The 914,110-nt window shown below is 62.2% G+C and carries 787 protein-coding genes, 1 tRNA gene, 2 rRNA genes, 19 pseudogenes and 2 riboswitches (2 of these 811 running past the window's edge); of the genes and pseudogenes, 364 read left to right on the forward strand and 445 right to left on the reverse strand.

All coding sequences use genetic code 11. The features are described from left to right. Positions 1–1,680, forward strand: a 23S ribosomal RNA gene (locus K3F44_RS03875) (it extends 1,213 nt beyond the left edge of the window). 126 nt (positions 1,681–1,806) lie between these two features. After that, positions 1,807–1,922: ribosomal RNA gene (rrf, locus tag K3F44_RS03880) — 5S ribosomal RNA — on the forward strand. Positions 1,923–2,021: 99 nt separating this feature from the next. Here the strand turns inward: rrf and K3F44_RS03885 are convergent. Beyond that, positions 2,022–2,885, reverse strand: coding sequence for a universal stress protein (locus tag K3F44_RS03885; protein ID WP_101318336.1), 864 nt, complete (start codon positions 2,883–2,885; stop codon positions 2,022–2,024). 151 nt (positions 2,886–3,036) lie between these two features. On the opposite strand from K3F44_RS03885, the gene K3F44_RS03890 reads away from it, so the two are divergent. Beyond that, complete coding sequence (locus tag K3F44_RS03890; RefSeq protein ID WP_101318338.1) at positions 3,037–3,654, forward strand: tRNA-(ms[2]io[6]A)-hydroxylase; 618 nt, start codon at positions 3,037–3,039, stop codon at positions 3,652–3,654. Positions 3,655–3,684: 30 nt separating this feature from the next. Here the strand turns inward: K3F44_RS03890 and K3F44_RS03895 are convergent, their stop codons facing one another. Further along, positions 3,685–4,002: a YqjD family protein gene (locus K3F44_RS03895; protein WP_181089403.1), complete on the reverse strand. Its 318-nt coding sequence runs from the start codon at positions 4,000–4,002 to the stop codon at positions 3,685–3,687. Positions 4,003–4,133: 131 nt separating this feature from the next. Here K3F44_RS03895 and K3F44_RS03900 point away from each other — a divergent pair, with 131 nt between their 5' ends. From K3F44_RS03900 to zapE, 4 genes are all read left to right on the forward strand, one after another. Next, on the forward strand, positions 4,134–4,397 hold the full coding sequence (locus K3F44_RS03900; RefSeq protein WP_101318342.1) for a hypothetical protein: 264 nt from the start codon (positions 4,134–4,136) through the stop codon (positions 4,395–4,397). A 144-nt stretch (positions 4,398–4,541) separates the two neighbouring features. Then, positions 4,542–4,856 carry a hypothetical protein gene (locus tag K3F44_RS03905; RefSeq protein WP_181089402.1) on the forward strand — a complete coding sequence of 105 codons (315 nt, stop codon included), beginning with the start codon at positions 4,542–4,544 and terminating at the stop codon, positions 4,854–4,856. Positions 4,857–4,878: 22 nt separating this feature from the next. Next, on the forward strand, positions 4,879–6,030 hold the full coding sequence (locus K3F44_RS03910) for a PQQ-dependent sugar dehydrogenase (protein WP_150572836.1): 1,152 nt from the start codon (positions 4,879–4,881) through the stop codon (positions 6,028–6,030). Positions 6,031–6,076: 46 nt separating this feature from the next. Further along, on the forward strand, positions 6,077–7,183 hold the full coding sequence (zapE, locus tag K3F44_RS03915) for a cell division protein ZapE (RefSeq protein WP_220633369.1): 1,107 nt from the start codon (positions 6,077–6,079) through the stop codon (positions 7,181–7,183). A 19-nt stretch (positions 7,184–7,202) separates the two neighbouring features. Here zapE and K3F44_RS03920 read toward each other — a convergent pair whose 3' ends face one another. From K3F44_RS03920 to yegQ, 4 genes are all read right to left on the reverse strand, one after another. Then, entirely contained in the window at positions 7,203–8,201 is a 999-nt protein-coding gene (locus tag K3F44_RS03920) for an alpha/beta fold hydrolase (protein WP_220633370.1), read from the reverse strand. 76 nt (positions 8,202–8,277) lie between these two features. Then, positions 8,278–8,715: a YqaA family protein gene (locus K3F44_RS03925; protein ID WP_188035695.1), complete on the reverse strand. Its 438-nt coding sequence runs from the start codon at positions 8,713–8,715 to the stop codon at positions 8,278–8,280. Between the two features lie 10 nt (positions 8,716–8,725). Continuing rightward, positions 8,726–9,154, reverse strand: coding sequence for a DUF411 domain-containing protein (locus tag K3F44_RS03930; RefSeq protein ID WP_181089398.1), 429 nt, complete (start codon positions 9,152–9,154; stop codon positions 8,726–8,728). Between the two features lie 152 nt (positions 9,155–9,306). Continuing rightward, a complete protein-coding gene (gene yegQ / locus K3F44_RS03935; protein ID WP_220633371.1) occupies positions 9,307–10,641 on the reverse strand; it encodes a tRNA 5-hydroxyuridine modification protein YegQ in 1,335 nt (444 codons plus the stop codon). Between the two features lie 130 nt (positions 10,642–10,771). On the opposite strand from yegQ, the gene K3F44_RS03940 reads away from it, so the two are divergent. Then, complete coding sequence (locus tag K3F44_RS03940) at positions 10,772–11,833, forward strand: AI-2E family transporter (protein ID WP_150572840.1); 1,062 nt, start codon at positions 10,772–10,774, stop codon at positions 11,831–11,833. 7 nt (positions 11,834–11,840) lie between these two features. Here K3F44_RS03940 and K3F44_RS03945 read toward each other — a convergent pair whose 3' ends face one another. Then, a complete protein-coding gene (locus tag K3F44_RS03945; RefSeq protein ID WP_220633372.1) occupies positions 11,841–13,901 on the reverse strand; it encodes a TonB-dependent receptor domain-containing protein in 2,061 nt (686 codons plus the stop codon). A gap of 226 nt (positions 13,902–14,127) precedes the next feature. Here K3F44_RS03945 and K3F44_RS03950 point away from each other — a divergent pair, with 226 nt between their 5' ends. Genes K3F44_RS03950 through K3F44_RS03960 form a run of 3 tightly spaced genes read left to right on the forward strand, consistent with a single transcriptional unit; the run spans position 14,128 to position 15,109 of the window. After that, a complete protein-coding gene (locus tag K3F44_RS03950) occupies positions 14,128–14,373 on the forward strand; it encodes a helix-turn-helix domain-containing protein (protein WP_101318363.1) in 246 nt (81 codons plus the stop codon). Positions 14,374–14,388: 15 nt separating this feature from the next. Next, a complete protein-coding gene (locus K3F44_RS03955; RefSeq protein WP_101318365.1) occupies positions 14,389–14,742 on the forward strand; it encodes a head completion/stabilization protein in 354 nt (117 codons plus the stop codon). Continuing rightward, positions 14,735–15,109 (forward strand): hypothetical protein, encoded by a 375-nt coding sequence (locus K3F44_RS03960; RefSeq protein WP_224785543.1) that lies wholly within the window; start codon positions 14,735–14,737, stop codon positions 15,107–15,109. The genes K3F44_RS03955 and K3F44_RS03960 overlap by 8 nt, the downstream gene beginning before the upstream one ends. Positions 15,110–15,112: 3 nt before the next feature. Here K3F44_RS03960 and K3F44_RS03965 read toward each other — a convergent pair whose 3' ends face one another. Continuing rightward, on the reverse strand, positions 15,113–15,499 hold the full coding sequence (locus K3F44_RS03965; RefSeq protein ID WP_150571304.1) for a helix-turn-helix domain-containing protein: 387 nt from the start codon (positions 15,497–15,499) through the stop codon (positions 15,113–15,115). A 245-nt stretch (positions 15,500–15,744) separates the two neighbouring features. Here K3F44_RS03965 and K3F44_RS03970 point away from each other — a divergent pair, with 245 nt between their 5' ends. Beyond that, complete coding sequence (locus K3F44_RS03970; protein ID WP_224785544.1) at positions 15,745–16,038, forward strand: ogr/Delta-like zinc finger family protein; 294 nt, start codon at positions 15,745–15,747, stop codon at positions 16,036–16,038. Positions 16,039–16,105: 67 nt separating this feature from the next. Here the strand turns inward: K3F44_RS03970 and nuoN are convergent, their stop codons facing one another. The 15 genes from nuoN to K3F44_RS04045 all read right to left on the reverse strand — a co-directional run bounded on the left by nuoN (position 16,106) and on the right by K3F44_RS04045 (position 34,237). Beyond that, positions 16,106–17,575 (reverse strand): NADH-quinone oxidoreductase subunit NuoN, encoded by a 1,470-nt coding sequence (nuoN, locus tag K3F44_RS03975; RefSeq protein WP_101318369.1) that lies wholly within the window; start codon positions 17,573–17,575, stop codon positions 16,106–16,108. Between the two features lie 7 nt (positions 17,576–17,582). Then, entirely contained in the window at positions 17,583–19,115 is a 1,533-nt protein-coding gene (nuoM, locus tag K3F44_RS03980; RefSeq protein ID WP_101318371.1) for an NADH-quinone oxidoreductase subunit M, read from the reverse strand. A 49-nt stretch (positions 19,116–19,164) separates the two neighbouring features. Continuing rightward, a complete protein-coding gene (nuoL, locus tag K3F44_RS03985) occupies positions 19,165–21,018 on the reverse strand; it encodes an NADH-quinone oxidoreductase subunit L (protein WP_101318373.1) in 1,854 nt (617 codons plus the stop codon). Beyond that, complete coding sequence (gene nuoK / locus K3F44_RS03990) at positions 21,015–21,323, reverse strand: NADH-quinone oxidoreductase subunit NuoK (protein WP_103436825.1); 309 nt, start codon at positions 21,321–21,323, stop codon at positions 21,015–21,017. The genes nuoL and nuoK overlap by 4 nt, the downstream gene beginning before the upstream one ends. A gap of 3 nt (positions 21,324–21,326) precedes the next feature. Further along, positions 21,327–21,827, reverse strand: a complete 501-nt coding sequence (nuoJ, locus tag K3F44_RS03995; RefSeq protein ID WP_101318377.1) for an NADH-quinone oxidoreductase subunit J — start codon at positions 21,825–21,827, stop codon at positions 21,327–21,329. A 10-nt stretch (positions 21,828–21,837) separates the two neighbouring features. After that, positions 21,838–22,386, reverse strand: a complete 549-nt coding sequence (gene nuoI, locus K3F44_RS04000) for an NADH-quinone oxidoreductase subunit NuoI (protein ID WP_101318379.1) — start codon at positions 22,384–22,386, stop codon at positions 21,838–21,840. A gap of 11 nt (positions 22,387–22,397) precedes the next feature. Continuing rightward, complete coding sequence (nuoH, locus tag K3F44_RS04005) at positions 22,398–23,405, reverse strand: NADH-quinone oxidoreductase subunit NuoH (protein ID WP_101318381.1); 1,008 nt, start codon at positions 23,403–23,405, stop codon at positions 22,398–22,400. Continuing rightward, positions 23,402–26,116, reverse strand: a complete 2,715-nt coding sequence (gene nuoG, locus K3F44_RS04010; RefSeq protein WP_181089390.1) for an NADH-quinone oxidoreductase subunit NuoG — start codon at positions 26,114–26,116, stop codon at positions 23,402–23,404. The genes nuoH and nuoG overlap by 4 nt, the downstream gene beginning before the upstream one ends. A 134-nt stretch (positions 26,117–26,250) precedes the next feature. Next, the gene (nuoF, locus tag K3F44_RS04015; RefSeq protein ID WP_101318384.1) at positions 26,251–27,627 is read right to left on the reverse strand and encodes an NADH-quinone oxidoreductase subunit NuoF; all 1,377 of its coding nucleotides are present in this window, start codon (positions 27,625–27,627) and stop codon (positions 26,251–26,253) included. Next, positions 27,624–28,121 (reverse strand): NADH-quinone oxidoreductase subunit NuoE, encoded by a 498-nt coding sequence (gene nuoE, locus K3F44_RS04020; protein ID WP_101318386.1) that lies wholly within the window; start codon positions 28,119–28,121, stop codon positions 27,624–27,626. Before nuoE ends, nuoF begins: the two co-directional genes overlap by 4 nt. A 2-nt stretch (positions 28,122–28,123) precedes the next feature. Next, a complete protein-coding gene (gene nuoC, locus K3F44_RS04025) occupies positions 28,124–29,905 on the reverse strand; it encodes an NADH-quinone oxidoreductase subunit C/D (RefSeq protein ID WP_101318388.1) in 1,782 nt (593 codons plus the stop codon). A gap of 79 nt (positions 29,906–29,984) precedes the next feature. Beyond that, positions 29,985–30,662, reverse strand: a complete 678-nt coding sequence (locus K3F44_RS04030; protein WP_101318390.1) for an NADH-quinone oxidoreductase subunit B — start codon at positions 30,660–30,662, stop codon at positions 29,985–29,987. A gap of 9 nt (positions 30,663–30,671) precedes the next feature. Beyond that, the gene (locus K3F44_RS04035; protein WP_101318392.1) at positions 30,672–31,085 is read right to left on the reverse strand and encodes an NADH-quinone oxidoreductase subunit A; all 414 of its coding nucleotides are present in this window, start codon (positions 31,083–31,085) and stop codon (positions 30,672–30,674) included. Positions 31,086–31,676: 591 nt separating this feature from the next. Beyond that, positions 31,677–33,002, reverse strand: coding sequence for an isocitrate lyase (aceA, locus tag K3F44_RS04040; protein ID WP_101318394.1), 1,326 nt, complete (start codon positions 33,000–33,002; stop codon positions 31,677–31,679). A gap of 500 nt (positions 33,003–33,502) precedes the next feature. Next, positions 33,503–34,237 carry a secretin N-terminal domain-containing protein gene (locus tag K3F44_RS04045; RefSeq protein WP_220633373.1) on the reverse strand — a complete coding sequence of 245 codons (735 nt, stop codon included), beginning with the start codon at positions 34,235–34,237 and terminating at the stop codon, positions 33,503–33,505. Between the two features lie 200 nt (positions 34,238–34,437). Here K3F44_RS04045 and K3F44_RS04050 point away from each other — a divergent pair, with 200 nt between their 5' ends. Then, positions 34,438–35,880, forward strand: coding sequence for a SulP family inorganic anion transporter (locus K3F44_RS04050; RefSeq protein WP_220633374.1), 1,443 nt, complete (start codon positions 34,438–34,440; stop codon positions 35,878–35,880). 55 nt (positions 35,881–35,935) lie between these two features. On the opposite strand, the gene fusA is transcribed toward K3F44_RS04050, so the two are convergent. Beyond that, positions 35,936–38,047, reverse strand: coding sequence for an elongation factor G (fusA, locus tag K3F44_RS04055; protein ID WP_101318398.1), 2,112 nt, complete (start codon positions 38,045–38,047; stop codon positions 35,936–35,938). A 98-nt stretch (positions 38,048–38,145) separates the two neighbouring features. Further along, positions 38,146–38,574: a hypothetical protein gene (locus tag K3F44_RS04060; RefSeq protein WP_101318400.1), complete on the reverse strand. Its 429-nt coding sequence runs from the start codon at positions 38,572–38,574 to the stop codon at positions 38,146–38,148. Positions 38,575–38,756: 182 nt separating this feature from the next. On the opposite strand from K3F44_RS04060, the gene K3F44_RS04065 reads away from it, so the two are divergent. Continuing rightward, complete coding sequence (locus K3F44_RS04065) at positions 38,757–39,056, forward strand: hypothetical protein (RefSeq protein ID WP_101318402.1); 300 nt, start codon at positions 38,757–38,759, stop codon at positions 39,054–39,056. Between the two features lie 3 nt (positions 39,057–39,059). On the opposite strand, the gene K3F44_RS04070 is transcribed toward K3F44_RS04065, so the two are convergent. Beyond that, entirely contained in the window at positions 39,060–40,310 is a 1,251-nt protein-coding gene (locus K3F44_RS04070) for an aspartate aminotransferase family protein (protein WP_101318404.1), read from the reverse strand. Positions 40,311–40,731: 421 nt separating this feature from the next. Between K3F44_RS04070 and K3F44_RS04075 the strand changes: the two genes are divergently transcribed. The 3 genes from K3F44_RS04075 to K3F44_RS04085 all read left to right on the forward strand — a co-directional run bounded on the left by K3F44_RS04075 (position 40,732) and on the right by K3F44_RS04085 (position 43,956). Further along, complete coding sequence (locus K3F44_RS04075; protein ID WP_220634134.1) at positions 40,732–42,129, forward strand: amino acid permease; 1,398 nt, start codon at positions 40,732–40,734, stop codon at positions 42,127–42,129. 602 nt (positions 42,130–42,731) lie between these two features. Then, the gene (locus tag K3F44_RS04080) at positions 42,732–43,427 is read left to right on the forward strand and encodes a glutathione S-transferase N-terminal domain-containing protein (RefSeq protein ID WP_220633375.1); all 696 of its coding nucleotides are present in this window, start codon (positions 42,732–42,734) and stop codon (positions 43,425–43,427) included. 97 nt (positions 43,428–43,524) lie between these two features. Beyond that, positions 43,525–43,956, forward strand: coding sequence for a GNAT family N-acetyltransferase (locus K3F44_RS04085; RefSeq protein WP_220633376.1), 432 nt, complete (start codon positions 43,525–43,527; stop codon positions 43,954–43,956). Between the two features lie 3 nt (positions 43,957–43,959). Here K3F44_RS04085 and K3F44_RS04090 read toward each other — a convergent pair whose 3' ends face one another. From K3F44_RS04090 to K3F44_RS04140, 11 genes are all read right to left on the reverse strand, one after another. Beyond that, the gene (locus tag K3F44_RS04090) at positions 43,960–45,414 is read right to left on the reverse strand and encodes a right-handed parallel beta-helix repeat-containing protein (protein ID WP_220633377.1); all 1,455 of its coding nucleotides are present in this window, start codon (positions 45,412–45,414) and stop codon (positions 43,960–43,962) included. Between the two features lie 14 nt (positions 45,415–45,428). Further along, positions 45,429–46,580, reverse strand: coding sequence for a polysaccharide lyase (locus K3F44_RS04095; RefSeq protein ID WP_220633378.1), 1,152 nt, complete (start codon positions 46,578–46,580; stop codon positions 45,429–45,431). Further along, on the reverse strand, positions 46,571–47,980 hold the full coding sequence (locus K3F44_RS04100) for an alginate O-acetyltransferase AlgX-related protein (protein ID WP_101318416.1): 1,410 nt from the start codon (positions 47,978–47,980) through the stop codon (positions 46,571–46,573). The genes K3F44_RS04095 and K3F44_RS04100 overlap by 10 nt, the downstream gene beginning before the upstream one ends. Positions 47,981–48,004: 24 nt before the next feature. Further along, positions 48,005–48,634 carry an alginate O-acetyltransferase AlgF gene (locus K3F44_RS04105; RefSeq protein WP_101318418.1) on the reverse strand — a complete coding sequence of 210 codons (630 nt, stop codon included), beginning with the start codon at positions 48,632–48,634 and terminating at the stop codon, positions 48,005–48,007. Between the two features lie 19 nt (positions 48,635–48,653). Continuing rightward, positions 48,654–49,748, reverse strand: a complete 1,095-nt coding sequence (locus K3F44_RS04110) for an alginate O-acetyltransferase (protein WP_103436842.1) — start codon at positions 49,746–49,748, stop codon at positions 48,654–48,656. A 9-nt stretch (positions 49,749–49,757) separates the two neighbouring features. Then, the gene (locus tag K3F44_RS04115) at positions 49,758–51,185 is read right to left on the reverse strand and encodes an MBOAT family protein (RefSeq protein WP_101318422.1); all 1,428 of its coding nucleotides are present in this window, start codon (positions 51,183–51,185) and stop codon (positions 49,758–49,760) included. A gap of 14 nt (positions 51,186–51,199) precedes the next feature. Beyond that, positions 51,200–52,654, reverse strand: coding sequence for an alginate export family protein (locus K3F44_RS04120; RefSeq protein WP_150571295.1), 1,455 nt, complete (start codon positions 52,652–52,654; stop codon positions 51,200–51,202). After that, positions 52,651–54,102 carry a sel1 repeat family protein gene (locus K3F44_RS04125; RefSeq protein ID WP_150572849.1) on the reverse strand — a complete coding sequence of 484 codons (1,452 nt, stop codon included), beginning with the start codon at positions 54,100–54,102 and terminating at the stop codon, positions 52,651–52,653. Before K3F44_RS04125 ends, K3F44_RS04120 begins: the two co-directional genes overlap by 4 nt. 22 nt (positions 54,103–54,124) lie before the next feature. Next, entirely contained in the window at positions 54,125–55,288 is a 1,164-nt protein-coding gene (locus K3F44_RS04130; RefSeq protein ID WP_101318430.1) for a PilZ domain-containing protein, read from the reverse strand. Between the two features lie 17 nt (positions 55,289–55,305). After that, complete coding sequence (locus K3F44_RS04135; protein ID WP_178080758.1) at positions 55,306–56,838, reverse strand: glycosyltransferase; 1,533 nt, start codon at positions 56,836–56,838, stop codon at positions 55,306–55,308. 64 nt (positions 56,839–56,902) lie between these two features. After that, the gene (locus K3F44_RS04140) at positions 56,903–58,210 is read right to left on the reverse strand and encodes a nucleotide sugar dehydrogenase (protein WP_150571292.1); all 1,308 of its coding nucleotides are present in this window, start codon (positions 58,208–58,210) and stop codon (positions 56,903–56,905) included. A gap of 447 nt (positions 58,211–58,657) precedes the next feature. Here K3F44_RS04140 and K3F44_RS04145 point away from each other — a divergent pair, with 447 nt between their 5' ends. The 5 genes from K3F44_RS04145 to K3F44_RS04165 all read left to right on the forward strand — a co-directional run bounded on the left by K3F44_RS04145 (position 58,658) and on the right by K3F44_RS04165 (position 62,311). Next, on the forward strand, positions 58,658–58,984 hold the full coding sequence (locus tag K3F44_RS04145; protein WP_101318434.1) for a helix-turn-helix domain-containing protein: 327 nt from the start codon (positions 58,658–58,660) through the stop codon (positions 58,982–58,984). 126 nt (positions 58,985–59,110) lie between these two features. Further along, positions 59,111–59,749: a UvrY/SirA/GacA family response regulator transcription factor gene (uvrY, locus tag K3F44_RS04150; RefSeq protein WP_101318436.1), complete on the forward strand. Its 639-nt coding sequence runs from the start codon at positions 59,111–59,113 to the stop codon at positions 59,747–59,749. Between the two features lie 6 nt (positions 59,750–59,755). Continuing rightward, on the forward strand, positions 59,756–61,579 hold the full coding sequence (uvrC, locus tag K3F44_RS04155) for an excinuclease ABC subunit UvrC (protein WP_101318439.1): 1,824 nt from the start codon (positions 59,756–59,758) through the stop codon (positions 61,577–61,579). Positions 61,580–61,612: 33 nt separating this feature from the next. Next, on the forward strand, positions 61,613–62,173 hold the full coding sequence (pgsA, locus tag K3F44_RS04160; protein WP_101318441.1) for a CDP-diacylglycerol--glycerol-3-phosphate 3-phosphatidyltransferase: 561 nt from the start codon (positions 61,613–61,615) through the stop codon (positions 62,171–62,173). A 62-nt stretch (positions 62,174–62,235) separates the two neighbouring features. After that, positions 62,236–62,311, forward strand: a tRNA-Gly gene (locus K3F44_RS04165). Positions 62,312–62,578: 267 nt separating this feature from the next. Here the strand turns inward: K3F44_RS04165 and K3F44_RS04170 are convergent. After that, positions 62,579–66,913: an NEL-type E3 ubiquitin ligase domain-containing protein gene (locus K3F44_RS04170; RefSeq protein ID WP_220633379.1), complete on the reverse strand. Its 4,335-nt coding sequence runs from the start codon at positions 66,911–66,913 to the stop codon at positions 62,579–62,581. A 280-nt stretch (positions 66,914–67,193) separates the two neighbouring features. Then, a complete protein-coding gene (locus tag K3F44_RS04175; RefSeq protein ID WP_259407060.1) occupies positions 67,194–68,018 on the reverse strand; it encodes an MBL fold metallo-hydrolase in 825 nt (274 codons plus the stop codon). A 324-nt stretch (positions 68,019–68,342) separates the two neighbouring features. Here K3F44_RS04175 and mdcA point away from each other — a divergent pair, with 324 nt between their 5' ends. Genes mdcA through madM form a run of 9 tightly spaced genes read left to right on the forward strand, consistent with a single transcriptional unit; the run spans position 68,343 to position 75,559 of the window. Further along, positions 68,343–70,004 carry a malonate decarboxylase subunit alpha gene (gene mdcA, locus K3F44_RS04180; RefSeq protein ID WP_150571289.1) on the forward strand — a complete coding sequence of 554 codons (1,662 nt, stop codon included), beginning with the start codon at positions 68,343–68,345 and terminating at the stop codon, positions 70,002–70,004. Then, the gene (locus tag K3F44_RS04185) at positions 70,004–70,858 is read left to right on the forward strand and encodes a triphosphoribosyl-dephospho-CoA synthase (protein ID WP_220633380.1); all 855 of its coding nucleotides are present in this window, start codon (positions 70,004–70,006) and stop codon (positions 70,856–70,858) included. Before mdcA ends, K3F44_RS04185 begins: the two co-directional genes overlap by 1 nt. A gap of 2 nt (positions 70,859–70,860) precedes the next feature. Beyond that, positions 70,861–71,160 carry a malonate decarboxylase subunit delta gene (locus K3F44_RS04190; RefSeq protein WP_101318453.1) on the forward strand — a complete coding sequence of 100 codons (300 nt, stop codon included), beginning with the start codon at positions 70,861–70,863 and terminating at the stop codon, positions 71,158–71,160. Further along, entirely contained in the window at positions 71,153–72,007 is an 855-nt protein-coding gene (locus tag K3F44_RS04195; protein ID WP_220633381.1) for a biotin-independent malonate decarboxylase subunit beta, read from the forward strand. The genes K3F44_RS04190 and K3F44_RS04195 overlap by 8 nt, the downstream gene beginning before the upstream one ends. Then, entirely contained in the window at positions 72,004–72,786 is a 783-nt protein-coding gene (gene mdcE / locus K3F44_RS04200; protein WP_150571286.1) for a biotin-independent malonate decarboxylase subunit gamma, read from the forward strand. The genes K3F44_RS04195 and mdcE overlap by 4 nt, the downstream gene beginning before the upstream one ends. 4 nt (positions 72,787–72,790) lie before the next feature. Then, positions 72,791–73,396, forward strand: a complete 606-nt coding sequence (locus tag K3F44_RS04205; protein WP_220633382.1) for a malonate decarboxylase holo-ACP synthase — start codon at positions 72,791–72,793, stop codon at positions 73,394–73,396. Further along, positions 73,393–74,319: a malonate decarboxylase subunit epsilon gene (gene mdcH / locus K3F44_RS04210; protein ID WP_150569603.1), complete on the forward strand. Its 927-nt coding sequence runs from the start codon at positions 73,393–73,395 to the stop codon at positions 74,317–74,319. The genes K3F44_RS04205 and mdcH overlap by 4 nt, the downstream gene beginning before the upstream one ends. A gap of 60 nt (positions 74,320–74,379) precedes the next feature. Continuing rightward, positions 74,380–74,796, forward strand: coding sequence for a malonate transporter subunit MadL (gene madL, locus K3F44_RS04215; protein WP_101318463.1), 417 nt, complete (start codon positions 74,380–74,382; stop codon positions 74,794–74,796). A 1-nt stretch (position 74,797) separates the two neighbouring features. After that, a complete protein-coding gene (madM, locus tag K3F44_RS04220) occupies positions 74,798–75,559 on the forward strand; it encodes a malonate transporter subunit MadM (protein ID WP_101318465.1) in 762 nt (253 codons plus the stop codon). 49 nt (positions 75,560–75,608) lie between these two features. On the opposite strand, the gene K3F44_RS04225 is transcribed toward madM, so the two are convergent. The 5 genes from K3F44_RS04225 to K3F44_RS04245 form a co-directional block, all read right to left on the reverse strand. After that, positions 75,609–76,526 carry a LysR substrate-binding domain-containing protein gene (locus tag K3F44_RS04225; protein WP_101318467.1) on the reverse strand — a complete coding sequence of 306 codons (918 nt, stop codon included), beginning with the start codon at positions 76,524–76,526 and terminating at the stop codon, positions 75,609–75,611. A gap of 403 nt (positions 76,527–76,929) precedes the next feature. Then, positions 76,930–78,120 (reverse strand): Na+/H+ antiporter NhaA, encoded by a 1,191-nt coding sequence (gene nhaA / locus K3F44_RS04230; protein ID WP_220633383.1) that lies wholly within the window; start codon positions 78,118–78,120, stop codon positions 76,930–76,932. A 389-nt stretch (positions 78,121–78,509) separates the two neighbouring features. Then, positions 78,510–80,099: a hypothetical protein gene (locus K3F44_RS04235; protein WP_101318471.1), complete on the reverse strand. Its 1,590-nt coding sequence runs from the start codon at positions 80,097–80,099 to the stop codon at positions 78,510–78,512. A gap of 149 nt (positions 80,100–80,248) precedes the next feature. Further along, positions 80,249–80,743 (reverse strand): DUF934 domain-containing protein, encoded by a 495-nt coding sequence (locus K3F44_RS04240; RefSeq protein ID WP_101318473.1) that lies wholly within the window; start codon positions 80,741–80,743, stop codon positions 80,249–80,251. Beyond that, a complete protein-coding gene (locus K3F44_RS04245) occupies positions 80,727–82,379 on the reverse strand; it encodes a nitrite/sulfite reductase (RefSeq protein WP_220633384.1) in 1,653 nt (550 codons plus the stop codon). The genes K3F44_RS04240 and K3F44_RS04245 overlap by 17 nt, the downstream gene beginning before the upstream one ends. A gap of 211 nt (positions 82,380–82,590) precedes the next feature. Here K3F44_RS04245 and K3F44_RS04250 point away from each other — a divergent pair, with 211 nt between their 5' ends. Then, positions 82,591–83,667 (forward strand): ABC transporter substrate-binding protein, encoded by a 1,077-nt coding sequence (locus tag K3F44_RS04250; RefSeq protein ID WP_220633385.1) that lies wholly within the window; start codon positions 82,591–82,593, stop codon positions 83,665–83,667. A gap of 272 nt (positions 83,668–83,939) precedes the next feature. On the opposite strand, the gene K3F44_RS04255 is transcribed toward K3F44_RS04250, so the two are convergent. Next, positions 83,940–84,158 carry a DUF2970 domain-containing protein gene (locus tag K3F44_RS04255; protein WP_101318479.1) on the reverse strand — a complete coding sequence of 73 codons (219 nt, stop codon included), beginning with the start codon at positions 84,156–84,158 and terminating at the stop codon, positions 83,940–83,942. An 86-nt stretch (positions 84,159–84,244) separates the two neighbouring features. Continuing rightward, the gene (metH, locus tag K3F44_RS04260) at positions 84,245–87,952 is read right to left on the reverse strand and encodes a methionine synthase (protein ID WP_150569582.1); all 3,708 of its coding nucleotides are present in this window, start codon (positions 87,950–87,952) and stop codon (positions 84,245–84,247) included. A 164-nt stretch (positions 87,953–88,116) separates the two neighbouring features. On the opposite strand from metH, the gene K3F44_RS04265 reads away from it, so the two are divergent. The 5 genes from K3F44_RS04265 (at position 88,117) to K3F44_RS04285 (ending at position 93,575) form a co-directional block, all read left to right on the forward strand. Further along, positions 88,117–90,426: a fatty acid cis/trans isomerase gene (locus K3F44_RS04265; protein ID WP_220633386.1), complete on the forward strand. Its 2,310-nt coding sequence runs from the start codon at positions 88,117–88,119 to the stop codon at positions 90,424–90,426. Between the two features lie 142 nt (positions 90,427–90,568). Beyond that, complete coding sequence (locus K3F44_RS04270; RefSeq protein WP_220633387.1) at positions 90,569–91,603, forward strand: acyltransferase; 1,035 nt, start codon at positions 90,569–90,571, stop codon at positions 91,601–91,603. 58 nt (positions 91,604–91,661) lie between these two features. Further along, positions 91,662–92,246 (forward strand): Fe-S biogenesis protein NfuA, encoded by a 585-nt coding sequence (gene nfuA, locus K3F44_RS04275; protein ID WP_101318487.1) that lies wholly within the window; start codon positions 91,662–91,664, stop codon positions 92,244–92,246. A 234-nt stretch (positions 92,247–92,480) separates the two neighbouring features. Beyond that, positions 92,481–93,086 (forward strand): SCO family protein, encoded by a 606-nt coding sequence (locus K3F44_RS04280; RefSeq protein WP_101318489.1) that lies wholly within the window; start codon positions 92,481–92,483, stop codon positions 93,084–93,086. A 6-nt stretch (positions 93,087–93,092) separates the two neighbouring features. Then, on the forward strand, positions 93,093–93,575 hold the full coding sequence (locus K3F44_RS04285) for a copper chaperone PCu(A)C (RefSeq protein ID WP_101322982.1): 483 nt from the start codon (positions 93,093–93,095) through the stop codon (positions 93,573–93,575). A 68-nt stretch (positions 93,576–93,643) separates the two neighbouring features. On the opposite strand, the gene K3F44_RS04290 is transcribed toward K3F44_RS04285, so the two are convergent. From K3F44_RS04290 to K3F44_RS04325, 8 genes are all read right to left on the reverse strand, one after another. After that, on the reverse strand, positions 93,644–93,871 hold the full coding sequence (locus K3F44_RS04290) for a hypothetical protein (RefSeq protein WP_101318491.1): 228 nt from the start codon (positions 93,869–93,871) through the stop codon (positions 93,644–93,646). Positions 93,872–93,931: 60 nt separating this feature from the next. Then, a complete protein-coding gene (locus K3F44_RS04295; protein ID WP_101318493.1) occupies positions 93,932–94,765 on the reverse strand; it encodes an AraC family transcriptional regulator in 834 nt (277 codons plus the stop codon). Further along, positions 94,762–95,076, reverse strand: a complete 315-nt coding sequence (locus tag K3F44_RS04300) for an AzlD domain-containing protein (protein ID WP_101318495.1) — start codon at positions 95,074–95,076, stop codon at positions 94,762–94,764. Before K3F44_RS04300 ends, K3F44_RS04295 begins: the two co-directional genes overlap by 4 nt. Further along, positions 95,073–95,774, reverse strand: a complete 702-nt coding sequence (locus K3F44_RS04305; protein WP_220633388.1) for an AzlC family ABC transporter permease — start codon at positions 95,772–95,774, stop codon at positions 95,073–95,075. The genes K3F44_RS04300 and K3F44_RS04305 overlap by 4 nt, the downstream gene beginning before the upstream one ends. 92 nt (positions 95,775–95,866) lie before the next feature. Beyond that, entirely contained in the window at positions 95,867–96,511 is a 645-nt protein-coding gene (locus K3F44_RS04310; protein WP_103438744.1) for a hypothetical protein, read from the reverse strand. A gap of 192 nt (positions 96,512–96,703) precedes the next feature. After that, positions 96,704–97,777 (reverse strand): hypothetical protein, encoded by a 1,074-nt coding sequence (locus tag K3F44_RS04315; protein WP_220633389.1) that lies wholly within the window; start codon positions 97,775–97,777, stop codon positions 96,704–96,706. 35 nt (positions 97,778–97,812) lie between these two features. Next, a complete protein-coding gene (locus K3F44_RS04320; protein ID WP_103436955.1) occupies positions 97,813–98,445 on the reverse strand; it encodes a LysE family translocator in 633 nt (210 codons plus the stop codon). Between the two features lie 3 nt (positions 98,446–98,448). Next, positions 98,449–99,225, reverse strand: a complete 777-nt coding sequence (locus tag K3F44_RS04325; protein ID WP_101318501.1) for a YqcI/YcgG family protein — start codon at positions 99,223–99,225, stop codon at positions 98,449–98,451. A 159-nt stretch (positions 99,226–99,384) separates the two neighbouring features. Between K3F44_RS04325 and K3F44_RS04330 the strand changes: the two genes are divergently transcribed. The 6 genes from K3F44_RS04330 (at position 99,385) to K3F44_RS04355 (ending at position 126,746) form a co-directional block, all read left to right on the forward strand. Then, on the forward strand, positions 99,385–100,305 hold the full coding sequence (locus tag K3F44_RS04330) for a LysR substrate-binding domain-containing protein (RefSeq protein ID WP_101318503.1): 921 nt from the start codon (positions 99,385–99,387) through the stop codon (positions 100,303–100,305). 52 nt (positions 100,306–100,357) lie between these two features. Next, positions 100,358–102,718: a DNA polymerase II gene (locus K3F44_RS04335; protein WP_220633390.1), complete on the forward strand. Its 2,361-nt coding sequence runs from the start codon at positions 100,358–100,360 to the stop codon at positions 102,716–102,718. 91 nt (positions 102,719–102,809) lie between these two features. After that, positions 102,810–112,061 (forward strand): non-ribosomal peptide synthetase, encoded by a 9,252-nt coding sequence (locus K3F44_RS04340; RefSeq protein WP_220633391.1) that lies wholly within the window; start codon positions 102,810–102,812, stop codon positions 112,059–112,061. A 69-nt stretch (positions 112,062–112,130) separates the two neighbouring features. Further along, positions 112,131–113,189, forward strand: a complete 1,059-nt coding sequence (locus K3F44_RS04345; protein WP_101318508.1) for a TauD/TfdA family dioxygenase — start codon at positions 112,131–112,133, stop codon at positions 113,187–113,189. Between the two features lie 10 nt (positions 113,190–113,199). Beyond that, complete coding sequence (locus tag K3F44_RS04350) at positions 113,200–116,280, forward strand: amino acid adenylation domain-containing protein (RefSeq protein ID WP_220633392.1); 3,081 nt, start codon at positions 113,200–113,202, stop codon at positions 116,278–116,280. Beyond that, complete coding sequence (locus K3F44_RS04355; protein WP_220633393.1) at positions 116,277–126,746, forward strand: non-ribosomal peptide synthetase; 10,470 nt, start codon at positions 116,277–116,279, stop codon at positions 126,744–126,746. Before K3F44_RS04350 ends, K3F44_RS04355 begins: the two co-directional genes overlap by 4 nt. A 200-nt stretch (positions 126,747–126,946) precedes the next feature. Here the strand turns inward: K3F44_RS04355 and K3F44_RS04360 are convergent, their stop codons facing one another. From K3F44_RS04360 to pvdM, 7 genes are all read right to left on the reverse strand, one after another. Continuing rightward, a complete protein-coding gene (locus tag K3F44_RS04360) occupies positions 126,947–129,262 on the reverse strand; it encodes a TonB-dependent siderophore receptor (protein ID WP_220633394.1) in 2,316 nt (771 codons plus the stop codon). 294 nt (positions 129,263–129,556) lie between these two features. Next, on the reverse strand, positions 129,557–131,212 hold the full coding sequence (locus tag K3F44_RS04365) for a cyclic peptide export ABC transporter (protein ID WP_101318516.1): 1,656 nt from the start codon (positions 131,210–131,212) through the stop codon (positions 129,557–129,559). Between the two features lie 197 nt (positions 131,213–131,409). Continuing rightward, on the reverse strand, positions 131,410–133,158 hold the full coding sequence (locus K3F44_RS04370; RefSeq protein WP_220633395.1) for a BCCT family transporter: 1,749 nt from the start codon (positions 133,156–133,158) through the stop codon (positions 131,410–131,412). 330 nt (positions 133,159–133,488) lie between these two features. After that, positions 133,489–134,505, reverse strand: coding sequence for a GNAT family N-acetyltransferase (locus K3F44_RS04375; RefSeq protein WP_220633396.1), 1,017 nt, complete (start codon positions 134,503–134,505; stop codon positions 133,489–133,491). 35 nt (positions 134,506–134,540) lie between these two features. Continuing rightward, positions 134,541–135,350, reverse strand: coding sequence for a formylglycine-generating enzyme family protein (locus K3F44_RS04380; RefSeq protein ID WP_224786383.1), 810 nt, complete (start codon positions 135,348–135,350; stop codon positions 134,541–134,543). 96 nt (positions 135,351–135,446) lie between these two features. After that, positions 135,447–136,727 (reverse strand): aminotransferase class V-fold PLP-dependent enzyme, encoded by a 1,281-nt coding sequence (locus K3F44_RS04385; RefSeq protein WP_220633397.1) that lies wholly within the window; start codon positions 136,725–136,727, stop codon positions 135,447–135,449. After that, positions 136,724–138,097 (reverse strand): pyoverdine-tailoring dipeptidase-like protein PvdM, encoded by a 1,374-nt coding sequence (gene pvdM, locus K3F44_RS04390; protein WP_220633398.1) that lies wholly within the window; start codon positions 138,095–138,097, stop codon positions 136,724–136,726. Before pvdM ends, K3F44_RS04385 begins: the two co-directional genes overlap by 4 nt. A 286-nt stretch (positions 138,098–138,383) precedes the next feature. Here pvdM and K3F44_RS04395 point away from each other — a divergent pair, with 286 nt between their 5' ends. From K3F44_RS04395 to K3F44_RS04410, 4 genes and pseudogenes are all read left to right on the forward strand, one after another. Continuing rightward, the gene (locus tag K3F44_RS04395; RefSeq protein WP_101318527.1) at positions 138,384–138,947 is read left to right on the forward strand and encodes a DUF4174 domain-containing protein; all 564 of its coding nucleotides are present in this window, start codon (positions 138,384–138,386) and stop codon (positions 138,945–138,947) included. Positions 138,948–139,162: 215 nt separating this feature from the next. Next, positions 139,163–139,417, forward strand: a pseudogene (locus tag K3F44_RS04400) (hypothetical protein); the annotation flags it as partial. A gap of 105 nt (positions 139,418–139,522) precedes the next feature. Then, positions 139,523–140,353: a DUF692 domain-containing protein gene (locus K3F44_RS04405; RefSeq protein ID WP_220633399.1), complete on the forward strand. Its 831-nt coding sequence runs from the start codon at positions 139,523–139,525 to the stop codon at positions 140,351–140,353. Next, complete coding sequence (locus tag K3F44_RS04410; RefSeq protein ID WP_220633400.1) at positions 140,350–141,069, forward strand: DUF2063 domain-containing protein; 720 nt, start codon at positions 140,350–140,352, stop codon at positions 141,067–141,069. Before K3F44_RS04405 ends, K3F44_RS04410 begins: the two co-directional genes overlap by 4 nt. On the opposite strand, the gene K3F44_RS04415 is transcribed toward K3F44_RS04410, so the two are convergent. After that, positions 141,045–142,001 (reverse strand): DMT family transporter, encoded by a 957-nt coding sequence (locus tag K3F44_RS04415; RefSeq protein ID WP_220633401.1) that lies wholly within the window; start codon positions 141,999–142,001, stop codon positions 141,045–141,047. The two genes, K3F44_RS04410 and K3F44_RS04415, sit on opposite strands and share 25 nt — an antisense overlap. A gap of 102 nt (positions 142,002–142,103) precedes the next feature. Between K3F44_RS04415 and K3F44_RS04420 the strand changes: the two genes are divergently transcribed. Together K3F44_RS04420 and K3F44_RS04425 are read left to right on the forward strand one after the other, a co-directional pair. Further along, a complete protein-coding gene (locus K3F44_RS04420; protein ID WP_101318535.1) occupies positions 142,104–142,988 on the forward strand; it encodes a LysR substrate-binding domain-containing protein in 885 nt (294 codons plus the stop codon). 282 nt (positions 142,989–143,270) lie between these two features. Then, positions 143,271–144,440, forward strand: a complete 1,170-nt coding sequence (locus K3F44_RS04425; RefSeq protein WP_220633402.1) for a GGDEF domain-containing protein — start codon at positions 143,271–143,273, stop codon at positions 144,438–144,440. A 62-nt stretch (positions 144,441–144,502) separates the two neighbouring features. Here K3F44_RS04425 and K3F44_RS04430 read toward each other — a convergent pair whose 3' ends face one another. From K3F44_RS04430 to K3F44_RS04450, 5 genes are all read right to left on the reverse strand, one after another. Next, a complete protein-coding gene (locus K3F44_RS04430; protein WP_220633403.1) occupies positions 144,503–145,855 on the reverse strand; it encodes a hypothetical protein in 1,353 nt (450 codons plus the stop codon). A gap of 139 nt (positions 145,856–145,994) precedes the next feature. Next, positions 145,995–146,810, reverse strand: coding sequence for a protein phosphatase 2C domain-containing protein (locus K3F44_RS04435; RefSeq protein ID WP_150569559.1), 816 nt, complete (start codon positions 146,808–146,810; stop codon positions 145,995–145,997). 153 nt (positions 146,811–146,963) lie between these two features. Further along, positions 146,964–149,279, reverse strand: coding sequence for a TonB-dependent siderophore receptor (locus K3F44_RS04440; protein ID WP_220634137.1), 2,316 nt, complete (start codon positions 149,277–149,279; stop codon positions 146,964–146,966). 161 nt (positions 149,280–149,440) lie between these two features. After that, positions 149,441–150,412 (reverse strand): FecR domain-containing protein, encoded by a 972-nt coding sequence (locus K3F44_RS04445; protein ID WP_259407026.1) that lies wholly within the window; start codon positions 150,410–150,412, stop codon positions 149,441–149,443. Further along, positions 150,409–150,930, reverse strand: coding sequence for a sigma-70 family RNA polymerase sigma factor (locus tag K3F44_RS04450; protein WP_220633404.1), 522 nt, complete (start codon positions 150,928–150,930; stop codon positions 150,409–150,411). The genes K3F44_RS04445 and K3F44_RS04450 overlap by 4 nt, the downstream gene beginning before the upstream one ends. Before the next feature lie 159 nt (positions 150,931–151,089). On the opposite strand from K3F44_RS04450, the gene K3F44_RS04455 reads away from it, so the two are divergent. The 4 genes from K3F44_RS04455 to K3F44_RS04470 all read left to right on the forward strand — a co-directional run bounded on the left by K3F44_RS04455 (position 151,090) and on the right by K3F44_RS04470 (position 155,436). Then, the gene (locus tag K3F44_RS04455) at positions 151,090–151,611 is read left to right on the forward strand and encodes a sigma-70 family RNA polymerase sigma factor (protein WP_150572992.1); all 522 of its coding nucleotides are present in this window, start codon (positions 151,090–151,092) and stop codon (positions 151,609–151,611) included. Next, complete coding sequence (locus K3F44_RS04460; RefSeq protein ID WP_220633405.1) at positions 151,608–152,567, forward strand: FecR domain-containing protein; 960 nt, start codon at positions 151,608–151,610, stop codon at positions 152,565–152,567. Before K3F44_RS04455 ends, K3F44_RS04460 begins: the two co-directional genes overlap by 4 nt. 92 nt (positions 152,568–152,659) lie before the next feature. Continuing rightward, a complete protein-coding gene (locus K3F44_RS04465) occupies positions 152,660–155,134 on the forward strand; it encodes a TonB-dependent siderophore receptor (protein ID WP_220633406.1) in 2,475 nt (824 codons plus the stop codon). Positions 155,135–155,151: 17 nt separating this feature from the next. Next, a complete protein-coding gene (locus K3F44_RS04470; protein ID WP_220633407.1) occupies positions 155,152–155,436 on the forward strand; it encodes a hypothetical protein in 285 nt (94 codons plus the stop codon). A gap of 88 nt (positions 155,437–155,524) precedes the next feature. On the opposite strand, the gene K3F44_RS04475 is transcribed toward K3F44_RS04470, so the two are convergent. Beyond that, positions 155,525–156,733 (reverse strand): MFS transporter, encoded by a 1,209-nt coding sequence (locus K3F44_RS04475; RefSeq protein ID WP_220633408.1) that lies wholly within the window; start codon positions 156,731–156,733, stop codon positions 155,525–155,527. Between the two features lie 135 nt (positions 156,734–156,868). On the opposite strand from K3F44_RS04475, the gene K3F44_RS04480 reads away from it, so the two are divergent. Continuing rightward, entirely contained in the window at positions 156,869–157,468 is a 600-nt protein-coding gene (locus K3F44_RS04480; protein ID WP_188035733.1) for a TetR/AcrR family transcriptional regulator, read from the forward strand. Positions 157,469–157,648: 180 nt separating this feature from the next. Here K3F44_RS04480 and K3F44_RS04485 read toward each other — a convergent pair whose 3' ends face one another. Continuing rightward, positions 157,649–158,968 (reverse strand): 2-hydroxycarboxylate transporter family protein, encoded by a 1,320-nt coding sequence (locus K3F44_RS04485; RefSeq protein WP_188035734.1) that lies wholly within the window; start codon positions 158,966–158,968, stop codon positions 157,649–157,651. 121 nt (positions 158,969–159,089) lie between these two features. On the opposite strand from K3F44_RS04485, the gene K3F44_RS04490 reads away from it, so the two are divergent. Next, positions 159,090–160,007, forward strand: a complete 918-nt coding sequence (locus K3F44_RS04490; protein WP_188035735.1) for a LysR substrate-binding domain-containing protein — start codon at positions 159,090–159,092, stop codon at positions 160,005–160,007. Between the two features lie 35 nt (positions 160,008–160,042). On the opposite strand, the gene leuD is transcribed toward K3F44_RS04490, so the two are convergent. Both leuD and leuC read right to left on the reverse strand, forming a co-directional pair. Next, positions 160,043–160,657 carry a 3-isopropylmalate dehydratase small subunit gene (gene leuD, locus K3F44_RS04495; protein ID WP_188035736.1) on the reverse strand — a complete coding sequence of 205 codons (615 nt, stop codon included), beginning with the start codon at positions 160,655–160,657 and terminating at the stop codon, positions 160,043–160,045. Next, complete coding sequence (gene leuC, locus K3F44_RS04500; protein ID WP_220633409.1) at positions 160,654–162,075, reverse strand: 3-isopropylmalate dehydratase large subunit; 1,422 nt, start codon at positions 162,073–162,075, stop codon at positions 160,654–160,656. The genes leuD and leuC overlap by 4 nt, the downstream gene beginning before the upstream one ends. A 390-nt stretch (positions 162,076–162,465) precedes the next feature. On the opposite strand from leuC, the gene K3F44_RS04505 reads away from it, so the two are divergent. Together K3F44_RS04505 and K3F44_RS04510 are read left to right on the forward strand one after the other, a co-directional pair. Continuing rightward, on the forward strand, positions 162,466–163,449 hold the full coding sequence (locus tag K3F44_RS04505) for a DUF1852 domain-containing protein (RefSeq protein WP_188035738.1): 984 nt from the start codon (positions 162,466–162,468) through the stop codon (positions 163,447–163,449). A gap of 27 nt (positions 163,450–163,476) precedes the next feature. Then, positions 163,477–164,499: a methionine synthase gene (locus K3F44_RS04510; protein WP_220633410.1), complete on the forward strand. Its 1,023-nt coding sequence runs from the start codon at positions 163,477–163,479 to the stop codon at positions 164,497–164,499. Positions 164,500–164,529: 30 nt separating this feature from the next. Here the strand turns inward: K3F44_RS04510 and K3F44_RS04515 are convergent, their stop codons facing one another. From K3F44_RS04515 to lysA, 4 genes are all read right to left on the reverse strand, one after another. Continuing rightward, positions 164,530–165,204, reverse strand: a complete 675-nt coding sequence (locus K3F44_RS04515; RefSeq protein ID WP_150569549.1) for an anti-sigma factor domain-containing protein — start codon at positions 165,202–165,204, stop codon at positions 164,530–164,532. Continuing rightward, positions 165,201–165,767 carry a sigma-70 family RNA polymerase sigma factor gene (locus K3F44_RS04520; RefSeq protein ID WP_224786382.1) on the reverse strand — a complete coding sequence of 189 codons (567 nt, stop codon included), beginning with the start codon at positions 165,765–165,767 and terminating at the stop codon, positions 165,201–165,203. The genes K3F44_RS04515 and K3F44_RS04520 overlap by 4 nt, the downstream gene beginning before the upstream one ends. A gap of 125 nt (positions 165,768–165,892) precedes the next feature. Next, entirely contained in the window at positions 165,893–166,486 is a 594-nt protein-coding gene (locus K3F44_RS04525; RefSeq protein WP_150569547.1) for a fasciclin domain-containing protein, read from the reverse strand. Between the two features lie 176 nt (positions 166,487–166,662). Beyond that, positions 166,663–167,895, reverse strand: coding sequence for a diaminopimelate decarboxylase (lysA, locus tag K3F44_RS04530; protein WP_220633411.1), 1,233 nt, complete (start codon positions 167,893–167,895; stop codon positions 166,663–166,665). 119 nt (positions 167,896–168,014) lie between these two features. On the opposite strand from lysA, the gene K3F44_RS04535 reads away from it, so the two are divergent. Continuing rightward, positions 168,015–168,908 carry a LysR family transcriptional regulator gene (locus K3F44_RS04535; protein WP_220633412.1) on the forward strand — a complete coding sequence of 298 codons (894 nt, stop codon included), beginning with the start codon at positions 168,015–168,017 and terminating at the stop codon, positions 168,906–168,908. Between the two features lie 2 nt (positions 168,909–168,910). Here the strand turns inward: K3F44_RS04535 and K3F44_RS04540 are convergent, their stop codons facing one another. The 6 genes from K3F44_RS04540 to K3F44_RS04565 all read right to left on the reverse strand — a co-directional run bounded on the left by K3F44_RS04540 (position 168,911) and on the right by K3F44_RS04565 (position 176,135). Beyond that, positions 168,911–170,425, reverse strand: a complete 1,515-nt coding sequence (locus tag K3F44_RS04540) for an MDR family MFS transporter (protein ID WP_220633413.1) — start codon at positions 170,423–170,425, stop codon at positions 168,911–168,913. Beyond that, positions 170,415–171,560, reverse strand: a complete 1,146-nt coding sequence (locus tag K3F44_RS04545) for an HlyD family secretion protein (protein ID WP_220633414.1) — start codon at positions 171,558–171,560, stop codon at positions 170,415–170,417. The genes K3F44_RS04540 and K3F44_RS04545 overlap by 11 nt, the downstream gene beginning before the upstream one ends. Further along, the gene (locus K3F44_RS04550; RefSeq protein WP_220633415.1) at positions 171,557–172,996 is read right to left on the reverse strand and encodes an efflux transporter outer membrane subunit; all 1,440 of its coding nucleotides are present in this window, start codon (positions 172,994–172,996) and stop codon (positions 171,557–171,559) included. The genes K3F44_RS04545 and K3F44_RS04550 overlap by 4 nt, the downstream gene beginning before the upstream one ends. Positions 172,997–173,100: 104 nt before the next feature. Continuing rightward, entirely contained in the window at positions 173,101–173,814 is a 714-nt protein-coding gene (locus K3F44_RS04555; RefSeq protein WP_220633416.1) for a helix-turn-helix transcriptional regulator, read from the reverse strand. A 176-nt stretch (positions 173,815–173,990) separates the two neighbouring features. Beyond that, the gene (locus K3F44_RS04560; protein WP_220633417.1) at positions 173,991–174,788 is read right to left on the reverse strand and encodes a class I SAM-dependent methyltransferase; all 798 of its coding nucleotides are present in this window, start codon (positions 174,786–174,788) and stop codon (positions 173,991–173,993) included. Positions 174,789–174,908: 120 nt separating this feature from the next. Beyond that, positions 174,909–176,135 (reverse strand): MFS transporter, encoded by a 1,227-nt coding sequence (locus K3F44_RS04565; protein ID WP_181108430.1) that lies wholly within the window; start codon positions 176,133–176,135, stop codon positions 174,909–174,911. A 274-nt stretch (positions 176,136–176,409) separates the two neighbouring features. Here K3F44_RS04565 and K3F44_RS04570 point away from each other — a divergent pair, with 274 nt between their 5' ends. Continuing rightward, positions 176,410–176,922 carry an AAA family ATPase gene (locus K3F44_RS04570; protein ID WP_220633418.1) on the forward strand — a complete coding sequence of 171 codons (513 nt, stop codon included), beginning with the start codon at positions 176,410–176,412 and terminating at the stop codon, positions 176,920–176,922. 40 nt (positions 176,923–176,962) lie between these two features. Here K3F44_RS04570 and K3F44_RS04575 read toward each other — a convergent pair whose 3' ends face one another. The 3 genes from K3F44_RS04575 to K3F44_RS04585 all read right to left on the reverse strand — a co-directional run bounded on the left by K3F44_RS04575 (position 176,963) and on the right by K3F44_RS04585 (position 179,237). Then, positions 176,963–177,415 (reverse strand): GNAT family N-acetyltransferase, encoded by a 453-nt coding sequence (locus K3F44_RS04575; RefSeq protein ID WP_220633419.1) that lies wholly within the window; start codon positions 177,413–177,415, stop codon positions 176,963–176,965. Beyond that, positions 177,412–177,810: a GFA family protein gene (locus tag K3F44_RS04580; RefSeq protein WP_188035747.1), complete on the reverse strand. Its 399-nt coding sequence runs from the start codon at positions 177,808–177,810 to the stop codon at positions 177,412–177,414. Before K3F44_RS04580 ends, K3F44_RS04575 begins: the two co-directional genes overlap by 4 nt. A 386-nt stretch (positions 177,811–178,196) precedes the next feature. Continuing rightward, complete coding sequence (locus K3F44_RS04585; RefSeq protein WP_220633420.1) at positions 178,197–179,237, reverse strand: zinc-dependent alcohol dehydrogenase family protein; 1,041 nt, start codon at positions 179,235–179,237, stop codon at positions 178,197–178,199. Positions 179,238–179,398: 161 nt separating this feature from the next. Between K3F44_RS04585 and K3F44_RS04590 the strand changes: the two genes are divergently transcribed. Further along, complete coding sequence (locus K3F44_RS04590; protein ID WP_220633421.1) at positions 179,399–179,881, forward strand: Lrp/AsnC family transcriptional regulator; 483 nt, start codon at positions 179,399–179,401, stop codon at positions 179,879–179,881. Positions 179,882–179,936: 55 nt separating this feature from the next. Here K3F44_RS04590 and K3F44_RS04595 read toward each other — a convergent pair whose 3' ends face one another. The 3 genes from K3F44_RS04595 to K3F44_RS04605 are packed head-to-tail and all read right to left on the reverse strand — an operon-like array spanning position 179,937 to position 184,079. Continuing rightward, positions 179,937–181,526 carry an aldehyde dehydrogenase (NADP(+)) gene (locus K3F44_RS04595; protein ID WP_220633422.1) on the reverse strand — a complete coding sequence of 530 codons (1,590 nt, stop codon included), beginning with the start codon at positions 181,524–181,526 and terminating at the stop codon, positions 179,937–179,939. A 20-nt stretch (positions 181,527–181,546) separates the two neighbouring features. Beyond that, entirely contained in the window at positions 181,547–182,890 is a 1,344-nt protein-coding gene (locus K3F44_RS04600) for an MFS transporter (protein WP_101318603.1), read from the reverse strand. A 46-nt stretch (positions 182,891–182,936) separates the two neighbouring features. Further along, positions 182,937–184,079, reverse strand: a complete 1,143-nt coding sequence (locus K3F44_RS04605; protein WP_150572975.1) for an iron-containing alcohol dehydrogenase — start codon at positions 184,077–184,079, stop codon at positions 182,937–182,939. Between the two features lie 156 nt (positions 184,080–184,235). On the opposite strand from K3F44_RS04605, the gene K3F44_RS04610 reads away from it, so the two are divergent. Continuing rightward, positions 184,236–185,177 (forward strand): LysR family transcriptional regulator, encoded by a 942-nt coding sequence (locus K3F44_RS04610; protein WP_101318606.1) that lies wholly within the window; start codon positions 184,236–184,238, stop codon positions 185,175–185,177. Here the strand turns inward: K3F44_RS04610 and K3F44_RS04615 are convergent. After that, complete coding sequence (locus K3F44_RS04615) at positions 185,174–185,986, reverse strand: helix-turn-helix domain-containing protein (protein ID WP_220633423.1); 813 nt, start codon at positions 185,984–185,986, stop codon at positions 185,174–185,176. The genes K3F44_RS04610 and K3F44_RS04615 overlap by 4 nt on opposite strands. Positions 185,987–186,095: 109 nt before the next feature. Between K3F44_RS04615 and K3F44_RS04620 the strand changes: the two genes are divergently transcribed. Together K3F44_RS04620 and K3F44_RS24735 are read left to right on the forward strand one after the other, a co-directional pair. Next, positions 186,096–186,410, forward strand: coding sequence for a DUF2834 domain-containing protein (locus K3F44_RS04620; protein WP_220633424.1), 315 nt, complete (start codon positions 186,096–186,098; stop codon positions 186,408–186,410). Continuing rightward, positions 186,407–186,632, forward strand: a pseudogene (locus K3F44_RS24735) (hypothetical protein). Before K3F44_RS04620 ends, K3F44_RS24735 begins: the two are co-directional and overlap by 4 nt. A 22-nt stretch (positions 186,633–186,654) precedes the next feature. Here the strand turns inward: K3F44_RS24735 and K3F44_RS04625 are convergent. Beyond that, positions 186,655–187,962 carry an MFS transporter gene (locus tag K3F44_RS04625; protein ID WP_220633425.1) on the reverse strand — a complete coding sequence of 436 codons (1,308 nt, stop codon included), beginning with the start codon at positions 187,960–187,962 and terminating at the stop codon, positions 186,655–186,657. A gap of 150 nt (positions 187,963–188,112) precedes the next feature. Between K3F44_RS04625 and K3F44_RS04630 the strand changes: the two genes are divergently transcribed. Beyond that, on the forward strand, positions 188,113–188,592 hold the full coding sequence (locus tag K3F44_RS04630) for an isochorismatase family protein (RefSeq protein ID WP_371918899.1): 480 nt from the start codon (positions 188,113–188,115) through the stop codon (positions 188,590–188,592). 21 nt (positions 188,593–188,613) lie between these two features. Here K3F44_RS04630 and K3F44_RS04635 read toward each other — a convergent pair whose 3' ends face one another. Further along, positions 188,614–189,438: an NAD(P)-dependent oxidoreductase gene (locus K3F44_RS04635; RefSeq protein WP_220633426.1), complete on the reverse strand. Its 825-nt coding sequence runs from the start codon at positions 189,436–189,438 to the stop codon at positions 188,614–188,616. An 83-nt stretch (positions 189,439–189,521) separates the two neighbouring features. Next, positions 189,522–190,247, reverse strand: coding sequence for an oligogalacturonate-specific porin KdgM family protein (locus K3F44_RS04640; protein WP_101318618.1), 726 nt, complete (start codon positions 190,245–190,247; stop codon positions 189,522–189,524). A 352-nt stretch (positions 190,248–190,599) separates the two neighbouring features. Here K3F44_RS04640 and K3F44_RS04645 point away from each other — a divergent pair, with 352 nt between their 5' ends. The 8 genes from K3F44_RS04645 to K3F44_RS04680 all read left to right on the forward strand — a co-directional run bounded on the left by K3F44_RS04645 (position 190,600) and on the right by K3F44_RS04680 (position 200,778). Then, complete coding sequence (locus tag K3F44_RS04645; RefSeq protein ID WP_101318620.1) at positions 190,600–191,754, forward strand: mandelate racemase family protein; 1,155 nt, start codon at positions 190,600–190,602, stop codon at positions 191,752–191,754. A gap of 69 nt (positions 191,755–191,823) precedes the next feature. Continuing rightward, positions 191,824–193,434 carry an ABC transporter substrate-binding protein gene (locus K3F44_RS04650; protein ID WP_150569528.1) on the forward strand — a complete coding sequence of 537 codons (1,611 nt, stop codon included), beginning with the start codon at positions 191,824–191,826 and terminating at the stop codon, positions 193,432–193,434. 65 nt (positions 193,435–193,499) lie between these two features. Further along, complete coding sequence (locus K3F44_RS04655; RefSeq protein WP_101318624.1) at positions 193,500–194,537, forward strand: ABC transporter permease; 1,038 nt, start codon at positions 193,500–193,502, stop codon at positions 194,535–194,537. Between the two features lie 45 nt (positions 194,538–194,582). Next, positions 194,583–196,193, forward strand: coding sequence for an ABC transporter substrate-binding protein (locus K3F44_RS04660; RefSeq protein ID WP_181108387.1), 1,611 nt, complete (start codon positions 194,583–194,585; stop codon positions 196,191–196,193). 61 nt (positions 196,194–196,254) lie between these two features. Continuing rightward, positions 196,255–197,172 carry an ABC transporter permease gene (locus tag K3F44_RS04665; RefSeq protein WP_178080826.1) on the forward strand — a complete coding sequence of 306 codons (918 nt, stop codon included), beginning with the start codon at positions 196,255–196,257 and terminating at the stop codon, positions 197,170–197,172. Positions 197,173–197,183: 11 nt separating this feature from the next. Beyond that, positions 197,184–198,023: an ABC transporter ATP-binding protein gene (locus K3F44_RS04670; protein WP_101318628.1), complete on the forward strand. Its 840-nt coding sequence runs from the start codon at positions 197,184–197,186 to the stop codon at positions 198,021–198,023. A gap of 11 nt (positions 198,024–198,034) precedes the next feature. Next, entirely contained in the window at positions 198,035–198,811 is a 777-nt protein-coding gene (locus K3F44_RS04675; protein ID WP_101318630.1) for an ABC transporter ATP-binding protein, read from the forward strand. Between the two features lie 146 nt (positions 198,812–198,957). Next, a complete protein-coding gene (locus K3F44_RS04680) occupies positions 198,958–200,778 on the forward strand; it encodes a glycosyl hydrolase family 28 protein (RefSeq protein ID WP_220633427.1) in 1,821 nt (606 codons plus the stop codon). 12 nt (positions 200,779–200,790) lie between these two features. Here the strand turns inward: K3F44_RS04680 and K3F44_RS04685 are convergent, their stop codons facing one another. After that, complete coding sequence (locus K3F44_RS04685) at positions 200,791–201,534, reverse strand: FadR/GntR family transcriptional regulator (RefSeq protein ID WP_101318634.1); 744 nt, start codon at positions 201,532–201,534, stop codon at positions 200,791–200,793. A gap of 98 nt (positions 201,535–201,632) precedes the next feature. Here K3F44_RS04685 and K3F44_RS04690 point away from each other — a divergent pair, with 98 nt between their 5' ends. Next, positions 201,633–202,340 (forward strand): FadR/GntR family transcriptional regulator, encoded by a 708-nt coding sequence (locus K3F44_RS04690; protein WP_220633428.1) that lies wholly within the window; start codon positions 201,633–201,635, stop codon positions 202,338–202,340. A 13-nt stretch (positions 202,341–202,353) separates the two neighbouring features. Here the strand turns inward: K3F44_RS04690 and K3F44_RS24740 are convergent. Next, positions 202,354–202,440: pseudogene (locus K3F44_RS24740) on the reverse strand (glutathione S-transferase); the annotation flags it as partial. Between the two features lie 13 nt (positions 202,441–202,453). Then, a complete protein-coding gene (locus K3F44_RS04695) occupies positions 202,454–203,281 on the reverse strand; it encodes a sugar phosphate isomerase/epimerase (RefSeq protein WP_220633429.1) in 828 nt (275 codons plus the stop codon). 251 nt (positions 203,282–203,532) lie between these two features. Between K3F44_RS04695 and K3F44_RS04700 the strand changes: the two genes are divergently transcribed. From K3F44_RS04700 to K3F44_RS04710, 3 genes are all read left to right on the forward strand, one after another. After that, positions 203,533–204,387: an IclR family transcriptional regulator gene (locus K3F44_RS04700; protein WP_101318639.1), complete on the forward strand. Its 855-nt coding sequence runs from the start codon at positions 203,533–203,535 to the stop codon at positions 204,385–204,387. After that, on the forward strand, positions 204,384–206,084 hold the full coding sequence (locus K3F44_RS04705; RefSeq protein ID WP_220633430.1) for an FAD-dependent oxidoreductase: 1,701 nt from the start codon (positions 204,384–204,386) through the stop codon (positions 206,082–206,084). Before K3F44_RS04700 ends, K3F44_RS04705 begins: the two co-directional genes overlap by 4 nt. An 80-nt stretch (positions 206,085–206,164) precedes the next feature. Next, positions 206,165–206,599 carry an NUDIX hydrolase gene (locus K3F44_RS04710; protein WP_259407027.1) on the forward strand — a complete coding sequence of 145 codons (435 nt, stop codon included), beginning with the start codon at positions 206,165–206,167 and terminating at the stop codon, positions 206,597–206,599. A gap of 5 nt (positions 206,600–206,604) precedes the next feature. Here K3F44_RS04710 and K3F44_RS04715 read toward each other — a convergent pair whose 3' ends face one another. Beyond that, positions 206,605–206,808 (reverse strand): hypothetical protein, encoded by a 204-nt coding sequence (locus tag K3F44_RS04715; RefSeq protein WP_101318645.1) that lies wholly within the window; start codon positions 206,806–206,808, stop codon positions 206,605–206,607. Positions 206,809–206,926: 118 nt separating this feature from the next. On the opposite strand from K3F44_RS04715, the gene K3F44_RS04720 reads away from it, so the two are divergent. Then, entirely contained in the window at positions 206,927–207,103 is a 177-nt protein-coding gene (locus K3F44_RS04720; protein ID WP_220633431.1) for a hypothetical protein, read from the forward strand. On the opposite strand, the gene K3F44_RS04725 is transcribed toward K3F44_RS04720, so the two are convergent. The 3 genes from K3F44_RS04725 to K3F44_RS04735 all read right to left on the reverse strand — a co-directional run bounded on the left by K3F44_RS04725 (position 207,091) and on the right by K3F44_RS04735 (position 211,654). Next, complete coding sequence (locus K3F44_RS04725) at positions 207,091–209,412, reverse strand: TonB-dependent receptor (RefSeq protein ID WP_220633432.1); 2,322 nt, start codon at positions 209,410–209,412, stop codon at positions 207,091–207,093. The genes K3F44_RS04720 and K3F44_RS04725 overlap by 13 nt on opposite strands. Positions 209,413–209,490: 78 nt before the next feature. Continuing rightward, positions 209,491–210,609: an aryl-sulfate sulfotransferase gene (locus K3F44_RS04730; protein ID WP_188035762.1), complete on the reverse strand. Its 1,119-nt coding sequence runs from the start codon at positions 210,607–210,609 to the stop codon at positions 209,491–209,493. A gap of 61 nt (positions 210,610–210,670) precedes the next feature. Then, positions 210,671–211,654, reverse strand: a complete 984-nt coding sequence (locus tag K3F44_RS04735; RefSeq protein ID WP_220633433.1) for an aliphatic sulfonate ABC transporter substrate-binding protein — start codon at positions 211,652–211,654, stop codon at positions 210,671–210,673. A gap of 85 nt (positions 211,655–211,739) precedes the next feature. Here K3F44_RS04735 and K3F44_RS04740 point away from each other — a divergent pair, with 85 nt between their 5' ends. After that, entirely contained in the window at positions 211,740–212,825 is a 1,086-nt protein-coding gene (locus tag K3F44_RS04740) for a GlxA family transcriptional regulator (RefSeq protein ID WP_259407028.1), read from the forward strand. A 7-nt stretch (positions 212,826–212,832) separates the two neighbouring features. Here K3F44_RS04740 and K3F44_RS04745 read toward each other — a convergent pair whose 3' ends face one another. The 5 genes from K3F44_RS04745 to K3F44_RS04765 form a co-directional block, all read right to left on the reverse strand. Beyond that, positions 212,833–213,795 carry an endonuclease gene (locus K3F44_RS04745; RefSeq protein WP_150573855.1) on the reverse strand — a complete coding sequence of 321 codons (963 nt, stop codon included), beginning with the start codon at positions 213,793–213,795 and terminating at the stop codon, positions 212,833–212,835. A gap of 142 nt (positions 213,796–213,937) precedes the next feature. Continuing rightward, positions 213,938–215,671, reverse strand: coding sequence for an FAD-dependent oxidoreductase (locus K3F44_RS04750; protein ID WP_259407029.1), 1,734 nt, complete (start codon positions 215,669–215,671; stop codon positions 213,938–213,940). Between the two features lie 72 nt (positions 215,672–215,743). Then, positions 215,744–216,064 (reverse strand): NIPSNAP family protein, encoded by a 321-nt coding sequence (locus tag K3F44_RS04755; RefSeq protein ID WP_101318657.1) that lies wholly within the window; start codon positions 216,062–216,064, stop codon positions 215,744–215,746. Beyond that, positions 216,054–217,796, reverse strand: coding sequence for an FAD-dependent oxidoreductase (locus K3F44_RS04760; RefSeq protein ID WP_220633435.1), 1,743 nt, complete (start codon positions 217,794–217,796; stop codon positions 216,054–216,056). Before K3F44_RS04760 ends, K3F44_RS04755 begins: the two co-directional genes overlap by 11 nt. Before the next feature lie 26 nt (positions 217,797–217,822). Next, positions 217,823–218,638 carry a shikimate dehydrogenase gene (locus K3F44_RS04765; protein ID WP_220633436.1) on the reverse strand — a complete coding sequence of 272 codons (816 nt, stop codon included), beginning with the start codon at positions 218,636–218,638 and terminating at the stop codon, positions 217,823–217,825. 144 nt (positions 218,639–218,782) lie between these two features. Between K3F44_RS04765 and K3F44_RS04770 the strand changes: the two genes are divergently transcribed. Next, positions 218,783–219,556 carry an IclR family transcriptional regulator C-terminal domain-containing protein gene (locus K3F44_RS04770; RefSeq protein ID WP_220633437.1) on the forward strand — a complete coding sequence of 258 codons (774 nt, stop codon included), beginning with the start codon at positions 218,783–218,785 and terminating at the stop codon, positions 219,554–219,556. 50 nt (positions 219,557–219,606) lie between these two features. On the opposite strand, the gene K3F44_RS04775 is transcribed toward K3F44_RS04770, so the two are convergent. From K3F44_RS04775 to K3F44_RS04795, 5 genes are all read right to left on the reverse strand, one after another. Continuing rightward, on the reverse strand, positions 219,607–220,299 hold the full coding sequence (locus tag K3F44_RS04775) for a type 1 glutamine amidotransferase domain-containing protein (protein WP_103437031.1): 693 nt from the start codon (positions 220,297–220,299) through the stop codon (positions 219,607–219,609). Positions 220,300–220,420: 121 nt separating this feature from the next. Next, positions 220,421–222,985, reverse strand: a complete 2,565-nt coding sequence (locus K3F44_RS04780; RefSeq protein WP_220633438.1) for an EAL domain-containing protein — start codon at positions 222,983–222,985, stop codon at positions 220,421–220,423. A 111-nt stretch (positions 222,986–223,096) separates the two neighbouring features. After that, a complete protein-coding gene (locus tag K3F44_RS04785) occupies positions 223,097–223,867 on the reverse strand; it encodes an SDR family NAD(P)-dependent oxidoreductase (RefSeq protein WP_220633439.1) in 771 nt (256 codons plus the stop codon). Positions 223,868–223,936: 69 nt separating this feature from the next. Then, positions 223,937–224,116, reverse strand: coding sequence for a CsbD family protein (locus tag K3F44_RS04790; protein ID WP_101318671.1), 180 nt, complete (start codon positions 224,114–224,116; stop codon positions 223,937–223,939). A gap of 133 nt (positions 224,117–224,249) precedes the next feature. Beyond that, positions 224,250–225,239: a hypothetical protein gene (locus K3F44_RS04795; protein WP_150572937.1), complete on the reverse strand. Its 990-nt coding sequence runs from the start codon at positions 225,237–225,239 to the stop codon at positions 224,250–224,252. Between the two features lie 231 nt (positions 225,240–225,470). On the opposite strand from K3F44_RS04795, the gene K3F44_RS04800 reads away from it, so the two are divergent. The 3 genes from K3F44_RS04800 to K3F44_RS04810 are packed head-to-tail and all read left to right on the forward strand — an operon-like array spanning position 225,471 to position 227,478. After that, positions 225,471–226,952 (forward strand): helix-turn-helix transcriptional regulator, encoded by a 1,482-nt coding sequence (locus tag K3F44_RS04800; RefSeq protein ID WP_220633440.1) that lies wholly within the window; start codon positions 225,471–225,473, stop codon positions 226,950–226,952. 59 nt (positions 226,953–227,011) lie between these two features. Beyond that, on the forward strand, positions 227,012–227,161 hold the full coding sequence (locus tag K3F44_RS04805) for a hypothetical protein (RefSeq protein ID WP_178080759.1): 150 nt from the start codon (positions 227,012–227,014) through the stop codon (positions 227,159–227,161). After that, complete coding sequence (locus K3F44_RS04810; RefSeq protein WP_220633441.1) at positions 227,161–227,478, forward strand: hypothetical protein; 318 nt, start codon at positions 227,161–227,163, stop codon at positions 227,476–227,478. Before K3F44_RS04805 ends, K3F44_RS04810 begins: the two co-directional genes overlap by 1 nt. A 52-nt stretch (positions 227,479–227,530) precedes the next feature. Here the strand turns inward: K3F44_RS04810 and K3F44_RS04815 are convergent, their stop codons facing one another. The 6 genes from K3F44_RS04815 to K3F44_RS04840 form a co-directional block, all read right to left on the reverse strand. Next, the gene (locus K3F44_RS04815) at positions 227,531–228,847 is read right to left on the reverse strand and encodes a cytochrome c (RefSeq protein ID WP_220633442.1); all 1,317 of its coding nucleotides are present in this window, start codon (positions 228,845–228,847) and stop codon (positions 227,531–227,533) included. Positions 228,848–228,858: 11 nt separating this feature from the next. Further along, complete coding sequence (locus tag K3F44_RS04820) at positions 228,859–230,628, reverse strand: GMC family oxidoreductase (RefSeq protein ID WP_101318680.1); 1,770 nt, start codon at positions 230,626–230,628, stop codon at positions 228,859–228,861. A gap of 36 nt (positions 230,629–230,664) precedes the next feature. Continuing rightward, positions 230,665–231,384 carry a gluconate 2-dehydrogenase subunit 3 family protein gene (locus K3F44_RS04825; protein ID WP_101318682.1) on the reverse strand — a complete coding sequence of 240 codons (720 nt, stop codon included), beginning with the start codon at positions 231,382–231,384 and terminating at the stop codon, positions 230,665–230,667. Between the two features lie 385 nt (positions 231,385–231,769). Then, positions 231,770–231,925, reverse strand: a complete 156-nt coding sequence (locus K3F44_RS04830; RefSeq protein WP_101318684.1) for a DUF2986 domain-containing protein — start codon at positions 231,923–231,925, stop codon at positions 231,770–231,772. A 100-nt stretch (positions 231,926–232,025) separates the two neighbouring features. Continuing rightward, the gene (locus K3F44_RS04835) at positions 232,026–233,087 is read right to left on the reverse strand and encodes an SDR family oxidoreductase (RefSeq protein WP_220633443.1); all 1,062 of its coding nucleotides are present in this window, start codon (positions 233,085–233,087) and stop codon (positions 232,026–232,028) included. 71 nt (positions 233,088–233,158) lie between these two features. Next, positions 233,159–234,334, reverse strand: coding sequence for an MFS transporter (locus K3F44_RS04840; protein WP_259407061.1), 1,176 nt, complete (start codon positions 234,332–234,334; stop codon positions 233,159–233,161). 151 nt (positions 234,335–234,485) lie between these two features. Here K3F44_RS04840 and K3F44_RS04845 point away from each other — a divergent pair, with 151 nt between their 5' ends. Next, positions 234,486–235,379, forward strand: a complete 894-nt coding sequence (locus tag K3F44_RS04845) for a LysR family transcriptional regulator (RefSeq protein ID WP_220633444.1) — start codon at positions 234,486–234,488, stop codon at positions 235,377–235,379. Position 235,380: 1 nt separating this feature from the next. Here K3F44_RS04845 and K3F44_RS04850 read toward each other — a convergent pair whose 3' ends face one another. Beyond that, on the reverse strand, positions 235,381–236,334 hold the full coding sequence (locus K3F44_RS04850) for a LysR family transcriptional regulator (RefSeq protein WP_101318689.1): 954 nt from the start codon (positions 236,332–236,334) through the stop codon (positions 235,381–235,383). A 143-nt stretch (positions 236,335–236,477) separates the two neighbouring features. Here K3F44_RS04850 and K3F44_RS04855 point away from each other — a divergent pair, with 143 nt between their 5' ends. From K3F44_RS04855 to K3F44_RS04865, 3 genes are all read left to right on the forward strand, one after another. Then, entirely contained in the window at positions 236,478–237,305 is an 828-nt protein-coding gene (locus tag K3F44_RS04855; RefSeq protein WP_220633445.1) for an amidohydrolase, read from the forward strand. A gap of 44 nt (positions 237,306–237,349) precedes the next feature. After that, on the forward strand, positions 237,350–238,090 hold the full coding sequence (locus K3F44_RS04860) for an SDR family NAD(P)-dependent oxidoreductase (protein ID WP_150569505.1): 741 nt from the start codon (positions 237,350–237,352) through the stop codon (positions 238,088–238,090). Positions 238,091–238,239: 149 nt separating this feature from the next. Further along, positions 238,240–239,064 carry an ABC transporter substrate-binding protein gene (locus tag K3F44_RS04865; RefSeq protein ID WP_220633446.1) on the forward strand — a complete coding sequence of 275 codons (825 nt, stop codon included), beginning with the start codon at positions 238,240–238,242 and terminating at the stop codon, positions 239,062–239,064. 5 nt (positions 239,065–239,069) lie between these two features. Here the strand turns inward: K3F44_RS04865 and K3F44_RS04870 are convergent, their stop codons facing one another. Further along, positions 239,070–239,273 (reverse strand): hypothetical protein, encoded by a 204-nt coding sequence (locus K3F44_RS04870; RefSeq protein WP_101318697.1) that lies wholly within the window; start codon positions 239,271–239,273, stop codon positions 239,070–239,072. A gap of 136 nt (positions 239,274–239,409) precedes the next feature. Continuing rightward, positions 239,410–241,839 (reverse strand): TonB-dependent siderophore receptor, encoded by a 2,430-nt coding sequence (locus K3F44_RS04875; protein ID WP_220633447.1) that lies wholly within the window; start codon positions 241,837–241,839, stop codon positions 239,410–239,412. Between the two features lie 204 nt (positions 241,840–242,043). Here K3F44_RS04875 and K3F44_RS04880 point away from each other — a divergent pair, with 204 nt between their 5' ends. After that, on the forward strand, positions 242,044–242,508 hold the full coding sequence (locus tag K3F44_RS04880) for a hemerythrin domain-containing protein (protein WP_101318702.1): 465 nt from the start codon (positions 242,044–242,046) through the stop codon (positions 242,506–242,508). Positions 242,509–242,566: 58 nt separating this feature from the next. On the opposite strand, the gene K3F44_RS04885 is transcribed toward K3F44_RS04880, so the two are convergent. From K3F44_RS04885 to K3F44_RS04900, 4 genes are all read right to left on the reverse strand, one after another. Continuing rightward, a complete protein-coding gene (locus K3F44_RS04885) occupies positions 242,567–244,750 on the reverse strand; it encodes a TonB-dependent siderophore receptor (RefSeq protein WP_220633448.1) in 2,184 nt (727 codons plus the stop codon). Between the two features lie 166 nt (positions 244,751–244,916). Beyond that, complete coding sequence (locus K3F44_RS04890; protein WP_220633449.1) at positions 244,917–245,753, reverse strand: TIGR03915 family putative DNA repair protein; 837 nt, start codon at positions 245,751–245,753, stop codon at positions 244,917–244,919. Continuing rightward, positions 245,750–246,970, reverse strand: coding sequence for a putative DNA modification/repair radical SAM protein (locus K3F44_RS04895; protein ID WP_101318708.1), 1,221 nt, complete (start codon positions 246,968–246,970; stop codon positions 245,750–245,752). Before K3F44_RS04895 ends, K3F44_RS04890 begins: the two co-directional genes overlap by 4 nt. 136 nt (positions 246,971–247,106) lie before the next feature. Further along, complete coding sequence (locus K3F44_RS04900; protein ID WP_150569498.1) at positions 247,107–248,891, reverse strand: thiamine pyrophosphate-requiring protein; 1,785 nt, start codon at positions 248,889–248,891, stop codon at positions 247,107–247,109. Between the two features lie 235 nt (positions 248,892–249,126). Here K3F44_RS04900 and mqo point away from each other — a divergent pair, with 235 nt between their 5' ends. Further along, a complete protein-coding gene (gene mqo / locus K3F44_RS04905; protein WP_150569497.1) occupies positions 249,127–250,779 on the forward strand; it encodes a malate dehydrogenase (quinone) in 1,653 nt (550 codons plus the stop codon). A gap of 57 nt (positions 250,780–250,836) precedes the next feature. Here the strand turns inward: mqo and K3F44_RS04910 are convergent, their stop codons facing one another. Continuing rightward, a complete protein-coding gene (locus K3F44_RS04910; RefSeq protein WP_101318714.1) occupies positions 250,837–252,081 on the reverse strand; it encodes a saccharopine dehydrogenase family protein in 1,245 nt (414 codons plus the stop codon). Positions 252,082–252,112: 31 nt separating this feature from the next. Beyond that, positions 252,113–253,210, reverse strand: a complete 1,098-nt coding sequence (locus tag K3F44_RS04915; protein ID WP_150569496.1) for a carboxynorspermidine decarboxylase — start codon at positions 253,208–253,210, stop codon at positions 252,113–252,115. A 207-nt stretch (positions 253,211–253,417) separates the two neighbouring features. On the opposite strand from K3F44_RS04915, the gene K3F44_RS04920 reads away from it, so the two are divergent. After that, complete coding sequence (locus K3F44_RS04920) at positions 253,418–253,627, forward strand: DUF2945 domain-containing protein (RefSeq protein ID WP_150569495.1); 210 nt, start codon at positions 253,418–253,420, stop codon at positions 253,625–253,627. Positions 253,628–253,685: 58 nt separating this feature from the next. Continuing rightward, the gene (locus K3F44_RS04925) at positions 253,686–253,958 is read left to right on the forward strand and encodes a PepSY domain-containing protein (protein ID WP_150569494.1); all 273 of its coding nucleotides are present in this window, start codon (positions 253,686–253,688) and stop codon (positions 253,956–253,958) included. A gap of 78 nt (positions 253,959–254,036) precedes the next feature. On the opposite strand, the gene K3F44_RS04930 is transcribed toward K3F44_RS04925, so the two are convergent. The 3 genes from K3F44_RS04930 to K3F44_RS04940 all read right to left on the reverse strand — a co-directional run bounded on the left by K3F44_RS04930 (position 254,037) and on the right by K3F44_RS04940 (position 257,450). Beyond that, entirely contained in the window at positions 254,037–254,951 is a 915-nt protein-coding gene (locus tag K3F44_RS04930) for a pyridoxal-phosphate dependent enzyme (protein WP_150569493.1), read from the reverse strand. Between the two features lie 16 nt (positions 254,952–254,967). Continuing rightward, on the reverse strand, positions 254,968–255,672 hold the full coding sequence (locus K3F44_RS04935) for a transcriptional regulator (protein ID WP_150569492.1): 705 nt from the start codon (positions 255,670–255,672) through the stop codon (positions 254,968–254,970). Between the two features lie 74 nt (positions 255,673–255,746). Then, the gene (locus K3F44_RS04940) at positions 255,747–257,450 is read right to left on the reverse strand and encodes an amidase (RefSeq protein ID WP_220633450.1); all 1,704 of its coding nucleotides are present in this window, start codon (positions 257,448–257,450) and stop codon (positions 255,747–255,749) included. A 231-nt stretch (positions 257,451–257,681) separates the two neighbouring features. Between K3F44_RS04940 and K3F44_RS04945 the strand changes: the two genes are divergently transcribed. Continuing rightward, a complete protein-coding gene (locus K3F44_RS04945) occupies positions 257,682–259,658 on the forward strand; it encodes a choline BCCT transporter BetT (RefSeq protein ID WP_101318727.1) in 1,977 nt (658 codons plus the stop codon). Between the two features lie 243 nt (positions 259,659–259,901). Here K3F44_RS04945 and K3F44_RS04950 read toward each other — a convergent pair whose 3' ends face one another. Genes K3F44_RS04950 through mexE form a run of 3 tightly spaced genes read right to left on the reverse strand, consistent with a single transcriptional unit; the run spans position 259,902 to position 265,747 of the window. Beyond that, positions 259,902–261,317, reverse strand: coding sequence for an efflux transporter outer membrane subunit (locus K3F44_RS04950; RefSeq protein ID WP_220633451.1), 1,416 nt, complete (start codon positions 261,315–261,317; stop codon positions 259,902–259,904). After that, positions 261,314–264,493 carry an efflux RND transporter permease subunit gene (locus tag K3F44_RS04955; protein WP_101318731.1) on the reverse strand — a complete coding sequence of 1,060 codons (3,180 nt, stop codon included), beginning with the start codon at positions 264,491–264,493 and terminating at the stop codon, positions 261,314–261,316. Before K3F44_RS04955 ends, K3F44_RS04950 begins: the two co-directional genes overlap by 4 nt. Positions 264,494–264,505: 12 nt before the next feature. After that, on the reverse strand, positions 264,506–265,747 hold the full coding sequence (mexE, locus tag K3F44_RS04960) for a multidrug efflux RND transporter periplasmic adaptor subunit MexE (RefSeq protein ID WP_101318733.1): 1,242 nt from the start codon (positions 265,745–265,747) through the stop codon (positions 264,506–264,508). 282 nt (positions 265,748–266,029) lie between these two features. Between mexE and K3F44_RS04965 the strand changes: the two genes are divergently transcribed. Next, on the forward strand, positions 266,030–266,935 hold the full coding sequence (locus tag K3F44_RS04965; RefSeq protein WP_101318735.1) for a LysR family transcriptional regulator: 906 nt from the start codon (positions 266,030–266,032) through the stop codon (positions 266,933–266,935). A 44-nt stretch (positions 266,936–266,979) separates the two neighbouring features. On the opposite strand, the gene K3F44_RS04970 is transcribed toward K3F44_RS04965, so the two are convergent. Next, entirely contained in the window at positions 266,980–267,390 is a 411-nt protein-coding gene (locus K3F44_RS04970) for a RidA family protein (protein WP_101318737.1), read from the reverse strand. After that, complete coding sequence (locus tag K3F44_RS04975) at positions 267,390–268,703, reverse strand: NAD(P)/FAD-dependent oxidoreductase (protein WP_150572911.1); 1,314 nt, start codon at positions 268,701–268,703, stop codon at positions 267,390–267,392. The genes K3F44_RS04970 and K3F44_RS04975 overlap by 1 nt, the downstream gene beginning before the upstream one ends. A gap of 322 nt (positions 268,704–269,025) precedes the next feature. Here K3F44_RS04975 and K3F44_RS04980 point away from each other — a divergent pair, with 322 nt between their 5' ends. From K3F44_RS04980 to K3F44_RS04995, 4 genes are all read left to right on the forward strand, one after another. Next, complete coding sequence (locus K3F44_RS04980) at positions 269,026–269,700, forward strand: DUF1028 domain-containing protein (RefSeq protein ID WP_188035779.1); 675 nt, start codon at positions 269,026–269,028, stop codon at positions 269,698–269,700. Next, the gene (argE, locus tag K3F44_RS04985; RefSeq protein WP_181089545.1) at positions 269,693–270,844 is read left to right on the forward strand and encodes an acetylornithine deacetylase; all 1,152 of its coding nucleotides are present in this window, start codon (positions 269,693–269,695) and stop codon (positions 270,842–270,844) included. Before K3F44_RS04980 ends, argE begins: the two co-directional genes overlap by 8 nt. Before the next feature lie 263 nt (positions 270,845–271,107). Beyond that, positions 271,108–272,490, forward strand: coding sequence for a PAAR domain-containing protein (locus K3F44_RS04990; protein ID WP_220633452.1), 1,383 nt, complete (start codon positions 271,108–271,110; stop codon positions 272,488–272,490). Further along, the gene (locus K3F44_RS04995) at positions 272,483–272,881 is read left to right on the forward strand and encodes a hypothetical protein (RefSeq protein WP_220633453.1); all 399 of its coding nucleotides are present in this window, start codon (positions 272,483–272,485) and stop codon (positions 272,879–272,881) included. The genes K3F44_RS04990 and K3F44_RS04995 overlap by 8 nt, the downstream gene beginning before the upstream one ends. Before the next feature lie 418 nt (positions 272,882–273,299). Here K3F44_RS04995 and K3F44_RS05000 read toward each other — a convergent pair whose 3' ends face one another. Further along, complete coding sequence (locus K3F44_RS05000; protein ID WP_220633454.1) at positions 273,300–274,580, reverse strand: carbohydrate porin; 1,281 nt, start codon at positions 274,578–274,580, stop codon at positions 273,300–273,302. A gap of 115 nt (positions 274,581–274,695) precedes the next feature. Next, complete coding sequence (locus K3F44_RS05005) at positions 274,696–277,113, reverse strand: glucose/quinate/shikimate family membrane-bound PQQ-dependent dehydrogenase (protein WP_220633455.1); 2,418 nt, start codon at positions 277,111–277,113, stop codon at positions 274,696–274,698. A gap of 331 nt (positions 277,114–277,444) precedes the next feature. Between K3F44_RS05005 and K3F44_RS05010 the strand changes: the two genes are divergently transcribed. Both K3F44_RS05010 and K3F44_RS05015 read left to right on the forward strand, forming a co-directional pair. Beyond that, positions 277,445–278,344, forward strand: a complete 900-nt coding sequence (locus K3F44_RS05010; RefSeq protein WP_220633456.1) for a LysR family transcriptional regulator — start codon at positions 277,445–277,447, stop codon at positions 278,342–278,344. 117 nt (positions 278,345–278,461) lie between these two features. Continuing rightward, positions 278,462–279,661, forward strand: a complete 1,200-nt coding sequence (locus tag K3F44_RS05015) for an MFS transporter (RefSeq protein WP_220633457.1) — start codon at positions 278,462–278,464, stop codon at positions 279,659–279,661. Between the two features lie 47 nt (positions 279,662–279,708). Here the strand turns inward: K3F44_RS05015 and K3F44_RS05020 are convergent, their stop codons facing one another. Then, positions 279,709–280,569 carry a CAP domain-containing protein gene (locus K3F44_RS05020; protein ID WP_101318755.1) on the reverse strand — a complete coding sequence of 287 codons (861 nt, stop codon included), beginning with the start codon at positions 280,567–280,569 and terminating at the stop codon, positions 279,709–279,711. A gap of 393 nt (positions 280,570–280,962) precedes the next feature. On the opposite strand from K3F44_RS05020, the gene K3F44_RS05025 reads away from it, so the two are divergent. Genes K3F44_RS05025 through K3F44_RS05050 form a run of 6 tightly spaced genes read left to right on the forward strand, consistent with a single transcriptional unit; the run spans position 280,963 to position 288,708 of the window. Continuing rightward, positions 280,963–282,552: an ABC transporter substrate-binding protein gene (locus K3F44_RS05025; protein WP_220634142.1), complete on the forward strand. Its 1,590-nt coding sequence runs from the start codon at positions 280,963–280,965 to the stop codon at positions 282,550–282,552. Then, a complete protein-coding gene (locus tag K3F44_RS05030; RefSeq protein WP_150569481.1) occupies positions 282,549–283,538 on the forward strand; it encodes an ABC transporter permease in 990 nt (329 codons plus the stop codon). Before K3F44_RS05025 ends, K3F44_RS05030 begins: the two co-directional genes overlap by 4 nt. Further along, on the forward strand, positions 283,535–284,398 hold the full coding sequence (locus tag K3F44_RS05035) for an ABC transporter permease (RefSeq protein ID WP_220633458.1): 864 nt from the start codon (positions 283,535–283,537) through the stop codon (positions 284,396–284,398). Before K3F44_RS05030 ends, K3F44_RS05035 begins: the two co-directional genes overlap by 4 nt. Continuing rightward, the gene (locus K3F44_RS05040; protein WP_188035783.1) at positions 284,395–286,107 is read left to right on the forward strand and encodes an ABC transporter ATP-binding protein; all 1,713 of its coding nucleotides are present in this window, start codon (positions 284,395–284,397) and stop codon (positions 286,105–286,107) included. Before K3F44_RS05035 ends, K3F44_RS05040 begins: the two co-directional genes overlap by 4 nt. A 10-nt stretch (positions 286,108–286,117) precedes the next feature. Beyond that, positions 286,118–287,329, forward strand: coding sequence for an acyl-CoA dehydrogenase family protein (locus K3F44_RS05045; RefSeq protein WP_101318763.1), 1,212 nt, complete (start codon positions 286,118–286,120; stop codon positions 287,327–287,329). After that, the gene (locus tag K3F44_RS05050; protein WP_150569477.1) at positions 287,326–288,708 is read left to right on the forward strand and encodes an MFS transporter; all 1,383 of its coding nucleotides are present in this window, start codon (positions 287,326–287,328) and stop codon (positions 288,706–288,708) included. Before K3F44_RS05045 ends, K3F44_RS05050 begins: the two co-directional genes overlap by 4 nt. A 38-nt stretch (positions 288,709–288,746) precedes the next feature. On the opposite strand, the gene K3F44_RS05055 is transcribed toward K3F44_RS05050, so the two are convergent. The 5 genes from K3F44_RS05055 to ribBA form a co-directional block, all read right to left on the reverse strand. After that, positions 288,747–289,895 (reverse strand): ABC transporter ATP-binding protein, encoded by a 1,149-nt coding sequence (locus K3F44_RS05055; RefSeq protein ID WP_101318767.1) that lies wholly within the window; start codon positions 289,893–289,895, stop codon positions 288,747–288,749. Between the two features lie 19 nt (positions 289,896–289,914). Beyond that, a complete protein-coding gene (locus K3F44_RS05060) occupies positions 289,915–290,724 on the reverse strand; it encodes an ABC transporter permease (protein ID WP_103437076.1) in 810 nt (269 codons plus the stop codon). Between the two features lie 6 nt (positions 290,725–290,730). Next, positions 290,731–291,648 (reverse strand): ABC transporter permease, encoded by a 918-nt coding sequence (locus K3F44_RS05065; RefSeq protein ID WP_101318771.1) that lies wholly within the window; start codon positions 291,646–291,648, stop codon positions 290,731–290,733. Further along, a complete protein-coding gene (locus K3F44_RS05070) occupies positions 291,645–292,670 on the reverse strand; it encodes an ABC transporter substrate-binding protein (protein WP_101318773.1) in 1,026 nt (341 codons plus the stop codon). The genes K3F44_RS05065 and K3F44_RS05070 overlap by 4 nt, the downstream gene beginning before the upstream one ends. A 199-nt stretch (positions 292,671–292,869) precedes the next feature. Further along, positions 292,870–293,988 carry a bifunctional 3,4-dihydroxy-2-butanone-4-phosphate synthase/GTP cyclohydrolase II gene (ribBA, locus tag K3F44_RS05075; protein ID WP_150569476.1) on the reverse strand — a complete coding sequence of 373 codons (1,119 nt, stop codon included), beginning with the start codon at positions 293,986–293,988 and terminating at the stop codon, positions 292,870–292,872. Between the two features lie 78 nt (positions 293,989–294,066). On the opposite strand from ribBA, the gene K3F44_RS05080 reads away from it, so the two are divergent. After that, entirely contained in the window at positions 294,067–294,360 is a 294-nt protein-coding gene (locus K3F44_RS05080) for a DUF1330 domain-containing protein (RefSeq protein WP_150571871.1), read from the forward strand. Positions 294,361–294,406: 46 nt separating this feature from the next. Here the strand turns inward: K3F44_RS05080 and K3F44_RS05085 are convergent, their stop codons facing one another. Further along, on the reverse strand, positions 294,407–295,129 hold the full coding sequence (locus tag K3F44_RS05085; RefSeq protein WP_220633459.1) for a pirin family protein: 723 nt from the start codon (positions 295,127–295,129) through the stop codon (positions 294,407–294,409). A gap of 282 nt (positions 295,130–295,411) precedes the next feature. On the opposite strand from K3F44_RS05085, the gene K3F44_RS05090 reads away from it, so the two are divergent. After that, positions 295,412–296,290: a LysR family transcriptional regulator gene (locus tag K3F44_RS05090; protein WP_181087727.1), complete on the forward strand. Its 879-nt coding sequence runs from the start codon at positions 295,412–295,414 to the stop codon at positions 296,288–296,290. A 42-nt stretch (positions 296,291–296,332) separates the two neighbouring features. Here K3F44_RS05090 and K3F44_RS05095 read toward each other — a convergent pair whose 3' ends face one another. Beyond that, positions 296,333–297,745 (reverse strand): cytosine permease, encoded by a 1,413-nt coding sequence (locus K3F44_RS05095; RefSeq protein WP_220633460.1) that lies wholly within the window; start codon positions 297,743–297,745, stop codon positions 296,333–296,335. A 411-nt stretch (positions 297,746–298,156) separates the two neighbouring features. On the opposite strand from K3F44_RS05095, the gene K3F44_RS05100 reads away from it, so the two are divergent. Next, positions 298,157–300,367 (forward strand): ATP-binding protein, encoded by a 2,211-nt coding sequence (locus tag K3F44_RS05100; RefSeq protein WP_220633461.1) that lies wholly within the window; start codon positions 298,157–298,159, stop codon positions 300,365–300,367. Here K3F44_RS05100 and K3F44_RS05105 read toward each other — a convergent pair. Both K3F44_RS05105 and K3F44_RS05110 read right to left on the reverse strand, forming a co-directional pair. Then, entirely contained in the window at positions 300,324–302,108 is a 1,785-nt protein-coding gene (locus K3F44_RS05105) for a sensor histidine kinase (protein WP_220633462.1), read from the reverse strand. The two genes, K3F44_RS05100 and K3F44_RS05105, sit on opposite strands and share 44 nt — an antisense overlap. Before the next feature lie 76 nt (positions 302,109–302,184). Further along, positions 302,185–303,231 (reverse strand): LacI family DNA-binding transcriptional regulator, encoded by a 1,047-nt coding sequence (locus K3F44_RS05110; protein WP_220633463.1) that lies wholly within the window; start codon positions 303,229–303,231, stop codon positions 302,185–302,187. 241 nt (positions 303,232–303,472) lie between these two features. Here K3F44_RS05110 and K3F44_RS05115 point away from each other — a divergent pair, with 241 nt between their 5' ends. The 9 genes from K3F44_RS05115 (at position 303,473) to K3F44_RS05155 (ending at position 314,817) form a co-directional block, all read left to right on the forward strand. Then, positions 303,473–305,704, forward strand: coding sequence for a TonB-dependent receptor (locus K3F44_RS05115; RefSeq protein ID WP_220633464.1), 2,232 nt, complete (start codon positions 303,473–303,475; stop codon positions 305,702–305,704). A 53-nt stretch (positions 305,705–305,757) separates the two neighbouring features. Continuing rightward, positions 305,758–307,101: an LLM class flavin-dependent oxidoreductase gene (locus tag K3F44_RS05120; protein WP_220633465.1), complete on the forward strand. Its 1,344-nt coding sequence runs from the start codon at positions 305,758–305,760 to the stop codon at positions 307,099–307,101. After that, positions 307,098–308,141 (forward strand): L-glyceraldehyde 3-phosphate reductase, encoded by a 1,044-nt coding sequence (mgrA, locus tag K3F44_RS05125; RefSeq protein WP_220633466.1) that lies wholly within the window; start codon positions 307,098–307,100, stop codon positions 308,139–308,141. The genes K3F44_RS05120 and mgrA overlap by 4 nt, the downstream gene beginning before the upstream one ends. A gap of 3 nt (positions 308,142–308,144) precedes the next feature. Further along, positions 308,145–309,074 carry an aliphatic sulfonate ABC transporter substrate-binding protein gene (locus K3F44_RS05130; protein WP_220633467.1) on the forward strand — a complete coding sequence of 310 codons (930 nt, stop codon included), beginning with the start codon at positions 308,145–308,147 and terminating at the stop codon, positions 309,072–309,074. A gap of 120 nt (positions 309,075–309,194) precedes the next feature. Beyond that, positions 309,195–309,815 (forward strand): LysE family translocator, encoded by a 621-nt coding sequence (locus K3F44_RS05135; RefSeq protein WP_101318800.1) that lies wholly within the window; start codon positions 309,195–309,197, stop codon positions 309,813–309,815. A 21-nt stretch (positions 309,816–309,836) separates the two neighbouring features. Then, positions 309,837–310,739 (forward strand): alpha/beta fold hydrolase, encoded by a 903-nt coding sequence (locus tag K3F44_RS05140; protein WP_220633468.1) that lies wholly within the window; start codon positions 309,837–309,839, stop codon positions 310,737–310,739. A 98-nt stretch (positions 310,740–310,837) separates the two neighbouring features. Continuing rightward, entirely contained in the window at positions 310,838–311,374 is a 537-nt protein-coding gene (locus K3F44_RS05145) for a sigma-70 family RNA polymerase sigma factor (protein ID WP_150571882.1), read from the forward strand. Continuing rightward, positions 311,371–312,318, forward strand: coding sequence for a FecR domain-containing protein (locus tag K3F44_RS05150; RefSeq protein WP_101318806.1), 948 nt, complete (start codon positions 311,371–311,373; stop codon positions 312,316–312,318). Before K3F44_RS05145 ends, K3F44_RS05150 begins: the two co-directional genes overlap by 4 nt. Before the next feature lie 81 nt (positions 312,319–312,399). After that, positions 312,400–314,817: a TonB-dependent siderophore receptor gene (locus K3F44_RS05155; RefSeq protein ID WP_220633469.1), complete on the forward strand. Its 2,418-nt coding sequence runs from the start codon at positions 312,400–312,402 to the stop codon at positions 314,815–314,817. A 45-nt stretch (positions 314,818–314,862) separates the two neighbouring features. Here K3F44_RS05155 and K3F44_RS05160 read toward each other — a convergent pair whose 3' ends face one another. Both K3F44_RS05160 and K3F44_RS05165 read right to left on the reverse strand, forming a co-directional pair. After that, positions 314,863–315,465: a DUF4157 domain-containing protein gene (locus K3F44_RS05160; RefSeq protein ID WP_409077659.1), complete on the reverse strand. Its 603-nt coding sequence runs from the start codon at positions 315,463–315,465 to the stop codon at positions 314,863–314,865. After that, positions 315,462–316,016: a TetR/AcrR family transcriptional regulator gene (locus tag K3F44_RS05165; protein WP_220633471.1), complete on the reverse strand. Its 555-nt coding sequence runs from the start codon at positions 316,014–316,016 to the stop codon at positions 315,462–315,464. The genes K3F44_RS05160 and K3F44_RS05165 overlap by 4 nt, the downstream gene beginning before the upstream one ends. A gap of 89 nt (positions 316,017–316,105) precedes the next feature. Between K3F44_RS05165 and K3F44_RS05170 the strand changes: the two genes are divergently transcribed. Together K3F44_RS05170 and K3F44_RS05175 are read left to right on the forward strand one after the other, a co-directional pair. Further along, entirely contained in the window at positions 316,106–316,837 is a 732-nt protein-coding gene (locus tag K3F44_RS05170; protein WP_220633472.1) for an SDR family oxidoreductase, read from the forward strand. A 24-nt stretch (positions 316,838–316,861) separates the two neighbouring features. Continuing rightward, on the forward strand, positions 316,862–317,452 hold the full coding sequence (locus tag K3F44_RS05175) for a 2-hydroxychromene-2-carboxylate isomerase (protein WP_220633473.1): 591 nt from the start codon (positions 316,862–316,864) through the stop codon (positions 317,450–317,452). Here the strand turns inward: K3F44_RS05175 and K3F44_RS05180 are convergent. The 4 genes from K3F44_RS05180 to K3F44_RS05195 form a co-directional block, all read right to left on the reverse strand. Next, positions 317,449–317,745, reverse strand: a complete 297-nt coding sequence (locus tag K3F44_RS05180) for a hypothetical protein (RefSeq protein ID WP_188035797.1) — start codon at positions 317,743–317,745, stop codon at positions 317,449–317,451. The two genes, K3F44_RS05175 and K3F44_RS05180, sit on opposite strands and share 4 nt — an antisense overlap. An 8-nt stretch (positions 317,746–317,753) precedes the next feature. Continuing rightward, positions 317,754–318,299: a cupin domain-containing protein gene (locus tag K3F44_RS05185; protein ID WP_101318818.1), complete on the reverse strand. Its 546-nt coding sequence runs from the start codon at positions 318,297–318,299 to the stop codon at positions 317,754–317,756. Between the two features lie 138 nt (positions 318,300–318,437). Further along, the gene (locus K3F44_RS05190; protein WP_101318820.1) at positions 318,438–318,971 is read right to left on the reverse strand and encodes a cytochrome b; all 534 of its coding nucleotides are present in this window, start codon (positions 318,969–318,971) and stop codon (positions 318,438–318,440) included. Then, positions 318,968–320,020, reverse strand: coding sequence for a catalase family peroxidase (locus tag K3F44_RS05195; protein ID WP_150571968.1), 1,053 nt, complete (start codon positions 320,018–320,020; stop codon positions 318,968–318,970). The genes K3F44_RS05190 and K3F44_RS05195 overlap by 4 nt, the downstream gene beginning before the upstream one ends. A gap of 125 nt (positions 320,021–320,145) precedes the next feature. Here K3F44_RS05195 and K3F44_RS05200 point away from each other — a divergent pair, with 125 nt between their 5' ends. Together K3F44_RS05200 and K3F44_RS05205 are read left to right on the forward strand one after the other, a co-directional pair. Beyond that, positions 320,146–320,667: a sigma-70 family RNA polymerase sigma factor gene (locus tag K3F44_RS05200; protein WP_101318822.1), complete on the forward strand. Its 522-nt coding sequence runs from the start codon at positions 320,146–320,148 to the stop codon at positions 320,665–320,667. Continuing rightward, the gene (locus K3F44_RS05205) at positions 320,664–321,416 is read left to right on the forward strand and encodes an anti-sigma factor (protein WP_150569455.1); all 753 of its coding nucleotides are present in this window, start codon (positions 320,664–320,666) and stop codon (positions 321,414–321,416) included. The genes K3F44_RS05200 and K3F44_RS05205 overlap by 4 nt, the downstream gene beginning before the upstream one ends. 9 nt (positions 321,417–321,425) lie before the next feature. Here the strand turns inward: K3F44_RS05205 and K3F44_RS05210 are convergent, their stop codons facing one another. Further along, entirely contained in the window at positions 321,426–322,085 is a 660-nt protein-coding gene (locus K3F44_RS05210; protein ID WP_188035798.1) for an HAD family phosphatase, read from the reverse strand. Positions 322,086–322,176: 91 nt separating this feature from the next. On the opposite strand from K3F44_RS05210, the gene lexA reads away from it, so the two are divergent. Genes lexA through K3F44_RS05230 form a run of 4 tightly spaced genes read left to right on the forward strand, consistent with a single transcriptional unit; the run spans position 322,177 to position 327,916 of the window. Further along, a complete protein-coding gene (lexA, locus tag K3F44_RS05215) occupies positions 322,177–322,794 on the forward strand; it encodes a transcriptional repressor LexA (protein ID WP_178080761.1) in 618 nt (205 codons plus the stop codon). Further along, the gene (gene imuA, locus K3F44_RS05220) at positions 322,794–323,414 is read left to right on the forward strand and encodes a translesion DNA synthesis-associated protein ImuA (RefSeq protein ID WP_220633474.1); all 621 of its coding nucleotides are present in this window, start codon (positions 322,794–322,796) and stop codon (positions 323,412–323,414) included. Before lexA ends, imuA begins: the two co-directional genes overlap by 1 nt. Before the next feature lie 6 nt (positions 323,415–323,420). Then, entirely contained in the window at positions 323,421–324,839 is a 1,419-nt protein-coding gene (locus K3F44_RS05225) for a DNA polymerase Y family protein (RefSeq protein WP_220633475.1), read from the forward strand. Beyond that, positions 324,836–327,916 carry an error-prone DNA polymerase gene (locus tag K3F44_RS05230; protein ID WP_220633476.1) on the forward strand — a complete coding sequence of 1,027 codons (3,081 nt, stop codon included), beginning with the start codon at positions 324,836–324,838 and terminating at the stop codon, positions 327,914–327,916. Before K3F44_RS05225 ends, K3F44_RS05230 begins: the two co-directional genes overlap by 4 nt. Positions 327,917–327,923: 7 nt before the next feature. On the opposite strand, the gene K3F44_RS05235 is transcribed toward K3F44_RS05230, so the two are convergent. Continuing rightward, positions 327,924–328,745, reverse strand: coding sequence for an aldo/keto reductase (locus K3F44_RS05235; protein WP_220633477.1), 822 nt, complete (start codon positions 328,743–328,745; stop codon positions 327,924–327,926). Next, positions 328,733–329,638, reverse strand: a complete 906-nt coding sequence (locus tag K3F44_RS05240; protein ID WP_220633478.1) for a LysR family transcriptional regulator — start codon at positions 329,636–329,638, stop codon at positions 328,733–328,735. Before K3F44_RS05240 ends, K3F44_RS05235 begins: the two co-directional genes overlap by 13 nt. Before the next feature lie 119 nt (positions 329,639–329,757). Between K3F44_RS05240 and K3F44_RS05245 the strand changes: the two genes are divergently transcribed. The 4 genes from K3F44_RS05245 to K3F44_RS05260 all read left to right on the forward strand — a co-directional run bounded on the left by K3F44_RS05245 (position 329,758) and on the right by K3F44_RS05260 (position 333,124). Next, positions 329,758–330,456: a CoA transferase subunit A gene (locus tag K3F44_RS05245; protein WP_101318837.1), complete on the forward strand. Its 699-nt coding sequence runs from the start codon at positions 329,758–329,760 to the stop codon at positions 330,454–330,456. Between the two features lie 34 nt (positions 330,457–330,490). Then, entirely contained in the window at positions 330,491–331,147 is a 657-nt protein-coding gene (locus K3F44_RS05250) for a CoA transferase subunit B (RefSeq protein ID WP_150569450.1), read from the forward strand. A gap of 141 nt (positions 331,148–331,288) precedes the next feature. Then, positions 331,289–332,707 (forward strand): short-chain fatty acid transporter, encoded by a 1,419-nt coding sequence (locus K3F44_RS05255; protein ID WP_220633479.1) that lies wholly within the window; start codon positions 331,289–331,291, stop codon positions 332,705–332,707. 66 nt (positions 332,708–332,773) lie between these two features. Beyond that, complete coding sequence (locus K3F44_RS05260) at positions 332,774–333,124, forward strand: hypothetical protein (protein WP_150569449.1); 351 nt, start codon at positions 332,774–332,776, stop codon at positions 333,122–333,124. A 102-nt stretch (positions 333,125–333,226) separates the two neighbouring features. Here K3F44_RS05260 and K3F44_RS05265 read toward each other — a convergent pair whose 3' ends face one another. After that, positions 333,227–334,111 carry a dihydrodipicolinate synthase family protein gene (locus K3F44_RS05265; protein ID WP_220633480.1) on the reverse strand — a complete coding sequence of 295 codons (885 nt, stop codon included), beginning with the start codon at positions 334,109–334,111 and terminating at the stop codon, positions 333,227–333,229. A 32-nt stretch (positions 334,112–334,143) separates the two neighbouring features. Beyond that, complete coding sequence (locus K3F44_RS05270; RefSeq protein WP_220633481.1) at positions 334,144–334,926, reverse strand: aldolase; 783 nt, start codon at positions 334,924–334,926, stop codon at positions 334,144–334,146. A gap of 154 nt (positions 334,927–335,080) precedes the next feature. On the opposite strand from K3F44_RS05270, the gene K3F44_RS05275 reads away from it, so the two are divergent. Together K3F44_RS05275 and K3F44_RS05280 are read left to right on the forward strand one after the other, a co-directional pair. Beyond that, the gene (locus K3F44_RS05275) at positions 335,081–335,620 is read left to right on the forward strand and encodes a helix-turn-helix domain-containing protein (protein WP_220633482.1); all 540 of its coding nucleotides are present in this window, start codon (positions 335,081–335,083) and stop codon (positions 335,618–335,620) included. A gap of 12 nt (positions 335,621–335,632) precedes the next feature. Further along, positions 335,633–336,445: an AraC family transcriptional regulator gene (locus tag K3F44_RS05280; RefSeq protein ID WP_220633483.1), complete on the forward strand. Its 813-nt coding sequence runs from the start codon at positions 335,633–335,635 to the stop codon at positions 336,443–336,445. On the opposite strand, the gene K3F44_RS05285 is transcribed toward K3F44_RS05280, so the two are convergent. After that, positions 336,407–336,991 carry a LysE family translocator gene (locus K3F44_RS05285; protein WP_220633484.1) on the reverse strand — a complete coding sequence of 195 codons (585 nt, stop codon included), beginning with the start codon at positions 336,989–336,991 and terminating at the stop codon, positions 336,407–336,409. The genes K3F44_RS05280 and K3F44_RS05285 overlap by 39 nt on opposite strands. A gap of 270 nt (positions 336,992–337,261) precedes the next feature. Here K3F44_RS05285 and K3F44_RS05290 point away from each other — a divergent pair, with 270 nt between their 5' ends. Beyond that, positions 337,262–338,833, forward strand: coding sequence for a TerC family protein (locus K3F44_RS05290; protein WP_101318849.1), 1,572 nt, complete (start codon positions 337,262–337,264; stop codon positions 338,831–338,833). Here the strand turns inward: K3F44_RS05290 and rarD are convergent. Together rarD and K3F44_RS05300 are read right to left on the reverse strand one after the other, a co-directional pair. Next, positions 338,796–339,683, reverse strand: a complete 888-nt coding sequence (gene rarD, locus K3F44_RS05295) for an EamA family transporter RarD (protein ID WP_101318851.1) — start codon at positions 339,681–339,683, stop codon at positions 338,796–338,798. The two genes, K3F44_RS05290 and rarD, sit on opposite strands and share 38 nt — an antisense overlap. Positions 339,684–339,716: 33 nt before the next feature. Then, on the reverse strand, positions 339,717–341,294 hold the full coding sequence (locus K3F44_RS05300; protein ID WP_220633485.1) for a cyclic diguanylate phosphodiesterase: 1,578 nt from the start codon (positions 341,292–341,294) through the stop codon (positions 339,717–339,719). A 301-nt stretch (positions 341,295–341,595) separates the two neighbouring features. On the opposite strand from K3F44_RS05300, the gene hppD reads away from it, so the two are divergent. Then, positions 341,596–342,672, forward strand: a complete 1,077-nt coding sequence (gene hppD / locus K3F44_RS05305; protein ID WP_101318855.1) for a 4-hydroxyphenylpyruvate dioxygenase — start codon at positions 341,596–341,598, stop codon at positions 342,670–342,672. 24 nt (positions 342,673–342,696) lie between these two features. Here the strand turns inward: hppD and K3F44_RS05310 are convergent, their stop codons facing one another. Next, the gene (locus K3F44_RS05310; protein WP_188035807.1) at positions 342,697–343,491 is read right to left on the reverse strand and encodes a CSS-motif domain-containing protein; all 795 of its coding nucleotides are present in this window, start codon (positions 343,489–343,491) and stop codon (positions 342,697–342,699) included. Between the two features lie 389 nt (positions 343,492–343,880). Here K3F44_RS05310 and K3F44_RS05315 point away from each other — a divergent pair, with 389 nt between their 5' ends. Continuing rightward, entirely contained in the window at positions 343,881–344,249 is a 369-nt protein-coding gene (locus K3F44_RS05315; RefSeq protein WP_220633486.1) for a response regulator, read from the forward strand. Between the two features lie 88 nt (positions 344,250–344,337). Here the strand turns inward: K3F44_RS05315 and K3F44_RS05320 are convergent, their stop codons facing one another. The 10 genes from K3F44_RS05320 to K3F44_RS05365 form a co-directional block, all read right to left on the reverse strand. Then, positions 344,338–345,393: a HEAT repeat domain-containing protein gene (locus K3F44_RS05320; protein ID WP_220633487.1), complete on the reverse strand. Its 1,056-nt coding sequence runs from the start codon at positions 345,391–345,393 to the stop codon at positions 344,338–344,340. A 96-nt stretch (positions 345,394–345,489) separates the two neighbouring features. Continuing rightward, entirely contained in the window at positions 345,490–346,053 is a 564-nt protein-coding gene (locus K3F44_RS05325; protein WP_101318861.1) for an NUDIX hydrolase, read from the reverse strand. Between the two features lie 2 nt (positions 346,054–346,055). Then, entirely contained in the window at positions 346,056–346,808 is a 753-nt protein-coding gene (locus tag K3F44_RS05330; protein ID WP_101318863.1) for a GntR family transcriptional regulator, read from the reverse strand. An 88-nt stretch (positions 346,809–346,896) separates the two neighbouring features. Then, positions 346,897–347,286, reverse strand: coding sequence for a carboxymuconolactone decarboxylase family protein (locus tag K3F44_RS05335; protein ID WP_101318865.1), 390 nt, complete (start codon positions 347,284–347,286; stop codon positions 346,897–346,899). A 100-nt stretch (positions 347,287–347,386) separates the two neighbouring features. Continuing rightward, complete coding sequence (locus K3F44_RS05340) at positions 347,387–347,872, reverse strand: flavin reductase family protein (RefSeq protein ID WP_103437117.1); 486 nt, start codon at positions 347,870–347,872, stop codon at positions 347,387–347,389. A gap of 14 nt (positions 347,873–347,886) precedes the next feature. Beyond that, positions 347,887–349,368: an aldehyde dehydrogenase gene (locus tag K3F44_RS05345; protein WP_101318869.1), complete on the reverse strand. Its 1,482-nt coding sequence runs from the start codon at positions 349,366–349,368 to the stop codon at positions 347,887–347,889. Further along, positions 349,365–350,198: an alpha/beta fold hydrolase gene (locus K3F44_RS05350; protein WP_101318871.1), complete on the reverse strand. Its 834-nt coding sequence runs from the start codon at positions 350,196–350,198 to the stop codon at positions 349,365–349,367. The genes K3F44_RS05345 and K3F44_RS05350 overlap by 4 nt, the downstream gene beginning before the upstream one ends. 64 nt (positions 350,199–350,262) lie before the next feature. Next, the gene (locus tag K3F44_RS05355; protein ID WP_101318873.1) at positions 350,263–350,853 is read right to left on the reverse strand and encodes an amino acid synthesis family protein; all 591 of its coding nucleotides are present in this window, start codon (positions 350,851–350,853) and stop codon (positions 350,263–350,265) included. Positions 350,854–351,080: 227 nt separating this feature from the next. After that, positions 351,081–352,124, reverse strand: coding sequence for an LLM class flavin-dependent oxidoreductase (locus K3F44_RS05360; RefSeq protein ID WP_101318875.1), 1,044 nt, complete (start codon positions 352,122–352,124; stop codon positions 351,081–351,083). A 96-nt stretch (positions 352,125–352,220) separates the two neighbouring features. Continuing rightward, complete coding sequence (locus K3F44_RS05365; protein WP_220633488.1) at positions 352,221–352,706, reverse strand: flavin reductase family protein; 486 nt, start codon at positions 352,704–352,706, stop codon at positions 352,221–352,223. 317 nt (positions 352,707–353,023) lie between these two features. Here K3F44_RS05365 and K3F44_RS05370 point away from each other — a divergent pair, with 317 nt between their 5' ends. Continuing rightward, positions 353,024–354,427, forward strand: a complete 1,404-nt coding sequence (locus tag K3F44_RS05370; RefSeq protein ID WP_220633489.1) for a cytosine permease — start codon at positions 353,024–353,026, stop codon at positions 354,425–354,427. Between the two features lie 37 nt (positions 354,428–354,464). Here the strand turns inward: K3F44_RS05370 and K3F44_RS05375 are convergent, their stop codons facing one another. Beyond that, complete coding sequence (locus tag K3F44_RS05375; RefSeq protein WP_150571901.1) at positions 354,465–356,090, reverse strand: methyl-accepting chemotaxis protein; 1,626 nt, start codon at positions 356,088–356,090, stop codon at positions 354,465–354,467. Between the two features lie 233 nt (positions 356,091–356,323). Continuing rightward, a complete protein-coding gene (locus tag K3F44_RS05380; protein ID WP_220633490.1) occupies positions 356,324–357,526 on the reverse strand; it encodes an NAD(P)/FAD-dependent oxidoreductase in 1,203 nt (400 codons plus the stop codon). A 197-nt stretch (positions 357,527–357,723) separates the two neighbouring features. Here K3F44_RS05380 and K3F44_RS05385 point away from each other — a divergent pair, with 197 nt between their 5' ends. Further along, positions 357,724–358,266, forward strand: coding sequence for an Rrf2 family transcriptional regulator (locus tag K3F44_RS05385; RefSeq protein ID WP_220633491.1), 543 nt, complete (start codon positions 357,724–357,726; stop codon positions 358,264–358,266). Between the two features lie 9 nt (positions 358,267–358,275). On the opposite strand, the gene K3F44_RS05390 is transcribed toward K3F44_RS05385, so the two are convergent. Together K3F44_RS05390 and argC are read right to left on the reverse strand one after the other, a co-directional pair. Next, positions 358,276–358,962, reverse strand: a complete 687-nt coding sequence (locus K3F44_RS05390) for a GNAT family N-acetyltransferase (RefSeq protein ID WP_220633492.1) — start codon at positions 358,960–358,962, stop codon at positions 358,276–358,278. Between the two features lie 78 nt (positions 358,963–359,040). Next, positions 359,041–359,982, reverse strand: coding sequence for an N-acetyl-gamma-glutamyl-phosphate reductase (gene argC / locus K3F44_RS05395; RefSeq protein WP_220633493.1), 942 nt, complete (start codon positions 359,980–359,982; stop codon positions 359,041–359,043). 139 nt (positions 359,983–360,121) lie between these two features. On the opposite strand from argC, the gene K3F44_RS05400 reads away from it, so the two are divergent. After that, positions 360,122–361,003 carry a LysR family transcriptional regulator gene (locus K3F44_RS05400; protein ID WP_220633494.1) on the forward strand — a complete coding sequence of 294 codons (882 nt, stop codon included), beginning with the start codon at positions 360,122–360,124 and terminating at the stop codon, positions 361,001–361,003. 78 nt (positions 361,004–361,081) lie between these two features. Here K3F44_RS05400 and K3F44_RS05405 read toward each other — a convergent pair whose 3' ends face one another. Beyond that, positions 361,082–361,756, reverse strand: coding sequence for a response regulator transcription factor (locus K3F44_RS05405; protein WP_220633495.1), 675 nt, complete (start codon positions 361,754–361,756; stop codon positions 361,082–361,084). Further along, positions 361,753–362,064 (reverse strand): annotated as a pseudogene (locus K3F44_RS24745) (hypothetical protein); the annotation flags it as partial. The gene K3F44_RS05405 and the pseudogene K3F44_RS24745, both read right to left, overlap by 4 nt. A gap of 84 nt (positions 362,065–362,148) precedes the next feature. Here K3F44_RS24745 and K3F44_RS05415 point away from each other — a divergent pair. Continuing rightward, positions 362,149–362,484, forward strand: coding sequence for a hypothetical protein (locus tag K3F44_RS05415; protein ID WP_220633496.1), 336 nt, complete (start codon positions 362,149–362,151; stop codon positions 362,482–362,484). Further along, the gene (locus tag K3F44_RS05420; RefSeq protein ID WP_220633497.1) at positions 362,474–363,409 is read left to right on the forward strand and encodes a 5'-nucleotidase; all 936 of its coding nucleotides are present in this window, start codon (positions 362,474–362,476) and stop codon (positions 363,407–363,409) included. Before K3F44_RS05415 ends, K3F44_RS05420 begins: the two co-directional genes overlap by 11 nt. A gap of 3 nt (positions 363,410–363,412) precedes the next feature. Here the strand turns inward: K3F44_RS05420 and K3F44_RS05425 are convergent, their stop codons facing one another. From K3F44_RS05425 to K3F44_RS05435, 3 genes are all read right to left on the reverse strand, one after another. Next, positions 363,413–364,063 (reverse strand): TIGR04211 family SH3 domain-containing protein, encoded by a 651-nt coding sequence (locus K3F44_RS05425; RefSeq protein ID WP_103437129.1) that lies wholly within the window; start codon positions 364,061–364,063, stop codon positions 363,413–363,415. Positions 364,064–364,286: 223 nt separating this feature from the next. Beyond that, positions 364,287–365,660, reverse strand: a complete 1,374-nt coding sequence (gene ppnN / locus K3F44_RS05430; RefSeq protein ID WP_101318899.1) for a nucleotide 5'-monophosphate nucleosidase PpnN — start codon at positions 365,658–365,660, stop codon at positions 364,287–364,289. 100 nt (positions 365,661–365,760) lie between these two features. Continuing rightward, positions 365,761–366,822, reverse strand: a complete 1,062-nt coding sequence (locus K3F44_RS05435; RefSeq protein ID WP_220633498.1) for a YeiH family protein — start codon at positions 366,820–366,822, stop codon at positions 365,761–365,763. Positions 366,823–366,937: 115 nt separating this feature from the next. Between K3F44_RS05435 and K3F44_RS05440 the strand changes: the two genes are divergently transcribed. After that, positions 366,938–367,855, forward strand: a complete 918-nt coding sequence (locus K3F44_RS05440; RefSeq protein WP_150569431.1) for a LysR substrate-binding domain-containing protein — start codon at positions 366,938–366,940, stop codon at positions 367,853–367,855. On the opposite strand, the gene K3F44_RS05445 is transcribed toward K3F44_RS05440, so the two are convergent. Together K3F44_RS05445 and K3F44_RS05450 are read right to left on the reverse strand one after the other, a co-directional pair. Then, entirely contained in the window at positions 367,849–371,685 is a 3,837-nt protein-coding gene (locus tag K3F44_RS05445; protein WP_220633499.1) for a bifunctional nitrate reductase/sulfite reductase flavoprotein subunit alpha, read from the reverse strand. The two genes, K3F44_RS05440 and K3F44_RS05445, sit on opposite strands and share 7 nt — an antisense overlap. 282 nt (positions 371,686–371,967) lie before the next feature. Beyond that, a complete protein-coding gene (locus K3F44_RS05450; RefSeq protein ID WP_220633500.1) occupies positions 371,968–373,899 on the reverse strand; it encodes a PAS domain-containing sensor histidine kinase in 1,932 nt (643 codons plus the stop codon). Positions 373,900–374,644: 745 nt separating this feature from the next. Here K3F44_RS05450 and K3F44_RS05455 point away from each other — a divergent pair. From K3F44_RS05455 to K3F44_RS05465, 4 genes are all read left to right on the forward strand, one after another. Continuing rightward, positions 374,645–374,932, forward strand: coding sequence for a hypothetical protein (locus tag K3F44_RS05455; RefSeq protein ID WP_101318908.1), 288 nt, complete (start codon positions 374,645–374,647; stop codon positions 374,930–374,932). A gap of 321 nt (positions 374,933–375,253) precedes the next feature. After that, positions 375,254–375,640 carry a nuclear transport factor 2 family protein gene (locus K3F44_RS05460; protein WP_220633501.1) on the forward strand — a complete coding sequence of 129 codons (387 nt, stop codon included), beginning with the start codon at positions 375,254–375,256 and terminating at the stop codon, positions 375,638–375,640. Positions 375,641–375,668: 28 nt separating this feature from the next. Further along, entirely contained in the window at positions 375,669–375,803 is a 135-nt protein-coding gene (locus tag K3F44_RS24750) for a hypothetical protein (RefSeq protein ID WP_256585731.1), read from the forward strand. A 53-nt stretch (positions 375,804–375,856) separates the two neighbouring features. Further along, a complete protein-coding gene (locus K3F44_RS05465) occupies positions 375,857–376,441 on the forward strand; it encodes a flavin reductase family protein (RefSeq protein ID WP_101318910.1) in 585 nt (194 codons plus the stop codon). Positions 376,442–376,461: 20 nt separating this feature from the next. Here K3F44_RS05465 and K3F44_RS05470 read toward each other — a convergent pair whose 3' ends face one another. Both K3F44_RS05470 and K3F44_RS05475 read right to left on the reverse strand, forming a co-directional pair. Beyond that, positions 376,462–376,602 (reverse strand): hypothetical protein, encoded by a 141-nt coding sequence (locus K3F44_RS05470; protein WP_220634221.1) that lies wholly within the window; start codon positions 376,600–376,602, stop codon positions 376,462–376,464. Between the two features lie 58 nt (positions 376,603–376,660). Beyond that, positions 376,661–378,967 carry a TonB-dependent siderophore receptor gene (locus K3F44_RS05475; protein WP_220633502.1) on the reverse strand — a complete coding sequence of 769 codons (2,307 nt, stop codon included), beginning with the start codon at positions 378,965–378,967 and terminating at the stop codon, positions 376,661–376,663. A 106-nt stretch (positions 378,968–379,073) separates the two neighbouring features. Here K3F44_RS05475 and K3F44_RS05480 point away from each other — a divergent pair, with 106 nt between their 5' ends. Further along, positions 379,074–379,844 (forward strand): response regulator, encoded by a 771-nt coding sequence (locus K3F44_RS05480; RefSeq protein WP_101318913.1) that lies wholly within the window; start codon positions 379,074–379,076, stop codon positions 379,842–379,844. Beyond that, on the forward strand, positions 379,831–381,267 hold the full coding sequence (locus K3F44_RS05485) for an ATP-binding protein (protein ID WP_220633503.1): 1,437 nt from the start codon (positions 379,831–379,833) through the stop codon (positions 381,265–381,267). Before K3F44_RS05480 ends, K3F44_RS05485 begins: the two co-directional genes overlap by 14 nt. Here K3F44_RS05485 and K3F44_RS05490 read toward each other — a convergent pair. Then, on the reverse strand, positions 381,248–381,940 hold the full coding sequence (locus K3F44_RS05490) for a DUF421 domain-containing protein (protein ID WP_220633504.1): 693 nt from the start codon (positions 381,938–381,940) through the stop codon (positions 381,248–381,250). The two genes, K3F44_RS05485 and K3F44_RS05490, sit on opposite strands and share 20 nt — an antisense overlap. Positions 381,941–382,169: 229 nt before the next feature. Between K3F44_RS05490 and K3F44_RS05495 the strand changes: the two genes are divergently transcribed. Continuing rightward, on the forward strand, positions 382,170–382,457 hold the full coding sequence (locus tag K3F44_RS05495) for a DUF6555 family protein (RefSeq protein ID WP_220633505.1): 288 nt from the start codon (positions 382,170–382,172) through the stop codon (positions 382,455–382,457). After that, positions 382,454–382,846, forward strand: a complete 393-nt coding sequence (locus K3F44_RS05500; protein ID WP_220633506.1) for a response regulator — start codon at positions 382,454–382,456, stop codon at positions 382,844–382,846. Before K3F44_RS05495 ends, K3F44_RS05500 begins: the two co-directional genes overlap by 4 nt. 83 nt (positions 382,847–382,929) lie before the next feature. Here K3F44_RS05500 and K3F44_RS05505 read toward each other — a convergent pair whose 3' ends face one another. The 5 genes from K3F44_RS05505 to K3F44_RS05525 form a co-directional block, all read right to left on the reverse strand. Then, positions 382,930–383,109 carry a hypothetical protein gene (locus K3F44_RS05505; RefSeq protein WP_181107198.1) on the reverse strand — a complete coding sequence of 60 codons (180 nt, stop codon included), beginning with the start codon at positions 383,107–383,109 and terminating at the stop codon, positions 382,930–382,932. Positions 383,110–383,177: 68 nt separating this feature from the next. Next, positions 383,178–384,572, reverse strand: coding sequence for an LLM class flavin-dependent oxidoreductase (locus tag K3F44_RS05510; RefSeq protein ID WP_220633507.1), 1,395 nt, complete (start codon positions 384,570–384,572; stop codon positions 383,178–383,180). A gap of 92 nt (positions 384,573–384,664) precedes the next feature. Then, positions 384,665–385,261 (reverse strand): TetR/AcrR family transcriptional regulator, encoded by a 597-nt coding sequence (locus tag K3F44_RS05515; RefSeq protein ID WP_220633508.1) that lies wholly within the window; start codon positions 385,259–385,261, stop codon positions 384,665–384,667. 12 nt (positions 385,262–385,273) lie between these two features. Continuing rightward, positions 385,274–386,122: a 3-hydroxybutyryl-CoA dehydrogenase gene (locus K3F44_RS05520; RefSeq protein ID WP_101318930.1), complete on the reverse strand. Its 849-nt coding sequence runs from the start codon at positions 386,120–386,122 to the stop codon at positions 385,274–385,276. An 11-nt stretch (positions 386,123–386,133) separates the two neighbouring features. Then, complete coding sequence (locus K3F44_RS05525) at positions 386,134–387,318, reverse strand: acetyl-CoA C-acyltransferase family protein (protein ID WP_181107195.1); 1,185 nt, start codon at positions 387,316–387,318, stop codon at positions 386,134–386,136. A gap of 169 nt (positions 387,319–387,487) precedes the next feature. On the opposite strand from K3F44_RS05525, the gene K3F44_RS05530 reads away from it, so the two are divergent. Then, positions 387,488–388,501: an AraC family transcriptional regulator gene (locus K3F44_RS05530; protein WP_150571921.1), complete on the forward strand. Its 1,014-nt coding sequence runs from the start codon at positions 387,488–387,490 to the stop codon at positions 388,499–388,501. Between the two features lie 7 nt (positions 388,502–388,508). Here the strand turns inward: K3F44_RS05530 and K3F44_RS05535 are convergent, their stop codons facing one another. Continuing rightward, a complete protein-coding gene (locus tag K3F44_RS05535) occupies positions 388,509–388,946 on the reverse strand; it encodes a carboxymuconolactone decarboxylase family protein (RefSeq protein ID WP_103437148.1) in 438 nt (145 codons plus the stop codon). Between the two features lie 213 nt (positions 388,947–389,159). On the opposite strand from K3F44_RS05535, the gene K3F44_RS05540 reads away from it, so the two are divergent. Together K3F44_RS05540 and K3F44_RS05545 are read left to right on the forward strand one after the other, a co-directional pair. After that, on the forward strand, positions 389,160–389,618 hold the full coding sequence (locus K3F44_RS05540; protein WP_101318939.1) for a nucleoside deaminase: 459 nt from the start codon (positions 389,160–389,162) through the stop codon (positions 389,616–389,618). Continuing rightward, the gene (locus tag K3F44_RS05545; RefSeq protein ID WP_150569415.1) at positions 389,615–390,811 is read left to right on the forward strand and encodes a CynX/NimT family MFS transporter; all 1,197 of its coding nucleotides are present in this window, start codon (positions 389,615–389,617) and stop codon (positions 390,809–390,811) included. Before K3F44_RS05540 ends, K3F44_RS05545 begins: the two co-directional genes overlap by 4 nt. On the opposite strand, the gene K3F44_RS05550 is transcribed toward K3F44_RS05545, so the two are convergent. The 6 genes from K3F44_RS05550 to K3F44_RS05575 all read right to left on the reverse strand — a co-directional run bounded on the left by K3F44_RS05550 (position 390,804) and on the right by K3F44_RS05575 (position 398,350). Then, positions 390,804–392,237, reverse strand: a complete 1,434-nt coding sequence (locus K3F44_RS05550; RefSeq protein ID WP_220633509.1) for a PLP-dependent aminotransferase family protein — start codon at positions 392,235–392,237, stop codon at positions 390,804–390,806. The two genes, K3F44_RS05545 and K3F44_RS05550, sit on opposite strands and share 8 nt — an antisense overlap. 41 nt (positions 392,238–392,278) lie before the next feature. Continuing rightward, positions 392,279–393,061 (reverse strand): EAL domain-containing protein, encoded by a 783-nt coding sequence (locus K3F44_RS05555; RefSeq protein WP_220633510.1) that lies wholly within the window; start codon positions 393,059–393,061, stop codon positions 392,279–392,281. 244 nt (positions 393,062–393,305) lie between these two features. Next, positions 393,306–394,532, reverse strand: coding sequence for a glycolate oxidase subunit GlcF (glcF, locus tag K3F44_RS05560; RefSeq protein ID WP_220633511.1), 1,227 nt, complete (start codon positions 394,530–394,532; stop codon positions 393,306–393,308). A gap of 9 nt (positions 394,533–394,541) precedes the next feature. Further along, positions 394,542–395,594: a glycolate oxidase subunit GlcE gene (gene glcE, locus K3F44_RS05565; RefSeq protein WP_220633512.1), complete on the reverse strand. Its 1,053-nt coding sequence runs from the start codon at positions 395,592–395,594 to the stop codon at positions 394,542–394,544. Further along, positions 395,594–397,093, reverse strand: coding sequence for a glycolate oxidase subunit GlcD (gene glcD / locus K3F44_RS05570; RefSeq protein ID WP_220633513.1), 1,500 nt, complete (start codon positions 397,091–397,093; stop codon positions 395,594–395,596). Before glcD ends, glcE begins: the two co-directional genes overlap by 1 nt. A 24-nt stretch (positions 397,094–397,117) precedes the next feature. Next, positions 397,118–398,350 (reverse strand): M20/M25/M40 family metallo-hydrolase, encoded by a 1,233-nt coding sequence (locus K3F44_RS05575; RefSeq protein ID WP_101318951.1) that lies wholly within the window; start codon positions 398,348–398,350, stop codon positions 397,118–397,120. A 102-nt stretch (positions 398,351–398,452) separates the two neighbouring features. Here K3F44_RS05575 and K3F44_RS05580 point away from each other — a divergent pair, with 102 nt between their 5' ends. After that, positions 398,453–399,352: a LysR family transcriptional regulator gene (locus tag K3F44_RS05580; protein WP_409077666.1), complete on the forward strand. Its 900-nt coding sequence runs from the start codon at positions 398,453–398,455 to the stop codon at positions 399,350–399,352. Positions 399,353–399,380: 28 nt separating this feature from the next. On the opposite strand, the gene K3F44_RS05585 is transcribed toward K3F44_RS05580, so the two are convergent. After that, the gene (locus tag K3F44_RS05585; RefSeq protein WP_101318953.1) at positions 399,381–400,397 is read right to left on the reverse strand and encodes a zinc-binding alcohol dehydrogenase family protein; all 1,017 of its coding nucleotides are present in this window, start codon (positions 400,395–400,397) and stop codon (positions 399,381–399,383) included. Positions 400,398–400,589: 192 nt separating this feature from the next. Next, positions 400,590–400,892 carry a DUF2388 domain-containing protein gene (locus K3F44_RS05590; protein ID WP_101318955.1) on the reverse strand — a complete coding sequence of 101 codons (303 nt, stop codon included), beginning with the start codon at positions 400,890–400,892 and terminating at the stop codon, positions 400,590–400,592. Positions 400,893–401,059: 167 nt separating this feature from the next. Here K3F44_RS05590 and K3F44_RS05595 point away from each other — a divergent pair, with 167 nt between their 5' ends. After that, on the forward strand, positions 401,060–401,689 hold the full coding sequence (locus K3F44_RS05595; RefSeq protein ID WP_101318957.1) for a glutathione S-transferase family protein: 630 nt from the start codon (positions 401,060–401,062) through the stop codon (positions 401,687–401,689). Between the two features lie 45 nt (positions 401,690–401,734). Here K3F44_RS05595 and K3F44_RS05600 read toward each other — a convergent pair whose 3' ends face one another. Further along, positions 401,735–403,849 (reverse strand): TonB-dependent receptor domain-containing protein, encoded by a 2,115-nt coding sequence (locus K3F44_RS05600; protein WP_220633514.1) that lies wholly within the window; start codon positions 403,847–403,849, stop codon positions 401,735–401,737. Between the two features lie 479 nt (positions 403,850–404,328). On the opposite strand from K3F44_RS05600, the gene K3F44_RS05605 reads away from it, so the two are divergent. The 8 genes from K3F44_RS05605 to K3F44_RS05640 are packed head-to-tail and all read left to right on the forward strand — an operon-like array spanning position 404,329 to position 415,354. Then, positions 404,329–406,428, forward strand: coding sequence for a TonB-dependent receptor domain-containing protein (locus tag K3F44_RS05605; RefSeq protein ID WP_259407030.1), 2,100 nt, complete (start codon positions 404,329–404,331; stop codon positions 406,426–406,428). Beyond that, positions 406,428–408,149 (forward strand): ABC transporter substrate-binding protein, encoded by a 1,722-nt coding sequence (locus K3F44_RS05610; RefSeq protein ID WP_220633515.1) that lies wholly within the window; start codon positions 406,428–406,430, stop codon positions 408,147–408,149. The genes K3F44_RS05605 and K3F44_RS05610 overlap by 1 nt, the downstream gene beginning before the upstream one ends. Further along, on the forward strand, positions 408,146–409,078 hold the full coding sequence (locus tag K3F44_RS05615) for an ABC transporter permease (protein WP_150571929.1): 933 nt from the start codon (positions 408,146–408,148) through the stop codon (positions 409,076–409,078). Before K3F44_RS05610 ends, K3F44_RS05615 begins: the two co-directional genes overlap by 4 nt. A gap of 19 nt (positions 409,079–409,097) precedes the next feature. Beyond that, positions 409,098–410,354: an acyl-CoA dehydrogenase gene (locus K3F44_RS05620; RefSeq protein WP_220633516.1), complete on the forward strand. Its 1,257-nt coding sequence runs from the start codon at positions 409,098–409,100 to the stop codon at positions 410,352–410,354. Between the two features lie 14 nt (positions 410,355–410,368). Next, positions 410,369–411,724: an LLM class flavin-dependent oxidoreductase gene (locus K3F44_RS05625; protein ID WP_220633517.1), complete on the forward strand. Its 1,356-nt coding sequence runs from the start codon at positions 410,369–410,371 to the stop codon at positions 411,722–411,724. A gap of 39 nt (positions 411,725–411,763) precedes the next feature. Beyond that, positions 411,764–412,819 (forward strand): NADP(H)-dependent aldo-keto reductase, encoded by a 1,056-nt coding sequence (locus K3F44_RS05630; RefSeq protein WP_220633518.1) that lies wholly within the window; start codon positions 411,764–411,766, stop codon positions 412,817–412,819. A gap of 13 nt (positions 412,820–412,832) precedes the next feature. After that, positions 412,833–413,705 (forward strand): ABC transporter permease, encoded by an 873-nt coding sequence (locus tag K3F44_RS05635; RefSeq protein WP_150569403.1) that lies wholly within the window; start codon positions 412,833–412,835, stop codon positions 413,703–413,705. Continuing rightward, positions 413,702–415,354, forward strand: coding sequence for an ABC transporter ATP-binding protein (locus K3F44_RS05640; RefSeq protein WP_220633519.1), 1,653 nt, complete (start codon positions 413,702–413,704; stop codon positions 415,352–415,354). Before K3F44_RS05635 ends, K3F44_RS05640 begins: the two co-directional genes overlap by 4 nt. Before the next feature lie 3 nt (positions 415,355–415,357). On the opposite strand, the gene K3F44_RS05645 is transcribed toward K3F44_RS05640, so the two are convergent. Next, positions 415,358–415,969 (reverse strand): cell wall hydrolase, encoded by a 612-nt coding sequence (locus tag K3F44_RS05645; RefSeq protein WP_220633520.1) that lies wholly within the window; start codon positions 415,967–415,969, stop codon positions 415,358–415,360. A gap of 179 nt (positions 415,970–416,148) precedes the next feature. Between K3F44_RS05645 and K3F44_RS05650 the strand changes: the two genes are divergently transcribed. Then, positions 416,149–418,092 carry a S8 family serine peptidase gene (locus K3F44_RS05650; RefSeq protein ID WP_220633521.1) on the forward strand — a complete coding sequence of 648 codons (1,944 nt, stop codon included), beginning with the start codon at positions 416,149–416,151 and terminating at the stop codon, positions 418,090–418,092. Positions 418,093–418,137: 45 nt separating this feature from the next. Here the strand turns inward: K3F44_RS05650 and K3F44_RS25050 are convergent, their stop codons facing one another. Continuing rightward, positions 418,138–418,893, reverse strand: coding sequence for a methyl-accepting chemotaxis protein (locus tag K3F44_RS25050; RefSeq protein WP_371918926.1), 756 nt, complete (start codon positions 418,891–418,893; stop codon positions 418,138–418,140). Positions 418,894–418,995: 102 nt separating this feature from the next. After that, positions 418,996–420,384 (reverse strand): annotated as a pseudogene (locus tag K3F44_RS25055) (HAMP domain-containing protein); the annotation flags it as partial. Between the two features lie 124 nt (positions 420,385–420,508). Here K3F44_RS25055 and K3F44_RS05660 point away from each other — a divergent pair. After that, the gene (locus tag K3F44_RS05660) at positions 420,509–421,828 is read left to right on the forward strand and encodes a Na+/H+ antiporter family protein (protein WP_101318979.1); all 1,320 of its coding nucleotides are present in this window, start codon (positions 420,509–420,511) and stop codon (positions 421,826–421,828) included. A gap of 9 nt (positions 421,829–421,837) precedes the next feature. Here the strand turns inward: K3F44_RS05660 and K3F44_RS05665 are convergent, their stop codons facing one another. After that, positions 421,838–422,845 carry a FecR family protein gene (locus tag K3F44_RS05665; RefSeq protein WP_220633523.1) on the reverse strand — a complete coding sequence of 336 codons (1,008 nt, stop codon included), beginning with the start codon at positions 422,843–422,845 and terminating at the stop codon, positions 421,838–421,840. Between the two features lie 141 nt (positions 422,846–422,986). After that, positions 422,987–423,799 (reverse strand): exodeoxyribonuclease III, encoded by an 813-nt coding sequence (xthA, locus tag K3F44_RS05670; protein WP_101318983.1) that lies wholly within the window; start codon positions 423,797–423,799, stop codon positions 422,987–422,989. Positions 423,800–423,945: 146 nt separating this feature from the next. Between xthA and K3F44_RS05675 the strand changes: the two genes are divergently transcribed. Genes K3F44_RS05675 through K3F44_RS05685 form a run of 3 tightly spaced genes read left to right on the forward strand, consistent with a single transcriptional unit; the run spans position 423,946 to position 430,062 of the window. Further along, positions 423,946–424,596: an N-acetyltransferase gene (locus tag K3F44_RS05675; protein ID WP_150569396.1), complete on the forward strand. Its 651-nt coding sequence runs from the start codon at positions 423,946–423,948 to the stop codon at positions 424,594–424,596. A gap of 52 nt (positions 424,597–424,648) precedes the next feature. Then, entirely contained in the window at positions 424,649–426,391 is a 1,743-nt protein-coding gene (locus tag K3F44_RS05680) for an autotransporter assembly complex family protein (protein ID WP_150569395.1), read from the forward strand. Further along, positions 426,388–430,062: a translocation/assembly module TamB domain-containing protein gene (locus K3F44_RS05685; RefSeq protein ID WP_220633524.1), complete on the forward strand. Its 3,675-nt coding sequence runs from the start codon at positions 426,388–426,390 to the stop codon at positions 430,060–430,062. Before K3F44_RS05680 ends, K3F44_RS05685 begins: the two co-directional genes overlap by 4 nt. Before the next feature lie 9 nt (positions 430,063–430,071). On the opposite strand, the gene K3F44_RS05690 is transcribed toward K3F44_RS05685, so the two are convergent. The 4 genes from K3F44_RS05690 to K3F44_RS05705 all read right to left on the reverse strand — a co-directional run bounded on the left by K3F44_RS05690 (position 430,072) and on the right by K3F44_RS05705 (position 432,486). Next, on the reverse strand, positions 430,072–430,611 hold the full coding sequence (locus K3F44_RS05690) for a DUF2589 domain-containing protein (RefSeq protein ID WP_188036359.1): 540 nt from the start codon (positions 430,609–430,611) through the stop codon (positions 430,072–430,074). 100 nt (positions 430,612–430,711) lie between these two features. Further along, positions 430,712–431,341, reverse strand: a complete 630-nt coding sequence (locus K3F44_RS05695; protein ID WP_181087807.1) for a DUF2589 domain-containing protein — start codon at positions 431,339–431,341, stop codon at positions 430,712–430,714. A gap of 21 nt (positions 431,342–431,362) precedes the next feature. Beyond that, positions 431,363–431,752 carry a Mor transcription activator family protein gene (locus tag K3F44_RS05700; protein WP_101318993.1) on the reverse strand — a complete coding sequence of 130 codons (390 nt, stop codon included), beginning with the start codon at positions 431,750–431,752 and terminating at the stop codon, positions 431,363–431,365. A gap of 272 nt (positions 431,753–432,024) precedes the next feature. Continuing rightward, positions 432,025–432,486 (reverse strand): hypothetical protein, encoded by a 462-nt coding sequence (locus tag K3F44_RS05705; protein WP_259407031.1) that lies wholly within the window; start codon positions 432,484–432,486, stop codon positions 432,025–432,027. Positions 432,487–432,635: 149 nt separating this feature from the next. Here K3F44_RS05705 and K3F44_RS05710 point away from each other — a divergent pair, with 149 nt between their 5' ends. Continuing rightward, on the forward strand, positions 432,636–432,824 hold the full coding sequence (locus K3F44_RS05710) for a hypothetical protein (RefSeq protein WP_101318997.1): 189 nt from the start codon (positions 432,636–432,638) through the stop codon (positions 432,822–432,824). A 35-nt stretch (positions 432,825–432,859) separates the two neighbouring features. On the opposite strand, the gene K3F44_RS05715 is transcribed toward K3F44_RS05710, so the two are convergent. After that, positions 432,860–433,234 (reverse strand): fe2+ zn2+ uptake regulation protein, encoded by a 375-nt coding sequence (locus tag K3F44_RS05715; protein ID WP_220633525.1) that lies wholly within the window; start codon positions 433,232–433,234, stop codon positions 432,860–432,862. Positions 433,235–433,462: 228 nt separating this feature from the next. On the opposite strand from K3F44_RS05715, the gene K3F44_RS05720 reads away from it, so the two are divergent. Continuing rightward, positions 433,463–435,748, forward strand: coding sequence for an acylase (locus K3F44_RS05720; protein ID WP_409077667.1), 2,286 nt, complete (start codon positions 433,463–433,465; stop codon positions 435,746–435,748). A gap of 78 nt (positions 435,749–435,826) precedes the next feature. Here the strand turns inward: K3F44_RS05720 and K3F44_RS05725 are convergent, their stop codons facing one another. Further along, the gene (locus K3F44_RS05725) at positions 435,827–436,549 is read right to left on the reverse strand and encodes a UDP-2,3-diacylglucosamine diphosphatase (protein ID WP_101319003.1); all 723 of its coding nucleotides are present in this window, start codon (positions 436,547–436,549) and stop codon (positions 435,827–435,829) included. Continuing rightward, a complete protein-coding gene (locus K3F44_RS05730; RefSeq protein WP_101319005.1) occupies positions 436,546–437,049 on the reverse strand; it encodes a peptidylprolyl isomerase in 504 nt (167 codons plus the stop codon). The genes K3F44_RS05725 and K3F44_RS05730 overlap by 4 nt, the downstream gene beginning before the upstream one ends. Positions 437,050–437,283: 234 nt before the next feature. Between K3F44_RS05730 and K3F44_RS05735 the strand changes: the two genes are divergently transcribed. Both K3F44_RS05735 and cysS read left to right on the forward strand, forming a co-directional pair. Further along, the gene (locus K3F44_RS05735) at positions 437,284–438,987 is read left to right on the forward strand and encodes a glutamine--tRNA ligase/YqeY domain fusion protein (RefSeq protein WP_220633527.1); all 1,704 of its coding nucleotides are present in this window, start codon (positions 437,284–437,286) and stop codon (positions 438,985–438,987) included. Between the two features lie 9 nt (positions 438,988–438,996). Beyond that, complete coding sequence (cysS, locus tag K3F44_RS05740; RefSeq protein WP_220633528.1) at positions 438,997–440,379, forward strand: cysteine--tRNA ligase; 1,383 nt, start codon at positions 438,997–438,999, stop codon at positions 440,377–440,379. 36 nt (positions 440,380–440,415) lie between these two features. Here cysS and K3F44_RS05745 read toward each other — a convergent pair whose 3' ends face one another. The 5 genes from K3F44_RS05745 to K3F44_RS05765 all read right to left on the reverse strand — a co-directional run bounded on the left by K3F44_RS05745 (position 440,416) and on the right by K3F44_RS05765 (position 445,886). Then, positions 440,416–441,798 (reverse strand): HAMP domain-containing sensor histidine kinase, encoded by a 1,383-nt coding sequence (locus tag K3F44_RS05745; protein WP_181087814.1) that lies wholly within the window; start codon positions 441,796–441,798, stop codon positions 440,416–440,418. Beyond that, positions 441,776–442,456, reverse strand: coding sequence for a response regulator transcription factor (locus K3F44_RS05750; protein ID WP_101319013.1), 681 nt, complete (start codon positions 442,454–442,456; stop codon positions 441,776–441,778). The genes K3F44_RS05745 and K3F44_RS05750 overlap by 23 nt, the downstream gene beginning before the upstream one ends. 168 nt (positions 442,457–442,624) lie before the next feature. After that, positions 442,625–443,644, reverse strand: a complete 1,020-nt coding sequence (locus K3F44_RS05755; RefSeq protein ID WP_220633529.1) for a branched-chain amino acid aminotransferase — start codon at positions 443,642–443,644, stop codon at positions 442,625–442,627. A gap of 107 nt (positions 443,645–443,751) precedes the next feature. Next, positions 443,752–445,332, reverse strand: a complete 1,581-nt coding sequence (locus tag K3F44_RS05760) for an ABC-F family ATP-binding cassette domain-containing protein (RefSeq protein ID WP_220633530.1) — start codon at positions 445,330–445,332, stop codon at positions 443,752–443,754. Positions 445,333–445,520: 188 nt separating this feature from the next. Continuing rightward, the gene (locus K3F44_RS05765; RefSeq protein WP_101319019.1) at positions 445,521–445,886 is read right to left on the reverse strand and encodes a glyoxalase superfamily protein; all 366 of its coding nucleotides are present in this window, start codon (positions 445,884–445,886) and stop codon (positions 445,521–445,523) included. Positions 445,887–446,168: 282 nt separating this feature from the next. Between K3F44_RS05765 and K3F44_RS05770 the strand changes: the two genes are divergently transcribed. The 8 genes from K3F44_RS05770 to ureG are packed head-to-tail and all read left to right on the forward strand — an operon-like array spanning position 446,169 to position 451,718. Next, positions 446,169–447,002, forward strand: a complete 834-nt coding sequence (locus tag K3F44_RS05770) for an urease accessory protein UreD (RefSeq protein ID WP_220633531.1) — start codon at positions 446,169–446,171, stop codon at positions 447,000–447,002. A 10-nt stretch (positions 447,003–447,012) separates the two neighbouring features. Beyond that, positions 447,013–447,315 carry an urease subunit gamma gene (locus tag K3F44_RS05775; protein ID WP_101319021.1) on the forward strand — a complete coding sequence of 101 codons (303 nt, stop codon included), beginning with the start codon at positions 447,013–447,015 and terminating at the stop codon, positions 447,313–447,315. 10 nt (positions 447,316–447,325) lie between these two features. Continuing rightward, positions 447,326–447,643, forward strand: a complete 318-nt coding sequence (locus tag K3F44_RS05780) for an urease subunit beta (RefSeq protein ID WP_220634146.1) — start codon at positions 447,326–447,328, stop codon at positions 447,641–447,643. Then, positions 447,640–449,343 (forward strand): urease subunit alpha, encoded by a 1,704-nt coding sequence (gene ureC / locus K3F44_RS05785; protein ID WP_150569384.1) that lies wholly within the window; start codon positions 447,640–447,642, stop codon positions 449,341–449,343. The genes K3F44_RS05780 and ureC overlap by 4 nt, the downstream gene beginning before the upstream one ends. A gap of 10 nt (positions 449,344–449,353) precedes the next feature. Continuing rightward, positions 449,354–449,851, forward strand: coding sequence for an urease accessory protein UreE (gene ureE / locus K3F44_RS05790; protein ID WP_150571947.1), 498 nt, complete (start codon positions 449,354–449,356; stop codon positions 449,849–449,851). A gap of 12 nt (positions 449,852–449,863) precedes the next feature. Continuing rightward, on the forward strand, positions 449,864–450,409 hold the full coding sequence (locus K3F44_RS05795; RefSeq protein ID WP_101319029.1) for a HupE/UreJ family protein: 546 nt from the start codon (positions 449,864–449,866) through the stop codon (positions 450,407–450,409). Beyond that, entirely contained in the window at positions 450,409–451,083 is a 675-nt protein-coding gene (locus tag K3F44_RS05800) for an urease accessory protein UreF (RefSeq protein ID WP_220633532.1), read from the forward strand. Before K3F44_RS05795 ends, K3F44_RS05800 begins: the two co-directional genes overlap by 1 nt. Before the next feature lie 11 nt (positions 451,084–451,094). Next, a complete protein-coding gene (ureG, locus tag K3F44_RS05805; protein WP_101319033.1) occupies positions 451,095–451,718 on the forward strand; it encodes an urease accessory protein UreG in 624 nt (207 codons plus the stop codon). A 96-nt stretch (positions 451,719–451,814) separates the two neighbouring features. Here the strand turns inward: ureG and K3F44_RS05810 are convergent, their stop codons facing one another. From K3F44_RS05810 to K3F44_RS05830, 5 genes are all read right to left on the reverse strand, one after another. Then, the gene (locus tag K3F44_RS05810; protein WP_220633533.1) at positions 451,815–453,596 is read right to left on the reverse strand and encodes a hypothetical protein; all 1,782 of its coding nucleotides are present in this window, start codon (positions 453,594–453,596) and stop codon (positions 451,815–451,817) included. Beyond that, positions 453,593–454,159 (reverse strand): hypothetical protein, encoded by a 567-nt coding sequence (locus tag K3F44_RS05815; RefSeq protein WP_220633534.1) that lies wholly within the window; start codon positions 454,157–454,159, stop codon positions 453,593–453,595. The genes K3F44_RS05810 and K3F44_RS05815 overlap by 4 nt, the downstream gene beginning before the upstream one ends. Positions 454,160–454,584: 425 nt before the next feature. After that, positions 454,585–454,881, reverse strand: a complete 297-nt coding sequence (locus K3F44_RS05820; protein ID WP_188035840.1) for a hypothetical protein — start codon at positions 454,879–454,881, stop codon at positions 454,585–454,587. Between the two features lie 125 nt (positions 454,882–455,006). Further along, positions 455,007–456,359, reverse strand: a complete 1,353-nt coding sequence (locus tag K3F44_RS05825; protein WP_103437193.1) for a GntP family permease — start codon at positions 456,357–456,359, stop codon at positions 455,007–455,009. A 109-nt stretch (positions 456,360–456,468) separates the two neighbouring features. Then, positions 456,469–457,008 (reverse strand): gluconokinase, encoded by a 540-nt coding sequence (locus tag K3F44_RS05830; protein ID WP_150569379.1) that lies wholly within the window; start codon positions 457,006–457,008, stop codon positions 456,469–456,471. Positions 457,009–457,214: 206 nt separating this feature from the next. Here K3F44_RS05830 and K3F44_RS05835 point away from each other — a divergent pair, with 206 nt between their 5' ends. From K3F44_RS05835 to K3F44_RS25065, 3 genes and pseudogenes are all read left to right on the forward strand, one after another. Then, the gene (locus K3F44_RS05835) at positions 457,215–458,234 is read left to right on the forward strand and encodes a LacI family DNA-binding transcriptional regulator (protein ID WP_181107158.1); all 1,020 of its coding nucleotides are present in this window, start codon (positions 457,215–457,217) and stop codon (positions 458,232–458,234) included. A 159-nt stretch (positions 458,235–458,393) separates the two neighbouring features. Then, positions 458,394–459,110, forward strand: a pseudogene (locus K3F44_RS25060) (PAS domain-containing protein); the annotation flags it as partial. A 108-nt stretch (positions 459,111–459,218) separates the two neighbouring features. Beyond that, a pseudogene (locus tag K3F44_RS25065) lies at positions 459,219–459,647 on the forward strand (methyl-accepting chemotaxis protein); the annotation flags it as partial. Here the strand turns inward: K3F44_RS25065 and K3F44_RS05845 are convergent. From K3F44_RS05845 to K3F44_RS05875, 7 genes are all read right to left on the reverse strand, one after another. After that, complete coding sequence (locus tag K3F44_RS05845; RefSeq protein ID WP_220633535.1) at positions 459,622–462,885, reverse strand: transporter substrate-binding domain-containing protein; 3,264 nt, start codon at positions 462,883–462,885, stop codon at positions 459,622–459,624. The pseudogene K3F44_RS25065 and the gene K3F44_RS05845 sit on opposite strands and share 26 nt — an antisense overlap. 11 nt (positions 462,886–462,896) lie before the next feature. Beyond that, positions 462,897–463,511: a response regulator transcription factor gene (locus K3F44_RS05850; protein WP_150569375.1), complete on the reverse strand. Its 615-nt coding sequence runs from the start codon at positions 463,509–463,511 to the stop codon at positions 462,897–462,899. Positions 463,512–463,737: 226 nt separating this feature from the next. Further along, the gene (locus tag K3F44_RS05855) at positions 463,738–463,980 is read right to left on the reverse strand and encodes a DUF1272 domain-containing protein (protein ID WP_150571954.1); all 243 of its coding nucleotides are present in this window, start codon (positions 463,978–463,980) and stop codon (positions 463,738–463,740) included. A 61-nt stretch (positions 463,981–464,041) separates the two neighbouring features. Further along, entirely contained in the window at positions 464,042–464,797 is a 756-nt protein-coding gene (cobM, locus tag K3F44_RS05860; protein WP_101319057.1) for a precorrin-4 C(11)-methyltransferase, read from the reverse strand. 30 nt (positions 464,798–464,827) lie between these two features. Continuing rightward, positions 464,828–465,232: a cobalamin biosynthesis protein gene (locus tag K3F44_RS05865; protein ID WP_150569372.1), complete on the reverse strand. Its 405-nt coding sequence runs from the start codon at positions 465,230–465,232 to the stop codon at positions 464,828–464,830. Next, on the reverse strand, positions 465,232–465,921 hold the full coding sequence (locus K3F44_RS05870) for a CbtA family protein (protein ID WP_220633536.1): 690 nt from the start codon (positions 465,919–465,921) through the stop codon (positions 465,232–465,234). The genes K3F44_RS05865 and K3F44_RS05870 overlap by 1 nt, the downstream gene beginning before the upstream one ends. A gap of 10 nt (positions 465,922–465,931) precedes the next feature. Further along, on the reverse strand, positions 465,932–466,117 hold the full coding sequence (locus tag K3F44_RS05875; protein ID WP_101319064.1) for a CbtB-domain containing protein: 186 nt from the start codon (positions 466,115–466,117) through the stop codon (positions 465,932–465,934). A 98-nt stretch (positions 466,118–466,215) separates the two neighbouring features. Further along, positions 466,216–466,440: riboswitch (cobalamin riboswitch) on the reverse strand. A 117-nt stretch (positions 466,441–466,557) separates the two neighbouring features. Continuing rightward, positions 466,558–466,755: riboswitch (cobalamin riboswitch) on the forward strand. Between the two features lie 101 nt (positions 466,756–466,856). Between K3F44_RS05875 and cobW the strand changes: the two genes are divergently transcribed. From cobW to K3F44_RS05895, 4 genes are read left to right on the forward strand one after another with little or no spacing between them, the layout of a single operon-like run. Beyond that, positions 466,857–467,924, forward strand: coding sequence for a cobalamin biosynthesis protein CobW (gene cobW, locus K3F44_RS05880; protein WP_188035845.1), 1,068 nt, complete (start codon positions 466,857–466,859; stop codon positions 467,922–467,924). 3 nt (positions 467,925–467,927) lie between these two features. Then, a complete protein-coding gene (cobN, locus tag K3F44_RS05885) occupies positions 467,928–471,689 on the forward strand; it encodes a cobaltochelatase subunit CobN (RefSeq protein ID WP_220633537.1) in 3,762 nt (1,253 codons plus the stop codon). Position 471,690: 1 nt separating this feature from the next. Continuing rightward, positions 471,691–472,707, forward strand: a complete 1,017-nt coding sequence (locus tag K3F44_RS05890) for an ATP-binding protein (protein WP_220633538.1) — start codon at positions 471,691–471,693, stop codon at positions 472,705–472,707. Between the two features lie 53 nt (positions 472,708–472,760). After that, positions 472,761–473,375, forward strand: coding sequence for a VWA domain-containing protein (locus K3F44_RS05895; protein ID WP_101323007.1), 615 nt, complete (start codon positions 472,761–472,763; stop codon positions 473,373–473,375). A 127-nt stretch (positions 473,376–473,502) separates the two neighbouring features. Here the strand turns inward: K3F44_RS05895 and K3F44_RS05900 are convergent, their stop codons facing one another. Further along, positions 473,503–473,769, reverse strand: coding sequence for a hypothetical protein (locus K3F44_RS05900; protein WP_101319072.1), 267 nt, complete (start codon positions 473,767–473,769; stop codon positions 473,503–473,505). A 334-nt stretch (positions 473,770–474,103) separates the two neighbouring features. Between K3F44_RS05900 and K3F44_RS05905 the strand changes: the two genes are divergently transcribed. After that, on the forward strand, positions 474,104–475,429 hold the full coding sequence (locus tag K3F44_RS05905) for a sigma-54 dependent transcriptional regulator (RefSeq protein ID WP_101319074.1): 1,326 nt from the start codon (positions 474,104–474,106) through the stop codon (positions 475,427–475,429). 51 nt (positions 475,430–475,480) lie between these two features. On the opposite strand, the gene alkB is transcribed toward K3F44_RS05905, so the two are convergent. Beyond that, complete coding sequence (gene alkB / locus K3F44_RS05910; protein WP_150569364.1) at positions 475,481–476,125, reverse strand: DNA oxidative demethylase AlkB; 645 nt, start codon at positions 476,123–476,125, stop codon at positions 475,481–475,483. 419 nt (positions 476,126–476,544) lie between these two features. Here alkB and K3F44_RS05915 point away from each other — a divergent pair, with 419 nt between their 5' ends. Then, positions 476,545–476,841 carry a hypothetical protein gene (locus tag K3F44_RS05915; protein ID WP_220633539.1) on the forward strand — a complete coding sequence of 99 codons (297 nt, stop codon included), beginning with the start codon at positions 476,545–476,547 and terminating at the stop codon, positions 476,839–476,841. A 100-nt stretch (positions 476,842–476,941) separates the two neighbouring features. Here the strand turns inward: K3F44_RS05915 and K3F44_RS24755 are convergent, their stop codons facing one another. Next, positions 476,942–477,076 carry a hypothetical protein gene (locus tag K3F44_RS24755; protein WP_256585737.1) on the reverse strand — a complete coding sequence of 45 codons (135 nt, stop codon included), beginning with the start codon at positions 477,074–477,076 and terminating at the stop codon, positions 476,942–476,944. A gap of 124 nt (positions 477,077–477,200) precedes the next feature. Here K3F44_RS24755 and K3F44_RS05920 point away from each other — a divergent pair, with 124 nt between their 5' ends. Further along, entirely contained in the window at positions 477,201–477,701 is a 501-nt protein-coding gene (locus tag K3F44_RS05920) for a methylated-DNA--[protein]-cysteine S-methyltransferase (RefSeq protein WP_101323008.1), read from the forward strand. Here K3F44_RS05920 and K3F44_RS05925 read toward each other — a convergent pair. After that, positions 477,698–478,447, reverse strand: coding sequence for a carbon-nitrogen hydrolase family protein (locus K3F44_RS05925; RefSeq protein WP_220633540.1), 750 nt, complete (start codon positions 478,445–478,447; stop codon positions 477,698–477,700). The genes K3F44_RS05920 and K3F44_RS05925 overlap by 4 nt on opposite strands. Before the next feature lie 87 nt (positions 478,448–478,534). Here K3F44_RS05925 and K3F44_RS05930 point away from each other — a divergent pair, with 87 nt between their 5' ends. Continuing rightward, complete coding sequence (locus K3F44_RS05930; RefSeq protein ID WP_150571961.1) at positions 478,535–479,050, forward strand: DUF2867 domain-containing protein; 516 nt, start codon at positions 478,535–478,537, stop codon at positions 479,048–479,050. A gap of 5 nt (positions 479,051–479,055) precedes the next feature. After that, complete coding sequence (locus K3F44_RS05935) at positions 479,056–479,751, forward strand: metallophosphoesterase (RefSeq protein WP_150571962.1); 696 nt, start codon at positions 479,056–479,058, stop codon at positions 479,749–479,751. Here the strand turns inward: K3F44_RS05935 and K3F44_RS05940 are convergent. Both K3F44_RS05940 and K3F44_RS05945 read right to left on the reverse strand, forming a co-directional pair. After that, a complete protein-coding gene (locus K3F44_RS05940) occupies positions 479,729–480,346 on the reverse strand; it encodes a LysE family translocator (protein ID WP_220633541.1) in 618 nt (205 codons plus the stop codon). The two genes, K3F44_RS05935 and K3F44_RS05940, sit on opposite strands and share 23 nt — an antisense overlap. Positions 480,347–480,420: 74 nt before the next feature. Beyond that, positions 480,421–481,239, reverse strand: a complete 819-nt coding sequence (locus K3F44_RS05945; RefSeq protein WP_220633542.1) for an AraC family transcriptional regulator — start codon at positions 481,237–481,239, stop codon at positions 480,421–480,423. Between the two features lie 135 nt (positions 481,240–481,374). Here K3F44_RS05945 and K3F44_RS05950 point away from each other — a divergent pair, with 135 nt between their 5' ends. Beyond that, positions 481,375–481,998, forward strand: coding sequence for a LysE family translocator (locus K3F44_RS05950; RefSeq protein ID WP_150571965.1), 624 nt, complete (start codon positions 481,375–481,377; stop codon positions 481,996–481,998). Between the two features lie 21 nt (positions 481,999–482,019). Here the strand turns inward: K3F44_RS05950 and K3F44_RS05955 are convergent, their stop codons facing one another. The 12 genes from K3F44_RS05955 to K3F44_RS06010 all read right to left on the reverse strand — a co-directional run bounded on the left by K3F44_RS05955 (position 482,020) and on the right by K3F44_RS06010 (position 493,109). After that, complete coding sequence (locus K3F44_RS05955; protein WP_101319093.1) at positions 482,020–482,295, reverse strand: peptidylprolyl isomerase; 276 nt, start codon at positions 482,293–482,295, stop codon at positions 482,020–482,022. A gap of 74 nt (positions 482,296–482,369) precedes the next feature. After that, positions 482,370–483,137 carry a 3-hydroxybutyrate dehydrogenase gene (gene hbdH / locus K3F44_RS05960; RefSeq protein WP_220633543.1) on the reverse strand — a complete coding sequence of 256 codons (768 nt, stop codon included), beginning with the start codon at positions 483,135–483,137 and terminating at the stop codon, positions 482,370–482,372. Positions 483,138–483,228: 91 nt separating this feature from the next. Beyond that, positions 483,229–483,891, reverse strand: coding sequence for a glycosyltransferase family 2 protein (locus K3F44_RS05965; RefSeq protein ID WP_181087841.1), 663 nt, complete (start codon positions 483,889–483,891; stop codon positions 483,229–483,231). Next, complete coding sequence (locus K3F44_RS05970; RefSeq protein WP_220633544.1) at positions 483,888–484,487, reverse strand: bifunctional 2-polyprenyl-6-hydroxyphenol methylase/3-demethylubiquinol 3-O-methyltransferase UbiG; 600 nt, start codon at positions 484,485–484,487, stop codon at positions 483,888–483,890. Before K3F44_RS05970 ends, K3F44_RS05965 begins: the two co-directional genes overlap by 4 nt. Beyond that, a complete protein-coding gene (locus K3F44_RS05975) occupies positions 484,484–485,239 on the reverse strand; it encodes a PIG-L deacetylase family protein (protein WP_181107136.1) in 756 nt (251 codons plus the stop codon). The genes K3F44_RS05970 and K3F44_RS05975 overlap by 4 nt, the downstream gene beginning before the upstream one ends. Next, positions 485,236–486,306 (reverse strand): acyl-CoA dehydrogenase family protein, encoded by a 1,071-nt coding sequence (locus tag K3F44_RS05980; protein ID WP_259407033.1) that lies wholly within the window; start codon positions 486,304–486,306, stop codon positions 485,236–485,238. Before K3F44_RS05980 ends, K3F44_RS05975 begins: the two co-directional genes overlap by 4 nt. 94 nt (positions 486,307–486,400) lie before the next feature. Beyond that, positions 486,401–487,417, reverse strand: a complete 1,017-nt coding sequence (locus K3F44_RS05985) for an ABC transporter permease (RefSeq protein ID WP_101319104.1) — start codon at positions 487,415–487,417, stop codon at positions 486,401–486,403. Further along, positions 487,417–488,478, reverse strand: a complete 1,062-nt coding sequence (locus tag K3F44_RS05990; protein WP_220633545.1) for a microcin C ABC transporter permease YejB — start codon at positions 488,476–488,478, stop codon at positions 487,417–487,419. The genes K3F44_RS05985 and K3F44_RS05990 overlap by 1 nt, the downstream gene beginning before the upstream one ends. Further along, positions 488,475–490,292, reverse strand: coding sequence for an extracellular solute-binding protein (locus K3F44_RS05995; protein ID WP_220633546.1), 1,818 nt, complete (start codon positions 490,290–490,292; stop codon positions 488,475–488,477). The genes K3F44_RS05990 and K3F44_RS05995 overlap by 4 nt, the downstream gene beginning before the upstream one ends. 127 nt (positions 490,293–490,419) lie before the next feature. After that, the gene (locus K3F44_RS06000; protein WP_101319110.1) at positions 490,420–490,701 is read right to left on the reverse strand and encodes a peptidylprolyl isomerase; all 282 of its coding nucleotides are present in this window, start codon (positions 490,699–490,701) and stop codon (positions 490,420–490,422) included. A 141-nt stretch (positions 490,702–490,842) separates the two neighbouring features. Continuing rightward, on the reverse strand, positions 490,843–491,910 hold the full coding sequence (locus K3F44_RS06005; RefSeq protein WP_220633547.1) for a 3-deoxy-7-phosphoheptulonate synthase: 1,068 nt from the start codon (positions 491,908–491,910) through the stop codon (positions 490,843–490,845). 533 nt (positions 491,911–492,443) lie between these two features. Further along, positions 492,444–493,109, reverse strand: a complete 666-nt coding sequence (locus K3F44_RS06010) for a response regulator transcription factor (RefSeq protein ID WP_220633548.1) — start codon at positions 493,107–493,109, stop codon at positions 492,444–492,446. A gap of 202 nt (positions 493,110–493,311) precedes the next feature. Here K3F44_RS06010 and K3F44_RS06015 point away from each other — a divergent pair, with 202 nt between their 5' ends. Then, positions 493,312–493,947 (forward strand): response regulator transcription factor, encoded by a 636-nt coding sequence (locus K3F44_RS06015; RefSeq protein ID WP_150569348.1) that lies wholly within the window; start codon positions 493,312–493,314, stop codon positions 493,945–493,947. A gap of 10 nt (positions 493,948–493,957) precedes the next feature. On the opposite strand, the gene K3F44_RS06020 is transcribed toward K3F44_RS06015, so the two are convergent. Then, the gene (locus tag K3F44_RS06020) at positions 493,958–494,602 is read right to left on the reverse strand and encodes a pentapeptide repeat-containing protein (RefSeq protein WP_220633549.1); all 645 of its coding nucleotides are present in this window, start codon (positions 494,600–494,602) and stop codon (positions 493,958–493,960) included. A 97-nt stretch (positions 494,603–494,699) separates the two neighbouring features. Then, positions 494,700–496,559, reverse strand: coding sequence for a quinoprotein ethanol dehydrogenase (gene exaA, locus K3F44_RS06025; RefSeq protein ID WP_150572646.1), 1,860 nt, complete (start codon positions 496,557–496,559; stop codon positions 494,700–494,702). A 257-nt stretch (positions 496,560–496,816) separates the two neighbouring features. Here exaA and pedF point away from each other — a divergent pair, with 257 nt between their 5' ends. Then, positions 496,817–497,254 (forward strand): cytochrome c-550 PedF, encoded by a 438-nt coding sequence (pedF, locus tag K3F44_RS06030; protein ID WP_188035861.1) that lies wholly within the window; start codon positions 496,817–496,819, stop codon positions 497,252–497,254. A gap of 77 nt (positions 497,255–497,331) precedes the next feature. Here pedF and K3F44_RS06035 read toward each other — a convergent pair whose 3' ends face one another. From K3F44_RS06035 to K3F44_RS06050, 4 genes are all read right to left on the reverse strand, one after another. Next, complete coding sequence (locus tag K3F44_RS06035) at positions 497,332–498,087, reverse strand: hypothetical protein (RefSeq protein ID WP_220633550.1); 756 nt, start codon at positions 498,085–498,087, stop codon at positions 497,332–497,334. 62 nt (positions 498,088–498,149) lie between these two features. Further along, positions 498,150–498,611: a hypothetical protein gene (locus tag K3F44_RS06040; protein WP_188035863.1), complete on the reverse strand. Its 462-nt coding sequence runs from the start codon at positions 498,609–498,611 to the stop codon at positions 498,150–498,152. Positions 498,612–498,803: 192 nt separating this feature from the next. Next, positions 498,804–499,955, reverse strand: a complete 1,152-nt coding sequence (locus K3F44_RS06045) for an acyl-CoA dehydrogenase family protein (RefSeq protein WP_103437224.1) — start codon at positions 499,953–499,955, stop codon at positions 498,804–498,806. A 16-nt stretch (positions 499,956–499,971) separates the two neighbouring features. Beyond that, positions 499,972–501,042: an enoyl-CoA hydratase/isomerase family protein gene (locus K3F44_RS06050; RefSeq protein ID WP_220633551.1), complete on the reverse strand. Its 1,071-nt coding sequence runs from the start codon at positions 501,040–501,042 to the stop codon at positions 499,972–499,974. 340 nt (positions 501,043–501,382) lie between these two features. On the opposite strand from K3F44_RS06050, the gene K3F44_RS06055 reads away from it, so the two are divergent. Together K3F44_RS06055 and K3F44_RS06060 are read left to right on the forward strand one after the other, a co-directional pair. Next, positions 501,383–502,567, forward strand: a complete 1,185-nt coding sequence (locus K3F44_RS06055; protein ID WP_220633552.1) for a porin — start codon at positions 501,383–501,385, stop codon at positions 502,565–502,567. A gap of 86 nt (positions 502,568–502,653) precedes the next feature. Then, positions 502,654–503,190 (forward strand): sterol desaturase family protein, encoded by a 537-nt coding sequence (locus K3F44_RS06060; RefSeq protein WP_101319132.1) that lies wholly within the window; start codon positions 502,654–502,656, stop codon positions 503,188–503,190. Here K3F44_RS06060 and K3F44_RS06065 read toward each other — a convergent pair. From K3F44_RS06065 to fni, 5 genes and pseudogenes are all read right to left on the reverse strand, one after another. Next, positions 503,135–504,061, reverse strand: a pseudogene (locus tag K3F44_RS06065) (phytoene/squalene synthase family protein); the annotation flags it as partial. The gene K3F44_RS06060 and the pseudogene K3F44_RS06065 overlap by 56 nt on opposite strands. After that, positions 504,058–505,548 (reverse strand): phytoene desaturase, encoded by a 1,491-nt coding sequence (locus tag K3F44_RS06070; protein ID WP_220633553.1) that lies wholly within the window; start codon positions 505,546–505,548, stop codon positions 504,058–504,060. The pseudogene K3F44_RS06065 and the gene K3F44_RS06070, both read right to left, overlap by 4 nt. After that, the gene (crtY, locus tag K3F44_RS06075) at positions 505,545–506,711 is read right to left on the reverse strand and encodes a lycopene beta-cyclase CrtY (RefSeq protein ID WP_220633554.1); all 1,167 of its coding nucleotides are present in this window, start codon (positions 506,709–506,711) and stop codon (positions 505,545–505,547) included. The genes K3F44_RS06070 and crtY overlap by 4 nt, the downstream gene beginning before the upstream one ends. Beyond that, a complete protein-coding gene (locus K3F44_RS06080) occupies positions 506,696–507,982 on the reverse strand; it encodes a glycosyltransferase (RefSeq protein ID WP_220633555.1) in 1,287 nt (428 codons plus the stop codon). The genes crtY and K3F44_RS06080 overlap by 16 nt, the downstream gene beginning before the upstream one ends. Then, a complete protein-coding gene (gene fni / locus K3F44_RS06085; RefSeq protein ID WP_220633556.1) occupies positions 507,979–509,025 on the reverse strand; it encodes a type 2 isopentenyl-diphosphate Delta-isomerase in 1,047 nt (348 codons plus the stop codon). The genes K3F44_RS06080 and fni overlap by 4 nt, the downstream gene beginning before the upstream one ends. Before the next feature lie 165 nt (positions 509,026–509,190). Here fni and K3F44_RS06090 point away from each other — a divergent pair, with 165 nt between their 5' ends. Then, positions 509,191–510,171, forward strand: a complete 981-nt coding sequence (locus tag K3F44_RS06090) for a polyprenyl synthetase family protein (RefSeq protein ID WP_220633557.1) — start codon at positions 509,191–509,193, stop codon at positions 510,169–510,171. Continuing rightward, positions 510,168–510,392, forward strand: coding sequence for a hypothetical protein (locus K3F44_RS06095; RefSeq protein ID WP_101319144.1), 225 nt, complete (start codon positions 510,168–510,170; stop codon positions 510,390–510,392). The genes K3F44_RS06090 and K3F44_RS06095 overlap by 4 nt, the downstream gene beginning before the upstream one ends. A 280-nt stretch (positions 510,393–510,672) precedes the next feature. Here K3F44_RS06095 and K3F44_RS06100 read toward each other — a convergent pair whose 3' ends face one another. Both K3F44_RS06100 and K3F44_RS06105 read right to left on the reverse strand, forming a co-directional pair. Continuing rightward, positions 510,673–512,799, reverse strand: coding sequence for a TonB-dependent siderophore receptor (locus K3F44_RS06100; protein ID WP_101319146.1), 2,127 nt, complete (start codon positions 512,797–512,799; stop codon positions 510,673–510,675). 162 nt (positions 512,800–512,961) lie between these two features. Continuing rightward, complete coding sequence (locus K3F44_RS06105) at positions 512,962–514,965, reverse strand: U32 family peptidase (protein WP_220633558.1); 2,004 nt, start codon at positions 514,963–514,965, stop codon at positions 512,962–512,964. Positions 514,966–515,143: 178 nt separating this feature from the next. On the opposite strand from K3F44_RS06105, the gene K3F44_RS06110 reads away from it, so the two are divergent. Genes K3F44_RS06110 through K3F44_RS06120 form a run of 3 tightly spaced genes read left to right on the forward strand, consistent with a single transcriptional unit; the run spans position 515,144 to position 518,822 of the window. Beyond that, positions 515,144–515,650, forward strand: a complete 507-nt coding sequence (locus K3F44_RS06110) for a (2Fe-2S)-binding protein (protein ID WP_220633559.1) — start codon at positions 515,144–515,146, stop codon at positions 515,648–515,650. Further along, positions 515,647–516,633: a xanthine dehydrogenase family protein subunit M gene (locus K3F44_RS06115; RefSeq protein WP_101319152.1), complete on the forward strand. Its 987-nt coding sequence runs from the start codon at positions 515,647–515,649 to the stop codon at positions 516,631–516,633. The genes K3F44_RS06110 and K3F44_RS06115 overlap by 4 nt, the downstream gene beginning before the upstream one ends. Next, entirely contained in the window at positions 516,633–518,822 is a 2,190-nt protein-coding gene (locus tag K3F44_RS06120; RefSeq protein WP_220633560.1) for a xanthine dehydrogenase family protein molybdopterin-binding subunit, read from the forward strand. Before K3F44_RS06115 ends, K3F44_RS06120 begins: the two co-directional genes overlap by 1 nt. Before the next feature lie 54 nt (positions 518,823–518,876). On the opposite strand, the gene K3F44_RS06125 is transcribed toward K3F44_RS06120, so the two are convergent. Together K3F44_RS06125 and K3F44_RS06130 are read right to left on the reverse strand one after the other, a co-directional pair. Further along, positions 518,877–520,961 carry a TonB-dependent receptor gene (locus tag K3F44_RS06125; protein WP_220633561.1) on the reverse strand — a complete coding sequence of 695 codons (2,085 nt, stop codon included), beginning with the start codon at positions 520,959–520,961 and terminating at the stop codon, positions 518,877–518,879. Between the two features lie 178 nt (positions 520,962–521,139). Then, a complete protein-coding gene (locus tag K3F44_RS06130; RefSeq protein WP_101319158.1) occupies positions 521,140–521,520 on the reverse strand; it encodes a RidA family protein in 381 nt (126 codons plus the stop codon). Positions 521,521–521,684: 164 nt separating this feature from the next. Here K3F44_RS06130 and K3F44_RS06135 point away from each other — a divergent pair, with 164 nt between their 5' ends. Beyond that, complete coding sequence (locus tag K3F44_RS06135) at positions 521,685–522,383, forward strand: class I SAM-dependent methyltransferase (protein ID WP_220633562.1); 699 nt, start codon at positions 521,685–521,687, stop codon at positions 522,381–522,383. Between the two features lie 4 nt (positions 522,384–522,387). On the opposite strand, the gene K3F44_RS06140 is transcribed toward K3F44_RS06135, so the two are convergent. Continuing rightward, positions 522,388–522,657: a DUF2790 domain-containing protein gene (locus tag K3F44_RS06140; protein ID WP_220633563.1), complete on the reverse strand. Its 270-nt coding sequence runs from the start codon at positions 522,655–522,657 to the stop codon at positions 522,388–522,390. Between the two features lie 118 nt (positions 522,658–522,775). Between K3F44_RS06140 and K3F44_RS06145 the strand changes: the two genes are divergently transcribed. Continuing rightward, positions 522,776–523,708, forward strand: a complete 933-nt coding sequence (locus K3F44_RS06145; RefSeq protein ID WP_101319162.1) for a LysR family transcriptional regulator — start codon at positions 522,776–522,778, stop codon at positions 523,706–523,708. A gap of 47 nt (positions 523,709–523,755) precedes the next feature. Here K3F44_RS06145 and K3F44_RS06150 read toward each other — a convergent pair whose 3' ends face one another. From K3F44_RS06150 to K3F44_RS06160, 3 genes are all read right to left on the reverse strand, one after another. Beyond that, positions 523,756–524,037: a hypothetical protein gene (locus tag K3F44_RS06150; protein ID WP_150569329.1), complete on the reverse strand. Its 282-nt coding sequence runs from the start codon at positions 524,035–524,037 to the stop codon at positions 523,756–523,758. Positions 524,038–524,133: 96 nt separating this feature from the next. Continuing rightward, a complete protein-coding gene (locus K3F44_RS06155) occupies positions 524,134–525,426 on the reverse strand; it encodes an MFS transporter (RefSeq protein WP_220633564.1) in 1,293 nt (430 codons plus the stop codon). 214 nt (positions 525,427–525,640) lie between these two features. Then, positions 525,641–526,567, reverse strand: coding sequence for a LysR family transcriptional regulator (locus tag K3F44_RS06160; RefSeq protein ID WP_220633565.1), 927 nt, complete (start codon positions 526,565–526,567; stop codon positions 525,641–525,643). Positions 526,568–526,660: 93 nt separating this feature from the next. On the opposite strand from K3F44_RS06160, the gene K3F44_RS06165 reads away from it, so the two are divergent. The 7 genes from K3F44_RS06165 to K3F44_RS06195 all read left to right on the forward strand — a co-directional run bounded on the left by K3F44_RS06165 (position 526,661) and on the right by K3F44_RS06195 (position 531,928). Further along, a complete protein-coding gene (locus K3F44_RS06165) occupies positions 526,661–527,608 on the forward strand; it encodes a ketopantoate reductase family protein (RefSeq protein ID WP_150569328.1) in 948 nt (315 codons plus the stop codon). Continuing rightward, positions 527,605–528,000: a VOC family protein gene (locus K3F44_RS06170; protein WP_101319171.1), complete on the forward strand. Its 396-nt coding sequence runs from the start codon at positions 527,605–527,607 to the stop codon at positions 527,998–528,000. The genes K3F44_RS06165 and K3F44_RS06170 overlap by 4 nt, the downstream gene beginning before the upstream one ends. After that, the gene (locus tag K3F44_RS06175; protein ID WP_150572629.1) at positions 527,997–528,452 is read left to right on the forward strand and encodes a MaoC family dehydratase; all 456 of its coding nucleotides are present in this window, start codon (positions 527,997–527,999) and stop codon (positions 528,450–528,452) included. Before K3F44_RS06170 ends, K3F44_RS06175 begins: the two co-directional genes overlap by 4 nt. Then, the gene (locus K3F44_RS06180) at positions 528,449–529,681 is read left to right on the forward strand and encodes a CaiB/BaiF CoA-transferase family protein (RefSeq protein ID WP_181106434.1); all 1,233 of its coding nucleotides are present in this window, start codon (positions 528,449–528,451) and stop codon (positions 529,679–529,681) included. Before K3F44_RS06175 ends, K3F44_RS06180 begins: the two co-directional genes overlap by 4 nt. After that, on the forward strand, positions 529,678–530,496 hold the full coding sequence (aroE, locus tag K3F44_RS06185; protein ID WP_101319177.1) for a shikimate dehydrogenase: 819 nt from the start codon (positions 529,678–529,680) through the stop codon (positions 530,494–530,496). Before K3F44_RS06180 ends, aroE begins: the two co-directional genes overlap by 4 nt. Positions 530,497–530,500: 4 nt before the next feature. Then, positions 530,501–530,938: a type II 3-dehydroquinate dehydratase gene (gene aroQ, locus K3F44_RS06190; protein ID WP_101319179.1), complete on the forward strand. Its 438-nt coding sequence runs from the start codon at positions 530,501–530,503 to the stop codon at positions 530,936–530,938. A 114-nt stretch (positions 530,939–531,052) separates the two neighbouring features. Beyond that, on the forward strand, positions 531,053–531,928 hold the full coding sequence (locus K3F44_RS06195; protein ID WP_101319181.1) for an AEC family transporter: 876 nt from the start codon (positions 531,053–531,055) through the stop codon (positions 531,926–531,928). Positions 531,929–531,936: 8 nt separating this feature from the next. On the opposite strand, the gene K3F44_RS06200 is transcribed toward K3F44_RS06195, so the two are convergent. The 11 genes and pseudogenes from K3F44_RS06200 to K3F44_RS06245 form a co-directional block, all read right to left on the reverse strand. Next, positions 531,937–533,079 (reverse strand): HlyD family secretion protein, encoded by a 1,143-nt coding sequence (locus tag K3F44_RS06200; RefSeq protein ID WP_220633566.1) that lies wholly within the window; start codon positions 533,077–533,079, stop codon positions 531,937–531,939. Then, positions 533,076–534,725, reverse strand: a complete 1,650-nt coding sequence (locus tag K3F44_RS06205; RefSeq protein ID WP_150569323.1) for an MFS transporter — start codon at positions 534,723–534,725, stop codon at positions 533,076–533,078. The genes K3F44_RS06200 and K3F44_RS06205 overlap by 4 nt, the downstream gene beginning before the upstream one ends. Positions 534,726–534,811: 86 nt before the next feature. Continuing rightward, entirely contained in the window at positions 534,812–535,834 is a 1,023-nt protein-coding gene (locus K3F44_RS06210; RefSeq protein WP_150569322.1) for an XdhC family protein, read from the reverse strand. Positions 535,835–535,941: 107 nt separating this feature from the next. Further along, complete coding sequence (locus K3F44_RS06215) at positions 535,942–537,288, reverse strand: cytochrome c (protein WP_150569321.1); 1,347 nt, start codon at positions 537,286–537,288, stop codon at positions 535,942–535,944. Between the two features lie 22 nt (positions 537,289–537,310). Then, positions 537,311–539,554 (reverse strand): xanthine dehydrogenase family protein molybdopterin-binding subunit, encoded by a 2,244-nt coding sequence (locus K3F44_RS06220; RefSeq protein ID WP_188035875.1) that lies wholly within the window; start codon positions 539,552–539,554, stop codon positions 537,311–537,313. Then, positions 539,551–540,009 (reverse strand): (2Fe-2S)-binding protein, encoded by a 459-nt coding sequence (locus K3F44_RS06225; protein WP_150569319.1) that lies wholly within the window; start codon positions 540,007–540,009, stop codon positions 539,551–539,553. Before K3F44_RS06225 ends, K3F44_RS06220 begins: the two co-directional genes overlap by 4 nt. A gap of 154 nt (positions 540,010–540,163) precedes the next feature. Beyond that, positions 540,164–541,054 carry a LysR family transcriptional regulator gene (locus K3F44_RS06230; protein WP_150569318.1) on the reverse strand — a complete coding sequence of 297 codons (891 nt, stop codon included), beginning with the start codon at positions 541,052–541,054 and terminating at the stop codon, positions 540,164–540,166. Between the two features lie 178 nt (positions 541,055–541,232). Continuing rightward, a complete protein-coding gene (locus K3F44_RS06235; protein WP_150569317.1) occupies positions 541,233–542,132 on the reverse strand; it encodes a LysR family transcriptional regulator in 900 nt (299 codons plus the stop codon). Positions 542,133–542,311: 179 nt separating this feature from the next. After that, positions 542,312–542,833 carry a methyl-accepting chemotaxis protein gene (locus tag K3F44_RS25070; protein WP_224786378.1) on the reverse strand — a complete coding sequence of 174 codons (522 nt, stop codon included), beginning with the start codon at positions 542,831–542,833 and terminating at the stop codon, positions 542,312–542,314. 30 nt (positions 542,834–542,863) lie between these two features. Next, positions 542,864–543,364, reverse strand: a pseudogene (locus K3F44_RS25075) (PAS domain-containing protein); the annotation flags it as partial. A gap of 142 nt (positions 543,365–543,506) precedes the next feature. Further along, the gene (locus K3F44_RS06245; protein ID WP_101319202.1) at positions 543,507–543,722 is read right to left on the reverse strand and encodes a TIGR02450 family Trp-rich protein; all 216 of its coding nucleotides are present in this window, start codon (positions 543,720–543,722) and stop codon (positions 543,507–543,509) included. Between the two features lie 135 nt (positions 543,723–543,857). Here K3F44_RS06245 and K3F44_RS06250 point away from each other — a divergent pair, with 135 nt between their 5' ends. The 20 genes from K3F44_RS06250 (at position 543,858) to K3F44_RS06345 (ending at position 565,333) form a co-directional block, all read left to right on the forward strand. After that, a complete protein-coding gene (locus K3F44_RS06250; RefSeq protein ID WP_101323011.1) occupies positions 543,858–544,163 on the forward strand; it encodes a DUF6482 family protein in 306 nt (101 codons plus the stop codon). Beyond that, positions 544,157–545,701, forward strand: a complete 1,545-nt coding sequence (locus K3F44_RS06255; protein ID WP_220633569.1) for a cryptochrome/photolyase family protein — start codon at positions 544,157–544,159, stop codon at positions 545,699–545,701. Before K3F44_RS06250 ends, K3F44_RS06255 begins: the two co-directional genes overlap by 7 nt. Beyond that, complete coding sequence (locus tag K3F44_RS06260) at positions 545,698–545,862, forward strand: DUF2256 domain-containing protein (protein ID WP_220633570.1); 165 nt, start codon at positions 545,698–545,700, stop codon at positions 545,860–545,862. Before K3F44_RS06255 ends, K3F44_RS06260 begins: the two co-directional genes overlap by 4 nt. Positions 545,863–545,982: 120 nt before the next feature. Continuing rightward, positions 545,983–547,605: a methyl-accepting chemotaxis protein gene (locus tag K3F44_RS06265; protein WP_220633571.1), complete on the forward strand. Its 1,623-nt coding sequence runs from the start codon at positions 545,983–545,985 to the stop codon at positions 547,603–547,605. Between the two features lie 130 nt (positions 547,606–547,735). Continuing rightward, a complete protein-coding gene (locus K3F44_RS06270; RefSeq protein ID WP_101319210.1) occupies positions 547,736–548,977 on the forward strand; it encodes a cystathionine gamma-synthase family protein in 1,242 nt (413 codons plus the stop codon). A gap of 141 nt (positions 548,978–549,118) precedes the next feature. Beyond that, the gene (locus K3F44_RS06275; RefSeq protein WP_103437260.1) at positions 549,119–550,558 is read left to right on the forward strand and encodes an amino acid permease; all 1,440 of its coding nucleotides are present in this window, start codon (positions 549,119–549,121) and stop codon (positions 550,556–550,558) included. Positions 550,559–550,607: 49 nt separating this feature from the next. After that, the gene (locus K3F44_RS06280; RefSeq protein WP_220633572.1) at positions 550,608–551,498 is read left to right on the forward strand and encodes a LysR substrate-binding domain-containing protein; all 891 of its coding nucleotides are present in this window, start codon (positions 550,608–550,610) and stop codon (positions 551,496–551,498) included. Positions 551,499–551,530: 32 nt separating this feature from the next. Next, entirely contained in the window at positions 551,531–552,919 is a 1,389-nt protein-coding gene (thrC, locus tag K3F44_RS06285; RefSeq protein ID WP_220633573.1) for a threonine synthase, read from the forward strand. After that, entirely contained in the window at positions 552,916–553,353 is a 438-nt protein-coding gene (locus tag K3F44_RS06290) for an Lrp/AsnC family transcriptional regulator (protein ID WP_103437263.1), read from the forward strand. Before thrC ends, K3F44_RS06290 begins: the two co-directional genes overlap by 4 nt. A 103-nt stretch (positions 553,354–553,456) precedes the next feature. Continuing rightward, the gene (locus tag K3F44_RS06295) at positions 553,457–554,497 is read left to right on the forward strand and encodes a homoserine dehydrogenase (protein ID WP_220633574.1); all 1,041 of its coding nucleotides are present in this window, start codon (positions 553,457–553,459) and stop codon (positions 554,495–554,497) included. 13 nt (positions 554,498–554,510) lie between these two features. Beyond that, entirely contained in the window at positions 554,511–555,929 is a 1,419-nt protein-coding gene (locus tag K3F44_RS06300; RefSeq protein WP_220633575.1) for an aldehyde dehydrogenase family protein, read from the forward strand. Positions 555,930–556,080: 151 nt separating this feature from the next. Then, complete coding sequence (locus tag K3F44_RS06305) at positions 556,081–557,103, forward strand: LacI family DNA-binding transcriptional regulator (protein WP_181106398.1); 1,023 nt, start codon at positions 556,081–556,083, stop codon at positions 557,101–557,103. 63 nt (positions 557,104–557,166) lie between these two features. Beyond that, entirely contained in the window at positions 557,167–557,946 is a 780-nt protein-coding gene (locus tag K3F44_RS06310; RefSeq protein WP_220633576.1) for a sugar phosphate isomerase/epimerase, read from the forward strand. Further along, a complete protein-coding gene (locus K3F44_RS06315) occupies positions 557,939–558,889 on the forward strand; it encodes a sugar kinase (RefSeq protein WP_220633577.1) in 951 nt (316 codons plus the stop codon). The genes K3F44_RS06310 and K3F44_RS06315 overlap by 8 nt, the downstream gene beginning before the upstream one ends. Positions 558,890–558,954: 65 nt before the next feature. Further along, on the forward strand, positions 558,955–560,241 hold the full coding sequence (locus K3F44_RS06320) for an MFS transporter (RefSeq protein WP_220633578.1): 1,287 nt from the start codon (positions 558,955–558,957) through the stop codon (positions 560,239–560,241). A 9-nt stretch (positions 560,242–560,250) separates the two neighbouring features. Continuing rightward, positions 560,251–561,231 (forward strand): D-glycerate dehydrogenase, encoded by a 981-nt coding sequence (locus K3F44_RS06325; RefSeq protein ID WP_220633579.1) that lies wholly within the window; start codon positions 560,251–560,253, stop codon positions 561,229–561,231. A gap of 131 nt (positions 561,232–561,362) precedes the next feature. Continuing rightward, complete coding sequence (locus K3F44_RS06330; protein WP_150569301.1) at positions 561,363–562,085, forward strand: GntR family transcriptional regulator; 723 nt, start codon at positions 561,363–561,365, stop codon at positions 562,083–562,085. Beyond that, positions 562,082–562,870, forward strand: a complete 789-nt coding sequence (locus K3F44_RS06335) for an SDR family oxidoreductase (protein WP_220633580.1) — start codon at positions 562,082–562,084, stop codon at positions 562,868–562,870. Before K3F44_RS06330 ends, K3F44_RS06335 begins: the two co-directional genes overlap by 4 nt. 91 nt (positions 562,871–562,961) lie before the next feature. After that, on the forward strand, positions 562,962–563,894 hold the full coding sequence (locus tag K3F44_RS06340) for a 3-keto-5-aminohexanoate cleavage protein (protein ID WP_188035887.1): 933 nt from the start codon (positions 562,962–562,964) through the stop codon (positions 563,892–563,894). 98 nt (positions 563,895–563,992) lie between these two features. Continuing rightward, entirely contained in the window at positions 563,993–565,333 is a 1,341-nt protein-coding gene (locus tag K3F44_RS06345) for an MFS transporter (RefSeq protein WP_220633581.1), read from the forward strand. A gap of 67 nt (positions 565,334–565,400) precedes the next feature. On the opposite strand, the gene K3F44_RS06350 is transcribed toward K3F44_RS06345, so the two are convergent. Further along, complete coding sequence (locus K3F44_RS06350; RefSeq protein WP_220633582.1) at positions 565,401–566,072, reverse strand: DUF3313 domain-containing protein; 672 nt, start codon at positions 566,070–566,072, stop codon at positions 565,401–565,403. Positions 566,073–566,400: 328 nt separating this feature from the next. On the opposite strand from K3F44_RS06350, the gene K3F44_RS06355 reads away from it, so the two are divergent. Next, complete coding sequence (locus K3F44_RS06355) at positions 566,401–569,268, forward strand: HD domain-containing phosphohydrolase (RefSeq protein ID WP_409077660.1); 2,868 nt, start codon at positions 566,401–566,403, stop codon at positions 569,266–569,268. A 118-nt stretch (positions 569,269–569,386) separates the two neighbouring features. Continuing rightward, positions 569,387–570,571 carry an MFS transporter gene (locus K3F44_RS06360; protein WP_220633583.1) on the forward strand — a complete coding sequence of 395 codons (1,185 nt, stop codon included), beginning with the start codon at positions 569,387–569,389 and terminating at the stop codon, positions 570,569–570,571. A gap of 46 nt (positions 570,572–570,617) precedes the next feature. Here K3F44_RS06360 and K3F44_RS06365 read toward each other — a convergent pair whose 3' ends face one another. After that, complete coding sequence (locus tag K3F44_RS06365) at positions 570,618–571,805, reverse strand: MFS transporter (RefSeq protein ID WP_220633584.1); 1,188 nt, start codon at positions 571,803–571,805, stop codon at positions 570,618–570,620. 141 nt (positions 571,806–571,946) lie between these two features. Beyond that, complete coding sequence (locus tag K3F44_RS06370; RefSeq protein WP_101319251.1) at positions 571,947–572,834, reverse strand: LysR family transcriptional regulator; 888 nt, start codon at positions 572,832–572,834, stop codon at positions 571,947–571,949. A 137-nt stretch (positions 572,835–572,971) separates the two neighbouring features. Here K3F44_RS06370 and K3F44_RS06375 point away from each other — a divergent pair, with 137 nt between their 5' ends. From K3F44_RS06375 to K3F44_RS06390, 4 genes are all read left to right on the forward strand, one after another. Next, positions 572,972–574,327 (forward strand): MFS transporter, encoded by a 1,356-nt coding sequence (locus K3F44_RS06375; RefSeq protein ID WP_220633585.1) that lies wholly within the window; start codon positions 572,972–572,974, stop codon positions 574,325–574,327. Between the two features lie 15 nt (positions 574,328–574,342). Then, on the forward strand, positions 574,343–574,780 hold the full coding sequence (locus tag K3F44_RS06380) for a type II 3-dehydroquinate dehydratase (protein WP_220633586.1): 438 nt from the start codon (positions 574,343–574,345) through the stop codon (positions 574,778–574,780). 261 nt (positions 574,781–575,041) lie between these two features. After that, positions 575,042–575,665 (forward strand): dTMP kinase, encoded by a 624-nt coding sequence (locus tag K3F44_RS06385; protein ID WP_220634149.1) that lies wholly within the window; start codon positions 575,042–575,044, stop codon positions 575,663–575,665. Positions 575,666–575,701: 36 nt separating this feature from the next. Continuing rightward, the gene (locus K3F44_RS06390; protein ID WP_259407034.1) at positions 575,702–577,297 is read left to right on the forward strand and encodes a PQQ-dependent sugar dehydrogenase; all 1,596 of its coding nucleotides are present in this window, start codon (positions 575,702–575,704) and stop codon (positions 577,295–577,297) included. A 6-nt stretch (positions 577,298–577,303) separates the two neighbouring features. Here K3F44_RS06390 and K3F44_RS06395 read toward each other — a convergent pair whose 3' ends face one another. From K3F44_RS06395 to K3F44_RS06415, 5 genes are all read right to left on the reverse strand, one after another. Continuing rightward, a complete protein-coding gene (locus K3F44_RS06395; protein ID WP_220633587.1) occupies positions 577,304–578,038 on the reverse strand; it encodes a peptidase in 735 nt (244 codons plus the stop codon). 63 nt (positions 578,039–578,101) lie between these two features. After that, complete coding sequence (locus K3F44_RS06400; protein ID WP_101319261.1) at positions 578,102–578,881, reverse strand: transglutaminase family protein; 780 nt, start codon at positions 578,879–578,881, stop codon at positions 578,102–578,104. Continuing rightward, positions 578,878–579,828 carry an alpha-E domain-containing protein gene (locus tag K3F44_RS06405; RefSeq protein WP_101319263.1) on the reverse strand — a complete coding sequence of 317 codons (951 nt, stop codon included), beginning with the start codon at positions 579,826–579,828 and terminating at the stop codon, positions 578,878–578,880. Before K3F44_RS06405 ends, K3F44_RS06400 begins: the two co-directional genes overlap by 4 nt. A gap of 3 nt (positions 579,829–579,831) precedes the next feature. After that, positions 579,832–581,241 (reverse strand): circularly permuted type 2 ATP-grasp protein, encoded by a 1,410-nt coding sequence (locus K3F44_RS06410; protein ID WP_101319265.1) that lies wholly within the window; start codon positions 581,239–581,241, stop codon positions 579,832–579,834. 255 nt (positions 581,242–581,496) lie between these two features. Further along, the gene (locus K3F44_RS06415) at positions 581,497–582,543 is read right to left on the reverse strand and encodes a diguanylate cyclase (protein WP_259407065.1); all 1,047 of its coding nucleotides are present in this window, start codon (positions 582,541–582,543) and stop codon (positions 581,497–581,499) included. Between the two features lie 231 nt (positions 582,544–582,774). Between K3F44_RS06415 and treS the strand changes: the two genes are divergently transcribed. The 3 genes from treS (at position 582,775) to K3F44_RS06430 (ending at position 585,730) form a co-directional block, all read left to right on the forward strand. Continuing rightward, complete coding sequence (gene treS / locus K3F44_RS06420) at positions 582,775–584,838, forward strand: maltose alpha-D-glucosyltransferase (RefSeq protein ID WP_220633588.1); 2,064 nt, start codon at positions 582,775–582,777, stop codon at positions 584,836–584,838. A 137-nt stretch (positions 584,839–584,975) separates the two neighbouring features. Continuing rightward, positions 584,976–585,203 (forward strand): hypothetical protein, encoded by a 228-nt coding sequence (locus K3F44_RS06425; protein ID WP_181106369.1) that lies wholly within the window; start codon positions 584,976–584,978, stop codon positions 585,201–585,203. Between the two features lie 77 nt (positions 585,204–585,280). After that, positions 585,281–585,730: a GNAT family N-acetyltransferase gene (locus tag K3F44_RS06430; RefSeq protein WP_220633589.1), complete on the forward strand. Its 450-nt coding sequence runs from the start codon at positions 585,281–585,283 to the stop codon at positions 585,728–585,730. A 25-nt stretch (positions 585,731–585,755) separates the two neighbouring features. Here K3F44_RS06430 and K3F44_RS06435 read toward each other — a convergent pair whose 3' ends face one another. Next, complete coding sequence (locus tag K3F44_RS06435) at positions 585,756–586,166, reverse strand: nuclear transport factor 2 family protein (RefSeq protein WP_150571600.1); 411 nt, start codon at positions 586,164–586,166, stop codon at positions 585,756–585,758. After that, a complete protein-coding gene (locus K3F44_RS06440) occupies positions 586,129–587,112 on the reverse strand; it encodes a DMT family transporter (protein WP_220633590.1) in 984 nt (327 codons plus the stop codon). Before K3F44_RS06440 ends, K3F44_RS06435 begins: the two co-directional genes overlap by 38 nt. A 92-nt stretch (positions 587,113–587,204) precedes the next feature. Here K3F44_RS06440 and K3F44_RS06445 point away from each other — a divergent pair, with 92 nt between their 5' ends. The 3 genes from K3F44_RS06445 to K3F44_RS06455 all read left to right on the forward strand — a co-directional run bounded on the left by K3F44_RS06445 (position 587,205) and on the right by K3F44_RS06455 (position 588,818). Next, positions 587,205–588,110, forward strand: coding sequence for a LysR substrate-binding domain-containing protein (locus K3F44_RS06445; RefSeq protein WP_220633591.1), 906 nt, complete (start codon positions 587,205–587,207; stop codon positions 588,108–588,110). A 186-nt stretch (positions 588,111–588,296) separates the two neighbouring features. After that, positions 588,297–588,554, forward strand: a complete 258-nt coding sequence (locus K3F44_RS06450; protein ID WP_150569289.1) for a hypothetical protein — start codon at positions 588,297–588,299, stop codon at positions 588,552–588,554. Between the two features lie 27 nt (positions 588,555–588,581). Then, positions 588,582–588,818: a hypothetical protein gene (locus tag K3F44_RS06455; protein ID WP_150569288.1), complete on the forward strand. Its 237-nt coding sequence runs from the start codon at positions 588,582–588,584 to the stop codon at positions 588,816–588,818. Between the two features lie 24 nt (positions 588,819–588,842). On the opposite strand, the gene K3F44_RS06460 is transcribed toward K3F44_RS06455, so the two are convergent. After that, positions 588,843–592,571 carry an autotransporter domain-containing protein gene (locus tag K3F44_RS06460; protein ID WP_220633592.1) on the reverse strand — a complete coding sequence of 1,243 codons (3,729 nt, stop codon included), beginning with the start codon at positions 592,569–592,571 and terminating at the stop codon, positions 588,843–588,845. A 356-nt stretch (positions 592,572–592,927) separates the two neighbouring features. Here K3F44_RS06460 and K3F44_RS06465 point away from each other — a divergent pair, with 356 nt between their 5' ends. From K3F44_RS06465 to K3F44_RS06480, 4 genes are all read left to right on the forward strand, one after another. Beyond that, on the forward strand, positions 592,928–593,236 hold the full coding sequence (locus K3F44_RS06465) for a putative quinol monooxygenase (protein WP_150571728.1): 309 nt from the start codon (positions 592,928–592,930) through the stop codon (positions 593,234–593,236). A 136-nt stretch (positions 593,237–593,372) separates the two neighbouring features. Next, complete coding sequence (locus tag K3F44_RS06470) at positions 593,373–593,621, forward strand: CsbD family protein (protein WP_101319281.1); 249 nt, start codon at positions 593,373–593,375, stop codon at positions 593,619–593,621. A gap of 328 nt (positions 593,622–593,949) precedes the next feature. Further along, entirely contained in the window at positions 593,950–594,678 is a 729-nt protein-coding gene (locus K3F44_RS06475) for an AraC family transcriptional regulator (protein ID WP_220633593.1), read from the forward strand. A 79-nt stretch (positions 594,679–594,757) separates the two neighbouring features. Further along, positions 594,758–595,714, forward strand: coding sequence for a DMT family transporter (locus tag K3F44_RS06480; protein ID WP_220633594.1), 957 nt, complete (start codon positions 594,758–594,760; stop codon positions 595,712–595,714). Positions 595,715–595,856: 142 nt separating this feature from the next. On the opposite strand, the gene K3F44_RS06485 is transcribed toward K3F44_RS06480, so the two are convergent. Beyond that, positions 595,857–596,675 (reverse strand): alpha/beta fold hydrolase, encoded by an 819-nt coding sequence (locus K3F44_RS06485; protein ID WP_220633595.1) that lies wholly within the window; start codon positions 596,673–596,675, stop codon positions 595,857–595,859. A gap of 65 nt (positions 596,676–596,740) precedes the next feature. Here K3F44_RS06485 and K3F44_RS06490 point away from each other — a divergent pair, with 65 nt between their 5' ends. From K3F44_RS06490 to K3F44_RS06500, 3 genes are all read left to right on the forward strand, one after another. Then, positions 596,741–597,055: a helix-turn-helix transcriptional regulator gene (locus K3F44_RS06490; RefSeq protein WP_220633596.1), complete on the forward strand. Its 315-nt coding sequence runs from the start codon at positions 596,741–596,743 to the stop codon at positions 597,053–597,055. Positions 597,056–597,344: 289 nt separating this feature from the next. After that, positions 597,345–598,052, forward strand: a complete 708-nt coding sequence (locus K3F44_RS06495) for a hypothetical protein (RefSeq protein WP_220633597.1) — start codon at positions 597,345–597,347, stop codon at positions 598,050–598,052. A 665-nt stretch (positions 598,053–598,717) separates the two neighbouring features. After that, the gene (locus tag K3F44_RS06500; protein ID WP_220633598.1) at positions 598,718–599,119 is read left to right on the forward strand and encodes a hypothetical protein; all 402 of its coding nucleotides are present in this window, start codon (positions 598,718–598,720) and stop codon (positions 599,117–599,119) included. 70 nt (positions 599,120–599,189) lie between these two features. Here the strand turns inward: K3F44_RS06500 and K3F44_RS25080 are convergent, their stop codons facing one another. Beyond that, a complete protein-coding gene (locus K3F44_RS25080; RefSeq protein WP_409077661.1) occupies positions 599,190–599,426 on the reverse strand; it encodes a hypothetical protein in 237 nt (78 codons plus the stop codon). A gap of 366 nt (positions 599,427–599,792) precedes the next feature. Then, on the reverse strand, positions 599,793–600,353 hold the full coding sequence (locus tag K3F44_RS06510) for a hypothetical protein (protein WP_101319358.1): 561 nt from the start codon (positions 600,351–600,353) through the stop codon (positions 599,793–599,795). Between the two features lie 213 nt (positions 600,354–600,566). Here K3F44_RS06510 and chrA point away from each other — a divergent pair, with 213 nt between their 5' ends. Next, a complete protein-coding gene (gene chrA / locus K3F44_RS06515) occupies positions 600,567–601,781 on the forward strand; it encodes a chromate efflux transporter (RefSeq protein WP_220633600.1) in 1,215 nt (404 codons plus the stop codon). Between the two features lie 26 nt (positions 601,782–601,807). Here chrA and K3F44_RS06520 read toward each other — a convergent pair whose 3' ends face one another. From K3F44_RS06520 to K3F44_RS06550, 7 genes are read right to left on the reverse strand one after another with little or no spacing between them, the layout of a single operon-like run. Next, entirely contained in the window at positions 601,808–603,172 is a 1,365-nt protein-coding gene (locus K3F44_RS06520; protein ID WP_150569278.1) for a sensor histidine kinase, read from the reverse strand. Then, on the reverse strand, positions 603,169–603,831 hold the full coding sequence (locus K3F44_RS06525) for a response regulator (protein ID WP_101319364.1): 663 nt from the start codon (positions 603,829–603,831) through the stop codon (positions 603,169–603,171). The genes K3F44_RS06520 and K3F44_RS06525 overlap by 4 nt, the downstream gene beginning before the upstream one ends. 2 nt (positions 603,832–603,833) lie before the next feature. Then, entirely contained in the window at positions 603,834–604,475 is a 642-nt protein-coding gene (locus K3F44_RS06530) for a hypothetical protein (RefSeq protein WP_101319366.1), read from the reverse strand. Then, the gene (locus tag K3F44_RS06535; protein ID WP_101319368.1) at positions 604,472–605,278 is read right to left on the reverse strand and encodes an SDR family oxidoreductase; all 807 of its coding nucleotides are present in this window, start codon (positions 605,276–605,278) and stop codon (positions 604,472–604,474) included. The genes K3F44_RS06530 and K3F44_RS06535 overlap by 4 nt, the downstream gene beginning before the upstream one ends. Continuing rightward, complete coding sequence (locus K3F44_RS06540; protein WP_220633601.1) at positions 605,265–605,945, reverse strand: TenA family transcriptional regulator; 681 nt, start codon at positions 605,943–605,945, stop codon at positions 605,265–605,267. The genes K3F44_RS06535 and K3F44_RS06540 overlap by 14 nt, the downstream gene beginning before the upstream one ends. A gap of 8 nt (positions 605,946–605,953) precedes the next feature. After that, the gene (locus tag K3F44_RS06545; RefSeq protein WP_220633602.1) at positions 605,954–607,417 is read right to left on the reverse strand and encodes an AMP-binding protein; all 1,464 of its coding nucleotides are present in this window, start codon (positions 607,415–607,417) and stop codon (positions 605,954–605,956) included. Beyond that, on the reverse strand, positions 607,407–608,084 hold the full coding sequence (locus tag K3F44_RS06550) for a thermostable hemolysin (protein WP_101319374.1): 678 nt from the start codon (positions 608,082–608,084) through the stop codon (positions 607,407–607,409). Before K3F44_RS06550 ends, K3F44_RS06545 begins: the two co-directional genes overlap by 11 nt. A gap of 237 nt (positions 608,085–608,321) precedes the next feature. Between K3F44_RS06550 and K3F44_RS06555 the strand changes: the two genes are divergently transcribed. Together K3F44_RS06555 and K3F44_RS06560 are read left to right on the forward strand one after the other, a co-directional pair. After that, positions 608,322–608,747, forward strand: a complete 426-nt coding sequence (locus K3F44_RS06555; RefSeq protein WP_101319375.1) for a potassium channel family protein — start codon at positions 608,322–608,324, stop codon at positions 608,745–608,747. Between the two features lie 108 nt (positions 608,748–608,855). Continuing rightward, complete coding sequence (locus K3F44_RS06560) at positions 608,856–609,425, forward strand: GNAT family N-acetyltransferase (RefSeq protein ID WP_188035915.1); 570 nt, start codon at positions 608,856–608,858, stop codon at positions 609,423–609,425. A gap of 150 nt (positions 609,426–609,575) precedes the next feature. On the opposite strand, the gene K3F44_RS06565 is transcribed toward K3F44_RS06560, so the two are convergent. The 3 genes and pseudogenes from K3F44_RS06565 to K3F44_RS06575 all read right to left on the reverse strand — a co-directional run bounded on the left by K3F44_RS06565 (position 609,576) and on the right by K3F44_RS06575 (position 612,333). Continuing rightward, positions 609,576–610,943, reverse strand: a complete 1,368-nt coding sequence (locus tag K3F44_RS06565) for an MBL fold metallo-hydrolase RNA specificity domain-containing protein (RefSeq protein WP_101319379.1) — start codon at positions 610,941–610,943, stop codon at positions 609,576–609,578. Further along, positions 610,934–611,122, reverse strand: a pseudogene (locus K3F44_RS06570) (universal stress protein); the annotation flags it as partial. The gene K3F44_RS06565 and the pseudogene K3F44_RS06570, both read right to left, overlap by 10 nt. A gap of 284 nt (positions 611,123–611,406) precedes the next feature. Beyond that, positions 611,407–612,333, reverse strand: a complete 927-nt coding sequence (locus K3F44_RS06575; RefSeq protein WP_220633603.1) for a universal stress protein — start codon at positions 612,331–612,333, stop codon at positions 611,407–611,409. A 200-nt stretch (positions 612,334–612,533) separates the two neighbouring features. Between K3F44_RS06575 and K3F44_RS06580 the strand changes: the two genes are divergently transcribed. From K3F44_RS06580 to K3F44_RS06595, 4 genes are all read left to right on the forward strand, one after another. After that, entirely contained in the window at positions 612,534–613,607 is a 1,074-nt protein-coding gene (locus tag K3F44_RS06580) for an NAD(P)-dependent alcohol dehydrogenase (RefSeq protein WP_220633604.1), read from the forward strand. An 81-nt stretch (positions 613,608–613,688) separates the two neighbouring features. After that, positions 613,689–613,877 carry a hypothetical protein gene (locus tag K3F44_RS06585; RefSeq protein WP_101319385.1) on the forward strand — a complete coding sequence of 63 codons (189 nt, stop codon included), beginning with the start codon at positions 613,689–613,691 and terminating at the stop codon, positions 613,875–613,877. 1 nt (position 613,878) lies between these two features. After that, a complete protein-coding gene (locus K3F44_RS06590) occupies positions 613,879–614,685 on the forward strand; it encodes a helix-turn-helix domain-containing protein (RefSeq protein ID WP_101319387.1) in 807 nt (268 codons plus the stop codon). Beyond that, entirely contained in the window at positions 614,685–615,923 is a 1,239-nt protein-coding gene (locus K3F44_RS06595; RefSeq protein WP_220633605.1) for an MgtC/SapB family protein, read from the forward strand. The genes K3F44_RS06590 and K3F44_RS06595 overlap by 1 nt, the downstream gene beginning before the upstream one ends. Before the next feature lie 186 nt (positions 615,924–616,109). Here K3F44_RS06595 and K3F44_RS06600 read toward each other — a convergent pair whose 3' ends face one another. From K3F44_RS06600 to K3F44_RS06630, 7 genes are all read right to left on the reverse strand, one after another. After that, positions 616,110–617,420, reverse strand: coding sequence for an MFS transporter (locus K3F44_RS06600; RefSeq protein ID WP_101319391.1), 1,311 nt, complete (start codon positions 617,418–617,420; stop codon positions 616,110–616,112). A gap of 92 nt (positions 617,421–617,512) precedes the next feature. Further along, positions 617,513–618,730, reverse strand: a complete 1,218-nt coding sequence (locus K3F44_RS06605) for a fumarylacetoacetate hydrolase family protein (protein ID WP_101319393.1) — start codon at positions 618,728–618,730, stop codon at positions 617,513–617,515. A gap of 26 nt (positions 618,731–618,756) precedes the next feature. Further along, on the reverse strand, positions 618,757–619,815 hold the full coding sequence (locus tag K3F44_RS06610; RefSeq protein ID WP_220633606.1) for an Ldh family oxidoreductase: 1,059 nt from the start codon (positions 619,813–619,815) through the stop codon (positions 618,757–618,759). Positions 619,816–619,819: 4 nt separating this feature from the next. Next, positions 619,820–621,412 carry an aldehyde dehydrogenase (NADP(+)) gene (locus tag K3F44_RS06615; RefSeq protein ID WP_220633607.1) on the reverse strand — a complete coding sequence of 531 codons (1,593 nt, stop codon included), beginning with the start codon at positions 621,410–621,412 and terminating at the stop codon, positions 619,820–619,822. Between the two features lie 35 nt (positions 621,413–621,447). Next, positions 621,448–622,989: a UxaA family hydrolase gene (locus tag K3F44_RS06620; RefSeq protein ID WP_181087911.1), complete on the reverse strand. Its 1,542-nt coding sequence runs from the start codon at positions 622,987–622,989 to the stop codon at positions 621,448–621,450. A 158-nt stretch (positions 622,990–623,147) separates the two neighbouring features. Further along, positions 623,148–624,116 carry a LysR family transcriptional regulator gene (locus K3F44_RS06625; protein ID WP_220633608.1) on the reverse strand — a complete coding sequence of 323 codons (969 nt, stop codon included), beginning with the start codon at positions 624,114–624,116 and terminating at the stop codon, positions 623,148–623,150. 34 nt (positions 624,117–624,150) lie between these two features. Continuing rightward, on the reverse strand, positions 624,151–625,101 hold the full coding sequence (locus K3F44_RS06630; protein ID WP_220633609.1) for a LysR family transcriptional regulator: 951 nt from the start codon (positions 625,099–625,101) through the stop codon (positions 624,151–624,153). A 100-nt stretch (positions 625,102–625,201) separates the two neighbouring features. Between K3F44_RS06630 and K3F44_RS06635 the strand changes: the two genes are divergently transcribed. Continuing rightward, positions 625,202–626,515, forward strand: a complete 1,314-nt coding sequence (locus K3F44_RS06635) for an L-fuconate dehydratase (protein ID WP_220633610.1) — start codon at positions 625,202–625,204, stop codon at positions 626,513–626,515. A 66-nt stretch (positions 626,516–626,581) separates the two neighbouring features. After that, a complete protein-coding gene (locus K3F44_RS06640; RefSeq protein ID WP_101319408.1) occupies positions 626,582–627,883 on the forward strand; it encodes an MFS transporter in 1,302 nt (433 codons plus the stop codon). A 415-nt stretch (positions 627,884–628,298) separates the two neighbouring features. On the opposite strand, the gene K3F44_RS06645 is transcribed toward K3F44_RS06640, so the two are convergent. The 4 genes from K3F44_RS06645 to K3F44_RS06660 form a co-directional block, all read right to left on the reverse strand. Continuing rightward, positions 628,299–628,577 carry a DUF6555 family protein gene (locus K3F44_RS06645; RefSeq protein ID WP_101319410.1) on the reverse strand — a complete coding sequence of 93 codons (279 nt, stop codon included), beginning with the start codon at positions 628,575–628,577 and terminating at the stop codon, positions 628,299–628,301. A gap of 115 nt (positions 628,578–628,692) precedes the next feature. Then, positions 628,693–629,232 carry a hypothetical protein gene (locus K3F44_RS06650; RefSeq protein WP_150569263.1) on the reverse strand — a complete coding sequence of 180 codons (540 nt, stop codon included), beginning with the start codon at positions 629,230–629,232 and terminating at the stop codon, positions 628,693–628,695. A gap of 11 nt (positions 629,233–629,243) precedes the next feature. Then, a complete protein-coding gene (locus K3F44_RS06655) occupies positions 629,244–630,464 on the reverse strand; it encodes a zinc-dependent alcohol dehydrogenase (protein ID WP_150569262.1) in 1,221 nt (406 codons plus the stop codon). A 114-nt stretch (positions 630,465–630,578) separates the two neighbouring features. Continuing rightward, positions 630,579–631,130: an ATP-dependent Clp protease proteolytic subunit gene (locus tag K3F44_RS06660; RefSeq protein WP_150569261.1), complete on the reverse strand. Its 552-nt coding sequence runs from the start codon at positions 631,128–631,130 to the stop codon at positions 630,579–630,581. Positions 631,131–631,316: 186 nt separating this feature from the next. Here K3F44_RS06660 and K3F44_RS06665 point away from each other — a divergent pair, with 186 nt between their 5' ends. Genes K3F44_RS06665 through K3F44_RS06685 form a run of 5 tightly spaced genes read left to right on the forward strand, consistent with a single transcriptional unit; the run spans position 631,317 to position 635,653 of the window. Further along, complete coding sequence (locus K3F44_RS06665) at positions 631,317–632,234, forward strand: DUF72 domain-containing protein (RefSeq protein ID WP_220633611.1); 918 nt, start codon at positions 631,317–631,319, stop codon at positions 632,232–632,234. Then, positions 632,231–633,016 (forward strand): endonuclease/exonuclease/phosphatase family protein, encoded by a 786-nt coding sequence (locus K3F44_RS06670; protein ID WP_150569259.1) that lies wholly within the window; start codon positions 632,231–632,233, stop codon positions 633,014–633,016. Before K3F44_RS06665 ends, K3F44_RS06670 begins: the two co-directional genes overlap by 4 nt. Further along, entirely contained in the window at positions 633,013–634,215 is a 1,203-nt protein-coding gene (clsB, locus tag K3F44_RS06675; protein WP_150569258.1) for a cardiolipin synthase ClsB, read from the forward strand. Before K3F44_RS06670 ends, clsB begins: the two co-directional genes overlap by 4 nt. Then, positions 634,215–635,174, forward strand: coding sequence for a lysylphosphatidylglycerol synthase domain-containing protein (locus tag K3F44_RS06680; RefSeq protein WP_101319425.1), 960 nt, complete (start codon positions 634,215–634,217; stop codon positions 635,172–635,174). The genes clsB and K3F44_RS06680 overlap by 1 nt, the downstream gene beginning before the upstream one ends. 50 nt (positions 635,175–635,224) lie before the next feature. Beyond that, positions 635,225–635,653, forward strand: coding sequence for a hypothetical protein (locus K3F44_RS06685; protein ID WP_150569257.1), 429 nt, complete (start codon positions 635,225–635,227; stop codon positions 635,651–635,653). Between the two features lie 91 nt (positions 635,654–635,744). Here K3F44_RS06685 and K3F44_RS06690 read toward each other — a convergent pair whose 3' ends face one another. Continuing rightward, entirely contained in the window at positions 635,745–635,975 is a 231-nt protein-coding gene (locus tag K3F44_RS06690) for a metallothionein (protein WP_103437316.1), read from the reverse strand. Further along, positions 635,972–636,454, reverse strand: a complete 483-nt coding sequence (locus K3F44_RS06695) for a phosphotransferase system, HPr-related protein (protein WP_101319431.1) — start codon at positions 636,452–636,454, stop codon at positions 635,972–635,974. Before K3F44_RS06695 ends, K3F44_RS06690 begins: the two co-directional genes overlap by 4 nt. 187 nt (positions 636,455–636,641) lie before the next feature. Between K3F44_RS06695 and ligD the strand changes: the two genes are divergently transcribed. Together ligD and K3F44_RS06705 are read left to right on the forward strand one after the other, a co-directional pair. Continuing rightward, positions 636,642–639,155 carry a DNA ligase D gene (gene ligD, locus K3F44_RS06700; RefSeq protein ID WP_220633612.1) on the forward strand — a complete coding sequence of 838 codons (2,514 nt, stop codon included), beginning with the start codon at positions 636,642–636,644 and terminating at the stop codon, positions 639,153–639,155. Further along, the gene (locus tag K3F44_RS06705; protein WP_101319435.1) at positions 639,155–639,403 is read left to right on the forward strand and encodes a hypothetical protein; all 249 of its coding nucleotides are present in this window, start codon (positions 639,155–639,157) and stop codon (positions 639,401–639,403) included. Before ligD ends, K3F44_RS06705 begins: the two co-directional genes overlap by 1 nt. 22 nt (positions 639,404–639,425) lie before the next feature. On the opposite strand, the gene K3F44_RS06710 is transcribed toward K3F44_RS06705, so the two are convergent. Then, on the reverse strand, positions 639,426–640,298 hold the full coding sequence (locus K3F44_RS06710) for a Ku protein (RefSeq protein WP_150571636.1): 873 nt from the start codon (positions 640,296–640,298) through the stop codon (positions 639,426–639,428). Between the two features lie 18 nt (positions 640,299–640,316). Next, entirely contained in the window at positions 640,317–640,445 is a 129-nt protein-coding gene (locus tag K3F44_RS24955; protein WP_308812229.1) for a PSPA7_2676 family Cys-rich small protein, read from the reverse strand. Between the two features lie 159 nt (positions 640,446–640,604). Between K3F44_RS24955 and K3F44_RS06715 the strand changes: the two genes are divergently transcribed. Next, entirely contained in the window at positions 640,605–641,108 is a 504-nt protein-coding gene (locus K3F44_RS06715; RefSeq protein ID WP_101319439.1) for a CinA family protein, read from the forward strand. A gap of 11 nt (positions 641,109–641,119) precedes the next feature. Here K3F44_RS06715 and K3F44_RS06720 read toward each other — a convergent pair whose 3' ends face one another. From K3F44_RS06720 to K3F44_RS06755, 8 genes and pseudogenes are all read right to left on the reverse strand, one after another. Further along, positions 641,120–642,271, reverse strand: a complete 1,152-nt coding sequence (locus tag K3F44_RS06720; protein WP_220633613.1) for a carboxylate-amine ligase — start codon at positions 642,269–642,271, stop codon at positions 641,120–641,122. A 4-nt stretch (positions 642,272–642,275) separates the two neighbouring features. Continuing rightward, positions 642,276–643,229, reverse strand: coding sequence for a class I SAM-dependent methyltransferase (locus K3F44_RS06725; protein ID WP_220634152.1), 954 nt, complete (start codon positions 643,227–643,229; stop codon positions 642,276–642,278). Further along, positions 643,229–644,569, reverse strand: a complete 1,341-nt coding sequence (locus tag K3F44_RS06730; protein ID WP_220633614.1) for an iron-containing redox enzyme family protein — start codon at positions 644,567–644,569, stop codon at positions 643,229–643,231. Before K3F44_RS06730 ends, K3F44_RS06725 begins: the two co-directional genes overlap by 1 nt. 18 nt (positions 644,570–644,587) lie before the next feature. Further along, positions 644,588–644,791 (reverse strand): hypothetical protein, encoded by a 204-nt coding sequence (locus K3F44_RS06735; protein WP_101319445.1) that lies wholly within the window; start codon positions 644,789–644,791, stop codon positions 644,588–644,590. A gap of 56 nt (positions 644,792–644,847) precedes the next feature. Next, positions 644,848–644,967, reverse strand: a pseudogene (locus K3F44_RS06740) (KGG domain-containing protein); the annotation flags it as partial. A gap of 194 nt (positions 644,968–645,161) precedes the next feature. Further along, positions 645,162–646,439, reverse strand: a complete 1,278-nt coding sequence (locus tag K3F44_RS06745; RefSeq protein ID WP_220633615.1) for an NTP/NDP exchange transporter — start codon at positions 646,437–646,439, stop codon at positions 645,162–645,164. A gap of 4 nt (positions 646,440–646,443) precedes the next feature. Then, positions 646,444–647,352: an aldo/keto reductase gene (locus K3F44_RS06750; RefSeq protein ID WP_150571640.1), complete on the reverse strand. Its 909-nt coding sequence runs from the start codon at positions 647,350–647,352 to the stop codon at positions 646,444–646,446. 100 nt (positions 647,353–647,452) lie between these two features. Next, a complete protein-coding gene (locus K3F44_RS06755) occupies positions 647,453–648,331 on the reverse strand; it encodes a Dyp-type peroxidase (RefSeq protein WP_150569250.1) in 879 nt (292 codons plus the stop codon). Positions 648,332–648,524: 193 nt separating this feature from the next. On the opposite strand from K3F44_RS06755, the gene K3F44_RS06760 reads away from it, so the two are divergent. After that, positions 648,525–649,430 carry a bile acid:sodium symporter family protein gene (locus tag K3F44_RS06760; RefSeq protein ID WP_101319455.1) on the forward strand — a complete coding sequence of 302 codons (906 nt, stop codon included), beginning with the start codon at positions 648,525–648,527 and terminating at the stop codon, positions 649,428–649,430. Between the two features lie 5 nt (positions 649,431–649,435). On the opposite strand, the gene K3F44_RS06765 is transcribed toward K3F44_RS06760, so the two are convergent. After that, complete coding sequence (locus tag K3F44_RS06765; protein WP_150569249.1) at positions 649,436–649,909, reverse strand: sterol desaturase family protein; 474 nt, start codon at positions 649,907–649,909, stop codon at positions 649,436–649,438. 427 nt (positions 649,910–650,336) lie between these two features. On the opposite strand from K3F44_RS06765, the gene K3F44_RS06770 reads away from it, so the two are divergent. Beyond that, positions 650,337–651,044, forward strand: coding sequence for an MgtC/SapB family protein (locus K3F44_RS06770; protein WP_101319459.1), 708 nt, complete (start codon positions 650,337–650,339; stop codon positions 651,042–651,044). Between the two features lie 7 nt (positions 651,045–651,051). Here the strand turns inward: K3F44_RS06770 and K3F44_RS06775 are convergent, their stop codons facing one another. Genes K3F44_RS06775 through K3F44_RS06785 form a run of 3 tightly spaced genes read right to left on the reverse strand, consistent with a single transcriptional unit; the run spans position 651,052 to position 653,676 of the window. Further along, positions 651,052–652,605 carry a sensor domain-containing diguanylate cyclase gene (locus K3F44_RS06775; protein WP_220633616.1) on the reverse strand — a complete coding sequence of 518 codons (1,554 nt, stop codon included), beginning with the start codon at positions 652,603–652,605 and terminating at the stop codon, positions 651,052–651,054. Between the two features lie 37 nt (positions 652,606–652,642). Continuing rightward, entirely contained in the window at positions 652,643–653,437 is a 795-nt protein-coding gene (xth, locus tag K3F44_RS06780) for an exodeoxyribonuclease III (protein WP_150571643.1), read from the reverse strand. Next, the gene (locus K3F44_RS06785; protein ID WP_101319466.1) at positions 653,434–653,676 is read right to left on the reverse strand and encodes a hypothetical protein; all 243 of its coding nucleotides are present in this window, start codon (positions 653,674–653,676) and stop codon (positions 653,434–653,436) included. The genes xth and K3F44_RS06785 overlap by 4 nt, the downstream gene beginning before the upstream one ends. Before the next feature lie 166 nt (positions 653,677–653,842). Here K3F44_RS06785 and K3F44_RS06790 point away from each other — a divergent pair, with 166 nt between their 5' ends. Together K3F44_RS06790 and K3F44_RS06795 are read left to right on the forward strand one after the other, a co-directional pair. Then, positions 653,843–654,343, forward strand: coding sequence for a DUF4142 domain-containing protein (locus K3F44_RS06790; RefSeq protein WP_101319468.1), 501 nt, complete (start codon positions 653,843–653,845; stop codon positions 654,341–654,343). A gap of 25 nt (positions 654,344–654,368) precedes the next feature. Further along, positions 654,369–654,620, forward strand: a complete 252-nt coding sequence (locus K3F44_RS06795; RefSeq protein ID WP_101319470.1) for a hypothetical protein — start codon at positions 654,369–654,371, stop codon at positions 654,618–654,620. 79 nt (positions 654,621–654,699) lie between these two features. On the opposite strand, the gene K3F44_RS06800 is transcribed toward K3F44_RS06795, so the two are convergent. Further along, positions 654,700–654,876, reverse strand: coding sequence for a DUF6021 family protein (locus K3F44_RS06800; RefSeq protein ID WP_178080766.1), 177 nt, complete (start codon positions 654,874–654,876; stop codon positions 654,700–654,702). A 64-nt stretch (positions 654,877–654,940) separates the two neighbouring features. Further along, a complete protein-coding gene (locus K3F44_RS06805; RefSeq protein ID WP_220633617.1) occupies positions 654,941–655,927 on the reverse strand; it encodes a DNA-binding protein in 987 nt (328 codons plus the stop codon). 293 nt (positions 655,928–656,220) lie between these two features. Between K3F44_RS06805 and K3F44_RS06810 the strand changes: the two genes are divergently transcribed. Further along, positions 656,221–658,545: a bifunctional diguanylate cyclase/phosphodiesterase gene (locus K3F44_RS06810; RefSeq protein ID WP_220633618.1), complete on the forward strand. Its 2,325-nt coding sequence runs from the start codon at positions 656,221–656,223 to the stop codon at positions 658,543–658,545. Positions 658,546–658,636: 91 nt separating this feature from the next. Then, positions 658,637–659,587, forward strand: coding sequence for a site-specific integrase (locus K3F44_RS06815; protein ID WP_157831744.1), 951 nt, complete (start codon positions 658,637–658,639; stop codon positions 659,585–659,587). Here K3F44_RS06815 and K3F44_RS24775 read toward each other — a convergent pair. Both K3F44_RS24775 and K3F44_RS24780 read right to left on the reverse strand, forming a co-directional pair. Next, on the reverse strand, positions 659,577–660,629 hold the full coding sequence (locus K3F44_RS24775) for an SMP-30/gluconolactonase/LRE family protein (protein WP_256585772.1): 1,053 nt from the start codon (positions 660,627–660,629) through the stop codon (positions 659,577–659,579). The two genes, K3F44_RS06815 and K3F44_RS24775, sit on opposite strands and share 11 nt — an antisense overlap. Positions 660,630–660,686: 57 nt before the next feature. After that, positions 660,687–661,289, reverse strand: a pseudogene (locus K3F44_RS24780) (SDR family NAD(P)-dependent oxidoreductase); the annotation flags it as partial. A gap of 267 nt (positions 661,290–661,556) precedes the next feature. Between K3F44_RS24780 and K3F44_RS06825 the strand changes: the two are divergent. Beyond that, a complete protein-coding gene (locus tag K3F44_RS06825) occupies positions 661,557–662,528 on the forward strand; it encodes a LysR substrate-binding domain-containing protein (RefSeq protein ID WP_101319480.1) in 972 nt (323 codons plus the stop codon). Here the strand turns inward: K3F44_RS06825 and asnB are convergent. The 7 genes from asnB to K3F44_RS06860 are packed head-to-tail and all read right to left on the reverse strand — an operon-like array spanning position 662,517 to position 670,397. Beyond that, positions 662,517–664,352: an asparagine synthase (glutamine-hydrolyzing) gene (gene asnB, locus K3F44_RS06830; protein WP_220633619.1), complete on the reverse strand. Its 1,836-nt coding sequence runs from the start codon at positions 664,350–664,352 to the stop codon at positions 662,517–662,519. The two genes, K3F44_RS06825 and asnB, sit on opposite strands and share 12 nt — an antisense overlap. A gap of 12 nt (positions 664,353–664,364) precedes the next feature. After that, positions 664,365–665,747, reverse strand: a complete 1,383-nt coding sequence (locus K3F44_RS06835) for an amidase (RefSeq protein ID WP_220633620.1) — start codon at positions 665,745–665,747, stop codon at positions 664,365–664,367. Continuing rightward, on the reverse strand, positions 665,734–666,729 hold the full coding sequence (locus tag K3F44_RS06840; RefSeq protein ID WP_220633621.1) for an AMP-binding protein: 996 nt from the start codon (positions 666,727–666,729) through the stop codon (positions 665,734–665,736). Before K3F44_RS06840 ends, K3F44_RS06835 begins: the two co-directional genes overlap by 14 nt. Next, positions 666,726–667,010 (reverse strand): acyl carrier protein, encoded by a 285-nt coding sequence (locus tag K3F44_RS06845; protein WP_220633622.1) that lies wholly within the window; start codon positions 667,008–667,010, stop codon positions 666,726–666,728. Before K3F44_RS06845 ends, K3F44_RS06840 begins: the two co-directional genes overlap by 4 nt. Beyond that, on the reverse strand, positions 667,007–667,414 hold the full coding sequence (locus tag K3F44_RS06850; RefSeq protein ID WP_220633623.1) for a hypothetical protein: 408 nt from the start codon (positions 667,412–667,414) through the stop codon (positions 667,007–667,009). The genes K3F44_RS06845 and K3F44_RS06850 overlap by 4 nt, the downstream gene beginning before the upstream one ends. A gap of 11 nt (positions 667,415–667,425) precedes the next feature. Further along, positions 667,426–669,159: a prenyltransferase/squalene oxidase repeat-containing protein gene (locus tag K3F44_RS06855; protein WP_220633624.1), complete on the reverse strand. Its 1,734-nt coding sequence runs from the start codon at positions 669,157–669,159 to the stop codon at positions 667,426–667,428. Then, complete coding sequence (locus K3F44_RS06860; RefSeq protein WP_259407037.1) at positions 669,156–670,397, reverse strand: phenylacetate--CoA ligase family protein; 1,242 nt, start codon at positions 670,395–670,397, stop codon at positions 669,156–669,158. The genes K3F44_RS06855 and K3F44_RS06860 overlap by 4 nt, the downstream gene beginning before the upstream one ends. Before the next feature lie 371 nt (positions 670,398–670,768). On the opposite strand from K3F44_RS06860, the gene K3F44_RS06865 reads away from it, so the two are divergent. Together K3F44_RS06865 and K3F44_RS06870 are read left to right on the forward strand one after the other, a co-directional pair. Next, positions 670,769–672,004 (forward strand): 3-deoxy-7-phosphoheptulonate synthase, encoded by a 1,236-nt coding sequence (locus K3F44_RS06865; RefSeq protein WP_220633626.1) that lies wholly within the window; start codon positions 670,769–670,771, stop codon positions 672,002–672,004. Then, entirely contained in the window at positions 671,995–673,179 is a 1,185-nt protein-coding gene (locus tag K3F44_RS06870; RefSeq protein ID WP_220633627.1) for an MFS transporter, read from the forward strand. The genes K3F44_RS06865 and K3F44_RS06870 overlap by 10 nt, the downstream gene beginning before the upstream one ends. Here the strand turns inward: K3F44_RS06870 and K3F44_RS06875 are convergent. Continuing rightward, the gene (locus K3F44_RS06875) at positions 673,170–674,312 is read right to left on the reverse strand and encodes a glycerate kinase (RefSeq protein WP_220633628.1); all 1,143 of its coding nucleotides are present in this window, start codon (positions 674,310–674,312) and stop codon (positions 673,170–673,172) included. The two genes, K3F44_RS06870 and K3F44_RS06875, sit on opposite strands and share 10 nt — an antisense overlap. Before the next feature lie 114 nt (positions 674,313–674,426). Then, positions 674,427–675,524: a sugar diacid recognition domain-containing protein gene (locus tag K3F44_RS06880; protein WP_220633629.1), complete on the reverse strand. Its 1,098-nt coding sequence runs from the start codon at positions 675,522–675,524 to the stop codon at positions 674,427–674,429. A 161-nt stretch (positions 675,525–675,685) separates the two neighbouring features. Here K3F44_RS06880 and K3F44_RS06885 point away from each other — a divergent pair, with 161 nt between their 5' ends. Further along, positions 675,686–677,014: an MFS transporter gene (locus K3F44_RS06885; RefSeq protein WP_101319503.1), complete on the forward strand. Its 1,329-nt coding sequence runs from the start codon at positions 675,686–675,688 to the stop codon at positions 677,012–677,014. Between the two features lie 39 nt (positions 677,015–677,053). Here the strand turns inward: K3F44_RS06885 and K3F44_RS06890 are convergent, their stop codons facing one another. Further along, positions 677,054–677,587 carry a cupin domain-containing protein gene (locus K3F44_RS06890; RefSeq protein ID WP_101323024.1) on the reverse strand — a complete coding sequence of 178 codons (534 nt, stop codon included), beginning with the start codon at positions 677,585–677,587 and terminating at the stop codon, positions 677,054–677,056. 158 nt (positions 677,588–677,745) lie between these two features. Here K3F44_RS06890 and K3F44_RS06895 point away from each other — a divergent pair, with 158 nt between their 5' ends. Next, a complete protein-coding gene (locus tag K3F44_RS06895; RefSeq protein ID WP_220633630.1) occupies positions 677,746–679,674 on the forward strand; it encodes a sigma-54-dependent Fis family transcriptional regulator in 1,929 nt (642 codons plus the stop codon). 54 nt (positions 679,675–679,728) lie between these two features. On the opposite strand, the gene aldA is transcribed toward K3F44_RS06895, so the two are convergent. The 3 genes from aldA to K3F44_RS06910 form a co-directional block, all read right to left on the reverse strand. Then, on the reverse strand, positions 679,729–681,162 hold the full coding sequence (gene aldA / locus K3F44_RS06900) for an aldehyde dehydrogenase (protein WP_220633631.1): 1,434 nt from the start codon (positions 681,160–681,162) through the stop codon (positions 679,729–679,731). 7 nt (positions 681,163–681,169) lie between these two features. Continuing rightward, positions 681,170–683,317, reverse strand: coding sequence for a PQQ-dependent dehydrogenase, methanol/ethanol family (locus tag K3F44_RS06905; protein ID WP_259407067.1), 2,148 nt, complete (start codon positions 683,315–683,317; stop codon positions 681,170–681,172). A 240-nt stretch (positions 683,318–683,557) separates the two neighbouring features. Next, entirely contained in the window at positions 683,558–684,685 is a 1,128-nt protein-coding gene (locus K3F44_RS06910) for an MFS transporter (RefSeq protein ID WP_220634153.1), read from the reverse strand. Positions 684,686–685,065: 380 nt separating this feature from the next. Between K3F44_RS06910 and K3F44_RS06915 the strand changes: the two genes are divergently transcribed. Beyond that, positions 685,066–686,073 (forward strand): aldo/keto reductase, encoded by a 1,008-nt coding sequence (locus tag K3F44_RS06915; RefSeq protein WP_181087953.1) that lies wholly within the window; start codon positions 685,066–685,068, stop codon positions 686,071–686,073. Between the two features lie 136 nt (positions 686,074–686,209). On the opposite strand, the gene K3F44_RS06920 is transcribed toward K3F44_RS06915, so the two are convergent. From K3F44_RS06920 to K3F44_RS06990, 15 genes are all read right to left on the reverse strand, one after another. Next, positions 686,210–688,453, reverse strand: a complete 2,244-nt coding sequence (locus K3F44_RS06920; RefSeq protein ID WP_220633633.1) for a NahK/ErcS family hybrid sensor histidine kinase/response regulator — start codon at positions 688,451–688,453, stop codon at positions 686,210–686,212. Further along, positions 688,383–689,537, reverse strand: a complete 1,155-nt coding sequence (gene nosP, locus K3F44_RS06925) for a nitric oxide-sensing protein NosP (protein WP_220633634.1) — start codon at positions 689,535–689,537, stop codon at positions 688,383–688,385. Before nosP ends, K3F44_RS06920 begins: the two co-directional genes overlap by 71 nt. A gap of 115 nt (positions 689,538–689,652) precedes the next feature. Then, complete coding sequence (locus K3F44_RS06930; RefSeq protein WP_259073583.1) at positions 689,653–690,423, reverse strand: conjugal transfer protein TraX; 771 nt, start codon at positions 690,421–690,423, stop codon at positions 689,653–689,655. Beyond that, on the reverse strand, positions 690,372–691,463 hold the full coding sequence (locus tag K3F44_RS06935) for a metal-dependent hydrolase (protein ID WP_220633635.1): 1,092 nt from the start codon (positions 691,461–691,463) through the stop codon (positions 690,372–690,374). The genes K3F44_RS06930 and K3F44_RS06935 overlap by 52 nt, the downstream gene beginning before the upstream one ends. Before the next feature lie 127 nt (positions 691,464–691,590). Further along, positions 691,591–692,841, reverse strand: a complete 1,251-nt coding sequence (locus tag K3F44_RS06940) for an OprD family porin (RefSeq protein ID WP_220633636.1) — start codon at positions 692,839–692,841, stop codon at positions 691,591–691,593. 64 nt (positions 692,842–692,905) lie between these two features. After that, positions 692,906–694,105: a benzoate/H(+) symporter BenE family transporter gene (locus K3F44_RS06945; protein WP_220633637.1), complete on the reverse strand. Its 1,200-nt coding sequence runs from the start codon at positions 694,103–694,105 to the stop codon at positions 692,906–692,908. A gap of 73 nt (positions 694,106–694,178) precedes the next feature. Continuing rightward, complete coding sequence (gene catA / locus K3F44_RS06950; RefSeq protein WP_101319525.1) at positions 694,179–695,105, reverse strand: catechol 1,2-dioxygenase; 927 nt, start codon at positions 695,103–695,105, stop codon at positions 694,179–694,181. Between the two features lie 44 nt (positions 695,106–695,149). Beyond that, the gene (gene catC / locus K3F44_RS06955; RefSeq protein WP_101319527.1) at positions 695,150–695,440 is read right to left on the reverse strand and encodes a muconolactone Delta-isomerase; all 291 of its coding nucleotides are present in this window, start codon (positions 695,438–695,440) and stop codon (positions 695,150–695,152) included. A 26-nt stretch (positions 695,441–695,466) separates the two neighbouring features. Further along, positions 695,467–696,588: a muconate cycloisomerase family protein gene (locus K3F44_RS06960; protein ID WP_220633638.1), complete on the reverse strand. Its 1,122-nt coding sequence runs from the start codon at positions 696,586–696,588 to the stop codon at positions 695,467–695,469. A gap of 30 nt (positions 696,589–696,618) precedes the next feature. Continuing rightward, positions 696,619–697,947, reverse strand: a complete 1,329-nt coding sequence (locus tag K3F44_RS06965; RefSeq protein WP_220633639.1) for an aromatic acid/H+ symport family MFS transporter — start codon at positions 697,945–697,947, stop codon at positions 696,619–696,621. A 54-nt stretch (positions 697,948–698,001) separates the two neighbouring features. Next, positions 698,002–698,763 (reverse strand): 1,6-dihydroxycyclohexa-2,4-diene-1-carboxylate dehydrogenase, encoded by a 762-nt coding sequence (locus tag K3F44_RS06970; RefSeq protein ID WP_220633640.1) that lies wholly within the window; start codon positions 698,761–698,763, stop codon positions 698,002–698,004. Between the two features lie 109 nt (positions 698,764–698,872). After that, complete coding sequence (gene benC / locus K3F44_RS06975; RefSeq protein ID WP_220633641.1) at positions 698,873–699,883, reverse strand: benzoate 1,2-dioxygenase electron transfer component BenC; 1,011 nt, start codon at positions 699,881–699,883, stop codon at positions 698,873–698,875. Between the two features lie 73 nt (positions 699,884–699,956). Further along, positions 699,957–700,445: a benzoate 1,2-dioxygenase small subunit gene (benB, locus tag K3F44_RS06980; RefSeq protein ID WP_103437364.1), complete on the reverse strand. Its 489-nt coding sequence runs from the start codon at positions 700,443–700,445 to the stop codon at positions 699,957–699,959. Beyond that, positions 700,442–701,800 carry a benzoate 1,2-dioxygenase large subunit gene (benA, locus tag K3F44_RS06985; RefSeq protein ID WP_101323026.1) on the reverse strand — a complete coding sequence of 453 codons (1,359 nt, stop codon included), beginning with the start codon at positions 701,798–701,800 and terminating at the stop codon, positions 700,442–700,444. Before benA ends, benB begins: the two co-directional genes overlap by 4 nt. Before the next feature lie 150 nt (positions 701,801–701,950). Next, positions 701,951–702,907 carry an AraC family transcriptional regulator gene (locus K3F44_RS06990; protein WP_220633642.1) on the reverse strand — a complete coding sequence of 319 codons (957 nt, stop codon included), beginning with the start codon at positions 702,905–702,907 and terminating at the stop codon, positions 701,951–701,953. A gap of 376 nt (positions 702,908–703,283) precedes the next feature. Between K3F44_RS06990 and K3F44_RS06995 the strand changes: the two genes are divergently transcribed. Beyond that, entirely contained in the window at positions 703,284–704,168 is an 885-nt protein-coding gene (locus K3F44_RS06995) for an alpha/beta hydrolase (RefSeq protein WP_101319542.1), read from the forward strand. A 6-nt stretch (positions 704,169–704,174) separates the two neighbouring features. Here the strand turns inward: K3F44_RS06995 and K3F44_RS07000 are convergent, their stop codons facing one another. Beyond that, entirely contained in the window at positions 704,175–704,906 is a 732-nt protein-coding gene (locus tag K3F44_RS07000) for a hypothetical protein (protein WP_101323027.1), read from the reverse strand. Between the two features lie 135 nt (positions 704,907–705,041). After that, complete coding sequence (gene hisN, locus K3F44_RS07005) at positions 705,042–705,833, reverse strand: histidinol-phosphatase (RefSeq protein ID WP_101319544.1); 792 nt, start codon at positions 705,831–705,833, stop codon at positions 705,042–705,044. Positions 705,834–705,981: 148 nt separating this feature from the next. Between hisN and K3F44_RS07010 the strand changes: the two genes are divergently transcribed. Continuing rightward, positions 705,982–706,566 carry an NTP transferase domain-containing protein gene (locus K3F44_RS07010; protein ID WP_220633643.1) on the forward strand — a complete coding sequence of 195 codons (585 nt, stop codon included), beginning with the start codon at positions 705,982–705,984 and terminating at the stop codon, positions 706,564–706,566. On the opposite strand, the gene ptrR is transcribed toward K3F44_RS07010, so the two are convergent. Next, a complete protein-coding gene (gene ptrR, locus K3F44_RS07015) occupies positions 706,563–707,441 on the reverse strand; it encodes a putrescine utilization regulator PtrR (RefSeq protein WP_207074213.1) in 879 nt (292 codons plus the stop codon). The genes K3F44_RS07010 and ptrR overlap by 4 nt on opposite strands. A 107-nt stretch (positions 707,442–707,548) precedes the next feature. Here ptrR and K3F44_RS07020 point away from each other — a divergent pair, with 107 nt between their 5' ends. Then, on the forward strand, positions 707,549–708,934 hold the full coding sequence (locus K3F44_RS07020; RefSeq protein WP_220633644.1) for an aldehyde dehydrogenase family protein: 1,386 nt from the start codon (positions 707,549–707,551) through the stop codon (positions 708,932–708,934). Between the two features lie 57 nt (positions 708,935–708,991). Here K3F44_RS07020 and K3F44_RS07025 read toward each other — a convergent pair whose 3' ends face one another. Next, positions 708,992–710,905 (reverse strand): AAA family ATPase, encoded by a 1,914-nt coding sequence (locus K3F44_RS07025; RefSeq protein ID WP_150569217.1) that lies wholly within the window; start codon positions 710,903–710,905, stop codon positions 708,992–708,994. A gap of 68 nt (positions 710,906–710,973) precedes the next feature. Beyond that, complete coding sequence (locus K3F44_RS07030) at positions 710,974–711,870, reverse strand: helix-turn-helix domain-containing protein (RefSeq protein ID WP_220633645.1); 897 nt, start codon at positions 711,868–711,870, stop codon at positions 710,974–710,976. A 149-nt stretch (positions 711,871–712,019) separates the two neighbouring features. Between K3F44_RS07030 and K3F44_RS07035 the strand changes: the two genes are divergently transcribed. The 3 genes from K3F44_RS07035 (at position 712,020) to K3F44_RS07045 (ending at position 715,849) form a co-directional block, all read left to right on the forward strand. Then, positions 712,020–713,378: a glutamine synthetase family protein gene (locus tag K3F44_RS07035; RefSeq protein WP_101319556.1), complete on the forward strand. Its 1,359-nt coding sequence runs from the start codon at positions 712,020–712,022 to the stop codon at positions 713,376–713,378. 72 nt (positions 713,379–713,450) lie between these two features. Next, positions 713,451–714,539: a polyamine ABC transporter substrate-binding protein gene (locus K3F44_RS07040; RefSeq protein WP_150569215.1), complete on the forward strand. Its 1,089-nt coding sequence runs from the start codon at positions 713,451–713,453 to the stop codon at positions 714,537–714,539. 14 nt (positions 714,540–714,553) lie between these two features. Continuing rightward, a complete protein-coding gene (locus tag K3F44_RS07045) occupies positions 714,554–715,849 on the forward strand; it encodes an FAD-binding oxidoreductase (RefSeq protein WP_181106200.1) in 1,296 nt (431 codons plus the stop codon). A gap of 47 nt (positions 715,850–715,896) precedes the next feature. Here K3F44_RS07045 and K3F44_RS07050 read toward each other — a convergent pair whose 3' ends face one another. Together K3F44_RS07050 and K3F44_RS07055 are read right to left on the reverse strand one after the other, a co-directional pair. After that, on the reverse strand, positions 715,897–717,204 hold the full coding sequence (locus K3F44_RS07050; protein ID WP_103437375.1) for a serine/threonine transporter: 1,308 nt from the start codon (positions 717,202–717,204) through the stop codon (positions 715,897–715,899). 106 nt (positions 717,205–717,310) lie between these two features. Next, positions 717,311–718,687, reverse strand: coding sequence for an L-serine ammonia-lyase (locus tag K3F44_RS07055; RefSeq protein WP_150571677.1), 1,377 nt, complete (start codon positions 718,685–718,687; stop codon positions 717,311–717,313). 146 nt (positions 718,688–718,833) lie between these two features. Between K3F44_RS07055 and K3F44_RS07060 the strand changes: the two genes are divergently transcribed. Next, positions 718,834–719,778 carry a LysR substrate-binding domain-containing protein gene (locus K3F44_RS07060; protein WP_101319567.1) on the forward strand — a complete coding sequence of 315 codons (945 nt, stop codon included), beginning with the start codon at positions 718,834–718,836 and terminating at the stop codon, positions 719,776–719,778. 6 nt (positions 719,779–719,784) lie between these two features. On the opposite strand, the gene K3F44_RS07065 is transcribed toward K3F44_RS07060, so the two are convergent. From K3F44_RS07065 to K3F44_RS07115, 12 genes and pseudogenes are all read right to left on the reverse strand, one after another. Continuing rightward, positions 719,785–721,203: an undecaprenyl-phosphate glucose phosphotransferase gene (locus K3F44_RS07065; RefSeq protein ID WP_103438780.1), complete on the reverse strand. Its 1,419-nt coding sequence runs from the start codon at positions 721,201–721,203 to the stop codon at positions 719,785–719,787. A gap of 252 nt (positions 721,204–721,455) precedes the next feature. Beyond that, the gene (locus K3F44_RS07070) at positions 721,456–722,226 is read right to left on the reverse strand and encodes a WecB/TagA/CpsF family glycosyltransferase (protein WP_220633646.1); all 771 of its coding nucleotides are present in this window, start codon (positions 722,224–722,226) and stop codon (positions 721,456–721,458) included. Beyond that, positions 722,223–723,413, reverse strand: a complete 1,191-nt coding sequence (locus K3F44_RS07075; protein WP_220633647.1) for a glycosyltransferase family 2 protein — start codon at positions 723,411–723,413, stop codon at positions 722,223–722,225. The genes K3F44_RS07070 and K3F44_RS07075 overlap by 4 nt, the downstream gene beginning before the upstream one ends. Then, positions 723,410–724,612 (reverse strand): glycosyltransferase family 4 protein, encoded by a 1,203-nt coding sequence (locus K3F44_RS07080; RefSeq protein WP_220633648.1) that lies wholly within the window; start codon positions 724,610–724,612, stop codon positions 723,410–723,412. Before K3F44_RS07080 ends, K3F44_RS07075 begins: the two co-directional genes overlap by 4 nt. Before the next feature lie 43 nt (positions 724,613–724,655). Next, positions 724,656–726,338 (reverse strand): glycosyltransferase family 4 protein, encoded by a 1,683-nt coding sequence (locus K3F44_RS24960; protein ID WP_310794637.1) that lies wholly within the window; start codon positions 726,336–726,338, stop codon positions 724,656–724,658. Between the two features lie 393 nt (positions 726,339–726,731). Beyond that, positions 726,732–727,634: pseudogene (locus K3F44_RS24965) on the reverse strand (DUF535 family protein); the annotation flags it as partial. Between the two features lie 7 nt (positions 727,635–727,641). Next, positions 727,642–728,619 carry a glycosyltransferase gene (locus K3F44_RS07090; RefSeq protein ID WP_150571682.1) on the reverse strand — a complete coding sequence of 326 codons (978 nt, stop codon included), beginning with the start codon at positions 728,617–728,619 and terminating at the stop codon, positions 727,642–727,644. 56 nt (positions 728,620–728,675) lie between these two features. Then, positions 728,676–729,197, reverse strand: a complete 522-nt coding sequence (locus K3F44_RS07095) for a serine O-acetyltransferase (protein WP_150571683.1) — start codon at positions 729,195–729,197, stop codon at positions 728,676–728,678. Between the two features lie 8 nt (positions 729,198–729,205). Continuing rightward, on the reverse strand, positions 729,206–730,162 hold the full coding sequence (locus K3F44_RS07100) for a glycosyltransferase family 2 protein (RefSeq protein ID WP_101319578.1): 957 nt from the start codon (positions 730,160–730,162) through the stop codon (positions 729,206–729,208). Continuing rightward, complete coding sequence (locus tag K3F44_RS07105; RefSeq protein WP_101319580.1) at positions 730,155–730,772, reverse strand: acyltransferase; 618 nt, start codon at positions 730,770–730,772, stop codon at positions 730,155–730,157. The genes K3F44_RS07100 and K3F44_RS07105 overlap by 8 nt, the downstream gene beginning before the upstream one ends. 118 nt (positions 730,773–730,890) lie before the next feature. Continuing rightward, positions 730,891–732,357: an FAD-dependent oxidoreductase gene (locus tag K3F44_RS07110; protein WP_150569205.1), complete on the reverse strand. Its 1,467-nt coding sequence runs from the start codon at positions 732,355–732,357 to the stop codon at positions 730,891–730,893. A 251-nt stretch (positions 732,358–732,608) separates the two neighbouring features. Beyond that, positions 732,609–733,985: an oligosaccharide flippase family protein gene (locus K3F44_RS07115; RefSeq protein ID WP_101319586.1), complete on the reverse strand. Its 1,377-nt coding sequence runs from the start codon at positions 733,983–733,985 to the stop codon at positions 732,609–732,611. A 93-nt stretch (positions 733,986–734,078) separates the two neighbouring features. Here K3F44_RS07115 and K3F44_RS07120 point away from each other — a divergent pair, with 93 nt between their 5' ends. The 3 genes from K3F44_RS07120 to galE all read left to right on the forward strand — a co-directional run bounded on the left by K3F44_RS07120 (position 734,079) and on the right by galE (position 739,282). After that, the gene (locus K3F44_RS07120; RefSeq protein WP_220633650.1) at positions 734,079–735,602 is read left to right on the forward strand and encodes an O-antigen ligase; all 1,524 of its coding nucleotides are present in this window, start codon (positions 734,079–734,081) and stop codon (positions 735,600–735,602) included. Between the two features lie 5 nt (positions 735,603–735,607). After that, positions 735,608–738,196 carry a cellulase family glycosylhydrolase gene (locus tag K3F44_RS07125; RefSeq protein WP_220633651.1) on the forward strand — a complete coding sequence of 863 codons (2,589 nt, stop codon included), beginning with the start codon at positions 735,608–735,610 and terminating at the stop codon, positions 738,194–738,196. 123 nt (positions 738,197–738,319) lie between these two features. Further along, a complete protein-coding gene (gene galE, locus K3F44_RS07130; protein WP_220633652.1) occupies positions 738,320–739,282 on the forward strand; it encodes a UDP-glucose 4-epimerase GalE in 963 nt (320 codons plus the stop codon). Between the two features lie 31 nt (positions 739,283–739,313). On the opposite strand, the gene K3F44_RS07135 is transcribed toward galE, so the two are convergent. The 8 genes from K3F44_RS07135 to K3F44_RS07170 all read right to left on the reverse strand — a co-directional run bounded on the left by K3F44_RS07135 (position 739,314) and on the right by K3F44_RS07170 (position 749,229). Continuing rightward, on the reverse strand, positions 739,314–740,111 hold the full coding sequence (locus tag K3F44_RS07135; RefSeq protein ID WP_101319595.1) for a CpsD/CapB family tyrosine-protein kinase: 798 nt from the start codon (positions 740,109–740,111) through the stop codon (positions 739,314–739,316). A gap of 11 nt (positions 740,112–740,122) precedes the next feature. Next, entirely contained in the window at positions 740,123–741,688 is a 1,566-nt protein-coding gene (locus tag K3F44_RS07140) for a Wzz/FepE/Etk N-terminal domain-containing protein (protein WP_220633653.1), read from the reverse strand. 20 nt (positions 741,689–741,708) lie between these two features. Continuing rightward, the gene (locus K3F44_RS07145) at positions 741,709–742,824 is read right to left on the reverse strand and encodes a hypothetical protein (protein ID WP_101319599.1); all 1,116 of its coding nucleotides are present in this window, start codon (positions 742,822–742,824) and stop codon (positions 741,709–741,711) included. A gap of 26 nt (positions 742,825–742,850) precedes the next feature. Then, positions 742,851–743,408, reverse strand: a complete 558-nt coding sequence (locus tag K3F44_RS07150) for a polysaccharide biosynthesis/export family protein (protein WP_101319602.1) — start codon at positions 743,406–743,408, stop codon at positions 742,851–742,853. Between the two features lie 291 nt (positions 743,409–743,699). Next, positions 743,700–743,876 carry an EPS-associated small membrane protein EppA gene (eppA, locus tag K3F44_RS07155; RefSeq protein ID WP_178080767.1) on the reverse strand — a complete coding sequence of 59 codons (177 nt, stop codon included), beginning with the start codon at positions 743,874–743,876 and terminating at the stop codon, positions 743,700–743,702. Between the two features lie 445 nt (positions 743,877–744,321). Beyond that, entirely contained in the window at positions 744,322–745,440 is a 1,119-nt protein-coding gene (locus K3F44_RS07160; protein ID WP_220633654.1) for a glycosyltransferase family 61 protein, read from the reverse strand. A 67-nt stretch (positions 745,441–745,507) separates the two neighbouring features. Next, on the reverse strand, positions 745,508–746,662 hold the full coding sequence (locus K3F44_RS07165) for a hypothetical protein (RefSeq protein ID WP_220634154.1): 1,155 nt from the start codon (positions 746,660–746,662) through the stop codon (positions 745,508–745,510). Positions 746,663–746,874: 212 nt separating this feature from the next. Then, positions 746,875–749,229, reverse strand: coding sequence for a bifunctional diguanylate cyclase/phosphodiesterase (locus K3F44_RS07170; RefSeq protein WP_259407039.1), 2,355 nt, complete (start codon positions 749,227–749,229; stop codon positions 746,875–746,877). Between the two features lie 25 nt (positions 749,230–749,254). Between K3F44_RS07170 and K3F44_RS07175 the strand changes: the two genes are divergently transcribed. Beyond that, complete coding sequence (locus K3F44_RS07175; protein ID WP_220633655.1) at positions 749,255–750,874, forward strand: NADP-dependent glyceraldehyde-3-phosphate dehydrogenase; 1,620 nt, start codon at positions 749,255–749,257, stop codon at positions 750,872–750,874. A gap of 88 nt (positions 750,875–750,962) precedes the next feature. After that, entirely contained in the window at positions 750,963–752,156 is a 1,194-nt protein-coding gene (locus tag K3F44_RS07180) for a hypothetical protein (protein WP_220633656.1), read from the forward strand. 42 nt (positions 752,157–752,198) lie between these two features. Here K3F44_RS07180 and yiaY read toward each other — a convergent pair whose 3' ends face one another. The 5 genes from yiaY to K3F44_RS07205 all read right to left on the reverse strand — a co-directional run bounded on the left by yiaY (position 752,199) and on the right by K3F44_RS07205 (position 757,686). Beyond that, on the reverse strand, positions 752,199–753,347 hold the full coding sequence (gene yiaY / locus K3F44_RS07185; RefSeq protein ID WP_220633657.1) for an L-threonine dehydrogenase: 1,149 nt from the start codon (positions 753,345–753,347) through the stop codon (positions 752,199–752,201). Between the two features lie 105 nt (positions 753,348–753,452). Then, complete coding sequence (ilvA, locus tag K3F44_RS07190; RefSeq protein WP_259407040.1) at positions 753,453–755,009, reverse strand: threonine ammonia-lyase, biosynthetic; 1,557 nt, start codon at positions 755,007–755,009, stop codon at positions 753,453–753,455. A gap of 186 nt (positions 755,010–755,195) precedes the next feature. Then, entirely contained in the window at positions 755,196–755,627 is a 432-nt protein-coding gene (locus tag K3F44_RS07195) for a PACE efflux transporter (RefSeq protein WP_101319615.1), read from the reverse strand. A gap of 54 nt (positions 755,628–755,681) precedes the next feature. Next, positions 755,682–756,977 carry an ATP-binding protein gene (locus tag K3F44_RS07200; protein ID WP_220633658.1) on the reverse strand — a complete coding sequence of 432 codons (1,296 nt, stop codon included), beginning with the start codon at positions 756,975–756,977 and terminating at the stop codon, positions 755,682–755,684. A 7-nt stretch (positions 756,978–756,984) separates the two neighbouring features. Then, positions 756,985–757,686, reverse strand: a complete 702-nt coding sequence (locus K3F44_RS07205; protein WP_101319619.1) for a response regulator transcription factor — start codon at positions 757,684–757,686, stop codon at positions 756,985–756,987. 157 nt (positions 757,687–757,843) lie between these two features. Between K3F44_RS07205 and K3F44_RS07210 the strand changes: the two genes are divergently transcribed. The 5 genes from K3F44_RS07210 to K3F44_RS07230 all read left to right on the forward strand — a co-directional run bounded on the left by K3F44_RS07210 (position 757,844) and on the right by K3F44_RS07230 (position 772,657). Beyond that, positions 757,844–759,019: an efflux RND transporter periplasmic adaptor subunit gene (locus K3F44_RS07210; RefSeq protein WP_220633659.1), complete on the forward strand. Its 1,176-nt coding sequence runs from the start codon at positions 757,844–757,846 to the stop codon at positions 759,017–759,019. An 11-nt stretch (positions 759,020–759,030) separates the two neighbouring features. Further along, positions 759,031–762,147 (forward strand): efflux RND transporter permease subunit, encoded by a 3,117-nt coding sequence (locus tag K3F44_RS07215; RefSeq protein WP_101319623.1) that lies wholly within the window; start codon positions 759,031–759,033, stop codon positions 762,145–762,147. Positions 762,148–762,207: 60 nt separating this feature from the next. After that, on the forward strand, positions 762,208–762,786 hold the full coding sequence (gene mobA, locus K3F44_RS07220) for a molybdenum cofactor guanylyltransferase MobA (RefSeq protein ID WP_220633660.1): 579 nt from the start codon (positions 762,208–762,210) through the stop codon (positions 762,784–762,786). Positions 762,787–763,148: 362 nt separating this feature from the next. Further along, on the forward strand, positions 763,149–771,806 hold the full coding sequence (locus K3F44_RS07225) for a GH36-type glycosyl hydrolase domain-containing protein (RefSeq protein ID WP_220633661.1): 8,658 nt from the start codon (positions 763,149–763,151) through the stop codon (positions 771,804–771,806). A 122-nt stretch (positions 771,807–771,928) separates the two neighbouring features. Next, the gene (locus K3F44_RS07230) at positions 771,929–772,657 is read left to right on the forward strand and encodes a Crp/Fnr family transcriptional regulator (RefSeq protein ID WP_150569616.1); all 729 of its coding nucleotides are present in this window, start codon (positions 771,929–771,931) and stop codon (positions 772,655–772,657) included. A gap of 109 nt (positions 772,658–772,766) precedes the next feature. Here K3F44_RS07230 and K3F44_RS07235 read toward each other — a convergent pair whose 3' ends face one another. Further along, positions 772,767–773,723 (reverse strand): LysR family transcriptional regulator, encoded by a 957-nt coding sequence (locus K3F44_RS07235; protein ID WP_220633662.1) that lies wholly within the window; start codon positions 773,721–773,723, stop codon positions 772,767–772,769. A 41-nt stretch (positions 773,724–773,764) separates the two neighbouring features. Between K3F44_RS07235 and K3F44_RS07240 the strand changes: the two genes are divergently transcribed. Continuing rightward, on the forward strand, positions 773,765–774,196 hold the full coding sequence (locus tag K3F44_RS07240; protein WP_150569191.1) for a GFA family protein: 432 nt from the start codon (positions 773,765–773,767) through the stop codon (positions 774,194–774,196). A 272-nt stretch (positions 774,197–774,468) separates the two neighbouring features. Here the strand turns inward: K3F44_RS07240 and dmeF are convergent, their stop codons facing one another. Then, complete coding sequence (gene dmeF, locus K3F44_RS07245; RefSeq protein WP_220633663.1) at positions 774,469–775,398, reverse strand: CDF family Co(II)/Ni(II) efflux transporter DmeF; 930 nt, start codon at positions 775,396–775,398, stop codon at positions 774,469–774,471. A gap of 8 nt (positions 775,399–775,406) precedes the next feature. Next, on the reverse strand, positions 775,407–775,682 hold the full coding sequence (locus K3F44_RS07250) for a metal/formaldehyde-sensitive transcriptional repressor (RefSeq protein WP_220633664.1): 276 nt from the start codon (positions 775,680–775,682) through the stop codon (positions 775,407–775,409). Positions 775,683–776,298: 616 nt separating this feature from the next. Between K3F44_RS07250 and K3F44_RS07255 the strand changes: the two genes are divergently transcribed. Then, complete coding sequence (locus K3F44_RS07255; protein WP_220633665.1) at positions 776,299–777,282, forward strand: LLM class oxidoreductase; 984 nt, start codon at positions 776,299–776,301, stop codon at positions 777,280–777,282. Between the two features lie 415 nt (positions 777,283–777,697). Here the strand turns inward: K3F44_RS07255 and K3F44_RS07260 are convergent, their stop codons facing one another. The 4 genes from K3F44_RS07260 to K3F44_RS07275 all read right to left on the reverse strand — a co-directional run bounded on the left by K3F44_RS07260 (position 777,698) and on the right by K3F44_RS07275 (position 780,521). Next, entirely contained in the window at positions 777,698–778,000 is a 303-nt protein-coding gene (locus K3F44_RS07260) for a putative quinol monooxygenase (RefSeq protein ID WP_023047152.1), read from the reverse strand. Positions 778,001–778,228: 228 nt separating this feature from the next. Next, positions 778,229–779,329: a low temperature requirement protein A gene (locus tag K3F44_RS07265; RefSeq protein WP_064493025.1), complete on the reverse strand. Its 1,101-nt coding sequence runs from the start codon at positions 779,327–779,329 to the stop codon at positions 778,229–778,231. Between the two features lie 98 nt (positions 779,330–779,427). Further along, a complete protein-coding gene (locus tag K3F44_RS07270; protein ID WP_019751019.1) occupies positions 779,428–779,967 on the reverse strand; it encodes a DsbA family protein in 540 nt (179 codons plus the stop codon). Positions 779,968–779,978: 11 nt separating this feature from the next. After that, positions 779,979–780,521 (reverse strand): redoxin domain-containing protein, encoded by a 543-nt coding sequence (locus K3F44_RS07275; RefSeq protein ID WP_019751018.1) that lies wholly within the window; start codon positions 780,519–780,521, stop codon positions 779,979–779,981. A 510-nt stretch (positions 780,522–781,031) separates the two neighbouring features. Between K3F44_RS07275 and K3F44_RS24790 the strand changes: the two are divergent. Continuing rightward, positions 781,032–781,202 (forward strand): annotated as a pseudogene (locus K3F44_RS24790) (FAD-binding oxidoreductase); the annotation flags it as partial. A gap of 431 nt (positions 781,203–781,633) precedes the next feature. On the opposite strand, the gene K3F44_RS07280 reads toward K3F44_RS24790, so the two are convergent. The 3 genes from K3F44_RS07280 to K3F44_RS07290 all read right to left on the reverse strand — a co-directional run bounded on the left by K3F44_RS07280 (position 781,634) and on the right by K3F44_RS07290 (position 785,690). After that, on the reverse strand, positions 781,634–783,004 hold the full coding sequence (locus K3F44_RS07280) for an MFS family transporter (protein ID WP_150569188.1): 1,371 nt from the start codon (positions 783,002–783,004) through the stop codon (positions 781,634–781,636). 274 nt (positions 783,005–783,278) lie between these two features. Further along, positions 783,279–784,202 carry a LysR family transcriptional regulator gene (locus K3F44_RS07285; protein ID WP_220633666.1) on the reverse strand — a complete coding sequence of 308 codons (924 nt, stop codon included), beginning with the start codon at positions 784,200–784,202 and terminating at the stop codon, positions 783,279–783,281. A 195-nt stretch (positions 784,203–784,397) separates the two neighbouring features. Further along, positions 784,398–785,690: a dicarboxylate/amino acid:cation symporter gene (locus K3F44_RS07290; protein WP_220633667.1), complete on the reverse strand. Its 1,293-nt coding sequence runs from the start codon at positions 785,688–785,690 to the stop codon at positions 784,398–784,400. Positions 785,691–786,182: 492 nt separating this feature from the next. Between K3F44_RS07290 and K3F44_RS07295 the strand changes: the two genes are divergently transcribed. The 9 genes from K3F44_RS07295 (at position 786,183) to K3F44_RS07335 (ending at position 793,947) form a co-directional block, all read left to right on the forward strand. Next, the gene (locus K3F44_RS07295; RefSeq protein ID WP_150569185.1) at positions 786,183–786,713 is read left to right on the forward strand and encodes a thiamine pyrophosphate-binding protein; all 531 of its coding nucleotides are present in this window, start codon (positions 786,183–786,185) and stop codon (positions 786,711–786,713) included. Then, entirely contained in the window at positions 786,701–787,297 is a 597-nt protein-coding gene (locus K3F44_RS07300) for a thiamine pyrophosphate-dependent enzyme (RefSeq protein WP_220633668.1), read from the forward strand. Before K3F44_RS07295 ends, K3F44_RS07300 begins: the two co-directional genes overlap by 13 nt. A gap of 71 nt (positions 787,298–787,368) precedes the next feature. Next, positions 787,369–788,532, forward strand: a complete 1,164-nt coding sequence (locus K3F44_RS07305) for an acyl-CoA dehydrogenase family protein (protein WP_047602688.1) — start codon at positions 787,369–787,371, stop codon at positions 788,530–788,532. Between the two features lie 55 nt (positions 788,533–788,587). Next, entirely contained in the window at positions 788,588–789,784 is a 1,197-nt protein-coding gene (locus K3F44_RS07310) for a CaiB/BaiF CoA-transferase family protein (protein ID WP_220633669.1), read from the forward strand. A gap of 53 nt (positions 789,785–789,837) precedes the next feature. Next, complete coding sequence (locus tag K3F44_RS07315; RefSeq protein ID WP_220633670.1) at positions 789,838–790,587, forward strand: electron transfer flavoprotein subunit beta/FixA family protein; 750 nt, start codon at positions 789,838–789,840, stop codon at positions 790,585–790,587. Then, positions 790,587–791,516 carry an electron transfer flavoprotein subunit alpha/FixB family protein gene (locus K3F44_RS07320; RefSeq protein ID WP_220633671.1) on the forward strand — a complete coding sequence of 310 codons (930 nt, stop codon included), beginning with the start codon at positions 790,587–790,589 and terminating at the stop codon, positions 791,514–791,516. The genes K3F44_RS07315 and K3F44_RS07320 overlap by 1 nt, the downstream gene beginning before the upstream one ends. 13 nt (positions 791,517–791,529) lie before the next feature. Further along, positions 791,530–792,372 carry a MaoC family dehydratase N-terminal domain-containing protein gene (locus K3F44_RS07325; RefSeq protein WP_150569180.1) on the forward strand — a complete coding sequence of 281 codons (843 nt, stop codon included), beginning with the start codon at positions 791,530–791,532 and terminating at the stop codon, positions 792,370–792,372. Beyond that, the gene (locus K3F44_RS07330; protein WP_150569179.1) at positions 792,369–793,184 is read left to right on the forward strand and encodes a CoA ester lyase; all 816 of its coding nucleotides are present in this window, start codon (positions 792,369–792,371) and stop codon (positions 793,182–793,184) included. Before K3F44_RS07325 ends, K3F44_RS07330 begins: the two co-directional genes overlap by 4 nt. 184 nt (positions 793,185–793,368) lie before the next feature. Beyond that, positions 793,369–793,947: a TetR/AcrR family transcriptional regulator gene (locus K3F44_RS07335; RefSeq protein ID WP_220633672.1), complete on the forward strand. Its 579-nt coding sequence runs from the start codon at positions 793,369–793,371 to the stop codon at positions 793,945–793,947. A gap of 117 nt (positions 793,948–794,064) precedes the next feature. Here the strand turns inward: K3F44_RS07335 and K3F44_RS07340 are convergent, their stop codons facing one another. From K3F44_RS07340 to K3F44_RS07385, 9 genes are all read right to left on the reverse strand, one after another. Further along, positions 794,065–795,108, reverse strand: a complete 1,044-nt coding sequence (locus K3F44_RS07340) for a hydroxyacid dehydrogenase (RefSeq protein ID WP_220633673.1) — start codon at positions 795,106–795,108, stop codon at positions 794,065–794,067. A gap of 12 nt (positions 795,109–795,120) precedes the next feature. After that, on the reverse strand, positions 795,121–796,476 hold the full coding sequence (locus K3F44_RS07345) for an MFS family transporter (protein WP_150569176.1): 1,356 nt from the start codon (positions 796,474–796,476) through the stop codon (positions 795,121–795,123). A gap of 128 nt (positions 796,477–796,604) precedes the next feature. Next, positions 796,605–797,261: an alpha/beta hydrolase gene (locus K3F44_RS07350; RefSeq protein ID WP_220633674.1), complete on the reverse strand. Its 657-nt coding sequence runs from the start codon at positions 797,259–797,261 to the stop codon at positions 796,605–796,607. A 27-nt stretch (positions 797,262–797,288) separates the two neighbouring features. Continuing rightward, positions 797,289–798,413, reverse strand: a complete 1,125-nt coding sequence (locus tag K3F44_RS07355) for an MFS transporter (RefSeq protein ID WP_220634157.1) — start codon at positions 798,411–798,413, stop codon at positions 797,289–797,291. A 794-nt stretch (positions 798,414–799,207) separates the two neighbouring features. After that, positions 799,208–799,495, reverse strand: a complete 288-nt coding sequence (locus K3F44_RS07365) for a biotin-dependent carboxyltransferase family protein (protein WP_224786373.1) — start codon at positions 799,493–799,495, stop codon at positions 799,208–799,210. A 105-nt stretch (positions 799,496–799,600) separates the two neighbouring features. Beyond that, a complete protein-coding gene (locus tag K3F44_RS07370; RefSeq protein ID WP_220633675.1) occupies positions 799,601–800,809 on the reverse strand; it encodes a pyridoxal phosphate-dependent aminotransferase in 1,209 nt (402 codons plus the stop codon). Further along, on the reverse strand, positions 800,806–801,435 hold the full coding sequence (locus K3F44_RS07375; RefSeq protein ID WP_150569172.1) for an RraA family protein: 630 nt from the start codon (positions 801,433–801,435) through the stop codon (positions 800,806–800,808). Before K3F44_RS07375 ends, K3F44_RS07370 begins: the two co-directional genes overlap by 4 nt. Further along, positions 801,432–802,097: an RraA family protein gene (locus tag K3F44_RS07380; protein WP_150569171.1), complete on the reverse strand. Its 666-nt coding sequence runs from the start codon at positions 802,095–802,097 to the stop codon at positions 801,432–801,434. Before K3F44_RS07380 ends, K3F44_RS07375 begins: the two co-directional genes overlap by 4 nt. 1 nt (position 802,098) lies before the next feature. After that, positions 802,099–802,761 (reverse strand): RraA family protein, encoded by a 663-nt coding sequence (locus tag K3F44_RS07385; RefSeq protein WP_220633676.1) that lies wholly within the window; start codon positions 802,759–802,761, stop codon positions 802,099–802,101. Positions 802,762–802,868: 107 nt separating this feature from the next. Here K3F44_RS07385 and K3F44_RS07390 point away from each other — a divergent pair, with 107 nt between their 5' ends. From K3F44_RS07390 to K3F44_RS07405, 4 genes and pseudogenes are all read left to right on the forward strand, one after another. Further along, a complete protein-coding gene (locus K3F44_RS07390; protein WP_150569169.1) occupies positions 802,869–803,768 on the forward strand; it encodes a LysR family transcriptional regulator in 900 nt (299 codons plus the stop codon). Between the two features lie 90 nt (positions 803,769–803,858). Next, entirely contained in the window at positions 803,859–804,668 is an 810-nt protein-coding gene (locus tag K3F44_RS07395) for an alpha/beta fold hydrolase (RefSeq protein WP_220633677.1), read from the forward strand. Between the two features lie 83 nt (positions 804,669–804,751). Continuing rightward, positions 804,752–804,904: pseudogene (locus tag K3F44_RS07400) on the forward strand (sodium:alanine symporter); the annotation flags it as partial. A 22-nt stretch (positions 804,905–804,926) separates the two neighbouring features. Beyond that, positions 804,927–805,105 (forward strand): annotated as a pseudogene (locus K3F44_RS07405) (transposase domain-containing protein); the annotation flags it as partial. A 330-nt stretch (positions 805,106–805,435) separates the two neighbouring features. Here the strand turns inward: K3F44_RS07405 and K3F44_RS07410 are convergent. The 3 genes from K3F44_RS07410 to K3F44_RS07420 are packed head-to-tail and all read right to left on the reverse strand — an operon-like array spanning position 805,436 to position 807,323. Then, complete coding sequence (locus tag K3F44_RS07410; RefSeq protein WP_259407041.1) at positions 805,436–805,834, reverse strand: MaoC family dehydratase; 399 nt, start codon at positions 805,832–805,834, stop codon at positions 805,436–805,438. A 17-nt stretch (positions 805,835–805,851) separates the two neighbouring features. Further along, entirely contained in the window at positions 805,852–806,685 is an 834-nt protein-coding gene (gene panB / locus K3F44_RS07415) for a 3-methyl-2-oxobutanoate hydroxymethyltransferase (RefSeq protein WP_181108444.1), read from the reverse strand. Positions 806,686–806,699: 14 nt separating this feature from the next. Then, complete coding sequence (locus tag K3F44_RS07420; RefSeq protein WP_409077662.1) at positions 806,700–807,323, reverse strand: LysE family translocator; 624 nt, start codon at positions 807,321–807,323, stop codon at positions 806,700–806,702. 131 nt (positions 807,324–807,454) lie between these two features. Here K3F44_RS07420 and K3F44_RS07425 point away from each other — a divergent pair, with 131 nt between their 5' ends. The 3 genes and pseudogenes from K3F44_RS07425 to K3F44_RS07435 all read left to right on the forward strand — a co-directional run bounded on the left by K3F44_RS07425 (position 807,455) and on the right by K3F44_RS07435 (position 809,048). Continuing rightward, a complete protein-coding gene (locus K3F44_RS07425) occupies positions 807,455–807,910 on the forward strand; it encodes an Lrp/AsnC family transcriptional regulator (protein ID WP_101319651.1) in 456 nt (151 codons plus the stop codon). Between the two features lie 48 nt (positions 807,911–807,958). Further along, positions 807,959–808,692 (forward strand): annotated as a pseudogene (locus tag K3F44_RS07430) (alanine:cation symporter family protein); the annotation flags it as partial. 137 nt (positions 808,693–808,829) lie between these two features. Next, positions 808,830–809,048: a hypothetical protein gene (locus K3F44_RS07435; RefSeq protein WP_224786350.1), complete on the forward strand. Its 219-nt coding sequence runs from the start codon at positions 808,830–808,832 to the stop codon at positions 809,046–809,048. Between the two features lie 12 nt (positions 809,049–809,060). On the opposite strand, the gene K3F44_RS24800 is transcribed toward K3F44_RS07435, so the two are convergent. Beyond that, positions 809,061–809,360, reverse strand: a complete 300-nt coding sequence (locus K3F44_RS24800; protein ID WP_101319653.1) for a hypothetical protein — start codon at positions 809,358–809,360, stop codon at positions 809,061–809,063. A gap of 575 nt (positions 809,361–809,935) precedes the next feature. Next, positions 809,936–810,157 (reverse strand): hypothetical protein, encoded by a 222-nt coding sequence (locus K3F44_RS07440; protein ID WP_157831745.1) that lies wholly within the window; start codon positions 810,155–810,157, stop codon positions 809,936–809,938. Positions 810,158–810,829: 672 nt separating this feature from the next. Here K3F44_RS07440 and K3F44_RS07445 point away from each other — a divergent pair. The 3 genes and pseudogenes from K3F44_RS07445 to K3F44_RS07455 all read left to right on the forward strand — a co-directional run. Next, positions 810,830–811,303 (forward strand): annotated as a pseudogene (locus tag K3F44_RS07445) (hypothetical protein); the annotation flags it as partial. Between the two features lie 20 nt (positions 811,304–811,323). Continuing rightward, positions 811,324–812,910, forward strand: coding sequence for an ABC-F family ATPase (locus K3F44_RS07450; protein ID WP_101319657.1), 1,587 nt, complete (start codon positions 811,324–811,326; stop codon positions 812,908–812,910). Positions 812,911–813,121: 211 nt separating this feature from the next. Next, positions 813,122–814,312, forward strand: coding sequence for an MFS transporter (locus K3F44_RS07455; RefSeq protein ID WP_188036047.1), 1,191 nt, complete (start codon positions 813,122–813,124; stop codon positions 814,310–814,312). On the opposite strand, the gene K3F44_RS07460 is transcribed toward K3F44_RS07455, so the two are convergent. Together K3F44_RS07460 and K3F44_RS07465 are read right to left on the reverse strand one after the other, a co-directional pair. Further along, a complete protein-coding gene (locus K3F44_RS07460) occupies positions 814,280–815,323 on the reverse strand; it encodes a dienelactone hydrolase (RefSeq protein WP_188036048.1) in 1,044 nt (347 codons plus the stop codon). The two genes, K3F44_RS07455 and K3F44_RS07460, sit on opposite strands and share 33 nt — an antisense overlap. Before the next feature lie 149 nt (positions 815,324–815,472). Then, positions 815,473–816,084, reverse strand: a complete 612-nt coding sequence (locus K3F44_RS07465) for an FMN-dependent NADH-azoreductase (protein ID WP_220633679.1) — start codon at positions 816,082–816,084, stop codon at positions 815,473–815,475. A 132-nt stretch (positions 816,085–816,216) separates the two neighbouring features. Here K3F44_RS07465 and K3F44_RS07470 point away from each other — a divergent pair, with 132 nt between their 5' ends. Together K3F44_RS07470 and K3F44_RS07475 are read left to right on the forward strand one after the other, a co-directional pair. Further along, a complete protein-coding gene (locus K3F44_RS07470) occupies positions 816,217–817,119 on the forward strand; it encodes a LysR substrate-binding domain-containing protein (RefSeq protein WP_220633680.1) in 903 nt (300 codons plus the stop codon). Then, complete coding sequence (locus K3F44_RS07475) at positions 817,112–817,471, forward strand: MmcQ/YjbR family DNA-binding protein (protein ID WP_220633681.1); 360 nt, start codon at positions 817,112–817,114, stop codon at positions 817,469–817,471. The genes K3F44_RS07470 and K3F44_RS07475 overlap by 8 nt, the downstream gene beginning before the upstream one ends. 16 nt (positions 817,472–817,487) lie before the next feature. On the opposite strand, the gene K3F44_RS07480 is transcribed toward K3F44_RS07475, so the two are convergent. Further along, positions 817,488–817,928, reverse strand: coding sequence for a DUF1294 domain-containing protein (locus tag K3F44_RS07480; protein ID WP_220633682.1), 441 nt, complete (start codon positions 817,926–817,928; stop codon positions 817,488–817,490). A gap of 1 nt (position 817,929) precedes the next feature. Continuing rightward, positions 817,930–818,760, reverse strand: a complete 831-nt coding sequence (locus K3F44_RS07485; protein ID WP_220633683.1) for an undecaprenyl-diphosphate phosphatase — start codon at positions 818,758–818,760, stop codon at positions 817,930–817,932. A gap of 390 nt (positions 818,761–819,150) precedes the next feature. Between K3F44_RS07485 and K3F44_RS25085 the strand changes: the two are divergent. The 13 genes and pseudogenes from K3F44_RS25085 to K3F44_RS07545 all read left to right on the forward strand — a co-directional run. After that, positions 819,151–819,822 (forward strand): annotated as a pseudogene (locus tag K3F44_RS25085) (cache domain-containing protein); the annotation flags it as partial. Positions 819,823–819,960: 138 nt separating this feature from the next. Continuing rightward, positions 819,961–820,695: a methyl-accepting chemotaxis protein gene (locus K3F44_RS25090; protein ID WP_371411612.1), complete on the forward strand. Its 735-nt coding sequence runs from the start codon at positions 819,961–819,963 to the stop codon at positions 820,693–820,695. 117 nt (positions 820,696–820,812) lie between these two features. Beyond that, positions 820,813–821,379: a nicotinamide riboside transporter PnuC gene (gene pnuC, locus K3F44_RS07495; protein ID WP_150569160.1), complete on the forward strand. Its 567-nt coding sequence runs from the start codon at positions 820,813–820,815 to the stop codon at positions 821,377–821,379. Beyond that, complete coding sequence (locus K3F44_RS07500; protein WP_101319678.1) at positions 821,376–821,927, forward strand: AAA family ATPase; 552 nt, start codon at positions 821,376–821,378, stop codon at positions 821,925–821,927. The genes pnuC and K3F44_RS07500 overlap by 4 nt, the downstream gene beginning before the upstream one ends. Before the next feature lie 299 nt (positions 821,928–822,226). Further along, positions 822,227–822,664, forward strand: a complete 438-nt coding sequence (locus K3F44_RS07505; protein ID WP_101319680.1) for a hypothetical protein — start codon at positions 822,227–822,229, stop codon at positions 822,662–822,664. Between the two features lies 1 nt (position 822,665). Continuing rightward, the gene (locus K3F44_RS07510; RefSeq protein WP_101319682.1) at positions 822,666–823,238 is read left to right on the forward strand and encodes an adhesin; all 573 of its coding nucleotides are present in this window, start codon (positions 822,666–822,668) and stop codon (positions 823,236–823,238) included. A gap of 51 nt (positions 823,239–823,289) precedes the next feature. Beyond that, a complete protein-coding gene (locus tag K3F44_RS07515) occupies positions 823,290–824,726 on the forward strand; it encodes a heme utilization protein (protein ID WP_220633685.1) in 1,437 nt (478 codons plus the stop codon). Positions 824,727–824,787: 61 nt separating this feature from the next. Then, positions 824,788–825,468, forward strand: coding sequence for a C39 family peptidase (locus K3F44_RS07520; protein WP_150569157.1), 681 nt, complete (start codon positions 824,788–824,790; stop codon positions 825,466–825,468). A 37-nt stretch (positions 825,469–825,505) separates the two neighbouring features. Beyond that, a complete protein-coding gene (locus tag K3F44_RS07525) occupies positions 825,506–826,252 on the forward strand; it encodes a hypothetical protein (RefSeq protein WP_220633686.1) in 747 nt (248 codons plus the stop codon). A 46-nt stretch (positions 826,253–826,298) separates the two neighbouring features. After that, the gene (locus tag K3F44_RS07530) at positions 826,299–827,582 is read left to right on the forward strand and encodes a hypothetical protein (protein WP_220633687.1); all 1,284 of its coding nucleotides are present in this window, start codon (positions 826,299–826,301) and stop codon (positions 827,580–827,582) included. Between the two features lie 134 nt (positions 827,583–827,716). Beyond that, the gene (locus tag K3F44_RS07535) at positions 827,717–829,915 is read left to right on the forward strand and encodes an LTA synthase family protein (RefSeq protein ID WP_220633688.1); all 2,199 of its coding nucleotides are present in this window, start codon (positions 827,717–827,719) and stop codon (positions 829,913–829,915) included. 138 nt (positions 829,916–830,053) lie between these two features. Beyond that, positions 830,054–830,440 carry a VOC family protein gene (locus K3F44_RS07540; RefSeq protein ID WP_101319692.1) on the forward strand — a complete coding sequence of 129 codons (387 nt, stop codon included), beginning with the start codon at positions 830,054–830,056 and terminating at the stop codon, positions 830,438–830,440. A gap of 31 nt (positions 830,441–830,471) precedes the next feature. Continuing rightward, a complete protein-coding gene (locus K3F44_RS07545) occupies positions 830,472–831,041 on the forward strand; it encodes a hypothetical protein (RefSeq protein WP_101319694.1) in 570 nt (189 codons plus the stop codon). Positions 831,042–831,095: 54 nt separating this feature from the next. Here the strand turns inward: K3F44_RS07545 and K3F44_RS07550 are convergent, their stop codons facing one another. Then, positions 831,096–832,766 (reverse strand): MFS transporter, encoded by a 1,671-nt coding sequence (locus K3F44_RS07550; RefSeq protein WP_220633689.1) that lies wholly within the window; start codon positions 832,764–832,766, stop codon positions 831,096–831,098. A 263-nt stretch (positions 832,767–833,029) separates the two neighbouring features. Here K3F44_RS07550 and K3F44_RS07555 point away from each other — a divergent pair, with 263 nt between their 5' ends. Beyond that, entirely contained in the window at positions 833,030–837,907 is a 4,878-nt protein-coding gene (locus K3F44_RS07555) for an NEL-type E3 ubiquitin ligase domain-containing protein (protein WP_220633690.1), read from the forward strand. A 5-nt stretch (positions 837,908–837,912) separates the two neighbouring features. Here K3F44_RS07555 and K3F44_RS07560 read toward each other — a convergent pair whose 3' ends face one another. Further along, positions 837,913–840,378: a UvrD-helicase domain-containing protein gene (locus K3F44_RS07560; protein WP_150569153.1), complete on the reverse strand. Its 2,466-nt coding sequence runs from the start codon at positions 840,376–840,378 to the stop codon at positions 837,913–837,915. A 223-nt stretch (positions 840,379–840,601) separates the two neighbouring features. Here K3F44_RS07560 and K3F44_RS07565 point away from each other — a divergent pair, with 223 nt between their 5' ends. Then, positions 840,602–841,300 (forward strand): pirin family protein, encoded by a 699-nt coding sequence (locus tag K3F44_RS07565; RefSeq protein WP_150569152.1) that lies wholly within the window; start codon positions 840,602–840,604, stop codon positions 841,298–841,300. Positions 841,301–841,318: 18 nt separating this feature from the next. Here K3F44_RS07565 and xerC read toward each other — a convergent pair whose 3' ends face one another. Then, on the reverse strand, positions 841,319–842,233 hold the full coding sequence (gene xerC / locus K3F44_RS07570) for a tyrosine recombinase XerC (protein WP_220633691.1): 915 nt from the start codon (positions 842,231–842,233) through the stop codon (positions 841,319–841,321). 213 nt (positions 842,234–842,446) lie between these two features. On the opposite strand from xerC, the gene K3F44_RS07575 reads away from it, so the two are divergent. Both K3F44_RS07575 and K3F44_RS07580 read left to right on the forward strand, forming a co-directional pair. After that, the gene (locus K3F44_RS07575; RefSeq protein WP_220633692.1) at positions 842,447–843,094 is read left to right on the forward strand and encodes a DUF1345 domain-containing protein; all 648 of its coding nucleotides are present in this window, start codon (positions 842,447–842,449) and stop codon (positions 843,092–843,094) included. A gap of 175 nt (positions 843,095–843,269) precedes the next feature. Next, a complete protein-coding gene (locus K3F44_RS07580) occupies positions 843,270–843,530 on the forward strand; it encodes a DUF1652 domain-containing protein (protein ID WP_220633693.1) in 261 nt (86 codons plus the stop codon). Here the strand turns inward: K3F44_RS07580 and K3F44_RS07585 are convergent. From K3F44_RS07585 to K3F44_RS07625, 9 genes are all read right to left on the reverse strand, one after another. Then, on the reverse strand, positions 843,527–845,608 hold the full coding sequence (locus tag K3F44_RS07585) for a bifunctional diguanylate cyclase/phosphodiesterase (protein ID WP_220633694.1): 2,082 nt from the start codon (positions 845,606–845,608) through the stop codon (positions 843,527–843,529). The genes K3F44_RS07580 and K3F44_RS07585 overlap by 4 nt on opposite strands. Positions 845,609–845,771: 163 nt before the next feature. Beyond that, entirely contained in the window at positions 845,772–847,277 is a 1,506-nt protein-coding gene (locus K3F44_RS07590; RefSeq protein WP_220633695.1) for an efflux transporter outer membrane subunit, read from the reverse strand. Further along, positions 847,274–850,381, reverse strand: coding sequence for an efflux RND transporter permease subunit (locus tag K3F44_RS07595; protein WP_150571721.1), 3,108 nt, complete (start codon positions 850,379–850,381; stop codon positions 847,274–847,276). Before K3F44_RS07595 ends, K3F44_RS07590 begins: the two co-directional genes overlap by 4 nt. Further along, on the reverse strand, positions 850,378–853,476 hold the full coding sequence (locus tag K3F44_RS07600; RefSeq protein WP_150569145.1) for an MdtB/MuxB family multidrug efflux RND transporter permease subunit: 3,099 nt from the start codon (positions 853,474–853,476) through the stop codon (positions 850,378–850,380). Before K3F44_RS07600 ends, K3F44_RS07595 begins: the two co-directional genes overlap by 4 nt. Continuing rightward, entirely contained in the window at positions 853,473–854,741 is a 1,269-nt protein-coding gene (locus K3F44_RS07605; RefSeq protein WP_150569144.1) for an MdtA/MuxA family multidrug efflux RND transporter periplasmic adaptor subunit, read from the reverse strand. Before K3F44_RS07605 ends, K3F44_RS07600 begins: the two co-directional genes overlap by 4 nt. 211 nt (positions 854,742–854,952) lie before the next feature. After that, positions 854,953–855,453, reverse strand: a complete 501-nt coding sequence (tpx, locus tag K3F44_RS07610) for a thiol peroxidase (protein ID WP_101319724.1) — start codon at positions 855,451–855,453, stop codon at positions 854,953–854,955. 167 nt (positions 855,454–855,620) lie between these two features. Continuing rightward, the gene (locus K3F44_RS07615) at positions 855,621–856,913 is read right to left on the reverse strand and encodes a serine/threonine transporter (RefSeq protein ID WP_101319726.1); all 1,293 of its coding nucleotides are present in this window, start codon (positions 856,911–856,913) and stop codon (positions 855,621–855,623) included. A gap of 216 nt (positions 856,914–857,129) precedes the next feature. Next, a complete protein-coding gene (locus tag K3F44_RS07620) occupies positions 857,130–858,326 on the reverse strand; it encodes an amino acid aminotransferase (protein WP_101319728.1) in 1,197 nt (398 codons plus the stop codon). Between the two features lie 142 nt (positions 858,327–858,468). Beyond that, positions 858,469–859,494 carry an Ldh family oxidoreductase gene (locus K3F44_RS07625; protein WP_150571724.1) on the reverse strand — a complete coding sequence of 342 codons (1,026 nt, stop codon included), beginning with the start codon at positions 859,492–859,494 and terminating at the stop codon, positions 858,469–858,471. 144 nt (positions 859,495–859,638) lie between these two features. Between K3F44_RS07625 and K3F44_RS07630 the strand changes: the two genes are divergently transcribed. The 11 genes from K3F44_RS07630 to K3F44_RS07680 all read left to right on the forward strand — a co-directional run bounded on the left by K3F44_RS07630 (position 859,639) and on the right by K3F44_RS07680 (position 872,018). Further along, complete coding sequence (locus K3F44_RS07630) at positions 859,639–860,511, forward strand: MurR/RpiR family transcriptional regulator (protein ID WP_101319732.1); 873 nt, start codon at positions 859,639–859,641, stop codon at positions 860,509–860,511. A gap of 25 nt (positions 860,512–860,536) precedes the next feature. After that, positions 860,537–861,289: a transporter substrate-binding domain-containing protein gene (locus K3F44_RS07635; RefSeq protein WP_150569142.1), complete on the forward strand. Its 753-nt coding sequence runs from the start codon at positions 860,537–860,539 to the stop codon at positions 861,287–861,289. An 80-nt stretch (positions 861,290–861,369) separates the two neighbouring features. Further along, positions 861,370–862,089, forward strand: a complete 720-nt coding sequence (locus tag K3F44_RS07640; protein WP_101319736.1) for an ABC transporter permease — start codon at positions 861,370–861,372, stop codon at positions 862,087–862,089. Beyond that, entirely contained in the window at positions 862,086–862,796 is a 711-nt protein-coding gene (locus K3F44_RS07645; protein ID WP_101319738.1) for an ABC transporter permease, read from the forward strand. The genes K3F44_RS07640 and K3F44_RS07645 overlap by 4 nt, the downstream gene beginning before the upstream one ends. A 16-nt stretch (positions 862,797–862,812) precedes the next feature. Further along, positions 862,813–864,057, forward strand: a complete 1,245-nt coding sequence (locus K3F44_RS07650) for an FAD-binding oxidoreductase (protein ID WP_220633696.1) — start codon at positions 862,813–862,815, stop codon at positions 864,055–864,057. Between the two features lie 20 nt (positions 864,058–864,077). Beyond that, the gene (locus tag K3F44_RS07655; RefSeq protein ID WP_310794631.1) at positions 864,078–864,860 is read left to right on the forward strand and encodes an amino acid ABC transporter ATP-binding protein; all 783 of its coding nucleotides are present in this window, start codon (positions 864,078–864,080) and stop codon (positions 864,858–864,860) included. A gap of 310 nt (positions 864,861–865,170) precedes the next feature. Then, the gene (locus tag K3F44_RS07660; RefSeq protein ID WP_188036069.1) at positions 865,171–865,983 is read left to right on the forward strand and encodes a gamma-glutamyl-gamma-aminobutyrate hydrolase family protein; all 813 of its coding nucleotides are present in this window, start codon (positions 865,171–865,173) and stop codon (positions 865,981–865,983) included. 358 nt (positions 865,984–866,341) lie between these two features. Beyond that, on the forward strand, positions 866,342–867,253 hold the full coding sequence (gene kdgD / locus K3F44_RS07665; protein ID WP_150569136.1) for a 5-dehydro-4-deoxyglucarate dehydratase: 912 nt from the start codon (positions 866,342–866,344) through the stop codon (positions 867,251–867,253). 99 nt (positions 867,254–867,352) lie between these two features. Then, entirely contained in the window at positions 867,353–868,720 is a 1,368-nt protein-coding gene (locus tag K3F44_RS07670; RefSeq protein WP_103437500.1) for an MFS transporter, read from the forward strand. 78 nt (positions 868,721–868,798) lie between these two features. Further along, positions 868,799–870,352 (forward strand): galactarate dehydratase, encoded by a 1,554-nt coding sequence (garD, locus tag K3F44_RS07675; RefSeq protein WP_220633697.1) that lies wholly within the window; start codon positions 868,799–868,801, stop codon positions 870,350–870,352. A gap of 85 nt (positions 870,353–870,437) precedes the next feature. Further along, positions 870,438–872,018 (forward strand): aldehyde dehydrogenase (NADP(+)), encoded by a 1,581-nt coding sequence (locus K3F44_RS07680; RefSeq protein WP_220633698.1) that lies wholly within the window; start codon positions 870,438–870,440, stop codon positions 872,016–872,018. Between the two features lie 32 nt (positions 872,019–872,050). Here the strand turns inward: K3F44_RS07680 and K3F44_RS07685 are convergent, their stop codons facing one another. After that, complete coding sequence (locus K3F44_RS07685; RefSeq protein ID WP_101319755.1) at positions 872,051–872,800, reverse strand: FadR/GntR family transcriptional regulator; 750 nt, start codon at positions 872,798–872,800, stop codon at positions 872,051–872,053. Between the two features lie 205 nt (positions 872,801–873,005). Here K3F44_RS07685 and K3F44_RS07690 point away from each other — a divergent pair, with 205 nt between their 5' ends. Next, positions 873,006–873,335 carry a hypothetical protein gene (locus K3F44_RS07690; protein WP_101319757.1) on the forward strand — a complete coding sequence of 110 codons (330 nt, stop codon included), beginning with the start codon at positions 873,006–873,008 and terminating at the stop codon, positions 873,333–873,335. 42 nt (positions 873,336–873,377) lie between these two features. On the opposite strand, the gene K3F44_RS07695 is transcribed toward K3F44_RS07690, so the two are convergent. After that, complete coding sequence (locus tag K3F44_RS07695) at positions 873,378–874,304, reverse strand: LysR family transcriptional regulator (protein ID WP_188036072.1); 927 nt, start codon at positions 874,302–874,304, stop codon at positions 873,378–873,380. Between the two features lie 20 nt (positions 874,305–874,324). After that, entirely contained in the window at positions 874,325–875,299 is a 975-nt protein-coding gene (locus tag K3F44_RS07700; RefSeq protein ID WP_220633699.1) for a quinone oxidoreductase, read from the reverse strand. A gap of 207 nt (positions 875,300–875,506) precedes the next feature. On the opposite strand from K3F44_RS07700, the gene K3F44_RS07705 reads away from it, so the two are divergent. The 10 genes from K3F44_RS07705 to K3F44_RS07750 all read left to right on the forward strand — a co-directional run bounded on the left by K3F44_RS07705 (position 875,507) and on the right by K3F44_RS07750 (position 887,938). Then, positions 875,507–876,388 carry a DMT family transporter gene (locus K3F44_RS07705; RefSeq protein ID WP_220633700.1) on the forward strand — a complete coding sequence of 294 codons (882 nt, stop codon included), beginning with the start codon at positions 875,507–875,509 and terminating at the stop codon, positions 876,386–876,388. A 199-nt stretch (positions 876,389–876,587) separates the two neighbouring features. Beyond that, entirely contained in the window at positions 876,588–878,771 is a 2,184-nt protein-coding gene (locus K3F44_RS07710) for a type VI secretion system Vgr family protein (protein WP_220633701.1), read from the forward strand. Beyond that, entirely contained in the window at positions 878,768–879,655 is an 888-nt protein-coding gene (locus K3F44_RS07715; protein WP_220633702.1) for a DUF4123 domain-containing protein, read from the forward strand. The genes K3F44_RS07710 and K3F44_RS07715 overlap by 4 nt, the downstream gene beginning before the upstream one ends. A 10-nt stretch (positions 879,656–879,665) precedes the next feature. Next, entirely contained in the window at positions 879,666–882,308 is a 2,643-nt protein-coding gene (locus K3F44_RS07720; protein ID WP_220633703.1) for a T6SS effector BTH_I2691 family protein, read from the forward strand. Then, positions 882,308–883,492, forward strand: a complete 1,185-nt coding sequence (locus tag K3F44_RS07725; protein ID WP_220633704.1) for a DUF6708 domain-containing protein — start codon at positions 882,308–882,310, stop codon at positions 883,490–883,492. The genes K3F44_RS07720 and K3F44_RS07725 overlap by 1 nt, the downstream gene beginning before the upstream one ends. Next, positions 883,458–883,715: a PAAR domain-containing protein gene (locus K3F44_RS07730; protein WP_220633705.1), complete on the forward strand. Its 258-nt coding sequence runs from the start codon at positions 883,458–883,460 to the stop codon at positions 883,713–883,715. Before K3F44_RS07725 ends, K3F44_RS07730 begins: the two co-directional genes overlap by 35 nt. A 68-nt stretch (positions 883,716–883,783) precedes the next feature. Then, entirely contained in the window at positions 883,784–884,467 is a 684-nt protein-coding gene (locus K3F44_RS07735; RefSeq protein ID WP_220633706.1) for a bifunctional 2-polyprenyl-6-hydroxyphenol methylase/3-demethylubiquinol 3-O-methyltransferase UbiG, read from the forward strand. A 137-nt stretch (positions 884,468–884,604) separates the two neighbouring features. Then, positions 884,605–885,585: an aliphatic sulfonate ABC transporter substrate-binding protein gene (locus tag K3F44_RS07740; protein ID WP_220633707.1), complete on the forward strand. Its 981-nt coding sequence runs from the start codon at positions 884,605–884,607 to the stop codon at positions 885,583–885,585. Between the two features lie 18 nt (positions 885,586–885,603). Next, complete coding sequence (locus K3F44_RS07745) at positions 885,604–886,968, forward strand: LLM class flavin-dependent oxidoreductase (RefSeq protein WP_220633708.1); 1,365 nt, start codon at positions 885,604–885,606, stop codon at positions 886,966–886,968. Positions 886,969–887,101: 133 nt separating this feature from the next. Continuing rightward, the gene (locus K3F44_RS07750) at positions 887,102–887,938 is read left to right on the forward strand and encodes a bifunctional allantoicase/(S)-ureidoglycine aminohydrolase (RefSeq protein ID WP_220633709.1); all 837 of its coding nucleotides are present in this window, start codon (positions 887,102–887,104) and stop codon (positions 887,936–887,938) included. A 74-nt stretch (positions 887,939–888,012) separates the two neighbouring features. Here the strand turns inward: K3F44_RS07750 and K3F44_RS07755 are convergent, their stop codons facing one another. The 3 genes from K3F44_RS07755 to K3F44_RS07765 all read right to left on the reverse strand — a co-directional run bounded on the left by K3F44_RS07755 (position 888,013) and on the right by K3F44_RS07765 (position 890,370). Continuing rightward, positions 888,013–888,279, reverse strand: a complete 267-nt coding sequence (locus K3F44_RS07755; protein ID WP_101319784.1) for a DUF1652 domain-containing protein — start codon at positions 888,277–888,279, stop codon at positions 888,013–888,015. 216 nt (positions 888,280–888,495) lie between these two features. Continuing rightward, positions 888,496–889,380 (reverse strand): pirin family protein, encoded by an 885-nt coding sequence (locus tag K3F44_RS07760; RefSeq protein WP_220633710.1) that lies wholly within the window; start codon positions 889,378–889,380, stop codon positions 888,496–888,498. Positions 889,381–889,488: 108 nt separating this feature from the next. Next, the gene (locus tag K3F44_RS07765; protein WP_150569121.1) at positions 889,489–890,370 is read right to left on the reverse strand and encodes a LysR substrate-binding domain-containing protein; all 882 of its coding nucleotides are present in this window, start codon (positions 890,368–890,370) and stop codon (positions 889,489–889,491) included. A 157-nt stretch (positions 890,371–890,527) separates the two neighbouring features. On the opposite strand from K3F44_RS07765, the gene K3F44_RS07770 reads away from it, so the two are divergent. Then, positions 890,528–890,929, forward strand: a complete 402-nt coding sequence (locus tag K3F44_RS07770; protein ID WP_101319790.1) for a MerR family DNA-binding transcriptional regulator — start codon at positions 890,528–890,530, stop codon at positions 890,927–890,929. Positions 890,930–890,949: 20 nt separating this feature from the next. Then, positions 890,950–891,849: a hydroxymethylglutaryl-CoA lyase gene (locus K3F44_RS07775; RefSeq protein ID WP_220633711.1), complete on the forward strand. Its 900-nt coding sequence runs from the start codon at positions 890,950–890,952 to the stop codon at positions 891,847–891,849. 542 nt (positions 891,850–892,391) lie between these two features. On the opposite strand, the gene K3F44_RS07780 is transcribed toward K3F44_RS07775, so the two are convergent. Further along, positions 892,392–892,913, reverse strand: a complete 522-nt coding sequence (locus K3F44_RS07780) for an MgtC/SapB family protein (protein WP_101319794.1) — start codon at positions 892,911–892,913, stop codon at positions 892,392–892,394. A gap of 127 nt (positions 892,914–893,040) precedes the next feature. Between K3F44_RS07780 and K3F44_RS07785 the strand changes: the two genes are divergently transcribed. The 3 genes from K3F44_RS07785 (at position 893,041) to mapR (ending at position 896,259) form a co-directional block, all read left to right on the forward strand. Next, the gene (locus tag K3F44_RS07785) at positions 893,041–893,280 is read left to right on the forward strand and encodes a DUF3203 family protein (protein ID WP_101319796.1); all 240 of its coding nucleotides are present in this window, start codon (positions 893,041–893,043) and stop codon (positions 893,278–893,280) included. A 120-nt stretch (positions 893,281–893,400) separates the two neighbouring features. Beyond that, positions 893,401–894,810, forward strand: a complete 1,410-nt coding sequence (gene ccoG, locus K3F44_RS07790; RefSeq protein WP_220633712.1) for a cytochrome c oxidase accessory protein CcoG — start codon at positions 893,401–893,403, stop codon at positions 894,808–894,810. Positions 894,811–894,849: 39 nt separating this feature from the next. Further along, a complete protein-coding gene (mapR, locus tag K3F44_RS07795) occupies positions 894,850–896,259 on the forward strand; it encodes a GntR family transcriptional regulator MpaR (protein WP_188036084.1) in 1,410 nt (469 codons plus the stop codon). A gap of 556 nt (positions 896,260–896,815) precedes the next feature. Here mapR and K3F44_RS07800 read toward each other — a convergent pair. The 9 genes from K3F44_RS07800 to K3F44_RS07840 all read right to left on the reverse strand — a co-directional run bounded on the left by K3F44_RS07800 (position 896,816) and on the right by K3F44_RS07840 (position 909,651). Further along, positions 896,816–897,562, reverse strand: coding sequence for an SDR family oxidoreductase (locus K3F44_RS07800; RefSeq protein WP_101319807.1), 747 nt, complete (start codon positions 897,560–897,562; stop codon positions 896,816–896,818). Positions 897,563–897,620: 58 nt separating this feature from the next. Further along, positions 897,621–899,156, reverse strand: a complete 1,536-nt coding sequence (locus tag K3F44_RS07805) for a DHA2 family efflux MFS transporter permease subunit (protein WP_150572569.1) — start codon at positions 899,154–899,156, stop codon at positions 897,621–897,623. Beyond that, a complete protein-coding gene (locus K3F44_RS07810) occupies positions 899,153–900,346 on the reverse strand; it encodes an HlyD family efflux transporter periplasmic adaptor subunit (RefSeq protein WP_220633713.1) in 1,194 nt (397 codons plus the stop codon). The genes K3F44_RS07805 and K3F44_RS07810 overlap by 4 nt, the downstream gene beginning before the upstream one ends. 30 nt (positions 900,347–900,376) lie before the next feature. Then, entirely contained in the window at positions 900,377–900,850 is a 474-nt protein-coding gene (locus K3F44_RS07815; RefSeq protein ID WP_101323035.1) for a MarR family winged helix-turn-helix transcriptional regulator, read from the reverse strand. Positions 900,851–901,048: 198 nt separating this feature from the next. Continuing rightward, entirely contained in the window at positions 901,049–902,686 is a 1,638-nt protein-coding gene (pgm, locus tag K3F44_RS07820; RefSeq protein WP_220633714.1) for a phosphoglucomutase (alpha-D-glucose-1,6-bisphosphate-dependent), read from the reverse strand. Positions 902,687–902,772: 86 nt separating this feature from the next. After that, a complete protein-coding gene (locus tag K3F44_RS07825; RefSeq protein WP_220633715.1) occupies positions 902,773–905,034 on the reverse strand; it encodes an ATP-dependent DNA helicase in 2,262 nt (753 codons plus the stop codon). Further along, a complete protein-coding gene (locus K3F44_RS07830) occupies positions 905,031–906,683 on the reverse strand; it encodes a VRR-NUC domain-containing protein (RefSeq protein ID WP_220633716.1) in 1,653 nt (550 codons plus the stop codon). The genes K3F44_RS07825 and K3F44_RS07830 overlap by 4 nt, the downstream gene beginning before the upstream one ends. Before the next feature lie 25 nt (positions 906,684–906,708). Beyond that, positions 906,709–908,118: a hypothetical protein gene (locus K3F44_RS07835; RefSeq protein WP_220633717.1), complete on the reverse strand. Its 1,410-nt coding sequence runs from the start codon at positions 908,116–908,118 to the stop codon at positions 906,709–906,711. A gap of 510 nt (positions 908,119–908,628) precedes the next feature. Then, complete coding sequence (locus K3F44_RS07840) at positions 908,629–909,651, reverse strand: zinc-dependent alcohol dehydrogenase family protein (RefSeq protein ID WP_101319824.1); 1,023 nt, start codon at positions 909,649–909,651, stop codon at positions 908,629–908,631. A 212-nt stretch (positions 909,652–909,863) separates the two neighbouring features. Here K3F44_RS07840 and K3F44_RS07845 point away from each other — a divergent pair, with 212 nt between their 5' ends. From K3F44_RS07845 to K3F44_RS07855, 3 genes are all read left to right on the forward strand, one after another. Then, positions 909,864–910,778, forward strand: a complete 915-nt coding sequence (locus tag K3F44_RS07845; RefSeq protein WP_150572576.1) for a LysR family transcriptional regulator — start codon at positions 909,864–909,866, stop codon at positions 910,776–910,778. A gap of 1,821 nt (positions 910,779–912,599) precedes the next feature. Beyond that, positions 912,600–913,253 (forward strand): methyl-accepting chemotaxis protein, encoded by a 654-nt coding sequence (locus K3F44_RS25095; RefSeq protein ID WP_409077668.1) that lies wholly within the window; start codon positions 912,600–912,602, stop codon positions 913,251–913,253. 396 nt (positions 913,254–913,649) lie between these two features. Further along, a protein-coding gene (locus K3F44_RS07855) for a TonB-dependent siderophore receptor (RefSeq protein WP_220634159.1) crosses the window boundary here: on the forward strand, positions 913,650–914,110 show its start. 1,663 nt of this gene lie beyond the right edge of the window; 461 of the gene's 2,124 nt are visible here — the first part of the coding sequence; its start codon is at positions 913,650–913,652; its stop codon lies off the right edge, out of view.

Here is a 914,110-nt window from a genome sequence, read left to right on the forward strand (position 1 = left end):
AGAAGCTTGCTGGAGGTATCAGAAGTGCGAATGCTGACATGAGTAACGACAATGCGAGTGAAAAACTTGCACGCCGAAAGACCAAGGTTTCCTGCGCAACGTTAATCGACGCAGGGTTAGTCGGTCCCTAAGGCGAGGCTGAAAAGCGTAGTCGATGGAAAACAGGTTAATATTCCTGTACTTCCGATTGTTGCGATGGAGGGACGGAGAAGGCTAGGCCAGCTTGGCGTTGGTAGTCCAAGTTTAAGGTGGTAGGCTGAGATCTTAGGCAAATCCGGGATCTCAAGGCCGAGAGCTGATGACGAGTTGCCTTTAGGCGACGAAGTGGTTGATGCCATGCTTCCAAGAAAAGCTCCTAAGCTTCAGACAATCGGGAACCGTACCCCAAACCGACACAGGTGGTTAGGTAGAGAATACCAAGGCGCTTGAGAGAACTCGGGTGAAGGAACTAGGCAAAATGGCACCGTAACTTCGGGAGAAGGTGCGCCGGCGAAGGTGAAGGGTTTACCCCGTAAGCTTTTGCCGGTCGAAGATACCAGGCCGCTGCGACTGTTTATTAAAAACACAGCACTCTGCAAACACGAAAGTGGACGTATAGGGTGTGACGCCTGCCCGGTGCCGGAAGGTTAATTGATGGGGTTAGCGCAAGCGAAGCTCTTGATCGAAGCCCCGGTAAACGGCGGCCGTAACTATAACGGTCCTAAGGTAGCGAAATTCCTTGTCGGGTAAGTTCCGACCTGCACGAATGGCGTAACGATGGCGGCGCTGTCTCCACCCGAGACTCAGTGAAATTGAAATCGCTGTGAAGATGCAGTGTATCCGCGGCTAGACGGAAAGACCCCGTGAACCTTTACTATAGCTTTGCACTGGACTTTGAATTTGCTTGTGTAGGATAGGTGGGAGGCTTTGAAGTGGGGACGCCAGTTCTCATGGAGCCATCCTTGAAATACCACCCTGGCAACTTTGAGGTTCTAACTCAGGTCCGTTATCCGGATCGAGGACAGTGTATGGTGGGTAGTTTGACTGGGGCGGTCTCCTCCCAAAGAGTAACGGAGGAGTACGAAGGTGCGCTCAGACCGGTCGGAAATCGGTCGTAGAGTATAAAGGCAAAAGCGCGCTTGACTGCGAGACCCACACGTCGAGCAGGTACGAAAGTAGGTCTTAGTGATCCGGTGGTTCTGTATGGAAGGGCCATCGCTCAACGGATAAAAGGTACTCCGGGGATAACAGGCTGATACCGCCCAAGAGTTCATATCGACGGCGGTGTTTGGCACCTCGATGTCGGCTCATCACATCCTGGGGCTGAAGCCGGTCCCAAGGGTATGGCTGTTCGCCATTTAAAGTGGTACGCGAGCTGGGTTTAGAACGTCGTGAGACAGTTCGGTCCCTATCTGCCGTGGACGTTTGAGATTTGAGAGGGGCTGCTCCTAGTACGAGAGGACCGGAGTGGACGAACCTCTGGTGTTCCGGTTGTCACGCCAGTGGCATTGCCGGGTAGCTATGTTCGGAAGAGATAACCGCTGAAAGCATCTAAGCGGGAAACTTGCCTCAAGATGAGATCTCACTGGGATCTAGAATCCCCTGAAGGGCCGTCGAAGACTACGACGTTGATAGGTTGGGTGTGTAAGCGCTGTGAGGCGTTGAGCTAACCAATACTAATTGCCCGTGAGGCTTGACCATATAACACCCAAGCAATTTGCTCATGCAGATTGCGGTGGTGAAGACGAAACGCTGAAGATTCGTACACAAACATCACATATCCGAATTTGCTGGGCCGTTCATCTGGACGTTCTGGCTACAGAATTTCTTGACGACAATAGAGCATTGGAACCACCTGATCCCATCCCGAACTCAGTAGTGAAACGATGCATCGCCGATGGTAGTGTGGGGTCTCCCCATGTGAGAGTAGGTCATCGTCAAGATTCATTTCGCAAAACCCCTATCTGCGCGAGCAGGTAGGGGTTTTGTCTTTTCTGGATCTTGGAATTTGGGGCTGCATAGCGGCCCCAATCAAGGCAGCTTCAGCCCCGAGCCAGCTCAGCAAGATGCGCAATCACCTGCTCAGTCTTCAGTACCAATACATCACCTTCAAGCTTATCCAGCACCACTTCAGCAGTGTTGCCGATCAACGCGCCGGAGATACCCGTACGGGCAACGGTGCCGATCACCGTTACCACGGCTTTGTATTTATCCTCGGTGTAAGGAATCAGCACATCTGCCGGCCCTTCAGCAATGTGTAGGCGATCATCAGTGATATCGAACTCAGCTTGAAACGCGCTGCACGCCTCGCGATAGCGTTGTTCGATACTGTCCCGGTTCTGGTACACCGGATCAGCTGCGGAGAGCATGGGGGAGGGGTGGGCACTGATCACGTGCAGTTCGCCCTTGGCCAGGCTGGCGATGCCAAAACCGTGATCGATAATGCTCGCATGCAATAGGCGGTGTTCCTCATCATGATTGCCCACGTCGACCGCTGCCAGAATCACCCCACCGGTCCAGGGTTGCTCGCTCTTGACCATCAGTACCGCGCAAGGGCACTGACGCAGTAGCTTCCAGTCGCTAGGGGTGAGTAATGCTTTCTTCAGGGGGTTATCCGGACGATGCTCCTTGATTACCAGGTCGCAACCCTCGGCTTGCTGGGCCTGGATGATGGCCTCATGTACAACATCGTGCCTGCTTTGCTCGAAGCTAATATTGTCGTAACCGTCTTCCTGCAGTTGGCCCGCCAATACGCTCAGCAGTGCCTGATGGTCGTGCTTTTTGTCGCACATCAGCAGGTGCATACGGGCGCCCGTCACCCCGGCAATCAGCTTGGCCCGGGTCAGCGCCCGGCTGTGGGCGTGGTCTGGATCGAGTACAACCAGAATGCTTCTGACCTGTTGCATGAGCATGGACTCCTAGAATGGGTGGCCGATGCCTGACTATAGACGGCGCGCTCACGGTTGCCGTTTGACGTATATCAAGCATAGTCGCTGGCGATCGCCGCTGCCCTCGGTATAATCGCCGACCCTGCCGCTGTTCAGTTGCCGTGAAATTATGTCCCTGATTCCCGAAGTCGAAGCCTTTCTCGGTTGTCGCACCCCTGATGCCTGGATCGAAGCAGCACTGGCCGATCAGGAGACGCTGCTGATCGATCACAAAAACTGTGAATTCAAGGCTGCCAGCACAGCTTTGAGCTTGATTGCCAAGTACAACGCGCACCTCGACCTGATCAACATGATGTCGCGCCTTGCACGTGAGGAGCTGGTTCACCACGAGCAGGTACTGCGCCTGATGAAACGCCGGGGCGTACCGCTGCGGCCGGTCCCGGCAGGGCGCTATGCGTCCAGCTTGCGCAAGCTGGTTCGCTCCCACGAGCCGGTCAAGTTGGTCGATACCCTGGTGGTGGGTGCTTTTATCGAAGCGCGCAGCTGCGAGCGCTTTGCCGCACTTGTACCGCACCTGGATGAAGAGTTGGGGACGTTTTACCACGGCTTGCTGAACAGCGAAGCGCGGCATTTTCTCGGCTATCTGAAGCTTGCCAATCAGTATGGCGATCAGGCCGACATCGCGCGCGTAGTGGAGAAGGTGCGCGAGGCTGAAGCAGAGTTGATCTGTTCAACAGATCAGGAATTGCGCTTTCACAGTGGTATACCGCTGGCTCTGGCCGCTTGATCAGCGGCTGAGCCAGCGATCTCGCCCGTATTACGAACGACGGCCCAGCAGCAAGCCGACTACCAGACCGAAGCCTGCAGACACAGCAACGGTCTGCCACGGGTGGCCACCGATATAATCTTGAGTGGCTTCGACCACCGGCTGCGCACGGTCGCGTACCGAGGAGGCAGCCTGACGAGCCTGGCTCAGCTTCTGGCTAATCTGGGCGCGCAGGGTATCGGCCTCTTCGCCAATCAGCGATGCACTTTGCTCGAGCAGACGCTCGGACTCTTCAATCAACGACTGCAGCTCGCTGAAGACCTGGTCCTTGATCTGATCGGTATCGATTTGGGTGGTTTTCCGGGCCATGAACAGCTCCTCGTTTGGTGATGGTTAGAACAATGGATACCTGCGCGGCGGGAAAGTTGCGCAGACGTTCCGGCCAATTGCCGCATCAGTGTAAGATAGCCGGCAAATTTCATGCAGCAGGGTAGATTTTCATGAGTTTCAATCTGGCCAACAGAAGCTTTGAAGAACGGGCGCAGATCGAAGCGGAGAAAGCGCGACTGTTCGAGTATTGGCAGAGCAACCTTGGCAAGGTCAAGGCTGAAGCCGGTCGCTTGATTTCCGAGAAGTCTCGTCGCAAGGGCAAATGGGCCGAGTGGGTCCGCGCCGAGCTAGATGCGATGACGCCTCAGGATTTTGCGATCATGGTCCGTAGCGAGGTCAATAAAATGATGGCCGCCGCCAACGCCAATCGCTGATCAGGTGCTGCTGTCGTTGGCGGCCCTCAGCCGCTAGACACGTCACGAAGCATCTGCACACGAATTCGCACTTTTAATACGAACCTGCCACGCCCTAGGCTATCCAACGCCTGAGCGTGGCTTTTTCGTTTTTGGAGGTGGCACATGAAATCTGTCTGGCCAGTCCTTGGCCTTGGTTTGTTGCTGGCGTTACCTGGCAGCGCCGCATTCGCTGATACCAGTGCGCTGGCGGCCAACAACAACCCCTACAACAGCCCGATTCAGCGCGCCAACCCCAATAGTCGGCAGGGCAGTGCGCCTGATACCCCACCCGTGCGCGGGCCCTCTACCCAGCCCATGCCACGTCCACCGACGCTGGACAATCGCGGTATCGGCAACGGTGACAACTTGCGCCGCCAACAACAGACCCCACGCCTCGAACCCAGTCGCCCGCCGCGTGACAGCCAACGCGCGCCGTGAGCTTTTCTGCAAGGAACCCCGCATGACTCCACGATCCTGGTTGACCAGCTTGACCGTTGCAGCGTTGCTGCCCGTATTTGCCCACGCCGCCTCCGAGCAGCAATTTCCCAGTGAAGAGGGTGAGATCACCGTCAGCACAGTAGCCAATGGCCTGCGTAATCCTTGGGGCCTGGCGTTTCTTCCAGGCGGTAAGGACATGCTGGTCACCGAACGCCCTGGCAACCTGCGTCTGGTGACCGCTGAAGGCAAGGTCGGGCCACCCCTGAGCGGCGTCCCCAAGGTCTGGGCGCAAGGGCAGGGCGGCCTGCTCGATGTAGTGCTGTCGCCAGACTTCGACAAGGACCGCACGGTCTACCTGTCGTTCGCCGAAGAAGGCGACGATGACAAGGCCGGTACTGCGGTTGGCCGCGGCCAGCTCTCGGCCGACCGCGCGCGTCTCGACAATTTCACCGTGATATTCCGGCAGATGCCGAAACTGTCTGAAGGCAACCATTTCGGCTCGCGGCTGGTGTTCGACCGGAACGGCTATTTGTTCATCGCACTGGGCGAGAACAACCAACGCGCCACCGCGCAGGACCTGGACAAGCTCCAAGGCAAGGTCGTGCGCATCCTCCCCGATGGTGAAGTACCCAAAGACAATCCCTTCGTTGGCAAATCAGACGTTCGCCCCGAGATCTGGTCGTTTGGCCATCGCAATCAACAGGGCGCAGCGCTCAATCCGTGGAGCGGCGAGCTCTGGACCAATGAGCACGGGCCGCGCGGTGGTGACGAGATCAACATTCCCCAGGCTGGCAAGAACTACGGTTGGCCGATTGCTACCCATGGCATCAACTACTCGCTGTTGCCGATTCCAGAGGCCAAGGGCAAGCACGTTGACGGCATGGTCGATCCCCATCATGTGTGGGAGAAGTCACCAGGCATCAGCGGCATGGCGTTCTACGACCGTCCTACGTTCAAGGCCTGGGACCACAACCTGTTCATCGGTGCACTGGCCACTCAAGAGCTGATCCGCCTGCAGCTCAAGGGCGATAAGGTGGTGCACGAAGAGCGGCTGCTGGGCGAACTGAAGGCGCGAATTCGTGATGTGCGCGTAGGGCCTGACGGCTACCTGTATGTATTGACCGACGCCAAAGACGGCGCGCTGCTGAAAGTTGGCTTGAGCAACGACCAGTAATCGCGATAACAGGTACCATGGCGTTTTCCCAAACGCTCACTGGCACATGGCTATCGATCCGCAAACGCTCTATCAGCAGGCTTTGCAGCAGGACGGCTTCGTTGCCGATCCTGCGCAGGCCAATGCCGTAGCCGCCCTTCAGCGGTGTTTCGAATCCTTGCAGACTGACCAGGCCGGCCCGGGCGTCTACCTATGGGGGCCGGTCGGTCGCGGCAAGACCTGGCTGATGGACCAGTTCCATCGCTGCCTGCAAGTACCTGCAAGGCGCCAGCACTTTCATCGCTTCATGGCCTGGGTGCATCAACGGCTGTTCCAGCTCAACGGCACCGCTGATCCGCTGCGAGCATTGGCCAGTGAGCTGGCCGGGCAAATTCGTGTGCTGTGCTTCGATGAGCTGTTCGTCAACGACATCGGCGACGCGATCATCCTTGGCCGGTTGTTCAGCGAGCTGTTCGAGCACGGTGTGGTGATCGTCGCCACCTCCAATCAACCGCCGACTGAGCTGTACCTGGACGGCTTCAATCGTGACCGCTTCCTGCCCGCCATTGAGGCGATGCAGCGGCATATGCAGATTCTGCCGGTCGTCGGCGAACAGGATCACCGGCTGCACCCAGGCCTCGCGCGTCAGCGTTACTGGTGTGTAGCAGACAATGCGACCAGTACCTTCGGCACGCTGTTCGAGCAATTGAGTGCCGGCGACGCTGGTTGTGCCGAGCCGCTGCAATTAGGTTCGCGACAAATCCGCGTGGTGCGCCGCAGTGACCAGGCCATCTGGTGTCACTTCAGCGATCTGTGCGAGCAACCGTTGTCGGCCATCGAATTCATGGCCTTGTGTGACCGGTTTCCGGCGATCCTCATCGATGCTATCCCTGCGCTAGGCGGCGAGCAGCGCGCCGGGCGCATTGCACGGGGCACCGAAGATGCTGCCGAGCGAGTAGCAGCCGGCGATCGCCAGCTGCCGACGTTGTCAGCCAAAGACGATAGCGTGCGCCGCTTCATCGCTTTGGTCGACGAGTGCTATGACCGCCGCGTTGCCCTCTACCTTGAGGCCCAAGTGCCGTTGGATGCGCTCTACACAAAGGGCTACCTGGCATTCCCGTATCAGCGCACCTTGAGCCGGTTACGGGAAATGCAGTTGCAACGCTTTGGCTAACGGTCCGCTCAGAGCTGGTTCATTTCTGCAGCCAGTCGATCAAGGTCTTGTGGAAGCGCCGCGGTTCTTCGATTTGCGGCGCGTGGCCCATCCCCTCAAAGACGATCAACTCGCCCTGGGGGATCAGCTTGGCCGCCTGCGGTCCCAGCGCCTTGTAGTTGCCCAGCTTCGCCTTGACCTCAGCCGGGGCAATGTCGCTGCCAATCGCGGTAGTGTCCTGATCGCCAATCAGCAGCAAGGTCGGCATCTTCAGGTTCTGGAACTCGTGATAAACCGGCTGGGTAAAGATCATGTCGTAGATCAACGCCGAGTTCCATGCCACGCGCTCATGCCCAGGACCCTGATTCAAGCCAACCAGCATCTGCACCCAGCGCTCGTATTCGGGCTTCCAGCGGCCGGCGTAGTAGGTCTTGCGCTCGTAGTTGCGCACGCCCTCGGCGTTCAGCTTGAGCTCACGTTGATACCACTGATCGACCGTTCGGTAAGGCACGCCTAGGGCTTTCCAGTCTTCCAGGCCGATTGGATTGACCATCGCCAGGCGCTCGACCTGCTGCGGGTACATCAGCGCATAGCGGGTGGCAAGCATGCCGCCAGTGGAGTGGCCGAGAATGATCGCCTGCTCGACCCCCAACTGCTCGAGCAGGGCGTGAGTGTTGCTCGCCAGCTGCTGGAAGCTGTATTGGTAATAGGCAGGCTTGCTCGACGTGCAGAAGCCGATTTGGTCCGGCACGATAACCCGATAGCCGGCTTTGCTGAGGGCGTCGATGCTGCTTTCCCAGGTTGCGCCACAGAAGTTCTTGCCGTGCATCAGCACTACGCTGTGACCGTTGGCCTTGCCTTGGGCAGGGACATCCATATAGCCCATTTGCAAGGCCTGGTCTTGCGAGGTGAAGTCGTAATGCTGGAGCGGGTAGGGGTAGTCGAAGCCTTCGAGTTGCTGCCCATAGGTGGGCGACTCGGCAGCGAACGCCGGGCTGCCGATTAGGCAGGCGAGGGCCAGGGCGGTTGCGCGCAGCATGGGGTCACTCCGTGTAGGACCATGTAGGAAAAAAGCGACTGTAGCAGCCCGACACGCGCAACCAGCGGCAAAGGTGTTACTGGCCGTTAACCCAGCCCAGGGTAATCAGCACTACCACCAGGTAACGCCCACACTTGGCGACTGTCACCAGCAGCAGAAAACGCCAGAATGGCTCGCGCATGATGCCGGCAATCAGCGTCAGAGGATCGCCGACCACCGGCATCCAGCTAAGCAACAGCGACCACTGGCCCCAGCGTTGGTAGCGTTGCTGGGCACGCTCCAGTTGGGCGCCACTGAACGGGAACCAGCGGTGCTCACGGAGCCGTTCCACCGCCCGGCCGAGCAGCCAGTTGACCACCGAGCCCAGCACATTGCCCAGGGTCGCGACCAGCAGCAGGGTCAACCAGGCATGCTGCTCGCGCAGCAGCAACCCGACCAGCACCGCTTCGGACTGCAACGGCAGCAGAGTGGCGGCGCCGAAGGCGCTGAGGAACAACGCCACAAGGCTCATCATCGGCCGCGGCTCAGTAGCTGGCCACCACCTCGTCGTTACCCTCATGGGTCACGCCGATCACCTGATATGAATCTTTGTGATCGCCCATCTCCATCCCTGGCGAACCCATCGGCATACCGGGTACTGCCACGCCCTTGAGGTCGTTGCGTGTGGCGAGCAGGCGCACTTGTTCGGCCGGCACATGGCCCTCGACGAACTTGCCATCGATAACGCCGGTATGACAGGAGGCCAGCCGCGGCGCTACGCCGAGGCGTTGTTTCACGGCGCTCATGTTCGGCTCGACGTGGTCATTGACGGTAAAACCGTTATCGCGCAGGTGGCTGATCCACTGCTTGCAGCAGCCACAGTTGGGGTCACGGTAAACGTCGATGGTCTCGGCAGCCTGAGCAAGGCCAGTGAAGGCCAGCAGGCCCAGAGCAATCAGGCGAGTACGCAGCATGGTCAAATTCCTCGGCAAGGGGCGGCCGCCTGCAGGCGGCAGGCTCGGCGCCAGCTTAACGCAACCGGCGTCAGCCTGCTGCAGACAGGCCAAAAGCGGCCAGCATGGCGCAACTCACCTGACAGCAAGCTGACGCAGTCATTACAGCGCTGTCAGCCGGAAGGCGCAGCACCCTCCAGATCACGCATCAGCAACGCGTAATCGAGTGGCACCTGCTCAGGGATAGGCAGATACACCACGTGGCCGTCGCCAGGCGCTACCTCGATCTCGCGCTGCTGCCGATCGTGCAGGCGGCTCAGTTCGAAATGGTAGTTGCCGCGGGGTGTCATCAGCTCCAGCTGATCGCCAAGGGCAAAACGGTTCTTGACCTTGACCTCGGCCAGGCCCTCGACCCGCACACCGGTCAGCTCACCGACGAACTGCTGTCGCTCGGACACCGAATTGCCGCGCTGGTAGTTCTGGTATTCATCGTGCACATGGCGGCGCAGGAAGCCTTCGGTGTAGCCACGCTGGGCCAGCGATTCAAGGTTGTCCATCAGGCTGCGATCAAACGGCCGCCCCTGCAGGGCATCGTCGATGGCCTGGCGGTAGGACTGCACCGCGCGAGCGCAGTAGAAATGGGATTTGGTCCGGCCTTCGATTTTCAGCGAATGCACACCCATGCGCGTCAGCCGCTCGACGTGTTGTACGGCGCGCAGGTCCTTGGCGTTCATGATGTAGGTGCCGTGTTCGTCCTCGAATGCCGGCAGCGCTTCACCGGGCCGATTGGCCTCTTCAAGCAGGAACACCTGCTCGGTCGGTGCGCCCAGGCCAAGAGTCGGTTGCACTTCATGGACGATGTCGCCGCTGACGTTCTCCACCGCTGCAGTGGCCTGATACTTCCAGCGGCAGGCATTGGTGCAGGTGCCCTGATTGGCGTCGCGCTTGTTCAGGTAGCCCGACAGCAGGCAGCGCCCTGAGTAGGCCATGCACAGGGCGCCGTGGACAAACACCTCCAGCTGCATAGCGGGTACCTGCTGGCGGATCTCCTCGATCTCTTCCAGCGACAACTCGCGCGAGAGGATGATTCGGCTCAGGCCAAGCTGCTGCCAGAAGCGCACGCTCGCCCAGTTGACCGTGTTGGCCTGCACCGACAGGTGCACCGGCATCTGTGGGAAGTGCTCGCGCACCAGCATGATCAGGCCCGGGTCAGACATGATCAGCGCATCGGGCGCCATCGCGATCACCGGAGCAAGGTCCTTGAGGAAGGTCTTCAGCTTGGCGTTGTGCGGGGCGATGTTGACCACCACGTAGAACTGCTTGCCCAAGACGTGCGCTTCGTTGATGCCCAAGGCCAGGTTGGCATGGTCGAATTCGTTGTTGCGCACCCGCAGGCTGTAGCGCGGCTGGCCGGCATACACCGCGTCGGCGCCGTAGGCAAAGGCGTAGCGCATGCTTTTCAGCGTGCCGGCAGGGGCGAGCAATTCAGGCTTGGCGAGAGAGGTCATGGGCGCACCGGAGCAAAGGGCGCGGATGGTAGTGGCTGGCCAATTCAGGCGCATTGATCTGGATCAACCCTCGCAGGGCACTTTTTCCGATCTCTGCTGCACTAAAGGTCTGAATCCCCGAGGAATACTCATGAACCAAACCGCACTACAGAACAGGGCACTGGCCGTGCTGCTGGCCGCCGTCACCATTGCCTTCGTCTGGATCATGTTGCCGTATTACGGCGCGATATTCTGGGCGGTGATCCTGGGCATCCTGTTTGCCCCTTTGCAGCGCAACCTGTTGATCCGTTTCAACCGCCGGCGCAACCTCGCCGCCGGTGTCTCTTTGCTGATCTGTCTGCTGATCGCCATCTTGCCGGTGATCTTCACCAGTGCGCTGTTGGTACAGGAGGGCGCCTCGCTGTACCAACGCATCGAGAGCGGCCAATTGGACATCGCCGGTTACGTTGAGCAAGGCAAGAACATGCTGCCAGCGTTCGCGCAGCACGGCCTTGACCAGATGGGCATGGGTAACCTCGATGGCTTGCGCGACAAGATCAGCAAGTGGGCCGGGCAAGCCAGCCAGATCCTGGCCAGTCAGGCGTTCAGCTTTGGCCAAGGCACGTTCGATTTCCTCGTCAGCTTCGGCATCATGCTCTACATCCTGTTCTTCTTCTTGCGTGAAGGGCCGGAGTTGGCGCGCAAAGTGCGCCTGGCGGTACCGCTGCCCGAGGATCAAAAGCGCCGCCTGCAACTGAAGTTCAACCGCGTGGTGCGCGCCACGGTCAAGGGCAACCTGCTGGTGGCGATCACTCAGGGTGCGCTGGGCGGGGTGATCTTCTGGATTCTGGATATCCCCAGTGCGTTGATCTGGGCAGTGCTGATGGCGTTTCTGTCGTTGCTGCCAGCAGTTGGCGCGGGGATCGTCTGGGCACCGGTTGCGGCCTACTTCATTCTGACCGGGGCAACCTGGCAGGGTGTGGTGCTGACGGCCTTTGGTGTGTTGGTGATCGGTATGGTCGACAACGTGTTGCGGCCGATCCTGGTCGGGCGCGACACGCGCATGCCCGACTATCTGATCCTGGTATCGACCCTGGGCGGCCTGGCGGTATTCGGCCTCAACGGCTTCGTGATCGGGCCGTTGATCGCTGCGTTGTTCATTTCCAGCTGGACCATCTTTACCGAAACCAAGCCGCAAGTGCAGTTGCCCTGAATCTGCCTTATTTCAAGCTGTAGGACACACCTGCATACACGCCGAATCCTTCCCCGGGCGTCGCCCGGGGTTGGTCGCTGCCTTGATCGTCATAGCCCGGGGTGACGCTGGCGCTGTAACGCTTGTTGGTCAGGTTGCGCAGGTCGAGCCAGGTTTGCCAGTCTTGTTGCGGTGAGTCCCAACCCAGTCGCGCACCGAACTGGGCATAGGCATCGGCGTGGTTGCTGTTGGCATAGTCGACCTGCACCTTGGACGCCATCTGTGTATTGACGCCGACATGGAAGCCGCTCGGCCAGTCATAGCGCAGCTCGGCCTGGTAGTAGTGCACGGGCAGGCCAGGCAGGCGGTTGTCGCCAAAGCGCTGGTCATCGCGGTAGTGAAAATCGCTGAAGGTATAGGCTTGGCGCAGGCTCAGCTTGCCGCTGCCTGATTGTTCCCAGAGGGTGCTGTCCAGGCTGGCTTCGAGCCCTTCATGCACCGTTGCGCTGGCATTGAACTCCTTGGCAGGCAAGCCTTGTACGAGTTCAACCGCCAGCAGCTCATGGCGAACCTGAGCGTAATACCAGGCCAGATCCCAGCGGCCGACGGCCGAGTTGCCTCGCGCGCCAAGCTCGAGCGTGGTCGCCGTCTGGTTTTGCATCTTGATTGGCTGGGTCGCAACCGTAGAACTCCAGATCAGCGACCACGGGTGCGGCGGCTCGACCGAACGGCTGAGGTTGCCGTACAGCTGCAAGTTTGGCTGCCAGTCGTAGCGCAGGCCGATCCGCGGGGCGTAGTCCCAATCGTGCTGGCTGACCTTGCCGCCACTGGCGGGATAGCTGACGTCGCTCTCACGGCGGGTGTAGATCATGGCCAGGCCGGTGGTCAGCCACAGGTCTGGGATCAGCTCCAGTTCATTACCGACGTGCAACACGGTATCCGAACCCTGATAACTGAAGTCGCGGCTGCGGGCGCCGAAATTATCGCCATTGGTGCGGGCAAACTGCGACGCACCGCTGTTAGGCAGGTGCTTGGTGGTACGCCAACCCACGGTGGTCTTGCTCTCGTGGCCCAGCAACGTGTCGCGGCGCAGGTAGTTCAGGGTGCCGCTGACATCGGTGTAGGCCACCTTCAGGCGCATTGGCCCTTCGCGCAGGTCCATCGGGAAATCGTGGTAGACCAACCCAGCTTCAACGCGGGCATCGTCCTCAAGGTAGAAGGTAGTCTTGTTGGCCACCCAGGTGCTGCCCGGCTGCGGGCGGCTGTCGTCACGGGCCAGGTAGGCGGCGTTGGCGGCCCGTGGGTCGTGCTTGATCTGCTCCTTGGTCAGGCGCCCGGCCAGTTCGTTCTCGGTTTCCCGGTAGCGCAGGTAGAAGCGCGTTTCCAGATTCGGGTTGAAGCGATAGCCAACGTTGGCAGCAAAGCCCTTGGCGCTGCCACTGCTGTGCTCCTGGTAACCGTCGTATTCCGAGTCGGTCAGGGCCACGTAGTAATCGAGCTTGCCCAGTACCTGGCCGGAACTGATCTGGCGATGGGCGTAGCCGCGGCTGCCGGCCTCATAGCGCACCTGCAGGCGATCGGCATCGTAACCGGTGTGGGTCACGTAGTTGATCGCGCCACCGAGCGTGAGCGCGCCCTGATCAAAACCGTTAGCGCCCCGCAGCACCTCTGCGCGGCTCAGCCACAGCGGCTCGAGCAGCTCGTAAGGCGTGCCGCCGGGGCCAGTCAGCGGCAAACCGTCGAACATCGTGTAGACCCCTGAGCCGTGCGCACCCGGCGCACGGTTGATACCCGAGCCGCGGATCGACAGTTTGATGCCCTCATTACCCGCGGACTGGGCAAACACACCCGGTTGATAGGCAAGTACGTCCTGGTTGCTGGCCAACCGCCCTTGTGCCACTTGCTGCATGTCTACCAGATTGGTAGCGCCCGGGACTTGTCGCAGGCGCTCGTCGGCCGCCTCCAACTGGCTTTGCGGCTGATCATTGATCAGCAGTTGATCCAGTTCTACGGGAGCGCTGGCCAGCACCGGGCAGCTGGCCGTACTGATCAGCAGGCCTAAGGCGCGAGAGGGTGGAACACAACGCATCGAACGACTCCAATGGCAGAGGCTTACAGGGCAAAGGAGGTCAGACGTACGAGATGTCGCTCGAAGCACGTCCGATTCTTAAGCGGTCAAGTGTATGAAGTTAGAACGTTGTTGTAGGCGATCGCTTTACAACTGCCGGTACTGGAGCGATCAATCCGCGAGTTCGTAAGGTGGTGTCTTACCCCTCTGCTCTGAGGGCCGTATTCGAATCTGCGGAGAACCAGCCATGAACGCCGTCACCCCCCCGATTGATGCTCCGGGCAATAACCCGCCCATTTACCTGACGCCGCGCGAGCGGGAAGTACTGTTGTGGTGTGCCTATGGCAAGACCTCATGGGAAATCGGCCAGATCATTGGCTGCAAGGAGGTCACCGTAAATTTTCATGTCGGCAACATTCTCAGCAAGTTCGCCGTGACCACTCGGGTAATGGCGGTGATCAAGGCCATCCGCTACGGCATGCTGCAAGAATAATGAGGAGGCACGACCATGGACGCCGAGCTTCAATCGCCTGACCCAGCCCCGCCTTTGTACTATCTGGCGCGCCACGACCGGTTCTGGCCGCGCATCGAGCTGTCGAGTTTGCGCCAACGCTTGGCGATACCCGCGTACATCAGCGATACCCATCTGCAACTTGCCGGTCAACAGGCCTTGGCGATCGCCGCAGGGGAGTTCGCCAGCTGGCGCCGGCGTTTACGTGCACTGGGCTACACGCAACTCACCGACCTTTGCCGACATGTGCACGGTCGCCGCCTGTGCAGCTGCTATCAGCGTCTGGTCGAGCACTGTACGTTGCGCGCCTTGGGTGGCCGGTCAGCCTTGCAGGGAGCTGCCCATGAATGAGCTTGCCCAGGAAATGCTGCGTAATTGGGCGCAGATTGAGGGTGACCTGGCCAATTTCGACGGCCAGGCCCTGGCTGGCGCGATACTCGGCGCCTGGCTAGTTAGTTCGTCGAAGGGCAAGGCCTGGGTGACGATAAGGACGAGGCGCAAGTTGAGCCTGCAACAACGCCTGCTTACCCTGTTGCTGTCAGCGGGCGTGGGCTACCTATTCATGCCCCTGCTGTTGTCACTGGTGCCTTTCGTCTCCACAGGCGTTGCGGCTTTTGTCGCTGCGGTGGTCGTGATTCCGATCAGTGTCAAGGTGATGCTCTGGCTGGAGAACGCTGATCTCAAGGAGATCGTCCAGCGCTGGCGCCGTGGATCGTGATTGTCAGGCCGAATGCACAGCGGCGCTCAGTTGCTCAAGGCGCCGCTCCAGTTCCTGCAGGCGCAGTCGGTCCACGATTTGAATACGCAAGGCTTGCAGGTCGGCAGGCGCCAGCCCCTGCACCAGATCAAGCAGCTCTTGCGCCGCGTTTGCTGGCCCTGCCTGGGCTGTCCGTGCCGGGCTGCCAATGCCAAGCAGCAACCAGTCCAGTGACACGCTGTGGCGGTTGGCAGCTTCTATGCAAAACGCGTAGGGAATGCTCTCGCGCACCTTCCAACTGCTCAGGGTCTGCGGACTGACGCCCAGCTCTTTTGCAAGTGCGGAATCACTGCTGGTGCCGGTTAACTCCTTTAACCGGTGCAACACCGAAACTAGAGAGGTATTACTCATTATGAATATCCCTGATAAGTTCTGATAAGATCGATGGCACGGATGTACTCAATATGAATAATCTGGATGGATCCTTACCCGCACCGCATGGTACGTAATTATGATAGTGATGAATATTCTGATAGCGCGCGGGAACAACTTGCCCAGCTGTTGTCGGAGCGACTTACAGACTGCCGGTTTTCAGGTGTTCTTGCTGCCGACACGTTGTTCCCTACGACAGACCCACCTGATTGCAGGAGGGCGCTGTGAGTAGTTACAAACTGGTGTGCCCGCATTGCAGCAGCCGGATGCGCATCCGCACCAGCGAAGGGCGGCATGTGTTTCTCAGGGTCGCTTACCTGCAGTGCATCAATGAAGCCTGTGGCTGGTCTGTGCGTGCCGAGTTCGAAATGACCCACGAACTGTCGCCCAGTGGCATGCCCAATCCGGATGTCCAGTTGCCCAGCGCCAACCGCGAGCTGCGCCACGCTGCTCGTAACCCTGACCCGCCAAGGAAACCCGAGCCTGAACCCAGGCAGGGCGCGCGTACGTCGATCTGATCGAAGTGAGCCTGTTGCCCATAAAAAAACACCCCGCAGATGCGGGGTGTTTTATCTTGCCGGATGATCAGCCGATCAGTTGCAGGCCGGCCTGCTGGACCATCTCCAGCAGCGGCTGCGGGTATACACCGAGGACAAAGGCGAGCAGGGCAATTGCCAGCAGCATCACACCACCGGTCTGCTGCTCCCACTTCAGCGGCGCGTCGTGGCGACGCAGGTTCGGCTCGACCAGGTACAGGGTGACCATGACGCGCAGGTAGTAGTAAACGCCGATGGCGCTACCAATCACCAGTGCACCGACCAACCACCACAGTTGCGACTCGACACCAGTGGCGATGATGTAGAACTTGCCGATGAAGCCTGCGGTCAGCGGTATACCCGCCAGCGACAGCATCATCACGGTCATCACCGCAGTCAGGTACGGACGACGCCAGAACAGGCCGCGGTACTCGTACAGGGCGTCGGCGTCACGGCCGGCGTATGGCGACGACATCAGCGTGATCACGCCAAACGCGCCAAGGCTGGTGATCACATAGGTGACCAGGTAAACACCCATGGCTTCCATGGCCAGGCCTTTGCTGGCGATCAAGGCGATCAACAGGTAGCCGAAGTGGGCGATGGACGAGTAACCGAGCAGACGCTTGAGGTTGCTCTGGGTCAGCGCCAACAGGTTACCGATCAGGATCGAAGCTACGGCGATTACCGCCAGCACGGTGCTCAGTACACCGCTGCTGGCAGCAGGCGAGATCATGTACAGACGCATCAGCACCGCGAACACGGCAACCTTGCTGGCGGTGGCCAGGAACGCTGCGACCGGCGCCGGGGCGCCTTCGTAGACGTCCGGGGTCCACAGGTGGAACGGTACCAGCGACAGCTTGAAGGCCAGACCGACCAGCATCATGCCCAGGCCCATCTGAGCCAGCAGGCTTGGCATGTTGGTGCTGGCCAGCGCCTTGGCGATACCGTCGAAGCTTAGGGTGCCTGCATCGGCATACAGCAGCGCCATACCGAACAGCAGGAACGCCGAACCTGCAGCCGACAGCACCATGTACTTGATACCGGCTTCCAGCGATCGCTTGTTGAAGAACGCGTACGCCACCAGCCCGTAGACCGGCACCGAAAGCAGCTCCAGACCGATGAACAGCCCCGCCAGGTGGTTGGCGCTGACCAGTACCAGGCCGCCCAGTGCCGACATGAGCAGCAGCAGGTAGAGCTCTTCGCGGTTACCCGGGTAGCCTTTGGAACCTTCGCCCAGATAAGCATGGGCCAGGGTTACGCAGGCCAGGGTAGCGACCAGCATGATCGCCATGTACAGGCAGGCGAACTTGTCGATGGTGATCAACGGGGTGATCGCCAGCGGCGCGACTTTCAGTGCTGGCAGGATCGACAGCAGTGCAGCGTTGAGACCGATGGTCGACAGCAGGAAGGTCTGCGAGTGGTTGCGCTTCCAGGCGATCGCCAGCATCACCACAACCGTGGTGAGGGTGGTGATCAGCATCGGCGCCAATGCAATGAAGTGTTGAGTGGTGAATTCCATAGCGCTCTTACCGTGCCGAAGCGAGTTGAGTGAATGCGGAACCGAGCCACTGCTGCACGCCACTCATGGTGGCGGCAGAGGTGTCGAGGAACGGCTGCGGGTAGACGCCGAGCACGATCAGCAACACGGCCAGGCCCAGCACCATGATCAGCTCGCGGCCGTCCATGCCAGCAAGCACAGTCTCGGACTTGCTTGGGCCGAAGTAGGCGCGGTGGATCATGATTAGCGAGTAGACCGAACCGAACACCAGGCCAGTGGTGGCAATCACGGTGAACCACGGCACGTGGGCGAAGCTGCCGATCAGGATCAGGAACTCGCCGACGAAGTTGCCGGTGCCCGGCAAGCCCAGCGAAGCAGCTGCAAAGAACAGGCTGATGGCCGGCAAGTAGGCGATACGGTGCCACAAACCGCCCATTTCACGCATGTCACGGGTATGCAGGCGCTCGTACAACTGGCCGCTGAGGATGAACAGCGCGGCAGCCGAAACACCGTGTGCCAGCATCTGGATCACCGCGCCTTGCAGGGCTTGCTGGCTGCCGGAGTAGATGCCGATCAGCACGAAGCCCATGTGCGAGACGCTGGAGAAGGCGATCAAGCGCTTGATGTCGGTCTGCGCGAAGGCCAGGAAGGCCCCGTAGAAGATACCGATCAAGCCCAGGGTCATGGCGATCGGGGCAAACTCGGCCGACGCGTTCGGGAACAGCGGCAGAGCAAAGCGCAGCAGGCCATAGGCAGCGGTTTTCAGCAGGATACCGGCGAGGTCGACGGAACCGGCAGTCGGCGCCTGGGCGTGAGCATCAGGCAACCACGAGTGGAACGGCACTACCGGCAGCTTCACCGCGAAGGCAATGAAGAAGCCCAGCATCAGCAGGTACTCGGTACCGGCCGGCAGGTCGGCCTTGAGCAGGTCGCTGTAGTTGAAGGTGATGACGCCAGTGTTGCCGTAGTTGACCAGTACCAGGGCGAGAATCGCCACCAGCATGATCAGACCACTGGCCTGGGTGAAGATGAAGAACTTGGTCGCCGCGTAGATCCGGGTCTTCTTGCCATCCGCCGAGCTGTGACCCCAGAGCGCGATGAGGAAGTACATCGGCACCAGCATCATTTCCCAGAAGAAGAAGAACAGGAACAGGTCCAGTGCCAGGAACACACCGACCACGCCGCCCAGAATCCACATCAGGTTGAGGTGGAAGAAGCCGACGTGGCGCTGGATCTCTTTCCACGAGCACAGCACCGAAAGCACACCGAGCAGGCCGGTGAGCAGGATCATCAGCAGCGACAGGCCATCCAGCGCCAGGTGGATGCTGATGCCGAAGCGCTTGATCCATTCGACTTTGTATTCGAAGGCCCAGGCAGGTTCGGCGCCCGGAGCAGGGGCCAGGGTGTAGTCACCGTTGGCCCACAGCCAGAGGCCGATACCGAGCAACAGGGACATGGTCAGCAGTGCAATCCAGCGCGGCAGGGTAGAGCCGAAGCGCTCACCCAGCCAGCACAGGAAGCCGCCGATGAAGGGAATCAGGATCAGCCAAGGCAAAATCATGACGGGTTCGTTTCCTTTGGCAAAGTCGCAAGGTTCGCAAGTGTGAAAGTCATACCGCAGCCACCAGCACGGCGCCGAGTACGAGTACTGCACCTACGGCGATCGAAGCGGTGTACCAGCGCAGCTGGCCGGTCTCGGTCTTGCTCATGGCGACATGACCGCCACGTGCCAGCCGAGGGATCAGGCCGATGCCGCGATCTACCGGGTCCTTGCGCAGCAAGTGGCAGATCAGCAGGTAAGGTTTGACGAACAGCTTGTCGTAGATCCAGTCAAAGCCCCAGGCGGCGAACCACCAGGCCGTGAGCAGGCGACCGATGCCGCTGTTGGCGATGGCCGTGACCAGGCGACGCTTGCCTAGGAACAGCATGGCCGCCAGCAGGATACCGGCGATGGCGATGGCGCCCGAGGCGATTTCCAGGCTGTGCTTGGCTTCGCCACCGGCATGGCCGACGCTCTGCGGCAGCACCCCCGCCAGTGGTGGATGGATCCAGGCACCGACAAAGGTCGACAGAACGATCAGCGTGCCCAGTGGCAGCCAGTGGGAAATCCCATGGCCAGCATGAGCTTCGGTCTTGGCTTCGCCATGGAAGGCAATGAAGATCAGGCGGAAGGTGTACAGCGAGGTCATGAACGCGCCGAGCAGGCCAGCGTAGAGCAGGCCGCTGTTGCCGCTGGCGAACGCTTCCCAGAGGATCTCGTCCTTGGAGTAGAAGCCTGCGGTCAGGATCGGCAGGGCAGCCAGCGCCGCACCACCGACCACGAAGCTGGCGTAGGCCAGTGGCAGTTTCTTCCACAGACCGCCCATCTTGAAGATGTTCTGCTCGTGGTGGCAGGCAACGATCACCGCACCGGAGGCAAGGAACAGCAGCGCCTTGAAGAAGGCGTGGGTCATCAGGTGGAAGATCGCGCCTTCCCAGGCACCAACGCCCAGGGCCAGGAACATGTAGCCGATCTGGCTCATGGTCGAGTAGGCGAGGATGCGCTTGATGTCGGTCTGCACCAGCGCGGCAAAGCCGGCCAGTACCAGGGTCACACCGCCAACGATACCGACCAGGTGGAGGATATCCGGCGCCAGGGCGAACAAGCCGTGGGTACGCGCGATCAGGTAGACGCCAGCCGTGACCATGGTCGCGGCGTGGATCAGTGCCGAAACCGGCGTCGGGCCAGCCATGGCGTCAGCCAACCAGGTCTGCAACGGCAGCTGCGCCGATTTACCAACCGCACCGCCGAGCAACATCAGCGTTGCCAGTACCATCCAGGTATCACCAGCCTGGAACTTCTGCGGTGCCAGCACCAGCAGTTCCTGCACATTCAAGGTACCCAGCTGGGCGAACAGAATGAACATGCCGATGGCCATGAACACGTCGCCGATACGGGTCACGACAAAGGCCTTGAGGGCGGCGTTACCGTTGTTGCGGTTGCTGTAGTAGAAACCGATCAACAGGTACGAGCACAGGCCCACGCCTTCCCAGCCGAAGTAGATGAACAGCAGGTTATCGCCCAGGATCAGGAACAGCATGCTGGCGATGAACAGGTTGGTGTACGAGAAGAAGCGCGAGTAGCCGGCTTCGCCACGCATGTACCAGGAGGCGAACAGGTGGATCAGGAAGCCGACACCGGTGACCACGCCAAGCATGGTCACCGACAGGCCGTCCAGGTAGAGGGTGAAGCTCGGCGCAAAGCCATCCACCGACATCCACTGCCAGAGCAGTTGGCTGTAGGCGCCGCCCTCAGGCGGGGCAACGTTGAATTGCCAGATGACATAGGCCGAGACAGCAGCCGAAAGGCCGATCGAGCCAACGCCGATCAGCGCCGAGAGGTTCTCCGAGAACCGCCCGCGCGAGAACGACAGCAGCAGGAAGCCCAGCAACGGGAAGACGAAAGTCAGGAAGAGAAGGTTCATCCGCGCATCTCACTGGCAGCATCGATGTCGAGAGTGTGGAAGCGGCGATACAGCTGCAGCAGGATCGCCAGGCCAATGCTGGCCTCGGCGGCTGCCAGGCTGATCACCAGAATGAACATGACCTGGCCGTCGGGTTGTACCCAACGCGCGCCGGCGACGATAAACGCCAGCGCACAAGCGTTCATCATGACTTCCAGGCTCATGAGCACGAAGAGAATGTTGCGGCGGACCATCAGGCCAACCAGACCAAGGCAGAACAGAATGCCGGCGACTGCCAGGCCGTGTTCCATCGGGATAGCACCCATGATTTACTCCTTCGCCTCGTTGCGGCCCAAATGGAAGGCGGTGACGGCCGCAGCAAGCAGCAGCATCGAAGCCAGTTCGACCACCAGCAGATACGGACCGAACAGGCTGATGCCGACGGTCTTGGCGTCCACGGTGGTGCCGCTGATGCCCGCGCCGCTTGGCGCAACGAACAGCACATAGAGCAATTCAGCCAGCAGCAAGGCGCCCAGCAGCACCGGCCCGGCCCAGATCCCTGGGGTCAGCCAGCCGCGCTCCTGGGCGACTGAAGCCGGCCCCAGGTTGAGCATCATCACCACGAACACGAACAGCACCATGATGGCGCCGGCGTAGGCGATCACTTCCAGGGCACCGGCAAACGGTGCACCCAGCGAGAAGAAGATCATCGCCACGGAAATCAGCGAAATGATCAGGTAGAGCAGGGCGTGTACGGGGTTGGTGCCGGTAACCACCCGCAGGGTGGAAACCACGGCAATCCCGGATGCAAAGTAGAAAGCGAATTCCATCTTTCTGTCCTTATGGGAGCAAGCTCTTCACGTTGATCGGCTCGGCTTCGTTCTGTGCAGCGCCTTTCGGCTTGCCAGCGATTGCCATGCCCGCAACACGGTAGAAGTTGTAGTCAGGGTATTTGCCGGGGCCGGAGATCAGCAGATCTTCTTTCTCGTACACCAGGTCCTGACGCTTGAACTCGGCCATTTCGAAATCCGGAGTCAGCTGGATTGCGGTGGTCGGGCAGGCTTCTTCGCACAGGCCGCAGAAGATGCAGCGCGAGAAGTTGATGCGGAAGAACTCCGGGTACCAGCGACCGTCCTCGGTCTCGGCCTTCTGCAACGAAATGCAGCCGACCGGGCAGGCCACCGCGCAGAGGTTGCAGGCTACGCAACGCTCCTCACCATCGGGGTCGCGGGTGAGGACGATGCGGCCGCGATAGCGCGGCGGCAGGTACACAGCTTCTTCTGGGTATTGCAGGGTGTCGCGCTTGCGGAACCCGTGGGAGAACACCATGGCCAGGCTGCGCAGCTGCGTGCCGGTGCCCTTAACGATGTCGCCGATATACTTGAACATGGGTCAAATCCTCACTGGGCCGCGACGGCTGGCGTGTTGTAAAGCACGATCGCAGCGGTCACCAGCAAATTGATCAGGGTCAGCGGCAGGCAGAACTTCCAGCTGAAATCCATCACCTGGTCGTAGCGCGGACGCGGGATCGACGCACGGAGCAGGATGAACAGCATGATGAAGAACGCGGTCTTCAGGGCGAACCAGAGGAACGGCACCTGCGGCAGGATGCCGAACGGGCCATGCCAGCCACCGAAGAACAGCGTTACCAGCAGCGCCGAGATGAGGATGATGCCGATGTACTCACCGACGAAGAACATGCCCCACTTCATGCCGGCATATTCAATGTGGTAACCGTCGGCCAGTTCCTGCTCGGCTTCTGGCTGGTCGAAGGGGTGACGGTGAGTCACGGCCACGCCAGCGATGAAGAAGGTGCAGAAGCCAAAGAACTGCGGAATGATGAACCACAGGTTCTGCGCTTGATATTCGACGATGTCGCGCATGTTGAACGAGCCAACCTGCACGACCACGCCCATCAGCGCCAGGCCCAGGAACACTTCGTACGACACGGTCTGCGCCGAGGCCCGCAGGGCACCGAGCAGGGCGTACTTGTTGTTCGACGACCAGCCTGCGAACAACACCGCATAGACCGACAAACCGGCCATGGCGAAGAAGAACAGCAGGCCGATGTTCAGGTCGGCAACACCCCAGCTTGGGGTGATCGGGATGATCGAGAAGGCAATCAGCAGTGCGCTCATGGCCACTACGGGTGCCAGGGTGAAGATCACCCGATCAACGAACGGCGGGTTCCAGTCTTCCTTGAAGAACATCTTCAGCATGTCGGCCGCGATCTGGAACATGCCGAACGGGCCAACCCGGTTCGGACCGTAACGGTCCTGCCACCAGCCCAGCAGGCGCCGCTCGACAAAGCTGAGCAGCGCGCCGCAGACCACTACCGCGAGCAAGACCACGACGGCCTTGACCACGGCGATGATCGCGTCGATCACTTCGGGGGTGAACCAGGTCATTGTGCTGCCTCCTGCAGGCCTTCGACGGATGCACCGAAGATGGCCGGTGGTATCCCGGCCAGGCCTTTCGGCAACGCGACCAGGCCTGCGCCCAGCTGTTCATTGATACGCAGTGGCAGGCGCAGCGAGACGCCAGCGACGGTCAGGCTGAGCAGCGTGCCTTCGTTGACGCCGAGGCGGTCTGCTTCGGACTTGGCCAAGGCCACATAGGCCGGCTGGATGCGCTCTTGCACCGGTGCAGCGCGCGAGGAGGTTTCTTCGCTGCCGAACAGGTGGAACAACGGCACCGCTGTCCAGGTACCACGGGCCGGGCTGAAGGCTGCCGGGATCGCGCTGAACCAGTTCAGACGGTCACCCTGCGACTCGATCAGGCGCACGCCTGGGTCACCTGCACGCAGATGGCCACCGACCTCATCCTGAAACTTGTTCCAGGCTTGCGGCGAGTTCCAGCCCGGCGACCAGGCGAACGGCACTTGTTGGCGCGGTTCGACCGAACCCGAGTAGCCTTCCATGGAGAAGGCGAACGCGGTGTCCTTGTCTTGCGGAGTACGCGGCTCGTGCACGCTGATGTTGGCGCGCATGGCCGTACGGCCGGAGTAGCGCAGCGGCTCACGGGCAAGCTTCAGGCCCTTGATGCGGAACGCAGCACTAGGCGCGGCGTTGACGATCGCGGCCAGTTGCGGCGTGGCGGCAGCGCAGGCGCTGGTGACGTGGTCCAACTGAGTCCAGTCGACCGGCTTGTTGAGCAGGGTCGCGCGCAGGGCGTGCATCCAGCGCCAGCCTTCGTGGATCTGGATGCTGCTGTCCATGTAGGTCGGATCGAACACCTGGAAGAAGCGCTGGGCGCGGCCTTCCTGGCTGACCAGAGTACCGTCGCCTTCGGCAAACGATGCCGCCGGCAGGACCAGGTGAGCGCGCTCGCTGGTGGCAGTCTTGGAGTGGTCGGCAACGATGACCACCTTGGCCGCAGCCAGAGCAGCGTCGACCTTGGCCGCCGGAACACGGGCGTACAGATCGTTTTCGACCACGACAATAGCGTCAGCCTTGCCGCTGATGACCGCATCCAGCGCAGCGTCCACCGAATCACCACCGAGCATGGCCAGGCCGAGGCTGTTGGCCTCAGGCACCACCAGGCTCAGCGAACCATTCTTCTCGCGCAGCTTGAGCGCTTTGGCGATGTTGGCGGCGGCTTCGATCAATGCAGGTTCGGCCAGGGAAACACCCGACACCACCAGCGGACGCTGGGCAGCGACCAATGCATCGGCGATACGCTGGGCCAGGGCCTTGGCCTCGTCGTCCAGACCGATTACCGCTGGAGCACTTGGATCGATTGCATGGGCAACGGCGAAGCCCAGGCGCGCCAGGTCGGCGGGGGCGGCGTGCACGCACTCTTCAGCGACGTCATCGAGCTTGGTTTCAGCAAGGCTTGCGATAAACAGCGGGTACAGCGCGTGCTGACCGATGTTTTTCACTGCGGCGTCGAGCCACGGCTGTACGCGCATCGCGTCGGCCATGGCCTCGGCCTTGCCTTTGGTGGCCTGGCGAACCGACAGGGCGACGCGCGCTGCGGTTTGGGTCAGGTCTTCACCGAGTACGAACACCGCATCGTGGTCTTCGATGTCGCGCAGGGTCGGCACCGGCAGCGGGCTGTTGTTGAGCACGTCCAGCACCAGGCGCACGCGCTTGAGCTCGGCAGCTTCCATACCGGAGTAGAAGTACTCGGCACCGACCAGCTCGCGCAGGCCGTAGTTGCTTTCAAGGCTGGCCCGTGGCGAACCGATACCAACGATGGTGCGGCCGCGCAGCAGGTCGGCAGCCTTGTCCAGCGCAGCATCGACGCTCAGTTTGTTGCCATCGGCCAGCAGCGGCTGGCGCGGACGGTCCTTGCGGTTGACGTAGCCGTAACCGAACCGGCCACGGTCGCACAGGAAGTACTGGTTGACCGAACCGTTGAAGCGGTTTTCGATACGACGCAGTTCGCCGTAGCGCTCACCCGGGCTGATGTTGCAACCGCTTGAGCAGCCATGGCAGATGCTTGGGGCAAACTGCATGTCCCACTTACGGTTGTAACGCTCGGAGTGGGTCTTGTCGGTGAACACACCGGTCGGGCAGACCTCGGTGAGGTTGCCGGAGAACTCGCTCTCGAGCACGCCATCTTCAACGCGACCGAAGTAGACGTTGTCATGGGCGCCGTAAACACCCAGGTCGGTGCCGCCGGCGTAGTCCTTGTAGAAGCGCACGCAGCGGTAGCAGGCGATGCAGCGGTTCATCTCGTGTGCGACGAACGGGCCGAGGTCCTGGTTCTGGTGGGTACGCTTGGTGAAGCGGTAACGGCGCTCGTTGTGGCCGGTCATTACCGTCATGTCTTGCAGGTGGCAGTGACCGCCTTCTTCGCAGACCGGGCAGTCGTGCGGGTGGTTGGTCATCAGCCATTCGACGACGCTGGCGCGAAACGCCTTCGACTCGTCGTCTTCGATGGAAATCCAGGTGCCATCGCTGGCAGGAGTCATGCAGGACATGACGATACGACCGCGGGTGTCGTTTTCGTCGGTGTACTGCTTGACCGCACACTGGCGGCAGGCACCGACGCTACCAAGCGCCGGGTGCCAGCAGAAATAAGGGATGTCGAGGCCGAGCGACAGACAGGCCTGTAAGAGGTTGTCTGCACCGTTGACTTCGAGCGCTTTGCCGTCTACGTGGATAGTGGCCATGGTTCAAAGTTCTTCGTTGGCCCGCGTGAGCGGGCGTGGCTAATGGAAATCTGTGTGCCTGCGGCTCGCATCGGTCAATACCGTGCGCGCCTGCGAGGCTGGCGGGTGGCACGGACCACCCGCATGCAAATGTGTTACGCGCCGGCCACAGTCGGTTCGACCTGGATCGGCTTGGCCAAATCCGGGCGCAGGGTGTGCTCGCTGGTAGCAGCGACACCGGCCTCGAACTCGGAGCGGAAGTATTTGATGGCGCTGCCCAGCGGCTCGACGGCACCCGGTGCGTGGGCACAGAAGGTACGACCAGGGCCGAGGAAGTTGACCAGGCCGAGCAGCGTCTCGATGTCTTCTGCCTTGCCCTGGCCGTTCTCCAGCGCACGCAGCATCTTCACGCTCCACGGCAAACCATCACGGCACGGTGTGCACCAGCCGCACGACTCACGGGCAAAGAACTCTTCCATGTTGCGCAGCAGCGACACCATGCTGACGCTGTCGTCGACTGCCATGGCCAGGCCGGTACCCATCCGGGTGCCAACCTTGGCGATGCCGCCGGCGTACATCTGCGCGTCGAGGTGCTCAGGCAACAGGAAGCCGGTACCGGCGCCGCCTGGTTGCCAGCACTTGAGCTTGAAGCCATCGCGCATGCCGCCGGCGTAGTCTTCGAACAGCTCACGGGCGGTCACGCCGAAGGGCAGTTCCCACAGGCCTGGGTTTTTCACCTTGCCGGAGAAGCCCATCAGCTTGGTGCCGTGGTCTTCGCTGCCTTCGCGGGCCAGCGACTTGTACCAGTCGACGCCATTGCCAACGATGGCCGGCACGTTGCACAGGGTCTCGACGTTGTTCACGCAGGTCGGCTTGCCCCATACGCCAACGGCGGCAGGGAAGGGCGGCTTGGAGCGCGGGTTGGCGCGGCGGCCTTCGAGCGAGTTGATCAGCGCGGTTTCTTCACCGCAGATGTAACGCCCGGCACCGGTGTGAACGAACAGCTCGAAGTCAAAACCGCTGCCGAGAATGTTCTTGCCCAGCAGGCCAGCGGCCTTGGCTTCGTCGATAGCACGGTTGAGGTTTTTCGCGGCGGTGGTGTATTCGCCACGCAGGAAGATGTAACCGCGGTAGGCCTTGAGGGCGCGGGCGCTGATCAGCATGCCCTCCACCAGCAGATGGGGCTGTTGCTCCATCAGCATGCGGTCTTTCCAGGTGTTGGGTTCCATTTCATCCGCGTTGCACAGCAGGTAGCGGATGTTCATGGATTCGTCTTTGGGCATCAGGCCCCACTTCACCCCAGTGGGGAAGCCGGCGCCACCACGACCCTTGAGGCCGGCGTCCTTGACGGTCTGAACGATGTCGTCCTGGGACATCTGCGCCAGTGCCTTGCGGGCAGCGGCGTAGCCGTCCTTGGCCTGGTACTCGTCGAGCCAGATCGGCTCGCCGTCGTCACGCAGGCGCCAGGTCAGCGGGTGAGTCTCGGCGGCGCGCGCAATGCGGTTGGCCGGGCCGAAGGAAGTGATGGTCATACGTAACCCTCCAGCAGTTTGGTCACGCCAGCAGGCTGCACGTCGCCAAAGGTGTCATCGTCGATCATCAGCGCCGGGGCCTTGTCGCAGTTGCCCAGGCAGCACACCGGCAGCAGGGTGAAACGCCCGTCTGCAGTGGTCTGGCCAAGGCCGATGCCCAGCTCGCTCTGGATCTGGCTGACCACCGACTCGTGGCCGCCGATGTAGCAGACCATGCTGTCGCAGACACGGATGATGTGCCGGCCGACCGGCTGACGGAAGATCTGGCTGTAGAAGGTGGCCACACCCTCGACGTCGCTGGCAGGAATCCCGAGCAGCTCGCCAATCGCATAAATGGCGCCGTCCGGGACCCAGCCGCGTTGCTTCTGGACAATCTTCAGGGCTTCGATAGACGCCGCACGCGGGTCCTCGTAGTGGTGCTTTTCGTGCTCGATGGCCGAGCGCTCGGTTTCGCTCAGGGCGAAACGGTCGGTTTGGATAAGCGTGTTATTCATGCTTAGCGGTCCACGTCAGCCATAACGAAGTCGATACTGCCCAGGTACGCGATCATGTCCGCGACCATGCTGCCTTTGATCACCGAAGGGATCTGCTGCAGGTGCGGGTAGCTCGGCGTACGAATCCGGGTGCGATAGCTCATGGTGCCGCCGTCGCTCGTCAGGTAGTAACTGTTGATGCCCTTGGTCGCTTCGATCATCTGGAACGACTCGTTGGCCGGCATGACCGGGCCCCACGAGACTTGCAGGAAGTGCGTGATCAAGGTCTCGATGTGCTGCAGGGTGCGCTCTTTCGGCGGCGGCGTGGTCAGCGGGTGATCCGCCTTGTACGGGCCTTCCGGCATGTTGCGCATGCACTGGTCGATGATGCGGATACTTTGGCGCATCTCTTCGACGCGGACCATGCAGCGGTCGTAGGCATCGCCGTTGTTGGCCAGCGGCACTTCGAACTCAAAGTTCTCGTAGCCGGAGTATGGCCGCGCTTTACGCAGGTCGAAGTCCAGGCCAGTGGAACGCAGGCCGGCACCGGTGACGCCCCATTCCAGGGCTTCTTTGGTGTTGTAGGCGGCAACGCCGATGGTCCGGCCCTTGAGGATGCTGTTCTGCAAGGCGGCCTTGTTGTACTCATCGAGGCGCTTGGGCAGCCAGTCGACGAAGTCCTTGACCAGTTTCTCCCAGCCGCGTGGCAGGTCGTGGGCGACGCCACCGATGCGGTACCAGGCCGGGTGCAGGCGGAAACCGGTAATCGCTTCGATCACGGTGTAGGCGCGCTGGCGGTCGGTAAAGGTGAAGAACACCGGGGTCATGGCGCCGACGTCCTGGATGTAGGTTCCCAGGAACAGCAGGTGGCTGGTGATGCGGAAGAACTCGGCGAGCATGATGCGGATCACGTCGACCTTCTGCGGCACCTGGATCCCCGCCAGCTTCTCGACCGCGAGCACGTACGGCAGGTTGTTCATCACCCCACCGAGGTAGTCGATACGGTCGGTGTAGGGGATGAAGCTGTGCCAGGACTGACGCTCGGCCATCTTCTCGGCGCCACGGTGGTGGTAACCGATGTCCGGCACGCAGTCGACGATCTCTTCACCGTCCAGCTGCATGACGATACGGAAGGCACCGTGCGCAGACGGGTGGTTCGGGCCCAGGTTGAGGAACATGTAGTCCTCGTTGGCGCCCTGACGCTTCATGCCCCAGGCTTCCGGGTTGAAACGCGCCGACTCTTCTTCAAGCTGCTGCTTGGCCAGGGTCAGGCTGAACGGATCGAATTCTGTGGCGCGCGCCGGGAAGTCCTTACGCAACGGGTGACCTTCCCAGGTCGGCGGCATCAGGATACGGGTCAGGTGCGGGTGGCCGGCAAAGTCGATGCCGAACATGTCCCAGACTTCACGCTCGTACCAGTTGGCATTTGGCCAGATACCGGTCACCGAAGGCAGGTTGAGGTCGCCTTCGCTGAGTGAGACCTTGATCATCACGTCGCTGTTACGTTCTACCGAAAGCAGGTGGTAGAACACGCTGAAGTCAGCTGCCGGCAGGCCGCGGCGATGAGTGCGCAGGCGCTCGTCGACACCGTGCAGGTCGAACAGCATGCTGTACGGCTTGGCCACGTTGCGCAGAAACGCCAGCACTTCCTTGAGTTGGGCGCGCTTGACCCACAGCACCGGCATGCCGGTACGGGTCTCCTGGGCGACGAAGGCGTCGGCGCCAAAGCGGTTGTTCAGTTCGACGACCACATCTTGGTCGTCAGCCTTGTAAGGCGGAATATAAATAGCGGTGTCCGCTGTCATGGTCTCGGTCGCTTTCGGTCAACGTAGAGAATGAAGCCAGGCCGCCGGCTCCAGGGGGAGCGGGCGGCAGGTCGCTGGATCAGACTTCGTCGGGGCTGCGCAGGTTGGTGACCTGAATACGCTGTTCACGACGCAGGTCTTTCTGGGCAGGCATCTCGGCACGGTAAATGCCTTGATCGCCTACTACCCAGGAGAGCGGACGTCGTTCTTGCCCGATCGATTCCTGCAGCAGCATCAAGCCTTGCAGGAACGCCTCGGGGCGTGGCGGGCAGCCGGGTACGTAGACATCCACGGGGAGGAACTTGTCGACCCCCTGAACGACCGAGTAGATGTCGTACATGCCACCGGAGTTGGCGCACGAACCCATGGAAATGACCCATTTTGGTTCGAGCATCTGCTCGTACAGGCGCTGAATGATCGGCGCCATCTTGATGAAGCAGGTACCGGCGATGACCATGAAGTCGGCCTGACGCGGCGAGGCCCGGATGACTTCGGCGCCGAAGCGGGCGATGTCGTGGGGTGCCGTGAACGCCGTGGTCATTTCCACGTAGCAGCAGGACAGGCCGAAGTTATACGGCCACAGGGAGTTCTTGCGACCCCAGTTGACCGCACCACGAAGCACATCTTCGAGTTTCCCCATGTAGATGTTCTTGTGGACCTGGTCTTCGAGCAATTGATCGGTAACGGTTTCCCGCTCACCGACCGGATATTGCTCGTTGGGTGCATCCGGATCGATTCTGGTGAGATTGTATTGCATGCCAAAGCCTCATTGTTTCAGCTTCGCTTGCCGCTTGCGACGACCTTCGGGAGCCCAATCGAGGGCCCCGACGCGCCATAGGTAGACAAGACCTGCCAACAGAATTGCTATGAAAACGAGTGCTTCGACGAATCCGGTCCAGCCGCTTTCGCGGACGGACACAGACCATGCAAAGAGAAAGAGGGCTTCGATATCGAAGATCACGAAGAGCATCGCGACCAGATAGAATTTTGCCGACAGGCGCATGCGCGCCCCGCCGGTAGGCAGCATGCCGGATTCAAAGGGTTCGTTCTTGGCGCGGCCCCAGGCTTTGCTGCCGAGCAGGGCGGACAGGCCGAGCATGAAGGCGCACAGGCCGACGACACCCAGAAGGAAGATGGCAAAGCCCCAGTTGTGGGCGATGAGTCCTGCTGAATCCGACATGCTAGAAATCCTTATACAGAGACCCAGCTCTGCAGTCTGAAATAAGTAACGCGGCGACGCGGTGTCGCGGGTGCAGTGACCAAATGTCGCAGCTGAATCAATCGCGCTGATTTTATGGGTAAACCAAGAGCAAGTAAAATTTCTATGGCAAATTAATTCTTCGGTTTAACTACAAAAACCGATTGTAACTGGCTGAAAGCCTTGATTTTCGGGCATTGCGGCTGGTTTTGTTAATTATGTTTCCTGCATCATGTAACGGAATGCAAGTTGCGTAATGATAATTAATATCGTTTGGGGTGGTGCGGTTCATTTTACTTGGTCTGATGCTTGCAAAGTTGCTGGCGGTGCTTTTTGGTTGCAAATGCGAAGGGCTCTCGTTCTAGCAGCTTTTTAAACGGTTTGCCCCGCTCTGGATCAATGGTCTGGTGAGTACTGGGGCGGGGTTGTTCGCTTCTGGGAGCATAGACCTGATCCGGTTTTTTGCTCATACGCTGCCTGGAAGCTGGTCGGCCCTTTCTCGCTAGCCATAAAAAAACCCAGACTCCCTCACCGGGAGCCTGGGCCTGCTCATTCCATCAACCAACCGCTACCTCAATGGAACTGCTCTTCCTCGGTCGAGCCGGTCAGCGCTGTCACCGACGAAGCGCCACCCTGGATTACGGTGGTCATGTCGTCAAAGTAGCCAGTGCCGACTTCCTGCTGGTGCGCAACAAAGGTATAGCCCTTGCTGGCATCGGCGAATTCCTGCTCTTGCAGCTTCACGTAGGCCGTCATATCATTGCGCGCATAGTCATGCGCCAGGTTGAACATGCCGTGCCACATGTTGTGGATGCCGGCCAGGGTGATGAACTGGTGCTTGTAACCCATGGCCGACAGCTCGCGCTGGAATTTGGCGATGGTTGCGTCGTCGAGGTTCTTCTTCCAGTTGAACGACGGCGAGCAGTTGTACGACAGCAGCTGGTCCGGGTATTCCTTCTTGATCGCCTCGGCAAATCGACGGGCTTCGTCCAGGTCTGGCTTGGCGGTTTCGCACCAGATCAGGTCGGCATACGGCGCGTAGGCCAGGCCACGCGAAATTGCCTGATCGAGGCCAGCGCGTACTTTATAGAAACCTTCACGGGTGCGCTCGCCGAGCACGAACGGCTGGTCGTACGGGTCGCAATCGCTGGTCAGCAGGTCGGCGGCGTTGGCGTCGGTACGGGCCAGGATAATGGTCGGTACGCCCGCAACGTCAGCAGCCAGGCGCGCAGCCACCAGCTTCTGTACAGCTTCCTGGGTCGGTACCAGGACCTTGCCGCCCATGTGGCCGCATTTTTTCACCGAGGCCAGCTGGTCTTCGAAGTGCACGCCGGCGGCGCCCGCTTCGATCATGTTCTTCATCAGCTCGTAGGCGTTGAGCACGCCGCCAAAACCGGCTTCGGCGTCGGCCACGATCGGCGCGAAGTAGTCGACGTAGCCTTCGTCGCCCGGGTTCTTGCCCGCTTTCCACTGGATCTGGTCGGCACGGCGGAACGAGTTGTTGATGCGCTTGACCACGGTCGGCACCGAGTCAACCGGGTACAGCGACTGATCGGGGTACATCGATTCTGCCGAGTTGTTGTCGGCGGCAACCTGCCAGCCGGACAGGTAAATAGCCTGGATGCCGGCTTTGACCTGTTGCACTGCCTGGCCGCCGGTAAGCGCACCCATGCAATTGACGAAGTCCTTGTCCGGACGGAAGGACGGGTGGGCACCTTGGGTGACCAGCTTCCAGAGTTTCTCTGCGCCAACCTGGGCCAGGGTGTGCTCCGGTTGCAGCGAGCCACGCAGACGAACGACATCGGCGGCGGAGTAGGTACGGGTCACGCCTTTCCAGCGCGGGTTCTCGGCCCAGTCTTTCTCGAGGGCTGCAATTTGCTGTTCGCGTGTCAGTGCCATGTGATTAAAACCTCGTCGCATCATTCTTGGGGTAGTTGTGGTGCTGATGCTCAAAAGTCGCGGATCAGAGCGCCTGACGGCTGTCCTGTTCGAAGGAGGTACGACGGCGAACGCCAAGGCTCGAAGGGGAAGGAGGGCGCAGCTCGGGCAAGGTGCGGCGACAGGTCGGCTCGTGGATGCCTTGCTGTGGCGCGACAGGATTTGCCTGGTGACTGCGGTGATGCGCTTCCGTCCCTCGGGACAACTTCTCGTTGCAGTCGCAATCCGGTCGAACCGCCTTGTGGGCCGTATAGACACGAGACGCCTCCAGGGGTAGCCGGAGCGCGCCTCGAAGACCCTTGCCAGGGCCTCTGATTAGCGGGAGCGAGGCCATCATGCCCTTGTCAAAAAGTGCCTGTCAAATGTTTTGTAGTGCTTTTTTGGGTCTACTACATCTTTGGTCTAATGCGACTCCACAGTCAGTTTCAAGGCCTTTGGTCGAAGCCTCGAATTGCCTGGGTTCAGTCGAGAAGGTCGACTCTGACACGCAAAGTCATGTTTTCTCCGCGTTGCGTGCTGTAACTGTGGCTTGACGCACTCCGTTCAGCCTGGCTCTGCTGGTTGTACCCGGCCAAAGTAATCCACTCGCCAAGCCTGCCGGTCACGGTTGTGTCGGTGCTCTGCACTTTCACTACATCGGGACGTTCGCTGCTCATTCGATCATTATTGCTGCTGATTGCCAGCCGCACCGTTTCGCCGCTGACGCTCGGTGTGACATAGAAACCCTGGGTCACATTGCGATATTCAGTGTTGCTCTGAACGCGGCCGTAGCCGTCGGTGCTGCTGCTGGTGATCGGCACGCTCTGGCCAACCTGAATCAGCGCCGGTTGGCCGTCACTGGCCTGGATCTGCTGCAGGCCGCCCTCCCGGTTGCTGGTGCCGTAGCGAATCACCCGAGCATTGCCACGGTTGTCCTGAAAGTTGCTGTCATTGTTGTCGACGCTGATCAGCAAGCGCTTGGCTTTGCTGTCGAGTTGCTGCAGCAGCGCGCGCAAGTCGCCAATGCGTTCGGGGCTGGCGTTGACGATCAGCTTGTTCTCGAAGGCGCTGACGCTGCCTTCCTTGCCAATAAAGGCCTGCGCGGTGGGCAGCAGCTCGGCACTGCTGCGGTGCTGCAAGGGCAGCACTTCGGTGGCGGCCTGGGCGCCAAGGCTGGTAGCCAGCAGCAGTGAAGCGAGCAGGGGGCGTAGCAGCATGTTGGAGTTCTCCGCAGGTAGTACAGACATGATGGCAAATTTGTCACGGTTGTGCCGGATGAGGATCACAACCTGAGTCAAATGCGCTCAGTCGCCACGCACAGGTGGTTGCCCCCGGACAAATTACGTAACATCGCGCCCCCGCTCGCTGCACGCCCAGATGCCAGCGCTTGCACAGATTGACTGATCTCAGGAAGCCCATGAAACCCGCCCGACTACGCGCCGATCTTCTCGCCGGCCTGACTACTTCCTTCGCCCTGGTACCCGAGTGCATCGCCTTTGCCTTGGTCGCCCATCTCAACCCGCTGATGGGTTTGTACGGCGCCTTCATCATTTGCACCCTGACAGCGCTGTTCGGCGGCCGGCCGGGGATGATCTCCGGCGCGGCCGGCTCGATGGCGGTGGTGATCGTCGCGCTGGTGGTACAGCACGGCGCGCAGTACCTGCTGGCAACGGTGCTGCTGGGCGGGTTGCTGATGATCCTGTTTGGCGTGCTGCGCTTGGGCAAGCTCGTAAGGCTGGTGCCGTACCCGGTGATGCTTGGCTTCGTCAATGGCCTGGCCATCGTCATCGCCATGGCCCAGCTCGAGCATTTCAAAAGTGGCGAGCAGTGGCTCAGTGGCACCCCGCTGTACCTGATGATTGGCCTGGTAGCGTTGACCATGCTGGTGGTCTATGTGTTGCCGCGCCTGACCCGCAGCGTGCCGCCGGCGCTGGTGGCCATTGTTGGCGTCGGCCTGCTGGTGTATCTGCTTGATCTGCCGACGCGAACCCTGGGTGACATGGCACATATCGCCGGCGGCCTGCCGCAGTTGGCTTGGCCGCAGGTGCCATGGACGCTTGAAACGCTGAAAATCATTGCCCCCTATGCGCTGCTGATGGCCATGGTCGGCCTGCTGGAAACCCTGCTGACCCTTAACCTCACCGACGAAATCACCGAGAGCCGTGGCTTTCCAGACCGTGAATGTGTGGCCCTGGGCGCGGCCAACATGGTCTCGGGCATGTGCGGTGGCATGGGTGGCTGTGCGATGATCGGGCAGACCATGATCAACCTCAGCTCCAATGGTCGTGGGCGGCTGTCGGGGGTAGTGGCTGGCGGCATGATCCTGCTGTTCGTGTTGTTCCTGTCACCACTGATCGAGCGGATACCACTGGCGGCACTGGTCGGGGTGATGTTCGTGGTGGCCCAGCAGACCTTCGCCTGGGCCTCACTGCGGGTGTTGCACAAGGTACCCGTCAGTGATGTGCTGGCGATCATTGCCGTGACCGTGGTCACGGTATTCACCGACCTGGCCATGGCGGTGCTGTTCGGGATCATCCTCGCGGCGATCAACTTCGCCTGGCAGCATGCCCGCGAGCTGTACGCCGACAGCCATGTCGATAGCGATGGCAACAAGCACTATCAGGTACACGGCACGCTGTTTTTTGCTTCCACGGCGGCGTTCCTCAACCAGTTCGAGCCCACGCAGGACCCTGATGGGGTGACGCTGGATTGCAAGCACCTGAGCTTTGTCGACTACTCGGCGGTGGCGGCGTTGCAAACCTTGCGCGAGCGTTACAGCAAGGCCGGCAAGCATCTGCGTGTTGTGCACCTGTCCGAGCGCTGCAAGAAGCTGCTCAAGCGGGCAGGGGCCCAGCACTGATCGATCATGCCTGGGCCGGCGTGGATGCGCGGCTCAGGCATAACAACGCGCTGGCCTAGTTGCCGGTGTTCTTCTTGATGATCGCCTCGGCGATAGTGGCCGGCGCCTCACCGTACTTGGTGAACTCCATGGTGTAGCTGGCCCGGCCCTGAGTCATCGAGCGCATCTGCGTCGAGTAGCCAAACATCTCACCCAACGGCACCTCGGCGCGGATCACCTTGCCGGCCGGCGTCTCTTCCCCTTCCTGGATCATGCCGCGGCGCCTGCTCAGGTCGCCGATGATGTCGCCCTGATATTCATCGGGGGTGACCACTTCAACCTTCATCACCGGCTCCAGCAATACCGCGCCGCCTTTCTGTGATAGTTGCTTGGTGGCCATCGACGCCGCGATCTTGAAGGCCATCTCGTTGGAGTCGACATCATGGTAGGAGCCGTCGAATACTGCCGCCTTGAGGCCGATCAGCGGATAGCCGGCCAACACGCCATTGTGCATCTGCTCTTCGATGCCCTTCTGGATGGCCGGGATGTACTCGCGCGGTATGACCCCGCCGACCACCTCGTTGATGAACTCCAGGCCCTCTTTACCTTCCTCGCCTGGCGCAAAGCGGATCCAGCAGTGGCCGTATTGGCCGCGGCCACCGGATTGACGGACGAACTTGCCTTCGATTTCGCAGGTGTTGCGGATCTTCTCGCGGTAGGCGACCTGCGGCTTGCCGATGTTGGCCTCGACGCCAAACTCGCGACGCATGCGGTCGACAATGATGTCCAGGTGCAGCTCGCCCATGCCGGAAATGATCGTCTGTGCGGTTTCTTCGTCGGTCTTGACCCGAAACGACGGGTCTTCCTGGGCCAGCTTGCTCAAGGCAATGCCCATTTTCTCTTGATCGGCCTTGGTTTTCGGCTCGACCGCCACCGAAATCACTGGGTCGGGGAAGTCCATGCGCTCAAGGATGATCGGCTTGTTCAGGTCGCACAAGGTATCGCCGGTGGTGACGTCCTTCATGCCGATCAGCGCGGCGATGTCGCCGGCGCAGACGTTCTTGATCTCGGCGCGCTGGTTGGCGTGCATCTGCACCATACGGCCGACCCGTTCCTTTTTGCCTTTGACCGAGTTGAGCACGGCATCGCCCGAACTGAGGATGCCGGAGTAGACCCGCGCGAAGGTCAGCGTGCCGACGAACGGATCTGTGGCGATCTTGAACGCCAGCGCCGAAAACGGCTCATTATCGTCGGCGTGGCGCTCGAGCGGCCGGTCGTCGTGGTCCGGGTCGGTGCCTTTGATGGCCGGTATTTCGCTGGGGGCGGGCAGGTAGTCGATGACCGCGTCGAGCATCAACGGCACGCCCTTGTTCTTGAATGACGAGCCGAGTACGGTCGGCACGATTTCATTGGCGATGGTGCGCTGACGCAGGCCGGCCTTGATCTGCTCGTTGCTCAGCTCCTGGCCGTCCAGATACAGCTCCATGAACTGGTCGTTGGCCTCGGCGGCCGCCTCGACCAAGTGCGCACGCCACTCGTCGGCGAGTGCCTGCAACTCGGCGGGGATGTCCTCTTCGCGGTAGCTGGCGCCATTGTCGGCGTCATTCCAGTAGATGGCTTTCATCTTCAGCAGATCGATCTGGCCGATGAAGTTTTCTTCGCTGCCGATCGCCAGCTGAATCGGCACGGGGTGGTGGCCCAGGCGTTTGTCGATCTGCTTGACCACGCGCAAGAAGTCCGCACCCTGGCGGTCCATCTTGTTGATGTAGGCCAGGCGCGGCACATGGTACTTGTTGGCCTGGCGCCAGACCGTCTCGGACTGTGGCTCGACCCCGTCGGCCGCACTGAACACCACGACCGCACCATCGAGCACACGCAACGAGCGCTCGACTTCGATGGTGAAGTCAACGTGGCCGGGGGTGTCGATGATGTTGAAACGAAACTTGTCGGCGAACTGCTTGGTCGAGCCTTGCCAGAAGGCCGTCGTCGCCGCTGAAGTGATGGTGATGCCACGCTCTTGTTCCTGCGCCATCCAGTCCATGGTCGCTGCGCCGTCATGCACTTCGCCCATCTTGTGGTTGACGCCGGTATAGAACAGGATGCGTTCGGTAGTGGTGGTCTTGCCGGCGTCGACATGGGCGACAATGCCGATGTTGCGGTACAGCTCGATGGGGGTCGTGCGGGCCATGGTCAGTCACCTGAGGTGAATGCGCGGGAGGGGTATTCCCACGGTAGCAGACAGCACGCCGCCTGCTAGCCCAATGGCCGGCTATGCGAGGAACGGTGTCAGTCGGCCTGAGCCTGCAACTGCCACTTGCCGTCGACTTCACGCGCCAGGCCGCTGGCCGGCAGCAGTGCCAGCAGGCGTTGATGCAAGGCCGGGTCGGTGAAACCTTTGACGGTATCCAGGTCGAGCTCGCCGAGTAATTGCATGTCGGTCTTGGTGTACGACAGCCAGGCCTTCTTCAGGTACTGCAGCACATCACTGCCCGCCGTGTTGGCGAAGCGCCGGTTGAGCGTGCGGCCTTCCAGCTCGAAGGTGTGGCGGTGGCTGTAGTTGCTCTCGTCGCCTGCGCCTTCGACGCAGCGGTAGCAGCTGCAGGCGCCATCGCCGAAGGCGTTGCGCAGGTAGCTGTTGAAGTCCACGACGGGCTTGAGGGAAAGGCGTTTGTCGACCTCGAACAGGTCGGCGGTCATCGGTTGTTCAGCGCTCACGCAGTGTCCTCGTATGGTGTGGCGTGCATCGGCGGGCACCCTAACAGATCGGCGCTTTTTCGGCCATGCGCGCTGGCGCCCGCGCACATCCGGTCGTCTGCCACTCGCGCGGCGCCGCGTGCTGCCGTAACCTATGCGCCCCCGGTGCCCGCGCGCCGATCCCAACCCATGAGGCAAGTCGCTTGAACAAGTTTCCGTACATCGCCACCATCACCGTCAGCAGCGAAGACCGCGGGGGCGACACTGAAGCATCGGAGAACGTCAACATGCGGGTTGGCATCGAGGCTGTGACCGAGACCTTGAAGAAGGTGCATTTCGTCGCTGCACTGGCGGCCCCGGAAAAACCTGCCACGCACATCTGTGTGACGCTGGAGAACGGCCTGGTTTATTACGGCCCGATCGTCAATGGTCACGCCGAACTCGAAGGCGGCTGGATCGCCTTCGAGTCCGACATGCTCACCCCGCAAGAGCTCGGCCTGTAAGCCTCAGCCCAGCTCGGCCAGGCACTGCTCGAAGATATCCAGGCCTGCTTCGAGCACCTCTGCCTCGATGGTCAGTGGTGCCAGCAGGCGAATGATATGGCGCGCCTTGCCGCTGGGCATCAGCAGCAACCCCTTGCTGCGCGCCGCTTGCAGCAGTTTGGCCAGCTGCGCCGGGGCTGGCGTGCCGTCGGCATTGACCAGTTCGATGCCACGCATGGCGCCGACCCCGGTCAAACGACCCAGTGACGGGTACAGCCCTGATGCCTTCCAGCGTTGATAGCGGCCGACGATGGCTTGCTCATGGCGTTCGCCCCAGGTCGCCAGATTGGCATCGGTCATCTGCGCCAGGCTGGCCAACGCCGCTGCGCAGGCAATCGGGTTGCCTGAATAGGTGCCACCCAGGCCCCCCTTGGGCAACGCTGCGAGCAACTCCCGGCGGCCCACTACTGCGCCCAGCGGCATACCGCCGGCCATACTTTTTGCCAGCAGCAGCAGGTCGGGTTCGATCCCCAGTCGCGGGAAGGCAAAACGCTGCCCGGTACGGCCGAAGCCGGATTGAATCTCGTCGATGATCAACAGAATCCCGTGCTCATCGCAGAAGCGCCGCAGGGCTTGGGCGAACGTCGGATCAAGCGCGAGGAAGCCACCTTCGCCCTGCACCGGTTCAAGAATGAAAGCAGCCACATCCTCCACTGCCAGTTCGACGCTGAACAGCCGGTCCAGGGCCTTGAGCGCCTGTTCACAGCTGACATCGGTGTCATTGCTGGGGTAGGGCAGGTGATAGACCGGGCCCGGCAAATCGCCGACCCGCTGCTTGTACGGTGCGACCTTGCCATTGAGGTTGAGCGTGGCCAGCGTGCGGCCGTGGAAGGCGCCGTCGAAGGCAATGATCGCGCGCTTGCCGGTGGCGCCGCGGGCGACTTTCAGGGCGTTCTCGGCAGCCTCCGCGCCGCTGTTGGTAAGCATTCCGGCCATGGGGTAGCTGAGCGGCACAAAGCTGCTCAGTTGCTCCATCAGTTGCAGGTACGGGCCGTGGGCGGCAGCGTTGAACGCATAGTGGGTCAAGCGACCGGCCTGCTGTTGAATCGCTGCAACTACTGCCGGGTTGCAGTGGCCCAGGTTGAGCACGCCGATGCCGCCGACGAAGTCGATATAGCCGTTACCGTCGGTATCCCAGACATGCGCATTGAGGCCATGGGAAAGTGTGATGGGGTGAACGATGGAAATGGACTGGCTGATACTTTCCTGATTCATGGGGGCACGCGTACCTTGTTCGATTTTGCTGACTATCCAAGCGCTTTGATCACCCACGCACAAACGAATAATTCGATTGCGGTCATTCCCCTGATTCCTGAATTTTCAGCGGTGACTTGCACCGTGGCGTAAACCGCTGGCTCAAGGTGGTTGATGGTTTTTATTTTTTGGCCGATCGGTCAGGTCATCTCGGCATGAGTTCATTCCCTTGTGGAATCATGTGCTGCAAAAAGGTCGTTTGTTGGGGCTCCACCAAAGATCAATACTGACGTGGATCAATGATCGCGGCCGGGTAGGTCGGGATAACCAAAAGGCCTGCCTCGGTACGTACAGAACAACAACTAGATGCACGTTTGCATTGTACGAATTCTGCTCCAAGTTCAGCCGCCCGAGCGGCGGCCGACCCACTCGAGGGTTTTCCATGGCTTCGCTAAAAAACAAGAAACAGCGGTCCTTGCAACATGGTCTGACCTCGCGTCAGGTGTCGATGATTTCGATCGCCGGGATCATCGGCGCGGGGTTGTTCATCGGCTCATCCAACGCAATCGCCACGGCCGGGCCGGCGATTCTGATCTCCTACGCCATGACCGGCTTGCTGGTGCTGCTGGTGATGCGCATGCTCGGTGAGATGGCCATCGCCAACCCCAACAGCGGCTCGTTCTCGACCTATGCCAGTGAGGCGATCGGGCCTTGGGCTGGCTTTACCATCGGCTGGCTGTACTGGTGGTTCTGGGTGCTGATCATTCCGGTCGAGGCGATTGCCGGGGCAGACATCCTGCATGCGTATTTCCCTGACGTGCCGTCATGGTTGTTTGCATTTCTGATCATGTTGGTGTTGTCGTGCACCAACCTGATCAGCGTGAAGAACTTTGGTGAGTTCGAGTATTGGTTCGCCTTGATCAAGGTGATCGCCATTGTGGCATTCATCGTTGTTTGCACGATGGCGGTGCTGGGTTTCTGGCCATTGGCCGAGACACGCGGTGTGAGCCAGCTGTGGGCGAACGGCGGGTTTATGCCGAACGGCTTCGGCACGGTGCTGGGTGGGGTGCTGATCACCATCTTCTCGTTCTTTGGCGCCGAGATCGTGACCATTGCAGCGGATGAGACGGCCAATCCGAAAGACAAGATTCGCCGGGCAACCAACCTAGTGGTGTACCGCATCGGCATCTTCTATCTCGCGTCGATCTTCCTGGTGGTGTCGCTGGTAGCGTGGAACGATCCTGCGTTGAAGGCGGTGGGGTCGTTCCAGCGGGCGCTCGAGGTGCTGAATGTGCCGGGGGCGAAACTGGTGGTCGACCTGGTGGTGCTGGTGGCGGTTACCAGTTGCATGAACTCCGGGTTGTATACGGCTTCACGGATGCTCTACTCGCTGGCTTCGCGGGGGGAGGCGCCTGCTATGGTGCGGCGTGTGTCGGGTAATGGTGTGCCGACGGTAGCGGTGCTGTTGTCGACCTTGGCGGGCTTTGTCGGGTGTCTGGTCAACTACGTGTTCCCGGGAAAGGTGTTTGGCTTCCTGCTGTCCACTACCGGGGCGATTGCTTTGCTCGTGTATCTGGTGATTGCGATTTCACAATTGCGCATGCGTGGGCGGGCGGATCGGATGGGGACTGTGCTGGAACTGAAAATGTGGCTGTTCCCGTGGCTGACCTGGTTGGTGATCGGGACGATTGTGATGGTGCTGGGGTATATGCTGCTCAGTGATGCTTATCGGTATGAGACGTTGATGACTGCTGGGGTTACGGCGTTTATCTTGCTGGTTGCGGTTACGCGGCGTCGAGGTGGGCCGGGGCGTTCCTCGATTCTGGTTTCGGGTGATTGAGCGTTTTGGATTAGCCCCTTGATCGCCGACACAACGCGGCCCCTGTAGGAGCGGCCTTGTGTCGCGAAAGGCCAGCGCAGCTGGCCCGACATTCTTGCAGCGCTGTATGAATCGAGGGGCCGCTGCGCGGCCCTATCGCGACACAAGGCCGCTCCTACAACAGTCTGAATCAGACAATTCTTATGAGACCCATCCGATCAGCGGAATAGCCTAGCGGCGTTTTCACCATAGGCTTTCCGCGATGTTCACATACACCTCATCCTGTGCACCACCACGGCCTTCGCCCCGAACGGTTGGCTGCCGCCTGAACATCCCGGTTCAACACCCCTGATTGCTAACACTGCCAGCCAGTGGCATACGCCGCCGGCCTAGCTGTTCGCGACCGCGTTAAAGGAGATGTTCCATGCATGTCAGATCCAACCGCAAAACCCTGTCTGTTGCCGCCGTGCTGCTGGCCTCGGCGGTTGCACCGCGTTACTGATGCCAGCAACAGGCGCGGTCGCCGGCCGCGTCCTGATGCTGCCGATCTCCTGCAACGGGAGATAGTCAGTGCTGGCCTTTGTGCCCTACAGTGTCATTCCTACGCACAAAGGCTAGCGACCATGACCGATCTGAGCGCATTCCCTATCACCCGCAAATGGCCAGCCGCGCATCCCGAGCGCCTGCAGCTGTATTCGCTGCCAACGCCAAATGGGGTCAAGGTGTCGATCATGCTCGAAGAGATTGGTTTGGCCTATGAAGCGCACAAGGTCAGCTTCGAACATGAAGAGCAACTGAGCCCCGAATTCATCTCGCTCAGTGCCAACAACAAGATCCCGGCCATCCTCGACCCCAACGGGCTGGACGGCCAGCCGCTGGCGCTGTTCGAGTCAGGCGCGATTCTGCAGTACCTGGCCGAGAAGAGCGGGCAATTGCTCAGCGTCAGCCCGGCCCAGCGCTACCAGACCCTGCAGTGGCTGATGTTCCAGATGGGCGGCATCGGGCCGATGTTCGGCCAGGTAGGCTTTTTCCATTTCTTCGCCGGCAAGGATTTCGAAGACAAGCGCCCACGTGATCGCTACGTCAATGAATCGCGGCGGCTGCTCGGGGTGCTTGATCGGCATCTGCACGGCCGGGACTGGATGGTCGACGACTACAGTATCGCCGACATCGCCATCTTGCCCTGGGTGCGCAACCTGGTCGACCGCTACAACGCACGCGAACTGGTGCAGTTCGAGCAGTTCAAGGACGTGCAGCGGGTGCTGGACAACTTCCTCGCTCGGCCAGCGGTACAGCGCGGTTTGACGATTCCGAGCTGAGCGCACTGGGTGCTACAGGAGCGAGCGATGATGGCCGGCAAATGGATCCTTGAACAGCTTGCAGGCGATGGACAGGCCCGTGCCGCGGCGGTGTTCGATGGCCTTTGAATTGATCCGCGCCAGCGACAGCTACCTCAGCTTTGCGCGGGATCTCACCCGCCAGGCCATGCTGCCGTACTATCAGGCATTCGGCCTGCGCTGGATTGAAGAAGCCTTCGACCAGGCCTGGGGCTGGCGCGAACAGTGGCTTGTCATGGAAGGCGAGACTGTGCTGGGCTTTTGCAGCTTGAGTCAGGATCGCCAGGCGCTGTTCATTCGCGAACTGCATTTGGTGCCCGAGCAGCGCAACCGCGGCGTTGGCACCTGGGCCCTGCAAGCGCTGGCTGCGATGGCCGCGCAGCGCAAGCTGGGCTTGCTGCGGCTGATGGTGTTCAAGATCAACCCGGCGCGGCAGTTGTACCTGCGCCAGGGTTTCCTCGAGATGGGCGAAGACGACTGCTTCGTGCGCATGCAGCGCGCAGTCGCCTGATCCTCAACGCTGGCTGACGCGCACGGTATTGCCCTGGCGCACGGTCGACTCGAGCAGGGTGCCCTGCAGCGGCAACAGGTCGCCGATCAACAGGTTCTGCAGCAGTGGCTTACCGTCGAAGCTGTTACCACCCAACTCGACCTGGCGCATGCCTTCTACCCGCAGGATGGCCTTGCCGACCTGGCCCAGACGGTTGCCGCTGAGCAGCAGCGGGCCGGCCATGGGCGTGGCGTTGCGCAGGCTCACCGCGTACTCGGGGGTATTGGTGATGTGGTTGCCAAGCAGCGCCAGTGCGCCGACTTCGCTGGCGTCGATGGCGCTGCCGACACTGCTGCCGAGCAAGTTGTTGTCGATCACCAGTGGCGCTGCCGGGGTTGGCGCTAGGCTGCGCAGCTGGATGCCATTGCCACGGCTGTCGCCGATGCGGTTGCCGGCCAGCAACACCGCGCCTTGCTGCTCGCTGACTTCGATGGCAGCCTTGCCCGCGCCGAGGATCAGGTTGTTTTCCACCAGCGCGCGGGTTTGTCCACGCAGACGTACGCCGCTGTTGTTGTCGATGCCGCGCAGCTGGTTGTCACGCACGCTGACCTGGCTGTCACGGACATCGATTGCATATTGCTGGGACTGCTCGAAGCGGCTGCCCTCGATGGTTGCCTGGCTGCGCTGCAGCTCGACCGCACTGGACATCTCACTGAACTGGCTGTCGCGGATCACCACCGTCGCCGGGCGGCTGCTGGCCGGCTGCTGGGTGCTGATCGCCGTGGTCAGGCCACGCGACAGGTTGGCGTTATAGCCCAGACGCTTCAAGGTCGAGCCAACCACCTGGGTGTGGCTGCCGGCCCAGGCGATCACGAACGGACGCCAGGCGCGGTCGGTATTGCCCGCCTTGTCACCGGCCATGCTCTCCAGGTTGGACTTGTTCAGCCCCAGCCAGCCCTGGTTGATCAGCGCGGTACCGGAGTAGCTCGACAGATACAGGCTGGTGCCTTCGAGGACCAGACCGGCATCGGCGCCGATCATCAGCGGATAGCTGAGCAGGTAACCGTCCTTGTAGCGCTTGAGAATGCGTGAGTCGTTCAAGGCATCGTGCAACTGAGCAAGGGTGATGCTGCCGCCGCGCAGGGTCACCACTTGCGGGTGATGCGCCTGATAGCCAGCAATGGCCCGGAACAGCCCATTATTGACGAACGGCTCGAACGGCCAGCTGCCGGCCTGGGCCGAGAACATCGGTTGCAGGCTGACACTGGCGCGGCCCGCCGGGCGTGCGCGTTCGGCCTGGGCAAAGGTTACCGCCAGGCGGACCTGCTGGCGCAGCTGCTGCAAATGTTGCTGATATTGCTCGGCAGGCAGCACGTCGACCGTCTGCTTGATGGGCAAGGTCTGCGTGCCAGCCTGGGCAGTACCGGCCAGCAGCAGGGCGGCGAGGCAGGTCAGGGAAAAACGGGCGAAGGGGGCCATGGGCACGTCCTTGTTCAACGCAAATGGGAATAAGCAGGCTGGATCGGGCCGCCGAGCTGACTGTAGTTGTCGACCTCGCCGTCTTCGCTGTCGTACAGCTTGCGCGCCAGGCTATTGCCCGGGTTGCGTTGCAGGTACGGGATCAGCCAGGCCAGCTTGTACGGCGCTACGTCCGCCTGCGACTTGCCCTTGAGTTCTGGCAGGTCATCCGGATCGAGCACGCTGCGAGCGGCGAAGTTGGCCAGCAGATCAAGCGTATGCTGGTCTTCGGCCGTCCACGGCAGGCCGTTGACGCGGGCCGATTCAGCCAGCAGCACCAGTGGCACCAGCGCGTACTGGCTGTAGCTGGCCGCCAATTTGGCCCGTGCGACTTCCAGCGGCAGATAGGCGTAGCTACCATCGCTGTTGCGTACCGCCTGGGCCAGTCCGCGGCGCAGGTTGCCGTCGGCCCACTGGATGAAATCGTCACGACCGACCAGCATGCCGGTGGCCGCGACTGCCCAGGCTGCCCAGTAGTCGTGGTTGTTGAAGTACACCCCGCGGGCGCTGCGGCGTGGGTCGTACTCAGCGATGACGCGCTCGCCCAGGCGAGTGAACCAGTCTTTCTGCACCGGCGTCAGCTGCAACTTGCCATCGCTGGCCGACTGGGTCAGCAATACCGCGCCGGCCATCGATGCCAGCGCCCATTTACGTGCCGCCATGCCGGTGCTGCTGGCGTCCTCGGTGAGCAGCGCGCCGGCGCTGGCCCACTGTTCCAGCCACTGGTCCTGGCAGGCCAGGGCCATGTTGGCTTCCTGCGGTTTCTTCGCCCGCTGGAAGCGCTTGCTGGCATAGATCAGGCCGCCGATGAACTCCTTGACCTGCTTGCCGATCCGTTCGCTGTCGGCATCCGGGCTGCTGCGCAAGGTCGACTTGCTCGCGTCGCTCTGGTCGTATTTGCTTTGCAGGCGCAGGCTGCCGGTGTAGGGCGGCGGCGGCGCCTTGCTGCACTCAACGGTACGGTAGTCGGCGATCATCGCTGCCTGCGGAGTATTGCGCGCAGGCCAGATCGACTGAGCCGCCTGCACCTGAGGCGCGACCAGGGCCAGAGCCAGAGCCAGCAGGCTCAGTTGACGCGCGTGCGCGCGGCCAGTGCTGGCCGTCGCGCGTTGCAGGTTTACAGGCATAGACGGGTTTCCACATCGGTAGGCGCAGCGCTGGCCTTGGTCGGCTCAAGGAACACCGACAGCAGGTTGGCGCCGGCGTAGGCCGGATCTTTGCTCAGCTCAAGGTAGTACTGGCCACCGGTGACTGCAGCTTCACGGCGGAACCAGACCTTGTCGCGAGCACCGTTGTCGTAATAGACGATGACGTAGAAGTCCTTGACGTTCTTGTCGCTCAGGCGGATATCCAGAAAGCCGTTCGACCCGCTCAGCGCCTGGCGGTCACTGCCGGCGTTGGACAACAGCTCGATTCGTTCGCCGACCTTCAGCGGCGAGCGCTGCAGCTTGTTGCCAAGCACTTCGCGGGACGCTTCGCAGCCGCCTTTGACCGCCGGGATCAGCTGGCGATACATCAATGGCGAGTCAAGCCGGTAGTTGGCCGGCAGTTCCCAGACGATCAGCTTCGGCGGCGCGTCGGCCTTGTAGTCATCGGAGAGCAGGTACTCCAGCAGCGAGCCGTCCTCGCCAACGCCGGGCAGGGCGTAGTTGAGCACGTCGACGCTGAGGTACTGCTTGAGGTAGCCGTCGAAGTTGAACTGCTTGCTCTCGTCTTCCCGCGCTGCCGCGTTACTGTCACCGACCAGAATCACTTCCGGGTCCGGCGCCTCGTCGAACAGCGCTTCGGCGCTGGCCTCGACCGGGATGGTCTGGTAGCCGCGTACATACTGGAAACCGTAGTTGTTGCCGCAGATCGCACTCATGGCCAGGTTGAGGGTGCCGTCTTTGGGCACCATCACGCCAGGCTCGGTGCGGTACTGCTTCTTGGTCAGGCCGGCGTAGAACGGCTGACGGCGGATCTCGTCTGCCATCAAGCGCGCGGTCGCCTCGGCGCCGACCGGTGTCCAGTGGTGGTCGCGGCGGAAGAAGTACTCGCCCTTGGGCGGCTGCTGGACCAGCTGCATCATCGGCGCAACCACCGCGCCACCTTGTTTGAGCTGGCCAAGGTAAGCCGCCAGGTTGGCGCTGGCGCGGGCGTAGTCAAAGCCGTAAGGATGCTCGCCAATCAACCGGTCGCGGTGCATCAGGCCACGGGTCGGCTGGATCGCCATGGCAACCTGAATGCCCTGCTGATTGAAGGTTTTCATCAGGCGGGCAAACTCCGGGCGCATCGGCGCCGGAATGCCGAACTCGTTGGTCAGATCGACCGCCGAGCGGAACAGCCAGCGCTCCTGACCAGGGACGATCTCGCGCATCAGCTTCATGCGCCCCTCGGCATACTGCTGAGGATCGCTCAAGGCCGGGCAGACCATGCACTGCAGGTTTTCGCAGCCGGGCTTGGCGCCTTGCGCAGGCGTGGCGGCGTGGCCGGTCTGGCTGAGCAGGGCGAGGGCGGCGCCGAGGCCCAGGGGTTTGAGGATCTTCATTGCCATTTCATCCTTGCAGCGAAATTACTCGGTCGGGTCGATGCTGTTGGCCATGCTCATGCTGCGATTGTCGGGCAGCAGCACGTAGCTGTACGAGCGGCCCTTCTTCAGGAACAGCTCATCGAAGCTGGCGACCTTCTGCTCGGCCTCGTAGGCGGCGAAACCAATCTTGATTTCGTTGACCATGCGGCTGCCGGTCTGGCCGTTGCTCAGCGGGTCGACGATCACGTGCTTGCCGTCGACGGTCTTCAGCGCAGCTTGCTTGTCGCTGAGGTTGTAGAAGGCGATCTGGGCTTTTTTCGGCTCGTTGACGTATTTGTCAGCGATCAACTTGAGCTGCTTGCCGTCGTAGACCACGGTGCTGGCGGCATTGGCCTTGAGCTGGGGTTCGATGGCCTTGCCGCCGACGGCGATCTTGTGCGTGCCGGCGGGGATGAAGCGGTACCCGCTGAGCTGGCCGGCGGCGACTTTCTGCGGATTGACCTTGCCGCTGAGGCTGACGTCGATGTTGCTCTGCGACAGGTTGAGCACGCGGACAAACGCCGAATCGGCGGGGGCGACGGCATCGTACAGGTCGGCGTTGCCTTCGGCGGCGACCGCCAGGTGGCTGCCGAAGGCGAGGGCGATTGCGGTAAACAGGTGGGTGAGTTTCATCAGTTACTCCTTTGATTCTTCAAAAATGCTGCGGCTGGGCGCTACGGCTGAGCGAGCCGGGGCGATGGGCCAGCAAAGTGCGCAGGGGGAATTCCCAGACCACGGTGTCGATCTGTGGGTTGCTCAACTGATCGCTGGCGAGAAACTGGCTCATCGACTCGAACGGACCACGGGCTTCGACGGCAATCGAGATCAGGTCACGGTTGAGCGCTTCCTTGAGGAAGCCGACAAAGTTCCAGTCATCGATCTTGCTGTAGCTGGTGCCAACCAGCAGCAGGCTCTGCTCCTGCTCGGCAAACAAATCGTCGCTGCTCTGCTCGGCCTTGAGCGTCTCGTACAGGTCGATCTGGTTCGGGCCGAACTGCGGCGCGAGGCGGTTGTGGTCGAACTGGATGTAGTTCATCAGGTCGCCCTTGACGCTTTTCTCGCCGGCCTTGTGCGACACGTAAGCCTGATCGCCGACCAGTTGCGGGCGTTGCCGGGCCAGCTCAAAGGCGGCCAGACGGGCACCGTCCGGGCTCCAGTGGGTATCGGACTTGAGGAACAACTCCGGGCCGTTCAGTTTGCTGAGGAACGCCCCGCGCAGCGGCACCACGTCGAGCTGACGCGCTTGCAGTTCGCCGACAAAATCGTCGTACAGGCTGACTACGCGTGGATCGAAGCGGTGCTGTGCATGCTCGGCATACACATCCAGCTTCATCGGCAGCGGCAGGATCACCAGCTGCTTGCCGTGCTCGGCCAACTGCGTCTTGATCTTGGCGATCTGCTCCAGCTGGGTGTTGAGGTTGGCCTGCAGGTCATTCGGGACGCGATATTCCTGGTTGGTGTAGAGCCAGCCCTGCTTGCCCAGGACCACGCCTTTGGTGCCTTCACCAAACAGCTTGAACTGGGCATCGGCCCACAGCTCCACCGAAGGCTCACGCAGGAAGAAGCGCTTGTCGTAGACCTGCTCGAACTTGCGCAGCAGCTTGCCATCGACAAACAGGTTCCAGGTGTCGGTCTGGGTGCGGGCAAAGCTGAACACCGGCGGCAGCGAATAGACGAACATCGCCGCCAGCACCAGCACGAAGAGAATGCCATTGGCCTTGCTGGCCGAATTCATCACGGGGTACATGGCAGTCTCCTAGAACTGGAAATACAGGAAAGGCGAGAACGAATTCGCCGCCAGGCTGCTCAGTGCCAGCACGAAGCCGCCCCACAGCAGCACGCTGTGCAGCGCGCCGACGTGGCGCATGAAGTAGCCGTCCTTGTTGCCGGCGTAGAAACGCACGTTGTTGATCCCGGCCAGCAGCAGCCACACCACCGCCACCAAGACAAACGCCATGGCCATCTTCGAGGCACCCAGCACGTACAGCTCCAGCGAGCCGAAGCCGTTGAAACCAAACAGCGCCTGGTAGATGTCCAGGCTGTGGCGCAGGTCCATGGTGAAGAACAGCGGCATGCTCAGCACGATCAGCAGCGCGGTGCGCAGGTTGCGGCCGAGCTTGTACGGCGTGTTGATCTTGGTCGCCAGGTGGAACTTGCGCTCGATGACCATGGCGAAGCCGAAGAACAGCCCCCAGAAGATGAAGGCGAAACTCGCGCCGTGCCACAGGCCCGACAGCAGCATGGTCCAGACCAACGCGGGCAGGGCGCCGGTGACGCGTTTGCGCACCAAAGGCATGTACACGTAGTCGCGCAAAAAATGCGCCAGGGTCATGTGCCAGCGCGCCCAGAACTCGGTCACGCTCTGCGCTACGTACGGCTGGTTGAAGTTCTCCGGGAAGCGGAAGCCCATCATCAACGCCAGGCCCAGCGCCATGTGGCTGTAACCGGCGAAGTCGAAGTACAGCTGCAGGGTCGACACCACCAAGCCAAACCAGGCATCGCTGAACTGCAGCGTGCCTTCACCGACGAAGAGCATGTTGATCGGCGCAAGGCGGTCGGCAATCAACACTTTCATGATGAAGCCGAGCATGAACCGACATACACCGAGCGAGAACAGTTCCCAAGAATGGGTACGCTCGCGCAACTGCGGCGCCAATTGGCTGTAACGCAGGATCGGCCCGGCCACCAGGTGCGGGAACAGCGCCACAAAGGCGGCAAAGTCGATGAAGCGGTTGGTTGGCGTGGCGTCCTTGCGGTAGATGTCGACGATGTAGCTCAGTGCGTGGAACACATAGAACGAGATGCCCAGCGGCAGGAAGATGTTCTCCAGCGTCCAGGTGTTGATACCCAGTGGCGCCAGCAGCACCGCCAGCACTTCAGCGCCGAAGTTGGCATATTTGAAGTAACCCAGGGTCGACAGGTTGCCGATCACGCCGATCCACAGCAGGCGCAGCGCCCAGCGTTTGTCGCCGGCATCCAGGCGATCCTTGATGCGCAGGCCGAACCAGTAGTTCCAGTAGGTGATCGCGACGAACAGCAGCAGGAAGTCCGGCCGCCACCAGGCATAGAAGATGTAGCTGGCGGCAACGATCACGGTCGAGCGCCACTGCGGCCTGGCCAGGAAGTACACGGCCAGGAACAGCGGCAGATACAGGAACAGGAACACATTGGAGGCGAAGATCATGGCAAGGTCCGTCCTTAGTAGCTGACAACTACGCCGAGGCTCAGCTGATAGTCATCGCCGGTTTCCAGCGCGCTACCGGCATTGAGGTAGCTGGCGCTGACCAGGGCGTTGATATCGAGGTGCTTGCCATCGAGGGCGACCGGGAACATCTTCCAGTAGTAGTTGACGTCGAGCATTTGCCCGACGTTACGGCCACTGCCCTGGGTGCCCTGAGTGATCTCGCGGTTACGCTGGGAGCGCTGGTCACCGTTCATGCGGATCGGCAAGGTACCATCGGCATCCCGCAGGTTCAGCTGAGTGACCCGCATATCGAGCGCGGTGCGCGGCGTCGGCCGGGTTTCCAGGGCGATGCCGTAGTAGCTCAGGTTGCGCAGGTCGAGGGCGACGAACGAGCTGGTCAGGCGCGTGCTGTAGGATCCTGTGCGGGTGATCCGGTCCGACTGAATCGAGTTCAAGCGGAAGCCGTCGTTTTCATCGCTCGGCTTGTCGGTCAGGCCGCCGCGCAGTGCCACCCGTGGCGTCCACGGCAGGTCGTCGAAGCGCTTGCCCACTTCACCCAGCGCGGCCCAGCCTTTGCTGGTGTTGCCGGTGCTGGTGACGCCGTTGCCGTCGGTGTTGTCCATCTTGCCGTTGAGCGCGGCGAGTTCCAGATGGTAGTCGCTGACCAGCGGCGAGGGCAGGTTGTCGCCATTGAAGAACAGGCCGTAGCGCACGCCAGTGAAGTCGTAGCGATCGTCTGCGTCATGTCCGCTGTGGTCGTTTTCGTACATAAGGCGCACGCCGGCGCGGTTGTTCTGGGTCCAGCGGTAGGCGTACTCGCTCATCACATAGGTGGTGCGCGATTCGCTGTCCGGCAGCGAGTTGACGTCGGTGTTGTAGTTGTGGAACTTCTGCCCGACCGCGACGAAGGCGTCAGAGAAGGTGTCTTTGTAGTTGAAGCGCAGCGACTCGAGGCTGTCGTCCCACCAGATGCCGTAGGTATCAAAGAATCGCTGGCGACCGAACGATGCTGAAAAACGTGGATCATCACCGATCAAGTTACGTTTGACGTACAACTCGCGCATCTCGGCGTACCAGCCTTCAGGCTGTTCGCGGGCGTTGGTGGTAGTGCCTTCGTTGGTCAGGTTGCTCGACTGGCTGGAGTCATAGTTCAACCACAGGCGCCCATAGACCATCCATTTGGCCCAGCGCTTCTCCGGCGAATACCAGGCGAACGACGGCTCGTAGCGCAAGCTGTAGAACATCTCGCGGTCGCTGCCGACCTGGGAGTCTTCCGGGCCGTAGCCTGTTTGCACGGTGAGCTTGTTGAAGAACTCGGAGGTGATCACCGGCTCGCTGCCATCAGCAGCGGCAACCCGCACGGGTTCGTTGCTGTCAGCCTCGGGGCCGGTGACTTCTTCAGCAGCGAACGCTGCCGACATTGGGGCCAGGGCAAGCAGGGCGCCGAACAGGGGGGAATGCGCTTTCACAGGGTGGCCTCCTTCAACAGGTCGTTGCGTGCGGCCAGGGCACGCTCGATATCATCCTTGGGCAAGGTTCTTTCCAGACGTCGGACCAGGCTGCGCGCGCTGCGCTCACCCATGTCCAGGGCAATCCGCGCGTAGGTGTAGGCCTTGACCCGGTCATGGCACAGGGCACGGCCAAAGGTGTGCAGGCTGGCCATGCGGTACCAGGCAGCCGATGAACCCTTGTTGGCCTCGGCCTGGAATAACGCCATGGCCTTTTCCTGATCGGGCTGATCAGCCACGCCCTTGCTGTAGTACTCGGCCAGCAACAGGCCGGCGCTTGGGTAACCGCTGGCGCGCAGCTCTTCGATCAGGGCCAGGGCCTTGTCCGGGTCCAGCGTCAGCCAGTTGTTGACCATATAGAACGACGCCTGCAGGGCTTTGCCGCGGACCGGGTCGCGCTTTTGCACCAGATCGATCATCGCCTGGGTTTCATCGGCGTTATGCTCGGTCGGGTTGGAGATCATGTAGTTGGCCTTGGACACCATCGCCGGCACAAACCCGCGCTCGACGGCGTCATCGCGCCAGCGCTGAACCTGCGCAATCGACGCCGCCAGCGCCTCGGCCTGAGCCTTGTCGCGGGCCAGTTGCTCAGGCGTTGGCGGTAGCTTGGCAGCGGCCGGGTTGGCCTCTTCGCGCTCGTAACGGTCGGCGTCCTGCTCGGCGCGTTGCACGCTGGTGATGTTGTCCAGCAACGAGGCAATCGCGTGCACGACTTCTACCGGCAGCTGGCTGCGCTGCGGCTCAAGCTCGGTAGCGAAGGCGCGGAAGGCCGGATCCTGTTGTTCGCCGAGAAACGCGTAGTAACGGTTGACCGCACGCACATCGAAACGCGCAGCCTCGCGGTACCAGCGCTCGGCGCCGGCGCGATCGCCCTTGCGTTCAGCCAGCACCGCCTTGTACAGCTGCGGCCGGCAGTTGAGCAGGCACGACTGTTCGTACAGGCCGAGCAGCTCGGTGGCCTGCGGCACGTCGACCAGCTCCGGGTAGACCAGAAACACCTCAAGCGTAGTGCTGGCGTTGCGCGGGTCGAGCCGGCTCGGGTAGCGCTCCAGTGCCTGTTTCATCCACGGCTGTTGTGGCTGGCGCAGGCTTGGCTGGCGCTCGATCAAGCGTGCCAGCGAAGCCAGCGCCGGGATCAACCCGCGGCCATCGGCAAAGGCCTGGTGATACAGCGCCACCGATTCTTGCGGTTTGCCATCCGGCCGCCCGGCCAGTACGTCGCCCAGCAGCAGGGCACTGGCCAGGTCACCGCGGCCGGCCAGCTCGCGCAGGTCGGCAGTGACGTCGGCGCTCGGGTCCTTGTACAAGGCGTAGCGGATCTGCTCCAGGCTCTGTCCAGCGCTGGCGGCGCTGGCACAGGCGAGGGCGATGCTGGCCAGCAGCAGGCGCGAAGGCGTCTTCAGGGTCATGACGTCAGCTCTCTCGATGAACTCAGTTCTGGCCGGTAAATGGCAGGCCCAGGAACAGGTCTACCGACACTGCTTTCTGGTAGGCCGTGGCCGGCAACGGGCTGTCTGGGGCAATGGTCAGGGACAGGTTGCGGTTAACCTCGTCAACCCGTGCATCGACCACCTTGCCGCTGAAGTGTTCATCCAGGCCAAACACCTGCATGTCCACCGAGCGAATGCGGCTGACGTCGGCCAGCTTGTCGAACGGCACGTTGGCGCGTACGAACAGGCCTTGGTCTTTCGGCAGCAGATGCATCAGCGGCGCTTCTTTATAGCCATAGCCATCCAGTGGCTGGCTTGGGAAGTACACCTGGCAGTCGCATGGGCTGTTGATCACGGTCTCGATGGTGGCGCGGCCGAGCAGGGTTTGCAGGTCGCCTGGCGAGAGGTCGGCAACCGCCTTCATGTCAGCCGGGCTGGTGAAGCTGGTGGCCAACTGAGTAGAGATGCTGGCCAGTGGCTGACCCGCTTTGACTTCGGTGGTGCCGGCCGGCAGCAGGAACTTCACATAGCCGTTGTCGGGCATGCTGATGATCTGCGCGTTGGTCGCAACCTGGGCCTGCAGGGCCGGGATGCGGAAGAACAGCATGTAGCCCTTGTAGCCAACGAATGCCAGGGCAGCCAGGCCAGCAGCGCTGTACAGCAAGGTGCCGGTCATGGCCTTGAGGCGAGCACCGGCAGAACGCGGCGAAGCGTACTTGTGTTTGCGTTCCTTGATGTAGTTTTCCCGCTGCATCACGTTGAACAGGCCATTGATGTCGGCGATCTCGCCGGACATGTAGGCGGTGATGATGTAGCGCAGGATGTCGCGCTTCTGCGCGTCGAGGTCGACGAACTGCGCGCCGACTTCGTTGCCACGCTGGGAGACGATCTTGACCTTGCCATCGATCGACAGGTCGACCTGGTTCAGGCGCAGCTGGATCGATGCGTCATACAGCGCGCCGATGGTCAGCGGGCCTTCATGCAGCAGGCCGATACCGCCCAGCGATATGTCCTGCAGGGTGGTTTCGATGACGGTCTGACCACCGCTGGCAAGGCGCACGCGGGCGTTGATGCGGGTGCGTACGTACTGGCGCTCGTCAACCGCTTCATGAACGATGTTGGCCGATGTCTTGCCCGGGGCCGCGGGACTGTTGGTCATGCTCATGTGCAGGCGCCTTTCCTTTAACGTTGCGTGAGTTCAAGAAGTACGGTGATGACCCCGAAGAAGATGGCGATGGAGGAGAACAACATCGCCTTCGAGGACCAGCGGTTTAGCGAGGTGTCAAAATCGACACTGCCGGTAGCCAGGGTGGTTTTCTGCCGGGTCCAGCTTTGCTGGTCCATATGGAACATCGCGTAGACCTTCATTACCGAGCCAACGATCTGGTTGTAATAAAGGACAAACGGATACATCGGGCTGACCGGGTGCTTGGCGAACACGAACAGCACGGTCACCAGAGTGCGCGAGATCAATACCCAGAACAGGTACACCAGCAGGTACTGGATGCCGAACACCAGGCCAGCCACCACCGAGGCGGTCAGGCCCATCAGGCAGGTCCACATCGACACCCGTTGGTCCCACAGCACGTACAGGGTGAACAACCCCAGACGCGCGCGGCCGAGCAGGGCGGTGGCGCGAAAGTTCTGCCGCAGCGAGTTGCCGTACCAGCGGAACATCAATTGCCGGGTGGCGATCCAGAAGCTGTCGCTGGGCGGGTGCTCGACGGTCAGGGTGTGGCTGTCGGGTACATAGAAGGTGTCCCAGCCGGCGCGCATCAGGCTCAGCCAGCTGGACTTGTCGTCGCCGGTCAGGAACTGGAAACGGCCCAGGCGCCAGTGCTGAAGAAAGTCTGCTTCGACGTCGCGAATGAACTCCGGGTCGATCATCACGCTGGCGCGGAAGAACGACAGCCGCCCGGTCAGGGTCAGTACCCGGTGCGACAGGGCCATCGAGCACATGTTGATGTGCCGCTGGACAAAGCGCATCGAGTGCCACTGGCGCATCAGGCGGCTACCCTCGACTTCGCAGAACTCGTTGGTAGTCAGGCCGCCGACGTCGGGCAGCACGGCAAACATCTTCACGGCGCGCTCGACACAGCCGGGCAGCATCATGGTGTCGCCATCGACCACACCGACCACCGCATCTTCCATCGGCATCTGCCGCGACAGTGCGCGGAAGGCGTGGGCCAGGCCATCACGTTTGCCGGTGCCGCGGGCGCGGACGATCACTAGCTTGATGTCGTCGCGGTCGCGCACTTCATTGCGCATGATGTCCTTGATGAAATTTTCGTCGCCCTTTTCCACGATCGAAGCAATCACCGTGCACGGCACATTCAGCCGCTGCACTTCCTGAAACACCGACTGGTAGACCTTGAAGGTGGTCGAGGTCGGGATACGGAAGCTGGTCACCACCATGAACATGTGCGAAGGCAGTGCCGCATCACCCAGGCGCTCGACTTCGCGGCGCATGCGTGGGAACCGCCAATGCAGAAAATACATGCCGCGCAGGTAGTGCACGATGGCATTGCCATAGCGCCACATCCCGAGCGTGCCGATAACAAAGATGAACAGATGATGGCTCGGGTCCAGATAAGCCGGGGCGATCATCTCCGACGCCAGCGCGATCAGCCCGGCCAGGCACGCCCAGGCGCAGAAGCTGGCGGCCGCGCGCAGGTAACCTGGGGCCTCGAAAGGTCGCTGTTGCGTTCGTTCCATGTAGCGTGTGCTCCTGTCTGCGGCCGCACCCACGGCGAACTGCCGGGGGTGCGACCTGCATCGATTACCAGCAGATGCCTTGGCGTTGCTCGTCGCTGACGCCATCCATGAACCCGACCAGGTCGATGACCTGTTTGCCCTCGTTGTTCTGCAGGGCACTGGCAAAGCGCTCGTCGTTGTTGCCCAGGACGATCACATCGGCTTCGCCGATCACTTGCTCAAGGTCGTTCTGCAGCAACGAAGACACATGCGGGATTACCGACTCGATGTAGTCGCGGTTGGCACCGAACACCCGTGCGTACTCGACGTTGGCGTCGAAGATGCGCAGGTCGTAGCCCTTGCCGATCAATTTCTCGGCCAGGGTTACCAGCGGGCTTTCGCGCAGGTCATCGCTGCCGGCCTTGAACGCCAGGCCGAGCAGGGCGACTTTGCGTTTGCCGGTGCGCTCGACCAGGTCAAAGGCGATATCGACCTGATTGCGGTTGCTGGCCATCAGCGAGGCGAGCAGGGGGTGCTCGACATCCAGCTGGCCGGCGCGGTAGGTGAGGGCGCGCACGTCCTTGGGCAGGCACGAGCCGCCGAACGCAAAGCCTGGGCGCAGGTAATAGCGCGACAGGTTGAGCTTGTAGTCCTGGCAGACCACGTCCATCACTTCGCGGCCATCGACGCCGGAGGCTTTGGCGATGTTGCCGATTTCGTTGGCGAAGCTGACTTTGGTCGCGTGCCAGACGTTGCAGGTGTACTTGATCAGCTCGGCGACTTCCACCGACTTGCGGATCACCGGCGCATCCAGGCCCTGGTACAACGAAGCCAGCAAGTCGCCCGACTGGGTGTCGAGCTCGCCGATCACGGTCATGGCCGGGAAGTCGTAGTCCTTGATCGCGGTACTTTCGCGCAGGAACTCAGGGTTGACGGCAACGCCGAAATCGGTGCCGGCCTTCTTGCCCGAGTACTGCTCAAGGATCGGAATGACCACATTCTTGACGGTGCCCGGCAGCACGGTGCTGCGCACCACGACTGTGTGGCGGCTTTGCTTGTCGCGCAGGACCGTGCCGATTTCACGGCACACGGCTTCCATATAGACCAGGTCGAGGTCGCCGTTCTTCTTGCTCGGCGTACCGACGCACAGAAGCGACAGGTCGGTGGCGAGTACCGCGGCCTGCACGTCGGTGGTGCCGCGCAGGCGGCCCTGGTTGACGCCATCTTGCAGCAGTTGCTCGAGGCCTGGCTCAACGATTGGCGACTTGCCCTGGTTGATCAGATCGATTTTCGCCTGGGAGACGTCCACTCCCAACACATGATGACCGCGCGCCGACAAGCAGCCCGCGCACACTGCGCCCACATAGCCAAGGCCAAAGATGCTGATGTTCATAGATCCCTCTCCCAGGACACGGCAAGGCCGGCCGAGATGCTCAGTTCAAGAAGTTTTCAATTAGGCAGACGCGCAGAAACAAGCCGCGAGGAAGTGGCAATACAGGCTGTTTTTTTTGGTCTTTTTTCATCCTAAAGGGGTTGCTGTTAGAACCGCAAGCGTTGATCTGCGGCTTTGTGAAAATACTTTAATCGCTGCTTGTTAAAGTTTAAAAACCGTTTTAAAACAACGACTTAAAGTTTGATGTAAGTTCGGCGTCAAAAATCCGATGCTGCTTGATTGGCAACAAAATGGCGTCGGTAAACTGTCGTTGATGTATTATTTTCATCTTGCTGGCTGCGTGGGGTGCCAACTTGCGTCGAGCGGCTGTGCTAGGCATAGTTGCACTTGGTTACACCTCGGGTGCTGGAAGTGCTCGATCGCCCTTTACTGCACAGGAGGCATCTCATGAAAGGAATCGGACCTAGGCTGCGCGAAGAGCGTGAACGTCTGGCACTTACCCAGCGCAGATTTGGTGAGATCGGGGGCGTCGAGCCCAATGCTCAGGGCAAATACGAGAGTGGCGAGCGCACACCGCGTGTTGACTACCTTGCCGCGGTGGTCGCTTGCGGCGTTGACGCCAGATACGTGCTCGGTGGTGTCCGCACGCCACCGCCCATAACCAATCTAAGTGAAGACGAGACCCGCTTGCTGGGTACGTTTCGCAGCCTGTCCGCCAGTGATCAGGCTGCGCTGTGGTACCTCGCCGAGCGCTTGCTGGGTGACGCCAGCTAAAGCCTGACCAGATAGTCAGTTCAGATCGAGCAAAAGGCCTGGAATCGTGATGCGAAGGGCTAGGTCGACCTTGTAATTTTTTGTTATGGTGGCGGGATCCAATCGCCCCACTGACGAGGTGTCTGCTTGATTAGGGTCCTAGTGGTCGATGATCACGATCTGGTGCGTACCGGCATCACCCGCATGCTTGCCGATATCGACGGCTTGCAGGTGGTGGGTGAGGCGGATTCCGGTGAGACAGCCCTCAAGCTGGCCCGTGAGCTGAAACCCGATGTTGTCCTCATGGACGTCAAGATGCCTGGCATCGGCGGCCTCGAAGCGACCCGCAAGCTGCTGCGTAGCCATCCGGACACCAAAGTGGTGGCAGTCACCGTGTGTGAGGAAGACCCGTTCCCGACGCGTCTGCTGCAGGCCGGCGCCGCTGGCTATTTGACCAAGGGCGCGGCGCTGGATGAAATGGTCCAGGCCATTCGCCTGGCATTTGCCGGCCAGCGCTATATCAGCCCGCAGATCGCCCAGCAGCTGGCGCTGAAGTCATTCCAGCCGCAGGGCTCGCCGTTCGACTCGCTGTCCGAGCGAGAAATCCAGATCGCTTTGATGATCGTCGGCTGCCAGAAAGTGCAGATCATCTCCGATAAGTTGTGTCTGTCCCCCAAGACCGTCAATACTTACCGCTATCGAATCTTCGAAAAACTTTCGGTCACCAGCGATGTCGAATTGACGTTACTGGCCGTACGCCACGGTATGGTCGACGCAAGCCTCTGAGTTTCCATGTCCCCAATTTTTGATGCCAGCGCATTCCTGGCGACCTGCAGTGGTCGGCCGGGTGTGTACCGTATGTTCGACGCCGAGGCGCGGCTGCTCTATGTGGGCAAGGCCAAGAACCTCAAGAAGCGTCTGGCCAGCTATTTCCGCAAGACCGGGCTGGCGCCCAAGACTGCCGCCCTGGTGGGGCGCATCGCCCAGGTCGAAACCACCATCACCGCCAATGAGACCGAGGCGCTGCTGCTCGAGCAGAACCTGATCAAGGAGTGGCGGCCGCCTTACAACATCCTGTTGCGCGACGATAAGTCTTACCCATATGTATTCCTGTCTGACGGCCAGTTCCCACGCCTGGGTATTCATCGCGGGGCGAAGAAGGCCAAGGGTCGTTATTTCGGCCCGTACCCAAGTGCTGGTGCCATCCGCGAAAGCCTGAGCCTGTTGCAGAAGGGCTTCATGGTCCGCCAGTGCGAAGACAGCTATTACGCGAACCGGACCCGGCCGTGCCTGCAATATCAGATCAAGCGCTGCAAAGGCCCCTGCGTGGACTTGGTCAGCCCAGAGGAATATGCCGAGGACGTGCGTCACTCGGTGATGTTCCTCGAAGGCCGCAGCCAGCAGTTGGGCAATGAGCTCAATGCCGAGATGGAACAGGCGGCGATGACCTTGAATTTCGAGAAGGCAGCCCAGCTGCGCGATCAGATCGCCTTGTTGCGCCGGGTGCAGGACCAGCAGTACATGGAGGGTGGCTCCGGTGAGGTCGACGTGGTGGCGGCCTTCATCAACCCGGGCGGCGCCTGTGTGCACCTGATCAGCGTGCGCGGCGGGCGGGTGCTCGGCAGCAAGAACTTTTTCCCGCAGGTGGGCATAGAAGAGGAGGTCAGCGAGGTCATGGCGGCCTTCCTCGCCCAGTATTACTTGGGCAATGCCGAACGCGAGATGCCCGGCGAGTTGATCGTCAACGTCGTCCACGAAGACTTCGCCGCTATCAGCGAAGCCGTGCAGACCTTGCGCGGGCGCGAGTTAGCTATTACCCATCGCGTGCGTGGCACCCGTGCCCGTTGGCAACAACTGGCCGTGACCAATGCCGAGCAGGCGTTGAACGCCCGGCTGGCCAACCGGCAACACATGGCCGCACGCTTTGAAGCCCTGGCCAGCGTGCTGGGCCTTGATGAAGTACCGCAGCGCCTTGAGTGCTACGACATCAGCCATTCCAGCGGTGAGGCCACTGTAGCCAGTTGCGTGGTGTTCGGCCCGGAAGGCCCGATCAAGTCCGACTATCGCCGTTTTAACATCGAAGGCATTACCGGCGGTGACGACTATGCCGCCATGCACCAGGCACTGATGCGCCGCTATGGCCGGATCCAGGCCGGCGAGGGCAAATTGCCCGATGTGTTGCTGGTCGACGGCGGTAAAGGTCAGTTGAACATGGCCCGCGACGTCATGCAGGAACTGGGCATCAGCGACCTGACCTTGCTCGGCGTAGCCAAGGGCGTGACCCGCAAGGCCGGCTTCGAGACCCTCTACCTCAACGACGTAGCCCACGAGTTCACCCTCAAGGGCGACTCTGCCGCGCTGCACTTGATCCAGCAGATCCGCGACGAAGCGCACCGTTTTGCTATCACCGGCCACCGTGCCCGGCGCGGCAAGGCCCGACGCACCTCCAGCCTGGAAGACGTCGCCGGGGTTGGCCCGAAGCGCCGCCGCGAGCTGCTGAAACATTTCGGCGGACTGCAGGAGCTCAATCGCGCCAGTATCGACGAGATAGCCAAAGCACCCGGAATCAGTAAAAAGCTTGCCGAGTCGATTTATGCCAGCCTGCATAGCGAGTAGAATGCCCAGTTCAACTCGCAGCCAGTCGTACCGATGAATATTCCAAATCTGCTCACCGTTCTACGCGTCCTGCTCATCCCGATCTTCATTCTGCTGTTCTATGTGCCCTATCACTGGAGCTACATGGCTGCCAGTACGGTGTTTGCCATCGCCGCTGCCACCGACTGGCTGGACGGCTATCTGGCCCGTCGTCTGCAGCAGAGCACTGCGCTCGGTGCCTTCCTCGACCCGGTCGCAGACAAGCTGATGGTCGCGGTTGCTCTGGTGCTGCTGGTACAGGTACACGCGAACTTCTGGCTGACCTTGCCTGCGGCGGTGATCATTGGCCGCGAGATCGTTGTTTCGGCGCTGCGTGAGTGGATGGCCGAGTTGGGGGCGAGGGCACATGTTGCCGTGTCCAATCTGGGCAAGTGGAAGACTGCGGCGCAGATGCTGTCCCTGGTGATCTTGCTGGCCAACCCGCCGGTCTTTGGCTTCTGGGTTGTGCTGGGCTATGGTCTGCTGCTGGTAGCTGCAGCGCTGACGTTGATCTCCATGATCAATTACCTGGTCGCCGCCTGGCCGCATCTGCGTGAAGGTTCAGAGCCGAAATAAAACTTTTTTGAATCAAGGGCTTGACGGCGTTTGGCAGATCGCTAGAATAGCGCCATCACCAAGCGGGAATAGCTCAGTTGGTAGAGCACGACCTTGCCAAGGTCGGGGTCGCGAGTTCGAGTCTCGTTTCCCGCTCCAAATATCGGTCTGCAGAAGGAAGGTAATTTCTGCAAGGCCTTGAAAAAAGACGCTTCGGCGTCTTTTTTCGTTCCAGGCCAAACCACGCCGATCCATGGGCCGCCAGACTTTTTGCTCCAGGAATCAGCCCATGAAGCCCGCACTCCCGTTCGCTGGAGCGGGAGACCTGGATCCCCGTGGTGTGCCCGAGCCAAAAGGCGACGTCGCTACTCCGGTCGCCTGCTTGGAGTATTCTCACTGCAGCTCACTCCTGGCTACCCAGACACTCTACAAGACGCCCCCCCAGGGGTGCTCGGTAAGCAATCCCAGCGTCAAAGTCAGCGTCAGCTCGCGCTCGGCTGCGCTGCGTTCATCAGCCAGCATGCCCACCGCTTCAATGACTTGCTGCTCGTTGGCGCCTTCCTCGGGCACCAGCAGCGTTTCGAGGCGGTCATGGTAGGGTCGGTTCAGCGCCTCGTATTGTTCCGCAAAGGTCTCACGCAGAAAATCGATCCAAAAGCCATGCTGCGCCATCGAATCTGCGATACGGGCGTTGGTCTCTGCCTGCAGGATGGTCCGGGCGGCGTCACGCAGGCGAGCGTCGTTCACGTCGGAGAATATCCGGTGATACATGTAGCGCGCCTGGGCCGGCAGCCCCAGCGGGCGCACCAGACCGGCGCGATACGCCAGGTGTATTTCCACTTCATCGATCAGACCGTAGGGGTTGCTGGTTCTTAGCTCCCTTATGTGCTGCGCCGCGACGCGATCTACCTCGTCAAGCCGGTACAGCTCGCGGCCCAGCTGCACCAGTGCCGGGCTCATCTCTGCGCTGCCCAGCCCGGCCGTGCGGGTGGCGACCAAGGCGCGCACCTCGAACAAACTGAGCATCAACAGCATCTGGTCTGCGCAGGTCCGCGGGCCTGCTGCTTGCTGAAAAATCGCCTCCCGCACTTGTGTATTCTCCACGCACACCTCAACCAGCGCCCAGATGCGCCTGCGCAAATCGATGCCCTGAAGGTCATAATCACTGGATCGGCCGAGGTCGTTGAGAAACCGCATGAGATCATCGCAACCCGGTTGTTGCGTCAGGGCCAGCCACTGTTCGGAGCGGATGGCACGTTCCTCAACGCTGAAGTCGGCCAGCCATCGCTCGAGCGACTCCTGTCCGCCAGGCCCATGACGTCGCGTAGGCAATGCTCCCGCACCGGCCTCGCCCAAGGTGCTGCGCAAGGCGGTCTGGGTCGGCTCGGGTAACGGGTTGTCATGCAGGCTCAACCCGGCCAGTCGGCGGTGCGACCGAGCAAGGGTCGGGCTCATGTCCTGTATGTGATTGTCGCGCAGATCGATGTCTTCAAGCGCAGGGTGCATGTACACCTCTACAGGCAATTCGCTCAGGCCGCAGTGGCGCAAATGCAGGCGCTGGAGGTTGAGCAGACTGCCCAATGGCGGCAGCTGCCCGATCGGATTATGCGACAGGTCCAGCACCCGCAGTCTGGACAATGCACTGAGCCTGGCCAGGCCTGCATTGTCGATCACGATCTGATTGCGCGTCAGGCGCAGCTCGCTGAGCTGGGTCAGTGCCTGCAGGCCATCTGGAATGCCGCCTAGCAGATTGTCACTGAGGTCCAGGGTGCGCAGGTTGGCGAACCGTTGCAAAAACCCCTCGGTGATGTGCGTCAAATGCGCGCGGCGCAGAATCAAGTGCGTGACATGGTCAAAAGTCACCTGCGCCGGCAGCACCGGCAGACTATCGATACGCTCGCTATCTATCACCAGACGGTACTCGCCGTCCGCGTCAGGCCGCTTGCGCCGCCAGCACTGGCGAATGCGTCGAGCGATCAGGCGGCGGCGCTCGGGCAGAGGCGCAACAGTGGCCTCCCGGCGCCACGCGCCCAGGCTCTCGCCCAGTCCGATCAGGTGCTGCTGCAGGCTGTGCAAGTGGTCCCACGGTTGCTCACCCTGCATGCGAACACGCTCGAGGTAGACCTCTATCTCCATGTCGGTCAACGTCGGGAAGATTTGCTGATAACCGCGAAGCAGCGCGCGTCGTGAGCCTTCCGGGCGACCGCTGAGTACATAGCCGATGCGTCCATCACCCAGACGCATTGGAGGTCGGGGCGTGCCGATCGGCGCCATGCTCAGCAGCCGTGCCGCCTCGTTGCGGTCTGCGAAGGCTAGATCTGCAAGGGTGCTGGCCAGCTTCGCCGGCGATGCTGAGGCTTCGCCCAGCGCCACCCGTTGCTGCGTGTCCAGCACATGCAGCAGGGCCTTGAACAGATCGTCGCCAGCCAGGGAACCGGGCTTGGCGAAACCTGCCTTGTCGGTAGCAAGGTAGCCTCGTACGGTGCGGATCAGAGAGTGGGTCTGCGTGGGCTGTTCAGCGCCAATGCTGGCCGCGACATCACCGTTGAGCTGTGTGTCGCGCACCTCCACTCGCACCGTCGATTGCCAGGGCCATGCGGCGTGAAGCAAGCCCAGGGCCAGCTGCTCTGTGTCAGGCGTCACAGCAACTGGCTGCTCGAAGCCTGCGCAAGCGCGATCCAGGCGTGCGTCGCGCAGTTCCCAGCGAGCCTTTTCGGCCAGCGCCAGTGGCACCCTCTGTTGCTCCAGCAACTGGGTGAGATCGCTGTCGCTGGCGGCTGCGACCAACGCTCTGCCCGAGCGGATCGTCAGGCCAGGAAAGGCGCGGTGCAAGGGCTGTGCTGGGCCGCTCGGAACCGGCTGCGTCTCCTGCCAGTATGCCTCGAATGCTTGCCCGCGCAGGCGTGGGAACGACTCGTGGGCTACGTACCGTTGCAGTGCGTCACAGAGCCGGGCAGGGGCAGGGGCGTTTTCCAGATGCAGGCGCCGCAGGCACGCTTCATCCATGCCTACACTGCGCAGCAGCGAGCTGGCCAAGTCATGCCTGGCCAAACCGAGGTTCGAACCGAGCCTCCTCATCAGCATTCCCGCATCTTGCCAGTCATGGGGTCGCTCCAAGGCGTGGTGCACGCCACCAGCCTCGTTTTCCTCCAGGGCTATTGCTGCCGCTTGAGCACGATCGGGGTGCACCACGGTTGGGCGCTCCTCACTTTGTCCCAAACGGTAAGCCTGCTGCGCGATCGACACGTGTGGCTTGCCCCGCAGAACACCTCGCTGGCCCGACATCAGGCTGGTGCCTGCCATCGAGTAGCCCGGCAGGTCAGCTCGTGCCAGGCGCTGCTCACCTGTGGGCGTGAGCACGGGTGCCAGCTCATCAACGGCAGCTTTTCGAGCCAGTATCCCGCATGTTGCGGCTCCGGCGGCCGCCCCTAATCCGATCATCGCAACGTTTTGGGCCACAGACATCAGGTGGCTAAGCGCTGCCTCACGATCGCCCAGCTCCCACTCCTGGTAACCCTCGAATACGTTGTTTGTTACCTGGTGCGCAGCCAGCGCAAGCAATGGCAAGCCAAGCTCTGGTACGAAGAAAGCGGCCAGCCCAAGCATGTCCACGCCGAGTCCTTTGAAGAAATGCATGCGCCGGTCGCGTTCCTGGCTATCGACAGCGCTGTTGGGGACTGCCAAGGCTTGAGCGTCCTGCAGTACCTTATCGATCTGTACCTGACGCAGGTGCTCGGCCAACGAACCGGTAATAAGCTGCTGGCGCCCGTCCAGTTGCATCGGCTGCTGGGCACCGCCTTGGCCCAGCAAACCTTTCAATTGCTGGCTGACGTGCATCCGGTCATGCTCTTTGATGAACCGTTGGAAGAACGTTCGATAGGCTGGATCGCGCAGACGGCTACCCAAGGTGTTGAACACTTGCGACCATGACCCATAGACGTTCAGGGCCCCATGCGGATCGTCAGGGATCCACACCATCAGGCTCTGCGGCGCAGTGGTTGTTGCATCCGAGCGCGGCTGGAACACCGTCACACCGGTGATCACCCGCCCCAGCAGTCGAAGCTCGCTGAACGTACCTGCGGCGCTTTCGGCCGGAGCCGATACGGCGTTCAGCATCTCATCAAGCAGCACCCCCTCAACCTCGCCTTTAAGGCGCGCCAGTTGCGCAGCCGCCAGCAGGTTCGTGCGCCATGCTTCTTCGACTATGGCGTTGACGCTGCGCCGGCGGCTGTCGTCTGCAAACAGCACCTGCTTGAGATGTTGCTGATAAAGCGCGCCCACATCCAGAGAACGGCACAGTCCGGCAAATGCACGAGGTCGCAGCGCGATCAGCGTACCGTCTGCATCTTGCAGCCTGGACTCTGGCAACCAGGCCGACTCGGAGGTTTCCCGGCGCTCGAAGTTGTGCAGGGCGCAGGCCAGCAGGCTTTGCTCCGAGGTTGTGGGGACCACACGATCGGGAACTGTGCTGACACCTGATGGGTAACGCACGTGTACCACCCGGCGGAGCTTGGCCGTGTGGACATCCACTGGGCGCTGCACGAGCTTTTGCAGCGCTGCGTCCAGCGATGTGCTGGCGAAGCTGTCCAGGGGTTCTATCTGGGCGAAAAGACGCGTCAGCTGTTCGCGCGCACGCTGTTGCGCGCGCAGTGCCTGATGCAGAACAGAACGTTGATCGGCGGTAGCCGCGGTCAGCCAGTCTGGTAAGCGATCTGCTATGAGGGTATCAACGGAAGTGTCCGGGAATAGAGTATCTTTCATAACGCACCAATGAGCGCAAAACGCTCATTCAGCCCGCATTGTCACCGGCGCGTGCGGTAGTTATGTCGATGACAGCGGGTACTGGGACGCCAAGATCGAGAGCGATCCGCGCCGAACACATGAGAATGCAGCGCAATGAACGCTGGCAGGAGGGCGGTGGTTTTTGATTGATGTTGGGCAAGACAGGTTCACAACTGGCAAAAATGATAGGGCTGCTTCCTGAAATGATCAGCACTGAAGCCGCTGACGGCAAAGTCGACGGCTTGGTTGCCGAGTCGGATCACTCCCACTGGATCTCGCCCTTGGCCACCTTGGCACTCAGCTCCAACGAGCTGTCCCCGGCCAAATCCGGATAGCGCTTTTTCATCGCCGCAATCAGCTCAGCGGAGTTGTCAGCCTTGGCAGTCTCTTTGTCAAACGCGCGAATGTAGTCAGCGGTGAACTGAACAGCTTGCAGGCCCTTAGGGAATGTCCCGTTGAAATGCCCTGGTATCACCGTGGCCGGTGCCAGTGCCTTGATCTGCTCCAGCGTCGCCAGCCAGTGCTCATGGGAGGCGGCGCTCTGCGTATCAGCCATCCACACATGCTCACCCCATTGCACCGGAATGCCGCCAACCACCGTCTTGATCGAAGGAATCCAGACAAAGGTGCGCTCTGGCGTTGGGCCATCGAGGCCGATGATCTTCAATGGCTGACCTTCCAGCATCAGGGTATCGCGGCTGAGGGGCTGCGGCACCACGATCTGCCGCGGCGCATTGGCGCCAAGCTCGGGAGCCCAGATTTTCAGTTTCGCGTCTTTGCTGGCGTTGATATGGGCAACGGTCTGCGCGGTGGCGACAACTTTTGCCTGAGGGAATGCGCGCACCAGAGTGTCCAGCCCGAAGTAATAGTCAGGGTCGCCATGGCTGATGTAGATGGTCGTCAAATGCTTGCCGGAGGCCTTGATCCGGGCTGCAAGTTTGGCGGCCTCCTGCGCGGAGAACTGGGCGTCGATCAGGATTGCGTCCTGCTTGCCTTCGACCAGTACCGATGACACGGCAAAGATTGCCGCTTCGCCTGGATTGAACACATCCACAGTCAATGCCTGATGCGCAGGCTTGGTCATGGCGGGCGGCTCGCTGACTGGGCTGGCAGCGGGTGCGGTGCCAGCCACTAGCATGGCGAAGGCGCCGGTCAAGGCTGAGAGGACAAATCGCGGTGTTTGCATCGGAGTTCACTCGGCAAAAGATTGAAAGGAATGGGGCAACGCCCCTGGATTGAAGCGCACTGTCCGCATCAACGTGTAACGAAAATCAGCCCTCAGCTATTAGCGCTTTCTAAATTAAGTAATCATTAACCTGAGAGTAATGATCAGCCCCGGGCGTTGATTGATCGGCCTGAACTGCCAGCCTTAAATGACTCCACGAAAGCGCACCCGTGGAGTTGCAGAATGACAACAAGAACCTCCCCCCCACCGCAATGGTCGCGGCGGCGCAGCGAAAAGCAGCGCCGCCTTGAGCAGGTGCGAGACCTTGCCGATGGCGTGGTGTTGCCCAGCGAGCGGATCGTCGAAGCCCTTGAGCGCCTGATCGCCCCTGGTGACCGGGTGGTACTCGAAGGCAATAACCAGAAGCAGGCAGATTTTCTCTCGCGCTCGCTGGCCAAGGCCGACTCCGCTCGCCTGCATGACCTGCACATGATCATGCCCAGTGTCAGCCGTGCCGAGCACCTTGATCTGTTCGAGCGCGGCATCGCCCGCAAGCTCGACTTCTCCTTCGCTGGGCCGCAGAGTCTGCGCATCGGCCAGTTGCTTGAAGACGGCCTGCTCGAAGTCGGCGCCATTCACACATACATCGAGCTGTACTCGCGCCTGCTGGTCGACCTGATCCCCAACGTTGCCCTGGTTGCCGGCTTCATGGCCGACCGCGAGGGCAATATCTACACCGGCGCCAGCACCGAAGACACTCCGGCGCTGGTCGAGCCTACGGCGTTCAGCGATGGCATCGTCATCGTTCAGGTCAATCAGTTGGTTGACGACGTGCGCGACCTGCCGCGGGTGGATATCCCGGCGTCCTGGGTCGACTTCGTGGTGGTCGCGGACAAGCCGTTCTATATCGAACCGCTGTTCACCCGCGACCCACGCCACATCAAGCCGGTGCACGTGCTGATGGCGATGATGGCGATCCGCGGCATCTACGAAAAACACAACGTGCAGTCGCTCAATCATGGCATCGGTTTCAACACCGCGGCCATCGAGCTGATCCTGCCGACCTACGGCGAGTCACTTGGCCTGAAGGGCAAGATCTGCCGCAACTGGACACTGAACCCGCACCCGACATTGATCCCCGCGATCGAAACCGGCTGGGTACAGAGCGTGCATTGTTTCGGTACCGAACTGGGCATGGAGGACTACATCTCCCAGCGCCCGGACGTGTTCTTCACCGGCCGCGATGGCTCGATGCGCTCCAACCGCATGATGTGCCAGTTGGCCGGGCAGTACGCAGTCGACCTGTTTATCGGCGCCACGCTGCAGGTTGACGGCGACGGTCATTCCTCGACCGTCACCCGTGGCCGCCTAGCCGGCTTTGGCGGCGCGCCGAACATGGGCCACGACCCCCGCGGTCGGCGCCATGCAACGCCGGCCTGGCTCGACATGACCACCCCGGTGACTATGCTCGAACGCGGTCGCAAGCTGGTGGTGCAGATGGTCGAGACCTTCCAGGAGGGCGGCAAACCCACCTTTGTCGATACCCTCGATGCGGTCGAGGTAGCCAGGAAGGCCGGTATGCCGCTGGCGCCGGTGATGATTTACGGCGACGACGTGACCCACCTGCTCACCGAAGAAGGCATTGCCTATCTGTACAAGGCGCGCACGCTCGAAGAGCGCCAGGCGATGATCGCGGCGGTTGCCGGCGTGACCAGCATCGGCTTGCGCCACGACCCTAAAGACACCGCACGCATGCGCCGCGAAGGGCTGATCGCCTTGCCCGAAGACCTTGGTATCCATCGCAACCAGGCCTCCCGTGCGTTGCTCGCCGCCAAGAGCATCGCCGAGCTGGTCGACTGGTCCGGCGGCCTGTATAACCCGCCCGCACGCTTCAGGAGCTGGTGATGACTGCATCCATTCAGATCCACGCACCACTGCCGTTGTCGCACCAGTTGGCCGACCTGGCAGTTGAAGCGCTGATCGACGAAGCCGATCTGTCGCCCAAACCGGCCCTGGTCGACCGCCGTGGCAGCGGCGCCCACAGTGACTTGCACCTTGGCCTGATGCACGCTTCGGCGCTGTCGCTGTGGCCATGCTTCAAGGAGATGGCCGAGGCCGCCATGCTCCACGCAGAGGTCGGCCAGCCCTTGCGCGAAGCCCTCGGCCGCATTGGCCGGGAAGGCGAGACAGCCATGCGCGTCACTACTGCCGGCATCAATACTCACCGTGGTGCCATCTGGGCACTGGGCTTGCTGGTCGCTGCCCGTGCCCTTGATCCAATCAACAACGATGCCGCATCGATTGCCGCACGGGCAGGGCGCATCGCCCTGATCGACGACCGCTATGCGCCGCGTCAGCACGACAGTCATGGCCTGCAGGTACAGCGCCGCTTCGGCGTGCGTGGTGCCCGCGAGGAAGCGCAACTGGGCTTCCCGACGGTACTCGCCTACGGCTTGCCGCAGTTGGCCAAAAGCCGCGCTGCTGGCAGTGGCGAGCAGAACGCGCGGCTGGATGCGCTGCTGGCGATCATGAGTCAGCTCCACGACACCTGCGTGCTCTGGCGCGCCGGCCTCGACGGCCTGCAGGCCATGCACCAAGGTGCCCGTGGCGTACTGGATGCTGGCGGCAGCGCAACGCTTGCCGGGCGCCGTGCGCTGCGCCAACTGGATACGCGCCTGCTGGCGCTGAACGCCTCACCGGGCGGCGCCGCTGACCTGCTGGCGGCCTGCCTGCTGCTTGATAACTTCGGGAGCCTTTGAGCATGGAAACCTTGTCTTTCAGATTTCCGGCCGGCGCGCCGGCAACCAACCGAGCCTTGGTCGGCTGTGTCGGCTCAGGCGACCTCGAAGTGCTGCTCGAACCTGGCACCAGCGGTGTACTGAACATCAACGTAGTGACCTCGGTAAACGGCAGTGCGCCGCGCTGGGAGCAGCTTTTTCAGCGCCTGTTCGCCGAGCACAGCCTGCCCGCCATGAACATCGACATCCACGACTTCGGCGCCACGCCTGGCGTAGTACGGCTGAGGCTGGAACAAGGCTTCGAGGAGATCAACCATGACTGACATCGACCGTTTACTGCAGGCCTGCAGCTTTGTTGAACTCAGCGCCCGCGAGCGCGCCCGCGCCTTGCTCGATGCCGGCAGCTTTCGCGAATTGCTTGGGCCGTTTGATCGGATGATGTCGCCGTGGCTACCCCAGCAAGGCATCGTGCCCCAGGCTGACGATGGCGTGATCATCGCCAAGGGCAGCCTCAATGGCCAGCCGTTGCTGGTGGCCGCCATCGAAGGCGTATTCCAGGGCGGCAGCATGGGCGAAGTCGGCGGCGCCAAGATCGCCGGGGCGCTGGAGCTGGCGGTCGAAGACAACCGTAACGGCATACCCACCGCCGCTGTGCTGCTGCTGGAAACCGGTGGCGTGCGCCTGCAGGAAGCCAACCTCGGCCTGGCCGCGATTGCCGAGATCCAGGCCGCGATTGTTGAACTGCGCCAGTACCAGCCGGTGATCGGCCTGATCGCAGGTTCAGTCGGTTGCTTTGGCGGCATGTCGATTGCCGCTGGACTATGCAGCGGGTTGATCGTCACCCGCGAAGCACGCCTGGGCCTGAATGGGCCGCAGGTCATCGAGCAGGAAGCCGGCATCGAGGAATACGACTCGCGCGACCGGCCGTTCATCTGGAGCCTGACCGGCGGCGAGCAACGCCACGCCTGCGGCCTGGCCGACGCCTATGTGGCGGATGATCTGGCCCAGGTACGTGAGGCGCTGGTCGCGCAACTCGCTGCGGGCGAACCGGCGTTGCCGCGCAGCCGTCGCTACGCTGACTTCCTCGCGCTGTTGGCCACGCTGGGCACTGACTGTGTGCAAGTCGACGCTGCGCTGACGCGGGCGCTGTATCAAGGAGAACTGCAATGAGCCGTGGTCTTGAGTGGATTCGGGCGCTGGCCCAGGGCAGCGAGCTGCCAGGCTATCCCGCATCGGTAAAAGTCATCGACGGCGAACTGGGCAACCGTCCTGCACGCTTCATCGCGGTTGTGCCCGACGCGCAAAACCCCTTCCCAAGGGCTCGCGATGGCGAGGTCGGCCTGCTCGAAGGCTGGGGCCTGGCCAAGGCTGTCGATGAGGCGATTCAGGCTGACCAGGGCGGCACGCCGCGGGTGTTGGTCGCCGTGGTCGATGTGCCCAGCCAGGCCTACGGTCGCCGTGAAGAGGCGCTGGGGATCCATCAAGCGCTGGCTGGCGCGGTAGATGCTTATGCCCGGGCGCGCCTGGCAGGGCATGCACTGATTGGACTGCTGGTGGGCAAGGCCATGTCCGGGGCGTTTCTCGCCCACGGCTATCAGGCGCAGCGCTTGATCGCGCTGGATGATCAAGGAGTGATGGTGCATGCCATGGGCAAGGCGGCAGCTGCGCGGATTACCTTGCGCAGTGTCGAGGAGCTGGAGGCTCTGGCTGCAAAAGTGCCGCCCATGGCCTACGACATCGCCAGCTATGCCTCGCTCGGCCTGCTCTGGGAGCGGGTCAAGGTGGACGCGGTCGAGCAGCCGACTGCCGCCGATATCGGCAAGGTGCGCGCGGTGCTGGAAAGCGCTGTGGACGACATCGGCAGCAGTACTGATCTGCGCGGGCGACTGGGCGCGCCCAACCGGGCGATGTCTGCCCAGGTTCGGCAACTGCTGCGCGAGCAATGGTGAAAGCATGAACGCACACGACCTGCTGTGGGGCATGGCCCCGGACCATTTGCCTGCAGACGCCCCCGCGTGGGCGCGGCAGATGCTGCTGGCCGGTCAGCCGGTGGTGGTGCGCCGCGCCGTAGCCGGTGCGTGGCGCGTGGCGGTCGGCGTGCGTGGCAGTCAGCGCGGCGAGCGTCTGGCGGCTGAAATGCCCGTCGCCTCGATCAAGCGCCGTTGCAGCCCTGAACAGCTGCGCGGCGAGGGCAGGGCAGAGCTGGCTGCGCTGCAGGCACTGCACGCTGTTACGCCGTTTATGGACAGCCTCGGCCTGTCTTGGGGGCCGACCGGAGGGGTGGGCTATCAGTTGGCGACGGGGATCGCTGTGCTGCACCACGGCAGCGATCTGGACCTGGTTTTGCGCACGCCCGCAGCCTTGACTCGCGTCGATGCGAAAGCGCTGTATCAGGTGTTGTGCGCTGCACCGTGCCGTATCGACCTGCAGCTGGAAACACCCTTCGGCGCCGTCGCGTTGGCTGAATGGGCCGGCGCTTCAAAGCGGGTGCTGCTCAAAAGCCGCCACGGTGCATGCCTGGTCAGCGACCCGTGGTCAGTATTGGAACTGTCGGCATGAGCAGCTTGTTTGCCTTCCCCGGCCAAGGCGCGCAACGGCCCGGCATGCTCCAGCAATTGCCGGATGCGGCCGTGGTGCGTGCCTGCGTGGAGGAGGCCAGCGACGTGCTGCAGCAGCCGGTGTTGCAGCTCGACACGGCGCAGTCGCTGGCGTCTACCCGTGCGGTGCAACTGTGTCTGCTGGTGGCCGGTGTCGCCCATGCGCGCTGGTTGCTGGAGCGCAGCCCGGCGCCGGACTACGTTGCCGGTCTGTCGATCGGCGCTTACCCAGCGGCAGTCATAGCCGGGGCTTTGACCTTCGCCGATGCCCTGCGGCTAGTGGCGTTGCGCGGCGAACTGATGCAACAGGCTTATCCCGAGGGCTACGGCATGACCGCGATCATCGGGCTTGATCAAGGCACTGTCGAACGACTGCTTCAAGACTCGGCGCAGCCGCTGTACCTGGCCAACATCAATGCCGACAACCAGTTCGTGATCGCCGGCAGCGATACGGCCATGGCCGCGCTTGCCCGCCAGGCCCTGGCGCTGGGTGCCGGCGCGTGCAAGCGGCTGGCGATGAGCGTGCCGTCCCACTGTGCGCTGCTCGATGCGCCTGCCGCCGAACTGGCGGCTGCATTCGCCGAGGTGCCGCTCAAACGCCCGCAACTGGGTTACCTGAGCAGTACCAGCGCTCGCCAACTGCATGACCCAGAAGCCCTGCGCCGCGACCTGGCGCTGAACATGTGCCGCACCGTCGACTGGTACGGCACGCTGTGCAATGCCTACGAGCGCGGTGTACGGCTGCTGATCGAACTGCCCCCCGGCACCGTCCTCAGCGGCCTGGCGCGGCGTGTATTCAACTCCGGTACGGTGATCGCCTGCCAAGGCGCCCGCGCCGACACCCTGGATGCCCTGTTGCGGCGGGAGGTGAACGCCAGCGACTGACTGCCCGCATTTCGAAGAACAACAACAAAACAACTTCGATTCAACGTGAGGAAAACAACAATGATCATTTACGGTGTGGCCTTGCTGGCCATCTGCACGCTTGCCGGTGTCATCCTCGGCGACTTCCTTGGCGTTCTGCTCGGGGTCAAATCCAACGTCGGCGGGGTCGGCATTGCCATGATCCTGCTGATCTTCGCCCGCCTGTACATGCAGCGTAACGGCGGCATGAGCAAAGAGTGCGAGCTGGGCGTGGGCTTCTGGGGCGCGATGTACATCCCCATCGTGGTGGCCATGGCTGCGCAGCAAAACGTCGTCACCGCCTTGCATGGCGGCCCGGTCGCGCTGCTGGCAGCGATCGGCTCGGTCCTGCTGTGTGGCGCCACCATCGCCCTGATCAGCCGCACCCACCGCGGAGAACCGCTGGAAAAGGAGGTCGTTGAAACCTCCAGCGCAGTCGCACCGGTCGGAGGTCGCTGATATGGAAGTCATCCTCAAAGCACTTGAACACAACAGCCTGATCACTGCCTTCGCCGTAGTCGGCGCAGTGATGTGGATCTCGGTAATCCTCTCCAAGCGCCTGACCTTTGGCCGCGTGCACGGCTCGGCGATTGCCATCGTCATCGGCCTGGTGCTGGCTTGGGTTGGCGGCACCCTTACCGGCGGGCAAAAAGGCCTGGCCGACCTGACCCTGTTCTCCGGCATCGGCTTGATGGGCGGCGCCATGCTGCGCGACTTCGCTATCGTCGCCACCGCCTTTGAAGTGCAGGCCACCGAAGCACGTAAGGCCGGCATGATCGGCGCAATCGCACTGCTGTTGGGTACAGTGCTGCCGTTCGTGGTCGGTGCGGCAGTCGCCTGGAGTTTCGGCTACCGCGACGCGGTGAGTATCACCACCATCGGTGCCGGCGCCGTCACCTACATCGTCGGTCCGGTCACCGGTGCCGCGCTGGGCGCCAGTTCCGAAGTGATGGCGCTGTCGATCGCCACCGGCCTGATCAAAGCTATTCTGGTGATGGTCTTCACCCCCGTCTCGGCGCGCTGGCTGGCGCTGGACAACCCACGCTCGGCGATGGTCTTCGGCGGCCTTGCCGGTACCGTCAGCGGCGTTACCGCAGGCCTCGCGGCAACCGACCGCAGGCTGGTGCCATACGGCGCATTGACCGCAACCTTCCACACCGGTCTTGGCTGTTTGATGGGGCCATCGATCCTGTACTTCTGCGTACGCGGCCTGGTCGGCTGATAGTACCTTTGACAAGCGCCCCGGCCCCGAACGCCGGGGCGTTTGCGTTTCAGCCTTCGCGTTGGCGGCTGTACATCCGGCATTCGGCAACCAAGGCGAGCAGGTTCGGGTCGCGCTCGCGAGTCTTCAAGAACACCGCGCCGATATGCTGCTGATGACGGTAACGCGCCTGCAGCGGGATCAGCCTAATCCGGTTCTCGTACACCGCCGAAATCCGCCCCGGCAACAGCGCATAACCCACCCCGGAACTGACCATGCTCAGCAGGGTGAAAATGTCATTCACCTGCATCGCCACATTCGGCTTGAACCCCGCCTGCTCGAATACCCGCTCGCCATCGCGGTGAGTGGCAAAGCCCTGGGTCAGGGTGATGAAGGTCGAATTGGCCAGATCCGCCAGGTCGACCTCCTGCTCCTGAGCAAATGGCGAATCGGTCGGCACCGCCAGGAAGATATCGTCCGAGAACAGCGGTAACTGCTCGCACGCCGCATCGCAGGTGCTCTCATCCAGCGAGACCAGAATCGCGTCCAGCTCGAAGTTTTTCAGGCGGTACATCAAGTCCACGTTCGAGCCCAAGGTCAGGTCGATGTTCAGCTCGCTGCGGCGCAGCTTCAAGCCCATTACCAGCAGCGGCACGGTTTTCACCGTCAGCGAATACAGCGCGCCTAGCTTGAACCGCTCCGACGAAAAGCCCGCCGCCTCGCGTGTGGCGCGGACCATCTCGGTGGTGTCCTGGATCAGCTTGCGGGCCTTCTCTTCAAGCACGTAGGCGCTCTCCAGCGGCGTCAATGTACGGCCCTCGTGCTTGAACAGTGGGCAGCGCAGGGCGTTTTCCAGGGAATGGATGGCCCGGTGCACGCTGACACTGCTGGTGTCCAGCGCGCTGGCTGCACGGGCCAGGTTACCGCTGTGCATGAAGGCGAGGAATATTTCGAGCTTCTTCAGGGTGAGCTCTTCGTCGATCTGCATGTGGGCCTCGGGAGCGGTGGGGCGGTTTTCAGTTGCTGCTGACGAGCGAGGGGTAGGGCGGGATCAGGATAGGGCGTTGGAGCTTGGGCGGCAATTTGTATTCAGGGTGGGTGAACAGTGGTGGGTTGTGGATGGCCTCGGCAGCTATTGCGGTGTGGTTTTGCGTGCAGAGGCCGTGGGCAAACTACTCTTTGGGGAGTCGTGTGCGGCGACGACCGTATAGTTTTTTCTTGCGCGACGGTTCGCGTGCGGGTGCCTCTTCAAAGGCTTCAGCAGGCGGCGCTGCAGCTTTGACGTTGAACAGGCGGCAGACGATGTACCAACAGATGGCGAGTGAAAAGTTGTGGTTCCTAGCCATGACAGCCGCGGCTGAACGGCGCCGCTGACGCGGCGCCGTTCCCCTTCACTCCACCGTCTTAGGCGCAAAGCGCAATATCAAACAAGCAATCACCGCCGACAGTAGCGACCCCAGCAAAATCCCGATCTTGGCTTTATCAATCAGCTCAGCCTGCCCCGGAAACGCCAACTCACCGATAAACAGGCTCATGGTGAAACCAATCCCACAGAGCATGGCCACCCCGTAAATCTGCAACCAGCTAGCCCCCTGCGGCTTCGAAGCCAGGCCAGTCTTGACCGCCAGCAACACCCCGGCAAACACCCCAAGCTGCTTGCCCAGCAACAGCCCAAGGGCAATCGCCAGCGGCAGGGGCGCAAACACGTCGCTCCAGCTCAAGTGGGTAAACGCCACGCCGGCATTGGCAAAGCCGAACGCGGGTACGATCAGGAAACCTACCCACGGCGCAATGGCATGCTCCAGCGTCAGCAGCGGGCTCTTGGCATCGCCGGCGGTGTAGGGGATCAGCAGTGCGCCGACCACGCCAGCGATGGTCGCGTGCACGCCGGACAGCAGGGTGAAGTACCACAGGGCGGCGACGCCGATCATGTATGGCCACAGGCTGACCACGCGCAGGCGGTTCAGGCCCAGCAGCAGGGCGACGATAGCGCCGGCGCCGGCGAGGGCGATGAGGTTGATCGAGGAGGTATAGAACAGCGCGATGATCGCTACTGCGCCCATGTCGTCGATGATCGCCACCGATACCAGCATCACTTTCAGCGACAGCGGTGCGTGCTTGCCGAGCAGCGCCAGGGCGCCGACGGCAAAGGCGATGTCGGTGGCCGCGGGGATTGCCCAGCCACCGGCAAGGCCCGGTTCGACGGCAGACACCTTGAGGTAGATCAGCGCTGGCACTGCCATGCCCATCAGCGCTGGCAGCGCTGGCAGGCGGCGTTGCTCCCAGGTGGCCAGGCGGCCGTCGACCATCTCGCGTTTGATCTCCAGGCCAACCATCAGGAAGAAGATCGCCATCAGGCCGTCGTTGATCCACAGGTGCACGGTCATCGGCCCGAGCTTTTCTGTGAAGGTGGGGCCGACGGGCAGGTGCAGCAGGTGATGGTAGGCCGCAGCCCATGGGCTGTTGGCGATGATGATGGCCACTACTGCGGCAAGCATCAGCACCACGCCGCCTGCGGCTTCGCTGGCGAGCAGGCGCTGCAGCAATGGGCGCCGCTGGGCGTTGTTCAGAGAAACGGTCATGCGAGGTCCTCGTTCATGGATTCGCCCTGGATGCTGCAGGCATTGGCCGAACGACGGCCACGGCAAAGCGCTGGCACCGAATGGGCCACTGCAACAATAGGCGAGAAGAAGGGAAGGGGATGCAGCGAGCACGTACCCGGCAAAAAACGCGGAAACGGCATACGCCAAAGGAATAGCAAGGCTGCGTGCAACATGGATGGACTCTCGGAAAACAAATGAATGTTCTCCGTATTCGGGATAGCTCCCGGGCGCACGCAGCACACGCCAGGCGGCGAATTATACAGAGTTGGCAGTCAAGGTGGGCGAGGGGTCTGCATCGAAATGTTGCAATGGAGAGCCGCGCTCGAGCATCAGCCCATTGCGGGCGTCTGCTCGAGCGCGGTCAGGCGTTAGCCGCCGATGGCCGCAGTCGACCCTTGCAGCTGCCAGCGGCTGCGCAGCGACTGCAGTGCATCATCAAGGATCGAGATGCCGCTCTGCTCGCGTGCGATGCGCTCCTGGCGGAAGCTGTCGTCCAGTACCGTCAGCAGGCTCTGGCTGCGGCTGCTCGAGCTTGGCGTGGTCACGTCATCGGTCAGGTCGCCATTCACATAAGTACGCACCCGCTCGCTCTGGCTGGCGGATTGCGAGGCGCTGGCTTCGACCAGGCGGCCTTTGTCGAAGGCCAGGCGCGTGCTGCTGCTGGCCTGGTCGTTGATCTCGTGATAGCGGTAGTTCTGCGATTCGCGGTCCAGCCCTAGCTGCATGTTGGTCAGCGGGTTGAGGCCCAGGTGGTAACCCGCTTTCAGTGCGCTCTGCTGATCCTGCTGCACCGAGCGGGTCAGCTGGCCGCCACCTGTAATGCTGGTCGATTGCGACGCGCGGTAATCGAAGCGGTCGGATTCTTCCAGGCGCATCGGGTTGCTCTGCTGCGAGGTCTGGCTGATCGAGGCATTGAAGTCGGCCAGGCCGCTGAGCAGGGCGCGGTCGCTGGCGCTCTGCAACGAGCCACGCTCGGTCACCGCCTGCTTGCCGTCATCGACGGCGTTGAGCTGGGTGAATGCGTCCTTGAACAGGTTCATCAGGTTCTCATCGCCTTTACCGCGCTTTTGCGCGGCGTCGAACTGGCTCAGGTAATTGCTGATGGCGGCCTGGCGCTGGCTGCTACTGCCCAGCTTGGCAGCGTCCGGCGTGTCGAGGTTCATCTGTACGCGCCCGGAGGGGCCGTCCAGTGTCAGGTTGCGCGACTGCTCGTTGACGCTGAGGTCAAAGGTCTGTGGTTCGCCGTTGACGTCCAGCTTGGCGTTCAGTTGCAGGCCGCTGAACAGCGTCGTGTCAAACTTGACCAGGTTACCGAGCTGCAAGCGCGGCGGCACCTGGGTCAGGCCGTCGAGCGCCGATTGGAAGTCGTCGGCCATTGCCGCCAGGCCTTGGAGTTCTTCGTCGTTCAGTTCACCGCCAAGCACCTCGGCGCTCACGGCCAGGCCTTGTGCGCTGCTCGCCAGGGAGAGGTTGACGGTCGCTCCGGAGGCCGTGGTCAGGCTGAATGTCACCCCATTGGTGGGGTGCGAGCGCAGGTTGGCCAGCTGCAATTGCAGGGCAGCCTCATTGGGCTGCTCGCCGCTGGCGATGGTCATGATGGACTGCGAAACGGCCTTGCCGCCATTGCCTGCCAATTGCTCCAGCAGCGCGGCGCCGATGTTCTGGAAGCGGCCACCATTGGACGACGACTGGATGCTGTTCATCAGGGCAATGCTGAGCTTGTCCGATCCTTCCCGCTCCCAGACGTGGCGCACCTGCGGGCCAGCCAGAGTACCGTTGGCCAGCGTACCGTTGGCGGTGTAGGTCGGGTCGGGGGTAGCGTCCACCGCCTGGCCGAGGCTGACCGAAGTGCTTGGCGAGGTCAGGGGTTGGCTGGCTTGGGCAACCGCCTGCACTTGAACAGGCGGCGGAGCGTTGTAAATTGGGGTTAGGCGCTGCGCAGCAGTTATCGCATTCATGGTCGGCTTCCGTGCAGATCTAGGGTCTAACCCAAGGTATCGGCACGGTCAGGCAAAACCTTAGCGTTCATGTAGGTATTGGCGGGGCTGCGCCAGCCAGAAACAAATCAGCCCGCCAAAGGGCGGGCTGATTGCTCAAGCACAGACGATCAGCGGCGGCGGAACAGCGGCAGCGGTTCGTCGGTCGCGGCCTGGTAGGTCACCGAAAAATCTTTCAAGCCTTCGAGGGCATCGACGGGGTCTTTGTCAGCGCGAATGGCAAATGCATCGAAGCCGCAGCGCGCCAGGTAGAACAGCTGGTCACGCAGGACATCGCCGATTGCGCGCAGCTCACCCTTGAACTGATAGCGATCACGCAGCAGGCGCGCATTGGAGTAGTTGCGCCCGTCGGTGAAGGCCGGGAAGTTCAGGGCAATTACCTGGAAATGCGCAACGTCGTCACCGATTTCTTCAGCTTCTTCGTCGCTGTCCAGCCATACGCCAAGGCCGCCATCGCGGGCCTTGAGCGCATGGGCGTGATCACGCCAGAGTTGCAGCGGCACGATGTAGTCGTCGCAGTTGGTCAGTTCGTCGAACGAGGCATCCTTGGGCAGCAAGTGCCAGGTTTCGTCGACCAGCTGGTTGTTCTTAATGATTCGCTGCATAGACGCGCTCCTTGAAGGGGTCGATGCCAATACGTTGGTAGGTGTCGATGAAGCGCTCTTCTTCGGTACGTTGTTCAACGTAGACGTCGATCAGCTTCTCGATCACATCGGCCATCTGGTCCTGAGCGAACGATGGGCCGAGGATCTTGCCCAGGCTCGCGTCACGGGCGGCGTTGCCACCCAGCGAGACCTGGTAGAACTCCTCGCCCTTCTTGTCGACACCAAGGATGCCGATGTGGCCGACGTGGTGGTGACCGCAGGCGTTCATGCAACCAGAGATGTTCAGGTCCAGCTCACCGATGTCGAACAGGTAGTCGAGGTCGTCGAAGCGACGCTGGATCGACTCGGCAATCGGGATCGACTTGGCGTTCGCCAGCGAGCAGTAGTCACCACCCGGGCAGCAGATGATGTCGGTCAGCAGGCCGATGTTCGGCGTGGCGAAGCCGCTTTCGCGCAGCTCTTGCCAGAGTGTGTGCAGCTGACGCTGCTCGACATCGGCAAGGATGATGTTCTGCTCGTGCGAGGTCCGCAGGAAGCCGAAGCTGTAGCGCTCGGCCAGATCGGCAACGGCATCCAGCTGCTTGTCGGTGAGGTCGCCCGGGGCAACTCCAGTCGGCTTCAGCGACAGGGTCACGGCCACATAGCCTGGGCGCTTGTGCGCACGGGTGTTGCGCGAACGCCAGCGGGCGAAGCCTGGGAACTCCTGGTCGAGCTCGGCGTAGTCGACGTTTTCCAGCGCCTGGTAGGCCGGGTCGACGAAGTGGCGCGAAACGCGCTCGATCTCGGCTTCGGTCAGGGTCGTGTTGCCACCGCGCAGGTGGGCCATTTCGGCTTCGACCTTTTCCGCGAACACTTGCGGGGTCAGGGCCTTGACCAGGATCTTGATCCGCGCCTTGTACTTGTTGTCACGACGACCGTAACGGTTGTACACGCGCAGGATCGCGTCGAGGTAGCTGATCAGGTCCTGCCACGGCAGGAACTCGTTGATGAACGAGCCAACCACCGGGGTACGCCCCAGGCCGCCGCCGACCAACACGCGGAAGCCCAGTTCGCCGGCTTCGTTGTGCACCGGCTCCAGGCCGATATCGTGCACTTCGATGGCCGCGCGGTCGTCCTTCGAGCCGTTCACGGCAATCTTGAACTTGCGCGGCAGGTAGGCGAATTCGGGGTGGAAGGTGGTCCACTGACGGATGATCTCGCACCATGGGCGCGGATCGATCAGCTCGTCGGCGGCGACGCCGGCAAACTGGTCGGTGGTGGTGTTGCGCAGGCAGTTGCCGCTGGTCTGGATCGCGTGCATCTGCACGGTGGCCAGCTCGGCAAGGATGTCCGGGATGTCTTCCAGCGCCGGCCAGTTGTACTGGACGTTCTGCCGGGTGCTGATGTGCGCATAGCCCTTGTCGTAGTCGCGGGCGATCTTCGCCAGCACACGCACTTGCGTCGAGTTGAGTTGGCCGTAAGGCACGGCCACCCGCAACATCGGGGCGAAACGTTGGACATACAGGCCGTTCTGCAGGCGCAGAGGGCGGAATTCTTCTTCGCTCAGTTCACCGGCCAGATAGCGGCGGGTCTGATCACGGAACTGCTTGACGCGGTCCTCGATGATCCGCTGATCGTACTCGTCGTATACGTACATAAAAGTCCTGTCTCAGGCTGCATGCAGCTAATCGCGCGCACGGCCGCGCACTCCGGTTCGGAGCCGGGGAACGATATCAGGTTGCATTTATGCGCTAAAGTGATGTTTTTGCATATGAAAAGAACTAAACGGACTAAGTGAGACTGACTGGCATTTATTCCAGGCGTCTGCGCTGGGTATAATCCGCGCTTTGCTCCACAGAGATGCACCCATGTTCAAAGCGCTGTGCCAGAGTCTGTGCCTGTTTCTGCCGTTATCGGCCGGTGCGCAGGCGGCGTCCGTGGTGTTTCTCAACCCGGGTCATGCCAACGAGAACTTCTGGGTGGGATACACGCGCTTCATGCAGGCCGCGGCTGACGATCTCGGCATGCAGCTGCGGGTGGAATACAGTGAGCGCCGCGCCGATCTGGTGTTGAGCCAGGCGCGGGCTATCTTGAGCGGGCCGCAGCGCCCCGACTATCTGGTGCTGGTCAACGAGCTGTATGTGGCTCCGGAGATCATTCGCCTGTCCCGCGACAGCGGCGTGCAGCTGTTTCTGGTCAACAACGGCCTGACCGATAACCAGCTCGAGAGCGTCCGGGCACAACCGGACAAATACCCGCCAGTGCTGGGCACGCTGACCAGTAACGATGAGCAGGCCGGTTACCAGATGCTGCGCGAGATGGTCGCGAAGTTGCCGCCATCGGACGAGCCGATCGACCTGCTGGCATTTGCCGGCGTCAAGACCACCCCGGCCTCGCAACTCCGCGAGCAGGGCATGCGCCGGGCCTTGGCCGATCACCCGCAGGTGCGCTTGCGCCAGGTGGTATACGGCGGCTGGAACCGCGAGCGCGCGTTCGAGCAAGCGCAGCTGCTGCTCGAGCGCTATCCGCAAGCGCAGTTGGTGTGGTCGGCCAATGACGAAATGGCTTTTGGAGCGATGCAGGCGTTCGAGGCAGCGGGGCGCAAACCTGGCGTCGATGTGCTGTTCGGCGCGGTCAACAGCTCGCCTGAAGCGCTGCGCGCGCGTATCGACGGGCGCCTCAGCGTATTGATGGGCGGCCATTTCACTGTCGGCGGCTGGGCCATGGTCATGCTGCATGACCACGCCCAGGGCATCGCCATCAATCGCGACGGTGGCGGCGAATACAGCTTGCCGGTGCTGCAGTCAATCGATCAGGCCAAGGCGCGGCGCTGGCTGGCCCTGCAGGAGGGCGACGATTATGGTCTGGACTTCCACCGTTTCAGCGCCGAAGGGCGACCAGCCGATTATCGTTACCCGTTTCTGACGTCACCGGTCGACTATTGAAAGACCCTGCTTGAATCAAGGGCATTGCTCGACTTAACTGCTGGTGGTGTATGTGCATTCCCATAACCACTACAAGAGGCAATGCAATGGGTAACTCCACCAAGCTGCGCAAAAGCGACAGCAGTGTCGATGCCTGGGCGATCCTGTGTCTGATCGTGCTGGTCGTCGTCACTGCGGTGTACTGGGTCAGCCATCAGTAGCGCATCACTGCTGTCGACCGTGATTGCAACCTGAACCGCCCGTGGCAGGCACCGCCACGGGCGGCTTGCCTTTCAACGGGCGGTCAGGTGCATGGCCAGTTGCACCAGGCCAATCAGCACCAGTACGAATACCAGCGTGAACAGCACGCCCAGGGCGATGAAATGGCTGGCCTTGCCATGAGTGAAGTCGCGAGCGCGGTTCTTGCCGCTCTGCACGCCCAGGGCAGCGGCAAGCACGCTGTGCAGCATCTGCCAGAAGGTCGGCGGTTTGCCTTGGCTGGGGTCGTCCATGCTGGCCTCCTGTAGGTAGCGCAGGCGATCAGTGCACAGTGTAGACCTTCAGCAGGCAGGGGCCGCGCAGCAGCCCCTGGCACGCTTTAGTTGTCGTAACCCAGATTAGGTGCCAACCAGCGCTCGGTGACATTCAGCGCCTGGCCTTTGCGCTCGCTGTAGCGCTCGACCTGGTCCTTGTCGATCTTGCCCACGGCAAAGTACTGCGCCTTGGGGTGGGCAAAGTACCAACCGCTGACCGCTGCCGCCGGGAACATCGCGAAGTGCTCGGTAAGGAACACACCACTCTGGCCGGTCTCGCCAATGGCCGTGCCGTCGAGCAGGCGGAACAGGGTTTCCTTCTCGGTGTGGTCTGGGCACGCTGGGTAGCCCGGGGCAGGGCGGATACCGCTGTACTGCTCCTTGATCAGCGCATCGTTGTCCAAGTGCTCATCACGGGCATAACCCCAGTAGTCCTTGCGCACCTGCTCGTGCAGCCACTCGGCGCAGGCCTCGGCGAGGCGGTCGGCGAGCGCCTTGACCATGATCGAGCTGTAGTCGTCGCCCTTGTCCTGATAAGCCTTGGCCACTTCCTCGGCGCCGATGCCGGCGGTAGTGATGAAGCCGCCGATATAGTCGCTGACGCCGCTGTCCTTCGGTGCGACAAAGTCGGCCAGCGACAGGTTGGGCTTGCCGTCGGGCTTGATCGTCTGCTGGCGCAGGTGGTGCAGTTTGGCCAGCGGTTGGCCATCGGCGCCGTACACTTCGATGTCGTCGTCGGCGACCTGGTTGGCCGGCCAGAAGCCGAACACCGCACGCGCGCTGATCAGCTTCTCGTCGATCAGTTTGTCGAGCATCTCGCGGGCATCCTGATACAGCGCGGTAGCCGCTTCGCCGACCACTTCGTCGGTGAGGATGCGCGGGAACTTGCCGGCCAGGTCCCAGGAGATGAAGAACGGGGTCCAGTCGATGTACTCGGCCAGGGTCCGCAGGTCGATGTCTTCCAGCACCTTGACGCCGGTGAAGGAGGGCACTGCCGGGGTGTACTCGGCCCAGTCGTATTTGGGCTTGGCAGCAATCGCCTGGGCGTAGCTGAGGCGTTCGGTGCGGGCACTGCGGTTGGCGGTGCGTTCACGGACTTCGATGTAGTCCAGGCGAGTGCGCTCGACGAACTCCGGCTTGAGCTCCTTGGACAGCAACTGGGTGGCCACGCCGACCGCACGCGAGGCGTCGGTCACGTAGATCACCGCGTCGTTGGAGTACTTGGGCTCGATCTTCACAGCGGTGTGCGCCTTGGAGGTGGTCGCGCCACCGATCATCAACGGCAGGTGGAAGTCCTGGCGCTGCATTTCGCGGGCGACGTGGACCATTTCGTCCAGCGACGGCGTGATCAGCCCGGACAGGCCAATGATGTCGCACTTCTGCTCGCGGGCGGTCTGCAGGATTTTCTCGGCCGGGACCATCACGCCCATGTCGACGATGTCATAGCCGTTGCAACCGAGCACCACGCCGACGATGTTCTTGCCGATGTCGTGCACGTCGCCCTTGACCGTGGCCATGAGGATCTTGCCCTTGGCTTCGGGCTTGTCGCCTTTTTCCGCTTCGATGAACGGGATCAGGTGGGCCACCGCCTGCTTCATGACGCGGGCCGACTTGACCACCTGTGGCAGGAACATCTTGCCCGCGCCGAACAGGTCGCCGACCACGTTCATGCCGCTCATCAGCGGCCCTTCGATAACCTCGATCGGGCGTGTCGCCAGCTGCCGGCATTCTTCGGTGTCTTCGACGATGAACGCAGTGATGCCTTTGACCAGTGCGTGTTCGAGGCGCTTGCCGACCGGCAGCGAGCGCCACTCTTCGTTCTCGACCTCTTTGGTGGCGCCGCCGCCCTTGTAGTCGTCGGCAATCGCCAGCAACGCGTCGGTGCCTTCGGGGGTGCGGTTGAGCACCACGTCCTCGACCTTCTCACGCAGCGCAGGCGGGATCTCGTCGTAGATCTCCAGCTGGCCGGCGTTGACGATACCCATGGTCAGGCCATTCTGGATCGCGTGGTAGAGGAACACCGAGTGAATAGCCTCACGCACCGGGTTGTTGCCACGGAACGAGAACGATACGTTGGAGACGCCGCCACTGGTCAGTGCGTGGGGCAGATGATCGCGAATGAAGGCACAGGCCTCGATGAAGTCGACGGCATAGTTGTTGTGCTCTTCGATGCCGGTGGCAACGGCGAAGATGTTCGGGTCGAAGATGATGTCTTCAGCTGGGAAGCCCACTTCGTTGACCAGAATGTCGTAGCTGCGCTGGCAGATTTCGCGCTTGCGCGCCGCTGTGTCGGCCTGGCCCAGTTCGTCGAAGGCCATTACCACTACCGCTGCGCCATAGCGCTTGCAGAGGCGGGCGTGATGTTTGAAGGCATCTACACCTTCTTTCATCGAGATCGAGTTGACGATGCCCTTGCCCTGGATGCACTTGAGGCCGGCTTCGATCACTTCCCACTTGGACGAGTCGATCATGATCGGCACGCGCGAGATGTCCGGTTCACCGGCAATCAGGTTGAGGAAGCGGACCATGGCAGCCTGGGAGTCGAGCATCCCTTCGTCCATGTTGATGTCGATCACCTGCGCGCCGGCTTCAACCTGCTGCAGGGCGACTTCCAGCGCCTCGGTGTAGTTCTCTTCGCGGATCAGCCGGGCGAACTTGGCCGAACCGGTAATGTTGGTGCGCTCGCCGACGTTGACGAACAACGACTGGCGGTCGATGGTGAATGGTTCCAGGCCCGACAGCCGGCAGGCCTTGGCGATCTCCGGGATGACCCGCGGCGGGTACTTGGCCACGGCCTCGGCAATCGCCTGAATGTGCCCTGGGGTGGTGCCGCAGCAACCGCCGATGATATTGAGAAAGCCGCTGGCGGCAAATTCTTCGACCACTTCGGCCATTTCTGCCGGGGTTTCGTCGTATTCGCCAAAGGCATTCGGCAAGCCGGCGTTGGGGTGCGCAGAAACGTGGGTGTCGGCTTTGGTCGACAGCTCTTCCAGGTACGGGCGCAGGTCTTTGGCGCCGAGGGCGCAGTTGAGGCCGACCGAAATGGGCTTGGCGTGACGCACCGAGTTCCAGAAGGCTTCGGTGGTCTGCCCGGACAAGGTCCGCCCGGAGGCGTCGGTGATGGTCCCGGAGATCATGATCGGCAGCTCGATGCCGTCGTCTTCGAACACCTGCTGCACGGCGAAGATGGCCGCCTTGGCGTTGAGGGTGTCGAAAATGGTTTCGATCAGGATCAGGTCGGCGCCCCCGGCAATCAGCCCGCGGGTCGACTCGATGTAGTTTTCTACCAGCTCGTCGAAGGTGACGTTGCGATAGCCCGGGTCGTTGACGTCGGGCGAAATCGAGCAGGTGCGGCTGGTCGGGCCGAGCACGCCGGCGACGAAGCGCGGCTTGTCTGGCGTCTCCAGGGTTTTTGCGTCGGCCACCTGGCGGGCAATACGCGCGCCTTCCAGGTTCATCTCATAGGCCAGCGCTTCCATGCCGTAGTCGGCCTGGGAAATCTGCGTGGCGTTGAACGTGTTGGTTTCGAGGATATCGGCGCCAGCGTCGAGGTAGGCTTTCTCGATCGCGGCAATGATATCGGGCTGGGTCAGCAGCAAAAGATCGTTATTGCCCTTGATGTCACTTGGCCAATCGGCAAAGCGCGTGCCACGATAGTCGTGTTCCTCGAGACGATAGCTTTGGATCATAGTGCCCATGCCTCCGTCGAGGATCAGTATGCGCTCCTTGAGTGCGTGCTGGAGTGCTTGGAGACGAGCGCTACGGTCGGACATAGGACTACCTGGTCGGGCGAAAAACAGAAGGTGCGGAATGATAGCAAAGCTGCGCGGTTTTTAGGTGCGTAGGGCTTTTGCATGAATTTCTCTCATGTTTACGCATCCCGCCGGCCCGTTAGATACACCGTGATGGCTTTATTCGAAACCAGGACATTCGGCACATGATTCACCGCTGTTTACTTGCCCTAGCTGGCACGCTGGCCCTGTCGGTCAGCAGCATGGCGCTGGGGCAGGCCCCGCAATCGAGCCCGGCAATCTCCTACACCCGGGACATTCAGCCGATCTTTACCAACAAGTGTGTGGCCTGCCACGCCTGCAACGACGCTGCCTGCCAGCTCAACCTGGGCAGTGCCGACGGCGCCCAGCGCGGCGCCTCCAAGGTGCCGGTGTATCAAGGCGACCGCAGCCAGGCGGTGCCGACCACGCGTTTGTTCTATGACGCCCATAGCGAGCAGGCCTGGCGCAAGCAGGGCTTCTATTCGGTGCTCGACGGCCAGGGCAGTCAGGCGGCGCTGATGGCGCGCATGCTCGAGTTGGGCCACAAGACGCCGCTGACGCCCAACGCCAAACTGCCCGAGAGCATTGTGCTGGGCCTCAATCGCAACAATATGTGCCCGTTGCCCCATGAATTCGATGCCTACGCCGGTGTTCATCCTGCCGAAGGTATGCCCCTGGCCGTCACCGGCCTGACCGATCAGGAACACCAGACCCTGCAGCGCTGGCTGGCAGCCGGTGCGCCGGTCGATGCCCAGGCGCTACAGCCGAGCGCTGCGGAAGCCAGCCAGATCGCCGAGTGGGAAGCGTTGCTAAACCGCCCAGGCTCATCCGAGGCGTTGATCGGTCGCTGGCTGTACGAACATCTGTTTCTTGCCCATATCGACTTCGTGGGTGGCCAGCCTGGGCACTTCTTCCAGTGGGTGCGTTCGCGCACGCCCAGCGGTCAGCCGGCCGACATCATCGCCACTCGCCGACCCAACGACCCGCCCGGTACTGACTTCTATTACCGGTTGGTCCCGGTGCAAGGCGTGATCGTTCACAAAACGCACATCAGCTACCCGCTCGGGCCGCAGAAGCTCAAACGGGTCAAGCAGCTGTTCTATAGTGGCGACTGGCATGCCACCTCATTGCCAGGCTATGGCCCAAGGCACCGGGCCAACCCGTTCGAGACCTTCGAAGCGATCCCGGCGGTGGCGCGCTACCAGTTCATGCTGGATAACGCCGAGTACTTCGTGCGCACGTTCATCCGCGGGCCGGTCTGCCGTGGGCAGATTGCCACCGATGTGATTCGCGACAACTTCTGGGCATTGTTCCAGGAGCCTGCACATGACCTGTACATCACCGACGCACGTTATCGCGGTGAGGCGACGCCGTTGTTGGCCATGCCCGGCCAGATCGACGACGTTGGCAGCGTGATCAGCCTCTGGCATTCCTACCGCGACAAGCGTAACGAATACGAAAAGCTGCGCCGCGAAGCCTATGCTGAGGCCCCCGCGCCGAGCTGGTCGACCTTGTGGGCCGGTAATGACAACGCGCTGCTGAGCATCTTCCGCCACTTCGACAGCGCCTCGGTGAGCAAAGGCTTGATCGGCGACGTGCCACTGACTAGCTGGCTGTTCGACTACCCGCTGCTTGAGCGCACCTATTACCAACTGGCGGTCAACTTCGATGTGTTCGGCAACGTCTCGCACCAGTTGCAGACCCGGCTCTACTTCGACCTGATCCGTAACGGCGCCGAGGTCAATTTCCTGCGGTTGATGCCCGCTGACCAGCGCGGCGCGATCCTCAGCGATTGGTACCAGACCACCGGCAAGGTCAAGATGTGGCTGGATTACGAAGACATCGACACCGATACGGCAAGCGCTTTCAAGCTCGACGAACGTGACCCCAAGCGCGACTTCGGTCTGCAATTGCTGCAGCGCACCAAGAGCCTCAATGTCACGCCCGACCCGATCAACCGCTGCCAGGGCGCGTACTGCTCGCGGCCGCAGATGAGCGCCGAGTTTCGCGATGTCGAGCAGAGCCTCAGCCGCTTGGTATCACGTCCTGCCGCAGGCCTGAGGGTAATCAATCAGCTGCCCGAAGCGAGCATGCTGCGTATTGAGGGGCAGGGTGGGCAACGCCAGGTCTACAGCCTGCTGCGCAACCGTGCGCACAGCAACGTGGCGTTCCTGCTGGGTGAGGAATCGCGCTATCAGCCGGGTCTGGACACCCTGACCCTGGTGCCGGGCGTGCTCAGCAGCTACCCCAATTTCATCTTCAACATCCCGGCCAGCGATGTCCCGGAGTGGGTCGAAGACATGGAAGCTGCGCGCGACGATCCGGCCAAGTTCGAGCGCATCGTCATGCGTTGGGGCGTGCGCCGCAGTCACCCGCAGTTCTGGCAGTACTTCCACGATCTGAATACCTTTATCCAGGAGACCGATCCGCTGGAAGCGGGGGTGCTGGACATGAACCGCTATGAAAACCTGTGAGTTGACCGCCCGGCAGGAGGGCTGATCTTTTCATCGATGTCGTGGTCCCAATAGCAAGTGGTCTGTGGTTCGGCTCGCCGCTCTCGGTGGCGCGTCTGCGCCGAACCCCAGGCTTGAATGCACCAGGACCACAGGGCATTGCATGTTGTACTCGCTTCAGGCAATTCGGGCGTTCGCCGCCTGGGTGGTGGTTTGCCACCATTTCATGCAGATATTTTTCGACTTCCACGCCAGCGGCCCCGTTGGCGCCCTGCTCGCCGAGCGCGGCGCAGTTGGGGTGGATATCTTTTTTGTGATCAGCGGGTTGGTGATCTACCTGTCGACCCGTGACAAGGACATCGTCCCCAGTCAGTTTCTGCTCAACCGCGCGTTGCGCATCATACCCGCCTACTGGTTTTACACCGCTCTGATGGCCCTGCTGCTGTTCGGCGCCAGCCGCTGGATGCCGCATCAGGTGTTCGACTGGCAGCATTTGCTGCTGTCGTTGCTGTTCATCCCGGCAGAAAACCCCGGCGGCTACGGCATGTATCCAACGCTCAATGTGGGCTGGACACTGAATTTCGAGATGTTCTTCTATCTGCTGTTCGGCCTCGCCTTCATGGTACGTCGGCGTCTGCACCTGCTGCTGGTCACGGCCGCGCTGTTGCTGGTCAGCGAAGTTCTGGGGCGGCTGGGGGTGGTCAGCCACTTCTACAACAACGGCATCATCTACGAATTTCTGTTAGGGATCGGCCTGGGCGTGCTCTACCGCCGAGGTCTGATCCGCGAGGGCTTTTGGCTGCCGTTGGCATTGCTGGCGCTGGCCGGGTTTGCCCTATACCGGCTGGATGCGTCGCTGCGCCTGCTGCACTGGGGCCTGCCGAGCGCGCTGGTGGTGCTGGCGTTCATCTCGCTTGAGCCGTATTTCCGTGGCAACCAGCTGCTCAAGATGCTCGGTGACTGCTCCTACTCGGTATATCTGATCCATGTGCTGGTGCTGCATGCTGGCTGGTTCGTCAGCGAGCGCTTTGCACTCAACCCTTATCTGGTCTTCGCCTTCTGCGTGCCGTCCATTGGACTAATGTCGTGGCTGAGCTACCAATGGCTGGAACGCGGCCTGTATCAACGGATGAAGGCCTGGATCGATGCACGTTCGGCGCAGCAGCCAGCCTGGGAGCTATCCCGAGTCAAATGCTAGGACTTTGTTCGGGGCCTGGGTTGGCGTACACTTGCCAGCAAGTCTGTGAGGAACTTCCATGAGCGCTATAACCATTACCGACGCCGCCCATGATTACCTGGCCGATCTGCTCTCCAAGCAGAACACCCCGGGTATCGGCATCCGCGTATTCATTACCCAGCCAGGCACCCAGTACGCAGAGACGTGCATTGCCTACTGCAAGCCGGGCGAAGAGAAGCCAGAGGACACTGCCCTCGGCTTGAAAAGCTTCACGGCCTACATCGACGCCGTCAGCGAACCGTTTCTGGATGACGCGCTGGTCGACTACGCCACCGACCGTATGGGCGGCCAGCTGACCATCAAGGCGCCAAACGCCAAAGTGCCGATGGTCAACGAAGACAGCCCGATCAACGAGCGCATCAACTACTACCTGCAAACCGAGATCAATCCAGGGCTGGCCAGCCACGGTGGCGCAGTGAGCCTGATCGACGTAGTTGACGACGGCATTGCCGTCCTGCAGTTCGGTGGTGGTTGCCAAGGCTGCGGCCAGGCCGACGTGACCCTCAAGGACGGCATTGAGCGCACCTTGCTCGAACGCATTCCTGAGCTCAAGGGCGTGCGCGATGTGACCGACCACACCCAGAAAGAAAACGCCTACTACTGATAGCGGTAGTGGTGCGCAAGCAGACCCGGGCAGCAACGCCCGGGTCGCGCTTCTAGCAACAATCTGTTACTGATTCAACCCCCGCGACAACAGGTCGCAGCCGCGTATTACAAGGGCTGCAGGCCGATCACCGGCTTTGTTGGGTAGATAGCCAACAGAGGTCATGCCAGAATGCCGCGGCTTTTTGACCGGCCCTGCCCAGGGGCTGGCACCTTCCCTGTAAAGGATGGTTCCATGACTGATCTGTTGAGCCGGCGTGCCGTTGTCGCCGGCATGGGCGTACTCGGGCTTGGCCTGTTGGCCGGTTGCAACCCGGCGCGCGGCCTTGATTTCAAGTACGGCAAGAACATGAGCAACGAAATCCTCGGCCGTTCGTTCCGCCTGACCGATAGCCAAGGCAACGTGCGGACCTTGTCGAGCTTCTACGGCACCATGCCGATGATCTTCTTCGGCTTCACCCAGTGCCCGGCCGTGTGCCCGACTGCGCTGGCGCGTGCCGCCCAGATCAAGAAGCTGATGGGCCGCGATGCTGGCTTCTTGCAGGTGGTATTCATCACCCTCGACCCTGAACGCGATACGCCCGAAGTGCTTGACGCTTATGTCAAGGCATTCGACCCATCGTTCACGGCCCTGACCGGTACGCCGGAAGAGATCGCCGCGGTTGCGCGGGAGTTCAAGGTGTTCTACGAAAAGGTCCCCACCGGCGACACGTACACCATCTCCCACTCGTCCACCAGCTACGTCTACGATTCGCGCAGCACACTGCGCCTGAGCCTGGGGCATTCCCTGAATGCCAAGGAATGCACAGAAGACCTGCTTACCCTGATGGAGATCTGCTAAATGGCAATTTCGCTGCAACCGATCAAGCGCGGCCTGGCCGCTCTGGCACTGATGGGCATGGCGCTGCCGGCCCTGGCCGAGACCAGCGTCAGCGATGCCTGGGTGCGGGCAACCGTGCCGCAGCAGCATGCTACCGGCGCCTTCATGGTGCTGACTGCCACCACCGACAGCAAATTGGTCGGGGTCGCTTCGCCAGTAGCCAAGGACGTGCAAGTGCATGAGATGACCATGAACGGTGACGTCATGGGCATGCGCCAGGTCAAGTCGATCGAGCTGCCTGCCGGCAAAGCCGTGAGCCTGGATCCGAACGGCTACCATGTGATGCTGATGGGCCTGCATGAGCAGGTCAAGGAAGGCACCCAAGTGCCGCTGACGCTGACCATCGAAGACGCCAAGGGCGCCAAGCAGACCTTGCAGGTCCAGGCGCCCGTGCGTGGCCTGACAGCCGATGGCAACACTGGTGGCCACGAGCACGCGCATCAGCACTGACAGCTGCCGGAGCTATTCGCTCAGTAAAGAAAGCCGCTCCCTGGAGAGCGGCTTTTTTTTGCCGAGAATCAACCGCGAAAACGTGGCAGCGGGCGGTCGGTCTTCAGCGAGGTCAGCGTTTTGCGCACCTGTGCTTCTTCAGCCTCCAGTGCCCGCAAGCTGTCGCGGATCTTGCCGGCTGCGGGCACATCACCCTGCCGGTCGATCCAAGCGGCAATTTCCTTGCACGCGCTGGTCAAGTGGGTTTGGCGCTGATTCATCAACGTCAGCAGGGTGTTGAGCTCTTTTGCAGACATGGCAGGTTCCTCCGTTCAGCGCTTGAAGTGTAGCAGCGCTGGCAGAATTTGCCGGGCGCCTCAGCGGCTCAGGCAGGCGCTGCGGTAGGCGCCAGGGGTGACGCCGTAGGCCTGCTTGAACTGGCGGTTGAGATGGCTTTGATCGGCAAAGCCCAGGGCGAACGCGGCATCGGCAGCGGCCATGCCACCCTTGAGCAGCTCCCGCGCGCGGGCCAGGCGCCGTTGCTTGAGCCAGCTGTGCGGGGGCAGGCCGGTGGCTCGGCAGAATACCCGGGCAAAGTGAAAGGCAGACAAGTTAACCGCCGCCGCCAACGCTTCCAACGAAGGCGGGTTGGCGAGCTGGCTTTCCAGCAGCTCACGAGCGCGGGCGACAGCCAGCGGCTCACGGCCTGGATCGCGTGGCGCGCTGCACTGGCCGTGGCGCTGGGCCAGGGCCAGCACCGCTTGGCGCCAGGCAGTCTGCTGTTGCAAGGCGCTAGCCCCGGCTTCCGAGAGCTGGTGCAACTGACTGAACGCCGCCGCCAGGGCGGGATCATTGATCACGCTCTGCTGAAAGTACGGCATGCCCTGGCCGCTCAGTTCCAGCTCGTCGAGCACGCCCGTAACTCGTGCCTGCTCGGGATAAAAGCCCCGATAACGCCAGCCGGTCTCGTGCGCAGTAGCGCCGGTGTGCAGTTCGTCGGGGTTGATCAGGACCATGCTGCCCACCGGCGCCAGGTGCTCGCTGCCACGGTGCCAGAAGCGCTGCGCGCCCGATTCGATCACGGTGAACACATAGCCTTCATGCACATGCGGGGCAAACCGTTGCTGCACATAACGCGCGTGCAGCATCTCGACGTCGCCAAGTGCCGGCGCCTGCCAGAGGTGGGTTTGTTCACGCAGGGGTGTGCTCATGCCAGCCAGCTGCGCAGCAGGAAGAAGATCAACATGCTTACCAGCATGCTCAGCAGCACACTGCGGGTCAACAGCACCAGCGCCACAGCCACCACCGAACCGAGCAGGTACGGATTGGTCAGGCTCAGGTCAAGCTGGTGCTCAGGCAGAAAGATGATTGGCCCGCAGATGGCTGTGAGCATGCCGGGTACGGCAAAACCGAGAAACTGCCGTGCGTTGGAGCTCAGGCGCAGCGGTAAACGCGGTTCGAGAAACGCGTAGCGGTTGAGAAATACCAGCAGGCCCATGCCCAGGATCAACAACCAGATCATGCCCGTGCTCCAGCCAGTTTTTGACAGACAAAGCCTGCACCCATGCTCAGCAACCCTGCTGCAATCAATGCGGTCTCCCAGTGCCAGTAGGTGAACAGCACCGAGCTGAACAGCGATACCAGCACGCACACCAATGCCGGCACGTTGCGCACGGTGGGCGCTATCAGGGCAACGAAGGTGGCGACGATGGAGAAATCCAGGCCCAGTTGGTCCAGGTGCGGGATGTTCTGGCCGAGCACAATGCCGGCCAAGGTAAACAGGTTCCACGCCACGTAGAAGGTCAGGCCAACGCCCAAGGCATACCAGCGGTTGAACTGCTGTTGGTCGTAGTGGCTGGTCAGCGCAAAAAATTCATCGGTGAGCAGGAAACCCAGGCCCAGCCGCCAGCGCAATGGCTGGCCCGACAGCAGCGGGCGCATCGACAGCCCGTAGAGCAAATGTTGGGAGGTCAGCAGCAAGGTCGTGAGCAGGATCGACAGCAGGCTGGCGCCACCCTTGAGCATCCCGATCGCCACCAACTGCGCTGCACCGGCAAACACGATCGCCGACAGGCCTTGGCCTTGCCATGGGCTGAGGTTCGCCTCGATGGCCATCGAGCCTGCCAGCAGGCCCCAGGGAGCAACCGCCAGCGACAGCGGCAGGCTGGCAATGGCACCGTGGAGAAAGGCGTGGCGAGTGATTGGCTGACTGCTGGGCATGATGACGGCTGCAAACAACAAGGCAGCGCAGCATGGCAGAACAGCTCAAGGCTGGCTTGAACGATCTTGCTCGTCTACGGCCAGCCTGTGCTTCAGCGATTGCTGGTCAGGCGTTGCTGCGCAGCGGCGCAGCCGTTGATCTCTACTGCCTTCTGCAGCAGTGTCTGCCGATGCTGCGGGTCCAGATCACCCAGCAACCGATAGACCTCGGCCTGATAATCGCGCTGCCGCCCCCATTGCATCTGCAACCCTTGTGGCTGGCTGCGGTTACAGGCCAGGCGCACAGCGGGTTGCGGGTAGTACTGCGCGTACAACGTGGCCATGTTGGGGATGGCTTCCATCGCGTCGCGATACGCCGGGCTGGCGTTGTACGGTGGGCACCAGGTCGAAATGGCCGGCGCGGGCGGGGCAAAGCCCTGCTGCAGGCTGGCCTCGAGCAAGGGGCAGGCGGCGTCGGGAATCTGCGCGGCAGGCAGGTAGGTCATGTAATACAGCGCCAGCCGGTATTGCGCCACCGGATGCCCCAGCGCCACCGACTTTTTCAGCAACGCCACCGCGGTCGGCAGGGTCTGCGCCAGCGCCTGGCCTTGGCGGCTCAGCTCGGGGTCGCTGTCGGCAACCGAGCGTAGCGGCGAGGGACTGTCGCTCACGCTGTCGGCTTGCTCGAGCAGCGGCAAGGCCTGCCGGTAGAGCAGATCAGCGTGCGGGTCGATCTGGCTCTCAAGCGCGTATGCCATGGGCGCAGCCAGGGCCATGAGCAGGGGCGAGAACAGGACAGCACGCGTGACGATTGAACGTGGCGTGCCGCTGTTGGCAGCGTTGGAGCTTCGATGTTCTTTGCAGATGCGCATATGCCTCGGTAAATCACAGCGATGACCGGCTATTCTAGCCATCCCGAGGCCCATGCCGATAGACCATGGCCGCGTTTATCAGACGAGCTTGATCGGCGTCACCTTGCGCAGACGTTGTTTATCCTGCGCCAAGCCCAGCTTGGCAGTGATCACCTTGGCCAAGGTATTGTTCCCCAAGTCATTGAAATGCAAACGATCTATGAACAGTGACTGGGCGAATACCGGTGAGCTGTCGAGCATGCAATTCATGTCATAACAGGCGACAGAATCGGCTTCGTTCTTGATCCGGCGAAAGAATGCCGAGTGCCGTTCGGCATCGAAAACGCCCGCCAGCAACTGATCGAAGGGTACCGGCTGCTGTTGCAAAGCATCGAGCCTGGCCTGCTCAGCTGCGGGCACCGTATCGCGGCACCAGGGCAGCAGCGGCTGCAAGATGAAGGTGAGGGTGGCATGGCTGTCGGCCAGCAAGCGGTCCCACTGGCGCAAGGTGCGTCCAATACAGTCGGCAGCGCGCATCAGGCGCTTGTCCGCAGGCGGCAGCGACCAGCTCAAGGCAGGCTGCTCGCGGCGTGGCACCAACGCCTGGCGCAAGCGTTGCCAGAGCGAATCGACGCCTTTGCAGGGCGGTGCCTGCAAGGTCTCATTGAAGCTGTTCAGGTATGCCTGACGCGGGTCGGAACCCGTGGCCAGTAACTCGCTGAGGGCCTCCTGGGCCAACGTGTTGAGCCCGCTGAGGATCACCACATGGCCGATCTTGCCCAGCCGATGCTGGTGTGTAAGGAACAGCAGCAGCTCTTGCGTAGCACTCAGCCCGCAGCCAGCCAGGCTCAGCCAGACCTCACCGGTGAGCGCCGACAGGTGCGAGGCAACCGTAGCGTCATCGCCGCTCGCGCCTATGCCAAAAGCGGTCGAGCCGCCCACCAGCAGGTTGACTCGCGCCGTACTGCCACGTTCGGCGGGTGAGTAGCGCTTGCCCGCCCAGTGGCTATAGCGCAAGCCCAATGAATCGGTATTGATGGTGTCCGAGCGATAACCCCGTTCGTGCATGTACAGGGTTTGCGGCAAACGCCGGCTGCCCAGCTGCATAAAGCGCTGGTAGTCCAGTTGCAAAGGAAGCAGTTGGCCGTCCGTGGCGCTATCGATCAGGCTCATCAAACCTCCTCACTCGGTCAGCAGGCGTGTGCGGCTCAGGCCGTCAGTTCCTTCAGGTTGTAAAGCAGGCCGACCGCTGCAATCAGCAGCAGCGCTACGCCGGAGGCAAGGCTGATCATGCGGCTGCTGCGCTGCGAAGCGATCCTGCCGATGGCGAAGATATACAGACTGAGTACGGCGAAATCGATGGCGATCCACAGCAGCGACAGCACCACCATGCTCTTGCCGAACGACTCGGTGATCTGGATGAACTGCGGGAAGAACGAGATGAAGAAGATGATGTCCTTGGGGTTGGAAATGCCCACCATGAACCCCTGCAGCAAGCCGCCGCGGGCCGGTTGCGGCGTTTCTGCCACGGCTGCCGCTGTAGCCGTAGGCGGTTGCAGTGCCTCGCGCAGAGTCGCCACGGCGATGTAGCCGATGAATAGGCAACCGAGCAGGCTCATGCCGTTGAGCCAGGCCTTGTCGATGGCGGCGCTGGTCATGATGATCCAGGCCGCAGCGCCGATCAGGACCAGTGATGCCCAGTTGGTACCGATGGCCGTGAACAGCGCCTTGCGTGAGCCGGACGCTGCAGCAGTGTTGACGATCAGGGCGACGACTGGGCCGGGGGTGGCGATCAGCAGCAGCACGGTCAGGGCATAGGTGGCAGTCAGGGCGGTATTCACGATTCAGTTCTCGATCAGTGTGTCGGGTGCCTTGTGGGCATGGAAAGGGCAGCGCGACGGGTTCAGCGACCCCTGCTCCTGCAACTGGTACTGCTTCCATTCAAAATTGTCGTCTTGGCCGAAGTACCCCAGCGAGTCAGGCACGACACCGTCGTTGTAGTGGCTGACCCGTTCACGAATCCGCGCGCGAATGCGCTGACCGCTCTCGGTCTGGGCACTCGCGACTTCTTCGAAGCTCTCGCGGGGGTTGATCACGAAGACCATGCTGTCGCCCAGGTTGCGGCTCTTCATCAGCCGGTGCGCCGGGAAGTTCATGTTGATGAACAGCGGCATGCCGGCGAAGCAGAACGACCATTGATTATCGTGCGGGTCGCCCGGCACGTCCTGAGGCCAGGGCTGCGGGTCGCGGGCATGCACGCCTTGCAGCACTTTCCAGGCCAGCGCCTGCTGCTCGTCGAGGCTGCCGCCAGGGGCGGTTTCGATGAACACCAGCAGCGGGGTGCCGATGCGTTGCTTGCGAGGTATCGGTTCGATGGTGCGCACGTAGTCGGTCAAGCCCTTGGCCATGTCATCAGCCATGTGCTCAGCACGGGCGAAGACAATGTGACACGTCTTGGCACCGACCGCCTTGCGGCCAAACAAACAAGGAAATTCAGGATTGGCGAGAATTGCGCGAAAGTGTTCTATGGTTTTGAAGGTCCAGTGACTCGTATTCTGGACATGTTCGGCGGCCAGCTCTAGCGCATCCAGGCGATAGCAGTTTCCATATCCCGTAAACATGGTTTCCCCAGACGTTCTAATGATCATTTCTGCCTAGCTAAGGCTGATTAGCTCTATGTATTTATGGTTTACAGGCATTTTCTGAAATGCGCCCAGCGTTGTAAAACGCCTGGATTTATGACCTACTATTAGTCTCACTCATGCTGCGGACGGCCATAGATGTCAGAACGGATTCAAGCACTGCATGCCCTGCGCGCTTTTGAAGTGGCTTCGCGCTACGGCTCATTCACTCGTGCAGCCGAAGAGCTGGCCCTGACCCAGGGCGCCGTCAGTCATCACATCAAGACCCTTGAGTCGATGTTTGGCTGCAGCCTGTTCGAACGACGCGGGCCCAAGCTGCGCCTGACCGAACATGGCCGCTTGCTGGCGCAGGAGCTCAAGGTCGGCTTCAAGATCATCGAAAACGCCTGCGCCTTGCTGCGTCAGGATCGCTATGGCTTGCGCCTGAAAGCACCGTCGACGCTCACCGTACGTTGGCTATTGCGCGCGCTGGATGGCTTCAAGAAGGTGGAAAACAGCTGCAGCGTGCAGCTGTCGAGCGTGTGGATGGACATCGATAGCGTCGATTTTTATTCAGAACCGTACGACTGCGCGATTCTTCTGGCCAACGGTCGTTTCCCTGCCGACGTCGAGGGCTTCAAGCTGTTCGACGAGTGGCTGATTCCGGTCTGCCACCCCGATTACCTGCAAGACCCCAACCCGGATCTGGCCATACTCAGTCAGTGCGACTTCCTGCACCCCTCGACCGACCGGCGTGACTGGCGGCGCTGGTTGGCGCGGATGGACGCATTGCACATCAGCATCGACCAGGGGCAGGTGTTCGACACCCTTGATCAAGGTATTTCCGCCGCCCAGCAAGGCCTGGGCATCTCGGTAGTGGACCTGGTGCTGGCCAGCGCCGACGTCGCTGCCGGGCGCCTGGTAATGCCGTTCAAGCACGCCGTGGCAACCGGCGACGGCTATTACATGACCTGGCTCAAGGCCAGCCCCAAGGCTCGGCAGATGCTGCGGCTGCGCGATTTTCTGCTGGCCCAGGTGCCGCCGCTGGTGTCCAAGGAGATCAACTACCTCTACGGCTGACGCAACAGGGTAGAATCCCTGCTCAGCACGCCGTATCACAGAGGTCATCGCAGTGGAGTTGCAGCAGGGCTTTGTCCTCACCCGACATTGGCACGATACGCCCGAAGGCACCTGCGTGGAGTTCTGGCTGGCGACCGATCAGGGCCCGCGCCAGCTGCGTCTGGCGCCGCAGGAATCGGTGGCGTTTATCCCCGAGCGGTTCGCCGCCCACGCCCGCGCAGTGCTCAAGGGCGAGCAGGGTGCTGAGCTCAAACCACTGCGCTTGCGCGACTTCGAGCAACGCCCGGTGCTGGGCCTGTACTGCCGCCAACATCGCCAACTGATCCAGCTTGAGCACCGTCTGCGCAGCGCTGGTATCGATGTATACGAGGCGGATATCCGTCCACCGGAACGCTACCTGATGGAGCGCTTCATTACCGCGCCGGTGCTCTTCAGCGGCCAGCCGGATGCCCACGGCGTGCTCTGCAACGGTCAGCTCAAGCCGCACCCCGATTACCGCCCGCCGTTGCGCCTGGCCTCGCTGGACATCGAAACCACCGAGCGTGGCGAGTTGTACAGCATTGCCATCGAGGGCTGCGGCCAGCGTCAGGTGTACATGCTCGGGCCGGCCAATGGCGACCACAGCATCGTCGACTTCGATCTGCACTACTGCGCCGACCGCGCGCAGCTGCTGCACTGCCTCAATCAATGGATGGCCAGCCACGACCCAGATGCGATCATCGGCTGGAACGTGCTGCAGTTCGATCTGCGCTTGCTGCACGAGCACGCCGCGCGCTTGCAGGTGCCGCTGCTGCTTGGCCGTAACGGCGCACCACTGACCCTGCGCGCACACCCCGAGCGCAACCATGTGTTCGTCGAGGCGCCGGGCCGCTTGTTGATCGACGGCATCGAGGCGCTGCGTTCGGCGACCTGGAGCTTCCCTTCATTCAGCCTGGAGAACGTCGCCCAGACCCTGCTCGGCGAAGGCAAGGCGATCGATACGCCTTACCAGCGCATGGACGAAATCAACCGCATGTTCGCCGAGGACAAGCCGGCCCTGGCCCGGTACAACCTCAAGGACTGCGAGCTGGTCACGCGGATTTTCGCCCATACCCGCCTGCTCGAATTCCTCCTGGAGCGCGCCAGCGTCACCGGTCTGCCGGTGGACCGCAGCGGTGGCTCGGTCGCGGCGTTCTGCCATTTGTACATTCCGCACATGCACCGGATGGGGTTTGTCGCGCCAAACATGGGCAGCCAGCCGGACACTGCCAGCCCTGGGGGCTTTGTCATGGACTCGCGCCCCGGCCTGTACGACTCGGTGCTGGTGCTCGACTACAAGAGCCTGTACCCGTCGATTATCCGCACCTTTCTGATCGACCCGGTCGGGTTGGTCGAAGGGCTCAGCCAGCCCGATGACGAGCACTCGGTCGAGGGTTTTCGCGGCGCACGTTTTTCCCGCACCCGGCATTGCCTGCCAGCCATCGTCGAGCGCGTCTGGCAAGGCCGGGAAGCGGCCAAGCGCGACGGTAACGCGGCACTCTCGCAAGCCTTGAAGATCATCATGAACGCCTTTTACGGCGTGCTCGGCTCCAACGGTTGCCGCTTCTTCGACACGCGCCTGGCCTCTTCGATCACCCTGCGTGGCCACGAAATCATGCGCCAGACCCGCGCCCTGATCGAGGCCGAGGGTTACGACGTCATTTATGGTGACACCGACTCGACCTTCGTCTGGCTCAAGCACGCCCACGACGAGCAGGCGGCGGCGAGCATCGGCAAGGCGCTGGTGGCCAAGGTCAACCAGTGGTGGCGCGAGCACCTGCGTCAGAGCCTGAACCTCGATTGTGCACTGGAGCTGCAATACGAAACCCATTACCAGCGTTTTCTGATGCCGACCATCCGCGGCGCCGAGGAGGGCAGCAAGAAGCGCTACGCAGGCCTGGTGCAGGGCGCCGATGGCGAGCTGCAGATGATCTACAAGGGCCTGGAGTCGGTGCGCACCGACTGGTCGCCACTGGCCCGGCAGTTTCAGCAAGGGCTGTATGAGCGGATCTTTCGCAACCAACCTTATCGTGACTATCTACGCGATTACGTACAGCGCACCCTCGCTGGCGCGCAGGACGAACTGCTGATCTACCGCAAGCGTCTGCGCCGGCCGCTGGCCGATTACCAGCGCAACGTGCCGCCGCACGTGCGCGCGGCGCGTCTGGCCGATGACTTCAATGCGCGGCTGGGCCGTCCCAAGCAGTACCAGCGCGGCGGCTGGATCAGCTATGTGATCACCACAGCAGGCCCCGAACCGCTGGAAAACCTGCAGTCGCCGATCGACTACGAGCACTACCTGAGCCGCCAGCTGCAACCGGTGGCGGACGCGATCCTGCCGTTTGTCGGTGACGATTTCAACGCCCTGACTGGTCGCCAGCTGATGCTGTTCTGAGCCCGCACGGGCGCTAATTTTTCCTCGTTGCATTCGTTCTATAGGGATGGTTCGCCACCGCCCCACGCCTATAGATTCGGATGCCCACACAATGAATGCTGAAGACGCCCTGAAACTCGCTCGTCGCTTTATTGGCCTGCCGGTGGAGAAACGTCAGCTGTTTCTCGCTGCATTGGCCCGCGAAGGGGTGGATTTTGCCCAGTTTCCGATCCCGGCCGACGTGCCCGCCGAGGATCGCCAGGCGTTGTCCTATGCCCAGCGGCGCATGTGGGTGTTGTGGCAACTGGACCCGCACAGCGGCGCCTATAACCTGCCCGGTGCAGTGCGGCTCAAAGGGGCGCTGGACATCAACGCGCTGGAGCTCGCCTTCGCCAGCCTGATCGAGCGGCATCAGACCCTGCGCACTGTATTCCGGCGCCGTGATGACGACAGCGTGCAGCAGGTGCCCGCCGAGCAGCCGCTGCACATCGTTCATCAGGACTTTTCGGCGCTGGCTATTGATGCGCGCGAGCAGGCGGTACGAGAGGCAGCCGAAGCCCAGGCGGTGCAGCCCTTCGACCTTGAGCAAGGGCCACTGCTGCGGGTCAGCCTGCTGCGTCTGGCCAGCGACGAGCACGTGTTGCTGCTGACCCTGCACCACATCGTCTCCGATGGCTGGTCGATGAACGTGTTGATCGAAGAATTCACTCGTTGCTACGACGCTTTCGCGCTGGGCAAGAATCCTGCGCTGGCGCCGTTGCCGGTACAGTACGCCGACTATGCCCTGTGGCAACGACGCTGGCTCGAGGCGGGTGAGCAGGCGCGTCAGCTAAGCTACTGGCAGGATGCGCTCGGCAACGAGCACGATCCGCTTGAACTGCCCACCGATCATCCACGCCCGGCGCTGCCAAGCCAGCGCGGCCGGCGCCTGGAATTCGCCATCGACACAGCGTTGGCTGACGGCCTGCTCGAACTGGCCCGCCAGCACAACGTGACCTTGTTCATGCTGCTGCTCGGCGCCTTCAACGTGCTGCTGCTGCGCTACACCGGGCAAACCGACCTGCGTGTCGGCGTACCGATCGCCAACCGCAACCGCAGCGAGATCGAAGGCCTGATCGGCTTCTTCGTCAATACCCTGGTGCTGCGCACTCAAGTCGACGCCCTGCAGCCATTCGCCAGCTTGCTGCAAGCGGTCAAGGAGCGCGTGCTCGGGGCCCAGGCGCATCAGGATCTGCCTTTCGAACAGTTGGTCGAAGCGCTGCAGCTGGAGCGCAGCCTGAGCCACACGCCGCTGTTTCAGGTGATGTACAACCACCAGCCGCACGTAGCCGACATGGCCAGCCTGCAAACGGCCTCGGGCCTGAGCCTGAGTGCGGTGCAGTGGCAGAGCCGCACCACTCAGTTCGACCTGACTCTGGATACCTATGAGCAGGGCGGGCAACTGCGCGGCGCCCTTACGTATGCGGATGAACTGTTCGACGCCGCCACTATTGCACGCATGGCCAAACACTTCACCGGCCTGTTGGCAGCGCTGGTGGCCGACCCAAATCAGCGCGTTGGCGAGCTGGCGCTGCTGGCAGATGAAGAACACGACACCCTGATCAGCGGCTGGAACCAGACCGCCCAGGCCTATCCGCTGGATCAGTGCCTGCACAGCCTGATCGGCGAGCAGGTGCAGCGCACGCCCGATGCGCCGGCCGTGCGTTTCGCTGAACAGACCCTGAGCTACGCGGCCCTCGAACGCCGCGCCAACCAGCTGGCCAACCTGCTGCGTGAGCGCGGAGTTGGCCCGGATGTGCTGGTCGGCGTATGCCTGGAGCGTTCGCTGGAAATGGTCGTGGCCCTGCTGGCCATCCACAAGGCCGGCGGTGCCTACGTGCCGCTTGACCCGGAATACCCGCAGGAACGCCTGCACTACATGATCGACGACAGTGCCGTGCGCCTGTTGCTGACTCAGCGTGCGTTGCGGCCTTTGCTTGAAGGGCAGGCCGGCCTGCAGACGATCGATCTGGATCAGCCGCAAGGCTGGCTCGATGGCTACTCCGAGCAAGCACCGCTGTCGCAGACCTTGCCCCAGCACCTGGCCTACGTGATCTACACCTCAGGCTCCACCGGCAAACCCAAAGGCGCGGGCAACAGCCATGCGGCGCTGGTCAACCGGCTGTGCTGGATGCAGCAGGCCTATGCACTGACCAGCAGCGATGTGGTCCTGCAGAAAACCCCGTTCAGTTTCGACGTGTCGGTGTGGGAGTTCTTCTGGCCGCTGCTGACCGGCGCTTGCCTGGTGGTCGCTGCACCCGGTGCGCATCGCGACCCCGAGCGGCTGATCGAAACCATCGTCGACAACGGCGTGACCACCCTGCATTTCGTGCCTTCGATGCTGCAGGCATTTATCCATGAACATGGCGTTGAGGCCTGCCAGAGCCTGCAGCGCATTGTCTGCAGCGGCGAGGCACTGCCGCTGGAAGCGCAGCAGCAGGTTTTTGCCCGCTTGCCGCAGGCTGCGCTGTACAACCTCTACGGGCCGACTGAAGCGGCCATCGATGTCACGCACTGGACCTGCATCGACGAAGGCGCGTTGGCCGTGCCGATTGGTCAGCCGATTGCCAACCTGCGCACTCTGGTGCTGGATGCCCAACTGCAACCGGTGCCGGCAGGTGTTGCCGGCGAGCTGTACCTGGGCGGGATCGGCCTGGCGCGCAGCTATCATCGCCGCCCCGGGCTGACCGCCGAGCGCTTCGTCGCCTGTCCGTTCGTTGCCGGGGAGCGGCTGTATCGCACCGGTGACCGGGTCCGCCAGCGCCGCGACGGGGTGATCGAATATCTGGGCCGCTTCGACCATCAGGTCAAACTGCGTGGCCTGCGCATCGAGCTGGGCGAGATCGAGACGCGCCTGATGCAGCAGCCGCAGGTCGATGAGGCGGTCGTGCTGGTGCAGGAAGGCAAACACCTGGTGGCGTATCTGGTACTTGCTCAGGAGCCACAGGAGGGCTGGCAGGCCCAGCTCAAGAATGCGCTGCTCGAATGCCTGCCCGAGTACATGGTGCCGACCTACTGGCTGGCATTGGACCAGCTGCCCGTGACTGGCAACGGCAAGCTCGACCGCAAAGCCTTGCCACTGCCGGAGGCGGCGCCGCAGCAAACCTACGTGGCCCCGCAGGACGAACTGCAACGGCTGCTGGCCGGGATCTGGCAGGACGTGCTCGGCGTAGCCCAGGTAGGTCTGGAAGACAATTTCTTCGAGCTTGGCGGCGACTCCATCGTCTCCATTCAGGTGGTCAGTCGCGCGCGTCAGGCCGGCGTGCGGCTCAAGCCGCGTGACCTGTTCCAGCATCAGACGGTGCGTAGCCTGGCCCAGGTCGCGGTGCGCGACAGCGAGGCCCAGCAAGAGCAGGGGCCGGCAACCGGCGACGTACAGCTGACGCCGATCCAGCACGCGTTCTTCGCGCTGGACATGCCGCAGCGCAGTCACTGGAACCAGTCGCTGCTATTGAGCCCGCGTGAACCGGTGCAAGCCGAAGTGCTTGAGCAAGCCTTGCAACTGTTGCTGGCCCAGCACGATGCCCTGCGCCTGCGTTACACCGCGCAGACGCAAGGCTGGCAGCAGGCGTATGCGCCGGTCAGCAGCGCTCGAGTGCTGGAATCCGCGCAGGTAACCGACACCGCCCAACTGGCAGCACTCTGCGATGGGGTGCAGTGCAGCCTCGATCTGCAGACAGGGCCACTGCTGCGTGCGCTGTTGGTAGAGCTGCCTGATGGCGAGCAACGCTTGCTGCTGGTCATTCACCACCTGGTGGTCGATGGAGTGTCCTGGCGGGTGCTCCTCGAAGACCTGCAACTGGCTTATCAGCAATTGGCCGCCGGCCAACCAGCCAGTCTGCCGGCTAAGACCAGCAGCTATCAAGCCTGGGCCGCGCGCCTGCAGCAGCACGTACCGGCTGTGCTCGATCAGCTGCCGTACTGGCTTGCCCAGCATCAAGACATCGCCGAACTACCGTGCGACCGCCCCCACGGCGCCCTGACCAATCAACTGCAGCGCAAGGTCGAAGCGCGCCTGTCGCGAGAAGCCACCCGGCAACTCTTGCAAGTCGCTCCGGCGGCTTACCGCACCCAGGTCAACGACCTGCTGCTGACCGCTCTGGCGCGTCTGCTGCAACGCTGGACGGCGCAACCAGGCTGCCTGATCCAGCTCGAAGGCCATGGCCGCGAAGACCTTGGCGATGACCTCGACCTGACCCGCAGCGTCGGCTGGTTCACCAGCCTGTTCCCGGTACGCCTGCAAGCCACGGCCGACTGGCCGGGTTCGATCAAGGCGGTCAAGGAGCAGTTGCGCCGGGTGCCCGGCAAGGGTCTCGGTTATGGCCTGCTGCGTTACCTCGCCGAGCCTGCCGTCGGCGCCCAACTGGCCGCGCTGCCAGCGCCGCGGGTGACCTTCAACTACCTGGGCCAATTCGATGGCCAATTCGACCAGGCGGCGCTGTTCGCCCCGGCCAGCGAACGCAGCGGCCAGGCGCAGGACCCTCAAGCGCCGCTGGCCAACTGGCTGACCGTTGAGGGCCAGGTGTATGCCGGGGAGCTGGCCTTGCAGTGGGGCTACAGCAGCGCCATGTATGACGATGCCAGCATCCAGCAACTGGCCGACGGTTATCTGCAGGAGCTGCACGCGCTGATTGCCCACTGCCTGCAAGTGCCGGCCGGGCAGGTGACGCCCTCGGACTTCCCGCTCGCCAGCATCAGCCAGGCGCAGCTCGATCAGTTGCCGGCCAGCGCCGATCAGGTCGAAGACCTGTACCCGCTGGCGCCGATGCAGCAAGGCATGCTCTTTCACAGCCTGTACCAGCCGGCAGACGGCGCTTACGTCAACCAGATGCGCCTGGACATCGCCGGCCTCGACGTCGAGCGCTTCCGTCAGGCCTGGCAAGCTGCGCTGGATCATCACCCGATCCTGCGCAGCAGCATCCATTGGCAGGGCCTTGAGCACGCGCATCAGTTGGTCCATCGCCAGCTGCAACTGCCGCTGACGTTGCTCGAAGCGGGTGAACATGACCTTGACCAGTTGGCCGCCGCCGAGCGCGCGCTGGGCTTCGATCTGGCTCGCGCGCCATTGCTGCGCCTGAGCCTGGTGCCGACCGGTAGCGGCGACTGGCACCTGATCTACACCAGCCACCACATTCTGCTCGACGGCTGGAGCAACGCCAGCCTGCTGGCTGAGGTGCTCGGCCGTTATGCAGGCGTACAGCCGAGCGCTGCACCAGGGCGTTACCGCGACTATCTGGCCTGGTTGCAGGGGCGCTCTGCTGAAGCTGCCAAGGCCTACTGGCAAGTCGACCTGGCAGCGCTGGAGCAGCCGACCCTGCTCGCCGAAAGCCTGCGCCGACCGGCGCACGGCAGCGGCTACGGGCAGCTGCTGGCCGAGCTCGAGCCCGTGCAGACCGAGGCGCTGAAGGCGTTCGCCCGCGCCCATAAAGTCACCCTCAACACCTTGCTGCAAGGCGCCTGGGCGGTGTTGTTGCAGCGTTACAGTGGGCAAGCGTGCGTAGCCTTCGGCGCCACCGTGGCTGGCCGCCCGGCCGAGTTGCCGGGCATCGACGCGCAGCTTGGGCTGTTCATCAATACCTTGCCGATCGTCTGCCAGCCGCACCCGCAGCACAGTGTGGCGCAGTGGCTGCAGGCCTTGCAGTCGCACAACCTGGCGCTGCGCGAGTTTGAGCATGTGCCGCTGTACGAGATCCAGGCCTGGGCTGGGCAGCAGGGCAACGCGCTGTTCGACAGCCTGCTGGTATTCGAAAACTTCCCGGTGGCCGAGGCCTTGAGCCAGGCTGACAGCAGCGGGTTGCGCATGCGCAACCTGAGCAACCACGAGCAGACCAGCTATCCGCTGACCCTCGGCATCGAACTGGGCGCGACCCTGCGCCTGGACTTCAGCTACGATCTGGCGCGGTTCAGCAGCGAGCAAGTAGCCGGGTTGTGCAGCCAATTGCGCCACCTGCTTGAGCAGTTTGTCGCCGCCCCGCAAGGCGTGCTCGGCAACCTGACCCTGCTTGATCACACCGGCCAGTACAACCTGCTGCAACGCCAGGGCGACAGCTGCATGGCGCTGCGTGATCAAGCGCTGGTGCATCAGCGTATCGCTGCTCAGGCCGCCAGCACGCCTGGAGCATTGGCGGTGTGGACCTCGGCAGCAAGCCTTGACTATGCCAGCCTCAACCAACAGGCCAACCGCCTTGCCCATTGCCTGATCGAATCCGGCGTCGGCCCCGGCCAACGCGTCGGCTTGGCACTGCGGCGTACCCCGCAGTTGATCGTCAGCCTGCTGGCAGTGCTCAAAAGTGGCGCCGCCTATGTGCCGCTCGACCCCGGCTACCCGGACGAGCGCTTGCTGTTCATGGTCGAGGACAGCCGTCTCGACCTGTTGCTCAGTGAGGGTGGGCTGCTTGCTCATCTGGCACTGCCGGCTGGCTTGACGCGGCTGCAACTCGACGCGCTGGGCGATCAGCTGGCCAACGCATCAACGCTGGACCCGGCGAACCGCGCTTGTCCTGAAGACCTCGCTTACGTCATCTACACCTCAGGCTCCACCGGCAAACCCAAGGGCGTGGCGATTGCCCATGCGGCCCTGCGCGAGTTCTGCGAAAGCGCCGCTGACTATTCCCGACTTGCCGCCAGCGACCGCGTCCTGCAGTTCGCCACGTTCAGCTTCGACGGCTTTGTCGAGCAGTGCTATCCACCCTTGAGCGTCGGCGCGGCGCTGATCATGCGCGATGACCAGCCGTGGTCGGTCGAGCAGTTGGCCGAGGTGCTGGTCGAGCAGGGCGTAACCCTGGCCGACTTGCCCGCTGCCTACTGGCATCTGTTGGCCAAGCTGTGTGCCAGCGAAGACCGCAGCCTGGGGCGGTTGCGCCAGGTGCACGTCGGCGGCGAGGCGATGTCGGTCGAGGGCTTGCGCCTGTGGCATGCGGCCGGGCTGGGCGCGGTGCGCCTGGTCAATACCTACGGCCCGACCGAGGCGACGGTGGTGTCCAGCGTGCATGACTGCCAGTTGGCCGACGCCAGTGCCGTATATGGCGTGCCCATTGGCCAGGCGATTGCCGGGCGCAGTTTGCGCATTCTTGATGCTGGCGCCGAGCTGCTGCCGGCCGGCGCAACCGGAGAGCTGTGGATTGGCGCTGCGGCGAGCCTTGCACAGTGCTATTTCGACCGCCCGGCGCTCACCGCCGAGCGCTTCTTGCCCGACCCGTTTGCCAGCGAGCCCGGCGCGCGGCTGTACCGCAGCGGCGACCTAGTGCGCTACAACCCGGCAGGTGCTATCGAATACGTCGGCCGCATCGACCACCAGGTGAAGATCCGTGGTTTTCGCATCGAGCTTGGCGAAATCGAAGCGCGCCTCGCGGCTCAGCCCCCCGTGCGCGAGGCAGTGGTCGTAGCGCTGCCAGCCCGCCATGGCCTGCAACTGGTGGCCTATGTGGTGCCAGTCGATGACCTGGAGGCGCTGGCCGTGCCAGCGCAGGATGACCTGCGCGGCGTTATCCAAGACGCGTTGAAAGCCGATTTGCCGGACTACATGCAGCCCAACCAGCTGATCCTGCTGGCGCGCCTGCCGCTCAACCCCAACGGCAAGCTCGACCGCAAGGCGCTGCCCGCGCCGCAGGCCGTCAGCCACAGCCAGGCGCTGCCGCAGACCGATCTACAGCGCCGTGTTGCCGCCATCTGGCAGTCGGTGCTGGACGTGGCGCAGGTCGGCCTCGGCGATAACTTCTTTGCCCTCGGCGGCCACTCGCTGCTGGCCACGCAGGTGATCAGCCGGGTGCGTCAGGAGCTGGGCTTACAGCTGGCCCTGCGCAGCCTGTTCGAGGCGGCCACCCTGCAAGACTTTGTCGCCAGCATCGAACACAGCGAGCGCGCCGCGAGCATGCCGGTGCTGCGCCGGGTCGATGAGCGCCAGCCGCAGCTGCAGTCGTTTGCCCAGCAGCGGCTGTGGTTCCTCTGGCAACTCGAGCCGCACAGCTCGATGTACAACATTGCCCGCGCGCTCGAGCTGACCGGCACGCTGGACCCGCGCGCGGTGCGCCAGGCCTTCGACATGCTCGTACAGCGCCATGCAGTGCTGCGCACCACCTATTTCGAAGCCGATGGCGAGCATTGGCAGCAAGTGCATCAGCAGCTGGCGCCGGAATTTGCCTTCACTGATCTGCGTGGCTCAGCCGAAGGGCAGGCTGCGCTCGAGCAGCACCTGCAGAGCGAAGCCCGCCAGCCGTTCGACCTGGTCGACGGCTCGCCGATGCGCGTGCGCCTGCTGCGTCTGAGCGAGCAGCGCCATGTGCTGCTGATCACCCTGCACCATATCGTCGCCGACCACTGGTCGTTTGGTCTGCTGCCGGCGGAGTTCGTCAGCCTGTACCAAGCGGCCCGCAGCGGCAGCCCATCGGCGTTGCCGGAGCCACGCCTGCAATACGTCGACTTCGCCGTCTGGCAGCGCGAGTGGCTGGCGGCCGGTGAACTCGAGCGGCAGCTGGCCTACTGGCGCGCCCAGTTGGGCGATGACCATCGCCTGACCAGCCTGCCGGCATCGCCTGCACGGCAGGCAGCCTCGGCCAATGCCGCCTATTGCGAGGTGCACGAGTTCCACTTCAGCCCGGCCCTGAGCGAGGCCCTGCGCGAATTCGCCACGGCGCGGGGGGTGACCTTGTACATGCTCCTGCTGGCCGGCTTCAGCGTGGTAGTGGCCCAGCGCAGCGCCAGCAGCCGAGTGCGCCTGGGTACCGATGTGGCCAACCGCAACCACGCCGGGGTTGAAGATCTGGTGGGGTTCTTCGTTAACCAGTTGGTACTGCAATTGACGGTCGAACCACAGGCCAGCGTCAGCCAGTTGCTGGAGGCGGCGCGCAGCACCGTGATCGGCGCTGCCGACCACCAGGACCTGCCGTTCGAGCGCTTGGTGGAAGCCCTGCGAGTTCCGCGCAGGGCAGGGCGTTCACCGCTGTTTGCGATCAAGTTCATCTATCAGGACAGCAGCGATGTGCCGCTGTCGATCGACGGCCTCGAGATCCAGCCATTGCCGGCCGGTAAAGCCGCCGCCGAGCTGGACCTGATCGCCGAGTTCGTCAACGCGCCCGCCGGCATATACCTGGGGCTCAAGTGCGATGCCGGACTCTACGCCAGTGCCGACATGGCCTGCCTGTTTGGCCAGTTGCAAGGGGTGTTCGAGCACATGCTTGGCGACCCGCAGGCGGCCTTGGCGCAGTTGCTCGAAGGTGCAGCGCAGGTGCAACAGGCGGCCGAGCAACAGGCCCTGGCCGAGCGCCAGGCGCAATTGCAGCAACAGCCGATCCAGCGTCGTCGCCCAGGCCGGGTGGCGGTCGAGTAACGGCGGCAAGGACAGTCAGGCAGGTGCGCGCCAGGGGGCGCCACCTGATACACGAATGGGAGAGGTGCAATGTCGAATTTCGAGTCGCAAGTGATACCGGCGCTGGGCAAGGGGCGGCGCAAGAGCCTCAGCCTGGACCAGTCCAGCCTGGTCACCTTCAGCCCGATGTTCGCCGACCGCCCGCTGCCGCTGGTGTGCACGCCAAGCATGCCCGGGGTCAACCTGATCGAGTGGGCCGGGCAGAACCGCGCCCTGATCGAAAGCAAGCTCGACCAGCATGCGACCCTGCTGTTTCGTGGCTTCAACGTGCCGGATATCCACGCCTTCAACCAGTGCGTCGATGCGATTTCCGGCGGCGCGCTGGAGTACCTGTTCCGCGCCTCGCCGCGCACCCAGATCACCAAGAAGCTCAACGTCTACAGCTCCACCGACTACCCGTCGGCAGAGAAGATTTTCCCGCACAACGAGCACTCCTATTCGCCGGTGTTTCCGCTGCACCTGTACTTCTATTGCGACCAGCCCTCGGCCACCGGCGGCGAGACGCCGTTCGGTGATACCCGGCTGCTGCTCGAACGCATCGACCCGCAGGTGCGCGATGAATTCATCCGCAAGCGTGTGCTCTACGTGCGCAATTACGGCGACGGCATGGGCCTGCCCTGGCAAACGGTGTTCCAGACCGAAGACCGCGCCGAAGTCGAGGCTTACTGCGCCAGGATTGGGATCACACCTGAGTGGAAGCCCGGCAATCGCTTGCGCACCCGCCAACAAGGCCCCGCGGTGGTGCGCCACCCGCGTACGGGCGAAACGGTGTGGTTCAACCACGCCACCTTCTTCAACGCGCTGACCCTGCCCGAGAGCATTCGCGACAGCCTGCTGGCCGAATTCGAACCGCAGGATCTGCCGCAAAACACCTACTTCGGTGACGGCTCGCCGATCCCCGAAGACTACATCCGCCACCTGCAGCAGCTGTACCGCGAGGTGATGGTCGAGTTCCCGTGGCAGCAGGGCGACGTGGTGGTGCTGGACAACATCTTCACCATCCATGCCCGCAACGGTTACAGCGGCCCGCGCAAAATTCTCACCGCAATGGCAATCCCGCTGAAAAGCACCGACGTGGCCATTGGTTAAGGACATCAGCATGACGTACAGCACTCCAGCAGAAATCTTCCAGACCTCCGCCCAGCAAGCCGCACTGCTGCGCGCCGAACGCAATGCCGGGCGCCCGCTGCTGGCCACCCTGCAGCTGCCTGCCAGCGTTGTCGGTGACGACGCGCAGTGGCACGCCGCGCTGCTGCAACTGGCCGAGCGCCACGAAATCCTGCGCACTCGCTACACCCAGGTGCCTGGCCTGCAGTTGCCCGCCCAGGCGATCAGCGCGCAGGCCGAGGTACGCCTGATGCACGCGGCTGACCTTGAGCACGCCCGCGAGCTGGCTCGCGCAGCGTTGGCAGAGACGCCGCTGGTGGCAGTGCGTTGGGCTGAGCAAGTGCTGCTCGCCGCGCCGCTGGCCAGCCTTGACCGGACCAGCCTGCGCCTGTTGGCTGATGAACTGGCGGCGCTTGGCCAGGGCCAGACATTGCCTGAATTCGATGCCTTGCAATATGCCGACTACGCCGCTTGGCAGGAGGAGCTTGCCGAGCAGCAACTGGGCCAAGAGGGCCTGGCCCATTGGCGCGGTCTGCTGGCGCAATTTACTCATGCCCCGCAGCTGCCATTCGAGCGTCGGGTTGGCCTGGGCGGCGAGCGGGAGTCGAGCCGTCTGGAGTTGCCATTGGCGACCGTGGCTGGCTTGGCGGCGCAGCTTGGGCTGCCGGCGCAGGTAGCGCTTGGCGGGCTATGGACAGGTTTTCTGGGCGGCCTGCTGGGCGAGCAACGAGTTTTGCTGAGCCTGCTGGTGGACGGTCGCAACGAACAATTGCTCGCCACCTTGGGCCACTTCGCTCGGCGTCTGCCGGTTGCCGCAGAGGTGCCGGCGCAGCAGTCTGTGCGTGAGCACCTGCAGGGCTTTGCCCAGCAGTTGGCGCAGAGCCGCTCCTGGCTTGAATGCTTCAATGAAGTGGAGCTGTTCGAGAGCAATCTGGACCAGCCCGGCCCGTTGCTGCTTGGCGCTGACATCGAGCTGGAGACTGAGCACGATCTGGTGCTGGCGCAAGATCCCGCTCAAGCCGAAAAACTCCACCTGCAGGCGCGCCGCTGCGGTCAGCAACTGATTCTGCAACTACTGGCCCCGATCGGCCTGCTCGCACCGGGCTTGCTGGATGCCTGGCTGGCCCAGTTTGCTGTGTTCATCGCCGGGGCTGCGGCCGCGCCTGAGCACCCCGTCAGCGACATCGCCACGCTCGATGCCGGCCAGTCGCAGCAGGTGCTGGCGGCGCTGGACCATAGTGCCAGCCTGCAGACGGCGCAGGCGCAACTGCTGCACCAACTGTTTGAACGCCGCGCCGCGCTGCATCCGCAGCACATCGCCTTGCAGGTTGAAGGCCGCCAGCTGAGCTACGCCGAACTCGACCGCCAGGCCAACCGCCTGGCGCGGCGCCTGCAAGCCGAAGGTGTCGGCCGTGATGCCCTGGTGGGCGTCTACGGCGGCCGCTCAGTGGAAATCGTGGTGACCCTGCTGGCCATTCTCAAAGCTGGCGGCGCCTATCTGCCGCTGGATCCGTCCTATCCGCACGAACGGCTGAGCTTCATGCTTGAAGACGCTGGCGTCCGCTGCCTGGTGCGCTTGCAGGCGCTGCCTGAAGCACTGACGCTGCCCGCTGCAACCGTGCAGCTGGAAGTGACCGCGCAGACGTTGGAGGAGGGCGACGCCAGCCCGCTGCCGGCCAGCACTCACAGCGACGATCTGGCCTATGTGATCTACACCTCCGGCTCCACCGGCCTGCCCAAAGGCGTGATGATCAGCCATGCCAACGCCTGTGCCTCGACCCAGGCGCGGTTGCAGTTCTACCGCGAACCGATCCAACGCTTCCTGATGCTGTCGTCGTTCTCGTTCGACAGCTCGGTGGCCGGCATTTTCTGGACCCTCGCTCAAGGCGGCAGCTTGTGCCTGCCGGCCGAGCAGGCACACAAAGACCCGTTGCAGATCGCCCAGCAGGTTGCCGACCAGCAAATTTCGCACTTCCTCGCGCTGCCATCGTTCTATGCGCAGATCCTCGAAGCACTGCCAACTGACGCCGGCCTGGCCTGCGTGATCGTGGCCGGCGAGGCCTGCCCGGTCGAGCTCAGCGAACGCCACCAGCAACGCTTGCCGCAGACACTCTTGGTCAACGAGTACGGGCCGTCCGAGAGCGCCGTCTGGTGCACTGCCCAGGCAGTTGCCGAGCCCGTGCTGGCCGAGCGCGTGGCGATCGGCACGGCGATTGCCGGCACCCGCTTGCAGGTGCTCGACGAGCAGGGCGAACTGGTCGGCTTCGGTCGCCCGGGTGAGCTGTATATCGCCGGCGCCGGCCTGGCCCGCGGCTACCTGGCAAGGCCGAGCCTGACCGCCAGCCGCTTCTTGCCGGACCCGCACGGGGCAGTACCCGGGGCGCGCCTGTACCGCACCGGCGACCGCGTGGCCTGCCGCCCGGACGGCGTGCTCGACTACCTTGGACGCCTCGATTTCCAGCTGAAGATTCGCGGCTTTCGTATTGAGCTGGGCGAGATCGAAGCGCGTCTCGGCGCTGACAGCCGTGTCCGCGAAGCGGCGGTGGTTGCCCGCGATACCGCAGCCGGCAAGCAGTTGGCCGCCTATGTGGTATTGCACGCCGACGCGCCTGCCGATGCCAGTGAAGCGGCGCTGCTGGAGCTGCTGCGCGAGCAATTGCCCGAGCATATGGTGCCAGCCTTCATCAACGCGCTCGAGCGCATGCCGTTGACCCCCAACGGCAAGCTAGACCGCAACGCGCTGAGTGCCCGCGAGCAACGCGGTCAGGCCTACGTCGCACCGCGCAATGAGCTGGAGCAGACGCTGGCGCGCATCTGGCAGGAGGCGCTGGAGCTGCCGCAAGTCGGTATCCACGACAACTTCTTCGCCCTCGGCGGGCATTCGTTGCTGGCCACGCGGATTCGCTCGCGGGTACACAGCGAGCTCAATATCAACCTGCCGCTGCGCGCATTTTTCGAAGGTGAAACCGTCGAGTTGCTGGCCCAGCAGGTTGAGCTGCACCGCGATAACGAAGTCAACGAAGACAAGCTCGATGCCCTCGAAGCCCTGTTCGCCGAGGCTGAGCAGCAATGAGTCAGCTACCCGATCGGATGTTGGCCCTGGCCAAACGCTTTGCCGGCTTCAGCCCAGCGGAACGCAGCGCCCTGCAGGCGAAGATGATCGCCCAGGGGCTGTCGCTGGATATTCTGCCGATTCCGCCGCGCGAGGCGGGCATCAGCGAGTTGCCGGCCTCGTATGCGCAACAGCGGCTGTGGTTGGTATGGCAACTGGACCCGCAGTCCAGCGCCTATAACCAACCCGCGCAGCTGCGCTTGCGTGGACAGCTGAACAGCACCGCGCTGGAGCAGGCGATCGGGCAGTTGATCGAGCGGCACGAAGTGCTGCGCACCAGCTTCCGCTGGCACGAGCAGCAGGTGTTGCAGGTGATCCACCCGCAGCGTCAGTTTGCCCTGACCCGGCTCGACCTCAGTGCCGCGGGTGAGGGCGCCGAAGCGCTATTGGCCGAACAGATGACGGCGCTGGCCGAGCAGCCCTTCGATCTGGAGCGTGACTTGCTGCTGCGGGCAACGCTGATCAAGCTCGATGCCGAGCAGCATGTGCTGTTGTTCTGCAGCCACCATATTGTCTGCGATGCCTGGTCGTTGCCGATCCTGGTTGGCGAAGTCAGCGAAGGTTATCGCCAGGCCTTGCACGGCCAGCGCGCTGCGCTGCCGCCTCTGGCCGTGCACTACGCCGACTACGCCCACTGGCAGCGGCTGTGGCTGGAGGCCGGTGAGGGCGAGCGGCAGCTGGCCTACTGGCGCGAGCGACTCGGTAGCGAGCACGTGCAGCTGGCTTTGCCACTGGACCGGCCACGCACGGCCAGCCGCAGCAACCGCGGTGCGCGCCATGAAATCGAATTCGATGCAGCCCTTGGCGCGCGCCTGCGCGCTATGTCGGCGGCGACCGGCAGCACGCTGTTCATGCTGCTGCTGGCCAGCTTCCAGGCCGTACTGCACCGTTACAGTGGCGCCGCTCAAGTCCGCGTCGGCACGCCCGTGGCCAACCGTACTCGCGCTGAAGTCGAGGGGTTGATCGGCTTTTTCGTCAACACGCAGGTGTTACAGGCTGATATCACGCCCCAGCAGACTTTTGCCGCGCTGCTGGCCCAGGTCAAAAGCCGGGTCCTCGAGGCCCAGGCGCATCAGGACACGCCGTTCGAACAACTGGTCGATGCCCTGCAACCCGAGCGCAATCTGGACAGTAGCCCGCTGTTTCAAGTGCTCTACAACCATCTGGTCGACGCAGCCGACGCCGGCCGCCTGGAATTGCCGGGCTTGACCGTCGAGGTGCAGGGCAGCGGGCATGAAGCGGTGCGCTTCGACCTGACCCTGAGCACCCGCGAAGCCGATGGCCGCTTGTATGCAGCCTTGGTGTACGCCACTGATCTGTTCGACGCCAGCACCATTGCCCGCCTAGCCGAACACTGGCGCAATCTGCTCGCTGATGCACTGCGCGATCCGCAGCAGGCGATTGGCGACCTAGCGCTGTACAGCCCTGCAGAACAACAGCAGTTAGCGCAATGGGCCGAAGGCGGCACGTTGCAGCAGCGCGCCCTCGATGTACCAGCGCGGATCAGTGCCCATGCGCAAACCACACCTGAGGCCATCGCTGTGGTGCAAGGCGCACGGCGCCTCAGCTATGCCCAGCTCGACGGCCAGGCCGAAGCCTTGGCCGGGCGCTTGCGCGAGCAGGGCGTGGGCGCCGATGTACTGGTCGGTATCGCTGCCGAGCGTTCGCTGGAGATGGTCGTCGGCCTGCTGGCAGTGCTCAAGGCCGGCGGCGCCTATGTGCCGCTGGCGCCCGAGTACCCGCAGCAACGTCTCAACCAGATGATAGCCGACAGCGCCCTCGAGCACCTGCTGGTGCAGGCGCCGCTGGCTGAGCGCTTTGCCGAGCTGACCGGCGTCCACCAGCAACTGCTGCCCGACCCGACCCAGGCGTTGTCCGGCGCAGGCTGGGCGCTGGCGCCGATCAGCGACCCGCAGCAATTGGCCTATGTCATCTTTACTTCCGGCTCCACCGGTCGCGCCAAGGGCGTCACCGTCAGCCACGGCGCGCTGGCCAACTACGTTGCAGCCATCGGCGAACGCCTGCCGATCACTCAGGCGCGGAGCATGGCGCTGGTCTCGACCATGGCCGCTGACCTTGGTCATACCGTGCTGTTTGGCGCGCTGTGCCACGGCCAGGCCTTGCACCTGATCGACAACGACATGGCGGTCGATGGCAGCGCCCTGGGTGCTTATCTGCACAACGAACAGATCGATGTGCTGAAGATCGTGCCGTCGCACTTGGCGGCGCTGCTTGGCGAAGATAACGCCGCAGTCATCCCCCGGCAGTGCCTGGTGCTGGGCGGCGAAGCCTGCCCGCCAAGCCTGTTGCAACGCATCCAGCAGCTGGCCCCGGCCTGCTGCGTGGTCAACCATTACGGCCCGACCGAGACCACGGTCGGCGCCATCACCCAAAGCCTCGATGGCGACTGGGCGCACGCTACACGCCTGCCGCTGGGGCGGCCGCTGGCCAATCTGCGCGCCTATGTGCTCGACAGTGATGCTGGCGCGCTGCCGGTGAACTGTGCCGGTGAGCTGTACCTGGGCGGTGCCGGCGTCGCCCGTGGCTATCACCTGCGTCCGGGCATGACCGCCGAGCGCTTCGTGCCCAACCCGTTCAGCGCCGATGGCGCGCGGCTGTACCGCACCGGTGACCAGGCGCGCTACCGCGCCGATGGCCTTCTGGAGTTCATTGGCCGGGTCGATCACCAGGTCAAGATTCGCGGCTACCGGGTCGAACCTGGCGAGGTGCAGGCCTGCCTGCAGAGCCACCCACAGGTGCGTGAATGCGCCGTGGTTGCTCAGGACGGCCCGACCGGCAAACAGCTGGTGGCTTATCTGGTCGCCGCCGAGGCCGATCTGCCCGGGATCCGTCAGTGGCTGGGCGAGCAGTTGGCAGCGCATCAGGTGCCGAGCCATCTGCTGCTGTTGCCGACGCTGCCGCTGACCGCCAACGGCAAGCTGGATCACAAGGCACTGCCGCAACCCGACGTCAGCAGCCAGGCCGACTATCGCGCTGCCGCCAACGACGTCCAAGGTCAACTGGTAGAAATCTGGCAAGCGCTGCTCGGTGTCGAGCGGGTGGGCATCAGCGACAACTTCTTCGAACTTGGCGGTGACTCGATCATCGCCATCCAGATGGTCGGCAGGGCGCGTCAGGCGGGCATTCATATCGCCTCCAAAGACGTCTTCCGCTGCCAGACCATCCTTGAGCTGGCAGCCGTTGCCAGCTGTATCCAAGTGCTGCAGATCGACCAGGGCCCAGTGCGCGGCGAGATGCCGCTGACGCCGATCCAGCAGGTGTTTTTCGCCAGCGACATCCCGCAGTTGCAGCACTGGAACCAGTCCGTGCTGTTGACGCCACGCAGCCCGCTGCAAGTGGCACTGCTGGCCCAGGCACTGAGCACCCTGCAACAGCACCATGACGCTTTGCGCCTGCGCTATCAGCAGGTTGCCGGGCAATGGCAGGCCAGCCACGTCGACAGCATCGAGGCTTGCCTGTGGCACGAAGCCGTGGCCGACGAAGCCGCTGTGCGCGATCTGGGCCAGCGTGCACAAGCCAGTCTGGATCTGAGCAACGGCCCGGTGCTGCGCGCGGTGCTGATGGACCTTGCCGATGGCAGCCAGCGGCTATTGCTGGTGATCCACCACCTGGTGGTCGATGGCGTGTCCTGGCGGGTGTTGCTGGAAGACTTGCAGCAGCTGTACCGGGATCTGCAACAGGGCACGCTGGCGCGTCTGCCGGCCAAGACCAGCGCGTTCCAGAGCTGGGCCCTGCGCCTGCGCGAGCATGCCCGCGGCCCGCTGACCGAGGCTGAACTGGCCTACTGGCAACGCTTGCGTGACGCTGATGCCAGCCTGCCACTGGACCGCCCACACGGCGCCAACCTGGCCTGCCATGGCCGCGCTATCAACACCCGCCTGCCACGCGAGGCCACCACCCGCCTGCTGCAGGACGCTGCACGAGCCTACCGCACGCAGATCAACGACCTGCTGTTGCTGGCCCTGGCCGAAATGGTCTGCCGCTGGACCGGTCGCCCTGAGGTGCTGGTGCAGTTGGAAGGGCACGGCCGCGAAGAGCTGTTCCCTGAAATCGACCTGTCACGCACGGTTGGCTGGTTCACCAGCCTGTACCCCGTGCGTCTGGCCCCAGCCGACGATATCGCCAGTTCGATCAAGGCAATCAAGGAGCAACTGCGCCAGGTGCCGGGCAATGGTCTGGGCTTCGGTGTGCTGCGTCATCTCGGTGACGATGTCTGCCGCGCCGCGTTGGCGGCAGTGCCGAAACCGGCGATCACCTTCAACTACCTGGGCCAGTTCGACCAGAGCTTCGACGAGCATTCGCTGTTTGCGCCGGCAGCGGAAAACGCCGGGGACGAGCGCGACAGCCGTGCCCCGCTGGGCAATTGGCTGACCCTCAACAGCCAGGTCTACGGCGGCGAGTTGGCGCTGAGCTGGAGCTTCAGCAGCGAGGTGTTCGACGATGCCACGGTGCAGCGGCTGGCCGACGACTATCAGGCGACCCTGCTGGCGCTGATCGAACACTGCTGCCAGCTGGCAAACGGCGGAGTAACGCCGTCCGACTTCCCGCTGGCGGCGCTCGAGCAAACCCAACTGGACGCCTTGCCGGTAGCACCGCGGGCCATCGCCGACCTCTATCCACTGGCGCCGATGCAGCAGGGCATGCTCTTTCACACCCTCTACCAGCAAGCCTCGGACGACTACGTCAATCAGCTGCAGGTGCCGGTGCAAGGCCTCGACGCCGAGCGTTTCGGCAAGGCGTGGGCGGATGCAATTACAGCCCATGACATCCTGCGCACGTCCTTCCACTGGCAGGGCGAGCTGAGTGAGCCGGTGCAGATTGTCCATCGTCAGGTCGAGCTGCCGTTGCAGGTGCTCGATGGCCAAGGCGTGGATCTGGAGGCATTGGCCGCTGCCGAGCGGCTGGCCTGTTCGCGCTTTGATCAGGCGCCATTGCTGCGTCTGCTCCTGCTGGAACTGGGCGGCGACAAGCAGCACCTGATCTACACCAACCATCACATCCTGATGGACGGCTGGAGCAGTTCGCAGCTGATGAGCGAAGTGATGCAGCGCTATCACGGCCTGCAGCCGGCTCGTCAGCCTGGTCGTTATCGCGACTACATCGGCTGGCTGCAGCGCCAGGACAGCGCCGCCTGCGAAAGCTTCTGGCGCCAGCGCCTGACGGCCCTGGACGAGCCTACCCGGTTGGCCGGTAGCCTGGACCGGGGCACGGGTGCGAGGGGCCATGGCGAGTTTCACCATGACTGGGACGAAGCCAACAGCCAGCACCTGCAGGCGTTTGCCCGGCAACAGAAAGTCACCGTCAACACCCTGGTGCAAGCGGCCTGGCTGCTGCTGTTGCAGCGCTATACCGGCCAAGCCAGCGTGGCCTTTGGCGCCACGGTGGCCGGGCGGCCGGCAGAGCTGCCGGGGATCGAGCAACAGGTCGGGCTGTTCATCAACACCTTGCCGGTCATTGCCACCCCGCAGGCAGGCCAGCGCGTCGGCGACTGGCTGCACAGCGTCCAGGCCGAAAACCTCGCCCTGCGTGAGTTCGAGCACACGCCGCTTAACGATATCCAGCGCTGGGCCGGCACCGGCGGCGAGGCACTGTTCGACAGCCTGCTGGTGTTCGACAACTATCCCGTGGCCGAGGCACTGGGCCAACAAGCCGAGAGCAGCGTGCGCTTTGGCGACGTCGCCAGCCGCGAACGGACCAACTATCCGCTGGCCGTGGCAGTTGCAGCCGAACGCCGCCTGAGTATCAGCTACGGCTACGACCGCGCAGCGTTTACCCGCGTCACCATCGAGCGTCTCAATGGCCATCTGTTGCAGTTGTTGGCCGCCTTCATGGTCGACGCCGAGCGCCCCTTGGCCAGCATCGAACTGCTGACCGAAGCGGAGCGCGCTGCGCTGTGCCACGACTGGCCACGCTTCGCCGAACCGCCGGTACACCTGGGTATCGGCGCCATGGCCGGCGCCTGGCCAGAGCGTCAGGCACTGATCTTCAATGGCCAGCGTTTCAGCTATGGCGAGCTCGACCAGCGTGCCAACCGTTTGGCCCATGAGCTGATCGCCCGCGGCGTCGGCCAGGAGCTGCGGGTGGGCGTGGCGTTGCCGCGCAGTGACGGCTTGCTGGTGGCCCTGCTCGCCGTGCTCAAGGCCGGTGGCGCCTACGTGCCGCTGGACCTCAGCTATCCGCGAGAGCGTCTGGCGTACTTGATGGAAGATTCCGCCATCAGCCTGCTGCTGACCGAGGCGCCACAGCGCGCGCAACTGCCGATCCCGCCGGGGCTGGCGGTGCTCGAGCTGAACAGCCTTGACCTCAGCCAGCACGCGAGCAGCGCACCTGCCGTCGAGGTTGCGCCCGAAAGCCTGGCCTACATCATCTACACCTCAGGCTCCACCGGCCGCCCCAAAGGCGTCGCTGTCGCCCACGGGCCGCTGGCGATGCACTGCCGCAGCACCGGCGAGGCCTATCGCATGACGCCGGCCGATTGCGAGCTGCACTTCCTCTCGTTCGCCTTCGACGGCGCTCATGAACGCTGGCTGACCGGCTTGCTGCATGGCAGCAGCATCCTCTTGCGCGACGACAGCCTGTGGACCCCGGAGCAGACCTGCGAGGCGCTGCGCGAGTACGGCGCGACCATGGCCGGGTTCCCGCCGGCCTATCTGCACCAGCTTGCCGAGCACGTGCAGCGGGTCGGCAATCCACCGCCGATGCGCCTGTACAGCTTTGGTGGCGATGCCATGCCGCAGGCCAGCTTCGAGCTGGTGCAGCAGGTGCTCAAACCGAAGATGATGATCAACGGCTATGGCCCGACCGAAACCGTGGTCACGCCGATGGTCTGGCGCACTGATTTGAATGACGTCTGCAGCGCGGCCTATGCACCGATTGGCAGTTGCGTGGGCGAGCGCAGCGCGTACGTGCTCGACGCCGACCTCAACCTGTTGCCGGTCGGTGTGGCGGGTGAGTTGTATATCGGCGGCACCGGGCTTGCTCGCGGCTACCTCAACCGCCCTGGACAAAGTGCCGAGCGCTTCGTGCCCGATCCTTACGGCGAAGCCGGTGCACGGTTGTACCGCACCGGCGATGTGGTACGCCAGGACGAGGCGGGGGTATTCGAGTACCTCGGCCGCATCGACAACCAGGTCAAGATTCGTGGCTTCCGTATCGAGCTAGGCGAGATCGAAGCGCGCCTGATGGGCTTTGCCGCCATCAGCGAAGCCGTGGTGCTGGCGCAGGAAACTGCACAAGGGCGCAGGCTGGTGGCTTATCTGGTGGCCGCCGCTGGCCAACGCCAGGCGCATACCGATGCAGCCTTGCTCGAGCCGATCAAGGCCGAACTCAAGGCCGCGTTGCCCGATTACATGCTGCCCGCGCATTGGCTGCTGCTCGAGCAACTGCCGCTGACACCCAATGGCAAGCTCGACCGCAAGGCCTTGCCGCTGCCGACGGTTGACCACGCTGCGCGCAGCTACGTGGCACCGCGCAATGACGTCGAAAGCACGCTGGCTGCGTTGTGGCAGGAGGTGCTCAAGGTCGAGCAGGTTGGCGTCACCGACAACTTCTTCGAACTCGGTGGCGACTCGATCATCTCGCTGCAGCTGGTTGGCCGTGCGCGGCAGGCGTCGATTCGCTTTACGCCTAAGGACCTGTTCGAGCAGCAAACCATTCAGGCGCTGGCTGCCGTCGCTGAAGTGGGTGAGGGCGAGCAGATCGACCAAGGCCCGGTAACCGGTGCGCAGGTACTGCTGCCGGTGCAGCAGTGGTTCTTCGAGGAGCCGATCCCGAGCCGGCATCACTGGAACCAGTCGGTACTGCTCAAAGGCCGTGAGCCATTGCAGGCCGCCACGCTGGAGCAGGCGCTGCAGGCCTTGGTCGCACAACACGATGCGTTGCGCCTGGCGTTTGTCGAGCAAGCCGATGGCTGGCAGGCGCACTACCGTGACGTAGACGTCGCTCAGAGCCTGCTGTGGCAGGTTGAGGTGGCCGATACCGCTGAACTGCAAGCACGCTGCGAAGCTGCCCAGCGCAGTTTTGATCTGGCTGCCGGGCCGTTGTTGCGGGCAGTGCTGGCGACCTTGGCTGATGGCAGCCAGCGCTTGTTGCTGGTGGTGCATCACCTGGTGGTCGACGGCGTGTCCTGGCGGGTGCTGTTCGAAGACCTGCAACGGGCCTATCAGCAAGCGCTGCAAAACCAGCCAGTGCACCTGCCGGCAAAATCCAGCGCCTATCAACGCTGGGCCGAGCGCTTGCAGACTCATGCGCAGCGCGCCGCCGCGCCAGCCGAACTGGATTACTGGTGCAGCCAGCTCAGCGGCGCGGTTACCGGTCTGCCCGGTGTTGCAGCCAACGCGATCGCCAGCGGCCTCGATGCCACCAGCGTGCACGCCCAGCTCGACACCGAACAGACCCGTCGCCTGTTGCAGGCAGCGCCGGCAGCCTATCGGACGCAGGTCAATGACCTGCTGCTCACCGCGCTCGCCCAGGTGGTGGGCCAGTGGACCGGCGCCGGCTCGACCTTGATCCAGCTCGAAGGCCATGGCCGCGAGGCGCTGTTTGACGACATCGACCTCAGCCGCACAGTCGGCTGGTTCACCTCGGTGTTTCCGCTGAAGCTGACACCGGCTAACGATCCTGCAAGCTCTATCAAAGCCATCAAAGAACAACTGCGCGCCATCCCCGACAAAGGTTTGGGCTACGGCGTGCTGCGTTACCTCGGTTCGGCGGACACTCGTCGGCAACTGGCTGCGCTGCCGGTACCGCGCATCACCTTCAACTACCTCGGCCAGTTCGACGGCAGCTTCAGCCAGGATGATGCCTTGTTCAGCCCGGCCAGCGAAGCCCATGGCAGCGATTCCAGCGCTGAGGCGCCGCTGGGCAATTGGCTGTCGATCAGTGGCAAGGTGTATGACGGCCATCTACGCCTGGACTGGAGTTTCAGCCAGGCGATGTTCGACCCTGCGCCGATGCAGGCGTTGGCGGATGCCTATGTGCAGGCGCTGGCCGAGCTGATCGAACATTGCTGCGACGAGCGCCACGCCGGCGTCACCCCATCCGACTTCCCTTTGGCCGGTCTTGCGCAGCCCCAGCTGGACGCACTTGGCGTCGCGCCTGCGGCCATCGAAGACATCTATCCGCTGGCACCGATGCAACAGTACCTGTTGCAACATGAGCTGCATGACGCGGTGGCGGGCGACTTCGTCAACCAGATGTGCATGGACCTCGATGGCGTCGACCCGGAGCGGCTGCGCCAGGCCTGGCAGGCGGCGATGGATCATCATCCGATCCTGCGTACCCGATTTGCCTGGGCGGCGCCGTTGGCTGCTCCGGTGCAGGTGGTGCATCGCCAGGTGCGGTTGCCGTTGCGGCAGGTGGATGGTTGCGAACTGAGCACTGCTCAGCTTGAACAGCTGGCCAATGATGAGCGCCTGCGTGGGTTTGAACTGGATGCTGAGCCGTTGTTGCGGTTGGTGTTGATTCACCGCGGTGGCGCGCGCTATCGGTTGCTGTGTACCAATCACCATATTCTGCTGGATGGCTGGAGTGGTTTTCAGCTGTTCAACGATGTCCTGGCTGCCTACACCGGGCAGGCGCTGGTGCGCAGTGGTGGTGGCTATCGCGATTACATTGCCTGGCTGCAAAGCCGTGACCGTTCTGCCGATCAGCACTTCTGGCAAGGCCAACTGGCCTCGTTGCACACGCCGACCTTGCTGCAGCGCTGCGCGATCGGTCGCACTGCGGCAGCGGGAGGAGGGCATGGCGAGTTGGCCTACCGCTTTGACGCACTGCAGACCGAGCAGGTTGCCAGTTTTGCCCGCCGGCAGAAAATCACCGTCAACACGCTGATGCAGGCCGCCTGGTTGTTGCTGCTGCACCATCACACGGGTGAATCGACAGTCGCCTGCGGCGTGACCTTGTCTGGACGACCGCCGCACTTGCGCGATATCGAGCGGCAGCTGGGCCTGTATATCAACGATGTGCCACTGGTGGCCGAAATAGATCGTCTACAAGGGCTGGGCGACTGGCTGCAGGATTTGCAGACGCGCAACCTGCGAGTGCGCGAGCATGGCTACAACGCGCCAGGTGAGATCGAAGGCTGGGCAGGCCTTGGTGGTGCGCTGACCGACAGCGTGATTGTCTTCGAGAACTATCCGGTCAGCGCCGCACAAGCGAGCGGTGACAGCCGCGGCTTGCGCTTGCAGGCCATGAACAGTGTCGAACAGGCCAATACCCCGCTAACGCTGTATGTGGAGCTGAAAGGCCAATTGCAGCTGCGCTTTGACTACCGACTCGATGCATTCGCTGAGGATGCGGTGGGTCTGCTGAACGAGCAATTGGTGCAGGTGCTGTGGCAGTTGGTGGATGGGCGAGTTGATCGCAATCTGGGGGAGGTGTTGGGCAAACGACCGTTGGCGGCGTGATGGCTTGTCGTGAAGGGTGGAAAAAGGGGCACCGAAAGGTGCCTCTTTTTTTTTGCGATGACTTATGGGCGGCACCCGTTAGCAGTAGGCTCGCTGGCTTAGCCGTGCATGCATCTCGCTGCCCTGCAAAATGCAGGGCAACAAAAAGCCCCCGCCGGAATCCCGGTGGGGGCTTTGAACTCGCGAGACTGCGAGTCAGATCAGAAGCTGTATTTCACATTGAACATCACGTTGCGTGGTGCCCCCCAGTACACGGAGTCATAGTTGCCCAGGCCACTGTAGTAGTGCTTGTCGAAAAGGTTGTTCACGTTAACCGTGCCTTTGAGGTCGCGTGTGAAGTCATAACCCGCATTGAGACCGACCAGCGTAAAGGCCTTCTGCTTGAATTTGGCGTTCGGGTCATCGGTGGTGTACCACTCACCCGGTTGATAGAACGTCTCGCTCTGCCATTTGAGATTGCCGCCTACCGTGACCTTGCTCCAGTCGCCCGGCAGCCTGTAGTTGGTCGCGAGTTTCAGCAGATGCTGCGGTTGGTTGGTCGCCACGCGCTCGTCGTCGCTATCATGCGACTCCGCGAAGGTGTAACCACCCATCACATTCAAGTCCTTGAGGACCTCGCCCGAGACCTCCAGCTCGACGCCGCGTGTTTTTACACCTTCTCTGGCTTCGTAGATGGACCGAAAGTTTTGCGCGTCGTAACCGACTTCTACTGCGAAGTTGTCCTGAGACAGCTGGAACACTGCCAGGCTGGCGTTGACCCGATCCTCAAGGTAAGCGCCCTTGATACCAATCTCGTAGCTCTTGCCCGTCATCGGATCAAGCGGTTTGCCCGTCGCATCGCGGTTGTATGCCTGAGGCTTGAAAACGTCGGTGTAGCTGAAGTAGACAGTGTGGTACTGATCCAGATCGTAGGTGACGCCGGCATAAGGTACGACCTCGCCAGACACCTTAGAGTCTGCTGGCAGCTTGCGATTCACGGCGTTGATCGTATCGATTTCCCAGGTGTAGTTGACCACGCGGGCGCCAACGATCAATGACAGTTCGTCAGTCGGCTTGAAGATCGATGCAGCGAAGGCAACGCTCTGGCGTGCCTTGATATCGAAGGTTGACCACCACTGGAAATTGGTCGGGTAGTCTCCGTATCCATCCCATTGGAAGACGTCCTCGACAATCGGGTTGGTTTGGCCGTCCTGGCGAACTGATTGAGATTTGGTTTCAGAATAGTTGTAGCCAACAACTGCCTCGTGGATGCGTCCACCCAGGGTGAACGGGCCTCGTGCATAAAGGTCGAGGCCTTTTTCCTTGCTGGTGGTATTGAACTTCGACGCGGTACCGAATTCCTGGTTAATCGTGCCGTCCGGATTGATGTTGCCGCCGATGAAGCCGTGGGAGATTCTGCCGTCATCGCGGATGCCCTCAGCGCTGACGCCGGACATCAACTCACGCGAGCGATACTGGCGTCCGCTGGCCACACCTTTGAGAATCCAGTCGTTATCGAAGGTATGTGACAGTTCGACAAACGCCCGCTGAGTTTCCTGATTACGCCAGGACCAACGGTCGGCGGCGTTGAAATCGCGATCAAACTTGGCGATGCGACCGTCTTGGTAAAACCCAGGCATCGCGTTGACTGTACTGCCGTTATCGTTGTTTTTCTGAATGTCATAGCCGACCGACAGCATCGTGCTTTCGTTAAGGTCGGCCTCCAACACACCATAGAAAGTGTTTTGCTCGCCGGTCAGGTAGTTCACATAGCTGTGCTGCTTCTGGGTACCCACCACGGTGCGACCGCGAATGTTACCGCTGTCGGTAAGAGGGCCGGACAAGTCGATGTCGGCGGTGTACTTGTCCCAAGAACCGGCACCCAGGCCGACCTTGCCCTGAAACTTGTCGGTCGGGCGTTTGCGCACTAGATTGACAACGCCCGACGGATAGCCGGTGCCGTTGACCAAGCCGGTTGCGCCCTTGAGCACTTCTACCCTGTCGTAGATCAAGCTGTCGCCGATGCTGTAGTTGTCACGCAGAGAGCCGCCTTCGGAGGAGAGGCTGGGAACGCCGTCGAACTGAAAATTCTCCAGTTTGAAACCGCGCGAATAGAAGCTATAAGCCTCTGAGCTTTCTTGGTCAACAGTAATCCCCGGCGTCTGCTTGAGCACATCGGAAACACTTTGCAGGTTCTGATCATCCATCTGCTGGCGAGTGACCACACTGACCGACTGCGGCGTCTTGCGCAGGCTCAGAGGCAAGCGCGTAGCCGCTGCGGTTTCACCGGTGGTGTACGAACCTGTTCCTTCGGTGGTGATCCCTAACGCCGCCCCGGAAATGTTCGTTGCACCCAACTGCATGGCCGAATCATCCGCCGCCCGCGGAGCGCCAAGGGTGACGACGTTGCCCTGCACGCTGTAGCTGACGCCAGTGCCCTGCAGCAGTCGCGCCAGTGCTTGCTCAGGCGACAGGCGACCGGCTACTGCTGCGCTGCGGCGGCCTTGCACGGTGTCCTGGCTGAACAGGATCTGCATGTCGGTCTGCTTGCCGAAGCTGAGCAGCGCGCTACTCAGCGGCTGCGCCGGAATGTCGAAAGCCAGGTCCTGCGCCTGAGCAACCGTTGCATAGGGCAGGGCCAGGGCCAGGCCAAGAGCGCTCATGCTCAACGATGGGCGCAAGGCATGGCGCAGAAGCAGTGCTTTTCCTAGTGGGGTGAGGCGGTGTGGTGCTGGCATTGTGTCGGCTCTTATATATGGCGTAAGTGTTAATGCGATTGCGTCTCAACTTACAATGGAACGCATGACCCGCTGAAAACCGGAAAAGTTTTTTCAGGCCGGCTCCAGATCGCTGCGCACCTTGCCCGAATCCATCCGTACCAGCTGGTCGGCTACATCGAAATAACGGTCGTCGTGGGAGATGACAATGATGGTCTTGCCCAGCCGTTTCAGATCGGGCAGCAGCTCGGTGTAGAAGATGCGGCGGAAGGTCGGGTCCTGGTCAGCGGCCCATTCGTCGAATACCAGCACCGGCCGCTCTTCGATCCAGGCATTGACCAGCGCCAGGCGCTTGCGCTGGCCGGTGGAGAGGTCGGTGGTGGTGAACGCGCCGTCGCGGATGCTGACCTTGTGGGCAATTTCCAGACGTTCCAGGTAACGGGCAGCGTCTGCCGGCAGGTCGCCGTCGCCCTGGACCAGGTCGTCGAACAGGTAGTAGTCGGCGAAGATGGTGGTGAACAACTGGCGATAGTCATCGCGGTTTTGTGCCGTTACCGCCTGGCCGTTCAGGCGTATTTCCCCTTGCTGCGGCTCATACAGGCCCAGCAGCAGTTTGATCAGGGTGGTCTTGCCGCAGCCGTTTTCGCCAACGATGAAGACAATGTCGCCCTGGCGGATCTTCAGGTTGACCGGCCCGAGGGCAAACGGCGTAGCGCCGTCAACTACCGGGAAGGCATAGCGCACGTCGCGCAGTTCCAGCTCGTGCACCGCTTGCGCGGGCTTGGCCGGGGCGTCGAGCAGCAGATGTGGCTCCGGCGAGGAGAACGTCTCGGACAGCTCGGCAATGCGCCGGAAGGCAATTTGCGCGCGGCTGACGATCGGCAGGTTGGCAATCAACTGCTCGAGCGGGCCTTTCATGTACAGCAGCACCAACACAAAGCCACTCATCACCGCCTTGTTGCTGTCGGGCCAGTAGGCTTGCATGGCCAGCGCCAGGCCGATCACCACGAAGAACAGCATCGAGCCAAAGGTCTTGGCGACGATGAAGATGTTCACCGACTCGATCTGCTTGCGGCAGATCAGCGAAGCGCTTTCACGGATGCGCTGGGTGAACATGCGCTGGCGGCGCGGGCGGTGAATGCGCAGTTCCTTGGCGCCATCGGCAATCGCGCGGTAGTGCTTTTGCAGGTTGTCTTCTTCATCACGTGCTTCGAGAAAGCCTTTCAGGCCTTTGTTCTGGGCGACGAACTGCGCGGTGCAGCCGATGGCAATGGCCACCAGCATCATCAGGAACATCGGCCACGACAGCATGGCCAGATAGCCCAGGCAGCCGAGGGTGACGGTCAGCGAGATGGCCAGCGGGGCAAACACGAAAGCGAAGTCGCTGATGGTGTCGATGTCGTGAGTGAGCACCGGGATCAGCCGGTGACTGCGAAACCGCTCGATCTGCGCAATCGGTGCGCTGAGGACCTTTTCGCCAAGCTCCAGGCGCAGGCGGCGGATGATGTACTGGCCGACGCGGTTGCTGCTCATGTCCGACAGGATTGAGCAGCACAACGCCAGCAGGCACAGGCCGGCGAAGGCGGCGACGACGTTGCCGGTCAAGCCAGCCTCGCTGTTGAGGGCATTGTTGATGGTGGCCAGCAACACCGTAATCGACAAGCCACCGACCATGCCCAGCACGATGGACACAGTCACGAGGGGCCAGAACGGCTTGAGCAGGCGCAGCAGGTCGGCGAAGGCGCTGCGGCTGCGTGGAGGGCTGATCATGGAAACTCCTGAGTCGAACGGCGAGAAAAAGACAGATAGCCGTGCGCGCAAGGCTGGCGTATCCCTGCAGAGAGGACGAAGCGGGAGGAGGGGGATTTAGCGAGGAGAGAGGGGAGGGTGAGCTGCTCGCGCAAATGGTGGACAGAAATGTCCACCACTCGCAGAGCAGCTCAGGTTGAAGCCAATTCAGATAGCCGTTACGACTCGGTTACGTGCTGTTTTTCACTCGCGTGCTTAGGTGCAGACTTGGTTTCCTGGACGACGATGTAAAACTCCTCGCCATGCTTCACCGCGCCGTACAGTACTGCCTTTTCGATCAGTTCGCTGGCACGCACGTGACGCAGCATCATCGGATCCCTGCGCAGATCGCGATACAGCGCCACGCACAGCAATACCATCACGATCACAAAGGGCAGGGCCACGACGATAGTCAGGTTCTGCAGACCGGTAAGGGCCGCGCCGGGATTCGCCGGGTCGCCAATTGCGAGCATGATCGCCGCAACGGTGCCGGTCAGGCCGCCCCAGAAAATCACCGTGGACCGCGACGGTGTCGTCGTCCCGCGCTCCGACAGCGTGCCCATCACCAGCGAAGCAGCGTCCGCCCCGGACACGAAGAAAATCGCCACCAGCACCATGACCAACACCGACGTCAGGCTTGCCAGCGGGTATCCGTCCAGAAGCTGGTAAAGCGCGGTATTGCTGTTGACCACGCCGTCCACCAGCAGCAGGCTGCCCTCACGCACTGCATCGATGCTTGCACCGCCGAACAAGGTGAACCAGATCAGGCTGACCAGGCTTGGCACCAGCAGCACGCCGCTGACGAACTGGCGGATGGTCCGGCCGCGACTGATGCGGGCGATGAACATGCCGACAAAAGGCGTCCAGGAAATCCACCATGCCCAGTAGAACACGGTCCAGCTGGACAGCCAGCTGTCCATCTGCGGGCCGCCACTGGCGCTGGTACGCGCCATCATTTCCGGTAGCAACTTGATGTAGACACCGATAGAGGTCGGCAGCAGGTTCAACATCAATAACGTCGGGCCGACCAGGAATACGAACACGGCCAAGGCAAGGGCCAGGATCATGTTGACGTTTGACAGCCACTTGATCCCTTTGCCAATCCCGGACACCGCAGAGGCAACGAAGGCGATGGTCAGCACGGTCACGATGGCGAGGTAAAAGATTTTGCCAGGGTGTTCGATCCAGCCGTTGTATTCCAGGCCGCCGGCGATCTGCAGCGCCCCAAGCCCCAGTGAAGCGGCAGAGCCAAACAAGGTGGCAAAAATGGCCATCATGTCGATTACCCGCCCCAGCGGCCCGTTGGCATGCTTGCCGATCAGGGGACGAAATGCATTCGAAACCAGCTGCGAGCGGCCACGCCGAAACGTACCGTAAGCAATCGCCAGGCCTACAATCGCGTACATCGCCCACGGGTGCAGCGTCCAGTGGAACAGGGTGGTAGCCATCGCCACCTGCATCGCTTCGTTGGACTGGGGGGCCGCTGCGCCGGGAGGTGGCGTCATGTAGTGAGACAGCGGCTCAGCGACGCCGAAAAACATCAGGCCGATGCCCATGCCGGCACTGAACATCATCGCGACCCACGACACTGTGCGAAACTCGGGCACCTCGCCGTCACGCCCGAGTGGGATCCTGCCGTACCGGCTCGCCGCCAGCCAGAGCACGAAAATCACGAACAGCGTAGAGGTCAGCACGAAGAACCAGCCGAAATTGATGATGACCCAGGATTGCGCCGCTGACGCGCTGGCGGCAAGAGTCAACTGGCTGAGGAAGCCCCAGAGGATGAAGGCGATTGCGGTGATGCTGGTAATGCCGAACACGATCCAGTCGATCTTGCCTTCTAGATGCCGATCTTGCCGCGCTTCTTCTGTTTTGGAGGGGTCGGTTACGCCGAGTGCGAGGGTTTCAGCGTTGTTTTCCATTGCCATAAATTAACTACCCACCTTGAAATTTTGCAGGTCTTTGTTCTTGTTTTCTCGGTAACGCTGCAAACAGTCCGACGTCAGTGCGCACTGGAGGCCTGCCGATTATCCATTTCCTGTTCACGCCGCCTGTTCTGAGAGCGTCCATGCGCAATCCTTTTGACGACTTGCGACAACTGCGCAGGGAGAATCTGGTGCAGGGCAACGGCGGGAGAAGGACGGTCAGGCGGGCGCTTGCCCTGAGCAGATGCGGGGGATTCAACGGGGAAGGTGGCGGGCAGCCGGTTGCTTAGCGGGTTCGGCCTGATGGCAGGCCAAACCCTTTAACGACGCAGATCAGAGGCTGCGTTCGAAGAAGTATTCGCGCTCAAGACGCAGCAAGGCGGCCTTCTTGTGCACGAACTGGATGTCTTTCAAGTGGCCGAAGCCCTGCGACTTGAGAAATTCGATCTGGCGCGTGTGATCGATGCGCGGCTCGCCAAGAATGCGCTGAGTACGCGGGTCATCCAGGTACATGTAATGCATCAGCGAGTTGAACCAGGCCTTGAGCTTGCCCACCCCCTGGTGCTTGCTCTCACCGACCACCACATGCCAGCCGCGGTCGTAGTCGGCCACGTCATAGAACGGCGCGATGCGGTCTTCCTTGCACCAGTACACCTCGAAGTAGGCGAACGGCTCATCGTCGAAGCAGCCGATCAGCGGATGCACGCGCGGGTCGTCGAGCATCTCGCGCAGGTAGGCGGCGTGCTCTTCGAGGCTGCCGGTCTGCTCCCAGAAGTACGCCACCTGTTCCAGGTTCATCCAGCGGTTGAAGGCTTCGAGGTCGCGGTCGGGGTCGATGGTGCGCAGGCTGAAAGTGCTGTTCAGGCCCGGCAGGTGGCGCCGATAGACTTCGCCGGCAGGGATGGGGGGGCGCTGAGGGTGGCGTTTTTCGCCGCTGAAACAGTAATGCGGGGCCGTGTGCACACTGGCCGGTGCTGTCAGCCATGCCAGCGGGTTCTGCCAGAAGGTGGCGCGTCGGCATTGCAGTTCGAGGCTGCCATCTGCACTGGGCAGCTGCGTGTCGAACACGCCCTGGCGGATTGCCGCAACGGCGAATGCCTGCGGGGCTTTGAGGTTGATGCTGAGCACGGCGGATTTTTTGCGGTAGGCAAAGTGGCTGCCGATCACTGCCAGCAAGGCGGTGGCGGGGTAGTGCGCGGGCAGCGGGCTGTCGATCAGCACGCGCTCGCCGTCGAAACGGTAGCTGAGCGCGGGCAGGTCGCCGACCTGCAGCACGCCCTCGGCGGTGTCGCCGTGAGTGCTGGCGCGGCGGCCATCAGGCAAGGTCAGGCTGAACAGTAGTGCGGGCATGGCAGGGCTCCCTCGGGGCACGGGTGGGGTGGCGGTCACAGTTCGCGGGCAACGCGAAAGCTCAGCCAGTCGCCGCGGTCGGACGGGATGGTGGCGTTGCGGTTGCCGGAGCGGGAGAAGATCGGCGGCTCGATCCAGTCGTTGCCGCGCATCGACAGCACCTTGCAGCCAGGCTCGGTCCAGGCGCTGCCGTCGTTGGGTGCGCCTTCATAGCTGTCGCGGTAGCAGTCAGGGGTGAATTCGGAAACGTTGCCGTGCATGTCATAGACGCCAAAGGCGTTGGGCTTGAAACTGCCGGCCGGGGCGATATTGGCAAAGCCGTCTGCTGGGCCGTAGGTGTTGGCATTGAGGGCGATGCTGTATTCCTTGTCCGGGTCCAGCGGGAACGGGAAGGGTCCTTTGCTGCCGCCGCGGGCGGCGTATTCACGCAGCGCTTCGCTGGGCATGAAGTACTGCTTGCCGGTCTTTTTCGACAGCCATTGGATGTACGCCTGGGCTTCGTTGAAGTCCAGGCACACCGCCGGGTTGCGCGCTTCGTACTTGTAGCGCGGGATGCCGGCGATGCACTGGCGGCCTTCGCGGTCATCACCGCTGGGCATGCGGTAGCCGCTGTCGCGCAGGTACACATCCCACTCACCTTTGAGTACCTGGAAACGGCTGATGGCGATAGGGCGTTTGAAGGTCACCTCATGCTGCGGGCCTTCATCGGGCTGGCGGCCGACTTCACCCTCGGGGGTGCCCATGCTGAAGCTGCCTGCGGGCAGTACCACCAGCTCTGGACAGTCCTTGCAGTCACGGATCACCGTGCCGGGCGCTGCGGCCTGGGCGCCGCTGCTGAGCAGCATGCCGGCGGCGAGCGCCAGGGTCAGTCCGTGCAGGCGGGCGAGGGTTGGGCGCGAGGTGGGTTGGGACATGGCAATTCTCGTTGGCGAATACATGGGTTACACCGTTTTGCGCAGCAGGGCGACAAAGCGCTCGAGCTGGGCTTCGTCGTTGAGCAGGCCCGGCGCGGTGCGGATCACCGGGCCGACATCGCGGTACACCGCATCGACCATGGCTTTGTTTTTCTGCAGGTAGGCGGCGACCTCGTCGCAGTCGCGATCCTTGACCCGGAAGAAGCAGAAACCGGCGGAAAGCGTCGGGCTACGGGGGGTTACCAGCTCGACCCCTCGCACCGTCGACAGTTGCTGTTTGAGGTAGCTGTTGAGTTGATGGATGCGCGCCTGGATGTCGGCCTTGCCCAATTGCAGGTGCAACTTGAAGGCTTCATCCAGCGCCCAGCGGTGCTCGAATGCGTGGTAGCCACCGGGGGTAAAGGTGGTGGCAAAGTCGGTGTCTTCGGAGAAGGTTGGCACCATTGGCGTCAGGTGTTCGACCTTGGCGCTGCGGGCGCAGACGATGCCGGTGCCACGTGGGCCGAACAACCATTTATGCGTGCCGGCGATGAAGAAGTCGCAGTCCATGCTCGGCACGTCGAGGTCTTCCACTCCAAGGCCATGCACGCCGTCGATCACATACAGGATGCGGTCCTGTTCGGCGCGGTCGCGGTTGGCCTCGCGCACCAGCGCGCCGATACGCGCAACCGGCAGTTTGACGCCGCTGCCCGACTGCACCCAGGTCATGCCCAGCACGCGTGTCTGCGGGCGGATGGCCTGGCGGATATTGCCGAGAATTTCATCTTCGCTGACCAGCACCGGGTCTTTGAACAGGGTGATGCGGCGCACCTGGGTGCCTTGCTTGCGGGTGCGCAGGTCGAGGCTGGTCTCGGCTGAATAGTGCTCGTGCACGGTGGTCAGGATCTCTTGATCCGGACGTACCAGGATGCCGCCGTAGACCATCGCCAGGCCTTCGGTGGTGCTGCCGGTGAGGGCGATCTGGGCCGGGCTCACCCTCAGGTATTCAGCGGCGGCGCGGCGGACCTGGCCCTCGCGCTTCCAGGTTTCCTGCAGGTCCCAGTCCATTGCCAGGGCCGGATTGCGGTCGATCTGTGCGCGGTAGCGGGCGATTGCCTCGCGGACTGGGCGCGGCTGCGAGGTGACCAGGAAGTTGGACAGGTGCAGGTAGCTAGGGTCCTGCTCGAACAGCTGCTGCAGGTCACGCCATTTGTCGCCGCTGGCGCTGGTCGCAGGATTTCCAGCAGCCGTGGCGAGCGCGTATTGGCCCAGCGGCAACGTGGCGGCGAGCACCCCGGCCTGCTTGAGAAAGGTCCGCCGCGGGTTCATGGCTGTGCCTCCACGACAGGGCTGGCCGATTGCAGGCTGGCGACCGGTTGCGCCGCTTTTTGAACCTGCGCCCAGACGCGCATGAAGTTGCCGCCCCAGAGCTTGGCGATATCGGCCTCTGAGTAACCGCGGGCGATCAGCTCGGCTGTGACGTTGCGGACCTCGCCGACGTTGTCCCAGCCTTGCACACCGCCGCCTTCATTGAAGTCCGAGCTGATGCCGACGTGATCGATGCCGACCTTGGCCACCGTATAGTCGATGGCCGCGACAAAATCCTGCAACGTGGCCTTGGGCTCGTCTTCGAGAATGCCGTACAGCGCGCCTGCGTACTCGCCGAAGCGCTGCTCGGGCCAGCCGGCAATGATCGGGTCGCCAGGCATCAGGGCCATGGCCAGGTCTTGCAGGGGCGGCAGGTCGAAGCGCTGGCGCAGCGCGTTGAGTTTGTCGCGGGTGCCCTGGGTCAGCGGTTTGAGGTATTGCGAGAACGCTACCACCTGGACCACACCGCCACTGTCCTTGATCAGCTGCAGCTCGCGGTCGCTGAGGTTGCGCGGGATGTCCACCAACGCCCGCGGCGCTGAATGCGACGCTACCAGCGGTGCGCGGCTGAGCTGGGCGACCTGCTCCAGCGCTGGCGTCGACATCTGCGACACATCGATGATCACGCCCAGGTCATTGAGCCGTTGCACGGCCTGCTTGCCAATTGCCGACAGGCCGCCGAGGGCATTTGGGGTGTCGTTGAAAAACGGCATCGGCCGCGATGAGTCGGCCCAGGCATTGTTGCCGATATAGCTGAAGCCGAACATGCGCATGCCGCGCGCAGCCCAGGTGTCGAGCAGATCGATGTCATTACCCAGTGGGTACGCATTGAGCATGCTCAGAAAGATCACGAACTTGCCTTCGCCGTGCAGACGGCGGAAATCGTCGGGGCTGTAGGCGATGGCGACCTGATTGGGAAAGTCGCGGACCAGGCCGGTGATGATCCGGTAGCGCACTTCCTGCTGGTGGCGCGCTTCATCGACAAAAGCGGCGGTTGGCTTGTGCGGCGCGTTGTCGCCGTTCCACATCTCTGGCCAGCCGAACAGGTTCAGCGCGGCACCGGACAGCCGACCGCGGTTGAGCTTGACCAGATCGAACTGGCCCGCGCCGTCTTTATCGAACTCGTTGCCGGCGCTGGCGTAGTCCAGCGGCAGGCTGATATGGCTGTCAAAGGTGAGCATGTATTCATGCAGCGCGTCCGCCTGCTGGGTCACCTCGGCGGGGTAGCCGCGGTTGCTCCAGTGGTCCCAGGCCAGGTAGCCGCCGCCACCCAGCGCCAGCAGCAGGGGCAGGCCCAGGTACAGCGCCTTGTTGCGCAATCGTATGTTCATTGCCATCTCGGATCAGGGTGGTAACCGGGCGTGGCTCAAGCCACACGCTATGAGGGGAAGGACGTGTGGCCACGGGGAAAAATTAATCGCCTGGCGGCAATCGGCTATGCTCAAACAGGGCGTAGGCATTTTCCGTAGGTGCTGTCGTCCTGATCTGCGAAGGTATTGGAAATCGGCAGTTACGCTTGAGCCAAGCGGGTGTTGGATGACTTGGTTTAGGCTCGCCGACAGGATCTTTCTCCCCGATCTGTAGTCTTTGTTTCATCGAGAGAATAAGGAGATGTGCATGCTTGTCCGGTCATTGACCCTCGCCACGTTGCTAGCCGTAGCTGGCCCTTTGCTTGCCGCCGACAGCGATGCGCCGTTGGCAAAGGAGCTGGGCAAGGCCAGGCCGTTGGTGGTGATTGCCCCCAGCCCAGCTGACCCGACCTTGCGTGGCCTTAACGAGGCACTGAATGAATCGGCGACCAAAAAGGCCTTTGAAGAGCGCCAGCTGGTGCTCTACAGCGTTGCTGGCCTAGCGGGTACGCGCGAAGGGAAAAACCTTGAGCAGCAGACCACCATGGCCCTGATTCGTGAACTGAAACTGGGTGCGAGCAAAGGCACCAAGGTCATTCTGGTGGGCAAGGATGGCGAGTTTCATGTGTTGAAGGATGACGACAGCGGCGACAAGCTTGATCCGCAGGTGATCTTCAAGGCGGTGGACGAGTTGCCTGCCAGCGAGAAGGCTGCTGCGGTTGCGGCACCGGTTGCGGCAGCTGCTCCGGAGCCCAAGGGTAAGGAGGCCAAGAACGTCAAGCCGGCCAAGCCGGCCAAGCCAGCGGCGCCACCCAAGCCGCTGGAGGATTGAGCGCAAATAAAGGTATACACGCGGTACCAAGCTGTCTCACCGGACGCCAGCCGGCCGGAAAGGATTGCGTAGCGGTCCACCCGCCCGCGTGTATCACTCTGTATCCACACCTATTCCTGACCTACTCCCATACAAAAGCACCGCAGTGCCGATACATCACCGACACACCACTGCGGCTCAATGGCTCCACTACCAACCGCAAGTGGAGCACCACCATGAAACAGTCGAAAAACACCCTTGGCCTGCTTGGCGCTGCTGTCGTCGGCAGCCTGTTGCTGGGCAATAGCGCCTTTGCCGTCGAACCGATGAGCCAGGGTTATCAACTGGCCGCCGCCAAGACCGACGCGGAAGGAAAATGCGGCGAAGGCAAGTGCGGCGGCAGTGAGAAGGCTGGCAAAGCCGAAGGCAAATGCGGCGGTGAGGCCAAAGCCGGCAAGGCCGAAGGCAAGTGCGGTGAGGGCAAATGCGGTGCCAGCGAGAAACAGGCAGGCAAAGCCAAGTCCTGACCGCCAACGTCCGCAGGCCTCGATCCTCGGTATGGATCAGGCCTGCGGCACTTGCCCGGAGTACCAAGCATGAACAACCCGCATCTGCGCACCGGCCTAGGCCTCCGTCGCGGCCTGTTACCCGAATTGCTGACGATGCCCCTGGGGGCGGTAGACTTTCTCGAGTGCGCCCCGGAAAACTGGATCGGTGTCGGTGGCAGCCATGGCCGCAGCCTGGCCCAGCTGGCTGAACGCTTTGCCATCAGTTGCCATGGGCTATCGCTGTCACTCGGCGGCATCGCACCGCTGGACCGGACCCTGCTGACCAGCACCCGGCAGTTTCTGGATCGCTTTGAGGTCCGGCACTATAGCGAACACCTCAGCTATTGCAGCGATGACGGTCACCTCTACGACCTGTTACCGATACCCTTCACTGATGAAGCCGTGCGCCACGTCGCCGCGCGCATTCGTCAGGCTCAGGACCAGTTGGGCAGGCGAATCGCGGTCGAAAACATCAGCTACTACGCCGCGCCTTACCAGGCCATGAGCGAACTGGCGTTTATCCGCGCGGTACTGGACGAGGCTGACTGCGATCTGCTGCTGGATATCAACAATGTCTACGTCAATGCCTGCAATCATCGCTATGACCCCGTCGACTTTCTTCACGGTTTGCCCCGCGAGCGGGTCACTGCCATGCACGTGGCGGGTCACTATGACGAAGCCCCCGACCTCAAGGTCGACACTCACGGCGCGCCGGTGAAAGAGCACGTCTGGGACCTGTACGCAGTGGCCTGCGAGCGCTTTGGCGTGCAGCCGACGGTTCTTGAACGCGATTTCAACTACCCGCCATTGGCCGAGCTTCTGGCCGAAACGGCGCGCATTGCAATGGCGCAACAAGCCCGCGGGAGGCGTGCAGCATGAACCTGCATCAGCAGCAATTGCAGATGGCCAACTACGTGCGCGACCCCGTGCGCAACCCGCCGCCGGCCGATATCGAGGCTCGGCGCCTGCGGGTCTATCGCGAGCTGTTCTACAACAGCATCGAAGGGCTGCTGGCAGCCAGTTTCCCAGTGATGCGAGCAACCCTGGGCGAGCTGGTCTGGCACGCGAGAGTGCGTGATTTCTATGCCGCTTACCGTAGCCAGACGCCGCTGTTTACCGAGGTCGGCGGGGCATTCATCGAGTACCTGCACGAGGCTGATCTGGACGCCCCGTGGCAACTGGAACTGGCCCATTACGAATGGATCGAAGCGCAGCTTTTCCTGAGCGCTGATGAGGCCTTCACCCAGCTGGATACAGCCGATCTGCTGGAGGGCGAGCCAACACTGTCGTGCCTGGCGCGGATCCTGGCGTACCGCTGGCCGGTCGATCGGATCGGCCCCGGCTATCAGTCTTCAGCGCCACCTGCATCGCCAACCTTGTTGCTGGTTTATCGCGATCAGCACCTGCAGGTGCGTTTCGCCCGACTCACCCCAATGGCCTACCAGTTACTGGCCGGGCTCAGCGGCAGCGGACGGCAGCGCTTGCAGGCGCTGGGCGACGAGCAGGTTCAGGCGCAGGGCTTGGCGCTGCTCGAAGACCTACACGCGCAGCAGCTTGTCATCGCCGCAAATTACCTGGCGGGTGCCTCGGCCTGAGCCTCGGCGGATTTCTTCGCCGGCGGCTTCAACCGGGTGACTCCCAACAGCACCAGTGCCATGCCTGCCACTTGATACAGTGAAATCTGCTCACTGAGAATCGCCCACGACGCCAGCACCGTCAGTACCGGGCCGAGGTTGCCGACAGCCGCCGTCTGAGTAGGCCCCAGGCGCTGAATCGCCAGGGCCAGCCAGTAGATTGGCAGCACCGTGGAGAATACTGCCATCAGTCCGGCATTGGCCCACACCGCAGCCGGCAACTGCGCCAGCTGGCTTGCATCCGCCACCAGCAGGTAGTGGGCCAACACCATCAAACTTGAAGCCGTACCGCACAACCCGGCCAGGCGCATAGAGCCCATGCGCTTGAGCAGCATGCCTGTGCCGCAGTAATACATCGCGTAAGTGACCGCGCTGGCAAACACCCACAACGAGCCGACAATGATCTGCTGGCCTGCGCTGGCACTGCTGACATCGTGCACGAATGCGATGCCCAGGCCGACATAGCAAAGCCCCATCGCCGCCATCGTGCGCAAGGTGGGCCGTTCACGCAGGGCGACGGCCTGGATAAGCAGTACCAAGGTGGGGTAGGTGAACAGGATCAGCCGCTCAAGCCCCGCGCTGATGTACTGCAAGCCATAAAAGTCGAACCAGCTGGCCAGGTAGTACCCAAGCAGCCCCAACACTGCCACCCGCAGCCCATCGGCCACCGTCAACCGTTCGCCACCCTGGCGTTGGCTGAGCCACAGCAACCAGACAAACAGCGGCAGGGCCAACGCCATGCGCATCGCCAGCAGGGTGATTGCATCTACCGCAGCTGCGGTGTAGGCGAGTTTGACGAAGATCGCCTTGAAGCTGAAGCCCAGTGCCGCGAGCACTGCAAACAGGCTGCCGTTGTCGATCTGGCGTTTGAGCATGGCGTGTAAGCGAGACATGGCGAATCCGGAAACAATTGGTAAGGTTTATTCTGCGCATAACGCGGCGTACTGTAGAATCGCTATTTAGCGAACAAGGCTTTCGTTTTTGGAGAAGACCTGATGCACTTCGACCTTGCTGATCTGCGCCTGATCGCGGCGATCGCCAGCAGCGGAAGCCTGAGTAAAGCCGCGGCCACCTTTCCGGTAGCCGTCTCGGCTGCCAGCAACCGCCTGCGTCTGTTCGAGCAACGCAGCGGTTTGACCTTGTTCAACCGCCGCGCCGACGGTATGCAACTGACGCCCTCCGGGCGGCTGGTGCTGGAAGCTGCCCGTGGTGTGCTCGGCGAGGCAAGCAAGCTGCAGGCGACCCTGCACGAACTGGCCGGGCAACGCCGAATTACCCTGCATCTGGCAGCGTCGACGGTGACCAACAGCACCTTGCTGCCGGCGGTGCTGGGGCCGTTCCTGGCGGACTACCCGCAGGTCGATCTGCAGTTGGTCGAGCACAAAAGCATCGATGTACTGCGCGTGGTGCTGGCCGGCGAGTGCGAAATCGGCGTGTATGACGGCAACCTGGTCAATGACGGTGTCGTGTCGCTGCCGTTTCGTACCGAACGGCTTGTGCTGCTGGTGCCCGCCGAGCATGCGCTGGCCGAGCGCGGCCCGTTGCGGCTGGTCGACGCGCTGGATTTTGCTTTTGTCTGCCTGCCGGCCGAACGCGCCATGCAACGCTTTGTCGAGGAGCTGGCGATGAACCTGGCCATGCCATTGAAGGTGCGGGTCAGGGCGCCCAGCTTCGAGGCGATAGCGCAGTTGGTCGCGCAACACGCCGGCATTGCCATCGTGCCGCAGACCGCTGCCGTGCGCGCCGAGCAGGAGTTGGCCGTGCGCTGGCTGCCACTGCAGGAGCGCTGGGCCACGCTGGAGCTCAGGGTGTGCTTTCGCAGCTGGGAAGGACTCAGCTCGCATGGACGGCTGTTGGTGAGCTTTCTGACCGGGCAGTGAGGCGCCGCACAGAGCCCCGGTCGTCAGTTGCGATCACCGAGAACGTGCTCAACGACATCGAGGGCGCGTTGCAGACCATGACCGCTCAAGGAGCTGGATGACCAGTGCCATGAAGTACAAGGGTTTTTATTGAGCAGACCACTGGACAATTGCGTTTTGGTGCGGATGATGCATGAACAAATCGCCACGACGGAAATCGTGCGCTAGGCATACCGCGCAGGGTCGCGCAGAGCGGTTTACACCGTGCCATTTCATCACTTCTGCATACAGGCCCGTCAATCCATGGCGCTCGACCCCCCAACGATGTTGACCATCTCGATAGCCCTTGCCGCCGCTGCGGCGCTGTACCTGGCGGTCGAGTGGCGCACCGTGCGTGAATCTTCATTGCTGTATTGGAGCGCAGGCTTCGCCACCATTACCGTCGGCTGCGTACTGTCGTTGATGCGTTTGCAGGGAATGCTGTTGATCGGCATCTGGTTCGCCAATGGCCTGCTGGTTACGGCGCACTTTTTGTTCCTGCTGGGGGTGGCGCGCTTCACCGAAACTCGCCTGTCACGGGGCTGGTATTCGATTTTTGTCATCTGGACGGCACTGTTGCTGCTGCCAGACGGGCCTGAATGGTCAAAGCTGATGCTGCTGGCCAACTCGCTGCTGGTGGCGGTCACGACGCTCAAAGCCAGCTCGCTGCTGCGCCCGCATGGGCTGTCGCTGAGCGTGGGTGCGGTGCAGTTGCGCTTTGTGCTGCTGCTGCACGGGCTGTTCTACCTGGCCAAGATGATCCCGCCATTGATGCCCGGCACGTTGATTGACCTGGCGGCGTTCCGTGGCGAGATCATCCAGATTTCGCTGGTTGAAGGGGCGATGGCGATCATGCTGATCGCATTGTCGATGACCGGCACCGAGCGCTATCGCCGCGAACAGCAGATCGCCCGCCTGGCCGCGCGCGACCCGCTGACCGCAATGTACAACCGGCGTGCTCTGGAGGTGCGGGCGCCGCGCCTGCTGGGTCAGGTCAGCGCCGCGCGCCCGGGGGCGCTGTTGATCATCGATATCGACAACTTCAAGATGGTCAACGACCTGCTCGGCCACGCTGCCGGCGATCGCCTGCTGGTGGCGCTGAGCGAGATGATTCGTGGGTTGGTGCCTGCCCATGCGCTGGCTGCCCGGTTGGGCGGCGACGAGTTCATCATCTTGCTTGGCAACACCAGTCGTGAACGGGTCAACCAGCTGGGCGACAGCCTGCGCGAGCAGTTCCAGCTACTGACCTCAGGCTCTTATGCGACACCTGCGGCGGTAACCTTGAGCATTGGTGCCAGCTTGTTCGATCAGCCGCCCAGTAGTCTCACAGCGTTGATCGAGCAGGGTGACAAAGCGCTTTATGAAACCAAGCGGGCAGGGCGCAACAGCATTAGTCTGGTTGATTTGACCCTGGGCACTCCGGTGGTCGATTGAGCACAGCTGCCAACTAATTGACTGCGATGGAGCGGGTTATGGGCGGTCTCGACGAAAAGCTGTCACTGCGCGTTGATGATTACCGTGCGAGCCATGCAGTCTTTGCAGTTGACTACAGTTTCAATCTGGTTGGCTTGCGCATGCACAGCCGCTGAACCGCAGCTTACGCAGTGCAGCCTGGTGCCGGACGCGGCCGCTGCGCCGCCAGGCGTGGGCAATTGGCTGATGTAGGCAAACAAGGTCTGTTCCAGGCCATGGTCATCCAGTTTCAGTACCACGCCATGCAGGACTTGGCTGAAGCCTGACCGCGGTGCCTTCACCTCGTAGCCGGGCCAACGAAACGGCCAGCGCTCGTCGACCGCACGCTGGCCAAGCGCGAGCATCCGCCCGGGGATGGTATTGGAGGCGATGTGTTTGTTTACCTGACACTGCGCGGCAAACGCCAGCGCGCCGCGAATGGCCGTATTGGTCAGCGACCAGATACTGCGTATGGGCAGTTGTAACAGGAGCTGCGCGGCCACCTCACGGGATTTTTTCCACGCATCGAACGGCAGGCCGTGATCGGCCGCTCGGCTGAGGATGTAGGCATACACCTCTTCCACAGCCAAGCGGTGGAGTACTTCGACGATCTCGCCATGCCAGGCCGCCAGCGGCCCCTGTGACAAGTCATCGAGCAGCGCCTGCTGCAGTTGCGTCAGGCTCGCCCGCTCCGGGCCGGTCAGGTAGACATTGACGATCCAGCACACTTTGTCCAGCCGCGGTACCAGTGCCGAGCCGGTGCTGAAGGCATCCACGGCTGAACCTGGATCGATCACCAGCACTTTGCGCTCGCGCAGCGTCTGCAACAACGCGCTGTCCATGTCCTGCGTGGGTGTGAGGCGGGCATCGCCGCGCAACTCGGCCAAGGGCGCCAGGCGCTGGTTGGCCTGGTCTGCATGGGTCATGAGCAAGGCCAGCAATTGCACTTTGCTGGTGAAGTCCAGCGAGGCGAGCGGCACGCCGGGGATATCATCCAGCGACCACTGTGTTCGAATCCGCTGACGACGCTCCAGGGTTTGTTGCTTTTGCTGGGCCATTCGTGATGCCTTGCAGGGCGCGCAGGTGCAATAACGCAGCAGGCGGGTCCGGCCAGGCGGGTAGTGACGATGATCGCAGCCCTTGCAGAAGGCTGGATCAAGATTCCAGCTGGTCGCCGTCTTGCCCCTGCGTCGCTCATACATCGGCACGGCGCAGTAAGGGCAGGTCACGTCCGGCGACGCGATCGGCGGAAAGCTCTTGATCAGGCAGTTGGGTGCAAGGTCGAGGTTATAGCGCTGAATCAGAGCGGCGTTTTTGGCGCCACCGAGGTATTCCTGGTAGAGCTTTTCGACCTGTTCAGCGCTCAAGTGGCGCAGCTTGTTTTGATAGTCCGACAAACCTGATTTCTCCCTCGGAAACATCGCCTTGGTGTGAGGGAGGATCATGCGGCGCATCGATTTAGCCTGGGAAGAGCCAACAGGGCCGATCCTTCCTAAGCGTTTGTAGGGCGTTTCCCAAGCATTGCCGTTGGGGGCTTCAGCTTACCCGGAGCCAGATGGCGGAGGCATCGTCACTGGCTTTGAATCGGGGGTAACGCAGGCAGGCAGCATCTTCCTTTTCGATCCGACGTAGCTGCAGTGCCAGATCCGCCAGGCCGTGGTGCAGCAGATGGGCGATGAAGTCAGCGGGAGTGAAGGCCGCGTAGCTGTCCAGCAACGCGCTGAAACCGTCGCTCATCAGGACCAGGTCGTCGCCCGCTGCCACTGGCGTGCGGGTGTAGCGCAGGGCAGCGCGGGCGGCCTGGGCATCTACGCTGAGGACTGCCTTGGGCCGCTCCCGCGCCAGCCTGCGGTCAGCGATGATGGCCGGTGTGCGTACGCCATGGGCGCCAGTGCCCGGGCCCAGGGCTGCGGCTTCGGCGCTTTCAGCCTGGCGGTCTGGCGCGGGGGTGAGGAAGGCAATGCCTTGCGCACTGCGGTGCAGCACTGCGCAGTCGCCGAGAAAGCTGCAGCTCAGCTGATCGCCTTCGAGCGCTACCGCCGCGAACGAGGCGCGGGGCAGTTCCCAGGTCGCGAGCGGAAGGCGCTGACGCTGGCGTTCGTAGTCACGGGCAACGTGCTCGAAAACCGATTCACACACCTGCTCCAGGTTACCTTCAGCACCCGCAAAAGCCCGCTGCGCGGCCGCCGCCAGCCATGCTGCGCCGCCGCGTTGGCCGAGCAGGCCAGGCGGGCCGAGGTCGGTGGCGCCATCGATCACCCACGCGTGCAGGTCTGCGCTGCCAATGCGGTCGTCGTTGGCGACGTCTGGCTTGCCGGCCAGGCTCAGGCTCTGGATAAGGTCGAGGTGCATGGTCGATCGGTCTTCTTGGCGGGTGGCTGGGAGGGGTTGGACCGGGTATTGGCCCGCGGGTTCGTTCAGCTCGCGGGCGCGTTCCAGCATACCTGATGACCCTGGTCGCATTCGAGTAGGGCAGTAGGTGGGGGTTGAGTCCCCAGGCCAACCTCAGAAGCTGTACTTGAAACTGGTCATCAGATTGCGCGGCGCGCCGTACACGCTATATAACCCGGACTGGCTGTAATACTCGCGATCGAACACGTTATTGATGTTCAGCGCAGCACTGAGGTTGCGGCTGATGTCGTAGCGAGCCATCAGGTTGGTAACCGCATAGCTGCTCTGGCTGAAGGTGTGCAAGTCAGCGCCAACCTTGCTCTGCCAGTTCACCCCGCCGCCAATCGTCAGTTTGTTCAGCGGCCCGTGCAGCCGGTAGCTGGTGAAGGTCTTCACGCTGTTGCGCGGCAGGTTGGTATTGATGCGCTGGTCATCGGCATCGGTGGTCACCGAATAGGCATAGCCGGCGGACGCCTGCCAGCCTTCGGCCAGTTCGCCGTTCAGTTCCAGCTCGATGCCCTTGGATGTGGTGTCCTGCTCGGCGCTGTAGACGTTGTCGTGCTGCCAGATGGCAAGGTTGTCCTGCTCCAGCTTGAACAGCGCAAGGCTTGAGTTGAGCTTGCCGTCGAGGTGCGAGCCTTTGATGCCGATCTCGTAGCCGACGCCTTCCATCGGGTCGAGCGGGTTGTTGTCCTCATCGGTCACCCACGACGCTTGCGGGTTGAAGATCTTGGTGTAGCTGGCATACAGCGACCAGGTCTGATCAAGGTCGTAGACCACCCCGGCATACGGGATGAACACGCCGCTCTCTTTGCGCTTGACCTCGGTCTCGGCGCCGCCGTACGGGCGCTCGGAGGTGTCGCGCTGCCAGTCGATCAGGCGGCTGCCGAGGATCAGGCTGAGGTCTTCGCTGACGCTGAAGCGCGAGGTCAGGTAGGCCGCGTACTGGTCTTCATCGATCGACGACTTGCCGCTCTCGGTGAAGGTGGGCTTGGCCGAGTTGCCGTCCCAGTCGAACAGGTTGTCGATCGCGCCGGCAGGCGAGCCGGCATAGTCGTAGCCCCAACCGCCCCAGCCGGGCACGCTTTCCTTGTACTGGGACAAGGTCATACCGGTGATCAGCTCGTGCTCGCGGCCGAACAGGCTGAAGGGCCCGGTGGCGTAGACATCGAGGTTGTCCTGGCGTGGCGTACCGGAGAAGCGCACGGGCAGTTGCGACAGGCCGCTGCCGTCGGTATTCAAGTCGCCCATGGCGAAGTTGAACACTTCATCGAACTTGTTTTCAGCGTGGGTCAGCTCGATCTTGCCGCTCCAGCCGTTGCCCAGTTGCTGTTCGATGGAGGTGAAGAAGCTGGTTTGCTCGTGGTCGTTGTAGGACCAGTCCGGGGCGGCGTTGAGCGAGCGCTTGAGGCTGGTGCGCTGGCCGGTGCTGAAGCGCGACGGCAGGCCCGAGCGCAGCGGCGAGTCGACGTCGCTGCGCAGGTAGCTGAAGCCCAGGGTCAGCAGGGTGTCTTCAGTCAGGTCGAACTCGGTGATGCCGTAGATCAGCTGCGACTGCGAAGAGTAGCGGTCGATCCAGGCCTTCTCGGTCTTGTAGTCGGCGACGAAGCGGCCGCGGATGTTGCCCGCGTCGGTCAGCGGGCCCGAGACGTCGAAGCCTGTGCCGTAGCGGTCCCAGGTGCCGGCCTCGCCGGTGATGCTGGCCTGCGCATCGGCTGTCGGGCGCTTGCGGATCAGGTTGATGGTCGCCGACGGGTTGCCCATGCCGCTGATCAAACCGGTGGCGCCGCGGACGATTTCGACGCGGTCGTACATCGCCATGCTCTGCGAGTAGTTGTCCAGACGAGTGTTGGTGGGCACGCCGTCGACCTCGTAGTTCTGGATGGCAAAGCCGCGTGACCAGTACGAGTCGCTCTCGGCGCCGAGGCCGTCGCGCACGACGATGATGCCGGGGGTGGCCTCGAGGGCATCGGTGAGGTTGGTCAGGCGCTGGTCATCGAGGCGCTGGCGGGTCATCACGGTGAGCGACTGCGGGGTTTCCTGCGGGGTCAGGTTGAGGCGGGTCGAGCTGCTTGACGAATAGGTGGTGTAGAGGCCGGTGCCTTCGGTGGTCGAGCCGGGGGCTTTGCCGGAGATGGATACCGCGCTCAGCTCCATCGCGCCGCTGCTGCTGGCTTGCAGGGTGTAGTTGCCGTTGGCACTGCGGCTGGCCTCCAGGCCACTGCCGGCAAGCAGCATGGCCAGGCCCTGGTCAACGTCGAAGTTGCCGTGCAGGCCGGCGGTGCTGCGCCCGTCGGTGAGGGTGCTGGGGTAGCTCAGCAGAATATGGGCGGCCTGGCCAAAGCGGCTCAGGGCTGGCGCGAGCGGGCCGGCCGGGATGTCGAAGTCGGCCTGGGCCTGCTCGGCGGCGCTGGCCCAGGTGGGCAGCATCAGCAGCGGTGCGGTGGCGGTGATGCAGGTGATGGCCTGGACCACGGCGCCGGCCAGTTTATGCTTGAGATTCACGCGTTGTTCCCCGATTGAATGGATTGTCTGGGGGTTAAGTCTCGCGAGGATCAAAAAGGGACCACCCTTGCGCAGATTTTTTTGCGTCAGGCGATGCGTGGCTTCAATGTCACCCAGTATCGGGTGAAATGCTCGACCTCAAGCTGCAGGGTGTTGGCCACGGCGAGGATGACCTTGTCGGTGTCGGCCAGCGGGAAGGTGCCGGATACACGTAGCCTGGCCAAAGCGGGATCACAGGCCAGATGGCCGCGGCGGTAACGGCTCAGTTCAGCGATGAATTCTGCCAGTGGCTGGTTTTGAGCGACCAGCATGCCCTGGCTCCAGGCAGGGGCGGCGAGCGGTTCAGGTTGCCGGTTGACTACGCCGGTTTCGGCAAAGCTGGCCCGCTCGCCGGCTTGCAGAGTGATCGGCGGCTGCGCCAGCAGGGCAGGGCTGAGCACCAGCGTGCCGCGGTAGACGCTGATCTGAGTAACGCCTGCGCGTTGCCTGACGCTGAACTGCCCCAGTTGCGCCTCAAGCCGGCCCTGAGCGGTGTGTACCGACAGCATGCGCCGGGCGCCGGCGTTGCTACGGGTGATCAGCAGCTCGCCGCGCAGCAGTTGTATCCGCCGCTGGTTCTGTTCGGTGGCGACGTTGACGGCCGTGTCAGTGTTCAATTGCAGCTCAGTGTCATCGGCGAGGCTGATGCGCCGTTGTTCGCCGACCCGGCTGTGATAATCGGCGCTGAAGTCTTGCACCAGGGCTGTGTCCTTCATGTACCAGGCACTGGCGCCGGCGGCCATCAACACGCTCAGTTGCTTGAGCACACTGCGTCGCGACGAGCCTGGGCGCAGCGCCGCCTGGGCCAGACGGCGCTGGCCCGGATTACGCAGGTCGCCCATGCGCTGGGCGAATGCTTCGGCGCGTTGCCAGGCATGTTCATGCATCGGCTGCGCCTGCCTCCAGGCCATCCACGCGGCGAGGGTGGCCGGGCTGACCTCAGGTTCCTGCAACTCGAAATGCCAGCGCATGGCCTGCTCGGCTATTTCCGCGGTAATCGGCGACGTGCTGCTGGTCACGGCAGGTCCAGGCTGTCATCGAGGACGATGCACCGCGCGCTGGCTTTGATGATGTAGCGCTTGATGGTAGTTACCGATAGCTTGAGCCGGTCGGCAATCTCGGCGTGGCCGAGGCCATCGACCTGCGACAGCAGAAACGCCTCGCGCACCGGCCGCTCCAGGCTTTCGAGCATGGCATCGAGGGCGATCAAGGTTTCGAGCAGGATTGCCTGGGTTTCCAGGCTTGGCGCAACCAGCTCGGGCATTGCCGCCAGCGCTTCGAGATAGGCGCGTTCGATTTTCTGCCGGCGGTAATGGTTGCACAGCACGCTCTGCGCCACCTTGGCGAGAAAGGTCCGCGGTGCGTGCAGCGCTGGCAGCTGCTCTTTGGCCAGCAGGCGCATGAAGGTGTCCTGGGCCAGATCCGCTGCGCTGTGCGAGCAACTCAGGCGTTGCCGCAGCCAGCCCGTCAACCAGCTGTGTTGCTGACGGTAGAGCACAGCCACGTTGCACAGGGCAGGTTGGGAGGATGGGAGCATGATCTGCAGGCGCCGATGGGAAGTGTCGCAAACGATAATGCTTATCATATATACGGCTCGGGGCGATGCGCAACAGGTGCGAATCGGTTGGCTATTGCAAAGCTACTGGCCACCGCACGACAATAAGAGTCATTACCACTCGCGAAACGTTCTATTGCCATGTCCGCCAATGATGCGTCCCTGCACACCGCCGTCAATGACCTGTACTGCGAGCATCACGGCTGGCTCAATCGCTGGTTGCGCCAGCGCCTGGGCAATGCTTTCGATGCCGCCGATCTGACCCAGGACACCTTCGTGCGCGTGCTCAAGGCGCGCAGCGCCCTGGAGATCCGCGAGCCGCGGCCGTACTTGTCGAGGATCGCCAACGGTTTGCTGATCGACCTGTTTCGGCGCCGTTCGCTCGAACAGTCCTACCTGCAGGCACTGGCCGCCATGCCTGAAGCGCTGCAGCCGTCTCCGGAAGAGCAGGCGATCATGCTGCAGGCGTTGGTCGAGATCGACCGCTTGCTGCAAGGCCTGGGGCCTAAGGTCAAACAGGTGCTGATCCTGTCGCAGTTCGACGGCTTGAGTTACCCGCAGATCGCCGCGCAGTTGGGTATCAGCCTGCGCAGCGTCAACAAGCATATGGCCAAGGCCATGGAGCACTGCTGCTTGATGCAGATCCAGATGCAGCTGGCATGAGCCTGACCCTCGCTGAACGGCAAGCGATCAGCGCCGCAGCGCGCTGGTACGCAGCGCTGCAATCAGGGGTCGCTACCGACGCCGAGCGGGCGGCCTGGAACGCCTGGCTGCTGGCCGATCCTGTTCACCTGCAGGCCTGGCAGCGTATGACTGCCGTTGCCGAGCAGATGGCCAGCGTGCCAGGTGCGGTGGCGGCACCGGCATTGCGTGGCCTCGAGCGCTCGCGCCGACAGGTGCTGCGCAGCGTCATGATCCTGGTGCCTGCTGCGTCACTGGGTTGGCTGAGCTGGCGCAGTGATACGCCGCAGCAGCTGTTTGCCGATTTTCGGACCACGGTTGGTGAGCGTCGCCAGTTTCAGTTGGCGGATGGCAGCAGCCTGTGGCTGAACACCGATTCGGCAGTCAACGTGAGGTACGACGGCAGCCAGCGTCTGCTTGATTTGCTGCAGGGCGAGATTCTGATCAGCACGGCCCCTGACGCTGCGCAGCGGCCGTTCAAAATCCACACCCGTCACGGCGAGGTACTGGCGCTGGGCACGCGCTTCATCGTTCGCACTCACGAGCAGAACGCCGAGGTCGCCGTAATCGAGAAGGCGGTAGAGGTCCGCACGGCCAGCGCTGGCGCAGCCATTCGGGTCGAAGCGGGGCAGCGGCTGGACTTCAATAAACGCTCGTCGGGGGCTGTGCAGCGCAGTGATGCCTCCGTGGGCGCCTGGCAGCAGGGCAGCATCATTGCCGTGGAGCGGCCGTTGGCTGAGCTGTTGGCGGATCTGTCGCGTTATCGCCGCGGCGTGCTGCGTTGCGATCCGCAGATTGCCCGGATGAAGGTCTCCGGAGCGTTCCCGGTCGATGACACCGACCTTGCCCTTACCGCACTGGAAAGTGGCCTGTCGCTGCGGGTCACGCGCTTCAGCCGCTACTGGGTGCATGTCTCGGCAGCGGCCGTGGCCCATTGAAAAAAATTCGCAGGCATGTGCACTTTTTACCGACGCCGTTCGGCTCATCCCCCAATACGTTTTATTGAGCAATGTTCAGGGGGAGGGTAGGCATGTCTGCAATGCACAAACGGGGTCGTCTGGCGACCGCAGTCAGGGCTGGATTGTTGGCCGCAAGCATGGCCAGTGTATGGTCGACGGCAACAGTCGCCGCTCCGGCGCAGGAGCAAGGCGCGGCGCGGGCGTTCGCGATTGGCCCGGGCAGCCTGACCGAGGTACTCGGCCGCTTCGCCAGCGCAGCGGGTGCTGCGATCTCTTTTGATGGCCGCCAAACAGCCGGGCTGCAGTCGCCAGGGCTCAATGGGCAGTTCAGCATTGGCGAAGGTTTTGCGCGGATTCTTGCCGGCAGCGGCCTGCAGGCCGAAGCGCAGGCTGACGGCACCTATGTGCTGCGTGCTGCGCCCGCTACTGGTTCGGCAATGGAGCTGGGCGCCACCACCATCAACGGCCAGGTGCTTGGCGCCACTACCGAGAACAGCGGCTCGTATACTACCGGCGCGGTCTCCATCGGCAAGGGTGAGCACTCGCTCAAGGAAACACCGCAGTCGGTCACGGTGATGACCCGCAAGCTGCTCGATGACCAGAATCTCAACACCATCGACCAAGTCATGGAAAAGACTCCGGGCATCACCGTGTATGACTCGACCATGGGTGGAAAATACTTCTACTCTCGCGGTTTCCGCATGTCGGGCCAGTACCAGTACGACGGCGTGCCGCTGGACATGGGCAACCTGTACGTGCAGGCCGACAGCTTCAGCAGTGACATGGCCTATTACGACCGGGTCGAAGTCCTGCGCGGCGCCGCCGGCATGATGAAAGGCGCGGGCGGCACCGCCGGTGGCGTCAACTTTGTGCGCAAGCGTGGCCTGGCCGCTGCCCACACCGATGTCACCCTGTCGGGCGGCAGTTGGGACAATTACCGTGGACAGGTCGACACGGGCGGCCCGCTGAATGCGTCCGGCACGCTTCGCGGCAGGGCGGTGATCGCGCAGCAGAGCCGGCACTACTTCACCGATGACGCCAGCCGCAAGGATCAGGTCTATTACGGCGCACTCGATTTCGATCTCGGCCCTGACACTACCCTGGGCCTCGGTGTCGCCTATGAAGACGTCGACGCCAATCCATGCTGGGGTGGCTTGCCGCGCTATCGCGATCGCAGTGACCTAAAGCTGAGCCGCTCGACCTGCCTGGACCCTTCGTGGAATACCTGGCGCAGCCAACGCACTACCGTATTCAGTGACCTCAAGCACCAGTTCAATGATGACTGGCAGCTCAAGGTCGCCAGCGTCCATTCAACAAACACCCAGGATATCAAATACGCTTTCGCCTCCGGCGCTGTTACCCCTGGCGTCGACACCACCGGTATGCTCGGCAGCATGTATGACTACGACCAGGTCGACTATGGTCTGGATGCCTATGTCGATGGCAAGTTCGCAGCGTTTGGCCGGCAGCACGAGTTGGTGTTCGGCGCCAATGCGAGCCGCGCCGACAAGGACGACTTCTATTCGGTCGCGTTTCTGCCGCAACGACAGAATGTATTCAACCCTGACAAGAATATCCCTGAGCCGGATGACAGCTACTTCATCGACAATGCGTCGCGCGGTGGCCCGGTCAAATCGGTTACCAAACAGAGAGGCGTGTACTCGACGCTGCGCCTGAAACTGGCCGATCCGCTGACGCTGGTGGTCGGTGGACGGGTCAGTTGGTACAGCTCAGAGACCGATTCGGAGTTCCTCAACGGCGTTGCCCCACAGCATTCGCGCAGCCGCGAGACCGGCCAGGTGACCCCGTTTGCCGGCGTACTGCTGGACCTCAATGACAACCTGACGGCCTACGCCAGCTACTCGGATATCTTCACCCCGCAAGGCAATTACCGCGATGAAGCCGGATCGGCGCTCAAACCGTTGGTAGGCCAGAGTTACGAGTTGGGGATCAAGGGCGCCTGGTTCGACGGTCGCCTCAACAGCGCGTTCAACCTGTTCCGCACCCTACAAAAGGACCAGGCGCAGACGGATTACTTTTCGTCATGCCCGTCTTCCGACGGCTATTGCTATGTCAACGCCGGTAAGGTTCGTGCGCAGGGTTTCGAGGCTGAAATCAGCGGCGAAGTCATCGAGCGCCTGCAACTGATGGCGGGCTATACCTACACCCAGACCAAGACCCTCGACGACATCGACGCCAGCCTCAACGGCGCAGCGTTCAACAGCTATGTGCCGCGGCATGTACTGCGGATGTGGGGTGAATATGCCTTGGACGGGGCGCTCGAGCGCTTCACGGTTGGGGCAGGGGTGAATGCGCAAAGTGACAATTTCCGCCTGTCGCCTGCCAGCGGCGAGAAAATCACCCAGGCAGGTTACGTGGTCTGGAATGGACGGATCGGTTACCGCATCGATGACACCTGGTCGCTGGCACTGAACGCTAATAACCTGTTCGACAAGCGTTACTATGCAACCATCGGCACCGAGGCGTTCGGCAACTACTACGGTGAGCCGCGCAACTTCATGGCGTCGGTGAAGGCGAGCTTTTGATCAAGGAGACTGCGTTGATGGATCGGGCCTATTGGCTAGCGCTAGGTGGTCGCGCGGCGCAGGATATTTATGCCTGGTCGGCGTTCGTCGCGGCCACGGAGTTTCTCTGGCAGGACGCTGCGCTGGTCAAGGACAGCGATGCCTGGCAGGCGCTGTGGTTTGAACTTGAGATCGTCAATGCGCTGGCATTGGACGAGTGGGATGAGCAGGGGCGACCTGGAGACTGGTCGGTGCGCTGGGGTAAGGATTATCAGCAGGATGCGGCTGAGCTGGCGGGGCGGTTGCTAGCGCTATTGGAGTGATCCGGATTTCGACATGGGAGCTGCGCGGCAGCCCCCAACCATCCAACGGTCTGTTATCAAGGCGCGCCAGTTAGGTGGCGCGAACCGTTCACTCAGTCATCAGCGCAGCCCTTTGCTGGCTGTGCAGCTTTCTCGATGCCTGCAGTGCCACCAGCAGCACTGCACAGGCGGCCCCCAAGGCCAGGGCGAATCCAGCGTGGACACCCGCGCCGTCAACGATTCGCCCGGCACCCGCAGCGCCCATAGCCACGCCAACATTCAGCCCAGCCAGCAGCCAGGTCATGCCCTCGGTCACTTGCTGTTCAGGGACCAACCGCTCGATCAGGGTCATCGCCACAATCATGGTGGGTGCGAAGCACAGGCCCGCCACCAGTACTGCGGCCGCCAGGGCAGGGATGCTGCCCGCAAGCATCAGCGGCAGGGTGGTTACGGCTGTAGCGGCTGCACCGATGAGCAGCTGTCGATGCAGCGCAACGTTCGTCTGCAAAACGCCAAACAGCAAGCCGGACGCGCAAGAGCCGAGCGCATATGCGGCCAGTACCACGCTCGCAGCTGCCGGGTGCTGAAGCTGCTCGGCGAATGCCACGCTGGCGATATCGACGGTGCCGACAATGATGCCCATGCACACCATCAACAGCGTCAGCAGACGCACGCTGCCCAGGCGGATGACCGAGCATGCTGGTGTAGCCAGATTATCGGCAGCAGCAACGCCTGGCTCGGTAGCACGTTGAAGCAGCAGCGCCGTCACGCCAAGCGCCAATACGCTTGCGCTCAGCAACAGCGCAGCTTCTGGAAACACCGCCACAGACAAGCCTACCGCAAGCGGTGGCCCGAGGATGAACGTCACTTCGTCAAGGACCGTTTCCAGCGAATACGCCGTTTGCAGGCAGGGCTGGCCGCGATACAGGGCGGTCCAGCGGGCCCGCACCATTGCCGACATGCTTGGCATGAACCCGGCGAGCAGTGCTGCGATGAACAAACACCAGACTGGCGCCTGCCACCTGGCGCTGGCGGCCAGCATCAACAGGCCGACCACGCTGATCGCGGTCGCGACCGGCAACACGCGGCGTTGCCCATGCAGATCAACCAGCCGCGACAGCTGCGGCGAGAGCAGGGCGTAGGTCAGCACAAAGGTCGCCGAGACCAGCCCTGCCAGGGCATAACTGCCGTAGAGCTGGGATAACAGGGTGATGATGCCGATACCGGTCATTGGCAGAGGTAGCCGTGCCAGCAGGCCTGCGGCGGTAAAAGCAGTGCTGCCAGGTGCGGTGAACAGTGCTCGATAGGTGGGGGCCATGGGGATCTCCTGAAATGCCGACTTGCATGTGCATTGCCCATGCAGGGAAAATACATACGCTGTGTATGAAAGCGATCGTATATTCATACGCTGCGTATGTAAATCATCATTCAGGCCGTAGCCAGGAGAACGCAGATGGTTCGTCGCACCCGTGTCGAGATGGAAGAAACCCGCGCAGCCTTGCTCGCCACCGCGCGCAAGGTGTTCACCGAGCGTGGCTATGCCGACACTTCAATGGATGACCTGACCGCCCAGGCGGGCTTTACCCGCGGCGCGCTATATCACCACTTTGGTGACAAGAAAGGGCTGCTGGCGGCGGTAGTCGAGCAGGTCGACAGCGAGGTGGACGCACGGCTGCAGGCCATTTCTGATTCCGCTGAGAACCCCTGGGAAGGCTTCAGCGGTCGCTGCCAGGCCTATCTGCAGATGGCCCTCGAGCCGGAAATCCAGCGCCTGTTGCTGCGTGATGCCCGAGCGGTGCTGGGCCCTGCCTCGGCCGAGGCGCAGCGCCACTGTGTCGAGTCGATGAAGGGGTTGATCGATGAACTGATGGCGCAAGGGGTAGTAGCCGAGACCGACTCGGAAGCATTGGCATCGTTGATCTATGGCAGCTTGTCAGAGGCAGCGTTCTGGATCGCAGAGGGTGTGCAGGCAACTGCTCGGCTGGAGCGTGCGACGGCCGCGCTGGAGCTGCTGCTGCGTGGGCTGCTTATCAAACCTTATAACCCTCTGTAATCACCTGAAAGTGCTCTAGGATACAAATGGCTGACCGGCCAGGAACGGCGGAGTCATCTATGGCAGCGGCTTTGCGCTGCCAGTGTGATCCAGCCTTCACTGTCTCTGGCTGCGCGCGCCTGGGCTGAAAAGTGCCCAGGCATGCAGTAAAGGGTTCGCGGGCTGAGTGCGAGATCACCCTCAGTGCCAAAGCCCCAACAGGATAGTCGCGCCAATCACCGTCGCAGCGCCGCCAATCCGGGTTGAAATCTGCGCAAACGGCATCAGTGACATGCGGTTGCAGGCTGACAGGATAGCCACATCACCGGTACCGCCCAGGCCGCTGTGGCAGCTAGTGACAATGGCCGATTCGATGGGGTACATCTTGAGCAGATTGCCTACCAGGAAGCCGGCAACTGCCATCGACACCACCACCGCAATGCACACCATCACGTAGCCGACCGAGAATACGCTGGCAACGCTCTCAAGTGGCACATAGAGCATGCCCAGGCCGATCATGGTCGGCCAGATAAAGACCGTGGATACCAGTTTGTAAAAACGCTTGCTGCCCTTTTCCAGGCGATCAGGCAGTACCCGCATGTATTTGAACAGGACGGCTACCACGATCATCATCACCGGGCCTGGGATGTGCACCAGTTTCTCCAGCAAACCGCCGAGGACGAAGAACGAGCAGATCAGCAGAACGCCGGCACCCATGTAACGGAAGTCTATTGATTGATCTTCTTCGTCATCGATCTTGAACTTGTCGTTCTCTTCCTTGGCGCGGATCAACATGCCATTGCCGCTCAAGTGCGGTTTACGGGTAGCCAGTCGGGCGAGCACACCTGCGCAGATGATCGCAACGATATTGCCGATCACGGCGGCGGGTACCAGCTGCGCGACGAATTGCTCAGGGGTGCCACCAAGGATATGTGCGTAGGCCAGGGACAGCGGCAGGATACCCTCACCGATACCGCCGCCAATGATCGGCACGATGATGAAGAACAGGGTGTGGTGGACGCTATAGCCGAATGCCACGCCGACCAGGATGCCCGCCGCAATTGCCGCAGCCGTGCCGGCAACCAGCGGTATGAACATTCGCATCATGCCTTGTACAAGGATTGTGCGGTTCATACCGAGGATGCTGCCAACAACCAGGCTGGCAATCACGAAATAGAGGAAGTTGGCATCTTTCATCAACACCTTGGTGGCGTCGATCGTGCTGCTGCCGAAGAAGCCGTGATACACCAGCACAGAGGGCAGTAGCAGGCACAGGATTGCGCCGCCGCCAATGTCTCTGAGAATGGGCAGGCGTTGGCCGATCTGGCCTAACAGCATGCCCAGGGTCATGATCACGGCCAGGCCGCCGATCATGCTCTTGGGTAACAGTCCGAAGTGTGCCGACATGAACACGATCAGTGCGATGCCCAGAAAATAAGGAAACGGGATTACCCCGATTTCGTATTCCATGAGCGCGCTGAAGCGGCTTTTTTTAGTCGAAGCAAGGGTAGCGGAGGTCATGCTGAAGTCCTCGATTATTGTTGTGTGAGGAAAAGCCAATGGCCTCGGTCCACGGTTTTCCGAAGCGTGAGGCATGCTATCCTTTAACGAATCGTGGAAAAATAAGGATTTCATAAAGGCTATGAACACGATTCATGAAGAAGCCCCGCTTCCGGAAGACCTTCGGGTCTTCCTTACGGTCATTCGCAAATCCAGCTTCGCGGGTGCTGCGGCCGAGCTGCAGCAGTCACCCGCCTATGTCAGCAAGCGCATCAAAATTCTCGAGGACACGCTCGGCACCAAGCTCATCCATCGTTCAACGCGCCGTTTGACGCTGACGGATGCGGGTATCCGTACGCAGCAGTGGGCGACCAGAATCCTCAACGACATCGACGATTTCGTGGGTGAACTGAGCCAGGTGCGCAAGGCGCCCAGGGGGCTCTTGCACATCTGCAGCAGCTTTGGATTTGGCAGAAATTACGTAGCGCCAGCGCTTGCCGAACTAGCAGTGGCGTACCCGGATCTGGAGGTTCGTTTTGATGTTTTCGACCGTGTCGTCGACATTGTCAGCGAAGGCTTCGATCTGGAAATCCGCGTTGGCGACGACATCCCTGGGCAGCACATCAGCCGCCAGCTAGTGGCCAATCGGCGGATTATCTGCGCGACGCCGGAGTACTTGCGGCAACGGGGTACGCCAACCAGCATCGAAGATCTGGCCGGGCATGATTGCCTGGTGCTCAAAGAACGCAACAACAGTTTTGGCGTCTGGCATTTGCGCAATGGCCAGAGAGAAGTAGCGGTGCGGGTCAGCGGCCAGCTGTCGTCGAATAACGGCGAGATCGTCTTGCAATGGGCGCTGAAGCATCGTGGGCTGCTGTTGCGTTCGATGTGGGACGTCAAGCCGCTACTTGAACAAGGCCAGCTTGTTCAAGTGCTGCATGACTACAGTCAGAGTGCCAACGTCTGGGCGGTATATCCGACGCGATTGGCCGAGTCGGGAAAGCTCAGGGCCTGCGTCGAGTTTCTGCAAGCGTGGTTCAGTCGACTCAGAGCCGACTGAATCCGCCTGCCTGTGGCAATGGCGCAACCGCTGGCTCAAGCCAGCCAGGGATTGCGCGCGAGGTGACGCGACTCGAAGTCACAGATCTGACCGTGCCGTTGCAGGGTCGTACCAATGGCATCCAGCCCCAACAGCAGCGCTTGTTTGCGTAACGCGTCGATGTTGAATGCAATGGCGCGGCCATCCACCAGGAGGATGTGCTGAGCCTCCAGATCGATGGCGATGCAGGCACTGCCGCGTTCGCCGACGACTTGTCCGAGCTCCTTCAGTTCAGCCGGTGAGAGCTGAATGGTCAGTACACCATTGCGCTGGCAGTTGTCGTAGAAAATACCGGCGAAGGTAGTCCCGATAAGCGCACGTACGCCGAGCTGCTTCAACCCCCAAACAGCATGTTCACGGCTTGAACCACAGCCGAAGTTCGGGCCGACCACGAGAAACGCTGAGGTATTCCAGGGCTCCTGATTCAGTACAAAGTCCGGGTTGGGCGTGCCGTCGGCAAGAAAGCGCAGGTCGAAGAACACGCCCTTGTCCAGCCCGCTGCGGTCGATGCCTTTCAAGAACTGCTTGGGCATGATTACGTCGGTGTCGACGTTGGCTGCCAGCATCGGCGCTGCGCAGCCTTCTACATAGGTGAACGATTGCATGCTCATGCCTCCAGTACCAACGCACGTACATCGACCAGGTGACCGGTGACCGCCGCAGCGGCAACCATTGCGGGGCTCATCAGGTGGGTGCGCGCGCCAGCGCCCTGACGGCCCTCGAAGTTGCGGTTGGTGCTCGAGGCGCAACGATCACCCGGGTTGAGAACATCGTCGTTCATGGCCAGGCACATCGAGCAGCCTGATTGACGCCATTCGAAGCCGGCATCGCGGAAAATGTCCGCCAGACCTTCAGTTTCGGCCTGATCACGCACCAGCGTTGAGCCGGGCACGATCATTGCGCGAACGCCATCGGCAACCTTGCGGCCTTTGACCACGCGCGCCGCGTCGCGCAGGTCTTCGATACGCGCGTTGGTGCAGGAGCCTATGAACGCATGGCTGATGGTGATGCCTTGCAGGGCAGTGCCCGGCTGCAAGTCCATGTAACGCAGGGCCCGCTGCAGGTCCTGGCGCAAGATCAGATCAGATTGCTGCATTGGATCAGGCACCAGGTCGGTAATGGAAGCCGCCTGATCAGGGCTGGTGCCCCACGTGACCATCGGTTGCAGGTTGTCGACATGCATCTGGATTTCCTTGTCGAAGCTCGCCCCCGCATCTGAATACAGTGATTGCCATTGCTCGACCGCAGCCTGCCACTGGGCCCCTTGCGGTACCCGCGGCTTGTCCTTCAGGTAGGCAAAGACGTTCTCGTCAGGCGCCATGAACGCCCCGCGAGCGCCCGCTTCGACGGCCATGTTGCAGATGGTCATGCGTGCTTCCACGCTCAATGCGTTGATGGCCGGTCCGGCGAATTCAATAGCGTAACCGGTAGCACCAGCTGCGCCGATCTGGCGGATGAGTTCCATGATGATGTCCTTGGACACCAGCCCTGGGCCAGGGACGCCTTCAACTGTGACGCGCATGCTCTTCAAGCGTTTGTAGACCAGGGTCTGGGTGGCTAGCAGGTGTTCGATTTCGGAAGTACCTATGCCGAAGCCAAACGCCCCCAGTGCGCCGTAGGTAGTCGTGTGGCTGTCGCCGGCTGCGACAACCATGCCTGGAAGGATATAGCCTTGCTCAGGCGCGACCACGTGCTCGATGCCTTGGCGCTTGTCGAGGACGTCGAACAGTTCCAGGCCAAAATCACGGCAGTTCTGTTCGAAGAAGCTGACCTGCAGTGCACCGCCGGCGTCGGGCATCTGCGCGGTGCGGTGCGGCGCAGTCGGGTTGACATGGTCTACAACGCATAAGGTTGCAGAGGGCCGCCAGACTTTTCTGCCTGCTTCGCGAAGCCCGCTGAAGGCTTGTGGGCTGGTGTATTCGTTGGCGACCTGCCGATCAATGTAGAGAAGCACATGACCTTGGTCGTCCAGCTCGCACACAGTGTGCGAGTCGATATGCTTCTGATAAAGCGTTCTTGGGCTGCTCATCGCACGTACGTACCTTTGTTGTTATTCCGCCCTTAGGCATCACGGTCGCTGCACTGCAGCGTTGATTACAGAATAACTACGCGACCACGAGCATCAACCCGACATCAGTGGAGTCTGGATTCACACTTCGTGCATAAGTGTTTGATCCGCTTCGTGCTATCAGGCTGGCTCGATGACGGGTGTCAGGAAAGGGGCAGGGGGGCGAAATCAGCTGTCATCATGAATATGCCTAAAGCTGCTGTGAAATCGTTTCAATATTCCGCAAGGGGTAAATGACCTAGAATTTTCTCCACACAGAGACGCGATTGATCTTGAGGTTGAAGTTGCCCATCACGGCAAACGCAACGGACGCATTCAGTCTCATCTCGCCGCACAGGACGACAGTTAGCGATGAATAACCAGTTTGCCTTTACCCTGAAAAGTCTTCGTTTCGACGAACACTATCAACCCTGCGAAAAGACCCGCATTACCACCAACTTCGCCAATCTGGCGCGCGGCAGTAATCGCCGGGAGAACCTGCGCAACACCCTGCAGATGATCGACAACCGCTTCAATGCCTTGGCCCATTGGGACAACCCGACAGCGGATCGCTACAGCGTCGAACTGGACATCATCTCGGTTGAAATGGACCTCGGTGCACCTGACGGCGCGCGCGGCCTGCCGTTGATCGAGATATTGAAAGCGACCGTAGTGGATCGCGTCACCGGCGAGCGTACCCAGGGCATGGTGGGCAACAACTTCTCCTCCTACGTGCGCGATTACGACTTCAGTGTGCTGTTGTTGCAGCACAACAAAGGCGCGTCCGAGTTTGCCGTTCCGGAAAACTTCGGCGAGCTGCACGGCAAGCTGTTCCAGCACTTCGTCACGTCCAGCGCCTACCGCGAGCACTTCGCCAAGCCCCCGGTTATCTGCCTGAGCGTTTCCACCAGCAGGACGTATCAGCGCACCGACAATCACCACCCGGTGCTGGGTATCGAGTATCGCCAGGATGACTACTCGCTGACCGATGAATACTTCAAACAGATGGGCTTGAAGGTGCGTTACTTTATGCCGCCCAACAGCGTTGCGCCGCTGGCGTTTTATTTCTCGGGTGATCTGCTGGCCGATTACACAACGCTTGAGCTGGTCAGCACCATCAGCACGATGGACACCTTCCAGAAGATCTATCGTCCCGAGATCTACAACGCCAATTCCGCGGCGGGAAAGTCGTACCGGCCAAGCCTGCAACATGAAGATTATTCATTGACGCGCATCGTCTATGACCGCGATGAGCGCAGCCGGCTGGCGCAAGAGCAGGGCCAGTTCGTCGCCGAACACTTCATCAAACCTCACCGCGCTGTTCTCGAACAGTGGGCCGCCAACTACGCGGTTTGAGCCGTTAACAAAGCAAGGTTATCTACCGTGAAAAAACTGCTACCCACTTCGACTGCCGGCAGCCTGCCGAAACCCTCCTGGCTGGCCCAGCCCGAAACACTCTGGTCGCCCTGGAAACTGCAAGGCGATGAACTGACTGAGGGTAAACAGGATGCGCTGCGTCTGTCGTTGCAAGCGCAGCAACAGGCGGGCATCGATATCGTCAGTGACGGTGAGCAAACCCGTCAGCACTTCGTCACCACGTTCATCGAGCATTTGAGCGGGGTTGATTTCGAAAAGCGCGAAACTGTCAGGATCCGTGACCGTTACGATGCCAGCGTGCCAACCGTTGTAGGCGCTGTTGCGCGGACAAGACCGGTGTTTGTCGAAGACGCCAGGTACCTGCGCCAGCTGACCGATCAGCCGATCAAGTGGGCACTGCCGGGCCCCATGACCATGATCGATACGCTTTACGACAGCCATTACAAAAGCCGTGAAAAGCTGGCGTGGGAATTTGCCAAGATCCTCAACCAGGAAGCCAGGGAACTGGAAGCGGCCGGCGTCGATATCATTCAGTTCGACGAACCGGCCTTCAACGTATTCTTCGACGAAGTCAACGACTGGGGCGTTGCTGCCCTGGAGCGGGCAGTCGAAGGCCTGAAGTGCGAAACCGCGGTGCATATCTGCTACGGCTACGGCATCCAGGCCAACACCGACTGGAAGAAGACCCTCGGCTCGGAATGGCGTCAGTACGAAGAGGCGTTTCCGAAACTGCAGAAGTCCAGCATCGACATCATCTCGCTCGAATGCCACAACTCCCATGTGCCAATGGACCTGATCGAGCTGATCCGTGGCAAGAAGGTAATGGTCGGCGCGATCGATGTGGCGAACCACACCATCGAAACGCCCGAAGAGGTGGCCAACACCTTGCGCAAAGCGCTGCAGTTCGTCGATGCCGACAAGCTGTACCCGTGCACCAACTGTGGCATGGCGCCGTTGCCCCGGCAGGTTGCCCAGGGCAAGCTGAGCGCGCTGAGTGCGGGTGCAGAGATCGTTCGCCGAGAGCTCTGAAGCCCCTGCCGGGCCAGTGGCGGGTCTGGTCTACAGATCTGCCAGCGCACCTTTGTACAGCACCGGCCCGGTCGGTTGACCGGTCGGCGAGCCGCCTTTCGGTTCAAGGCTGATCGCCAACACCACGGCCTTGCCGAGCAATCGGCTCTGGGCCTGATCAAGCTTGAGCGTGCTGCGGCCAGTCGCGGCGATCACCCCGAGCGAGACCGGCTTGCTGCCCGCGGCGATCGCCCAGAGTTGCAGGCTGTGCGCCGGGGTAATTGCAGTCAGTGCCAGCGCTTCGATGTGCAACTGGTCTGCACCAGCGTCAATCCGGAACACAGCCTGCGCAGTGTCACTGCGCAGGGTGGCGCGGTAGCGGCTGTCGTCGAGGTTGTGGATCACGCCAAACACCACGGCCACTGCCAGCGCACAAGCCACCACGCCGATACGCAGCCCGTTCCACCACCCGCGTTTAGCCGGTTCAGTGACCGGCTGCGGTTCGATGCGTGCCCTGATCCGCTGCCAGACATGCTCGGCAACGGGCGACTCTGGGATAGTCTCGGTCATGCTGGCCAGGCAGGTTTGCCACTGGGCAAGCTCTGCACGCAGCGCCTTGTCTTCAAGCAACAGCCGTTCAAAGCGCCGCTGCGCCAGCGCCGGCATCAAACCGACGGCGTAGTCGCCAGCCAAGGCACGGCGCAGGGCAGGGGTTTGATAGTTCATGATTCAAGGCACCTGCGCAGGCGCTCCATACCACGGCGGATCCACGACTTGACCGAGCCCAGTGGAGCCTTGAGGTGGACGGCGAGTTCGGCACAGGACAAACCCTGGAAATACGCGACGGCGATCGACTGGCGTTGCATGCCTTCAAGCGTGTCCAGGCAGCGGTTCAGCGCGCTGGCCTCGCGGGCAGTGCTCAATTGCTCATGCGCGGAAGGACCTTGATCCTCCAGCAGCTGCGCTTCGACATCGCTCAGCGAGCGTTCACGTTGCTTGCGCAGGTGATCCACGGCCTGATTGCGAGTGATGTTGATCATCCAGGTCATTGGCGCGGAAATGTGCACCTGGTAGCGGGAGGCGTTATGCCAGATGCGCACGAAACTCTCCTGCAGCACATCTTCAGCCAGATCGCCGCGCCCCATGAAACGCAGGGCAATCCCGTGCAAGCGCGGGCTTACACTGCGATAGAGCGTTTCGAAGGCACGTCGGTCGCCCAGCGCAGTGGATGCCAGGAGCTGCGCCAACTGGTCACTTTCGGCGATTGAGATAGCTGTTCTCCAGGCAATCGGGTTGAGTGATGCGAGGCTTCGATTGCAGTCAGAGAATAGTGTAGGAAATGGGGCCGGGCCATTCACTGAGCGGCGCCTGGCCAATACCGCCGCACCCCGTCCGATGAGCGCGGCGGCAGGGCTCAGCCTTTAGGCATCAGGACCTTGTCGATTACCTGGATCACGCCGTTGGACTGGTACACGTCGTAGGTGGTGATGTCGGCCACGCCACCCTTTTCATCCTTGAGGGTGATGTTGTGCGGCCCGTTCATCATCGCCCACAACTTGCCGCCCGCCACGGTGGTCAGTTCGGCTTTGCCGCCGCCCGCCTTGATCTTGGCGGCAAGGGCAGCCATGTCGAGCTTGCCGGCAACGACGTGATAGGTGAGCAGTTTGCTCAAGCTGGCCTTGTTTTCCGGTTTCAGCAGCGTGTCGACAGTGCCCGCGGGCAATGCCGCGAAGGCTGAGTTGACCGGCGCGAATACGGTGAACGGGCCTTTGCCTTTGAGGGTGTCTACCAGCCCGGCCGCTTTCACTGCGGCGACCAAGGTCGTGTGATCTGCAGAGTTCACCGCGTTGTCGATGATGTCCTTGCTCGGCAACATGCTCTGGCCGCCCACCATGACGCTGTCCTGGTTCATGCTCGCCGCTTGCGCGGTACTGATGGTGAAATTACCGGCGAAGGCGAGCGTCAGCAGGCTGGCGACCAGCTGCGTTTTCAATGCAGTGCGTTTCATGGTGGTGATCCTTGCAGGAAGTATCGGCCAGGAAGGTCTGTCCGTGTTTGATATACGCGGTGGGTGGCGGGTTGGATGCAGTGGGGCAAGTTTTATTTTCAGGGCGGGACAAGCGTGTCGCTTGGCGCTGGTGAAATGTCGCTGATCGGCTCGGCCCGAGTCGATCAGCGTGGTTCTTACAGTTCCAGGTCCAATAGCGCCTGAATGGTTTGTCGGCGTCTTATCAGACGAATATCGCCATCCTCGATCAGCACTTCCGGCAACAACGGCCGACTGTTGTAGTTCGACGACATGGAGGCGCCGTAGGCCCCTGTGTCGTGGATCACCAGCAGGTCGCCGACACAGGCCTGGGGCAACAACTGCGCCGCCAGCCCGTGCTCGTCCTGGGTGAAAACATCGCCCGACTCGCACAGCGGGCCAGCCACCTGAGTCAGTTGCAATGGCCGCTCGACTGGATTGCCGTTGGCATCAAGCACTGTCATGCGGTGATAACTGCCATACAGCGCCGGGCGCAGCAAATCGTTGAAGCCGGCGTCGACCATGATGAAGCGGTTGCCGCCCATCTGCTTGACCGCACGCACCTCGGTCACCAGGTAGCCCGACTCGGCAAGCAAGAACCGCCCCGGCTCGATCTCCATGCGCACGCCATGGCCAAGCATTGTTTCGATCTGGCTTTTCGCCGCTGCCCAGGTCCGGGCATAGCGCTGGATGTCGACCGGAGTGTCGCCGTCCCGGTACGGTACCGATAACCCGCCGCCGATGGAGAACGCCTCGATATCCATGTCCAGCCGGCCGACCAACTCGACCATCGCCTGGGCGACCTGCTCCAGGTGCGCATAATCCACACCTGAGCCGATGTGCATGTGCACGCCCACCAGGTGCAGGCCGTGGGCGCGGATGCAGTCGAGGGCCTCGCCAAGTTGCTCGTGCCAGATGCCATGCTTGCTGTTTTCGCCGCCGGTGTTGGTCTTGCGGCTGTGGCCGTGGCCGAAGCCCGGGTTGATCCGCAGCCACACCCGGTGCCCGGGGGAGCATTCGCCCAGCTGTCGGAGCATGTCGATCGAGCCCGCATTGACCTCGATGCCCGCTTCGACCACCCGCGCCAGCGTCGCGCGATCCAGCACATCGCTGGTCAGCACCAGCTCTGCTGGCTGCCGATCAAGCGTGGCGCCTGCAGCCAGGGCCCGTTCGATTTCGCCCAGTGATACCGCATCCAGGGCCAGGCCTCGCGCGCGCATCAGGCGCAGGATATGCAGATTCGGGTTGGCTTTCTGCGCATAGCGAACCAGATTGAAGCCTTGCAACTGGTCGATCCTGGCGTTGATGGTGTTTGCGTCGTAGGCCCACAACGGCGAGCCATGGCGGCGAACTGCGCTGGCCAGCAAGTGGAAGGGGGTGGATTCAGGCATGGGGTAATCCTTGTACGGGAGGGGCCCAAGGTTGCGGTAAGCGACGTATTTATCAAAATAGCTTTTTATGTGTCAGCAATTCATATCTGATATGGCAATTCTGCTGCGTCGGTGCCGCTGTGAAGCTTACATTTCGTCATATCGAGATCTTTCGGGCCATCATGTCCGCCGGCAGCGTGACCGGGGCTGCACGCCTGCTGTTCACCTCGCAACCTACCGTCAGCCGTGAACTGGCGAGGTTCGAACAACTGGTGGGATTGAGCCTGTTTGACCGCGAAGCAGGACGCTTGAAGCCGACGGCGCAGGCGTTGCTGCTGCTGGAGGAAGTGGAGCGGTCGTACATCGCTCTGGAGCGTATCGATCGCTGCGCCCAGGCCATTCGCAACTTTGAGCAGGGCAGGTTGGCGATCACTTGCCTGCCACTGTTTTCGCAGACGTTACTGCCAGAGGTGTGTCGAAGCTTTCATCAACACTACCCCGGCGTGAGCGTGCGGATCGAAGCGCAAGAGTCGCCACTGCTGGAAGAGTCTCTGATTGCACAACAGCATGACCTTGGGCTCACCGAGGTCGAGCAAACGCCACACGGGACCGTCGCTGAGTTGTTGTTCAGCGCAAGCATGGTCTGCCTATTGCCGGATCAGCACCCGTTGCTCGACAAGCGCCAGCTTGAGCTCAGTGACTTTCACCAGGTTGATTTCATCAACCTCTCCAGCTTGGATACCTATCGCCAGCAGCTGGATCAGCATTTCAGCGCGGCAGGCGTCAACCGGCGCACCGTCATCGAGACGACCAATGCCGCCTCGGTATGCGCGATGGTCAGGCAAGGGCTGGGCGTGGCAGTCATCAATCCGCTAAGTGGCCTGTCGATACGCAGGCTGAGTGTCTGCGTACCCTACAAAGTGATGTTGGTTCACCCAGACCACCGCCCCGGCTCGGCGGCGGTCGATCGTTTCTGCCAGGCGCTGCGGGCGCAAGCGCGCAAGCTGAGTGATGCCTTGGCTACGGGGCTGTAAATTCACTTTGCCCGTTCCGAGCGCAGCAGCAGGGCCGCGACTGCGCAGACGGTAAGCGCCAGGCACGACACATAGAATGCATCGCTGTAGGCCATCAGGTAGGCCTCGCGGCGGATCGTCCCGGCCAGCCCTTCGAGCAGCTGTTGCTGCTGCAGCAGCCAGCTCTGCATCGGTTGGCCGATACGCTCCTGCAGGGCGGGCGAGAACAGCGTGACGTGCTCATGCAAGCGCTCGCTATGCAGCCGTTCGCGGCTGGCAACGATCTGCGTCAACCCCGCCGTACCGATGGCCCCGCCGAGGTTGCGCAGCATGGAAAACACCGCCGAGGCTGAGCCGGCCTGGCGCTTGTCCAGGCCGGCGACGGCCAGCACCGACAACGCCACCATGATGAACGGCTGACCAATGCCGCGCACCACGGTCGAGGGAATGATCACGTTGTTGCCGGCATCGGCGCTCAGCCACGCGCCCAACCAGCAGCCCAGTGCCATGATCAAAAAGCCGCTGGCGACCATGAACTTGGCACTGGTCCAGCCCATCAGGCGGGGCATCAGTGGCGCCAGCAGCAGTTGCACCACGCCGTAGGCAATCAGCGCCACGCCGACCTGATGGGCGCTGAAACCCTGCAGCTGCGACAGATAGTTGGGCACCAGAAAGACCAGGCCAAAGGTAGCCGCGCCAAAGATGAACATCGCCGCGCTGGCCACGCCGAAGTTGTAGTGGCCGAGCAGGCGCAGATTGATGAAGGCACGTGAGCCAAACAGCTGGGTCGCCACGAACAGCACCAGCGCAACGGCGGCAATCAGGCTGAGGCCGGCAATCAACGGCGAGCTGAACCAGTCGAGGCGGCCGCCTTCTTCCAGCACGATCTGCAGCCCGCCCAGGCCGATGACCATGGCGGCGATGCCCAGCCAGTCGCCTTGGCGCAGGCGCGCCAGCTGCATCGGTTTGGCTTCGATCGACCAGGCGATGGCGAGCAGCAAGGCAATACCCGGCACCAGTTGCAGGTAGAAGATCCAGCGCCACGAAAAGGCGTCGGTGAGCCAGCCGCCCAGCGACGGGCCGGCGGCTTGGGCGACGCTGTTGGCCAGGCTGAACAGGGCCATGCCCATGGCCATCTTGCGCGCCGGTAGCTCGGTGATGATCAGCTGGAACGACAGCGGAATCAGCACCGCGCCAGCCGCGCCCTGAATGACCCGGATGAAAATCATCGTGTCCAGATTGGGTGCCGCCGAGCAGGCTACCGAGGCGAGCAGAAAGATAAACGAACCGGTCCACATCACTCGGCGCAGGGAGAACACTTCGACCAGCCAGGCGGTCAGCGGGATCATCACGATTTCTGCGACCAGATAGGCCGTGGATATCCATGAGCCTTCTTCAAAGCTGGCCCCCAGTGAACCCCGGATCTCGGGCAGCGCCGCGCTGGTGACGTGTACGTTCATGCCGGCCATGAAGCAGCCGAACAGCCCCGCCATCACTGCCACCCAGGCACGCAACGATACCGGTTGCTCAGTGCTCATCGGTGCTTGCCCCCGGGCGCGTGTCGACCCGTGTCACAACCGACATGCCGGGCAGGATCGGCAGATCCGGCAACGGTTGATCGAGCAGGATGCGTACCGGGAAGCGCTGCACGATCTTGGTGAAGTTGCCGGTAGCGTTATCGGACGGGAGCAGCGCGAAGACATTGCCGGAGGCCGGCGACAAGCTCGCTACATGCCCTTGCAGGTCGTGGTCGGAAAAGCTGTCGACCGCGATGCGTACCGGCTGGCCGGGGCGCATGTGCTCCAGCTGGGTTTCCTTGTAGTTGGCCACGACGTAGGCCTGCTGCAACGGCACCACTGCCAGCAGCGGCTGGCCTGGCACCACATATTGCCCGGCACGAACTCGGCGTTGGCCGACCACCCCGGCGATCGGGGCGCGAATCACGGTGTCTTGTTGATCCTGCTCGGCCAGCCGTTGTTGGGCTTGCGCGCGGGAAAGGGTCGCTTGGCACTGCTGGAGTTTGGCATCGACCTGCGCGGCGCGCAGTTTGGCCATGTTCAGTTGCGCTTGCTGTTGCTGCAGCGCGGCCTGGGCGACTTGCTCGCCCGCTTGCGCCTGGCTGGCCTGGCTGGTGGCGGTTTCCAGCCGTTGCGCGGTGGCGGCGTGGTCATGCACCAGTTCGCGATAACGCTGGACATCGAGCTGGCTGCGGCGTGCTTCGGCCTTGGCGCTGCGCAGGGCGGCCTGCGCCTGGAGGATGGCCTGGCGTTGCAGGGTGATCCGCTCGGCCGCCAGTTGCTGGCTGGCAGCGGCTGCGAGCAGTGCCGCCTGCGCCTGGGCAACACCGGCTTTTGCCTGATCAAGGCGGGCGCTGTAGTCGCGATCGTGCAGGCGCACCAGCACGTCTCCGGCCTTGACCGGTTGGTCGTCTTCGACTTCAACGGCCGCCACATTGCCCGCCACGCGCGAACTCAGCGCCACCCAGTCAGCCTTGATGTAGGCGTCATCGGTGCTCTGCAGATAGCGGCCCGTGGCCCACCAATAACTGGCCAGCGCCACCAGCGCGACCACGGTCACGGCGAGCGCTAGCGTCAGCGCCAGGCGCCGCCGGGTTGTGGTTTTACTGCGCTGCTCGGCAGCGTTGGGCACGGTGGGTTGTACGGCACTGTTCATGGTTGGGTTCCGGTTTTACTGATGGGTGCCTGCCAGCGGCCGCCGAGGGCGCGCAACAGGTTGATCTGGGCCTGGGCGAGACGACCTTGGGCGTCGACCTGGCGAGCGCGCAGGCCTATCAGCTCGCGTTCGCTGTCGAGCAACGCCAGGCCGTCGAGGGCGCCGGCGCGGTAATTGAAGTCGGCCAGTGCATGCGCACGTTGACCGTGCTCCAGCGCAGCGGTGACGGCCAGCAGGCTTCGCCGCTCACCGTCGAAGCGAGCGAGGGCCTGGCGCACATCCTTCAATGCAGCCAGCGCGACGCCTCGGTAATGAGCCCGTTGGGCCTGCTGCAAGGCTTCGGCCTTGCGCACTCGGGCGCGGTTGGCGCGCACGTTGGGGAACTGCCAGGTGATCAGCGGGCCTATGCCGAACATCACCGCGCGGCTATCGCCGAGGTGACCGAGGTGTTGGTCGGCAGCCGTCAGCGAAGCGCCAAAGCTGACCTTGGGGTAAAGGTCGGCGGTGACGATCGCGACGCCCAGCCCGGCGGCGCGCAGCTCACGCTCGGCCTGGCGCACATCCGGGCGGCGTTCGAGCAACTGCCAGCCATCGCCTAGCGGCAGCGCAGCCGCCAGCGTGGGCGGGCTGTCGCAGGTTATGGCCTCTGCCGGCGCAGCCTGGCCACTGAGCATGTTCAGCTCGTACCGGGCCATCTGCCGGTGCGCTTCGAGCAACGGTAATTCGGCGCGCAGCTGCTCTCGCAGTGCGAGCAGGCGCTCGCGGTCCAGCTCGGTGGCGATGCCCGCTTGCTGCTGGCGTTGGCTGAGTTGCACGCTGCGCGCAAGGCTGCGCAGGGATTGCCTGGCTTGGTTCAGACGGGCGCTGTAGGTGCAGTGCTGGACGTAGGCACGGCTGGTTTGAGTGACGACATTCAGGCGCACCAGGTCCAGTGCTGCGGCGCTGGCGTCGGCCTGCACCGCGGCGCGCTCGATGGCAGCGCGTACCTGCCCCCAGATATCGACCTGATAGGCCAGCTCGATGCCCGGATTGAGTTGCCACTGCGCCGAGGCGTGGCTGTCGGTGGCTTTGGCCAGGGTCTGATCATCAGCAGTTTTACCGTAAGTGGCTGCCAGGCCAAGTGCAGTGGCGGGCCAGCGTTGGGCGTCGAACTCGGCAATGCCCGCCAGCATCGCCTGTACGTTGGCTTCGGCCTGGGCCAGGTCCTGATTGCGCGCCAGGGCGCGCTGTACCCAGCGGTCAAGCTGCGGATCATTGAACAGCCGCCACCAGTCCTCGGGCAGGGCCTGCCTGCTGGTACCGATGGGCACGCTGGCCAGGGCATCAATCTGCAAGGGGGGCGGCGCGGGCGCAGGTTGCCGGGTGCAGGCAGTCAGCGCACAGAGCATGGCCAAGGCAAGCCGGGTAGGGCGGGGGGAGGATTGGCGTAAAGGCATCACAAATGTCGCATCAGGGGCTGTGATGCGAGGTTACTCAGCGCACCCGCTGCGCCGCTGCCGCAAGCGCGCCAACCATGCGTGCAAACGGGACAACCTGCTGGCTAGTCGCTGCTGCCCAGCAGGCGCAACTGCCAATCGCTCGGCGCCTGACCGAGCGTGCGCTTGAACATGGCCGCAAAGGCGCTGGCGCTTTCGTAACCGTGCTCCAGCGCCACCGTCAGGATCGGCTTGCCCTCGGCGAGCTTCTGCTGGCTGAGCATGACCCGCGCGCGAGTCCGCCATTCGCCATAGGACATGCCCACTTCCCGCTGAAACAACCGCGCCACGCTGCGGGCACTGAGGTTGAGCTGCGTGCCGCATTGCTCCAGGGTGAGGTCTTGGGCCGGGTCGTCGAGAAAGCGCTCGCACCACGCTCGCAGCCGCGCATGCTGCGGCATCGCTACGAAGGCATCGAGGTGGGCCGCGTTGGCCAGCTCGTGTTTGATCAGAGCGCGGATGTGCTCGCCGTCCTGTCGGTCGGGCAGGCGTGACGCGGCCAGAATCAATTCGCGCAGCAATCCGGAAACGACGATCACCTGACAGCGGTCGATTTGCGCTTCAAGCAGCAGCGTGCGCATGCGCACCTGGCCTTGCATGGCGATCGCGTGGTCGACCCCGGCCGGTACCCACAGGGCATGCCCGCCGGGGATGACGTAGTTACCGCCGTCACTGCTGACACGCATGATGCCGCTGGCGGCGTAGATCAGCTGGTCTTCGCCGTGGCAGTGATGGGCAACGTGCTCGCCGTGTTGATAATCCCTTCCCAGCGTTTGCATGGATCGCTCCGTTTGACCGGATCTGATTATACCGTTGGCTGGTGGTGGTTTATTGCAACATGTTTCTTTCGAGGAATTTATTCTGCCTTAATTTCGCTTTTTTAGAGCGTTTATCGGTTGCCGATTGCTTTTTATCGCAATCAGCGTGCGCTTGTTGTTGCTGCTTGCGGTTGCAGCTATTTCATAGCCAGCAAGGTGTAACACATCGGCACCTGCAGCTCGTTGCTCTCATAAACGTCATAGAGCTCTTCGCGGTTCGAGTGCGGGTATTCGGTGAACGCCTGCAGTTGCAGCGACGCTTGCAGCACAGCGGTGACGATGTCGCTCATGCGGTGGATGTGCCAATACGACGTCACCCCATTCGCCTCACCCTGGCCCTCATAAACAATGGCCTTATCCTCAACCACAGGCTCGGTCTGGAAGTAGCTGCCGCTGATGCGCCAGGGGTCGTTGGACTCAGGTTCGAGCATTTCCAGGAACGGGTGAGTTTCGTAAATTGCCAGCGTCCCGCCCGGCTTCAGCGTGCTGGCGGCGTGGCGGAAGAACGCGGATAGATCGGGCATCCAGTTGAGCACGCCGATGGTGATCAGCACCACATCGAAGTGCCCGTTCATCGAGGCTGGTAGCTGGTGGATGTCGGCCTCGATGAACTCGACAGCGTGGGGCGACCTTGCGGCGAGTTCATGGGCTTGCTGCAGGAATGCGGCGGACTGATCGACGCCGACCACATGCTCGGCGCCTAGCGCATACAGCGAGAGCGCTTCGCGGCCATTGTTGCAGCCCAACTGCAGTACCTGTTTGCCGCGAAGGTCTACTTGCTTGAGCAGCGCCGTGAGTGTCGGGTCCAGGCAGGAGAACTGCGCATGGGCAACCTCCGTCAACAAGCTCTGCCAGGTGGCACCGTTGCGATGCGCATCGGCAGAGGCGTTCCAGGCATCGCGGTTGCTTTCGATCATTTGCTCGAACGAAGGCATATTCGGTTTCACTCCATGAGAGTGCCGGTGATCAGGCCGGCTGGTTGCTCAGTGAGCACGGTAGTGAGGCGTAACGCAAGTTACAAACCCACCGAGCAGCGAGTACTTCGGCTTTCAAATCTAGCAGGGCTGTGCCGCAAGGTGGTTGCTGACCTTGCGGCCCAGCACCAGCACCGTCATGAAGCCGCAGGCGACCAAAGCAGTTGCCAGGCTGAGCAACGCTGCCGTACCCAGCTGATCGACGATCTGCCCACCAAAGAACGAGCCTAGCGCAATGATCACCTGGAACATCGCCACGAACAGCGGCATGCCGCGTTCGACGTCCTTGGGTGCAACGATGAACATCCAGATGCTGGCGCAGGCCGGGAACGCACCGAAGGCGAAGCCCCACAGCGCAATCAAGATGGCCGCGCCGGTCATGCCGGTGGCGAAGTGGGGGAACAGTGCAGTGCTGATACCGATCATTACAGCCACCAGCATCAGGGTATGACGCACGCTGCGGTTGGCGGCAAAGCCGGCGAAGATATTGCCCAGCACACCAGCCACGCCGTACAGCAACAGCAGCGAGCCAATGGTCGGCCCGTCGAAGCCGGCATTCTGTTTGAAGAACGGCGCCACGTAGGTGTATGCCGCAAAGTGCGCCAGGCCAATCAGCAACACGGCAATCAGGCCAATCCGCGCCTGCGGATTGATGAACAAAGCCGGCAGGTCACTGACGCGGATAGCCTTTTCTGGATTGAGCCGCGGTAGCAAAAGCACCTGCGCCAGCAGCACCGGAATGCCCACCAGTGCGGTCACCAAGAAGGTCATGCGCCAGCCCATCAGTCCGCTCAGCCAGGTACCGACCGGCACCCCGAGCACGGTGGCCAGGGTTACGCCGACCATGATGATCGAGGTCGCCTGTGCCACGCCGACACCCTTGGGCGCGAGGCGGCCACTCAGGGCAATCGCGGTGGCCCAAAAGCCACCGATACTGATGCCCAGCAGCACGCGGCCGAACAGCAGCAGGCTGAAGTCGCTGGCGTAAGCCACAACTGCGTTGGCGATGATCATGATCAGGGTCAGGCCGATCAGCAGGTAACGGCGGTCCATAGTGCCGATGCCGACTGACAGCAGCGGGGCAGCGAGGGCCGCCATGATGCCCGGCACGGTGACCATCAGCCCGGCGTGGCCGGCGCTGATGCCCAAGTCGCGGGCGACGTCGTTGAGCACGCCCACTGGCAGAAACTCGCTGGTAACCAGGGCAAATGCGCCCACAGCGACCGAGAGGATCGCCAGCCACTGCTGTGCGACGCTTTGTTGATTGTGTTCAGGGAGGCCGCTAGGGGCCTGGCTGGCGCTTGGCATGAGGCTAGTTTCCAAGGATGAGGTCGCCTTGAGCAGGCGGGAGAGGGCGGATTGGCGGGCATTATAGAAGTCGCCTGCGGCAAGCGGGCAGGCGTGCGGTTCGATAGTAATCATCAGTGGTATCGATGAAAGGTGCTGAACAGAGCGGCTGCCAGTGCCAGCCATGCGCGCGCTTCTATCTTGGCTGAAACTGGCAGATCAGCATTGACAGTGCCGGTCACCCCCTTACAATCGCGCCCCCTCGATTCAGCACGCACAGCGAAAAGGAGCTTCGATGCAACGGGTGATGATTGTTGGGCAGCCGGGTTCGGGCAAAAGCACCCTGGCGCGGCAGCTGGGCGAACGCACTGGTTTGCCGGTCGTGCACATCGACACCATTCACTGGCAGCCCGGCTGGGTTGAACGCAGCCGGGATGAGAAGACCCGACTGTGCGGCGAGGTCGAGGCGGGTGAGCGGTGGATCTTTGAAGGAGGGCATTCGGCGACCTGGGAAAATCGGCTGGCGCGCGCCGACCTGTTGATCTGGATTGACCGATCGACTCCGCTGCGGTTCTGGCGGGTGTTGCTAAGGACGTTGCTCAATCGTGGTCGAACCCGGCCTGACCTGCCGGCAGATTGCCCAGAGTTGCTGAGCAATCTGCCTGAGTTTTTCCGCTTCATGTGGCAAACCAGGCAGTCGGCGCGGCGCAAGATGCAGCAGTTGGTGGCGGATGCACCGCGGGGTTGCCGGGTGGTTTGCTTGCGTTCTGATCAAGAGACTCAGGCGTTTCTGGCGAGTTTCGACTAAGGATTCGCGGTGCGCTCGTGGAGTTGGGCCGCTTCTGCCTCTATCGCAATGTCTTTTGCATGATGATCGTGCGCTCGGCACCGTGAAATTCGTCGCGAACCTCGCTGAAGCCCAAGCGCCGATAAAATGCCTGAGCAGTAATCGACGAGGGTACGCTCACCACGCCGAGGCCTCTGGCCTGCGCCACTGCCTCAAGTTTGCGCATCAATTGCTGCCCAACCCCGCGGCGCTGATAATCAGGACTCACAAATACACTGCGCACCACACCGCCATCCAGGCTCGCCGTAGCTACTACCTGATCTTGCAGAGTTGCGACATACACCTCACGCAAGGCAATCAGTTGCTCGACCGCTGCGGGTGAAAAACTGCGTTGCACCTGTTCAATGATGTCTGCTGAGTAGTCCCTGGCGTTGGACACACGCAATGCGCCAATCACGACCGCGCTGATTGCTGCTGCGTCCGCCACGGTTGCCGGTCGAATCACAGAAGTCATCCTATGCCCCGGCTTGGGTTGGGGGTGTACCAAGGTGCTGCTGACTCGAGATGAACGTGTTTCTGTTTGGCTGGCAGCAACGGTGTGTCGAGCGTGCCCAGTGCAATCGAAACCCAGTCAGCCAACTCACCCGTTGAGCGCGACCAGAACAGCGTTGATCCGCACTCGCTGCAGAACTCACGTTTTACTGTGGCTGATGATGCATAGGCCCTGATGCTCGACTCGCCACTGAGGATGCGTAGCGCGTCGCGTGGCACGCTGGCGTATGACGCGAATGCGGCGCCGTGGCCTTTGCGGCATTGACTGCAATGACAGTGGCTGACGGCTTTTGGCGGCGTAAGTAGCTGGTAGCTGACGGCGCCGCAGAGGCAACTGCCGCGATGGGTTTCGGTCATGTGCTTCTCCAAGGGAGCGAAGCAGCAGCGTAGCCAGTTGTGCTGGGTGGGTCTAGTCGCGGGTAATGGGGCCGCTGCGCGACCCTATCGCGACACAAGGCCGCTCCTACAGGGACCGCGCAATACCTGCTGACGCGGTCCCCTGTAGGAGCGGCCTTGTGTCGCGAAAGGGCTGCAAAGCAGCCCCAAATTCCCACGCTCACATCGTCAGGTCGTTATCTCCACACTGCGTGGCTGCCCCCCAATCCTGAACCAGACTGCATCGAACGGATCCAGCCCGGTGCTCTGGTTCTGATGAAATTGCGGCATAGCGAGCGTTGGGTGGGGGCTGGTCGCCCGCTGAGGCAGTTACGCAGCGGCCTCAGTAAGCAAGGTTCACCACCACCTCAAAACTGCGTGACCACCGTCACGCCTGCCGTCTCGAACCGGTCCATGTTCACCAGTGCATCAATCGACTGCTCAAGGCTGATGGTCTTGCCCACCAGCTTATCCGGGGCCAGCTTGCCGCTGTGAATCATCTCGAGCATGGCATCGTAGCGGTGTGCCTGCATGCCATGGCTGCCGCAGATTTCCAGTTCATGCGCAATCACCTTGCCCATCGGCACGGCCGGGCTGGCGTGGTCGGCGAGCATCAGGCCCACCTGTACGTGCCTGCCGCGACGGCGCAGGTTATTGATCGAGTTGAAGCAGGTAGTCGGATGGCCCAGCGCGTCCAGCGATACATGCGCACCGCCTTTGGTAATCTCCATCACCGCTTTGGCAACGTCCTCCATCTGAGTGGCGTTAATCGTGGCAACGGCGCCCAGCGCGCGTGCCAGCGCCAGTTTGTCATCGGCGATATCGACTGCCACCACATTCGCGCCCAGGGCGTGAGCGATCATCACCGCGGACAGGCCAACCCCACCGCAGCCGTGCACGGCGACCCATTGGCCCGCGCTGACCTTGCCTTGATCGACTACCGCGCGAAATGAGGTGACGAAGCGACAGCCCAGGCTAGCAGCAGTGGCATAGTCCATCGATTCGGGTAGCGCGACTAGGTTCAGATCCGCGTGGTGGATGCCTACGTATTCGGCGAACGAGCCCCAGTGGGTGAAGCCAGGTTGGAACTGGCTGTGGCAGACCTGCTGATTGCCGCTGTTGCATTCCGGGCATGCCCCGCAACCCCCCACGAACGGTACGGTAACGCGGTCACCGACTTTCCACCGGCTGACGTGGCTGCCGACCTCGGCAATGACTCCGGCTAGTTCATGCCCTGGCACGTGTGGCAACTGAATGTCGGGATCATGGCCTTTCCAGCCATGCCAGTCGCTGCGGCATACGCCGGTGCCCTTGACCTCGATGACCACGCCGTGGCGCTCCGGGGTTGGGTCGGCGACGCTCATCAGACGCGGTGGCTGGTTAAAGGCTTCGTACACTACAGCTTTCATGGCAACGACCTCCGTGTGCATGGCAGCACAATCTGGTTCAGCGCTTGGGGTCCGGTCAATTATCCGCAATCAAGCTGAAATTGCCTTTCAGAGTGCAATTGACTTTGAGGGTTGGCTGAAATTAACTTCGCTTAAAGCCATTCCTTTTGAAGAGTCCTTTCATGACCGAACGCCTTGATAAGGTAGATATTGCGATATCAGACAGACTGCAACGCGACGGCAGGCTGTCCAACGTCAAGCTTGCCGAGCAGTTGTCCTTGAGCGAAGCCTCCTGTTGGCGAAAGCAAAAGCGCCTGGAGCAGTGTGGGGTCATCGAAGGCTACCAGGCAGTGCTCAATAGAAAGAAGCTGGGCCTTGGGGTGATGGCTTTCGTGCAGATTTCCTGCACGGACCACAGTGAGGAAGCGACTGCAAAATTCGAACGGATCATCGAATCGGCGCCGCAGGTGCTGAGCTGTCACAACACCACGGGGGAGGCCGACTTTTTGTTGCAGGTAGTGGCTAGAGATCTCGACAGCTACAGCCGGTTTGTCGAAAAAGTGCTGAGGACCCTGCCGGGCGTTTCCAGTATCAGGTCCAATATTTCCCTGCGTGAGCTGAAGACTTCCAATCGACTGCCGGTGACCGAGCTGGTGAGTATTTGACAGGCGGATGCCAGTAACCAGGGCACCGTTTGCGCTGGCTACTGGCGAAGCTCATTCAGCCAAGCGGCGCTGTGGTTACCCCGTCAAGCTGGCGCCAGATCTGCAGTGGGTTGTCTTGCTTGAGCGCGTCAGGCAGCAAGGCATCCGGCAGGTTCTGATAGCACACCGGTCGCAGGAAGCGCTCGATGGCGGTCGAGCCGACCGACGTGCTGCTGCTGTCGGAGGTGGCCGGGAAGGGGCCGCCATGGACCATCGCATCGCAGACTTCGACGCCGGTAGGGAAGCCGTTGACCAGCAGCCGGCCGGCTTTCTTCTCCAGCGTCTGAACCAGGCTGCGCGCAACCTCCAGGTCCTGCTCCGTCAAATGCAGGGTTGCCGTCAGCTGACCTTCAAGCGACCTGGCGAAGGCCAGCATCTGGTCCACGCTCTGGCAACCGATGACGATTGCCGCAGGGCCGAACACTTCTTCCAGCAGCTGCGGGTTGGCCGCGACATTGGCGAAGGTCGTGCGGTACAGATGACCCTGCGCTTGCGTCGCGCCAGAAGGCGGCTGGCCAGCGGCGACCAGTGCTGTGTCGGGCTGCGCAGCGATCCGTTGCAGGCCGGTCAGGTATGCCTGGTGAATGCCCGTTGTGAGCATCGTCTGGCTGGCCTTGTCAGCCAGGCAGGCACCGGCACGGGCAACGAACGCTTCCAGCTCAGGCCCTGCAACGGCCAGCAGGATGCCTGGGTTGGTGCAGAACTGGCCGGCGCCCAGTGCCAGCGCGTCGGCAAAGCCTGCGGCGATTGTCTCGGCTCGTGCTGCCAGTGCGCCTGGCAGCAGGAACACCGGGTTGACGCTGCTCATCTCGGCGTACACCGGGATCGGCTCGGCACGCGCTGCGGCTGCCCGTAGCAAGGCCAGGCCACCGCTGCGCGAGCCGGTGAAGCCAACGGCCTTGACGGCCGGGTGGGCGACCAGTTGTTGGCCAACGTCATTGCCGTCACCCACCACCAGCGAGAAAGTGCCTTCGGGCAGTTCCAGTTGCTGCACAGCCTGTTGGATCACGCGCCCGACCAGCTCACTGGTGCCCAGGTGTGCTCGGTGCGCCTTGACGATCACCGGGCAGCCTGCGGCCAGTGCCGAGGCCGTGTCGCCGCCCGCGACCGAGAACGCCAGCGGGAAATTGCTGGCGCCGAACACCACCACAGGCCCCAGCGCCACCTTGCACATACGCAGATCCGGGCGCGGCAGTGGCACTCGGTCAGGCAGGGCAGAGTCGAAGGTCGCCTGCTGCCAGCGGCCTTGGCGCAGCACCGAGGCAAACAGCCGCAGTTGGCCCACGGTACGCCCGCGCTCACCTTCCAGGCGGGCCAGAGGCAGCCCGGTTTCGCTGTGGGCGCGCTCGAGCAGCGTTGCGCCCAGGCCGACGATACCGTCGGCAATCGCTTCGAGAAACTGCGCGCGCCGTTCCGGGCTGGTCGAACGCAAGCTGTCAAACGCCTGGTCGGCAAGCTCGCACGCCTGTTTGACCAAGTTGGCGCTGGCGCAGTTGAACACAGGGGCGGGGATGGCCTCTTCAGTCGCGGGGTTGATCGCCAGCAGTTCACGGCCTTGGCCACGAATCAGTTGATGCCCGATTATTTGTTCGCCGGTAAGTGGCATTGCTCTACTCCGTAAACCAGTTACTTGTCAGAAGAAATCGGCTGCTTCAACAGCAACAGGTAAGCCATGGCGGCAACCGCTGCGACGACGGCGCTGATGAGGAATGCCGAGGCGAACGAGCCCGATTGCTGAATGCTGAAGCCGGTGACGATCGGTGCCACCGATCCTGCCAGGTAGCCGCCGAAGTTCTGAATGGAACCGAATGACGCGACCTGGCGGCTGTCGACGATGGTGTTGGCGATCATCCAGGCGGTGGAGCTGGCCATGTTGATGCTGAACAAGGCGCAGCAGAGCAGGGCCAGGCTGAGCACAATGCCGCTGCCAAAGGCCAGGGGCACGGTGAACGCCGCTGCTGCCAGCAACGCGCTGATCACCACCCGTTTGCGACTGCCCAGCACCGTGCCGCCTTTTTTCACCAGGCGGTCGCAGAGCCGGCCGGCGACGATGGTGCCCAAGGCGCCGAACACGTAAGCCAGTGACACCACCCAGGCGGTCTGATACAGGCCCAGACCGTGCTCACGCTCGAAGTAGCCGGGCAGCCAGGTCAGGTGCAGCCAAAGCATGTAGATCACGCCCATGAAGCCCAGCACTGCGCCCCAGGTGCTCTTGTGGCGGAACAGTTCAGCCCAGGCGCTGAGCTGGGATTTCAAACTTGGCTTTGGCGCCACGTTGGCCTGTTGCTGAGTCTGCGACGCCAGCAGGCGCTCGCGTTCTTCGGCAGGCAATTCGGCCAGGTAACGCTCCTTGCTCTTGTAGAAGGCGAACCAGCACAGCGCGATGACGATGCCGAACACGCCGGTAGCGATGAACATCCCGCGCCAGCCCCAGTTGATCATCAGCAGGGTCAGCAGCGGCGGGGCGATGCACGGGCCGATGCAGGTCGAGGACAGCACGATGCCGGTGGGCGTCCCGCGTTTTTCTGCCTCGAACCATTCCGCCAGGGCCTTGGCCGCCGAGGGGAACATCGGCGCTTCGCCGATGCCCAGCGCGATGCGCAGGCCGATGAATGCCGAGAAGCTGTTGATCAGGCCCGAGGCAGTCTGCGCCACCGACCAGCCCAACAAGGCGGCGCCGAGCGAGAGTTTGCTGCCCAGGCGATCGATGATCACCCCCAGCGGCAGTTGCGAGAAGGCATAAGCCAGGGAAAACGCCGACAGCAGAATGCCCATCTGCGAAGGCGTGATGGCCATGTCGCGCTGGATCGAGGTGTTGGCAATCGATAGAGCGCTGCGGTCGACATAGTTGATGATGCCGATCACCAGCAGCAGGCTGACAGTGATGAACTGGTATTTCTTGAACGGGTTTCGGCTGGCTACCGTATCCGCAGTGCGGTCAAGCTCGGCTTGCGCATATTTACTGGTCATGGCTGTTCACTTTTATTGTTATTGGGGATTAGCTGTTGGCTTGGGCTTACATGGACGCCTCGAGCATCCAGCGGTAGTCCTCGGCACTGGCTTCACGGGGATTGGTGCGGTGGCTATGGTCGGCCAGGGCACCCTGGATGATGCCTGGGAACATCGCTTCGCTGACGCCCAGTTCACGCAGGCCTGTCGGCAAGCCCAGGGCACGGGTCATGTCACGCAGGGCCGTTTCGATCTGGCTGTCGTCAGCCAGGCCCATGGCCTGGGCAATGCGCAGCGTCTTCTGTTCAGCGGTCATCGTCGCCGCCTGACGATTGAAGGCAATCACCGCCGGCAAGAAGATCGCGTTGAGCGTGCCGTGGTGCAGGCGCGGATTGATGCCGCCCAGCGCGTGGCTCAGGCTATGCACACAGCCCAGGCCTTTCTGGAATGCCAGGGCGCCCTGCAGTGACGCGCTCATCATGTTGGTCCGCGCTTCGAGGTTGTGCGGGTCGGCGGTGGCAGCGGTGATGAAGCGCCAGGCGCGCCATAGCCCGTCCAGGGCAATGCCGTCGGCCGGCGGGTTGAACGCAGGCGCCATGAACGTCTCAAGGCAGTGCGCAATAGCGTCCATGCCGGTGGCAGCGGTCATTGCGGCGGGCAAACCTACGGTCAGCGCAGGGTCGCAGATGGCTGACTTAGGGACTACATGCGGTGAGATCACGCCGACTTTGCGACCGTCATCGAGGATCAGGATGGCGCCGCGACCGACTTCGCTGCCCGTGCCAGCAGTGGTCGGTACCGCAATCACTGGCGCAGTGGCGGCGGTGATGTGGGCAAGGCCGCCTTCGATCACGGCAAAGCGCTTCAGTGGGCCCTCATGGCGGGCGCAGACGGCCACGCCTTTGGCCAGGTCGATGGCCGAGCCGCCACCAATGGCGATGATGCCGTCGCAGTTGCATTCGCGGAACATGGCGACTGCTTCGCGGACTGCGCTCTCGTTTGGGTTGGGTGGCGTGGCGTCGTAGATCGGCAAGGCCATGTCAGCGCCTTCGAAGGCGTCAAGCGCGCGGTCGACCAGCCCGGCGGCGCGTACGCCGCGGTCGGTCACGATCAAAGGTCGGGTTATACCAATGCGCTGGCATTCGACGGGCAGCAGCGTAATCGCGCCGACCTCGAACTGGATTTGAGTGATGTAGTTGATCAGGGACATGCGCTCTCCTGGAGCCTTTTGGCTTCTTTGTTTTTGGCCAATCTCAGGGCCTTGCTGGCGCACCGGGTGCGTCATCGTGCGGGGCCAGTATAGAAATCCCCTGCGGGCTGTGGTACTGAGAACAATCCATACAGCTATAACCAGGACTCATAGCCAATGACGCCATCGTTGAACTCGATCATGTCCCGGCTGCACGCCAGGCATTTGCGCCTGTTGATCGAGCTGGATGCGCACCGCTCGCTGCTCGGCGCGGCAGACAGCGTCGGGCTTACTCAACCCGGTGCGAGCAAGGCGTTGCAGGAGATCGAGACGACCTTTGGTACGCTGCTGTTCAGACGCACCAACCGTGGCCTGGAGCCGACCGCTGCCGGCCATTGTGCGATCAGATCCGCTCGGGTGATCCAGGCCGACCTGTCCAACCTGCGGCATGACCTCGATGCGATTTTGCGTGGAGTCGGCGGCAGGCTTGCGGTGGGTGCGATCATGGGCGCCGTGCCGCTGCTGATGAAGGCGGTATCAGAACTCACGGCGATCCAGCCGGAAATGTCCTTCGAGATCGTCGAGGGCACCAGCCAGTTTCTGCTCAGCCAGATTGAGAGTGGTCGCCTGGACATGGCTGTGTGCCGAACCTCTGTCAGCAGCTCACCGCATTTGTTCGCCAGTGAGTTCGTCCAGCACGAGACACTTGCAGTGATCGCCAGCGTCGATCATCCGCTCAAGGACGCCGCGACCTTGAGCCTGGAGCAGCTGGCCGAGAACCGCTGGATTGTCTACCGGGCGAACATGCCCATGCGCGTGCAACTGGAACGTGAATTCCACGATGCCGGCCTGCGCTTCCCGCTGCACCTGGTGGAAACCACGTCGATTCTGGCGACGTTGTCGCTGTTGCAGAACCAGCCTGAATTCGTCGCGCTGGTGTCTATCGATGTGGCCCAGCAGTGTCTGCAGCATCACCGCATCTGCATTCTGCCGCTGGCGATCCAGTCGGTGAGTGACCCGTATGAGTTGGTTACACGCCAGGCTAGTCAGGAAACGCCGGCCATGCAGCAGCTTCGCGGCTTGCTGCTCAGCGCTGCTGCTGGCGGCTCGACGCGTTAGCCAGCGAGCCAATGCTCATACGCCGCCGTCATCCGCTGCCGGGTCGGCGCATCTGCCGGAATCAGATGCTCGATCCGCATCGACTCCACGGTGATGTCCAGCGGCATGCCAAAGGTGGTGAAGGTTGACAGAAACCTCAGCTCACCCTGCGCTGTATTCACCCGCGTCAGCAACACCGGCATGGCTGCGGGCGCGTGCAGTTGAGCAGCGGGAGCCGGCAGCTCGCGTAGTAACTGCGCGAGCTCGGGACTAGCCACGGCCTCCCGCGACGCACGCTGCCAGGCGACCGCGCGAATCTCGTCGGCATTGGCCAGCCGATCACCCAACCCGCCGGGGCGCAGCAGTGTGTCGAGCAAATTCAGCCGCGCAGTCGCCTCGGGCGCGATGCCGGCCATGGCAAACAGCAAGCCGGCACTGGCATTGGCCGCGGTGACATCCCAGTTGCTGGCGATGACGATGGCCGGCGCCGGGTTGTTCGCGTGCAGAATATGTTCGATAGCTTCGTGGACCATCTTCAGCTCCGGCGCGTCCAGCGGCGATGTGGCGTAGCGCGGGGCGTAGCCGGCGGCGACGAACACCTGGTTGCACTGCTCCAGCGGTGCGGCCAGCGCCGAGAGCAGGGCATGCAGAGTGCTCGGGCTGGCTTTGGCACGGCCAGTTTCGACGCAGCTTAAGTGACGCTGCGAAACCCCGGCCAGCAGCGCCAGTTCGAGCTGGCTGAGGCGCGCCTGCTGACGCAACTGGCGGACCTGCTGACCGGCCGAGGCGCTCGGGGCCGGTTGCTGGCGATGGAAAATTGGCTGGTTCATACGTCGACTCTGACCGTCCTTGGTGCCTTGTGTCCATGACCTGTCAGGTCATTGAGAGGGCGCAACACTATCACTACTCTGCCGGCGAACCCTACCCAAGGAGTGGCTGATGACCCCGCGTTTGCTTGCCCTGACCTTGCTGGTGCCGTTTGCGGCGTATACCGGCTGGACCCTGCTGAATGCCGAGCAGTCGCTCGTCGCGTTTGGCCTGGAACTGATGGCGCGGCCTGATACAGCTCAGGTCGTCATCGACCTGTATCTGATGGCAGGGCTGGGCTGCTGCTGGATGGTCAGCGATAACTGTCGCCGTCGTGGAACATGGATTTCTCTGCTGCCTTACTTGCTGCTGACCGCGGTGTTCGTCTCGCTGGGGCCGCTGCTGTATTTGGCCATCCGAGGCGTTAGCAGTGAGCGTCCAGCATGAATGACGCCCTGCAGGTGTATGCGCTGTGTGTTGTGCTGCTGTTTCTCAAGATGCTTGCGATCTCTTGCTATCAGGGCCACCTGCGCTTAAGCGTGTTGGCGTTCCACAACACTGACCTATCTGGCCGGTGTGCAGCCGTGGCGAACGATCTGCTATGCGGTTGCGCTGATATGCCTGCTGGGCTTTTGCGCGGCCATTGCCACCCAACTGACGATGGGATGACGCCGCGCCGCTACGGCGGCTATCAACGGTTGACCAGCCTGGCCGGCAGAGCGATCACCAGCAGGCAACTGAGCAGCAGGCAGACGGCAAATGCCCACAGCGCGGCATGGGCGTTGCCGGTCAGGTCGGTCATCACTCCCATCAGCGAGTTGCTGACCAGCCCGGCAATGTTCGCCAGCGAGCAGGCGAGGGCGAAGGCAGTGGCCGCCGCAGTGCCCTTGAGAAAGGTCGCCGGCAGGCTGAAGAACACTGGCACTGCACCGATGATCGCTGCTGAAGCGATGGCAAACAGCAGTACCGTCATCAGCAGGTCATGGCTGAACAAGGTGCTGCTGGTCATGGCAATCGCGCCGACAATGAAGGGCACGATGATGTGCCAGCGGCGTTCGCGATAGCGGTCGGAACTGGCGCCGATCAGCAGCATGCCGATCAGCGCTGCCAGGCTCGGAATGGCCGTGAGCAGGCCAATGTGGAAGGTATCGCTGACCCCCGCGTCGCGGATGAAGGTCGGCATCCAGAACCCCATGGCATAGGCGCTGAGCAAAATCGAAAAGTCGATGCCGCCGAGCATCCACACCTTGAGGTTGAAGAAGCCATCGCGAAAACGCTGCTTGCTGCCTGTGTCTTCGGCATCGTCTGCCGCGAGGTCGGCAGCCAGTTGCGCCTTGTCGTCATCAGACAACCAGCGTGCCTGCTGGAAGCTGTTGGGCAGAATCCACAGGGTCGCAACGCCCAGCAGCACACTGGGGATCGCCTCCAGCAAGAACAGCCACTGCCAGCCGCGCAGGCCGTGCAACTGGTCGAAGCTGCTCATGATCCAGCCAGACAACGGCCCGCCGATCACGCTCGACAGCGGTAGGCCAATCATGAACAGGGCAATGATCCGCCCGCGCCGGTAGCTTGGGTACCACTGGGTCAGGTAGAACAGCACGCCCGGCAGAAAGCCCGCTTCGGCCGCGCCGAGCAGAAACCTCACCAGGTAGAACTGAGTGGTGGTGGTTACCAGCAGCGTGCAGGCCGACAGCAGGCCCCAGGTGATCATGATGCGGGCGATCCACAGCTTGGCGCCGACCCGTTGCAGGATCAGGTTGCTGGGTACCTCGAAGAGGATATAGCCGACGAAGAACAAGCCCGCGCCCAGGCCATACGCGGCGCTGCTGAACTGCAGGTCAGTCAGCATCTGCAACTTGGCGAAGCCGACGTTGATGCGGTCCAGGTAGGCCGCCAGGTAGCACAGGCACAGAAACGGGATAAGCCGCCAGGTAACCCTGCGATAGAGCGCGTGCGGGCCCTGCGCGACTGCGCCGTGGGCGGTTGTGGGGTGGTGCATTCGGGTCTCCTGACGCGCGGGCGAGCAGCGGATGCTGCAGCGCTTTGTCGTGCGCCGCAGCTAAAGAACAGAGGCAATCCCGGCGGGAAACACCCGGCATGCCGATCCGTCGATATAATGCCCGGCTTCTGCAGGTATTCGGAACAACCTATGCGTCAGGTTTTGCTTGTTGTCGATGTTCAGGCCACGTTCAGCCCGCCGGAATGGCTGGTTGATGGTGTGCGGGCGTTTTCTGCGCGCATCCCCACCATTGCCTCGGTCGAGTTGCATGACGAGCAGGTGACGCCCTTCGAGCGCCAGCTCGGCTGGCACCCTGCGGCGCAGGATGAGTGCCTGGTGGAGGTCGATCAGGTGTTTATCAAGCACGGCTACGGGCCCACTGCAGCGATGCTCGACTATCTCAAGCAGATGGACGTCGAGCGTGTGCTGGTGTGTGGTCTGCAAACTGAAACCTGCGTGCTCGCCGCAGGCTTTGCCCTGTTCGATGCCGGTCTGTCGCCGACGCTGGTCACCGACCTCACCATCGGCTCGTCGCTGGACCGTTCCGGCAAACTCGGTATCGAGCTGTGGCAGCACCACTTTCGCCAAGTCACCACGCGGGCCGAGGTACTTGCCGGGTTGCATGGCTGATCCGCTGCGACCTGAGCGGACTCAATCGAATGGTCCAGCGCTGGTAAAGGCGCCGCCTTGCAGCAGGGCACTGCGCTCGTCCGCCGCGGCTTGGGGCAGTTGCTCCAGCTTGCCCCTAAACTGCTCGGAGCTGTCCTGCGGCGCAAAGCCCAGGTGCGTGGCGTAGCGGTTGTTCCACCACAGGTCACGGTTGGCAGACACGCCATACACCACGGTGTGGCCGACGTCCTCTGCGAGCAGCGCGCGTTCGACCAGGTGGGCCAGGTCGGCGTAGCTCAGCCAGGTCGAGAGCATGCGCAGGTTACGCGGTTCCGGGAATGACGAGCCTATGCGCAAACTCACGGTCTGAATGCCGTAGCGGTGGAAATAAAACGTCGCCAGGTCTTCGCCGTAGGCTTTCGACAGCCCGTAGTAGCAGTCCGGTCGGCGCGGCGAATGAGCATCGAGCTGGACATCCTGCGGGTAAAACCCGGTGACGTGATTGGAGCTGGCGAACACCACCCGTTTGATACCGTGCAGGCGCGCCGCTTCATAGATATGAAAGGTGCCGCGAATGTTCGCGTCGAGAATATCTTCGAACCTGCGCTCTGTGGATATACCGCCCAGGTGGACGATGGCATCCACCTGATCGGCCAGCGCATGCACGCCGGCTTTGTCGGCCAGATTGCAGCTGACCACTTCTTCATGGTCGCCGGCAGCGGGCGCCATCTCACTGATATCGGATACTCGCACGACATTGGCGTGCGCCTGCAAGGCATCGCGCAGGATCTGCCCGAGGCCGCCGGCAGCGCCGGTCAGCAGCAGGCGGTTGAAGGGTTTGGTCGAGGTGGAGGAGGGTGCAGTCATGGCGGGTGCCTGTAGTTGGAGGTGCAGGTTCGGCGGTGCTCGGTAGCAGCGGGCAGGCCTTGTGGCCGCCCGCCAGCGAGGCCTTACATGAAGTTGTACTGGATGCCCAGGCGCCAGCGCGCCTGGCGGTCATCGGTGTAGGAATTGACCTTGATGTCGCCGATCTCCATGAATGGCGCCCACTGTTTGTTGAGCTTGTACTTGATGATCAGGTTCTGCTCGTAGTCGCTTTTCTTGTTGTCGTAGCGGATGTAATCGGTACTGAAGTGGATGTACTGGTACTCGAACGCCCACGGCCCTTTGGGGGTGTAGCCGAGCCAGCCTTCCAGGCGCGTGGTGTTCTGGTTGTCCTTGGCGCGGTGCTCTTTGCTGTGATCGATCTGATCACGGTCGAGGCTGCGCGCGTCGTGGCGTACGCGGCTGGCGACGTACCAGGTGTCGCTGATCTTGTAGCTGTACTTGAGGCCGAACTTGTAGGTGGTGGCGTCTTTCGAGCTGTCCATCTGGAAGGCCGGGGTCAGCGTCGATTTGGCACTGAGCTTGTGGTTGTAGTCGACGGTGAATTCATGGCCGTTGTTGACCATGTTGTCGTAGGCGACGTCTTCGCGGTCGCCGGCAGTCTTGTATTTGATCTCGGCGCCAAAACCCAGGCCACTGTCCATCCGGTAGTTCAGCTTGATCCGGTCGGAGTGAATGCTGTCGTCTTCGGTAAAGCCGTGCCGGTAGTTGATGCTGGCCGAATCTGCGTGGGCGTAGAGCGACAGGCCAAGCGTGCTGACAGCGATAAGCGTGCGGAGTGTGGTGTTCATGCGATCTTCTTTTTTTGTTTTTGTTGAGGTCGTTATGAGGTCGGGCAGTGAGGATGGGTGCGGGGTGGGGGATGCCCTCCGTGGCAAATATTTCAAATAAGTTATCGTACAACTTTAGGGTTGTCTATTTTTTATTGAAATGTTGTCTGATGACATAGATTAGGCCATCTATATCAAGGTTTGTGGGGTTTAGTGGCGGGATGGCAGGTCGCTGATGGCGTATAGAGAAGGGAGGTTTTGCGCGGTTTATAAAGTTTCAAAGGGGTGCTTTTCAATTGTTGTATGATGACGTAGGATCATCCCCAGAGCGTGACCTTTCCGCCACAATTCCAATAAGAAGGCTCAGACGTCCATGATCATCACTGCAGTAAACGTCCAGGTATTTTCCTACCCCACCCGACGCGCCGTAGACAGCGCCGGCCATGCCCATCCGGGCGATGTCACCCAGGCCAAAATGGCCTTGCTGCGGATCAAGACCGAATGCGGCAACGAGGGTTTTGCACTGGGTGCGCCCGAGCTGATTCGCCCGTATGTGCTGGATGGCTTCGTGCGCAAAGTGCTGGTCGGCGCCAACGCCTTCGACCGCGAAAAGATCTGGCACGACCTGGCACACTGGCAGCGCGGCAGTGCCAGCCAGTTGACCGACCGCGCGCTGGCGCTGGTTGAACAGGCGCTGTGGGACTGGGCCGGGCGCAAGCTGAACCTGCCGGTGCACAAGCTGATCGGTGGCTTTCGCGACAAGGTTCCGGCGTACGGTTCAACCATGTGTGGCGATGAGCTCGAAGGTGGGCTGTCGACCCCGGAAGAGTACGGCCGCTTCGCCGAAACCCTGGTCAAGCGTGGCTACAAGGCAATCAAGCTGCACACCTGGATGCCGCCGGTGTCGTTCGCGCCGAGCGTGAGCATGGATATCAAGGCCTGCGCGGCGGTGCGTGAGGCGGTTGGCCCGGACATCGCGTTGATGATCGATGGCTACCACTGGTACAGCCGGACCGAAGCGCTGACCGTTGGCCGCGCGCTGGAGAAGCTCGACTTCGCCTGGTTCGAAGAGCCAATGATGGAAGACTCGGCCGAGTCCTATGCCTGGCTGGCGGGGCAGCTGGACATCCCTATCCTTGGCCCGGAAAGCCTGGGCGGCAAGCACCTGAGCCGCGCCAGCTGGGTCAAGAACGATGTCTGTGACATTCTCCGCGCCGGGGTTGCCGGTGTCGGCGGGATCGCCCCGTGCCTGAAGGTTGCGCACATGGCCGAAGCGTTTGGCATGGACTGCGAGATCCACGGCAACGGCGCGGCCAACCTTGCGGTGGTCGGCGCCATCAAGAACTGCAGCTGGTACGAGCGCGGCCTGCTGCACCCGTTCCTCGAGTACGACGACGTCCCGGCCTACCTCAAGCGCCTGGTCGACCCGATGGACCAGGACGGCTTCGTGCACTTGTCCGACCTGCCGGGCTTGGGCGAGGAGATCGACTTCGACTACGTCGAGACCAATACCCTGCACAGCTTCTGATTCGTGCATGGCGGCACGCGCCATCGCGTGCCGCCCGAGAGTCCAATAACTATAAAAAGGCTATCTCACATGAACGTACTCCCCACATTCTGGGCAGGGGTGTTTGCCGCGTCGCTGGCACTCACCTCGGTCCCTGCAGCATTCGCCAAGACCCCGGCCGATCAGTTGATCGTCGGCATGAGCATGATCAACCTGCTCTCGCTCGACCCCGCTGCGGCGACCGGGCTGGATGTTTCCGAGGTCAATGCCAACCTGTACGACATGCTGCTGGTGCAGGATGTCAAACAACCCGACCAGCTGCTGCCGGCCCTGGCCGAAAGCTGGCAGGTCAGCGCAGACCGCAAGACCCTTACCTTCAACCTGCGCAAGGACGTCAAATTCCAGTCCGGCAACGCCCTCAGCGCCGAAGACGTAGCCTGGTCGCTGCAGCGCGTGCTCAAGCTCAACCTGGCCCTGGCGTCGACCTGGAAGGCCTATGGTTTCAATGCCGGCAACGCCGAGCAGTACCTGCGCGCCAGCGACGAGCATACCTTCGTCCTCGAACTGCCACGCCCGACCGACCCGATGCTGGTGCTCAACACCCTGGCCACTTCGCCCAGCGCCTTCATCCTCGACCGCAAAGTGGTCCAGCAGCACCAGAAAGGCAATGACATGGGCGGCGCCTGGCTGACCACTCATGCGGCCGGCAGCGGCCCGTTCATTCTCAATGACTGGCGCGCCAACGATGTGATCCTGATGACCCGCTTCGACGGTTACTGGGGTGGCCCGGCCAAGCTCAAGCGCATCGTCATGCGCAACATGACCGAATCGCAGTCGCTGCGCCTGATGGTCGAGCGCGGTGATCTGGATCTGGCCAAGGGCATGTCAGCACCGGATATCGAAGCACTGGAAAAGTCCGACAAGGTTCGCACCCAGACCGTCCAGCGCGGCACCCTTTACTACGTGGCACTGAGCGTCAAGAACAAACCCTATGACGATGCCCGTGTACGCAAGGCAGTGCGCTCGCTGATCGACTATCAGGGCATCAACCAGACGGTCATGCCGCACTACGGCCAGCTCAACCAGCGCCCGCTGCCGCTCGGCTTGCCGGCGCGGCTGGATGATCCGGGCTACACCTTGAACGTCGCCGAGGCGAAACAGCTGTTGGCTGACGCCGGTTACCCGAACGGCTTCAAGACCACCATTCGTGTCCTCACCGAGCCGCCGTTCATCAACATTGCCTCCAGCCTGCAAGCGACCCTGGCCCAGGCCGGCATCCAGGCAACCATCGTCACCGGCACCGGTAACCAGATCTACGGCGCCATGCGTGAGCGCAGCTTCGACATCCTGGTCGGGCGTGGCGGCGGCGGGGCCGAGCGCCATCCGCATTCAAGCCTACGCACCCTGGTGTACAACCCGGACAACCGCGACGAAGCCAAACTGAGCAATTTCCAGGGCTGGCGTACGTCGTTCTACAGCCCTGAGTTGAACAGCCTGATCGAGCAAGCCGAAGTCGAACCCGACAAAGCCCGGCAACAGGCCCAGTACCAGCAGATCCAGGCCACCCTCGACGAGCAGGTGGGGGCGATCCTGCCCGTGTCGCAAATGACCGACACCGTGGTGCTTTACCACGATGTTCAGGATTACCAGGGCCATACCGCGGCCACCACCCGTTACAAGGACGTCTACAAGTCGCGTTGAGTCGAGCCGGGGCGCACCGCCCCAGGCCGGCCGGTGATTGGTAAACGCTTTTTCAGGAGCCTGTTATGTTTGTTTCGACTGCCTCTGTGCTGGGCGCGCGCGCGTCCGGTACTGCCCGCCGGGCGAGTACGGTGCTGGTGACCCTGCTCGGTTTGCTGGCGCTGACCTTCTTCATTGGTCGGGTAATGCCGCTGGACCCGGTGCTGGCCGTGGTCGGTCCAGACGCCGACAGCTCCACCTATGACCAGGTCTATCGGGCGATGGGTCTGGATCAGCCGATCTGGACCCAGTTCGGCATGTACCTCAACGACCTCCTGCACGGTGATTTCGGCAACGCCCTGCTGACCGGTCACCCGGTGCTGGAAGACATCAAACGGGTGTTCCCGGCGACCATCGAACTGGCCACCCTGGCGATCCTGTTCGGCATCCTCATCGGCCTGCCACTGGGCGTTGTCGCTGCCAGCAATCAGGGGCGTATGGGCGATCACCTGGCGCGGGTAATCACTCTGTTCGGTTACTCCACGCCGATCTTCTGGGTCGGCATGATGGGCCTGCTGGTGTTCTACGCCTGGCTCGGCTGGGCTGGCGGAGCAGGGCGGATCGATCTTGCCTACGACGGCATGGTGCCGGACGTCACCGGCCTGCTGCTGATCGACACCGCCCTGGCCCGCGACTGGGAAGCCTTCACCAGCGCGCTGCGGCATATCGTCCTGCCGGCGCTGATCCTGGGCCTCAACTCGGTGGCCTACATCAGCCGCATGACTCGCAGCTTCATGCTCGAGCAGCTGTCTCAGGAGTACATCATCACCGCCCGGGTCAAGGGCCTGTCGCGCCGTCAGGTGGTCTGGGGCCATGCCTTTCGCAACATCCTCGTGCAGTTGCTGACCGTGGTCGCACTGGCCTACGGCTCATTGCTCGAAGGCGCGGTGCTGATCGAGACGGTGTTTGCCTGGCCGGGCTTCGGCCAGTACCTGACCAGCAGCCTGATGCTCGGCGACATGAATGCGGTGATGGGCTGTGTGCTGGTGATTGGCTTGATCTTCGTTGCCCTCAACCTGATCAGCGACGCGCTGTACAAGGTGTTCGATCCAAGGACCCGCTAAGCCTGCGCGGCAAGCGCGAACCCATAACTATAAAAAGGATGCCCCATGAATATTGTATTTCCGACCCTGCGCAACAGCCTGTTCGGCGCGATCCTGGCGCTGAGCCCGATGCTGGCAGCCCAGGCGAAAACCCCCGCCGACCAGTTGATCGTCGGCATGAGCATGGTCAACCTGTTCTCCATCGACCCGGCCAACGCGCCTGGCCTGGACGCTTCCGGGATCAACGCCAACCTCTACGACACCTTGGTCAAGCGCGACAACGGCAACCCCGAGCGGCACGTGCCGCAACTGGCTGAAAGCTGGACGGTGAGTGAAGACGGCAAGCAGATCACCTTCAAGCTGCGCAGCGACGTCAAGTTCCACTCCGGTAACCCGCTGACCGCTGAAGACGTGGCCTGGTCGCTGTATCGGGTGATGAAGCTCAACTTCGGCCTGGCCACCACCTGGAAGGCCTACGGCTACAACCTCGACAACATTCAGGCGTCTATCCGTGCCACCGACGCGCACACGCTGGTGATCGATCTGCCGCAGCCGACCGATCCTTTGCTGGTGATCGACTCGCTGGCGATTTCGCCTAGCGCGGTCGTCGTAGACCGCAAGCAGGCCCTGCAACACGAGAAAAACGGCGACCTCGGTGCTGCCTGGCTGGTCACCAACGAAGCTGGCAGCGGCCCGTTCACATTGAGCAAATGGAGCGCCAATGACAGCCTGGTGATGACCCGCTTCGACGGTTACTGGGCCGGGCCGGCGAAGATGAAGCGCGTGCTGGTGCGGCACATGACCGAATCGCAGTCGCTGCGCCTGATGCTCGAGCGCGGTGACCTCGACCTGGCCTACGGCATGGCTGCGCCGGATATCAAGGCAATCGAGCGCTCGGATGCGTTGCAGGTCCAGGCGCTGCAGCGCGGCACCATGTACTACGTGGCGATGAGCATGAAACAGCCCGAGTTCGCCAAACAGCAAGTGCGCGAAGCGGTGCGCAACCTGATCGACTATCAGGGCATCGACCAGCAGGTCATGCCGCACTACGGCACCCTCAACCAGCAACCGATGCAGCTGGGCCTGGCTGCCCGCCTGCCTGACCCTGGCTACACCATGAACGTCGCCAAGGCCAAGGCGCTGCTCGCCGAAGCGGGCTACCCGAACGGCTTCAATACGACCATTCGGACCTTGTCCGAGCCGCCGTTCATCGACATTGCCGCACGTATGCAGGCGACCCTGGCCGAGGGCGGGATCAAGGCCACCATCGTCACCGGCACCGGCAACCAGGTGTACGGCGCCATGCGCGCGCGCAACTTCGAGATGATCGTCGCACGCGGTGCCGAGCGTTACCCGCACCCGTACTTCAGCCTGCGCACCTTCGTCTACAACCCCGACAACAGTGACGCCGCCGGCCTGCCTAACTTCCAGGGCTGGCGCGCATCGTTCTTCAACCAGCAGCTCAACGAGCTGATCGATCGAGCCGGGGTCGAGCGCGACGCCGACCAGCGTCTCAAGCTCTACCACCAGGCGCAGACCCTGTACGACAAGCAGGTCGGGCCGATCATGATGATCTCGCAGATGACCGACACCGCGGTCAGCGCGGCCGACGTCAAGGGCTTCACCGGCGACGACGCCGAGGCGACCCGTTACCTGGGCGTCTACAAGCAACGCTGAACCCCGCCGGGACGCCTGCGAGTGTCCTGCCGGGCCATGATTGCACCGAGAGAGCATGCCGATGATAGCCAACATCTCTACCACTGAAACCGCTGCCAAACGGCAGGCCGACAACACCCCGGCGTCCAGCCTTGACGCCTTCTACAAAAGCAGCCTGCGCGTGCTGCGCCACCTGCTGCGCAACCCGATGACCCTGGCTGGTCTGCTGGTCGCGCTGCTGCTGGTCGTAGTGGCTGCGTTCGCACCGTGGATCGCCACCCACGACCCGGTCGTGCAAAACCTTGCCAATGCCTTGCAGGCACCGGGTGCGGCGCACTGGTTCGGCACTGACGAGTACGGCCGCGACATCTTCAGCCGGCTGGTCTATGGCGCCCGGATCACCCTCTACATCATTGCCCTGGTGACCATCATCGTCGGCCCGATCGGGTTGTTCATCGGCACCGTCTCCGGTTACTTCGGCGGCATCGTCGATACGGTGTTCATGCGCATCACCGACATCTTCATCTCGTTCCCCAGCCTGGTTCTGGCGCTGGCGTTCATTGCGGCCCTCGGCCCTGGCCTGGAGCATGCGGTGGTGGCGATCGCCCTGACGTCGTGGCCGCCAATCGCGCGTCTGGCGCGGGCTGAAACCCTGTCGCTGCGCAAGGCTGACTTTGTTGTTGCCGTCGAGCTGCAGGGCGCGTCATCGACGCGGATCATCCTCCGGCACATCGTGCCGATGTGCATGTCGTCGGTGATCATCCGCCTGACCATGAACATGGCCGGGATCATCCTCACCGCCGCAGCGCTGGGCTTTCTCGGCCTCGGCGCGCAGGCGCCGCTGCCGGAGTGGGGCGCGATGATTTCGACCGGGCGCCGCTACATGCTCGAGTGCTGGTGGCTGGTAGCCGTACCGGGCGCCGCGATCATGCTGGTGAGCCTGGCGTTCAACCTGTTGGGCGATGGCCTGCGGGACATTCTCGACCCGCGTAGCGAGTAACTGGAGGCTTTATGTCGACGCTCAAACTCAATGTCGATTCGCTCAATGTGCGCTTCGTCAATGGCAAGAAAGAAATGCACGCGGTGCGCGATGTGTCGTTCACCCTGGGCCGCGAGAAGCTGGCGATTGTTGGTGAGTCCGGCTCGGGCAAGTCCACGGTTGGCCGCAGCCTGCTCAAGCTGCACCCAGGCAGCACCCAGATCACCGCCAAGGCCCTGCAGTTCGGCGATGTCGACCTGCTCAGCGCCAGTGAAAAGGCCATGCAGAAGATCCGTGGTCAGCGCATTTCGATGATCATGCAAGACCCCAAATACTCGCTCAATCCGGTGGTCAAGGTCGGCGAGCAGATCGCCGAAGCCTACCTGGCGCACCACAAGGCCAGCCGCAGCGAGGCCCGTGAGCGGGTCATGCTGATGCTCGAAAAAGTCCATATCCGTGACCCCAAGCGCGTCTACAACCTGTACCCGCACGAAGTCAGCGGAGGCATGGGCCAGCGCATCATGATCGCCATGATGGTGATCACCAACCCGGAAGTGATCATCGCCGACGAGCCGACCTCGGCGCTGGACGTCTCGGTACGCCAACAGGTGCTCAGCGTGCTTGAAGAGCTGGTGGTCGAGCAGCAGATGGGCCTGATTTTCGTCAGCCACGACCTCAACCTGGTGCGCAACTACTGCGATCGGGTGCTGGTGATGTACGCCGGGCGGGTGGTCGAGTCACTTGCCGCGTGTGACCTGCAGTACGCCGAACACCCTTATACCCGTGGCCTGCTGGCAGCCTTGCCGAGCATGGACAACCGTCGCCCGCGCTTGCCGGTCCTGCAACGCGACCCGCTCTGGCTCACCTGCTGAGGTAACTGCCCATGTCCATGATCCAAGCACACGCATTGAACCTCAGCTTTGGCGTCGGCGCTGCCGTCAACCAGGTGCTGCATGACGTCAACCTGACCGTCGAGGACGGCCAGTCGTTCGGCCTGGTCGGCGAGTCCGGCTCCGGCAAGACCACCGTGCTGCGCTGCCTGGCCGGGCAGTATCGGCACTGGAGCGGGGCGCTGAGCATTGCCGGTGTGCCCTTGCAGCAGAAGATCCCCAAGGATCACTTTCGCAAGGTCCAGATGGTGTTCCAGGATCCGTACGGTTCGCTGCACCCGCGCCACACCATCGATACCGCGCTGCGCGAACCGCTGACCATTCATGGCATCGGCGAGCGTGATGATCGCATCAACGACATCCTGCTCAAGGTCGGCCTCAACGACAGCTTTCGCTATCGCTACCCGCATCAGTTATCGGGTGGCCAGCGCCAGCGCGTGGCGATTGCCCGCGCGCTGATTCTGCAGCCGCGGGTACTGTTGCTGGATGAGCCGACCTCGGCGCTGGACGTCTCGGTACAGGCCGAGATTCTCAACTTGCTGGCCGACCTGCGCCAGCGCGAGAAACTCACCTACCTGATGGTCACCCACGACCTCGGTGTGGTCAGCCACCTGTGCGACAAGGTCGCGGTGATGCAACAAGGGCGCATCGTCGAGCGCCTCGACAGCCAGGCCCTGAGCCAGGACCTCGCCAGCCATGAGTACACCCGCATGCTGGTGCAGGCCAGCCGCGATTTCAGTGCTGAGTCAGCTCGCCCTGCAGTTGCCTGAAATCTCTGGGGCCGCCTTGCGGCCCTTCGCGGGTGAACCCGCTCCCACAAGGACTGCGGTGAACCCTGTAGGAGCGGGTTCACCCGCGAAGGGCTGCGAAGCAGCCCCAAAAATCTTGAATACGAAAAAACAAGGAAGATAAAAACATGCCGTACGTACGCATTGCCGTTGTCCGCAAACAGCACTTGGCGCAAGCGGTCCTCGCCGCACTGAGCCTGGGCTGCAGCCTGCCGCTATGGGCGCTGGAAGCGCCGAGCAAGGTCCAGGTGCCGACTCTGGCCTACGACGACCAGCAGATCATTCTGGTCTGGGAAAAACCCGCCGGTCATGCCGACATCAGCGACTACCACGTCTACGCCAATGGTCAGTTGCTCGGCAGCAGCAACGCCAACAACGACCAGGTGTCGCCCGCCAAGCCCTACATCGACCGCTTCTACCAGCAGGACACGCGCAACTTCCACCACCGCATCGCCATCCACAGCTTTACCGCCAACGGTCTCAAACCCGATACCGAATACCGCTTCAGCGTGCGATCAGTGGGGCGCGACGGCAAGGAGTCAGGCGACAGCCCGGTGGTTGTGCAACGTACCACCGCCGTGCCGGCGTTGTTCGATGTGAAGAAACACGGTGCCAAAGGCGATGGCAGCAGCCTTGATACCGCCGCTATCCAGCGCGCCATCGATGCTTGCACGGTCGGCTGCAAGGTGCTGCTGCCCAAGGGCACCTACAAGAGCGGCGCCCTGTACCTGAAGAGCAACATGACCCTGGAGATCGCCGAAGGCGCGACCTTGCTCGGCTCCGAGCGCGCCGAAGACTACCCGCGTGAGGGTTACATCCAGTACCCGTATTCGACCACGGTGCGCCCGGCCTCGTTGATCAATGCCTTGCCACGTGATCCGCGCCAGCACCAGGCCTTTGAAAACATCCGTATCGTCGGCAAGGGCACCATCGACGGCAACGGCTGGAAGCGCAAGGCCGACGCCATCGATGAGCGCGGCCAGCCGTTACGGGTGTATCTGGCCAGCGACAATACCCGCTATATGCTCGACGGGCTGCTGGCCAAGGCTCAGGTCGAGCGCGCCGTGGCCGAAGGCATGAACGTCAAGGACGCCTACGGCCAGATGCGCTCGTCGCTGATCACCCTGCGTGATGTGAAAAACGTCTTTTATGGCGGCTTCACCGTGCTCAACCCGGCTTACCACGGCATCATGAACCTGGAAACCGAGAACGTGGTGCTGGCCAACACCACGCACAAGACCTACGACGCCAACAACGGCGACGGCATCGAGTTCGCCAACAGCCGTGGGGCGATGGTGTTCAACAACTTCTTCGATACCGGCGATGACTGCGTCAACTTCGCGGCCGGCACGGGTGCCGAAGCAGTCAAGCAGAAGGCCCAGCAGGATGCCTGGATCTTCAACAACTTCTTCCGCCAGGGCCATGGCATGGTCGTCGCCGGCAGTCACACCGGCGCCTGGATCGAGAACATCCTCGCCGAGGACAATGTCTCCGATGGCACCGACGCCGGGCTGCGCATGAAGAGCACCAACTTCATGGGCGGCGGCGCGCGCAATGTCACCTTCCGCGATTCGGCGATACGCAACACGGTCAAGCAGGCGTTCATTTTCACCCTTGATTACCACGACCCAAACGCCAAACTCGACTACCAGCGCTCGACCATCGCCGGGCAGTTCCGGGATGTGCGGGTCAGTGATGTCAGTGTCGAAAACGCGCAACTGGCGGCAATCGAGGTCAAGGGCGACAGCCAGCATGGTGCCTATCACCAGAGCTTGAGCTTCGAACGGGTCCGCTTCAGTGGTCCCGCGCTGGCCAGAATCGATGGTTTGAAGGACTCACGTTTTGACACCATCCGCTTTAGTGAAACCGGCGGCACCAACCCGTGGCAGGTCAAAGACAGCGACGGGCTGGCGTTTCAGGATGTCGAGCCCGCGCCGGCGCAGCCCTGAGCCGATATCTGCTTACTCGCTGTAGAACGCCTGAACCTGCTGCGCCTCGCGCAGGCGCATGCGGCTGTTGCTCAGGTGCAGGAACATCGCCGCGCGCGCGGCATCCACCTGGCGGCTGGCAATCGCGTCGAAGATCTGCTGATGTTCGGCGTTGATCCCGGCCAGGTAGGTGCTGCGGTTGCTCTGCCCGGTGTAAGCGGAGTTCATCCGGGTGCGCGGGATCATCTTGGTGCCCAGGTGTTTCATGATGTCGATCAGGTAATGGTTGCCTGCCGCCTTGGCGATTTTCAGGTGGAACTGAAAATCGGCATTGGTGGTGCTGCCTGACTTCTCCGGCCCCTGCAGCAACGCCTGCAACGCCTGCTGCAACTCCTCCAGCGCTTGCGCCGACGCGCGCTCGGCAGCCATGCCGGCGGCTTGCACTTCAAGGCTCAGGCGGAACTCGAGCAGATCGAGCACATCGGTCAACAGGACGATGGTGGCGGGCCCGACGTTGAAACCTTCGGGCGCCGGCATGTCGAGGACAAAAGTGCCGACACCGTGCTGGGTATCGACCAGACCGGCCGCCTGCATCCGCGACAAGGCTTCGCGCACCACCGAACGGCTGACGCCTTCGCTGGCCATGATGGAGGCTTCGGTGGGCAATTTGTCGCCACGTTTGAGGGTGCCGTCGCGCATGCGCTGAGCGAAGCGTTCGACCAGCGACTCGGCTAGGCGGCGTGGCTTTTGCGGGGCGGTTGAAGTTTGATCCGGCATTGTTCTGCTCGTGTGTGAACAATCGCCATTATAAAGGGTTTCCACGGCAAAGCAGCGGGTATAATGCTGCCATCGTCTGATTTCAATGGATCCAAGCAATGGCCCCTGCTGCCCCTGACCGACGCGTGAGCCTGGCCCAGCAACTGGTAATTGACCTTTCCCGGCAGATCCTCGCCGGCGAGCTGCCGCCGGGTAGCAAACTGCCCACCGAACAGGCGTTCACCGAACAGCGCAAAGTCAGCCGCACGGTGGTCCGCGAAGCGATGTCGCGGTTGCAGGCCGAGGGCCTGGTAGAAACTCGCCGTGGCATCGGCACTTTTGTCGTCGACAGTATGCGACCTGCCCAGTTTCACGAAAGCAAGCCACAGCAGGGCAGTGCTTACGATGTCGTAGCGATCATCGAACTGCGTTTGAGCCTTGAAGTGGAGGCTGCTGCGATCGCCGCCCAGTGCGCGAGTCCTCGTCAGTTGGCGACGATTCGCGCCGCCCTGGACGAAGCCAATGACCTGCAGCAGCTAGGTGCGCAGAGCACCCGTATCGACTTTGAATTCGACTTGCAGATCGCCCTGTGCACCGGCAACAGCTTCTTCATCGATGCCATGAACCATGTCGGCAGCACCTTGATGAGTGCTGCGCCGCCAGCGCGGGCGGTAGAGAGCGAGTTGCGCACGCTGCAAGTGCGCGAACGTGAGCAGATCTACGCTGCGATTGCCCGCAAGGACGCCGACGTAGCGCGTGCAGCCATGCGCCTGCACCTGACCAACCTGCTGCACCACGCGCGGGCTGCGGTACCATCCGCGCAGTGAGTGCAGGGCAGGATCACGGCGTGCCGTTACGCCCATGCGAGCGAAAACCTTCCCGCGTGCTCAACCGCTCGTAGTAAGCGTTGACCGCCGGCAGCCCAGGCTTGGCGTCAATTTCAGCGCAGGCTGGCGAGCACCTCGCGTGCCTTGTCCAATGCCAGTCTGGCGCGGTCATAGGGACTGACGCCTTGCTCCATCAGTTGCCGGGTGGGGATCTCCAGGCTCAGCGGAATACCGCTCGGCAGTGCCTTGAGCAAACCGTGCAGGTCACAATCGCCATCCCCTGGGAAGCGTCGTTCCTGGCGAGCCTGGCGCAGGATCTCGGCCATCTCCGCAGGCCGTGGGCCCACCACGTCGCACAGCTGGGCGTAGCGCAGGCGCTGCGGCGCAGTTGCGCTGGCGGCAGCGAGTGCTTGCAGCGACGAGCCTGAGCGATCGAAGTGGAAGGCATCGACCAACACCGCGCCGTTGCTGCGTCCAGCCTGCTCGACGATGTGCCAGGCCTCGGCCAGGTTGCGCACATCGGTCCAGGGCATGAACTCCAGATTGACATGGATACCGAAGGGTAGGGCCAGCTCGCAAAGCGCGGCGAAATTGTCGGCCGTGCGCACTGGGTCCGGATCGTTGCCGGCAATCAGCAGGTCGCTTGCTTCAAATTCGGCGCCGGCCTCCAGCACGGGCAGAAACGCCTGCACCTGGGTGTCTGGCTTGAGCCGCAGGATCTCGATATCCAGCACCTTGGTCCCGGTGTCGCGCAGGCGCTGAAGGGTCTGGCGCCGTAACTGCGCATCGGCTACCAGCGGGAAGTGGTGCTCTTCAGGGGTTGCAGGCTCCAGGCGCAGGCCCACATGGCTATAGCCGGCGCGCGCTGCAACCTCGACCATATCGGGCGGGGACAGCTCAAGTACGGTCAGGGCAGCAAGGGAGAATATCTGGTCGCTCATGCTTGGCTCTCTAATTGTGTAGCGGCGCTGGTCTGGTGTGCGCCGGTTAGAATCGAGTTCCAGTTGTAATCAAATTCTTCCCTGAGGACTACCTGAAAAGCGCGCCCAAGCGGCGCTTTCGTTCGATAATCGCCCTCATTAATCCGCTTAACGCTGCCCTTTGATTGACCCTCCTGCATTGCTGGAATAGTTTTCCAGTCACAGAACACCCATTTGGGCTGTCTTATGTAGCTCGGGACCAGGAGACCTTGATGAGCAACGTCGCAAGCACCGCAGAATCACCCTACGCAGGCCTCTTCGATCGCGGGCTTGCGGTGCTGGAACTGCTCGCCAGCAGCGCCGAAGGCAGCTCGCTGACGGACATTTCCGAGCAACTGCAGATCCCCCGCAGCGCCACCCACAGGCTGCTGAGCACTTTGTGCGACACCGGCTATGCCCGGCAGGAGCACGAGCGCGGCACTTATGTGCTGACCTCCAAACTGCAGGCGCTGGCGTTTACTCACCTGGCCGCCGACGGCACGATCGATGCTGTGCAACCGGTGCTCAACCGGCTTGCGGCCGAGGTCGGCGAGCTGGTGCGGCTGTCGGTGGTGGACGAGCAGCGCCTGACCTGGGTTGCCCGTGCGCAAGGCGCACGTTCCGGGCTGCGCTATGACCCGGACATGGGCATGGAGGCCAGGCTGTCCTGTTCAGCCAGTGGCTATGCGTGGTTGGCGAGCATGACCGACAAGCAGGCCCTGGCCCTGATTCTCAGGCAGGGCCTGGGGCAAGTGCAGAATTATGGTCCGAACGCACCACAGACGGTGGAAGCGCTGCTGACCAATATTCAGGCCGCGCGCGAGCAAGGATACGCGCTGGCTGTACAGACCTTTGCCGACTGGATGTCGGCCATCGCAGTGGCATTGCATCATCCGGTCACCCACGAGGTGATCGGCGTGGTCAGCGTTGCCGGGCCGGTCTTTCGCCTTGGCGAGGCACGGCTGCACCAGATCGCGCCGGCGCTGATCGCCGCGGTGGCAGAGATCCGGCAGTTGATACCAGGCTCGCCAGCCTTGATGAGCCCAGGCCTGACCGCTCTAAGCCTCACTCCGGGGGGCCAGGCATGAGCATGCGACGTCTGGACTGCGACCTGCTGGTGATTGGTTCGGGAGCCTCCGGGCTGGCGGCGGCAGTCACTGCTGCGGCGCAGGGGCTGAAGGTCATTGTTGTAGAGAAACACTCATCCTTTGGCGGCGCTACGGCGTGGTCCGGTGGCTGGTTGTGGGTGCCAGGCAATCCGCTGGCCAAACGCGCCGGTATCCATGAGGACCCGCAACAACCACGCACTTACCTCAAACACCAGCTCGGCGACCGCTACAACGCGGAGCGGGTGGATGCGTTTCTCGACAATGCGCCGAAGATGGTCGCGTTTTTTGAAGAGAACACTGCGCTGCAATGGGCCGATGGCAATGGCATCCCGGATATTCACGGGCACTTGCCGGGCGCGGCGACTCAGGGACATCAGGTGATCGCCGCCCCGTATGACGCGCGCGCCATGGGCCCGCTGATCAAGCGCATGCGCACGACCATGCGCGAGACCTCGTTCATGGGCATGCCGATCATGGCCGGTGCTGACCTGTCGGCTTTCCTCAGCATGACCCGCTCGTTCAAGTCACTGCTGCACGTCAGCAAGCGTATGCTCCGGCACCTGCGCGACCTGGCCGTGCATGGCCGGGCCATGCACCTGGTCAATGGCGTGGCACTGGTGGGCCGGCTGGCCAAGTCAGCCGAAGACCTGGGCGTGACGCTGATCGAGTCGGCGCCGGCGCAGCGCTTGCTGCAGGAGCAGGGCAGAGTGATCGGCGCGCTGGTCGAGACGCCTGCTGGGCCCACCGAGATTCATGCGCGGTGCGGGGTGGTGCTGGCTGCCGGTGGCTTCCCCAACGATCTGCAGCGCCGGCAAGCGCTGTTCCCGCGCACATCGGCCCCTGAAGATCACCTGGCCCTGCCGCCGGTTCAGTGCAGCGGCGATGGTATTTCGCTGGGCGAGGCGGTGGGTGGCGTGCTCGAACTCGATGTTGCTTCAGCGGCAGCCTGGGCGCCGGTGTCGCTGGTGCGCCATGCGGACGGCAGCAGTGGCCACTTCCCGCATATCATCGACCGGGCCAAGCCGGGATTGATCGGCGTGCTGTCCAACGGCAAGCGCTTCGTCAATGAGGCTGACGGTTACTACGACTACACCGCAGCCATGGTGGCTGCCGCGCCAGCAGGTGAGGAGGTTGCGTCCTGGCTGATTTGCGATCATCGCTTCCAGCGCCGCTTCGGTCTTGGCCATTCGCGGCCGTTCCCACTGCCGGTTGGGCCGTCGGTGCGCAGCGGCTATCTGCAACGCTGCGCCACCCTCGAGGGGCTGGCGCAAGCCTGCGGGATCGACCCGGCAGGCTTGCTCGAAACCGTGCGCAGCTTCAATGAACATGCCCGCAAGGGTGAGGACCCGGAGTTTGGCCGTGGGCTTAGTGCCTATAACCGCAAGCAGGGTGACCCGCTGGTGACAAAGGGCAACCCGTGCGTGGCACCGATCGAGCATGGCCCGTTCTATGCGGTCAAGGTCCGCCCTGGCAGCTTCGGCACCTTTGCCGGGTTGAAAACCAACGGCAACGCGCAGGTGCTGAACAGCGCAGGCGTGGCTATTGCAGGTCTGTATGCAGTGGGCAGCGATATGGCCAGCATCATGGGCGGCATGTATCCGTCAGGCGGGATCAACCTCGGGCCGGCCATGACCTTCGGTTACGTCGCAGGTCTGCATGCTGCGCAGAGCAGATGAAGGTGCTGAGTCATACGAGCCGAACCAATTGAGCTACAACTGACTCAATAGGCCATCTACATGATGGGTTTTTGCCATGATTGATTCAGCCGCTTCATTCACCGATTTGCTCCAAGCTGGAGGGGCCTGTGCCAGGCTCCGCTAAGCTTCGCGCCCGCGCCACGGTCATTTGCCTGCGTGAAGGCAATGTGCTTTTAGTGCGCAAGTCGGGAGGCAAATGGAATTTTCCTGGCGGCGCGATCGAGCAGGGCGAGCTACCGGTTCAGGCGGCTGCAAGGGAGATGAGCGAGGAGACTGGGCTCGACTGCGAAGCACTGCTGGAATTATGCACCTTGGAAGAGGGCAGCGTGCTCCATCACATCTTCACCACGCAATTGTTCGAAGGTGCCAAACCCGCACCCGGCAACGAGATTGTCGCCTGCAAATGGGTCAAGCGCGTTGCGCTTAATAAGACTCAACTCAGCCCCAGCGCTTCAGCCTTGATGGCCCGTGCGCTGCCTGCCCTGATGGCCTGAATGGCTCAAGCGCAGGCGGTTTCGTTGCGCCTGGCGCATTCCGCCTGGGCGTCTGCGCGCTTGGCGTAGGTGGGGGTCAAACGCAACTTGGCGACAGTGTCATACAAGTCAAAGCCGTTGCACGACGGCGCGGTACAAAATCCTACCGCTCTGCGGTAGTGATATTCCTTGATCGGTAAAGCCGAAACCACGACAAAACGTGCGCGCATGCTGGTGCCTCCGATGGCAATACCAAACTATTAGTCATATTGTGGGTACTAAGCAAGCAGACTAATACTAGGCCGACCGGTGGCAGCCGCGCTGACGCGCACGTGTAGGAGCGGCCTAGTGTCGCGAAAGGCGCTGTTGGCGTCGTACCCGGTGGATATGGTCTATTGTGATGCGATGCATCACACCAGCGTGAAATGCTCGATCACCATCGAGGTCGAGTCGACTGCGGGCAAAGGCACCACCTTCAACGTGCGTATCCCGCTGCAGGTGGCGACGGTTGCTCAGAAGTCGTAGCGGCCAGTGACGCCAAGTGTGCGGGGTGTTCCCAACACCCCGGTGTAGGCACCGTTGGGTGAGTTCCACAAGGTGCTGTAGTAGGTCTTGTTGCCGGCATTGCGCAGCCACAGTGACAGGTCCCACTGGCCGTCGCCGAGGTCGCCGCGCACGCCCGCCGAAAGATTGACCACCGCATAACTGGGCAACTGCGCAAAGCGCGAGTCATCCACCGTGCCGACCGCGTGCGAGCGGAATGCATAGCTGGCATTGACGTAAGGCCGCAACATCCCGGCCTGCCATTCATAGGCGCCGTTGGCATTGAAGATCCACTTCGAGGCGCCGACCACCGCGTGCCCGCTCAGATCACAGGAGGCCGGTGCGCCCGGTTGCAAGGCGACCTCAGCCGGGCAGGGCGCGTCGACGTAGTCGCGATAGCGCACGTCGTTCCACGAGCCGTTGAGGTTCAAGGTCAGACCGCGGATCGGCAGCAACGTCGACTCAAGCTCCAGCCCGCGGCTGCGCACCGCTCCGGCGTTGGTCAGGTAGCTGGTGAGGTTGGCATCATCGTAGGCGTTGGTCTGGTAGCCATGCACCTCAGTCCAGAACAGGTTGGCATTGAGCAGCAGGCGCTGATCGAACAGGCTGCTCTTGAGACCAAGCTCGGCATCGTTGGCGCGTTCGCTGCCAATCAACAGCGAGTCGGCGCCGGCCACCGGCGCGCTGGCGACGCTGAGGTTGACCCCGCCGGACTTCTCGCCGTGGGACAACGATGCGTAGCCCATCACCTGATCATTGAAGTGGTAGGCGAGGCTGACCAGCGCCGAGGGGCTGAAACTGTACAGGCCAAGGTCGCCCGAGTCGTAAGCACCCAGCCGCGCCGCGCGCACGTTGGCAGCAGCACCCGTCACCGATGCGCCGCCGCTGGGCGCAAAACGGTTGACCCGCGCCTGCTTGACCTCATAAGTGCCGCGCAGACCGGCGCTCAGGTCCAGACGCGGCGTCAGGTGCCAGGTGCCCTGGGCGAACAAGGCAAAGCTGTCGGTATCGATGCGTCCCTTACCCAGGCTGGAGACATCGTTCAAGGCGCCTTGAGGCGTGCCGTTCCAGGTGTCGGCGAGCGGGCCGTAGTCGGTGAACACTTCATTGCGCATTTCCTGGCGCATGTAGTAAGCCCCGGCTACATAGTCGAACAACTCCCCGCGCGGCGAGGCCAGGCGCAGCTCCTGCGAATACTGGCGGTCGCGCGCCGACTGGCCGACATTGCGCATCACCGGTACGTTCAGCTCGTCATCGTTGCGCGGGGTGAAATCCCACCAGCGCCAGGCGGTGATCGAGGTCAGGGTGTAATCACCCGGCAGGGTCCAGTTGGCTTCCAGCGAGCTGCCGCCCTGAAATACGCGCACGTTCTGTTCGGCATCCAGATTGACCCGACGGCCCTCGGCCAACGTTGCGCCCACGGCTGCTGCGCGCTGCTGATAGCGGTTGACGCCGTTGATGGTCGGCCCGGTGCTGAACAACGAGCGCGTGCCTGCGCTGGAGTCTTCTTCGTTGTAGTCGGCGATCCAGCGCAGGTTGAAGCTGTCGTTGGGTTCGAACAGCAATTGCCCACGTAGGCCCTGGCGGGTGCCGCCACCCAGGGTTTCACCATTGAACTGGTTATCGACGTAGCCATTTTCTTCGCTGCGGTAGGCCGAAAGGCGCCCTGCCAAGGTGCTGCTCAATGGCCCGCCGAGGCTGGCGTGTGTCTGCTGATAGCCGCCTTCGCCGATCGATGTGGCGACGCTGCCCTCGGGGCTGAAGGTCGGCCGCCGAGTGCTGATATTGAGCACTCCGGCGGTGGTGTTCTTGCCAAACAAAGTGCCTTGCGGGCCGCGCAGCAGCTCCAGCTGCTCGATGTCGAGCAGGTCGAACACGGCCATGCCTGGTCGGCCGAGATAGACGTTGTCGAGGTAGATGCCGGCGCTGCCCTCGAGGCCGTCGCTCGCCGGATTGTTGCCCAGGCCGCGAATCGACAGGCTCGACTGACGGGCATGCATGAACGCGACGTTGACGCTGGGCATGGCTTGTTGCAGGTCTTGCAGCCGGTACAACCGTTGGTTCTGCAGGGTCTGCGCTGACAACACCGACATCGCTGAGGGCACGCTTTGCGCATCTTCCTCGCGGCGCCGGGCATTGACGGTAACGGTTTGCAGGCTCGTGTCGTCGGCGTGCGCCGAGGCTGCGAGCGGCTCTGCGGCATGGCTTGGGCTGCACGCCAGCGCGAACAGGCCGGGGATAACCCGGGGCCAGAGGCACGCGCGGCGCTGATGAGAAAAACGCAGGTTCATCGGTAACTCCAGTGATGAGGCACCTCTCGCTGCGCGTGGTTTGCGTAAGCGTGATCGCAAGGGTTGGGGGGTATTGGCTCAGTCGCGCAGCCAGGGGATATCGGCGGCCTGATAGCGATGGGCGCGGAAGATCGCGTTGTTTTCACCGGGCAGGTACGCACGCGAGGCGGCGTCCGGGTACGCGGCAAAGTGCGGATTGATGTATTCCCATACCACTTCGCCGGCGCGGGTTACCTCGAACAGCCGGCCGAAGTTGGCTTCGGTGATCAAGGTATTGCCGTTATGCAGGCGTTGGGCACCGCCCATGAACGGGGTGAAGAAGGCATAGCCTGGGCTGTCGGCGTATTGCCATTCAATGCGCTGGGTATGCGGGTCGACTTCGATGACCCGCGAATGCGGCATCGACACGTGTGGCCGCGAGATGCCGTTGTCGAAGATCAGGATGCGCCCGTCCTCAAGTTCACTTGGGCAGTGCTGCTGGGCTACCACATCGTGACCCAGGCGCCAGAGCACGCGGTCGCTGGCCTTGTCCACGGCAATCACCGCCGACACGCTGCGCAGGCTGAGAATGACCTTGCCGTCGCGGCCCGGAGTAACTGCGTTGGTCATCGGCCAGTGATAGCGCTCAAAGCAGGCGTGCAGCGGGTAGTCTTCCGGCGCCAGGTGCTCCCAACTGCGCCATTGCCAGACCAGCGTGCCGCTGCGGTCGACCTCCTTGACCACATCGCCATAGATCACCCCGCCTGCGGCCTCGCTGCCGGGGATACCGCCCTGGATGCGCTGCGCAAACGCTGCCGGCAGTGGCTCGGCGGTGGTGTAGAGCAGGTTGCCGTTGGCCAGCCATTGGGCATCGTGGTGGTGCGCCAGGTCGGTGTACTCCCAGACCACCTCGCCGTCCGGCGTAACCTCGCTGAAGGCACCGCCATGCCAGACCGACCAGCCGCCGAACAGCTCAGCCGAGTCTGGGTGGTTGCCGTTGTAGCCCAGGTTGCCATTGGCCAGGATCACCGCATCGCGGCCGGGCCGCTGCGGCAGTTTCCAGTGGTGTACCTGCTCACCGCGCAGGTTGATCAGGTACACGTTGCCGTCGGCGGTCTGCGGCGCAAACAGGGTGTAGCCGCCAGCCGAACGTTCGGCGTCGATGCCGATCAGGCCGGTGGCATGGCGACGCAAGGTAGTGCGGTCGAGTGCGGGCATGGCTTTTCTCCAGATGAGCGCGGCCCTGCCGACGAGTGCGGCATGCTGCGCGGGGTTCAGGTCAGGGGCGGTGGGGCAACAGCGGGTTGTAGCGGTCGTCGAAGGCCTCGGCGACCTTGATCGGGCGGGGCAGCAAGCGCGCCTCGGTGAAGCGGTCAGCCAGACGTTGCTGCAGGTCGGTCACCCGTGGGTCCAGCGCCACGTAGTGCAGCTGCTGGCTGGCGAGCATCTCCTGCAGCAACGGCAACGGCAGGCGGGTGACTGTGGCCAGTTGCGCGGCCCAGGCGTCGGGATGCGCGGTGGCCCAGTCCTGCGCGCGCGCCAGGCGCTGGATGAAGTCGCCAAGCAGCTCGGCCTTGACCGGGTCTTGCAGCGCGGCGAGGCTGGCGACGGTGAAGTTGAGGCCGGTTTCTGGCCATTGGCTGCCGTCGAGCAGCTTGCGCGCACCGCGCGAGGTGGCCTGGCCGACAAATGGATACCACACCGCCCAAGCATCCAGCTTGCCGCTGGCGAAGGCGTTTTGCGCATCGACCGGGCTGGCGTAGACCAGCTCGACGTCGCTGCTGCGCAACCCGGCCTGGGCAAGCGCTGCCAGCAGCAGATAGTGACCGCTGGTGCCCTTGGCCACGGCAATCCGTTTGCCCTTGAGCTCGGCTACCTGGCTAATCGACGAGTTGCCCTGAACCAGCAGGGCGTTGTTGTTCTGCGCGCCTTCGGCAGCGGCTACCACCCGCACATCGAAGCCGCCGGCCTGGGCGAAGACGGGCGGAGCATTGCCGACTACGCCGACATCGACTGCCGCAGCGTTCAGGGCTTCCAGCAATGCAGTGCCGGCCGCAAAAGGGTGCCAGTCGAGGCGATAAGGCAGCCCTTGATCCTCACCCGCAGCCGCCAGCAGAGCCTGGGTCAAGCCGCTCTGGTCACCCACCTCCAGTTCGGCCACCGACGCTGCCTGAGCGGGCAGGGCGGCGAACAGCAGGCTGGTCAACAACAGCTGTGCCAGGGGGCGCGCAAGGTACTTGGCAGGCAACGATTTTGTCGGCATCGTCTGGGCTCTTGAATTGGAAAGTGCACTCAGTATGTCCACGCGGCCTCGTCCCCACCATGTCAAACACCCCTCGTTTTCTGCCATGACGGCGCCGCGAACAATACTGGTGCTGGCCTTCCCCGGCGCACTGCTGCTCAACGCCGCCGGGCCGTTGGAGGTGTTCGCCGCCGCGCCACGGGTACTTGCTGGCGAGTTGGCAAGTAACCCGCCGTATCGGGTGGTGTTGGCCTCGCCCGCAGGGGGCGAGGTCGAGACGATCTCCGGTATTGGGGTCATGACCCGCTCTTTGCAGGAGGTCGAGGCCGAGGCAGTGCTGGACACGCTGATCGTGATTGGCGGGCCGGGGGTGGCCGCGCTGGAGCGTGACGCCGAGGTGATTGCGTGGTTGCAACGGCGTGCGCCGAGTGCGCGGCGCGTCTGCTCGATTGGCAGCGGCGCGTTTGCCTTGGCCGCTGCCGGCCTGCTCGACGGGCGGCGGGTGGTCACCCACTGGCAGTTTGCCGAGAGCCTGCAGCGCAGTTACCCGGCATTGACCGTCGAGCACGACGGGCTTTACCTGCACGACGGCGCGCTGTGGACCTGTGGTGGCGCCAGTGCCGGGATCGATCTAGGGCTGGCGTTGGTCGAGGAGGACCTCGGCCCCCATGCTGCGCTGGCCCTGGCCCGCTACTTCACGCTGTTTCTGCGCCGCTCGGCCGAGCAGGCCCAGCTCAGCGCACCGCTCAAGGCGCAGAGCGATGCCCTGCGTAGCGACCGTGATCAGCGCCTGGTGCGCCTGCATGGCTGGATTGCCGAGAACCTCGACAGTGATCTGCGCGTCGAGCGCCTGGCCGAGAAGTTCGGTATGAGCCCGCGCCATTTTGCCCGCGCCTACACCGCAGCCACCGGCGGCACCCCGGCACAGACGGTCGAGACCTTGCGCCTCGAGGCTGCCTGCCGTTTGCTCGAGACCAGCCAGGAGCCGATCAAGCGGATTGCCGAAACCAGCGGCTTCGGCAATGAAGAGCGCATGCGCCGTAGCTTCCAGCGCCAGCTCGGCGTGAGCCCGTTGGCCTATCGCTCACACTCGCGGCTCACCTCAGCGACGCAGGACGCGCCAGCGGCAGGGCAGATCGGTTATCGCCATGACCCCCGGCTGGAGATTGCCATGGAGCACCTGGCGCAGTAGCCAGCGGCTATTTGCAGTTGCCTGCCTTGCGGTACCCGGCAGCCTGCGCCTGGGCTTCGGAGTCGAACGTCACCTGGTTCTTGCTGGCGACCTGGCTGTAGCTCGGGCAGCCGCTGGGCAGGTGATAGACGTGGCTGTTGCGGTTACCGATGATTGTGCCGGTGTTGGCACTGGCCAGTGACGGTTGTGGAGCAGGGCGCGCTGCTTTGCTCGGAACACTGCTGACCACGCCATCGGCCACCGGCTTGTAGCCCGGCGTCCAGCTGCGGGCGCCGGTCACGAACGGGTTGGAATGGCCCATGACGGCGCTGATGCGCCGGTCGCGTTCCTTCTCCCAGGCCGTCACCGGGTGCTGTTTGTCCCAGGCCATCAGCAGCTGTTGCTGTTGCCGCGACATGTTCAGGTTGTAGCGGTCGAACATGTAGAAGGTGGTGCGTGCCACCAGGCCTTTGACCTCGTCACGCGGCTCGGCGGCGCGCTGGTTGAAGTCGACGCGGGTCTGGCACTGGCCATATTGCGGGCCGACGCTTGCGGCCATGCCGTAATTGAAGTTGCTGCGGTCGCCATTCACTTCACCCACGGCCGGGTAGAGGTTGAACAGGTCGGCTTCCATCGCCTTGAACACCGGATCGTCGTTGGCGCAGTTTTCGCGGCCGCCGTTCTTCCAGCACTGGCGCTGGTGGCCGAAGGTCCAGGCCGGGACAATGTGCTCCCATTCGGTACGCTCGGCGCGGCTTTGTTGCTTGCGGGTCTGGTAGCCGCACGACGCCGGGTCGATGCGGCCGCCGGACTTGCCGACCCAGGTCCATTTGCAGCCACAGTACAGCTCGCCCATGGCGCTGCTGGCCTGGTCCAGATAGATCTTCTGTTTGGCGACGACTTTGGCTTCGGTGAAGGTGGCAGGTGGTGTGGCGAAGGCGGGGTAAATGACCGCGAGGCTCAGCCCGAGGACATACAGCAGTTTTTTCATGGTCAGGCTTATCAGTCAGGCTTATCAGATTGGGGCGCGCATTATACGCACGAAACCTGTCTATCTTGCCTACATCAGGGCAGGCTTATGCCTACAGCCAAACACCCTTTGGCCATGCAGGGGTGCTGGCTTGCAGCCATGTTTATCCAAGTTTCTGGCCCGCCAGCATCCGCGCTGCCAGGTAGCCAAAGGTCATACCGGGGCCGAGGGTGATGCCGCCGCTGGGGTAATAGCCGCGCATGATGCTGTTCATGTCATTGCCCACCGCGAACAGCCCAGGGATCGGCGTTTGCTGTTGGTCGAGCACGCGGGCCTGGGCATCGGTGACCAGCCCGGTGAATGTGCCAAGGCTGCCCGGCACCAGCTTGACCGCGTAGAACGGGCCCTGCCGGACACTGCCCAATGACGGGTTGGGGCCGTGCAAGGGTTCACCCTGGGCTCGGTTGTAGGCTGATTCGCCACGTTGAAACAGCGGGTCGCGGCCCTGTTCTGCATGCTGGTTGAAGCGGGCCACGGTCGCTTGCAATTGCTCGCCATCGATCCCGCACTGGCCGGCCAGTGCCGCCAATGTGGGCGCCTTGTGCAGGTAGCCTTGGCGCACGTAGGGGGTGGTCGGAAACGGCCATGGCTTTGACCAGCCGAGGCCATAGCGGCGCTGCGCGCGGTGGTCGCAGATCAGCCAGGCCACCGGGCTTTCATTCGACGCGGTGGCGGCAAACAGCGCGCACATGAAATCGTGGTAGGAGTCGGCCTCATTGACGAAGCGTTGGCCATTTTGCCGCACCGCGATAAAGCCCGGCTTGGCCCGTTCCATAAGGTGGGCGAAGCCGCTGAAGCCGCCATCGGCACGCGGCACCCGCGACACCGGTGCCCAGGCAGCGCCATGGGCCATATCGGCGCTCACCTGCGCACCGACGCTTTCACCCAGGCGCAGGCCATCACCGCTGTTGCCCTTGGGTGCAGCGCTCAAGTGCTCGCTGTCGTCGGCACAGTGAGCGAGCAACTGGGCGCTGCGGTGGCGATCGTGGGGGAAGCCGCCGCATGCCAGCACTACTCCGCGCCTGGAGTGTACCTGGACACGTCGCCCGCCTTGCTCAACCGTCGCTCCGAGCACGCGCTGGCCGTCGCTGAGCAATGCGCGGACAGGGGTTTCGGCAAGTAGCTGCACATCGCGTTGGAGGGCGCTCTTCAGCAGGCGTGCGACCAGCGCATTGCCGTTGACCAGGTGCATGCCGCGGCCATGCCAAAGCATGTCTCGGGCATGGCGCAATACGCGCATGCCGGCGTAGCGCAGTGAGCGCCAGCGGTGTCTGGCATTGAGCAGATTATTCAGGTCAGCGCCGCCGGCAATGCCCATGCCGGCCGGACTGATCAGGTCGAGTGGGCGCCGCAGCTTGTTGATCCACGGCCCCAGCTCGCGGCCGTCATAGGGCTCGGCGCAGACCGAGCGGCCGCCTTTGGCATGGCCCGCGCTGGCGTGAAAATCAGGCATCGTGCTGCCGCAGAAAAATTTCACTTCGGTGTGCTGCTGGAAGAAACCGACCATCTCCGGGCCGTGGCGCAAGTACGCCTCCAGGCGCGTATCGAGCTGATCACAATGCAATTCGTTGCACAGGTAGAGCCGCGCCTGCTCGATATCGGCGGCCCCGCCATCAGCGCCCGCCAACGGATTGCCAGGGACCCACAACCAGCCCCCGGACCAGGCGCTGGTGCCGCCGAAAACCGGCTCCTTCTCGACCACGATGACCTCCAGCCCGAGCTCGGCAGCGGTGACGGCTGCAGCCAGGCCCGCGGCGCCGGAGCCGACCACCAGCACATCGCATTGCAGGGTTTGACTGGCCGACAGGGCAGCAGTGTTCGACGGCAAAGCGCTCAAGGCAGCCTCCGTTGTAATGGCTTGAAGAAGCGGCTGCGCCCGAGCGGGCGCGAGCCTTAGGGACCTGCGCGGTTATTGCAGCGGCGAGAAATCGGTCGGGCGCAGCAGGCGCGACTCCAGCGTGACTACCGCATCGAGCGCTTTGTTCTGGCGGGCGAACTCCAGCCAGCGCGGGTCGGCCGCCATTGCTGCGCGGCGGGCGGTGCGCTCATCCAGGCTGGTGTAGGCCCACAGGTGTACCACCTGGTTGACCTCGCCAATTTCGGTGGTGAAAAAGCCGACCAGATGGCCCAGGTGCTCTTGCTGTACTTCCAGCGCAGCGCTTTTGTACAACGCCAGCCAGTCAGCCAGCTTGGTCGGTTTCAGGGTGTAGGTGCGTAGTTCATAGAACATGCTGCTCTCCAGAGGGCTGTGTTGAGTGGGTTGAGGTGGTTGCGGTGGCGCCATTCAGGCGCCCGGCGATGTCTTTGGCAGCCAGATAGGCAAAGGTCAGGGCAGGGCCGAGGGTGATGCCCGGCCCTGGATAGGTGCCGGCCATGATCGAGTTCATTTCGTTGCCGGCGGCATACAGCCCGGCGATCGGTTCGCCCTGTGCGTTGAGCACATTGGCCTGGCCGTTGGTGATCAGCCCGCGTGCCGAACCGAGGTCGCCGGTGTGCAGGCGAATGGCGTAGTAGGGCGGCTTGTTCAGCGGCCTCAGGCAGGGGTTGGGCGTGTGCAACGGGTCGCCCATATAGCGGTTGTAGGCATTGCTGCCCTTGCCGAACTGGCGGTCGACGCCTGCCGCGGCGTCGTTGTTGAAGCGCTGTACGGTCTGCGCCAATTTGCTGGGGTCGATCGCCAGCCGCGCGGCCAACTCGGCCAGGCTATCGGCCCGCAGCAAGTAGCCGGCTGCGATCAATGCGCTGTTGTCGACCGGCCGCGGTCGCGCCAGGCCCAGGCCGTAGGTGTTCAGCGCCTCGCCGTCACAGACCAGCCAGCAGGGCGCGTTGGCTCCGCCGTTGGCAAACATCGCCTCGACAAAACTGTGATAGGAGTTGGCTTCGTTGACGAAGCGCTGGCCGTCCTGATTGACCGCAATCACTCCCGGCTTGGCGCGGTCGGTGACCAGGTGGGGAAAGCGCTCCTCGCTGCCGTCGGCCTTGCGCAGGCGCGAGACCGGCGCCCAGAAGAAGTTGGCTGCCAGTTGCTCGCCCAGCGCTGCCTGCACCGATGCCGCCAGGCGCTGGCCATCGCCGACATTGGCTGGCGGCGACATGCTCAAGTGCGGCGCAGCACTGGCCGGGCGCCACTGCCCGGCGTGTTCGCCAGCAGCAAAGCCGCCCATGGCCAGCAGCACCCCGCCCCGGGCGCGCACGGCGTGTTCCTCGCCGCGCCAGTGGATGCGCACGCCGCTGACCACACCGTCCTCGACGATCAACGCCTGCGCCGAAGCCTCGAGCCAGAGCTCGACACCATTGGCAAATGCCGTGGTGGCCAGCCGCGCGATCAACGCATTACCGACCGTCAGGCGGGTGCCGCGCGGGTGACTGAGACGATCCAGGCCATAACGCGCAAGCAGTTTCAGGCAATGGCCGAGCGAACGCAGCGAGCGCTTGCAGCTGAGAAAATGCTGGATGTCGACCCGATTGACCATCATCCCGCCAAACAGCAGCATGCCGTCCGGTGGTTGTTTCAGGTGCCTGAACTGCGCGCCCAGGCGGCGCCCGTCGTACTCGTCGATCTCCAGCGCGCGCCCGCTCTGGGTCGCGCCGGGCAGGTACGGGTAATAATCCGGCGACAACGGCCGCAGGCTGTATTTGAGTTCGCTGTTCTGTTGCAGAAAACGCAGCGCCTCACGGCCATGTTCGATAAAGGCGTCGACCAGTTCGGGCTGATAGTTGGCGCCGATGACCTGCTGCAGATACAGGCGCATTTGCTCGGCCGGCAACTGCAGCCCGGCGGCGCGCGCCTGGTCGGTGTCATGCAGCCAGACCGCACCGCCGGAAATCGCCGATGTACCGCCAAAACGGTCGGCTTTTTCCACCAGCAGCACGTTCAAGCCAAGGCTGCTGGCACTTACCGCAGCGGCGAAACCGGCAGCGCCGCTGCCGAGCACGATCAGGTCATAATTTTTGTTGTTCATGTCTGTCACCTGATTGACCCTGCGGGTCAGATATCCAGCGGAGTCACGCCCATGAAATGGCCGAGATTGCCCAACTGCGCCAGGGCCATCTCCGGGCCGGTCTGGATGGCGCAGCCCATGCCCCGGGCAAACGACAGGAACGGCGTGAGCGCCGGCGCCGTGACTACGTCGGCGACCAGGGTGGTGTCGCGCAGGGTCTGCATCAGCGCGACCGGCAGTGGCATCGGCCCGTCGCCAGTAGCGCCCATGCCCACCGGCGAGGCGTTGACCACCAGATCGAATTCGGCCAGCGAGGCGGGGCTGGCGCTGATGGCGATATGCGGGAAGGAGGTGCGCAGCAGCTCAGCCAGCGTTTCGACACGCCGGCCGTCGAGGTCGCTGATGGCCAACCGGGTCAGTCCGGCCTGGCACAGCGAATAGGCGATGGCGCTGCCAACGCCACCAGTGCCGATCACCAGTGCGTTTTTATCGCGCGGATCGAAGCCCTGCTTGCGCGCGGCATTGAGAAAGCCCTCGCCATCGACGATGTCGCCGAGTAAACGGCCATCGGCTTCACGGCGAATCACATTGACCGTGCCCAGCGCCTGGGAGCGTTCGCTGAGGCCGTCCAGGCGGCTGGCCAGCTGCTGCTTGTAGGGCACGGTGACCACGCATCCGCGCAGGTTGTGCCAGCCGCGCAGCATCGTCACAAAGCCATCAAGGGCCGTGTGCTGCAGGTCGATGGCGAGCATGGCGGTGTCCTGACCTTGCTCGGCGAACCAGCGATTGAAGTTTTCCGGTGACTTCACCTGGGCAATAGGTGAGCCGACGATGGCGACCAGTTGGGTCGATCCCTTGATCATATGCAGCACTCGCTGGTTGGCTTTGTTGTGAGCCGATAGTGCGAGCTGCGGTTTGCAGCAACAATCAAGGTGAACGCCAGATCGGTTGATAATCGCGCTGTCGATGCGATAATCGCACTCATCCTTTTAATGAGCGCAGGCGCCATGAAGCAGCCCACTATCCACTCGCGCGATCTGATCGTCGGGCTGCAAAAAGGCCTGGCACTGATGCAGTTGTTTTCCCAGGACCACCCGCGCCTGAGCGTGCCCGAGGCGGCGCGGCTCGCCGACATGACCCATAGCGCCGCCCGGCGCTTCCTGCTGACCCTGGTGCATGACGACTATGCGCAAACTGATGGCCGCTATTACTGGCTGACTGCCAAAGCCCTGCGCATCGGCCAGGCTTACGTCGATTCGGCGGTTTTGCCGCGCATGCTGCGGCCGATCGTCGAGCAGGTCGCGCGAACCACTCAGGAGCATGTTTCGGTCGGGGTGCGTGATGGCGACGACATCGTGCATATCGTACGCAGCCGCTACAGCCACATCGCGTCGCTGTCGATCCGTCCAGGCTCGCGGGTGCCGATGTACTGCACCGGCAGCGGTCGGCTCTGGCTGGCGAGCCTCGATGAAGAAGCGCTGGCGGGCTATTTTGCGCGTAACCCGCTGCGGGCGATTACCCCGTATACCTTGATCGACGAGACAGAGGTGCGCGCCCAGATCAACCTGGCACGCGAGCGCGGGTATGTGTTGCTGGATCAGGAATACGAGGTGGGGATGCGTGTGCTGAGCGTGCCGCTGATCGATCGGGAAGAGCGGTTGCAGGCGGTCCTGACCATCACCACCCATGCCTCGCGAATGACCACCGAGCAGATGCGCGAACGCTATTTGTCGGCGTTGTACGAGGGCCAGGCGTTGTTGCGGCCGATCATGACCTTGTAGTTGAGGGCGGTTCGCCGCCAGCGCCTGAGCGATAGCGGCGAACGTTTGGCTCAGTCAGCCTGTTCCTGGCGCAGTCGCGCCAGCAGCGCCTCTGCCGTCGCTTCCGACGATGCCGGGTTCTGGCCGGTGATCAGGTTGCCGTCCTCGACCACGTAACTGGCCCAGTCGGCGGCTTTGGAGTAGTTGCCGCCTTTGGCCTTGAGCATGTCTTCGACCAGAAACGGCACCACCTTGGTCAGGCCGACGGCTTCTTCCTCGGAGTTGGTGAAGCCGGTTACGCGCTTGCCCTGGACGACCGGGCTGCCATCAGCTGCGTTGACGTTTTTCAGCACGCCTGGGGCATGACACACGGCGGCTACCGGTTTGTTCGAGGCGTAGAAGGCCTCGATCAGGGTTTTCGAGTCGAGGTCTTCGGCCAGGTCCCACAGTGGGCCGTGGCCGCCTGGGTAGAACACTGCATCGAAGTCGTACGGGTCGATCTCGCCCAGCGGCAGGGTGTCGGCGAGTAGCGCTTGCGCTTTGCTGTCAGCGGCGAAGCGGCGGGTGGCTTCAGTCTGTGCGTCGGGTTCATCGCTTTTCGGGTCCAGTGGCGGCTGGCCGCCTTTGGGCGAGGCGAGGGTGACCTCGGCCTGGGCGTCGATGAAGGTGTAATAAGGGGCGGCGAACTCTTCCAGCCAGAAGCCGGTTTTCTTGCCGGTGTCGCCGAGTTGGTCGTGGGATGTCAGGACCATCAGAATCTTCATGTGAGGCTGTCCTCCAGAGCTGGATGTGTAGGTGCGTTTATTTCAGAGGCTTGGCTGGCGCAGACGTTCAACGATTCCGGCCATGAGCCCAGAAACAGCTGGGAGGCGCTGCGAGCCAACCTCAAGCATCCACCCCACCGGCAATCGCAGACAAAGCCCTGAACGCATCACTGCCCAACGGCCGACTCAAGTAATACCCTTGACCTTCATCACACGCCACCGCCTGCAGCAGTTTCAGGTGATCCGTAGTTTCCACGCCTTCAGCGGTAACCGTGAGAGACAACGCCCGACCCAAGCCAACGATGGCCTGAATGATCGCCTGATCACTTTCGTTGTTGTCGCTCTGGTCCAACCGACTAAGAAAGCTTCGGTCGATCTTCAAGCCATCGAACGGAAACGCGCGCAGGTAGCTCAACGACGAATAACCCGTTCCAAAATCATCGAGGGCGATGCGCACGCCCAAGCGTTTAAGCGTGCGCATGATCTCTAGCGCACCCGCAGCATCGTCGAGCATGACCCCTTCGGTGATTTCCAGCTCAAGCCGAGCAGGGGCGATGTTGCTGGCGCTCAGCACATGCTGGATCCGCTCGATCAGGTTGCCGCGTTTGAATTCGGATGGCGACAGGTTGACCGATACAAACAGCTGCGCGGGCCAGTTGGCGGCATTGCGGCAGGCCTGTTCGAGCACCCAGTTGCTCAACGCCAGGATCAACCCGGACTCTTCGGCAATCGGCACGAACACATCCGGTGCGATCTGTCCGCGCAGCGGATGCTGCCAGCGCACCAAGGCTTCGGCGCCGACCATCTGGCCGTCGGCGATGCGGTAGCGGGGCTGGAAGTGCAGCTCCAGCTCGCCGTTCTTGATCGCCTGGCGCAGGTCGCTTTCCAGGCGTCTGCGCTCGATGATCCGCGCGTTCATGTCGCCGGCATAGAAGCGCCAGGTGTTGCGCCCGCCGCTCTTGGCTTCATACAGGGCGATGTCGGCATAGCGCAGCAGTGCGGTCGCCTCGCAGGCATCGTGCGGGGCCATGGCAATGCCGATGCTAGCACTGATGAACACCTCTTGGTCTTCGATCGCGATCGGCATTTCGATGGAGGCGATCAGCCGCCGGCACAGGGTTTCGACCTCTTCCTGAGAACTGACATCGGTCACGATCAGGACGAATTCGTCGCCGCCCACCCGCGCTACCAGGTCGGCATGCCGTACGCAATCGGCCAGGCGACTGGACACTTCATTGAGTACCCGATCACCGGCGGCATGGCCGAGCAGGTCGTTCACCGGTTTGAAGCGGTCCAGGTCCAGGCAGAGCATCACCAGCGGCTGCTCGACAGTGGGCTGGGCCTTCAGTTTGCCGTCGAGGAAGGCCTGCAGGCGGGTGCGGTTGGGCAGGCCAGTCAGGGCATCGTGCTGAGACAGGAACTCGATGCGCCGGCGCGCTTCGACTTCTTCGGTGACATCGGTAGCGGTGCCGCGCACGCCGCCGTCGGGCAAGGTGCGTGCTGACAGGCGGGTGATCCGTGCTTGCCCGCGGGCATCCAGGTAGCGGCATTGCACACTGATCTCGGGGCGGCGGTTGGGAATGCTCAGCCACTGCGATAGCAGACCCATTTCGGTGGTCAGCAGATCGTCGATGTGGGCGCCTAGCCAAGTGTCGCTGGACAGTCCAGTCACGCACTGAAAGCGCTCCGACAGGTAAGTGAAGCGCAGGGCCGCGTCGACCTCCCAGATCCAGTCGGAGCTGGCTTCGGCAACATCGCGAAAGCGCGCTTCGCTGGTGGCCAGGGCAGCCTGGCTGTGTTGCAACGAGGCAAAGCTGGCGTCCAGCGCCTGGGCGGCGGCGGTGGTGCGGCGCAGGATCACCCAAGTCATCAGCGCCACCAGCAAAGCGGCCAGGCCGATCAGCGGCAGGCCAACGGCCAGCAGGCGCCAACCCGGCTGAGCTGGGGTCCATTGCAGGGTGCCGCCGTCATCGGCCAGCGTTACTACGCTATCAACGGAATGCTGGCCATGGCTTGCTACACGCAGCTGAGCTACACCGAAGTCGGTACCCAGGGCAGCCAGTTTTTTTGGGTCCAACACATCGACAAAGATCAGCACCGAGTGTGCTCGGTTGTCTGGCGTGACGGTGGGATCGGTGCCTGGGGTGATGGCCGCTGCGGCAATCACTGCGGGCGCACCGCCAATATTGATATAGCGGGTAACGGAGGTTTGCGCCTCGGCACCGGCCCGGGCCGCGTCGGCGATGCCGGCAATGGGCTGACGCAGCCAGTCGCTGGCTTCTTCACTGCGCTGTTTGCCATCGATTACCGAATACACCGTGCGGTTCTGGTCATCGACCACGAACAGCCCCTGAAAGCCGAAGTCGTCGTACAGCGTCGGGCCGATATTCTGATTGATGTAGGCCCAGTCGGTGTCGACCTCGGCGTGCAAATGGCGGTAGGCATCGCCCCAGAAGGCATAATCCTGAACCGTTACGGCCAAGGATTTTTCCAGCGACTGCACCGCCTTGCGCACGTAGAAGGCATTCTTTTCCTGCTCAGTGCGGTCGAGATCCTGCGCCAGATAGACCAGCGAAATGGCGGCGAGCAAAAACACGCCAGCGAGCAGCGCAACAAATTTGAAAAGTGGCGCACTGGCCAACCGTACGCTGGAAGGGCTGACAGCATTGGAAGAGCTGTTGGACATGGATTGCGCTGCTCGAAAGGGCTCATGGAGGTTATCGGCTGCTTGAACTCGAGGATGAGGAGTGGCGGGCAGTTCCCGATGAACTGTCTATCGGTTGGCGCCGTTTGTGACTTACCAACTGATCGGCTTGCCATCCCAGGCCCAGAAACTACCGCTCTGCTCGGGCCCATGCTGGCGTGCCAGCTCGAGGATGCACTTGGCGGCAAACGCAGTGGTGAATAGCTGCTCGGCGGGTACATTGGCCTGAAAGGGCCGGGACAGCTGTGTGTCAGTGGTGCCAGGGTGCACCAGCAATACGGTGGATGCCGGGTTGACTCGGCGCAGTTCGATGCTGGCGGTGCGCAGCAATTGATTAAGGGCGGCTTTGCTGGCGCGGTAGCTGTACCAGCCGCCAAGCTGGTTGTCGTCGATCGAACCGACCCGTGCCGACAGCGCAACGAAGGTTGTCGGTTGCCTGCGCAGCAGTGGCAGCAAGTGCTTGAGCAGTAGCACTGGAGCAAAGGCATTGGTCGCGAAAGTGGCTTGCAGGCCGCTGAGGTCGAGTTGCGCCAGGCTCTTTTCGGCGCGGGCGCCGTCCTGCTGAAGAATACCCAGAGTGCTGATCACCAGGTGCAAGTGTTGGCAGCTCGCGCCAACTTCGCGCGCCAACTGCGCCAGCGCTTGCTCATCGCGGGCATCGCAGTCAAACCGCAGCAGGCGTTGGCCATGCTCCTGGGCCAATGCTTCCAGCTCAGCGCTGGTACTGGCGTGCCGCGCTACTGCGTATACCCGCTCGACGTCAGGGTGGGCGAGCAGGCTTTGACACAGAGCCAGGCCAATGCCTTGGCTGGCGCCGCAGATCAGTGCATTGGCAGGGGCAGCGAGCGCGGGAATCAGTTTCATCGACTACCTCGGAAACGCAAAAAAACGGCCGTCCGAGGACGACCGTTCTGGGTTACGTTGGCGACACTATCAGTGTTTGTCCACTGTGTTCTTCACATCGCCTACCACTTGCTGAGCTTCACCTTTCTTCTCCTGAACCTTGCCTTTGACTTCCAGTTCAGTGTTGTCGGTGGCCTTGCCAACGGCTTGTTTTACTTTACCAACAGCTTCGTTGGCCATGCCTTTGATTTTGTCAGAAGTACCGCTCATGGACGTTCTCCTAGCTCAATAGTATGTGTGTGTCGTCGACATCTTTAATGACCGCTTGCCACTTTCAACAGTTGCACCTCCTGGCGAAAATAAATCCGGTGTCATCTTCTTCGCTTTCATTGCCATCAACTAATCAGCGCAGCGTTGCGATCTGGCGGTTACGGCTGGTCAGCGCAAAGCGACCGATAGCAAAGCTCAGTGCGCCGCTGATAAGCAGGGTGATCAAGGTGCCCCAGGCTGCTTTGGACAGGTTCTTGGCGGCTACGTCAGCTGCTTCGCGGGCTTGCTGCTCAGCCTGTTGCTTGAGAGCTTCGACTTTCTCTGCTGCCTGCTGGTAAGCACGGGCGTAGTTGTCGACGACCTGCTGGGCTTCTTCGCGGCTCTTGCCGGTCCGAGCAGCCACGATGTTGACCAGTGCATCCTTGTCAGCGGCGCTCAGCGCTGGGTCGCCAGCCTGCTTGATGCGGTCGAACCACTGCTGCAGTTGCTCCATGGCCTGAGTCGGGTCATTGGCGACGGTGGTCGCAGCCTGTTCGGTCTCGGCGCTCACCTGGGCAGCGCTTTGCTCAACATTATTCGGCGCCAGGCCTGCTTTGCCGGACTGTTGCAGGGTTTTGTCCAGCTCAGCCTTGAGGCTGTCCCAGTCCAGGCTGATACCGTTCTTGTCGAGCTGCTGCTTGATGCTCTGGCCAACCCCCGGCGCTGCTGCGGCTACGCCATCAGCGGCCAGCGACAAGCCTTTGCCCGCGATATTGCCGGCGGTGCCGACCACACCGGTGGCCAGCGAGGCCAGCAGCCAGGTGGTGAGCAGGGTGGTGATGGTCCAGCTCAACAGGCCATGCAGGCCACCGCGAGTGGGGGCAGTGCGGCCTGCCACCCACGCACCAGCAGCTACTGCAAGCAGGGTGCTGGCGAACAACCAGATACCGGCACCGGTGCCGAATCCGCGCAGCGGGTTGCCGGCTTCGAGCGGATCAACCGCGCCAGCACCGATCGCGGTACCGAGCACGCTCAACAGCAGATAAGTCACCAGGGCAATTGCACCACCGGCGAACACCGAGCTCCACGATACCCGCAATGGCTGGGCAGGCACTGCGGTAGTGGTTGCGTACGCGTCAGTCATGTCAGTCATCTATGCATCCTCAGCAAGGCAGATTCCAGTTCAGTCACCCGTGGGTGGACCGTGATTTGAGTTTGCCCAGGCGTCCAGGGCCTGTAATGACGCATCTGCACCCCCCGATCTGGTGCATTCGCACTAATCTGCACGGGCAGACGATGCACTAAGCTGGGCGGGCACCTTTTGCCACGGCGTGCTTCTAACCCGGGTGCGCCTTGACCCACTGGAGATCGACCCATGAGCGACGCTGTGCTTGCCCGAGAAACCAACCGCCGCCAGTTGCAGCAGATCATCTCCGGGTTGTCCGATGGGGTGATCCTGGTCGAGGTCGATCAGACCATCCTCTGGGCCAACGAAGCTGCCCTGCAGATGCACGGTGTCAGCGAGATCAGCGAGCTGGGCGCCAACGCAGAGGAGTACCGCGAGCGGTTTGCCTTGCGCTATCGCAACAACCACCCGCTGGAGCCCGAGCAATACCCGATCAGCCGGGTCGCGGCCGGTGACGTGTTCAGTGATGTGCTGGTCGAGGTGCTGCGGATAGGCGATGAAGAAGAGCGCATGCGCGTGCAGCGCATCCGCAGCATGATCCTGGAGGACAGCAAGGGCGCCCCGGAGTCACTGGTGCTGATCATCGCCGATGCCACCCAGTGGGCGAGTGCCGAGCAACGCTTTGAAAAGACCTTCAACGCCAACCCGGCACCGGCGGTGATCTGCCGCTTGAGCGACCTGCGTTTCATCAAGGTCAACCAGGGCTTTCTGGAGATGACCGGGCACACCCGGGAGAACGTCATCGGCCGCTCGGTGTACGAGGTCGACGTGCTGGAAAACGCCGAGCGCAAGGACCTTGCCATCGAACGCTTGACCAGCGGCGGTACCATCCCGCAGATGCAGGCCGAATTGCGCCTGCCTGAAGGCGGCAGCAAGCTGGTGATCGTTGCCGGCCAGCCACTGGACATGCATGAAGAAGACTGCATGCTGTTTTCCTTTACCGACCTTGAGCCACGGCGCAAGGCCGAAACCGCGTTGCGCCAGAGTGAAGAGCGCTTCGCCAAGGCGTTTCGCCTGAACCCGGTGCCGACCCTGGTGTGCAGTGCTGACCGCCAGCAGGTGGTGGACGCCAACGAGGCGTTCCTGGCGACCCTGGGCTACACCGCGCAGGAGCTGATCGGCCGTACCGTTGATGAGCTGGATGTGGTCGAAGGCCGCGAGGTGAGCACTCAGCTGTTCGACCTGCTGGAAAAGTCTGGACGCATCGAGGGCCTGGACTTGAAGTTGCGCAAGAAGGGCGGCGAGATCATCGACTGCGTGCTCGCCGCCGACACCGTCAGCCTGCAGGACTCGCCGTGCTACCTGCTGGTGGTGATGGACATCACCGAGCGCAAACGCTCTGAGCTTGAGCTGGTGGAGGCCATTGAGGCGGTGATGCACGATGCGTCCTGGTTCAGCCAGACCCTGATCGAAAAACTGGCCAACGCCAAGAACCTCAACACCCGCCAGTTCCCGCCGGCGTCAGTGACCGACCTGACCGCGCGCGAGCGCGAAGTGCTGGGCCTGATCTGCGAAGGCCTGGCCGACAAGGAAATCGCCGCGCGGCTCAAGCTGGCGCCCAACACCGTGCGTAACCACGTAGCGACGGTGTACTCCAAGCTCGATGTGCACAGCCGCAGCGAGGCCATTGTCTGGGCTCGCGACCGGCGCCTGTTCGTGCGCCAGGGTTGAACGTTGGCCGGCGCGCGGGTCTCTAACGGTACGCATTGATCACTGGAGAGGTACTGACGATGAACCCAGCAACGGAAGGTTTGGAAGAACAGGGGCCCAGCGGCGTGCCGTTCGTCAACGACCCGCAAAAGCCTGCCAACCATGGCCACACCGAGGTGGTTGAGGAAGAGGAAGATATCGATCCGGTCGAGCCAGAAGAGGCCGACTGATGGCCGCGCCAACCACACCTGATGGTCGTTATCTCGTCATCGATGGGATGCTCTGGCGCTGCTCCAATCCCAGCCTGGCCGAGCCAGAGCGGCAACGCTTGGTGAATGAGCTGATGACTGCTCGACGTGCTGTGAAAGCGGCCAAGGGCCGTGTGGATGCAGAGGCGTTGCGCGAGGCTAGAGCAGGCGTGCAGGCGGCCAAGGTAGCCTTGGGCGAACGCGGCCCGGTGTGGTGGGACGATGGCAGTGCCGACTTCAATCGGCACAAGGTCCGGAATACACCCTATGCGCAGTGGTATGAGGGTTTGCAGACCTGAGCAAGCGGCTATCGCGGGCCAGGACGGCCCGCGACAATTGCGCTATGGCACCTCAGTGATGCTGGAGCGCGGCACGCACTTCACGGACCTGTGCCGCAGTCACCTTCGAGGCCTGGTTCGACCAGCCATGGCGCAGGAAGCTCGCCAGCGCGGCCACTTCAGCATCGTCCATGCGCTCGGCAAAGCCGGGCATCGGCAGCACCGAAGGGGCACGTTCGGTGGACGGCGTCATGGCACCCGCGAGGATTACCTGGATCAGCGCCGACGGGTTCTCGGCATTGACCACCGAAGCACCGTCAAGCCGCGGGAATACCTGCTCGGCGCCCTGGCCGGTGACAAAGTGACACGCGCCACAGTTGTCCAGGTACAGCCGCTGACCCAGATCCAGGTCCTTGGCCGCCGTCAGTTTGGCGATGGTGGCCTGGCTGCGCTGCGGGGCGTGCTGATACTCACCTTTACCGGTGGCCTCCAGCGATTTGAGGTAGGCGGCCATCGCCAGCAGGTCTTCGTCGCTCATGTGCGAGGTACTGTTGGCGACCACATCCTTCATCTCGCCCGCCACAGCGGCGATGCTGTTGCGCCCGGTGCCCAGGTAGTCAACGATCTGCTGCTGGCTCCAGTGCGGCATGCCGCGCAGCGCCGGTACCGCCCAGCCATTGAGCTCAGCGCCGCTGAGATAGCTGCCAGTGCGCTCGTCCAGCCCTTGCTCCTGCATGGTCAGTGCCCGTGGCGTGTGGCAAGAGCCACAGTGGCCAAGGCCCTGAACCAGGTAGGCGCCGCGCTGTAGTTGGGCATCGTCGATGCTCACGGCGTCGGCCGCAGCCGCTTCGGGCGTAGGCGAGAACAGCGCGCGCCAGTACGCCAGCGGCCAACGGATCGACAGCGGCCAGGCAATGCCATTGGCTTTGTTGGCCTGTTCCACCGGCGCCACACCCTTCATGAAGTAGGCATACAGCGCCTGCAGGTCGGCATCGCTGACCTTGGCATAGGACGGGTAGGGCATCGCCGGATACAGCGCACTGCCGTCATGGCCGATACCGCGGCGCATGGCCCGTTCGAACTCACCGTAGCTCCAGGCGCCGATACCGGTCTTGTGGTCGGGGGTGATGTTGGTGGAGTAGATGGTGCCGATTGGCGAGGCAATGCCCAGGCCCCCGGCGAACGCCTTGCCGCCATCGTGGCTGGTGTGGCAGGCCACGCAGTCGCCGACCCGGGCCAGGTAGGCGCCCTTGTCGATCAACTGTTCGGTGATCGGCTGTGGCATCTGCGCGCTGGCGTCGCCGGAGCGGTTCAGCCACAGGCTCACGGCCCAGGCCAGCAATGCCAGCAGGGCCGCGAGCAGGAGCAGACGGATCAGGGTCGATTTCATCGAAGCGCTCCTCATGCCTGCACCAGCGGGCCAGGGTTTTTCAGGTACTGGTCCTTGATCGCCTGGGCGGCGAACAGGGTCAGCGCGCCGATCAGCGCGGTCGGGTTGGCCTGGAAGTTCTGCGGGAAGGCGTTGCCGCCGGGGACGAATACGTTGTGCACGTCCCAGCTCTGCAGATAGCGGTTGAGCGCGCTGGTCTCGGGCGAGTCGCCCATGATCGCGCCGCCGACGTTGTGGGTGGAGACGTACTTGGTGATGTCCCAGTGCGAATCCATGTCCAGGTAGCTTTCGCTGACGCTGTCGGGGTTGAGCTCCTTGGTGATGTCGCCAACGATGCCACGCAGGTGCTGCTGCAGTTTCAGCTCGTTGGGCTTCCAGTCGAAGGTGATCCGCAACAGCGGCTGGCCCCACGGGTCCTTGTAGGTCGGGTCGAGGTCCAGGTAGTGCTCGCGATAGGACATGCAGCCGGTAGAGATACTGACCTTCATCGAATGGCCGTACCAGTCCTGCATGCCTTCTTTCCAGCCCTGGCCCCACTCAGGGGTGCCGGCGGGCAGGGCGGTGCCGATCGGCGTGCCGGTGGCCTGCGAGCTGTGGATCTTGGCGCCGCCGATCACACCCAGTGCCGGGCCGTCGAAGTTGCCTGGCGAGATGTCGTTGAACATCTGCCCGGTGGCGCCGGCAGTGGCGAACGGGTTGAAGGTCTTGTCCTTGAAGAACAGGGTGCTGCCGCCAACGCTGAGGAAGGCATAGTTGCGGCCGATGGTGCCCTTGCCGGTCAGCGGGCTGTACGGCTGGCCGATGCCCGACAGCAGCATCAGGCGCACGTTGACGAACTGGAAGCCCGCCAGTACGACGATCTTGGCCGGCTGGAACACTTCGTTGCCCTGGCCATCGGCATAGGTCACGCCCTTGGCAGTCTTGCCGTCGGCGTGCAGCTCAACCCGCAGGACGTTGGCGTTGGTGCGGTAATCGAAGTTGTCCATGCGCTTGAGAGCGTCCATCACCGCGGTTTGCGGCGAGGCCTTGGAGTAGTTCAGGCACGGGTACTTGCTGCAATAACCGCAGTAGTTGCACGGCGCGATCTGGTTGCCGTAGGGGTTTTTCCAGGCGCGCGAAACGTTGGCCGAAGGGTTGGGGAACGGGTGATAACCCAGCTTGCGCGCGGCTTCGGCGAACATCGTGTTGTTCAGCGTGTCTTCCAGCGCCGGCAGCGGGAAGGGGCTCGAGCGTGGCCCTTCGAACGGGTCGCCGCCTTCGACGATGCGCCCCTGCAGGTTGCCGGTATTGCCCGACAGGCCGCAGATCTTGTCGAATTTATCCAGATACGGCTCGATTTCTTCCCAGGTGAACGGGTAGTCCTGGATCTGCATACCTTCACCCAGCACGCCGGGTTTGTAGGCCTGGTCGGCGTAGGTCTTGAGCTTGATGTCGGTCGGCGTTGGCCGGATCAGCACGCCGGTCCAGTGCAGGCCCGAGCCGCCGACGCCGGTGCCAGGCACGAATGCGCCCCACTGGCGAGTCGGCAGAGCGGTGCTCTGCATGTTGTGGCGCACGGTGAGGGCGCCGTCCTTGGGCGTGACCATGATCTTGTTGCGCACGCCGTAAGCGTACTGGTCGGCGGGCTTGGGGTAGGTGAAGTCGGCATTGCTGCGGTCTTCGCCACGTTCCAGGGCGCGCACCTTGAGGCCGGCCTGGGCGAGCTCGATGCTCATCAGCGAGCCGGCCCAACCGAGGCCGACCACGACTACATCGACTTCGTCATTGGTAATGTTTGGCATAGGTAACCTTGAATGCTCTGTCGCTTGGCGAAGGGTTCAACCGCGCTGGCCGGTCAGGCTGACCGGGCCGAGCGGGTAGGGGACGTTGTGCTGGGCTACCCATTCCAGGTAGCTGGCACGCGCGCCGGGGAAGCCGATCGCAATCCACGCCTTCATGCCTTTGTTGCCGCCGTAGATCGGGTCGGCAAGCCAGCCCTGGCGGGTGATGTTGAGCAGTTCGCTGAACAGCAGCTTGGCCTTGAGCACAGGCTCGCCGTGGGCGGCAAAGTCGACCTGGCCGTTCTGCATCTGCTTGAGCACCTGCTCGCGATCGCTCAGGGACAGCAGGGCGAAGTGCTGGCCGTATTTGGCCTGGCACCAGCCTTCGAGCGCGGCGATGCCCTGGCGGTAGATCTGCTGCGGAGTGAACGGCAGCTGGTAGCCGAGGGTGGCCGGCGCGTTGACGTCGAACGGGCCCTCAAGGTACACCTCGCTACCCAGGTCGCCGGCCAGTTGCTGGTCGATGAAGATCGGCACGTTGGTCTCCAGCGCACCGGGGCCGCGGCCATCAGCAGGGATCAAGCGGTCGCAGGCAGCCAGGATGAAGGTCCATTCGGCTGCAGTGAAAAAGATCGGCGTGTAGCTGTCCAGGCTCGGCGCGGCGAGCTCGGCGGCGGCAGCGGCGCTCAGGCCGTTGAGGGCGATGCCCATGGCGGGCAAGGCGATCAGCGAGGACAGCAGAAACTTTCTTCGCGATGTTTGCGTGGCAATCAGCATGCGGGTTCACCTATGACTATTCACGAGGAACCCGAGATGTATCCGGTAATCCGTTACCTGTAGAAGCCGCGATAGTCTCAGATGAGATAGCGCTATCTTCCAGTGTGCCTGGTCAGGCGCTACAGCAAAAACGGCTCTACGAAGTGTGGGGAGACTGAATTGGGCGCTGCTCTTGTATGAAGCCTGGCAGTCGCGTGGCTTGAATGAACGACCCTCTCGAGGGCGTCATTAGGCCTGATTTGGACATCACGGGTAACGAGAAGCATAGCAAGCTACCGAGTCTGTTACAAAACATTTCTCGACGGATGTCAATGTCGTTATCGTCGCAGGCCTTCAATGCACCAGCTGAGTGATGCATGCCGGTCGCGAGAGCTGTCTGCCCGCTTTATTCAGGGCTGGATACGGCGGCCTCAGCTGCTTCGGCAGCGGCTTTCAGACGGTCAGCCTTGCAGATGTACTTGGGTTTTTTTGGGGCGAGTTTGGCGTTGGCTTTTTGCGCCTTGGCCTTGAACAGCTGTTGCAGTTTTTTCTGGCGGTTCATGTGCTTTCTACCTGCGAGTGGACGCCGGCATGATATCGCGATTTCGGCTCGCGCGTGTGCGCCGGCTGGCCGGCGCACACGCGCGATTGAAGCGTAAACCTCAGGGAATCAAACGTGCCTCTCGCAATTGATCAAACACCTCGAAAAACGCCCGATCACTTGCTTGATAGGCACTGAAGCCCAGCAGCCGACTCTTGGTCATGTCGGTCACAACTTCGATCGGCCGGCCGAGGTCGGCATCGGTGTGCCAGGGCGAGACCAGGCGGCTGATGTCGGCTTCCTTGAGGCCATGCTCGGCGACGATCTGGCTCCACAGCGCCTGGTCATCGGCCATCTGCGCCTCCAGCGGCGCCGGCGACTCGGGGAAGGGCGCGGGTGTGAGGCCGAAGTAATTGGCGATCCGGCCCCACATCCACTGCCAGCGGAACACATCGCCATTGGTGATGTTGAACGCCTGATTGGCGGCTTCAGGGGTAGTCGCCGCCCATAGTTGCTGCTGCGCGAGCTGGCGGGCGTCAGTCATGTCGGTCAGGCTCTGCCACTGCACGCGCGAGCCGGGGAACACGAACGGGCGGCCGCTTTGCTTGCAGATGCTGGCGTATACGGCGAGGGTGGTTGCCATGTTCATCTCATTGCCAACGGCCACGCCGGTGACGGTGTGCGGGCGGTGGACGCTCCAGGTGAAACCATCGCGCTCGGCAGCGGCAAACAGTTCGTCTTCCTGGGCGTAGTAGAAGTTCTCGACATCCAGCCGGCCTTGTTCCTCACGAAACGGCGTCTGCGGCAGGCTGCCCTTGCCATAGGCCTCGAAGGGGCCAAGGTAGTGTTTCAAGCCAGTGACCAGAGCGACGTGTTTGACGCTGCCTGCCGGGCGCAGCGCCGCGAGCACATTGCGCACCATGGCGCCATTGACGCGGATGTTTTCCCCTTCGCTGGCCTGGCGCGACCAGGTGGTGATGAATACGTGGGTAGGCTTGAGGTCGGCCAGCGCCGCCTGCAGCGAGGCAGGGTCTTGCAGGTCTGCGGCCACCGGGATGATCCCCGGCGCCGCCGTTGGCTTACGCGAGAGCGCTGCCACCTGCCAGTGATTGTCGAGCAAAAGCTGGGTGATGGCGCTGCCGACGATGCCGCTGGCGCCGACTACCAATGCTGTCTGGGTCATGATGTTCTCCTCAGGTAATGGTTTTCTGAGCAGGCCAGCACGCCAGAGGTTCAAGCCGATCTGTGTTCGATTCAGCCGCTGGCCCGAGCGGCGCGCAGGGTCAGCAGCGCTGAAAGGACCAGCAGTGCGGCGCTGGCAAAGAATGTCAGCCGATAGCCACTGCTGTCGAAGAGTACCCCTCCTGCGGTCGAGCCGAGTGCGATGGACAACTGGATTACCGCCACCATCAGCCCGCCGCCGGCTTCTGCATCATTGGGCAGCGACTCGGCCAGCCAAGCCCACCAGCCCACCGGTGCAGCAGTGGCAAACAGGCCCCACAGGGCGAGCAGGGCGAACACGGCGGGTACCGAAGTGCCGAACATGACCAGGCCTACGCCGATGACGGCCATCAACAACGGGATGACGATCAATGGCCGGTACAGGTTGCGCTTGAGGAAGGCGCCGATCAGCACTGTGCCGATAAAGCCCGAGACGCCCAGGCCAAGCAGGATCATCGACAAGGTGGTCACATTTACCCGGCTGACGCTTTCCAGAAAGGGCCGCACGTAGGTGAACAGCATGAATTGGCCTATGAAGAACACGCCGACAGCGAGCATGCCCAGTATCACGATAGGCCTTTTCAATAGCGCCAGGACGCTGCCCGACGGGCCAGATCGCTCATGCGTCGGCATCGACGGCAGGCTCAACCATTGCCAGACCAGCGCGATCAATGCCACCGGCACCAGGCAATAGAATGCGCCGCGCCAGCCGATGACACCACCAAGATAGCTGCCTAATGGCGCGGCAATGACAGTGGCCAGCGCATTGCCGCTATTGAAGATGACCAGCGCCCTGGGCACGCTGGCCTTGGGCACCAGGCGCATGGCAACCGCCGCAGACATCGACCAGAAGCCGCCGATGACCACGCCGATCAGGGCACGGCCGAGCATGTAGACGCTGTAATTGCTGGCCGAGCCGACAATCAGCCCAGATACGCACATCAGTGCGGTCAATAACAGCAGCAGGGTCTTGCGGTCGAGCGAGCCGGCCAGCCTGGCGATGGTCAGGCTGGTCAGCACGGCGAATGCGCCGGAGATGGCAATGCCGTAGCCGGCCAGCCCTTCGCTGACGCTCAGGTCGCGAGCGATTGGCGTAAGCAGGCTTACCGGCATGAACTCGGAGGCAATCAGCGCGAACACGCACAGGGTCATGGCAAAGATGCCGCTCCAGTAAGCGGGCGCACTGCCCTGGCCGTCGTTGCGGTACATACCCGGCGAGGCCTCGATGGTTGGGCTGGACATAATGGATTCCGTTTTTGAAGGACAATGCAGCTGACGTGTCGTGGTTTAAATCTTGACTGATAGAGCGTCTGCTGATTAGTAGAGGGAATCTGAATGTGGTTGTGAGAAAATCTCAGCAATGAAGCACGCCAAGATCAACGACCTGCAAGCGTTCATCGCTGTCGCCCAGGAACAGAGTTTTACCAAGGCAGCGGCCCAGCTGGGCGTCACGCCGTCGGCGTTGAGCCATGCGATGCGTGCGTTGGAGCAGCGCCTGGGCGTACGGTTGCTGGCCAGGACTACCCGCAATGTCGCGCCCACCGAGGCCGGGCAGCGCTTGCTGCAGTCGCTGGCGCCGCTGTTCGAGCAGATTGCCGAGCAGGTCGAGGCGCTCGGCGAGCTGCGCGACAAGCCTGCCGGGACCCTGCGCATCACCTGCACCGATGACGCCATCGATCTGTACATCCGGCCCAAGCTGAAGGCCTTTCTGCAGACCTACCCGGATATCACCCTGGAGCTGATGGTGGACTACGGCTTCACCAACGTGGTCGAGCAGCGTTTCGACGCCGGGATCAGAATGGGCGAGTCGATCAGCAAGGACATGATCGCCGTGCGCATCAGCCCGGACTGGCGCCTTGCGGTGGTTGCTTCACCCGAGTATTTCGCCGCTCACGGCATACCGCAGACGCCACACCGGCTGACTGAGCACCGCTGCCTGAATATCCGCCACCGCCCTGCTGGATCGATCTATGCGTGGGAGTTCGAGAAGGATGGCCAGGCCTTTACCGTAAAGGGCGAGGGCCAGTTGGTGGTCAACAGCATCATGCACGTGCTCAACAGCGCGGTTGACGGTATCGGCCTTGGCTACGTGCCGTACGCCCTGGCGGCGCCACTGATCGCTGAGGGGCGCTTGCAGGAAGTGCTGGCGGACTGGTGCCCGTACTTTCAGGGCTTTCACCTTTATTACCCGAATCGGCGCCAGCCCTCGCCGGCATTTACCGCCTTTGTCGAGGCGATGCGCTATCGCCCGTAGCTCAGGTGAGCGCCGGTTCGACTGGTTCGATCGCCCGGCCCAGCTGCATTGCCTGCGCCTGCAAGATACGCATCAACTGCAGCGTGGCCTGGGCTGGTGGCTCGAAGCGCGAGTAGACAAAGCTGATATCGAAGCTGATCTCATCACTTAGCGGCACAGTTTTGAGGCCGCTGTCCTGGGCGACGAACTCGTCGATGATGGTCATACCCATGCCTTGCTTGACCAGTGCCACGGCCTCCACTGCATTGGTGAACGACAACAGCGAATCAAGCTGCACGCCGCAGCGGCTGAAGGCCTCGCCGAGCAATTGACCGAATGCCATGTCCGGGCGGAACAGCAGCAGGGGATAGCCCTGCAGTTGTCGCAATGACAGGGATGGGTGATGCGCCAACGGGTGGTCGAACGGCATCAGCGCAACCATGCGCCCGCGCATGTAGGGCACCGAGTGCAGGTGGTCGTGCGGCAGCGGCAGGGCGGCGATGGCCAGGTCGACCTTTTTCGACAGGATCTGATTGGCCATCTCGACCATGAGCGTGGTCTGCCATTCGATATTCAGCGCCGGCACCTCGCGCTTGAGCTGGGCCAGCGCTGCCGGGATGACCACGGTCGACAGCGAGGCACTGCAGCACAGGCGCAAGGTGCGCTGGGCACCGCTGGCCAGTGCCAGCGCACAGTCGTTGACTACCAACGCCGCTTGGTACACCCGCTCGACTTCACGATAGAGGACCTGCGCCTCGCCGGTCGGTACCAGGCGATTGTTGATCCGTTCGAACAAGCGGTAACCCAGGCGCCCTTCGATGTAGCCCATGAGCTTGCTCACCGCTGGTTGCGAGACATAGAGCAGCTTGGCCGCGGCGCTGATCGAGCCGGTCAGCATCACCGCGCGGAATACTTCCATGTGCCGCAGCTTGAACAGCATGTGATCTGCGCTCGGTCGGTCTGAGGGCATAATCATTACCTTTGGTTATGGTCTTGCTCATCCAGGTATGAGCGCTGGTGGCGGCTGCGCAGTATCGTTAGCTCCTGCCTGGCGCCATGTCGGTGGCGACAATACCAAGATTTGCCGGCCCGCGCTGCGGCGTCTGGAGAGAGAAACGCATGAGTATTTTCGACGAGCCAAAGATCGACTGCCATAACCATTTGTTTGATCCAGTAGCTTACCCCTATCACCCCGATGCGCCGTATGCGCCCTCCGGCCAGGAAGTGGCCACGCTGACGCAGTGGGAGGAGGTCATGGCTGCCTACGGCGTATGCAATGCCTTACTGGTCGGCCCCAACAGTGGCTACCACACCGACAACCGTTGTCTGCTGGCGGCATTGGCAGCTGGTCAGGGCCGTTTCAAGGGCATTGCGGTGGTCGACAACGCTATCAGCCTCGACGCCTTGGCTGCGCTGCAGGCCCAGGGCGTAGTTGGGGTTGCCTTCAACCCGGCACTGTACGGCCTGCAAACCATGGATGGTGCCGAAGCACGTCTGGCCAAGCTGGCCGAGTTGGGCATGTTTGCCCAGATTCAGGTGTGTGATGACCAGTTGCTGGAGCTGCACGGGCTGCTCGAACGTAGCCCGGTGCGCCTGCTGATTGATCACTGTGGCCGGCCGAACGCGGCGGCCGGGGTAGGGCAACCGGGCTTTCAGGCGTTGCTCAAGCTGGCGCGTTCCGGGCGCGCCAGCGTCAAGCTGTCGGGTATGCAGAAGTTTGCCGCAGCCGATGCCCTGCACGCCCAGAGCCATGCCTATGTGCAGGCCTTGATCGAGGCATTCGGCCCAAACGCCTGCGTGTGGGGCTCGGACTGGCCGTTCATTCGTCAGCACTCGCGGATCGACTACGGCCCGCTGCTCAAGCTTGCCGAGCGGCTGGTGCCAGACCCGCAACTGCGCCGCGAGATCATGTGGGACACCCCACGCCGGCTGTTCGGCTTTGCCTGAGCCGCGGCCATCACCGCCTGTAATCTCAACCAAGGAGCAACACCGTGAGCCTGCACCTCGAAGGACAAACCGCGATTGTGACCGGTGGCATGCGCGGCATCGGCCTGGCCATTGCCCGCCGGCTGCATGCCGAAGGCGCCCGTATCGTCATCTGGGATCTGGCGGTGGATAGCTGGGACAGCACTGCCGCTGGCTTCGAGCCCGCAATGTGCCAGGCCGTCGATGTCGCCTCGCTGGCCTCGGTCGAGGCGGCCTTTGCCGAACTGATCGAGAACCTGGGCCGGGTCGATATTCTGGTCAACAACGCCGGCATCAACGGGCCGGTGCTGCCGTCCTGGGAGTATCCGGTAGAAGCCTGGGACAAGGTCATCGCGATTGACTTGAACGGCGTGTTTTATTGCTGCCGCACGGTCATCCCGCATATGCGCGAACGCGGCTACGGCCGCATCGTCAATATCGCCTCGATGGCCGGCAAGGACGGCGTGCAGTACATTTCCGGCTATTCGGCGGCCAAGGCTGGTGTGATCGCCTTCACCAAGGCTGCAGCCAAGGAGCTGGCGCAGGACGGGGTGCTGCTCAACTGTGTGGCACCTGCCATGGTCGAGACGCCACTGATGGCCGAGATGACCCAAGAGCACATCGACGCGAGCAAGGCCAAGATCCCCATGGGGCGGTTCCTCAAGGCCGAAGAAATCGCCAACATGGTCACCTGGATCGCCGGCCCAGAGTGCAGCTTCACCACCGGCTTCGTGTTCGACCTCAGTGGCGGCCGAGCCACCTATTGACGGGATTGTTGCCAACGATTGACCTGCGGCATGCAAACCCGCCACGCGCGCATTGGCGCCCGGGCAATTCTGGGCCAGACTGACGGGGCGTCGTCAGTCTGCCGGGATTGCTTGGGCAGACGCACCGTCATCCTTGCCGAGGGTCGCCAATGCTCGAACGCTGTCGCTGGCGATGTTGCCTGTTGTCGCTGATTCTGCTGCTGCCGATGGCTGCGATGGCAGAGGACGACTGTCGGCACCTGACCGCTACCGGTAATCCGGAATATCCACCGTACCTGTGGCGCGACCCGGACAACCCGGCACTGCTGATCGGCGCCAATGTCGACTTGCTCCAGCATGTGGCCAGGCAACTGGGCATCGACATCGCCGTGGTCTACAGCGGGCCGTGGTCGCGGGCGCAGGAGCAGGTACGCAACGGCCGTATCGACCTGCTTGCCGGTCTGTTCATCACGCAAACGCGCGAACAGACCATGGACTTCATCAAGCCGGCATTTCTGACCACCGCCAGTATGGTCTGGGTCCGTCGTGATGACGGCTTTGCCTACGTCAAATGGGACGACCTGAAAGGTCGCAATGGCGGCACCCTGGTCAACAACAGCCACGGCCAGGCGTTTGATGACTTCGCCAGCGCCAATCTCAACCTGGAAGCCGTGCCCAGCGCCCACCAGGCGTTCGAGAAGCTGCTGCACAAGCGCAACGACTACGTCCTGTTCGAACGCTATCCCGGCATGGCACTGGCGCGCACGCTGGGTGTGGAGCACAAGCTGCAGATGCTTGAGCCGCCGGTGTCTGCCGAGGGTTTGTACCTGGCCGTGTCGCACAATGCGCCATGCAACGTGGCCGAGCTGCGCCAGCGGCTGGCGGCGACCATGCAAGAGGTGACCGCCGGGCCGTTGCCCGCGCAGTGGGTCATGCACAACCTGCAGCGTTGGCGCAGTCAGAACGAGCCCGGAACGTTGCCTGGCAAGCCCTGAACGTTTCAGCCAGGCGCACTCACGTTAAGCCGCGAGCACTCCGCTTCAGCCTCAGCTCGCTGATTGAAGGTCAGTTGCAATCGCAGCTTTTCAACGTTGTCGTACAGGTTGAAGCCGCTGCAGACAGCCCCCGTGTAGAACCCAATACCGCGCTGAGGGCACGGTTTTTCTTTTGGCACAGCTGGAATCACCACAAAACGCGGCTGCATGTTGAGCGCCTCCCCAGGCAGATGCTTTAACTATTAGTCTGCATCATGCAAGGGTGCAAGCAGGCTCATGCTTGGACGACCGACGGCAGCCTGCTGCAAGGGCGCCCGTTGCGGGCGCCGCGTGCTCAGGTCGCGCTCAGAAGTCCCAGCGAGTGGTCAGCATGTAGTTGCGCGGCTCGCCATAGGCGCCCGCTTTGTAGAAGCCAAGGTTGGTGTAGTAAGTCTTGTCGAACAGGTTGTTGGCGTTGACGGTCGCCGACAGCTGCTTGGTGAACTGGTAGCGGGCCATGGCATCGACCAGCCAGTAGGCCTTTTGCGAAAACTCCTCGTAGCGCGCCTGCGGCGTGTTGTAGATGTCCTGCCAGGCCACGCTCTGCCAGCGCGTGCCGCCGCCGATAGTCAGCTTGTCGAGTGCACCGGTCAGCTTGTAGCTGGTGTACAGGGTGACCTGGTCTTCAGGTTCGAAGGTGGAGATCTTCAGGTTGTTGTCATCACGCACGATCTTGTGGGTGTAGCCGGCCTGGACCTGCCAACCCGGCGCAAGCTCGCCGGACGCTTCGATCTCGTAGCCTTTGGTGACTGCCTGAGTGCCCTTGAAGGCATAGTTGTCTGGCGTGGGCACGCGATCGTTGTATTCGTCATCGGAAATCGAGCGGTTGTCCTCATGCACCTCGAAGTAAGCGGCGCTGGCGTTCAGGCGGCCATCGAGAAACTCGGCTTTCAGACCAATCTCGTAGTTCTGGCCTTCGTCCGGCTCGAGCATCTTGTTGTCGCGATCACGATTGAAGGCTTCCTGCGGCATGAAGATATCGGTGTAGCTGGCGTACACCGAGTAGGTGTCGTTGAGGTCGTAGATGGCGCCGACGTAGGGCACGAAGCGGCCGCTTTCCTTGTAGGTCGGGTCGAGGCCGCTGATGGTGTAGTTGACCACCCGACCGCCGAGCAGCACTTTCAGGTCGTCAGTGATGTTGAGCCGGGTGGTGAAGTAGGCGCCGGTCTGGCGCACGGTATCGTCGGTACGCTGCGAAGGCCTGCCCCAGTCCGGTTCGGCAATGTTGCCGTGCCAGTTGTTGAAGTCGACTACGTTGGGCTCGCGCAGGGTGTAGTTCCAGTAGCCTTTGCCATCCCAGTTGGAGTGGGCGATGGAGCCGCCGACCACCAGTTCGTGTTCACGCCCAAACAGGCTGAACGGGCCGGAGGCATACAGGTCGGCCGAGTCGCTGACAGTCTCGCCGGTGAACTTGCCGGGGACGATCGCCGAGGTGCCGTCGGCATTCGGCGTGGTGCCCTGAATGGTGCCCATCACCGCGTGGTAACCATTGATCTTGTGATCGACCTGCAGTTTGCTCACCCAGCCGTTGTCGAAGTTGTGCTCAAGCATGGCGAACACGGTGCGGGTGTACTGCTCCCAGCTGCTCCAGTCAGCCGCATTGTTGAACGAGCGCGAGATGTTGTTGTGCTGGCCTTGGGCGTTGAGCAGGGGGAAACTGCCTGACCACGACGAGGCCTTGGGCAGGCTGTCCTGATAGTCGCCGCCGACGGTGAGCAGGGTGTCTGGCGACAGGTCGAACTCAAGGATGCCGTAGTACACCGGGGTCTTGCGCGAGTAGCGGTCCATGAACGAGTGCTTGTCCTGATAGGCCGCTACCGCTCGCCCACGCACGTTGCCGCTGTCGTTGAGCGGGCCGCTGACGTCCAGCTCGCTGCGGTAGTTGTCCCACGAGCCTGCGCCCAGCGTCGCGTGGCCCTGGAAGTCGGCCGTAGGCTTTTTGCGTACCAGGTTGATGGTCGCACCCAGCGAGCCGGCGCCGGTGAGCAAACCAGTCGCGCCCTTGAGCACCTCGACGCGGTCGTAGATGGCCATGTCACTGAGGGTGTTGCCGGCTGAATAGCCGACGTTGCGCGCGGTCGAGGGGATGCCGTCGTACTGGAAGTTGTTGATCGAAAAGCCGCGCGCGTAGTAGTTGCTGCGCTCGCTGTCGAAGGCTGAAACGGTAATGCCCGGGGTGTGACGCATGACGTCGTCGACGCTGTTGAGGCCGAAGTCATCCATGTGCTGACGGGTGACCACGGTGATCGACTGTGGCGTCTGGCGCGGGGTCAGTACCAGCCGGGTGGCGGTGGCGATCGAGCCTGGGGTGTACGAGCCGGTGCCCTCGCTGACGGTACCCAACTGATTGGAAATCACTTCGGTGGCGCCCAGCTCCAGGGCCGCGCCGTCCTGTGCGATCGGTTGCAGCGAGTAACGACCGTCGCCCTCGCGCACCGCTTGCAGGCCGGAATTGAGCAACAGTCGTTGCAAGCCTTGATCGGCAGCAAAGCTGCCATCCAGGCCAGCCGTAGCCAGACCCCGCGTCAGCGCTGGGTCGAACGACAGCACCACGCCGCTTTCAGCAGCGAAATGGGTCAGCGCAGTGCCGAGGTCGCCGGCCTGGATGTGGTAATCGCGCTCGCTGCTGTCGGCAGCCTTGGCGGGCATGGCCAGGCCCAGCCCAAGCAGGGTGGAGAGGAGCAGGGCGCTGCGAAGGCTGGCGCTGAGGCGGCCAACCGGGAAAGGGGCGGTCATGGCGTGAAATCTCGTTGTGGGTGGCAGGCGGGCTTATCTGCCCTTCGCTGAGTAAGTCGAATGGGAATGAGAAAACCTATCATCCATGCCGAAAAAATATTCAGCACCGCCTGCCGCTGGGGAAAGGCATTGAACCTGGAAGATTGCCGGCCACTCAATCCTACGCAACGCCGTGATTCCAACCAGGTACTGATGAGGTGCTGAATGAACGCTATCGAACTGCTGGAACAAGACCACAAGACGGTGAAAAAGCTGCTCGAAGAGCTGTCCAACACCACTGAACGGGCGTTGAAAAAGCGCACCGAGCTGCTGGCGCGGATCGAGCTGGAGCTGCAGGCCCATACCACCATCGAAGAAGAGATCTTCTACCCTGCGCTGACCCAGGCCGGCGACAAGGACGACGTCAAGATGTACCACGAGGCCAAGGAGGAGCACCGCACGGTGGATGCGCTGGTATTGCCTGACTTGCTCAAGACGCCACCCGATACCCTGGAGTTTTCCGGGCGGATGAAGGTGCTCAAGGAACTGCTCGAGCATCACATCGAAGAGGAGGAGTCGGATATGTTCCCGCGCGCCAAGGAGCTGCTCGACAAGGCAACCCTTGAGCAACTGGGCGACGCCATGCAGGCGCAGAAAAAACTGATCAAAGACGAACACCGCGTCGCCTGATGCAGGCAGGGGCCACGCGCCAGGTTGAATCTGGCGTGTGGCCCTTGCACGTCTTCGCTTAGAAGCTGTACTTGGCGGTCAGCATCATGTTGCGCGGCGCGCCATAGACATCGCCGCCGTATTGCCAGGATTGCGAGATCGCCGAGTAGTACTTGCGATCAAAGATGTTGTTGGCATTGAGCTGCAGGTCGAGGTTGCGGTTGACCTGATAGCCGGCCATCACGTCGGTGACTGCATAGGCACCTTGTTCAAGACGGTAGTTGCCACCGTCGACCAATGCGATGTCGTTGTACATCCGGCTCTGCCAGTTGACGCTGCCGCCGACGCGCAGTTTTTCCAGAGGGCCCTGGAAACGGTAGGTCGTGCTGATCTTGAACTGATGCTCAGGGGTGTCCGTGTCGAACTGCTTGTTGACCAGCGCCGGTTGCGCGGCATTCTTGGTGGTATGGGTGCGAGCATAGGTGTAACCGCCGCCGATCTGCCAGTTGTCGGTGAGTGCGCCTTGCAGCTCCATGTCGATACCTTGGCTGCGGATCTCGCCAGAGGCTTCGTAGCAGGTAAGCTGAGTCGACGAACAGACAGTACGTTCGAGCACTTCCACCGCACGGTTTTCCTGGTCGACGCGGAATACCGCCAGGCTGGCGTTCAGGGCACCGTTGAAGTACTCGCCCTTGATGCCTACCTCGTAGTTCTTGCCTTCAATCGGACGCACCGGCGAATTGCTTGAGCCGCGCTCGGTCTGTGGCTGGAAGATATCGCTGTAGCTGACATACACCGAGTGATTGTCATTGAGCTCGTAGATCAGGCCGGCATAGCGGGTCACGTTGCGGGTGACCTTGTAATCGCCCTGGCCATCCTTGTCATCGTAGTCATACCAGTCCAGCCGGCCGCCGAGGATGAGCTTGAGTGGGTCGGCCAGGCTTAGGCGGGTGGTCATGTACAGGCCGTCTTGAGTCGTGACGGAGCGGTCGTTGGTGGTATGCAGGAAGTTCGGTTTGCCGGCGTTGATGGGCCAGTTGGGGTCGTATGGGCTGTAGTTGTGGTTGGTCATGTCGTAGATGCGGCGGCTGGTGCCGACCACCAGTTCATGGCTGCGCCCCAGCGCCTGGAACGGGCCGCTGGCGAACACATCAACGCCTGCCTGGTTTTCATCGTGCTTGGACTGGTAAACCGTTCGACCCAGCGTAGTGCCGGTCCAACGCGACTGATACGACCCCGAGAACAGCGCATTCTGCTCGGCATAATTGGCATTGACCTGCAGCTTCCAGTCATTGGCCAGGCGCTGGCGCAGTTCGGCAAACACCGTGTTGATTTCCTGGTCCTTGTTCTCCCAGTCGGTGCTCGGGTTGTACGAGCGCGGCAGGTCGAGGTGGTGGCCATCGAGGCCAACCATCGAAGAGCCCCAGAAGTAGTTGGTCTTGTCCTTCTGGTGCGACAGGCCTACGGTCAGCGTGGTGTCTTCGCTAAGGTCCGCTTCGGTCACCGCGTAGAACAGGCCGTGGCTTTCTTCGGCATCGTCGACAAAGCTGTTGGCGTCGCGGTAGGAGGTGACCACTCGGCCGCGCAGAGTGCCGCTGTCGTTCAACGGGCTGGAGGCATCGACCTCGCCGCGATAGTCGTCCCAGCTGCCGGCAGCGCCGGTCAGGGTGACTTTCTGTTCGGCCAAGGGCCGCTTGCGTACCATGTTGATCGCCGCCGACGGATTGCCCGCGCCGGTCACCAAACCTGTAGCGCCGCGTACTACTTCAACCCGGTCGAACATCGCCAGGTTTGGCTGCACCCCGGCCGTCCAGCCCGAGTAACCGCTGGGGATACCGTCGTACATGATGTTGTCGATGTCGAAGCCACGCGCGGTATAGGTCTGTCGGCCAGGGCCACTGGAGAAGTTGAGGAACAGCCCCGGCGTGGCCTTGACCACGTCATTGATGCTGGTCATCGCCTGGTCGTCCATGCGCTGGCGGGTAATCACCGTGACTGCCTGTGGCGTCTCGCGCATGGTCAGCGGCAGTTTGGTCGCCGTGGCCATGGCGCCTGTGGTGTAGGAGCGGGAGCCTTCGGTGGTGCTGCCCAGCCGCTCCGAGCTGACTTCGGTTGCGCCTAATTCCATGACAGTCGATTGCGCCCCATCCTTGGGCTTGACGGCTTCTTCGGCTACGGCATGGGCCATGCTGGCCATGCAGATGGCGGAAGCCAAGAGAGTACGCGACGGGCTGAAACGACGTTGCGGGATAAGGCGCGACATGGGTTGCGGTTCCTGACGGTCTTTTTAGTAAATGTTTATGCTTATGAGAAACATTACCAATTAGTTTGTCAGGATTTTCCGAGCAGCAACAGCCAAGGGCTGCAAAAAATCCAATGAATTTTTCACATTTGGCTGATCAGTAGATGCAGTGGGTGCCGCGACCGTTTCAGTCTTTGCCTTTGCCGATACGTTTGCCGGCCTGCTGAGCAACTTCCAGCGCCTGGCCATCGCGCTGCTTGCCCTGTCGGGCCTGGCCCATCAGTTGCGGGATAAGCATGCCTTCGGGCAAGTGCCGCCAGAACCTGCCCGGCATGTGCATGCGCATTGCATCGGGGTTGAGCCGGGCCGGATTGAAGATGTGCCGGTAGTAGGTGCGCCACAGATCCGCACCGGGGTCGTCGGCGTGCTGCGCCCATTGCCGCCAGGGCTCGGGGCAGTGGCGTCGGTAGTCCAGTGTATGGCCGTCGAAGCGAATGCCGTCGCGGTCGGTGGCGATCAACCAGCGCTGGCGGCCGAGGCGCTCGGCAAAGTGGCCGCTGGCGCTTTCAAGAATGTCGTGGGCCGGCTGATGATAGGCGACCAGGTCCAGTTGCAGCTGCGCAGCCAGTGCTGCCGGCAGCGGCACGAAGCGCACAAACGCATGCAAGTGATGGGCTTCGCGGCTGACCTGCTTGATCCGCCGGTGCAGCTCGCTGCCGAGGCGGTCGCCGGGGAGCATGGCGGTACGATCGCCATGGGCGACCCGCCAGAGCACTTCATACAACAGGTTCCAGCGCTGCTCGCCGCAGTAGCGCGAGGCCTGTTCCAGCTGAACCAGCAACGCCGCTGGCACCTTTGCCCGAAACGGCCCCGGGCCCTCTGGCAGGGGCGCCGGCACTGCCAGCAGATCGTCCATCGGCCCTTGCGCCCAGGTGACGTCGGCGGGATCGATGCCATGCCCGAGCAGCGCGCGCGCCTGTTCGCGCCAGAGGCTGAATTGCTGGTCGCAGTCGAGCGCGATCATCCCCACAGGCCCATCTGCACTGGCGCTTGCGGTTCGCGCAGGCGCGCTCGCAGCAGGCCGCTGCGCAAATCGGCCTGCGCCGGGCGATAGTCGCTGGTGACAATGAAAGGCCGCGCCTTGTCGAGTACGCAGCGCAGCTGGATCAGGTCGTCATAACGTATGCGCCGCTCCCGGCGTAGCGCTACCAAGCGTTCGACGCTGCGCAGGCCAATGCCGGGAATCCGCGCGAGCAAGGCGGGCTCGGCGCGGTTAAGGTCCAGCGGGAACACCTCGCGATTGGACAGCGCCCAAGCTAGCTTGGGGTCGATATCCAGGTCCAGGTTGCCAGCCTGGCTGAGCAGCTCGCCAGCCTTGTAGCCGTAACCGCGCATGAGGAAGTCAGCCTGGTACAGACGGTGCTCGCGCAGCAATGGCGGGGCGGCTAGAGGCACGCTGCCAGGGCTGTCGGGGATCGGGCTGAAGGCCGAGTAATACACGCGCTTGAGGCCAAACCCCTGATACAACGATTCGGAATTGCCAAGTAGGGTCCGGTCATCGGTGTCATCAGCGCCGACAATGACCTGGGTACTTTGCCCTGCGGGGGCAAAACGCGGCGCCCGCGGCTCGCCAGCTACGGCCTGCTGACCGCGCTGGATAGTGCCCATGGCCTGGCGGATGGTGTGGCCCTGTTTTTCCGGGGCCAGGCGCTTGAGGCTTTCATCGGTGGGCAGTTCGACATTCACGCTCAGCCGATCCGCCAGGCGACCGGCTTGCTCGATCAGCAGCGGGTCAGCGTCAGGGATGGTCTTAAGGTGGATGTAGCCGCGAAACTCGTGCTCTTCACGCAGCAGCCGGGCAACTTCGATCAACTGCTCCATGGTGTAGTCGGCCGAGCGAATGATGCCGGAACTGAGAAACAGCCCGCTGATGCAGTTGCGCCGGTAGAAATCCAGGGTCAACCGCACCACCTCTTCAGGGGTGAAGCGTGCCCGCGGCACGTTGCTGGTACGGCGGTTGACGCAGTATTGGCAGTCGTACAGGCAGAAGTTGGTCAGCAGCACCTTGAGCAGCGAGACGCAGCGGCCATCCGGCGTGTAGCTGTGACAGATGCCCATGCCATTGGTCGCACCAAGCCCGTCGCGGCCGCGCGAGCTGCGCTTGGGCGCGCCGCTGCTGGCGCACGAGGCGTCGTACTTGGCGGCGTCGGCAAGGATGCCGAGCTTGGCGATGAGCTCCATTAGTCGATCTCGATGTACTGAATATTCATACAGTATTTGTAGATCGGTCTGGTTGCAAGTGTTGGCCGTCGGCAATTGCCAAATGGCCCTGAAACCATTGCGGCAAATGCGCCGCAGCGGCTTCAGGGCATAGGCATCAATCGCGTTTAGGCAGTACGCCGCTGAGCAATTGCTTGGCAGTCTGCTTGATGATCCCGGCCTGATTGGGATCGCCCTGGAGCAATGCCGAGGCAAATTTCTTCGCCTGCTCAAGGGTCATATGAGGCGGCAGCGGTGGCACATCCGGGTCGGTGCGGAAATCGATCACCACCGGCACATCACTGGCCAGGGCTTCTTCCCAGGCGGGCGCGACGTCTTCTTCGCGGCCTACATAAATGCCCTTCAAGCCGATCGAAATGGCGAACAGGTGATAGGGCACATCAGGGATGTCCTGGCTGGCGGCGAACTTCGGGTCGCCCTCCATCACCCGTTGCTCCCAGGTCACCTGGTTGAGGTCCTGGTTGTTGAACACCGCGCAGATCCAGCGGCCATTGCCCCATTGCTGCCAATACTTGGCCACGGTGATCAACTCGGCCATGTTGCTCATCTGCATCGCGCCGTCACCTACCAGCGCGACAACGCTGCGCTCCGGATGGGCGAACTTGGCGGCAATCGCATAGGGCACCGCTGCGCCCATGGACGCCAGCCCGCCGGAGAGCGAGCACTGCATGCCCTTGCGGATCTGCAGGTCGCGGGCAAACCAGTTGGCACACGAGCCGGAATCGCTGGTGATGATGGTGTTGTCGGGGAGGCGTGGCGACAATTCGTGCACCACTCGCTGCGGGTTGATCGGGTCGGCAGAGGTCAGCGCTCGCTTGGCCAGCTTCTTGTCCCAATCCTTGCGCCAGCCTTCGACCTTGTGCTGCCAACTGCGCTGGGTTTTTTCTTCCAGCAGTGGCAGCAGGGCTGCGAGGGTGTCGGCGGCATCACCGACCAGATTCACTTCCATCGGGTAGCGCAGGCTGAGCATGTCTGGGGCAAGGTCGATCTGCACGCCCCGAGCCTGGCCCTCCTTGGGCAGGAACTCGGCGTAGGGGAAGCCCGAGCCGATCATCAGCAAAGTGTCGCATTCCTCCATCAGCTTGAAGCTTGGTTCGGTGCCGAGCAGGCCGATGCAGCCAGTGACCCAGGGCAGGTCGTCAGGCAGGACCGCTTTACCGAGCAGGGCTTTGGCGACACCTGCACCGAGTTTTTCGGCAACTGCCTGCACCTGCTCACCCGCCTGCAAGGCGCCGGCACCGACCAGAATCGCAACTTTCTTGCCAGCATTGAGCGCATCGGCTGCGCGCTGCAGATCGGCATCGTACGGAACTACTTTGGGCTTGCTGAAGCCGATACCCGAATGCAGCGTGCCATGGGCCCGGGCTGGTTCTTCATACGCCAGCTCCTGCAAGTCGTTGGGCAGGATCAATGCAGTGACCTTGCGCTCGCCGATGGCGGTGCGCACGGCGCGGTCGACCAGGTGGCGCACCTGCGACGGCGCGGCGGCCTGCTGAACAAAGGCGCCGGCGACGTCCTTGAACATCGACACCAGGTCCAACTCCTGCTGGTAGTGCCCGCCCAACGCCGTGCGCGCCTGTTGGCCGACAATGGCCAGGACCGGCATATGGTCCATGCGTGCGTCATACAGACCGGTCAGCAGGTGCGAGGCGCCGGGCCCGGAGGTGGCGATGCACACTCCCAGCTCGCCGGTGAACTTGGCATGTGCGCTGGCCATGAACGCGGCCATTTCTTCGTGGCGGCACTGCACGAATTCGATCGAGCCGGCCCGACGCAGGGCGCCGAACACGCCGTTGATGCCGTCGCCGGGGTAGCCAAAGATGCGCGTGACACCCCACTGGCGCAAACGCTCGACGAGAAAGTCACTTACGGTGATAGCCATCGGTTTCTCCTTCAGTGATGCGTGGATGAAGGTTGGGACTGGCTCTGTCCCGGCGCGTTCAGATTAAACCGGCCAGAGGCGACCCCGGACACTCGGTTGAACTGATCCCGCCTGGCTCGCCTCGAAACCAGACACCCCTGAGTGGAGGCAGCACCCAACCTGGGCTAACACTGATAAGGCTGGGTCATTCATTCACCTACAGACAGAGGCGCGTCTGGCCTCGCTGGAGAACCACATGACGATCACGAACACCTCGAAACTGCTGCTCGCAGGTTTCACCCTCAGTTGTGGGCTGGCCAACGCCCAGGCTGCCGAAACCAAGCGGGTGGACGTCTTGCTGGTTGGCGGCGGGATCATGAGTTCGACCCTGGCGATCTGGCTCAACGAACTGGAGCCGAGCTGGTCGATGGAGATGGTCGAGCGCCTGGACAAGGTCGCCGAAGAAAGCTCCAACGGCTGGAACAACGCCGGCACTGGGCACTCTGCGCTGGCCGAACTCAATTACACCCCCGAGAAAGACGGCAAGATCGACATCACCAAGGCGGTGGAGATCAACGAGTCGTTCCAGATCACTCGCCAGTTCCTCGCCTGGCAGGTCAAGAACGGCGTGTTGAAAAACCCACGCTCGTTCATCAATTCAACGCCGCACATGAGTTTCGTCTGGGGCGATGACAACATTCGCTTCCTGAAAAAACGCTACGACGCGCTCCAGGCCAGCCCGCTATTCAGAGGGATGCAGTATTCCGAAGACTCTGCCCAGATCAAAAGATGGGTGCCGTTGATGATGGAAGGGCGCGACCCCAATCAGAAGCTGGCGGCGACCTGGACGCCGCTCGGCACCGACGTCAACTTTGGTGAAATTACCCGCCAGTACGTAGGGTATTTGCAGTCACGCGAAAACTTCAGCCTCAAGCTCTCCAGCGAAGTGCAGGACATCAGCCGCAACGACGATGGCTCCTGGCACGTCGAGTACAAGAACCTCAAGGATGGCAGCAAGTCGGCCACCGATGCCAAGTTCCTGTTCATCGGTGCTGGCGGCGCAGCGCTGCCGCTGCTGCAGAAGTCCGGCATCGAAGAGGCCAAGGATTACGCAGGCTTCCCCGTGGGTGGCTCGTTCCTGGTGACCGACAATCCAGCTATCGCCGAGCGCCACATGGCCAAGGCCTACGGCATCGCTGCAACCGGTGCGCCGCCCATGTCGGTGCCGCATCTTGATACCCGTGTGCTGGATGGCAAGAGGATGATCCTGTTCGGCCCGTTCGCGACCTTCTCGACCAAGTTCCTCAAGCAGGGCTCGCTGTTCGATCTTATGGCCAGCATGAGCCTGCACAACACCTGGCCGATGGTGCGTGTTGGCGTGCGTGAATTCGACCTGGTGCAGTACCTGGTTGGCCAGGTACTGCAGTCCGATGACGACCGCTTCGAAGCGTTGCAGACCTACTTCCCCGAGGCGAAGAAAGAAGACTGGCGCCTGTGGCAGGCCGGTCAGCGCGTGCAGATCATCAAGAAAGACGAAAACCAGGGCGGGGTGCTCAAGCTCGGCACTGAAGTGGTCGCGTCCAAGGATGGCAGTATCGCCGGCCTGCTCGGTGCATCGCCGGGCGCTTCGACTGCGCCGCCGATCATGCTCGATCTGCTCAACAAGGTGTTCAAGGACAAACTCGCGAGCGCGCCGTGGCAGGACAAGATCAAGCAGATCATCCCATCGTATGGCACGCATCTGAACGACAGCCCCGAACGGGTCGAGGAGGAGTGGGCCTACACCAGCGAGATTCTCCAGCTGACCCCGCCACCGGCCATCGACAAGCGCCAGGACCCGGCCAACCCGGATGATATCGACCCGGTCAGCCAGGACCATCAGACCACTGACCCTGACCTCAAGCCCTGATCAGCACAACCCGCAATGCAGAAGGGGCGCCATCATGGCGCCCCTTCGTGTTACTGCTTAGGCTTCAGCGTCCCAGGGACGATCGCCGTGTTCATCCTTGATACGGGTCGGCAGGCCCATCACGTCCAGCGCCTTGAGGAACGGCTCGGCTGGCAGCTCCTCGACGTTGGCCATGCGCTTGACGTCCCATTCGCCGCGAGCAACCAGCAACGCCGCCGCCACTGGCGGCACGCCTGCGGTGTAGGAGATGCCCTGGCTGTCGGTCTCGGCGTAGGCTTCTTCGTGATCAGCCACGTTGTAGATGAACACTTCGCGCGGCTGGCCGTTCTTGCTGCCCTTGACCAGGTCACCGATGCAGGTCTTGCCGGTGTAGCCAGGCGCCAGCGAGGACGGGTCAGGCAGCACTGCCTTGACCACCTTCAACGGCACCACTTCAAGGCCTTCAGCGGTCTTGACCGGTTGCTCGGAGAGCAGGCCAAGGTTTTTCAGCACGGTGAAGACGTTGATGTAGTGCTCGCCGAAGCTCATCCAGAAGCGCACGTTGGGCACGCCGAGGTTTTTCGACAGCGAGTGCACTTCGTCGTGACCGGTCAGGTACAGGTTCTGCGAACCGACCACCGGCAGGTCGTCGGTGCGCTTGACCTCGAACATGGTATTGCTGGTCCACTGGCTGTTCTGCCAGCTCCACACTTGCCCGGTGAACTCGCGGAAGTTGATTTCCGGGTCGAAGTTGGTGGCGAAGTACTTGCCATGCGAGCCAGCGTTGACGTCGAGAATGTCGATCGAGTCAATCTGGTCGAAGTATTGCTGCTGTGCCAGTGCGGCATAGCTGTTGACCACACCCGGGTCGAAACCGACGCCGAGAATGGCTGTGATGTTCTTGTCCTGGCATTCTTCGAGGTGTTTCCACTCGTAGTTGCCGTACCACGGCGGGGTCTCGCAGATCTTGCCCGGCTCTTCGTGGATGGCGGTGTCCAGATAGGCAACGCCGGTATCGATGCAGGCACGCAGCACCGACATGTTGAGGAATGCAGAGCCGACGTTGATCACGATCTGCGATTCGGTCTCGCGGATCAGTGCCTTGGTCGCCTCGATATCGAGTGCATTGAGCGAGAAGGCCTGGATATCGGCGGGAACCTTGAGGCTGCCCTTGGCCTTGACGCTGTCGATGATGGCCTGGCATTTGGAGATGTTCCGCGACGCAATGGCAATACGACCGAGTTCGTCGTTATGCTGCGCGCACTTGTGGGCCACCACCTTGGCGACACCTCCTGCACCAATGATAAGAACGTTCTTCTTCAATTTATCCCTTGCTCCTTACTGAAGGCCTGACTTACGACAGGCTGGAAACGTAGTCTTCAAAACCGAACTCGCGGACCACTTCGACGCTGCCGTCGAGTTGCTTGACCACAATGGACGGCATTTTCAAACCGTTGAACCAGTTTTTCTTGACCATGGTGTAACCGGCCGCATCGATGAACGACAGGCGATCACCAATGGCCAGCGGACGATCGAATTGGTACTCGCCGAAAATGTCACCGGCCAGGCACGACTTGCCGCACACCATGTAGCTGTGCGCGCCATCGTTGGGGGCCATCTTGGCGTCGAGGCGGTAGATCAGCAGGTCGAGCATGTGCGCTTCGATCGAGCTGTCGACCACGGCCAGGTTCTTGCCGTTGTACAGGGTGTCGAGCACGGTCACTTCCAGCGAGGCGCTCTGGGTGATGGCGGCTTCGCCCGGCTCCAGGTACACCTGCACGCCGTACTTCTCGGAGAAGCTCTTGAGGCGCGCGCAGAACTCGTCCAGCGCATAGTCGGCACCGGTGAAGTGGATACCGCCACCGAGGCTGACCCACTCGACCTTGTGCAGCAGATGGCCAAAGCGCTCTTCGATGTGCGCAAGCATCTTGTCGAACAGGCTGAAGTCGCCGTTCTCGCAGTTGTTGTGGAACATGAACCCAGAGATCTGGCCGATGACTTGCTCGATCTTCTCCGGGTCCCACTCGCCGAGGCGGCTGAATGGGCGCGCCGGGTCGGCCAGCAGGTAATCGGAGCTGCTCACCTGCGGGTTGACGCGCAGGCCGCGGACCTTGCCTTCGGACTGTTCGGCAAAGCGCTGCAGCTGGCCGATCGAGTTGAAGATGATCTTGTCGCAGTTGGCGAGCATGTCTTCGATTTCGTCATCGGCCCAGGCCACGCTGTAGGCGTGGGTTTCGCCGACGAACTTCTCCCGGCCCAGTTTGAGCTCGTAGAGCGAGGACGAAGTGGTGCCGTCCATGTATTGCTGCATCAGGTCGAATACCGACCAGGTGGCGAAGCACTTGAGTGCCAGCAGTGCCTTGGCGCCGGAGTGTTCGCGCACGTAGGCAATCTTCTCGAGGTTGCCCAGCAGCTTCTGTTTGTCGATGAGGTAGTACGGCGTCTTGATCATTTAAGGCCCCCGGCCAGGCCGGCCAAAAAAAGGACACGCATTGTGCCTTCACTGGCCGCATATCGAAAGGGTCGTAGACGCATTTCGTCAGAGTTGTGTGTCGCCCTGCGCCTGTTGTCGCCATTGGTCGAACGGCGAGGAATTATTTCCCGCAGCTGAGGCCTAGTAAAACAGACAGATATGACGGTCGTGAGGAGGCATCAACCGATGAGCACAAAATACAAAGTGGGCGATACGGTGCGCTGGAATTCCGAGGCCGGGGTCATTCATGGCACGGTGACCAAGGTGCATCTGCACGATGTCGAGTTCATGGGCAGGCAGCGCCATTGCTCGAAGGATGAGCCGCAATACGAGGTCAAAAGTGCCAAGACCGGGCATCTGGCGATGCACCGTGAAGACGCCTTGCACAAGGAGTGAACCTTCGCCGTACTCGACCGGTCGCAGCAAATACCTTCATGCAAAAAGGACGTTAACGATGAAATCGATGACTCGACTGTTCACAGGTCTCGCTCTGGTAGGTGCACTGGGCGCAAGCGCAGCCTGGGCTGACCAGCCTGGCGCCGACTGGAAAGTCACCAAGGATCAGGCCGAGGCCAGCCTCAAGGCCGCCGGCTACACCCAGATCACCAAGATCGAGGCCGACGACGGCCATTGGGAAGGCGAGGGCGTCAAGGCTGATGGCATGAAGTACGACTTCCATGTCGACCCGTACACCGGCAAGGTCACCAAGGACGAGATGGATCATTGATGGGCAGTAACTGAGGTTTTCTGCGGTGGTGCTCTTGGCCCGTGCTCGTCACGGGCTTTTTTACGCGCCTGGAATGAGCTATTGCGCAGCCAACCACAGCTGAATCTGCTCAAGCGTCGCCGTAGCCCCGCCGCACACCACCACCAGCACCTTGCGGTAGTTACCCAGCGCTTCTGCTTTATAGGCCAGCGCCAAGGCCGCGCCGCAGGCCGGCTCGACCAGCAGACGGTGATCGGCAAGGAAGCGCTCACAAGCCTGCAGCGCCTCGCGGTCCGTGACCAAATGGCTTTCAACCGGATGGCTGCGCGCGCATTCCAGCGCTTGCTCGGCAACCCGCTTGGCGCCCAGGGAGGTGGCGATGGAGCTCAGCGCTGGCAGCTCGACCGTGTGACCAGCCTCGACTGCAGCGTGAAACGACGCCGCGCCTGTGGTTTCCACCGCCAGCACCGGCACATCGTCCCAGCCATTGCGCTTGAGGCCTTCGACTACACCGCTGAGCAAGCCGCCGCCACCGACCGACAAGATCAGCGCATCGGGCTTGCAGTCGGCAGCGGCGACTTCGTCGATCAGGCTGGCGTGGCCCGTCCACAGTAGCGGGTCATCGAATGGATGAATGAAGGCATCATTGGCGCCGACCAGGGTTTGCGCCAGCTGGTTGGCTTCCTGCCAGGAGCCGCCGTGGACGATGACCTTGGCGTCCTCCAGGCGCAGCAGCTCCCTGGCCCGCTCGCTGGTGGTCTCGGGGACGACCACGGTCACCGGCACGCCCAGGCTGCGCCCGGCATAGGCCACCGCCAGCCCGGCGTTGCCGCCCGACGAAGATACAAAGTGACGCGCACCGCGAGCATGGTGCTGCTCACAGGCGTGGCCAACCCCGCGCAGCTTGAACGAGCCGCACGGCTGCAGGGCGTCGAGCTTGAGCCAGATCGAACGGCCAGCGGCGAGCGACATCGGCCGCGATTCGATCAAGGGGGTTTGGATATGCAAAGGCATGCTGATCTCCGCTGGATTATGGCTGGCGGGGCGCTGCAGTGGGCTCGCCACGCAGCTGCTCCAGATAGTTGTAAACGGTGTAGCGGGTCACGCCGAGCGCGGCTGCGGCCTTCTCGACCCCACCCTTGACGATGAACAGGCCGCGCTCCTGCATCAGGCGCACGGCCTCGACCTTGGCCTGCTTGGTGAGCCGGCCCTGACCAGATGAAGCCAGGGCGCTGTCGATGATCTGGGTCATCAGCAGCGCCATGTCGGCCGCGTCCTCAACCACCGCCACTGCAGGTGGCGCGGCAGTCAGTGGCTGCAGCTGGGTGAGAAAGGCGAGGGCGGCCTCCAGCCCACTGTTGTCGACGTTGATGCACAGGCTGGCGAACGGCTGCCCTTCGCTGTCGCGCAGGATCGCCGTGGCGCTGCGCAGGGTGCGGCCTTTGATCACGGTGGGGTAGTCGGGCAGGATCACCGGCTCGCAGCCAGGCTGGTTGGCCGCCTGCATCAGGGCCTTGAAGCCCTGGTCCTGCTCCGGCGCGGCAAGGATCGGGCTGCCGACCACGCGCCCGGACAGCTGGCCATTGGCGATGGCGACCACCGATTGCTCGGGCTGGTCGAGGTCGTGCAGGAGGATTTCCATATTGCGCCCGGCCACGCTGCCGATTGCCGCGATGGCGGCTTTCAGCGTGGAGAGGACGATCTGGCGTTCACGAAGAATGTGTGCAGCGGGCATGGATAATTCAACAAAATGTCAATTTTTAACATTCTGTTGAATTATCGCGAGGGCGTCAATCGGCAGCGCGTGGTTCAGCCCAGTGCCGGAGTGCGCGGTGGCACGATGCGGCGCGCGCCGGTCGACTCGAAGGCGCAGGCGAAGCTCAGCAGGGCCGAGTCATCGTAGGCACGGCCGGCAAAGGTCAGCCCGACCGGCATACCGATATCGGCCATCACACCCATCGGCACGGTTACGGTCGGCACGCCCAGGTGGCGGATCGCGAGGTTACCGTTGGCAACCCAGACGCCGTTGCTCCAGGCAATGTCGGCCGAGGCTGGATTGACGTCGGCATCGGCGGGGCCAACATCGGCCACCGTCGGGAACAGCACGGCGTGCAAGCCAAGCTGGTCCATCCAGTCTTCCAGGTCGAGCTTGCGCGTCTGCTCCAGGCCGCGCAGGCCATCGGCAACGGTGTCGATCTGATCCCAGCTCTTGAGGCCGCGCTTGGCCATGTTGACGTATTCGTCCATGCCGGCCGCGAGGTCGTCTTCACGGTTAGGCAGGGTGCCCGGGTCGTGCGGGAAGATCTGCGGCCCGTCGACATCGGCCAGGCAGTTGAGATTGGGGTCGTTGTTGGCGCGCAGGAAGTCGTCAAAGGCCCAGCCGGACAACTCCCACAGCTCGTCGTGGAGAAACTCCTTGCTGACGATGCCACGGTTGTAGACGGTCGGCGCACCCGGGCGATCGCCTTCGCAGTTGGACACCAGCGGGAAGTCCACCTCGATCACTTCGGCGCCGGCGGCTTCCAGCGCCTGGCGCGCCTGCTGCCACAGCGCGATGACGCTTGGGCGAGTGTGGATACGCTGGCCGGTCGGGCCACCGATGCCGGGTTTTTCCGAGGTGCCGGCGAGTTCGTCGGCATTGATGTACATGCGTGGCACGCCGAAGCGCTTGCCCTGCAGCGAGTTGGCATCCTGCGCTAGATCAAGATAGGACGCCGGGCGTACCGCCGATGCCTTGGGAATTGGCACCCACGGCTGCAGGCGCCACAGATCGCCACGGGTGTCGGCATCGTCGGCCACCACCACGTCGAGGATTTCCAGCAGGTCGTGCATGGTCCGCGCAAACGGCACCACCACATCCATGGTCGGTGTCAGCGGCCAGTTGCCGCGCACCGAGATCACCCCGCGCGATGGCGTGTAGGCGCACAGGCCGTTGTTCGAGGCCGGGCCGCGGCCACTGGACCAGGTTTCTTCAGCCAGGCCAAATGCGCAGAAGCTCGCGGCGGTGGCGGTGCCGGCACCGTTGGACGAGCCGGAGGCAAACGGTGCGGTCAGGTAGGCGGCGTTATACGGGCTCTCGGCGCGGCCATACACACCGCGCTGCATGCCACCGTTGGCCATCGGCGGCATGTTGGTCTTGCCCAGGCAGACCGCACCGGCGGCGCGCAGTCGCTCGATGGTGAAGGCGTCCCGTTGCGCCACCAGCTTGGCAAATGCCGGGCTGCCGGAGGCGGCGGTCATGCCTTTGACCAGGTAGCTGTCCTTGGCGGTGTAGGGGATGCCTTCCAGCGGGCCGCGGCTTTCACCACGAGCACGGCGAGCATCGGACGCCTGGGCTTCGGCGATCGCCTCTGGGTTGCGCACCACGACCGCATTCAGCGCGCTGGCGCTGTCGGCTGTGTCATAGGCATCGATGCGTGCCAGGTAGGCCTTGACCAGTTCGACCGCTGTGGTGCGGCCAGCTTCGAGCGCGGCGCGCAGCTCGGCAATGGAAACCTCGGTTACCTCGATCATGCTGTCACCAAACGTATACAGGTGGGGGCTAGTGGCGCGAGTGTACAAGAAGGATTGGGGGGAAGCAGGCTTGCAGCGGGGAAAAGCATTGTTGCAGGGCGGCATTTATTGGCCCTATTTGCCCTGAGCATTGATCGTTTTCCGACAGACATTGTCGGACGAAACATGCACGGTCTACGCTTGACCTGAGAAAAAGTGCGCACGATGCGCCACGCTGGAGCCAACTGTCTGATGTCTACACCGCCTGACAAAACACCAAAAGCTACTATCAATCCCCCTGTATTCTGGATTTCTTCTGTCCTGCTGTTGCTGATCGTGCTCTACGCGAGCGTGTTCCAGGCCCATGCGCAAAGCCTGTTTGCGCACATCCAGGGTTGGATCATCGGCAACGTCAGCTGGTTCTACATCCTGGCCGTGGCAATCATCCTCGGCACCGTGGTGTTCCTCGGCATCAGCCGCTATGGCGACATCAAACTCGGGCCTGACCACAGCACCCCCGACTACAGCAGCACCACCTGGTTTGCCATGCTGTTCTCGGCCGGCATGGGCATCGGCCTGATGTTCTTCGGCGTTGCCGAGCCGGTCATGCACTTTCTCAAGCCGCCCATTGGTGATGGCGGCACGGTCCAGGCGGCGGGGGAGGCGATGCGCATCACCTTCTTCCATTGGGGCCTGCACGCCTGGGCAATCTATGCCATCGTCGCGCTGATCCTGGCCTATTTCAGCTATCGCCAGGGCTTGCCGTTGACCTTGCGCTCGGCGCTGTACCCGCTGATCGGTGAGCGCATTTACGGCCCGCTGGGGCATGCCGTGGACATCTTCGCCATCATCGGTACGGTGTTCGGCGTTGCCACTTCGCTGGGCTTTGGCGTGGCGCAGATCAATACCGGGCTCAATGCGCTGTTCGGTGTGCCGGTGTCGACCGGGGTGCAGATCGCCTTGATCATCGGCACCACCTTCCTCGCCACCTTGTCGGTGATGTCTGGCCTGGACAAAGGCATCCGCCGCCTGTCCGAACTGAACCTGGGTTTGGCGGTGCTGCTGTTGCTGATGGTCATGCTGCTGGGGCCGACCGTGTTGATCCTGCAGACCTTCGTGCAAAACACGGGCGGTTACTTGAGCGAGATCGTCAGCCGCACACTCAACCTGTATGCCTACCAGCCAACCGACTGGATCGGCGGCTGGACCTTGTTCTACTGGGGCTGGTGGCTGGCCTGGTCGCCCTTTGTCGGCCTGTTCATTGCGCGGATTTCCCGTGGCCGGACCATTCGTGAGTTCGTCACCGGCGTGCTGCTGGTACCGACCGCGTTCACCCTGCTGTGGATGACCGTGTTCGGCAACACCGCAATCCACATGATCCTCGACGAGGGCCTGACTGACCTGGCCATGGCGGTCGACAAGGACACCTCGCTGGCACTGTTTGCCTTCCTTGAGCACTTCCCGTTCGCCAGCGTGATCAGCACCCTGGCGGTGATCATGGTGGTGGTGTTCTTCGTCACCTCGGCGGATACCGGGGCGATGGTAGTGGACATGCTGGCGTCTGGTGGGCAGGAGAACACCCCGTTGCGCCAGCGCGTGTTCTGGGCGGCGAGCATGGGCCTGGTGGCGATTGCGCTGTTGCTGGCCGACGGCCTCAAGGCGTTGCAGACGGCAACCATCGCCAGTGCATTGCCGTTCACCCTGGCGCTGCTGTTCAGTACCCGCGGGCTGCTCAAGGCGCTCAAGCTGGACGCCACCAAACGTGATCTGCGCTATCAGGCACTGGCGATTTCGCCAACAGCCTCGCGTGCTGCCGGTAACTGGCAACGGCGCCTGCGCACCCTGGCGATGTTCCCGCGGCGTGCCCACGTCGCGCGGTTTATCGCCGACGTTGGCTTGCCAGCATGTGAGGCGGTGGCTGATGAGTGGCGCAGGCAGGGTTATGACTGCAGCGTCGAGCAAGGCAGCGAGGGCAGTGTGATGCTCAAGGTCGGCCCGAGCGAGGGCACCTTCGTCTACGAGATCAGGCCGCAGGCGTATGCCACGCCAAGCTTTGTCACCGCCAGCGATGCGCCGCCGGGCGAGGAGCGCAAGTACTTCCGCGCCGAGGTGCACCTGCGTGAAGGCGGCCAGGACCATGACGTGATGGGCTGGTCCAAGGATGAGGTGATCGGCGACATTCTCGATCACTTCGAGCGGCATATGCATTATCTGCACTTGGTTGGCTGAGACAAACGTCCAGCTCAGCCCTGTGTAGGAGCGGCCTTGTGTCGCGAAAGGCCCGCGTAGCGGGCCCGGCGATCTATGGTGGCTGCACGATTTCTGGGGCCGCTGCGCAGCCCTTTCGCGACACAAGGCCGCTCCTACAGGTGGCGTATCACGTGATAAAAAAAGCCCCGCAGGCCAGGCCTGCGGGGCAAACGGTTGGGGGAGGAGCCAACCAAAGGAGCTGTTGCAAAAGCGTTGTGGCACTTAGCGCAGGCTGGCTACCGCTTCAGGCTGCCAGCCGCCACCCAAAGCCTTGTAGATCGCGACGATGCCGCGATACAACTCGACTTCGCCCTGGGCCTGGGCATCTTCCGCGCTGAGCCGCTCGCGCTCGGCATCCAGCAGTACCAGATAATCCACGGTGCCTTCGCGATAGCGGATCGAAGCCAGGTCGGCGGCCTTGCGGCTGGCATCGCTCTGGCGCATCAAGGCCTGCAAACGCTGTTGGGTCTTGCCGTAATCACTGAATGCATTGGCTGACTCTTCCAGCGCCAGCAGCACCTGCTGTTCGTAGGTAGCCAGTGCGCCTTCGGCGTCAGCCTTGGCGCCACGGATGCGCGCACGTACGCTGCCCAGGTCGAACGCTGCCCAGGTGATACTTGGGCCAAGCCCCCAGGCATTGGCGGCGGACGAGCCGATCTGCGAGCCACGCGCGGCGGTGAAGCCAAGGAAGCCACTCAGGCTTACCCGCGGGAACAGGTCGGCGGTCGCTACCCCAACGTTGGCGGTCGCCGCTGCCAACTGGCGCTCCGCGCTGCGAACATCCGGGCGCCGACGCAGCAGTTCAGCGGGGTCGCCGATCGGCAGTGCTTTGGCGATTGCCGGCAGCTGTTTAGGCGACAGATCAACGCTGAGCTGATCCGGGCGCTGGCCGAGCAGAGTGGCGATGCGGTTTTGTGCGCGCACCTGCTGTGCCTGCAGTTGCGGCACGGTGGCCTCGACTGCCGCCAGGCGGGCATCGGCGCGAACCACGTCGAGCTCGTTGCCGACGCCGGCATCGCGCAGGGTCTCGGTAATGCTGCGCGAGTCCTGCTGGGTCTTGAGGTTGGCCAGGGCGATTTTTTCGCGCAACTGCGCGCCACGCAGCTGGCCATAGGCATCGACCAGCTCGGCGATCATGCTCACCTGCAACTGCTGCAGGTCGGCCGCGGCGGCGGCCTCTTGCGCTTCGCTGGCTTCCAGTTGGCGCTGAATGCGGCCGAACAGGTCCAGCTCCCAGGCCATGTCCAGGCCCAGGTCATAGCCTTCGCTGTTGACCCGGCGCTCGGTCTGGCCCGGGATCTGGCCTTTGCCCAGCTCACTGCTGGCACGGCTGCTCACCACCGGCAGGTTGTCGTTGTCGACATCCTCCCGGATCGAGCGCGCCGCCTTGAGCCGGGCGAAGGCCACGCGCAGGTCGCGGTTGCCTTGCAGCGAAGCCTGCACCAGCTGGTTCAGGGTCGGGTCGTCGAACTGCTGCCACCACACGCTTTCAAAGCGGCTACGGTCGAAGGCCTTGACCTGCAACTGGTTGCCCAGCTGCGCCGGCTCGGTGTTCGGCGTCTGGTAGTCCGGGCCCACCGCGCAGGCCGCCAGGGCCAGCGTCAACAGGCTCGGGGTCAGTGGTTTGAGGAGGTTCATGCGTGGTTCTCCAGCGGCTTGGCTTGCGCGGCCTTGCGGGCTTCGCGACGCTCGACATAACGGCGGATCAGGACGAAGAACACCGGGGTCAGGAACAGGCCGAACACGGTCACCCCGATCATCCCCGAGAACACTGCCACACCCATCGCATGGCGCATCTCGGCACCGGCGCCGGACGAGAACACCAGCGGCACCACGCCCATGATGAAGGCAATCGAAGTCATCAGGATCGGCCGCAGACGCAGGCGGCAGGCTTCCAATACCGCGGCCAGGGGATTGAGCCCTTCGGCTTGCTTGTCCTTGGCGAACTCGACGATGAGGATGGCGTTCTTGCACGCCAGGCCCACCAGCACGATCAGGCCGATCTGGGTGAAGATGTTGTTGTCACCGCCCGACATGATCACCCCGGTAATCGCCGACAGCAGCGTCATCGGTACGATCAGGATCACCGCCAGCGGCAGGCTCCAGCTTTCGTACTGCGCCGCCAGCACCAGGAACGCCAGCAGTACGCAGAGCGGGAACACCAGCAGCGCGGTGTTGCCAGACAGGATCTGCTGGTAGGTGAGGTCGGTCCACTCGTAAGTCATGCCGTTGGGCAACTCGGCCTTGAGCAGTCTTTCCATAGCCGCCTCGGCCTGGCCGGAGCTGTAGCCTGGGGCGGCGCCACCGTTGATTTCTGCGGTGATGTAGCCGTTGTAGTGCATCACCCGGTCTGGCCCCGAGGTGTCGCTGACCTTGAGGAAGGTCGCCAGCGGGATCATCTCGCCCAGATTGTTACGCACTTTCAGCTGACCGATCTGCTCGGCGTCTAGGCGGAACTGCTGTTCAGCCTGAACGTTGACCTGATAGGTGCGGCCAAAGCGGTTGAAGTCGTTGGTGTACAGCGAGCCCAGGTAGACCTGCAGGGTGTCGAAGATATCGTTGATCGCCACGCCGTGGGTCTTGGCCTTTTCCCGGTCGATATCGGCATCGACCTGCGGCACGTTGACCTGATAGCTGGTGAACAGCCCTGCCAGCTCGGGTACGTTGTGGCTCTTGGCAATGATGTTCTGGGTTTCTTCGTACAGCGCTTCGTAGCCGAGGTTGCCGCGGTCTTCGATCTGCAGGCGGAAGCCGCCAATGGTGCCCAGGCCCTGTACCGGCGGCGGTGGGAAGATCGCGATGTAGGCATCCTGAATATCAGCAAACTGCGCGTTCAACGCAGCCGCGATGGCCGCCGCCGACTGGCTCGGGTCGGTACGCTCTTCAAACGGCTTGAGCGGAGTGAAGACAATGCCGCTGTTGGGGCTGTTGGTGAAACCGTTGATCGACAGGCCTGGGAAGGCTACCGAGTCGGCCACACCGGGCTGCTTCAGGGCAATCTCGCTCATGCGCTTGATGACGGCTTCGGTGCGGTCGAGGCTGGCCGCGTCGGGCAACTGGGCGAAGGCGACCAGATACTGTTTGTCCTGCGCCGGGACGAAGCCGGTCGGGGTCGAGGCAAAGCCCAGGTAGGTCAGCGCCATCAGCCCGGCATAGACGAACAGGGCGATGCCGCTGGAGCGGATGACCCGGCCCACGCCGGCCACGTAACGCAGGCTGGCACGCTCGAAGAAGCGGTTGAACGGGTTGAACAACCAGCGCCCGAAAATCCGGTCCAGGGCACGCGAGAAGCGATCCTTGGGCGCGCCGTGTTCTTGCAGCAATACCGCCGCCAGTGCTGGCGACAGGGTCAGCGAGTTGAAGGCCGAGATCACTGTCGAAATAGCGATGGTCAGGGCGAACTGCTTGTAGAACTGCCCGGTCAGCCCGGAGATGAACGCTGCCGGGATAAACACCGCGCACAGCACCAGCGCCGTAGCGATGATCGGCCCGGTCACTTCACTCATGGCCTTTTGCGTGGCTTCGAGTGGTTTCAGGCCCAGGCCGATATTACGTTCGACGTTTTCCACCACCACGATGGCGTCGTCGACCACGATGCCGATCGCCAGCACCAGGCCGAACAGCGACAGGGCGTTGAGCGAGAAGCCGAACAGATGCATCACGGCAAAGGTGCCGATCAGCGAGACCGGCACGGCCAGCAGCGGAATGATCGAGGCGCGCCAGGTCTGCAGGAACAGAATCACCACCAGCACGACCAGAATCAAAGCTTCGAACAACGTGTGCACGACGGCTTCGATCGAGCCACGGACGAACACGGTCGGGTCATAGACGATGCTGAAGTCCATCCCTTCGGGGAAGTCCTTTTTCAGCTCGGTCATCTTCGCCCGGACTTCGTCGGAGATTTCGATGGCGTTGGAGCCAGGGCGCTGGAAGATCGGGATCGCCACCGCTGGCTGGTTGTTCAGCAGCGAGCGCAGGGCGTATTGGCTGGAGCCGAGTTCGACCCGGGCAATGTCCTTGAGGCGGGTGATTTCACCATCGGCACCGGCGCGGACGATGATGTTCTCGAACTCTTCCTCACTGACCAGGCGGCCCTGGGTGTTGACCGACAGCTGGAAGCTGGTCGAACCTGGCGCAGGTGGCGCACCGAGCTGGCCGGCAGCGACCTGACGGTTCTGCTCGCGAATCGCCGTGACCACATCGGTGGCGGTCAGGTTGCGCGAGGCGGTCTTGTTCGGATCGAGCCAGACCCGCAGCGAGTAGTCGCCCATGCCGAACAGCTGCACGTCACCGACGCCGCCCAGGCGGGCCAGCTCATCCTTGATGTTGAGGATGGCGTAGTTGGACAGGTAGAGCATGTCGTAGCGCTGATCCGGCGAGGTCAAGTGCACGACCATGGTCAGGTCGGGCGAAGCCTTGTCGACGGTGATACCAATGCGCGTGACTTCTTCGGGCAGCTTGGGCTGGGTCCGGGTGACGCGGTTCTGCACCTGTACCTGGGCGTTGTCCAGGTCAGTGCCCAAGGCGAAGGTGATGGTCAGGGTCAGCTTGCCGTCGGCGGTCGACTGCGAGGACATGTAGAGCATGTTCTCGACACCGGTAATGGCCTGTTCCAGTGGCGCGGCAACGGTGTCGCCGATGACCTTGGGGTTGGCCCCGGGGAAGTTGGCGCGCACCACGACCGTAGGCGGGACCACTTCGGGGTATTCGCTGATCGGCAGTTGGAACAGCGCAATCGAGCCCGCGATCAGCAGGATCAGCGACAGCACGGCGGCGAAGATCGGCCGGGTAATAAAGAATTTGGAGAAGTTCATCGGTGTCGTCCCTTAACCGCGCGGTGCCTGGGCACTGGCGACTTTCACACTGGGGCCGGCCACGCGCGGCGCCGGGTTGCTGGCTTCCAGCGCCTGACGCTGCTGGGCGAGGTTGGTCAGGGTCTGCTCACTGGCCATGGCGCTCTCTTCTGGAGTCACCTGGGAGCCTGGGCGCACCCGCTGCAGGCCCTTGACGACGATGCGCTCGTCCTTGTTCAAGCCGCTGCGGACGATGCGCAGGCCTTCAAGCTTGGGGCCCAGTTCAACGGCGCGGTAGGCAGCCTTGTTGTCCTGGTCCATGACCAGCACGAACTTCTTGCCAAGGTCGGTGCCGACCGCTTCGTCGTTGATCAGCACTGCGTCGTACTTGGCGCTGCCGACCAGCTTCAGGCGGGCGTACAGGCCCGGGGTGAACTGGCCGTCAGTGTTGTCGAACACGGCGCGGCCGCGGATGGTGCCGGTGCGCGGATTGACCTGGTTGTCGACGAAGTTCATCTGGCCCAGGTGCGGGTTGCCGGTTTCGTTGGTCAGGCCCAGGTACACCGGAGTGCTCTGGCCACGTTGGCCTTCACGCGCCAGCTGGGTGTACTTGAGGTACACGCGCTCGTCGGCGTCGAAATAGGCATAAACCTTGTCGGTGGACACCACCGAGGTCAGCGGGGTGACATCGGCGCTGACGATGTTGCCGGCGGTGAACTCGGCGCGGCTGACCCGGCCGCTGATCGGCGCGGTGACCCGGGTAAAGCTCAGGTTGAGGCGGGCCAGGTCCAGTTGTGCCTGGATCGCGGCAACCCCGGCGCGGGCTTCGGCGGCGGCGCTGCTGCGCGACTCGGCCAGCTCGGCGGAGATGGCGTTGCTGTCACGCAGACGCTCGCCGCGGCGGGCTTCGTTTTCGCTGCGCTGGGCGCTGGCGCGGGCCTGTTGCAGTTGTGCTTCGAGGCGGCGGACTTCGGCCTGGAACGGGCGCGGGTCGATCTGGAACAACAGGTCGCCCTTTTTCACCTGGGCGCCTTCGGTGAAGGCCACCTGATCGATCTGGCCCGATACCCGTGGGCGGACTTCGACGGTTTCTGGCGCTTCGAGGCGCCCGGTGAACTCGTCCCACTCGTTGATCGGTTGCTCGATCACCTTGGCCACGGTGACCTTCGGCGCGGTCGGAGCCTGCACGGCGTCTGGGGTACGGCCGCAGGCGCTGATCACCAGCACTGCCAGGGCAGCGAGGGGATAACGCAAGGGTTTGAGTGATTGTTCCATGGAGAAATCCGCCAATGTATATGGATAGTGGGGCGGATTCTGCGCGGCGCGCGGGTGGGGAACGAATCGAATGCGCCGAAGGTTATTATCATCCAGAATGATAAACCCACTGCCGCCATCGATACTGCGCATGGCCAGCATGCCGCGCTGAGGCGCGGATAGGCAAAATAACGTCAGGCCTTAGGCAAATGCTTGCCCGGCCAGCGTCGCTGCAGCAAGGGGCTGAGGTAAGGTAGCAGGGATAAATCAGAGCGCGCCGCCGACGGCGCCCCAGAGGTGCCTGTGGCTTCCTATACCTTGCGTCAGTTGAAGTATTTCGTCACCACGGTGGAGGCCGGCAGCGTTGCCGAGGCTTCGCGCCAGTTGTATATCGCCCAGCCGTCGATCTCTACCGCGATCAAGAACCTGGAAGAGAGTTTTGGCGTGCAGCTGTTTATCCGCCATCACGCCCAGGGCGTGTCGCTGACGCCCAGCGGCAAGCGTTTCTACGCCAAGACCAAGTCGCTGCTGCAGATGGCCCACGAGTTCGAGCAGAACGCACTGGCCGACAACGACACGGTGGCTGGGCAGATCGACATCGGTTGTTTTGAAACGGTGGCACCGCTGTATCTGCCGCGTTTGATCGCTGGGTTTCGCGAGCGTTATCCGGGGGTCGACATTCGCCTGCGTGACGGTGAACAGCAGGAGCTGATCCAGGGGCTGACTGCTGGCACCTTTGACCTGGCGTTTCTATACGACCATGACCTGGATGGCACCATCGAGGCCGAGCCGTTGATGGCACCCCAGAAACCATACGTGTTGTTGCCGGAGAAGCACCGCTTTGCGGGTCAGGCGCAGGTGTCGTTACGCGATTTGTGCCCAGAACCGATGATCCTGCTCGACGTCGCGCCGAGCAGGACCTACTTCGTTAGCCTGTTCAATGAGTTGGGGCTGACGCCGAATATCGTATTCAGCTCGCCGTCGATCGAGATGGTGCGGGGGATGGTCGGGCAGGGGTTTGGTTTTTCGCTGCTGGTGACTCGGCCGCATTCCGAGTGCACCTACGATGGCCAGCGGCTGGTCACGGTCGACATTGCCGAGCCAGTCGAGCTGTCCGGGTTGGCCGCAGCGCACTTGAAACGGGTGCAGTTGACCAAGCCGGCGCAGTTGTTTGTCGAGTTTTGCCGTGAGCAGTTGGCCAGCCTTTAGGGTGTGGGGCCGCAACGCGGCCCCAGCAACTTCAGCTATGCCGCTCAGTCCGGCACGACCGCAATCACATCGATCTCCATCAGCCACTCAGCCTGCGCCAACCCGGCGACCACCAGCCCGGTGGAAATCGGGAACACGCCCTTGAGCCATTTGCCGACCTCCTGATACACCGGCTCGCGGAAGCGCGGATCAGTGATGTAGGTGGTGGTCTTGACGATGTGCGACATGTCCGAGCCGGCTTCTTCAAGCAGCTGCTTGACGTTCTTCATGGCCTGCTCGGCCTGGGCACGCGGGTCGCCCAGCCCGACCAGGCGGCCTTCGAAGTCGGTACCGACCTGGCCGCGCACATACACGGTGTTGCCGGCGCGCACCGCCTGGCACAGGTCATTGTCGAGCGACTGGTTAGGGTAGGTGACCTTGGTGTTGAACATCCGTACGCGGGTATGAGTAGGCATCAGTGGGCTCCGAGGGTGCTGACGTTGTGAGGTTGGGCGGCGGCATCGGCGTCGCGCTGATGACGGTCGCGGTAGGCCAGGTAAGTGCGTTGCGTGGCGATATGACCGGCGACGTGCTTGGCGTCGTGCCACACCCCCCAGATGAACGACGAGCCGCGCCGCGACAGCCACGGCAGGCCGAGGAAGTACACTCCAGGCTCCTGCGACACGCCGCGTTGATGTACTGGCTTGCCGTTGCTGTCGAATGCATTGACCTGCAGCCAGCTGAAGTCGACGCCGTAGCCGGTGGCCCAGATGACGCTGGTGACGCCGGCCGCGATCAGGTCCAGCTGCAGGATCGGTTCGCTGATGCAGGCCGGGTCGGGCAGGCGTTTGCGGGCTTCGGGTTCTTCCGGCAGGTCCAGGCCGTTGCGCTCGATGTAGGCATCGGCGGCGTCGAGCAGGGCCAGGTAGTTTTCGTCGCCGCGGCGAATGTTGTCGGCCAGGTTGTTCTGGAAGGTGGCGACACCGTTGTCGAATGAATCGGTCAGGCCGACCAGGGTCATGCCTTGGTGGGCGAGGGCGCGGAAGTCCACCGTGTGGCCGCCACGGGCGCCGCTGACGGCGATGGTCACGTGCTCACGGCCAGGTTTGGCGATTTCTGCATCCCATTCGCCCAGTACCCCCAGCCACCAGCAGAAGTCGCGGTTGCGGTAGGCGCGCGGCGGGCGATCGTGGGCGCCGACCGAGAGGTACACCTTGCGCCCAGCACGCATCAGCTCTTCGGCGATCTGTACGCCGGAAGAGCCCGCGCCTACTACCAGTACCGCACCTTCAGGGAGCTGCTCAGGGTTGAAGTAGGCGGCAGAGTGGATCTGCTGCAGGCGTGGGTCCTGCGGGGCAATGGCGGGGATGACCGGGCGCTGGAACGGGCCGGTGGCAGCCACTACGCGGTTGGCGCGGATGGTGCCCTGGTTGGTCTCGATGACAAAGCCTGGGCGGTCGGCATTGCGTACGACCTTCTTCACTTCAACGCCAGTGCGTACCGGCAGATTGAATTTACGTACATAGCGCTCGAAGTAATCGGCCACCTGCTCCTTGCCGGCGAAAGCGTCGGCGTCCAGGTCGAATTCCAGGCCGGGGAAACGGTCGTGCCAGACCGGGCCGTTGGCTACCAGCGAGTCCCAGCGGCCGCTGCGCCAGGCCTCGGCAATGCGGTTGCGCTCCAGCACCAGATGCGGCACGCCGAGTTTGCTCAGGTGTTCGCTCATGGCGACCCCGGCCTGGCCGGCGCCGACGATCAGCGTGTCGATTTCGATGTTGTTCAATGTCATGTTCGAGCCCTTCTTGGAAGGCGATTTGATCAGGTCGGTGGGAGACCGCCTTTGCCTGGGGCCAGACTAGGGACTGCTCAATAGCGGCGAAAATACTATTTAGCTGGGGCTTGCCGATAAATTGGCGAAGGCCAGGTGCAGCAAGGGCTGCAGCGCGGTTTGGCAGTGCTGTCAGGGTGATTTTGTTGGCCGTGAGTTTTTTCCTGTGCAGGGGCAACAAAAAAGGTCGTTTCGTAGGCTGGGCGGGCTGTCCAGAATGCTCGGTATTGAGTGGCGGGCAGTTGTCTTCCGCCTGGTTTTCGCCTGATACAGGAGCTGCACCATGACCTTTTCCATCATTGGCCGCTGCGCCGAAACCGGCCAGCTTGGTATCGCCATCAGTTCTTCCAGCATCGCGGTAGGCGCCCGCTGCCCATGGGTGCGCGCTGGGGTCGGTGCAGTTGCCAGCCAGAACATCACCCTGCCTGCCCTTGGCCCGCAGATTCTTGATGCGCTGGAGCGAGGCCAGCTACCACCCGCTGCACTGGACCAGGTGTTGACGGCCAACGGCTGGAGTGAATACCGCCAGGTCACGGTGATCGACAGTCATGGCCAGGTCGCGCTGTTCTCTGGCAAGCAGGCCTTGGGCGTACACAATGCCGTGGCCGGTGAGCAGTGCGCGGCGGCGGGCAATCTGCTCGCTTCGCAGCAGGTGATCCAGGCCATGGTCGACGCCTTCGAGCAGGCCGGTGGGCACCTGGCGGATCGCTTGCTGGCCGCCATGCACGCGGCTGTCGCGGCAGGTGGCGAGGCCGGGCCGATCCATTCGGCGGCGTTGAAGATTGCCGGTGAGCTGACCTGGCCGCTGGTTGATCTGCGTGTGGACTGGGCCGAGCACGACCCGATTGGCCAGCTCGATGGTCTCTGGCAAGCCTACCGGCCGCAGATGAACGACTACGTGACCCGCGCACTCGATCCGACCCGTGCACCGAGTTACGGAGTGGCGGGCGATGAATGAGCTGAGCAGCCAACAGCTGTTGGGGCGGCTGATCGGCTTTGCCACGGTCAGCCGTGATTCGAACCTGCAACTGATCGGCTTCATTCGTGATTACCTGGCTGAGCTGGGGGTAGCGAGTGAGCTGTTTTTCAACGCCGAGGGCACCAAGGCCAATCTGTTCGCCAGCATCGGCCCGACCGATCGCGGCGGCGTGGTGCTGTCGGGGCATACCGACGTAGTGCCGGTCGATGGCCAGGCGTGGAGCGTCGACCCGTTTGTCATGACCGAACGCGATGGCCGCTTGTATGGTCGCGGCACGGCGGACATGAAGGGGTTTATCGCCTCGGTACTGGCGGCGGTCCCGGCGTTTCTCGCGCAGCCGCTGCACACGCCGGTGCATCTGGCGTTTTCCTATGACGAGGAAGTCGGCTGCCTGGGCGTGCGCTCGATGCTCGACGCCTTGGCCCAGCGGCCGCACAAACCGCGTTTGTGCCTGATTGGTGAGCCGACCGAGCTGAAACCGGTGCTTGGCCATAAGGGCAAGCTGGCGATGCGTTGCCAGGTGCATGGCGCGGCCTGTCATTCGGCCTATGCACCTTACGGGGTGAATGCCATCGAGTATGCGGCACGGATGATCGGCAAGTTGGGCGAGATTGGGCAGGCGTTGGCCGAGGATCAGGATGCGCGTTTCGATCCGCCGTTTTCGACGGTGCAGACGGGGGTCATCAAAGGTGGCCGGGCATTGAATATCGTGCCTGAGGAATGTGAGTTCGACTTTGAAGTGCGGGCGTTGCCGGGGTTTGCTGCAGAGGCTGTGGCGGATCAGTTGCAGGCCTACGCCGAGGCCGAGTTGCTGCCGCGGATGCGGGCGGTGAGTGCCGCGAGTGATATTCGGCTGTGGCCTTTGAGTGCGTATCCTGGGTTGGCTACGGCGGCTGATAGCGAGGCTGCGCGGTTGGTGGCGTTGCTCAGTGGGTCGAGTGAGTTTGGCACGGTGGCGTTTGGGACTGAGGGAGGGTTGTTTGATCAGGCGGGGATAGCGACGGTGGTATGTGGGCCAGGGAGCATGGAGCAGGGGCATCGGCCGGATGAGTTTGTCAGTGTCGAGCAACTGCGTGGGTGCGATGGGATGATGTTGCGGTTGGTGGATTATTTGCGGGGCTGATGATTGCGCTGCTTTGAGTGGCGCCAGCTTGCCTTGGCATATCCGTCTGGTGGTGGGCCGTGCTGTGCGCTTCTGCTGTACCGGTGGCTCACTGTTTGACGGCCCGAGGCCATGTGTCTGCTCTGTAAACCGTTAGATAGTGTGTTCAAACGTAAGGCATTTCTCTCGCTGCTGTAGGACGCATCCTGTTCGCTTTTGGCGGGGAAAAATACCGGTCAGAAGCTGCTAGTTTCCCTGGCTCAACCAGCACAGGGCGTTTGCAGATGCGCGTGATAATTGACGGTAAAGGTCAAGCTGTCGATGGCGATGATACGACAACGGGTGCGGTGTGCATCGCCACGGGTGATGGCTACATCTGTGATGGGCGCATGGTCCTGCGTGTCGGCGACAAGACCACGGCCTGCCCGTTGTGCGCCGAACCAGGCACCGTTGCCGAAGGCGCGCCATGCTTTATCTCCGATGGCAGCGAAGTGGCGGTCGATGGTTCGCTGGTGCTGTGCGCTTGCCCGCCCGGTACCAACCGAGTTGTAGCGCCACCTGATTTTGTCCCACCCTGGCGGGAGACAAGGTCATCGCGCGTGGTCGGCCCAAGCGCGCAGAGCTTTGGTCAGCCTGTGCACTTCGTTGATAGCCGGCCGTACATCAATGAGCCAGGCTTCCATATTGTCCAGCGCAACATGTCCTTCCCGCAGGTGCTGATGCAGTTAGCCGAGCAGGACAGCACCTTGCCGATCTCGCGCCTGCAGATGCTCAACCCGACCTTCAAGGACGGCTTCAAGGCCGGAGAGATTTTCGTCATCGGGAACCCCGACAACGGCGACGCCTGCACCCGCGAAGAAGCTCAACTGATGGCCGCCGCACAGCAGGCCCGTGATTCGTTGGCGCTGCTCGACTACGACGAGGCCGAATTCATGATGGAGCATCAGGCTGAAATTGCAGGATTGCTGACAGGCGCGAGCCAGTCCATGGGTGTCGGTAAGGATGTACTGGAGCAAGGCCTGAGGCAGGTCCGGGCGACCTTGCTCGAAGTCGACCAGTTACACAAACAGCAGTTCGCCAAGTTCGGCCACCTGAACAGCCCGGAGTTTTTTGCCAGTCGACAGAAGTTGCTCAGGCAACTGGATGGACAGTTGAAGGCGGCGTTTTTGAACAAGCGATTGAACCTTGGCCCTTACGAGCGTCTTCGTCGTGATTTGAAGATTTCTACCAAGAGCCTGGTTCATCACTGGTCAAAGGCCGGAGGGCCGGGGCAGATTCCGGGGTATGCCACGCATTTGGATGAGGTGGCGGGTGCATCAAAGTATCTAAACCGCGGCGGCGCTGTGGCTATTGGTTTGGGGGCGGTATCTTCTTATTTAAAGGTTCAGGAGGTGTGCCGAGCTGGCGAGGCAGCCGAGTGTAAAAAAATTCGACTGACCGAAGCAGGCAGCTTCTCGGGAGGAATAGCAGGAGGGGGAGCCGGAGCTCAGTTGGGTGGAGCAGTTGCTACAGGATTTTGTGGCGTGTTCTCTGTTGTATCTGCTGGCTTAGGCGCCCCTGTATGTGGCTTGGTGCTCGTAGGTGCTGGCTCATTGGCCGGCGGCATGCTAGGTGAAATGGTTGGAGAAGTAGTAGCCGAGTCACTTTATGAGCAATATTATGATTGAGTTCAGCAGTTGGTCGCCAATGTTTCGCATAGTTATATTGGTGTGCCCTACAATGATTGTTCTATCAGGCTTGGCGTTAAGCTTTTATATTGCATGCAGTCGAGACTTCTTCATCGCGCTGTCTGCTATCAAAAGTAGTCCGTGGCTTGAGCAGCAAAAGAATTACATGGGCGTTTCAAGTGTACGCTCGCGCTGGATGCTTGTTTGCAATATGTGCGGTTTGTTGCTTCTGCCAGGTCCGCACATTCGAAGAGGGTTACTAAGCATTGAGGAGCTGCGTGCGTTTCCGGCCGGATTGAAAAAAAGGATGCTGACGTCTTTGTGGCTGACTATTGTTGGATGCGTCTGGATACTGATCGTCGTTGCAATAATCAAGATAGAGCAGTATTGAATGTTCCGCCTTGCTCCGGTATTGCCTCTGAATCGCTGAAGGATCAAGATCAAGATCAAAATCACGCCTCGCTGCGCTGGCGCACATCAACAGCGGGGCTGCCTTGCAGCCCTTCGCGGGCAAGCCCGCTCCCACAGGGTCCGCGTTGCCTGAGAGTGGCTTGGTCAGTATTGATAGAGGTTGCCGGGGCGACGGACTTAAGGGATTAATGCTGACCTGAAAGTATCGCGAACTCTGTGGGAGCGGGCTTGCCCGCGAAGGGCCGCGCAGCGGGCCCAGCAATCTCAAAACAGAGAAAAATTCAGAAACATGCAGAGACCTTGAAAGGGACGGCCCGTAAAGGCGAAAGGGGCAGCATTGGCCAACACCAGGAAAGGATAAGCCAACAACCCCACACAGCCCACCAAGCCAGCCCCAATCAGAAGCTGGCCTTGACCTGCAATCCCACCACCAGCGCATTATCGATATCAGTCCCGGAAAACGCTCCAGGCTCGATGATGTACTGCACGTCCGGCCGCAGATTCAGCCAGGGCGTGGCCTGATATCCATAGCTCAGCTCGATCAACTGCTCAGCACTGTCGATATTCGGGAACTCGCGATCACTGGCAGCAGCGGCATCCTCCAGCACATCCCGACTACGTGGATTCGGCACTGCTCGGCCATAGCCCAACGACAAGGTGTCCCGCGGGCGGCCTGCAAACGGCTGGTACAGCACCACGCCCGTGCCATACCACTTGGTAAACGGCGATGCCGCCTTGCTCGACGCCGAGTATTGACCAAACGCATGCAGGCTACGGCCGGCCAGGGCGGGGTCATTCCATACCGCCTGATCAATCAACAGGTAGTGCCCACCTCGGCCAGCCACTTCGTCATCACTGCCAATGCGTTTGACGTTGGAGCTGTCGTAGTAGTAACCCAGCTTGTACTCACCCGGCAGTTCGCCTCGCAGTTTGTACACCAGCTCTACCGGCACCACCGTGCCTGTGGTGTGCTTGGGGCCCAGCTTCCAGGCACGGCTGGAATTGCCGTTGCTTTCGGGGTCAACGTTGAACGCCGCCACGCGCACTTGCCAGGCCGGCGAAAGGTCATATTTGACCCGCGCACCGAGCCGCGCATTGGGGTAGTTGGTCCAGCCACTGCCGCCGGACATGTTCAGCGGATGGCCGCAGAAACCGGCGTTCATGAAGTTGCACAGGATGCCGCTGTCGAGGCCGCCGAGGTCGTTGCCCATGGCCATGTAGCCGAGCTTGATGTTCAGCGCCGGAGTGAAGTTGCGTTCGTAGCTGAGCTCGGTCAGGCGTGTGTACAGGCCGCCGAAGTTTTCCTGGATCGGCAGGCGGTTGCCTACCAGTTCCTCCGAGGCGCTGTGGCCGCGGCGGTCGTTAATGCTCAGTTGGACCTTGCCGGCGTTATCCACCCCATACAAGCGGGACAAGTCGAACTGCACGCCCAACTTGATGTTCTGCGAATAGCGCGCCGAGCGGTGCAGGCCGCCATCAGCGTTGTAGGCGGTCTCGCCGCTGTAGTCGGCGCTGAACTTGACGCCATCGTCTTCAAGTTGATGGCGCAAACCGCCCCAGTCACCACTGAGGGTGCTGCGCTGGAGCAGATCGGCTTCGGCCATGGCGCCGTTGCTGGCCAGTACCAGCAGCAGGCTGGCGGTGATGCGGGTAGGGGTAAAACGGAACACGGAGGACATTGCGCAGCTTTCCTGGGAATCGCGAGGTGGTGATAAATAGCGCCGCTGAAAGCATGAGGCCGCTCCTGCAAAGGGTATGCAGGAGCGGCCTCATGCCGCACGGAAGTGACGCGCGTTATGGCAAGGCGTAGGCCATTACATAATCGCCACGGTCGGTCGACTGGCGGGCACCGCCAGCGGTGACGACCACGTATTGCTTGCCGGTCTTGGGCGAGACGTAGGTCATCGGGCCACCCTGGCTGCCGACGGGCAGGCGGGCTTTCCAGACCTCCTCACCGTTGCCGCTGTTGAAAGCGCGCAGGTAGAAGTCCTGGGTGCCGGCGATGAACACCAGGCCGCCTTGGGTCGACAAGGTGCCACCCAGCGTCGGCAGGCCAACCTTGATCGGCAGGTGCATGCGGATGCCGAGCGGGCCGGTGTCTTCAACGGTGCCGACCGGCACTTGCCAGGCGACCTGGCGGGTCTTCATGTCGATCGCGGTCAGGGTGCCGAATGGTGGCGCCTGGCAAGGGATGCCGGCAATCGACAGGAAGCGGTTCTTGTTCACCGCGTACGGCGTGCCTTTCAGCGGTACCGCGCCCATGCCGGTGTTCAGCGCTTCGCCACCACCGGCGGCTTTGCCCTGGTTCTGCGACGGGATCATCTGGACCCACAGCCCCAGGCGCATGTCGTTGACGAAGATGAAGCCATGCACCGGATCGGTGGAGATGCTGCCCCAGTTCATGCCGCCCAGCGAGCCCGGGAAGCTCAGCGACAGGTCGGTGCCTGGCGCGGTATAGAGGCCGTCGTAGCGCATCTTCTTGAAGTCGATGCGGCACAGCAATTGGTCATACGGGGTTGCGCCCCACATGTCCGATTCGGTCAGGGTCTGCGCGCCGATCTGCGGCATGCCGACTGACTTCGGTTGGGTCGGCGAGTACGGTTCGTTGGGGATGTTGCTTGGCTTGACCGGCACTTCGTCGACCTGGGTCAGCGGTTTGCCAGTGGCACGGTCGAGCACGTAGATCTGCCCGGCCTTGGTGCCGATCACCACCGCAGGGACGGTCTGGCCGTCGTCCTTGATGAAGTCGATCAGGCTCGGCTGCATCGGCAGGTCGAAGTCCCACAGGTCGTTGTGGACGGTCTGGTAGACCCACTTCTCGTTACCGGTGGTAGCGTCCAGCGCCAGTACCGATGCGCCGTAGGTGTGGTCGAGCTTGCTGCGTTCTACACCATAGATGTCGGTGGACGACGAACCCATCGGCAGGAACACGGTGTTCATTGCCGGGTCGTAGGACATCGGCGCCCAGCTGTTCGGCGTGCTGCGCACGTAGGTGCTGCCGTCAGTCGGGGCGTTACGGTCTTCAGGGTTGCCTGGGTCGAAGGCCCAGCGCATTTGCCCGGTGATCACGTCAAAACCACGGATCACGCCACCTGGCATGTCAGTCTGGACGTTGTCGGCAACACGCCCGCCAACCACCACGGTGGTGCCGGCCATCAGCGGTGCCGAGGACAGCTGATAGTACGAATCCGGGACATCACCCAGGCCCGCCATCAGGTTGACCTGGCCGTTGTTGCCAAAGCCTTGGCAGAACTCGCCGGTATCCGCGTCGACTGCAATCAAGCGACCGTCGATGGTGTTGGTCAGCAGGCGGCGCTGGCAGTTGGCGCCAGGGGCAACCGTGGCTGCAACGACCGGCGAGCTGTTCGGCTGGGAGGGCTGGGCCAGCGGCGCGCTAGCGTCGAAGTAGGCCATGCCACGGCAACGCTGCCAGACTTTCGACTGGGCGTTGATGGTGTTTTTCCACAGCTCCTTGCCGGTGTCGGCGTCGAGTGCGATCAGGTTGTTGTGCGGGGTGCAGATGAACACCTTGTTGCCGACCTGCAATGGGGTCAGCTGGTCTTCGGCACCGTTGCCGTCGCTGAGGGCGACATCACCGGTGTGGTAGGTCCAGGCGACCTGCAGCTTGTCGACGTTGCCACGGTTGATCTGGTCGAGGGCGGCGAAGCGGCTGCCACCTTCGGTATTGCCGTAGTGAGCCCAGTCTTTCTGCGCTTGCGCAGGTTCGACGGCGGTCAACCCCGGACCTTTGCCAGTTGGGGCAACGCTTGGGTGGGCGACGAACATGTTGCCGGCCGCGACCACGACTGCTACCGCCATGACGCCAGCGACGGCGTAGGCGCCGCGGCCAGTGGCGGTGCCGTTGGCGCGGGCCAGCAGCGGGTACACCAGCGCGACTACGGTGCCGATCACGGCAAACATGAACAGGCGCGAGAACAGCGGCCAGAACACCAGGCCGGTGTCGAGCACTGCCCACAGCGCGGTGCCGAGCAGGAACGCGGCATACAGCCAGGCGCCGGCGATCTTGCGGCGGGCGATGAGGATACCGGCGATGGCCATGGCCAGGCCGCCGATCAGGAAGTACCAGGAGCCGCCCAGACCGGCCAGCTTGATGCCGCCGGCAGCCAGCAGCAGGCCGAGCAGGGCGATGATCACGCCCAGGCCAACCAGAATGATTTTCGAGGCGCCTGAGGCGCGCGGTGAGTCGTTCATGCCAAGGATCTCGCAGGTGGAATACGCGGAGTTTAAGCCCTTAGCAAGCTAATTAACAAGTTGGTACATTTGCCCTTGAGACCTATTGTCGCAGGGCTGAGCTTGCCAAGATGCCTCGAAAAGCTTAGATCAAGTCGCCAACTCCAGCTTAAAAACGGCGAAATCAATAATGTGAAAATTTCGCGAAAAAGCTTGATCTGGCTTTGTCGAGGTAGATTTTTGCGTCTGCCCGCTGCGGTCAAGCTGGCGGACTGGTCAGGTAAGGCTGGCCGTGATTGCACCCAGGCTCCATTTGGAGCAAGGTTGGCCGATTTGGCGGACATCAACTGCGATGGACAAGCTGCTGGCAATCAAGGCCTTCATGGCAACCGTCGACGCGCGCGGCTTTTCGGCTGCAGCGCGTAACCTTGGGGTCGCCACCTCTTCAGTGACGCGCCTGGTCGATGCCCTGGAGGCTGAACTGGGCGCCGCCTTGCTCAACCGCTCCACCCGGCAAGTCAGCCTGACCGAGGCGGGCGCCAGTTATTACCAGCGCTGCCGCGAGGTGCTCGAGGCATTGGCCGAGGCCGATGCCAATGTCGGCGACCGTGGCGAGGAGCCCGTCGGGGTGCTGCGTTTGTGCCTGCCCGTCGAGTTCGGCCGGCGGGTGATAGCGCCGCATCTGGGGCGCTTTCTCGCCACGCATCCGGGGCTTGAGCTGGACATCGACCTGAGTGATCGCTTCGATGACCTGCTCGAGGGCCGCTACGATGTGAGTATTCGCCTGGGCGAGGCCGCGCCCAGCGACGAACTGATCTGCCGTCCGCTCGGACGCTTTCAGCGCTGGCTGGTGGCAAGCCCCGCGTACCTCGCCGGGCCCGCGCCGCTGGAGCACCCACGAGGTCTCAATGAACACGCCTGCCTGCGTTTTCGCTATGGGCAGTCCGCTCGGCCGTGGCGCCTGTCACGTGACGAGCAGACGCTGGAGCTGGATATCAGCGGGCCGCTGCGCAGCAGTAACGCCGATGTGCTGCGCGAAGCTGCACTGAGTGGCGCCGGCATTGCCTTGCTGGCCGACTGGCTGGTGCGCGAAGACGTCGCCGCCGGGCGTTTGCTGCGGCTGTTGCCTGATTGGCAGATCAGCCCCGGCTCCGCCAGCAACGCGATCAATGCCCTGTACCTGCCCAACCACCGCGGCTCACGCCGGGTACAGGCGTTTGTCGGCTTTTGCGAGGCACTGCTGGGCGAGTGAGGGCAGGGCGTTGCGCTACGCGCAAAGACCCCTTGCGCAGCCGCTGGATTCTCTTGCCCTGCACCGCTGGGTAACGTGCACAACATCTTCCCTGATCATCCACCGAGGCACCTGCACATGAGCCCATCCATCGCTGCCAGCCAGCCCTCCACCGCAGGCCTGAGTCGGGCCCTGGTAACCCTGTTGGCGTTTTGCTGTGGCGCGATCGTCGCCAATATCTACTACGCCCAGCCGATTGTCGGCCTGATTGCGCCAGACCTTGGCCTGTCAGCCGAGCACGCCAGCCTGATCGTGTCGCTGACCCAGCTCGGCTACGCGCTTGGTCTGCTGTTACTGGTGCCTCTGGCAGACCTGGTGGAAAACCGCCGGCTGATGGTTGCTACCGCAGTGCTGGCTTGCATCAGCCTCGTCCTGGCGGGCACCAGCAGCAATGGCCAGGGTGGCTTGTTTCTTGGCTATGCCTTGTTGATCGGCTTCAGCTCGGTGTCGGTGCAGATGCTCATTCCTCTGGCAGCGCACCTTGCCCCTGAGCAACAGCGCGGGCGCGTGGTGGGCAATATCATGGGTGGCCTGTTGCTGGGGATACTGCTGGCACGGCCACTGGCGAGCGTGGTTGCTGACCACTTCGGCTGGCGCACAGTGTTTGTCGGCGCCGCCGGGATCATGCTGGCGATCATCCTCTTGCTGGCGCTGACCTTGCCGCGGCGGGTGCCTGAGCACAAAGCCAGCTATGCGCAACTGATGGCCTCTTTGGCAGGGCTGTTGCGCCGCTACCCGGTACTGCGTCAGCGCTCGCTGTATCAGGCGTTGATGTTCGCCGCGTTCAGCCTGTACTGGACGGCGGTGCCGATGGCATTGAGCGGGGAGCATGGCCTGTCGCAGAGCCAGATCGCAGTGTTCGCTCTGGTGGGCGCAGTCGGCGCAGTCGCTGCGCCATTGGCGGGGCGGCTGGCTGATGCCGGGCATGCCCGCCGCGGCTCGCTGCTGGCATTGGTGCTGGCGCCGCTGGCGCTGTTGCTGGGCCTTAGCGCGCCGGGGTTCAGCGTGATCGGCCTGGCGCTGAGCGGGGTACTGCTGGACTTCGCCGTGCAGATGAACATGGTGATCGGCCAGCGTGAGGTGTATGCGCTGGACCCGGCCAGCCGCGGCCGATTGAATGCGCTGTACATGACCAGCATCTTCGTCGGCGGCGCAGCGGGCTCGGCGCTGGCCAGCCCACTGTATGAGCAGCTCGGCTGGCATGGCGTAGCGCTGGTGGGCGCCACATTGCCACTGCTGGCGCTGGGCATATTCGTGCTGCGTAGCCGGCGCGGTTGAAGGCGCCGCTTCAATGACTGCAGAGCGAGCGGACTCAGCTCAGGCGATCATTGCGGCGCACCAAACAAGCCGGTCCAGTAGATCCCGGCATCGCTCTTGGGGTCCACGGCGTAGGCCGCGCCCAGTTCGCTGAAATCCGGGTTCATCAGGGTTGCGCAATGGCCTGGGCTGGCCAGCCAGCCATCGATGACCTTGCGCGGAGTGTCCAGCCCGGCCGCGATGTTTTCGCCGACCAGCCGATAGGAGTAGCCGGCCAGTTCGGCGCGGTCACCCGGAGTGCGTCCATCACGGTCGATGTGATCGAAGAAGTTCTGATTGGCCATCGCCCGGGTATGGTCGGCAGCAACGCCGGCCAAGGTGGCGTTCCAGCTGAGCGGCGCGGCGGCGGCGAACGGCTGGCCACCGCATTGGCGGGGCAGCTGGCGCGCTGCATTGATCTCCTGCAGCAGCTTCTGGCCTTCGGCCTGCCAGTCACCGAGGCGACCACTGAGCAGCGGCCGAGCCAGCACGATGCGCCAGTCGCGGCCTTCCTGGCTGACGCCTATATCGACGAACTGCGGGTCGAGCACCACCTGGCAGAAGCTTTCGGCGATGGCCTTCATCGCCGCCGGCGCATCGCGCGGCCCGGACAGGCTGATCGCCTGCACGTTGACCATCGGGTAAGCCGCGCGGGACATTGCCTGCTGCAGGTCGCGGGTGCCTTCCGGCGACAGCGCCAGGCGGGTATCGCTGCTCAACGGCGGCAGCTCCAGCGAACCTTCGCCGGCGCAGCTCTGCGGCTGGCTGCGGTAGGCGTTGATCGACGCGATCAGTTGCCCTTCCTCGCTGGTGAACGCCTGGGCGCCACAAGACACACCCAGGCCCAGCGTCAGCACGGTAAGACAGGCAACGGATGACAGGACGCGCATGTGTATCTCCCTATCTGGCAGCGCGAGACTCGGCGCTGCTCATCCTACACAAGCATCTGGCTTTTGGCCCTGCGTCGTGCGGTGCAATTGAACGGCCGATTGTCGAACATTATCGGCAAAAGAGGGAGTAGACCTTTCTTGCTGAAGAAAGTGCGGTACTTGCTGGGAATTATTTGCATTCTCAGCAGGCCGCTGGCCGTTACTGTCCGCAGGCCAACAGCAGTGCAACAGTTTGCCCGTCGCCATTCACTGCCAATAAGGTCAAACCCAGCAAAATCAGGGCGTTGAAACCAGGCACAGGTCCTGCAATAGCCCTTGCACACCCCTTGGGCCCGTGCAGGAGCATCCTTGAATAACTCCATCCTCCCCCTGACCTTGCTCAGTGCAGCATTGATGCTGGTCGGCTGCGAACGCACCGAGCAGGTCAACGCCCATGGCGATCAGCCGGTCCACGGCGGCACACTGGTGTACGCCACCGACCGCGAACCAACCTGCCTTGACCCGCACGTCGCCGGGGACATGCCGCAGGTATTCGTTGCTCAGCAATACCTCGACTCGCTGGTGTCGATGGACAGCCAAGGGCGCATCGGCCCGTGGCTGGCCACGCACTGGCAGGTCGCCGCGGATGGCCTCAGCTACACCTTCCAGCTACGCCGCGATGTGCGCTTTACCGATGGCACGCCGTTCAATGCCGAGGCGGTCAAGGCCAACCTCGATCACATGGCCAACCCCAAGACCCAGTCGAGTACCGCCGGTGGCTATATCCGCCAGTATCGTGGCACCGATGTGATCGACGACTACACCGCTGTGGTCCACCTGGCAACGCCCTATGCAGCGTTTCTCGAAGTGCTGGCGCAGGGCTTTCTCGGTATTCAGTCGCCTACCGCGCTCAAGCGCAGCCGTGACGTCAACTGCGAAAGCCCGGTCGGCAGCGGGCCGTTCAAGGTGGTGCGCTGGGACCGGCAGAACCAGGTTGAGCTGGTGCGCAACCCGGACTATAACTGGGCGCCGCCAACCGCCCAGCACCAGGGCCCGGCTTACCTGGAACGGATCGTGTGGAAGTTCATCCAGGAGCCGTCGGTACGCTTTGCCTCGCTGCAGGCAGGCGAAGTCGATGTGATCGAAACCCTGCCGCCCGAATCCCACGAGGCCGCACGGCGCAACCCGGATGTCGAGCTGATCGTCGCCCAACGCCCGGGTAACCCCACCAACGGCACTTTCAACCTGCGTCGCGCCCCGTTCGATGACATCCGCGTGCGCGAAGCCTTTGTGCGCAGCGCCGATATCGAGGGCGCGCTGAAGAGCGTTTATTTCGGTGAATTCCCCCGCGCCGGCGGCCCGCTGAGCATGGCCACGCCGTTCTACAGTGCCGATTTCGAGCACAGCCAGGAGTACCAGCCGGCCCGCGCCGCCAAGCTGCTCGATGACGCTGGCTGGACCAGCCGCGATGCCGAGGGCTACCGCAGCAAAGACGGCAAGCGCCTGCGCGCAACGGTGTTGATCGGGGCACGCACACCGCCGTCGGAGCTGACCTTGTGGGAGCAGGTCCAGGCCACCACCCGCGAGGCCGGGATAGAGCTGGTGCTGGAGCAGATGAGCGATGTGCAGGTCACGGCCCGGCAGGCCGCCTGGGACTACGACATCCGCATTGGTTACTGGAACACCAACACCCCGGACGTGCTGCGGATCATCTTCAGCTCGGCTTTCGTCCAGCCGGCCGGGGTCGGTGGCTACCACCAGAATTCCTCAGGCTACGCCGATCCCGGCTTCGACAGCCTGCTTGATCAGGCCCTGGCCACGCAGCAGCCGGAGCAGCGCCGCGCGCTGTATCAGCAGGCCCAGGCGCAAGCCGCCGGGCAATACCTGCAGCTCACCACCTATCCGCAAAGCACTCGCCTGGGCATCTACAAGACCGCCCGAGGCGTGCGCCTGGAGCCGTCGTTGGCGGTCACTTACCTGTATGACGCCTGGGTGATCAAATGAGCAGTGCAACTGAACTGGCAATAGCCGACCCGCGCCGCGAGCGCCTGGCCGCACTCGGCCGCCGCGCCGTAATCCGCCTTGGTGGCGGGTTGCTGGTGCTGTGGGCCGTGGCGACGCTTACGTTTTTTGCCTTGCGTCTGATGCCGGGCGATCCGGTGCTGGCGATTCTCGGTGGTCCCAGCGGCAACCCCAGTCCGGAAACCATCGAAGCCACGCGCATCGAGTTCGGTCTGGATAAACCGCTGGCCGTGCAATACCTGCTGTACCTGGGCCGCCTGCTGCAAGGCGACCTTGGCCTGTCCTACTCGCAGCACCTGCCGGTGACGCGGGTGCTGGCCGAGCAGGGCGGTGCGACGCTTGAGCTGACCATCGCCGCGTTGTTGCTGGCCTGGGTGCTGGTGTTGTTGCTGACGGTGATCACCGCCGGGCGCGGTCGTCTGATCGGCGGGCTGGCCTCGCTGGCCGAAACCCTCAGCGCCGCCTTGCCGCACTTCTGGCTTGGCGTGGTGCTGCTGGCGGTATTTGCCTTTGGCCTGCGCTGGTTCCCGCCGGCGGGCAGCGACAGCCTGGCCAGTTTGGTATTGCCGGCATTTTCTCTGGCCATTCCGCTGGCGGGTTTCATTGCCCAGGTGACCCGCGAGTCGCTCGAGCTGACCCTGGAACAACCGTTCATTCTCACCGCCCGCAGCCGTGGCTTGAGTGACCTGGCCGTGCGCTTCCGGCATGCCTTGCGCCACGCCTTGTTGCCCGGGGTTTCGCTGTCGGGTTGGGCCATTGGCGCGCTGATCAGCGGCGCGGTGGTGTGCGAAGTGATCTTTTCCCGCAAGGGCATCGGCCGCCAGCTGTATCAGGCGGTGCAGGCCCAGGACATGCCGCTGGTGATCGGCATCAGCCTGGTAGTTGCCGCGGGCTATGTGCTGGCCAACATTCTGGTGGACCTGCTCTACCAGTGGATCGACCCCCGCCAACAGGAGGCCACGCCATGAGCGACCTGATACTTGACCGTGTGCAGGCGCCGCTGCACCGTCAGCGACGGATCAACCTGCCGCCAGTCGGCGCAAGCCTGGCCCTGCTGTTTCTGGCCGCGTTACTGCTGGCTGCGCTGTTTCCCCAGCTATTTACCCACGTCGACCCACTGGCAATCGTGCCGCGCGATGCGTTCCAGGCGCCGAGCTGGGCGCACTGGCTGGGCACTGATCAATCCGGACGCGACATCTTTGCGCGGATCATTCACGGCGCCCGCCAGAGCCTGCTGATCGGCGTCGCCGCCACGGCGTTGTCGATGACCATCGCAATCAGCCTGGGCTTGCTTGGCGGCCTCGGTGGTGCGCGGGTCGACCGCGCTGTCGGCTGGCTGCTGGAGGTGCTGTTTGCCTTCCCCAGCTTGATCCTGGCGTTGCTGTTCGTGGCGGTGTTCGGCAGCGGCGTCGGCACGCTGATCGTTGCCACCGGCCTGGGGGGTGCGCCCGGTTACGCGCGCATGGTGCGCGGCCAGCTGCTGGCGGTGCGCAACGCCGGCTACATTGAAGCGGCGCGCGCGCTCGGCCATCCCACCTCGCGGATTGTGCTGCGCCAACTGCTGCCCAACGCCATGCGCCCACTGGTGGTGACCATGACCATGGGCGTCGGCCAGGCCATTGTCTGGGCCTCGGCGCTGAGTTTTCTAGGCCTAGGCGCCCGGCCGCCGGCACCGGAGTGGGGGACCATGCTGTCGATGGGCCGCGACTTCATCGCCAGCGCCTGGTGGCTGACGTTCTTCCCTGGGCTGTTCATCGTTCTTACCACCCTGGCCACGACGGTCACGGGGCGCTTCATTCAACAACGCCTGGAGGGCCGCCAAGCATGAGTGACAAGACCTTGATCGTCGACGGCCTGACGGTGTCGTTCGCCGGCCAGAGTGTGGTCCGCGACCTGAGCTTTACCCTGGCGCCCGGGCGCTGCGTGGCCTTGGTCGGCGAGTCCGGCTCGGGCAAGAGCGTCAGCGCCCGGAGCCTGGTCGGCCTGACCGGCACGGGCGCCGTGGTGTCGGCGCGTCAGTTGCGCTTTGCCGACCACGACCTGCTTGATCTCAGCGAGCGTCAGTGGCGGCAGGTGCGCGGCAAAGACATCGGCTTTGTCTTGCAGGATGCGCTGGTCTCGCTCGACCCGTTGCGACCGGTCGGCAAAGAGATCCTTGAAGTGTTGCAGACCCATGGCTACGGCGACCGCCAGCAGCGTGCGGCGCGGGTGCATGAACTGCTTGAGCTGGTCGGCGTGCCGGACCCTGCACTACGCGCCCGCCAGCGCCCCGGACAGCTGTCGGGAGGCTTGCGTCAGCGCGCCCTGATCGCCAGCGCGCTGGCCATGCAGCCGGCGCTGGTGATCGCCGACGAGCCAACCACCGCGCTGGATGCCACGGTGCAGGCGCAGATTCTGCAGGTGTTTCAGCAGATCAAGGCGCGCGGTGCGTCGCTGCTGATCATCAGCCACGACCTGGCCGTGGTTGCCCAGTTGGCTGACGAGGTGCTGGTGCTGCGCCATGGCGAAGTGGTCGAGCAGGGGCCGATGCAGCAGGTGCTGCGCGAGCCTCGACATGCCTACACCAAGGCGTTGCTGGCGGCGGTGCCAGCCGAGCATCCGCGGGGCACCCGGCTGTCGCCGCAACGCGTGGCCAGCACGCCCAGGCTGGTCAACCGTGGCCTGGGCGAGGTCCTGCTCGAAGGCCGTGACCTGGGCAAGCGCTACACCGGCCCGGACGGGCTGGCGCGGCAAGTGGTGCAGGGCGTCAGCTTCACCCTGCACGCCGGCCGCACGCTAGGCATCGTTGGTGAGTCCGGCTCGGGCAAAACCACCGTGGCGCGCCTGGCGCTGGGCCTGCTGACGCCAGACCAGGGCCAGGTGCTCTATCGCGGCAAACCCTGGAACCTGCCCGACGATGCCATCGCCGAGGCCAGCCGGCGGCCGCTGCGCCGCGAAATCAGCGTGATCTATCAAGACCCGCTCGGTTCGTTCGACCCGCGCTGGACGGTTGCGCAGATTTTGGATGATGCCTTGCAGGTCGCCGGCGTCGAGGCGCCAGCACGGCCGGCGCGGATTGCCGTGCTGCTCAATCAGGTGCGCCTTGCCGCGGACCTGGCCCAGCGCCGTCCTTTGCAGCTGTCGGGCGGCCAGCGTCAGCGCGTGGCGATCGCCCGCGCCATCGCAAGCGAGCCGAAGCTGATCATCTGCGACGAGCCGGTATCGGCGCTGGACGTCTCGGTGCAGGCGCAGGTGCTGGATCTGCTCGCTGATCTGCAGGACGAACTGGGCCTGGCCTACCTGTTTATCTCCCACGACCTGGGGGTGATCCGCCATGTCAGCGACGACGTGCTGGTGATGCGTCACGGCCAGGTCGTCGAGCATGCACCGGTCGAGCAGCTGTTCCGGCAGCCGGCCCATAAATACACCCAGCGTCTGCTTGGCTCAGTACCGCGCCTGCCCGGCGCGGGCACTGAATTGGTCGTACCGCCGCTCGACCTCGAGCATGAGGCCTTCGACCTGTTCGACGAAGCAAGACTGTGGAAAATTGCCATCTAAGGACTGCCCCATGACTACCTTTCAACGTTTGCCTGCCCAAGCCCCAGCCAATACCGTCGCCGCGCTGAAGGCCCGTGTCAGCGCCTTGCTGCCGGCGATTGCCGCCGGCGCTGCCGAGCGTGAGCGCGAACGCCGGCTACCCTATGCGGCCATCGCCGAGCTGGCCGCAGCTGGCCTGTACACCGTGCGTATCCCGCAGCAGTACGGCGGCCCTGGTGGCAGCGTCAGTGATGTGATCGAGTTGCTGCTGCAGGTGGCCGCCGCCGACTCCAACGTCGCCCAGGCGCTGCGCCCGGGCTTCGCCTTTGTCGAAGGCCTGCTCGCGGCCAGCGCCGAGGGTGCCGAACAGGAGCGCGTGCGCTGGTTTGCCGTGTACCTGCAAGGTGCGGTGATCGGCAATGCCGGCTGGGAGCTGGGCGGTGCCAATGGCGCCATTGCCGCGCGTTTGGTGCGCGAGGGCGATCACTTCCGCGCCAACGGCAGCAAGTTCTATAGCACCGGGGCGCTGTTTGCCGACTACGTCAGCGCGGTGGCGTTGGACGAGGACGAGCAGCCGGTGTCGTTCATCCTGCCGCGTGACCGCGAAGGACTGGAGCTGGTCGACGACTTCGATGCCATGGGCCAGCGCCTGACCGCCAGCGGCACCACCCACCTGCACAACGTGCGGGTCGAGGCCAGCGACATCCGCACGCGCACCGTGGAGGAGGGCAAACGCACCATCGTCACGCCGTTCCTGCAGCTGTTTCTCGGCACCGTGCTGGCTGGTATCGCCCGCAATGCCCTGAACGACGCGGGCCAGTTTGCCCGTGAGCATGCACGGCCGATCAAGCACAGCAGCGCCAGCCAGTCGGTCGATGACCCGTACGTGCAATTGTCGGTGGGCGATATTGCCGCCAGGGCTTTCGGTGCCGAGGCACTGGTGCTCAAGGCCGCCGCCAGTATCGATCGCGCCTGGGCCGCGCAGCTGGATGAAAGTGCCGTCGAGCAGGCTGCACTGGAAGTCGCCCAAGCGCAGTACCTGGCAGCCGAATTGGCGCTGAAAGCCGGCGAAACCCTGTTCGATGTCGGCGGTGCCTCGACCACTGGCCGTCAGCACAACCTCGACCGGCACTGGCGCAATGCGCGCACGGTGGCCAACCACAACCCGCGCCACTGGAAGGCGGCGGTAGTCGGCGCCTGGCAGCTCAAGGGCACCCGGCCACCCGTCTCGGGGCTGTTTTGACGGCTCAGCCGGCGGCTTTGGTCGGCCATCTGCAAAGCCCCAAGGTGCCGGTGATCATCGGCGCTGCGCTGTTCATGGAACTGCTCGACAGCACGGCGGTGATGACCGCGCTGCCGAGCATGGCCGCCGATTTTGGCGAGCCGGGGCTGCGCATGAACCTGGTGGTCTCGCTGTACATGCTGGCCCTGGCGCTGTGCGTGCCGATCAGCGGCTGGGCGGCCGAGCGTTTTCGCCCACGGCAGGTAATGCTGCTGGCGATGGGCTTGTTTACCGGCGCCTCGCTTACCTGTGCGCTGGCTGACACGCTCTGGCAACTGTGCCTCGGGCGCATGCTGCAAGGTGCTGCCGCAGCGCTGATGACGCCGGTGGGGCAGGTGATCATCCTGCGCTGGTCGAGCCGCGATCAGTTGCTGCAGTCGATGTCGTGGCTGGCGTTGCCGGCATTGGTCGGGCCGTTGCTGGGGCCGCTGCTGGGCGGTTTGTTGGTGACGGTGCTGTCGTGGCACTGGATCTTTCTGGTCAACCTGCCGATCTGCCTGCTTGGCTGCTGGTTGATTCTCAAACATGTGCCGGACTTTCCGGCGCGCAGTGTACCGCCACTGGACTATCGCGGCCTGCTGCTCAGCGGCGGCGCGTTGGCGCTGCTGGTGGCTGGCCTGGAGTCGCTAGGCCTTGGCCAGCTGCCGCGGCCATGGGCCCTCGCGCTGATCGCCGCCGGCGGGCTGTTTGCCCTCGGCTATTGGCTGCATGCCCGCCGCCATGCCAGCCCACTGGTCGACTTGAGCCTGTTGCGCCTGCGCAGCTTCGGTGTTGCCCAGGCGGGCGGGGGGCTGTTCCGGCTGGGCTCGGCGGCACAGCCGTTTCTGCTGGTGCTGTTGCTGCAAAACAGCCTGGGCATGAGCCCACTGGCGGCGGGGTGGTTGATGGTCAGCGGCGGCGTCGGGGCGTTGTTGATGAAGTTGCTGGCAGTGCCGCTGGTACGCCGTTACGGCTACCGCCGGGTACTCAGCTGCAACGCACTGCTCAGCGGCGTGGGCATCGCCTTGTGCGCAGCGTTCGACCGCGATACGGCAGTGTGGTTGATGGCGGTGGTGCTGTTTGCCGCAGGCCTGGTGCGCTCGTTGCAGTTTTCCACCCTGGGTGCAGCGAGCTATCAGGATGTGCCAGGCGAACGCTCGGCGGCGGCCAGCTCGCTGTCGGCGATGTCGGTGCAGTTGACCATGGCCATGTCGGTAAGTCTGGCTGGGGTGATGCTGGGGATCCTGGCCGCGGCTGATGGCCGGGTCGAGACGTCTGTCGAAGATATCGCTGTAGTGATGCTGCTGTCGGCGCTGCTGTGTGTGCTCTCGGGGCTGGTGTTCCGGCGTTTAGCCAACTGATTGAACGGGGCCGCACACCAGCCCCGTTCATTGGTCGATCAGTGCGCGCCGGCGGCCTTGCTCAGGTCGCTCTCGGCCCACTCGGTGTAGATGCAGGCATCGGCCACCGCCCAGCGCACCTTGACCGTGTCGCCCGGCTGCATCGGCATACCGGCTGCCGACAAGGCCTTGACTGTCATCTCGGTGCCGCCTGCGCTGACCACATGGCAGGTCTGGCTTTCACCAAGGAACAACACTTCGCTGACCTTGGCACTGACTTCGTTCCAGCCTGCCGGCAAGGGCTCCCGCGCTGCCTGTTCGGCGCTCAGGGCGAGGGCTTTTTCCGGGCGCACCATGATCAGCGCGTCCTGCCCGGCGACCAGTCCTGGGGTCAGGCGAATCGCCAATGGCTGCCCTTCGAAACTGCCGGCGCCGTTGCTGCTGGCCTTGATCCGGAAGAAGTTCGAGTTGCCCAGGAACGACGCCACAAAGGCATTCGGCGGGTTCTGGTAGAGGTCATAACCGCTGCCCAGGCCGACGATCTTGCCGTGGCTGAAGATGGCGATGCGCTGCGACAGGCGCATGGCTTCTTCCTGATCGTGGGTCACGTAGACGATGGTGATACCGAGGCGACGGTGCAGCTGGCGCAGTTCGTCCTGCAGGTCTTCGCGCAGCTTTTTGTCCAGTGCGCCGAGCGGCTCGTCCATCAGCAGGATGCGGGGCTCGTAGACCAGCGCGCGAGCAATCGCCACGCGCTGCTGCTGGCCGCCGGAGAGCTGCGCCGGGCGGCGGTGGGCGAACTGCTCGAGCTGCACCAGCTTGAGCATGGCGTCGACGCGCTTGCTGATCTCGCTGGCGCTGAGCTTGCGGATCGCCAGCGGGAAGGCAATGTTGTCGCGCACCGACAGGTGCGGGAACAGCGAGTAGCGCTGGAACACCATGCCGATGTCGCGCTTGTGCGGCGGCACATTGACCAGCGATTGCTCGTCGACCAGGATCTCGCCGCTGCTCGGTGTCTCGAACCCGGCCAGCATCGACAAGGTGGTCGACTTGCCCGAACCGCTGGAGCCGAGGAAGGTCAGGAATTCGCCGTTCTGGATATCCAGGTTGATGTTGTCGACGGCGGCGAAATCGCCGTAATGCTTGTTCAGATTACGCAGGCTGACAAGGGTCTTGTTCGGCGCGTTGTCTTTCATCACTGCACTCATTGTTATTGTCTCCGGGCACTCAGGCGCTGACTGGATTGCGCCGGCGCAGGGCGGCGGCGATGAGCATGACCAGGAGCGACAGGCCGATCAGCAACGTCGAAGCGACGGCGATCACCGGGGTCAGGTCCTGGCGCAGGGTGGTCCACATTTTGACCGGCAGGGTCTGCAGGTTGGGGCTGGCCATCATCACACTGAGCACCACCTCGTCCCATGACACCAGAAACGCGAACAGGCCGCCGGCGATCATCCCCGGGCGAATCGCCGGGAAGGTCACCTTGAAGATCGCCTGCAAGCGCGAGGCGCCGCAGATCACCGCAGCGTCTTCGATCGACTGGTCGAACAGCTTCAGCGAGTTGATGATCGAGATGATGGTGAAGGGCAGGGCGACGATCACATGGCTGACGACAAAGGCGAACAGCGTCCCGGTGTAGCCAAGCTTGAGAAACAGCGCGTAGACCGCCACGGCGATGATCACCAGCGGCACGATCATCGGCAGGGTAAACAGGCCGTAGAGCATTTCCCGCCCGGGGAAGCGCCCGCGCACCAGGGCGAAGGCGGTCGGCAAGCCCAGTGCTACTGCGCACACGGTGGTGAGCACGGCAACCTTGAGGCTGGCCAGAGCGGCGTCCATCCACTCCGGGTTGGAGAAGAACTGGCCGTACCACTTCAGGGTCCAGCCTGGCGGGGGGAATACCAGCCATTGCGAGGAGCCGAATGACAGCAGCACGATGAACAGGATCGGCAGCAGCAGAAACGCGGCAATCACACCGGTGGTGGCATACAGGCCAAACCGCAGCGGGCGGCCCATGGCATTTGGAGTCAGGAGCATCGCGGCTTACCTCGCATTGCCGACCGGGGATTCCGGCTGCAGCTTCAGGTACAGGTAGAAAAGCACCAGGGTGATCAACACCAACAGTGCGGCGGCAGCGCTGGCCAGGCCCCAATTGAGGAACGACTGCACCTGCTGGACGATGAACTCGGGCAGCATCATGTTCTGCGCACCACCGAGCAGGGCCGGGGTGACGTAGTAACCGAGCGACATGACGAACACCATCAAGGCCCCGGAGAACAACCCCGAGCGGCACAGCGGCAGGAACACCTTCCAGAAATTGGTCCACGGGCTGGCCCCACAGATGGAGCCTGCCTGCAGCACCATCGGGTCGATGGCGTGCATGGTTGCCTGCAACGGCAGCACGATGAACGGGATCATGATGTAGCTCATGCCGATCACCACGCCGGTCAGGTTGTGCACCATTTCCAGCGGCGCATCGATGATGCCCATCGCCATCAACGCCTTGTTGATCACTCCGGAGGCCTGCAGCAGCACCAGCCACGAGTAAGTCCGTGCCAGCAGGCTGGTCCACATCGACAGCAGCACGATGTTCAGCAGCCAACGGCCCCAGCCCTTCGGTACCAAGGTGATAGCCCAGGCCAGCGGAAAGCCCAGCAGCACGCTGATCAAGGTCACCAGGCCGGCCACCGAGAAGGTGTTGAACAGCACCCGTGCATAGGCCGAGTTGGCGAACAGCTGCTCGTAGTTGCCCAGCCCCGGCACCGGTTCGAGCACGCCGCGCAGGAGCAGGCCGATCAGTGGCGCAAAGAAGAACAGGCCTAGGAACACCAGCGCGGGCAGCAGGTTACGGCTACCGCGCCAGCGTTGACCCATCCCGCTGCGGCGGGTGGCCGTGCCGGGGGCGCCGGTGCCGCTGGGGGCACCTTGCGCGTTGTGCAGGGCGTTGATGGCGACTTTCATTTGACCAACCACTCATTCCAGCGCGCAGCGATGGCCTGGCCGTTTTTCGCCCAGTAGGCGAAGTCCAGTGTGACCTGATCCTGGGCGTAGGCGGTGGGCAGGTTCGGCGCCAGTTCAGGTTTGAGCTGGCTGACGCTGTCGAGGTTGACCGGGGCGTAGGCGGTGAGATTGGCGAACTCGGCCTGGCCCTTGGCGCTGCTGGCGTTGGCCAGGAACTTCATCGCCGCGTCCTTGTTCTTGGCGCCTTTGGGAATGACCAGAAAATCAGCCATGACCAGGTTCTGCTTCCAGCTCACACCGACTGGTGCGCCGTCTTGTTGCAAGGCATACACGCGGCCGTTCCAGAACTGCCCCAGCGACACTTCACCAGACGCCAGCAGTTGCTGCGACTGGGCGCCGCCGCCCCACCAGACGATGTCTTTCTTGATGGTGTCGAGTTTCTTGAAGGCGCGGTCCAGGTCCAGCGGGTACAGTTTGTCGGCGGCTACACCATCGGCCAGCAGGGCCAGTTCCAGCACGCCGGGGCTTGGCCACTTGTACAGGGCGCGCTTGCCGGGGAAGGTTTTGGTGTCGAACAGCGCCGACCACTCGGCCGGCTTGTTGCTACCAAGCTTGCCTTCGTTGTAACCGAGCACAAACGAGAAGAAGAACGAGCCGACACCGTGGTCGGAAACGAACCGCGGGTCGATCCGGTCGCGTTTGACGGTGTTGAAATCCAGCGGCTCGAGCAGGCCTTCTGCTGCGGCGCGAAGGGCAAAGTCGGCTTCGACGTCCACCACATCCCACTGCACGTTGCCACTCTCGACCATGGCCTTGAGCTTGCCGTAGTCGGTCGGGCCGTCCTGCACCACCTTGATGTTGCTCTCTTTGGAGAACGGCTCGGCCCACGCCTGCTTCTGCGCGTCCTGGGTCGTACCGCCCCAGCTGACGAAGTTGAGGCTGTCGGCGGCCTGGGTGGCCTGACAGGCCAGGGTCAGCAGGCTGGCGGACAGCACTGCGCTTACACGTTTGCTCAACAGCATGGTTACGCCCTCGTTACTTTTGTTATTCGAGGCGGGTTCTGTCACCCGCCAATATGTTCGGGAGCAGCAATTTCAACGATGTGGTGCGGCCAGTTTTGAGTGTAGGAGCCGGCCAAGATTTTAAGGTCTACGGGATATCATATTATGGTATTCCAAACTTTTCGCAAGAGGCATGCGTGTACCGGCGGTCAGCGATTGCTCAAAGCACAGCGGGCTCGAACGGGATGCTTTGCACCACTTCAAGCTCATACCCAGCCAAACCCGCGTACTTGAGCGGCGGCCCCAGATGGCGCAGTTTGCCCACGCCCAGGTCCTGCAGAATCTGCGCGCCGGTGCCGACCTCCGAATAGACCTTGGACTGGCCTCGCTGATAGGGCCGCACGGGCTGGGTCAGGTGTGGCACACGCTCCAGCAGCGCTTGCGAAGACTCGTGATTGGCCAGCACAACCACTACCCCGGAGCCTTCTTCAGCGACCCGTTGCAGGGCGGCCCACAAGGTCCAGTTGGCGGGACCGGCGTACTCGGCGCCGACCAGGTCGCGCAGCGGGTCGATTACGTGCACACGTACCAGGGTGGGTTGTTCGCGGCGGATATCGCCCATGACCATGGCCATGTGCACGCCACCTTCGATCCGGTCTTCATAGGTCACCAGACGGAAGGTGCCGTGCACGGTGGGCAGTTCGCGCTCACCGATGCGCTTGATGGTCTGCTCGGTGCTCAGGCGATAGTGGATGAGGTCGGCGATGGTGCCGATCTTGATGCCATGCTCGGCGGCGAACACTTCCAGGTCGGGGCGGCGGGCCATGGTGCCGTCGTCATTGAGCACTTCGACGATGACCGAGGCCGGGCTGAACCCGGCCAGGCGTGCCAGGTCGCAGCCGGCTTCGGTATGCCCGGCCCTGGTCAGCACGCCGCCTTCGCGGGCGCGCAGGGGGAAGATATGCCCCGGCTGGACCAGGTCCTCGGGGCGAGCATCGGCCGCCATCGCAGCCGCTACCGTGCGCGCGCGATCAGCGGCGGAGATACCGGTGGTGACGCCGCTGGCGGCTTCGATGGAAACGGTGAAAGCGGTGCTGAACACGCTGCCGTTGCTCGGCACCATCTGCTCCAAGCCCAGCCGCTGGCAGTGCTCGTCGGTGAGCGTCAGGCAAATCAGCCCGCGTGCCTGGCGCGCCATGAAGTTGATCGCCTGGGCGTCGCAGCGTTCAGCCGCGATCAGCAGATCGCCTTCGTTTTCACGGTCTTCGTCGTCCACCAGCAGGACCATCTTGCCTTGCCGATAGTCCTCGAGAAGTTCTTCGATGCTGTTGAAAGCCATGCTGCACGCTCGCTGTAGTTTGTCGATTATTGTGGTATACCATCATACACAACAATCTGAAAAACTGGAGAGCAGCGGATGAAGGCTTACTGGATCGCCCACGTCGATATCAGCGACCTCGAGCAGTACCAACAGTACACCCAGCGCGCGCCGGCAGCGTTCAAGGCGTACGGCGGCAAGTTCCTCGCCCGGGGCGGGCGCAGTGAAGCGTTGGAAGGCAGGTCGACACCGCAGCGCAGTGTGGTGATCGAGTTCGATTCTTATGAGCAGGCACTGGCCTGCTATCGCTCGGCGGAATATCAAGACGCCTGTAGCCACCGACAAGGGGTGGCCAAGGCTGAGGTAATCATTGTTGAGGGGGTCGAGGGTTGAGCACTGCGTGAAGCAGGTGAGGGGCCAGCACTGACGGCCCCTCTGCTCATGCCATCCCAGGCAGCTCGTTCGGGCGCAGGTCGAATACCAGCACTTCAGCGTCGTGGCCGTTGGCCAGGCTCAGCACCTGCTCCTGGCGTAGCCGCACGCCGTCACCTTCGCTGAGCAGCTGGCCGTTCAGCTCGATGCTGCCGCGGGCAACATGCACATAGGCATGACGGTTGTCCGGCAGCTTCAAGGTGGCACGCTCATCACCGTTGAACAGCCCGGCATAGACCTTGGCATCCTGGCGCACCTGCAGCGAGCCCTGTGCACCATTCGGTGAGATGATCAGGCGCAAGCGGCCACGTTTGTCAGCAGCGCTGAAGTGCTGCTGCTGATAGCGCGGCTCGGCGCCTTTGACCTGCGGCACGATCCAGATCTGCAGAAAATGCACCGACGCGTCATGGCTGTGGTTGAACTCGCTATGGGCAACACCGTGGCCGGCACTCATCAGCTGCACGTCACCGGGGCGGATCACCGAGCCGGTGCCTAGCGTGTCCTTATGTTCCAGCGCGCCTTCCAGCACGTAGGAAAAAATCTCCATGTCCCGGTGCGGATGCTGACCGAAGCCCTGGCCGGGCGAGACGCGGTCGTCGTTGATCACCAGCAGGTCGGAGAAACCTTGCTCTTCAGGGTCGCGATAGCTGCCGAAGGAGAAGGTGTGAAACGATTTCAGCCAGCCATGAAAGCCCAGGCCGCGGTCTTGTGCTTTGCGAAGTGTGAGCATGGTGATTCTCCTGTGAGCCTGCGCCGGGAAGGCTTTGGGCTGTTGATGGATGAATCTTACTGTCACTCAGTATCATGAAAAACTAGCTTCTCAGAGATTAACTGTCAGGTTCAGGCTGACAATACTGCGCCAATACAGCGAGGTGGGCTTTATCCGGATCTATCATCAACCGACTGATTCAGTTCAATGATCTCGAGGCTTTTCGATCAACCAATAAACCAATAGATGCCCAGGCAGACAAAAGCCGCTATAAAGCGCTCGACCGTCACCAAGAGCAACCCGATGAACCCATACGAAGACATGCGCATTTTCACCCAGGTCATGCAGGCCGGTAGTTTCACCGCGGCAGCCGACCTGCTGGGCATGTCCAAGCAGTCGGTCAGCCGGCGCCTGATGCAGCTTGAAGAACGCCTCGGCGTGCGCTTGCTCAACCGTTCGACCCGGCGCCTCGACGCCACCCCACTGGGCCAGCAGTACTTCGATTCTGCCGTGCGCCTGCTCGGCGAGATGCAGCAGGCCGAGCAGGACATCAGCGGCCAGACCCAGGCTCTGCGCGGGACCCTGCGCTTGAGCGCGCCGCTGTCGTTTGCCATCAGCCATCTGGGCAGTTTGCTCACCGAGTTTCTGCAACTGCATGCGCAGTTGATCGTCGAGATCGACCTGAGCGACCGCGCTGTGGACCTGATCGGTGAGGGCTACGATCTGGCGCTACGGATTGGCACGTTAGAGGACTCAAGCCTGGTTGCGCGGCGTATTGCAAGTATCGAGCGGGTGTATTGTGCCAGCCCGGGCTACCTAGCCGCGCGCGGCACACCGCTCGAACCCGAAGCGCTGCGCGAGCATGATTGCCTGCCCTATGGTCATTCACGCCAGGTGCAGTGGCAGTTCAAGGGGCAGGGCAAGACACTGCAGGCGATCGCCGTCAGTGGGCGCATGCGGGCCAACAATGGCGAGCTATTGAGAGATGCGGCGATTGCCGGGATGGGGGTGACCTACTTGCCGGCTTTCATCGTCGAGCAGGCGCTGGCCGATGGGCGTCTGGTCAAGTTGCTCGAGGCCTGGACACCGCCGCCGCTACAGCTGTCGGCGGTGTATCCGCAGCACCGCCAAATCGCTCGGCCGGTGCAGGCCTTTGTCGAGTTTCTGCGCGAGCGACTGTAGCCAAACCGGGCCGGCGCGAGGCCAGCCCGTGATGGCCTTGGCTCAGGCAGCTGCGGCCAGTTTGGCGCTGGTCTGGCGCCGGCGGTAAGCGCTATCGCGGCTGGCCAGCCACCAGTACAGCGGCGAGGTGATCAGCAGCCCCACCAGCCACGACAGGTCGGCGCCGTTGATGTGCTCGGACACCGGGCCGACGTACAACGGGGTGTTCATGAACGGGATCTGCACGATGATGCCTACGGCATAGGCCAGCAGCGCCTGCGGGTTGTAGCGGCCGTAGATACCGCCATCGACCTTGAAGATCGACTCGATGTCGTAGTCGCCCTTGTGGATCACATAGAAGTCGATCAGGTTGATCGCGGTCCACGGCACCAGTACCACCAACAGCACCAGCACCATGTCGACGAAGTGGCCGATAAAGTCCGCCGAAGCAAACACTGCCACCACGCAGCAGGCCGCGAGGACGATTAGCGACAGCACCGCACGGCTCTTGGCGGTGGGGATCCAGCGCCAGGCGAAGGTCTGGATCAGGGTGATGATCGACAGCACCGCGCCATACAGGTTGAGCGCGTTATGGCTGATCACGCTGAGCAGGAACAGCACCAGCATCAGCGGGCCGATGGCGCCGGTGGCCATCTTCACCGCGTCCATGGTGTCCATCCCGGCCGGGATCGCCAGCACGGCCACGGCGCCGAACACGAACGACAGGCTGGAGCCGAGCGCCGAACCGAGGTAGGTGGTCCAGAACGTCGAGGAGACTTTGACGTCGGCGGGCAGGTAACGCGAATAGTCGGACACATACGGCGCAAAGGCGATCTGCCACAGCGCGGCGAGCGAGACCGTGGCCAGCCAGCCGGCCAGGTTGAAGCCGCCGCGGGTGAGGAAGTCGTCGCTTTGCACATGGCTGAAGATATAGCCAAAGCCGACCACGATACCGATGCCCAATACCCAGGTGCCGATACGGTTGAGCACATGGATGAAGCGGTAACCGATGATGCCGATGATGCCCGATCCCAGCGCCCCGACCACGATGCCGACCGATACCGGAATCGACTCCGCGACACCGTGCAGTGACTTGCCGGCAAGAACGATATTGGATGCGAAGAAGCCGATGTACATGACCCCGGCAATCACCACCACCAGCAGGGCGCCGAGCGAGCCGAACTGGGCGCGGCTCTGAATCATCTGCGGGATGCCCATCTGTGGCCCCTGCGCCGAGTGCAGCGCCATCAGCACGCCGCCGAGCAAGTGGCCAACCAGAATGGCGACGATGCCCCACACCAGGTTCAGGTGAAACAGCTGCACGCCAAGCGCGCCGGTGACGATCGGCAGCGGCGCGATATTGCCACCGAACCAGAGGGTGAACAGATCCCTGACCTTTCCGTGGCGATCCTGCGGCGGTACGTAGCCGATTGTATGTTTTTCTATCAGAGGGGCCGAATTGGCTGCACTGGTCATGACTGACTCCAAGGCAAGGAGGGGCGTCGGGAGATCCCCGGGTACGCGCCGGCAATGGGCGACGTGTTCTTGTTGGAGGGATGATGGCGGCTGGTTGGCGAACGAGAAATTAGTAAATATGTACTCATGAACGTTAAAAAACCTAAGGCCGAACTCGGCCTGAAAGGTCTTGGAAGGCAAGCTTCGTGCCGGCCTGGCAAATGCCCGCAGGCACGCGAGTAAAGGGCCATGCGTGGAGAGTCTGTGCAAGGCAATGGGGCGCGCTGTGACGCCCTGCACCAGCCTGGTGATCGCTACTGACGGCCGTTTGTCCGACCTGGTACAAAATGCCACGGAACGTCTGCGCCGGTTTGATCTCCTATTCAGCAGATAGAGGACAACACGTATTGGGCAATTGACGGTCAGCACAAGATGAAGTCAGGTCAGAATAATCACCCAGACCAGGCAAAACTGCCTTTTCTGCTGGGGGGTGGCAGCATTGGCAGCCAGATCCAGACCATGGACTGGTCAGGCTCTCCGCTGGGTGCGCCGCAACAGTGGTCGCTCAGTCTGAAGACGCTGATGGCAACCATTTTGCCGGCTCAAGCTCAGATCGTGTTGTTCTGGGGTCCTGAATACGTGGCGCTGTATAACGATGCTTACTCGACCACAATTGGCAATAAGCACCCGCGCGCGTTAGGGCGACCTGCACAGGAAAACTGGACCGAGCTGTGGGATGACCTGGAACCGCTGCTGAGCGGCGTGCGCAACACTGGGCAAACTTTTTCAGCCAAGGACCGACCGTTTTACCTGGAGCGTAGCGCCCACGGCGAGACGGCTTATTTCGACGTGTCCTACTCTGCCGTTCGCGAAATCGACGGCAGCGTTGGCGGTGTATTGTGCGTCGTCTCTGAAACCACGCAAAAGGTGCAGTTCGAACGGCGGCAGAGCTTTCTCCTCGAACTGGGTCAGGCGCTTCCGGAATTGACCGAGCCGGAACAGATCGAAGCCTATGCCATCGAACGCGTAGGCCAGCAACTGGGCGCCGTGCGGGTTTTTCTAGCCGAATCGCAAGGAGATGATCAGCAGATGCGCATCGCCCGCGATTGGGTAAATGGTGCGATTTCCAGGGTTGGTGATCTGACCTGCGGCGAGAGTCCAGTGCTACTGACCGAACAGCTCGGTCGCGGGTTCGCCGTGCAGGGTGCAGATGCCGCCAGCGTGTATGTGCCGGTACTGCGCGGCAGCAGCATTGATGCCATCCTCGGCGTCGAGTTTGCCGCGCCGCATTTTGTCGACGAGGACCAGTGCCTGCTGCTTGAAGACACCGCCAAGCGGGTCTGGCAGGCAATCACCCACGCCCGCTCCGAGCGGGCGTTGCGCGCCAGCAGTGCGCACCTTGAGGCAACTTTTGCCGAGCTGCTGGCGCTTAATGAGTCCCTCGAAGAGCGTGTCTCGGCAATGCTGGCCGAACGCGAGGAAGCCAATCGGCAGCTGTATGAAACTGGCAAGATGGAGATGATTGGCCAGCTCACCGGCGGTATCGCCCACGATTTCAACAACATGCTCACCCCGATCATTGCCTCCCTGGAGCTGATCCGTCGACGGCCAGAGGATGCTCAGCGTTCAGTGCGCTTGATCGATGGTGCGCTGCAGGCCGCTGAACGTGCGCGAATTCTGGTCGGGCGCCTGCTCAGCTTTGCTCGCCGGCAGACACTCAAGCCGCAAGCCGTGTGCCTGGCAACACTGGTCAATGACATGCACGAGTTGATGGCGCGCTCGTTGGGGCCGACCATTGAGGTCGTGGTGCAGATCGATCCACAGTTGCCCAATGTGCTGGTCGATCCCCATCAGCTTGAGCTTGCTTTGCTCAACCTGGTGGTCAACGCACGCGACGCCATGGCCAATGGCGGGCGTGTGTATCTGGCCGCCGGGGTTGGTGAAGATGACCCGGATTGGCCGGAAAGCGTGCACGGCCGCCAGGTCTGGCTGCAGGTGCGTGACAGCGGCTGCGGCATGAGTGAAGAAGTGCTGGAGCGTTGCTTTGAGCCGTTCTATTCAACCAAACAGGTCGGCAAAGGCTCCGGCCTTGGCCTGCCCATGGTGCAGGGCCTGGCAGCTCAGTCAGGCGGTGGCTTTGCCATCGATTCGCAGCCGGGGCAGGGCACTCGGGCGACATTGTGGCTGCCAGTCAGTCGCGGCCAGGTCTGTGAGCCGCTTGCCGAAGTTGGCGACGCCATCATGGCACCAGGGCAAATGCAGGTCTTGCTGGTTGACGATGAGGACATTGTGCGCAACGCAACGGCCCTGCAATTGCGTGACCTTGGCTATCGGGTAGCCGAAGCCGCCAGCCCCGCGCAGGCGCGGCGAATGCTGGCAGAGGGGCTGGCGATGGATGTGCTGGTGACTGACCAGATCATGGTCGATGAGACCGGCGCCAGGTTCGCTCAGCAACTGCGCCAGCAGCAACCGCAATTGCCGGTGCTGATCATTACCGGTTATGCCAACCTGACCCCGCGTGAACTCAATGGTTTTGCTGTTCTGCGCAAGCCGTTTCGCCGGGCCGAACTGGCTGAGAGTTTGGCCCAGTTGCTCGCGCTCAACAGCCCACTGACGGAGCCTCCTGAGGCAAGTACAGGGTAAACGTGGTGCCCTGGCCAGGCTGGCTGATTACCTGCACATCGCCGCCTGACTGCTTGGCGAAGCCAAATACCTGCGACAAGCCCAGGCCGGTGCCTTCACCGGCCGGCTTGGTGGTGAAGAAGGGGTCAAAAATCCGCTCCAGCAGCTCTGGCGCAATACCCGTGCCATTGTCGATCACCGAAATCGCGGCAAACGCCCCCGCCTGCAGATGATCACCCGGTTGCGCGGGCATGCGCTGGTTGGCAACCAGTTGCAGTACCAGCGTGCCTACTCCATTCAACGCGTCGCGGCCATTGATCATCAGGTTAAGCACTGCGGTTTCCAGCTGGCCTGGGTCCGCATGGACAAAACACGGCGTCTGCGGCAGTTCCAGTACCACCTTGACCCGCGCACCAGTGGCGGTATCGAGCATGTCGGCCATGGCTTGCAGGCGTTGGCCAACCTCGAATATCTGCGGGCTGAGCGCTTGGCGCCGGGCAAAGGCGAGCAGTTGGCCGGTCAGTTTCGAGCCACGCTCAACCGTCTCGATCATGGTTTGCAGATAGCGCTGGCGGCGGCTGTCTTCCAGGTCGGGACGTTGCAGGAAGTGCAGCGACGAGCGAATGATGGTCAGTAGATTATTGAAATCGTGCGCCACGCCTCCGGTCAGCTGGCCGATCGCTTCGAGCTTTTGCGACTGGCGCAGGACTGCTTCGGTTTGCAGCAATTGCTCGGTGCGCTCTTCGACACGCTGTTCCAGGCTGGCATTGAGTGCTTCGAGGGCGGCGGCGCTGGCGCGCACCTCGGCAACGGCCTGGACCCGCTGGATATGCGCCCAGCAGCGCTCGGTGACTTCGCTGATGAGCCCCTGCTCGTAAGCCGTCCAGTGGCGCGGTTGGCGGTCATGGATAGCCATCAGTGCGGTCAGCCGACCGTCCTTGATCAGCGGCATGCAGATGGTCGCAGTGATGCCAATGGCCTGGAACGTCGCGGCCTCATGTGGCAGCAGTTGGCTGAGGTTGTCGTCGATCACCAGCGCCCGACCGGCGCGCAGCTGGCTGACCGCCAGGCTGCCGAAATCGGCCAGCCGATAGTGGCCCACCAACCGTGGTGAGCCGGTCGCGACGGCATCGCCGCAAATGGTGAAACCGTCCTGATCTGCGTCCATGACGGCATAGGCACAGCTGGACAGGCCGAGATGTCCGACCAGTAGACGGGTGGTGGTGGCCATGATCAGGTCAGGCTCGGTGGCGTCGGCCAGGGTACGGCTCAGACTGTCGAGAAAATTCAGGCGCTGATTGGCGACCACTGTCGCGGTGGTCTCAGTGACTGTATCGAGCATGCCGACCAATTCGCCATTGTGGTCGCGGATCGGGCTGTAGCAGAACGTGAAGTAAGCGCGTTCGGTACCGCGCTGGCGATCAATCAGCAGTGGAAAGTTCTCGATGAACACCGCTTCGCCGGCAAGGGCGCGCTCGGCAAGTACTCCGATGTCGCTCCACGCCTCCTGCCAGACTTCGCTGAAAGGAATGCCCAAGGCCAGTGGCTTGCCGCCCAGGATATCGCTGAAGGCATCGTTGTGCAGAGTGAGCATCTGCTCGCCCCATAGCACGGCCTGAGCGAACCGTGAGTTAAGGCACAGCGACAGGGTGGTCTTGAGCACGTCGGGCCAGCTTTCCATAGGCCCGAGCGCAGTTTGCGCCCAATCGTGGGCGCGGATGCGTTCGGCCATCAATCCGCCGCCTTCCAGCCATTTAGCCATTGCTAGGTCGATCCGTTTGCAGGGAGCACAAGGTTGCCCGTTGGCAGGGCTGATTGCGAGCGCTTTATGCGGGATGTCAGGCACTTTCGCGCGCGATCAGCTCGCAGTGCAACAGGTTCAGCCGCGGCACATCGACATCCACGGCGATTGCTCCCAGGTGCTGCAGCACGCGCAGCGCGGCGATCTCGCCAATCTCCCGCGAGGGCGGGCGCAGGGTGGTCAAGCTTGGCAGCAGCATGTCAGCGAAGGCGTAGTCACCAAAGCCCATTATGGCCATCTCTTCGGGCAGCTTCAGGCCGGCGCGCTGGCCGGCGAGCACGGCGCCGGCGGCCAAGTTGTCGTTGGCAAAGATGATCGCATCCGGGCGCGGCTCGCGGCGGATCAAGGCCTGCATCGCCTGCTTGCCCGCCTCGAACGGAGCGCTGTCCGCCGTCGGCACGAAGAACCACGGCTCCAGCCCGGCATCGCGCAAGGTTTGCGCATAACCATCGCGCCGTTGCAGCGCACTGAAGTCGCCGGCCGCGCTGTTCTGCACGAAGGCGATGCGCCGGTGGCCCTTGTCGAGCAGATAGCGGCAGGCCTGCACGCCGACCTCGAAGTGCAGAAAACCTACCTGCAATGGCTCCCGCTCGGGGCAGTAGTCCCAGATTTCCACGACCGGTACATCGGCCTCTGCCAGCATCTTCTCGGTGGCCGGGCTGTGAAACTGGCTGGTGACCACCAGTGCCGCCGGCGACCAACCGAGAAACGCGCGCACTGCGCTTTCTTCCTGTTCTTCGCTGAAATAGCTCGACGCCAGCAGCAACTGATAACCGTGCTTGCTCAGGGTGTCGCTGAAGGCCTGGATGGTCTGGGCAAAGATCGGCCCGGAGATGTTTGGGATGACCATACCGACGATACGCCCGCGTGCCGAAGCCAGCCCGCCGGCCACCAGATTGGGCACATAGCCCAAGGCTTCGACCACGGCTTTGATGCGCTCACGCAGGGGCGGCGAAACCTGCTCGGGTTGATTGAAGTAGCGAGACACGCTGATCGATGACACGCCGGCCTCGCGCGCCACTTGGGCGAGGGTGACGCGGCCCGCGCCGCGGCGCTTACGAGGGGTGTCCTTGAGCTGGCTCACAGGGGCATCTCGAATGAATGAGCGCCGATGTTAGCGCTAACCCAGGCATGCTACGCAAATAGCTTTATGGAATAACAAAAGTTTTTTTAAGTATTTGACCTGCTAAGCGGCGGGCTTGGATACTCGGTCCATGTTAGCGCTAACACAGCGCTGCTGTTGGCCACCGACTGCCACTCGCACGAGCGAGACCAGACATCGACAGCACTTCAATTCAGTCTGGTCTTTCAGGGCAGTAAGCATCATGCACATACATCACATCCGAGGCGCCGTTGCGCGCGCCAGCCGTTTCCCCGTACGTTCGCCACTCGCCACAGCCGTGTTGCTGGCGGCCATCGGTCAGTCGGCACAGGCTGCTGATAACGACCAGCAGAACCCGCAGGCCACTGCGCTGAGCGCCGTCACCGTGACCGCTACACGCCGCGAGGCGAGCCTGCAGGAAGTGCCGGTTGCGGTCTCGGTGGTGCAGGGCGAGCAGCTCGAACGCGATAACCGCAACAGCGTCGCCAGCATCGTCCAGCAGGTGCCGACCCTCAACTACCGTGCGGGTGCGTCGAACAAGGACACCTCGCTGTTCATTCGTGGCGTCGGCACTATCTCGACCTCACCAGGCGTCGAGCCGACCGTAGCTACTGTGGTCGACGGCGTGGTGTTTGGCCGACCAGGCCAATCCACCCTCGATCTGCTAGATCTGGAACGCATCGAAGTGCTGCGCGGCCCGCAGGGCACGCTGTTCGGCAAAAACGCCTCCGCCGGCGTGCTCAACGTGGTCAGCAAAGCTATCCCCGAGCAGACCCAAGGCTATGTCGACTATTCGCACTTTGGCGGTGGCGACGAAAACCGCCTGCGCTTTGGCCTCGGTGGCCGCTTGAACGAGCAGCTCAAAGGTTCGTTGAGCACGCTGTGGGGCGACTATGACGGCAACGTGGAGAACCTCGCCAATGGCCATGATGTAAATGGCTATGAGCGCAAAGGCCTGCGCGGCAAGCTTGAATTCGAACCCAGCGATGAGCTGCGCCTGACCCTGATCGGCGACTACATGAAGGGTGAGGACACCTTGCCCAGTGGCGTCGTCACCCAGGCCAGCACGGCCTTTCGCAACCAGCTGGGCGCGGTCCGGCCGAGCGCGCACAACCGCGACATCAGCAGTGATTTCAAGACCCACGTCGAGGACGAAAACCAGGGCTTCTCGGCCCAGCTTGACTGGCAACTGGGGGATTACACCCTGACCTCGATAAGCGCCTGGCGCGGTTGGGACAACACCCAGTATCAGGACGGTGACCGCCGTGCGCTGTTGCCGCTGACCGCCTCCCATGACAAAGGCACTGTCGACTACGACCAGTACAGCCAGGAGTTTCGCCTGACCTCGCCCAAGGGCCAGTTCAACGAGTACGTGCTGGGCGCGTTCTACATGCACGGCACCTCGCGGGAAACCTACCAGCGGCTGTCGGTCAACGGCGGCGTAGCCAACAGTGGCCGCGCCGACTATTCGACGACCAATGACAGCGTTGCCCTGTTCGGTGAAAACACCTTCAACTTCACCGATGATTTGCGGGCCATCTTCGGCCTGCGCTGGACCCACGATGACCTCGAATACGATCACCGTCGGGTGTCCACCTCGCCGACCTCGGTGACCGGCATCCAGCCCTCGACTGCCAGTCAGGGCTCGGTCGATGAAGACGGCTGGAGCGGCCGCACTGGCCTGCAATATGACTTCAACGACAACCTGACCGGCTACGTGACCTATTCACGTGGTTACAAGGGGCCGGCCTACAACGTGTTCTTCAACATGCAGCCGCGCGATACCGGTGCACTCAAGCCAGAAACCTCCGACGCTTACGAGATCGGCCTCAAGAGCACTGCGCTGGACAACCGCCTGGTGGCCAACCTGGCGCTGTTCCATACCGACTACGACGACTACCAGGCCAACTTCTTCGACACCGTGGCCAACCAGGTGGTCACCCGCCTGGTCAACGCCGGCAAGGTCAAGACCCAGGGCGTCGAGCTGGATGCCAGCTTCCAGGTCACCTCGCAGCTGAAACTGTCTGCCGCAGCGGCCTACACCAAAGCTCGCGTCGACCACTTCAACTGCCCAGCGGGCGCGGCTGCCAGCTGCGACATCGACGGCGGCCGCCTGCCGTTCACCCCGGACTGGAAGACCTACCTGCGCGCCGACTATGTGATCCCGCTGGACAACGGCCTGGATATCGAGTTGGCCAGTGACTACAGCTGGCAGGACTCGGTGCAGTTCAGCCTCGACCAGAACCCCGACACCGTACAGGGTGCCTACGGCATCTGGAACGCCAGTGTTGCCCTGGCCGATTACAACGAGGGCTGGCGGGTCGCACTGCTGGGCAAGAACCTTGGCGACAAGTCTTACGCACAGATGCTCTCCAGCGGCGGCGACTATATCTATCGCTCGGTGCCGCGCGATGACGGCCGCTACTTCGGCGTGCAACTGCGCAAGGACTTCTAACCGAGCGGCCAGTCCTGTGGCCGCCTCTTTGCACCGATCAGCGAGTAACTCCGATGAGTACAGCACCCCGTCAACTCAGCCTCGGCGCCTTCATCATGGCCACCGGGCACCACGTCGCCGCCTGGCGTCATCCAGACGTGCCGGCTGATCCGCTGGACTTCGCCATCTACCGGCGCGTAGCTCAGGCTGCCGAGGCGGCCTGCTTCGACGCACTGTTCGTCGCCGACAGCGTGGCCGCGCCGAGTGATGCCCTAGCCAGCCACAGCGCACGCTCGGTGTACTTCGAGCCACTGACATTGCTGTCAGCACTCAGCGCAGTGACCGAGCGCATCGGCCTGATCGCCACGGCTACCACCAGCTACAACGAGCCGTACCATGTGGCGCGCAAGTTCGCCTCGCTCGATCACTTGTCCGCCGGCCGCGCAGGCTGGAACCTGGTGACCTCGGATGCCGCCGCCGAGGCTGGCAATTTTGGCCGCAGCGCGCATATCCCGCATGGCGAACGCTATGCCCGCGCTCGCGAGTTTCAGCAGGTGGTGCAGGGGCTGTGGGACAGCTGGGCGGATGATGCGTTTGTCCGCGACAAGGCCAGTGGCGTGTTCCATCACGCCGATGGCGTGCGTGCCCTTGAACATGTTGGCGAGCACTTTCGCGTCAAAGGCCCGCTCAATGTCGCTCGCACGCCCCAGGGCAGGCCGGTGCTGGTGCAGGCCGGTTCGTCCGAGGCCGGACGCGAGCTGGCGGCCGAAACTGCCGAAGTGGTGTTTACCGCGCAGCCTTCACTGGCCCGGGCGCAAGCGTTCTATGCCGACCTCAAGGGCCGCTTGGCGCGCTACGGGCGCGAGCCGGATGCGCTGAAGATCATGCCCGGCGTGTTCATCGTGGTGGGGCAGAGCGAGGCCGAGGCGCAGGACAAGGCCGAGCAGTTTCAGGCGCTGGTCGACCCCCGGGTAGGCGTGGCCTTGCTCGGGCGCATGCTCGGTAACTTCGACCTGTCCGGCTACCCGTTGGACGGCCCGTTGCCGGAGCTGCCACCGACTGAGGACGGCCAGCGCAGCCGCCAGCAGTTGCTCACCGAGCTGGCCGGCAGCGAACAGCTGACCCTGGCCCAGCTTGGCCAGCGCATCGCCGGTGGCCGCGGCCACTACAGCCTGATCGGCACGCCGACGCAGATCGCCGACGAGCTGCAGGCCTGGTTCGAAGGCGCCGCCGCCGACGGTTTCAACGTGCTGGTGCCGCACTTGCCGCAGGGCCTGGAAGACGTCGCCCGCTGGGTCGTGCCCGAGCTGCAGCGCCGTGGGCTGTTCCGCCGTGAATACCAGGGGCGCACCCTGCGTGAGCATCTGGGCCTGCAAGTGCCGGCCAATCCCTTCTTTGCCAAACGAGGTCAACCATGAGCTACACCGCCCACCCCGAGCGCTATGCGCGCATGCCGTACCGCCGCGTCGGCCGCACTGGCCTGGTCCTGCCGGCGTTGTCACTGGGCCTGTGGCACAACTTTGGCGATGCCACGCCGATCGACACCCAGCGCGCGCTGCTGCGCACGGCGTTCGATGCTGGCATCAATCACTTCGACCTGGCCAACAACTACGGCCCGCCGTACGGCAGCGCCGAAAGCAACTTTGGCCGCTTGCTGCGCGAAGACCTGCGCGCCCATCGCGATGAGCTGATCATCTCCAGCAAGGCTGGCTGGGACATGTGGCCTGGGCCCTATGGGCAGGGCGGCAGCTCGCGTAAGTACCTGATCTCCAGCCTCGATCAGAGCCTGACGCGGCTGGGTCTGGACTACGTCGATATCTTCTATTCGCACCGTTTCGACGCCGACACGCCGCTGGAAGAAACCGCGATTGCCCTGGCCGATATCGTCCGCCAGGGCAAGGCGCTGTACATCGGTATCTCGTCCTATTCGGCGGGCAAAACCCGCGAGATCGCAGCATTGCTGCAAGCGCTGAATGTGCCGCTGCTGATCCATCAGCCCTCGTACAATCTGTTCAACCGCTGGATCGAACAGGACCTGCTCGACACCACCGCAGAGGTCGGCGCCGGGGTCATCGTGTTCACTGCGCTGGCCCAGGGGCTGCTCACCGACAAGTATCTGCAGGGCGTGCCGGCTGATGCGCGGGTCAACCGTGCCGGCGGCAGCTCGCTGCGCGCCGAGCACTTGTCCGAAGCCAATATCGCTCGCGCCCAGGCGCTCAACGAGATCGCCCACCGGCGTGGCCAGAGCCTGGCGCAACTGGCACTGGCCTGGACCCTGCGCGATCCACGCGTGAGTTCGGCCCTGATCGGCGCCAGCCGGCCCGAGCAGATCATCGAGAACGTCGCCGCTCTGGACAACCTCGCGTTCAGCGCCGAGGAGCTGGCCGAGATCGACCAGTTCGCCGTGGAAGGCGGGATCAACCTCTGGGAAAAACCCTCGACCGACTGGAAGGAGTAAGCCATGACTATTGTTCGCATGGCTGCAGCACTGCTGTTGGCCCTAGCGGGGACTGTGCAAGCGGCAGATCCGGCCAGTTTGCGCATCGGCTACCAGAAGGGCTCGATCAGCCTGGTGCTGGCCAAACAGCACGGTTTTCTCGAGCAGCGCTTTGCCAATACCAAGGTGCAATGGATCGAGTTTCCGGCCGGGCCGCAGATGCTCGAGGCGCTCAACATCGGCAGCCTGGATATCGGCTCGACCGGTGATATCCCACCGATCTTCGCCCAGGCGGCCGCTGCCGATCTGCTCTACATCGGCGCCGAGCCGGCCAAACCGCGAGCAGAAGTGATCCTGGTGCCCAACGCCAGCACGCTGGCCAGCGTTGCCGAGCTCAAGGGCAAGCGCATCGCCCTGCAGAAAGGCTCCAGCGCGCACAACCTGCTGTTGCGCAGCCTGGCCAAGGCCGGCTTGAGCATCCGCGACGTGCAACCGGTGTACCTGGCCCCGGCCGATGCCCGCGCGGCGTTCGAGCGCGGCAGTGTCGATGCCTGGGCGATCTGGGACCCGTTCTATTCGGCTATCGACGTCGAAGGCAAAGCGCGGGTACTGGCGGACGGGCAGGGCTTGGGCCTGATCGGCCCGTTCATGCTCGGCGCGCGGGGCTATGTCGAAGCCAACCCCGAATTCGTCGGCCAGTTGCTTGAGCAGATAAGCCAGGCCGAGGCGCTGACCCGCAGTGACGAGGCCGGCAGTATCCGCACATTGGCGGACTTCATGGGCATGCCCGAAGAGGTCGTGCGGCGCAGTTTCAGCCATCGTCCGGCGTCGCCAGTGCTTGCCGTCAGTGACGAAATCATCGCCGCGCAGCAGCGCACGGCACAGTTGTTTTTCGACAACCGCTTGCTGCCCAGGCAGGTGCAAATTGCGCCGGCAGTGTGGCGGCGACCGTGATCTATCCCGCAGCAGTACAAAATGTGTATCTGCTTATTCGAGGCTAACTGTATAGGTGGGCGGGCGAGGGCGCTGGGCTACTGTGGGTGCACAACATCTACCCGCTCGGGACACTTGCTCATGTTTGCCTCCTTCGACCTGCTGATGGCGTTCGTACTGTTCGCCTTCGTATCCTCCATCACTCCGGGGCCCAACAACACCATGTTGCTGGCCTCAGGGGTCAACTTCGGCGCGCTGCGGACCATTCCCCACGCGCTGGGGGTCAGTGTCGGCTTCATGCTGATGGTGCTGGGAGTGGGCTTTGGTCTGGGTGAAGTGTTCAAGGCCTGGCCTGTGCTGTACACGGTATTGCGCTATGTCGGCGCCGCCTACCTGCTGTACCTGGCGTACAAGATCGCTACCTCCGGGCCGATCTCCGCCAACGGCAAAAGCACGGCCAAACCGATGACCTTTCTCGGTGCTGCGGCGTTTCAGTGGGTCAACCCGAAAGCCTGGGTCATGGCTGTTGGCGCCATTACCACCTACACCCCAGCGCAAGGCTACGTGGTCAACGTGATCGTGATTGCCGCCGTATTCGCCCTGGTCAACCTGCCTAGCGTTGGGATCTGGGTAATGTTCGGCAGTGCCTTGCGCAACCTGCTGCAGAATCCGCGCTGGCTGATGCTGTTCAATGTCCTGATGGCAGTGCTGCTGGTGATATCGCTTTACCCGCTGCTGTTTGTACAATCGGCGTTTTCCTGAACCGGCGAGTACAGCCAAGCGATGCAATTGATCCCCTGGTCTCACGACTGCTCCGAAGGCTTTACCCTGCGCGGCTGGCGCACGCCGGCCAGCGGCAAGCCGTTGCTGCACTTTCTGCATGGCAACGGCTTTTGCAGCCTGGCTTATCAACCTTTGTTGATGCACCTGGGTGAGCACTATGATCTGTGGCTGAGCGATGTGCAGGGGCATGGCGACAGTGACCACGGTGGGGTGTTTCGCGGCTGGAACCGCTCGGCTGAGTTGGCGGTGGAAGCATTCGAGGCCGGCCGCGGCGAGTACGGCGCGGTGCCGTGCTACGCGCTGGGGCACAGCTTTGGTGGCGTGCTGACTGGGCTGATCGTGGCTAATTATCCGCAATTGTTCGAGCGCGCCGTGCTGCTCGACCCGGTTATCTTCAGCCAGCGCATGCTCGTCACCATGGGCGCTGCCCGGCTGTTTGGCCTGCACCGCAGTCATGGACTGGCGCGCAAGGCGGCCACCCGGCGCAGCCACTGGCCTGACCGCGAGGCGGCTTTCGCTGCGTTGCAGGGCAGGGGGATTTTCAAAGGCTGGCACGACTCTGCGCTGCGGGCCTATGTCGAGCATGCGATCGGTGATTGCGGCGAGGGGGTGGTGCTCAAATGCCGGCCTGCGCGTGAGGTCGATATTTTCAGTTCGTCGCCGCAGCGGTTGTGGTCGAATCTGGCCAGGATCAGCACGCCTACGTGCATTCTCTATGGTGAGCAGACGTACCCGTTTGTAGTGGCGTCGGTGCAGCGGCTGGCTGCGCTCAATCCGCAGGTGAGCAGCCAGGCGGTGGCGGGAGGGCATTGCTTCATGCAGGAAGATCCGGCAGCGGCAGCACTGCGGATCGCGAGTTTTCTTGATCATCAAAAGGTTTCAGACTCTGTAGCGATGCAGTAACCCTGGGTGATAGCAGGGTAATTGCCCTGTCAAGGTCGTCCCGGTATAGTGCGATCAATTCTCAAATGCGATTGCATCGCTCACAGGACTCCAGCGTTATGGGCTCGGCTTCTTCCCGCGACTTATCCGCCCATGGCGACATCCACGGCCTGTATGTCGAGCACCACGCCTGGCTCAAGCGCTGGCTGTGGCAGCGGATGGGCTGTCGCAGCGATGCCGCCGACCTTACTCAGGACACCTTCCTGCGGTTGTTTCGCCCCGCAGTTGCGCCCCGCGCATCCGACCTGCGCCAGCCCCGTGCTTACCTGGCCACTGTTGCGCGCCGTTTGATGCTCAACCTGTATCGTCGCCGCTCGGTTGAGCAAGCCTGGTTGCATACCCTGCAACAGATGCCTGAGCAGTGGGCTGCGTCGGCCGAAGAGCAGTATCTGATCCAGGAAGCCCTGCAACTGATAGATTCGCTGCTGCACGGCCTGCCTTCGGTGGTGCGCCGGGCGTTTCTGCTGTCGCAGCTCGAAGGCCACAGCCATGCGGAAATTGCCATGGCACTGGGGGTAACGGTGCGCAGCGTGCGGCGTTATCTGACCCAGGCGATGGAGCATTGCATGCTGCTCGCCATGGCCGATGAGCGGTGAGCGAACGGCCGCTGGAGCGACACATCGTTCGCGAGGCCGCGCGCTGGTACATACGCTTGAACGGCGCCGAGCATAGTCCTGCACTACAACTCCGATTCGAGCGCTGGCGCGATCAGCACCCGGACCACGCGCGCGCCTGGCAGTTGGCGCAGCGGGTAAGTGAGCAGTGGCAAGGCGTTCCCGAGGGCGTCGCGTTACCCACCCTGGAACGAGCCGATGGGCTCAGCCGTCGTGCTGGCCTCAAGGCGCTGATGGTGCTGATGACCGCCGCTCCTGCTGCGCTGGTGGCCTGGCGGCAGACCGATTGGCTGGCCGATGAACGTACCGCGATTGGCGAGCAACGCGAGCTGACCCTGATCGACGGTACGCGCCTGGCCCTCAATACCCAAACTGGCGTGGACATCGTTTTCGATGCCAGCCAGCGGCTGCTGCGCTTGCGTGGCGGGGAGATCCTCGTTATCACGCACCCGGACAGCCTGAGCCGACCGCTATCGGTGCAGACCGAGCAAGGCATCATCCGTGCACTGGGCACGCGCTTCAGCGTGCGTCAGGAGGGCAACGACAGCCAGGTCAGCGTGTTCGCCGGCGCCGTCGCCATTCAGCCTGTGCAGGGCGGCAGCGACTTACACCTGAGCGCTGGGCAGAGCGCCCATTTCGACCGCCGTCAGGTGTCGAGCCCAGCGCCATTGCTTACCGGCGCTGGCGAGTGGGCCAGCGGTGTGCTGCGCGTCGAGCGGATGCCCCTCAACCTTTTCGTCGAAGAACTGAACCGCTACCGACCCGGCTGGGTGCGATGCGATGCACAGGTCGGGCAATTGCTGATCAGCGGCGCGTTCCTGTTGCGCGACACCGACCTGATCCTCAGCGCAGTGTCCCGGGCGCTGCCAGTGCAGGTGGTGTATCGCACGCGGTATTGGGTGAGTTTGCAGGCGCGAACCGTCTGAAAAAAAGTCTGCAGCGCCTGTCCGCTTTGCCAGCGCTCGCGTGTCCTCCAGGCACACAGATCTTTTCGATTCGGAGTCTGCATGCCTTTGTCATTTCGTTGCTCACCAATTGCCTGCGCCGTGCAGGTCACAGCTCTGGCTGTGAGCCTTAGCGCCAGTCCCTCGTTGTTTGCCGCCAGCAACCTGCACTACACCATCTCGCCAGGGCCGCTGGGCCAGGTGCTGTCGAGCTTTGCCGCACGTTCGGGCATCAATCTCGCCATCGAACCGGCGCTGGTAGACGGACGCCAGAGTGCCGGCCTGCAAGGTGAATTTGCGCTGCAGGCGGGCTTTTTACGCGTACTGGCCGGTAGCGGTTTGCGGGCGGTTGATCACGGCAACGGCGTGTACGCACTGGCGCCGATCCCCCAAACGGACGCAGCGCTGGAACTCGACGCCACGCAGGTCGTCGACACCCGCTTCAGCAGCACCATTGGCGATGGACCAGTGCCGGGTTATGTGGCCAAACGCACCACGGTCGGCACCAAGACCGACACGCCAATCAATGAAATCCCGCAAAGCATTTCGGTGATTACCCGCGATGAAATGGACCAGCGTGGTGTACAGGATTTCAATGCCGCTGTGGCCTATACCCCCGGGATTCGCGCGTTGGACTACGCAGGCGGGCAAGGCGCCCCGGATATCTTCCTGCGCGGTTTTCGTGCCTTCAACCTGTTCGGTCTGTATCAGGATGGCCTGCGCACCGGCTTCAACCAGTACGACACCAACTTTGAAACCTTTGGCCTGGAGCGAGTCGATGTGGTCAAAGGTCCCGCTTCGGTGCTGTTCGGGCAGATGGCGCCGGGTGGGGTGGTCAACATGACCAGTAAACGCCCGCAGGAAACGCCGATTCGTCATCTCGAAGTGCAGTACGGCAGCTTCGACCGGCGCCAGCTGGGTCTTGATGTCGGTGATCAGCTCGATAACGACGGCACCCTGTTCGGTCGGCTGGTCCTGCTACAGCGCGAGAGCGACACCCAGGTCAGGCACGCCCCTGATGACCGCACTTATGTAGCGCCGTCCCTCACCTGGAAACCCGACAATGCCAATACGCTGACGCTGCTTGGCAGTTACAGCAAGAGCCGTACGGGTGGCTCGGAGCAGAGTTTTCCGTTGATTGGTACCGTGCGCAAAAGCCCCTATGGCCATATTGATTCAGACACCGACCTGGGCTGGAAGGGCAGCTATTACCACAGCGAAAACACGGTCATCGGCGTGCAGTACGAGCATCAGTTCGACAATGGCTGGAAGCTGCAGCAAAACCTGCGCTACATGCATTCCAATGTTGGTTACCTGTCCAGTGGTCCTGATGTGGTACTCAACGCCGACGGCCGTACCCAGGACATCGGTTTGCAACTGCGGCCCAAAAACAGCGATACCTTCCTCATCGACAATCATCTGCAGGGGCTGGTCGACACGGGTCCGTTGCAGCACATCTTGCTGGCCGGTCTGGATTATTCGCACTACAAGGCCCGCGAAACGCGCCGTAACGGCGACCCCGATCCTGAGGTCGAGATGATCGACCTGTATCGCCCGGTCTACGGTGGTGCGGCCATCTGGTACGACCCTTTGCAGCGCTCTACCGACACACGTTTGCAACAGGTCGGGCTGTACCTGCAGGATCAGATCAAGCTCGACCGCTGGGCGCTGACCCTGGGTGGCCGTCAGGATTGGTCCACCGCCTGGGAGGAGGGCTTGTACTTCGGTACAGAGCAGGTCGATACCGTGCAGCGTGACCGCAAATTCACCGGCCGCGTGGGCCTTGCCTACCTGTTCGACAATGGCATCGCACCCTATGCCAGCTACAGCACTTCGTTTCAGCCCAACCCGGAAGCCTACCGTGACGGCACGCTGTTCGAGCCGACTGAAGGCCGCCAGTACGAGATTGGCGTTAAGTACCAGCCGCCCGGTTATGACGCTTTCATCACCGTTTCGGCGTTTGATCTGGTGCAGACGAATGTCTCCACCACCGATCCGGTCAATCCCGGTTTCTCGGTGCAGAGCGGCGAAGTGCGTTCACGTGGCATCGAGCTGGAAGGCAAGGCCAGCCTCAGCCATGAGCTGAACGTGCTGGCGTCCTACGCTTACCTGGATGCCGAGATCACCCAGGACAACAGGTTCGAGGGCAACGCGCCGCGGGCGACTGCGCGCAATACCGCCAGCCTCTGGCTCGACTACACGATCGCAGACGGTGCGCTCAAAGGCGTAGGTATGGGGCTTGGACAGCGCTATGTTGGCTCGTCATATAACGTGCAGCACACCGTGAAGACGCCCCATTACCTGCTGACCGACGTCACCTTGCGTTACGACCTGGCGGGTATCGGGCTGGACGGTATGAGGGTGTCGGTTACGGCCAGCAACCTGTTCGACAAGCACTACTTCCAGCCAGGCTTTTACGAAGACTCGGTGCTTTACGGCAACCGGCGCAACGTGATTGCCAGCCTGAGCTACGACTGGTAGCGGCGCTGGCCCGGAGCCCTTTCAGGCGGTAAGGGGCTGATGCAATCAGTGCGCCTGTCCAGACTGTTTTTTACGCAAGGCAGCCGCCACCTCGGCCTCGATCGCGTAGGCCGGGGCTTCCAGCTCGTTGTAGTTGCGCGTGTAGCGCCGGGCGAACTCGCTGACGCCCAGCTCTTGATACTGCTGTACATGCTTGAGGTCATGGGCCCACAGCGCGACATTGTTCTCGGCATCGCTGGCATGGCGAAAGATCACCGTGTCGATCAAGGTCACCGCGTTCACATCGGGGTTTTGCAGCAGGGCATTGGCGGCGCTGACCTGCTGTTGGTCACCGACCCGGTAGCGCAAGGCGTCGAGCACGGCAAAGTCGTACCAAGCGTCTAACTGAACGCGGATATGCAGCGGGATCGGCTCGGTGCCGAGTGCAGTGGCGTCGGCCTGAGCTTGTTGCAGGGCGAAGACCAGGCCGCTTGAGGCCATGTGTTCGACATCCTGCAGGATCTGCCCAGCCTGGCCGGGGTCGAAGGGGGTGCAGAAACAACCCATCAAGCACACTTGATACTGGCCCGCCGGGCAGGTGTCTGCGGCAGCTGCAGGTCGGGCCAGGGCCAGGGTCAGGCTGAGCCACAGCAGCAGGGCAGGCCTCAAGCGAGCACCTTGGCGACCAGGCTGCGGCTGGCCTGCAGCAGTTCGCTTTGCACGGTTTCGCTGGCCAGCATGCGCCCGACCACCACCGCGCCGACACATTGGCTGATCAAGGCCCAGGCCAGTTCAGGATCATCCAGGGTCTCGCTCCAGGCTGCATGCAGTACGACCAACCAGTGCTCTGCCTCCTGGCGTACGGTTTGGTCGGCGCGGGCGATCTCCACCGCCAGTGGCGGCAGCGGGCAGCCTTCTTCGGCGTTATGCAGATGGGCCAGGCTCAGGTACTGCTCCAGGCAACGGGCCAGACGCTGGCGTTCGGCGCCGCGCGCGGCCAGGCGGGCGAGGGGGCTGTTGCTCAGCTCACGGCGAACGATCTCGCTGAACAGGTCGTCCTTGCACGGGAAGTGGTTGTAGAACGCGCCACCGGTGAGGCCAATAGCTTTCATCAAATCAGCCACGCCGGTGCTGGCGAAGCCGCCGCGCTTGGCCAGTGCGCCGCTGCTGGCGATGAGTTTTTCGCGGGTTTGCAGTTTGTGTTCAATGGAGTAGCGCATTCAGATGATCTCCGCGCCCGGGCTTGACGGTGGTCGGATCATAACATAGCGTTCGTTTACTAAATGATCGTTTACCAATGGAGGTGGCCGTGGCGGAACGAGACAAGGTGGTGCTGGTGATTGGTGCCGGCGATGCGACCGGCGGAGCCATTGCCAAGCGCTTTGCCCGCGAGGGTTATATCGCCTGTGTGACCCGTCGCGACGCGGCCAAGCTGCAGCCGTTGCTGGACGAGATCAATGCCGAGGGTGGCCGGGCGCATGGCTTTGGCTCCGATGCGCGCAGCGAGGAGGACGTCGCCAGCCTGATCGAAACCATCGAGCGCGATATCGGCCCGATCGAAGCTTTCGTGTTCAATATCGGCGCCAATGTGCCGTGCAGCATCCTCGATGAAACCCCGCGCAAGTTCTACAAGATCTGGGAGATGGCTTGCTTTGCTGGTTTTCTGACCGCTCAGGCAGTGGCCAGGCGCATGGTCACTCGCGAGCGCGGCAGTATCATCTTTACCGGCGCCACCGCCGGCACCCGTGGCGCGGCGGGATTTGCCGCGTTCGCCACCGCCAAGCATGGCCTGCGGGCGCTGGCGCAGAGCATGGCGCGGGAGCTGGGGCCGCGTAATATTCATGTTGCCCATGTAGTGGTCGATGGGGCCATCGACACCGCGTTCATTCGCGACAACTTCCCTGAACGGTATGCGCAAAAAGACCAGGACGGCATCCTCGACCCTGCGCACATTGCCGACAGTTACTGGTTTTTGCATGCCCAGCCCCGGGATGCCTGGACCTTCGAGCTGGACCTGCGGCCGTGGATCGAACGCTGGTAAAACTGCCCTTCAAAGGATCGAGCGATGAGTAAATCCGTGGAGTTTTTCTTCGACCTCGGCAGCCCAGCCAGTTATCTGGCCTGGACGCAACTGCCCGAGCTATGTGCGCGCCATGCTGTGCTGCTGGTCTATCGGCCGATGCTGTTGGGGGGCGTGTTCCAGGCGACCGGCAACGCATCGCCAGTCATGGTTCCGGCCAAGGGCCGCTACATGATGCTCGACCTGCAGCGGTTCGCGCAGCGCTATGGCGTGGCATTCGGGCTGCCAGCTGGCTTTCCGCTCAATACCCTGGGGTTGATGCGCGGGCTGACGGGCATGCAATTGCACGCACCTGAGCGCTTTGAGACCTTGCTTGCGTTGCTGTTCAACGCACTTTGGGCAGAGCAACGCGCACTGGGCGATGCGCAGGTGTTGGAGCAGACGTTGGCTGCTGGCGGTTTCGATCCACAGCAGTTCGCCGAGCTGGCAGCGCAAGTCGAGGTCAAACAGGCATTGAAAGCAGCAACCGAGGAAGCAGTTACGCGCGGCGTATTTGGCGCGCCGACCTGTTTTGTCGAGGGGCAGATGTTCTTTGGTCAGGACCGGTTGGACTTTGTCGAACAGGCCTTGCGCTAGCTATCCAGGCCTAGCAGTAGCTCGATCTGTCGGCGCTCCCAGATGCTTAGCAGCTCGACCGGGTTGGTGCCGTAGCGCTGCCAGCTGTCACCGTTGCTGCTGACACCTTGCGGGGTGCAGCAGCTGGCGCAGTGGGCGAGGCCTTCGGGATCGATGATCAAACTCAGTTGCCAGCCGGCGCTGCTGACTTCGATCAGGTCTGGGCGCGGGCGCGCACAGACCTGCAACGGCTCCACCCCCATCGCAACATCACGCAGGCATTGGTATACCTCACGGCTGCTGGGCGCGCGCATGCTGTCGATCAGAAGTTGGCCGGGGTGTTGGCGCTGATGATCTCAGCCTCGTCCTGGCCGATGTTCTTGAAGCTGTGGGCCAGGGTAGTGGGAATGTAGTAACCATCGCCGGCATTGAGCACGCTGACCTGGCCGTCTACCCACAGCTCAATGGTGCCGCGGGTAACCAGGCCGCATTCTTCGCCTTCGGCATGCACGATCGGCTCGCCGGAATCGGCGCCAGGCGCATACAACTCACGCAGCATACGCATCTGCCGGCCTTCGACGCTGGCACCGACCAGCAGCATGCGCAGGCCGTTGCGGCCCAGGTCGGGTTGGTCGCCGCCGCGGAAGACAAAGCGCTCTTCGCGCACCGGGGTATCGAAACTGAAGAACTCCGCCAGGGACATGGGGATGCCTTCAAGCAGCTTTTTCAAGGAACTGACAGAGGGGCTGACGCGGTTTTGCTCGATCTGCGAGATGGTCGAATTGGTCAGGCCGCTGCGGCGAGCCAGTTCTCGTTGCGAGAGGCCGTTGCGTTCACGCACCAGTTTGAGTCGTGTCCCCGTGTCCATTAGCCGCCTTGTCTGTACTGAAGAGTGGTGTAAAAAATAATAAGCGACGCATTAAAACACACTCTTGTCAGCAACGCGCTGCGCATCTAAACGGCGCTGGTCGTGGTGGCTTGAGTCACGGCCAGCGCCTGCTGCAGCTTATTTGCCGTCGCGCAGCGGCCCCGGCCACATGCTTTTGAACACAGCATCGCGGCGGACCCAGGCGTGCATCAATGCCGCACCCAGATGCACCAGCACCGTGGCAAACAGCAGATAGCCAGCCCAGCTGTGTGCGCCTCGCAGCAGCGCATACAGCTGCAGGTCGTGCGGGGCAATGGCCGGCAACTGCAAGGGGCGTGGATAACCACCGGCCGAGAGCATCGCCCAGCCCAGCAGCGGCATGCTCAGCATCAGGCCATACAGGGCAATGTGCGAGGCCTTGGCGGCTAGCCGCTGCAGTGCGGGCAGGTCTGCCGGCAGCGGTGGATGGGGAACTGTCAGGCGTACAGCGATGCGTACCAGCACCAGCAGCAACAGCAACAGGCCGGTTGCCTTGTGCAGTTCCACCAGCAACGGATGGCGGGTCGACAGGTCGCTGACCATGCCCACGCCGATAAACAGCATGGCCAGGATCAGCACCGCCATCAGCCAGTGCAGCAACCGCGCGAAGGGGTGAAAGGCAGCAGGTTTCATGGCCGTACTCCAGTGTTGAGAGACTCGCGGCTACGCCGATTGAAGGACTCCGAGTAGGCCGCCGAGCGTGCTGCCAGGATCGGATCGGCAGTGGCCTGAATGCCGCTCGGCAGAATCAGCGGGTCGAAGTTGAGGTCACGGCAGGCGCCTTGCTCGGGGGCATCGACGGCATTGATCACCAGCGTGCCGGCATCGATGCTGCGCCGTTGCGCGGGCCACGGTTTGGACGGGTCTTCCAGCGGGTCGCCCGGCTCGGCCAGCACCAGGCGCAAGGTCCAGCGCAGTGGGCCTTGGCTCAGCCGTTGGGCGAGGTCGTGCTGCAAGAACAGCGTGTCGCTGACCTGTGCGGGGAGGGCGCTATAGGGTGTTTGCGGCTCGACCTGCCAGCGCACCGCCTGCTCTTTGCCCTGGCGGTCGATCAGGCGGAAGGCGTTGATGCTGTGGTATTGGGTGCTGGCAAAGCTGTCGCTGGGCTTGTATGAGGCCGCCCATTGGCGAAACGCCGCACTTTCCGGGTGCTCGGCAAAAAACGCCTGCATACGCGCCGGGTCCGGCTTGCCGGTGGCAGGATCCGGGGTCATGGCCAGCACCTGTTGGTAGAACGCCTCTGGGGTGCCGATTGCCAGTACCGGCGGGTTGTTCATGCCGGTGCGCCAGAGCTGGCCGTCGTCGGTGGCAAATTGCAACGCCATGCTTCGCACGGGCACACCGGTGTCAGGCGTGGCCGGGTTGGCGCCGCCAATGGCGAAGCGGCCGATCACTGGCACCCGCGCCTGCTCGAAGACCCGCGCGCTGGACAACGGCGCGGCCAGCCCGCTGCTCTCGAAGTAGCCGGTGACGCAAAGGCCTTTGGCGTGGTTCTTGCGATACCCGGGGTGGTGCCCGGCCTGGGCTTCGAAGGTGTCGATGATGCGTTGCGGGCTGAGTTTGGGGCCGCCGATCCAGCCAGCGGTGTAGGCAAACGCGCAGCCGGCGACGAGCAGGCCGGCGGCAATGGCCGTCAGCCGCCAAAGCTTGGCGGGGCCGTGCACGGGAGTGTTCATAGGCAACATCCGGGTCAGTGAAGATGCGAGTACGACGGGGCGCGGCGCAACTTATTCCAGCCGCCCGGGAATAAATTTCGTGGCGCTGCGTCTGCCCCTTACACTGACTGCCCATGGGCTGGAATCACAGCATGCACGATCTCGACGACTCGCAATGGCGCGAACTGCTGCAGCGCCTGCGCCGCTTTGCCGTGTGGCTGACGCGCGAGCCGGGCAGTGCCGACGACCTGGTCCAGGCCACCATCGAACGCGCTTTGAGCCGTAGTGGCCAGCAGCGCGAGGCCGACGCGCTGCGGGCGTGGCTGTTCAGCATCCTCTATCGGCTGTTTCTCGACAGCAAGCGCCGCGACCGGCTGCACCGGCGCTGGCTGGCCTGGTTCAGCGGCGGCCAGGAGATCAGCGAGCCGATCGGCGACAATACCGAAGACATCATCTTCGCCCAGGCCGACTTGCAGGCATTTGCCCAGTTGTCGGCCGAGCAGCGCGCGCTGCTGTTGCTGGTCAGCGTCGAGGGCTTGAGTTACAAGGAGGCCGCCGAGGCCTTGGCTATTCCTATCGGCACGGTGATGTCGCGTTTGTCGCGGGCCCGTGCAGCATTGCGCCAACTGACCGAGGGCAGCCCAGCGTCCCCGGCCCTGCGGAGATTGAAATGACACGCCTGACCCCCACCGAGCACGAGTTGCACGCCTATATCGACGAGCGCCTCGACCCTGTGCGCCGCGCTGAAGTCCACGCGTGGCTGGCCGCCAATCCGCAGGAGGCTGCGCGTATCGAGGCCTGGCGCAACGACGCCCGGCGCCTGCGCGCGGCTCTGGCCGGCTTTGGCGAACTGGCCCCTGGCCCGCAGCTGGAGCTTGGCCAGTTGCAACGGCGTCTGCGTCAACGGCGTGTGCGCCGGCTGGCGACGGCGGCGGCGTTGCTGTTGAGCCTGGGTGTCGGCGGCATGGGCGGCTGGCAGGCGCGGCAAATGAGCATGGCATCAACCGAATTGCCCATGGCCGATGCGCTGCAGGCCCATCGGTTGTTTGTCGGCAGCAGCGCTTTGGATATTCAGGCCAGCGACCCTGGCCAGCTGCGCGCCTGGCTGGGCAGCCATTTCAATCGGGTCGGCCAATTGCCCGACCTGGCCGGCTTGGGCTTTCAGCCAGTGGGTGCGCGCCTGCTGAGCAACGAGCAAGGGCCGGCGGCGCTGGTGGTGTTCGAAGACAAGCAGGGTGAGCGGGTCAGCCTGTTCATGCGCCTGCCCGGCGAGCACTTTGCCAAGATGCCGACCGGTCAACGCACCGATGGCCAGCTGGAAGCGCGCTACTGGTCGCATGGCGCCTACAACTTCGCGTTGGTCAGCGACGCTGACGATCAGCGCAGCGAGTCGCTGCGTGAAGTACTTGGCGTCAGCCTGTAGCGGTTGCTGTCAGCCGCGCATCTGTTCGATCAGGTGCCACAAGCGCGGGTCGTTGAAGTCATCGATAACCAGTTGCGCGCCGGCTTGCTGCAAGCGTTCGGCCGTCTGGGTGGTGGCTATGGCCACGGTGAAGATCCCGGCAGCGCTGGCAGCGGTTACGCCGGGCAGTGAGTCTTCAAACGCCAGCGCATGCTCGGCATTCGCCTGCAGCCGCTCCAGGCCGGTCAGGTAGGGCAGTGGATCGGGCTTGGCCCGCGCCAGTTCGTCGGCTACCAGCACCTGCGTGAAGCGCTCGGTCAGGCCCATTGCGCCAAGCATGTGTTCGGCATTCAAGCGCGGCGCATTGGTCACCACACACATGCCGATGGCCTCTGCCTGGGCGTAATCGAGCAAACGCAGTAACCCAGGCAACGGTTGCAGTTCAGGGGCGAGCTCGCGAAACAGCGCTTCCTTGCGCTCCGCCAGTGCCTGGCGCTGCGCCGGGCTCTGATCTGGGAACAGCCTGGCGAATAGCTCACCGTTGGCCTGACCGCTGATCTGTTCATCGAACTGGGCCTGGGTCAGCTCGCGGCCGTCCTGCTCGTGCAGCAGTTGGCGGAAGGCTTGCAGGTGCAGCGTGTCGGTATCGGTCAGGGTGCCATCGAGGTCAAACAGCAGGGCGGTCAGCATCGGTTATCCATAAGCTTGTACATCGAGCAGGGGATCATAACCAATGCGCACGACGAAGGGGGCTGTTCAGTTTTAGCAGAAAAGAGTACAAATGTGCTCCATGGACAATATGACCCCCAAACGCCGCGCGATTCTGGCTTTTATCCGCGAGCGCATTACCGATCACAGCCAGCCTCCGAGCCTCGCCGATATCGCCGAGCGCTTTGGTTTTGCCTCGCGTAGCGTTGCCCGCAAGCACATCAGTGCGCTGTGCCAGGGCGGCTACATCGACGTCACGCCCAATCAGGCCCGCGGTATCCGCCTGGCCGAGCCTTTGCGCCGGCCAGAAATCCTCGAGCTGCCGGTCCTTGGCCAAGTCGCTGCTGGTGCGCCGATCGGGCCTGACCTGGATATCCACGAGCAGTTGCTGCTCGACCCAAGCCTGTTCCGGCGCACGCCCGACTACCTTCTCAAGGTGCGCGGCGAGTCGATGATCGACGACGGCATATTTGACGGTGACCTGGTCGGCATCCGCCAGCAAGGCGAAGCCGACGACGGCCAGATCGTGGTCGCCCGGCTGGATGGCGAGGTCACTATCAAGCGTCTGCAGCGCATCCCCGGCGGCTTTCGTTTGCTGCCGCGCAACCCGGCCTATGCGCCGATCGAGGTTGGCCCTGAGCGCGACTTCTGTATCGAAGGGGTCTTCTGCGGCCTGCTGAGGCGCGACTGATGGGCGCCGTGGTCGATCTGGACGGCCTGCTCGACCAGCGCCGAATTTGGCGTGGCCGGCAAACCCAGGCGCGCCCGCTCGGCCTGCAGCCAACCGGCCATGCCCAGCTCGATGAGCGCCTGCCCGACGGCGGTTGGCCTGCCGCTGCGCTGAGTGAGCTGCTGTTGGCCAGTCCAGGCTGTGGTGAATTGCAATTGTTATGGCCGAGCCTGGCCCGGCTCACCGCAGAGTCCGGGCGGGTGGTGCTGATTGCACCGCCGTTTATCCCTTTTGCGCCGGCGTGGCAGGCAGCCGGGGTTGATCTGCGCTGGCTGACCCAGGTCGAGGCTGCGCCTACCGATGCCTTGTGGGCTGCCGAGCAGTGCTTGCGCTCGGGCAGTTGTGCAGCGGTGTTGTGCTGGCCTGAACGGGCCGATGATCGCGCCTTGCGCCGCTTGCAGGTGGCTGCCGAAACCGGCCAGGCGCTGGCGTTTGCCTGCCGCCCGCAGCACGCGGCGCACAACCCGTCACCGGCGGCGCTGCGTATTGCTGTTGATACCCGGCCCGCACAATGGCGGGTGCTAAAGTGCCGCGGCGGCATGCCGCCTGCTGTGCCAATCGCCAGTCGCGGGCAGGGTTGATGCAGCATGTTGTGGGCCTGCATTTTATTGCCGCAGCTGACGCTGGACAGCGTCCTACGTGAACGCGATGACCCGGATACGCCGCTGGTATTGATCGGCGGGCCGACTCAGCGCCGGGTGCTGCAAGCGGTCAACCCGGCTGCTGCCAGGCTCGGCTTGCGCGCTGGGCAGACGCTGACGGCCGCCCGCGCATTGGCCGATGGTTTCACCTGCGTTGAAGCCGACCCGGCCCAGGTCGAGCAGGTTCAGCAGTTGCTGGCTGCCTGGGCCTACCGCTACAGCGCGCAGGTCAGCCTGCATTATCCGCGGGCCTTGCTGCTCGAGGTCGGTTCCAGCCTGCAGTTGTTCGGGCCATGGCCTGTGCTCCAGGCGCGCCTGCGCGAAGAGCTGGATGCTCTGGGGCTGCGCCAACGCATTGTGCTGGCGAGCAACCCGGTGGCTGCTCGCATGCTTGCCAACTGTCATGACGGCCTTGCCCTGAGCGACGCCGACGACACCCGCGCGGCCCTGGCCAAGTTGCCGATCAGCAAGGTCGGGCTGCCCACCGAGGCCAGCGAGGCCTTTATGCGGATGGGCCTGCGTCAGCTCGGTGAGGTGCTTGGCCTGCCGCGTGATGCGCTGGCCCGACGCTTTACCGCCGGGGTGCAGCTGCATCTGGATCAACTGCTGGGGCTGCGCAGTCTGGGTCTTGAGTTCTACCTGCCGCCGGACCGCTTCGAGACGCGTCTAGAGCTCAACTTCGACGTTGAATCGCATCAGGCCTTGCTGTTCCCGTTGCGGCGGATGATCAACGACCTGGCGGCGTTTCTGGCCGGGCGCGACTGTGGCGTGCAGCGCTTCGAGCTGCACCTTGAGCATGTTGAGGGCCCGGACACCGTGCTCAAGGTCGGGTTGTTGGCCGCCGAACGTGATGCGACCCTGCTGTTCGAGCTGGCCCGCGGGCGCCTCGAGCCGCTGCGCATCACTGCGCCGGTGCGCAACCTGCGTTTGCTGGCAGCAGACCTGCCGGCCTTTGTGCCGCAGCATCAAGCGCTGTTCGACCCGCGCGCGCAACAGGCGCAGCCGTGGGAGCAACTGCGCGAACGGCTGCGCGCGCGGCTGGGTGATGAAGCGGTGCAGGGCCTGCGTGCCGAAGCCGATCATCGCCCCGAGTGCGCTTGGCAACTTGCCAGCCAAGGTGCGTCCGGGCCGCTGCAGGCTGCTGTAGATAGCCGCCCGGGTTGGTTGTTGGCGGCCCCTTTGCGCTTGAGCGAGGCCGATGTGCAGCTGTTGGGGCGAGCCGAACGGATCGAATCGGGCTGGTGGGATGGCGGCGATGTGCGCCGTGACTACTACCGCATCGAAACCCGTGAAGGCTTGCGCGGCTGGGCCTATCAAGACCTCGCCGAGCCTGGTCCGCTGTGGTTGCAGGGGTGGTTCGCATGAGCGCCGGCGGCTATGCCGAGCTGCATTGCCTGTCGAACTTCAGCTTCCAGCGTGGCGCTTCCAGTGCCGACGAGTTGTTCAAACGTGCCCGCGAGCAAGGCTATACGGCGCTGGCGATCACCGATGAGTGCACCCTGGCCGGTATCGTACGCGGCTGGCAAGCCGCCAAAGCGCACCAACTGCGGCTGATCGTCGGCAGCGAAGTACGCTTGCAGGACGGGCCGAAACTGGTTTTGCTGGTCGAGAATCTGCGCGGCTATCAGAGCCTGTGTGGCTTGATCACCCGCGCCCGGCGGCGGGCGGGCAAAGGCGAGTATCAGTTGTTTGCTGCGGACCTTGAGGCCAATTGCGAGGGCTTGCTGGCGCTATGGATACCGGATGCGGCTGACGACGCGAACGCCGCTCAGTGGCTGCGTGAGCTGTTTGGCGAACGGCTGTACCTGGCCGTGCACCTGCACCGTGGCGCTGACGACACTACGCGCCTGGCTCGTTTGCGCACGCTGGCTGCCCAGTTAGACATTCGCGCTGTGGCCTGTGGTGATGTGCACATGCACAGCCGTGGGCGGCGCGCCCTGCAGGATTGCATGACCGCCGTGCGCCATCACTGCACGATTACCAGCGCCGGGCGTTACCTGTTCGCCAACGGCGAACGCCACCTGCGCAGCCTGGCTCAGCTCAACGAGCTGTACCCTGCAGACTTGCTCGAACAAAGCCAGTTGATCGCCGAGCGCTGTCACTTCGACCTGAGTGAGCTGAAATACCAGTATCCACGCGAAGTAGTGCCGTCAGGGCAAACCGCGGCCAGTTGGCTGCGCCACCTGTGTGAACAGGGCCTGCCCCGGCGTTGGCCGGACGGCGCCAGTGCCGAGGTGCGCCAGGTCCTCGACAAGGAGCTGGCGCTGATCGAAGAGCTGCACTACGAGAGCTACTTTCTCACCGTGCACGACATCGTCGATTTCGCCCGCAAGCAAGGCATTCTCTGTCAGGGCCGCGGTTCGGCGGCCAACTCGGTGGTGTGTTTTGTGCTCGGCATCACCGAGCTTGATCCGATGCAGCATCATCTGCTGTTCGAACGGTTTCTCTCACGCGAGCGCAACGAGCCACCCGACATTGATGTGGACTTCGAGCACAACCGCCGCGAAGAGGTCATTCAGTACGTGTTCCGCCGCTATGGTCGCCACCGTGCGGCACTGACCGCCGTGGTCAGTACCTATCACGCGGCTGGCGCGGTGCGCGATGTGGCGCGGGTGCTCGGGCTGCCGGCCGATCAGGTCGATGCGCTGGCCAAGTGCTGCGGCCGCTGGACGGATCGCATCCCCGATGCGCAGCGCCTGGCCGAGGCGGGCTTCGAGGCGCAAAGCCCGTCGTTGCGGCGGATTCTGGTGCTGGCCGGCGACCTGATCGGTTTCCCCCGGCACCTGTCGCAGCACCCTGGGGGCTTTGTCATTTCCGAGCAACCGCTGGACCAGCTGGTGCCGGTGGAAAACGCGGCGATGGCCGAGCGCACGGTGATCCAGTGGGACAAGGACGACCTCGATATGGTCGGCCTGCTCAAGGTCGACGTGCTGGCGCTGGGGATGCTCAGCGCGCTTCGCCGTTGTTTCGATCTGCTCGCGCAGCACCGTGGGCGCCATTTGACCCTGGCTACCATTCCCAGCGAAGACCCTGCGACCTACGCCATGATCAGCCGCGCCGAGACCATCGGTGTGTTTCAGATCGAATCACGCGCGCAGATGGCCATGCTGCCGCGGCTCAAACCCAAGACGTTTTATGACCTGGTAATCGAAGTGGCGATCGTCCGCCCGGGCCCGATTCAGGGCGACATGGTCCACCCGTATCTGCGCCGGCGGCTAAAGCAGGAAGAGGTGACGTATCCGTCGCCAGCGCTCGAGGCCGTGTTCAAACGCACGCTGGGTGTGCCGTTGTTCCAGGAACAGGTCATGGAGTTGGCGATGGTTGCCGCCGACTACAGCCCTGGCGAAGCCGATCAGTTGCGCCGCAGCATGGCCGCCTGGAAGCGGCACGGCGGCCTTGAACCGCATCGCGTGCGCTTGCTCGAGGGCATGCTGCGTAACGGCTACGAGCTGGCTTTTGCCGAGCGCATCTTCGAGCAGATCAAGGGCTTTGGCAGTTATGGCTTCCCTGAGTCGCACACTGCCAGCTTTGCCTTGTTGTGTTACGCCAGCAGCTGGCTCAAGTGCCACGAGCCGGCGATCTTCACCTGTGCCTTGGTCAACAGCTGGCCAATGGGCTTCTACAGCCCTGACCAGTTGCTCCAGGACGCCAGGCGCCAAGGGATCGAGGTGCGCCCGGTGGACGTCTTTTACAGCGAGTGGGACTGCACCCTTGAGCCGTTGGCCGGCGGCGCCTTGGCGATCCGCCTGGGCTTGCGCCAGATCCGCGGGTTTACCCAAGCCGATGCCTTGCGCCTGGCACAGGCCAGGCAGCAACGACCTTGGCGCGATGTCGAAGACCTGTGCCTGCGCGCCGAACTCGACAGCCGTGCCCGCGCGCGCCTGGCAGATGCCGGGGCGTTGCGCGAGTTGGCCAGCGATCGTCATCAGGCCCGCTGGCAGGTGGCTGCCGTGCAGGCGCAACTGCCCTTGTTCGCCGATATCGGCAGCGCAGGCGAGCAGGCCGTGGCGTTGCCAAGGCCAACCGTGGCGCAGGACCTGGTAGCCGATTACGCCACCCTTGGCACCACCCTTGGGCCGCACCCGTTGAGTCTGTTGCGCCCGCGTCTGCGCGCGCTGGGTTGTCGCAGTTCGGCGGAGCTGGACAGCGTCGAGCATGGCGATGCAATTGCTGTGACCGGTCTGGTGGTTGGCCGGCAGCGTCCTGGCACGGCCAGCGGGGTGACGTTTGTCACCCTGGAAGACGAGGCGGGCATGGTCAACGTGGTGGTCTGGCGCGACCTGGCCGAGCGTCAGCGGCGGGCGCTGGTTGGCGCCCAGTTGCTCAAGGTCAGTGGCCGACTGGAACATGAGAAGGGCGTCAGGCACTTGATTGCCCGGCGCCTGGAAGACGTCAGCCCGCTATTGCAAGGGCTGGACGTGCGCAGCCGCGACTTTCACTGAAGCCCGCCTAGACCATCGCCAGGTGCTGCTTGCGCGTAGGCGGGGCAAAGGCCTGATCAATCGCTTGCAGGTCGGCAGCGCTCAAGCGCAGCTCGCCTGCCGCGGCATTGAGCTGCACATGCCTTGGGTCGACGGCCTTGGGGATGGCAATCACTCCAGCATGGCGGGTAACCCAGGCCAGGCTGACCTGCGCTGAGGTGGCGTTATGGCGCTCGGCGATTTCGGCTATCAGCGGATGCTGCAGTAGCTGACCTGCCTGGGCCAGCGGGCAGTAGGCCATGATCGGCATCTGCTGCGCCTGGCTCCAGGGCAACAGGTCGAACTCGATGCCGCGTTGGGCCGGGTTGTACAGCACCTGGTTGGCTGCACAGGCCGCGTTATCAAGCTCAACCATGTCGTCCAGATCGAAGTTGGAAACACCCCAGCGACGAATCTTGCCTTGTTCGCGCAAACGCTCGAAGGCCTCGACGGTTTCTTCCAACGGATACTGGCCACGCCAGTGCAGCAGGTACAGGTCAATGCAATCGGTGCCCAGCCGGCGCAGGCTGCGCTCGCAGGCTTGCGGCACGCCGCGCTGGCTAGCGTTGTGCGGGTAGACCTTGCTGACCAGAAACACCTGGTCACGGCGACCAGCCATGGCGGCGCCGACCACTTCCTCGGCGCCACCTTCGGCATACATCTCGGCGGTGTCGATCAGGCTCATGCCAAGCTCGATGCCTTGCTGCAAGGCCGCCACCTCGGCGGCCTTGCGCGCCGGGTCTTCGCCCATGTACCAGGTGCCTTGGCCTATGGCGGCAACGCGGCGGTCTGCAAGTTCTACTTTGCGCATGTCAACTCCTGTGGCGGGGTGTGGGCAATGACTACATCCAGCAGCGCCTCGGCTGCGGTTGAAAGCTTGTGTTCACTCAGCGAAATAACGCCAATACGCCGCTCGACGCTGGGTTCAACCAAGGCGACGCAGCGGGCGCCAAGCTCCTGCATCTGCTTGATGCACAGGGCCGGCACAGCGCTGACGCCAAGGCCATTGGCGACCATGCGGCCGATGGTGGTCAACTGATGGCTCTCGAACGCCACGGTCAACTTGCCGTGGCCGGCGGCGACGTTTTGTTCCAGCAGCAGGCGCACCGCAGACGGTCGTTGCAGGGCGATGAAATCTTCGGCCAGCAATGCCTGCCAGCTCACCTCATGCTGCAGCGCCAGCGGTGAGTCTGCTGGCACCACCGCCACGAAGCGGTCCATGTACAGCGGCACAAAGCGCAGGCCGTCGAGGTTGTCCGGCTCGAAACCAATGCCTAGTTCGACGCGGCGATGGCGCACCAGTTCCTGCACCTGTTCATTGATCACGTCATGCACGGTGACGTTGACCCGCGGATAACGCTGGCGAAACACCTTCAACGCCTGCGGCAGCAGGTTGCCGGCAAAGGCCGGCATCGCCGCCACCGAGACCCGCCCCAGTTGCAAGGTAAAGCGCTGGCGCAGCATCTCTTCGGTGTCGTCCCAGTCGGCCAGCAACCGCCGCGCCAACGGCAGCAGCACCTCGCCTTCGGGGGTCAGGCTGACGCTGCGGGTGGTGCGGGCGAGCAGGGCGCCGCCGAGGTTGTCCTCCAACGCCTTGATGGTCAGGCTCAAGGCCGGCTGCGACACATGCAGATGCTCGCCCGCCTGGGCAAAGCTCAAGTACTTGGCTACGGTGACAAAGGCACGCAACTGCTTGACGTTCATGCGGGGGTGGGCCTTTTGTTTTAGAAAAATTATCAATCGATGACTAAAACAAAATTAACAAATCAGTCGGCAGCGGTGAAGATGGCTGCACGCACAAACAACTATAAAGGCGAATCAGCATGGCCGGACTGGATAAGCGCGTTGCAACCTACGAAGAGGCCCTGGCAGGCCTGACCGACAACATGACCGTACTGGCCGGCGGCTTCGGCCTCTGCGGCATCCCGGAAAACCTCATCGCCCAGATCAAGCGCAGCGGGGTCAAGGGCCTGACCGTGGTCTCGAACAACTGCGGCGTCGATGGGTTCGGCCTGGGCATCCTCCTCGAAGAACGGCAGATCGCCAAGATGATCGCGTCCTATGTCGGCGAAAACGCCGAGTTCGAGCGTCAGTTGCTCAGCGGCGAACTTGAAGTGGTACTGACCCCCCAAGGCACTCTGGCAGAAAAAATGCGCGCGGGCGGCGCTGGCATACCGGCGTTCTTCACCGCCACCGGCTACGGCACCCCGGTTGCCGAAGGCAAGGAAGTGCGTGAGTTCAATGGCCGCAAGTACATCCTCGAAGAAGCCATCACCGGCGATTTCGCCATCGTCAAAGGCTGGAAGGCCGACCACTACGGCAACGTGGTGTATCGCAACACGGCGCAGAACTTCAACCCGCTGGCCGCAACCGCCGGCAAGATCACCGTGGTCGAGGTCGAGGAGATCGTCGAACCCGGCGTGTTGCTGCCAAGCGAGATCCATACCCCAGGGATCTTCGTCGATCGTGTGATCGTCGGTACCTTCGAGAAGCGCATCGAAAAGCGCACCGTCAAGGCCTGAACGCCGCCCATAGAACAACAAAGAGATCCAGACCATGGCACTGACCCGCGAACAGATGGCCCAACGCGTCGCCCGTGAACTGCAGGACGGCTTCTACGTCAACCTCGGCATCGGTATCCCGACCCTGGTGGCCAACTATGTCCCCGCCGACATGGACGTGATGCTGCAATCGGAAAACGGTCTGCTCGGCATGGGCGAGTTTCCCACCGAGAGCACTATCGATGCCGACATGATCAACGCCGGCAAACAAACCGTCACCGCCCGCCGCGGCGCTTCGATTTTCGATTCGGCACAATCGTTCGCGATGATCCGCGGCGGCCATGTCGACCTGACCGTACTCGGCGCCTTTGAAGTGGATGTGGAAGGCAACATTGCCTCGTGGATGATCCCCGGCAAGCTGGTCAAAGGCATGGGCGGCGCCATGGACCTGGTCGCAGGCGCCGACAACATCATCGTCACCATGACCCATGCATCCAAGGACGGCGAGTCCAAGCTGCTGTCGCGCTGCAGCCTGCCGTTGACCGGTGCTGGCTGCATTCGCAAGGTGCTGACCGACCTGGCCTATCTGGAAATCGAAAACGGGGCGTTCATCCTGCGCGAAACCGCGCCGGGCGTGACTGTCGATGAAGTGATCGCCAAAACCGCCGGCAAGTTGATCGTTGCCGATGATGTGCAAGAAATGACCTTCTGATCGCCGCCGCTTTACCCCAGCCCCCTGTAGTGGTGGGCTTGCTCTGCAAAGGCTGACCCCTTTGCCGAGCAGGCCCGCTGCTGCAGGTTTTTTGCGTGTGCCTTGAAATCCCCTGACAAGACCAATAAAAGGAAAACTACCGTGGCCGCTGAAATTCAGGATAGCCGCTCCGCCCGGTTCGCTCTGCGCTGCTCCAACTGGGCCGAGCGCTGGTTCCCCGACTCGTGGGTATTTGCCGCCTTGGCGGTGGTGCTGGTGTGCGTGGCCGCAATGGCCATGGGCGCCAAGCCGACCGACACTGCCAAGGCCTTTGGCGATGGTTTCTGGAGCCTGATCCCGTTCACCATGCAGATGGCCTTTGTGGTCATCGGCGGTTATGTGGTCGCCAGCTCACCGCCGGCGGCACGGCTGATCGATCGGCTGGCACGGATCCCGAAAAACGGCCGTTCTGCAGTCTGCTGGGTGGCGCTGATCTCGATGGTGGCGTCGTTGCTCAACTGGGGCCTGTCGCTGGTGTTCGGCGGCTTACTGGTAAGGGCATTGGCCCGCCGCACCGACCTGAAAATGGACTATCGCGCTGCAGGCGCAGCGGCCTACCTTGGCTTGGGCGCGGTATGGGCGCTGGGCTTGTCCTCGTCGGCGGCGCAGCTGCAGGCCAACCCGGCCAGCCTGCCACCGTCGATCCTGTCGATTACCGGCGTGATTCCCTTCACCGAGACCATCTTCCTCTGGCAGTCCGGCGTCCTGCTGGCGGCGCTGGTGATCGTCTCGCTGATCGTGGCCTATGCCACCGCACCCGGCGCCAGCAGCGCGCGTACTGCCGAGCAATGCGGTATCGACCCCAGCTTCACCGCGCCGCCGCCGGCGCAGCGTACCCGTCCCGGCGAATGGCTGGAACACAGCCCGGTGCTGACCTTGTTGCTGGTGGCATTGGCTGCAGGCTGGCTGTACCAGGAGTTCGCCAGCAAACCGGCGATTACCGCGATTTCCGGGCTCAACACCTACAACTTCCTGTTCATCATGCTCGGCGCTCTGCTGCACTGGCGGCCGCGCAGCTTTCTCGATGCCGTGACCCGCGCAGTGCCGACCACCACCGGGGTGCTGATCCAGTTTCCCCTGTATGGCTCGATCGCCGCGGTGCTGACTCAGGTCAAGGGCATCGATGAGCAGACTCTGGCTCACCATATCTCGACCTTCTTCGTGCAGATCGCCACGCACGACACCTATGCCTTGCTGATGGGCGTGTACTCGGCGGTGCTGGGCTTCTTCATCCCCTCGGGCGGCGGCAAGTGGATCATCGAAGCGCCGTACGTGATGCTGGTGGCCAACGACCTGCAGTATCACCTCGGCTGGGCGGTACAGATCTACAATGCGGCCGAAGCCTTGCCCAACCTGATCAACCCGTTCTACATGCTGCCGCTGCTTGGGGTGCTTGGGCTCAAGGCGCGGGACCTGATCGGCTTCTCGTTCGTGCAGCTGCTGGTGCACGCGCCGTTGGTGCTGGTGCTGCTGTGGGCACTCGGCTCGACCTTGCAGTACACGCCACCGGTGACGCCGTGAGCGGGTGCGGGCACTTAAACGGTTAAACGCGGTCACAGCCGGGCACATATTTACTCAGGAGCTGTAATGAAGAAGATTTCTCTGTGTCTCGGCGCCGCACTGTTGGCCGGGCTGGCGGGCTGCGCTGGCAATGACCACCTCGACACCAGCCGACTGACCAAGGTCGATGAGAACCACGCCAACCTTGAAGCGAACGGCGCGCGTTATACCCTCGACAGCTACATCATCCCGTTCAACCAGCCATACTTCATCAGCGTCCAGCGCGATGACGGCAAACCGCTGACCATCGCCGAGGCGGCAGCTGTCGCACAGCCGTACATCGAAACACGTGGCTGCACCCAGCCCGTGGCGCGTCGTCCGGATCTGGACAAGAGCAACGCTGCGAAAACCCAGTGGATCGTTGGCATCGAGTGCTGATGACTGGCTGTTTGCTGGTGCGCTGAATCGACAACGCCTGGCTGACCTCTGTTGAGGTTCAGGCAGGCGCTTGTGCAGGGTGTGGCTACCCGCTCAAACCGCTCAGCGCAGTTGCGCCAACAGTTCCTGCAGTTTTTCGATGTTCTGTTGATCCAGCGCGAACACCGGCCGGCGTGGTTCACCCGCATCCAGCCCGGTCAGGGTCAGGCCGGCCTTGACGGTAGCCGGTAAGCCGCCCTTGAGGATGAACTCAAGCAATGGCAACTGCCGGTAGAACAGCGTTTTGGCCTGTTCCAGGTCACCCGCCAGTACCGCGTGGTACAGCTCCAGATTGAGTTCCGGGATCAGGTTGCAGGCCGCCGTGCACCAGCCCTTGGCACCCGCCGCGAACGCTTCCAGCGCCAACGGGTTGCAGCCGTTGTAGAACGGCACCTGACCCCCACCGAGTACATGCAGCTTGTGCATCCGCTGAATATCGCCGGTGCTTTCCTTGACCATGGTGACGTTGTCGATTTCGCGCACGATGCGCAGGATCAGCTCGACCGGCATGTCGGTGCCGCTGGTGGCCGGGTTGTTGTAGAGCATGATCGGCAGGTCTACCGAAGCTGCGATGGCGCGGTAGTGCTGAACAATCTCGCGCTCGCTGAGCTTCCAGTACGCGGTCGGCAACACCATCAGCGCATCGGCGCCATGTGCCTGGGCAAAACGGGCACGGCGGATCGCCCCGGTAGTGGTCAGGTCAGAGACGCTGACGATGCTCGGCACGCGCTTGGCAATGCTGGCCAGGCTGTACTCGGCGACCTGTTGCCATTCACTGTCGCTCAGGTAGGCGCCTTCACCGGTGCTGCCCAGCGGCGCGATCACGTGCACGCCACTGTCGATCAAACGCTCGATGCACTGGCCGAGTGCGGGCAGGTCAAGCTGTTCGCCGGCATGGCTGAACGGGGTAACTGTGTAGCCGATGATGCCGTGGAATTGTGTAGTCATGGTGCAAGGCTCCGCAAACAAGGCAGGGTTGATCAGTTCAGGCAGTCTTCATGCTTACGCAGGCACTGGCGGGCGTAATAGTTGAAGGCAGCAGTGTGGCGTTTGGGCCGGTCGATCCAGTCGTGTGCCTCGCGGCCCAACGCGGGAGTGATCGGTTTGATGGTGCCGGCAGCCATCGCCAGCAATTGCAGACGGGCGGCGCGTTCGATCAATTGGGCGTAGACGCAGGCTTGCTCGACGCTGGCACCGGTCGACAGCTGGCCGTGGTGCGAGAGCAGAATGGCGCGCTTGTCGCCCAGCGCGTTGCTGATCAGTTCGCCTTCTTCGTTGCCCACCGGGACACCTGGCCAGCCTTCGAGAAAGGCGCAGTCTTCGTAAAGCGGGCACAGGTCCATGTGCGAGACCTGCAGCGGCACTTCAAGCATCGACAGCGCTGCGACGTGAGTCGGATGCGTGTGAATGATGCAGTTGACGTCTGGACGGGCGCGATAGACCCAGCTGTGAAAACGGTTGGCCGGGTTGGGCATGCCCTGTCCTTCGAGCACTTCCAGGTCCTCGTTGACCAGCAGCAGGTTGCTCGCACTGATCTCGTCGAAACCCAAGCCCAATTGCTGGGTGTAGAAGGTACCGGGTTGTGCCCCGCGGGCGCTGATTTGCCCAGCCAGGCCGGAGTCATGGCCGTGGTCGAACAGAATTCGGCAGGTCAGTGCCAGCTTTTCGCGCACGGTCCACGTATTATCGGCGAGCGAACTTTGCATCTGGGTCAGCGCCTGGCGCACCAGTTGCTCTTTGCTGTGTGACAGGGTTGTGGCCATGGGCGACTATCCTCTGTGGCGAATGATGAAGGTCAGCGGTCTGTGCTCGGCTGTGTGGTGTGGTCCGAGCTCAATGACGCAATCAATGACACGAAATATCCTATATGACACTAAGTGTCATAAGCAACAGCGTTTCTTGGGAATACCGAAATTCATGTCTATCCGATTGAAATTGCTGAGAAAAAAACTCGGTATCACGCTTGAGGTACTGGCTGACAAGGCCGGGATGACCAAAAGCTACCTGTCCAAGGTCGAGCGCGGGCTGAACACACCGTCGATCGCCAGCGCGCTGAAATTGGCGCGGGCGTTGAACGTCAATGTCGAAGAGCTGTTCTCCGCAGACGCCAGCGATCAGGCGCGCTACAGCCTGGTCCGCCAGGGTGAACGGCAGTCCTTGGTCGGCAGCGGCGAGGGTCCCGGCTATGCCGTGCTGACCTCGCAGGTCGGCCAGCGCAGCCTGCTGCCGTTTCTGATCCAGCCGCCCACCGAGTTCAGCGATCCGACCTTCAAGGAGCACCAGGGCGAGGAGTTTCTGTTCGTCCATAGTGGCCAGGTTGAGGTCGATTTCATGACCGAGCGTGTGCTCCTGGGGCAGGGCGATGCCTTGCATTTCAACGCCCAGACTCCCCACCGGCTGCGCTCGATTGGCCCGCAGCAGGCGCAGTTGCTGGTGGTCGTGCAGGGCGGCGAGTAAGGGGGCGGGGCGATGATCGAGGTCTCACGGTTCTGGCGCGATCCGGCATTGCCTTTTGTTGAAGCGCGCCGCGTGGGTGACGGCCGCCAGGTGTGTTACGCGGCACACTCCCATGAGAGCTTCTCGCTTGGAGTGATTACGGGTGGGCGCAGCAGCTACATGACCGGAGCGGTCAGTCATGAGGTGACTGCGGGCAGCACGGTGTTGATCAAACCGAGCGTGGTGCACAGTTGCAACCCAGTTGCTGGCGAGGCGTGGTCGTACCTGATGCTGTTTGTCGATATGCCGTGGCTGAGTGCGCAAGGCGTGCAGTTGCCAGAGGCAACCCTGAGCCATTCCACAGCGCTGTACAGCCGGGTACTACAGTTGTTCGCGGACTTGTTCGATGAAGCGACGGCCGAGCGCGAAGCCTTGCTGGCAGCTTTTTTTCGGGACTTGCCCGGCTATCTGCAACCTGAGGTAGCGACGCCCAATGATGAGCATGCGCAATTGGACGCTGGCGCAGCGTTCATCCGCACGCACCGGCAGGACCCGTTGACCCTCGCCGAGATCTGCGCCGCTGCTGGTTTGTCGCGGGCCTACCTGATTCGCGCCTTCCGCCAGCGCTTTGGGTTGACCCCGCATGGTTATCTGCTGGACCAGCGCGTGCAATATGCGCGCAGCCAACTGCGCCTGGGCCGGCCCATCGCCGAGGTGGCGGTGGACGCAGGCTTTGCTGATCAGGCGCATTTGCAGCGCGCGTTCAAGCGGCACCTGGCGGCAACCCCCGGGCACTACCGTAACGCCTCAGGCGCGCAGCAGCACCACAGCGCTGGCCACGAGTAATGCCGCCAGCAGGCGATTGAACAAGCGCAAGCGCTTCGGCTTGTCCAGGTAGTGGCTGATCACACTGCCGGCCCACGCCCAGCTGGCGATCGAGACAAAGCAGATCGGCGCGTAGATTGCGCTGAACAGCCACAGCAGTGGCTGATCCCCGCCGGTATAGGCGCCCACGCCGGCAACAGCCGCCAGCCACGCCTTCGGGCTCAGCCACTGCATGGCCGCGCCTTGCCAGGCTGAGGGTGCCTGCAGCTGTTGTTCAGCCGCTAGTTCGCCGTTGTCGCGGGCCAGTTGCCAAGCCATATACAGCAGGAACAACACACCGCCCCACAACAGCAACTGGCCCAGCGCTGGCCAGCGCAGCAACAGCTGGTGCACACCCAAACCGCACAGCAGCAGTAGCAAACAGAAACCCAGCGTCGCACCTGCGACATGGCCAAGGCTCGCCCGCAGGCCGTGGCGGGCGCCGCTGGCCAGGGCTACGATATTGACGGGGCCGGGTGAAATCGAGGCTGCCAGGGCAAAGGCAGCCATGGACAAGGACAGGCTCATGAGCAGGACTCCAGAGTTGAGGTGCGCTGATGGTGCGCGCCCACCCGGCCTACGTATTGAACCAAAGTCCCCTGCGGTTTGCCTCGGAAACACCTGTTACAGGTTTTGTAATAGTTTCCCGCTGTCAGAAAATACGACTGTAATTGTAGGATCTCCATCCCAATTTCCCATTCAGGTATCTATGAACACCTTCTCGGAGCCCCCCAGTTCCTGGTCGTCCCGGCCATCTTGCACCCCCTCCCGTAGCACATCCCTTGTGAGTACCCGCTAATGGAATGGCTTGCCGACCCCACGGCCTGGCTAGGCCTGTTGACGCTTATCGTCCTCGAGCTGGTGCTGGGTATCGACAACCTGGTGTTCATCGCCATCCTGGCTGACAAGCTGCCCCCGCATCAGCGCGACCGCGCGCGGGTGATCGGCTTGAGCCTGGCGCTGATCATGCGCCTGGGCCTGCTGGCCAGTATCTCGTGGATGGTCACCCTGACCGAGCCGCTGGTCGAACTTTTCGGCAAGACGTTCTCGGGCCGTGACCTGATCATGCTGTTTGGTGGTGTGTTCCTGCTGTTCAAGGCCACCATGGAACTGCACGAACGACTGGAAGGGCATGTTGCGCAGTCCAGCGGCAGCGTCCGCCATTCGGCGTTCTGGCCGATCGTTGCGCAGATCGTGGTGCTCGATGCGGTGTTCTCGCTGGACGCGGTGATCACTGCAGTGGGTATGGTCGAACACCTGTCGATCATGATGATCGCGGTGATCTTCTCGATCGGTATCATGATTGTTGCCAGCAAGCCGCTGACCCGCTTCGTCAACGCCCATCCGACCGTGATCATGCTGTGTCTGGGCTTCTTGATGATGATCGGCTTCAGCCTGACCGCAGAGGGCCTGGGCTTCCATATCCCGAAAGGCTACCTGTACGCGGCGATTGGTTTCTCGATCCTGATCGAGCTGTTCAACCAGCTCGCCCGGGCTCGTCGCAAGCGCAGCCTGCAACAGCATCGCCCACTGCGTGAGCGCACTGCGCATGCGGTATTGCGCCTGATGGGCGGTCGCCGGGTAGAAGCGGACGAAGTTGGTGAAGAGATTGCCGATCTGGTTGAGGGTGGTCAGGAGCAGGTGCTGTTCGATCGCCGCGAGCGGGTCATGATCAGCGGTGTGCTGAACCTTGCCGAACGGCCGATCCGCACGGTGATGACGGTGCGTACCGAAGTCGATGCGCTGGACCTGGCACTGCCTGCCGAGAGCATAACCTTGGCCTTGGCCAACTCGCCATACTCGCGCCTACCACTGATTCGTAACGGGCGTATCGAGGAGCCGCTTGGTTTCGTGCACAAGAAGGAGCTGCTCAAGGAGTACCTCGAGGGCAACAGACCTGACCTTGAGGCGATGGTGCGGGCGCCCCTGAATCTGCTGGAGAGCTTCAGCATCCTCAATGCGCTGGAGCAGATGCGCGGCCAGTCGACCCATATCGCCTTTGTGGTCAACGAATTCGGTGACTTCACCGGTTTGCTGACCATGACCGATATTCTTGAGTCGATTGCCGGTGAGTTGCCAGACGCCAGTGAGGTCGAAGGCCCGGCCATTGTCGAGGAGGCTGACGGCTTTGTGGTCAGCGGTGCCTTGAACCTTAGCCAGGTGCAGGCGCGGACCGGCTTCAGTGCCCGCGCTACCGAGGACTACCAGACCCTCGCGGGCCTGGTGATGAGCTTGCTGGACCGCTTGCCGCGGGTCGGTGATTGTCTGGCCTGGAACGGCTGGACCATGACCGTGATTGCGGTGGAGGAGCGGCGCGTGCGCCAGGTGCGCCTTACACAGAGCGGCGGCGTTGACGGAGCAGGTGCTTGATGCCCTCGAGCACCAGCACCAGTACTGCTGCCCAGATAGGCAGGTAAGTCAACCACTGGTCACGACCAATGGTTTCGCCCAGCAGCAGGGCGACGCCGACCAGCAGCACCGGTTCGACATAGCTGAGCAGGCCAAACAGGCCGAACGGCAACAGCCGACTGGCGAGTACATAGGCAATCAGTGCACCGGCGCTGATTGCCCCGAGCAGCGGAATCAAGCCGTAAAGCCCGGGGTGTGCACGCAGGTCGGCGGCCGACAGTGGGCCGTGGAACACGAAGTACAGCGCCCACGGCAACAGCAGGAACATGTCGCACCACAGACCGCCCAGGTGATCGGTGCGGCAGCGCCTGCGCAGCACGAAGTAGATCGGGTAGCCGATCATCACCACCAGGGTTTCCCAGGCGAAGCTGCCATGCTGGTACAGCTCGTGGCCTACCCCCAGCGCTGCGCACGCCACTGCCACTTTTTGCAGGCGTGAAAGCCGTTCGCCGTAGACCAGCCGCCCGGTCATGACCATCGCCAGCGGCAACAGGAAATAGCCCATCGACACCTCTAGGCTGCGCCCGTGCAACGGTGCCCAGAGGAACAGCCACAGCTGCACACCCATCAACCAGGAAGTGCCGAGCATGCCCAGTAGCAGCGCCGGGCTGCGGCGCACCCGGGCAAACAGCTCGGCGACACGCTGCCAGTCCTTGCTCAGCAGCATGAAAAAGGTCAGGCAGGGTAGGGTCAGCAGGGTCCGCCAGCCAAAAATCTCTTCGCCGTCGAGCGGCGCCAGCAGCGAGCTGTAGAAGTACATCACGGCGAACAAGCAGGACGCCGTGACCGATGTAACAATTCCTTTTGACACGAATGCCTCAATTACAGTGAATGAACGGTTTGGTCAGCTGCGCATGATCTCAGGGCGAACTTCCTTGGGCAACTGCGGACGAGCCGCCAACGCCTGTAGAAAGTCCTCCAGCGGCATCGGCCGAGCAAACAGGTAACCTTGCTGAAAGTCCACGCCGTGACCTTGCAGATAATCGCGCTGCGTGGCTGTTTCGACACCTTCGGCGACAATGCCCAGGCCCAGCTTGGCCGACAGTTCGATGATGCTCTCGAGGATGTGCTGCGACAGCGCGTCACCGCCGATCATGGCGACAAAGCTCTGATCGATCTTGAGGTAATCGACCTTGAACTGACGCAGGTAATTAAGGCTTGACTGGCCGGTGCCAAAGTCGTCGAGGGCGATCATCACGCCCATGTCATGCAGTTTGGCAAACAGCTCGAGCGCAACCGGGGTGGCCTCAAGCAACTTGCGTTCGGTGAGCTCCAGGGTCAAGGCAACTCGCCCAGGAGGAAAGTGCTGCAGGAACGTCCGGCAATCTTCCAGCAAGCTCAGGTCCTGGCAGTGGTCGGCAGTGATGTTGATGCCGATATGAAAGCCGTCTTCCAACAGGGCCGCGTAGGGCGCGAGGCTTTGAGCGGTGTGCAGCATGAGGGCACGGGTCATCGCGACGATCTGCCCGCTGTGTTCGGCATAGGGGATGAACAGGTCAGGGCGCACCAGACCTTCGCGCGGATGGTTCCAGCGCATCAACACCTCGGCCCCGGCCCAGTGGTAATCACCCTTGCGTACTACAGGTTGGAAGTATGGTACGAATTCGTTGGCCTGTAGCGCCCGATCCAGCTCCGCGCGTGGGGACGATGCACGGCGCAGTTGCCAGCGGCAGACACCTGCGGCCGCGACGCCCAGCAGCAGTAAAAGGGCCATCACCGCAGGGTACTGCTGACTGATCAGTTCGACCTGCTCGCCTGCGGCAAAACCGCCATGGACACTGAACGGATAACGCGTCGAGGCCTGCTCTACTGCGGCGCTGGGCAATGCAGGCGGAGTGCCTTGATGAACTATGCCATCTTGGCCCATCCAATTGCCGCCGACGCGCAGGTACAGTTGCTGACCGCTGCCAATGAGCCTCAAGGCAGTGAGCAGATGGTCACTGTCGACAATGGTGAGCGCCGCGCGTTGTGCGTTGCCTGCACGATAGACCAGCAAGGCATGCCCTGGCGTGACAGAGTTGCCATCCATCAGCCACAGACGGTCGTCAGTATAATGAATGGGGCTGACATCCTCCTGATGCTCGCCAAACAATGACGTACAGTAGAGGATGTTGTCGCTGACCAGATTGGCTGAGCGCACAAAAGGATTGCGCGTGACCTCACTGCGCAGCGCGACCGCAAGCTGCGCGCACGGCTGCCCTGCCAGTGGCAGCAGGGCCTGGGCTGCCGTTGCCAGGCTGTCAAGAATGTGCTCGACATGGGCAACGACCAGACGGCTGGTTTTCTCGCTGGCCTGATACATGTCACGCTGGCTTTGCCAAGCCATTACACCAGCCCCGCACAACACAGGCAGAAGGCCCACCAGCCACGGGAGCAGGGCATGCCAACGGCGGCGGCCGGGATGTTTGTTTGAAAGGGGCATGTGGACCTGAATGTGACGATGACCTGCCTAGGATAGCCGCTGGTCGGGCTGAGCGGACAACTAAAAGCGCGACAAACCCATTTACGCCCTATAGAATCCAATTACGAATAAAACAATAAAGTCCTCTCATGCTGAGGGCCAAGCCGCCGAGAATGTGCCCCTATGCCACACCATGGGTTCAAATTGATCATTGGTACTTTCCTCGCCCGCAGCGTGCGTGGCATCCCCTGCTCGCCACCCGGCTGTCCGCCATCGAACGCAACTGAATAATCGTTATTACGCAGTAGATGAGGACACGAACATGGCTGATATCTTCGAAAACCCGATGGGCCTGATGGGCTTTGAGTTCATTGAACTGGCATCGCCGACGCCGGGCGTGCTGGAACCTGTATTTCAGATACTGGGTTTCACCAAGGTCGCTTCGCACCGCTCCAAAGATGTCCACCTGTACCGCCAGGGCGACATCAACCTGATCCTCAACAACGAGCCCAAAAGCATTGCCTCGTACTTTGCTGCCGAGCATGGTCCGTCGGTGTGTGGCATGGCCTTCAAGGTGCGCAACGCCCATGAAGCCTATGCGCGTGCACTCGAGCTGGGCGCGCAGCCGGTGGAGATCGAAACCGGCCCGATGGAGCTGCGACTGCCCGCCATCAAGGGCATTGGTGGTGCGCCGCTGTACCTGATCGACCGTCACGAAGAAGGCAGCTCGATCTACGACATCGACTTCAAGTTCATCGAAGGCGTCGAGCGCAATCCGGTCGGTGCGGGGCTGAAGATCATCGACCACCTGACCCACAACGTCTACCGTGGGCGCATGTCGTATTGGGCCAACTTCTACGAGAAGCTGTTCAACTTCCGCGAAATTCGCTATTTCGACATCAAGGGTGAATATACCGGCCTCACCTCCAAGGCCATGACTGCGCCGGATGGCATGATCCGTATTCCGCTGAATGAAGAGTCGTCCAAGGGCGCCGGCCAGATCGAAGAGTTCCTGATGCAGTTCAATGGCGAGGGCATCCAGCATGTCGCCTTCCTTACCGATGATCTGCTCAAGACCTGGGACGCGCTCAAAGCTCTGGGGATGCGCTTCATGACCCCGCCACCACAGACTTACTACGAGATGCTTGAAGAGCGGCTGCCAGGCCACGGCGAGCCGGTGGACCAGCTGCAGCCGCGCGGCATTCTCCTCGACGGCGCGGCTGAATCAGGTGACAAGCGCCTGCTTCTGCAGATCTTCTCGGAGACCTTGTTGGGACCAGTGTTCTTTGAATTCATCCAGCGCAAGGGTGATGACGGTTTCGGTGAAGGCAACTTCAAGGCCTTGTTCGAATCGATCGAGCGGGATCAGGTGCGTCGCGGCGTTCTCGACGTGCAATGACGGCTGGCGCACCCTGCTTGTGGTTCAGGCAGTGGTGCGCTCTCGCTTGCGCCGAGCGCGGAGTATGCCCCAGTAGGTAATGGCGGCAGTCAGCAGACCTACCAGCGTCAGCGAGGGCAAGACCTGAACCATCAGCATACGCGCCTCTGACAGCGTGTACCCCGCTGGATAGCCCACGTTCACCCGATAGTCATGCCGAGTCGACGGCGTACTGCGGAAGAATTCGCTCTGTGAAGGTTGTTGCTGATCGCGGCTATCGCCTTGACTCCAGAGATAAGCGTCCTCGAACTCCAGTACCAACACAAGCCCATCCTGAAAACCCTGCAGTTCTCTGCGCAGCTCAATGCCATAGCTCGTCGCAATGATGCCTGGGCCATCGTTGCTCAACCGGTATTCGACCATCACGCCATTGGGCGTTGTCGGCGAGTCGAAATTCAGCCTGACCGTGCGTCCGGCGGTGATGTCGATGTGATGCGGAATGATCGTTGGCAAGGTGCTGCAGTACGCCAGATCATCTTTGGTCAGCTCCAGTGAGTGGATTCGCGGGTCGCTGGCGGTCATCGCTCGCAGTTGTTCGATCACGTTGTCACACGCCTGGCCGCTGAACTGGCTGGCGGTACTGGCCGTGAGCAACAGACTGTCCAAGCGTCGATCGATCGCGAACAAAGCCTCATGGGCCGATATGCGCGCGTTTTCGTCCAACTTGCGCTCCAGCTGGTAGTACATCACGGTCAGCCCGGAAACGATCGGTATCAGCCCGACCGCCGAGACTAACAGCAGCTCCAGCAAACTACGCCCTGTGTGCATGAGTTTTGACATCGGCAACATCCTTCCCTCTGGTGCTGTCCGCGTTTGGACAACTGGCAGATCAGATTACGTAGGGCGCGACACCGCAGATGTAGGCTTATGTCGATTCAGCTTTGGGGAAACACCAGCTACGCTGTGGGAGCTCGGAGCAAAGCGGCGTCAGAGGTCTCCTGCTTGCCTCGCAAATCCGGCGTTGCAGTGGATCAACTTCCAGCAGATCATGCGCATTAAGTAGTCAGCCAGCCGAGGTCAAGGAATCCAGACAGTGGTCGCCAAGGGCAAGTCGTCCGATACCGATTTTCAAGTCATCCATCTTCAACCCAGTTGGAAGCAGGTCGACCCGATTGCGGAGGCCATTCGCATGTTCGATTGGGGCGCCACCCCCTGGGTGTACTCGCGCAATGGCCGTCCTCGCTGCGGCACGCCGTGGATATCATGCTCGCGTCGCCGTTCCCGGCAGCGCTGATATGGGGCGACAGACTTACGATGTCGCAGATGCTGCAGGTGCGATGAGCAAGTTTCGCCACGATGGAAGTTTCGATCTTTTCATCACCGACATTGGCCTGCTTGGCGGATCCAGTGGTCGCCAGGTGGCGCAGGCGATGCGGCGGCTGCAACCGCAGCAGAAGATCCTGTTCATAACCGGCTACAGCGAGCACCCGATCGAGCAGGCCTTGCTCGACCAACCCGATACGGGCTTGATGCTCAAGCCATTCTCGCTCGCACTGCTGGTTGCTCGGGTACAGAGTATGCTGACCGAGGCAGAGTGATAGAGCGCTGGCTAACAGTTTGTACAGTCCGCGTCGCCTCTAACCCCAGTCCTGAAGCCTCGGACAGAGTGCAATTGGTTGCCAAGTGCTACAAGCCTTGTTGCAGAATCGGATCGTCCGGGTTCTGGCGCTCTAGCTCGGCCAGCAGCACTTGCACATTCTGCAGTTGCCCGGTCTCCTTCCAGTACTGGATCAACAAAAGCCGCGCGTTGCGACTGGCAGGTTGCCGGTCGAGGATGGTTTGCAGCTGCTTCTGGGCGGCTTCAACCTGCTCGAGCTGATGCAAGGTGACCGCCAGCATGTAGCGGTAATCAGTGTTTTCCGGCTCCAGTTCAACCGCGCGGGCAAACGCCAGCAAGGCATATTCAGTTTGCTGATGGCGATTGAGCCACAGACCGAGATCGTGCTGCAGAAAGGCCGAGTCTGGCTGCAGCGCCAGCGCTTTGGCCAAAACCTGGCGAGACTCGTCGTGCAAGCCTTGGCGTTCGAGCAGGCGTACCTGGACGGCGAGGGCATCCAGGTTTTGCGGGCTCAGCTGCAGACTGCGCTGCAGGGCCAAAGCGGCATGTGCGTAATCATCCTCATGCAGGTACAACCGGGCCAGATGCACTTGCGCAGCGCTGTCTTCCGGTTGCGCCAGAAGGGCTCGTTGGTAGGCTTCGAGGGCTTGTTGCAGCGGCCCGAAATACAAGCCGATGGCGTCCGCGTCGAGGCCGAGGAGGGCATCTACTGCCGCGAAGCGCACACTTGGCTCGTCATCATCAAGCATAGGCCCAAGCGCCAGGCTGCGTTGGCCGGCAGGCAACAGGCGGCGAATACTCTCGATGGCTGCGCGACGTACCATCGGGTCATCATGTTGCAGGTCAAGCCTGGCCAGCTCCAGCGCTTTTGGCGAGGGATAGTTGGACAACTCGGCATACAGTGCTGCGCGCCGGATGGGCGTCAGGTCTTCACGCTGCAACTGTTGATAGAGCACCCGCGCAGCTCCTGGCAGGCCGTCGTGGGCCTGGCGCAGCGCTTTGCCATAACTGTGCGGCGCGACTGCCGGGACGCTAATTTCGACATCACGCGAGCAGTAGCCGAGGGTGGCCGATACCAGGACCAGAGCGAACACGGCGATCAGGTACAGGCGGTGTCTGGGCATTGGCAGGTCCGGTGGTCAGGAAGCACTGAGCTTGGGCCAGCCGCCGCCTAAATGCAATGCGGGAGGGCGCGTGGGCGTCGCTAGACAACACCGCAGTCAGCGAATGAAATGCACCTTGCCGGTGTCGTCATTGCCCATGTAGATCCCGTACACACCCGCCTGACGCTCCAGGATATAGCGCTCGAGAATCTGTCGGATGGCCGGGTAGTAGATCTCGTCCCAGGGGATCTGGTCAGGCTCGAAAAACTTGTAGGCGAGGGTCTCGGCACCGAACACGCCGGTTTCAGCGGTGGCGATGGCGCGGAAGACGATATACACCTCGCTGATTTTGGCCACGCTGAAGATCGAGTAGGGCGAGACGATTTCGGCCTGTACGCCGGTTTCTTCCCAGACTTCACGCAGCGCCGCCTGTTCGGTGGTTTCGCCGGCTTCCATGAAACCTGCCGGTAGCGTCCAGGTGCCAGGGCGCGGGGGGATCGCGCGCTGGCACAACAGGTACTTGCCATCGCGCTCGATGATGCAGCCGGCGATGATTTTCGGGTTGATGTAATGGATGTAGCCACAAGCGCCGCAGTACAGGCGCTCATGGGTATCACCGGAAGGTACGCCCCGGGCAAGCTCGGTAGTGCAGTACGGGCAATAGCGCGGGGCGTTGGGCATGGTCAGCGGCCTATGCGAGGGTCCTTCAGGGCCAGGGGCGCAACGATCTCGCGCACCTTGGTATTGTCGTCCTGCTTCTGGCGCAGGTAGTCCAGCGCCACTGCAGCGGCAGCGCGTACGTGGTCGACCGAGGCCTGGTGTGCGGCAAGCGGGTCGCCACTCTTGATCGCCGCAACGATCTTTTCCATTTCCTTGTTGCTGGCGCCACGGCGGTTCTGTTGCGACACCGAGGTCGCTCGCAGGTAGCTGATGCGCGCCTGCAACTGACGCAACTGGGTTGCCGCGACATGGTTGCCGGAGCCTTCCAGGAGCACGTCGTAGAAGCCTTGCACCGAGTCGATCACCTGTTGCAACTCGCCATCTTCAAGCGCTTCGCGGTTGACTTCGAGCGCGCGCTCGAGGGCGCGGATGTCCTTGGCCTTGGCGTTGAGGGTGAACAGCTGGACGATCAGGCCCTCGAGTACACAGCGCAGCTCGTAGATGTCACGGGCATCTTCCAGGGTGATGATCGCGACCCGCGGGCCCTTGGCGTCGGCAAATTCGACCAGGCCTTCGGATTCGAGGTGGCGTAGTGCTTCGCGGACCGAAGTACGGCTGACGCCGAGGCGGTCGCACAAGTCGCGTTCGACCAAGCGGTCACCGGGTAACAGGTGAAAGTTCATGATCGCGTTGCGCAGCTTGTCGAGCACGATCTCGCGCAGGGTAACGGGGTTGCGGTTGACCTTGAAGCTGTCGTCGAGTGGCTGGCGTTTCATCAGGTGCGCTCTTTATGAGGCTGTTGCGCCAACCTCGCGAAGCACCACGAACCGGGGCGCTCCTTGCAGTGGTTCGAACAGCCCGCTGTTAACGGGTTGACTCCGCGTCGGCTTCGGCAAATGCCTCGCGGGCCAGCCGGAAGCTGTCTACCGCCGCCGGCACGCCGCAATAAATGCCGACCTGGAGCAGGATCTCGCGAATCTGTTCACGGCTCAGGCCATTACGCAAGGCGCCGCGGATGTGCAGCTTAAGCTCATGGGGCCGATTGAGCGCGGAAATCATTGCCAAGTTTATCATGCTGCGCTCTTTGAGCGACAAACCATCACGGCCCCAGACATGCCCCCAGCAGTACTCGGTGACCAGGTCCTGCAGCGGCTTGGTGAACTCATCGGCGTTCTGCAGAGAGCGGTTGACGTACTCTTCGCCCAACACCTGCGTGCGGATCTCCAGGCCCTTTTGATACTTGTCGTTGCTCATGGCAGTGCTCCGCAATAAAACAGGGGCTGCGAACAAGGGTGAGGTTCGCCGCAGCCCCCAAAAAGTCAGCGCTGCGCCAGGCAGCGCGGTGGCACTCAGGTCAGCCGAGCGATGGCAGGGCGCCGAGCTTGCCACGATGGTAGACCATCGGCGTCACCGGCTCGGCCGGCAGCACCAGGTTTTTCACCGCACCGACGATGATCGCGTGATCGCCGCCGTCGTATTCGCGCCACAACTCGCACTCGATGATCGCGGTGGCCTTGGTCAACAGCGGGTTGCCCAGCTCGCTGAGCTGCCACTCGATGCCCTTGGCCTTGTCTTTGCCCTTGCCGGCAAAGGCATAGGCTTCGGCGGTCTGCCCGGCCGACAGCAGGTGAATGGCAAACTGCTTGCTGTCTCGCAGGATCGGGTAGGTGTCCGAGGCGTAGTTGGGGCAGAACAGCACCAGCGCCGGCTCGATCGACAGCGCACTGAAGGCGCTGGCAGTGATGCCGACGATGCCGCCGTCGGCGTCCAACGTGGTAACGACCGTGACGCCCGAGGGAAACGAGCCCATCACGTCTTTGTAGATGCCAGGTTCGATCATCTTGGCAGTGCTCCTTAGCGCATCACGAAGGGGTCGGGCATGGGCGCGGTGGACAGGTTGATCCACACGGTCTTCAGCTCGGTATAGGCCAGCACCGAATCGATGCCACTTTCACGGCCGTAGCCGCTGTTCTTGAAGCCGCCGATCGGCGCCATGGCCGAGACTGCACGGTAGGTGTTGACCCAGATGATCCCTGAGCGCACGTCACGGGCCAGCCGGTGGGCGCGGCCCAGGTCGCGGGTCCAGATACCTGCCGCCAGGCCGAACTGCGAGTCGTTGGCGATCGCCAGGGCCTCTTCTTCGGTCTTGAAACGAATGACCGCCGCGACCGGGCCGAATACTTCTTCCTGCATGATCTTCAGCGAGTTGCTGTCGCACTCGAACAGGGTCGGCTCGTAGAACCAGCCATCGCCCTCGACCTCGGCCCGCTTGCCACCCATGCGCAGTTTGGCCCCCTCGGCGCAGGCTGCGGCGACCAGGCCTTCGACCACTGCCAGCTGCTGTGCGGTGGCCATCGGGCCCATTTCGCTCTGCTCGTCCTGAGGATTACCGATGCGGATGCGTTTGGCCCGCTCGACCAGCCGTGCAACGAACTCGTCGTAGATTTCGTCCTGCACCAGCAGCCGCGAGCCGGCCACGCAGCTCTGCCCAGAGGCCGCATAGATACCGGCCACTGCACCATTGATGGCGCTGTCCAGGTCGGCGTCGGCGAAGATGATGTTGGGCGATTTGCCACCCAGCTCCAGCGACAGTTTGGCGAAGTTCTCGGCGCTACTGCGCACTACATGGCGGGCAGTCGCAGCGCCGCCGGTGAAGGCGATCTTGCGGATCAGCGGATGACGGGTGAGGGCAGCGCCAGTGCTTGGGCCGTAACCGGTGACTACGTTGACCACGCCAGGTGGGAAACCGGCCTCAAGGGCCAGGCGGGCCAGCTCGAGAATGGTCGCCGAAGCGTGCTCGGACGGCTTGAGGACGATAGTGTTACCCGCGGCCAGCGCCGGTGCCAGCTTGATTGCGGTCAGGTACAGCGGGCTGTTCCAGGGGATGATGCCGGCCACTACACCCATCGGCTCATGCACGGTGTAGGCGAACAGATCAGGCTTGTCCAGCGGCAGGGTGCCGCCTTCGAGCTTGTCGGCCAGGCCCGCGGTGTAATGGAAAAACTCTGGCAGGTAACCGACCTGGCCGCGGGTTTCGCGGATCAGCTTGCCGTTGTCGCGGCTTTCCAGCTGGGCCAGGTGTTCTTTATTCTCGGCAATCAGGTCGCCAAGCCGGCGCAGCAGTTTGCCCCGCGCAGTCGCGGTGAGGCCGCGCCAGGCCTTGCTGTCGAAGGCGCGCTGGGCCGACTGCACGGCCTGCTCGACATCAGCTTCGTCGGCGTCGGGCAGTTGCGCCCAGACCTGCGCGGTGGCCGGGTCGAGGCTGTCGAAAGTCTTGCCGTTCTGGGCATCGCACCATTGGCCATCGATGCACATCTGGAAACGAACGAGGGTCATGCAACTATCCCCTTGGCGGATTCGGTGAGGGTGCGCGCTTGACTGAGGAAGTCCAGCAGCATCTTGTTGACTTCACGCGGCGCTTCTACTGCCATCATATGCCGTTGTTCGGCGAGGACCACGCAATGTGCGCCGGGGATACGTGCGGCGAGCTGGCGGGTCATGGCCGGAGTGGAGCCGGAGTCGAGTTCGCCGGTGGCGATCAGGGTTGGTGCCTGAATGCTGCCCAGATCGCTTTCGCGGTACATGTCCTGGGTGGCGAACAGCGAATAGGTAGTGTGGTAGCCCTGCGGGTCATTGCTGGCCAGGATCTGCTTGATCGCGGCGACCTGAGCCGGGTTGGCGGCCTTGTACTCGCGGCTGAACCAGCGCTCCAGGGCGGCGTCGACGTTGGCGTCCGGGCCCAGTTCGGCCGCTTGTGCCGCGCGGGCGATGACCCCGGCGCTCTGCTCGGGCGAGCGGTTGAACACGCTGTTGAGCACCACCAGGGCCGTCAACCGCTGCGGATAATTCAGGGCAAAGGCCCGTGCCACCAAGCCGCCCATCGAGAAGCCGATAACCGTGGCCTGGGCGATCTGCAGATGGTCGAGCAGCTCGGCCAGTTGCGCGGCGTAGCCCTCAAGTGGGGTATCGGCGGCAGGCAACTGGCTCTGGCCGTGGCCGAGCATGTCGTAGGCTATGACCTTGTAGTCAGTAGCGAGGCCGACGATCTGGCCGCCCCACATTTCCTTGTTCAGGCCGACACCGTGGATCAGTACCACAGGCTGGCCTTGGCCAGTCACCAGGTAGCTGGTGCCGGCGGGTGTGCGTTCAGCAACAGGCTGAATCATCGAGGGCGCTCCTTGAGCGTGAGGCGTGGCGCTGTGCGCACGCCCCGGCCCGTTGATCTAATTGTTATTGAGCTTTTTCGGCTGCCAGTTCTTCGAGGTCGATGTAGCGGTTGCCGATGCGCGGGTGCAGGCGGCCGCCGTCAGCGGCGCCCAGTACCACCACGATCTCGTCGGCACGTGGTGCATCTTCGATCTGCATTTCCAGGGTGATGTAGTGCGAACGCAGGCCTTCGTCATCCTTCTGCATCATCGGGATCTGGATCGAGGTGCCTGGGCCGCCACGCTTGTTGGTGAAGCTCAGGTAGCTCTTGGCTTGCACCGCTTCGCGGTAATGGTTGCCAAAGCGCAGGGTGTGGATCACCGCCGAAGCGTGTTCGATCTCGCCATCGGCACCGACGACCGCCGCTTTGCCGTAGGCCTCGATCTTGTCCGCGCCGCCGATGGCAGCAATCAGACGCTCGACCATCAACGCGCCGAGGTCGGAGCAATTGGCACGGATTTCCGGTTTCAGATCATCAACGAAACCGCGACCCGCCCATGGGTTCTTGATCACCACAGCCAGGCCGACCATGGTCACCGGTTTGTCGGTGGCCTTGCCGCCTTCGATGCGGGTTTCTTCGGAGTAGGTGACGATCTTGCGGATTTCGAAACTCATGGGTGGCTCCTGTCAAAGGTATCTGGTCTTGTTGTCTGATGGTATACCATAATATTTGTTCTGCAATAGCTTGATTGAAATTTCTCCAGCGATAAGACCAAAGGCCGGGCAATCCAGTGATGCAGGTGCGGGGGGAGGTAGATGATCGGCAAAAAAATGCCCGCTCTCGCAGGCGATCAAGCCCGCAGGAGCGGGCTGTTCCCGCAATGAATTCAGGTAATGGGAATTCAGTTGAAAGCCGGCACGACTTCCTTGATGAACAACTCCAGCGACTTCTTCTTTTCGGCATGCGGCAAGCTGTTGTCACACCAGAAGCTGAACTCGTCGACGCCGAGCTCCTGGTAGTACTTGATGCGCGCAATGATTTCTTCAGGCGTGCCGATCATGGTGTTCTTGCGAATGTTGTCCAGCTCGAAGGCGGGCACTTCGGCAAACTTCGACTCCGGGCTCGGCTCGAGGAAGCCATTGACCGGAACGGTCTTGTTGCCGAACCAGGCATCGAAGGTGCGGTAGAAGCGCGCAATCGCTTTGGCGCCGATCTTCCAGCCATCTGGATCTGCAGCGCTGTGCACGTGGGTGTGGCGCAGCACCATCAGTTGCGGGCGCGGTACCTCTGGGTTGTTGTCCAGTGCGGCCTGGAATTTGTTTTTCAGGTCGAGCACTTCTTCGTCACCCTTCATCAACGGGGTGACCATCACGTTGCAGCCGTTCTTCACGGCAAAGTTGTGCGAGTCTGGGTCACGTGCGGCAATCCACATCGGCGGCATGCCGCTTTGGACTGGCTTGGGTACGCTGGTCGAAGTAGGGAATTTGTACACCTCGCCTTCGAAGGCGTAATCGCCTTTCCACAATTCGCGGACCGCCGGGACCATCTCACGCAGAGCCTTGCCGCCTTCAGTGGCGGGCATGCCATTGGCCATGCGGTCGAATTCGAATTGGTAGGCGCCGCGCGCCAGGCCCACTTCCATTCGCCCGTTGCTGATCACGTCGAGCAGGGCGCATTCGCCGGCTACCCGGATCGGGTTCCAAAACGGCGCGATGATGGTGCCGGCGCCCAGGCGAATCTTCTCGGTGCGTGCGGCCAGGTAGGCCAGCAGCGGCATCGGGCTGGGCGAAATGGTGTATTCCATGGCGTGGTGTTCGCCGATCCACACGGTGCTGAAACCGCCGTCCTCGGCCATCAGGGTCAGTTCGGTGAGGTCTTCGAACAACTGGCGGTGGCTGACCTGTTCATCCCAACGTTCCATGTGCACGAACAACGAAAATTTCATGGGGCATTCCTCAACGCTTGAATGTCGCGCCTGGCAGGGCAGGCGTCAGTGATCACAACGGACGCGCCTGGCATCCGTAGACAGAATAGGCAGTGCTCAGGCGAAGGCAGGCAGGCTGGCCATCTTGCCGCGGCAGTAGATCATCGGCTGTGGCGCTTGCTCAGGCACGATCAGGTTCTGCACCTTGCCGACCATGATGGCGTGGTCGCCACCTTCATATTCACGCCACAGTTCGCACTCGATGATTGCGGTGGCGTTGGCCAGCAGGGGATTGCCCAGCTCGCTCAAGGTCCACTCGATGCCAGCGGTCTTGTCCTTGCCCTTTTTCGCGAAGGCGTAAGCCTCGGCCTGCTGCTCGCCGGAGAGCAGGTGAATGGCAAAGCGCTTTTTGGCGATCAGGACAGGGTAGGAGTCGGAGCTGTAATTAGGGCAGAACAGCACCAGCGGCGGGTCCATCGACAGCGAGGAAAACGCGCTGGCGGTAAGGCCGACGATCTGGCCGTCGTCATCCAGGGTGGTGATGACGGTAACGCCGGACGGGAAGGAGCCCAGGACGTTCTTGTAGACGGTTGCGTCGATCATGAAGTGATCCTCTTCGCAGGGGAGCGGTGGTCCGCTTTTTATCGTTGATGTGTCTGATGGTATACCGTAATACTCGTTTTGCAAGCGCTAATTACGCATCTGGAAAAAACACGATGAAAGGCGCCAACCCTTTGAATACGGGGTCTTGCCGTCAATTTAGACTGGCTTGGAAGGTTGCTGAACCGGATCAGTTACTGATTTTTAAGGCGGCGCAGTGTTGTCAAAAGTTTGGAATACCATAATATGGTCCGCAGCTGAGAGGCCGCCATGAGCGGTTTCCTACAACGATAAAAACGACCCTTTCGAGCTGAATTCCTATGTCCCAATCGTCGTCGCAGCACCAGTTTGTCGAGAATCACACGGTCGATTACGTTCCACCTGCAGAGCGCCACGGGAAGGCGCGCGACCTGTTCACCCTCTGGTTCAGCACCAACATCGCGCCACTGCCCATCGTCACCGGCGCCATGGTGGTTCAGGTGTTTCATCTGAATCTGCTGTGGGGGTTGATCGCCATCGCTCTAGGGCACTTGCTCGGCGGGGTGGTGATTGCCCTGGCCTCGGCGCAGGGGCCGCAATTGGGCATTCCGCAAATGGTCCAGAGCCGTGGCCAGTTCGGCCGCTATGGCGCTCTGCTGATCGTGTTCTTCACCGCACTTATCTATGTTGGCTTCTTCATCTCCAACATCGTGCTGGCCGGCAAATCGATCCATGGCATTGCCCCCAGCGTACCGATGCCGACGGCAATCGTGATCGGCGCGCTCAGCGCCACGGCGATCGGCGTGATCGGCTACCGCTTCATTCATAGCCTCAACCGCATCGGCACCTGGGTCATGGGTTCGGCGCTGCTGGCCGGTTTCATCATGATGTTCGTCCAGGACCTGCCCGCCGACTTCTTCAGCCGCGGCAGCTTCAACTTGTCCGGCTTCATCGCCACTGTGTCGCTGGGCACCATCTGGCAGATCAGCTTCTCGCCCTACACCTCTGATTACTCGCGCTATCTGCCGCGCGAAATCGGCATCGCCAAGCCGTTCTGGGCGACCTATTTCGGTGCCACCCTGGGCACCATCCTGTGCTTCAGTTTTGGCGCGATTGCGGTGCTGTGCGTGCCGGAAGGCACTGATGCCATGGCGGCGGTGGAACAAGCCACTGGCTGGTTGGGGCCGATCCTGATGGTGCTGTTCCTGCTCAATATCATCAGCCACAACGCCCTCAATCTGTACGGCGCGGTGCTGTCGATCGTGACCGCGATTCAGACCTTCGCGGCGCAGTGGACTCCCAGCATCAAGGTGCGGGTGATCCTCGCTGCAGTGATTCTGCTCGGTTGTGGGATGGTTGCGCTGAACGCGTCGGCTGACTTCATCGGCCAGTTCATCGGGTTGATCCTGGCACTGCTGCTGGTGCTGGTGCCGTGGGCGTCGATCAACCTCATCGATTTCTACCTGATCAAGAAAGGCGTGTACGACATCGCCTCGATCTTCAGCGCCGATGGCGGCATCTATGGGCGCTTCAACCACCACGCGATCATTGCCTACGCCTGCGGCATTCTGGTGCAGCTGCCGTTTGCCAATACTGCGCTGTATGTCGGGCCGTACTCGAATCTGGTCGAGGGCGCAGATTTGTCGTGGTTGTTTGGCTTGTTGGTGACCTGCCCGCTGTATTACTGCCTGGCCACACGTGGCCAGACCCAGCGGGCTGGCAAGCCGCTACACATCAACCCCTGATAGACAGCGGGGGCTGCTCGGCAGCCCCCTTTTACTGTCAAAGCTTGAACTGCGCCACCATCCCGTTCAGGTCCACTGCCAGGCGCGACAGATCCTGCGCCGCAGCGCTGGTCTGGTTGGCGCCCGCCGAGGTCTGCATCGACAGATCGCGGATGTTGACCAGGTTGCGGTCCACCTCTCGCGCCACCTGCGCCTGTTCTTCGGAGGCGCTGGCGATGACCAGGTTGCGCTGGTTGATCGAGGCAATCGCTTCAGCAATTACCTCCAACGCTTCGCCGGCTGACTGGGCCACTTCCAAGGTGCCGTTGGCGCGGCTGCGGCTGCTGTGCATGGCTGTCACGGCGCGTTCGGTGCCGTTCTGGATACCGGCAATCATCTGTTCGATTTCAGCGGTGGACTCCTGAGTGCGGTGGGCGAGGGCGCGCACCTCGTCGGCGACCACGGCAAAACCGCGGCCAGCTTCGCCAGCGCGGGCGGCTTCGATTGCCGCATTGAGGGCCAGCAGGTTGGTCTGCCCGGCGATGGCGCCGATCACGTCCAGCACGCGACTGATTTCGTTGGCACTGGTGGCCAGTTGTTCGATTTCAGTTGAAGTGCCGCTGACGTCGTTGACCAGATGCTGGATCGAGCTGAGTGCCTGATTGACCTGATCGCGACCGTCACGGGTGCTCTGGTCGGCGCCTTTGGATGCATCGGCAGTGGTCACGGCGTTGTTGGCGACTTCTTCGACGGCGGCAGTCATCTGGTTGACCGCAGTGGCTGCCTGGTCAATTTCGGCGCTTTGCTGATGCAGGCCGCGGCTGGTGTCTTCGGTCACGCTGTGCAGCTCTTCGGAGGCCGAGGCCAACTGGTCGGATGAGGCAGAGATCTTGCGCAGGGTGTCGCGCAGGCTGCTCTGCATCCGCGCCAGGGCAGCGAGCAGCAGGGCTGGCTCGTCCTGGCCTTGTACACGGATGTCCTGGGTCAGATCGTTGGTGGCGACGCGTTCTGCCACTGCGACGGCATCAGCCAAGGGCACGACGATGCTGCGGGTGAGCAGAATCGCGATGGCCACCAGTGCACCGAGGATGATCAACAGCGACACGACGATCACCGAAAACGCCTCATCGGCCACGTCGCTGCTGCGCTGGGAGGCCGCCTCGGCGCCATTGCTGTTGTAAACGAGCAGAGCGCCCAGGGCTTTCATCATCACATCGGCGGACTGCGCCATGGCGCCAGTCAATAACGCATTGGCCTCGTCAGCCTTGCCAGCCACTATCAAGCCGAGTACCTGCTTCTGCTGATCCAGATACTGGCGCTCGGCGGCGGCGAAGGTATTGAACAGGGCGCGATCATCAGCAGCGACGATGGTTGCTTCATAGGCCTTGATACCGCTGGCCAGTTGCTGGTTGATGCTGTCGACCAGGGCCATGCTGCTCTGGCGGGCACTTGCCTGTGTTTCCAGTGCGGTGCGCAGGGTAATGGCGCGGGCGCGGCCCAGATTGGTGCCGACGTCGCTCAAGGCAACCATGGCCGGGATCCAGGTATCGCGGATCTCATCGGTGGAGCGGTCCATCTGGCGGGTTTCGTACAGTGAGAGTAAGCCCATGACCAGTACCAGCACGCCCAGCAGGGTAAACACACTGGCGGCGCGAGTGCCGATCTTCATATTCCGTAATTGCATGGGAAGCTCCTTGACGATGGCTGGCAGGCGTCAAGAGCTGGTTCGGCGAAGCCGCGTCACCTGATAGGCGCCGGGCTCTCGATGCGCTGCGAAAGGGTGAGGTTGTTCCTCAATCGTGCTGATTGTTTTTTTCGATGATGCCACAGTGCCACTATTATTGACCACTCATTCAATGTAACTGCAACTTACGACAGTTCCGTCATTTTCTGACGAAACTGTCAGCTTTGTTACGCTCAGACGATAGCAATCGCGGGGTCGGCGGCAGCCAGCGCCGTGGCCCTGTCTGCGGCTGGCGGGTAGATCCATTGCGTGTTGATTTGCCGTTTGACTGCCTTGCCTTCCTCACCTTGCAGTTTCAGCTCGCGCTCCCAACCTTCGCTGAAGGTCGCGCCCCACGCGCCGAGGTCGAGGCAGGTGACATATTTGGGCTGGCGATAGACCACGGGCGTTAGTGCGAGCAGATCTGCTGCGGCGTTGTTGCCCGCATGGCGGCCCATAGGGATGGCATGCTGGCAGGTCATCAGGGCATGGTTGCCGAGGTCATCGACGGCCGCCCAGGCAACGTCGCCGGTGGCATAGATGTGTTCCTGACCTTTGACCTTGAGATGCTCGTCTACCCGCAGCCGGCCGTGGCCGTCGCGCTCGCCGGGTATTTGTGCCGTCAATGGGCTGGCCTGCACGCCGACGGTCCAGATCACTGTCTTGCTGGCGATGTAGTCGCCGTTGTCCAGCGTGACGCCGCCACTGTCGACTGCCACCACCGAGGTGCCGGGCAACCATTCCACGCCGGCTTGTTTGCAGGCGGCGACGATTGAGGGAGTGATCCCGGCGCCTAGTGCCGCGCCGATCTGTGCGCCGCGGTCGACCACCACTACGCGCAAGCGGGTCTCGGCGCCGAGCATTGCACGCAAACGCTCGGGCATTTCGGTTGCCGTTTCGATGCCGGTGAAACCGCCGCCGCACACCACCACGGTGTTGCGCGCAGGGGATCCCGGCAGCGCGGCGAGCGCGTGCAGATGCTGTTCAAGGCGCACGGCCGATTCCAGTTGGTCGACATCAAAGGTGTGCTCGGCCAGGCCGGCAATGTTCGGGCGCGCCACCTGGCTGCCGGCGGCGAGGATCAGGCGCCGATAGCTGATCCGTTGGTTGTCGCCAGCGCCGTCTTCATAGCTGACCTGGCATCCATCCGGGTCGATCGCCCGGGCGTGACCCTCGATGAACTTCACCCCAACCGCATCGAACAAGGCGGTCAGAGGCGCCTGCAGGGTATGTGCCTGGGCCTCGTAAAGGCGTGGGCGGATGCGCATCTGCGGCTGAGGGGCGAGAACGCTGATGCTCAACTCGCCGCGTTGCGCCTGGTCGAGCAAGCGCGCAGCGCTGAGTGCGCTCCACACGCCAGCGAAGCCTGCGCCGATGATCAGGATGTCGGTTTTCATGGGATTGCTCCGGGTGATTGAGAGGGACGAGACACCATCGAGCACAATCCTGTTGTCGCTCGAATAACTACGACTCTATTGGTCGTAGTTATAAATCACAAGTGTTTTGTTGATTGCGATCAGCGTCGAACCAGCCGGTCTTTGCCTACAGGCGGCCACAGGCGTACCATTTGCGACTAATCCAGTCGGAGATTGATATGTCGCTTTACAGCGCCGGGGTTGAATACGGCATCCATTGCCTGCTGCTGTTGCTCAATGAGCAGGGTGAGAGCCGCGAAGCCAGCGTGCGTGATCTGGCCGAGCTGCAGGGGGTGCCTCAGGAATACCTGGCCAAGGTCTTTACCAAACTGGCTCGCGCCGGCCTGGTGGCGGCCACCGAAGGCGTGCGCGGCGGGTTTCGCCTGGCGCGGCCGGCGGCCGAGATCAGCGTGTTGGACATCGCCACTGCAATTGACGGGGCGAAGAAGATTTTCGATTGCCGCGAAATCCGCGAGCGCTGTGTGCTGTTCGAGGGCTCGGCGCCGAGCTGGGCGACCGAGGGCACCTGCGCAATCCACGCGGTGATGATCAGCGCGCAGAAACGCATGGAAGAGACCCTGGCCCAGCAGAGCATCCTTGATCTGGGGCAGCGCTTCGGGCGCAAGGCGCCGGCGCAGTTTGGCGAACAGCTCAACGACTGGATGAGCGATCGCCGCGAGGGCAAGGGCAGCGCCGGCGACATCCCTTTGACCGAGGTTTGAGCGGGGCGGTCAATGCACCGCTTGGCGCTGCCCGACGCAGGCCTGGGCCTGTAGCGCCAGTTCGTCAAGGCGCTCATCGCGGCGCTGTTCGGCGTCGATCATGGCGTCTTCGCCTTGCTGCTTGAGCAGGTAGGCATGGATCTGGCGCACTTCCAGCGTTTCATAGATCGGGGCGATATCCAGAGTGCCGATCAGCGCGCCGCTGGCGTGGCCGGTGCTGCTCATCAGCACTTGCGGGCCACGTGCCGCGACCACCTGCATGCCCATTTCTTCAAACCAGGGCACCAGCCCTGCGAAGGCATTCAGTTCGACACAGCTGTAGCGTGACTGCAGGTCAGCCAGCAGTGCGCGAGCGATGCCCTGGCGACGGTGGCTGGGCAGCACCACCATGAACGCCAGCGAGCAGGCCTGCGGGTCGTCCTGAGCGGGCAGAGTGAGCGCGAAACCCAGTAGTTGATCAGGCGCATCGGCATCCAGCGCGAGCAACAACTGCACGGCCAGCCCACGTGTGCCGTCCATGGCTTGCAGGTACTGGTGCACCTCAAGGCCGACACCGTATTGATAGAGCGGGTAGAGCGGGTTGTCACTGCTGATGGCGACACTACTCAGCTCGCCGACATGGTCGATCACCAACTGGCGGATCTGGTTCTGGAAGGATTCGGGCGGCACGCTGTCGAGGCGGCTGAGAATGAACATTGCAGGCAAAGCTCCGGCTGGCAAAAACACCCCGCGTCAACGGCAACGCGGGGTGACAGTCTACCCGGTTTTGTCGGTTCAGCTGTGCTCGGCGAACGCCGCCAGCATCAGGTCAAGGTTTTGTACCGCCGCGCCCGAGGCACCTTTGCCCAGGTTGTCGAATACCGCAGTGAGCACAACCTGGCCGTGCTCCGGGTTGGCGAACAGCGCCAGGCGCAGATCATTGCTGTCGTTGAGCGCTTCTGGGTCCAGTGCTGCGGCTGGCCCGTGCTGGTGCAATGGCATCAACTGGACGTGACGGGCGTTTTGATAATGCTCCTGCAGGCAAGCTTGCAGATGCTCGGCATTCACCCCAGCAGGCAACAGCCGCAATTGCAGCGGGATGCTCAGCACGATGCCCTGGCGGTAATCGCCATAGCCTGGGAGAAATACTGGCCGCGCGCTGAGCCCAGCATGCTGCTGGATCTCCGGCACATGCTTGTGGGCCAGATCAAGGCCGTACAGCTGCAGCGTAGGCATGCGCTCTGCGCGTGGCTGTTCATGCCGCTCGACCGCGGCCCGGCCGCCGCCGGAGTAGCCTGAGATCGCATGTACTGTCAGTGGATAGTCGGTGGGCAGCAGCCCGGCCTCGATCAGTGGCCGCAACAGGGCAATGGCCCCGGTTGGGTAGCAGCCAGGGTTGCTCACCCGCTTGGCCTGGGCGATGCGCTCAGGCTGCTGCGCATCCAGTTCCGGCAAGCCATACACCCACCCTGGTGCAGTGCGGTGGGCGGAGCTGGCGTCGATGACCCGCACCGCCGGGTTGTTGATCGCCGCTACCGCTTCGATCGCGGCGGCATCCGGCAGGCACAGCAGGGCGATATCGGCGCTGTTGATCGCCTCTGCGCGGCGCTGTGGGTCCTTGCGCTCGGCTTCGGCCAGGGTCAGCAGGCGCAAGTCGTTGCGCCCGTGCAGGCGGGCGTGGATCTGCAGGCCGGTGGTGCCTTGGTCGCCGTCGATAAAGACCAGAGGAGTACGCATGGGGCGATGTCCGTGTAATAAGGAAGATGGCCTATGCTCGCTCACGACTGGACGAATGGAAATTTGCATTTCATGATGATCACGTTCAGAAATCCTGAATCAGGGAGCGCTTCCGTGTCAGTCCATTTGCATCCAGCCCATGCGTGAAATCAGCCTCGACCGTTTGCGCACTCTGGTGGTGATTGCCGACCTTGGCTCGTTCGCTGAAGCTGCCCGCCAGCTCAACCTGGCGCCGCCGACCATCAGCCTGCACGTCGCCGAGTTGGAGGCGCGGGTAGGGGCGCCGCTGCTCAGCCGGACCCGCGGTCAGGTGCGCCCGACGGCCATCGGCGAGACGCTGCTGGTGCGGTCGCGAAAGCTGCTGGCAGACGCCGAACTGGCACTGGAGGAGGTGCGCCGACAGGTGCAGGGCTTGACTGGGCGGGTGCGGCTGGGCGCGTCGACTGGCGCCATCGCCCATCTGTTGCCGCAGGCGCTGGAGAGGCTGCGGGTCGAGCATCCGGGGATTGATGTGCAGGTGCAGGTGTTGACTTCGCAGGCTTCGTTGGCGGGTCTGCGCGAGGGGCGGTTGGATATTGCTCTGGTGGCACTGCCGCAGGTGGCTGGCAAAGGCGTGCAGATTACGCCTTGGCGGCGGGATCCGATCATGGCCTATGTGCCCAGTGAATGGCGCCCGCCTGCGCGGGTGACGCCGGCGTGGCTGGCTCAGCGGGCGTTGATTCTCAACGACAGCAGTACTCAGTTATCGCGAGTGATTGCGCAGTGGTTTGGGGCAGCGGGGTTGTTTCCTGAACCGCGCATCGAGCTGAATTTCAATGACGCGATCAAGAGCCTGGTCGGTGCTGGGTATGGTGCGACGCTGTTGCCGCAGGAGGGCGAGGTGGCGGCGCTGGATCCGCGAGTGAGTCGGCGGCCGCTGCGGCCGGGGTTGTGGCGGCAACTGGGGATTGCTTGCAGGGTTGGTGAGATGGAGCGCGCCACCGGCTATGTGCTGGCGGCGTTGCAAGGGTTGCGGCAGTGATTCGAAGCGCACATGGTGTCTGTGGGAGCGCCCCGGCAAGGCCGCTCCTACAGAGTGCGTATGCTGCGGGCGGCCCTTTCAGTACTTCTCGCACAGCTGATACCCCAGCCCATGCACCGTGTGCAGTAACGGGCTGTCGAACTGTTTGTCGATGATGCTGCGCAGGATATGGATGTTGCTGCGCAGGTTGTCGCCCTGCGGTGCGTCACGTCCCCAGATGGTTTCTTCGAGCTCGCTGCGACGGACCAGGTTGGGGCTCTTTTGCATGAGCACCTCGAGCAGTTTGCGGCTGGTTGGCTTGAGCTTGAGCACCGTGCCGGCTCGGGTCACCTCGAGGGTGTCGAGGTCGAACTGCAGGTCGGCTACTACCAGCTTGCGACTGGCGCGCTGCTGGCGCCGAGCGACCACTGACTGCACCCTGGCCAGCACTTCGGACATGGCGAACGGCTTGACGATGTAATCGTCGGCACCGACCTTGAACCCGGTCAGGCGATCGCTCAGCTCATCGCGTGCGCTGAGCATGACGATCGCCACCTGCGAGCGCGAATGCTCGCGCAGGCTGTGGCAGATCTGATTGCCGTCGATGCCTGGCAACATGATGTCGAGGATGATGGCGTCAAAGTTGTGCGACGCCGCCAGATGCAGGCCGGTCAGGCCGTCCAGCGCGCCGGTGACCTCGTGACCCCTGAGCTGGAGAAACTCGACCAGATTGTCGTGAATATCGCGGTGGTCCTCGATAACCAGAATTCTCATTGCTGTCCCTTGTGTTTGAAGCGCATCAACCGCGTGTCGATAACTCTTGAAGTCTTATGCCAACCGCTCAAAGCGGGCAAACGTGCAAGCCTCGGCGTCGGAGTCAGTGCGGGCAAGCCCTGCAAGGCTGGCCGGCCATAGCAGAACAGGGCCGTCAGCCAGGTCGTCAACCAGACAAAGATCCCGGCCCAGAACGTATGTGACATGAAGTGCCAGCCTTGCAGTACCCGGGTGGTGCCATAGACCAAACCTAGCAAGACAACCCCCACCAACAGCAGCCGTGCGTGGCGCCATCGGGTGCGCAGTGACGGCTGCATGGCTCAACTACCTCTCTTGGCAATCAACCTGGGCCATTGCTCGGCGTTGGTCTGGACGAGAATGTGGGGTTTGCCGTGGCCGTCGACAGCCACGAACAGCGCGCTGGCATAGGCACTGGAACGCTGGCAGTGGCTGCAACAACGCCGACGACCGAGGCCATGCGCGGCAGGCGCCGGGTCAAACCGGCTGAACCGGAGTACTGCTTGAAGACCGCTTGTTGCACGTTCGATGCTCCCGACGTTTTCAATGGTGGCAATTTAGGTGTCGGGCTGTTGGGGTCGGGTGAAGCAAATGTGAAAAATACCTTCAACTGGCGGCGCTGCCGAAATCTCTTGCAAAGCAGCCTGGGCAACGCCACCGTCAGGCTTTCATTGGGCGTAGAAGGGGCAAAGATCGGCAATGGCTTATGAAGTGGACGATCGCCTGGTCATCGGCGTGGCATCGAGCGCGGTGTTTGACCTGAGTGAATCAGACGCGGTGTTTCGCCGCGAAGGCGAGGCGCAGTACCGCGAATATCAGCAGCAGCACCTGCACGCGCCGCTGGCGCGGGGGATTGCCTACCCGTTCATCAAGCGCTTGCTGGCGCTCAATGACCTGTGTGATGACCCGCAGGATCCGCTGGTCGAGGTGGTCTTGCTGTCACAGAACGATCCGGATACCGGCCTGCGCGTGATGAAGACCATCGAGCACTACGGCCTGAACATGACCCGGGCGATCTTCATGCAGGGGCGCTCGCCTTATGAGTTCATCCCTGCGCTGAACATCTCCCTGTTCTTGTCGGCCGACAAGGCCCACGTTGATGCGGCGATCAAGGCAGGTTATCCGGCCGGGCAGGTGCTCGATTCACAGTTCGACGATGACGAGGACGATGATGGCCTGCGCATTGCGTTCGACTTCGATGGGGTGCTGGCAGGGGACGAATCGGAGACGGTGATGCAGCGCGATGGCCTGACCGGCTTTCATGCCCATGAGGTCAGCAACGTGACCCAGCCGCACAACCCCGGACCGTTGAAGGCGTTCTTCGTGCGCATTGCCAGCATCCAGGCCGCTGAAGAGCGTTACAAGCTGGCGCATCCCGGTTACGAGAACCGCCTGCGCGTATCGATTGTCACCGCGCGCAATGCGCCTTCCCATGAACGCGCGCTGAATACCCTGAAGAGTTGGGGGGTGATGGCCAACGACGCGTTCTTTCTTGGCGGTATCGAGAAGCGCCGGGTGCTGCAGGTGCTCAAGCCGCATATCTTCTTCGATGACCAGTCTGGCCACCTCAACAGTACGCGCACTGTTGCGCCGTCAGTGCACGTACCGTTCGGCATTACCAACCAGCCGCTGTAAACCTCAGAACCAGCGGTCGTTGCGTTTGCGACCGCGGGTCAGTGCCGGCAGGATCAGCCCCAACAGCAGGCCGGCACCGGCAATGCTGCCGCCGTAAACCATATAGCGCATCATCACCTGCTTGTTCTCGTCCCCCAGTTGCGCCTGGGCATCGCGCAGGGCGGACTGGGCTTGGTCGAGTTGCTGGGTCAGGTCTTTGTTGCGCACTTCCAGTTCGTCAGCCAGCGTCTTGCGCGAGTCGAGGGTCTCCTGCATGCCCTGCACGCGGGCCTTCCAGCTGTCGTCGATGGTTTTCAGCTGCTCGGACAGTTGCGTGACCTTACCGTCCAGCTCTGGCAGGCGTTCGGCCTGCCCCGGTACTGCCTGCAGGTCGCTGTTGAGGATCCACACCAGGTCGCCGTTCTGGCCGCGGATCTGGCTGTAGTTGCCCTGGGTGTCGACCAGGCTGACCTTTTCGCCAGCCTTGAGGCTGCCAACGATGCGGTGGCCATTGGTCGGGCCGCTGCGCACATAGGTGCTCAGGCTGTCACTGACCCAGCGCGCATCGCTACTCGGCTGTTCGGCCTGAACCGGCGCGGCGAGGGCGATCAGGCAAGCGAGCAGGCTGCCACGCAGGGCAGGACGGACGGGTAGGGCGGGGCGGGAATCGGGCATGATGATCTTCGCTGCTACTGGACAAAAGTAGGCCCGATGACTGGGCCGATGAACGGGTCGGTGACTTGACCGTCAGCCAAAGACCGTTTTTTTGTCAGCAGGTTCACCACCTGGCGTGGGAAATGTCAGCTAAGTGTTGCGGAATTGTTCAGGGCTGATGATGGCAGGCGTACTGGCCCGATTGCATGAAAATGCCATCGAGCCAGCTCGTTCAATCACGCTTTCAGGTCACGACCTGGTAGCACGGCACATAGGCTGCGCCGCCAGGTAGCTTCATCCGGTGCTGGTCAACGAAGGCCTGCAGCAAGCGTCCCAGCGGGTCGAGCACAGCGCTGTCACCGCGGATCTGATACGGGCCGTGTTGCTCGATCAGGCGGATGCCATTGTCCTTGACGTTGCCCGCGACAATCCCGGAAAACGCTCGGCGCAGGTTGGCCGCCAGTTCGTGCGGCGGCAGATCGCGGCGCAACTCAAGGTTGGCCATATTGGCGTGGGTCGGGTCGAACGGGCGCTGGAAGCCCTCTTCAATCTTCAGCAGCCAGTTGAAGTGGAAGGCATCGTTGCGCTCGCGGCGGAACTGCTTGACCGCCTTGAGCCCCTCGACCATCTGCCGCGCAACCTCAGCCGGATCATCGATGATGATCTGGTAATGCGCTTGCGCCGCTTCACCCAGGGTGGCGCCGACAAACGCATGCAACTGCTGCAGATAAGCTTCGGCACTGCGCGGCCCGGTCAGCACCACCGGGAACGGCAGGCCTTCGTTGTCCGGGTGCATCAGGATGCCGAGCAGGTACAGGAACTCTTCGGCCGTGCCGGCGCCACCTGGGAAGATGATGATGCCGTGACCAACCCGGACGAAGGCTTCCAGGCGCTTCTCGATGTCGGGCAGGATCACCAGCTCGTTGACGATCGGGTTCGGCGCCTCGGCGGCGATGATGCCCGGCTCGGTCAGGCCGAGATAGCGGCTGCCGTGCATACGCTGTTTGGCGTGGGCGATGGTGGCGCCCTTCATCGGCCCCTTCATTACGCCCGGGCCGCAGCCGGTGCAGATATCCAGCTTGCGCAGGCCCAGCTCGTGGCCGACCTTCTTGGTGTACTGGTATTCCTCGCTGCTGATCGAGTGGCCGCCCCAGCACACGACCATCTTCGGCTCGACGCCTGGGCGCAAGGTGCGCGCGTTGCGCAGCAAGTGGAAGACGTAATCGGTGATGCCCTGGGAGCTTTCCAGGTCGATGCGCTGGCTGGCCAGTTCGCTCTCGGTGTAGACGATGTCGCGCAGGGCGCTGAACAGCATCTCGCGGGTGCTGGCGATCATCTCGCCATCGACGAAGGCATCGGCCGGGGCGTTCAGCAGTTCGAGGCGTACGCCGCGGTCCTGCTGATGGATGCGTACTTCGAAGTCCTTGTAGGCTTCGAGAATGGTCTTGGCGTTGTCGACATGGGCGCCGGTGTTGAGGATCGCCAGGGCGCATTGACGGAACAGGGTGTAAAGGCTGCCGCTACCGGCTTCGCTCAGTTGCTGAACTTCACGTTGCGACAGCGTTTCGAGGCTGCCTTTGGGGCTGACGGATGCATTGATTACATTGCGTTGGGGCATCTAAGTCTTTCCTGTGCATGTAAAACTCCTACTTGGACACCACCATACCGACAAATGTGCGCCGCAACGAGGGGGCTGTTGAAAATCCCTCGTTCGCTGCTCAGCCGAACAGCCGTTGCACGGCCAAGGTGATGCCCAGGCCGCCGAATACCAGCCACAGATTGAGAATCGCCCCGGTTGCCAGCGCCCTTGGGCCGGCCTGGCGAATCTGGCTGAATTTGGTCTCCATGCCCAAGGCGGTCATGGCCATGGTCAAGGCGAAGGTATCGAACTGATTGACCGCGCTCACCATGCCAGCGGGCAGCACCTGCAGCGAGTTGACCAGCACCAGTGCGAGAAAGCCAAAGGCAAACCACGGCACATTGATCTTGCCGTTGCCCTGCGCCTGGCCAGCCTGGCGCGAGCGGCTGATCCACAGGCCCACCACCAGCAACACCGGCACCAGCAGCATGACCCGGGTCATCTTGACGATGGTGGCGATATGCGTGACTTCCGGGCTGACGTTGCTCGCTGCGCCGACCACCTGGGCGACCTCATGCAGGGTGCCGCCGAAAAACAGGCCAACGCCGAGCGTGTCCAGGCCCAGCCAGCCGCTGTTGACCAGCACTGGGTAGAGCAGCATCGACAACGTGCCGAACAGCACCACGCTGCCAACCGCCATGGCGCTCTTGTGCGGCTGCGAGCGCAAGGCCGATTCAAACGCCAGCACTGCGGCTGCACCGCAGATGGCGCTGCCGGCGGCGGTCAGCAGAGCGGTGTCGCGGTCCAGCTTGAATAACTTGATGCCGACCCACAGGCCGAGCAGCAAGGTGCTCACCACGATTGCCAGCGACACGGTCAGGCCTGACCAGCCGACCTGGGCGATCTCCTGCAGACTGACTCGTAGGCCGAACAAGGCCACGGCGATGCGTAGCAGATTGCGTGCACTGAAGTTGATACCGCTGGCCCAGCCGGCGGGTATGCCTTGGCGCAGCAAGTTGCCGTACAACGCGCCGGCAAGGATGCCGACAATCAGCGGGCTGATGCCCAGGCGGGCAAAGGCGGGCAGTGCTGCCAATTGCGTCACTGCCAGGGCGAACAGGGCGACAAACAAGATACCGTTGAGCCGCCCACGGGTGTCGTGAGTAGGCGTATGCGAGTGTGTAACGGGAGCCGTAGCCATCATGCATCCTCCGGTCGAGGTAGCGTTTCGATAGGTCCACGTTAATTCAGTTATAAGCTTATAAAAAATCGTGATTCAGGATGGAAAATATCCGCCTAGCTGATACTTTGTGCAGATGACCCCTGAACAGCTTATAACCTTCGCTACCGTTGCTGAGCACGGCAACATCAGCCACGCGGCGCTGGCCCTGCACCTGTCGCAGCCTGCCGTATCCGGGCAGTTAAAGCTGCTGCAAGAAGAATTCGGCGAGCCGCTTTATCAGCGTGCCGGCCGTGGCGTGCGCCTGACTGCAGCGGGGGAGCAATTGCTCGGCCACGCGAAACGGCTGCGCGATACCTTCGTCCAGGCCAAAGCGCTGAAGGACGCGCTGCGCGGGCTGGAACGCGGCACCTTGCGCATCGGCGCCAGCACGACCCCAGCGAGCTATCTGCTGCCGTACCTGATTGCCGATTTTCGCCAACGCTATCCGCAGGTGCTGGTGACGACCATCAATGGCAATACGGCTGACATCGTCGCCGCCCTGGGATCGTTGGATATAGCCCTGATCGAAGGTCCGCCCGGCCCCGACTTGCCGGCAGGCACAGGGGTTACACCGTGGCGCGAGGACGAAATTGTTGCCATCGTGCCCAGCCAACACCTGCTTGCCGCAGTTGAGCACGGGCAGACCCTGCAAGCGTTGGGCGCCTATCCACTGGTTCTGCGCGAAAGCGGTTCGGGCGTACGCCAGTTGGTCGAGCGAGCATTTGCTCGCAGCGGGGTGGCGATGCGGGTGGGCCTTGAGATAGCCGGTGTAGAAGGGGTCAAGGAAGCAGTGCGGGCAGGGATGGGCGTCGGTTTTGTCTCGTCGATGTCGATGCGCCACGAGGACGCAGCGCTGCGGCGCCTGCGGGTTGCCCCGGAGGCGTTGACCCGGCGCTTCTCGATCCTGATGCCGCATGCCGACACGCCGTCGCGGGTGGCGGCGCGGTTTCTTGAGCTCTGCACTGCGCCCGCTTGCGAGCCGGGGCAGGGCGTGGGGCCGGCGGATCAGTAGACATCGCGCAGGTAGCGTTTCTGCTCGCTCAATTGGCGCCAGTAATCAGCAGCGGCGTCGGATTCCAGGCCACCATGACATTGCGCAACCTGGCGCAGGGCATAATCGACGTCCTTGGCCATGCGGCTGGCATCGCCACAGATATACAACTGCGCGCCTTCTTGCAGCCAGCGCCAGAGCTCGGCGCCTTGCTCCAGAATGCGGTCCTGAACATAGATTTTCTGCGCCTGGTCGCGGGAAAATGCCAGGCTCAAATGGGTGAGCAGGCCATCGCGCTGCATGGCTTGCAGCTCTTCGCGGTAATAAAAATCACTGGCCGCGTGCTGCTCGCCGAAGAACAACCAGTTGCGGCCTGGATCACCCCGCGCCTGGCGCTCCTGCAAAAAGCCCCGGAATGGCGCCACGCCAGTGCCCGGGCCGATCATGATCATCGGCAGCGAGCCATCGGCCGGTGGGCGAAAGTGCTTCGATTGCTGGAGGAAAACCGGCACCTCGGCGTGTTCTGCGCGGTCGGCAAGAAAGGTCGAAGACACGCCCTTGCGCTTGCCGTAGCGCACGGCTGCAACCGTGAGATCGACTGCACGGGGATTGGCCTTGGGGCTGGAGGCGATCGAGTACAGGCGCGGTTGCAGGCGTTTGAGTGTGCCAAGCAACTCGCTGGCGCCGCAGTCGATCGGGTAGGCATGGAGCACGTCTGCCAGCTGGCGGCCCCACAGCCACTCATTCAGCTGCGCTTTGCGCTCGCTGCTGAGCAACTGCTTGAGTTCCGGGTTACCGCTGCGTTCGGCGATCAATGCCAGCGCTTCGCGGCTGGGGCGGGCGATTTCGAAGTGTTCGCTCAGTGCCTGGCCTAACGGAACGTCACCAAGCTTGTCGAGGCTGACCGGCGTGTCCGCAGCCAAGCCGGTCAGCTCGAGCACTTCGCCGACAAGTTCCGGGCAGTTGCGTGGCCACACGCCCAGTGCGTCTCCCGCCTCATAGGTCAGGCCTGAATCTTCCAGGGCGAAGGAAAACAAGCGGGTGTCCTTGCTCGCACCCGGCTGATTCAAGCGAACATTGCTCAACAGGCGTGAGGCATAAGGCTTGGCTTTGCTCGGCGTCGCGCTGGTTGCTGGGTCCTCAATCAGCGCTGTCGGCGCAAGATCGAGTGCCTGCTGCAACTGCGCCAGCCAGTGCTCGGCCTGCACCTCGTAGTCGCTATCGCAGTCGACTCGCTCAATCAGGCGGGTCGCGCCCAAGGCTTGCAGGCGATGATCGAGTTGCTTGCCGTGGTTACAGAACTGCTCATAACTGGCGTCACCCAGCGCCAGCACGGCATAGCGCAGTGACTCAAGCTGCATCTGCTGCGCATTCAATGCGCTCCAGAAGCGCTCGCCGTTGTCGGGTGGGTCGCCGTCACCAAAGGTGCTGCTGATCAAGGCCAGGGTCTGCGTGCTGGCCAGCTTGCTCGCGGAAAAGTCCGCCATCGCACACAGCTGCACGCTGACCCCTGCGTCGCGCAAGCGCTTGGCGTAGCGCTCAGCCAGGGCTTCGGCATTGCCGGTCTGCGAAGCCCACAGCAGCGTCACGTGGCCTGGCAAGGCAGCGTCTTCCTCGGCCCCCATGGCGAGGTCTTCGTGAGCAGGGCTGGCGGTGATTGCGGGAGCGCTCGCCGTATCCAGCCATTGGTGGTCGATCAGCTCGACCCGTTGCAGCGCAATCGCACAGCACTTGAATTCGGGTTGCAGCGAAATCGGGTCGACAGCGTCGTTGGTCACGGCATTGATCGCCAGGTTGTCGCCAAACACATCGTTCCAGTGAAAAGGTGCAAAGCAATTACCCGGCAGGACCCGTTCGGTGATCACCGCTGGCAATACGGCGCGACCGCGTCGCGAGCGTATTTCCACGGCGTCTCTGGCCTTGATGCCAAGCATGGCTGCATCCTGCGGGTGGATCTCGATAAACGGCCCAGGATTGAGCTTGTTCAGCGTGGCCACCTTGCCGGTCTTGGTCAGGGTGTGCCATTGGTGCTGCACGCGTCCGGTGTTGAGCAGCAATGGGAAGTGTTGGTCGGGCATTTCAGCGGGTGGCAAATGCGGGCGCGGCAGAAACACGCCCTTGCCATGCTCGGTCGGGAAGACGATGGCAGGTCGGCTGCCGTCTTCTGCCAGTGCAAGCGACTGGCTGACGCCGTCGTTGAGGTAGCGGACCGGATTGCGCGTCTCGCCAGGGTCCACAGCGCACGGCCACTGCAGCGGCTGTTCGCGTAGGCGGGCGTAGGTCGCCCCGCGAATGTCATAGCCGGTCTTGGGGTTCCAGGCGCGCTTGATCTCTTCAAATATCTCGGCTGCGCTGCTGTAGCTGAAGGCATCGGCAAAACCCATCTCGCAAGCCACCCTGGCAATGATCTGCCAGTCGGGCAGGGTTTCACCGGGTGCCTGCACGGCTTGCTGCATCAGGGTCAGGTTGCGTTCGGAGTTGATCATTACCCCTTCAGCCTCAGCCCACAGCGCGCCGGGAAGGAGGATATCGGCGTAGCGATTGGTCTCGGTGTCGAGGAAGGCGTCCTGAGTGATCACCAGCTCAGCCTGTTGCAAGCCGTCGATGACCTGCTGGCGGTTGGGCACCGATGCCACCGGGTTGGTGCAGATGATCCAGCAGGCCTTGATCAGGCCGCTGCGCATCTGCTCGAACATCGCCACAGTGCCGCCGCCTACCTCCTGCCGCAGGCTGCCGCGCGGGATCGCCCACAGGTCTTCGATGAACTGCCGGTCGGCCTCGACCAGCACCGAGCGTTGGCCGGGCAGGCCGGGGCCCATGTAACCCATCTCGCGCCCCCCCATGGCATTCGGTTGCCCGGTCAGGGAGAACGGCCCGCTGCCCGGGCGGCAGATGGCGCCGGTGGCCAGATGCAGGTTGCACAGCGCGTTGGTGTTCCAGGTGCCGTGGGTGCTCTGGTTGAGACCCATGGTCCAGCAGCTCATCCATTCGCCGGCTTCACCGATCCAGGCTGCAGCCTGATGAAGGTCGGCCTCAGGGATACCCGTGATGCGCGCGACCTGGTCTGGCGGGTAGTCTTCGAGAAACGCCGGCATGGCCTCCCAGCCCGCGGTGAACGCCGCGATGAACGCCGGATCGGTGTGGCCGTTTTTCACCAGCAGGTGCAGCAGGCCGTTGAGCAGGGCCAGGTCGGTGCCGGGCTTGATTTGTAAAAACAACTCGGCTTTGTCTGCCGTGGCAGTGCGGCGAGGGTCGACGACGATCAGCCTGGCTCCGGCCTTGACCCGATCCATCATGCGCAGGAACAGAATCGGATGGCAGTCAGCCATGTTGGCGCCGATCACGAAAAACAGCTCGGCCTTGTCGAAGTCCTGATACGAGCCCGGCGGCCCGTCCGCGCCAAGCGATAACTTGTAGCCGCTGCCGGCGCTGGCCATGCACAGGCGCGAGTTGGACTCCAGGTTGCTGGTGCGGACAAACCCCTTGGCCAGCTTGTTGACCAGATACTGCGCCTCCAGCGACATCTGCCCGGAGACATAGAACGCCAGTGCATCGGGGCCGTGCTGTTCAAGGATGGCGCGCAGGCGCCGGGCGGTCTCTTTGATGGCGGTGTCCATGGCGATCCGCACCGGGTCCTGATTGCGCTGCTGGCGCAGGTAGGCGTTTTCCATCCGGCCAGAATCAGCGATGGCCTGGCCACAGGTGGTGCCCTTGGTGCAGAGCCTGCCGAAGTTGCTCGGGTGCGCCTTGTCGCCGCTGACCTTGACTACGCGGTTGTGCTCGACCTGCATGACGATGCCGCAGCCCACGCCACAGTAGGGACACACGCTGCGTACAGTTTTGCTTGTCATCTTCGCCCCTTGATCTCTGCCCGCCGCAGCGGCCCAGAAACAAAAAAGGCGCCATGAGACCTCCCGTCGAAACGGGGTCTACACGGCGCCTTTGTCGTATTAGGTGCAGTCTTCGTTGACTGCGCAGGTGAACTAGCAAACAGCGGGCCATAACTCGCCCAGCACCCGCCCGACTCGCGCTGGCGAGTAACTCTATTGGACGCTGTTCACTTACGTTGCACTCAGAATTTGCACGGGAGGGCAGGGCGCACCAGTTCAGCGCACAGCGCTGGCATGGCTCGTTCAGCGCTGCAACGCGTGGTTCAGGGCCTTGAGCAGGTCGTCGATCGCGTAAGGTTTTTTCAGTAGCTGAGGGTGGCGCTGGGAACCCTGGGAAAGGGCGCTGCTGTAACCACTGGCAAGCACCACCGGCAATCCCGGCCAGCGCTCGCTGATCACATCAGCCAGTTCCAGCCCGGTCATGCCCGGCATCACTACGTCGGAGAGCACCACGTCAACTGGCGGGTGTCGGCCTTGCAGCAGCTCGATAGCGGCTGCTGCGCTGCTCACCAACTGGGTCTTGTAGCCAAGTTCCTGGAGCAGGCTGACGGTAATTTCGCCAACCTGTGCGTTGTCTTCCACCAGCAGCACCTGAGCGTCGTTTACTGCCAATGGCACTGCAATCTCTTGTTGCGAAGGGGGAGGCGGGGTTGCTGCGGGCAGCGCGATCCTCATCGTCGTGCCCGTTCCCAGCTCGCTCTCGACGCTGACCTGGCCACCGGACTGATTGACGAAACCATACACCTGGGACAGCCCCAGGCCAGTGCCCTTGCCGACGGCTTTGGTGGTGAAGAAGGGTTCGAACACCCGTTCAAGGTTGGCCGCATCGATGCCATGCCCTTGGTCAGTAACGCTGATGATCACAGTCGGCGCACTGGCTGGCGAAGAAAGCGCAGGTGCGGCACTCACTGCCAGCGTTATGTCGCCCGCGCCCTGCATTGCATCGCGGGCATTGATTACCAGATTGACCAGCGCCGTCTCGAATTGATTTGGATCGGTGTTGACGTAGTGGTCCTGCTCTGGAAGTGACAGCTCGATACGAATGTTCGCCCCGACCATGCTGCGCAGCATCTCGGCAATTTGCTGCACGCGCTGCGCCGCCAGAAAGGTTTCTGGCTTCAATGTCTGGCGGCGGGCGAAGGCCAGCAGTTGCCCGGTGAGTTTGGTCGCTCGGTCAGCAGTTTCCAGGATCAGGTCGATGAAACGGTGTTGCTTGTCGCCCGCGCCGGGATTGCGCCGCAGCAACTCTGCTGCGTTGCGGATGATGGTTAGAATGTTGTTGAAGTCATGGGCCACGCCACCGGTGAGCTGGCCGATGGCTTCAAGCTTCTGCATTTGCCGCAGTTGCGCCTCGGCGGCGAGCAGGTCGCGTGAGCGCGCTTGCACCTCAACTTCCAGCTGTTCGTTGAAGTTACGCAGTTGGTCTTCTGCGTCATGCCGGTCATGCACGTCGGTGGAAGTGCCGTACCAGCGCAGGATCTGCCCTGAATGCGGCTCTCGATAGGGCGTAGCGCGGACCATGAACCAGCGGTAGGTGCCGTTTTGCCCGCAGAGGCGATGTTCGGTCGTGAAGTCCTGCCCGCTCGCCCGGGCCAGTGCGAAATCTTGCACTGTTTTGCCAACGTCCTCAGGGTGAACACCAGCATGCGTCATCAGCCCGTTACCCGCACCATCGACCGCCGCGCCGAAATATTCCTGCCAGCGGTTGTTGACGAACACCACACTGCCTTGTGCATCGCATACCCACGCCAGCTGCGGCATGGTGTTGGCCAGAAGCTCGAAGGCCGCTTCGCTCTCATCGAGCCGTGCCTGGCTGCGGTGGCGCTCGGTCAGGTCGCTGGCTGCACCAAACCACTCGATGAGCTCGCCGGACTGGTCAAAGATAGGCACCGCTCTGGAGTGGGTCCATCCAAAACTGCCGTCGGCGAGTAACACTCGATGCTCCAGTTCGAACACGGATTGGGTGCGGATCGCTTGCTCGACTGCCGCCAACACCTGGGTGCGGTCTGCGTCTGGAATGTATTTCTCGATCCAGCCCTGGCATGGCTGAGCGGTCTCTTCGAGAAAGCCCTGGCCGGTCAACTCATGCATCTGAGTCCAGTCGGGGCTCATGCGGTAGAGGGTGGTACTGCTGGCACTGACCAGTGCGCGGAAGCGCAACTCGCTGTCATGCACGGTGCTACTGCTACCTGTCGCGGACAGCGGCGGCCCGGCGCGTTCAGTTCGAAGTGTTGGTCGATGTTCCATGAGCTGTCCCTGAGCTGAAAGTTGCCATGCAGACCCGGTCGGATCACGCGTGATTACGCAGGAGAGGCCATGCTTGCTCGTGGAGTTCAGTGCGAATGGTCATGGTGCGATATGCGGCATGCCCTGGACTGAGGCATTCGCGCCCTGTACCGCAATTGTTGTGTCGCTGAACCTGGCAGGCAACAGAACTGGACGATGGCAAATTCGACCGGTTCAAAGTGCTGTCAGCGGCGAGGGGTGATGGAGGTCGGCGCCGCAAGCCTGGGCATCGATCTGAGCCACGACTATGCCGGCTTGTACAAGTGGCTGCTGGCGAGCTTTCTCGTTGGTAAACGGATTCGTTAGTCGGTGGCACTTGCGGCGTATCACGCGCTGGTCGTGGGCAATGGCTAACCATTTGGACCTTAGCGTCAAAGTGGATGCAGTTCGGCTGAGTCAATAGTTGCTCAGCTTCGACGGTATAGTTCCCAAGGCGTTGGAAATATTTATGCGGGAGTTGCACTGCATGCAACGGTGAATCAGTTAGATATCCGGCGTTATGCAAAACTCTTCGTTTTGTATAAGTTTTTTTGCCGTTTATCAGAACGTTACCCTGTTTGCACTGATGTAGTTGATTCGACAACCTGAAGCGCTATGTTGGGTAACGATAGGATTAAAGTCGCAGGAGGATGCCATGCGAATTCGCGGTGATGTGTTCTGGAGTTGGGCCGACCCCGCGCTGCACCATCGAGGTCATGACGAGAAGCTCGAGAGTGGTGTCATGATCGACGTTCAGGTGCGCTTGGCACGCACTGGCCAGACGCAGTTGTTCATCGGGATCTATGCCGCGAGCGGAATGTCGCTGCACGAGGAGGCTTACGATTCTCGTCCTGGAGAATCAATGACGCACGCATTGGCCTGGGGGGTAGGGCGAGCAAGGCATTTGATCAAGGAGCAGCGGCTCGGCAAACGTGTCGCCTAGCTGCGTAGGGCGGCGCGGCAGTGGGCCCTGACGAAGATTGCCATTTTTGGTAGCGTCTGCGCCCTATGAAGAATCCCAATCAGACACGCGTCAGCACACAGAGAATCACCAGCATGGTCGAGCAAGGCCAGGCGGATGGCTCGATCAGCGCGGCTTCGCCGCCAACGGTCCTGGCTGAAGGTATTTATCAGCTTTGGCTAGGTGTCGTTGCTGGTCAAGGTTACCCATTCGGAACAGCCTTTTGATGTAGCAATGACAAACAGCCAACGCCTCTTGAACTGACTTTTTCAGCGCCTTCAACCCGTCTCATACTGAATAACCGTGAGCAAATCTAACTTCGTCGCTGAATATAGCGCCATCGTTGCAGTGCTGAAAAAATACAACGAAGGCGGCAAGCAAGCGGACAGCCGTATCATGCAGCCGGCCTCAAGCGATCAGGCCACTATTTTTGGGCTTGATGGCAACAACAAGTTGGTCGGGGGCGCCATTCAGGAGTTGTTCGACACCATCGACAAACCATCTTTCCGACCTTCGCCCGAAGCCCAAGGTGTGATTGTCAATGTTGATATTGTGGGTACTGCCGCCAGCGCGCGGATCGATACCAATGATATTTCCGGTTTCTGCTTCACCGATTTTTTCAATCTGCTGAAAGTCGAAGGTGAATGGAAAGTGATCAGCAAGATTTACCACACCCACGTAGCGCCCTGAATCTACGCTCTACACCAAGAGCAGGACTGTGATCCAATGGTCTGCCAGCTTCGATAATCGCGGGCTGGACTCGCAAGGCCAGCAGGTCGAGGCTATCCGCGAATTGATCGTAGCTGGCCATGACAGCCTGCTGGCACATTTCGAGAGCCAGCCTTCGGCTTGAATCAATGCTCCGGGCGCGCAGTCGATGCGCTCGGACAGCTGGAGCATGTACCCATGAATGAACACATTGCAGCAGTCGCGCTGGAAAAAGCCTACAGGCTGCTCAACCACGGCCCGACGGTCCTGGTCTCTGCTCGCCATGCTGGCGTGGACAACGTGATGGCTGCGGCCTGGGCGTGTGCGCTGGACTTCTCGCCGCCCAAGTTGACGGTGGTGCTGGATAAAATCGCCAAGACTCGTGAGCTGGTCGAGCAGAGTGGCCAGTTCGTGATCCAGATTCCGACCGTAGCGCAGGCTGAGCTTACCTTCCAGGTCGGCCACCGTAGCTTGCTCGAGCAACCGGACAAACTGGCGCGCAGCGCGGTCGAGCTGTTTGCTGTGCCCGGCCACGATCTGCCATTGGTTGCGGGGTGTTCAGCCTGGCTTGCCTGCCGCCTGATCCCCGAGCCGCACAACCAGGATCGCTACGATCTGTTCATTGCCGAGGTCGTAGGGGCCTGGGCCGATACGCGGGTGTTTCGTGACGGGCACTGGCACTTCGAGACTGCTGATCCCAACTTGCGCAGCCTGCACTATGTCGCTGGCGGCCACTTCTATGCGATCGGTGAGGCCGTCGACGTCGAATCCAAGGCTGAATAAGGCCAGTCGATAAACGATTGTCACAGCACAAAAATGCGTTCGGTGGCGGTCCCCTTGAGCGTCTCTCCCTCCCAGCGAGCAATCACCAGAGGAGCAATCGCATTGCCAAGCACGTTGAGCGTGTTGGTACCGCTTTCGACGATGCGGAAAATCCTCTGCACTTTGCGCCCCGAGAAGTCTGTGAGCTGACATGGCCAAAGGCGTCTGAGCGGGTTATCCCTAAAAAGCCGTCTTCAACGTCAACGACAGGCTGCGCGGGTCACCATAGATGGCACCGGCATAGAACCCGTAGCGGGTGTAGTAATGCTTGTCGAACAGGTTGTTGGCATTGAGCGTCAGCGAGACATCGTCATTGATGTCGTATTTGGCCATCGCACTCCAGATCGCATAACCCGACCAGTTGACGTCCGTGGCAGCGCGGCTTACGCCGTTGCTGGGCTGGCCAGCGGGGGTGGAGTTGGCGCGGATGTTGGTCTGCGCGGTAACGCCGGTTCCGACGGTCAAACGATCGAGTGGGCCAGACAGGCGATAGGTGGTCGAGGCCTTGAACAGGTGCGACGGGTCGCTGCGACCGTCCGCATCGAGCCTGCGCAAATGCAGGTAGGTGTAGCCGGCATAAAGGTTCCAGTCCGGAGTAAGGGCACCCGAAACTTCCAGATCGATACCGTCGGTTTCCACCCCTGAACCGGCCTTGTAGGCCTGGGCGCCGGTTGGCGTCAGATTGTCGCTGTCGGTGACGGCCTTGTTTTCCTGACGGGTCAGGAAGTACGCCGCCTGGGCGTTGAGCAGGCCTCCCAGCCATTCGCCCTTGATGCCGCTTTCATAGCTTTGGCCACGAATTGGCTCAATCTTGCTGCCGCTGACGCTTTCTTCGCTCTGCGGGGTGAAAATATCGGTGTAGCTGGCGTACAGCGAGTAATTGTCGTTGAGGTCATAGACTGCTCCCAGGTACGGAGTGACGATGCCGTTTTCTTCCTGGTTGCTGCGCACGCCTGCGGTACTGCGGGTAGTGCTGCTGTAATTGCTGACGCGGGCGCCGACGATCACCGACAGCGGGTCGGTAATGCTCAGGCGTGTCGCCGCGTACATGCCCTGCAGGCGGGTGGTGGTCTTGCTGTGCAGGCCGGTCTTGTAGGCATTGATGGCGTAATCGTCGTCCACGCCATCATGCCAGTTGCTGATCGGGAAGCCGTTGTTGGCGCGGAACTGGCAGCCGAGGGTGTTGGCGCTGGTGCGGTCGGCGCTGACCATGTTGCAGGTGTACTGCGGCGACCAGGCAACCGTGCGGCTGTCGCTGTAGCCGAGCATGGCTTGATGGCTGCGACCAAGCATTTCGAACGGGCCGCTGACATCGATCTGCGCCGATTGCTGGGTCGTGTCGGTCGAGCTGTGCAGGCCGTTGAGCACCGCGCCGCTGCCGTCCTGGTTCCAGTAGCCGCCATATACGCCGCGGCCGACCGAGTTGACCTTGGCCAGGCCGCGGTGGTTGAGCGCGTCAGTGGTGCTCTGCGCCGCCTTCAGGTTCAGGCTCCAGTCGTTGTCGAAGTGATGCTCCAGCGAGCCGAAGGTGGTGCGCGTTTCGTACTCGCCAAAGCTCCAGCTGGGCACCAGGTTACTGCTGCGCGGCAGCTTGGTCTTGCTGCCGTCGCCGTACCAGATCGGAATGTTCGCGCCCCAGCCACCGCCAACAATCTTGCTGTATTCGTACTGGTAACCAGCGCCCAGGGTGGTGGCATCACTCAAGTCGAACTCGAAGCTGGCCAGTGCCGCGCGCGAACGCTCGGACTGATTGTCGCGGAACGAGTTGGCATCCTGCTGGGTCATCACCAGCCGCGAGCGCAGCCTGCCGTCTTCCGTCAGCGGCAGGTTCAGGTCGGCGCCCAAGCGGCGTTTGTCCCAGCTGCCGTAAGTGATGTAGGCACTACCGCCAAATGCCTTGCCTGGACGCTTGCGAATCAGGTTGACGGTGGCCGATGGGTCACCGGTGCCGCCCATCAGGCCGTTGGCGCCCCGGACGATATCGATGCGTTCATACATGTCCATGTTCAGCGCCGTGCCTGCGCCGCTGAAGTCCGAGCCGCCGGGGAACTGCAAGCCGTCTGCCTTCCAGTTGGTGATCGGGTAACCACGCGCGCGGTACTCGGTACGGCCGCCAACTTCCATTTTGCTCATGCTGACGCCGGGCGTGGTATCCAGCGCCTGCTCGATGTTGGTGATCTGTCGATCCGCCATTTGCGCCTGGGTGATCGTCGTGACTGACTGCGGCGTCTCGCGGGGTTTGAGCTTCAGCCCGGTGGAGCTGGTGGTGCTGTTGACGGTATAGCCCAACTGTTCGGTGCTGTTCTCAACCGGCATCTGGCCATCGACGTTGACTGCATCCAGTTCGACGACCCTCTCGGCGTTGGCGTGCAGGCTGAGGCTGCCCAGGGCCAGGCCGATTGCCAGGGGCAATGGCGAGCGGCGGCAGTACAGACGTGGGTGTTTGCTTGCGATCGCAAGCGGTGTATGCGCGGAATGAATGGTCATGATGCCCTGCTGTGCAATTGGTAATTCATCGTATTCGCAGATGATTTTTGCTAGCATTTTATGCATCGCTTCTGCGCGCTCTATCAGCGGCTTGTATGGGTATGTAATGGAATGTAATGAAGGTTTTATCGACCGTGCGGAGGTCGCCCGGCTTGCGTCGGCGAGAACGTTTCTGGTGGTCGATGACGATGACGAGATCCGCGAACTGCTCTGCGATTACTTGAGCGAAAGCGGCGATCGGGTACTGGCCGCCGCCAGTGGCAGCGAGATGTGGCAGCAGTTGGCACGGGAACCGGTGGACCTGGTGGTGCTCGACGTGATGCTGCCTGGCGAAGATGGCTTGAGCCTGTGCCGGCAACTCCAGGCCAAACCTGGCTTGAGCGTGATCATGCTGTCGGCCAAGGGCACGGCGTTCGACCGCATCATTGGCCTTGAGGTAGGCGCCGACGATTACCTGGCCAAGCCGTTCGAACCGCGCGAATTGCTCGCCCGGATCAAGGCCGTGCTGCGCCGTTCAGCGCGCGCCGACGCTGCAGCCGAGCAACGGCCGGATCTGCCACAGCGCTTTGCCGGCTATCGCCTTGATCCTGTCAAACGTCTGCTCACGGCCGCCGATGGTACGGCCTGCACATTGCCGCGCTCGGACTTCCGGGTCCTGCGCGAACTGCTGGCTGCGCCCGACCAGGTGCTGACCCGCGAGCATCTGACGCGCAGTGCGATGGGCCGCGATTACACCGCAGACGATCGCTCCATCGACATGTGCATCAGCCGTCTTCGCCAACTGCTCAAGGCTGCGCCCCAAGGCGAAGTGCAGATACTGACTGTACGTAACGAGGGCTACCTTTTGAGCCTCGGCGCTGCAGATGCGCGACACTGAACACCCGCGCACCCGCCTGCGCAGATCACTCCGGCGGCTTTGGCCGAAATCGCTGTTTGGCCAGCTGACGCTGATCATGGTCAGCGGCACGGTGGCGATTCAGCTGCTGTCGAGCAGCATCTGGTTTGACGTGCGCTTTGCCCAAGTGCTCGAGGCGCCGGTGCGGCTGATCGCCAGCCGCACTGCGCCGCTGCTGGACACGGCCGGCTGTGACCCCGTGGTGACCATTCAGGCACCGGCGCATTATCAGGCCAGCTGCGTGCAGTCCCCCAGCACAGCTGAGCGGCAGAAGGGCCTGCGCCGAACCGGTCTGTTGCTCGAGCAGGCCCTGGCGTACGAGCTTGGCCGTGAGCAGAGGGTGCGGGTGCTGAGTGTCGAGCTCACCGACCCGCAAGGGCAGCCGGTCACCTGGCCGAGCCTGTTCGGTTTGCAGACGGCCATGGCCCATGTGCGCTTTGCCGTGGCCTTGGCCGACGGCCACTGGCTGCAGGTCAGCGGCCAAGAGCTGCAGGGCTGGAGTGGTGAGTCGGCCTGGGCGCTGATAGCCGATTACGTAATCAGGGTGTACGTCCTGCGCATCCTTGCAGTGCTCGCCGTGTGCTGGCTGGCGGTGCGGTTGTGCCTGCAACCGCTGCGCAGGATGAGCGACGCTGCGCGGGCGCTGGGCGAGAGCCTGGAGCAACCGCCGCTGCGGGTAGAAGGGCCTTCAGAGGTGCGCCAGGCGGCGCATACGTTCAATGCCATGCAGCAGCGGATTATCGCCATGGTCAATGACCAGAGCTTTTTCCTGGCCGCGGTATCCCACGATTTACGCACGCCCTTGACCCGCATGCGCCTGCGCGTAGAGCGCATGGGCGACAGCCCGGACAGCCAGCGCCTGAAGCTCAATATCCAGCAGATGGACCAGATGATCGCCCAGGTGCTGGACTACCTGGAAAGTGCCAAGCAGCACACCTGCCAGATCATCGATGTCGACCGGCTGGTGCGCAGCGCCTGCGTCGAGCTGTGCAGTGCTGAAGAGCGCCTGCCCATCAGCGGCCATGCTGGCGCGGTCTATGCCAATGAGGTGCTGTTGCTGCGCTGCATCCAGAACGTACTGGTCAATGCCCTGCGTTATGCGCAGCAGGTCGAGGTGCGACTGGAACGGACCGAGCAGGGCGTGCTGATCCAGGTCGACGACCGCGGCCCGGGCATTGCCGACAGCCAGCTGCAGGTCATCACTCAGCCCTTCGTGCGCGGTGATCACTCGCGTAATTGCCAGTCCGGCGGTTACGGGCTGGGGCTGAGCATCGCCAAGCGCATCGCAGAAAATCATCAGGGCAGCCTGCTCTTGAGCAACCGCCAGGGCGGCGGGCTTTGCGTGCGTATTTTCATCGCCCAACGCAAGGCCGACACCGCGCCCATCAAAGGTTGCGCACGGTAGTCAGGGCGGGTGACCACACGCCATGCCCGCAGCGCGCGCATGAGCGCTGTTCGGCGCTGTCGTGGAATACGCTCAGGCCGCAGCTTACACAGCAGTACAGCCCAGGGCCGGGTGGTACCTTGTACTCCGGGCGATGCTCATCAGGCAGAACCGACAGGCCGGGCCGGGTTTCTTCGGCGGTGTAGAAGTACAGACTGACATTGCCGTCCGTTTCCAGAAGTCCAAGCCTGACCTGGCCCAGATGTTCGACGCCTTGCTGGCGCAACTCCATGAACAATTCTTTGGACGAGATATTCAAGTTGCGCAGTGAGTGGATTTCATAGATGCCGTCTTTCACTACGGTAATGGGTACACCATCGATCCAGGCTTCACAGGTTTTACTACGCGTCATGATGTAGATGGTTACCCGATAGAGCAGTAGCAGTGTCACAAATACCAGCGCAACAGGCAGTAGTGGTACATCTTCATAAAAAGTGACATCACCCGCAGCGGAACCCAAGGTCAGAATCACCACCAACTCAAAACGCGAGAGTTGCTTGATCCCACGTCGGCCACTGAACTTGAGGAACAAGAACACCGCTAGAAACGCGGCCAGTACACGGCAGGCGACTTCCAGCAGAAACGCCCAGGGCAGGTCGCCCAGCAGCATGCGTTGCAACTCGAACGACTCCATCCATGACCTCGATTTCGATTGGCTTCGCTAGGATTGACCGCGACTGGCATGGCGCAGTTCATCAAACGCCAAGGCTGCCCTTATGAAACGAATTGGGCCTATTATTTGTACAATATATTTATTATGTACAAGAAAGCGCCGCGCACGCTGGAGAATGTAAATGAAACTGTAAATTAGTGAATTTTCAGAATTGCCAGGCAGTCCTAAATACTTAGGGGAGGACTGCTCAATGTTGGGTCAAAAGTTATACATCGTTGAATACACGCTTCGCGGCGCCGAGCGCAACTTCGTTATCCGACTGGAGCGGATGGACAATGCCTTGGCGTGGCACTGGGCGGGCTGTGATGCCGGGATTGCGCTCATCCCGCGCTTCGGTCAGCACAATATAAAACATGTCAGCCGGCCCATGGCTGAACGCTACGGGTTGGAGAACGTGCGCTGGCGGCTCGCAGGGGCAGGCCCGGCAGCTGCTCTCGAACAGCCGTCAGCGAGCAGCGCGGTCGAGGAATCCCAGTGAAATTCACGTCCGAAGGTGCCGTGCTGACCGGCAAGTCGATACTGGTGATCGAGGATGAGCCCCTGTTGCAGGAGTTGATGTGCGCAATCCTCAGCGAACTGGGTGCGCAATGTTCGGCGTTCGCCAACGCCGAGGATGGCCTGATGGCATTGCTCAAGCGTCAGGATCAATACTCGCTGGTGATTGTCGACCACTCCTTGCCGGGAGATATCAAAGGGCTGGAATTGGCGGCGATGGTGCGCCAGCGCTGGCCCGCAACGCCTGTTCTGGTTACCTCCGGGCATGCCCTTCGGAGTAGCGATCTGGGCGCTGACCAGCGTTTTCTGATGAAACCGTGGTCAGTCCAACAGTTGAGCGCAGCGGTGTTCGCCGCGCTCGACGGCGATTAGCCACGCCTCAGCCGGCGGTAGCTTGATGTTGGCGCGTTGCGCACGCGTCTTCGCGGTGTCAACAGTGCCACTGACCAATGGCATTACGACTCGGCATTCTCGCGACGGGCGCGCTGGATGCGGCTGACCACGATCTGCACGACTACTGCAACCAGGCACAGCAGGCCGATGCGCCAGCTGCCCTCGACGGCGTAGTGCTCGGCTACCTTGCCGGCAAGGATGACGCTGAGAAAGATGGCGACAGGCAGGATCAATTTGTTCATTGCAAAAACCACAGATGATTCAACGAGCCGCCATCCTACAGCTATGCGCACCATGCTCCTACTGCTGATCAGGCAAAACGGAACGACGCGCCATGGGCCGAAGCCGGCAGGTAGCTGGAGCCGTCATTGCGCAGGCGTGAACGCAAGGTGCCGCTTTGTGGCTGGGTGCGGTACAGGCCACGTTTCTGCAAGGCCGGGATCACCAGTTCGACAAAGTCTTCCAGGCTGCCTGGGCTGATCAGCGGGTTGATCATGTAGCCGCTGGTGCCGGAGATTGCTGCGTGCTCCTCGATGCGCTGCGCTACCTGCTCAGGCGTGCCGACCAGGATCAGGTCGGTGCCTCGGGTGACGCTGGCAAAGCGCTGTTTGACATCGCCAGCGGTCAGCGGCTTGCCGCTGCCGTCAGGGCGCATCATGTACGAGGTCAGGCCTTCGGTGTGGGTCGCCAGGGGTTCGTTGTCGGCATAGCGGCTGATGTCGATGCCCGTGTCGCCGGCATAGCTCACCAGTTGCGCTTGCAGGTGGTAGTTGCTCTGCAGTTGCTCGTATTTGCGCTGCGCCTCGATTTCAGTCTTGGCGGTGACGATCCGCAGCACCGTCAGCGACTTTACATCGTCGGCCTGGCGACCACGGGCCTGCGCTTGAGCCCATATTTCATCCAGACCCTGACGGATTTCCAGCGGGTTGGACTTGGCGATGAAGATCAGCTCGGCGTGCTTGGCGGCAAACTCGCGCCCGCGCCCGGACCAGCCGGCCTGGATCAGCAGCGGGGTTCGTTGCGGCGACGGTGAGCTGAGGTGCGGGCCGGCGACGCGGTAGTGTTCGCCAACATGGTTGATCGGCCGCACGCGTTCACCCTGGGCATAGAGTTGGCGGGACTTGTCGGCGACCACCGCGTCCTGCGCCCAGCTGCCTTCCCACAGCTTGTAGACCACATCGAGGAATTCTTCGGCACGCTCGTAGCGGTCATTGTGCTTGATCATCTGTTCCAGGCCGAAGTTGCGCGCGGCACTGTTCAGGTAAGAGGTGACGATGTTCCAGCCAACCCGGCCATTGCTCAGGTGATCCAGCGTGCTGAAGCGCCGGGCATGGGTGAAGGGATGTTCGTAGCTGGTGCTGACGGTGACCCCGAAGGCGAGGTTTTCAGTCACTGCAGCCAACGCCGGGATGATCATCAGCGGATCATTGGCAGGCGCTTCGACGGCCCACTTGAGGGCCGCGTCGGCTGTGCCGCCATAGCCATCGTAGAAGCCCAGCACATCGGCAAAGAACAGCATGTCGAGGTTGGCCTGATCGGCGATTCGCGCCAGGTTCGACCAGTAGCTCAGCGAGTTGATGCCCAGGCGTTCGTCGGCCGGGTGGGTCCACAGGCTCGGCGCACCGCCACAGCCGACACTGACTTGTTCATACAGGGCAAACAGCAAAGGTTTGGGATCAGCTCCCGGGTGCGGCGAAGTGCTCAAGTTGCGGCTCCAGTCCAACAGAATTCGTTAGATTGAAGCGCACTAAAAAATCTAAATAAACGACTTATTGGGAATATAAGACTCTGTTGCGGCTATATGACCGCATCTTTGAGGGTGCGCTCGATACCGCCCAGCAGCAGGCTCTGCATCAAGCGCAGGCCCTCATCCTCGGGCAACCCGCGGCCCTGTAGCCAGCCAGGCAGTTGATTGAGCAGGGTACCGAGCGCTTGCCCGGTGGCCGCCAGCGCCGGACCACTGAGGCGTGTCTGTGGTGCCACCAACTTCAGCAAGCCCGCCTGATAACGCAGGCGAACCAGCGCCAGCCGCGCCTGCTGTTCATCGCTCAGGCAACACAGATCGCGTTCGGCCAGGCGAAACTGCAAGCCGCGCTCGGCGTGCAGTTGCCAGTGCGCTGCGATCACCGCAGGCAGCGCCGGCTTGCCTCGGGCCAAGGCCTTGCGGCCCTGGTCGAGGGTCGCCTGCAGCTCCTCGTACAGCTCTTCGATCAGGTCATAGAGCAAATCCTGCTTGCTCGGAAAATGGTGATACAACGAGCCTGCAGTCAGGCCAACATGCGCCGCCAGCTCACGCATGCTGACCTGGCCAAAGCCCTTGGCGGCGAACAGTGCCATGGCCTTGTCGCGACGCTTGTCAAAATTGCTGCAGCGCAGAGCGGCATTGGCCGACATGGCAGGCGCTCCTCAGTAGGTGAAGAAGCCGCGACCGCTTTTGCGGCCAAGGTAACCGGCCGCGACCATTTCCCGCAGCAGCGGAGCAGGGCGGTACTTGCTGTCGTTGAAGCCGTCGACGAATGCCTCCATGATCGCCAGCACGGTGTCCAGGCCGATCAGGTCGGCCAACGCCAGCGGGCCGATAGGCTGGTTGCAGCCCAGACGCATGCCGGTGTCGATGTCCTCAGCGCTGGCCAGGCCTTCCTGGCGCACGAAGATCGCTTCATTGATCATCGGCAGCAGGATCCGGTTGACCACAAAGCCCGGACGGTTGCCAGCTGTGATCGGCGTCTTGCCGAGCTTTTCGGTCACCACCAGAGCCTGGGCGTAGGTGCTGTCGTCTGTCTGCAAACCACGGATGATTTCCACCAGCGCCATCATTGGCACCGGGTTGAAGAAGTGCACGCCGATAAAACGCCCGGGGTGCTCGATGCTGGCGGCCAGCTGGGTTACCGACAGCGATGAGGTGTTGGTCGCGATCAGGCAAGCGCTACTGACGTTGGCCGCGGCCTGTTGCAGGATGCGCTGCTTCAACTCGAGGTTTTCGGTCGCAGCCTCAATCAACAACTGCACCTCGCGCAGGTCTGCATAATCGGTGCTGGTACGAATCCGGCCACTTGCCGCAGCAGCCTTTTCGGCCTCCAGCGTGCCCTTGCTGACCTGGCGTTCAAGGTTCTTGCTCAAGGTCGCCATACCGCGCTCCAGCGCAGCATCGCTGACGTCGATCAGCAGCACTTGATAGCCCGCCACTGCGCACACCTGGGCAATGCCGTTACCCATGGTCCCGGCGCCAATCACTGCAATCCGTTCAATGCTCACAAAGCCGCTCCTTATACGCGTTCAAAGACGACAGCGATGCCTTGACCGCCGCCGATGCACATGGTCGCCAGGGCATAACGGCCTTGCACCCGCTGCAGTTCATGGATGGCTTTGGTAGCAATGATTGCACCGGTGGCGCCGACCGGGTGACCGAGCGAGATGCCCGAGCCGTTCGGGTTGACCTTCTCTGGGTCGAAATCCAGCGCGCGAGCCACTGCGCAGGCTTGCGCGGCAAACGCCTCGTTGGACTCGATCACATCCAGGTCATTGACCGTCAGGCCGGCCTTTTGCAGCGCTTTTTGCGTAGCCGGAATCGGTCCCAGGCCCATCAGCGCCGGCTCGACGCCGGCATGTGCGTAGGCTACCAACCGCGCCAGCGGCTTGAGGCCCAGCCGGCGTACCGCTTCACCGGTGGCCAGCACCAGGCCGGCGGCGCCGTCGTTGATGCCGCTGGCATTGCCTGCGGTGACCGTACCGTCCTTCTTGAACACAGTCTTCATCGCAGCCAACTGCTCGGCGCTTACATCGCCGCGCACATGCTCGTCGACGGCGAACTGCACTGGGCCTTTGCGGGTTTTCAGTTCCAGCGGCACGATCTGGCTGTCAAAACGGCCTTCGGCAATCGCCCGGGCGGCGCGTTGCTGGCTGGTCAGCGCCAGCTCGTCCTGCATCTGCCGGGTGATGCCGTGCTTGGCCGCGACGTTCTCGGCGGTGATGCCCATGTGGAAATGCTCGAACGGGTCCTGCAGCACACCGACCAGATAATCGATGCCTTGCAGATCCCCCATGCGTGCGCCCCAGCGCGCCTGTGGCAGCAGGTACGGCGCGCGGCTCATCGACTCGGCGCCGGCCGCCAGGGCGATATCGGTGTCGCCCAGCAGCAAGCTTTGCGCGGCCGAGACGATCGCTTGCAGGCCCGAACCGCACAGGCGGTTGACGTTGAAGGCCGGGGTTTCCTTGGGAATGCCGGCATTCATCGCCGCCACTCGGCCCAGATAGGCATCGCGGGCTTCGGTGGGGATGACGTTGCCCATCACCACATGACCAATCTGCTCGGCAGCCACGCCGGAGCGCTCGATGGCAGCACGGGCCAGCGCCGTGGCGAGGTCGGCCAGCGGCAGGTCCTTGAGGGCACCGCCAAAGCCTCCGATGGCGGAACGGACGGCACTGACTACGTAGATTTCTGTACTGCTCATGGCGGGCTCCAGTTGCGAAGGCGTAGCGGGACGGGGCCAGGCTCTGCGAGAATGGCCGCCATCTGTGGATGGCCCGAGTCTAGGCAATGCCTGCCTGGCGGCCTATGTCGGATCTGCTCATTCAACCTGGCGTTTTTTGCCACTCAGCATAGACAAGCGAACCCCAGCCATGCGCGATAGCGATTCGGTCGCGGTGTATTTTCTCCAGGCCATGCTGCATGCCCTGGCTGATCAGCCGCAGTTGCGCGATGCACAGTTGCGCGCCGTCGGCATATCCCCTGAGCTGCTTGAAGACCCGGAGGCACGGGTGCCGGCCAAGGCCTTTGCCCAGCTCTGGTTAAGTTTGATTCAGGTGCTGGACGACGAATTTTTCCGCCTCGACAGCCATGGCATGCCGCTGGGCAGCTTTGCCTTGATCTGCCGGGGGTTGATCCAGGAGCCCAGCCTGGACAAAGCACTGCGTCAGTGCCTGGGCAATTTCGGCCTGTTTCTGCGCGACCTGCGTGGCTCGATCAGCGTACGTGGCTCGCGCACAGTGATCAGCGTGCAGTCGAGCATTGCCGATCCGCTGACCCGGGGGTATGCCGAGGAAACCTATCTGGTGCTGGTGGTCGGTCTGCTGTGCTGGTTGGGCGGGCGCCGGTTGCAGATCGAACGCACCGAGCTGGCCATTGCACGTCCTCCACTGGAAGACGACACGCTGCTGTGGGGCGCTGACCTGCGCCTGGGCAGTGGCCGTACCGAGGTGGAGTTCAACAGTGCCGACCTGCGCCTGCCCGTAGTGCAGGACCTGGCCGCCCTGAAGACTTTTTTGCGCACTGCGCCGCAAGGACTGGTCATTCGCTTTCGCAATCAGAACGGCCTGGTGGCGAAGGTTTATCGCCACCTCAAGGCCCGCGATTATGGCGAGTGGCCGACGCTGGTCGGCCTGGCAGAGCAGCAGGGTTTGAGCGCCAGCAGCTTTCGCCGGCAGTTGCAGCGCGAAGGGCGCTCATACCAGCAGATCAAGGACGAAGTACGTCGGGCGATGGCCTTCGAACGCCTGCGCGAGGGCCTCTTGAGCGTTGCTGAAATCGCCGAGCAGACCGGTTTCCAGGAGCCCAGCGCGTTTCACCGCGCGTTCAAGAAATGGACCGGGCACAGCCCTGGTAGCTACCGCTCGCGGCTGCTCGGACGCGAGTAACCCCAGCTCAGGCCGGGATCATTGCGAACCCTACGCCGAAACGATTCCAGGCGTTGATGGTGGCAATTGCCAGCGTCAGGTTGACCACTTCGGCAGGCTCGAAATGCTCCTGCAGCGCTTGATACTGGTCTTGCGGCGCACCGTGTTCAGGCAACTTGGTCAGGCTCTCGACCCAGGCCAGCGCCGCCCGCTCGCGAGGGGTGAAGTAGTGGGTTTCCTGCCAGACCAGCAAGGTTTGTAAACGGGCCTCGGTTTCGCCGGCCTTGCGCGCATCATTGCTGTGCAGGTTGACGCAGTAGGCGCAGCCGTTGATCTGCGAGGCGCGCAGGCGGATCAGCTCGAGCAGCGAGGTTTCCAGGCCACTGTTGGCCAGCGCCTGCTCCAGGCTGAGCATGGCTTTGTAGGCTTCGGGCGCGTGTTTGGCCCATTCAAGGCGACTGTGCATGGTTTGGCTCCGGTAGGTGCTAGAGGCCGCCGGCTGGCGGGCTGTTGCGCAAAGCTTAGCGCCGGGCAGCGTGGCGCCCGATAGCCAATCCCCGGCTTTGCCAGGAGGCCAATGGCGCTATTCAGGTGGCCACTGACAGGCATCCAATCTCTTCATTTCAGCCTTGACCCTGGAGTCGGGATAATCAGCGCATCGCTTACCGGAGATTCATTCATGTCCAACCCAAGCCATATGCGCGAAGCGCTGGATCTGGCCCGAGAGAATATTCAGGCCGGCGGCCGTCCGTTCGGGGCTGTGCTGGTCTATCAAGGTCAGGTAGTGGCGCGTGCCGTCAATGAGATCCACAGCAGCCAGGACCCAACTGCCCATGCCGAAATGCAGGCTATCCGCCAGGCGTCGCAGGTGCTCGGCACCGCGCGCCTGGACGGCGCAGAGGTCTACGCCAGCGGTCACCCGTGCCCGATGTGTCTGGCGGCCATGCACCTGTGCGGCATCGAGCGTGCATGGTTTGCCTACGACAACGACGAGGGCGCTGCCTTCGGCCTGTCGACCGCTGCCGTATACGCTGAAATGGCCAAGCCGGCGCAACAGCAAAGCTTGCCTTTGCGGCCACTCAAGCCGCAGGGCGAGGCTGGCCTGTATCAACAATGGCAGCAGGCCCAGCAGGTATGAGAGGTGCATTGAACCTGCTGCTGATCATGCTCCTGGCGCTTAATCTGCGGCCGATCCTGACCAGTATCGGGCCGTTGCTTGAAGCGATGCGCGCCAGTACCGGCCTTGGCTATCAGCAAGCGGCGCTGCTGACTGCGTTGCCGGTGCTGTGCATGGGCCTGGTGCCCTTGACCCAGCCCTGGCTGCGACGCTGGCTGAGTGAGCATGGCGGCATGCTGTTCGGCTTGGGCGCCATCGCTGCGGCATGCCTGTGGCGTTTGCAGGTGGCCAGCGCCTGGGCGCTTATCGTCAGTGCTTTGCTGGCCGGGATCGGCGTGGCGCTGGTGCAAGGCATGATGCCGGGGTTGGTCAACCGCTGGTTCCCGCAGCGGCTGGCAACCAGCATGGGCCTTTATTCAGCGGCGTTGATGACCGGCGGCGGCCTGGCGGCGGTGCTTGGCCCGCACATCAGCGAGTACTTTCAGCGCTGGCAGGTCGGCCTTGGCATCTGGGCAGTGCCGGCGCTGCTGGCAATGCTTGCCTGGGGCGTGTTGCGTCCACGCCAGGCGCCTGCACAGGCACCGGGCGCGGCGCGCGGGCACTGGTTCGGCAATCGCCGGGCGTGGTTGCTCGCACTGTACTTCGGCCTGATCAACGGCGGTTATACGAGCATGGTGGCGTGGCTGCCGGCCTATCACCTGGAGCACGGCGGCACCGCTCAGGGCGGGGGTGACCTGGTCGGTTTGATGACCGTGTTCCAGGTCATCGGCGCGCTGGGGATGCCATGGCTGTTGCGCCATCTGGTGGATCGCCGGCCTGGCCTGTGGCTGGCGTTGCTGGTGCAACTGTGCGGCTTCAGCGGGCTGCTGCTGGCACCCAACAGCGCGATGGGGTTGTGGGTCGGCTTGATCGGTTTTGGTCTGGGCTCATGTTTCAGCCTGAGCCTGACCTTGACTCTGGAGCATCTGAAAACTCCGGCAGAGGCGGGAAGCCTGGCGGCTTTCGTGCAAGGTATCGGCTTTATCATTACCGGCATCGTGCCGTACATCACCGGCTGGCTGCGCGATGTCACCGGCGACTTTGAGGCCTCATGGACCTTGCTCACGCTGACGGTAGTGGCCATGTTGCTGGTCACCGCTCGGTTCGTCCCGCAGGGCTACGCTGGCGCGATGGCCCGGCCAGCACGTGGTGCCGAGGTGCAGCCGCTCAGCTGATCTGGCGCAGGGTATCGGCGACCCGGTCCAGCGCCGGGTCGATATCCAGTAGCTCGATGGCGCCGAAGCCCAGTAGCAGGCCAGGGCGTACGGGCACCTCGCTGAAGAACGGCGCCAGTGAATACAGGCCGACCTCGACCTTGCGCACCAGCTTGATCAGCAACTCGACATCGACAGTGGGGCTGGCCAGCGCGCTCATGTGGAAGCCAGCATTGGCCGGCACCGCACTGAACCATGGCGCCAGGTCCCCCTGCAAACGCTGCAGGATCCGCCCGCGGCGGGCGCTGTAGATTTCGTGGCAACGGCGGATGTGCTTGCTCAGGTAGCCCTCGTTGATAAACCGCGCCAGTGCCCACTGTTGCAGGGCCGGGCTGTGCAGATCGCTCAGGTGCTTGGCCACGCAGGCGGCGCGCAGTACCGCGGGCGGCAGCACCGCATAGCCGAGGCGCAATTCCGGCAGCAAGGTCTTGGAAAAGGTCCCGACATACGCCACCAGGCCGTGCCGGTCTAGTCGCTGCAGGGCATCGCTGGTTGGTCCCTGATAGCGGAACTCACAGTCATAGTCGTCTTCGATGATCAGCGCGCCCAGCTCAGCGGCCTTGTCCAGCAGGGCCTGGCGGCGTGCTTCGCTCATCGGCATGCCCAGCGGAAATTGATGCGATGGCGTCACATAGATCAGCCGCGTGCCAGGCTCGATCTGTTCAACGCACAGGCCTTGCTTATCCACCGGCACCGATTGCAGTTGAGCGCCCAGAGCGAGAAACAGCTGGCGCGCCGGTGAATAGCCGGGGTCTTCCATGGCCACTCGACAGCCCGGCTCGACCAGCACCCGGGCGATCAGGTCCAGCGCTTGCTGGGCACCGTTGCAGACCAGGATGTCCGCCGCACTGCAATGCACGCCGCGGGCGTAGGCAATGTGATGGGCGATGGCTTCGCGCAGCTCCGCCAGGCCCTGGGCATGGAATTGCCGTTCGGGGTGGCGCTGGCTGCGGCGCAGGGCGTACTGCATGCAGCTGCGCCATTGGTCGAACGGGAACTGTGCCTTGGTCGAAGCGCCACCGATGAAGTCATAGCGCGACGGGCTGTCCAAACCGGGCCTGGCGAGCACCGTCGCCCGTTGCTGCCAGCGTTGCAGCGACGCGCTGGCCGCCAGTTCGACCACCGCCGTAGGGGTTGCCTGAGGCGCGCGCCGCTGGCTGATGAATGTGCCGCGGCCAACCACGGCGCTGAGCAAGTTGTCGTAGGTCAGGCGCGAATAGGCCTCGGCAACGGTCTTGCGCGACACGCCCAATTGCTCGGCCAGCAAGCGCGTTGGCGGCAGTTGGCTACCCGCCGCAAGGTGGCCGCTGTCGATACCGGCGCGCAGCTGCTGATAGAGCTGATCGGCAAGGCCTTTGCCCCCTTCGAGGCGAATGTGCAGTTCCATGGAGCGTTCCCGAGCGCGTCTGAATGCTCAGGATACCTGCTCTAGCAGACAGTTTCGCGGCCAGGCCAATGCACGTCCGGCAGTGTCTCGAAGCCAGGGCGGGCAAACAGATAGCCCTGGAACAGATTGACGCCCAGGCTGCGCAGTGTCAGGTACTCCTCGACGCGCTCGATACCTTCGGCGATCACCGTGATGTCGAGCTTGCGGCAGATACCGACGATGCCTTCGACAATCGCGCAGCGTGCGCGGCTCTGGTGAATATCGCGGATCAGCTCCATGTCGATCTTGATGATGTCTGGCTGAAACTCTGCCAGCAGACCCAGCCCCGAATAGCCAGCTCCGAAGTCATCGATCGCGGTCTTGAAGCCAAGCTTCTGGTACTCGAGCACAATGCCGCGCAGGTGCTGCTTGTCGACCATGCTTTCGTTTTCAGTGAATTCGAAGATGATCCGATTGGTAGGGAAGTTGAAGCGCTGAGCAGCATCGAGCGTGGCGCGGATACACGCGGCTGGCTGATACACCGCGTTGGGCAGGAAGTTGATGCTCAGGTAGGTCGGCAGCGCGAGCTTGGTGGCCAACTCCACCGCCTTGACCCGGCACGACTGGTCGAACTTGTAGCGATTGGCCTGAGTGACCTGGTCGAGGATGCTCTTGGCACCGCTGCCATCGGTGCCGCGGACCAAGGACTCGTAGGCGAATACGGCCGAACTTGACGCGTCGATGATCGGCTGGAAGGCCATGCTGATGGCAAACGGCAGCGGTTCGCTGTCACGACAGTGGCGGCACCCAGGGGAAGGGGTTTCGCCGGTGCTGGAAATGTTCATTGCGGGTGCCTCTTGATGGCTGGGTATCAACATCTCGCCAGAGGCGGAAATGGCTTGAACGTGCGGGCCTCTTCCTGAGGTAGACAACTCCGATATACGGTATGACTGCATCAATGTGCGCATGGTATGCAAAAACAGTGGACGCGCGTGGCGAAAACCGACGCATGGCACTTTGGCATTACGGCTGCAGGGTACGTTTCAGAGCGTTTTTGCGCCACTCTTGAAAACAGATCAAGCGAGTTGATCAGCCCTGCGCGGTCAACGCTTGCTCGACGATTTCGATCCAGTGCCGCACAGGCGTGCGGCCCGCGCCGTCGAGATGGGTCTGACAGCCGATATTGGCAGTGGCGATGATCTGCGGTTTGCCGCTTTCCAGCGCGTCCAGGCGATTATCGCGTAGTTGCCGGGCCAACTCGGGCTGGGTCAGCGAGTAGGTACCTGCCGAGCCACAGCACAGGTGGCCGTCCGGCACGCTGGTGAGACTGAAGCCCAGCCGTGTCAACACGGCTTCCACCGCACCGCCGAGTTTGAGCGCATGTTGCAGCGTGCAGGGGCAGTGGAACGCCAGCCGTTGTTCGCGGCACAGGCCGAGCAGCTCCAGCGGCTCGGCGCGCACAACCTCCACCAGGTCACGGGCGAGGGCGCTGATGCGGGCGGCTTTGCCGGCGTACAGCGGGTCGTGGGCAAGCAAATGGCCGTACTCATGGATAAACGCGCCGCAGCCGCTGGCGGTCTGCACAATGGCTTCAGCGCCGGCCTCAACCGCCGGCCACCAGGCATCGATGTTGTTCCGGGCGCGTTGCAAACCCTGCTCTTGGGCGTTCAAGTGATACTCCACCGAACCGCAGCAGCCCGCCGCCGGGCTTGGCTCGACACTGATGCCGAGGCGATCGAGCACGCGTGCGGTGGCGCTGTTGGTGTTGGGTGAAAATGCTGCTTGTACGCAGCCTTCAAGCAAGAGCACGCGACGGTTGTGCCGCGGCACCGGGCGCAGGCCTGGCGCTGTCACGCTTGCAGGCAACTTGGTTTTTAGACCCGCCGGTAGCAGCGGGCGCAGTACCTGGCCGCTGCGAGTCAGCGCCTGGAACAGGGTTGGCCGTGGCACCACGGCGCGCAGCGCGCCACGCAGCAGGCGTTGACCGAGCGGGCGGGGTACCTGTGCCTCGACCACGGCGCGGCCGATGTCCAGCAGGTCGTGGTATTGCACGCCTGAGGGGCAAGTGCTTTCGCAGTTGCGGCAGGTCAGGCAGCGGTCCAGATGCAGTTGGGTGCTGGCGGTGACCGGCGCGCCTTCCAGCACTTGCTTGATCAGGTAGATCCGCCCACGTGGCCCATCCAGCTCGTCGCCCAGGAGTTGGTAGGTGGGGCAGGTGGCGGTGCAGAAACCACAGTGCACGCAGGAGCGCAGAATGCGCTCGGCTTCTGCGCCGCGGGCCAGGCCTTGGGCTGCTTCGCTCAGATTGGTCTGCATGATCTGCCCTCACAAGTCTGCATACATACGCCCGGGATTGAAGATGCCCTGGGGGTCGAGCTGCTGTTTGAGTGCTCGGTGGTAGCGCAGCAGCGCTGCGGGCAATGGGGTAAAGCTGTCAGCAACTGCTGAATAGGCCGTGGCGTGCCCTCCGAGGGCAGCGGCCTGGCTGCGGATCTGCGCAGCGGGTGCTGTGGACTTCAGCCAGCGCTGGGCGCCGCTCCAGTCGATCAGCTCGCGCCCTGGCAGGCCGGTGGGGCCTGAGGCAATTGGCAGCGACAGGCGCCAGAGCGGCTGCGAATCGGCAAAGAACGCCAGCCGCTGCTCGCGCAGATCGTCCCAGAAGCGGCTATCGATCAGCTCGCCGCCGAGGCGCTGAAATGCCGACTGTACCGACCCTTCGCCACCCTCCAGGCGCAGGCAGAGTACCTCGCCGTCATGGCAGGCTGCGCTGATCGGCAGCGGCTGTTGACCCCATTCAGCGAGCGCACTGAGTGCCAGATGCGCAGGCATGTGCAAGCGCAGGCTGAGGCATTGGCGCGGTCGCGGCAGCACTTTGAGCGAGACTTCGCTGAGCAGCCCAAGGCAGCCGAAGCTGCCGGTGAGCAGGCGTGACAGGTCGTAGCCGGCAACGTTCTTCATCACTTCGCCGCCGAACCGCAGCAACTTGCCGTGGCCGGTGATGACGCGGCTGCCGAGAACATGGTCGCGCACCGCCCCCGCCCAGGGCCTGCGTGGGCCGGAAAGCCCCGCTGCAACCGTGCCGCCCACTGTTGCTGCCGGTCCCAGATGCGGCGGTTCCCAAGGCAGCATTTGCCCAGCTTCAGCCAATGCGGCTTCGATTTCAGCCAGTGGCGTCCCGGCGCGCGCGGTCAGGACCAGCTCGGCAGGGTCGTAGCTGACGATGCCGCTGTGGCCGCGGGTGTCGATGAGCTCGCCTGCAACGGGGTTGCCGAGCATGGCCTTGCTGTTGCTACCCTGGATGCGCAGTGGCGTATTTGCAGCCAGCGCCTGCTTGACCTGATCAAGCAGGTCCTGGCTCAGATCACCGGCAAGGCTCATCAGAAGCGCTCCAGGTCAGGGAAGGGCAGTTGGCCATGGTGTACATGCAGGGCGCCAAATTCGGCACAGCGCTGCAGGGTCGGAATGTTCTTGCCGGGGTTGAGCAGCCCCCGCGAGTCAAACGCTGCCTTGACCGCGTGAAACAGGGTGATTTCGTCGCTGTTGAACTGCGCGCACATCTGATTGATCTTTTCCCGGCCGACGCCATGCTCGCCGGTAATGCTGCCACCCACCGCCACGCACAGCTCGAGGATCTTGCCGCCGATGGCTTCAGCCCGCTCCAGCTCGCCCGGCACATTGGCGTCAAACAGGATCAGCGGGTGCATATTGCCATCGCCGGCATGAAACACATTGGCCACGCGCAACCCATATTCGGCGGACAACTCAGCGATCGCACTGAGCACCCGCGCCAGCTGGCGGCGGGGAATCGTGCCGTCCATGCAGTAGTAGTCCGCTGAAATCCGCCCCACGGCAGGGAAGGCGTTCTTGCGCCCGGCCCAGAAACGCACCCGCTGCGCCTCGTCGCAAGCCAGTTGCACCTGGCTCGCCCCAGCCTGCTCCAGCACGGCCTGCACCCGCGCGCAGTCCGCCGTTACATCGGCTTCGACGCCATCCAGTTCACACAGCAGGATCGCCGCTGCGTCCACCGGGTAGCCGGCATGGATGAAGTCTTCAGCGGCGCGGATAGCGAGGTTGTCCATCATCTCCAGGCCCGCGGGGATGACCCCCGCGCCGATGATTTCGGCAACCGCGCGGCCAGCGTCCTCGACGCTGTTGAAGCTGGCCATCAGCACCCGCGCCACCTGCGGCTTGGCCAGCAATTTGACGGTGACTTCGGTGACAATGCCGAGCATGCCCTCGGAGCCGGTAAACAGCGCCAGCAAGTCAAAGCCCGGGCTGTCCAGGGCATCACTGCCCAGACTCAGGTGCTCGCCTTCGATGGTGAGGATGTCGACTTTGAGCAGGTTGTGCACGGTAAGGCCGTATTTCAGGCAATGCACACCGCCGGCGTTTTCAGCCACGTTGCCGCCAATCGAACAGGCGATCTGCGACGACGGATCAGGTGCGTAGTAGAGGCCGTACGGCGCTGCGGCCTGAGAGATGGCCAGGTTGCGCACGCCAGGTTGCACCCTGGCATAACGCCCCTGCGGGTTGACCTCAAGGATCTGGTTGAAGCGCGCCATCACCAGCAGGATGCCCTTGCTCAACGGCAAGGCGCCGCCGGACAGACCAGTGCCTGCGCCGCGCGCAACCACCGGCACCCCGCGCTGGTGGCAAATCCTGAGCAGCGTCTGCACCTGCTCCAGCCGCTCTGGCAGTACCACCAGCAACGGCAGGGTGCGATAGACCGAGAGGCCATCGCACTCATACGGCTTGAGGTCCTCGCTGCGGTGCAGCATCTCCAGGTCGGGCAGGGCGCTGCGCAGCGCCCCCAGCACCTCGGCCTGGTCGATGGCCGGCAGCCGGCCATCGACGCGTTCATCGTAGAGAATGTTCATCGCGCTCCCTCACGACTGCAAGGCTTACTGCGCTAGCTTCCTGATCATCGCCACCGTCAGGTACAAGCGCGGTGCGACACTGGCCAGCTCGATGTACTCGTCATCGCCATGCAGCCCAGCACCGACCACACCCATGGTTTCCAGCACTGCAGGCTTCGCGCTGCCCGGCACGTAGGCATACCCGGCGTCGGTGCCAAAGCGCATCGCAATCGGCTCAAGCGTGCGGTCGATCTGGCCATACAGCTGGCCGGCGGTTGTGGCCAGGGCGCTTGAGCCTTCATTGCGCGCCAGGGGTGGGCGGCCTTTCTCGAGGGTGACGCTGGTCTGGGTGTCGGCGATCAGCTGCTTTTGTGCGATGCGTTTGGCATCGGCCGCGACGCGATCGCTTTCGCTCAAGTCCGAATAGCGCATGTCGGCTTCGGCCGTGGCCAGGGCAGGAATGATGTTGGCCTTTTCGCCGGCTTTTGCCAGGGTCCAGTTGACCGTGGTGCCTTTGTTGGCATCGCCCAGATCCTTCAACTGGAGGATCTGATGGGACAATTCAGTCAGTGCGTTGCGGCCTTCTTCAGGTGCAGAACCAGCGTGCGAGGAGCGGCCTTTGACTTCGAGTTTGAGGCGGTTGATACCGTTGGTGGCGACAGTGACGGCGTCCTTGTCTGGCGGCTCGTAGGAGAATACGTAATCATGCTTGCGGGCCAGCTCGGCGATGATCTTTTTGGAGCCGGCGGAGCCCATTTCCTCATCTGGATTGAACAGTACGGTGAGGGTCCGGTAGCCTTTGAATTGCTGGTCCTGCAGCAGCTTGAGCGCGTGCAGGATCATCGCCACGCCGCCTTTGGCATCGGCAACACCGGGGCCGTAGGCGCGTTCGCCTTCGATACGAAACGGCCGCTTGGCCACCGTGCCGGGGCCGAACACCGTGTCGTAGTGGACCATCAGCATGAAGTCTTTGCTGCCGGTGCCCTTGAAGGTACCGACGATGTTGTCGCCAACAGAAGGTGTGGCGGGATGGGTTTCAACCTGGGCACCGAGCGCCTTGAGGCGCTTGACCAGTTCGGCGCTGACCTGGCTAAGGCCTGCTTCGGTGCCGGTACCGGTGTCGACCGAGACCAGGCTTTTGAGGGTGTCGAGATAATGTGCTTGCTCGGCTTGGGCTTGCTTGAGCAGGTCCTGTGGGGTCGGTTCGGCGGCAATGGCCTGGGAGCAGGCCAGGCACAGGGCGAGGGCGGCGGCAAAGGGTGGGCGGGGCATCGGCATTGGTGGTCTCTTTTTATTGGCTTGAACTGTCAGCCTAGACCCTCAGCGCTCTACGGCAAGGCTTTGGCTTGAATAGGTGAGGATTGGCGGTTGATCAAGAAACTGGTGCGCATGGACGATCTGCAGGTATTCGTCACCACCGTCGAGGCCGGCAGCTTCTCGGCGGCGGCGCGGCAACTGGATATTTCCCCGGCCTTGGCCAGCGGTGCAGTGCAGCGCCTGGAGCGCAGCCTGGGTATCCGTTTGTTCGTGCGTTCGACGCGCAAACTGCGCCTGTCCGACGATGGCCAGCGCTACCTGCCGCATGCCCGTCAGGTGCTGGAAGCACTCAGCGAGGGTGAGTTGGCACTGGCTGACGGGCGCGAGGAAATTGCCGGGGCGCTGCGCCTGTCGATGCCGTCCGATCTGGGCCGTAACCTGCTGTTGCCGTGGCTGGATGAGTTTCAGGCGGCGCACCCACGGATCGAACTGCAGCTAAGGCTGAGCGACCAGGTTGCGGACTTTTTCAGTGACCGACTGGATGCGGGGATTCGTTATGGGCAGTTGGCCGACTCCAGCCTCGTGGCGCTGCCGCTGGCGGCGAACAACCGGCGCATCCTCTGCGCAGCACCTGCCTACATCGCCCGGCATGGTGCGCCGCGCACCCCAGAAGAGCTCACCCAGCACAACTGCCTGCGCTACATGATGGGCGACCTGACCCATGAACGCTGGAGCTTTCATACCGAGCACGGCGTCAAGGCGGTGATGGTCGCCGGCGATCGCACCAGTGATGATGCCGATGTGGTGCGGCGCTGGGCGGTGGCGGGGCTGGGTGTGGTGTTCAAGTCGCAGCTGGATGTGCGCGCCGACCTCGAGGCCGGGCGCCTGGTCGAGCTGTTCCCGCGGGCCTGGGGGCAGCCGACGCCGTTGCACCTGGTGTGTGCCCACCGGCAGTCATTGACGCCGGTGGTGCAGCAATTGCGCGCATTCCTGTTACAGCGGCTGCAGGCCCTGGGCGATTGATCCAGGTACAGCCGCTGGCTGAGCAAGCCTAGGCGTCGAATCCTTCTAGGACGATCTTGCCCTTGGCCTTGCCGCTCTCGATCAGGGCGTGAGCCCGGCGCAGGTTCTGTGCATTGATCGCACCGAAGTGCTCACCCAAGGTGGTGCGTAACACCCCTTCGTCAACCAGTGCCGCAACTCGATCCAGCAATTGGTGCTGCTTGATCATGTCGGCGGTCTGGTACAGCGAGCGGGTGAACATCAGCTCCCAGTGCAGCGACAACGATTTGCGCTTGAGCGGCACGACGTCGAGAGTTGCCGGGTCGTCGATCAACGCCAGCCGACCTTGTGGACGCAGGACTTCGATCAGCTGAGCGAAGTGGCGGTCGGTGTGGGTCAGGCTGATGACCATATCGACCTGGCCATCGCCGATCTGGGCAATCTGTGCGGGCAGCGGCTGGCTGTGATCGACCACATGATGCGCGCCCAGGTCCTTGACCCATTGCTGAGTTTCCGCGCGTGAGGCAGTGCCGATCACGGTCAGGTCGGTCAGTTTGCGGGCCAGTTGGGTAAGGATTGAGCCCACCCCACCGCCAGCACCGACGATCAGCAGGGTCTGCCCCTGGCCGCCACCTTCGGCAACGCCCAGGCGGTCGAACAACAGCTCCCAGGCGGTGATCGACGTCAGCGGCAGCGCTGCGGCACTGGCGGCGTCGAGGCTGCGCGGTTTATGCCCGACAATGCGCTCATCCACCAAGTGAAACTGGCTGTAGCTGCCGGGTCGGTCGATGGCGCCGGCGTAGAAGACCTCATCGCCTGGCTGGAACAAGCTGACGTCGCTGCCGACCTCCCGGACGATACCCACGGCGTCCCAACCGAGTACTTTCGGCTGCGCGGTGCTGCCGCTGCCGGCGCGGACCTTGGTATCGACCGGGTTGACCGAGATGGCCTGCACTTCGACCAGCAGATCGCGGGGCCCAGGGGTGGGCTGCTCAAGCTCGGTGTCGAACAATGCCGCAGGATCGCTGATCGGCAGGCCGTGCTGAGTAAAGACAATGGCTTTCATGGAGGCTGTTCCGCTGAGTGGTGAGGAGTTGCAGCAACCATAGCGTCTGGCAGTGAGGGCACCAAGGCGTGGCGCGCCGAGACTGTTTCGTCGATTTGTTGAAAATGACGGATGATTATCAAAGCCGCACAGCAAAAGACCACGTTACGCGGGGCGTAGACGTGGTCCAGTGTTTGTCGCATACAGCAGCGATCAGTTGTCTTGCGACAGGATCGCCTGAGCCAGCTCTTCGTCACTGACCTGCAGGCCAGGGTTGCTTTGACGCGCCTGCTCCAGCGCCGATTCAACGTAAGCGCCACGGATGGCACCGCCGCTGGCTACGAATGCCGACAGCTCGTCACGCGCCGGGATGATCCGCTTGTCATCCTTGAAGGTCGAGTACAGGGAAGCGGATACACCCGCCGAAGTAGCGATATCACGGCCATCGACACGGGCCATTGCCGAGCCAACAGGCAGCAGAACCAACAGCGAAGAAACAACAATCAAACGACGCATGGCGAAACCTCCAGAAGGGTGAAGCCTAGGGGAATGTCTGCATGATCATAAGAGCGGCAATGACTGAAACTAGTTCAATTGGCTGCGCGCGCGCAGTGGTCTACGTACCCGAGCCATGCTCTACTGCTGGGCGAGCTGTTTCATTCAACCCAAGCTGAAGGTCGACCATGTCTGAATACACGCTGCACTGCTTTGGTGAATCCGGCAATGCCTACAAGGTTGCGCTGATGCTTGAATTGACCGGTTGCGATTGGCAAGCGGTGCCGGTCGACTTCTTCAATGGCCAGACCCGAGATGAAGACTGGCGCAGCCAGGTCAATCAGCAGGGCGAAGTGCCAGTGCTTGAACACAACGGCAAAACTTTGACCCAGTCGGCGCTGATTCTCGAGTACCTGGCCGAGCAGACGGGCAAGTTTGGCTGGCACAGTGAAGACGAGCGCCGTGAGATCTGGCGCTGGATGTTGTTCGATAACCACAAATTCACCAGCTATTACGCGACCCTGCGTTTTCTCTACGGTTTGAAAAAGACCGGTGAAACCGAAGTCACGACGTTCTTCCGCGATCGGGCAAAAGCGGCCTATCGCGTGGTCGACCAGCACCTGAGCAGCACGCCCTATATGGTCGGCGGGCGCTTGACCATCGCTGACCTATCGCTGGCCGGCTACGTGTACATGCCTGAAGATACCGGCATGCAGCTGAGTGATTTCCCTCATATCGAAGCCTGGAAACAGCGGATCAAGGCTATGCCCGGCTTCAAGTTGCCCTATGAACTGATGCCGCGCGCCTCGAACCTCTGAGCCGTCGGCGTTGCTCCGCTTGCGCGGGGCAACGCCGGTTTGCCGTCAGTAGCGCAGCTCGAGCCCAACATAGGCGCCGATGCCGTCGCCCGGCCAGAACGACGCCGAATCCTGCCCGCGCGCGTTGTAGACGGGGGTAATGGCCGAAACATAAGCTTTGTTGGCCAGGTTTTTCACGTCCAGCGAAACCTTCCAGTTACCCTTGGGCGCCTCGTAACCCACTTTTGCGCCCCAGATCGTGTACGAAGGCGCATACAGCGTGTTGGCGTAGTCCACTGCCGTGCGCGATGCCGACTGCACGTTGACGCCGCTGTACCAGCCGCTGTGGTGCTGGTATTGCAACTCGCCTTGATAGACATGCTTGGGGATGCCAGGCAGCTGGTTGTCGCCGAAGGTATCGTCGTTGCGGTAGTAGAAGTCGTTCAGGGTGTAAACCTGGCGCAGGCGCACCTGATCGCCTTGCGGGTTTTCCCACAGGCGGGTGTTCAGGCCTGCTTCGATGCCCTGGTGAATGGTCGGCGTGGCATTGAATGCGCCGGTGACCGCCGCCGCGCCATTGCTGGCCGGGATGATCTGCACGTTGAGCAACTCGTTGTGAATCCACGAGCGGTACAGCGCCAGGCTGCCGTCGAAGATCCCATGCGAGCCTTTGATGCCGACCTCGAAGGTGTTGCCTTTCTGTTCCACCAGCGGGCGAATGTACGGCAGAGTCGGGCCGGAGCCTGAGTATTCCCAGGATGCCGGCGGGTCGATACTGCGGCTGAGGTTGGTGAATACCTGCAGGTTGGGGCTGAACTCATAGCGCAAACCGACCCGCGGGGCGACGCTCCAGTTGTCGTAGTCGACATGCTGCGGGAAGTCGGTGCGGTTGGGGTTCACCGCATAGTCGATGTCGGCCTTGCGTCGCACGTTGACGAACGACACACCGCTGGTCAGCCACAGGCCATCGACCAGGTTGAGGTCATTGCCCAGGGCGATCACCCGGTCGAACGAATCCTGATAGTCGACTTTCTTCAAGCTGACCTTGTCGTCATTGGCCGAATTGACCCCGCCGCGCAGGTGTTGGGTCGAGGTGAAGGCAATGCTGCTGCGGCTTTCATGGCCGAACAAGGTGTCGATGCGGTCATAGCCGAGCAGCAGGCCGAGGTCGTGCCAGTCCCAATAGCTGGGGTTGGTCGGGCTGCGCGGGTTATTGGTGTGGCGGTAGTCGTGGTAGGACAAACCGACGGTCAGCCGGGCATCGTCGTCGAAGGTGTAGGTGGTCTTGCTGCCCAGCCATATGCTGCCGGGGCGGCGCGCACCAGCACCGCTGCTTTCGGCGGTCGCACTGGCCCGGCGTGGGTTGTGCTTGGCCGCGGCGAGGGTCGTCGCGCTTGGGTCATTGTGGAATTCGTCGCGGTAACGCAGCAATACCCGCGTTTCAAGTTTGGGGCTGAAGCGGTAGCCGGCATTGGCAACGATGCCTGAACTGCGCGACAGGCTATAGTCGCGGTAGCCGTCGTTGCGGTAGTTGTCGGCTTGCAGGTAGTAATCCAGGTCGCCCTCGACCCCGCCATAACTGATGCTCTGCTTCTGGTAACCGTAGCTGCCGGCCTCGCCACGCAGGCGCAGGCCGGGCGCGGTATAGCCACTGTGATTGACGAAGTTGACCGCGCCGCCGAGGGTCAAGGCACCGTACTGGAAGGCGTTGGCGCCGCGCAGGATCTCGGTGTAGTTGACCCCTGCGGCGTTGAGGAACTCATACGGCGTACCGCCCGGACCGGTCAGCGGCAGGCCATCGAAGAGAAACTTGATGCCTTCCCGAAAGTAGCCCGGCGAGGTGTTTGCGCCCGAGCCTCGGATGGAGATCTTGGCTGCATCGTTGCCGCCGGTGGACTGCACGAATACCCCCGGCTGATAGCCAAGGGTGTCCTGCAGGTTGCCGGTGCGGCCTTTGGCGACTTCTTCGCTGTCGACCACGCTGGTGCCACCAGGGACCTCTGCCAGTTGGCTACTGGCCGCTTGCGCAGCAGTCTGCTTTGCCCCTTGGACGGTGACGGTACCCAGGGTCCGTTCGGTCTCTGCAGCATACAGTGGGCTGGCCAGGGTGGCGCTAAGGGCTGTGGCCAGGGTGGCGTGGCGGACAGCCACACGCAGTTGCTTGGGTTGCAGCACGGGCATTGGGGTAATCCTTGAAGTTCATTAGTTAGTTGCCTCGGCGTTCTATGGGCATAGTCAGGCCTGTCACAAATTGCAGAGCAGGTTTTATGCCAGCTTGGGAAAGACACTGCGGGGCGGGGCGCGCCGTCATTCAGTCTTCGATGCGTGAGTAAAAAGCACCTTAATTGTTGCTCGGCTGTCGGCATTCAAACACTCAAGGTTATATGTTAATTACCCGAATCAAGGAGTGATGTGGTCTTTGCGAAACTGCTCTGATGGCCGTGCTTGAGCGCTTCTTGGAAAGATACCGGCAACTGTTGGCTGAGCAACAGAGCGGCAACAGTTTGTGCTGGAGCACAACTAGGCAAGGCGCCTGAAGGCCAGTAAACAGGTACTTTAATAGCTGGCACGACACCTGCAGTACTCACTTTACCAGCATTCAACGGTGGCCCTCGAAACAGCGAGGTGCGGCGGTGATATATATAAAGGGAGTATCAGCATTGCGTGCGAAAGTTCGACTTACCGGTCACCCGCTAGGCAACGCCGCCAGTGTGGCAGTGCTGATGGCGCTGCTCAGCCCCTCGGTATTTGCTGCCGGGGATTCCACCCTCGGCACAGTGACCGTCACCGGCGCCGCAGCCAGTGGCGCTCAGAAGGATCAGAAGCGCCTGCAGAAGGTTGCCGGCAATACTGCAGTGATCGACAACCGTCAGGTCGAGCAGGGCCGTGCTGCCAATGCCGAAGACGTGCTCGCCCTGCAGCCGGGAGTGTTCGCCCAAGGCACCAGCGGCACCGCCGCGAACAAGATTTCGATCCGCGGTTCCGGGCTCAATACCTTCTATCAAGGCTACGTGCTGGGCACCAAGTTTCTTTTCGACGGCCTGCCGATCACCGGTCCCGGCGGCACCCAGGAAGACTTCCTCGACATGCAGGGCATCGACCACACCGAGGTCTTGTACGGCGGCAACGCCTCTGAGTACGCAGCGCTGTCGCTGGGCGGTGCGATCAATTTCGTCAGCAAGACCGGGCGCACCGACCCGGGTAATTACGCCCGCTTCGAGGTGGGCAGCTACGGTTACCGCAAGCAACAGCTGAGCACCGGAGGCGTAGTCGGCGACAGCGACTATTACATCAACGTGCTGCACAACGAGCGCGACGGCTATCAGGACCAGGCCAACAACGAAGGCCGCGGCCTGGCGGCCAACTTCGGTCATGTGTTCAGCCCCAAGCTGGAAACCCGGCTGTTCGTCAAATACCGCGAGGAGCAACTCACCAACGGCAATACGCTGACCCGCCAACAGCTCAAGCACGACCCGCGCAGCAATAGCGCCCCGACCGGGCGGCGCAAGGACGGCACCACCTTCATCGGCAACAAGACCACCTACACCTTCGACGATGGCAACAAACTCGAAGTCGGCGCTTCATACAACAACTACCCCTTGCTCAACGGCTGGCGCTACTCACCCACGCCGCAGGACTGGCGCTCCAAGGACATCAACCTGACCCTGCGCTATTTCCGTACTGGCGACCGCCTGTTCGGCCTGCCCAGCGACAGCAGCATTATCTTCAGCAACACCCGGGCTTCGCTGGCTGACGTCAAGTCGCACAATCGCAGCACCGGCGCGAAAATCCAGGAGACCAACTACACCGGCTCGCGGGACACGGTGCTGACGTTCGGCAACGAGCTGCAATTGACCGATGCGCTGTGGCTGTCCTCGGGCTTGTCGTTCGTCAATATCCGCCGCAAGGCTGAGATCGAAGGCACCACGCTGACCACGGCCAACCCCAGCAACCTGCCGACCCGGGTTGAATATGTCGAAAATGATCTGGCGCCGCGGCTCGGCCTGCGCTATCAGATCAACCCCGAATTGCAGCTGTTCGGCAATGTCAGCCGCAGCATCGACCCGCCGGTGACCTGGCAGTTGGGCAGTACTGGCAACCCGTTTCTCTATGATGTGCGGCCACAGAAAGCCACCACCTTCGAAGTCGGTGTGCGCGGCAGTCATGGCATCTTCGATGGCAGCCTGACCCTGTACCGCTCGTGGGTGCAGGATGAGCTGCTGACTGTGGTGGTGCGCCAGGCCAGCGCCACCCAGGACCAACTGACGGCGACCTCGAACGCCAGCCCGACGATTCACCAAGGCATCGAAGCCGGCCTCAATGCGCTGCTCTGGACCGGTGCCAGCGGCGACACCCTCGACCTGCGCCAGGCTTACACCCTCAACGACTTCAAGTACCGCGACGACGACACCTTCGGCGGCAACGAACTGCCAAGCCTGCCGCGCCAGGTTTACCAGGCTGAACTGGCCTACCGCCAGGCCAGCGGTTTCTACGCCTCGCTCAACCTGCGCGCAGCCTCCAGCTATTACATCGATTACGCCAACACCTGGCAGGCGCCGTCGTACCTGCTGTGGGGGGCCAAGGTCGGCTTCCAGGCGCCGAGCCGCAAGTGGGAAGTGTTTGCTGACCTGCGCAACCTCACCGACCAGCGCTACGCCAGTGCGGCCAACACCGCCTACAACGCCAACGGTCGCGATTCTGCCAATTTTTATCCGGGTGATGCGTTCTCAGTCACCACCGGCGTAGCGGTGCGCTTCTGATGGCGGCTGCCCAAAGGCACGTGCTGACGCCGATTCTGCTGGCCAGCGCGCTGCTGTTCGGCGGCTGCTCGCCACCCGCGCCGCCGCACACGGCAAGCAGCCTCAAAGGCGAGGCGGTGACGGCCGTCAACGGCATCATGCGCTACCCGGCGAGTGATTTTGTCGAGCAGCGTGAGGGCCTGCGCGGTGGCACCTTGCGCGTGTCTGCCGCCACCGATTCGGGCAGCTTCGACATCCACGGCTTGTCCCACGGCAACATGCAGTGGTTGGGGCGGATCCTGTTCGATTGCCTGGTCTATCAGGCCGAAGACGGCACGCTGACGCCCTGGCTGGCGAAAGGCTGGGATATCAGTGCCGATGGCCTGACCTATACCTTTCACCTGCGCGATGACGTCACCTTCAGCGACGGCGCGCGGTTCGATGCCGAGACGGTGCGGCTGAACCTTGAGCACATGCGTGACCCGGCGACCAAATCCCCACTGGCGGCCGCTTATATTGCGCCTTACCTCAAGGGCCGGGTGATCGACGAGTTCACCTTCGAGGCGACCCTGCGCGAGCCTTACGCGCCGTTCCTCGACGTGCTCTCGCAGGCATGGCTGGGCATGATTTCGCCGAAGCAGATCCTGGAGGCGCCTCGTAGCATCGCGACCCGGCCGATCGGCAGCGGGCCGTTCGTGCTCGACAGCTATGTGCGCGACCAAGGCGCGGTGTTCAGCCGTCGCGCTGGCTATGATTGGTCGCCGGCGGCCATCAAACATCAGGGCGAGGCTTATCTGGATCGGCTCGAACTGAGCTATGTGCCCGAGGCGATGATCCGCTACACCGCACTGGAAGCCGGCGACAGCGACATGGCCCTCGACGCACCGCCGCAGAACGCCGCTGCGATCCGCGCCAACCCGCAATTGACCCTGCGCAGCCGGATCCGCAAAGGCAATCCTGCGCGCAGCATCACCTTCAATGTCGAGCGGGTGCCGTTTGACGATGTGCGGGTGCGCCAGGCCATGGCCAAAGCCATCGACCGCGACGGCCTGGCATGGATATCGGGCTTTGGCGAATTTCTCGCCAAGGGCGACTATCTCGCCGTGAATACCCCAGGCTACGACCCGGTCGCGCAGGACGCACTGGCGTTCGATCCGGCCGCAGCCAATCGCCTGCTGGATGCGGCCGGCTGGACCGAGCGCGCTGCCGATGGCGTACGCATGCGCAACGGCCAGTGCCTGCAAGCGACCTTGCTCACCTATGACAACCCGGCGTTTCCGGCCAACGTTGCAGTGGCGGTACAAGCCGATTTGCGCAAGATCGGCTTTGCCATGGCCATCGAAGTACTGCCGCTGACGCGGGTCATGCAGCTGCGCTACGCCGGTGAGTTCGATGCGATCGGTGGTGGCTACTGGCACACCAATACGGCTGACGGCCTGTACATCCTCTATCACAGCAATGCCATTCCCAGCGCGCGTTTGATTGGTCAGAACGTTGGCCATTTTCGTGATGCGCAACTGGACCAATACCTGGGCGAGGCGCGCCGCAGCACCGATCCGCAGCGGCGTCGCGAGCTCTATCGGCTGGCCCAGCAACGGCTCGGCGAGACCGTGCCGGCAGTGCCGTCGGTAGAAAGCCAGATGCTGCTGGCCTACCGCAAGGCCGTCGCCGGCGTGCTGTTCGACGGCTCGCACAATGTCCCTCTGTTCACCAGCGTGTGGCTGGCCAAGGAGCAACCATGAAGTTAGTGGCGACGGTACTGCGCCGCCTGCGCGATGGTGTGATTGTGCTGTGGGCGGCAGCCAGCCTGACTTTTCTGGGCATGCAGCACAGTGGCGGTGATACCGCGCTGGCGATTGTCGGCGGCCCGGATGCAATGCCCAGCGCCGAGCTGCTGGCCCAGGTGCGCGCCGAGTACGGCCTTGATCAGCCGCTGTGGCGGCAGTACCTGAGCTACCTGGGACGCCTTGCTCAGGGTGATCTTGGCGAGTCGTACCGCTTGCGCATCCCGGTGGTGCAGGCGATCGGCGAGCAACTCGGTGCGACCTTGGCCCTGGCCAGCACTGCAGCGTTGCTGGCGGTAGTGCTGGCTCTGGCGTCGGCGCTGCTCACCGCCAACCGCGGACGGCGCTTGCGGGCGCTGGTATCGGGGGTCGAGCTGGTGCTCTCGGCGGTACCCAATTTCGTCATCGGGACGGTGCTGCTGCTGGCCTTTAGTTTCTATTTCCACTTGCTGCCGCCGTCCGGCTCGGCCGGCTGGCGGTCGCTGCTGCTGCCCAGTCTGGCGCTGGGTCTGCCCATCGCTGCGCTGCTGGCGCAGGTGCTGCGCCAGTCACTGGAACAGGTGCTCGAGCAACCCTTCATCACTCAGGCACGCGCTCGCGGTATGTCCGATACCGGCGTGCGCCTGCGCCATGCCTTGCGTCACGCGCTGGTGCCGTTGGTGACGCTGGCCGGATATGTATTCGCCAGCCTGCTCGGCGGGGCGGTGGTGCTCGAGCTGCTGTTCGGCCGCCAGGGCATCGGCCGCTTGATGCTCGACGCGACTGCCAACAAGGACGTGCCGCTGGTGCTCGGCGTGACCTTGCTGGCTGCTGCCATCTACGTGCTGGTCAATCTGCTGGTGGACCTGTTGACGCAGGCCATTGACCCGCGCACTGCCCATCATTGAATCCGTGAAAGGAACCGTCATGAGTCACCCATCGAACACTGCAATCACCGATGCCGAACTGGACGCGCGGTTCGCCCCGATCTACACCCGCATCGCTGCCGGTGCTGTTGAACGCGAGCAGCAACGAGCCCTGGCCCATGAGCCAGTGGCCTGGTTGCGCGCAGCGGGGTTTGGCGCGCTCAGGGTCCCGCACGTCCACGGCGGGCTGGGCGCCTCGCTGCCGCAGTTGCTGCGCCAGCTGGTGCGCCTGGGGCAGGCTGATTCGAATCTGCCGCAGATCTTTCGAGCGCACTTTGGCTTCGTCGAAGGTCGCCTGTCGGCAGCCGATGCTGATTCGCAGCAGTACTGGTTTGCCCGCGTTGCCGCCGGTGAGCTGTGGGGTGCGGCCATGGCCGAGCGCACTGACAGCACCAGCAACACGGTGCAATTGAGCGACAGTGGGGAGGGCGGCTATCGCCTCGATGGCGAAAAGTATTACTGCACCGGCACGCTCTACGCGGACTGGGTTGCAGCCGTGGCCAACCATGGCGACGACTTCGTCAGCCTGGCGGTGCCGACCCGCGCGGCCGGGGTTGAAGTGGTCGATGACTGGGACGGCTTTGGCCAGCGCCTGACCGGCAGCGGCACCACCCGCTTCAACCAGGTTGCCGTCCCCGAACGGCACATTCTGCGTCGTTTTGCCAAGCGCGAACTGCGCGCCGAATCGTACCTGACGGCGTTCTACCAGGCCGTTCACCTGGCCACCCTGGCAGGCATCGCCCGGGCTGTCCTGGCGGATGCCGTGGGCTTTGTACAGGGCCGCACCCGCGCGTTCGGCTTGCCCGGCCAGTCGCGACCGGCTGACGACCCACTGGTGCAGCAAGTGGTCGGGCGCCTGTCGAGCCTGGCCTTCAGTGCCGAGGCGCAGGTCGGCGCGGTTGCCCAGAGCCTGCAGGCTGCATCTGCAGCCGGCCAGCTCGGCGCGGTGCCGGAGCAGCTCTACACCGATGCCGAAGTGCACGCCTTCCAGGCGCAACAGATCGTTTTGCCGCAAGTACTTGAGGCGACCAGCTTGCTGTTCGAAGTCGGCGGCGCTTCGGCCACCAGCAACCAGCGTCGGCTCGACCGCCACTGGCGCAACGCGCGCACCCTGGCATCGCACAATCCAGCGATCTATCGCGAGCAGGCGCTGGGCAACTACTACCTCAACGGCATCAGCCCGGCTGCCGCCTGGCGGGCCAAACAGTCGGCAGTCAGTGACGTGCAGCCTACCTTCGATGAAGCCAGCGCTGTCTGAACAGGAGCAACCCCATGACGCAAGCAAAACAGATGAGCCTGGGCATGAACATTCTCGGCTTTGGCTCACACTCCGGCGCCTGGCGTCAGGGCGAGGCTGCGCTGAATGCCTATATCGACGTCGACTATTACCGCAACATCGCGCGCATCTCCGAACGTGGCTGCCTTGACGCGATCTTTCTCGCCGATGGCCCGGCATTGTCAGCGGATGTCGCCAGCCAGCCGGGCGGGCGCCTGGAGCCGACCCTGCTGCTTACCGCCGTGGCTGCGGCCACCGAACATATTGGCGTCATCGCCACCTGTTCCAGTACCTACAACGAGCCGTTCAACCTGGCCCGGCGGATCGCCTCGCTGGATCACATCAGCGGCGGCCGTGCCGCTTGGAACGTGGTCACCAACGCCGGCGATGCCGCCGCGCAAAACTTCGGCCTCAGCGGCGCGCCGCTGCATGTCGACCGCTATGGCCGTGCCGAGGAATTCGTCGATGTAACCCTCAAACTGTGGGATAGCTGGGAGGACGACGCGATCATCGGCGACCGCGCCACAGGCCGCTTTGCCGACCCGAGCAAAGTGCACACGGTGGACTTCAAGGGCGAGCACTTCCAGGTCAAGGGCCCGCTCAACCTGCCACGCTCGCCGCAAGGCCGGCCAGTGCTGGTCCAGGCCGGTTCGTCCGAAGGCGGCAAAGCGCTTGGCTCACGTTACGCCGATGCGATCTTCACCACCCAGACCACCTTGCCCGACGGCCTGGCCTTTTATCGCGAGATGAAACAACGCGCCCAAGCCTGGGGCCGCGACCCGCAGCACTTGAAGATCATGCCCGGGCTGTCGACGGTAATCGGCAGCACCGAGGCCGAGGCCCACGCGCGCTTCGACCAGCTCAATGCCTGGCACGGTGAGCACGGTTTGCTGCAGCAAGTGGCCGGGCGGATCGGCATTGATGCCCGCGAACTGGACCCGGACGCGCCGCTGCCCTGGGCGCAAATCGGCGCTGTAGCGGACTTCGAGCGCGGCTCGCATGGGTTTCTCGAGGCGCAACTGAACCTGGCCCGGCGCGAGAACCTGACCATCCGCCAGCTGTCGCGGCGGATTCTGGTGGGCCACCGGTTGGCCGTCGGCACCCCCGAGCAGGTTGCCGACACCTTGGCCGAATGGTTCCTGGTTGGCGCCGGCGACGGCTTCAACATCATGCCGGACATGTTCCCGTCAGGCGCGCAGGTGTTCGTCGAAGAGGTTGTTCCGCTACTGCAGAAGCGTGGTTTGTTCCGCCGCGAATACCAGGGCCGCACCTTGCGCGATCACCTCGGCTTGCCCAAGGCCAACAACCAGTACACCCAGGCCAACAGCGCGGGCCTCGCGCGGCTGGCCTGAGACCATCGCCTTCAGTCATTTATCGAAAAGGATCACATCATGCAGTATCGCCGCCTGGGCCATACCGACCTCAACGTCAGCCTGCTCAGCCTTGGCTCGATGACCTGGGGCCACCAGAACACCGAGCAGGATGCCCACCAGCAACTGGACGCCGCCATCGCCGCCGGGATCAATCTGATCGATACCGCCGAGATGTACCCAACGCCGACCCGGGCCGAAACCTGGACCACCACGGAGCGCTTCATCGGCAGTTGGCTTGCTGCACGCGGTAACCGCGACAAACTGGTGCTGGCAAGCAAGATTGCCGGGCCGTCGCGTGATCCTGCCGGGCAGACGCACATTCGTGACGGCCTCTCGCACCATGATCGGCGCAATATCGTTGCCGCGCTGGATGGCAGTCTCAAACGCCTGCGCACCGACTATCTGGACTTGTATCAGTTGCACTGGCCGGACCGCACCACCAACTTCTTCGGCGCGCGTGAATACCCCTACGTGGATGACCACCCGGACAGCGCTGCAATCGCTGAAACCCTGGCGGTGCTCGACGAACAGGTCAAAGCCGGCAAGGTCCGCCATATCGGCGTTTCCAACGAAACGCCGTGGGGCGTGGCGCAGTTCCTGCGGCACAGCGAACAACGCGATTTGCCGCGCATTGCCAGCATCCAGAACCCGTACAGCTTGCTCAACCGCCTGTATGAGAACAGCTTGTCGGAGTTCAGCCACCGTGACGGCGTTAGCTTGCTGGCGTATTCACCGCTGGCGTTCGGCACGCTGACCGGCAAATACCTCGATGGCGCACGCCCCGAAGGCGCTCGCCTGTCGTCGGTGTACCGCACCTTCAACCGCTACGACAGCAGTGAAGCCAACAGCGCCATCGCCAGCTATGTGCAGATCGCCGTCAAGCGAGGTTTGAGCCCAGCGCAGCTGGCGCTGGCCTTCGTCATCCGTCAGCCGTTCGTAGCCAGTGCCATTACTGGCCAGACCAGCCTGGCGCAGTTGCACGACAACCTCGGTGCGCTGGAGCTGCAACTGGATGACGAATTGCTGGCCGAGATTCAGGCTGTGCATCGGCGTACGCCAAATCCGGCGCCTTGAGCCAGGAGGTTGCATGAACGCGATCATTCCCGCTGCCCAGGTGCCGACGCTGGCAACCAGTGCGCGACTGTCGCGCTGGCGCCCTGCGCGGCCAGGGTTGTGCCTGGCCTGGGCGACCATCGGCTTGCTGTTGCTGGCGGTGGCACTGCCTGGCTGGCTGGCGCCGGCCGATCCTTTGCTGGCTGATGCGCGCCTGGCTTATCAACCGCCCAGCAGCCAGTTCTGGCTGGGTACCGATGAGAATGGTCGAGACGTGCTTAGCCGTGTTATTCACGGGGCGCGTGCATCCCTGCTTATCGGTTTCACCGCAACCCTGCTCGGGCTGGGCCTGGGCACCTTGCTAGGATTGCTTGCCGGCCTCGCACCGCGCTGGCTGGATAACCTGCTGATGCGCGCGGTGGATGTGCTGCTGGCATTTCCCGACCTGCTGCTGGCGCTGGTGGTGATCACGCTGTTTGGTCAGGGCACGACCAACTTGATCATTGCCGTCGGCATCGCGGCAGTGCCGCGCTATGCCCGGCTGGTGCGCGCGCAGACCATGAGCATCCGCCATGCCAGCTTCGTCGAGGCGGCACTGACCCTGGGTCGGCGGCCGCTGGCTGTGGTGTTTGCCCATGTCCTGCCCAATGCGGTGCAACCGGTCCTGATCCTCGCCTGCATCGGCCTTGGCGGGGCTATCACCGCCGCTGCCGCGCTGAGTTTTCTCGGTTTTGGCGCTCCGCCACCGGCACCCGAGTGGGGCGCAAGTATGGCAGTGGCACGCAATTTCATGGCCAACGCGCCCTGGCTGATGGCCTGGCCGGCGCTGGCAATTACCTTGACTGTGATTTCCATCAGCGCCATCGGCCGAGACTGGCTACGGCGCAGTGAGGGCAAAGGCCTATGAGTGGCTTGAATACGGCGTCGGCACTGGTCGACATCCGCGACCTGCGAGTGAGCTTCAACGGTGTAGCGGTGGTACACGGAGTCGATCTGCAGGTGCGCGCCGGGCAGTGCGTGGCGTTGGTTGGCGAGTCGGGCTCGGGCAAGAGCGTCACCGCCCGCAGCCTGGTCGGCCTGGCGGGCCCCGGCGCGCAGGTGCAGGCGCAACGGCTGGAGTTTGCCGGGCGCGACCTGCGTGTATTCGACCAGGCTGACTATCAACGCCTGCGCGGCGCGCAGATCGGTTTCATCATGCAGGACGCACTGGGTTCGCTCGACCCGTTGCGGCGGGTGGGTGGCGAAATCGAAGAGGCACTGCTGCTGCACTCTGACCTGGGCGCGGAGGCACGTCGTCTGCGGGTCCTGCAGTTGCTCGCCGAGGTCGGCGTGCCTGAGCCGCAGGTGCGCGCTCAGCAGTATTCGTGGCAGTTGTCGGGTGGCCTGCGTCAGCGCGCGTTGATCGCCTCGGCGATGGCCTGCCGGCCGCGCCTGCTGATCGCTGATGAGCCGACCACGGCGCTTGACGCGACCGTGCAGGCACAGATTCTGCGCCTGCTTGAACAACTGCGCGATGAGCAGAACAGCTTGTTGATGGTCAGCCATGATCTGGCGGTGGTGGCACGGTTGGCCGATTGGGTGGTGGTGATGCGCGGCGGACATGTAGTGGAGCAGGGCAGTGCCGAACAGATTCTGCAGGACCCGCAAGACCCTTATACCCAGCGCCTGCTCAGCGCCGCGCGTGCCGTCCATTTGCAGCGCACAACGCAGCCTGCGCTGGCGTTGGTTGAGCCCAGTGCGAGCAGCATTGAACAGCCGGTATTGCTTGCTGCAAGCGGGCTGGGCAAATCCTTTGCCGGCCCCGACGGCAGCGTCCGCCAGGTGTTGAGCGAGGTGTCGTTGCAGTTGCGCGCCGGGCAAACCCTGGGTGTGGTCGGTGAGTCCGGTTCTGGCAAAAGCACCCTGGGGCGCATCTTGCTCGGCCTGGAACAACCCGACCAGGGCCGGGTCGAGTTCGCCGGTAGCGACTGGTTGGCGCTCGGCGCCGAGCAGAAGCGGCGGGCACGGCAGGGCATCCAGGTAGTGTTCCAGGACCCGCTGGCTTCGTTCGACCCTCGCTACAGCGTGCTGCGCGTACTCAGCGAAGCGCTGGCGCTGGCCGGGGTGCCGCGCTCCTTGCAGCGGGCCGAGGCGGTGGCGTTGCTGGAGCGCGTGCAGTTGCCTGCCAGCGTGCTTGATCGGCGCCCGCTGGAGCTGTCTGGAGGCCAGCGTCAGCGCATTGCCATTGCCCGTGCACTGGCAATGAAACCGCGCCTGTTGATCTGCGACGAACCGGTGTCGGCGCTGGACGTGTCGGTACAGGCTCGCATCCTCGCCTTGCTGGCTGAACTCAAGGCCGAGCTGAACCTGGCCTGCCTGTTCATTTCCCATGATCTGGGTGTGGTCGAGCAGGTCAGCGATCATGTGCTGGTGATGCAAGCGGGCAGGGTGGTTGAGCAGGGTAGCGCCGCTCAGGTGTTGGGCCAGCCGCGCCATGCCTATACCCGGGCGTTGCTGGATGCGGTGCCGACGTTGCCACCTGCGCAGCCACTGTGGGTGCGCCGCCTCGCGGTATAAAGCTCAGCGCGCCAGTGCTGGGTTAGGCTTGTAAAAAAGGAACAGCCTGGTCTCGGCAGTCTTGCGGTAAGCCCTGGCCCAGGCTGGCCGCGCCGAGCGGTCGTGGAAATACAGGGCGCCATTGGTAGGGTCCTTGAGCTGCTGGTTGAGCGCCTTGCGGGCGATTTCCTTGGCAATGTCGTAGCGGTCCTTTTCCTCGACCTGGTCAGGGCGCCCGTCGCACCACCAGGAAAACTGGCAACTCTTGCTTTTGACCCCCTGCTTGACCACGCCGCAGATGGTGTCCGGGAAACCGTCCTGGCCGAGGCGATTGAGCACCACGCTGGCGACTGCGCTCATGTCCTTGGCATCGGCCTGTTTGGCCTCCCAGTAGATGGTGCGGGCCAGGCAGGTGATGCTGTCGTCCATCGGCGCCTGGCCACTGGGATCGACCGCTATGACCTCGCCTGAAGTCAGTGCCTCGTTTTTTTTCGCCGGCGGTGCGTCGTTGACGACCTTCTTCTCGAGCGCTTCGGCCTTGTCTTCGGCGACCGCGGCGGTGGGTGCATCGGCGGCAAGGGTGGGGCCTGCGAGCAGGGCCATGAACAAAGCAAAAATGATCGCTGACGCGCGCATGACGAGCCTCGCAGGTGGGTGCTGGAGGTCAGTCTAGCTGCCGCTGCGTTGGGCTGCCGCAACCTGAGCTGCGGGCTGCAGAGGAACCGCTTCGTGCTGGGAGGCGGCGGGATGCGGCGCAATCATTGTTGTTCGGCCGCTCGCGAAGGAGTCGGCTGCACTTGAAGGGAAGCCGCCTGATGAGCATCAATATCGAAATCCTCTACTACCGAAACTTCAATTTCGATGGCAAGTTTCACTTGCGCTGTATCGGTCCAGACCTGCACAAGATCAAGCGTATTCGTTACGTGCTACGCGTCATCAACGCGCGAGGGCCCAAGCGACTGGACTCCTCCACCTCAAGCTCCCAGGTTGACAGCGGGCTGCTGGTTGACCATGGCTGTCCGGCCATTCTAGGCACCGATCTGAGGCACGGCCGCTTCGAGATAACCGCAAGCATCACCCTGACCGACGAGCAGATCATCCAGCTTGACCTGCCCTCCGATGCTGATGCCACCATCACTTGGCCAACGATGGTCATCGAGATCCAGCCCGAAGAAACCGAACGGCGTATGCTGGATCGGGTCCCGCTGACGGGAGCCTCGTTACGCGTCAAACGTTCTGCAGCGCCGCCTGAATCTGGGCCCAGGCCTGTTTACGACCCACTGCTGCCCGTGTTCAGCGGACTGCCCGACGGCGCTGCCGACAAGGCTCTGCCGGCGCTGCTGGTCAAGTTCGGCAAGGACGGTTTTGCCTCCTTCGTTGCCGATCTTGAGCCGGACAGCCGCTCGAGGTTGGTCCGTCTGTGGCCGAACCTCAAGCAGGTCATCCAGCTGCAGCCGGTGCTGAGCGCTGAAGAGCATGACGACGACGCGCTTGCAGTGCTGCGCGATTACTACCTGCTCGCACAGCCAGCAAGCATGTTCAACGATACCTTCATCGCGCTACTACGAACCCTGGCGGCGCTGGACTACGTCGAGTCGCTATCCTTCCCGCCCGCCGAGCAGGAACCCGGCAACCTCATTGCCGCGGCGCTCGCTGCGCTAGTGGCGACACTGATCACGGGTGCGGCGGTGGTAGCGGGTGATGACGCTCACGACGATTCGCAACCGACGCCGGACTTCGATGCGCTGCAGACTTACCTGGATGCACCGACCGCCTCGCACAAAGGGATGAACATCCGCAGCGTCTGGAGCAAACAGGTGACCGGCAAGGGCACCCGCGTGCACTTTTCCGATGCGGGCTTGTTCGCCAGACATGAGGACCTGCGCGGGACTGAACGGCTACACGTGATCAGCGACCAACCCAACGCCGACCCGGCCCACGGTACCGCATCGGTGGGCCTGCTGTTTGCCCAGGCCAATTCGTTCGGCATGAACGGGATCTGCCATGATTGTGAGCTATACCTGTACGACAATCGGGCCATCGACCACCGCAAATACCCCCGCACGCCCGCAGACCTGCTGCGCCAGGTACGCGCAGGCGACATCGTCGCCATCAACAGGCAAAGCGCCAGCATCCATGTACTCAGCACCTATTTGCCGTCGCTGCACGAGCGCGACTGGTGGGATGTGTGCGAGGCGCTGACCGCGCGCGGCGCGGTCGTGGTCAATGCCGCCGCCAATGGCAGCAATCAGTCGCTGGCGGACAAGGGTACGACGCGGGGGCACGGTGTCGATCTAGGCCAATGGCCTTACTTCGACGACCATGGCGATGCCTCGACCATTTTGGTAGGGGCCTGCCAGTCGTGGGACGGCAAGCCTCATCAGTACTCCAATTACGGCTACCGCTATCGAATGCTCAACGCGTGGGGTGATAGTGTCGCCACGCTGGGCTACGGCAAGCTACAGGACAAAAAGGGTGACGACCGAGACTACACCAGCAGCTACGGTGGCACCTCCAGCGCAACCCCTTTGGTGACGGGTGCCCTGAGCCTGATTCAGTCCTACGCCATGCGCCAGCATCATGTTTATCTGAATGCCGACCAGATGCATTTGCTGGTGATGGCGACAGGTTATCAAGACGCTACCTTGCCTCTGACCGACGTCCTGCCGATGGGCAGTAGGCCGAACGTGGAGGCAGCGTTGGTAATGCTTGACCGAATTCTCGGCGGCGGCACGTTCAGCGCTCACGACGAGCTCTAATGCGCTGCCCCGGGTCGTCTGCGCTCGGGGCAGCGTGAAAATCAATCACACCCTGAACTGATCCATCAGTGCTTGCTGCTGGTTTGCCAGTTGGTTGAGCGACTGGCTGACCCGCGCCGACTCGTTGGCCTGGCTTGACAGCGATTCAGTCACGTCGCGGATAGTCGCGACGTTGCTGTTGATCTCTTCTGCCACTGCGCTCTGCTCTTCGGCAGCCGAGGCAATCTGCAGGTTCATGTCGGTGATGACCGTGACGGCCTGGCCGATTCGTTGCAGCGCAGTGACCGCTTGGCCAACTTGCTCGACGCCGCCCTGGGCCTGGCGGTGGCTGCTGTCCATGGCGTCGACTACTTCACGCGTGCCAGCTTGCAGCGCCTCGATCACCTGGCGGGTTTCTTCGACCGACTCCTGGGTTCGCCGTGCCAGATTGCGCACTTCGTCAGCAACTACGGCAAAGCCGCGTCCTGCTTCGCCGGCGCGGGCTGCTTCGATGGCGGCATTCAGGGCGAGCAGGTTGGTCTGTTCGGCGATCGAGCGAATCACTTCGAGCACCGAGCCGATTTTTTCGCTGTTGCCAGCCAGCCCTTCGACCTGGGCCATGGCGCTGCTCATGTTGGCTGCCAGGTTATCGATGCTGTCGGTGGTCTGGCCAATCACGGCGAGGCCTTCACGGGTGGCCAGGTCAGCCTCGCGGGCGGCCTGGGCGGCCTGTGCCGCGCTGCGGGCGACGTCCTGAGCGGTGGCGCTCATCTCGTGCGATGCAGTGGCCGCCTGGTCAACCTGACGATACTGTTGTTCCATGCCAGCACTGGTCTGGCTGGCGATTGCAGCAGACTGATCAGCCGTGCCACGGGCGGCCTGCACCGAGCGTTTGACGTCAGCGATGGTGGGCTGCAGCTTGTCGAGGAAGCGGTTGAACCAACCTGCCAGTTCACCGAGTTCATCACGCTTGTCGTACTGCAGGCGACGGGTCAGGTCGCCTTCACCACTGGCGATGTCCTTGAGCATCGCTGCCACGCCCAGGATCGGCCGAGTGACGCCACGTGCCATCAGCCAGACCAACAGCAACCCGGCTAGCGCCGCGCCCAGGCCTAACCCCAGTTCAAGCAAGGTGCCGCTGGTGTTGAGCGCATCAAGTTCGTTCTTCAGCGCTTCGGCCGGACCGGTCAGGGCGCTTTGCGGCACGTCGAGCAATACGCCCCACGGCTTGCTGCCGGGAATCGGCTGAAACGCTGCCAGCACTTTCAAACGCTGTTCGGCGTGAACAATCTGTAATTTGCCGTCCGCCAGCTTGCGCACCAACTCGGCGCCTTGCGCGACATCGACCTGGTCGAAACGCTGGGCCAGCTTGCTTGAGTCGGCGCTGTAGCCTGCGAGCAGGCCGACCGGGCTGAGGATGCCGACCGTGGTCTGGCCTTGATAAAGGCCGCGGCTGGCTTCTTCGCTCATGGCCTGCAAGCTGCTCAGGTTGATGTCCACCGACAGCGTGGCAATCACCTTGCCCTTGACCGACAGCGGGAAGACGATGCTCGTCATCAACACCTGTTGGCCGTCGATGGCATAGAAATACGGCTCGACCACGCAGACCTTGCCGGTGCTGCGCGGGCATACCCACCAGGTGTTGGCCGGTTGCCCGCTGGGGCCGATTTCGATGTTGGCCATGTCCAGTTCAGGCAAGGCCATGGAGGTCAGTTTGCCGGCCTGCGGTTGCGACCAATACAAGGCAAAACGGCCAGTTTCGTTGCTGCCCAACTCGTGCTGATTGGTGAACAGGCTGTCCTTGCCATCCAGCGCGTCAGGCTCGAACACCAGCGACAGGCCTAGCAGCTCAGGGTTGGCCAGCAGGGCGCTGCGCACTTGTGCGGTCATGTCTTCGCGCAGGTCAAAGGCGTCCAGATAGCGTTTTTCCGCCTGCTCGCGCAAGAACAGCACCTGCCGAGCAAAACCTGCGCCGTACTGGTAGGCGTCCATGAACTGGCGGCGAATGTTCAGCGCCTGTACTTCACCCTGCGATTCGATGCGGGCTTGAGCTGAGTCGGAGAGCATCTTCATGCTGCTGGCCTTTACCAGGTCGGAGCTGTGGTCCATGCGGTACAGGGACAGACCGACCAGTAGCGTGACGATGGCGGCCAGGCACAAGCCGGCGAGCAGGGTGATCTTCCACTGGATGGACAGTTGTCGCAGAGGCATTTTGGGAAAGTCCCTTGTAATAGGTCTGCACTCTGTGTCGGCGACCACAGGATTTTCTTTATTCAAACGTTCAATTGAATTCGGCCTTGGCCGATTTGACATCTGTCGACTCGCCCTTCAGAGTGTGCGCCCTTCGCATTGCACCCCTCTGGACCGGCCGCTGCCTGTGTGCAGCCTGACGCCGGTGCCAATGCTTTCCGTCTGTCGTAACGAGGTAGTCCACACCATGAATGCAGTCATTGCCGCGGTCGGCATCATGCTGATATTGAGCCTGTCCCGCGTGCATGTGGTGATCGCATTGATCATCGGTGCGCTGACCGGCGGCCTGGTCGGCGGCCTGGGTATCGAGGGCACGTTGAAGGCCTTCAATGGTGGGCTGGGCGGCGGCGCCACGGTCGCGTTGTCCTACGCGCTGCTTGGCGCATTTGCCGTAGCCATTGCCAAATCGGGCCTGGCTCACGCGCTGGCAGATCGGGCCTTGAATATGATCGAGCGCCAGGGCCATAGCGAAGGTGGCAAGGTCAAATGGTTGCTGATCGGCCTGATGCTGGTGGTGGCCGTGTCGTCGCAGAACATACTGCCCATTCACATTGCCTTCATCCCCCTGTTGGTGCCGCCGCTGTTGTATGTGCTGACCCGACTGCGCATCGATCGGCGGCTGATTGCCTGCGTGATCACCTTTGGCCTGATCACGCCGTACATGTTCCTGCCGGTTGGCTTTGGCAACATCTTCCTCAATCAAATCCTGCTGGCCAATGTCAGCCGCGCCGGGGTCGACGTCAGCGCGGTCAACGTTACCCAGGCGATGGCCATTCCTGCGGCCGGCATGCTCGCCGGGCTGCTCCTGGCAGTGTTCGTCAGCTACCGCAAGAAACGCGACTATGACCTGGCGAAAATCGAGCAGGTCGAGCAGGTCAGTGTCAGCTACAACCCCTTGACGCTGATGGTCGCTGGCCTGGCGATCGCAGCAGCGTTCATCATTCAGCTGTGGCTGGATTCGATGATCATAGGCGCCATGGTCGGTTTTCTGATCTTTTCGCTGTCGGGCATCGTGCGCTGGAAAGACACTGATGATCTGTTTACCGAAGGCATGAAGATGATGGCCATGATCGGCTTCATCATGATTGCCGCCTCGGGCTTTGCCGACGTGATGAAGGCAACCGGCGAGGTCAACAGCCTGGTCCAGGCCTCTGCGCAGTGGATCAACCACAGTAAGGGCGTTGGTGCCTTGCTGATGTTGCTGGTGGGCTTGCTGGTGACTATGGGCATCGGCTCGTCGTTCTCTACCGTTCCCATTCTAGCCGCGATCTTCGTGCCGCTGTGTGTGCAACTGGGCTTCGATCCAGTGGCTACAGTGTGCATCGTCGGCACAGCGGGTGCATTGGGTGACGCCGGGTCGCCAGCATCGGATTCGACCCTGGGGCCGACTTCGGGCTTGAATGTGGACGGCCAGCATCACCACATCTGGGACACCGTGGTGCCGACCTTCCTCCATTACAACCTGCCACTGCTGGCCTTTGGCTGGCTTGCGGCGATGGTGCTCTGACGCCCCGCGTCAGCCCTTGTTGGTCAACGGTGTGATGCGGTTGAGGACGGTGCTGCCGTCCTTGCTGCGGGTCAGGTAGACCGGCAACACCTTGGGCAGGTTATCGACCATGCGCTTGACTTCGCGGGTGTTGTACACGCCGCTGACGCGGATTGCGCCGGTACTGTCATCGGCCAACAGCAGCGGGCGCTCCAGGTAGCGGTTGATCACCGGCAGGGCCTGGGCCAGGCTGAGGTTGTCCAGCACCAGCTTGCCACTGCGCCAGGCCAGGCTGTTGTCGGCGTCATCATTCTGCGCCAGGGTCGGCTCGAAATCGCCGGCGTGATAACTGGCTTGCATGCCCGGGCCCAGTCGATAGCCGCCATCGTCACCGTGGCTGCTGACCAGTACCGAGCCTTCAACCAACGTCACCTTGACCTCGTCGTTGTACTTCCAGACGTTGAATTGGGTCCCGGTTACCCGCGTCTGGCCGTTGCCGGCGCGCACGATGAACGGGTGGGCGGTGTCGTGGGTAACCTTGAAAAACGCCTCGCCGCGGGTAAGCGTGACCTGGCGTTGATCTTTGTAATTGAAGAAGCGCAGTTCGCTGTGCAGGTTGAGCTCGACCTGGCTGCCATCGCTCAGTTGCACCTGGCGCACCTGATCGGTAGCTTCGAAATGCTGGTAGTGATTGGGTAGCCAGCCTTGCTCCCAACCGACCCAGCTAGCCAGCGGCAGGGCCAGCAGGGCAATGGCTGCAGCCGAAGCGAATGGCCGCCAGTGGCGTGGCTGCGCCTTGCGTACTGGGCGGGCGCCAATCTCGACGACAGCCGTGCGGCGTGGCAACAGATCAGCGGTCTGCCAGATTTCCTGCATCGCGCGGTATTCAGCAAAGTGCCGCGGGTCGGCCGCCAGCCACAGATCAAATGCCTCGCGCTCGGCCGCCGTGCAGTCATCGGCATGCAGGCGCATGCACCAATGCGCCGCAGCGTCGGTGATGGCATCGTCCTGGTTGGGGGTCAAACGGTCCTGATTCATTACGGCTCCCGGTTTTGCGCATTCTACCCCTGCCAAGGGGGTCCCGAGAACCGAGATAATGGCGAATGACTATCAGATACGCGATATTTCGTCAGCTTTGCCTATCTGCGGACGCTAATCAGCGTCCGCAGCGCTGATTTATCAGGCCAGCTCCAGCCAGATCGGCGCGTGATCGGAAGGTTTTTCCATGCCGCGCAGGTCATAGTCAACACCAGCGTCCTTGAGTCGTGGCAGCAAGCCACTCGAAGCCATGATCAGATCAATGCGCAGACCGCGCTTGGGCTGGTCTTCAAAGCCGCGGCTGCGGTAGTCGAACCAGCTGAAACGGTCGCTGACCTGCGGGTTCAGGTAGCGAAAGCTGTCGACCAGGCCCCAGTCCTTGAGACGCTGCATCCACTCACGCTCCTCTGGCAGGAAACTGCATTTGCCAGTCTTCAGCCAGCGCTTGGCGTTGTCAGCGCCGATGCCAATGTCGCAATCTTCAGGCGAGATGTTGACGTCGCCCATCACGATCAGCGGCTGCTGATTGTCGAACTGGCCTTCGAGCAGCACCTGCAGGTCGCTGTAGAAACGCTGCTTGGCGGGGAACTTGGTCGGATGGTCGCGGCTTTCTCCCTGCGGGAAGTAACCGTTCATGATGGTGATCGGGGTGCCGTTGGCGTCGGCGAAGGTGCCCCAGATGAAGCGCCGCTGGGCGTCCTCTTCGTCAGTGGCAAACCCTCTGTGCAGTGCCAGCGGCGCCTGGCGCGAGAGCAAGGCGACGCCATAGTGGCCCTTCTGGCCGTGGTAATGCACGTGGTAGCCCAGGGCTTGCACGTCAGCCAAGGGGAACTGCTCGTCACTGACTTTGGTTTCCTGCAGGCCGATAACGTCTGGCTGATGCTTCTCGATCAGCGCCGCCAGCTGATGCGGACGGGCGCGCAGGCCGTTGATGTTGAACGAGACGATCTTCATGGCGAGGCAACCCCGGTAAAACTGCGGATGCTATCGAACATCGGCGCTCATCGCCAGCATGGTGGCGCTGCCTGCGCGCAGCGGTGAACCAACCCGCGCTGCCTCGCCTCCAAGGTGTACGTTCACTCCATGAAGGTTTAACTGCAATGCCCGACGATATCCGCGCAACCGCTCGCACCTGTTTGCTCGACAAGGGCTACCGCCGCGAGGTGCGCGCTGTGCTGTACGAAGTCTATCGGCAAGAGCCGACCGTTGCCTATCTGTTCGAGGCCCAGCGCCCTGGCTATGAACGGCGCCTGCGCGCCATGATTCGGGCATGGGTTCGCCAGCACTTCTACCTGCAGCTACCGGCAGTGGGCCTGATGGTCGAAGACCGTCTGGCCGGGGTGGCGCTGATCGTGCCGCCGCTGCGGCGCCTTGGCGTGGCTGACAGTTGGATGTGGCGCTTGCGCATGATCATCGGCACCGGCCTGCGCTGCACCCGCCGCTACCTGGATTATCAGGCAGCGTTGGTAGGGAGCTTGCCGTCAGATCAGGTACATATGCTGCCACTGCTGGGCGTGCACCCTGACTTCAGGAGTCAGCAGCACGCTGAACAATTGTTACAGGCTGTTCATGACTGGTGCGCCGAGGAGCCAGGCAGCCATGGCGTGGTGCTGGATACCGGCAATGCGCGTTATCTGGCGTTCTACAAGCTTCAGGGGTATCAGGAGATTGGCGAAATTGCCATAGGTCCAGTGACTGAGCGGGTGTTCTTTCATGCCAATCCTTTGTCATCCAGGTCAGTAACAGCGTGACCTGCGAGGTAGACGGCTCCTTTGCGCGCCAAGCTCTGGTAGCATGCGCGGCATGACGTATTCAGGAAGATTGACCTGGGGCCTGATCATCCTGGCCGCCAGCAGCACAGTATGGGCCCAGAGCGAACTGCTGGTGCGGGTCAAACCCGCCAACAAGGCGCTCAAGGCGAATGTCGAAGGCTATATTGGCAGCCTGGGAGACCGTGACGAGGACGCATTGCTGCGTTTCAGTCGCGGCGCCGAAGAGCAGGCGCGCAAAGCCGCGCAGGCACTTGGCTACTATCAGGCCCAGATCGACACCGAGGTCAAGGCGCCGGCCGGGCCTGACCAGCATCCGCAATTGATCATTCGCATTGACCCCGGTGAGCCGGTGCGCTTGCGCAATGTCACTGTGCGCATCGAGGGCCCGGCCACCGAGCTGAAGAGTTTTCGTGTACCTGATAGCGCCGCGCTGCGCCCCGGCGAACGCCTCAATCATGGTCTGTATGAGGACGCCAAGCGTCTGATCCAGAATCAGGCTTCGCGTTACGGCTTTTTCAAAGGGCGCTTTACCAGCCAGCGCCTGGCTGTAGATCCGCAGGCCGGCGTTGCCGACATCGAACTGGTGTATCAAAGCGGGCCACGCTTTCAGCTTGGCGCCGTGCACTTTGCCGGCGACACGCCGCTGGACCAGGACCTGCTGCAGCGCATGGTGCCGTTCAAGGCCGGTACGCCCTATGATTCCGAGCTCATCGCCGAACTCAACAACGACCTGCAGTCGAGCGGCTATTTCGAAGGCGTGCGGGTCGATGCGGCGCCCACCGCTGCGGTGGGCGAACAGATCCCGGTCGACGTCAGCCTGGAAACCCGCAAACCACGCACCATGGGCCTGGGCCTGGGCTTCTCGACCGACGTTGGCCCGCGCGGCAAGGCCAACTGGACACGCCATTGGGTCAACCCGCAGGGTCACAGCTATGGTTGGGAAACCGAACTGTCGGCGCCGCGGCAGAACGTCGGCCTGTGGTATGACATACCGCTGGATCCGCCACTGACCGACAAGCTGCGCTTCGCCGGTGGCTACCAGAATGAAGAGATCGCAGGCACCGATACCGTCAGCAAGCTGCTCACCGTTGGCCCTGAATGGCACAGCAAGCTGCCCAGCGGCTGGCAGCGGGTGGTGTCGCTCAAGTATCAGCGCGAAGAGTACAAGCTGGGGGATGACTCCGGTTTGAGCAAGCTGCTGATGCCTGGGGTAAGTTACTCGTACCTGCGCAGTGACAACCGCATCGACCCGCACAATGGCTACCGTCTGCAGTTCGATGTGCAGGTGGCCAAGGAAGGGCTGATGTCTGACACCAACCTGCTACACGGCAACGTCCTGCTCAAGGGCCTGACTACCCTGGGCCAGAATCACCGGCTGCTCGGCCGGCTGCAATTTGGTGGCAGCGCCACCAACAGCTATCAGAGCAAGATTCCGCCCTCGTTGCGCTTCTTCGCCGGTGGCGACCAAAGCGTGCGTGGTTACGACTACCAGACCCTATCTCCGAAAAACAGCGACGGCGACCGTATTGGTGGCCGCTACATGGTGGCCGGTAGCGCCGAATACCAGTATTCGGTGGCCGAGAAGTGGCGTATCGCGACCTTTGTCGATCAAGGCAACTCGTTCAACTCGCTGGATCTGCCCAGCCTGAAAACCGGCGTCGGTGTCGGCGTACGTTGGGTGTCGCCGGTCGGGCCACTGCGCCTGGACCTGGCCAAGGCACTGGACGACGACGGCGGCATCCGCCTGCACTTCTCGATGGGGCCTGAGCTGTGACGCGTGCTTTGAAGTACATATTAATCAGTCTGCTGGGCTTTGCGCTGCTGATCGCACTGAGTCTGAGCCTGCTATTGGGCACGCAAGCCGGTAGCCGCTGGGCGCTGGACCTGGTGCCAGGGCTGACGGTCGACGACTTCCAGGGCCAGCTTGGCAGTAACTGGCAGGCCCGTCGCTTGAGTTGGGACGACGGCGCCAGCCGAGTCGAGGTGCAGGCACCGCAGTTGAGCTGGTCGCCGCTGTGCCTGCTGCGGGCCACCCTGTGTATCGAGCGCCTGCAGGCTGAGCGCATCGACATGGCATTTGCCGCCAGTGAAACCGTAGCCGACAGCAACCCGCTGCAGTTGCCGACGCTGCGCCTGCCAGTGGCTATCGAACTAGGCGAAGTGAAACTTGGCCAACTGCGCCTGGATGGCAGTGACCTGCTGGGTGACCTGCAGCTTGCGGCGCACTGGAGCAACAATGGCCTGCGCATCGATACCTTGCAGTTGCAACGCGATGACCTGCATGTGAGCGTGCAGGGCGACGTGCAGCCCGAGGGCGACTGGCCAGTGCAACTGACTGGCAGCGTGCAGCTGCCGCCGGTAGAGGGGCAGGCCTGGCAACTGGCGCTGAATGCCACCGGCGAGCTGCAGAAGACACTCAATCTGGACGCAACCAGCACCGGCTACCTGAGCGCCCGCCTTACCGGTGAACTGCAGGCTTTGGCGGAGCACCTGCCAGCCAGACTGCGGCTTGAGTCGGCCGCCTTCAAGCCGGTTGCGACGCTGCCGGATACCTTGCAGCTCGAGCAACTCAAGCTGGATGCCGTGGGCGATCTGGACAAGGGCTACCAGCTCTCCGGCTCGGCCAATCTGCCGGCCGAGCAGGGGCCTATAGGTCTGCTATTGGCGGGCAAGGTCGACGCCAAAGGCGCCCGACTGGATGCTTTGGACCTGAACGCCAGCGACAGCCAACGGCTCAAGCTGCAAGCCACTGCCGACTGGCAGCAGGGGCTGATTGCCGACGCTAAAGTCGATTGGCAGGACTTCCCGTGGCTGCGTCTGTATCCGCTTGAAGAAGCGCCGCAAGTGGTGCTCAAACGGTTGACTGCGGATGTACAGTACCGCGATGGCAACTATCAAGGTTCGTTCAAGGGTGATCTGGACGGCCCGGCCGGTGCATTCAATTTGAGTAGCCCGTTCGAGGGTGACTTGAGCCACGTACGCCTGCCGCAATTACTGCTCAGCGCAGGGCAGGGCAAAGCTGCCGGCAGCGTCATCGTCGGTTTTGCCGAGAAGATCAGTTGGGACGTCGACCTGCAGCTTTCAGCGCTCGATCCAGCCTACTGGCTTGCCGAGCTGCCAGGCACGCTCGCCGGGCCGCTGCGCAGCAAGGGCGAACTGCACAACGAGCGCCTGCAACTGAGCGCCTTGCTCGACCTCAAAGGCCGCTTGCGCGGTCAGCCAGCAGTGCTCAAGGCCGAGGCCGAGGGGGCTGGCGACAGTTGGACACTTGGCGCCCTGGCCATCCAGTTGGGCGACAACCGCATCAACGGCAGCGGTAGCCTGCAGCAGCGCCTGGCCGGCCGGATCGATCTGGATATGCCGCGCCTTGGCCAGCTGTGGCCCCGCTTGCAGGGCCAGGTCAAAGGTCGCCTCGACCTCGCCGGGACCCTGCAAGCGCCGCAGGGCACTTTGAGTGTGCAGGGGCAACAACTGGCTCAGGCAGACAACCGTGTGCAACGACTTGATCTCGATGCCCGCCTGGACAGCGCCCAGCGCGGCCAACTCACCCTCAAAGCGGGCAATATTCGCCTGGGCGAGACTTCGCTTGGCGATCTGAACATGGCCGGCAAAGGCGATATTCGCCAGCAGGCCGTGACGCTGGCGCTGGCGGGTCCGCAGCTCAAGCTCGACCTGGCTGCCGACGGTCAACTGGCCAAGGGTGACTGGCGTGGTCGTCTTGCCAGTGGTCGGATTCAAGCTGGCGGGCAGGACTGGCAGTTGCAGGCGCCGGCCCGTTTGCAGCGCTTGGCCAACGGTCAGCTGGATTTCGGTGCCCATTGCTGGCGCTCGGGCCAGGCCAGTCTGTGTGGCGAAGACCAGCGCCTGGCGCCGGAGCCGCGGCTGCGTTACCACCTCAAGCAGTTCCCGATCGAGAGCCTGGCACAGTGGATGCCCAAGGACTTCGCCTGGCAGGGGCAGCTCAATGCCGACATCAATCTGGATATTCCTGCAGCCGGACCCAAAGGCACGATACGCGTGGATGCCAGTGGCGGCACCTTGCGCGTGCGCGATGGTCAGCGCTGGCTGGATTTCCCGTACCAGGTCCTGCGCCTGGACAGCACGCTCAATCCGCGCCGTATCGACACGGTGCTGAACTTCCGCGGCGAGCGCCTTGGCGAGCTCGCGCTGACAACCCGTCTCGACCCGTTGGGTAAGGACAAGCCGCTGTCTGGCGACTTTCGTCTGAGCGGGCTCGACCTGGCGATCGCGCGGCCATTCCTGCCAATGGTCGAGCGCCTTGCCGGGCAGCTCAACGGCAGCGGCCGCTTGTCTGGCTCTCTGCTTGCACCGCAAGTCAATGGCACTCTGGCCCTCACTGGCGGCGAAGTCAGCGGTGCGCAGCTGCCGGTCAGCCTGCAGGATCTGTCGGTGCAGGCGCTTATTGCAGGGGAACAGGTTCAGTTGCAAGGCGGCTGGCGCAGCGGTACAGCCGGTCGCGCTCAGCTCAGCGGCAACTTGACCTGGGGCCAGGCGCTGGCGATGCAACTGCGCTTGCAGGGTCAGCAACTGCCAGTCACGGTCGAGCCTTATGCCACGTTGGAAGTAGCCCCTGACCTGACCATAAGCCTTGAAGGCGAACAGCTTGCGGTCAAGGGCAAGGTATTGGTACCCAAGGGTGCAATCACCGTACGTGAGCTGCCACCCTCCACGGTCAAAGTGTCCGACGATACTGTCATTATCGGCAATCAGACCGAACAGGGCACGCCGCCAATGGCCATCGCCATGGACGTCAATGTCGAGGTCGGCCAGGACAAACTGTCGTTCAATGGTTTTGGTCTGACGGCCAACTTGCGCGGGCACGTGCACATTGGTGACAACATGGATACCCGTGGCGAACTGAGCCTGGCCGATGGCCGGTATCGCGCCTACGGCCAGCGCCTGACAATCCGCCGTGCACGGTTGTTGTTCGCAGGTCCCATCGATCAGCCCTACCTGGATATCGAAGCGATTCGCCAGGTTGACGATGTGATTGCCGGTATTCGTCTGAGTGGCAGCGCTGAGCAGCCGACCACCCAGGTGTTCGCCGAGCCAGCGATGAGTCAGGAGCAGGCATTGTCTTATCTGGTACTGGGGCGGCCGCTGGGTGGCTCCGGCGAAGACAACAACATGCTTGCCGAAGCAGCCCTGGGTCTGGGCCTTGCCGGCAGCGCCGGGCTCACTGGCAGCATGGCGTCCAATCTGGGCATCGAGGACTTCCAGCTCGATACCGAAGGCTCGGGCAACACCACCAGCGTGGTCGCCAGTGGGAATCTGACCGAGCGCCTGAGCCTGCGTTATGGGGTGGGTGTATTCGAGCCGGCCAACACCATCGCTCTGCGTTACAAGCTGAGCAAGAAGGTATATCTGGAGGCGGCCAGTGGCTTGGCCAGCTCGTTGGATATCTTCTACAAGCGCGACTTCTGATCGAGAGGGTCAGCGTACGCTGGCCGCTTCGACATCCTCGTTGCTGTCTGCTCCAGGTGGCTGCGGGTTGCCGCGCGGCGTGGGCACCATGAGGTTGGTGTATTGCTCGATCAGGCGATTGAGCGCCTCAGGCGGCTCGCATGCCTGGAACTGCATGCGGATCTGCACTTCGTCCGGGTCGCGGCCATCGCCGCGGCGTGCTTGTGCTCCGATGCTGACCTTGAAGCGAGCGCACGCATGCGCATCGGCCGCTTCGGCCAGCGCAGTTTTTATCTCTGTGCTCCTTACCCGGACCGAAAGGTCTACCTGCATACGCTCCAAGGCCAGGCCCTTGGGCGCCACCAAGGTAATCAGCGGCACCCTGATCATGTGCTGACCATCTATGGCCACCTCGACCATTTTGGCTTTCATCGGTGCGCCGAGGGCGTCGGGGTCATGATCGAAAAACTGATCGAACAGGGTGATGTACTGCTGGGCGATCAAGCTGTTGGTGGCGGCAGCGGCTTCCTGCAGGCCGCGGGTGATGTCGCGCAGGTCACTGCAGAGCATGGGCGCGGGCGGGGTAGGGGTGTCATCCAAGTTCATCGCTCCTCTAGGCGGCAAGCCCGCCATCAAGGCCGGGCTCTGGATTCACGGCAGGGCGTTGCAGTCATGCCTGCTCGACAGGCGGCAGGGTGTCGTCCTGGGAGATGTCGCCAGGGTTGCGTGCGTTTGCCGAAGGCAGAAGGCTCGGCCTGGTAGCTGCTTCGGTCAAAAAGTCGATTACCCGCATCATCGCCTCCGGCGGATCCTGACGGCGGACGGTTGTGTTGAACGCGTAGCGGGCGCGGGTGTCGGTCTTGCGTACCTGAGTCGACTTTTGGCTGACGCTGCCTTTGACTTCAAGCTTGAACGGGCCCCAGCCGAGGCTACCAGTGAGGCTGGCGTCGGGCTCGGTGGAGGTACTCAGTTCAGCCATCTGGCTGATGGTGATCTCGAACTCTACCCGACCTTCTTCGATAGCGATGTTGGGGTGGGTGACGGCGGCCAGCAACGGCACTTTCAGGCTCTTTTGCACTACGCCCTGGTATTCACCGTCTGCGCCGATCAGCGTTTCGTCGTAGTCGATCTGGATCGCGACCGCCTTGCCATTCTGGATGCATACACCCATCAGGAAGTCTGCGTAGGCTTTGCTGGCGCTGATCTGGGCCTGGATCAGCGCCTGTAATGGCGCGGAAATCATGCGGTCCATGGGCAGGGCGTTGATGACCGAGCCGACCAGTGTGGGATCAATAGACATTATCCAGCTCCTTGGCTAGCACTAGGGGTGCTCAGCGGGCGTGGTTTCCTGACGGCGAATGTTGCCGATTTGGCGCAAGCTCAACCCGTACTTGTCGGCCAGCAGGCTGCGCGAGAGGCCATCGGCGCTCTCTTGCTGAATCTGCAAGTTGCGCAGTTGGCGCAGGAAGTGGTCGGCCTTGGGAATCTCCAGGGCAACCCCGGCGAAACGCTTTATCAGCGCGTCCAGGGCTGCGGCTGGAAGCACTTCTGCAAGCTTGGTGCGGTCGCGGTGCTTGGGAATGTACTTGGGGCGCCCACCATAGGCGCAGGTCAGGTTGTAGGCATTTTCGATGCCGATACACTCAATGAGCGACTGTAGTGAATGCGGCAGCAAGGCGATATCGATACGGCTGAAGTCTGGCATTTGCATGTGTGGCTCCCTCGTGGGGGTAATGGATTGCGCTGTGCGTGACCATGACTGGGTAGAACGTGCCGGGGGGTTTTTGCCCCGTGGCGTGATTCGATTGTCGATGACCCGTGCAGGCAGTCCTAGGCGTCAAGCGAACCGAGGTGTGTAGTTCCTGGGTGTGCTTGACGCAGGGATCGAGAGATTGGGGTGTAGGACTATGCGACAGGGCCCGCCTGTACGCCTTGAAACTTCTTGCTCCCCTGCCAGAACAGTTGCCATGGGTAGGGTTGCCCTCAGTCACAGGGATAGCTGCTCAGCAGGCTCACGCCAGCCAGGTAGGCGTGGGGCGCGTCGACCATGCTTGCTGGGAGTGCTCGGTAGTCGACCAGCAAACACAGGGCGGTCATTGGATGATCGTTGATGCGTCCTGTCACGGTCGGCGCAAAGTCTTTTCGGTATAACGCTTGCGCGTGTCCGCTCAGACCTGCCTGGTCGGCGTGGGCCAGCGTTTCCCGGGCGAGGCGGGGAAGCTCGCGTTGCTCCACGAGAAAATGCAGCTGGTCAGCCGCGGGGTTCAGGTAACCGGCGTTGCGCACGCGTTGCCACAGTTGTTGCCACTGGCTTGAGCCGGCACTTTGGGCGAGTTGGCTGCCTAGTTGATGCAGGCGATCATCGGCCAGCGCTGGCCGCTCGACGGCCAGGGCCGACGCTGCGGCAAACCAGAGAGTGAGGATGCGTAGACAAGTATTCAGCATGGGGGCACCTATGGGCTGGGTAGAACCCCTATGCTTTCAGCAGACGCGGATGTGGCTCAGCAGGAAATACACGCCTGCGCCTGATGCCGTTGTATCATTGCCTCGGCTCCATGTGAGCCCAATGTCTCTGATGTCGCAAGGAACTCCCGATGACACACGTGCAGCGCCTGAAATACTCGATCCTGATCATCCTGGTGGTACTGGGCATGATGCTGGGGCTTTCCTACCTGCAAAAGCAGGGAACGATCACCGAGCAGACGTTCCAGTACTGCGCCATTGCCATTGCAGTGATCGTAGTGGTGATCAACGGTTTGTTGCGGCGCAAGGTCAAACCCTGAATCCAGCGGGCCGGCCATCCTGGCCGGCCGGCGGCTCAGCGCATTTGAGCCGACTCGAGTACGGCGCGTGCCTCTGGGTTGAGGCTATAGCACTTGTCGCCGCCCAGGCTGATCACGCCCTCGGCGCAAAGTCGCTTGAGCACTTCGCGCACGCTCAGAAACGACAACGGGATGTCGAGCTGTTCAAGCTGCGCATGGATGCCGCGCACACCGACACTGCGACCGTTACGATCAGCGGCATGCAAGGCATCGATCACCTTCAGTCGGATCAGGCTGGTGCGCAGGCCATATTTGCGCAGCAGCTCGCGAATCAGCTCATTGCCAATCCGCTCTTCACTATCGGCAAGTTGCCCAGCGCCGGCATTGGCTGCGCCGTTCGGCTTGGCTGGGGCCTGTTGTGGCTGATACATGTGAATGCTCCTTTTCGTGGGCTGTCCCGAAATCATGGTTCCTCATTGATAAAGACGAACGAGATTGGAAAAACTGCAGTTTTGCCGGAAAAATAAACGGCTGATTCTGTTCAAGACGTGTCAGCACGGCTGCATGCGTAAAATTTTCGTCCAGCTATTCGTCTCAACGGGATGATCTCAGATACTCAAGGAACGCCCGTGAAGCTATATTTGCGCCGCTCCGCTCAGTTGAGCGTGGCTGTTGCGTTGGCGGTATTCGGCCTGCTGGCCCAGCCCCGTGAAAGCGCTGCTGCTGCCAGCGCCGAAATCCGCCGCACCAGCTTTGGCGTGCCGCACATCCTGGCCAGCGACGAGCGGGGGCTTGGCTACGGTATCGGCTACGCCTATGCGCAGGACAACCTGTGCCTGCTGGCCAATGAGGTGCTGACGGTCAACGGCGAACGCTCGCGTTATTTCGGCGGCCAGGGCAAAACCGTTGAGCAGCGCAACAACCTCGACAGTGATCTGTTCTTCACCTGGCTCAACACGCCCGCTGCAGTCAGTGCCTTTCTGCAGGCTCAGCCGGTGGAGGTGCACAACCTGCTCGAAGGCTATGCCAGCGGCTTCAATCGCGCGCTTGGCGAGCGGCGGGCGCAAGGCTTGCCGGCGGAGTGCGGCGGGGGTGAGTGGGTGCGACCGTTGACCAGCCTGGATCTGGTCAAGCTGACCCGGCGCTTGTTGGCCGAGGGCGGCGCCGGGCAGTTCGTCGAAGCGCTGGTTGGCGCATCACCGCCCAAGCTCGCTGCGCAGCATCAGGCCGCTGACTTCAGGCTGGCGCTCGAGCGCCAGGCACTTTTCGCCATGCAGCGTGGCAGTAACGCGGTAGCGGTGGGCTCGGAGCGCTCCAGCAATGGTCGCGGGCTGCTGCTGGCCAATCCGCATTTCCCGTGGATGGGCGGTATGCGTTTTTATCAGATGCAGCTGACAATTCCAGGTCGGTTGAATGTGATGGGGGCGGCGCTGCCGGGCCTGCCGCTGATCAATATCGGCTTCAATCAACATCTGGCCTGGACGCATACGGTCGATACCTCCAAGCACTTCACGCTCTACCGGCTGCAGCTGGACCCCAAGGATGCAACCCGTTATTTGCTCGATGGCAAGTCGCTGCCACTGGCGCGGCAATCCCTGCGGGTTACGGTCAAGGGCGAGGATGGCTCACTGCGCGAGGTCGAGCGGCAGGTCTACACATCGAAGTTCGGCCCGGTTGTGCAGTGGCCAGGCAAGCTTGACTGGGACAACCGCTACGCCTACAGCCTGCGCGATGCCAATCTGGACAACAGCCGAGTGCTGCAGCAGTGGTATCGGATCAACCGCGCCGACAGCCTTGACGCCCTGAGGGGCTCTGTTGCTGAGCTGCAAGGGATTCCTTGGGTCAACACGCTGGCAGTCGATGCCGGCGGGCGGTCGTTGTACCTCAATCAATCGGTTGTACCCTATGTTGATCAGCAGACGCTGGCGCAGTGCAGCGACCCGGCAGCCGGCACCAAGCTGGTGGTACTGGATGGCTCGCGCAGTACGTGCCAGTGGCAAAGCGACCCACAGGCGGCGCAGCCAGGTATCGTTCCGGCGCGACTGTTGCCGAGCCTTGAACGGCGCGACTTTGTGCAGAACTCCAATGACCCGGCGCGGATGAGCAATCCGGCGCAGCCGTTGCTGGGCTTTTCGCCGCTGGTCAGTCGCGATGATCAGCCCCTGAGCATGCGCGGCCGCTTCGCCCTGCAGCGGCTGCAGGGCCGTGGCAAGCTCGGCGTCGCTGAACTGCAAGGCATGGTGTTTGATGATGAGGTCTATCTGGCCAGCCTGCTGCTGCCGGAGCTGCTTGATTGGTGCAAGGGGGGCGGGGCTGACGTTGCCCAGCTGTGCCAAGGCCTCAAGGCCTGGAATGGCAAGGCTGACCTGGATGCTGGCGTGGGTCTGCTGTATTTCGAGCAGATCGCCGAAGCGATGGCCGAGCATCCGCAGAGCTGGCGCGTGGCCTATGATCCGGCCGACCCAGAGCACACACCGCGTGGGTTGGCCGTCGAACAGGCCGCTGTACGCAAGCTGCTGCACCAGGCGGCGCTGGCCGCGCAAGACCAGGTAAACCAATCCGGGATAAGCGCAGACAGCCGCTGGGGGCAAATCCAACAGGCGGCGGATGGCACCCCGGTGCCAGGCGGACCGCAGGAGCTGGGCGTCTACAACGCCATGTACAGTGTGCCAGTGGGGCAGGGCAAGCGTCTGGTCGTCAGCGGCACCAGTTACCTGCAAATCGTCAGCTTCACCGAGCAAGGGCCGCAGGCTCAGGGCTTGCTGGCGTTTTCGCAGTCCAGCGAAGCGGCCTCGGCGCACCATGCCGACCAGACTCGTGCGTTTGCTGCCAAGCAGCTGGCACCGCTTGCGTTCACTGAAGCGCAGATCAAGGCTGACCCGCAGTATCGGCGGTCGGTCATCAGTGAGCGCGACAAGGCTGCGCCGGTCAGCAGCGCAGATTAAGCGATGGGATAGACAAGGCCGCTGTCGCAGATATCTGCAACAGCGGCCTTGGTGAGTGCAGCAGCCGACGTCGACGACTCAGGTGAAGTCGAACGGCGCCAGCTGGAAACCCTGATCATCTACCTGCAAAGCCCAGCCGCGACGGTCCCAGTCGCCCAGAACAATCCTGCGCGCCGGGCTGCCATCGACCAGCAACTTGTGGATCGCCGGCCGGTGGGTGTGCCCGTGGACCAGCGTGCGCACGCCGTGCGCCGCCATCACCCGCGGGACTTCATCGGGCGTGACATCGACAATCTCGGTGTTTTTCATGCGGGTCTGGGTCTTGCTTTCGCTGCGCAGCTTGCGTGCCAGCTTGAGCCGCATGGACAGCGGCAGGTGGCGCAGCACCCACAGCGTCAGCGGGCTACGCAGATAGCGGCGCAGCTTCATGTAGCCGACGTCGCGGGTGCACAACGTGTCGCCGTGCATCAGCAGTACCGGCTCGCCGCCCAGATCGACCACACTGGGATCGGCGAGCAAGGTGCAGCCAGCGGCAGCACAGAAATCCTCGCCGAGGAGAAAATCGCGGTTGCCGTGCATCAGGTAAATAGCGGTACCGCTGTCGCTCAAGTTACGCAATGCCTGGCAGATCGACCGCTGATACGGGGTCATCGCGTCATCGCCGATCCATGCCTCGAAAAAGTCACCGAGAATGTACAGCGCTCTGGCGTGGCGTGCGCGACCTTCGAGCAGGTCAACAAACGCCCGGGTAATCTCCGGGCGTTCTTCTTGCAGGTGCAGATCAGAGATCAGCAGAATCACCCAATGATCTCGGCTTTCTCGATGATCACGTCTTCTTTCGGCACGTCCTGGTGGCCGGCTTTGGAGCCGGTGGCAACGGCTTCGATCTTGTCGACCACGTCCTTGCCTTCGATGACTTCGCCAAATACCGCGTAGCCCCAGCCTTGGGTGTTCTTGCCGCTGTGATTAAGGAAACCGTTGTCGGAGGCGTTGATGAAGAACTGCGCCGAGGCCGAGTGCGGTTCCATGGTGCGGGCCATGGCGATGGTGTACCTGTCGTTCTTCAGGCCGTTGTCGGCTTCGTTCTGAATGCTTGGGCGCTTGTCTTTCTTCTCGCTCATGCCGGGTTCAAAACCGCCGCCCTGGATCATGAAACCTTTGATCACACGGTGGAAAACGGTATTGCTGTAGTGGCCGGCTTCGACGTAGGCGAGGAAGTTTGCGACGGTCAGCGGCGCCTTCTCGGCGTTCAGTTCCAGGACGATGTCGCCGTGGTTGGTGGTCAGTTTGACTTGGGACATGCTCAAATTCACTCTTCAAGGCATACAGAAATTGGCTGCGCGCAGCACGCGTACATCAGCTGACGCAGGATTGGCTTGCCGCGACACAGCGCGCGCGGCGCCATTTTGCCCGGGTTGCGATAAATCGCGCCACTTTGTCGGCGCCCGGCTGTCAGCAGCTTGACTGCTTCGGCTATGATAGGCCCTTTGATTCAATCGGCCTACCCGGGCTGAACACCAGCATTCAAGGATCCTATGAGCAAGCCCACTGCCGACAACGCGCCCAACGCCGCTGCCAAAGGCGCTCCCGCCGTCCCTGCAAACTTCCTGCGGCCGATCGTTCAGGCTGACCTGGACTCGGGCAAGCACACGCAGATAGTCACCCGCTTCCCGCCGGAGCCCAACGGTTACCTGCACATTGGCCACGCCAAGTCGATCTGCGTCAACTTCGGCCTGGCCGAAGAGTTCGGCGGTGCCTGTCACCTGCGCTTCGACGACACCAACCCGGCCAAGGAAGACCAGGAGTACATCGACGCGATCCAGAGCGACGTCAAGTGGCTGGGCTTCAACTGGACAGGTCCCGTGCGCTATGCCTCGCAGTACTTCGACCAGTTGCACGACTGGGCGGTCGAGCTGATCAAGTCGGGTAACGCCTATGTCTGCGACCTGACTCCGGAGCAAGCCAAGGAATACCGCGGCAACCTCACCGAGCCTGGCAAGAACAGCCCGTTCCGGGAGCGCAGCGTCGAAGAAAACCTCGATCTGTTCGCGCGCATGAAAGCCGGCGAGTTCGCTGATGGCGAGCGCGTGCTGCGGGCCAAGATCGACATGGCCTCGCCGAACATGAACCTGCGTGACCCGATCCTCTACCGGATCCGCCATGCCCACCATCACCAGACCGGTGACAAGTGGTGCATCTACCCCAACTACGACTTCACCCACGGCCAGTCGGACGCGATCGAGGGCATTACCCACTCGATCTGCACCCTGGAGTTCGAAGGTCATCGCCCGTTGTACGAGTGGTTCCTCGACAACCTGCCAGTGCCGGCGCACCCGCGTCAGTACGAGTTCAGCCGGCTCAACCTGAACTACACCATCACCTCCAAGCGCAAGCTCAAGCAGCTGGTTGACGAGAAATACGTGCAGGGTTGGGATGACCCGCGCATGTCGACCCTGTCGGGCTTCCGTCGTCGTGGTTACACCCCGGCCTCGATCCGCAACTTCTGCGACATGATCGGCACCAACCGCTCGGACGGAGTGGTCGACATGAACATGCTCGAGTTCAGCATCCGCGATGACCTCGACCGCACCGCGCCGCGCGCCATGTGTGTACTGCGGCCGTTGAAGGTAGTGATCACCAACTATCCGGAAGGCCAGGTCGAAAACCTCGAGCTGCCACGCCACCCGAAAGAAGACATGGGCGTGCGCGCGTTGCCCTTCGCCCGTGAGCTGTACATCGACCGTGACGATTTCATGGAAGAGCCGCCAAAAGGCTACAAGCGCCTGGAGCCGAACGGCGAAGTGCGTCTGCGCGGCAGCTACGTGATCCGTGCCGACGAAGCGATCAAGGACGCCGATGGCAACATCGTCGAACTGCGCTGCTCGTACGATCCGGACACCCTTGGCAAGAACCCTGAGGGGCGCAAAGTCAAGGGCGTTATTCACTGGGTCCCGGCAGCGGCCAGCGTCGAGTGCGAAGTACGCCTGTACGACCGCCTGTTCCGTTCGCCGAACCCGGAGAAAACCGAAGAGGGCGGCAGCTTCCTGGACAACATCAACCCCGATTCGCTGCAGGTGCTGAGCGGCTGTCGTGCGGAACCTTCGCTGGCCAACGCCCAGCCTGAAGACCGTTTCCAGTTCGAGCGCGAGGGTTACTTCTGCGCCGACCTGAAAGACACCCAGCCGGGCCGCCCGGTGTTCAACCGCACTGTCACCCTGCGTGACTCCTGGGGCAGCTAAGGAATCGCCGTGCTTAACATCTACAACACGCTGAGCAAGACCAAGGAAGCCTTCAAGCCGCTGGATGGCAACAAGGTGCGCATGTATGTCTGCGGCATGACCGTGTACGACTACTGCCACCTCGGCCACGGCCGCAGCATGGTGGCCTTCGACCTGGTCACTCGCTGGCTGCGCAAGAGCGGCTTTGATCTGACTTACGTGCGCAACATTACCGACATCGATGACAAGATCATCAACCGGGCCAATGAAAACGGCGAGACCTTCGATGCGCTGACCGCACGCATGATCGATGCAATGCACGAAGACGAGCGCCGCCTGAACATCTTGCCGCCGGATCAGGAGCCGCGTGCCACCGAGCACATCGCTGGCATGCACGCGATGATCCAGACCCTGATCGACAAGGGTTATGCCTACGCACCGGGTAATGGCGATGTGTACTACCGGGTGGGCAAGTTCGTCGGTTACGGCAGGCTGTCGCGCAAGAAGATCGAAGACCTGCGCATCGGCGCCCGTATCGAAGTTGACGAGGCCAAGCAGGATCCACTCGACTTTGTCCTGTGGAAGGGCGTCAAGCCGGGCGAACCAAGCTGGGATTCGCCATGGGGCCCGGGCCGTCCGGGCTGGCACATCGAGTGCTCGGTGATGTCCACCTGCTGCCTGGGCGAGAGCTTCGACATCCACGGCGGCGGCAGCGACCTCGAGTTCCCGCACCACGAGAACGAGATCGCGCAGAGCGAAGCGGCCACTGGCAAGCAGTACGCCAATGCCTGGATGCACTGCGGCATGATCCGCATCAATGGCGAGAAGATGTCGAAGTCGTTGAACAACTTCTTCACCATCCGTGACGTGCTGGAAAAGTATCACCCGGAAGTGGTCCGCTACCTGTTGGTGGCTAGCCACTACCGCAGCGCGATCAACTACTCGGAAGACAGTCTGCGCGACGCCAAAGGTGCGCTTGAGCGCTTTTACCACGCACTGCGCGGCCTGCCACGGGTCGCTCCTGCGGGCGGTGAGGCATTTGTCGAGCGCTTCAGTGTGGCCATGAACGATGACTTCGGCACCCCCGAAGCCTGCGCCGTGCTATTCGATCTGGTACGCGAGATCAACCGCCTGCGCGACACAGACGTCGAGGCTGCCGCTGGCCTGGCTGGGCGCCTGCGCGAGTTGGGTGAGGTGCTCGGTGTGCTGCAACTGGAGGCTGATGACTTCCTGCGGGCCGGCGCCGAGGGCAAGGTCGACGCCGCTGAAGTGGAGGCGCTGATTCAGGCGCGTCTGCAGGCTCGGACTGACAAGAACTGGGCCGAGTCGGACCGTATCCGTGATCAGCTCACGGCGATGGGTGTGGTGCTTGAGGACAGCAAAGGCGCCACCACCTGGCGCCTGGCTGACTGACCGCAGTGCCGGGGCCGCGCAATGCGGCCCCGGTGTTCAGCTGGCGAGCGGGCAGTGCAGGACCAGCCTGGCGCCGCCCCATTGGCTTTCACCAATTTCAAGGGTGAAGCCGTGCAAGTCAACGATCGCTGCAACTATCGACAGCCCGAGGCCGAAGCCAGGGTGGCGATGACCTTCCTCACTCCGATAGAAACGCTTGAGTACGGCGGTGCGTTCCTGTTCCGGGATGCCTGGCCCGCTGTCTTCGATCGCTACATGCACGCCGCTGGCATCCTGACTGGCAGCAATGCGCACCTGGCCACCTTCAGGGGTGAATTTGATCGCGTTGCCGACCAGATTGGCCAGCGCCTCGAACAGCAGCTCGCGATCGCCGTGCAGCGCCGACAACTGCGCTGGCTGCTCCAGTTGCAGCTCGATAGTGCGGTCCTCGGCCAGCGGCAGGTAGAAGTCATGCAGCTCGACCAGCAGTGCCTGTGGATCAAGCTGGACGAAGCCGGCGCGGCGCTGGCGGTCCTCCAGTTCACTGATGCGCAACAATCCGCGAAACCGCGCCATCAACGTGTCAGTCTCGCCGATGGCCTGATCCAGCGCCTCGGCCTGGGCAGAATCCTCGCCGCTCTGCTGGCGAATCCGATACAGCTGCGCACGTAGCCGCGTCAGGGGCGTGCGCAGGTCATGGGCAATGTTGTCGCAGACGCCCTTGACTTCATGCATCAGCCGCTCGATGCGGTCGAGCATGGCGTTGACGATGGCCGCCAGCATGTCCAGCTCATCGCGCCGGGCCGACAGTGGCAGGCGGTGGGTCAGGTCGCCGGCCACGATCAGTTCGGCGCTGGCCTGCACCGCGCGGATCCGCTTGAGCGGCCGCCTGCGCAGCAGGTACCAACCGGCAAAGCCTGGTATCAGGGTCAGGGAGATGCCCCACAGCAACGCATCCAGGATGATCCGCGTGACCACGAACAACGAGCCGTTGTCGCGAAACAATACCAGCCAGCGACCGTCCTGCACCTTGATCGCAACCGCGTCGCAGGTTTCGTGGATCATGCCCGGGTCGGCGCTGTCCAGGCAGTGCTTGAGCTCATGCACCTTGCCGTCCAGGCGCAGCTCCTTGGGGATGGCGCGGATACGCCCGCCCAGTGGATTGAGCTGTGCGTCGAACAGGCCATAGGCGTCGAAACTGCGCTCTTCGAAAGCCTGGCTGGCGATCAGGGCGTCGTCCAGCTGCTTGCCGCTCATGTGCGCAAACAGATGCTGACGCTGCAGCATGGAATGACGGGTGAGCTTGTTCAGGTAGCTAGAAACCTCGAAATACAGCACCCCCATGAGGATGCTGCTCCAGGCCACGAAGAGAAAGCTGTACAGCGCCAGCAGGCGACTGGTGGACGAGCTCCAGCCTTTAGACGGGTTCAGCAATGGCATAGCCCGAGCCCCGCACGGTTCGAATCAGTGCGCACTGGCCGGGAGCGTCGATCTTCTTGCGCAAGCGGCCGATGTGCACGTCGATCAGGTTGGTGCCTGGGTCGAAGTGATAGCCCCACACCTCCTCGAAAATCATCATCCGGGTGATTACCTGGCCGGCGTGGCGCATCAGGTATTCGAGCAGCTTGTATTCGGTGGGCAGCAGGTTCAGCGTTTGCTCGCCGCGACGGGCTTCATGGCTGATCAGGTCCAGCTCGAGGTCCGCCACCTGCAGGCGGGTCTGGGTCATCGGTACGCTGTTACGGCGCAGCAGCACTTCGACCCTGGCAGCCATTTCGTCGGAGGCAAACGGCTTGGTCAGGTAATCGTCGCCGCCGGCACGCAAGCCGCGCACGCGTTCGTCAACGTCGGAGAGGGCGCTGATCATCAGGATCGGCGTGGCAATCTTCAGGCTGCGCAGGGTGGTGACGATGGTCAGGCCATCGACTTCGGGCAACATGCGGTCCACGGTGATCAGGTCGTAGCCACCGGCAATAGCCTTTGCCAGGCCTTCGCGGCCATTGTCTGCCCACTCTACATCCAGGCCGTGGCTGGTCAGTTCAGCGACGATTTCCTGGCCGGTGACGGCGTCGTCTTCGATGGTCAGTACGCGGGGCATGCTGGTTCCTGGGCGGCGAATTGAGGTTCGATTGTGCCAAAGAATAGCCAAACGGCGATTTAAGAAAAATTCATCTGGCTAAAAAGCACTACGGGGCAAGCCCACTCTCACCCAACCGTACGCGGTAAGTGAGAGCAGACTTGCCCCGCAAGGGCATGGCGTTAGCGCTTACGCGACTTTGACGATCCAGCCAGCCGGCGCTTCGACGTCGCCGCTCTGGATGCCGGTCAGCTCGTTGTAGAGCTTGGTGGTGACCGGGCCGACTTCGGTTTCACTGTGGAACACATGCAGCTTGCCGTTGTACTGGATGCCACCAATTGGCGTGATCACTGCCGCGGTGCCACAGGCACCGGCCTCGACGAAGCGCTCGAGGTTGTTGATCTGTACGTCGCCTTCGATGACCTTCAGGCCCAGACGCGATTCGGCCAGCTCCATCAGCGACAGGCGGGTGATGCCCGGCAGTACCGAAGCCGACTTCGGCGTGACGAACTCGTTGTTGGCAGTGATGCCAAAGAAGTTGGCCGAACCGACTTCTTCGATCTTCGAGTGGGTCAGCGGGTCGAGGTAGATGCAATCGGCGAAGCCGGCTTTCTTCGCCTCATAGCCCGGCTGCAGGCTTGCCGCGTAGTTGCCACCGACTTTGGCGGCACCGGTGCCCTGCGGCGCGGCGCGGTCGAAATCGGAGATCAGGAACTTGTGCGGGGTCATGCCGCCCTTGAAGTACGAACCGACCGGGATCGCGAATACCGAGAAAATAAACTCAGGTGCGGTACGCACGCCGATATTGTCACCGGTACCGATCACGAACGGACGCAGGTACAGAGCGCCCTTGCCGTGTGGCGGCACGAATCGCTCGTTGGCCTTGACTACCTGTTTGCAGGCTTCGATGAACTGATCGGTCGGCACCCGCGGCATCAGCAGGCGGTCGCAGCTGCGCTGCATACGCAGGGCGTTCTGATCCGGACGGAACAGGTTGACGGTGCCATCCTTGCAGCGATAGGCCTTGAGGCCTTCAAAACACTGCTGGCCGTAGTGCAGGGCGGTCGAGCCTTCGCTGATGTGCAGCACGTTGTCATCGGTCAGGGTGCCCTTGTCCCACTCGCCATCGCGGAACACGGACAGGAAGCGCTTGTCAGTCTTGATGTAGTCGAAGCCCAGCTTGTCCCAGTTAATGCTCTCGTTACTCATGACACCCTCGATTGTCTTGCAGATGCCCGATCACTCGGGCTGCTGTTATTTGCGCACCACGCCACGATAATACATCCGCCGCAGATCGGAAACGTCCAGTCTCAGATTCATCCAAGCCGTAGCGAATCGTGCAGTTGCAGGCGTTGTAAAAAGGCCTGGTCATGGCAGGCCACCAGTAGGCCACCGCAGAACTGATCGAGCATCCGTTCCAACGCCAGCAGCGACGGCAGGTCGAGGTGATTGCTCGGTTCGTCCAACAGCAGCAGGTCGACCGGCCGCTGGCGGTAGAGGAGCCCGGCCAGAGCGGCCTTGAACCGTTCGCCACCGCTGAGCAGGGCAGTGGGCATCTCCACCCTTGCCGCGTCCAGGCCCAATTGCGCCAGGCGGGTCCGCACCTCGCTGTGGGCCAGCCCTGGGTTGGCCAGGCGCAGGAAGGCGAGGGCGCTCAGTTCGGCGGGCAGCAGGCTGTAATGTTGGTCGAGCAGGGCGACCTCACCGTATACCTGAAAGCTACCTGCGCTGGCCTGGAGCTGGCCCGCCAGCACCTTCAACAGTGTCGATTTGCCGGTCCCGTTGGCACCGATCACAGCCATGTGCTCGCCGCTGCGCAGATGGAGATCGAGCGGCGCCTGGCTGCCCCGGGGCAACTGCAAGCCGCTGACGCTCAGCACCGATTTGCCTTGGCTGCGGCCAGCGTCCGGCGCGTGCATGACGATGGGGCTGTTGCGTTCTACCTGCTTGTTGGCCTGGCGCAGTTGCGCGTGCAGCTTGGCCTCGGCTGCCTGGTGTTCGCGCTGCTGTCTACCGGCAGTGGCCTGGCTGCGCTGCTGCTGACGGCCGATAAGGATTTTTGCTTGATTGGCCTGTCTGGCCTGGCGCCCCGCGTCGGCTTGCCGTCGCTCGAGGCTCTCGCGTTGCTGTTGCAGCACCTGCGTCTGACGGCGCCGTTCGTGCTTGAGGCGATCAAGGGTGTGCAGGGCACACGCCTGTTCATGCGCTTTGGCGTGCTCATAGTGCCGGTAGTCACCGGAGTAGCTGCGCAGGCCTTGCGGGGTCAGCTCGACAATCCGCTGCATGTGCCCAAGCAGGGTGCGATCGTGGCTGATTACCAGCAGGCCTTTGACCCAGCCCAGCAGCATCTGGTGCAGTTGCTCGCGAGCATCCACGTCGAGGTGGTTGCTCGGCTCATCAAGGATCAGATAATCGGCCTGGCTAACCAGCGCGCCGATCAGCGCCACACGCATCGCCTGGCCCCCGCTCAAGCTCGCTGCATCGCGCTCCAGCTCAAGCTGGCCGAGCCCATGGCGGTCCAGCTGGGCTTGCACTCGCTCGCGGATATCCCAGCGTTCAGCCACTACGTCGAAATCTGCCGGGTCAGCGCTGCCTGCTTCTATGCGCTGCAGCGCAGCAACGACCGAACCCACCTGCGCCAGCTCTGCCACTGTGCTGCACTGGCTTACAAAATGTTGATGAAGGTAATGCACCCGGCCGCTGCGCAGGCAGCGACCCTCGCTGGGTGCCAGCGAGCCGGCGAGGATCTGCCCGAGCAGGCTCTTGCCGACGCCATTGACACCGACCAGGCCGGTGCGGCGTTGGTCGAAGGATTCACTGATAGGGGCAAACAGCTGCCTGCCATCGGGCAAGGCCAGGGTGACGCCGTCCAGCGTCAGGATCGAGGTATTGGTCATGCACAACTCCACTCATGCCGCGACATCCCCAGGCGAGAGCTGAGGGCTGAAGGCTGGCCGTCGAGGTGACGGCGGCATCAATGGCGCATTGGACCAATACCTGTTTGAGGGGATGAAGGCCAAGCCTAGCGGATACCCTGGCATGGGTAAAGCCTGACCCGGCCAGGCCGGCTGGCCGAGGGCAACCGTTAGTCTTCGCTCTGCTGGCAGAAGCGCAGGCGGTTGCCGAACGGATCCCAGATCTGCATCTGCAAGCCCCAATCGACGGTTTCGGCCTCGGGACGGGCATAGCCGTACTGTTTGTCCTGCAGTTCACGCTCCAGCGCGCGCAGGTCGTCGATGCGGGCAAAGATGGTCGAGCCGGGCGAGGCGTCACCGTGGTGTTCCGACAGATGCAGGATCAGCCCATCGCGACGGATTTGTGCGTACAGCGGCAGATCCGGGCTGAACCGGTGCTCCCAATCGAGCGTGAACCCGAGAAAATCGAGATAGAACTCTTTGGCCTTGTCGACCGAGAAGATCCGCAGGATCGGGATGGCAGGGGCTAATTGCATGGTGACTTCCTTGGTCAGCTGAAGGCGCTACTGTAACCCGCTTCGCGTCCTCCAGCACCAACCTGGCAGCACTGAAACGGGGCCGGGCGACGCCCTTTAAGTGTGCGGCATGCGCCCCGGTGCCTCTTGCCAGAGCGCTTTGTGCCTCGCGCCAGGGCAAAGTTGGCCCGCAATCTGCAAAGCATCCCCCAAGCAAAATTGATCGACTGGTCAGACGCGGCGCGCAACGGCGCCATGCTGATCGGCTCAGGGCCGCAGGGCCGGGATTTTCAGGGGGCCAGGATGTCTTTGGCGCAACAGATCGAGCAGCAAGACGACGACAGCGGGTGGAGCGCCTACCTGCAACTGCGCTTTGTGCAACGCGACGGCGTGACCCGCCTTGGTGCGCGCAAGCATTTCGGACCTCTTTTGGTGCAACGACCGTTTCATCCGGAAGGCAGCCCATGCCACGTGTACATCCTGCACCCGCCAGGCGGCATCGTCGCCGGCGACCGGCTTGAGCTGGACATCCAGCTGGAAGCCGGCAGCCACGCGCTGCTGACCATGCCCGGCGCGAGCAAGTTCTACCGCAGCATCGGCCCGACCGCGCGCTTGCATCAGCACTTTCACCTGCAGGCCGGGAGCACCCTGGAATGGCTGCCTCAGGACAGCATCTTCTTTTCCGGCGCCAGGGCGAGCCTGGACAGCCGCTTCACCCTGGAGCCGGGCGCGCGTTTGCTCGCCTGGGAAACGCTATGCCTGGGCCGTCCGGTAATGAACGAGCGCTTCGAGCAAGGCGCGCTGGACAGCCGCCTGCGCGTCGAGCTGCCGGGTGATCCGGGCCTGCACGAGCGCCTGCGCATCGAGGGCGGGCGCCTGGACAAGGTCGGCGGGCATCCACTACTGGCGACCTTTTGCGCCGCGCCCGCTGACCAGGCGTTGCTGGAGCAGGTCCGCGAGTTGCTCGACAGCCTTGGCAACCCGGTCGGGGCAACCCTGCTGGGCGAGCTACTGGTGATCCGCCTGCTCGATCACGACAACCAACATCTGCAACACACCCTGCAGCGCCTTTGGCATGTGCTGCGCCCGGCCGTTCTCGGCCTGGCGCCATGCCCGCCGCGCATCTGGGCTACCTGAGAGAGACGCCGTGGAACTGACCCCCAGAGAGAAAGACAAGCTGCTGCTGTTCACTGCCGCATTGCTGGCCGAGCGCCGCCTGGGCCGTGGCCTGAAGCTCAACTACCCGGAAGCCCTGGCGTTGATCAGCGCCGCGGTGATGGAGGGGGCCCGCGATGGCCGTACCGTCGCCGAACTGATGAGCCTTGGCCGTGAGGTGCTGCGGCGCGATCAGGTCATGCCCGGCGTACCGGAAATGATCCATGACGTGCAGGTCGAGGCAACCTTTCCTGACGGCACCAAATTGGTGACCGTTCATGATCCTATCGTCTGAGGAGGCCGGCATGATTCCGGGTGAAATCCAAGTCGCCGTTGGCGACATCGAGCTCAACGTGGGCCGGGCAACGGTCAGCGTCAAGGTTGCCAATCACGGTGACCGGCCGGTACAGGTCGGCTCGCATTACCACTTCTATGAAGTCAACGACGCACTGGTGTTCGAGCGTGAGCCGACCTTGGGCTTTCGCCTGGATATCCCGGCCGGCACCGCGGTGCGCTTCGAACCCGGCCAGGCGCGTACCGTGCAGTTGGTGGCCTACGCCGGCAAGCGCGAGATATATGGTTTTCAGGGCAAGGTGATGGGCCCATTGGAGGGCAGCGCATGAGCCGGCTGTCGCGTCGCGCCTATGCCGACATGTTCGGCCCGACCGTGGGCGACCGGGTGCGCCTGGCGGACACGGCGCTGTGGGTCGAGGTCGAGAAAGACTTCACCATCTATGGTGAAGAGGTCAAGTTCGGCGGCGGCAAGGTCATCCGTGACGGCATGGGGCAGGGCCAGATGCTGGCGGCCGAGGCGATGGACCTGGTCCTGACCAACGCACTGATCATCGACCACTGGGGCATCGTCAAGGCAGACATCGGCATCAAACACGGGCGGATTGCCATGATCGGCAAGGCCGGCAACCCGGATGTGCAGCCTGGCGTCACCGTACCGGTCGGCCCTGGCACCGAGGTCATCGCCGCCGAGGGCAAGATCGTCACCGCTGGCGGCATCGACTCGCATATCCACTTCATCTGCCCGCAGCAGGTCGAAGAGGCCCTCACCAGTGGCGTCACCACGTTTATCGGCGGCGGGACCGGGCCGGCCACCGGCACCAACGCCACTACCTGCACACCTGGCCCTTGGTACATGGCGCGCATGCTGCAAGCGGCCGACAGCCTGCCGATCAATATCGGCCTGCTCGGCAAGGGCAATGCCTCGCGCCCTGAAGCGCTGCGCGAGCAGATCGCTGCTGGCGCAGTCGGGCTCAAGCTGCATGAAGACTGGGGATCGACTCCGGCTGCGATCGACTGCTGCCTGAGCGTGGCCGAAGAGATGGACATCCAGGTCGCGATCCACACCGACACACTCAATGAATCGGGCTGTATCGAAGACACTCTTGCCGCTATCGGCGACCGCACCATTCATACCTTCCACACCGAAGGCGCCGGCGGCGGCCATGCCCCGGACATCATCCGCGCAGCAGGGCAGGCCAACGTGCTGCCTTCGTCGACCAACCCGACCTTGCCGTACACCGTCAATACCGTCGACGAACACCTCGACATGCTGATGGTTTGCCATCACCTCGACCCAAGCATTGCCGAAGACGTAGCGTTTGCCGAGTCGCGCATTCGCCGTGAGACGATTGCCGCCGAGGACATCCTCCATGACATGGGCGCATTTGCCATGACCTCGTCCGATTCGCAGGCCATGGGCCGAGTTGGCGAAGTGGTGATTCGCACCTGGCAAGTAGCCCATCAGATGAAGCTGCGCCGCGGCCCGCTGGCACCCGACAGCGACTACAGTGACAACTTCCGGGTCAAGCGCTACATCGCCAAGTACACCATCAACCCGGCAGTGACCCACGGCATCGCCCATGAAGTCGGCTCGCTGGAAGTCGGCAAGCTGGCTGACCTGGTGCTTTGGAAACCTGCGTTCTTCGCGGTCAAACCGGCCTTGGTGATCAAGGGCGGGATGATCGTCACCGCGCCGATGGGCGATATCAACGGCTCGATTCCAACACCGCAGCCTGTGCACTACCGGCCGATGTTCGGCGCACTGGGCGCCGCTCGCCATGCCACACGCATGACTTTCGTGTCGCAGGCAGCGCTCGATCAGGGCGTGGTCGAGCAGCTCAACCTGCAGAGCCTGATCGGCGTGGCCAAGGGCTGCCGCCAGGTGCGCAAGCGCGACATGGTCCTGAACACGCTGCAACCGCAGATCGAAGTCGATGCACAAACCTATCAGGTGCGTGCCGACGGCGAGCTGCTGGTGTGTGAGCCAGCCAGCGAACTGCCGTTGGCGCAGCGCTATTTTCTGTTTTGAAGGAGCACCCATGATTGTTCTCAACCGGCGCATCAGTGCCGCCGACAGCGCCGAGCAGACGATTACCGGCACCGTGACCCTGAGTGTCGATAGCCGGATCAAGAGCCGCCTGCGGGTGACTCTGGACGATGGCCGTGATGCCGGCCTGATGCTTGAGCGTGGCCACCTGCTGCGTGGCGGCGAGCTACTCGGCGATGCCGACGGCGTGCACCTGGTGCGCGTGCTGGCTGCTGCCGAGTCGGTCTCGACCGTGCGCTGCAGCGACCCGTTGCTGCTGGCGCGGGCAGCCTATCATCTGGGCAACCGCCACGTGCCGTTGCAGATCGATGCCGGCCTGCTGCGTTATCAGCATGACTATGTGCTGGACGACATGGTCCGTGGCCTTGGCCTGCAGGTCACGGTCGAGCAGGCACCGTTCGAGCCTGAAGCCGGCGCTTACCAGAGTGCGCCACACAGCCATGCCCACGGCAATGATCACCCCTTCGTGCGTATGCCCGCTGCCCACTAATAAGGAACCCAGATGAAAAAGACACTCGCCCTTGCCCTGCTGTTGGTGGCCGTACCGGCCTTCGCGCACCCCGGTCATGACAGCAGCCCGCTGCACGATGGCCTGCTGCATCCGTTGACCGGCCTTGATCACTTGCTGATGTTGCTCGGTACCGGCGTGCTGGCGGCCTTGACCCGGCGCAACCTGCTGTTGCCGCTGGCAACCCTGGCAGCGATGTTTGCCGGTGCTGTGTTTGGCCATCTGTTCGGTGGGGTGCTGGGCATGGAAAGCATGATCGTCGGCTCGCTATTGGTGGCAGCAGCGGCGTTGCTGGTACCTGGCCGGCAAGTGTTACTGGCCCTGGCAATGCCGCTGTTCGCGCTGTTCCACGGCTGGGCACATGGCGTGGAAGCAACCCCAAGCGCCTTCTGGCTGTTCAGTGCCGGGTTCGTTACCGTCAGCGGTTTGTTGCTCGCCGCGGGCTTTACCGTCGGTTGCCTGCTACGCCGCCACGCCAAGCTGCAGAAAGCCTGTGGCGGCGGCCTGCTGGCGTCGGCCGCTGTCATGCTGGTCGGCTGATGAGCAGCGACCTGGCGTTGCTGCGTTTACTGCAGCTGGCCAGCCCGGGCTTGCCGGTGGGCGGCTTCACCTACTCGCAAGGGCTGGAATGGGCGGTCGAGGCCGGCTGGGTAAGCACCACCGAAGGTTTCTGCAACTGGCAGCGTGAGCAGTTGCACGACACCCTCGGTTATCTCGACTGGCCGCTGCTGGCCCGCCTGTACCGCGCGTGCGAGCGTGCTGACGTCGAGGCTTTCGGGCACTGGAGTCAGTTTCTCCTGGCCAATCGCGAGACCGCCGAGCTGCGCCTTGAAGAGCGCCAGCGGGGTTACGCGCTGGCGCGCATTCTTGACGGCTGGCAGCTCGGGCAAGACCTTGCCTGGCGGCCGCAGCTTGAACTCACCCAGTTAGGGGCGATGGCATGGCTCGCCGTGCACTGGGCAATTCCTATACGCCAGCTGGCGCTGGGGCTCGGCTTTGCCTGGCTGGAAGGCGCGGTCATGGCCGGCGTCAAGCTGGTGCCGTTTGGCCAGCAGGCGGCGCAGACCGTACTGCGCGACCTGGCCGCCGAACTGCCGGCGGTGCTGGACATGGCGCTGGAGCTGGACGACGAGCAGTTGGGCGGCGGCCTGCCGCTGCTGGCCATCGCCTCGTCGCGTCACGAAACCCAATACACCCGTTTGTTCCGTTCTTGAGGACTGCCAACATGCAAAGCTATCAGCAACCCCTGCGCATCGGTGTCGGTGGCCCGGTCGGCTCCGGCAAGACTGCGCTGCTCGAGGCCCTGTGCAAGGCCATGCGTGATCACTACCAGATCGCCGTGGTCACCAATGACATCTATACCAAGGAAGATCAACGCATTCTTACCGAAGCCGGCGCCCTGGAGCCCGAGCGGATTGTCGGCGTGGAGACCGGCGGCTGTCCGCATACGGCGATCCGCGAAGACGCCTCTATGAACCTGGCTGCGGTGGAGGCACTGGCGCGCAAGTTCGGTAACCTTGAGGTTATCTTCGTCGAGAGCGGCGGTGACAACCTCAGCGCTACCTTCAGCCCCGAGCTGGCCGACCTGACCATTTACGTCATCGATGTTGCCGAGGGCGAGAAGATTCCGCGCAAGGGCGGCCCAGGGATTACCAAGTCGGATTTGTTGGTGATCAACAAGACTGACCTGGCGCCCTATGTCGGCGCATCGCTTGAGGTCATGGAACGTGATACCAATCGCATGCGTCCAGAGCGGCCCTGGACGTTCAGCAACTTGAAAAAGGGCGAAGGGCTGCAAGCGGTGATCGACTTTATCGTCGAGCGCGGCATGCTTGGTGTCAGGGCGTAAGGCACAAGCGCCATCAGTCATGGCTGCAGCAACTGGTCGGCTCTCGAGGGGCCGACCAGTAGGGTTGGTTACCAGCGGGCTATCAGCGCTGCGGGATCAAGCGCTCAACTCGTCGCGGTAGCTGGCCAGGTAGACCAAGCGCTGATGACTGGCCTTCTCACGATCGTCGATGATCATTTTCAGGGTGAAAGAAGCCTGGTCCAGATACGCTGGCAGCTCCTGGCCAGTAATGTACGTGCCTGACAGCTTGTTGAGTTTGCTCCAGCCATCCTTGAAAGTCTGGGCAAATCGGTCCGATACCACGCCAACCGCCAGCCACTGTCCTGCCTGGCTGATAAAGAATTCGTCGGTAGAGCGGACCAACTGGGCCAGGCGATTGGCACGCAGCCGTGCGCTATTGCCGGCACTCTCATAGCTGGAAACCTGGTCCGTCGCCTGGTCAAGGATGACCTGCATGAAGTCGGAAAATGATTTGAAGAAAAACGCCATTTCTTCAACGATCTCTTTGGTCCGCTTGAGTGCGCTCACGCTCAGATTCAACGATCGAACGGCAAGTTCGATGTTCTGTTTCTCGTTCCGCTGGCCGGCAAGCAGGGCAGTGAGGTTTACCAGCTCGGAAGCTTGCTCACGGCGGGTATTTTCGTACTCCTCGGCTTTAACGAGCATCTGCATTTGCATGTCGCGCAAATTACCTGCTTGTTTGCGTTGTTCATCACTCAGCGATGCGGCATGTTCGCCGATGGCTTTGAGCGCCTCCTCCAGTTGTGACAGCTCCTGGCTGAGTTCGCCTTGCCGTGCGGCTACCTTTTCAAGGTCGGCCTGGACATCGCTGATACGGCCATCGAGGGTACCCTTGGCCGGATCAGCGGCGTCGGCGTTGCGCTTGCTCAAGTCATCCAGGTTGGACTTCAACTTGTCACGCTGCTCGTTGAGCAGCGTTTGCTCCGCACGCAGCTCGGAGCGCGCTTTTTTCATCTGGATATCTTTGTGCAGGCCATCTGCCTGGTTCTGCTGGCCAAGCCCTGCTGCGGCTGCCATCGAGGCGCCGCCAATCACGGCCGATGCGCCGCCGGTAGCTCCCATGGCTATCATGGGCAGCAGCCCCCCCAGCATCTGTGCGCCGGTCTTCAAAAGCGACGCCCAGAACGATTTTTGCTCGGCGGTCTTCGCCTGTGATCCGTATTCTTGCGCCAGCTTTTCATAGCGGGCAACCTGTTGCTGCAAGTCGGTGACCAGACCCTCGAGCATCTCGCGCCGAGCATTAGCGATGACGAGTTCGCTCTGCAGCTTGCTATCTGCCTGAATGGTATCGCTTAGCGCGACTTCGCTGCGTGCGGTCGCTTCGGCGGTGTTACGGATGATGACATCGTATCTGTCCGCGATCGTGGTAAGGCTGTCGCGCACGGTAATTGCCGCTTGGGTGATTTCGTTGGCCATGGCCAGCAAATCAGCGGTGACGAATTCCTTGATTTGCTCCGGGTCACCGCCTTCCTTCACGTCAAGCCAGTCGGGTAGGCAGTTGCGCAAGGTAGTGCCGATTCTATTGGCGACGCGAATAGCGCTCTTGATGCCTCGCTCACTCTCCTGCTGAGCGGTGATCAAGTCATTCATGATCGAGCCGATCCTGACGCGGATGTCTCCCTGCTCCTGGGGCGTGGTGTTGTAGGCGATGTAGAGCAGGTCGATGGCATGGTCGGTATCGTGCTTGGCCCGACTGGTGTCATAGGTGCCTTCGATCTTCTCGACATAGTTGGCGACCAGCGCAGTCTGCTCGACAGGTAAGCGCAGCGGTGTGGCAGTGCTCAGCGCTTCGATATGGCTGCTTATAGCGCTATCGATACGAGCATTGCGGCTGATGAATGGAATGACTTCGCTCATGGTAATGGCCTTTTTGGTGGGTTATCGGGGCTGCAGTCCACTTCCCAGGAGGTCGGGAAGCGCACGCCTTGGTCGCGTAAAGGCGACCAGGCTTTTTCCAGAAGACGCCGGCCGGCGATCAGGTTGGCTTGAGCAGGCGGCTCAAGCAGGGCAAGGGCATCGGCTTGGCATTTGCGCGGATTGGCCGTGTTTGCTGCGCACTCGTCGCCGGCAAACAGGAAATCGTCAACGTCGTGGGTAATGCTCTGCCTGGTTTCGCGTGACGAGGCCAACAGCGACTTGACTGCTGCGATCTGGCGCTCGGCCGAGCGGCCGATGGCAATGCAGTATTGGACAGCCGCTATCTCGTTACTGATGCCGCGCAGAGCCTGGTCGTGTTCAGGTCGCCACGGTAGGGATTGGTTGCGCTGGCGTTCCTGTTGCAGCTGTCGCTGCAGACGCCCGCGTGCGGCCTCCAGCTCAGGCAAGCGCCTGAGCTCACCGCCGACACTGTTTTCGATGTGCTGAATACGGCTAATCATCAGCTCTTCCACGCTTTGCAGGTGTGCCGTGCAGACAGTCATGCGTGCCTCCAACACGGGTTCGAGGCTGGCACGGGCTGCGTTGCCGTAAAGCACCGCACACAGCGCGAGCAGCACGCACGGCTGAGCAAGCGATGAGTGCAACCTGTGGCACATTCGGAAAGTGATTTTCATTGGGCACCTCGCTACGAAGTCCCTTGAACACCCGTCACGGACTGCTGCAAACAAGCGCGACGGTGGTCCTCAGGTGGTGCCGGGATTAAGCCCCGGGCGCCATCTGCGGATAAGCAGGAAAGGCTCTACTTGGAGTTGAGCGCTGAGTTAAGTGAGGAAGCTCAAGCGCGCAGACGTGCCCTAGAGGGCGGAGGAGGGGTAACGCTTGAGGCCACGCGTTACCAGGCGAGGGTCATCAGTTGCCTACGATCTGGCCAGCATTCGCCGGGAGCCATCGTCGGGTAAGCGTCATTTCAAGGCTGAGGGTTACTGCTGCCAGATCCCTGGCCAGTGCCCACGGGAGCGTCGGGAGTACCCATGCCCGGTAGTTTGTGATCGTTGCTCTGGCTGGCAGGAGGGCTGTCTGGATCATTGCCGTTCAGGCGAGGGTCAGTGTTGCGTGGCATGGGTGTTTCGATAGGGTTGAGCGTGCTGTCCGCGCCAGGCTTGGGCGCGCTGTTATGCGGGTCGTCGGGGTAGGTCGGGCCTGTACCGGCGGCCATGGCCAAAGGCGTTGCGAGCACGACGGCAAGCAGCAGGAAGCGTTTCATGGGCAAGCTCCTTTGCGTGGATAAAGTGCCAGCCTTGCCGCGGAACAGACGTTGATCACGCGGCAAGGCCCTCATCTCACTTGAGCCTTACACCCCACCCTAGGTGCCAGTATCCCGACCAACGGTCAGACGAACTGCGCCAGCAACATGATGAAGATGATGCCGACCACCGACAGGATGGTCTCCATCATGCTCCAGGTCTTGAACGTTTCTGCTACGGTCATGTTGAAGTACTGCTTGACCAGCCAGAAACCGGCGTCGTTGACGTGGGACAGAATCAGCGAACCGGCGCCGGTGGCCAGCACCAGCAGCTCACGGTTGACCCCGGGCACCAGCGCGATCACCGGTGCAACGATACCAGCGCCGGTGATGGTCGCTACCGTTGCCGAGCCTGTGGCGATCCGGATGACCGCCGCCACCAACCAGGCCAGCATGATTGGCGATATCTGCGCTTGCACCGCCATCTGGCCGATGACGTTGCCCACACCAGTGTCCACCAGCATCTGCTTGAAGCCGCCGCCAGCGCCGACAATCAACACGATGGCGGCGGTGGGGGCCAGGCTCTGGTCAAGCATCTTCATGATCTGCTGACGGTTGAAGCCGCGCGCCGCGCCGAAGGTGTAGAACGCCAGCAGCAGCGCCGCGAGCAGGGCGGTGATCGGGTGGCCGATCAGGTCCATCCACTGGCGCACGATGTTTTCAGCGGGCAGCACCACATCAGCAAACGTCTTCAGCAGCATCAGCACTACCGGCAACAGCACGGTGATCAGGGTGATGCTGAAGCTTGGCAGGTTGCGCTGGTCGGACTCGCGAGCAATCTGGTCCATCAGCTCTTGTGACGGGTTGCCCGGGATGTAACGCGAGATGAAATTGCCGTACAGCGGGCCGGCGATGATTGCCGTCGGCAGCGCTACCAGCAAACCGTAGAAGATGGTCTTGCCGATGTCGGCATTGAAAATGCCGATCGCCAGCAACGGGCCTGGATGCGGCGGCACCAGCCCATGCACGACGGACAGGCCTGCCAGCAGCGGAATACCGATCTTGACCAAGGATACCCCGGTGCGTCGGGCTACGATGAACACCAGCGGGATCAGCAGCACAAAGCCGATTTCGAAGAACAGCGGGATGCCCACCAGAAATGCGGCGAACATCATGGCCCAGTGCACCTTCTGTTTGCCGAAGGCGCGGATCAGAGTCTGCGCGATCTGGTCAGCGCCGCCGGAGTCGGCCATCAGTTTGCCGAGCATGGTGCCCAGTGCAAGCACGATGCCGACAAAGCCAAGCACGCCGCCAAAGCCGTCCTGAAACGACTTCATGACCTTGGCCACGGGCATGCCCGAGGTCAGGCCGAGAAAGCCCGCAGCCAGCGTCAGCGCAACAAAAGGATGCACCTTGAAGTGGGTGATCAGCAGGATGAGCCCGATGATGGTCACCAGGGCATCGAGTAGCAGGAACGTATCGGTAGCCAGTCCGAACATGATTAATGAGCCTCGGTTTTGTCTTTGTTGTTAGGCGTAGCGTTATGGAACTTCTGGTGCTTTTTAACGTCGAGACAGCGCTGTCTTTGGTGAGCTGGTAAACCGCCGCTCAGGCGATTCGCGCCAATGCCCGCTCACCGCAGGGCTTTAACCAGTCATGTACGCTTTCGGCCAGCGCGGCCACCGGCCGGGTAGCGTCCAGCGCCAAGGTCAGTGGCTCGCCACGAGGGGATTCGAGGGCGGCAAACTGGCTTTCGATAAGGCTGGCAGGCATGAAGTGGCCAGGACGGGCCAGCACGCGCTTCTCGGCCTCGGCAGGGGTCAGCTCGAGGAACACGAAGCCTAGCTCAGGCACCGCTTCACGCAATGCATCGCGATAGCGGCGCTTCAAGGCAGAGCAGGTCAGGATTGGTCGTTCGCCGGCCTTGAGCGTGGCCTGTAGCTCCTGGCCGAGCAGCACCAGCCAACCGGCACGGTCGGCATCATCGAGCGGCACGCCAGCGCTCATTTTTTCGATATTGGCAGCGGGGTGGAAAGCATCGCCTTCGATCAGCCGACCGCCACTGCGGGCGGCAATGGCAGCGCCGATGCAGCTCTTGCCGCAGCCTGCTACACCCATCACCACGATCGCGGACAGGGGAGAGTTCATCAGTACCTCCTGCAGGTAAGATAGCGCTGTCTCGACATGGACGTCGATGTGTGGGCGCCACCCTCCCGGATGTTATTGGTCTTGTCTAACGCAGTATGGTCGCTCGACGCAGGGCAATTGATAAAGATTACATTGCCTGTGTCCTGGGACAGCGCTACCTTAGTGGCCGTTCCCCACCCTTGGCAAGTAGTAAAATTACAACACCCATGTCACGCACCGGCTCCCGCACTACTGGTCGTCCCACCCTGGCAGAAGTCGCCAGGCTCTCCGGCGTTTCACCGATCACGGCCTCGCGGGCGTTGCGCGGTGTCGCCACCGTTGCCCCTGAACTGGCCGAAAAGGTCCTCGCTGCGGCGGCCACCCTGGGTTACATCGCCAACCCGGCAGCCCGCGCGCTGGCCTCGGCGCGCAGCCATTCGGTGGTGGTATTGATCCCATCGCTGTCCAACCAGCTGTTCATCGATACCCTCGAAGCGATCCACGCAGTGATGCGGCCGCGCGGTCTCGAAGTGCTCATCGGCAACTATCACTACGACGTTGATGAAGAAGAGAACCTGATCCGCAACTACCTCGCCTATCAGCCCTGTGGCGTGCTGTTGACCGGCTTTGATCGCACCGAAGGTTCGCGCCATTTGCTGGCTGCCAGCCGAGTGCCCTGTGTGCACATGATGGAGCTGGGTGAGCAGGCAGATGCGGTGTCTGTAGGGTTCTCTCAGCAGCAGGCAGGCTACGCTGCCGCCCGCCATTTGATCGAGCGGGGTCGACGGCGGCTGGCGTTTATTGCCGCGCAGCTCGACCCGCGGGTAATGCAGCGCGCCGCAGGCTTTCGCCAAGCGTTGCTTGAGGCCGGATTGCAAGCGCCCGAACTGGAGCTGCTGGCCGCACAGCCCTCGTCAATTGGTCTTGGCGGCGAACTGTTCAGCCGCTTGATGGCACAGGCGCCGGAGGTCGACGGGGTGTTCTTCTGTAACGATGACCTTGCGCAGGGCGCAGTCCTGCAGGCCCTGCGCCAAGGCATCGCAGTGCCGCAACGAGTGGCCATGGTCGGCTTCAACGACCTGCCAGGTTCTGCCCACATGGTGCCGCCGTTGACCTCGATCCGGACCCCGCGTGCTGCCGTTGGTCGGGCCGCGGCGCAAGCGCTGCTGGCGATGCTCGATGGCAAGCGGGTGAGCGCCACGCGTCAGGATCTGGGCTTTGAGCTGATGGTTCGGGAAAGCTCCTGAAGCGGATAATTGTAAGGTGATATCAGCGGGCTTGCGCCGTTTCGCCGGCGATCTATGCTGAGGGCACCCCGTCCATGCAAGGAGCCCGGCGTCATGTTCGATTACCATCGCAAATCCGATATCGTCGAAATCCAGCGCTGTCATCAGGCCTTGGTGGGGATGGAGGCCAGACTGGCCGCGATCAGTCGGTCGATGGCCATGATCGAGTTCACCGCCGACGGCGCTATCATTGCCGCCAACGATAAATTCTGCCAGGCATTGGGCTATAGCGCCCAGGAGATCGCGGGCAAGCATCATCGCCTGTTCTGCGATCCGGAGTACGCCAAAAGCCCGGCCTACCAGCAATTGTGGCAAGCGCTGGGCAGAGGCGAGGCCATCAGCGGTACCTTCGAGCGCGTCGACAAGGCTGGCCGCGAGGTCTGGCTGCAAGCCAGTTACATGCCCGTGCTGGATGAGCAACAGCGCGTCACCAGTGTGATCAAGGTCGCCTCTGACATCACTCAGCGAATCCACGACGAGCACGAAAGCGAAGCCCTGCTGCAGGCGATCGGCCGATCCATGGCAGTGATCGAATTCACACCAGAGGGGCGGGTACTGACTGCCAATGCCAACTTCTTGCGAACCATGGGCTACCGCCTCGAAGAAGTGGTGGGCCGTCATCATGGACTGTTTTGCCTCGCCCATGAGCGTGAGTCGGCCGAATACCGCGAGTTCTGGGCGTCGCTTAACCGCGGCGAGTACCATTCGCACCGTTTCGAGCGAATCAACAAGCAAGGGCAGGTTGTCTATCTGGAGGCTTCATACAACCCGATCTTCGATAACAAGGGCCGGTTGGTCAAAGTGGTCAAGTTCGCCAGCGACATCACCGCCCAAGTCAGCACTCAGCAAAGCGCCGCCGATGCCGCCCACGCCAGCTCCGTGCAGACTGACGCCTGCGCGCGTAAAGGCAGCGAGGTGGTGCAGCAGACCGTGCAGGTGATCGAACAAATCTCTCAGGAGCTGAGCGACGCTGCGCGGACCATCGACGCTGTCAGCAAGCAGTCGGAGATCATCGGCCAGATTGTATTGACCATTCGCGGCATTGCCGACCAGACCAACCTGCTGGCACTCAACGCCGCAATCGAAGCGGCGCGCGCCGGTGAGCATGGCCGTGGTTTCGCTGTGGTAGCCGATGAAGTACGTAATCTGGCTGCACGCACCAGCAAGGCCACCCTGGAGATCGTCGATGTGGTCAGGCAGAACCACGACTTGTCACTGACTGCGGTCGCCAGCATGCAATCGAGCTTGTCGCACACAGGGCGCGGCGTGCAGTTGGTCAACGAGGCGGGCACGGTCATTCTGGAGATTCAGCAAGGCTCGCGGCACGTTGTCGATGCGATCGGTCAGATCAGTTCGACTCTGCAATTGCATTGAGCCCAGCGCGCAGTTCACCTAGCAGGGTGTGCAGGCTTGCCTGCAATTGCTCCCGGGCGGCTGCGCTGGGTTGGTCCGAGGCCAAGGCCTGCTCGAGTGTCTCGCAGTCGCGTACGACCCCGCGCACCTTGAGCATTTTCGCGCCGCCCTTGATGCGATGCGCAAGGTCGCGTAGCGCAGCGCTCGGCGGGTTTGCTCCCAATGCGTGCAGGGCGGCCAGGTCTTCGGCGGCACTGCGTGCCAGTTGCTCGAGCAGACGTCTGATCAGTTGCTCGTCACCTTGGGTCAAATTACGCAACTGATCGATGTCGAATCCGCTTGGGCGCGGAGTTGGCGGATTCAATGCGCAGCGCGGCAAGTGCGCCTTGAGGGTATGCAGCCCGATCGGTTTGAACAGACAGTCGTTCATGCCGCTGTCCAGGCAGCGGACGCGCTCCTCGGCCTGCGCGTTGGCGGTAACGCCGATGATGGTGCAGGCAGGCTGGCCACTTGCGCGTTCCAGCGCACGAATGCTGCGGCTGAGCTCATGACCATCCATGACCGGCATGCTGCAGTCGGTGATAACCAGATCGAACTCGCCCGCTTGCCAGCTGGTCAGGGCCAGTTGGCCGTTTTCAGCCAACGTCACCTGATGACCGAGGCTGTTCAGTTGTTTATCGAGCAACAGCAGGTTGGCCGGGTAGTCGTCGACCACCAGAATGCGCAGAGGTTGGCCGGGTTGCTGCTGGGTGGCCTCGCTGATCTGCGGCTGCGATGCAGGCGTTGCGCTGGGCAGCGCCAGTCTGACCTCGACGCGCGTGCCAAGGCCCTCGACGCTTTGCAGCTGCAGCGTGCCGCCCATCAGTTGGGCCAGGCTGCGACTGATCACCAGACCCAGCCCTGCACCTTGCTGGGCGCGTGGGCCGTCGACCTGGGCAAAGCTGTTGAACAGGCGCGCCTGGTTGACGGGGTTGATACCCACGCCACTGTCTTGCACGCATAAGGTCAGTTGCAGCAGCTCTGCCGAGGCCGGCGCGCAGGTGAGGCTGACGAGGATCTCGCCGCGGTCGGTGAACTTGATCGCATTGCTCAGAAGATTGGCCAGGACCTGCTTGAAACGCAGCGGATCGATCAGCACCCAGAGTGGCTGCTCAGGCAGCTCGCTGCGCAGTTGCAGGCGTTTGATCCGGGCATTGCCGTCAAATACGCGCAAGCTGGCACGGACCAGTTCGATCAGATCGGTCGGCACCGGTGTCAGGGTCATGTGGCCAGCTTCGATGCGCGAGATGTCGAGGATGTCGCCAATCAGCTCAAGCAGACCAATCGCGGAATCGTGGGCAGTCTGCAAGGTCAATGGGTCGCTGCGAGCGCCATCTTCCAGGGCCAGCTCCAGCAAGCCGATAACCGCGTTCATTGGCGTGCGAATCTCGTGGCTCATGGTGGCCAGGAAGGTGCTTTTAGCCTGACTGGCCTGCTCGGCAGCGTCCTTGGCCTGGCGTAGCTGCTCAAGCAGGCCCCGACTGAGGAGCAGTTGCGCCTGCAACGCCCGTTGGGCCTCGGTGCGCTGCTGGATCAGCTTGCGCAGATAGGTGTTCCAGAACACGACACCGGCCAGCAGCACGCCGCCGAGAACCAGCATCAGCAGGGCCAGGCTGCGATAATTGCGCCACGGGCTGTCACTGACCAGGGTGGTGTTGCGCCATCGGTTGACCAGTTGATCCAATTCGTCGGGCGGTATGCTCAGCAGCGCCTTGTCGACAATCGCATGCAGCTCAGGCTGATTGGCAGCCATGGCGAAGGCAGCCATCGCCGGTTCCTCGCCAAACAAGGCGGCAATGCGCAGGCGATGATTGAACACATGATCTATGTAATAGCGCGCATTGATATGGCTGCTCAAGGCGACTTCTGCTTCACCGTTGGCCACCGCTTCCATCAGCCCCAGTGGTGAATCGACTTCCACCAGCTTCGCCTGTGGATGTTGGCGCTGCACCAGTGCACCCTGCGGAGAGCCACGTACTACTGCGATCCGGCGGTTGTCGATCAATGCCGCCGGAGTGCTGGCGGGGTTGCCGGCGCGGGTTACCAGCACCCGCGGACTGACCAGGTAGGGGCGAGTGAAGCGCAAGCGTGCCGCGCGCTCGCTGCCGTAACCGATCGCGCCGATCATTTGCGCCTCGCCCCGCAGCAGTTGGTCAACCATTTCCTGGACGGCATCCACTTCGCTGATCTGAAAATCCAGCCCGGTGCGCAAGCTGATCTGCTTGAGCAGATCGGGGGCGATCCCGCTCGGGCGTTGCTCGGCGTCGTCGAAGGTCAGCGGCGCCAGGGACGGCGTGACCAGCACCTTGACGCTGCGGTTATGTTCGATCCAGTGTTGTTCGGCAGGGGTCAGCGGGGTGTTCAGGCGCTGGAGCAGGAGGCTGGTATTGCCGCTGCTCCAGCGCCGCAGAATGTTCAGCCGCTCGCTGTCGCTGATGCGGCTCAGGGCCTGGTTGAGCAACCTGAGCAGGCGCGAGTTGTCGCGGCGCGTGGCGAAGGCGAACGAGCCGCCGGGCAGCGCCGAAAAATGGTCGATGCGCACCTGGCCTTGGTAGCTCTTGCCGATCAGGTAGTCGGTGCTGATGGCGTCGCCCAGGTAGACGTCGGCGTCGCCCATGGCGACCGCAGACAAGCCGCTCAAGGTCGAGCGATAAAGTTGCAGCTGTGCCTGCGGATACTGGGCCTTGACCGTACTGGCCGGCAGGTAATGGTCGACCATCGCCAGCCGCAGCCCGGCCAGGTCATCGCCGTGGCGCACGGCCTTGTCCTGGTCCTGTCGAGCGACGATCACCGGCAGGTCGTCTGCATATGCCTGGCTCAAGGTAAGCTCGGCATTGCTGGCTTCGGTTGCGTTGGAACTGCCCAGCAGATCGATTTGCCCGTCCTGCAAGGCTTTGATCGCCTGTTCGCGGCTGTCAAAGCGCTGCACTTGAACGGCTATGCCCAACTGCTCGCTGATCAAGCCGGCATAGTCAGCATTGAGCCCTTCATGATCGGCTGGGGTGATATTGATTTCAAAAGGCAGGTAATCCGGCCCCGAGCTGCCGAGTACCAGTACCTTGTGCTGGTTCAGCCACTCGCGGTCATCGACGGCAAGGTCCAGTGGAGCAGCAGCGCTGCTCGAGCGTGCCAGCAACTGCCGGGGCTGACTGTCAGCGAGCACGGCCGCAGACGCGCCGCTAAGGCTGATCAGGAGTAGCAGTGTGCGCAGACCGGTCATGGCGTAAAGCTTCAGTTGACGCTGTTGCGCTTGGCCAGATCGATCATTTCCACCAGCGACTCCGACTTGAGCTTCTCCATGATGCGTCCGCGGTAGGTGCTGATGGTCTTGGCGCTAAGGTTCATGGACTCGCCAATGGCCTTGTTGTTTTCGCCCCGAGCCAGCCTGCGCAGTACCTCCATTTCACGGTTGGACAAACTGTCCAGTCGGGCGTTTTCAGACTCCAGCGAATTGCTGTTGACCGACATTTGCGGAAAGGTCGAGTAGCCCTTGATCAGTGCCTTGAGGGCGAATACCACCGACTCGATGTCTTCGTTCTTGTTGACGAAAGCGCCAATCCCGGCGTCCAGGCAACGCCTGACGTAGAGGTCGGCAGGCTGCCCGGTCAGGGCCATGATCTTGGGTGGTGGGTCCAGCAGCTGCAGGCGCTTGATCACCTCCATGCCGTCCAGCTCGGGCAGGCCGATGTCAACGATCACTACCTGGGGTGAGAGTTTGCGGGCCAGTTCCACGGCTTCCTTACCATCTTCGGCGGTGCCAATGACTCGAAAACGTTCGCGCTCAAGCAGCATGCGTACAGCCGTTAGAACGATTGGGTGGTCATCGACCAGCATCACGGTTGTCATTGCTAGCTCCTGTGGTGAAGAGGGTCCGTTGCCTGAATCACACAGGAACGTAGCTGAGGGTTGATCCGCAAACCTCAGGCAGCGCGCAAGATACGTCGATTCTCAGTCCATGATAATGCCGAGTATATGCGTGATGAACAAACCAGGTGATTCTGAGGAAAATTCCTACAAAAAATACGGTAACAATCAGGATGCGGCAGGCCTTCCGGCCTGCCGGCGGTAGGAATCAGGCGCAGGGCGCGTGGTCTTTGATGACGCGCTTAGTTGAGGCGGGGTTGTTGCTCAGTGCGTTACCAACGCGGGTCGGCCGGCTTTGCAGCTGACCAGCGCAGTTCGGGCAGCGTCCGTGCAGACGTTGTTCGGCACAGCTACGGCAATACGTGCATTCGAACGAGCAGATCATTGCATCCGGGCTGTCGCCGGGCAGTTCGACGGCGCAGCATTCACAGTTGGGGCGTAGTTCCAGCATGGGCGTGGCTCCGATAGCAACAAGGTAGGTCGAGTCTGCTCCGCGCTGGCGGCGCTGGCAATCAGCCGTTGCCGGGGCGATACAGGTGAGCATGGCCGGCGCGATACAGGGCTGATTCGGCGAACGGTGTATCCCCAAGTACGTGACCGACCAGGATCAGCGCAGTTCGCCGAAAATCCCGTGTACTGGTGAGTTCGACGATGTCCGCCAGCGTGCCTTTGACCCAGTCCTGATCCGGCCAGGTGGCGCGATGGATGACCGCAACCGGGCAGTCAGCGCCGTAATGCGGCAGCAGCTCTGCGACGATCCGTGGCAGGTGCTTGACGCCGAGGTGGATCGCCAGGGTGCTGCCATGCCGGGCCAGATCGCCGAGTTGCTCGCCGGCGGGCATCGGCGAGCTGTCGCCGTAACGAGTGAGGATCACCGTTTGGGCGATGCCCGGCAGGGTCAGTTCACAACCCAGCAGCGCGGCGCTGGCCGCCGTTGCCGTTACCCCAGGGATGATCTGGTAGTCGATGCCCAACTCGCGCAAGTGACGGATCTGCTCGCCGATGGCGCCATACAGGCTCGGGTCACCGCTGTGCACCCGCGCCACATCGTGGCCTAGCGCATGCGCGCTGTGCATGGCGTCGATGATCTGCTCAAGGTGCAGTTCGGCGCTGTTGATGACAGTTTCGGCGCTGTGGCCCTCGAGCACTGCGGCGGGGACCAGCGAGCCCGCGTAGATGATCACCGGGCACTGCCGGATCAGGCGCTGGCCTTTGACCGTGATCAGTTCCGGATCGCCCGGGCCGGCGCCGATGAAGTAGACCGTCATGGCAAATCCTTGCAAATAAAATGGAGGCGATTATCCAGCACTGGCGAGGGCGAGGGTAGCGCCCGCCAACGTTTGCCGGGTGAGCACCAGCCGCGCGCTGCCGTGAGCACGCGCGGCCAAGGCCAGGGCGGTGCTTTCGGCTACGCCCCAGCAGCCGCTGTGGGCGAAGGCTGTAGCGGAGTGCTGGCTGAGCTGTGGGGCAAAACGCTGCAACTGCTCTGCGGGAAAAAACTGCAGCGCCAGTTGCAGGCGATCGGCCAGTTGATGCAGGCCGGCCTCGCTGACTTTCAGCTCGATACTGGCGATGCCCTGCACTGCATGCAGGGTTAAGCCAAGGCTGGCCAGACTTTGTTGCAGCAGCGCTTCAAGCAGGTCGGCGGGGCAGCCCTTGCGGCAGCCAACGCCGACATACACGGCGGGTAGCGGCTCAGACATCAAGCCTGCCGCGAGCGGCGGAACAACCACGCACTGAGCAAGCCCAGGGCAATCCAGAAGGCGGCATTGGTCAGCCACGAGGCGATCTTGAACTGGGTTGCCAGGGCTTCAGGCGCAAGACTTTCATGCACGCTCGGCTGCGGCGCGCCGATCACGTGTGGCAGCGCCAACAGCAGTACGCCGACTACCTTCAGCAGCCAATGCTGGGCAAACACAATCAGGCCCAGGCCGACCGCAGTTGCGGCCGCAGTGCCGATCCACCAGGTCTGGCGCTGGCCAAGGTCGGCTGCCGCCGTGCCCGGCAGCTCTGCCGGCAAGCCCAGCGTTGGCGCCAGGCAGAACACGGCAAAACCGGCCAGGCCCCACAGCGCTCCGGTGGCGACCCGGTTGGGTTCGCGCAGGCTGTACAGCGCTGCCAGCATCAAGGCAAAGCCGACTGCAACCACCAGGTTGCCGCCGGTGGTGGCCAGCACGCGCTGCCAGCCGTCTTCAGGCGCCCAGGCTTCGGCACTGTGCTCGTGGGCAGCAACGGCGCTGTCGCCATGCTCATGCTGGGCAGCCGGCGCTGGGCTCTCGAAGGTTTCCGCTTCGAGGATCAACGGGCTGATCCAGAAGCTTTGCAGCAGGGTCAGCAGCAGGGCGGCGAGCAGGCCGCTGAACCCTGCAGTACGGGCAATGCGCGTGATCATGCGAGTCTACTCAGTGGCAGGGGAAGGCAGCGCTGTGGCGCGTATCGTGGGCTGCGTTGTGCACCGCCTCGATGTGCGAGAAACCGGCGAAGTACACCAGGCACAGGCCAACCAGGCTGGCGCCGACGGCGATGACCAGGCGTTGACTGAGGCTGACGGGGGTGGCGATGCTGTGTTTGGCACTGGTGATGGGCATGACGCAATCCTCTGCTTGTTATAGGCAGGGGGCAAGCGCACCGGCCCCGGGCATGGATGGCCCAGGGCAATGCGACAGCGCCCGCCCACCGCGGGGTGTTGATATTCGACTACGCAGGCCGGTCTCCGGGCTCACGAGGAGGAGCAGGGCTCCTTGAAAAGCGTCACCTTCCCATGCCCTACAGCCTGGCACAGTGGTCAAGACACTTCGCTCGCTTACCGTTGCGGGGGCAGCACCGGAGTAGTCGGGCTCTCCATTGAGGCCAGCGACGCACCGGTTTCCCGTTTCACCCCATAGGGGGCACCTGAACGCAAGGCGCTAGCAAACCATGCCGCAGCGGCGCGCTGCAAGTGACAAGTTGCACGCCAGCGTGCATTCAGCCGCCTATATATGGCAGATGACAGCCCCTAAAGCCGCTTGCAGCTTGCCGCCGGGGTGCGTAGCCTTGTCTGCTTCGAGGTTCTCCGGCGTGGCCGGAGCTAAGACGGGAACGCGGTCAAGCCGCGGCTGCCCCCGCAACTGTAAGCACTGATCAGGATCGACACAGCCACTGCGCCTTGCGCGGGAAGGCGTCATCCAACCGGCCCGGCGCCGGTGCGGTGCAAGCCAGGAGACCTGCCTCGAGACGATTTCGACTTTAATCCGGGCGGGGTGATCCGGAGGCGAACAAGCCCGGCTGTGACAGCCTGCGGCGCTCGTCCTGCATGCCCGCGCCATTCTGCCAAGGGCACACGCATCCATGAAAACACTGGCCAAACTCCCCGTCACCATCGTCACCGGCTTCCTCGGCTCGGGCAAAACCACGTTGCTGCGGCACATGCTCGACAACGCCCAGGGCAGGCGCATCGCGGTGATCGTCAACGAGTTCGGCGAGCTCGGTATCGACGGCGAAATCCTCAAACAATGCACCATCGGCTGCACCGAAGAAGAAGCCTACGGGCGTGTCTTCGAGCTGGCCAACGGCTGCCTGTGCTGCACCGTGCAGGAAGAGTTCTTCCCGGTCATGCGTGAGCTGGTGGCACGTCGCGGCGATCTGGACCACATCCTGATCGAAACCAGCGGCCTGGCCTTGCCCAAACCGCTGGTGCAAGCCTTCCAGTGGCCAGAAATCCGCAACGCCTGCACGGTCGATGCGGTGATCACCGTGGTCGACAGCCCGGCAGTGGCTGCCGGTACCTTCGCAGCGTTCCCAGACCAGGTCGATGCCCAGCGCAAGCTCGACCCGAACCTTGATCATGAGTCGCCGCTGCACGAACTGTTTGCCGACCAGCTGGCCAGCGCTGACCTGGTGGTGCTGAACAAGGCCGACCTGATCGACGCCGAAGGCCTGGCCAAGGTTCGCGCCGAAGTCTCCGAAGAGCTGCCGCCGGCGGTCAAGGTCATCGAAGCCAGCAGCGGCCGCCTGCCGCTGGATGTGCTGCTGGGCCTGGGTGCCGAATCGGAAGCGCACATTGATGGGCGCCGAACTCATCATGACAGCCACCATGACGACGATGATCATGACGATCACGACCATGATGCCTTCGACTCGATCTCGCTGGATTTGCCAGAGGCCGATGAGCGCTTGCTGCTGGCGGCCCTCAACCAATTGGTAGTGGAGTTTGGCATCCTGCGCGTGAAAGGCTTTGCAGCCATCCCGGGCAAGCCGATGCGTCTGCTGATCCAGGGCGTAGGGACCCGCTTCGACAAGCATTTCGACCGGGCCTGGGGCGCTGACGAGGCGCGCATCACGCGCCTGGTACTGATTGGCCAGGAGCTTGACGCCATTCAGCTCGAAGCCCGTCTGCGTCAGGCTCTGGAAGCCTGATCCATGCACCTGTTGCGCACCCAGCCCGGTGGTTTTGTCCCGGACGACAGTATTGCCGACCTCGGCCAGACTGCCGCCGAACTGGTCATTCTGTGCAGCGGTGACTCGCACCTGGCGCTGCTGGCCGAAACCGCGGAACAGCTGCCTGGCGACTACCCCAGCGTGCGCCTGGCCAATCCCATGCAGGTGCAAAACCATGCCTCGGTCGACCTGTATGTCGACCAGGTGCTGCGCCATGCAAAGTTGATCCTGGTATCACTGCACGGCGGCGTTGGCTACTGGCGCTACGGCATCGAGCAGTTGGTCGAGCTGGCGGCGCGCGGTGTTCAGGTGATCATGGTCCCGGGCGATGATCGGCCTGACCCCGAGCTCACCGGTTTGAGCACGGTCAGCAGCGACCAGGCCGAGCGCCTGTGGCACTACCTGCGCCAGGGCGGCAAGGCCAACGCGCTGAATCTGTTCAACTGCGTGGGCAACCTGTGGTTCCAGCGCGACTATGCCTGGCAGGAGCCGGAAGCGCTGGCCCGTACCGTGGTCTACCACCCAGCCAAGGCCAGTGCGCAGTTGCCGGACTGGTACGCCGACTGGGATCCTGCGCTGCCGGTGGCGCCGCTGCTGTTCTACCGCTCGCACCTGCAGGCGGCCAACACCGCGTTCATCGACGTGTTCTGTCAGCGGCTGCAGATGGCGGGGCTCAACCCGTTGCCGATCGCTGTAGCCAGCCTCAAAGAGCGGGCCTGTCTCGATCAGGTTGAAGCGTGGATGGATGAGGTCCAGGCCGAGGTGGTGATCAACACCACTGGCTTTGCCTTGTCCAGCCCCGAGCGCCCCAACGCGCGGCCGCTGCGCCGGGATGTACCGGTGTTGCAGGCGATCTGCGCGCAGGACAATCAATTGGGCTGGGAAACCAGCGAGCAGGGCCTCGGCGGCCGCGATCTGGCCATGCACATCGTGTTGCCGGAGCTGGACGGGCGAATCATCACCCGGCCGGTCAGCTTCAAGGACCTGGCCTGGCGCAGTGAACGCAGCCAGGCGGATGTGGTGTGCTATCGCGCCCACCCGGAACGCATGGACTTCGTCGCCGAGCTGGGCCGTCGCTGGGTCGCGCTGGCGCGCTTGCCGAATGGGCAAAAGCGTGTCGCGCTGATCCTCGCCAACTATCCGACCCGCGATGGCCGGATTGGTAACGGTGTCGGCCTGGACACGCCGGGGGCGGCCTTGAACATCCTTGAGGCGATGCGCGCTGCGGGTTATCCGCTGGACGAGCTGCCGGCCACCGGCACCGCGCTGATCCAGCACTTGCTCGGTGGCGTGACCAACGACCTCGACAACCTCGATCAGCGCCCATGCGCGCAGAGCCTGAGCCTGGCCGACTACCAGGCCGCGTTCGCTCAGCTGCCGGCAGAAAACCAGGCGGCCGTGCTCGCCCGCTGGGGCGCCCCTGAAACAGACCCGATGTGCCGCAGCGGCCGCTTGATGGTAGCGGGCCTGCGCTTTGGGCAGACCTTCGTCGGTATCCAACCGGCGCGCGGTTATCAGGTTGACCACAGTGCGGTGTACCACGACCCGGATCTGGTTCCGCCGCATGGCTACCTGGCCTTTCACTTCTGGCTGCGCCACGCTTATGCAGCGGACGCCGTCATTCATGTCGGCAAGCATGGCAACCTCGAGTGGTTGCCAGGCAAGGGCGTCGGTCTGTCGGCGCAGTGCTGGCCCGACGCGCTGCTGGGGCCGATGCCGAACATCTACCCGTTTATCGTCAACGATCCGGGCGAGGGCGCCCAGGCCAAACGCCGCACCCAGGCGGTGATCATCGACCACCTGATGCCGCCGCTGACCCGCGCCGAGAGTTACGGCCCGCTGCGCGACCTCGAACAGCTGGCCGACGAATACTACGAAGCCCAGCTGCTTGATCCGCGCCGTGCGCAGGAGCTGCAGCGCGACATTCTGGCGCTGGTCAAGGCCAACCATATCGACCGAGAGCTGCAGCTTGAAGGTCAGCTGGATGATGCTGCAGTGTGGCTGCCGCGCCTGGATACCTACTTGTGCGACTTGAAAGAGTCGCAGATTCGCGATGGTTTGCACGTGTTCGGCCAATCGCCGCAAGGCCGCCTGCGCAGCGATACGCTGCTGGCGTTGCTGCGGGTCGAGCGCGGTGACGGCAAAGGCGGCAACGCCAGCCTGATTCGTGCTCTGGGCAAAGCCTTCGAGCTCGGTTTCGATCCGCTCGACTGCGACCTCGGTCAGCCTTGGCAAGGGCCACGGCCGGCCATGTTGCAGGCACTGGCCGACGCGGCCTGGCGCACCCACGGTGATACGCGCGAGCGCCTTGAACAACTGGCGTTGACGTTGATTGAACAAGCGCTGGCCGGCAACCTGAAGCTGCCCACCGAAGAACAATGGCAGGGCGTGGCACAGGTACTTGAAGAGCTGCTCTCGGTTGTCGCGCCAAACCTCGACAGCTGTGGCGGCGCCGAGCTCGAGGGCCTGCTCGCGGCACTGGCTGGGCGCTTCGTCGCGGCAGGCCCCAGTGGCGCACCGAGCCGCGGCCGGCTTGATGTGCTGCCGACTGGGCGCAATTTCTACACCGTCGATGTGCGCAACTTACCCACTACCACTGCGTGGCGACTGGGCTTCGCCTCGGCCAACCTGATTCTTGAGCGGCACCTGCAGGACCATGGCGATCATTTACGCCAACTCGGCCTTTCGGTCTGGGGCACCGCGACCATGCGTACCGGTGGCGACGACATTGCCCAAGCCATGGCCTTGATGGGCGTACGCCCGGTGTGGGCCACCGGCAGCCAGCGCGTCGACGACTTCGAGATCCTGCCGGTGAGCTTGCTCGACCGGCCACGGGTCGACGTCACCCTGCGTGTGTCAGGCTTCTTCCGTGATGCGTTCGGTAACCTGATCCGCCTGTTCGACGCCGCCGTGCAGGCAGTGGCGGCACTGGACGAGCCAGATCACCTCAACCCGCTGGCGGCCCGCGTGCGGGCTGAGCGCCAGGCACTGATCGAGAGAGGCATCGAAGCCGAGCAGGCTGCGCGCCAGGCTGGTTGGCGGGTGTTCGGCGCCAAGCCAGGTGCCTATGGAGCCGGGGTGCAGAACGCCATCGACGGCCGTCTGTGGCAGGACCGCAAGGACCTGGCGGAGGTTTACCTCAACTACGGCAGCTACGCTTACGGCGTCAGTGACGAGGGCACGCCCGCCCGTGCCCAGTTCGCCACGCGGCTGGGCCAGGTGCAGGCAGTGCTGCAGAATCAGGACAACCACGAGCACGACCTGCTCGATTCCAACGATTATTACCAGTTCCAGGGCGGCATGCTGGCCGCTGCCGAAACCTTGCACGGCGAGGCGGTAGCGAGTTACCACGGCGATCATAGCCAGGTCGACCGACCACGCATCCGCACTCTCAAGGAAGAGCTCAACCGAGTTATCCGTGCTCGGGCGCTGAACCCAAAGTGGATCGACGGCGCCAAGCGCCACGGCTACAAAGGCGCGTTCGAGCTGGCAGCGACGGTCGACAACCTGTTCGCCTTCGACGCCACCACGCACCTGATCGACGACCATCATTATCAGGCGCTGGCCGAGGCCTATGTGCTTGACCCGGCGACCCGTGAATTCATGCGCGAGCACAACCCCGAGGCCCTGCGCGACCTGACCGAGCGTTTGCTGGAGGCCCAGCAACGCGGCCTCTGGGAGGAACCCGGCAGTTACCGTGAAGCACTTGAGGAGCAGTTGCTCGAAGGTGAGGAAGACCACTGAAATGACTGAACCGATGCAGTTTCCGCTGGCCGCCGTGGTCGGCGCCGAGGCGCTCAAGCTGGCATTGTGCCTGACCGCAATCGACCCAAAGATCGGCGGCGTGCTGATCGAAGGCCCGCGCGGCATGGCCAAGAGCACCCTGGCCCGTGGCCTGGCAGACCTGCTCGGCAGCGCCGAGCAGCAGCCACCCTTTGTCACCTTGCCGCTGGGCGCGACCGAAGAGCGCCTGGTCGGCACGCTGGACCTCGACGCAGCGCTGGGCCAGGGCAAAGCGCAGTTTTCCCCTGGAGTGCTGGCCCACGCCGATGGCGGCGTGCTGTATGTCGACGAAGTCAACCTGCTGCCCGACCCGCTGGTTGACCTGTTGCTGGACGTTGCTGCCAGCGGCACCAACCGCATAGAACGCGACGGCATCTCCCATCGTCATTCGGCGCGGTTTGTCTTGATCGGCACGATGAACCCGGAGGAGGGCGAGCTGCGCCCGCAACTGCTTGATCGCTTCGGCCTGAACGTGTCGCTGGACGAGTTGCCCGAGCCGCAGGCACGCCAGCAGATCATCCGCCGGCGCTTGGCCTTCGACAGCGATCCGCAAGGCTTCTGCGCCGAGTGGGCCGGTGCGCAGCAGGACCTGCGCGAGCGCTGCCAGGCAGCGCGCGTGCGCCTGGAGCAGATTGCGCTGGATGACCAGGCCCTGGCCTGGATCACCGAACGCTGTTTTGCTGCCGGGGTCGATGGCCTGCGCGCAGATCTGGTCTGGCTGCGAGCTGCACGTGCTCACGCTGCCTGGCGCGGCAGCGAGCAAATCGATGAAGAAGACGTCACCGCCGTAGCCGAGTTTGCCTTGCGCCATCGCCGCCGCGAAGCCCCAGCCCAGCAACCGCCAAGCCCAGCGCCGGCGCAGTCGCCAGCCAGCAGCAATGCCAGCGCGGGGCAGGGCGGCGACAGTGGTGCACTGCCAGCCCAACCGGTTGCAGCTGGGCCGCGGCGTGAGGTACCAAACTGGGCAAAAAAGCCCTGAGCATCCGTCAGCAAGGTTTGTCCGCGGCGGATGCCAAGCCCCGGCCAGGCAGCTTGCGCGGTGCTGCGCGTGGACAGGCACGCAAGGCCGCTGCCGGGCGTGTCGCCTGGCCGGCGACCCTGCTCAAGGGCCGGCCAAAGCAGCGTGGCGATTTGTGCTGGCAGCAGCGTCAGGGGCAGCCGGCAGAGCTGTGGCTGGTGATTGTCGATGCCTCGGCGTCAACCCGCCGACATCAGGCGCTTGCCCAGACCAAGGGCGTGCTTGCCGAGCTGTTCGATCAAGCCTATCGCCAACGCGCACGTCTGGCTCTGCTGACCGCCAGTGGTCGTTCGGCCCAGTGGCAGCGGCATGGGCTGAAAGCTTCGGCGGCACTGCAGCCCTGGTTGCAGGCCCTCGGCGCGGGTGGCGGCACGCCGCTGATCAGCGCCTTGGAGCAAGCTCGGCAATGGCTGCAGGCACGACACCAGCGGCATCCGCAGGAGGTCCAGCGTTGCCTGGTGTTTACCGATGGTCGCCTGCAACGCTGGGGCGCGCTGCAGCCGATGCCCTGCACGACCTGGTTGATCGACATGGAATTGGCGCCAGTGCGGGTCGGTAAAGGCAGATTGCTAGCGCAACAATTGCAGGCCGAGTATCAGCATATCCAGCACTTCAAGCAGCTGCGCTGATATATATCCAGACGTCACGAATGGCGGCTGCGACAGGATGTCGCGCTAACGAGAGAGTTGCCATCAAGGCATAGTGCGAGTTGCTAAAAGTGCGCGCCAGGCACGCACTTTTAGCATCAACAAATGCTTACTTGGGCATCGACCAAGGTTGCAAGTCATAACCCTTCTGACACAGTTCGGCGCGCACTTCCTCGATCAGGCTGGCCCATTGCGCCGGGTCTGAATAAATACGCGAGGAGACTTGCTTGCTGCCGATACGGGTGTTGGTCCGGTCGATCACTGCCAGGCTCAGTTCACCAGTACCGTTGGGTGCATCCCAGGCAACGCACTGGAAGGGTTCGAAGGCGTGGTCGGCAATCAGCAGTGCTTCGTTGACACGGAGCGGGGCATTCATGGTTCGGTCTCTCTATGGTCCCAAACAGCGAAAGTAAGTCCGCGCTGTATCAAAGGTGCCAAGGTAAATAGCGCGGGGTTATGGATACTGATGCTCGCTGAGCAGGGTGAAGTCACAGCCTTGATGAATTTTTTTTTTGCAAATACTCAAATCCGCTCAGCTGCCCGGCTCCGACGGCAACACTTTGTAAAAGCTCGCGTGTAGCGGAGTTGGCGGCGGGCATCCGGCAGACCAACGGTACTGGGTAAGTTGGAGTTCGTTGCTACTGTTAATTCGGGCGCTGCAACGTATTGTTTCTACTTAAAAAACCAACAATTGGCGCCAAGGAACGGTCATGCTCGAAGCTGCAGCGCAACGTCGCCTGTTGATCGTCGACCCGTGCGACGACTGCCACCGTCTGTTACCGGGCCTGCGCGGCGCCGGTTGGGACGTGCACAGCTGCACCCTGGCGGCGGCGCTTGAGCATCCTTGCGATGTTGGCGTACTGCGCCTGCAAGCCTCGCACCTGCAGGCGCCTGATGCGGTCAAGGACATGATCAAGCGCAGCAATACCGAATGGATCGCCGTGCTCAATGCCGAGCAACTGCGTGCGCAGAACGTTGGCGACTTTGTCTGCGAGTGGTTTTTTGACTTTCATACCTTGCCGTTCGACGTTTCCCGCGTGCAGGTAACCCTCGGCCGCGCCTTCGGCATGGCCCGCCTGCGTGGCAAGGGCGCAGTGCAAGTGGACAAGCCCGAGCATGAACTGCTGGGTGACAGCCGGCCGATACGCGAGCTGCGCAAGCTGCTCGGCAAGCTGGCACCGACCGAGTCGCCAGTACTCATCCGCGGCGAGAGCGGTACCGGCAAGGAGCTTGTCGCGCGGACTCTGCACCGTCAGTCGCAGCGGCACGATAAGCCGTTTATCGCGATCAACTGCGGGGCGATCCCTGAGCACCTGATCCAGTCCGAGCTGTTTGGCCACGAGAAGGGTGCATTCACCGGCGCGCACCAGCGTAAAGTCGGGCGCATTGAGGCAGCCAATGGTGGGACCCTGTTCCTCGATGAAATTGGCGATCTGCCGCTTGAGCTGCAGGCCAATCTGCTGCGTTTTCTGCAGGAAAAGCACATCGAGCGCGTTGGCGGCGATCAACTGATCCCCGTTGATGTGCGGGTATTGGCTGCTACCCATGTGGACCTTGAGCAAGCCATCGAGCGCGGCAAGTTTCGCGAAGACCTGTATTACCGGCTCAACGTGCTGCAGGTGGTCACTGCGCCGCTGCGCGATCGGCACGGTGATCTGTCGATGCTGGCCAGCCATTTTGCCCAGTTTTACAGCCTGGAGACCGGGCGCAGGCCGCGCTCGTTCAGCGACAGTGCGCTGGCTGCGATGGGCCGGCATGAGTGGCCGGGCAACGTGCGCGAGCTGGCCAATCGGGTCAGGCGTGGGCTGGTGTTGGCCGAGGGCCGGCAGATCGAGGCGCAGGATCTGGGTTTGCAGGTGCTGGTCCCCGAGGAGCAGCCGCTGGCGACGCTGGAGGATTACAAGCACCGTGCTGAGCGCCAGGCCTTGTGCGATGTGCTCAACCGGCATTCGGACAATCTGAGTATCGCCGCCAAGGTGCTGGGCATCTCTCGACCCACCTTCTATCGACTCTTGCACAAACACCAGATCCGTTGATTGGGACGTGCAATTGCTTTCCTGCTGCCCTTGGACATTGAACTGGGCCAGTTAACCCGCCCGGCGCAGGGTGAGGTTTATCCGGCGTGCGCCCATCCGTGGGTGGGTGCCGGGCTTGACCGGCATTACCCCGTGAAAGCGCAGGCGGTCTTCGCCGCCCCATACCAGTACGTCACCGTGATTGAGGGTGATGCGCTGGGTCGGGTCCTTGCGTTGCATCCCGCCGAACAGAAACACCGCCGGCAACCCTAGCGAGATGGACACGATTGGATGGGCGAAGTCGTTTTCGTCGTGGTCCTGGTGCAGGCTCAGCTTGGTGTCGGCAAGGTAGTGGTTGATCAGGCAGGCATCGGGGGTGAAATTATCGAAGCCAGCGGTTTCAGCCGCGTTACGGGCGACCAGCAAGAAGCTCTCAGGCAGGGCTGGCCAGGGCTGTTGGGTTAGCGGGTCGTGCGGGCTGTAGCGGTAGCCTTGCTGGTCACTGACCCAGCCAAGCGAGCCGCAGTTGGTGAGCGCGACGGCCATGGCCTGGCCACCTGGGGTGCGCATGTGCCGAAACGGGGCTGCGCGCAGGATTGGCCGCAGGTCGTCCAGCAGGGTTTCGACCTGAGGCAGTACAAAACCTGGAAGCAGGACCGTCTGCGCAGCCAGGCGCTGCGGGGATGGGCCGAACAGGTCGAGGTCGGACTGGATCATCTGGCTAAGGCTTGGCGTCGTTGGTTTGGGTTCAGGTGTACCTAGCGATGCAACCCATACTAACGGCAGGGTGCACGCCATGTCGCGCTGGTCCGCTCGGCGGAGCTCCTACCAGACAACGCCAAGACGTCTGCAAACGGGCTTGGGCAACTGATAACCTGTATCGGCCGCCGACAGCCGCGACGTATACCCTGCGCGACATCCTGTCCAGGCAAGTGCTGGCTTATCCTGTGCGCGATACCGAGCAAGAGCGACGCAAGGACCTGGAAGACTTCGTGCAAAAAGCCAAAGCCATGTGCGTGCAAGCTTACATGGAGTCAAAGCCGGCCAAGTCTGCGCCTTGATCCGGCGCTGGCAGTTCAGGCCAAACTGGGCTATTGCTGATGAACTGGCGGTGAGGCCGCGCTTGGAGGTAAACGATGAAACGAGTATTGAGCATCATCGCATTGGTATCGCTGGCCGGCGTCGCCAACGCAGAGATCCCGATGGTGAACGCTACCTGCCCGGGCAACCTCGAGGTTCACACCGATGAAGGCGGGCCGTTGTTCATCAATGGCAAAGAAGCCAAGTTGAAGAAGATCAATGACAACTACTTCGAGGCCAAAGGCGGCGGTGTGACCGTATCGTTATCGATCAGCCCTGATGGTACGCCGAGTATGTCCTATACCGGCAAAGGCGGGGCGAATGGCATATGCGAAATAGCCGAAGAAGATTAGATCGTGAGGGTTGCCACAAGGGTTCATCAATTGCCCTTCGCACGACCTGACCCTCCTCAGCGCGAGCTATGCGCTCCAAACCAGCGGGTAGCAAAGGCCGTCAGCGTACTTCGCAGACCCACTTGTGATTGCACCGGTACGGGGTGCGTGTAAACCGAACCTGGACCAGACGGGTCAGCCCCTGCTGGGCCAGGACATCGGTGAGCTGGGTGAGTGTCTCTGCTTCGATAGTCATCGCTGTTACCTCTTCAGATTACTTTGCTCATGATTATCGACTGGCACACCCGCGCAACAATTCAATTTGATTAGCTCGGCATCGATTGCAGTAAGCTGTTGATTCTTTGTTCATGGTCCGCCTTATGCCCAGTTCATTCACGCTCATGCCGTCGCCCGTTGGCGTGCTCACCCTGGTCGCCCGCGATGACCGCCTGGCTGCTGTACTGTGGGAGCAGGAGCGCGCAAACCGGGTGCGTTTGGGTGAGCTGCTGCGTGATGACGAGCATCCGCTGCTGCAGCAGACCGCGCTGCAGTTGGGTGAATATTTCGCCGGTCAGCGGCGCCACTTCGAGCTTGAGCTGGACTTTGCCGGCACCGCGTTTCAGCGTGAGGTGTGGGCGGCGTTGCTGACCATCCCGTTTGGCGAAACCCGCAGCTACGGCGACATTGCCCGACAGATCGGCAAGCCGAGTGCGGTGCGCGCAGTCGGCGCGGCCAATGGGCGCAATCCCCTGTCGATCATCGCGCCGTGCCACCGGGTGATTGGCGCCTCGGGTAGTCTGACCGGGTTTGCCGGCGGCTTGCAGGCCAAGCAGTTTTTGCTGGCCCTGGAAGGGCGCCAGAGCCTGGTGCTGGATTTTTAACGGCCGCCAGACAGCTCGGCCAACTCAATTACCGCGGCGCTGGCACTTGTGGTGTCGAGCATGATCAGGCCTTCGCTGTGCTCATCCAGCGCTGCCAGCAGCCGGCCCTGGCTGTCCCAGGCTGCCGAGCAGCCGGCGCCAATAAAGGTGTCCGCCGGGCCCACGCAGTTGGCCAGCAATACAGGCATGCTCAGCCGGCTGGCAACGGCGGGATAATGGGCAAAACCTTCACGGATGCCTTTGGCTGATTTGGCTACGCTGACCAGATATACCTCTGCGCCGTCTTCGCGAGCCTGCATCGCATGCTCAACAAACATCGACTCATAGCAGATCGCCGGAGAGACCCGCAGCTCACCTGCAGTGAACACCAACGGATGGTCCCCTGCAGTAAAGAACTCCATCTCGTCGGCATGCAAGCGCTGTTTCGCGTACACCAGTGCAGGTTTCGCAGGGCGCAGAATCGGCATACCGATCTGCACGCCACTTGCGGCCTGCAGCGGCAAGCCCAAGGCCACGCTTACTCCAAGCTGGTCACACAGCGTTTGCACCGGCTCCAGCCAGACCGAGTCTGCGGTTTGCGCCAGCGCTTGGGCGAGGGCGGGCTCGTAGCCGCTCAGGGATAACTCCGGAAACACCACTAATTGCGCGCCGGCACGTGCCGCCTGCTCGATGCAGTACAGGTGTCGACGCAGGTTGCCAGCCAGGTCACCCTTGAGCGCTGCCAGTTGTACTGCACACAGTTTCATGACCAATCCCTGGATGACGCCGCTGAAGCACCGAGGATACTATCGGAGCAATTACCCACGCCAGTGGGATCCAGGGAAGGAGACGAGATGAGCCAGCACGCAGCTATTCCACCTGATTCACTGATCTGGCCCAGCGCCCAGCAAGCCAGCTTTAGTCATTGTCAGTCGATCACGCTCGTGGACCATGGGCTGCCGGCGATGGCGCATTACCTGCAGATGATGCGCGGTATGCCGCGCTGGATCGATAATTTGATGGTGCTGCGCAATTGGCTGGTCCAGCTGGTGGGGCTCAAGGATCTGGGCCGGCTCAGCGCAGTCAATTCGCAGCGCTCTCCGGGCAGCTATGAAGCAGGGCAGCGGGTGGGTATTTTTACGCTACTGGCCAATACTGATGATGAGGTGCTGCTGGTCGACAGCGATCGCCATCTGGATGTGCATGTAGCCTTGTTGCGTCGACCGTCAGCACAGCCCGGGCAGTGTGAGGTACTGGTTAGCACCGTGGTGCGAACCCACAACCTGTTGGGACGTCTGTATATGTTGCCCGTGGCGCCTTTTCACCGGCTGATAGCACCGATTGCCTTGCGTCGTTTGCGAAAGGGGTAGTTGCAATGCAGCGTTTCCAGCAGGTAGCCGCCAATGAACTGGGCAGGGACTTGGCAGTTGGCGATATCCACGGTCATTTTCCGCGTTTGCAGCAGTGCCTGGACGAGGTGGCGTTTGATCCGCAGGTTGATCGCCTGTTCAGCGTCGGCGATCTGGTTGATCGTGGACCGCACAGTGAAGAGGCCCTGGAGTGGCTGGCGCAGCCTTGGTTCCATGCAGTGCAGGGCAACCACGAAGCGCTGGCGGTGAGTTACCTGTGCGGCGACCCGCTGGATCTGGATATGTACCGCGCGGCAGGCGGCGGCTGGTTTCTCGATTTGCCCAGTGCTGAGCAGCAGCGCTATGCCAGTGTTTTCGTTACCCTGCCGCTGGCCCTGCAGGTGGCCACCGTAGAGGGGCAGATCGGCCTGGTGCATGCCGATAGCCCATTCAATGAATGGTCACAGTTACGTACCAGCCTGTTGGGCGAGGATGACCCGCGCGTCCGCGAGATCTGCCAATGGTCGCGGCGGCGTTTGCGCGAGGGCGATACGCATACGGTAGAAGGCTTGAGAGCGCTACTGGTGGGGCATACCTCGGTGCTGCAGGTAAAACAGCTGGGCAATGTCTGGCACCTGGATACCGGTGGCTGGAACAAGGGGCATTTCAGCCTGCTGGATATGCAGCGGTTGGTCCTGCTCAGCCCCGCCACAAGTGAATGAGCACGGCGCTGGCGAGCAGAATCAGCAGTGCCCCTGAGGCACGTTCCAGCCATGGCAAGGCGTGGATGAAGCGGCTAAGCACGCGGCGGTTGCCAATGGCGCAGGCGACCAGCAGGTCCCACAGCAACACCACACCGAACATCCAGCTGGCATAGGCAAGTTTCCACGCGGTGCTGGTACTGGCGAGCATGCTTGCCAGGCTTACGTAGAACAGTGCGTTTTTCGGGTTGAGAATGGCCGAAGCAAAGCCCATCAGCAGGCACCTCAACCAGCCTTGCGCGGCCTGCACGGGTTCGCTTTCGACCTCAAAGCTGCTTTCGCCGGCATGGCGCAGGAACAGTCCGCCGATGTACAGCAAGTAGGCGCAGCCTGCGACTTGCAGCGCGATAAACAGTGCACTGCCGTCCTTGAGCACCGATACCCCGGTAAACGCTGCACCGATAAACACGCCGTTGGCCAGGGCGATACCCAGGCAGGCGCCGCTGGCTACCCGCCAGCCGGCTTTGATCGAGCTGCGCGCAACCAGAAAGAAGTCAGGGCCGGGTGACAGCAGCGCGAGGAAGTGGGCGCTGGCGACTATCAGAAATTGCTCCATGGGGCGGCACTACTCAGGCATTGGAGGCGCAATTCTGCGGCCCGCCCGGGACAGCGTATTGAACAATATTGCAGTCAGCGCATCAGGCGATAGCGCCCCGGCGTTGTGCCGGCATGCGCCTTGAATACCCGCTGAAAATGGCTCTGGTCGGCAAAGCCCAGTTTATAGGCGACTTCTGCCAACGGCAGGCCTTGGCGTAGGCACTGCCGTGCCCGATTGACCCGCGCATTGAGCAGGTAGGCGTGCGGGGTCAGGCCAGTGGCCGCCTGGAATGCGCGGATCAGCTGATAACGCCCAAGCCCGGCTAGGGCTGCGAGAGAGGCCAGACTGAGCTCAGCCAACTCGGCCTGGTCGATAGCCGCGATAACGTCGACAAGGGCGGCGCCGCTCAAGGACGGTGCAGGGGCTGTCGGAGAGGGCGCATACGCTGAGAAGTCGTGCTCGGCCATGAACTGCACCAGCGCAGCCTCTTTTTGCAGCGGCGCGGCGGCGGAGAACAGCAGCGTGTTCAACTGACAAAAGTGTCGATAGGCCTGCGGGCAGCGGCTGATTCTTGCCGGTCTGCCACGGTCGCCTGCGACGACGCCGGATTCTACGCGCAACTGACTTAGCCACTGCGCATCGATGTGCACCATCTGATAACTCCAGGCCTGCCCGGATTCAGGGTTGCACGCATGCACCCGCTGCGCGGGCACCAGTACCAGAGCGCCCGGGCTCAAGCGTTGCTGGCCTGCACCGGCACCGCTGAAGCGGCTGAAACCAGCATCGACCGCGCCAATCGAGAAGGTCGGATGGCTGTGTGCCTTGTAACAGGCACGGCTATGACAGGCGCGTCTGCTCTCGACGAAGGGCAACGCCGGGTCGTGCCAGATTTCGCTGCTTGCGGTGTGCATCAGTGGCCTGTCTGAGTTGCTGTGCAGACCTGCGAGTCTACCTGCTCGGTACTGTGTCGGCCATTTGCCGCGTGACTGTGCTTGACCCGGTTCCAGAGCGGGGCGACCCTTCGCAGGTATTCGAGGAGAACAACAATGGACATGTCGAGCCTGCTGCTATTCGTCCCCGCCTGCTTTGCCCTGAACATGGCGCCTGGACCGAACAACCTGCTGTCACTGCATAATGCCAGCCGTTATGGCCTGCATACTGCTTGCCTGGCCGGGGCCGGCCGAATTCTGGCGTTCAGCGGCATGATCGCCCTGGCGGCGATGGGCCTCGCTGTGGTGCTGCATACCAGCGCCTGGCTGTTTCTGACCATCAAGTTGATCGGGGCGGGCTACCTGTTCTATATCGCCTGGCAGCTGTGGAGGGCGCCGGTGGGTGAGGCTGCTTCAGGAAGCGGCGAGCCTCGCGGGATCTGGCGGCTGGCCCGGCAGGAGTTCTGGGTGGCGGCGGGCAATCCTAAAGCCATATTGCTGTTCACCGCGTTTTTGCCGCAATTTGTCAGCACCGACAGTCCCACGCCGGTAGGCGAGCAGTTCCTTTGGTTGGGCGTGTGGTTCCTGTTGCTGGAATGGGCAGCCATCGCCATCTATGGCGCACTCGGTGCCTATCTGCAGCGCTGGTTCAACCAGCCGCGGCCTCGGCGGTTGTTCAACCGGATCAGTGCCTCGCTGCTGGGCTGCGCCGGCCTGGGATTGTTGGCAGCACGACGCTAGCGGCGCCAGCGCCCTCTGATCTCAGTCGCGGTAGACCACCTGGACCAGGTGATAACCAAACTTGGATTTGATCGGGCCGTGGATTTCGCGCACGGCTTTCTTGAAGATCACCTGGTCAATCGCGCCGACCATCTGCCCGGGGCGCACTTCGCCCAGGTCGCCGCCGCGCTTGGCAGAGGGGCAGGTTGAAAACTTCTTGGCCAGCACGTCAAACGCCTCGCCCTTGGCGATACGCTGCTTGAGCTGCTCGGCTTCAGCGGCGGTCTTGACCAGAATATGGCGGGCTTGAGCTTTCATGGGACACCTGCGTACCGGGAAAAAAAGGCGGCCATTATGCCTGATCGCGGCGCGTACGGCAGGCCGCTCGACGGTTACTGGGCGAGCCAGCCGCCATCCACGTTCCACGCAGCGCCACGGACCTGGCTGCCGGCTTCGCTGCACAGGAACACCACCAGCTCACCCAGATGCGCAGGGGTGACGAACGCGCCTGAGGGCTGCTTCTCGGCCAGCAGATCGTGCTGTGCCTGCGTCGGATCGACACCTGCCGCGATGCGATCGTCAATCTGCTTTTGCACCAGTGGGGTGAGCACGAAGCCTGGGCAGATGGCATTGCAGGTGACGTTGCTGGCGGCGGTTTCCAGGCCAACCACCTTGGTCAGGCCGATCACCCCGTGCTTGGCTGCCACGTAGGCCGATTTGCCGACCGAGCCCACCAGGCCATGCACCGAGGCGATATTGATGATCCGCCCCCAGTTGCGCTCACGCATGGCCGGCAACACCAGGCGGGTGCCATGGAACACTGCGGAGAGGTTCAAGGCGATGATCTTGTCCCAGCTCTCGGCGGGGAACTGCTCGACCTGGGCGACATGCTGGATACCGGCATTGTTGACGAGAATGTCGACGCCGCCAAAGCGCTCGGCAAACGCGAACAGCGCTTCGAGCTGGGCGATGTCAGAGAGGTCAGCCGGATGATGGGCGACTTGCACGCCGTGCTGATTGATTTCGGCAAGGGCAGCGCTTGCATCGCCAAAACCGTTGAGAACGATACTGGCACCTGCGCCGGCCAGCACCTTGGCAATGCCCAGGCCGATGCCGCTGGTTGAACCGGTGACCAGTGCAGTTTTACCTTGTAGAGACATGCAAAGCTCCTGGAGTGCTGGCGTTTGTGGAGGGCGCCTCGGCGGGGAACTTGAGGGTAGCACTTCCGCCTCTGCAGATGCCTGCCCCGCACTAGCCAGTTACGCTTTCCAGCCCGGCTAGATAATCGCCAAAACCCTCGCGTGCACGGCTGTCACGGCGGCTGCTGGTGGCTACGCTGTGCCTGGCGGTCCAGACTATCTGTGCGCCTTGAGCCTCAAGCGCCCGCACCAGGTGCACGTCTTCATGGGCGGCCAGCGGAGCGAAGCCGCCAGCCAGGGTATAGGCTCTGGCGCAGATGCCAAGGTTGGCCCCATGAATATGCCGATGGCCCTCACGAGCTTCATAGCGGCTGAGGTACAACTTGCGCAGCGCTGCCGTCTGCCAAGGCTGCCAGCGCTCGATATGCACCGTGCCGCAGACTGCCTGCGCTTCGCAGGCCAGTTGCGACAATAGCCAGTGGCCGGGCACGCGGCTGTCGGCGTCAGTGCACGCCAGCCAGGTTGCGCCGCGCTCCAGCATCAGTGCCGCGCCCGCCTGGCGCGCGGCACCGACGCTGCCCGCGCCGACGCTCAGCGTCTCCACCTGATGACGGCGGGCAATGGCTGCGCTACTGTCGGTGCAGCGATCCAGCACCACCAGCACTTCTACCTGATGCCCGGCCTCGCGTGCCAGCGCGGCGGCGGCATTGACTGACTTCAGGCAGCGGCCAAGGCGGCGCGCCTCGTTATGGGCGGGGATGATCACGGCAATCATGCGCACCTCTCGTCGACATCGACCACGCGGGGCTGACATGACCAGTACTCGAGCAGGAAGTCGGCCTCCTCATGGCGAAACTGGGCGTACAACGGTAGATGCCTGGCGAGCATCGCGTGCACCTGGCGGCCGTTCTGCGGGCATCCGGCAATCGGGTGAAGCCAGTGGCAAAGGATCAGGCCACCGTCATCGTCCAGGCTGGCTACCGCTTGTTCAAGCACCTGCAACCAGTCGGTAGGGTCCAGGTAGTAGCCAACCTCGCTCAGGACAATCAGATCGAAACGCTCAGCTGGCCAGTCACCCGGCAAGCGCCCGCGCTCGACGCTGACATGGGCCATATCGGCTGTGCGCTGGCGGGCCAACTCGACGGCGGTCGGATCAAGGTCCTGGCACACCAGCTCCGCGCAGCGCTCAGCCAGCAGCACACTCAGCTCGCCGTTGGCGCAGGCAGGTTCGAATGCGCGCTCATAGCGCTGGCGCGGCAGGCTGGCGACCAGCAGCTCGCGCTTGCGCCGTTCATACCAGCGGCTGCGGAATGCCCATGGATCATCATTACCGGCGTACAGGTCGGCGAAATACTTCGAATCAACGCTCATAGAAACACCAATTCGAAAGGTTGCAGCAGGCAGTCGAGCAAATGTTGCGGCAGCACCGGCGGCTGGCCGTCATCGGCCTCCAGTTGGCTTGAATGGGCGCCGATGGCTTTGCGCTTGCGGGTTTGGCGCAAGTCGTCGAGCGGGTAGCGGTGCGCGCGTGACCACGGTAGGCGTGGATCATCCGGTTCAGCCCAGTGCCAGGCCCATACCGGCACTTCAGCCAATTGCGCGCTGCGCGCCTGAGCCGCCTGCGCGGCGGCGCGGCCTACGGCTTCGTGGTCGCAGTGGCCGTCGTTGCGCCAGGTAGCCATGAGCAGGTCACCCGGCTTGAGCAATTGATTGAGATGGTTGACCAGAAATGCCTCGTCGCGGCGCACAGCACCGTCTTTCAGACTCAGCCGGCGCCAGTCCAGTTTGTTCAGGTCCAGATCCAGCTGCTGCAAGGCGTGGCGGCTTTCAAGCGGCCGCTGCCGGCGCAGCCGGTGCTCGCTCCACTGGGCGGAGTCCGGATGGCTGCCCTCGCCATCGGTTACCGAGACCAGCACCAGATCCTCCTCACGGCCCTGAAAGCCGGCCAGCAGCCCTCCGGCCATGAGGATTTCGTCGTCTGGGTGCGGCGCCAGCAGGACCAACCGGCGACCGGGCGGGCACAGCGTGTCAGCGTCGATCCACTTGCTGCGGGCCAGGTGCGCAGAGTGCTGCCAGTCTGCCCAGGCGGTGCCGGTGCTGGCCTGGATCAAGTTTTCGGTCATAGCTGCCAGGCTCCTGCTGGCTGTTGTGCCAGCTGTTGTCCAAGGGTTGCCAGGTCCCGCTCGGCGTGGCTCTGGCGCAGGTAAACGGGCAAGTCGGCGCTGAGCCGGGCGAAGTGGCTATCACGGCAGAACGGCGTCGCACCAAGGGCGCGGCCCACATGATGAATGACGCACTCTGCTGCCTGCTCGACCTGGGCACGTACGCGGCGCACCGGCAAACTGGCTTCTGCCTGCGGATGTTGATCAATCCAGGCGGCGCACTCGTGCAGCGCGGCCCGGGCGGCGCACAACGATGCGTCAACGGCGCCGAGATGGGCATCACCGTGGGGGTCCGGGCGTGGCTTGCGTCGCTGCTGGTGTAGATACCCCGCCAGCGCTTCGGCGGCGCCATACCAACAAGCGGCAATGCCGCCACCGCCCTGCCAGAAGCCAGGGCGGGCGAGGTACTGCCCAGGCTTGCCGACGGCAACGCCAATAGCTCCGTCGAAGACGATGTCGGCGCTGGCTGTGGCAGCCATGCCGACCGCCTGCCACTTTTCCGGCTCAATCCGCAGGCCAGGCTGGCGCAGATCGATGGCTACCAGTTGCGGCTGGTCATCGTTGGCCCAGGCAGTGATCAGGGCATGGTCGACCTGCAGCGCGCCGGAGCACCAGGCTTTGCGGCCCGCGAGGCGCACCTGCTCGCCGCTGCGCGAATTGATCAGCGTGCGGGCATCCGGGGGCTCTGCAGCCCACACCGCCCATAGGCCATTGCCGGCAAGCCGCGCAGCACCGCATTCGGCCAAAATCGCCAGGGCATCGGTATGGCCTTCGTAAAGTTTGGCCAGGGTCAGGTCGCAGCCGCCAATCTGCGCCAGCATCCGCCAACGTTGAAGCGTCTGGCCATGGCCGGGCAATGGCAGTTGGTCGAGCTGTGCCGCTTGCAGTGTGTGCATCAGCTCGGACAGGTGAGTGTCCACACTCACCTGTAGCGGTCGCTCGGCGAATGCCTGCAGCAGTGGGGATAACTGATGTTGCGGCTGGCCAGCAGTTTCCTTACTCAGGCACGCCTGCAGGGGCTTCTCCATGATGGCTCCAGGACAATCGACAAGTCTCTAGAGTGGGAGAGGGCGGAGCAGTCCAGAGTTCAATCGATTCGCGGCGCGGACAGTTGTGCCGGGCTTAAGCACGCGGGTCGAATGCCTCACGCAGCGCATCGCCGATGAACACCAGCAACGACAGGATCAACGCCAAGGCAAAAAATGCGGTAAAGCCCAACCATGGCGCTTGCAGATGTTGCTTGCCCTGGGTCACCAGTTCACCCAGCGACGCGCTGCCGGCGGGCATGCCGAAACCGAGGAAGTCCAGTGCTGTCAGGGTGGTGATCGCCCCGGTGAGCATGAACGGGACGTAGGTCAGGGTCGCGTTCATGGCATTGGGCAGAACATGGCGCAGCATCACCTGCATGTCCGTCAGGCCGAGCGCACGTGCTGCCTTGACGTATTCAAGGTTGCGCCCGCGGAGAAACTCGGCACGCACCACGTCGACCAGCGCCAGCCAGGAAAACAGCGCCATGATCCCCAGCAACCACCAGAAATCCGGTTCGACGAAACCGCTGAGAATGATCAACAGGTACAGCACCGGCAGGCCGGACCAGACTTCCAGCAGGCGCTGGCCAAGCAAGTCGACCCAGCCGCCGTAATAGCCCTGCAAAGCGCCGGCAGATACGCCAATCAGCACGCTGATGGCGGTCAAGGCGAACGCGAACAGCAGTGACACGCGAGTGCCGTACAGCACCCGAGCCAGCACGTCCCGGCCTTGATCATCGGTACCCAGCCAATTGCTCGCGGAGGGTGGGCTGGGGGTGGGTACCTGCAGATCGTAGTTGGGGGTGTCGGCACTGAACGGGATCGGCGCAAACAGCATCCAGCCGCCCTGATCCTCGATCAGCTGACGCACATACTGACTGCGATAGTCGGGCTGGAACGGTAATTGGCCGCCAAATTGCTGCTCGGTGTAGCGCTTGAGGGCCGGTACATACAACTCGCCCTTGTAGCCGAGCAGCAGCGGCTTGTCGTTGGCGACCAGCTCGGCGCCCAGGGTCAGCACCAGCAGGCCGGCAAACAGCCACAGGGCAAGCCAGCCGCGGCGGTTGCGGCGAAAGCGTTGCAGGCGGCGCAGGGTGACGGGCGAGAGCATCAGTGCGCCCTCCCGTCGAAGTCGATCCGCGGGTCCAGTACGGTGTAGCAGAGGTCACCGATCAGGCGAATCAGCAGCCCGGCCAGGGTGAAGATGAACAGCGTGCCGAACACCACCGGATAATCCCGCGAGACCGCTGCTTCATAACTCATGCGGCCCAGGCCATCGAGCGAGAAGATCACTTCGATCAGCAGGGATCCGGCGAAAAACACCGTGATCAGCGCCTGGGGTATGCCGGCCACTACCAGTAGCATGGCATTGCGCAGCACATGCCCGTAGAGCACCCGTCGCTCGCTCAGGCCTTTGGCGCGAGCAGTCACCACGTATTGACGAGAGATTTCTTCGAGAAACGCATTCTTGGTCAGCAGGGTAAGCGTGGCGAAACCGCCGATCACCAAGGCACCTACAGGCAATACCAGATGCCAGAAGTAGTCGGCGACCTTGCCCAGCACACTCAACTGATCGAAGTCCTCGGAAACCAGCCCGCGCACCGGGAACCAGTTCAACGAGGTGCCACCGGCAAACAACACGATCAACAGCAAGGCGAACAAGAATGAGGGCAGGGCGTAGCCGATCACGATCAGCGCGCTGCTCCAGGCATCGAAGCGGCTACCGTGGCGCACGGCCTTGCGGATGCCCAGGGGGATCGACACCAGGTAAGTGATCAAGGTCGCCCAGAAGCCCAGCGACAAGGTCACCGGCAGCTTCTCCACGATCAGATCGGTAACCTTTGCCCCGCGAAAGAAACTGTTGCCAAAATCCAGCCGGGCGTACTGACCCAGCATCAGCCAAAGCCGCTCGGGGGCAGTCTTGTCGAAGCCGTACTGGCGCTTGATCTCCTCGATCAGTTCCGGATCCAGGCCACGGGTGGCCCGGGACTGTGCATGAACCACTTCGCTGCCGGCGCCAGGCGTACTGCCACCGCCGATACCCTGCAAGCGCGCTACCGCCTGTTCGACCGGCCCGCCAGGCGCGGCCTGAACGATGGCGAAGTTGACCAGCAGAATGGCCAGCAGGGTTGGGATGATCAGCATCAAGCGGCGCAGGATATAAGCGGTCATGGCGAAGCCTTCAGCCGTTCGGCCATCTGCTCATTGGTCAGTGCGGTCGGGCTGATCTCCCACCAGGTATCCAGGCCTTCATCATAGGCGGCCTGGACCTTGGGCCGGCCAAAGCGGTTCCACCATACCGTGGAGCTGCCGGGCGGGTAGTAGTTGGGGATCCAGTAGTAATTCCATTGCATCACCCGGTCCAGTGCATGCGCGTAACGGCGCATGCTGACCTGGCTGTCGGCCTGCACCAGCCCAGCCAGCAGGCTATCCACGGCGGGGTCCTTGAGCACCATCAGGTTGTTCGAACCTGGGTCGTTGGCGACCGCCGAGCCGAAGTAGTTGAACAGTTCGCTGCCGGGCGAGAGGGTCACCGGATAGCCGGTGACGATCATGTCGTAGTCGCGCGCCATCAGCCGGTTGACGTATTGCGCCGCGTCGACGTTGCGAATGTTCAAGGTGACGCCGATTTGCGCCAGGTTGCGCTTCCACGGCAGCAGCATGCGCTCAAGCCCTGCCTGGCCGTTGAGAAAGGTGAACTCGAACGGCTGGCCCTCGGCGTTGACCAGGCGGTCACCAAGCGGCCGCCAGCCGGCAGCTTGTAGCAGTGCCAGTGCCTGAAGTTGTTGCTGGCGGATGATCCCTGAAGCATCGGTCACCGGCGCGGTGAACACCTGCGTAAAGACCTCGTCCGGCACGCGACCGCGTAGCGGCTCAAGCAACTCCAACTCTTGCGCATCCGGCAACTCCCGGGCAGCCAGCGGCGTGTTGGCGAAGATGCTCTGCTGGCGGATGTACATGCCGCGCATCATCTGCCGGTTGCTCCACTCGAAATCCCAGAGCATGGCCAGCGCCTGGCGTGTACGGCGATCCTTGAACATCGACTGGTCGAGGTTGAATACAAAACCTTGGGCCACCTGCGGCTTGGCTGGGCCCAGGTGCGCGCGCTGCAAACGACCGTCGTCCAGCTGCGCGCCGTTGTAACCGAGGGTGTAGGCGGTGGCCGAGAACTCGCGGTTATAGTCAAAACCGCCACCACGCAGCACCTGCCGGGCGACCTCGGTATCGCCAAAGAACTCGATGCGCATGCGTTCGAAATTGTAGCGGCCACGGTTGACCGGCAGGTCCTTCGCCCACCAGTTCGGGTCGCGCTCGAAGGTGATGCTGCGGCCATTGTCGATCTTGCCGATGCGGTACGGGCCGCTGCCCAGCGGTTTGCCGAAGCCGGCACCCGTGGCGAAGTCGCGCTGCTGCCAGTCGTGCTCCGGCAGTACCGGCAACGTGGCCAGGTCCAGCGCCAAGGTGCGCCCATGGGGTTGTTTGAAGTCGAAGCGGACAGTCCGCGGGCCCTCTATGACAACCGCCGCAACCTCGGCAAACTGCGTGCGAAACTTCAGGCTGCCTTTGCTCAACAACAGCTCATAGGTAAAGCGCACGTCTTCTGCGCGGACGGGTTTGCCGTCGGCGAACGTCGCGCGGGGATCGATCTCGAAGCGCAACCAGGCGTCGTCCGGCCCGCGTTCCATACGCCGAGCAATCAGGCCGTAGACCGTGTAGGGCTCGTCGAACGAACGTACTGCCAGTGGCGCATACAGCCAACCGTCGACTTCGCTGACGCCGGTGCCTTGGTCGATATAGGGCAGGACATGGTCGAACTGGCCAATCTCCATCGCCGAGCGGCGCAGGCTGCCGCCTTTGGGGGCGTCAGGGTTGACGTAGTCGAAATGCTGGAAGGTGTCGGGGTAGCGTGGTGCTTCGTCATAGACCGTAAGGGCGTGCCTGGGCTCCGCCTGGGCGAAGGTGACAAGGCAACCGGTAAGTAGCATTGTCACCGGACGACAAAAGCGCCCAATACGCGCGATAGCGCCTCCCCGGCATGCGCCAGGTCGGTCGCCATCGCGAGCCAGGCCCGGCGCCGCAGCGAAACTGCAGAGACGGGCAGGCAAGACTGGATCAGTCCTGACGGCTGGTCACTTCCAGCAGGTGGTAGCCGAACTGGGTCTTGACCGGACCTTGAACTTCATTCAGCGGCGCGCTGAAGACCACGGTGTCGAACTCCTTGACCATCTGGCCTGGGCCAAACGAACCCAGATCACCGCCTTGGCGGCTGGATGGGCAGCTGGAGTTGGCCTTGGCGACTTCAGCGAAATCAGCGCCGCCCTGGATCTGAGCTTTGAGCTCGTTGCACTTGTCTTCGCTGCTGACCAGGATGTGGCGGGCGGTGGCTTTGGCCATGGGAAATGCTCCTTTTGAATGAGTCCGCAAGCCTAGCGCAAACCACACGCGGTTGTCTGCCATGGTTGCTGTCGCTGGCAGCCAACACCGTTTGCAGGGCGCCGCAGCTGCCGCTGCTGCGCGCCGTGTCCGCGCCGGGTACTACTGACGCAGGCGCATGGCGCAGCGTTGCAACAGTCGCTCGCTGGCCTCCCAGCCAAGGCATCCGTCGGTGATCGATACCCCGTAGGCGAGGTCGCCTTTGCCCAAGGCCTGGCAGCCATCGTACAGATGCCCTTCAAGCATCATGCCGACCACTGATTGATCCCCCGCCAGCCGCTGCGCCAGCACATCGTCGAACACGGCTGGCTGCCGAGCTGGGTCCTTGCCGCTGTTGGCATGGCTGCAGTCGACCACGATGCGCGCAGCGAGCCCCGCCTTGGCCAGGCTCTGACGCGCACGAGCGATGCTCTGCGCATCGTAGTTAGGCCCATCATGGCCGCCGCGCAGGACCAGGTGGGTGTCTGCGTTGCCCAGCGTATCGATGATCGCCGGATGACCCTGAGCGTCCATGCCAAAGTGCCGATGCGGATGGGCGGCGCTGCGCATGGCATCGGTCGCAACCGTGATACCGCCGTCGGTGCCGTTCTTGAACCCCACCGGCAGCCGCAGACCGCTTACCATCTCGCGGTGAATCTGCGACTCGGTGGTGCGTGCACCAATCGCTGCCCAACTGAGCAGGTCATCGAAGTAGCCGGCAGCCATCGGCTGGAGCAATTCGGTGGCGATCGGCAAGCCGCGTTCGAGCATGCTCAGCATCAAGCCACGGGACAGGGCGATACCGGCGTGCATGTCGTCGCTGCCGTCCAGATGCGGGTCGTAGGCCAGGCCCTTCCAGCCGACTGTAGTACGCGGCTTTTCGACATAGGCGCGCATCACCAGCAGCAGCTTGTCGTCGACCTTGCGGCTGAGTGCAGCGAGGCGGTCGGCGTATTCCAGCGCTGAGCGTGGGTCATGAATCGAGCACGGGCCAACAATCACCAGCAGGCGCGAGTCGCGGCTTTCGAGAATGGCGCGGACGGCCTGGCGGTGCTGCTCCACTTGCTGGGCAAGTTCAGGCGTGAGTGGCATTTGCTGCTTGAGCAGGTGCGGGCTGGGCAGGCGCTGGCTGACAGCGGAGTTGGCAGCAACAGGTTGGGTCAGGGGCAGGGCGAGGGTAGCGGCTTGCATAGTTCTGTTTCCCTGGGCGGACAGCGGGTTCAGGCCCGCGTGGTCGGCCCTATCGAGGTGTTCGACAAATCGTCAAATGCGGTTCTTGTGCGGCATCGCCACCGGAAATCGACCGAACGGAGGCGGCAGGCTGGCCCGAACGGGATTGGCTAAATCGCCAGGTATAGGTGGCTGCGCGGTAGGAAGTGCGGTAGTTCATGTTGAAATCCTCGATATGTTTGGTGTTTTTCAAAGGCCTGGAAACGCAAAACCCCCGGTCGGGAAGCCGACCGGGGGTTGAGTATTCTCATGTTCGGCGGCCCCTCGAAGAGTGGGCGCCGTTGGGTATCAGCGGCGCCTAGTGGCTAAACCAATACCCAAAATAAACGGTGGAGACGACCGAACCAGGCACGACAGCCAGCAGCCGGCGCGCAGTGCGTGCGGTGCAGGTGGCAGTGTGGTGGTGGCTGTGGGTCATGTTGCACTCCAGTGATTGAGTCCGAGCTTACTGCACCTGCAACGGCGCATTCAATGGCTGAATGCGCTTTTTTATTTCAGCGCCGCAGGTAGGCGGTGAAGTCGATATCGCCGGCGCTGAGGATCGCCTGCACCCGGTTGTGCACATTCAGCTTGCGCAGGATCGCCGACACGTGAGCCTTGACCGTGGTCTCGGCAATGTTCAGGTGGTAGGCAATCTGCTTGTTCGATTCGCCCTTGGTCATCCGCTCAAGTACCAGCAGTTGCTTGCGGGTCAGCGCCTGCAGCAGCTCCGGGGCGAAGCTCTGCGCTTCGCTGACCGCGCGGCGGGTGCCGGGCTTCTGCGTGCGGATGATGTCCGGTGGCAAGTAGACATTGCCGTTGAGAATCTGCTCGATGGCGTCGGTCATCTGCGCCCGCGGCGAGGACTTGGTGATGAAGCCGACCGCGCCATAGGTAATGGCCTGGAGCACCACCTGCTTGTCCTGCTCGGCCGAGACGATTACCACCGGAATGGTCGGTGCCTCGTTGCGCAGGTTCATCAAACCGCCCAGGCCGTGCATGCCGGGCATGTTCAGGTCGAGCAGGATCAGGTCGAGGTCGTCGTTTTCGCAGGTCATCGCCAAAGCGCTGTCGAGGTCGGCGGTTTCCATTACCTCGCTGCCTGGAAATCCATCGGCAATCACGTTGTGCATGGCCTCGCGGAACAATGGGTGATCGTCGGCGATGAGAATCTTGTACATGGCTGTGCACCTTATTGTTGTATGTGTGCTCGCACGCAGGGGCAGTTCGCTTGGCAGCAGCCCTCGTTATGCCGCTATTAAGAGCCGGTAGCAAGGCTTTGTGAATGCGACCATCGCCATGCGAAGCAGTACCAAAGTAGTAGGTCTGGGCAGCGGCAGGGCTTCTAGCATGGAGGCCTGCACTGTACAGGAGGCACAAGGCATGGCCATTTTGCTGGTAGACGACCACCCGTTGCTGCGCGCCGGCATTACCGCGACCCTGGCCCAGGCGTTGCCGCAGATGCCCTTGCTGCAGGCCAGCGATGGCGAGCAGGCGCTGGCCATGGTGCAGGCGCAGGTGCCGGGGCTGGTGATCATGGATTTCGACCTGCCGGGCATCAGTGGCCTGGAAACCACCCGCCGTCTGCGCCAGCGTTTGCCACAGCTACGCGTGCTGTTCCTCAGTGAACATGCGCAACTGAGCCTGGTGCGCCAGGCATTGGCGGCTGGGGCTTGCGGCTTTCTGTCCAAGCAGGTCACCCCTGAGGTACTGGTCGAGGCGGTGCGCAAGGCCCTTAGCGGACATGCCTATATCGAGCAGGGCTTGGCGACCGCGTTGGCCTGTCAGCCCGCGCAGGCTGAGACCGACTGTCTGCATGGCCTGACGCCGCGCGAGGCCGAGATTTTCCTGCTGCTGGCCAAGGGCACGGCGTTGCGCAGCATTGCCAGCCAGCTGTGTATCAGCAGCAAGACCGTGTCCAATCACCTGACCCTGCTCAAGAGCAAGTTGCGCGTCAGCAGCCAAGCGGAGCTGGTCCACCTGGCGCTGCAGGCAGGGTTGCTCAAAGCGGTCGCCTGAGCAGGCCGGTTTACTTCCAGGTCTGCGGGCAGCCTTGGCAGCCTTCCATGTTGCTGTCCTGGAAATTCGCATAGTGCTGACGGGTGCCGCGCAAATCAGCATTTTCCAGATTGCTTTCGCCAAGCTTGGCTTCCTGCAGGTTGGCATCGGCCAGGCTTGCGCCCTTCAAGTCGGCTTTGCTCAGCCAGGTCATCTCAAGGTCAGCCGCCTGCAGCTTGGCGCCGTGCAGTTTGGCCCCGGACAGGCGTGCGAACTCCAGATAGGCCGCTGACAAATCGGCATTCTCAAAATTGGCGCCTTGCCCGTACATGCCCCAGGCCTGTACCGCGACCAGTGTTGCGTTCTGCAGTTGCGCCAGGCGCAGGTTGCTTTGCTGCAGGCTGGCACGGGTCAGGTTGGCGCCGCGCAGGTCGGCTTTTTCCAGGTTGGCCAGATCCAGCCGGGCATGGCGCAGGTTGGCCTCGCGCAGGTCGGCGCCAGACAGGTCGATCTTGCGCAGGTCCTGATTGCTCAGGTCGGCGCCGCGCAGGTTGGCGTTGGCGCACTTGCTTTCGGCGGCGATCACGCAGCCATTGATGGTCAGTGGGGCATCGCCCAGTTCATCGGCAACAACCGGGCTGAGCGCCAGCATCAACGCGAAGGGAAAGTAGTTCATGGTGGCTCCTCAGAGGAGGGCAAGGCCCTCGTTCACGGCGCTTGGCCGCAGCCACAACCAGCGTACGAGGCGCTGGTTGGGGCCGCAACCAGGCAACTCAGCGCTGGGCTGTCTTGCTGTCCCAGGCCGGGATCTTGAACACCCAGAACGAGCCGCCCTGTGCCACAGGTTTGGTCAGCTCGGCCATGTCGCCACCCCACAGCGGTACCGCGCCACCGTAGCCGACGGTTACGCCGATGTACTGCTCACCGTCCTGGTCCCAGGTGATCGGCGGCGAGACGATGCCGCTGCCGGTCTGGAATTTCCACAGCTCCTCGCCGGTCTTGGCGTTGAACGCCTTGAAGTAACCGTCGCCGGTACCGGTGAACACCAGGTTGCCTTTGGTTGCCAGCACGCCAGCCCAGAGCGGCAGGCGCTCCTTGTGCTCCCAGACCATCTTGCCGGTGGTTGGGTCCATCGCGCGCAGGGTGCCGACGTGGTCGTCATACATGCGTTTGATGCGGAAGCCCATGCCCAGGTACGCCGAGCCCTTCTTGTAGTTGACCTCTTCGGTCCAGTATTCCTCTTTCCACTGGTTGGCCGGCACGTAGAACAGCCCGGTGTCCTGGCTGTAGGCCATCGGGTTCCAGTTCTTGCCACCGAGGAACGGCGGCGAAACTTCGACTGGCTTGCCCTTGGTCTGGCCTGGTTCAGGCTTGGCCGGACGCTGCCCTTCGTTTTCCACCGGGCGCCCAGTCTTGAGGTCGATGTGGCTGGCCCAGGTGATGTTGTCGGCGAACGGGAAGGCGTTCTTCAACTTGCCGTTGGTGCGGTCGACTACGTAGAAGAAGCCGTTGCGGTCAGCATGCGCGGTGGCTTTGAACTGCTTGCCGTCCTTGTCCTTGTAATCGAACAGAACCAGTTCGTTGTTGCCGGAGAAGTCCCAGGCATCGTTCGGCGTGTGCTGGTAGAACCACTTGACCTCACCGGTGGTGGGGTCGACGCCGACCTGGCCGGAGGTGTACAGGCTGTCGTAGTCGTGCGGGTTGCCGTCCTTGGAGGTGCGCGCCCAGGTGTTCCACGGGCCAGGGTTGCCGGCGCCAACAATGATGGTATTGGTTTCGGCATCGAAGCTGGCGCTCTGCCAAGGAGCGCCGCCGCCGTGGCTCCAGGCCTCGACCTTGCCGGTTGGCGAGCTTGGATCATCCGGCCAGGACGGCGCTTTGACGTCGCCGGTCGGGGTGCTGTCCTTGCCGTTCAGGCGGCCCATGTGGCCTTCGACAAACGGTCGCATCCAGACTTCTTCGCCGGTGTCCGGGTCACGTGCATACAGCTGACCCACCACGCCGAACTCATCGCCCGAGCTGCCGTGAATCAGCAGTACCTTGCCGCTCTTCTGGTCTTTGATCAGGGTTGGCGCGCCGGTCATGGTGTAGCCGGCGCTGTGGTCGCCGAACTTCTTGTTCCAGACCACCTTGCCGGTGTCCTTGTTCAGCGCCACCACCCGTGCATCGAGGGTGCCGAAGAAGATCTTGTCGCCGTAGATGGCCGCGCCGCGGTTGACCACGTCACAGCAGGGGCGGATGTCGTCCGGCAGGCGGTGGTTGTAGGTCCACAGGCGCTTGCCGGTCTTGGCGTCGAGGGCAAATACCCGCGAGTAGGAGCCGGTGACGTAGATCACGCCGTCATTGATGATGGCCTGGGATTCCTGGCCGCGTTGCTTTTCGTCACCGAAAGAAAACGACCAGGCCGGGGTCAGTTTGAATACGTTCTGGTCATTGACCAGCGCCAGTGGGCTCCAGCGCTGGGCGTTGGTGCCCATGCCGTATTGCAGCACGTTACCGGTGGTCTTGTGGTCGTCGGCGATATCTTCCCAGGTAACCGGCTTGGCCTGGGCAGCGCCGCCGCAGGCCAGGCTGGCCAGGAGCAGGGCGGCAGAAAGAGGCGAAAGCAGGGCGGGTGATGTTCTTGTTGTCATGGTGGAGTTCCCAGTGAGGTTGTGCCTGGTTAGCCTGGAACGCCGCCGCTGATCGAGATACGGAAAAAGTCCCGGTCACCTCGGGAAATCTTCCCAGTCCGGACATGATTTGGCACTGCGCCGCAAGCGCTACTACCAAGGGATAAGGGTGCGACCCCCAAAGCAGCATGTGGCCGCTGGCACTGGCTTTCTAGGATGGTCGGGCCGCCTCCGTTCGAGAGGCGCAGCGTGCAACTTCAGCAGTCGAGGGCAGAACAATGACAACCCCTAAAAGCGCCTGGCACCTTTCCCTGTTGCTGGCTGGCCTGTGCGCCGCCGGTGGCAGCTTCGCCCACGGCAACGTAACGCCATCGGCGGTCAATACCGATGGGCTGGAGCCCTTGGGCAGTGAATGGCGTAGCGAAAACCCCTACCGCAGCAGCAAGGACCATGACAAAGCGCTGTCGATCGGCGCGTCGGCCTATAACCAGAACTGCGCCGCGTGCCATGGCCTCGAGGCCAAGTCCGGTGGCATCGCCCCTGATCTGCGCATGCTCGATGAAGGCGCCGTCGGTGATGAGTGGTTTGTCGAGCGGGTGCGCAACGGCGCGGTGCGCGACGGGCGGGTGTACATGCCGAAGATGGCCGACTTTCTCAGCCAGGAGGCGCTGTGGGCGGTGCGTACGTATCTGGACAGTGTGCATGTCACCGAGTGAACCGCGACCTGTACTGCTGTGATGCGTAGGCCGCGGGGAGGGAGCCAGGGCCGCAGGGCGGCCTGGGGCATCAGCGCTCAGTCGGGTGGCTCAATGGACGGTTCTTGCGCCTTCTGCGACTCGTCCATTTGTCTCAGGATGTCTACCAGCGAAGGGATCTTTGGCTGTTCGAAGTCGCCACCAGGGGTTTGGGACTGCTTGAGCAGTCCTTCGATCGAGTCCCGGTGCCCTGGCGGGTAGCGCATCAGTTCGAGTTCGCCCAGGTTGTCTATGAATTCAAGCGTTCTACGTACATCCAGACGCCCGTCAGACTCGTGGTCGCGCAACAGTGCGTTTTGCTGGACCCATGCATTGTCCATGTCCTGTCGAGCTTCCCAGGCGGCGTACCGCTCTACGCTGGTATAGGCGCCACTTTCGTCTTCGAGGATGGCGACAACCTCTTCGCGCGAGAGATGAGCAAAGGGGTTGGCAGTGTCACGCTGCCCCCGTACCACCCCCGCGATGTACTTCGCGGCCTGTTGACTCTGCTTGAGCCGTTCGGGTGAAGCCTCTGCAGGAATCTCATTTAGTGCCACAGACGCATTACCCAAACGCTTTATCTCGGCGTTGACCTTGAATATGAAACTGTCTGGGCCATAGACGCGCTGAAATTTTTCTTCCAGTTGTTTTTGCGTGAGTGTGGCCTTGGCGCTGAGCGCCATGCCTTCAGCAGACAGTTGTACTTCACTACCGGCTTCCGGCTTGCTGGCAACGTTGGCAGTCACCGGCGCGGATCGCGATGTCGCCGTTGCCAAAACAGGGCGAGGCACGCCCTTTAATGTCGTGTCTATCATGCGTAGAGTCCCTTGACCGGGAGGGTTGCACAGGCGTGCACTCCTCCCGCATTGATGAGCGACTATTTGATCGTGAAAGTCACGCTGTAGTCATAGGGCGGCGAACTGTTAATGCGGGTTGTCTTGGCCTCGCACGTGGCCCGGGTTGATCCGACAGACGTTGCCTTTTTGTCCCATTTCACCAGAGGTAATGAGACGTGAGATGTTTCGAATTTGCACTCTTTGCGACCTGATTTATAGGTAAAACGCAGGCCAGAGGCAGAAGAGGACGCACTGTTCAATTTGAATTGAGTTGAAGATTTTTCGCTGATAGGTCCCGGAGCAGGGTCGAGGGAACCAAACGCATATTGGTAGGTAAACGTGGCAATGGAAGTTGTCTCATTCTTCACCGTCACACTCACGACGGTGTTGCTCCAGGCATTCGCCATGGGCGCTACTACTGTCAGGATCACTGCAGCGATCTTTAGCCGATACATGTACTTTCCTCCTAGTGCTTTCAACGCCCCCTGAATAAGCGGCGCCACTCGATATCCGGGGTGAGAAAAAGTGCTCAGGCCCAGACACCTGACATGTCGGCAAGGAAACAGCACGCTGTATCAGACGTGGTCTGATAGATGCGTAGGAAATTTCGCTATTAACAAAACAGGCGCCTCAATCGGCGCCTGTGGAGGTCTGTCGCGGCCTGCATTCAGGCAGGTCCGGGAGGAGGGCCGGGGCTACAGCGGATAGTGCTTGAGCTCGCGCGCGATCAGCATCCGCTGAATCTCGCTGGAGCCTTCATAGATCTGCGTGATGCGTGCGTCACGGTAATAGCGCTCCACCGGATAGTCTTCCAGGTAGCCGTAGCCGCCATGCACCTGAATCGCCATCGAGCACACCCGTTCGGCCATCTCCGACGCGAACAGCTTGGCCTGTGACGCCTCCGAAAGGCATGGCTTGCCCGCACTGCGCAAACGCGCGGCGTGCAGGATCAACAAGCGCGTGGCGTTGACCTGGACCTGCATGTCGGCCAGCAGGTTGGCGATGCTCTGGTGCTCGTTGATCGGCTTGCCGAACTGGATGCGATCTCGCGAGTAGACCAGCGCGGCCTCGAACGCGGCGCGGGCAATCCCCAGCGCCTGGGCGGCGATGCCGATGCGGCCGCCTTCGAGGTTGGACAGGGCAATGGCCAGGCCCTTGCCGCGCTCACCGAGCATATTGGCGGCCGGGATGCGGCAGTTGTCCAGGCTCACGGCGCAGGTGTCCGAAGCACGGATACCCATCTTGTGCTCGCTGCGATCAACCTTGAAACCAGGATTGTCGGTCGGCACCAGAAACGCCGACAGGCCTTTTTTGCCGAGCTCCGGATCGGTCACCGCAAAAACGATCGCCAACCCGGCGCGACGGGCGTTGCTGACGAACTGCTTGGCGCCGTTGAGCACCCACTCACCGTCCACTTGCTCGGCGCGGGTGCGCAGGTTGTGCGCCTCTGAGCCGGCCTGAGGTTCGGTCAGGCAGAAACAGCCGATGACCTCGCCACTGGCCAGCCGAGGTAGCCAGGCCTGCTGTTGCTCAGGCGTACCGTAGGCCAGCAGCGGGCCGCAGCCTACCGAGTTGTGAATACTCATCAAGGCGCCGGTCGCGCCGTCGCCAGCCGAGATTTCCTCGACCGCCAGGGCATAGGCCACGTAGTCGGTGAAACTGCCGCCAAACTGCTCCGGCACGACCATGCCAAGCAAGCCCAGCTCACCCATCTTGCGCACCACCCCGTCGTCGATCCAGGCGGCTTTTTCCCAGGCCTGGGCATGCGGGGCGATTTCGCCGCGGGCAAAATCGCGCGCCATGTCGCGGATCATGATCTGTTCTTCGTTCAGTTCCAGGTCTTGCATCTGCGTACTCCCAGGCTCACAGCCCTTCGAAGAATTGGTCGACCCGCGCCTGCGCCAGCTCTGCCAGGGTCGGCGGGTTCCAGCGTGGCTGCTTGTCCTTGTCGATGATCAGGGCGCGCACGCCCTCGATGATGTCGCCATGGGCGAACCACTGCCGGTCCAGGTGCAGCTCCATGGCAAAGCACGCCTCCAGGCCGAGTTTGCGCCCGCGCCTGAGCATCTCCAGGGTCACGGCCATGGCCAGCGGCGAGCGGCTTTGCAGCAGGTCGGCGGTGGCCAGCGCCCAGGCCTGGCTGTCGCCGATCCGCACCGTGCGCAGTTGTTCGATGATGTTGGCAAGGTCGGCCTGGGCGAAGTAGTGGTCGATCACTGGGCGCAGCTTGGCCAGCGGCGCGTCGGCCAGTACCTGGGTGCCGAGGCGGGCCAGCGCGCCCTGCAGGTCCTTGAGCGGATGCTGACCGAAGCTGAGCTGGTCCAGGGCCTGATCGAGCTGAGCAAGCTTGTCGCTGCTCAGGTACCAGTTGGCCAGGCCGCAATACAAGGCATCGGCCGCCTGGATCTGGCAGCCGCTGACGCCCAGGTAGGTGCCCAGTTCGCCCGGCACGCGGGACAGGAAGTAGCTGCCGCCGACGTCCGGGAAGTAACCGATGGCGGTTTCCGGCATGCCCAGCCGGCTGCGCTCGGTAACCACGCGCAGGTCGGCGCCTTGGGCCAGGCCCATGCCGCCGCCGAGCGTGAAGCCGTCCATCAACACCAGGGTCGGTTTGGGGTAGTGATGGATGCGCAGGTCGAGGGCGTACTCCTCGACGAAGAACTCTTCATGCAGGCTGCTGCCGGCCTTGAAGCTGTCGTACAGCGAGCGGATATCACCGCCGGCGCAGAAGCCTTTTGGCCCTTCACCGCGCAGGACCACAGCCTGCACCTGCGGGTCGACTGCCCAGGCGTCGAGCGCCTGCTGCAGGCTGCGCACCATGTCCAGGGTCAGCGCGTTGAGCCCGGCCGGGCGATTCAAGGTGAGGTGGCCAATCTGATTGCGGACTTCAGCCAGCACATGATCGGTGGATGAAATTCGAGCGTGCGCGGTCATCGCGATCTCCCTGCTTTGTTATTGATTTTCCAAGTGAAGTCTGGAGTGCACTGGAGGATCAAAAGATCCTGCCATGCAAATATGTCCTGCACAATCGACATATCTGCAGCAGCTGACTGCATGAATGTGCCATGTACCCGCTTTGTGCACCCCGCCTTGCGAATGAGTTACTGCCACTTTAGCCGAGTGCGCCCCAAGGAGCGGGTCGTAGTGCTTGCAGGCGCAAGCCGCCCGGCACCGGCCAAGGAATTGGCCAATCACCGCCAAGGCAGCGTAGGGCCGCGTGCGTGGGCTTTCGATAATCGCCTGGACACCTGTCCAACCGATTGCGGAGCGCGTCATGCACAACAACAATAACAACTCCCACCGCCGTATCCTGCCGCTGCTTGGCGGCCTTGCCAGCCTGGCCTTGGTCCCATTGGCGGGGGCCGAGATCATGCTCTACGACAAGGACCAGACCACCTTTTCCACCGACGGCTACATCAACGCCTTCTACGTCAACAGCGATATCGACCGCGCCGGCGAGCAATATGATCGGCGCCAGTCACGGGTGAAAATGGGCTTTCTGCCCAATACCCTTGGTTTCAACATGACGCGCCAGATCGACGATCTCAAGCTGGGTGGGCGTGCCTCGTTCTGGGTCAGCATCAACGACAGTGAAACCAACGGCACCGACACCGCCATCGATGTCCGCCAGTTCTACGGCACGGTAGCCAACCCGGAGTGGGGCGAGGTGTTGATCGGCAAAGACTTCGGTTTGTTTGCCCGCTCCAACATCCTCCTCGATGAACTGCTCACTGGCTACGGCCAGGTCAGCGACACACTTGGCCTGGTTGACGGCGGCGGGGTCTCGTTCGGCAACATCGGCAGCGGCTATCCCTATCCTTTCCCGACCTCGCAGATCACCTACCGCACACCGGTAATGGACGGCCTGCGCGTGGCCGTGGGGATAATGGACCCAGTCGACACCAACGACGACAGCGCGGTCGGCAAGGCCTATCAGAAGAATCCGCGCACCGAGAGCGAGATCACCTACCAGTTCGATCTGGGCGGCGCGAAGATCTACAGCTGGCTCAACGGCAGTTACCAGACCTCCGACAACACCGACAGCAACGTCGACTCGGTGACCTCCAAAGGTCTTGGCTACGGCGTACAAGCCAAGATGGGTGCGTTCTCGCTGACAGGCTCGGGCTTCAGCGCCAAGGGCATCAACCCGTTCTTCACCAACAATGCTGGCGAGGCGACCCTGCGTGAGGTCGACAGCCAGGGTTATCTGGTGCAGGGCTCGTACACCTTCGGCAAAAACCGCCTGGCGCTGTCGTATGGCAAGACCAAGGATGACGGCAACGGTGCAGTGAACACTGGCGCCGACTATGAAACCCGCGGCATTGCCCTGTTTCGCGAGATCAATGCCAACTTGAAACTGGTCGCCGAATACAACCAGTTCGAGATCGATGGCCATGACGGCGATGCGCAAAACGAGGACACCGATACCTTGGCCCTGGGGGCTGTGCTGACCTGGTAAGCGGGCGGCTGGCGCGGCGGCATGCCGCTGCAATCCGCTGGGGCATTTGCTGTATGCTCACAGGCATTGCCAGGAGATGCCGCGCCATGTTCACCAGTCTGCTGACGTTTCTGATCACCCTTGCCGCCATGGAAGGCGTTGCCTATCTGGCCCACAAGTACATCATGCATGGCTTTGGCTGGGGCTGGCACCGCTCGCATCACGAGCCACGCCACGGTGTGTTCGAAAAGAACGACCTGTACGCCGTAGTGTTTGCCGGGTTGGCCATCACCCTGATCGCGTTGGGTACTGCCGGCTGGTATCCACTGCAGTGGATCGGTGCCGGCATGACCGGCTATGGCCTGCTCTACTTCATCGCCCATGACGGCCTGGTGCACCGGCGCTGGCCGCTGCGGATCGTGCCGCGCCATGGCTACCTCAAGCGCCTGTACCAGGCTCACCTGATGCACCATGCGGTGCAGGGCAAGGACGGCTGTGTGTCGTTTGGTTTTCTCTACTCGCCTACGGTTGAGCAGTTGAAGGCGCAGCTGCGTGCGCGTCACGGTGGACCGTTGCGCGAGCAGCGAGTGGACGCTGCCAAAGCTGCAGCGCCCGTGGCGGATAGCGACGCCAGCCGCGGCTGAGGGCCTGCCACAGGCCACTGGCAACGGCGGCGAGTTTTTCCCCCTTGCTGGTCGACAGGCGCCCGTCCCAGGCGGCATCACCCGCCGCCAAAATTTTCAGGCCGATGCGCCGATACACCGAACCCGCTGTTGCCACTGCCCAGGCTGAACGCCAGGGTAGGGCGCTCAAACCGGCCTGGGCGCTGGCATAGTAGGGCTCTGCCTGCTGCACCAGACGTGTGCCCATGCGCGCCACGGCAGTGCGGTGGCGTGGTTCGGCAAGCTGTTCGGCAGTGACCGAAAACTCGTCCAGCCAGGCTTGCGGCAGATAGCAGCGGCCAACCTTGGCATCATCAACGATATCCCGGGCAATATTGGTCAGTTGCATGGCCAGGCCAAGGTCGCAGGCGCGATCGAGCACGGCGTCATCGCGTACGCCCATGACCCGCGCCATCATCAGGCCGACCACGCCGGCCACGTGGTAGCAATAACCCAGTGTTTGCTCTAGCGTCTGGTAGCGCTGGCCGGCAACGTCCTGCTCAAACCCCGCCAGCAGGTCGAACGCCTCTGCCTGCGGTACGCCATGGCGCCGGGCAACTTCGCGCAGTGCAGCAAAGGCGGGGTCGGTGACCGGCTGATCGGCGCAGGCAGCTGCGGTGTGCTGATACAGGCCGGCCAAACGCAGGCGGGCTTCCTCAGTTTCCAGCACGCTAGCCTGATGGCCGGCTTGCTGGCCGTCGATCACATCGTCGCAATGGCGGCACCAGGCGTACAACAGCACTGCGCTGCGGCGGGTGACCGGGTCGAACAGGCGCGAGGCTGCGGCGAAGCTTTTCGAGCCGACGGCGATGCTGTGTTCGGCGTGGGCGAGCAGTTGCTCGTCGCCACTCATCGCTGCAGATCCTCGAGCATCAAGCCTGCGGTGGCCTTGGCCGAGCCGATCACGCCCGGCACGCCAGCGCCTGGGTGGGTGCCGGCGCCGACCAGGTAGAGGTTGCTCACCTGCGCATCACGGTTATGCGGGCGGAACCAGGCACTTTGGGTCAACACCGGCTCCAGCGAGAACGCCGAGCCCAGGTGGGCGTTGAGTTCGTCACGAAAATCTATCGGAGTGAAGCTGCGGCAGGTGACCAGGTCTTCGCGCAGCCCGGGGATGTAATAGCGCTCGAGGTAATCGAGGATTTTCTCCTGATAGCGTGGGCCTTCGACCGCCCAGTCGACCGGCGCATTGCCCAAATGCGGCACTGGCGCGAGCACGTAATGGCTGGAGCAACCGTCCGGCGCCATGTCCGGGTCGGTCGCGCAGGGCGAGTGCAGATACAGCGAGAAGTCTTCCGGCAGATTGGGGCCGTTGAAGATTTCCTGCACCAGCTCACGGTAGCGCGGGCCGAAGCACACAGTATGGTGACGCAGTTGCGGCTGCCGGCGCTTGAGGCCGAAATGCACAACGAACAACGAGTTGCTGAAGCGCTTGCTTTTCAATCGGCGTGCTTCGGACTGGCCGCGCCGGTGCGCGCCGAGCAGGTCGGCGTAGGTATGCACCACGTCGGCGTTGGAGGCGATCGCATCAGCCGTCCAGTGGCGGCCGTCGCGGCTGCGCGCACCGATCAGGCGGTCGCCCTGGGTATCGAAGCTGACCACGTCGGCGTTCAGCTCGAGGGTGCCACCGAGGTCGGTGAACAGCCGCGCCATGCCCTCGACCAGCGCGCCGGTGCCGCCTTTGGCAAACCACACGCCCCACTCACGCTCCAGGGCGTGGATCAAGGTGTAGATGGCCGAAGTGGCGAATGGATTGCCGCCCACCAGCAGGGCGTGGAAGGAGAACACCTGGCGCAACTGCGGGTTGCGGATGTACTGACCGACCATGCTGTAGACACTGCGCCAGGCCTGCAAACGGGCCAGTTGCGGGCCGGCATGGAGCATGTCGCGGAAGGTCAGGAACGGCACCGCACCAAGCTTGATATAGCCCTCTTCGAGGACTGCTCGGGAGTACTTCAAAAAGCTCTGATAGCCGGCGACATCGGCCGGCTCCATGGCGTGGATCTGCTGCTCGAGCTCGGCTTGATCGTTGCTGTAGTCGAACTGCGTGCCGTCTTCCCAGCACAGCCGGTAGAACGGCGCGACCGGCAGCAGCTCGACGTAGTCGGCCATCGGCTTGCCGGCCAGCTCGAACAGCGCTTCGATCGCGGTCGGGTCGGTGATCACTGTGGGGCCGGCGTCAAAGGTAAAGCCCTGGTCGTGGTAGACGTAGGCACGCCCGCCCGGCAAGTCGCGACGCTCCAGCAACGTGGTGTGAATCCCGGCCGCTTGCAGGCGAATGGCCAATGCCAGGCCGCCGAGGCCGGCACCAATCACCAGCGCGGTTTTGCCTTGGGTCATGACTGCTCCTTGAAATGCTGTGGAGAATGGCGCAACGCCGCCCGTAGCGCCTGGCCGACGGGGACTGGCGGTTTGCCCGAAAGAATGCGCAGACGATCAGCCGCAGAGCTTTGGCCTGCATAAAAACGTGCGATCAAGCCTTCCGGCAAGCGGTAGAAGCGTTGCATGACCTGCCAGCGCTGCTGCGCGCTGCCAGCCAGGAACAGCATGCGATTGAGCAGCCGATAAAAGCCCTGGCCGCGCCAGCGCTGCGCTAGATACGCGCCCATCGCCTGGTGCAGTTGCGCACTGGCGTCAAACCGCTGCGTTGCGAGCCAGTCGGCCAGGCGCACCGCCTCCGGCAGTGAATAGCCGGTCGTACAGTGGCACAGCCCGGCGCGCAGCCCTGATGAGACCTGCCCATGCTGCTGCGCCCACCAGGCCGGAAAGTCTTCTGCCAGGGTGATCGGCAAGTCGCCTTGCTCCTCGCGCAGGCACTCGGCGACCCGCCAACCGTGCTGACGCAGATAGTCATCGATATTGCTGCGCAATTGCGCTGTAACTGGCGGGCTGTGGTCGACGTAGTGGGTGTCCTCGATCAGCAGGGTATCGGCGCTGAACGGCAACACGTAGACAAAGCGGTAACCGTTGCCCTGGGCGACTCGGGCATCCATCAGGATCGGTGCTTGCAAGCCGTGGGGCTGCTCAAGCCGCAGCACCTGGCCGAGAAACGCCTGGCGGCCAAGCACCCGGTGCGGGCTGGCCTCGGCGCCACGGCCATCGATGGTGACCCGCGCCTTCAGCACTTCGCCGCTGGCCAGGGTGACCTGCTCCGGCGCAAGCGAGGTGATCTCGCAGCCGGTACGCAGGGCCGTCCCCAGGGCCTGGGTGATGACCTCGGCAAAGCGCTCGCTGGTGATGCTCGCATAGCCACTGGCCATGCGCCGCGACAAGTGCGGAAAGTGCACGTGGTAGGCCGGCCAGCGCTTGACCACCAACGGCTCCAGCCAACGCTGCTGGGTGGGCGTGAGGTCGGCATCATGGAACGACCAGGTATGGTTGCCGCCAGGGTTGGCATCACGCTCCAGGCAAAGCAGTTTCAGCTCAGGCCGTAGTTGGCTCAGGCGCCAGGCGATCAGGCCATTGGCCAGGCCGCCACCGGCGAGGATCAGGTCGTAATGCATGGTGGGTTCTCTGCCAGTACCGGTTGGTGGCTGCGCAACGCTGCCTCGACGATGTCCGCTGCCTTGGCCGCGCCACCGGCCGTGGCCAGTTCGCGTTGCAGCGCAGTCAACCTGGGCAGCGGTTCGCGTAGCAGGTGGGCGAGGGCGCTGCGGATGGCACTGACACTGGCCCGCCGCGACAGCGCCACGCCCAGACGATGATAGGCAACCCGCGCCGCCACGCCCGGTTGATCGAATGCAATCGGCATGACCAACAGCGGCGTGGCTGCGGCAATGGCATCCAGCACGGTATTCAGGCCGCCATGGCTGATGACCACGTCGGCACGGCGCACCGCCCATTGCTGGGGCGCGAAGTCGGTTACGAAGGTAGCGCCCTGTTGCAGCAGCTGCGCTTGCTGAGCGTGATCGAGGCCGCCGCAGTGGGCGATCAGCAGCTGCACATCCAGCGCCTGGCAGGCCTGGCTGATCTTGCTGAACAAGTCGAAGCGATGGCCCTGCAGGGTGCCCAGGCTGGCAAACACCAGTGGCCGCGCCGGGTCCAGGGGCCAGTCGGCGGCGTCCTGCTGCGCCGCCACCCGCAGCGGCCCGACTGCATGAAAGTGCGCCGGCAACGCCTGGCGCGGAAAATCAAAGCTGGGCACGGTCTGGCTGATTTGCGCCAGCGGCGACAGCCAGTCATGCAAACCCTCACGCTCGACCAGGCCATGTTCGCGGCAGGCCTGGCGCAGCACGCGCCCCAGTGGCTGCATCAACCAGTCGAAGACCTCGGTGCTGCCGCGGTACAGGCGCCGCTTGAAGCGGCTTTGGCCGTAGTCGAACGGCATCACCGGCAAGGGTATGCCGGGTTCGCGGTTGATCGGCAGCGCGCAGGCGATGGATATCCAGGGAATACCCGCCGCTTCCGCCGCCAGCGCCCCGGCCGGTTCCATCTGGTCACACAGCATGGCATCCACCTGCTGCGCAGCGAGCGCCTCGGGCAGGCAGGCGCAGAGCATCGCGCTGGTGCTCGCCAACTGGTCGATCAAACGGCGCAGATGCATCGGCCCAGTGGGGATGGCGGCCAGGCGCAAGGTCTGTTCAAGATGGTCGTCGGCAAGCCGCCCGTGGCCTACCGCGACAAAGCCGATGCGTGGGTCGCTGAGCCAGCGCTGCGCGGCAGGTTGGTGAAAAAAACTCACGCGGTGGCCGCGCTCGACCAGCTCCCCGGCCAGCGCCTGCAAGGCCTGGAAATGGCTGGGGTAGGGCGGGGCGACCACCGCAAAGTGACTCATGACAGGTCCAGCCCGGCCGCCAGCAAGCGCGCCCGACGCAGCGCTGCCAGGTCACGCGAGCCGGTGCAGAAGCACGCGACCCGCAGCTGACGAATGATGATCTCGAAGTGCTCGACCACCGCCTCGGTGGACTCGGTGGCAGCCTGCAACACGCCGGCAGCCTGACCGACCAGATCAGCGCCAAGGCGGATCGCCTTGGCCGCATCGATGCCGTCACGAATACCGCCGGAGGCAATCAGAACGCTGTTGGGCAAGGCCCGGCGCAATCTCTGCAGACACAGCGGCGTCGGAATGCCCCAGTCCGCGAAAGCCATGGCCACAGCGCGATCGGCGTGGGTGCTGGCACGCTCGGCTTCAACCGCTGCCCAGCTGGTGCCGCCGGTGCCGGCCACGTCGATCACCTGCACACCGGCTTCGAGCAGGTCGCGGGCCACGCTTGGCGAGATCCCCGCGCCGACTTCCTTGATGATCACCGGCACCGGCAGCGCTGCAGTCAGCGCCGAGATCTGCGCGAGCACGCCGCGCCAGTCGCGGTCACCTTCGGGCTGCACTGCTTCCTGCAGCGGGTTGAGGTGGATGATCAAGGCGCTGGCTTCGAGCATTTCGACGGCGCGCCGGGCCAGATCCAGGCCGTCGGCTTCGCGCAGTTGCGCCGCGCCAAGGTTGGCCAGCAGCGGAATATCCGGGGCCAGCCGGCGTAGCTCGCGGGTTAGGCCCTGGTCGTCGGCACTACGCAGGCTGACCCGCTGCGAGCCGACACCCATGGCAATCCCCAGCGCCTGCGCAGCCTCGGCCAGATGGCGGTTGATGCGTGTGGCGCGCTCGGCGCCTCCGGTCATCGAGCTGATCAGCAACGGCGCACGTAATGGCGTACCCAGCAAGGAGCTGCTCAGGTCGATGCTGTCGAGGCACAGTTCAGGCAGGGCGCAGTGCTCGAAACGGACAGCGGCCCAGCCGGCATCGGCATGCGCGGTGGTTTTATCTGCGCCCAATACGATGTCAAGATGATCGTCCTTGCGCTGGCTCAACACGCTTTTTTTCATTCCGGCTCCGCTGCCAGTGAATCATTGGGTGAAAATCATGGCCTTACCTTGTACAACGCTAGTAGCTTTGTACAGCTATGCTGGGAAACAGTACAGTTCTGGCAACGGCCCCTGATAGTCGTTCCGTCAACTCGCGGCCAAGACCGCACCACCGAAGAGGCCAGGATGACCACTATCGCACGCACAACCTCGGCCACTGACGCCGACTTCGCTGTTTACCTTGCTCGCATGCGGGCAGAGCTGGACAGCCGCCTCAGCGCGCTGCTGCCAGAGGTCGGTCACGAACGCGATCTGCTCGCCGCCGCCATGCGCGAAAGCGCCCTGGCGCCGGGCAAACGCCTGCGCCCGTTGCTGTTGCTGCTGTCTGCCGAGAGTTTAGGTGGTTGTAAAGCGGCAGCGCTGGATCTGGGCTGTGCGATCGAGATGGTGCACGCCGCCTCGCTGGTGCTCGATGACTTGCCGTGCATGGACAACGCCGCGCTGCGCCGTGGCCGGCCCACGCTGCACCTGGCGTTTGGCGAGGACGTGGCCATCCTTGCCGCCATTGCCTTGCTGTCGCGCGCCTTTGGCGTGGTGGCGGCGCTACACACGGTCGAGCCGGAGCAGCGCAATCGCCTGATCGCGATCATGTCGCAAACCATCGGCGTCCACGGCCTGGTCAGAGGCCAACTGCAAGACCTGCGTGACGGTGCAACAGTGCGCAGTGCCGAGCAGATCGCCGAGACCAATCAGCTCAAGACCGGCGTGCTGTTTGCCGCGATCATGGACATGGCCTGCCTGCTCGGCCACGCCCATGAAGGCGTGCGGCAGCCTTTGCAGCGCTTTGCCAGCGAGCTGGGCCAGGCGTTCCAGCTGCAGGATGATCTGCGCGATTGTGACCCGGACACCGGCAAGGACCTGGGCAAGGACGCCGGCAAGTCGACACTGTTTGCCTTGTGCGGCGAAACCCAGACGCGCCATCGCCTGCACAGCCACCTTGAGGCTGCCGAGCAGTGCCTGGAGCAGGTGTTTCTTGCCGAGCAACCGATTGGTTGCCTGCTGCGTGCAGTGTTCGCCAATGTGCGTTCACCCTTGGCCCAATCAAACTTTTGCGCCAGCGTGCGATCTGCTGAAGTACAGGTAGATATCTCAAGGAGCACGTCATGACCGACCACGACCCGCAACACACCGGCGACAAGGTGCCACGTCCACTGTCCTCCGAGCAGGCCCAGCAAGGCCAGCGCGTAGAGGGCAAACCTCTGGAGCGGCCGGACCCGGACACCGAAACGATCGACAAGGTGATTACGCCCACTTCGATCAAGGAGCTGGATGAGCAGACCGCAGAAATCGAGCGGCGCCTGCGTGAAGCGCGGGAGAAGGGTTTGTAAGTGCAATCCCTTTCAAGGTTTCTGCATTTTTCTCTGATTTGAAATCGCTGGGGCCGCTGCGCAGCCCTTTCGCGACACAAGGCCGCTCCTACAGGACGGCGTACACCATGATTTTTGGTCTATGCGCGAAAAGCTTTTCACGGCGCCGCCCATGTAGGAGCGGCCTTGTGTCGCGAAAGGGGCGCGTAGCGCCCCCGACGATCCAACGACAAGTGCGGTTCTAGAACACCTTGCAAGGGAACGCTTGGCACCGCGCCTGCCAGGGCGCGGTTGATCAACGTCAGAAGGTGTAGGCAACCCCGGCCTGCACAGTGCGTGGCTCACCTGGGTAGGCGTAGCGGTTGAACGCGCCTTCGTCATAGCCTTTGTTGAACACGTTGCGCACATCCAGATTCAGCCGCACATGCTCGTTCAACTGATAGAAGCTCAGCAGGTCGACCACGGTGTATTGCTCCATGGTGTAGGTGCTGGCGGCCGTCTGACCCTGGCGGTCATCCACATATTTGACGCCCATGCCCATGCCGAAGCCTTTCGCCAGGCCGTCCTGGAATTCGTAGGTGTTGAGCAGGCTGAAGCTGTTGCGCGGGATGTTGGCCAGGCGGGTGCCGGTAGGCAGGGTGTTGTCCTTGGTGACTTCAGCATCCACGTAAGCGTAGCCGCCGATTACCCGCCACTCAGGGGTCAGGTTGCCGGCCACGTTGATATCCAGGCCACGGCTGCGTACTTCACCGGCGGCGACGCTGAAGGTGCCGGTAGGATCAGCTGGGTCGCGGGTCAGCACGTTCTCTTTGACGATGTGGTAGATCGCCGCGTCGACGCTTAGCTGGCGATCCAGTGGCTCCCACTTGACGCCCAGTTCGTAGGATTTGCCCTTTTCAGGGTCGAAGCCGTTCCCTTGCATGCTCGCGCCGCTGTTTGGTTTGAACGAGCGTGCGGTGTTGGCATACACGGCGACAGTTTCGGTCAGGTCGTAGATCGCACCCAGGCGCGGGGTGACGGCGTTGTCTGCTGCGTCCCAGCCAGTGGTGCCTGGCAGGTAGTTTTCGTACTCGTGCTCGAAGCGCTCGAGCCTCACACCAGCCAGCACCTTGAAACGCTCGGTCAGGGCGACTTGATCTTGCACGAAGGCCGACCAGGTCTTGAGATTTTCCTTGTCATGCGTGGTGGTGCGGGTCAGAGCAGGGCGTGGCTGGCCGAGGACTGGATTGTAGATATCGATCGGGTAGGCGCCAGAGCCGTTAGCGGAGCGCTGGATGATCGACTTGTAATCATAGTCTTCGTATTCAACACCGGTCAGCAGCGTGTGAGCGAAGCCTGCGGTTTCGAAGTGGCCGGTCAGGTTGAGCTGGTAGTCACGGTCGGTCCATTCCAGCTTGCGATAGTTGAAGTTGCGACCAAGGGTACGGCCATCAGCTTGCAGGCTGTTGGCTTCGACGGCATTCCCTTTCAAGCTGCCATCCAGCCACTGCATACCGCCAGCCAGGGTCCAATTGTCATTGAGCAGATGCTCAAAGCGCAGCTGGGCCATGTTGTTGTCGTTGTGCAGCAGGTTGTCGCTGCCTTTCTCCCAGACGTTGGTGTCACGCGAGGCGCTGCCGCGCTGGGTGTCATAGCGGGTCAAACCACGGTCGAGCGGGTGGTTGTTGCGCATGAAATCGCCTTCGAAGACGATTTTGGTACTGTCGTTGGCCTGCCAGCTGAGTACCGGGGCGACATCATAGCGTTCGCTGTCAACGTCATCGCGGAAGCTCTCGCCGCCTTCGCCCAATACGTTCAGGCGATAGGCCAGGCTGCCGTCTTCGCTGAGCGGGCCGGTGGCGTCGAGCGTTGCCCGGTGCATGCCCTGGTCATCGAACTGGCTGCCCAAGGTCACCTTGGATTCGGGCAACGGCTGTTTGCTGACAACGTTGAAGGTGCCGCCGGGATCGCCACGGCCATACAGGCTGCTGGCCGGGCCGCGCAGTACTTCCAGGCGCTCGACGGTGTTGGCGTCCGGCGCGTTGGGGTAGCCGCGGTTGATCGGGAAGCCGTTGCGATAGTACTCGCCCGTGGTGAAACCGCGCACGGTGACGGTGGTCAGGCCCTGGCCGCCGAAGTTGTTGGCCCGGCCCACGCCGCCGGCGTAATCCAGCGCGTCCTGCAGGCGGGTTGCGCCAGTGTCTTCGAGCACGTCCTTGGGCACCACGCTGACTGACTGCGGAGTCTCGTGCAGGGCGGTGTCGGTGCGGGTAGCGCTGGCCGAGCGGGTGGCGCGGTAGCCGATCACAGGGCCATCGGCGCGTTCGCGCTCGCTGGCGGCATCGATGTTGACGGCTTGCAGCTCGACCGTTTGGGCCGGGTCGGCATCAGCCAGAGCCACAGGGGAGATAACATTGAGCAGACAAAGGGAAACGAACGCACGACGCATGGACGATACGATCCTGGCAGGGGGAAGATGCGCCGGATCATATCTGGAAACAATTCTCGTTTACAGAAATATTTTGCGTACTAACGTACCAGGTTTTGGCTGCAATCCTTGGGGTGATTGCCCAGCGAGCCGCAGCGCTGACAAAACGCTGCGGCAGGCCGATCAGTGCGGAGCGCGGATGATCGTCTTGAGCAGGTCTTCCGGGCTGATATGCCCAACCACCTGCTGCACACCGCCACTGCCTGGCGAAGGCAGGTCGATGATGTGCGAGCGCATCTTGCCGACAACATGCATCTCACACGGCTTGCAATCGAACTTCAAGGTCAGTACTTCGTCGCCCTGGATCAATTGCATCGGTGCAACCTTGGTGCGTACGCCGGTCACGCCTTTGGCCTGTTTCGGGCACAGGTTGAACGAGAACCGCAAACAGTGCTTGGTGATCATCACCGGCACTTCGCCCAGCTCTTCGTGAGCCTCGTAGGCGGCGTCGATCAACTGCACACCGTGGCGGTGATAAAACGCCCGGGCCTTTTCGTTGTAGACGTTGGCCAGGAACGACAGGTGCGATTCCGGATACACCGGCGGAGGGTTGCTTTCGGCCTTGCGTGCACCGCGTGGGTGGGCGGCGATCCGTGCTGTGGTCAGCGCCTCGATGGCCTCACGGCGCAGGGTCTTGAGCTGCGAGTTGGGGATGAAGAACGCCTGCGGTGCATCCAGCTCGATAGCGCTGGCGTGGTACTGGGTGGTGCCCAGTTGGCCGAGCAGGTCATGCAGTTGATCGAGCGCCTGTTGCGGCTTGTTGGCCGGGCCAAACGGGCCGTCGAGGGCGACGCTGACGCTGATGCCTTCTTCACTGGTGGCGGTCAGCTGCAGACGCTGCTCGCTCAGTTGCGCCTGCCAGGCCACGCCGACCCGGCGCTCCGCGGAGGTGCGCTGCAAGGCCTGCTGCCAGTTGTGATCGAGGTTGCGCGACAGCGGATGGTTCGGCTTGAGCCGGTACATGCCATCCGGCATCTCGTTGGGCTCGACCCGGTAACGGTAGCGCGGTGCACCGTCTTCCTCGAACTCGCCCTTGAGCTCGGCGATGTTGGCGCGGAAACCCACCACTTCGCGCTTGACCAGCACGTTGAGGCCGTCACCGTTGCTCAATGGCACCTCGGTGACCACCTGCATGTCACGCTTGCCGACCTTTTCCACCACGCCTACCGGCAGGCCGGTGAAGGTGGGCGAGTCGAACGCGCCGATGTCGATCTTGCGGTCGCTGACGAAGTAGTCAGTGCTGCCGCGGTGGAAGGTCTTGTCCGGGTCGGGCATGAAGAAGTGTTCGGTGCGGCCACTGGAAGCACGCGCCAGCTCGGGGCGGTTCTCCAGAATCGCATCGAGCTCTTTGCGGTAATGGGCAGTGATGTTCTTCACATAGCCCATGTCCTTGTAGCGGCCCTCGATCTTGAACGAGCGCACGCCGGCATCGACCAGATCGCTGAGGTTGGCGGTCTGGTTGTTGTCTTTCATCGACAGCAGGTGCTTCTCGAACGCTACTACTCGGCCCTGATCATCCTTGAGCGTGTACGGCAGGCGGCAGGCCTGCGAGCAGTCGCCACGGTTGGCACTGCGCCCGGTCTGCGCCTGGGAGATATTGCACTGGCCGGAGAACGCCACGCACAGCGCGCCATGGATGAAGAACTCGATGGCCGCATCGGTTTCGCTGGCAATCGCGCGGATCTCTTGCAGGTTGAGTTCACGCGCCAGCACCAGCTGGGAGAAGCCGGCCTGATCGAGGAAACGCGCCCGAGCCAGGGTGCGGATGTCGGTCTGGGTGCTGGCGTGCAGCTCGATCGGCGGGATATCCAGCTCCATCACCCCAAGGTCCTGCACGATCAACGCATCGACGCCGGCATCGTACAGCTGATGGATCAGCTTGCGCGCTGGCTCCAGCTCGTTGTCATGGAGGATGGTGTTGATGGTGGTGAACACCCGCGCATGGTAGCGCCGGGCGAACTCGACCAGTTCGGCGATCTCGCTGACTTCGTTGCAGGCGTTGTGCCGCGCGCCGAAGCTCGGGCCGCCGATATAGATGGCGTCAGCGCCGTGCAGGATGGCTTCGCGGGCAATCGCCACGTCGCGGGCAGGGCTGAGCAGTTCCAGGTGATTCTTGGGCAAGGACATGGCTTTATTTTTTCGGGCTGTCACGGTTTAGGCGGGCATTGTAACGGTGAAACGCTCACGCGGCACCTGCGCGCTGCCCGATGGTGAGTCGGTACTGGTCAATTAGCTTGAACGCCTGCGCTTGCCACCCGGTCGTACTTGAAAACATAGCCCGACCGACCGTGATGAGGCCCCGACCATGAGCGACACCCCGACCGACCCTAGCGGCCAGGCCATCAGCCTGAGCTTGAACGGAACGCCCCGGCAGCTGCAGGTGCAGCCCTGGACCACCTTGCTTGACCTACTGCGCGAGCAGCTCGACCTGACCGGTACCAAGAAAGGCTGCGACCACGGCCAGTGCGGTGCCTGCACGGTGCTGCGCAATGGCCGCCGGGTCAACGCCTGCCTGACCCTGGCGATCATGTGCGATGGCGACCAACTGACCACCATCGAAGGGGTCGCAGACGGCGACAGCCTGCACCCGCTGCAACAAGCCTTCATCGAGCATGATGCCTTCCAGTGCGGCTACTGCACCCCCGGGCAGATCTGCTCGGCGCTGGGCATGGCCAACGAAGGCCGCGCGCGCAGCCGTGACGAAATCAAGGAAGCCATGAGTGGCAACCTGTGCCGCTGCGGTGCCTACAGCAATATTCTCGATGCCGTGGAAGCGACCTTGCCGTTGATTCATGGAGGGCCGCGGCCATGACTCCGTTCCAGTACAGCAAGCCCACCAGCATCGACGCCGCTTTGGCCCTGACCGGCCCACAGGCGCGGTTTATCGCTGGCGGCACCAACCTGCTCGACCTGATGAAGGAAAACCTCGACCAGCCCGAACACCTGATCGACATCACCGGCCTGCCGCTGGACCAAGTCAGCGAAACCGAGGCGGGCGGGCTGCTGGTCGGTGCGCTGGTAAGCAACGCCGAGCTGGCCTGGCATCCCCTCGTCGAACAGGCCTATCCGCTGCTCAGCCAGGCGATCCTGGCTGGTGCTTCGCCGCAGTTGCGTAACATGGCCAGCACTGGTGGCAACCTGCTGCAGCGCACCCGGTGCTACTACTTCTATGACGCCGGCACGCCGTGCAACAAGCGCGAACCTGGCTCGGGCTGCCCAGCCCGTGATGGCCTCAACCGCATCCATGCGATTCTCGGCGCCAGTGACAGCTGCGTTGCGGTGCACCCCTCGGACATGTGTGTGGCGCTGGCAGCGCTTGAGGCGCGGGTACATGTGCAGGGCAAGGCTGGCGTGCGCCAGATCGACTTTGCCGACTTCCACCGCCTGCCGGGTGACAGCCCGCAGCGCGACAACCAACTGGCCGACGATGAACTGATCACCGCCATCGAGCTGCCGGCGCCGCAGTTCAGCCTGCACAGCCACTACCTCAAGGTGCGTGATCGGGCCTCCTATGCGTTTGCGCTGGTCTCGGTTGCTGCCGCGCTGGAACTGGACGGCGACAAGATCGTCAGCGCCCGGCTGGCGCTTGGCGGCGTCGCCCACAAGCCTTGGCGCAACCCAGCGGTGGAGCAGATGCTGCAGGGCCGCGCTGCCACCGGCGAGAGCTTCGCCGCTGCGGCGGACATGCTCCTGGCCGATGCCCAGCCACTGGCGCACAACGCCTTCAAGATCAAGCTGGCCCACGCGGCCATCGTCCGCGCCTTCACTGAAGCTGCCGCAACAGGAGTTGCCTGATGAATACCTTGAAACCCGTTAGCGGCCAGCCCATGGACCGCGTCGACGGCCCGGCCAAGGTCACCGGTCAGGCCCGTTACGCGGCCGAATACCCCACCCCTGATTTGCTCCACGGCAGCGTGGTCTCGAGCACCATCGCCCGCGGCCGCGTGCGTCATATCGACTGCGAGGCAGCATTGCGCCTGCCAGGCGTGGTGGCGGTGCTGCACCATCAGAACCGGCCAAAGCTGGCGGGCGAAGACGAACAGTACGAAGACGCTGATTCGGCAGATGGCTCGCCGTTTCGCCCGCTATACAACGACCGTGTGCTCTACAGCGGTCAGCCGCTGGCACTGGTCGTCGCCGACAACCTCGAACTGGCCCGGCATGCCGGCACGCTGGTGCGCATCGAATACGAAACCGACACCCATCAGACCGATCTGCTCGCCGGGCAGGCCCATCCCGCGCCGGCTGAGCTTCCCAAACCCCGCGGCGACTTCCAGCAAGCCTATGACGCTGCACAGGTGCGGGTCGATGCTACTTACAGCACCCCGATCGAGCATCACAACCCGATGGAGCCGCACGCGTCCACGGTCATCTACCACCCAGGCGGCAATCTGGAAGTCCACGACAAGACCCAAGGCACGCAGAATTGCCGTGATTACCTGCACAGCGTGTTCGGCCTGCCCAAGGAGAAACTGCGAGTATTCGCGGCCTATGTCGGCGGCGCGTTCGGCTCTGGTTTGCGCCCGCAGTATCAGTTGCCACTGGCCGTGATGGCGGCGCTGCAACTGCAGCGCTCAGTGCGCGTCACCCTAACGCGCCAGCAAATGTTCACCTTCGGCTACCGCCCACGCACTGTGCAGCAGTTGCGCCTGGCCGCTGACGCGCAGGGCAAGCTGCAGGCGATCCATCACGCCGCTACCGGCCAGACCTCGCGCTTCGAAGACTTCAGCGAGCACGTGGTCGAGTGGAGCGGCATGCTCTACCAGTGTGACAACGTGGCCATGGACTACCGCCTGGTGCCGCTGGATGTCTACACGCCGCTGGACATGCGTGCGCCTGGCGCGGCGCTGGGCTTGATCGGCCTGGAATGTGCGATGGACGAGCTGGCGGTGGAACTGGGCATGGACCCGGTCGAGTTGCGCCGGCAGAACTTTGCCGAGAGCAACGGCAACGAAGGCAAACCGTATTCCAGCAAAGCTCTGCTGGACTGCTATAGCCAAGGTGCCGAACGCTTTGGCTGGGCCGCGCGCAATCCGCAGCCACGCAGCATGCGCGAAGGCCACGAACTGATCGGCTGGGGCATGGCCGGCGGGGTCTGGGAAGCGATGCAGATGAAAGCCAGCGCCCGTGCGCGCCTCGATGCCCACGGCCAGTTGGTGGTGAGCAGCGCGACCACCGATATCGGCACCGGCACCTATACCGTGATGACCCAGATCGCCGCCGACGCGATGGGCATGGCGCCGGCTGAGGTGACCTTTCTGCTAGGGGATTCGGCGCTGCCGACCGCACCGTTGCAGGGGGGCTCGTTCACCGTGTCGTCGGTCGGTTCAGCGGTGCGCCAGGCCTGTGAAGTGCTGCGTGGCAAACTGCTGATGGCGGCGCGTAGCTGTTATCCGGAGCTGGCCGGTCATCCGGCTGAGGACATGGTTATCAGTGAGGGTGAGCTGCACGTTGGTCGCCGCCGTTATCCGCTGGGCGAGATACTGCCGCGCAGTGGCCTGGAGGCGAAGGTGGTGTGCGAGCCCGATGCCCGCCGTGACGGCTATGCAACGGCAACGCACTCAGCGGTATTCGTTGAGGTGCGGGTCGATGAGGAGCTCGGCACGGTGCGTCTTGGGCGGGTGGTCAGCGCGATTGCAGCGGGGCGGGTGATCAATCCGAAGATGGCCCGCAGCCAGATTCTCGGTGGGGTGGTCTGGGGTGTCAGCATGGCGCTGCATGAAGAGACCTTGATCGACCATGAACTGGGCCGCTACATGAACCACAACTTGGCGGAGTACCACATTCCGGTACAGGCGGATTTCGCCGACATCGATGTGCTGTTCGTGGATGAACCGGACGAGATCGTCAACGCCCTCGGCTCCAAGGGCGTCGGTGAGATCGGTATCGTCGGGGTGCCGGCGGCGGTGGCCAATGCGGTGTATCACGCCACTGGCAAGCGGATGCGTGAGTTCCCGTTGACTATCGATCGAGTGCTTGGTTGAGGCTGACTCCGGCTGCCGCGGCCTGGAACGAGGCTGCTGCAGCCGGGGCAGGGGTCAGAACTGGTATTCCATGCCGGCGCCGGCGTACCAGGAGCGGCCGGGGGCTGCTTCGTAGTAGCGCTGGTTACCATCGCCGACAATCACCGAACCGACGTATTGGCGATCGGTCAGGTTGTCCAACCGCAGCAGTTGATGGAAGGTCCATGGGCCAAGGTTCTGCTCGAAGCGCGTGCGCCAGTTGAATACGGTATAGGCCGGCGCAGCGGTCTGTTGATTGCTGTCCTCAACGTAGACTTTGCTGCGATATTGGCCCTCAAGGCCCATGCTGATCCCTGGATGCGGTTTCCACACGAGCTCGGCAAATAGACTGCTGCGCGGTACGCCAGGCAAATTGTTGCCTTTCTCGATGGTGCTGCTGCCTTGGCTGACGGATTCGTCATAGGTTGCATCAAGCAGCGTGTAGGCGACGTTGGCCTGCCATTGTTCGCTCAGCTCCCGTTGCACACCAAGCTCCAGGCCACGTCGCAGTGTCTGGCCGGCGTTTTGGTAACTGGTGCGACCGTTGTTTGAAGCAAATACCACCACTTCGTCTTCGGTCTGAATCTCGAACAGCGCCAGGTTGATCCGGGTGCGGTCGTCTGGACGGGCTTTAAGGCCGATCTCGTACTGGGTGCTGGTCGCGGGTTTGAGGCCGAAGTTGAAGCCTTCCACGGCACCTGGCGCATAGGCCATCTCGGCCTGCGTCGGGGTCTCGAACGCCTTGCCAGCGCTGACGTAGCCGTGCAGCTCAGGGGTGAAGGCGTACATCACCGACAGTGTCGGCGTGGTGCGTTGATACTTTTTCGAGCCGCTGGAATCGCCATTGGCCAGGTACTTGTCGTCGACCTCCATTTCCATGCTGCTGCGGCGCACGCCAGCGTCCACGGTCCAGCGGTCGAGTTCCCAGTGGGCTTGTAGATAAGGGTCGAGGCTGGTGGCGGTGTCCTTCTCGTCGCGACGCAGTTCACCTTTGACGCCCAGCGTGTCGCCGCTGAAGTTCTGGAAGCCGCGGCGGTCGTCCGTGCTGCGGTCGTAATCGGCGCCGGCGGTGAGGGTCAGGGCACCGTAGGCGACTTCGACCGGTTGAATCCAGCGCAAGGTGCCACCGTGGAACTCCCGGTCGAAATCGACCACGCCACCGCCGCGGTTGTTGGGCGCTGTGCCTCGGGGGATCGACAGATACTGAATCACACTGCGCTTGCCCGCATACAGATTGAACTGCAAGGTCGCGTCACCGAAATAACGCTCGTAATTCATCCCCACTTGCTGGTGATGGATGCTTTTGCGCGTGTTGTATTCTTCGGCGCGGCTGCTCACTGAGCGCGGATCAGCCTTGTAACCTTGCCAGGTCTGCCCCAGCGGGTCCTGCGTGCCGTTCTGCTCCAAAGTGCTGAATATCAGTGCCAGGCGGCTGTCTTCATCGGGGCGCACATGCACCTTGGCAAAGGTCTGGTCGCGCCGGGCCGCACTGTGGTCGCGGTAGCCATCGGTGTCCAAGCGAGAAGCATCGAGGACGAACCCGGCATAGTCATTGCCACCCTCGCCGTAGACATGGTTCTTGTTGAAGCCATCGCTGCCAAAGGTGGTGTCGACGCCGACTTTGGGCGCCCCGGCGCCATCGCGGGAGAACATCTGGATCACGCCGCCGGCATTGCTGCCGTAGATCGCCGACGCAGGGCCGCGCAGCACTTCGATGCGCTCGGCCACATCGAGGTTGAGCGAGGCTGCCTGGCCCTGGCCATCGGGCGTACTTGCCGGGATTCCATCGCTGAGCAGCTTGATCCCGCGAATGCCAAATGCCGATCGAGCGCCATACCCGCGAGAAGATATCTGCAGGTCCTGGGCGTAGTTCTGACGGTTCTGCACCACCAGCCCGGGCACGCGATTGAGCGCCTCGGACAAATTGACCCCCAACTGGCCATCAGCGATCTGCGCGCGTTCCACGGTGTCGATGGAGTAGGGCAGGTCGAAGCTCTGGTTGGGTGCATAGGTGCCCGTGACCACCACCGGCTCGAGCAGGTTGAAGGTGGTTGCAGGCTCGGCATGGGCCAGGCTGCACAGGCCGAGGGTTGGCAGTAGAACGGTGAAATGGCGACGCATGGGGCTTCCTGCTGCTTGAAGCGGTGATAAAAGTGCGGTTTACGCGGCCCCTGTAGGAGCGGCCTTGTGTCGCGAAAGGGCTGCGTAGCGGCCCCAGGATCTGCGCCACGCCGCAAAATCGCCGGGGCCGCTACGCGCCCCTTTCGCGACACAAGGCCGCTCCTACAGGGGGGTCGCGTCAGGCTTTGGCGGCCATTGCGGTTACTTCTACGCGCATGCCTTCAACTGCCAGTGCGGCCACGCCAACGGCGGCCCGGACCGGCCATGGCTGGCTGAAGAAGCGCTGGTAGACCTCGTTGAATGCAGGCCGGTCAGCCATGTCGGTGAGGTAGATGGTCAAGTGCAGCACACGGTCCATGGAACTGCCAGCGCGCTCCAGGGCAGTTTTCAGCGCCTGCAGAGTGCATTCGCTTTGCTCGACAATCCCGCCCAGCTCCAGGCTGCCGTCTGCCCGGGTCGGGATCTGCGTGCTCACCAGCAAATTGCCGAAGCCGGTCACGTCGGACGAGATCGACTCCGGGTCTGGGTCTGGAATGAAGGTAATGTCTGCATTTGCCATGGGAATAGATGCCTAGCACGGGAGGAAAGGCGCAAGCCTACGTGAGCGAGCCGGGCCGGTCGAGCCGCCGCTGGGCCATTGAAATTGAAATAGTAGGCATTGCCGGTCAGAATCGCGGCCATTTGGCCGAGCGCACAGCCTCGGTTATGCAGAAGGAACAGGGCTTGAACGAACACACACTGTCGCAACGCCTGGAACGGGTCGCGGCGAACGTGCCGGCATCAGCGCGGCTGGCGGATATTGGCTCGGACCACGGTTACCTGCCGGTGGCGTTGATGCTGCGCGGGGCGATCGAGTTTGCCGTGGCTGGCGAAGTGGCGCAGACGCCGTTTCACTCGGCGCAGCGCAAGGTGCGTAAAAATGGCCTGGAGCAGCGTATCGCCGTGCGCCTGGCGGATGGCCTGGCAGCGATCGAAGCGGGTGACCGGATCGATGTGGTCAGCTTGTGCGGTATGGGCGGCGAGACCATGTGCGAGATATTCGAGCGCGGCAAGAATCACCTGGCTGGCAGCGAGCGGTTGATCATGCAGCCCAACGGTGGCGAGCAGGAGCTGCGCACTTGGGTGATGAACAACGGTTACCGCATCGAGCATGAAGAGGTCCTGCGCGAGAACCGCTTCGACTACGAGATCATCGTTGCCGTGCCGGCTGCTGACGTGGTCTACACGCCGCAGCAGCTATTGTTTGGCCCGCGCTTGATGGAGCAGCGCAGCGAGGCGTTTCTGGGCAAGTGGCGCCGCGTGCTGCGTCAGCGCCAGCAGACCCTGGCGCACTTCGAACATGCGCAAGAGGTGCCGCAGGCCAAGGCCCGGCTGTTCAGCAAGCAGGTCGAGTGGATTACTCAACTGCTGGCCGGGGCCTGATCGATTACATCTGCGAGCAGTTACCCATCTCGCGGAAGCTGATGTCGTGGCGCTGGCCTTGCTGGTCCAGATAGGCCATCCGCGCGGTGCCCACCTTGCAGTCTTCGATGTCGCTTGCCGGTGTAATGGAAATCACCTTGGCAACGTCCAACGGCATGCCGTAGTGGTATTGCTCAACCGCTGCGGGTACTGGTTGTTGATTGCCCTGGTCGGCGTAGGCAACGGTGGTAGTCACTGAGCTGAGAAGGGCAAAAATTGTGATAATGGCTTTCATGATGAGCTCCTCTTACGTATGAGCCATGATGCATTGCTTGGCGATTCACAATAAATGGCCTGCAACGTGATAGATTGCTGCTCTTGATGTACGAATTAAATTTCAGGAGCGCGCTTCCATGGACATGCTGCATGCCATGCGGACTTTCACCCGGGTAGTCGATTGCGGCAGTTTCGCGGGCGCCGCCAATGCCCTCGACATCTCTGCCGCCCAGGTCTCACGCATCGTCGCCGAGCTTGAAAACCAGTTGCAGACCCGCCTGCTGCACCGCACCACCCGGCGCCTGCGCATGAGCGAGGCGGGCGAGCGTTTCCTTGAGCGGGCGCGGCAGATCCTGTTGCTCAGTGAAGAGGCCATGGACGAAGCGCGCGGCGCGCACCTTACCCCGCGCGGGCGGCTGCGGGTGCACTCCACCCATGGCTTGGGCCTGCTGATGATGCCGCTGGTGGCGGCCTATCAGGCGGCCTGCCCGGAAGTGGTGATGGAGCTGACCCTGTCGCAGCGCAACCCCGATCCGCTCGATGAGGGCCACGACGTGGTCATCACCATCGGCCGCGGCTTGCCGGATTCGCAGCTGATTGCCATCCCCCTGGGCGGCATCTACAGCATCCTTTGTGCCTCACCTGACTATCTGGCGCGTCACGGCGTGCCCGAGCGACCAGAGGACCTGCAGCAGCATGTGTGCATGCGCATGGGCGACCCATTGTTCGAAGAGGACTGGGTATTTGAACAAGCGGCCGAGAGCTGCGTGATTCAACCGCAGCAGACCTTCCTGACCAACGTCGCGGATGCCATGTTGCAGGCTACCGAGCTGGGTATGGGGATTGGCTTGATTCCGTATTTTTCCGCGACCAGGGCCATCGAGCAGGGACGGCTATGCCGGGTATTGGCGCCACATCGTCTGCGGCAGCGGGAGATTTATGCGATCTATCCGTCCCGGCACTATCTGGATGCCAAGGTGCGGACCTGGCTGGACATGCTCAAGGAGCAACTGCCGCTGATGTTCCAGGCGCATGAACAGGTAGTCGAAGAACAGCGCCACTGGCGCTGATTGAACTGAAGCGCGGCGCTGCAGGTTTCCCCACAGCGCCCCTGCAATCAATGATCGTCTTGCTCGGCACTGCTTGAGTCGCTTGGCCCAGGGGTCTTGCCATCTGCGCCATCGGAGTCGGTACCGGTATCGCTGCTGTCGTTATCCGGGCTGCCGCCTGGGCTGTTGACGCTGCTGCCATCACCGGCGGTGCTGCCACGCGGTTGGTCGCCAGAGGACTGTTCAGTGGTGGACTTGCCGCTGTTCATGTCTGTGGCAGCAATGCTGACGGTAGAAGCAAGGCCCAACGACAGGGCAAGAACTAACGGAAGCGGGCGGAAGCGAACCATGGTGAATCTCCTGTAAGGATGATCGTCATGTGTTCGGCCACGCCAGCGGGGGCAGGGTGCCCGTCGGGCGACGAGCGGTCATGCCCCCGGCGCGGGTCAGGCGTGTTCTGCAGCAGGCGCCGGCGCCTGGGTTTCAGCCATCGACGGGTGCTCCTGCACGGCATGGCGCAGTTCTTCGGTCACCCGCAGTTCGGCGCCACTCGGCGAGAACGTGGTGCTCGCAGCAAACGGCGCGGGATGCTCCGGTGCCGGGCGCTTGCCACGGCGCCAGAGGAAGAAGCTGACCATGGCCAGGTTGATCACGGCAAAGGCCCAGAACAGGCCGACTTCGCCGTACGAGGTCATCACCGGCGAAATCGCCAGCGGCGCCATTGCCGAGCCCAGCGAGTTGATCAGCAGCAGGCCCTGGATCATCGGCACCAGCGCATCCGCCGGGGCGCGGTCGGCAGCGCTGCTGACCGACACCGGGTACACCGCGAACACACAGCCGCCGAGCAGGAACAGCATTGCCGGCAACAGAACCGAGTTGGCCGGCAGCAGGCCGATCACCAGCGACAGCACGGTGCACAGCGCGGCCAGCGTGATCAGCACATCCTGGCGGTCCTTGCGGTCGGACCAGCGCCCCACCGGATACTGCAGCAGCATGGCGCCGAGAATCACCCAGGCCATCATGGTGCCGACTTCACCCACCGCCAGACCGATGCGCTGCAAGTACAGCGGCAGCAATGTATACACCGCGGCGATTGCCACGCCCGAACCAAAGCAGCCGACCAGCCCGGTGGGGGCCACGCCCAGCAGTTGCCGGGGTTTGAGCGGCTCGACCTGATCGAGCACCGGCGATACCTGCGGCAGGATCACGATCGGCAGCACCGACAGCGCTGCCAGCATGCCGGCAACCATGTATGGCGCGCTGGCGCCCAGGCCAGTGATCTCGCCCAACGCAGCCTGGGCCAGCACGCCAGCACCGTAGAAGGCGATCATGTAAAGGGCCAGCAGGCGCCCGCGGATCCTCGCGTCGCCGGCCATCAGCAACCAGCTTTCAATCACCAGAAACACGCCGACGGCAGCCCAGCCGTTGATCAGGCGCATGGCCATCCACCAGGTGGTGTCGTAGAACAGGCCCTGCATCAGGCTGGTGGCGGTGATCAGCGCGGCGAAGCTGCTGTAGGCACGGATGTGGCCGATGCGCAGGATCAGCCGGTCATTGAACAGGGCGCCCAGGGTCAGGCCGATGAAGTAGGCCGAAGAGACGATACCGATCATCGTCGCCGATTCGCCCGCCGTACCCAGTTGCAGTGTGGTCAACGAAGACATGAAACCATTGCCCAGGGCCATGATGAACAGCCCAAGCAGGGGCGCCAGCGCCATGGCCAGCAAACGCGGAGACATACATACCTCAAGAAGAAATCAGCAGATGTGTGCCTTTTTGCCGCGCAGGCTGGGCCGGGCCATTGCGGACCGGTAGCGAGGGTGCCTGTAGCAGGGTGACTGGCGAAAAGGAGGCGCGATTTTAAGCGTTATCCTGAATTTGCCAAGGGGGCTGGCCCTGCGACCATCCGCCGCAGGATAAACGGTCGGCGTGTGGCTGCAGCAGCCCGCGCTGTCAGGCGTGGCCATCAGCCAGCCGTGGCGGCTGAAACAACTGCCGAATCAACTCGCGCAACCAGCGATTGCCGCTGTCCTGGTGGTAGCGTGCGTGCCAGTGCTGCTTGACCGTGAAGCCGTCGACCGCAAGCGGGCAATCGGTCATCTGCAGGCCATGCATGGCGGCCAGTGTCTGGCCGATATGCCGAGGGAGCGTCGCGATCAGGTCGGTCGAGCCGACCACCATGCCCAGCCCGAGAAAACCGGGCAGCTCAAGCATCACCCGGCGCTCGATGCCGGCCCGGGTCAGAGCCGCCTCGAGCAGTTTCTGGCCGGTGCCGGCACTGACTTGCACGTGTCCCTCGGTCCGGTAGCGGGTGATGCTCATGGGCTCCCCGTCGGTGGCATGCTTGGGGTTGCTCAGGCACACCCAGTCCTGCTCGAACAACACCTGCTGGTACATGCCGCCGCCCAGCCAGGGCACAAAACCAATGGCCAGGTCGGCCTCGCCTGATTCCAGCGCGCTTTCGGTATTGCCGTCGATGCGTGCCGCTTCCAGGCGGATGCCCGGCGCGTGCGAGCGCAGATGATTGAGGATGCGCGGCAGCAAGGTGATGTGGCTGGCATCGCTGACGCATAAGCGAAAACGGCGCTGCGCGGTCGCGGCGATGAATTGTGGCTCGGAGGCAGTCAGTCGGCGCAGCGATTCGAGCACCTCGCGGCACGGCCCGATCAACTGGTCAGCCCGCGGCGTGGGCGCCATGCCGCCGGGGGTGCGCACAAACAAGGTGTCGTTCAGTTGCTCGCGCAGGCGTGCCAGCCAGATGCTGATGGTCGGCTGGCTCTGGCCCAGTTGCTCGGCGGCGCGGGTCACGCTGCGGCAGTTGTAGAGGACATCGAACAGGCGCAGCAGCTTGGGATCTGGCAGGGCATCCAACGGGGTCATTATTGTAATTCTCAATAGTGCTATTGAGGCCATTGTATAGCCCAAATAAGCCCGCCTGCCTAATGTAGTCGCAAAGCACAGGAGGCTTGCGACGTGAAAATCTGCATTCTTGGAGCCGGCGCCCTCGGTTGCGCCATTGGCGCTGCCTTGAGCGAGGCGGGGCATGAAACCTGGTTGTTGAACCGCGGCCAGGCGCATGTCGCTGCGATCAACCAGCACGGCCTGCACGTCAACGATGAGCGTGGCGAGCGCCACGTGCGGGTCAACGCCAGCGTCGATGCCGAAGAGATCGGCGCGGCCGATCTGGTGGTGGTGCTGGTCAAGTCGTTCCATACCGCTGAAGCGATTGCCGGCGCCACTGCCTTGATCGGCCCGCAGACACTGGTGCTGTCACTGCAGAACGGCCTGGGTCACGAGGACATTCTGGCCGAGGCGGTCGGTCGCGAGCGGGTATTGGCCGGCAAGACCTACGTCGGTGGCGTGCTGCTGGCGCCCGGCTCGATCCGCGCCGGGGTAGCCGGCAAGCAGACTTTTATCGGCGAGCTCGACGGCCAGTTGACGCCACGGGTGCAAGCCATTGCCGACGCCTTCAACGGCGCCGGGCTGGCCACCAGTGTCAGCGACAACATCCTCGGCACCATGTGGGACAAGCTGTTGGTCAACGTCGCCACCGGCGCGCTCAGCGGCATCACCATGCTCAGCTATGGCCAGCTGTACAGCGAACCGCTGCTCGAGAGCACGGCCAAGGCAGCGGTGGCCGAAGCCATCGCGGTCGCCGAGCGGGCCGGTATCCGCCTCAGCCTGACCAGCCCAGAAGCTGCCTGGCAACTGGCTGCCGAAGGCCTGCCGGCGAGTTTTCGCACCTCGATGCTGCAGAGCCTGGAAAAAGGCTCGATCACCGAAATCGACTTCATCAACGGCTCCGTCGTGCGCTGGGGCCAGCGCCATGGCGTGCCCACGCCGGTCAACGCGACCCTGGTGGCCTGCATCAAAGGCATCGAACGCGCCATGGCCGACTATCAAAAGAGGGACTTCAAGTGACTGCCAAAGCCTACCTCGAACACGTTGCATTCTTCGTCAAGGACATCCACTGGCACATCGGCTTTTTCAGCGAGGTGTGCGGCATGACCATGCGTGAAGTCCAGGGCAGCCTCGAGCAGCCTGCGCAGTACTGGACCCTGGGCGGTTTGCAGTTCATCCATCAGCCGGATTTTGCCGGCCCGGAAGGGCGCATGGCCCACCTGGGCATCATGTGCGAAGACCTCGAGGCCAGCCTGGCTGCTGCGCAGCGCTTCGGCGTCACGCCATTGCCGCAAGGCTTCAACTGGTTCCGCCTGCCGGATGGCCTGGCGATCGAGCTGATTCAGGCCCGGCCGGTCAGCTGCGTAGCCCAGGCATTGGCGATTGACCCACGTGCACAGGAGCAAGCATGAACGTAGTGGAAAAATTCTGGGACGATGCCCGTGAAGGCGACGAGTGCATCAGCCCAAGCTATACCGTGACCCGCGAGCGCATTCTGGCCTATGCCGACCTTACCGGTGATCACACCCCGGTTCATGTCGACGAGGCTTACGCCAACGCCAGCCACTTTGGCTGCCTGGTTGCCCATGGCTTGTTCGGCCTGTCGATTGCCGACGGCCTCAAGACCCAATGCGAATACCGCTTCGTGCCCGGCATGTCGCTGGGCTGGACCTGGGACTTCCTCCTGCCGATCAAGGTCAACGACGTGCTCCACGTGCGCATGCGCGTCGGCTCGATGCGCGCAAGCAAGAGCCGCCCAGGCTGGGGCATCGTGGTCTTGCCGTCGGAGCTGATCAACCAGCACGGCGAAGTGGTGCAGCGTGGCGAGCACCGGTTGATGGTCCCAAGGAGGGCGCAGGCATGAGTCAGGCATTACCACTCGCGGGCATTCGCGTCATTGATTACAGCCACTTTCTCGCCGGCCCTTACGTTGGCCGCTGCCTGGCTGCGCTGGGCGCCGAAGTGATCAAGGTCGAGCGCCCAGGCACAGGTGACGCGGGCCGCCAGCATGCCTTCACCCTGGACGAGCAGCAGAGCGGTTACTTTCTGCAACTGAACATGGGCAAGCAGGGCGTCAGCGTCAACATGCGCGACCCGCGCGGCAAGGCCTTCATGCAGCGCCTGACCGACTCGGCCGACGTCTTCATCGAAAACTACCGGCCCGGTGCACTGGAAAAGCTCGGTCTGGGCTACAGCGAGCTGTCGGCGCGCAACCCGCGGCTGGTCTATTGCTCGATCTCGGCCTATGGCCACACCGGGCCTGATGCGCACCGCGCAGGCTTCGGCCTGATCGCCGAAGCCAAGAGCGGCATCATGCAGATGGTCGGCGTACCCGGCGAGGCACCGCCGTTGCTGCGTATTTCGCTGGGTGACATGTACACCGGCATTCATGCCGTAGCTGCAATCAACGCGGCGTTGTTGGGCCGGGTCAGCAGTGGCCGCGGCCAGCATATCGACATGGCCCTCTACGACACGCTGGTGTCGATGCACGAATACGCCGTGCAGTGCTACACGCTGTCCGACGGCACCGTGCTGCCCGAGCAGACCGGGCATGACATGCCGACGTCGACCCTGTACGGGGTGTTCCGCGCCGCCGATGGTGACCTGGTGATCGCCGCGCAGGTGGACGACGCCTGGCAGCGCTTCGCCGCCATGCTCGAAGCCAACGGCGGCCCGAGCGGCTTTGGCAGTGACAGCCGCTTCCACAGCCTGAACGGGCGCAACGCCAATCGCGAGGACATTCTGGCGGTGGTGCGCGAGTGGGTCGGCGCGCGGCAGGTGGCGGATATCCTCGCCTTGCTCGACGGCATCGACATCCCCAGCGCCAAGGTCCAGCGCATCGACGAGGTGCTCGCCGACCCGCAGATCAAAGCCCGCAACATGGTCATCGAGCAGGAGCACCCGCGCTACGGCACCTTGCGCCTGCCCAACCTGCCGTTCCGCTTTTCGGACTGCGATACCACCATTCACCAGGTCGCCCCGGACCTCGGCCAGCACAACGCCGAAATCGCCGCCGGGCTTGGTTTCAGCCCTGAACAGATCGCTGCGATGCAGGCAGATGGGGTCTTGTTCAGCCACGGAGATGCAGCATGACTGACCGCTATACAGTGATCGGGCGGCCGATCAATCACACCAAGTCGCCGCTGATTCACGGCCTGTTTGCCCAGGTCAGCGAGCAGGTACTTGAATACGGCGCCATCGAAGGCCAACTCGACGGCTTCGAAGCGCAGGTACTGAGCTTTCGCGAGTCGGGCGGGTTGGGCATGAACATCACCGCGCCGTTCAAGCTGCGCGCGTTCGAGCTGGCCGACCGGCGCAGCGAGCGCGCCCAGTTGGCCGGTGCCGCCAACGCGCTGAAGTTCGAAGACGGGCGCATCGTTGCGGAAAACTTCGATGGCATCGGCTTGCTGCGCGACATCGAAAGCAACCTTGGCCAGCCGCTGCGCAACCGCCGCGTGCTGTTGCTCGGCGCCGGTGGTGCGGTGCGTGGTGCGCTGCTGCCGTTTCTGCAGGCAGCGCCGTTGGAGCTGGTCATCGTCAACCGCGATATGTCCAAGGCCGTGGCGCTGCGCAATGAAGTCGACCACCCGCTGCTGCGCATCAGCCGTTACGAAGAGCTGCAGGGCGAGACCTTCGATATCGTTATCAATGCCACCTCGGCCAGCCTCAGCGGCGAGCTGCCGCCGTTGCCTGCTGACGTATTGAACGGTGCCCAGCTGGCCTACGAGCTGGCCTACGGCAAAGGCCTCACGCCATTCCTGCGGCTGGCCCGCGAGCAGGGCGTGCCGAACCTGGCGGACGGCGTCGGTATGCTGGTCGAGCAGGCGGCAGAGGCGTTTGCCTGGTGGCGCGGGGTGCGGCCTGAGACGCGCGCTGTGATCAACCAACTGACCATCCCCCTCGAGTAGCGCCATGAGCGTCAATATCCTGATGCTGCACGGCATCAACCACAACATGTTCGGCAAACGTGACCCACGCCAGTACGGCACGGCCACGCTGGCAGACATCGATCAGGCCTTGCAGGCGCTGGGTGAGGAACTCGGCGCGCGCATCGAGAGCTTCCAGAGCAACTACGAAGGGGCGATGTGCGAGCGTATTCACCAGGCCTACGAAGAGCGGGTCGATGCGGTGCTGATCAATGCCGGGGCCTGGACCCACTACAGCTACGGCATTCGCGATGCGCTGGCGATTCTGGAAGTGCCGGTAGTGGAAGTGCACATGTCGAACATCCATGCCCGCGAGGCGTTCCGGCATCACTCGGTATTCGCCGAAGTGGTGCGCGGGCAGATCTGTGGATTTGGTGTCGACACCTATCTGCTGGCCTTGCGTGCGGCGATGGGCATGCTCTGATTGACGCTGGCCTGCTAGCGCTTTTATCAACGCCAGAACGCCGGGCGCGGGGCAGCTGGGGCATACTGGGATCTTTTCCAGGCGATCGGCACTGATCGCCGTTGAGGGCAAGGCATGCTGGCTTCGTTGTTCGCTGTTCTGGCACCGGTGTTTATCGTCGCGGGCATTGGCTACGGCTGGGCCCGCAGCGGTATCGACTACCCCACCGAATTCATCGCCCGGCTGGTGATGAACATCGGCACCCCAGCCTTGGTGCTGTCGACCTTGAGCCGGACCAAACTGGACCAGTCGGCCTTTACCAATATGGCGTTGGCCTGCGTGCTGTGCATGGCTGGCATGGCCTTGGTCGGGCTGCTGGTCAGTCGCTTGTCTGGCCTGCACTGGCGCGTCTTGTTGCCGGCGTTCATGTATCCCAACACCGGCAACATGGGCCTGCCAATCAGCCTGTACGCCTTTGGCGAGCATGGCCTGGCGCTGGCGGTGGCGTTCTTTCTGACCTTGTCGATCTTCCAGTTTACCGTGGGCATTGCCGTGGCTGGCGGCGCCAGCTCGTTCAAGGCGCTGCTGCGCAACCCGATCGTGATCAGCCTGGCGGGGGCCATGCCGATCATCTTTCTGCAATGGGAATTGCCCAAGTGGCTGGCCAATACTGTCAATCTGCTGGGCGGCATGACCATCCCGTTGATGCTGCTGACCCTCGGCGTGTCGCTGGCCAGCATCCGCCTGCAACAGGTCGGCAAGGGCATGCTGCTGGGCGGCCTGCGGATCGTTCTGGGTGGCGCGGTTGGCTGGGCAGTGGGTGAGCTGCTTGACCTGGAAACCATGGCCAAGGCCATCCTGGTGTTGCAATCGTCGATGCCGGTGGCAGTGTTCAACTACCTGCTGGCCGTGCGCGCCAAGCGCTCACCTGAAGAGGTCGCCAACCTGGTGATGTGCTCGACGATCCTGTCGTTCGTCTGGTTGCCGCTGGTGCTGGCCTGGTGGCTGTAACCCGCAGCCTAGTCGCTTGAATGCTCGGCGCGGGTATCGATGCCGACCACCACCGACATCCCCGGGCGCAGACGCTTGGCGTCGGGCTGGTCCTGGTCGACGGTGATCCGCACCGGGATCCGTTGCGCGATCTTGACGAAGTTGCCGGTGGCGTTGTCGGCTTGCAGCAAGGCGAACTCCGAGCCGGTCGCGGGTGAGATCTGCTGCACGTGGCCGCGCAGTTTCAAGTGATCGAGCGCATCGACGCTGAAGGTCACCGGCTGGCCAATGCGTACCTTGGCCATCTGGGTTTCCTTCATGTTGGCGATGATCCAGTGGTTGTCCGGGACCAGCGGCATCAACTGCGCACCTGAATTGACATAAGCCCCCAGGCGCGTGCCGATCTGGCCGAGCTGGCCATCGCGCGGTGCGGTGACCCGGGTGTTGTCCAGGTCGATGCGGGCCAGCTCGACCGCGGCCTTTGCGTTTTCTACCGAGGCTTCCAGCGAGGCGCGGTTGACGATCACCGTCTCTACGTCCTGGCGCGCGATCTCCAGCGCGGCCTTGGCCTGGGCCAGGCTCGCCACTGATGCTGCATGATTGGCGCGGCTGACATCCAGCTCCCGGCGCGATACCGAACCGTCGCTGACCAGCGCCTGATTGCGGCGCAGGTCAGCCTGGCTCTTGTCGGCCTGGGCGGCAGCATCGGTGATCGCCGCCTGGCGCTGGACGATGGTCGCCTCGGCGCTCTTGCGCTGCTGCAGGTTGTTGGCCAGCGCGGCCTGCTGTTGCTGTAATTGCGCAATGGCCTGGGCCAGGCGCTGGGTGTAGATGCGGTCATCAAGGCGCACCAGCAGGTCGCCGGCCTTGACGTACTGGAAGTCCTGCACCGGCACTTCGACGACATAGCCGGACAGCTGCGGGCCGATCAGCGTGACCTGGCCACGCACCAGCGCGTTTTCGGTGCTCTCGATATCGCTGCCAAATGGCGGCAGTTGCCAGGCGTACAACACCAGCAGGATGCCGGCCAGGGCCACGCCGGCAAAGGTCAGCACAGACAATACCCGCACTCGTCGCGAGCCGCCGGGGTTGCTCGGCTGCGTGGGCGGGGTCTGACCTTCCGGAGTTTCGGCAATGGCGTTGGTAGAGGTGATCGGTGTTTCTTCATTCATTGATTCGAAGCGCCGCGGGTTGAGTCGGAAAGGGCCGCCTGGCGGGTCGTGTGCCAGACCCACAGGCTGCGCAGCGAAATCCAGAGCATGGTCAGTATGGCAATCCCGGCGATCAGCAGGAATACATCGTTGTAAGCCAGCACGTTGGCTTCGCGGGTGGCGGCATTGGCCAACAAGCGGGTGCCGACTTCAGTGCGCAGGGCCGGGTCGGCAATGACTCCAGCATAGCTGCCGCCACCGCTTTGGACCCGAGCGTTGACCAGGGGTTCGAGGCGGCTCAGCTGTTCGCTGAGGTTGCTCGAGTGGAATTTCTCGCGCACGGTCTGGAAGGTGCCGAGCAAGGCCGCGCCAAGCAAGCCGCCGAGGTTGTTGCAGATCCCGAACAGCACCGAAAAGCTGACCAGGTTGCGCGGGTTGGCGCGCACGTGGCCGATGCCCAACGCCATCGATGGGCCGAGGAAGAAGGTGCTGCCAAACGCCAGCATGAACTGGCTCAGGTACATCTGCGCTGGCCGGGTCAGGTTGCTCGAGCTGCTGTCCATGTAGGCGCCGACAGCCATCAGCGCCAGCGAGCCGAACAGCGGCAGCACCAGGTGCTTGGGGTTGATGGTCAGGGCACTGGTGACCAGCCCGGCCACGGCGCCCAGCAGCATCACCCCATACAGGCTGCGCAGCTGCTCGGTGCCCAGGTTGAGCGTTTGCAGAAAGCCCACCGCGCCGGTCGATTGCTCGGAGGTGACCATGCGGATCAGGATCACGCACAGTGCCAGGCGGATCACCGCGGCGCTGCTCAGCCAGCGGGTCATCAACAACGGGTTGCTGCGGTTGTGCTCGATCGCCAGCCCGGCGCAGATCAAACCGATCGAGGCCGCCAGCGCCATGCCGATCCACGGCGTGTCCAGCCACCATTCGATGCGCCCCAGCGACAGCGCGGCGCAGAGCAGCGCGGTGCCGCTGGCCATCAGGCCAAAAGTGAGAAAATCCAGCGGCTCGAAGGTCTTGAAACGGTCGCCGGGCGGCAACTTCAGCAGTAATACGCAGCCCAGCGCGGTCAGCGCCAGGCCCAGTTCGAACATGTACAAACCGCGCCATTCGGCAATCTGCAGCAGGTCTTCGGAGAAGATCCGCGCCAGCGGTATCGCCAGCTGCGAGGCACCCAGGCCGAGCACCATGGCTTTGAGTCGCCAACGCTCGGGAAAGGCCTGAATCATGTAGTACAGGCCCAGTGAGCTCAGCGCTGCGCCGACCATACCGTGGGCTGCGCGCACGGCGATGGCTGAGTTGATGTCGTTGACGAACAAGTGGGCGAAGGTGACCAGTGCATACAGCACCAGGAACACTTCGGTGAACGCGCGCAGGCCAAACTGCTGGCGAAACTTCACCAGCAGCAGATTCATCGACACGTTGGTCATCACGAACGCCGCCGGCAGCCAGGCCATTTCGGCGCTGGTGGCACCGAGCGCGCCTTGCAAAAAGGTCAGGTTGGCGGTCACCAGAGCATTGCCCAGGCCGCCGGTGATAGCCACCAGCAGGCCCACCGCGCCGTAGGCGAGGCGAGTCAGAGGTGGATGCAGCGGGGTCGACGGCGAGCCGGGAATGGTCGGCTTTTCGTGGGGGAGCCACTGGCGTGGGGCGTACTTGTCCATCGGAAGGGCTTGGCCTTGGTCTACTTGCGAAACTGTACGTCAGATCGGTCAAGCGGGTGAAGCTGCTGCAGCAATTTTAGCGCTGCTCAACTGGCCAGCAACTCAAGCTCTTGCGCGCGTTTGGCTTCGGTGACCGACAGCTCGCCCGGCAGTTCGACATTGTTTTTGCACGCGAGAATCTCCGCCATCACGCTCACGGCGATCTCGGCTGGGGTCTTGCTGCCAATATAGATGCCAATGGGGCCGTGTAATCGCTTGAGTGACGCCTCGGTTTCGTCAAAGTGCTCGATCAACCGCTCACGTCGTTGCTGGCTATTGCGCCGCGAGCCGATCGCGCCGATATAGAATGACGGGCCGTGCAGGGCTTCGAGCAGGGCCAGGTCATCCAGCTTGGGGTCGTGGCTCAGGGCCAGAATGCAGGTGCGCAGGTCCGGCACGAACGCCCGCACCACGTCATCCGGCATGCCCACCACCTGCTCGACACCGGCAACACTCCAGCCCGCCATGTGTTCCGGTCGCGGATCGCACACGGTGACCTTGAAACCATTGAACTGGGCCATGGTAGCCACATACTCGGCCAAAGCGCCGGCGCCGATCAGCAACATCCGGTAGCCAGGGCCAAGGGTGCTGACCATGCGCGCGCCGTCGAAGCTGAATTGCTCTGGGGTCGACGTGTGTTCCAGCGTCGCCGTGCCGCTGGCCAGATCCAGGCTGCGTCGGGCCAGGCCGCCTGCATCCAGCCGCTCCAGCAGCAGGCCAAGGGCTTGATGGCAGGGGTTGAATTCGAGCACCAACTCCAGGGTGCCGCCGCAGGGCAGGCCAAAGCGGTGGGCTTCATCGGCGCTGACGCCGTAGCACACCACCTGCGGCAAACCGTCGCTCACACCGCTGCCACCGTAGGCGCGGGTGTAGCGGTGGACCAGGTCATCTTCGATGCAGCCGCCGGAAACACTGCCGATCACCCGGCCGTCCTCGCGCAGGGCCATCATCGAGCCGACCGGGCGTGGCGACGAGCCCCAGGTGCGGGCAACGGTCGCCAGCAGCACCTGCTCGCCAGCCGCCAACCAGTCGCGGGCGGTGCGCAGGACCATCAGGTCAATGCTTTCCATCGGTGTTCCTTGATCTGTTTGTGCACTATGCAGTCATGCTCGCTGACGGTAATCGCCCCGCGAGCACTCCTGTCTTACTGAGCATCGCAGCATGCTTGAGGTTCCTTTCAACGCATCTGCAGGATGATCGGGCTGCTGCTGGCCGGGTCGGTGTGCTCGCGCAGCTTGGCCACGTCCTTGGCGGGCACTGCAGTGCCGGTGTTGCCCCAACTGCTGCGGACAAAGCTCAGTACCTCGGCGATTTGCTGATCGCTCAGCTGCTCGCGGAATGACGGCATGCGGTAGGCATCCGGTACGCCGGCGGCAACCACCCGTTGGGCACCGTTGAGGGTGATGTTGATGGCCGAGGCGTTGTGCTCGGCCAGCGCAGAGGTCGCTCCGGCCAGTGGCGGCATCCATTCAGCCTGGCCGCGGCCATCCAGCCCGTGGCAACTGGCGCAGGCGGTGACGTAGGTGTGCGCACCAGGTTTGTCCAGCTGCTGCGCTGCCGATACGGCTTGGTATTGCCAAGGCGGGCCATCGCGTTTCGGGTCGCCCGGCAACGACTTGAGGTAGTGGGCGATCGCTGCCAGGTCTTCATCGCTCATGAACTGCGTCGAGTTGTTGAAGGCCTCGGTCATCGAGCCGTAGACCACCGCATGCTGGTTGCGCCCGGTCTTGAGGAAGCGGGCAATGTCGGCTTCGCTCCAGCGGCCCAGGCCGGTGTTGTGGTCATTGCGCAGGCTCGGCGCGTACCAGCCGTCGAGCAAGGCCCCGGAGACGAAGGTAGCGCCGCGCTCGCTCAGGGCTTTTTCATCAAAGGCGATGCCGCGTGGGGTATGGCAACTGCCGCAATGGCCGGGGCCCTGCACCAGGTAGGCGCCACGGTTCCACTGGGCATTCTGCTCAGGCTTGGCGGCGTAGGGTTCGGCCTCGGTGAACAGGCCGTTCCACAGTGCAATTGGCCAGCGCAGGCTCAACGGCCAGGGGATTTCCCCGGGCTTGTTGGGCTGGTTGGCTGCTTGCACGCCCTGCATGAAGAAGGCGTACAGCGCCTGCACGTCTTCGTCGCTGAGCTTGGAATAGGACGGGTATGGCATGGCTGGGTACAACCGGCGCCCGCCGGGCGCAACGCCGTGGCGCACGGCCTGGTCAAACTCGGCCAGACTGTATTTGCCAATGCCATGATCAGGGTCGGGAGTGATGTTGGTGGCGTAAATCGCCCCTAGCGGCGTCGCCATCTTCAGCCCGCCGGCAAACGGCGCGGCGTCCGGCAGGCTGTGGCAGGCCACGCAGTCGCTGAGGCGGGCGACGTATTCACCGCGCTGGACCAAGGCCGGATCGGTGTTGCTCTGGGTTGTAGCGGTAAACGGCGAGGCCGGTTCACGGGTGACGTACCAGGCCAGCAGGCCGGCCGCGATCAGGCACGGCACGGCTAACAGGGCCAAGGGTCTTGCAAGGCTTTTTCGAGTCATGTGCAGGTCGTCCTGGGCCAGCTTAGCTGAAGGTATAGCGTGACAGTGGCATGCTGCGGATGCGCTGGCCGGTCAGCTGCGCTACCGCGTTGGCGACTGCCGGGGCGACCGCAGGCAAGGGTGGTTCGCCGATGCCGCCCATCTTCTCGCCACTTTCGACAATGCGTACATGCACTCTGGCCATGCGCGCCGCTGGCAGAATCGGATACAGGTCGTAATTGCGCGCGCGGGGCTTGCCATCGACATACACCGCTTCTTCGAGCAAGGCTTGCGACAGCCCCAGCGAGACCGCGCCGTTGACCTGAGCCTCGACGATGGCTGGGTTGACGATGCTGCCAGGATCGATGGCCTGCCAGATGTCATGCACTTTGACCTGGCCGTTCTCGATCGAGACTTCAGCGATTACTGCTGCATGCGAGCCAAACGGTGAGGCCATGGCTACGCCGCGGGCACGCTTGCTGCCGTCTTCGGCGGTGAACGGGCCCCGTTTCCAGCCACCAGACAGATCGGCCACCGCCTTGAGCAGGGTGCTCAGGCGCTGGTTACCCTGCAGCAGGTGCATGCGCAGCGCATAGGGGTCCTGGCCGCCTTTGTCGGCCAGTTCGTCGAGGAACGCTTCATAGAAGAAGTCGTTCATCGAGTTGCCCACCGAGCGCCAGTAGCCGAGCATTGCCGGGCCCTTGACGTAGATCTGCGCGACGCGACGGTTGGCGATCGCGTACGACTTGCCGGACAAACCTTCGAGTGCCGTCGGGTCGCCTTTTTCCGCTGGGCTGCCGGCGATTGCTTCGGTCGGGCCTTCGGTAGCGCTGACAGCTTCGATTGCCACCGGCATGCCGTTGGCGTCCAGCCCGGCACGGAACTTGACCACCGCCATCGGCCGTAGCACGTCGCGGACAAATTCTTCTTCGCGGCTCCAGATCAATTTGATCGGCCGGCCGACGGCCTTGGCCAGGGCGATCGCTTGCGGATAGGGGTTGGCGCTGTCGTAAAGGAAATGCCGGCCAAAGAACCCACCGAGCAGCGGCGAGTGCAGGGTGATCTGCGCAAGATCGAGGCCGGTGCGCTTGGCGATGTCGGCGCGGAACATGTCGGGTGCCTGGTTCGGCAGCCAGACTTCGAGCGAGCCATCGTCGTTGTAGCGGGCCAGTGCAGAAGGTGGCTCCAGCTGCGCGTGGTTGACGAACTGATTGTGGTAAGTGGCCTCGACCTTGGTCTTGGCGCCGTCCAGGGCTTTACTGAAATCGCCTTCAAGCTCTTCTTCGCGCTGCGGCCCGGTCTGCGCCGCCAGGTGCTCGCGGAAGCCGTCGCTGGAGAAGTCCGCCGGCATCGGCCGCACCTTGGAGTCCGCAGTCGGCTCCTGCCATTGCACCTGCAGCGCTTCGGCAGCGCGCTTGGCGTGCCACCAGCGCTCGGCAACCACTGCCACTGCGCCCGGCAGCTGATGCACCGAGTGCACGCCCTTCATGGCCTTGACCTGCGCCTCGTTGCGCACACCAGCTACGGTCATGCCCAGGCGTGGCGCGTGCTGCACGGCGGCGTGGAGCATGCCGTCGACTTTCAGGTCGATGGCGTAGACCGCCTTGCCGGTGGATTTGTCGTAGGCGTCGACACGCTTGACCGGCTTGCCGATCCAGCGGAACTGGCTCGGGTCACGCAAGGTAATGCTGTCCGGATCGGGCACCGGCAGGTCCATGGCCGCGCCGGCCAGCTCACCGTAGCTCAGCGAACGGCCGGAGCTGGCGTGAATGACCCGACCCGGCTCGGTGCTCAGCTCACTGACCGGTACGCCCAGCTTGGTGCTGGCGGCCTGCACCAGCATGGCCCGGCCGAGGGCGCCCAGGCGCCGCATGACCGGGTAGCTCAGGCGCACCGACATGCTCCCGCCGGTAATGCGCATGCCGTTTTCCAGCACCACGTAAGCTTCACCGGGCGGCGCGGCTTCGACCAGGAAGGTGGCAGGATCGGCATCCAGCTCCTCGCCGACAATCTGCGCCATCGCCGTGAAGGTGCCTTGGCCGCCTTCCATGAACGGGCTGAGCAGGCGGATGCTGTTGTCTGGGCGGATTTCCAGGAACGCCGGCACCTGAGTGCCCAGCGCTGGGGTTGCCGCTGCAGCGGCTTGTACCCGCGAAGCGCCTAGCGGCAGGCCAAAACCCAGCACCAGAGCGCCAATGGCGCTGCCGGCGAGAAAGCGCCGGCGCGACAGGTTGACCGGTTGATCGAGCGCGAGCAGATCGGCGGGGTAGACGACAGGCTTGGTCATACCACGTCCTCCTGCTTGGCCAGTGCATGCACGGCGTCATGGATCGCGTTGTAGGTACCGCAGCGGCAGAGGTTGATCATCGCCGCAGAAATCTGCTCATCGCTGGGCTTGGGGGTGTGCTTGAGCAGGGCAGTGGCGGCCATGACCTGGCCGGACTGGCAGTAGCCGCACTGTGCGACTTGTTTGTCGACCCAGGCAGCGACCACGCGCTTGCCGACAGCGTCGGCCTCGATGGCTTCGATGGTGGTGATCTCACGCCCGACCACGCCGGCAATCGGCGTCACGCAGGCGCGCACCACATTGCCGTCGACCAGCACTGAACAGGCGCCGCATTGGGCCAGGCCGCAGCCGTATTTGGTGCCGGTCATGCCCAGGTCATCACGGATTACCCACAGCAGTGGAGTATCCGCGTCGGCATCGACCTCGTAGGTCTTTTGGTTGATTCGAAGCTGCATGGCTCACCCGTAATCAGTCGGTTGGATGGAACTCTAGTTTTTATCAGGCCGCCAATGCCCCAGGCCCTGCGCACCCCATGCGGAAAAACTAGCACAAGGTGGTCAAGGCGCAGCCGGCGGCTGCTCAAGCGGTCGGCGGTGTTGCTCATTTGATTCAGTTCAGGCGCAGTGTTTCGATCACGACCTGCATGGCGCGTGAGGTCTCGCGCTGCGCCGAGTAATACAAGTGGTAGCCAGGAAAGCTGCGCCACCACGTTTCAAGCACGGGCACAGCCCGGCCAGCCGCCAGATGGGTGGCAGCCAGATCGTGTGGGACATAGGCCAGACCATGGCCGTCGAGGGCGGCATTGAGCACCTGGTAGATGCCGTTGAACACCAGCCGGCCCTCGACCCGCACGCTGATTTCGCGCTCGCCGTGCTTGAGCTCCCAGGCATACAGGTTGCCCTGGGTTGGCAGGCGCAGGTTGATACAGGCGTGTTGGCTGAGTTGCTCCGGGGTTTCTGGCATATGCCGTTCGGCGAAATAAGCGGGCGCAGCGATGATTGCCAGGCGCATGTCCGGGCTGATGCACACCGAGCGGATGTCCTTGCCCAGGCTGTCCCCCAGGCGTACGCCAAAGTCAAACCGGCCCTGGACGATATCGGAGAAGGCGTAATCGCTGTGCAGCTCCAGGTTCAAGCGCGGGTAGCGCGCCAGCAGGCTTTGCAATTTTGGCCAGAGCAAGCTGTCGATGGCATGGTCGCTGGCGGTGATGCGCACGGTGCCGCTGGGCATGTCGCCGAGTTCGACGACCGCGTGCAGTTGTGCTTCGATCAGCTCAAGGCGCGGTGCCACCTCGGCGATCAAGCGTTCGCCTGCCTCGGTAACCGAGACGCTGCGCGTTGTGCGCGTCAGCAGGCGCACACCGAGGCGCGTTTCCAGGTCGCGGATGGTGTGGCTGAGCATCGATTGCGACATGGCCAACTGTGCTGCGGCGCGGGTGAAGCTGCGCTCGCGGGCAACGACGATCAACGCCTGAAGTTGGCTGTAGTGCTCTCTGGCCATTGCAGCAGTCCTGAAATCCAGTGGTGTGCGCTAATAATTGGCGCAGAGACGACACTGTAGGCGGGATGGGCGGCACTAGAAACCTGCATAAACTGCATGCAGCTATGAGCTTGGTTGATAAATACCGGTGCAGCGTGCGTGGCTGGAGCACGTTGGGCGAGCCGGGCAGGGTAATTGACTAGACGCGCAGTGCCGCAATCAGCAGGGCCATCGCCCCTGACGGTTGCCGTCGGCTGGGGTAATAAAGGTGTAAGCCGGGCCACACCGGGCTGAAGTCTTCGAGCATCTGCAGCAGCTTCCCGGACTGCACATGCTGCTCGACCAGTTCCGCAGGCAGATAGGCGACGCCAAGCCCGGCCAGGACGGCTTCCACGGCGTCGGAGGTGTTGTTGAAGATCAGTTGCCCGTCCACACGCAGATTGACTTCGCGGCCATCGACTGCAAATTCCCACGCCCATAAATTGCCCCGCGTCGGCAGGCGCAGGTTGATGCAGTTGTGCTGCAACAGGTCGCTTGGTGTGTGCGCCATACCGTGATGCTGCAGGTAAGCCGGGGTAGCGACAACTGCATAGGGCGCATCCGCAGCGATGCGCACGGCGATCATATCCTGCGCCACTGCCTCGCCGAGCCTGACCCCGGCATCGAAACGTTCGGCAACAATGTCGACAAAGCCGCTGTTGGTCGACAGCTCGACCTTGATCCCCGGATGTGCCGGCAAAAACAGCTTGAGCTTGCTCATCAGCACCGCCCGCACGGCGTGATCGGAGGCGGTGATGCGGATCGTGCCGGTAGGGCTGTTGCTCAACTCGGTCAGCGCCTGCAACTGCATATCGATGGCCTCGAATTGCGGTGCGACGTTCGCCAGCAGTTGCTCGCCGGCCTCTGTCACCGTCACATTGCGCGAGTTGCGTGACAGCAGGCTGACGCCCAGGCGGGCTTCCAGGGCGCGTACGGCGTGGCTGACGGCTGTCTGTGACACACCCAGCCGCGCTGCCGCTTTGGTGAAACTGCGCGCGTGCGCGACGGCAAAGAACACACTCAGGCCGGAGAACGCATCGCGCAAAGTCTTGGGGTCCATGGAGGGCACTTCACTGGAGAACTGTCGGGCAAACTACAGGGATGGTCTGACGATGAACAGCGTTCTGATCGAGCGCTGGAGTGAGCAGATAGGGCTAGGCGCTGCCTATAAGAGGCATGACGATTCAGGCCGCTGGTTTCGCTCGTTTGGCAATGAGAGATCACTTGGCGGCCCCAAGATCAGCGTTGCTGGCGTTGCTCCAGACGCTGGGCGAACTGGCCAATCACTTCAACCACCCGCTGCGCACCGTGCTGAATATCCTCGATCACCGCGCCAGCCTTGTGCGCCAGCTCAACACCTTGCTCGGTCTTCAGCGTACTCGCCTGCATGCTCGCCACAGCCTGGCGGGCCAGTTCGCGGTTCTTGCCGACCACTTCACTGATCGCCACGGTGGCCTTGCTGGTGCGTTGCGCCAGGTTGCGCACCTCATCGGCGACCACGGCAAAGCCGCGGCCTTGGTCGCCGGCGCGGGCGGCTTCGATTGCCGCGTTGAGGGCCAGCAGGTTGGTCTGCTCGGCGATGCTGCGGATAGCATCGACAATGGTGCCGATCTGATCGGACTGCTCACTCAGCGCACTGATCGCCTGGCCCATCTGCGTGAGCTCGTCGGCAATGCTCTGCACCATGTTTACGGTCTGTTGCACCACTGCAGAACCCTGCTGGGTACACTCATCGGTGTGCTGCGACGTCTCGAAGGCCACCAGTGCAGCTTGCGATTCGGCCTCGCGCTGCTCGATCTCAGAGGTGATATCACTGGCAAACTTGACGACGCCATAGAGCTTGCCGTGCTCGTCATACAGCGGGTTGTAGGTAGCCTGCAGCCAGACGGTGGCGCCGCGACTGTCCAGGCGCGGGAATTGGCCTGCCTTGAACGTGCCACGATTCAGCGCTGCCCAGAACTCGCGATAGGCGTCACTTTTCGCTTCGCTGGCAGAGCAGAACATCTGGTGATGCTGACCGCGTATCTGATCCAGGCGATAGCCCATGACCTCGAGGAAGTTGGCGTTGGCATTGATCACGCGCCCGTCGAGAGCAAACTCGATGACGGCCATCGAACGTTCAATGGCGTTGATGAAGCTGGCCTGTCCCTTGGCGTGCTGCTGGGCTACACCATGCTCGTCCTGAAGCGTGGCGACGGTCTTGCGCAGCGCAGCCACTTCGGCCTCGAGCGCGGCTTGACGGGTGTGTTCCGCATGCAACAACTGCTGGTGGGTGCTGGCGCGGATAAGCATGGCGGCGGGCCTCGGGGACAAAATCTGCGTGTTGGCACGGTGCCCACACAGGAGGTGCCATTAAGCCACCACCGCTAATATTTGTACAAATATTTATTGTTGTACAAGTATGAGAACTTAAGTGCCCCGTTCGCGGTCAGGCTCACTTCCAGCCCAGCAGCCACCGGGTGGAGTCGCGCAGTTCCTGCCAGTCGAACACTTCACTGCGCCCGGTCAGCACCGCCTGCAGCTCGACTTGCAGCGGCGTGCCTTCGTCATCACACAGCAATTGGGTGACGATGAAGTGCTTCTCGCGGTTTTGCGGTGCGCGTGCTGTCCATTTCGACAGCGCCAGTTTGCGGGGGTTGAACCTGTTCATGAGAGCTCCATGCGCGGTGGCTGCTGATATCTTTGCGTCTAGGCTATAGACTTATACACGCATTGCGGATTGTACAAGAATCGCCATTTTGTCACAGGGAGCTCCCACATGACCGACGCTACCCGTACTACCTCGATCACCTTGCAGCAGTTGCGCAGTCTTGCTGATGCGGATTCAGTCGACGAGCTTGAGCTGCTGTCCCTGGAGGGCGGCATTTACCTGCTCAGGGTGCGTACCGCAACAGGCCTGCAGACTTTGGCCGGTGAGGGCGGCAGGCCGATGCACCTGCGCTCGTCGACGCACTTGCGCAGTTTGCTCGCGGGCTTCCCGGCAATGCGCTGTGTGCTCGTCCAGCATGTAGTCCACGATGAGATGTGCGGCCAGCGCGAAGGCCAGATCGAGCCATTGCGCCTGCCATTGTCACTGGAGCAGACGTGGTAGCCGCAAGTACTCCGCGACTGGGCCTGATACTCGGTGACCAGCTGTCATTCGACCTGAGTTCGATCCAGGCACTGGACCCGCAGCGTGACATCCTGCTGCTGGCCGAAGTGCAGAACGAGGCGAGCTACGTGCCGCATCATCCGCAAAAAATAATCATGATTTTCAGCGCGATGCGACACTTTGCTAAAGCTTTACGTGAGCATGGTTGGCAAGTGATTTATGTTGAACTCGATGCTTCCAGCAATACCCATAGCCTGCCCGGCGAAGTCCAACGCTGGCAGGCCGAGCTTGGTGCAAGCGAAGTGCACTTCACCGAATGCGGCGAGTGGCGCCTTGAGCAAGCGTTACGCAGTTGCCCGGTAGCTCAGGTGTGGCACCCTGACCGGCGCTTTCTCTGCTCGCGCCAGGCCTTCGCCCGCTGGGCGGCAGGCCGCGAGCAGCTGCGGATGGAGCAATTCTATCGGTCGATGCGCAAGCGCTGCCGGCTGCTGCTCGAAGACGATGGCAGCCCGCTGGGCGGCGCCTGGAACTTTGACCGCGACAACCGCAAGAGCCTGCCACGCACTCTGCGCGGGGCGTTCCCGGCGCGGTTCAGCCAGGACGCGATCACCCAAGCGGTGGTGGCGCTGGTGCGCGAGCGCTTTGCCAGCCACTACGGCAAGGTCGACGGCTTCGACTACCCTGTCGATCATGCCCAGGCGCAGGGTCTCTGGCAGCACTTTCTCGACTTCGGCCTGGCCGCCTTCGGTGATTATCAGGACGCCATGGCTGAAGGTGAGCCGTTTCTGTTCCATTCACGCATCAGCGCGGCGCTGAACATCGGCCTGCTGGATTTGCGCCAGCTGTGCAGCGATGTCGAAACCGCATACCGCCAGGGCCGCGTGCCGCTGAACGCGGCCGAAGGCTACATCCGCCAACTGATCGGCTGGCGCGAGTACGTGCATGGCATCTATTGGCTGCGCATGCCGGAGTACGCCGAGCTCAATGCCTTTGGCAACCAGCGTCCGCTGCCCGAGTTCTATTGGACCGGTAACACCGGCATGCGCTGCATGGCTCAGGCGATCGGGCAGACCCTCGAGCTGGGCTACGCACACCATATTCAACGGCTGATGATCACCGGCAACTTTGCCTTACTCGCCGGCATCGCCCCGGCGCAGATCTGCGAGTGGTACCTGGCGGTATATCTGGATGCCTTCGAGTGGGTCGAGTTGCCCAACACGCTGGGCATGGTCATGCATGCCGACGGCGGCTACCTGGGCTCCAAACCCTATTGCGCCAGCGGCCGCTATATCCAGCGGATGTCCGACTACTGTGGCAACTGCGTTTATCAGGTCGAGCAGTCGCTGGGCGAGCAGGCTTGTCCGTTCAACGCGCTGTATTGGCACTTCCTCATGCGCCATGAACAGCAACTGGCGCTCAACCCGCGGCTGGCGCAGGTCTATCGCGGCCTGGCCGGGATGGACCCGCAACGCCGAGAAGCGCTGTGGCAGCGTGGTGAGACGCTGCTGGCCAGGCTCGACGCAGGAGAAACGCTTTGAAAAAAGCCCATCTGCCGCAAAAGGACTGCCCGGTCTGCGGCTTGCCGTTCAGCTGGCGCAAGCGCTGGGAGCGGTGCTGGGATGAAGTGAAATATTGCTCTGAGCGCTGCCGCCGAGCGCGGCGCAGCGCCCCGGGCGAGGACACTCAGGCGGATTGCTGAGCGCCACGCTGGAACTGTTCGATTATCGAGCATGATCCGCTTTTGAGCGCTCAATTTTGGCCAAAAGGCGCCGAACGTAATGGGTAGTGCAGCTCACCCTTCGCATTCGGAAGTCTAGCCATGTCCTTGCGCCACTTGAATATTGCCACTCGCTCTTACTTGAGTTTCAGCCTGATCGCCGCACTGGTGGTGATCCTCGGCGTGTTTTCCATCAACAAGATCTCCACCATGCGCGAAGCGGTGGTGTACACCGAACAGGTGACCAACGTCGGCACGCGCTACCTTGGCGAAGTGCGCAGCCACATGCTGGGGCTGCGTATCATCACCATGCGCATGGCCATCGCCCGTCAGCCTGCACAACTGGCGCCCACCCTGGCGCGCCTGGAGGAGCTCAAAGGCCTGCTGGACAAGGGCCTGCAGGGCTACAGCGCGGTGATGCCGGCGCAGGCCAAGCCGGTGTTTGCCGAGATGCAGCAATTGATCAGCCAATATCGGGTACTGCTCGACCAGTACAAGGGCTTGTCCGATCAGAATCGGCTGGAGCCGATGCAGGGCATGCTCAGCGGCACCATGCAGGATATCTCCACCCGCACCGGAGAGCTGTATGACAGCCTGGTCAAGCTCAGCAGCGAGGCGGCCGCCGCACATACCGCAGAGGCCCGCGAGGACTATCAGCGCGCCTTGTGGCTGACTGCGAGCGTGGTCGGCCTGGTGCTGCTCCTGACAATCAGCCTGGCCTGGCTGCTCACCCGCAGCATTGTCAGCCCGCTACGTGCGGCGATTGCCGTGGCCCAGGACATCGCCGCCGGTGACCTGTCGCAGGCGGTGGTGGCTAGCGGCAACGATGAAGCCAGCCAGTTGATGCGTGCACTGGCGGCCATGCAGGCCAGCCTCAAGGATGCGCTGCGCTTGATCGGTGACTCGTCCCAGCAACTGGCAGCAGCCAGTGAACAGATGTCGGCGATCACTCGGCAGACCTCCACTGACCTCAGCCGGCAAACCGACGAGATCCAGCAAGCCGCTACGGCAGTTACCGAGATGAGCGTGGCGGTGGAAGAGGTGGCGCGCAACACCGTCAGCACCTCGAGCATTTCACGCGAGTCCGAAGAAGCGGCCCAGCGCGGGCGCGAGCGGGTAGCCGAAGCCATTCGCTCGATTGGCAAGATGCGCCATGACGTGCAGGAGGCCTCGGCGCAGATCGAGGCGTTGTCGGTGCAGTCGCAGGAGGTGGGCAAGGTGCTGGATGTGATCGGTGCGATTGCCGGGCAAACCAACCTGCTGGCGCTCAATGCGGCCATCGAAGCCGCACGGGCCGGTGAGGCTGGCCGAGGCTTTGCGGTCGTGGCCGATGAAGTTAGAGCGCTCGCGGCGCGTACCCAAAGCTCGACGCTGGAGATCGAGGAAATGGTCAATGCCATCCGCACCGGCACCGCGCGGGTAGTCGCTTCGATGCTCAGCAACAGTCAGCAGGTTGCGCATACCCTCGAGGTGGCGGAGTTGGCCGGCGAGGCGCTGGATGAGATCACCAGCGGCGCCTCGAGCATCCACGAGCGCAACCTGGTAGTGGCCAGCGCCACCGAAGAGCAGGCGCAAGTCGCGCGCGAGGTTGATCGCAACCTGCTGAACATCCGCGATCTGGCCCTGCAGACCTCGGAAGGCGCCGACCAGATCAGCACAGCCAGCCAGGAACTGGCCAACCTGTCGATTGGTTTGAACGGGATGATGAAACGCTTTCAGCTGTGAAACACCCTAGCCATTAAAATAAACCGCCCTCAGGCCAGCATTACATCGTTTTTCAGCGCTGCTGGCCTTCCCTATAGTCCTCGCATACCCAAACGGAGCACCGACGTGCTCCCTTGATGCGAGACTGGCTATGAACAACAAGAAAACCCTCGACGCCAAGGTCGGCGCCGGCACCCGCGTAGTGTGGGGCGGCGAGCAGGTCAGCCACCCTTACAACGCTACCCAGACCCCGATTGTGGCCAGCGCCGCCTATGGCTACGACGATATCGATACCTGGTATGACGTGGCGCTGGGCAATCAACCTGGGTTTATCTACAGCCGCATGAGCAACCCCACCGTTGCCGTGCTTGAAGACAAGCTGTGCGCGCTGGAGGCCGCCGAGTCCGCAGTCGCCTTCAGCTCTGGCATGGCCGCCATCAGTGGCGTGCTGCACAGCCTGCTGGCCTGTGGCCAACGGGTGGTGTCGACCCGCGACAGCTATGGCGGTACCAACAAGATCTTCGAAGAGTTCCTGCCGCGAATGGGCGTTGAGGTAACTCTGTGCGACACCTACGACACCGAGGCCATCGAGCGAGAGATCGCCCGTGGCTGCAACGTGGTGTACCTGGAAACCCCCACCAACCCGACCCTGAAGGTGCTGGACATCCGCCGCCTGGTCGCAGCGGCCAAGCGGGTAGGGGCGCTGGTGGTGGCGGACAATACCTTCGCCACGCCGTTGAACCAGAACCCGCTGGCGCTTGGCGTTGACGTGGTGGTGCACAGCGCGACCAAGTTCCTCTCCGGCCACGGCGATGTGCTGGGCGGTATTGCCTGCGGCGCTGAAGCACTGATGAGCAAGGTGCGCCACTACCGCGAAATCAACGGTGCTGCGCTGGACCCGTTCTCGGCCTACCTGATCATCCGCGGGATCAAGACGCTGGCCCTGCGCCTGCGTCAGCAGCAAGCGAGTGCCCAGGCGCTGGCGGAGTACCTGTGCACCGAGCCTTTGGTCGAAGCAGTCAACTACCCGGGCCTGGCCCAGCACCCTGGGCATGCCATTGCCCGCGCGCAGATGCGTGGCTTTGGCGCGATCGTCAGCTTCGTGCTCAAAGGTGGCATGCGCGATGTAGCGCAGTTGCTGCCGCTGCTCAAATACGCCCACCGTGCCGGCAACCTGGGTGCGGTCGAAACCATCTATGGCCCGGCGCGCACCACCAGCCATGTTGAAAACACCCTGGAAGAGCGTCAGGCACTGGGCATTTCCGAAGGCCTGGTGCGCATCTCGGTCGGTATCGAAGACACCGCCGACCTGCTCGCGGACCTGCGTGATGCCTGCGCCGTGTTGCGCGAGCGACAGCGTACGCAACCTCAGTGCACTGCAGTGCACGCCTAGCGTGAGCTCAAGGCCTGGCGATAAAAACGTCGCCAGGTCGCTTCATGAAAACCGACAATAACAACAACTGCTGGCTGCCGAACTCACCGTGGCGTCATCGCGGCGGGACGTGTTCGCCATCACTTTCATGAGAATAAAACCATGCACTCTGAGCACAATGACGCACAGGCCGGCAGCGGCCCTGCGTTCAACAAAGACATGCAAACCCGCCACATCGTCATGCTGGCGTTAGGCGGTGTGATCGGCACCGGCCTGTTCCTCACTTCCGGCTACACCGTCAACCAGGCCGGCCCGCTGGGCGCAGTGATTGCCTACATGATTGGCGCGGTAATGGTCTATCTGGTCATGGTCTGCCTGGGCGAGCTTGCCGTGCAGATGCCGGAAACCGGCTCGTTCAGCAGCTACGCCACCCGCTACCTGGGCCCCGGCACTGGCTACACCGTGGCCTGGCTGTACTGGCTGACCTGGGCGGTGGCCATCGGCTCGGAGTTCACCGCAGCCGGCATCCTGATGGTGCGCTGGTTCCCGGAAACGCCGGTGTGGATCTGGAGCGCGCTGTTTGCGCTGGCGGTGTTCATCAGCAATGTGGTGTCGGTGCGGCTGTTTGCCGAAACCGAATTCTGGCTGTCGCTGATCAAGGTCCTGACCGTGGTGGTGTTCATCGCCATCGGCGGTGGCGCGATCTGCGGGCTGTTCGATGTGCAGCATGCGCAGGGCGCGGGGCTGAGCAACTTTACCCGTGAAGGGTTGTTCCCGACCGGCTTCCTGCCGATCGCCATGACCTTGCTGGCGGTGTCGTTCGCGTTCTCCGGGACCGAGCTGATCGGCATTGCCGCAGGAGAGGCGGCCGACCCGCAGACCAGTGTGCCCAAGGCGATCCGCACCACCATCGTGCGCTTGGCGCTGTTCTTCGTCGGCACCATCTTCGTGCTCGCCACCTTGCTGCCGCGCGAACAGGCCGGCCTGGTCGAAAGCCCGTTCGTGCTGGTGTTCGAGCTGATCGGCATTCCGTACTCGGCCGATATCATGAACTTCGTGATTCTCACCGCGCTGCTGTCGGCGGCCAACTCCGGCCTGTATGCCGCCTCGCGGATGCTCTGGACCCTCAGCGATCAGGGCCATATGCCCAAGTGCTATGCACGCCTGTCGCGCCGCGGCACGCCGGTCAACGCGATCATCCTGAGCATGGCCGGCGCCGTGGCCTCGTTGCTCAGCAGTGTGTTGGCGCCGGATACCGTGTACCTGGCACTGGTGTCGATTTCGGGGCTGGCCGTGGTGGTGGTGTGGATGAGCATTGCCGCCAGCCAGATTGCCTTCCGCCGCCATTACGTAGCCAACGGCGGCCGGGTCGAAGATCTGCACTTTCGCGTGCGTGGCTATCCTTGGGTGCCCCTGGGCGCGATCGCTTGCTGCCTGCTGGCCTGTATCGGCATCGCCTTTGACCCGGCGCAACGGGTAGCGCTGTACTTCGGTCTGCCGTTCATAGCCTGGTGCTACTTCGTCTACTGGGTGACCCGCAACAAACGTGCGCAACGCCTGCGCGCCGAGGCTGGCGTGCAGCGTCCGGCTAGCGCCGCCTGAGCCGCACAAGCGATAGTGCACGCAGTCAATTGCCGAAGAGGTTGCGCCGATGAATCAAAAAACCCTACCGCCGCTGAATTGGCTGCGGGCGTTCGAAGTGTCGGCGCGTTACCTCAACTTCACCCACGCGGCCGAGGAGCTGTGCCTGACCCAAGGCGCGGTCAGCCAGCAGATCCGCCAGCTGGAGAGCCACCTTGGGGTCGCGTTGTTCAAGCGCCTGCCACGCGGGCTGGGCCTGACCGAAGAAGGCCAGTCCTACCTGCCGGTGGTGCAGGACGCCATCAGCCGGCTGGCGGTGGGCACCAACGAGATCTTCGGCCACAACCAGCGCCGCCCGGTGAAGGTGCGTGGCAGCTTGAGTTTTCTGCAGTACTGGCTGGCACCGCGGCTGGCGGATTTCTGCCGAGAGCACCCGCTGATCGACATCCGGTTCATCAGCAACCTGTGGGTGAAAGAGCCTGACGGTGAAGATGACCTGGAGATCCGCTGGGGTGCCGGCAGTTGGCCGGGGCTGGTGTCGCAGCGCTTGACCTGGGATGTGCTGCAACCGGTCTGTTCGCCGGCGCTGCTCGCCGCCGCTCCCCTGCAACACCCGCGCGACCTGGCCCGGCATGCGCTGCTGCATGTGCTGGGTTATGAAGAGGGCTGGGGTTATTGGCTCAAGCGAGTCGGTGCCGATGCCGTGGATTACTCGCGCGGTTTGCAGTTCGACACCATGGTTTCCACCTTGCGCATGGCCGAGCTGGGCCAGGGCGTGGCCTTGGCGCGCTCATCCATCGCCGAGGATCTGCTCGCGTCTGGCGCGCTGGTCGCGCCGTTCAGCCAGCGTATCGAAGCCAGCGAATCGTTCTATCTGGTCCGCGCCCAGGGCGAAACCCTGAGCGCCGAGGCCGCCGCATTTTCCACCTGGCTGGTGGCACAGGCCCATCGCCATTTGTAGACCTTATCGCGTAGCTCTTATCAGGAGTCACCATGCATTACGTAAGCACCCGCGGCGCAGCTGGGCTGGCCGATTTTCGCCGGGTAGTGCTCTCCGGGCTTGCCGACGATGGCGGCTTGTTCGTGCCCCAGGCTGTGCCGCAATACACCCCGGAGCAGATCGGCAGCTGGTCGTGGCTGCCGTTCGACGAGCTGGTCTGGCGGGTGGTCTCGCCCTACGTGGGCGGAGCAATGGACGAAGCTGCGTTGCGCGCGCTGCTCAGTGACAGCTACCGCGACTTCGATCATCGGGCGATCACGCCGTTAAGGCAGATCGGCCATAACGAATGGATTCTGGAGCTGTTCCATGGCCCGACGCAGTCGTCCAAGGACTTTGCTGCGCAGTTGCAGGCGCGCCTGGTTGCGCACTTTCTGCCGCAACAACAGGGCAGGGCGCTGGTGATCGGTGCCACCAACGGCGAGACCGGGCTGGCCGCGATCGAGGCCTTTGCTGGCTGCGCCAACGCTCAACTGGCCGTGTTGTACCCCGAGCAGGGTGTGCCGCCGGCGCAGTTGGCGGCCTTGCACCAGGCAAACCCGCAACAGGTCGCGCTGATTCCGGTAGCGGGCAGTTTTGACGACTGTCAGACCCTGGTGTCGCGCCTGCTGCGCCAGTGGCCGTTGCCTGAGGTGACGCCGATCTGCTTCAACTCGACCAACTGGGTCGGGGTGCTGGCGCAGATCGTCTATTACTTTCACGCCGCGCTGCAGCTTGGCGGCGGCACGCGGCCGGTGGCCTTCAGCGTACCCGCGGCGAGCTTTGCCGAAATTTACGCAGGCTACGTCGCGCAGAAGATGGGCTTGCCGATCAACCAGGTGATCGTTTCGACCAACAGCAACGACGCCCTGCATCACTTCATCCAGCGCAACCGCTACTCGACCCGGCAAAGCAGCCGCACCTCGTCGCCGGCGATGGACTTCTCGCTGTACTCAAACCTCGAGCGGTTTATCTGGGAGCTGTACGACCATGATGGCCATGCGGTGAGGGCGTTGATGGAGCACTTCGAGGCGTGCGGTGAGCTGAGCATCGGCAATCAGCAATGGTTACGGGCGCGGGTGCTGTTCGACTCACATGCGGTTGAGGAGCTGCAGATTCGCGAAGAAGTCCTACGCTTGTTTGCCGAGACCGGCGCGGCGGTTGATCCACATACTGCCGTGGGCGCGTTGTCTGGGCGGATTCAGCGACGCAGCCTGGGCGCGCCGATGGTCACCCTCGGGCAAATCGCGCCGAGCAAATCGGCTGGCCTGCTGGCGGAGCTTGGGGTGTGGCCTGGCCCGGTTGCCGCCCTGGCCGAACCGGACGAGGTGCGCACAGGCCTGCAAACGGGCGATCTGGCCAGCTTGATCCAGGCGCTGCGCCAAGCAACGCAGGCGCGGCCATGAAGCGCATTCTTGATCCACTGGACGAACATATCCTGGCCGAGCTGACCGCCAATGCGCGTATCGGCCACGCCGAGCTGGGCGCCAAGGTCAATCTGTCGCGTAACGCGGTGCGCCAGCGGATCGAGCGGCTGGAGCGCGATGGCGCGATCCAGGGCTATACCATCCGCCTCGGCGACTCGCGGCGGGCCTCGTCATTGATCAGCGCGGTGATCTTTGTCTACCGCTATGACCGCATGCGCGGCGCCGATGTGCTGGCCGGCTTGCGCGGCATTCCCGAGGTGGTCCAATGCGAAGTGCTCAGCGGTGAGTTCGACCTGATGCTGCGGGTCAATGCCGCCTCGCCCGAGCGTGTGCACATGGTCTGGAAAGAGATCGCCGGCATGTCCGGGGTGGAAAACACAGTGACCTCGTTCGTGCTCTCGGCCGAGCACTGAGGCGAGCAAAACGACCAACAAATGCAGCATTCTGACCAATTCAACTGACTGCGGTGAACACTTAGGCTGACTCCATCAAACAACGCCTGAGAGCAACGCAGACATGACTGAATATAAAATTGCATTGGTGGGTTTTGGTGGGGTCAACCGTGGCCTGGCGCAACTGGTTGCCGAACGTAATGCCTGCTGGCAGGCAAGTTTGGGTTTCAGCCTTAAGATCGTTGGCGTCAGCGATATCTTCCTCGGCTCGATCGTCAACCGCGACGGTCTCGATGCCGCCCAGCTGGTGGCCCTGCCAGCCGAGAAAGGCGCCTTTGCCAAGCTGCACGGTGGCACCGCCGAAGCTTTCACCGAGACAGTGATCAAGCAATCCGGCGCTGACATCATCGCGGAGGCGACCTTCACCAATCCTGTCGACGGCGAACCCGCCACCACCTTCTGCCGCTGGGCCCTGGAAAGCGGCATTCATGTGGTCACCACCAACAAAGGCCCGATTGCCCTGCACGGCAGTGAGCTCAAGGCGCTGGCGCGGCGCAACAACGTCGCTTTCGAGTACGAAGGCTCGGTCATGAGCGGTACGCCGGTGATTCGCCTGGCCAGGCAGGCGCTGGCCGGAGCTGAAGTGCAAGGTTTCGAAGGCATCCTCAACGGCACCTCCAACTATGTTCTGACCCGCATGCAGGAAGGCCTGAGCTTTGCTGCGGCGGTCGCCCAGGCGCAGCAGTTGGGCTACGCCGAAGCTGACCCAAGCGCCGACGTCGATGGCTATGACGTACGCTTGAAAGTGGTGATCCTTGCCAACGAACTGCTCAACGCCAAGCTGCAGATCAGCGACGTGGCCTGCTCGGGTATCAGCAACATCAGCGCTGAAGACATCGCCACCGCCAGCCGCAATGGCCAGTGCTGGAAGCTGATCGGTGCGGCCCAGTGCCAGGCCGATGGCTCGGTGCAAGCCAGCGTCGCTGCACGTTTGTTGCCGCTCAGCCACCCACTGGCCGGTATCAGCGGGGCAACCAATGCGGTCTCGTTCACCACTGAGCTGGTCGGTGCAGTCACGGTGTCCGGCCCGGGTGCAGGCAAGATCGAAACCGCCTTTGCCTTGCTCTCGGACATCGTCGCCATCCACACCAGCCAGCAGCAGTAAGCGGAGAGCAGCCATGAGCGTAGCCAGCAAGGTCAATGTGCAACTGGTCGAAGCGCAGCAGATCGATGTGTTCAGCCCTTATGACGGCCGCTTGATCGGCAGCGTGCCGTGCCTGGATGCCAGTGCGGTGCCGGCCATCCTCGAGCGTGCCCGCCAAGGTGTGCGCCAGGCCGCGGCAATGCCGCGCCATCAGCGCGCACGTGTGTTGGAGGAGGCGGCGCGGCGGGTGCAGGAGCAAGCCCAGGCGTTTGCCGAATTGATCGTCGCCGAGGCCGGCAAGACCTTGCGCCAGGCCGAGAAAGAGGTCAAACGCTGCATCAACACCCTCAAACTGTCGGCTGAAGAGTCGCGGCGCAATGCCGGTGAGGTGGTGCCGTTCGAGGCCTATGAGGGCTCGGAATCGCGCCAGGGCTGGTTCAGCCGAGAGCCGTTGGGGTTAATCGTCGCGATCACACCGTACAACGACCCGCTCAATCTGGTCGCACACAAGCTCGGGCCAGCGATTGCCGGTGGCAATGGGTTGATCCTGAAACCGTCCGAACTGGCGCCGCTGTCGGCCCTGAAGCTGGTCGAATGCCTGCTGCAGGCGGGTTTGCCGGACTCGGTGGTCACTGCCGTGACCGGTGGTGTCGAGTTGGGCAAGGCGCTGGTCGAACTGCGCGAGGTGCGCATGGTGTCGTTCACCGGCGGCTTTGTTACCGGCGAGTCGATTGCCCGCAGTGCTGGCCTGAAAAAGCTGGCGATGGACCTGGGCGGCAACGCACCGGTGCTGGTGTTGGAAGACTGCGACCTGGAACCCACGGTCGAGTCGTGTGTCTCCGGGGCGTTCTGGGCGGCGGGGCAGAACTGCATCGGCACCCAGCGGATCTTGGTGCAACGGCCGATCTATGAAGCGTTCCGCGCACGTTTTGTCGCCCAGGCACAGGCCTTGCTACTGGGAGACCCGGCCCTGCGTGAAACCGATGTCGGGCCGATGGTGACCGAACAGGCTGCGCGCCGCACTGAACAGTTGGTCAACGAGGCGCTCAGCGAGGGTGCGCAGCTGCTCTGCGGTCACCAGCGCAAGGGCGCCAGTTACGCGCCAACGGTGCTGGAGCAGGTCAGTCATGCCAGCCAGATCTGGCAGCAAGAGGTGTTTGCGCCGGTGGTGATTCTTGAGCCGTTCGACCAGCTGGACGAAGCAGTGGCGCTGGCCAACGCGCCGGAATACAGCCTGCACGCCGGAGTGTTCACCCGTGACCTGGCCAAGGCGTTGAAGCTTGCCAGGCAGATCGAAGCAGGTGGGGTGATGATCAATGATTCGTCGGACTATCGCTTCGATGCCATGCCGTTTGGCGGCTTCAAGTACGGCAGCCTCGGTCGGGAAGGGGTGCGCTTCGCTTATGAAGATATGACCCAGCCGAAAGTGGTGTGCATCAACGATCTGGGCTAACCGCAGCGCGCTGCCCTGCGCTGGTTTGGCGACAGGGTAGCGTGATGTGCAGAGCAGATCCGACGAACGGTAGGTGACTTAGGTCTCGACTTTTGATGTATTGAAACCGGTTTCATAATCCGTCTCAAACAATAATCACAAGAGACCTCAGATGACCGATACAACGTCCAGCCCGCGTGAGCGGGTCACCATCAGTCAGGTTGCACGGGTCGCCGGTGTATCCAAGGCGACCGTGTCGCGTTATATCGGTGGCGACCGTCAGTTGCTCGCCGATGCCACTGCGCAGCATCTGGCCGAGGTCATCGAGCGTCTCGGCTACCGGCCAAACCAGATGGCCAGAGGCCTCAAGCGCGGCCAGACGCGCCTGATCGGCATGCTGGTCGCCGACATTCTCAACCCCTATTCAGTGGCCGTGATGCGCGGCGTTGAAACTGCCTGTCGCGAGCACGGCTACAGCCTGGTGCTGTGCAACACCAACCGCGATGACGAGCAAGAGAGCCATCACCTGCGCGTGCTGCAGTCCTACAACGTCGAAGGGCTGATCGTGAACACCCTCGGCCACCACCAGGGCGAGCTGCTGGCGTTGCACCGGGATATCCCCATGGTGCTGGTCGACCGTCAGGTGCCGCAGCTCAATGCCGACATGGTCGGGCTGGATAACGCCGACGCAGTCGAGCAGGCGCTGGACCACCTGCAGGCTCGCGGCTACCGCGACATTCTGGCAGTCAGCGAGCCGCTGGATGGCACCAGCTCGCGACTGGAACGGGTGCAGGCCTTTACCGCATCGATCAATCGCCGCCCCGGCATGCGCCAGCAGATCCTCGAGTGTGCGGCTGATTTGCCCGCATGTCTGGGCAATTTCCTCGGTGCCAGCGGGCATGGCCCGCAAGCGATTTTCACCTTCAACGGCGTGGCCACCCTGGCCGTCACTCGCGCCTTGCACGAGCGCGGCTGCAGATTGTTCGAGGATGTCGGCCTGATCGCCCTCGACGAACTCGACTGGCACCCATTGGTTGGCAGCGGCATTACCGCGCTGGCGCAACCTACCGAACGCATCGGCGCGTTGGCTTTCAACTGCCTGCTTGAGCGGTTGCGTGGCGGTAACGCTGCTGCGCAGCGCATCGACCTCAAGGCCGAACTGATCATTCGCGGATCGACCAACCCCCGTATTTGAACAACGGAGTCACGTCCGTTTGCGTTGCATCGAAATGAAACCGGTTTCATAAGGACAATAACAATGCGCTCGAACCCCGTTTCCATCAGCCTTTCCAGCTACGGCGCCGACTTGGTCCGCCAGCGTGGCCAGGCCAGTTTCGTGCCGTTGCTGGCTGCGGCCGGCGTCAGTCGAGTCGAGCTGCGCGAAGAACTGTTCGCCAGCCCGCCGGACTGCCCACAGCTGTCTGCCGCAATCCGCACCTCAGGCATGGAATGCCTGTATTCCTCGCCGCTGGAGCTGTGGCTGGAGGACGGCCAATTGAACCCGGCGTTGCCTGCCAAGCTACAGACCGCCAGGGCCGTGGGCGCGGTGGCACTCAAGGTTTCCCTTGGTCACTATCAGCCGCGCTGTGACCTGACGGCGCTGGCTGCGCAACTCTCGGCGGATGGCCCCATGCTGCTGGTTGAAAACGACCAGACTGCGCACGGCGGGCGGATCGAACCGATGCTGCAGTTTCTTCTGCGCTGTGAATCCATGGCACTGCCGCTGGGCATGACTTTCGATATTGGCAACTGGCGCTGGCAGGGTGAGTCGGCGGTTCAAGCCGCTCACGAGCTGGGCCGCTGGGTGCGCTATGTGCACTGCAAGGCGGTCGAGCGCCAGGCCAATGGCCGCCTGGTCGCAGTGCCGCCACGCGCAGCCGATCTGCTGGCCTGGGAGCAGATGTTCAGCGAGTTCAGCCCGGCAGTGGTGCGCGCGGTCGAGTTTCCTCTGGTCGGTGACGACCTGCTGGCGGTAACTCGTGCCCAGGTCAACAACCTGGCTCGGCTTGCGCTGACGGCGGAGGTGAGCCATGCCTGACCATGACGTGTTGTGCTTTGGCGAGACCATGGCCATGTTCGTCGCCGAACAAACCGGTGAACTGGCGCAGGTCGGCCAGTTCGGCAAACGCATTGCCGGTGCCGACAGCAATGTTGCGATCGGTTTGTCGCGGCTGGGCTTCAAGGTGCGTTGGCTGAGCCGGGTCGGCAATGACTCGTTGGGCCGCTTCGTGCTGGACAGCCTGCTCAAGGAGGGCCTGGATTGCTCGGCGGTGCAAGTCGACCCTGAGCATGCCACCGGCTTTCAGCTCAAGGCCCGCTGCGATGATGGCAGCGACCCCGCCGTCGAATATTTCCGCCGCAACTCGGCTGCCAGTCATATGTCGCCGCAGCTGCTGAACGCACAGTTGACCAGCGCCGAACATTTGCATGCCACCGGCATTCCGCTGGCGCTGTCGGCCGGCTGCCGGGCATTGGCGCATGGCCTGGTCGACGCCATGCGCAGCGCTGGCCGGAGCATCTCGTTCGACCCCAATCTGCGCCCATCGTTATGGCCTGACCAGGCCAGCATGATCCGCGAGGTCAACGCGCTGGCAGTCAAAGCCAACTGGGTGCTGCCAGGCCTTGAAGAGGGCCGTTTGCTCACCGGTCGACAAAGCCCTGCTGACATCGCCGCGTTTTATCTGCAGCAAGGCGTCGAGCTTGTGGTGATCAAGCTGGGCGGCGAGGGCGCTTATTTCTGCAGCGCGGACGCTGAGGGCTGGGTGCCGGCATTCGCTGTTGCGCAGGTAGTCGACACCGTCGGCGCGGGCGATGCCTTTGCAGTGGGCGTGCTCAGTGGCCTGCTCGAAGGCTACCCACTGGGTGAAGCGGTTGCCCGCGGTAATTGGTGCGGCAGCCGCGCGGTGCAGTCGCGCGGGGATATGGAAGGCCTGCCGCTGCGCAGTGAACTGGAACTGTACAACCGGCGCAGCTGCGCCTGAAACGCTGATCGCCGGTTAGCCGGCACCTGGTGCAACAAAAACAACCAAGCTCAGGAGCACACCTCATGCAAACGACCAGCCTCGCGCGTCGCCGGTGGTGGTACATCATCCCGATCGTGTTCATTACCTACAGCCTGGCCTATCTGGACCGCGCCAATTACGGCTTTGCCGCAGCCTCCGGCATGGCCGACGACCTCAAGATCACCCCGGCCTTGTCGTCCTTGCTCGGTGCGTTGTTCTTTCTCGGCTACTTCTTCTTTCAGGTGCCCGGGGCGATCTATGCGGAAAAACGCAGCGTCAAGAAGCTGATCTTCGTCAGCCTGATCCTCTGGGGTGGGCTGGCGACGCTGACCGGGATGATCAGCAATGTGTACTTTCTGATCGCCATCCGCTTCCTCCTCGGGGTGGTCGAGGCGGCAGTGATGCCGGCGATGCTGATCTACCTGTGCCATTGGTTTACCCGCGCCGAACGCTCGCGGGCCAACACCTTCCTGATGCTCGGCAACCCGGTGACGATCCTGTGGATGTCGGTGGTGTCGGGCTATCTGATCAAGCATTACGATTGGCGCTGGATGTTCATCATCGAAGGCCTGCCGGCGGTGCTCTGGGCGTTTATCTGGTGGCGCCTGGCGGCGGACAAACCGGCCCAGGTGAGCTGGCTCAGCCAGCACGAGAAGGACCAGTTGCAAGCGGCGCTGGCGGCTGAGCAGCAGGGCATCAAACCAGTCAAGAACTACCGCCAGGCGTTCCGCTCGCCGCAGGTCATCGTGCTGTTGTTGCAGTACTTCTGCTGGAGCATCGGCGTGTACGGCTTTGTGCTGTGGCTGCCGTCGATCCTCAAGCAGGCTGCCAATGTCGATATCGTCACGGCGGGCTGGTTGTCATCGGTGCCGTATCTGGCGGCAGTGCTGGCCATGGTCGGCGTGTCGTGGGCCTCGGACCGGCTGCAGAAGCGCAAGCGTTTTGTCTGGCCACCGCTGCTGATCGCCGCGCTGTCGTTCTACGGCTCGTATGCGCTGGGCAGCGAGCACTTCTGGTGGTCGTACGCTCTGCTGGTCCTGGCCGGAGCCTGCATGTATGCGCCATACGGGCCGTTTTTCGCGATCGTGCCGGAGATTCTGCCGAGCAACGTCGCAGGCGGGGCCATGGCCTTGATCAACAGCATGGGCGCACTGGGCTCGTTCGGTGGCTCGTGGCTGGTGGGCTACCTGAATGGCGCCACCGGCGGGCCAGGCGCCTCTTACCTGTTCATGTGCGGTGCGCTGCTGACGGCGGTTGCCCTCACGGTCGCACTGCGTACACCCCAGGCTCAGCCCAAGCGTCGCGCTGGCGGCCTGGCACTGAATCATTAAGGAATTGCCATGAAAAAGACCATAGTCCTCTACAAGCGCTTGTCCGATGATTTGCTCGGCCGCCTGCGCGAGCAGGCCGAAGTGATCTTCGTCGACACCGCGCAGGCGGATGGCCTGGCCCGTCTGCGCGATGCTTTGCCCCACGCCCATGGCCTGCTCGGGGCCAGCCTGCGCCTGGACAGCAGCCTGCTGGACCTGGCACCGCAACTGGAAGCGGTGGCCAGCGTCTCGGTGGGGGTCGACAACTACGACATCGCTGACCTGACCCGACGCGGCATCGTCCTCACCAATACCCCCGATGTGCTTACCGAAACCACCGCCGATACTGGCTTTGCCTTGATCCTGGCGACGGCGCGCAGGGTGGTCGAACTTGCCAGTTGGGTGCGGGCAGGGCACTGGCAGGCCAACCTGGGGCCGGCTCACTTCGGCACCGATGTGCACGGCAAGACCTTGGGTATCGTTGGTATGGGCCGCATCGGTGAAGCACTGGCCAAGCGTGCGGCTGCGGGGTTTGGCATGCGCGTGGTGTATCACAGCCGTCAGCCCAAGCCTGCCGTCGAGGCCCTTTATGGCGCCGCTTGTCGCAGCCTCGACGGGCTGCTGCAGGAATCGGATTTTGTCTGCCTGACGGTGCCGTTGAGTGCCGCGACCGAGGGTTTGATCGGCGCGCGGGAACTCAGCCTGATGAAACCCGAGGCCATCCTCATCAACATTTCCCGTGGCCGGGTGGTGGATGAAACCGCGCTGATCGAAGCGCTACGTGAGCAGCGCATTCGCGGGGCCGGGCTGGATGTGTTCGTCAAAGAGCCGTTGGCGGCGGATTCGCCCTTGCTGCAACTGGACAACGTGGTGGCGACGCCGCACATCGGCTCGGCGACCCACGAAACCCGCCAGGCCATGGCCCGCTGCGCGGTAGACAATTTGCTCTGTGCGTTGGCTGACCAGCGCCCACAGAATCTGGTCAATCCGCAGGTTTGGGCAATGCGCTAGCCGGCATTGCTGGGGGCGCAAAGCGCCCCGACGTTCTAGGGCCAAACTCACTGTCGTACTGAAACCAATTGACATATGTTATTTGTGATCACATATTGAAGCCATAACAACGCCAATATGTGAGTCTGCCCATGACTGATCGCCCAACCCTCCTGCCGGTAATGCGCCCGGTGTCGCGCGACACACTGCAGGACCAGGTCTACCGCCAGATCCGTGAAGCGCTGATGAGCGGCCGCTTTCAGCCCGGCCAGAAGCTGACCATCCGCGGCCTGGCCGAAGCCTTGGGTTCAAGCCCGATGCCCGTGCGAGAGGCGCTCAACCGCCTGAGTGCCGAAAACGCCTTTGAAGTCACTGAAACAGCCCGCCTGCGGGTGCGCATGATGACGCCGGAGCGCCTGCGCGAAATCCGCGACGCGCGGGTAGCGCTGGAAGGCTTGCTGGCCGAGAAAGCCGTGGTGCTGCTGACCCAGCGCGACCTGACCGAGATCACCCAACTCTGCGAACAGATGCAGCACGCCGCCGACAACGTCGATGTGGCGCGTTATCTGTGGACCAACTTTGCCTTTCACCGGCGCATCTACGCTGTGGCCAACGCCGAGTTGACCGTCGCCGCGGTGGAGAACTTCTGGCTGCACATGGGCCCATGCTTTGCCCTGGTCGCGCCGGACAAGGCCCACCTGCAACGCTCGATGGAGGCGCACAACCGCATCGTCGAAGCCTTGCAGGCCGGTGATGGCGCCGCTGCGCGGGCGGCGGTCACCGACGACATCATGCAGGCGGCCGACTCGCTGGCACGCCTGATCGTCAAGAGCGACCGTTCCAGGTCGCCTGCTTCAGGAGTTAAAAAAGCATGAGCGTTCTGAACCGACTGATTCCCTACAGCGGCCTGCGCGTATTGATCTCTGGCGGCGCCGCCGGCATCGGCGAGGTGCTGGCTGCGGCGTACATGGAGGCCGGCGCCAAGGTGCATGTCTGCGATGTCAGCGAAGCGGCCCTCGCGGCGTTTCGTGATCGCTACCCGAATAGCCTGGCAACCAAGGCCGATGTCAGCGACCCAGCGCAGATCGAAGCCGTGTTCGAGGTCCAGCGCGAGCAGTTCGGCGGCCTCGATGTGCTGATCAACAACGCCGGGATCGCCGGGCCGACGGCGGGCATAGACGCCGTCACCGACGAAGAGTGGCAGCGCACCGTCGATATCAACCTGACCGGGCAATACCGCTTCGCCCACCATGCGGTGCCGCTGCTCAAAGCCTCGCCGAATGCCCACCTGATTCACATCGCCTCGGTGGCGGGGCGCCTTGGCTATGCCTGGCGTACGCCTTATGCCGCAACCAAATGGGCGATCGTTGGGCTGATGAAGTCCCTGGCCAGCGAGCTGGGCGAGAGCGATATCCGCGTCAATGCCTTGCTCCCGGGCATCGTCGAGGGGCCACGCATGGACGGCGTGATTCGCGCCCGGGCCGAGCAGTTGAACGTGCCTGAAGCGGCGATGCGTGACGAGTACCTGCAGAAGATCTCGCTCAAGCGCATGGTCACCGCCGAAGACGTCGCTGCCATGGCGCTGTTCCTGTGTTCACCGGCGGCACGCAACGTGACCGGCCAGGCCATCAGCGTGGATGGCAACGTCGAGTACCTGTAACGGCTCGACCCCTCATGCAGTAACGGCGGGGCTGCAGCCCTGCTGCTGACGTATTCACTTTCTCACCAAGAACAAGAATGGAGAAATTCGCATGTCCAGAAAACGCCCGATCATCATTACCTGCGCGGTCACTGGCGCTATTCACACGCCGTCGATGTCGCCGCATCTGCCGATCACCCCGCAGCAAATTGCCGATGCCGCCATTGGTGCCGCCGAAGCCGGCGCTGCCATCGTCCACCTGCATGCACGTGACCCGATCGATGGCCGGCCCAGCCAGGACGTCGACCTGTTCCGCCAGTTCTTGCCGCAGATCAAGGCCAAGAGCGACGTCGTCATCAACATCACCACCGGCGGGGCGCCAACCATGGGCGTTGAAGAGCGCCTGCAGCCGGTGGCTCAGCTCAAGCCGGAGCTGGCTTCACTGAACATGGGCTCGATGAACTTTGGCCTGTACGAAATGCTCGAGCGCTTCACCGAGTTCAAGCATGACTGGGAGCGGCCATATCTGGCAGAAAGTGACGACCGGATCTTCCGCAATACCTTCCGCGACATCGCGCACATACTCAACGCCTGTGCCGAGAACCGTACCCGCTTCGAAATCGAGTGCTACGACATCGGCCACCTGTATACCGCCGCGCATTTCCTCCAGCGCGGCCTGCTCAAGGCACCGATATTCATCCAGTCGGTGTTTGGCCTGCGCGGCGGTATCGGTGGCCACCCGGAAGACCTTGCGCACATGCGCCGTACGGCTGATCGGCTGTTTGGCGACGCTTATCAGTGGTCGATCCTGGGCGCCGGGCGCAATCAGATCCCGCTGGGTACCATGGGCCTGGCAATGGGCAGCCACGTACGGGTTGGCCTGGAGGATTCGTTGTGGGACGGCCCGGGCCAACTGGCCGCATCCAATGCCGACCAGGTCAAACGCATCCGGACAGTGATCGAAGCGCTCGGCGCGCGAGTTGCAACGCCGGATGAAGCCCGGGAAATACTCGACCTCAAAGGCCAGGACAAGGTCGACTTCTAGCCCCGGCGTCACCTCGCGGATTCTGTGCAGCGGGGCGTTGGGCCCGGCTGCCGGCACCTTCAGCATTCACCGGCTACTCAAGCCATGAGGTTTGTGCGATGACAATTACAAGAAACATCGATAGCGCTGCCACACCCCGTGATTCAGCCACGCTGAACAAGGTCATCTTCATCAAGCTGATGCCGTTGCTGATTGCGGCGTACATCCTGAGCTTTCTCGACCGCACCAACATCGCTTTGGCCAAGCATCAGCTGGATGTGGATCTGGGTATTTCGGCGGCGGCCTATGGGCTGGGCGCCGGCTTGTTCTTTCTGACCTATGCGCTGTCGGAAGTACCCAGCAACCTGATCATGCACAAGGTCGGCGCGCGCTTCTGGATCGCCCGCATCATGGTGACCTGGGGCCTGATTTCGGCCGCGATGGCGTTTGTTCAGGGCGAAACCTCGTTTTACATCCTGCGTCTGCTGCTGGGTGTGGCCGAGGCGGGGCTGTTCCCCGGCGTGATGCTCTATCTGACCTATTGGTTCGGCCGCGAGCAACGTGCGCGGGCGATTGGCTACTTCCTCCTGGGTGTGTGCTTCGCCAATATCATCGGCGGCCCGCTGGGCGCGTTGCTGATGCAGCTGGACGGCGTCTGGGGCTGGCGTGGTTGGCAGTGGATGTTCATGCTCGAAGGCCTGCCGGCGGTGTTCTTCGCCTATGTCGTGTGGATGAAGCTGCCGGACCGGCCGAGCAAGGCGCCGTGGCTGAGCCCGGCTGAAGCCGAGCAGATCGAACGCGGCCTGGCGGCTGAGCAGGAGGAAGGTGCAGGGCAGGGCGGCCATTCGCTCAAGCAGTGCCTGACGCCGCAGATCTTCCTGGCGATCCTGGTGTACTTCTGCCATCAGATCACGGTGTATACGGTGATCTTCTTCCTGCCGGGGATCATCGGCAAATACGGCGAGTTGACCACGCTGCAGATCGGCTTGCTGACCTCGCTGCCGTGGATCGCCGCAGCCGTGGGTGCCATGGCGCTGCCGCGTTTTGCCACGACCCCGCAGCGGGCGCGGATGATGCTGGTGTGCGGGTTGCTGACCATGGCCGCCGGGCTGGGTATCGCCTCGCTGGCAGGGCCGGTGCTGAGCCTGCTGGGCTTCTGCCTGTCGGCGCTGATGTTCTTTGTGGTGCAGTCGATCATCTTCCTGTACCCGGCGTCACGCCTCAAAGGCGCTGCACTGGCCGGTGGGCTGGGCTTCGTCAACTCGTGTGGGCTGTTGGGCGGCTTTGTCGGCCCGTCGGTGATGGGCCTGATCGAGCAAACGACAGGTAACGCCATGGACGGGATGAAAATCATCGCGGTGATCCTGGTGCTCGCCGCGCTGGCTGCCCTGCGCCTGCGTCAAGGGCATGAGCGCAAGGTCCCCAAGGCTGAAGCGCATGGACGCCGACAGGTAGTTTGAGTCCACCCTGGGCTGCTCTGGCTGACGTTGCCGGCCAGAGCAGCCCTTTTGCGGTTGTAAGCTTGGACTATTTGTCTTTGACCTGCTCGAACGACTTGGCCATGTCTCTGGCCCAGCCATCGAGTACCGCTTTCACATCCTTGGTCTGCATGACCTGGTCGGCGTTATCCAGTTCGGCGCCCGCACCTTTGCGCACCACCTGCGCCACCAATTTGTTGTCGGCCGCGTCGATGAAGGCCGCTTCAGTGGCGAGGCTGGTGTCCTGATCACGGATGCCGGTCGCGGTGCTCACGCCGGCTGCGATCAAGGCAATCGGGATCACTTCATAGGCTTGCAGGCTCTTGGTGCTCGCACTCACCGCGGTAATCGCCGGCCGCACGATCAACACCCCCGGGCCTGGTCCCTTGGCCAACGGCATGACCTTGGCCATTTCCCGCTGCAGGGCCTGATCGTAATACTGGGTGATGCCTTGCAGGGTGCTGGCGGGGATCTTGGCCGTGGGCTGCGGCTTTGGATACAGCTGGCTCGGTTCGATATAGACCTTGGTGTAGCGGCGTGCATCGAGCTTCGGATCGACCCAGCGCATCACCGGCGCACCGGAAGGTGAAGTCTCCTGCTTGAGCAAACTGTAATCCTTGAGGAATCCAGAATACTGGTTGGACTCGACGTACTTGCTGGCACAGCCAGACACTGCAAGTGTTGCCACGCACAACGCGGTCAGCAGTAACTTTGACTTCATGTTGTTGCTCCTTGTGGACCGATCTCGGACGAGATCACACTGCCGAGGGGGAATCGCCACGTCGCGCGGCCTTTCACACTATCCAGCTGCAGCGTTGCGATTGGTGTCAAACAGGGTGATGCGAGTTGCCCTGTGGCCCGCATTGCTCATGTAATGAGCGCAGCCGAGTCCAGTACATGACAGCGCTGTTACTTGGCACACCTGGGCAACCGTCAATCAGCATAGTCCAGCCATGCGTAAGTAAAGAGTTGGGCTAGGATTAGCTGGAACAGGCGCGGCGGGCATTCGAGCTGCGGATTACAACGAATGCCAAAGAAGGTCCAGACCCTTGAACACCTCACGCCGCGGCTTCTCCCTGCAAGTGCTGATTGGCCTGGCAATCATGTTCAGTACGCTGACGCTTGGGGCAGTGCTGGCCTACCAGGGCTACCGCAGCATTGAGCACACCTTGCTGGCTGCGTCGGCCGACACCAGTCGCCAGCTGGCGCGCACCATCAACGAGCGGGCGCAGCGTTTGATCAACCCGGTGCTCAGCTCGATCCGTCTGCTTGCCCATGACTCGCTTGCCGAGGCCGTCACGCTGCAGCAACGGCTTGATCGTTTGCCCTTGCTCGCGGCCAGCCTGGACGCCAACAGCATGCTCAGCGCGGTGTATGTGGGCTATGCCAATGGCGAGTTCGTGCTGTTACGGGCGCTGCGCGACAAGGCCGATAGCCAGAGCGTGCATGCGCCCGCAGGTGCCGCGTACCTGTTGCAAAGCATCAGCCTGGACGGCAGTGGGCAGATGCTCGGTGAGTGGCGCTTTTACGACAGAGGGCTGACGCTGCTGCAAACGCTGGCCAAACCGGACTACCACTTTGACCCGCGTACGCGGCCGTGGTTTGTCGAGGGCCTGGCCAGCGCGACTACCCAGTTGACCAAGCCCTATGTGTTTTTCACCACCAGGGAGATCGGCCTTACGGTTGCCCAACGCAGCATCACTGGGCACGCAGTGCTGGGCATGGACGCCTCGGTCAACGACCTGGGCGGCGAAGTTGCTGACCTGCGCACGACCCCCGGCACGCAGATGGCGGTGGTGGGCAGTGACGGCGAGGTAGTGTTTTACCCAGACCTGCAGCGGGTAGTGGTCCAGGACGGTGCGGCGCTGCGTTTGTCGCGCCTGGACGAGCTGGCGGTCGACAGCCTCAGCTGGCTGTTCGTCAACAATTACCAGAGCGCAGACCCTGTCCACTATCAGGCGGCCGGCCAGGACTGGTACGGCGTGCAGGTTCCGCTTTCGTCATTCACCCAGCACGATATCCGCCTGCTGATCGCAGTACCCGCGGCTGAGCTACTGGGCGGCGCGCGGCAGATGCTGGTGGCCGAAGCGCGCTGGGCGATTGTTTTGATCGGGGTCCTGCTGCTGGTCGGCTGGGCCCTGGCGCGGCGCATCGGCCAGCCGCTGCAGGCGCTGACCGAGCAAGTACAGGCTCTGGCCAGCTTCGACTTCAGCCGGCGCGTCGGGGTCGAGTCGCGGATCAGCGAGGTCAGCGCGCTGAGCGAGGTGCTCGGCGGCATGTCGCGCACCATTCACAACTTCCAGGCGATCACCCTCAGCCTGAGCCGGGAAACCAATCTGGAAGATATGCTTCGCCAGGTGCTGGGTGAACTGGTGGAGGCGACTGCCGTAACCAGCGGTGCTGTCTATCTGGCCGGCGAAGACAGCGAGGTATTACGCCTGGCTGCCCACTATCGCGATGAGCGCTATCCCGCTGACCTGCAGCTTGGCGTGCACGAGCCGCATCAACTCAATAGCGCAGTGGAGCAGGCGATGCCTGGCCAGACACCGACCATGGCCGTGGCGCTGAATGACCGCAGCGGGCAGCGCCTTGGGCTGTTGGTGTTGCAACTGGGCCCGGCGCAGCTGCACTCGGGCGGCATTGCACCGGCATTTCGCCAGTTTGTCGAGGAGCTGTCCGGGGCGGCCGCAGTGGCCATAGAGACACGCCAGTTGATCGAGGCCCAGCAGCGCCTGCTCGACGGCATCATCCAGCTGCTCGCGGATGCCACCGATGCCAAAAGCCCCTATACCGGGGGCCACTGCCAGCGGGTGCCGGTGCTGGCGCAAATGCTCATGGACAGTGTCATCGCCGCAAACAGTGGGCCTTACGCGCAGTTTCACATGAGCGCGCTGGAGCGCTATGAGTTCAGGATCGCGGCGTGGCTGCATGACTGCGGCAAGGTCACCAGCCCAGAGTACGTAGTCGACAAGGCGACCAAGCTGGAGACCTTGAACAACCGCATCCACGAGATCCGCACCCGCTTCGAAGTGCTCTGGCGCGATGCCGAGTTGCTCTATTGGCAGCGCCTGGCTGAGGGTGGCGAGCAGCAGGCGCTGCAAGTAGCGCTGGAGAATACCCGGGCGCAGTTGCAGGAAGAGTTCGCCTTTATCGCCAATGCCAACATCGGCGGCGAGTTCATGTCCGATGCCGATATCGAGCGCTTGCGTACCATTGGTTCGCGCCCGTGGCTGCGCAACTTCGATAACCGCCTGGGCTTGTCCCGTGACGAGGCAGAACGCCTGGCGCCAGTGGCCTCGGCATTGCTGCCGGCGCCTGAGCAACTACTGGCTGACCGTGTCGACCACCTGGTGCCATGGGGTGAGCGCAAGCCGCCAGTCGACAAACACGACCCACGCAATACCTGGGGCTTCGACATGCGCCTGCCGACCCATGCCTACAACTATGGTGAACTGCACAACCTGAGTATCCGTCGCGGCACCCTGACTGACGAAGAGCGCTTCAAGATCAACGAGCACATCGTGCAGACCATCATCATGCTCAACACCTTGCCGTTGCCCAGCCACCTCAAGCGCGTACCGCAGATTGCCGGTAACCATCACGAGAAGATGGACGGCAGCGGCTACCCGCGTGGTTTGAAGAAAGACGACATGAGCATCGCCGAACGAGTGATGGCGATTGCCGATATCTTCGAGGCTCTGAGTGCCGCTGACCGGCCCTATAAGGCAGCCAAGACGTTGTCGGAGTCAGTCAAGATTCTCGGCTTCATGGCCCGCGACCAGCACATCGACCCAGGGCTGTTCCGCCTGTTTTTAAGCAGCGGTGTGTACCGCGAGTACGGCGAGCGTTTTCTGCGCAGTGACCAGCTTGACGACGTCGATATCGAGCCTTATCTGCGCGCATTCGCAGGGTCTTGAGGGCGTCTCGAGGGCGTCTGGAGGGTGCCTGCCGACTATCGATTGCGCTCATGAAAGTTTGACCGATGAGTCAAATCTGCCTAGGGTAGCCCGCTCTGTTTTTCTGTCTGAGCGTGTTATGACTACCCCGTACAGGCTGCCAGCAACCGTCTACCTGCTGGGTTTGACCATCTTCACCCTGGTCACCGCCGAGTTCATGGTTGCCGGGATGATGCCGGCATTGGCTGATGCCTTCTCCGTCAGCCTGGCCCAGGTCGGCAACCTGATTGCCTTCTATGCATTGGGCATGGCCCTCGGTGGGCCGCCGCTCACAGTGCTGTTGATTTCTCGCGGCATCGGTAACAAACGGGCGTTGATCGCCTTGTTGGTCGTCTATTTATTGGCCGCCGGGGTGTCCGCCGTGGCGCCGAGCTACACCATCCTGCTGACGGCGCGGGTGATCATGGGTGTGGCCAGTGCAGCCTGCATCGGCCTGTGCATGACTCTGTGTGCCGGGCTGGTGCCGTTGGCCGCGCGGGGCAGGGCGATCGCGGTGGTGCTGGCGGGGCTGATGCTGTCGCCGGTGGCCGGCGTGCCGCTGATCACGGTGATCGAGCAGGTCGCCGGCTGGCGCGCCAGTGCCTGGATGATCGTTGCCCTGGCGCTGCTGTGCACCTTGCTGGTCGCACGCCAGCTGCCGCAGGACGTCGCCGGCCAGCAGCCCAGCCTGCGTCGGCAACTGGACGACCTGAAAAGCCGCAGCCTGTGGGGTGCCTACGTCACCAGCGGGCTGATCATCGGTGCGACCTTTGCCGCATTCAGCTACATCACACCGATCTTGATCAACGAAGTCGGCGTATTGCCCGCTTACGTCGCACCGCTGCTGGCGCTGTACGGCGTCGCCAACGTGCTTGGCAACCTGTTCATCGGACGTATCGCCGAGCGGCACACCTTCCGCGCCTTGGGTTGGGGGCTGGCGTTGCTGGTGCTGGCCATGGCCGGCTTTGCGCTGGGCGGCGAGCATCGCTGGTTGAATTTGCTGTGCTTTATCCTGATCGGTTTTACCGGCGTGGCGCTCAACCCAGCGATGGTCGCGCGGGTGATGAAGGCCGCCGAGCCGGGCGCGTTGGTCAATACCCTGCACACCTCGGTCATCACCGCTGGTTTGGCCTTTGGCAGTTGGGCGGGGGGCGAGGCGATCGATGCGGGCTTTGGCCTGCGTGCGCCGCTGTGGGTTGGCGCGGCGCTGGCCGGACTGGGCCTGATCAGCCTGGCGCGGCCACTGCTCAATGCCCGCACGCCTGCGCCAAGACCGTATGCCTGATTGAAGCAGGGCGCAACAGTCAGGACTGTTGCGCCCACGTGTTTGCTTAGTGGCCGCCCTTCATGCGGCGCGCCAGCAGATACAGGCCCAGGCCGACCAACGCGGTCGCCGCGCCGATGTAACCGGTGCTGGTCCAGCCCAGTCCAGCAGTAATCGCCATGCCGCCCAGCCACGGCCCCAGCGCATTGGCCAAGTTGAACGCTGCGTGGTTGGATGCCGCCGCCAGGCTCGGCGCCTCGTGGGCAATGTCCATCAAGCGAATCTGCAGCGGCGCTGCCAGGGCGATCATGCTGCCGACCAAGGCGATGCCGAGCATGACTGACCACAGTGCATGGGCGGCGTAGGTGAAGAACAGCAGCACGCCGATCGACCAGAGCAACACCAGGCCTACCGCACGGAACTGCAGCCGATCAAACAGCTTGCCGCCGGCAATGTTGCCGATGATGCCGCCGGCGCCAAATGCCGCCAGGGCAAAGGGGATCATCTGTGCCGAAGTGCCGGTCACCTCGAGCATGGTGGGCGCCAGATAGCTGAACACGCAGAACATCCCGGCAAAGCCCACGGCGGCAATGCCCAGCGCCATCCACACTTGCGGCAAGCGGAACGCCTGCAACTCCTTGCGCGGATCGCTGCGTGCTTCATCGTCACGCTGCGGCACGTAACGCCAGACCAGGGCAATGGTGCATAGCGCGATCACGCCCACCAGCAAGAATGCCGACCGCCAGCCAAAGTACTGCCCCAGCAGGGTTGCTACGGGGTTGCCCAGCAGCATGGCCAGGGTCAGCCCGAGCATCACTCGCGCCACCGCCCCGGCCCGCTGGTTACTCGCGACCATGCTCGAGGCCACCACCGCCGCGATACCAAAATAGGCGCCATGGGGCAGGCCGCTGATAAAGCGGAACGCCACCAGGCCGCCGAATGATGGGGCAAAAGCGGTCGCCAGGTTGCCCGCGGCATACAGCGCCATCAGCAACAGCAGCATGTGCTTGCGCAGCAGCTTGGCGCCGAGAATCGCCAGCGCCGGTGCACCGACCACCACGCCCAGGGCGTAGGCACTGATCGCGTGGCCGACTTGAGGCTCGGTCAGGTGCAGGTTGCTGGCAATGTCGGGCATCAGGCCCATGATCGCGAACTCGCCAGTGCCGATGGCGAAGCTGCCCAGGGCCATGGCGGCCTCCATTTTCGCCACGGTGGCTTTGGAGGCGGTTGGGGGAGGGGCTTGGTGAACTGACATCGGGATCCTTGTTGAAATACGCTGAAACGTTTAACTGAGCAGTTTATGGATGTGAACACGCTCCGTCGAGGCGGTTCATCGCTTGGCCAGCTAATGCTGTAGATGCCTGCGGAGTACAGATGTACTCCGCGTCGAAAAAGCTCAGCTCAACCAGCCTTGCGCCTCTTCCAGAAAATGCATGACTGCCCGTGAGCGCTCATCCACGCGGGTGATCAACGACAGCTCGCTGTGCATGTCGGCCTGCTCGAGTTCGAGCGTACGGATGCCCGGCATGCTCAGTTGAGTGAGGGTTTGCGGGAGAATGCTGATGCCGATACCGGCTGCAATCAGGCCAGGAATGCTCATCAACGAAGGCACTTGCATGACGTTGGCAGGGTGCAACTGATACTGCCGGCACAGCTGCAGTATGTGTGAGGTCAGGCCGATGCCGAGCGGGTCCTCGAGGAAGATGAACTTCTCCTGGCGCAAGCTCGCCAGATCGCCGTTGAAGGTATCTGCCAGGGGATGGTTGTCAGGCATCAGCAGGACCAGCCTGGAGGTACTGAAGCAGTGGGTGCGCAGGCGGGCGGGCAAATGGTCCTTGAAGATCCGGGCAAAGCCGATGTCGAGCGTGCCTTCCAGCAGTTTGTCGAACTGAGCCTGAATGCGCGCATCGAGCAGGGTCACCTTGACTTCCGGATAGCTGCTGAAATAGTGCCGAATCAACTGTGGCAGATTGGCCTCGAGCAGTGCCGAGTGGTAGCCGATGGTAATTTCACCGATCTCTCCGCGCCGAGCGCGCTTGGCGGCGGCCACGGCCAGCTCACTGGAATGCAGGGCGTCCCGCGCATGCGGTAGAAACGCCGCGCCAGCGGCGGTCAGTTCGACGCCGCGATTGGCCCGGCGAAACAGCGTGACGGCCAGCTCGCTCTCCAGAGTCTTGATCAGCTGACTCAACGCAGGTTGGGCAACCTGCAAGTGCTCGGCAGCCTTGCTGAAGTGCTGAAACTCGGCGGCGCAGACGAACGCGCGCAGATGACGTAGCTCCATGATTCGACCTGTATAAGGCTAGCTTATGAAATTATCCGGTTTTCGATAATTATCTTGCAGGTAAAAGCGCCTAGAGTCGACTCAGATGCACAACCGTCCGCTACGGGCGCTCGATAACAATAATGATTGAGACACTCATGAATACGACAGATGCCTCTGCTGCAGACAGTCAGATGTCCAGAAAGGCGGTCACCGCCGCCACCATCGGTACCGCGCTGGAGTGGTTCGACTTCACCCTTTACGGCGCGGTAGCTGCAACGGTCCTGCCCAAGCTGTTCTTCCCGGCCATGGAGCCCACCTCCGGCTTGCTCGCGTCACTGGCGACCTTTGGCGTAGGACTGGCGGCGCGGCCACTGGGCGCGATCACCTGCGGCTATCTGGGTGACAAACTCGGCCGGCGCAACCTGATGCTCGCGACAGTCAGCTTGATGGGCCTGGCCTCGGTGCTGATGGGGCTGCTGCCGACCTACGCGCAGGTGGGGATCTGGGCGCCGATCATGTTGGTGATCCTGCGGATCATTCAGGGCTTCGCGCTGGGCGGCGAGTCGACTGGCGCGCAGCTGATGGCCCTGGAACATGCACGCTCGGATCGGCGCGGGTTCTATTCAGGGCTTCTCGGCCTGTGCTCGCCACTCAGTCAGATACTTGCCAACGGCGCATTGCTTGGCCTGGCCGCGTTGCTCAGTGCCGAGCAGTTCGAGTCGTTTGGCTGGCGCATACCCTTCCTGATGAGTTTCGTGCTGGTGGTGGTGGCGATCTTTATTCGCCTCAAGGTCAGTGAAACGCCTGCCTTCGTTGCCTTGCAGAAGACCCAGGCGCCCCATGCAGGCAGCCCGTTGAAAGATGTGCTGAAGACGCACTCGCGGACCATTCTGCGTTTGATGCTGTTCTTCTGCTCGCCGGCCGCGCTGTTCTACCTGATCGTCATCTTCAGCTTGAGCTATCTGGTCAAAAACCTCGGCATGAGCCAGTCCATGGGCTTCATGTCACTGATGGTGGCCAACGTCTGCGCCATCTTCGGTGCGCTGGCCGGCGGCTACCTGAGCGACCGTTGGGGGCGCAAGAAGGCCTTGGCGTTTGGCTCCTGCATGACCCTGGCGATCCTGATGGTCTACTTCCCGATGCTCAATACCCAGCAACCGGCAGTGATCATGGCAGCGATGGGGCTGTTCCTCGGTTTCACCCAGTTCCAGAGCGGCATCCAGCCCGTCGCCTTTGCCGAAGCGTTCCCGACCAACGTGCGTTACAGCGGCTCGGCCCTGGCCTACACCGGTGCCAACCTGCTGATCGGCGGGCCGATGCCTATCCTCGCCGTGTGGCTGATGAGCCAGACCGGCAATTCACCCTGGCTGCTGGTGGCTATTTGCGCCGCGATCAATCTGGTCTCGCTGGCGATGATTCTGATCGGCCCGGAAACCCGCGGCATCGATCTCGACCAAGCCGACGGCGACGCCACTGTGCAGGCCAACGCGTCACCCCAGTACCTCAAATAAATGCAGAGTCCGACCATGAATCGTTCAGTCTTTATCCTCAACGGCCCCAACCTGAACATGCTGGGCCGCCGCGAACCCGAAATCTATGGCACGACGACACTGGCCGAGGTGAAGCACGATTGCCAGCAGTTGGCGGCCGAACTGGACCTAGTGTGTGAGTTTCGCCAGACCAATCATGAAGGGGTCATGGTTGACTGGTTGCAGGAAGCCTTCGAGCGCGAGGTGGCCGTGATCATCAACCCCGCTGGCTTTTCATTCCACTCCATCCCGGTGCTGGATGGCATGAAGTTGATCAAGGCGCCGTTGCTGGAGGTGCACATTTCCAACATCCATGGACGCGATGAACTGCATCGCCATTCGATTACCTCGACAGTGGCCAATGGTGTGATTGCAGGCCTTGGGGTTGAAGGGTATCTGCTGGCGTTGCGGGCGATAGCCAGCCGGCTTGGCTGAGTGTACGGTCAGCACTTCTGAAACTTGTGTTTGGGTCGAGAACGTCGGGGCTGCTTCGCAATCCTTTCCGACCGGCCCGGCGCCCCGGCAAGGCCGCTCCTACAGATTGACCGCATCCGGCAGGCCAGCGCGTACATCTGTAGGAGCGGCCTGGTGTCGCGAAAGGGGCGCAGAGCGCCCCCACCGTCACCCATTAAGCAGGGTAGAATGCGGCTCGCCATGAGCGCATTGAAGGTAGTGATTTTGCTGACTGCAGGCCCTGTGAATCGTCCGTTGTTCGTCGCCTTCGACGGCCCTAAAGGCACCGGTAAAACCACGCTTCTGGAAGCCGTGACTCAGGCTCTGCGCGCGGAGGGCAACAAGGTTGTCCGCCTTTGCGAGAAAAAGAGCGATCCGTTTCGTGGCGAGACCATGGCCCTGGTAAACCAGGTAGCGCGAACCCCTTGTGCAGACCTGGAGTTGCAGATCTGCCAACGCCTGGCAGACAGCCGCGCCTGGATCTCACAGCAGATACTGCCCAAACAGCCCGCCGACAGCATCATCCTGATCGACCGCTGGTATCCCTCCGATGCTGCCTTTCGCCGTCTGGTGCCGTTTGCGCAGATCCTTCAGCTGAACCTTGAGCGTGACGTGCAGGTGCCCGACCTGCACGTAGGAGTCGTCACCGCCCCGAGCATTTCATGGGCCAGGGCAGCGGCACGCTCGCGCGGACTGAACAGTACCGTGATGCACACGCTGCAAGAGCATGTCGCTTCGAGCGAAACGTTTGAACGTGCGGTTGCCGAGCATGGCTGGGTATTGTGTCGCAATGAGGGTAGCGTTGAAGACGCGACGAAGCAGATTGTGGCTGAAGTTCAAAGCCTGGTTGTTGGTTTGCCAATATGAAGTGATGTCAGCCACCCTAGTGCAGGAAATAACCCGATGCAGACACCCATGCGCCACATCCTCGGTGTACTCGCAGCCAGCTTGGTCACGGCGCTGCTCGCCAGCATCATCCAGACGCAACTGATACTCAGTGAGTTGATCGGGCTGGGGGCGCCGATCACGGCATCGATCCGCATGCACTCGACCGTGACGGATCTGATGACCTTCGCGCCGATCATGATGGCTATTGCAGTTGCGACGCTCGCCCCGGCGTTGCTGCTGGCGCATTGGCTGGCCAACAAGGTTTCAGTGCCACGCATGGCATTATGTGCGGGTGCTGGCATGTGTGGGCTTTGGACGGTGTTCTGGCTGATGCGCTCGGTCATTCCCATGCCGGCGATCCCCGGCACCAGAGACTTGCTCGGCCAGGTGTTGATGGCTTCGACGGGGATTGTCGCGGGTTTGCTGTATGCACAGCTGACCTCACCAACCCTCGCAGTTGAAAGCAGTCAGGACCGGGCCAAGGCGCTATTGGCGGTTGCGCTGGCTGGTATCCCGGCCATCCTGTTCTTTATTGGCGCACCGGCTGGCGTCGAGCGGCCTGCCGTCGTTGACGCGAGTAGATACAAAGTCCAGACAGTGGCCACTGGCTTGAGACAGCCATGGTCGGTTGCACTACTGCCGGATGGACGCGCATTGGTGACCGAGATGGCAGGGCGCCTGCTGGCTATCAGCAGCGACGGCTCAACTGCACAGATAAACCTCGATGGGCTTCCGGCGCTGTTCCAGCAAGGTGCTGTCACTGGATTGATGGATGTCGTGCTGGACCCGCAGTTCGAGCACAACCGCCTGCTTTATCTAACCATGGGTTATGGCAAGGCAGGCGCCAATGGCACACAGCTGGTGCGGGCCAGACTGGTTGGCAATGCGCTCAATGAGGTGCGCGTGCTATTCAAATCGACACTCAAGCCCAGCGCCGGCAACAACGGCGGGCGCCTGGCATTTCTCGCCGATGAGACCCTGGTGCTGACCGTAGGCGATGGCAGCACGCGCCGCGAAGAGGCGCAAAACCGGGCCAATTCGCTGGGCAGCGTGGTCAGGCTCGACCGCGATGGCCGGCCACCGGCGGACAATCCTTTCATCGATCAGGCAGGCACTGCTGCCGAGCTCTACAGCCTGGGCCATCGCAACCCGCAGGGCATCGCGGTCGATCCTGCAACCGGCGATTTGCTGCTCAGCGAACACGGCCCCCGCGGTGGTGACGAGATCAATCAAATAGTGCCGGGCGGCAACTATGGCTGGCCCATCGTTACCGGCGGAGTTGACTATCCGTTTGCGCAGGTAACACCACTACGTCAGCTGGCGGGCTATGAAGATCCAGTCGTGCAGTGGACTCCTTCGATCGCACCGGCCGGCCTTGCCGTCTATCGCGGCACGATGTTCCCGGACTGGCGCGGCAATTTGCTGGTACCTGCGCTCAAGGAACGGGCGGTGCGTCGAGTATTGCGCAACGGCCGCCAAGTGGTCGGGCAGCAACTGCTGCTGGCAGACCTGAAGGAGCGGATGCGCGATATCAAGGTTGCGCCGGACGGTTCAATCTACGTCCTCACCGACGGGCCTGACGCCAGGCTATTGCGCATCGTCGAACCCTGAGCCGGATCAATCGGCCATGAACTCACGCGGCGGCGGTTGCAGATCAGCCAGCAGATTCTTCAAACCATCGCTCCATTGCCGGCGAATATGGCTGTAGTACGGGTCATCCTGATGGATGCGCACCGGCGCCTTGGCGGCAAAGCTGTCCTTGGCATACACCAGCAGATCCAGCGGCATGCCCACTGACAGATTGCTGCGGATGGTCGAGTCGAACGAAATCAGGCCGCAGCGCAGCGCCTCGTCCAAAGGGGTGTGGTAGGTCAGGTTGCGATCGAGAATCGGCCGGCCGTACTTGCTCTCGCCAAGCTGCAGAAACGGCGTGTCCTGGGTGGCCTGGAAGAAGTTGCCCTGGGCGTAGACGTTATAGATGCCCATCTCGGTGCCGGCGATCTGGCCGCCGACCATGATCGTGCAGCTCAGGTCGATCTGTGCGGTCAGCTTGCTGCGGTCGCGGCTAATGACTTCGCGCAGCGTATCGGCAACCAGCACCGTGGCGTCGTACAGCGAGGTCACATTCAGCAAGTGGGTGCCGCTGCCGCGGCTGCGCTGTTCGAGCAGGCTGACCACCGATTGCGAAGTGGCCAGGTTGCCTGCGGTCTGCAACACGATCAGGCGTTCACCTGGCGCGCTGAAGACGAACAACTTGCGAAAAGTGGAGATCTGGTCGATGCCTGCGTTGGTGCGTGAGTCGCAGATGAACACCAGTCCGTCTGCCACGTGCATGGCGACGCAATAGGTCATGCTGGTTACCTTGTGCTGTGGGAATAGAGGCCCCGTCCTGGCGAACCTGACGGGGCTTTGTTGCTACTGGCGATGGACGTGAACGCTGGCCTGCATCGACTCGGTGCCGCCACCGCGGCGTACACCGCGGACCGGGCAGGCATCCAGGTAGTCGAGGCCGACTGCCAGTTTCAGGTGGCGCTCGGGGCGGGTGATGCGGTTGGTCACATCGAAGCTGTACCAGGCGTCATCGATCCAGGCTTCGGCCCAGGCGTGGCTGGCCAGGTGGGTTTCATCCTCGGTGCACAGATAGCCGGACACATAGCGCGCCGGAACGCCCAAACTGCGGGCGCAGGCGAGAAAGGCGTGGGTGTGGTCCTGGCATACACCGGCACCGCCGTTGAAGGCTTCGATGGCGGTAGTGACTACCGAGGTTGTTCCCGGGCTGTACGGCATCTGGTCGGCGAGGCCCTGCATCAGTGCGGTCAGCGCTGCGCGGTCCCGGTGCGCGCCGCAATGCTGAATGGCAAAGGCCTTGAGCGTGTCATCGGCCTGGGTCAGGTGGCTGGTGCGCAGGAACGGCAGGGGCGACTGCTCGCCGGCTTCCTGCTCGCATTCGGAGTCGATTTCGACCTGGCCGCTGGCGGTCAGGGCCAGGTGCCCGTGGGGTTTGTCCAACGTCAGCACATGCAGGATGTTGCCGTAGGGGTCGATCTGGCTGTTGACCTTGCGCGGCAGCTCCAGCTGCCAGTCGAGGATACGCTGGCGATCGCTGCTGCGCGGGGTCAGGCGCAGCAGCTGGATGCTGTTGCTGACATCGCTGGCGTAGCTGTAGGTGGTGTCGTGACGGATAGACAGTTTCATACGACCTCCAGGTAGGAATTGTGCACGCTCTGGCCCAGCTGGTGGATACGGCCGATGAAGTCGGTCAGCCACAGGTGCAGGCCGGCGTCGAGAATTTCGTCGATGCCGGTGTAGCGCAGGCGCGCATTGAGTTCGGCGGCCATGCGCTGGGCGGCGCGACCGGTGTTGCCCGGCAAGCCGGCGAGGATCTGGTCCAGCTCGTCGATACAGGAATGCAGCGAGCGCGGTACGTCGACCCGCAACAACAACAGCTCCGACACCGGCCGCGCGCTGGGCGCGTTACGGTAGATCTCGTTGAACGCCTCATAAGAGGTCAGGGCGCGCAGCAGGGCGCTCCACTGGTAATAGCCGCGGGCCGAGTCGTCGCTGACTTCTTCGGAGGTTTCGCCGAACATTTCATAGCGCGCATCGAGCAGGCGCAGGGTGTTGTCGGCACGCTCGAGAAAGGTTCCCAGGCGGATGAAGCTGTAAGCATCGTTGCGCATGATGGTGCCGGAGGTGGCGCCGCGGAACAGATGCGAGCGCTCCTTGACCCAGTCGCAGAACTGGCTGATGCCATAGCGGCCGAGGCCGTTGCTGGCGATATTGCGCATCTCGATCCAGGTGGCGTTGATGTTTTCCCACATGTCGGCGGTGATACGCCCGCGCACGGCGTGGGCATTGGTCCGCGCTGCCTGCAGGCAGCAATAGATGCTGCTGGGGTTTTCCGCATCGAGGGCGAAGAAGTGCAGCATGCGCTCGGAGTCCAGCTCGGTGTGCTTGCGCAGGTAGTCGTCAAGGGTGCCCGAGGCCAGCAGCGACATGGCCAGTTCAGCGTGGCCATCGGAGCGGCCGGCCTGGGGCATCAACGACAGCGAGTAGCTGACTTCAAGCATGCGCGCGAGGTTTTCGGCGCGCTCCAGGTAGCGCGACATCCAGTACAGATCGGAAGCGGTTCTTGAGAGCATCGGTCAGTCCTCCACCACCCAGGTGTCCTTGGTACCGCCGCCCTGCGACGAGTTCACCACCAGCGAGCCTTCCTGCAACGCCACGCGGGTCAGGCCGCCAGGCACCAGGCGGGTCTCGCTGCCGGACAAAACGAACGGGCGCAGGTCGATATGGCGCGGGGCGATGCCTTGTTCGACAAAGGTCGGGCAGGTCGACAGGCACAGGGTCGGCTGGGCGATATAGGCATGCGGGCGGGCTTTGATGCGCGCGCGGAAGTCCTCGATCTGCGCTGCCGTTGCCGCCGGCCCGACCAACATGCCGTAACCGCCGGAGCCTTGGGTCTCTTTGACCACCAGCTCGGGCAAGTTGGCCAGCACGTGGGACAAGTCGGCAGGCTTGCGGCATTGCCAGGTGGGGACGTTCTTGAGGATGGGCTCTTCGCTGAGGTAAAAGCGGATCATGTCGCCCACATAGGGGTATATCGACTTGTCGTCGGCCACGCCGGTGCCGACGGCATTGGCCAGCACCACATTGCCGGCGCGGTACACCGAGATCAGGCCGGGCACGCCAAGGGTCGAGTCCGGGTTGAAAGACAACGGGTCGAGGTAGTCGTCATCCAGGCGTCGGTAGATCACGTCGACCCGCTGCGGCCCGGCGGTGGTGCGCATATAAAGATGCTCGTCACGCACGAACAGGTCGGCGCCTTCGACCAGTTCGATGCCCATCTCGCGGGCGAGAAACGCATGCTCGAAATAGGCACTGTTGAAGCGCCCGGGGGTGAGCACTACGGCGGTCGGGTTGTCCAGCGGGCTGGCGCTCTTGAGTGTGTCCAGCAGCATGTTCGGGTAGTGGTCGATCGGGGCGATGCGCTGCGCGGCGAACAGCTCGGGGAACAGGCGCATCATCATCTTGCGGTCTTCAAGCATGTAGCTGACGCCGCTTGGGGTGCGCAGGTTGTCTTCGAGCACGTAATAAGTGCCATCGCTGTCGCGCACCAGGTCGACCCCGGCGATGTGCGCGTACAGCCCACGGTGCAGGTTCAAGCCCTGCATTGCGACCTGATAGCCCTCGTTGGCCAATACCTGTTCGGGCGGAATGATGCCGGCCTTGAGAATGCGTTGGTCGTGGTAGATGTCGTGCAGAAACAGGTTCAGCGCCTGCACCCGCTGAATGCAGCCGCGCTCGACAATGCGCCATTCACTGGCGCGGATGCTGCGCGGGATAATGTCGAAGGGGATCAGACGCTCGGTGTCCTGCGCGTCACCATAGAGGGTAAAGGTGATGCCAGCGCGGTGGAACAGCAGGTCGGCCTCACGTCGACGTTGCTCCAGCAATTCCAGCGGTGTATTGGCCAACCAGCGCGAAAAAGCCTGGTAGTGGGAGCGGCAACTTCCGTTTGCCTCATACATTTCATCGAAAAAAGCCCGGGACATACCCACTCCTTGCTACGCATCGTCAGCAGCGTTGTCGCATACCTGATCAGCGTTGCAATGAAGGTGCCGAAACGGGCAGGGCAGTGTGGCTAGGACTCGAATTGATGCAGAAATTGCGATTGGGCGCTGTTTAGCATCAGAAAAACGACGCAATGTAGGCTTTTACGCTCAATCCACGTCAACGGCGGGAAGGCTTGGCGCATCAAACAGGTGCGCGTTGGCAGGCTTTGCCAAAGTTGCCCCAAACGGGGGCGTTCAGGCGGTGGTGCGAACGTGCTCGACAAGCTCGACGCGGTTGCGGCCGCTGGCTTTCGCGCGATACATGGCCTTGTCAGCGCAGACCAGTAACGCATCAAGATCACTGTCGGCAGTTGTGGCATAGACCAGGCCGATGCTTGCCGTCACGCCGTGCTCGCTGCTCACGTTGAGTTGGGCGATCAATGCCCGCAGGCGCTCGGCAATCTCGACGGCCTCGGCCTGGGGCGTGTTGGGCAGCAACAGTGCGAACTCTTCACCGCCGAGCCTGCCGGCGATGTCATCGTCGCGCAGGCAGGCACTGATGACCGTGCCAATGCGTTGCAGGACCCGATCCCCCGCCGCATGGCCGAAGGTGTCATTGATCTGTTTGAAAAAGTCGATGTCCAGCATCAGCACAGCGACCAGCCCGCTCTGCTGCTCGCACAACGCATGCTGGGCCGAGGCATGATCGAAGAACGCCCGGCGATTGTTCAAACCGGTCAGCCCGTCTGTGCAGGAGGCAATCATGGCCAGCCGGTGGGCATGTTCCATTTCATGCTTCAGGCGCCAAGCAGTCTCCAGTGCTGACGACAGACTGCGGGTGGCATTGACGACAAACGAGGCGAACACCAGCACCGCCAGGGCTATGCCTTGTTGCAAGGCAGAAGGCTGCAGTAACAACCAGATCGTGCAAGGCAGCAGCACCAGAGCAACGGACACCAGGGTCATATTGCGAAAGGACGAGTAACACGACACCGCGCTGACCGACATGCCTACTGCAAACAGCATGATCAGCGTCTGCCCGACCAGATCACCGACCGGCATCACCGCAAGCGCGCCGAGGCCCCAGGTGCCTGCCGACAATGCCAAGGTCAGCCAGTAGCGGCGCTCCCACTGTTGCGGCGAGCGCTGGTTGGGCGCGGCGCGGCGGTAGGTGATGAACATCTCGGTACGCAGCAGCGTGGTCGCAGTCAGCACGCTCATCCAGATGAGCACCGCTTCGTGATCAAAGCGCTCCCAGCCCATCCAGCACAGCATCGCTGCAGCCAGGTAGCTGCCCAGCACCGCCGGCGCCGATTGCACGAACAGCTGCTTGAGCCGATCGGTCCTGACGTGCTGGGTGATCTCGGGGCGAAGGTCGGGGGCGTTCATGGCGTGAGGCCGCAGCTCTGGATACGGGTGCGGCATTGTGTCATTGCGCCAGCGCCGCGCAAAGCGCTCCAGGCGAACGTTCATTGCTGCCATGCGTCATACCCTAAAGCCTGCGTACATTCACTTTTGCCTTGTGGGGAGCTTATGACAGATCAGGACGACTACATTAAATGGCTCGAAGCGCGTTCCATGCTCAAGATTTCCCAGGACCGGGCCAAGCTCTACGGCGGCCAGTCGCGGCTGTGGATGAACGCCTATGCCGAGTCGCAACCGCGCCGGGCAATTGAAATATCCTCGGTGTGGTTGACGGTGTACCCCGACGCGATCGTCTCGCCTGAAGGGTCTTCGGTGCTCCAGGCGCTGGGCCATGAAGCGCTGTGGAAGCAGTTGTCCGAGATTGGCATCCAAGGCATTCACACCGGTCCGATCAAGCAGGCCGGTGGGATCAGCGGTAATCAGTTCACGCCAAGCGTGGACGGTAACTTCGACCGCATCAGTTTTGACGTCGACCCGCTGTTCGGTACCGAAGAAGAATTGGTGCGCATGAGCAGGATCGCCGCCGCGCACAACGCGGTGACCATCGATGACCTGATCCCCGCACATACCGGCAAGGGCGCGGACTTCAGGCTGGCCGAGCGGGCCTATGGCTTGTATCCGGGCTTGTATCACATGGTCGAGATTCGTCAGGAAGACTGGCACCTGCTGCCTGACGTGCCCGCGGGCCGCGACGCCGTCAACCTGTCTCCAGCGGTATGCGACGAGTTGAAGGCGCGGCATTACATTGTCGGCCAGTTGCAACGGGTGATCTTCTTTGAACCGGGAGTCAAGGACACCGACTGGAGTGCAACACCAGCGATTACCGGCGTCGACGGCATCGAACGGCGCTGGGTCTATCTGCATTATTTCAAGGAAGGGCAGCCGTCGCTGAACTGGCTCGACCCATCGTTTACCGCCCAGCAGATGATCCTCGGTGACGCGCTGTATGCCCTCGACTGCCATGGCGCACGCGGTATCCGCCTGGATGCCAACGGCTTCCTCGGCGTCGAAGCACGCGCCGAAGGCCCGGCCTGGTCCGAGAGCCATCCGTTATCGATCACCGGCAACCAGATCCTCGGCGGGATGATCCGCAAGGCCGGCGGCTTCAGCTTCCAGGAACTGAACCTGACCCTGGATGACATCGCCCAGATGTCCAAGGGCGGTGCCGACCTATCCTACGACTTCGTTACTCGGCCGGCCTACCAGCACGCGTTGCTGACCGGCGATACCGAGTTCCTGCGCCTGATGCTGCAGCAGATGCACGCCTTCAAGATCGACCCTGCCTCGCTGATCCATGCCCTGCAGAACCATGACGAGTTAACCACCGAGCTGGTGCACTTCTGGACCCTGCATGCCCATGACATGTTCATGTACAAGGGCCAGACCATCCCCGGCAGCATCCTGCGCGAGCATATCCGTGAAGAGATGCATGAGCGCTTGTCTGGCGAGCATGCGCCGTACAACCTGCGTTTCGTCACCAACGGCATCTCCTGCACCACCGCGAGCCTGATCACTGCCACGCTGGGGATTCGTGACCTGGAGCTGATCACCGAGGACGATATCGCCCAGATCCAGAAGATCCACCTGTTGCTGGTGATGTACAACGCCATGCAACCCGGCGTGTTCGCGCTGTCGGGTTGGGACATGGTCGGCGCACTGCCACTGCCGGCCGAGGCTGTCGCCGAGCGCATGCTCGATGGCGACACGCGCTGGATTCACCGCGGTGGCTATGATCTGGCTGGGCTGGCGCCTGAAGAGCAAGCATCCGTGCGTGGCATCCCCAAGGCCCGCGACTTGTACGGCAGCCTGGACAGCCAGCTGCAACGCAGCGATTCGTTTGCCAGCATGGTGAAAAAGATCCTCGCTGTGCGTCAGGCCTATGGCATCGCAAGCAGCAAGCAGATTCTGGTGCCGGAAGTCAGCAGCCCTGGCTTGCTGGTCATGGTGCATGAACTGCCTGCCGGCAAGGGTATTCAGATCAGCGCGCTCAACTTCAGTGCTGAAGTCATCAGCGAGGAATTGACACTGGCCGGGTTCACTCCGGGCACCGTGGTCGACATGATCAATGAAACGGTCGAGGGCGACCTCAGCGAGGACGGGCGCTTGATGATCAACCTGGAACCTTATGAAGCGCTGTCGCTGCGGATCGTCAACAGCAGCGGGCATTTCTGAGACGTTAACTCGCGATGTGAAACCAGACCAGAGACTGCGCCGGTCTGGTTTTGCGCAGAGTTGTTGGAAGCAATCGAACCAAAAAGCTGTCTTTCAGGTCAGGATAAGGGTCTAGTCCACCACATGAGAATCTGACCATGCATACCTTTACCTTGGAATACCTCTTCAACGGCGAGCGCCGCACTCACCAGCTCGAGCTCAAGCAGGATCACCTTGCTACCCATGAGGCCGCGCTGCACTTGATCATGTTGCACCATGGTGATGGTGAGAACAGCCTGGTCATGCCTGACGCCGATGCCACTCCTGCCGAAGTTCTCGAGCAGGCGGCTTTACTCGGCATATCTGAAGTCAACGTAGTGCTTTGATCCGCCACAGCTGGTAAAAGGACCTTCCGCTGGCGCCATGAAGCACCGGCGTCTGAAAGTAGCTGAAGGGACTCGTCATGCAGAAAACAATCAGGCTGGCCAACACCGCTGATATCGATGCGATTTTCCACATCCGCACAAGCGTTCGAGAAAATCACCTGTCGCATGAGCAACTGACGCAGATGGGCATCACCCCCGAAGCCATTGAACAAGCACTTATCGAGGCACCGTGTATCTGGATTGCTGAGGTCGACGGTGTCCCGGCAGGCTTTTCAATGGCTGATAGCGGTGATGCTTGTGTGTTCGCGGCATTCGTACTGCCCCAGTTCGAGGGGCAAGGTCTGGGTCGCTGCCTTATGGAACGCGCAGAGTGCTTCCTTTTCCAGCAGCATGAGACGATATGGCTGGAAACCGCACAGGCCAGTCGCGCCAGCGGTTTTTATTGCAAGCTCGGCTGGCGCTGCGTGGAGCAGTTGCCTGAAGGCGATATTCGCATGGAGAAGCGCCGGCAGCAGGCTGATACATAGTTTGCCGGCAGTCCTGACTTGAGTCCTACGGCTCGACGATGTTGTCCAGCAGTGTCGTTCCGTAGGAGTTGTCGACGGCGCATAGCCATTGGTCCGCAATGAGTCGAAATACGTAAGTTGCTTTGCGCGAAATCTCGATTTTGTCACCTGCCTTGTCAGTAGCCTGCAACAGGGTTTCCATGACGACGAGCGCGACATCAGCCCCCGGAATGACCTGCATCTCGCCTTGCGTGACAACAATGCTGTGATTGAAATGCTCCGCGATGGCGACAAATGCGCGGCGGATGCTGTCTTTGCCGGTGACCGTCAAACCCGGTTTGACCACCAGCGTTGCGTCATCGGCATAAAACTTCATTAACTCGTCGAAATCTTCGGCGGTGATCGCGTGATCAGCGGCCTCAATTGTCGCTTTGAGCGTTCGGGTAAGTGCATCCATTGCTGTGCTCCTGCGTGAGAATGCTGTGCACCGCCAACCCGGCGCCTGAGATCACGGCGATAAGCCCTGACGTCTCTATGAACGTTGGCAGCCTGGCGTTGAAGAGTAAGCCGAGCAGGGCGGCAAACAAAGACTCCAGTGAGATCAGTTGACCTGAGAGCACCATCGGTAGCCGCCGTGTCGCAGCGTTCCAGGCCCAGGCGCAAATCACCGAAGACACAACAGCGAGAACCAAGCCCCAGGCATAAAAGCGTGCCGCAGTGGTGAAACCGAAACTCGCACTCGTCAGTTCAAGCAGGCCCAGCGAATGTAATAACGGCAGGACGCACAGTGTAGCTATGCCGGCGCCGGCCATCATCAAACCCGTCCAAGCGCGTGTGGCGGCAGGGGCGATCTTTCCCATAGCGCGTTGATTGAGCAGGCTGAAGGTCAACCACAGTGCTACTGCCAGGACGGAGAAGAAAACGCCCGCCAGCCAACTGGTGCTATCCGCGTGCGGCAGCGCCACGCTGCTGATATTGGAAAGGACGAGCCCAAGCACAATGAACAGCAGTGGAAATCCAAGGCGACGCCACTGCACTGTCTTTTCTTTGGCATTGCCGAGCAAGGCAAGCAAGACCGGCACGAGGCCCACAAACGCCGCCGCCAGTACCGGGCCGGCGAAAATTACGCCTGCGGCAATACAGCTGCCGTAGCCTAGATAACCTATTACGCCCAGGCCTGCAGCGAGCACCTGCTGAGAGAACCGCAACGACCGCATTTGGGCGCGGCACAGCATGACGCCCAGCACGCCCAGAGCACCTGCAATCAAATAGCGTATGACCATCAGGTCGTAGATGCTGTAGGGGCCAGTGACATAAGGCGCTATGAAGTTGAGGGCCCAGGCCAGGGTCGCCATGACGGCGAACAGTACTCCAGCGATAAGCGTTGAAGGTGAGGTTGTCATCAACTGAAATCCATCAAGGGTTCAGCCAATGTTGCGCGCGCGGCAAGTATGTTAAAAACGACTTTTCAGGCTTGGATTCATAACAGCTGATTATGAATATGCTCAGGAACACATTACCTCCGCTGACCAGTTTGTTGCCGTTCGAGACGGCCGCACGGTTGGAGAGCTTCTCCAAGGCTGCTGACGAGTTGCACATCACTCAGGCGGCCATCAGCCGGCAGATAAGGGCGCTGGAACAAGACCTGGGTGTGAAGCTCTTTGTCCGCCGCAATCGAGCAGTGTTCTTGACGGGTGAGGGGCGAGCGCTGGCAGAGGCGGTAAGCACAGCATTGCGAAGCATCAGTAATCAGGCCGTGGCACTACGGCAAACCCATGGCAACGACCGGGTTGTCTTCCTGTGCCAGCTATGCGAAGCCTTTTACTGGTTGATGCCCCGTCTTGCCAGGTTCCACGAGCAATACCCGCACCTTGAGGTTCAGGTGATCACCTCGACGCGACCTCTTGGCGAATTCACTGACCACTTCGATGTAGCCTTGCAAACTACCGGACGCGCGAGCGGGCCGCACGCAGTGTGCTTTACGGCAGCCGATGAAGTGTTCCCGGTGTGCAGCCCCAGTTACCTGGCGGCTGACACGTTGTTGAGCCTTGAAGAGCTCCGCCTGCATACGCTCTTGCACTATCGCTCTACACCACAGGACTTCATTGACTGGTCAGACTGGTTAAGCGCTTTTGGCAGGGCGATAGCGGAAGATACGCCTGGTAAGGTGTTTGATAGCTACCCGCTGATGCTGCAGGCAGCAGTAGCGGGGCACGGCGTGGCTCTTGGATGGCGCCACAGTGCTGGAAAACTGATCGAGGAGGGCGCTTTAATTCAAGTGTGCGCTGAATCCATTCCTCTGCCCGATGCCCTTTCTGTCTACACAGCACAAGGCGCGGCTGATCGGGCTGAAGTGCAGGCGCTGCTCGCGTGGCTCCGGGAAGAGTTGCTGGAGCGGTAATACCCGCGGGCTGGCCCCGATTAGAGTCAATTCTTGCGAATCCTTGGCCTGTCCAATCATCCAGCATGGATGCAAAGCCAGTACCCCACCTGGCGTGTACATAGTAGCGTTGCGCATTCGACGAACTGCCACGGTCCGTTGTCTGTCTGCCCACGGATCGGGCCACTCACGAACTAGGATGTCAGCATGGAACGTGTTCAAGCGGTAAACCAAGCGGCGATTGATGAGGCGCTGATCGTCTTTGCTCGTTATAAGATGGGAGCGATCAGGATTTTCGACCTGGAGCGCGCCATGAGTTACGAAGTTGGCGAAGCGTTGGCCAAAACTAACCTGGTGAGGTTTTCGATTGCCAGAATGGCTTCCGGTCGTTATCGCATCAGTGATGAAGGGGAGAACGCCATTACCGAAGCCGGTCGCGCTCGCCTAGAGCGGCTGCGGGGGTAAGGAGACAAAGCGTCCTGGGAGCAGCCGATGAGCATACGCAGCCTCGTGAGAAACTTGCCGGCGGACCCTGCCAGACCAGGCTGGGTGCTGGGCTGGGGCGTGCTGCGCGACCGCCATCCGTGGCATCTGGTCGATGTATATGCCGACCAGACTACCGCCAGAATAGAAGCCGAACGCCGCGGCGACAGTTACGTCGTGGAGTTCGGCTCGCACCGCATCGGCTCAAGCGATTTCATCTGCGGCGTCAGCTTGCCCGAGGGCTGACGGGCAACCAGGCCGCGGGGTATGTTAAAAGCGATAGGCAGCACGCAGCGACAGCGCATCCGAGCGCGACTGCTGCCCCAGTGCCCGCGTGCCTTGATAGCCAATCCCGGTGCTCAGCCCCGATGCCCACAGCAGATCCATCCCGAGCGACGCAGCCAGGGTGTCGTCACCGAAGCCTTCGGTGGTGATCGTGTAGGTTGAATTGCCAACATCGGCATAGCCAAGGCGGGCGCTGGATTCGGAGTTGAAGGTGTGGCTGAACTCCAGGCGCGAGCGCAACGTCAGGTAGGCCCAACTCAGCGCAATCCCGTACTGCCCACGCAGGCCAGCCACGCCCGACACCAGTGAAAAACGCTGCTGGGCGTAATCGAGGTTGTTGGCATCTGCATTCGACTCCTGATAGCCGTGCAGCCAGGTCGTAGAGGTATCCAAGCGGCCATAGGGCGATACCAGCCAGTTCTGGCTTTTCAGCTCGTAGCCAGAGCTTAGCGAGGCGAACAGCTGATCGCCGTCGCGGCTGCCTTTGGCGTAGCCGCCGGAATCAGTCACGAAGCGCTCACTGTCGAATTGCAGGCGGCTGTAGCCGAGCAGTGCATCGACAAATACCGCGCTCGGGTGATAACTGGCATAGGCAGCCACGCTGTAGGACTTGCCGCGGTTAGTGCTGCCGGCAGAGCCGATATCACTCTTGTCGCTGCCATAGCCAACCCCCACTCCGGCTGTCAGCGCACGGCTCAGGCGAAAGTCGATCCCGCTGCTGACGCCAATCAAGGTGCTGCTGACCTTGCTGCCGCCGCGCTCGGTATTGCCGAAATCAACATAGCCCCCTGTCCATACCGATACATTGCCGCTGGCAGGCGCAGTGGGGTCATGGTCGGCTGGATCTGCATGCATCAGTTGCGGCTGGTCGTTGGCCAGCATCTGTGTGGCTGCGAGCATATCGAGATCGGTCTGCTCGCTGTCGGCCGCCTGGCCTGGCTTGTTCCGTGGGTGTGCCTGCGTGGGGTTGAAGCGCAGATTGAAGGCGTTGCGGTGCCCGTCCGGGCTATGCAGTTGCTCAAGACGGTCAGTGAAGTTGGTGACCTGCGCCCGGGCGAACTGCTGAGCACTTTGGGTCTGCGCATTGAGCACGCCGATCACTTCGGCGTCCTTGCCCGGGTCAGGCCGTGCATTGATCTGCAGGGTCAGTGTTGCAACCTGCGAGACACCCCAGGCGTTTGCCAGGGTGAAGCGCAAAGTGACGGTGCCACTGGCCCTGGCCGCTGCCGTGAATTCAAGGGTGGTCTGGTTCAGGCGCACGCTGCCCAACGCCTGCGACGGTGTGTCGAGCAGGGTTGCAGAGGTGAACGGGCCACCGCTCGCGCCCGCAGTCAGGTTCAGGGCGACACTCTGGCCGGCCGCAACCGACGCACTGACATCGGCTGCCTCGGGCGTGACGCCGCTGCTGAGCAGTGAGTAATTGGCCGTCATCTGGGTGCCGTTGGCATCGGTCACGCTGATCGAAAATGAGCCACTGCCGGTAGCAGTCGGCGTGCCGAACAGGCTGCCGGATACCGGGTCCAGCGTCAGCCCGGCCGGCAGCCCGGCCGCACTGAACCGATAGGGGCTGACGCCGCCGCTGGCACTCACATTCTGTCGGTAGACGCTGCCCACGGTGGCAGCGGGCAACGCGCCGGCTGCCGGAGCCAGCACCAGGGTAGCAGGGCTGACCGTGATGGAAACGCTGGCAGCAGCCGATGTGCCACTGGCATTGCTGGCACTGTAGCTGAAGCTGTCACTGCCCGAGAAACCTGCTTGGGGCGTGTAGCGAATGCTGGTGCCACTGGCGACCGCCGTGCCATGCAACGGCAACGATGTGACGGTCACGGTGGTAGCAGCGCCACCCGAGAGCCCCAAGGCAATGAGGTTGTTCGACGAGTTGGCGGCGACCACCGCGGATACCGCCGCGACCGTGGGCAAGGCGGTGCCAATGGCAAGCGTGTAGTTGGTACTGCCGGCATTGCCAACATTATCCGTGGCCGTGACTGCAACGCTATAGGCGCCGGCCAGGGTAGGTGTGCCGCTGATCACTCCGCTGCTGGTGTCGAGGGTCAAGCCGCTCGGCAAGCCGGTCGCGGCATAGTGATAAGGCGCAGTGCCGCCGGATGCCAGCAGCGAGGTGCTGTAACTGGACGCGACCGTGCCGCCGGGGAGCGGGCCGCTGGCCGGGCTGAGTGCAAGCGTCACCGCCGTGACGGTAATGGTTACAGTCGCCGGCGCAGAAGTGCCGGCCGCGTTGGTGACGGTATAACTGAAGCTGTCGACCCCGGCGAAGCCCGCTGCAGGCGTGTAGCGCAGGGCAAGGCCAGACGCCGTGGCGGTGCCATGCTGGGGCTGGCTGGCGATCGCCGCGCTGTCGGCAGGGCCGCCGGACAGGTTGAGGGTGAGCGCGTTGCCTGTGCTGTTGGCGGCAACGCTTGCCGACACGGCGCTCGCCACCGGCGCCTGCGCAACGATCGAGAGGGTGTAGTTGGTGGTGGCGGTCGCGCCGTAGGCGTCGGTGACGATGACCGATGGCGTGTAGCTGCCGGCAGTGGTGGGCGTCCCGCTAAGCACACCGGAAGTGGTATTCAGCGACAGCCCCGCTGGCAGTCTGCTGGCTGCGTAGCCATAGGATGCCGTGCCCCCAGCACTGCTGATGGTCTGGCTGTAACTGCTGCCGACCTGGCCTGCGGGCAATGCACCGGCAGACGGAGTGATGATCAGTGTTGGTTGCGAGACGGTCACAGTGACCGTCGCCGGCGCAGAGGTGCCTGAACTGTTAGTCGCGGTATAGGTGAAAGTGTCGCTGCCTGAATAGCCCGCGACAGGCGTGTAACTGATGCTGGTTCCGCTCGCCGTGACTGTGCCATGGCTGGCTGCAGTAGCGACGGCGACCGAGCTGGCGGTGCCGGTAATGGCCAGGCTGATCGGGTTGTTCGTGCTGTTGGCACTCACGTTGGCCGTAACCGCACTGGCCTGCGGCGCGGCTTGGGCCCTGTCGACGGTGATGGTGTAAGACTTGGTAGTGACTCCATCCGCAGCCGTGATCAGCAGCGTGAAGACGTTCGAACCCACTGCGAGGCCAATGGGCGGGGAAGCGCTACCTGAGTTTACCGGTGTGCCATTCACTGTGACCGTGCTGTTGTTGTCTGTGGGGGTCGGTGTGAGGGAGAGGGTGCTTGTAGCGTTGGCGACCGAAGCGCTGTAGCTGGTGGTGGCCGTGCTGAAAGCTGGCGTCAGGCTGCCTGTCGAGAGCGTTAGGCTGGATAGGGTGGCATCCGTGGATACTGCACTGAGGCTGGTGCAGCTGAACACCAGGTTGCTGATCTGGCCATTGGAGGTCGTAGCCCGAATGGCTGCACCATTGGCCTCCAGGCTGCCTGCGGGGACGGTCATGGTGACCGTGTGCGGCGTATTGGTGGTGCTGTTCGCTGCGTTGTAGGTCTGAAAACCGGCAAGGCTGTAGCGAGCGAGACTAAGGCTGTCAGCAGCGGTGGGATTGCCCTGGTACGCCGTCCCGCTGTCACTGAACGTCAGCGTCAGCGCATCTCCCGGGAGAAAGTCCGAGGCGGGATATTTGTTCGTACCAAATGCCAGTGAAACTGAGCCGGACAAGCTGTTGATGGCCGTACAGCCATTTGATAGCGCGAACGCTGGAACGGTGTTGAATACGGTCAATGCGGCCACGGCCACCCCAGCGCGCAGCCACTGGCCCAACGATATACGGCGCATTCATCACCCGGTGCTTAGGCTTTTATCAAGCAGTTATTGGTAGCTGGCGGAACGGATAACGCCCGTGTCTTGCCGTGAATACTCACTACAGCCTCAGGGCTGGTAGATAGAGCAGGGCGCTGATAGGGGCCAGGATGGCGCTTGGACAGTCGCTCTGAGGGATATCGGCACGTGCGTGCCGAACTTGACGCCTTCCCGTTGAGGAACGCGATAACCCGGAAATCTTGCGGCTTCATTTTCACCGTTAAAGCGAAAGTGTTGCCGGAATGCGAGGGTTTTTCTGCAGAGCTTGCCAGGTGAATATCATCGCCACGGACCACGGTGGTCCCCAAGCTCATTGTTCCGGAGAACTTATGATGGATGCGTCCGCCAAAGCGTTGGTATCAATTGCCGTACTCAAGGCCAAGCCTGGTCAACGAAAAGCCTTGAAGGATGCACTGCTGTCGTTGGTCGAACCGACCCGTGCGGAGCCGGGCAACCTGGACTACGTATTGTTCGAGCTGCGTGATGAGCGTGGCACGTTCTACATGCGCGAGGCATTCGCAGATCAGGCCGCGCTCGATGCGCATTTCGCCATGCCGTATTTCCAGCACTTTGCTGGCATCGCTGATGAGCTGCTGGCTGAGCCATTGCAGCTGATCTTCCTTGAGCAGGTGTCGGCGTAGCTAGTCGTTTGGCGATATGACCGGTGCGCATCGACGTTGAACTATTCATGACGCCTGTCACCCTAACCTTGTGCAGCTATCTACCGGCTCAGGCAGACCCTGAGCCTCCCCACTGACACACGAAGGTTTGACGAACATGAAGAGTGAACAGGTTGAAGGCGTAGTAGAACAAGTTGCCGGTAAAGCCCAGAGCGCTGTCGGGAAACTGTTTGGTGATTCCAGCCTCGAGGCAGAAGGTGCGGGCCGCCAGGCATGCGGTCAAGTGACCCAGGCCTACGGCGATGCAATGAACAGCGTGTCCACCTTCGTCAAAGAAAAGCCAGTGACTGCGATGGCTATTGGCGCGATTGCCCTGTTGGTGCTTGATCGCGTTCTGCGCCGCTGAGTCCAGGCAGGAGCCTCTAGTAATTGTCCCGGTTAGGCGTTGAATGCGAGAGGCATTGCTTGAGCTTATGCGAGCTCCAGCATTAAGCACAATCTGTACTACTGTTGGGCCTCCGTCTGATGAGCTGGAGGCTCAATTGTTTCCGCATCTCCCTGGACTATCCGTTAGCACACCGCGAGGAATCTTCTGTCCTCCTGGAAAGCAGGCCATGAGCAAAAGGGATATGATCCGGTGAGTTCCAAGGCCCCTCGCGCTGACAGTGTTAACGGCTGTGGAGTAGGGCAGTAACACACACATCGGATAACCTGCCGGAACGGAAGGTGCAGTAATGTTTTTAAGCCTCGAAGTGCGCAGCTATGAGCGGGACACCCCTCACCATCACCACGATCACGCTCAATTGGTCCTGCCGATTCGCGGCCGAATGGACATAGACGTAAACGGACGTGGCGGATGTATTGATCAGTCATTGGCGGCACTTGTGGAACCTGGCTCAGATCACTCGCAACACTGCGACATCGATAGCCGCTTTTTGGTTCTGGACTGCGCGCCTGCCACGCTGGAAACGCTCCACATCGAGCGCCTGGCTCGAAACATCTATGTGCCAATCCCCCCCGCAACGCGTCGGCTCATCGAGTTCGCCGAGTTGATAGGTCATGCACAACTCTCCATCGCGACGTGCCAGCTGGGGCACTTGCTGTTGTCCTCACTGAGCCCGGACGCGACCTGTTTTACCGATCCTATGGAGCGGTTGATTGGTCGTCTTCGGAGCAACCCTGGAGCCCATTGGAACAATGAAGCCATGGCTCGGTTTGCCAACATGAGCGTGAGCCAGTTGCATCAGCGATTCCGGCAAGTGTTCAACATGAGCCCGCAGGCCTGGTTGACCGAGTTGCGTGTGCAGGAAGCGCAGCGATGGTTACGTGGAACTGCCTTGCCCATTGCTGAAATAGCCTTGCGTGCGGGCTTCAGCGACCAGGCATCGCTGACACGCACCATGCAGCGCCTGAAAGCCACGACCCCGGCGGCCTACCGTCGTGCGCAGCAACAGCCTGGGTAAAGCATTCCGTAGTTACCGACAATACGCACCGAAACAGCTGCTCCAGACTTCGCTCATCAGGTTTTGGAGCGCGGGTGAAATGGGTGCAGATCGATTATTGCTGAAAGGTATCTTCTACGGGGTGTGTGCGGGTGTGTGCTGGGGGGTGATCTTCCTCGGCCCGCAACTGACCCCCGAACTGAGCGGCCTGCAATTCGCCGTGCTGAGGTTTCTTTGCTATGGCGTGATTTCCGGGGCGCTGCTCGCACCTCGCTGGAAACGCGTGTGCGCCAAGCTCAGCAAGGCCGACTGGAAGTCGCTGTTCTGGCTCAGCCTGATAGGAAATCTCATCTACTACACGCTGGTGGGCACCGGTGTGCAGTTGGTTGGCATAGCTACAACATCGCTGATTGTCGGGCTGATTCCGGTGCTCATCACACTGGCAGGTCGGCATGACGAAAATGCCGTTCCGCTGCGCAAGCTCGTTCCTTCGCTGTGCTGTGCAGTGGGCGGGGTAACGCTCATCAGTTGGCATGCAATTACCAACGGCGACCGGACCGATATCCTCACCAACATCGCAGGGATTCTGTGCGCGGCGGGCGCGTTAGTGACCTGGAGCTGGTTCGCGGTGAGTAACGCTCGGCGTCTGGTTCAGGTCGCCAGCGTTTCCTCCAATGACTGGGCACTGCTGACAGGAGTCATGACGGGCGCTCAATCATTGCTCTTGGCGCTACCTGTGCTGGGGTGGCAGGCCGGAACGTACGGCAACACTGAATGGCTTGATTTTCTTCTGGTAGCTGGCGGGGTAGCTTTTCTGTCTTCCGTGGTGGGCGGCGCGTGCTGGAACCAGGCGAGCCGGCTCCTGCCCTTGGCACTGAGTGGGCAAGTGCTCGTGATAGAGACATTGGCGGCGCTGCTTATTGGCTTTTTATGGGAGCATCGGCTTCCTGATCCATTCGAAATTGCAGCAATTGCGCTGCTGGTTACAGGTGTTGTCTGGTGCCTGAATTGTCACCGTACTCAGCATCGCCGGGATAGCCGTGTCATGCCGCTTTAGGAAGCGCACCGGGTGAGCAGTGGCAGCTACTGCCACATGACTGACCACGCTCAATGTCGCACTGAAACACTGTAAAGGACTAACAATGCTTATCGTATTCGGCGGCCTTCCAGGCATGCAGGCATCCAGTGGGAGCGACTTTTCAGCCTGCGCCGATTTGTTTCAACAGCGCAGCCACAATGGCCTCGGGCCGGTCTTCTTGCATGAGATGACCGCAATTTTTGACTCGAATACAGGGCTGCTGGGCGATCAGCTCGGCAAGACGCTCGCCCTGCGCATACGGGATCCAGGCGTCTTCAGCGCCCCACAAAACCGACACTGGGCAATCAAGTCTTGTGTACAGCGGCTGAATCTCGTCAGTGAACGCTTGATCCATCTGCGCGATCTGCCGATAGAACGCAGGCTGACCAATTTCACCCACCCAAGGGGCACTGTAGATGCGCAGGGCTTCTTCACTCAACGGGGTCGCTGCTGAGGTTTGCAGGTAAGCAGCCAGCAGCGCGCGGTGCATGTAATCGGGCATTCCAGCAAATACTGCCTCGTGTTGGCGGACATGCTGGACGAACGGCGAGCCCCACGGAGCCAAAGCGACTGCGTCGAACAGGGTAAGAGACGCGTAGCGCAGGCCGTTCAGGTAGTACGCTCGCAGCGCAGTAGCACCGCCGAAGTCATGTGCGAGCACGTCTGGCCGGTCCAAGCCCCATTCTTTAAAGAGGGCAGTGAGCACATTGTTCTGGACGGCCAGCGAAACGTCTTGATCCGCCCTCATCTCAGACTGGCCGTACCCGACCAGATCGAAGTAGTACACGGTGCGATGGCCAGCTAGCAGGGGAACGATGCGCCTCCAGACTTGGGAGGAAAAAGGCGTCCCGTGGATGGCTACCAAGGGCGCGCCTGATCCCATCTTTCCCCACCTGACGGCGTTGCCTTCGATAATTGACGTGTAGGGTAGATCCAGCATGGCTCACCTCATATTGTCATTCGGCTAAATGACTATATGATGCCGGCATGGACAGATCAATACAGATGAAAGCGATGAGCAGCGAGGTTCGGGTAACGATACTTCGATTGCTTGCGAAGCCTCATGAACACTTTGCAGATCAGTGGTCGGCCGATCCTGCTGAACTCGGCGTTTGCATGACGCTTATTGCCAAGGCGCTGGGTGTCGCTCAGCCGACTGCAAGCCGGCATTTGGAGATTCTTGTGCAGGCCGGGTTTGTAACGGTGGCGAAGAGGCACAAGTGGTCTTACTGCAAGCGTGATGAGGTGATGATTGCCGGGTATCTTGAGTGGCTGACGCGGGAATTGGCGATAGGGAAGGGCTCACAGGGGGCGGTGTGAACCCTCAACAGCAAACTCGGTTTTTCGCAGCTTTGGAGAAGGGTATTTAGAGGGTGATGGTCGTGGCGAATACCGTGACGGCTATCCAACACGTAGTACATTTGCAATGGCTAGGCACACCGAGGCGGCATTAAGTTGAGAGAGCTGCGAGTGGCAGGCAGGCTCTCAGTCTTGTGCGTTTCGAAAACCACGTGGTTTGGCACTACTCTTGTGCGTCGGTGGAATTCATAGAGCGTTCTCGCTGATACACTGCTTTTTGTTCTGACAATTGCCAATCGGCTGGAGTGAAATGGATATCAGAGAATTTTGCCTCGCTCATGAATTTGATATGAGAAAGTGTTCGGTCATGTCAGGCGGTGGTAGTTTTGGATTGGCCGACCTTGAGACCTCACCGGTCGAGTTTTTATCGCTGGCGGAGGATGATTTTGAGCGGGGCGGACTGGCGGCACGAGTCAACGCTACAGCCAATGCAAAACGTGCCATTGTCAGCCAGCTAGATCAGTTGTTGACCTCTTTTGGCTATCCGTCATTCAGATGGGATGTGCCGAAGAAGATTGAACGTCTTAGGGCTTTGGGACTGCTCGCGCCGAGTCTGTTGCGAAAAGTCTTAGATATGCGAAATGTTCTTGAGCATGAGTACATAACTCCTGAGATTGGAAACGTTGAAGAAGCGTTGGATATCGCGAGTCTCTTTGTGATGTCCGCATCGGCGATGTTCATTCCGTTTGAAGACGTCTTGGAGTTTTCACATCTTGAATCAGGTGTGAGGAAAGGGTCGGTCACACATATCACTGCGGGATTGAACCGAAACGCTGGTAGGGTTTACTACACATTTTACGCATACGAACCTGGCGAATACGCGGCGCATTGCGTTGGTCAGTGTGAGATCGAATCAGGGCATGTATTGTTCGAAGCTATGGTTAAGCTTTCTGCATCGCTGATGCTTCAATACAAGGTCAACCAGGCGCTCAGTGATTTTAAGAGAGCCGTTACGTAACCGTGAGTGCTCGTGAGATTGGGGCGGCGCCCTGAGTGGCAACAACCCAAAGCAGTCATCGGTAGTGGTCAACTCATCCCGGACACAGTTTGATATTTTCTTCAGCTTTGGCCGGAGCCAGTCCATGGTTGAATTGATGGGGCCGGATCCAGTTTTAATGGCCCATCAGGTACTGGCTGGTGCTAGCCAGTTTTCAGCGCGGCTGGTGTAGAAACGGATATTCGTGACAGATAAACCTAAGGAAGGATGTGAGGATGGTAACGGAAGAGGCTGATTTTTCATCGTCCGGGGTTTTGTGCAAAACCGACCGGGGATTAGTGGAAGTGGACACAATACCCGCAGCGCAGAAAACAATACTATATTTAACATAATATACATTATGCGAACCTTATTATATGGAGTTGGGGGGCTCTGGTGGTCAGATTTAAAGCCTGACGGCGCCTCCTGCTTTCAGCTTGGCGATGCCTGAGATCACTGCGTGCTTGAATGCCGCCCGACAAACGCTGCCTCACCAATTGACGGAGAAATTGCATGTGGCTTTGCACAGAATGGAAAATCGACTGGGCAACGGCTGCTGCTGCAATCATCGCACTTATTATCTGGAGCTTTGACAAGGCTTAAAGAAACGTGAACGGGCCGCAAGCGCGAAGCTCCTAGCTCAGATCATGACAACACCGGTTGGAGCTACCCAGATAGAAATCGCAAAATTCAGATGCTATGTGGTGCCTTCTGATAGCGACCAAACATACTTACTGGAGGTGCGAAATGATGAAAGCGCCCGAAAATATTTGGCTGCTCAAGCGTCGAAAATCACCATCGATCTACCATCTCAATTCTTAGATAAAGCTGACATCTTCAGCGAGACAGTCAACAACAGGCTTGCGAATGCATTCTCACAAGTGAACCGCCTAAAAAAGATGTCCAGCCTGCTAGCTGATCTACTAGACTCGGCGTTAGAAGAAGAAATTTCCCAGCACCTTATGGCGGTTCTCAACCAAATCAAAGAGGCGGAACAAGCCACTGCAGAAGCTTTCCAGGCTCTCTTAAAGGCCGGAAAACCCTCTTAAAGTTTAGGTCTGCCCTACTCCACTCTAATAGCTAAATAATATAACTATGCTAAATAGTCATTTAGTGTAGTTATATTGGCGTACCTACCAGCCGCGGTGTAAGCAACGAAACTAGCTCGGTTTCAGGCATCACAGTCGGCGTGCTGCTGATCAACCATTTCAGCCCCGATCTGTCCAAAAACGGCACGCTGCGAACCACAGTGCTATCGGTGTCCGAATATACACCTCCCAAAGCAACATTCCTGCCGAACCCCGAAAGCACGCGAGACGCAAGCGACGTGGTATTGATCGGCGGCACTCCGTTCATTGCCTTCGAATAATGAAGCCTTTGATAATCTTCGCCTGATGCCGGTCAGTCGTGAACACGTGCGGGTTGGAGATTACACACCCCCTGCCCGCCTGCTCCATGGCGTTCAGCTCTGCATCCAAATTGAACGACTGTAAGCGCTCCATGAACCCAACGTTCAAAGCGCCCAACTGATCCCGTCGGCCTTCCCCTCGCCTACCAAAGCCAGCGGGCACGCGATCTTTTATCACCACTGCCGCAGAGTGTGAGCAACTGACGGATCCCCTCCAGTGCCGGCCCATCAATCATCCTGGCAAAGACCGGGTCGGCGATTTCGCGGCTGAATTAACCAATGCCTCTTCAATCCCGCGCAGCGCCAGACCTCGGTCACGTCACTAGCGATATCACCAGGTCTGCAATATTGAGAGGCGCGAATGCCACGGTCAGCAGCGCATAGGCCTTGCGCGATCTGGCGGCAAACACACACAGCGGAAACACGATCATGACCACGTCAAACGCGCCCCAAAGCGCCATGGGCGAAACGCCGAACAACAGAATGTTGACGATGAACCCAAGCAGGTAATAGCCGGACAAGAATAACAGCGCGTAGCGGCCATCTTGCTCGAAGTACACGCGAAGCCCTTCGCGCTCGTCCTCGCTGCGGCTGGGCAAGATCAGCGCCGAGGAAACGAACAGCGCAAGTGCCAGCAGCACCAACAGCAAAAACTCCTGGAACGAGAAGGTCGCCCTGACTTGCGGCAGCGAATTGACCGCCCACCAGAAATCCATCTGGGTGGTGAAGAGCATGACCGCCCAGACCAGAGCCACCCAATCTGGAGCAGCGTTGCGACGGATTCGGAAGACGGTCAGCGCCCCTAGAAGCAGGCGTGTCACAGAAAGGCCCAAAACCATGGATAGGACGGTAGCAACGATAGGGAAATTGCTCATGGTGCCTCCTGCTGACCAAGACTCTGGACAGCGTAGGCGGCGAACAGCAAACTTTGCACGATGAGTATGGGTTTTGGGGGCTTTTCGGAGGATTTTCAGTGCCTGTGAAACCGAGCGGCGCGCGCGCGGCGCTGGGCCTACTCGCCACAGCAAGCCTCGAGGCCGGCTGTTGCCCACCAAAAACTGCAGCATCACTCACCCAAGGAGCCTGCCTTGTCAGAACGCACTCACTGCGGCGTGAAGCCCAGCGACTCTGCCTGGTCGGTGTTTCTGGTGTTCTTGCGCCTGGGGCTGACGTCTTTCGGTGGCCCCATTGCGCACCTGGGTTACTTTCGTGAAGCATTTGTAGCGCGCCGCCAATGGCTCAGTGAACGCAGTTATGCCGAGCTGGTCGCCGTGTGCCAACTGCTTCCCGGCCCCGCCAGCAGCCAGGTCGGCATCGCTCTGGGCCTGTCACGGGCGGGGTTCGCGGGTGCTGTCGCCGCGTGGGCAGGGTTCACATTGCCATCGGCCCTCCTGCTGACGCTGTGTGCTCAGGGCCTGGGGGCATGGGGAGGTGGCGCCCCAAGTGGCCTGTTGCACGGCCTGAAAATCGTCGCAGTCGCCGTGGTGGCCCAGGCGGTGTGGGGCATGGCACGTAGCCTTTGCACCGATGTTACGCGGGTAACCATCGCCCTGTTCGCTGCCTGTACCGCGCTACTGTGGCCCAACGCGATCGGGCAGATAGCCGTGATCACAGGGTCGGCCATCACAGGCTTGATCCTGCTAAAGCCTCCGGGTTCCCCGGCAGGAGAAGAGCTGCCGTTTTCAGTCAGCCGAAAGGCCGGGCTGGCTGCGCTGGTACTGTTCTTTGCCTTGTTGGTGGGCTTGCCGCTACTGACCCGCATCTGGCCCTCGCAAGCATTGGCAATGGTCAACGCCTTTTATAGCGCAGGCTCGCTGGTATTCGGCGGCGGGCATGTGGTTCTACCGTTGCTTGAGTCGGCCACAGTGGCCAATGGCTGGGTCGCAAATGACACTTTTCTCGCAGGTTATGGCCTGGCGCAGGCCATACCGGGCCCACTCTTCACGTTTGCAGCCTTCCTGGGTGCATCCATGAGCGTGCAGCCGTCCGGCTGGGTGGGAGCGAGCGTTTGCATTCTCGCCATTTTCACCCCCTCCTTCCTGTTGGTGATCGGTGTAGTTCCCTTCTGGGAAGCACTGCGGCGCAGCGCCCGCAGCCAGTCAGCGCTTGCCGGGGTAAACGCCGGCGTGGTCGGGCTTCTGCTGGCTGCCTTGTACCAACCGGTGTGGACGAGCGCCATAGCCAAGCCAGCAGACTTGGCGTGGGCGCTGATCGCCTTGATGGCCCTGATGTTCTGGAAGTGGCCTGCATGGTTGGTTGTCTTGGGCTGCGGCGTGTTCGGTTGGCTGCTGAGCAGCTTCTAGAGACCCTAGAGACAGTATCGGCCAGCTCACTGCAAGGGAAGCGATACGATGGCAGCCAGCCCGCCAGTGGCCCTGTTCTCCAGGCGCACCTCCCCACCCAGCCGCTCGACAATAGTGGCCACGATGGATAACCCCAGCCCTGCGCCATTGGGACTATTGCGGCTATAGAAGCGCTCGAATACCCGCACAAGATTCGCCTCGTCTATACCTTGGCCTTCATCTTCGACAACCAGTTCGATGCGATTGGCCAGGCGCTTCAGTGATACCGTGATACGCCCGCCAGGCGGTGAATGCTCCACCGCATTGGAAACCAGGTTCTGCAAGGCGATGCCCAACGCTCCGGCATCGATCATCAGGCCATGGTCACCTTCGCTGAGATCCAGCGAGGGCTCCAGGCCGCGATCCAGTATCCAGGGGGTGAGATCCGCCAGCACATCGGTGACCACGTCGCCCAGGTCGACACGGGTGGTGGCGCGCTGACCAAGGCGCGGCTCGACCCGGGCGAGGGTCAGCAACTGATTGACCACCCGGGTCAGCCGGTCCACTCCGCCAATCAAAAAGCCCAGGGCTTTCTGGCGCTCGGCATTGGTACTGGCGGCCTGTGCGTTCTGCGCATGCAGGCGCAGGATCGCCAGCGGCGTGCGCATCTCATGGGCGGCGTCGGCAATGAAGCGATGCTCACGCCGCAGCAGGTCATCGATCTGCGCCAGCAGGCGGTTGATGGCGGCTTGCATAGGCTCAAGCTCGGTCGGCAACGGCACCAGTTGCAGGGGTTCGAGGGAGTCGGCATGGCGCCCACGAATCACATCGGCCATGTTCTGCAAAGGGCGCAAGCCCCAGCCGATGGCCGCCCAGACCAACAGTGCCAGGCCCAGGCTGCCAAGCAGGAACGGGAACAGGGTATGGCGTACGATGCGGTCGATCAGGTCGTAACGCACATCGTCGCGCTCGCCCACCCAGATTACCCACTGTTTTTCGGGCACCGGTAATACAAAGCCGCGCCACTGTTCGCCCCCACTGGCAAAGTCGTAGAAGCCCGCCGCCGCAGGCGGTGCATCGAGCGTCGGCGCACTGGGGGTGTGCACCAGCAACCGTGCTCCCTCCCCCCACACCTGAAACGCCAGCTTGCTCTCATAGGGGTGGCCCACACGGTGGCGCCCGGCCTTGCCCAGCGCCTCGTTAAATGCCTGATACAGTTTTTCGCGGTTGCCATCCTGCACCGGCAGGTTCATTACCCCCTGCAACAGCCGGGCATTCTGAGCCATGTGAGCATCGTAGACTTCATTGATCTCGCGTCGGCTGTCGTGATAGTTGTACAACGCCAACAAGCTGGTGCCGAGCAGCATCAGCGCCATCACCCGCCACAATGTGCGCTGGCGCAACGAGCTCACAGCTTGGCCTCGACCAGATAACCGATACCGCGCACCGTGCGGATCAGGCCGTTGAACAGTTTCTTGCGCAGCTGATAGATGTTCACCTCCAGCGTGTTGCTCTCAGGCTCCTCGTCCCAGCCATACAGCAGCTGGGTCAACCGCTCACGGGTGAACACCTTGCCCGGTTGTGCCAGCAACTCGTGCAGCAGGCGATACTCCTTGGGCGTCAGTATCACAGGCACGCCGTTGTAGTGCACCTGCTGGGTGGCAGGGTCCAGGCTTACACCAGCGTGCTCGATCAGCACCTTTGCCCGCCCGGCGCTGCGCCTGAGCAAGGCGCGCAGGCGGGCCTTGAGCTCATTGAGGTCGAAAGGTTTGACCAGGTAGTCGTCGGCACCGGCATCCAGGCCAGAGATACGGTCCTCGGTCGCATCGCGCGCGGTGAGAATCAGTACCGGCAAGCTGTTGCCCCCTGCCCTCACCCGTCGCAGCAGCTCGATGCCTCCCAACCGCGGCAGCCCGAGGTCGAGGATCACCAGGTCGAACACTTCATGTTGCAGGGCATGCAGCCCGCTCAGGCCATCGCGCAGCCAGTCGAGGGTGTAGCCCTCTTGGCGTAACCCGTCGCAGATCCCCTCGCCCAGGGCGGTATCATCCTCAACCAGCAGCAGCCGCATGTTCAGTCCTGTTTGTCCTTGATGGCCTTGAGTAAAGCATCGATATCGCCACGCCGGCCCTGATCGGCCAGTTCGCGGCCTGGCCGTGGCGGCGCCTGGCGTGCTTTTTCCAGGGCAGCGGTGGCTTCAGCGTAGCGTTTTTGCCGGAACAGATGATCGGCCCAGAAGTAATTGCTGTCGATACCGTTGGGGTTTACTTGCAGCGCCTTGCGCAACAAGGTATCTGCCTTGTCGCTGTCACCGAACCCGATGGGCCAGCCCGGCACCTGGTCGTACAAGGTGCCCAGGCTGGTATACGCCGAGCCCTGTAGGGCATTGGGGTCGAGTTTCATCGCCTCTTCGAGGCTGGCCTTGGCCGACTTGACCTTGCCCAGCGCCCCCAGGCCGCCGGTGGCACCCGCCCAACTGCTGTTGATGATGCCCTCCCAGATCAAGGGTTCGGCCGAGCCCTGGTGCTGGTGGACCAGCGTAGAAGCATCGGCTGCCAGTTTCTCGAATGCCTCGGCGCGTTTGTCTTTAGGCGTCTGGTACTGGATCTGCGCCCAGCGCTGCTGCAAGTTAGCCAATTGTTGGCTGCCGGCCTGGTCCAGCGCCCAGGTGAACGGTGCAAACGCCAGCAGGCCGGCGATGAACAGACGTTTCATTTGATCGACTCCTTGGAATGGCTAGCAAGGTAGCGGCGGATCACCGGCAATTGCTTGCGCAGTGCGCGGTCGACCACCCCGGGCAACATGCCGTTGATGCGTACAAAGAGCTTTTCTGGCCAACCCAGGTAAAGCTCGCTGCGTTCTGACTGCACGGCCTTGAGCACAGCACGGGCCACATCTGCCGGGTCGTCCATGCCGACCTTCAGCGCCTGGTTGAGCGCCGTGGCGGCGGTGCTGTTCATTGCAGTACGGGTTGCCCGGGGGGCGGCGTACATGACATTCACCTGGGTATCCGCCAGCTCGCGGCGCAGCGCCTCTGAGAAGCCGCGCAGGGCAAACTTGCTGGCGCAGTAGGTGGCATAACCGGGGTAGCCGATCGAGCCGTAGGTGGATCCGACGTTGACCACCAGTGCCCTGGGTTGTGCGCGCAGCAGCGGCAGGCACACACGTGTCAGTTGCAAGGCGGCTTTGAGGTTGATGTCCAGCAACTCGTCCAGCGCCTGTTCGTCGATCTGGTCGAACAGGGCGAAACGGTTAACGCCTGCGGCATTGATCAGGACATTGACCCCGCCCATCTCCCGGGCACGGGCGAGCACCTGCTCACGCCCGCCATGGCTGCGCAGGTCGGCTGATTGCCAGAGTAGTCTGTCGTGATAACGGTTCATCAAACTGGCGAGCTTGCCCATCTGCCGGCTCACCGCCAGTACCCGGGCACCGGCTGCACACAGCTGCTCGGCCAGTTCCAGGCCGATGCCTCCGCTGGCGCCGGTGAGTATCACTACACACTCAGGCAAGCGCATGACGCACCTCTTGCAGGCCCGCACGCGGCAGCGCGTGGAACATGTCGGTGTACAGGCGGTAAACCACTTTGGCCGCATGAATTACAGCACGCTGGTCGTCAGCATCATCAAGGCGGTCCATCAACTGCCGGTAGGTGGCCATGTGGTCCTGGTCCAGCGCACCGTGGGAGCTGAGGTAGCTGAAGGCGCTGTCAGGCAACGCCAGCGTGCTCTGGATCGTGCCGGCCGCCTGGGTGGCCAGGGCAATGCTGGTGCCTTCGAGCACATTGACCATGCCAAACAGCCCGACCGGGTTGCCACGGGCAATCAAGTCGTAAAGGTAGGCGACCATCAGCTCGATCGGCAGCGCCGGGCGACCGTCACGCACCGCCTCCCAGTCGCCACCGCAGGCATTGATGTCATTGAGGACCCACTGCTCGTGGCCATACTCCTCGTCGATGTATTCGCACACGGCGCCGCGCAGCCATTCCAAACGTGAAGGCAGCCGCGCCCCGCACGCCATCATCAGTGGCACGGTGTGGCGTACATGGTGATATGCCTGGGTCAGGAAGGCCACGTAGCTATCGAGGCTGACGTGTCCCGCCAGCGCATCGCGTATGACCGGTACGGCAAACAGGGCCTGACGTTCCTGGGCGGTTTGCATTTGCAGGGTATCGAAAAAGGACATGGCAGACCTCACAACGGGATGTCGGATAACAGGGAGTGGTAACGCCGCAGGATGGCCTCGCGGCGCGGGCGGCCATTGGCGGTCAGTGTGTCGTCGGTACTGGACAAGGGGCACGGCAGGCGACGCCAGGCATGGACCCTGGCGTAGTCCGGCAGCAAGGCATTGCACTGCTGCACGGCCTGGTCGATGAGTGTGTCAGGGGTAGCGGGGTCCAGCGGCCAGAGCAATGCCAGGTTCTTTGGCAGGGCCTCGCCATGCACGAACGCCTGGGCAATCACGCCGCTCTGGGTCAGTTCGGCCTCCACCCACTCCGGGTTGACGTTGCGCCCGAAGCTAGTGATGAACTGGTGTTTCTTGCGGCCATCGAGGTACAGGTAGCCCTCCTCGTCGAAATGGCCAAGGTCGCCGGTGGCCCACCAGCTATCGCAGACGGGTGGTTCCTCCAGATAGCCGAGCAGCACCGAGCCCGCCACCAGTACCTCCCCGTCCTCGGCGATACGCACCTGCACATGGGGCAGCGGTTTGCCGACACTGCCGCGGCGGGTTGCGCCCGGGCGGTTCAACGCCACCACCGAAGCGCACTCGGACAAGCCATAGCCCTCGAACACCGGTAGACCAATCACTTCGGCGCGGGCCAGCAAGCTGGGCGCCACCCGGGCACCGCCGACCGCAACGAACCGTAGCGCCCCCACCCGCATCAGCCCGCGCTCGATGGCGGTGATCAGCCCCATCAACAGCTGCGGCACCAAAATCAGGCTCTGCGCGCCGCTCAGGGCGATGGCCCCCAGCAAGCGCTTGCAATCGACCTGGCTTGCACCGCCCATGCCCAGTTGCGCCTGGGGGTATAGCAGCACACTCGCTCCGGCCATCAAGGCGGCGTAGACACCCAGGTTTTCCAGCAGCACACCCAGCGGCAGCACCGCCAGGTAACGCTGAGGTTCACTGGGTCGGCTGGCCACCTCCAACTCCCGGGCGACTCGCAACAGAGCCTCTACAGATAGGCACACGCCTTTGGGCTTGCCCGTGCTGCCGGAGGTGTAGGTGATCTTGGCGGTACCGGCAGGCAGCGCGGCAGCGGGCTGTGCCTCGCGAACCCAGAACACGTCCTGCTGAGCGAACCCCAGCTCGGCGAGCGTACCGTGCCATTGCGGGTCGCACAGCACATGGCAGGCACCACTCTGCTCGATGCAATGGCTGAATTGAGCAACACTGAAGAACGACGGCACGATTACACAAGGACGCTCGGCAAACAGCGCCGCCAGGTCCCAGAACAGCAGCTGCGGGCTATTATCAAGGGCCAGTACCAGCGGGCCGGACGAGCGCCCGCGCAAGCTATGGGTGCGCAACCCCACTTCGGCCAGCAATTGCCTGAAGGTGAAGCACTCGGTCGCCCCTTGCACGGCAATTGCGTCAGCGTGATCGCGCGCAAACGTCACCAGCAGTTGATGCAAACGCTCCAGTTCATGCGGCATGGCCAGTCTCCCGAAAGGCCATAGGCAACCCCAGGCGCTGGAACACCCCGGCCTTGCTCAAGGCATCGAAGCCGTGACCTATGCTGCCGGCAAAGACTTGCGGATGTTGAGCGTAGTAGGTACCCCATTGGTCCAACTGCCCATTCAGCCGAGCCGGGTCAGCCGACGCCAGTACCGACGGTACCAACCCCAGGCGCTGGAAACTGTTGATCAGTGTCGTTGCACCGGTGAACGCCACCCACTTCAGGCCGCGTGTGGCCAGAAACCAGGTCACCGCTATGATCATGATTCGCGCGCTGCCGGCACTGAGCGAGGCCAGGTTGCCCACTTCGACCATGCACTCACGCCCAAGGGGGGAGCCCGCCACGCGTGAAACTGCAGCTTCCAGCGGCTCATCCAGATAGTGTTCGAGAAACAGCGGCCCGCTGTCGGCAAGGCGCAAGCCTGCGGCAGCAATCAGCCGGCCATGGCTGTCGTGCAGCGCCAGGAGTTCTGGCAGGTAATGGTGCACATCAGCATGATGCACGTTGGCAAAACACTGATGAATGAAGTGCTCAAGCTCATCGCGGCCAGGGTCCTTGTGCAAATGAAGCGACAAGTGGGCGTGATGATCGACGTGGCTGCCGATAGGCAATGGGAGCAGGCTGCTCCACTGAGACTGAGTCATGAAACTCCCCCGGTTTGGGCTTGATGGGGTGAGTATCAGTGCTCAATCTGAAGGGAATCTGAAGTCACGGATTCGACCTTGGTCGCAGTCCGGGTACTGACCGGTGGAGGTCGAAGCCAACGCGATAACGGCGGCCGCTGACTGACCTTTATCAATCACCCAGTGCTGTTCAAGCGTAGAACCGACACGATGGCCATTACCGGCCAGACTGATGCCAGGGCCACAGGGGAACCGTCAATGTTTACTGTCACGCTGATCAACGCGCTGGTCGTGATGTTGGTGGTGGTGATTCATTACGAATGCCTGTTACGCCTGAACGACTGGCTACCGCGGCTCAAGCTCTGGAGCCGGTTTCGCATCGTCATCGGGGTGTTCGGCGCGTTGGCGGCCCACGCACTGGAAGTCTGGTGCTTTGCCCTGGCCTATTACCTGATGGCCAATGCCAAAGGCTGGGGCACGCTGAGCGGCAACTTCGACGGCACGTTCATGGACTGCGTGTACTTTTCATTCACCACTTACACCACCATCGGCTTTGGCGATATCGTGCCAAGTGGCGACCTCAAATACCTGACAGGCCTGCAGGCGCTGACGGGCCTGGTGATGATCACCTGGACGGCCTCCTTTCTGTTTCTGGAAATGCAGAAGTACTGGAAGACCAAGTAGCGAAGCGTGACCCTACCAGCCCGGTAATTGACAACTGTCAAGCGCGCACAAGATAACGCGTTGAAACTAAACCTCCTTTGTACACCCCACAAAGTAAGGAGGCTTGCCATGGAATCCGCCGAAACACCCCGCACTCACGCCGCAGCGTCATTTCCTGCCACCGCCGGCGAACACTGGATCGAAGCGCTCGACAACGGCACCCATGTGCTGATCAGGCCTTTGCAGCCCAAAGACCGCCAGCGCGAGAAGAGCTTTATCGAACGCCTGTCGCCACAGTCGCGCCACTTCCGCTTCCTGTGCCAGCTCAAGGAGCCTGGTGAAGCCATGCTGGATCAACTGATGGTCGTTGATCACGACCAGCACATGGCCTATTTGGCCCTCGCCCATGTCGACGGTGAACTGCAGGAGGTCGGTATTTCCCGTTACGCGACCCAATCGGGTAGTGAAGAATGCGAGTGCGCCGTCACCGTCCTCGATAGCTGGCAGCGTCACGGTTTAGGCACATTGCTGCTCCAGCACCTGATCGACCACGCACGTGCCCAGGGCCTGCGGCACATGTATTCCATGGACGCTGCGGCCAATGCAGCGATGCGCGACCTGGCTCAGGCAGCAGGGTTTACCAGCGCCAGAGATCCGGATGACCCAAGCCAGCTGATTCACCGGCTTTCGCTGGCCTGAGGCAATACCGCGGCGGTGGCCTCCGGCACCAGGTCGAGGTGCCTCTGGCACTGCCGCCGATCGGCTGCGGTCATCCCTCCCCCGGGCCTTTTTGCCCAGCCCCTGAGCCTTGCCCTCGCTTGCATGTTCATGAAAACCTCCAGTACCGTGCTAGCGCACAGGGCCTATGGCAACCGTTTCCAGGTACTCGGGCACGCACACCGGCCAGCCGAGCTCAAGGCTTATCCGTCGGCGCAAGGTGTCCGCAGCATGCGGTTCGCCATGAATGACGTAGGTTTGCCGCGGTGGCCGGGTGAAACCGCGTAACCACTCCATGATTTCGTCCGCATCCGCATGCGCCGAGAGGTTGTCCATGGCAAACACCTGCGCCCGAATCGGCACGTCTTCGCCATGCAGGCGCACGCTGCGCGCCCCGGCCACAATATCGGCACCCCGGGTACCGCCCGCCTGAAAGCCAGAGAACAGGATGCTGTTGTGCGGATTGGGCGCCAGCGCCTTGAGGTGGTGCAACACCCGCCCCCCCGTCGCCATACCGCTGGCGGCGATGATGACTGCAGGTTCGTGCAACTGATCCAGGCGCCTGGATTCATCGACCGTGCGGATGATGTGCGTGCCTTTGCACATCTGCGCACATTCAAGCGCCGTCAAGCGGTGCTCACCTTTGAACTGCTGGTACAGGGCCGTGGCATCCATCGCCATCGGGCTGTTGAGATACACGGGTATGTCGGGTATCAGTCCGTCGCGCTTGAGCGTGTACAGGTAGTACATCAACAGTTGCGCACGGCCAATGGCAAATGACGGTACCAGCGTGATGCCATGGCGCAGCAGGGTCTGGTTGATCACATCCGCGAGGTAACGCTCCGGAGCCTGAGCAGGGTGCGATCGGTCACCATAGGTCGATTCCACCAGCAGCGCATCGGCCGCACCGATCAGCTCGGGCGCACGCATCACGGGGTCGTGCGGCCGCCCCAGATCGCCTGATGACACCAGCGTCTGGCCATCCACCGTCAGTTGTACGGTCGCCGCGCCGAGAATGTGCCCGGCACTGCGCAGCAACAGTTCGATACCGGGCGCGACCTGGGTGCGGTGGTGCAGCGCGACAGGCCTGAACAGGCGCAGTGCCCGTTTGGCATCCAGTTCGGTGTACAAAGGGCGAGCCGGCGAATGCCTGGAATAGCCATGACGGTTCGCATGCTCGGCTTGTTCCTCCTGCAATCGGGCGCTGTCGAGCAATAGAATTTCAGCCAAGGCACAGGTCGCCGGGGTGGCATATACGGGGCCGCTGAAGCCCTCGCGCGCCAGCACCGGCAGGTACCCGCTGTGGTCCAGGTGCGCATGCGTGAGCACCACCGCATCCACCGCCCGCAGTACTGCCGGCAGTGGCTCCCAGTTACGCAAGCGCAGTTGCTTATAGCCCTGGAAAAGCCCGCAGTCGATCAGCACCCGTGTCGAATCACGCGTCAGCAGGAACTTGCTGCCCGTCACCGTGCCCGTACCGCCGAAAAAGGTCAGTTGCATGGCGTTGGCTCCCAGGTGTCGATCATGCAGGGATGAACGGACAGTACGCTGCACGGTGGATCGCTCACCATACGTTCTGTGGTGTCGCCCAGAAGCTTGCTCAAACCCTTGGGCTGCACTACCCCCAGGACCACCACGTCGATATCTAGGGCCGCCACCTGCTCCCGGATCACGTGCACTGCCGAGTGCGGGTCTATGTCTGTGAGCAGCACCAGCGGTTGTCGATACCGACCCATGGGAAACCTCCGGCCGCACGCGGCGATGGCAAGTAGCATCGATCTTCGAGCGCCCTACCCATCAGCGCTTGATGCGGATCAGAAAGTCATCACCTGCGCACCAACTTGATCAATGTCAGAACCGTACCGACGCCTCTCGGTACGCTACCTGGGCGGCGATGTCAGCGAAATTCTCCATGAGCTTGACCTCCACGCCTGAAAAAAAAGGCCCTTGCGGGCCTTGCACTTCAACCTTGCGAATGCTCGGGCGAGATCACCAGAACACTGCAGCTGAGCCGATGCAGAATCCGCTCGGCCGTACTGCCGATGAACCAGCCGATTCCATGATGGTGGTAGCTCCCCATCACCAGCACATCGATGTCATTGTTGTCCATGAACAGCGTCAGCACCTTGGTCGGGTCCCCCACCCGCAGGTGGCGGTGCTCGGCGGGGATCCCGTTGCGTTCGGCCAATGCCTGAAAGGCATCGGCCTGGGCCTCGTGAAGTGTTCGTGACAGGTTCGAATCGAACAGGAACGAATGTGCCCGGGCGTCGTCGGCGTCCAGGTACATGGAACCCATATCGTAGGCGTACAGCAGTTCGATCTGGGCGTTGCATTGCAAGGCCAGCTTGAGCGCTTCGCTGATGATCTGGTCGTTGAACCCTTCGAACTGATCCTCTGGGCGCGACAGATCAACTGCTGCAAGTATCCGGCGCGGCAAGGCATTGCTGGCGTTGTGAACCAGGTGCAACGGGATACGAGTGTCGCGTAACAACTGGACGTCGAGCGAGGTGAACATGGCGCGCATCCACCACGGTTCATGCTCGAGCCCCTTGATCAGCATGGCGAACGGCTGCTCACGCAGATGCGCCTGGATCTCGTCCAGCGGATGCTGCACCCACACCACCTCGGTGGTCACCGTCACGCCGCTGCGGCGCATCGACAATGCCTGGGTTTCCAGCCATTCACGGTGTTGCTGCACATAGCCCTGCCGCATGACCGCCAACGCCTGGTCGTTGACCAGGCCGGCAGTGACCAGGCCCTCAAGGTAGTCAAAGGCGACGATGTGCAATGGCATGCCCTTGGCTTTGGCCAGCGCCGCCGCACGGTCATAGACCGGCGTGCGGCGCATCAAGGGCGATGCGATCAGAAGAAGTCTTTGCGGATTGGTCATGGCACACCTCTACGGGCTCGATGAGTACCTCGATGATCTGCCAGCAGCACCTGTGCGGTTTGATGTTTATCAAAAGTCAGGCGCCACTCACCAACCCCTGCCACCGCTCGACGCAAAATTGACTCGGATCAAGACTTACCGGCTTTTTTAGCGCACGCTGTAGTTGCCAACAAAAATCAGCGATGCCCCGGAGGCATGCCATGGCACTCATGAAAGCGGCCATTTATGTCGAAAAGAACCGCATCGTGCTGGAAGACAAGCCCATCCCTGAGATCGGCCCGCTAGATGCGCTGATGCGCATCAGCACAACGACGATCTGTGGCACCGATGTGCACATCCTGCGTGGCGAGTATCCAGTGGCCAAAGGGCTGACCGTCGGCCACGAGCCAGTGGGTGTCATCGAAAAACTGGGCTCAGAGGTTCGCGGTTTCCACGAAGGGCAACGCGTCATCGCTGGCGCCATCACCCCAAGCGGCCACAGCAATGCCTGTCTGTGTGGTTGTGGCGCCCAAGACGGCGCCGGTACGGCGCATGGTTTCAAGGCCATGGGTGGCTGGAAGTTCGGCAATGTCATCGACGGTTGCCAGGCTGAATACGTTCGAGTGCCGGACGCAATGGCCAACCTTTCGGCCATTCCCGACAGTCTCTGCGACGAACACGTGCTGATGTGCCCCGATATCATGTCCACCGGTTTTTCTGGTGCAGAACGCGGGGGCGTGACAATCGGCGATACCGTCGCCGTGTTCGCCCTGGGCCCGATCGGCCTGTGCGCCGTCGCCGGCGCCAAAATGCTGGGCGCCACCACCATCATCGGCGTGGACACCGTGGCGGCGCGCATCAGCGTGGCACGCGAAATGGGTGCTTCACACGTGGTCGACTTCAAGCAAGGCAACGTGGTGGCGCAGATCATGGCGCTGACCGATGGCCGTGGCGTAGATGTAGCCATCGAAGCGCTGGGCACCCAGGCCACCTTCGAATGGGCACTGCGGGTGCTGCGCCCCGGCGGCACACTGTCCAGCCTGGGCGTGTACAGCGCCGACCTGCGCATCCCTTTGGATGCATACGCTGCCGGCCTTGGCGATTACTGCATCGTGACCACACTGTGCCCTGGCGGCAAAGAGCGGATGCGCCGGTTGATGGCGGTGGTTGCCAGTGGCCGCGTAGACGTTTCCCCCTTGGTCACCCACCGTTTCCGGCTCGATGATATCGAAGCCGCCTACGAATTGTTCGCCAACCAGCGCGACGGCGTAATGAAGGTGGCGATCACGCCCTGAACCTCGCCACGCCGTCGGCAAGGACGCCATTGCCCCCTATCGATAGGCAGTCCCTTGCTCATGCATGCACTGGAGGTTCCAATGAACGTCTACGTCGAGAAAAGCGCCAACGGCAATCGCTGTTGGGTACACATGGACGAGTGGCGGGTGAGTTTCAGCACATCCATAGAAGCCGAGCAGTTCGTAGGCGTGCTGACCGCCCGCCTCAACGCGCCTCATTCACTGAACAAGATCGCCACCGTCGCTCTCAGACCTGCGAAGGAGGCATGAAATGTCGGGCCTGACCGACTTTCAGCTGCTCGGGCAGCCTGCGCCAAAGTGCAAACCACCGCCCATTCATTTCAAACCACTGACATGCCGGTGCAGTGAGTGCCGGGTCAACGGCTTGTGTTTGCCCGCGGGTTTGCCCATGCACTGCAACAGTTATTTCGGCACACTGATCGGCCCTCGTATCCGGGTCAGCAAGGGGGCTGCGCTGTTCAGCGCAAATGTACCCTTGAGTAGCCTGTATGCGGTGCACTCAGGCAGCTTCAAGACGAACCTGAACAACGCCGAAGGCCAGGGTGTGATCATCAACTTCTGGATGACAGGGGACGTACTGGGGCTCGATGCCGTAGCGACCGAGCTTCATGTCTGTGATGCCATCGCCCTGGAAGACAGCGAAGTGTGCCCGTTGCCCTATCATCGCCTGCAAGCCCTGGCGCGTAATTTCCCCATGCTGCAACAGAGCTTGAACCGCCTGATGAGCAGGGAGATTATCCGCGAGCATGAGCGCGTGCTGATGCTTTGCAACCTCTCTGCCGAGCAGCGGCTTGCCAGTTTCCTGCTGAGCCTTTCCCGCCGCTTCGTCAGCCGCGGCTATTCACCCCACGGTTTCATGTTGCGCATGTCTCGCGAAGACATCGGCTCTTACCTCGGGCTGCGCCTGGAAACCATATGCCGCTCAGTCGCTCACTTACGCGGTCTGGGTATCGTCAACCTGCACGGCCGGCAGGTGGAGATCCTCGACATGCCAGCGCTGATCGCGCTCGAACTGGGCTCCCCGGCCAGCTTTGCCATCGCCCCGGTAAAGGCCTGATGCTCGACCTGGTGAACTTGGCTCACGGGGCCGTGGCATTGGGCATAGGCATGCTGGTTGGCCTTGAACGGGAGCGCAAGAAGGTCAACAGTGAGGCTCCCGCCGCAGCGGGTTTGAGAACCTTCGCAATCACCGCCCTGATGGGGTATGTCTGCCATGTACTGGCTGGCCCGGTTCTGGTCGGCGTTGCATTGGTGGGCATAGCGCTGCTGTTGGCCATTTACCACCGCACAAAACCCGACGAGGATTCGGACATTACCAGCGCAATCGCCTTGCTGCTGGTGTTGGTGTTGGGAGGCCTGACAGTCGAACACCCCGAGCTGGCAACCGCCATCGGTATCGTACTCACCATACTGCTGGCCCTGAGGCGTGAGCTTCATCGTTTCGTGCTGCAGCAACTGAGCGAGGGCGAACTGCGCGATGGCTTGTTGCTCCTTACAGTCGCGCTGGTTGTGCTGCCGTTGACGCCGGACCGCTTCATTGGCCCCTACGGGGTACTGAACCCGCGGGTGATCTGCACACTGGTCGTGTTGCTGATGGCCGTCGGTGCGCTAGGGCATATCGCCATGCGCCTGCTGGGGCCACGCTATGGCCTGGCACTGAGTGCGATCGCATCCGGGTTTGCCTCTGGCTCAGCGACCATTGCCGTGCTTGGCCATCAAGCACGAAGGCAGGACACGTTCATGCGCGCGTTCGCCGCTGCAGCGGTGCTGTCCAACCTCGCCACCCTTGTCCAGTTTGGTTTGGTGATTGGCGTTGTCGACGTGCGCTTGCTGCGCCCTTTCTGGCCATCTATAGGTCTCGGTATGCTGGTCACGCTCATTTACGGCGTGCTGTTGCTGGCGCCTTGGCGCCCTGTGCCAGTCTGCCCCACGACCAAGCCTGGCAGCGGTGCTTTCAGCCTGTTCACAGCACTGCTCATCACGCTAGCGATTACCTGCATTGCATTGTTCTCGGCGTTTCTGCTCGAGCACCTTGGTCACAAGGGGCTCAGCATTGCTGCCTTTATCAGTGGCTTGGGCGATGCGCATGCCGCAACTGCTTCGATCGCTTCACTCGTTGCTGCAGGCCAGCTGAACAGTGCCGACCTGATGCTACCGGCAATGATGGCGCTCACAGGGAATACCATAACCAAATGCGTACTGGCTTGGAGCAGCGGCGGTTCTTTGTTCGCTCGCCACCTCATTCCGGCTCAGTTCATCATTCTTGGCACGGTATGGCTTGCATTTTTGATCTGATACATCAGTCGGAACGCTCCGAACGATTTGACATAGCCATGGCCGGCACATCCCGCCATTAGGCGCTCAGCATTCGAGGTACAGTTTTCAACCTCTGACACCAAGGTAACTGCTAACTCCTTGTCGGCAAGTCCTTCGCAGATGAGCGCCAAATAGTCCGTTGCTTTCACCAGGCCTGCACGCCTTTCACTGCGTCACCTCCCGCAACACCTCGTCCTTGACCACCGCCCCACCAATCGGCGCCTTCAGCAGCAGGAAGTACGCCACCGCCGAACACAACGCCACCACCGCGCTGATCATGAACGCCGTATTGAACGACCCCGAGTACTGAATGCTAAAGCCCGTAACGATCGGCGCGACCGAGCCGGCAATATACCCACCAAAGTTCTGGATCGAACCAAACGAGGCCACCCGCGGGCTGTCGACGATGGTGTTGACGATCATCCACGCCGTGGCACTGGCCATGTTGATGCTGAACAACGCCAGGCACAGTAGAATCACACACCCGGTAAGCCCGGTGACGTACGACAGCGGCAAGGTAAACAGCGCTGCCAGCACCAGGCCGGTGATCACGCTGAACTTGCGGCTGCCGAGAATGCTCATGCCCCGCTTCACCAGCCGATCACAGAAGCGGCCGGCGACGATGGTCCCTACCGCACCAAAGCCATAGGCCAACGACACCACCCAGGCAGTCTTGTACAAGTCCAGGCCATGCTCGCGCTCAAAGTAACCGGGTAGCCAGGTCAGGTGCAGCCAGAGCATGTAGATCACGCCCATGAAACCCAGCACGGCGCCCCAGGTGCTGCGATGCTTGAACAGGTCGAGCCAGCCGGCAAAGTACGACACCTTGGGTGCTTGCGGGGCGGCGGCAGGTGCCACGTGCTCGGTGGGCAGCGGTTTGCCTTCGGCCGCCAGCTCGGCCAGGTACTGCGCCTTGCTTTTGTAGAAGGTCAGCCAGCACACCGCCAGCACTACGCCCAGCAACCCAGTGATGATGAACATGCCGCGCCAGCCGTAGTTGACCATCAACAGCGTCAACAGTGGAGGTGCCAGGCAAGGCCCGAGGCAGGTCGACGACCAGACGATGCCGGTAGGTGTGCCGCGTTCGTTGGCATCGAACCATTCCGACAGCGCCTTGGCTGCCGACGGGAACATCGGCGCCTCGCCGATCCCCAGCAGCACGCGCAGGCCCATGAAGCCGGCGAAGCTGTTGACCAGGCCGAAGGTGGTCTGGGCGACCGACCAGGCCAGCAACGATGCGCCGAGGGCGATCTTGCTGCCCAGGCGGTCGATGATCATGCCCATCGGTAACTGGGCGAAGGCATAGGCAATGGAGAACGCCGACAGCAGGATGCCCATCTGCGAGGGGCTGATCATCATGTCTTTCTGGATCGAGGTGTTGGCGATCGACAGCGCACTGCGGTCCAAGTAGTTGACGATACCGATCAACAGCAGGAACACCACCGTGATGCTCTGGTACTTCTTCAGTTTGTTCATTGCGTGGCCTTTATTATTATTGTTGCAGCGCGTTCAGCGCCTAGGCGATCCGTCATTGCTGTCGCGTTCATTCATGGTCGGTTACGGTTGGATCAGGGTTGCCGCGCGGTCACTGCCGCGTCGAGCAGGCCGCGGCGGCTGAGGCTGTCAATCAGCGAGCGCAGGCCGAAGTTCCACTGCGGCGCCTGGTCGCTGGTGGTCACCCGGTTGCTCAAGGCGCCCAGCTGCGCGCTGCTGATGGTGACTACGTCGCCAGGCTTGTGAGTGAAGCCATTGCCCGGTTGGTCGCGGTCTTGCTTGGGGGCGAACAGGGTACCGAGAAACAGCACCAGGCCGTCCGGGTACTGGTGATTTTCGTTGAGGGTCTGCTGCACCAGGTCGAGCGGGTCGCGGCTGATCTGCTGCATCGAGCTGCGGCCCGAGAGGATGAAGCCCTCCTCCCCTTCAACCCGCAGGTCGACTTCGGCGTTACGCACGTCATCGAGGCTGAAACCTTCGTCGAACAGACGCAGCAGCGGGCCCAGCGAGGTCGAAGCGTTGTTGTCCTTTGCTTTGGACAGCAGCAAGGCACTGCGCCCTTCGAAGTCACGCAGGTTGACGTCGTTACCAAGCATGGCGCCCTTGATGCTGCCGTCGCTGGACACTGCCAGTACCACTTCCGGTTCTGGGTTGTTCCAGCTTGATTTGGGATGGATGCCGATGTCGGCGCCGTGGCCCACTGCCGACAACGGCTGGGCCTTGGTGAAGACTTCGGCATCCGGGCCGATGCCGACCTCCAGATACTGCGACCACAAGCCCTGCTCCACCAGCACGGCGCGCAACGCCTCGGCCTGGGCTGAACCTGGGACGATCTGTGACAGGTCGGCACCGATCCGGCTGGCCAGCGTGTCGCGGATCGCATCAGCCTTGGCCGGGTCGCCCTTGGCTTGCTCCTCGACCACGCGTTCCAGCAGGCTGGCGGCAAAGGTCACGCCGGCAGCCTTGACGGCCTGCAGATCGATCGGTGCCAGCAGCCAGGGTTTGCTGATGTCACGTTGGCGTGGATCGCTGTTGGCAAGCAGCGCCGGCAGCTCGGTCAGCGCATCGGCCAACGGCAGCGAGCGCAGATAAGCCACCGGGTCAGCCACTTCGAGCAGCGCCGAAACCGTGGCGACGTGGGCGCTGATGTCATGCACTGCGCCCTCCTTCACCAGCACTACTGCCGGGCCTTGCTCGGGCAGCCATACCCGCCCTACCCAGCTGCCACTGTTACAGACGGCGGCATTGTGGCTCAACGGCAACGAAGGCTTGCTGTTCGATTGATCTGTCATGTCTCTACCTTTTTTGTAGTTGTCTATTAGTGACCAAGCGCGGCCACTTGCAATTGGGCGGCGAGCTGGTTGAGGTCTGCGAGCAGAGTCGGCGCCAGGCTTACGCCCTGGGCCAGAGCCTTGCTGCGCAGGGCCAGGCCGGCTTGCCCAGGCAGGCGCACCGGGCGCTCCGGATCTACTGGGCGGCTGGCGAGGATCAGTTGGCCGAGGAAGCTGGTTTCGTCAGTAAACGCCTGTAGGCCGCCAAAGAAGCGCGGATCAATAACTACCGCAGTGGCCGACGCGCCCCATTGATCAGGGCAGTCCTTGCGGCCATGGCCGGCCAGGCCCGAGGTCAGTGCTTCGACCAGAATCGCCAGAGCGAAGCCCTTGTGGCCGAAGGCCTGGCCACCCAGCGGCAAGATGCTGCCCTGCGGGCGGGTGAAGAAGTCCGCAGGGTCATCACTCGCCTTGCCTTCGTTGCTCATCAGCACCGGGTGCGCCAGCTTGCTGCCGTTATCCCGGCATTGGCTGACCATGGCCATGGTCACGGTGGACATGCTCACATCCAGCAGGATCGGTTCGCCGCAGGTAGGGATACCGGCGGCAATCGGATTCGGTGTGTAGATCGGGTCAACGCCGCCATGCGCGCAGACCAACCCCACAGAGGGATCTGAGGAATACACCATCGCGACCAAGCCACGGTCGGTGTATGGCTTCAAGTAGGCCGCCAGGCAGCCAATATGCGCAGCGCGGCGGACCACGGCGATGCCGATGCCCTGTGCGCTGGCCCCGCTGGCCGCACAGTCCAACGCACGGCTGACGCAGTACGGGCCGAGTACATAGTTGCCGTCGAACAGGCTGGCAACACCGCTGTCGGAGATCTGCTCCAGCGCTGCCGCCTGAGCCTTGACCTGGCAACTCAACATGCCGCCAATGTAGCGACTGACCAGATTCAGGCCATGGGTGCGATGGCCGAGCAACTCGCCTTCGAGCAGCACTCGGGTTACCACTTGGGCGACCTCCGCGTCGGCGCCGGCGCTTGCAAACAGGCGCTCGACAAACGTGCTGAGTGCGTTCACTTCATAGCGGATGGCTTCGCTCATACGCTCAGTTCCCGGTCTGGTTGAGCGCTGCCGTGCTCGGCTGACCATCCACCAGGCGCTGAATGCCCAGCGGGTTGGCGTTCTGCAAGGCCGGCGGCAGCATGGCGTCAGGGATGTTCTGGTAGCACACCGGGCGCAGGAAGCGGTCGATGGCCAGGGTGCCAACCGAGGTGCCACGGGCATCGGAGGTCGCCGGATACGGGCCGCCATGCACCATCGCATCGCAGACTTCGACGCCGGTCGGGTAGCCGTTGAGCAACACTCGGCCCACTTTCACTTCCAGCGCGCCAAGCAGCGAGCCGTGATCAGCCAGGTCTTGCTCATCCGCCAGCAAGGTTGCTGTCAGCTGACCGCGCAGAGCGTTCACGGCTTGCAGCAGTTGCTCGGCATCATCGACCCGAACCACCACAGTGCACGGACCAAACACCTCTTCCTGCAGCAGCTCGTCCTGCTCCAGCAGCAGGCTGACATCTGCCTCGAACAGCTGCGGCTGGGCCTGATCGCCCTGTTGCCGGGCACCGCTCAGGTGCTCGATACCAGGGTGCGCGAGCAACCTCTGCAGGCCTTTGTCGTAGCTGCGCAGGGTGCCGGGGTTGAGCATGGTCTGCGCCGGCTGATCAGCCATGTGCCCGCGCAACTGCTCGATAAAAGCGGTGAAGGCCGGCGAGCGAATGCCTAGTACCAAGCCCGGATTGGTGCAGAATTGCCCACAGCCCTGTACCACCGATGCGGTCAGGTCCTTGGCTAGCTGGGCACCGCGATTTGCCAGTGCCTTCGGCAGTGCCAGCACCGGGTTTATGCTCGACATCTCGGCAAATACCGGGATCGGCTGCGGTCGCGCTGCCGCCATATCGCACAACGCCCGGCCGCCTTTGAGCGAACCGGTAAAGCCCACCGCCTGGATACCCGTGTGTTTGACCAGTGCCTCACCCACGCCGCTGCCGAAGATCATGTTGAACACGCCCGCCGGCATGCCAGTGCGCTCGGCAGCGCGGATCAACGCTTCGGCAACGCGCTCGGCGGTTGCCATATGGCCGCTGTGGGCTTTGAACACGACCGGGCAGCCGGCGGCCAATGCCGCAGCGGTATCGCCTCCCGCGGTGGAGAACGCCAGCGGGAAGTTGCTGGCACCGAACACCGCCACCGGGCCAACGCCGATGCGGTATTGACGCAGGTCGGGGCGTGGCAACGGCGTGCGCGCTGGCAGCGCTTGATCAATACGAGCGCCATAGAAATCGCCACGGCGCAGGACCTTGGCAAACAGACGCATCTGGCCGCTGGTGCGACCCCGTTCGCCTTGGATTCGCGCGCTGGGCAGCGCGGTTTCCTGGCAGGTCAGGTTGACGAAGTCTTCACCGAGGGCATCGAGCTCGTCGGCGATCGCCTCAAGAAACTCTGCGCGGCGTACTGCCGGCAAATTGCGAAACGGTGGGAACGCGGCACTGGCCGCTGCCACGGCGTTGTCGACCTCGGTCAAGGTCGCTTGATGAAAGCCGCCCGCTAGCTGCTCGCCGGTATGGGCGTCGATGCTGTAGACCAGGGTGTCGCCAAGTGCGCTGCGCTGGCCGCCGATGAAGTTGAATCCGTTAACGTGCATAAAAAGTCGCCTCGAAAGATGAAGGGGGCTGGCAGTCAGGTCACGGCACCGATCTGCCAGGGCACGAACTCGTTCTGCCCGTAGCCGTGCTGTTCGCTCTTGCTGCGCTCACCCGAGGCGATGCGCAGCATCTGTTGAAAGATGTAGGCACCGCGTTCTTCGATGCTGGTGGAGCCGTCGGCGATGCCGCCGCAGTTGACGTCCATGTCCTCTTCCTGGTGCTCGAACACCCGGTTGTTGGTGGCCAGCTTGATCGACGGCGCAGGCGCGCAGCCGTAGGCCGAGCCGCGGCCGGTGGTGAAGGCAATCAGGTTGGCGCCGCCGGCGACCTGGCCGGTGGCGGAGACCGGGTCATAACCTGGGGTGTCCATGAACACCAGGCCTTGAGCGCGCACCGCCTCGGCGTATTGATAGACGTCGACCAGATTGCTCGAGCCGGCCTTGGCCACCGCGCCGAGGGATTTCTCCAGAATGGTGGTCAGCCCTCCTGCTTTGTTACCCGCCGAAGGGTTGTTGTTGAGCTCGGCGTTCATGCGCTGGCAGTAGTCTTCCCACCAATGAATGCGTGCGATCAGCTTCTCGCCGACCTCACGGCTCACCGCCCGGCGCGTCAGCAGGTGCTCGGCGCCATAGATCTCCGGTGTTTCCGACAGGATCGCGGTGCCGCCGGCCGCGACCAGGCGGTCAACGGCATTACCCAGTGCCGGGTTGGCGGTGATCCCGGAGTAACCATCGGAACCGCCGCATTGCAGGCCAACGACCAGGTGCCGCGCACTGACTGGCTCACGTTTGACCCGATTGGCGTCGGCCAGCAGCGTCTTGACCTGCTCGATGCCGGCGGCGATGGTCTTTGAGGTGCCGCCGATGCCCTGGATAGTGAAGGTGCGCAGTTGCTCGCTGGCTTTCAGGCCCTGGGTTTCCAGCAGACTCTCGATCTGGTTGGTTTCACAGCCCAGACCAATGATCAGCACAGCGGCGAAATTGGGGTGTATCGCATAGCCTGCCAAGGTACGGCGCAACAGACCCAGCGCTTCGCCACTGGGGTCCACTGCGCAACCGGCACCGTGGGTCAGGGCGACCACACCGTCGATATTCGGGTAGTCGGCCAGCGCCTCGGGGTGGATATCGCGGCGGAAATGATCAGCCACTGCCCGGGCGACGGTTGCCGAGCAATTCACCGAGGTAAGGATGCCAATGTAGTTGCGTGTGGCGACGCGGCCGTCGCCGCGCACAATCCCCTGAAACACTGCTTCAGTAGCAGCCAGGCTGCGTGCATCGACGCCAAAGGCATAGTCGCGGGAGAAGTCGCCCATCTGCACGTTGTGCACATGGACGTGATCGCCAGGTTCGATGGTTTGCGAGGCGAAACCTATGATCTGGCCGTAACGGCGCAGTGGCTGGCCCTGCTCCAAACGCTCGGTAGCGACTTTGTGCCCCGACGGGATGGGTTGGCGCACGGTGATCGCTTCGCCATCCAGCTCAAGGCCTTCAGGCAGCGCCTGGCGTGCAATCAGGACGTTGTCCAGCGGGTTGAGGCGGATGACCGCAGGGTCGGCGCAGCGGGCAATCAGTTCCATGGGACCTCTCAGGGTACGGCTGACTTCTTGTTATGGCGTCGCCCGTTTGCTGCCGGGCGAATCTGCCACCACTGTATGAAGCCTTACCGATAATTCCCAATGAGATGAACCGATCAGCCGATAACCTGGGGTTATCAATACGTCAAATCGCCCCTCGTTTAGAAATCGCTACCGCTGCCCTCCTCCATGCGCCGCTGCTGGGCAAACTCCAGCAGGATATCGATGAATTCTCGCGCAGAGCCGGTTGGCGGCTGATCCTTACGGGTGATCACGCCGTACTCCAGCGGCGATAGATGCAGCGGGCTCTGCAGTTCCTTGAACAGGCCGCTGCTCAGCTGCGCGGCAACCATCGAGCGCGGCAGCATGGCGATCATCGGTGCCGACTGCAGCAATTGCAGGAACATCGGCATTGAAATGGTCTCAACGCTATCGGCGGGTGTGGCAATGCCGGCCACCTTGAAGGCCTGCTCAAGCCGCCCGCGCAGCGGCGTACCCAGCGGGTACAGCACCCACGGCCAGTCCGCGAGCGCTTCGAGCGGCGTGCTGGCCAGCTGATTGAGCGGGTGACTGCTGTTGACCACCAAGGCAAACGGTTCAGGTTCCAACGGCTGAAAGTCGAACACCTGGCTGAAGCGCTCCTCGGTGAAACGGCCGACCATGATGTCGAGCTTGTTCTGCTCGAGCATCGTCAGCAGGTGGTCACTGGAATGCTCCACCACCTCGATCGACAGCAACGGGCTACGTGCTTTGATCGCAGCAATGGCCTGCGGCAGCACCCGCGGCGTCGAGGCAAAAATCCCGCCCACCCGGATAAACCCGTGGCCGCCCTTGCGCAGGCGGTTGAGCTGGTCGACAAACTGCTGCGACTCAACCAATGCGCCCTGGGCGTACTTGACCACGTATTCGCCAAGCTCGGTCGGCGGCATGCTGCGCGGCAGGCGCTCGAACAGAGCAAAGCCAAACTGCTCCTCGAGATCGCGCAGCATCTTGCTCAACGCCGGCTGGCTCAGGTTCATCAGGTTGGCGGTGGCGTGCATGTTGCGGGTACGGGCCAGGCTGTCGATCAGCACCAGGTGCTTGAAGCGCAGCCAGTTGCAAAAGCTGGAGTGGATGATGTCGGACGGCATCAGAAAACGGCCTCAGGCAGGTAGACAAACATGGCTATTGTGGGGCTCGCAGGTACTGCAGCAACGTTTCCAGTGCCACCGAGCGCGGCCGTGAACGCAGCGTCAGCAGGCCCAGATTGGCCAGGCTGATCGGCAGCTCCACCGGCAGGATCGCGACCATGCCGTACTGGGCGTAATGCGCGGCGACATCGTTGGGCACCACGGCGATCATGTCGGACGCCTCCAGCATGGCGGTGGTCGCCAGAATCGACGCAGTCTCGACGATGTCCAGCGATTGCACCATCCCCCCGGCCTGCAGCGCACTTTCGACCCGCCGCCGCATCGGGCTGCCGATCGGGTGCAGGATCCACGTCAACGCGACCAGATCAGCCAGCTGCAATGTGCTCGCTGCCGCCATCGGGTGGCCAGCGCGGGCGATCACGCGCATCTGCTCACCGCCCTCGAACAACTCGATATTGAGATCCTGGCTGTCGCTCTGATCCGGCAAGCGCCCCACCACCAGGTCGAAGTCACCACGCAGCAACGCCGGCAGCAAGGTATCGCTGGTACCCACTTCAAGCGAGATGCGCACCTTGGGGTGGTCGCGCTTGTAGGCCAGCACAGCCTTGGTCAGCAAGCCCGGCACCGGCCCCATTACGCTGCCGACCCGCACCAGCCCGGCGGCGCCACGCGCAAGCTCGGCGATCTGCGCCTGGGCGTGCTCGAACTCGTGCAGCGCACTTTGCGCGTAGCGAATCATCACCTCGCCGTACAGGGTTGGCTGCATGCCACGCGGCAGGCGCTCGAACAGGCGCACTTCAAGGCGCTCCTCGAGCTGTTGCAGCAGCAGGCTCGCAGCAGGCTGGGTGGTGTGCATGGCCGCAGCAGCGCGGCGCAGGTTGCCGAACTCGCCCAAAGCGTTGAGGAGGATTATCTGACGGCTGGAGATCTTCAGCGGGCCAAGACTGCGCGGCGCCTGCGAGGTGTCTGCTGGGGTCTGAGGCATATCAATTCTGATATCCATAGTTAGGAATTAGCGATTATGCCTGTATCGCTCGGCAACCTACAGTCAGGTCTCCAGAGGTAACCCAGAACAAGAGACCGCCATGAGCATACGCATTACCCACCTGAGCGTTCGCGACATTCGCTTCCCGACTTCGCTGTCACTGGACGGCTCCGATGCCATGAATAGCGCGCCTGACTACTCGGCCGCCTACGTCGTGCTGCACACCGATGCCGGCGAGCTCGAAGGCCACGGCTTGACCTTCACCATTGGCCGCGGCAACGAGATCTGCGCCGCTGCCGTGCAGTCGTTGGCGCCGCTGATTGTCGGCCAGACCCTGGAAGAGATCACCGCAGACATGGGTGGTTTCTGGCACCGCTTCACCGTGGGTGACAGCCAACTGCGCTGGCTGGGGCCGGAAAAAGGCGTCATCCACCTGGCCACTGCCGCCATCGTCAACGCCGTGTGGGACTTGTGGGCCAAACATGAAGGCAAGCCAGTGTGGAAGCTGCTGGCCGACATGAGCCCCGAGCAACTGGTCGCGTGCCTGGACTTCAGCTACGTCACCGACGTGCTCACCCCGGAAGAAGCCATCGCCCTGCTCCGCCGCCAGGTGCCGGGCAAGGCCCAGCGCGAGGCGCAGATGCTTCGCGAAGGTTACCCCGGCTACACCACCGCGCCCGGCTGGCTCGGCTACAGCGAAGAGAAGATGCGCCGCCTGGCACGTGAAGCGGTCGAAAACGGCTGGACCCATATCAAGCAGAAGATCGGCGCCGACCTGGAAGAAGACATTCGCCGCGCCAGCATCCTGCGTGACGAGATCGGCTGGGAGCGGACCTTGATGATGGACGCCAACCAGGTCTGGGGCGTCGAGGAGTCTGTCAGCAACATGCGCCGGCTGGCAGCCTTTGCCCCGCTGTGGATCGAAGAACCAACCAGCCCCGATGACATTCTTGGCCATGCCACGATCCGCCAGCGCATCGCGCCGATTGGAGTCGCCACCGGCGAGCATTGCCACAACCGGGTGATGTTCAAGCAGATGTTCCAGGCCGGCGCGCTGGACTTCTGTCAGCTCGATGCAGCACGCCTGGGCGGCCTCAACGAGGTGCTGATCGTGCTGCTGATGGCTGCCAAGTACGACGTGCCGGTGTGCCCGCACGGCGGCGGTGTTGGCCTGTGCGAGTATGTGCAGAACATCGCGCTGTTCGACTACATCGCCGTTTCCGCCTCGCTGCACAACCGGGTGCTGGAGTACGTCGACCATCTGCATGAACACTTCATCGACCCCGTGGTGATCCGCCGCGGCCGCTACATGCCGCCGCAGCGCCCGGGCTACAGCATTGAAATGCACGCCGAGACCCTGGAACGTTACCAATATCCCGACGGCGCAGTCTGGCTGGACATCCAGCGTGGTTGATTGACCTACCGCAGCGCGACGCACCACCGCGGCGCGCTGTTACTTATAGCTTTCGGGGAAAAAACAATGACAATCCTCACACAACCGACAGCGGCCGCCGCGCCTGCTGTTGCGGCTGATCAGCGCCTGAACAGCCTGCTTTTGCGCAAACTGATGCCACTGCTGGTCATCGTCTATGTAATGAGTTTTCTCGACCGTACCAACATCGCCTTGGCCAAGGCCAGCATGGGCGTTGACCTCGGCTTGTCGGCTGCTGCGTATGGGCTGGGCGCGGGTCTGTTCTTCCTGACCTACGCCTTGGCCGAGGTGCCGAGCAACCTGATCATGCAACGGGTCGGCGCGCGCTTCTGGATTACACGCATCATGATCACCTGGGGCCTGCTGTCTGCCGGCATGGCTTTCGTCGAGGGTGAGACTTCGTTCTACGTCATGCGCCTGCTGCTGGGCGTCGCCGAGGCGGGGCTGTTTCCCGGCGTCATGCTCTACCTGACCTACTGGTTCGACCGTGAGCAACGCGCCCGCGCCACGGGCTATTTCCTGCTCGGCGTGTGCCTGGCCAACATCCTCAGCGGGCCGCTGGGCGGTGCCTTGCTGGAAATGGACGGCGTGCTCGGCTGGCATGGTTGGCAGTGGTTGTTCGTGCTTGAAGGCTTGCCCGCCGTAGCGCTGGCGTATGTCGTCTGGAAAAAGCTGCCCGATGGGCCGAGTTCGGCGCCGTGGTTATCGGCCGCTGATGCGCAGGACATCGAGCGCCGGCTGGCGGCTGAACGTGCCGCTGCACCGCAGCAGAGCAAGCTGTCGCAGATGTTTCGCGACAAGCAGATCTGGCTGGCGATCGCCGTGTACTTTGTGCATCAGATCACTATCTACACCGTGATCTTCTTCCTGCCCGGGATCATCGGCACTTACGGCGCACTGTCGCCCTTGCAGATTGGCCTGCTCACGTCAGTGCCGTGGATCGCTGCTGCAATTGGCGCGGCAACCCTGCCACGCCTTGCCACTTCACCAAACCGTTGCCGCACGCTGCTGTTCTTCGGCCTGCTGACCATGGCCGCCGGGCTGCTGCTGGCTTCGGTAGCCAACTCGTTCATTGGCCTGATCGGGTTCTCGCTGACGGCATTGATGCTGTTCGTGGTGCAGTCGGTCATCTTCGTCTTCCCCTCTAGTCGCTTGAGCGGCAATGCGCTGGCTGCCGGGCTGGCATTTGTCACGACCTGCGGTTTGCTCGGGGGCTTTGTCGGCCCATCGGTGATGGGCTTGATCGAGCAAGCAACCGGCAGCACCCGCAATGGCTTGTGGATCATTGCTTCGATGCTGGTTCTGGCTGCGCTGCTCAGCATGCGCCTGCGCCAGGGTCAGGAGCAGTAACCGCCATTGGTCGGGGAACCGCCCTTTGCAAACGACTGCTACCCGCCCACAGCGCTCATAACTACTGAGGGTGGTGCAACGGCGTCACCCCTCACTCCTGTGCTTGGCCTGCCTGCTGGCAGGCCTTTTTTATTCAGCCGAGGGAATGATCATGCGCGAGCAAATGATAATGGGTGGCGGCAGTGTTGAAGACGATTGGCCAGAATTGGTCCCGGACCGCCCCGATGGGCAAGCAGACGACCCAGATGCTGACCCTAACTTGACTGACCCGGACGAGCGCCCTGGCGTCCCCGCCAGTGATCCTGAATCAGGCGCCTGACCTGGCCGTAGACTTCCAGCAGACAAAACAAAGCCGCTCCCAATCAGGAGCGGCTTTGCTCAGACAGCCCGACAGTAACTGCTGGCTACCGCTTGTTCAGGCAGTAGGCAGCATCGACTGGTTGGCACCGGCACTGGAGGCTGGTTTGCCACCCGATGGCCTCCAGCTCACTTCACTGATCCCGTATCGTTCGGCCATGGGCCTGCTGACCTTGCGAATCTTTTCACGACCAAACTTGGGAATAATGCCAATACCGGCGTCACAACTAGCCCAGTGCCAAGCCTCGGCGTTATCCATCCGATCCAGCCGGATGATGAAGCTGCGCGTTTTACCGTGCAGCTTGTAATCGACGATATACAGCTCTGGGGTAGGCATCGCAGGGGGCCTCCTCTTCTCCATGGATGACAACTAGTGGAACCGGTGGGATCACGAAGATTCAAAATTTTGTCGAACAAAGCACATAAACGGTTTGCGGCGACCCCGCATGCGTTCAGGCACCGGCAGGGTCGAGCTGCAGCAGCAGGCCGAATCCACCCAGCAAGACCCAGAAAATCAGGAACAACCACGGCGTCCGGATCGAAAACATCAGCGATTTGCGGTAACCACGATGGGTTGACTCAGACTCGCTGAACAACGGCCAATCATCGTATGCAAAGCCCATGCTTGGCTCGTTGTGCAACAGGTGACTTTGCTTGAAATGCCAGTGGTCGATGATGCTGTACGAGGCGCGAATTCCAGGCCAGGCGTTGAGTGAGCTGATGATGCCCAGCAATGCCAAAAACGCAGGCACAACCAGAGTAAAAAGCCTGCCCCAGCTGGGATTGCCGTTGGCCATACAGGACGCATAGGCAATTACCAGAAAAGACTGTGCCGACAGATAAGCATCTGTGCGGTTGGCAAGAATCGTGGTCTCGAACTGGATTTCTCGGCGGTAGAACTCCAACCGCTCGCGGGGGGTTTCGAATGTTACCCCCTGCGGCGGCGGAACAAGATCCTCGCTGGTGACCGATGTGATGATGCGTTCCGTCATTACTACTCCTCTCAGCTGCTCGCAGCGGGTCCAAGCCGCCCATTGGTTACCGGGTCTGTGGCAACACCTGGGGTCAATACGACCTTGCGGCAGCGTTCTTGCTGTTCGTCGAACATCTCATAGCCGCGCACTGCATCTTCCAGGCTGAGGCGATGGGTGATGATTGCTTCGGGATTGAGCCGTCCTGCTTCGATATGTTCGAGCAGTTCAGGCAGGAAACGTTGTACGTGAGTTTGGCCCATCTTGAAGGTCAGGCCTTTGTCGAATGCATCACCGAACAAGAAGCCATGGATGAAGCCGGCATATACGCCGGGCACACTGACTACGCCACCACGGCGCACTGCTGCCATGCACTGGCGCAGCGCCTTGCCGTTGCTGCCTTCAAGCTTCAGCGCCGTCAGTACCGATTCAGCAGTACTGCCCTTGGCCTCAAAACCCACTGCATCAATGGCCGCGTCAACGCCGCGCATGCCTGCGGTCTGGCGAATGATGGTGTCAGCAGGGTCGTCGTCATGATCAAAATCGATCGGAATCACGCCGTAGGCGCGCTTGGCGTAGTCAAGTCGATAGGCATGTTTGTCGACCATGAAAATCTGCTCGACCCCAAGCATGCGTGCGCACGCAGCACTCAGCAGTCCTACCGGACCTGCCCCATAAATAGCCAGGGAAGAACCCTGGCCAACTCCCGCATTGGTCACTGCCTGCCAGGCGGTGGGCAGAATGTCTGACAGGAACAGAACTTTGTCATCGCTCAGCGTGCCTGGCACCTTGAAGGGACCGACATTGGCCTTCGGCACCCGTACATACTCGGCCTGGCCGCCGGGAATGCCGCCATACAGGTGGCTATAGCCAAACAACGCCGCACCGGAGGGGATCAACTTCTTGTTGAGGATCGCCCCGCGTCCGGTATTGGTCGTCTCACAAGCGGCAAACAGGTCATTTTGGCAAAAAAAGCAGCTGCCGCAGGCAATCACGAACGGGATGACTACCCGATCTCCCCGCTGAACCGCGGTCACGTCGCTGCCAACGTCCTCAACGATCCCCATGAACTCATGGCCGAGAATATCGCCCTCTTCGAGCGCAGGTATCCTGCCGTGATACAGGTGCAGATCGGAGCCACAGATGGCAGTGGCGGTTACTCGCAGCAGAATGTCGTCCTTCTCTTGAATGCCAGGGTCAGCCACAGTATCAACCCGGACATCTCCAGCGCCGTGAAAGGTCAATGCGCGCATATTTGTCGCCTCCAAGTGCAGCTGCTTAGTAGTTACGAGCCGGCCCAAATGGGATCGGCTCCATCAACATTCGCTGCGACTGACCAGCGGCGCCAAATACCGCCCTGCAAAATTTCAGGCGTGAACGCTCCATTGAACCGAGTCGATACTGATCGGCAGCTCATCGATAGTGTGGATCAGGCCGCCCGCTATTGCCTCCTCAGCACTCAAGATGCGTGGTTTGGCCAGCAAATAGTGCTCTATATCCAATGGTTGCTCAGCGCCAGCCGTGCGCTCCGCAACTATTTGCGCGTAGAACCGCAAGTCGTAATCAAGGCTCATGGCGTACTCGGACATACGTGCGTGGTCGACTGAGCCGTGCAGCGTCCAGTGGAATGGGTGAAACAGAAACTTGCTCATGCGACAGGCCGTGCGCTGTTCACCCGCCAGAAACAGAATATTGCCCATCGATTCGACCGTGCCGAGGTTGTGCGTATGCACCAGTACCGGCAACGAGCGCAGAAAGTTGTACAGCGTGAAACCGTAACTGCAGTCACCGCCCATGGTGGCGATGTTCAACTGAAGTGTTTGCGCGCCTTGGTTGAGGGCTCGTGAACAGGTATTGATCAGGTTACCGCAGGTCGAAGATGTGATCGGGCCGGTGAAGTGAATGATGTGACGGGCCATGCGTGCCTCCGGAGGTGGCGGGCATTGGATGCCGGTGCATATATCAAGGTGGAATCGTCAAGCGCGGCAAAGTTCAAAATTGCTGGTGGCGCTGCGTACTAAAGCGCCCACTGGTCAACCCACGCTGAACCCTGACGCTCACGCAGAGGTCGCAGTAAAAGACCGATTCTGCACAAGGACTCCACCGTGAGCGACATTCGCATCGGCATATCCGGATGGCGTTATAGCCCCTGGCGCAAGGACTTCTACCCGGAAGGCTTGCGCCATAAGGATGAACTCGCGTTTGCGTCACGAGCAGTCAACAGCATTGAAATCAACGGCTCTTTCTACGCGCTGCAAACCCCAGCACGATATGCGCAATGGCGCGATGAAACACCAGACGACTTCATCTTCTCGGTCAAGGCCCCGCGCTATATCACCCATACCCGCCGGCTCAAGGATATCGAAGAGCCGCTGGCGAATTTCTTCGCCTCCGGCCCACTGATGCTGGGTGACAAGCTTGGTCCGATGCTGTGGCAGTTCCCGGCCACGATGAAGTTCGATGAAGAACGCTTCAAAGCTTTCTTCGAGCAGCTCCCGCGCGATCGCCGGGCCGCCTGCCGCTGTGCCGAGCAGTGCGCCGAACGCCTGCGCGGCAATGGCGCGACCGCCATCACCGGTAATGTCCCCTTGCGTTACGCCATCGAGATCCGTCACGAGAGTTTCCTCTGCGCCGCCTTCATCAAACTGCTGCGTAAACACAACATTGCCCTGGTTGTCGCCGACAGCGCCGGCAAATGGCCGTATGTCGAGGACGTGACCGCAGATTTTGTCTATATGCGCCTGCATGGCGATGTCGAGCTGTACAGCAGCGGCTATACCGCACGCGCCCTGCGCCGTTGGCGCCAGCGCATCGAAGCCTGGAGCCAAGGTGGCCAGGCGCAAGACGCTCGTCTAGTGGTGCCCTGCGCACCGCGCAAGCGCGCCCAGCGCGACGTCTACTGCTACTTCGACAACGACCAGAAAGTCCATGCCCCTTATGACGCACGGCGTCTGTTATCCAAGCTCAAGCTCGATGGCGAACTGGTCACCGAGCCGGGCGTCGAACCGCAGGTGGATCTATGAACCAACCGCTACACGAAGCGCGCTGCAGCGTCGGCAGCGTTACTGCCGTGCATGGCCTTAACGTGCTGACGATCAACGTGCACAAAGGTTTTACCTTCTTCAATCGGCGCTTCATCTTGCCCGAGCTGCGCGAAGCGGTACGCAGTACCGGCGCCGATCTGGTGTTTCTGCAAGAAGTACATGGTACTCATCTGCAACATGCCGAGCGCCATCCGACCTGGCCAACCACGCCACAATACGAGTTTCTTGCCGACAGCATGTGGTCGCAGTTCGCCTACGGGCGCAATGCGGTGTATCCCCATGGCGACCACGGCAACGCGTTGCTGTCCAAATTCCCCATCGTCGAGCACCGAAATCTGGACGTCTCGATTGACGGTAATGAAGAGCGCGGCCTGCTCCACTGCCGCCTGCAGGTGCCTGGCCATGATCAGGTGCATGCGGTGTGTGTTCATCTGGGCCTGCGTGAGGCTCACCGCCAACGCCAGGTGCAGCTGTTGCTGGAATTGCTCGACAGCTTGCCGGCCAAAGCGCCGGTGATCGTCGCCGGCGACTTCAACGACTGGCGCCTCAAGGCCGACAGCGTGCTCAGCGAGCACCTGGTCGAGGCCTTTGGCGACCGCTTCGGCATGCCTGCGCGCAGCTTCCCGGCACGCCTGCCGCTGCTGCGGCTGGACCGCATCTACCTACGCAATGCCCTGCCACGCTCGGCGCAGGTGCTATCCAAATACCCATGGTCGCATCTGTCCGACCATGCCCCCCTGGCCGCGGAGATCAGCCTATGACGTTATCCTGGACTGAAGGCAACACTGTGCAGTTGCTGATCAATGGCGAGGAGTTTTACCCCCGTGTCTTCGAGGCAATGGGCCAAGCGCAGGAGGAAATCCTGCTCGAGACGTTCATCATCTTCGATGACAAGGTTGGCCAACAGCTGCAGCGGGTGCTGATCGAGGCTGCCCAGCGCGGCGTGCGCGTCGAACTGGTGGCTGACGGCTACGGCACCGGCGAGCTGCCCGATGCGTTCATCGCAGCGATGACCGAAGCGGGTGTGCGCTTCCACGCCTTCGATCCGCAGCCGAAAGTGGCTGGCATGCGCACCAACCTGTTCCATCGCCTACACCGCAAGATCGTGGTGATCGACGCTGAGCGGGCGTTCATTGGCGGGATCAATTACAGCGCCGATCACCTGGGCGACTTCGGGCCGATGGCCAAGCAGGATTACGCGGTGGAAGTCACCGGTCCCGTGGTCGCCCAGGTGCACGCCTCGAGTATCAGGCTGATGAAGCCGGTGCTGGCCGAACCCAAGCGGGTCAAGCCGGTGACCGAGCCGGCGGGGTCGGTGCGCGCGGTGCTGGTCGAGCGTGACAACCGCAAGCACCGCAACGATATCGAAGAGCAGTATCTGCAGGCCATACGCGGTGCGCGCAAGCGCATCCTCATCGCCAATGCGTATTTCTTCCCCGGCTACAGGCTGTTGCGCGAGCTACGCAATGCGTCTCGCCGTGGCATCGAGGTAACGCTCATTCTGCAAGGGCAACCAGACATGCGTTGGGTGCGCGCGCTGTCGCGGTTGCTCTACAACTACCTGCTGCGCGACAACGTGCGGATTCACGAATACTGCCAGCGCCCATTGCACGGCAAGGTTGCCCTGGTCGATGACGAATGGTCGACAGTCGGCTCGAGCAACCTCGACCCGCTGAGCCTTGCGTTCAATCTGGAAGCCAACCTGCTGATCAAGGATCGTGCGTTTAACCAGCAACTGTACGAGCACCTCAGCCAACTGGCCGGCAATCACTGCAAGGCCGTCACCCTTGAGCGGATGATTCGTGGCTACTGGTGGCGAGCCCCATTGATTTTTGCCGGCTTCCACCTGACCCGATACTTCCCGCGGATTGCCGGGGTGCTGCCAGCCCATCGGCAACGCCTGAAATCGCTGCAACCTGAAGTCAGTACCCAAGGTGAACTGCGTGAGGGCAATACCTGATGGAACGGAAAACCTGGCTCACTTGGGGCAAGCGCCTGTTCACCCTGCTGTTCATGCTGATGATCCCGGTATTGCTGTACTACCTGGCACGCAACCTCGACTGGAATGAAGTCCGCCAGTCGCTGCTGGCCTACAAGCCTGGCACGTTGATCGTCGGTTTGGGCCTGGCCCTGTGCAGTTATCTGGTGTTCGCCAGCTACGATCTGCTCGGGCGCGCCTACACCGGCCACAAGCTGCCTGCTCGGCAGGTGCTGCCGGTGGCCTTCGTCTGCTATGCGTTCAACCTCAACTTCACCACCTGGGTCGGCGGCGTTGCTCTGCGCTACCGCCTGTACGGGCGGCTGGGGCTGGATAACGCCACCATCACGCGCATCCTCACCTTGGGTTTGCTGACCAACTGGATGGGCTACATGCTGCTGGCCGGCAGCGTGTTTGCCATGCGCCTGGTCAAGCTGCCTGAGAGCTGGTCGGTGGGCGCTACCGGGCTGCAGCTCATCGGTGTGCTGATGATCGCCGTATCGGTCGGTTACGTGCTGGCCTGCGGTTACGCCAAACGCCGCACCTGGCATATCCGCAAGCACGAGATCACCCTGCCCTCGCTGCGCCTGGCGCTGTGTCAGGTTGCCTTGGGCGCCAGCAACTGGGCGCTGATGGCGGTGCTGATCTACTGGCTGCTGCCGGGTGATCTGTTCTATCCGTCCATTCTCGGTGTATTGCTGATCAGCTGTGTGGCGGGCGTGGTGGCGCACATCCCGGCCGGGCTCGGAGTGCTGGAAACGGTGTTCCTGGCCCTGCTGCAAGGCCAGCTCAGCCAGGGCAGCCTGGTCGCCGGACTACTCGGCTATCGCACCCTGTATTACCTGATACCGCTGGTGCTGGCGGTGATCGCTTATCTGATTCTGGAGAAACGCGCCAAGGCCCTGCGCCAGCAGGACAAAGCGCAATTGCACAAAACCTGAGCGTCAACAAAAGCGGCCGACCGTAAAGGCCAAGGCCCGGGAGACAAACCATGTGTATCCGTGCCTTGCTTTTACTCGGTGCATGCCTGGCCAGCAGTCACGTGCTGGCTGAGGCCTGCGACGTCGTGACCCGCTCCTCCAGCGAGGCAGTCAAGCCTGTCGAAGGCCACACCTGCTACAGCTACAGCAACATGCCCGCCGAGGCCATCGACTGGTCGTGCAGCAACGAGAGCAAGGAGATGCTCAGCACCGACAAGCGCAAAGTCGCCAAATGCGCCGAAGGCAGTGTCGGTAGCTGTATTGCCCAGTTGACCCAGGAAACCCTGGCCAATCCCAAGTCGATGGGCCGCGATGAACCCGCCACGCGGCCAGCGATCGGCAAGGAGGCCCGGGTGATCACTTACTACTACGACACGCCTAGCCTGGGCCAGGCGCGCACGGACTGCGAACGCAGCAACGGTATCTGGCAGACCCACTAGAGGCTTCCGGACACAGGTCGGCCCCGGCACGGCCCGAAGCTGCTCTACCTGCAGCAGCCTCGAGCCACACCGGGGCCGATTTCAGGACGGCTCAGGGCGAGATGGGATCGCTGGCCGGGAAAGTCTCATCAAGGGCGTTGTCGACATTGCTCTCATTCGGTTGCGCAGTCTCGCCGCATTTGCAGTCGCCCATGCGACAAGGCTCGCCATTGCGGTGACCGCTGGCGCAGGCTTCGCAGCAGTAGCCCTTGCCGTCTTGCAGGAGGGTATTGGCGTTGATCGTGCAAGCGCAGTCAAGGCATGCACAGCGTAGTTCGGTCATGATTCGCGGCTCCGATTGGATGCTTCATCGTCTACAGGTGAGACCTCATCGGTCCATGGCTCGCCATCCAGCGGCGCTGAGCGCGCCAGCTCTGCTTCGTCGAGGCCAAAGCCGCCGCCGATTTCCTCGGCGTCTACTTCACGCAAGACTTGGTCGGCCGGGTCTCCACCATCACCTGGCTCGTGCGGGTCGCGAGCGCCGGTCTGATCGAACAAGGTGTCTGGGCTCAGGTCGTCCAAGGTCACGTTGTCTTCGTGCAGGCTCTCGGTCAGAGCCTCGCCACCGGTCATGCCGCTTTCGGCCACACGCTCTGGCGGGAAGTCATGTTCGACTTCAGCCAGTGAGCGCTCGTCGCCGGCCCTGCCCTGGCGCTCATCGTCGCGGTCGCTGAAGTCCAGCTCGTGCACACTGCCCATCCGATCCTGAATATCGTCGATCTCGGCAGGCGTGCGGGTTTTCGGGTCGTTAGGCTGAGCCATGTGCGCTCTCCATCAGGTGGGTTCATAAAGTCGACCACCCCGGTTCGCAGATGACTCAAATTTGTTTATCAGGTGCAGACCAAATCCTCGCAGCCGTTGATATCCCCCCGCCCGTCACAGATGGAACTCCCTGCGCCGCCCTCGCCTCCCAACTTCAGAGAGCCTGGGATTTGAACAGGAGCCCGAGATGAGCGAACCCCTGCAGGAATATCAACGCAAACGTGATTTCAACGCCACCCCCGAACCCGCCGGCAAGTCACGCCGCAGCAAAAAGCCACAGGCATTGCAGTACTGCATCCAGAAACACGATGCCAGCCACCTGCACTACGATTTCCGCCTGGAACTGGACGGCACCCTGAAGAGCTGGGCAATTCCCAAAGGCCCTTCACTGGACCCCAAAGTGCGCCGGCTCGCTGTGCATGTCGAAGACCATCCGCTGGACTACGCCGAATTCGAAGGCAATATCCCCGACGGCCATTATGGCGCCGGCGACGTGATTGTCTGGGACCGTGGTGTGTGGGAGCCCGAAGGTGACGCACAAGCTGCCTACGCCAAGGGCAAACTGCGCTTCCGCCTGCAGGGCGAAAAACTCTCAGGCGTGTGGAATCTGTTTCGTACTCGTCTGGTAGGCAAGAAAGAACAATGGATGCTGGTCAAATCGCATGACGGCGATACCCGTAGTGAAGACGAATACAGCATCGTCGAGGCTCTGCCTGACAGCGTGATCAGTGACCGCACACTGGTGCCGCGCAAAGCAGCAAAGTCTCCCGCCAAAACGGCCAGGAAAGCACCGCCTGCTGCCAAGCGCAGCGCCAGCAAAACCAAAGCGGAGCTACCTGAAAAACTGCAGCCTCAGCTGGCAACTCTTGTCGATGCCGCGCCTGCCGGCGACTGGCGCTACGAGGTCAAGTTCGACGGCTATCGCATCCTCGCCCGGATCGACGGCGATGATGTCCGCCTGTTTACTCGCAATGGCCACGACTGGAGCGCGAAGATGCCCCACCAGGTCGAGGCGCTGCGCACGCTCAAGCTGAAGCAAGCCTGGCTCGATGGTGAAATGGTGGTAGCCAACGAACAGGGCGCTGCGGACTTTCAGGCATTGCAGAATGCCTTCGATACGCAGAACGACGAGCAGATTACCTATTACCTGTTCGACCTTCTGTTCCTGGGTGGCGAAGACCTGCGTCAGGTGCCGCTGCAAGATCGCCGTGAGGCGTTGCGCCAGCTGCTTGAGCACAATGAGCGGGACTGTCTCAAGTACTCAGCCGACTTCGACGAGCCGGTCGAATCGCTGCTGCAGAGTGCCTGCAAGCTGGAACTTGAAGGGCTGATCGGCAAGCGAGCCGACAGCGTCTACTCAGGCCGACGCAGCAATGACTGGATCAAGCTCAAGTGCCAGCTGCGCCAGGAGTTCGTGATCGTCGGCTATACCGATCCCAAAGGCAGCCGCAGCGGGTTTGGCGCCTTGCTGCTGGCCCTGCACGACAAGCCCAGCGGTGAGCTGCGCTATGCCGGCAAGGTGGGCACCGGCTTTACTGCAACGACGTTGGCCAGCATCCATGCACGCCTGAAACCTCTCGAAGTCGCCAAGCCGGCGCTCGCCAAACCTCCAACGGGCGCAGATGCGCGTGGCGTGCATTGGCTCAAACCGAAACTGCTGGCCGAAATCGCCTACGCACAGATCACCCGCGACGGCAGTGTGCGCCATGCGGTTTTCCACGGTCTGCGTGACGACAAACCGGCCAAGGCCATCGACCTGGAGCATGCAATGCCAAAAGCCGCCGTTGCTGAGAAATCCTCTAACAAACCCAGCGATGATGAAAGCCTCGGTGAACTGCGCTTGACTCACCCCGACCGGGTGATCGACGCCGGCAGCGGCGCCACCAAGCGGCAAGTCGCCGAGTACTACGCCGCCGTCGCCGACTGGCTCATGCCGCAACTCAAGGACCGCCCAGTGGCACTGGCACGCGCACCGGATGGGCTGGAAGGCGAACTGTTCTTCCAGAAAAACGCCGGCCAGCTGCACCTACCCGGCGTGCTTGGCTACGACAAGGCCGAGGCTGGTCAGGCGGCCATGGTCATCAACAGGCCTGAGACCTTGCTTGGCGCGGTACAGATGAACACGCTCGAGCTGCACACCTGGAACGCCACCGACAAGGATTTCGACAAGCCAGACCGCTTCGTGCTCGACCTCGATCCTGATCCTGCGCTGCCTTGGAAAGCCATGTTGGAAGCCACCCAGCTGACCTTGACCCTGCTTGATGAGCTGGGTCTCAAAGTATTTCTCAAGACCAGCGGCGGCAAGGGCATCCACGTGGTGGTGCCGCTGACCCGCCGCGCCGGATGGGACGAGGTCAAAGACTTCAGCCATGCCCTGGTCAATTACCTGGCCAAGCTGTTCCCCGAGCGCCTGAGCGCCGTGTCCGGGCCAAAGAACCGCGTCGGGCGGATCTTTATCGACTACCTGCGCAATGGCAAAGGCGCCACCACTGCCTGCGCCTACAGCCTGCGCGCACGCGAAGGCCTGCCAGTGTCGGTACCGATCTGGCGTGAGGAGCTGACCGAGCTCAAAGGTGCCAACCAATGGACGATCAATAACCTGCACGAGCGTTTGGCTGAGGTTGAAGATCCATGGGCCGATATGGCCAAGACGCGCCAGTCAATTACCGCTGGCATGCGCAAAAAGATGGGGCTCAAGTGATGGTGGACTGGATCGACCTTCTGCAGTGGCCGGCCATGCTGCTTACCGTAATTGCCGCCTGGTGCATCGGTTCACGCCGACCCCATCGGCGGCGGATGGGTTTCTGCTGCTTTATCAGCAGCAATCTGTTGTGGGTGATCTGGGGCTGGTCGATCGAGGCCTGGGCGTTGATTGCACTGCAGTTCTGCCTGGGCGCGATGAACCTGCGCGGCTGGAAGAAAAACCTGCAGGCCGAAATGAGTCACTGACCGTACCCCTCGCCCATGCCCCTCAGGAGGCTTTGCGTGTACGCTTGGCGGGTTTCTTTTCCGTAGTTTTGGCAGGCTCGGGCGCTTTCTTCTTGGCTGCACCGGGCTTGCCCCCGAGGCTGCGTTTGAGCAACTCGGTAAGGTCGATGATATCTGCGCTTTTCTCGCCCTTGCCGCCCTCGGCCTTCTCCACCACGGCGATCTTGCCCTTGCTCGCCTTCTCTTCGACCAGATCCATGATCGTCTGCCGGAACGCATCATGATATTGGTCCGGCGTCCACGGCCCGCTCATGTCTTCGACCAGGCGCTTGGCCATGTCCAGTTCACGCTTGTCGACCTTGATATCGGTTACGCTCTTGTCCAGCTCCAGCGTATCGAGGCCGCGCACTTCCTCTGGCCAGCGCAGAGTGATCATCACCAGTGCATCATCCAGCGGGCGCAACAGCGCCAGGTGCTGGCGGGTATGCAAGACCACCGTGGCCAACGCCACCTTGCCGGTGCTTTCCAGGGTTTCGCGCAGCAACGCATAAACCTTGCCACCGCGCTTGTCCGGGCTCAGGTAGTACGGCGTATCAAAGTGCTGCAAGGGAATATCGCCGGCCTCGACAAACGAGAAGATATCGATCGTTTGGGTGGCCTCAGGGCGCGCCTTGCGGATCTCGTCTTCACTGATCACCACATATTGGCCTTTCTGGTACTCCACGCCTTTGACGATGTTGTCCTTGTCGATTTCCTTGCCGGTGACCTTGTTGATGCGCTTGTAGCCCACCGGCTCCATGCTGCGTTTGTCGAGCCAGTCAAAATCGACCCGCTCGGTACGCACGGCGGTATTGAGTGAAACGGGGATGTGCACGAGGCCAAAACTGATCGCGCCTTTCCAGATTGCCCGGGCCATGGTCAGCTCCTGAAATTGCTAGGGTTGCCCAGGCTGGAATGAGCGCAGCGCACCGCAGCGCTCGCAACATTGACACTCCAGCCCGGCTTGTCGGTGATTGATCAGGGTCCGCCATTGGCAGCCCCGCAGCAGGCAGTAAAACTTCATCAGCCACCTCCACGGCCTGAACCACTTCAGGCCCTTAATATGAATGACTGCATGGCGAGATGAAGGTTTGATCGAGATGCCGCACGGCCTGGCCCAAGCGCTCTGAACCAATCATCAGGACCAAGCGTCAATCGCAAAAGACACTCAAGGTGCCCCGTCATGCCGCAAGCTCAAGTCCAGGCTGTACTCGATTATCTGAAGCAGCAACACCTGCTGCTGACCACTGCCGAGTCGTGCACCGCAGGGCGCATGGTTGCACTACTGGCCGAAAGCCCAGGCACCGGCGAGGTGCTCGAGAGCGGCTATGTGGTGTACTCGCCTGAAGCGAAAAAACGCCTGCTGGGGGTGAGCGATATCACCATCGAGCGCTATGGATTGACCAGTGAGGCGGTAGCTTGGGAAATGGCGATGGGCGCCCTGCGCGACAGCACCGCTACCGTTGCAATCGCCACCACCGGAGTTGCCGGGCCAGAGAGTGCCGACGGTATAGCGCCGGGAACATTGTGTTTTGCCTGGGCCTTCGCCGGCGAGCCGCTGGCGGTTTTCACCCGAACCCAGCGCTTTTTCGGAATTCGCACCGAGGTACTGCAACAGGGTGCGCTGTATGGATTGACACGCTTGAGCCATTACCACCAACGCTGGTTGCGCGGCGAACGGGCTTGATCCAGATCGGCTCAGGGCTGAGTAAGGTTGAGGTTTCTGGCCGGCCAGGCGCCTTGACCTTCTGCAACGACCATTTCAACCACCTCGCGCAGCCCCTGGCGTTTATCTCGCCCGGCCAATCTCGCATGTTTGAGGTATTCCAGCTGCCGATCAGCACTGGTGCCTTCAGTCAAAATGCGCTGCGCCTGCATGAATGCCCGTTCGGCATCGACCGAGTCAGGCGGGTGCTGCCCGCGTAGCTGCGCCAGCCAAACCAAGGCGGATACCGCCTGTTGCTGTTCAAGCCCGATGAACTGCCCATGGCGACCATAACGCATGGCCCGCCAGTAGTTCTCTTGGGCAATCCAGTGAGTTTCGCGACTGGCCGGCGCCGGAGCGTAATGAGGCATGACGCAACACTCCACCAGATGGCGAAACAAACCCGCAATGCACAGCGCATCTTCCAGCCGCGGGCAACCATCACTGATACGCAGTTCTACAGTGGCAAAGCGCTGGGATGGCCGCAGCGCCCACCAGAATGCGCCATCGATAGCCAGCGAGCCTGTTCGCTGCAGCAACCCGCGATAGCGTTGATACGCAGTCCAGTCTGCCAGCGGCTCTGGCAGGCCCATATGTGGCCACTCGCCGCAAATCGCCCTGCGGTAGCTCATGTAGCCGGTGTTCTCCCCGCTCCATAGCGGTGAAGAACTACTCAGCAGCAGGAACATCGGCAACCAGTACACCACTTGGTTGATCAGCTGGATGCGATCGCAGCCAGGTGGCACGCCGACATGCACATGCAGCCCCGAGAGCACGCTACGCCGCGCCACGTGCTGGTAATCATCGAATAATTGCCAGTAGCGCGGGGTGGTCCTCGGACGCTGGCGTTGCCACTGCGCGCTGGGGTGACTGCCGGCACAATAGAGGGCAGCGCCCTCCTCGGCCAACGCCTCGTTCAGGCGCTGGCGGCTATCATCGAAAAACTGCTGGGCCTGGCGCACGTGATCGAATATCGGCGAGGCGACTTCGATCTGGCAGCGGAACATTTCTTCGGCAAAATACTGCCCCATGACTTCGCGGCAGAGATTACCCACCACTGGCGAAGGTGCAGCCAGCACCTTGCCGGTGACTGCTTCTACCAGCAGGTATTCTTCTTCGATGCCGAAGGTACAAGGCTTGAACATACGTTCATCCGATTCGGGTAACGCTTAACGCAACTGCTGCAATCCGCTCGACCTGCTCATAACCTGGCTCATTCAACTGTTCGCCGAACACGTCCGGATCAAGCTCGCGGTAGACCCAACTCCAGCGTGGCCCGGCCAAAAGTGCGCGTGCCGCTTCAAGCAATGGGTCACGGCCCTCGATCATGGCCACTCCGGTATACAGCAGCAGCGTGCCCCCGGGGCTGAGGCGCTCACAGCCTTGTTCGATGATCTGTAACGACAACTGCGCACCGAGTGAGCCGCCGCCGTGGCGATACTGGCGCTGCTGGGTGTCGAGCATGTAAGGGGGATTGGCGACGATCAGGTCGAACGTGCCAGTGACACCGTCGAGAATATTGCTGCGCTGGACTGAAACATTGGTCAAACCTGCCAAGGCGGCATTAACCGTGGTGTAACGCAGCGCCAGCGGGTTGATGTCCACCGCACTGACCTGAGCATGCTGGGCCGCCCTGGCGATCAGTAGCGCGCCAACTCCGCTGCCGCAGCCGATGTCTACAGCATGCTGCACGGGCGTTGCACAGCGCTGCAGATGCTCGTGGATGACCTGGGCAAATCGGTAACTGTCCGGGCCGAAGAATACTGCATCGCTGGCCTCGGTCGGATAGGCGGAATGCACCAGGAGCAGATCTTCCAGAGTCGACCAGCGCACCTTGCTGCGCAGCGACTCGCCGTGCTCGTCCAATACCTGAGCCTCGGCCAGCTGCTGCAGTTGGTCCGCCGACAAAAGCCCCGCAGCAAATGGCCTGCTCCAGCCAAAAATGTCGCGCAGTGTGCAAGCGCGCTGGGCCTCAGGTCGCGCATTGTTACGCGCATGAGTCGCTGGGCTGACGCAAGTAAACCGATAGCCGTCAGCACGCAGGTGCTTGCCTAATTGCAACAAGGCCTCGTCAGCCTGAGTCTGTTCTTCGCTGGCTGCAATCAATGAGCGTTCTCCTGGGTAAGACCGGTAGCGCGAATGTACGCGCGGGTAGCTTCCAACCCCGCCGGCAAGGCATGCCGGTTACCTGCCATACGGGCGATGAGCGTTTCCAACGGTGCGGTCGAAGGCTTCTGCATACTGCTTGGTGCGTCGAGCTGCAGCCCAGTCTCCCAGCTTCCGGGGGCAACGCGGCGGATCCTCGGGCCTTGCCAGTCCGCGCTGATCCAGTCGTACCACAGCTGCTTTTCATAGGCACTGAACACGCCGAACATAGGTGCAGTGGGGCCCTTCATGACGCGCCAGAAGCGGCTCTCGGCCGGGTCCTGTCCGCGCACAACCCATTTTTGCGCTTGCAGCGCATCGAGGAAGCCGGCCATGCCGTCTGGTTCAGCCAGCCATTGATTGATGGTGCGGCCCTGCAGGCGGCAATGGTCGGAATGCATGAACTGGCCGAAGAGGCGCTTGCGTTCCAGCGAGCTGATCAGTTCCTGTTCAAGATCGAAGCTGGCGATAAGCGCGGTGGCAGATTCACCGAGCTCGTTCAGCCGATAACCCTGACGAACCCGTTGGTAGTAGGCTCCGGCGTCGCTTTCCGGCAGCAATTGCAGCAGTGCCTGAATCGATTTGTGCGCGTGGCCGGTTGCAGCATTGTCGATGGTGACGTGCAGCTGGAAGTAGTGGCCGTCGATGCCCAGTTCTGCCAGTTCATAGGTGGTGATCAACAGATGCAGCGGTGGTTGCTCATAGCCCAAGTTGTAGCCAATAGCCTCGGCCTCGAAGGCATCGCCGTGCGCGCCCAGGGCCAGTTGAACGGTACCTTGCAGATAACGCTCATCGACAAGTGGCAGCAACTCCAGGCAGCCAAGGCGGCTGAGCAGGCGCTGATAGATCAGGACGTGGTTGCAACGCGGATCACCATCACCCAACTCTTCTAAAAAGGTACGGATAAGGCCGTGATAGCGTGGGTCCTGCCAGTGCTGCAAAAAGCCATGCAGCCAGGCACCATCGACCGCTTTGGTCGGAGCCACTTGCTGGATGTACCACAGTGCCTGGGCGCGGTTGGCAAAATAACGGCGTGGCCCGCCTTCGCGGCGCTGAGTCAGGTAAGTCGCGAACTCCGCAGCCACCTGAGCACTGTGGCGCACCGCCCAGTCGCTGAGCTGAGCAGGCGAAGCTGGAAGATCATCCGCCAGTTGCTCGGCGCGCTTGAGCTGTCGGGCAAGCCATTGTGCACTGTCGACGCTGTGGCCGTGCAGGAGTGCCCGGTAGCGCTGTTCGAAGCTGTCTTCTGTGGTCAAGGCCGGAACCATGGAGGCGGCCTTGCGGGTCATCACCGTCATGACTCATTCCTCGTGCACTTATTGGTTTTTGTTGTCCTGCGGCATGGGTTCTGGCCCAGGCGCGGGTTGTGGAGCGGGTGTCTGGTGCTGCTGCATCTGCAGTGAGGGCTTGCTTTCATCGGCATCTTTGGCTGGGTGGCTGTCGTCGCGGTCAAAACAGCCGGTCAGTACCGCCAGGCTGCCGAGCAGGCAAACGGTAGGTGCTATAGACCGTGGGCGCATGATCTGTCTCCTTCAGCAACGCCGCGCCGGCGGGAACCGGCGCGGCGTCATTTCACTTACGAACGTCCGCCCTTGCGGCCGGAATCACTGGACTCACCACCACCTGACTTCTGTCCGCCCTTACGGCCGGCTTCAGAAGCTTTTTCGCGATCATTAGCGAAGTTGCCCGGGTTTTTCGTTCCACCCTGGCTGCCGGTCTTGTTGGTGTCTTTCTTGTCCATGGTGCGTAACCTCTCGTAGCTACTGGGATGCACGGTGATGAGCCGCACATAGCTGGGAGTGCCGCGATAACAGCGGATTCGCTTTATTTCCGAAAGGTTCGGACCAATGGCATTAAAAGCCCGATGAGGCGTTATTTAGTGCGCAACGCTTAGGCAGGTTGCTCGAGCTGGCGTTGCCGACGCCCTAGCCAGCCGCCGACCCCGGCCCAGCTCAAGGCAAGAGCTGCGCCGATCAGCATCGCCAGCTGCGGATGCTCGCCGAGGAGGTCCAGGCCGCGTTTGAGCCAACCACTCAAGGCGTCGCCACCGCGATAGACCACCGTGTCGATAAAGCTCTTGGCCTTGTACTTGGCTTCGGCCGGTAGCACCGTAAAAAGCATCTCGCGACCGGGCCGCACCAGTGCGTATTCGCCAGCGCGGCGTACCACCATCACCCCTACAAACACGGCAAAGGTCGGCGCCAGGGCCAGCCAGACGAAGCCCAGGGCCATCAGCAGCGGTACGCCAACCAGCAGCACGCCGACACCCAACCGCCGCGCGAGCCTGCCAGTGATAAACAGCTGGGTGAGAATCGCCAGCGCCTGCACCACGCTGTCGATCAGACCGAACACCTGCGTCTGCTGAGTCCGATCAGTGAAGGTTTCACTAACAATGCGGGCCTGTTCGAAGTACAAAAAGGTGCTGACACTGGCAAGCAGCACCACGAACAGGGCAATGCCCAGTAGATAAGGCGAACGCAAGACTGCCGTCGCCCCGGCAAACGGATTGCCACCCAGCGGCTTGTTCGGCGGCAGTTCAGCAGTCAGCTCCAGAGGATGCTGCGAACGCCAGTGCTGCAGGTAAGCGCTCGCGGCAATGCTGCCAAGCAGCAGCAGGCTGGCCAATAACAGCAATCCGCTGTGGCCCAAGGGTGCGACCAGCAAGGTTCCCAGCACTGGCCCAGCCAAACCCCCTGCGCTGGCTCCGGCAGCAAGCAAACCGAACAGGCGCTTGCCCTGCTCTGTGGAAAACAGGTCCGCCAGCACGCTCCAGGCCAGGGAAATCGCCAGCAGATTGAACACAGACAACCAGATGTAGAACGCACGGGCCGTCCACAGCGCCTGTTGGTCAACGGCAAACAGCCCCGCAAACAACACCAGGTTGCTGACAAAGAAGCCGTAGGTCCACGGCAGAATGCGCTTGCGTTTGACTCGCGATGCCAGCCAGCCGAACAGCGGCAGGCAGACCAGCGTGGCGATGAAGGTGCCGGTGAACAGCCACTGCAGATTGTCGATGCCGCCGGCGATGCCCATGGTTTCGCGCACCGGGCGCAGCATGAAATAGCCGGTAAACAGCAGAAAGAACATCACCAGGCCGGCGGCCACTGCCGGCCCTTCGCCAGGTTGCAGGTTCAGGCTGGTGCCCAGCCGCTCACGCCAACGGCTCATGAGCCTAGCCAAACAGTTTGATCAACGCGCGCTGGTGCGCCTCGCTCAGCAACTGACCATGGCCGGCTTTGAGCTGGTCGATCTGGCGATCGGGGCGGCCGGTGGCGGGGATCACCGCCGTCACGGCCGGGTGGCTGATGGCGAACTTCAGAAACAGCTGCGCCCAACTGCTTGCGCCTACCTGTGCCGCCCAGTCTGGCAAGGCCATGTCCTTGACCCGGGCAAACAGGCGGCCATCGTCAAAGGCACGATTGATCAGCACCGCAACGCCCTTGTCCTGGCACAACGGCAACAATGCGCGAGCGGCCTCGGGCGCATTTACCGAGTAATTGATCTGGACAAAATCCAGCGGCTCCTTGCGCACGATCTGCGCGACCTGTTCATGGCTGCTGGACAGGTAATGGGTGATGCCGACATAGCGGGTCTTGCCCTGCGCCTTCAGTTCACGGGCATAAGGCAGCTGTCGCTGCCAGTCGCGCAGGTTATGGATCTGCAGCAGGTCGACCCGATCGGTGCGCAGGCTGCGCAAGGTGCCCGCCCACTGCGCCTCGGCAGCGGCCTTGCTGTCAGCGGCAATTTTGGTGGCAAGGAAGCACTGGCGATGCCAGCCGCCCTCCTCCAGTAACTGGCCAAGAATGGCATCGGCACCGCCGTAATTGGGCGAGGTATCGATGATGCGCCCGCCGCCAGCAAAGAACGCCTGCAGAACCTGCTGGAGCCGCTGATACTCGGCACTCCCTGTTTCCACTTCGAAGCTGCCAGAGGTGCCGGCGCCAATCACCGGCAGCGCCTCGCCAGTGCCGGGCACCTTGCGGGTCAGCAAGCTGTCGGCGGGAGCTGCCAGCAACCAGGGGCTGCTGGCCAGCAAGCCCAATGCTGCACCAGTGCGTAGGACATCACGACGCGCATACATGGAAAAGCCCCTGTCATAAGCCGGAAACTTTCAAGGCTAGCCGTGATGGCGCGAGCTGTCGGTGCATTCTGTATCTGGATGTTTGGCCGCTTGGCCAGGATCAGCCGAGCAGCAGACGCAGGTCCAGCCCCTGTTCAGTCATCGGCGGGCACCAGTAATAACCACCAGTCAACGGCCGGCTGAAGCGATAGAGGGCATCCACCACGCCGTCTTCCAGGCCGCTCATGCGCCGCAGCTGGACATCGAAAGCGTCGAACGAACGGCCAAGCGCTACAAACGCCAGGCCTGCGCCGCGGTCGTCAGCCCACGACACCGAACGACGCACCATGAACGCTTCCGGCGCGTAGCTTTCCTGGGCGGTACGTTTGACGTGAGCCGATTCCGGCGCATCGTCGAGCTCTTCGTTGTCTTCTAGACGGCGGCCAATTATGTCGTCCTGTTCGGTCTGAGGCAGCGACTTGAAGTAGCTCAGGTCATGCTTCCACAACTGGAACGCTGCGTAGCTCGAACCCGCCAGGCCGGGCTCAGCGTCGGCGACGATGGCAGCTTCGACCGCAGCGTCGTCACTTGGATTTTCAGTGCCGTCTTCGTAACCGGTAAGGTCTCGACCGCCCTGGTGCAGGAAGCCGTCGATGCTGTCGACCAGTTGCAGCGCCGGCGCCAGCTGCGCGATCAGTGCCTGGCTGCGCAGATACAGGTCACCACGTTCTTCGCCACGCAGCCACAGCCACAGCGCGTGCTGGGTGCTTGGGTTGTGTACCACTGCATCGAGCTCAGGGAACGCCTGCAAACCCGGAATTGCCCGGCCCAGCGCAGTCGCCATTGGCAGCCCGACGCCAGCAATCAGGCTGCGCCCGTCGATTTCGGCGAGCAGCGCATCCAGTACGCCAGGCAGGGCTTGTGCGCTGTGCAGGGTAAAAAACAGGTGACGGGCATGAACCGGCACCGGGGTGGCAAGCAGACCTTGCTGGAACGGCATGACGGGCGAATCCTCGGCAAAAGCGCGAATCCTACTGCGCTGATGGCTCGACCGCAACGCGGCCAGATCGCACAGCGCGGGCTGATTGCCATGGATCCGTTAACAAAACTTTACCAAGGCATGGCGTATTGCGATTACCTCTCATCAAAAGCCCACCTACACTGCTCGCAATCCATTGTTCGAGACTGCCGCCATGACCGCCTCACCCTTGCTCACCGCCATGCTGCCGATCGCCTTGGGGATCATCATGCTCGGCCTTGGCCTGTCGCTGACCCTCGCTGACTTTGCTCGGGTAGCCAAGTACCCCAAACCGGTGGTCATCGGCCTGGCGTGCCAGATCCTGCTGCTGCCTTTAGTGTGCTTCATGATTGCCAATGGCTTTGGCCTGGAGTCGGCACTGGCGGTGGGCTTGATGCTGCTGGCAGCCTCGCCGGGCGGTACTACCGCCAACCTGTTCAGCCACCTGGCACACGGTGATGTCGCGCTGAATATCACCCTCACCGCGGTCAACTCACTCATCGCAATCCTGACCATGCCGCTGCTGGTCAACTTGTCGCTGAGCTGGTTCATGGCCTCCGATCAGGTCATTCCGCTGCAATTTGCCAAGGTCATGCAGGTGTTTGCCATCGTCCTGCTGCCGGTAGCGCTGGGGATGATGATCCGGCGCTGGGCGCCAACCTTTGCCGGGCGCATGGAGAAGCCGATGAAATTGGTGGCGGCGTTGTTCCTGGCCTTCACCATCGTTCTCGCGCTGACCAAGGACTGGCAGACGGTGCTCGAGTACGCGCCGGTAGTGGGTGCGGCGGCGTTGCTGTTCAACCTGCTGAGCCTGGGTGTCGGCTACTACCTGCCGCGCTTGCTGAACATCCCCAAGCGCCAGGCGATAGCGATCGGCATGGAAATCGGCATCCACAACGGCACCCTGGCGATTGCCTTGGCGCTGAGCCCGTCACTGCTGAACAACCCCACCATGGCGGTGCCGGCGGCAATCTACAGCCTGATCATGTTCTTTACCGCCGCGGGCTTTGGCTGGTGGGTCAGCCGTGGTCACCAGGCTGAAGGGATTAGCGAAGGACGGCGCGAAACGGTCGGTGATTGAAACGGTTATTTGAGCGCAGTTTTGCTGCGCTCACGCAATTGACGCCTGAGCACGCGCAGGGGCGGCGCATAAAAGAAGCCAAACGATACGCAGCCCTCGCGCCCCTTGACTGCGTGATGCAACCGATGCGCGCGGTGCAGCCGTTTCAGGTAGCGATTGACCGGCCGCAGCCGGCGCGGCCAGTGCCGGTGAAACAGCCCGTCATGGGCCACTACATACAGCAGGCCGTAACCTGCCACACCCGCGCCAACCCACTGCAGCGGCGCATGCCCGGCCTTGCCCAGCGCTACCAGTGCTGCGGCAATCAACGCGAGGGCCGCAAGGTAGACATCATTGGTTTCCAGCACGCCCAACTGCGGCTGATGGTGCGAGCGGTGCAACCACCAGCCCCAGCCATGCATGATGTATTTATGCGCGAGCGTGCCGACGCCCTCCATGGTCACCAGGGTGCCGAGCAGGACGGCCAGATTGAACAGCATGGGAGAATCCGCAGTGAGTGGGCAAAGCAGCAAGGTTACCACTGCCCGCTGTAGGCTTCAGCCCGCCAGACCCAGAGAAACGTCGTTATGAAGCCATTGTCATGTTTCTGCCATTGACCCTCACCGAGGTGTGGCGTAAGGTCCGCAGCGCAATTTCGCACCCTTACAGGAGTCCTGCATTGGACAGTAGCCCCAGTCGATTGCGACAGGTCCACACGGCGAGCTAGTCCGGCAGTGCTTTTGCCACTGTCTCGCCGTTAACGCCAGACGGTGGTTCATCGGTCCCGCTCGGGACGATGTTCTCCCTTTTGCTTTTTCCGCCCTCGCCCACGGCGAAGGTCCGGTGGCCCTGCGCATTCTGTTTTTCGTTCGCGTCGTCAAGGTACGACGCTGATACGGGCATGCTGCCCGTAGAAAGAGGTTTGCTATGGATTGGAAAATATTCTTGCTGCGCGTCAGCGTGGCACTGGTACTCGGTGCACTGATCGGTGCAGAACGCCAACTGCGCCAACGTCTAACCGGCCTGCGCACCAACGCGCTGGTCAGTACTGGCGCCTGTCTGTTTGTCCTTATGACCCAGGCAGTACCCGGTATGGCCGCCACCGATGCCTCGCGGATTGCGGCCTATGTGGTGTCCGGGATCGGCTTTCTCGGCGGCGGTGTGATCATGCGCGACGGCTTCAACGTGCGCGGGCTCAATACCGCAGCAACGCTATGGTGCACGGCAGCAATCGGCGTGCTGTGCAGCGTTGGTCTGTTGCTCGAGGCGACGCTGGGCAGCCTGGTGGTGCTGTGCGCCAACATCCTTCTGCGCGATATCGCCCAGCGCCTGGACCATCAGGAAGTACTGCCGGCCAGTGAGGTAGAGCAACGCTTCGAGGTGCGCATCGTCTGCCGCGGAGAAGATGAGATACAGGTGCGCAGCCTGATGCTGCACAGCCTGAGCGACCCAGGGCTGCGCCTGCAGTCGCTGCACAGTGAAGACCTGCCCGACTCGGTACGCCTGGAAGTACGCGCGCAGTTACTGGGCAACGCTCAGGCCGCTGCCCAGCTGGAGCGTCTGGTCAGCCGGGTGAGTCTGGAAAAAGGCGTGAGCGCGGTGCGCTGGCAAGTTCGCGAGTCGGCAGCTGACTGAACGCTGATCAGCCCTGCGCCTGGGCCATGCAATAGCGGTCCCGGCCCTGGCGCTTGGCTTCGTAAAGCGCGGCATCGGCTTCAGCTACAAGCGCTTGTGAACTGATCGATTGCTGCGCCGGATGAGCCACCGCGATACCGGCGCTGGCCGACACTACGCCAAACGGGCTGCCGGCGTGCTCGATAGCCAACCGGCGCAACTGCTGCAATGTCTCCTGTACGATCAGGCCGGCCCCGTGGCCATCGGTGTCAGGCAGCAGCAGGGTGAACTCTTCACCGCCATAACGCACAGCGAGATCAGCCGGACGCTTCAGCGCCTGCCCCAGTACTTCCGCGACCCGCCGCAAACATTGGTCACCTGCCGGGTGGCCATATCGGTCGTTATAAGCCTTGAAGAAGTCCAGATCCATCATCACCAGCGCCACCGGATAGCCTTGCCGCCGCGCCCTGGCGATCTCGACATCCAATACGGCATCGAGCCGGCGCCGGTTGCCCAGCCCGGTCAGACTGTCGGTCAGCGCCAGATCCTTGAGCGTCTGGTGCGCCTGGTGCAAGGCGCGCTCGATGACAATACGCTCACGTAGCTGACGCAGCACCACCCAACCGAACAGCGAAAGCCCGAGCAGCAACACCAACAAGACGCCGATCGACTTGATCACATCCTGGCGCCATGCCGCCAGGATCGCATCGCGCGACAGGCCGGCCTGCACCACCAACGGGTAACTGGTCAGCGCACGGTAGGCATACAGCCTGGGTGTGCCGTCAACCACCGCTACAGTCTCGACCACGCCCTCGTTGGCATACGGCAGGTAGTCCCGAAACACTTCGCTGTCCGCCAGGCTGCTGCCCAGCACCTGCTCGACAAACGGCCTGCGCACGAGGATCGTACCGTCGCGCTTGGCCAGCACCAGCGCGCCGCTCTGGTCGATTTGGAAGTCGCCGTAGTAACGTACGAACCAGTCGACCTTGATCGTGCCCAACAGCACGCCGGCAAAGCTGCCATCGGGAAAATTCAGTCGGCGCGAAATGGGGATGATCAACTCTTCGGTAGAGCGGCTCTTGACCACCGAGCCGATCCTGATCTGCCGGCCCGTATGCTCACGGTGATAGATGAAGTAGTCGCGGTCGGCATTGTTGGCCTTCGGCGCTGTGACGGTGTGATCGGTTGCCAGCCAGGTGCCATCCGCGCCGTACACGAACAGGCCATGCAACTGCGGCATTATCTGTACTTGTTGGCGCAAGAGCGCGTGCAGCCGCGGCCGATCGAGGTTGGCGAAGCCATCGCCCTCGAGGCGTTCAGCCAATGCCGCGGTAATCGCATCGACCTGCCGGATCGAGTCCTCGGCGTGCTGGCCACTGGCTCTGGCGAGGTTGACCACCGAGTTTTCAGCAACGGTGAAGGCTGCGCGATAGTCACGCCAGAACCGCCAGGCCTCGGTCGCGACGAATACCAGCATGACCACGGCCATGAACGCCAGCACCAGGCGAAACATCGCCGCGGCGCGGCCTTCACCGTTGGCCGCGAAAAGGCCGTGCTCATCAGGCTTATGGGTAAAAGGCATGCAAATCCCTTTCGCTCGCTTGGCCTTTGACTATAGATCAGCGATGTTTGCGCGTACTCAGTTCGATCCAGGTCGGCGCATGGTCACTGGCCTTGGGCTCATTACGGACCCAGGCATCGACGCCCGCGTTTTTCAGGTACGGCGCCAGCTCGGCATTGAGCAACAGGTGGTCGATGCGCAGCCCGGCATTGCGTTCCCAATGCTTGCGAAAGTAATCCCAGAAGGTAAACACCTGCTCATCGGGGTATAGATGCCGCAGCGCATCTGTCCAGCCTTGGTTCAGCAGGCGTTGGTAGCAGGCCCGCGATTCGGGCTGGAGCAAGGCATCCTTGCGCCATGAGCGCGGGTCGTAAATGTCCTGGTCGGTGGGCACCACGTTGAAGTCGCCGGCGAGCACAGTCGGGTGGCCGCTGTCGAACAGTCCCTGAGCATGTTCGATCAGACGCTCGAACCACTCCAGTTTGTAATCGAACTTCGGCCCCGGCTGCGGATTGCCATTGGGCAGATACAGGCACGCCACCAGCACGCCGTGAACAGCGGCCTCGAGGTATCGGCTCTGCGGATCATGCTCCATGCCTGGCAAGCCGCGGCGCACCTCCAGCGGCTCGGCGCCGCGGGCCAGAATCGCCACGCCGTTCCACGACGGCTGGCCCTGAAACAGGCAGCTGTAACCTGCAGCTTCAATGGCCTGCAACGGAAACGTCTGATCTGGCGCCTTCAGCTCTTGCAAGCAGGCAATGTCCGGCTGCTCCCGCTCAAGCCAGGCGAGCAATGCCGGCAAACGGCTGCGGATGCCGTTGATATTGAAGGTGGCGATCTTCAGCGCTTTCATGTGTCAGGGTCGTTGACGTGGGCCTGCACAGCTTCCTGCAGGGCGTTGACATGGGCTTCGTCGGCCAGTTGTTTCAGCGCCAACCAGTCGTCCCAGTCCAGCCCGCCGTCATCGCGCAAGGCTTCAGCCGTGCGGATCAACTCGTGGTGATAGGCGTCGGGCGACTCGCGCCGGTAGCTGACGTCATCATATTGCGCGTACCAGGCCGCCAGTTCGGGAATGCTGCGTTCAATGCTCATGCGTTTACTCCTGCCTGAACCTTTGAATGTCTGAACCCTGCTCGCCGCGCATCGTTCCCATTAGTGCGCCAGCGGCACAACGACAACAAAAAAATTAAACCTTTGCTGCATGCCAATGCTCAACCTTAGGCGACATTGACGTCGCGCCAACGCAAAGGTGTGAGAAATGAACAATCTGTTCCTGAAACGAATCGGACTGTCCGTCGCCCTGGGCATGGCCTCTTTGCATGCAATGGCGGCAAGCTCCGACGACTTCGTTGACGCAGCTGCCGAGTCTGGCATCGCTGAAGTCGTGACCAGCAATCTGGCCTTGGAAAAAACCCAGAGCGCCGACATCAAGACCTTTGCCCAGCAGATGGTCGCAGACCATACCAAGGCTAATCAGAAGCTCGGCGACATCGCCAAAAAGCATGACATCAGCGTGCCTGACGAGGCCGCGATGACCGACAAGGTCAAGAAAGTCATCCTTGAATGGCGTGACGAGTCGTTCGACAAGTCGTATGTGAACAACCAGGTCGCTGCGCACGAAAAAGCCGTCGAGCTGTTCAAGAAAGAGGCTGCTTCAGGGGACAAGCCAGACCTGAAAGCCTTCGCTGGCGAGACCCTGCCGGCACTGGAGAAGCACCTGGAGCATGCCAAGCAGCTGCAGGCTAAATACGACAAGTAACCCGAATTGGCGAGGCTAAGTATTTATGAGTAACGACCCACTTCGTGACGAAGTTCTGACCCGTCTTTTGCACGCGCACCCGCAAGGCCTGGGCAAGGAAGTGCTGGATAACTATCGCGGCGAAAAAGTCGTGGCCGGCATGCTCAAGACGCTGCAGGACGACGGCTTGATCCATGATGGTAGCGTTGAGGTTGATGCCGAGCATCAGATCAGCGTGCAGTATCCGATCAAACTGTCCAGCGCCGGCGTCGAAGCCGCCAAACGGGTCGAAGCCTAATCGACTCGTCTGCTCCTGCACTTGGTGCAGGAGCAGCTCGCGCCGCCAAGGCGCGAGCTTCCCTTCTCGAATTCCTGCCTTAGTGCTTCTTCTCGATATCGCGCGGCGGAACTGCTGGGCCCTGTGGGTCTACCTGCGGATCGTCCAGGTCCGGCGAGTCCGGATCAAAACCCAGGTCGTTATTTTCAGTGGCCTCATCTGAAGAGTGCGGGCCCTTATTCGGTTGCTCGTGCTCGTGGCTTTTCTCGTTGGACATGCGCAGATCTCCCATGAATGTCTATGGAAGAACCCTGCACAGCGGTAAAGTTTGATTTATTACTTTAATCCGCGCCCACATCACCGCGCTGCAAACTGGCCAGAGCATCGCTGCGGCTGACCAGCTCTGCCTTTAGGAAATCGAGCTGGCGGGCCTGCTCGGCGCAAAGTTCGCGCTTCTGCTCCAGTTGCTGCGTCTGCCCTTCCAGCTGGCGACGCACTTCGTCACTGGCCCCCTGCGCCTGTGCCAGAATCGTGCGCAAACCCTGCACCTGGGCGTCGCGCTGCTCCAACTGATCATTGATGACCTTGAGTTCAGCGGCGGCCTGGCGAGCCTCGGCCTGCAGCCGCTCGTTGTCGCGATGCAGGCGAGTGGCCTCTTCCTGCCTGACGATCAAGCTCTGCTGCAACTGGCGCAGCTCTACCTGCAACTGCTGTACCTGCCCCTCGTGCCGGCGCTGCTCCTGCTCACGCTGCTCGCGGCTGGCGGTGCGGTAGTGCTCAAGTGCGTCGCGGGCGTGACGATGCTTGTCCTCGAGCGAAGTGATCTGTTCATCCTTGTCGGCCAGGCGTAACTGCTGCTCGCCGAGCGCCTGATTGAGGCTGGCGCTGCGCAACTGTTCGGTTTGCAACGTGCTCTGGGTGGACGCGAGCTTTTCCGACTCGGCCTGCAGGGCATTGGCCTGAATCTGGATTTGCTGCTGCGCCGCAGCGAGTGCCTGCTGGGCGATGCTCAGCTGAGCCTGGAACTGATCACGCTGCTCGGTGAACTCGCTTTCAGCTGCTTCGATGCGCGCATCGCCCTCCTCTCGCAACTGATCCGCCAGTTGTTCGACCAGCCGCGCCAAAGGCTCACTTAGGTTACCGGCCGCCAATTGGGTGGCCGCAGGATGCTGGCTCTCAAGTTCCTTCAAATAACGGTGAATGGTGGTCTTGGAGCCGGTATTACCCATTTCGATACGTACCGCATCAATGCTCGGGCGCTCGCCTCGGGCAATCAAGGCCTGCCGCGCCTGCTGTACTACCGCCTTGTTTATTCCGCCCCGGGCCATGTCTGCTCCTACGATTTCGTAATGTGGTACGTACCATGTAATTACGTACCGATTATCTGCCTAGCGACGGGCTTTAACAAGCCGTTGCTAACATTCAATAATCACGGCTTATCGCATGTGAGGACCTTTAACCTGCGCTGGTCAGTGAGTGGACGCAGCCGAGCTGTACAAACAGTCGAAATCGCAGTTTTGCAGCGCGTATAGCCGTGAGTAGCAAAACGCCACCAGTCATAAGGCTGTCATTCAACTGTCGTATTTTCAGGGGACTACTCAAGGCCGGGAAACGAACAGCAGTGATCCGCCTAACCCCCTCCTCCGCAAAGCTCCTGCCGCTGCTTCTACTGATGCTGTGCGCAGTCACTCTCGCCTTTCTCTGGGGGCTGCATGCAACCCAGAAGAATGCTGCGCGCCAACAGGCGCTTGCGGCCAAGGCCGCCGAACATCTGAACCTGGCCAGCGTCGTCGCACAGAGCCTGCGCCAGGTGGTTGATCGTGCTCAGGCTGTGGGTCGCAGCACGCTGCAAGACGTGACGAAGCCGGCTCAGGATCGCCTCAGCCTGGTGAAGATCCTGGCCTCAGACCCGCTGCTCAAACGCATGAGCCTTTACGACAGCAACGGCGCACGGGTCTTTGCCAGTGATGCTGACGAACCGCAACGCCTGCCCAGTGAGTGGCTGGACCAACTGAAAACCCATGTCGCGCGCTACGGCTTCAAACCCTTTCTGGCGCATGCGCTGCCCAATGCCAGCGACACGTCGGAGCGACGCGTGCCGTTTCTAGTGCCCCTGTCCAACCTGCCTGGCCGCCAGATCGACAGCGTACTGTTGGTGCAACTGGACATCGGCTACCTCGCCCTGCTGTTCCAGCACATCGATCTTGGCGCCAGTGGCTTCATGCGCTTGCTTCAGGATGACGGCCAAGAGCGCCTGCGTATCGACGGCAGCGGCGTGGTGGTGACCGGTGAGGCGCTGCTACCGGTGCCGCCAGCCAGTGGCGCAGACGCCGGCAGCCTCACTCAATTCGCCGCGGATGGCACCTATCAGAGCTTGTATCGGCGAGCCGCAGATCGTGGTTTCAGCGTTGTCGTCAGTCAACGCCACGAAGAAATCCTCAAACCGAGCACAGCCAACTTCGCCCGCCAGTTCTGGCTGAACCTGTGCATGACCATCATGATCGTCGCCAGCCTGGCCTGGAGCCTGCGTTTACTGAGCAAGCGCCAGGAGGCGTTCAGCGCCCTGGAGCAGGCGCAGCAGGTCAACCAGGAACTGATCGAGCGCCTCGAAGAGGCCCATCGGCGCAGCAGCCACGCAGCAGCAACCGATCACCTCAGCGGCCTGCATAACCGTCGCCAGTTCGTCGAAGTCGCCAGCAAGACGCTGACCCGCCAGCGCGGCAAGCGCCGCTTGATGGCGATCCTGTTCATTGACATGGACCGCTTCAAGTCGATCAACGACTCGCTCGGCCACCGCATCGGCGACCTGCTGTTGCAGGCCGTCGCCGGGCGCATTCACCGCATGCTGGAAGACGGTGATGAGGCTTCGCGCTTCGGCGGTGACGAGTTCGTCGTGCTGCTCGCTGGCGAGCGCAGTGAAGACCAGCTCGACAACTGGGTGCGTGCTCTGGTCGAAAAGCTCTCGGCCACCTACGCGCTGGATGGCCAGGAGGTCAACACCAGCCCCAGCGTCGGCGTCAGCATCTGCCCGCGCGACGGCCAGGACATCGACGCGCTGATCCGCAACGCCGACGCCGCCATGTACTCGGCCAAGCAGGCCGGGCGCGCGCAATATCGCTTTTTCGACCCGTCGCTGAATGTCAGCGACCTTCATGCGTTCAACCTTGAGCAGGCGTTTGGCAGTGCCCTGGCCGAGCGTCAGTTCGTTTTGCATTTCCAGCCGCAGATCCGGCTCGACAACCTGCAGGTGGTGGGTTACGAGGCCCTGGTGCGCTGGGATCACCCAGAATTCGGCCTGCTCTACCCTGACCGCTTCATTGGCCTCGCCGAGCGCAGCGGCTTCATCGTCGCGCTGGGTTGGGAGGTGCTGCGCATGGCCTGTGAGGAACTGGCCAGCTGGACCGCACGCGATCCGCACACACGGATCGCCGTCAACGTCTCGGCGCTGCAGCTGCGCCAGGCCGATTTCAGCGAGCGATTGTTGAATGAGCTGGACCAGCTCGGCGTCGCCGCGCAGCGCCTGGAACTGGAGATTACCGAGACCACCGTGCTCGATCCGGAAGGCACTGCGGTCGATCACTTGCAGCGCCTGCGCGCTGCGGGTATCGGCATCAGCCTGGACGACTTTGGCAGTGGTTACGCCGGCTTCGCCCATCTGCACGCGCTGCCCCTGAGCAAGTTGAAGATTGACCGGGCACTGATCGCGCCGCTGTGCAACAGCTACGATGACAGTCCGATCGTATCCTCGACCATCATCCTGGCCAAACGCCTGGGCCTGGAGGTGGTTGCCGAGGGTGTCGAAACCCGCGAACAGGTGGTCTGCCTGAAGCTCGCCGGCTGCGACATCGCCCAGGGCTACCACTTCAGTCGGCCGTTATCGCCTACGCAACTTCACGAGTATGCGCCCTTCAAGGCCATCGAAGAGCAGCTCTGCCTGGAGCACTGAGGCTGTACTGCCGCTTGACCAGCCCACACGTTGGTCAGCAGCCTGCGGCTGGTTTATTGTGTGGGCTTCAGTTCACCACAATCCTGCCCCCATGACCGACATCGAGCGCTACGTCCGCGCCGCCACGCGTGACAATACCCGGCGCAGTTACCAGGCCGCCGTCGAGCATTTCGAGGTGCGCTGGGGCGGTTTTCTGCCGGCCACCGCCGACAGTATCGCCCGCTACCTGGTCGAGCACGCTGAACAGCACGCGGTCAGTACGCTGCGCCAACGCCTGGCGGCCCTGAGCCAATGGCATATCAGCCAGGGCTTTCCCGATCCGACCAAGGCACCCTTGGTGCGGCAGGTCCTGCGCGGCATACGCACCTTGCACCCGGCGCCGGCCAAACAGGCCGCGCCGCTGTTGCTGCAACATCTGCAGACCGCCGTCGCACGCTTTGAACAAGAAGCGCAGCTGGCGCGTGAACGAAATGACATGCCCGGCTTGTTACGTGCGCGCCGGGATGCGGCCTTGCTACTGCTCGGTTTTTGGCGTGGCTTGCGCGGCGATGAGCTGGCACGCCTGCGCGTCGAGCATATTCAGGCCCAGGCCGGTGTCGGCCTTACCCTGTACCTGCCGCGCAGCAAAGGCGACCGCGAGGCACTTGGCGTACAGCACCGCACCCCGGCGCTGAAAGCGTTGTGCCCGGTGACGGCTTACCTGCAATGGCTGGAAGTGGCGGGCATTGCCCATGGCCCGGTGTTTCGCAAGCTCGATCGCTGGGGCAACCTGGGCCAGGCGCCACTCAACAGCAACAGCCTGATTGCCGTGCTGCGTGGCATGCTCGAACGCGCCGGGGTGCCCGCCTCACTGTATAGCGGCCACTCACTGCGACGCGGTTTCGCCACCTGGGCCACAGCCAATGGCTGGGAGTTGAAGTCGTTGATGAGCTATATCGGCTGGAAGGACGCCAAATCCGCGCTGCGCTACATCGATGCAGCGCAGCGCTTTGGCGATCTGGCGGTGTTGCCCGCGGCGCAGGAGCGCTTGCTCATTCCTTGAACGGGTGGCGGGCAATCCCCGCCACTTCCGGGCGGATCATGTACAGGTCACCTGCATCCGGATAGTCGAGCAGCTGCGCCGGGGTCATGCCAAAGCGGGCGGTGGTGATGTACAGCGTGTCCAGCTCCGGGCCGCCAAAGCAGCAGCTGGTCGGCCGCGGCACCGGCATTACCACCTGGTCGCTGAGGTGACCGTGGCGGTCGTAGCGCAGCAGGCAACTGCCGTTGAACTGGCACACCCAGATGCCGCCTTCCTTATCTAGCGCAATGCCATCCGGGCGACCCAGCTCGGCCGGGGTTTCGGCAAACAGGCTGATCTCGCCCAGCACGCCACCGGCGAGATAATCAGCACGGTAGATCGAGCGCGCCACCGAATCGACGAAGAATAGCGTCTGGCCGTCTTGCGACCACGCCAAACCGTTGGGCAAGGACATCTCGCGATGGATCACTTCGGCATGCATTTCGTGATCGAAGCGGTACAGTGCGCCGGTCTTGCCGCTGGGGCCTTCATCCATCAGGCCGGTGACAAAGTGGCCCTGCGGATCACAGGCGCCGTCGTTGAAGCGGTAACTGGAGCGGTGATGCACGGGCGCCGAATACTGACGCACCTTGCCTTCGCCAAGGTCCAGCAGCGCAGCACTGGCATCCTCGGTGAAGATCAGATTGCCTTGGTCGGTCAGGGCCAGAGCGCCAATTTTCGCAGCGGATTCGTAAACCCGTTCGACATCGCCCTGCGGCGTCAGGCGGTTGATGCGTCCGCCGGAAATATCGACGAAATAGAGGACGCCGCTGTGCGCATCCCAGACCGGGCTTTCACCAAGATCGGCACGGGTACGGGCGACTTTGACTGGCGCGTAATGGCATTCCTTGATGCTACTCCAGCGCTCGGCGACTTCGCTGAGGCTGGCGGCTTCTACCCGGGCCAGATCGCGAGGATAGCTGACGCCGCTGTTCTCGCAGAAGCGTGTAGCGGTGAACTGGCCGTTGCTGGCGCGCAGGATGTAGCCGGTGTCACGGCACAGTTCACTGGCCAGGTAGAGCAGGCCTGGGGTCACCCATTCAGGCTTGAGGTCCTCACTGGGCTGGCTCACCCCCCACATGCGGGTCTTGGCCACAGGCGAAATCGCATTGACCAGGATGCCGTGGGCCAGGCCTTCCATGCTCAGCGCATTCATGATCCCGACCTGGGCCATCTTGCCTGCGGCATAAGCTACCAGCCCTGGCTGGGCATAGCGCTGGTACATGGCGCGGTCAGAGGTGGTCAGTACGACTCGCGGCGCCGCCGAGCGCTTGAGGTGCTTCCAGGCATGCTTGGCCAACCACACCGGCGCATGCACGCTGATGCCCAGAGCGCGTTCGAGAAATGCCTCCTGCTGGTCTTCGATGTCCTGATAGCCGACCCAGCCGGCATTGTGAATGAGGATGTCGAGCTGGCCGAACTGCTCGATGGCAAGCTCGATCAATTGCTGGCAACCCGCCTCGTCGTCCAGCCGACCAATGTGGGCAACCACCTCGCCACCCTGGGCCTTGAGAGCCTGCAACGCTTCAGTTACCAGTGCCTGATCTTCGCCTTCGCCAGCGCGATCGGTGCCCAGGTCACTGATCACTACCCGTGCGCCCTGCGCCAGCAGTGCCTTGGCATAATCCAGGCCAAGCCCCTGGCCTGCACCGGTAATAATCGCGACTTTATTTGTGAATGGCATCGACGAATCCCCCCGATTCTCATTCACAGACAATAACAATAAAAAAATCAATGACTTAATACTAAAAGCATGCAAACTTGATATCTAATAGATATCACCGAAACCCCGCAAGCGGATGACCGAGCCCCACCGGGTTACTCATACAGATAGCAACAGCCCGGGCGAGCAGGCTTCTGCGCCGCCCAAGCACACATTATGATGGCGCGCCTGCAGAAGTCCTGTGAGCACACGCCCCTGCACCAGTTCGCCTCGATGAAGGAAAGTAGAATGATCGAGACCCGTTTGCTCAGGCAGTTCATCGCCGTGGCCGAGGAGTTGCACTTTCACAAGGCAGCTATTCGTCTGCACATGGCGCAGCCGCCTTTGAGCCAAGCGATCAACCGCCTCGAGGACAAACTCGGCTTCAGCCTGTTTCTGCGCAACAAGCGCGGGGTCAAGCTGACCGCCGCTGGCATGGCATTTCTGGAAACCGCTTATCGCACCCTCAAGGAACTCGAGCAAGGCATCGAGTACGCCCGCAATGTCTCCGAGGGCGTGTGCGGCAAGCTGACCATCACGGCCATTTCGATTGCCTACTACGAGTCGCTGCTGAACTCGCTGCGGCGCTTTCGCGAAAGCTACCCGAACGTACGCCTGACCATCCGTGAAATGCCGTCGGCGGCCCAGGCCGCCGCCTTGTTGGCCGGCGAAGCCGACATCGCCTTCATGCGCAAGCTGCCACTGCCGCCGGATATCATCGAATCACGCCTGATTCTCAATGAACAGATCGTGATGGCCTTGCCGGCCCATCACGAAAAGGCCCGCCACGCCAACGTCGACCTGCGCGAATTCGCCGAAGAGGACTTCGTATTTACCCCGCAGGCACTGGGTAATGGCTACTACAGCCAGCTGATGGCGCTGTGCGAGTCGGCAGGCTTCTATCCCAAGGTGGTGCAGGAAGCGTCGCAGATTCACACCTTGATCGGTTTGGTCGCCTGTGGCTTCGGTGTAGCCCTGGTGCCGGAATCGATCGCCAACTCGACGCTGCGCGATCGGGTCCTGTTCCGCCCGATCAAGCCCGTTGGTGATCAGCCCAACGCCAGCATGGGCCTGTACATGAACTGGAACAACCAGAACGCTTCGCCGGCGCTGGGCAGTTTCATCTCGATGCTGGACCTTGGCGCACCGAAGTGTTTCAGCGACACCCTCCTCGACCTCGCGGCCCAGGAGAGCATCCTCAAGCGCGATCTACACCGATAGCTGGTTATGGCGCAGCCAGGCATCCAGTGCCAATGCTGTTTCCAGGTTGTTACGGCGCAGCTGCGAGTTGAAATAGCCCTCGGCGTGATCCAGTTGCGTGATTAGCTGAGCTCGATCGATGACCGCGAACGCCGGGCTGTCAGCCGTTGCCAGCAACTGCCGGGTGCGCTCGCGCAGGAAGCGCTCGTAGGCCAGGTTTGCCGAAGTCGGATAAGGGCTTTTCTTGCGCGCCAGCACGGCCGGTGGCAGTAGATCAGCCGTCGCCTGTTTGAGCAGCCACTTTTCCTCGCCTCCTCTACCTTTTATCGACCACGGCACGTTGTGCACGTATTCGACCAGCTCATGATCGGTATACGGCACACGCACCTCGAGGCTGGCGGCCATGCTCAGGCGGTCCTTGCGGTCGAGCAGGATCGGCAGCCAGTGGTGCAGGTGCAGGTGGCTGATCTCGCGCATGCGCCGCTCGACAGCGTCGTCGCCCGGCAGATGCTGCACTTGATCCAGTGCCTGGTGATAGGCGCTGTCCTGATAGCCGGCAAAATCGCAGTGGCGGTTGAAGTCCGGGTTGATCAGTTCTGCCTGCAGCAGTTGCATCCGTGACAGCCACGGCATCCGCGCCGCAGCGATGGCCTGCGGATCGCGACACCAGGCATAACCGCCAAACACCTCGTCCGCGGCCTCGCCTGAGATCGCCACCGTCGAGTGGCCACGGATGGCTTTGAACAGCAGATACAGAGAGGTATCGACATCGCCAAAGGTCGCCGCTGAATCATTGGCCAGGTACACCGCCTGCCTGGCCTGATCGGCAACCAGCTCGCGGTTATCGATCAGGATGGTCTGGTGCTGGCTGCCGATATGCGCGGCGGCGGCCAGGGCATACGGCTCGTCGCGCTCCGGGCGGAAGGCATCGGCCTGGAACTGCTCGGCCTGGCCGACAAAATCCACCGAGAACGAATTGACCGTACCGCCCTGTTCGGCCTGCAACTTGCGCTGGGCCATCGCTGTGAGAATGGTCGAGTCAAGCCCGCCGGACAGCAACGAGCATACCGGTACGTCGGCATACAGCTGCTCGCCCAGCGCTTTACCCAACAGTTCGCGGGTGCGCTCAATGGTGCTTTGCAGGTCGTCCTGATGCTCACGTCGTTGTAACTGCCAATAGCGCTTGAGCTTGACCTGGCCGTTCGGCCGCCACGATAGCCGATGCCCCGGTGGCAGCTCGCGAATGCCGCGCAGCGCCGTGCGCGAGGTGCCCCGCGACAAGCTCAGGGCATCGACCAGCCCCACCACGTCGAGCTGTTTGCTGAAATCCGGATGGGCCAGAATCGCCTTGATCTCCGAGCCGAACAGCAGGCCCTGGCCATGTTCGGCGTAGTACAGCGGCTTGACCCCGAGGCGATCCCGTACCAGCAGGAAGTGCCCGTCCCGCTCGTCGAACACGGCAAAGGCGAACATTCCCGACAGCTGCTCGCTGCAATGCTCGCCCCACTCCAGGTACGCATGCAGCACCACTTCGGTGTCGCTGCGGGTCTGGAACTGATGCCCGGCCAGACGCAGCCGCTCGCGCAATTCGTTGTGGTTGTAGACCTCGCCGGTATACACCAGCGCCACTTGCTGGCCATTGCCGAAGCGGTAAGTCATCGGTTGTACGCCGCCAGCAAGGTCGATGATTGCCAACCGCCGGTGGCCGAGCAAGGCATGCCGGTGGCGCCAGCTGCCGCTGGCGTCCGGGCCGCGCAGGGCCAGGGTGTCGGTCATTGCCGCCAGCAGCGGCGCGTGTTGCTCCAGGTCGCGACTGAAGTCGACCCAGCCTGTAATTCCACACATGGTTGCCGCTCCTTATTGACCAGCCTCAGCGGCCGGCACCCGCCCGACCAGCGCTTGCAGGCGCTTGGCAATGTCCAGCAACTGCCGCTCGCTGTCGCGTCGGCCCATGATCTGCACCGACAGCGCTGCTTTGCCATCCGGGCTCAGGCAGATCGGCACGGTGATAGCCGGCAGGCCGCTAAAGCTGGCCAGCGGGGTGAAGCTGATCTTCTGTGAGTAGTCGGTGTCAGCAGGCGATGGGATGGTCGAGTCGCCGGGCTGCGGATCACGCCGGTCGAACGGCCGATTGGGGTCCATCGGGAATACCACGAAGTCCACCTGGGCGTTATCGAACCAGCTGTCGATGCCTGCGCGAACGCTGTCCATACGTTGCTGGATGGCGTTGTACTCTTCCTCGCTGACACCGGCACCGACGGCCAGCGCGCTCTGCGTCGACCAGTGCAGCTCGCAGTCGAACACCTGCTGCCACGCCGCAGAGGCCAGCCACGCATCACGGGCACAGAGTTGCCAGGCGTCGCCGCGGCACGCCCACAGTTCAGGCATGTCGACATCACTGTCGGCCATTTCAAGCTGCACCACGGCGCTGCGCGCCTGAGCCAGCATGGCGAGCATCTGCGCGCTGGTCAGGCCCGGCTCATGCACATGGCTGAGGAAACCGACCCGGTACTGCTGCTTGAGCGGCAGTTGCTCGCCGAGCAGACCATCGATGCCAAGCATCGGTAGCAGCAGGTCGAGGTCATCGGCGCTGCGCGCGACCCAGCCAAGGGCGTCCATGCGCGGAGACAGGGGGAATACGCCGGCCAGATTCCCGGCCTTGTGCGTCATGCGCAAGCCGACCATGCCGCAGTGCGACGCAGGCCAGCGGACCGAGCCGAGCACATCGGTGCCCAGCGAGATATCGCACAGCCCCGCCGCCACCGACACCGCGGAACCTGTGCTCGAGCCCGAAGGGTCGATACTCGGGTAAAGCGGGTTGCGGCAACCGCCACCAAAGGCGATGTTCAGCTCGGTGGTGGTCACCTTGCAAGTCAAGACCACCCGCGGGTCCAGCCAGGTCAGTGCTTCGGCGCTGCGCGCTGGATAGTGACGGTAGCTACGCAGGCCCAGCCGGGTCGGCAAACCCGCAACGTCAACGGTGTCCTTGACGCCCAGGCGGAACCACGGCGACTCGGCCGGGCGGGTGCTGACCAGGCAACGGTAGTGGCCGTCGGCATGCACCGCCCATTGCTCATACTGCGCTGCCCAATCGGCGGCCAGTGCTGGATTGGCCTGCAGTTGCGCATAGCGCTCACGCAGGGTCAGGGCCAGGTAATTCGGCACCTGTTGGCCAACTGCTGCGGGACCGCAGTTGGCCAGGTAGGCGTCGATAGCATTGTCGGTTTTAACGTATGACATCGGTGTATTCCTTGACAGTTGATGCCGCCGCCCAGGCTTGTGGCTTGCCTGTGGCAGACAGCGGTAAGTGATCGACGTGATGGATATGCAGCGGCCGCGGCGTGCCGGGCGTGAGCTGAGAAAACGCAGCCAGCACAGCCCCGCTGCTGACTGACGAATCGCCCAGCACTATGGTGTAGGCCTCGCCGCGCAAACCGTCGCGTAGCGGCACACAGGCCAGGCTTGCGCAGCCCAGCAGCGTGCCCAGTTCGGCGCCTAGCCGGGCCAGGTCGAGGCGAACGCCATTGACCTTGATCAGGCTGCTGACCCGGCCCAACCACTGCACCCGGCGCGGGTCGAGGACCTGCACCAGGTCGTCACAACGGTGGCTTGGCGCTGCGCAGGCCTGGCCCTGCTCACGGGCAATGCGTGGGCTGGCGATTTCCAGGGGCGCGGGCTGGCCAGCGGGCGTCAGTAGCTGAACGTCGTCAAGCAAGGTCCACGGCTGCTCCGGCGTGCTACTGGCATCCAGTTCGCGGACGGCAATCGCGCCGGTTTCGGTCGAGCCGAGCACCTCGATGAAACGCACCTGCGCACCGGCAAACTGCTGGGCCACAGCCAGTGCGCCGGGTGGCAACATCGATGCACTGTGCACGATCAACAGCGGGCGCTGGCCAGCCAGGCGCTTGAGCAGCGCTGGCAGCAGTTTCCAGGTACTGGCAATGGCCAGGATCACGCACTGGCCGTGGCCAGCCAGCGTTGGCAGTTGTTGTTGTTCGAACGAGCACAGCTGTAGCGCCGCCCCATGTACGCGCGCACCGGTTTCGCCGAGGATCTGCCCGTAGCTGTGGCTGACCGGCGCAAAGCTGATGATCTCGCTGACCTGCGGCGCCCAGCGCTGATAGATCAGCCGCGCCTCTTGCTCCATTTGCGCGCGGCTGCGCAGCCACTGGCGCGGCGCGCCGCTGGAACCAGAAGTGTGGAACACCTGCTCAGCACTCACTCGGCGGCCTGCAGGGTGAGCTGGTCTTCGACCTTCTGCGCAACGAAGCGCTGCATCTTGTCCAGAGTCTCGAACCAGAAGCGCACATCGTCGCTGAGGTAGTCCACCTCGATGCTGAAGCGGTCCTCGACGGCAGTAATCACCTCAACTGCCATCAGGCTGTCGAAGCGCTCACCGAGAAAGTCGCGAAAGCTGGCCTGGCTGTCGATGCCGAGGACTTCGGGGCCGAGCAGTTGGGCAAGAGTCTGGCGGATCTGTTGTTCGATGGAGGGGGTATTCACGAGCCGGTGCTTCCTTGTTGAGTGCTTGCGTTGATCAATGCCGCGCCCGCGCTGTAGAACACCTGTTCAGGCGCGATCGGGTCGAATTGCAGATAGATGAAAGCTGTGCTGTAGCGGCTGCGCAGCCCCGCGTACAGGCCGTCGGCCAGGGTCTGCTGCGCGAGCATGTCGCGCTCGCTGGAGAGTGTGATGCGCACATGAAACTGCGCAGGCTGGCCGTCACGGTCCTGGCTGGGCAAAGGCATGCCGGCGCTGAACACGCAGTCCAGCGGCAGCGGCGCGAAGAACACCATGCAGTGCGCGGGGTCGGCGCCCAGGCTCTTGAGAGCGCGGGTAAAACCCAGTGCAATGCGCTTGCGCTCGATCAGCGGCAGCGGCGCGCAGGCGACGGTAATGGTCGGCATGCTTGGTGTCCTTATGACAGTTGCAGGTTGGGCAAATGGCGGCGGCTGCCGTCGACGAATGCCTGCAGCAGACGGCCCAGGCAGGTCGACAGCGCATCACTGCCCTCCAGATACAGCGGCGACCAGGCAAAGCCTTGCGCGGTGCTGACCTTGTCGAGGAAGAAGCGCAGGTGAGCGATGTCCACCGGCAGCTCGAATGCCAGCGCCATGGCCACCGCCTGATAGGTGCTGAGCAGGTCGGGGATACGTTGACCGTGATTGGCGAAGCCACCCTGACGAACCTTGTGCGCCGCCAGCAGCACTGCCGCAGCCTGCTGCACGGGGTGGCCGAGATAGGCAAGGCAACTGAGCGCCTGCAAACCGGCGCGCAGCGATGACGCGCCCCGCGGATAGGCGCTGTAGGTCAGCCGCCCGCTGTCTTCATGCTGACAGGTGCCGACAAACCGCTGCAGGCCATCCAGCGCCACACCGCTGTTGTCTCCCAGCGACTGCAGGATGGCCACCGCAGCAGCGGTCGAGACCATGTCCGAGCCGCGGCCTTCCCAGAAGCCAAAGCCGCCGTCCGGATTTTGCAGCGAGGCCAGCCATTGGCCGATTGCCTGACGGGCCTGCGGCTGTTCGGCAAATGCCCCGGCAGCGAGCCCCCAGGCCGTGCAGCGCACCTCGGCACCGCGCCCGGGCATGTACATGATCCCGGCCTCGTTGGGCATCTGGCAGCCTTCGATCCAGCGCAACGCCGCAGCACGCTGGCCGCTGTCGAGGCTGCCGCCGAGGATCCCGGCGGCGCTGGTCAGAACATCCGCCGCCGTGCTCGCTTCGCGGTAGGTATAGCCGCCACCCGGTGTGGCCAGGCTGGCGATATAGTCAGCGACATCATCGGCCAGCCAGGCGACTGGCTGCCCGAGTGCCTTGAGTGAGCCCACCGCGCAGAACACCGCCCAGACATCCTCGCCGTCATATCCCTGCCAGCGGACAAAACCGCCTGCGCTGCTGCGGCGGGCAACGATCCAGTCGCTGCAACGCTGTGCGTCCAGTGGTAGTGCGTGCAACTCTGCCAGGCTTGCAGTGGCCCGGTAGGTTGCCCACAGGCACGCCGACTCGGCCGACTCGCTGAAGCGAAAGCCGCCGTCAGCCAGCTGCTGCGCCTGCAACCAGGCGATCAATCGCGTGCGGTCCCACGCAGGCGCCGGCAGCCCGGCTCGTTGCAGTGCGCGGGCGGCCATCACGCCATAGAAGCAGGCGCGGGTATCGGCGACATCGCGCTCGGCAAACTCAGCCGACCAGCTCAGGCCACCATTGGCGCATTGCAGACCCTCAAGCCAGCGGTACAGCGGTTCCCGCTGCTGGACCTCGCCGCGGCAGACTTCGAGCAAGGTGCGCAATGTGTAATGCGTGGCCCAGGCATCTGCCGTCTGGCCCGGGCACATGGCGTAGGCGTCGCCATCGAACAAGGTGTGCAGCCATGCGGCAGTGGCGTCTGTGTCGCTGACTGGCGCCGCCAGATCCTTGAGGGTTTCGGTGCAATAGAACGTGGCCCAGGCATCGGACGGCATACCCTTGCTCCAGGCATAGCCGCCATCACGGTTGCGCCGTGACTGGATATACGCCTGCAGCTGCGGCACATCGGCACTGCCCAGGCGCTCGACCCAGGCCAGGCTGCGGATCGCAGCATAGGTGCACCAGAGGTCAGCCTGATGATTGGCCAGGCCCTGCCCTTGCGGAAATTTCGGCAACACCGCGCTCATTGCGCACCGCCAACAAAGCGCAGATTGGTCTTTTTCCAGCTCTTTTGCGAAGCGCCGCTCTTGCTCAACACCGACAGGTTGTTGATGAACAGGATGCGACTCCAGCGCAGGCGCATGTGAGCTTGCGAATGGGCCTGCAAGCGCGCCTCGATCGCCGCCTCCTGACCAGTGTCCCAGAGCACATCGCGCTCCAGGATCAGCGCGGCGCTGTCCTTGTCGCGGTCGACTTCGATCATGTAGCCCGTGGCGTCGCAGTTGCCGTAAACGACTTCCTCGACGGCGCGAATATCCAACGCCACGCCGCCGACTACCACGGCATCGTTGTCGCGGCCATTGATCAGCAGGCTCGGGCTGAGCTGGCCGGCCTCGCAGGCGCCGCTGATGGTCACGCTGTCACCGGTATCCAGGCGCAGCAAGGGCCGCGCATACAGGTTCAGCGGCGTTACCACCAGACGCCCGCTGAGACCTTGCGCCAGCGGCACCAGTTGGCCGTCCTCCAGCAGCAGTTCGAAGTAGTTGGTGGTGCAGGCCAGACGCATCTGTTGATCTTCGCCAACTGTCGCCAGGGTGCCGGTCTCGGTACTGCCGTAACTGGCATCGAATACCTCGCACTGCCACCAGCGCGCCAGGCGCTGGCGGAATGGCTGGGTGTTGACCTCGCCCAGCAGCATGATCGTCTGCACCGACAGGGCGAAGCCGTCGAGCATCTCCCGCTGTTTAAGGTAGCGAGTCAGCTGGACCAGCACGCCAGGGGCAATGAACAGCACGCTCGGCTGGTAGGTGGCGAAGGTCTTGCACACCCGCTCCCAGTCGGTGATTCCGGTGGTAAACGGATACAGGCGCACGTGGGAGACGTCCAGGTAGTCGCAGACGTTGGCAATCAGGTCGCCGACCGGGACGATATCCGACGGCATAAGGTTGGCGACCCTGGAGCCTGGTCTGAGTACCGCGCGCCATTGGCTGGCGACGCTGATGGCATTCCAGATGATGTCTTGCTTCAGGCGCGGGGTTGGCGTCGGTTCGCCGGTGGTGCCGGTGGTAGCGTAATAGCGCGCTGCATCACTCAGGCCGACCGTGCAAAAATCCAGCGGAGTGGCCTTGAGGCTGGCCTTGGGCGTGACCGGCAACAGGGCGAAGGCTGCGCTGCTGAACGGGCCGATGTCCGCGTAATAGCGGCTGTTGCGAGCTCGTTCCCAGGCGGCCTGCAATTTGCCGGTGTAAAAATTCTGACAAGGCATATTTCTGCCGAATTGGCGAAGCTCGCCCTCGGCTGCCGCTACGACTGAATGGTCGTTTTCCTTGTGAACCAACATCGCCCCGCCCCTCTCGAATAAGTTGCGCCGAGAATTGGCGAGTGCAGACCTTGAGTAAAATACTTTTGGCGAACCGGCGGTGATAGGTCGCAAGTATTAATAGCCTTGGAAATACAACGATTTAGCCCATATCAAGGGCTGCCGCCTGCTCCCCGTCCCCGTACGCTCTGGGGCAACTGCGCATATCAGATTGAGACCTTTATTGTATTTCCCTCGAGCTGTCGTCGCTGCGCACTATCGCCGCTCCTTGCAGCAGGTGCAGGGCGAACGACGACACTCAGGGAGCGACACCGATCATGCTGACCCAAGCCGCCAACGTGCTCGACGGCCCACTGGCCTGGAGCCTCAATTCCTGGCGCGACCGCAGCGCTGCGCAGCAACCGCTGTATCACGACCAACCTGCCCTTGAGCAGGCGCTGGCGAGCTTGCGCCAGGCCCCCGCGCTGGTCAGTCGGCAGTCGATCAGCTTGCTTACGGGCTTGCTGGCCCAGGCCCAGCAGGGCCGTGCGTTTGTCTTGCAAGGCGGTGATTGCGCCGAAGACTTCACCCAGACCGATCAGGCCGCGCTGAATCGCTTTCTGCAGCTGATGCAGCAGATGAGCCAGCTGCTGACGCGGGGTGTACAGCGGCCAGTGATCAAGATCGGCCGCCTGGCCGGGCAATACGCCAAGCCACGTTCCAGTGATATCGAAACCCGCGATGGCCTGAGTTTGCCGGTGTATCGCGGCGATATCGTCAACCAGGCCGAGTTCCGCGCAGCAGCGCGGCGGGCAGATCCGCAGCGCTTGCTTGCAGCCTATGCTCACTCGGCCGCGACCTTGCGCGACATCCGCACCCTGCAGGGTTTCATGGACAGCGATGGCCTTTGCGATCAGGCGCTGTTCATCTCCCACGAAGCCTTGCTGCTGGAATACGAGCAGGCGTTGACCCGGCAACAGGACGATGGCTGCTGGTTCAACCAGTCCACCCACCTGCCGTGGATTGGCCTGCGCACCGCCCAGCCCGACGGCGCCCATGTCGAATACCTGCGTGGGGTGAGCAACCCGGTGGCGGTCAAGGTCGGCGCCGAAACTTCGGCCAGCGCACTGCTGCAGCTGATCGAACAGCTTAACCCGCACAACCAGCCGGGCCGGCTGACGCTGATCCACCGCATGGGGGCGGCGCTGCTGGAACAGCACCTCGGGCCGCTGATCGACGCAGTAGAGCACGCTGGCGCACGGGTGTTGTGGCTGTGCGACCCCATGCACGGCAATACCCGCACCCTGCCCTGCGGCACCAAGACCCGCGCCTTCGATGACATCCTGGCGGAAATAGAGACGGCCTTCGCCGTGCATGCCTGGCATGGCTCGGTCCTCGGCGGGCTGCACCTGGAACTCACCGCTGAAGCAGTGACCGAATGCCTCGGCGGCCCAGGCCAGCTGCAGCCGGAGGATCTGCACCGCTGCTATCTGAGCAAGGTGGATCCACGCCTGAATGGCGAACAGGCGTTGGCCTTGGCCCAGCACTTGAGCCGGATGCCGCCATGCCGTTAGCCATATACGTGTTTTCGCTGTGCACCTTTGCCTTCGGCTTGTCTGAGTTCGTGGTCGCCGGTCTGGTTTCGGCAATGGCGGGCGATCTGAGCAGTTCAGTCGCTGCAGTGGGCGCGGCGATTGCGGCGTACGCGTTGGGTGCCGCCATCGGCGCACCGTTGCTGACTGCGGCGCTGGCGAGCTGGCGTGACCGCTCGCTGATGCTGCTGACGGTAGCAGTGCTGGGGGTGGGAAGCCTGCTGCTGGCAAGCGTCGAGCAGGTGTTGACCTTGCACCTAGTGCGCTTTGGGATTGGCCTGGCCCACGGCGTGTTCATGGCGCTAGCGGCCAGTGTCGCAGTCAAGCTGGTAGCACCCGCACAGGCTGGGCGGGCATTGTCGGTGGTATGGATGGGTTTGACGGTGTCGTTGGCACTCGGGGTACCGCTGGGCACGCTGCTGGGCAGCTTCTGGTCGTGGCGGGTGATATTTGTCGCGCTGGCGCTGCTCGGTTGTTTGAGCTTGATCGGCTTGCTGCGCTGGATGCCGGTTCAGGTCGGTGCGGCGGATGCTCAGCCTGGCGCGGGGCTGAGCGGCCTGCGCGCCGTGCTACTGCGGCCGTTGTTGTCCGTTGCCGCGGTGTCCATGCTGGTCAGCGTCGCGGTGTTCAGCTTTTTCAGTTACGTGTCGCCGTACCTGCTGGAGGTGAGCCAGGCCGGGCCACGTTTGTTGAGTGCGGGCATGCTGCTGTTTGGCGCCTGCACGATTGCTGGCAATCTGGTTGGCGGATATGCCGGCGACCGCTTTGCGATAAACCGCTGCCTGTTGCTGGCCCTGCTCATGCTGGTGGTCACACTGATGCTGCTGTATGTGTTCAGGCAGTCGCCATGGGCCGTGCTCGGCCTGGTCGGGGTGCTGGGGGCAGTGTTCTTCGCCATCGTCACACTGTCCACGTTGCGCCTGCTCAACCTGGCCAAAAGCGTGGCGCCGCACGCCAGCGGCGTGGCCTCTGGGTTGAACATTGCTGCGTTCAACCTCGGCACAGCGCTCGGCGGCGGGCTTGGTGGCCTTTTGATCGGTCAGCTCGGCCTGGCGTGGTTGCCGCTGGCAGGCGTTGGCGCCGGGCTGTTGGCAATTGCTGTGCTACTCAGCCAGACGCCTGCTGATGTGCCCTATGAAGCTGAAACTCAGCGCTGAGCCTTGGCGCACTGCCACAGCCGGGCAACATCGCTGGCGCGCGCCTGCAGCAGTGCCGGCGCTTCGCTGCACGCCTGAGCCAAGGTCATCGGCCCACTGGCCAGCGCAAACGCGGCATCGATGCCATGGGCGTACAGTTGCTGGTAACCCTCGCCCAGGGTGCCGGCCAGCACCACCACCGGCACACCATGACGTTTGGCAACCCTGGCCACGCCCATGGGCGTTTTGCCGCGCAAGGTCTGCGCGTCAAAGCGGCCTTCGCCGGTGATGACCAGATCGGCGCCCTGCACCAGTGCATCCAGCCCGGCCAGCTCGGCGACCACCTCCACTCCAGCGCGGAAACGCGCGTCCATGAATGCCTTGGCCGCAAAGCCCATGCCGCCGGCAGCGCCGCTACCGGGCGACTCCCTGAGGTCATTACCCAGCAGTTGCGCGCAATGGTCGGCAAAATGGCCAAGGGCGAGATCCAGCGCTGTCACCTGCTCAGGGCTGGCGCCTTTTTGCGGACCAAAAATCGCCGAGGCGCCATTCGGACCACACAGTGGGTTGTCGACGTCTGCAGCGACTTCGACCTGCACCTCAGCCAGGCGCGGATCAAGCTCACTGGCGTCGATCCGGGCCAGTTGCGCCAAGGCCAGGCCGCCTTCGGCCAGCGCCTGGCCATCGGCGTCGAGCAAACGCAAGCCAAGGGCGCGGAGCATGCCGCTGCCGCCGTCGTTGGTGGCACTGCCGCCAATCGCCAGGACGATGCGTTGGGCCCCCGCGGTCAATGCCGCGCCGATCAATTCGCCGGTGCCCCAGGTGCTGCTGCGACAGGCGTCGCGTTGCTCGCCGGCGACCAACTGCAAGCCGCTGGCTTCGGCCATTTCGATGATTGCCGTGTGGCTCTCGGCGAGCCAGCCCCAACTGGCCTCGACCGTCTGCCCCAGCGGCCCGCGCACCGCTTGCCGGCGCAGCTCACCGTGGCTGGCCGCGACAATCGCCTGCAGCGTGCCTTCGCCGCCATCGGCCATCGGACACTCGATCAGCTCGGCCTGTGCCCATACCTCGGCCACCCCGCGCGCAATGGCCTGGGCGACGGCAGCAGCGTCGAGACTGTCCTTGAACGAATCGGGGGCGATGACAATTTTCATGGGGATTCTCCTGATCCTGTTGCAGCGATGCTGACAGTTGCGTCATCCGCAGGCCTCGGTCAGATGCACAAAAGCCCGGCGCCGTTGTTTGGGCAAACGCCTTTGCCACTCAGCTCAGTCGGCGGGCAACAGCTGCAAGCCCAGATACAGGGTCAACATGCCGTCCAGCCGCTGTGGGTCGACTTCGCCCAGCTCGGCGATACGTTCCAGGCGATAGCGCAGGCTGTTGCGGTGGATGCCCAAGGCATCGGCACAGGCCTGGCTCTGGCCATCATGGCCGCACCAGGCGCGCAAGGTATTGAGCAACTGGCCGCTGGCGTCCTTGCTACGAATGCGCAGCAATGGCTCGAGCAATTCATCCAGCGCGTCGTCGTTGCGGTGACGCCACAGCAGTGCTGGCAAGCGGTAGCGGGTCAGGTTCAGCAAGCGCTCGGCAGGCAGCACTTCGCGCCCATAGGCAAGCAAATCACGCACCCGCCGGTAGCCGCGTCGCAATTGCTCAAGGCTTTGCGCTGGCGGGCCCACGGCCAGGCGCTGGACGTGCCAGCCATGGCGCTGCAGCCGTTCGAGCAGACGCTGTTCATCCAGCGCGACCGCTGCCGGCCGACACCACAACAGCGACTGACGGGCCGGGCTGACGCACCAGCCATCCGGGTAACGGCTCATCAGCCAGGTGGCCAAGGCTTCTGCAGGCGGTCCGGACTCCAGCTCGAACAGGCACGGCACCCGTGCCAATTGAGGCTTGAGGCCAAGTTGCTGGGCCTCGTCGAGCAAACGCGTCGAATCACCACTACTGCCCAGCAACAATGCCAGCAAGTCATCACAGCGCTGGCGTCGCCATTGTTGCTCGACTTGCAGGTGACGCTGGGCCAGGAGCATTTCGGCGGTCATCCGCACCAGCTCGCCGTAGGTGCGCAATTGCTGCGGATCACCGGTCAGGCCGAGCACGCCGATCAAGCGGCCATCGAGCATCAGCGGCAGGTTGACGCCGGGCTGCACGCCCTTGAGGCACTTGGCCGCGTCATTATCGAGCTCGACGATCCGGCCATTGGCCAATACCAACTGGGCACCTTCATGGCGGGTGTTGATGCGCTCTGCTTCACCGCTGCCGAGGATCAGGCCCTGGCTGTCCATGACGTTGACGTTGCACGGCAGGATGGCCATCGCCCGGTCGACGATATCCTGCGCCAGGTCATGGTCCAGTTCGAACATTCAACGGTCCTTGCAGTGATAGGATTTGGGCCGCAGCACAGCGGCCAGCGCTGACACCTGTGCATAAGCACAAAGACAGCCGCGCTGCGCTCGCCGAGACTCGTCAGGCGAGCGCCGAAACAGGCGACGCGGTAACAATCATAACAACAGAGATCCCGATCATGGCACACAGCTCTGCCCCTGACCAAGGCCACGATAGCACCCGCAATGCGCTGTACCGGCGCATCACACTGCGGCTGATTCCATTCATTTTCATCTGCTACCTGTTCAACTACCTCGACCGCGTCAACGTTGGTTTTGCCAAGCTGCAGATGCTCGATGCACTGAAGTTCAGCGAAACCGTCTATGGCCTCGGCGCCGGGATTTTCTTCATCGGCTACGTGCTCTGCGGCCTGCCCAGCAACCTGGCGCTGAACCGCTTCGGGCCACGGCGCTGGATCGCCTTGATGATGATCGCCTGGGGCAGCCTGTCGACCTGCTTGATGTTCGTCACCACGCCGACCGAGTTCTACGCCCTGCGCCTGCTCACCGGCGCCGCCGAAGCCGGCTTCTTCCCGGGCGTCGTGCTGTACCTCTCGCGCTGGTTCCCCGCGGATCGACGCGGGCGGATCATGGCCCTGTTCATGTCGGCGATTCCGGTCTCGGGGCTGCTTGGCGGGCCATTTTCGGGCTGGATTCTGCAGCACTTTGCCGCTGGCCAGCACGGTTTGGCCGGCTGGCAGTGGATGTTCCTGATCCAGGGCCTGCCGACGGTGGTGCTGGGCGTACTGGCGATCAAACTGCTCAGCGACGGTTACCAGAAAGCGCCGTGGCTCAGCCCGGCCGAGCGGCAGATCATCGAAACCGACCTTACCGCCGATGCAGCACGCAAGCCGGTCACCAGCGGTGACAGCGTGCTGTCGGTGCTGACCAATCCGCTGATCTGGACCTTTGGCTTCATCTACTTCTGCATCCAGAGCGGCGTGTACGCGATCAACTTCTGGCTGCCGTCGATCATCAAGAGCATGGGCTTTGACAACCCACTGCTGATTGGCTGGTTGAGCGCGATCCCGTACCTGTTGGCCGGCGTGTTCATGATTCTGGTAGGCCGTTCGGCTGACCTGCGCAACGAGCGCCGCTGGCACCTTGTGGTGCCGATGCTGATGGGCGCGATCGGCCTGCTGATCGCGGTCAACTTTGCCGGCCATCCGCCGATTGCCATTCTTGGTCTGTCGATCGCGACCATGGGCGCCCTCACCGGTTTGCCGATGTTCTGGCCGATGCCGACTGCCTTGCTCAGTGCTGCCACTGCGGTGGCTGGCCTGGCGATCATCAACTCGGTCGGGCAGATGGCGGGCTTCCTCAGCCCGTATCTGGTGGGCTTCATCAAGGATCAGACTGGTTCCACCGATGCTGCACTGTACTCGCTGGCCGGGCTGATCGTGATCGGCAGCCTGGTGGCCCTGCGCGTCACCCGTGCAGGCGCCTTGAGCAGCGCCCGCGCCGATTGAAACGGCTGACCGTTGCCGGGCCTGGCGCCCGGCAACACCTCACCGCCACAACTTTACTACCCCGCCCTCCTTGCCCAGCACCGGGTCCAGCTTCGGCAACGCCACCTTGGCAATCCGCGCCACCGCCTGCGCGTGGCCACGGGAACTGGGCCGTTCGACCTCGTAATCTTCCTGCCCCCGCGGGTAACCGCCAACTACCAGGAAGTCATCGCTGCAGGTGACGCAGCGGTGGCCAGTGCCGGCGGGCAGCACCAGCACGTCGCCCGCCTTGACGCTCAAGGTCTGCCCGGCGGTCCCACCCAGGGTCAGCCGCGCTTCACCCTGCGCTACGCCAAGCACCTCGTGGGCGTTGGGATGGAAGTGGTGATAGGGAAACACCCCATCTCGCCATAACGCAGGCCACCCGTGCACCTCGAACAGCGCCTCAAAGGCCGCCGCTCGGTCCGTGCCGTGCGGCCACTGCATCGCATAAAGCAACACCGGCAACACGCTGTTCGGCGTCGAGCCGTCGTCGGCGAAACGTAGCTGGCGCGGCTCAACCGGCCGCGGCGCGATAGATTGCTGCTGGTCCATGATCTGCCCCTCACAGGCTTGTATCCTGTTGAGAAGCTTGAATGCCGTCAGGCGTTCCATTTCAAGCAGGCGCTCACTGCCTCAGGCTTTTGCGCTATGGTTGCAGTCTGACCGGCACTTCGAACCGGCCCACGACAATAACAGCACGGGGAGCGCCCATGACCGCGCCTGCCACCGACACCCGCGCCAGGGAACTGGCTGCGTTTATCGACTGCCACTTCGCCGAGCGCGGCCTCGCGCCGGAAGCGGTGATCGCCGAATCGTGGTTTCGCAGCATCAATCAGCACCACCTCGACCCAGGCCTGCGCCATGTCGACAATATCCTCAGCGCCGCCGAGATTCGCCAGCATCAGGCTCAGCACGAGGCCTACCTGAGCATCGCCGGGCAAGGCGTCAACGGCCTGGCCCGAAGGGTGGTCGATGCTGGCTTCGCCGTGCTGCTCAGCGATGCAGACGGCATTACTCTGGATGCGCGCCTGCCAGCCGATCACGACCGTTATTCACGCGCAGGGCTGATTGTCGGCGCGCGCTGGGACGAATCGATCGCTGGCACCAATGGCATCGGCACCGCGCTGGCGTCGGGGCAGGCGCTGACCATCCACCGCCAGGAGCATTTTCTTGCGGCCAACGCCCGCCTGAGCTGCTCGGTGTCACCGATCTTCGATGCGCAGAATCAGTTGCTTGGCTGCCTCAACGCAACCTGCCTGTTCAACGATGGGCCAAAACAGGCGCAGCACCTGACCCTGCACCTGGTTACGCTGTACGCGCGGCTGATCGAGAACACCCATTTCCGCCAACGTTACCGCGACCGTCTGACCCTGGCCCTCAAGCCTCGCGACGACATCACCGATCTGGCCAATGAGCAGCTATTGGCGCTGGATGAAGGCGGCCGGGTGATCGGCGCCAACCGGGCTGCATTCATGGCCCAGCCTGGCGCCCTGCTGGGCTTGCGCATCGAGCAGTTGCTGCCCGCCACTATCGATGAGCTGCTGATGCTCACCCGTGGCGGCGCTTGCGGCACCCAACTGCGCGAGCCTGGCAGCGAGCTGATCATCGAAGTCGGTTTGCGTGTGCCGGCCGGTTACGGGCTGCGCGCCAAGCCTGTGGCGCCGGCCCCAACTACAGCCCGCCATCCGACACTTGAGCAACTTGCCGGCGGCGACAGCCAGTTGCAGCAAAGCGTGCAGCGTCTGCGCAAGGTGCTGGACAAGGACATCTGTATCCTCATCACCGGTGAAACCGGCACCGGCAAAGAGGCCTTTGCCCGCGCCGTGCACCAGGCCAGTCGCCGTGAGGCCGGGCCGTTCGTTGCACTCAATTGCGCGGCAATCCCCGAGTCGTTGATTGAAAGCGAGCTGTTTGGCTACCGCAGCGGCAGCTTCACCGGCGCCAATCGCAAAGGCATGAAGGGCAAGCTGGAACTGGCCAATGGCGGCACGCTGTTCCTCGATGAGATCGGCGACATGCCTGCACACCTGCAAACCCGCTTGCTGCGGGTGCTGGCCGAGCGTGAGCTGCAACCCCTGGGGGCCGAAGCGCCAGTGGCGTTGGATATTCAGGTGGTGTCGGCGACCCACCAGGATCTGGCCAGCATGATTGCTGACAAACGCTTCCGTGAAGACCTCTTTTACCGTTTGTGCGGCATGCGCATGAGCCTGCCGGCGCTACGCCAGCGCAGCGATCGCGCCGAGTTGATCGAGCACCTGCTGCGACGGCTGCCCGAAGCGCAAGGGCTGCAGCTGGACGCCGAGGCTCACCGCTGCCTGCTGGGCCACCCTTGGCCTGGCAACGTGCGCCAATTGCTGAACGCGCTGCGCTACGCAGCCGCGCTGGCGGAGAATGGGGTGATAAGCCTGAATTGTCTGCCGGAGGAGTTGCTGGCGAGTGCGCCGCGGACGCCGGTCCTTGCACAGCCACTGCGCCTGGAGGCGCAGGTCGAGGATGCCGAAGCCCGGCATTTGCTCGATGTACTGCGGCGCGAGCGTTGGAATATCAGCGCGGCAGCAGACGCGGCGGGAATCTCCCGATCGACTCTGTACCGCAAGATGAAACGACACGCAATCGTGCCGCCGAATCAGGCTGACTGAGCGCAGCACTGGCCGCTGCACGAGCGTGCCGGCCAGTGCTGCCCCCCATGTTACTCAGCCCTGGATATACACCACTTGCGTGCGCGTGTACTCATACAGCCCATGCTTGCCATCCGCCCCGCCCACCCCAGACTTGCGCGCTCCGGCGTGGAAACCCTGCATGGCCTCGAAGTTCTCGCGGTTGATGTAGGTTTCGCCAAAATCGATTTCGCGGCTGGCTTTGAGTGCGGCGTTCAGGTCGCGGGTATATAGCGACGAGGTCAGGCCATATTCGCTGTCGTTGGCCAAGGCAATCGCTTCATCCAGGTCGTCGATGATCTGGATCGGCAGGACCGGGCCGAAGATCTCCTTGCGCATGATCTCCATATCCGCCGAACAGCCGGCCAGCACCGTCGGTTGATAGTGGAAGCCCGCACCAAGATCAGCCACCTGCCCGCCGGTAATCACCTGAGCGCCCTGCCCGACTGCCGTGCGCACCATCTGCGCGACCTTGTCCAGCCCGGCCTGATTGATCAATGGGCCCATGTCCAGGTCAGCCTGCAGCGACGGGTCGCCATAGCGCGTGGCGGCCATCGTCTGCGCGACCTTGTCGATGAAGGCATCCGCCACCGCGCGCTGCACATACACCCGCTCGGCGCAGTTGCACACCTGCCCGGTGTTGATCACCCGCGAGGCGACGATCGCGCGCACGGCCAGGTCCAGGTCGGCGTCGGCCAGCACGATAGCGGGCGCCTTGCCGCCCAGTTCGAGGTTGAGCTTGGTGATGTTTGGCGCTGCCGCAGCCATGATCCGCGCCCCGGTGGCGACACTGCCAGTGAAGCTGACCAGGTCAATGCCGGCATGGCTGGTGAGGCTGTGGCCGACACTCGCACCTTTGCCGCCGACCACGTTGAACACCCCTGGCGGTAGATCGGTTTCGGCCACCAGCCGGGCAAACTCGTAGCAGTTGATCGGTGTCTCTTCGCTGGGTTTGATCACGATGGTGTTGCCGGTCAGCAGCGCCGGCGCCATCTTGCGCGCAATCAGGAAGAACGGGAAATTCCACGGCAGCACCCCCGCCACCACACCCAGGGGTTTGCGCAGCAGGAAGATGTGCTCGTTGGCGCGATCACTGCTCAGCACCTCGCCCTCCAGGCGGCGCGCCCATTCGGCCATGTAGTCGAGGTAATCGGCAGTGAAGTTGACCTCCACCAGGGCCAACGCCGGCACCTTGCCCTGCTCCTGGGTGATGATGCGCGCCAGGCGCTCGGCATTGGCCCGCACCTTGCTGGCAATCTGGCGCAAGTAACCGGCGCGCTCGATGGCAGGTTTTGCCGCCCAGCCTTTCTGCGCACGGCGCGCTGCGTCAATCGCGCGTTCGACCTGCTCAACGGGTGACTCCGGCACCGCCCCCAACAGCTCGCCGTTGGCCGGGTTGAACACCTCGATCAGTTGTTCGCTGGCTACAAAAGCGTTGTCGATATAGTTCTGGTACAGATTATCGGGCATCGTCATGTCACTCCTTGGAGGTATTGTCGGCAAGCGGCGTGGCGGCTGCGGGATTGGCGCTGAAACGCTGCCAGACACTGCCTTCGCTTTGCAGGTCGTGGGCGCGCTTGATCAGGTATTGGTGCACCTGTTCGACCTGCTCAGGCTTGAGCGCTTCGGCGAACGAAGGCATACCGTCCGGGATGCGCCCGCCATAGAGAATGCTGAGGAACATCTGGTGTTTTTCCGCGGTGAGCTTGCGCAGGTCCGGCAGCACGCCGCCGCTGACGGCATGGATGCCATGGCACTGCGAGCAGTTGCCGTCGTAAAGCGCAGCACCGGCGGCTACGGTTTTTTCGTCAGCAGTGAGCGCTGGCGGTTTCGGCGTGTCGGCCGGCGGTGGGGGCTCACGCAGGGTGGCGTTGCCGCCGATCTTGTAGGTCAGCACCTGGGCGAACGGCTGCACGCCGGCGCGCAGCGACAAGGCCCCGGCAAAGGTCGAGAACGCCCCGCCCCAGCCGGCCATGAAGGTCACGTATTGCTCGCCATCTACCGAATACGTGATCGGCGCAGCCATCACGCCGCTGGCAGCAGGTGATTCCCAGAGCTTTTTGCCATCGTCGGCGGCGTAGGCGATCACCCGGCCATCGGCACTGCCCTCGAACACCAGGTTGCCCGCCGTGCTCAGGGTGCCGCCGTTGAAGATGGTGATATACGGCACTTCCCAGGCAGGTGCCTGCTTGACCGGGTCCCAGGCGATCAACTTGCCTGACCAGGTTTTGGCCATTTCCAGCAGGCCTTCCGGGCCTTCGGGCATCATCCCGGTGCGCAGGCCGAGCTGGTACACGCTCTTGAACGGGTGACGCTTGGGCGCTTCCGGGATGTGCTCGTAGTAGGCCGACATGATGTGCGCCGGGATGTACACCAGCCCGGTGTTGGGGTTGTAGGACATCGGGTGCCAGTCATGTGCGCCCCAAAATGCGGGGGTCACCAGCTTGCGCTTGCCGTCCTTCCAGTACGCAGCTGCCTCATCATCGACGATTGGTCGGCCAGTCTTCATGTCGATGCCCTTGGCCCAGTTGACCGGCACGATGTTCTTCGCCGAGAGCAACTCGCCGGTGGCGCGGTCGAGCACATAGAAGAAGCCATTTTTCGGCGCCTGCATCAATACCTTGCGCTGTTTGCCGTTGATCGGCAGTTCGGCGAGGATCATGTGCTGGGTGGCCGTGAAGTCCCAGGCATCGCCCGGCGTGGTCTGGTAGTGCCAGGCGTATTCGCCGGTATCGGCATTGACCGCCACGATCGACGACAGGAACAGGTTGTCGCCCTTGGCCTGGCTGCGCCATTTCGGATCCCACAGCGAGCCGTTGCCGACGCCGATATAGAGCAGGTTCAGTTCTGGGTCATAGGCGAACGAATCCCACGCCGTGCCACCGCCGCCCTGCTCGACAAAGGCATCGCCGTGCCAGGTCTTGCTGGCGATTTCCATCGCCTTGTCTTCAGGTGGCAGCTTGGGGTCGCCAGGCACGGTGAAGAAGCGCCAGGCCTGCTTGCCGGTTTCGGCATCATAGGCGGTGACGTAGCCACGCACGCCAAACTCGGCGCCGCCGTTGCCGATCACCACCTTGCCATTGACCACACGCGGCGCGCCGGTAATGGTGTAGCTGCGTTTGTCGTCGCTGCGGGTGTCGACCGACCATACGCGCTTGCCGGTCCTGGCATCGATGGCTTCCAGGCGGCCATCGAGCACGCCGACATAGACCTTGCCCTGCCACACGGCTACGCCACGGTTGACCGCATCGCAGCAGGCTTCACCGGCCCGATTGCGATCGGACTGCGGATCGTACTTCCACAGCAGCTTGCCGTTGCGTGCGTCCAGGGCATACACAACCGAAAATGGCCCGGTGGTGTACATCACGCCGTCGACCACGATAGGCGTGGCCTCGACGCCGCGGTCCAGATCAAGCTTGTAGCTCCAGGCCAGGCCCAGTTGATTGACGTTGCTGTCATTGATGGTGTTCAGCGGGCTGTAGCGCTGTTCATCGTAGGTACGGCCATGGCTCATCCAGTTGCCGGGCTCTTTGTCGGCGTCGATGATGCGCTTGCCATCGACCTCGGCGGCAAACGCCGGGGCCAGGCAAGCCAACGCCAGGACGGCGCAACCTGCGCTTCTCATCAAGGCACCCGGCATGGGCCGGCGGTGCGGACCTGATTGGGTCATCGGGGAATCTCCGTTCTTGTTATTGGCGACACCCAGGGAATGTGTCGTAAAGAACAGGAGCAACGGCTGTGCCAGCGCCAGGAATACCGCTGAAAGCCCCGTCGTAGAAAGCTTTATTCACTGTCGAACGTAAGCCGGCGAGCCTACGAGTCGCCGCAGTTTCGGCACACGTGGCGCAGGAATGGAACAGGTGTGTCAGCCCGAGAGAGGCTTCGATGGTAGGCTGCGAAGACGTCTCAGCAACAGACTCCCGATCAGCGCTGCAAGGACGAATGCCATCGCTAATGCCCGCAGCAAGTCCCCTTCTGCCAACGCGACCCCTGCGCTGCACAAGCCGCCAACGGTAAATACCAGCGTGTTATTCAGAGCGGCTGCCGTCCCTGCAATCTCAGGGTGCAGGCTCAACGCCCAGGTAGTCGCGGCCGGGCGCACAATCGTTGTACCGGCACTGCAGACCACCATCGACAGCATGATTGCGGTGACGGTCGGATTCAGCACGTACAGCCAGAGAAACAGCGACAACCCGGCGACGCCGATCAAAATCAACCCCAGTCTGATCTGTGCACTTACCTCCATGCGTTTGTTCAAGGCACTGGCGACCACGCCGCCAATGATATAAGCCGCACCGTAAGCAATGAATATCAGTGAAAAGGCGTAGTCGGTCATCCCCAGCAGATCCATGAACAGCAAGGGTGACGTGACAATGAAAGAGAAGTGGCAGGCAAATGCCATTGCGGACAGCAGCGAATAGCTTATGAAGCGTCGATCCTTGAACAAGGTGCGATAGCCGCTCCGTGGGGCGACAGGACGCGTAGCGTCTGTGAGCGAGAGACTACACAGCAACACAGCTAACGCCGCGAGCACGACAAACGCCTGAAAGCTGCCCTGCCAACCAAGCCACTGTTGCAAAAAACTGCCTGCCAGCGGTGATAGGGAGATAAACAAACCGCTGGCGGTAGTCAGCAAAATCCGCATCGAATTGCGCCGATGTTCGCTATACAGGTCCTGAACCAGTGCATGGCTGAGTACAAAACAACCGCATCCAGCGGCCTGCACCAAGCGGAACACCATGAAAGACGAAAAGTCCCAGGCATAAATACAACCCACGGCACCTGACGCCGCCGTTATCAGTCCGACTAACAACAGGCGTTTACGACCAAGGCGATCGGATAGCGGTCCGATCCAACACTGCGACAGCGCGGCCCCAACGGCGAACAGGCTGATGGACCAGGCGATATCTCGGGTTGGCACCGAAAATTGTGAAGATAACGCTGGGAATGATGGAAGTATCACATCTAGAGGGAATATCCCAAGTAAGCTCATCAGTATCAGTACAGTAACTAACAGCCGATTTTCAGATGATTGATCTTTAAGCACTACGCACCTCAGCACTACGAATCAGCGGCATGGTTACCGACGGATATTGCGTCACCAGGCTGCATCAAGCATCGCTGTCTCGTTATGCGCGTGGCAATAAGCACAGGCAGGAAAAAAATCCCATAGCGTTGTGAGGGATTTCGCTAACTATCAGCTGCGTATAAACATCATGTTGAGTATTTGAAAATGCTGTTGGCGCTGCGCGACACAATGCCGCGCACATTTACAGGCAGGATCAGGCAACAACCCCGCTGTTTTGCCCTTTCAAACCTCACCGCTTGCCTGTAAAAAAGGTCATCCCCCCTCCCCACTCAAGGACCTTCCCCATGCTCTACCGCCCTCTTGGCCAAAGCGGCCTGCAGGTTTCAGCCCTGACCCTGGGCAGCATGATGTTCGGCGAGCAGACCAGCGCCGAGGATTCGCTGCGGATCATCGACAAGGCCTGGGACCAGGGCGTCAACTTTGTCGACACCGCCGACGTCTACAACGGCGGGCGCTCGGAGCAAATCGTTGGCGAGGCGGTGGCGCGCAACCGGCAGGACTGGGTGGTTGCCTCCAAAGCGGGATTCGGTGCAGTAGACGGCTTGCCCAACCGCAGCGGGCTGTCGCGCAAGCATCTGTTCAATGCCATCGAAGCCAGCCTGACGCGCATGGGTACCGATTACCTGGATATCTACTACCTGCACCGCGAAGACCACAGCGTGCCGCTGGAAGAAACCGTGCGGGCCATCGGTGATCTGCTGCAACAGGGCAAGATCCGTTACTGGGGCGTGTCCAATTTCCGCGGCTGGCGCATCGCCGAGATCTGCAACGTGGCCGAGCGCCTGGGTGTGGCCAAGCCGGTTGTGAGCCAACCGCTGTACAACATCGTCAACCGCCAGGCCGAACCTGAGCAGTTGACTGCTGCGGGTTATCACGGGCTCGGCGTGGTGCCGTTCAGCCCATTGGCGCGGGGCGTGCTCAGCGGCAAGTACGCACCGGGTTCGGAGCCAGACGCCGGTAGCCGTGCCGGGCGCCAGGACAAGCGCATCATGGAAGTGGAATGGCGTCAGGAGTCACTGACCATCGCGCGCAAGATCCAGGCCTACTGCGAGGGCAAAGGCGTCGGTATCGTCGAGTTCGCGATTGCCTGGGTGCTGAACAATCGGCTGGTCAGCTCGGCCATCGTCGGGCCGCGCACCGAAGCGCAGTGGGACACCTATGCCGGGGCACTGCAGGTGAAGATCACCGCCGAAGATGAAGCCTTCATCGATGCGCTGGTGACCCCAGGCCACGCCTCGACTCCAGGCTTCAACGATGTAGCCCACTTTGTCAGCGGCCGCCTGGCACGCTAACAAAGCCGCTAACTGGCCGCTGTCCCCCGTAGGAGCGGCCTTGTGTCGCGAAAGGGCTGCGTAGCGGCCCCATGATTATGCAGCACCGCAAATAGCCGGGCCCGCTGCGCGCGCCTTTCGCGACACAAGGCCGCTCCTACATGCCGCTTGACGACCCAAGCAGGTGGCTGATCGCGGTCTTGAGCTTCATCGGCCGCACCGGTTTGTGCATCAGGGTGTGGCCAAGCAGGCGCACCTGCTGCTTGAGCTCGTTGCTGTAATTGGCGGTGATCATCAGCACCGGTATGGCCCGGTCGCGGCAGGCGTTGATCGCCGCTACCGCCTCGATGCCGGTGCGGTCATGGTCCAGGTGATAATCGGCGATCAACAGGTCGACCCGCGCCCGTGGCAGGGCGACCTGACGCTGCAGGTCCGCTTCACTGGCCGCCGTGGTGACCTTGCAGCCCCACTGTTCGAGCAAGCTGCGCATGCCGGCGCAGATCGCCCCGTCGTTATCCAGCACCCAGATCCGCGCATCCTGCAGCGATTGCAGCTGCGGCATGTCCTGCTGCAACGCTGAGCCTTTGCTCACAGGGCGCTGGCAGCACGGGACTTCGACCGAGAATACCGAACCTTTGCCGGGCACCGAGCGCAGCTGGATGGGATGCCCGAGGATGCCGGCGATCTTGTCGACAATCGCCAGGCCCAGCCCCAGGCCGCGATCCTGGTCCGGCCGCTGCGCCTCGCCGCGCTTGAACTCGTGGAACACTTCGCGGCACTTGTCCGCTGCGATGCCGATGCCGGTATCCCACACCTCGATCAACACCTTGTCGCCGCGCCGCCTGCAACCGAGCACGATCCGCCCGCTGGGGGTGTAGCGCACGGCGTTGCTGAGCAGGTTGCGCAGGATCCGCGCCAATAGCTGCATATCACTGCGCACGCGCAATCGGCTCGGCACGTAGTCAAGGCGCAGGCCTTCGCTGGCGGCGACGGTAGCGTGCTCGGCCGCGAGGTTGTCGAGCAGGTCGCTCAGGGCAAAACTCGCGACATCGGCGCGGATCACCCCGGCGTCGAGCTTGGAGATATCCACCAGCGTGCCGAGCAGGCTCTCGACGCCATCCAGGGCGTTGCTGACGTTATGGATCAACGGGCCTGCGCCAGGCTGTTCGAGCAAGGCACTGGTAAACAGCCGGGCGGCATTCAGCGGCTGCAACAGGTCATGGCTGACTGCGGCGAGAAATTTGGTTTTCGACAGCGTGGCCTGCTCGGCGTCGGCCTTGGCATCGCGCAGGCTGGCTTCCATACGCCGGCGCTGGTCAATCTCGCCCAGCAATTGGCGATTGAGGCTGGTCAGTTCGGCGGTGCGCTCGTGCACGCGCAGTTCCAGGTGCTGATAGGCCTGATGCAGCGCTTCGGCATGGGCGTAGCGCTCGGTGATATCGGTGAAGGTGTTGACGAAACCGCCTGTGGGCAATGGATGCGTACGAATTTCCAGCATGCGCCCGTCGAACAGGCGCTGCTCCAACTCCGGCAGCGGCTGGCCGTGGTCGTCGCGGCTGGCGGGCGTCAGCAAGGCCAGCTCGCTGTCGGCAATCACGTCGGCAAACTGCCGATGGCTGGCAATCGGTGCCAGGCCGCTGACCTCGAGAAAGCGTCGGTTCCACAGCTCCAGCACGCCCTCGGCGTTGACCATGGCCAGGCCCTGCGACAGGTTGTCGACCGCCCGCTGCAGCAGGTACGACTTATGCGCCAGGGCCTGCTCGCGGCGGTGGTTCTCACGCAGTTTGACCCGGGTGACGTCGGTGAAAAGCATCACCCGGCCGCCATCGCGGGTCGGCCGTTCGCTGACCTGCAACCAGCGCTCGTTGCGCAGCCGATACAACGGTTGCTCGTCGCTGCTGGCACGGGGTTCTTCGCGCAGCAGGTTGTGCATCAGGCGTTTCACCTCGACCAGCTGCATACCGCTGGCCACGCGCAACCGGCTGGTGGCCCAGAGCGCCTTGAAGCGCCGGTTGAACAGCACCACGCGCAGGTCGGCATCGAACAGCACGAACGCATCGGAAATACTCTCGATGGCATCTACCAGCCGCTGGTGGGCGGTTTCGGCGCGCTGATGCGCGTCGCTGAGCAACAGATGGCTGGCCTTGAGTTCGACCAATACCTGGTTCAAGGCATCAGTACGCTCGCGCACCTGCTCGGCCAACACCACCGAATGCTGGAACGCGGCAAAGGCATCGTCCGGCCGCGCCGCACCCGACTCCAGCCGCTCGATCAACGCTGCATTGATGCGCTTGAGCTTGTGGTTGTCGCGTTGCAGCTGGCTGATCTGCTCAGCTGGCGATGCGCTCGCGGGGCCGTCCGATGGCAACGCCGGTGAAGGTCTGGTTGATATGCATGCCATTGAACTGCTCCCCATAGGTGTTGAAGCCCAGCACCTGCTGGCTGCGCAACAACGCGCTGACCTCGGCCACAGCAGCGCCCTCGCTCTCCAGCTCGAGGCGGCGCAGTACGCAGTCGCAGCCGATGGTCAGCAACAACGGCCCGAGGCGCTGGCGCAGGCCCTCGAACAACGATTGCAGGTTGTCCAGCAGCGGACCGGGGCGCATTGCGGTGAGGACGATGCCGTTCTCCACCGCGCAGTAGAAGCTCAGGCTGCCATCCTCATGTACCTGCTGAATGGCCCGCACGTAGTGGTTCTGGTTGATCCGCAGCGCCAGTGGGTGCGCCGCAAACAGCCGATGATCGAGCGCACCCACGGGTACACCGATCAACTGGGCGTACTCAGCGGCTGCCGGCTCGGCGTTCAGCTCATAGACCCGGCGCAGCTGACGGTCGGCGCGAGTCACCACCAGTTTCTCGCTGCGCGGCTGAATGTGATCGGCGCTGAACACCTCGAACTCCAGCCAGGTATTGACCAGCAACAAAACCGCCGCACCGCTGTGGAAGGCACCGTTGTAATACACATGTGTGCGGCTGAGGTGATTGTCATCACCTGCCGAACCGCCGAACTGCGGAATATCGCCCAGCGCCGCTGCCAAGGCAGCCAGCACCACCTCTTCCCGGCTGGACAGGCCGTCGAACAGGGTCAAGGCAAAGCTGTGCGCCTTGATCGGTGCCAGGCTGTTGCGTCGGCAGTCTTTGACCAGTTGGGCAACCAGCGCCTGCGCGTCGAGCAGGCTGAAACCGGGTACCGCTTCCACCAGGCCAGCGGCGATGGAGAAGTAGCGCCGGTCGAAACCGACCGCGGTGATACAACCGCGCGCATAGCCCTCCGGGGTCAGTTCGCCGGCGCTGGTGCAGCCGGCCAGCCCCACCGCCGGAAATTGCCCCTGTAGCGCAGCCGCCAATGCCGGCAGATCGTATTCGGCAGAGCAGAAAAACAGCACAAAGCCTAGCTCGGCATGCCGCAGTTGATCAGCCAGCTCACCGGCTGCCTGAGTAGCACAGGTAGCCCGCGACAGTGCGCTGAAGACGCCTTCGCTCATAAGTCGAATTCCGAGAGAGATACAGCCATGGCCGCAGGATAGGCAAGCCTGCGGCTCAGCCGAATGCTACTTGGGTAGGGGGTCGGGGTGGCATTGGTTGTACGCGGCCCTCGCGCTAAATACCAAGGGCTGCGGCCAGACGTTGCAGGCCGGCGATAAGCGCCAGATGCAGCGGATAGAACGCATAACCCCAGCGCCCGACCCGCGGTACCTGCCAGCGTTCCTGACGCGCCAGCCACAGGCCTATTGGCAACGACATTGCTGCGGTGCTCAGGATGACCAGAGCGATGGGTTGCAACGGATGCGCACGTAACCAACTGTTGGTCACGTTGCCCGCCACCGCCAACGCACACGGCAGCAGCCAGCCGGCGCCGCCGTAGCGCCTGGCGATCAGTATCGCGGCGGGGAGCAGGACGCCAGGCAAGCCGTACATCAGGTGATCACTGAACAGCGCTGCAGTCAGCGCAGCGCTCAAGCCGAGCAGGCAGGCCAGCGCCTGTCGATGGTGTATTGCCCAAGCCAGCAACAACCCGAGCGTCAGGGTCGGGATCACGTTTAGCGTCTGCGAACCGGTGTCCAGCCAGCGGTACGGGCCTTCGGACAGCACGCCAAATACCAGCAGCCAACCGAGATAGCGCGCCGCGCTGCGGCTGGGCCACATAGCCGGGTCGCTGCGCCCGACGTTGATTGCCAACGCCAGGCAGAACAACGGAAATGCCAGCCGGCCGATGACGAACAAACCGTCGGCAGCTGGCCATAGGTAACGCAGGTGGTCGGCGACCATGGTCACGATCGCCGTCCACTTGACCAAATCCAGCCCGGCCGAGCGCACGGTTATCGCCCGGACTCGCTGCTCACCATTGGCTGCAGGTACTTGGCGGTCCATGCCGCCAACGGCAGCGGCGGTTGTTGATGAATGATGCGACGCCAGATCAGACCAAGGTCTTCCAGGTTGAACATCGAGTTGGCCGATGTGCCCGACCAGGCTGTTGGCGTGCCGACGCTCCACTGGCCAGTGCTGTCGCGGCTGGCCATCTGGAAGCGGAACGTGTAGTTGCCGGGAATGCCCATGCGCAGGTCGGTCACCACCAAGGCATCACCGACCTCGTCGTAACGCAGCCAGTCTCCCGTGAACCAGCGCAGACGCGCGTGCAGTGGGTCATCACCAAGGCGCTTGGCTGCCTCGAGGTTGCGCGAATGACGCAGCATTTCCGGCGGCTCGCGATCGAACACGCTGCTGACGCCCTCGAAGTAATGGCCGTCCGCGGTTTTCGCCATCACCCGCCAGACCAGACTGTTAAAGGCGATAGGCACGGCACGCACTTCGGTCACTGCTACGCCTTGCTGATCCAGAGCGGCTGCAAAGCGCTGCTCGGCATGCATACGCGCGCCCAGGCCAAAGCCGAGGTAGGCGGTACTGAACAGCAATGCGCAGGTCATCAACGCAATCGCCCTGCCCTGCATGCCGCGAATCGCCGCGAACAGCACAGTAAACAACAGCGGCAAGGTGTAGACCGGATCAATAATGAACACCGCCGCCCAACTTTCCGGGATCAGTTGCAACGGCCAGAACAACTGGGTGCCATACACGGTGAAGGCATCGAGTACCGGATGCGTGATGAGCACCAGCCAGAACGCGGCGAACAGCCTTGGCCAGCGATAGCCGCGCTCCGGCCAGTACTTATGGCCAAGCCAGGTCACCAACCAGGCCAACAACAAGGCCAGGCCGGTGAGCACGAACAGTGAATGCGAGAAACCACGGTGGAAGGTCATCTGCGACACCGGATCGGCATAGCGGATGATCACGTCGAGGTCTGGCAAGGTGCCCAGGGCGGCGCCGTAGAGCAATGCCCGGCGGCCTTGAATACGGCCTAGCACCGTGCCTTGCAGCGCTGCGCCGAGCACCGCTTGAGTGAGTGAGTCCAAAGGTCAGGTTTCCACAAAAAGTCTGTTGGCAACCTACCTGCATCGCCGGTCACTGTGCAAACGCTATCGCCGCAGCGCAGCGTTTGCAGCGGGCTGGCAACTCAGCCATCTGTGAGCGGCGCGGGGCTCACAGCAACTGCCAGGTGTAGGCCAGAATCAGCCGGTTTTCGTCGATATCGCTGCGATAATTCGAGCGCGCCACCGCGTTTCTGACACGAATCCCCAAACCCTTGAACACCCCGCTCTGCACCGCATAACCAATATCCAGATCGCGCTCGCGGTCCTTGCCCTCGAAGCCGCGGCCGGTATCGACATTGTTGCCGGTTATGTAGCGCACCGTCGCGGTCAGGCCAGGGATGCCCATGGCGGCGAAGTTGTAGTCATAGCGCGCTTGATAGGAGCGCTCATCGGTGTAGGCAAACTCATAGGTGGGCACCTCGTTGCCCAGCGGGGTGATATTGGCGAATACCCGTGGAAACGGGCTTTCGCCATAGATGCCCTGATAGCCGACGTGAAAGCTATGTCCGCCATGCCGGGCTGTCAGCAACGAGAAGAACGCCTGGTTGTCGATCTGGCCAAGCAAGGCATCGCCGTCCTCGCGGGCAGTGAAATAACCCAGGTTGGCGCTGAGCACCCAGTCGCCGAACGGCTTGCTGTGCTTGAGGCCGACAAAGCCCTGCTGGTAGATGTCTTCGAGCTGGCCATACCATAGGCTGGCGCTGGTCTGCTTGTCGTTGAAGACATAGTCACCACCCAGGTAATTGAACGCGTCACTCGCGACCTGGCGCATCGGCACATGGCCAAGCATGGCGTTGAGTTTGTCATCCCCGCCTTCGTTGCGCAGGTGCGTCGAAGACAAATGCCCAGCCTGCACGGTCAGCCCGTTGATCTCGGCGGAGTTGAGGCTGACGCCCTGATAGGTGGGTGGCAGCAGGCGAATGTCGCTGAAGGTCAGCACCGGCAGATTCGGCTGCAGCTCGCCAACGCGCAGCTCGGTTTGCGATACGCGTGCTTTGAAGGTGCCAGCCAGGCGACTGTAATCGCTTGCCGCACGCCCGTCGCCATGCACTGGCAACAGCCCGCTGTTGACCCGGTCCGGACTGCTGTCGAGGCGAATCCCGAGCAAGCCCAGTGCATCGACGCCGAAACCGATCGGGCCAGGGGTGTAGCCGGACTTGAACTCGAGGATGAAGCCCTGGGCCCACTCCTCGGCCTTGGACTGCTGGTTGGCGCCGACGATGTCAGAGAAATCCCGGCTGAAATAGTAGTTGCGAGCGCTGAGGCTGGCTTTGGCGTCTTCGAAAAAGCTGCTTTCAGCAGCCAGCAGGGGTTGGCTGAGCAAGGTTATGCCCAGGGCGACACAGGGGTTAGGGTTCATCGCGAAGCTCTCTTGATCTTGTTTTTATGAATGGATCGCTACTACGGTTTTGCACTACGGATTTTCAGGGGTTACGGCGCAAGGCATCCCCCGCCTGCGGCCGCCGCAAACGCAGCAAGGCATGCGCACAGAGGCCGAACAGCAAGCCCCAGAACGCCGCCGACAAGCCCAGGAAGGCAACACCGGAGGCCGTCACCAGAAAGGTGAACAACCCGGCATCACGCTCGCTCGGTTCGGCCAGGCTGCGGGCCAGTGCCTCGCTGATCGCGCCATACAAGGCGAGCCCCGCGAGGGCGGCAATCAATGCAGCAGGAAAAGCGGCAAACAACGACATCAGGGTCGCGCCGGCGATGCCCAGCAGCAGATACAAGCCACTGCCGGCCAATGCCGCGATGTAGCGTCGACGCGGGTCTTCGTGAGCTTCGCGGCCGGTGCACAGGCTGGCCGTCACCGCGGCGAGGTTGAGTCCGTGGCAGCCGAACGGCGCCAACAGTATGCCGCCCAGGGCACTGGCACTGATCAACGGGCTTGCCGGCGTCTGGTAACCAGCATTGCGCAGCACGGCCATGCCCGGCATGAACTGCCCGGTCAGGGCCACCAGCACCAGCGGCAAGGCCAGGCTGAACACTGCCGACAGGCTGAATTGTGGGGTGATCAACTGGGCGGTAGCAAACTCCAGCACCAACGCCTCACTGCGCAGCTGGCCGCTGAGCACTGTGATCAACGCGCCAACGGCCAACACCGCCGCCACCGCATAGCGGGGCTGCAAGCGCCGCATCAGCACATAAGTGATGAACATCGCCACGACCAGCGTCGGTTGCACCGGCAAGGCGCGAAACACTTCAACGCCAAAGCTGAACAGAATGCCGGCCTGCATGCCTGCCGCAATCGAGCCCGGCAGGCGTGCGATCAAGCCGTCGAACGCACCACTCAGGCCAATCAACAGCAAGATTAGATTGGCCACCAGATAGGCGCCGACCGCTTGCTCGAGACCAATCTGCGGCAGCGCAGTCACCAGCAGTGCCGAGCCTGGAATCGACCAGGCGATAACTACCGGCACCCGATAACGCAGGGTCAATACCGCGCCAAGCACGGCGCTGCCCATCGACACGGCCCACACCCACGACGACAACTGGCCGTGGGACAGGCCCGCAGCCTCGGCAGCATGGAAGATGATCACCAGCGGGCCGGCGTAGGAAATCATCGTCGCCAGCAGGCCGGCGACGATGGCAGACAACGAACAATCCTTGATCAGGTCTTTCATGGGACCTCTGGCCAGACCGGGGCCGGACGGGATGTCCGGCATGGGTTGTTCAAGCAACATCAAGTGAGGGCGATTACGCCTGCTGCAATGCCCGCGGCCGACCGCTGCGTTGCTCGGCCTCGCTGTCCGGCGCGCGCTGCAGCTGGAAGTCGAAGCGCAGCTCGGCATAGCGCCCGCTCACGCCCCGCGTGCCGTCTTCGCGCATCTGCACTTCGCCGACCAGGCCGTCACGGGTGGCGTAGGCGAAGTCGTCCCACAGGTACTTGTCGCCAGCCAGGTTGATCTGCGTGGTCAGGTGCCGATAGCCCGGCGCCGAGATGAAGAAGTGGATGTGCGCCGGGCGTTGGCCATGCCGGCCGAGCAGGTCCAGGCACTCCTGGGTTGGGCCTTGCGGGTCACAGCCGTAACCCGATGGCACGATCGAGCGCGCGCGGTAATAGCCCTCGGCATCGGTGACGATGCGCCGACGCAGGTTGTATTCGGACTGGCTTTGGTCGAAGAACGAGTAAGTGCCACGGGTGTTGGCATGCCACAGGTCAACCGTGGCGCCGGGCACAGGCTGGCCAGCCGGATCGAGGACCTGGCCTTCGAGGAACATCACCGTGGCTACGCCCTCCTCGCTGCCATCGTCCATGCGCACCTGGCCCGCGGCAATCGGCGCGCCGGCGACATACAACGGCCCTTCGATGGTGCGCGGAGTGCCACCGGCAAGGCCGACGGCGGTGTCCTTGGCGTCCTGCAACAGGTCGAGGAAGTGCTCGATACCCAGGCCCGCGACCAGCAACCCGGCCTCACCACGACCGCCCAGGCGATTGAGGTAGTCAACGGCGTGCCAGAACTCGTTCTCGCTGATCTCAAGGTCCTCGATCAGGCGCGCGCTGTCCTGCAGGACGCGCAGGATGATCTGCTTGAGCCGAGGGCTGCCTTCATCGTTACCAAACCCTGCGGCTTGTTCGAAGAACTTGGTCAGTTCGTCAGTGTGGGAAATTTTCACGGTCATGTTTGCTTACCTCTAATAATTGTTCTTGGGCGAGTCGGGCTCGATCAACGGTCGTCGCTGTGGACTGACGAGGGATGCCGGCACAGGCCGGTCACTTCGATGGCCATATACGGGAACAGCGGCAACTGCATCAGGGTGTCGTGCAGCGCCTCGACACTGGGCACGTCGAACACGCTGTAGTTGGCGTAGTGCCCGGCAATGCGCCACAGGTGACGCCAGGTGCCGTCGCGTTGCAGGCGTTGGGCCAGCTGCTTTTCGTCAGCCTTGAGCTGGGCGGCCCGGGCCGGGTCCATGTCAACGGGCAGGTTCACGGTCATCTTCACGTGGAACAGCATGGGTTTCTCCTTGGGTAAGGTCGCAATCAGCGCCGGGCGAAACGCGCCAGGCGGGTTTCATCCAGCTTCAGGCCCAATCCGGGCGTGCGTGGTACATGCAGTTGGAAGTCGCTGTAGCGCAGCGGCTGCTCGACGATGTCTTCGGTCAGTAGCAGCGGCCCGAACAACTCGGTGCCCCAGGTCAGCTGGCGCAGGGTCAAAAAGGCGTGGGCCGAGGCCAGGGTGCCGACCGCGCCTTCGAGCATGGTGCCGCCGTACAGGGCGATGCCGGCGGCTTCGGCGATCTGCGCGGTACGCAGCACGGCGCGGGGGCCGCCGTTTTTAGCGATCTTCAAAGCGAACACGCTGGCAGCGCCGTCGGCGGCGAGGCTGAAGGCGTCTTCCACGCTTTCGATCGACTCGTCGGCCATGATCGGCGCCGGGCTGCGCTGGTTAAGACGGACTTGCCCGCTGCGGTTGATCCGCGCTATTGGCTGCTCGATCAGGTCGATGCCGTTGTCGCCAAGCACCTGGCAGGCACGCAAGGCTTGCGACTCATCCCAGTACTGATTGACGTCGACGCGCACGCTGGCGCGCTCGCCCAGCTCACGCTTGATTGCCACCACATGGCGCAGGTCCTGCTCCAGCGGGTTGGCGCCGATCTTCAGCTTGAACAGCCGATGGCGGCGGATCTCCAGCATGTGCTCGGCTTCAGCGATGTCGCGGGCGGTGTCGCCACTGGCGAGGGTCCAGGCCACTTCGAGGCTGTCGCGCACCCGGCCACCGAGCAGCTCGCTGACCGCCCGGCCCAGGCGTTTGCCCTGCGCGTCGAGCAAGGCACTTTCGATGCCCGACTTGGCGAAGGTGTTGCCCTTGGCCAGCTTGTCCAGCTTGAGCATGGCGGCATTGATGTTGTCGGCTGGCAGGCCGACCAGCGCCGGGGCCAGGTGCGCGTCGATGTTGGCCTTGATCCCTTCCGGGCTCTCGTAGCCGTAGGCCAGGCCACCGATGGTGGTCGCTTCGCCAATGCCTTCGACGCCGTCGCTGCAGCGCAGGCGCAGCACCACCAAGGTCTGCTGCTGCATGGTGTGCATCGCCAGCTTGTGCGGGCGAATGGTCGGCAGGTCGACGATGATCGCCTCCAGCCGGTCGATAGTCGGGCTTGTCATGCAAGGCCTCCAGTTACGTCAGTCAAAGGGTTACGCCTGTGCCAGCGCGGCCAGGCCGTGGCGCCGGCTGCTGGCCAGGTGCACGGCCATGGCCAGCGCGGCAACCGCGCCGGGGATGGCAAAGGCGATGAAGTTGAGTTGCAGCGGCAGGTTGATGCCCATCAGCGCGCCGCCCAGCAGCGGGCCGACGATGGCGCCGTTGCGGCCGATACCGGACGCCCAACCGAGGCCGGTCGAGCGCATCGACAGGCCATAGAGCTGGGCCGCGCCGGCATACAGCAGGATTTGTGTGCCGATGGTGGTGGCGCCGGCAATGAAGATCAGCAAGTACAGCACGGGCATCGGGCTGTTCACCCCAAGCAGGCTGATCGACAGCGCCGCGGCGACGAAGAAAGCGATCTTGACCTTGACCAGGTTGTAGCGATCACCCAGCCAGCCGCCGAGAATTGCCCCGGCCATGCCGCCGAAGTTCAGTGCCAGCAGGAACGACAGGCTTGAACCCAGGCTATAGCCGGCGTTGGCCATCAGTTTCGGCAGCCACGAGCTGAGCGCGTAGACCATCAGCAGGCAGCAGAAAAACGCCAGCCACAGGGCCAGGGTGCGCACTGCCAGGCCGTCACGAAACAGCTCCAGCACCGAAGCGCCCTTGCCTTTGCGCTCGCTCGCCTGCAACACATCGTCAGCCTGCACGTCGCAGTCCGGATCAAGCCGTTTGAGCAGCGCACGAGCTTCGTCGCTACGGCCTTGGCGCACCAGAAAACCAATCGACTCGGGCAGGTAGTAGAGGATCACCGGCAACAGCAGCAACGGCAGCGCTGCGGCAAAGAACATCGACTCCCAACCAAAGCGCGGCAGCAAGAAGATGCCGACACCTGCCGAAAGCATGCCGCCCAGCGAGTAACCACTGAACATGATCGCCACCAGCGTGCTGCGCAGGCGTTTGGGTGCGTACTCGTTCATCAACGCCACGGCATTGGGCATCAAGCCGCCGCAGCCGAGCCCGGCGATGAAGCGGTAGATGCCGAACTCGCTGGGGCTGCTGGCAAAGCCATTGAGGATGGTCGCGCCGGAGAACAACGCGAAACAGATGGCGATGCCCTTCTTGCGCCCGATCCGGTCCGCCAGGCTACCGAACAGCAGCGCACCGAACATCATGCCGAACAGCGCGTAGCTGCCCAGCGCGCCGGCTTGCAGCGGGGTCAGCCCCAACTCCTTCATGATCACCGGCAGCACTACGCCATAGATGAACAGGTCGTAGCCGTCGAATACCAGCAGCAGGCCGCACCAGGCCATGACCATCCAGTGGAACGGTGAAAAGCGCGCGTTATCAATGATCGGGTGAACATCCAGGGTTCGCATGGCATCGGTCTCTGTTGTTTTTGTTGTGAGAGGTAAACGCAGGCTGGGCGACTGTCAGCCGAGGTCGCCGCCGCCGACCGGCAGGGTCACGCCGGTGATGTAAGAGGCCTCGTCGGAGGCGAGAAAGAGGATCGCGTTGACCTGTTCGTCAATGCTCGCGTAGCGCTTCATCAGGCTGCTGTCCAAGGTCTGGGCAACGATCTGCTGGTACCAGGCCTTGTCCTGCTCGCTCTGCGCATCGCTGTTGCGCGGCACCCGCCGGGGTGGCGCTTCGGTGCCGCCGGGCGCAGTGGCGTTGACCCGAATGCCGCGCTCGGCGGTCTCGAAGGCCAGGCAGGCGGTGAGTGCGTTGACGCCGCCCTTGGCTGCGCCATAGGGCACGCGGTTGATGCTGCGGGTGGCAATCGACGACACGTTGACGATGGCGCCGGCGCCACGCTCGAGCATGTACGGCAGCGCTGCATGGCAGCACCACAGGGTCGGGAACAGCGAACGGCGCACTTCGGCCTCGATCTGTTCCGGCTCATAGTGCTCGAACGGCTTGGCCCAGATGGTCCCGCCGACGTTGTTGACGAGGATGTCGATCCGGCCAAAGCGCTCGATCGCGCTGGCCATGACCCGGGCGCACTCGGCGTGCTGCTCGAGGTCGGCAATCAGCGTCAGCGTGCCCTCGCCGGCCAGTTCATGAACCAGCTCGGAACGGTCTACGGCTACCACTTGAGCGCCTTCGGCCTTGAGCCGCCAGCACACGCCGCGGCCAATGCCTTGGGCCGCGCCGGTGACCAGCGCGACCTTGCCTTGGAATCTGTTGCTCATCTCTGCTCTCCCCAGCGGCGCCTTCGTCTGCACGCGGCGACGCTGCTGCCATTGGCAATAAAAAAGAGGCCAGCCGCACCCGCACGATGCGGCCAGCCCCCAAGGAAACTCAGGCCGCGGCGGCGAACTTCTCGTAATAGAAGTTGGCCGGGGTGATGCCTTGTTCGCGGATGTACTGGCTGACCGCCTCGACCATCGGCGGCGGGCCGCACAGGTACACGTCGACATCGCCGTTGTTCAGGTGCGCCGGTTCGATGTGCTGGGTGACGTAGCCCTTTTGCGGGTACTCACTGTCAGGGTTGGCAACGCAGGCGCTGTAGGTGAAGTTGCTGATGCGCGCAGCCAGCGCCTGCAGGCGGTCGAGCTCGACCAGGTCGAAATCGTTGGTCACGCCGTAGATCAGGTGCAGCGGATGCGCGCTGCCGACTTCGGCGATCTTTTCCAGCATCGCCGTGAACGGTGCCAGGCCGGTGCCGCCGGCCAGCAGCAACAACGGCCGCTGGATCGGGCGCAGGTAGAAGCTACCCAGCGGGCCGGCCAGGCTCATGCTGTCGCCGGCCTTGGCCAGACTGGTAAGGAAGCTGCTCATCAGGCCGCCGGGAACGTTGCGGATGAGGAAGCTGACCTCGCCATCCTTGGGCAACGAACTGAACGAATACGCGCGGCTCTGACCGCTGCCCGGCACCTGCAGGTTGACGTACTGGCCTGGCAAGAAGGCCAGGCTGCTCAGCGCTTCGCCCTTGATCGACAGGGCAATGGTGCTGGCCGACAGCTGGCGCACATCGCTGATCTCGGCCTGGAAACTGCCCTGCTCGGCTTTGCACAGCTGCGACGATGCCGGGATGCGCAGCACGCAGTCGGATTCGGCGCGCATCTGGCAGGTCAGCACGTAACCCTGGCTGATTTCTTCTGCGCTGAGGGCGTCTTCGATGAAGTCCTCACCCAGCGCATAGCTGCCCGCCTCGGCCTTGCACTTGCAGGTGCCGCAGGCGCCGTCACGGCAGTCCAGGGGGATGTTGATGCCTTGCCGATAGGCCGCATCGGCAACGGTTTCGTGGCCTTCGGCATTGATGAAGCGGGTGATTCCGTCTTCGAAATTGAGTGCGATCTGGAAGCTCATGTTGCACCTCGCGGACGAGCCTGCCCGCAGCGCGCTCTGCGGCACGCTGGTCAGTACTCGTCTTGACCAGAAGTCAGATGTGGTAGATGTCGATGACCTGGCGAACGTAGTCGTTCTTCAGCACCACTTTCTTGGCCTTGATCAGCGGCTGCTCGCCGCGCAGATCCAGGGTGTAGAAGCTGCTGCCGAAGTAACTGTCGGTGGTCTTGTAGCGAAAGCTCAGGGTGTGCCAGTTGAAGCGCACCTGACACTGCTCGCCACTGTGCTCGACAATCTCGATATTGCTCAGGTTGTGCGAGGTGCGGGTATCCGGAACTGTGGCACTTGAGCGCTCGGTCTGGATGCGGAACACGCGGTCCTCCAGCCCTCCTCGGTTGCCGTACCAGATCAGGGAAATCTCGCTTTGCGGGTCTTCGGTGAGCTGGTCGTTGTCATCCCAGGATGGCATCCAGAAGGTCGCATCGCTGGCATACAGCTCCAGCCACTGCTCCCACTGGCCATCGTCGAGGTAGCGCGCTTCGCGGTAGAGAAAGTCGCGCACGGTGTCGTATAAAGCGCTCATCGCACGGCCTCCACTGGGATCAGCTGCGGCTCCTGCTCGAGTGCCTTGAGCATGGTTTCCTGCCAATACTTGTGCTGCAGCACGAACAGGCCTTCATCTTCGGTGCGCACGCCTGACAGCAATGGCTTGAGCTCGATCTCGCGGGCGGCCTCGTCGGCCCCTTCGACCCAATGCTCGGCGCCGCGCGACATATCGTTCCAGCCAGTGCCACCGCCGTAGCCGGTCTGGCACGAGCGGAACTCTTCGAGGTCATCCGGGGTGGCCATGCCACTGACGTTGAAGAAGTCTTCGTACTGGCGGATGCGCTTGGCGCGGGCCTCGCTGCTCTCGCCCTTGGGTGCGATGCAGTAGATGGTGATCTCGGTCTTATTCACCGAAATTGGCCGGGCGATGCGGATCTGCGAGCTGAACTGGTCCATCAGGTACACGTTCGGGTACAGGCACAGGTTGCGCGAGTTCTCGATCATCCAGTCGGCACGGGCCTGGCCGAAATCTGCCGCCAGTTGCTCGCGGCGCTCGTAGGCTGGGCGGTCTTCCGGGTTGGCCCAGCGCGTCCACAGCAGCAGGTGGCCATGGTCGAACGAGTAGAAGCCGCCGCCCTGTTTGGCCCAGGCACCGGCGCTCATGGTCTTGATCTCGGCAGCGCTTTCGCGTTGCTTGCGCTGGTTCTGGGTAGCGGCGTAGTTCCAGTGCACCGAGCTCACGTGGTAGCCGTCGGCGCCGTTTTCAGCGGTGAGCTTCCAGTTGCCTTCGTAGATGTAGGAGCTGGAGCCACGCAGCACTTCCAGGCCCTCGGGCGACTGGTCGACGATCATGTCGATGATCTTGGCCGATTCGCCCAAGTGCTCGAGCAGCGGTTTCACATCGGCATTGAGGCTGCCGAAGAGGAAGCCGCGGTACGACTCGAAGCGCGCCACCTTGGTCAGGTCGTGCGAGCCGTCGCAGTTGAAGCTGGCTGGGTAACCGGCATTGCTCGGGTCTTTGACTTTGAGCAGCTTGCCGCTGTTATTGAAGGTCCAGCCATGGAACGGGCAGGTGTAGCTGGCACGGTTACCGCGTTTGTGCCGGCAGAGCATCGCCCCGCGGTGGCTGCAGGCATTGAGGAAGGCGTTCAGCTGGCCGTCCTTGTTGCGCGCGATGAACACCGGCTGGCGGCCCATGGTCAGCGACAGGAAATCGTTCTTTTCAGGGATCTGGCTTTCGTGGGCCAGGTAGATCCAGTTACCTTCGAAGATGTGTTTCATCTCCAGGTCAAACAGGCGCGGGTCGGTGAACATCTCCCGCTTACAGCGGTAGACGCCCGATTCCCGGTCGTCCTCGAGCATGGCATTGAGGTAGTCGAATCCCAGGAACATGGCCAGGGTCTCCATTGTTATTGTTCAGGCCAGGTCAGGTTAGGACGAGCGCGGCGGGGGCAATATCCGGATTGTGCAGAGTGCTATCCGTTTTCTGCAGGCTTGCTGGAGGGGCTGAGGGTGCGGCGCCAGAACGGCGCCAGCGGGGGTTCAGGTGCGGCGTTTGAAGGTTTCCGAAGGCAATTCGGCGAATTGCTGGCGGTAGCTGTCGGCAAAGCGGCCCAGGTGCATGAAGCCGTAATCCATCGCCAGCTCGGTTACGCTGCGTACCGAGCAGCTCGGGTCAGCCAGACACTCGTGCAGGCGCTGCAGCTTGCGCTGGCGTACATACTGCTTGGGCGTGGTGCCCAGATGCCGATCGAACAGCGCATACAACGAGCGCAGGCTCATGCAGGCCTGCTCGGCCAACGCCTCCGCCGGCAGCTCAAGCTTGAGGTTGCGTTCGATGTAATCGAGGATGCGCTCCAGGCTGGCGCCCGGCGCGCCGAGGTTCTCCCGCTGGACATTGGTGCTCATCAAGGTCAGCAGCTTGCTGGCGACGATCTGGCTGTAGTGGCCCTGCACCCGCGGCAACGAGTCACTGACCTCCGCCTCATGGCAGACCATACCCAGCAGGTTGACAAAGCCGTCCAGCTCCTCCAGCCGGTAATGATTGCGCAAAAACCGCACGCCACCGCTGGGCCGCTGCCAACGCTGCTCATCGCAGATCGATTCGAGCAACCGGGTCGGCACCTTGAGGATGAATTTTTCGCAGTCTTCCGAGTAGGTCAGGTCGACCGGATCATCCGGGTTGATCAACAGCAATTCGCCCGGCACCAGGTGGTGCTCGCGCTGTGGCCCGCGCCACAGGCAATTGCCGTGCAGCAACACCTGCAGGTGGTAGATCGTTTCAAGCGCTGGCGAAGTAACCCGCACGCTGCCGCCATAACTGATGCGGCACAGGTCCAGCTCGGCCAGTTTGCGGTGGCTGAGGCTGGCTTGCGGATGGGTGGTGCGCGACAGGCCGATGCAGTGCTGGCCTACATGCCGGTTGACGTAATCGGAGACGGCATACGGATCAGCGTGGTGAAACACACTGCTACGCTCGCTCAACAGGCGGTTTTCCATAGGCAAGGCACTCGGCTCATTCTTGTTATCGTCGCCGCTTCCTACTGCCTCAACGGCGAGTGGTCGCGGTCGTACACGCTCAGTCTATCGGGCCGGTCGCCGGGTACAGCAGGCAAGTGACAACCGGTGGCTTGGCTACACACTACGCAATGCAAGGGCTGCCAGGCAATGCGACCTCAGTAACGGCCGGGCGAACAGCGCGCTCTTGCGGCCAGCATTTGTCCGATTATCGAACGCAGGGGATAGGCGCAGGCTCTAGATCAGTCTTCGCCTAGGGTTGATAGCCCTTTTTACTGACACAGCTTGCAATCATCCGACTACACCGCTCGGTTACTTTCCTTACACCGCAATCGGCGCTTCTGCTAAAAACGCCTGCATGCCCTCTTCTCTTTTGCTTCACCTCAAACGTCGCTGGCTCAGCTGGCTGTGCATGGCCGTGCTCCTGATCGGCCTGCCGGCCGGCTGCAGCGTACTGCAACACAAGGAGCGCGAGCTGGTGTTTCGCATCGAGCCCGGCCAGGCCAGCTGGTTCCGTGGCTTGCCCGCAGGTGTGCAGGAACTCGACCTGCGCCCGCGCAGCTTCACCGCCAACCAGAGCCTGCATGCCTGGTGGTGGCCAGCCCAGCGCGCCGATGCACCGGCCATCCTCTACCTGCACGGCGTGCGCTGGAACCTCACCGGCCAGCTGTTTCGCATCGAGCAACTGCATGCCATGGGTTACTCGGTGCTTGCCGTGGACTACCGCGGCTTCGGCCAGAGCCGCGGCGACCTGCCGTCCGAGGCGACCGTCTATGAAGATGCGCAGGTGGCCTGGGAGCGCTTTGCCCAGCTGCAACCGGACCGCAACAAGCGGCTGATCTTCGGTCACTCGCTCGGCGGCGCGGTGGCTGTGGAGCTTGCGGCCGAGCTGAGCCGCCAGGCGCAAAAAGACGGCAGCCCGAGCGCGGCGCGCGGCTTGATCCTGGAATCGACCTTCACTTCGCTCGGCGATGTTGCGGCAGTGGTAGCCGATACCGCCCTCCCAGTGCGCTGGCTGCTGTCGCAAAAATTCGATTCGATCGACAAGATCGACCAGGTCGGCATGCCAGTACTGCTGGTGCACGGCCAGAACGACCGCTACGTGCCGCCACGCTTCAGCCAGCAATTATACGAGGCCGCGCAGCAGCCCAAGACCCTGCTGCTGGTGCCTGGTGCCAGCCATAACAACAGCATGAGCCTGGCCGGCCCGCGCTATCGCCAGGCGATCAAGGCACTGCTCTAGCGCGGCCTATTGGACGGGCAGGAAGTTCATCAGCAACAAGCTCTGCGCGTAGTTCAAGCCAATCCGCCGGTAGCGTTCATCGAGCATCTGCGCCAACAGGTCGAGCCGGGCGACGATCTTGCCGAACTCGACCGCGAAGCTGAGGTTGCTGCCCTCTTCGGAAATCTCGTTGGAGAACAGCAACAGCACGCCATTGGCGTCCTGACGCTGGCTGAGCATCCAGGTGGCTTTTTCGATGTTGCGCGCGGCGTTGTTGACGAACAGCGGGTCGATCGCATCGGTCATGTAGAACTCGCTGCGTCCGCCGTGGGCGGTGATCAGCATACTGCCGATGGCATAGATGAAGGCGCCGACCCGATCGCCGCGGAATTCCGGGCTCAGGGCGTAGCTGAGGGCTGCCAGATCGCGCCGCTGACCGAGCTGCGGCAGCGGCTGGCGTTGCTCGATGGCCAGGCGGATCTGCCGCTCGGCGGTAGCGGCGTCAAGGTAGCCGGACTGCTTCCACTGGTTGGGATTGCGCGCGTACAGCTTGTTCATCAGCAGGTACAGGCTTTGCAGGTTGTCGCGCATCGCCAGGGTGGCCATGCGGTCGACGCTGGTCTGAAACAGCTCGCTGGGTTTGCCATCACTGAACTGGCTGACGATATCGCGGCCCTGTTGCTCGGTGCACGCGCACAGCAGGGTCAGGGCGCCGGCCAGCAGCAGGCGGGGGCAGGTTCGCAGTACGGGGACAAGCATCGGCACCGGGGTCTTGATCAACGACGGGGCCGGGGATCGGCTCTGCCTGACCAGACATAGAGCGCGAAATGGCGAAAAAGTGCAGTTGCGCAGGCCAGCCAGGCCTGCGCAACGGTATTGCAGGGGCTCAGCCGGTCACATGGCGTGACGCAGCAACTCGATCATTTGCGCATGCAACGCAGGGTCACCGCAGGCCACCACACAGCCGCCGTTCTGCGCCGAGCTGCCATCCCAGGCGGTGATCACCCCGCCCGCCCCTTCGATGATCGGCATCAACGCCTGCACGTCATACGGCTGCAGGCTGGCCTCGACGATCACATCGACAAAGCCACTGGCGAGCATGCAATAGGCGTAGCAGTCACCGCCGTAGCGCATCAGCCGCGCCTGGCCGGCAACGGCTTCAAAGGCGGCCTTGCGCGCCTCGCTATCGAACATGTCCGGCGTGGTGCACATCAGGGTGGCTGAGGCCAAATCGCTGCAGGCACGGGTCTTCAGCGGCGTGCTGCCGAGCCAGGCTCCCTCTGGGGTACCGATGAAGCGCTCGCCGGTAAACGGCTGGTTCATCACCCCGACCACCGGCTTGGTGCCGTCGTTGAGCGCGATCAACGTGCCCCACAGCGGCAGCCCGGTGATGAAGGCGCGGGTGCCATCGATCGGATCAAGCACCCAGGTCAGCGGGCTGCTGCCAACCGCCACGCCCTGCTCTTCACCAAGGATGCCGTGGCTTGGATAGCGTTCCTGAATCAGCGAGCGCATGGCGTCTTCGGCGGCCTTGTCGGCCACGGTCACCGGGTCGTACAGGCGCCCGCCCTTGTCCTCGACCGCCAGGTTGGCGCGAAAATACGGCTGGATCGCAGCCGCAGCGGCCTGCGCCAACTGCTCGGCAAATGCACGGTATTCGCCGATCTGTTCAGCGTTCAAGGTCATGGTGGCGGGCCTCTGGCAACGATAGGGGTTGGCATCATACCCGAGCCTGCCGGGTGATGGCGTACCGCCTTGCGTGCGCCAGTGATGCTGGGGTTAAGGTAGTCTAGCGGCCAGACCGATTCCTCATTTGCCACGGGACACCCTCAGGATGCCATGTACCGTAACCGCTCTGGTACTCGCCGCCGGCCATAGCCGCCGGTTTGGCAGTGACAAACGCCAGCACCTGCTGAGCAGCGGCCAGACCCTGCTGCAGGCCAGCCTGCAACTGCCGTGCGTGCAGTTGGGCGAAGTCTGGCTGGCGCTGCGTGACGACGACCCTGCCCCGGTCGGCCTTGCTGATAACGTGCGCATCCTGCAATCGAGCAGCAGCCGGCTTGGACTTGGCCACAGCATCGCTACCAGCGTCGCGCAGATCAGTACCGCGTCCAATGCTCAGGGCTTGCTGGTGATGCTGGGTGACATGCCGTTCATCCAGCCCGCCACCCTCGCCGCGCTGCTGGCCAAGGCGGACCGTCGCCTGATCATCCGCCCGACGTATCAAGGCAAGCCCGGCCACCCGGTGCTGTTCGGTCGTGAGTGGTGGCCGCAGTTGTGCACGCTGACCGGCGATGAAGGCGCCCGCAGCGTGCTGCTGGGCAATCCGCAGGCGGTGCGCAGTATTGAATTGGGTGATCCTGGGGTGTTGCTGGATATCGACCGGCCGGGTGATGTGCCCAGCCGGGATAAACACTAGGCAGCGCTTGCCAGCACCCGCCGCTCCTCCAGCAGCTTGATAAACATACTCAAGCTGCGCGACACAGTACCGCGCCGCCACACCAGCCAGGTCTGCAAGTACCGAAAGTCTTCCGACAACGGCCAAACGCTGACCGTGCTCAAGCCCGGCATGCTGTCGAGCATGCTGCGCGGCATCAACGCCAGGCCGGCACCAGCACTGACGCACGCAAGCATGCCGTGATAGGACTCCATCTCATGGATTTTGCCGGGCACGGCCTGATCCTGGACAAACCAGTTCTCGAAATGATGGCGGTACGAGCAGTTGGCGCGAAAGGCGTAGATGCTCTCGCCGTTGACGTCGCGGGCGCGGCTGATTGCGGCATGGTTGAGTGGCGCAATCACTACCATCTCTTCATCGAACACGGCCATGCCTTCCAGCGTTGGGTGCAGTACTGGGCCATCGACGAAGGCTGCGACCAGGCGCCCGGACAGCACACCTTCGAGCATGGTCCCCGAGGGCCCGGTCGACAGGTCCAGATCGACCTTGGGAAAGCGCTGGTTGTAACTGGCCAGCAAGGCCGGGATGCGCACGGCGGCGGTGCTTTCCAGCGAACCCAGGGCGAACGTGCCCTGCGGATCTTCGCCGGCCACGGTCAGCCGCGCTTCGTGGACCAGGTCGAGAATGCGCCGGGTGTACTCGAGAAAATTCCAGCCCGCCGGTGACAGGCGCAGGCGGCTTTTCTCGCGGATGAACAGCTCGACACCGAGGTCTTCCTCAAGCTGCTTGATCCGCGTGGTGAGGTTCGACGGCACGCGGTGAATCTGCTGGGCAGCGGCGCTGATGCTGCCGTGCTCTGCCACTGCCTTGAAAATTTCCAGTTGCACCAGATCCACAGTCATTCTCCAAACGTGAACGTTGCGCTCATTATTATTCAGTTTTCAATACGGTTGCACGCCACTAGTCTGAGCTTCGTCAACTTACAACAACGAGGACCTCCGCCATGAGCGAGATCAGCAGCCTGACCCACGCCATTTCTGTCGACCCGTTCAGCGGTGAGCAGATCGGCCACTATCCGTTCGACACCGACGCCGCACAGGAAGCGGCGCTGCAACGTGCCAAGGTTGGCTTCAACCAATGGCGCCAGGTGTCACTGGGGCAGCGCAGCGAGTATCTGAACGCCCTGGCCGATGCTCTGCAGGCCAATCACGAAGCATTGGCGGTGATGATCAGCCGCGAAATTGGCAAGCCGATCAGCCAGGCACGTGGCGAAGTGACCAAGTGCGTTGGCCTGTGCCAATGGTACGCCGAGCACGGCCCGGCGATGCTGGCTGCCGAGCCTACGCAAATTGCGACGGCACGTATCGAATACCGCCCACTGGGGCCGATTCTAGCCGTGATGCCGTGGAACTTCCCGCTCTGGCAAGTGCTGCGCGGCGCGGTCCCGGCACTGCTGGCGGGCAATACCTATGTGCTCAAGCATGCCCCGAACGTCATGGGCAGCGCCTATCTGCTGCTCAACGTGATCAACCAGGCTGGCCTGCCAGCAGGCATCTTCGAAGTGCTCAACGTCACCCCGGACGGCGTGACCCGGGCGATCAATGACCCGCGTATTGCCGCCGTGACCCTGACCGGCAGCGTCCGCGCCGGCATGGCGATTGGTGCCCAAGCCGGTGCTGCGTTGAAGAAATGCGTACTGGAACTGGGCGGTTCCGATCCGTTCATCGTACTGGCGGACGCCGACCTCGATGCAGCGGTCAAGGCAGCGGTGATCGGCCGCTATCAGAACACAGGCCAGGTCTGTGCAGCAGCCAAGCGCCTGATCGTCGAAGAAAGCATCGCCGAGGCGTTTACCGCGAAGTTCGTCGAAGCCACGCGTCAGCTCAAGGTCGGCAACCCGCTTGAGGCTGACACCTACATCGGCCCGATGGCCCGCTATGACCTGCGCGACGAGCTTGACGGCCAGGTGCAGGCAACCTTGGCTGAAGGCGCGGTGCTGCTGCTGGGTGGCAAGAAGGCTGAGGGCGTCGGCAACTTCTACGAGCCGACCGTATTTGCCGGCGTTACGCCGCAAATGACCGCGTTCAAGCAGGAGTTGTTTGGCCCGGTGGCAGCGATCATCAGCGCCCGTGACGCCGACCACGCCGTGGAACTGGCCAACGACAGCGAGTTTGGGCTGGCCTCGACCATCTACACCGCCAACCTCGAGCTGGCTGAGCGGATGACCTCGGCGTTGGATACCGGTGCGGTGTTCATCAACGGCTACTGCGCTTCTGACCCGCGGGTAGCGTTCGGCGGCGTGAAGAAGAGCGGCTTTGGCCGTGAGCTGTCGCACTTCGGTGTGCGCGAGTTCTGCAACGTGCAGACGGTGTGGCTGGATCGCAATTGACAGCAGCGTGAGTAAAAGGGGCAAGTCGCTTGTGCGGCTTGCCCCTTTTTTTGCCAGCTAGTTGTCGCGCACCTGGTCCTGCACCCAGTCGAGCATGCCACCCGGCACAATCAGCTCATGCCTGGCGCGCGAACAGGCGGTGTACAGCCCCGCGAGCATGCGCGCTCGCTCATTGCGGTTACCGGCGGCGGCAGGCGCAACCATCAGCTCTGGCGAGACCATGACCCGGGCGAACTCCATGTTCTTCACGTCGCGCACCCTGGCCAGGAACAACTTGGGCGCCTTGTCCCAGCGATAACGGCTCTTGGCCTTGGCGAAATCTTCCGGCGTGTAGCCCCTGCGCAGCAGGTTGGCCACAGCAGCAAAGGCCTTGTCGTCGCCCTTGTCCTGTTCCAGCGCCTGCCAGCTGGCATAGCGGAACAGCATGTTGTGCCGCGGGCGCGTGCCGTAGCGGTACAACTCGATGCAGTCTTCGACAAACAGCTCGAACTCCTTGCGCGCACCTTTGAGCAAAACAAACGGTACGCCCTGATGGGTTAGGCGCTGGAACCAGCCGAACAGACCCCATTCGTCATCCACCAGCAGCGCCGTAGGTTGCTCGGGCACCGTCACCGTGTCGAAGAAACTGACCCGGGTGTAGTGCTCGGCGCTGCCGGTAAAGGCCGCCTGCACTGCGGCCGGGTGGGCCAGGATCAGCGGGTTCAGCACGCCCTCCATGGCCGGCCCGGCACGCAGCGAGTGATCGATGCAGCGCTGGCGGATGAACTTGCCGTGGTGCGGGCTGAGGCCGTTGAGGTTCTGCAGGTCGTCGCCCAGGGTAATGATTGCCTGCGGGCTGCGGTCGAGCACGGCGAGCATGGGCGCCGACAGCTCGTGGGCTTCATCTACGATGACATGGCTGAACTGGCTGTCGATCACTTCCAGCGTCAGCGACAGCAGCTTGACCCGGTGATAATCGCGCACCGGCAGCTGAATCTCGCGCGCCGAGGGGCGGATCAGCTGTTGCCAGTACAGGCGCGCCTTTTCCAGCAGCACCTCCTGATCCAACGGCGAAAAGCCGTGGCCCATCCACGGCAAATGATGCAGTTCGATGGCGGTGTCTGCGCTGCGGCAGAAGCTGCGTACCGCCTTGATGCACAGGGCGACCACTTCACGCGCCGCCAACGGGCCGATGTCCGGTACTGCCAGCCACTGTACGACTTGCGCCTCCTGCGGGCGCCACGACAGTTTGCTGCGGTAGACGTCGCGCAGGCGCCAGCCGTTGCTGGTCAGGTCGCGGTCAAGAATCTCGTCGGCCAACTGGCCAAAAGTGCGCGCGGTAAACGCCGAGGCGTCCTTGATCCGCGCCTGCAGGGCGCGTAGCTGGCCTTCGGTCATGGCCAGCAGCAAGGTCCGCTGCGGGTCGAGCAAACGGGCGAACTGGTTGATCAGGAAGGTCTTGCCGGTGCCGGCAAACCCCTGCACCGCCACCGACTCGTCAACCCCCGAGAGAAACTCGCGCAGCAAGCGGTTCTGCTGGTCACTCAGGCGCAGATTGCTCGGCAACGACGGCAAGCTGACCGGTCGCAACGGCGTTACCTGCTCGCGATAGGCATCGGCAAAGGTAAAGCTCCAGCCACCTTCGCTGTCGCGCAGGTCGGCAACATCGACAGGCTGCTCGGCCGCCAGCAGGCCGATGCCGTTCTCGCCGAGCATGCCCAGGCCCATGGCGAACACTTCTGGGTCAAAACGGCTGGCGACCTGCTGCTGGAAGCGCGACGGCGCCGCCGCTTCAACCTCATCGGCAATCCGCACGATCTCGGCAAAGCGCCGCTGCTGCGCTTCGACCGAAGGCGCACCCTGCTGGCGCGGCACATTCTGGATAAACAGCACCGCAGCGCTTTCCAGCAGGCTGGCCTGCACAAAGAACTCGCTGGCGTGTTGACTGGCCAGGCCGTCGGCCTGTTCGCTGGTCAGGGGCAGATAAAACATCAGGACCTCGGTACATTACTGCCGCGCACGATACCAGCAATGGCTCTGATCTGCAGAACTGTACCGGGCTACCTGGCCCGCTTCAGCGTCTCGCTGGGCAGCTCGGCAAACAGTTGCCGGTAACTTTCCGAGAAGCGCCCCAGGTGCCAGAACGACCACTGCATGGCCACCTCGGCCACGGTCGCCCCAGCGCCACGCAACAAGTCACGGCGGGCGCCGTTCAAGCGGCGCAGGCGCAGCCAGTGCGCCGGCGGCATGGCGGTGAAGGCCTTGAAGATCTGCTGCAACTGGCGCACGGACACCCCGGCAACTTCGGCCAGCTCGACGAGGTTGAGCGTTTCGTCGGGGCAATCGGCGGCCCAGTCGCTGACCCGGCGCATGACCGCGCGCGCCTCGCTACGCCGGCCATGGGCATCGCCCTGCAGGCGTTGGCTGGCATTGTCGAGAATGAACAGGCAATCCTCGAGCAGCTGTTCGCCCAACGCCCTGCCCTGCAATGGGCTGTCAGCCTCGCCCAGCCGGGTCAGGATCGCGCTCAGCCAGCTGCCGAACAGGTTGTTCTGCACCGAGTCCAGCGGGGTCATGAACAAGCCTTCCAGGCGGGCGACATCCAGCCCATGGCGCTGGAGAAAGTCGCGGCTGAACACCACCGCCACTTCCTGATAGTTCTCGGGCGTGATCCAGATATTGCGGCTGTCTTCATTGAGCAGGTACAGGCTGTTCTCGCTGCGATCAAAGCAGAACGTCAACGAGCCACTGGGCGCGCTGAAAAACTGCTCAACGCGGGTGTTCAGGCGTTCTTCGTAGACTTCGACGCCCTCAAGCTCCAGGCTGCGCAGTTGGCCATTGAACAACCCCGGCGACATTTGCCGGTATTGCTGCTGCCAGCCGGGCGTTGTGCGCACCTGTTCACTGACATCACTGGTCTGGAAAGCCTGAACTTGCAAGCCGTTGGCGCTGGTCACGCGGCATCCTATATGCACTCTTTTGGTGCATTTGCTGGCGAAAGAAGTGGATAGATCAACCCTGCGGGCTGCGCCCAAGATAGCCTCCAGCGCAGCGACTGGGAAGATCCCTTCGCGTGGCGCGATCAAAACCCAACCAAGAGGTCTGTATGAACGCCCCCTTCGATCAGCTTTCCACCTGGCTGAAAGAACACCGCATCACCGAAGTCGAATGCGTGATCAGTGACCTGACCGGGATCGCCCGCGGCAAGATTGCACCCACGGCCAAGTTCCTCCATGAGCGCGGCATGCGCCTGCCTGAAAGCGTGCTGCTACAGACCGTCACCGGCGACTATGTCGACGACGATATCTACTACGACCTGCTCGACCCGGCCGACATCGACATGATCTGCCGCCCCGACCCGTCGGCGGTGTACCAGATCCCGTGGGCCATCGAACCCACCGCCATCGTCATCCACGACACCTTCGACAAACAAGGCAACCCGATCGAGCTGTCGCCGCGCAACGTTCTCAAGAAAGTCCTCAAGCTCTACGCCGACAAGGGCTGGCAGCCAATCGTCGCGCCGGAGATGGAGTTCTACCTGACCAAGCGCTGCGAAGACCCGGACTTGCCCCTGCAAGTGCCGATGGGCCGCTCCGGGCGCGCTGAAAGTGGCCGTCAGTCGTTCTCGATCGATGCCGCCAACGAATTCGACCCGCTGTTCGAGGACGTCTACGACTGGTGCGAGATCCAGTGCCTGGACCTCGACACGCTGATCCACGAAGACGGCCCGGCGCAGATGGAGATCAACTTCCGCCACGGCGACGCGCTGGACCTGGCCGACCAGATCACCGTGTTCAAACGGACCATGCGCGAGGCCGCGCTCAAGCACAACGTCGCCGCAACGTTCATGGCCAAGCCGATCACCGATGAGCCCGGCAGCGCCATGCACCTGCACCAGAGCGTGGTCGATATCGCCACCGGCAAGCCGATCTTCGCCAATGACGACGGCAGCATGAGCGAGCTGTTCCTGCACCACATCGGTGGCCTGCAGAAGTACATCCCCAAGGTGTTGCCGATGTTCGCGCCGAACGTCAACTCGTTCCGCCGCTTCCTGCCGGACACCTCGGCCCCGGTCAACGTCGAGTGGGGTGAAGAAAACCGCACCGCCGGACTGCGCGTACCGACCTCAAGCCCCGAGGCCATGCGCGTCGAGAACCGCCTGCCGGGCGCCGATGCCAACCCTTACCTGGCCATTGCTGCGAGTTTGCTCTGCGGCTACCTGGGCATGGTCGGCAAGATCGAGCCGAGCGCTGCAGTGCAGGGCCGCGCCTATGAGCGACGCAGCCTGCGCCTGCCGATTACCATCGAAGACGCGCTGCAGCACATGGAGGAATGCGAAATCATCCAGGACTACCTGGGCAAGCAGTTCGTCCAGGGTTATGTCGCGGTGAAGCGCGCCGAGCACGAGAACTTCAAACGGGTGATCAGTTCGTGGGAGCGCGAGTTCCTGATGATGAGTGTCTGATCATCTGCGGGGCGCCGAGCGCCCCGCCTTACGCAACATCACGACCCAGAATAAAACCAGAGAGGTGTCGACATGCGTCATTTGCAGTCCGTGATCCCCGCAGCATTCGCCCTGATGTTCGGCGCCGCCGCTCAGGCCCAGCCGAGCGTCAGCGTGTACAACTGGACCGACTATATAGGTGAAACCACCCTGGCCGACTTCCAGGCCAGCAGCGGCATCAAAGTGATCTATGACGTGTTCGACTCCAACGAAACCCTGGAGGGCAAGTTGCTCGCCGGGCGCACTGGCTACGACGTGGTGGTGCCGTCCAACCACTTCCTGGCCCGCCAGGCCAAGGCCGGCGCCTTCCTGCCGCTGGACCGCAGCAAGCTGCCGAACTTCAGCAACCTCGACCCCAAGCTGCTCAAGCAGCTGGAGCAGAACGACCCCGGCAATAAATACGCAGTGCCGTACCTGTGGGGCACCAACGGCATCGGCTACAACGTCGACAAGGTCAAGGCGGCGCTGGGCATCGACAAGATCGATTCGTGGGCAGTGCTGTTCGAGCCAGAAAACCTGAAGAAACTGCAAAAATGCGGCGTAGCCTTCATGGACTCGCCGGATGAACTGTTCCCGGCCATGCTCAACTACCTGGGCATGAACCCGCGCAGCGAAAACGAAGCCGATTACAAGAAGGCCGAAGCCAAGCTGGTGGAAATACGGCCGTACATTACCTACTTCCACTCCTCCAAGTACGTTTCCGACCTGGCCAATGGCGATGTCTGCATCGCTTTCGGTTACTCGGGCGACGTATTCCAGGCGGCCAATCGCGCGGTTGAGGCGAAAAACGACGTAAAAATCGCCTACAGCATTCCCAAGGAAGGCAGCAATCTGTGGTTCGACCTGCTGGCCATTCCCAAGGACGCCAGCAACCCTGAACAGGCCCTGGCCTTCATCAATTACCTGCTCGACCCTGAGGTAATCGCCAAAGTCAGCACCACCGTCGGTTATGCCAACGCCAACCTCGCGGCCAAGGCGCACATGGATCCGGCGCTGGTCAACAATCCCGAGATCTACCCGCCGCAAGAGGTGCTCGACAAGCTCTATGTATCGAGCACACCGAGCCCGAAAATCATGCGGGTCATGACCCGTTCCTGGAGCAAGATCAAATCCAACCGCTGAGCCGAGCCTGTGCCATGTCATTAGAGAGCCAACACGCTGCCTCGTACTACGCCGCCACGGCGCGCAGCAGCGCGCCCTACCCTGCGCTGCAAGAACAACTGAGCGCCGACGTCTGCGTGGTCGGTGGCGGCCTGACCGGGGTCAATACTGCGCTGGAACTGGCCGAGCGCGGTTTGTCGGTGATCCTCCTCGAAGCCCGGCGCATCGGCTGGGGCGCGAGCGGGCGCAACGGTGGCCAGCTGATTCGCGGCATCGGCCATGATGTCAGCGGTTTTGCCCGCTATGTCGGCCAGGACGGCGTGCGATATCTGCAACAGGCCGGGATCGACTCGGTCGAGCTGGTGCGCCAGCGCATTACCCAGTACGCCATCGACTGTGACCTGCGCTGGGGCTTCTGCGAGCTGGCCAACACGCCCGCCCAGTTTGCCGCGTTCAAGGACGAGCAAGCACAACTGGCCGAGCTCGGTTACCGCCATGCCACGCGCCTGGTTGATGCGGCACACATCGGTGAAGTGGTCGCCAGCGAGCAGTACGCAGGCGGGCTGATCGACATGGGTTCAGGCCATCTGCACCCGCTCGACCTGGTCCAGGGCGAAGCGCGCGCTGCGGCAAAGTTGGGCGTGCGTATCTTTGAACAAAGCCCGGTGCTGCGCATCGAGCATGGCCCGAGCGTGACCCTGCACTGCGCCCACGGCAAGGTGCGCGCGCAGAGCCTTGTGCTTGGCTGCAATGCGCACCTGGACGAACTCGAGCCGCGCCTGAGCGGCAAGGTGCTGCCCGCTGGCAGCTACGTGGTGGCGACCGAGCGACTGCCTGAACAGGTGGCACAGGCGTTGATTCCGCAGAACATGGCTTTGTGTGACCAGAAGGTCGGCCTTGATTACTACCGCCTGACCGCCGACAACCGCCTGCTGTTTGGCGGTGCCTGCCACTATTCGGGCCGCGATCCGAAAGACATCGCCGCCTACATGCTGCCCAAGGTGCGCAAGGTGTTCCCGCAACTGGCCGATGTACGCATCGACTATCAATGGGGCGGCATGATCGGCATCACCGCCAACCGCTTCCCGCAGGTGGGCCGCTTGAGCCAATACCCCAACGTCTACTATGCCCAGGGCTATTCCGGGCATGGCCTCAACGTGACGCACTGGACTGCCAAGCTGCTGGCCGAAGGCATCGCCGTCGGCCACAGCCAGGGCCTGGATGTTTTCAGTGCGGTGCCGCACCTGACCTTCCCGGGCGGCAAGGCCCTGCGCTCGCCGCTGCTGGCAGCGGGCATGCTCTGGCATCGGCTGCGCGAAGTACTGGGCTGAGCCCACGGGTGCAGGCCCGCGCCGAATCGGCGCGGGGTTGAGCTGGGTCAGGCGAAGAAGCTGTAGAAGATCGCCGACAAGGTGATCAAACCGATCAAGGTAACGAACACATTGGACAGCTTGCCCGAGTACTTGCGCAGCGCCGGCACCTTGCGTACGGCGTACATCGGCATCAGAAACAGCAGGCAGGCAATCACCGGGCCGCCCATGCTTTCGATCAGGCGCAGGATGCTCGGGTTGAGGGTGGCGACCGCCCAGCACGTCAGCACCATGAACAGCGCGGTAACCCGCTCCAGACGCTTGGCCGGCCAGGCTTTGCCGCGCCCGCGCAGGCTCTTGACGATCATGCCCTGGAAGCCCTCGCTAGCGCCGATGTAGTGGCCGAGGAACGACTTGGTGATTGCCACCAGGGCAATCAGCGGTGCCACGAACGCGATCACCGGGGTCTGGAAGTGGTTGGCCAGGTACGACAACACCGAGATGTTCTGCTCCTTGGCGGCCGCCAGGTCGGCGGGGCTCAACGCCAGCACGCAACTGAAGCAGAAGAACATCACCGTCAGCACCATCATCACGTGCGCGGTTGCCAGCGTGCGGCCGCTCTTGCGGTCAGCGTCGGCGCCATAACGGTGCTTTTGGTCGACGGCAAAGGCCGAGATGATCGGCGAGTGGTTGAACGAGAAGACCATGACCGGGATCGCCAGCCACAACGTCAGCAGCAATTTGTTGACGCTGATGCCTTCACTGGCCTGGGCGAGGAAGGCGCCGTTCCAGTTCGGGATCAGGCTCAGGGCCAGCAGCAACAGCGAGGCGACGAAGGGATAGACCAGGATGCTCATGGCCTTGACGATCATCTGTTGGCCGCAGCGCACGATCACCATCAGACCGCAGATCAGCAGCAGCGACAGCAGCACCCGCGGCGGCGCCGTCACGTGCAACTGATGCTCGAGAAAACTGCTCAGGGTATTGGTCAGGGCAACGCTGTACACCAGCAGGATCGGGAAAATCGCCAGAAAGTACAGCAAGGTGATCAGCTTGCCGGCGCCGGTGCCGAAGTGCTCCTCGACCACCTCGGTGATGTCCTCGTTGCCGCTCTTGCGACCGGACAGGACAAAGCGGGTCAAGGCCCGATGTGCATAGAAGGTCATCGGCAACGCCAGCAGCGCGAGGATCATCAACGGCCAGAAGCCGCCGACCCCAGCGTTGATTGGCAGGAACAACGTTCCGGCGCCAATCGCCGTGCCATACAGGCCCAGAGCCCAGGTGGTGTCATGGCGGTTCCAGCGGGTTGCATCCACCGCTGCAGCCGCAACGGCCGCATCCGCACGAACAGTCGTGGTGCTATGTACATCGGTCATCAGATATCGCCTTGTAGTTATTTTTGTCGCTGATACAGCGGGTAGTGCCTTGGAGCTGAATGCACGCTGCCTTGGCAGATGCGCATTCAGCCCCGTCGAGTACGGGTCAGCACTCGACGTACGCAACGGCGAGGCCGCCGCGTGAGGTTTCCTTGTAGTTGGCGTGCATGTCGGCGCCGGTGTCGCGCATGGTGCGAATCACCCGGTCGAGGGAGATGAAGTGCTCGCCGTCGCCGCGCAGGGCCATCTGCACAGCGTTGATGGCCTTGACGGCGGCAATCGCGTTGCGCTCGATGCAGGGGATCTGCACCAGCCCGCCGACCGGGTCGCAGGTCAGCCCGAGGTTGTGCTCAAGGGCAATTTCGGCGGCGTTTTCCAGCTGCGGTGCGGTCGCGCCGAGCACCTCGGCCAGGCCCGCGGCGGCCATTGAACAGGCCGAACCGACCTCCCCCTGGCAGCCCACTTCGGCGCCGGAAATAGACGCGTTTTTCTTGCACAGAATGCCCACTGCCGCCGCCGCCAGCAGAAACGCCACGACATCGTCGTCGCAGGCGCTGGGGTTGAACTTCATGTAGTAATGCAACACGGCGGGGATGATGCCGGCGGCGCCGTTGGTAGGCGCGGTGACCATGCGCCCGCCAGCGGCGTTTTCTTCATTGACCGCCAGGGCAAACAGATTGACCCACTCCATCGCGCTCAAGGTCGAGCCGATCACGTTGGGCTTGCCGACTTCCTGCAGGCTGCGGTGCAGCCGCGCGGCACGCCGCTTGACGTTGAGCCCACCGGGCAGGATGCCGTCATTGCGCATGCCGTTGGCCACGCACTCGCGCATCGCGGCCCAGATTTTCAGCAGCCCAGCGCGGATGTCATCTTCACTGCGCCAGGCGCGCTCGTTGGCCATCATCAGTTGGCTGACGCTGAGGCCGTGCTGTTTGCACAGGCTGAGCAGTTCGGCAGCGCTGGAAAACTCGTAAGGCAGCTTGACCTGCTCGGCGCTGCTCTGTGGCGCATCGATCTCGGCTTGCTCGACGATGAAGCCGCCACCGACCGAGTAATAGGTCTGGCTGAACAGGCAGCCCTGCTCGCCCTCGGCATTCAGCGTCATGGCATTGGGGTGGTACGCGAGGCTTTCGTCCAGCAGGAGCATGTCGCGGCCATAATCGAAGTCTACCGGCTGGCGGCCGTCGAGCATCAGGCAGCGCTCCTGCAGCAGCTGGGCGATACGCGGCTCGATACTGTGCGGATCGATCTGGTCAGGCCACTGCCCCATCAACCCCAGCAGGCAGGCGCGATCAGTGGCATGGCCGACGCCGGTGGCGGACAGCGAACCATACAGGCGCACCTCGACCCGCTGTACCTGAGCCAGTAGCCCGCGCTCGCGCAGCGCCTGGGCGAAGGTTGCGGCGGCGCGCATCGGCCCTACGGTGTGGGAGCTGGAGGGGCCGATGCCAATCTTGAAAAGGTCGAAAACACTGATAGCCATGCTAATGCCTGACCGTGGCGGCCTTGAACACCTGCGCACGGCTCTCTGGAAAAATTGAACGGTGTTGCCAAGTTGGGCGATACTGCCGCGCCACCACGGCAATGACCAACGAAAGTTTCTAAGCTAGCCTTTAGCAGGACTAAACGATGAGAAGGCAAATTACTGGCCAGTTCTATGTCTGGCTGCATGTGTTTTCCTGTGCGGCGCGGCACTTGTCGTTCACCCGCTGCGCCGAGGAACTACACATCACGCCCGGCGCGGTCAGCCAACAGATGCGCCAGCTCGAAGAGCATCTGGGCTACCGTTTGTTCCTGCGCAAGGCCCGTGGTGTCGAGCTTTGCGCCGAAGGCCAGCGCCTGGCGCTGACGGTCGCCGAAGCCTACGGCAGCATCGAAGCGGAGTTGCTGCGGCTGGACGCCGGCGATATTCGTGGCACCTTGCGCCTGCGCTCGATCCCGTCATTTCTGGCCAAGTGGCTGACCCCGCGCCTGCCGCGCTTTCAACAGCGCTACCCGGATCTTGAGCTGCGGCTGGTGGCCGAAGACAGCAACCAGGCCCTGCACCCGGATGATTTCGACCTGGCGATCGACCTCAATGACGGCAGCTATCCGGGCATGCTGTCGACGCCGCTGCTCGACGAGCAGATATTCCCGGTGTGCTCACCTGCCCTGCTCCGTGGCCGGCCGCCGCTGCACGGGCCGGCTGACCTGGTGCATTACCCGTTGCTGCACGACATGACCGCCTGGCGCGGCAGTTCGGAGTACGCTGAGTGGGAGTTTTATCTGCAGGGCATTGGTGCCGGTGAGTTGAATGTGCGCCGCGGGCACACCTTCAACCGCAATCACCTGACCATCGAAGCCGCCATTGCCGGGGTTGGCGTGGCGATAGCGCGGCGCACCCTGCTCAATGATGAGCTCGAGCGCGGCGCGCTGATCGTGCCGTTCGGCGTAGCGCTGGCCAACCACAAGCGCTACGTGCTGCATTACCCGCCCGGCGGCTTGAACCAGCCGGGCGCGCGTGCCGTGCATGACTGGCTGGTGGAAGAAGCGCAGGCGTTTCGCGCGCTCCACCCGCTGGCATTGGATGTGTGAGCCGGCTCAGTACGCCTGTTTGCCGGTGAACGCATTGAGCGTGCGCACCAGGATCACGAAGTCCAGCCACAACGACCAGTTGTTGATGTACTCGATGTCCGAGTCGACCCGCTGGATCATCTGGCCGATGTCCTTGGTTTCGCCCCTGAAGCCACGGACCTGGGCCAGCCCGGTCATCCCCGGCTTGATGTTGTGGCGGGCGAAGTAATCGACGATGTCTTGCGAATACAGCGTGTCGTGATGCAGCGCATGCGGCCGTGGTCCAACCAGCGACATTTCACCAGTCAGCACATTGAACAGCTGTGGCAACTCATCCAGGCTGGTACGCCGGATAAAGGCGCCGACCTTGGTAATCCGCGGATCGTTTTTCTGCGCCTGCTTGACCACGCCGTTTTCCAGCGGGTGAATGTGCATGCTGCGAAATTTCCAGATGCGGAACGATTCGCCGGTCCAGCCCATGCGTTCCTGGCGGAAGAACACCGGCCCCGGGCTGTCGATCTTGATCGCCAGGGCGATCAGCAGCAGCACCGGCGAAGCACAGAGCAAGATCAACGCGGCCAGCACGCGGTCTTCCAGGTTCTTGAGGAACAGGCTCATGCCGGTCAGCGGGGTTTCCGACAGAGTCAGCACCGGGATCCCGGCGATTTCCCGCACGCTGTGGTTGATCAGCCGCAGCGAGAAGATATCGGGCACCCAGTTGACCGCAATGCACTTGTCGAGCAGCTTCAGATAGACGTCGTTGATGACCTCCGAGCCGCCCAGCGGCGTCACCAGATACACCGTGCGGATCGCATGCTTGGCTACCAGCCCATCGAGCTCGGAGATGTGCCCCAGCACCGGCGGTTTGCCGTCACCGGCGACGCGGCTTTGCTCGTCGGGCTTGTCGATCCACACGCAGCCCACCACACGCTCGCCAAACCAGGGGTTGTTGCTGATCTTCAGGTAAAGAAAGTTGGCAAGATCGCCCGTGCCGATGATCAGCGCATTGTCGGTACGCAGCGCATTGGCCATGAAGCGCTTCTGCACTTCGCGCACTGTGTAGTGCAGGAACAGCTGCAGGAAATAGCCGCTGACGAACAGTTTGCCCACCAGCAAGCGTGAGTAGGTTTCGCTCTGCTTGGTCAGAAACGCCATCACCATCAAGAAACAGAACGTCGCCGACCACGCCTTGAACAAGCGAAACGCCTTGATCGACAGGCCGACGTTGCTGCGGTAGATACCGTAGTGGTCATAGATCACTGCCAGCGCACCGATCAGTAACAGCAGCATGATCACGTAGTCGGAAGTGATGTAGCCGAACTGATCAACGATCAGGTACCAGGCGATGCCAGTCACCGCGATACCGTCAAGCCCAGCCTGAATGGCGTTACTCACGCCACTTCTGCGCTGGAGCAAGGAACGACTGCTTCGGGGCTCGAAAACCATCATCAGACCTCATCAGATGTGAGCGCAGCGATACATCACTGCTTACAACTTTGGTATTACAACCAACTGACTGAACACACTGCCAAGCCAATGCTGCACGCACGCCGACGATTGAATTCGGCGTAGTTCCGGGGGGGTTATGGGGCATTTGATATCACTGTAGCAGTACCACGGAGAGGCGACGGGGCGAATCATCGTGGCGACGGTTTTTGGCAGATTCGCAGTGCCCGGCACCACCTTCAGCAGGTCATTTCAGATGCGCTTCGGCGCGCTGCGCACCGCGCTTGCGGCAGCTTTTCGGTAGCGCAACGCACGCAGCATGAACAGCGGATTGCCGATCACATACCGCTTGAACAGACGCCTGGGCTCACGCAGCAAGCGGTAGGCCCACTCCCCTTTCAAGCGGCGCACCCAGTGCGGCGCGCGGGTGACTTTGCCTCCGAGAAAATCCAGGATGGCGCCGCCACAAATGATCAGGCACGGCCCAGCGGCCGCAGCCAGTTGCGCTGCGATAGCCTCCTGTTTGGGCATGCCCATGCCCAGCACAATCAACTGCGGCTGATACTGCCTGGCGAGCTCAAGGTAATGTTCAGCGTTGGCAAACCCGTGCTCGACCGAGACCAGCTCGATTGCAAACTGCGCCTGACAGCGAGCACCGGCCTGGCTCACGAATGGCTCCTCGGTGCCCCACAGCGCGACCCGTTTGCCCCGGTACGCCGCGATCAGTTTGGGAATCAGGTCGGTCCCGTTCATGTTCAGGCCTGGCTCAAGTGCGAGTTGGCGATACAGCAGGCCCATGCCGGCGCCATCGCGCAGCAGCAGGTCAGCCGCGCTCAGCGACGCACAATAGCCCTCGCTGGCAGCCACCAGATTCAGCGCATGAGCATTGACGAAGCCCAGCACCGTTGCCTGGTCGGGCGCCGCAAGGGTCGCAATCAGCTGTTGCTCGGCAGCCCCATCGACAACCACCAGCAGCTTGCCGAGGATAGCGTCCCAGCGTTGTTGCCATGGCCGCTCATTCATTGACTGTCATCCCGCTTCGAACGCACCCATTCCACCTGACGCTTGAGCAAAAAACCCACGTACAGGGGGATTTTTTTCGCTGCGTAGAATGGCGCATAGAGCAACACCGAGAACGGAATCAGCTCGCGTGAGAAGCGCGCCCAGGCCAGCACCACTGCTGCGCCCATCAGCACCAGCGCAAGGCTGGCGATGGCTGCGGCAAAGGCCACGCCGAGCAGTGCGAAGGCCAGCCAACTGACGACGAAGATGGCCATCAGGGCCAATACCAACAAGGCCAATGGTGGCACCAGCAGGTCCAGCGCCATGGCCAACAACGGCCCGTTGCGTTGCAGCAAAGCGGCGCCCAGCAGCTTCGGCCCTTCTGCCAGCAACACGCCTAGATGGCCGTGTTCCCAGCGGGTGCGCTGGTTGCTGAGGCCGTCGTCGCTGGTGGGGAACAGGCTGGTGACCTGGGCCTGCGGGCAAAACAACGGCGGCTTGCCGTCACGGCAAAAATCCAGGCCCAGCTTCAGGTCTTCGACCAGGTGACCGGTGGCCAGATTGGCCTTCGCCAGATCAGCCCAGGCGAAGGCCATGCCGGTGCCCATCAATTGGCATGGCAGCCCGATCCGGGCCCAGCCGCGCGGCCGCACCAGATTCTTTACTCGCCAGGCGAACTCGGCGACTTGCACCTTGAGCCCGGCCCCGGCAGGCGCGCACATCAGGTCAAGGGCCTGCACCGGGCGGCCGGTGGCGAGGCTGCAACGCGCCAGAGTTTCAATCGAGCCAGCACTCAACAGGCAGTCGGCGTCGATGATGATCACCACCTCCGGCGGCGCCGCGGCCAGCTGACGCACGCCGTAGTCCAGGGCATAGCCCTTGCCACGCAGATGCGGATGCTCGCGCTCGACCACCTCGGCGCCGGCCGCGCGAGCCAGTGCTGCGGTGCTGTCAGTACAATTGTCGGCGACTACCAGCAGGCGATCACTGTCGAGCAATTGCTGACGGATGCTGGCCAAGGTGGCGCTGACACCCCCTGACTCATTGTGCGCCGGCACCAGCACGGCCACCCGCGGCCTGGGGCCGGCAGCCAAAGGCACCGGCCGCGCCGGCAGGCACGCCAGCACGACCTGGGCAAACAGCACCAGGACCGGCAGCAGAATCAACAGCGCCAACAGCGCCAGCAGCCAACTTGTCAGTGTGATCATGCGCCCGCCCTGAAATAGCTGGCCAATTTGGCCGCTTCGGTATCGATGTCGTGGCGCTCCAGCACCCGCTGATGGGCCGCATCGCCCATACGTTGCAGCACCTCGTCCGGTTGCCCAAGGCAGTCGGCCATCGCCGCTGCCAGCTCCTGTACCGCCCCTGCTGGGAACAGCCAGCCATTCTCGCCAGGGCGCACCAGTTCAGGGATGCCCGCCACATAGGTGGTCAGCACCGGGCGGCGCAAGGCCATGGCCTCCATGATCACCACTGGCAGGCCTTCGGCAAAGCTGGGCAAGACCAGGGCGCGAGCGGCGAGTAGCTCCTCGCGAACCTGGCCGCTGCTGATCCAGCCAGTAATACGCACCTGCCCCTGCAGCCCATAGCGGGCAATCAGGGTCTCGAGCTCTGCGCGCATCTCGCCATCGCCGGCCAGCACCAGCTCGAACGTCGTGCCTTGCGCGGCCAACTTCTGCGCCGCCTCAAGCAACAGCAACTGGCCCTTCTGCTCGCACAAGCGGCCGACACACACCAGCCGCGGCACTGCCGGAACCGGCACCGGCGGACCTGCATGGAAGGCCGCTTCCAGCCCGCAGTGCACGACCTTGACCTTGTCCCAATGGGCGTGCGCCACCCAGCGATACAGCTGACTGCGGCCGTAAGAGCTGACGGCGGCGACAAACGCCGCACGGCGGACCTTCTCACCGATATGCAGAAACTGCGGTTTGTCGAATTCCTCCGGGCCGTGCACGGTGAAGCTGTAGTGCGGCCCGCCCAAGGCATTTGCGAGCATCACCACCTCGGTCGAATTGGTGCCGAAGTGAGCGTGCACATGCTCAGCGCCGAAAGCCTGCAACCACTGCACCACGCGGCACGCCTCGGCCAGGTAGATCAGGTGATAAGGCCAGCTGCGGTCAGCCCGTCGGCTCATGCCCAGGGCCAGCCACAGCGCACCGGAAAACCGCCGCGGCTGAGCGCGCAGAACCTCGAGCAATGGCTTGAGCAGCCCTTTGACGCCGTCTTCAAGGACGTAGCGGGTCTTGCTCCGCTCAGCGATATCGTCGTTGTCCTGCAACTCGCCGTCCCAACCACGCAGGGCGATCCGCTGTACTTCAATGCCCTGGCGCTCCAGCGCGAGGATTTCGCGGCGAATGAAGCTGTGGCTGACCTTCGGGTACTGATTGATGAAATAAGCTATGCGCATAGGCAATCGATCAATCCCTGAATAATTAAATGAACCGCGCCTGCTACTGGCAGCTGCCTAATGCCGAGGGCTCGCGGGCAGCCGCATCGGCCTCGCTGAGCACCTCGTCATAGAAGCCCAGCAACTCGCTAGCCTGATCACTGAAGACAATGATGTTGTCCTTGAATGGATTGCGGTGCCGAGCGAAGCGTGGCTGATCATCGAGAATCGCCACGATTGCCTGGCGCAGGTAGGTCTCATCGCCGCTCAAGGGAATGATCGTGCCGTTGACGCCCTCGATGATGTCCTCGACCGTGCCGCCTGAGTGAGTACTGATCACCCAGACGTCGCGAACCAGCGCCTCGCGTACTGCCAGGCCGAAGGTTTCTTTGCATTGAGTGGGGAACAGCAGCACATCGATGCCCGAGAAGAACGCATCCATGGTGGCCTGGGTGTAACCAGGGATGATGCTCACCGTGCCGGGGATCTTGATGCTGTGCCGGTTGAACGAGCGAAAGCCCATGTTCAGCAGGTTGTCGACCACCTTCAACTCGTAGTCGGACCGGTCCAGGCCGCTGAAGGCGCGGATGATCACGTCGATACCCTTGACCGTCGAATCACCGCCGACAAAGCCAAAGCGAATGGTCTGCCCCGGCTGCTTCTGGTAACCGGCCGCCGGCGCCATGATGCCGTTGCGGTTGACCTGGATGTGCTCCGGATCGAAGCCGTTGGCAGCGTACAGGTCCTTGCAGAAGCGACTCGGTGCAAGCAACAGGTTGGCTTGCTTGAGCGTGTCCGCCAGGAGCTTTTGCCGATGTTGGTTGAGCGCCGCGTCGTCGACGCAGGTAGCGCACACCGCCAGGTCAATGCTGATCTGCCCGCAGTAACGGCCCTGATCGTTGATCATGAACTGGCGTCCGCAGATCCACCAGGCGTCATGCAAGGTCACCACGAATGGGATGCCGGCGCGTGCGCAGCAATCGGCCAGCTGCGCGCCGAGGCCCTGGATTGAATGCAGGTGCACCAGGTCCGGGGCGACGCTTTTGAGTACGGCCTCGAAGATCGGCACGGTGGAATGGTTCTCGAACATGTCCCGGTCGGATATCTGTTCCGACAAGCCCATACCCAGCACTGCCGCGCCCTGTGCCTCATAGCGATACAGGCTGTAGCGTGGCACGTCGGTATCGGGGATGGCCGTGAACACGAACTGCTGCCAACGGCCGGTAGCGCCAGTCAGCCGCGACATCTGTTCGGCGATGACCGTGGCGCCACCAAAGCTGCGTGGCGCAAAAAAGATGTTGGCCGAGAGCAGACGGCGCCCACTCTTGCTGGGCGGCGCGGCAAACACTTGCCCCAGCTGCTCTGCGGTCTCTACCAGACACACCTGGCTCGCCCCTGCCTCGCGCATGGCCGTGGCCAGCGGCGGGCTTGCCGCCAGCGCCTGGTCACAGGCCAACAGGGCCTGGCGATGCTGGTTTACGGCGGCCAGCAGGCGGTTGATGGTGTCTTCGCTATGCCCGACAACATCGTCGCGTTGGCCATAAACCAGCGGGTCGAAGATCAGCTCGTCGCTGTCCCACCAACAGTTGACCTGGAGCCGCTTGGCCTCGGCAAACAGCGGGGCCAGTTCGGCTACCGCCGGTAGCTGGTGGAAGATCACCACCGAGCAGGTTTGCAAAGCAATCTGACAGGCGCCAGCATCGCGCCAGTCAAGCGAAACGCAGTGATGACCCAGGTCTTGAAACATGCGTTGCAACTGCGCCGGGCGGCGTTTCGGCTGCTGGTCGGCGCTGAATTCGCTGAGCAGCAGAACATCCCGTGGGAACAGCTCGCTGGCAGCCACTGCCGGCGCGGCCAGCGGCACTTTGGTGCGGGTCGCCGCCGGGCTCTTCCAGAGCAGCTGCGGCCCTTGCTTGAGCAGCTCGCGAACGATCTTGCGCAAGGTCGGGTAGACACCCGCCTTGCGCAGGTAAGCTCGCAAGCGCTGATCTGCGCGCGGCTCGGTGGTCAGCAGGCGGATCAACTTGGCGACCTTGGTGCTGAAGGTTCGAGAACCGATCGCTGGCTCATCTTCAGGCAGCCTCAGTGCAGAGCCAAGCCGCTGCCGGTGGCTGTGCAACTGACGCTGGCCAACCCCGCCGGGAATGGCCGCCTCGATGCTGGCAAAGACCTGATCCAGCAGCGCGTGGCGGCGGCGATACATGGCCCGTTTCTTCGCAGCGATGTCGTCGGCCGAGCGCCGCGCGGCGGCCACAGGCAGGCTGTAGAAGTCCTGATGCGCGGAGGCTACCGCGCCATGCTCGAGCCAGATGACGTCGTAGTTGGCGGCCAGGTCTTCACCTTTGTCTGCCCCGAAATAGGCATGCCGGTGATGCCGGTAGGCGTCGGCCACGGCATAGATCCGCGTCACGCCAATGGTGCGTGCCAGGCTCTTGAGCGCTTCGATCAGGAAGCTTCTCGGGCGCATGCCTTCGAAGTCCTTGGTCAGGTCGCGATAGATTGCCAGCGAGCGTTCGCTGTCGATGCCTTTGTGGATGCCCTGCACCGCGCCGATTACCAGGTTCAACTGGCCGTCCATATGGCACAGGGTGAATGCCAGCGACGCGACCCGCAGATCCCCCTGGAACAGGTTGAGCACCAGTTCGCCTTCGCGTTTGAACCAGATCGGCCGGTCCAGCACCAGGCTGCAGCCCGGCGAAAAGGCCGACAGGTCGCACAGTTGCAGCGACTCGTCGCGCCCCAGCAACAACAAGGTGGGCAGGTAGCGGCTGACCACCTCATAGTGCGAGGCCAGCACACTCAAGCGCAGCGGCGCCTTCCAGGACTTGCTGATGTAGGGCCATTGCACCACACCGATGCAGTCCACTCCGAGACGGGCCATGCGCTGCTTGCCCAGCACCGACGAGGTGCGCTGCATGAAGGCGCTCAGCTCAGGCCACTGCCTGGCCATCGCCAGTACCAGCTTGAATTTGTTGTTCAGTGCCCGCAGCGAGTAGCCCGGTTGCAACACGAGCACGCTTTTCGCTAACGATCTAACCATCATCGGCATCTCACTTGTACTCGATCAAACCCGACTTGCCGGCGGCAAACCTGTTCAGCAAAAACTTGACCTGGCCGAGCATCTCGGGGAATTTCGCCAGCACCAGAAACACCGCCTGCAGCCAGTTCTCACGCGGTGAGCGAGCGCCGCGACGGGCCAGCCGCAGCGCTTGTAGCGGATAGATCAACAGCAGCAGCAACCACACGGGCCCAAGCATCAGGCTGAGCAGGATGATCAACAGCGGAATCAGCAGGCCCCACAGCCAGGCTCGGCGAGACTCGCGCCGCCAGTGCCGCTCGGGCGCCGCGCCATGCAACCAGGCGCCCTCGGCAAAGGCATAGCCGCCGCGCAAGGTGCGCTGCCACCACTGGCTGAAACGGGTCATGGCCGCGTCATGCAAGGTCATTTCCGCGTCCAGCCGCCAGATCTTCCAGCCCCGCTTGCGCAGGCGTACGCACAGCTCCGGCTCTTCGCCGGCAATCAGCTCCGGGCGAAAGCCCGACACCGACAAAAATGCCTCGACGCGCATCAACGCATCGCCGCCGCAGGCCTTGGCCTGGCCGATCGGCGTGTCCCACTCAAGGTCACACAGCAGGTTGTACACCGAGTGCTCAGGGAAGCGCTCACGGCGCCGGCCGCAGACCACCGCGACATCGCCCTGGGCATCGAGAAAAGCCTGCGCGGCGGGCAACCAGCCACGGGCCACTTCACAGTCCCCGTCAACGAACTGCACGTAGCGCATCCCGGGCATCAGCCGCTGCAAGCAGGCGAAACCTTCGTTGCGCGCTCGCGCCGCGGTGAACGGTATGGATAGATCCAGCGCCAGCACTGCCACACCATGATCAGCAGCGCGTTGCAGCGAACCGTCGCTGGAGCCTGAATCGACATACACCACCTGCTCCGCTGACCCTGCAAGCGAGGCCAGGCAACGCTCCAGTCGCAAGCCCTCGTTCCGACCAATCACCACTACGCCGATACCTGTCACCATGAGCCTCACTCGCCAAACCGGAGCGCAACCGCGCGCACCTGCTCACTCTGCTGTCATCAATCCTGCGCCAACAATGCAGGTTTTTTCAGTTTGACGGTTGCTGGCACTCCGACCGCCAGGGCGTCATCCGGCACATCGATCAACACCACAGCGTTGCAACCGATCACCACGTTGTTGCCAATGCGGATGTTGCCCAGCACTTTTGCACCCGCACCGATATCGACGTTGTTACCGATGATCGGCGCAATCGGCTCGCTGACGTTCTTCAGGCCAACCACCACGCCGTTGCGAATTCGGCAGTCGTCACCAAATCGAGCATAGCCACTGATGACGATGCCGCCGAAGTGATCGATGACGAAATTGCGCCCGACCACGACTTCGCAAGGCAGCTCGATGCCGGTAATGATCTGGACAAACTTGAACAGCACTTTGTAGATCAGCGAAAACAACTTGCGTAGCAGCGCCGGGCGCACGCCGTAACGCCAGCGGCCAAAACGGTAGACCAGCATCACCCAGAAGCCCTGGGCGCCCCAGTCGCCGCCGTAGGCCTGCAAGTCAGCGCGAATATTGTCGAACATGGGCTCTCCTAGCGTGTCGGTTGGCTGGCCAGGCGCGTGGCAAACAGCAGCTTCCAGGTTGCCACGTTGTGCTGCCAGCACGCCTTGATCGCTGGCCAGCCGCGGCCTTTGAGCAAGGCCTTGAGGGCCAGGACCAGATCGCCCACGCACACCAGCAGCATATGCAGGATCAGCCCCAAGACGCCGTGGTGCTTGCGAAAATAGAGCAGTTCGCTTTCGATCTGATAAGCCGAGATCTGCCGGCTGGCAGCCTCGAGCTTGGCCACTGACTTGGAGCTCTCGCCGCCGATGTGCACCACCGTCGTGTGCGGATAGAACACCACCTTCCAGCCAGCCTGCTTGACCCGCTTGCAGTGGTCGACTTCCTCGTAATAGAGGAAGTAACGCGGATCGAACAAGCCGACCTGATCAAGCACTTCCCGCCGTACCAGGTAGTAACAGCCCGGCAGCCAGTCACATTCGCGGACCGAGTCATGGTCCCAGTTCATTTCATCGACCATCTTCACGCCCGGGAACAGGCGTTTGAGGCCGGTACGCGCAATGAACACGTTCAAGGGCGTGGGAAAGTAGCGGCAGCACGGCTGCAGGTCGCCCTCGCGTCCTTCCAGGCGCACGCCGAGCACGCCGCAGTCCGGGTGCTGGTCCATATAGGCGATGGTTTTCTCAAGCGTGTCGCTGGCGACGAAGGCGTCGGTATTGAGCAGCAACGCATAGCGGCCCTGCAGGTGCTCGAGCAATTGATTGTTGGCGCGGCCAAAACCGACGTTGTCGCGATTGCTGACCAGCAGCGCCTCGGGACAGACCTCGGCCAGGCGTTCCAGCGAGTTGTCGACCGAGGCGTTGTCCACCACCAGATAGCTGGCCAGGGTTTCGCTGTCGGCGCGGCGCAGGGCATCGAACATCGGCTGCAACAAGGCGCCGGTGTTGAAGTTGACGACCATGACGTCGACCGGCTTGCTAGCCATTGTTGTTGTCTCCAAAGAAGTACTGGCGCCTGACCTCGGCCAGCATCGGTTCCAGTGCCGGGTCGTAGGCGCCCTCACGCTTCTTGATCAGGTCGATCCAGGGGTAGGCATTACAGCGTTCCTCGACGCGCTGGATCATCTCGGCAGTGGTGCAGATGAACCTGGCCGGGTTACCACCCACCACCGTGCCGGGTGGCACGTCTTTGGTCACCACCGAGCCTGCCGCCACTACCGAGTCGGGGCCGATGGTCACCCGCGGCATGACGATGGCACCGTGACCGACAAAGCAGTTGTCCTTGATATCGATGAAGCCCACCGAATCGAGCTGTTTGCCATAGCACACCTCGATCAATGCCACCACGGCATCGTGGCCGATCAGGGTGCAGTCGGACAGGCCGACATTGCTGCCCAGGCGCAACAGCGCCGGGTCGGTGATGTTGCAGCCTGGGTTGATGTGGATATTGGTACCGACCGAATAGAACTTGCCCCAGCGCGCCATGTACGCGCCCCAGTCACGGGCATTGGGGTTGCAGATTTTTTTATAGGCCGCGCCGCCGCGCCCGGTCGAGTACACAAACGACGTGATTGTGTTGCGTATCCATCCATACATGCTGCTTGCCTCGCCAATAAAGCAATCCCTGGTTGCTGAGGCGTCTGCGGTCTCGTTTTGTCCTTGCGACCGTTTGCGCACCCAACCCGTTATCAACCGCAGTGAAGCAACTACTCGTTCAAACAACCGCACCGCTTGCTGCCCGGAGCCTGGCGTTGAGGTGATCGGCCAGGCGCAGGGCAAACTGGATCAGCGGCATGGTCGGGTTGGAGGCGCCGCCCTTGGCGAAAATACTGCTGCCGGCGACATACAGATTGTCGGTCGCGAACACCTTGCAGTCAGTATCCACCACGCCAAATTCAGGCGAAGCGGCCATGCGCGTGGTGCCCATGTGATGCGCATGCGGGGCCATCTTCAGTGGCACGCTGCTCTCGTAGACAAAATCGTTGAGCTTGACGAAGCCCAGGCCCATTTCGGCGAACTGCTTGGCCATCTCGGCGCCGATGCACTTGATGGTATGCCGGTCGTCTGCACTCACCACCCAATTGACATTGACCTTGGCCACGCCCAGCTCATCCTTCTCGTCGAGCAAGGAAATACGGCTTTGCCGGTTGGGAAACTGCTCGATCATGGTGCCGATGATGCCGTCGCCAGGACAACTGAACTTGGCGATGAACTCGACCTTGCTGGCCACGCCCATTTCACAGGCGAGGTTTTCCAGAAAGTGCTTCACCTCGGCAGTTCTGCCGTAGGTCTGTACATCGGCCAGCACCGCCGTGGAAACATTGCCCTTGCCTGCCTGGTACTCGGCAACGAAGGCGTCGGTGGTGTAGTACTGGCGCGACTCAGTATCCTCGCCGTCCTTGAGGATAAAAGTGCCCATGTCGACGTTCAGGTGCTCCATGAAGCAGCGGCCGACCGGGCCGTCCTTGCTGACTACGCCGGCGGCGCGCAGCGACTCGCTGTTGAGCAACTGCCGGGCGTTCTCGATCGCGCCAGTGGCGAGGATGAAGTGCCTGGCCTGCAACCGCGCGCGCTGGCCGTTGTAGTCGGACACCAGCACCGCCCCGACGCGGCCAGAATCCTGGGCGAATTCGATGTCGACACAGTTGCAGTTGATGAACACGTCCAAGCCAGGGGTGTCGTTGAGCGCTGCTGCGTATTTTTGCGCAAAGCGCGTGGGCGGGCTGAGCAGAAACCGGTCTGCTTCGAACTCGCCGCCCTTCAGCCCGGCATTCATGGTGTGAAATTCGGCGCCTGCGGGCAGATCGACGATGTCCATGGCAGCAGCAAGGTACTGCTCGATTTCCGCATAGGCGATTGGCCAGCCGGGCATTTCGCCGGGTGGTGCCACAGAGAAGTCCGATGCGGTGAAGGGGCGGCAGCGCCCTGCCCAATGGTTTGAGGTGCCGCCCAGATAGCGCAGACGGGTTTCTTCAGCGTACAGCTCAAGGCCGGTCGAGGTGCATTTGTAGAATGCCTGCGACTGCGGGGTGTATTCATGACCGCCCGCTTCGAGCAGCACCACCCGCCAACCGCCGGCGGCCAGGCGCAGGGCCAGGGTGATGCCGGCTGGGCCGGCACCGACGATGCACACGTCGTAATCATCGCGCAGCGTTTTGTCTGCCTGATAGTCCTTGATCATGCTGGCCCGTCCCGAAAATAGTCAGCAGGCAATACCCAGCCGTTTATCACCACGAACCCGGCCTTTTTCTCGGCAGGCTTTGCCACCGCGCTGGCACCCACGCCAAACATCGCCCCGCCGATCCCCAACACCACACAACCCCGAAGAAAGCCTCTACGACCGGACAGCCGACTGCAAAATTCAAGCTTCCCCATAATTCCAAGACCTGTGCCCGTGGATTATTGACATCTTAGTAGCTGGCCCGACAAGCGTCAGAGCCAGGCGAAAAAATGCGTGACCGCAACGCCGAACAACGCCCCGACCGCCAGCATGGGCAGCACCACCAGCTCGCGCTTGAGGCTGAACATGCCCAGCTTGCAGTTGACGCAGACCACCAGGATCAAAGTCGGCAAGGTGTGCAGGGCGACCCCCCAGATCGCGTATTCGACGCCGCCCAGGGCCAGTAACAGCGGTAACAAGGCCCACAGCGAAACCAGCCGGATGATGTTGTCCATGGCCTGATACTTGGTCAGGCCGAGGGCCACCCAGAGCTGATGCGACATGGTGTAACGCAGGGTGAAGAACGACAACGACAGAATCGCCAGCATCGGGCCGGCTTCGGCATAGCGCTCGTCATACATCCAGCCGATCAGCAACGGGCTGGCAGTCAGCAGTACGCCGCAGGTAAACAGCATGGCCAGGTCGACCAGCAGCTTGAACCGGTAATACAGGCGCTTGAGCCGCTCCATGTCGCCTTCCCGGACTGCCTCGCTGAACGCGGGCAAGGCCACCGAGCCGCCCAGGCGCAACAGCCCGGTCTGGATCGCGCCCAGAATCAACACTGCAATCGAGTACACCCCCAGTTGCGCCACCGTCATGCTCGCGCCGAACCACATGCGGTCGCCGTACATCGCCAGCACACCGACCATCGACGACAACAGGATCCAGCGGCCGAACACGATCAGCTCCTGCAGTGCGTCGCGGTCCCACTGCAGGCGGTTGCCATGGCCGTGCATCGCCAGGTGGCCAAGCAAGGTGCCTGCCAGCGCCGAAATCAACCCGGCCAGCACCAACGACCAGATCGAACGGGTGAAGTAACCAATCAGCAACATCGCCAGCAATCCGATGAACTGCGACGCCAGTTCGATCAAAACCACGCGCTTCTGTTGGAAAGTTCGCACCGCCACATCTATCTTGGTCGACTGAAAGCCCCAGATGATCGCCGACAGGCCAGTGGCAGCCAGCACCATCGGCAGCTCGGGGGCAGCGTAGGCCGACTCGGCAGGCCACAGGTCAGCCCGCTGGGCATACCAGGCGGCCAGTGCCAACAGCAGGGTCAGACCAAACAGCACGAAACCGCGCACGATCTGCACGGTCCAGGCGGTATTGAGAAACAGCGGATCGTCGCCGCGCGTGCTCTGGATGATGTTTTGCCGCAGACCGACGTCGGACAGCAAGTGCAGGAGCATCGAAACCGTGCCGGCAATGACCATCACACCGAACATTTCCGGCAACAGCAGCCGCGCCATGATCAGGTTGCCGCCCAGCCGCATGCCCTGTGAAGCCAGCAGCGACACCAGGTTCCAGGCTCCGGCCCAGATTGCCCTGGAGCGCAGGCTCACGGCAGCGGACGCTTCAATCGACGGCATGACTTCAATCTCTGACTGAATGGCTAGAAGTCACTATAGTTTCAATTAGCCATGATGCGAGTCTCAATAATCCAGGGATAGGTGCCCTAGCCAATGCCAGAACATTTTCGTGCACTGATCGTTATTTTGTTCGTGGCCAGCGTGGTGTTTGTGATGGCGCGCAAACCGGCACTGGATATCATTCCGCCGGCGGACTTCAAGCGCCGCCGCAACCTCTGGTTTGGCCTGACCCTACTGGCGTTTTTTTCCCACAGCTTCTGGCTATATGCCGCCGCCACCGCAATGATCCTGTATGTGGTGCGGCGCCGTGAACACAATGTGCTGGCACTGTTTTTCATCCTGCTGTTCCTGATCCCGCCGGCGTCGGTGGAAATACCCGGCTTCGGCGTGGTCAATTACCTGTTCGAGATGAACCACATCCGCCTGCTGTCGCTGTGCCTGCTGCTGCCCACCGCACTGGCCCTGAGCAGACAAGGCGACACCCTGGCCTTCGGCCGCACCCTGCCGGACAAGCTGCTGGCGGCCAGCCTGATTCTGATGGGCCTGCTGTACCTGCGCGAAACCACCCTGACCGATACCTTGCGCCAGAGCTTCTATCTGTACACGGATGTGTTTCTGCCCTACTACGTTGCCAGCCGCGGCCTGAAGCAGATCAGCGACTTCAAGGATGCGCTGCTGGCGTTCGTGCTGGCGGCGTTTCTGCTGTCGTTGATTGCCGTGGCCGAGTTTTCCCGCCACTGGCTGCTATACAACGCGCTGACCGATGCCATGGGCACCCAGTGGGGCATGTCCGGCTACCTCAGCCGCGGCGGCTCGCTGCGGGCCAGTGCTACCACCGGCCAGGCGATTGCGCTGGGCTACGTGATCAGCGTGGCGATAGGCCTGTTCATGTTCCTCAGTAGCTATGTACGCAGCCGTTTGCAGTGCCTGCTCGGCGCATTGCTGCTGGCGGCCGGGCTGATCGTGCCGCTGTCACGCGGGCCGTGGATCGGTGCGATGATCATTGTCGGCGTATTCATCGCCACCGGGCGCAACGCGGTCAAGCGCCTGAGCCTGCTGGCCATGGCCGGTGTGCTGACACTGCCGCTGCTGAGCGTGATGCCTGGCGGGGAAAAGGTGCTCGACCTGCTGCCGTTCATTGGCAACCTGGAAAAAGAGAACATCACCTACCGCGAACGCCTGCTGGACAACTCATGGATCGTGATCCAGCGCAATCCGCTGTTTGGCTCGTTCGACTTCCGCAATACCCCGGAAATGCAGTCGATGATCCAGGGCGAAGGCATCATCGACATCGTCAATACCTATATCAACCTGGCCCTGCGGGTCGGGCTGGTCGGGCTGACGTTGTTTGTCGGCTTCTTCGTCAGCATCCTGTTCGGCCTGCGCAAGGCGCTGCGCGCCTTCCCCGACCGCAACGAAGAAGGTCGCCTGCTCGGCCGCGCCCTGTTGGCGACGTTGCTGGGCATTTTGGTGATCATCTTCACCGTCAGCAGTATTACCGTGATCCCTGTCGTGTACTGGTCGATTGCCGGGGTAAGCGTGGCTTACATACAGATGGTGCGCCGTGCCCGCCAGGCAGAAGCCGGTAGCGCATTCGCCAGCCTTCAATCCAGGTAATGACAATGACCTCACTGCGTATGCGCCCCCTCATGCGGGCCTCGGCCCTGCTCGCTCTGGTGCTGTTGCCGCTGCCGGCGTGGACGGCAGAGTGGTCAGTCAGCGTCGACCAAAGCAACGGCCTGCCGAGCCTGACCCGTGGTGGCGGCCCGGTCATGGCGTCACGCTTCGACTTCTGGGGCGCGGACTGGAGCTGGACAGGCTTCTACACCGCGCTCAAGGTCAATGCGCCCTATGCGTACAGCCTGATGGGCAAGAGCAAGGACCTCGACTTTGATCTGACCGCGAGCATCGCCAAGCCGCAGGCACAGACCCTGAGCTGGGACATCACCCTTGACGCCCACAGCAGGAAAACCGACATCATGGGCGGCGGCATCGTGTTCAACTTCGACCCGGCGCTGATTGCCGGCGAGATGGGCAAGCCGGTGTTGCTGCCGGGCAACAGTGGCTGGTCGTGGGGCAACGATGCCCATGGCCGACGCATCGAGATGCGCTTCCAGCCCGCCTTGGCCAGAGTGTTCATGGAACGCGGCGACCCCAGTGAAATACGTGCGTTTTTCTATGAGGACCCGATTGTACCCGGTCGCCAGCAGATCAAGGCGACGCTCACGGTCAGCGGCGATATCGACATTGGCCAGACCACGGAAGAACGTTTTGGCCTGGCCGACCCGAACAGTTGGCCGGATGACCAGCTCGACTGGCGCACCGCTCCGGTCGATCTGTCATTTCTCAATGCCGGTGAGAAACCGGCCGGCAAGCGCGGCTTCGTCAAGGCGGACGGCGAGCAGTTGGCCTTTGCCGACAACACCCCTGTGCGCTTCTGGGGGACCAATCTGTCTGCCTATGCGCTGTACAACACCCCCGACGACGAGATCAAGCAACAGGCCAAGCGCCTGTCAGCGTTGGGCTTCAACCTGATCCGCCTGCACCATCACGATTCGCCCTGGGTCAGCCCGAATATCTTTGGCGATGTCAGCAAACTGCGCGATACCCAACAGCTCAATGCCGAATCGCTGCGCAAGCTCGACTGGTGGATCAAGTGCCTGAAGGACGAAGGCATCTACATCTGGCTGGACATGCACGTCGAACGGGTACTGACCATCAACGACCAGATCAGCGATTTCGCCGAGCTGGCCAAGGGCAAGAACTACATCGACCTCAAAGGCTATGCCTACGTCAACGCCTCGATCCAGCAAGCGATGAAGCGCTTTGCCGAGCAGTACGTCACCCATGTCAACGCCTACACCGGCATGGCCTACAAGGATGATCCGGCGATTGCTGCGCTGTTGCTGACCAATGAAAACGACATCGTCCAGCACTATGGCAACGCGCTGCTGCCGGACAAGGGCGTACCGCGCCACAGTCAGCGCTACATGGAGCTGGCCAAAGCCTTTGCCCAGCGCCACGACTTGCCGGCAGACCGCACCTGGCGTGCCTGGGAACCTGGCCCGTCGAAGCTGTTTCTCAACGACCTCGAGCACCAGTTCAACGTCAGCCTGATCGAGCACCTGCGCGGGCTCGGCGTGAAAGTGCCAATCGTCACCACCAGCAGTTGGGGCGGCAATGGCCTGAGTACGCTACCGGCGCTGACCTCTGGCGATATGATCGATGCCCACAGCTACGGTGCCAGCGGCCAGCTGGAAAAAAACCCGCTGACCAGCGACAACCTTGTTAACTGGCTGGCTGCGGCGCAGGTTGCCGGCCTGCCGATGAGCGTGACCGAGTGGAACGCCCAGCCGTTCCCCAGCCCCGATCGTCACTCGCTGCCGTTGTACATTGCCGGCACCGCCAGCCATCAGGGCTGGGACGCGATGATGCAGTACGCCTACAGCCAGCAGGCTTTCATCGCCCAGTGGATCCGCGCCGACAACTGGAACGCCTACAACGACCCTGGCCTGATGGCGACCATGCCCGCCGCCGCCCTGCTCTACCGGCGCGGTGATGTGCAGCCCGCGCAGACCCGCTACGTCTTTGCGCCCTCACCCGCCACCCTGTTCAACCGCCTGATCACCCCGGCCAACTCGGTCCTGCTGCGCAGCGCAATGGAAAAAGGCCAGTTGCAGATCGCCCTACCGGCCTCCCCCGAGCTGCCCTGGCTGCGGCCCAGCCCCATCGCTGCGGACGCGCAGGTGCTGCAGGACCCGGACCAATCGTTGCTGGCAGCCGATGCCAGCGAGTCCAGCTCTGACACTGGCGAGCTCAAACGCAACTGGCAGCAAGGCGTGTATACCATCGACACCCCGCTGACCCAAGCGGCGACCGGCTGGTTGGGCGGGCGTTCGATGAGCCTTGCGCAACTGGGTCTCGACCTGCAAACGCCATACGCGAGCGTGGCCGTGCAAAGCCTGGATGGCAAACCGTTCAGCCAGTCACGCGAGCTGCTGATCTCGCTGGGCACCCGCGCGGTGCCGCGCCCGGATGACATGACGCCGTTTCACGTCGAGCCGCTGCAAGGTCGCGTCAGCATCAAGGCTGGGCCTGGTTTGAAGCTGTATACCGGCAAACAGCAGCAGTTACCCGTCAGCTACGAGGACGGGCGCTATGTGATCACTTTCGATGGCCAGCACATGAGTAATTGGCTGTTCTTGAAATAGCCATTTTTGCCACCTACCCTCTCAGAAGTCAGCTTTAGTCCGCGTTTGCTCGACCCGCCTTAGATGCACCTGTTTGACCCACCCAGGAGTGGACGGAACACCTACAGATTCCAGGAGAATTGGATGAAGTTTCTGGTTGTCGGCGGCGCAGGCTACATCGGTTCACATATGGTCAAGCACTTGCTGCTGGCGGGGCATCAAGTTGTGGTCGCCGACGTCATGCCGGCCCACAGTGGGGTCGTCTGGGTCAATCTGGACATCGCCGACCGGCCAGCACTGGATGCGCTGTTTACCTCTCATCGCTTCGATGCGGTGTTTCACTTCGCCTCGTTCATCCAGGTGGGCGAATCGGTCAGTGACCCCGGCAAGTATTATCAGAACAACGTCGCCGCGACGCTCTGCCTGCTCCAGGCGATGATGCAGGCAGACGTCAGGCAGCTGGTGTTCTCGTCGACCGCCGCAGTGTACGGCGATCCCCAGTATGTGCCGATCGACGAGGCCCATCCAAAGGCGCCGATCAACCCCTATGGACGCAGCAAATGGATGGTCGAGCAGATGCTCGAAGACTTCGATCGCGCCTACGGGCTGCGCTCGGTGTGCCTGCGCTACTTCAATGCGGCTGGGGCTGACCCCGATGGCATGCTGGGCGAGTGTCATGAGCCGGAAACTCATCTGATCCCATTGATCCTGCAGGCGGCCTCAGGTCGGCGCCCGGCAGTGACCGTGTTTGGCCGCGACTACAGTACCTCGGATGGCACCTGCATCCGCGACTATATCCATGTCAACGACCTCGCCTCGGCGCACGCCTTGGCGATCGACTACCTGCAGGCCGGCGGCGCCAGTACGGCGTTCAACCTGGGCAATGGCGAGGGCTTTTCCGTGGAGCAGGTGATAGCTGCCGCTCGCGGTGTCACGGGGCGGTCAATCAATGTCATCGAGGCAGGACGCCGCGCCGGCGACCCGCCGAGCCTGGTGGCCGACGCGAGTAAAGCTCGACAGATCCTCGGCTGGCACACCCAGTACCCACTGCTTGATGACATCCTTGGCCATGCCTGGAACTGGGAGCAGCAATACCCCTGGCGCTAAACACCAAGGGTTGGTCAGGGTTGAACACTACTCAGTAGTAAGAGCGGGTCTGCGCTTCGGCCTTGTTCAGCACGGCACCAATCAGGTTGGCGGTGGCCAGGTGGTACAGGCAGTCTTCGATTTCCTTTTTGCTGTTGTTGCCGTTGGCGACCACCAGCAGCACGCAGTCGAACTTGGGCAGCACGGTGATTGCATCGTCGGAGCTGAGCAACGGCGGCAGGTCGAAGATGCAGATGCGTGACTCGTAACGCTCGCGCAGGTCATGGATCAGGTTGTTCACCTTGGGCGAGGACAGCACCTCGGTGGACAATGGCACCGGCTCACGGGTTGGCAACACGACAAAGCGCGGCAGGGTCGGGTTGACCAGCACCTCTTCCAGCCCAGCCTGATTGTTCAGGTATTCGTTGAGCGCCTTGCCCATCGGCAAGCCCAGGCTGCTGCCGACCCGCGGCCGGCGCAGGTCGAAATCAACCAGCAGCGCAGTCTTGGTGGTGTGGTGGGCGATGCTCATGGCCAGGTTGATGGCCAGCACGGTCTTGCCGGCCTCAGGCGTTGGCGAAGTGATCGCCAAGGTCCGCCAGCCGTTCTCTTCCATGGTTTGCAGCACTTGCGTACGCAACAGGTCGAAGGCCCAACTCATGTTCGAGTTCTTGTTGTAGGCGACGATTCGATGCCGCTCCAGATGCTCCGCGCGCAGCGGCACCACCGTGGTGTTGACGTAATCGAACTGGCCCAAAGCCTCGGGCTGCTGCAGCACCGGTGCTGGTTGCGCGGCACTCGCTGTTACAGGATGAAGGTTGCTTCCAGTAGCCGGCGTACGTCTGTCCATCGCTGCTTTCCCTATTCAAACCGAGCCATAGCTTTATAAAGCAGAAGGTCCAATGGCATGTAGAACAGGTGGACCATGAGTAACATGATAGCCACCAGTGCCAGTGCAGCAAGCACCGCCAGTACTCGCCAGCGCCTGCGTTTGGCCAGTTCAGCCTGGGTGGCGATGAACGGCACCGCAACCAATACCCGCTTGCCGACCACGCTTTCCAGTGCGCCAACACCGCGCACGCGCTGGTTGAGCATTTCCATCAGCATCACCAGTGCCGCGCCGCCAGCCGGTGCCAGTACCGCGCCAAGGGCGACGATCTTCTTGCGATTGGGCTTGACTGGTTTTTCCGGCAACAGCGGCGGCTCGAGCAGAACAAAGCGCTCGGCCTTGTTTTCCTGCTCCAGGCTTTCGGTGATTTTTGCGCCCATTTCCTTGGCGCGGATTTCCTCGTACTTCTTGCGGGCGTTGTCGTGGTCGCGCATCAACGTGACCAGGCCGCGTTCGACCTGCGGCGCCTCGAGAATCTCCGCCTCGTAGCCTTCGATCTTGGCCGAGAGCTGACGCTTTTGCTCAACCAGCGAGGCGATGCGCTGCTGCGCGGCGCCGATTTTGGTACGGGCGCGGGCAACCTCGAGGCTGACGCCCGAAGACGCTTTAGGACCGCCACCTGCCGCCTGCAGCGCATCGATCTTGCGTTTGACGGCAATCACATCGGGGTGGGCTTCGGTGTACGTGGTCAGCAGGCGAGCGTATTCAGCCTTGAGGCTGGGCAGATCCTGCGGCAAGTCAGCTGCACCGCCGCGGCTGCCATCGGCTTTGCTGGTGACACCGGCGTTGGCGGCAGACAGTTCGACTTCAAGGTAGCGCAGCTCTTCCTGAGCGGCCTTGTAGTCACGATCGATCTCGCGGAATTCAAGCTCGGCGCGGGACAACATGCTCATGCGCAACGCCTGGTTCTCGGGCAAGGTGTTGGCGTGCGCCTGTTTGAAGTCAGCCAGCTGATTTTCCAGGGTGGCCAGTTCAGCGCCCAGCTTGTTTGCCTCCTGGGTAAGGAATTCGGTGGTTTCGGTGGCGCGCTCGGTGCGCTGCTTGACGTTTTCATTGAGGAACAGCGTGACCAGCTCGTTGGCGACTTCCTGAGCCACCTCGGGACGCTTGTGCTCGAAGGACACGTTGAAGGCTACAGTGGTTTCACCGCGGCCTTTGACGAAGGTGCTGAGGGTGTTGACCACGATCGTGTTGCGCATCTGATCGATCTTGTCCGACTCGCTGAACTGGCGGCCCTTGTCGGCAAACAATTGGTACTTGTCGATGATCCGCAGCAGATTGTCGCGGGTCATAACTCGCTGGCGAATCACCTCGATGCGCTCATCGGCGAAGCTGCTGTTGTTGGCCGAAACCAGTTCGGGCGAGATCTGCTGCGACTCGACCAGAATGGTGCCGGTGGACTGATACAACGGTGGCACGCTCAGCGCGATCGCCACGCTGATGGCCAGAATGACCACGATGGTCACCCCGAGCAGCAGCGCACGGTCCTTGATGATGGCGATGTAATCCTTGAGGGACAGCTCGTATTCAGACTTCATAGTGGCCACCAGGCTGAACGTCAGAGGTCGGGGATTCGGTAAGTGAGGGTCAGGCCGACAATGGTGCCAACGGCGTCACCCAGGTCGTTCTGCTTGCGCTCGCGGTGCATCAAGGACAAGCGCACGTCCCAGAACTGCGAAAGCTCCCGGCTGGCCCACACGCCGTAGGTCTGCAAGGTATTCGGGGTCTGGCCCTTGCTGTCTTGCCAGGCCGCGTCGACGCCGACCCGGGTCAGCTCATCGACTGCATAACTCCAGCTTCCGCGCACGGCGTCGACTTCGGCAAAGCCGCCCTCGGCACTGGCCACCGTGCTGCGTTCGGCAGTCAACGTGGCGTCATGCCGTTCGCCGTTGTAGCGCAGCGATGCACCGCCTTCCCCGCGGCGCCCGCCGCCATCACCAGAGACCTGGTTGACGCCTACGCGCAGGGTGCCCTCGAGCCGCTCGGAGAACTGGTACTTGACCCCGACCACCGGCGCGTAGCTGTTGGAAGCGCTGGCGGTGGTGTCATCGTCAGGCTCGTAGCGCCTGGCGGTGATGCCGGTGAAGAACTGGGTCTGCGCACTCCAGGCGTAGGTCAGGGTGAGTTCGCTGGCCAGTTCGTCGTAGCCGGTAAGCGTGTTGATGTCGTAGCGGGCCCGGTTGTAGGTGGTTTCGTTTTCCAGGGTGGTCCGCTCGGTCAGCGCGCGGTTCCAGTTGCCAATCAGCGAATACAGCTTCTGGGTGCCGTCAGTGGTGACCACACCGGTTTCAAGCACTGTGCCGGAAAGTGTCGAGCTTTCGCTGTACAGGCCACGCAAGCCAAAACCACCGGTTTCGGTCTCACGCTGCCAGCCAATACTCAGATTAGGGTCTTCGCGGTCATCGACCACCGACTTGTCGGATGAGCGCAGCACCGTCAGACCCAGGCCGAAGCGCAACTCATCGCGATCGTATTTGCCAACCAGGCTGTAATTGGGCGCAATGATGGTGCGCACCACGCTTTGCTCCTGGGAGCTGAGCAACAGCGGGTTGCTGTCGTATTCGACAGTGCTGGGCAATGTTGCCGAAGACTGCCAGACGGCAGCGTGGACCGAGGCCGAGTACGGCAACATGCAGATTGCCGTTACAACACCTGTTGCGCGAAGCAGCGGCACGGTCGATTTTGCGCTAACCAGCCCGCTCAAGGGACGACCAGCGTATCGCCAGCCTGAAGTTGGATATTGGTGGACAGATCACGCCCCGAAACCAAATCCTTGTAACGCACCGGCAAGACCCGCTCGGTATTGCCGACACGGCGGATCACCTTGATCGCGCTTTCATCGGCGAACTTGTCCAGTCCGCCGGACATGCTCAAGGCCTGCAGCACCGCTGTCGGCCCAGACATCTGTACCGGGCCAGGCTTCATCACCTTGCCTTGCACATAGACCAGGTTGCCGTTGACCTCAGTTACCACGACGCTGACGTTGGGGTCTGGCATGTACTTTTCGAGTTGGCGGGCGACACGGCTTGCCGCCGTGGTGACATCCAACCCAGCGACATCAACCCGGCCTGCCAGCGGGAAAGTGATGCTGCCGTCGGGCAGCACTTTGGTTTCCTGGCGCAGGCTGTTATCGCCCCACACCGAAACAGTGACCTTGTCGCCCGGACTCAGCAGATAAGGCGAACTCTTTTCATCGGCACTGACCGTACCGGACCAGACCGCAAGCACGCAGACCAGTGAACCTAACAAACGCACCATGGGGGTCCCTCCGGCCAGGCGGCCGTCAAAAGAGCACTTAATGAGAACTACGCACAACCTCTCGCTCTACTGCAAAGCTGCATTGCCACCGCTGCAGCGGCTCTGCGCTGCTTTACGGCCGTTGCCGCAATGCCCTGTCAATCACCCGGCGTTAGCGCCACTGGCATCTGGAATATAGCTAGGCTTTGAGAATTGACAAGCCGCTCCTAGCCAACCCTGCTGCTCTATCTTGATCGATCAGACCTGGCGCCCACCCACACAATTGAAAACCAGCCAAACGCTTGAAGCCGATCAGATTTTTCTTCTATTGGCGACGGCGACAAAACCCACAACTGCAAACGCAAACAACCATGCCGCTGTCGTCAGCGGGATGACGCTGTTCTGGCTTACATATGAATCAGCGGCACGAGCAGCACCGCTTAACAGCACCAGCAGGAAAATCGATTTGATAAACAGGGTCGAACGCATAATCCCCTCCAGAAAGAGGACAAACAGATGAGTTGGGTGCAGATCGCATGGGGTGTTGAAATGAGCTTATGGGCACAATGATATTACGTCAATGATCCGACACCATAATAAAACTCAATCGGGGGGCACTGTTTTCGTCAAAAACACGACAACTGAAATATGCTGTTTTGCCTAATCAGCTAACAACGGCCAAAAGCGCCTATGCTCGCTAATCTTCGCGGTAAAAGCGGGGCTTGATGACCACTTGAATGCGAACATTTCGCGTCAATGAACCATTACGCAGGCGCAAATCAGAGTTTAACTGGTTAGCAAATGCGGCGCGGTTATTCCGCTTGGCGATATATATGTTCTGCAGGTGTTTCATAAACGAGAAGGCAATGTAATAGATTGCATTTAACACGTGCCAAATAGACATCCACCTGCCCAATTGCCAGGCAATGGGGTATTAGCCTGCTGGCAGCAGATCGAGAGTTCGGTCGAGTTCATCCCTATCGATAATAAAGCCGTCACCTTCTGGTTGACCGACGACAAACGCGAAATGTTGCCCATCGCGATCTGCCAAGTATTTGTAATAACTGACAAAACGGTTGGGCGGTTGCAGGGTCAGGATGGTCCCGCCCTCTCGCAATATGTTGACGCCGTGGACGAGCTGGCTGCCTTCGACACCCGCAACAATCCTGGCACCCGCGCACGCCGCCACAATGGTGGGCACATCGTTGCGCAGCGGGTCGATGACGCGAAAGCCATACTGCGTGCGCAGGTGCTCGGCAATCGCCAGTTCGTTGCGCAGCAGGCGCAGCTCGCCAGCGCCGCCGCGCAGCAAGAACACACCGGGATGCGGCGCATGGCTGACATGTGATAGCAACTTGTCGCCCATGGCGCGATAGCGTGCATGCCGGCTGCGGTTGTGGCTCTGGTCATCGAACAGGACCAACTCGCGGAAGAAGGCCGTGTGCAGGCGCAGCGGGTTCATCCCCAACCAGGCTTCATAGGGCGGCGCCTGAGTGAACAGCGGCAAGCGTGCTGAGGGCGCAGTCGTTACCGGCACTCCCTCATCGCATGCCAGCGCATAGGTCACGCAGTCTTCCATCAGCCAGGTGCCAAACCACGAATTGCCATTCTGCGTGCAGTAGATCGCTGCGCGCTCGATCTCGTGCTCCACCGCGATCCTGGGAAGGGTGCGCGGCTTGGCCGACAGCCATAGGCTGGCGTTGTCCTTGTACAGAACGCCATCGATAAGCCAGACATCCTTGAGCAAATAGCCCCGGGTGGGGCCATGTTCGACCTGGATGCCGCCGGCCATTGTCGGGCCGGGATGCACATAGGGGAAAAAACGCGCCTCCCAGCCGGTTACCCGCTGCATTTGATCAGGCAGGTAAATTGCCGGTGGCGTGATGGTGCGCTCACCCGGGGCGATATCCCAGCTCTTTACCGCAAGGCTCTGCAGGGATCTCGCAGCTGACCGCGCCAACTTTTGCCGGGCAATGTTCCGATATGCGGCAAGCGTCCAGGTGTGCTGGCGCGAGGCTGGCTGGCCACTGAAATTCGAGATATTGCTTGGCATGAAGCCTCCTCCCACAGGACGGGTTCAACACAGGGGCGGTGCGCCAATTCGTCCTGACTAGCGGCCGCTAGGTGGACACAATCCGCTCCATCGTGGGGGGCGATTGCAAGCTGGCATAGCGGCTGCGCAGGGTCTGCAAAAACCCTTCGCCATGGCCGTGGCCGCCGTACAGGTAGATCTTGTGCAGCCCGCCGAACACCATCTCGTGGTAGCGGCTGGCGACCTCGTCATCACTGGGCCCGTCGGGCAACCCCAGGTGCAACGTCAATTTGTTGCCCTCGACCGCGAACAGGGGCGTATCCCAGAGAAACTGTGCGGCTCCCGTCTTGGGCAAGCGCACAAACATATAGGCATGGTTACCCAGCGAATCGACATCCCCGCCCCGCCGTCGCTTCCACTTGAGCAGACCATCATCCGGACGCGCCAGGCACAGGCCAATGTCGTAATAGTCATAACCATTGGCCAACGCCCATTCGAGGGCCATGTAGGTGGTGATGGAATTGACCTCACGCAGCTTCTTGGCATCGCTGAATATCGCTTCGCAGTAACCAAAGCGCAGGGTGCTCCAGTAGCGCTTGCCGCCGCGAGTGATTTCGCAGCCAAGATGGCAGGCGACCACGTCATCGCCCAGCGTGATCAGGTCCAGACGGCCAACACCCTTGGCGATGCGAAACACCTCTTCAGTGGCAAACTGGGCAGCATGAATGCCCTGCCGGGCGGTGGCGTAGGGGCGCAACAGCTCACGGTCAGCCATGGCGATCTCAGCATCGTCGAGAGTCTGGCGCATCTGGTACAGCGGCCGGTGCTTGCGAATGCTGCGGCGTAGTTCGCTGTCATAGCGGGCGGTGATGTCTTCCAGGGGACGACCCAGCGGCACTACGGCGCTCAGATAATGCGGCACCGACAACGCGCCGCTGGTGGGCATTTCGCTGATCACCACGGTTTGATCGGCGCCACCTGACGGCGCCACCGCGTAGGTTTCGGCGACCGCGGCCTGGCCCTTGCCGGCAATCAACAGTTTGGCCATTTCGCGCTGCTGCTTTCTGCCGATGTAGAGGATCTGATAAGGGCTCTCTTGCTTGAGCCGAAAGCGGCTGACTTCCCAGCGCCAGACACAGGCACGGCTGAGCACATCACGTAATCGATTAGAGACATGCCGCATCTCGTAGCGCATCGAGGGAGAGATGAATTTTCGAGCAACTGCCTGCAGGTTCTCTTTCATGTCTTCTTCAATGTCCTTGGCAAAAGCCATCCAGGCAAAACGCAGGGTCATCATCAACGCGCAGGAAAACGCGCTTAACTTATTGAAAGTTAATGCAATAGCTGTATGACTTCGCACTCATAATTGGTAACAATTAAAGATGCAAGGTAGCCCCTTTGCAAGCGGCATTTTGACAGCATGGCGCATGCTTTTATGGCGTCAAATTTTATCTTTCAGGTTGTGCTGACCGGGCTACGTTGACGCGCTGCCAACCACGCCTGCAGGGCGGCTGCGGGCATCGGCCGCGCCATCAGATACCCTTGCCCCTGATCGCAACCTGCATTGCGCAGGAAGTCGTACTGCGCCTGGGTTTCGATCCCCTCACCGGTGATCCGGAAACCCAAGGCATGGCCCAGGTCGATAATTGCCCGAGCAACGGCTACCGCGTCATCATCGTCAGGCAGGTCCTTGATGAACGCACGATCGATCTTCAGGTGATCGATGGGCAGCGAGCGCAGATAGGCCAAGGATGAGTAGCCGGTACCGAAGTCATCGACTGCAGTCGCCACGCCCATTGCCTGCAGTTGCGCGAGCACGGCGCAGGCCTGTTGTTGGCTCTCCATCAACAGGCTTTCGGTAATTTCCACTTCCAGCAACTGCGCTGGCAGCCCATGACTGGCCAAAGCGCCGGCCAGGCTGCTGACGTAATCACTGCGCTCGATCTGCAGCGCCGCAACGTTGATGGCCAGCGGTCCTGGCAAGCAGTCAGTGTTGCGCCAGCTGGCCAGCTGCGCGCAGGCCAGTTCCAGCACGCGCTCGCCCAGCGGGATGATCAAACCGGTCTGCTCGGCCAAAGGCACGAACTCGCCCGGCGCAACCAGGCCATGCACCGGATCACGCCAGCGCAGCAGCGCTTCGACGCCTTCCACCCGGCCGCTGAACAGATCGATCTTGGGCTGATACCACAACTCGAATTCATTGTGCTGCAAGGCGCGGCGCAGGTTGCGCTCCATCTCCAGACGCTGCTGCAGGCGTGCAGTCATGTCCGGATGGTAAGGGCGCCAGGCATTGCGGCCGTTTTCCTTGGCGACGTACATCGCGGTGTCGGCATGACGCAGCAGGCTGTCGACATCATTGCCCTGCTGCGGGCACCAGGCCAGGCCGATGCTGCCGGTGACCAGCGCCGCGTTGCCATTGAGATCGAAGGGCCGCTGCAACGCCCGCAGGATCCCCTGCACCTGCTGGCTGACCTGGCTCTGGCTGCCCTGCAGCATGAACACGAACTCATCACCGCCCATGCGGCAAACCCGATCGCCTTTGTTCAGCTCTTGCAGAAACCGCGCCGTTGCCTGTTGCAACAAAAGGTCGCCCATCGCGTGGCCGAGGCTGTCGTTGACCTGCTTGAAGCCGTCGATGTCCAGCATCAATACAGCCAGGCCATGGCCTTGATTGATGGCAGCGGCCAACTGCTGCTGGAACAACACTCGGTTGGGCAGCCCGGTAATGGTGTCGTAGTGGGCCAGCCGCACAAGCTGCGCCTGCGACTCGCGCAGCTCGCGGTTACGCCGTTGCAGCAGACGCCGGCTACGGTTGAGCTGAGCAACGAACAAGCTGAACAAGCCGGTAAAACTCAGGGCGAACAGGAACAGCGGCGAAGTGAACAAGGCCAGCGCAGGCCAACCTTCGCGAGGTTCGGCGACCAATTGCCAACGGCCACCCGGCACCTCGACGGTCTGCGTCAGCAGCGGCTCTTTGAACAGCCCGGCATTGCCCCAGATCATGCCGCCTTCGGCACCTTTACCGTCGCTGCCGCGCACGGCCAGGTCAATCGGCAGCTCCGGGCCGATACCGGCGGCCTGCAGCAAACGGTCGATATCGGCAACGGTAGAGACATTGCCCCAGTAGAATTTGACCCCACGCTTGCCGTTGACGAACACCGGGCGCCGGTAAATCAGCGCTTCACCGCCCTGGTGGAGCTTGACCGGGCCGGCCAGTACAGGCTGTTGCCGTTGCCGGGCGAGCTCGAGCATGGCGTATTGGTCAGGCAGGGTATGGTAGTCCAGGCCAATGACGGACAGATTGCCCCCACGTGGGTGCACGTCATTGATCACATCGCCTGGCGCCAGGGCCACATGGCGCATGTACGGCACCGAGGCCAGCGCCTCACGCGCCATGCCGCGAAAGTGCTCGGCGCTGATCACGCCATCGGCCGTGATCAGCTGGGCGATGCCCTCGGTCTCGCCAAACGCAGCGCGCAATTGCGCCTCAAGAGCGACCCTCACCCCCGATAATTGTGTAGCCACATGCGCCACCTGCTCGAGCTGCTGGCGCTGCATGTCTATGCGGCCCAGCACAACTGACAGACCAATACCGATCAAGGCAAAGCCTACCGGCAACAGGCGGTTGATACCGCGCCGCACCGGGTTGGCGGCGGGCACTGAGGGATCTTGGTCGAGGAAAGCACTGATCATGAATGCGCGGTCGCAGGTCGATGGATTGTGTATCGGCGCAGGTTGGGCAATGTTGAGCCAGACTGGTGTTTTTCCTCGTGCGAGCGCATGCTCGAACAGCTGAAGCGTTTCACCCATACACTAATCGTGAGGTGCAGTATTCATGGACAGTCTGCTCGATTCGTTGTTTCCAACCGCCGATGACATCCCCGAGGCCTGGCGCCTCGGGCCGCCGCTGGAGCAACGCGATTATCTGGTCAATGGCGAACTGCGCCAGTGGCCTGGCCCGCTGGCCACCGTGCGCAGCCCGATCTGGCTCAAGCATGGCGATGAAGAGCAGCAAGTGATCCTCGGCAGCGCACCGTTGCTGGACGCCGACACTGCACTGACGGCGCTGGACGCTGCAGTCCACGCTTACGACAAAGGCCGCGGTGCCTGGCCGACCATGCGTGTGGCCGAGCGGATCGAGCATGTGCAGGCGTTCCTTGACCGGATGCGCGAGCAACGCACGGCGGTGGTCAAGCTGCTGATGTGGGAAATCGGCAAGAACCTCAAGGATTCCGAGAAGGAGTTCGACCGCACCTGCGATTACATCGTCGATACCATCAATGCCCTGAAAGACCTCGACCGACGCTCCAGCCGCTTCGAGCTCGAGCAAGGCACGCTCGGCCAGATCCGGCGCGCGCCGCTGGGCGTAGCGTTGTGCATGGGGCCCTACAACTACCCGTTGAACGAGACCTTCACCACGCTGATCCCGGCGTTGATCATGGGCAATACCGTGGTGTTCAAACCGGCCAAGTTCGGCGTGCTTCTGATCAGGCCGCTGCTGGAAGCGTTCCGCGACAGCTTCCCGCCGGGGGTGATCAACGTGATCTACGGCCGCGGGCGAGAAACCGTCAGCGCGTTGATGGCCAGCGGCAAGGTCGATGTGTTCGCCTTTATCGGTACGCACAAGGCCGCCAGCGACCTGAAAAAACTCCACCCGCGCCCGCACCGCCTGCGCGCAGCGTTGGGCCTGGATGCCAAGAACCCAGGCATCGTGCTGCCCCAGGTCGACCTCGACAATGCAGTCGACGAAGCCGTCACCGGCGCGTTGTCGTTCAACGGCCAGCGTTGCACCGCGTTGAAGATCCTGTTCGTGCACGAGGATGTGGTCGACGCGTTCCTCGACAAGTTCCAGCGTAAACTGGCTGCCCTCAAGCCTGGCATGCCGTGGGCCCCGGGTGTGGCGCTGACGCCGCTGCCCGAGCACGGCAAGGTCGACTACCTCAACGGCCTGGTTGCCGATGCCACTGGCAAAGGTGCACGGGTGCTCAATGAAGGTGGTGGCCAGAGCCGCGGTTCGTTCTTCTTCCCTGCCCTGCTCTACCCGGTCAGCGCCGACATGCGCGTCTATCAAGAAGAGCAGTTTGGCCCGGTTGTACCGGTGGTGCCGTACCGCGACCTGGAGACGGTGATCGAGTACGTGCTCGACTCCGACTACGGTCAACAGCTCAGCCTGTTCGGCAATGACCCGGCCACCATTGGCAGCCTGGTCGATACCTTCGCCAATCAGGTTGGCCGGATCAACCTCAATGCGCAGTGCCAGCGCGGGCCGGACACCTACCCTTTCAACGGGCGCAAGAACAGCGCCGAGGGCACCTTGTCGGTGCACGACGCACTGCGGGTATTCTCGATCCGTACTTTGGTAGCCACCAAGTTCCAGGAGGCCAACAAGGACCTGATCAGCGAGATCATCCGTAATCGCCAGTCGAGCTTCCTGACCACCGATTACATCTTCTAGCGCCTGCAAGGGGTCGGCCTCCAGCTTCAAGTTGAAAGCAGCCGCGCTTTGCTTGAAGCTTGGGGCTTGTAGCTGGGAGCTGCTCCACATGCGAATCATCGAAAAAAACGCCAGCCTGGTGCGAAGCCTGACCCTGGCCGAGGAAGAACTGCTGGCAGGCTTTGCTGCCGGCAGCCTGAGCGGGCCAGCTGTGCTGCAGGCCAACCAGATGCTGATGAAGGTGCGCAGCGCCAACCAGTGGCTGGCCTGCGACTGTCGCAAGGACGCCTTGCCGGTGCTTAACATTGCCCTCAATGGCGATACTGGCAGGCTGGTCCTGCGCAATAATCCGGACACCCCCGAACATACCCCTGGCTGCCCGTTCAGCAAGGATGAGCGCGAGGCTGAACAGAGCCGCCAGGAGAGCACGCCGCCGCCCGCGTGGCTTGCGCCAGACACGCCGCTGGGGCTGATTGGCGACTTCCGCAAGGCCAGCGAGCAAGGCCCCGCCGGCCCGGTCAACGAGGCTGCCGAACGCAGGGCACAACAGCACCTGCTGTCGCTGCTGCTGACCTGGATCGAAATCAGCGGCCTCAACGTCTATGCCAGCCACCTGAAAAAGGACCTCACCGCGCAGTTCGCCGAGCTGCGCAGCGTGGCCAGCCGTTACCCATTGCTCGAGCGCGTGCCGGCCAGCAACTATTTGGAAACGCGGCTGGACATGAAGCACATGATGATGCTCAAAGCACGCCTGCGTGAGGCGACGGTGTTCGGCAATCACCGTCGGCATGGCTTGCTGCTCGACTGCGTCGATCAGATCAAGGGGCGCAAGCTGTTCAATGCCCGCAGTGAGGATGGCTTCGACTTCCAGGGCCATCATCTGTACTGGGGTGGCAACCGCACCAGCGGTCCGCTGCTGGCCCTGGCGCTGTACTCGCCGGCCACTGCCGGGAGCAACTTCTATGAGTTGATCCACGTTGCCAGCGTGCCGGTGCTGTCACGCGCGCATCTGTTCCCGGTGTACCGCGACGAAGAACGCGAACCGCTCAAGGCGTTGGTGTCGCTGATCGACTGGATGGCCAGCAAAGGGGTCAAGGTGCTGATGCGCCGCCCGGTGATTGGAGGCCAGGTGATGGATGAGCTGGTGCTGACCTCGGATCAGGACCGGGTGTTGTCAGTGTCACTGCTGGAACAGCCGGTCGGACCGGAGCCCGACACCGAGCACTTCAAGCGTTACGCCGACTTCAAAAGCCTGGAGACCTTCCGCAAGTTTGTCGCCGGTTTTTTCATGCGCGAGCGCTGAAGCGGCCTGGCCCCGCGTGGGGCCAGGCCGCGCTGGAACGGCTCAGAACGCCGCGCGGAAGATTGCTTCGATTTGCGCCTGGCTGGCGGTGCGTGGATTGGTCACGCCACAGGCGTCCTTCAACGCATTTTCAGCCAGCAGCGGCACGTCCTGCATACGCGCGCCAAGTTCTGCCAGGCCTGCAGGAATGCCAACCGCCACGGCCAGGTGCTCGATCGCCGAAATCGCTGCGCCAGCGCCTTGCTCTGCATCCAGCCCACACACCTTGATCCCCATCGCCTTGGCGACATCGCGCAAACGCGGCGAGCTGACCTTGGCGTTGAAGCGCTGCACGTGCGGCAGCAGCACCGCATTGCACACGCCATGGGGCAAGTCATACAAGCCGCCGAGTTGGTGCGCCATGGCATGCACGAACCCCAACGACGCATTGTTGAAGGCCATGCCGGCCAGGAACTGCGCGTAGGCCATGTTCTCCCGCGCCTGCAGGTCGCTGCCATCGGCGACGGCCTGGCGCAGGTTGTCGCTGATCAGGCTGATGGCTTTTAGCGCGCAGGCGTCGGTAATCGGCGTGGCAGCGGTGGAAACGTAGGCTTCGATGGCGTGAGTCAGGGCATCCATGCCGGTGGCTGCAGTCAGGCCCTTGGGCATGGCAGCCATCAGCGCCGGGTCGTTGACCGAGAGGATCGGCGTCACGTTGCGGTCGACAATGGCCATTTTCACGTGGCGGGCTTCGTCGGTGATGATGCAGAAACGGGTCATTTCGCTGGCGGTGCCGGCGGTGGTGTTGATCGCAATCAGCGGCAGTTGCGGCTTGGTCGAGCGGTCAACCCCTTCGTAGTCACTGATCCGCCCACCATTGGTAGCGCACAGGGCGATACCCTTGGCGCAGTCGTGGGGCGACCCGCCGCCCAGCGAGACGATGCAGTCGCAGTGTTCACGTTGCAACACGGCCAGGCCTGCTTCGACGTTGGCAATGGTTGGGTTGGGCCGCGCGCCGTCAAACACCACGGCATCGATATCACGCATGGCGAGCAGGCCGGCAATGCGCTCGGCAACGCCAGCCCGGGCCAGGCCCTGGTCGGTGACGATCAATGCCTTGCGCAGGCCGTAGCCAGCGATGGCAGTCATCGCTTCGTCCAGGCAATCAATGCCCATGATATTCACGGCGGGGATGAAAAAGGTGCTGCTCATGGGGGCGGATCCTCAAGGTCTGTCTACCTTGAGAATCTGCCCAATCGCGGCCCACAGTGTTGATCCATAGCAACGATCAATCCGCCAGGCAGACCGACTATCGGTTTAGCCGAGGAATAACCGATAGGCAGGGTTGTCGGTCTCGTCCCAGTAGCGGTAACCCATCTCATCCAGCGCAGCCGGCAGGCCCACCAGCTCCTCGTCGGGGACTTCCAGCGCGGCGAACACCCGCGCTTCGGCGGCACCATGGTTGCGGTAGTGGAACAGACTGATGTTCCAGCGTTTGCCCAGGCGCTCGAGGAAGTCCATCAACGCCCCTGGCCGCTCCGGGAACTCGAAGCGCAGCACCCGCTCATTGCTGCCTGGGGCAGCGTGCCCGCCGACGGTATGGCGCACATGCAGCTTGGCCAGTTCGTTGTCGGTCAGGTCGAGCACCTGATAGCCCTGCCCGCTCAAGCTGGCCAACAACTGCTCGCGAGGGTCAGTCAGCGGGTGGGTCTGCACGCCCACGAACAGCCGGGCTTCCTTGCCTGGGTAAAAGCGGTAGTTGAACTCGGTGATCTGGCGCTTGCCCAGCGCTTGGCAGAAGGCGCGGAAGCTGCCGGGCTGCTCGGGAATGGTCACGGCAATGATCGCCTCGCGCTGCTCACCCAGCTCGGCCCGCTCGGCAACATGGCGCAGGCGGTCGAAGTTGACGTTGGCGCCGGAGTCGATCGCCACCAGCGTTTGCCCTTTTGCGCCCTCGCGGGCGACGTATTTCTTGATCCCGGCCACGGCCAGCGCGCCGGATGGCTCGGTGATCGAGCGGGTGTCGTCATAGATGTCCTTGATTGCCGCACACAGCTCGTCGCTGCTGACGGTGATCACTTCATCGACAAAGTGCCGGCATAGCTCAAAGCAGTGCGCGCCGATCTGCGCCACCGCCACACCATCGGCAAAGGTGCCGACCTGGGGCAGGATCACCCGTTCGCCCGCCGCCAGTGCCGCTTGCAGGCAGTTGGAATCGTGCGGTTCGACGCCGATCACCTTGATCTCGGGGCGCAGGTATTTGACATAGGCAGCAATGCCGGCGATCAGGCCACCGCCACCCACCGGCACGAAGATCGCATCCAGCGCGCCCGGCTGCTGGCGGAGGATTTCCATGGCTACGGTGCCTTGCCCGGCGATTACATCGGGGTCGTCGAACGGCGGCACGAAGGTCGCGCCATGCTCGTCGGCCAAGCGCAGCGCGTGGGCCAGCGCATGGGGGAAGCTTTCGCCATGCAACACCACATTACCGCCGCGCGAACGCACACCCTCGATCTTCAGGGTTGGCGTGGTGGTGGGCATGACGATAGTTGCCTGCAAACCCAGATGGGCAGCGGCCAGGGCGACGCCCTGAGCATGGTTGCCGGCAGAAGCGGTGATCACGCCGCGCTCGCGCTGGGCTGCGGTCAGGCGCGATAGGCGGGTGTAAGCGCCGCGGATCTTGAAGGAGAACGTCGGTTGCAGGTCTTCGCGCTTGAGCAGGACCTGGTTGCCAAGGCTGGCCGACAGCGCCGCAGCGCCTTGCAGTGGAGTTTCAATGGCCAGGTCATACACCGGCGCAGCAAGAATACGCCGCACTTGCTCGGTTAGCAGTTGCGCGGGCGTGAGACGCGGGTTGACGTTGAGATTGGTCATCGATGACTCCTGGTGGTTGCGGTATTGCCCAGGAGTCAGAGAAAACAAACCCGCCTCCAGGGCGGGTTAGGTGCACGTACGCGCTAGCCCGCCAATCCGATAATGGCGGTAATAATAATGTTCAGGGCGCGACGCTGCGGGAAGGTATTCATGGGTAAGGAACTTATCCTGTTGCGCTACAAGCCGTCAACACTTGGCTTGCTGCGCCGAGAGCGGCACATCGAAGACCTTGTCAAAGCCCCACTGGAACACGAACGCGTAGACGAAGAAAAACGCGAACAGCGCCAGGTTGGTGAGCAATGCCGCCCACAGGCTGATATCCAGCCAGTACGCCACCAGTGGCAGCAACAACACAACCAGCCCGCCTTCAAAGCCCAGTGCGTGGAGGATGCGCCGCAGGACGGTGCGCTTGCGTTTGGTCTGGCGCGCCTCCCAGCGCTCGAACGCCCAGTTGAAGGCCATGTTCCAGCTCATCGCAACCCCGGACATAAGCACCGACAGCGCCGTCGAGTGGGCCATGCCGGCATCGAACATCAGCGCCAGGGCGGGGGCTACGCAGGCCACGGCGATGACTTCGTAGCAGATGGCCTGAACGATCTTGCGGGCCTTGCCTTGCATGTACGGCTCCTGGGAGAAACGGCCCGCAAACGGTACGCCGCTTGGCGGCGATGTTCAAGCCGCCGGCAAGCGTATGCGGAACTGCGCCCCGCCGAGCGCCGACTGGGCAACCGTAAGTGTGCCGCCCTGCCCTTCGATTGCCCGCCGGCTGATCGCCAGGCCCAGGCCAAAGCCGCCGCTATTGCGATCGCGGCTGCGGTCCAGCCGATAGAACGGCTGGAAGATCCGCTCGCGCTCCTCCTGCGGGATGCCGATGCCGTCGTCCTCAACCGTAAGCAGACAAGCGCCGTCCTCCAGGCGCAGGCGCAGCAGCAGCTTTTCGTCGCAATAGCGCATGGCATTGCGTACCAGGTTTTGCACGGCGCGGGCGGTCAGGCGCGGGTCGAGGACGAAGCGCGGCAGGTTGGCCTCGGCTTTGACTTCCCACTGAACACCACGACTATCCAGCTCCTCGGCAAAACCGCCAAGGACGCTGTCGACCAGCTCCAGCAGCGACACTTCCACCCGTTCGTTGGCCTGCCCGGCGGTTTGCAGCCGGCTGTAGGACAACAACTCGAGGACCAGCTCATCAAGCTCGCGAACGTGGCCGACCAGCTCCAGCAAGCGCTTGCGGTTGGCTGGCGGCACTTCGTCAAACAGCAGTACCAGGCCAAAATCCAGCCGGGTCAGCGGCGTGCGCAGTTCGTGCGAGACAGCATTGAGCAGTTCACGTTGTTCGTTGACGTGCCGCTCCAGGTCGCTGGCCATGGTGTCGAACACACCGGCCAGTTCACCGATGTTGGAGCGCGCAGATATCTGCGTGCGCGCGGTTAGTTGCCCTTCGCCGAGACGCCGCGCGGTTTTCTTGAGCCGCTGCAGATCCCGCCAGTGTGGCCACACCCAGCCCAACAGGCAGCCGAGCAAGGCGGCACCGATCAGCACGGTCACGCCCCAGGACAGCAGGTTGATGTCGACCGGATCGGGCGGGCTGTGCAGGCTCACCAGCCACTCGCTGTCCAGCGCCGCCATTGCCGTTCGGTAGTAACCCCAGTCGCCCAGGCGCACAACATGCAAGCCTGCCTGCAGGCGCTCGCGTTCGGGCGCCGTTAGCGCAGCCTGATCCCAGCGCAGCAGTTGCACCTGCAAAGGGCGGAAAATATCCGCCACTTCACGCTCGACCGCCGGCCATTGCTCAGCCGGCGCCTGCTGGAACTGGCGCACGATCAGGGTTTGCACGCCCCTGGCCTGGTCTTGATTGAAGGCCATGAAACGTTCATGGAAAGCACCGACGATGGCATCGGGGATCAACAACAACGCGCCGGCGTAGGCAACGATGATCAGCAGGTAAAGGCGTACCAGAATCTTCAGCATGGTGCCTTCAGTACTCCCATTCGCCGCGGCTGAACAGGTAACCCTTGCCCCACACGGTCTTGATTTTGCGCGCTTCGCCGGCGTTGTCGTCGAACCTGCGCCGCAGCTTGGAGATCGCCACGTCCACCGAGCGATCGGTGCCGTTGAACTCGATGCCCCGCAACTGTTGCAGGATGCGGTCGCGGCTGAGCACTTCACCGGCGTTGCGCGCCAGCACCACCAGCAGGTTGTACTCACCGCTGGACAGCTCGACTGCCTCGCCGCGCCAATTCACCGTGCGCTCGGCCAGATTGATAAGCAACCCGCCGACCTGGATCACATCGCTTTCCAGGTGCGGTTCATTCACGCTGCTGCGGCGCAGCAAGGTACGTACTCGGGCCAGCAGCACCCGCGGCTCGCAGGGCTTGCTGACATAATCGTCAGCGCCCATTTCCAGGCCCAGCACCTGGTCGTGGCTATCGTCGCGGGCAGTCAGCATGAGAATCGGCAGGCACTGTGATTCCTGGCGCAGCAAACGGCATACCTGCAAACCATCCAGGCCGGGCAGCATCAGGTCGAGGATGACCAGATCAGGCCGCTGCCGCCGGCATTCGTCCAGCACCTGATCGCCGCGAGCAATGACGGTGACGTGGAAATCGTTGCGCTGCAGGTAGCTGGCAATCAGTTCGGACAACGCGCTGTCGTCTTCAACCAGAAGAATGTTCGGCATAAGTAGCTTGGCTGAGGGAAGTCAGTAATGAGGATATAGATCCTACGCAGCCGCAGCCGTTTTCCTTACACTTTTTCACATACGCCCTACAGTGCTTCACAGCTTATTAGTGGCCAGGTGCTTTAGCATAGCGCCGGTCATTATCGGAAAGCTGCGTATGTCTAACTATCCAACACTCCCCCTGCGCCATCTGGCGCCTTTGGCGCTGCTCGGTGTACTGCTCGCCGGCTGCGACAGCGCTGCCAAGCCAGACGACCAAGCGCCTCCGGCGCAGGTGCGGGTTGAGACCGTGCAGGTCCAGCCGCTGGCGATCACCAGCGAACTGAGCGGTCGCATCCTTGCCCCGCGCACCGCCGAAGTGCGTGCACGGGTGGCTGGCGTGGTGCTCAAGCGGGTTTATCGCGAGGGCAGCGACGTCAAACAGGGTGATGTGTTGTTCCTGATCGACCCGGCGCCGTTCAAGGCAGACCTCGACAGCGCCCGCGCCACCCTGGCCCGCGCCGAGGCGACCCGCTATCAAGCGCGCCTGCAGGATCAACGCTACGGCGAGCTGGTGGCCGACAAGGCCGTCAGCCGCCAGGAATACGACAACGCCCACGCCGCCTTGCTGCAAGCCGACGCCGAAGTTGCCCAGGCCAAAGCCGCGCTCGATCGCGCCCGGCTGAGCCTGGGTTATGCTACCGTCACCGCGCCGATTGCCGGGCGCATTGGCCGCGCGCTGGTCACCGAGGGCGCGCTGGTCGGGCAGAACGAAAGCACGCCGCTGGCGACGATCCAGCAATTGAACCCAATCCACGCCGACGTCACCCAGTCGACCCGCGAGCTGACCGCCCTGCGCCGGGCGCTGCGGGCCGGTGAGCTAAGCCAGGTCGGCGAGGATCAAGCCAAGGCCACCCTGATTCAGGATGACGGCAGTGCCTATCCGCTGCCGGGCAAGCTGCTGTTCTCGGACATCAGTGTCGACCCGAGCACCAACCAGATCACCCTACGCAGCGAATTCCCCAACCCGGACCTCGACCTGCTGCCCGGCAGCTACGTGCGCGTACGCCTGGAGCAGGCGGTACAACCCAAGGGCATCAGCGTGCCGCAGCGGGCCATCCTGCGTGACAGCGCAGGCGTGGCCAAAGTCATGCTGGTCGATCAGCAGGACCAGGTCGTTGCCCGCGAAGTGGTCCTGGGCAATGCCCAGGGCGATCGCTGGATCGTCAATGAAGGCCTGCAGCCTGGCGACCGCGTGGTAATCGAAGGCCTGCAACACATCAAGGCCGGCGATCAGGTGCGGGTTGACCTAAAAGCTGACGCCAACCCCATCGTCCAGCACAACGGCCAGTGAGGGCCTGATTCATGCCGCAGTTTTTCATTGACCGGCCGATTTTCGCCTGGGTCGTAGCGCTGTTCATCCTGCTTGCGGGGGCGCTGAGCATTCCCAAGCTGCCGGTGGCGCAGTATCCCAACGTGGCGCCGCCACAGATCGAGATCTATGCCGTCTACCCGGGTGCTTCCGCTGCAACCATGGACGAGAGCGTGGTCAGCCTGATCGAGCAGGAGCTCAACGGCGCCGACAACCTGCTCTATTTCAACTCGCAAAGCAGCCTGGGCAGCGCCACCATCACCGCCACCTTCGAGCCGGGCACTCAGCCGGACCTGGCTCAGGTCGATGTGCAGAACCGCCTCAAGGTGGTCGAGTCGCGCTTGCCGCGGCCGGTCACCCAGCAAGGTTTGCAAGTCGAAAAAGTTTCGACCGGTTTCCTGTTGCTGGCCACCCTCACCTCCGAGGACGGCAGCCTCGATGAAACTGCCCTCAGCGACATCCTTGCGCGCAACGTGATGAACGAGATCCGCCGCCTCAAGGGTGTTGGCAAGGCGCAGCTGTACGGCTCGGAACGGGCCATGCGGATCTGGATCGACCCGGCCAAGCTGATCGGCTTCAACCTCACGCCCAACGACGTCTCGGTGGCCATCGCCGCGCAGAATGCTCAGGTGGCACCCGGCAGCATTGGCGATCTGCCGAGCAGGCCAACCCAGGAAATCACTGCCAACGTGGTAGTCAAGGGCCAACTGAGCACGCCGCAGGAATTCGCCGACATCGTCCTGCGGGCCAACCCGGACGGTTCCAGCGTGACCGTCGGCGATGTCGCCCGGGTCGAGATCGGCGCGCAGGACTACCAATTCGGCACGCGCCTGAACGGCAAACCGTCGACGGCCTTTGCCGTGCAGCTGTCGCCCGGCGCCAACGCCATGCAGACCGCGACCCTGGTTCGCGAGAAGATGGAGCAACTGGCGCCGCTGTTCCCGGCCGGGGTCAAGTACGACATCCCGTATGACACCTCGCCATTCGTCAAGGTCTCGATCCAGCAGGTCATCACGACCCTGTTCGAGGCGATGCTGCTGGTGTTTGCAGTGATGTTTCTGTTCCTGCAGAACATTCGCTACACGCTGATCCCGACCCTGGTGGTGCCGGTGGCGCTGATGGGGACCTTTGCCGTGATGATGGCGATGGGGTTCTCGATCAACGTGCTGACTTTGTTCGGCATGGTTCTGGCCATTGGCATCCTGGTCGACGACGCCATCGTGGTGGTGGAAAACGTCGAGCGGATCATGGCCGAGGAAGGCCTGCCGCCCAAGCAGGCAACGCGCAAGGCGATGGGCCAGATCAGCGGCGCCATTGTCGGCATCACCCTGGTGCTGGTCGCGGTGTTTCTGCCGATGGCCTTCATGCAAGGCTCGGTGGGGGTGATCTACCAGCAGTTCTCGGTGTCGATGGCGGTGTCGATCCTGTTCTCGGCCTTCCTTGCCCTGAGCTTGACCCCTGCCCTGTGCGCCACCCTGCTCAAGCCGGTAGCCAAAGGTGGCGAGCACGCCAGCAAGGGCTTCTTTGGCTGGTTCAATCGCCGTTTCGAGCGCATGAGCGACGGTTACCAGCGCTGGGTGGTGCACGCGCTCAAGCGCAGCGGTCGCTATCTGCTGCTGTATGGCGTGTTGCTGGCGGTGCTAGGATATGGCTTCAGCCAGTTGCCGACGGCGTTTCTGCCGACCGAAGACCAGGGCTACACCATCACCGACATCCAACTGCCGCCGGGCGCCAGCCGCGCCCGCACCGAACAGGTGGCGGCGCAGATCGAGGCGCATAACAGCGGCGAGGCTGGGGTTGGCAATACCACGTTGATTCTTGGCTTCAGCTTCTCAGGCAGCGGGCAGAATGCCGCGTTGGCGTTCACCACGCTCAAGGACTGGTCCGAGCGTGGTGCTGCCGACAGCGCGCAAGCCATCGCGGACCGGGCCAATCAGGCGTTCAGCCAGATCAAGGACGCCGTGGCGTTCTCGGTGCTGCCGCCGCCCATCGACGGCCTCGGCGAGTCGACCGGCTTCGAGCTGCGCCTGCAGGACCGCGGCGGCCTTGGCCATGCGCAACTGATGGCCGCCCGCGACCAACTCCTGGCCGAGGCAGGCAAGAGCAAGCTGCTGGTCAACGTGCGTGAGTCGTCGCTGGCGGAAAGCCCGCAGATTCAGCTTGAAATCGACCGGCGTCAGGCCAACGCGCTGGGCATCTCGTTCGCTGATATCGGTTCAGTGCTGGATACCGCGGTGGGCTCAAGCTACGTCAACGACTTCCCCAACCAGGGCCGCATGCAACGGGTAGTGGTCCAGGCCGAGGGCGATCAGCGCAGCCAGGTCGAGGACTTGCTGAAGATCCACGTGCGCAATGACAGCGGCAAGATGGTGCCACTGGCAGCGTTCGTACAGGCCAAGTGGGTCACCGGGCCGGTGCAATTGACCCGCTATAACGGTTATCCGGCGGTTTCCATCAGCGGCGAGCCAGCGCCTGGTTACAGCTCAGGTGACGCCATGGACGAAATGCAGCGCCTGGTCGATCAATTGCCCGCCGGCACTGCGCTGGAGTGGACGGGGCTGTCGCTGCAGGAGCGCTTGTCCGGCAGCCAGGCACCGCTGTTGCTGGCCTTGTCGCTGCTGATCGTGTTCCTGTGCCTGGCGGCGCTGTACGAGAGCTGGTCGATCCCGACTGCGGTGCTGCTGGTGGTACCGCTAGGCGTGCTCGGTGCAGTGCTGGCAGTAACGCTGCGCGGCATGCCCAATGACGTGTTCTTCAAGGTTGGTTTGATCACCTTGATTGGCTTGTCGGCGAAGAACGCGATTCTGATCATCGAGTTCGCCAAGAGCCTGGTCGATCAGGGCCATGATCCGGTTGATGCCGCGGTACAGGCGGCAAGGCTGCGGCTGCGGCCGATCGTGATGACGTCGCTGGCGTTCATTCTCGGCGTGGTGCCGTTGGCGATTGCCAGCGGTGCGAGTTCGGCGAGCCAGCAGGCGATCGGTACCGGGGTGATTGGCGGCATGCTCAGCGCGACGCTGGCGGTGGTGTTTGTGCCGGTGTTCTTCGTGGTAGTGATGCGCTTGGCTGGGCGACGCAAGGCTGGCGTTGAGGCAAGCGAGCGCGGCTGACTGGACAAGCTGGGTGTGACATGGGAGGGTTTCTGGCTTGACTGCCAGGAGCCCTTTTTTATGTCTGCGCGATTGCCTGCCTGTTCTGTATTGATCCTTGCCGGTGGCCGGGGGGCGCGTATGGGTGGGCGCGACAAGGGGTTGCTGGAGTGGCGTGGGGAGCCGTTGGTGGCGCATGTGCAGCGGGTGGTGCGGCCGTTGACCGACGATGTGGTGATTTCCTGTAACCGAAATCAAGAGCTGTACCGTGGGTATGCTGATCAGTTGGTGGCTGATGCCGAGGCGGATTATCCGGGGCCCTTGGCTGGGGTGATTGCGGGGTTGGCGGTGGCTCGGCATGACTGGGTGGTGGTGTTGGGGTGTGATGCGCCGTTGATTGACCGTCGCTTGATCGAGGATTTGCTTGAGCTTGCGGTTGGGCAGGATTTGCCGGCGATGGTGCGTCAGGGGGGATATTGGCAGCCGATGTTTGCGGTTTTGCCTCGGCGGGTGTTGCCGTTGTTGCGGCGGGCTTGGCTGGAGGGGGAACGGAGTTTGCAGCGGGCTCTGGTGGGGGTTGGGGGGTGCTGTGGGTTGGACTGTGCTGTGGGGGATCCCAGGTTGTCGAATTTCAATACTCCGGAGTTGCTTGGGTCGTGATCTTTCGACTTTAGATGCTGGCTTAGGTTTATGCCCTAATATACTGATTTTTATCAGGTTTTTGTTTTTTAGATAATGATTACTAGTTAGCTTTTCGTGGAGGACAGCCAATGGCCGATTGCTGTCTCTCGCCAAAAGCAGCAGCCAGCCAAAAGCGGCCTCATGGATCGTGTACCTCTAACACAGCCCGTAGCGGCGATCCTGCCTATGTTCGCTAGCGAACAGACTCCCCCCCATGAACACCCCACACTCGTCAGTGGAACGCTGCACCCGGCGGCGCAACGCCCCGCACACCTGGCCTGGCGTAGAACCGCCTTCATTCCACATGCGACTTGCCCTGCGCGGGTCGTGCGAAGGAATTCATGCAAAATATCCTGACTCGCACCCTGTCCAGCCTATGGCGCTCACCGGCCATCTGGCTTCGGTGGAGTGCAGCGCGGCACAAGTTCGAATACGAGCCCATCCTGCGTTCCGACCTGTTCAATGCGCAGCAGATGGCAGATCACGGCATCGTACTTGCCCGTCAACATGTGCTCGGGCGCCTTTCAAGAAAGGACGCCTTGCTGGGCCGCCTGACTGACAATCAACTGCTGCTGGAACGCAGCTGCGCAGCGCTCATGACCGTGCAATTGTCCAGCCGACGCGCCACCCCTGCGGCAGAATGGCTGCTGGACAACTTCTACCTCATCGAAGAAAACATCCGTACCGCCAGAACCCACCTGCCCGACGGCTATAGTCGCGAGCTGCCACGCCTGGCCGAAGGTCCTTCGGCCGGCCTGCCGCGGGTTTACGACATAGCGCTGGAAACCATCGCTCACGGCGATGGCTGGGTTGATGCGCCCAGCCTGGATTGTTTCATCGCCTCTTATCAGACCATCACCCCGCTGACCCTGGGCGAGCTGTGGGCCATCCCGATCATGCTGCGCCTGGCGCTGATTGAGAACTTGCGGCGCGTGGCGTCTCGGGTCATGGCAAACCGCGATGACCGTAACCTTGCCGATGACTGGGCCGATCGCTTGATCGAAATGGCCGAGCGCGACGCCAAGAGCGTGGTCTTGACCGTTGCCGACATGGCGCGATCGGCACCGCCGATGACGCCATCATTCGTAGCAGAACTGGCGCGCAGGCTGCACGGGCAAAGCGCAGCATTGATATTGCCGATGGCCTGGATAGAACAAACGCTAGGCGAGTCGGGCCTGACCGTAGAGCGCCTGGTGCAGATGGATGCCCAGCAGCAAGCCGGTGACCAGGTGTCCATCAGCAACAGCTTCGCCAGCCTGAGGTTGCTGACGGCGACCGACTGGCGCGAGTTCGTTGAGCTGCTAAGCCATGTCGAACAGGTCTTGTGCACGGATCCGGCCGGCGTCTACGCGAACATGGACTTTGCCACCCGCGATCGTTACCGCCATGTGATCGAACGCCTCGCCCGGCATTGCGTGCAGTCTGAAACCGAGGTGGCACAAGCGGCCATCGAACTGGCTAGCACTCCACAGCTCGTGAGCCATGTGAACGGGCATGTGGGCTATTACCTGGTGGCTGGCGGTTTGCCCCACCTTGAGCAGGCGCTGCACGCCAGCGTGCCGCTGCACCAACGCTGGAAGCGCCTGCTGCAGAGCGCCCCGTTGAAGTTCTACTTGTGCCCTGCACTGCTGCTGACGCTGCTGTTAGCCTGGCCGTTTCTCAGCAGCGCTTATCACCGCGGCACGCCAATCTGGGGCTTGGTCCTGCTCGCCGTGCCAGCGCTATTGATGACCAGCAGTCTGGCGATTGGGCTGGTCAACTGGCTGGTGACCCTCACGGTAGTCTCCTCGCTTCTGCCGCGCCTAGATTACAGCAAAGGCATACCGGCCGAGGCACGGACGCTGGTGGCGGTGCCGACGATGTTTGCCAGTACCGACGACATCGAGGCGCTAGTGGAAGGCCTGGAAGTGAGATTCCTGGCCAATCGCGATGCCAATCTGCATTTTGCGCTGCTCAGTGACTTCATGGACGCTCCTGCAGAGGTGATGCCCGAGGATGCCGAACTGCTCGCTCTGGCGCGGCAATTGATCGAGGCGCTCAACCACAAATATGCCGATGGCCAGGTCGACCGGTTCTTCCTGCTGCACCGGCCCAGGCACTGGAGTTCGACCGAACGGGTCTGGATGGGGTATGAACGCAAGCGCGGCAAGCTCGCGGAGCTCAACGCGTTGCTGCTTGGTAAAGGAAAGGAGCGCTTCGCATTGATCGTCGGTGATGTCGCGCCACTGAGCGCGGTACGCTTCGTCATCACCCTGGACACCGACACCTTGCTGCCCCGCGATGTCGCGCGTCAGTGCATTGGTACCATGATGCACCCGCTTAACCATCCGGTATTCGATCTACAGAGCGGTAAGATCGTCAGCGGCTACGCCATCCTCCAGCCACGCGTAGGGATCAGCTTGCCGAGCACGGCACGTTCGACCTACGCCCGACTGTTTGGCAGCGATGCGGGTATCGACCCCTATACCCGCGCCGTCTCCGATGTTTACCAGGACCTGTTCCACAACGGCTCCTTCATCGGCAAGGGCATCTATGCCGTCGATGCCTTCGAACAGGCACTCGAAGGCTGCCTGCCCGATAACCGCATCCTCAGCCATGACTTGATCGAAGGCTGCTACGCCCGCTGCGGGTTGCTCAGCGATGTACAACTGTATGAAGAATATCCGTCGCGCTACAGCGCCGATGCCAAGCGCCGACACCGCTGGATTCGCGGAGACTGGCAAGTGCTGTACTGGGCCTTGCCGTGGGCACCGAAGCCCGAGGGAGGATTCGCACGCAACCCCCTGAGCAACCTTGCCCGCTGGAAGATTCTCGACAACCTGCGCCGCAGCCTGGAGCCAGGCGCCTTCCTGGCCATGCTGGTCTGGGGATGGTTGGGTTCGAGCGAAGCCATCTCCTGGACATTGGCGGTGGTCATCCTGGTCTTTGTCCAACCCACGCTGCAGTCAGTACTGGCGCTGGTGCAGAAAGCGGCCGATATTCCCCTGGGACAACACCTCAGCGCGGCATTACGGACCTCGGGCCAGCATTTCATGCGCGCGCTCTTGTCGATTGTCTGGTTGCCGTCCGATGCGTTGTTGAGCTTCGATGCGATTGGCCGCTCATTGTGGCGCATGCTGATCAGCAAACGCCGCCTGCTGCAATGGCAACCTTCCCGTGAGGTGGAGCGTTCCAATGGCACCGGCCTGTCGGACATGTATAAAAGCATGTGGATTGCCCCGGCACTGGCGCTGCTGCTATTCGCGGCCCTGCTCCCCTCCCTCGCCGTACTCGCACTGGCGGCGCCTTTGCTGCTGGTGTGGTTGGCAAGCCCGGCGATTGCCTGGTGGATCAGCCTGCCGACCACACCCGCGGGGTTTAGTCCGTCAGCGCAAGACCTGCGTTTCTTGCGCATGCTGTCACGCCAGACCTGGGCGTTCTTTGATCGTTACGTAAGCCCTGAGAACAACTGGTTGCCGCCGGATAACGTCCAGGAAGTACCCAAGCTGACCATTGCGCACCGGACCTCCCCGACCAACATGGGCATGGCCTTGCTCTCGCACCTGGCGGCCCACGATTTCGGTTACCTGAGCGGCGGGCGCTTGCTGGAACGCATCACTGCAATGCTTGAATCCATGGCCGGCCTAGAGCGTCATCAAGGGCACTTCTACAACTGGTACGACACCAAGACACTGCAGCCGCTGGCGCCTAGGTATTTGTCCACCGTGGACAGCGGCAACCTGGCGGGCATGCTGCTCACCTTACGACCGGGGCTGCTGGGATTGATCGACACGCCTCTGTTTGACCGAAGCACCCTGAGCGGCCTGGGCGACACCCTCGATGTGCTTCAACAGGCGTTAGAGGGCGTAAACCTCGATGACCGTGCCGTGCTTGAACTGCGCGTAAAGGTAGAGTCGGCGCTGGTCCAGGACACCCCGGACAACCTCCTGCCATTACTCGATCTAACGGCTACTTTAACAATCGACAGTCCGCCCAGGGCTGCTGAAGAAGCCCATTACTGGCTAGAGGCATTACAGGCGCAGTGCATGGATCTGCGGGCAGAACGACTACTCTTCGAGCTACCGTCGGCACCCGCCCGGGACAAGCCACCCGCACTCACCCTGCGGCAAATGGCCGAGCTCGATTGCACCCTGTGGCTGCCCGCCGATCAGGCGCAAGTTCAGGAGGTACAACGCCTGGCCCGCGCACGAATCATTCATCTTGAGCACCTGGCCGAATTTTGCGCGTCACTGGCCAGCATGGACTTCACCTTCCTCTACGATGCCCAACGTGACCTGTTCTCGATAGGCTACAACGCCGACGAACGCAGGCTGGACCACGGCTATTATGATCTGCTCGCTTCAGAGGTACGCCTGACCAATTTCGTGGCCATCGCCCAGGGCCAGCTGCCGCAACAGGCCTGGTTCACCCTCGGACGCCTGCTCAGCAACAATCGTGGGGGGCCGGTGCTGCTTTCCTGGTCCGGATCGATGTTCGAGTACCTGATGCCCAACTTGATCATGCCTAGCTATGAAGGGACGCTACTGGAGCAGACCTGTCGCGCGGCCGTCGCCTTGCAGATCGAGCATGGGAACCAGTTGGGCATCCCCTGGGGCGTGTCCGAGTCGGGTTATAACACCCTCGACGCCCACTTCAACTATCAGTATCGGGCCTTCGGCGTTCCAGGCCTTGGGCTCATGCGCGGGTTGGCCGAGGACACCGTGATTGCACCGTACGCCAGCGCCCTGGCGCTGATGGTCGAGCCGCAAGCGGCCTGTCGCAACCTTCAACGCCTGGCGGCCCAAGGTTCGGCAGGGCGCTATGGCCTGTACGAAGCGGTCGACTACACCGAGGCACGCCTGCCGCGCGGCCAGCACTATGCGGTCGTGCGCTCGTTCATGGCGCACCATCAGGGCATGAGCCTGCTGGCCTTGACCAGCGTGCTGTTGGACCTTCCCATGCAGCGCCGTTTCGAGTCGATCCCGGCCTTCCAGGCGACCGTGTTGTTGCTGCAGGAGCGCGTACCGAAAACCGCCGCGCCCTACCTGCATGCAACCCAGGCACGTGCCACAGGGGAAAACCCGGAGACGCAGGAAACCAGGCTGCGCGTATTCGCCGATCCCGGGCGCAAACGCCCCGCTGTGCAGCTGCTCTCCAACGGCCGTTACCACGTCATGCTCAGCAGTGCCGGGGGCGGTTACAGCCGTTGCAACGACATCGCCGTGACCCGCTGGCATGAAGACGCGACCCGCGACAACTGGGGCATGTTCTGCTACCTGCGCGATGTCAGCAGCGGCGTATTCTGGTCCTCGGCCCACCAGCCGACCCTGCACCGGCCAGAGAGCCATGAGGCGATTTTCAGCGACTCCCGGGCCGAGTTTCGCGTTCGCGAGCTCGACTTCGATACGCACACGGAGGTCGTCGTGTCTCCCGAAGACGATATCGAACTGCGCCGGCTGCACATCACCAACCGCGGCCGCGTAAGCCGTAGCCTGGAGATTACCTCCTACGCCGAGGTGGTACTGGCGCCGGCGGTCAGTGATGCCATGCACCCGGCCTTCAGCAACCTGTTCGTGCAGACCGAACTGGTGCCGGCGCTGCAGGCCATCGTCTGCACCCGCAGGCGGCGCTCCACTGAGGAAGCCGTGCCCTGGATGTGCCACCTGCTGGCCGCCCACGGCGTGGACATCGACGCCATTTCCTACGAGACCGATCGAGCGCGATTTATAGGTCGCGGACGCAACGCTTGCGCACCAGCGGCGCTCGATGGCCATGTCCAGCAGCTGTCCGGCAGCGCAGGTTCGGTGCTGGATCCGATCGTAGCCATCCGCTGCCGTATCACGCTGGAACCCGGGCAAACGGCGACCATTGACCTGGTGACCGGCGTCGCGGACAGCCGTGTCGGCTGTCTGTACCTGATCAATAAATACCGCGACCGCCACCTCGCCGATCGGGTCTTCGACTTGGCCTGGACCCACAGCCAGGTGTTGCTGCGCCAACTCAATGTCTCGCAGGATGATGCGCGCCTGTTTGAACAGATGGCTGCTTCGATCCTCTACGCCAATGCCTCGTTGCGCGCGGAAAACAGCATCTTGATGGCCAATCGACGGAATCAATCGAGCCTGTGGGGCCAGGCGATCTCCGGAGACCTGCCCGTCGTCCTGCTGCAGATTTCCACCGTCGAGAACATCGAACTCGTGCACCAGATGGTCAAGGCCCATGCCTACTGGCGGCAAAAGGGGCTGATGGTCGACCTGGTGATCTGGAACGAAGATCAGGCCGGCTATCGCCAGCAACTCCAGGACTTGATCATAGGTGTGGTGACCTCCGGCAGCGAAGCCTCGTTGATCGATCATCCCGGGGGCATTTTCGTGCGGCCGGCACAGCAGTTGTCGAACGAGGACCGTACGCTGATCCTGTCGGTTGCACGCCTGGTGCTGAGCGAAGACAACGGCGGCATCGCCGAGCAGGTTCATCGGCGCCATGCCATCCCGGTACACCCGGCGCTCGTCCCCACGTTCAAGCACCAGGCAAAGGCAACACAAGCGACCCTGCCGGCTATCGAAGGTCTGCTGCTGGGCAATGCCTATGGCGGCTTCAGTGCCGATGGCAGCGAGTACGTCATGACCTTGCAGCCTGGCAGGCCGACGCCGGCGCCATGGGCCAACGTATTGGCCAACCCACACTTCGGCACGGTGATATCCGAAAGTGGTGGCGCTTACACCTGGATGGAAAACGCTCACGAATTTCGCCTAAGCCCCTGGCATAACGACCCGATCACCGACGCCAGCGGCGAGGCGATATATGTGCGCGATGAAGACACCGGGTATTTCTGGTCGGTGACGCCGCAGCCTTGTCCCGGTACTGGCGCGTACCGGACCCGGCACGGCTTTGGCTATAGCGTATTCGAGCACGATGAAGACGGAATCCACACCGAGTTGTGGGTGTATGTGGCGCTGGACGCTTCGATCAAATTCTCGCACTTGCAGATTCGGAATCGCTCAGGCCGCGCCAGACGCCTGTCGACGACCTGCTATGTCGAGTGGGTACTGGGCGACTTGCGCAGCAAATCGGCGATGCATGTGGTGACGGAAGCCGACCCTAGCAGCGGCGCATTGTTCGCCAGGAACGCCTATTCGATCGAGTTTGGCGAACGGGTGGCGTTCCTCGATACCGACTCGAGCGACACTCGCATCAGCGGCGATCGCACTGAATTCATCGGTCGCAACGGCAGTCTCAAGACACCAGCGGGACTGCAGCACGCGCGGCTGTCGGGCCGTACCGGTGGCGGCCTGGATCCCTGCGCGGCAATACAGGTTGCCCTCGACCTCGACAACGGTGAAGAGCAGGACGTGGTCTTCCGGCTCGGGGCAGCCAGGGATAAGGCGTCAGCGCTGCGCCTGGTTCATCAATACCGCGGCCTGGCGGCGGCCAGCGCGCAACTGGCGGCGGTACGCGAGCATTGGCGTGCGCAACTGGGCGTGATTCAAATCCAGACCCCCGACCCGAGTATCGATGTCATGGTCAATGGCTGGCTGATGTACCAAGTGATCGCCTGTCGCTTCCAGGCCCGCAGTGGCTACTATCAGTCCGGCGGGGCCATCGGCTTTCGCGATCAACTGCAAGACAGCATGGCGATGATCCATGCCGACCCCGCCAGCGTGCGTGGTCATCTGTTACTGTGCGCAGCCCATCAATATGCCGAAGGCGACGTGCAACACTGGTGGCATCCGCCGCTCGATCGGGGGGTGCGCAGTGGCTGTTCAGACGATTACTTGTGGCTGGCATTGGCGACCAGCCACTATGTCAATGTCACCGCCGACCTCAGCGTGCTGGCAGAACCCGTGGGTTACCTTGAGGGCCGTCCGCTCAATGTCGGGGAAGAATCCTATTACGACCTGCCGGGCAAATCGCACCTGGTGGAAAGCCTCTACCAGCACTGTGTCCACGCCATCGAACACAGCCTGCAGCGCGGCAGCCACGGCCTGCCCTTGATCGGCACGGGCGACTGGAACGACGGGATGAACCGGGTCGGCCAGCTGGGCCGCGGTGAAAGCGTGTGGCTGGGCTTCTTCGGCTTCGACGTTCTGCAGCAGTTTGCCATCACTGCCCAACTGCATGGCGACTCTGCTTTCGCCCAACGTTGTTCCCGGCAGGCCGCCCTGCTGCAGGCCAGTCTCGAGGAGCATGCCTGGGACGGCGAATGGTACCGCCGCGCCTGGTTTGACGATGGCCAGGTCTTGGGCTCGGCCAACAATGACGAATGCCGCATCGACTCGATCTCGCAAAGTTGGTCGGTACTGTCGGGCGCCGCCTCGCAGACCCGACGCCGCACGGCCATGGCCTCGGTCGAGCAGCACTTGGTACGGCCCGACACAGGCGCGGTCCTGCTGCTCGATCCACCTTTCGACAAGGGCGCGCTTGAGCCCGGCTACATCAAGGGCTATGTGCCGGGTGTACGAGAAAATGGTGGCCAGTACACCCATGCCGCCGTCTGGGCCGGCATGGCCTTCGCCGAGCTTGGCGACAACGCCAGGGCGTGGCGGTTGCTCCACATGATCAACCCCGCGGGCCATGAAGTCGCCAAGCGGATCGAAACCTACAAGGTCGAGCCCTATGTCATGGCTGCCGACGTCTATGGCACGCCGCCCCATGCGGGCCGTGGGGGGTGGACTTGGTACACCGGGTCGGCCGGCTGGACGTACCGCTTCATCGTCGAGTCATTGCTCGGCTTGCGGCGTGTCGGCACTTCATTGCACATCGAACCGCTACTGGCGCAGGGATGGCCTGGTTACACCCTGCAATACCGTTATGGGGCAACGACTTACCATATCGAAGTGCGGCCAGACACGACCACTACGCTTGCGATCATGCTGGACGGCGAGTTGCTAGGCCAGGACACGCTTCAACTGTCGGATGATGGCAAGCAACATCAGGTATTGGTGACATGCCCGGTCAAAGCGCATCAGCCAGAAATACAAGGGCACGACAGAACTGTCGAAGCCGATCTTGAGCGCTGAGATGCAGCGACGTTCTCTTGAGCATCGCAGATTGCTGCGGCGGATTCGGTGCGTTGCCGCGCTTGGTGCGCTTTGGAGTAACCTGTCCCCCTCAGGAAATTTTCCCTCGAAGGGCGGCTGATATGTTCGTTGTACCCAGGCCACAACAGAACTACCTGCTGGCAGCGCTTCCGGGGCCAGCGCTGGAGCGCCTCCTACCCCATCTCGAACCGGTCGAGCTGCCACTGGGCAAAGTGCTCTATGAATCCGGCGGTGCCCTGCGGCATGTGTATTTCCCCACCGATTGCATCGTGTCACTGTTGTACGTGATGGAGAACGGCGCCTCGGCCGAGATTTCGGTGGTCGGAAACGAAGGCTTGATCGGCGTGGCAGTCTTCATGGGCGGCGAAAGCACACCCAGTCGTGCCGTTGTGCAAAGTGCCGGGCATGCCTATCGCTTGCCCGGCCAGCAACTCAAGGACGAGTTCAACCGCCATGAAGAGATGCTGATGCTGATGCTGCGCTACACACAGGCACTGATCACGCAAATGGCCCAGACGGCGGTGTGCAATCGCCACCACGCCATCGACCAGCAACTGTGCCGCTGGCTGCTCTTGTCGCTTGATCGCCTACCAGGCAATGAACTGATCATGACCCAGGAATTGATCGCCAACATGCTGGGTGTACGCCGCGAAGGCGTGACCGACGCTGCCGGCAAGCTCCAGCGGCTGGGGGTCATCGAATACAGTCGGGGACATATCAAGATCCTGGACAGGACTCGTCTGGAGGAGCTGAGTTGCGAATGCTACGCCGTGGTCAAAAGAGAAACCGAACGGTTGCAGCCTTACTTTCCGTTCCCAAGCGACTCATGAGGATGTCCGAAAGTCGGCTTTGGGTCGGGAGCGGTCAGTCCGGAGCGGCGGCTTTCGACCCATTGCAGCCGTTTAGACCAAGCAGTGGATGCCACGGCCCCTACGCTGCTCACTGATCGGCCAAGCATAGATACTGATGCAACTGCTCTCCCAGAACCTCGAACGCCTGAGCGATCCTGTTAATTTTGCGCAGGTTGTTGTGCATTGCGATCCACACGTCTACCTCAAAGCCGAAATCGTGTGGCAGCACGTGTATGAGGTCGTGCGATTTTGCTATTTGCGTCGGGCAAAGTCCGAAGCCTAAGCCCGCTTTCAGAGCGGCCAGCTGAGCGAGGTGATGATCAGAGGCGATGGCGAAATGCTGGTCGGCATCGCACAGACCGGCTTCGACAAAACGACGCAAATCCGCTGAGCGTCTGTCCGGCCCGATCAGAGGCCGCTGGCGCAGCGACAGCAGGGAGGCTGGATTACCGTAGCGCTCCAGGCACCTGGCACTGGCATGGATGCCAATCCGCAAACTGCCGACACGCCGCACCGTGATATCAGCTTCGTTGGGCCGCATCAGCCGCACCGCAATATCCGATTGCAGCCTGGCGATGTCTTCAAGCGCGTCGCTTATGCTCAACTCAAGTTTGAGCCCGGCGTGTTCGTAATGGAAAGGGCGCAGCAGGCCAGGCAATACCTCGACGCCAAGCAACTCGCCACAGGTCAGCCGGACTGTACCGTGATCCATCGACGCTTCAGAGCTGGCCATGCGGTTGAAGGTTTGCGCAGCCAGATCCATGGCCTCCACATGCTCGATCAGGCGCTGCGCTCCGGCAGTAGGCGTCAGCCCTTGAGGTGTGCGGGTGAACAGACTCACACCGAGAGCGTGTTCAAGATGGTCGAGGCGCCGGCGCGCAGTGGCCTGGGCGATACCCAGCAACTTCGCCGCGCCGCTTAGGCTGCCAGAGCGCAACACGGCGAGAAATACACGCTGGCTTTCCCATTCAATACCGCTCATACATTCTTGGCCAACAGTTGCTCCTAAATTGATCTTCTGCTCGAGCCCGTGAAAAGCGATCATTCGCCCACATATTTCCGGGCGTCATTGTAAGGAACCAACGCATGAGAATCACCGGTCAGTGCCGATGTGGGCAAGTCACCCTCGAGATCGTGGCGCAGCAATTGCCGCCGCTGTATGCCTGCCACTGTTTGAACTGCCAGCGCTGGAGCGGCAGTGCGTTTGGTCTGCACATGTTGAGCGCGGCTTCGGCTGTTCAGACGGTGGGCGAAACGGCGATCTTTGAGCATGAACACCAGGGTCAAACGTCTACCCAACATGCCTGCGGCACATGTCATACCCGGCTGTTCAACGAGACCACGGCAGCCCCCGGCATGCGTGTGGTACGCGCCGGCATCCTGGATGGCTCTGAACGTTTAGAGCCAGTTGCGCATATCTGGACACGACGCAAGCAGCCATGGCTGGTGCTGCCGGCGACTATCGCGCAATGGCAGGAGAGCCCGACGCCCGAAGCATTCGCCGCCGCACTAGGGTAATAGAGCTTGCTCCTTCATCAGTGAACGCGTGACTCGCCGCTTGGAAAACTCTCGGAGTTGACTACTTCCGCTTCGGGTCGAAAGCCGCCGCTCCGGACTGACCGCTCCCGACCCTTATCTGCCGCTCACGGACGGTCACGTCCGGCCCGGGAAGTATCCATCCGTGAGCTTTCTTAAACCACTTCAAGCTTACATGTGCCCCTTGCACGGCAGCCATTTTTCAGGCCGCGATTGTCAGTAGTCTTTAGTTGCGCGAGAGTAAATCAGGCGATTTACCGGCTGCCATCTGATAGTCGAAACTCCACTGTCAGGTGACTGACTTCGTGAACAGATTTGAGCCGCTCACGAATGCTGTCGGCGTTCGCAGTGGCGTCGCCAAGGACGCTGACGATGGCAGCATGGGCTTGTGGCCCAACCCGCCAGACGTGCAGGTCCGTAATGGAGGCATCTCCCGGCTTCTCAACCAGTTCGCGAATTTCCTCGGCAACGTGCATATCTGTCTGGTCCAGCAGTACCCCAGCTGTAATCCCCATCAAGCTCCAGGCCCAACGTGCGATGACAATGGCGCCTACGATGCCCATGGCCGGGTCCAGCCAAACCCAGCCGAGATATCGCCCGGCGAGCAGTGCAACTATGGCCAGCACCGAAGTGAGTGCGTCAGCGATGACATGGACGTAGGCCGACTTCAGGTTATTGTCATGGCCGTGATGGGCATGGCCATGATCATCATGATCGTGCCCATGACTGTGCCCGTGGCCCAGCAACAGCGCACTGACGAGGTTGACGACCAGGCCGACAACTGCGATGAGCGTAGCGGTACGGAACTGAACATCCGTTGGCTGCAGGAGGCGCATGACAGACTCAACTCCGATGCCCAGGGCGACCAGGCCGAGAATCAGTGCCGAAGCGAACCCGCCCAGGTCACCAACCTTGCCGGTGCCGAAACTGTAGCGCTGGCTGGATGCATGACGTCTTGCGTATCCGTAAGCGACTGCGGCGATGCCCAGCGCCCCGGCGTGGGTTGCCATGTGAAAGCCGTCGGCGAGCAACGCCATCGAGCCTGTGAGATAGCCGGCGGCGATCTCGCCAATCATCATCACAACAGTCAGGGCCACAACCCAAAGCGTACGCTTGGCATTTTCGTCGTGGGCCGAGCCAAGGAACATGTGGTCGTGTGTGTGGTTGATCTTGATGCTGTTCATGAACGTGTTCACTTGGAGTAGCGTCGGATGGCTTCCAGTAGCTCTTCGACACCCTTGCTACGCTCTTCTTCGCTGAGCGCTGGGTTAGCGACATGCTCCCGTGCATGGTCCTCGATGATTTCCTCCATCAAGCCATTGATGGCTCCGCGAGTAGCGGCAACAAGGTGAAGTGTTTTGGCGCAATCGTGGTCTGATTCCAATGCCCGTTCAACGGCTTGGATTTGCCCGGCGATACGTTTTACGCGCTTGAGAAGATCGTCTTTGTTTGCTGCGATATGATCCATGGATACCCCCTATACCTATCTACTGCCTATGATAGGCATACCCCCTATACCTATGCAAGGTCGTTGCCCGAAACCCCTGGCAGGTAAAGTCAGATAAGAGCTAGAGGGAATGGGTATCTGTTTGTACCGACAGCTGTCCTCCGCAAAGGGCAGCTTCGGGTCGATAGCGGCCAGTCGTAAACGGCTGCAATCGACCCATAGCTGCCCTTGGCGGAGGGCAGCTAACGGCCAATAGCGGCCGTTCTGGAATGGCAGGAAACGACCGATAACTGCCTTCGATACGCGACTTTCGTCCGCCAGCGGCTCGATTGTAAGAATATGGCGGAGAGCTGCAAAACCGCCTACGCTTATAGAATGATTCCTCGAACGCCTTGCCCATCTGGTGGTATAGAGCCGAGAGATCTGACTTCCTTTGACCGTCCGCTTAACACCCACCCGGACCAACCCGCGCCTATCGCCAGCAACTGCCCCCTGAGTCCGGCCCACACGACCAGCAGTACGGCGCAACGGGTAAAAGCCAGACCTAGTCCCCCCACCTGCCGTTCAAAAGCGACCGATGCCGCAGCACCTCTGGAAACGGGGGCGCTGTTCACGTTCTGCCATGAGGTCAATCCGTATGTATCGGCCGAGCACGATTCCTTACCAGCAGCATCGAGGGTTCAGCCGAACCTTCACTCAGGGGCATTTGAGCCTTGGATTATTCTTTCCCATGGAGGCGTTCGACGGGGACACTCCGAGCATGCTCAACCAGGTCACACTGGCTAAACAAGCCGAGGCGCTGGGCTTCTGCGCGCTCTGGTTTCGCGACGTGCCGCTTCGCGACCCTGGCTTCGGCGATGTCGGCCAAGTCTTCGACCCCTGGGTTTACCTGGGTTATATGGCTGCCCATACCTCGGAGATTGCACTTGGCACCGCCTCCATCGCCATCCCGCTGCACCATCCCCTGCACACGGCCAAGGCGTCAGCCAGCGTAGATCAGTTGAGCACTGGTCGCATGATTCTGGGGGTTGCTTCGGGAGATCGGCCAGTGGAGTTTTCGGCGTTTGGCGTCGATCCCGAAAGGCGTGGAGAGATCTTTCGAGAACACTACGAAGTGATTCGCCGCGCCCACAGCACCAGTTTTGAGCCCATCCACTGGAGCACTGGTGAAATGCAAGGCGCAGACCTGATTCCGAAACCGACCACCCAATTCATTCCAATGCTCGTGACCGGCAACAGTCGCCAGTCACTGGATTGGATCGCGCGTGAGAGCAACGGATGGATCAACTATCCACGCATTCCGAACATGCAGCGGCTGGTCGTGGAAGATTGGCGACTGGAGGTCACGAAACAATGTGGTTCTGTGTATAAGCCCTTTACTCAGTCGCTGTACATCGATCTCGATGAGAATCCGTCAACGCCACCCACACGTATCCATTTGGGGTTCAGACTTGGACGTTACCATCTACGTTTTTTGCTGGAGTCGCTTGAGGAAATCGGCGTGGACCACGTCATTCTCAATCTCAAATACGGCAAGCGCCCTGCGGTGGAAGTTATTGAGGAATTGGGTACGCACATCGTTGCGCAGTTCGGAGTGCAGCCGCGTCAGGCAGCTCATTGAACATCGGTCACTGCTACGCCGACGAATGCTCACTTGACGAAACCATAAGGTGTCACGGTGCGGATGACCTCCGGTTCTATATCAATGATGGAGATCTTCGCGCCATGAGCGACCGGTGCCCGGCAAACAATCTACCCTACCCAGCCTAAACCCGTGATGAGCACGTTGCCTTGCAGATTCTGTGCGGCTTCCACGCCGTCCCTGGACACGATTTGCGCGCGTATCCTTTCACTTATACCGAGCGCGGAAGCATGGCATGAATCCTGGACACGGCACTTTAGCCATGACATTTATCTTCAATACAAGTGTTTTGATTGATCACCGCCCGGAACAGCAGCAGGCCCAAGCTATCCTGATTTTCACAAAATACATCGTGGGCCTCCCAGTACTGACTGGAGCTTCCTATTGGGTTTGCTTAGCCGGGTAGCTTGGCCGCAAGGACGTCAACCTTCTCGATTGATGGCGGTTCGGCAAATAGCTCGGCAGCGTTTGCCATAAGCGCCGCCGCGACCTTGCCCGAAAGATGAGCCTGCCGGCCCGCTTCATCCGGGAATGCGTCAAAGATGCCAAAGGTGGACGGCCCCAAGCGGATTCCAAACCAGGCTGTAGTGGCTGGCTCCTCCTCCACTAACGGAAGGCCACCCAAAAGAAAGCTCTCTACATCCTTTTCTTTCCCGGGTTTTGCTTCTAGGCGAACGAACAACGCTACTTTGACCATGATGTGGCTCCTGTTGTTACGATGCGGCTGGCGCTATCAGATCGCGATAGCTAAGAGGGGCATCCGAGACTCTTAACTATGGTCGACGATACCAGGATTACAAACCCAAATAGACCAAGGGTAGCGGCGAGTAGCGCACGAGCAGTGAGAACGACGTAGTGGGCAGCATGTAACCGCAAGTCAGCCACTTGCTCACTTGGTCCCACCCTCTGGTCTGATAATGATGATTCAACGATATCTGAAATTTAGAAAAACATAAGAGATCATGGTTGCTGTCAGGCCGACCAATATGTACTCGACGCGGGGTAAAAACACGACTAACCCGCCCAAAGAAAACACTATCAACGTGTTTTGTAGGATGTATTTCCTTATTCTACTCACGGCTATGAAATAGCCATATTGCTTACCTAGGAAAAACAAGGCCATGCCGGTGATCGACATAATCTGGAAATCGCGTATCGCAATGTCGTTCAGGATCGCATGCCTAATCAAATTTGCCAGAAGTGCCAGCCCCATAAAAAGAAAAAGGTGCGAGTAGATTAAGGCGTGCCCACTCATACTGCTTTGATGTTTGTTCAGCAAGTAAAAACTATCAAAATAGATCCACCAGATACTGCAAATCATGATAAATCCGGTGATGGCTGCCATCACATTATAATAACCCCATTGAATGTTAGATAAGCCTCCGGAAAGGCTAATAATTGACTCCCCCAATAAGATTAGGGTGAGTAGGCCTATGCGCTCAACCAAGTGCTCTGTGTGTGCTGGCAACGGTTTTAGTTTAGTCCAGAAAAATACAGGAAACAGAATATCAAGAACAATCCCAATATAAGCAACAAGGTAACGCAAGGGCGGGTCAAAAATAACGGATGAAAGGCTAATAACTGCGCTAACTAATAGGGCGAAGCCAAGCCTTGAGGAAAGTTCGCCGCGAGAATCGAGTTTACTAATGGATGAAATATACATAACACTGATGATTGCACGTATACCAAAATAGCAAGCAATAATGAGCGGGTAGTTCACTTCCAAGTCTTCCCCGATCCGTGCCGATAGCACAATGAGCAGGAGCATTATGAATAATGTTGCCAAACGGTGAAGATTGCTGTCTGTATCGAACCTGTTGGAGTAAATCGTGTGACTGGACCAGATCCACCACAACGGCACAAAAAGCAGTAAGAATGTCCATAATTGCTTATGTTCAAAGTGCCCATCATGAACATGTCCGAGAGTGTGCGTAACTTGGCCTATCGTAACAACGAAAGTCAGGTCAAAAAACAACTCCAACCATGTGGCGTGTCGATTTTCTTCATAATACTTCAAAGATTTCATTAGTTGCCGGCTCCGTGCCCACCTCTTTAATGTAAAAGGAAACTAACGTTGGTTTTTCCTCGGCTCCGATGTTGGTGATGCCAAGCCGATTTGGCTCTCTAGCGATTTCGTCCACGCACTAACAAAAGCTCAATCATCTGACTCATCCCGATGAACTCTGGAACTCCGTCATAGCGAAGCCCGTCAATGTAAAACGCTGGGGTGCCATTCACGCCGCTGCGTACACCGCCATTGAAATCGGCTTGTATTTTGGGAATGTAAGTATCCTCTTGCATTGCAAGATCGAATTCCTCCCTGGAAAGGCCGTGTTTGAGAACGATGGCGCGATACAGCGGCAGGCCCAATCGATCCTGATTTTCGTACAATTCGTCGTGGGCCTCCCAGAATAATCCTCGACTCCCGGCATACTCAGCGGTGACCGCTGCACCCAGTGCATGGGGGTGAGCGGTGGTCAGAGGGAAGTTACGGAACACAAACAGCAAGTCATCGCGAAAATGCTGTTGCAGATTCTTGACCATCCAATAAGCTTCACCGCAATAGGGACATTCATAGTCGCCAAATTCGACCAAGGTGACCTTGGCATGCGCACTTCCCTGGCGATGGTCGTTGGCACTTACCGGGACTTTGAGAGTGGCCATCTAATCACCTGTTAATTTTTGGTTGGCGTGCTTTGTGGCGAATTCGCCAAAGCATCCAGCGCATCCAGAATACCGTCCGCACCAGGGTTGATTGCCATCGGGGAGACGTAGCTCCAGGCAACCACCCCGTCCTTGTCAATCACGAACAGCGCACGCTTACAAACCCCGAGCTGGGACTGGTACGCTCCATACTGTCGTGCCACAGCCCCTTTGGGCTCGAAATCGGCCAGCAGGCTGAAGTGAAAATTCCGATCTTTGGCAAAGGCCTGATGGCACCAGGCGCTGTCAACCGAGATACCCAGTAGCGCCGCACCGTATTCTCTGAATGTGGGTAGCAACTGGTTGTACAAAGTCAGTTGGTCACCACACACCGAAGTCCAGTCAGCGGGATAAAACGCCAATATCACGGGATTTCCCTTTAGCTCACGCAGCGACAACTGTTGATCAGGGGTTGCGTGAAGAGTGAAGTCGGGCGCGACAGTGCCGGCCGGCAGCGGCCCCTGAACCAGGTCGCCATTGGTTTTTTGTGCATCATCGAACTCTAAAGTATTCATTGCTTGAACCTTGATAGATGGGTGGTTGGGACGTGCTCAGTGGGATGCGACGTGCCCGGTGGGATAACTCCATCCACCATCAAGGGGTTCAAAAAAAGACAACGCTGCCTCGATCTCAGCCTGAGCCTGAGTGATTTCGGCAGCGAAACGTTCACGTTCCGCATCAAGGAACACAAGAAGATCCGCCGTGTAATCGCGGAATTGGATTAGGCCAGGTTGGCAGGGGAATGGTCAGATTCGCTCTGGCTCACCAATGACTATAGTCGTTGATGACGCTTACCGTAGTAGCTGAACGATTTTTCGCTACCCTCCAGTGCCAACAACACTCACGCGCTTATCTTGCTGCCATTTCAGGCGGCGTTTTAACACGATGATTTTGGCAGCTATTTCGCCACTTCAGACAAATTTACATCTGCTTTCTAGACGACAACTGCTGCCCCTTACGACAAGCAGAAATCGATCAGAGGCAGACACTGAAACCGCCTTCAGGTCTACAGAATGAAGGTTGATATGGGAAATGCTCTGGACAAACGAGTCGTTGTCATTAGTGCCGACATCGTGGGCGCTTCGCTGGCGTAACACCTGGCTGATAAAGGCGCGAATATCACCTTGGTTGAGGCTGAAGGTATCGCGTCGGGAGTGTTTGGAGATTCACTCGCATGGAGCAACATCCTATACGGATAACGTGACCCCATTGCAGCACTGCGCGGAGCAGCAGTCAAAGATGCGGCTCGCGCAGCGATGGTGCTGTACCTAACGAATAGTCGAGATCGGTCTTCGGGAAGCTGAGCGGTAGACTTTGCGGATATTGTCACTGACCGCTTTTGGCCGGTAGCTGCCTTTCGCGAAGGGCAGCTATGGGTCGATAGCTGTCATTCGCGAACGGCTGCTAGCGCCCCATGGAGACGAAAGAGTTCTTAGCGCTTCCCTACCCCGCCGATACATATACGCAATCGTCGTCTCTGGATAACATCGCGGGACAAGACATGTAGCGGGCATTTATCGATGTACCCAGGCCCGCAGTTGATGTGCGGGCTATCAAGACCCGTCAAGACCCGGGAGCGTGATCGTGAGAGTCCCTGAGTAATCGCCAGCGGCTGCCCAGGCCGGGCTCAGCCCCGAGCGTCGGAGTAAGCAGGGCCGCTGCGCAGGCCGGTGTTCTCTTCAACCGCTCCGGTGCCGTCGAGGTAGCCATGCTTGCGCAGGTCGGGCATAAGCACGGCAGCCAGCAGCGTGATGGCGCTCATGGCCGCCACATAGTAGTAGAAGTACGACTCCACCCCGGCGCCGCGCAATGACAATGCCACGTACTCAGCGGTGCCGCCGCACAGTGCATTGCCCAGTGCATAAGGCAAACCCACACCAAGCGCGCGCACTGTGGCGGGATACAGGTCAGCCTTGAGCACGCCAGTCACCGGCGTATAGAACGCGGCAATCAACAGCCCGAGCATGACCAGAGCGAAGGCTTCGTAAGGGTTACTGACGCTCTTCAGGCCCGTCAGTAAGGGCACGATCAACAGGCTCGAAAGCAGGCCGAAGGCGATCATGCTATTTCGCGAGCCGATCCGGTCGGCCATCATCCCGAACACCGGCTGCAGGCACATGAATACCACCAGCGCGGCAGTCATGATGAAGCTGACGGTCGAAGGGTCGAAGCCGGCCGACACCACCAGATACTTCTGCATGTAGGTGGAGAAGGTATAGAAGTGCAATGAGCAACCGGCCGTGATGGCAATAGTCAGCAGAACAGCTTTCTTGTGTTTCATAAGTGCCTTGATCGACCCGGCTTCTTTGTGTTTCGAGCCCTGGGCGTGGGCGGTCTCAAGCATCGAGCGGCGCAGGTACACCACCACCAGTGCGCTGACCGCGCCGATGAAGAACGGAATGCGCCAACCCCAGGCCTTGAGTTCTTCGATCGGCAGCACATTCTGCAGCACCACCACCGTCAGCAGCGCCAGAAGCTGGCCGGCGATAATGGTGAAGTACTGGAACGAGCCAAAGAAGCAGCGCTTGCCCTTGCGGGAAATTTCGCTGATGTAGGTGGCCCCGGTACCGTATTCAGCACCGACCGAGAGCCCCTGCATCAGGCGGGCTACCAGCAGTAGCACTGGAGCTGCCATGCCAATGGACTCATAAGTGGGCAGCACAGCGATCATCAACGAGCCGCCACACATAAGGAACACTGAGATGATCATGGAATACTTGCGACCACGGGTATCGGCCAGGTAGCCAAAGATCCACCCGCCCAAGGGGCGCATGAAGAAGCCCACGGCGAAGATTCCGGCAGTCGCCAGCAACTGCGTGGTCTGATCGCCTTGAGGGAAGAACAGGGCTGCGAAGTAGATCGAGGTGTAGGCGTAGATGAAGAAGTCGTACCACTCCACCAGGTTGCCGGAGCAGGCACCAAGAATGGCGCGGATCCGTTGGCGGTTGGTCAGATTGTGGATATCAGGCGCAGCGGGATTGTTATTGTTGGCGTGCATGGGGTAACTCCAGATCTAAGGCAAACGTAAGGCAGGAACGACAGCGTCGGTTTACCTTCGATTGATCGGCTTGGAGTCGTGGCGGGAAAAAACGGGCGGCAAAACGCGAGGCGATGAAACGCGCATCATGGGGGGTACCTTCTGGGATCTATTATTTTACAAGTCAGCGAAAGCGCACTGACTTTTATTCCCGGGCAAAGCTACGCCCTCGCCTGGATAGCGGCCAGACCCGCTACCCTCTAGCAGTTATGCCTCAATTGAATAGCTGGCTGCGTCAGAGCATATGCCCAGCCCAGATACCTTCGGCCACCAATTCCGAAGCAATGTCGACGAAGGTCTGGCCGACATAGCGGGTTGCCGGGCTCACCTGGCGATCGGCGGGAAGCACCAGCACCAGTTTTCGCATGGGCGTGGGGTCGACCAGCGGTGCCGCGCACAGCGTGCCGTCGTTCAAGCGCGAGTAGATCGACGCCAAGGGCAACGCGGTGTAACCAAAGCCATTGCGAACAAGATCGATCATGGCGCCGAAAGAATCCGCCTCGACGCTGGTGGTGATCTTGAAGCCGCGCTCCAAGGCACATTGGTCCATGATCTTGCGCAGCCCATGACGGGGGCTGGGCAAGACCATCGGTTCGCTGGCCAACTGCGAAAAAAGGAACGCTGTATCGAGGTTGAGCCCGGACTCGGGAGGGCCGACCAGCACCAGGTTTTCCATCATCACCGGTTCTATACGCAGGGTATGCAGCGGCTGAGGGTCGTAGGAGATGGCCAGCTCCAGCTCGCCGCGCTGCAACCAGTCCAGCAGGTAGCCGCTGAAGGCCGATGAAAAGCGGATTGAGAGGTCCGGATGGGTGTCGCTGATGCGCTTGACCAGCGGAACCGTGACGATCTCGGCGATCGTTGGCGTGGTACCGATGGCGACCATGCCGCGAAAGGCCGCGCGCCCGCCGGCTACCGAAGTACGAATGGACTCCAGCTCGTTCATGATACGGGTGGCTCGCTCAAGCACCTCCAGCCCCGCCGCGGTGATCTCCATCCCACGGCCATGGCGCTCGAACAGGTAGACGCCCAGCTCCTTTTCCAACTGCCGGATCTGCCGACTCAATGCCGGTTGCGCTACGTGTAGCCGGTCCGACGCCTTGCTCAAACTGCCAAGCTCCGCCACGTGGATCAGGGTTTTGAGTTGCGTTACGTCCATCTATCAACCACTGGCAGGGAAAGGGGCGCCGCTGGAGCGGCGTATTTGACAGTCTAAAGACCGCATCGAGCGCCAGCTATAGCATTTGCGCATAGCAGCTAGAACCAAATTGATGCGGCCCAACTACGGCACTGGCTACCTCGGTTCGCAGGCCGGTGAAGCCTGCGATGGGGCCATATCCGGCAAGCGCTGACCTCAAGCCGTTGGCCGTTCTGCCCCCGGGGCAGCGGCGCGGGGAGTTGTTGATTGCTCTTCCGGGTCCTGCAACTCCCCTTCCCATTTGGCAACTACCGCCGTGGCGATCGAGTTACCCACGGCGTTGGTGGCCGAGCGCCCCATGTCCAGGAAGGTGTCGATGCCCAGTATTAGCAGCAGCCCCGCCTCGGGAATATCGAACTGTACAAGCGTTGCGGCAATCACCACCAACGATGCCCGAGGCACACCTGCCAGCCCCTTGGAGGTCAGCATCAAGGTCAGCAGCATGAGGACCTGCGTGCCGAGGGTCATCTCGATACCGTAGGCCTGGGCGATGAAGAGCACGGCAAAGGTGCAGTACATCATCGAGCCGTCGAGGTTGAAGGAGTAGCCCATCGGCATCACGAAACTGGAAATCTTGCGGCTGACCCCAAAGCGGTCCAGCGCCGCAAGGAGTTTCGGGTAGGCCGATTCAGAACTGGCTGTGGCGAACGCCAGCAGAAACGCCTCCTTGATGAGTGCCAGCAAGGCGAACACCCGCCGGCCCAGGAACATCGCCCCGGCCAGCACCAGCAACACCCAGAGTAAGACCAAGCCCAGATAGAAGTCGCGCATGAACACAGCGAACGTAGCCAGGATCGACAAGCCATTGACTGCCACCGTGGCAGCCATCGCCGCCATGACAGCCAGGGGCGCGAGCTTCATGACGTAGCCGGTGATGAGCAGCATGGCCTGCGCCAGCTCATCGGCCAAGCGTATCAGGCCCTTGGCTTTTTCCCCCAGCGCCGCCAAGGCGACCCCGAAGAACAGCGAGAACACCACGATCTGCAGGATCTCGTTGTTGGCCAAGGCTTCGGCGAATGACCTGGGTACCAGATGGGTCACAAAGGCCTTAAGGGTAAAGGCCGATGTCTGCAGTGAAGTGGTTTCACTCACGTCCGGCAGCGGCAGTGCCAGGTGCAGCCCTGGTTGCAGGATATTGGCCATCATCAAGCCTACAGCCAGCGACAGCAGCGAGGCCGTCAAGAACCACATCATGGCCTTTCCGAACACCCGACCTACTGCACCGGCATCGCCCATGTGGGCGATGCCTACCACCAGGGTAGAAAACACCAGCGGCCCGATCAGCATCTTGATCAGCCTCAGGAACACGTCCGAGATCACGGAGATGTATCCGGCGGTTTGGGCTGCAGCGGCTTTGTCCGGGCTCGTGAGAAAAATGACGTAGCCGATCACCACGCCGAGAAACATAGCCAGCAGTATCCAGCCAGCCAGCGGTAGTTTGAATTTCATTTAGCACCTCTATTCAACCGATAGGATCCGTTACCGCCAGGGCGGTGCGTCACGGAACGAAGTAGGACAGTGCAAGGTGCCGGAGCCGGCAGGGCGAGGATGGTGTATCGGCCAACGGCGGCTCAGCAGAGATGAGCCACCTGGCGAACGTACGCAGGGAACGGAGCAACATGGTCGACCCTCGATCTTATTGTTGTTTTGATTCGATGGCGGCGCGGCCGCGACCGAGCCGACAACCTAGCGTCTTCTGCGCCGGCCCATAAGCACTGGGCGTGTCTATCAGCTATGCCCACTTTCTATAACCACAGCCTCCCCCTCCCGAGGCATGCCTGATACCAACTCCGGAGTTGCTCGCGCTCAACGCTGGCCCGCGTGTCATGGGTATACCTATGCCGTCTCGGCATATCTCAAAGAAAAAAACGGTAGTCGTCGTGCAAGGCAACTCCCCCCATGATGAGGAAAAACAAAAGCAGCACTGCCGGGAGAGACCCCATGTCATCGCAAGAATCTGAACAGAACTGGCAAGAGGACGTGTTCCGTGTCCTCAAGGCCCACGACGTCAAGCACGTCGTGTTCGTCCCTGATGCCGGCCACTCGGCAGCCATCCGCATGTCCTACGCCGACCCTGATATCAAGGCCGTTGTGCTTACCACCGAAGAAGAAGGCATCGGCTACCTGGCCGGCGCCTGGTTGGGAGGCGAACGCGGCGCCTTACTGATGCAATCAAGCGGCGTCGGCAACTGCATCAACACCCTCGCCTTGCAGAGCTGCGCCGGCTTCCCGCTATTGATGGTGGTGACCATGCGCGGCGACTGGGCGGAGTTCAATGCCTGGCAGAACCCCATGGGCCAGGCCACCGAAGCCTCCCTGAACCTGATGAAGGTGATGACCTGGCGTGCCGACCTGCCAGAAGATGTCGCGCCACTGCTGCACGGCGCCGCCACCATGGCCTTCAATGGCGATGCCGCCACTGCCCTGCTGCTCGGCCAGCGTCTGATCGGAGAAAAGAAATGGGTCAAGTAAGCGCCAATCACGTGCTCTGCCGCCGTGAAGTAGTCCGTACCCTGCTTGCCGATCGCAACGATGTGCTCGTGGTCACCGGCCTGGGTTCTGCCTCCTATGATGTGATGGCCGCAGGCGATCACGACAACAACTACTACCTCTGGGCCGCCATGGGCAGCGCCATCACCGTGGGCCTGGGCCTGGCCAATGCGCAACCGGACAAAAGTGTGGTGGTGGTCACCGGTGACGGCGAACTGCTGATGGGCTTTGGCGCCCTGGCCACGGTTGCTCTGCAGCAACCCAAGAACCTGACAATCGTGGTGCTGGATAACGGCCACTTCGGTGAGACCGGCATGCAGGTCAGCCACGCCGGGTTCGGCATCCAGCTGGACCGGGTCGCCGAAACCTGCGGTTTTTCCTGGACTCAGGAAATCCGTGAGATGGACGGTGTACATGCCTTGCGCGAGCGTTTCGCCACCCGTGATGGTGTCAAGCTGGCGACGGTAAAAATCAAGGCCGAGAACCCCCCACGGGTACTGCCGCCGCGCGATGGTCATTACATCAAGAACCGCTTCCGCGCTGCTCTGGGTTTCCAGCCCATCTGACCGTGTTAAAGGGCCGGTCGGCGGCCGAACCACGATGACGCTGCCGGCCCGCCCCGATTTGGAGAATGATGATGAACGACAACAACAACGAAGAACTCAATGCCATTCGTGAGGGTGTGCGTGCGCTATGTGGCGACTTCCCCGCCGAGTACTGGCGCAAGATCGATGAGGAAAAGGGATTCCCTGAAGCCTTCGTCAAAGCCATGACCGACGAGGGTTGGCTGTCGGCGATGATTCCCGAGGAGTTCGGCGGTTCCGGCCTGGGCCTGGCCGAGGCTTCGGTAATTCTTGAAGAGGTCAATGCCTGCGGCGGCAACTCCGGCACCATCCACGGCCAGATGTACAACATGTTCACCTTGCTGCGTAACGGCAGCGACGAGCAGAAGCGCTATTACCTGCCCAAGCTGGCCAGCGGCGAACTGCGCCTGCAATCGATGGCCGTTACCGAGCCGTCCACCGGTACCGACACCACCAAGATCAAGACCACCGCAGTTCGCCAGGGCGACAAGTATGTGATCAATGGTCAGAAGGTGTGGATCTCGCGTGTGCAGCACTCCGATCTGATGATCCTGCTGGCACGTACCACCCCGCTCGCCGAGGTGACGAAAAAGGTCGATGGCATGTCGATCTTCCTGGTCGACCTGCGTGAGGCCATCGGCAATGGCCTGACCGTACAACCGATCGCCAACCTGGTGAACCACGAGACCAACGAGCTGTTCTTCGACAATCTGGAAATCCCGGCCAGTTGCCTGATTGGTGAAGAAGGCAAAGGCTTCCGCTACATCCTCGACGGCCTCAACGCAGAGCGCACCCTGATTGCCGCCGAGTGCATCGGCGATGGCCGCTGGTTTGTCGAGAAAGCCAGCCAGTACGCCCGTGATCGCGAGGTGTTTGGCCGGCCGATCGGCAAGAACCAGGGCGTGCAGTTCCCCATCGCCGAGGCGCATATCGAGATCGAAGCCGCCGACCTGATGCGCTGGCGCGCCTGCGCCGAATACGACAGCGGGCGCAACGCCGGGGCGGCCGCCAACATGGCCAAGTACCTGGCCGCCAAGGCCAGCTGGGAGGCGGCCAACGCCTGCCTACAGACCCACGGCGGCTTCGGCTTTGCCAACGAATACGACGTCGAGCGCAAGTTCCGTGAAACCCGCCTGTACCAGGTCGCGCCCATCTCGACCAACCTGATCCTGTCCTACGTGGCCGAACACCTCCTGGAGTTGCCACGATCGTTCTGATCCGGACCGCCCCCGTTACCCACGGGGGCCTGCCATAACAAGAGAGACAACCAGCATGAGCCAGCCCATCCGCCCCCTTGACGGCATTACCGTCATCAGCCTCGAACACGCGATCGCGGCGCCCTTCTGCACCCGCCAGTTGGCCGACCTGGGCGCCCGGGTCATCAAGGTGGAACGCCCTGGCAGTGGCGACTTCGCCCGGGGCTACGACCAGCGGGTCAACGGTCTGGCCTCGCATTTCGTGTGGACCAACCGCTCTAAAGAAAGCCTGGCCCTGGACCTCAAGCAGGAAATCGCCGGCGATATTCTCGACCAACTGTTAGAGCAGGCCGATGTGTTGGTGCAGAACCTGGCACCGGGTGCGGCCGCTCGCCTGGGACTGAGCTTCGAGGCGCTGCACGCACGATTCCCGCGGCTGATCGTCTGCGATATCTCCGGCTACGGCGCGGGCGGCCCTTATGAACAGAAAAAAGCCTACGACCTGCTGATCCAGAGCGAAGGCGGCTTCCTGTCGGTCACTGGTGGGCCGGGGGAAGACGGGATGGCCAAAGCCGGCAACTCGATCGCTGATATCGCCGCTGGCATGTATGCCTATACCGGTATTCTTTCGGCGGTCCTGTTGCGGGAAAAGACCGGCATCGGCAGCCAGGTGGAAGTGTCCATGCTCGAGGCATTGGTGGAGTGGATGAACTACCCGCTTTACTACGCCTACGAAGGTGCCGCACCACCGCCACGTGCCGGCGCGGCGCACGCCACCATCTATCCGTACGGCCCGTTCCCGGTGGGCGACGGCAGCACGGTCATGCTTGGCCTGCAGAACGAGCGCGAGTGGCAGCTCTTCTGCGAACAGGTGCTGCAACAACCGGAGCTGGCCAGTGACGAGCGCTTCAGTGCCAACTTCAAGCGCGTAACCAATCGCGATGCGCTGCGCGGACTGATCGTCGAGGCTTTTGCTGCGCTGAACTTCGACACGGTGATCGAGCGCCTCGATGGAGCCAGCATCGCCAATGCCAAGGTCAATGACATGCAGGGTGTCTGGGCCCACCCGCAACTGCAGGCCCGCGACCGCTGGCGGCGGATCGACACCGCCGCCGGTTCAGTACCCAGCCTGTTGCCGCCCGCCACCAGCAACGCCTATGCACCGCGCATGGATCCGGTCCCTGCGCTAGGGCAGCACAGCGAAAGCATCCTTGCCGAGCTCGGCTTGCCCCATGAACGTATTCAGCAACTGCGCACTTCAGGTGTCATCTGACCCCTCTTTTTTCACGCCCGTTGCCATCGCTTAAACACAGAGTATCCCTGCCTATGAAAGTGCTCGTCGCAATCAAACGAGTGGTCGACTACAACGTCAAGGTTCGCGTCAAGGCGGACAACTCCGGCGTCGACCTTGCAAACGTCAAGATGGCCATGAATCCCTTCTGCGAAATTGCCGTCGAGGAAGCCGTACGCCTGAAGGAGAAAGGCGTGGCGAGCGAGATCGTGGTCGTTTCCGTTGGCCAGACCAGCGCCCAGGAGCAACTGCGTACCGCCCTGGCCCTGGGTGCCGACCGCGCCATCCTGGTCGAAGCCGCTGACGAGCTGAGCTCCCTGGCCGTCGCCAAGGCACTGAAAGCCGTTGTCGACAAAGAGCAGCCGCAGTTGGTCATCCTCGGCAAACAGGCCATCGACAGTGACAACAACCAGACCGGCCAGATGTTGGCCGCACTGACCGGCTACGCCCAGGGCACCTTCGCCTCCAAGGTCGAAGTCGCTGGCGACAAGCTGAACGTCACCCGTGAAATCGATGGCGGCCTGCAGACCGTTGCGCTGAACCTGCCAGCCATCGTCACCACCGACCTGCGCCTGAACGAGCCACGCTACGCGTCGCTGCCGAACATCATGAAGGCCAAGAAGAAGCCGCTGGAAACTGTGACTCCAGACGCGCTGGGCGTTTCCCTCGCCTCCACCAACAAAACCCTGAAAGTTGAAGCCCCAGCAGCCCGCAGCGCTGGCATCAAGGTCAAATCGGTGGCCGAACTGGTCGAAAAGCTGAAGAACGAAGCGAAGGTGATCTGATGAGCATTCTGGTAGTTGCTGAACACGACAATCGCACCCTCGCCGGCCCTACCCTGCACACCCTGGCCGCCGCTCGCCAGATTGGCGCTGACATCGTGGTGCTCGTAGCTGGACTGGACGCAGCCGGTGTGGCGTTCGCTGTCGCGCAGTGCACTGGGGTGACCAAAGTGCTGCTGGCTGACGATGCCGCCTACGCCCATCAGCTCCCGGAAAACGTGGCGCCCTTGGTGGCCAACCTGGGCCGCGACTTCAGCCATGTGCTGGCCCCGGCCACCAGCAACGGTAAGAACCTCCTGCCACGGGTAGCTGCGCTGCTGGATGTCGACCAGATCTCCGAGATCATTTCGGTCGAATCCGCTGACACCTTCAAGCGTCCGATCTACGCAGGTAACGCCATTGCCACCGTCCAATCCAGCGCTGCGGTAAAAGTCATTACCGTGCGCTCCACCGGCTTCGAGGCGGTACCGGCAGAAGGCGGCCGTGCGCCAATCGAGGCCCTGGGTGGCGCTACAGATGCAGGACTATCGGCATTTGTCGGCGAAGAACTGGCCAAGTCAAACCGCCCCGAGCTGACCGCCGCAAAGATCGTGGTGTCCGGCGGTCGTGGCATGGGCAATGGGGACAACTTCAGCCACTTGTATAGCCTGGCCGACAAGCTCGGCGCCGCGGTTGGCGCTTCACGCGCGGCGGTGGACGCAGGCTTCGTTCCCAACGACATGCAGGTCGGTCAGACCGGCAAGATCGTCGCACCGCAGTTGTACATCGCCGTGGGTATCTCTGGCGCTATTCAGCACCTGGCCGGCATGAAGGACTCCAAGGTCATTGTCGCGATCAACAAGGATGAGGAAGCACCTATCTTCCAGGTAGCTGATTATGGTTTGGTCGGCGACCTGTTCGAGATCGTACCGAAACTGACTTCGACGCTGTAAAGGACAATAAAAAATGAGCATACCTGCGCCCCAAACATGGATTGGCCGTAGCGAGACTGTCCATGACTGCATCAGCCATAACCTGGTCAACCGTATAGCTGCCACCTTGAGCGAGCCGGCCCCCGCCCCTGGTGATGCCTTACCCGCACTCTGGCACTGGGCGTTTTTCCAGGAGCCTGTCGAAGCGGCCGGCCTAGGAGGCGATGGCCATCCGGCGCGGGGCGGTTTTCTGCCCCCTGCAGACAACCGCAACCGCATGTGGGCCGGGGGGCGCCTGGAGTTCATCCGCCCGCTGCGGATCGATGCTCAGGTGTCCCGCCGCTCGACCATCCTCAATGTCGAGGAGAAGCACGGGCGCACCGGCTCCCTGCTGTTCGTCACGGTGCAGCATGAATATGTGCAGGACGGGCAGCGGGCACTGGTTGAAGAGCAGGACATCGTCTACCGCGAGCCCTCACCGCCCAAGCTTGGCGGCACCGAGCCGATGCCCCACGGTGATTGGAGCGAAACCGTGCAGCCAGATCCGACGCTACTGTTCCGCTACTCTGCGGTGACCTTCAACGGACATCGCATTCATTACGACTGGCCATACGTCACCGAAACCGAGGGCTACCCGGGTCTGGTGGTCCACGGCCCACTGATCGCCACCCTGAACCTGCGTGCCTTCGTGCGCGCCAACCCGCAACTGAACGTACGCCGGTTCAGCTATCGCGGTGTACGCCCACTGATTTGCCCGGATGCCTTCCAAGTCGGCGGACGGCTGACTGGCGACGGCAAGGCCCTGGTATGGGCGGGTAATCAGGCCGGCCAGGCGCAGGTCGGCGAAATAGAATTCGCCCAGGGGGTACGCCAATGAGCGCCGAGATCATACGCAGCGCACTGTTCGTGCCGGCTACCCGCCCAGACCGCATACCCAAAGCCTTGGTCAGTGGCGCAGATCGGGTCATCGTTGACCTTGAGGATGCCGTTGAAGAGGCGCTCAAGGAACAGGCGCGCGACAACCTCGAGCAGTTTCTCAGTGAGCAGCCCCAAGCCCGAGTGCTTGTGCGCGTCAACGCGCCCGGCCACTGGGCCCATGAGGCCGACTTGGCGCTGTGTCAGCGCCACACCGGCGTCATTGGCATCTTACTGCCGAAAGCGGAAACCGTCGGCCATATCGAACGTACCCATGCTACCGGCAAAGCGGTGTGGCCAATCATAGAGAGCGCCAAGGGCCTGGCCGCTCTGCCCCACCTAGCGGCTGCGACAGGCGTAGACCGTCTGTCGTTTGGCAGCCTGGATCTAGGCTTGGACCTAGGGCTGAATACCGGCAGCGCCGCTGCCGAGCAGGTCTTGGGCCATGCCCGCTATGCGGTGCTGCTCCACAGCCGTGTCGCCGGACTTGCTGCGCCGCTGGACGGCGTTTTTCCTGCCATTCAGGACACCGACGGGTTGCAGCGCCAGGTGCGTTTTGCCCGGGACATGGGCTTTGCCGGCGCCCTGTGCATCCACCCTGGGCAGGTCAACGTGATTCACGCCGCGCTCAAGCCTTCGGCTGCCGATCTGGAGTGGGCGCAGCGGGTGGTTGAACAGGCTGAAACTGGCGCCGGCGTGTTCACCCTTGATGGCCAGATGGTCGACGCCCCCGTGATCCTTCGCGCCCGGACCATGCTGCTCCAAGCCGGCTGAAGCCTCCGTTATCGCTCCCGGCACCGCACACCACCTCTGTTCTGACGCGCAGCGGTGAGCGGTACCGGGGGCACCTATCCAGAGAGGTGCCCCATGTGTCTGCTCACTGGTACACCCCGGCCCCGGCGCCACTGCAAACGCCTGCTCTGCCGAGTGCTGCGCGCACTTTCGAGGTTGCCGGCCTATGATTGAAGCCGCCCGTGCCTGTCCCTCCTCCCTGACCCAGGCTGCAACCGAACTGATGGTCGAGATTGGCTATACCGCCATGAGCATGAGAAAGCTGGCCCTGCGCGTCGGCATTCTTCCCGGCAGCCTTTACCATCACGTCGATTGCAAACAGGATCTGCTGCTCAATGTGGTGCTGGACATCATCGAACGCCGCAAGCAGGCCTGGGAAAACGGCGCCCAACCTCAATCTCTGCATGCTTATGTGCGTTTTGCGCTGGCACGGCAAGTGGCTCTTCCCCAGGAAGAGATGGTCCTTCGTCACGAAGCCAGGCACCTGGACGACCGCCACCGGCTCTGGCTGGAGCGGGCAATGGGGCAACTGGCCGAGCCACTCCGCCAGATTATCGAGGGGGGGTGCGCTATAGGCCTGTACCGCGTGAGCGACCCTGCCCGAACTGCCGTTGCCATCTTGGCGATCATCGAGAGCGGCAACAGTCTGCGGGTTGGCAATACGGCCTTCGATGAAAGTTGGATCGAGCAGCACATCTTGCGGATGTGCAATGCCTTGCTGCTGCCCGAGCACTGTTCCGTCTGACGAACTGCCTTGATTGTGCGCTCGCCATGACCTTGCCGGCGGCACTATCACCTGAATCGCAATCTCTTAAGACGTCCCTGGCGGTTCAGAGCCCGCCAGAGTGGACTGCAAGCGGCATTAAGTGTCGAGGTGGTCCCTGACCCGCAGCCGTTGCCGGAACGCTTCAAACGCCTGCGGATTAACCATACGTGGCCCCGGCTCGCCACGTAGCAACTGCAGAATCTGATCGGCCGCCCACGCGCCCATGCGCTCCCGAGCTTCGCGCGTGACGCCAGCGGTGTGATACAGGCCGACCACGTTTTCAAGGCCAAGCAGAGGATGATCCAACGCAGGCGGCTCCTGATCCCAAACGTCAATTCCCGCAGCTCCAAGATGGCCGCAGGCCAAAGCGTCATACAGAGCGACCTCGTCATGCAAGCCGCCACGTGCGGTATTGATGAACACAGCCCCTTTGCGCATGGCCGCGAAAGCCGACGCGTTCATGAGGTTCAAGGTCGAAGCCAGACGCGGGCAATGCAACGAGACTACATCACTGTGCTGCAACAGGCTCTGCAACGTGCAACTGGAAGCGCCCCGTTGGCCGATCTGCTCCGCGCTCAGCAGGGGGTCATGGGCAAGTACCTGCATGCCCAAGGCCTGGGCTATACGGGCGACGCGTGTACCAATCTCACCGATACCGATCAAACCCAAACTTTTGCCGAACAACTCGCTACCCATCAAGTCTTCGCGTGAAAACCCGCGATCCCGGCGCAAGCGCCGGTCCGATTCGCTGATACGCCGCGCGCAATCGAGCATCAACCCCAGCGTGGCCTCGGCAACCGATTGGGCGTTGGCGCCCGATTGGTTGACGACCAGGACACCCGCGTGGGTGCAGGCTTCGACATCCACTGTGTCGAAGCCTGCACCATTGGTCGAGACACACAGCAGGCCCGGCAACTGGCGGAGCAGCGCCTCGGTCACACACCATTGCCGCGGGAGCTCGTCCCGCGCCGAGGGCACCTGGTATACCTGGCAATTGCGCAGCGCCTGCAGGATGACGGCAGGCGGCTGGTCACGGGCGACGGTTTGCAGCACGACATCGGGCGAAGCTTCGAGGATCTGGGCCATCACCGGGTGATACCAGACGTCGAATCGCACGATCTTCTTCCTTTGAGTAGTCATGCTTGCCTTGCCTCAATGACTGGGGTGGGTCGGCAGGGATTTGCGCCCCATGAACTTGCGTATGCCGATGTTCTCTTCGACCTTGCCGTCGCCGTCGAGATAACCATGTTTGCCAAGATCTGGCATCAGCAGGGCCGATACCAGAGTGACGGCGCCGATGACCGCCACGTACAAGTAGAAGTACTGCTCCATTCCCACGGAGCGGAAGGTCAATGCTACATACTCGGCCGAACCGCCGAACATCGCAGCCCCTACTGCGTAAGGCAAGCCCACACCCAGTGCGCGTACGGTCGGCGGATAGAAATCGGCCTTGAGAACACCGGTGACCGGTGTATAGAAGGCTGCAATCAGCAACCCGGCGAGCACCAGCCCGAAGGCTGCGAGCGGGTCCTGCACTGTCTTGATCGCCGACAACAACGGGATAACCAGGAAGGTGGACAGCAGTCCAAACATGATCATGTTGCGGCGCACGCCGATTTTATCAGCGAGCAAGCCGAACACCGGCTGCGCCAGCATGAAGATCACTAATGCACAAGCCATGATGATGCTCACCGTGGGGGCCGGGATACCGACACTCACTACCAGGAACTTCTGCATGTAAGCAGTAAAGGTATAGAAGTACAGCGAGCAGCCGATGGTGATGGTGAAGGTGAGCAGCACCGCGCGACGGTGTTGCATCAGGCCCCGGAGCGAGCCGGATTCCTTGCTCTTCATTCCTTCTTCAGTGGCTGTCTCGCGCATGGTCCGGCGCAAGATCACTACCACGATCGAAGCCAGCGCGCCGATCAGGAACGGCACCCGCCAGCCCCAAGCCTTGAGGTCCTGTTCCGACAGCACCATTTGCAGCACCGCAACCGTCAGCAGCGCCAGCAGTTGCCCGGCAATGATTGTCATGTACTGGAAGGAGCCGTAGAACGAGCGCCGCCCGGCGCGGGAAACTTCACTGATGTAGGTGGCGCCGGTGCCGTACTCGGCGCCTACCGACAACCCTTGCATCAGCCGTGCGATCACCAGCAGAACCGGCGCTGCGACACCCACCGTGGCGTACGTGGGCATGACCGCGATCATCAACGAGCCGCCGCACATCATGAACACTGAGATGATCATCGAGATCTTGCGCCCACGGGTATCGGCGATGTAGCCGAAAATCCAACCACCAAGCGGGCGCATGAAGAAGCCGACAGCAAAGATACCGGCCGTGGCCAGCAGTTGGCTGGTCTGGTCGCCAGCGGGGAAGAACAGTGATGCGAAGTAGATCGACGTGTAGGCGTAGATGAAGAAGTCGTACCATTCCACCAAGTTGCCGGAACACACACCCACAATTGCGGTTGTGCGCTCTTTGCGCGTCAACGGACGTGCCGTGCTCATGTCTGCATTCATGATCGCTAACCCTTGTTGTTATTTTTTTTTGCCAACTCGGGTACAGCTTTGCATAGCGTCGTTTTGGGGGAAGAGGCGCCACAGGTCTAACAGCTATGCCGGGCAGGCATGGCCGTCTAAGCCGGGCTTTCCCGCCGTTTGTCCTGCAGATAGCGGCAGACTTCTTCTGCGACCCGGCTCAGACAGCCTTTGAAAAAGTGGTCGGCGCCGGCGTACACCGATACGCGGCGGTGTTCGCCAGCGGCCCAGTCCATCAAGCTGACCAGGGGCGCCATCTGGTCACACTCGCCGTGCACCAGCAGGCAATCCTCTGGCAGGTCCGGCGCTGGGTAATGGCGGCCCCCCGGTACATCGCCGACCGGCATCCCCAGCAAGACCAGAGCTTCGAACTCTCCCGCCGCTGCGCAGGCCAGCCTGGCGAACACATGGGCGCCAAAAGAAAAACCGATCAAGGCGATGGCCAGCCCAGGCATGATTCCGGCCATGTGCTTGAGCACCGCCTGACTGTCCTCAGTCTCGCCCGTACCGCCATCATGACTGCCCTCGCTTAACCCCACCCCACGAAAACTCGGCCGCACCACCAGCCATCCGCTGGCACACAACTGCCTGGCAAGGGTCACTGGCACGATGTGCCGGGGGCTGCCGCCCAGCAGTGGTTGCGGATGGCTGACGATAGCCACCCCCTTCGGTGAGGTTGATGGATGATCGAGCAGCAGGTGGAGCTTGCCCACCGGGCCATCGATTAGCAGCTCTTCACGGTCCAATTGTGACATTGCAACTGTCTCCTCGATGGTTGACGCTCAAACGGGCCGGCCAGGCAGTGAACGCATGACCAACAGCACCAGCACGACATTGACGACGGCCAAGCCAGCAAGCGTTGCCAGCACACCCATGGCGCCAAAGTGCTGAAGCAGGTAGCCACCGACCAGCGGCGTCAGCGCCTGACCGATAAGCGAAGGCCGCGACATCTTGCCCATCAGCGCCACGTACTGCGCCGGCGGCATCAGCGCAAGGGGCAGCAAACCCCGGACGATGGCACGCAGGCCATTGCCGCAGCCGTAGAGCAACAGCCCCAGTGCCGTTGCGCCAGGCGCCAGGGCAACCAGTGACACGCCCACGGCCACCAGAGCTGAAGACACAAGCGCTGTCCAGATCGGATGTCGCTTCCGGGCGACGATCTGCAGCACGCGCGAAGCCACTTGGCTGGGTCCCAATAGCGCACTCAGCGCGATTGCCGTAGCCAGGCTGTGGCCCAGCCCCTGCAGCACTGCCACCAGTTGCACTGAAACTGCAGTCATGATGATTGCGCCGATCGCAAAGATCCACATGAGCGACAGGTACAGACGTCGGTCGATGCTGACATCGCTCGCCGCGACCACAGTCTTGCTCTCGGTCCCGTTTAGGCCCGCCGGCAGTACCCATAGGTACAGCGGCGCGACCACGACAATCAGCATCAGCGCATAAGCGGTACAGGTAACTCGCCAGCCGAGCTGCTCGATTGCGAACGCCACCAGCGGCCAGGTGATGGTAGTGGCAAAACCAGAGATCAAGGTGATCCCAGTGATCGCCCTGCCCGCCCGCTCGGCGTACAAGGCGCCGAGAGTGGCAAACAGGGCTTCGTAAAGACCAATGGCCATGCCGACGCCAATGACAACCCAAGCCAGCAGGAACACTTGCAGGCTGTGAGCGTTGGCGACGATCAACAGCCCCGCTCCCACCACGATTCCGCTCGCGGCCATCTGCAGGCGACCACCGTACCGAACCACCAGCCGGCTGGCCAGCGGTGCTAGCAGTGCCGACACCATTAAGCTGAGCGACAGCGCGCCATAGACCCAGTGGCCATCCCAGCCGGTCTCGCGCAGGATGGGCTCACCCATGACCGCCAAAATAAAGAAGGACCCACCCCAGACCATTATCTGGAGTATCCCCAGGCAAAAGATGCCGACGGGTCCGGGGAGGCGTAGAGCAGCGTTCACAAACGGCCTTCATGTACGGAGGAGATCGACGCCGGTGACCACCGTCGGCAATGTGTTTCGAGGAGGGTGCTGTTGGGCGCAAAGCGCATCGCGCTGTTGCTCGATTCTACTGGGAGGAGTAAAGGGCTGCTATTGAATCACGGCATTTCAGCTATGCCAGGCGACGCAGTGATGATGCACTCAGTTGGGGCCAAACAGCAGGCTCGCTTAGATCGAAGCACGTCTGCCTGCCTGAGTGCGCAGACCTGCCAGCGGCAGCCACTTGGGGACTTAACTTCTCGCTGAGGAGGGTGGGAACTGATGTCCTCGGAAGCCTGCATCAAGATCTTGGCCTGGCTGATAGCGGCGCGGATATCGGCCTCAACGGCTTCGATCTAGCGGGTAGGCTGAGTGCCCTCACGGGCACGCCCGCGGGTCACCACTATCACGCCCTTGACGTCGGCCACGCGTCACTGATCAATCGCGCCCACCTTTTTACAGAAAAACTTTTAGACGGACGCCCACGGCCTTTGGCGGACATAGTGATAGATGACGTGCGCCCGACGTACTCATTGCATATTGAAGCGCTGGAGCGTATCCCGCAGCCCAAGCAAATCCACAGTGCTGACGCCCGCCTCGATGCCATCACGGATACCTGCCTCCTTCCCTGGCGCGGCTCAATTCAATGACTTCTTGCACGCGGGAGCGCTCTACTACCACCACACCGTCTCGATCCCCAACTATGATGTCACCCGGGCGCACACTCACACCGCCCGGTCGCCACGATTGAGACCTCGTCCTTCATGACCGCCGAATCCCGCCTTCAGATCTGTCGCACGGGAACCCAATTGCACCGGTGCGTCAACACCACCTGAAAACGCAAGATAAGCCCCGACACCCAAGCGTGGGCGCTCAACCACCACCTGTTTGCCAGCCCTGATCTCCAGGCAAGTCAAACTGGGTGCGCGATGCCCATCCACCTTCAGTGCGCAGTGTGCACCGGTGCAACTGACGAGTAACTCGCGCTCTGCCTTGAAACGGAACGGAAAGATGTTTACTTCAAGCCCCTATCACAAAAAGGCTGCACCACCTGTATCGCACGTATGCAATTGAGGAGGTGCAGCCTTTCGCTGCTCTACTTCAGCGTCGTTATCTAGCTATCGCGCGTCTTCGCAGAAGCGGTGGATAGCCTGACACGCCGCACGCAGCGAATCGTCATCGAGCGCGTAAGCAATGCGCAGGTAGCCTGAAAGACCGAAAGCACTGCCCTGAACGACTGCAACGTTGGCCTCCTCTAGCAACGCCAGGGCCACCGCCTCATCATCGACCAACTCACAACCGGCGGGAGAACGCTTGCCGATCAGCCCAGAACAGTCGGCGAAAGCGTAGAAAGCCCCTCCTGGAACTTCGCAACTAATCCCCGGCGCCTGATTGAGCAGCTCGACCATATAGTCGCGACGCCGCTGGAAGACTTCGCGGCTATGAGCGATGAAGTCTTTCGGACCGTCGAGGGCAGCGATTGCTGCGTGCTGGGAGATGGAACAGGCACCTGAGGTCTGCTGCCCCTGAAGCTTCTCCATCGCCTCGAGCAGCCAGCGGGGACCGGTAGCAAACCCGATTCGCCAACCCGTCATGGTATAGGCTTTCGACACGCCATTCATGGTCAACGTCCGTGCAGCCAGACGTGGTTCAACTTGGGCAAGGGTGAGGAAGTCACGGTTGTCGAAAATCAGATGCTCATAGATGTCGTCAGCCAGAATCAGAACCTGCGGGTGGGCCAGCAATACCTCAGCCAGAGCTTGCAGTTCGTCGCGATCGTACACAGCGCCCGTGGGATTGGACGGTGAATTCAGGATCAGCCAGCGAGTGTTCGGGCTGACGGCTTCGGCCAGTGCTTGCGGAGTCAACTTGAAGCTCGATTCGGCGCCGCAGGCAACAATGCGCGACTCGCCACCACACAGCTCAACCATTTCTGGGCAGCTGACCCAGTACGGCGCCGGGATCACAACTTCGTCGCCTTCGTTTAGGGTTGCGGCCAGGGCATTGAAGATCACTTGCTTGCCGCCGCTGCAAACCAGCGTGTCCTGCCAGCTGACGTCGAGACCATTTTCACGCTGGTATTTGCGCGCGATGGCTTCCCGCAACGCACGAAGGCCGGCCACCTGGGTGTAGCGAGTGTAACCACTGTTGATTGCACTGATGGCTGCGGTACGAATATGCTCCGGCGTATCGAAGTCAGGCTCACCCGCGCAAAGCGAAATGATCTTCGCCCCTTCTGCGCGTCGCGCAGCCACGCGGTCGATGATCTTGTAGGTTGCCGAAGGCTTGGCAGCCTCCAAGCGACGGTTAAGCGTTTCCAGGCTCACGCGTGTTCCTCCGGGTGAGTAAGGCCCATCAGGTCCATGGTGGTGTGCCCCTCGCGCAGCTTGGCCATGAACAATGCCTCTTTGTCCGCACGCTTCTGGCCTTCGCGTAGCGTACGTTCGACTGCATCCGCCGGGATGATGATCACACCGTCCTCGTCCGCGACGACCAAATCGCCGGCGCTTACTTGTGCACCGCTGAAGTCGAACGGTTTACCTACTGAAGGCGTAGTTGCCTTGACGGTACCTTTGACCGATATACCCCGCGCAAACACTGGGAAGCCATGCGCTTCAAGCGCGGCGATGTCGCGTACGCCGCCATTAATTACCAAACCGACAATGCCTGCGGCTTGCGCCGCCACCGTGAGCACTTCACCCCAGTAGCCAGCAATGAAGTCGGCGCAATCACAGACCAGGACGCTACCGCGCGGCGCTTTGGCCACGGCCAGGTGCAGGCCCAGGTTGTCACCAGGCGAACACTGCAGCGGGTAAGCGGGTGCGGCAATGAAGGCGCCCTTCCAGACAGCGCGAATCTCGCGGTCGACTGCAGACGGCAGCCCAGAGGCCTCATACAGGGTGGAGCTACCGAGAACCTTTGCAATGTTCTGATAATCGTTTGGAAGGCTCATGGCTGTTTGCTCTGCAGGGAGTGGTAACCGAGGGCGGCACGCGCTTCTTTGAGGCTCTTGCCAGTGGCGATCTGTTCGCGGATCTGCGCTTCGACATGTTCGATACGACGTGCCGTTTCAGCGACCTCCTGAGCACGATCACGCGGGACGATGACGACACCATTGGCATCAGCGACAACGATGTCGCGGGCGCAAACTCGAGCTTGGCCAACCGACACCGGCTGGTTTACAGCCACAACTTCCACGCGGTCCTTACCGGTACGCATGAAACGGCCTTTGCTGAACAGCGGGTAGCCCTCGCCCAGCGCCTTGTTCACATCGCGGCAGACTCCGTCAATGACCGTGCCGGCAATACCACGGGCCAGTGCGTACTGGGTCATGATGTCGCCCCACACCGTGCAATCGGTACGGCCGTCATTGGCGATGACCACTACATCGCCTGGTGCTACTTCATCAATGAAGTCACCGACAGTACCGGGCGGTGTGCTCGCGCTGACGTACTGAACAGTGAAGGCAGGGCCGACCACGACCTGGCTGTAGTTGGCCAATGGCGAGATACCGAAGGCCTGGCCCGGAAGGCCCAGTTTATCCATCGCGTCGGACACACCCGGGGTATCCAAGCCTTCGAACAAGGCAACCACGTCTTTATCAGAAAGGCTCATATCAGTGCTCCACCTTGATGGCTTCGAATTGCGTGTCGTGCATGACTTCTTCGACCGAGCGACCGGCGCGAACAGCGTCGACCATGCCGGCTTGGCGACGGTCAATACGCTCGGCCAGATCAAGCACTCTCTCGACGGCATTGGCCGGAACGAAAACGGTGCCGCATTCGTCGGCGATCACGTAATCGCCCTCATCAACTTCAACACCAGCCATGCGAACTTTGACGGCCGCGTCGATCTGGATGAGCCTGTTGCGCGCGCTGATCATGGTCACGCCGCGACCGAATACCGGGTAACCGATATCTGCGCTGCCGCGGATGTCGCGGCTGAAGCCATCGATGATCGATCCACGAATGCCTTTGCGCGTGGCTGCGTTGGCGAGGATGTCGCCCCAGCTGGAGATACCGTCAACACCACCGGCGATCACCAGCACGCGGTCATCGGTGGTGATCTGCTCCACGACCGGGGTAATCAGGTGAACGGTGGGCGCCACGTCCTGCTTTGGCCCCAACTGCACGGTGCTGGCTCGCCCGACAATTTTGGGGCAGTTCCAGAGCGGCAGCAGGCCGTTAGTGGCGCCAGGCATTTGGAGGAAGTCCAGAGCGTCCGACACTGTGTTGGTATCGAGCGCAGCCAGGCGTTCAAGCGGGGCTTTCAAGCTCATCGGTTGCAGGCCTCTTGTTGGTGAGGCTTGAGTATCGGCGCCGTAGTTTGATACGTATATTACGAAGAAGCTAAGCTTGTTATATCCTAAACCTATGGAAAAGCGCCGTGATCAACTTTCGCTTGATACGCCACCTATGGCTGTTCCTGGCTGTGGCAGAAGATCAAAATTTCAGTCGCGCGGCCAAGCGGCTGGGGATGTCGCAACCGCCGTTGACCGAGCAAATCCAGGCGCTCGAACAGTCCCTTCGGGTTCAACTTTTTACCCGTTCTCGCCGCGGTGCACAGCTGACTGCCGCCGGCGCCGCGATTCTTCCCGCGGTCCGGAAATTCGCTGATCAACTGGAGCGACTAGAGTTGGCGGTTCACGAAGCCGTCGCAGGCCATGCCGGCGTGGTGACCATCGGGGCGATTACATCGGCCATGATCGACGTGCTACCCCCGTTGATCGAGCGTTTCAAGCAGAACCATCCGTTGATTACGGTATCGGTTCGAGAGATAGATAGCGCGGAAGCCATACCCGCACTGGAGGCGGGTGATATCGACATTGCATTCGCACGCCTGGAAGGGAATCTCGGTCGACATATTCAATCCTTGCCGTTGTCCGAAGATAGGCTGGCTGTCGCGCTACCCAAAGACCATCCCCTGGCTGCCAAAGAGTCAATCTCTCTGCAATCCCTCGCGGACGAAACCTTGGTCATGGCTTCACGGGATGTGAGTCCTGTGTACTTCGACTATTTGGTTGGGCAGTGCAAGGCCAGCGGCTTCGCCCCGCGCATCGTCCACCAGGTGCGGTCCGTATCGTCACAAGTCGCCTTTGTCAGTTGCGGTCAGGGCATCGCATTGGTACCGACGTCTATGGGAAAACTCGCGCCGGACAACGTCGTCATCCGCCCTTTGCATCCCGAAGTAAAAGTGGTGATCACGGCCATAGCCTGGCATAGCGAGCATAAAAACCCATTGGTAGAGGCAATGATCGACCATGCAAGACAAGATTTACTGTCATAGGCCGGGCGTATGACAGGGTTCGTGGCTTCGTATTTTACAAATCATTAGGCTCGTTCAACATTGGGGACTCTGTTATAGGAGTTTGTATCCGTGTCCCATGCAGCTCGCTTCACGTACGAGAAAATCCCACTGAGCATCGATGGTGTGCAACTCGATCTGGCGGTGATACACCGCTCCGGGCCAAAAACGCCCATCCTGTTCCTCCACGGATTCGGTTCTACAAAAGAGGACTACGCCGATATCACCCTGCAGGCGTCTTTCGAAGGACACCCCTTCATCGCCTATGATGCGCCAGGCTGCGGTGAAACGGAGTGTGCCGACCTGTCGCGCATCAACATCGCATTCCTGGTGAAAACCGCGCAAGCCGTGCTCAAGCATTTCGGAATCGACAAGTTCCATATGGTAGGTCATTCCATGGGAGGACTGACCGGCTTGGTACTGGCTCACGAAGAGCCTGATCGCATTCAAAGCTTCGTTGATATCGAAGGCAACATCGCACCTGAGGATTGCTTCCTCAGTCGGCAGATACATGATCATGACCGTGATGACGATGCGGGCTTCTTCCGTGATTTTATCAATCGCACTCGGTTGGCTTCGGACCCAGCAAGTGCAATATATGCGGCCAGCCTCGCCCATAAAGTACGGACCGGCGCTGTGCGTGGCATTTTCGAATCGATGGTCAATTTGTCCGACAACGCTCAGTTGATGGACAAGTTTCTCGCACTACCATTCCCATGCCAGTATATGTATGGGATAACCAACTCACACCTCTCCTACCTCGACCATATCGCTGCACAAGGCGTGGAACTGGCGTGCATCCCTGATTGCGGTCACTTCCCGATGTATTCGAATCCCGCCCTAATGTGGAAGTATATCAAGGCTTTGCAAGACCGCGCCTGAGCGGTTCGTATCTTTACCGCGCGGTTGAGTCGGCCGCGTGAAGCTCGCACTACCCCCAGTAATAATAACAATGAGGTTGCGCCATGCTCGAAGCCATCAATGGTTTTCTTTCGGGAAAGCTGCTCATCGTCCTGGTCGTCGGACTAGGTACTTATTTCACCATCAAAACCCGCTTTGTGCAGCTTCGGTACTTTCTGCACATGTTTAAAGTTTTCAAAGACAGCCTCAGCGTAAGCGTCTACCGAACACACCTTCAGGTTGTTCGCTGGATCTCTGCGCAGCGGTAAACGCGCGGCAGCGATCATGAGCTTGATCCAGTCAGCACGCGTGACGGGCATGATCCGCATGCCTATCTTAAAGATGTGCTGATGCGGCTACCGATGCAGCGGGCCAGTGAGATCGGACAATTGCTGCCGCATCAGTGGGTACCGGTCTGACCTAGGTTATGTAAATCAGGCTACAGCTTACAATTTGGTGTCCGCCACGTCAGATGAAGTACTAGAGTGGCGAACAACGCGAAAGGCAGTCCGATTCCCAGCGATATTTTGTGAGCCAACAGTGCTCCTGCACCACCACCCACAATAAAAGCCAGGATCAGGAAGCAGGAGTCAGCCAGTTCAGTTCCAGGCCGGATAATGAGTTTCAATAGATAATGCATGCTGAACTGTCTATTCCAAAGTTTCGGTGGGATACGTTGATCACAGCATCGGGCCAAACCTAATGGCCTGGGGTTGCCGCGAGAACCGCCTTTTCAGCCTCGCTAGGAATCACCCCGTAGTTTCAGCCAGCAGCACAGCTTGGCCGGTGCTGTTCTTCAAGATGACTTCGGCTTCCACTCGGTGTCGGTCATCAATCCGGACAATTGTCCATACGCAGGTCAACTCCTCCCCAACATAGACAGGCCGCTTGAACTTGAAGCTCATTGATGCAGCCAGCCAACCCAAGTGTCCGCCGATCTCAGTGATCAAAGTCGCAGTCAGGAGGCCTTGAGCGATGGTGCCGTCAAAACCTTTGGCTACAGCGTATCGGGCATCGGAGTGGACTGGGTTGTGGTCATGCGATAGTGCTTCGAACTGAACGAAGTCAGCCTCCGAGAAGGTGCGCTTGATCTCGAATGTGTCGCCCTCTTCAAGCCCTTCAATCGCCCTCTGGCGTATCGCGTTCATTGGACTCTCCTGCCGCATCAAAAGGTGTGCTCAGATCCTGGGAATGATCCTGACTCCACATCCTTAGCAAAGGCTTGAGCAGCGTCATTCAACACCTTTCGCACATCAGCGTATTGCTTGATGAATCGAGGCAACTGGCCTTGCCGCAGACCTGCCATGTCCTGCCATACCAGTACTTGAGCGTCACAGCCGTTCCCCGCCCCGATTCCAACGGTGGGAATGCCAACTGCCTCGGTGATTCTTCTTGCAACCTCGCCTGGCACCATCTCAATGAGCAGGCCGAACGCTCCTGCGCGCTCAAAAGCCATCCCTAAATCAATCAACCTTTGCGCGTCTGAGCCCTTGCCCTGGATACGGTAACCGCCCAGTTGATGCTCTGCCTGCGGGGTGAATCCAATATGGGCCATCACTGGAATCCCTGCGGCCACCAGCTTCTCGACCTGGGGGAGCATCTCAATTCCACCTTCGAGCTTAACGGCGTGCGCGCCACCTTCTTTCATAAAGCGCACGGCTGTATGGAAGGATTGCTCAGGTGATCCCTGGTACGAACCAAAAGGCAGATCGGCAATGATCAATGCGTGCTTGGTAGCCCGCGAGACCGCGCTGACCAAGGGCAACATTTCGTCAGCGGTTACTGCCAAGGTCGAGTCATAGCCGAAGACATTGTTACCGGCTGAATCGCCGACCAGAAGCACAGGAATTCCTGCCTCCTCAAATATGGCTGCGGTGTACATGTCATAAGCGGTCAACATGGCCCATTTCTGGCCCCGCGCTTTCATCTGGTGTAGATGAGGAATTCTTACTCGCCCACGATTTTGGCTAGCGTAGGGGGCGGTGGTCTGTTCAGACATTGCTTTACCTTCCATTAAACGGTCAGCCGCTCCGCCGCGAGGACGACAGCGATGACAATCATTGCGGCCCCTGAGATGCGGCTCACATTGAGCGCGGCCCCAGGTCGAGAAGTCAGTACAGCGCGTGCGCCATAGCCCACGGCCAGATAAACGACTCCGCAACTGAAAGCATGGATGAGCCCTAGCGCAATGATCTGGACTGCAACCGGCCAAGCGGCAGACGAATCAGTGAACTGAGGTAGCAAAGCCAGGAACAGCAGCAGCACTTTTGGGTTCAGGCCGCTTACACAAAGTCCCTTGAATGCCCAAGTGATCCAGCCTCCATCATCTGCGGCGTCCCCTTGAGCGGGAACTGAGGGTTTGAGCAGCATGTTGAAGCCGAGCCACAAGAGATAAGCAGCCCCCATCAGCGTAAGCGTCGACAACGCATAAGGGATTTTCACCAGCAGGCCACCCACACCCGCCGCGACGATCAATGTCGCGAGAACATGGCCTGAGAGCATGCCCAATACCGCAGGTACCACGGTATGGCCTCGCAAACCCGCTGAAATGGCGTAAGCCCAATCAGCACCTGGGGTGATAACAAACAGAAATGAAACGGCCCAGAAGGCCATCATCAGAGAAGCGCTCACGATCAATTTTCCTCTTGCTCATCACCAGTACGGCACCTTCGGCCCTGGTAGAAACTGAGAGAAGGATAAAGAAAGCCTGGTGTTATTATCTTGCGTAGTTACTCGCAGAGCACCGAGGCCGTGGAAGGTTTTACGAAATGGATCGAATTGATAGGAAGATTCTTGCGGAGCTGCAAGGAGATGGTCGCCAGTCACTCACGGACTTGGCCGAGCGCGTGGGGCTGAGCTTGTCCCCTTGCCATCGACGAGTTCGCGCTTTAGAAGAGGCTGGAGTGATCAAGGGATACCGCGCCCACCTCTCTGCCCCCGAGCTAGGGCTCAATTTCTCTTCACTGGTGTTCGTGACGTTACGAGAAGGGCATCAGCAGGCCGTAGCAGACTTCGAAAAAGCCTTACCAAGCATTCCCTACATCGTCCAAGCTCAACGACTGTTTGGTGATCCGGACTACCTGCTAATGGTCGTAACCGCAGACCTTCCGGCGTTTCAGAAGCTCTATGATGATGAGCTATCGAGGCTGCCAAATGTACAGCGGCTAACCTCGACCTTGGTAATGAAAGATGTCATCACAGATCGCCTACTGCCGTTGGAATGAGCGCCACGAATCCGGTTGTATCAACCTGACTTCACCGGACGCTTACGCCTCAGCAGCAGTTCAGCGCAAATCAGCTCGTTTCAAGCACTAATGTTAAGCCTCGCGGGTCGGGTTGGTGCAGGCAACATTGCCGGCGTTGGAGTTGCCGTAACAATGGGGGGGCGGGCGCTGTCTTCTGGATGTGGGTCACAGCTTTGGTTGGATTGGCGACCACGCTTATGGAGTGTAGCTTGGCCAAGTTGTACAAACGTAAAGATGTCAGAGGCCAATACTAGGGCGGGCCGTCCTTCTACATCGAATACGGGCTGAATAAGCGGTGGCTCGGCGTACTGATGGCAATTTTGCTGATCGTCATCTTTGGTTTTTCATTCAACGGCCTGCAATCGCATGCCGTAACCCACTCCCTGCAAAATGCCCTCGGCATTGATCCTAGTCATTCGGGCATCGTTCTGGCCGTCGTACTGGGACTGGTATTTATAGGCGGCATCAAGCGTATCGCGAAGGTGGCAGACCTGCTGGTACGGGTGAAGACGCTTGCCTACGTGGCGGTAACGCTCTACGTGATTGTTTTGCAGTTCGATTACGTGCCAATGATGTTGCTGACCATCATCAAAAGCGCCTTCGGCCTGGACTAGGCATTCGCCGGCCTCGTTGGCAGCGCCATCGTGATGGGGGTCAAACGCGGCGTGTTCGGCAATGAAGCAGGCCTGGGCAGTGCTCCGAATGTCGCGGCAGTGGCTGAGGTCAAGCATCCAATTTTGCGCTTGGTGGCTTCCTGCTGGCACGCGCCACGAAGAAAATTAGGTTAATTGAGCAGGCGACCTAGGCATACTGCGTTGAAATCGGCGTAACACCGGTTTAACGGCAGAGCCAGACCGCGTTAAATTCCGACCTGCGCTGACCGCCTGGGCGCCAGCGTTTGAATGTCATATCGCGGCCTACTGGCTCAGGGCTGCATCAAGGCTCTGGCTGGCACCAGGGCCACACCGTCACCTGCATTCTGGAGGCGCTGCGGCTGGTCAGCTGGAACCGCCAGGCTGACAAGATCAAGCTCACAGCCAAGGGTCGGCATTACATCGACCTGGCATTCAAAGCCAGTCCAGCACTTAGAGCAGATTTGTACTCCACTCTGCTGTAACCCCTCTACCCTCTATTTCGGACAGGCGATTCGGCCCTTTGAAGCCGCGCCTTCTGTAGCAATTAGCCGTGCACGCCCTACACCCCAAGCCAATGCCCTAGTCATCGACTCGCCTGGTCGGGAGTCGAAGGCCTCTTCGTGCAATGCCATGCCTTCGGGCGCATAGACTCCGATGAACATCTGCGTGCTCCCCGTGCGCGAAAGCCTCACTTGTACATCGATGTAGGTGCCGTCATCGAGGGTTTCGTCATGGATTCGATGGTGGAGCGTGGGGTCAGCCCAACCCCAGAAAATATCACCGCGGATTCGCATGCCGTACTCCTACGACTCAGATAGTTATGAGGTTGTAGTAAGCAAGATAGCGAAAGCGAGGCGGTAATCAACTGCGGCTCAAGAGGCCGAGGGCTTCACCGGACGAGCGGAACCGCCTTACGAATCGACACCGGGCTTATCCAGAGTTGCGGCGAAACTCATCCATTCATCGAACGCCTTCCGATGCTGGGCGCAGACATAGTCCCATCCAGCACCAGTAGTGCACCCGTAGGCCACCTGGCTCATCGTCGCAGCGGTTTGCATGTCCAGCTTGCGTAGCAGCTCATAAGCTTGAAATTGCCTCTCCCTGTCTAGCTTTGTCACTGTAATCACCGATGTCCAAGGCCAGCCGAATGGCACGCTTATTCGGTAGACCCTTGCAGTACCACTTAAGTCATTAATCCTCCCGATTACACCGAATGACCTTAGAGGTGCGGCCAAGGAATCGTCATGTCTGAAGATATCAAGCTGATCCAGCCAGCGCCGGTCGTCGCGACGAATACGGAATGTTCCAGCACCCTGACCTGCCTGACTTCTAAGAGGATGATGTCGACCGGTGCAAAGCCTGGCGCGCCTCAGGGCCGGATGGTTACAGTCGGGCGCATGCCGCCTATCTGTGCATCGGCATATTCAATCCAGCGCGCGAAGGCATCACGGTGCTGGCGGCACGTTTCCTCCCAATCAATCTGTTCCATCTGCTCGTAGGCTATTTGCTTCATCGTGTCAGCAGCCAAGTCGCTCAGACCCTTGAGAGCCTGGTACGCCTGATATTGGCGCTCATGCCTTTCAGTGTCCATGAGAGTTCATCCGCAGTAATTAATAGTAGCCACTGATCAAGCGACCTTGGCAAGCGGCGTGAAGGTTCGCTACTTACTCAAAAAGCCGACGAGCGACACTAATATTCACCGCATACGAACGCGGAGCCGGCGGAGCCAAGACCAAGATTGAAGCCGTGCGCAACGGAGAGCATCTGATCGAACCTATCTATTGGGTGAAGTCATGATCGCCGTTGCTCAACTCCGCTCTATCCGGCTCTCAAACTGCGGTGGGTAGTCAGCACTCCCTTCTCATCAAACAAGAAAATCATCTGGTTTCCGCCTTTGTCCTGACAAACAACTCCATCAGTGTTCCCGTCAACAATTCCTTGGCAAGCCATATTCCATACGTATGGACGGATTTGGCACTTCAGGGTTTTGCCATCTTGGATAATTAGGTGGTTGGTAGCAGAGACATCTTTTGGATCGGGCCTAGGGCAAGCGCCTTCACCCCAGTCGACACCCTGATGATTTGGTTGCGAAGCACAGCCGGCCAATAGCAGAAGGGGTAAAAGACACCTGAAATTCATGAGCACCGTCCTTGGTTATGAAGATATGTTCGAGGGTCGTCCATAGAAGCCCCTCTTATTGTGCGTCACTTCGCAGAGGGATCGAGATCTTCCGCAACTCCCTCTGCATTCGTTTCACATGGACCTGCTCCGCCGCGTCATCGCTGAAACAGACTGGACGTCAGCGGACGTGAAGCGCAACGCGATCACCAGACTCGCGACGATTCTGGATGCCGCAACCCGTGAGGGTATGCTGACCAAGAGCCCAGCAGCGCTGATTGAGCTTCCAAAGCGCTCAAGGAAAGAAATCGACCCGTTCACCCTGGCTGAGGCCAACACCATCATCAGGCAGACGTCGAATCTACACAAACAGTGGGTGCCGGTGCCGAATGAAATGGGGATCAGACGTCGCCCCCCATACAACTGCCGCCACACCTATGCGACAATGTGCGCAATGTCCGGCCTCAATCCCGCATTTATTGCCCAACAGCTGGGTCACAGCGTTCAAATGCTGCTGTCGACGTATGCCCGTTGGCTCAACTCAAGCTCCGATTGGAGCGAGCTGGAAAAACTCAAGATTGGTATCAAATCGGTATCAGCTGAAAAGCCAGCCCCGTAAGTGACTGATAGGTAAGCCCTTTGATCTCCACCGCTAACATCACCATGCAATTCGGCGCCAAGCCGCTGTTCGAAAACGTTTCGGTCAAATTCAACAACGGCAACCGCTACGGCCTGATCGGCGCCAACGGTTGCGGCAAGTCGACCTTCATGAAGATCCTCGGCGGTGACCTTGAGCCGTCCGGTGGCCAGGTGATGCTCGAGCCGAACACCCGCCTGGGCAAGCTGCGCCAGGACCAGTTCGCCTACGAAGACTTCACCGTGATCGACACTGTCATCATGGGCCATGAACAACTGTTCAAGGTCAAGGCCGAGCGTGACCGCATCTACTCGCTGCCGGAAATGAGCGAAGAAGACGGCATGGCTGTCGCCGAACTGGAAACCGAGTTCGCCGAGATGGACGGCTACACCGCCGACTCGCGCGCCGGTGAGCTGCTGCTAGGCCTGGGTATCCCGCTGGAGCAGCACAACGGCCCGATGAGCGAAGTCGCACCGGGCTGGAAGCTGCGCGTATTGCTGGCCCAGGCGCTGTTCTCGGACCCGGACGTGCTGCTGCTCGACGAGCCGACCAACCACCTGGACATCAACACCATTCGCTGGCTTGAAACGATCCTCACGGCGCGTAACAGCACCATGATCATCATTTCCCACGACCGGCACTTCCTCAATAGCGTCTGCACCCACATGGCTGACCTGGACTACGGTGAGCTGCGCCTGTTCCCTGGCAACTATGACGAGTACATGACTGCTGCGACGCAATCGCGCGAGCAGCTGCTGTCGGACAACGCCAAGAAGAAAGCCCAGATCGCCGAGCTGCAGACCTTCGTCAGCCGCTTCTCGGCCAACGCCTCGAAAGCCAAGCAGGCTACGTCGCGGGCCAAGCAGATCGACAAGATCCAGCTGGCCGAAGTCAAGCCATCGAGCCGGGTCAGCCCGTTCATCCGCTTTGAGCAGAACAAGAAGCTGCACCGTCAGGCCGTGACCATCGAGAAGATGGCCAAGGCGTTCGACAACAAGGTGCTGTTCAAGGACTTCAGCTTCACCGTCGAAGCCGGCGAACGTGTTGCCATCATCGGCCCCAACGGCATCGGCAAGACCACCTTGCTGCGTACCCTGGTCGGTGAACTGCAGCCAGACGCAGGTGCGGTGAAGTGGACCGACAGCGCCGAGGTCGGTTACTACGCGCAGGACCACGCCCACGACTTCGAAGATGACGTCAGCCTGTTCGACTGGATGGGTCAGTGGACCCAGGGCGAGCAGATGATCCGTGGCACCCTGGGCCGAATGCTGTTCTCCAACGACGAGATCCTCAAGTCGGTCAAGGTCATCTCCGGTGGTGAGCAAGGCCGCATGCTGTTCGGCAAGCTGATCCTGCAAAAGCCCAACGTACTGGTGATGGACGAACCGACCAACCACCTGGATATGGAATCGATCGAAGCGCTCAACCTGGCGCTGGAAAACTACCCGGGCACGCTGTTGTTCGTCAGCCATGACCGTGAGTTCGTGTCGTCGCTGGCCACTCGCATCCTCGAGCTGACGCCAGAAGGCGTAGTCGACTTCAGCGGTACCTACGACGACTACCTGCGTAGCCAGGGCGTCGTGGTCTGATCTGTCGCTGACAGGTTGAACCCAGCGCGGGGCAAGCCTGCGCTCATGTGAACCGAGGCATTCGGTCATTTGGGCGCGGGCTTGCCCCGTCGTCGTTTACAGGGCCACGCCAATGCACGCCGTAGTACTGGCAATTCGTTAGCCTGCTTTCATTTCCCTCGCGCAACCGCCATGATGGGGCACGCCCCACCGCCCGCCAGCGAACGAGCCCATGACTGCACAAGTGCCCTCCCCTGATCAAGGCTTTGCCATCACCCGCCAGATTCTTGCGATCGTTTTCTACACCTTCATTACCTTTCTCTGCATCGGCCTGCCGATCGCGGTACTGCCCGGCCACGTGCATGACCAACTCGGCTATGGCGCGGTAATCGCCGGGGTGACCATTGGCCTGCAATACCTGACCACGCTGCTCAGCCGCCCGTTTGCCGGGCGGGTAGCGGATAGCCTGGGCGGCAAACGTGCAATTGGCTACGGGCTGTTGGCGATCATCGGTTGCGGAGTGCTGACGCTGTTCTCGGCCTGGACATTGGCTTGGCCGCAAGCAAGCCTGGCGCTGCTGCTCGGCGGCCGCGTGCTGCTCGGGCTGGCGCAAGGCCTGATCGGTGTAGCGACCTTGAGCTGGGGCATCAATCAGGTCGGTGCCGAGCACACCGCACGGGTGATCTCCTGGAACGGCATTGCCTCGTATGGTGCCATTGCGATAGGTGCACCCGTCGGCGTGCTGCTGGTGGCTGGGCTTAACTTCAGCGTGCTCGGCCCGTTGCTGGTGATCCTCGCAGTGGTTGGCCTGTTCGCCCTGCGTCAACGACCCGATGTGGTGGTAGTGCGTGGCGAGCGCCTTGGCTTCTGGTCAGCGTTCGTGCGCGTGGCGCCGTGCGGCACGAGCCTGATGCTGGCGTCGATCGGCTACGGCACGCTGACCACCTTCGTCACCTTGTACTACCTCGAACGCGGCTGGACCGGCGCTGCGCTGTGCCTGAGCGCCTTTGGTGTGTGCTTCATCATTTCGCGCTTGTTGTTTGTCAACGCGGTCAATCGCTTTGGCGGTTATACGGTGGCGATAACCTGCATGGCGACCGAAGTGGTCGGCTTGACGTTGCTGTGGCTGGCCCCCTCACCGGGGTTTGCTCTACTTGGCGCTGGCCTGACCGGCTTTGGCCTGTCGCTGGTATACCCGGCGCTCGGCGTCGAAGCGATCAAGCATGTGCCACCGAGCAGCCGTGGTGCCGGCCTGGGCGCCTATGCGGTGTTCTTCGATTTGGCGCTGGCCATTGCCGGCCCGGTAATGGGCGCGGTCGCCGTACATCTAGGTTACGCCTCGATCTTTTGCGTAACCGCCCTGCTGGCGCTATCAGGAGTAGGCCTGACGCTACTGCTGGCGCGGCGAAATCAACGCGGCTGAGCGTTCTGCCGGTTCTGGTGCACCAAGCGCCTGGGTAAAGAAATCAGCCGTTTCACGCTGCAACGAGCGGTGGATCTGGCGCCGGTCGATACCGGCAGCGTCCTGGCAGAGCAGCGGCATGCGTGCATGTTGCTCGTCATCGCAAGGCGCCATGAATACGAAATGCCCGGCGCCGGCCAGCAGGCGGTAATCGGGTGTCACCGGCAACTTGCGCGCCAGCGCATCGGCGTTGTGCTCCAGCGCGAGCAACTGGTCGTTGTCGCCGCTGTACATCAGTACCGGCAGGTGGACGTTACTCAGAGCATGCCTACCAAACATCAGGCTAAGCGGCGCCATCAACACCATAGCGCCGACGCGCGGGTCGGCATGGGGCGCCAGTTCACTGCGGTCGGCAATCAGCACACCATGGGTTTTACAGGCATCGGCGTCGGTCGGCCGTTCCTGGCAATAGCGCTGCAGACGCTCCAGATCAGGCTGCGCACCGGACAGGATCAGCGCGGTCTCGCCACCTGCCGAATAGCCGATCACGCCGACCTTGCCGTCGTCCAGATAGGGGCCCAGCAACGCATCTGCCCGGGCGGCAGTGATCGCCGCGCTGACCTGCAGCGGGCGCCCGTACAGATTGCTCAGGGTACCCAGCCGGCTCGGATCACGGGCGTTGTCACCAGGGTGGGTCAAGGCGATGACCACAAAGCCCTGGCGGGCAAGGCCTGTGGCCAGGTCATGCAGCGCCAGTGGGCTCCCGGTATTACCGTGGGAAATGACCAACAGCGGAAAATGCCCAAGCGCCACCGGCGCTTCCTCGGCAGCGCGCAGCTGATAGCCGTCGATACGCAGACTGTGGGTCGCGCCACTGGCAGGATAGAAAGCCAAAGCGTGCATGGGCCGCGCATCTACCGGATCGGTGAGTTGTAGAGCGTGCAGGCCAGCGACCCAAGGCGCGGCATTGGCGTGGCCGATCAAGCTGGTGAGCACTACCAGCGCGGCAATCGTTCTTGAGAGGTAGGTCACCGGCGTCTCCCCCGCAGATGGGCGGATGACATCAGCTTAAGGCTCTATGGCTCAGGGCAGATGAAAACTGGATGAAACACACAACGATTGCGGGCAGATGACAGCAAAATTCGCCGCCACCTGCCCGCTTCCATCTGGTTGAACCGTGATCAGGCGGCTGCGAACAGCTCGCCGGCGATCTGCGCCTGGGCAGCGTCGATGGCTGCAGTGCGCTGCTCAGGGCCATAAGCCAAGCCGTGGGCGCGGACGATTTCCAGATCGGTGACACCAATAAAGCCCAGGAACACCTTGAGGAAATCTTCATGACCAGCGCCAGTGGCCTGGCCGGCGTGCAGGCCGCCAGCAGTCGACACCAGGATCACCTTCTTGTTGCCGCACAGGCCTTCTGGGCCGGCCTCGGTGTAGCGGAAAGTCTTGCCGGCCACCGCAACGCGATCGATCCAGGCCTTGAGCTGGGTCGGCACGCTGAAGTTGTACATCGGCGCACCGATCACTACCGCGTCGGCAGCGAGGAATTCGTCCAGGGTTTCCTGGCTCAGCTTGGCCTCGAACGCCTGGGCGGCATCACGCGCTTCTTCAGCGGTGCCTGCAGCCAACAGGGTGGCAGCCGAGAAATGGCTGATGGCGTCGGCAGCGAGGTCGCGGTACACCACTTCGATGCTGGCGTCGGTAGCCTGCCAGGCCTGGACCACTTCGCGGCTGAGCTGGCGGGAAGCGGAATTGTCGCCGAGGATGCTCGAATCGATGTGCAACAGTTTCATGGGGACTCTCCAGGATTGGCGACCGCGATAGGATCGATCTCGATGTAGAGAATCCTACAGAGCTATCGAATAGATGATTAGTAGCTAAGAATGCACTAGATTGTCCCATCGGTAGGACAATGGGATACGTGAATGCAAGATCTTAACGACCTGTTTTATTTCGCCAGGGTGGTCAAAGCCGGTGGCTTTGCCGCCGCCGGGCGCCAGCTGGGGATACCCAAGTCACGCCTGTCGCGGCGCATCGCCGAGCTGGAAGAGCGCCTCGGCACGCGCCTGCTGCAACGCACCACCCGCCAGCTGAAGCTGACGGCGATCGGCGAACGTTACCTGCAGCACTGCCAGGCCATGCTGCTCGAGGCGCAGATGGCCGACGAAGCGGTCGCAAGCATGACCAGCGAACCCCGCGGGCGTCTACGAGTGTCGTGCCCGGTAGCGTTGGCTCATACGTTCCTGCCGGAGGTGATCAATCGCTTTCTGCTGGCATACCCGCTGGTGCAGCTCGACATGGTCCTGCTCAATCGGCGTGTGGACCTGATTGGCGAGGGTATCGACGTCGCCATGCGAGTACGCGATCTGGGCGATGAAGACCCTGCCCTGGCTACCCGACGTCTGCGTCAGGCACAGATGCATCTGGTGGCCGCCCCAGGGTTCGCCGAAGGCCTGACCGAGCCGGCGCAGTTGGCGACGCTGCCGGTCCTCGGCGCGACCGAAGCGGACCGGCTGGTGCACATCCGCCTGCTCGGGCCCAATGGCCGTGAGCAGGAGCTGGCGCTGGAGCCACGGCTGGCGATTGATGACTTCATCCTGCGCAAGGCTGCGGTGCTCGCCGGGTTGGGCTTCACACTCCTGCCAAGCCTGTACTGCGAAGAAGAGCTGGAGCGTGGCGAGCTGGTCAGGCTGCTCCCGGAATGGTCGCTGCCTGGCGCTTGGCTGCAGGCAGTTTACCCGCACCGGCGCGGCATGCTGCCCGCGGTGCGTGTGTGGATTGATCACCTGGCAGCAGCCTTTGAGGCCTGTGGAGAGCGGTATGTCTGAAGCAAGCATGAACCCCGAACAAGCAGCGGCCTTGTGCCTGGGTTTACCGGGCGCGCGAGAAGATTACAAATGGGGCGGTATCCGGGTGTTTTCGGTGGCCGGCAACAAGATGTTCGCGGTGCTTGATCTGGGCGGTGCCGGGCTGTCGTTCAAGGTCGCCGATGAGCTGTTTCTCGGCTACGTTGACCGTCCGGGGGTGAAGCCTGCGCCCTATCTGGCCCGTGCCCGCTGGATCAGCGTGGCAGCGCCCTATGCGATGGGGCGCGAGGAGCTGGCTGACTTGCTGCAGCGCTCGCACCAGCTGGTGGTGCGCAAACTGCCAAAACGGCTGCAAGCGGGTTTGTTGCTTTGAGCGGCAACGCTGCCGCTTATATAGGCAGCAGCGCCAGCCAACGCCCACCCAGCAGCACCTGATCCAGCCAGAACAGCTGGTGCAACGCAACGATGGCCCAGAACGTCAGCTGAAACGACAACTTGCGCGTCTTATGCCGGAAAAGCTGCTGCGCCAGCAACGCTCCGGGCCAGCCGCCCAGCAGCTCGCTGGCATGCAGGACCTTTTCTGGCGTGCGCCAGGCCTGGTTGCGAGCCTGTTGTTTATCCTGCCAATACAGCAACAGGCTGATCAGGCTCACACACGGATACAGCGCCAAGGGCAGCCATGACTGCCCGTTCCAGGCCATCTGCGCGGCGCCGAGTCCCGGCAGCAAACACAACCCAGCCAATGCAAGCAGCTTCAAGCGCAGGTTGCGCACGCCATCGCCAGGGGCCTGGCCGCGCGGGCGTGAGGTTGCCGGCTGCGGGCGGGCCATATCAGCCTTGCGCCGTTGCCCAGTCGATCAGGCCAAACTGCCAGGTCGCCAGGATCAGCAGGCCGAACACGATGCGGTACCAGGCAAACAACGCATAACTGTGATTGGCGATGAACTTGAGCAGCGCGCGCACGGCAATCATGGCGAAGATGAACGACACCACAAAGCCAATGGCAAACACCGGCAAGTCGGCGGGCTGGAACAGGTCGCGGTACTTGTAACCGGAGTACACCGCAGCGCCGACCATGGTTGGCATGGCCAGGAAGAACGAGAACTCGGTAGCTGCCTTGCGCGACAGGCCAAACAGCAGGCCGCCAATGATGGTCGAACCAGAGCGCGAAGTGCCGGGGATCATCGCCAGGCACTGCACCAGGCCGATTTTCAAAGCGTGGGTCCAGTTCATCTGGTCGACGTGCTCGACTTCGATGCGGTGGTTGCGGCGCTCGGCCCAGAGCATGATCACCCCGCCGACGACCAGGGCCGCAGCCACGGTGATCGGGTTGAACAGGTGATGGTGGATGAAGTCGGCGAACAGCACCCCAAGCACCACTGCCGGCAGGAACGCTACCAGCAGGTTGACGGTAAAGTGCCGTGCGCTCGGCTCACTGCGCAGCCCCAGCACCACCTCGATGATCTTGCGGCGAAACTCCCACACCACCGCCAGGATTGCCCCGAGCTGGATGATGATGTTGAAGGCCATCGCCCGCTCGCCGCCAAAGTCGATCAGATCGGCGACAATGATCTGGTGGCCGGTACTGGAAATCGGCAGAAACTCGGTCAGTCCCTCGACGATGCCTAAGATGATTGCCTGAAAGGCACTCCAAAAATCCATTGTTCCCCCGCTGTGGCACTGCTGACTGCAGCGCCGTTGTTCTTGATTTACTGATAGTGGCCGCGTCGCGGCCCGGCAGTTTTACAGCGACTGTTGGTCGCTACGCCAGTCGAAAAGTTCGAGATGCCTAAAGGTTTCATCTTGAGCGGCCGAGATGCTAACAGACGAGCCTGTTTTAGGCTTGCCTGGATCCACCATGAAATGCCGCGCCAGGCACTTGGCCTTTGGTCGAGTACGGTTCGCAGGCCATGCATGCTTGGATGCCCCTGAATAACAAGAACAATCCGGGAGTGCCCTGTTATGAAGACCTTGAGGTCGATGTCGATCAGCCGTCGCTTGTGGCTGATCCTGCTGGTGGCAGTGGCAATGCTGGTGGTGCTGGGCCTGGTGATGCTGCGTCAGATCCATGGTGACCTGTATCGGGCCAAGGCTGAAAAGACCGAGCACGTGGTACAGACCGCGGCCGGGGTGCTGGCCTACTACCAAGGGCTTGAGGCCACAGGCACGCTCAGCCGTGACGCCGCGCAGCAACAGGCGCTGCAAGTGGTGCGCAGCCTGCGTTACGACGTGCAGGACTATTTCTGGATCAACGACCTCGGCCCGCGGATGATCATGCACCCGGTCAACCCCAAGCTCGATGGCCAGGACCTGTCGGCCATTCGCGACCCGGACGGGTTTGCCCTGTTCAACGAGATGGTCACCGTGGCTCGCAGTCAGGGCGCCGGGCAGATCGACTATCGCTGGCCCAAGCCCGGCGCCAGCGAGCCGGTGGTGAAAACCTCCTATATCCAGCTGTTCAAGCCGTGGGGCTGGATCATCGGCTCCGGCGTCTATGTCGATGACGTGCAAGCCGAGTTCGCCCGCCAGGTACGCGATGCCTGCCTGATCGGCCTGGGCATCGCCTTGCTGATGGCGCTGCTGGTGATGCTCATCGCGCGCAGCATTGCCCGTCCGTTGCAGCAGGCCGTACAGGCGATGGGCACCATTGCCAGCGGCGAAAGCGACCTGACCCAGCGCCTGGATACCCATGGCAAGGATGAAGTCACCTACCTGGGCGAGCACTTCAACCGCTTCAACGGCAAGTTGCAGGGGGTGATTGGCCAATTGCAGGGTGCCGCCCATGCCCTTGCCCAGTCTGCCGGCCAGGTCGGCGACAACGCCGGGCAAGCGCAACTGCGCAGCACCCAGCAATCGCTGCAGATGGACCAGGTGGCCACCGCAGTCAACGAAGTCACCTATGCCGTGCAGGATGTGGCCAAGAACGCCGAACAGGCCGCCAGCGAAATGCGCGCCGCGCAAGCGCAGGTCAGCCATGGCCAGCAGGCGATCCACGGTAGCCTGGCGCAGATCGACCGCCTTTCGCTGACCATCGACGAGGCCGTTCAGGTGATTCGCCAACTGGCCGGGCACAGCACCAAAATCGGCGGTGTACTGGAGGTGATCCGCTCGATTGCCGAGCAGACCAACCTGCTGGCCCTCAACGCTGCCATCGAAGCCGCGCGGGCCGGCGAGCAAGGCCGCGGCTTTGCCGTCGTGGCGGACGAAGTACGCTTGCTGGCGCAACGTTCGGCGCAGTCGACCGCTGAAATCCAGACCATGATCGAGCACCTGCAAGGCCAGTCCGAGGCTGCGGTGAAAGCCATCGATACCTCCAGCGAGGCCTCGCGCCAGACTGTCGCACAGGCCCGCGAAGCCGGTTCCAGCCTGGATGCGATCAGCCAGGTGCTGAACAACCTGACTGCGCTCAACGCCTCGATTGCCAGTGCCACCCTGCAGCAATCGCACGTGGTCGAGGAGATCAACCGCAATGTCACCGACACTGCCGGGCTGTCGCTGGAAACCGCCGAGGCGGCCCGCCAGTCAAGCGCTGCCGGCCTCGCCCTGGGCCAGTTGAGCGAAGAACTGGAACAACTGCTGCGCCAGTTCCGCGTCTGATGCCTACAGCCACTGGATCAGCTCTTGCTGCCTGATCCAGTGGCCTTACGCAGACAGCTACACCTACCCCGCCCCACAGGCTACAATCGCGCCCTTCCCCTGCCCCAAGGATCGCCGATGTCCGGCCTGGAACTCTTCGCCGCCGCCCTCGGCGTCATCGCCGTATGGCTCACGGTCAAGCAGAACCCCTGGTGCTGGCCGATCGGGCTGGTGATGGTGGTGCTGTACAGCTGGGTCTTCTATGAAGTGAAACTGTACTCGGACATGCTCCTGCAACTGATCTACGCCGTGTTGCAGCTGTATGGCTGGTGGCAGTGGACTCGCCCTGGCCACCGCGAAGACGCCCGCCAGGTCTCGCGCCTGCAGACCACACCGATGCTGACCGGGCTGGGCCTGGGCCTGCTGGCCAGCCTGGCACTGGGCGCAGCGATGGCGCACTGGACCGATGCCGCGCAGCCCTGGCTGGACGCAGCGCTGACCGGCTTCAGCCTGGTGGCACAGTTGTGGATGGCGCAGAAGCGCCTGCAGTGCTGGACTTTGTGGATCGTACTGGACGTGATCTTCGTCGGCCTGTTCCTGTACAAAGGCCTGTACCTGACTGCCGCGCTGTATGCACTGTTCACGCTGATCGCCGTACGTGGCTGGTTCGAGTGGCGGCGCGACCCTGCCCTGGTGCAGGCATGAAGGTACTGGTGCTGTGCGGTCCGGAGTCCAGTGGCAAGAGCTGGCTCAGTGGCGAAATCCAGGCACACTTCGGCGGCGAACTGGTGGGCGAGTACGTCCGCCACTTCATTGACGAGCAGGGCCGGGATACATGCTTCGCCGACATCCCGGCCATTGCCCGTGGGCAGCTGGCCTGGGAAGACAGCGCGCGGGCCCGCCAGCCTGATCTGTTGATCCTCGATACCCACCTGCTGAGCAACATGCTCTGGAGCAAGGCTCTGTTCGGCGATTGCCCGCCTGATATCGAACAGGCGCTGTTGGCGCGGCGCTACGACCTGCACCTGCTGCTCGACCCGGCCGGGGCCGACTGGGTCGCCGATGGTCAGCGTTGCCAGCCGGACCTGCACGAGCGTCAGGCCTTTTTTGCAGACAGCCTGGACTGGCTGCAACGCCACCAGCAACCGGTGCAAATCATCGGCGGCAGCTGGCCGCAACGCAGCGCTGCGGTTTTAGCTGCAGTCCAGCGCCTGCTTGATGGCAAATCGCCGGCCTGTGCTACCGAGTGTTAACTCGCTGACACACCGAACTGGGTCCAAGTCCCTGTGTTTACGTGCCCTGCGGCGTAAACAGCGGTGCTGTCACGCTGGTGATACAGCTTCGACCAAACGCCGTTCAGGTATGGCCAGAGCCGATGCGTCGCTTGTTTGCCCGGGAAACTGTGTCAGTGCTGAAACAGCTGCTGCGATGCGTAAACAGCATGTGGCCGTAGCTGACTGATTCCCAAGCAATTAGTAAAAGCGGCACGGCTCCTGCTCTCCTCCTTCGCAACGCTGATCAGGGCCAGCGATCCGAAGAAGGAATTGCCACCGTGGCGACACTCGATAAAGGCACCTTTCACCTGTTACTGGCAGGTTGCGCACTGGGGGCAAGCCTGGCGCTGCCGGCCCAGGCCGACAATGGGCTGATCGTCATCACCCGCGACGTGCAGACGCGCAATGCAGTGCGAGCACCGCTGATCCCCGACCCGAGCCCAGTCACCGTCAACACCAACCCTTCCGCGCAGATTCTCAGGCAAACCAACGAGCTCAGCGATGGCGACTTCGCCTCGATCAGTAGCGGCGCAGGCATCAGTTCGCTGATCACCCAGCAGACCACCAACCTGGGCGGCAACATCAGCACCCAGAACCAACTGCCGAATCTGGCCGGCGGGCGTTCCACAGGCTCGGGCAGCGGCATCGCCAACATGGTCAACTCCAACGTGCAGCAAGGCCTCGGCGTACTGAAAAGCATCGGCGGGGGCCAATGACATGAAGCGCTCATTGCTGATGCTGGCCACGCTCCTCACAGCCCCTGCGTTCGCCCAGTCACCCATCGTCAACAACGCCAGCATCGACAGCTCCGGCGCCATGTACCAGGGCAACATGGCGGTCAACCAGGCTGCGGGTGATTTTTCCCAGCAAGCCAACGCCCGCGCCCTTGCCAATGGGCACGGCGCCAGCGCCACCACGCAGATCCGCCAGCGCCTGCACACCACGGTAGACGCCAACATGGACGCCACTGCCAGCATTCAAGGCAACGCCTTTACCAACGGCAACGGTGTTCTGGGGGTAAACCAGAGCAGCGGCGCCAGCAACCAGCAAGCCAATGCGCTGCGCATCAGCATCAGTGACCAGCCGCAAAGCATCGACGACAGCGTCCTCATGCAACAGAACGTGGCGCTGCTCAACAACTCCGATCCAGCTGACCCGAACCTTGGCAGTCGCCAGGTCACTACCGGTAACCAGGCATTCACCGGCAGCCGTGGGGTCATTCAGTTGAATCAGAGCGCCGGGGTAGGAAATCGAACGGCCAACACCCTGAGCGTCCGGGTCGTGGACTGACCCAAACAGGTAAGAACAACACTTAACCTAAAATAAGTACGGAGAATCACCATGAAACCTTCGATGGCAATCAAGCCTCTGGTTTTCGCAATTGCTGCGATCATGGCTGTAGCTGTACAAGCTGATGATCGGCGTGGCAACGGGCATGGCAATGGCAACAACAACCAGCCCCGCACGACCATCATCCCTATTAGCGCAACTGCCACCGCAATCGACCGCCAAAGCAGTACAGGCAACACGATTCACAATGAAGGCACCATCAACGAAGCCGAAATGAGCAGCTCCGGCTCCGGCGCCAGCGGCAACGTCGGAGTCAACGTTGCGGCCGGTAACGGCAACCAACAGGATAACGCCGCGGCCATCGCCAACGCTGCTTCTGATTCCAGCCTGGACAACAGCTTCGTGTTCGGCACCGCCACCGCAACTGCCGACGTCAAGCAATACAGCAACAACAACAAGGTCAACAACTGGTCGACCCAGAGCTCGGCGGTGATGTCCGGTTCGGCGTCTGGCACCAGCGGCAACGTCGGTATCAACATTGCCGGCGGCGACCTCAACCAACAGAAAAACACCATGGCGATCGCCAATACCAACTCGCCTATCGGTAACTCGGTCGCCACTGCCCGCGCCGATCAAAACGGCCCAGGGCTAACCGTCAACAACCGTGCAGATCGCAGCTACACCGTCGAAACGCTGAGCTTCACCACCTCCTCCAGCGGCTCCTCGTCACGCGAAGGCACCTTCAATTCGACCGACGACCGGAGTTCCTCGTCGAGCCTCAACCTGAGCGGCTCCAACGCCGCCGCGTCGAGCGGCTCGCACAGCTCCAGCGCCAGCGGATCGAACAGCTGGTCAGCCAGCGGCTCGGGCAGCGCCAACGCCAGTGGCTCCAACAATGCCAATGTCAATGGCTCGGCCAGCGGCAACGCCAACAGCAGCAGCTCGGCTTCGCTGAGCGCAACGCTTGCCGCCGCAGCCGACGCAGCGCGTTCGGTGACCTTCACCAACGGCGACCGTGAACGCACCCGCAGCGAAACCGCCAGCGGCTCGCTCAACGCCTCGCTGGACGCTTCGGTCGATACCTCGCACCAGACCAGCTACGATTCTTCGTTCGAAAAATCCTTCGGCTCTTCGTATGACAAGTCGCGTGACTACTCCTACGACAAAGCCCGCGATTCTTCCTACGATAAATCCCGCGAGTCTTCCTACGAGAACGCTTCTGCTTCTGCCTATGAAAAATCAGTCGAGGCGGCTTCCGAGTCTTCCAACGACATTTCCAAAAGCTACAGCGAAGCCAACTCGTATGACCTGAGCAACACTGTTTCCTTCCAGGTCCTGACTCCTACCGGCTGGGCCAACCCTGTTACCAACACCGCTACCCTGAGCGGTTCGGTCAACGGCGGCAGCGGCAACCTGGGCGTCAACGTCGCATCCGGTGTCGGCAACCAGCAAAGCAACTCGCTGGCAATCTCCAACACCTCGTTCTGAGTGTTGCCTCGAAGGCCCCCTGCCAAGGGGGCCTTTCTCACCCGAAGCAGAAGGCCCGATCATGCGCATTATCGCCCTGGCGTGTTTGCTTTGCCTGGCCAGCCTGAGTGAAGCGGCGCAAATGCCACTTTCCGTGCTGCCCAATGGTGCGGTGGTGTACAAACCCATTCAAAGTGTTCGCGAGCGCAAGTTCGCTGACCTGGTGCAGCAGAAGACCGACTTCAGCTGCGGCGCAGCAGCGTTGGCAACCATTCTGCGCCAGGCCTATTGGCTGGACGTCAACGAAGAACAGATCATCGAGGGCATGCTCGCCCACGCCGATCAGGACATCGTCCGCGTGCAAGGCTTCTCGATGCTGGACATGAAGCGCTATGTGGAAAGCCTGGGCATGCGCGCTCGCGGCTACCGCGTCACCACCGACACCCTGAACAGCATCCGTATCCCGGTCGTGGTGCTGATGGATATCCGCGGTTACAAGCACTTCGTGGTGATGCAGAAGGTCGACAAGGGCTTCGTCTATATCGGCGACCCGGTCCTGGGCCACAAACGCTACAAGACCGAAGATTTCATCAAGGGCTGGAACGGCATCATCTTCGCCATCATTGGCCAGGGCTACGACAAGAGCAATGCCCTGCTCGACCCACCCCAACCTTTGACCGCCAAGAGCCGCGTCAATGGCTTCACCCCGCTGCAAGACGCCGAGTTGATGGACTTCGGCTTTATCCAGAGCGACTTCTTCTAACACTAACAACAGGGGCAGCAAGCTCCGGGAGCACGCGATGAAGATTCCACTGTGGCTGGCACTGACCTGCCTCGCCGCCAGCCTGCCAAGCCATGCCCAGGTACTGCAACCGATCGAACTCAAGGACCAGGAACTGGCCAACCTGCGCGGCCGCTACGTGCTGCCGGGGCGCATTGTCAGCTTTGGCCTGATCATGAGCAGCACCTGGGAGAACGCCAAAGGCGAGGTGATCGGCGCACGCTCGTCGATGCAGATCCAGCAATCCACCATCAAGCCGCAGTTCTATGTGTCCTTGATTGACGAAAAAGGCACCGGCACAGCTTCGACGCAAGCCCCTGGCACTGGCACCGTGACAGGCGGCAACGGACTCAACAGCACCACCGGGGTCACTCAGGTAGTGCGTACCGCTGGCGATCACAACACCGCCTACAACGATGTCGATATCAATGTCAGCCGCGGCAACCAGGCTCCTGCCAGCGAACCCCAAGGCCAGGTATTAGCGGCCGGCACGCAGTTGGTCGGCGCCAACGGCGCAGGCTCGTTGAGCGTTTCTTCAAGCGGTTCCGGAATTCAGTTGAACATCGCCGCAGGCAACAACCAGGGCAGTACAGTGCAACGCCTGGCCCAAGGTGGACTGATGCAAAACACCACGTTGCTCGGCGCCGGCAACCAGGTTCGCAACATCACCTCGCTCAATGTCGTGCTGCGTGACAACGTCGCCGGCGCGGGTGCCATGAACGGTAATCTGGACCAGCTCAAAGGCATTCGCACTCTAGGATTCTGATCTACGCTCTGTCTCATCACATGTAGTCAGAAGGGACGGCTAACCCATGCATCGATTGACCACGATCAGAGCTATCGTTTGTCTGAGTAGCCTGACTCCGGCGACATTGCTTTACGCCGCTGCCGACCCTCAGGTCGAAGCGCTCAAACAAGAACTGATCGAGCTCAAACAGCGCTACGAGGCGCAGCAGAATGCGCTGATGGTGCTTGAGCAACGAGTGCGTCAGGTTGAAGCCGCGCCCCCGGCCGCGCCACCGCCCAAGCGCCTGACCCGTTCCCCTGCCGAATCGGTCAAAGGTGGCCAGAGCGTGGCCGCCGGCGCGCCAGGTGCATCCGGTAGCTCGTACGGGCAGTCTCTGCAGGACGACTCGGAGCCGGCGCAGAGCGTTTCCAACCTGTATGACGAGGCCAGCGGCTTCTTTGGCCGCGGCAAGTTCAGCGTCGAAACCGGCATCACCTACACCCACTACGACACCCGCGCACTAACCCTCAATGGTTTCCTCGCGCTGGATTCGATCTTCCTCGGCAACATCAACCTGGACCGGATCAAGGCCGACAACTGGACCCTCGACCTGACGGCGCGCTACAACCTCGATCAGCGCTGGCAGTTCGATATAAACGTGCCAGTGGTGTACCGCGAGTCGACCTACTCCTCAGGCGGCGCTGGCGGAGCCGGCCCCGTCACCTCGGATGCCACCGTGACGCGCGACCCGACCATAGGTGATGTCAACGTCGGCGTTGCCTACAAATTCCTCGATGAATCGGAAGATTGGCCGGACGCGGTATTCACCCTGCGAGTCAAAGCCCCGACCGGCAAGGATCCGTACGGCATCAAGCTGGTCAACGACCCCACCAACGACAACCTGTCGGTGCCCGAAAGCCTGCCGACCGGCAACGGCGTATGGGCGATCACGCCGGGCATCTCGCTGGTCAAGACCTTCGACCCGGCGGTGCTGTTCGGTAGCTTGTCTTACACCTACAACATGGAAGACTCGTTCAGCGACATCAGTGCCCAGGCCAACAGCAGGGTGCCGGGCGACGTCAAACTGGGCAACTCGTGGCAGATCGGTGCCGGTATCGCCTTTGCCCTGAACGAGAAGATGAGTATGTCCTTCTCGGTATCGGACCAGTTTGCCAGCAAGAGCAAGATCAAGCCTGACGGTGGCGACTGGCAGTCGATCAGCAACAGCGACTACAACGCTGCCAACTTCAACATCGGCATGACCCTGGCTGCGACCGACAACCTGACCATCGTGCCAAACCTGTCGATCGGCCTGACTGACGACTCGCCAGACTTTTCCTTCAGCTTGAAATTCCCTTACTACTTCTGATCCGGCAAGCACACGCGGGCGCTTCGGCGACCCGCGTTTTGGTTACTTGCCTTGTCCAATCCGGCCTCGCCGAGCTACGCCTGTTATCATCCAACAGATTTGTGTGACGGTTTGATGGCAGGAAGGACGCTTTGGTGAAAATTATACTCGGCCACCCCCGCGCACGGTTGTGGGCGCTGACCGTACTGGTCTTGCTGATCCCCTTGGGCGTGCGCGCTTTGTTGGGCTGGTCCAACCCATTTGGTTACTTATCCGATCTGGCCATTGGCAGCTTGCTGGTGCTGGCTCTGCACCGCTGCGCCTGGTGGCTGGTGATGCCCGTATTGATCGCCTGGGCAGCGCTGCTGGTGGCCTCGGCGGAGCTGGTCAGCGCGGTAGGCAGGCTGCCGGCCAGCGCCGACCTGAACTATCTGTTCGACCCCCAATTCATGGAAAACTCCACCGGTGGCGCCCTCGCCCACGCCTGGCTGCCCTGGGTGTTGCTGGCAGCCGTAGTGGCCTGGCTGGCGAGCATCTGGCTGACGCGCGGCGCCGTGCCGCAGGCATTGCCGCGCAAAGCCTGGGCACTGCCAGTACTGTTGCTTGGCACGCACTGGGCCGGCCAGCACCTGCTACCGTCCGACGCTGACCAGTGGCGCCAATTCAACCTGCCCCACCAGTTGCTTTCGGCAGGCGCGGGTGATCTGCAGCGCAAGGCAAACAAGCACTTTGGCGACAATCTGCCGGTCCCGGTGCTGGAAAGCGCCGGTCTGACCCAGTCCGACCTCAACGCGCCGCGGCTGCTCGATGGCCCTGGCAGCGCCCGCAACGTCCTGGTGATCACCCTGGAGGGGATTCCCGGCGCTTACGTGCGCGCCAACCGCAAGGCCTTGCACAGCCGTTTTGACGAGGAGCTGATGCCCAACCTCAGCCGCTGGGCCGAGCGTGGCATGAACACTCCGGATTACGTTCTGCACACCCACCAGACCATCCGCGGGCTATACGCGATGCTCTGCGGCGACTATGACAAGCTCGCCAACGGCACCCCCAAGGGTGTCGAACTGCTGACCCAGGAGCAACGCAACCAGGCCTGCCTGCCCGCGCAGTTGCGTCAAGCGGGTTTCAGCACGCATTTTCTGCAGGGCGCCGGACTGCGCTTCATGGCCAAGGACCGGGTCATGCCGCACATTGGCTTCGAAGATGTGCATGGGCTGGAGTGGTTCAGCAACGCCAACTATCTGGAGTTCCCCTGGGGCAAGGACGACCGCGCGTTTTTCGAAGGCGCTCACACCTACCTGAGCCAACTGCGCAAACAGAACAAGCCGTGGATGCTCAACCTGCTTACGGTAGGCACTCATCAGCCCTACTCAGCACCTGAGGACTACCTGCAGCGCTTCGACAGCCCGAAGCAGGCGGCAGTAGCGTATCTGGACGATGCGCTGGGCGCGTTTCTCGATACGCTGGAGCGCGAGGGCGTACTCAAGGACACGCTGGTCGTGATTACCTCGGATGAATCCCATGGCATCGACGGTGTGCGCCTGGCTTCCTCCTGGGGCTTCAACCTGACCCTGGCGCCGGAACAGGCCAGCCTGCCACAGATAAAGAACGGCACCTATGGGCATGTCGACCTGACCACGTCGATTCTCGATTACTTCGAATTGCCGATCCCGGCGGCCCTGGGCGGCCGCTCGTTGTTCCGCGAGTACGATAGCGGTCGCGAGATGATCTCGTTCACCAACGGCATGCTGCGCTACCACAACGGCCAAGGCACCTATACCGAGTGTGACTTCCAGCAGCGCTGCCGCAACTACGCCAGCACTGGGTTCATTGCCGACACGGCCAAATACCTCGGCCCGAGCAGCGACGACGTCGGCCAGCAATTGGCCGATCTGGCCACCACCCTTGACCGCTCGCTGCTGCAAAGCCCGCTGAACCTGCGCTACCAGTTTGGCGGTACCAACCGCATCGCCTTGGGCAAACACGCCGACAATGACTGGACAGACAACCTCATCGGCGCGCAGTACCTGGAAATGCCCGAAGGTTCGCGCACGCGCATTCGCCTGGAGGTTCGCGCATTGGACCCGGCCCATGTCGCGCACTTGCAGCTCAAGGCCAAGGAGTTCGAACAGGACGTGCAAGTCGGCCTGCCGGAACAAATGGTCGCGACCGCCGACGAGCCCATGGTTCTGGAGTTCGATTTCGATAACCCGAGTGTACGCAAGGCCTTCTCGTTCCACCTGCTGGGCTACGGCGAAGGCGAGATCGAAATCAGCGACTTCAGTGTGATCACCGCCATGCCTGGCGAAGAAGACAACCTCGACGAGCTGGACGGGCACGTCGCCCAGTCCAGCTGACGCTACTGCAACGCTATTGTGCAGCCGCCAGGGAACTCGGCAAAGCGGCGCTGCCTCTACTTGAAAGACGCACTGGTGAAGTTCACCCGAGCGTCTTTACTTGAATAAAAACAATAGCGTCACAGAGGGATGTGCCCCATGAAGATTGTGGTCACCAGTATTCTTGTCGACGATCAGGCCAAGGCTTTGGCTTTCTATCACTACGTATTGGGTTTTGCCCCCAAAGAAGATGTACCCATGGGTCGGCATCGCTGGCTGACCCTGACCTCGCCTGACGTTCCCAACGGCGTCGAATTGCTCCTCGAGCCTGACGACCACCCGGCGGCAAAAGCCTACAAGATCGCCATGCGCCAGGACCAGATCCCCGCCACCTCATTTGCGGTCAAGGATATCCAGGCTGAGTACACCCGCCTCTGCGCAGCCGGTGTCGCCTTCACCAAACCACCTACCGACCTCGGCGCGGTCACCGTCGCCGTGTTCGATGACACCTGCGGCAACCTGATCCAGATCGCTCAGCGCCACTGAGCACCAGCGTCGTCAACGCAAGGAATGACCCATGCGCTACGAATTCAACGAAGTGCTCAACGATCAGATTGATTATTTTTTGCTTGGCGACATCCAGCTGCTCGCCCGTTTCAAGGAAGAAAACGGCCTGCCCGACGACCTTGCCTATGAATTTACCCACACTGACAGCGGGGATCGGGCAGTGCTGGAAGGCGTGGTGCTGCCTCTGGCCGGCATCGAAAACCTGCCTTATACCGTTATCTTCAGCCTTGATGAAGTCAGCGCCGCCCTGCTCCAGCCAGGTAGCCAGCTCAAACACCGCCGAGAGGGTTATTGGTTACGGGTGGAAAATCGTGCGGTGATGCTGTTCACCTGGCGGATTCTGCAGCATTTCACCAACAAGACCATGGGCGATCTACTGGCGCGCTATCAAATGCGCAACCGGCCGATCATCGAGCTGGAAAACGGCTGGTACCAGGTTGAGGTACTGGCCGGTGCCGTGCTGCGCGATGGCCTGTATGAGCCCACGTTCGAGTTCATCTTCGAATCTGCTGCGCGGCGCATTGACCGTGCGCCAGTCGACACCGCTTACGCCTTCACGTTACGCGCTGACATAGCCTGAACCGAGGCCCGACGGGAGCCGGCCGAGGCCGCTCCCGCAGGCAGTCCCAGGGCGTCAGGTAATTTCCCGATCCTTGGTTTCGGGCAGGAACAGGATCCCCAACACCGCCGTCATCAGCGCAATGATGATCGGGTACCACAGCCCATAGTAGATATCGCCCGTGGCCGCGACCATGGCGAACGCCACGGTCGGCAGAAAACCACCGAACCAGCCGTTGCCGATGTGATACGGCAGCGACATCGAGGTGTAGCGGATGCGCGCCGGGAACAGCTCGACCAGCCAGGCGGCAATCGGCCCGTAAACCATGGTCACGTAGATCACCAGAATCGTCAGCAGCAACAGCACCATGGGATAGTTGATCTTGTTCGGGTCGGCTTTTTCCGGGTAGCCGGCTTCTTTCAAGGCTGCGCCGAGAGTGGCGGTGAACGCGTCATTGCGGAGTTTGAAGTCAGCACTGGCCAAGCTGCTGCCATCAAAACTGGGCACCTGCCGCTCGCCGATCTGGATCTGGGTCAGGCTGCCAGGTTCGGCGTGCTGGTTCTGGTAGGGAATAGCACGCTTGGCCAGCAAGCTCTTGGCCACGTCGCAAGAGCTGGTGAATTTGGCTTTGCCCACCGGATCGAACTGGAACGAACACTGCTCAGGATCGGCAATCACCACCACAGGGTTCTGCGCCTGGGCGACAAACACGTCCGGATTACCGTATTGAGTCAGGGCCTTGAAGATCGGAAAGTAGGTGAACGCCGCAATGATGCAACCGGCCATGATGATTTTCTTGCGGCCGATGCGGTCGGACAGGCTACCGAAGATGATGAAAAACGGGGTGCCGATCAACAACGAGCCAGCAATCAGCAGATTGGCCGTCTGCGGGTCGATCTTCAGGGTCTGCAGCAGGAAGAACAGCGCGTAGAACTGCCCGGTGTACCACACCACCGCCTGCCCCGCAGTGCCGCCAAGCAGCGACATGATCACCACCTTCAGATTATCCCAGCGGGCGAACGATTCGGTCAGCGGTGCTTTGGACTGCTTGCCCTCAGCCTTCATCTTGAGGAATACCGGCGACTCGTTGAGCTGCAGGCGGATGTACACCGAGACAGCCAGCAGCACGATCGACAGCAGAAACGGTATACGCCAACCCCATGCTTCGAACGCCTCGGTACCCAGCGCCGTACGACAGGCAAGGATCACCAGCAGCGAGAGAAACAGGCCCATGGTCGCGGTGGTCTGGATCCAGGCGGTAAAGAAACCCCGCTTGCCCTTGGGTGCGTGCTCAGCAACGTATGTCGCGGCGCCGCCGTACTCACCGCCCAGCGCAAGGCCTTGCAACAGCCGCAAGGTAATCAGAATGACCGGGGCTGCTACACCGATGGTCGCGTAACTGGGCAACAGCCCGACCACTGCGGTAGACACCCCCATGATCACAATGGTAATCAGGAACGTGTGCTTGCGCCCGATCATGTCGCCGAGGCGGCCGAACACGATTGCGCCAAACGGGCGCACGGCAAAGCCTGCAGCAAAGGCCAGCAGCGCGAAGATGAACGACGTGGTTTCGTTGACACCGGCGAAGAAGTGCTTGGCGATGATCGCCGCCAGCGAACCGTAAAGATAGAAGTCGTACCACTCGAAGACTGTGCCCAGGGACGAGGCAAAGATGACCTTGCGCTCCTCCTTGGTAATGCTGTGCTTGGGCGCGCTGCCCGTCGAGGTGCTGTTGATCGCCGCCATGGGTTGCCTCCGTCGTGCATGAGTAGGCCGGAGTACTACACAGTCGAGCACCGCACCCTGGCCCTTGGGCTTTTCTTGGATCACGGTTGCGCGAAGCACGACGAAGCAGACCGCCTCGGATCGCAGCAAGGTAAGCTCAAGCATAATCGCCTTTGCCGGGATCGCCAGCCGGCTACAGACGTCGCGCCTGAACAGCGTTATATACCGCCAGGGCCGATCTGCCGTAGGGTTCGATGGCGCTCCAATTCGACAGGAGTGCGACCATGAGCAACCCCCCGTTTCATCACGCGCAAATCGTCCGTAGCCTGCCCGCCTGGAGCAAGGAGCTGCACCCTGACCATGTCAAACAGGTGCTCACCCGCGCACGCAAGGACTATCTGGATTCCACGGGCGCACCTTACCCGTGGTACGCCAAGGCCCTGCCCATCGAGCAGGATGCCATTCGCCGGGCAGTTGCTGAGCGCGACCGCAGCCAGCAGATGCTGAAAGCGTTGCTGAGTCCGCTCAAGGGCATCAGTACCTTCTGCCGCCCGCTACTGCAACAGCGGCTTGCGATCAGCACTTCGGTTGACCAGGCACAGTATGTCTATCAAGCCACGCAGGTCGAGCAACCGACCGTCCCGCCGGGTGGGCCGAGCGTGCCAACCACGCCGTTGCCGGTGATTGCCAAAGGTCAACCACAACTGCGCAGTTTGCTTGAAGCTGCCCTGCACAATTTTGAAGGGCTTGAGGACACCACGCGCCTGAGCCGGCTGCAGAGCAGCGCAGAGCAGATCACTGGCCTGCCGGAACTGAGCCTTGCCGACTTCATCGGGCACTGCCGGGCGCTGGATCTGGGCCAGAAGTTTCAAGATCACTTGAGCAGTGTCTATGACGGCACGCAGGCCAGCCAGATCCGCGATGCCGCGATCAAGGCGCGCCGCGACGAGTTTCGACTGCAGGCACGCATTGCCTCGCTCAAAGGCCTGCTGAGCAGTCAGAACGCCGCCGCAGCGCACGCGCTGAGTGCTGACAACGCCAGCGCCGACCAAGCACTGCAATGCTCGCAGATCCTGCTGCTGGGCGTACCGATCCACGAAGTCATGTTCATCTCTCGGGCGGGAAGTGCCGAGGGCGGCCCGGCCATACTGTACATCCCCGGGACAACAGATCAGATCAGGGAATATGCATCGATCGCAGACAGTTTCACTGCCTTCAAGCAGGCACTGCTCGACCCGCAGGTGCGCAAGCGTTTGCTCGCTTTTGTCCCTCAGAGCCAGCAACCGCAGCTAAAGGTCAAACTCATGCGGGCACTGTACGAGAACAGCGAGGACCACGACGGGCAGGCGCTGGTCCCACGGCGATCGGTTCATCTGGATATCGTCTTCACGCCGTTGCCCAGCCAACCCTGGTCAACCCTCGAAGCGAGGCACGTGGCCAGGCTCAAGAGCGATGCGCGCAGCATTGCCGTGCCCACTGCCGACATCGACGCCAACGTGCGCGAGAAACAACTGCTCCACTGGTTGGACATGGGCATGACGATACTTAACGTAGCCGCCTTCTTCATCCCGGTGCTAAACCCGCTCATGCTTACGCTGGGCGCAGCGCAGATCATGGGCAGTGTTTTCCAGGGCATCAGTGCCTGGGAAGACGGCGACAACGCCGAGGCCATCGCGCAGCTGGAATCGGTCCTGCTCAATATTGCGGTCGTCGGCGCAATCGGCGGCGGTGGCGCTGTCCTCAAGGCCTCCGGCTTTATCGACGCAATGCAGAGTATCCGCGTGGGCGATGAAGAACGACTCTGGCATGCGAGCCTGTCCGGCTACGCCAGCGACATCCAGATATCTGCCTTGCAGGCACCCGATCAAGCGGGACTGTATCACCTCGACGGGCGGACCTACGTACGCATCGATCAAGCACTTTATCAAACGGAGCAAGCTGCGGACGATGCCTGGCGGGTACTGCATCCGCAGAATCGCCAGGCGTATTCACCGGCGCTCGAGCGTAGCGCCGGCGGAGCCTGGCGGCTGGCCCACGAATCGCCACTGGAGTGGGATCGCCCGACGTTGCTGCGCCGGCTTGGCCGCTTGGCTGAATCATTGAGTGCGTCCGACCTCGACAGCGCCTGGCGCAGCACGGGGCTTGACGACGGCGTGCTGCAACGCGTGCATGTGGCAGGCGAGAAGATGCCGTCACTGCTCGAAGATGCCTTGGCCCGCCTTGAAGCCGATCGACAAGTCAGCGAGATCATTGATAGCGTACGCAACGCCCGCACTCTGGCGGCCTCTTACAACTTCGCCCTGCCCGAGCTGGTGCAGCTACACCGCTGGCCGCAGGATCATGTCATTCAGGTCTTCGAAGGCAGCGAACGCTGGGGGGCGTCGACCTTCTACAGAGCCCAGGCGCAAGCCTTGGGTGAAGTGGTGATCCAGATCAGCCGCAGTGAACTGGAAAACGGCGAGCTGGCCGAGGTCGTTCTGTCGCAGATGGAAGATGCCAGCGTCCTGAGTGACGCCAGCGTGACCGAAACAGAGCGCGCGCAAGCCTTGCAGAACCAGTTGGCCGACAACCTCGAAGCCAGCCGTCAGGACGTGTTCGACAAACTTTACCCCGGTTCTCAGGCACCAGCCACGACCGCGGTCACGCGCCTGCGCGGACAATTTGCCGGCCTGCCCCGAGTGGCTGCAGAAGAAATCGAAGCACACGCCAGCAGCGTCGAACGCCAGCAGATGAATGCTCAATCGGGGCGTATTCCGCTGCGTGTGCTTGAGGAGGCACGCCTGATGCAGGCACGCGCGCGCCTCGATCGGGCGATTCTTGGCCTGTATCGCCCGTTTCTCGCCAACACCGACACCAGCCTGTTGATCGAGGGTCTGCAAGCCCGCCAACCTGAACTGCGTGGCATGCAGCTGTTCAGCGCGGCAGCAGCTGACCGTGCCCAGGCTGCCAAGCTGATCGGGCAACAGCCGCTACCCTCGCGCGTGCGTTCACCACTGCGCCTGGCAGACGGGCGGATCGGCTATCCCCTCAGTGGTCGCGGTGTACCACGACCGCGCGGAACCACTCCAGCACGACGACTGCAAGCCCTATACCCAGAGCTGGACAGCAGCCAAATCAACCAGTTACAAGCCGAACTGGCCCAGGGCGACAACCTCGCAGCAGCCATTCAGCAGCTGCAAACCGAGCAGCGGACCCTGCACCATGAACTGGCACGATGGACCAATGCCGCAGCGGACATCCTTGAACGTGACGAGCGCCAGCACTGCGCCGAGGTGTTGAAACGTTCCTGGCGCCGTGAAGGTGGTGCCGAGCGCGGCACGTTGAGACTTGAACACATTCGCTTGGCCGAGCTGCCGGTACTGACCGCGCGTTTCCCGCACATTCGCTCGTTGAAAATCGACGGTCTGCAGTTGCAACGACTTCACGCCGATTTCTTTGCAAACTTCCCGAAGCTGGAAAAACTGACCTTGATTAGCCATCCGCAACTGCCCGGCGAAGCGATTTTTACCGCGCTGCGTGGGGCTCCGGATCTGATCCAGCTGAAGATTTCCGGCTGCGCCCTGAGTGAACTCTCTACCACTGCACATCAAGTTCTGGGGGCCATGCGTCGCCTGCGCATTCTCGATCTGGGTTATAACCAGCTCACTCTGGATCATGCCCAGATGACCTTTCTGGCCACCCTGCGGCTCGACGCACTGAGACTGAGCAACAACCGCATCGTCCTCGATCAGGCATTGGCCGAGGCCTTCCAGAACCTGATCAACCTGCAGGCCCTGCATCTGGACTTCAACCCGCTGGGTGTGCCGCCTGACTTGAGCTACATGGCACGTTTGAATCAATTGTCGCTGGGCCACTGTCAGTTGCAGGCCTGGCCACCGGGCTTGACCACCCTCATGAGCCAGCCACAGTACCAGCTGCGCCAGCTGGAACTGTCATTCAATCGGATCCACACCGTACCGGACCTCGCGGCGGTGATGCGCACGCCGTACGCTCGAGACCTGGGTGCGGGCTTGCCGGGGCGAATCTGGCGTTTCAACTATAACAACCTGGAGGCAGAGACACGCTCGCGCTTGCTCAACATCGGTGTCAACGCCTACGAGCACGAGGCAGAGGTGGCGCAGTGGCAAATGTTCTGGCGAGGCAATGCCACGCCGGCACAGGAGCAACTCTGGATCTCACTCTTCGAGCATGGCGAGAACACTGAACTGTCCGGGGTGCTGGAACGACTGGTGCAGTCTGCCGAAGCGCGTCGTCAGCCTGAGGCGCTGGCCAAGCGCGTCTGGGCATTGCTCGAGCAAGCTGCGGCAGACAGCGCGCTGCGTCAATCGCTCGACGAGGTCGCCCAGGCGTTCCCGCCAACGTGTGGGGATGCCGGCACGGATGGCTTCAGTGCACTGGAAATCGAAGTACTCACTCACCTTGCCAGCCGCAGTGAAAGCCCTCTGGCAACTCAGTTGCAGCTCTACCGCAAGTTGTTCAGGCGTGCTCAGGTCGACGCGCTGGCCGACCGCATCGCGCTGCGTCGCACCTTGCGCAAGGCCGCGCTGCAAGAAGCCGACCTCACCGGTGACGAGGTCAACCTGCCAGCGCTGGACCCGCTCGACGACGTCAACGCCGCACCGGACTTGGAGCTGCATGCAGGGCTGATCGACGACATCGAGATTCGCCTGGCCTTGCGTCAGCAACTGGCGCCCGTTCTCGACTATCCGGAACCGAGCAGCGGCATGCTGTACGAACAGATAGCGATGCTCAACGCGCAAATCCGCAGCAACGTAGCCAACGAAGTCCGCCGCCTTGATCTGGACACTCAGGCCCGGCACAGCTGGTTGCTGGAGCAACCAGCGTGGGAACATAGCGTGCGCCGGCAAAACGCTGATCAGTTCCTGGCGTTGACCGACTACTGGCGTGCCGGGCTCGACTACATCGACTACTGCCTGGACGAAAGCAACGAGCCGGTCACCCAGCTCTCGGCATCGGTCATCAATACATTGCAGACGGCGCTGGGCCTACCCTTGCTGGACACAAGCGGCAATCTGCTGAGGATCCCGCTGAACTCGGCTCAGTATCAAACCGCGATCGATGCACTGCTACTGGAGCAGAAAGCCGTTGAGCAAGGCTTGTTCGAGAGCATTACCCGGAGCCTGGAAAGCACCACCGCCTGACGCTGCTAACTGCCGCGCAGGTCTTCGAAGAAGGCCTGCCGGCCATCTACCTGGGTAGCCGCCCGCGGCAGTTTTGCGGTTTCGCTGCGGGCCGCTTCGACATGCCAATAGCAGTGTCTGACCGCTCGGGTCATGGCGACATAGGCAAGCCGCTGCACCTCTTCCTTCTGCGCCGTATCAAATGCCTGCGCATCACCGGCGCGGCCTAGCCCAGCCAGACGATAGACCTGATTCTTGTATGGAGAGCTGGTCAGATACTGACAGTCCCCGAGCATGAATACCGTATCGGCCTGCAGCCCCTTGGCGCTGTGGTAGGTCAGCTGACGCAGTCGACGTTGCGCTGCCGGCACACTCGCATCCATCGCGCATACTTCTTTTATATGCTCTGAAATCAGAAGCTTATCGCTGCTTTTTCGAAACAGTATCATCACTGATTCGCCGCGTTTATAGTGCTCGATCACCGTCTGACCAAGCGCAGCCTCATCCCGCTCAAGCACCTTGACCGGCGACAATGGCAGGCTTGCCGCGGGGCCACTGGCCCGGGCTTTCTTACCGGCGATCGCCGCGGTGCCCTTGACCATGTGCTCTGCCGCATCGATCACGTGCTGCTGACTGCGGTAATTGTCGATAAGCATCACCCGCGTGTTCGCCGGCGACGGGAACGTCTTGCTGAATTCGATGAAGTACTTGGGCGAACTGCCTCGCCAGCCGTAGATCGACTGCCAATCATCACCCACACACATCAGTGATGCATGCTGGGCGTTGCGTGCGACATGCATGGCTGGGCCGCGCCGTCGAATCTCCGCGAGGCTGGCTCGCAACCAGCTGACGATCTGTGGCGAGACATCCTGAAACTCGTCAATCATCAGGTGCGCCAACGGGCGCAGCAATGGATCGGGCAACAGCCGCAGATTTTCTGGGTTGTTCTCGCCAAACAAGGCGAACATGCGGTTGTAGCTCATCACCGGTGGAGACTGCGCCAACAGATGTGACTCCAGCGCTTTCCAGAACAACGCCAGCGCCTCGAAAAACACCGCATCGTTATCGCCGGGAGGGAAACTCATGGCGCTCACAGCGGCGCTGACATCCAGGCCGAGGTTCTCGATAAAGCCGGCGGCGCTGACAAATGCATCGAGCAAAGGCGCCGGGGCAAGCTCGCCATTGACCTTGTACTCAAAGCCCGGACCAGCCACCGCATCACCTGCCAAAGTGGCAGCCAAACGCTTGGCGCTCGCGTAGTTATCCAGCCAAATCAGTGGCTTATCGCAGAATGCTTGAAACAGGGTGCGCTTCACCGCCCATTCTGCACGGACGGTAAGCTTGGCCCCGCGACGCTGGTACTGGGCGCTTTCGCTTGGATCAAAGCCAAGTACCACCAGGGCGTCCTGCCCAGCCAGGCGGCCGTGCACGTGAAACTGGCTACCGCGGATCTGCACCGTTTCGCGGCAAGGCTCGATGCCCTTGATCGGCCAGGCGCCCGCGCCGAACCACAGATCCTCAATCACATCACACAGTTCTTCATCGCGCTGAGCAGCCAGTTGGGTCACTTGCGCGCGCTTTTGCACATCCGGGTGATCCGGGTCCAACGGCTTGAGCTGCAAGGCCTCGCGGCGCAGAGCTGAGATCAGCTCGGCAAAGCGCGGACTGCCCCCAAGCAGGTCGCTGTAGCAGCTGTTCAGTTGCTGGCGCTGGGCATCATTGAGGCGCAGATCGAATGGGTTGCTATCGGCTTCGCTCAGACCCTCGTTGTCGTTGCCCAGGTTCTCGAATGCGCGGAGCTGGCCAAAGCCCGGCAGGCTGCGCACCAGCGGCAGGATACGCGAATGAAAAGTACGCACCAGCTCACGGGCTGCAGCGGGCGCCAGGCTGATCTGCCAGTGGTCGAAGACCTGCTGCAGACGCTTGATGAAATCCAGCCGTGACTCGCGGGTAAAGGTCACCACGGTCATCGCATCCAGCTCGTAGCCCAGGTAGTGGCGCAACAACAAGATGCGCAAGACCAGCGAAGTCGACTTGCCAGCGCCTGCGCCCGCCACCACACAGGTCGACGGTGTGTCGCTGAAGATCAGCTTCCACTGCGCGGCGCTGGGCTGTGCAGCTGCGGGCAGACGCTGGGCAACATCAGCCTTGAAACGCTTTTTCAGTTCAGCAGTGACCGGCAAACGCCAGTCGTCGAACAGGTTGTTGTCCTGCCCGGGGCCTGCGCCCTGCTCTGGACGGGTATCACGAATCACCAGTACCTGCCGGCCGGCTTCATAACCCTCGGCGCGGCCCTGCTCAAAGCCCTCGCGCAAGCCATCGACATGGCCACTGCGCTGCCCGGTGGCGTGGCCGAGAAACCACGAGTCGCGGTGCTGCGCTTGCAGCCGGCTCAAGCCTCGGCCCAACAGTCGTGCGGCCAAACGGCGCAACCAGGGCAACTGGGCAGGTGGAATCAGTTGGGCGGGGCTTTGGGGAAGCTCGTGCGACACGGTCACTCCAGTGCGATCAATACATCGGCTTATGGTGGCTGCAACGCGTAAAAATCGCCAGCAATTGCTTGCACATCAGCCTATTAGCCGATGAATCGCATAATTGACTGCAGCTCTATACATCGGCTAAGACGATGGTTTTAAGCCGTTATTTACGCTTATATTCGATTCTTTTTAGCTGCATCATGGCGTCCATCCAACGCTATTCAGGGAGCCGACTGTCATGCTGCACCTCAGACCTTTTGCCAGCCTGGGCCACGCCAATCACGGCTGGCTCGATGCTCATCATCATTTTTCATTCGCTGAATACTACGACCCAACGCGCATGCACTGGGGCAACCTGCGGGTCTGGAATGACGATCTGATCGCCGCCGGCAGCGGCTTCCCGCCGCATCCGCATCGGGACATGGAGATCATCACCTACGTCCGTGAAGGGGCGATCAGCCACGAGGACAGCTTGGGTAACAAGGGCCGTACCGAGGCCGGCGATGTGCAGGTCATGAGTGCTGGCAGCGGCATCGTCCACAGCGAGTACAACCTGGAGAAGGTCGACACGCGGATTTTTCAGATCTGGATCATCCCTGAACGTGTTGGCGCAGCACCGGCCTGGGACGTTCGCCCGTTTCCCAAAGGCGAACGCGGTGAAGGCTTTGTGACCCTGGCCAGCGGTCGCAGCGGCGACGAGCAGAGTTTGCAGATCCGTGCCGACGCAAGATTGGTAGCCGCCACCTTAAGGGCCGGTGAAACCGCACGCTACAGCTTCGATGAAGGCCGCCGGGGCTATCTGGTACCCGCCAAAGGCAGTATCGAGGTCAACGGCGTGCGGGTGGAGACGCGTGATGGTCTGGCCATCGAGCAAGAGCCGGTGCTGACCGTGACGGCGCTGGAAGACAGCGAAATCGTGCTGATCGACGTCGCCTGACCTGCATAGCCAAACGCCTCAGTAGTCGAACCGATCCACCGCCCTGCGCCGCTCGTTGTCATCGCGGCGGTCGTAGGCCGCCGTGGTCTGGATATTGGCATGGTGGGCCAGCTTCTGCGCAATCGACAGATCATGCTCTTCAATGACCCGGGTAATGAACGCCCGGCGAAAATCATGCGGCATAATCTTGACCCCGACCTGCGCGCCGCGCTGGCGAGCGATGTAATAGATCGCATGCTTGGTGATGCGCGCGCGGGTGATGTGGTTGCCGCGGCGGATGCGATTGAACAGGAACTCATCATCGGCTTCGCCGACAGGTAGCTGCTCACGGCGCAAGTCCAGCCACGCCTGGAGTTTTTCGAACGCCCAGGCCGGTGCGTACTTGACCAACTGCCGGTTGCCCTTGCCCACTACCTGCAAACTGCGCTCGGTGAAATCGACCTGCGCCAGGTTGATATCCACCGACTCGGACTTGCGCATGCCGGTGCCGTACAGCAGTGCAATGATCGCAGCGTCCCGCACACCTTGCGGCCGCGAGTCGGCGGCGCAGGCATCCATCAGTTCACGAATCAGGCTGCGCCGCAGATTGCGCCCGGGCGGCAGCCGGCTGCCGGTCGCCGGTTTGACCTCACGCATGCGCAGCAGCTGTTCATGCCCTATCAAGCCCTGGCGCCAGGCTTCGTTCATCACCCCACGCACGGCATTGACGTACAGCGAAGAGGTATTGGGCGCGTAACCGTCTGTGCGCAGCGCCGCGACCAGGGCGATGATGTGCCCAGGCTCAAGCCGGTGCCAGGACACGTCGGCGATATCACAGTCGATGAAGCCGAGCCGGTCGGCGGCGTCCTGCAGAATGTAGCGCATGGTCAGCTGACTGGAAGGCGCCAGCCGGGCGAGATACTGCAACAGGGGGTTTTGCAGAGAATCGGTCAAAACATGAATCCTATTCCTTGAACTTCAAGCTGCAATCAATGCCATCATCTTGATATGCAACAGGTTTGGCCCTTCGAGCTGCCCTGATGGTACCGGAAACACCACGCCGTTGCTGACCAGCAAGTGCCCGTGTGCACCGACGCTTGCGATGTTATGCACCGCGCCAGCCCAAAGCGCTAAAGTAAAGCTCACCGCCCCTGCCAGCGAGGCCCTATGGCACTGCACCGTCTGACCCGCTCTCACCCTCGCCTGACGATCGCCACCCTTGCCGGGCTGGTTGGCGGCTGGTTGATTCCGGCCGAAACCCTGATCCAGCACCTGCTGGCCGGCTGGAACCTGGGTGTCTGGCTGTATGTGCTGCTGGTGCTGTGGCTCAGCTGGCGGGCCACACCGGCCAAGGTTCGCCAGGTCGCGCAGATCGAAGACGAGAATGCCGGCCTGGTGCTGTTCGCGGTCTGCCTGGCGGCAATTGCCAGCCTGGCTGCAGTGGTACTGCAACTGGCAGCCAGGCAAGACCTGCACGGTAGCGAGTTGACGGTGCACTACCTGTACACCGGGCTGACCGTAGCCGGCTCCTGGCTGCTGATCGGCTGCATCTTCAGCCTGCATTACGCGCGACTGTTCTACACCTCGGCACTGCCAGAACCGCCCCTGCGCTTTGCCGATGGCGAGCGCAAACCGGACTACTGGGACTTCCACTACTTCGCTTTCACCCTCAGCGTGGCCGTCCAGACCTCCGACGTCGGCGTTGCCGACCGCGGCATCCGCCGGGTGGTTCTGGCGCAATCTCTGGTGGGTTTTGTCTTCAATACGGCGATTCTGGGGATCACCATCAATATCGCCGCGGGCTTGTTGGGCTGAATATGCCGACGAAAACGTTTGCCTCAATGCGCTAGCCGTGACCGAGGTCAAGCATTGGTATAAATGTCATCTTTTGTACGAGAAACTACCGCCTCAGGTGCTAAGGTTACAGTCCTTGACACCAATTGACAGCGCAACACTCAACCCTTTCCTACACAAGGTCGAGGAGGCAAGCATGAACAAGATGACGTTTCCCAATGCTTGCCAGGTGATGCGCTGGCACTTCCATCCTTTGGGCTTTGAAGCCAGCATGGATGCCCCGCGCAGCATGATTGTGCGCCTGTTCGATCGCGAGTCGGGCGAAACCGTGCTGGCCATCGCCGGTATCCCCTGCAGCGCGATCATGGCCGCCAGCGATGTCGAGCGCATCATTGAAGCTGTCGAAGATGCAATGGCCGCTTTCATCCCCTCCTTTGTCCTCCGCACTGCGGTCTAGCTGACCCGAGGCGCTTCGCGCGGCGCGAGCCCTGCCATGAATTGCTCTGCCGGCACCGGTCGGCCCATCAGATAACCCTGCAACGAGTCACAGCCCAGACGGGTGAGAAAATCCTGCTGACTGTCGGTCTCGACACCCTCGGCAACGATACGCAGGCCCAGCGCCTGGCCTAGAGCCACAATTGCCGAGACGATCGCTGCATCGTCGCTGTCATGCTCCAGGTCGCGGACGAAGCCGCGATCGATCTTCAGCTCATTGGCCGGCAGACGTTTGAGGTACATCAGGCTCGAGTAGCCGGTACCGAAATCGTCGATGGAAATATCCACGCCCATATCGGACAGCCTCTGCAATACCAGCAGGCTGGCATCCGCGTCACGCATGGCGGTGGTCTCGGTGATCTCCAGGGTCAGGTTGTTGGCGGGCAGCTGATTGCGCTGCAATGTCTGGGCAACCCCGTCGACCAGACCGGCGTAGCAAAACTGGATGGCCGACAGATTTACCGCGATGCGCCAGTCTTTATGCCCCTGCTCGAGCCATTGACGCATCTGCCGACAGGCTTCGCCAAGCACCCATTCACCGATTGGAATGATCAGCCCGGTTTTCTCGGCCAGGCTGATGAAGCGGTCCGGGTACAGCAGGCCATGTTGCGGATGCTCCCAGCGCAGCAAGGCTTCGGCACCGATCGGCACCCGCCGGACGGCGTCGAACTTGGGCTGGTAATGCAGGCGGAACTGGCCCTGTTGCAGCGCGACACGCAAGTCCTGCAGCAACTGCAACTGCTGGCGTGCATCGCTGTTCATCGAGACGTCGAAAAAGCTGTAGCCGTTCTTGCCAGCGTTTTTGGCGTGGTACATCGCCGCATCGGCGTTGCGCAGCAGCTCGTGCTGATCCATGCCGTTGCCTGGATAAAGCACGATACCAATACTGGCAGTCAACTGCAGGTCGTGTTCCGCCACTCGATACGGCCGCGACACCAGGTTCACCTGCTTGATTGCGACGCCCATTGCGTCACCCGGCTCTTGCAGCTCGACCAGCAGCACAAACTCATCGCCACCGATGCGCGCCAGCGTGTCCTGGCTGTGCAAGTGGCCACGCAGGCGCTCGGCCACGGCCTTGAGCAACTGGTCGCCGACATGATGGCCGAAGGCATCGTTGACTGGCTTGAACCCGTCCAGGTCGATGAACATCAGGGCAAAGCAGGTGCCCTGCTCGCTCGCCTTGCCGATGGCCTGCTCGATGCGGTCAGCCAACAGCGTGCGATTGGGCAGGCCGGTGAGGATATCGTGCAGGGTCAGCTGGGTCAGCTCCTGGTTGGCCAGCGTCAGCGAGCGGGCGAGTTCGGTAGTCCGCGCAATCAGGCGTGCATCCAGCACCGACGTGAGCAAGGCCACTGCAATCACGGCGAGGGTGGTGATCAGTACCAGGTAGACCAGACCATCGCCTTTCAGGCCTGTGCCAAGCGCGCCGCAGTAACTGCCCTCAGGAAAGCTTGCCGCGGCCATGCCGGTGTAGTGCATGCCAACGATCGCAATGCCCATCAGCACGGCCGCAGCGCCGCGGATTTGCCGCACGTAAGGGGTCTGCCGGCGCAGGCGGAATGCGATCCACAGCGCTGCTGCGGATGCACATACCGCAATCGCCAGTGAAGCGCTGAACAACTGGGGATCGTAATCGATCCCTGGTTGCATGCGCATCGCGGCCATGCCCATGTAATGCATGCTGCTGATGCCGGTGCCCATGATCAACGCGCCGCAGGCCAGTTGCAGCAGAGGCAGGCTGGGTTGGTTGATCAACCACAGGGCAAAACCTGAGGACAGCACCGCGATCAGCAACGACACCAGTGTCAGAGTCAGGTCGTAGCCCAGGTCGATCGGCAGGCTGAAGGCGAGCATACCGATGAAATGCATCGACCAGACCCCGCTGCCCATCGCCAGCGCCCCGCCGCACATCCACAGATGAACGGCACGCCCCTTGGCCGTGGCAATGCGCCCGGTCAGGTCCAGAGCGGTATAGGACGCAAGAATAGCCACGCACAGTGAGATCAACACCAGCGCGGGGGAATAACTACCGATTAGCATGGGGGTTCCGGCATCGGGCGCAGGGAGGGCCCGGAAAAGCCGCTGATTGTACTCAAGCCTTGGCGAAACGCACGGCATTTCGCGGGACTGGGCCATAAGAATGCCAGCATGCAGAACGGGCGCGTCCAAACCGGGGAAAACGCCGCTTTCACGGCGTCAAACCCTAGTCGGATTCGCCCTGTTGTTGCGCTTGGCTGAACGCCTGCTGACTATCCCAACCGCCACCCAACGCGGCGATCAATTGCACGCTGGCGATCAGCCGCCCTTGCAGCAAATTGAGCACGCTGCGTTCGTTGCTCAGCGCAGTGGCCTGCACATTGACCACGTCCAGGTAGCCAATCAGGCCGGCCCGGTACTGGTTTTCGGTCAGGCGCAGCGACTGGCGTGCGGCCTCCAGCGCTTCCTGGCGTACGACTGCTTCATCGCCATAGACCTTGAGCTGGACCAGGTAGTTTTCCACCTCCCTGAAGCCATCGAGCACGGTCTGCCGATACTGCGCCACGGTCTGGTCGTACACCGCGACGGTGCGGTCCACTTCGGCGCTGCGTTTACCGGCATCGAACAAGGTCATGGCCAATGACGGTCCGACCGACCAGAAGCGGTTCGGCAGCTCGATCCAGTTGCTGAAGCTGCTGCTTGAGTAGCCGCCGCTCATGCTCAGGCTCAAGTCCGGGAAATACGCCGCGCGGGCCACGCCGATGCTCGAGTTGGCAGCCATAACATTGCGCTCCGCCGAAGCAATGTCAGGGCGCCGTTCGAGCAATTGCGAAGGCAGCGCCAGCGGCACCTGCGGCAGCGCCGGGATCGACTTGCTGTCAGCCAGGGCAAAGTCCGCGGGGGCCTTGCCCATCAGCACGGCAATTGCGTTCTCATACTGGGCGCGCTGCCAGATCAGGTCGATCAGGTCGGCCTGGGTGCTTTTGAGCTGGGTGCGCGCCTGGGCGACCGCATCCGGCCCGGACACGCCAGCTCGGTACTGGTTTTCGGTCATCTTCAACGAGCGCTCGTAAGCGGCCACGGTGGCCTCGAGCAAGCGCTTCTGCTCATCGATCACACGCAGTTGCAGGTAGTTCTGCACCAGCTCCGACTGCAAGCTCAGGCGCATCGCTGCCAGCTCGGCAAAGCTCGCCTCGGCACTGGCTTCGTTGGCATTGAGGGTTTCCCGCAGCTTGCCCCACAGGTCGATCTCCCAGCTCACCCCAAGCTGGGTGGTGTAGGTGTTGCGGATACCGCTGCTGTTGTTCGACAGGCTCGAGCTACTGCTACCGGTGCCCTGCGCCGAGCGGTTCTTGCCTGCCGACAGATCGAGGCTGGGGAACAACGAGGCGCGGCTGCTGCGGATCAATGCGGTGGACTGACGATACTGCGCTTCGTACTGGGCAACGGTCTGGTTACTGCGGTTGAGCTCCTCGACCAGGCTGTTGAGCTGGGCATCACCGTACAGCTCCCACCAGGCGCCACGGGCAATCGCATCCGACGGTTTGGCCTGAGTCCAGCCTTCGGCCTGCTTGAACTGGGCAGGCGTGCTCAGCTCGGGCCGCTGGTAATCCGGGCTCAAGGTGCAGGCACTGAGCATCAGCACGCAGAGGCTGGCGCCAAACAGGCGCGAGCCACGGCCGCGGCCCAGCAGCTGCAAGGCACGGTGAAGCGGAGTTTGGGCAAAATTCATAGCGGGGTATCCAGTGCAGCGTCGGTACGTACACCGCGCCAATGGTTGAATCGGTGACGCAGGCGATCGAGGTAGAGGTAGACCACAGGCGTTGTATAAAGCGTCAGCACTTGGCTGAAGACCAGCCCGCCGATAATCGTCAGGCCCAGCGGTTGGCGCATCTCGGCGCCTTCGGCATTGCTCAGCAACAGCGGCAAGGCGCCGAGGATGGCGGCAATGGTGGTCATCAGGATCGGGCGCAGGCGTAGCAGGCAAGCACGCCGGATCGACTCTTCCGGCGATAGGCCTTCGTTGCGCTCCAGTTGCAGAGCCAGGTCGATCATGAGGATGGCGTTTTTCTTGACTACGCCGATCAGCAGGAACAGCCCCAGCAGCGAGATCAGGCTGAACTCGCCGCCTGTTACGTACATCGCCAGCAGTGCACCCACGCCAGCAGATGGCAGGGTCGAGAGGATGGTCAGCGGGTGGATGTAGCTTTCATAGAGAATCCCCAGCACCAGATACACCAGCACCAAGGCGCCGAGGATCATCAGCGGCTGCCCTTCCTGAGTCTTGCTGAACGCGTCGGCGGTACCGCCAAGCTTGGCGATCACGTCTTCCGGCAGGCCCAGCCGGGCCACTGCCCGCTCGACCGCGGCCATGGCCTGATCGGTGCTGTAGCCCTCGGCCACGTCAAAAGCGATGTCTTCCGAGGCGAACTGACCCTCGTGGCTGACTCGGTCGTTGGCCAGGCTGTTCTCGTAGCGGGCAAAGGCTGACAACGGCACCCGCGCGCCGTCGGCGGTGATCACCTGGACTTGCTCCAGCGTGCTTGGGTCCCAGGCATACTTGGGATTGATCTCCAGCACTACCTGATACTGGTTGAGGCTGTCGTAGATGGTCGAGATCTGCCGCTGGCTGTAGGCGTTGTTGAGCACCGTGGTGACCATCTCCATATCAATGCCCAGGCGCTTGGCCTGATCACGATCGACCACCAGCGTTACCTGCTGAGTGCCGGCACCGTCATGGGCGTCGATGGCGGTCAGCTCGGGCAGCGCGCGCATCGCCGCGGTGACCTTGGGGAACCACTCGCGCAGCGCAGCCAGATCACCGCTCTGCAGGGTGTACAGGTACTGCGAAGAGGTCTGGTCGCGGCCACCGCCGCCCAGCTGCAGGTCCTGGTCGGCCATGAGGAACAAGCGCCCGCCGGGTACTTTGGGCAGCTCCTTGCGCAGGCGCTCGATCACCTGTTGGGCATTGATCTTGCGTTCGCTGATCGGCTTCAGGCGCACCAGCACCATGGCATTGTTGGTGCCGCTGTTGCCGCCGATGAAGCCGGCCACGCTTTGCACCGCCGGGTCAGCCAGCAGCGCCCGCCGGTAGATTTCCATTTTCGGCTGCATCACGCTGAACGACAGGCCGTCGTCGCCACGCACAAAACCCATCAGTTGGCCGGTGTCCTGCTGTGGCATCAGGGTCTTGGGTACCACCACATACAGCAGCACATTGACGCCGATGGTCAACAACAGGCTGAACAAGGTCAGGCGACGATGGCGCAGGACCCAACCCAGGCTGCGGTCGTACCCGGCGACCATGCGCTGATGCTGGCGGTCGCTCCAGCGCTGCAGGCGGTTGGGCTGTTGCTCGTGGGGCTTGAGCCAGCGCGCGCAGAGCATTGGCGTCAGAGTCAGCGAAACGATCAACGAGACGATTATCGCCGCCGCCAGGGTGATCGAGAACTCCTGGAACAGGCTGCGCACGATGCCGCCCATGAACAGGATCGAGACGAACACCGAGACCAGCGAGACGTTCATCGACAGCAGGGTAAAGCCCACCTCTTTGGCGCCGAGAAACGCCGCGCGCATGGGCGGCTGGCCGTTCTCGATATGGCGGGAGATGTTCTCCAGCACCACGATGGCGTCGTCGACCACCAGCCCGGTGGCCAGGATCAGCGCCATCAGCGACAGGTTGTTCAGCGAGAAGCCACACAGATACATGACCGCAAAGGTGCCGACCAACGACACTGGCACCGCAAGGCTTGGGATCAGCGAGGCACGCAGGTTGCCAAGGAATAGATAGACCACCAGGATCACCAGCACTACAGCAATCAGCAAGGTGTGCTCGGCTTCCTTGAGCGTCGCGTTGATCACCGGCGAGCGGTCCATGGCGATGTCCAGCTTGACGCTGGCGGGCAACAGCGACTGCAGCGCGGGCAGTTGCTGCTTGATCTGCGCCACGGTCTCGATGATGTTGGCGTTGTTCTGCCGGTTGATCACCAGCAGCACCGCGCTCTGGTCGTTGAAAAAACCACTGTTGTAGCGGTTCTCGACGCCATCGGTGACCGTACCGACGTCCGACAGACGCAGGATGGCGCCGTCCTTCTGGCGAATCACCAGCGACTGATAGTCCTTGGCTTTTTCCAGCTGATCGTTGGCGCGCACCTGCCAGTTGCGCTCCGCATCCTCGACAAAGCCCATCGGCCGACGCTGGTTGGCATTGCTCACCGCCGTGCGCACCTCATCCAGCGACAGGCTGTACTGGTTGAGCAGCTGCGGCTCGAGCGCGATGCGTACCGCCGGCAGCGAGCTGCCGCCGATCTGCACTTCCCCTACTCCACTGACCTGGGCCAGGCTCTGCGACAGAATGGTATCGGCCAGGTCGTACAGCTGCCCCTTCTGCAGCACGCTGGAGGTCAACGCGATGACCATCACCGGCGCCTGCGACGGGTTGATCTTCTTGTAGGTGGGCATGCTGCGCATACCGCTGGGCAGCAGGTTGCGGGTGGCGTTGATCGCCGCCTGCACTTCCCGCGCGGCACCATCGATGTCGCGGCCCTGCTCAAAACCGATGATGACCCGGGTCGAGCCCTGGTTGGAGCTGCTGGTCAAGGTGGTAACGCCAGCAATGGCACCAAGCTTGCGTTCCAGCGGCGTGGCTACGGTGGAGGCCATCACCTCGGGACTGGCGCCGGCCAGGTTGGCCGAGACCACGATTACCGGAAAGTCCATCTGCGGCAGCGGCGACACCGGCAGCAGACCAAAACTGACCCCGCCCAGCAGCATGATCGCCAGGCTCAGCAGCATGGTCGCGACCGGCCGGCGAATGAATGGCCCGGACAGGTTCATGCTTGCGCCTGCTTGGCGTCATCGCGTGGCCGCCAGCGCTGGGCCAGGCGGTCGAAGTACAGGTAGATGACCGGTGTGGTGAACAGTGTCAGAACCTGGCTGACCAGCAGCCCGCCAACCATCACCAGCCCCAGCGGCTGGCGCAGCTCGGCGCCGGAGCCGGTGGCAAGCATCAACGGCACCGCGCCGAACAACGCCGCCAGCGTAGTCATCAGGATCGGCCGGAAGCGCAGAAGCGCCGCCTGGTAGATCGCATCGTGTGGGGTCATGCCTTGGTTGCGTTCGGCCTCCAGGGCAAAGTCGATCATCATGATCGCGTTCTTCTTGACGATACCAATCAGCAGGATGATGCCGATGATGGCGATCATGCCCAGGTCATTGCCGCTGATCAGCAGCGCCAGCAAGGCGCCGACCGCCGCCGACGGCAGGGTCGAGAGGATGGTGATCGGGTGGATGTAACTCTCGTAGAGCACGCCGAGCACGATATACATCGTCACCACAGCCGCCAGAATCAGCAACAAGGTGCTCGACAGGGATGCCTGGAAGGCCTCGGCAGCGCCCTGGAAGCGGGTCTGCACGCCAATCGGCATGGCGATCTCCTGCTGCACCTGCTCGATCGCCGCCACCGCCTCACCCAGCGCCACACCGGGTGCCAGGTTGAACGACATCATCACCGCCGGGAACTGACCGATGTGGGAGATCGCCAACTGCGCCTGGCGCTGCTCGATACGTGCCAGTGCCGACAGCCGCACCTGACCGCCATCACTGGCCTTGACGTGAATCGACTCCAGCGCCGCCGGGCCGATGTTGGCGGCGTTCTGCGACTGCAGGACCACTCGATACTGGCTGGCCTGGGTGTAGATGGTGGAAATCTGCCGCTGACCGAAGGCGTCATACAACGCGTTGGTGATCTGCGAGACGTTGATGCCCAGCCGGCTGGCCATATCCCGATCGATCACCAGGTACACCTGCAAGCCCTGGTCTTGCAGGTCGCTGGCGACGTCGCGCAGTTCGGGCCGCTGTTGCAGGGCCTGAACCAGTTTGCCACTCCAGGTGGCGAGCATGTCGGCGTCTGGCGACGACAAACTGAACTGGTACTGGGTACGGCTGACCCGGTCTTCAATGCTCAAGTCCTGCACCGGCTGCATGAACAGGCGGATACCGACCAGCTTGTCGACTTGCGGCTGCAGGCGTGCGATCACTTCAGTGGCGCTGACGTCGCGCTCACCGTGGGCTTTGAGGTTGATCAGCAAGCGGCCACTGTTCAGCGTGGCGTTGTCGCCATCCACGCCAATGTAGGACGACAGGCTTTGCACCGAAGGGTCCTGCAGGATGATCTTGCTCAGCGCTTGCTGACGCTCGCTCATGGCGGCGAACGAGGTCGACTGCGGCGCTTCGGAGATGCCCTGGATCACCCCGGTGTCCTGCACCGGGAAGAAGCCCTTGGGCACGGCCATGTACAGCACCACGGTCAGCACCATGCTGGCGATGGCAACCAGCAGGGTCAGCGGCTGGTGGCGCAATACCCAACGCAGGCCGCGGCTGTAGTGCTCGATCAACCAGTCAATCCAGGCGCCGCTGGCGCGATAGAAACGGCTCTGCTCTTCTTCCTTGGGCTCGCGCTTGAGCAAGCGGGCGCACATCATCGGCGTCAGGGTCAGCGATACCACCAGCGAAATCAGGATCGCCACCGCCAGAGTGATGGCGAACTCGCGGAACAGGCGGCCGACCACGTCAGCCATGAACAGCAGCGGGATGAGGACGGCAATCAGCGAGAAGGTCAACGAGATCAGGGTGAAGCCAATCTGCCGGGCGCCCTTGAGCGCGGCCTGCATCGGCGTCTCGCCCTCCTCGATATGGCGGGAAATGTTCTCTAGCATGACGATTGCGTCATCGACGACAAAGCCGGTGGCGATGGTCAGCGCCATCAACGTCAGGTTGTTGATGGAAAAACCCGCCAGATACATGACACCAAAAGTACCGATAAGCGACAGCGGTACGGCAATCGACGGGATGATGGTGGCACTGACCCGGCGCAGGAACACGAACGTCACCATCACCACCAGCACGATGGCAATCAGCAACTCGTGCTGTACATCGGTAACCGCAGCGCGGATGGTCTGAGTGCGGTCAGTCAGCACCATCACATCCAGGCCTGCCGGCAGGTTGTCGGTGATCGACGGCAGCAGGTCCTTGATGCGGTCGACCACTTCGATGACGTTGGCGCCGGGCTGACGCTGAATATTCAGCAGCACGGCCTGGTTCTCGTTGGCCCACGCCGCGAGGCGTTCGTTTTCGGCGCCATCGACGATTTCAGCCACGTCTTTCAGGCGCAGCGGTGCACCATTGTTGTAGGCGAGGATGAGGTTGGCGTATTCCTCGGGGGAGCGCAGCTGGTCGTTGGCATCAAGCATCGACACCCGGGTGGGGCCGTCGAAGTTACCTTTGGGCTGGTTGACGTTGGACGCGCCGATCAAGGTGCGTACGTCTTCCAGGTTGAGGCCGTTGGCCGCCAGGGCATCGACGTTGACCTTGATCCGCACGGCCTGGCGCTGGCCGCCGGCAATGCTGACCATGCCCACACCGCTGATCTGGGCAAGCTTCTGCGCAACCCGGGTATCGACCAGATCGTTGAGCTTGGGCAACGGCATGGTCTTGGACGAGATTGCCAGGGTCAGTACCGGCGTATCAGCCGGGTTGACCTTGTTGTAAACCGGCGGCGCTGGCAGGTCGCTGGGCAACAGGTTGCTGGCGGCGTTGATCGCGGCCTGCACCTGTTGCTCGGCAACGTCCATGTTCATGTCGAGGCTGAAGCGCAGGGTCAGCACCGAGGCGCCGCCGGAGCTGGTCGAGGCCATCTGGGTCAGGCCCGGCATCTGCCCGAACTGGCGTTCCAGCGGCGCAGTGACGGCGCTGGTCATGACCTGCGGGCTGGCACCGGGATATAGAGTCATGACCCGGATGGTCGGGTAATCGACCTGGGGCAAGGCCGCTACCGGCAACAGCTTGTAGGCAATCAGGCCAGCCAGGACCAACGCCAGCATGCTCAGCGTGGTGGCGACCGGGCGCAGGATGAACAGCCGCGAGAGGTTCATGCGCCCGCCTTGCCCGACGTGCCAGCCTCGCTGGTGCCGCTGCCATCCTGGCCTTGCAGATGCTGACCGGGGGTGGTCGGTACTTGCGAGCTGTCCTCCACCACTTCTACCGCGCTGCCTTCACGCAGGCGATCGGTACCTTCCAGTACCAAGCGGTCACCGGCGACCAGGCCGTCGAGGATCACACTGCGCTCGCCATCACTCGGGCCAACCTTCAGTTTGCGGATATTGACCTTGCTCTCTGCGTTGACCACATAGGCAAAGCTGCCATCGTTGCCGAACTGGATCGCAGCCGCTGGGGCCATGACCACCTGTTTGAGGGTGTCGGCGAGCAGGCGCACGTTGACGAACTGGTTGGGGAACAGCGCCTGATCCTTGTTGGCAAAGCTCGCCTTGAACTTGAGAGTACCAGTGGTGGTGTCGATCTGGTTGTCCAGGCTGCCGAGCACGCCACTGGACTGCAGCTTGCTCTCGTTGCGGTCCCAGGCCTCGACGGGCAGAACAGCGCCGCTGCGATAGCGCTCGAGCACGGTGGTCAATTCGGTTTCCGGCAAGGTGAAGGCGACGCTGATCGGCTCGGTCTGGGTGATCACGACCAGCGCCGTGGTGTCGTTGGCCGCGACCAGGTTGCCCAGGTCGAGCTGACGCAAGCCCAGGCGGCCGCTGATCGGTGCGCGGATCTGGGTGAAGTCGAGGTTGAGCCGGGCGTCGCTGACTGCGGCCTGATTGGTCTTGATCAGGCCCTGGAACTGCGCCAGCTGCGCCTCGGCGGTGTCCAGGGTCTGTTTGGCGATGCTGTCTTCGGCGTACAGGCCTTTATAGCGGGCCACGTCAACCTGGGCGTTTTTCAGCTGCGCCTGATTCTGCGCCAGGGTGCCTTCGGCCTGCTGCAAAGCGATGCGGTAGCTGCGCGGGTCGATCTCGGCCAGCAGGTCGCCGGCCTTGACCTGCTGGCCTTCCTTGAAGTGGACCTTGACCAGCTCACCGGCGACGCGGCTGCGCACGTTGACCGTGTTGTTGGCGGTCACGGTGCCCAGGGCCTTGTAGTACAGCGGGAAGTCGCCCACCTGCACCGGCTCTACCCGCACTGGCACGGCCTCGGCAGAACTGCCAAAACCAGGCCGGCCGCTCTTGCCTGCGCGCCCGGCTTGATCCTTGGGCGTCGACGCGGCAGGCCACAGCCACCAGGCCAACAGGGCCACCAGGACCAGGATCAGCAGGCCAAACAGCCAGCGACGGGGGGAGCGGGAGACAGGAGCTTGCATGGCTTGAACGAACCTTGTTCGGAAACGGCGACTTGGGAGGGTGAACGATAAGCACTGATATCGGTTTAGCAAAGCAGCTTTACAGGGCATTTACCTTGGGCTGACGTTGCTAACGCGATGAACTTTAAATGAAAACGGCCTGGAGCAGGGTCCAGGCCGTTTCAGGGTATTGCTTGTTGCGTGCGCGGACCGCAGAGCGGCCCCGCTGCGCTTACTTCAAGACAGCCAGGACCGCCTCGTAGTTCGGCTCTTCGGCGATTTCGCCAACCAGCTCGCTGTGCAGCACTTTGTCGTTCTCGTCGATGACGACAACAGCGCGTGCCGCCAGGCCAGCCAGCGGGCCGTCAGCAATGGCTACGCCGTAGTTTTCGAGGAATTCGCGGCCACGCAGGGTCGACAGGTTCTGGACGTTTTCCAGGCCTTCGGCACCGCAGAAGCGCGCCTGAGCAAACGGCAGGTCGGCCGATACGCACAGCACAACGGTGTTGTTCAGCTCGTTGGCCTGGGCGTTGAACTTGCGCACGGAAGTCGCGCAAGTTGGCGTGTCAACGCTTGGGAAGATGTTCAGCACTTTGCGCTTGCCGGCGTAGTCTTGCAGCGACTTGTCAGCCAGGCCATCACCAACCAGCGAGAACGCAGGTGCCTGAGCGCCAGCTTGCGGGAGGTTGCCTTTGACCTGAACCGGGTTGCCTTTGAGGGTCACTTGAGCCATGAGCGGAATCCTTATGCGGGTGTTTGAAAAGGACATCGAGTTAAGCATGAAGCGCCGCTCAAGCCTATGGGTAGCGATGAAATTGTTCTACTGCCGGGGAATTCGTGTGAACAAAAAAATGCCCGGAGCGCAGCAGGCGGTCCGGGCATCCTCTTATATGGAAGCCATCACCAGCCGAGCACGCTGGCGGCCAGCGAGTAGACTACCGAGCTGATCGCGACCAGGCCGACGAAGACCACAAACAGGTTGGACATCGCCCCGCTGTACTTGCGCATCGACGGCACCTTGCGGATGGCATACATCGGCATCAGGAACAGCAGCGCGGCAATGATCGGCCCGCCAAACGATTCGATCATGCCCAGGATGCTCGGGTTGAGGGTGGCGACAATCCAGCACACCACCAGCATCAGCGCTGCGACCATGCGGTCCAGAGCCTTGGCCCCGGGGCGCAGGCCAGTCTTGCCGATAATGCCTTTGAGGCCTTCGCTGGCACCGATGTAGTGGCCCAGGAACGACTTGGCGATGGCAATGAAGGCAATCAGCGGTGCAGCAAAGGCAATGGTCGGGTTGCTGAAGTGGTTGGCCAGGTACGACAGGATCGACAGGTTCTGCGCCTTGGCTTCGGCCAACTGGGCGCTGTCCAGGGTCAGCACGCAGCTGAACACGAAGAACAGCACCATCGCCACCATCAACAGGTGCGCACGCGACAGGATCTGCCCGCTGCGCTCGTCGGCGTGCTCGCCGTAACGGCGCTTCTGGTCGACAGCAAACGCGGAAATGATCGGCGAGTGGTTGAACGAGAACACCATCACCGGGATTGCCAGCCACACGGTGTGCAGGAACGCCGAGCCCGATGGCACCTGCATCGCGGTATCGAGAATACCGCCACTCCAGTGCGGCACCAGGTACAGCGCCAGCAAGGCCAGGGCGACGATGAACGGGTACACCAGCAGGCTCATGACCTTGACCGTGGCCTGTTCACCGCAACGCACGATGGCCAGCAGGCCGAGGATCAAGCCAAACGACAACAACACCCGCGGTGGCGGGGTCATGTGCAGTTGATGCTCCATGAAGCTGCTGACGGTGTTGGTCAGGGCCACGCTGTAGATCAACAGGATCGGGAAGATCGCGAAGAAGTACAGCACGGTGATCAGCGCGCCAGCCTTGAGGCCGAAATGCTCCTCGACCACCTCGGTGATGTCGCCGCCACGCCCGGACAGCACAAAGCGGGTCAGGCCGCGGTGGGCGTAGTAGGTCATCGGGAACGCCAGCGCGGCGAGGATCAGCAGCGGCCAGAAACCGCCCAGGCCTGCGTTGATCGGCAGAAACAGGGTGCCGGCGCCAATCGCGGTGCCAAACAGGCCGAGCATCCAGGTGGTATCTTGTCGTGCCCAGCTGCCGAGGGTGGCACTGGTGGTTTGTTCGAAGCGTTGTTCAACGCTTGAGGCCTGCTCATTCATCCGGGTGCAACTCCACTCGCAAGACTGCAACAGGCTGAGCGTGGCGAAACACTAGGCTCGCGCACCTCAACCGAAAAAGAGGGGCGCGATTGTGCACTGAAAGGTGGCGCTTGCGAAGCCCTGTCCGAGCGGCGGTTGCACTTGTCATGACAACCCAGGGGCAACCCCGTGTTGCCAGACCGGCTGAAAGGGGCCGATTGCCGGCCCCTGCCCTGATTAGCGCTGGACTGCGGCGAACGCCTCGGCAACCTGGCGCAGGTTGCTTGGACGCAGGCCGGACATGCACACCCGGCCACTGTCGATCAGGTAAACGCCGAACTCGTCACGCAGACGGCGGACCTGCTCGACGCTGAAGCCGGTGTAGCTGAACATGCCGCGCTGTTCGAGGAAGAACGTGAAGTCCTGCCCTGGCAGCAGCTCGCCGAGCAGGTCGACCAAACCTTGGCGCATCTCGAGGATACGCAGGCGCATCACTTCGACCTCTGCTGCCCACTGTGCATTGAGGCTGGCATCGCCGAGCACGCCAGCAACAAGTTGCGCACCGAATGCTGGGGGGCTGGAGTAGTTGCGGCGCACGGTTGCCTTGAGCTGGCCAAGCACGCTCTGGGTGCTGGCCTGGTCGTCGCACACCACCGACAGACCGCCAACGCGCTCGCCGTACAGCGAGAATATCTTCGAGAACGAGTTGCTGACCAGGCACGGCACGCCGGCACGGGCCATTTCGCGGATGGCGTAGGCATCCTGCTCCAGGCCTTCGCCGAAGCCTTGGTAGGCAATGTCGAGGAACGGGATCAGCTCGCGTGCCTTGACCACTTCGACAACCTGCTGCCACTGGTTCTGGTCCAGATCGACACCGGTCGGGTTGTGGCAGCACGGGTGCAGTAGCACCACGCTGTTTGCGGGCAGAGTCTGCAACGCAGCCAGCATGCCGGCGAAGTCGACGCCACGGGTAGTGGTGTCGAAGTACGGGTAGGTATTCACCTTGAAACCCGCACCTTCGAAGATGGCGCGATGGTTGTCCCAGGTCGGATTGCTGACCCAGACTTCGGACTGCGGGAAGTAACGCTTGAGGAAGTCGGCGCCGACTTTCAACGCGCCCGAGCCGCCTACGGTCTGCACGGTAGCCACGCGGCCGCCGGTCACTGCCGGGTGATCGTTACCAAACAGCAGCGCCTGGATCGCCTGGCGATAGCTGGCCAGACCTTCCATTGGCAGGTACAGCGAAGCCTCGTGAGGCTGGTTGGCCAGGCGTTTTTCAACCTCGGCCACTGCCGCCAACTGCGGCACGATGCCGGCAGCATCGTAGTACAGGCCGATGCTCAGGTTGACCTTGGCCGCACGCGGGTCGGCCTTGAAGGTTTCCATCAACGAGAGGATCGGATCGCCGGCATAGGCATCGACATGTTTGAACACAGCGCACAGCTCCTTGAATCAGCACAGTTCGGAAAAGCTTGAGCGAGGATACCCGGAGTCGGGGCAGAGAAACATCACCTTGCTGCAACGGGTCTGTGCAAGGTTGCACGGCCCAGGTATTTCAACCCATGCAACATGACGATCAGCCGAGCAATTGGCGCAGGCCCTGCAGCTCGGTTTCGCTCAGTGCGACACCTTCGCGCTCGGCCGTAGCACGCTCACGATAGCGCCGCTCGCCGGGCATGCGTGACAGGCCGGCCGCCTGCATCTGCTCCAGCAAATGACGGCTGCGCTGCGCAAAACGCTCGCCTTCGGCCTTGCTCGGGTCGATGACGATCAGCAGTTGCCCGGTCCATGGCGTCTTCGCCCCGGGATGCGCCGACCAGTCGAACTCCCAGGAGAAGTTACCGCCGGTCAGCGCCGCCGCGAGCAACTCGACCATCATCGACAGCGCGGAGCCTTTGTGGTCGCCAAACGGCAACAGCGCGCCGCCGTCGAGAATCGCCTGCGGGTCGGTGGTCGGCTGGCCCTTGGCGTCTACCCCCATGCCCAGCGGCAGTTGCCGCCCTTCGCGGGCCGCGATCTGGATATCGCCATGGGCCATGGCGCTGGTGGCCATGTCGAACACGATCGGGTCATGCTCGGCGCAGGGCGCGGCAAAGGCAATCGGGTTGGTGCCGAACAACGGCTGGCGCGCACCGTGCGGGACTACACAGGTCATGCTGTTGACCACGCTCAAGGCCACCAGGCCTTCATCGGCGAACGGTTCGACGTCCGGCCACAGCGCCGCGAAGTGATGCGAGTTATGGATCGCCAACACCGCGATCCCGGCACTGCGCACCTTGGCCAGCAGCAACGGCCGCGCCGCCGCCAGCGCGGGCTGGGCGAAGCCACCGCCGGCATCGACGCGAACATAGCCGGAGGCGACGTCGGTCACCGCGGGCAGCGCCTTGCCGTCAACCCAGCCACTGGCCAGCGTCGATACGTAGCCCGGGATACGAAACACCCCATGGCTATGAGCGCCGTCGCGTTGAGCACTGGCACAGTTGAATGCCAGCGCTGCCGCCACCGGCTCACTGCAACCGTGCTGTTCAAGGATCGCCTGCAGTAACGTCTGCAGTTCGGCAAAGGGCATGCGCACGGTACCGCTGGTGGAGGATGCAGACATCTGGAGCTCCTTGTTGAAATTGTTTGGCTCGGAGTGTGCCACGGGTGAAAACTGTCAGCCACATGACAGCTATCTGTCAATTGTTGACTTGATGACAGAAAACATTCATTTTCTATTCCACGCCCTACCCGACCGGAGTCCGACATGAGTCAATCGATCAAGCAACGCCTGGAGAACAGCCTGCACGGCGCAGCTGCCTCAGGCCGCACGATCGCCAGCTACATGCTCGGCAACCTGCATGAAGTGCCGTTCCAGACCTCCGCCAGCATCGCGGAAAAGCTCGGAGTGAGCGAATCCAGCGTTGGTCGCTTCTGCCGCTCGCTCGGCTACGCCCACCTCAAGGCGCTCAAGCAGGACCTGCAGAACGACCTCGGCGACGGGCCGTGGCTGGTCGGTGACCGCTTGCAGGAATACCGCCAGCAGCACGACGACAGCCAGAGCGCCGGCAGCCTGGAGCTGGAAATCGCCGCACTGGTGCGCGTCCATGAATACAGCCGTAGCGAGGCCTGGCACCGGGTTGCTCAGCGCCTGGCGCAGCGGCCACGGGTATTTGTCGCAGGGTTTCAGACCGAACGCGGCGTCGCCCAGTGCATGACCCATTTGCTGCACTACCTGCGCGATGGCGTACAGGCTGTGGATGGCAGCGCCGGGCACTTTGGCGACGTGCTGCTGACCCGCCCCGAACACTGCGCGCTGGTGGTGTTCGAGGCCCGCCGTTATTCGCGCCATGCCCTGCTGCTGTGCCAGAAGGCACGCCAGGCAGGCATCCCGGTCACGCTGGTGACCGACACCTTCTGTGACTGGGCCGATGCCAACGCCGATGAGGTGTTCCGCATCCCCACCGAATTCAATCTGTTCTGGGAATCCACCTCGGCGATGCTGTCGTGGGTGCACCTGATGGTCAACGAGGTCTGCAAGAAGCTCGGGCCGGATGTTGAAAAACGCTTGGAAGCGACTGCCGCTCTACATAACGAGTTCGTCGGCTACACCTCGTGGCCCGCGGACAAACAACAATAGCAAGAGTGCAACCCAGAGGTGCGAGATGAACAAGACCATGGCTATGGTGGGTGCGTGTGCCCTGCTGCTGGCGGGTGCGGCCAGCGCCGAGACCCTGCGTTTCGCCACAGAGGGCGCTTATCCGCCCTTCAACTATGTCGATGCCGATAACAAGCTGCATGGCTTTGACATCGACATTACCCACGCCCTGTGCGAGCAGATGAAAGTCGAGTGCACGCTGGTGGCGCAAGACTGGGAAGGCATCATCCCGGCACTGATGGCGAAAAAGTACGATGCCGTAGTCGCCTCGATGATCGACACCGAAGAACGGCGCAAGAAGATCGCTTTCACCGACCATTACTACCGCACACCACTGTCCGTGGCGGTCGCCAAGGACAGCCCGATCACCGATGCCCAGACCGACTTCAAGGGCTACACGGTCGGCGCCCAGTCGTCCTCGACCCAGGCTATCTATGCCGAGGACGTGTATGGCCCGGCGGGCGCCAACGTCAAGCTCTACCCGACCATGGATGAGGCCAATGCCGACCTGGCTGCCGGCCGCCTGGACGGAGTCATCGCCGACAAGTTTCCGCTGCTCGACTGGCAGCAGAAAAACGGCAAGGACTGCTGCAAGGTGCTCGGTGACGTCAACCAGACCAAGGCCAATGCGGCAATTGCCGTACGCAAGGACGATCAGCAACTGCGCGAGCGGCTGAACAAGGCGCTGAGCGAGATTGTCGCCAACGGCACCTATCAGAAGATCGCCAGCAAGTACTTCGCCTTCGACATCTATAACTGATCGGTCAGCGCAAGGCAGGCTTCGCGCCGTGGGCGCCCTGCCTTGCGCGCCGCCACGTTCACCTGGCTGGGGAAACACCCATGCTCGATCAATTGTCTTTGTTGTCTTTTGCCAGCGGTGGTTGGGGCCCGGCGTTGCTGGCCGGCGCGCTGGTCACGGTGTCACTGGCGCTGGCCTGCCTGCCGATCGGCTTGCCGCTGGGACTGCTGGTGGCAATGGCCGCGCGCTCACGCAAGCGCCTGCCGCGGGCCTGGGCTACCACCTTTTCTACGGTGTTTCGCGGCCTGCCTGAACTGCTCACGCTGCTGATCATTTATTACGGCTGCCAGATCGCAGCACAAAAGCTGCTGGCGGCGATGGGCTATGAAGGTGAGGTACTGATCAATACCTTCCTGGCGGCCATGATCGCCTTCAGCCTGGTGTTTGCTGCGTTTTCCAGCGAAATCTGGCTGGCGGCGTTCAAGACCCTGCCCAAGGGCCAGCTCGAAGCCTGCTCGGCCCTGGGGCTGAGCAAACGCACTGGTTTTTTCAAAGTGGTACTGCCGCAACTGACCCGGATCGCCCTGCCCGGCCTGTCCAACAACTGGCTGTCGCTGCTAAAGGACACGTCGTTGGTCTCGACTATCTCGCTGGTCGACCTGATGCGCCAGACCAACCTCGCCGTCAGCGTGACCAAGGAGCCGATGTTCTTCTATGGCGTCGCCTGCCTGGGCTATCTGCTGTTCTCGGCGTTGTCCGGGCGCGTGTTTGCCTTCATCGAACGGCGCTATAGCCGCCACCTGCAAGGAGCGCGGGCATGAGCTTCGAACAATTACTGGCGCTGGTGGTCGACCCCGACCTGCTGCAGCGCTACGGGCCGCGCTTCATCGATGGTCTGCTGGTGACCGCCAAGCTGGTGGCCATTTCGTTCACCCTCGGCGCCGTGCTTGGCCTGCTGCTGGCGCTGGCGCGGATCTCCAACAAGACCGTGCTCAATCGCATGGCGGCTGGCTATATCTACTTCTTCCGCGGTTCACCACTGCTCGCGCAGCTGTTTCTGCTGTATTACGGCCTTGGCTCGTTCAAGAGCTTTTGGCAGGACGTCGGGCTGTGGTGGTTCTTCCGTGAGGCCTGGTACTGCGCGCTGCTGGCATTCACCCTGAACACGGCCGCCTATCAGGCCGAGATCTTCCGCGGCAGCCTGCTGGCAATCGCCCCAGGCCAATTCGAGGCCGCCCGCGCGCTCAACCTCAAGCGCTCGACCACGTTCTTCAAGGTGGTCATGCCGCAATCGCTGCTGGTCGCCATCGGCCCGCTGGGCAATGAGCTGATCCTGATGATCAAGGCCAGTGCGATTGCCTCGCTGGTCACCATCTACGACCTGATGGGCGTGACCAAGCTGGCGTTTTCGCGCAGCTTCGATTTCCAGATCTACCTGTGGGCCGCCGTGCTCTACCTGCTGATCGTGGAAATCGTCCGGCGCACCCTGAAATACCTGGAAGGCCGCCTCGGCCGCCACCTGAACTGACCCAAGGATACGCTCCATGCATTGCCAAACCATTGTTCTGGGCGCCGGGATCGTCGGTGTCAGTACCGCGCTGCAGTTGCAAGCGCGCGGCCGCCAGGTCGTTCTGATCGACCGTGACCAGCCCGGCAGCGGCACCAGCCATGGCAACGCCGGCCTGATCGAACGCTCCAGCGTCATCCCCTATGCCTTCCCGCGCAACGTCGGCGCACTGCTGCGCTATGGCCTGAACCGCCAGCCGGATGTGCGCTACAGCCTGTTGCACCTGCCCAAGGCGGCGCCCTGGCTGTTGCGTTACTGGCGCCAGTCAGCACCCGGCCGGCTGGCCGGCGCCGCCGCCGATATGCTGCCGCTGGTGCAGCGCAGCGTCGAGGAACACGACGCGCTGATTGCCGCTGCCGGGCTCAGCGAACTGGTCCAGGCCAAAGGCTGGATCGAAGTGTTTCGCGACCCGAGGCTGTTCGTTCAGGCCAAGGAGGACGTAAAAAACCTGGCGCGCTATGGCCTGCAGTACGAAATCCTCGAACGTGACCAACTGCAGGCCCGCGAGCAGCAACTGGACGGCGGCGTGGTAGGCGGCATTCACTGGCTCGACCCGAAGACCGTGCGCAACCCTGGCGGCCTGACCCGCGGCTATGCCGCGCTGTTCGTCGAGCGCGGCGGGCAGTTCCTCCATGGTGATGCGCGCAGCCTGCGCCAGCTTGACGGTCAGTGGCAGGTGCAGAGCCAGCGTGGCGCGGTCACGGCCGACGAGGTCGTGATCTGCCTGGGGCCGCAATCGGCCGAGCTGTTCGGCCCGCTGGGCTATCGGTTCCCGCTGGGCATCAAGCGCGGCTATCACATGCACTATGGCACCCGCGGCGACGCGCAACTGCAGCATTCGATCTGCGACACCCAGGGTGGTTATGTGCTGGCGCCGATGGCGCAGGGCATCCGCCTGACTACCGGCATCGAGTTTGCGGCCAGCGACGCCCCGGCCAACGAGATCCAGTTGCAGCGCTGCGAAGCCCTGGCTCGTCGGCTGTTCCCCGCGCTCGGCGAACGCCTGGATGAGCAGCCCTGGCTGGGCCTGCGTCCCTGCCTGCCGGACATGCGCCCGATAATCGGCCCCGCACCGCGGCACAAGGGCCTGTGGTTCAACTTTGGCCACGCCCATCACGGCCTGACCCTGGGCCCGGTGACTGGCCGCCTGCTCGCCGAGATGATGACCGGCGAGCAGCCGTTCACCGACCCTGCGCCTTACCGCGCAGCGCGCTTTGACTAAACCAGCGGGAGAACAACAACATGACCGCACCTTTGAACCTTGCCAGCCTTGCCCCTGAAGCCGATAGCCGCCCAGTGCTGATCGACATGAAAGGCTTGAACAAACACTACGGCGCCTTCCACGTGCTGCGCGATATCAACCTGCAGGTCCGCGAAGGCGAGCGTATCGTCCTCTGCGGACCCTCCGGTTCAGGCAAATCGACCTTGATCCGCTGCATCAACCGCTTGGAGATCGCCGAGCAAGGCAGCGTTCATGTCGACGGCATCGACCTGGCCAAGCCCTCGCGTCAGGCCGCTCAGGTGCGCAGCGAAATCGGCATGGTGTTCCAGCACTTCAATCTGTTTCCACACATGAGCGTGCTCGACAACTGCCTGCTGGCCCCAACCAGCGTGCGCGGGCTGTCGCGCAAGGACGCCGAAGAGCGGGCGCGGATGTACCTGAGCAAGGTCGGCATCGCCAGTCAGGCCGACAAATACCCCAGCCAGCTCTCCGGCGGCCAGCAGCAGCGCGTGGCGATTGCCCGTGCCCTGTGCATGAAGCCGCGGATCATGCTGTTCGATGAGCCAACCTCGGCGCTCGATCCGGAGATGGTCGCCGAGGTCTTGGATGTGCTGGTGAAGCTCGCCGGCACCGGCATGACCATGCTCTGCGTCACCCATGAAATGGGCTTTGCCCGCCAGGTGGCAGAGCGTGTGCTGTTTCTTGAGGGTGGCCAGATCATCGAAGACAGCCCGCCACAGACGTTTTTTGGCCAACCCAAAACTGCCAGGGCCCAGGCATTTCTCAAGCAGATTCTGCACTGATAAGCCGCAGTGCAAGGGCTGGATCATTGCAGCGCTGCAATGATCCAACTGCGTCGTTAATTATATTTACCAAAACCCCTGCCAAACCCTTGCCAGCCAAGGCTCCGCTTCCCTCAAGCGCCCTGAAACCGGCGCCAGAGCGCTCACGCCTCGTTTGACATATCGAACGGCTCTGGCAAGCTAGAGACAAGCCCCGACCGGCATCGTCTCCTTCAGCGAGCCGGCAGTGCTCGGGGCTCCAGGCCGCACACAAGGCCCAGGCCGTGCGCCTGCACAATATCGACAGGAAGCACCTGTCCCAAGGTGACATATGTCCAACAGCAACATTGGCAACAAGCAAACTTCCCTGCGCAAACCCGTCGTCCTGATGACCATGGGCAGCCAAGAGCGCAAAGGCCATGACTATCAGGTCATGACCCACAAATACATTACCCCCCTGGTCGACTTCGCCGACTGCCTGCCTGTGCTGGTTCCGACCTGCTGCGGCACCGATGACCTCGAGCGTTATCTGGATATGGCCGACGGCGTCTATCTGACCGGCGCTGGCAGCAACATCGACCCGGCCCTGTACGGCCAGGAGAACGAGACGCCGGGCAAAGGCCAGGACAAGAACCGCGATCTGTTCGACATCCCGCTGGTCAAACTGGCTCTGGCCCGTGGCCTGCCGATCTTCGGCATCTGCCGCGGCATGCAGGAAATCAACGTCGCACTGGGCGGCGACATCTACCAGAAGGTGTACGCCGAGCCGGGCTTCAACGATCACCGGGAAAACCCCGAGGATCCGGTTGAAGTGCAATACCAGGCCGTGCACAGCGTCACCATCAAGCCGGGCAGCTGGCTGCGGGATGCCTTGGGCACTGACCAGATCCGGGTCAACTCGTTGCATGGTCAAGGCCTGCGCAAACTGGGTGAGGGCCTTGAGCCAATCGCCCAGGCTGAAGACGGTTTGGTCGAAGCCATCCACGGCCCGAGCATCTCGCCCTTCCTGTTCGCTGTGCAGTGGCACCCCGAGTGGCAAGCGGCGAAAAACCCTGACTCGATCAAAATTTTCGAGGCGTTTGGCGATGCTTGCCGCGCTCAGGTCCGCAAGTCCCAGGCCAGCAAGCGCAACCAGGCTGCCTGAGTCCCTGCTTCGTTAGTTTGATCGCGGGGCGGCGCAAGGCCGCCCCCGCTTCCCCGGTCACCCTCTGCTGGTCCCAGAACACCTACCGTGGCAGCGCGGGGCGGGCGTGTGCCTGTCTCCGCGATCCTTTTTTCTGCCATCCGTGCAGAGATATGATGACTAACGGCTGCTTTATTATTTCCCTCCATCCCGCGCCCTGACCTCACACCTATCCCCCTGCGAGTACCTGCCGCATTTGTGCGGAAACCGACTATGAGAAAAAATCTGTGGCAAGGGACTAGTCATTTCTTAGGTTGTACGATAACTTACCTCTCAGATTGATTCACCACCCCAAAAGCGCCACAGGAAACCAATAACAATGAATCCACTAGAGCTGCAGTCCATCCTCTCCCACGGTCTGCTGTCGTTCCCGGTAACCGACTTCAATGCCCAGGGCGACTTCAATCAGGCGGGCTACATCAAGCGTCTGGAATGGCTTGCCCCGTATGGCGCGACTGCGCTGTTCGCCGCCGGCGGCACCGGTGAGTTCTTCTCCCTGGCCGCCAGCGAGTACAGCCAGGTGATCAAGACTGCAGTCGATACGTGCGAGCATTCGGTACCAATTCTGGCCGGCGTCGGTGGTTCTACTCGCCAGGCCATCGAGTACGCCCAGGAAGCCGAACGTCTGGGTGCCAAAGGTCTGTTGCTGCTGCCGCACTACCTGACCGAAGCCAGCCAGGACGGTGTAGCCGACCACGTTGAAGCCGTGTGCAAGTCGGTCAAGATCGGTGTAGTGGTCTACAACCGTAACGTCTGCCGCCTGACCGCGCCGCTGCTCGAGCGCTTGGCCGAGCGTTGCCCGAACCTGATCGGTTACAAGGATGGCCTGGGCGATATCGAGCTGATGGTGTCGATCCGTCGCCGCCTGGGCGATCGCTTCAGCTACCTCGGCGGCCTGCCGACCGCTGAAGTGTATGCAGCTGCCTACAAGGCGCTGGGTGTGCCGGTGTACTCTTCGGCGGTGTTCAACTTCGTGCCCAAGACCGCGATGGACTTCTACCATGCGATCGCTCGCGAAGATCACGCCACCGTCGGCAAACTGATTGATGACTTCTTCCTGCCGTACCTGGACATCCGTAACCGCAAAGCCGGCTATGCCGTCAGCATCGTCAAGGCCGGCGCCAAGATCGCCGGTTACGACGCAGGCCCAGTGCGTTCGCCACTGACCGACCTGACCGGCGAAGAGTATGAAATGCTCGCCGCCCTTATGGACAAGATGGGCCCGCAATAAGCGACCCCGCGGCCTGCCAATGCCGCAACCGGAGCGAGGCCACGCCCGCTCCGGTCTTATCGATCCCCGCACAAAAATAACTAGTGGGAGTACACCTTCATGCAAGCGACGAAAAAAACGCATGTACGTTATCTGATCTTGTTCATGCTCTTCGTCGTGACCACGATCAACTATGCAGACCGAGCGACCATTTCGATCGCTGGCTCCAGTCTGCAGAAAGATTTAGGGATAGACGCGGTCACCCTCGGTTATATCTTCTCGGCCTTCGGCTGGGCCTACGTGCTCGGGCAAATCCCCGGCGGCTGGCTGCTCGACCGCTTCGGTTCAAAGAAGGTTTACGCCTTCAGTATCTTTACCTGGTCGCTGTTCACTGTGCTGCAGGGCTTTGTCGGTTACCTACCGGTGGCCAACGCGATCATCGCCCTGTTCATGCTGCGCTTCATGGTCGGTTTTGCCGAGGCGCCGTCGTTCCCGGGTAACGCCCGCATCGTGGCGGCCTGGTTCCCGACTGCTGAACGCGGCACCGCATCGGCCATCTTCAACTCGGCGCAGTACTTCGCCACTGTCCTGTTCGCACCGCTGATGGGCTGGATCGTCCACGCCTGGGGCTGGGAACACGTATTCGTGGTCATGGGCGTACTGGGTATCGCCTTCTCGGCGGCCTGGATGAAGCTGATCTACAACCCTAAAGAACACCCGATGATCAGTGCCGAAGAACTCGACCATATCGAGCGCAACGGCGGCCTGGTCGACATGGATAAACCCAAGGCAGCCGGCGCCAGCGGGCCGAAGTGGGCCTACATCAAGCAACTGCTGAGCAGTCGCATGATGGTCGGTATCTATCTTGGCCAGTACTGCATCAACGGCATCACCTACTTCTTCCTGACCTGGTTCCCGGTGTATCTGGTGCAGGAACGCGGCATGTCGATCCTCAAGGCGGGCATCATCGCCTCGTTGCCAGCGATCTGCGGCTTCGTCGGCGGTGTATTGGGTGGCGTATTGTCTGATGGTCTGCTGCGTCGTGGTCATTCACTGACTTTCGCCCGCAAGGCGCCGATCGTGGTCGGCCTGCTGCTCTCTACCAGCATGGTCATCTGCAACTACGTCGACGCCGAATGGATGGTGGTGGCGATCATGGCCCTGGCGTTCTTCGGCAAAGGTCTTGGTGCGCTGGGCTGGGCGGTGGTATCGGACACCTCGCCCAAGCAGATCGCCGGGCTGTCCGGCGGCATGTTCAACACCTTCGGCAACATCGCCTCGATCACCACGCCGATCATCATCGGTTACATCATCAGCGCTACTGGCTCGTTCAAGTGGGCACTGGTGTATGTCGGTGCCAACGCCCTGATCGCGGTGCTGAGCTACCTGGTGATCGTCGGCCCGATCAAACGTATCGAGCTGCGTGACGTGCCCAACGATGAACCGGCTCAGCCGGCCAGCAGCGAACTGGCCAGCTCGCGCCACTGAGTGATTGCGCCTGCACCTGCTGAAGCGGGTGCAGGCGTCTCGAACAAAGCCTGAAATAACTACAAGAAGGGCCTGAACATGCAGCTGATCGAAACTTCCGACTCGCCCCGCTACGTGCGCCTGCACGAGGATGACAACGTAGTGGTGGTGGTCAACGACGGTGGTTTGGGCGAAGGCGCCCGCTTTGCCGACGGCCTGACCCTGGTTGAAGCAGTACCACAAAGCCACAAGGTCGCCACGCTGGATATCGCCCAGGGCGAACCGGTGCGGCGCTACGGGCAGATCATCGGCTATGCCTTGGAACCGCTGCGCAAAGGCAGCTGGGTGCAGGAAAGCCAGCTGGCGATGCCCGCCGCCCCCGAACTCGACAGCCTGCCGCGCTGTGACGCCGTCCCTGCCCCTCTGCCGCCGCTGGAGGGTTTTACCTTTGAAGGGTTCCGCAACGCCGATGGCACCGTCGGTACGCGTAATATTCTTGGCATCACCACCACCGTGCAATGCGTGACCGGCGTGCTCGACCATGCGGTCAAACGCATCCGCAGCGAGTTGCTGCCCAAATACCCCAATGTCGATGATGTGGTGGCACTGACCCACAGCTATGGCTGCGGCGTGGCAATCAATGCCCGTGATGCCTACATCCCGATCCGCACCGTGCGCAACCTGGCGCGTAACCCGAACCTGGGCGGCGAAGCCCTGGTTATCAGCCTGGGCTGCGAGAAACTGCAGGCCGGCCAGGTCATGCATGAAAACGACCCCTCGGTAGACCTCAACGACCCGTGGCTGTACCGCCTGCAGGACGCCAGCCTCGGTTTTGTCGAAATGATCGAACAGATCATGGCGCTGGCCGAAGCGCGTCTGATCAAGCTCGACCAGCGCCGCCGCGAGACCGTGCCGGCCGCAGAGCTAATCCTGGGCATGCAATGCGGCGGCAGCGATGCCTTCTCCGGTATCACCGCCAACCCCGCGCTGGGTTTTGCCGCCGACCTGCTGGTGCGCGCCGGTGCCACCGTGCTGTTCTCGGAAGTAACCGAAGTCCGCGATGCCATCTACATGCTTACTTCCCGCGCGCAAACACCGGCCGTAGCCGATGCACTGGTGCGCGAGATGGACTGGTACGACCGTTACCTGGAGCAAGGCGCGGCCGACCGCAGCGCCAATACCACCCCGGGCAACAAGAAAGGTGGCCTGTCGAATATCGTCGAGAAGTCGCTGGGCTCGATCGTCAAGTCCGGCAGCGGCGCCATTCAAGGGGTGGTTGGCCCGGGTGAACGGGTCGAGCGCAAGGGCCTGATCTTCTGCGCAACCCCTGCCAGCGATTTTGTCTGCGGCACCCTGCAACTGGCGGCGGGGATGAACCTGCACGTGTTCACCACCGGCCGCGGTACGCCGTACGGGCTGGCCATGGCGCCGGTGGTCAAAGTGTGTACCCGCACCGAGCTGGCCCAGCGCTGGCCGGACCTGATCGACATCGACGCCGGGCGCATCGCCACCGGCCGCTCGAGCATCGAAGAGTTGGGCTGGGAGCTGTTCCATTACTACCTGGACGTGGCCAGCGGCCGCAAGCAGACCTGGGCCGAACAGCACCGCCTGCACAACGACATCACCCTGTTCAACCCGGCACCGATCACCTGATCGCTTTGCCCTCTGCCGCCGCGCTTGCAGCGTGGGCCGCAGAGGGATCTGTCCTATCCATTGTGTACTTCAACAGGAGCAAGACATGCCTGAGATTCTTGGCCACAACTTCATCAACGGCCAGCGCAGCGCAGCTGGCAACCAACGCCTGCAAAGCCTGGACGCCACTACTGGCGAAGCGCTGCCCTACAGCTTCGTGCAGGCCACCGAAACCGAAGTGGACCAGGCCGCCCGCGCTGCCGCCGCAGCATTCGTTGAATTCCGCCAGCTGGCACCTGCCCGTCGCGCCGAGTTCCTCGATGCCATTGCCGCCGAGCTGGACGAACTGGACGACGCCTTTGTCGCTATTGTCTGCCGCGAGACCGCCCTGCCCGCTGCCCGCATCCAGGGTGAGCGCGGCCGCACCAGCGGCCAGATGCGCCTGTTTGCACAGGTGCTGCGCCGTGGCGACTACCTCGGTGCGCGCATCGATCTGGCCCTGCCTGATCGTCAACCCTTGCCGCGGGTCGATCTACGCCAGATGCGTATTGGTGTCGGCCCGGTCGCGGTGTTTGGCGCAAGCAACTTCCCGCTGGCCTTCTCCACCGCTGGCGGCGACACCGCAGCAGCATTGGCCGCAGGCTGCCCGGTGGTGTTCAAGGCGCATAGCGGCCACATGGCCACGGCCGACCTGGTCGGTTGCGCGATCACCCGCGCCGCCGAGCGCACCGGCATGCCCAAAGGCGTGTTCAACATGGTCTTCGGTGGCGGCGTCGGTGAGTGGCTGGTCAAGCATCCAGCGATCCAGGCGGTTGGCTTCACCGGCTCGCTCAAAGGCGGCGACGCACTGTGCCGCATAGCCGCAGAACGTGCGCAGCCAATCCCGGTATTTGCCGAGATGTCGAGCATCAACCCGGTGATCGTCCTGCCGGGTGCGCTGGCCAAGCGTGGCGAAGCCATCGCCCGCGAGCTGGCAGGCTCGGTGTGCATGGGCGCGGGGCAGTTCTGCACCAACCCAGGCATGGTCATTGGCCTGCGTTCTGCTGAGTTCAGCACCTTGCTGGCCAATGTTGGCCAGGCGCTGGATGCTCAGGCCGGTCAAACCATGCTCAATGCCGGCGGCCTGCGCAGCTATGTCAGCGGCCTTGAGCATCTACAGGCGCATGCCGGCATCGAGCACTTGGCGGGTCAGGCGCAGGAAGGCTCACAGGCGCGTGCGCAGCTGTTCAAAGCGGACGCCAGCCTGCTGGTCAATGCCGATCCACTGCTGCAGGAAGAGGTGTTTGGCCCGGCCACCGTGGCGGTCGAGGTGCAGGACAACGAGCAACTGCGCGCAGCCCTGCAAGGCCTGCGTGGCCAGTTGACCGCAACCCTGATCGGCGAGGCAGAAGACTTCGAGGCGTATGCCTGGTTGGTCCCGCTGCTGGAAGAGAAAGTTGGCCGGATCCTGGTCAACGGCTATCCGACTGGCGTTGAGGTCTGCGATGCGATGGTCCACGGCGGGCCATATCCGGCAACTTCGGATGCACGCGGGACCTCGGTGGGGACATTGGCGATCGATCGCTTCCTGCGGCCGGTGTGCTACCAGAACTACCCGCAGGCGTTGCTGCCTGAGGCGCTCAAGGACGGTAATCCGCTGGGGTTGCGTCGGTTGGTGAATGGGCAGTGGAGTGACGGCGCGCTTTAAGCTTTTTGGGGCCGCTGCGCGGCCCCAGAAATCTACACCCCTTGCGCCTCTGCCGCCTCATGCGCCTGGCGCAGCCGCTCACGGCTATTGGACAGATGCATGCGCATCGCCATCTTCGCCCCTTCGCTATCGCCCCGCACAATCGCCTCGTAGATCGCTTCGTGCTCGTGGCGCAGACGGCTCATGTAATGCGCCTGGTCATCCTGGGCAATACGCGCCGAATTGAGCCGCGTGCGCGGGATGATGCTGGTGCCGAGGTGATTGATGATGTCGGCGAAATAATGATTGCCGCTGGCCTGGGCGATCCGCAGGTGGAACTGGAAGTCTGCCGATACCGCATCGGACGCGTGCGCAGCGCCTTCGTTGATCTCATCCAGGGCCGCACGCATCCCGCTCAACTGCTCGTCGGTACGGCGCTGCGCCGCCAGCCCGGCAGACTCGATCTCCAGGGCGATGCGTAGCTCCAGCACCGCGAGCACTTCACGCAGGGTGACCACGGTGGCGGGATCGATGCGAAAGCCACTGCCAGGCGAGGCCTCGAGCACGAACGTGCCGATACCGTGACGGGTCTCGACCTGCCCGGCAGCCTGCAGCCGCGAGATAGCCTCACGCACTACGGTGCGGCTGACGCCTTCCTCAGCCATGATCTGCGACTCGGTCGGCAGCTTGTCGCCGCGCTTGAGCTGACCACTGCGGATGCGTTCGGTCAGCACCGTGACCAATTCCTGGGCCAGACTGCGCGGCTTGCGCCGGGTCCTTGCCTGTACCTGCTGCTCTGTCATGCCCTGTAGTTCACCTTGAGAGACAGGCACCATGATAGCGCAAGCAGTTGTACGATCACATACGCAGACTGCGGGTTTTTATTGATACTTTGGCACTGCCTGTTTCGTACCTCGGCGTCCGTGCTGGATGGCGGCAAATTGCTGGCCCCCAAACCTCGAAAGCGAAGGCAAACTTCGTTTTCCTTCAGAAGCTTAGGACAGCATCATGCGGGTATTTCTAGCAACCATGGCCGGCTGCCTGCTGGCGACCTTCGCTATCACAGCCCAGGCCAAAGCCTTGAGCCAGAACGATCGCAACGTGTGTAGCTGGGGGTCGCAGATTGCCGCTGAGGCGCAGCAAGCCAAGCTTTCCGGGGTCAACGTGTACGCCACGCGCAAGCGCCTGCAGGCGCGCAAGTTCCCCAAACCGTGGATGCGCATGACCGCCTTCGGGATCACGGAACAGACCTACAACAGCCGCTCCCGACTCAAGCCTGCGGCCATCAAGAAAACCTATTATGACCAATGCGTGCAACACGCTATTGCCAAGCGATAACGCCATAAATCAGTAACTTATAAGAACTTTCTGATAAATATTCTAGGCCTTGATTCGCCATGGTGGCCCTGAATGGAATGAGCGCTGCAGCCAGTCCTTGAGTGAGCCGACGGCTGCAGTGTGCAATCGCGCCGAGGGCCGTACCAGGTAGATTCCGGCCGTGACATCCAGTTGCCAGTCTGGCAGCACGCGTACCAGCCTGCCGGCGGCCAGGTCTTCGATCATCAACCAGTCGCCGCCAGCGATAATGCCGACACCCCGGCGGGCAGCCTCCAGCAAGGCTTCATTGTCATTGCTGCGCAGTGAACCTGAGACCTTGACGCTTACATGCCGCGCGCCGGCCGTTAGATTCCATTCAGGAAACGAGCGCAAGCCACTGAAACCCATGCAGTTATGCTCGGCAAGGTCAGCAGGGACTTGAAGCGTGGGATGTTTGGCCAGGTACTCCGGCGATGCGCACAGAATGCGCAGATGATCGCAGAGCTTTTTTGCCACCAACCGGCTGTCCGCCAGCTCACCGATACGGATTGCCGCGTCAAAACCTTCAGCCACCAGATCGACAAAACGGTCTGAGTACTCGACCTCCATCGTTACCTGCGGATGCGCCAGGACGAAGTCGGCCAGCAGCCCACTCAGCCAGCGCCTGCCCATCGCCGCCGGCAGCGCCAGGCGTAGACGCCCCCGGACGGTCGCAGCGCCCTCGGCCGCTTCCTGTTCGGCTTCATCGATCAAGCGACTGGCCTGGCGCAGCCGCTGCACCAGTCGCTCGCCCTCATCGGTGAAACGCAACTGGCGGGTAGTGCGTTCAACCAGACGAATTCCCAGGCGCTGTTCGAGCGCACTCAAACGCCGCGACAGCACCGACGGGTGGCGGTCGAGCTGGCGCCCGGCAGCGGCGAATGAACCTTGCTCGTGCAAGGCCAGCAAGCTTGCCAGTTCATCCGCGCGGCGGCTGTCGAAGGCGTCCATGGGCAGGCTCTCAAACAAGGTCAAGGGATCAGTATCAGCGCCCCCTCGGAACGGCCCTGCTCCAGGTCCGTATGAGCCTGGGCAACATCAGCCAGCGGGTAGCGGCGCCAGATACGCGGCAAGATGATACCTTGGCTGACAGCCTCCAGCACGTCTGCCGCGCGCTGCTGATATTCCTCGGCAGTCTGGGTATGGGCGGCCAGCGATGGCCGTGTCAGGTACAGCGAGCCCTTGGCATTGAGCGTGCTCACCTCGATGGGCGCAGGGGCACCCGAGGTCGCCCCGAACGACACCAGCAGCCCGCGCGTTCGCAGACTGTCCAGTGAGGCCTGCAGCGACACTTTACCAATGCTGTCATACACCACGTCCACGCCCTGCCCCGCAGTCAGTTCCTTGACTTGGGCGGCCAAGGTCGCCGCATCAAATACCAGCACGTGCGCGCAGCCTGCCTCCTGTGCGCGACCGACACTTTCAGGCCGGGACACAACACCAATCACCGTCGCCCCCAAGTGCCTGGCCCACGCCACCAGCAACTGGCCCACCGCGCCACCAGCACCGTAGACCAGCAGCTGAGTGCCGGGACCTACTGAATAGGTAGTCTTGATCAAGTACTGTGCGGTGATGCCCTTGAACAACACTGCGGCGGCCTGTTCATCACTGACCGAGGCCGGCAACTTGACCAGACGCTCGGCCGGGTACAAGCGGCCACTGGCGTAGCTGCCAATCGGGCCGGTGGCATAGGCAACCCGATCGCCAACCTGCAATGAGGCGACGCCCTCGCCCACAGCCGTCACCCGCCCTGCACCCTCCAGCCCCAAGCCACTTGGCAGCACCAGCGGCGCAGCACCTTTGCGTTGCAGCAGGTCGAGCGGGTTGACGCCGATGGCGGTCTGTTCAAGCCAGACCTGACCCGGCCCCGGCTGCTGCGGTTGCACAGTCTCCAGTTGCAGTACATCTGTGGTGCCGGTGTCGGTCAGAACGATTCGTGCGGACATGGCCAATTTCTCTGGTTGGTGGAATGCCGTTGCAGCTTAGATATCCATCTGCCGTCGAGCAATCAGGCCTGGCACAGATGATTCGTGCACCTGACGAAGCAATACATCTCGAAAGTACCGTTGCGGTCCAGCTCAAGCCCGGCAAGACTACGTCCACGACCACCCGACGCAGGCTTGCTCGCCAAGCCGTTCAGGCCACTGTTGCTTATGCACGACAAGACCACGTTCAGCGTGCCGGTAACCCACCGATCGCTGCTGCTGCCCATTCTTCTGAGTTTGCTGGCGTTTGCCGCCAACTCGGTATTCTGCCGTCTGGCCCTGCGCGACGGCGCCATTGATGCCACCGCCTTCACGGCGATCCGGCTCGGCAGTGGCGCGCTAGTGCTCGCCGCATTGGTGTACTGCACTCGGCGGCCTCGCAATCCGGCAGGCAGCTGGGCCGGAGGACTGGCCCTGTTCGCCTATGCCTGGCTGTTCTCGCTCGCCTACCTGCAACTGGGTGCAGGCACCGGCGCGCTGATTCTGTTCGGGGCAGTACAGATCAGCATGTACGCTTTCGGCATGTGTCGAGGCGAACCGCTGCAGCGCAAGGTGCTGCTAGGGATGTTGATTGCCTTCGCCGGACTGCTTGCATTGCTGTTACCCGGCACCGACGCACCGCCGCTTGCCAGCGCGTTGGTCATGCTTACCGCAGGCATTGCATGGGGCGCGTATTCACTGCTGGGCAAAGGGTCAGCCGACCCGCTGGCGGCAACTGCAGGCAACTTCCTGCGCAGCTTGCCGCTGGTGCTTGGCGCTGTTGTGGCAATGGCGCTGAGCGGCGCATCGCTGCACTGGAGCGGCGAAGGCGTGCTGTATGCGCTCGGATCCGGCGTGCTGGCCTCCGGTGCCGGTTACAGCCTCTGGTATAGCGTGGTCAAGTGCATCAGCTCGCAGCAGGCGGCGACCATGCAGTTGAGTGTGCCGGTGCTGGCAGCGCTTGGTGGGGTGTTGTTGCTCGGCGAGCCACTGACCTGGCGCTTGGGCCTGACTTCGCTGGTGGTGCTCGGTGGGGTTACGTTGGCGTTGCTGCCGACGCGTCGGGCCTAGGTAGCCAGCCGGGTAGCCTTTCACCCTCGATAGCGAATTTTCCTACGCCCTTCTCAGAAGCCGGATAGGTCCCTCAAAAGCCCTACCCCGGTATGGTTGGCAGGCAATCAAAGCCGTGAAAACAGCGGCCCCGCCCCAGCCCCGTCGGCAACTCATCGGCCCTATCGGCGACGCTTGCAGACGCTGAAAAGGACGTCCCATGCCCAGCCAATCCGACCTGAGCTTCCGCTTCGAGCCTCTGGCCAGCCGCACGCCGTTCGAAGTGGTGTCGTTCACCCTCGAAGAAACCCTCAGCACGCCTTTCAAGCTCACGCTGGAGCTGATCAGCTACCGAGCTGATGTCGATTTCGCCGAGCTGATTGACAAGCCAGCGCTGTTCACCATTTGCCGCGACCAGCAGCCAGTACGCTACGTGCATGGTTTGATCAGCAGCCTTAGCCAGGGCGAAAGTGGTTTCTATCGCACCCGCTATCAAGCTGTCATCGAACCACAACTGGCACGCGCACGCCTGCGCTCCAACTGGCGAATCTTCCAGCAGCAGAGCGCAGCGCAGATCCTCGAGGTCATGTTCAAGCGCCAAGGCCTGACCCAGATCGAATTCAGCACCACGTGCGACCACCAGGTCCGCGAGTTTTGCGTGCAAGCCGGCGAAACCGACCTCGACTTCATTGCACGTCTGGCTGCAGAAGAAGGCTACATCTACAGCTTTGACCACAGCGCTACTGCCCACACCCTGCGCGTGACCGACCGGGTGATGAGCCTCGGGCAGATCAACAGAAGCGTCATCAAGCCCGCAGACGATCTACGCAGCTATGCCGATGATGACACTGCCGATCCGCTCAGCGTGCTGTATCACTCCAACAGTGGCGGCGATCCCGCCGGCCCTTGCCTGCGCAGGCTTCGCTATTGCGAGCAGGTGGCAACCACCCACCAGCAGCAGCGCGACTATACCTTCCTGCGGCCAGCCTACCGCCAACAACACGGGGTGGTTGCCAGCCAGTGGAAGCTGCCCTGCAACAAGTACGAACGCTTCGACTATCCCGGCCGCTATAACCTTGATGTGGTTGGCAAGCCGTTCACCCAGACGCGGCTGACCGCACGCCGCCACGCGGTGCGCCTGGCTGAAGTGGAAGGCGACGATGTTCGTCTGCAACCTGGGCTGAGCTTCAATCTGATCGATCATCCCCGTGAGGACTTCAACGCCCACTGGCGGGTGATCAGCGTGCGTCACGTCGGCAGCCAGTTCACCAGTCTGCAGGAAGAGGCGGCGGATGCCGACCAGGGCACACACTATGTCCAGCATGCTGAGCTGGTACCGGGCCGCATCGACTGGAAGCCCGCATTGTTGGCCAGGCCGCGGATTGACGGGCCGCACATGGCGACGGTGGTCGGGCCGCCCGAGGAAGAGATTTATTGCGACCAGTGGGGGCGGGTCAAGGTCAGCTTTCCGTGGGACCGAGAAAGCAAGGACAACCAGTTCAGCTCGTGCTGGATCCGCGTCGCCCAGGGCTGGGCAGGCGGTAGTTGGGGGTCGATGGCCATACCGCGAATCGGCCAGGAAGTGATCGTTCAATACGTCAATGCCGATCCCGATCAGCCATTGATTACCGGCCGCACCTACTGCGCCAACCAGCTGCCGCCCTATGATTTGCCGCAGCACAAAACCCGTATGACCATCAAAAGCCAGACCCACAAAGGGCAAGGCTTCAATGAGCTGCGCTTCGAGGATGAGCTGGACCGACAAGAGGTGTTCATTCACGCCCAGAAAGACCAGAACAACGTGGTCCGGCACAACGAAACCACTCAAGTCGGCAATGATCGCGCCGAGCAAGTCGAGCGTGATGAAACCCTCAACGTCGGCCATGACCGCACAGAGTCGATCGGCAATGATGAAAAGGTGTCGATTGGTCAGGATCGTCAGCATCAAACTGGTCGCGATGACGTCCTCGAAATCGGCCGCCACCACAACATCACTATCACTCAGGACCGCATCGAGCAGGTCGGCAACCACCGCCGCGACAGCACAACTGCCAACCACACCGTCGATATCGGCGGGCACCTCGAACAACAGGTCGCTGGCCACGTCGACCTGAAAGCCGGCCAAGCGATTCGCTACCAGACCCAGGACTTCGAGATCGAGGTCGCTGGCAGCTTCTCGATCAAATCGCCGGGCGGTACGTTACGCTTGGATGCTTCCGGGATAACCCTCGACGGTGTCGCGATAAATTTCAAAGGCCCTATCGGTCAAGCACCTGAGGGGAGTTCCTACGCCTTCAGCATCAGCGGCAAGCCTGAGCCGGGTGAGCCTGTCTGCCTGAGTTGCCTGCTCAAAGCGATTCAAGAGGGGCGCAGTGTTGTCCGCCTCGAAGGGGTCAACGCATGACCACAACGGCCACCAATCTTGGAAACGAGATCGTCGAAGTACTGCGCAACCCGCGTTACCGCCTGACTGGCATCGTCGAGATAAGCCGCTTGAGCGAGCGAGATCGCAGCGAACTGCTGCGCCGTATCAAGGAATACGCGCTGCCATTACTTCAGCAGCCCGAATTCGCCAACCTGCAGGCGCTTGGACCACGGTTGATCACTCCAGCGCCCGACTATGGCCTGGACGGTCAGTGGGGCAACTACTGGGATGTCGAACACTACGGCAAAGAGGGCATCTGCGCGTGGATCGTCAGTGCGATGCCGCCGCCAGAACTGCTCGTGCACCTGAGCCAGGCCAATCGCACGGTCGCGCCTGATGGCAATAGCTACCTGCTGCGTTGGCACATCGCACGTAGTCTCCAGGCTCTGCATGCACGGCGCGACTTGCCGGCGGTACGCGAGTGGCTCGCGCCTGTCCATAAAATATGGCTACCGGTACCTGACCCAGGTCGCGAGCGCTGGGTATGCCTCGATGGAGAGGATCGCGCGCCGATCAGCCAAGACAACGCCTTCGAGCTGGACTCCGCGTGCTGGCAGGCGCTGACCGGCGACCCGCTGGAATACACCTTGGCCGACGCCATCGGCACCGCGATGGCAGCTGCGGGCATGACCGGCCAATGCCACACCATTCGCCTAGGCATTGCTCGCGCGCATTTGAGTGCAGCTCGCAAAGCTGGCCTGAGCCGCCAGCAGGACCTGATCAGCTACGTGACCATGATGACCCTCAACGGCGATGCGCTGGCTGAGTCGGCCGCATGGACGCAGGCCGTTGCCGAAGCAAGCGAGCTCAAACGCCCGCTGGCAGACGCCCTGCAAGCGCCCCTCTCCTGCCAGCCTCGATAAGGACACCACCATGATCAGCATGGACAAGCTCTTCGCTATTAACCGGGCTGCCTGCGAGGCCCTCAGCGTACCGTTAGCCGCAGGCCCTGCAGTCAGCTGCACCCGCAGCTTCACCATTCTGCCGCTGCGCTACGCCGCCGTCGGCGGCAACTCCGGCTTGCGCGAGCGCCTGCCGCAATTGCCAGACAACCTGCATCACGCGCATCAGGCTGGCGCATTGACTCAGGCTGCCTACGCGATACGGCCACTGCGTGAAGGATTCCTTTACGTCATGGAAGCTCGCCGAATCGGCAACAGGTTGTTATTTCTTGACCCGTTCCGCATTTCGGCAGATGGCTCACTGGCCATCACCAGCTTCGATGACCCCTGGCAAGCCCCGCCGGCCTCGCTGACGGCGCAGGACGTGATGCGCAACCTGGCATGGGCTCTGACTATCCACGATGTCGATGACCTGATCGGGCTGCGGCTGTTCTACAGCCCTGACCCACTGAGCAGAGCTACGCTGATGCGCCTGTTCCACCAGGCTTCCAGCGTGCCGGCTGTGAACGTGGCCAAGTATGCCGTCCCCTCCTGCTCAGTCCCTGAATCCCATGTGCTGACTTACGGTCAACTCGACCTAGTGGCCGATTTCGCCGCAGAGAACGATCCAGACCTGCGCAAGATGCTTGACGCACAGCTGTCTTCGACGCCGAAGATCATGTCGCTGGTGGCCTCTCGGCAGATGCTCAAGCCAAAGCCGAACAGCGATACGCCGCGAGGTATCGCCATCGTGGTGGAAGACGCGATCGGCATTACCCAGGATCTCAATGCCTGGCGCAACGCGGGCCTGGAACACCTCAAAGGCTGGCTGGAAACCACCACCCCCGGCGCTGAACCAGAGCAGCCGGGGATCAGCAACGAGCGCAAGGTGCTGGTGGCACAAGCGTTCACTCAACTGCACGCCGAGTTCAGTGAGCGCAAGGTCGGCGCGCTGCTGAGCCGCCACACGCAGAGTCTGCGTGAGTACCTGACAGATGGCGAACAAAGCCTGCCGCCCGGTCCAACCCGCGAATGGTGGGCGCACACACGCGAATGCATTCTTGAAGTTGATGCACAGTTCAAGCGCAAGGATCTCGAAGCGCGTGCTGCCACTGGCGAGTTTGCCAAGGCTTTCGAAGAGCGCTACTTGCCAAGGGTCGATCTGCCCGCCATGCACGTTCAGCTGGGCTGGTTCGAGACCGTCAGCCGCGAAGCGCAACGCCAGGCTGATGCCCGGGCAGGCGACCACCTGATGTGGCTGCAGCATCCGCGACTGCTTGCAGCACTGGATCTCTATGACCAGGAAGACCTCACCAGCGGTCTGTGCTTTGCACACCAGACCGGCCTCTGCGTGCTGGGTATGGAAGGCACCGTCAAAGGCGCGCAATTGCTCAGCCGCTGGTGGCAGAGCGGCGAAGTTGAAGCGAGTAACTTGGCCATGCGCGCTTATGTGTTCAATCAGAAATCAGTTGCCGAGGTACTGGCAAAGACCCAAAGCGATATGCGCATTCTCCACGGGCCAGCGGACGACTGGCAAAAACTGGAAACCGCACTGCAACAAGCCAAGGCACTGGCGGCGCAATTCAGCGCAATCGACGGCCATTTGGAGCAGTTAGCCCAACATGGCCACGTCAATACTGCCGGCGCACTGGCCTGGATTGGTCATTTAGGGCGTGAAGCCCTGAGCGCCGGTGCGCCCAACGCTGTAGACCGAGCACTGCATCGGCGTCTGGTAACTCTCCTTACTGCTTCGCTGGGTGAGCAAGCACTCAACTTGCGCATGGCCGAACACGCCCAAGCCGGCCATACCCCCTCACCGGGCCGCGTTGCCGCACCGATTGTGCGTCGGCTTGATCAGGCCTATGCCGACAGCCTGAACGGTGCGCACAGCAACAGCTCCTACCGGCTGCGGGTCAGCAGCGCGCTGCTGTTGCTGGAAGCGAGTCTGTTGCTGCTGCAAGGCAGGCGAGAAGATAAGGATCGACGGTTCTGGAGCGAGGTGGCTGCGGGGGCGTTGACGAGCGCGGCGGCGGGGATGGAGTTGTTGGCGGTGGGGACAGAGCAAGCACTGGCATCTCTTGAAAGGAAGACTGCCTCGGCGAGGGGAGCGAGTATCAGCCTGGGACGGTATCGTTTATGGGGTGCAGGCTTGGCTGGGGCTGGCGGACTGGTGAGCGCAGTCTTAGACGTAATGGATGCGATCAACGCGAGTAAAAGTGCGATACCCTCTGTAAGTAGACGAGTAAGTTTAACCGGTGCTTACTCAATAAGAGCAGCTGCGACTTCCGCCTTAGTCTTAGCGCAGGCAGGAACTGCATTTGCACATGCCGGGCCTTTATTTAAATGGCTTGCACTCCGAAACGCAGGAGTGGAAAGAGCGTCCTTGCAAACCGTAGCGGGACTTTCAGCTCGACTTGCTGCCAACAGAGCCGCAACCCTGCTTCTGAGCAGAATAATACTCGTCAGTGGGTGGACTGTTCTTGCAACGACAGTGCTAATCATGATCATTGATGACAATGCTCTCGAGAAATGGTGCAGTAAATGCTGCTTCAGGATCGATATAGCAAATGAAGGTTACGACACCGATCTGGACGAATTGGCGGGGCTACTCACCATCGCACACGAGGGTATGTAATGTATCTTATTGAGTGGCAGGCCTGGGAGCTTGTGATAGATCAGACGCGCTCTACTGGAGCCAAGAATTGTAAAACCCCTAGCCTGCCAGTGGTGTACGAGTCTGATGAAGCAAGGGATGTTAAAGCAGCACAGCAACAAGCCAGCGACAAGCCGAGAATTAGAGGCCCTGTCTACACTCTCTCAAACCACATATTGGAGGTGCGAGCAGGAGCCTCGGAAGATAAACGCGGACTCATAAGCATGCTATCAGCGATGGTTCTCAGCCTTATATCAATCGGCACAGTGGCCACAGCGCACTACTTTTCCGAGCTAATCTCTAGTATCGCCGATACTGACAGCAGCATTGCACCTGACACCTTATTTCTTGCCATATTCTTCTTTGCACTAACCTCCTGCTATGCAGCAGCATATCTTAAATATGGGCTTAAAATCACGCGCTTGGAAATGTTCACCTCGCGGCACCTACTGGTTCGATTCAACAGACTTACCGGCCAGGTCCACCTACACCGTCCTTCATACTGCGGTGGAGTGGTGACCCTACCATGGCACGGAATCACTTCATCGGGTGCACCAGGCGGCAACGGTGGAGCTCTCACACTTTTTCTCTTCTGGTCATCCCAAGCTACCAAGATGTTATATCCGGAAATTGTATGGATCGGTAAAGTTTCCACAAACCCTCATGAAATCCAGGCCGAATGGGAATTCATCCGCCGCTTCATGGAAGAAGGCCCCGAGGGCCTACCCCGCCCACGCATCACTTCACACTTCCCTTGGCCATGGCAGGCATTCACTCCGCAGTTCGAGGGCCTTACCCACTACTTCTGGAATTCGTCGCCGATCATCAAGTTAGGCCTCGTTCTTATCTCGCCCGCGTTCCTCATCATCGGCCTAGGCCACTGGCTAAGCCTGCTGCTGTGCTGGAAACCGCGCTGGCCAAAAATCATCCGCGAAGCAGGACTGCCTGGTAAACCCATCCCGCCGCTAACCACTTTGGCCGACAGGCCGCCTCATATCCAGGAGCGCCTGCGTGCGAACGCCCATCTGTGGGCCATTCGCCCGGGCCAGCGGCCGGCGAAAAAACCACGCGCTACCCGTAGGCGAGCCAAGCCCGGCAACCAGTCCACTACAGCCAAGGAGTCCTCCACCGATGAAACCCATTGTGCTGATCGGCCACAAACATGACTGCCCAATTCACGGCATCGGCGAAGTGGTCTCGGGCACTTCTGCGACAATGGTCGGCGGGCGCGAGGTTGCTTGTGTTGGCGACCGCATAAGCTGCGGCGCCGTCATTGAAAGCGGCTCGCCAAGTTACGCCATCGCAGGCAAGGCCGTGGCCCGACTTGGGGACACCACTGACCATGGCGGCACGCTGATCGAGGGCAACAGCGGCTGGCTGGTCGGCTGAAGTATCGATGTCACTGGGCCCAGTGCACCGCCTAAGCTTGTACCTATCTGTCACTGCCGGAGCCAGCCATGTCCTCCCCTGCCCCTGAAACCCGCCTCCAGCAAAGCTGGCATGACAACGCCCACGCCTGGATCGAAGCCGTGCGCAGTGGCAGTATCGAAAGCCGCCGCCAGGTCACCGATCAAGCGATCCTGCTGGCCATCCTGTCACGCCAGCCACAGCGGGTTCTCGACCTCGGCTGCGGTGAGGGATGGCTGTTGCGCGCCCTCACTGCTCGGGGTATCGAAGCCGTAGGCGTGGATGGCGACTCAACCCTGGTCGAGGCAGCACGCGCAGCCGGCTCAGCACCCGTCCACCACTGCAGCTACGAACAACTCGCCAGCGGCGATGTGGGACTCGGCAAATGCTACGACGCGATTTGCGCCAACTTCGCACTGTTTCATCAGGACATCATCCCGCTGCTGAGCGCGATGACCACCTTACTGGCTCCGGGCGGCGTCCTGGTGATCCAGTCGCTACATCCATGGAGCGCCGCCGACGGTGATTATCAAGATGGCTGGCGTGAAGAATCCTTCGCTGGGTTCGAGGGTGATTGGAAGCCGATGCCGTGGTACATGCGCACGTTGACAAGCTGGCTCGCGGCGTTGGACATGGCCGGACTAACCCTCCTCCAATTGCAGGAACCGCAGCATCCACAAAGCCCCGTGCCGCAATCGCTACTGCTGGTCGCAGAGCTGAAACACAAGGAATAACGCTGAAACCCCGCAAACACAAAAGGATATAAAAATAACAAAACAATCTAACCAAATGGAATAAAAAAATTGAAAGCCCTGAGCCGCCTCCCTTACGCTGGAGCCCACATTCCAGCCTTCGCTCAGGAGCACCCGCCTTGTCCAACCGTGCCTTTTCTCCTCTTCGCCGCCTATTGGTCGGCGGCCTGCTGGCCAGTGTCGTCAGCTCCATACTGCCTTGGTCACAAGCCATAGCCGACGATGCCAAGACCTTGCGCATCGGCTACCAGAAATTCAACAGCGTAAACATCCTCAAGGGCACGGGCGCCTTGGAAAAGGCGCTCGCTGCACAGGGCGTGAAAGTCAGCTGGCACGAATTCGCCGCCGGCCCGCAACTGCTAGAAGCGCTGAGCACCGGTGCGATCGACCTGGGTCACGCCGCTGATGCACCGTCGGTGTTCGCCCAGGCCGCTGGCAAGCCTGTGGTCTATCTGGCGGCTGAACAGCCCTACCCGCGCGGGATTGGCCTGGTGGTACGCGAACAGGATCACATCACCAGCGTGCAGGAGCTCAAGGGCAAGCGAGTTGCCACTGGCCGCGGCTGGAATGCCCAATACCTGCTGGCCGTCGCGTTGCAGCAAGCTGGCTTGAGCTATCAGGACATTACCCCGGCATACGTCAACAACGCCGCCGATGCCGTCGCCGCCCTACAGTCGGGTAGCGTGCAGGCTTCGACGCTGTGGGACCCGTTCCTGGCAGCAGCCGAGCAGCAACCGGGCTTGAAAAACCTGCGCGACGGCAGCGGCCTGACCAACAACCGGACCTTCTACCTCTCCACCGCGAGCTTTGCCGACCAGCACCGCGAATGGCTGAAGACCTTCTTCAGCGAGCTGGCCAAAGTCAGCCAGTGGGCCAATGCCAAGCCAGCGGAAGTTGCCAGCCTGCTGGCACCGCAACTAGGGATCAAGGCTGAGGTGCTGGAAGTGGCCAGCGAGCGCCGCAATTACAACGCCGTGCCGATTACCCCGGCAATCGTTGCCGAACAGCAAAAACTGGCCGACACCTTCCAGGGCCTGGGTCTGATCCCACACAGGTTGACCGTGGCTGACGCGGTGTACCCGACCGCCGTCCTGCCCTGACGCCAAGGAACGCCTCGCATGCCCCGCCCGATTCGCTTCAACGCCTTCAGCATGAACGCCGCCAGTCATCAGTCCCCCGGGCTGTGGCGCCATCCGCGCAATACCAGCGGGGCGTTCAACCGGCTGGATTACTGGACTGACCTGGCTCGTCTGCTTGAACGTGGCCTGTTCGACGCGCTGTTCATTGCCGATGTCATGGGCATCTACGACGTCTACCAAGGCGGGCCCGAAGCGGCCTTGCGTGGGGGCGTGCAGGTCCCGGTCAACGATCCCCTGCTGCTGGTCCCGGCCATGGCCGGGGTCACCGAGCATCTGGGCTTCGGCGTGACCTTCTCGCTGACCTACGAGCACCCGTACCCGTTCGCCCGCCGCATGTCGACCCTGGACCACCTGAGTAATGGCCGGGTCGGCTGGAATATCGTCACCGGCTACCTGGACAGCGCCGCACGCAATCTTGGCCTGGCTCGGCAGTTGGGCCATGACCAGCGCTACGACCTGGCCGATGAATACCTGCAGGTGCTGTACAAGCTCTGGGAAAAAAGCTGGGATGACGATGCCGTACTGCTGGACCGCGAATCGGGCCGCTACATTGAACCCTCGCGGGTCCATCCGATTGGCCATCACGGCGACCATTTCCAGGTCCCCGGGATGCACCTGTGCCAACCTTCGCCGCAGCGCACGCCTGTGCTGTTCCAGGCCGGCGCCTCCGCGCGCGGTCAGGCCTTCGCTGCGGAGCACGCCGAGTGCGTATTCATCAGCGGACCGACGCCGACGGTGCTGCGCCGCTATGCTGACGGCGTGCGCCAGGCCAGCGCCGCGGCGGGACGCGGCCCTGACGAGGTGCTGATTTACGCGCAGGCGCTGTTGATCGTCGCGGACAGCCGTGAGCAGGCGCAGGCGCGCTTTGCCGAATACCGCAGTTATGTGGATCTTGACGCCGCGCTGGCGCTGCTGTCCGGCTGGACCGGCATCGACTTCGCCGGCCTCGATCCGGATGCGCTGATTGAATATGTCGAGAATGATGCTGGCCGCGCAGCCCTGGCCGCCTTTACGGCGGCCGACCCAGGCCGGCAGTGGACGGTGCGCGAAGCCGCCGAATTCATCGGCCTTGGCGGCCGCGGCCCAGTCTTGATCGGCTCCGCCAGCGAGGTTGCCGACCAACTGGAGCGCTGGCTCGACCAGACCGGTGTCGATGGTTTCAACCTCACTTACGCCGTACAACCGGATGATTTGAGCAATGTCGTCGAGCTGCTGATTCCAGAGCTACAACGGCGCGACCGCTACCCTGTGGCCTACGCGGAAGGCACATTGCGCCACAAGCTGTTCGGCCAAGGTGATCGCTTGCCCGAGAACCACGCGGGGCGCAAGGTGAGCATTCATTAATCGAATAGCGGGTATTTCAACATTTAATTTGTGGATGGCTGTGCACGGACCCTATCCTGTCCGTGCATCCCCTGCGGCGCACCGGCCGGTGCGGTTTCCGGCACGGGGAGAGAACAACAAGTCGAGACTGTCCATGTCGAACCATTCCTACTTCGCCCCTCACGGTGGGCACCCCGCTCAAACCGAGCTGCTGACTGACCGTGCCATGTTCACCGAAGCCTATGCCGTTATCCCCAAAGGCGTGATGCGTGACATCGTCACCAGCCACCTGCCGTTCTGGGACAAGATGCGCATGTGGGTTATCGCTCGCCCTCTGAGCGGCTTTGCCGAGACCTTCTCGCAGTACATCGTTGAAGTCGCTCCGGAAGGCGGCAGTGAGCGTCCAGAGCTGGACCCGAACGCCGAAGCGGTAGTGTTCGTGGTCGAGGGTGAGATCGACATCACCCTGCAGGGCAAGCATCACACCCTGGCTCCTGGCGGTTATGCGTTCATTCCACCAGGCGCCGAGTGGAGCCTGCGTAACCACAGCAAGGCCAACGTCACCTTCCATTGGCTGCGCAAGCATTACCAGCGCGTCGAAGGCCTGGATATTCCAGAAGCGTTCGTCACCCACCGCGACAATGCGACCAAGATCGAGATGCCGGGCACCAACGGTGGCTGGGTCACAACGCGCTTTGTCGACATGGCCGATATGCGCCATGACATGCACGTCAACATCGTCACCTTCCAGCCCGGCGGCGTGATTCCGTTCGCCGAGACGCATGTGATGGAGCACGGTCTTTACGTGTTGGAAGGCAAAGCCGTGTATCGCCTGAATCAGGATTGGGTTGAAGTTGAAGCTGGCGATTTCATGTGGCTGCGCGCGTTCTGCCCGCAAGCTTGCTATGCCGGCGGCCCGGGTCCGTTCAGCTATCTGCTGTACAAGGATGTCAACCGTCATGTGCACCTGACACTCAATCCGCAGCGCTGAGTCAGCACAACGGGGCCGCTTAGCTGCGGCCCTTTGCCGCGATCGGCGCCGCAGCACACATCGACGACTCGCTGTCAGGCGATCCGCTTGGCTGCAACCGGCTGCTGTGCCTGACGTTGCTGAGCGCGCAGCTCTGCAACCAAACCCACCAGATCGCGGCAACTGTTAAGGCTGTCGATCGGCACATCAGTCAGGGTTACGCAGTGCTTCAAGCTTTGGCCCTCGCCCAGCCGGATGGTCAGGCTGGCACCATCAGGGCAACTGACCTCGCACCGATCAGGCAGGCAGGCCTGTTCGATGATTTGCCGCATTTCCAACATTGAAACACCTATCAACGACATGGTACGACCCTCTTCATGGGATGGCCTTTTGTCTTTGAGTGCACCGTCAAGGGCGAGGCGTCAGCTGAGGTTGCTCAATTTCAAGCGGCGGTCCATTCGCCAGAACATCCACTGCCCAGCCACCCACTAGCACCTTAGTGGAAGATCGCCGAGCCATGACGACCGTTCGATCTGCCATCGCCCTCGCGCGACGGGCGGTCCGCCTATGCCTGCCGCTCAGTGGGCGGCGCCATGCATACCACCCATACGTCCAAATCGACCCGCTTGAAAGTCATCCAACGCCTCGGCAATCTGCGCCTGGCTATTCATCACAAAAGGCCCATAGCCAACGATTGGCTCGTCGATCGGTTCACCGCTGAGCAGCAGCAGGACCGCACCCGCCTGCGCCTCGAGGTGGACCCCCGCGCCGGCTCGGTCAAGCAGCACCAAACTGGCCGGGCCGGCTGCGCGGTTACCATTGACCGTTACGCTGCCGCGCAGCACGACTATGGCGGCGTTGCGCCCAGTGGCGACCGGCAGTTGCAGCGTTGCGCCGGCGTTGAGGCGGACATCCCAGACATCCATCGCGGTGAATGTGCGCGCCGGGCCCGCGGCGCCCTCGAACTCGCCGGCAATGACTCGCAGGCTGCCGCACTGGTCTGCCAGCGGCACAACCGGAATATTCGCTGCCAGCAGTGTCTGGTAACCCGCCGGGGCACGCTTGTCCCGCGCCGGCAGATTGACCCACAACTGCACCATCTCCAGTGCTCCGCCGCTGCGGGCAAACGCTGGCGAATGGAATTCTTCATGGATGATGCCATCGGCAGCGGTCATCCACTGCACATCCCCCGGCCCGATCAAACCGCCGGCGCCCGTGGAGTCGCGATGCTCGACTTCGCCCTGGTAGACGATGGTCACGGTCTCAAAGCCGCGGTGCGGGTGTTCGCCAACGCCGCGCCGAGCGGTGGTGGGCGCAAAATCGTGCGGGCCGGCGTAGTCCAGCAGCAGAAACGGACTGATATGCCGAGCCAGTTGGTCATAAGTAAACAGGCTGCGCACCGGAAAACCATCGCCCACCCAGTGCCCGGCAGGGGCTTGATGAACGCCCAGAATGTCTTTCATGAGAGGTCTCCTTTTTGACCGGGTACAAGCTTACCTGCGGTGATAATCGAGCAATAGACGGTGTAAACAGCACTGATTGTCTCGCTGACAGGACAATCTGCGTGCCTGTCAGATGGCATGGACCATCAGAAGCTCTGTCAGCACCTGCGCCAACGAGCGCACCATCTGCTCGGCAGTTGGCCTGTGCACTATGACAATCTCGTAGCTGTCGACCTCCGGCAAACCGTGCTCGCTACCCAGTACGCGGTGTTCAGCCGTCGCAGCCCGCGGCGGCAGCAGGCTCACACCCATCCCATCGGCAACCGCCGCTTGAATCCCGCTCAGGCTGGAGCTGGTGAAGCTGATGCGCCAGCGCCGGCCCATGCCTTCGATGGCGTTGATCATGTCATCGCGGTACAGCCCACGCGGGGGGAAGGTCACAAGAGGAATTGGATCGAGTTCGAACGCCGGCAGCCGCGCACTATCGATCCACTGCAGGCGCTCGGGCCAGCAGGCCACCCCTTCGCGGCTGTTGCGCCGCTGTTTGAGCAGCACCAGGTCCAGCTCACCATTGTCGTAGGCTTGGCTAAGGTCGCGACAAAGCCCGCTGGTCACCTCGAGTTTGACCTGCGGATGGCGCCGGCTGAAGTCAGACAGCGCATTGGTCGTGCGCCCGCCGACGAAATCCTCCGGCACCCCAAGCCGCACCGTAGTGCCGACCATCGCGCCGGCCAGGGCTTCGAGCATCTGATCGTTGAGCGCCAGCATGTGCCTGGCATAGCCAAGCAAGGTCTGCCCGGCATCGGTAGGCAACACATCACGATTGCCCCGCACCAGCAGGCGATGGCCGACCATTTCTTCCAGCCGCCTGACTTTTTGACTGATGGTCGATTGAGTCGAGTGCAAGCGGGCTGCGGCAGTTGTGAAGCTGCCGCAATCGGCCACCACAACGATCGCCCGCAACAAGTCGAGATCGAACAACGCCCTATTCGATTTAACGCTGATAGACATCAGAGGATTCAATTTATAAATGATCAGTCTGACTTTTAGCATGCCTGCCAGCGCTGAACCACCCACGTGCTCCGCCAAGGGCCGATAAGCCCAGGATGCCTTGACGTAAACGTAAAGCTCCCAGTAGCTTAGTGCGATAAATCTTCCGAGCCCAAGCATGAGCACCCAGACCTACAGCATCTCCGACCTGTCCCGTGAGTTGGACATCACTACCCGGGCCATCCGCTTCTATGAAGAGCAAGGCCTGATCAGCCCTGAGCGGCGCGGGCTGGAGCGCATCTACAGTGCCCGCGACAAAGTCACGCTCAAGCTCATTCTGCGCGGCAAGCGCATCGGCTTTTCCCTGGCCGAGTGCCGCGAGCTGATCGAGCTTTATGACCCGAGCGGCGGCAACTTCAAACAGCTCAACAGCATGCTGGTGAAAATTGCCGAGCGGCGCGCTCAGCTGGAGCAGCAGATGCTCGATATTGAGCAGATGCACCTTGAACTGGATACCGCTCAGGAGCGTTGCGAGCAAGCGCTTGCCGCCACGCCCAAACCTTCCGACAGCACGTGCTGAATCGCCACAGGAACCCTGCCATGTCATTGCCAACACACGTTCGCCTGGTTGAAGTCGGCCCGCGCGACGGCCTGCAGAACGAAGCCCAGCCGATCAGCGTCGCCGACAAGGTGCGCCTGGTCGATGATCTGAGCGAGGCCGGTTTGTCCTACATCGAGGTGGGCAGTTTCGTCTCGCCCAAGTGGGTCCCACAGATGGCCGGCTCGGCCGAAGTATTCAGCGCGATCAAGCAGCTTCCTGGGGTCACCTACGCAGCGCTGGCGCCGAACCTGCGTGGTTTTGAAGACGCGGTTGCTGCGGGTGTCAAAGAGGTAGCTGTATTCGCCGCTGCTACCGAGGCGTTCTCACAGCGCAATATCAACTGCTCGATCAGTGACAGCCTGCAGCGTTTCGAACCGATCATGGAAGCAGCGCGCAGCCATGGTGTGCGGGTGCGCGGGTACGTGTCGTGTGTGCTTGGTTGTCCTTGTGAAGGCCGGGTCAGCGCCGAGCAGGTTGCTCCGGTCGCCAAGGCGCTGCATGACATGGGCTGCTATGAGGTATCGCTGGGCGACACCCTCGGTACCGGCACTGCCGGTGACACACGCAGATTGTTTGAAGTGGTCTCGGCGCAGGTGCCGCGTGCACAACTGGCCGGGCACTTCCATGACACCTATGGCCAGGCCCTGACCAACGTCTACGCGAGCCTGCTGGAAGGTATCCAGGTGTTTGACAGCTCGGTCGCCGGGCTTGGCGGCTGCCCTTATGCCAAGGGCGCTACCGGCAACATCGCCACTGAAGATGTGCTGTACCTGCTGCAGGGGTTGGGGATCGAAACCGGCATAGACCTCGACCGGCTGATCGCCGCCGGCCAGCGCATCAGCCAGGTGCTGGGGCGACCGACAGGCTCGCGTGTCGCGCGGGCCCGAAGCGCACAATGAGTCACGCTAATGTCATCAATGTGTGGGCCTGGTGTTACCGCCCCCACGTTGCGCAGCGGAAATTCGGGTAACAGGGAAACAATTCGACAGAATTTCCCGCAGTGAAAAGATGCAGAAAATAGACAAGCCCTTGATCTTCAAGGCTTTTAAAAAGTTGGCACGCCACCTGCTATATCTCTGACATAACAAGAACAAAAACGTGACACCCAATAAAAACAACAGGTAACGGCTCTGACATAACAAGAACAACACGGCAGAGGCGTAGCAAGCAGATTTTTTTGGAGTAGAACTGGTTTCCTGGGAGTTAACCCCGCGGCCTGACACAGAACAACAAAACTACCTTCAGGTAGCCACAGTCACGGTCGGATCAACATGATGAAAGCAGGTCAGCGCTCAAAAAAATACGTTTGCTCTTGACCCCGCATGGGGGTTGCTCGCAGCACCGAGGCAGGCTTACAAAAACAACAAAAGGCCCGTCTTCAATAATAACAACAGAGCAGGCAGCAACGATTTGAGGGGAGCTTCGGCTCCCCTCAGTGCTATCAGCCCTCTTCTTCCCGCTGCTTCTGATCGTTGCCTCCTTCGACCTTATCTACCAGCTTGGGCATGGTGCTCAGCACCAGCAGCGCCAGGATCGTACTGATCAGCGCAGTCGCCTCCCGCCCCATCCCGGCAGCCGTCCCAATGGCTGCGGTCATCCATAAGCCCGCCGCAGTAGTCAGCCCCTTGACGTGGCTGGGATCCTTGCCATTGCCTTTGAGAATGGTACCCGCACCCAAAAAGCCGATACCTGCAACGATGCCCTGGATTACCCGGCTCAGCGCCTGAGCATCTGCGCCGGCCATACTCGGCGCCAGCACGAACAGTGCTGCACCCACGGAGACCAGCATGTGCGTACGCACGCCAGCAGACTTGCCGCGGTGTTCACGCTCAAAGCCCAGCACGGCGCCCAACACCGCGGCCATCAGCAAACGCACCAGAATGCGTGTGACCTCCTCGACGTTGGTCACATCGGCAAACTCGGTCTGGATAGTAACCAGAATCCTCTCCCAGCCGCTTTCCATCAACATCCTCCTCTGCCCGTGTTGACGGTTGACCCCTCAGCCCACGCCGAAGTGCCGTTCGATCAGCCAATGCAGCAACCCGGGCAACCGTGCGGTCACTAATAGCAACCACCCAGAGGACGCTGACATGCCTATAGAAGTTGACCAGAACAGCCGCCACTGCACGCTCATCAGCGACAAGCTGCGGATCGAGGGCACTGGCCCGGAAGTCGAGATCGTCACTGACGAGCAGCTGCGCATGTCCGTCGCTGTGCTTGCCGGGGAGCGCATACCGATCACCGAAGCGGAGGCTGACGCGCTCACTGTTATCGGTGCGGTAGATAGCCGCAGGCATCTGAAGGCAAGCGAGCCTGGGTCGGTAATCTAAGGGTTCGCCGCGGCCCACGAGATAACTGATACGGTTTTTATCGCCTTAGCTGAGTCTGTGCTGCAAACAGTCACCGGCCCATAGTGCCCGGGTCTGTTGAAGCCTGATGAGCCACGCGACATGAGCGATAAGATTCCGTACCACGTGATTGAGGTAACACCCCCAGCAGCGCAAAGAGGCAGCGGTTACAGCGGCGGCGCCGTTCACACGCGCAGCTTCAGCGGCATCTACCGCAATCTTCGGATCGGTTTTGCCGGTGCCTTGTTTGCCTTGTTCTTCGGTACGGCCTGGCTGGACTGGGATGGCCGCCAGGCAGTGCTGTGGGATCTTGCTGACAGTAAATTTCACGTATTCGGTACCACCTTTTGGCCGCAGGACCTCATCCTCCTGTCGGCGCTGCTGATTATCAGCGCCTTTGGCCTGTTTGCCATCACCGTCTTCGCAGGCCGAGTCTGGTGCGGTTACAGCTGCCCGCAGAGCACCTGGACCTGGTTGTACATGTGGTGCGAAAAAATCAGCGAAGGCGATCGCAATCAGCGCATCAAGCTGGCGGCGGTGCCATGGAGCGTGAACAAAGTTGCCCGGCGGAGCTTGAAACACGCGCTGTGGCTGGCCATTGCCGTACTTACCGGGCTGACTTTTGTCGGCTACTTCACGCCTATCCGCCCCCTGGCGCAGGAGCTGCTGAGTTTGCAGCTGACGGGTGTTGCCCTGTTCTGGGTGCTGTTTTTCACCGGCGCCACGTACCTCAATGCCGGTTTTCTGCGCGAAGCCGTGTGCATGCACATGTGTCCCTACGCGCGCTTTCAAGGTGTGATGTTCGACAAGGACACCCTCGCCGTCGCCTATGACCCGCGTCGCGGCGAAGCGCGAGGCCCACGCAAGAAAGGCAGCGACCCGCGCGCGCAGCAGCTGGGCGACTGCATCGACTGCACGTTGTGCGTGCAGGTCTGCCCGACCGGTATCGATATCCGCCAAGGCCTGCAGATGGCCTGCATCGGCTGCGCCGCTTGCATCGATGCCTGCGACGGGGTGATGGACAAGATGGGCTACCCGCGCGGGCTGATCGGCTACAAGTCCGAGCACACCTTGCAAGGCGGCTCCACCCACTGGCTGCGCCCACGCCTGCTCGGCTATGTAACCGCGCTGGTGGTCATGATCGGCGCCCTGGTGCTCGCCCTGCAGGAGCGGTCGATGGTGTCGCTGGATGTGATCAAGGACCGCGGCTTGTTCCGCGAAAACGCCTTGGGCCAGATCGAGAACATCTACTTGCTCAAGGTCATCAACAAGACCCAGCAGCCACAGCGCTACCAGCTGCGCCTGGTGGATGCGGACGGCTTCGAGCTGCACGGCAGCACCGAATTCACCTTGCGCGCCGGCGAAATGGGCGAGCTGCCGGTATCGGTCGCGATGCTTGCAGAGCGGCCTAGCAGCAGCGCCCAGGACCTGACCTTCGAAATCCAGGACAGCGACGAGCCAAGCATTCGCAGCAGCGCGCGCAGCCGCTTCGTCGCGCCGTTGAACCGCTGATCCCTTACACTGAGCCATCACCATGCCTGCCGACCGCCCATGAAACGCTACGAACGCTTTGCCGATGACATTGCTGAACTGATCCGCTCCGGGGTACTCGGCCCTGGCCAGCGGGTGCCCTCTGTGCGCTACGCCAGCCAGACCCACGGGGTCAGCCCGTCGACAGTGTTTCAGGCCTACTACCTGCTCGAGCGGCGAGGTTTGATCCGTGCCAGACCGCGCTCAGGCTATTTCGTCAATGCGCATGCGCCGCAGCAGATGAGTGAGCCGCAGATCATGGCGCCAGTCAGCGAGTCAACCGAGGTTGACGTCAGCGGGCTGGTATTTTCCATCCTCGACTCGATCAAAGATCCCAATACGGTTGCGTTTGGCTCGGCATTCCCCAGCCCTGCGTTGTTCCCACTGCAACGCCTGTCGCGCTCATTGGCCAGCGCCAGCCGCGCGATGGACCCGCGCATGGCGGTCACCGACCTGTCGCCCGGCAACCCGCAACTGCGCCGGCAAATCGCCCTGCGCTACATGGTCGCCGGGCTGATGTTGCCGATGGAAGAGCTGTTGATCACCAATGGCGCGCTCGAGGCATTGAACCTGTGCTTGCAGGCAGTCACCGAGCCAGGCGACCTGGTGGCCATCGAAGCGCCGGCATTTTATGCGTGCCTGCAGGTACTGGAGCGGCTCAAGCTCAAGGCTGTGGAAATCCCCGTGCACCCGCGTGAAGGGATGGACCTTGGGGTGCTTGCACAGACCCTGGACAAGCACCCGGTCAAGGCGGTGTGGTGCATGACCAATTTTCAGAACCCGGTCGGTGCGAGCATGCCTGAGCACAAGAAGCAGGAACTGGTAGAACTGCTGCGGCACCATCAGGTGCCGCTCATCGAAGACGATGTATATGCTGAGTTGTACTACTCGCAGCAAGCGCCCAAACCGGCCAAAGCCTTCGACACCGATGGCCTGGTAATGCACTGCGGCTCGTTCAGCAAAAGCCTGGCGCCGGGGTATCGCATTGGTTGGGTCGCGGCCGGGCGCTTTGCGCAGAAGGTAGAGAGGCTCAAATTGATGACCTCGTTGTGCGCATCAATGCCTGCGCAGGCGGCCATCGCCGATTACCTGCAGCACGGCGGCTATGACCGTCACCTGCGCAAGCTTCGTTATGCGCTGGAGGGTCAGCAGGCGAGCATGTTGGCAGCGATTGCGCGCTACTTCCCGGCGCAGACGCGGGTCAGTCAGCCCTCTGGTGGATATTTCCTGTGGCTTGAGCTGCCAGAACAGATGGATGCGCTGAAGCTGTTTCACATGGCTGCCGCACAAGGCATCAGTATTGCCCCTGGGCCGATCTTTTCGCCGACCCGGCGCTTCGGCAACTGCATCCGCTTGAACTACGGCAGCCCATGGGATGCGAGCGCCGAGCAAGCCATGGAAACCTTGGGGCGAATTGTGCGCTCGTTCTAGTGGTGACCGACCAGTCAAGCTACAGTTGCGCAGTGAGACATAGCGCAGGATGCAAATATGCACGACCCTCAACTGCGCGCCTTGCGCCAGCAACTGGACGCCTTGCAGCAACGCAACAACGCCCTTGAAGCACAACTCGCGCAGCGCCAGTGAAGCGAGCAAAGTCTTTATCGCTTTGTCTTCGACACCATGGACATGGGCTGTTGCATCATCGAATTCTTCGACGGCCCGGCAGGCCCGCTGAGCGACTATCGGCATGTACTGACTAATACAGCTTGCTTCACCCATGCCGGGATCGACCCACTGGGCAGAACTATTCGCCAGTTGCCACCCGTCAGGCGGAATTCTGGGTCGAGTTCTACGGCCAGGTCTTGCCCTCCGGTGAGCCAAAGCAGCTCGAGCAGACGCTGGACGCGACAGGCACCGACAACGGCACAGGCATGAATTCGCAGATACTGCTCAAACCTTTGACCTTAAGACCTTGGCCCAACGCGTCAGTCAACTGTTGGCGGCGTCAGCACCATCGCAAGCCGGTCCTGAATGACGGGGATTTCGGCTAGCGCCCGCCGCCTAGTTCGATAAAGCTGCCGGTCGAGTAGGACGCCTTATCCGACAGCAGCCAGAGAATCGCCTCGGCGACTTCCTCTGGTTGGCCGCCCCGCCCCATCGGCAACCCTGCCTCAAGTTTGTGCACGCGCTCGGCATCACCGCTGAGCGCATGAAAGCCGGTGTGAATATAACCGGGCCGCACCCCATTGACGCGCACGCCTTCGCCGGCCACTTCTTTGGCCAAGCCAATGGTGAACGTATCCAACGCGCCTTTCGACGCAGCGTAATCAACGTACTCCGCAGGTGAACCAAGGCGCGCCGCCAACGACGACACATTGACGATCGCCCCACCCTGGCCGCCGTGCCGACGGGCCATGCGCAGCAAAGCATGCTTGGCACACAGCATCGGCCCGACCACATTGGTTTTCATCAGGTTGAGCAGGCGGAACTCGGACATGTCTTCCAGGCGGCTCTGCGGGCCGATGGTACCAGCGTTGTTGACCAGTGCCGTTACCGGCCCAAGCTCATGGTCAACGCGCTGGAACAGCTGGATGACCTCGTCCTCGACACTGGCATCGGCACGCACGGCAATCGCTTCGGCACCGCGCTCGCGGACCTCGGCGAGGATGCGCTCGGCTGCCTGATCGTCAGCATGATAATTGATGCAGATACGATAGCCTTGCTCAGCGGCAAGCCGCGCTGAAGCAGCGCCGATGCCACGGCTGGCGCCGGTAATCACGATAACCTTGTCCATCGATTGCCCCTGGGCGACTGATGGCACAAGGCTAACGCTTGCTTGCCTGAGTTGACAACTAATGTCCCGCTGAGGCCGGCCCGGCCTTGGCCGTAAACGGCGGCTTGGCAAACCATACCAACAGGATCAGGCCGGCGAATACCCAGGTCATCAGGGTGAAGTAGTCCACCGTCGACATCATGTAGGCCTGGCTGTTGACGATCTGCTCAAGCTGCGCGTAGCTCTGCGGGCTGGCACCCCCCAGTTGCTCAAGCGTATGCCGAGTGGCGGGATCGTACTGGCTGATGTGCTCGCTCAAATAGGCGTGATGCTGATCGGCCCGGCGAATCCAGATCCAGGTTGTCAGCGATGCCGCAAAGCTGCCGCCCAGGGTCCGCAGGAATGTCGCCAGGCCTGAGCCATCGGCGATCTGCTGCGGTGGCAGGTCAGACAGCAGAATGCTCAAGGTCGGCATGAAGAACAGCGCCACGCCGATGCCCATGAACAGCTGCACCAGGGCAATGTGCTGGAAGTCCACCTCGCTGGTGAAGCCGGCGCGCATGTAACAGCTGGCGCCGATCGCTAGAAATGCCAGGCCGGCCAGCACCCGCAGGTCGAAGCGGTGCGCATACTTGCCCACGAAAGGCGACATGATCACCGGCAGCAAGCCAATCGGCGCCACGGCCAGCCCGGCCCAGGTGGCGGTATAGCCCATCTGCGTCTGCAGCCATTGCGGCAGGATCAAGTTGATGCCGAAAAAGCCTGCGTAGCCGCCAACCAGCACGATGGTGCCGACGCGAAAGTTGCGATGGGCAAACAGCCGCAGGTTCACCACCGGGTGGCGGTCGGTGAGCTCCCAGATAATGAAGATGGCCAGGAACACCACCGAGATCAGGCTGCCCATGATGATGAACGACGACTCGAACCAGTCCAGGTCGTTACCCTTGTCGAGCACTACCTGCAACGCCCCCACCCCAATGATCAAGGTGATCAAACCGATGTAGTCCATCGGTTGCCGGCTGGTCACGACCGGTCGCGTGCGCATCTGCTGGCGCACCACGGCAGCGGCGAACAGGCCAATTGGAACGTTGATGAAGAAAATCCACGGCCAGCTGTAGCTGTCAGTAATCCAGCCGCCCAGGATCGGCCCGGCAATCGGTGCAACAACCGTCACCATCGCCAGCAGCGCCAGCGCCATCCCCCGCTTGGCCGGTGGATACACTGCAATCAGCAAGGTCTGCGTCATCGGGTATAGCGGCCCGGCGACCACCCCCTGCAGCACGCGAAAGCCAACCAGCTCAGGCATCGACTGGGCGATCCCGCACAGAAATGACGCCATCACGAACAACAGCGTCGCCCAGATGAACAGCTTGACCTCACCAAAACGCCGGCTTAGCCAGCCGGTCAGCGGCAAGGCAATCGCGTTGCTCACCGCAAACGAGGTGATCACCCAGGTGCCCTGCTCGTAACTGACACCGAGGTTGCCGGAAATGGTCGGCAAGGCGACGTTGGCGATGGTGGTATCGAGTACCTGCATGAACGTCGCCAGCGACAGACCAATGGTGGTCAGCAGCAGGCTTGGCGGAGTGAACTGCGCAGCGCCGTTGTTGTTCATCGCTGCGCCGTCTTGCCTGCGGCGCTGTTGTCATGAATCAAGCGCGCGATCAGTCGGTCAGCGTCGACCAGTTGGCGCTCATACACCTGGGTGCTGTAGCTGGCTTGTTGCGGAGGCTGTTGCGCCAGGGTCGGGCCGGTCTGATCGTGCAGGTCGACTTCAACCACCGTCGACAAGCCGATGCGCAGCGGATGATCGCGCAGCTGCTCGGGGTTAAGGTGCACACGCACTGGCACCCGCTGGACGATCTTGATCCAGTTGCCGGTGGCATTTTGCGCAGGCAGCAAGGCAAACGCGCTGCCGGTACCGGCACCGAGGCTGTCGATGGTGCCGGTGTACTTGATGTCGCTGCCATACAGATCGGCGCTGATCTCTACCGGCTGGCCGATGCGCATATTGCGCAGCTGGGTTTCCTTGAAGTTGGCGTCGATCCACACCTCATCCAGCGGGATCACGGCCATGGTCGCAGTGCCCGGTTGCAAGCGCTGGCCCAACTGCACGGTGCGTTTGGCAACATAGCCTGTAACGGGTGCAACCAAGGTAGTGCGAGCGTTATCCAGATACGCTTGGCGTACATCGGCAGCGGCAGCCATCACCTCCGGGTGCGAGGCCAACAGCGTGTCGTCAACCAGCGCAGTACTGGTGTTCAGCTGCTGCTGGGCGCTGTCCAAGGCACTTTGCGCGGAACTCAGGTCATCCTGGGCATGGGAGATCTCTTCGCGGGAGATCGCCCCGCTGTCGGCCAAGACCTTGCGCCGGTTGTAGTTATCGCGGGCTTTCTTCAATTCCGCAGCGCGGCTTTGCATCTGTGCCTTGAGCGAGTCGACGTTACTGTACAAGCCGCGGACCTGGCGCACGGTACGCGCCAGCTTGGCCTCGGATGACTGCAAGGCAACCTCGCTGTCGGCGGGATCGAATCGCAGCAAGACCTGGCCGGCTTGCACCAGATCGCCATCGTCGGCGCCGATACTGGTAACCGTGCCGGTCACCAGCGGAGTGATTTCCACCACGTTGCCGTTGACGTAGGCGTCATCGGTGCTCTCGTGCCAGCGCCCGACCAGGCTGTACCAGGCCCAGGCAGCAGCGCCACCGAGTATCACCAGCAAGAGCACGGCCAGCAGCCAGGTCTTGCGCTTGCGCGAATTTTCGGGAGCCGGGGAAGATTGGGTTGTGTCCGCAGGAGTGGCCATGACAGTACCTTGGAGAATTCGTAACAGGGATCAACGATCGCCGAAGCGGCGGATCGTCAGAGGGTCGCCGGCATTGAGCAGGACCTTGGCCAACAGGCCTTCGAGGGTCTGCAATTCTTCAGGCTGGAGCACGCCGACCAGTTCGTTCATTGCCGCTGCGCCTACTTCGGGCACGCGATCTGCCAGGCGCTGACCGTCGGCGGTCAGGGCCAGGCGCACCTGACGGCGGTCGTCCGGGCAGCGATTGCGCAGGATCAGCCCTTTGTGTTCGAGGCGGTCGAGCATGCGCGTCATCGAGCCGCTGTCCAGGCCCAGGTAGCGACACAGCTCGGCCGGGGTGTCGACCTGGTACTGAGTGACGATGATCAGCACCTTGAATTGCGCGGCCGTAACCCCTTCGCCCTCGAGATGCGCGTCAAGAATGCGGTCCTTGAGCAGCGCCGCTCGGCCAAGCAGCATGCCGATCGTGCAGGTCTGGAAGTTTTCAGGACTGAAATGCGACATCGGCTTGCACCCCAGCTCAGACAAATGTGTGTGCAAATATTACTGCTTAGGCAGTGAATGTCAAAGCCTTGATTAGGGGGCTATGTAAATTGCCGATGATTGGCGGCAATGCCTTATCTCTGAAGGCCGCAAGGCTCGCCCACAAAAAAGGGGCACAAGGCCCCTTCTCTGCTTTCGATATTCAACTCAGCTCGCTTATCAGGCGATAGCTGCATCCACCAGCACCTGAGCCTCCTTGACCAGGCGCTGCAAGTGCGCCTCGTCGATAAAGCTCTCGGCGTAGATCTTGTAGATGTCTTCAGTGCCCGACGGCCGCGCGGCAAACCAGCCATTGGCCGTCATCACCTTGAGCCCGCCGATCGCCTGAGCGTTACCCGGCGCGTGACTGAGGATCTGCTCGATTGGCTCGCCCGCCAGTTCAGTCGACGTCACCTGCTCGGGCGCCAGCTTGCTCAGCAGGGCTTTCTGCCGTGGATCGGCCTTGGCCTCGACTCGGGTTGCGTAGGGCTTGCCCAGCTTCGCAGTGAGGTCGGCATAGATCTGGCTCGGGTTACGTCCGGTGCGGGCAGTCATCTCCGCGGCAAGCAAGGCTGGAATAAGCCCGTCCTTGTCCGTGGCCCAGACCGATCCGTCGCGACGCAGGAACGAGGCGCCGGCACTTTCTTCGCCGCCAAAGCCAAGCGAGCCGTCGAACAGACCCGCAGCAAAGTACTTGAAACCGACTGGCACTTCGTAAAGGGTGCGGCCAAGCGCTGCAGTCACGCGGTCAATCAAACCACTGCTGACCACGGTTTTGCCCACTGCAGCATTGCTGCGCCATTGCGGGCGGTTGCGGAACAGGTAATCGATGGTCACGGCCAGGTAGTTGTTGGGTTGCAACAGGCCCTCGGCGGTGACGATGCCGTGGCGGTCGTGATCAGGATCGCAGGCAAAGGCCACATCGAAGCGGTCGCGCAGGCCGATCAGGCCCTGCATAGCGTAAGGCGAGGACGGGTCCATGCGGATCTGCCCGTCCCAGTCGACGCACATGAAGCGGAAGGTCGGGTCGACCTCGGTGTTGACCACTTCCAGGTTCAATTGGTAGTGGTCGGCAATCGCCTGCCAGTAACGTACCCCGGCACCGCCCAGCGGATCGACGCCCAGACGCAGGTTGGCCGAGCGGATTACCTCGAAATCGATCACGTTTTCCAGGTCGGCGACGTAATTGCCCAAGTAGTCGTGACGCTGGGTAGTCGGCGCTTGCAGCGCTTGCGCATAGTCCATGCGCTTTACCCCAGCCAGATCTGCGCCAAGCAGTTCGTTGGCCTTGGCCTCGACCCACTTGGTCACGTCGCTGTCGGCCGGCCCGCCATTGGGCGGGTTGTACTTGAAGCCACCGCTCTGCGGTGGATTGTGCGACGGCGTGATGACAATGCCATCTGCCATGCCGCTCTGGCGGCCGCGGTTATAGCAAAGGATCGCGTGCGACACCGCAGGCGTTGGGGTGTATTCATCGTCCTTGGACAGCATCACCTGCACGCCGTTGGCGGCCAGCACTTCCAGCGCGCTGGCGGCCGCCGGCGCGGACAACGCATGGGTATCGGCACCGATGAACAGCGGCCCGTCGATGCCTTGCTGCGCACGGTACAGGCAGATGGCCTGGGTGATCGCCAGCACATGCGCCTCGTTGAAGCTCAACTCCAGCGACGTACCGCGATGCCCCGAGGTGCCGAAGGCCACGCGCTGGGCTGCCACGGACGCATCAGGGCGGCCGGTGTAATAGGCGGTCAACAGGCGGGGAATATCGACCAGCACACTGGCCGGAGCCGGCTTGCCTGCCAAAGGACTGAGCGTCATGCAGAAACCTCGAGTTCAACGAATGTGAGTGTTGGAACACGCAGTGTACTGGGAGTTGCAATGCCGTGCGATGGGGCCTGCGGGGATTATTCGCTAGCTATCTGCCACCATTTGGGAAACATCTGCTGAACGCGTGTTTCAGCGAAGCGCTCGTCGATCAAAAGCAACACGCCGCGGTCCTGATCGCCACGAATGACCCGCCCTGCGGCCTGGATTACCTTGCGTACGCCGGGGTACAGATAGGCGTAGTCAAAGCCGGCGCCGAACTGCCGGCCCAGGCGTTGCTTGAACTGCTCATTGATCGGGTTGACCTGTGGCAAACCCAGCGTGGCAACAAATGCGCCGATCAAGCGGGTTCCCGGCAGGTCGACGCCCTCTCCAAATGCGCCGCCAAGCACCGCAAAACCAATGCCCTCGCCATCCGGGACAAAGCGCGCCAGAAACGCTTCGCGCGCAGCTTCGTCCATGCCGCTGGCCTGCTCCCAGCGCGGCAACTGCGGATAGCGCTCGGCAAGCAGTGCGGCCACCTGTTGCAAGTACTCGAAGCTGCTGAAAAAGGCCAGGTAGTTGCCAGACTTGCTGCGGTACTGCTCGGCGATCAGCTCGACGATAGGCGCCAGTGACGCCTGCCGTTCGCGGTAACGCGTCGACACATGACTGATGATGCGTACCTGCAATTGCTCGGCCTGGAACGGCGCGGCAACATCGAGCCAGGCCGTGTCGGCCGGCATCCCAAGCAGATCGGCATAGTAATGCCGAGGGCTGAGCGTGGCAGAAAACAACGTGACACTGCGCGCAGCGCTCATGCGCGGCCCAAGCAGGCGGGCCGGGACAACATTACGCAGGCACAGCGTGCTCAGGCGTCTGTTACGCGGGCCATTACGCACGCTGACATCAAACAGAAAGTGCTCGTCGAACAGCTCGGCAATGCGCGTGAACTGCAGGGCCTGGAAAAAAAACTGCAGCAGCAGCGGATCAATGCCCAGAGGCGATTGGTTGAGCTGCTCCTGGATCAAGCCAACACATTGCTGCAACGCCCCGATAAAGGCTTCTGGCAGGCGCTCGCCGGCTTGATACGGGACACGCTGGTCTTTATGCAGGGCATTCCATTGGCGGTTGAGCCGATCCAGCGCGCTGCTCAGCCCTTGCGGTTTGCTTTGCCGAAGCGTCAGCAACTGGCCCTGATCGAAACTGGCGCTGTACATCGCCCGACCACGCTCGACCAGGTTGTGTGCTTCGTCCACCAGCACTGCCACGCGCCACTGATTGAGCTGCGCGAGGCCAAACAGTAATGCGTGGGCATCAAAGTAATAGTTGTAGTCCGCCACGACCACGTCCGCCCAGCGCGCCATCTCCTGACCCAGATAATAAGGGCACACCTGATGCGCCAGCGCGACCTCGCGCAACGCTTCGCGATCCAGCACCGGCACAGTGCCAGCGGCCTCGCGGGCAGCCGCCAGGCGATCGTAAAAGCCTTTGGCCAGTGGGCACGACTCGCCATGGCAGGCGTTGCCTGGATATTCACAGGCCTTGTCCCGCGCGATCAGCTCAAGGCTGCGCAGAGCCGGCTGCGGGCTGGCGGCGGTGAGCTGGCGCAGGGCATCCAGGGCCAGTGCCCGCCCCGGGGTCTTGGCGGTCAGGAAGAACACCTTGTCGAGCTGCTGCGGCACCACCGCCTTGAGCAATGGAAACAACGTGCCAAGTGTCTTGCCGATGCCGGTACTGGCCTGAGCCATCAGACAGCGACCGGTGCTGACGGCCTTGTACAGTGTCTCGGCCAACTGGCGCTGGCCCTGGCGAAACTGCGGGTAGGGGAAACTCATTGCCTGCAAGCCCTGGTCGCGCGCTTGCAAACGTTGCTCCTGTGCCTGGGCCCAGGCAAGAAAGCGTTGGCATTGAACCTCGAAAAACAGCTGCAGATCTGCTGCGCTGTAGTGCTCGCTGATCAGCGTTTGGCGGTCGCTGTCGACATCCAGATACACCAGCGCTACGTCGATGCTGGGCAACTGCCGCGCCTGGCACAGCAACCAGGCGTAGACCTTGGCCTGCGCCCAATGCAACTGGCGATGGTTGGCTGGCTGGCGCGCCAGATCACCGCGGTGGGTCTTGATTTCTTCGAGGCGGTTGCGCGCCGGATCATAACCATCGGCGCGGCCACGCACCTGCAGGCTGAGGTATTGGCCTTGCAGGCTGACTTCAGCTTCATAACCCACCTCGCGGCGTGCCACTACCCGGCGATGGCCGGCGATGCCCTCCTGCGCAGTGGGTGATGGGGTAAAGCGCAGGTCGAGGTCGCCGACCTTGGCGCTGAATTCGCACAAGGCGCGCACGGCGACGGTATAACTCATGCCTGGGCAGCCGCCCAACGCACATGGCAGACGGTAACCGGCAGGCCGTGTTCGCGGCAGAATTCGATCCAGCGCAGCTGATTGTCCTGGAGCCGATCGCCCGGTCCTTTGACCTCGATCATGCGATAGCTGCCCTGCTCCGGCCAGAACTGAATCAGGTCAGGCATGCCTGTGCGGTTGTTGCGGATGTCCTGCAGCAAGCGCAGGAAGCACTGTTTCAGATGCATTGCCGGCAGGCAGCTCAGGGCCAGTTCAAGCAGCTCCGTGGGCAGCATCGACCAGAACACGAACGGCGACTGCAGGCCATATTTGGCCTGATAACACGCGCGGATCAACTCGCCATGGCTGGCATCATCGAGCCGCCCCAGGCAGCTGTCGAACAGCGCGCTGCGGCGCTCGCGAAAGTCAGCGTCATGCAAGTCCTGCGGCGCGCTCTGAAACGGGTGAAAAAACGCCCCGGTCACGGGCGCGAAGATCGGCTCCCAGCACAGCAGCCCGAACAAGCTGTTGAACAAGGTGTTCTCGACGTAGTGCACCGAGCCACCCTCCTGTGCCAGGTGCTCCTGCACGGCCCGCTCGACACCCAGCGCAGCCATCTCGGCGGGCAGTTCGAGTTCGAGGAGGGTAACCGCGCCAACCCGCCGCCGCGGCGTCGGTGGCCCGCCGAGCTTGCGTGCCAGGCGCGGCAGCATGCGCGCCAGGGCCTGTGTTTCGAGCGGGTTGGCAGGCGCACTGGCCATCTGCTCAGCAAGCCTGTGCGCCCTGCTCCACTGCTCGCTGCGCTCGTGCACACGCACCTGGCGAATACGCGCCTCAGGATGCTGGCTCTGCTCGTAGACCGCCAATGCCAGCTCCCATTCGGCCAAGCGTTCGCAGTGCTGGCCAACGCTGAACAACAACCGCGAGCGCCGCCGCGCCAGCCAGGGGTTGTCACTGTGCAGGCCGTCGAGTTCCGCCAGCAGGGTTGCCGGCGCCTCGCCCTGCTCCAGGCGCTCGGCGCAGTGATGCAGGGCCATGGCCAGGTCGACTTCGGCACGTTTGCGCAGGGCACGAGAGTCATCACTGAAAGGGACTTTTTCAAAGCGCAGCACGCCGGTATCGGCGAGCACGAAGTCTGACCAATCCTGGTAGAGGTTGCCAAAAAACAGCAGGCGCAACCGATCACACAGGGGCTGCAATCGCCAGTGGATGACCTTCACATCAAAGCCGGCGAACCATTGGGCCAGCGGCCTTGGCTCCAGCTGCAGGGCTTGCAGTTGCAGCAGCAGATCAGCCTTGGCTGCCCGTGGCCTGACCAACTGCGCGGCAAAGCACGCTGCCAGTTCGTCTTTGCGCAGCAAGGCAAACAACTGCTCGATCGTCAGTGGCGCGCGCTCGCAGATCCAGCCCAGCTCTCCCAGCGGTCGCAGGGCTGAGTGGGCATCACCAATCTCGGCATAGGTCAGCTTGTCAGTGCGAAACAGCTCACCTTTGCGCATCACCATACGTACCAGCAGCGCCTGGGCGGGCTGCGGCAGGCGCTCGAACGCAATCAGAAAAGCCTGCTCGGACTCATCGAGCAGATCGTGGTAACGCTGGGCGACCCACCCCAGCACCTGGCGAAAATTATGCAGGTAGTAGAGCGGGTCTTCGACGGAATGGGCAATCACGGTACGGGTCAGGCAGCGGGGACAGCTACTGGTTATACATACAGATAGCTGATCCTGGCAAGCACTCCGGATCAGTGGTCGTCAGCTCATCGGCACTGCGCAGCAAGCACAGGGCCATGTCGCGTCGGGCCAGGTACTCCAGCATGCGCCTGGCGGGCTGCCCCACCTGCCGCCCATACACCGCACGCAACTGCACCAGGCTCAAGCCGCTTGCCTCGACCAGCCAATGCAGGACGCCATCGGGGCATGTTTTGCCCAGCAGGGCCCGATGCAGGTAGGGCATGGCCACCAGCATCCCCGGGTGATAGCACTCGATAAAGCTCACCAGGCCAGCACCGTGACCAGCAAATGGGGCATGCAGCAAACAGATCAACTGCTTCTCGGTCAGCTCCAGCACCTGCATCAGACGCGCTTGCGCCATTTCGTCGGCGGCCTGTTCTGTGCGTGGTTTAAGGCCCAGCCGCAGGTTTGCGCCCTTGACCCGACGCTGGACAATGCGCTCGCGCAACTGCCGGAGCTGGGTCAAGGCATCCACCTCAAAGCACACCGCCAGCGGTGGCAAACACTCAAGCGCGACGAGGGGCGCTTTCAACAGCCGCTCGAACTCAAGGTCCGCCGGCTTTTGATCGAGCAGGTCGTCAACTGCGATCACCTGCAAGGACGCACCATCGCTGCTATCGGTTGGCGCAAGCGCAGCTTGCGACGGCGTAGCGACAACGTCATGCAGCCAGGCCAGCGCCCTGATAAGGTAGGCGATATCCAGCGAGAGCGGGTGCAAGCCGGGCTCGTCAGCCAGGCGCAAACAACGCCGGCACCACGCCAGGTAGCGGTAGCGCTGGCGGGGCGGCAGCATGGTGATCAGTGCCAGTACGCCTTGCGCATCGCTCAGCACCTGGTTACACGCGCTGGCCATCTGCAAATGCAGGCGGCTGCCAAGCAGCGCCTCTGCCGCGCCGCCATTGAGATGCCCAAACAGCAATAACGCATCGCGGGTCGGTATCCAGTCCGCGTGCTGTGTTTGCGGCCTGCGGCTGAAGGGCACCAGGTGCTGGCCCTGGATCATCAGCAACTCCACGCGCGGATCGTCCTGCAGAAACAAGGTGCTGAAACACCGCTCGTGATAGTCCAGCACGGCCTCGCTGGCCGCCGGCAGCGAGGCAACCAGCACTTTCAGCCTGAACGTCTGCGGCGCACGCTGGGCGATGGTCAGCTGAGCTGCGCGCAGCGTGCTCAGCAACAAAGCGCTGTCACGGTCTGCGCCGTGAATCACCAGCAGTTGAAACTGGCCAAGACAGTCAACCCCTCCCGCTGCGACCATCAGCCGTTGAATCAGCAGCTGCATCGAGGCGCGCAGTGCTTGCGACATATGCTCCATCAAGTGTTCAAGCACTTGCGTGTAGACATATTCCAACGCTTGTTCATGGATATTGCTCATGACGGCACTCCCTGTTTCAGACCACTCATCCTCGAACTACCGAGTATGAGCAATCTCAATGTGTCGATAAACTTTTGGGAAATTTCCCACAAGCAATTGCGAAACCATGGCTTAGTTGCTGAGCTTCACATCCTCTAGGCACAAGCGCTCGCTCGCCCCTCCTCCGGACCAGCGCCTGAGCGCCTGTGACTGCGGCGCGTGCTGTGAGCCTGGCAAGCTGATGAGTTCGTCCTGGGCGATTAACGCCAAAGTTCTGGGAATAAACGCTTCATCCAAGAATTAACGAGAAAACCATCAGCAAGCAAGCACAACAATCAAGCAGCTCAATCGTAAATTAGACGGAGAAGTTTCAGCGACAGGGTAAGCTGTAGGATATTTACTTAAAGCGTGTAGGATTTATCCGAAGTAACGCTTTGATACGGAATTAGCCGCAATCAACAACGAAAAAGGGCCGCAATGCGGCCCTCTCAAAGGTGGGACTGATTACCGCCAGCCTGGCGGCAGCAGGTTTCAAACCTGGCCCATGTCCAGCACCACCCGGCCACCGCATGGGCACTCGTCCATGTAGCGATGAGCCTCGACCACCTGACTGAACGGATACACCTTGATGATCTGCGGCGTCAGCAACTGGTCAGCCGTGAACTGGTTGATATCGCGTAGCGCACGCTGCAAGGCGACCTGATCCTGGCTGATACCCAGCTCCGGCTTGCCGATGAAGTTGCCGATGCAGTGCACGTAGAACTGGATGTTCTTCTGAAACGCCGCGCACGCAGGGAACGGCGTCTGGTTGCCACCTTGCAGGCCATACAGCACCAGGCTGCCACGCGGCGCCAGAACATCGCCCAATAGCGACATCTGCGGCCCACCCAGGCCGTCGAGGACCATGTCCACGCCGCGCCCGTCGGTGTACTTGCCGATCTGCATGAGCAGATCCTGCTCCTCGGTGACGATGACCTTGTCAGCGCCCAGGCCCAAGAGGTATTCGCGCTGTTCCGGGTCCTTGGTTGCAGCAAACACCTTCAAGCCCAGCGCCTTGCCCAGCTGGACAAATGCCGGCCCGGCGCAGTGGCTGGCATCAGTGACCAGCGCGGTCTGGCCGGCCTTGGCCCGCGCCAGATCAACATAGGCGAAGTAGGCGATCAGCAGCGGCGTGTAATGCACGCTCGCTTCGACCGGAGAGAGAATATCCGGGTAGCGGGTGATCGCCGTGCGCGGCAAGACGATAACGTCACCGTACACCGGATGATCATTGGCGCTGGTGGCCGGGAAGCTCGCTACCCGATCACCAACAGCTATATCGTCGACGCCAGCGCCTACTGCGGTGACCACGCCGGCCATTTCCTGGCCGATGCCGGCTGGCAAGCGCGCCTTGGACGGTGCCAGGTTCTGCCGCCAGAGCACGTCATACCAGCTGACGCCAATCGCTTCGACGCGGATCTGCAGCTCGCCGGCAGCGGGCGACGGCGCGCCCTGCTCCTCGATGCGGAGCACATCGGCGGCGCCGAAGGAGTGGAATCGGATCATGCGGGACATCGCATACCTCGCCTGTGTGAATCTCGTATTACCACGAACTTTATCCGGGCTTTCACCGTTAGACCATCAGTGGCGATTAATAGTCGACATGCCTGTCATTGATTGGGCACCCTGCAAAATCGCAGATTGGCTCCCGGAAATCGGTGCAGGGTAACAGCCTTTGGCCGTAAGATTCACCCCTGCCCACCTCTGGCGATAGGCTAAGCGCATCGATGAACCGTAACGACCTGCGTCGTGTAGACCTCAACCTGCTGATCGTGTTCGAGACCCTCATGCACGAACGCAGCGTGACCCGCGCCGCCGAGAAGCTGTTCCTCGGCCAGCCCGCGATCAGCGCCGCGCTGTCGCGCCTGCGCAATCTGTTCGACGACCCGTTGTTCGTGCGTACCGGCCGCAGCATGGAGCCCTCGGCCCGCGCCCAGGAAATCTTCGCTCTGCTCTCCCCCGCGCTCGACTCGATCTCCACCGCCGTCAGCCGCGCCGCCGAGTTCGACCCGGCTACCAGCACCTCGGTGTTTCGCATTGGTTTGTCCGACGACGCCGAATTCGCCCTGCTGCCGCAACTGCTCAAACGCATCCGCGCCGAGGCGCCAGGTATCGTGCTGGTGGTGCGCCGAGTCAACTACCTGTTGATGCCGACCCTGCTCGGCTCCGGCGAAATTTCGGTAGGGGTGAGCTACACCAGCGACCTCCCGGCGAATGCCAAGCGCAAGGTGCTGCGCCGCAGCAAGCCCAAGCTGCTGCGCGCCGACAGCATGCCCGGCAGCATCACCCTGGACGACTTCTGCGCTCGCCCGCATGCGTTGGTGTCGTTCTCTGGTGACCTGTCCGGTTTCATCGATGAAGCGCTGGATGAGATTGGCCGCAAGCGCCATGTGGTGCTGGCGGTGCCGCAGTTCAATGGGTTGGGGAGTTTGCTGGGCGGGACCGACATTGTCGCTACGGTGCCGGATTACACCGCCGCAGTGCTGACAGCAGGCGGTGGGTTGCGGGCGGAGGATCTGCCGATTGAGGTGCAGAGCTTTGAGCTGCACATGGCTTGGCGTGGAGCGCAGGATAATGACCCGGCAGAGCGGTGGTTGAGGTCGCGGATACAGATGTTTTTTGGCGATCCGGACAGCTTGTGACTGAAATCCCTGGGGATTCAGGTAGCGTGCGATTTCGATTTTGCAGCACGGTCGTAATCGGTAGCAAATGGAGCACGCTTGCAACAGCCCCCACACACAACCTTTCACTCGCTCATCAACCAGCATTTTTCAGTGCATGCAGAGCTCCTGTGCACCACGTTGAAGCACCCAGGCTCATAGGCTCAAGCGCACGCAAGGCTGCCGAGCGCAGGCGATCCTACGATTAACGCAATTGGTAGGGTGCTTACGACTTGGCTTGCTATTTGCTATCAATCTGCCATCCGAGTGTCGCGGTTGGAGAGGCAAATGTCGCTTTCAAGTAAAGTCATGCAGTTATCCTCTAGCGAAAAGAACTGGCTACCCTGGTTCGGCAAAACAGGAAAGATTGCGATGGGGTGGTCATGCCGGCTTAATCGGTCGGCTTATCCTGTGATCGAACAAACCTTTGAAGCCATTGCACAAACCCGCGTGCAGTTGCTACACAACTGGACCCGCGAGCAATGGGAACACCTCGCGGAACTGGCGGAAACGCTCGGTCGTGATATTGCCCATACCGACAGGTATGCGCTGATGGACAAGCTCAGCCAAGCCGAAGATTTTTCCGAGCTGTTTGTTGTGGGTGTCGACGGGAAAGTCATCACCTCTACCTGGAGCGGACGCTGCAACAATAAGCTTGAGAACACCCGCGCCTTGGCCGAAGGGTTGAAAGCACCGTTTCTACATGGCCCCTACATCGATCCATTGACGTTGCAGATCGGTCCATCGACTTCACGCTTTCACGATGAAGTCACGTTGATGTTTTATCAGCCATTGATGGCCGATGGAAAAGTCCTAGGCTGCCTTTGCGGTCGTGTGCCAAACGATGTCTTGGGCGATCTTATACAACGTGAGGCCGGGCACATCTATGCCGAGTCGGGCGACAATTATCTGTTCATGGCGCAATCACGCTTTGATCCTGCGGTCGTGCCGGGAACCGCGTTGTCGCGTTCACGTTTCGAGGACGGCACGTTTACCCACGCAGAGAATCTGAAAAGTGGCGTACGCACGCCCTACAAGACCGTGCAGATTCAACGGCACACTGAGTTGGAACTGCGCTTCACCGACCCGGCGACCCAAGAGTTGCACCCAGGTGTGCGCGAAACAATCCGCATGGGCTCCAATCTGTTCGTGACGTATCCCGGTTATTCGGACTATCGGCACATCCCGGTGGTGGGCAAGGGAGTTACGTTCCAACTGCCAGGATCACCTGATCGCTGGGGAATGATGTGCGAGGCCGATCTGGAGGAAGTTTACCGTCGACGCTCACTCAGTTATGGCCTGATGAAACCTTATCTCGCAACCATGACAGGGCTCTTTGCCTGCAATTACACGATTCAACATTACAGCGGCCTGGCACAGGGCATGATCGATGCCCTGGAGGTTTTGGGCATGGTCTGCGCCGCTGCGCTGTTCAGCCTGTTGGGGCCTAAACGGCTTGCGCAACGGTTGAGCGAGATGACAGGCGTGATCAGGACCATTGCCGAGGGCGAGGGCAACCTTCGCCAGCGCCTGGACACCGCGCGAATGGCCAACGACGAGACCGGCGACATGGGGCGTTGGATCAACAGCTTCATCGATAATCTGGACTCGGTGGTCGGCCAGGTAGTGAAGGCCAGTCGCACCGTCGGCGCCACCAATCAGATGATGCTGGGGCGCAGCCAGGAAGCCGGCATCACCTCCGCCGAGGTGGCCGAAGCGGTGCATTGCATGATGATCATCGTTGAAGAGCAACTGGGTGAAATTCAACAAGCCTCTGCCAGTGCCGAACAAATGAAACAGGCGATGGACGAAGTCGTAACCCGTGCTCGCGAGCAGTTTCTCGCGGTGCGGACAGGCACCCAGTCGATTCGGGATGTGGTCGAGCGCTCTTCCGCAAGCGTGCAGTTACTCGACAGCCGCATGACGCAAATCGGCAACATTACCGGGCTGATCAGTGACATCACCAACCAGACGAACCTGCTGGCACTCAATGCTGCCATCGAAGCCGCACGCGCAGGCGAACATGGGCGAGGTTTTGCCGTGGTTGCCGATGAGGTACGTAGCCTCGCCTCACGTACCTCTCGGGCTGCCGATGATATTCGGCAGATGGTCGAGGGCTTGCAGAATGAAACACAAACCGCCGTCAGCTTCATGAAGGAAGGCGTCAAGGACGTCGATAACAGCTTGCGCCTGGCCGAAGATGCGTCCTCGGAAAACGTGCAGTTGCATCAAGCGGTGGAAAGTATGTTTGCGGTCATTCAGCAGTTGAACAAGCGCAGCCTTGACTATGGCAAGACAATCAAACAGGTCGACCACTCTTCGGCGCAGATGCGTGAGACGGTAGTGGTGTTGCAAGGCAGTGCCGAGACCGTGCGGCTCAATGCCAACAAACTGCAAAAACTGGTGGGGCAGTTTGAAGTGAGCAGCATCAGCAGCGGACAGGTGGCGGCTGCTTGATAACGCCGCAAGGGCGCCAGCAATGCAGCGCACCCCGTTGATGTGCCCAGCCATGGCCAATCAGATGATCAACGATCACGACGCCGTGGCCGGCAATCTCTTGTCAGGCAGCCTCCAAGCTTCGGAGCATGTAAAGGCCATAGCTTGCAGCAACGACTTATCGATAACTATTATCGTGGCGCAAGTGCAAATCCTTCTTGTTTAGATGTAAAGTTCGCGCGCTGTTGCTGACTGCCACCGCGCACTGCCGTGAAGGGCCACAAAGCGTCCTCCGCTTCGCGCGAACATAATGAGAAGACCAAAGGATGTTCCTTCGCCATGCGCCAGGTTACCCACCCAAGCCCCGAACATTTCGCCCGACGCCCAGCCTTCAGCCTTAGCGCACTGGCACTGACCATGGCCAGCCTCGGCTCAGGCAGCCTGCAGGCCGCTGAGGCCAATCCGGTACCGGCGTCCGTAGAAATTGACGCCACCAATGTAACCGGGCAGAGCGTCGAACGGCCCACCGAGCATGTGCTCGGTTACGTCGCCAAACGCAACATGAGCGCGACCAAGACCGACACGCCGATCATCGAGACGCCGCAGTCGCTGTCGGTAGTCACGAGCGACGAGATCCGTGACCGCCAAGCGGAAACGATGGCCCAGGCGCTGAGCTACACCCCAGGATTCACGGCCAGCTCGACCGCTTTCAACCGGACTGCTGACCGCTTCCGCATCCGCGGCTTCTCGGTCGAATCCGCCACCGGCGGCTCGCTGCGCGACGGCCTGCGTCTGCAGACCAACTCCTACGACGGCATTCAGGAACCGTACGGCCTGGAGCGCGTCGAGGTCATTCGCGGCGCTGCCTCGGTGCTCTA

This window comes from Pseudomonas sp. S07E 245, assembly GCF_019599025.1.
Lineage (GTDB): Bacteria > Pseudomonadota > Gammaproteobacteria > Pseudomonadales > Pseudomonadaceae > Aquipseudomonas > Aquipseudomonas shirazensis.

What these genes read in the sequence shown, in the direction of transcription:
- K3F44_RS06755 (WP_150569250.1), bottom strand. Translation starts at nt 648,331, where the DNA reads ATGCCGTTCCAGCAAGGTCTGCTTGCCACCCCGGTGCCGGTTCATGCC.
- K3F44_RS05385 (WP_220633491.1), top strand. Translation starts at nt 357,724, where the DNA reads ATGTCGCTTTACAGCGCCGGGGTTGAATACGGCATCCATTGCCTGCTG.
- K3F44_RS05235 (WP_220633477.1), bottom strand. Translation starts at nt 328,745, where the DNA reads ATGCGCAAAGTAGAACTTGCAGACCGCCGCGTTGCCGCCATAGGCCAA.
- K3F44_RS05675 (WP_150569396.1), top strand. Translation starts at nt 423,946, where the DNA reads ATGCCCGACGATATCCGCGCAACCGCTCGCACCTGTTTGCTCGACAAG.
- K3F44_RS05285 (WP_220633484.1), bottom strand. Translation starts at nt 336,991, where the DNA reads ATGAGCCTGTCCTTGTCCATGGCTGCCTTTGCCCTGGCAGCCTCGATT.
- K3F44_RS07810 (WP_220633713.1), bottom strand. Translation starts at nt 900,346, where the DNA reads ATGGCCACTCCTGCGGACACAACCCAATCTTCCCCGGCTCCCGAAAAT.
- K3F44_RS04175 (WP_259407060.1), bottom strand. Translation starts at nt 68,018, where the DNA reads ATGACCAAGCCTGCGCATCAGGCATTGACTGTGGATGTGTTCAATCCA.
- tpx (WP_101319724.1), bottom strand. Translation starts at nt 855,453, where the DNA reads ATGGCTCAAGTGACCCTCAAAGGCAACCCGGTTCAGGTCAAAGGCAAC.
- K3F44_RS06115 (WP_101319152.1), top strand. Translation starts at nt 515,647, where the DNA reads ATGACTCCGTTCCAGTACAGCAAGCCCACCAGCATCGACGCCGCTTTG.
- K3F44_RS05055 (WP_101318767.1), bottom strand. Translation starts at nt 289,895, where the DNA reads ATGAGTGCAGTGATGAAAGACAACGCGCCGAACAAGACCCTTGTCAGC.
- K3F44_RS06895 (WP_220633630.1), top strand. Translation starts at nt 677,746, where the DNA reads ATGACCGCGCCTGCCACCGACACCCGCGCCAGGGAACTGGCTGCGTTT.
- K3F44_RS04105 (WP_101318418.1), bottom strand. Translation starts at nt 48,634, where the DNA reads ATGAAACTCACCCACCTGTTTACCGCAATCGCCCTCGCCTTCGGCAGC.
- K3F44_RS07235 (WP_220633662.1), bottom strand. Translation starts at nt 773,723, where the DNA reads ATGATCGCTTTTCACGGGCTCGAGCAGAAGATCAATTTAGGAGCAACT.
- K3F44_RS05985 (WP_101319104.1), bottom strand. Translation starts at nt 487,417, where the DNA reads ATGCTCTCGCCCGTCACCCTGCGCCGCCTGCAACGCTTTCGCCGCAAC.
- K3F44_RS06150 (WP_150569329.1), bottom strand. Translation starts at nt 524,037, where the DNA reads ATGGTTCGCTTCCGCCCGCTTCCGTTAGTTCTTGCCCTGTCGTTGGGC.
- K3F44_RS06370 (WP_101319251.1), bottom strand. Translation starts at nt 572,834, where the DNA reads ATGGAGCTACGTCATCTGCGCGCGTTCGTCTGCGCCGCCGAGTTTCAG.
- K3F44_RS06795 (WP_101319470.1), top strand. Translation starts at nt 654,369, where the DNA reads ATGAGTAACGACCCACTTCGTGACGAAGTTCTGACCCGTCTTTTGCAC.
- K3F44_RS04645 (WP_101318620.1), top strand. Translation starts at nt 190,600, where the DNA reads ATGATCATCACTGCAGTAAACGTCCAGGTATTTTCCTACCCCACCCGA.
- K3F44_RS06885 (WP_101319503.1), top strand. Translation starts at nt 675,686, where the DNA reads ATGGCACACAGCTCTGCCCCTGACCAAGGCCACGATAGCACCCGCAAT.
- K3F44_RS04265 (WP_220633386.1), top strand. Translation starts at nt 88,117, where the DNA reads ATGATTCACCGCTGTTTACTTGCCCTAGCTGGCACGCTGGCCCTGTCG.
- K3F44_RS03965 (WP_150571304.1), bottom strand. Translation starts at nt 15,499, where the DNA reads ATGAGTAATACCTCTCTAGTTTCGGTGTTGCACCGGTTAAAGGAGTTA.
- K3F44_RS06230 (WP_150569318.1), bottom strand. Translation starts at nt 541,054, where the DNA reads ATGGCCAGAGAGCACTACAGCCAACTTCAGGCGTTGATCGTCGTTGCC.
- K3F44_RS05120 (WP_220633465.1), top strand. Translation starts at nt 305,758, where the DNA reads ATGAGTACAGCACCCCGTCAACTCAGCCTCGGCGCCTTCATCATGGCC.
- K3F44_RS05750 (WP_101319013.1), bottom strand. Translation starts at nt 442,456, where the DNA reads ATGCCCCGCGTACTGACCATCGAAGACGACGCCGTCACCGGCCAGGAA.
- lexA (WP_178080761.1), top strand. Translation starts at nt 322,177, where the DNA reads ATGTGCTCCATGGACAATATGACCCCCAAACGCCGCGCGATTCTGGCT.
- K3F44_RS07125 (WP_220633651.1), top strand. Translation starts at nt 735,608, where the DNA reads ATGACCTCACTGCGTATGCGCCCCCTCATGCGGGCCTCGGCCCTGCTC.
- K3F44_RS04370 (WP_220633395.1), bottom strand. Translation starts at nt 133,158, where the DNA reads ATGGCAATGGAAAACAACGCTGAAACCCTCGCACTCGGCGTAACCGAC.
- K3F44_RS04440 (WP_220634137.1), bottom strand. Translation starts at nt 149,279, where the DNA reads ATGCTGCCCACCTGGGCCAGCGCCGCCGAGCAGGCCCAGGCCGACTTC.
- K3F44_RS05760 (WP_220633530.1), bottom strand. Translation starts at nt 445,332, where the DNA reads ATGACCAATACCTCGATCCTGACGCTGGACGGCGTCACCCTGGCCTTG.
- K3F44_RS04755 (WP_101318657.1), bottom strand. Translation starts at nt 216,064, where the DNA reads ATGTTCTATGAACTACGCACCTACACCCTGAAACCGACCAAGCTGGCT.
- K3F44_RS04435 (WP_150569559.1), bottom strand. Translation starts at nt 146,810, where the DNA reads ATGCACCTCGACCTTATCCAGAGCCTGAGCCTGGCCGGCAAGCCAGAC.
- K3F44_RS06870 (WP_220633627.1), top strand. Translation starts at nt 671,995, where the DNA reads ATGCCGTTAGCCATATACGTGTTTTCGCTGTGCACCTTTGCCTTCGGC.
- K3F44_RS07585 (WP_220633694.1), bottom strand. Translation starts at nt 845,608, where the DNA reads ATGCTAATCGGTAGTTATTCCCCCGCGCTGGTGTTGATCTCACTGTGC.
- K3F44_RS05035 (WP_220633458.1), top strand. Translation starts at nt 283,535, where the DNA reads ATGAGCGACCTGATACTTGACCGTGTGCAGGCGCCGCTGCACCGTCAG.
- K3F44_RS05115 (WP_220633464.1), top strand. Translation starts at nt 303,473, where the DNA reads ATGCACATACATCACATCCGAGGCGCCGTTGCGCGCGCCAGCCGTTTC.
- K3F44_RS04920 (WP_150569495.1), top strand. Translation starts at nt 253,418, where the DNA reads ATGAGCACAAAATACAAAGTGGGCGATACGGTGCGCTGGAATTCCGAG.
- K3F44_RS06120 (WP_220633560.1), top strand. Translation starts at nt 516,633, where the DNA reads ATGAATACCTTGAAACCCGTTAGCGGCCAGCCCATGGACCGCGTCGAC.
- K3F44_RS04425 (WP_220633402.1), top strand. Translation starts at nt 143,271, where the DNA reads ATGGCGCTCGACCCCCCAACGATGTTGACCATCTCGATAGCCCTTGCC.
- aroQ (WP_101319179.1), top strand. Translation starts at nt 530,501, where the DNA reads ATGAGCGTCAATATCCTGATGCTGCACGGCATCAACCACAACATGTTC.
- K3F44_RS05185 (WP_101318818.1), bottom strand. Translation starts at nt 318,299, where the DNA reads ATGGACACGGGGACACGACTCAAACTGGTGCGTGAACGCAACGGCCTC.
- K3F44_RS07475 (WP_220633681.1), top strand. Translation starts at nt 817,112, where the DNA reads ATGTCTGAAGCAAGCATGAACCCCGAACAAGCAGCGGCCTTGTGCCTG.
- pgsA (WP_101318441.1), top strand. Translation starts at nt 61,613, where the DNA reads ATGAATATTCCAAATCTGCTCACCGTTCTACGCGTCCTGCTCATCCCG.
- K3F44_RS05015 (WP_220633457.1), top strand. Translation starts at nt 278,462, where the DNA reads ATGAGCCCATCCATCGCTGCCAGCCAGCCCTCCACCGCAGGCCTGAGT.
- K3F44_RS04325 (WP_101318501.1), bottom strand. Translation starts at nt 99,225, where the DNA reads ATGTTTACGGGATATGGAAACTGCTATCGCCTGGATGCGCTAGAGCTG.
- K3F44_RS04895 (WP_101318708.1), bottom strand. Translation starts at nt 246,970, where the DNA reads ATGGAGCTCATCGCCAAGCTCGGCATCCTTGCCGACGCCGCCAAGTAC.
- K3F44_RS05020 (WP_101318755.1), bottom strand. Translation starts at nt 280,569, where the DNA reads ATGCGCGTCCTGTCATCCGTTGCCTGTCTTACCGTGCTGACGCTGGGC.
- K3F44_RS05080 (WP_150571871.1), top strand. Translation starts at nt 294,067, where the DNA reads ATGAAGGCTTACTGGATCGCCCACGTCGATATCAGCGACCTCGAGCAG.
- K3F44_RS24755 (WP_256585737.1), bottom strand. Translation starts at nt 477,076, where the DNA reads ATGACTATCGAAGCAGAGACACTCACCCAGCTCACCGATGTCCTGGCC.
- K3F44_RS04170 (WP_220633379.1), bottom strand. Translation starts at nt 66,913, where the DNA reads ATGAAAGATACTCTATTCCCGGACACTTCCGTTGATACCCTCATAGCA.
- K3F44_RS05770 (WP_220633531.1), top strand. Translation starts at nt 446,169, where the DNA reads ATGTCTTTGGCGCAACAGATCGAGCAGCAAGACGACGACAGCGGGTGG.
- K3F44_RS05630 (WP_220633518.1), top strand. Translation starts at nt 411,764, where the DNA reads ATGCAGTATCGCCGCCTGGGCCATACCGACCTCAACGTCAGCCTGCTC.
- K3F44_RS04185 (WP_220633380.1), top strand. Translation starts at nt 70,004, where the DNA reads ATGACTGCATCCATTCAGATCCACGCACCACTGCCGTTGTCGCACCAG.
- K3F44_RS06745 (WP_220633615.1), bottom strand. Translation starts at nt 646,439, where the DNA reads ATGAGCCGTTGGCGTGAGCGGCTGGGCACCAGCCTGAACCTGCAACCT.
- K3F44_RS06565 (WP_101319379.1), bottom strand. Translation starts at nt 610,943, where the DNA reads ATGCAACTGACCTTTTTCGGCGGTACGGGCACGGTGACGGGCAGCAAG.
- K3F44_RS06940 (WP_220633636.1), bottom strand. Translation starts at nt 692,841, where the DNA reads ATGAACCCTAACCCCTGTGTCGCCCTGGGCATAACCTTGCTCAGCCAA.
- K3F44_RS05175 (WP_220633473.1), top strand. Translation starts at nt 316,862, where the DNA reads ATGAGTAAATCCGTGGAGTTTTTCTTCGACCTCGGCAGCCCAGCCAGT.
- treS (WP_220633588.1), top strand. Translation starts at nt 582,775, where the DNA reads ATGACAGATCAGGACGACTACATTAAATGGCTCGAAGCGCGTTCCATG.
- K3F44_RS07310 (WP_220633669.1), top strand. Translation starts at nt 788,588, where the DNA reads ATGAGCCAGCCCATCCGCCCCCTTGACGGCATTACCGTCATCAGCCTC.
- K3F44_RS05615 (WP_150571929.1), top strand. Translation starts at nt 408,146, where the DNA reads ATGAAGTTAGTGGCGACGGTACTGCGCCGCCTGCGCGATGGTGTGATT.
- K3F44_RS06005 (WP_220633547.1), bottom strand. Translation starts at nt 491,910, where the DNA reads ATGCAAGCCGCTACCCTCGCCCTGCCCCTGACCCAACCTGTTGCTGCC.
- K3F44_RS06490 (WP_220633596.1), top strand. Translation starts at nt 596,741, where the DNA reads ATGAAAGCGATGAGCAGCGAGGTTCGGGTAACGATACTTCGATTGCTT.
- K3F44_RS04250 (WP_220633385.1), top strand. Translation starts at nt 82,591, where the DNA reads ATGTTCAAAGCGCTGTGCCAGAGTCTGTGCCTGTTTCTGCCGTTATCG.
- K3F44_RS04045 (WP_220633373.1), bottom strand. Translation starts at nt 34,237, where the DNA reads ATGCTGCTACGCCCCCTGCTCGCTTCACTGCTGCTGGCTACCAGCCTT.
- K3F44_RS05620 (WP_220633516.1), top strand. Translation starts at nt 409,098, where the DNA reads ATGAGTCACCCATCGAACACTGCAATCACCGATGCCGAACTGGACGCG.
- K3F44_RS04610 (WP_101318606.1), top strand. Translation starts at nt 184,236, where the DNA reads ATGACGCCATCGTTGAACTCGATCATGTCCCGGCTGCACGCCAGGCAT.
- K3F44_RS07280 (WP_150569188.1), bottom strand. Translation starts at nt 783,004, where the DNA reads ATGCACGCCAACAATAACAATCCCGCTGCGCCTGATATCCACAATCTG.
- K3F44_RS06605 (WP_101319393.1), bottom strand. Translation starts at nt 618,730, where the DNA reads ATGACAGATCAATCGAACAGCAAGCCTTCGTTGCCGTTGAGCCACAAT.
- K3F44_RS06015 (WP_150569348.1), top strand. Translation starts at nt 493,312, where the DNA reads ATGGCCATTTTGCTGGTAGACGACCACCCGTTGCTGCGCGCCGGCATT.
- catA (WP_101319525.1), bottom strand. Translation starts at nt 695,105, where the DNA reads ATGACCGTGAAAATTTCCCACACTGACGAACTGACCAAGTTCTTCGAA.
- K3F44_RS07625 (WP_150571724.1), bottom strand. Translation starts at nt 859,494, where the DNA reads ATGTCTGCATCCTCCACCAGCGGTACCGTGCGCATGCCCTTTGCCGAA.
- K3F44_RS05595 (WP_101318957.1), top strand. Translation starts at nt 401,060, where the DNA reads ATGTCTGAATACACGCTGCACTGCTTTGGTGAATCCGGCAATGCCTAC.
- panB (WP_181108444.1), bottom strand. Translation starts at nt 806,685, where the DNA reads ATGTCTGAACAGACCACCGCCCCCTACGCTAGCCAAAATCGTGGGCGA.
- K3F44_RS05475 (WP_220633502.1), bottom strand. Translation starts at nt 378,967, where the DNA reads ATGACCATTCATTCCGCGCATACACCGCTTGCGATCGCAAGCAAACAC.
- K3F44_RS05835 (WP_181107158.1), top strand. Translation starts at nt 457,215, where the DNA reads ATGTCACGCACCGGCTCCCGCACTACTGGTCGTCCCACCCTGGCAGAA.
- K3F44_RS06480 (WP_220633594.1), top strand. Translation starts at nt 594,758, where the DNA reads ATGGGTGCAGATCGATTATTGCTGAAAGGTATCTTCTACGGGGTGTGT.
- K3F44_RS05290 (WP_101318849.1), top strand. Translation starts at nt 337,262, where the DNA reads ATGGAATGGCTTGCCGACCCCACGGCCTGGCTAGGCCTGTTGACGCTT.
- K3F44_RS04350 (WP_220633392.1), top strand. Translation starts at nt 113,200, where the DNA reads ATGACGTACAGCACTCCAGCAGAAATCTTCCAGACCTCCGCCCAGCAA.
- K3F44_RS06410 (WP_101319265.1), bottom strand. Translation starts at nt 581,241, where the DNA reads ATGTCCCGGGCTTTTTTCGATGAAATGTATGAGGCAAACGGAAGTTGC.
- K3F44_RS06910 (WP_220634153.1), bottom strand. Translation starts at nt 684,685, where the DNA reads ATGAGCTTACTTGGGATATTCCCTCTAGATGTGATACTTCCATCATTC.
- K3F44_RS07160 (WP_220633654.1), bottom strand. Translation starts at nt 745,440, where the DNA reads ATGCCAAGCAATATCTCGAATTTCAGTGGCCAGCCAGCCTCGCGCCAG.
- K3F44_RS24955 (WP_308812229.1), bottom strand. Translation starts at nt 640,445, where the DNA reads ATGAAGTTTTACTGCCTGCTGCGGGGCTGCCAATGGCGGACCCTGATC.
- nuoG (WP_181089390.1), bottom strand. Translation starts at nt 26,116, where the DNA reads ATGGCCACTATCCACGTAGACGGCAAAGCGCTCGAAGTCAACGGTGCA.
- K3F44_RS07295 (WP_150569185.1), top strand. Translation starts at nt 786,183, where the DNA reads ATGTCATCGCAAGAATCTGAACAGAACTGGCAAGAGGACGTGTTCCGT.
- nfuA (WP_101318487.1), top strand. Translation starts at nt 91,662, where the DNA reads ATGAGCGCTATAACCATTACCGACGCCGCCCATGATTACCTGGCCGAT.
- K3F44_RS07325 (WP_150569180.1), top strand. Translation starts at nt 791,530, where the DNA reads ATGAGCATACCTGCGCCCCAAACATGGATTGGCCGTAGCGAGACTGTC.
- madL (WP_101318463.1), top strand. Translation starts at nt 74,380, where the DNA reads ATGATCATTTACGGTGTGGCCTTGCTGGCCATCTGCACGCTTGCCGGT.
- K3F44_RS06650 (WP_150569263.1), bottom strand. Translation starts at nt 629,232, where the DNA reads ATGACGGAACGCATCATCACATCGGTCACCAGCGAGGATCTTGTTCCG.
- nuoI (WP_101318379.1), bottom strand. Translation starts at nt 22,386, where the DNA reads ATGTTCAAGTATATCGGCGACATCGTTAAGGGCACCGGCACGCAGCTG.
- K3F44_RS04580 (WP_188035747.1), bottom strand. Translation starts at nt 177,810, where the DNA reads ATGACCGAAACCCATCGCGGCAGTTGCCTCTGCGGCGCCGTCAGCTAC.
- K3F44_RS05345 (WP_101318869.1), bottom strand. Translation starts at nt 349,368, where the DNA reads ATGACCCTCGTTCGTTTCCAGATGTGCATCGATGGCCAATGGTGCGAT.
- K3F44_RS04485 (WP_188035734.1), bottom strand. Translation starts at nt 158,968, where the DNA reads ATGACCTCCGCTACCCTTGCTTCGACTAAAAAAAGCCGCTTCAGCGCG.
- K3F44_RS07070 (WP_220633646.1), bottom strand. Translation starts at nt 722,226, where the DNA reads ATGAATGAGCGGCCATGGCAACAACGCTGGGACGCTATCCTCGGCAAG.
- K3F44_RS07170 (WP_259407039.1), bottom strand. Translation starts at nt 749,229, where the DNA reads ATGGGTGAAACGCTTCAGCTGTTCGAGCATGCGCTCGCACGAGGAAAA.
- K3F44_RS04900 (WP_150569498.1), bottom strand. Translation starts at nt 248,891, where the DNA reads ATGGCTATCACCGTAAGTGACTTTCTCGTCGAGCGTTTGCGCCAGTGG.
- K3F44_RS07060 (WP_101319567.1), top strand. Translation starts at nt 718,834, where the DNA reads ATGAGAAGGCAAATTACTGGCCAGTTCTATGTCTGGCTGCATGTGTTT.
- K3F44_RS04345 (WP_101318508.1), top strand. Translation starts at nt 112,131, where the DNA reads ATGTCGAATTTCGAGTCGCAAGTGATACCGGCGCTGGGCAAGGGGCGG.
- K3F44_RS05420 (WP_220633497.1), top strand. Translation starts at nt 362,474, where the DNA reads ATGGCTTATGAAGTGGACGATCGCCTGGTCATCGGCGTGGCATCGAGC.
- K3F44_RS06690 (WP_103437316.1), bottom strand. Translation starts at nt 635,975, where the DNA reads ATGACCGAACTACGCTGTGCATGCCTTGACTGCGCTTGCACGATCAAC.
- K3F44_RS05325 (WP_101318861.1), bottom strand. Translation starts at nt 346,053, where the DNA reads ATGCCCAACGCCCCGCGCTATTGCCCGTACTGCACTACCGAGCTTGCC.
- K3F44_RS05765 (WP_101319019.1), bottom strand. Translation starts at nt 445,886, where the DNA reads ATGCAATTAGCCCCTGCCATCCCGATCCTGCGGATCTTCTCGGTCGAC.
- K3F44_RS06800 (WP_178080766.1), bottom strand. Translation starts at nt 654,876, where the DNA reads ATGTCCAACGAGAAAAGCCACGAGCACGAGCAACCGAATAAGGGCCCG.
- K3F44_RS04405 (WP_220633399.1), top strand. Translation starts at nt 139,523, where the DNA reads ATGAACAACCCGCATCTGCGCACCGGCCTAGGCCTCCGTCGCGGCCTG.
- K3F44_RS07615 (WP_101319726.1), bottom strand. Translation starts at nt 856,913, where the DNA reads ATGAATGAGCAGGCCTCAAGCGTTGAACAACGCTTCGAACAAACCACC.
- K3F44_RS05070 (WP_101318773.1), bottom strand. Translation starts at nt 292,670, where the DNA reads ATGCTGTTGAGCAAACGTGTAAGCGCAGTGCTGTCCGCCAGCCTGCTG.
- K3F44_RS07080 (WP_220633648.1), bottom strand. Translation starts at nt 724,612, where the DNA reads ATGCGCATAGCTTATTTCATCAATCAGTACCCGAAGGTCAGCCACAGC.
- K3F44_RS06300 (WP_220633575.1), top strand. Translation starts at nt 554,511, where the DNA reads ATGAGCGTAGCCAGCAAGGTCAATGTGCAACTGGTCGAAGCGCAGCAG.
- K3F44_RS05695 (WP_181087807.1), bottom strand. Translation starts at nt 431,341, where the DNA reads ATGTCTATTGATCCCACACTGGTCGGCTCGGTCATCAACGCCCTGCCC.
- K3F44_RS04030 (WP_101318390.1), bottom strand. Translation starts at nt 30,662, where the DNA reads ATGCAATACAATCTCACCAGAATCGATCCGGATGCACCCAACGAGCAA.
- K3F44_RS06335 (WP_220633580.1), top strand. Translation starts at nt 562,082, where the DNA reads ATGAGCGTTCTGAACCGACTGATTCCCTACAGCGGCCTGCGCGTATTG.
- K3F44_RS07835 (WP_220633717.1), bottom strand. Translation starts at nt 908,118, where the DNA reads ATGAGCAATATCCATGAACAAGCGTTGGAATATGTCTACACGCAAGTG.
- K3F44_RS05515 (WP_220633508.1), bottom strand. Translation starts at nt 385,261, where the DNA reads ATGTCGGCCAATGCCGCTCTGCGCTGCAGCAATTTTGACAAGCGTCGC.
- K3F44_RS04145 (WP_101318434.1), top strand. Translation starts at nt 58,658, where the DNA reads ATGAAAGGAATCGGACCTAGGCTGCGCGAAGAGCGTGAACGTCTGGCA.
- K3F44_RS03910 (WP_150572836.1), top strand. Translation starts at nt 4,879, where the DNA reads ATGACTCCACGATCCTGGTTGACCAGCTTGACCGTTGCAGCGTTGCTG.
- K3F44_RS06655 (WP_150569262.1), bottom strand. Translation starts at nt 630,464, where the DNA reads ATGCGCGCATTGACCTTTCACGGCGCTGGAGATGTCCGGGTTGATACT.
- K3F44_RS05065 (WP_101318771.1), bottom strand. Translation starts at nt 291,648, where the DNA reads ATGAAAGTCGCCATCAACGCCCTGCACAACGCGCAAGGTGCCCCCAGC.
- nosP (WP_220633634.1), bottom strand. Translation starts at nt 689,537, where the DNA reads ATGAGCGAAGGCGTCTTCAGCGCACTGTCGCGGGCTACCTGTGCTACT.
- K3F44_RS07485 (WP_220633683.1), bottom strand. Translation starts at nt 818,760, where the DNA reads ATGGATTTTTGGAGTGCCTTTCAGGCAATCATCTTAGGCATCGTCGAG.
- K3F44_RS06510 (WP_101319358.1), bottom strand. Translation starts at nt 600,353, where the DNA reads ATGAGCAATTTCCCTATCGTTGCTACCGTCCTATCCATGGTTTTGGGC.
- K3F44_RS07645 (WP_101319738.1), top strand. Translation starts at nt 862,086, where the DNA reads ATGAGCTTCGAACAATTACTGGCGCTGGTGGTCGACCCCGACCTGCTG.
- K3F44_RS05380 (WP_220633490.1), bottom strand. Translation starts at nt 357,526, where the DNA reads ATGAAAACCGACATCCTGATCATCGGCGCAGGCTTCGCTGGCGTGTGG.
- K3F44_RS05965 (WP_181087841.1), bottom strand. Translation starts at nt 483,891, where the DNA reads ATGATTGCCGTGATCATCCCCGCCCATAACGAGGCGCGCCGCCTTGGC.
- K3F44_RS06315 (WP_220633577.1), top strand. Translation starts at nt 557,939, where the DNA reads ATGCCTGACCATGACGTGTTGTGCTTTGGCGAGACCATGGCCATGTTC.
- K3F44_RS07695 (WP_188036072.1), bottom strand. Translation starts at nt 874,304, where the DNA reads ATGGACGCCTTCGACAGCCGCCGCGCGGATGAACTGGCAAGCTTGCTG.
- K3F44_RS05665 (WP_220633523.1), bottom strand. Translation starts at nt 422,845, where the DNA reads ATGAATCAGGACCGTTTGACCCCCAACCAGGACGATGCCATCACCGAC.
- K3F44_RS04745 (WP_150573855.1), bottom strand. Translation starts at nt 213,795, where the DNA reads ATGAAAAAACTGCTGTATGTCCTCGGGCTGAGCCTCGCGGTCATTTAC.
- ureE (WP_150571947.1), top strand. Translation starts at nt 449,354, where the DNA reads ATGATTGTTCTCAACCGGCGCATCAGTGCCGCCGACAGCGCCGAGCAG.
- mexE (WP_101318733.1), bottom strand. Translation starts at nt 265,747, where the DNA reads ATGGAACAATCACTCAAACCCTTGCGTTATCCCCTCGCTGCCCTGGCA.
- K3F44_RS07300 (WP_220633668.1), top strand. Translation starts at nt 786,701, where the DNA reads ATGGGTCAAGTAAGCGCCAATCACGTGCTCTGCCGCCGTGAAGTAGTC.
- K3F44_RS07425 (WP_101319651.1), top strand. Translation starts at nt 807,455, where the DNA reads ATGGATCGAATTGATAGGAAGATTCTTGCGGAGCTGCAAGGAGATGGT.
- alkB (WP_150569364.1), bottom strand. Translation starts at nt 476,125, where the DNA reads ATGATCCAGTCCGACCTCGACCTGTTCGGCCCATCCCCGCAGCGCCTG.
- K3F44_RS05625 (WP_220633517.1), top strand. Translation starts at nt 410,369, where the DNA reads ATGACGCAAGCAAAACAGATGAGCCTGGGCATGAACATTCTCGGCTTT.
- K3F44_RS04790 (WP_101318671.1), bottom strand. Translation starts at nt 224,116, where the DNA reads ATGAGCGGTACTTCTGACAAAATCAAAGGCATGGCCAACGAAGCTGTT.
- K3F44_RS07775 (WP_220633711.1), top strand. Translation starts at nt 890,950, where the DNA reads ATGTCATTGCCAACACACGTTCGCCTGGTTGAAGTCGGCCCGCGCGAC.
- K3F44_RS04195 (WP_220633381.1), top strand. Translation starts at nt 71,153, where the DNA reads ATGACTGACATCGACCGTTTACTGCAGGCCTGCAGCTTTGTTGAACTC.
- K3F44_RS06615 (WP_220633607.1), bottom strand. Translation starts at nt 621,412, where the DNA reads ATGCACGTTAACGGATTCAACTTCATCGGCGGCCAGCGCAGCGCACTT.
- nuoC (WP_101318388.1), bottom strand. Translation starts at nt 29,905, where the DNA reads ATGACAGCGGACACCGCTATTTATATTCCGCCTTACAAGGCTGACGAC.
- K3F44_RS05440 (WP_150569431.1), top strand. Translation starts at nt 366,938, where the DNA reads ATGACCCCTGAACAGCTTATAACCTTCGCTACCGTTGCTGAGCACGGC.
- eppA (WP_178080767.1), bottom strand. Translation starts at nt 743,876, where the DNA reads ATGCGTTCGACCCTGTTTATCAAATCGATTTTCCTGCTGGTGCTGTTA.
- K3F44_RS05355 (WP_101318873.1), bottom strand. Translation starts at nt 350,853, where the DNA reads ATGAGTTTCGAAATCCGCAAGATCGTCACCTACTCCGAAGAAACCCGC.
- K3F44_RS05815 (WP_220633534.1), bottom strand. Translation starts at nt 454,159, where the DNA reads ATGACTGTCTGCACGGCACACCTGCAAAGCGTGGAAGAGCTGATGATT.
- K3F44_RS06905 (WP_259407067.1), bottom strand. Translation starts at nt 683,317, where the DNA reads ATGAGAAGCGCAGGTTGCGCCGTCCTGGCGTTGGCTTGCCTGGCCCCG.
- K3F44_RS05025 (WP_220634142.1), top strand. Translation starts at nt 280,963, where the DNA reads ATGCTGGTCGGCTGCGAACGCACCGAGCAGGTCAACGCCCATGGCGAT.
- K3F44_RS04840 (WP_259407061.1), bottom strand. Translation starts at nt 234,334, where the DNA reads ATGTACCGCAACGACGGCCAGGGCAGTGCGCCCGCTTACTGGAGCGGC.
- K3F44_RS07385 (WP_220633676.1), bottom strand. Translation starts at nt 802,761, where the DNA reads ATGAGCTTGAAAGCCCCGCTTGAACGCCTGGCTGCGCTCGATACCAAC.
- K3F44_RS05845 (WP_220633535.1), bottom strand. Translation starts at nt 462,885, where the DNA reads ATGACCGGTCTGCGCACACTGCTACTCCTGATCAGCCTTAGCGGCGCG.
- K3F44_RS03920 (WP_220633370.1), bottom strand. Translation starts at nt 8,201, where the DNA reads ATGCTGCGCGCAACCGCCCTGGCCCTCGCCTGCCTAATCGGCAGCCCG.
- K3F44_RS07065 (WP_103438780.1), bottom strand. Translation starts at nt 721,203, where the DNA reads ATGGTTTTCGAGCCCCGAAGCAGTCGTTCCTTGCTCCAGCGCAGAAGT.
- K3F44_RS06580 (WP_220633604.1), top strand. Translation starts at nt 612,534, where the DNA reads ATGGCACTCATGAAAGCGGCCATTTATGTCGAAAAGAACCGCATCGTG.
- K3F44_RS06210 (WP_150569322.1), bottom strand. Translation starts at nt 535,834, where the DNA reads ATGGAAAGCATTGACCTGATGGTCCTGCGCACCGCCCGCGACTGGTTG.
- yiaY (WP_220633657.1), bottom strand. Translation starts at nt 753,347, where the DNA reads ATGAGCAGCACCTTTTTCATCCCCGCCGTGAATATCATGGGCATTGAT.
- K3F44_RS04590 (WP_220633421.1), top strand. Translation starts at nt 179,399, where the DNA reads ATGACCGAACGCCTTGATAAGGTAGATATTGCGATATCAGACAGACTG.
- mapR (WP_188036084.1), top strand. Translation starts at nt 894,850, where the DNA reads ATGAAACGCTACGAACGCTTTGCCGATGACATTGCTGAACTGATCCGC.
- K3F44_RS07000 (WP_101323027.1), bottom strand. Translation starts at nt 704,906, where the DNA reads ATGCTTGTCCCCGTACTGCGAACCTGCCCCCGCCTGCTGCTGGCCGGC.
- K3F44_RS04640 (WP_101318618.1), bottom strand. Translation starts at nt 190,247, where the DNA reads ATGAACACCACACTCCGCACGCTTATCGCTGTCAGCACGCTTGGCCTG.
- K3F44_RS05010 (WP_220633456.1), top strand. Translation starts at nt 277,445, where the DNA reads ATGGACAAGCTGCTGGCAATCAAGGCCTTCATGGCAACCGTCGACGCG.
- K3F44_RS06585 (WP_101319385.1), top strand. Translation starts at nt 613,689, where the DNA reads ATGAACGTCTACGTCGAGAAAAGCGCCAACGGCAATCGCTGTTGGGTA.
- K3F44_RS07515 (WP_220633685.1), top strand. Translation starts at nt 823,290, where the DNA reads ATGAAACCTTCGATGGCAATCAAGCCTCTGGTTTTCGCAATTGCTGCG.
- K3F44_RS05980 (WP_259407033.1), bottom strand. Translation starts at nt 486,306, where the DNA reads ATGGAGAAGCCCCTGCAGGCGTGCCTGAGTAAGGAAACTGCTGGCCAG.
- K3F44_RS06440 (WP_220633590.1), bottom strand. Translation starts at nt 587,112, where the DNA reads ATGACAACCTCACCTTCAACGCTTATCGCTGGAGTACTGTTCGCCGTC.
- glcF (WP_220633511.1), bottom strand. Translation starts at nt 394,532, where the DNA reads ATGCAGACCAATCTGAGCGAAGCAGCCCAAGGCCTGGCCCGCGGCGCA.
- K3F44_RS06145 (WP_101319162.1), top strand. Translation starts at nt 522,776, where the DNA reads ATGGACATGCTGCATGCCATGCGGACTTTCACCCGGGTAGTCGATTGC.
- K3F44_RS07335 (WP_220633672.1), top strand. Translation starts at nt 793,369, where the DNA reads ATGATTGAAGCCGCCCGTGCCTGTCCCTCCTCCCTGACCCAGGCTGCA.
- hisN (WP_101319544.1), bottom strand. Translation starts at nt 705,833, where the DNA reads ATGACCTTGAACGCTGAACAGATCGGCGAATACCGTGCATTTGCCGAG.
- K3F44_RS05645 (WP_220633520.1), bottom strand. Translation starts at nt 415,969, where the DNA reads ATGCGCGCGTCAGCGATCATTTTTGCTTTGTTCATGGCCCTGCTCGCA.
- K3F44_RS05735 (WP_220633527.1), top strand. Translation starts at nt 437,284, where the DNA reads ATGAGCAAGCCCACTGCCGACAACGCGCCCAACGCCGCTGCCAAAGGC.
- K3F44_RS07670 (WP_103437500.1), top strand. Translation starts at nt 867,353, where the DNA reads ATGCAAGCGACGAAAAAAACGCATGTACGTTATCTGATCTTGTTCATG.
- K3F44_RS07035 (WP_101319556.1), top strand. Translation starts at nt 712,020, where the DNA reads ATGAACGCCCCCTTCGATCAGCTTTCCACCTGGCTGAAAGAACACCGC.
- K3F44_RS04475 (WP_220633408.1), bottom strand. Translation starts at nt 156,733, where the DNA reads ATGGCCCCCACCTATCGAGCACTGTTCACCGCACCTGGCAGCACTGCT.
- nuoF (WP_101318384.1), bottom strand. Translation starts at nt 27,627, where the DNA reads ATGACCATCACTTCCTTCGGCCCGGCCAACCGCATTGCGCGCGCCGCC.
- K3F44_RS04295 (WP_101318493.1), bottom strand. Translation starts at nt 94,765, where the DNA reads ATGAGCACACCCCTGCGTGAACAAACCCACCTCTGGCAGGCGCCGGCA.
- K3F44_RS04865 (WP_220633446.1), top strand. Translation starts at nt 238,240, where the DNA reads ATGCTCGAACGCTGTCGCTGGCGATGTTGCCTGTTGTCGCTGATTCTG.
- K3F44_RS04990 (WP_220633452.1), top strand. Translation starts at nt 271,108, where the DNA reads ATGCGCGTGATAATTGACGGTAAAGGTCAAGCTGTCGATGGCGATGAT.
- K3F44_RS06155 (WP_220633564.1), bottom strand. Translation starts at nt 525,426, where the DNA reads ATGTCTCCGCGTTTGCTGGCCATGGCGCTGGCGCCCCTGCTTGGGCTG.
- K3F44_RS07205 (WP_101319619.1), bottom strand. Translation starts at nt 757,686, where the DNA reads ATGCCGAACATTCTTCTGGTTGAAGACGACAGCGCGTTGTCCGAACTG.
- ureG (WP_101319033.1), top strand. Translation starts at nt 451,095, where the DNA reads ATGCAAAGCTATCAGCAACCCCTGCGCATCGGTGTCGGTGGCCCGGTC.
- K3F44_RS06280 (WP_220633572.1), top strand. Translation starts at nt 550,608, where the DNA reads ATGAATCAAAAAACCCTACCGCCGCTGAATTGGCTGCGGGCGTTCGAA.
- K3F44_RS07845 (WP_150572576.1), top strand. Translation starts at nt 909,864, where the DNA reads ATGAACCGTAACGACCTGCGTCGTGTAGACCTCAACCTGCTGATCGTG.
- K3F44_RS04820 (WP_101318680.1), bottom strand. Translation starts at nt 230,628, where the DNA reads ATGCCAAACATTACCAATGACGAAGTCGATGTAGTCGTGGTCGGCCTC.
- K3F44_RS07745 (WP_220633708.1), top strand. Translation starts at nt 885,604, where the DNA reads ATGCCCCGCCCGATTCGCTTCAACGCCTTCAGCATGAACGCCGCCAGT.
- mdcE (WP_150571286.1), top strand. Translation starts at nt 72,004, where the DNA reads ATGAGCCGTGGTCTTGAGTGGATTCGGGCGCTGGCCCAGGGCAGCGAG.
- nuoN (WP_101318369.1), bottom strand. Translation starts at nt 17,575, where the DNA reads ATGGAATTCACCACTCAACACTTCATTGCATTGGCGCCGATGCTGATC.
- K3F44_RS04690 (WP_220633428.1), top strand. Translation starts at nt 201,633, where the DNA reads ATGGCCCCTGCTGCCCCTGACCGACGCGTGAGCCTGGCCCAGCAACTG.
- K3F44_RS04245 (WP_220633384.1), bottom strand. Translation starts at nt 82,379, where the DNA reads ATGTACGTATACGACGAGTACGATCAGCGGATCATCGAGGACCGCGTC.
- K3F44_RS04635 (WP_220633426.1), bottom strand. Translation starts at nt 189,438, where the DNA reads ATGACTGCACCCTCCTCCACCTCGACCAAACCCTTCAACCGCCTGCTG.
- K3F44_RS05040 (WP_188035783.1), top strand. Translation starts at nt 284,395, where the DNA reads ATGAGTGACAAGACCTTGATCGTCGACGGCCTGACGGTGTCGTTCGCC.
- K3F44_RS05350 (WP_101318871.1), bottom strand. Translation starts at nt 350,198, where the DNA reads ATGATTCAGCCTGTTGCTGAACGCACACCCGCCGGCACCAGCTACCTG.
- K3F44_RS05205 (WP_150569455.1), top strand. Translation starts at nt 320,664, where the DNA reads ATGACACGCCTGACCCCCACCGAGCACGAGTTGCACGCCTATATCGAC.
- K3F44_RS04130 (WP_101318430.1), bottom strand. Translation starts at nt 55,288, where the DNA reads ATGAGCATGACCAACAGTCCCGCGGCCCCGGGCAAGACATCGGCCAAC.
- K3F44_RS06290 (WP_103437263.1), top strand. Translation starts at nt 552,916, where the DNA reads ATGAAGCGCATTCTTGATCCACTGGACGAACATATCCTGGCCGAGCTG.
- K3F44_RS07700 (WP_220633699.1), bottom strand. Translation starts at nt 875,299, where the DNA reads ATGTCCGCACGAATCGTTCTGACCGACACCGGCACCACAGATGTACTG.
- K3F44_RS03950 (WP_101318363.1), top strand. Translation starts at nt 14,128, where the DNA reads ATGAACGCCGTCACCCCCCCGATTGATGCTCCGGGCAATAACCCGCCC.
- K3F44_RS04465 (WP_220633406.1), top strand. Translation starts at nt 152,660, where the DNA reads ATGTCTGCAATGCACAAACGGGGTCGTCTGGCGACCGCAGTCAGGGCT.
- K3F44_RS05240 (WP_220633478.1), bottom strand. Translation starts at nt 329,638, where the DNA reads ATGAACGTCAAGCAGTTGCGTGCCTTTGTCACCGTAGCCAAGTACTTG.
- K3F44_RS06425 (WP_181106369.1), top strand. Translation starts at nt 584,976, where the DNA reads ATGCATACCTTTACCTTGGAATACCTCTTCAACGGCGAGCGCCGCACT.
- yegQ (WP_220633371.1), bottom strand. Translation starts at nt 10,641, where the DNA reads ATGACCTCTCTCGCCAAGCCTGAATTGCTCGCCCCTGCCGGCACGCTG.
- K3F44_RS06195 (WP_101319181.1), top strand. Translation starts at nt 531,053, where the DNA reads ATGCTGGCTTCGTTGTTCGCTGTTCTGGCACCGGTGTTTATCGTCGCG.
- K3F44_RS25090 (WP_371411612.1), top strand. Translation starts at nt 819,961, where the DNA reads ATGGACCAGGTGGCCACCGCAGTCAACGAAGTCACCTATGCCGTGCAG.
- clsB (WP_150569258.1), top strand. Translation starts at nt 633,013, where the DNA reads ATGACGTTATCCTGGACTGAAGGCAACACTGTGCAGTTGCTGATCAAT.
- K3F44_RS06560 (WP_188035915.1), top strand. Translation starts at nt 608,856, where the DNA reads ATGGAATCCGCCGAAACACCCCGCACTCACGCCGCAGCGTCATTTCCT.
- K3F44_RS04655 (WP_101318624.1), top strand. Translation starts at nt 193,500, where the DNA reads ATGTTTGTTTCGACTGCCTCTGTGCTGGGCGCGCGCGCGTCCGGTACT.
- K3F44_RS04925 (WP_150569494.1), top strand. Translation starts at nt 253,686, where the DNA reads ATGAAATCGATGACTCGACTGTTCACAGGTCTCGCTCTGGTAGGTGCA.
- K3F44_RS06175 (WP_150572629.1), top strand. Translation starts at nt 527,997, where the DNA reads ATGAACGTAGTGGAAAAATTCTGGGACGATGCCCGTGAAGGCGACGAG.
- K3F44_RS04675 (WP_101318630.1), top strand. Translation starts at nt 198,035, where the DNA reads ATGTCCATGATCCAAGCACACGCATTGAACCTCAGCTTTGGCGTCGGC.
- K3F44_RS25050 (WP_371918926.1), bottom strand. Translation starts at nt 418,893, where the DNA reads ATGGAACAACAGTATCGTCAGGTTGACCAGGCGGCCACTGCATCGCAC.
- K3F44_RS05375 (WP_150571901.1), bottom strand. Translation starts at nt 356,090, where the DNA reads ATGCAATTACGGAATATGAAGATCGGCACTCGCGCCGCCAGTGTGTTT.
- K3F44_RS07410 (WP_259407041.1), bottom strand. Translation starts at nt 805,834, where the DNA reads ATGAACGCGATACGCCAGAGGGCGATTGAAGGGCTTGAAGAGGGCGAC.
- K3F44_RS06995 (WP_101319542.1), top strand. Translation starts at nt 703,284, where the DNA reads ATGCCCTCTTCTCTTTTGCTTCACCTCAAACGTCGCTGGCTCAGCTGG.
- K3F44_RS04550 (WP_220633415.1), bottom strand. Translation starts at nt 172,996, where the DNA reads ATGCCTTTACGCCAATCCTCCCCCCGCCCTACCCGGCTTGCCTTGGCC.
- fusA (WP_101318398.1), bottom strand. Translation starts at nt 38,047, where the DNA reads ATGGCCCGCACGACCCCCATCGAGCTGTACCGCAACATCGGCATTGTC.
- ppnN (WP_101318899.1), bottom strand. Translation starts at nt 365,660, where the DNA reads ATGCCCCAACGCAATGTAATCAATGCATCCGTCAGCCCCAAAGGCAGC.
- K3F44_RS04090 (WP_220633377.1), bottom strand. Translation starts at nt 45,414, where the DNA reads ATGGCCCCCTTCGCCCGTTTTTCCCTGACCTGCCTCGCCGCCCTGCTG.
- K3F44_RS07260 (WP_023047152.1), bottom strand. Translation starts at nt 778,000, where the DNA reads ATGGTCAAAGTAGCGTTGTTCGTTCGCCTAGAAGCAAAACCCGGGAAA.
- K3F44_RS04255 (WP_101318479.1), bottom strand. Translation starts at nt 84,158, where the DNA reads ATGGACGACCCCAGCCAAGGCAAACCGCCGACCTTCTGGCAGATGCTG.
- K3F44_RS04365 (WP_101318516.1), bottom strand. Translation starts at nt 131,212, where the DNA reads ATGATCAGCCCTCCACGCAGCCGCAGCGCCTTCGCCGACCTGCTGCGC.
- K3F44_RS06390 (WP_259407034.1), top strand. Translation starts at nt 575,702, where the DNA reads ATGCAGACACCCATGCGCCACATCCTCGGTGTACTCGCAGCCAGCTTG.
- K3F44_RS06855 (WP_220633624.1), bottom strand. Translation starts at nt 669,159, where the DNA reads ATGAGCGCGGTGTTGCCGAAATTTCCGCAAGGGCAGGGCCTGGCCAAT.
- K3F44_RS04685 (WP_101318634.1), bottom strand. Translation starts at nt 201,534, where the DNA reads ATGCCGGATCAAACTTCAACCGCCCCGCAAAAGCCACGCCGCCTAGCC.
- K3F44_RS06105 (WP_220633558.1), bottom strand. Translation starts at nt 514,965, where the DNA reads ATGTCCTTGCCCAAGAATCACCTGGAACTGCTCAGCCCTGCCCGCGAC.
- K3F44_RS04890 (WP_220633449.1), bottom strand. Translation starts at nt 245,753, where the DNA reads ATGATCGCGCTCGACTGCGACCAGCAATTCAGCCTCTGGCGCGAACAG.
- K3F44_RS06375 (WP_220633585.1), top strand. Translation starts at nt 572,972, where the DNA reads ATGAATACGACAGATGCCTCTGCTGCAGACAGTCAGATGTCCAGAAAG.
- K3F44_RS04070 (WP_101318404.1), bottom strand. Translation starts at nt 40,310, where the DNA reads ATGAATCAGGAAAGTATCAGCCAGTCCATTTCCATCGTTCACCCCATC.
- K3F44_RS07765 (WP_150569121.1), bottom strand. Translation starts at nt 890,370, where the DNA reads ATGTCTATCAGCGTTAAATCGAATAGGGCGTTGTTCGATCTCGACTTG.
- K3F44_RS07195 (WP_101319615.1), bottom strand. Translation starts at nt 755,627, where the DNA reads ATGCAAGGCAAGGCCCGCAAGATCGTTCAGGCCATCTGCTACGAAGTC.
- K3F44_RS05755 (WP_220633529.1), bottom strand. Translation starts at nt 443,644, where the DNA reads ATGAGTAACGAGAGCATTAACTGGGACAAGCTGGGCTTCGACTACATC.
- K3F44_RS04280 (WP_101318489.1), top strand. Translation starts at nt 92,481, where the DNA reads ATGACTGATCTGTTGAGCCGGCGTGCCGTTGTCGCCGGCATGGGCGTA.
- K3F44_RS04420 (WP_101318535.1), top strand. Translation starts at nt 142,104, where the DNA reads ATGCACTTCGACCTTGCTGATCTGCGCCTGATCGCGGCGATCGCCAGC.
- K3F44_RS06610 (WP_220633606.1), bottom strand. Translation starts at nt 619,815, where the DNA reads ATGAGCGAAGCCATCCGCTATGAAGTGAACGCACTCAGCACGTTTGTC.
- K3F44_RS07285 (WP_220633666.1), bottom strand. Translation starts at nt 784,202, where the DNA reads ATGGACGTAACGCAACTCAAAACCCTGATCCACGTGGCGGAGCTTGGC.
- K3F44_RS05135 (WP_101318800.1), top strand. Translation starts at nt 309,195, where the DNA reads ATGTTTGCCTCCTTCGACCTGCTGATGGCGTTCGTACTGTTCGCCTTC.
- zapE (WP_220633369.1), top strand. Translation starts at nt 6,077, where the DNA reads ATGGCTATCGATCCGCAAACGCTCTATCAGCAGGCTTTGCAGCAGGAC.
- K3F44_RS06010 (WP_220633548.1), bottom strand. Translation starts at nt 493,109, where the DNA reads ATGTACAAGATTCTCATCGCCGACGATCACCCATTGTTCCGCGAGGCC.
- K3F44_RS07480 (WP_220633682.1), bottom strand. Translation starts at nt 817,928, where the DNA reads ATGGCCCGCCCGCAGCCGGCAACCTCACGCCCGCGCGGCCAGGCCCCT.
- K3F44_RS05105 (WP_220633462.1), bottom strand. Translation starts at nt 302,108, where the DNA reads ATGGCTAAATGGCTGGAAGGCGGCGGATTGATGGCCGAACGCATCCGC.
- K3F44_RS04410 (WP_220633400.1), top strand. Translation starts at nt 140,350, where the DNA reads ATGAACCTGCATCAGCAGCAATTGCAGATGGCCAACTACGTGCGCGAC.
- pnuC (WP_150569160.1), top strand. Translation starts at nt 820,813, where the DNA reads ATGTCCGGCCTGGAACTCTTCGCCGCCGCCCTCGGCGTCATCGCCGTA.
- K3F44_RS06130 (WP_101319158.1), bottom strand. Translation starts at nt 521,520, where the DNA reads ATGGCAAATGCAGACATTACCTTCATTCCAGACCCAGACCCGGAGTCG.
- K3F44_RS07705 (WP_220633700.1), top strand. Translation starts at nt 875,507, where the DNA reads ATGCACGACAAGACCACGTTCAGCGTGCCGGTAACCCACCGATCGCTG.
- K3F44_RS06790 (WP_101319468.1), top strand. Translation starts at nt 653,843, where the DNA reads ATGAACAATCTGTTCCTGAAACGAATCGGACTGTCCGTCGCCCTGGGC.
- K3F44_RS07090 (WP_150571682.1), bottom strand. Translation starts at nt 728,619, where the DNA reads ATGGTGACAGGTATCGGCGTAGTGGTGATTGGTCGGAACGAGGGCTTG.
- K3F44_RS05370 (WP_220633489.1), top strand. Translation starts at nt 353,024, where the DNA reads ATGTCCCAATCGTCGTCGCAGCACCAGTTTGTCGAGAATCACACGGTC.
- K3F44_RS04290 (WP_101318491.1), bottom strand. Translation starts at nt 93,871, where the DNA reads ATGTCTGCAAAAGAGCTCAACACCCTGCTGACGTTGATGAATCAGCGC.
- K3F44_RS04085 (WP_220633376.1), top strand. Translation starts at nt 43,525, where the DNA reads ATGGCCTTTGAATTGATCCGCGCCAGCGACAGCTACCTCAGCTTTGCG.
- K3F44_RS04935 (WP_150569492.1), bottom strand. Translation starts at nt 255,672, where the DNA reads ATGCCCGCTGCACACATTCTTCGTGAACGCCAGATCGTCCTCTCCACG.
- K3F44_RS06775 (WP_220633616.1), bottom strand. Translation starts at nt 652,605, where the DNA reads ATGCCTTTTACCCATAAGCCTGATGAGCACGGCCTTTTCGCGGCCAAC.
- K3F44_RS04240 (WP_101318473.1), bottom strand. Translation starts at nt 80,743, where the DNA reads ATGCAGCGAATCATTAAGAACAACCAGCTGGTCGACGAAACCTGGCAC.
- K3F44_RS06875 (WP_220633628.1), bottom strand. Translation starts at nt 674,312, where the DNA reads ATGAAAATTGTCATCGCCCCCGATTCGTTCAAGGACAGTCTCGACGCT.
- K3F44_RS05265 (WP_220633480.1), bottom strand. Translation starts at nt 334,111, where the DNA reads ATGACTACACAATTCCACGGCATCATCGGCTACACAGTTACCCCGTTC.
- K3F44_RS06825 (WP_101319480.1), top strand. Translation starts at nt 661,557, where the DNA reads ATGATCGAGACCCGTTTGCTCAGGCAGTTCATCGCCGTGGCCGAGGAG.
- K3F44_RS05180 (WP_188035797.1), bottom strand. Translation starts at nt 317,745, where the DNA reads ATGCGCGCGCCCAGCAGCCGTGAGGTATACCAATGCCTGCGTGATGTT.
- K3F44_RS06835 (WP_220633620.1), bottom strand. Translation starts at nt 665,747, where the DNA reads ATGTCATACGTTAAAACCGACAATGCTATCGACGCCTACCTGGCCAAC.
- K3F44_RS07440 (WP_157831745.1), bottom strand. Translation starts at nt 810,157, where the DNA reads ATGGACACTGAAAGGCATGAGCGCCAATATCAGGCGTACCAGGCTCTC.
- K3F44_RS07025 (WP_150569217.1), bottom strand. Translation starts at nt 710,905, where the DNA reads ATGTTTTATCTGCCCCTGACCAGCGAACAGGCCGACGGCCTGGCCAGT.
- K3F44_RS05310 (WP_188035807.1), bottom strand. Translation starts at nt 343,491, where the DNA reads ATGTCAAAACTCATGCACACAGGGCGTAGTTTGCTGGAGCTGCTGTTA.
- K3F44_RS04695 (WP_220633429.1), bottom strand. Translation starts at nt 203,281, where the DNA reads ATGAGCGACCAGATATTCTCCCTTGCTGCCCTGACCGTACTTGAGCTG.
- K3F44_RS04875 (WP_220633447.1), bottom strand. Translation starts at nt 241,839, where the DNA reads ATGACCGCCCCTTTCCCGGTTGGCCGCCTCAGCGCCAGCCTTCGCAGC.
- K3F44_RS07660 (WP_188036069.1), top strand. Translation starts at nt 865,171, where the DNA reads ATGTCCAACAGCAACATTGGCAACAAGCAAACTTCCCTGCGCAAACCC.
- K3F44_RS06320 (WP_220633578.1), top strand. Translation starts at nt 558,955, where the DNA reads ATGCAAACGACCAGCCTCGCGCGTCGCCGGTGGTGGTACATCATCCCG.
- K3F44_RS07640 (WP_101319736.1), top strand. Translation starts at nt 861,370, where the DNA reads ATGCTCGATCAATTGTCTTTGTTGTCTTTTGCCAGCGGTGGTTGGGGC.
- K3F44_RS05820 (WP_188035840.1), bottom strand. Translation starts at nt 454,881, where the DNA reads ATGAAACGCTTCCTGCTGCTTGCCGTCGTGCTCGCAACGCCTTTGGCC.
- pvdM (WP_220633398.1), bottom strand. Translation starts at nt 138,097, where the DNA reads ATGAACATACGATTGCGCAACAAGGCGCTGTACCTGGGCCTGCCCCTG.
- K3F44_RS04735 (WP_220633433.1), bottom strand. Translation starts at nt 211,654, where the DNA reads ATGCCGACAAAATCGTTGCCTGCCAAGTACCTTGCGCGCCCCCTGGCA.
- K3F44_RS06325 (WP_220633579.1), top strand. Translation starts at nt 560,251, where the DNA reads ATGAAAAAGACCATAGTCCTCTACAAGCGCTTGTCCGATGATTTGCTC.
- nuoE (WP_101318386.1), bottom strand. Translation starts at nt 28,121, where the DNA reads ATGAATAACACGCTTATCCAAACCGACCGTTTCGCCCTGAGCGAAACC.
- mdcH (WP_150569603.1), top strand. Translation starts at nt 73,393, where the DNA reads ATGAGCAGCTTGTTTGCCTTCCCCGGCCAAGGCGCGCAACGGCCCGGC.
- K3F44_RS05455 (WP_101318908.1), top strand. Translation starts at nt 374,645, where the DNA reads ATGCGAATTCGCGGTGATGTGTTCTGGAGTTGGGCCGACCCCGCGCTG.
- K3F44_RS04715 (WP_101318645.1), bottom strand. Translation starts at nt 206,808, where the DNA reads ATGCGCGCACGTTTTGTCGTGGTTTCGGCTTTACCGATCAAGGAATAT.
- K3F44_RS06180 (WP_181106434.1), top strand. Translation starts at nt 528,449, where the DNA reads ATGAGTCAGGCATTACCACTCGCGGGCATTCGCGTCATTGATTACAGC.
- K3F44_RS06245 (WP_101319202.1), bottom strand. Translation starts at nt 543,722, where the DNA reads ATGAACAGGTTCAACCCCCGCAAACTGGCGCTGTCGAAATGGACAGCA.
- cobW (WP_188035845.1), top strand. Translation starts at nt 466,857, where the DNA reads ATGAAAACACTGGCCAAACTCCCCGTCACCATCGTCACCGGCTTCCTC.
- K3F44_RS06555 (WP_101319375.1), top strand. Translation starts at nt 608,322, where the DNA reads ATGTTTACTGTCACGCTGATCAACGCGCTGGTCGTGATGTTGGTGGTG.
- K3F44_RS07555 (WP_220633690.1), top strand. Translation starts at nt 833,030, where the DNA reads ATGAGCAACCCCCCGTTTCATCACGCGCAAATCGTCCGTAGCCTGCCC.
- K3F44_RS04380 (WP_224786383.1), bottom strand. Translation starts at nt 135,350, where the DNA reads ATGCTGCTCAGCAGCGGCGCCCAGGCCGCAGCGCCCGGCACGGTGATC.
- K3F44_RS05100 (WP_220633461.1), top strand. Translation starts at nt 298,157, where the DNA reads ATGAAGTCAGGTCAGAATAATCACCCAGACCAGGCAAAACTGCCTTTT.
- aldA (WP_220633631.1), bottom strand. Translation starts at nt 681,162, where the DNA reads ATGCCCGATAATCTGTACCAGAACTATATCGACAACGCTTTTGTAGCC.
- K3F44_RS04575 (WP_220633419.1), bottom strand. Translation starts at nt 177,415, where the DNA reads ATGACTTCTGTGATTCGACCGGCAACCGTGGCGGACGCAGCAGCAATC.
- K3F44_RS04050 (WP_220633374.1), top strand. Translation starts at nt 34,438, where the DNA reads ATGAAACCCGCCCGACTACGCGCCGATCTTCTCGCCGGCCTGACTACT.
- K3F44_RS04135 (WP_178080758.1), bottom strand. Translation starts at nt 56,838, where the DNA reads ATGGAACGAACGCAACAGCGACCTTTCGAGGCCCCAGGTTACCTGCGC.
- mgrA (WP_220633466.1), top strand. Translation starts at nt 307,098, where the DNA reads ATGAGCTACACCGCCCACCCCGAGCGCTATGCGCGCATGCCGTACCGC.
- K3F44_RS05485 (WP_220633503.1), top strand. Translation starts at nt 379,831, where the DNA reads ATGCGCGACACTGAACACCCGCGCACCCGCCTGCGCAGATCACTCCGG.
- K3F44_RS05275 (WP_220633482.1), top strand. Translation starts at nt 335,081, where the DNA reads ATGTCTATCCGATTGAAATTGCTGAGAAAAAAACTCGGTATCACGCTT.
- K3F44_RS03945 (WP_220633372.1), bottom strand. Translation starts at nt 13,901, where the DNA reads ATGCGTTGTGTTCCACCCTCTCGCGCCTTAGGCCTGCTGATCAGTACG.
- K3F44_RS04450 (WP_220633404.1), bottom strand. Translation starts at nt 150,930, where the DNA reads ATGCTCCCATCCTCCCAACCTGCCCTGTGCAACGTGGCTGTGCTCTAC.
- K3F44_RS07010 (WP_220633643.1), top strand. Translation starts at nt 705,982, where the DNA reads ATGCCATGTACCGTAACCGCTCTGGTACTCGCCGCCGGCCATAGCCGC.
- K3F44_RS06710 (WP_150571636.1), bottom strand. Translation starts at nt 640,298, where the DNA reads ATGGCCCGGGCAATCTGGAAAGGCGCGATCAGTTTTGGCCTCGTGCAC.
- K3F44_RS06850 (WP_220633623.1), bottom strand. Translation starts at nt 667,414, where the DNA reads ATGCCGACCATTACCGTCGCCTGCGCGCCGCTGCCGCTGATCGAGCGC.
- K3F44_RS05085 (WP_220633459.1), bottom strand. Translation starts at nt 295,129, where the DNA reads ATGCTCACACTTCGCAAAGCACAAGACCGCGGCCTGGGCTTTCATGGC.
- K3F44_RS05795 (WP_101319029.1), top strand. Translation starts at nt 449,864, where the DNA reads ATGAAAAAGACACTCGCCCTTGCCCTGCTGTTGGTGGCCGTACCGGCC.
- xthA (WP_101318983.1), bottom strand. Translation starts at nt 423,799, where the DNA reads ATGAAGATCGTCTCGTTCAACATCAACGGCCTGCGCGCCCGTCCGCAT.
- K3F44_RS04650 (WP_150569528.1), top strand. Translation starts at nt 191,824, where the DNA reads ATGAACGTACTCCCCACATTCTGGGCAGGGGTGTTTGCCGCGTCGCTG.
- K3F44_RS06970 (WP_220633640.1), bottom strand. Translation starts at nt 698,763, where the DNA reads ATGAGCAACAGATTCCAAGGCAAGGTCGCGCTGGTCACCGGCGCGGCC.
- K3F44_RS04115 (WP_101318422.1), bottom strand. Translation starts at nt 51,185, where the DNA reads ATGATCTTCGCCTCCAATGTGTTCCTGTTCCTGTATCTGCCGCTGTTC.
- K3F44_RS05505 (WP_181107198.1), bottom strand. Translation starts at nt 383,109, where the DNA reads ATGAACAAATTGATCCTGCCTGTCGCCATCTTTCTCAGCGTCATCCTT.
- K3F44_RS05555 (WP_220633510.1), bottom strand. Translation starts at nt 393,061, where the DNA reads ATGAACATTTCCAGCACCGGCGAAACCCCTTCCCCTGGGTGCCGCCAC.
- K3F44_RS03925 (WP_188035695.1), bottom strand. Translation starts at nt 8,715, where the DNA reads ATGATGAGCCTTGTGGCGTTGTTCCTCAGCGCCTTCGGCGCCGCCACT.
- K3F44_RS07270 (WP_019751019.1), bottom strand. Translation starts at nt 779,967, where the DNA reads ATGGCCACTCTCAAAGTCCCGGTAAGTGCCAACGACCATCGCCAGGGA.
- K3F44_RS06020 (WP_220633549.1), bottom strand. Translation starts at nt 494,602, where the DNA reads ATGAACTACTTTCCCTTCGCGTTGATGCTGGCGCTCAGCCCGGTTGTT.
- K3F44_RS04980 (WP_188035779.1), top strand. Translation starts at nt 269,026, where the DNA reads ATGACCTTTTCCATCATTGGCCGCTGCGCCGAAACCGGCCAGCTTGGT.
- K3F44_RS06000 (WP_101319110.1), bottom strand. Translation starts at nt 490,701, where the DNA reads ATGGCCAAAGCCACCGCCCGCCACATCCTGGTCAGCAGCGAAGACAAG.
- K3F44_RS06380 (WP_220633586.1), top strand. Translation starts at nt 574,343, where the DNA reads ATGAATCGTTCAGTCTTTATCCTCAACGGCCCCAACCTGAACATGCTG.
- leuC (WP_220633409.1), bottom strand. Translation starts at nt 162,075, where the DNA reads ATGAGCAGCCCAAGAACGCTTTATCAGAAGCATATCGACTCGCACACT.
- K3F44_RS04035 (WP_101318392.1), bottom strand. Translation starts at nt 31,085, where the DNA reads ATGTCGGATTCAGCAGGACTCATCGCCCACAACTGGGGCTTTGCCATC.
- K3F44_RS24800 (WP_101319653.1), bottom strand. Translation starts at nt 809,360, where the DNA reads ATGCGAATCCGCGGTGATATTTTCTGGGGTTGGGCTGACCCCACGCTC.
- K3F44_RS05745 (WP_181087814.1), bottom strand. Translation starts at nt 441,798, where the DNA reads ATGCCATTGCTGAACCCGTCTAAAGGCTGGAGCTCGTCCACCAGTCGC.
- K3F44_RS07045 (WP_181106200.1), top strand. Translation starts at nt 714,554, where the DNA reads ATGTCATTAGAGAGCCAACACGCTGCCTCGTACTACGCCGCCACGGCG.
- K3F44_RS07470 (WP_220633680.1), top strand. Translation starts at nt 816,217, where the DNA reads ATGCAAGATCTTAACGACCTGTTTTATTTCGCCAGGGTGGTCAAAGCC.
- K3F44_RS06395 (WP_220633587.1), bottom strand. Translation starts at nt 578,038, where the DNA reads ATGACCTATTGCGTCGCCATGCACGTGGCAGACGGACTGGTGTTCATC.
- K3F44_RS06450 (WP_150569289.1), top strand. Translation starts at nt 588,297, where the DNA reads ATGGAACGTGTTCAAGCGGTAAACCAAGCGGCGATTGATGAGGCGCTG.
- K3F44_RS07330 (WP_150569179.1), top strand. Translation starts at nt 792,369, where the DNA reads ATGAGCGCCGAGATCATACGCAGCGCACTGTTCGTGCCGGCTACCCGC.
- K3F44_RS03940 (WP_150572840.1), top strand. Translation starts at nt 10,772, where the DNA reads ATGAACCAAACCGCACTACAGAACAGGGCACTGGCCGTGCTGCTGGCC.
- K3F44_RS06035 (WP_220633550.1), bottom strand. Translation starts at nt 498,087, where the DNA reads ATGATAGACACGACATTAAAGGGCGTGCCTCGCCCTGTTTTGGCAACG.
- K3F44_RS04470 (WP_220633407.1), top strand. Translation starts at nt 155,152, where the DNA reads ATGGATCGGGCCTATTGGCTAGCGCTAGGTGGTCGCGCGGCGCAGGAT.
- K3F44_RS06645 (WP_101319410.1), bottom strand. Translation starts at nt 628,577, where the DNA reads ATGCCTACCCCAGAGCTGTATATCGTCGATTACAAGCTGCACGGTAAA.
- K3F44_RS06070 (WP_220633553.1), bottom strand. Translation starts at nt 505,548, where the DNA reads ATGACCCAAGGCAAAACCGCGCTGGTGATTGGTGCCGGCCTCGGCGGC.
- K3F44_RS05600 (WP_220633514.1), bottom strand. Translation starts at nt 403,849, where the DNA reads ATGCCCGTGCTGCAACCCAAGCAACTGCGTGTGGCTGTCCGCCACGCC.
- K3F44_RS04355 (WP_220633393.1), top strand. Translation starts at nt 116,277, where the DNA reads ATGAGTCAGCTACCCGATCGGATGTTGGCCCTGGCCAAACGCTTTGCC.
- K3F44_RS06960 (WP_220633638.1), bottom strand. Translation starts at nt 696,588, where the DNA reads ATGACAAGCCCGACTATCGACCGGCTGGAGGCGATCATCGTCGACCTG.
- K3F44_RS03905 (WP_181089402.1), top strand. Translation starts at nt 4,542, where the DNA reads ATGAAATCTGTCTGGCCAGTCCTTGGCCTTGGTTTGTTGCTGGCGTTA.
- K3F44_RS03930 (WP_181089398.1), bottom strand. Translation starts at nt 9,154, where the DNA reads ATGCTGCGTACTCGCCTGATTGCTCTGGGCCTGCTGGCCTTCACTGGC.
- K3F44_RS05270 (WP_220633481.1), bottom strand. Translation starts at nt 334,926, where the DNA reads ATGGCCACAACCCTGTCACACAGCAAAGAGCAACTGGTGCGCCAGGCG.
- K3F44_RS05095 (WP_220633460.1), bottom strand. Translation starts at nt 297,745, where the DNA reads ATGACCAGTGCAGCCAATTCGGCCCCTCTGATAGAAAAACATACAATC.
- K3F44_RS04775 (WP_103437031.1), bottom strand. Translation starts at nt 220,299, where the DNA reads ATGAAGATTCTGATGGTCCTGACATCCCACGACCAACTCGGCGACACC.
- K3F44_RS04190 (WP_101318453.1), top strand. Translation starts at nt 70,861, where the DNA reads ATGGAAACCTTGTCTTTCAGATTTCCGGCCGGCGCGCCGGCAACCAAC.
- xth (WP_150571643.1), bottom strand. Translation starts at nt 653,437, where the DNA reads ATGAAAGCGCTGAAGATCGCCACCTTCAATATCAACGGCATCCGCAGC.
- K3F44_RS06625 (WP_220633608.1), bottom strand. Translation starts at nt 624,116, where the DNA reads ATGCCGTCCGACATCATCCACTCCAGCTTTTGCAACTGGCTGCGCTTC.
- glcE (WP_220633512.1), bottom strand. Translation starts at nt 395,594, where the DNA reads ATGAGCCTTGCCGGTGATCTGAGCCAGGACCTGCTTGATCAGGTCAAG.
- K3F44_RS07210 (WP_220633659.1), top strand. Translation starts at nt 757,844, where the DNA reads ATGTCTAACTATCCAACACTCCCCCTGCGCCATCTGGCGCCTTTGGCG.
- K3F44_RS06815 (WP_157831744.1), top strand. Translation starts at nt 658,637, where the DNA reads ATGACCGACATCGAGCGCTACGTCCGCGCCGCCACGCGTGACAATACC.
- K3F44_RS06055 (WP_220633552.1), top strand. Translation starts at nt 501,383, where the DNA reads ATGCACAACAACAATAACAACTCCCACCGCCGTATCCTGCCGCTGCTT.
- K3F44_RS07120 (WP_220633650.1), top strand. Translation starts at nt 734,079, where the DNA reads ATGCCAGAACATTTTCGTGCACTGATCGTTATTTTGTTCGTGGCCAGC.
- K3F44_RS05030 (WP_150569481.1), top strand. Translation starts at nt 282,549, where the DNA reads ATGAGCAGTGCAACTGAACTGGCAATAGCCGACCCGCGCCGCGAGCGC.
- K3F44_RS04880 (WP_101318702.1), top strand. Translation starts at nt 242,044, where the DNA reads ATGAACGCTATCGAACTGCTGGAACAAGACCACAAGACGGTGAAAAAG.
- K3F44_RS07600 (WP_150569145.1), bottom strand. Translation starts at nt 853,476, where the DNA reads ATGAACCTCTCGCGGCTGTTCATCCTGCGCCCGGTCGCCACCACGCTG.
- K3F44_RS04545 (WP_220633414.1), bottom strand. Translation starts at nt 171,560, where the DNA reads ATGAACAGTGCCGTACAACCCACCGTGCCCAACGCTGCCGAGCAGCGC.
- K3F44_RS06765 (WP_150569249.1), bottom strand. Translation starts at nt 649,909, where the DNA reads ATGCTGTTCAATCTGGCCGTCCTGCTCGGCACCCTGGTGACCATGGAG.
- K3F44_RS06525 (WP_101319364.1), bottom strand. Translation starts at nt 603,831, where the DNA reads ATGCGGCTGCTGCTGGTTGAGGATGATACCGCCCTGGGCGAGGGGATC.
- K3F44_RS06475 (WP_220633593.1), top strand. Translation starts at nt 593,950, where the DNA reads ATGTTTTTAAGCCTCGAAGTGCGCAGCTATGAGCGGGACACCCCTCAC.
- K3F44_RS05145 (WP_150571882.1), top strand. Translation starts at nt 310,838, where the DNA reads ATGGGCTCGGCTTCTTCCCGCGACTTATCCGCCCATGGCGACATCCAC.
- K3F44_RS05260 (WP_150569449.1), top strand. Translation starts at nt 332,774, where the DNA reads ATGAAGAAGATTTCTCTGTGTCTCGGCGCCGCACTGTTGGCCGGGCTG.
- K3F44_RS06365 (WP_220633584.1), bottom strand. Translation starts at nt 571,805, where the DNA reads ATGTCAGTTCACCAAGCCCCTCCCCCAACCGCCTCCAAAGCCACCGTG.
- K3F44_RS04080 (WP_220633375.1), top strand. Translation starts at nt 42,732, where the DNA reads ATGACCGATCTGAGCGCATTCCCTATCACCCGCAAATGGCCAGCCGCG.
- K3F44_RS04560 (WP_220633417.1), bottom strand. Translation starts at nt 174,788, where the DNA reads ATGCCTTCGTTCGAGCAAATGATCGAAAGCAACCGCGATGCCTGGAAC.
- K3F44_RS05405 (WP_220633495.1), bottom strand. Translation starts at nt 361,756, where the DNA reads ATGAGAATTCTGGTTATCGAGGACCACCGCGATATTCACGACAATCTG.
- K3F44_RS05890 (WP_220633538.1), top strand. Translation starts at nt 471,691, where the DNA reads ATGACTGAACCGATGCAGTTTCCGCTGGCCGCCGTGGTCGGCGCCGAG.
- K3F44_RS06090 (WP_220633557.1), top strand. Translation starts at nt 509,191, where the DNA reads ATGACCACTATCGCACGCACAACCTCGGCCACTGACGCCGACTTCGCT.
- K3F44_RS05575 (WP_101318951.1), bottom strand. Translation starts at nt 398,350, where the DNA reads ATGCCGATGCCCCGCCCACCCTTTGCCGCCGCCCTCGCCCTGTGCCTG.
- K3F44_RS06600 (WP_101319391.1), bottom strand. Translation starts at nt 617,420, where the DNA reads ATGAACAAACTGAAGAAGTACCAGAGCATCACGGTGGTGTTCCTGCTG.
- K3F44_RS07680 (WP_220633698.1), top strand. Translation starts at nt 870,438, where the DNA reads ATGCCTGAGATTCTTGGCCACAACTTCATCAACGGCCAGCGCAGCGCA.
- K3F44_RS06275 (WP_103437260.1), top strand. Translation starts at nt 549,119, where the DNA reads ATGCACTCTGAGCACAATGACGCACAGGCCGGCAGCGGCCCTGCGTTC.
- K3F44_RS06550 (WP_101319374.1), bottom strand. Translation starts at nt 608,084, where the DNA reads ATGACTCAGTCTCAGTGGAGCAGCCTGCTCCCATTGCCTATCGGCAGC.
- K3F44_RS04455 (WP_150572992.1), top strand. Translation starts at nt 151,090, where the DNA reads ATGTCCGCCAATGATGCGTCCCTGCACACCGCCGTCAATGACCTGTAC.
- K3F44_RS05920 (WP_101323008.1), top strand. Translation starts at nt 477,201, where the DNA reads ATGCCCAGTTCATTCACGCTCATGCCGTCGCCCGTTGGCGTGCTCACC.
- K3F44_RS06305 (WP_181106398.1), top strand. Translation starts at nt 556,081, where the DNA reads ATGACCGATACAACGTCCAGCCCGCGTGAGCGGGTCACCATCAGTCAG.
- K3F44_RS06265 (WP_220633571.1), top strand. Translation starts at nt 545,983, where the DNA reads ATGTCCTTGCGCCACTTGAATATTGCCACTCGCTCTTACTTGAGTTTC.
- K3F44_RS05780 (WP_220634146.1), top strand. Translation starts at nt 447,326, where the DNA reads ATGATTCCGGGTGAAATCCAAGTCGCCGTTGGCGACATCGAGCTCAAC.
- mdcA (WP_150571289.1), top strand. Translation starts at nt 68,343, where the DNA reads ATGACAACAAGAACCTCCCCCCCACCGCAATGGTCGCGGCGGCGCAGC.
- K3F44_RS04235 (WP_101318471.1), bottom strand. Translation starts at nt 80,099, where the DNA reads ATGAATGCGATAACTGCTGCGCAGCGCCTAACCCCAATTTACAACGCT.
- K3F44_RS07655 (WP_310794631.1), top strand. Translation starts at nt 864,078, where the DNA reads ATGACCGCACCTTTGAACCTTGCCAGCCTTGCCCCTGAAGCCGATAGC.
- K3F44_RS03885 (WP_101318336.1), bottom strand. Translation starts at nt 2,885, where the DNA reads ATGCAACAGGTCAGAAGCATTCTGGTTGTACTCGATCCAGACCACGCC.
- K3F44_RS05660 (WP_101318979.1), top strand. Translation starts at nt 420,509, where the DNA reads ATGAATGCAGTCATTGCCGCGGTCGGCATCATGCTGATATTGAGCCTG.
- K3F44_RS06350 (WP_220633582.1), bottom strand. Translation starts at nt 566,072, where the DNA reads ATGAAGTCAAAGTTACTGCTGACCGCGTTGTGCGTGGCAACACTTGCA.
- ribBA (WP_150569476.1), bottom strand. Translation starts at nt 293,988, where the DNA reads ATGGCTTTCAACAGCATCGAAGAACTTCTCGAGGACTATCGGCAAGGC.
- K3F44_RS05045 (WP_101318763.1), top strand. Translation starts at nt 286,118, where the DNA reads ATGACTACCTTTCAACGTTTGCCTGCCCAAGCCCCAGCCAATACCGTC.
- asnB (WP_220633619.1), bottom strand. Translation starts at nt 664,352, where the DNA reads ATGTGTGGAATTACAGGCTGGGTCGACTTCAGTCGCGACCTGGAGCAA.
- K3F44_RS06485 (WP_220633595.1), bottom strand. Translation starts at nt 596,675, where the DNA reads ATGCTGGATCTACCCTACACGTCAATTATCGAAGGCAACGCCGTCAGG.
- K3F44_RS06575 (WP_220633603.1), bottom strand. Translation starts at nt 612,333, where the DNA reads ATGACCAATCCGCAAAGACTTCTTCTGATCGCATCGCCCTTGATGCGC.
- K3F44_RS05925 (WP_220633540.1), bottom strand. Translation starts at nt 478,447, where the DNA reads ATGAAACTGTGTGCAGTACAACTGGCAGCGCTCAAGGGTGACCTGGCT.
- imuA (WP_220633474.1), top strand. Translation starts at nt 322,794, where the DNA reads ATGGGCGCCGTGGTCGATCTGGACGGCCTGCTCGACCAGCGCCGAATT.
- K3F44_RS05320 (WP_220633487.1), bottom strand. Translation starts at nt 345,393, where the DNA reads ATGCCCAGACACCGCCTGTACCTGATCGCCGTGTTCGCTCTGGTCCTG.
- K3F44_RS05280 (WP_220633483.1), top strand. Translation starts at nt 335,633, where the DNA reads ATGATCGAGGTCTCACGGTTCTGGCGCGATCCGGCATTGCCTTTTGTT.
- K3F44_RS06500 (WP_220633598.1), top strand. Translation starts at nt 598,718, where the DNA reads ATGACAACACCGGTTGGAGCTACCCAGATAGAAATCGCAAAATTCAGA.
- K3F44_RS07500 (WP_101319678.1), top strand. Translation starts at nt 821,376, where the DNA reads ATGAAGGTACTGGTGCTGTGCGGTCCGGAGTCCAGTGGCAAGAGCTGG.
- K3F44_RS05680 (WP_150569395.1), top strand. Translation starts at nt 424,649, where the DNA reads ATGACGTATTCAGGAAGATTGACCTGGGGCCTGATCATCCTGGCCGCC.
- K3F44_RS06620 (WP_181087911.1), bottom strand. Translation starts at nt 622,989, where the DNA reads ATGGAACTGATTGCCCGCTGCGCCGACCCTGCGGTCATCCGCCTCAAC.
- K3F44_RS05400 (WP_220633494.1), top strand. Translation starts at nt 360,122, where the DNA reads ATGCGTGAAATCAGCCTCGACCGTTTGCGCACTCTGGTGGTGATTGCC.
- K3F44_RS24960 (WP_310794637.1), bottom strand. Translation starts at nt 726,338, where the DNA reads ATGTTTCAAGACCTGGGTCATCACTGCGTTTCGCTTGACTGGCGCGAT.
- K3F44_RS05690 (WP_188036359.1), bottom strand. Translation starts at nt 430,611, where the DNA reads ATGCTCTGCAGTGACCTGCGCGACATCACCCGCGGCCTGCAGGAAGCC.
- K3F44_RS07135 (WP_101319595.1), bottom strand. Translation starts at nt 740,111, where the DNA reads ATGGACAGACGTACGCCGGCTACTGGAAGCAACCTTCATCCTGTAACA.
- K3F44_RS05540 (WP_101318939.1), top strand. Translation starts at nt 389,160, where the DNA reads ATGTCCAACCCAAGCCATATGCGCGAAGCGCTGGATCTGGCCCGAGAG.
- K3F44_RS07230 (WP_150569616.1), top strand. Translation starts at nt 771,929, where the DNA reads ATGTTCGTTGTACCCAGGCCACAACAGAACTACCTGCTGGCAGCGCTT.
- K3F44_RS05525 (WP_181107195.1), bottom strand. Translation starts at nt 387,318, where the DNA reads ATGAGCAGTACAGAAATCTACGTAGTCAGTGCCGTCCGTTCCGCCATC.
- K3F44_RS07305 (WP_047602688.1), top strand. Translation starts at nt 787,369, where the DNA reads ATGAACGACAACAACAACGAAGAACTCAATGCCATTCGTGAGGGTGTG.
- K3F44_RS06080 (WP_220633555.1), bottom strand. Translation starts at nt 507,982, where the DNA reads ATGAGTCACTTTGCGGTGGTCGCCCCGCCCTACCCCAGCCATTTCCAG.
- K3F44_RS06540 (WP_220633601.1), bottom strand. Translation starts at nt 605,945, where the DNA reads ATGTCCTTTTTCGATACCCTGCAAATGCAAACCGCCCAGGAACGTCAG.
- K3F44_RS07815 (WP_101323035.1), bottom strand. Translation starts at nt 900,850, where the DNA reads ATGTCGCATTTCAGTCCTGAAAACTTCCAGACCTGCACGATCGGCATG.
- K3F44_RS07590 (WP_220633695.1), bottom strand. Translation starts at nt 847,277, where the DNA reads ATGAATTTTGCCCAAACTCCGCTTCACCGTGCCTTGCAGCTGCTGGGC.
- K3F44_RS04630 (WP_371918899.1), top strand. Translation starts at nt 188,113, where the DNA reads ATGCGTCAGGTTTTGCTTGTTGTCGATGTTCAGGCCACGTTCAGCCCG.
- K3F44_RS04205 (WP_220633382.1), top strand. Translation starts at nt 72,791, where the DNA reads ATGAACGCACACGACCTGCTGTGGGGCATGGCCCCGGACCATTTGCCT.
- K3F44_RS07725 (WP_220633704.1), top strand. Translation starts at nt 882,308, where the DNA reads ATGTATCTTATTGAGTGGCAGGCCTGGGAGCTTGTGATAGATCAGACG.
- K3F44_RS05955 (WP_101319093.1), bottom strand. Translation starts at nt 482,295, where the DNA reads ATGAAAGCTCAAGCCCGCCATATTCTGGTCAAGACCGCCGCTGAAGCC.
- K3F44_RS06915 (WP_181087953.1), top strand. Translation starts at nt 685,066, where the DNA reads ATGCTCTACCGCCCTCTTGGCCAAAGCGGCCTGCAGGTTTCAGCCCTG.
- madM (WP_101318465.1), top strand. Translation starts at nt 74,798, where the DNA reads ATGGAAGTCATCCTCAAAGCACTTGAACACAACAGCCTGATCACTGCC.
- K3F44_RS06340 (WP_188035887.1), top strand. Translation starts at nt 562,962, where the DNA reads ATGTCCAGAAAACGCCCGATCATCATTACCTGCGCGGTCACTGGCGCT.
- K3F44_RS07140 (WP_220633653.1), bottom strand. Translation starts at nt 741,688, where the DNA reads ATGAAGTCTGAATACGAGCTGTCCCTCAAGGATTACATCGCCATCATC.
- dmeF (WP_220633663.1), bottom strand. Translation starts at nt 775,398, where the DNA reads ATGAACAGCATCAAGATCAACCACACACACGACCACATGTTCCTTGGC.
- K3F44_RS04585 (WP_220633420.1), bottom strand. Translation starts at nt 179,237, where the DNA reads ATGAAAGCTGTAGTGTACGAAGCCTTTAACCAGCCACCGCGTCTGATG.
- aroE (WP_101319177.1), top strand. Translation starts at nt 529,678, where the DNA reads ATGACTGACCGCTATACAGTGATCGGGCGGCCGATCAATCACACCAAG.
- K3F44_RS07840 (WP_101319824.1), bottom strand. Translation starts at nt 909,651, where the DNA reads ATGTCCCGCATGATCCGATTCCACTCCTTCGGCGCCGCCGATGTGCTC.
- K3F44_RS07685 (WP_101319755.1), bottom strand. Translation starts at nt 872,800, where the DNA reads ATGACAGAGCAGCAGGTACAGGCAAGGACCCGGCGCAAGCCGCGCAGT.
- K3F44_RS05210 (WP_188035798.1), bottom strand. Translation starts at nt 322,085, where the DNA reads ATGCTGACCGCCCTGCTGTTTGACCTCGATGGCACCCTGACCGATACC.
- K3F44_RS07150 (WP_101319602.1), bottom strand. Translation starts at nt 743,408, where the DNA reads ATGGTGCGTTTGTTAGGTTCACTGGTCTGCGTGCTTGCGGTCTGGTCC.
- K3F44_RS07630 (WP_101319732.1), top strand. Translation starts at nt 859,639, where the DNA reads ATGAGTCAATCGATCAAGCAACGCCTGGAGAACAGCCTGCACGGCGCA.
- K3F44_RS06530 (WP_101319366.1), bottom strand. Translation starts at nt 604,475, where the DNA reads ATGAAACGTCTGTTCATCGCCGGCCTGCTGGCGTTTGCACCGTTCACC.
- fni (WP_220633556.1), bottom strand. Translation starts at nt 509,025, where the DNA reads ATGAAAAAAAGCGTGTTGAGCCAGCGCAAGGACGATCATCTTGACATC.
- K3F44_RS07105 (WP_101319580.1), bottom strand. Translation starts at nt 730,772, where the DNA reads ATGTATGGATGGATACGCAACACAATCACGTCGTTTGTGTACTCGACC.
- K3F44_RS06435 (WP_150571600.1), bottom strand. Translation starts at nt 586,166, where the DNA reads ATGGATGCACTTACCCGAACGCTCAAAGCGACAATTGAGGCCGCTGAT.
- garD (WP_220633697.1), top strand. Translation starts at nt 868,799, where the DNA reads ATGCAGCTGATCGAAACTTCCGACTCGCCCCGCTACGTGCGCCTGCAC.
- K3F44_RS04565 (WP_181108430.1), bottom strand. Translation starts at nt 176,135, where the DNA reads ATGCCAAGCGCCAGCCAGGCCCCTAGCGGCCTCCCTGAACACAATCAA.
- hppD (WP_101318855.1), top strand. Translation starts at nt 341,596, where the DNA reads ATGGCTGATATCTTCGAAAACCCGATGGGCCTGATGGGCTTTGAGTTC.
- K3F44_RS07200 (WP_220633658.1), bottom strand. Translation starts at nt 756,977, where the DNA reads ATGCTGAAGATTCTGGTACGCCTTTACCTGCTGATCATCGTTGCCTAC.
- metH (WP_150569582.1), bottom strand. Translation starts at nt 87,952, where the DNA reads ATGTCCGACCGTAGCGCTCGTCTCCAAGCACTCCAGCACGCACTCAAG.
- K3F44_RS04270 (WP_220633387.1), top strand. Translation starts at nt 90,569, where the DNA reads ATGTTGTACTCGCTTCAGGCAATTCGGGCGTTCGCCGCCTGGGTGGTG.
- K3F44_RS04950 (WP_220633451.1), bottom strand. Translation starts at nt 261,317, where the DNA reads ATGAACCTCCTCAAACCACTGACCCCGAGCCTGTTGACGCTGGCCCTG.
- nuoK (WP_103436825.1), bottom strand. Translation starts at nt 21,323, where the DNA reads ATGGGTGCTATCCCGATGGAACACGGCCTGGCAGTCGCCGGCATTCTG.
- K3F44_RS06465 (WP_150571728.1), top strand. Translation starts at nt 592,928, where the DNA reads ATGGATGCGTCCGCCAAAGCGTTGGTATCAATTGCCGTACTCAAGGCC.
- K3F44_RS07605 (WP_150569144.1), bottom strand. Translation starts at nt 854,741, where the DNA reads ATGCAAGCTCCTGTCTCCCGCTCCCCCCGTCGCTGGCTGTTTGGCCTG.
- K3F44_RS06470 (WP_101319281.1), top strand. Translation starts at nt 593,373, where the DNA reads ATGAAGAGTGAACAGGTTGAAGGCGTAGTAGAACAAGTTGCCGGTAAA.
- K3F44_RS07720 (WP_220633703.1), top strand. Translation starts at nt 879,666, where the DNA reads ATGATCAGCATGGACAAGCTCTTCGCTATTAACCGGGCTGCCTGCGAG.
- K3F44_RS04770 (WP_220633437.1), top strand. Translation starts at nt 218,783, where the DNA reads ATGAAGCAGCCCACTATCCACTCGCGCGATCTGATCGTCGGGCTGCAA.
- K3F44_RS04730 (WP_188035762.1), bottom strand. Translation starts at nt 210,609, where the DNA reads ATGCCCGCACTCGACCGCACTACCTTGCGTCGCCATGCCACCGGCCTG.
- K3F44_RS05640 (WP_220633519.1), top strand. Translation starts at nt 413,702, where the DNA reads ATGAGTGGCTTGAATACGGCGTCGGCACTGGTCGACATCCGCGACCTG.
- K3F44_RS05950 (WP_150571965.1), top strand. Translation starts at nt 481,375, where the DNA reads ATGGACATGTCGAGCCTGCTGCTATTCGTCCCCGCCTGCTTTGCCCTG.
- argE (WP_181089545.1), top strand. Translation starts at nt 269,693, where the DNA reads ATGAATGAGCTGAGCAGCCAACAGCTGTTGGGGCGGCTGATCGGCTTT.
- K3F44_RS07760 (WP_220633710.1), bottom strand. Translation starts at nt 889,380, where the DNA reads ATGAAAGACATTCTGGGCGTTCATCAAGCCCCTGCCGGGCACTGGGTG.
- K3F44_RS03955 (WP_101318365.1), top strand. Translation starts at nt 14,389, where the DNA reads ATGGACGCCGAGCTTCAATCGCCTGACCCAGCCCCGCCTTTGTACTAT.
- K3F44_RS06060 (WP_101319132.1), top strand. Translation starts at nt 502,654, where the DNA reads ATGTTCACCAGTCTGCTGACGTTTCTGATCACCCTTGCCGCCATGGAA.
- K3F44_RS05060 (WP_103437076.1), bottom strand. Translation starts at nt 290,724, where the DNA reads ATGCTCCTGACTCCAAATGCCATGGGCCGCCCGCTGCGGTTTGGCCTG.
- K3F44_RS04870 (WP_101318697.1), bottom strand. Translation starts at nt 239,273, where the DNA reads ATGCAGCCGCGTTTTGTGGTGATTCCAGCTGTGCCAAAAGAAAAACCG.
- K3F44_RS06865 (WP_220633626.1), top strand. Translation starts at nt 670,769, where the DNA reads ATGCTGACCCAAGCCGCCAACGTGCTCGACGGCCCACTGGCCTGGAGC.
- K3F44_RS05850 (WP_150569375.1), bottom strand. Translation starts at nt 463,511, where the DNA reads ATGACAACCGTGATGCTGGTCGATGACCACCCAATCGTTCTAACGGCT.
- K3F44_RS04885 (WP_220633448.1), bottom strand. Translation starts at nt 244,750, where the DNA reads ATGTCGCGCCTTATCCCGCAACGTCGTTTCAGCCCGTCGCGTACTCTC.
- K3F44_RS04805 (WP_178080759.1), top strand. Translation starts at nt 227,012, where the DNA reads ATGAACCCAGCAACGGAAGGTTTGGAAGAACAGGGGCCCAGCGGCGTG.
- K3F44_RS05490 (WP_220633504.1), bottom strand. Translation starts at nt 381,940, where the DNA reads ATGGAGTCGTTCGAGTTGCAACGCATGCTGCTGGGCGACCTGCCCTGG.
- K3F44_RS06270 (WP_101319210.1), top strand. Translation starts at nt 547,736, where the DNA reads ATGAACAACAAGAAAACCCTCGACGCCAAGGTCGGCGCCGGCACCCGC.
- K3F44_RS04110 (WP_103436842.1), bottom strand. Translation starts at nt 49,748, where the DNA reads ATGTACCCCGTGATGAATTCGGCCAGCAAGGCCAATGGCATTCTCTTC.
- K3F44_RS05530 (WP_150571921.1), top strand. Translation starts at nt 387,488, where the DNA reads ATGCGCGATAGCGATTCGGTCGCGGTGTATTTTCTCCAGGCCATGCTG.
- mobA (WP_220633660.1), top strand. Translation starts at nt 762,208, where the DNA reads ATGTCTGCGCGATTGCCTGCCTGTTCTGTATTGATCCTTGCCGGTGGC.
- K3F44_RS07465 (WP_220633679.1), bottom strand. Translation starts at nt 816,084, where the DNA reads ATGAAACTGTTGCACATCGATTCGAGCATCCTCGGCGACAATTCCGCT.
- K3F44_RS07050 (WP_103437375.1), bottom strand. Translation starts at nt 717,204, where the DNA reads ATGACCGATGTACATAGCACCACGACTGTTCGTGCGGATGCGGCCGTT.
- K3F44_RS05300 (WP_220633485.1), bottom strand. Translation starts at nt 341,294, where the DNA reads ATGCCCCTTTCAAACAAACATCCCGGCCGCCGCCGTTGGCATGCCCTG.
- K3F44_RS04075 (WP_220634134.1), top strand. Translation starts at nt 40,732, where the DNA reads ATGGCTTCGCTAAAAAACAAGAAACAGCGGTCCTTGCAACATGGTCTG.
- K3F44_RS07825 (WP_220633715.1), bottom strand. Translation starts at nt 905,034, where the DNA reads ATGAGTTATACCGTCGCCGTGCGCGCCTTGTGCGAATTCAGCGCCAAG.
- K3F44_RS07180 (WP_220633656.1), top strand. Translation starts at nt 750,963, where the DNA reads ATGCGAATCATCGAAAAAAACGCCAGCCTGGTGCGAAGCCTGACCCTG.
- K3F44_RS04540 (WP_220633413.1), bottom strand. Translation starts at nt 170,425, where the DNA reads ATGAGCACTGAGCAACCGGTATCGTTGCGTGCCTGGGTGGCAGTGATG.
- K3F44_RS07215 (WP_101319623.1), top strand. Translation starts at nt 759,031, where the DNA reads ATGCCGCAGTTTTTCATTGACCGGCCGATTTTCGCCTGGGTCGTAGCG.
- K3F44_RS04615 (WP_220633423.1), bottom strand. Translation starts at nt 185,986, where the DNA reads ATGAACCAGCCAATTTTCCATCGCCAGCAACCGGCCCCGAGCGCCTCG.
- K3F44_RS07580 (WP_220633693.1), top strand. Translation starts at nt 843,270, where the DNA reads ATGAACAAGATGACGTTTCCCAATGCTTGCCAGGTGATGCGCTGGCAC.
- K3F44_RS05225 (WP_220633475.1), top strand. Translation starts at nt 323,421, where the DNA reads ATGTTGTGGGCCTGCATTTTATTGCCGCAGCTGACGCTGGACAGCGTC.
- K3F44_RS06455 (WP_150569288.1), top strand. Translation starts at nt 588,582, where the DNA reads ATGAGCATACGCAGCCTCGTGAGAAACTTGCCGGCGGACCCTGCCAGA.
- K3F44_RS04995 (WP_220633453.1), top strand. Translation starts at nt 272,483, where the DNA reads ATGATTGAGTTCAGCAGTTGGTCGCCAATGTTTCGCATAGTTATATTG.
- K3F44_RS06805 (WP_220633617.1), bottom strand. Translation starts at nt 655,927, where the DNA reads ATGGCCCGGGGCGGAATAAACAAGGCGGTAGTACAGCAGGCGCGGCAG.
- K3F44_RS06715 (WP_101319439.1), top strand. Translation starts at nt 640,605, where the DNA reads ATGCCGCAAGCTCAAGTCCAGGCTGTACTCGATTATCTGAAGCAGCAA.
- K3F44_RS06735 (WP_101319445.1), bottom strand. Translation starts at nt 644,791, where the DNA reads ATGCGCCCACGGTCTATAGCACCTACCGTTTGCCTGCTCGGCAGCCTG.
- K3F44_RS06545 (WP_220633602.1), bottom strand. Translation starts at nt 607,417, where the DNA reads ATGCCGCATGAACTGGAGCGTTTGCATCAACTGCTGGTGACGTTTGCG.
- K3F44_RS04725 (WP_220633432.1), bottom strand. Translation starts at nt 209,412, where the DNA reads ATGAACCTGCGTTTTTCTCATCAGCGCCGCGCGTGCCTCTGGCCCCGG.
- K3F44_RS04415 (WP_220633401.1), bottom strand. Translation starts at nt 142,001, where the DNA reads ATGTCTCGCTTACACGCCATGCTCAAACGCCAGATCGACAACGGCAGC.
- K3F44_RS04460 (WP_220633405.1), top strand. Translation starts at nt 151,608, where the DNA reads ATGAGCCTGACCCTCGCTGAACGGCAAGCGATCAGCGCCGCAGCGCGC.
- K3F44_RS05140 (WP_220633468.1), top strand. Translation starts at nt 309,837, where the DNA reads ATGCAATTGATCCCCTGGTCTCACGACTGCTCCGAAGGCTTTACCCTG.
- K3F44_RS07710 (WP_220633701.1), top strand. Translation starts at nt 876,588, where the DNA reads ATGCCCAGCCAATCCGACCTGAGCTTCCGCTTCGAGCCTCTGGCCAGC.
- K3F44_RS06750 (WP_150571640.1), bottom strand. Translation starts at nt 647,352, where the DNA reads ATGTATGCGCGTCGTGATGTCCTACGCACTGGTGCAGCATTGGGCTTG.
- K3F44_RS07540 (WP_101319692.1), top strand. Translation starts at nt 830,054, where the DNA reads ATGAAGATTGTGGTCACCAGTATTCTTGTCGACGATCAGGCCAAGGCT.
- K3F44_RS04480 (WP_188035733.1), top strand. Translation starts at nt 156,869, where the DNA reads ATGGTTCGTCGCACCCGTGTCGAGATGGAAGAAACCCGCGCAGCCTTG.
- K3F44_RS07255 (WP_220633665.1), top strand. Translation starts at nt 776,299, where the DNA reads ATGTATCGGCCGAGCACGATTCCTTACCAGCAGCATCGAGGGTTCAGC.
- K3F44_RS04815 (WP_220633442.1), bottom strand. Translation starts at nt 228,847, where the DNA reads ATGAAATCGACCCTGATCCGTCTGCTCCTGCTCGCGGCCCTGCTGGCA.
- K3F44_RS05245 (WP_101318837.1), top strand. Translation starts at nt 329,758, where the DNA reads ATGGCCGGACTGGATAAGCGCGTTGCAACCTACGAAGAGGCCCTGGCA.
- K3F44_RS03890 (WP_101318338.1), top strand. Translation starts at nt 3,037, where the DNA reads ATGTCCCTGATTCCCGAAGTCGAAGCCTTTCTCGGTTGTCGCACCCCT.
- K3F44_RS06310 (WP_220633576.1), top strand. Translation starts at nt 557,167, where the DNA reads ATGCGCTCGAACCCCGTTTCCATCAGCCTTTCCAGCTACGGCGCCGAC.
- K3F44_RS04850 (WP_101318689.1), bottom strand. Translation starts at nt 236,334, where the DNA reads ATGATTATGCCCTCAGACCGACCGAGCGCAGATCACATGCTGTTCAAG.
- K3F44_RS05545 (WP_150569415.1), top strand. Translation starts at nt 389,615, where the DNA reads ATGAGAGGTGCATTGAACCTGCTGCTGATCATGCTCCTGGCGCTTAAT.
- K3F44_RS04505 (WP_188035738.1), top strand. Translation starts at nt 162,466, where the DNA reads ATGAATAACCAGTTTGCCTTTACCCTGAAAAGTCTTCGTTTCGACGAA.
- K3F44_RS04955 (WP_101318731.1), bottom strand. Translation starts at nt 264,493, where the DNA reads ATGAACTTCTCCAAATTCTTTATTACCCGGCCGATCTTCGCCGCCGTG.
- K3F44_RS06695 (WP_101319431.1), bottom strand. Translation starts at nt 636,454, where the DNA reads ATGGCTCAGCCTAACGACCCGAAAACCCGCACGCCTGCCGAGATCGAC.
- K3F44_RS04395 (WP_101318527.1), top strand. Translation starts at nt 138,384, where the DNA reads ATGCTTGTCCGGTCATTGACCCTCGCCACGTTGCTAGCCGTAGCTGGC.
- K3F44_RS05465 (WP_101318910.1), top strand. Translation starts at nt 375,857, where the DNA reads ATGAATGAACACATTGCAGCAGTCGCGCTGGAAAAAGCCTACAGGCTG.
- K3F44_RS07510 (WP_101319682.1), top strand. Translation starts at nt 822,666, where the DNA reads ATGAAGCGCTCATTGCTGATGCTGGCCACGCTCCTCACAGCCCCTGCG.
- K3F44_RS06670 (WP_150569259.1), top strand. Translation starts at nt 632,231, where the DNA reads ATGAACCAACCGCTACACGAAGCGCGCTGCAGCGTCGGCAGCGTTACT.
- K3F44_RS05165 (WP_220633471.1), bottom strand. Translation starts at nt 316,016, where the DNA reads ATGCGCTACTCCATTGAACACAAACTGCAAACCCGCGAAAAACTCATC.
- K3F44_RS05360 (WP_101318875.1), bottom strand. Translation starts at nt 352,124, where the DNA reads ATGAAATTTTCGTTGTTCGTGCACATGGAACGTTGGGATGAACAGGTC.
- K3F44_RS06785 (WP_101319466.1), bottom strand. Translation starts at nt 653,676, where the DNA reads ATGAGCATTGAACGCAGCATTCCCGAACTGGCGGCCTGGTACGCGCAA.
- K3F44_RS05935 (WP_150571962.1), top strand. Translation starts at nt 479,056, where the DNA reads ATGCAGCGTTTCCAGCAGGTAGCCGCCAATGAACTGGGCAGGGACTTG.
- pedF (WP_188035861.1), top strand. Translation starts at nt 496,817, where the DNA reads ATGACAACCCCTAAAAGCGCCTGGCACCTTTCCCTGTTGCTGGCTGGC.
- K3F44_RS06990 (WP_220633642.1), bottom strand. Translation starts at nt 702,907, where the DNA reads ATGGAAAACCGCCTGTTGAGCGAGCGTAGCAGTGTGTTTCACCACGCT.
- K3F44_RS04330 (WP_101318503.1), top strand. Translation starts at nt 99,385, where the DNA reads ATGTCAGAACGGATTCAAGCACTGCATGCCCTGCGCGCTTTTGAAGTG.
- K3F44_RS05425 (WP_103437129.1), bottom strand. Translation starts at nt 364,063, where the DNA reads ATGCCCGATTCCCGCCCCGCCCTACCCGTCCGTCCTGCCCTGCGTGGC.
- ilvA (WP_259407040.1), bottom strand. Translation starts at nt 755,009, where the DNA reads ATGACCAATCTCAACGTCAACCCGCGTCTCACGCCCGCGCAACTGCTA.
- K3F44_RS05700 (WP_101318993.1), bottom strand. Translation starts at nt 431,752, where the DNA reads ATGCAAATGCCAGACTTCAGCCGTATCGATATCGCCTTGCTGCCGCAT.
- K3F44_RS05585 (WP_101318953.1), bottom strand. Translation starts at nt 400,397, where the DNA reads ATGAAAGCCATTGTCTTTACTCAGCACGGCCTGCCGATCAGCGATCCT.
- K3F44_RS06965 (WP_220633639.1), bottom strand. Translation starts at nt 697,947, where the DNA reads ATGCGAACCCTGGATGTTCACCCGATCATTGATAACGCGCGCTTTTCA.
- K3F44_RS04665 (WP_178080826.1), top strand. Translation starts at nt 196,255, where the DNA reads ATGATAGCCAACATCTCTACCACTGAAACCGCTGCCAAACGGCAGGCC.
- K3F44_RS06590 (WP_101319387.1), top strand. Translation starts at nt 613,879, where the DNA reads ATGTCGGGCCTGACCGACTTTCAGCTGCTCGGGCAGCCTGCGCCAAAG.
- K3F44_RS06095 (WP_101319144.1), top strand. Translation starts at nt 510,168, where the DNA reads ATGACCGACCACGACCCGCAACACACCGGCGACAAGGTGCCACGTCCA.
- K3F44_RS04140 (WP_150571292.1), bottom strand. Translation starts at nt 58,210, where the DNA reads ATGAACATCAGCATCTTTGGCCTTGGCTATGTGGGCGCAGTGTGCGCG.
- nuoM (WP_101318371.1), bottom strand. Translation starts at nt 19,115, where the DNA reads ATGATTTTGCCTTGGCTGATCCTGATTCCCTTCATCGGCGGCTTCCTG.
- K3F44_RS06050 (WP_220633551.1), bottom strand. Translation starts at nt 501,042, where the DNA reads ATGACCGCGCACGCTCGAATTTCATCCACCGATCATGTGCTGGCTGAA.
- K3F44_RS06660 (WP_150569261.1), bottom strand. Translation starts at nt 631,130, where the DNA reads ATGGCCCGTCACATCATTCACTTCACCGGCCCGATCACATCTTCGACC.
- K3F44_RS07075 (WP_220633647.1), bottom strand. Translation starts at nt 723,413, where the DNA reads ATGATCACACTGACAAGTTGGCTGCTGGCGCTGTTGGCGCTGTTGATT.
- K3F44_RS05495 (WP_220633505.1), top strand. Translation starts at nt 382,170, where the DNA reads ATGTTGGGTCAAAAGTTATACATCGTTGAATACACGCTTCGCGGCGCC.
- K3F44_RS04785 (WP_220633439.1), bottom strand. Translation starts at nt 223,867, where the DNA reads ATGAAACTGATTCCCGCGCTCGCTGCCCCTGCCAATGCACTGATCTGC.
- K3F44_RS07345 (WP_150569176.1), bottom strand. Translation starts at nt 796,476, where the DNA reads ATGAGCACGGCACGTCCGTTGACGCGCAAAGAGCGCACAACCGCAATT.
- K3F44_RS05445 (WP_220633499.1), bottom strand. Translation starts at nt 371,685, where the DNA reads ATGACAAGCAAAACTGTACGCAGCGTGTGTCCCTACTGTGGCGTGGGC.
- K3F44_RS05730 (WP_101319005.1), bottom strand. Translation starts at nt 437,049, where the DNA reads ATGTCCCAAGTCAAACTGACCACCAACCACGGCGACATCGTCCTGGAA.
- crtY (WP_220633554.1), bottom strand. Translation starts at nt 506,711, where the DNA reads ATGCATTACGACCTGATCCTCGCCGGTGGCGGCCTGGCCAATGGCCTG.
- K3F44_RS04375 (WP_220633396.1), bottom strand. Translation starts at nt 134,505, where the DNA reads ATGCCCGCACTACTGTTCAGCCTGACCTTGCCTGATGGCCGCCGCGCC.
- K3F44_RS04100 (WP_101318416.1), bottom strand. Translation starts at nt 47,980, where the DNA reads ATGAAGATCCTCAAACCCCTGGGCCTCGGCGCCGCCCTCGCCCTGCTC.
- K3F44_RS06595 (WP_220633605.1), top strand. Translation starts at nt 614,685, where the DNA reads ATGCTCGACCTGGTGAACTTGGCTCACGGGGCCGTGGCATTGGGCATA.
- K3F44_RS05970 (WP_220633544.1), bottom strand. Translation starts at nt 484,487, where the DNA reads ATGAGCGTTGATTCGAAGTATTTCGCCGACCTGTACGCCGGTAATGAT.
- K3F44_RS04525 (WP_150569547.1), bottom strand. Translation starts at nt 166,486, where the DNA reads ATGAAACGCACTGCATTGAAAACGCAGCTGGTCGCCAGCCTGCTGACG.
- K3F44_RS04945 (WP_101318727.1), top strand. Translation starts at nt 257,682, where the DNA reads ATGTCTACACCGCCTGACAAAACACCAAAAGCTACTATCAATCCCCCT.
- thrC (WP_220633573.1), top strand. Translation starts at nt 551,531, where the DNA reads ATGCATTACGTAAGCACCCGCGGCGCAGCTGGGCTGGCCGATTTTCGC.
- K3F44_RS05330 (WP_101318863.1), bottom strand. Translation starts at nt 346,808, where the DNA reads ATGAAACGCCAGCCACTCGACGACAGCTTCAAGGTCAACCGCAACCCC.
- K3F44_RS03900 (WP_101318342.1), top strand. Translation starts at nt 4,134, where the DNA reads ATGAGTTTCAATCTGGCCAACAGAAGCTTTGAAGAACGGGCGCAGATC.
- aceA (WP_101318394.1), bottom strand. Translation starts at nt 33,002, where the DNA reads ATGGCACTGACACGCGAACAGCAAATTGCAGCCCTCGAGAAAGACTGG.
- benA (WP_101323026.1), bottom strand. Translation starts at nt 701,800, where the DNA reads ATGTTCCTGGGATTCGACTACCTCAATGCCATGCTCGAGGACGACCGG.
- K3F44_RS07290 (WP_220633667.1), bottom strand. Translation starts at nt 785,690, where the DNA reads ATGAAATTCAAACTACCGCTGGCTGGCTGGATACTGCTGGCTATGTTT.
- catC (WP_101319527.1), bottom strand. Translation starts at nt 695,440, where the DNA reads ATGCTGTTCCACGTGAAGATGACCGTGAACCTGCCCGTTGACATGGAC.
- K3F44_RS05900 (WP_101319072.1), bottom strand. Translation starts at nt 473,769, where the DNA reads ATGAATGCCCCGCTCCGTGTCAACGAAGCACTGCTGATTGCCGACCAC.
- K3F44_RS05535 (WP_103437148.1), bottom strand. Translation starts at nt 388,946, where the DNA reads ATGCACAGTCGCCTTGAATGGGCCAAACACGCGCCCGAAGCCTACAAA.
- K3F44_RS05975 (WP_181107136.1), bottom strand. Translation starts at nt 485,239, where the DNA reads ATGACCGAAAACTTGATCCAGGCCAGCACCGGCACCGCCTGGGCAGAC.
- K3F44_RS05710 (WP_101318997.1), top strand. Translation starts at nt 432,636, where the DNA reads ATGACACACGTGCAGCGCCTGAAATACTCGATCCTGATCATCCTGGTG.
- K3F44_RS07525 (WP_220633686.1), top strand. Translation starts at nt 825,506, where the DNA reads ATGAAGATTCCACTGTGGCTGGCACTGACCTGCCTCGCCGCCAGCCTG.
- K3F44_RS05870 (WP_220633536.1), bottom strand. Translation starts at nt 465,921, where the DNA reads ATGATCACGCGCATTGCCCGTACTGCAGGGTTCAGCGGCCTGCTCGCC.
- K3F44_RS07805 (WP_150572569.1), bottom strand. Translation starts at nt 899,156, where the DNA reads ATGAACAACAACGGCGCTGCGCAGTTCACTCCGCCAAGCCTGCTGCTG.
- K3F44_RS06205 (WP_150569323.1), bottom strand. Translation starts at nt 534,725, where the DNA reads ATGGACAAGTACGCCCCACGCCAGTGGCTCCCCCACGAAAAGCCGACC.
- K3F44_RS05995 (WP_220633546.1), bottom strand. Translation starts at nt 490,292, where the DNA reads ATGCTACTTACCGGTTGCCTTGTCACCTTCGCCCAGGCGGAGCCCAGG.
- K3F44_RS05480 (WP_101318913.1), top strand. Translation starts at nt 379,074, where the DNA reads ATGGAATGTAATGAAGGTTTTATCGACCGTGCGGAGGTCGCCCGGCTT.
- exaA (WP_150572646.1), bottom strand. Translation starts at nt 496,559, where the DNA reads ATGACAACAAGAACATCACCCGCCCTGCTTTCGCCTCTTTCTGCCGCC.
- K3F44_RS07545 (WP_101319694.1), top strand. Translation starts at nt 830,472, where the DNA reads ATGCGCTACGAATTCAACGAAGTGCTCAACGATCAGATTGATTATTTT.
- K3F44_RS05810 (WP_220633533.1), bottom strand. Translation starts at nt 453,596, where the DNA reads ATGAGCGAAGTCATTCCATTCATCAGCCGCAATGCTCGTATCGATAGC.
- K3F44_RS04660 (WP_181108387.1), top strand. Translation starts at nt 194,583, where the DNA reads ATGAATATTGTATTTCCGACCCTGCGCAACAGCCTGTTCGGCGCGATC.
- K3F44_RS04740 (WP_259407028.1), top strand. Translation starts at nt 211,740, where the DNA reads ATGACGGCGCCGCGAACAATACTGGTGCTGGCCTTCCCCGGCGCACTG.
- K3F44_RS04835 (WP_220633443.1), bottom strand. Translation starts at nt 233,087, where the DNA reads ATGACCCAGACAGCATTGGTAGTCGGCGCCAGCGGCATCGTCGGCAGC.
- K3F44_RS04600 (WP_101318603.1), bottom strand. Translation starts at nt 182,890, where the DNA reads ATGACCAGTAAATATGCGCAAGCCGAGCTTGACCGCACTGCGGATACG.
- K3F44_RS06220 (WP_188035875.1), bottom strand. Translation starts at nt 539,554, where the DNA reads ATGACCAAGCCTGTCGTCTACCCCGCCGATCTGCTCGCGCTCGATCAA.
- K3F44_RS04780 (WP_220633438.1), bottom strand. Translation starts at nt 222,985, where the DNA reads ATGTCCAACAGCTCTTCCAATGCTGTCAGCCCTTCCAGCGTACGGTTG.
- K3F44_RS04315 (WP_220633389.1), bottom strand. Translation starts at nt 97,777, where the DNA reads ATGAGCCTGATCGATAGCGCCACGGACGGCCAACTGCTTCCTTTGCAA.
- K3F44_RS07455 (WP_188036047.1), top strand. Translation starts at nt 813,122, where the DNA reads ATGACTGCACAAGTGCCCTCCCCTGATCAAGGCTTTGCCATCACCCGC.
- K3F44_RS07575 (WP_220633692.1), top strand. Translation starts at nt 842,447, where the DNA reads ATGGCACTGCACCGTCTGACCCGCTCTCACCCTCGCCTGACGATCGCC.
- K3F44_RS07780 (WP_101319794.1), bottom strand. Translation starts at nt 892,913, where the DNA reads ATGGAAAGCGGCTGGGAGAGGATTCTGGTTACTATCCAGACCGAGTTT.
- K3F44_RS07650 (WP_220633696.1), top strand. Translation starts at nt 862,813, where the DNA reads ATGCATTGCCAAACCATTGTTCTGGGCGCCGGGATCGTCGGTGTCAGT.
- K3F44_RS05550 (WP_220633509.1), bottom strand. Translation starts at nt 392,237, where the DNA reads ATGGAACTGCACATTCGCCTCGAAGGGGGCAAAGGCCTTGCCGATCAG.
- K3F44_RS06215 (WP_150569321.1), bottom strand. Translation starts at nt 537,288, where the DNA reads ATGACTCGAAAAAGCCTTGCAAGACCCTTGGCCCTGTTAGCCGTGCCG.
- K3F44_RS06640 (WP_101319408.1), top strand. Translation starts at nt 626,582, where the DNA reads ATGACAATCCTCACACAACCGACAGCGGCCGCCGCGCCTGCTGTTGCG.
- K3F44_RS07785 (WP_101319796.1), top strand. Translation starts at nt 893,041, where the DNA reads ATGCCTATAGAAGTTGACCAGAACAGCCGCCACTGCACGCTCATCAGC.
- K3F44_RS04795 (WP_150572937.1), bottom strand. Translation starts at nt 225,239, where the DNA reads ATGACTGACGCGTACGCAACCACTACCGCAGTGCCTGCCCAGCCATTG.
- K3F44_RS04670 (WP_101318628.1), top strand. Translation starts at nt 197,184, where the DNA reads ATGTCGACGCTCAAACTCAATGTCGATTCGCTCAATGTGCGCTTCGTC.
- K3F44_RS06680 (WP_101319425.1), top strand. Translation starts at nt 634,215, where the DNA reads ATGGAACGGAAAACCTGGCTCACTTGGGGCAAGCGCCTGTTCACCCTG.
- K3F44_RS04915 (WP_150569496.1), bottom strand. Translation starts at nt 253,210, where the DNA reads ATGATCAAGACGCCGTACTACCTCATCGACAAACAGAAGCTGCTGGGC.
- K3F44_RS06860 (WP_259407037.1), bottom strand. Translation starts at nt 670,397, where the DNA reads ATGCCTTGTCAGAATTTTTACACCGGCAAATTGCAGGCCGCCTGGGAA.
- K3F44_RS07315 (WP_220633670.1), top strand. Translation starts at nt 789,838, where the DNA reads ATGAAAGTGCTCGTCGCAATCAAACGAGTGGTCGACTACAACGTCAAG.
- K3F44_RS05945 (WP_220633542.1), bottom strand. Translation starts at nt 481,239, where the DNA reads ATGCACACCGCAAGCAGCGAAATCTGGCACGACCCGGCGTTGCCCTTC.
- K3F44_RS06345 (WP_220633581.1), top strand. Translation starts at nt 563,993, where the DNA reads ATGACAATTACAAGAAACATCGATAGCGCTGCCACACCCCGTGATTCA.
- K3F44_RS03895 (WP_181089403.1), bottom strand. Translation starts at nt 4,002, where the DNA reads ATGGCCCGGAAAACCACCCAAATCGATACCGATCAGATCAAGGACCAG.
- K3F44_RS07040 (WP_150569215.1), top strand. Translation starts at nt 713,451, where the DNA reads ATGCGTCATTTGCAGTCCGTGATCCCCGCAGCATTCGCCCTGATGTTC.
- K3F44_RS04555 (WP_220633416.1), bottom strand. Translation starts at nt 173,814, where the DNA reads ATGCAAACGCTGGGAAGGGATTATCAACACGGCGAGCACGTTGCCCAT.
- K3F44_RS04300 (WP_101318495.1), bottom strand. Translation starts at nt 95,076, where the DNA reads ATGATCTGGTTGTTGATCCTGGGCATGGGCCTGCTGGTATTTCTCAAC.
- K3F44_RS04845 (WP_220633444.1), top strand. Translation starts at nt 234,486, where the DNA reads ATGAAGCACGCCAAGATCAACGACCTGCAAGCGTTCATCGCTGTCGCC.
- K3F44_RS04620 (WP_220633424.1), top strand. Translation starts at nt 186,096, where the DNA reads ATGACCCCGCGTTTGCTTGCCCTGACCTTGCTGGTGCCGTTTGCGGCG.
- K3F44_RS05830 (WP_150569379.1), bottom strand. Translation starts at nt 457,008, where the DNA reads ATGAACTCTCCCCTGTCCGCGATCGTGGTGATGGGTGTAGCAGGCTGC.
- K3F44_RS04705 (WP_220633430.1), top strand. Translation starts at nt 204,384, where the DNA reads ATGAGCATGCGACGTCTGGACTGCGACCTGCTGGTGATTGGTTCGGGA.
- K3F44_RS07240 (WP_150569191.1), top strand. Translation starts at nt 773,765, where the DNA reads ATGAGAATCACCGGTCAGTGCCGATGTGGGCAAGTCACCCTCGAGATC.
- K3F44_RS05590 (WP_101318955.1), bottom strand. Translation starts at nt 400,892, where the DNA reads ATGCGTCGTTTGATTGTTGTTTCTTCGCTGTTGGTTCTGCTGCCTGTT.
- K3F44_RS06730 (WP_220633614.1), bottom strand. Translation starts at nt 644,569, where the DNA reads ATGACGGTGATGACCCGCAAGGCCGCCTCCATGGTTCCGGCCTTGACC.
- K3F44_RS05715 (WP_220633525.1), bottom strand. Translation starts at nt 433,234, where the DNA reads ATGTATCAGCCACAACAGGCCCCAGCCAAGCCGAACGGCGCAGCCAAT.
- K3F44_RS04595 (WP_220633422.1), bottom strand. Translation starts at nt 181,526, where the DNA reads ATGCCACTTACCGGCGAACAAATAATCGGGCATCAACTGATTCGTGGC.
- K3F44_RS07750 (WP_220633709.1), top strand. Translation starts at nt 887,102, where the DNA reads ATGTCGAACCATTCCTACTTCGCCCCTCACGGTGGGCACCCCGCTCAA.
- lysA (WP_220633411.1), bottom strand. Translation starts at nt 167,895, where the DNA reads ATGCCTGAATCCACCCCCTTCCACTTGCTGGCCAGCGCAGTTCGCCGC.
- galE (WP_220633652.1), top strand. Translation starts at nt 738,320, where the DNA reads ATGAAGTTTCTGGTTGTCGGCGGCGCAGGCTACATCGGTTCACATATG.
- K3F44_RS04095 (WP_220633378.1), bottom strand. Translation starts at nt 46,580, where the DNA reads ATGCCTGTAAACCTGCAACGCGCGACGGCCAGCACTGGCCGCGCGCAC.
- K3F44_RS06760 (WP_101319455.1), top strand. Translation starts at nt 648,525, where the DNA reads ATGACCGCCTCACCCTTGCTCACCGCCATGCTGCCGATCGCCTTGGGG.
- glcD (WP_220633513.1), bottom strand. Translation starts at nt 397,093, where the DNA reads ATGAACATTCTCTACGATGAACGCGTCGATGGCCGGCTGCCGGCCATC.
- K3F44_RS06445 (WP_220633591.1), top strand. Translation starts at nt 587,205, where the DNA reads ATGAATATGCTCAGGAACACATTACCTCCGCTGACCAGTTTGTTGCCG.
- K3F44_RS06430 (WP_220633589.1), top strand. Translation starts at nt 585,281, where the DNA reads ATGCAGAAAACAATCAGGCTGGCCAACACCGCTGATATCGATGCGATT.
- K3F44_RS07730 (WP_220633705.1), top strand. Translation starts at nt 883,458, where the DNA reads ATGAAACCCATTGTGCTGATCGGCCACAAACATGACTGCCCAATTCAC.
- K3F44_RS07565 (WP_150569152.1), top strand. Translation starts at nt 840,602, where the DNA reads ATGCTGCACCTCAGACCTTTTGCCAGCCTGGGCCACGCCAATCACGGC.
- K3F44_RS05155 (WP_220633469.1), top strand. Translation starts at nt 312,400, where the DNA reads ATGCCTTTGTCATTTCGTTGCTCACCAATTGCCTGCGCCGTGCAGGTC.
- K3F44_RS06400 (WP_101319261.1), bottom strand. Translation starts at nt 578,881, where the DNA reads ATGAAACTGTCTATCCGTCACGACACCACCTACAGCTACGCCAGCGAT.
- K3F44_RS04975 (WP_150572911.1), bottom strand. Translation starts at nt 268,703, where the DNA reads ATGACATTGAACAACATCGAAATCGACACGCTGATCGTCGGCGCCGGC.
- K3F44_RS07715 (WP_220633702.1), top strand. Translation starts at nt 878,768, where the DNA reads ATGACCACAACGGCCACCAATCTTGGAAACGAGATCGTCGAAGTACTG.
- K3F44_RS25095 (WP_409077668.1), top strand. Translation starts at nt 912,600, where the DNA reads ATGGACGAAGTCGTAACCCGTGCTCGCGAGCAGTTTCTCGCGGTGCGG.
- K3F44_RS05865 (WP_150569372.1), bottom strand. Translation starts at nt 465,232, where the DNA reads ATGTCTGAGCCGCTACCCGCCGTGTATGTCGGCGTTGGCTGCCGCAAG.
- K3F44_RS05855 (WP_150571954.1), bottom strand. Translation starts at nt 463,980, where the DNA reads ATGCTGGAACTACGCCCCAACTGTGAATGCTGCGCCGTCGAACTGCCC.
- K3F44_RS07755 (WP_101319784.1), bottom strand. Translation starts at nt 888,279, where the DNA reads ATGTCGTTGATAGGTGTTTCAATGTTGGAAATGCGGCAAATCATCGAA.
- K3F44_RS05005 (WP_220633455.1), bottom strand. Translation starts at nt 277,113, where the DNA reads ATGAACGACTCACCGCGCGCCTCAGGCGCCTCGAAAATCATTCTGGTT.
- nuoH (WP_101318381.1), bottom strand. Translation starts at nt 23,405, where the DNA reads ATGACCTGGTTCACCCCCGAAGTGATCGACGCGATCATCGCCGTGGTC.
- K3F44_RS04800 (WP_220633440.1), top strand. Translation starts at nt 225,471, where the DNA reads ATGAGCGACGCTGTGCTTGCCCGAGAAACCAACCGCCGCCAGTTGCAG.
- K3F44_RS04340 (WP_220633391.1), top strand. Translation starts at nt 102,810, where the DNA reads ATGAATGCTGAAGACGCCCTGAAACTCGCTCGTCGCTTTATTGGCCTG.
- K3F44_RS06200 (WP_220633566.1), bottom strand. Translation starts at nt 533,079, where the DNA reads ATGAATGAAGAAACACCGATCACCTCTACCAACGCCATTGCCGAAACT.
- K3F44_RS06125 (WP_220633561.1), bottom strand. Translation starts at nt 520,961, where the DNA reads ATGCGTCGCCATTTCACCGTTCTACTGCCAACCCTCGGCCTGTGCAGC.
- K3F44_RS05200 (WP_101318822.1), top strand. Translation starts at nt 320,146, where the DNA reads ATGCACGATCTCGACGACTCGCAATGGCGCGAACTGCTGCAGCGCCTG.
- K3F44_RS07250 (WP_220633664.1), bottom strand. Translation starts at nt 775,682, where the DNA reads ATGGATCATATCGCAGCAAACAAAGACGATCTTCTCAAGCGCGTAAAA.
- K3F44_RS05335 (WP_101318865.1), bottom strand. Translation starts at nt 347,286, where the DNA reads ATGAGCAACGACAAGTATCAAAAGGGCCTGGAGATCCGCACGCAGGTG.
- hbdH (WP_220633543.1), bottom strand. Translation starts at nt 483,137, where the DNA reads ATGTCTCTACAAGGTAAAACTGCACTGGTCACCGGTTCAACCAGCGGC.
- K3F44_RS07635 (WP_150569142.1), top strand. Translation starts at nt 860,537, where the DNA reads ATGAACAAGACCATGGCTATGGTGGGTGCGTGTGCCCTGCTGCTGGCG.
- K3F44_RS04125 (WP_150572849.1), bottom strand. Translation starts at nt 54,102, where the DNA reads ATGACCCTGAAGACGCCTTCGCGCCTGCTGCTGGCCAGCATCGCCCTC.
- K3F44_RS04810 (WP_220633441.1), top strand. Translation starts at nt 227,161, where the DNA reads ATGGCCGCGCCAACCACACCTGATGGTCGTTATCTCGTCATCGATGGG.
- K3F44_RS04625 (WP_220633425.1), bottom strand. Translation starts at nt 187,962, where the DNA reads ATGCACCACCCCACAACCGCCCACGGCGCAGTCGCGCAGGGCCCGCAC.
- uvrC (WP_101318439.1), top strand. Translation starts at nt 59,756, where the DNA reads ATGTCCCCAATTTTTGATGCCAGCGCATTCCTGGCGACCTGCAGTGGT.
- K3F44_RS06920 (WP_220633633.1), bottom strand. Translation starts at nt 688,453, where the DNA reads ATGGCATGCATATCAACCAGACCTTCACCGGCGTTGCCATCGGACGGC.
- K3F44_RS07770 (WP_101319790.1), top strand. Translation starts at nt 890,528, where the DNA reads ATGAGCACCCAGACCTACAGCATCTCCGACCTGTCCCGTGAGTTGGAC.
- K3F44_RS05705 (WP_259407031.1), bottom strand. Translation starts at nt 432,486, where the DNA reads ATGCTGAATACTTGTCTACGCATCCTCACTCTCTGGTTTGCCGCAGCG.
- K3F44_RS07115 (WP_101319586.1), bottom strand. Translation starts at nt 733,985, where the DNA reads ATGCCGTCGATTGAAGCGTCCGCTGCCGTGAGCCTGCGCTCCAGGGCA.
- K3F44_RS06160 (WP_220633565.1), bottom strand. Translation starts at nt 526,567, where the DNA reads ATGACCCCGTTGGATGCCCTGCCAGATCCCAAGCTGCTGCGCCTGTTC.
- K3F44_RS05610 (WP_220633515.1), top strand. Translation starts at nt 406,428, where the DNA reads ATGGCGGCTGCCCAAAGGCACGTGCTGACGCCGATTCTGCTGGCCAGC.
- K3F44_RS07380 (WP_150569171.1), bottom strand. Translation starts at nt 802,097, where the DNA reads ATGAGCCTTTCTGATAAAGACGTGGTTGCCTTGTTCGAAGGCTTGGAT.
- K3F44_RS05315 (WP_220633486.1), top strand. Translation starts at nt 343,881, where the DNA reads ATGGCCGTCCTCGCTGCGGCACGCCGTGGATATCATGCTCGCGTCGCC.
- K3F44_RS05915 (WP_220633539.1), top strand. Translation starts at nt 476,545, where the DNA reads ATGAAACGAGTATTGAGCATCATCGCATTGGTATCGCTGGCCGGCGTC.
- ligD (WP_220633612.1), top strand. Translation starts at nt 636,642, where the DNA reads ATGAGCGAACCCCTGCAGGAATATCAACGCAAACGTGATTTCAACGCC.
- K3F44_RS07020 (WP_220633644.1), top strand. Translation starts at nt 707,549, where the DNA reads ATGAGCGAGATCAGCAGCCTGACCCACGCCATTTCTGTCGACCCGTTC.
- K3F44_RS04225 (WP_101318467.1), bottom strand. Translation starts at nt 76,526, where the DNA reads ATGCAGATCGACGAAGAGCTCACCCTGAAGAAGCTCGAAATATTCCTC.
- K3F44_RS06360 (WP_220633583.1), top strand. Translation starts at nt 569,387, where the DNA reads ATGACTACCCCGTACAGGCTGCCAGCAACCGTCTACCTGCTGGGTTTG.
- benB (WP_103437364.1), bottom strand. Translation starts at nt 700,445, where the DNA reads ATGAGCGCTTTATACGACACCGTGCGCGACTTTCTCTACCGCGAAGCG.
- K3F44_RS04830 (WP_101318684.1), bottom strand. Translation starts at nt 231,925, where the DNA reads ATGAACCGCCAGAAAAAACTGCAACAGCTGTTCAAGGCCAAGGCGCAA.
- K3F44_RS07690 (WP_101319757.1), top strand. Translation starts at nt 873,006, where the DNA reads ATGCGGGTATTTCTAGCAACCATGGCCGGCTGCCTGCTGGCGACCTTC.
- K3F44_RS06140 (WP_220633563.1), bottom strand. Translation starts at nt 522,657, where the DNA reads ATGAAAGCCATTATCACAATTTTTGCCCTTCTCAGCTCAGTGACTACC.
- kdgD (WP_150569136.1), top strand. Translation starts at nt 866,342, where the DNA reads ATGAATCCACTAGAGCTGCAGTCCATCCTCTCCCACGGTCTGCTGTCG.
- K3F44_RS06235 (WP_150569317.1), bottom strand. Translation starts at nt 542,132, where the DNA reads ATGGACCCCAAGACTTTGCGCGATGCGTTCTCCGGCCTGAGTGTGTTC.
- K3F44_RS07800 (WP_101319807.1), bottom strand. Translation starts at nt 897,562, where the DNA reads ATGGACAAGGTTATCGTGATTACCGGCGCCAGCCGTGGCATCGGCGCT.
- cobM (WP_101319057.1), bottom strand. Translation starts at nt 464,797, where the DNA reads ATGACGGTCTACTTCATCGGCGCCGGCCCGGGCGATCCGGAACTGATC.
- nhaA (WP_220633383.1), bottom strand. Translation starts at nt 78,120, where the DNA reads ATGACCGTTTCTCTGAACAACGCCCAGCGGCGCCCATTGCTGCAGCGC.
- ureC (WP_150569384.1), top strand. Translation starts at nt 447,640, where the DNA reads ATGAGCCGGCTGTCGCGTCGCGCCTATGCCGACATGTTCGGCCCGACC.
- K3F44_RS07550 (WP_220633689.1), bottom strand. Translation starts at nt 832,766, where the DNA reads ATGGCGGCGATCAACAGCACCTCGACGGGCAGCGCGCCCAAGCACAGC.
- K3F44_RS04765 (WP_220633436.1), bottom strand. Translation starts at nt 218,638, where the DNA reads ATGATCAAGGGATCGACCCAACTGGTCGCCATCGTCGGCTCACCTATT.
- K3F44_RS07595 (WP_150571721.1), bottom strand. Translation starts at nt 850,381, where the DNA reads ATGAACCTGTCCGGGCCATTCATTCGCCGGCCGGTCGCGACCATGCTG.
- K3F44_RS06535 (WP_101319368.1), bottom strand. Translation starts at nt 605,278, where the DNA reads ATGCGCTTGCCTGAGTGTGTAGTGATACTCACCGGCGCCAGCGGAGGC.
- K3F44_RS06225 (WP_150569319.1), bottom strand. Translation starts at nt 540,009, where the DNA reads ATGCAGCTTCGAATCAACCAAAAGACCTACGAGGTCGATGCCGACGCG.
- K3F44_RS05435 (WP_220633498.1), bottom strand. Translation starts at nt 366,822, where the DNA reads ATGGCTACGGCTCCCGTTACACACTCGCATACGCCTACTCACGACACC.
- K3F44_RS04680 (WP_220633427.1), top strand. Translation starts at nt 198,958, where the DNA reads ATGCCGTACGTACGCATTGCCGTTGTCCGCAAACAGCACTTGGCGCAA.
- K3F44_RS07520 (WP_150569157.1), top strand. Translation starts at nt 824,788, where the DNA reads ATGCGCATTATCGCCCTGGCGTGTTTGCTTTGCCTGGCCAGCCTGAGT.
- K3F44_RS07175 (WP_220633655.1), top strand. Translation starts at nt 749,255, where the DNA reads ATGGACAGTCTGCTCGATTCGTTGTTTCCAACCGCCGATGACATCCCC.
- K3F44_RS06685 (WP_150569257.1), top strand. Translation starts at nt 635,225, where the DNA reads ATGTGTATCCGTGCCTTGCTTTTACTCGGTGCATGCCTGGCCAGCAGT.
- K3F44_RS06495 (WP_220633597.1), top strand. Translation starts at nt 597,345, where the DNA reads ATGGATATCAGAGAATTTTGCCTCGCTCATGAATTTGATATGAGAAAG.
- K3F44_RS06705 (WP_101319435.1), top strand. Translation starts at nt 639,155, where the DNA reads ATGGTGGACTGGATCGACCTTCTGCAGTGGCCGGCCATGCTGCTTACC.
- K3F44_RS06770 (WP_101319459.1), top strand. Translation starts at nt 650,337, where the DNA reads ATGGATTGGAAAATATTCTTGCTGCGCGTCAGCGTGGCACTGGTACTC.
- K3F44_RS07165 (WP_220634154.1), bottom strand. Translation starts at nt 746,662, where the DNA reads ATGAAAGAGAACCTGCAGGCAGTTGCTCGAAAATTCATCTCTCCCTCG.
- K3F44_RS05635 (WP_150569403.1), top strand. Translation starts at nt 412,833, where the DNA reads ATGAACGCGATCATTCCCGCTGCCCAGGTGCCGACGCTGGCAACCAGT.
- K3F44_RS07340 (WP_220633673.1), bottom strand. Translation starts at nt 795,108, where the DNA reads ATGACTACTCAAAGGAAGAAGATCGTGCGATTCGACGTCTGGTATCAC.
- ccoG (WP_220633712.1), top strand. Translation starts at nt 893,401, where the DNA reads ATGAGCGATAAGATTCCGTACCACGTGATTGAGGTAACACCCCCAGCA.
- K3F44_RS07375 (WP_150569172.1), bottom strand. Translation starts at nt 801,435, where the DNA reads ATGAGCCTTCCAAACGATTATCAGAACATTGCAAAGGTTCTCGGTAGC.
- K3F44_RS04605 (WP_150572975.1), bottom strand. Translation starts at nt 184,079, where the DNA reads ATGTCCCTGATCAACTACATCACTCAAATCCAGTTCGAGGTCGGCGCG.
- K3F44_RS07275 (WP_019751018.1), bottom strand. Translation starts at nt 780,521, where the DNA reads ATGAATACTTTAGAGTTCGATGATGCACAAAAAACCAATGGCGACCTG.
- K3F44_RS04970 (WP_101318737.1), bottom strand. Translation starts at nt 267,390, where the DNA reads ATGCCTACTCATACCCGCGTACGGATGTTCAACACCAAGGTCACCTAC.
- K3F44_RS05390 (WP_220633492.1), bottom strand. Translation starts at nt 358,962, where the DNA reads ATGTTCATTCTCAGCCGCCTCGACAGCGTGCCGCCCGAATCCTTCCAG.
- K3F44_RS07350 (WP_220633674.1), bottom strand. Translation starts at nt 797,261, where the DNA reads ATGTCACAATTGGACCGTGAAGAGCTGCTAATCGATGGCCCGGTGGGC.
- K3F44_RS04385 (WP_220633397.1), bottom strand. Translation starts at nt 136,727, where the DNA reads ATGAACCCGCGGCGGACCTTTCTCAAGCAGGCCGGGGTGCTCGCCGCC.
- K3F44_RS04760 (WP_220633435.1), bottom strand. Translation starts at nt 217,796, where the DNA reads ATGAACAACAAAAATTATGACCTGATCGTGCTCGGCAGCGGCGCTGCC.
- K3F44_RS07055 (WP_150571677.1), bottom strand. Translation starts at nt 718,687, where the DNA reads ATGGCTATCAGTGTTTTCGACCTTTTCAAGATTGGCATCGGCCCCTCC.
- K3F44_RS06945 (WP_220633637.1), bottom strand. Translation starts at nt 694,105, where the DNA reads ATGAAAGACCTGATCAAGGATTGTTCGTTGTCTGCCATCGTCGCCGGC.
- K3F44_RS05365 (WP_220633488.1), bottom strand. Translation starts at nt 352,706, where the DNA reads ATGATCGACGCAACCGTCTACAAGAACGTCCTGGGCTCCTTCCCGTCC.
- K3F44_RS06110 (WP_220633559.1), top strand. Translation starts at nt 515,144, where the DNA reads ATGAGCGACACCCCGACCGACCCTAGCGGCCAGGCCATCAGCCTGAGC.
- K3F44_RS06295 (WP_220633574.1), top strand. Translation starts at nt 553,457, where the DNA reads ATGACTGAATATAAAATTGCATTGGTGGGTTTTGGTGGGGTCAACCGT.
- K3F44_RS05340 (WP_103437117.1), bottom strand. Translation starts at nt 347,872, where the DNA reads ATGATCGAACCTGGCATCTACAAAGACGTGATGGGCTCGTTTCCCTCG.
- argC (WP_220633493.1), bottom strand. Translation starts at nt 359,982, where the DNA reads ATGCGTACTCCTCTGGTCTTTATCGACGGCGACCAAGGCACCACCGGC.
- K3F44_RS06635 (WP_220633610.1), top strand. Translation starts at nt 625,202, where the DNA reads ATGAGCATACGCATTACCCACCTGAGCGTTCGCGACATTCGCTTCCCG.
- K3F44_RS07100 (WP_101319578.1), bottom strand. Translation starts at nt 730,162, where the DNA reads ATGGCTAGCAAGCCGGTCGACGTCATGGTCGTCAACTTCAACACCGGC.
- leuD (WP_188035736.1), bottom strand. Translation starts at nt 160,657, where the DNA reads ATGAGCATGCAATCGTTCACCTATGTAGAAGGCTGCGCAGCGCCGATG.
- K3F44_RS06405 (WP_101319263.1), bottom strand. Translation starts at nt 579,828, where the DNA reads ATGCTCTCAAGAACCGCTTCCGATCTGTACTGGATGTCGCGCTACCTG.
- K3F44_RS07320 (WP_220633671.1), top strand. Translation starts at nt 790,587, where the DNA reads ATGAGCATTCTGGTAGTTGCTGAACACGACAATCGCACCCTCGCCGGC.
- K3F44_RS04515 (WP_150569549.1), bottom strand. Translation starts at nt 165,204, where the DNA reads ATGAACTATCAAACCCCTGCCCTGCGCCGTGCCTTGGCTGGCGACTAC.
- K3F44_RS07110 (WP_150569205.1), bottom strand. Translation starts at nt 732,357, where the DNA reads ATGATCAAGGACTATCAGGCAGACAAAACGCTGCGCGATGATTACGAC.
- K3F44_RS06930 (WP_259073583.1), bottom strand. Translation starts at nt 690,423, where the DNA reads ATGGACCGCCAAGTACCTGCAGCCAATGGTGAGCAGCGAGTCCGGGCG.
- K3F44_RS04825 (WP_101318682.1), bottom strand. Translation starts at nt 231,384, where the DNA reads ATGCTGATTGCCACGCAAACATCGCGAAGAAAGTTTCTGCTGTCCTCG.
- K3F44_RS06630 (WP_220633609.1), bottom strand. Translation starts at nt 625,101, where the DNA reads ATGCCTCAGACCCCAGCAGACACCTCGCAGGCGCCGCGCAGTCTTGGC.
- K3F44_RS05000 (WP_220633454.1), bottom strand. Translation starts at nt 274,580, where the DNA reads ATGTCCTCCGTGTTCCGTTTTACCCCTACCCGCATCACCGCCAGCCTG.
- K3F44_RS05875 (WP_101319064.1), bottom strand. Translation starts at nt 466,117, where the DNA reads ATGCCCATCACCAGTGCCAAACACAGCATCGCCACCCCCGTCAGCCTC.
- K3F44_RS05090 (WP_181087727.1), top strand. Translation starts at nt 295,412, where the DNA reads ATGAACCCATACGAAGACATGCGCATTTTCACCCAGGTCATGCAGGCC.
- K3F44_RS04310 (WP_103438744.1), bottom strand. Translation starts at nt 96,511, where the DNA reads ATGGCATACGCGCTTGAGAGCCAGATCGACCCGCACGCTGATCTGCTC.
- K3F44_RS06720 (WP_220633613.1), bottom strand. Translation starts at nt 642,271, where the DNA reads ATGTTCAAGCCTTGTACCTTCGGCATCGAAGAAGAATACCTGCTGGTA.
- K3F44_RS04490 (WP_188035735.1), top strand. Translation starts at nt 159,090, where the DNA reads ATGAACACGATTCATGAAGAAGCCCCGCTTCCGGAAGACCTTCGGGTC.
- K3F44_RS05990 (WP_220633545.1), bottom strand. Translation starts at nt 488,478, where the DNA reads ATGACCGCTTATATCCTGCGCCGCTTGATGCTGATCATCCCAACCCTG.
- pgm (WP_220633714.1), bottom strand. Translation starts at nt 902,686, where the DNA reads ATGACGCTCAGTCCTTTGGCAGGCAAGCCGGCTCCGGCCAGTGTGCTG.
- K3F44_RS04700 (WP_101318639.1), top strand. Translation starts at nt 203,533, where the DNA reads ATGAGCAACGTCGCAAGCACCGCAGAATCACCCTACGCAGGCCTCTTC.
- K3F44_RS04930 (WP_150569493.1), bottom strand. Translation starts at nt 254,951, where the DNA reads ATGCCTTTGCATATCCAAACCCCCTTGATCGAATCGCGGCCGATGTCG.
- cobN (WP_220633537.1), top strand. Translation starts at nt 467,928, where the DNA reads ATGCACCTGTTGCGCACCCAGCCCGGTGGTTTTGTCCCGGACGACAGT.
- K3F44_RS06100 (WP_101319146.1), bottom strand. Translation starts at nt 512,799, where the DNA reads ATGCGTCGTGCGTTCGTTTCCCTTTGTCTGCTCAATGTTATCTCCCCT.
- K3F44_RS07225 (WP_220633661.1), top strand. Translation starts at nt 763,149, where the DNA reads ATGCAAAATATCCTGACTCGCACCCTGTCCAGCCTATGGCGCTCACCG.
- K3F44_RS25080 (WP_409077661.1), bottom strand. Translation starts at nt 599,426, where the DNA reads ATGAACGGAGTGCCGCCGATCAATACCACGTCGCTTGCGTCTCGCGTG.
- K3F44_RS03960 (WP_224785543.1), top strand. Translation starts at nt 14,735, where the DNA reads ATGAATGAGCTTGCCCAGGAAATGCTGCGTAATTGGGCGCAGATTGAG.
- K3F44_RS06460 (WP_220633592.1), bottom strand. Translation starts at nt 592,571, where the DNA reads ATGCGCCGTATATCGTTGGGCCAGTGGCTGCGCGCTGGGGTGGCCGTG.
- K3F44_RS05650 (WP_220633521.1), top strand. Translation starts at nt 416,149, where the DNA reads ATGAGCATCAATATCGAAATCCTCTACTACCGAAACTTCAATTTCGAT.
- K3F44_RS04305 (WP_220633388.1), bottom strand. Translation starts at nt 95,774, where the DNA reads ATGCCCAGCAGTCAGCCAATCACTCGCCACGCCTTTCTCCACGGTGCC.
- K3F44_RS05130 (WP_220633467.1), top strand. Translation starts at nt 308,145, where the DNA reads ATGACTATTGTTCGCATGGCTGCAGCACTGCTGTTGGCCCTAGCGGGG.
- benC (WP_220633641.1), bottom strand. Translation starts at nt 699,883, where the DNA reads ATGAGCTTCCAGATCGCACTCAATTTCGAAGACGGAATCACCCGCTTC.
- K3F44_RS06045 (WP_103437224.1), bottom strand. Translation starts at nt 499,955, where the DNA reads ATGCAAGACCTGGAACTGAACGAAGAACAGATCATGATCCGCGACATG.
- K3F44_RS05825 (WP_103437193.1), bottom strand. Translation starts at nt 456,359, where the DNA reads ATGTTCGGACTGGCTACCGATACGTTCCTGCTACTCGATGCCCTGGTG.
- K3F44_RS05940 (WP_220633541.1), bottom strand. Translation starts at nt 480,346, where the DNA reads ATGGAGCAATTTCTGATAGTCGCCAGCGCCCACTTCCTCGCGCTGCTG.
- K3F44_RS05905 (WP_101319074.1), top strand. Translation starts at nt 474,104, where the DNA reads ATGCTCGAAGCTGCAGCGCAACGTCGCCTGTTGATCGTCGACCCGTGC.
- K3F44_RS05930 (WP_150571961.1), top strand. Translation starts at nt 478,535, where the DNA reads ATGAGCCAGCACGCAGCTATTCCACCTGATTCACTGATCTGGCCCAGC.
- K3F44_RS07530 (WP_220633687.1), top strand. Translation starts at nt 826,299, where the DNA reads ATGCATCGATTGACCACGATCAGAGCTATCGTTTGTCTGAGTAGCCTG.
- K3F44_RS06890 (WP_101323024.1), bottom strand. Translation starts at nt 677,587, where the DNA reads ATGGACCAGCAGCAATCTATCGCGCCGCGGCCGGTTGAGCCGCGCCAG.
- K3F44_RS04360 (WP_220633394.1), bottom strand. Translation starts at nt 129,262, where the DNA reads ATGCAGATCCTGTTCAGCCAGGACACCGTGCAAGGCCGCCGCAGCGCA.
- mqo (WP_150569497.1), top strand. Translation starts at nt 249,127, where the DNA reads ATGACGATCACGAACACCTCGAAACTGCTGCTCGCAGGTTTCACCCTC.
- nuoL (WP_101318373.1), bottom strand. Translation starts at nt 21,018, where the DNA reads ATGAACCTTCTCTTCCTGACTTTCGTCTTCCCGTTGCTGGGCTTCCTG.
- K3F44_RS05800 (WP_220633532.1), top strand. Translation starts at nt 450,409, where the DNA reads ATGAGCAGCGACCTGGCGTTGCTGCGTTTACTGCAGCTGGCCAGCCCG.
- K3F44_RS04855 (WP_220633445.1), top strand. Translation starts at nt 236,478, where the DNA reads ATGAGTATTTTCGACGAGCCAAAGATCGACTGCCATAACCATTTGTTT.
- K3F44_RS06880 (WP_220633629.1), bottom strand. Translation starts at nt 675,524, where the DNA reads ATGTTCGAACTGGACCATGACCTGGCGCAGGATATCGTCGACCGGGCG.
- K3F44_RS05250 (WP_150569450.1), top strand. Translation starts at nt 330,491, where the DNA reads ATGGCACTGACCCGCGAACAGATGGCCCAACGCGTCGCCCGTGAACTG.
- K3F44_RS05190 (WP_101318820.1), bottom strand. Translation starts at nt 318,971, where the DNA reads ATGAAACCTGCTGCCTTTCACCCCTTCGCGCGGTTGCTGCACTGGCTG.
- nuoJ (WP_101318377.1), bottom strand. Translation starts at nt 21,827, where the DNA reads ATGGAATTCGCTTTCTACTTTGCATCCGGGATTGCCGTGGTTTCCACC.
- K3F44_RS04940 (WP_220633450.1), bottom strand. Translation starts at nt 257,450, where the DNA reads ATGATCGAGGTAACCGAGGTTTCCATTGCCGAGCTGCGCGCCGCGCTC.
- K3F44_RS06330 (WP_150569301.1), top strand. Translation starts at nt 561,363, where the DNA reads ATGACTGATCGCCCAACCCTCCTGCCGGTAATGCGCCCGGTGTCGCGC.
- K3F44_RS05230 (WP_220633476.1), top strand. Translation starts at nt 324,836, where the DNA reads ATGAGCGCCGGCGGCTATGCCGAGCTGCATTGCCTGTCGAACTTCAGC.
- K3F44_RS07735 (WP_220633706.1), top strand. Translation starts at nt 883,784, where the DNA reads ATGTCCTCCCCTGCCCCTGAAACCCGCCTCCAGCAAAGCTGGCATGAC.
- K3F44_RS07265 (WP_064493025.1), bottom strand. Translation starts at nt 779,329, where the DNA reads ATGAAATCTTTGAAGTATTATGAAGAAAATCGACACGCCACATGGTTG.
- K3F44_RS04570 (WP_220633418.1), top strand. Translation starts at nt 176,410, where the DNA reads ATGCAACGGGTGATGATTGTTGGGCAGCCGGGTTCGGGCAAAAGCACC.
- K3F44_RS07095 (WP_150571683.1), bottom strand. Translation starts at nt 729,197, where the DNA reads ATGTTCGACAATATTCGCGCTGACTTGCAGGCCTACGGCGGCGACTGG.